This is a genomic window from Streptomyces aurantiacus, assembly GCF_027107535.1.
Taxonomy (GTDB): Bacteria; Actinomycetota; Actinomycetes; order Streptomycetales; family Streptomycetaceae; genus Streptomyces.
In genome coordinates this window covers 5880408-6803153 of record NZ_CP114283.1, presented here as the reverse complement: position 1 = coordinate 6803153, position 922746 = coordinate 5880408, and the positions used below count along the sequence as shown (strand labels likewise).

Annotated in this window: 764 protein-coding genes, 3 tRNA genes, 15 pseudogenes and 2 riboswitches (2 of these 784 running past the window's edge); of the genes and pseudogenes, 418 read left to right on the top strand and 364 right to left on the bottom strand. The window is 71.5% G+C overall.

Going from position 1 to position 922746, the window contains the following annotated elements; genetic code table 11:
- Positions 1–293, top strand: partial view of an oxidoreductase gene (locus O1Q96_RS32300; RefSeq protein WP_269251516.1) — the end only. 586 nt of this gene lie to the left of the window's left edge; the window shows 293 of its 879 coding nt (coding positions 587–879); the start codon falls outside the window, past its left edge; it ends in the stop codon at positions 291–293.
- Between the two features lie 146 nt (positions 294–439).
- Here O1Q96_RS32300 and O1Q96_RS32295 read toward each other — a convergent pair whose 3' ends face one another.
- Positions 440–1222: a CDP-alcohol phosphatidyltransferase family protein gene (locus O1Q96_RS32295; RefSeq protein ID WP_269251515.1), complete on the bottom strand. Its 783-nt coding sequence runs from the start codon at positions 1220–1222 to the stop codon at positions 440–442.
- Between the two features lie 144 nt (positions 1223–1366).
- Here O1Q96_RS32295 and O1Q96_RS32290 point away from each other — a divergent pair, with 144 nt between their 5' ends.
- The 5 genes and pseudogenes from O1Q96_RS32290 to O1Q96_RS32270 form a co-directional block, all read left to right on the top strand.
- Entirely contained in the window at positions 1367–2341 is a 975-nt protein-coding gene (locus O1Q96_RS32290; RefSeq protein WP_269251514.1) for a zinc-dependent alcohol dehydrogenase, read from the top strand.
- 266 nt (positions 2342–2607) lie between these two features.
- Positions 2608–3006: a 6-pyruvoyl trahydropterin synthase family protein gene (locus O1Q96_RS32285; RefSeq protein WP_055513514.1), complete on the top strand. Its 399-nt coding sequence runs from the start codon at positions 2608–2610 to the stop codon at positions 3004–3006.
- 23 nt (positions 3007–3029) lie between these two features.
- Positions 3030–4130: a glycosyltransferase family 4 protein gene (locus O1Q96_RS32280; protein WP_269253813.1), complete on the top strand. Its 1101-nt coding sequence runs from the start codon at positions 3030–3032 to the stop codon at positions 4128–4130.
- Positions 4127–5119: a class I SAM-dependent methyltransferase gene (locus O1Q96_RS32275; RefSeq protein ID WP_269251513.1), complete on the top strand. Its 993-nt coding sequence runs from the start codon at positions 4127–4129 to the stop codon at positions 5117–5119. The genes O1Q96_RS32280 and O1Q96_RS32275 overlap by 4 nt, the downstream gene beginning before the upstream one ends.
- Positions 5119–6129, top strand: a pseudogene (locus O1Q96_RS32270) (lysylphosphatidylglycerol synthase transmembrane domain-containing protein); the annotation flags it as partial. The gene O1Q96_RS32275 and the pseudogene O1Q96_RS32270, both read left to right, overlap by 1 nt.
- Positions 6130–6338: 209 nt before the next feature.
- Here the strand turns inward: O1Q96_RS32270 and O1Q96_RS32265 are convergent.
- Positions 6339–7094: a creatininase family protein gene (locus O1Q96_RS32265; RefSeq protein ID WP_331276114.1), complete on the bottom strand. Its 756-nt coding sequence runs from the start codon at positions 7092–7094 to the stop codon at positions 6339–6341.
- 75 nt (positions 7095–7169) lie between these two features.
- Here O1Q96_RS32265 and ribA point away from each other — a divergent pair, with 75 nt between their 5' ends.
- The 7 genes from ribA (at position 7170) to tgmB (ending at position 14245) form a co-directional block, all read left to right on the top strand.
- Entirely contained in the window at positions 7170–7829 is a 660-nt protein-coding gene (gene ribA, locus O1Q96_RS32260) for a GTP cyclohydrolase II (RefSeq protein ID WP_269251511.1), read from the top strand.
- A 120-nt stretch (positions 7830–7949) separates the two neighbouring features.
- Entirely contained in the window at positions 7950–8939 is a 990-nt protein-coding gene (locus tag O1Q96_RS32255; RefSeq protein ID WP_269251510.1) for an ornithine cyclodeaminase family protein, read from the top strand.
- Positions 8936–10090, top strand: coding sequence for an NAD(P)/FAD-dependent oxidoreductase (locus O1Q96_RS32250; protein WP_269251509.1), 1155 nt, complete (start codon positions 8936–8938; stop codon positions 10088–10090). Before O1Q96_RS32255 ends, O1Q96_RS32250 begins: the two co-directional genes overlap by 4 nt.
- Positions 10087–11148, top strand: coding sequence for a saccharopine dehydrogenase (locus O1Q96_RS32245; protein WP_269251508.1), 1062 nt, complete (start codon positions 10087–10089; stop codon positions 11146–11148). Before O1Q96_RS32250 ends, O1Q96_RS32245 begins: the two co-directional genes overlap by 4 nt.
- A complete protein-coding gene (locus tag O1Q96_RS32240; protein WP_269251507.1) occupies positions 11141–12322 on the top strand; it encodes a saccharopine dehydrogenase family protein in 1182 nt (393 codons plus the stop codon). The genes O1Q96_RS32245 and O1Q96_RS32240 overlap by 8 nt, the downstream gene beginning before the upstream one ends.
- A 725-nt stretch (positions 12323–13047) precedes the next feature.
- Positions 13048–13239: a putative ATP-grasp-modified RiPP gene (gene tgmA / locus O1Q96_RS32235; protein WP_033325990.1), complete on the top strand. Its 192-nt coding sequence runs from the start codon at positions 13048–13050 to the stop codon at positions 13237–13239.
- 16 nt (positions 13240–13255) lie between these two features.
- Positions 13256–14245 (top strand): ATP-grasp ribosomal peptide maturase, encoded by a 990-nt coding sequence (tgmB, locus tag O1Q96_RS32230; protein WP_269251506.1) that lies wholly within the window; start codon positions 13256–13258, stop codon positions 14243–14245.
- A 113-nt stretch (positions 14246–14358) separates the two neighbouring features.
- Here the strand turns inward: tgmB and O1Q96_RS32225 are convergent, their stop codons facing one another.
- Complete coding sequence (locus O1Q96_RS32225; RefSeq protein ID WP_269251505.1) at positions 14359–16284, bottom strand: phosphatase PAP2 family protein; 1926 nt, start codon at positions 16282–16284, stop codon at positions 14359–14361.
- A 211-nt stretch (positions 16285–16495) separates the two neighbouring features.
- Complete coding sequence (locus O1Q96_RS32220; RefSeq protein ID WP_269251504.1) at positions 16496–17413, bottom strand: N-acetylglucosamine kinase; 918 nt, start codon at positions 17411–17413, stop codon at positions 16496–16498.
- A 436-nt stretch (positions 17414–17849) separates the two neighbouring features.
- Here O1Q96_RS32220 and O1Q96_RS32215 point away from each other — a divergent pair, with 436 nt between their 5' ends.
- The 5 genes from O1Q96_RS32215 to O1Q96_RS32195 all read left to right on the top strand — a co-directional run bounded on the left by O1Q96_RS32215 (position 17850) and on the right by O1Q96_RS32195 (position 24440).
- A complete protein-coding gene (locus O1Q96_RS32215; protein ID WP_269251503.1) occupies positions 17850–18971 on the top strand; it encodes an ROK family protein in 1122 nt (373 codons plus the stop codon).
- A 271-nt stretch (positions 18972–19242) separates the two neighbouring features.
- Positions 19243–20574 (top strand): ABC transporter substrate-binding protein, encoded by a 1332-nt coding sequence (locus O1Q96_RS32210; RefSeq protein WP_269251502.1) that lies wholly within the window; start codon positions 19243–19245, stop codon positions 20572–20574.
- 145 nt (positions 20575–20719) lie between these two features.
- Positions 20720–21697, top strand: a complete 978-nt coding sequence (locus tag O1Q96_RS32205; RefSeq protein WP_269251501.1) for a carbohydrate ABC transporter permease — start codon at positions 20720–20722, stop codon at positions 21695–21697.
- An 18-nt stretch (positions 21698–21715) separates the two neighbouring features.
- Positions 21716–22597 carry a carbohydrate ABC transporter permease gene (locus tag O1Q96_RS32200; protein WP_217455988.1) on the top strand — a complete coding sequence of 294 codons (882 nt, stop codon included), beginning with the start codon at positions 21716–21718 and terminating at the stop codon, positions 22595–22597.
- 4 nt (positions 22598–22601) lie between these two features.
- Positions 22602–24440 (top strand): hypothetical protein, encoded by a 1839-nt coding sequence (locus O1Q96_RS32195; protein WP_269251500.1) that lies wholly within the window; start codon positions 22602–22604, stop codon positions 24438–24440.
- Positions 24441–24548: 108 nt separating this feature from the next.
- Here the strand turns inward: O1Q96_RS32195 and O1Q96_RS32190 are convergent, their stop codons facing one another.
- Both O1Q96_RS32190 and O1Q96_RS32185 read right to left on the bottom strand, forming a co-directional pair.
- On the bottom strand, positions 24549–25901 hold the full coding sequence (locus O1Q96_RS32190; RefSeq protein WP_269251499.1) for an MFS transporter: 1353 nt from the start codon (positions 25899–25901) through the stop codon (positions 24549–24551).
- A 222-nt stretch (positions 25902–26123) separates the two neighbouring features.
- Positions 26124–26789, bottom strand: a complete 666-nt coding sequence (locus O1Q96_RS32185; protein WP_269251498.1) for a TetR/AcrR family transcriptional regulator — start codon at positions 26787–26789, stop codon at positions 26124–26126.
- A gap of 162 nt (positions 26790–26951) precedes the next feature.
- Here O1Q96_RS32185 and O1Q96_RS32180 point away from each other — a divergent pair, with 162 nt between their 5' ends.
- From O1Q96_RS32180 to O1Q96_RS32165, 4 genes are all read left to right on the top strand, one after another.
- The gene (locus tag O1Q96_RS32180) at positions 26952–27836 is read left to right on the top strand and encodes a shikimate dehydrogenase (RefSeq protein WP_269253812.1); all 885 of its coding nucleotides are present in this window, start codon (positions 26952–26954) and stop codon (positions 27834–27836) included.
- Positions 27837–28029: 193 nt separating this feature from the next.
- Positions 28030–29862: a bifunctional sugar phosphate isomerase/epimerase/4-hydroxyphenylpyruvate dioxygenase family protein gene (locus O1Q96_RS32175; protein WP_269251497.1), complete on the top strand. Its 1833-nt coding sequence runs from the start codon at positions 28030–28032 to the stop codon at positions 29860–29862.
- A 394-nt stretch (positions 29863–30256) separates the two neighbouring features.
- On the top strand, positions 30257–31738 hold the full coding sequence (locus tag O1Q96_RS32170; RefSeq protein ID WP_269251496.1) for an APC family permease: 1482 nt from the start codon (positions 30257–30259) through the stop codon (positions 31736–31738).
- Positions 31739–31749: 11 nt separating this feature from the next.
- Positions 31750–32712 carry a hypothetical protein gene (locus O1Q96_RS32165; protein ID WP_269251495.1) on the top strand — a complete coding sequence of 321 codons (963 nt, stop codon included), beginning with the start codon at positions 31750–31752 and terminating at the stop codon, positions 32710–32712.
- A gap of 68 nt (positions 32713–32780) precedes the next feature.
- Here O1Q96_RS32165 and O1Q96_RS32160 read toward each other — a convergent pair whose 3' ends face one another.
- From O1Q96_RS32160 to tkt, 7 genes are read right to left on the bottom strand one after another with little or no spacing between them, the layout of a single operon-like run.
- Positions 32781–33374 carry a histidine phosphatase family protein gene (locus O1Q96_RS32160; RefSeq protein WP_269251494.1) on the bottom strand — a complete coding sequence of 198 codons (594 nt, stop codon included), beginning with the start codon at positions 33372–33374 and terminating at the stop codon, positions 32781–32783.
- 5 nt (positions 33375–33379) lie between these two features.
- Entirely contained in the window at positions 33380–34258 is an 879-nt protein-coding gene (gene gnd / locus O1Q96_RS32155) for a phosphogluconate dehydrogenase (NAD(+)-dependent, decarboxylating) (protein WP_269253811.1), read from the bottom strand.
- 15 nt (positions 34259–34273) lie between these two features.
- The gene (gene pgi, locus O1Q96_RS32150) at positions 34274–35923 is read right to left on the bottom strand and encodes a glucose-6-phosphate isomerase (protein WP_269251493.1); all 1650 of its coding nucleotides are present in this window, start codon (positions 35921–35923) and stop codon (positions 34274–34276) included.
- Entirely contained in the window at positions 35916–36851 is a 936-nt protein-coding gene (gene opcA / locus O1Q96_RS32145; protein WP_269251492.1) for a glucose-6-phosphate dehydrogenase assembly protein OpcA, read from the bottom strand. Before opcA ends, pgi begins: the two co-directional genes overlap by 8 nt.
- Entirely contained in the window at positions 36848–38482 is a 1635-nt protein-coding gene (zwf, locus tag O1Q96_RS32140) for a glucose-6-phosphate dehydrogenase (protein WP_419586982.1), read from the bottom strand. Before zwf ends, opcA begins: the two co-directional genes overlap by 4 nt.
- Entirely contained in the window at positions 38479–39648 is a 1170-nt protein-coding gene (gene tal / locus O1Q96_RS32135) for a transaldolase (protein WP_269251491.1), read from the bottom strand. Before tal ends, zwf begins: the two co-directional genes overlap by 4 nt.
- A gap of 19 nt (positions 39649–39667) precedes the next feature.
- Positions 39668–41743, bottom strand: a complete 2076-nt coding sequence (gene tkt, locus O1Q96_RS32130; protein WP_269251490.1) for a transketolase — start codon at positions 41741–41743, stop codon at positions 39668–39670.
- A gap of 146 nt (positions 41744–41889) precedes the next feature.
- Here tkt and O1Q96_RS32125 point away from each other — a divergent pair, with 146 nt between their 5' ends.
- The gene (locus O1Q96_RS32125; RefSeq protein ID WP_269251489.1) at positions 41890–42789 is read left to right on the top strand and encodes a helix-turn-helix domain-containing protein; all 900 of its coding nucleotides are present in this window, start codon (positions 41890–41892) and stop codon (positions 42787–42789) included.
- A gap of 69 nt (positions 42790–42858) precedes the next feature.
- Here O1Q96_RS32125 and O1Q96_RS32120 read toward each other — a convergent pair whose 3' ends face one another.
- Positions 42859–44238 (bottom strand): glycoside hydrolase family 16 protein, encoded by a 1380-nt coding sequence (locus O1Q96_RS32120; RefSeq protein ID WP_269251488.1) that lies wholly within the window; start codon positions 44236–44238, stop codon positions 42859–42861.
- 269 nt (positions 44239–44507) lie between these two features.
- Here O1Q96_RS32120 and O1Q96_RS32115 point away from each other — a divergent pair, with 269 nt between their 5' ends.
- Complete coding sequence (locus tag O1Q96_RS32115) at positions 44508–45578, top strand: hypothetical protein (protein WP_269251487.1); 1071 nt, start codon at positions 44508–44510, stop codon at positions 45576–45578.
- Positions 45579–45701: 123 nt separating this feature from the next.
- Here the strand turns inward: O1Q96_RS32115 and O1Q96_RS32110 are convergent, their stop codons facing one another.
- From O1Q96_RS32110 to O1Q96_RS32090, 5 genes are all read right to left on the bottom strand, one after another.
- Positions 45702–47807, bottom strand: a complete 2106-nt coding sequence (locus O1Q96_RS32110; RefSeq protein ID WP_269251486.1) for an MMPL family transporter — start codon at positions 47805–47807, stop codon at positions 45702–45704.
- 288 nt (positions 47808–48095) lie between these two features.
- On the bottom strand, positions 48096–48767 hold the full coding sequence (locus O1Q96_RS32105; RefSeq protein ID WP_269251485.1) for a response regulator: 672 nt from the start codon (positions 48765–48767) through the stop codon (positions 48096–48098).
- Positions 48764–50008: a sensor histidine kinase gene (locus O1Q96_RS32100; protein WP_269251484.1), complete on the bottom strand. Its 1245-nt coding sequence runs from the start codon at positions 50006–50008 to the stop codon at positions 48764–48766. The genes O1Q96_RS32105 and O1Q96_RS32100 overlap by 4 nt, the downstream gene beginning before the upstream one ends.
- 116 nt (positions 50009–50124) lie before the next feature.
- Entirely contained in the window at positions 50125–50877 is a 753-nt protein-coding gene (locus tag O1Q96_RS32095; RefSeq protein ID WP_269251483.1) for an IclR family transcriptional regulator, read from the bottom strand.
- Between the two features lie 13 nt (positions 50878–50890).
- A complete protein-coding gene (locus O1Q96_RS32090; RefSeq protein WP_383203721.1) occupies positions 50891–51319 on the bottom strand; it encodes a MarR family winged helix-turn-helix transcriptional regulator in 429 nt (142 codons plus the stop codon).
- A gap of 286 nt (positions 51320–51605) precedes the next feature.
- Here O1Q96_RS32090 and O1Q96_RS32085 point away from each other — a divergent pair, with 286 nt between their 5' ends.
- Genes O1Q96_RS32085 through O1Q96_RS32070 form a run of 4 tightly spaced genes read left to right on the top strand, consistent with a single transcriptional unit; the run spans position 51606 to position 55424 of the window.
- Positions 51606–52523, top strand: coding sequence for an SDR family NAD(P)-dependent oxidoreductase (locus O1Q96_RS32085; RefSeq protein WP_269251481.1), 918 nt, complete (start codon positions 51606–51608; stop codon positions 52521–52523).
- A 3-nt stretch (positions 52524–52526) separates the two neighbouring features.
- Positions 52527–53411 (top strand): amidohydrolase family protein, encoded by an 885-nt coding sequence (locus O1Q96_RS32080; protein ID WP_269251480.1) that lies wholly within the window; start codon positions 52527–52529, stop codon positions 53409–53411.
- 37 nt (positions 53412–53448) lie between these two features.
- Entirely contained in the window at positions 53449–54954 is a 1506-nt protein-coding gene (locus O1Q96_RS32075) for an acyl-CoA synthetase (RefSeq protein WP_269251479.1), read from the top strand.
- Positions 54955–54968: 14 nt separating this feature from the next.
- Positions 54969–55424 (top strand): MaoC family dehydratase, encoded by a 456-nt coding sequence (locus tag O1Q96_RS32070; protein ID WP_269251478.1) that lies wholly within the window; start codon positions 54969–54971, stop codon positions 55422–55424.
- Here O1Q96_RS32070 and O1Q96_RS32065 read toward each other — a convergent pair.
- From O1Q96_RS32065 to O1Q96_RS32030, 8 genes are all read right to left on the bottom strand, one after another.
- Positions 55415–56242, bottom strand: a complete 828-nt coding sequence (locus O1Q96_RS32065; RefSeq protein ID WP_269251477.1) for a PaaX family transcriptional regulator — start codon at positions 56240–56242, stop codon at positions 55415–55417. The two genes, O1Q96_RS32070 and O1Q96_RS32065, sit on opposite strands and share 10 nt — an antisense overlap.
- Positions 56243–56315: 73 nt before the next feature.
- The gene (locus O1Q96_RS32060) at positions 56316–57986 is read right to left on the bottom strand and encodes a PHP domain-containing protein (protein ID WP_269251476.1); all 1671 of its coding nucleotides are present in this window, start codon (positions 57984–57986) and stop codon (positions 56316–56318) included.
- A 36-nt stretch (positions 57987–58022) separates the two neighbouring features.
- Positions 58023–59882 (bottom strand): LamG-like jellyroll fold domain-containing protein, encoded by a 1860-nt coding sequence (locus O1Q96_RS32055; RefSeq protein WP_269251475.1) that lies wholly within the window; start codon positions 59880–59882, stop codon positions 58023–58025.
- A gap of 57 nt (positions 59883–59939) precedes the next feature.
- Positions 59940–62864: a glycoside hydrolase family 2 TIM barrel-domain containing protein gene (locus tag O1Q96_RS32050; protein WP_269251474.1), complete on the bottom strand. Its 2925-nt coding sequence runs from the start codon at positions 62862–62864 to the stop codon at positions 59940–59942.
- Complete coding sequence (locus O1Q96_RS32045; RefSeq protein ID WP_269251473.1) at positions 62864–63760, bottom strand: carbohydrate ABC transporter permease; 897 nt, start codon at positions 63758–63760, stop codon at positions 62864–62866. Before O1Q96_RS32045 ends, O1Q96_RS32050 begins: the two co-directional genes overlap by 1 nt.
- 14 nt (positions 63761–63774) lie before the next feature.
- Positions 63775–64737: a carbohydrate ABC transporter permease gene (locus tag O1Q96_RS32040; protein WP_217458450.1), complete on the bottom strand. Its 963-nt coding sequence runs from the start codon at positions 64735–64737 to the stop codon at positions 63775–63777.
- Positions 64737–66023 (bottom strand): ABC transporter substrate-binding protein, encoded by a 1287-nt coding sequence (locus O1Q96_RS32035; protein ID WP_269251472.1) that lies wholly within the window; start codon positions 66021–66023, stop codon positions 64737–64739. The genes O1Q96_RS32040 and O1Q96_RS32035 overlap by 1 nt, the downstream gene beginning before the upstream one ends.
- Before the next feature lie 37 nt (positions 66024–66060).
- Positions 66061–67107: a carbohydrate kinase family protein gene (locus O1Q96_RS32030; protein ID WP_269251471.1), complete on the bottom strand. Its 1047-nt coding sequence runs from the start codon at positions 67105–67107 to the stop codon at positions 66061–66063.
- A 147-nt stretch (positions 67108–67254) separates the two neighbouring features.
- On the opposite strand from O1Q96_RS32030, the gene O1Q96_RS32025 reads away from it, so the two are divergent.
- From O1Q96_RS32025 to O1Q96_RS32010, 4 genes are all read left to right on the top strand, one after another.
- Positions 67255–68004 (top strand): DeoR/GlpR family DNA-binding transcription regulator, encoded by a 750-nt coding sequence (locus tag O1Q96_RS32025; protein WP_269251470.1) that lies wholly within the window; start codon positions 67255–67257, stop codon positions 68002–68004.
- 52 nt (positions 68005–68056) lie between these two features.
- The gene (locus O1Q96_RS32020; RefSeq protein WP_269251469.1) at positions 68057–69394 is read left to right on the top strand and encodes a 6-phospho-beta-glucosidase; all 1338 of its coding nucleotides are present in this window, start codon (positions 68057–68059) and stop codon (positions 69392–69394) included.
- A 28-nt stretch (positions 69395–69422) separates the two neighbouring features.
- Entirely contained in the window at positions 69423–72473 is a 3051-nt protein-coding gene (locus O1Q96_RS32015) for an alpha-mannosidase (RefSeq protein WP_269251468.1), read from the top strand.
- An 86-nt stretch (positions 72474–72559) separates the two neighbouring features.
- A complete protein-coding gene (locus tag O1Q96_RS32010) occupies positions 72560–73081 on the top strand; it encodes a cupin domain-containing protein (RefSeq protein ID WP_269251467.1) in 522 nt (173 codons plus the stop codon).
- 110 nt (positions 73082–73191) lie between these two features.
- Here O1Q96_RS32010 and O1Q96_RS32005 read toward each other — a convergent pair whose 3' ends face one another.
- On the bottom strand, positions 73192–74343 hold the full coding sequence (locus O1Q96_RS32005; RefSeq protein WP_269251466.1) for an ATP-grasp domain-containing protein: 1152 nt from the start codon (positions 74341–74343) through the stop codon (positions 73192–73194).
- A 610-nt stretch (positions 74344–74953) separates the two neighbouring features.
- Between O1Q96_RS32005 and O1Q96_RS32000 the strand changes: the two genes are divergently transcribed.
- Entirely contained in the window at positions 74954–75802 is an 849-nt protein-coding gene (locus O1Q96_RS32000; protein ID WP_269251465.1) for a metallophosphoesterase family protein, read from the top strand.
- A 4-nt stretch (positions 75803–75806) separates the two neighbouring features.
- Entirely contained in the window at positions 75807–76505 is a 699-nt protein-coding gene (locus O1Q96_RS31995; RefSeq protein WP_269251464.1) for a 4'-phosphopantetheinyl transferase family protein, read from the top strand.
- 97 nt (positions 76506–76602) lie between these two features.
- Here O1Q96_RS31995 and O1Q96_RS31990 read toward each other — a convergent pair whose 3' ends face one another.
- The 4 genes from O1Q96_RS31990 to O1Q96_RS31975 all read right to left on the bottom strand — a co-directional run bounded on the left by O1Q96_RS31990 (position 76603) and on the right by O1Q96_RS31975 (position 79874).
- Positions 76603–76830, bottom strand: a complete 228-nt coding sequence (locus O1Q96_RS31990; RefSeq protein ID WP_269253809.1) for a hypothetical protein — start codon at positions 76828–76830, stop codon at positions 76603–76605.
- Between the two features lie 561 nt (positions 76831–77391).
- Positions 77392–78636, bottom strand: a complete 1245-nt coding sequence (locus tag O1Q96_RS31985; protein ID WP_269251463.1) for an MAB_1171c family putative transporter — start codon at positions 78634–78636, stop codon at positions 77392–77394.
- A gap of 15 nt (positions 78637–78651) precedes the next feature.
- Complete coding sequence (locus O1Q96_RS31980) at positions 78652–79182, bottom strand: toxin-antitoxin system, toxin component (protein ID WP_217458439.1); 531 nt, start codon at positions 79180–79182, stop codon at positions 78652–78654.
- 32 nt (positions 79183–79214) lie between these two features.
- Entirely contained in the window at positions 79215–79874 is a 660-nt protein-coding gene (locus tag O1Q96_RS31975) for a helix-turn-helix domain-containing protein (RefSeq protein WP_269251462.1), read from the bottom strand.
- A gap of 273 nt (positions 79875–80147) precedes the next feature.
- Between O1Q96_RS31975 and O1Q96_RS31970 the strand changes: the two genes are divergently transcribed.
- From O1Q96_RS31970 to O1Q96_RS31945, 6 genes are all read left to right on the top strand, one after another.
- Positions 80148–80825: an MmyB family transcriptional regulator gene (locus tag O1Q96_RS31970; RefSeq protein WP_269251461.1), complete on the top strand. Its 678-nt coding sequence runs from the start codon at positions 80148–80150 to the stop codon at positions 80823–80825.
- A gap of 97 nt (positions 80826–80922) precedes the next feature.
- Complete coding sequence (locus O1Q96_RS31965; RefSeq protein ID WP_269251460.1) at positions 80923–81918, top strand: LacI family DNA-binding transcriptional regulator; 996 nt, start codon at positions 80923–80925, stop codon at positions 81916–81918.
- Positions 81919–82028: 110 nt separating this feature from the next.
- Positions 82029–83372 (top strand): ABC transporter substrate-binding protein, encoded by a 1344-nt coding sequence (locus O1Q96_RS31960; protein ID WP_269251459.1) that lies wholly within the window; start codon positions 82029–82031, stop codon positions 83370–83372.
- Positions 83373–83380: 8 nt separating this feature from the next.
- On the top strand, positions 83381–84340 hold the full coding sequence (locus O1Q96_RS31955) for a carbohydrate ABC transporter permease (RefSeq protein WP_269251458.1): 960 nt from the start codon (positions 83381–83383) through the stop codon (positions 84338–84340).
- The gene (locus O1Q96_RS31950; protein WP_269251457.1) at positions 84340–85218 is read left to right on the top strand and encodes a carbohydrate ABC transporter permease; all 879 of its coding nucleotides are present in this window, start codon (positions 84340–84342) and stop codon (positions 85216–85218) included. Before O1Q96_RS31955 ends, O1Q96_RS31950 begins: the two co-directional genes overlap by 1 nt.
- Positions 85219–85264: 46 nt before the next feature.
- Entirely contained in the window at positions 85265–86881 is a 1617-nt protein-coding gene (locus O1Q96_RS31945; RefSeq protein ID WP_269251456.1) for a glycoside hydrolase family 13 protein, read from the top strand.
- Positions 86882–87003: 122 nt separating this feature from the next.
- Here the strand turns inward: O1Q96_RS31945 and O1Q96_RS31940 are convergent, their stop codons facing one another.
- Genes O1Q96_RS31940 through O1Q96_RS31925 form a run of 4 tightly spaced genes read right to left on the bottom strand, consistent with a single transcriptional unit; the run spans position 87004 to position 90372 of the window.
- Positions 87004–87825: an ABC transporter ATP-binding protein gene (locus O1Q96_RS31940; RefSeq protein WP_269251455.1), complete on the bottom strand. Its 822-nt coding sequence runs from the start codon at positions 87823–87825 to the stop codon at positions 87004–87006.
- A 20-nt stretch (positions 87826–87845) separates the two neighbouring features.
- On the bottom strand, positions 87846–88634 hold the full coding sequence (locus tag O1Q96_RS31935) for an ABC transporter permease (RefSeq protein ID WP_269251454.1): 789 nt from the start codon (positions 88632–88634) through the stop codon (positions 87846–87848).
- Positions 88631–89404, bottom strand: a complete 774-nt coding sequence (locus O1Q96_RS31930) for an ABC transporter permease (protein WP_269251453.1) — start codon at positions 89402–89404, stop codon at positions 88631–88633. Before O1Q96_RS31930 ends, O1Q96_RS31935 begins: the two co-directional genes overlap by 4 nt.
- Positions 89401–90372, bottom strand: coding sequence for an ABC transporter substrate-binding protein (locus tag O1Q96_RS31925; protein ID WP_269251452.1), 972 nt, complete (start codon positions 90370–90372; stop codon positions 89401–89403). Before O1Q96_RS31925 ends, O1Q96_RS31930 begins: the two co-directional genes overlap by 4 nt.
- Before the next feature lie 184 nt (positions 90373–90556).
- Between O1Q96_RS31925 and O1Q96_RS31920 the strand changes: the two genes are divergently transcribed.
- Entirely contained in the window at positions 90557–91372 is an 816-nt protein-coding gene (locus O1Q96_RS31920; protein WP_269253808.1) for an IclR family transcriptional regulator domain-containing protein, read from the top strand.
- Here O1Q96_RS31920 and O1Q96_RS31915 read toward each other — a convergent pair.
- From O1Q96_RS31915 to O1Q96_RS31885, 7 genes and pseudogenes are all read right to left on the bottom strand, one after another.
- Positions 91323–92267, bottom strand: a complete 945-nt coding sequence (locus O1Q96_RS31915) for a PDR/VanB family oxidoreductase (protein ID WP_269251451.1) — start codon at positions 92265–92267, stop codon at positions 91323–91325. The two genes, O1Q96_RS31920 and O1Q96_RS31915, sit on opposite strands and share 50 nt — an antisense overlap.
- The gene (locus tag O1Q96_RS31910) at positions 92264–92434 is read right to left on the bottom strand and encodes a hypothetical protein (RefSeq protein ID WP_269251450.1); all 171 of its coding nucleotides are present in this window, start codon (positions 92432–92434) and stop codon (positions 92264–92266) included. Before O1Q96_RS31910 ends, O1Q96_RS31915 begins: the two co-directional genes overlap by 4 nt.
- Positions 92431–93495 (bottom strand): aromatic ring-hydroxylating dioxygenase subunit alpha, encoded by a 1065-nt coding sequence (locus O1Q96_RS31905; protein ID WP_269251449.1) that lies wholly within the window; start codon positions 93493–93495, stop codon positions 92431–92433. The genes O1Q96_RS31910 and O1Q96_RS31905 overlap by 4 nt, the downstream gene beginning before the upstream one ends.
- A 197-nt stretch (positions 93496–93692) precedes the next feature.
- Positions 93693–93821, bottom strand: a pseudogene (locus tag O1Q96_RS31900) (transcriptional regulator); the annotation flags it as partial.
- Positions 93822–93921: 100 nt separating this feature from the next.
- A complete protein-coding gene (locus O1Q96_RS31895; protein ID WP_269251448.1) occupies positions 93922–94416 on the bottom strand; it encodes a MarR family winged helix-turn-helix transcriptional regulator in 495 nt (164 codons plus the stop codon).
- A complete protein-coding gene (locus O1Q96_RS31890) occupies positions 94413–94595 on the bottom strand; it encodes a hypothetical protein (protein WP_269251447.1) in 183 nt (60 codons plus the stop codon). The genes O1Q96_RS31895 and O1Q96_RS31890 overlap by 4 nt, the downstream gene beginning before the upstream one ends.
- Before the next feature lie 112 nt (positions 94596–94707).
- Complete coding sequence (locus O1Q96_RS31885) at positions 94708–96240, bottom strand: glycoside hydrolase family 43 protein (protein ID WP_269251446.1); 1533 nt, start codon at positions 96238–96240, stop codon at positions 94708–94710.
- A 1099-nt stretch (positions 96241–97339) separates the two neighbouring features.
- Between O1Q96_RS31885 and O1Q96_RS31875 the strand changes: the two genes are divergently transcribed.
- Entirely contained in the window at positions 97340–97882 is a 543-nt protein-coding gene (locus tag O1Q96_RS31875) for a DUF1360 domain-containing protein (protein WP_269251445.1), read from the top strand.
- Between the two features lie 512 nt (positions 97883–98394).
- Positions 98395–100446, top strand: coding sequence for a phosphocholine-specific phospholipase C (locus O1Q96_RS31870; protein WP_269251444.1), 2052 nt, complete (start codon positions 98395–98397; stop codon positions 100444–100446).
- 60 nt (positions 100447–100506) lie between these two features.
- On the opposite strand, the gene O1Q96_RS31865 is transcribed toward O1Q96_RS31870, so the two are convergent.
- Both O1Q96_RS31865 and O1Q96_RS31860 read right to left on the bottom strand, forming a co-directional pair.
- Positions 100507–101481: a DMT family transporter gene (locus O1Q96_RS31865; protein WP_269251443.1), complete on the bottom strand. Its 975-nt coding sequence runs from the start codon at positions 101479–101481 to the stop codon at positions 100507–100509.
- On the bottom strand, positions 101478–102326 hold the full coding sequence (locus tag O1Q96_RS31860) for a phosphatase PAP2 family protein (RefSeq protein ID WP_269251442.1): 849 nt from the start codon (positions 102324–102326) through the stop codon (positions 101478–101480). Before O1Q96_RS31860 ends, O1Q96_RS31865 begins: the two co-directional genes overlap by 4 nt.
- Before the next feature lie 215 nt (positions 102327–102541).
- On the opposite strand from O1Q96_RS31860, the gene O1Q96_RS31855 reads away from it, so the two are divergent.
- Entirely contained in the window at positions 102542–103165 is a 624-nt protein-coding gene (locus tag O1Q96_RS31855) for a TetR/AcrR family transcriptional regulator (RefSeq protein WP_269251441.1), read from the top strand.
- Positions 103166–103457: 292 nt separating this feature from the next.
- Here O1Q96_RS31855 and O1Q96_RS31850 read toward each other — a convergent pair whose 3' ends face one another.
- Genes O1Q96_RS31850 through O1Q96_RS31840 form a run of 3 tightly spaced genes read right to left on the bottom strand, consistent with a single transcriptional unit; the run spans position 103458 to position 106949 of the window.
- Positions 103458–104417 (bottom strand): DUF2510 domain-containing protein, encoded by a 960-nt coding sequence (locus tag O1Q96_RS31850; protein ID WP_269251440.1) that lies wholly within the window; start codon positions 104415–104417, stop codon positions 103458–103460.
- A 54-nt stretch (positions 104418–104471) separates the two neighbouring features.
- Positions 104472–105620, bottom strand: a complete 1149-nt coding sequence (locus O1Q96_RS31845) for an anhydro-N-acetylmuramic acid kinase (protein WP_269251439.1) — start codon at positions 105618–105620, stop codon at positions 104472–104474.
- 24 nt (positions 105621–105644) lie between these two features.
- Positions 105645–106949: an MFS transporter gene (locus O1Q96_RS31840; RefSeq protein WP_269251438.1), complete on the bottom strand. Its 1305-nt coding sequence runs from the start codon at positions 106947–106949 to the stop codon at positions 105645–105647.
- A 224-nt stretch (positions 106950–107173) separates the two neighbouring features.
- Here O1Q96_RS31840 and O1Q96_RS31835 point away from each other — a divergent pair, with 224 nt between their 5' ends.
- Positions 107174–109849, top strand: a complete 2676-nt coding sequence (locus tag O1Q96_RS31835) for an ATP-binding protein (RefSeq protein ID WP_269251437.1) — start codon at positions 107174–107176, stop codon at positions 109847–109849.
- A 99-nt stretch (positions 109850–109948) separates the two neighbouring features.
- Here O1Q96_RS31835 and pcaDC read toward each other — a convergent pair whose 3' ends face one another.
- Genes pcaDC through O1Q96_RS31800 form a run of 7 tightly spaced genes read right to left on the bottom strand, consistent with a single transcriptional unit; the run spans position 109949 to position 116437 of the window.
- The gene (gene pcaDC / locus O1Q96_RS31830) at positions 109949–111085 is read right to left on the bottom strand and encodes a bifunctional 3-oxoadipate enol-lactonase/4-carboxymuconolactone decarboxylase PcaDC (protein ID WP_269251436.1); all 1137 of its coding nucleotides are present in this window, start codon (positions 111083–111085) and stop codon (positions 109949–109951) included.
- A complete protein-coding gene (gene pcaB, locus O1Q96_RS31825) occupies positions 111082–112458 on the bottom strand; it encodes a 3-carboxy-cis,cis-muconate cycloisomerase (protein ID WP_269251435.1) in 1377 nt (458 codons plus the stop codon). The genes pcaDC and pcaB overlap by 4 nt, the downstream gene beginning before the upstream one ends.
- Positions 112455–113018 (bottom strand): protocatechuate 3,4-dioxygenase subunit alpha, encoded by a 564-nt coding sequence (pcaG, locus tag O1Q96_RS31820; protein WP_269251434.1) that lies wholly within the window; start codon positions 113016–113018, stop codon positions 112455–112457. The genes pcaB and pcaG overlap by 4 nt, the downstream gene beginning before the upstream one ends.
- A 2-nt stretch (positions 113019–113020) precedes the next feature.
- Positions 113021–113791 (bottom strand): protocatechuate 3,4-dioxygenase subunit beta, encoded by a 771-nt coding sequence (pcaH, locus tag O1Q96_RS31815; RefSeq protein ID WP_217455274.1) that lies wholly within the window; start codon positions 113789–113791, stop codon positions 113021–113023.
- An 8-nt stretch (positions 113792–113799) separates the two neighbouring features.
- Entirely contained in the window at positions 113800–115002 is a 1203-nt protein-coding gene (locus tag O1Q96_RS31810) for a thiolase family protein (RefSeq protein ID WP_269251433.1), read from the bottom strand.
- Positions 114999–115658: a CoA transferase subunit B gene (locus O1Q96_RS31805; RefSeq protein WP_269251432.1), complete on the bottom strand. Its 660-nt coding sequence runs from the start codon at positions 115656–115658 to the stop codon at positions 114999–115001. The genes O1Q96_RS31810 and O1Q96_RS31805 overlap by 4 nt, the downstream gene beginning before the upstream one ends.
- Positions 115658–116437 (bottom strand): CoA transferase subunit A, encoded by a 780-nt coding sequence (locus O1Q96_RS31800; protein ID WP_269251431.1) that lies wholly within the window; start codon positions 116435–116437, stop codon positions 115658–115660. Before O1Q96_RS31800 ends, O1Q96_RS31805 begins: the two co-directional genes overlap by 1 nt.
- Positions 116438–116643: 206 nt before the next feature.
- Between O1Q96_RS31800 and O1Q96_RS31795 the strand changes: the two genes are divergently transcribed.
- The gene (locus O1Q96_RS31795) at positions 116644–117117 is read left to right on the top strand and encodes a MarR family winged helix-turn-helix transcriptional regulator (RefSeq protein ID WP_217455278.1); all 474 of its coding nucleotides are present in this window, start codon (positions 116644–116646) and stop codon (positions 117115–117117) included.
- Between the two features lie 49 nt (positions 117118–117166).
- On the opposite strand, the gene O1Q96_RS31790 is transcribed toward O1Q96_RS31795, so the two are convergent.
- Positions 117167–118132, bottom strand: a complete 966-nt coding sequence (locus tag O1Q96_RS31790; RefSeq protein ID WP_269251430.1) for a DUF3048 domain-containing protein — start codon at positions 118130–118132, stop codon at positions 117167–117169.
- A gap of 349 nt (positions 118133–118481) precedes the next feature.
- On the bottom strand, positions 118482–119552 hold the full coding sequence (locus O1Q96_RS31785) for an ATP-dependent DNA ligase (RefSeq protein WP_269251429.1): 1071 nt from the start codon (positions 119550–119552) through the stop codon (positions 118482–118484).
- Between the two features lie 93 nt (positions 119553–119645).
- On the opposite strand from O1Q96_RS31785, the gene ligD reads away from it, so the two are divergent.
- Entirely contained in the window at positions 119646–120674 is a 1029-nt protein-coding gene (ligD, locus tag O1Q96_RS31780) for a non-homologous end-joining DNA ligase (RefSeq protein WP_269251428.1), read from the top strand.
- A gap of 54 nt (positions 120675–120728) precedes the next feature.
- On the opposite strand, the gene O1Q96_RS31775 is transcribed toward ligD, so the two are convergent.
- The gene (locus O1Q96_RS31775) at positions 120729–122921 is read right to left on the bottom strand and encodes an OmpL47-type beta-barrel domain-containing protein (protein ID WP_269253807.1); all 2193 of its coding nucleotides are present in this window, start codon (positions 122919–122921) and stop codon (positions 120729–120731) included.
- A gap of 38 nt (positions 122922–122959) precedes the next feature.
- The gene (locus O1Q96_RS31770) at positions 122960–125479 is read right to left on the bottom strand and encodes a ThuA domain-containing protein (RefSeq protein WP_419586981.1); all 2520 of its coding nucleotides are present in this window, start codon (positions 125477–125479) and stop codon (positions 122960–122962) included.
- 227 nt (positions 125480–125706) lie between these two features.
- Between O1Q96_RS31770 and O1Q96_RS31765 the strand changes: the two genes are divergently transcribed.
- Complete coding sequence (locus O1Q96_RS31765) at positions 125707–126666, top strand: multicopper oxidase domain-containing protein (RefSeq protein WP_269253805.1); 960 nt, start codon at positions 125707–125709, stop codon at positions 126664–126666.
- A 346-nt stretch (positions 126667–127012) separates the two neighbouring features.
- Complete coding sequence (locus O1Q96_RS31760) at positions 127013–128059, top strand: LacI family DNA-binding transcriptional regulator (RefSeq protein WP_269251427.1); 1047 nt, start codon at positions 127013–127015, stop codon at positions 128057–128059.
- A gap of 189 nt (positions 128060–128248) precedes the next feature.
- On the opposite strand, the gene O1Q96_RS31755 is transcribed toward O1Q96_RS31760, so the two are convergent.
- Both O1Q96_RS31755 and O1Q96_RS31750 read right to left on the bottom strand, forming a co-directional pair.
- Positions 128249–129475, bottom strand: a complete 1227-nt coding sequence (locus tag O1Q96_RS31755; protein WP_269251426.1) for a glycoside hydrolase family 64 protein — start codon at positions 129473–129475, stop codon at positions 128249–128251.
- Positions 129476–130012: 537 nt separating this feature from the next.
- Positions 130013–130804 (bottom strand): VOC family protein, encoded by a 792-nt coding sequence (locus O1Q96_RS31750; protein ID WP_269251425.1) that lies wholly within the window; start codon positions 130802–130804, stop codon positions 130013–130015.
- Between the two features lie 444 nt (positions 130805–131248).
- Here O1Q96_RS31750 and O1Q96_RS31745 point away from each other — a divergent pair, with 444 nt between their 5' ends.
- Complete coding sequence (locus tag O1Q96_RS31745; protein WP_269251424.1) at positions 131249–131533, top strand: WhiB family transcriptional regulator; 285 nt, start codon at positions 131249–131251, stop codon at positions 131531–131533.
- 8 nt (positions 131534–131541) lie between these two features.
- On the opposite strand, the gene O1Q96_RS31740 is transcribed toward O1Q96_RS31745, so the two are convergent.
- Positions 131542–131871: a hypothetical protein gene (locus O1Q96_RS31740; RefSeq protein ID WP_269246333.1), complete on the bottom strand. Its 330-nt coding sequence runs from the start codon at positions 131869–131871 to the stop codon at positions 131542–131544.
- A gap of 76 nt (positions 131872–131947) precedes the next feature.
- Positions 131948–132817, bottom strand: a complete 870-nt coding sequence (locus O1Q96_RS31735) for an IS5 family transposase (RefSeq protein ID WP_269246334.1) — start codon at positions 132815–132817, stop codon at positions 131948–131950.
- Positions 132818–133030: 213 nt separating this feature from the next.
- Between O1Q96_RS31735 and O1Q96_RS31730 the strand changes: the two genes are divergently transcribed.
- On the top strand, positions 133031–136474 hold the full coding sequence (locus O1Q96_RS31730) for a hypothetical protein (protein WP_269251423.1): 3444 nt from the start codon (positions 133031–133033) through the stop codon (positions 136472–136474).
- Positions 136475–136519: 45 nt separating this feature from the next.
- Here the strand turns inward: O1Q96_RS31730 and O1Q96_RS31725 are convergent, their stop codons facing one another.
- The 4 genes from O1Q96_RS31725 to O1Q96_RS31710 form a co-directional block, all read right to left on the bottom strand.
- A complete protein-coding gene (locus O1Q96_RS31725) occupies positions 136520–137500 on the bottom strand; it encodes an acyl-ACP desaturase (RefSeq protein WP_269251422.1) in 981 nt (326 codons plus the stop codon).
- 213 nt (positions 137501–137713) lie between these two features.
- Complete coding sequence (gene ddaH / locus O1Q96_RS31720) at positions 137714–138490, bottom strand: dimethylargininase (RefSeq protein WP_269251421.1); 777 nt, start codon at positions 138488–138490, stop codon at positions 137714–137716.
- Between the two features lie 122 nt (positions 138491–138612).
- Positions 138613–140955, bottom strand: coding sequence for an excinuclease ABC subunit UvrA (locus tag O1Q96_RS31715; RefSeq protein WP_269251420.1), 2343 nt, complete (start codon positions 140953–140955; stop codon positions 138613–138615).
- A gap of 10 nt (positions 140956–140965) precedes the next feature.
- Positions 140966–142597, bottom strand: a complete 1632-nt coding sequence (locus O1Q96_RS31710; protein ID WP_269251419.1) for an ABC-F family ATP-binding cassette domain-containing protein — start codon at positions 142595–142597, stop codon at positions 140966–140968.
- A gap of 319 nt (positions 142598–142916) precedes the next feature.
- On the opposite strand from O1Q96_RS31710, the gene O1Q96_RS31705 reads away from it, so the two are divergent.
- Positions 142917–143585 carry a GOLPH3/VPS74 family protein gene (locus tag O1Q96_RS31705; protein ID WP_269251418.1) on the top strand — a complete coding sequence of 223 codons (669 nt, stop codon included), beginning with the start codon at positions 142917–142919 and terminating at the stop codon, positions 143583–143585.
- A gap of 388 nt (positions 143586–143973) precedes the next feature.
- On the opposite strand, the gene ssgD is transcribed toward O1Q96_RS31705, so the two are convergent.
- Positions 143974–144393 carry a spore wall synthesis regulator SsgD gene (ssgD, locus tag O1Q96_RS31700; RefSeq protein ID WP_469275069.1) on the bottom strand — a complete coding sequence of 140 codons (420 nt, stop codon included), beginning with the start codon at positions 144391–144393 and terminating at the stop codon, positions 143974–143976.
- Between the two features lie 221 nt (positions 144394–144614).
- Between ssgD and O1Q96_RS31695 the strand changes: the two genes are divergently transcribed.
- The 3 genes from O1Q96_RS31695 to mmpA all read left to right on the top strand — a co-directional run bounded on the left by O1Q96_RS31695 (position 144615) and on the right by mmpA (position 146760).
- Complete coding sequence (locus O1Q96_RS31695) at positions 144615–145754, top strand: YCF48-related protein (protein ID WP_419586980.1); 1140 nt, start codon at positions 144615–144617, stop codon at positions 145752–145754.
- An 81-nt stretch (positions 145755–145835) separates the two neighbouring features.
- A complete protein-coding gene (locus O1Q96_RS31690; RefSeq protein WP_269251417.1) occupies positions 145836–146525 on the top strand; it encodes an endonuclease V in 690 nt (229 codons plus the stop codon).
- An 88-nt stretch (positions 146526–146613) separates the two neighbouring features.
- Positions 146614–146760, top strand: a complete 147-nt coding sequence (mmpA, locus tag O1Q96_RS31685) for a morphogenic membrane protein MmpA (RefSeq protein ID WP_269253981.1) — start codon at positions 146614–146616, stop codon at positions 146758–146760.
- Here the strand turns inward: mmpA and O1Q96_RS31680 are convergent.
- Positions 146741–147637 carry an adenosine kinase gene (locus O1Q96_RS31680; protein ID WP_269251416.1) on the bottom strand — a complete coding sequence of 299 codons (897 nt, stop codon included), beginning with the start codon at positions 147635–147637 and terminating at the stop codon, positions 146741–146743. The two genes, mmpA and O1Q96_RS31680, sit on opposite strands and share 20 nt — an antisense overlap.
- 165 nt (positions 147638–147802) lie before the next feature.
- Positions 147803–148993 carry a saccharopine dehydrogenase family protein gene (locus O1Q96_RS31675; RefSeq protein ID WP_269251415.1) on the bottom strand — a complete coding sequence of 397 codons (1191 nt, stop codon included), beginning with the start codon at positions 148991–148993 and terminating at the stop codon, positions 147803–147805.
- Positions 148994–149166: 173 nt separating this feature from the next.
- Here O1Q96_RS31675 and O1Q96_RS31670 point away from each other — a divergent pair, with 173 nt between their 5' ends.
- From O1Q96_RS31670 to O1Q96_RS31650, 5 genes are all read left to right on the top strand, one after another.
- Positions 149167–149487 carry an MmcQ/YjbR family DNA-binding protein gene (locus tag O1Q96_RS31670; protein ID WP_269253802.1) on the top strand — a complete coding sequence of 107 codons (321 nt, stop codon included), beginning with the start codon at positions 149167–149169 and terminating at the stop codon, positions 149485–149487.
- Between the two features lie 146 nt (positions 149488–149633).
- The gene (locus O1Q96_RS31665) at positions 149634–150773 is read left to right on the top strand and encodes a CaiB/BaiF CoA transferase family protein (protein ID WP_269251414.1); all 1140 of its coding nucleotides are present in this window, start codon (positions 149634–149636) and stop codon (positions 150771–150773) included.
- Positions 150770–151912, top strand: a complete 1143-nt coding sequence (locus O1Q96_RS31660; RefSeq protein ID WP_269251413.1) for an acyl-CoA dehydrogenase family protein — start codon at positions 150770–150772, stop codon at positions 151910–151912. Before O1Q96_RS31665 ends, O1Q96_RS31660 begins: the two co-directional genes overlap by 4 nt.
- 21 nt (positions 151913–151933) lie before the next feature.
- Positions 151934–153148, top strand: coding sequence for an acetyl-CoA C-acetyltransferase (locus O1Q96_RS31655; RefSeq protein WP_269251412.1), 1215 nt, complete (start codon positions 151934–151936; stop codon positions 153146–153148).
- Between the two features lie 39 nt (positions 153149–153187).
- Positions 153188–155392, top strand: coding sequence for a 3-hydroxyacyl-CoA dehydrogenase NAD-binding domain-containing protein (locus O1Q96_RS31650; protein ID WP_269251411.1), 2205 nt, complete (start codon positions 153188–153190; stop codon positions 155390–155392).
- 171 nt (positions 155393–155563) lie between these two features.
- On the opposite strand, the gene O1Q96_RS31645 is transcribed toward O1Q96_RS31650, so the two are convergent.
- Positions 155564–156268: a MerR family transcriptional regulator gene (locus O1Q96_RS31645; protein ID WP_269251410.1), complete on the bottom strand. Its 705-nt coding sequence runs from the start codon at positions 156266–156268 to the stop codon at positions 155564–155566.
- Between the two features lie 225 nt (positions 156269–156493).
- On the opposite strand from O1Q96_RS31645, the gene O1Q96_RS31640 reads away from it, so the two are divergent.
- The 5 genes from O1Q96_RS31640 to O1Q96_RS31620 all read left to right on the top strand — a co-directional run bounded on the left by O1Q96_RS31640 (position 156494) and on the right by O1Q96_RS31620 (position 163046).
- Positions 156494–156967: a macro domain-containing protein gene (locus O1Q96_RS31640; protein ID WP_269251409.1), complete on the top strand. Its 474-nt coding sequence runs from the start codon at positions 156494–156496 to the stop codon at positions 156965–156967.
- 85 nt (positions 156968–157052) lie between these two features.
- A complete protein-coding gene (locus O1Q96_RS31635) occupies positions 157053–157538 on the top strand; it encodes a F0F1 ATP synthase subunit B (protein ID WP_269251408.1) in 486 nt (161 codons plus the stop codon).
- 468 nt (positions 157539–158006) lie between these two features.
- A complete protein-coding gene (locus O1Q96_RS31630; RefSeq protein ID WP_269251407.1) occupies positions 158007–159974 on the top strand; it encodes a Xaa-Pro dipeptidyl-peptidase in 1968 nt (655 codons plus the stop codon).
- Positions 159974–161251 carry a M14 family metallopeptidase gene (locus O1Q96_RS31625; protein WP_269251406.1) on the top strand — a complete coding sequence of 426 codons (1278 nt, stop codon included), beginning with the start codon at positions 159974–159976 and terminating at the stop codon, positions 161249–161251. The genes O1Q96_RS31630 and O1Q96_RS31625 overlap by 1 nt, the downstream gene beginning before the upstream one ends.
- An 88-nt stretch (positions 161252–161339) precedes the next feature.
- Entirely contained in the window at positions 161340–163046 is a 1707-nt protein-coding gene (locus O1Q96_RS31620; RefSeq protein ID WP_269251405.1) for a BCCT family transporter, read from the top strand.
- A 131-nt stretch (positions 163047–163177) separates the two neighbouring features.
- Here O1Q96_RS31620 and O1Q96_RS31615 read toward each other — a convergent pair whose 3' ends face one another.
- Positions 163178–164137 carry an FAD-dependent oxidoreductase gene (locus tag O1Q96_RS31615; RefSeq protein ID WP_269251404.1) on the bottom strand — a complete coding sequence of 320 codons (960 nt, stop codon included), beginning with the start codon at positions 164135–164137 and terminating at the stop codon, positions 163178–163180.
- A gap of 66 nt (positions 164138–164203) precedes the next feature.
- Here O1Q96_RS31615 and O1Q96_RS31610 point away from each other — a divergent pair, with 66 nt between their 5' ends.
- Together O1Q96_RS31610 and O1Q96_RS31605 are read left to right on the top strand one after the other, a co-directional pair.
- Positions 164204–165223: an oxidoreductase gene (locus O1Q96_RS31610; protein ID WP_269251403.1), complete on the top strand. Its 1020-nt coding sequence runs from the start codon at positions 164204–164206 to the stop codon at positions 165221–165223.
- 71 nt (positions 165224–165294) lie between these two features.
- A complete protein-coding gene (locus O1Q96_RS31605; protein ID WP_269251402.1) occupies positions 165295–166935 on the top strand; it encodes an ABC-F family ATP-binding cassette domain-containing protein in 1641 nt (546 codons plus the stop codon).
- Between the two features lie 235 nt (positions 166936–167170).
- Here the strand turns inward: O1Q96_RS31605 and O1Q96_RS31600 are convergent, their stop codons facing one another.
- The 3 genes from O1Q96_RS31600 to O1Q96_RS31590 form a co-directional block, all read right to left on the bottom strand.
- Positions 167171–169576, bottom strand: coding sequence for a Tex family protein (locus tag O1Q96_RS31600; protein ID WP_269251401.1), 2406 nt, complete (start codon positions 169574–169576; stop codon positions 167171–167173).
- A 155-nt stretch (positions 169577–169731) separates the two neighbouring features.
- A complete protein-coding gene (locus O1Q96_RS31595) occupies positions 169732–169875 on the bottom strand; it encodes an LPFR motif small protein (RefSeq protein WP_269251400.1) in 144 nt (47 codons plus the stop codon).
- 107 nt (positions 169876–169982) lie between these two features.
- Entirely contained in the window at positions 169983–170849 is an 867-nt protein-coding gene (locus tag O1Q96_RS31590) for an SCO6745 family protein (RefSeq protein ID WP_269251399.1), read from the bottom strand.
- Between the two features lie 179 nt (positions 170850–171028).
- Here O1Q96_RS31590 and O1Q96_RS31585 point away from each other — a divergent pair, with 179 nt between their 5' ends.
- Together O1Q96_RS31585 and O1Q96_RS31580 are read left to right on the top strand one after the other, a co-directional pair.
- A complete protein-coding gene (locus O1Q96_RS31585) occupies positions 171029–172027 on the top strand; it encodes a GlxA family transcriptional regulator (RefSeq protein WP_269251398.1) in 999 nt (332 codons plus the stop codon).
- A gap of 100 nt (positions 172028–172127) precedes the next feature.
- The gene (locus O1Q96_RS31580; protein WP_269251397.1) at positions 172128–172763 is read left to right on the top strand and encodes a DJ-1/PfpI family protein; all 636 of its coding nucleotides are present in this window, start codon (positions 172128–172130) and stop codon (positions 172761–172763) included.
- Here the strand turns inward: O1Q96_RS31580 and O1Q96_RS31575 are convergent.
- On the bottom strand, positions 172750–173523 hold the full coding sequence (locus tag O1Q96_RS31575; RefSeq protein WP_269251396.1) for an enoyl-CoA hydratase/isomerase family protein: 774 nt from the start codon (positions 173521–173523) through the stop codon (positions 172750–172752). The two genes, O1Q96_RS31580 and O1Q96_RS31575, sit on opposite strands and share 14 nt — an antisense overlap.
- Before the next feature lie 88 nt (positions 173524–173611).
- On the opposite strand from O1Q96_RS31575, the gene O1Q96_RS31570 reads away from it, so the two are divergent.
- Positions 173612–174268, top strand: a complete 657-nt coding sequence (locus tag O1Q96_RS31570; RefSeq protein WP_269251395.1) for an HdeD family acid-resistance protein — start codon at positions 173612–173614, stop codon at positions 174266–174268.
- 129 nt (positions 174269–174397) lie between these two features.
- The gene (locus O1Q96_RS31565) at positions 174398–174907 is read left to right on the top strand and encodes an ATP-binding protein (RefSeq protein ID WP_269253801.1); all 510 of its coding nucleotides are present in this window, start codon (positions 174398–174400) and stop codon (positions 174905–174907) included.
- 110 nt (positions 174908–175017) lie between these two features.
- On the opposite strand, the gene idi is transcribed toward O1Q96_RS31565, so the two are convergent.
- From idi to galE, 3 genes are all read right to left on the bottom strand, one after another.
- Entirely contained in the window at positions 175018–175611 is a 594-nt protein-coding gene (gene idi / locus O1Q96_RS31560; protein ID WP_217458692.1) for an isopentenyl-diphosphate Delta-isomerase, read from the bottom strand.
- A 351-nt stretch (positions 175612–175962) separates the two neighbouring features.
- Positions 175963–176901: a cation diffusion facilitator family transporter gene (locus tag O1Q96_RS31555; RefSeq protein ID WP_269251394.1), complete on the bottom strand. Its 939-nt coding sequence runs from the start codon at positions 176899–176901 to the stop codon at positions 175963–175965.
- 148 nt (positions 176902–177049) lie between these two features.
- On the bottom strand, positions 177050–178018 hold the full coding sequence (galE, locus tag O1Q96_RS31550; RefSeq protein WP_269251393.1) for a UDP-glucose 4-epimerase GalE: 969 nt from the start codon (positions 178016–178018) through the stop codon (positions 177050–177052).
- Positions 178019–178305: 287 nt separating this feature from the next.
- Between galE and O1Q96_RS31545 the strand changes: the two genes are divergently transcribed.
- The 20 genes from O1Q96_RS31545 (at position 178306) to O1Q96_RS31455 (ending at position 199597) form a co-directional block, all read left to right on the top strand.
- Positions 178306–180102 carry a DUF5941 domain-containing protein gene (locus O1Q96_RS31545; protein WP_269253800.1) on the top strand — a complete coding sequence of 599 codons (1797 nt, stop codon included), beginning with the start codon at positions 178306–178308 and terminating at the stop codon, positions 180100–180102.
- Positions 180099–180851: a phosphocholine cytidylyltransferase family protein gene (locus O1Q96_RS31540; protein WP_217458695.1), complete on the top strand. Its 753-nt coding sequence runs from the start codon at positions 180099–180101 to the stop codon at positions 180849–180851. The genes O1Q96_RS31545 and O1Q96_RS31540 overlap by 4 nt, the downstream gene beginning before the upstream one ends.
- Positions 180839–181900, top strand: a complete 1062-nt coding sequence (locus tag O1Q96_RS31535; protein WP_269251392.1) for an iron-containing alcohol dehydrogenase family protein — start codon at positions 180839–180841, stop codon at positions 181898–181900. Before O1Q96_RS31540 ends, O1Q96_RS31535 begins: the two co-directional genes overlap by 13 nt.
- Positions 181878–182657 (top strand): CDP-alcohol phosphatidyltransferase family protein, encoded by a 780-nt coding sequence (locus O1Q96_RS31530; protein ID WP_217458697.1) that lies wholly within the window; start codon positions 181878–181880, stop codon positions 182655–182657. Before O1Q96_RS31535 ends, O1Q96_RS31530 begins: the two co-directional genes overlap by 23 nt.
- Positions 182654–183547, top strand: a complete 894-nt coding sequence (locus tag O1Q96_RS31525; protein ID WP_217458698.1) for a glycosyltransferase family 2 protein — start codon at positions 182654–182656, stop codon at positions 183545–183547. Before O1Q96_RS31530 ends, O1Q96_RS31525 begins: the two co-directional genes overlap by 4 nt.
- A gap of 98 nt (positions 183548–183645) precedes the next feature.
- Positions 183646–184581, top strand: coding sequence for an ABC transporter permease (locus tag O1Q96_RS31520; RefSeq protein ID WP_269251391.1), 936 nt, complete (start codon positions 183646–183648; stop codon positions 184579–184581).
- Positions 184574–185353 carry an ABC transporter ATP-binding protein gene (locus tag O1Q96_RS31515; protein ID WP_269251390.1) on the top strand — a complete coding sequence of 260 codons (780 nt, stop codon included), beginning with the start codon at positions 184574–184576 and terminating at the stop codon, positions 185351–185353. The genes O1Q96_RS31520 and O1Q96_RS31515 overlap by 8 nt, the downstream gene beginning before the upstream one ends.
- Before the next feature lie 369 nt (positions 185354–185722).
- Positions 185723–186625 (top strand): squalene synthase HpnC, encoded by a 903-nt coding sequence (gene hpnC, locus O1Q96_RS31510; RefSeq protein ID WP_269251389.1) that lies wholly within the window; start codon positions 185723–185725, stop codon positions 186623–186625.
- A complete protein-coding gene (hpnD, locus tag O1Q96_RS31505; protein ID WP_269251388.1) occupies positions 186622–187572 on the top strand; it encodes a presqualene diphosphate synthase HpnD in 951 nt (316 codons plus the stop codon). Before hpnC ends, hpnD begins: the two co-directional genes overlap by 4 nt.
- Positions 187572–187712 carry a DUF6380 family protein gene (locus O1Q96_RS44690; protein ID WP_419586979.1) on the top strand — a complete coding sequence of 47 codons (141 nt, stop codon included), beginning with the start codon at positions 187572–187574 and terminating at the stop codon, positions 187710–187712. Before hpnD ends, O1Q96_RS44690 begins: the two co-directional genes overlap by 1 nt.
- Positions 187709–189133 (top strand): hydroxysqualene dehydroxylase HpnE, encoded by a 1425-nt coding sequence (gene hpnE, locus O1Q96_RS31500; protein WP_269251387.1) that lies wholly within the window; start codon positions 187709–187711, stop codon positions 189131–189133. Before O1Q96_RS44690 ends, hpnE begins: the two co-directional genes overlap by 4 nt.
- Positions 189130–190260, top strand: coding sequence for a polyprenyl synthetase family protein (locus O1Q96_RS31495; protein WP_269251386.1), 1131 nt, complete (start codon positions 189130–189132; stop codon positions 190258–190260). The genes hpnE and O1Q96_RS31495 overlap by 4 nt, the downstream gene beginning before the upstream one ends.
- 112 nt (positions 190261–190372) lie before the next feature.
- Positions 190373–192394, top strand: coding sequence for a squalene--hopene cyclase (gene shc, locus O1Q96_RS31490; RefSeq protein WP_269251385.1), 2022 nt, complete (start codon positions 190373–190375; stop codon positions 192392–192394).
- The gene (locus O1Q96_RS31485) at positions 192391–193035 is read left to right on the top strand and encodes a phosphorylase family protein (protein WP_269251384.1); all 645 of its coding nucleotides are present in this window, start codon (positions 192391–192393) and stop codon (positions 193033–193035) included. Before shc ends, O1Q96_RS31485 begins: the two co-directional genes overlap by 4 nt.
- Positions 193036–193040: 5 nt before the next feature.
- The gene (gene hpnH / locus O1Q96_RS31480; RefSeq protein ID WP_269251383.1) at positions 193041–194063 is read left to right on the top strand and encodes an adenosyl-hopene transferase HpnH; all 1023 of its coding nucleotides are present in this window, start codon (positions 193041–193043) and stop codon (positions 194061–194063) included.
- Positions 194064–194067: 4 nt separating this feature from the next.
- Complete coding sequence (gene ispG, locus O1Q96_RS31475) at positions 194068–195252, top strand: flavodoxin-dependent (E)-4-hydroxy-3-methylbut-2-enyl-diphosphate synthase (protein WP_269251382.1); 1185 nt, start codon at positions 194068–194070, stop codon at positions 195250–195252.
- 27 nt (positions 195253–195279) lie between these two features.
- Positions 195280–197322 carry a 1-deoxy-D-xylulose-5-phosphate synthase gene (dxs, locus tag O1Q96_RS31470; RefSeq protein ID WP_269251381.1) on the top strand — a complete coding sequence of 681 codons (2043 nt, stop codon included), beginning with the start codon at positions 195280–195282 and terminating at the stop codon, positions 197320–197322.
- Positions 197319–198716 (top strand): aspartate aminotransferase family protein, encoded by a 1398-nt coding sequence (locus O1Q96_RS31465; protein WP_269251380.1) that lies wholly within the window; start codon positions 197319–197321, stop codon positions 198714–198716. The genes dxs and O1Q96_RS31465 overlap by 4 nt, the downstream gene beginning before the upstream one ends.
- 120 nt (positions 198717–198836) lie before the next feature.
- Positions 198837–199472 carry a helix-turn-helix domain-containing protein gene (locus tag O1Q96_RS31460; protein ID WP_269251379.1) on the top strand — a complete coding sequence of 212 codons (636 nt, stop codon included), beginning with the start codon at positions 198837–198839 and terminating at the stop codon, positions 199470–199472.
- Positions 199472–199597 (top strand): DUF6126 family protein, encoded by a 126-nt coding sequence (locus O1Q96_RS31455; protein ID WP_269251378.1) that lies wholly within the window; start codon positions 199472–199474, stop codon positions 199595–199597. Before O1Q96_RS31460 ends, O1Q96_RS31455 begins: the two co-directional genes overlap by 1 nt.
- A gap of 30 nt (positions 199598–199627) precedes the next feature.
- Here O1Q96_RS31455 and O1Q96_RS31450 read toward each other — a convergent pair whose 3' ends face one another.
- Positions 199628–200425, bottom strand: a complete 798-nt coding sequence (locus O1Q96_RS31450) for a tyrosine-protein phosphatase (RefSeq protein ID WP_269251377.1) — start codon at positions 200423–200425, stop codon at positions 199628–199630.
- A 168-nt stretch (positions 200426–200593) separates the two neighbouring features.
- On the opposite strand from O1Q96_RS31450, the gene O1Q96_RS31445 reads away from it, so the two are divergent.
- From O1Q96_RS31445 to O1Q96_RS31430, 4 genes are all read left to right on the top strand, one after another.
- Positions 200594–202684, top strand: a complete 2091-nt coding sequence (locus O1Q96_RS31445) for an alpha-galactosidase (protein WP_269253799.1) — start codon at positions 200594–200596, stop codon at positions 202682–202684.
- 294 nt (positions 202685–202978) lie between these two features.
- Positions 202979–203145, top strand: a riboswitch (cyclic di-AMP (ydaO/yuaA leader).
- Between the two features lie 2 nt (positions 203146–203147).
- Positions 203148–204044: a M23 family metallopeptidase gene (locus tag O1Q96_RS31440; protein ID WP_269251376.1), complete on the top strand. Its 897-nt coding sequence runs from the start codon at positions 203148–203150 to the stop codon at positions 204042–204044.
- 216 nt (positions 204045–204260) lie between these two features.
- The gene (locus tag O1Q96_RS31435) at positions 204261–204980 is read left to right on the top strand and encodes a DUF6250 domain-containing protein (RefSeq protein WP_269251375.1); all 720 of its coding nucleotides are present in this window, start codon (positions 204261–204263) and stop codon (positions 204978–204980) included.
- A gap of 146 nt (positions 204981–205126) precedes the next feature.
- On the top strand, positions 205127–205912 hold the full coding sequence (locus tag O1Q96_RS31430; RefSeq protein WP_269251374.1) for an SGNH/GDSL hydrolase family protein: 786 nt from the start codon (positions 205127–205129) through the stop codon (positions 205910–205912).
- A gap of 250 nt (positions 205913–206162) precedes the next feature.
- Here the strand turns inward: O1Q96_RS31430 and O1Q96_RS31425 are convergent, their stop codons facing one another.
- Together O1Q96_RS31425 and O1Q96_RS31420 are read right to left on the bottom strand one after the other, a co-directional pair.
- Positions 206163–206783, bottom strand: a complete 621-nt coding sequence (locus O1Q96_RS31425; protein WP_269251373.1) for a TetR/AcrR family transcriptional regulator — start codon at positions 206781–206783, stop codon at positions 206163–206165.
- Between the two features lie 68 nt (positions 206784–206851).
- A complete protein-coding gene (locus O1Q96_RS31420; protein ID WP_269251372.1) occupies positions 206852–208042 on the bottom strand; it encodes a glutamate dehydrogenase in 1191 nt (396 codons plus the stop codon).
- A 286-nt stretch (positions 208043–208328) separates the two neighbouring features.
- Here O1Q96_RS31420 and O1Q96_RS31415 point away from each other — a divergent pair, with 286 nt between their 5' ends.
- From O1Q96_RS31415 to O1Q96_RS31390, 6 genes are all read left to right on the top strand, one after another.
- A complete protein-coding gene (locus O1Q96_RS31415) occupies positions 208329–209543 on the top strand; it encodes an MBL fold metallo-hydrolase (protein ID WP_269251371.1) in 1215 nt (404 codons plus the stop codon).
- A gap of 373 nt (positions 209544–209916) precedes the next feature.
- Positions 209917–212496 (top strand): ATP-binding protein, encoded by a 2580-nt coding sequence (locus O1Q96_RS31410; protein ID WP_269251370.1) that lies wholly within the window; start codon positions 209917–209919, stop codon positions 212494–212496.
- A gap of 65 nt (positions 212497–212561) precedes the next feature.
- Positions 212562–212996 (top strand): roadblock/LC7 domain-containing protein, encoded by a 435-nt coding sequence (locus O1Q96_RS31405; RefSeq protein ID WP_269251369.1) that lies wholly within the window; start codon positions 212562–212564, stop codon positions 212994–212996.
- 2 nt (positions 212997–212998) lie between these two features.
- Positions 212999–213370 carry a DUF742 domain-containing protein gene (locus O1Q96_RS31400; protein ID WP_269253798.1) on the top strand — a complete coding sequence of 124 codons (372 nt, stop codon included), beginning with the start codon at positions 212999–213001 and terminating at the stop codon, positions 213368–213370.
- The gene (locus O1Q96_RS31395) at positions 213348–213947 is read left to right on the top strand and encodes a GTP-binding protein (protein WP_217458720.1); all 600 of its coding nucleotides are present in this window, start codon (positions 213348–213350) and stop codon (positions 213945–213947) included. Before O1Q96_RS31400 ends, O1Q96_RS31395 begins: the two co-directional genes overlap by 23 nt.
- Complete coding sequence (locus O1Q96_RS31390) at positions 213944–214597, top strand: GAF domain-containing protein (RefSeq protein WP_269251368.1); 654 nt, start codon at positions 213944–213946, stop codon at positions 214595–214597. The genes O1Q96_RS31395 and O1Q96_RS31390 overlap by 4 nt, the downstream gene beginning before the upstream one ends.
- Positions 214598–214685: 88 nt before the next feature.
- Here the strand turns inward: O1Q96_RS31390 and O1Q96_RS31385 are convergent, their stop codons facing one another.
- Positions 214686–216569, bottom strand: coding sequence for a DUF2264 domain-containing protein (locus O1Q96_RS31385; RefSeq protein WP_269251367.1), 1884 nt, complete (start codon positions 216567–216569; stop codon positions 214686–214688).
- A gap of 308 nt (positions 216570–216877) precedes the next feature.
- Between O1Q96_RS31385 and tdh the strand changes: the two genes are divergently transcribed.
- The 6 genes from tdh (at position 216878) to O1Q96_RS31355 (ending at position 224418) form a co-directional block, all read left to right on the top strand.
- On the top strand, positions 216878–217906 hold the full coding sequence (gene tdh, locus O1Q96_RS31380) for an L-threonine 3-dehydrogenase (RefSeq protein WP_269251366.1): 1029 nt from the start codon (positions 216878–216880) through the stop codon (positions 217904–217906).
- A gap of 10 nt (positions 217907–217916) precedes the next feature.
- Positions 217917–219116 carry a glycine C-acetyltransferase gene (locus O1Q96_RS31375; protein ID WP_269253797.1) on the top strand — a complete coding sequence of 400 codons (1200 nt, stop codon included), beginning with the start codon at positions 217917–217919 and terminating at the stop codon, positions 219114–219116.
- Positions 219117–219212: 96 nt separating this feature from the next.
- On the top strand, positions 219213–220118 hold the full coding sequence (locus tag O1Q96_RS31370) for a LysR family transcriptional regulator (protein WP_269251365.1): 906 nt from the start codon (positions 219213–219215) through the stop codon (positions 220116–220118).
- Between the two features lie 224 nt (positions 220119–220342).
- Positions 220343–220702, top strand: a complete 360-nt coding sequence (locus O1Q96_RS31365; protein WP_269251364.1) for an MmcQ/YjbR family DNA-binding protein — start codon at positions 220343–220345, stop codon at positions 220700–220702.
- Between the two features lie 120 nt (positions 220703–220822).
- Positions 220823–220899, top strand: a tRNA-Pro gene (locus tag O1Q96_RS31360).
- Positions 220900–221226: 327 nt separating this feature from the next.
- Entirely contained in the window at positions 221227–224418 is a 3192-nt protein-coding gene (locus tag O1Q96_RS31355; protein WP_269251363.1) for a glycosyl hydrolase family 95 catalytic domain-containing protein, read from the top strand.
- Positions 224419–224498: 80 nt separating this feature from the next.
- Here O1Q96_RS31355 and O1Q96_RS31350 read toward each other — a convergent pair whose 3' ends face one another.
- The 5 genes from O1Q96_RS31350 to O1Q96_RS31330 all read right to left on the bottom strand — a co-directional run bounded on the left by O1Q96_RS31350 (position 224499) and on the right by O1Q96_RS31330 (position 231280).
- On the bottom strand, positions 224499–225026 hold the full coding sequence (locus O1Q96_RS31350) for an NUDIX hydrolase family protein (protein WP_269253796.1): 528 nt from the start codon (positions 225024–225026) through the stop codon (positions 224499–224501).
- A 139-nt stretch (positions 225027–225165) separates the two neighbouring features.
- Entirely contained in the window at positions 225166–226227 is a 1062-nt protein-coding gene (locus O1Q96_RS31345; protein ID WP_269251362.1) for an iron-siderophore ABC transporter substrate-binding protein, read from the bottom strand.
- On the bottom strand, positions 226227–228098 hold the full coding sequence (locus O1Q96_RS31340) for an ABC transporter ATP-binding protein (RefSeq protein WP_269251361.1): 1872 nt from the start codon (positions 228096–228098) through the stop codon (positions 226227–226229). The genes O1Q96_RS31345 and O1Q96_RS31340 overlap by 1 nt, the downstream gene beginning before the upstream one ends.
- On the bottom strand, positions 228095–229789 hold the full coding sequence (locus O1Q96_RS31335) for an ABC transporter ATP-binding protein (RefSeq protein WP_269251360.1): 1695 nt from the start codon (positions 229787–229789) through the stop codon (positions 228095–228097). The genes O1Q96_RS31340 and O1Q96_RS31335 overlap by 4 nt, the downstream gene beginning before the upstream one ends.
- A 153-nt stretch (positions 229790–229942) precedes the next feature.
- Positions 229943–231280 (bottom strand): lysine N(6)-hydroxylase/L-ornithine N(5)-oxygenase family protein, encoded by a 1338-nt coding sequence (locus O1Q96_RS31330; RefSeq protein WP_269251359.1) that lies wholly within the window; start codon positions 231278–231280, stop codon positions 229943–229945.
- Positions 231281–231366: 86 nt separating this feature from the next.
- Between O1Q96_RS31330 and O1Q96_RS31325 the strand changes: the two genes are divergently transcribed.
- Together O1Q96_RS31325 and argB are read left to right on the top strand one after the other, a co-directional pair.
- Entirely contained in the window at positions 231367–232314 is a 948-nt protein-coding gene (locus tag O1Q96_RS31325; protein ID WP_269251358.1) for a methionyl-tRNA formyltransferase, read from the top strand.
- A gap of 59 nt (positions 232315–232373) precedes the next feature.
- Entirely contained in the window at positions 232374–233201 is an 828-nt protein-coding gene (gene argB / locus O1Q96_RS31320; protein ID WP_269253795.1) for an acetylglutamate kinase, read from the top strand.
- A gap of 95 nt (positions 233202–233296) precedes the next feature.
- Here the strand turns inward: argB and O1Q96_RS31315 are convergent, their stop codons facing one another.
- The 3 genes from O1Q96_RS31315 to O1Q96_RS31305 all read right to left on the bottom strand — a co-directional run bounded on the left by O1Q96_RS31315 (position 233297) and on the right by O1Q96_RS31305 (position 236323).
- Positions 233297–234133, bottom strand: coding sequence for an ABC transporter ATP-binding protein (locus O1Q96_RS31315; protein ID WP_269253794.1), 837 nt, complete (start codon positions 234131–234133; stop codon positions 233297–233299).
- Between the two features lie 64 nt (positions 234134–234197).
- Positions 234198–235298, bottom strand: coding sequence for a FecCD family ABC transporter permease (locus O1Q96_RS31310; protein ID WP_419586978.1), 1101 nt, complete (start codon positions 235296–235298; stop codon positions 234198–234200).
- 2 nt (positions 235299–235300) lie between these two features.
- Positions 235301–236323 (bottom strand): FecCD family ABC transporter permease, encoded by a 1023-nt coding sequence (locus O1Q96_RS31305; protein WP_419586977.1) that lies wholly within the window; start codon positions 236321–236323, stop codon positions 235301–235303.
- A gap of 188 nt (positions 236324–236511) precedes the next feature.
- Between O1Q96_RS31305 and O1Q96_RS31300 the strand changes: the two genes are divergently transcribed.
- The 4 genes from O1Q96_RS31300 to O1Q96_RS31285 are packed head-to-tail and all read left to right on the top strand — an operon-like array spanning position 236512 to position 257447.
- Complete coding sequence (locus tag O1Q96_RS31300; RefSeq protein WP_483409983.1) at positions 236512–255390, top strand: amino acid adenylation domain-containing protein; 18879 nt, start codon at positions 236512–236514, stop codon at positions 255388–255390.
- A 24-nt stretch (positions 255391–255414) separates the two neighbouring features.
- Complete coding sequence (locus O1Q96_RS31295) at positions 255415–255636, top strand: MbtH family protein (protein WP_269251355.1); 222 nt, start codon at positions 255415–255417, stop codon at positions 255634–255636.
- A gap of 9 nt (positions 255637–255645) precedes the next feature.
- The gene (locus O1Q96_RS31290) at positions 255646–257220 is read left to right on the top strand and encodes an amidohydrolase (protein ID WP_269251354.1); all 1575 of its coding nucleotides are present in this window, start codon (positions 255646–255648) and stop codon (positions 257218–257220) included.
- The gene (locus O1Q96_RS31285) at positions 257217–257447 is read left to right on the top strand and encodes a hypothetical protein (protein WP_269251353.1); all 231 of its coding nucleotides are present in this window, start codon (positions 257217–257219) and stop codon (positions 257445–257447) included. The genes O1Q96_RS31290 and O1Q96_RS31285 overlap by 4 nt, the downstream gene beginning before the upstream one ends.
- A 61-nt stretch (positions 257448–257508) precedes the next feature.
- Here O1Q96_RS31285 and O1Q96_RS31280 read toward each other — a convergent pair whose 3' ends face one another.
- From O1Q96_RS31280 to O1Q96_RS31250, 7 genes are all read right to left on the bottom strand, one after another.
- Positions 257509–258165 (bottom strand): isochorismatase family protein, encoded by a 657-nt coding sequence (locus O1Q96_RS31280; RefSeq protein ID WP_269251352.1) that lies wholly within the window; start codon positions 258163–258165, stop codon positions 257509–257511.
- Positions 258166–258427: 262 nt separating this feature from the next.
- Positions 258428–259246: an SAM-dependent methyltransferase gene (locus tag O1Q96_RS31275; RefSeq protein WP_269251351.1), complete on the bottom strand. Its 819-nt coding sequence runs from the start codon at positions 259244–259246 to the stop codon at positions 258428–258430.
- Positions 259247–259291: 45 nt separating this feature from the next.
- Complete coding sequence (locus tag O1Q96_RS31270; protein ID WP_269251350.1) at positions 259292–259963, bottom strand: HhH-GDP family DNA glycosylase; 672 nt, start codon at positions 259961–259963, stop codon at positions 259292–259294.
- The gene (locus O1Q96_RS31265; RefSeq protein WP_269251349.1) at positions 259960–260298 is read right to left on the bottom strand and encodes a DUF3140 domain-containing protein; all 339 of its coding nucleotides are present in this window, start codon (positions 260296–260298) and stop codon (positions 259960–259962) included. Before O1Q96_RS31265 ends, O1Q96_RS31270 begins: the two co-directional genes overlap by 4 nt.
- Before the next feature lie 89 nt (positions 260299–260387).
- Positions 260388–260867 (bottom strand): Dps family protein, encoded by a 480-nt coding sequence (locus tag O1Q96_RS31260; protein ID WP_269251348.1) that lies wholly within the window; start codon positions 260865–260867, stop codon positions 260388–260390.
- Complete coding sequence (locus O1Q96_RS31255; protein WP_269251347.1) at positions 260864–261124, bottom strand: WhiB family transcriptional regulator; 261 nt, start codon at positions 261122–261124, stop codon at positions 260864–260866. Before O1Q96_RS31255 ends, O1Q96_RS31260 begins: the two co-directional genes overlap by 4 nt.
- A 44-nt stretch (positions 261125–261168) precedes the next feature.
- On the bottom strand, positions 261169–261978 hold the full coding sequence (locus tag O1Q96_RS31250; RefSeq protein WP_269251346.1) for an alpha/beta hydrolase: 810 nt from the start codon (positions 261976–261978) through the stop codon (positions 261169–261171).
- A 153-nt stretch (positions 261979–262131) separates the two neighbouring features.
- On the opposite strand from O1Q96_RS31250, the gene O1Q96_RS31245 reads away from it, so the two are divergent.
- From O1Q96_RS31245 to O1Q96_RS31235, 3 genes are all read left to right on the top strand, one after another.
- Entirely contained in the window at positions 262132–262905 is a 774-nt protein-coding gene (locus O1Q96_RS31245; RefSeq protein ID WP_269251345.1) for a sulfite exporter TauE/SafE family protein, read from the top strand.
- A gap of 136 nt (positions 262906–263041) precedes the next feature.
- Positions 263042–264877 carry a glycoside hydrolase family 15 protein gene (locus tag O1Q96_RS31240; protein ID WP_269251344.1) on the top strand — a complete coding sequence of 612 codons (1836 nt, stop codon included), beginning with the start codon at positions 263042–263044 and terminating at the stop codon, positions 264875–264877.
- 66 nt (positions 264878–264943) lie between these two features.
- A complete protein-coding gene (locus O1Q96_RS31235; protein ID WP_269251343.1) occupies positions 264944–265690 on the top strand; it encodes a cobalt-precorrin-6A reductase in 747 nt (248 codons plus the stop codon).
- Positions 265691–265702: 12 nt separating this feature from the next.
- Here the strand turns inward: O1Q96_RS31235 and O1Q96_RS31230 are convergent, their stop codons facing one another.
- From O1Q96_RS31230 to O1Q96_RS31220, 3 genes are all read right to left on the bottom strand, one after another.
- Entirely contained in the window at positions 265703–267802 is a 2100-nt protein-coding gene (locus tag O1Q96_RS31230) for an MDR family MFS transporter (protein ID WP_269253792.1), read from the bottom strand.
- 126 nt (positions 267803–267928) lie between these two features.
- Entirely contained in the window at positions 267929–268726 is a 798-nt protein-coding gene (gene cobF / locus O1Q96_RS31225; RefSeq protein ID WP_269251342.1) for a precorrin-6A synthase (deacetylating), read from the bottom strand.
- A gap of 85 nt (positions 268727–268811) precedes the next feature.
- Complete coding sequence (locus O1Q96_RS31220; protein WP_269251341.1) at positions 268812–269327, bottom strand: DUF309 domain-containing protein; 516 nt, start codon at positions 269325–269327, stop codon at positions 268812–268814.
- Positions 269328–269427: 100 nt separating this feature from the next.
- On the opposite strand from O1Q96_RS31220, the gene O1Q96_RS31215 reads away from it, so the two are divergent.
- Positions 269428–269501 (top strand) — tRNA-Pro (locus O1Q96_RS31215).
- Positions 269502–269733: 232 nt separating this feature from the next.
- On the opposite strand, the gene O1Q96_RS31210 is transcribed toward O1Q96_RS31215, so the two are convergent.
- Complete coding sequence (locus tag O1Q96_RS31210) at positions 269734–270099, bottom strand: ankyrin repeat domain-containing protein (RefSeq protein ID WP_269251340.1); 366 nt, start codon at positions 270097–270099, stop codon at positions 269734–269736.
- 561 nt (positions 270100–270660) lie between these two features.
- Here O1Q96_RS31210 and O1Q96_RS31205 point away from each other — a divergent pair.
- The 10 genes and pseudogenes from O1Q96_RS31205 (at position 270661) to O1Q96_RS31165 (ending at position 287962) form a co-directional block, all read left to right on the top strand.
- Positions 270661–272553 (top strand): hypothetical protein, encoded by a 1893-nt coding sequence (locus O1Q96_RS31205; RefSeq protein WP_269251339.1) that lies wholly within the window; start codon positions 270661–270663, stop codon positions 272551–272553.
- A 97-nt stretch (positions 272554–272650) separates the two neighbouring features.
- Entirely contained in the window at positions 272651–274045 is a 1395-nt protein-coding gene (locus tag O1Q96_RS31200) for a hypothetical protein (RefSeq protein WP_269251338.1), read from the top strand.
- 36 nt (positions 274046–274081) lie between these two features.
- Positions 274082–276682, top strand: a complete 2601-nt coding sequence (locus tag O1Q96_RS31195) for a hypothetical protein (RefSeq protein WP_269251337.1) — start codon at positions 274082–274084, stop codon at positions 276680–276682.
- A gap of 29 nt (positions 276683–276711) precedes the next feature.
- Complete coding sequence (locus O1Q96_RS31190; protein ID WP_269251336.1) at positions 276712–278289, top strand: VWA domain-containing protein; 1578 nt, start codon at positions 276712–276714, stop codon at positions 278287–278289.
- A 25-nt stretch (positions 278290–278314) separates the two neighbouring features.
- Positions 278315–280285: a protein kinase domain-containing protein gene (locus tag O1Q96_RS31185; RefSeq protein WP_269251335.1), complete on the top strand. Its 1971-nt coding sequence runs from the start codon at positions 278315–278317 to the stop codon at positions 280283–280285.
- 539 nt (positions 280286–280824) lie between these two features.
- On the top strand, positions 280825–282375 hold the full coding sequence (locus tag O1Q96_RS31180; protein WP_269251334.1) for a C40 family peptidase: 1551 nt from the start codon (positions 280825–280827) through the stop codon (positions 282373–282375).
- Positions 282376–282472: 97 nt separating this feature from the next.
- Positions 282473–282685, top strand: a complete 213-nt coding sequence (locus O1Q96_RS44685) for a putative leader peptide (protein ID WP_419586976.1) — start codon at positions 282473–282475, stop codon at positions 282683–282685.
- Between the two features lie 75 nt (positions 282686–282760).
- Positions 282761–284035, top strand: coding sequence for an LLM class flavin-dependent oxidoreductase (locus O1Q96_RS31175; RefSeq protein WP_269251333.1), 1275 nt, complete (start codon positions 282761–282763; stop codon positions 284033–284035).
- Between the two features lie 19 nt (positions 284036–284054).
- A pseudogene (locus O1Q96_RS31170) lies at positions 284055–285432 on the top strand (NtaA/DmoA family FMN-dependent monooxygenase).
- Between the two features lie 142 nt (positions 285433–285574).
- Complete coding sequence (locus O1Q96_RS31165; RefSeq protein WP_269251332.1) at positions 285575–287962, top strand: SpoIIE family protein phosphatase; 2388 nt, start codon at positions 285575–285577, stop codon at positions 287960–287962.
- An 86-nt stretch (positions 287963–288048) separates the two neighbouring features.
- Here the strand turns inward: O1Q96_RS31165 and O1Q96_RS31160 are convergent.
- Positions 288049–289083 (bottom strand): annotated as a pseudogene (locus O1Q96_RS31160) (RNA polymerase sigma factor); the annotation flags it as partial.
- Between the two features lie 615 nt (positions 289084–289698).
- Between O1Q96_RS31160 and O1Q96_RS31155 the strand changes: the two are divergent.
- Entirely contained in the window at positions 289699–291309 is a 1611-nt protein-coding gene (locus O1Q96_RS31155) for a glycoside hydrolase family 43 protein (RefSeq protein ID WP_269251331.1), read from the top strand.
- A gap of 441 nt (positions 291310–291750) precedes the next feature.
- Positions 291751–292998 (top strand): alginate lyase family protein, encoded by a 1248-nt coding sequence (locus O1Q96_RS31150; RefSeq protein ID WP_269251330.1) that lies wholly within the window; start codon positions 291751–291753, stop codon positions 292996–292998.
- An 88-nt stretch (positions 292999–293086) separates the two neighbouring features.
- Here the strand turns inward: O1Q96_RS31150 and O1Q96_RS31145 are convergent, their stop codons facing one another.
- Positions 293087–294142 (bottom strand): LacI family DNA-binding transcriptional regulator, encoded by a 1056-nt coding sequence (locus O1Q96_RS31145; RefSeq protein ID WP_269251329.1) that lies wholly within the window; start codon positions 294140–294142, stop codon positions 293087–293089.
- Between the two features lie 200 nt (positions 294143–294342).
- On the opposite strand from O1Q96_RS31145, the gene O1Q96_RS31140 reads away from it, so the two are divergent.
- Positions 294343–295464 (top strand): IS630 family transposase, encoded by a 1122-nt coding sequence (locus O1Q96_RS31140; RefSeq protein WP_269246408.1) that lies wholly within the window; start codon positions 294343–294345, stop codon positions 295462–295464.
- A gap of 162 nt (positions 295465–295626) precedes the next feature.
- On the opposite strand, the gene O1Q96_RS31135 is transcribed toward O1Q96_RS31140, so the two are convergent.
- Positions 295627–297396, bottom strand: a complete 1770-nt coding sequence (locus O1Q96_RS31135; RefSeq protein ID WP_269251328.1) for a helix-turn-helix domain-containing protein — start codon at positions 297394–297396, stop codon at positions 295627–295629.
- Positions 297397–297606: 210 nt separating this feature from the next.
- Here O1Q96_RS31135 and O1Q96_RS31130 point away from each other — a divergent pair.
- From O1Q96_RS31130 to O1Q96_RS31085, 10 genes and pseudogenes are all read left to right on the top strand, one after another.
- Positions 297607–299369, top strand: a pseudogene (locus O1Q96_RS31130) (FAD-dependent oxidoreductase).
- Positions 299370–299467: 98 nt separating this feature from the next.
- Positions 299468–300343: a dioxygenase family protein gene (locus O1Q96_RS31125; RefSeq protein WP_269251327.1), complete on the top strand. Its 876-nt coding sequence runs from the start codon at positions 299468–299470 to the stop codon at positions 300341–300343.
- Positions 300340–301413 carry a maleylacetate reductase gene (locus tag O1Q96_RS31120; RefSeq protein WP_269251326.1) on the top strand — a complete coding sequence of 358 codons (1074 nt, stop codon included), beginning with the start codon at positions 300340–300342 and terminating at the stop codon, positions 301411–301413. Before O1Q96_RS31125 ends, O1Q96_RS31120 begins: the two co-directional genes overlap by 4 nt.
- Positions 301414–301683: 270 nt before the next feature.
- The gene (locus tag O1Q96_RS31115; RefSeq protein WP_269253791.1) at positions 301684–303012 is read left to right on the top strand and encodes an ABC transporter substrate-binding protein; all 1329 of its coding nucleotides are present in this window, start codon (positions 301684–301686) and stop codon (positions 303010–303012) included.
- Positions 303009–303917 (top strand): carbohydrate ABC transporter permease, encoded by a 909-nt coding sequence (locus tag O1Q96_RS31110; protein ID WP_269251325.1) that lies wholly within the window; start codon positions 303009–303011, stop codon positions 303915–303917. Before O1Q96_RS31115 ends, O1Q96_RS31110 begins: the two co-directional genes overlap by 4 nt.
- On the top strand, positions 303914–304867 hold the full coding sequence (locus tag O1Q96_RS31105) for a carbohydrate ABC transporter permease (protein WP_269251324.1): 954 nt from the start codon (positions 303914–303916) through the stop codon (positions 304865–304867). The genes O1Q96_RS31110 and O1Q96_RS31105 overlap by 4 nt, the downstream gene beginning before the upstream one ends.
- A 27-nt stretch (positions 304868–304894) precedes the next feature.
- Positions 304895–305803 (top strand): 5-dehydro-4-deoxyglucarate dehydratase, encoded by a 909-nt coding sequence (locus tag O1Q96_RS31100; protein WP_269251323.1) that lies wholly within the window; start codon positions 304895–304897, stop codon positions 305801–305803.
- Entirely contained in the window at positions 305800–307056 is a 1257-nt protein-coding gene (locus O1Q96_RS31095) for a glucarate dehydratase family protein (protein WP_269251322.1), read from the top strand. The genes O1Q96_RS31100 and O1Q96_RS31095 overlap by 4 nt, the downstream gene beginning before the upstream one ends.
- 268 nt (positions 307057–307324) lie before the next feature.
- Entirely contained in the window at positions 307325–308797 is a 1473-nt protein-coding gene (locus tag O1Q96_RS31090) for a glycoside hydrolase (RefSeq protein WP_269251321.1), read from the top strand.
- Between the two features lie 155 nt (positions 308798–308952).
- Positions 308953–309870, top strand: a complete 918-nt coding sequence (locus O1Q96_RS31085) for a YceI family protein (protein WP_269251320.1) — start codon at positions 308953–308955, stop codon at positions 309868–309870.
- A 31-nt stretch (positions 309871–309901) separates the two neighbouring features.
- Here the strand turns inward: O1Q96_RS31085 and O1Q96_RS31080 are convergent, their stop codons facing one another.
- Genes O1Q96_RS31080 through O1Q96_RS31070 form a run of 3 tightly spaced genes read right to left on the bottom strand, consistent with a single transcriptional unit; the run spans position 309902 to position 312536 of the window.
- Complete coding sequence (locus tag O1Q96_RS31080) at positions 309902–310807, bottom strand: amidohydrolase family protein (protein ID WP_269251319.1); 906 nt, start codon at positions 310805–310807, stop codon at positions 309902–309904.
- Positions 310804–312354 (bottom strand): HAL/PAL/TAL family ammonia-lyase, encoded by a 1551-nt coding sequence (locus O1Q96_RS31075; protein ID WP_269251318.1) that lies wholly within the window; start codon positions 312352–312354, stop codon positions 310804–310806. The genes O1Q96_RS31080 and O1Q96_RS31075 overlap by 4 nt, the downstream gene beginning before the upstream one ends.
- Complete coding sequence (locus O1Q96_RS31070; protein ID WP_269251317.1) at positions 312351–312536, bottom strand: hypothetical protein; 186 nt, start codon at positions 312534–312536, stop codon at positions 312351–312353. Before O1Q96_RS31070 ends, O1Q96_RS31075 begins: the two co-directional genes overlap by 4 nt.
- A 119-nt stretch (positions 312537–312655) precedes the next feature.
- Here O1Q96_RS31070 and O1Q96_RS31065 point away from each other — a divergent pair, with 119 nt between their 5' ends.
- From O1Q96_RS31065 to O1Q96_RS31050, 4 genes are all read left to right on the top strand, one after another.
- Positions 312656–313909 carry an ABC transporter ATP-binding protein gene (locus O1Q96_RS31065; protein ID WP_269251316.1) on the top strand — a complete coding sequence of 418 codons (1254 nt, stop codon included), beginning with the start codon at positions 312656–312658 and terminating at the stop codon, positions 313907–313909.
- Positions 313906–314571, top strand: a complete 666-nt coding sequence (locus O1Q96_RS31060) for an ABC transporter permease (RefSeq protein ID WP_269251315.1) — start codon at positions 313906–313908, stop codon at positions 314569–314571. The genes O1Q96_RS31065 and O1Q96_RS31060 overlap by 4 nt, the downstream gene beginning before the upstream one ends.
- On the top strand, positions 314568–315257 hold the full coding sequence (locus O1Q96_RS31055; protein WP_269251314.1) for an ABC transporter permease: 690 nt from the start codon (positions 314568–314570) through the stop codon (positions 315255–315257). The genes O1Q96_RS31060 and O1Q96_RS31055 overlap by 4 nt, the downstream gene beginning before the upstream one ends.
- Before the next feature lie 68 nt (positions 315258–315325).
- Positions 315326–316258: an ABC transporter substrate-binding protein gene (locus tag O1Q96_RS31050; RefSeq protein ID WP_269251313.1), complete on the top strand. Its 933-nt coding sequence runs from the start codon at positions 315326–315328 to the stop codon at positions 316256–316258.
- A gap of 83 nt (positions 316259–316341) precedes the next feature.
- Here O1Q96_RS31050 and O1Q96_RS44680 read toward each other — a convergent pair whose 3' ends face one another.
- Positions 316342–316581: an excalibur calcium-binding domain-containing protein gene (locus tag O1Q96_RS44680; RefSeq protein WP_419586975.1), complete on the bottom strand. Its 240-nt coding sequence runs from the start codon at positions 316579–316581 to the stop codon at positions 316342–316344.
- A 176-nt stretch (positions 316582–316757) separates the two neighbouring features.
- Between O1Q96_RS44680 and O1Q96_RS31040 the strand changes: the two genes are divergently transcribed.
- The 6 genes from O1Q96_RS31040 (at position 316758) to yjfF (ending at position 323414) form a co-directional block, all read left to right on the top strand.
- A tRNA-Pro gene (locus tag O1Q96_RS31040) sits at positions 316758–316831 on the top strand.
- A gap of 588 nt (positions 316832–317419) precedes the next feature.
- Positions 317420–318466, top strand: coding sequence for a LacI family DNA-binding transcriptional regulator (locus O1Q96_RS31035; RefSeq protein ID WP_269251312.1), 1047 nt, complete (start codon positions 317420–317422; stop codon positions 318464–318466).
- Between the two features lie 148 nt (positions 318467–318614).
- Positions 318615–319631 (top strand): ABC transporter substrate-binding protein, encoded by a 1017-nt coding sequence (locus O1Q96_RS31030; protein WP_269251311.1) that lies wholly within the window; start codon positions 318615–318617, stop codon positions 319629–319631.
- A 107-nt stretch (positions 319632–319738) separates the two neighbouring features.
- Entirely contained in the window at positions 319739–321277 is a 1539-nt protein-coding gene (locus tag O1Q96_RS31025) for a sugar ABC transporter ATP-binding protein (protein ID WP_269251310.1), read from the top strand.
- Entirely contained in the window at positions 321274–322377 is a 1104-nt protein-coding gene (locus O1Q96_RS31020) for an ABC transporter permease (RefSeq protein WP_269251309.1), read from the top strand. Before O1Q96_RS31025 ends, O1Q96_RS31020 begins: the two co-directional genes overlap by 4 nt.
- Complete coding sequence (gene yjfF / locus O1Q96_RS31015; RefSeq protein ID WP_269251308.1) at positions 322377–323414, top strand: galactofuranose ABC transporter, permease protein YjfF; 1038 nt, start codon at positions 322377–322379, stop codon at positions 323412–323414. Before O1Q96_RS31020 ends, yjfF begins: the two co-directional genes overlap by 1 nt.
- A 96-nt stretch (positions 323415–323510) precedes the next feature.
- On the opposite strand, the gene O1Q96_RS31010 is transcribed toward yjfF, so the two are convergent.
- Positions 323511–324095: a TetR/AcrR family transcriptional regulator gene (locus O1Q96_RS31010; RefSeq protein WP_269251307.1), complete on the bottom strand. Its 585-nt coding sequence runs from the start codon at positions 324093–324095 to the stop codon at positions 323511–323513.
- Positions 324096–324215: 120 nt separating this feature from the next.
- On the opposite strand from O1Q96_RS31010, the gene O1Q96_RS31005 reads away from it, so the two are divergent.
- Positions 324216–324650, top strand: coding sequence for a VOC family protein (locus O1Q96_RS31005; protein WP_269251306.1), 435 nt, complete (start codon positions 324216–324218; stop codon positions 324648–324650).
- Positions 324651–324710: 60 nt separating this feature from the next.
- Here O1Q96_RS31005 and O1Q96_RS31000 read toward each other — a convergent pair whose 3' ends face one another.
- On the bottom strand, positions 324711–329906 hold the full coding sequence (locus O1Q96_RS31000) for a family 43 glycosylhydrolase (RefSeq protein ID WP_269251305.1): 5196 nt from the start codon (positions 329904–329906) through the stop codon (positions 324711–324713).
- A 425-nt stretch (positions 329907–330331) separates the two neighbouring features.
- On the opposite strand from O1Q96_RS31000, the gene O1Q96_RS30995 reads away from it, so the two are divergent.
- Both O1Q96_RS30995 and O1Q96_RS30990 read left to right on the top strand, forming a co-directional pair.
- Positions 330332–331768 carry a family 43 glycosylhydrolase gene (locus O1Q96_RS30995; RefSeq protein WP_269253790.1) on the top strand — a complete coding sequence of 479 codons (1437 nt, stop codon included), beginning with the start codon at positions 330332–330334 and terminating at the stop codon, positions 331766–331768.
- Between the two features lie 89 nt (positions 331769–331857).
- A complete protein-coding gene (locus O1Q96_RS30990; RefSeq protein ID WP_269253789.1) occupies positions 331858–333282 on the top strand; it encodes a family 43 glycosylhydrolase in 1425 nt (474 codons plus the stop codon).
- A gap of 79 nt (positions 333283–333361) precedes the next feature.
- On the opposite strand, the gene O1Q96_RS30985 is transcribed toward O1Q96_RS30990, so the two are convergent.
- On the bottom strand, positions 333362–334798 hold the full coding sequence (locus tag O1Q96_RS30985; protein ID WP_269251304.1) for a sensor histidine kinase: 1437 nt from the start codon (positions 334796–334798) through the stop codon (positions 333362–333364).
- Positions 334795–335511, bottom strand: a complete 717-nt coding sequence (locus O1Q96_RS30980; RefSeq protein ID WP_269251303.1) for a response regulator transcription factor — start codon at positions 335509–335511, stop codon at positions 334795–334797. Before O1Q96_RS30980 ends, O1Q96_RS30985 begins: the two co-directional genes overlap by 4 nt.
- Before the next feature lie 151 nt (positions 335512–335662).
- On the opposite strand from O1Q96_RS30980, the gene O1Q96_RS30975 reads away from it, so the two are divergent.
- The 9 genes from O1Q96_RS30975 (at position 335663) to O1Q96_RS30935 (ending at position 343298) form a co-directional block, all read left to right on the top strand.
- The gene (locus O1Q96_RS30975) at positions 335663–337003 is read left to right on the top strand and encodes a ferredoxin reductase family protein (RefSeq protein WP_269251302.1); all 1341 of its coding nucleotides are present in this window, start codon (positions 335663–335665) and stop codon (positions 337001–337003) included.
- A gap of 10 nt (positions 337004–337013) precedes the next feature.
- Positions 337014–337718, top strand: a complete 705-nt coding sequence (locus O1Q96_RS30970) for an FMN-binding protein (RefSeq protein WP_269251301.1) — start codon at positions 337014–337016, stop codon at positions 337716–337718.
- Between the two features lie 41 nt (positions 337719–337759).
- On the top strand, positions 337760–338491 hold the full coding sequence (locus tag O1Q96_RS30965) for an FAD:protein FMN transferase (protein WP_269253788.1): 732 nt from the start codon (positions 337760–337762) through the stop codon (positions 338489–338491).
- Between the two features lie 244 nt (positions 338492–338735).
- Positions 338736–339386, top strand: coding sequence for a GntR family transcriptional regulator (locus O1Q96_RS30960; protein ID WP_269251300.1), 651 nt, complete (start codon positions 338736–338738; stop codon positions 339384–339386).
- Between the two features lie 63 nt (positions 339387–339449).
- Positions 339450–340199 (top strand): PIG-L deacetylase family protein, encoded by a 750-nt coding sequence (locus O1Q96_RS30955; RefSeq protein WP_269251299.1) that lies wholly within the window; start codon positions 339450–339452, stop codon positions 340197–340199.
- Complete coding sequence (locus tag O1Q96_RS30950) at positions 340196–340915, top strand: 4-carboxy-4-hydroxy-2-oxoadipate aldolase/oxaloacetate decarboxylase (RefSeq protein ID WP_269251298.1); 720 nt, start codon at positions 340196–340198, stop codon at positions 340913–340915. The genes O1Q96_RS30955 and O1Q96_RS30950 overlap by 4 nt, the downstream gene beginning before the upstream one ends.
- Positions 340912–342000, top strand: coding sequence for a 4-oxalomesaconate tautomerase (locus O1Q96_RS30945; RefSeq protein ID WP_269251297.1), 1089 nt, complete (start codon positions 340912–340914; stop codon positions 341998–342000). Before O1Q96_RS30950 ends, O1Q96_RS30945 begins: the two co-directional genes overlap by 4 nt.
- Before the next feature lie 9 nt (positions 342001–342009).
- A complete protein-coding gene (locus O1Q96_RS30940; protein ID WP_269251296.1) occupies positions 342010–343002 on the top strand; it encodes a catechol 2,3-dioxygenase in 993 nt (330 codons plus the stop codon).
- A 5-nt stretch (positions 343003–343007) separates the two neighbouring features.
- Complete coding sequence (locus O1Q96_RS30935) at positions 343008–343298, top strand: hypothetical protein (protein WP_331276077.1); 291 nt, start codon at positions 343008–343010, stop codon at positions 343296–343298.
- Positions 343299–343390: 92 nt separating this feature from the next.
- Here O1Q96_RS30935 and O1Q96_RS30930 read toward each other — a convergent pair whose 3' ends face one another.
- From O1Q96_RS30930 to O1Q96_RS30920, 3 genes are all read right to left on the bottom strand, one after another.
- A complete protein-coding gene (locus O1Q96_RS30930; RefSeq protein WP_269251295.1) occupies positions 343391–344875 on the bottom strand; it encodes an FGGY-family carbohydrate kinase in 1485 nt (494 codons plus the stop codon).
- Positions 344876–344957: 82 nt separating this feature from the next.
- Positions 344958–346031, bottom strand: a complete 1074-nt coding sequence (locus O1Q96_RS30925) for a mechanosensitive ion channel family protein (RefSeq protein ID WP_269251294.1) — start codon at positions 346029–346031, stop codon at positions 344958–344960.
- A 552-nt stretch (positions 346032–346583) separates the two neighbouring features.
- Complete coding sequence (locus O1Q96_RS30920) at positions 346584–347624, bottom strand: lysylphosphatidylglycerol synthase transmembrane domain-containing protein (RefSeq protein WP_269253787.1); 1041 nt, start codon at positions 347622–347624, stop codon at positions 346584–346586.
- A gap of 117 nt (positions 347625–347741) precedes the next feature.
- On the opposite strand from O1Q96_RS30920, the gene O1Q96_RS30915 reads away from it, so the two are divergent.
- The 3 genes from O1Q96_RS30915 (at position 347742) to O1Q96_RS30905 (ending at position 350543) form a co-directional block, all read left to right on the top strand.
- On the top strand, positions 347742–349670 hold the full coding sequence (locus O1Q96_RS30915; RefSeq protein WP_269253786.1) for an ABC transporter ATP-binding protein: 1929 nt from the start codon (positions 347742–347744) through the stop codon (positions 349668–349670).
- Positions 349671–349757: 87 nt separating this feature from the next.
- Positions 349758–350177 carry an aspartate 1-decarboxylase gene (panD, locus tag O1Q96_RS30910; RefSeq protein ID WP_217458795.1) on the top strand — a complete coding sequence of 140 codons (420 nt, stop codon included), beginning with the start codon at positions 349758–349760 and terminating at the stop codon, positions 350175–350177.
- A gap of 21 nt (positions 350178–350198) precedes the next feature.
- Positions 350199–350543: a GNAT family N-acetyltransferase gene (locus O1Q96_RS30905; RefSeq protein ID WP_269251293.1), complete on the top strand. Its 345-nt coding sequence runs from the start codon at positions 350199–350201 to the stop codon at positions 350541–350543.
- A gap of 528 nt (positions 350544–351071) precedes the next feature.
- Here the strand turns inward: O1Q96_RS30905 and gndA are convergent.
- A complete protein-coding gene (gene gndA, locus O1Q96_RS30900; RefSeq protein WP_269251292.1) occupies positions 351072–352511 on the bottom strand; it encodes an NADP-dependent phosphogluconate dehydrogenase in 1440 nt (479 codons plus the stop codon).
- A 318-nt stretch (positions 352512–352829) separates the two neighbouring features.
- Here gndA and O1Q96_RS30895 point away from each other — a divergent pair, with 318 nt between their 5' ends.
- Entirely contained in the window at positions 352830–354023 is a 1194-nt protein-coding gene (locus O1Q96_RS30895) for a transglycosylase family protein (protein WP_269251291.1), read from the top strand.
- On the opposite strand, the gene O1Q96_RS30890 is transcribed toward O1Q96_RS30895, so the two are convergent.
- Entirely contained in the window at positions 354013–355365 is a 1353-nt protein-coding gene (locus O1Q96_RS30890; RefSeq protein ID WP_269251290.1) for a DMT family transporter, read from the bottom strand. The genes O1Q96_RS30895 and O1Q96_RS30890 overlap by 11 nt on opposite strands.
- 240 nt (positions 355366–355605) lie before the next feature.
- Here O1Q96_RS30890 and O1Q96_RS30885 point away from each other — a divergent pair, with 240 nt between their 5' ends.
- The 6 genes from O1Q96_RS30885 (at position 355606) to O1Q96_RS30860 (ending at position 364560) form a co-directional block, all read left to right on the top strand.
- Positions 355606–356346 (top strand): (2Fe-2S)-binding protein, encoded by a 741-nt coding sequence (locus O1Q96_RS30885; protein WP_269251289.1) that lies wholly within the window; start codon positions 355606–355608, stop codon positions 356344–356346.
- A gap of 37 nt (positions 356347–356383) precedes the next feature.
- Positions 356384–357535: a glycogen synthase gene (glgA, locus tag O1Q96_RS30880; RefSeq protein ID WP_269251288.1), complete on the top strand. Its 1152-nt coding sequence runs from the start codon at positions 356384–356386 to the stop codon at positions 357533–357535.
- Positions 357536–357616: 81 nt separating this feature from the next.
- Positions 357617–358837: a glucose-1-phosphate adenylyltransferase gene (gene glgC / locus O1Q96_RS30875; protein ID WP_269251287.1), complete on the top strand. Its 1221-nt coding sequence runs from the start codon at positions 357617–357619 to the stop codon at positions 358835–358837.
- Between the two features lie 136 nt (positions 358838–358973).
- On the top strand, positions 358974–361343 hold the full coding sequence (locus O1Q96_RS30870) for a GH92 family glycosyl hydrolase (RefSeq protein WP_269253785.1): 2370 nt from the start codon (positions 358974–358976) through the stop codon (positions 361341–361343).
- 199 nt (positions 361344–361542) lie between these two features.
- Complete coding sequence (locus O1Q96_RS30865; protein ID WP_269251286.1) at positions 361543–362904, top strand: wax ester/triacylglycerol synthase family O-acyltransferase; 1362 nt, start codon at positions 361543–361545, stop codon at positions 362902–362904.
- A 159-nt stretch (positions 362905–363063) separates the two neighbouring features.
- Positions 363064–364560, top strand: a complete 1497-nt coding sequence (locus tag O1Q96_RS30860; RefSeq protein ID WP_269251285.1) for an SDR family NAD(P)-dependent oxidoreductase — start codon at positions 363064–363066, stop codon at positions 364558–364560.
- Positions 364561–364673: 113 nt separating this feature from the next.
- On the opposite strand, the gene O1Q96_RS30855 is transcribed toward O1Q96_RS30860, so the two are convergent.
- The 4 genes from O1Q96_RS30855 to O1Q96_RS30840 all read right to left on the bottom strand — a co-directional run bounded on the left by O1Q96_RS30855 (position 364674) and on the right by O1Q96_RS30840 (position 367858).
- Entirely contained in the window at positions 364674–365429 is a 756-nt protein-coding gene (locus tag O1Q96_RS30855; RefSeq protein WP_269251284.1) for an SDR family oxidoreductase, read from the bottom strand.
- A gap of 94 nt (positions 365430–365523) precedes the next feature.
- Entirely contained in the window at positions 365524–365994 is a 471-nt protein-coding gene (locus O1Q96_RS30850; protein WP_269251283.1) for a hypothetical protein, read from the bottom strand.
- Positions 365995–366140: 146 nt separating this feature from the next.
- Positions 366141–366770, bottom strand: coding sequence for an MBL fold metallo-hydrolase (locus tag O1Q96_RS30845; protein WP_269251282.1), 630 nt, complete (start codon positions 366768–366770; stop codon positions 366141–366143).
- Positions 366770–367858 (bottom strand): S-(hydroxymethyl)mycothiol dehydrogenase, encoded by a 1089-nt coding sequence (locus O1Q96_RS30840; RefSeq protein WP_269251281.1) that lies wholly within the window; start codon positions 367856–367858, stop codon positions 366770–366772. The genes O1Q96_RS30845 and O1Q96_RS30840 overlap by 1 nt, the downstream gene beginning before the upstream one ends.
- 393 nt (positions 367859–368251) lie before the next feature.
- Here O1Q96_RS30840 and O1Q96_RS30835 point away from each other — a divergent pair, with 393 nt between their 5' ends.
- Both O1Q96_RS30835 and O1Q96_RS30830 read left to right on the top strand, forming a co-directional pair.
- Entirely contained in the window at positions 368252–368419 is a 168-nt protein-coding gene (locus O1Q96_RS30835) for a hypothetical protein (protein WP_217458809.1), read from the top strand.
- A 63-nt stretch (positions 368420–368482) separates the two neighbouring features.
- Positions 368483–368965, top strand: coding sequence for a GNAT family N-acetyltransferase (locus O1Q96_RS30830; protein WP_269251280.1), 483 nt, complete (start codon positions 368483–368485; stop codon positions 368963–368965).
- An 89-nt stretch (positions 368966–369054) separates the two neighbouring features.
- On the opposite strand, the gene O1Q96_RS30825 is transcribed toward O1Q96_RS30830, so the two are convergent.
- Positions 369055–370407: an amidase gene (locus O1Q96_RS30825; RefSeq protein ID WP_269251279.1), complete on the bottom strand. Its 1353-nt coding sequence runs from the start codon at positions 370405–370407 to the stop codon at positions 369055–369057.
- Between the two features lie 257 nt (positions 370408–370664).
- Between O1Q96_RS30825 and O1Q96_RS30820 the strand changes: the two genes are divergently transcribed.
- Together O1Q96_RS30820 and O1Q96_RS30815 are read left to right on the top strand one after the other, a co-directional pair.
- Entirely contained in the window at positions 370665–372533 is a 1869-nt protein-coding gene (locus O1Q96_RS30820) for a family 20 glycosylhydrolase (RefSeq protein WP_269251278.1), read from the top strand.
- 43 nt (positions 372534–372576) lie between these two features.
- A complete protein-coding gene (locus tag O1Q96_RS30815) occupies positions 372577–374145 on the top strand; it encodes an alpha-L-fucosidase (RefSeq protein WP_269251277.1) in 1569 nt (522 codons plus the stop codon).
- A gap of 130 nt (positions 374146–374275) precedes the next feature.
- Here O1Q96_RS30815 and O1Q96_RS30810 read toward each other — a convergent pair whose 3' ends face one another.
- Complete coding sequence (locus tag O1Q96_RS30810; RefSeq protein ID WP_269251276.1) at positions 374276–375319, bottom strand: LacI family DNA-binding transcriptional regulator; 1044 nt, start codon at positions 375317–375319, stop codon at positions 374276–374278.
- A 244-nt stretch (positions 375320–375563) separates the two neighbouring features.
- Between O1Q96_RS30810 and O1Q96_RS30805 the strand changes: the two genes are divergently transcribed.
- From O1Q96_RS30805 to O1Q96_RS30780, 6 genes are all read left to right on the top strand, one after another.
- A complete protein-coding gene (locus O1Q96_RS30805) occupies positions 375564–376847 on the top strand; it encodes an ABC transporter substrate-binding protein (protein WP_269253784.1) in 1284 nt (427 codons plus the stop codon).
- A gap of 5 nt (positions 376848–376852) precedes the next feature.
- Complete coding sequence (locus tag O1Q96_RS30800) at positions 376853–377794, top strand: carbohydrate ABC transporter permease (protein WP_269251275.1); 942 nt, start codon at positions 376853–376855, stop codon at positions 377792–377794.
- On the top strand, positions 377791–378699 hold the full coding sequence (locus tag O1Q96_RS30795; RefSeq protein ID WP_269251274.1) for a carbohydrate ABC transporter permease: 909 nt from the start codon (positions 377791–377793) through the stop codon (positions 378697–378699). The genes O1Q96_RS30800 and O1Q96_RS30795 overlap by 4 nt, the downstream gene beginning before the upstream one ends.
- 76 nt (positions 378700–378775) lie before the next feature.
- Complete coding sequence (locus O1Q96_RS30790; RefSeq protein ID WP_269251273.1) at positions 378776–380005, top strand: glycoside hydrolase 5 family protein; 1230 nt, start codon at positions 378776–378778, stop codon at positions 380003–380005.
- Positions 380006–380040: 35 nt separating this feature from the next.
- Entirely contained in the window at positions 380041–382059 is a 2019-nt protein-coding gene (locus tag O1Q96_RS30785) for an endo-beta-N-acetylglucosaminidase (protein WP_269251272.1), read from the top strand.
- Between the two features lie 83 nt (positions 382060–382142).
- Positions 382143–385160 carry an alpha-mannosidase gene (locus O1Q96_RS30780; RefSeq protein ID WP_269251271.1) on the top strand — a complete coding sequence of 1006 codons (3018 nt, stop codon included), beginning with the start codon at positions 382143–382145 and terminating at the stop codon, positions 385158–385160.
- A 103-nt stretch (positions 385161–385263) separates the two neighbouring features.
- Here the strand turns inward: O1Q96_RS30780 and O1Q96_RS30775 are convergent, their stop codons facing one another.
- The gene (locus tag O1Q96_RS30775; RefSeq protein ID WP_269251270.1) at positions 385264–385986 is read right to left on the bottom strand and encodes a FadR/GntR family transcriptional regulator; all 723 of its coding nucleotides are present in this window, start codon (positions 385984–385986) and stop codon (positions 385264–385266) included.
- A gap of 166 nt (positions 385987–386152) precedes the next feature.
- Here O1Q96_RS30775 and O1Q96_RS30770 point away from each other — a divergent pair, with 166 nt between their 5' ends.
- The 8 genes from O1Q96_RS30770 (at position 386153) to O1Q96_RS30735 (ending at position 394175) form a co-directional block, all read left to right on the top strand.
- Positions 386153–387238 carry a sugar ABC transporter substrate-binding protein gene (locus O1Q96_RS30770; protein ID WP_269251269.1) on the top strand — a complete coding sequence of 362 codons (1086 nt, stop codon included), beginning with the start codon at positions 386153–386155 and terminating at the stop codon, positions 387236–387238.
- Positions 387235–388737: a sugar ABC transporter ATP-binding protein gene (locus tag O1Q96_RS30765; RefSeq protein ID WP_269251268.1), complete on the top strand. Its 1503-nt coding sequence runs from the start codon at positions 387235–387237 to the stop codon at positions 388735–388737. Before O1Q96_RS30770 ends, O1Q96_RS30765 begins: the two co-directional genes overlap by 4 nt.
- On the top strand, positions 388730–389767 hold the full coding sequence (locus tag O1Q96_RS30760) for an ABC transporter permease (protein WP_269251267.1): 1038 nt from the start codon (positions 388730–388732) through the stop codon (positions 389765–389767). Before O1Q96_RS30765 ends, O1Q96_RS30760 begins: the two co-directional genes overlap by 8 nt.
- A 158-nt stretch (positions 389768–389925) precedes the next feature.
- Positions 389926–391266: an L-fuconate dehydratase gene (locus O1Q96_RS30755; protein ID WP_269251266.1), complete on the top strand. Its 1341-nt coding sequence runs from the start codon at positions 389926–389928 to the stop codon at positions 391264–391266.
- On the top strand, positions 391263–392018 hold the full coding sequence (locus tag O1Q96_RS30750; protein ID WP_217458825.1) for an SDR family NAD(P)-dependent oxidoreductase: 756 nt from the start codon (positions 391263–391265) through the stop codon (positions 392016–392018). The genes O1Q96_RS30755 and O1Q96_RS30750 overlap by 4 nt, the downstream gene beginning before the upstream one ends.
- A complete protein-coding gene (locus O1Q96_RS30745) occupies positions 392015–393013 on the top strand; it encodes an aldo/keto reductase (RefSeq protein ID WP_269251265.1) in 999 nt (332 codons plus the stop codon). The genes O1Q96_RS30750 and O1Q96_RS30745 overlap by 4 nt, the downstream gene beginning before the upstream one ends.
- Positions 393010–393324 (top strand): L-rhamnose mutarotase, encoded by a 315-nt coding sequence (locus tag O1Q96_RS30740; protein WP_269251264.1) that lies wholly within the window; start codon positions 393010–393012, stop codon positions 393322–393324. Before O1Q96_RS30745 ends, O1Q96_RS30740 begins: the two co-directional genes overlap by 4 nt.
- The gene (locus O1Q96_RS30735) at positions 393321–394175 is read left to right on the top strand and encodes an amidohydrolase family protein (RefSeq protein WP_269251263.1); all 855 of its coding nucleotides are present in this window, start codon (positions 393321–393323) and stop codon (positions 394173–394175) included. Before O1Q96_RS30740 ends, O1Q96_RS30735 begins: the two co-directional genes overlap by 4 nt.
- On the opposite strand, the gene O1Q96_RS30730 is transcribed toward O1Q96_RS30735, so the two are convergent.
- A complete protein-coding gene (locus O1Q96_RS30730) occupies positions 394163–395584 on the bottom strand; it encodes a lipase maturation factor family protein (RefSeq protein WP_269253783.1) in 1422 nt (473 codons plus the stop codon). The genes O1Q96_RS30735 and O1Q96_RS30730 overlap by 13 nt on opposite strands.
- Before the next feature lie 112 nt (positions 395585–395696).
- Here O1Q96_RS30730 and O1Q96_RS30725 point away from each other — a divergent pair, with 112 nt between their 5' ends.
- The 3 genes from O1Q96_RS30725 to O1Q96_RS30715 all read left to right on the top strand — a co-directional run bounded on the left by O1Q96_RS30725 (position 395697) and on the right by O1Q96_RS30715 (position 400017).
- Entirely contained in the window at positions 395697–396866 is a 1170-nt protein-coding gene (locus tag O1Q96_RS30725) for a DUF6777 domain-containing protein (protein WP_269251262.1), read from the top strand.
- A gap of 101 nt (positions 396867–396967) precedes the next feature.
- Positions 396968–399046, top strand: a complete 2079-nt coding sequence (locus O1Q96_RS30720) for a SpoIIE family protein phosphatase (protein WP_269251261.1) — start codon at positions 396968–396970, stop codon at positions 399044–399046.
- Positions 399047–399153: 107 nt separating this feature from the next.
- The gene (locus O1Q96_RS30715; RefSeq protein ID WP_269251260.1) at positions 399154–400017 is read left to right on the top strand and encodes an Fpg/Nei family DNA glycosylase; all 864 of its coding nucleotides are present in this window, start codon (positions 399154–399156) and stop codon (positions 400015–400017) included.
- A 60-nt stretch (positions 400018–400077) separates the two neighbouring features.
- Here the strand turns inward: O1Q96_RS30715 and O1Q96_RS30710 are convergent, their stop codons facing one another.
- From O1Q96_RS30710 to O1Q96_RS30700, 4 genes and pseudogenes are all read right to left on the bottom strand, one after another.
- Positions 400078–400542 carry a hypothetical protein gene (locus O1Q96_RS30710; RefSeq protein WP_331276120.1) on the bottom strand — a complete coding sequence of 155 codons (465 nt, stop codon included), beginning with the start codon at positions 400540–400542 and terminating at the stop codon, positions 400078–400080.
- 90 nt (positions 400543–400632) lie between these two features.
- Positions 400633–400731 (bottom strand): annotated as a pseudogene (locus tag O1Q96_RS44355) (zf-HC2 domain-containing protein); the annotation flags it as partial.
- A gap of 199 nt (positions 400732–400930) precedes the next feature.
- Entirely contained in the window at positions 400931–401446 is a 516-nt protein-coding gene (locus tag O1Q96_RS30705) for a hypothetical protein (RefSeq protein ID WP_269251258.1), read from the bottom strand.
- A gap of 135 nt (positions 401447–401581) precedes the next feature.
- A complete protein-coding gene (locus tag O1Q96_RS30700) occupies positions 401582–402127 on the bottom strand; it encodes a sigma-70 family RNA polymerase sigma factor (protein WP_217458832.1) in 546 nt (181 codons plus the stop codon).
- 287 nt (positions 402128–402414) lie between these two features.
- On the opposite strand from O1Q96_RS30700, the gene O1Q96_RS30695 reads away from it, so the two are divergent.
- A complete protein-coding gene (locus O1Q96_RS30695; protein WP_269251257.1) occupies positions 402415–403593 on the top strand; it encodes a CapA family protein in 1179 nt (392 codons plus the stop codon).
- Between the two features lie 63 nt (positions 403594–403656).
- Here the strand turns inward: O1Q96_RS30695 and O1Q96_RS30690 are convergent, their stop codons facing one another.
- Positions 403657–404118, bottom strand: a complete 462-nt coding sequence (locus O1Q96_RS30690) for a universal stress protein (RefSeq protein ID WP_269251256.1) — start codon at positions 404116–404118, stop codon at positions 403657–403659.
- A 190-nt stretch (positions 404119–404308) separates the two neighbouring features.
- Between O1Q96_RS30690 and O1Q96_RS30685 the strand changes: the two genes are divergently transcribed.
- Positions 404309–405163 carry a polysaccharide deacetylase family protein gene (locus O1Q96_RS30685; RefSeq protein WP_269251255.1) on the top strand — a complete coding sequence of 285 codons (855 nt, stop codon included), beginning with the start codon at positions 404309–404311 and terminating at the stop codon, positions 405161–405163.
- Positions 405164–405240: 77 nt separating this feature from the next.
- On the opposite strand, the gene O1Q96_RS30680 is transcribed toward O1Q96_RS30685, so the two are convergent.
- Positions 405241–405903, bottom strand: a complete 663-nt coding sequence (locus tag O1Q96_RS30680; protein ID WP_269251254.1) for a class F sortase — start codon at positions 405901–405903, stop codon at positions 405241–405243.
- A gap of 332 nt (positions 405904–406235) precedes the next feature.
- Between O1Q96_RS30680 and O1Q96_RS30675 the strand changes: the two genes are divergently transcribed.
- Complete coding sequence (locus tag O1Q96_RS30675) at positions 406236–406724, top strand: hypothetical protein (RefSeq protein ID WP_269251253.1); 489 nt, start codon at positions 406236–406238, stop codon at positions 406722–406724.
- Between the two features lie 106 nt (positions 406725–406830).
- On the opposite strand, the gene O1Q96_RS30670 is transcribed toward O1Q96_RS30675, so the two are convergent.
- The 3 genes from O1Q96_RS30670 to O1Q96_RS30660 all read right to left on the bottom strand — a co-directional run bounded on the left by O1Q96_RS30670 (position 406831) and on the right by O1Q96_RS30660 (position 408487).
- Positions 406831–407358 carry a hypothetical protein gene (locus O1Q96_RS30670; RefSeq protein ID WP_269251252.1) on the bottom strand — a complete coding sequence of 176 codons (528 nt, stop codon included), beginning with the start codon at positions 407356–407358 and terminating at the stop codon, positions 406831–406833.
- A 219-nt stretch (positions 407359–407577) separates the two neighbouring features.
- Complete coding sequence (locus tag O1Q96_RS30665; RefSeq protein ID WP_269251251.1) at positions 407578–408342, bottom strand: bestrophin-like domain; 765 nt, start codon at positions 408340–408342, stop codon at positions 407578–407580.
- Positions 408343–408358: 16 nt separating this feature from the next.
- Complete coding sequence (locus tag O1Q96_RS30660; RefSeq protein WP_269251250.1) at positions 408359–408487, bottom strand: hypothetical protein; 129 nt, start codon at positions 408485–408487, stop codon at positions 408359–408361.
- Between the two features lie 753 nt (positions 408488–409240).
- Here O1Q96_RS30660 and O1Q96_RS30655 point away from each other — a divergent pair.
- From O1Q96_RS30655 to O1Q96_RS30645, 3 genes are all read left to right on the top strand, one after another.
- Positions 409241–410236 (top strand): SCO0930 family lipoprotein, encoded by a 996-nt coding sequence (locus tag O1Q96_RS30655; protein WP_269251249.1) that lies wholly within the window; start codon positions 409241–409243, stop codon positions 410234–410236.
- Positions 410237–410596: 360 nt separating this feature from the next.
- Positions 410597–411409, top strand: a complete 813-nt coding sequence (locus O1Q96_RS30650; RefSeq protein WP_269251248.1) for an SAM-dependent methyltransferase — start codon at positions 410597–410599, stop codon at positions 411407–411409.
- Complete coding sequence (locus O1Q96_RS30645; protein WP_269251247.1) at positions 411406–413541, top strand: putative bifunctional diguanylate cyclase/phosphodiesterase; 2136 nt, start codon at positions 411406–411408, stop codon at positions 413539–413541. The genes O1Q96_RS30650 and O1Q96_RS30645 overlap by 4 nt, the downstream gene beginning before the upstream one ends.
- Before the next feature lie 120 nt (positions 413542–413661).
- Here the strand turns inward: O1Q96_RS30645 and O1Q96_RS30640 are convergent, their stop codons facing one another.
- Complete coding sequence (locus tag O1Q96_RS30640; protein WP_217452679.1) at positions 413662–414546, bottom strand: LysR family transcriptional regulator; 885 nt, start codon at positions 414544–414546, stop codon at positions 413662–413664.
- A gap of 130 nt (positions 414547–414676) precedes the next feature.
- Here O1Q96_RS30640 and O1Q96_RS30635 point away from each other — a divergent pair, with 130 nt between their 5' ends.
- From O1Q96_RS30635 to O1Q96_RS30615, 5 genes are all read left to right on the top strand, one after another.
- Positions 414677–415348 carry a succinate dehydrogenase gene (locus O1Q96_RS30635; RefSeq protein ID WP_269253782.1) on the top strand — a complete coding sequence of 224 codons (672 nt, stop codon included), beginning with the start codon at positions 414677–414679 and terminating at the stop codon, positions 415346–415348.
- A 1-nt stretch (position 415349) separates the two neighbouring features.
- Entirely contained in the window at positions 415350–417302 is a 1953-nt protein-coding gene (locus O1Q96_RS30630; protein WP_269251246.1) for a fumarate reductase/succinate dehydrogenase flavoprotein subunit, read from the top strand.
- On the top strand, positions 417299–418048 hold the full coding sequence (locus O1Q96_RS30625; RefSeq protein ID WP_269251245.1) for a succinate dehydrogenase/fumarate reductase iron-sulfur subunit: 750 nt from the start codon (positions 417299–417301) through the stop codon (positions 418046–418048). Before O1Q96_RS30630 ends, O1Q96_RS30625 begins: the two co-directional genes overlap by 4 nt.
- 389 nt (positions 418049–418437) lie before the next feature.
- Entirely contained in the window at positions 418438–419208 is a 771-nt protein-coding gene (locus O1Q96_RS30620) for a GNAT family N-acetyltransferase (protein WP_269251244.1), read from the top strand.
- Positions 419208–420206, top strand: coding sequence for a lysophospholipid acyltransferase family protein (locus O1Q96_RS30615; RefSeq protein ID WP_269251243.1), 999 nt, complete (start codon positions 419208–419210; stop codon positions 420204–420206). The genes O1Q96_RS30620 and O1Q96_RS30615 overlap by 1 nt, the downstream gene beginning before the upstream one ends.
- Positions 420207–420361: 155 nt before the next feature.
- Here O1Q96_RS30615 and O1Q96_RS30610 read toward each other — a convergent pair whose 3' ends face one another.
- Positions 420362–421399, bottom strand: coding sequence for a peptidoglycan-binding domain-containing protein (locus O1Q96_RS30610; RefSeq protein ID WP_269251242.1), 1038 nt, complete (start codon positions 421397–421399; stop codon positions 420362–420364).
- A gap of 283 nt (positions 421400–421682) precedes the next feature.
- Between O1Q96_RS30610 and O1Q96_RS30605 the strand changes: the two genes are divergently transcribed.
- On the top strand, positions 421683–422168 hold the full coding sequence (locus O1Q96_RS30605; protein WP_269251241.1) for a peptidase inhibitor family I36 protein: 486 nt from the start codon (positions 421683–421685) through the stop codon (positions 422166–422168).
- On the opposite strand, the gene O1Q96_RS30600 is transcribed toward O1Q96_RS30605, so the two are convergent.
- A complete protein-coding gene (locus O1Q96_RS30600; RefSeq protein WP_269251240.1) occupies positions 422165–423211 on the bottom strand; it encodes an LLM class flavin-dependent oxidoreductase in 1047 nt (348 codons plus the stop codon). The genes O1Q96_RS30605 and O1Q96_RS30600 overlap by 4 nt on opposite strands.
- A gap of 166 nt (positions 423212–423377) precedes the next feature.
- On the opposite strand from O1Q96_RS30600, the gene O1Q96_RS30595 reads away from it, so the two are divergent.
- Both O1Q96_RS30595 and O1Q96_RS30590 read left to right on the top strand, forming a co-directional pair.
- The gene (locus O1Q96_RS30595; protein ID WP_269251239.1) at positions 423378–424343 is read left to right on the top strand and encodes a TerC family protein; all 966 of its coding nucleotides are present in this window, start codon (positions 423378–423380) and stop codon (positions 424341–424343) included.
- A gap of 65 nt (positions 424344–424408) precedes the next feature.
- On the top strand, positions 424409–424897 hold the full coding sequence (locus O1Q96_RS30590; protein ID WP_269251238.1) for a phosphatase domain-containing protein: 489 nt from the start codon (positions 424409–424411) through the stop codon (positions 424895–424897).
- Positions 424898–424987: 90 nt separating this feature from the next.
- Here O1Q96_RS30590 and O1Q96_RS30585 read toward each other — a convergent pair whose 3' ends face one another.
- The 5 genes from O1Q96_RS30585 to egtA form a co-directional block, all read right to left on the bottom strand.
- The gene (locus O1Q96_RS30585; protein ID WP_217453314.1) at positions 424988–425203 is read right to left on the bottom strand and encodes a dodecin; all 216 of its coding nucleotides are present in this window, start codon (positions 425201–425203) and stop codon (positions 424988–424990) included.
- A gap of 125 nt (positions 425204–425328) precedes the next feature.
- A complete protein-coding gene (egtD, locus tag O1Q96_RS30580; RefSeq protein WP_269251237.1) occupies positions 425329–426291 on the bottom strand; it encodes an L-histidine N(alpha)-methyltransferase in 963 nt (320 codons plus the stop codon).
- Positions 426288–427079, bottom strand: a complete 792-nt coding sequence (gene egtC / locus O1Q96_RS30575) for an ergothioneine biosynthesis protein EgtC (RefSeq protein WP_269251236.1) — start codon at positions 427077–427079, stop codon at positions 426288–426290. Before egtC ends, egtD begins: the two co-directional genes overlap by 4 nt.
- Positions 427079–428419, bottom strand: a complete 1341-nt coding sequence (gene egtB, locus O1Q96_RS30570) for an ergothioneine biosynthesis protein EgtB (protein ID WP_269251235.1) — start codon at positions 428417–428419, stop codon at positions 427079–427081. Before egtB ends, egtC begins: the two co-directional genes overlap by 1 nt.
- Positions 428416–429732, bottom strand: coding sequence for an ergothioneine biosynthesis glutamate--cysteine ligase EgtA (gene egtA, locus O1Q96_RS30565; protein ID WP_269251234.1), 1317 nt, complete (start codon positions 429730–429732; stop codon positions 428416–428418). Before egtA ends, egtB begins: the two co-directional genes overlap by 4 nt.
- A 258-nt stretch (positions 429733–429990) precedes the next feature.
- Here egtA and O1Q96_RS30560 point away from each other — a divergent pair, with 258 nt between their 5' ends.
- Positions 429991–430863 carry a TIGR02452 family protein gene (locus tag O1Q96_RS30560; protein ID WP_269251233.1) on the top strand — a complete coding sequence of 291 codons (873 nt, stop codon included), beginning with the start codon at positions 429991–429993 and terminating at the stop codon, positions 430861–430863.
- Here O1Q96_RS30560 and O1Q96_RS30555 read toward each other — a convergent pair.
- The 6 genes from O1Q96_RS30555 to O1Q96_RS30530 form a co-directional block, all read right to left on the bottom strand.
- Entirely contained in the window at positions 430848–431294 is a 447-nt protein-coding gene (locus O1Q96_RS30555) for a type II toxin-antitoxin system PemK/MazF family toxin (protein WP_269251232.1), read from the bottom strand. The two genes, O1Q96_RS30560 and O1Q96_RS30555, sit on opposite strands and share 16 nt — an antisense overlap.
- A gap of 164 nt (positions 431295–431458) precedes the next feature.
- The gene (locus O1Q96_RS30550) at positions 431459–432949 is read right to left on the bottom strand and encodes a flotillin family protein (protein ID WP_269251231.1); all 1491 of its coding nucleotides are present in this window, start codon (positions 432947–432949) and stop codon (positions 431459–431461) included.
- A gap of 145 nt (positions 432950–433094) precedes the next feature.
- Positions 433095–433313, bottom strand: a complete 219-nt coding sequence (locus O1Q96_RS30545) for a hypothetical protein (protein WP_269251230.1) — start codon at positions 433311–433313, stop codon at positions 433095–433097.
- A 27-nt stretch (positions 433314–433340) separates the two neighbouring features.
- Entirely contained in the window at positions 433341–434783 is a 1443-nt protein-coding gene (locus O1Q96_RS30540) for an amidase (protein ID WP_269251229.1), read from the bottom strand.
- 176 nt (positions 434784–434959) lie between these two features.
- The gene (locus tag O1Q96_RS30535; RefSeq protein WP_269251228.1) at positions 434960–435808 is read right to left on the bottom strand and encodes an HAD family hydrolase; all 849 of its coding nucleotides are present in this window, start codon (positions 435806–435808) and stop codon (positions 434960–434962) included.
- Between the two features lie 138 nt (positions 435809–435946).
- Entirely contained in the window at positions 435947–436510 is a 564-nt protein-coding gene (locus O1Q96_RS30530; protein ID WP_269251227.1) for an NADPH-dependent FMN reductase, read from the bottom strand.
- Between the two features lie 115 nt (positions 436511–436625).
- On the opposite strand from O1Q96_RS30530, the gene O1Q96_RS30525 reads away from it, so the two are divergent.
- The 3 genes from O1Q96_RS30525 (at position 436626) to O1Q96_RS30515 (ending at position 439690) form a co-directional block, all read left to right on the top strand.
- Entirely contained in the window at positions 436626–437288 is a 663-nt protein-coding gene (locus O1Q96_RS30525) for a TetR/AcrR family transcriptional regulator (RefSeq protein WP_269251226.1), read from the top strand.
- Between the two features lie 110 nt (positions 437289–437398).
- On the top strand, positions 437399–438433 hold the full coding sequence (locus tag O1Q96_RS30520; protein ID WP_419586974.1) for a LacI family DNA-binding transcriptional regulator: 1035 nt from the start codon (positions 437399–437401) through the stop codon (positions 438431–438433).
- Positions 438434–438451: 18 nt separating this feature from the next.
- Positions 438452–439690 (top strand): 4-hydroxybenzoate 3-monooxygenase, encoded by a 1239-nt coding sequence (locus O1Q96_RS30515; protein ID WP_269251224.1) that lies wholly within the window; start codon positions 438452–438454, stop codon positions 439688–439690.
- Between the two features lie 37 nt (positions 439691–439727).
- Here O1Q96_RS30515 and trxA read toward each other — a convergent pair whose 3' ends face one another.
- The gene (gene trxA, locus O1Q96_RS30510; protein WP_217453299.1) at positions 439728–440102 is read right to left on the bottom strand and encodes a thioredoxin; all 375 of its coding nucleotides are present in this window, start codon (positions 440100–440102) and stop codon (positions 439728–439730) included.
- A gap of 123 nt (positions 440103–440225) precedes the next feature.
- Between trxA and O1Q96_RS30505 the strand changes: the two genes are divergently transcribed.
- Positions 440226–441662 carry a dihydrolipoyl dehydrogenase family protein gene (locus tag O1Q96_RS30505; protein ID WP_269251223.1) on the top strand — a complete coding sequence of 479 codons (1437 nt, stop codon included), beginning with the start codon at positions 440226–440228 and terminating at the stop codon, positions 441660–441662.
- Between the two features lie 144 nt (positions 441663–441806).
- Here the strand turns inward: O1Q96_RS30505 and O1Q96_RS30500 are convergent, their stop codons facing one another.
- Entirely contained in the window at positions 441807–442448 is a 642-nt protein-coding gene (locus tag O1Q96_RS30500) for a peptide deformylase (protein ID WP_269251222.1), read from the bottom strand.
- A 323-nt stretch (positions 442449–442771) separates the two neighbouring features.
- Between O1Q96_RS30500 and O1Q96_RS30495 the strand changes: the two genes are divergently transcribed.
- The 3 genes from O1Q96_RS30495 to O1Q96_RS30485 all read left to right on the top strand — a co-directional run bounded on the left by O1Q96_RS30495 (position 442772) and on the right by O1Q96_RS30485 (position 446712).
- Positions 442772–444181 carry a PepSY-associated TM helix domain-containing protein gene (locus O1Q96_RS30495; RefSeq protein ID WP_269251221.1) on the top strand — a complete coding sequence of 470 codons (1410 nt, stop codon included), beginning with the start codon at positions 442772–442774 and terminating at the stop codon, positions 444179–444181.
- A 207-nt stretch (positions 444182–444388) separates the two neighbouring features.
- Complete coding sequence (locus O1Q96_RS30490; protein WP_269251220.1) at positions 444389–445693, top strand: hemolysin family protein; 1305 nt, start codon at positions 444389–444391, stop codon at positions 445691–445693.
- Positions 445690–446712: a hemolysin family protein gene (locus tag O1Q96_RS30485; RefSeq protein ID WP_269251219.1), complete on the top strand. Its 1023-nt coding sequence runs from the start codon at positions 445690–445692 to the stop codon at positions 446710–446712. Before O1Q96_RS30490 ends, O1Q96_RS30485 begins: the two co-directional genes overlap by 4 nt.
- 151 nt (positions 446713–446863) lie before the next feature.
- Here the strand turns inward: O1Q96_RS30485 and O1Q96_RS30480 are convergent, their stop codons facing one another.
- Positions 446864–447211: a tetratricopeptide repeat protein gene (locus O1Q96_RS30480; protein WP_217453293.1), complete on the bottom strand. Its 348-nt coding sequence runs from the start codon at positions 447209–447211 to the stop codon at positions 446864–446866.
- 229 nt (positions 447212–447440) lie between these two features.
- On the opposite strand from O1Q96_RS30480, the gene O1Q96_RS30475 reads away from it, so the two are divergent.
- Together O1Q96_RS30475 and O1Q96_RS30470 are read left to right on the top strand one after the other, a co-directional pair.
- On the top strand, positions 447441–448406 hold the full coding sequence (locus tag O1Q96_RS30475; protein ID WP_269251218.1) for a pirin family protein: 966 nt from the start codon (positions 447441–447443) through the stop codon (positions 448404–448406).
- Between the two features lie 280 nt (positions 448407–448686).
- Positions 448687–450147 (top strand): DUF1996 domain-containing protein, encoded by a 1461-nt coding sequence (locus tag O1Q96_RS30470; protein ID WP_269251217.1) that lies wholly within the window; start codon positions 448687–448689, stop codon positions 450145–450147.
- Positions 450148–450382: 235 nt separating this feature from the next.
- Here the strand turns inward: O1Q96_RS30470 and O1Q96_RS30465 are convergent, their stop codons facing one another.
- Positions 450383–451324 carry a squalene/phytoene synthase family protein gene (locus tag O1Q96_RS30465; protein WP_269251216.1) on the bottom strand — a complete coding sequence of 314 codons (942 nt, stop codon included), beginning with the start codon at positions 451322–451324 and terminating at the stop codon, positions 450383–450385.
- A 92-nt stretch (positions 451325–451416) separates the two neighbouring features.
- Positions 451417–452337 (bottom strand): lytic polysaccharide monooxygenase, encoded by a 921-nt coding sequence (locus O1Q96_RS30460; RefSeq protein ID WP_269251215.1) that lies wholly within the window; start codon positions 452335–452337, stop codon positions 451417–451419.
- 181 nt (positions 452338–452518) lie between these two features.
- On the opposite strand from O1Q96_RS30460, the pseudogene O1Q96_RS30455 reads away from it, so the two are divergent.
- A pseudogene (locus O1Q96_RS30455) lies at positions 452519–452761 on the top strand (ABC transporter permease); the annotation flags it as partial.
- On the opposite strand, the pseudogene O1Q96_RS30450 reads toward O1Q96_RS30455, so the two are convergent.
- The 7 genes and pseudogenes from O1Q96_RS30450 to rhaI form a co-directional block, all read right to left on the bottom strand.
- Positions 452734–452934, bottom strand: a pseudogene (locus tag O1Q96_RS30450) (ATP-binding cassette domain-containing protein); the annotation flags it as partial. The pseudogenes O1Q96_RS30455 and O1Q96_RS30450 overlap by 28 nt on opposite strands.
- Positions 452935–452956: 22 nt before the next feature.
- On the bottom strand, positions 452957–453604 hold the full coding sequence (locus O1Q96_RS30445) for a LutC/YkgG family protein (protein WP_269251214.1): 648 nt from the start codon (positions 453602–453604) through the stop codon (positions 452957–452959).
- The gene (locus O1Q96_RS30440) at positions 453601–455067 is read right to left on the bottom strand and encodes a LutB/LldF family L-lactate oxidation iron-sulfur protein (protein WP_269253781.1); all 1467 of its coding nucleotides are present in this window, start codon (positions 455065–455067) and stop codon (positions 453601–453603) included. Before O1Q96_RS30440 ends, O1Q96_RS30445 begins: the two co-directional genes overlap by 4 nt.
- 52 nt (positions 455068–455119) lie before the next feature.
- Positions 455120–455875: a (Fe-S)-binding protein gene (locus tag O1Q96_RS30435; RefSeq protein ID WP_269251213.1), complete on the bottom strand. Its 756-nt coding sequence runs from the start codon at positions 455873–455875 to the stop codon at positions 455120–455122.
- Positions 455876–456026: 151 nt separating this feature from the next.
- Positions 456027–457520 carry a rhamnulokinase gene (locus O1Q96_RS30430; RefSeq protein WP_419586973.1) on the bottom strand — a complete coding sequence of 498 codons (1494 nt, stop codon included), beginning with the start codon at positions 457518–457520 and terminating at the stop codon, positions 456027–456029.
- The gene (locus tag O1Q96_RS30425; protein WP_269251211.1) at positions 457517–459556 is read right to left on the bottom strand and encodes a bifunctional aldolase/short-chain dehydrogenase; all 2040 of its coding nucleotides are present in this window, start codon (positions 459554–459556) and stop codon (positions 457517–457519) included. The genes O1Q96_RS30430 and O1Q96_RS30425 overlap by 4 nt, the downstream gene beginning before the upstream one ends.
- A gap of 145 nt (positions 459557–459701) precedes the next feature.
- A complete protein-coding gene (gene rhaI / locus O1Q96_RS30420; protein ID WP_269251210.1) occupies positions 459702–460862 on the bottom strand; it encodes an L-rhamnose isomerase in 1161 nt (386 codons plus the stop codon).
- Positions 460863–461144: 282 nt separating this feature from the next.
- Here rhaI and O1Q96_RS30415 point away from each other — a divergent pair, with 282 nt between their 5' ends.
- The 10 genes from O1Q96_RS30415 to O1Q96_RS30370 all read left to right on the top strand — a co-directional run bounded on the left by O1Q96_RS30415 (position 461145) and on the right by O1Q96_RS30370 (position 472091).
- A complete protein-coding gene (locus O1Q96_RS30415) occupies positions 461145–462659 on the top strand; it encodes a sugar ABC transporter ATP-binding protein (protein ID WP_269251209.1) in 1515 nt (504 codons plus the stop codon).
- Between the two features lie 91 nt (positions 462660–462750).
- Positions 462751–463791 (top strand): ABC transporter permease, encoded by a 1041-nt coding sequence (locus tag O1Q96_RS30410; RefSeq protein WP_269251208.1) that lies wholly within the window; start codon positions 462751–462753, stop codon positions 463789–463791.
- On the top strand, positions 463784–464809 hold the full coding sequence (locus tag O1Q96_RS30405) for an ABC transporter permease (protein WP_269251207.1): 1026 nt from the start codon (positions 463784–463786) through the stop codon (positions 464807–464809). The genes O1Q96_RS30410 and O1Q96_RS30405 overlap by 8 nt, the downstream gene beginning before the upstream one ends.
- Before the next feature lie 35 nt (positions 464810–464844).
- Positions 464845–465930 (top strand): rhamnose ABC transporter substrate-binding protein, encoded by a 1086-nt coding sequence (gene rhaS, locus O1Q96_RS30400; protein WP_217453276.1) that lies wholly within the window; start codon positions 464845–464847, stop codon positions 465928–465930.
- Positions 465931–465959: 29 nt separating this feature from the next.
- Positions 465960–466280 (top strand): L-rhamnose mutarotase, encoded by a 321-nt coding sequence (locus O1Q96_RS30395; protein ID WP_269251206.1) that lies wholly within the window; start codon positions 465960–465962, stop codon positions 466278–466280.
- Between the two features lie 67 nt (positions 466281–466347).
- Positions 466348–467769, top strand: coding sequence for a BNR repeat-containing protein (locus O1Q96_RS30390; protein ID WP_269251205.1), 1422 nt, complete (start codon positions 466348–466350; stop codon positions 467767–467769).
- Between the two features lie 83 nt (positions 467770–467852).
- On the top strand, positions 467853–468878 hold the full coding sequence (locus tag O1Q96_RS30385) for a LacI family DNA-binding transcriptional regulator (protein WP_269251204.1): 1026 nt from the start codon (positions 467853–467855) through the stop codon (positions 468876–468878).
- A gap of 138 nt (positions 468879–469016) precedes the next feature.
- On the top strand, positions 469017–470318 hold the full coding sequence (locus O1Q96_RS30380; RefSeq protein ID WP_269251203.1) for an alpha/beta fold hydrolase: 1302 nt from the start codon (positions 469017–469019) through the stop codon (positions 470316–470318).
- 147 nt (positions 470319–470465) lie between these two features.
- Positions 470466–471200 (top strand): PIG-L deacetylase family protein, encoded by a 735-nt coding sequence (locus O1Q96_RS30375; protein WP_269251202.1) that lies wholly within the window; start codon positions 470466–470468, stop codon positions 471198–471200.
- A gap of 51 nt (positions 471201–471251) precedes the next feature.
- Positions 471252–472091, top strand: coding sequence for a pentapeptide repeat-containing protein (locus O1Q96_RS30370; protein ID WP_269251201.1), 840 nt, complete (start codon positions 471252–471254; stop codon positions 472089–472091).
- Here the strand turns inward: O1Q96_RS30370 and O1Q96_RS30365 are convergent.
- The gene (locus O1Q96_RS30365; protein ID WP_269251200.1) at positions 472059–473600 is read right to left on the bottom strand and encodes a cytochrome P450; all 1542 of its coding nucleotides are present in this window, start codon (positions 473598–473600) and stop codon (positions 472059–472061) included. The genes O1Q96_RS30370 and O1Q96_RS30365 overlap by 33 nt on opposite strands.
- Before the next feature lie 108 nt (positions 473601–473708).
- On the opposite strand from O1Q96_RS30365, the gene O1Q96_RS30360 reads away from it, so the two are divergent.
- Both O1Q96_RS30360 and O1Q96_RS30355 read left to right on the top strand, forming a co-directional pair.
- Entirely contained in the window at positions 473709–474317 is a 609-nt protein-coding gene (locus O1Q96_RS30360; RefSeq protein WP_269251199.1) for a TetR/AcrR family transcriptional regulator, read from the top strand.
- Positions 474318–474415: 98 nt separating this feature from the next.
- Complete coding sequence (locus O1Q96_RS30355) at positions 474416–475141, top strand: DUF2470 domain-containing protein (protein WP_269251198.1); 726 nt, start codon at positions 474416–474418, stop codon at positions 475139–475141.
- Between the two features lie 33 nt (positions 475142–475174).
- On the opposite strand, the gene O1Q96_RS30350 is transcribed toward O1Q96_RS30355, so the two are convergent.
- Together O1Q96_RS30350 and O1Q96_RS30345 are read right to left on the bottom strand one after the other, a co-directional pair.
- Positions 475175–476251, bottom strand: a complete 1077-nt coding sequence (locus O1Q96_RS30350; protein WP_269251197.1) for a hypothetical protein — start codon at positions 476249–476251, stop codon at positions 475175–475177.
- A 76-nt stretch (positions 476252–476327) separates the two neighbouring features.
- The gene (locus O1Q96_RS30345; RefSeq protein WP_269251196.1) at positions 476328–477575 is read right to left on the bottom strand and encodes an FUSC family protein; all 1248 of its coding nucleotides are present in this window, start codon (positions 477573–477575) and stop codon (positions 476328–476330) included.
- A gap of 233 nt (positions 477576–477808) precedes the next feature.
- Here O1Q96_RS30345 and O1Q96_RS30340 point away from each other — a divergent pair, with 233 nt between their 5' ends.
- On the top strand, positions 477809–478303 hold the full coding sequence (locus O1Q96_RS30340; RefSeq protein ID WP_269251195.1) for an FBP domain-containing protein: 495 nt from the start codon (positions 477809–477811) through the stop codon (positions 478301–478303).
- A gap of 71 nt (positions 478304–478374) precedes the next feature.
- Here O1Q96_RS30340 and O1Q96_RS30335 read toward each other — a convergent pair whose 3' ends face one another.
- A complete protein-coding gene (locus O1Q96_RS30335; RefSeq protein WP_217453263.1) occupies positions 478375–478761 on the bottom strand; it encodes a hypothetical protein in 387 nt (128 codons plus the stop codon).
- 228 nt (positions 478762–478989) lie between these two features.
- Here O1Q96_RS30335 and O1Q96_RS30330 point away from each other — a divergent pair, with 228 nt between their 5' ends.
- Positions 478990–479985 carry a phosphotransferase family protein gene (locus O1Q96_RS30330; RefSeq protein WP_269251194.1) on the top strand — a complete coding sequence of 332 codons (996 nt, stop codon included), beginning with the start codon at positions 478990–478992 and terminating at the stop codon, positions 479983–479985.
- A gap of 2 nt (positions 479986–479987) precedes the next feature.
- Here the strand turns inward: O1Q96_RS30330 and O1Q96_RS30325 are convergent, their stop codons facing one another.
- The 4 genes from O1Q96_RS30325 to O1Q96_RS30310 are packed head-to-tail and all read right to left on the bottom strand — an operon-like array spanning position 479988 to position 484575.
- The gene (locus O1Q96_RS30325) at positions 479988–481346 is read right to left on the bottom strand and encodes a GH1 family beta-glucosidase (protein WP_269251193.1); all 1359 of its coding nucleotides are present in this window, start codon (positions 481344–481346) and stop codon (positions 479988–479990) included.
- Positions 481347–481393: 47 nt separating this feature from the next.
- Positions 481394–482254: a carbohydrate ABC transporter permease gene (locus O1Q96_RS30320; protein WP_269253780.1), complete on the bottom strand. Its 861-nt coding sequence runs from the start codon at positions 482252–482254 to the stop codon at positions 481394–481396.
- A 7-nt stretch (positions 482255–482261) separates the two neighbouring features.
- Positions 482262–483251 carry a carbohydrate ABC transporter permease gene (locus O1Q96_RS30315; RefSeq protein ID WP_269251192.1) on the bottom strand — a complete coding sequence of 330 codons (990 nt, stop codon included), beginning with the start codon at positions 483249–483251 and terminating at the stop codon, positions 482262–482264.
- 7 nt (positions 483252–483258) lie between these two features.
- Positions 483259–484575 (bottom strand): ABC transporter substrate-binding protein, encoded by a 1317-nt coding sequence (locus O1Q96_RS30310; RefSeq protein WP_269251191.1) that lies wholly within the window; start codon positions 484573–484575, stop codon positions 483259–483261.
- 167 nt (positions 484576–484742) lie between these two features.
- Here O1Q96_RS30310 and O1Q96_RS30305 point away from each other — a divergent pair, with 167 nt between their 5' ends.
- Together O1Q96_RS30305 and O1Q96_RS30300 are read left to right on the top strand one after the other, a co-directional pair.
- Positions 484743–486035 (top strand): ROK family transcriptional regulator, encoded by a 1293-nt coding sequence (locus tag O1Q96_RS30305; protein WP_269251190.1) that lies wholly within the window; start codon positions 484743–484745, stop codon positions 486033–486035.
- An 84-nt stretch (positions 486036–486119) separates the two neighbouring features.
- Positions 486120–486386, top strand: coding sequence for a hypothetical protein (locus O1Q96_RS30300; protein WP_269251189.1), 267 nt, complete (start codon positions 486120–486122; stop codon positions 486384–486386).
- Between the two features lie 69 nt (positions 486387–486455).
- On the opposite strand, the gene O1Q96_RS30295 is transcribed toward O1Q96_RS30300, so the two are convergent.
- The 3 genes from O1Q96_RS30295 to O1Q96_RS30285 all read right to left on the bottom strand — a co-directional run bounded on the left by O1Q96_RS30295 (position 486456) and on the right by O1Q96_RS30285 (position 489557).
- Complete coding sequence (locus O1Q96_RS30295) at positions 486456–487415, bottom strand: SDR family NAD(P)-dependent oxidoreductase (RefSeq protein WP_269251188.1); 960 nt, start codon at positions 487413–487415, stop codon at positions 486456–486458.
- Positions 487416–487801: 386 nt separating this feature from the next.
- Positions 487802–488467, bottom strand: a complete 666-nt coding sequence (locus O1Q96_RS30290) for an HAD family hydrolase (RefSeq protein ID WP_269251187.1) — start codon at positions 488465–488467, stop codon at positions 487802–487804.
- Between the two features lie 52 nt (positions 488468–488519).
- Positions 488520–489557 (bottom strand): PHP domain-containing protein, encoded by a 1038-nt coding sequence (locus O1Q96_RS30285; protein ID WP_269253779.1) that lies wholly within the window; start codon positions 489555–489557, stop codon positions 488520–488522.
- A gap of 179 nt (positions 489558–489736) precedes the next feature.
- Here O1Q96_RS30285 and O1Q96_RS30280 point away from each other — a divergent pair, with 179 nt between their 5' ends.
- The 4 genes from O1Q96_RS30280 to O1Q96_RS30265 all read left to right on the top strand — a co-directional run bounded on the left by O1Q96_RS30280 (position 489737) and on the right by O1Q96_RS30265 (position 492024).
- Positions 489737–489973 carry a hypothetical protein gene (locus O1Q96_RS30280; protein ID WP_269251186.1) on the top strand — a complete coding sequence of 79 codons (237 nt, stop codon included), beginning with the start codon at positions 489737–489739 and terminating at the stop codon, positions 489971–489973.
- A gap of 579 nt (positions 489974–490552) precedes the next feature.
- Positions 490553–490915, top strand: a complete 363-nt coding sequence (locus O1Q96_RS30275) for a hypothetical protein (RefSeq protein ID WP_269251185.1) — start codon at positions 490553–490555, stop codon at positions 490913–490915.
- Between the two features lie 3 nt (positions 490916–490918).
- Positions 490919–491650 (top strand): hypothetical protein, encoded by a 732-nt coding sequence (locus tag O1Q96_RS30270; RefSeq protein WP_269251184.1) that lies wholly within the window; start codon positions 490919–490921, stop codon positions 491648–491650.
- Between the two features lie 2 nt (positions 491651–491652).
- Positions 491653–492024 carry a peptidase inhibitor family I36 protein gene (locus tag O1Q96_RS30265; protein WP_269253778.1) on the top strand — a complete coding sequence of 124 codons (372 nt, stop codon included), beginning with the start codon at positions 491653–491655 and terminating at the stop codon, positions 492022–492024.
- A gap of 238 nt (positions 492025–492262) precedes the next feature.
- On the opposite strand, the gene O1Q96_RS30260 is transcribed toward O1Q96_RS30265, so the two are convergent.
- The 6 genes from O1Q96_RS30260 to O1Q96_RS30235 form a co-directional block, all read right to left on the bottom strand.
- Complete coding sequence (locus O1Q96_RS30260) at positions 492263–493534, bottom strand: ricin-type beta-trefoil lectin domain protein (RefSeq protein ID WP_269251183.1); 1272 nt, start codon at positions 493532–493534, stop codon at positions 492263–492265.
- A gap of 224 nt (positions 493535–493758) precedes the next feature.
- The gene (locus tag O1Q96_RS30255; RefSeq protein ID WP_269251182.1) at positions 493759–494373 is read right to left on the bottom strand and encodes a VanZ family protein; all 615 of its coding nucleotides are present in this window, start codon (positions 494371–494373) and stop codon (positions 493759–493761) included.
- Between the two features lie 310 nt (positions 494374–494683).
- Positions 494684–495334 carry a DUF4230 domain-containing protein gene (locus O1Q96_RS30250; RefSeq protein ID WP_269251181.1) on the bottom strand — a complete coding sequence of 217 codons (651 nt, stop codon included), beginning with the start codon at positions 495332–495334 and terminating at the stop codon, positions 494684–494686.
- Between the two features lie 172 nt (positions 495335–495506).
- Positions 495507–497465, bottom strand: coding sequence for a tetracycline resistance ribosomal protection protein Otr(A) (otr(A), locus tag O1Q96_RS30245; protein ID WP_269251180.1), 1959 nt, complete (start codon positions 497463–497465; stop codon positions 495507–495509).
- Between the two features lie 188 nt (positions 497466–497653).
- Entirely contained in the window at positions 497654–498034 is a 381-nt protein-coding gene (locus O1Q96_RS30240; RefSeq protein WP_269251179.1) for an anti-sigma factor antagonist, read from the bottom strand.
- 212 nt (positions 498035–498246) lie between these two features.
- Complete coding sequence (locus O1Q96_RS30235; RefSeq protein WP_269251178.1) at positions 498247–498675, bottom strand: MarR family winged helix-turn-helix transcriptional regulator; 429 nt, start codon at positions 498673–498675, stop codon at positions 498247–498249.
- A gap of 105 nt (positions 498676–498780) precedes the next feature.
- Here O1Q96_RS30235 and O1Q96_RS30230 point away from each other — a divergent pair, with 105 nt between their 5' ends.
- Positions 498781–500238 (top strand): aldehyde dehydrogenase family protein, encoded by a 1458-nt coding sequence (locus O1Q96_RS30230; RefSeq protein ID WP_269251177.1) that lies wholly within the window; start codon positions 498781–498783, stop codon positions 500236–500238.
- Between the two features lie 41 nt (positions 500239–500279).
- Positions 500280–501389, top strand: a complete 1110-nt coding sequence (locus O1Q96_RS30225; RefSeq protein WP_269251176.1) for an NAD(P)-dependent alcohol dehydrogenase — start codon at positions 500280–500282, stop codon at positions 501387–501389.
- A gap of 133 nt (positions 501390–501522) precedes the next feature.
- Here the strand turns inward: O1Q96_RS30225 and O1Q96_RS30220 are convergent, their stop codons facing one another.
- Positions 501523–502473, bottom strand: a complete 951-nt coding sequence (locus O1Q96_RS30220; RefSeq protein ID WP_269251175.1) for an NADP-dependent oxidoreductase — start codon at positions 502471–502473, stop codon at positions 501523–501525.
- A 70-nt stretch (positions 502474–502543) separates the two neighbouring features.
- On the opposite strand from O1Q96_RS30220, the gene O1Q96_RS30215 reads away from it, so the two are divergent.
- A complete protein-coding gene (locus O1Q96_RS30215) occupies positions 502544–503578 on the top strand; it encodes a GlxA family transcriptional regulator (protein ID WP_269251174.1) in 1035 nt (344 codons plus the stop codon).
- A gap of 110 nt (positions 503579–503688) precedes the next feature.
- On the opposite strand, the gene O1Q96_RS30210 is transcribed toward O1Q96_RS30215, so the two are convergent.
- Complete coding sequence (locus tag O1Q96_RS30210) at positions 503689–504255, bottom strand: TetR/AcrR family transcriptional regulator (RefSeq protein ID WP_269251173.1); 567 nt, start codon at positions 504253–504255, stop codon at positions 503689–503691.
- On the bottom strand, positions 504252–504614 hold the full coding sequence (locus tag O1Q96_RS30205) for a DUF1304 domain-containing protein (protein ID WP_269251172.1): 363 nt from the start codon (positions 504612–504614) through the stop codon (positions 504252–504254). Before O1Q96_RS30205 ends, O1Q96_RS30210 begins: the two co-directional genes overlap by 4 nt.
- Positions 504615–504724: 110 nt before the next feature.
- Here O1Q96_RS30205 and O1Q96_RS30200 point away from each other — a divergent pair, with 110 nt between their 5' ends.
- Positions 504725–505207: a GNAT family N-acetyltransferase gene (locus O1Q96_RS30200; RefSeq protein WP_269251171.1), complete on the top strand. Its 483-nt coding sequence runs from the start codon at positions 504725–504727 to the stop codon at positions 505205–505207.
- Positions 505208–505210: 3 nt separating this feature from the next.
- Here the strand turns inward: O1Q96_RS30200 and O1Q96_RS30195 are convergent, their stop codons facing one another.
- On the bottom strand, positions 505211–506458 hold the full coding sequence (locus O1Q96_RS30195) for a PucR family transcriptional regulator (RefSeq protein WP_269251170.1): 1248 nt from the start codon (positions 506456–506458) through the stop codon (positions 505211–505213).
- A gap of 102 nt (positions 506459–506560) precedes the next feature.
- Positions 506561–507985, bottom strand: a complete 1425-nt coding sequence (locus tag O1Q96_RS30190; protein ID WP_269251169.1) for an MFS transporter — start codon at positions 507983–507985, stop codon at positions 506561–506563.
- Between the two features lie 273 nt (positions 507986–508258).
- Between O1Q96_RS30190 and O1Q96_RS30185 the strand changes: the two genes are divergently transcribed.
- Genes O1Q96_RS30185 through ccrA form a run of 4 tightly spaced genes read left to right on the top strand, consistent with a single transcriptional unit; the run spans position 508259 to position 516478 of the window.
- Positions 508259–510004, top strand: a complete 1746-nt coding sequence (locus O1Q96_RS30185) for a fatty acyl-AMP ligase (protein WP_269251168.1) — start codon at positions 508259–508261, stop codon at positions 510002–510004.
- Positions 510001–514137: a beta-ketoacyl synthase N-terminal-like domain-containing protein gene (locus O1Q96_RS30180; RefSeq protein WP_269251167.1), complete on the top strand. Its 4137-nt coding sequence runs from the start codon at positions 510001–510003 to the stop codon at positions 514135–514137. The genes O1Q96_RS30185 and O1Q96_RS30180 overlap by 4 nt, the downstream gene beginning before the upstream one ends.
- Positions 514138–514150: 13 nt before the next feature.
- Positions 514151–515128, top strand: coding sequence for an alpha/beta hydrolase (locus O1Q96_RS30175; protein ID WP_269251166.1), 978 nt, complete (start codon positions 514151–514153; stop codon positions 515126–515128).
- Positions 515129–515173: 45 nt separating this feature from the next.
- Complete coding sequence (ccrA, locus tag O1Q96_RS30170) at positions 515174–516478, top strand: crotonyl-CoA carboxylase/reductase (RefSeq protein ID WP_269251165.1); 1305 nt, start codon at positions 515174–515176, stop codon at positions 516476–516478.
- A gap of 69 nt (positions 516479–516547) precedes the next feature.
- Here ccrA and O1Q96_RS30165 read toward each other — a convergent pair whose 3' ends face one another.
- A complete protein-coding gene (locus O1Q96_RS30165) occupies positions 516548–518005 on the bottom strand; it encodes a cytochrome P450 (RefSeq protein WP_269251164.1) in 1458 nt (485 codons plus the stop codon).
- A 362-nt stretch (positions 518006–518367) separates the two neighbouring features.
- Here O1Q96_RS30165 and O1Q96_RS30160 point away from each other — a divergent pair, with 362 nt between their 5' ends.
- Genes O1Q96_RS30160 through O1Q96_RS30140 form a run of 5 tightly spaced genes read left to right on the top strand, consistent with a single transcriptional unit; the run spans position 518368 to position 522619 of the window.
- Positions 518368–519984, top strand: coding sequence for an ATP-binding protein (locus O1Q96_RS30160; protein WP_269251163.1), 1617 nt, complete (start codon positions 518368–518370; stop codon positions 519982–519984).
- 5 nt (positions 519985–519989) lie between these two features.
- A complete protein-coding gene (locus O1Q96_RS30155) occupies positions 519990–520400 on the top strand; it encodes a roadblock/LC7 domain-containing protein (protein ID WP_055611716.1) in 411 nt (136 codons plus the stop codon).
- On the top strand, positions 520397–520768 hold the full coding sequence (locus O1Q96_RS30150; RefSeq protein ID WP_269251162.1) for a DUF742 domain-containing protein: 372 nt from the start codon (positions 520397–520399) through the stop codon (positions 520766–520768). The genes O1Q96_RS30155 and O1Q96_RS30150 overlap by 4 nt, the downstream gene beginning before the upstream one ends.
- Positions 520749–521369: a GTP-binding protein gene (locus O1Q96_RS30145; RefSeq protein WP_269251161.1), complete on the top strand. Its 621-nt coding sequence runs from the start codon at positions 520749–520751 to the stop codon at positions 521367–521369. The genes O1Q96_RS30150 and O1Q96_RS30145 overlap by 20 nt, the downstream gene beginning before the upstream one ends.
- The gene (locus O1Q96_RS30140; protein ID WP_269251160.1) at positions 521366–522619 is read left to right on the top strand and encodes a cytochrome P450; all 1254 of its coding nucleotides are present in this window, start codon (positions 521366–521368) and stop codon (positions 522617–522619) included. Before O1Q96_RS30145 ends, O1Q96_RS30140 begins: the two co-directional genes overlap by 4 nt.
- A 214-nt stretch (positions 522620–522833) precedes the next feature.
- On the opposite strand, the gene O1Q96_RS30135 is transcribed toward O1Q96_RS30140, so the two are convergent.
- Positions 522834–523865 (bottom strand): 7-epi-alpha-eudesmol synthase, encoded by a 1032-nt coding sequence (locus O1Q96_RS30135; protein WP_269251159.1) that lies wholly within the window; start codon positions 523863–523865, stop codon positions 522834–522836.
- 345 nt (positions 523866–524210) lie between these two features.
- Here O1Q96_RS30135 and O1Q96_RS30130 point away from each other — a divergent pair, with 345 nt between their 5' ends.
- Together O1Q96_RS30130 and O1Q96_RS30125 are read left to right on the top strand one after the other, a co-directional pair.
- Complete coding sequence (locus O1Q96_RS30130) at positions 524211–524666, top strand: pyridoxamine 5'-phosphate oxidase family protein (RefSeq protein WP_269251158.1); 456 nt, start codon at positions 524211–524213, stop codon at positions 524664–524666.
- Between the two features lie 77 nt (positions 524667–524743).
- Positions 524744–525136, top strand: a complete 393-nt coding sequence (locus tag O1Q96_RS30125; protein ID WP_217453226.1) for a VOC family protein — start codon at positions 524744–524746, stop codon at positions 525134–525136.
- Positions 525137–525178: 42 nt separating this feature from the next.
- Here O1Q96_RS30125 and O1Q96_RS30120 read toward each other — a convergent pair whose 3' ends face one another.
- The 3 genes from O1Q96_RS30120 to O1Q96_RS30110 form a co-directional block, all read right to left on the bottom strand.
- On the bottom strand, positions 525179–525646 hold the full coding sequence (locus tag O1Q96_RS30120; protein WP_269251157.1) for a peroxiredoxin: 468 nt from the start codon (positions 525644–525646) through the stop codon (positions 525179–525181).
- A gap of 63 nt (positions 525647–525709) precedes the next feature.
- Positions 525710–526036 carry a DUF4235 domain-containing protein gene (locus O1Q96_RS30115; protein WP_269251156.1) on the bottom strand — a complete coding sequence of 109 codons (327 nt, stop codon included), beginning with the start codon at positions 526034–526036 and terminating at the stop codon, positions 525710–525712.
- Between the two features lie 159 nt (positions 526037–526195).
- The gene (locus O1Q96_RS30110; RefSeq protein ID WP_269251155.1) at positions 526196–527212 is read right to left on the bottom strand and encodes a glutathione S-transferase family protein; all 1017 of its coding nucleotides are present in this window, start codon (positions 527210–527212) and stop codon (positions 526196–526198) included.
- Here O1Q96_RS30110 and O1Q96_RS30105 point away from each other — a divergent pair.
- Positions 527211–528284, top strand: coding sequence for a cation diffusion facilitator family transporter (locus tag O1Q96_RS30105; RefSeq protein WP_419586972.1), 1074 nt, complete (start codon positions 527211–527213; stop codon positions 528282–528284). The two genes, O1Q96_RS30110 and O1Q96_RS30105, sit on opposite strands and share 2 nt — an antisense overlap.
- 160 nt (positions 528285–528444) lie before the next feature.
- Here O1Q96_RS30105 and O1Q96_RS30100 read toward each other — a convergent pair whose 3' ends face one another.
- Positions 528445–528894 carry a nitroreductase family deazaflavin-dependent oxidoreductase gene (locus O1Q96_RS30100; protein ID WP_269253777.1) on the bottom strand — a complete coding sequence of 150 codons (450 nt, stop codon included), beginning with the start codon at positions 528892–528894 and terminating at the stop codon, positions 528445–528447.
- Positions 528895–529172: 278 nt separating this feature from the next.
- On the opposite strand from O1Q96_RS30100, the gene O1Q96_RS30095 reads away from it, so the two are divergent.
- Positions 529173–529598 (top strand): nuclear transport factor 2 family protein, encoded by a 426-nt coding sequence (locus O1Q96_RS30095; protein WP_269251153.1) that lies wholly within the window; start codon positions 529173–529175, stop codon positions 529596–529598.
- Positions 529599–529674: 76 nt separating this feature from the next.
- Here O1Q96_RS30095 and O1Q96_RS30090 read toward each other — a convergent pair whose 3' ends face one another.
- Positions 529675–531135: an aldehyde dehydrogenase family protein gene (locus O1Q96_RS30090; RefSeq protein WP_269251152.1), complete on the bottom strand. Its 1461-nt coding sequence runs from the start codon at positions 531133–531135 to the stop codon at positions 529675–529677.
- Between the two features lie 118 nt (positions 531136–531253).
- The gene (locus O1Q96_RS30085) at positions 531254–531823 is read right to left on the bottom strand and encodes a TetR/AcrR family transcriptional regulator (protein WP_269251151.1); all 570 of its coding nucleotides are present in this window, start codon (positions 531821–531823) and stop codon (positions 531254–531256) included.
- Between the two features lie 117 nt (positions 531824–531940).
- Here O1Q96_RS30085 and O1Q96_RS30080 point away from each other — a divergent pair, with 117 nt between their 5' ends.
- On the top strand, positions 531941–532399 hold the full coding sequence (locus O1Q96_RS30080) for a nuclear transport factor 2 family protein (protein WP_269251150.1): 459 nt from the start codon (positions 531941–531943) through the stop codon (positions 532397–532399).
- Between the two features lie 9 nt (positions 532400–532408).
- The gene (locus O1Q96_RS30075; protein WP_269251149.1) at positions 532409–532936 is read left to right on the top strand and encodes a flavoprotein; all 528 of its coding nucleotides are present in this window, start codon (positions 532409–532411) and stop codon (positions 532934–532936) included.
- Positions 532937–532951: 15 nt separating this feature from the next.
- On the opposite strand, the gene O1Q96_RS30070 is transcribed toward O1Q96_RS30075, so the two are convergent.
- Positions 532952–533797, bottom strand: a complete 846-nt coding sequence (locus O1Q96_RS30070) for an endo alpha-1,4 polygalactosaminidase (RefSeq protein WP_269251148.1) — start codon at positions 533795–533797, stop codon at positions 532952–532954.
- Between the two features lie 501 nt (positions 533798–534298).
- Between O1Q96_RS30070 and O1Q96_RS30065 the strand changes: the two genes are divergently transcribed.
- Positions 534299–535315, top strand: coding sequence for an NAD(P)-dependent oxidoreductase (locus O1Q96_RS30065; protein WP_269251147.1), 1017 nt, complete (start codon positions 534299–534301; stop codon positions 535313–535315).
- Positions 535316–535326: 11 nt separating this feature from the next.
- On the top strand, positions 535327–535974 hold the full coding sequence (locus O1Q96_RS30060; RefSeq protein ID WP_269251146.1) for an HAD-IA family hydrolase: 648 nt from the start codon (positions 535327–535329) through the stop codon (positions 535972–535974).
- A 31-nt stretch (positions 535975–536005) separates the two neighbouring features.
- On the opposite strand, the gene O1Q96_RS30055 is transcribed toward O1Q96_RS30060, so the two are convergent.
- Complete coding sequence (locus O1Q96_RS30055) at positions 536006–536833, bottom strand: phytanoyl-CoA dioxygenase family protein (protein ID WP_269251145.1); 828 nt, start codon at positions 536831–536833, stop codon at positions 536006–536008.
- Positions 536834–536896: 63 nt separating this feature from the next.
- On the opposite strand from O1Q96_RS30055, the gene O1Q96_RS30050 reads away from it, so the two are divergent.
- Positions 536897–537832 carry a helix-turn-helix domain-containing protein gene (locus O1Q96_RS30050; RefSeq protein WP_269251144.1) on the top strand — a complete coding sequence of 312 codons (936 nt, stop codon included), beginning with the start codon at positions 536897–536899 and terminating at the stop codon, positions 537830–537832.
- Between the two features lie 16 nt (positions 537833–537848).
- Here the strand turns inward: O1Q96_RS30050 and O1Q96_RS30045 are convergent, their stop codons facing one another.
- Together O1Q96_RS30045 and O1Q96_RS30040 are read right to left on the bottom strand one after the other, a co-directional pair.
- Entirely contained in the window at positions 537849–539702 is a 1854-nt protein-coding gene (locus O1Q96_RS30045; RefSeq protein WP_331276076.1) for a glycoside hydrolase family 9 protein, read from the bottom strand.
- Between the two features lie 144 nt (positions 539703–539846).
- The gene (locus O1Q96_RS30040; RefSeq protein WP_419586971.1) at positions 539847–541100 is read right to left on the bottom strand and encodes an SLC13 family permease; all 1254 of its coding nucleotides are present in this window, start codon (positions 541098–541100) and stop codon (positions 539847–539849) included.
- 426 nt (positions 541101–541526) lie between these two features.
- Here O1Q96_RS30040 and O1Q96_RS30030 point away from each other — a divergent pair, with 426 nt between their 5' ends.
- On the top strand, positions 541527–544073 hold the full coding sequence (locus O1Q96_RS30030; protein ID WP_331276075.1) for an RICIN domain-containing protein: 2547 nt from the start codon (positions 541527–541529) through the stop codon (positions 544071–544073).
- Positions 544074–544126: 53 nt separating this feature from the next.
- Here the strand turns inward: O1Q96_RS30030 and O1Q96_RS30025 are convergent, their stop codons facing one another.
- The 3 genes from O1Q96_RS30025 to sigJ all read right to left on the bottom strand — a co-directional run bounded on the left by O1Q96_RS30025 (position 544127) and on the right by sigJ (position 549640).
- A complete protein-coding gene (locus tag O1Q96_RS30025) occupies positions 544127–546535 on the bottom strand; it encodes a SpoIIE family protein phosphatase (protein WP_269251143.1) in 2409 nt (802 codons plus the stop codon).
- Positions 546536–546956: 421 nt separating this feature from the next.
- A complete protein-coding gene (gene qcrB, locus O1Q96_RS30020; protein ID WP_269251142.1) occupies positions 546957–548684 on the bottom strand; it encodes a cytochrome bc1 complex cytochrome b subunit in 1728 nt (575 codons plus the stop codon).
- Positions 548681–549640: an RNA polymerase sigma factor SigJ gene (sigJ, locus tag O1Q96_RS30015; RefSeq protein ID WP_269251141.1), complete on the bottom strand. Its 960-nt coding sequence runs from the start codon at positions 549638–549640 to the stop codon at positions 548681–548683. Before sigJ ends, qcrB begins: the two co-directional genes overlap by 4 nt.
- Before the next feature lie 221 nt (positions 549641–549861).
- On the opposite strand from sigJ, the gene O1Q96_RS30010 reads away from it, so the two are divergent.
- The 3 genes from O1Q96_RS30010 to O1Q96_RS30000 all read left to right on the top strand — a co-directional run bounded on the left by O1Q96_RS30010 (position 549862) and on the right by O1Q96_RS30000 (position 552913).
- Entirely contained in the window at positions 549862–550107 is a 246-nt protein-coding gene (locus O1Q96_RS30010; RefSeq protein ID WP_055617648.1) for a hypothetical protein, read from the top strand.
- A gap of 3 nt (positions 550108–550110) precedes the next feature.
- A complete protein-coding gene (locus tag O1Q96_RS30005; protein WP_269251140.1) occupies positions 550111–550488 on the top strand; it encodes a toxin Doc in 378 nt (125 codons plus the stop codon).
- A gap of 565 nt (positions 550489–551053) precedes the next feature.
- Entirely contained in the window at positions 551054–552913 is a 1860-nt protein-coding gene (locus O1Q96_RS30000) for an RICIN domain-containing protein (RefSeq protein WP_269251139.1), read from the top strand.
- Positions 552914–552971: 58 nt separating this feature from the next.
- Here the strand turns inward: O1Q96_RS30000 and O1Q96_RS29995 are convergent, their stop codons facing one another.
- From O1Q96_RS29995 to O1Q96_RS29980, 4 genes are all read right to left on the bottom strand, one after another.
- Complete coding sequence (locus tag O1Q96_RS29995; RefSeq protein WP_269251138.1) at positions 552972–553256, bottom strand: hypothetical protein; 285 nt, start codon at positions 553254–553256, stop codon at positions 552972–552974.
- Positions 553253–554422 (bottom strand): lactate 2-monooxygenase, encoded by a 1170-nt coding sequence (locus O1Q96_RS29990; protein WP_269251137.1) that lies wholly within the window; start codon positions 554420–554422, stop codon positions 553253–553255. The genes O1Q96_RS29995 and O1Q96_RS29990 overlap by 4 nt, the downstream gene beginning before the upstream one ends.
- A gap of 315 nt (positions 554423–554737) precedes the next feature.
- Complete coding sequence (locus O1Q96_RS29985; RefSeq protein WP_269251136.1) at positions 554738–555739, bottom strand: hypothetical protein; 1002 nt, start codon at positions 555737–555739, stop codon at positions 554738–554740.
- A 242-nt stretch (positions 555740–555981) separates the two neighbouring features.
- Positions 555982–556605, bottom strand: a complete 624-nt coding sequence (locus tag O1Q96_RS29980; protein WP_269251135.1) for a hypothetical protein — start codon at positions 556603–556605, stop codon at positions 555982–555984.
- Between the two features lie 307 nt (positions 556606–556912).
- Here O1Q96_RS29980 and O1Q96_RS29975 point away from each other — a divergent pair, with 307 nt between their 5' ends.
- Positions 556913–557341: a protease inhibitor gene (locus O1Q96_RS29975; RefSeq protein ID WP_269251134.1), complete on the top strand. Its 429-nt coding sequence runs from the start codon at positions 556913–556915 to the stop codon at positions 557339–557341.
- Positions 557342–557488: 147 nt separating this feature from the next.
- On the opposite strand, the gene O1Q96_RS29970 is transcribed toward O1Q96_RS29975, so the two are convergent.
- Complete coding sequence (locus O1Q96_RS29970) at positions 557489–557680, bottom strand: hypothetical protein (RefSeq protein WP_269251133.1); 192 nt, start codon at positions 557678–557680, stop codon at positions 557489–557491.
- 237 nt (positions 557681–557917) lie between these two features.
- Between O1Q96_RS29970 and O1Q96_RS29965 the strand changes: the two genes are divergently transcribed.
- The 9 genes and pseudogenes from O1Q96_RS29965 (at position 557918) to O1Q96_RS29925 (ending at position 568365) form a co-directional block, all read left to right on the top strand.
- Positions 557918–558631, top strand: a complete 714-nt coding sequence (locus tag O1Q96_RS29965; protein WP_269251132.1) for a MerR family transcriptional regulator — start codon at positions 557918–557920, stop codon at positions 558629–558631.
- Between the two features lie 249 nt (positions 558632–558880).
- Positions 558881–559735 (top strand): ABC transporter permease, encoded by an 855-nt coding sequence (locus tag O1Q96_RS29960; protein ID WP_217453548.1) that lies wholly within the window; start codon positions 558881–558883, stop codon positions 559733–559735.
- Entirely contained in the window at positions 559732–560619 is an 888-nt protein-coding gene (locus tag O1Q96_RS29955; RefSeq protein WP_269251131.1) for a carbohydrate ABC transporter permease, read from the top strand. Before O1Q96_RS29960 ends, O1Q96_RS29955 begins: the two co-directional genes overlap by 4 nt.
- A 159-nt stretch (positions 560620–560778) precedes the next feature.
- Positions 560779–562437 (top strand): extracellular solute-binding protein, encoded by a 1659-nt coding sequence (locus tag O1Q96_RS29950; protein ID WP_269251130.1) that lies wholly within the window; start codon positions 560779–560781, stop codon positions 562435–562437.
- A gap of 40 nt (positions 562438–562477) precedes the next feature.
- Complete coding sequence (locus O1Q96_RS29945; RefSeq protein ID WP_269251129.1) at positions 562478–563575, top strand: LacI family DNA-binding transcriptional regulator; 1098 nt, start codon at positions 562478–562480, stop codon at positions 563573–563575.
- An 18-nt stretch (positions 563576–563593) separates the two neighbouring features.
- On the top strand, positions 563594–565591 hold the full coding sequence (locus O1Q96_RS29940; RefSeq protein WP_269251128.1) for a DUF2264 domain-containing protein: 1998 nt from the start codon (positions 563594–563596) through the stop codon (positions 565589–565591).
- Between the two features lie 208 nt (positions 565592–565799).
- Positions 565800–566273 carry a hypothetical protein gene (locus O1Q96_RS29935; RefSeq protein WP_269251127.1) on the top strand — a complete coding sequence of 158 codons (474 nt, stop codon included), beginning with the start codon at positions 565800–565802 and terminating at the stop codon, positions 566271–566273.
- Positions 566274–566289: 16 nt separating this feature from the next.
- The gene (locus O1Q96_RS29930; RefSeq protein WP_269251126.1) at positions 566290–566820 is read left to right on the top strand and encodes a GNAT family N-acetyltransferase; all 531 of its coding nucleotides are present in this window, start codon (positions 566290–566292) and stop codon (positions 566818–566820) included.
- Positions 566821–566866: 46 nt separating this feature from the next.
- Positions 566867–568365 (top strand): annotated as a pseudogene (locus tag O1Q96_RS29925) (ABC transporter substrate-binding protein).
- 74 nt (positions 568366–568439) lie between these two features.
- Here the strand turns inward: O1Q96_RS29925 and O1Q96_RS29920 are convergent.
- From O1Q96_RS29920 to O1Q96_RS29895, 6 genes are all read right to left on the bottom strand, one after another.
- Positions 568440–569951: an MFS transporter gene (locus tag O1Q96_RS29920; protein WP_269251125.1), complete on the bottom strand. Its 1512-nt coding sequence runs from the start codon at positions 569949–569951 to the stop codon at positions 568440–568442.
- A 193-nt stretch (positions 569952–570144) separates the two neighbouring features.
- Entirely contained in the window at positions 570145–573003 is a 2859-nt protein-coding gene (locus tag O1Q96_RS29915) for an NHLP bacteriocin export ABC transporter permease/ATPase subunit (RefSeq protein ID WP_269251124.1), read from the bottom strand.
- A gap of 1 nt (position 573004) precedes the next feature.
- The gene (locus tag O1Q96_RS29910) at positions 573005–575221 is read right to left on the bottom strand and encodes an NHLP family bacteriocin export ABC transporter peptidase/permease/ATPase subunit (RefSeq protein ID WP_269253774.1); all 2217 of its coding nucleotides are present in this window, start codon (positions 575219–575221) and stop codon (positions 573005–573007) included.
- Positions 575222–575286: 65 nt separating this feature from the next.
- Complete coding sequence (locus O1Q96_RS29905; RefSeq protein WP_269251123.1) at positions 575287–576093, bottom strand: biotin/lipoyl-containing protein; 807 nt, start codon at positions 576091–576093, stop codon at positions 575287–575289.
- Between the two features lie 159 nt (positions 576094–576252).
- On the bottom strand, positions 576253–576468 hold the full coding sequence (locus O1Q96_RS29900; RefSeq protein ID WP_217453515.1) for a type A2 lantipeptide: 216 nt from the start codon (positions 576466–576468) through the stop codon (positions 576253–576255).
- Between the two features lie 537 nt (positions 576469–577005).
- Positions 577006–577701: a type 1 glutamine amidotransferase domain-containing protein gene (locus O1Q96_RS29895; RefSeq protein WP_269251122.1), complete on the bottom strand. Its 696-nt coding sequence runs from the start codon at positions 577699–577701 to the stop codon at positions 577006–577008.
- A 575-nt stretch (positions 577702–578276) separates the two neighbouring features.
- On the opposite strand from O1Q96_RS29895, the gene O1Q96_RS29890 reads away from it, so the two are divergent.
- The gene (locus tag O1Q96_RS29890) at positions 578277–579659 is read left to right on the top strand and encodes a S1 family peptidase (RefSeq protein ID WP_269251121.1); all 1383 of its coding nucleotides are present in this window, start codon (positions 578277–578279) and stop codon (positions 579657–579659) included.
- Positions 579660–579770: 111 nt separating this feature from the next.
- Here O1Q96_RS29890 and O1Q96_RS29885 read toward each other — a convergent pair whose 3' ends face one another.
- Positions 579771–581927 carry a SpoIIE family protein phosphatase gene (locus O1Q96_RS29885; RefSeq protein ID WP_269253773.1) on the bottom strand — a complete coding sequence of 719 codons (2157 nt, stop codon included), beginning with the start codon at positions 581925–581927 and terminating at the stop codon, positions 579771–579773.
- Here O1Q96_RS29885 and O1Q96_RS44350 point away from each other — a divergent pair.
- Positions 581827–582801: pseudogene (locus tag O1Q96_RS44350) on the top strand (LuxR C-terminal-related transcriptional regulator); the annotation flags it as partial. The gene O1Q96_RS29885 and the pseudogene O1Q96_RS44350 overlap by 101 nt on opposite strands.
- Here O1Q96_RS44350 and O1Q96_RS44345 read toward each other — a convergent pair.
- The 4 genes from O1Q96_RS44345 to lanKC form a co-directional block, all read right to left on the bottom strand.
- Positions 582727–584616 carry an ABC transporter ATP-binding protein gene (locus tag O1Q96_RS44345; protein WP_331276074.1) on the bottom strand — a complete coding sequence of 630 codons (1890 nt, stop codon included), beginning with the start codon at positions 584614–584616 and terminating at the stop codon, positions 582727–582729. The pseudogene O1Q96_RS44350 and the gene O1Q96_RS44345 sit on opposite strands and share 75 nt — an antisense overlap.
- On the bottom strand, positions 584613–586430 hold the full coding sequence (locus O1Q96_RS29870) for an ABC transporter ATP-binding protein (RefSeq protein WP_419586970.1): 1818 nt from the start codon (positions 586428–586430) through the stop codon (positions 584613–584615). Before O1Q96_RS29870 ends, O1Q96_RS44345 begins: the two co-directional genes overlap by 4 nt.
- A gap of 89 nt (positions 586431–586519) precedes the next feature.
- A complete protein-coding gene (locus tag O1Q96_RS29865; protein WP_217453521.1) occupies positions 586520–586636 on the bottom strand; it encodes a SapB/AmfS family lanthipeptide in 117 nt (38 codons plus the stop codon).
- A 78-nt stretch (positions 586637–586714) separates the two neighbouring features.
- Entirely contained in the window at positions 586715–589381 is a 2667-nt protein-coding gene (gene lanKC, locus O1Q96_RS29860) for a class III lanthionine synthetase LanKC (protein ID WP_269251119.1), read from the bottom strand.
- Between the two features lie 338 nt (positions 589382–589719).
- Here lanKC and O1Q96_RS29855 point away from each other — a divergent pair, with 338 nt between their 5' ends.
- From O1Q96_RS29855 to O1Q96_RS29845, 3 genes are all read left to right on the top strand, one after another.
- The gene (locus O1Q96_RS29855) at positions 589720–592179 is read left to right on the top strand and encodes a SpoIIE family protein phosphatase (protein WP_269251118.1); all 2460 of its coding nucleotides are present in this window, start codon (positions 589720–589722) and stop codon (positions 592177–592179) included.
- A gap of 5 nt (positions 592180–592184) precedes the next feature.
- Positions 592185–592718 (top strand): metallophosphoesterase family protein, encoded by a 534-nt coding sequence (locus O1Q96_RS29850; RefSeq protein WP_269251117.1) that lies wholly within the window; start codon positions 592185–592187, stop codon positions 592716–592718.
- 74 nt (positions 592719–592792) lie between these two features.
- Positions 592793–593761, top strand: coding sequence for an aminoglycoside phosphotransferase family protein (locus tag O1Q96_RS29845; protein ID WP_269251116.1), 969 nt, complete (start codon positions 592793–592795; stop codon positions 593759–593761).
- Between the two features lie 273 nt (positions 593762–594034).
- Here O1Q96_RS29845 and O1Q96_RS29840 read toward each other — a convergent pair whose 3' ends face one another.
- Positions 594035–595144, bottom strand: coding sequence for an XdhC family protein (locus O1Q96_RS29840; RefSeq protein WP_269251115.1), 1110 nt, complete (start codon positions 595142–595144; stop codon positions 594035–594037).
- A complete protein-coding gene (locus O1Q96_RS29835; RefSeq protein ID WP_269253771.1) occupies positions 595137–595373 on the bottom strand; it encodes a VWA domain-containing protein in 237 nt (78 codons plus the stop codon). The genes O1Q96_RS29840 and O1Q96_RS29835 overlap by 8 nt, the downstream gene beginning before the upstream one ends.
- 468 nt (positions 595374–595841) lie before the next feature.
- Between O1Q96_RS29835 and O1Q96_RS29830 the strand changes: the two genes are divergently transcribed.
- Both O1Q96_RS29830 and O1Q96_RS29825 read left to right on the top strand, forming a co-directional pair.
- A complete protein-coding gene (locus O1Q96_RS29830) occupies positions 595842–597908 on the top strand; it encodes an elongation factor G (protein WP_269251114.1) in 2067 nt (688 codons plus the stop codon).
- Between the two features lie 87 nt (positions 597909–597995).
- Positions 597996–599858 (top strand): cellulase family glycosylhydrolase, encoded by a 1863-nt coding sequence (locus O1Q96_RS29825; RefSeq protein WP_269251113.1) that lies wholly within the window; start codon positions 597996–597998, stop codon positions 599856–599858.
- A 113-nt stretch (positions 599859–599971) separates the two neighbouring features.
- On the opposite strand, the gene O1Q96_RS29820 is transcribed toward O1Q96_RS29825, so the two are convergent.
- Positions 599972–601222 (bottom strand): YncE family protein, encoded by a 1251-nt coding sequence (locus O1Q96_RS29820; RefSeq protein ID WP_269251112.1) that lies wholly within the window; start codon positions 601220–601222, stop codon positions 599972–599974.
- Between the two features lie 155 nt (positions 601223–601377).
- Here O1Q96_RS29820 and O1Q96_RS29815 point away from each other — a divergent pair, with 155 nt between their 5' ends.
- Both O1Q96_RS29815 and O1Q96_RS29810 read left to right on the top strand, forming a co-directional pair.
- Positions 601378–602040: a TetR/AcrR family transcriptional regulator gene (locus O1Q96_RS29815; RefSeq protein ID WP_269251111.1), complete on the top strand. Its 663-nt coding sequence runs from the start codon at positions 601378–601380 to the stop codon at positions 602038–602040.
- A gap of 295 nt (positions 602041–602335) precedes the next feature.
- Positions 602336–603775 carry a M6 family metalloprotease domain-containing protein gene (locus O1Q96_RS29810; RefSeq protein WP_269251110.1) on the top strand — a complete coding sequence of 480 codons (1440 nt, stop codon included), beginning with the start codon at positions 602336–602338 and terminating at the stop codon, positions 603773–603775.
- A gap of 97 nt (positions 603776–603872) precedes the next feature.
- Here the strand turns inward: O1Q96_RS29810 and O1Q96_RS29805 are convergent, their stop codons facing one another.
- The 4 genes from O1Q96_RS29805 to ctaD form a co-directional block, all read right to left on the bottom strand.
- Complete coding sequence (locus O1Q96_RS29805; protein ID WP_269253770.1) at positions 603873–605105, bottom strand: glycosyltransferase; 1233 nt, start codon at positions 605103–605105, stop codon at positions 603873–603875.
- Positions 605083–605298 carry a hypothetical protein gene (locus O1Q96_RS29800; RefSeq protein ID WP_269251109.1) on the bottom strand — a complete coding sequence of 72 codons (216 nt, stop codon included), beginning with the start codon at positions 605296–605298 and terminating at the stop codon, positions 605083–605085. The genes O1Q96_RS29805 and O1Q96_RS29800 overlap by 23 nt, the downstream gene beginning before the upstream one ends.
- A 115-nt stretch (positions 605299–605413) precedes the next feature.
- On the bottom strand, positions 605414–605770 hold the full coding sequence (locus tag O1Q96_RS29795; RefSeq protein WP_269251108.1) for a hypothetical protein: 357 nt from the start codon (positions 605768–605770) through the stop codon (positions 605414–605416).
- The gene (gene ctaD / locus O1Q96_RS29790; protein ID WP_269251107.1) at positions 605767–607449 is read right to left on the bottom strand and encodes an aa3-type cytochrome oxidase subunit I; all 1683 of its coding nucleotides are present in this window, start codon (positions 607447–607449) and stop codon (positions 605767–605769) included. Before ctaD ends, O1Q96_RS29795 begins: the two co-directional genes overlap by 4 nt.
- Positions 607450–607554: 105 nt before the next feature.
- On the opposite strand from ctaD, the gene O1Q96_RS29785 reads away from it, so the two are divergent.
- Positions 607555–608118 carry an RNA polymerase sigma factor gene (locus O1Q96_RS29785; RefSeq protein ID WP_269251106.1) on the top strand — a complete coding sequence of 188 codons (564 nt, stop codon included), beginning with the start codon at positions 607555–607557 and terminating at the stop codon, positions 608116–608118.
- On the top strand, positions 608111–609127 hold the full coding sequence (locus O1Q96_RS29780) for a CU044_5270 family protein (RefSeq protein WP_269251105.1): 1017 nt from the start codon (positions 608111–608113) through the stop codon (positions 609125–609127). Before O1Q96_RS29785 ends, O1Q96_RS29780 begins: the two co-directional genes overlap by 8 nt.
- Before the next feature lie 166 nt (positions 609128–609293).
- Here the strand turns inward: O1Q96_RS29780 and O1Q96_RS29775 are convergent, their stop codons facing one another.
- Positions 609294–609665 (bottom strand): nuclear transport factor 2 family protein, encoded by a 372-nt coding sequence (locus O1Q96_RS29775; RefSeq protein WP_217453533.1) that lies wholly within the window; start codon positions 609663–609665, stop codon positions 609294–609296.
- Positions 609666–609850: 185 nt separating this feature from the next.
- On the opposite strand from O1Q96_RS29775, the gene O1Q96_RS29770 reads away from it, so the two are divergent.
- Complete coding sequence (locus tag O1Q96_RS29770) at positions 609851–610150, top strand: hypothetical protein (RefSeq protein WP_217453534.1); 300 nt, start codon at positions 609851–609853, stop codon at positions 610148–610150.
- A 167-nt stretch (positions 610151–610317) separates the two neighbouring features.
- Positions 610318–610542 carry a hypothetical protein gene (locus tag O1Q96_RS29765; RefSeq protein ID WP_269251104.1) on the top strand — a complete coding sequence of 75 codons (225 nt, stop codon included), beginning with the start codon at positions 610318–610320 and terminating at the stop codon, positions 610540–610542.
- Between the two features lie 115 nt (positions 610543–610657).
- On the opposite strand, the gene O1Q96_RS29760 is transcribed toward O1Q96_RS29765, so the two are convergent.
- The 8 genes from O1Q96_RS29760 to O1Q96_RS29725 all read right to left on the bottom strand — a co-directional run bounded on the left by O1Q96_RS29760 (position 610658) and on the right by O1Q96_RS29725 (position 618157).
- Positions 610658–611881 (bottom strand): hypothetical protein, encoded by a 1224-nt coding sequence (locus tag O1Q96_RS29760; protein ID WP_269251103.1) that lies wholly within the window; start codon positions 611879–611881, stop codon positions 610658–610660.
- A gap of 129 nt (positions 611882–612010) precedes the next feature.
- Positions 612011–613087: a polyprenyl synthetase family protein gene (locus O1Q96_RS29755; RefSeq protein WP_419586969.1), complete on the bottom strand. Its 1077-nt coding sequence runs from the start codon at positions 613085–613087 to the stop codon at positions 612011–612013.
- The gene (locus O1Q96_RS29750) at positions 613084–614277 is read right to left on the bottom strand and encodes a tetratricopeptide repeat protein (protein ID WP_269251101.1); all 1194 of its coding nucleotides are present in this window, start codon (positions 614275–614277) and stop codon (positions 613084–613086) included. The genes O1Q96_RS29755 and O1Q96_RS29750 overlap by 4 nt, the downstream gene beginning before the upstream one ends.
- Positions 614278–614563: 286 nt before the next feature.
- On the bottom strand, positions 614564–615073 hold the full coding sequence (locus O1Q96_RS29745) for a mycothiol transferase (RefSeq protein WP_269251100.1): 510 nt from the start codon (positions 615071–615073) through the stop codon (positions 614564–614566).
- A 65-nt stretch (positions 615074–615138) separates the two neighbouring features.
- Positions 615139–615549 carry a Zn-ribbon domain-containing OB-fold protein gene (locus tag O1Q96_RS29740; RefSeq protein ID WP_419587075.1) on the bottom strand — a complete coding sequence of 137 codons (411 nt, stop codon included), beginning with the start codon at positions 615547–615549 and terminating at the stop codon, positions 615139–615141.
- 105 nt (positions 615550–615654) lie between these two features.
- Positions 615655–616377: a TetR family transcriptional regulator gene (locus O1Q96_RS29735; protein WP_269253769.1), complete on the bottom strand. Its 723-nt coding sequence runs from the start codon at positions 616375–616377 to the stop codon at positions 615655–615657.
- A 182-nt stretch (positions 616378–616559) separates the two neighbouring features.
- Entirely contained in the window at positions 616560–616952 is a 393-nt protein-coding gene (locus O1Q96_RS29730; RefSeq protein WP_419586968.1) for a hypothetical protein, read from the bottom strand.
- A gap of 281 nt (positions 616953–617233) precedes the next feature.
- Positions 617234–618157: a MurR/RpiR family transcriptional regulator gene (locus tag O1Q96_RS29725; RefSeq protein ID WP_269251097.1), complete on the bottom strand. Its 924-nt coding sequence runs from the start codon at positions 618155–618157 to the stop codon at positions 617234–617236.
- Between the two features lie 126 nt (positions 618158–618283).
- Here O1Q96_RS29725 and O1Q96_RS29720 point away from each other — a divergent pair, with 126 nt between their 5' ends.
- The 3 genes from O1Q96_RS29720 to O1Q96_RS29710 all read left to right on the top strand — a co-directional run bounded on the left by O1Q96_RS29720 (position 618284) and on the right by O1Q96_RS29710 (position 619972).
- Positions 618284–618829 carry a GNAT family N-acetyltransferase gene (locus O1Q96_RS29720; RefSeq protein WP_269251096.1) on the top strand — a complete coding sequence of 182 codons (546 nt, stop codon included), beginning with the start codon at positions 618284–618286 and terminating at the stop codon, positions 618827–618829.
- Positions 618830–618929: 100 nt separating this feature from the next.
- Positions 618930–619643: a ribonuclease H family protein gene (locus O1Q96_RS29715; RefSeq protein ID WP_269251095.1), complete on the top strand. Its 714-nt coding sequence runs from the start codon at positions 618930–618932 to the stop codon at positions 619641–619643.
- A gap of 134 nt (positions 619644–619777) precedes the next feature.
- Positions 619778–619972 (top strand): antitoxin, encoded by a 195-nt coding sequence (locus O1Q96_RS29710; RefSeq protein ID WP_269251094.1) that lies wholly within the window; start codon positions 619778–619780, stop codon positions 619970–619972.
- Positions 619973–620067: 95 nt separating this feature from the next.
- Here O1Q96_RS29710 and O1Q96_RS29705 read toward each other — a convergent pair whose 3' ends face one another.
- From O1Q96_RS29705 to O1Q96_RS29690, 4 genes are all read right to left on the bottom strand, one after another.
- Positions 620068–620964 (bottom strand): hypothetical protein, encoded by an 897-nt coding sequence (locus O1Q96_RS29705; RefSeq protein WP_269251093.1) that lies wholly within the window; start codon positions 620962–620964, stop codon positions 620068–620070.
- A 127-nt stretch (positions 620965–621091) separates the two neighbouring features.
- Positions 621092–622465 (bottom strand): alpha/beta hydrolase family protein, encoded by a 1374-nt coding sequence (locus O1Q96_RS29700; RefSeq protein WP_269251092.1) that lies wholly within the window; start codon positions 622463–622465, stop codon positions 621092–621094.
- Positions 622466–622798: 333 nt separating this feature from the next.
- On the bottom strand, positions 622799–623677 hold the full coding sequence (locus O1Q96_RS29695; protein ID WP_269251091.1) for a poly(ethylene terephthalate) hydrolase family protein: 879 nt from the start codon (positions 623675–623677) through the stop codon (positions 622799–622801).
- A 71-nt stretch (positions 623678–623748) separates the two neighbouring features.
- Positions 623749–624903 (bottom strand): PucR-like N-terminal domain-containing protein, encoded by a 1155-nt coding sequence (locus O1Q96_RS29690; RefSeq protein ID WP_269251090.1) that lies wholly within the window; start codon positions 624901–624903, stop codon positions 623749–623751.
- A 228-nt stretch (positions 624904–625131) separates the two neighbouring features.
- Between O1Q96_RS29690 and O1Q96_RS29685 the strand changes: the two genes are divergently transcribed.
- Positions 625132–626409, top strand: a complete 1278-nt coding sequence (locus O1Q96_RS29685) for a PucR-like N-terminal domain-containing protein (protein ID WP_269251089.1) — start codon at positions 625132–625134, stop codon at positions 626407–626409.
- A gap of 46 nt (positions 626410–626455) precedes the next feature.
- Here the strand turns inward: O1Q96_RS29685 and O1Q96_RS29680 are convergent, their stop codons facing one another.
- Together O1Q96_RS29680 and O1Q96_RS29675 are read right to left on the bottom strand one after the other, a co-directional pair.
- A complete protein-coding gene (locus O1Q96_RS29680) occupies positions 626456–627112 on the bottom strand; it encodes a thioredoxin-like domain-containing protein (RefSeq protein WP_269251088.1) in 657 nt (218 codons plus the stop codon).
- 88 nt (positions 627113–627200) lie between these two features.
- On the bottom strand, positions 627201–627581 hold the full coding sequence (locus O1Q96_RS29675) for a hypothetical protein (protein WP_269251087.1): 381 nt from the start codon (positions 627579–627581) through the stop codon (positions 627201–627203).
- A 115-nt stretch (positions 627582–627696) separates the two neighbouring features.
- On the opposite strand from O1Q96_RS29675, the gene O1Q96_RS29670 reads away from it, so the two are divergent.
- Together O1Q96_RS29670 and O1Q96_RS29665 are read left to right on the top strand one after the other, a co-directional pair.
- Entirely contained in the window at positions 627697–628275 is a 579-nt protein-coding gene (locus tag O1Q96_RS29670; RefSeq protein ID WP_269251086.1) for a TetR/AcrR family transcriptional regulator, read from the top strand.
- Positions 628272–629663 carry an MFS transporter gene (locus tag O1Q96_RS29665; protein WP_269251085.1) on the top strand — a complete coding sequence of 464 codons (1392 nt, stop codon included), beginning with the start codon at positions 628272–628274 and terminating at the stop codon, positions 629661–629663. Before O1Q96_RS29670 ends, O1Q96_RS29665 begins: the two co-directional genes overlap by 4 nt.
- A 60-nt stretch (positions 629664–629723) precedes the next feature.
- Here O1Q96_RS29665 and O1Q96_RS29660 read toward each other — a convergent pair whose 3' ends face one another.
- Positions 629724–630932, bottom strand: a complete 1209-nt coding sequence (locus O1Q96_RS29660) for a damage-control phosphatase ARMT1 family protein (RefSeq protein ID WP_269251084.1) — start codon at positions 630930–630932, stop codon at positions 629724–629726.
- 171 nt (positions 630933–631103) lie between these two features.
- Positions 631104–632501, bottom strand: coding sequence for a S1 family peptidase (locus O1Q96_RS29655; RefSeq protein ID WP_269251083.1), 1398 nt, complete (start codon positions 632499–632501; stop codon positions 631104–631106).
- A 276-nt stretch (positions 632502–632777) separates the two neighbouring features.
- On the opposite strand from O1Q96_RS29655, the gene O1Q96_RS29650 reads away from it, so the two are divergent.
- Positions 632778–633800, top strand: a complete 1023-nt coding sequence (locus O1Q96_RS29650; protein WP_269251082.1) for an alpha/beta fold hydrolase — start codon at positions 632778–632780, stop codon at positions 633798–633800.
- Positions 633801–634050: 250 nt separating this feature from the next.
- Here the strand turns inward: O1Q96_RS29650 and O1Q96_RS29645 are convergent, their stop codons facing one another.
- The 15 genes from O1Q96_RS29645 to O1Q96_RS29575 all read right to left on the bottom strand — a co-directional run bounded on the left by O1Q96_RS29645 (position 634051) and on the right by O1Q96_RS29575 (position 649719).
- Entirely contained in the window at positions 634051–634584 is a 534-nt protein-coding gene (locus O1Q96_RS29645) for a hypothetical protein (RefSeq protein ID WP_269251081.1), read from the bottom strand.
- A gap of 18 nt (positions 634585–634602) precedes the next feature.
- Positions 634603–635487 carry an oxidoreductase gene (locus O1Q96_RS29640; RefSeq protein WP_269251080.1) on the bottom strand — a complete coding sequence of 295 codons (885 nt, stop codon included), beginning with the start codon at positions 635485–635487 and terminating at the stop codon, positions 634603–634605.
- Positions 635488–635509: 22 nt separating this feature from the next.
- Positions 635510–636235, bottom strand: a complete 726-nt coding sequence (locus tag O1Q96_RS29635; RefSeq protein ID WP_419586967.1) for a class F sortase — start codon at positions 636233–636235, stop codon at positions 635510–635512.
- A 55-nt stretch (positions 636236–636290) separates the two neighbouring features.
- Complete coding sequence (locus O1Q96_RS29630) at positions 636291–636902, bottom strand: hypothetical protein (RefSeq protein WP_269251078.1); 612 nt, start codon at positions 636900–636902, stop codon at positions 636291–636293.
- Between the two features lie 294 nt (positions 636903–637196).
- Positions 637197–637667 carry a GNAT family N-acetyltransferase gene (locus O1Q96_RS29625; RefSeq protein WP_269251077.1) on the bottom strand — a complete coding sequence of 157 codons (471 nt, stop codon included), beginning with the start codon at positions 637665–637667 and terminating at the stop codon, positions 637197–637199.
- 678 nt (positions 637668–638345) lie between these two features.
- Positions 638346–639881, bottom strand: a complete 1536-nt coding sequence (locus O1Q96_RS29620) for an ABC transporter ATP-binding protein (RefSeq protein WP_269251076.1) — start codon at positions 639879–639881, stop codon at positions 638346–638348.
- Positions 639878–640780: an ABC transporter permease gene (locus tag O1Q96_RS29615; RefSeq protein WP_269253768.1), complete on the bottom strand. Its 903-nt coding sequence runs from the start codon at positions 640778–640780 to the stop codon at positions 639878–639880. Before O1Q96_RS29615 ends, O1Q96_RS29620 begins: the two co-directional genes overlap by 4 nt.
- A 53-nt stretch (positions 640781–640833) precedes the next feature.
- A complete protein-coding gene (locus O1Q96_RS29610) occupies positions 640834–641787 on the bottom strand; it encodes an ABC transporter permease (protein WP_269251075.1) in 954 nt (317 codons plus the stop codon).
- The gene (locus tag O1Q96_RS29605; protein ID WP_269251074.1) at positions 641784–643364 is read right to left on the bottom strand and encodes an ABC transporter substrate-binding protein; all 1581 of its coding nucleotides are present in this window, start codon (positions 643362–643364) and stop codon (positions 641784–641786) included. The genes O1Q96_RS29610 and O1Q96_RS29605 overlap by 4 nt, the downstream gene beginning before the upstream one ends.
- A gap of 88 nt (positions 643365–643452) precedes the next feature.
- Positions 643453–644232 carry a class I SAM-dependent DNA methyltransferase gene (locus O1Q96_RS29600; protein ID WP_269251073.1) on the bottom strand — a complete coding sequence of 260 codons (780 nt, stop codon included), beginning with the start codon at positions 644230–644232 and terminating at the stop codon, positions 643453–643455.
- Positions 644229–645461 (bottom strand): MFS transporter, encoded by a 1233-nt coding sequence (locus tag O1Q96_RS29595; RefSeq protein ID WP_269251072.1) that lies wholly within the window; start codon positions 645459–645461, stop codon positions 644229–644231. The genes O1Q96_RS29600 and O1Q96_RS29595 overlap by 4 nt, the downstream gene beginning before the upstream one ends.
- Complete coding sequence (locus tag O1Q96_RS29590) at positions 645445–646491, bottom strand: dipeptide epimerase (protein WP_269251071.1); 1047 nt, start codon at positions 646489–646491, stop codon at positions 645445–645447. Before O1Q96_RS29590 ends, O1Q96_RS29595 begins: the two co-directional genes overlap by 17 nt.
- Entirely contained in the window at positions 646488–647579 is a 1092-nt protein-coding gene (locus O1Q96_RS29585) for a PLP-dependent cysteine synthase family protein (protein ID WP_269251070.1), read from the bottom strand. The genes O1Q96_RS29590 and O1Q96_RS29585 overlap by 4 nt, the downstream gene beginning before the upstream one ends.
- Positions 647576–648466: a Rossmann-like domain-containing protein gene (locus tag O1Q96_RS29580; protein WP_269251069.1), complete on the bottom strand. Its 891-nt coding sequence runs from the start codon at positions 648464–648466 to the stop codon at positions 647576–647578. The genes O1Q96_RS29585 and O1Q96_RS29580 overlap by 4 nt, the downstream gene beginning before the upstream one ends.
- Positions 648463–649719: an ATP-grasp domain-containing protein gene (locus O1Q96_RS29575; protein WP_269251068.1), complete on the bottom strand. Its 1257-nt coding sequence runs from the start codon at positions 649717–649719 to the stop codon at positions 648463–648465. Before O1Q96_RS29575 ends, O1Q96_RS29580 begins: the two co-directional genes overlap by 4 nt.
- Positions 649720–650139: 420 nt before the next feature.
- On the opposite strand from O1Q96_RS29575, the gene O1Q96_RS29570 reads away from it, so the two are divergent.
- The 4 genes from O1Q96_RS29570 (at position 650140) to O1Q96_RS29555 (ending at position 656168) form a co-directional block, all read left to right on the top strand.
- A complete protein-coding gene (locus tag O1Q96_RS29570) occupies positions 650140–650886 on the top strand; it encodes an SAM-dependent methyltransferase (RefSeq protein WP_269251067.1) in 747 nt (248 codons plus the stop codon).
- A 212-nt stretch (positions 650887–651098) separates the two neighbouring features.
- Entirely contained in the window at positions 651099–651806 is a 708-nt protein-coding gene (locus O1Q96_RS29565) for a peptidoglycan-binding protein (RefSeq protein ID WP_269251066.1), read from the top strand.
- Between the two features lie 248 nt (positions 651807–652054).
- Positions 652055–654655, top strand: coding sequence for an ATP-binding protein (locus O1Q96_RS29560; RefSeq protein WP_269251065.1), 2601 nt, complete (start codon positions 652055–652057; stop codon positions 654653–654655).
- 115 nt (positions 654656–654770) lie between these two features.
- Positions 654771–656168 (top strand): FAD-binding oxidoreductase, encoded by a 1398-nt coding sequence (locus tag O1Q96_RS29555; protein WP_269251064.1) that lies wholly within the window; start codon positions 654771–654773, stop codon positions 656166–656168.
- Positions 656169–656202: 34 nt separating this feature from the next.
- Here the strand turns inward: O1Q96_RS29555 and O1Q96_RS29550 are convergent, their stop codons facing one another.
- From O1Q96_RS29550 to O1Q96_RS29535, 4 genes are all read right to left on the bottom strand, one after another.
- Positions 656203–657012 carry an SAM-dependent methyltransferase gene (locus O1Q96_RS29550; RefSeq protein WP_269251063.1) on the bottom strand — a complete coding sequence of 270 codons (810 nt, stop codon included), beginning with the start codon at positions 657010–657012 and terminating at the stop codon, positions 656203–656205.
- A gap of 32 nt (positions 657013–657044) precedes the next feature.
- Positions 657045–657563 (bottom strand): hypothetical protein, encoded by a 519-nt coding sequence (locus O1Q96_RS29545; protein ID WP_269251062.1) that lies wholly within the window; start codon positions 657561–657563, stop codon positions 657045–657047.
- A 196-nt stretch (positions 657564–657759) separates the two neighbouring features.
- Entirely contained in the window at positions 657760–658005 is a 246-nt protein-coding gene (locus O1Q96_RS29540) for a DUF397 domain-containing protein (protein WP_269251061.1), read from the bottom strand.
- Between the two features lie 3 nt (positions 658006–658008).
- The gene (locus O1Q96_RS29535) at positions 658009–658830 is read right to left on the bottom strand and encodes a helix-turn-helix domain-containing protein (protein ID WP_217456472.1); all 822 of its coding nucleotides are present in this window, start codon (positions 658828–658830) and stop codon (positions 658009–658011) included.
- A gap of 291 nt (positions 658831–659121) precedes the next feature.
- Here O1Q96_RS29535 and O1Q96_RS29530 point away from each other — a divergent pair, with 291 nt between their 5' ends.
- Positions 659122–660534 carry an NsdA family TPR-like regulatory protein gene (locus O1Q96_RS29530; RefSeq protein ID WP_269251059.1) on the top strand — a complete coding sequence of 471 codons (1413 nt, stop codon included), beginning with the start codon at positions 659122–659124 and terminating at the stop codon, positions 660532–660534.
- 35 nt (positions 660535–660569) lie between these two features.
- Here the strand turns inward: O1Q96_RS29530 and O1Q96_RS29525 are convergent, their stop codons facing one another.
- A complete protein-coding gene (locus O1Q96_RS29525; protein WP_269253767.1) occupies positions 660570–661394 on the bottom strand; it encodes an SDR family NAD(P)-dependent oxidoreductase in 825 nt (274 codons plus the stop codon).
- Positions 661395–661549: 155 nt separating this feature from the next.
- On the opposite strand from O1Q96_RS29525, the gene O1Q96_RS29520 reads away from it, so the two are divergent.
- Together O1Q96_RS29520 and O1Q96_RS44340 are read left to right on the top strand one after the other, a co-directional pair.
- Positions 661550–662110 carry an ATP-binding protein gene (locus tag O1Q96_RS29520; protein WP_269251058.1) on the top strand — a complete coding sequence of 187 codons (561 nt, stop codon included), beginning with the start codon at positions 661550–661552 and terminating at the stop codon, positions 662108–662110.
- Positions 662107–662886 (top strand): DUF6624 domain-containing protein, encoded by a 780-nt coding sequence (locus tag O1Q96_RS44340; RefSeq protein ID WP_331276073.1) that lies wholly within the window; start codon positions 662107–662109, stop codon positions 662884–662886. The genes O1Q96_RS29520 and O1Q96_RS44340 overlap by 4 nt, the downstream gene beginning before the upstream one ends.
- Before the next feature lie 78 nt (positions 662887–662964).
- Here the strand turns inward: O1Q96_RS44340 and O1Q96_RS29510 are convergent, their stop codons facing one another.
- The 5 genes from O1Q96_RS29510 to O1Q96_RS29490 form a co-directional block, all read right to left on the bottom strand.
- Positions 662965–663315 carry a hypothetical protein gene (locus O1Q96_RS29510; protein WP_269251057.1) on the bottom strand — a complete coding sequence of 117 codons (351 nt, stop codon included), beginning with the start codon at positions 663313–663315 and terminating at the stop codon, positions 662965–662967.
- Between the two features lie 153 nt (positions 663316–663468).
- Entirely contained in the window at positions 663469–666471 is a 3003-nt protein-coding gene (locus tag O1Q96_RS29505; RefSeq protein WP_269251056.1) for a helix-turn-helix transcriptional regulator, read from the bottom strand.
- A gap of 74 nt (positions 666472–666545) precedes the next feature.
- Positions 666546–666896, bottom strand: coding sequence for a UBP-type zinc finger domain-containing protein (locus O1Q96_RS29500; RefSeq protein WP_269251055.1), 351 nt, complete (start codon positions 666894–666896; stop codon positions 666546–666548).
- Positions 666893–668341, bottom strand: coding sequence for an ATP-binding protein (locus tag O1Q96_RS29495; protein WP_269251054.1), 1449 nt, complete (start codon positions 668339–668341; stop codon positions 666893–666895). Before O1Q96_RS29495 ends, O1Q96_RS29500 begins: the two co-directional genes overlap by 4 nt.
- Positions 668338–670014, bottom strand: a complete 1677-nt coding sequence (locus O1Q96_RS29490; RefSeq protein WP_269251053.1) for an NAD(P)/FAD-dependent oxidoreductase — start codon at positions 670012–670014, stop codon at positions 668338–668340. The genes O1Q96_RS29495 and O1Q96_RS29490 overlap by 4 nt, the downstream gene beginning before the upstream one ends.
- Before the next feature lie 177 nt (positions 670015–670191).
- Here O1Q96_RS29490 and O1Q96_RS29485 point away from each other — a divergent pair, with 177 nt between their 5' ends.
- Positions 670192–671019 carry a DUF1206 domain-containing protein gene (locus O1Q96_RS29485; protein WP_269251052.1) on the top strand — a complete coding sequence of 276 codons (828 nt, stop codon included), beginning with the start codon at positions 670192–670194 and terminating at the stop codon, positions 671017–671019.
- 171 nt (positions 671020–671190) lie between these two features.
- Here the strand turns inward: O1Q96_RS29485 and O1Q96_RS29480 are convergent, their stop codons facing one another.
- Both O1Q96_RS29480 and O1Q96_RS29475 read right to left on the bottom strand, forming a co-directional pair.
- Positions 671191–672357 carry a S1 family peptidase gene (locus tag O1Q96_RS29480; RefSeq protein ID WP_269251051.1) on the bottom strand — a complete coding sequence of 389 codons (1167 nt, stop codon included), beginning with the start codon at positions 672355–672357 and terminating at the stop codon, positions 671191–671193.
- 244 nt (positions 672358–672601) lie between these two features.
- A complete protein-coding gene (locus O1Q96_RS29475; RefSeq protein WP_269251050.1) occupies positions 672602–673042 on the bottom strand; it encodes a PPOX class F420-dependent oxidoreductase in 441 nt (146 codons plus the stop codon).
- A 317-nt stretch (positions 673043–673359) separates the two neighbouring features.
- Here O1Q96_RS29475 and O1Q96_RS29470 point away from each other — a divergent pair, with 317 nt between their 5' ends.
- Complete coding sequence (locus O1Q96_RS29470; protein WP_269251049.1) at positions 673360–674127, top strand: L,D-transpeptidase family protein; 768 nt, start codon at positions 673360–673362, stop codon at positions 674125–674127.
- A gap of 94 nt (positions 674128–674221) precedes the next feature.
- Here the strand turns inward: O1Q96_RS29470 and O1Q96_RS29465 are convergent, their stop codons facing one another.
- The gene (locus O1Q96_RS29465; protein WP_269251048.1) at positions 674222–674734 is read right to left on the bottom strand and encodes a putative immunity protein; all 513 of its coding nucleotides are present in this window, start codon (positions 674732–674734) and stop codon (positions 674222–674224) included.
- Between the two features lie 170 nt (positions 674735–674904).
- On the opposite strand from O1Q96_RS29465, the gene O1Q96_RS29460 reads away from it, so the two are divergent.
- From O1Q96_RS29460 to O1Q96_RS29450, 3 genes are all read left to right on the top strand, one after another.
- A complete protein-coding gene (locus tag O1Q96_RS29460) occupies positions 674905–675603 on the top strand; it encodes a response regulator transcription factor (RefSeq protein WP_269253766.1) in 699 nt (232 codons plus the stop codon).
- Positions 675600–677420: a sensor histidine kinase gene (locus O1Q96_RS29455; protein WP_269251047.1), complete on the top strand. Its 1821-nt coding sequence runs from the start codon at positions 675600–675602 to the stop codon at positions 677418–677420. Before O1Q96_RS29460 ends, O1Q96_RS29455 begins: the two co-directional genes overlap by 4 nt.
- Before the next feature lie 83 nt (positions 677421–677503).
- A complete protein-coding gene (locus O1Q96_RS29450) occupies positions 677504–677683 on the top strand; it encodes a hypothetical protein (protein WP_269251046.1) in 180 nt (59 codons plus the stop codon).
- 165 nt (positions 677684–677848) lie between these two features.
- Here O1Q96_RS29450 and O1Q96_RS29445 read toward each other — a convergent pair whose 3' ends face one another.
- The 5 genes from O1Q96_RS29445 to O1Q96_RS29425 all read right to left on the bottom strand — a co-directional run bounded on the left by O1Q96_RS29445 (position 677849) and on the right by O1Q96_RS29425 (position 681536).
- Positions 677849–679228 (bottom strand): hypothetical protein, encoded by a 1380-nt coding sequence (locus O1Q96_RS29445; protein ID WP_269251045.1) that lies wholly within the window; start codon positions 679226–679228, stop codon positions 677849–677851.
- 150 nt (positions 679229–679378) lie between these two features.
- On the bottom strand, positions 679379–679948 hold the full coding sequence (locus O1Q96_RS29440) for an antibiotic biosynthesis monooxygenase (RefSeq protein ID WP_269251044.1): 570 nt from the start codon (positions 679946–679948) through the stop codon (positions 679379–679381).
- A 59-nt stretch (positions 679949–680007) separates the two neighbouring features.
- Complete coding sequence (locus O1Q96_RS29435; protein ID WP_269251043.1) at positions 680008–680229, bottom strand: hypothetical protein; 222 nt, start codon at positions 680227–680229, stop codon at positions 680008–680010.
- Positions 680230–680389: 160 nt separating this feature from the next.
- Positions 680390–680944: a hypothetical protein gene (locus O1Q96_RS29430; protein ID WP_269251042.1), complete on the bottom strand. Its 555-nt coding sequence runs from the start codon at positions 680942–680944 to the stop codon at positions 680390–680392.
- 379 nt (positions 680945–681323) lie between these two features.
- Positions 681324–681536, bottom strand: a complete 213-nt coding sequence (locus O1Q96_RS29425) for a DUF4287 domain-containing protein (protein WP_269251041.1) — start codon at positions 681534–681536, stop codon at positions 681324–681326.
- 184 nt (positions 681537–681720) lie between these two features.
- On the opposite strand from O1Q96_RS29425, the gene O1Q96_RS29420 reads away from it, so the two are divergent.
- Complete coding sequence (locus O1Q96_RS29420) at positions 681721–682518, top strand: VOC family protein (protein WP_269251040.1); 798 nt, start codon at positions 681721–681723, stop codon at positions 682516–682518.
- A gap of 27 nt (positions 682519–682545) precedes the next feature.
- On the opposite strand, the gene O1Q96_RS29415 is transcribed toward O1Q96_RS29420, so the two are convergent.
- Entirely contained in the window at positions 682546–683355 is an 810-nt protein-coding gene (locus tag O1Q96_RS29415) for an SAM-dependent methyltransferase (RefSeq protein ID WP_269251039.1), read from the bottom strand.
- 171 nt (positions 683356–683526) lie between these two features.
- Here O1Q96_RS29415 and O1Q96_RS29410 point away from each other — a divergent pair, with 171 nt between their 5' ends.
- Entirely contained in the window at positions 683527–683835 is a 309-nt protein-coding gene (locus tag O1Q96_RS29410) for a GNAT family N-acetyltransferase (protein ID WP_269251038.1), read from the top strand.
- A gap of 24 nt (positions 683836–683859) precedes the next feature.
- Here O1Q96_RS29410 and O1Q96_RS29405 read toward each other — a convergent pair whose 3' ends face one another.
- From O1Q96_RS29405 to O1Q96_RS29395, 3 genes are all read right to left on the bottom strand, one after another.
- Positions 683860–684888, bottom strand: a complete 1029-nt coding sequence (locus O1Q96_RS29405) for an LLM class flavin-dependent oxidoreductase (RefSeq protein ID WP_269251037.1) — start codon at positions 684886–684888, stop codon at positions 683860–683862.
- A 130-nt stretch (positions 684889–685018) separates the two neighbouring features.
- Positions 685019–685726 carry an AAA family ATPase gene (locus O1Q96_RS29400; RefSeq protein ID WP_269251036.1) on the bottom strand — a complete coding sequence of 236 codons (708 nt, stop codon included), beginning with the start codon at positions 685724–685726 and terminating at the stop codon, positions 685019–685021.
- Positions 685727–685778: 52 nt separating this feature from the next.
- Positions 685779–686180 carry a DUF5997 family protein gene (locus tag O1Q96_RS29395; protein WP_269251035.1) on the bottom strand — a complete coding sequence of 134 codons (402 nt, stop codon included), beginning with the start codon at positions 686178–686180 and terminating at the stop codon, positions 685779–685781.
- A gap of 58 nt (positions 686181–686238) precedes the next feature.
- Here O1Q96_RS29395 and O1Q96_RS29390 point away from each other — a divergent pair, with 58 nt between their 5' ends.
- The gene (locus O1Q96_RS29390; protein WP_269251034.1) at positions 686239–687015 is read left to right on the top strand and encodes a LysR substrate-binding domain-containing protein; all 777 of its coding nucleotides are present in this window, start codon (positions 686239–686241) and stop codon (positions 687013–687015) included.
- A gap of 12 nt (positions 687016–687027) precedes the next feature.
- On the opposite strand, the gene O1Q96_RS29385 is transcribed toward O1Q96_RS29390, so the two are convergent.
- Complete coding sequence (locus tag O1Q96_RS29385) at positions 687028–687636, bottom strand: TetR/AcrR family transcriptional regulator (RefSeq protein ID WP_269251033.1); 609 nt, start codon at positions 687634–687636, stop codon at positions 687028–687030.
- A 25-nt stretch (positions 687637–687661) separates the two neighbouring features.
- Positions 687662–689719 (bottom strand): galactose-binding domain-containing protein, encoded by a 2058-nt coding sequence (locus tag O1Q96_RS29380; RefSeq protein WP_269251032.1) that lies wholly within the window; start codon positions 689717–689719, stop codon positions 687662–687664.
- 367 nt (positions 689720–690086) lie between these two features.
- On the opposite strand from O1Q96_RS29380, the gene O1Q96_RS29375 reads away from it, so the two are divergent.
- The 3 genes from O1Q96_RS29375 to O1Q96_RS29365 all read left to right on the top strand — a co-directional run bounded on the left by O1Q96_RS29375 (position 690087) and on the right by O1Q96_RS29365 (position 692299).
- Positions 690087–690689 carry a hypothetical protein gene (locus O1Q96_RS29375; protein ID WP_269251031.1) on the top strand — a complete coding sequence of 201 codons (603 nt, stop codon included), beginning with the start codon at positions 690087–690089 and terminating at the stop codon, positions 690687–690689.
- A gap of 10 nt (positions 690690–690699) precedes the next feature.
- The gene (locus O1Q96_RS29370; RefSeq protein ID WP_269251030.1) at positions 690700–691515 is read left to right on the top strand and encodes a fibronectin type III domain-containing protein; all 816 of its coding nucleotides are present in this window, start codon (positions 690700–690702) and stop codon (positions 691513–691515) included.
- A 106-nt stretch (positions 691516–691621) separates the two neighbouring features.
- A complete protein-coding gene (locus tag O1Q96_RS29365; RefSeq protein WP_269253765.1) occupies positions 691622–692299 on the top strand; it encodes an NUDIX domain-containing protein in 678 nt (225 codons plus the stop codon).
- Between the two features lie 74 nt (positions 692300–692373).
- On the opposite strand, the gene O1Q96_RS29360 is transcribed toward O1Q96_RS29365, so the two are convergent.
- The 5 genes from O1Q96_RS29360 to O1Q96_RS29340 form a co-directional block, all read right to left on the bottom strand.
- A complete protein-coding gene (locus O1Q96_RS29360) occupies positions 692374–693168 on the bottom strand; it encodes a sulfite exporter TauE/SafE family protein (protein ID WP_269251029.1) in 795 nt (264 codons plus the stop codon).
- 219 nt (positions 693169–693387) lie between these two features.
- Positions 693388–694008, bottom strand: coding sequence for an L-threonylcarbamoyladenylate synthase (locus O1Q96_RS29355; protein ID WP_269251028.1), 621 nt, complete (start codon positions 694006–694008; stop codon positions 693388–693390).
- A gap of 97 nt (positions 694009–694105) precedes the next feature.
- Positions 694106–695509, bottom strand: a complete 1404-nt coding sequence (sthA, locus tag O1Q96_RS29350; RefSeq protein WP_269251027.1) for a Si-specific NAD(P)(+) transhydrogenase — start codon at positions 695507–695509, stop codon at positions 694106–694108.
- Positions 695510–695656: 147 nt separating this feature from the next.
- Complete coding sequence (locus O1Q96_RS29345) at positions 695657–696331, bottom strand: formylglycine-generating enzyme family protein (RefSeq protein ID WP_269251026.1); 675 nt, start codon at positions 696329–696331, stop codon at positions 695657–695659.
- Positions 696332–696404: 73 nt separating this feature from the next.
- The gene (locus O1Q96_RS29340; protein WP_269251025.1) at positions 696405–697565 is read right to left on the bottom strand and encodes a Gfo/Idh/MocA family protein; all 1161 of its coding nucleotides are present in this window, start codon (positions 697563–697565) and stop codon (positions 696405–696407) included.
- A gap of 111 nt (positions 697566–697676) precedes the next feature.
- On the opposite strand from O1Q96_RS29340, the gene O1Q96_RS29335 reads away from it, so the two are divergent.
- On the top strand, positions 697677–698741 hold the full coding sequence (locus O1Q96_RS29335; RefSeq protein WP_269251024.1) for a LacI family DNA-binding transcriptional regulator: 1065 nt from the start codon (positions 697677–697679) through the stop codon (positions 698739–698741).
- Positions 698742–698778: 37 nt separating this feature from the next.
- Here the strand turns inward: O1Q96_RS29335 and O1Q96_RS29330 are convergent, their stop codons facing one another.
- Positions 698779–698988 carry a heavy-metal-associated domain-containing protein gene (locus tag O1Q96_RS29330; protein ID WP_269251023.1) on the bottom strand — a complete coding sequence of 70 codons (210 nt, stop codon included), beginning with the start codon at positions 698986–698988 and terminating at the stop codon, positions 698779–698781.
- A gap of 267 nt (positions 698989–699255) precedes the next feature.
- Positions 699256–700140: an STAS domain-containing protein gene (locus O1Q96_RS29325; RefSeq protein ID WP_269251022.1), complete on the bottom strand. Its 885-nt coding sequence runs from the start codon at positions 700138–700140 to the stop codon at positions 699256–699258.
- Positions 700141–700271: 131 nt separating this feature from the next.
- Between O1Q96_RS29325 and O1Q96_RS29320 the strand changes: the two genes are divergently transcribed.
- The 5 genes from O1Q96_RS29320 (at position 700272) to O1Q96_RS29300 (ending at position 705700) form a co-directional block, all read left to right on the top strand.
- Positions 700272–700643, top strand: a complete 372-nt coding sequence (locus O1Q96_RS29320) for a helix-turn-helix transcriptional regulator (RefSeq protein WP_269251021.1) — start codon at positions 700272–700274, stop codon at positions 700641–700643.
- 322 nt (positions 700644–700965) lie between these two features.
- Positions 700966–701850, top strand: a complete 885-nt coding sequence (locus O1Q96_RS29315) for an SDR family oxidoreductase (RefSeq protein WP_269251020.1) — start codon at positions 700966–700968, stop codon at positions 701848–701850.
- A 105-nt stretch (positions 701851–701955) separates the two neighbouring features.
- Positions 701956–703521, top strand: coding sequence for an FAD-dependent oxidoreductase (locus tag O1Q96_RS29310; RefSeq protein WP_269251019.1), 1566 nt, complete (start codon positions 701956–701958; stop codon positions 703519–703521).
- Positions 703522–703677: 156 nt separating this feature from the next.
- Complete coding sequence (locus O1Q96_RS29305; RefSeq protein ID WP_269251018.1) at positions 703678–703848, top strand: hypothetical protein; 171 nt, start codon at positions 703678–703680, stop codon at positions 703846–703848.
- 202 nt (positions 703849–704050) lie between these two features.
- A complete protein-coding gene (locus tag O1Q96_RS29300) occupies positions 704051–705700 on the top strand; it encodes an MFS transporter (protein ID WP_269251017.1) in 1650 nt (549 codons plus the stop codon).
- A gap of 46 nt (positions 705701–705746) precedes the next feature.
- Here the strand turns inward: O1Q96_RS29300 and O1Q96_RS29295 are convergent, their stop codons facing one another.
- Positions 705747–708566, bottom strand: coding sequence for a SpoIIE family protein phosphatase (locus O1Q96_RS29295; protein ID WP_269251016.1), 2820 nt, complete (start codon positions 708564–708566; stop codon positions 705747–705749).
- A gap of 260 nt (positions 708567–708826) precedes the next feature.
- On the opposite strand from O1Q96_RS29295, the gene O1Q96_RS29290 reads away from it, so the two are divergent.
- The 8 genes from O1Q96_RS29290 (at position 708827) to O1Q96_RS29255 (ending at position 719021) form a co-directional block, all read left to right on the top strand.
- A complete protein-coding gene (locus O1Q96_RS29290; RefSeq protein ID WP_269251015.1) occupies positions 708827–709063 on the top strand; it encodes a DUF6296 family protein in 237 nt (78 codons plus the stop codon).
- A 280-nt stretch (positions 709064–709343) separates the two neighbouring features.
- Complete coding sequence (locus O1Q96_RS29285; RefSeq protein WP_269251014.1) at positions 709344–710549, top strand: cytochrome P450 family protein; 1206 nt, start codon at positions 709344–709346, stop codon at positions 710547–710549.
- Positions 710550–710893: 344 nt separating this feature from the next.
- Complete coding sequence (locus tag O1Q96_RS29280) at positions 710894–712990, top strand: DUF1996 domain-containing protein (RefSeq protein ID WP_269251013.1); 2097 nt, start codon at positions 710894–710896, stop codon at positions 712988–712990.
- A gap of 662 nt (positions 712991–713652) precedes the next feature.
- Complete coding sequence (locus O1Q96_RS29275) at positions 713653–714192, top strand: toxin-antitoxin system, toxin component (protein ID WP_269251012.1); 540 nt, start codon at positions 713653–713655, stop codon at positions 714190–714192.
- Positions 714193–714195: 3 nt separating this feature from the next.
- Positions 714196–715395, top strand: a complete 1200-nt coding sequence (locus O1Q96_RS29270; protein ID WP_269251011.1) for an MAB_1171c family putative transporter — start codon at positions 714196–714198, stop codon at positions 715393–715395.
- Positions 715396–715631: 236 nt separating this feature from the next.
- A complete protein-coding gene (locus O1Q96_RS29265) occupies positions 715632–716873 on the top strand; it encodes a DUF6545 domain-containing protein (protein WP_269251010.1) in 1242 nt (413 codons plus the stop codon).
- A 392-nt stretch (positions 716874–717265) separates the two neighbouring features.
- Positions 717266–718663 (top strand): FAD-dependent oxidoreductase, encoded by a 1398-nt coding sequence (locus O1Q96_RS29260; RefSeq protein ID WP_269251009.1) that lies wholly within the window; start codon positions 717266–717268, stop codon positions 718661–718663.
- A gap of 181 nt (positions 718664–718844) precedes the next feature.
- Complete coding sequence (locus tag O1Q96_RS29255) at positions 718845–719021, top strand: hypothetical protein (RefSeq protein ID WP_269251008.1); 177 nt, start codon at positions 718845–718847, stop codon at positions 719019–719021.
- 90 nt (positions 719022–719111) lie between these two features.
- Here O1Q96_RS29255 and O1Q96_RS29250 read toward each other — a convergent pair whose 3' ends face one another.
- Positions 719112–719675, bottom strand: coding sequence for a CGNR zinc finger domain-containing protein (locus O1Q96_RS29250; RefSeq protein ID WP_269251007.1), 564 nt, complete (start codon positions 719673–719675; stop codon positions 719112–719114).
- Positions 719676–719994: 319 nt separating this feature from the next.
- Here O1Q96_RS29250 and kstD point away from each other — a divergent pair, with 319 nt between their 5' ends.
- Complete coding sequence (gene kstD, locus O1Q96_RS29245) at positions 719995–721797, top strand: 3-oxosteroid 1-dehydrogenase (RefSeq protein WP_269251006.1); 1803 nt, start codon at positions 719995–719997, stop codon at positions 721795–721797.
- A 43-nt stretch (positions 721798–721840) separates the two neighbouring features.
- On the opposite strand, the gene O1Q96_RS29240 is transcribed toward kstD, so the two are convergent.
- A complete protein-coding gene (locus tag O1Q96_RS29240; RefSeq protein WP_269251005.1) occupies positions 721841–722332 on the bottom strand; it encodes a lamin tail domain-containing protein in 492 nt (163 codons plus the stop codon).
- Between the two features lie 227 nt (positions 722333–722559).
- Here O1Q96_RS29240 and O1Q96_RS29235 point away from each other — a divergent pair, with 227 nt between their 5' ends.
- A complete protein-coding gene (locus O1Q96_RS29235; RefSeq protein ID WP_269253764.1) occupies positions 722560–723189 on the top strand; it encodes a GNAT family N-acetyltransferase in 630 nt (209 codons plus the stop codon).
- A gap of 85 nt (positions 723190–723274) precedes the next feature.
- The gene (locus tag O1Q96_RS29230; protein ID WP_269251004.1) at positions 723275–725029 is read left to right on the top strand and encodes a serine/threonine-protein kinase; all 1755 of its coding nucleotides are present in this window, start codon (positions 723275–723277) and stop codon (positions 725027–725029) included.
- A 47-nt stretch (positions 725030–725076) separates the two neighbouring features.
- Here the strand turns inward: O1Q96_RS29230 and O1Q96_RS29225 are convergent, their stop codons facing one another.
- The 4 genes from O1Q96_RS29225 to O1Q96_RS29210 are packed head-to-tail and all read right to left on the bottom strand — an operon-like array spanning position 725077 to position 727846.
- Entirely contained in the window at positions 725077–725940 is an 864-nt protein-coding gene (locus O1Q96_RS29225; protein WP_269251003.1) for an energy-coupling factor ABC transporter ATP-binding protein, read from the bottom strand.
- Positions 725937–726686, bottom strand: a complete 750-nt coding sequence (cbiQ, locus tag O1Q96_RS29220) for a cobalt ECF transporter T component CbiQ (RefSeq protein ID WP_269251002.1) — start codon at positions 726684–726686, stop codon at positions 725937–725939. Before cbiQ ends, O1Q96_RS29225 begins: the two co-directional genes overlap by 4 nt.
- A gap of 6 nt (positions 726687–726692) precedes the next feature.
- Complete coding sequence (locus tag O1Q96_RS29215; protein ID WP_269251001.1) at positions 726693–727148, bottom strand: energy-coupling factor ABC transporter substrate-binding protein; 456 nt, start codon at positions 727146–727148, stop codon at positions 726693–726695.
- Positions 727145–727846, bottom strand: coding sequence for an energy-coupling factor ABC transporter permease (locus tag O1Q96_RS29210; RefSeq protein ID WP_269251000.1), 702 nt, complete (start codon positions 727844–727846; stop codon positions 727145–727147). Before O1Q96_RS29210 ends, O1Q96_RS29215 begins: the two co-directional genes overlap by 4 nt.
- A gap of 30 nt (positions 727847–727876) precedes the next feature.
- Positions 727877–728059: riboswitch (cobalamin riboswitch) on the bottom strand.
- Between the two features lie 244 nt (positions 728060–728303).
- Between O1Q96_RS29210 and O1Q96_RS29205 the strand changes: the two genes are divergently transcribed.
- The 6 genes from O1Q96_RS29205 (at position 728304) to O1Q96_RS29180 (ending at position 734902) form a co-directional block, all read left to right on the top strand.
- The gene (locus O1Q96_RS29205; RefSeq protein WP_269250999.1) at positions 728304–729080 is read left to right on the top strand and encodes a nuclear transport factor 2 family protein; all 777 of its coding nucleotides are present in this window, start codon (positions 728304–728306) and stop codon (positions 729078–729080) included.
- Between the two features lie 214 nt (positions 729081–729294).
- Positions 729295–730965, top strand: a complete 1671-nt coding sequence (locus tag O1Q96_RS29200; RefSeq protein WP_269250998.1) for a cellulase family glycosylhydrolase — start codon at positions 729295–729297, stop codon at positions 730963–730965.
- A gap of 613 nt (positions 730966–731578) precedes the next feature.
- Positions 731579–731989 (top strand): SH3 domain-containing protein, encoded by a 411-nt coding sequence (locus O1Q96_RS29195; protein ID WP_269250997.1) that lies wholly within the window; start codon positions 731579–731581, stop codon positions 731987–731989.
- A gap of 77 nt (positions 731990–732066) precedes the next feature.
- Positions 732067–733122 (top strand): peptidoglycan recognition protein family protein, encoded by a 1056-nt coding sequence (locus O1Q96_RS29190; RefSeq protein ID WP_269250996.1) that lies wholly within the window; start codon positions 732067–732069, stop codon positions 733120–733122.
- A 402-nt stretch (positions 733123–733524) separates the two neighbouring features.
- Positions 733525–734205 (top strand): glycoside hydrolase domain-containing protein, encoded by a 681-nt coding sequence (locus O1Q96_RS29185; protein ID WP_269250995.1) that lies wholly within the window; start codon positions 733525–733527, stop codon positions 734203–734205.
- A 10-nt stretch (positions 734206–734215) separates the two neighbouring features.
- On the top strand, positions 734216–734902 hold the full coding sequence (locus O1Q96_RS29180) for a hypothetical protein (protein ID WP_269250994.1): 687 nt from the start codon (positions 734216–734218) through the stop codon (positions 734900–734902).
- 137 nt (positions 734903–735039) lie between these two features.
- Here the strand turns inward: O1Q96_RS29180 and O1Q96_RS29175 are convergent, their stop codons facing one another.
- Positions 735040–735732, bottom strand: coding sequence for a BlaI/MecI/CopY family transcriptional regulator (locus tag O1Q96_RS29175; RefSeq protein WP_269250993.1), 693 nt, complete (start codon positions 735730–735732; stop codon positions 735040–735042).
- Between the two features lie 620 nt (positions 735733–736352).
- Between O1Q96_RS29175 and O1Q96_RS29170 the strand changes: the two genes are divergently transcribed.
- Together O1Q96_RS29170 and O1Q96_RS29165 are read left to right on the top strand one after the other, a co-directional pair.
- On the top strand, positions 736353–737513 hold the full coding sequence (locus tag O1Q96_RS29170; protein WP_269250992.1) for a GNAT family N-acetyltransferase: 1161 nt from the start codon (positions 736353–736355) through the stop codon (positions 737511–737513).
- A 211-nt stretch (positions 737514–737724) separates the two neighbouring features.
- Positions 737725–738954 (top strand): DegT/DnrJ/EryC1/StrS family aminotransferase, encoded by a 1230-nt coding sequence (locus tag O1Q96_RS29165; RefSeq protein ID WP_269250991.1) that lies wholly within the window; start codon positions 737725–737727, stop codon positions 738952–738954.
- A gap of 131 nt (positions 738955–739085) precedes the next feature.
- On the opposite strand, the gene O1Q96_RS29160 is transcribed toward O1Q96_RS29165, so the two are convergent.
- Positions 739086–739550: a hypothetical protein gene (locus O1Q96_RS29160; protein ID WP_269250990.1), complete on the bottom strand. Its 465-nt coding sequence runs from the start codon at positions 739548–739550 to the stop codon at positions 739086–739088.
- A gap of 66 nt (positions 739551–739616) precedes the next feature.
- Positions 739617–740477 carry an RNA polymerase sigma factor SigF gene (locus tag O1Q96_RS29155; RefSeq protein ID WP_269253763.1) on the bottom strand — a complete coding sequence of 287 codons (861 nt, stop codon included), beginning with the start codon at positions 740475–740477 and terminating at the stop codon, positions 739617–739619.
- Between the two features lie 339 nt (positions 740478–740816).
- Between O1Q96_RS29155 and O1Q96_RS29150 the strand changes: the two genes are divergently transcribed.
- The gene (locus O1Q96_RS29150; protein WP_269250989.1) at positions 740817–742040 is read left to right on the top strand and encodes a phospholipase D-like domain-containing protein; all 1224 of its coding nucleotides are present in this window, start codon (positions 740817–740819) and stop codon (positions 742038–742040) included.
- A 210-nt stretch (positions 742041–742250) separates the two neighbouring features.
- Positions 742251–743372, top strand: coding sequence for an IS630 family transposase (locus O1Q96_RS29145; RefSeq protein ID WP_269250209.1), 1122 nt, complete (start codon positions 742251–742253; stop codon positions 743370–743372).
- A 104-nt stretch (positions 743373–743476) separates the two neighbouring features.
- Here O1Q96_RS29145 and O1Q96_RS29140 read toward each other — a convergent pair whose 3' ends face one another.
- Entirely contained in the window at positions 743477–744181 is a 705-nt protein-coding gene (locus tag O1Q96_RS29140; protein ID WP_269250988.1) for a GAF and ANTAR domain-containing protein, read from the bottom strand.
- A gap of 256 nt (positions 744182–744437) precedes the next feature.
- Here O1Q96_RS29140 and O1Q96_RS29135 point away from each other — a divergent pair, with 256 nt between their 5' ends.
- The 3 genes from O1Q96_RS29135 to O1Q96_RS29125 all read left to right on the top strand — a co-directional run bounded on the left by O1Q96_RS29135 (position 744438) and on the right by O1Q96_RS29125 (position 746451).
- Positions 744438–744698, top strand: coding sequence for a WhiB family transcriptional regulator (locus tag O1Q96_RS29135; protein WP_269250987.1), 261 nt, complete (start codon positions 744438–744440; stop codon positions 744696–744698).
- Positions 744699–745407: 709 nt separating this feature from the next.
- A complete protein-coding gene (locus O1Q96_RS29130; protein WP_269253762.1) occupies positions 745408–745743 on the top strand; it encodes a hypothetical protein in 336 nt (111 codons plus the stop codon).
- Positions 745744–745959: 216 nt separating this feature from the next.
- Complete coding sequence (locus tag O1Q96_RS29125) at positions 745960–746451, top strand: hemerythrin domain-containing protein (protein ID WP_269250986.1); 492 nt, start codon at positions 745960–745962, stop codon at positions 746449–746451.
- Between the two features lie 201 nt (positions 746452–746652).
- Here O1Q96_RS29125 and O1Q96_RS29120 read toward each other — a convergent pair whose 3' ends face one another.
- Complete coding sequence (locus O1Q96_RS29120; RefSeq protein WP_269250985.1) at positions 746653–747111, bottom strand: ATP-binding protein; 459 nt, start codon at positions 747109–747111, stop codon at positions 746653–746655.
- A gap of 75 nt (positions 747112–747186) precedes the next feature.
- On the bottom strand, positions 747187–747360 hold the full coding sequence (locus O1Q96_RS29115; protein ID WP_269250984.1) for a CsbD family protein: 174 nt from the start codon (positions 747358–747360) through the stop codon (positions 747187–747189).
- Positions 747361–748057: 697 nt separating this feature from the next.
- Here O1Q96_RS29115 and O1Q96_RS29110 point away from each other — a divergent pair.
- Complete coding sequence (locus tag O1Q96_RS29110) at positions 748058–749035, top strand: ABC transporter substrate-binding protein (protein WP_269250983.1); 978 nt, start codon at positions 748058–748060, stop codon at positions 749033–749035.
- A 321-nt stretch (positions 749036–749356) separates the two neighbouring features.
- Here O1Q96_RS29110 and O1Q96_RS29105 read toward each other — a convergent pair whose 3' ends face one another.
- Positions 749357–750127 (bottom strand): transposase family protein, encoded by a 771-nt coding sequence (locus O1Q96_RS29105; protein WP_269250982.1) that lies wholly within the window; start codon positions 750125–750127, stop codon positions 749357–749359.
- A 274-nt stretch (positions 750128–750401) separates the two neighbouring features.
- On the opposite strand from O1Q96_RS29105, the gene O1Q96_RS29100 reads away from it, so the two are divergent.
- From O1Q96_RS29100 to O1Q96_RS29090, 3 genes are all read left to right on the top strand, one after another.
- On the top strand, positions 750402–751175 hold the full coding sequence (locus O1Q96_RS29100; RefSeq protein WP_269250981.1) for a carbonic anhydrase: 774 nt from the start codon (positions 750402–750404) through the stop codon (positions 751173–751175).
- 216 nt (positions 751176–751391) lie between these two features.
- A complete protein-coding gene (locus O1Q96_RS29095; RefSeq protein ID WP_269250980.1) occupies positions 751392–754091 on the top strand; it encodes a winged helix-turn-helix domain-containing protein in 2700 nt (899 codons plus the stop codon).
- A 133-nt stretch (positions 754092–754224) separates the two neighbouring features.
- Complete coding sequence (locus O1Q96_RS29090) at positions 754225–754422, top strand: hypothetical protein (protein WP_269250979.1); 198 nt, start codon at positions 754225–754227, stop codon at positions 754420–754422.
- A 51-nt stretch (positions 754423–754473) separates the two neighbouring features.
- Here O1Q96_RS29090 and O1Q96_RS29085 read toward each other — a convergent pair.
- Positions 754474–754848 (bottom strand): annotated as a pseudogene (locus tag O1Q96_RS29085) (DUF2252 family protein); the annotation flags it as partial.
- Positions 754849–755257: 409 nt separating this feature from the next.
- Here O1Q96_RS29085 and O1Q96_RS29080 point away from each other — a divergent pair.
- The 5 genes from O1Q96_RS29080 to O1Q96_RS29060 all read left to right on the top strand — a co-directional run bounded on the left by O1Q96_RS29080 (position 755258) and on the right by O1Q96_RS29060 (position 759733).
- On the top strand, positions 755258–755725 hold the full coding sequence (locus tag O1Q96_RS29080) for an SHOCT domain-containing protein (protein WP_269250978.1): 468 nt from the start codon (positions 755258–755260) through the stop codon (positions 755723–755725).
- Positions 755726–755758: 33 nt separating this feature from the next.
- Positions 755759–756202 carry a DUF7144 family membrane protein gene (locus tag O1Q96_RS29075; RefSeq protein ID WP_269250977.1) on the top strand — a complete coding sequence of 148 codons (444 nt, stop codon included), beginning with the start codon at positions 755759–755761 and terminating at the stop codon, positions 756200–756202.
- 206 nt (positions 756203–756408) lie between these two features.
- A complete protein-coding gene (locus O1Q96_RS29070) occupies positions 756409–757074 on the top strand; it encodes a TetR/AcrR family transcriptional regulator (protein WP_269250976.1) in 666 nt (221 codons plus the stop codon).
- Positions 757075–757192: 118 nt separating this feature from the next.
- Positions 757193–758245 carry a threonine aldolase family protein gene (locus O1Q96_RS29065; RefSeq protein WP_269250975.1) on the top strand — a complete coding sequence of 351 codons (1053 nt, stop codon included), beginning with the start codon at positions 757193–757195 and terminating at the stop codon, positions 758243–758245.
- Positions 758246–758767: 522 nt separating this feature from the next.
- Positions 758768–759733, top strand: a complete 966-nt coding sequence (locus O1Q96_RS29060) for a YihY/virulence factor BrkB family protein (protein WP_269250974.1) — start codon at positions 758768–758770, stop codon at positions 759731–759733.
- Positions 759734–759772: 39 nt separating this feature from the next.
- Here the strand turns inward: O1Q96_RS29060 and O1Q96_RS29055 are convergent, their stop codons facing one another.
- Positions 759773–760135, bottom strand: coding sequence for a hypothetical protein (locus O1Q96_RS29055; RefSeq protein WP_269250973.1), 363 nt, complete (start codon positions 760133–760135; stop codon positions 759773–759775).
- A gap of 291 nt (positions 760136–760426) precedes the next feature.
- On the opposite strand from O1Q96_RS29055, the gene O1Q96_RS29050 reads away from it, so the two are divergent.
- Both O1Q96_RS29050 and O1Q96_RS29045 read left to right on the top strand, forming a co-directional pair.
- Positions 760427–761689, top strand: coding sequence for a PucR family transcriptional regulator (locus O1Q96_RS29050; protein ID WP_269250972.1), 1263 nt, complete (start codon positions 760427–760429; stop codon positions 761687–761689).
- Positions 761690–761911: 222 nt separating this feature from the next.
- Entirely contained in the window at positions 761912–763549 is a 1638-nt protein-coding gene (locus tag O1Q96_RS29045) for a GMC oxidoreductase (protein ID WP_269250971.1), read from the top strand.
- A 104-nt stretch (positions 763550–763653) separates the two neighbouring features.
- Here O1Q96_RS29045 and O1Q96_RS29040 read toward each other — a convergent pair whose 3' ends face one another.
- Both O1Q96_RS29040 and O1Q96_RS29035 read right to left on the bottom strand, forming a co-directional pair.
- A complete protein-coding gene (locus O1Q96_RS29040; protein WP_269250970.1) occupies positions 763654–764133 on the bottom strand; it encodes a carboxymuconolactone decarboxylase family protein in 480 nt (159 codons plus the stop codon).
- A gap of 66 nt (positions 764134–764199) precedes the next feature.
- Positions 764200–765273, bottom strand: coding sequence for an NAD(P)H-dependent amine dehydrogenase family protein (locus O1Q96_RS29035; RefSeq protein ID WP_269250969.1), 1074 nt, complete (start codon positions 765271–765273; stop codon positions 764200–764202).
- A gap of 532 nt (positions 765274–765805) precedes the next feature.
- Here O1Q96_RS29035 and O1Q96_RS29030 point away from each other — a divergent pair.
- From O1Q96_RS29030 to O1Q96_RS29015, 4 genes are all read left to right on the top strand, one after another.
- On the top strand, positions 765806–766009 hold the full coding sequence (locus tag O1Q96_RS29030) for a cold-shock protein (RefSeq protein WP_055510728.1): 204 nt from the start codon (positions 765806–765808) through the stop codon (positions 766007–766009).
- Positions 766010–766327: 318 nt separating this feature from the next.
- Positions 766328–767872, top strand: a complete 1545-nt coding sequence (locus O1Q96_RS29025; protein ID WP_269250968.1) for a DEAD/DEAH box helicase — start codon at positions 766328–766330, stop codon at positions 767870–767872.
- Between the two features lie 308 nt (positions 767873–768180).
- Positions 768181–768612, top strand: a complete 432-nt coding sequence (locus tag O1Q96_RS29020) for a hypothetical protein (protein WP_269250967.1) — start codon at positions 768181–768183, stop codon at positions 768610–768612.
- Between the two features lie 166 nt (positions 768613–768778).
- Positions 768779–769549: a YqjF family protein gene (locus O1Q96_RS29015; protein WP_419586966.1), complete on the top strand. Its 771-nt coding sequence runs from the start codon at positions 768779–768781 to the stop codon at positions 769547–769549.
- A 23-nt stretch (positions 769550–769572) separates the two neighbouring features.
- Here O1Q96_RS29015 and O1Q96_RS29010 read toward each other — a convergent pair whose 3' ends face one another.
- A complete protein-coding gene (locus tag O1Q96_RS29010) occupies positions 769573–772143 on the bottom strand; it encodes a SpoIIE family protein phosphatase (RefSeq protein ID WP_269250965.1) in 2571 nt (856 codons plus the stop codon).
- A 303-nt stretch (positions 772144–772446) separates the two neighbouring features.
- Here O1Q96_RS29010 and O1Q96_RS29005 point away from each other — a divergent pair, with 303 nt between their 5' ends.
- The 7 genes from O1Q96_RS29005 to O1Q96_RS28975 all read left to right on the top strand — a co-directional run bounded on the left by O1Q96_RS29005 (position 772447) and on the right by O1Q96_RS28975 (position 792832).
- Positions 772447–772764: a hypothetical protein gene (locus O1Q96_RS29005; RefSeq protein WP_269250964.1), complete on the top strand. Its 318-nt coding sequence runs from the start codon at positions 772447–772449 to the stop codon at positions 772762–772764.
- Positions 772765–772968: 204 nt separating this feature from the next.
- Positions 772969–774702, top strand: a complete 1734-nt coding sequence (locus O1Q96_RS29000; RefSeq protein WP_269250963.1) for a tetratricopeptide repeat protein — start codon at positions 772969–772971, stop codon at positions 774700–774702.
- A gap of 158 nt (positions 774703–774860) precedes the next feature.
- The gene (locus tag O1Q96_RS28995; RefSeq protein WP_269250962.1) at positions 774861–776450 is read left to right on the top strand and encodes a hypothetical protein; all 1590 of its coding nucleotides are present in this window, start codon (positions 774861–774863) and stop codon (positions 776448–776450) included.
- Positions 776451–776766: 316 nt separating this feature from the next.
- The gene (locus O1Q96_RS28990) at positions 776767–777420 is read left to right on the top strand and encodes a YceI family protein (protein ID WP_269250961.1); all 654 of its coding nucleotides are present in this window, start codon (positions 776767–776769) and stop codon (positions 777418–777420) included.
- A 226-nt stretch (positions 777421–777646) separates the two neighbouring features.
- Complete coding sequence (locus O1Q96_RS28985; RefSeq protein WP_269250960.1) at positions 777647–778825, top strand: serine hydrolase domain-containing protein; 1179 nt, start codon at positions 777647–777649, stop codon at positions 778823–778825.
- 269 nt (positions 778826–779094) lie between these two features.
- On the top strand, positions 779095–779511 hold the full coding sequence (locus O1Q96_RS28980) for an ATP-binding protein (protein WP_269250959.1): 417 nt from the start codon (positions 779095–779097) through the stop codon (positions 779509–779511).
- A 283-nt stretch (positions 779512–779794) separates the two neighbouring features.
- Positions 779795–792832, top strand: coding sequence for an amino acid adenylation domain-containing protein (locus tag O1Q96_RS28975; RefSeq protein WP_419586965.1), 13038 nt, complete (start codon positions 779795–779797; stop codon positions 792830–792832).
- 123 nt (positions 792833–792955) lie between these two features.
- Here the strand turns inward: O1Q96_RS28975 and O1Q96_RS28970 are convergent, their stop codons facing one another.
- The 13 genes and pseudogenes from O1Q96_RS28970 to O1Q96_RS28905 form a co-directional block, all read right to left on the bottom strand.
- Positions 792956–794140, bottom strand: a complete 1185-nt coding sequence (locus O1Q96_RS28970) for a GDSL-type esterase/lipase family protein (protein WP_269250958.1) — start codon at positions 794138–794140, stop codon at positions 792956–792958.
- Between the two features lie 100 nt (positions 794141–794240).
- A complete protein-coding gene (locus tag O1Q96_RS28965; protein WP_269250957.1) occupies positions 794241–794810 on the bottom strand; it encodes a TetR/AcrR family transcriptional regulator in 570 nt (189 codons plus the stop codon).
- Positions 794811–794960: 150 nt separating this feature from the next.
- On the bottom strand, positions 794961–795896 hold the full coding sequence (hemC, locus tag O1Q96_RS28960) for a hydroxymethylbilane synthase (RefSeq protein WP_269250956.1): 936 nt from the start codon (positions 795894–795896) through the stop codon (positions 794961–794963).
- A gap of 180 nt (positions 795897–796076) precedes the next feature.
- Complete coding sequence (locus O1Q96_RS28955) at positions 796077–796739, bottom strand: spherulation-specific family 4 protein (RefSeq protein ID WP_269250955.1); 663 nt, start codon at positions 796737–796739, stop codon at positions 796077–796079.
- Positions 796736–797668 carry an NAD-dependent epimerase/dehydratase family protein gene (locus tag O1Q96_RS28950; protein ID WP_269250954.1) on the bottom strand — a complete coding sequence of 311 codons (933 nt, stop codon included), beginning with the start codon at positions 797666–797668 and terminating at the stop codon, positions 796736–796738. The genes O1Q96_RS28955 and O1Q96_RS28950 overlap by 4 nt, the downstream gene beginning before the upstream one ends.
- A gap of 6 nt (positions 797669–797674) precedes the next feature.
- The gene (locus tag O1Q96_RS28945; protein WP_269250953.1) at positions 797675–798388 is read right to left on the bottom strand and encodes a sugar phosphate nucleotidyltransferase; all 714 of its coding nucleotides are present in this window, start codon (positions 798386–798388) and stop codon (positions 797675–797677) included.
- 47 nt (positions 798389–798435) lie between these two features.
- The gene (locus O1Q96_RS28940) at positions 798436–799437 is read right to left on the bottom strand and encodes an SDR family NAD(P)-dependent oxidoreductase (protein WP_269250952.1); all 1002 of its coding nucleotides are present in this window, start codon (positions 799435–799437) and stop codon (positions 798436–798438) included.
- 86 nt (positions 799438–799523) lie between these two features.
- On the bottom strand, positions 799524–800900 hold the full coding sequence (locus O1Q96_RS28935) for a hypothetical protein (RefSeq protein WP_269250951.1): 1377 nt from the start codon (positions 800898–800900) through the stop codon (positions 799524–799526).
- Entirely contained in the window at positions 800897–802438 is a 1542-nt protein-coding gene (pelF, locus tag O1Q96_RS28930) for a GT4 family glycosyltransferase PelF (RefSeq protein ID WP_269250950.1), read from the bottom strand. Before pelF ends, O1Q96_RS28935 begins: the two co-directional genes overlap by 4 nt.
- A gap of 80 nt (positions 802439–802518) precedes the next feature.
- Positions 802519–804654, bottom strand: coding sequence for a hypothetical protein (locus tag O1Q96_RS28925; RefSeq protein WP_269250949.1), 2136 nt, complete (start codon positions 804652–804654; stop codon positions 802519–802521).
- Positions 804655–805432: 778 nt separating this feature from the next.
- Positions 805433–805690, bottom strand: a pseudogene (locus tag O1Q96_RS28920) (hypothetical protein); the annotation flags it as partial.
- A 136-nt stretch (positions 805691–805826) separates the two neighbouring features.
- Positions 805827–806045: a hypothetical protein gene (locus tag O1Q96_RS28910; protein WP_269250948.1), complete on the bottom strand. Its 219-nt coding sequence runs from the start codon at positions 806043–806045 to the stop codon at positions 805827–805829.
- 79 nt (positions 806046–806124) lie between these two features.
- Positions 806125–807765 (bottom strand): esterase/lipase family protein, encoded by a 1641-nt coding sequence (locus O1Q96_RS28905; protein WP_269250947.1) that lies wholly within the window; start codon positions 807763–807765, stop codon positions 806125–806127.
- 265 nt (positions 807766–808030) lie between these two features.
- On the opposite strand from O1Q96_RS28905, the gene O1Q96_RS28900 reads away from it, so the two are divergent.
- Together O1Q96_RS28900 and O1Q96_RS28895 are read left to right on the top strand one after the other, a co-directional pair.
- Positions 808031–808393 (top strand): DUF952 domain-containing protein, encoded by a 363-nt coding sequence (locus O1Q96_RS28900; protein ID WP_269250946.1) that lies wholly within the window; start codon positions 808031–808033, stop codon positions 808391–808393.
- A gap of 123 nt (positions 808394–808516) precedes the next feature.
- Positions 808517–809488, top strand: a complete 972-nt coding sequence (locus tag O1Q96_RS28895) for a pyridoxal-phosphate dependent enzyme (RefSeq protein ID WP_269250945.1) — start codon at positions 808517–808519, stop codon at positions 809486–809488.
- Positions 809489–809530: 42 nt separating this feature from the next.
- On the opposite strand, the gene O1Q96_RS28890 is transcribed toward O1Q96_RS28895, so the two are convergent.
- Entirely contained in the window at positions 809531–810361 is an 831-nt protein-coding gene (locus O1Q96_RS28890) for a CPBP family intramembrane glutamic endopeptidase (RefSeq protein ID WP_269250944.1), read from the bottom strand.
- Positions 810362–810478: 117 nt separating this feature from the next.
- Between O1Q96_RS28890 and O1Q96_RS28885 the strand changes: the two genes are divergently transcribed.
- The gene (locus O1Q96_RS28885; RefSeq protein WP_269250943.1) at positions 810479–812005 is read left to right on the top strand and encodes a CYTH and CHAD domain-containing protein; all 1527 of its coding nucleotides are present in this window, start codon (positions 810479–810481) and stop codon (positions 812003–812005) included.
- Positions 812006–812175: 170 nt separating this feature from the next.
- Here O1Q96_RS28885 and O1Q96_RS28880 read toward each other — a convergent pair whose 3' ends face one another.
- The 6 genes from O1Q96_RS28880 to O1Q96_RS28855 form a co-directional block, all read right to left on the bottom strand.
- On the bottom strand, positions 812176–813291 hold the full coding sequence (locus tag O1Q96_RS28880; protein ID WP_269250942.1) for an SGNH/GDSL hydrolase family protein: 1116 nt from the start codon (positions 813289–813291) through the stop codon (positions 812176–812178).
- Between the two features lie 236 nt (positions 813292–813527).
- Positions 813528–815999, bottom strand: coding sequence for a CBM35 domain-containing protein (locus O1Q96_RS28875; protein ID WP_269250941.1), 2472 nt, complete (start codon positions 815997–815999; stop codon positions 813528–813530).
- 100 nt (positions 816000–816099) lie between these two features.
- Positions 816100–816924: a carbohydrate ABC transporter permease gene (locus O1Q96_RS28870; RefSeq protein WP_269253760.1), complete on the bottom strand. Its 825-nt coding sequence runs from the start codon at positions 816922–816924 to the stop codon at positions 816100–816102.
- Positions 816925–816968: 44 nt separating this feature from the next.
- Entirely contained in the window at positions 816969–817898 is a 930-nt protein-coding gene (locus O1Q96_RS28865; protein ID WP_217456204.1) for a carbohydrate ABC transporter permease, read from the bottom strand.
- A gap of 31 nt (positions 817899–817929) precedes the next feature.
- Positions 817930–819267 (bottom strand): ABC transporter substrate-binding protein, encoded by a 1338-nt coding sequence (locus tag O1Q96_RS28860; protein WP_269250940.1) that lies wholly within the window; start codon positions 819265–819267, stop codon positions 817930–817932.
- A gap of 96 nt (positions 819268–819363) precedes the next feature.
- Complete coding sequence (locus O1Q96_RS28855; RefSeq protein ID WP_269250939.1) at positions 819364–820410, bottom strand: LacI family DNA-binding transcriptional regulator; 1047 nt, start codon at positions 820408–820410, stop codon at positions 819364–819366.
- A gap of 106 nt (positions 820411–820516) precedes the next feature.
- On the opposite strand from O1Q96_RS28855, the gene O1Q96_RS28850 reads away from it, so the two are divergent.
- From O1Q96_RS28850 to O1Q96_RS28825, 5 genes are all read left to right on the top strand, one after another.
- A complete protein-coding gene (locus O1Q96_RS28850; RefSeq protein ID WP_269250938.1) occupies positions 820517–822664 on the top strand; it encodes a glycoside hydrolase family 36 protein in 2148 nt (715 codons plus the stop codon).
- Positions 822665–823055: 391 nt separating this feature from the next.
- A complete protein-coding gene (rpmG, locus tag O1Q96_RS28840; protein WP_269250937.1) occupies positions 823056–823220 on the top strand; it encodes a 50S ribosomal protein L33 in 165 nt (54 codons plus the stop codon).
- Positions 823221–823266: 46 nt separating this feature from the next.
- Positions 823267–823527 (top strand): type B 50S ribosomal protein L31, encoded by a 261-nt coding sequence (locus O1Q96_RS28835; RefSeq protein WP_269250936.1) that lies wholly within the window; start codon positions 823267–823269, stop codon positions 823525–823527.
- A gap of 37 nt (positions 823528–823564) precedes the next feature.
- The gene (gene ykgO, locus O1Q96_RS28830; RefSeq protein ID WP_269250935.1) at positions 823565–823687 is read left to right on the top strand and encodes a type B 50S ribosomal protein L36; all 123 of its coding nucleotides are present in this window, start codon (positions 823565–823567) and stop codon (positions 823685–823687) included.
- 167 nt (positions 823688–823854) lie between these two features.
- Positions 823855–824421 (top strand): snapalysin family zinc-dependent metalloprotease, encoded by a 567-nt coding sequence (locus O1Q96_RS28825; protein ID WP_269250934.1) that lies wholly within the window; start codon positions 823855–823857, stop codon positions 824419–824421.
- 133 nt (positions 824422–824554) lie between these two features.
- On the opposite strand, the gene O1Q96_RS28820 is transcribed toward O1Q96_RS28825, so the two are convergent.
- The gene (locus O1Q96_RS28820) at positions 824555–824797 is read right to left on the bottom strand and encodes a DUF6411 family protein (RefSeq protein WP_269250933.1); all 243 of its coding nucleotides are present in this window, start codon (positions 824795–824797) and stop codon (positions 824555–824557) included.
- 191 nt (positions 824798–824988) lie between these two features.
- Positions 824989–825417, bottom strand: a complete 429-nt coding sequence (locus O1Q96_RS28815; protein WP_269250932.1) for an ATP-binding protein — start codon at positions 825415–825417, stop codon at positions 824989–824991.
- A gap of 646 nt (positions 825418–826063) precedes the next feature.
- On the opposite strand from O1Q96_RS28815, the gene O1Q96_RS28810 reads away from it, so the two are divergent.
- Complete coding sequence (locus O1Q96_RS28810) at positions 826064–827497, top strand: serine/threonine-protein kinase (RefSeq protein ID WP_331276072.1); 1434 nt, start codon at positions 826064–826066, stop codon at positions 827495–827497.
- A 102-nt stretch (positions 827498–827599) separates the two neighbouring features.
- On the opposite strand, the gene O1Q96_RS28805 is transcribed toward O1Q96_RS28810, so the two are convergent.
- From O1Q96_RS28805 to O1Q96_RS28785, 5 genes are all read right to left on the bottom strand, one after another.
- Positions 827600–827839: a helix-turn-helix domain-containing protein gene (locus O1Q96_RS28805; RefSeq protein WP_217456215.1), complete on the bottom strand. Its 240-nt coding sequence runs from the start codon at positions 827837–827839 to the stop codon at positions 827600–827602.
- Entirely contained in the window at positions 827839–828336 is a 498-nt protein-coding gene (locus O1Q96_RS28800) for a DUF2975 domain-containing protein (protein ID WP_269250930.1), read from the bottom strand. The genes O1Q96_RS28805 and O1Q96_RS28800 overlap by 1 nt, the downstream gene beginning before the upstream one ends.
- 157 nt (positions 828337–828493) lie before the next feature.
- The gene (locus O1Q96_RS28795; protein WP_269250929.1) at positions 828494–828838 is read right to left on the bottom strand and encodes a hypothetical protein; all 345 of its coding nucleotides are present in this window, start codon (positions 828836–828838) and stop codon (positions 828494–828496) included.
- A gap of 295 nt (positions 828839–829133) precedes the next feature.
- Positions 829134–830477 (bottom strand): MFS transporter, encoded by a 1344-nt coding sequence (locus O1Q96_RS28790; RefSeq protein WP_269250928.1) that lies wholly within the window; start codon positions 830475–830477, stop codon positions 829134–829136.
- On the bottom strand, positions 830474–831139 hold the full coding sequence (locus tag O1Q96_RS28785; RefSeq protein ID WP_269250927.1) for an ArsR/SmtB family transcription factor: 666 nt from the start codon (positions 831137–831139) through the stop codon (positions 830474–830476). The genes O1Q96_RS28790 and O1Q96_RS28785 overlap by 4 nt, the downstream gene beginning before the upstream one ends.
- A 130-nt stretch (positions 831140–831269) precedes the next feature.
- Here O1Q96_RS28785 and O1Q96_RS28780 point away from each other — a divergent pair, with 130 nt between their 5' ends.
- Positions 831270–831896: an NUDIX domain-containing protein gene (locus tag O1Q96_RS28780; protein WP_269250926.1), complete on the top strand. Its 627-nt coding sequence runs from the start codon at positions 831270–831272 to the stop codon at positions 831894–831896.
- A gap of 26 nt (positions 831897–831922) precedes the next feature.
- Here the strand turns inward: O1Q96_RS28780 and O1Q96_RS28775 are convergent, their stop codons facing one another.
- Positions 831923–832882, bottom strand: coding sequence for an alpha/beta hydrolase family protein (locus tag O1Q96_RS28775; protein ID WP_269250925.1), 960 nt, complete (start codon positions 832880–832882; stop codon positions 831923–831925).
- A gap of 210 nt (positions 832883–833092) precedes the next feature.
- Here O1Q96_RS28775 and O1Q96_RS28770 point away from each other — a divergent pair, with 210 nt between their 5' ends.
- Together O1Q96_RS28770 and O1Q96_RS28765 are read left to right on the top strand one after the other, a co-directional pair.
- Positions 833093–833512, top strand: coding sequence for a helix-turn-helix domain-containing protein (locus O1Q96_RS28770; protein WP_269250924.1), 420 nt, complete (start codon positions 833093–833095; stop codon positions 833510–833512).
- A 115-nt stretch (positions 833513–833627) separates the two neighbouring features.
- Positions 833628–834038, top strand: coding sequence for a VOC family protein (locus O1Q96_RS28765; RefSeq protein WP_269250923.1), 411 nt, complete (start codon positions 833628–833630; stop codon positions 834036–834038).
- Between the two features lie 93 nt (positions 834039–834131).
- Here O1Q96_RS28765 and ppk2 read toward each other — a convergent pair whose 3' ends face one another.
- Entirely contained in the window at positions 834132–835148 is a 1017-nt protein-coding gene (ppk2, locus tag O1Q96_RS28760) for a polyphosphate kinase 2 (RefSeq protein WP_269250922.1), read from the bottom strand.
- 367 nt (positions 835149–835515) lie between these two features.
- Here ppk2 and O1Q96_RS28755 point away from each other — a divergent pair, with 367 nt between their 5' ends.
- From O1Q96_RS28755 to O1Q96_RS28740, 4 genes are all read left to right on the top strand, one after another.
- The gene (locus O1Q96_RS28755) at positions 835516–836544 is read left to right on the top strand and encodes an ArsR/SmtB family transcription factor (RefSeq protein WP_269250921.1); all 1029 of its coding nucleotides are present in this window, start codon (positions 835516–835518) and stop codon (positions 836542–836544) included.
- A 394-nt stretch (positions 836545–836938) separates the two neighbouring features.
- The gene (locus tag O1Q96_RS28750; protein WP_269250920.1) at positions 836939–838381 is read left to right on the top strand and encodes an FG-GAP and VCBS repeat-containing protein; all 1443 of its coding nucleotides are present in this window, start codon (positions 836939–836941) and stop codon (positions 838379–838381) included.
- Positions 838382–838634: 253 nt separating this feature from the next.
- A complete protein-coding gene (locus tag O1Q96_RS28745) occupies positions 838635–839420 on the top strand; it encodes a cyclase family protein (RefSeq protein ID WP_269250919.1) in 786 nt (261 codons plus the stop codon).
- Complete coding sequence (locus tag O1Q96_RS28740) at positions 839417–841057, top strand: thiamine pyrophosphate-binding protein (RefSeq protein ID WP_269250918.1); 1641 nt, start codon at positions 839417–839419, stop codon at positions 841055–841057. The genes O1Q96_RS28745 and O1Q96_RS28740 overlap by 4 nt, the downstream gene beginning before the upstream one ends.
- Before the next feature lie 57 nt (positions 841058–841114).
- On the opposite strand, the gene O1Q96_RS28735 is transcribed toward O1Q96_RS28740, so the two are convergent.
- Positions 841115–842014, bottom strand: a complete 900-nt coding sequence (locus O1Q96_RS28735) for an NAD(P)-dependent oxidoreductase (RefSeq protein ID WP_269250917.1) — start codon at positions 842012–842014, stop codon at positions 841115–841117.
- 211 nt (positions 842015–842225) lie between these two features.
- On the opposite strand from O1Q96_RS28735, the gene O1Q96_RS28730 reads away from it, so the two are divergent.
- Positions 842226–842831: a TetR/AcrR family transcriptional regulator gene (locus O1Q96_RS28730; RefSeq protein ID WP_269250916.1), complete on the top strand. Its 606-nt coding sequence runs from the start codon at positions 842226–842228 to the stop codon at positions 842829–842831.
- Positions 842832–842943: 112 nt separating this feature from the next.
- A pseudogene (locus O1Q96_RS28725) lies at positions 842944–843198 on the top strand (LbetaH domain-containing protein); the annotation flags it as partial.
- 34 nt (positions 843199–843232) lie between these two features.
- Here the strand turns inward: O1Q96_RS28725 and O1Q96_RS28720 are convergent.
- Positions 843233–843772: a hypothetical protein gene (locus O1Q96_RS28720; RefSeq protein WP_269250915.1), complete on the bottom strand. Its 540-nt coding sequence runs from the start codon at positions 843770–843772 to the stop codon at positions 843233–843235.
- Positions 843773–843794: 22 nt separating this feature from the next.
- Entirely contained in the window at positions 843795–844058 is a 264-nt protein-coding gene (locus O1Q96_RS28715; protein WP_269250914.1) for a hypothetical protein, read from the bottom strand.
- Between the two features lie 236 nt (positions 844059–844294).
- On the opposite strand from O1Q96_RS28715, the gene O1Q96_RS28710 reads away from it, so the two are divergent.
- Positions 844295–844837 carry an MOSC domain-containing protein gene (locus O1Q96_RS28710; RefSeq protein WP_269250913.1) on the top strand — a complete coding sequence of 181 codons (543 nt, stop codon included), beginning with the start codon at positions 844295–844297 and terminating at the stop codon, positions 844835–844837.
- An 86-nt stretch (positions 844838–844923) separates the two neighbouring features.
- On the opposite strand, the gene O1Q96_RS28705 is transcribed toward O1Q96_RS28710, so the two are convergent.
- The 3 genes from O1Q96_RS28705 to O1Q96_RS28695 form a co-directional block, all read right to left on the bottom strand.
- On the bottom strand, positions 844924–845454 hold the full coding sequence (locus O1Q96_RS28705) for a GNAT family N-acetyltransferase (RefSeq protein ID WP_269250912.1): 531 nt from the start codon (positions 845452–845454) through the stop codon (positions 844924–844926).
- A gap of 196 nt (positions 845455–845650) precedes the next feature.
- A complete protein-coding gene (locus tag O1Q96_RS28700) occupies positions 845651–846031 on the bottom strand; it encodes a VOC family protein (RefSeq protein ID WP_269250911.1) in 381 nt (126 codons plus the stop codon).
- 179 nt (positions 846032–846210) lie between these two features.
- A complete protein-coding gene (locus O1Q96_RS28695; protein WP_269250910.1) occupies positions 846211–846750 on the bottom strand; it encodes a helix-hairpin-helix domain-containing protein in 540 nt (179 codons plus the stop codon).
- Between the two features lie 202 nt (positions 846751–846952).
- Here O1Q96_RS28695 and O1Q96_RS28690 point away from each other — a divergent pair, with 202 nt between their 5' ends.
- Both O1Q96_RS28690 and O1Q96_RS28685 read left to right on the top strand, forming a co-directional pair.
- On the top strand, positions 846953–848617 hold the full coding sequence (locus O1Q96_RS28690; RefSeq protein WP_269250909.1) for an alkaline phosphatase D family protein: 1665 nt from the start codon (positions 846953–846955) through the stop codon (positions 848615–848617).
- A gap of 214 nt (positions 848618–848831) precedes the next feature.
- Entirely contained in the window at positions 848832–850196 is a 1365-nt protein-coding gene (locus tag O1Q96_RS28685) for an alpha-lytic protease prodomain-containing protein (RefSeq protein ID WP_269250908.1), read from the top strand.
- A 192-nt stretch (positions 850197–850388) separates the two neighbouring features.
- Here the strand turns inward: O1Q96_RS28685 and O1Q96_RS28680 are convergent, their stop codons facing one another.
- The gene (locus O1Q96_RS28680) at positions 850389–852593 is read right to left on the bottom strand and encodes a serine/threonine-protein kinase (RefSeq protein WP_269250907.1); all 2205 of its coding nucleotides are present in this window, start codon (positions 852591–852593) and stop codon (positions 850389–850391) included.
- Positions 852594–852870: 277 nt separating this feature from the next.
- On the opposite strand from O1Q96_RS28680, the gene O1Q96_RS28675 reads away from it, so the two are divergent.
- Both O1Q96_RS28675 and O1Q96_RS28670 read left to right on the top strand, forming a co-directional pair.
- Positions 852871–854991 carry a SpoIIE family protein phosphatase gene (locus O1Q96_RS28675; RefSeq protein WP_269250906.1) on the top strand — a complete coding sequence of 707 codons (2121 nt, stop codon included), beginning with the start codon at positions 852871–852873 and terminating at the stop codon, positions 854989–854991.
- An 87-nt stretch (positions 854992–855078) separates the two neighbouring features.
- A complete protein-coding gene (locus O1Q96_RS28670; protein WP_269250905.1) occupies positions 855079–856068 on the top strand; it encodes an SDR family oxidoreductase in 990 nt (329 codons plus the stop codon).
- Between the two features lie 142 nt (positions 856069–856210).
- Here O1Q96_RS28670 and O1Q96_RS28665 read toward each other — a convergent pair whose 3' ends face one another.
- Complete coding sequence (locus tag O1Q96_RS28665; RefSeq protein WP_269250904.1) at positions 856211–857485, bottom strand: cytochrome P450; 1275 nt, start codon at positions 857483–857485, stop codon at positions 856211–856213.
- Positions 857486–857743: 258 nt separating this feature from the next.
- Here O1Q96_RS28665 and O1Q96_RS28660 point away from each other — a divergent pair, with 258 nt between their 5' ends.
- Both O1Q96_RS28660 and O1Q96_RS28655 read left to right on the top strand, forming a co-directional pair.
- Entirely contained in the window at positions 857744–858766 is a 1023-nt protein-coding gene (locus O1Q96_RS28660) for a hypothetical protein (protein ID WP_269250903.1), read from the top strand.
- An 85-nt stretch (positions 858767–858851) separates the two neighbouring features.
- Positions 858852–859277 (top strand): DUF6003 family protein, encoded by a 426-nt coding sequence (locus O1Q96_RS28655; protein WP_269250902.1) that lies wholly within the window; start codon positions 858852–858854, stop codon positions 859275–859277.
- A gap of 50 nt (positions 859278–859327) precedes the next feature.
- Here the strand turns inward: O1Q96_RS28655 and O1Q96_RS28650 are convergent, their stop codons facing one another.
- Positions 859328–861670: a protein kinase domain-containing protein gene (locus O1Q96_RS28650; protein ID WP_269250901.1), complete on the bottom strand. Its 2343-nt coding sequence runs from the start codon at positions 861668–861670 to the stop codon at positions 859328–859330.
- A 476-nt stretch (positions 861671–862146) separates the two neighbouring features.
- Between O1Q96_RS28650 and O1Q96_RS28645 the strand changes: the two genes are divergently transcribed.
- The 6 genes from O1Q96_RS28645 (at position 862147) to O1Q96_RS28620 (ending at position 868441) form a co-directional block, all read left to right on the top strand.
- Entirely contained in the window at positions 862147–862650 is a 504-nt protein-coding gene (locus tag O1Q96_RS28645; RefSeq protein ID WP_269253759.1) for a 2Fe-2S iron-sulfur cluster-binding protein, read from the top strand.
- On the top strand, positions 862647–863639 hold the full coding sequence (locus O1Q96_RS28640; protein ID WP_269250900.1) for an FAD binding domain-containing protein: 993 nt from the start codon (positions 862647–862649) through the stop codon (positions 863637–863639). The genes O1Q96_RS28645 and O1Q96_RS28640 overlap by 4 nt, the downstream gene beginning before the upstream one ends.
- 23 nt (positions 863640–863662) lie before the next feature.
- Complete coding sequence (locus tag O1Q96_RS28635; RefSeq protein ID WP_269250899.1) at positions 863663–865798, top strand: xanthine dehydrogenase family protein molybdopterin-binding subunit; 2136 nt, start codon at positions 863663–863665, stop codon at positions 865796–865798.
- Between the two features lie 65 nt (positions 865799–865863).
- Positions 865864–866286, top strand: coding sequence for a hypothetical protein (locus O1Q96_RS28630; RefSeq protein WP_269250898.1), 423 nt, complete (start codon positions 865864–865866; stop codon positions 866284–866286).
- 93 nt (positions 866287–866379) lie between these two features.
- Complete coding sequence (locus O1Q96_RS28625) at positions 866380–867279, top strand: helix-turn-helix domain-containing protein (RefSeq protein WP_269250897.1); 900 nt, start codon at positions 866380–866382, stop codon at positions 867277–867279.
- A gap of 190 nt (positions 867280–867469) precedes the next feature.
- Positions 867470–868441, top strand: coding sequence for an SMP-30/gluconolactonase/LRE family protein (locus tag O1Q96_RS28620; RefSeq protein ID WP_269250896.1), 972 nt, complete (start codon positions 867470–867472; stop codon positions 868439–868441).
- Here the strand turns inward: O1Q96_RS28620 and O1Q96_RS44675 are convergent.
- The 5 genes and pseudogenes from O1Q96_RS44675 to O1Q96_RS28600 form a co-directional block, all read right to left on the bottom strand.
- Positions 868374–868793, bottom strand: a complete 420-nt coding sequence (locus tag O1Q96_RS44675; protein ID WP_419587074.1) for a helix-turn-helix domain-containing protein — start codon at positions 868791–868793, stop codon at positions 868374–868376. The genes O1Q96_RS28620 and O1Q96_RS44675 overlap by 68 nt on opposite strands.
- A pseudogene (locus O1Q96_RS28615) lies at positions 868678–869010 on the bottom strand (PucR family transcriptional regulator ligand-binding domain-containing protein); the annotation flags it as partial. The gene O1Q96_RS44675 and the pseudogene O1Q96_RS28615, both read right to left, overlap by 116 nt.
- A 229-nt stretch (positions 869011–869239) precedes the next feature.
- The gene (locus O1Q96_RS28610) at positions 869240–870553 is read right to left on the bottom strand and encodes an MDR family MFS transporter (RefSeq protein WP_269250895.1); all 1314 of its coding nucleotides are present in this window, start codon (positions 870551–870553) and stop codon (positions 869240–869242) included.
- The gene (locus O1Q96_RS28605; protein ID WP_269250894.1) at positions 870550–872439 is read right to left on the bottom strand and encodes an ABC transporter permease subunit; all 1890 of its coding nucleotides are present in this window, start codon (positions 872437–872439) and stop codon (positions 870550–870552) included. The genes O1Q96_RS28610 and O1Q96_RS28605 overlap by 4 nt, the downstream gene beginning before the upstream one ends.
- A gap of 5 nt (positions 872440–872444) precedes the next feature.
- Positions 872445–873947, bottom strand: coding sequence for an ABC transporter substrate-binding protein (locus O1Q96_RS28600; RefSeq protein ID WP_269250893.1), 1503 nt, complete (start codon positions 873945–873947; stop codon positions 872445–872447).
- Positions 873948–874341: 394 nt separating this feature from the next.
- Between O1Q96_RS28600 and O1Q96_RS28595 the strand changes: the two genes are divergently transcribed.
- The gene (locus tag O1Q96_RS28595) at positions 874342–874833 is read left to right on the top strand and encodes a DUF5990 family protein (RefSeq protein ID WP_269250892.1); all 492 of its coding nucleotides are present in this window, start codon (positions 874342–874344) and stop codon (positions 874831–874833) included.
- A gap of 38 nt (positions 874834–874871) precedes the next feature.
- Here the strand turns inward: O1Q96_RS28595 and O1Q96_RS28590 are convergent, their stop codons facing one another.
- Positions 874872–876353, bottom strand: a complete 1482-nt coding sequence (locus tag O1Q96_RS28590) for an FG-GAP repeat domain-containing protein (protein WP_269250891.1) — start codon at positions 876351–876353, stop codon at positions 874872–874874.
- 228 nt (positions 876354–876581) lie between these two features.
- Positions 876582–877424 (bottom strand): class I SAM-dependent methyltransferase, encoded by an 843-nt coding sequence (locus O1Q96_RS28585; RefSeq protein ID WP_269250890.1) that lies wholly within the window; start codon positions 877422–877424, stop codon positions 876582–876584.
- A gap of 75 nt (positions 877425–877499) precedes the next feature.
- On the opposite strand from O1Q96_RS28585, the gene O1Q96_RS28580 reads away from it, so the two are divergent.
- The 5 genes from O1Q96_RS28580 to O1Q96_RS28560 all read left to right on the top strand — a co-directional run bounded on the left by O1Q96_RS28580 (position 877500) and on the right by O1Q96_RS28560 (position 881643).
- Complete coding sequence (locus tag O1Q96_RS28580) at positions 877500–877931, top strand: helix-turn-helix domain-containing protein (protein WP_269250889.1); 432 nt, start codon at positions 877500–877502, stop codon at positions 877929–877931.
- A 293-nt stretch (positions 877932–878224) separates the two neighbouring features.
- Positions 878225–878644 carry an STAS domain-containing protein gene (locus O1Q96_RS28575; protein WP_269250888.1) on the top strand — a complete coding sequence of 140 codons (420 nt, stop codon included), beginning with the start codon at positions 878225–878227 and terminating at the stop codon, positions 878642–878644.
- Between the two features lie 541 nt (positions 878645–879185).
- Entirely contained in the window at positions 879186–879749 is a 564-nt protein-coding gene (locus O1Q96_RS28570) for a hypothetical protein (RefSeq protein WP_269250887.1), read from the top strand.
- A gap of 329 nt (positions 879750–880078) precedes the next feature.
- The gene (locus O1Q96_RS28565; RefSeq protein ID WP_419586964.1) at positions 880079–881224 is read left to right on the top strand and encodes a hypothetical protein; all 1146 of its coding nucleotides are present in this window, start codon (positions 880079–880081) and stop codon (positions 881222–881224) included.
- A 44-nt stretch (positions 881225–881268) separates the two neighbouring features.
- Entirely contained in the window at positions 881269–881643 is a 375-nt protein-coding gene (locus O1Q96_RS28560) for a peptidase inhibitor family I36 protein (RefSeq protein WP_269250886.1), read from the top strand.
- Positions 881644–881742: 99 nt separating this feature from the next.
- Here the strand turns inward: O1Q96_RS28560 and O1Q96_RS28555 are convergent, their stop codons facing one another.
- A complete protein-coding gene (locus O1Q96_RS28555; RefSeq protein WP_269250885.1) occupies positions 881743–883506 on the bottom strand; it encodes a hydroxysqualene dehydroxylase in 1764 nt (587 codons plus the stop codon).
- Positions 883507–883908: 402 nt separating this feature from the next.
- Here O1Q96_RS28555 and O1Q96_RS28550 point away from each other — a divergent pair, with 402 nt between their 5' ends.
- Together O1Q96_RS28550 and O1Q96_RS28545 are read left to right on the top strand one after the other, a co-directional pair.
- Positions 883909–884916: a pectate lyase family protein gene (locus O1Q96_RS28550; protein WP_269250884.1), complete on the top strand. Its 1008-nt coding sequence runs from the start codon at positions 883909–883911 to the stop codon at positions 884914–884916.
- Positions 884917–885113: 197 nt separating this feature from the next.
- Entirely contained in the window at positions 885114–885752 is a 639-nt protein-coding gene (locus O1Q96_RS28545; RefSeq protein WP_269250883.1) for a hypothetical protein, read from the top strand.
- 82 nt (positions 885753–885834) lie between these two features.
- Here the strand turns inward: O1Q96_RS28545 and O1Q96_RS28540 are convergent, their stop codons facing one another.
- Positions 885835–886845 carry a helix-turn-helix transcriptional regulator gene (locus O1Q96_RS28540; RefSeq protein WP_269250882.1) on the bottom strand — a complete coding sequence of 337 codons (1011 nt, stop codon included), beginning with the start codon at positions 886843–886845 and terminating at the stop codon, positions 885835–885837.
- Between the two features lie 106 nt (positions 886846–886951).
- On the opposite strand from O1Q96_RS28540, the gene O1Q96_RS28535 reads away from it, so the two are divergent.
- Both O1Q96_RS28535 and O1Q96_RS28530 read left to right on the top strand, forming a co-directional pair.
- The gene (locus tag O1Q96_RS28535; RefSeq protein WP_419587073.1) at positions 886952–887530 is read left to right on the top strand and encodes a DinB family protein; all 579 of its coding nucleotides are present in this window, start codon (positions 886952–886954) and stop codon (positions 887528–887530) included.
- A 14-nt stretch (positions 887531–887544) separates the two neighbouring features.
- Positions 887545–888657, top strand: a complete 1113-nt coding sequence (locus O1Q96_RS28530; protein ID WP_269253755.1) for a winged helix DNA-binding domain-containing protein — start codon at positions 887545–887547, stop codon at positions 888655–888657.
- Between the two features lie 157 nt (positions 888658–888814).
- Here O1Q96_RS28530 and O1Q96_RS28525 read toward each other — a convergent pair whose 3' ends face one another.
- The 4 genes from O1Q96_RS28525 to O1Q96_RS28510 all read right to left on the bottom strand — a co-directional run bounded on the left by O1Q96_RS28525 (position 888815) and on the right by O1Q96_RS28510 (position 892418).
- Positions 888815–889795, bottom strand: a complete 981-nt coding sequence (locus tag O1Q96_RS28525; RefSeq protein WP_269250881.1) for a threonine ammonia-lyase — start codon at positions 889793–889795, stop codon at positions 888815–888817.
- 69 nt (positions 889796–889864) lie between these two features.
- Positions 889865–890074, bottom strand: coding sequence for a hypothetical protein (locus O1Q96_RS44670; protein WP_419586963.1), 210 nt, complete (start codon positions 890072–890074; stop codon positions 889865–889867).
- 413 nt (positions 890075–890487) lie between these two features.
- Positions 890488–891942, bottom strand: coding sequence for an argininosuccinate synthase (gene argG / locus O1Q96_RS28515; protein ID WP_269250880.1), 1455 nt, complete (start codon positions 891940–891942; stop codon positions 890488–890490).
- Positions 891943–892010: 68 nt separating this feature from the next.
- Positions 892011–892418 carry a RidA family protein gene (locus O1Q96_RS28510; RefSeq protein WP_269250879.1) on the bottom strand — a complete coding sequence of 136 codons (408 nt, stop codon included), beginning with the start codon at positions 892416–892418 and terminating at the stop codon, positions 892011–892013.
- A gap of 143 nt (positions 892419–892561) precedes the next feature.
- On the opposite strand from O1Q96_RS28510, the gene O1Q96_RS28505 reads away from it, so the two are divergent.
- Entirely contained in the window at positions 892562–892942 is a 381-nt protein-coding gene (locus O1Q96_RS28505; RefSeq protein WP_269250878.1) for a winged helix-turn-helix transcriptional regulator, read from the top strand.
- Between the two features lie 22 nt (positions 892943–892964).
- Here O1Q96_RS28505 and O1Q96_RS28500 read toward each other — a convergent pair whose 3' ends face one another.
- Together O1Q96_RS28500 and O1Q96_RS28495 are read right to left on the bottom strand one after the other, a co-directional pair.
- Complete coding sequence (locus tag O1Q96_RS28500; RefSeq protein WP_269250877.1) at positions 892965–894140, bottom strand: peptidoglycan DD-metalloendopeptidase family protein; 1176 nt, start codon at positions 894138–894140, stop codon at positions 892965–892967.
- A 295-nt stretch (positions 894141–894435) separates the two neighbouring features.
- The gene (locus O1Q96_RS28495; protein ID WP_269250876.1) at positions 894436–895092 is read right to left on the bottom strand and encodes a TetR/AcrR family transcriptional regulator; all 657 of its coding nucleotides are present in this window, start codon (positions 895090–895092) and stop codon (positions 894436–894438) included.
- 150 nt (positions 895093–895242) lie between these two features.
- On the opposite strand from O1Q96_RS28495, the gene O1Q96_RS28490 reads away from it, so the two are divergent.
- Positions 895243–896274, top strand: a complete 1032-nt coding sequence (locus O1Q96_RS28490; RefSeq protein ID WP_269250875.1) for a medium chain dehydrogenase/reductase family protein — start codon at positions 895243–895245, stop codon at positions 896272–896274.
- A 97-nt stretch (positions 896275–896371) separates the two neighbouring features.
- Complete coding sequence (locus tag O1Q96_RS28485) at positions 896372–897013, top strand: SRPBCC family protein (protein WP_269250874.1); 642 nt, start codon at positions 896372–896374, stop codon at positions 897011–897013.
- 102 nt (positions 897014–897115) lie between these two features.
- Here O1Q96_RS28485 and O1Q96_RS28480 read toward each other — a convergent pair whose 3' ends face one another.
- Positions 897116–898231 (bottom strand): AI-2E family transporter, encoded by a 1116-nt coding sequence (locus tag O1Q96_RS28480; protein WP_269250873.1) that lies wholly within the window; start codon positions 898229–898231, stop codon positions 897116–897118.
- Between the two features lie 162 nt (positions 898232–898393).
- Positions 898394–901603: an alpha-L-rhamnosidase gene (locus O1Q96_RS28475; protein ID WP_269250872.1), complete on the bottom strand. Its 3210-nt coding sequence runs from the start codon at positions 901601–901603 to the stop codon at positions 898394–898396.
- Positions 901604–901938: 335 nt separating this feature from the next.
- On the opposite strand from O1Q96_RS28475, the gene O1Q96_RS28470 reads away from it, so the two are divergent.
- Entirely contained in the window at positions 901939–903339 is a 1401-nt protein-coding gene (locus tag O1Q96_RS28470; RefSeq protein WP_269250871.1) for a cytochrome P450, read from the top strand.
- A gap of 142 nt (positions 903340–903481) precedes the next feature.
- Here O1Q96_RS28470 and O1Q96_RS28465 read toward each other — a convergent pair whose 3' ends face one another.
- A complete protein-coding gene (locus O1Q96_RS28465; RefSeq protein ID WP_269250870.1) occupies positions 903482–906334 on the bottom strand; it encodes a SpoIIE family protein phosphatase in 2853 nt (950 codons plus the stop codon).
- 223 nt (positions 906335–906557) lie between these two features.
- The gene (locus tag O1Q96_RS28460) at positions 906558–907946 is read right to left on the bottom strand and encodes a glycoside hydrolase family 43 protein (RefSeq protein WP_269250869.1); all 1389 of its coding nucleotides are present in this window, start codon (positions 907944–907946) and stop codon (positions 906558–906560) included.
- 430 nt (positions 907947–908376) lie between these two features.
- Here O1Q96_RS28460 and O1Q96_RS28455 point away from each other — a divergent pair.
- From O1Q96_RS28455 to O1Q96_RS28445, 3 genes and pseudogenes are all read left to right on the top strand, one after another.
- Positions 908377–909274: pseudogene (locus O1Q96_RS28455) on the top strand (SDR family oxidoreductase).
- A gap of 91 nt (positions 909275–909365) precedes the next feature.
- On the top strand, positions 909366–909839 hold the full coding sequence (locus O1Q96_RS28450) for an SRPBCC family protein (RefSeq protein ID WP_269250868.1): 474 nt from the start codon (positions 909366–909368) through the stop codon (positions 909837–909839).
- Between the two features lie 82 nt (positions 909840–909921).
- The gene (locus O1Q96_RS28445; RefSeq protein ID WP_269250867.1) at positions 909922–911556 is read left to right on the top strand and encodes a phytoene desaturase family protein; all 1635 of its coding nucleotides are present in this window, start codon (positions 909922–909924) and stop codon (positions 911554–911556) included.
- 30 nt (positions 911557–911586) lie between these two features.
- Here the strand turns inward: O1Q96_RS28445 and O1Q96_RS28440 are convergent, their stop codons facing one another.
- Positions 911587–912768 (bottom strand): PucR family transcriptional regulator, encoded by a 1182-nt coding sequence (locus O1Q96_RS28440; protein ID WP_269250866.1) that lies wholly within the window; start codon positions 912766–912768, stop codon positions 911587–911589.
- 182 nt (positions 912769–912950) lie between these two features.
- On the opposite strand from O1Q96_RS28440, the gene O1Q96_RS28435 reads away from it, so the two are divergent.
- Positions 912951–914744, top strand: a complete 1794-nt coding sequence (locus O1Q96_RS28435; RefSeq protein WP_269250865.1) for an FAD-binding dehydrogenase — start codon at positions 912951–912953, stop codon at positions 914742–914744.
- 200 nt (positions 914745–914944) lie between these two features.
- A complete protein-coding gene (locus tag O1Q96_RS28430; RefSeq protein WP_269250864.1) occupies positions 914945–915415 on the top strand; it encodes a DUF6069 family protein in 471 nt (156 codons plus the stop codon).
- A gap of 47 nt (positions 915416–915462) precedes the next feature.
- On the opposite strand, the gene O1Q96_RS28425 is transcribed toward O1Q96_RS28430, so the two are convergent.
- Complete coding sequence (locus tag O1Q96_RS28425; protein ID WP_269250863.1) at positions 915463–916191, bottom strand: class I SAM-dependent methyltransferase; 729 nt, start codon at positions 916189–916191, stop codon at positions 915463–915465.
- A 23-nt stretch (positions 916192–916214) separates the two neighbouring features.
- Complete coding sequence (locus O1Q96_RS28420; protein WP_269250862.1) at positions 916215–916928, bottom strand: FadR/GntR family transcriptional regulator; 714 nt, start codon at positions 916926–916928, stop codon at positions 916215–916217.
- A gap of 223 nt (positions 916929–917151) precedes the next feature.
- Between O1Q96_RS28420 and O1Q96_RS28415 the strand changes: the two genes are divergently transcribed.
- The 4 genes from O1Q96_RS28415 (at position 917152) to O1Q96_RS28400 (ending at position 921623) form a co-directional block, all read left to right on the top strand.
- A complete protein-coding gene (locus O1Q96_RS28415) occupies positions 917152–918393 on the top strand; it encodes an aminotransferase class V-fold PLP-dependent enzyme (RefSeq protein WP_269250861.1) in 1242 nt (413 codons plus the stop codon).
- 76 nt (positions 918394–918469) lie between these two features.
- A complete protein-coding gene (locus O1Q96_RS28410) occupies positions 918470–919774 on the top strand; it encodes an ABC transporter substrate-binding protein (protein ID WP_269250860.1) in 1305 nt (434 codons plus the stop codon).
- Between the two features lie 2 nt (positions 919775–919776).
- Positions 919777–920790 carry a carbohydrate ABC transporter permease gene (locus O1Q96_RS28405; RefSeq protein ID WP_269250859.1) on the top strand — a complete coding sequence of 338 codons (1014 nt, stop codon included), beginning with the start codon at positions 919777–919779 and terminating at the stop codon, positions 920788–920790.
- Positions 920787–921623 (top strand): carbohydrate ABC transporter permease, encoded by an 837-nt coding sequence (locus O1Q96_RS28400; RefSeq protein WP_217456291.1) that lies wholly within the window; start codon positions 920787–920789, stop codon positions 921621–921623. The genes O1Q96_RS28405 and O1Q96_RS28400 overlap by 4 nt, the downstream gene beginning before the upstream one ends.
- A 38-nt stretch (positions 921624–921661) precedes the next feature.
- On the opposite strand, the gene O1Q96_RS28395 is transcribed toward O1Q96_RS28400, so the two are convergent.
- Positions 921662–922746, bottom strand: the 3' portion of a protein-coding gene (locus O1Q96_RS28395) for a SulP family inorganic anion transporter (RefSeq protein ID WP_269250858.1). Its footprint extends 421 nt past the window's final position; 1085 of the gene's 1506 nt are visible here — the last part of the coding sequence; the start codon falls outside the window, past its right edge; its stop codon occupies positions 921662–921664.

Sequence of the window (922746 nt, the reverse complement as noted above, 5' to 3'; positions counted from 1 at the left end):
ACCGCCAGGACGACGCCCTCGTCGAGCGGTGCGCGGCGCAGAACATCGCGTTCGCCGCGTTCTTTCCCCTCGGCGGCTTCAGCCCGCTGCAGTCGCAGACGCTCACCGACGTGGCCGCCCGCCTGGGTGCCACGCCCCAGCAGGTGGCCCTGGCCTGGCTGCTCCAGCGCTCCGCGACCACGGTCCTGATCCCCGGCACCTCGTCGCGGGCCCACCTGCGCGAGAACATCGCGGCGGCGGAATTGTCCCTGCCGGACCACGAGATCGCGGAACTGGACAGGATCGGCCGCTGACCCACCGCCCAGAGGCGGGCCGGGACATGCGCGGCTCCGCCGAGCGGGTGCGGCCGGTCACACGCGAACCCGCAGCGAAGGCTGTGTGCACGGCTGCGGGTTCGTGGGGGCGGGCGCACGGTTCTCGCGCCCCTTACAGGGCCGCTCTACGAGGCGCCCGCGCCCGCCGTCTCGCGCAGGCGCTCCACCTCGATGCGCGCCACCTCGCGCTCGACGGAGCCCCTCGTCCGCCACAACCACCCGATGTCCCGGCCGAACGACCAGGTCAGCAGGCCCAGGGCCAGGGCGACGACCCCGAAGGTCAGGGCGTACGGAAGGATCCCGGAGCCGCCGAGCAGCAGCAGGACTCCCTGGAGGGCCGCCACCGTCTTGCGGGCGGTGCTCGGCGGGAGGGTGCCGTTGAGCCACGGGAGGAACTTGGCGGCCGCCACGAAGGCGTAGCGCATCGCGCCGATGAGGAGGGCCCAGGGGCCCACCGACGCGGCGACGTACACGCTGAGCACCAGGATGAGGAACGCGTCGACCTCCATGTCGAAGCGTGCCCCCAGCGCCGTGGAGGAACCGGTGCGGCGGGCGACCTTGCCGTCGACCGCGTCGAGGATGAGGGCGACCGCGGTGAGCGCGACCAGGACCGTCACCGGCGGCGGACTCTGGAAGGAGTCCGCGACCAGGGCGGTCACCCCTCCGACGAGGGTGGCCCGACCCAGCGTCACGCGGTTCGCGACCCCGAAGGAACGAGGCCGCGAGCGGTGCAGGGCGCGTGAGAGCACCGCCCACGTCGCAAGGCCGAAGGCCAGCCCCGTGAGCCAGCCCGCGGGGCCCAGGCCGATCGCCGTGCCGAGCACGGCCAGCAACAGAAGCTGCACGCCCGCTCCCAGGGCAGTCTCCTGCTGCAAGAGCCTCGCGTCGTACGTGTTGTTCAGGGCCACCGCACATCCTCCGGCCAGGTGACAGAGACGATCATTGCCGCGTACCTTGTGCGCGGCTTCGCAAAGGTCGGTACGTGGCTCGCCGCCCGATCGTTCAGCCCGCCCGCTCAGCCCATTCACATGGACTACTCAGGAGGATGCCGAATGGACCGCTCCGCCCGCGCCTTCTGGCTCAGCTCTCCCGGCCGTGGCGAGCTCCGGGACACCCACCTGCCGGAACCCGCCGAGGGCGAGGTCCTGGTGCGAACACTCTTCTCGGGGGTGAGCCGCGGAACGGAGACGCTCGTCTTCCGCGGAGGGGTGCCGGAGAGTCAGTACGCCGCCATGCGGGCGCCCTTCCAGGAAGGGGACTTCCCCGGGCCCGTCAAGTACGGGTACCTGAATGTCGGAACCGTGGAGGAGGGGCCCGCGGAACTCGTCGGACGGACCGTCTTCTGTCTCTATCCGCACCAGAGCCGGTACGTCGTCCCCGCGAGCGCCGTCACACCCGTACCGGACGACGTGCCCGCCGCGCGGGCCGTGCTCGCCGGGACCGTGGAGACCGCCGTCAACGCGCTCTGGGACGCGGCGCCCCTGATCGGCGACCGGATCTCCGTGGTCGGCGCGGGCATGGTCGGCGCGAGTGTCGCCGCGCTCCTCGCCCGGTATCCCGCCGCCCGGGTCCAGCTCGTCGACGCCAACCCGGCACGCGCGGACCTCGCGCGGGCCCTCGGCATCGATTTCGCCCTCCCGCAGGACGCCGCGGGCGACCGCGACCTCGTCGTCCACGCGAGCGCCACCGAGGCCGGACTCGCCCGCGCGCTCGAACTCCTCGCCCCGGAGGGAACCGTCCTCGAACTGAGCTGGTACGGCGACCGGAAGGTCAGCCTGCCGCTCGGCGAGGCGTTCCACTCCCGCCGCCTCGTCATACGCAGCAGCCAGGTCGGGTCCGTCTCACCGGCCAGGAGTTCCCGCCGCACGTACGCCGACCGGCTGGCCATCTCGCTCGAACTCCTCGCGGATCCCGCCTTCGACGCCCTGATCACCGGCGAATGCGCCTTCGAGGACCTGCCCGAGGCGATGGCCGGGCTCACCACGGGAGAGACGACGGCCATGTGCCACCTGGTCCGCTACCCCTGAGCGGCACGGGGCCGTGACATCCGCGGCCCCGCGCCCGGCGCCCGGCGCGGGCGGCCCTCCCGGGCCGGCCGCCGGTCGCACGCCCCGAGCGGAGCGAATCCGCACGTCGGTAATCAAGTTCGCACTACGCGCCCCTGGCCGCCCTGTCCCGGGCACCCTGTCCGAAACTCCGCCCCGAACCCCCTGAACACGGAGAACGGACCGGCCGTACTACACGGCACGCCCCGGCAGAGGGGTCAGACGCGCCGCACCTGGAGGGTCGTCCGTTGTTCAGCATCACCGTCCGCGATCACCTGATGATCGCCCACAGCTTCCGCGGAGAGGTCTTCGGACCCGCGCAGCGCCTTCACGGAGCGACGTTCCTCGTGGACGCCACGTTCCGCCGCGCCGAGCTGGACGACGACAACATCGTCGTCGACATCGGACTGGCCACCAGGGAACTCGGGGAGGTGGTGGCCGAGATGAACTACCGCAACCTCGACAACGAGCCGGTGTTCGCCGACACCAACACCTCCACGGAGTTCCTGGCCAAGGTCGTCGCCGACCGCCTCGCCGAGCGCGTGGAGAAGGGGGCGCTGGGCGAGGGAGCCCGCGGCCTGGCCGGCATCACGGTCACCCTGCACGAGTCGCACATCGCCTGGGCGAGTTACGAGCGTGCGCTGTGAACCACCACGCCGACATCATCCCCATGTCCCTGCGCGCCATGCACTTCGTGATGCCCGGCGGAGTGGACGACCCGACCATGCCCAGCGGCGGCAACGTGTACGACGCCCGGGTCAGCCTCGACCTGCCCGGCTTCGGCTGGCAGGTGCACAAGCACGCCATCGACGGCAGCTGGCCCCAGCCCGGAGCCCCGGCCCGTGCCGAACTGGCCCGCACCCTCGCGGACCTGGCCGACGGCACCGTCGTACTCCTCGACGGTCTGGTCGCCTGCTCGGTCCCCGAGATCGTCATCCCGGAGGCCGGACGCCTGCGCCTGGTCGTCCTCGTGCATCTGCCGCTCGGTGACGAGACGGGGCTCACGCCCGCGCTGGCCGCGGACCTGGACGCCCGGGAGCGCCGCACCCTGCGTGCCGTGCCGGCCGTCGTCGCCACCAGCGAGTGGGCGGCCCGCAGACTCGTCGCCCACCACGGACTGGCGCCCGACCGGGTCCATGTCGCCGCCCCCGGCGCCGACATCGCTCCGCTCGCACCCGGCACCGACGGCGTGTCGAGACTGCTGTGCGTGGCCTCGGTCACCCCGCGCAAGGGACAGCACCGTCTCGTCGAGGCCCTCGCCACCGTCACCGACCTGCGCTGGAGCTGCGTCCTCGTCGGCGGCCTCAACCAGGACCCCGAGTACGTGGCCGGACTGCGGAACCTGATCGACGAACACGGCCTCGGCGACCGGCTGCACCTCGCCGGCCCCCAGTCGGGCGCCGCACTCGACGCGAGCTACGCCTCCGCCGACCTGATGGTCCTCACCTCGTACGCGGAGACGTACGGCATGGCCGTCACCGAGGCGCTCGCCCGCGGGATTCCCGTGCTGGCCACGGACGTCGGCGGGCTCCCCGAAGCGGTCGGGCGCGCACCCGACGGCGGGGTGCCCGGCCTGCTCGTCCCGCCGGAGAATCCCGCGGCCCTCGCCGCGGAACTGCGAGGCTGGTTCGACGAGGCAGACGTACGCCGGCGCCTCAAGGCCGCCGCGCGGGCCCGCCGGGCGTCCCTGGGAGGCTGGGCCACCACGGCCCGGAGTCTGTCGGGTGTCCTGGGGCGACTGAAGAGCGAGGCAAGGAGGGGGGCGGCATGAGCGGAACGAGCACCACGCCGACAGGGGTTCCGGGGGCCGCTACGACGACCGCGCCGGGACCGGGCGACATGACGCAGGCCGGTTCCGGGGCCGTGGACGGCGGACGGGACACAGGAACGATTCGGCTCGGCGACCGCACCCGCGGCGAAGCCACCGACGACACCACCCGTTACGCCCCCGAGTGGCTTCAGCTGCGCGAGGGCGTCGACGCCTCGGCCCGGGCCTCCGAGCTGCTCGATCCCCTGCGGATCCGGCTCGCGAACCTGCCCCGGCGGGCCAACGGGTTCGTCATCCACGATCTCGGCTGCGGCACCGGATCCATGGGACGCTGGCTCGCGCCCCGGCTCGACGGGCCCCAGCACTGGGTGCTGCACGACCACGACCCGTACCTGCTGCACTTCGCCGCCGTCGGGTCACCCCGTTCGGCCGCCGACGGCAGCCGGGTCACGGTGGAGACGCAGCGCGGCGACGTCGGCCGGCTCACCGCGGACGCCCTGGCCGGCGCCTCGCTGGTGACGGCCTCCGCGCTGCTGGACGTCCTCACCCCCGACGAGATCGAGACACTGGCCGCGGCCTGCGCCGGGGCCGGCTGCCCCGCCCTCCTCACACTCTCGGTGGTCGGACGGGTCGAACTGACCCCGGCCCATCCGCTGGACGCCGAGATCGCCGAGGCGTTCAACGACCACCAGCGGCGCGGAGACCTGCTCGGCCCCGAAGCGATCAACGCGGCCTGCGACGCCTTCGCCCGGCACGGCGCGACGGTACGGGTGCACCCCAGCGCGTGGCGCCTCGGACCCGACGAGTCCGCGCTGACGGCGGAGTGGCTGCGCGGCTGGGTCGGCGCGGCCGTCGAACAGCGCCCGGAACTGGCCGGCCCGGCGGCGGCCTACCTCCAGGAGCGCCTCACGGCGTGCGAGGCGGGGGAGCTGCGCGCGGTGGTCCACCACAGCGACCTGCTCGCGCTGGCCCGCCCGGGCGGGGAAGTGTGATGGGCGCGCAGGCCGTGGCGGAAGAGGAGGCGCGGTCACTGGCCGCCCTGGACGACGAACTGTCGGCGGCGGTCCGCGACCGCGGCGCCGACGCGACGGCGCCGCGGTCGCGGACCGCCGCGAAGAGCGGCCCGCCCGCCGTGCGCCCGCACGGCGGCGGGGCCGGCCTCCTGGGCCGTGTCCGCGCCCGCCTCGACTCCCGGATCCTGCGCACCCACTTCGGCACGATCGCCGGTGTCGTCATCCTCACCGTGCTGACCTGGCGGCTGGGGACCGGCGTCTTCCTCGACGGCCTGCGCCGCATCGACTCGCTCACGCTCCTCGCGGCGCTCGGCATCGGCGTGCTCACCACGGTGTTCAGCGCCTGGCGCTGGTGCGTGGTGGCCCGCGGCCTGCGGCTCAGGCTCCCGCTGGGCCCGGCCGTCGCGGACTACTACCGCGCGCTGTTCCTCAACGCGGCGCTGCCGGGCGGGGTCCTCGGCGACGTGCACCGGGCGGTACGGCACGGGCAGAGCGCCGGGGACGTCGGCCGCGGAGTACGCGCCGTCGTCCTGGAGCGGGTCGCGGGCCAGGTGGTCCTGGCCGTGGTGGGTGTGGCCGTACTGCTCACACAGCCCTCGCCGGTCCTGTCCCAGACCCGGCACCTCGCCCTGCTGCTGGCCGTCGTCTCGCTGTGCGGGGTCGTCACCGTGGGCGCCGTCCGGGGCCGGGGCAGATCGCCCCGTACGTCCCGCCGCCGCCGGGCCGTTCGTGCCACGCTCGCCGAGGCGCGCGGAGCACTGCTGGCGCGCGGGAGCTGGCCGGGCGTGGTGATCTCGTCCGTCGTGGTGCTCGCGGGGCACGTCCTGATGTTCCTGCTCGCGGCCCGGGTCGCCGGGTCCGCCGCGTCCGCCGCCGAGTTGGTGCCGCTGGCGCTGCTGGCCCTGATCGCCATGAGCCTGCCGCTGAACGTCGGCGGCTGGGGGCCGAGGGAGGGCGTCACCGCCTGGGCGTTCGGCGCCGCGGGCCTCGGCGCGACCCAGGGCCTGACCGTGGCCGTCGTCTACGGCGTGCTCAGCTTCGCCGCGAGCCTGCCCGGTGTCGCCGTACTGGTGGCGCGTTGGTACGGGGGACTGCGGAGCCCGCGTGAGGACGGCGCGGCGGCCGGACCGGTCCCGCGGTCGCCGGGAGCACGGAAGCCGGGCCGCGCGGAAGCGGAAGGGAACGGGGACGGGGACGCTCAGTGCGAATCGACCACCGGCGGCAGTCCGGACTCCGATGTCAGCAGCGAGAAGTACGCTCCGAAGGAGTCGGCGAGCGAGGCCAGCAGTTCCTTCCCCTTCCCCGCGGACGCCCTCGAAGGGCGTCCGATGACACCGGACTTGGTATAGGCCGACATGCCGAGAGAGAGCAGCTGCCGACGGTCGTCGGCGACGAAGTCGGAGGTCTCGTAGCCAGGCCTGAGGAATTCCGGATCCGTGTGCAGCAGAATGGAGGTCTCAATTTCCCCCGCATGCATATCAGTGAGCAGCGAGGTCTCCACCCCTGCCGCCACCCGTGCCGCCTCCCAGTCCTCGGCCGCCGGGAACAGAGCCATTCGAGCGCCGGCCGCGGAGGATTCCTGAACTACATTTCCCAGTACGTAATTTCCGCCATGACCATTGATCAGTACGAGCGTGTCCACCCCGGAGCGGCGCAGCGATTCGGCTATGTCCCGCACCATCGCATGGAGTGTCACGGAGGAAATGCTCACCGTTCCCGGCCAGGCCGCGTGTTCGTGCGAGCAGGAGATCGTCACCGGAGGAAGGAGGTGAACGGGGAATGCTGCAGCGACCTCCCGGGCGATCGCACACGCGACGAGCGTGTCGGTCGACAGCGGAAGATACGCACCGTGCTGCTCGAAGCTGCCCACGGGGAGCACGGCGACCTGCCGGGCGACATCGGCGCCTCGTGCCCGTACGTCTTCCGTGGTGTCCACCGGCAACGGACCTGACATCGTGAGCCGTATTTCCGAACCGCCCGAATTGACCATGTTCTCGCGACCTTTCGTCTCTGCTTAGGAACCAGAATCATGACAGAAATAGATGGCGTACTCGCCGGGAAATCCCACTCCGCAGGCGTCGAGCGGGTCGTGAATGCCCCGCTGCCCACGGTGTACGGGGATTTCCAGGCCGTCGGCTACCTGGACCGTACCCGCGGAGACGAACAAGTGGCCCTGGTATACGGTGACATCCGGGAGGAGGGAATGCTCGCCCGGCTGCACTCCGAGTGCCTGACCGGCGACGCGTTCGGGTCCCGGCACTGCGAGTGCGGACCCCAGCTCTCCACCGCACTGCGGAAGATCGCGGCGGAGGGCCGCGGCATTCTGATCTACCTCCGGGGGCACGAGGGTCGTGGCATCGGTCTGCTGGCCAAGCTCCAGGCGATGAAGCTCCAGGCGGAGGGCCTCGACACGGTCGAGGCGAACCTCGCGCTCGGACTGCCCGTGGACGCCCGTGACTACGGCGTGGCCGCGGACATCCTGCACGACCTCGGCGTCCGCTCGGTGAGACTGCTGTCCAACAACCCGCGCAAGCGGGAGGCGTTGCTCCGCAACGGCATCGAGGTCGACGCGCAGGTGCCGCTGCTGATCCCGCCCTGCGACGACAACATCACCTACCTCCGCACCAAGCGCGAGCGTCTGGACCACGATCTGCCCCACCTGGACGCCGTCGTGGGCCACCGCGTCTGAGGCGCCCCGGCCCCGGCCGCCCCGCGCCGCCGACCTCCCCTGCGGCGCGCGGCGGCCGGGCACGTCACCCGGACGCCCGGGACGTGGTGAGACCGGTACGGACGGGGGAAGGGAAGAGGGGTGACCGACGACGTCCTCCATCTCTCCCGCGACCAGGTGGCCGGCCTGCTCGACACCGACGCCGCGATCCGCTCCCAGCGGGCCGCCTTCACCGCACTCGGCGACGGCACCGCCGAGCTGCCGGGGAAGATCATGCACCCGAGCGGGCTCGACGACAGCGTCGTGTTCGCCTACCTCGCGCGGCTGTCCGCGGACACCGGGGCCGTGGCCAAGTTCGGCAGCGTCAACCCGGGCAACGCGGCCGGCGGACTGCCGACCGTGCACGCCGTGATCAACGCCCTCGACCCGGTCACCGGGCGCCTCGTCGCCGTCATGGACGGCACGGAGGTGACGACCCTGCGCACGGCCGCCGCGAGCGCGGTGGCCCTCGACGCGCTCGCCACCCCCGACAGCGCCGAACTCGGACTCCTCGGCTCCGGCACGCAGGCCCTCGCCCACGCGCGGTCCGTCGCCCGGGTGCGGGACCTGCGAGCGGTACGGCTGTGGAGTCCCACCCCGGACCGGCGCGACCGGGCGGCCCGGCTGCTCGCCGCCGAACTCGCCATCAGCGTCGAGGCCGTGGACTTGCCGGAGGAGGCCGTGGCCGGACTGCCCATGGTCGCGGCCTGCACCCTCAGCAGGACACCCGTCGTCCGGGGCGAATGGCTCGCGCCGGGATGCACGGTCGTGAGCGTCGGCTCCTTCGAACCGAGCCGGAGCGAGGTCGACCCCGCGGTCCTCCGGAGAGCCGCCGCCGTCGTCGTCGACGATCCGGCGACCGCGGCGGGACACGCCGGGCCCGTGGTGGACGCGCTGCGCTCCGGAACACTCGCCCACGACGACCTGATCCCGCTCGGCGCCGTGCTCACGGGCCGCCGCGAAGCACGGACGAGCGCGCGGGACATCGTCTACTACAACAGCGTCGGCCTCGGCGTCCAGGACGCCGCCGCAGCCTGGGCCGTGATCGACGCCGCGCGGGAACGCGCCCGCGGAGGGGAGCCCCGCCCATGACAGGTGTGCCCGGGCGCGCGGGAGTCGTCGTCATCGGCGGCGGGGTGATGGGCGCGAGCATCGCCTACCACCTCGCGCGGGCCAAAGTGCCCGACGTGGTGCTGGTCGAGCGGGACGAACTCGCCTCGGGGTCCACCTCGCGGGCCGCGGGAGGCGTGCGCGCCCAGTTCTCCGACGAGCTCAACATCCAGCTCGGCGCACGGAGCCTGGAGGCGTTCGCCCGCTTCGGCGAGGAGACGGGCCACGACATCGGGCTGCACCGCGTCGGCTACCTCTTCCTCCTGTCGACACCCGAGGAGGTCGAGGCGTTCGAGGCCGGGGTACGGCTGCAGAACGGCCTCGGGGTGCCCAGCCGCATGCTGGACCCGGCCGAGGCCCGCCGCCTCTCGCCGCTGATCACCACCGAGGGGCTGCTGGCCGCCGCCTTCTCCCCGGACGACGGCCACTGCACCCCCGAGGCCGTGGTGCACGGATACGCGGCCGCCGCCCGCCGCCACGGCGCGAGGATCGTCAGGCACTGCGAGGTCACCGGCATCGAGACACGGGGTGACGACATCACGGCCGTCGTCACCCGCCTGGGCCGGATCGCCACCGGGGCCGTGGTCTGCGCGGCGGGCGCCTGGTCCCGGGCCGTCGGCGCGATGGCCGGCGTCGACCTGCCGGTGGAGCCGCTGCGCCGCCAGATCGCCGTGACCGAACCGGCCCCCGACCTGCCGCCCGGCCTGCCCATGACCATCGACTTCACCAGCAGCCTGTACTTCCACACCGAAGGTCCCGGTCTCCTCGTCGGCATGTCGGACCCCGACGAGGAGACCGGGTTCGCCACCGGGACGCACGACCGCTGGATCCCCCGCCTGTGCGCGGCCATGGAGCGCCGCGCCCCCTCCCTGCTCGGCCTGCGCAGGACGGGCGGCTGGGCCGGCCTGTACGAGATCACCCCGGACCACAACGCGCTGATCGGCGAGGCCGGTTCGGTCTCCCGCTTCCTGTACGCGACCGGGTTCTCCGGGCACGGCTTCCTCCAGGGACCGGCCGTCGGCGAGGTCGTCCGTGACCTCTACCTGGGGCATGATCCCTTCGTCGACATCACCCCGCTGCGTGCCGAACGGTTCGCCGCCGACGCCCCGCGACCGGAGGTCAACCGCGTATGACCGAGCTGCACCTGTGGCTGCGCCACGAGACCCGTACGACCGAGCGGCGCACCGCCGTCGTGCCGTCCGACGCCCGGCGGCTCGCCGAGGCCGGCGTGACGCTCACCGTCGAGGAGTCCCCGCAGCGGATCTTCCCGGCCGAGGCGTACGAGGCGGCGGGCTGCCGTGTCGTCGAGGCGGGAACCTGGAGGGACGCACCGGCGGACGCGGTGATCGTCGGCCTCAAGGAACTGCCCGATGCCCCCGGGGAGTTGAGGCACCGGCACCTCTTCTTCGGGCACGCGTACAAGGCACAGTCCGGCGCCGGGGCGCTGCTGCGCCGCTTCGTCGCAGGCGGCGGGGCGCTGTTCGACCTGGAGTACCTGGTGGACGACGACGGGCGCAGGCTCGCCGCCTTCGGCTACTGGGCGGGCTATGTGGGCGCCGCCCTCGCCGTCCTGCACCACCGGGGCAGGCTGACGGCTCCGCTGCGGCCGACGTCGAAGGAGGAACTGGACGCCGGCCTGCGCCCGGCGTCCGGCGACGAGCGATTCTCCTCACTCGTGATCGGGGCGCTGGGCCGCTCCGGACGCGGAGCCGGGGTCGCGCTCATCGAGGCCGGACTCGAACCCACCCGCTGGGATCTCGCCGAGACCCGCGCCCTGGACCGGCAGGCCCTGCTGGAGCACGAGCTGATGGTGAACACGGTGCTCACCACCGGGCCCGCCACACCCTTCCTCACCGACAAGGACCTCGACGACCCGGGCCGCCGCCTCGGCACCGTGTGCGACGTGACCTGCGACGTCGGCTCCCCGTACAACGTCCTGCCGGTCTACGACACGATCACCGACTGGACGGATCCCGTACGACGCCTGCACGACCGGCCCGCCCTGGACCTCATCGCCATCGACAACCTTCCCTCCCTGCTGCCCGAGGAGGCGAGCACGGACTTCTCGGCGGCCCTGACACCGCACCTCCTGGAGTTCGGGACGGGCGGGGCGTGGGGGCGCTGCCTGGACCGGTTCACCGAGGCGTGCCACGAACTCGGCTCGACAGAGGGGAAGTTCGGCGATGCCTGAGTCCGCTGGTTCCGCTCCGGCCTCCGTGCGCCCCTCCGGCACGGTCCACTGGATCGGGGCGGGTCTGTCCACCGGCAGCGGACTGGCCGCGCTCTGCGAAGCCGCCGACCGCGTACGCCTGTGGCACCGCACCGAGCAGCGGGCCGCCCGGAGCCTGGCGGCGCTCCACCTCACCGGCCGTGCCGAGCCGCGCGCGTACACACCGCAGGCCCTCGAAGCGGAACTGGCCCCGGGAGACGTGGTGGTGTCCATGCTGCCCGCCTCCGGACACGCGGCGCTGCTCGCCGTCTGTGTGCGCGGCGGCGCCCACTTCGCCTGCTCCAGCTACGTCTCGCAGGCGGTCCTCGACCAGGTCCCCGCGGCCACGTCGGCCGGAGTCGTCGTGCTCACCGAAGCCGGACTCGACCCGGGCATCGACCATCTCTTCGCGCACAGCCTCATCGGCCGCGCCCGCCAGGAGATCGGCGCGGACACCGCCGCGGAGGTGAGCCTCACCTCGTACTGCGGAGGCATTCCCGCCGTCCCGAACGACTTCAGGTACCGCTTCAGCTGGGCTCCGGCCGGAGTCCTCAACGCCCTGCGCTCACCCGCCCGTTACATCGAGGCGGGCGCCGAGACGACGGCCGCGCTGCCCTGGGAGGCCACCCGGACCCACGTGGTGGACGGGGAGACCTTCGAGGTCTACCCGAACCGCGACAGCGTCCCGTTCGTCGGGCAGTACGGGCTGCCGCCCGCCTGGAAGCCCCTGACGTTCGTCCGCGGCACGCTGCGCCTCGACGGCTGGCTCGACGCCTGGCAGCCGGTCTTCGAGGAACTCCGCCACGGCGACGACCGGCGGATCACGGCACTCGCCCAGGAGCTGGCCGCCCGCTACCCGACCACCGACGCCGACCGCGACCGGGTGGTCCTCGCCGTGTCACTGGACGTCCGTGAGGGCTCGGGACGCACCTGGTCGGGGCGCTACCTCCTGGACCTCGAAGGGGACGCCGACGAGAGCGCGATGGCGCGCTGCGTCTCACGGACGCTCGCGCTCGGCGTACGGCAGATCCTCGGCGGCGGTGTACCGGCCGGCCTCCACCGCGCGGCGGAGACGGCCGGGCGGTCCGAGGAGTGGCTCGCCGAACTCGCCCGCGAGGGAGTGGACTTCGTACTGCGGACAGGCGGTTCCGCCTGACGGACTTCGCGCCGGGCGTGTCCACGACCGGAGGGCCGGCCTCCGCGAGCCGGGCGGGAAACCCCGAAACAGGGCAGAGTTCCCGAACGGGCGGTTTCTGACGACCTCGCGCGGACCGTACGACGTGAGATGTACGACACACCTGTGACGGGTCGCGGAAATCAGGTACTCGCGGAGGCGACCGCCGCCCCCGCGGTGGGCCAGCAGCCGGCCGGTCCGGTCCGCGTCAGCGGTCCCGGCCTGCTCGACCGCATCCACCTCTCGCTTCAACTGGTCTTTCACCTGGCCCGGTTGGCGGTCGGTCGCGGTGGGAGCAGCCGCTACGAGGGAGGTGTCCGCCGCATGAGATCCATGGCCGCGGCCGTATGTCCGCGATGTACCGCGTCCCGGCGCGCGCAGGTGCCGTCCGCCCCTCGGCGCCCGGGGGGCGGGCGGTCCGGCGGGTGGCCGGAAGTGTGCGCCAGTGCGCTGAACTGCGGCTCGGCGCCGGATCCGTAGGCCCGGAGCGTACGTCATAGGAGGCGAGTGGCTGCCCTATGCACGCAGGTCCGCCCCCGATCGGAACGAGTGACGAACCGTACCGCTTCGGTGACTACGCAGCGTGAGGCAACCATTCGCCAGTTCGATTCGTATATCTCCGTGGAAGCCCTGTGGACCCGCCGGGCGACGTGACGCCGGAGCGTCACGATCCGCTTGTCCGGGTCCGCACCTAGCAAGGAGAACCGATGCGACCGTTCGCGCTCAACTATGCTCGTCCGGCCCAGCAGTTGGAGGTCAGCGTTCCGTATGCCTATGACTCCAGACTGCAGTTGAACGTGCTCCCGGACGGGCGGCTCGCCGCTCATGACTACGCCGTGTTGCGGGAGTTGGGGGCCACGACCTCGACCGCGGGCTCGAAGACCCACTTCGACGACTGAAGCCGGACCTCCGACGATGACGGTTCTGATCCTGACGTGCGAACAGGATGTGACCGCGGACATGGTGGTGGCGGAGCTCGACGGGAACGGTGTCCCGGTCGTCCGCCTCGACCCCGCGGACCTGCCCGGCCCGGTGGCCCTGTCGGGCGAGTACGTGCACGGCACCTTTCGCGGGCATCTGTCCGCCGGCGGCCGCCTGGTGAGCATGAGCGGGCTGCGGTCCGTGTGGGTCCGCCGGCCCGGCGTGCCCGCGGCCCACGCCGCCGAGCCCTCCGACTGGCTGACCGAGGAGTCCGCGCAGGCGCTCTACGGCATGCTCCGCTCCACCGGCGCGCGCTGGATGAACCACCCCGACGCGGCCCGACGGGCCCGGCACAAGCCCTGGCAGCTCCACCTGGCCCAGCTCAGCAGCCTGCCCGTACCCGCCACTTTGATCACCACGTTCCCGCAGGCCGCCCGTGAGTTCGCGGACCGCTACCCGGATCTGGTGGTCAAGCCCGTCTCGGGCGCGCACCCGCAGGAGCCGCCCAGGGCGGTGCCCACCAGCAGGGTCGCACCCGAGACGGACTTCACGGCTGTCGCCTTCGGCCCGACCCTGCTCCAGCGGCGGGTGGCCAAGCGGGCCGACATCAGGCTGACCTGCGTCGGCGACCGGATCTTCGCCGCGCGCAAGGCTGTCGCCCCGGACGCCGACCCGGACGAGGTGGACGTACGGTTCGCCACCTCCGACGCCCCGTGGCAGGCGGTGGACGCGCCGTCCTGCATCGCGGCCGGAGTGCTCGCCTACCTCCGTGAGGCCGAACTCGCCTACGGAGCCTTCGACTTCGCCGAGGACGCCGAGGGGATGTGGTGGTTCCTGGAGTGCAACCAGTCCGGCCAGTTCGGATTCGTGCAGATCGAGTCGGGCCAGCCGATCGCGGCCGCCGTCGCCGACTGGCTGGCCACCCCCGGCCCGGCCGGCGCACCGGCCAACGGCGGCAGGGCGTGGGCGATCGAAGGTCATTGACCACACCATCATCACCACTGCCCCCGCCACCCTCGCCACCGGACACGGACGGCGCCCCGTGCGGGGCGCCTGGAACTGTGCGGAGCGCTCCGGGGGAGCGCTCCGCGTGGCGGTCAGGTGAGACGGACCGACAGCCCGCGCGAGGTGAAGACCGGCTCGGTGTGGAACCCGTCCACCGTGATGCCGGCGAACCGCCCCTGCAGCGCCCGCGTCTCGATCACCGGAAGGACCGTGCCCCGCCTCGGGCGGTGCGAACCGTCGAGCCGCAGGACGAGCCTGCTGCCCCGGTCGAGCAGTACCCGGCGGCCGACCTTCAGCGCCGGGTCGCCGTCGCCCGGGAGCGTCACCTCCAGCGTCGTACCGGACGCCTGGGTGTAGGAGCCCCGCACCCGAAGAGGCGAAGCCGCCCGCAGGGTGCCGCCCTTCACCCGTATGTCACCGCAGCCCAGCGCGTCGGCCGAGGCGGTCGCGAGGACACCCTGCTCCAGCGTGGTGCCGCCGGAGTACTCGTTGTCGCCGGTGAGGGTCAGCGTGCCGCTGCCGCGCTTGACGAGCGCGCCGCGCCCGCCGATGTCGTTGCGCCAGGTGTCGGCGGCGGCGAAGCCCCCGGCGGCCGCGTCGAGCGTGACGTGCACGTCGGCGTCGAAGGCCCCGTATCCGTCGGCGGCGGCGAAGAGGTTCAGCCGCCCCCACTTCTCGAAGCCGTCCAGCAGGACGTAACCGGCGGGCAGCGCGGTCGTCCGCAGCACCTCGCGCCGCTGGGCCGCGGAGAGATAGGGGAGCCGTGTCTCCAGCAGGACCTCGGCGCCCTTCGGCACGGTCATGCGGTCGTGAGCGCGCCGCTTGGGCAGCACGTAGGTCAACCGGGGCTTCACCGCGGCCCGGTTGACCGCGCGGTCCGCGTACGGGTCGGTGTCCCGGCCCGCCGAGTGCGCGTAGGCGTAGAGGGTGTCCGCGGTCGTGCCCGTGTGCTCCTGGAAGTAGGCCGCGGCCTGGGCCCGCGCCGCGGCCTTGAGGCCGGCGTTCTTCGGGTCGGCCAGGGCCGCCGCCGCGAGGGCCGTCGACAGGACACGGCCGCCGACCACGTCCATGGTGGAGTGCATGCCCGCCACGATGCGGGTGTGGGCGAGCTCGGAGGCACGGGCCACCAGCTCCTGGAACCGCTCGGGGACCGCGTACCCCATGGCCAGCGCCGCGAGGTAGAAGGCGTTCGTGTGGCCGCTGGTGAAGCCGCCGTCGTCGGCCGGGTCCGTGCCGCGCTGCCGCAGCAACTGCGGGACGACCACGACGTCGGACTCGTAGACGGGGAAGCTCTGGTCGTCGGTCCTCCCCGTGTCGACGACCTCGCTGTCCTCGTTCATGCGCCACGGGCGGGGGTACTGGTAGCCGAGTTTCGACGGGTTGCTCGACGCGAACGGACCGCGCACGGTGTCGACCAGCTCGGCGACCTTGCCGAGGTCCGAGGTGTACGAACCGGCGCCCAGCGCGGAGCCCGCGGGCGCGTCGGCCGGGATCGCGTCGTTGATCCGGCCGGCCGGCACACCGTCCGGCGCCGAGGTGATGCCGGTGACGGCCTTCGCCCCGCTCCGGTACAGGCCGGCGAGCGGGCCGAGGCCCGCGATCACCGCGTAACTCTGGTGCTGGCGGTCCTGGACGAACGCCGTCCGGGCCTCGGCGTCCGTGCGGCGCCGGGTGACGCGCGCGCAGTACCGCATGTTGGCGCGCAGCACCTCGGGCATCAGCGGGGTGCCGGTGTTCCAGGCCGTGCCCGTCTTCCAGATGCGCGCGAAGCCGTCGAGGATGTGCACGGCCGCGTTGGTCTCGGACGTGAGGTTGGTGACGACGTTGGTGGTGTACGAGTCCACGAATGCGGCGGACGTGTTCGTGGCGGCCGCTGTCGCCGCCGACGCGGTGGCCGGCCAGGCGACGACGGCGGGAGCCGCGATCAGTCCGGCCGAGACGCCCACGGAACTCCGCAGGAACACACGCCGGTCGATACCGGCTCTGCCACGAGGGGGACGGGGGTGCACACCGGGCATGGAGGTGCCTCTCCTTCTGGTCCTGCTGAGGTCTTGACGGGAGGGATGAACTCGAAAGTGCGGAACTCGAAGTGCTGGACTCGCACCGAAGCGCTGAACGCGCACCGATCACGTGAGCTGATCCCGGACCGGTGAACGCGAGTTGAACGAGCGGACTCATCGCGCGGTGGTGAACTCAACGGTCGCGGAAACCGCCCTGCCCGCGGCCCCTTCACAGCAGCGCCCGCGCCAGCGCCACGGCCCCTTCGGCCGGCGGAACGCGCAGCCGCTGCGGCCGTGCCGAGGGCAGCTCCTCGGCGAGCGCGGCGGTGAACGCCTCGTACAGCACCGGCTGGCGCAGCACCGTGCCGCCCGCCACCACGACGTCGTCCACGGGGACCCCGCGTCCGGCGAGCCGTACGACGAGCGACGCGAGAGCGCGGCCGCCCTCGGCGATCACTCGAAGGGCGAGCGAGGAGCCGTCCTCGGCCGCCGCGAACACACTGGGGGCATGGCGCCCCCACTCCGCGGAGACATCGGTCGCGCTCTCCAGCGCCGCTCCCAGGGCGGGTACTTCGGACACTCCGAAGGCGGCGGTCAGCCGGTCGGCGAGCGCGTCCGGCGGTTCGGCGCGGTCGTGCGCCGCCCACACGGCCCGCGCGGCCTCGCGTACGAGCCCGGCCGAGCCGCCCTCGTCGCCGAGCACCGCGCCCCAGCCGCCGACCTGGATCCCGGTGCCGTCGGCGAGCCGGCCCACCGCGACGGAACCGGTACCGGCGACGAGGCCGACGCCCTTGTCCAGACCCGCCGCGGGTACGAGGAGTTCGGCGTCGCCGACGACACGGCAGGGCACGTGGAGGAGGGCGTGCAGAGCGGAGCGGATCTCCTCGCACTGGCGAGGTGTCTCACAGGCGTGCCCGCCGACGGCCACGGAGGCGGGGCGCGCACCCTGGGGCAACGCGTCGTCGATCAGTGCGGCCAGCCAGGCGGCGGCGGACGCGGGATCGTGCGGCCGCCATCCCCTGCTGCTGCGCACGTGATCGGCGACCGTACCCGGCCCTAAGCCGGGGTCGCCCCCGGCTTCCGCGCGCAGATGCGTCTTGGTGCCGCCCACGTCGATACCGACGGCGATGGGCGTGGAGTCCAGCACGGAGCCTCTTTCGTCGGTGCGCGGTACGCGCATGCGAAGCGAGCGGCGGGCGAACCGTGCCTACGGATGTGTACCAAGCCCTGTCGTCACATTCCCGTCCGCCGGGCGACGTCCGGCACGCTCCCCCAGCCACCGGCCGGGGGGACCCCCACTTGCCGCACCGGCCGAAAGCCCAGGTACGTCCAGTACGAGGGCTTCCGGCCGGCACGCCGAGAGCACGCACCGGACGCCGCCCGGCCCGCCCTTCGGGCGGACGACGGCAATGTGACGACAGGGCCTAGGGAAGCCCCGGGACGGGCTTCGGGGGAGTGCGGCAGGCGAGTACCGCACGAGTTCGTTAGGAAGTTAACTAACGAAGTAGGGTGCGTCAAGGGTTGTGGAACCCATGCCGTACAACCGTTGCGACAGGCCGCTGCGGCATGACCTGAGGGAGAGCATGAACCTGAGCGAGAGCGCCCGCGCCGTGTTCGCCGTACTGGCCGCATCGGGCACCGCCACCCGTCCCCAGCTGGCGGCCGGTGCGGGACTGTCCAAGCCGACCGTCTCCACGGCCGTGGCCGAGCTGGAGGCCGCCGGGCTCGCCGCCTGCTCCGGCACCGCGACCGGCGGTACCGGCCGTTCCGCCGCCGTGTACGGCCTCGGTCCCGCGGCGGGCGCCGTACTGGCCGTCGACCTGGGCCCCACCCACACCCAGGTGCGCGGCTGCGCCCTGGACGGAACCCTGCTCGCCCAGGGCACCGGGCCCCGGGCGGACGCCGCCGACACGGTGCGCAAGGCTCTCGACGCCCTTCCGGCCGGAGCCCCGCTGCGCGCCATCGTCGTCGCCGTCGGCGACGTCACGGCGCGGGATCGGGAGGGCACCGGGATGCGCCCCGCGACCGCCAAGGCCGGCCCCGTCTTCGACGCCATGGCCGTCGCCCTGCCGCCGGGCGTCCCCGTCCACCTGGAGAACAACGTCAACTGCGCCGCGCTCGCCGAACTGCACGAGGGCGCCGCGCGCGGCCGCGACTCGTTCGGCTATCTGCGGATCGGGGTCGGCATCGGCCTCGGCATCGTCATCGGCGGCCACGTGCTGCGCGGGGCGAACGGCGCCGCGGGAGAGCTGGCCCGGCTGCCCTACCCGTGGGACGACGGCCGTGAACCGCGCCAGGAGGCCCTGGAGGAGCGCATGGGCTCCCGATCCCTGCTGCGCCGGGCCGAGGAGGCCTGGCGGGGCACCGACGGTCCTTGCCCCCGTACTCCCGAGCGGCTCTTCGCCCTCGCCGAGGAGAGACACGCCACAGCCGCTCTCGTGGTCGGCGAGCACGCGGCGGACGTGGGCCGGCTCGCCGCCGCGGTGGTCGCCGTGCTGGACCCGGGGCTGATCGTGCTGGGGGGCGGCACCGGCGCGTTTCCGCAGCTCCTGCCCGGTGTACGGACCGAGCTGGCGCGGCTCAGCTGGCCCACCGAGGTGGTCAGCAGCACGGTCGGCGACAGCGGCACCGTGGCGGGTGCGAGCCGACTTGCCGTGGCCCATGGAATTCAAACCGTGACCGGTGGTATGCGAGTCAAGCATTGACGGGTCAGCCGCAGGTCTGCCAATGTCCGGACAAGCGCTTTCCATGGCCGGCGGGACCCGGCCCTGGGTGAGGCGTCCCGCCGTACTCGACTCGACGTACGGCAGCCGTGCGAGGGCGCGCTCGTGCGACTGCGGCTCCCATGCCGGGGACCCCCACTCGTCAGAGCGATGCGGCCGGGCGAGGCCGCACGCCGGAAGGCACAAACCCCAGGGAAAAGACCCGAGCCGCTCGACGGCCAGGGGATCCGTCACGCACATCCAGGAGGACCCGGTGGGTCACCAGATCTCGCGCAGAACCCTGTTCCGCTCCGCGAGCGGCATCGCAGTCGCCGGCGCTCTCGGCACCTCGCTGAGCGCCTGCAGCGGTGGAACCGGCGCCGGCAGCACCAGCAGCGACCTCACCATGATCTGGTGGGGCAGCGACGACCGGCACGCGGCCTACAAGAAGGCGCTGGCCACCTTCCAGAAGAAGAACCCGAAGATCAAGATCCGGGAGACCTACTCCGGCTACGACGGGTACTTCGACAAGTTCAACACCAACATCGCCGGCGGCAGCGCCCCCGACCTGCTGCAGATGGACACCGCTCTGGTCGCGCAGTACGCCCGCAAGGGTGTCCTCGCGCCGATCGACTCCTACGTCGGCAAGAGCCTGGACCTGACCGGCTTCTCCAAGACGCTCCTCGCCGCCGGCACGGTCGACGGCAAGCTGTACGGCGTCCCGTCCGGCATCGGCGTCAACCAGCTCACCGTCAACCGCAGCGGCCTGGAGAAGCTGGGCCTGAAGCTGCCGGACCGCGAGTGGACCTGGGCCGACCTGAAGAAGATCTCCACCGACGTCTACAAGAAGAGTGGCGGCAAGATCTACGGCGTCGACGACGGCGGTGGCGGCACCCTCCAGTGCTTCGAGATCTTCGCCCGTGAGCACGGCGAGACCTTCTTCTCGCCCGACGGCAAGAAGCTCGGCTTCACCGCCGCCACCCTCCAGGAGTGGTGGGAGTACTGGGCCGACATGCGCAAGGCCAACGCCTGCCCGCCGCCGGCGATCACCTCCGCCGCGCACAACGACCTCACCAAGAACGCGGTCGTCATCGGCAAGGCGCTGTTCACCTTCGACTCCGGTGTCTACGGCGCGGGCGGCTCGATCACCGACGCGCAGCTGGACTTCCTGCCCACCCCGCAGGGCGACTTCTCCGGCGCGATCGAGGGCAACTTCGTCAACGGCGGTGTGCTGCTGAGCGCCACCAAGGCCAGCAAGAAGGTCGCCGACTCGGTGAAGATCATGTCGTTCTTCGCCCAGGACGCCACCGCGATCAAGGACATGCAGCTGCTGCGCGGCATCCCGCCGACGGACAAGGCCCGCAAGCTGATCGCCTCGGGTCTGACCGAGACGGACAAGCTGAACATGGAGAACGCCGACTACATCTCCCAGCGGGTCGGCAAGGCGAGCGACGCCCTGGAGGCCCCCGCGCCCCCGCCGCAGGGTGCCGACCAGATCTGGGACCTGCTGTTCCAGTCGAACCTCGCCGTGGCCTTCGGCAAGAAGTCGATCAAGGCGCAGCTCGGCGAGTTCTTCGACCAGTCCGCCGGAATCCTGGGCGGCTGACGCTCCGCTGAGCCGACGCGCCGCTCGCGGCCGCGGACCGGCCACGGCTGGTGTGCGGCTCCCCGCGCCCCTCACGGGGCGCGGGGGGCGCGCCGAGCGGCGCCGCACGACAGAAACACCAGGAGAGGGTCAGGGAGAGATGAGTATGACCACCGCGAAGACCGACGAGGTCGTGAAGGAGCAGTCCGCTCCGTCGACCCCGTCAGACCAGCGGGAGCGTGACCGTATGCGCCGCCGCCTCGCCAGACGGCGCGGCGGGGGCTGGTGGCCGTACGCCTTCCTGGCCCCCTGGTTCGTCGGCCTGTTCGGCCTGACGATCTACCCGATGCTCGCCTCGCTGTACCTGTCCTTCACCAACTTCGACCTGCTGACACCCGCGCAGTGGATCGGACTGGACAACTACGACAAGATGTTCACCGACGATCCGGTCTTCTGGGACTCGGTGCACGCCACCCTGCTGTACGTGCTCGTCTCGGTGCCGCTGAAGCTGGCGCTCGCCCTCGGTGTGGCGATGCTGCTCAACCGCGACCTCAGGGGCATCGGCCTGTACCGGGCCGCCTTCTACCTGCCGTCCCTGCTCGGCGGCGCGGTCGCGATCGCCATCGTGTGGCGGCAGGTCTTCGGCGGCGACGGCCTGTTCAACGACTTCCTCGCCTGGTTCGGCATCAAGGGCCAGGACTGGATCTCCAGCCCCGACACCGCGCTCTACACCCTGATCCTGCTGGCGGTCTGGCAGTTCGGCACCCCGATGGTCATCTTCCTCGCCGGCCTCAAGCAGCTGCCGAAGGACGTGTACGAGGCGGCCGCGATCGACGGCGTCACGCCCGTCACCCGGTTCTTCAAGATCACCCTGCCGCTGCTGACGCCGATCGTCTTCTTCAACGTGGTCCTGCAGATCATCGACGCGTTCAAGACGTTCACCCCCGCCTTCGTCATCAGCAACGGCTCCGGCGGACCGCTCAACTCGACCATGCTGTACTCCCTCTACCTGTACAAGAAGGGCTTCACCGACCTCCAGATGGGATACGCCTCGGCTCTCGCCTGGGTGTTGTTCCTGGTCATCGCAGGCTTCACGGCGGTCAACTTCATCGCCAGCCGCTACTGGGTCCACTACGACGACTGAGCGAGGAGTCCTTCACCCATGTCCGCCATCACCACGGCCTCGAAGTCGCCGCTGCAGAAGCTGCGCTCCGCCACCGGTTCACGCCGCATCTTCATCCACACCGTGCTCATCGGTGTGGCGATCGTCATGCTCTATCCGCTGCTGTGGATGCTGAGCAGCTCGCTCAAGCCCGACACCGAGATCTTCACCCAGCCCGGGCTCATCCCGAGCTCGCTGCGCCCGGAGAACTACTCCGAGGGCTGGAGCGGCTCCGGAAACTCCTTCTCCCTCTACATCACCAACTCGCTGATCGTCACGATCGGCGCGGTGATCGGCAACGTGATCTCCTGCTCGCTGGCCGCCTACGCCTTCGCGCGCTTCGAGTTCCGCGGGAAGAAGATCTGGTTCGGCTTGATGCTCGGCACGCTGATGCTGCCGACGCAGGCCGTCCTGATCCCGCAGTACACGATCTTCTACAACCTGACGTGGATCAACACGTTCCTGCCGCTGATCGTGCCGAAGTTCCTCGCGGTGGACGCCTTCTTCATCTTCCTGATGGTCCAGTTCATCCGCTCGATCCCGCGCGAGCTGGACCAGGCGGCGATGATGGACGGCGCCAACCCCTTCCAGATCTACTGGAAGATCATCCTGCCGCTGATGAAGCCGGCGCTCATCACCACCACGATCTTCACCTTCATCTGGACGTACGACGACTTCCTGCACCAGCTCGTCTACCTCCAGCAGAACGACAAGTTCACCGTCCCGCTGGGCCTCACTCTGTTCCTGGACCAGACGAGCGGCTCGTCGTACGGCGCGATGTTCGCCATGTCGACCCTCGCCCTGCTGCCCACGCTCATCTGCTTCCTCATCTTCCAGAAGAGACTGGTAGAGGGCCTGGCCACCTCGGGCATGAAGGGCTGAGTCCGTGCATCTCCTCCACCAGCGCGGGCCGTTGCACGACCTGCCGGACGACCCCGCCGCGTACGACGCCGTACTGGCGGGCGTCACCGAGACGGCCCTGGCCCGGATCACTTCCGAGGGCAGCCTCGAGAACCCGGCGGCCTGCGACGACGTCGGCGACACCTCGCTCGGCATCACGTCCCTGCTCGCGCTCGCCTGGCACCGCACCAAGGACCCGCGCCTGCCGGAGGCCGTGCGGCTCAGCCTCGCCTTCCACCTGCGCTCGCGGGTCTTCACCGAGGACAACCCCGGCTATCCGAACCTGACGGCACGTGACACCGGCCTGCCGTACGCCCGTTACGTACTGGAGGCGGGCGCGCACCCCATCGGCGACTGGCCGAGCACGGTGTGGGCGCTCCTCCAGGCGGTCAACGTCCTCGACGCGGCGGACGGCCTCGTCGAGGAGGAGCAGTACCGCGAACTCCTGGGCGTGGCCGGCGGGTACTGGCGCTGGCTGACCGAGGCCACGGTCTTCAATCCGCAGGACGCCGCGAACCAGGCCATCGGCTGCGTGGTCGGCGGCCTGATGCTCGCCCGTCACCTCCCCGCCGAGGAGGGCGAGCCGGTGCGGCAGAGGGCCCTGCGCCTGTACGCCGACGAGATCCGCGCCCGCCGGGTACGGGACCGGGGCGCCCCGCTGCCGCCGGAGCACGGCGGCGCGTACGACAACAACTACGGGCCGATCTCCCTGTCGTTCCTCGCCCAGGCCCACCGGGTCAGCGGCGAGGAGGTCTTCGCGCAGGACGGTGAGACGCTGGCCCGCTACATCGACGCGCGCGTCTGCGGGAGCGGCTTCGACATCGGCGGGCCCCGCTACAGCGAGCAGCACTCCGCCTTCGAATCCGTCCTCGGGCTGCGGTACTTCGGCCGTCGTATCAAAGCCGACATCGGCCGCTACGCCGGGGACGCGCGCTGGGCCCGGCACGCGGTCGGGGCCGACGGAGGCGTGGACGGGCACTTCGCGTTCATGCTCGTCTGGCAGATCCAGGACACCACCGGCTGGCACCGCGCCCCGAGCACGGCGCCCGCCCGCCACCAACTGCGCTCCGGCACGGTCACGGTGTCGTTCGACGACCGGATGACTCCCTCCGTGATCGAGGCGGGCGGCACGGTGCTCATCGCGGCAGCCGTCAACCGGCAGCACGGCTTCGGCCCCGTGACGGACGGCTTCCTGCTGTGCCGCCCGATGGGCGCGGTGCGGGTGGCGGACCGGCGCGTCGGTGGGCTCGCGGCCAAGCTCGTGACCAAGCCTGTCGTCGGCCGGGACCATGTGCTGCGCCGGGTGCGGTCCCTGTACGTCACGGACGGCACGCGGCTGTGGACGACGGTGGTCGTCGAACGGCTGGACGGCGAGCGGTACTTGCTCGCCGGGATGCCGTACGTCACCGCGGACGGGGACCGGTTCCGCCGGGTGGGCGACTTCCCGCTCGTCGCGGCCGCCGGTGAGCTGCGCCTGACGCACCCCCTGGACGGGCCGGACTCCTTCGACGCTCGGAGCGAACTCACCCAGCAGCAGGCCGCGTTCGCGCTGGCCGCCGACCCGCGCGGGTACGGCGACCCGGACGCCGGCTGGCGTCACGTACGGACGACGAGCGCCCTGGAGGCCGGACCCGCGCCGGACGCGCCGGAGGGGCTCGACGTCTTCGCCGTGCGCTACGGACCGGCGGACTCCGGACGGCTCGACCTGGTCTGCGAGCGGGCCGAGGACGGACTGGTCGTGCGTACGGGGTCCTTCACCGCGGTGCTCGGTGAGGCCGACGAACACGGCGAACCGCGGCTCACGTTGACCACCGCGAGGACCTGACCTCCTGACTCCCGCGGGGACCTGACCTCCTCGGCGGATGTGCCCGAGCCCCCGGCAGCGAAAGCTGTCCGGGGGCTCAGGCATGTCCTGTGGTCCCGCGTGAGGCGGCTACAGCGACACCGTCGCGCGGCCCGGTGACTCCTGGAGCGCGCGCTCGCCGAGGTGCTCCGTCGCCACCTTGTGCGTCTCGCGTGCGGTGAGCGCGGCGATCACCGGCGGGACGCACAGCGCGGCCGTGAACAGGGCCACGGCCCCCCAGTCGTCCCCGTCGGGACCCGCGATCTGCGCGGCGAAGGTCACCGCGAACCCGGCGACCGCGAAGCCGATCTGCGTACCGATGGCCATGCCCGACAGTCGGACCCGGGTCGAGAACATCTCGCCGTAGAAGGACGGCCAGACCCCGTTCGCGGCGCTGTAGACGACACCGAAGGTGATGATGCCGAGGACCAGGACCAGCGGGTACGAGCCCGTGGAGATCGCCCACAGGTAGGCGACCATCAGTACGCCACTGCCCGCGGCGCCGATCAGGAAGACGGGGCGGCGGCCGATGCGGTCGGACAGGGTGGCCCACAGCGGGATCGCCCCGAGGGCGACGAGGTTGGCGAGCGCGCCCACCCACAGCATCGACGTACGGTCCATGCCGACCGCGTCGCTGGTCGCGTACGACAGCGCCCACACGGTGAAGATCGTGCTGACCGAGGCGACGAGGGCGGCCGCGACCACCCGCAGGACGTCCGCCCAGTGGTCCTTCAGCAGCACGGCGAGGGGCATCTTCGCGACACCCTCGGTGGCGGCCTGCTGGGTGAAGGTCGGGGTCTCCTCCAGGGTGCGGCGGATGACATAGCCGGCGACGGCGACCGCGATGCTCATCCAGAACGGGACCCGCCAGCCCCAGGAGAGCAGTTGGTCCTCGGGGAGCGCGGCGACCGGGATGAACACGAGCGTGGCGAGGAGCTGCCCGCCCTGGGTGCCGCTGAGCGTGAAGCTGGTGAAGAAACCGCGTCGTCCGGGTGGCGCGTGTTCCAGAGACATCGAGTTCGCGCTGGCCTGCTCACCGGCGGCCGAGATGCCCTGCAGGACCCGGCAGATCACCAGCAGCACCGGGGCCAGTGTGCCGACCTGGTCACGGGTCGGCAGACAGCCGATGAGGAACGTCGACACGCCCATCAGGATCAGCGTGAAGACCATGATCTTCTTGCGGCCGACGCGGTCGCCGAAGTGCCCGAGGAAGAGCGCCCCGACCGGGCGGGCCGCGTACGCGACCCCGAACGTGGCCAGCGACAGGAGCGTCGCGGTGGCCGGGTCCGACTCGTCGAAGAAGACCTCCGGGAAGATCAGCGCGGCCGCGCTGCCGTAGATGAAGAAGTCGTAGTACTCCAGCGCGCTGCCGATCCAGGCGGCCGTCGCGGCTTTCTTCGGCTGACCGGGAGGCGCGTCGAGGGGCGCTGCGGGGACGGACACGGCGTGCTCCTTCGGGGGAACTCCGACGCAGGCGGAGTGAGCGGAGGGGAGAGGTGCCGGATCCCTGGGGTGTGGGACGGCCGCACCGGGGGCGACCCGGTTAATTAACCCACTGGGTAGTTAGTAGTGGCTGGCTACGGATGTTGCGCTCACGTTTCCCGGGTGTCAAGAGGTCCGGCCGAAGGATCTTGCGTGGAGGCGCGTCGGCGTCCGTGCTCCGTCTCAGCGCGTCGCGCGGTCCGCCGTCAGGTAGGCGATGACCATGTCGCCCAGCATGCTCCGGTAGTGCTCGCGCTGCGCCGGGTCCACCAGGTCGCGGCCGAACAGGGCCCCGAAGGTGTGCCGGTTGGCGACCCGGAAGAAGCAGAACGAGCTGATCATCGCGTGCAGGTCCACGGCGTCGACGTCAGCCGTGAACAGGCCCGACTCCCGCCCCGACTCCAGGATGCGGCGGATCACGTCCAGGGCGGGCGAGCCGATTCTGCCCAGCTCCTCCGAGGCGGCGATGTGCTCGGCCCCGTGGATGTTCTCGATGCTGACCAGGCGGATGAAGTCCGGGTGCGCCTCATGGTGGTCGAAGGTCAGCTCGGCCAGCCGCCGGATGGCCGCGACCGGGTCCAGGTGTTCGACGTCGAGCCCCTGCTCGGCCTCGCGGATGACGCCGTACGCCCGCTCCAGTACGGCGGTGAACAGCTGTTCCTTGCCGCCGAAGTAGTAATAGATCATCCGCTTCGTGGTCCGGGTGCGGGCGGCGATCTCGTCGACCCGGGCCCCGTCGTAGCCGGCCCGGGCGAACTCCTGGGTCGCGACGTCGAGGATCTCGGCCTTCGTGCGGGCGGCGTCACGGATGCGCCCGTTCGGCCGTGCCGGTTCTTCGACGCTGGTCATCGGGTTCCTTCGGGCGAGGGGCCAGTGCCGCGATTCTAGAAGCAGGCTCTCCCGTGCGGCCGCGGGTGTCCGGCGGGCCTTCCCGTCGCCCCGGGATGCTGGTATAGCTAACGTACTAGTTCGTACATTAGTGAGCCGCTCTGGAGGTCCGCCGTGGTCGCCGTGGTCAAGGACTCGTATCTCGTCGGACTGATCGGCGCGGGCATCGGCCCGTCCCTCAGCCCGGCACTGCACGAGCGGGAGGCCGACCGGCAGGGCCTGCGCTACGTGTACCGGCGCATCGACATCGACACGCTCGGCGTCCCGCCCGACGCGGTGGGAGACCTGGTGCGCGCCGCGCGCGACCTGGGCTTCGACGGGCTGAACATCACCCACCCCTGCAAACAGCACGTCATCGAACACCTCGACGCGCTCGCCCCGCAGGCCGAGGCGCTCGGCGCGGTGAACACCGTCCTCTTCGAGGACGGCCGCGCGATCGGGCACAACACGGACGTCACCGGGTTCGCCGCGTCGTTCGCCCGCGGACTGCCCGACGCTCCGCTGGAGCGGGTGGTGCAGTGGGGCGCCGGGGGAGCGGGCGCGGCCGTCGCGCACGCTGTGCTCACGCTCGGGGCGGGGCACATCACCGTCGTGGACACGGTCCCGGACCGTGCGGCCACGCTCGCGGCCGGGCTGAACCGGCACTTCGGCGCGGGCCGGGCGACCGCCGCCACGCCGGACCGGCCGGGCGCGCTGCTCGACGGCGCGGACGGTGTCGTGCAGGCCACGCCCGTGGGGATGGCCGCCCACCCCGGACTGCCGTTCGCCGCCGGGCTGCTGCATCCCGGGCTGTGGGTCGCCGAGGTCGTCTACCGGCCCCTGGAGACCGAGCTGCTGCGGGCCGCCCGGGCAGTGGGGTGCGCGGCGCTCGACGGCGGAGGAATGGCCGTTTTCCAGGCCGCGGACGCGTTTCGGCTCTTCACGGGGAGGGAGCCGGACAGTGTGCGGATGCTGGCGGACATCGCCGAACTCGCGGGGGTGGCCGGTGCGGCCGGTGCCCGGAGCTGAGGGCGCCTCGGGGGTGGGGTGATCGGTGTCGTGGGGCGGGTGCTTCGTGGCCGGTCGCGCAGTTCCCCGCGCCCCTCGGTGGGCCGGGGTTCCGCGGGGCGGTCCTGCTGGGTCGGGGTTGTCGTGGGTTGTGAGGTGGGGGCCTGAAGGGGGTTCGTTCCTTGTCGTGCAGTGGAAGTGAAGGAGCAGCAACGTGCGTACGTCCATCGCCACCGTCTCTCTCAGCGGACCCCTCACCGAGAAGATCACGGCCGCGGCGCGGGCCGGCTTCGACGGTGTGGAGATCTTCGAGAACGACCTGCTCGCCAGCCCTCTCAGCCCGGAGGAGATCCGCGCCCGCTGCGCCGACCTCGGGCTGAGCATCGACCTCTACCAGCCGATGCGTGACATCGAGGCCCTGCCGGCGGAGGAGTTCGCACGTGCCCTGCGCCGGGCCGAGCACAAGTTCCGGCTGATGGAGCGGCTCGGGGCCGACACCGTGCTGGTGTGCTCCAGCGTGTCGCCGCTCGCCGAGGACGACGACGCGCTGGCCGCGTTCCAGCTGCGCCGACTCGCCGACCTGGCCCAGGACTTCGGTGTCCGTGTCGCCTACGAGGCGCTGGCGTGGGGCCGGCACGTCAGCACGTACGACCACGCCTGGCGCATCGTCGAGGCCGCCGACCATCCCGCGCTCGGCACCTGCCTGGACAGCTTCCACATCCTCGCCCGGGGCTCCGATCCCAAGGGCATCGAGGACATCCCCGGCGAGAAGATCTTCTTCCTCCAGCTGGCCGACGCCCCGCTGATGGCGATGGACGTACTGCAGTGGAGCCGCCACTACCGCTGCTTCCCGGGCCAGGGGGGCTTCGACGTCGCCGGGCTCGTCGGGCACGTGATCCGCGCCGGTTACCGGGGGCCGCTCTCGCTGGAGGTGTTCAACGACGTGTTCCGCCAGGCCGAGGCCGGTCCGACCGCCGTCGACGCCCTGCGCTCGCTCCTCGTGCTCCAGGAGAGCGTCGGGCTCAGCGCGCCGCCGACGCCCGTCGTGCCGACCGGTGTCGCCTTCGCCGAACTGGTCACCCCCGACGTCGAACCGGTTTCGGAGATCCTCGCAGCGCTCGGCTTCGCCCGGACCGCCCGGCACCGCAGCAAGCCGGTCGACCTGTGGCAGCAGGGCGAGGCCCGGCTGCTGCTCAACACGGGCCCGGCCGCCCGGCGCGACGGGACCCGACTCGCCGCCGTCGGGCTGGAGTCGCCCGACCCGGCGGGCGCGGCCCGGCGCGCCGAGTCGTTGCTCGCCCCCGTCCTGCCGCGCCGCCGCGCGCCCGAGGACGTCCCCCTGGACGCCGTCGCCGCCCCCGACGGCACCGAGCTGTTCTTCTGCGCCACCGGCCGGCCCGGACTGCCCAGCTGGACGAGCGACTTCGAGCCCGTCGAACCCGTCGAACCCGTCGAGCCCGTCGAACCCGCCGAGCAGGCGGCTCCGGCCACCGGCGGTGTGCACCGCATCGACCACCTCGCCCTCACCCAGCCCTGGCACCAGTTCGACGAGGCGGCCCTCTTCCACCGCAGCGTCCTCGGGCTCGACGCCCGGGACAGCGTGGACGTCGCCGATCCCTACGGGCTCCTGCGCAGCCGTGCCGTCACCAACGCCGACGGCAGTGTCCGTATCGCCCTCGGCGTCGGCCCCGCACCGAGTGCGGACGAGGGCGGTCGCGCCCAGCACATCGCGCTCGCCACCGACGACCTCGTCACGGCGGCCCGCCGCTTCCGTGCCGCGGGCGGCCGGCTGCTCGACATCCCCGCCAACTACTACGACGACCTCGCGGCCAGGTACGGGTTCGCCGACGGGGAGCTGGAGGACCTGCGCGAACTCGGCATCCTCTACGACCGGGACGCGGGCGGCGCCTTCCGCCACTGCTACACGGAGACGATCGGCCGGGTCTTCTTCGAACTGGTCCAGCGCGACGCGGACTACCGCGGTTACGGCGCACAGAACGCCCCGGTGCGGCTGGCCGCGCAGCACGTACGCCGACCGGTGCGCTGACTCCACACCGGGACGCCTCCTCTTACCCGATTCTCAACCTCCACCGGGCCGGGCCCTCTCCCACGGGCCCGGCCCGACGTCTTCCGGATCATTCAACTCGGTTGTTCGGAGGGCAAGTTGGGGTCTGTGCGGGCTCGCGCACCAGGGTCCGCGGGCCCTCCTGCGGGCGGCCGCGCGCTATCACCGCTCATCGGTGAACCGCAAGCAGGCGGACATTACCCACGAGTTGACCTTGAAACCTCAATCACCACCGCTATCATCACTCCGTCTACGGAGCGACCGTCCCGCCGAGCGAGCACCGCGGCTGCACGGAATCGGCCACACCCCCCACTTACACCTGTCGCGGTCGGGCATGCCCGCACGCGCTTCGTGCAGGACGGAAAGCAGCGCAACCATGAGCAACAACAGGGGCAGAGGGCTCCAGGCCAATGTCCTCGGTACGTTCGACACGGTGGTGATGGCGGTCGCGGGCAGCGCCCCCGCGTACTCGCTGGCCGCGACCACCGCGGTTCTCGTCGGAGCGGTCGGCCTGGCCAGCCCCGCGGCGCTCCTCTACTGCGCGATACCCATGCTGGGCATCGCGCTGGCGTTCAGCTACCTCAGCCGAATAGACACCAACGCGGGCGCCAGCTACTCCTGGGTCGGCCGCACGCTCCACCCGTTCCTCGGGTTCATCAGCGGCTGGGCCCTGGTGATCTCCGCGACCATCTTCATGGTCGCCGGTTCGCTGCCCGCCGGTTCGATGACGCTCTCCCTCTTCGACGAGGGGCTCGCCGACAACACGGCGCTGTCCACCGTCGTCGGCGCGGGCTGGTTCCTGCTCATGCTGTTCGTCGTGCTCGGCGGGGCCCGGCTCACCGTCCGCGCCCAGCTCATCATGTCCGGCGTCGAACTCGCCATCCTGGCCCTCTTCGCGATCGGCGCACTGCTGCACGCCGACAGCGCCCGGCCCTTCGACTGGTCGTGGCTCGGCTTCAGCCACTTCGACGGGATGAGCGGCTTCGCCTCCGGCGCCCTCATCGCCGCCTTCTACTACTGGGGCTGGGACGTCACGTCCAACCTCAGCGAGGAGACCAAGGACAGCCGCCGCACCACCGGCCTCGCGGGGCTGATCGGCGTGGGCATCGTCTTCCTCCTCTTCGAGGTCTTCACCATCGCGGTGAACGTCATCCTCACCTCGCAGCAGATCCAGGAGAACGACGCCAACGTCCTGGCGGTGCTCGGCGAGGAGATCTGGCCGGGCTGGGGCGGCAAGCTGCTGATCGTCGCCGTGATGCTGTCCACCATCGCCACCCTGGAGACCACACTCATCCAGGTCACCCGGTCGCTGTTCGCGATGGGACGCGACCGGACGATGCCCAGTGCCCTGGGGAAGGTGCATCCCCGGTGGAACACCCCGTGGGTCGCGATCGTCGTGGTCGGCGCCGTGGCACTCGGGATGTTCGTGGCCTCCAACGCCCTCGGCTCGGTCGGCGACATCCTCGCCGACGCCATCGCCGCGATCGGTCTGCAGATCGCCGTGTACTACGGACTGGCCGGTCTCGCGGTGGTCGTCGCCTACCGCAAGATGCTGCTGAAGTCCCCGTCCAACTTCTTCTTCGGCGGGCTGTGGCCGTTCCTCGGCGCCCTGTTCATGTTCTGGATCTTCGTCGAATCACTGGGCGACCTGAGCAGCGCGTCGATCACCATCGGTATCGGCGGCCTGGCCGTCGGCCTGATCCCCATGCTCTGGTACTGGCGGCAGGGCAGTGACTACTACCGGCCGGCGAAACTGGACGCCAGCCATGTCGTCGAGACGCACTACATTCCCGACGACCACGACGCCGCGGCGAGCGAGCGGTCCCGCGTCCACGAGGGTCTCCCCACCGACTTCTGAGAGGGGCCCCGATGGCGCGAGACCGTTTCACCCCCGACTTCGACCCCGACTGCGGCGACGCGCCCCTCACCTCGGCCAAGCAGGACATCGTCATCGGCCGCTGGCAGGGTTTGAGGCAGCTGCTGCGGACCACCGGGCCCGCGTGGACGGCGCGGGGCCACCGGATGAGGCTGCTCGCACAGGCCTGTGCGAGCACCTCGACGGCCGAGTCCTGGCTGGCCGCCGAGCCCCGCAGTGCCGACGCGCTGATGCTGCGGGCCGCGACGGAGACGGCCCGGGCCTTCAACCTGGCCATCGCCGCGGGCCGGGGCGTGCCCATCGACCAGAACCGTATCGACGGCGCGGTCATGGCCTGCCTCCAGGCGACCGACGCGTACCTCGACGACCCCACGCCGTGGATCTCCCTCATCGCCGTCGCGCGGCTCTACCCCGGCGGGGTGCGCCGGCAGGAACTGGGCCGCTGGTGGGACGAGTTGCACGCGCGTGACCCGTACAGCGTCGAGGGGCACCTCCAGGTGCTGCACTACTACTCGGCGCGCTGGCACGGTACGCACGGCATCATGTACGACTTCGCCCGGGACGCGGCGGGAGTGGCGCCGCCGGGGTGCGCGCTGCCCGTCCTGGTGCAGTTCGCCCGGGTGGAGGAGTACCGCTACATCCAGGAGGGGGCGAAGGGCCAGCAGGGCGCGGTCGTCGGCATCGGCCAGCACTGGAACCACGACGGAGCGGTCAACGACGTCCGGCGTACCTGGCAGCGCTGGATCACGGCACGTCCCGAAGGTCCCGTCGAACCCGGAGAGGTGCAGCACCTGAACCACCTGGCCCACGCCGCGGGGCACGCCGCGGTGCCGGACATCACCGCCTCACTGTTCCGGCTGCTCGGCCGTCGCTTCACCCGGACACCCTGGTCCTACACGGGTGACCCGGAGAAGCAGATCGTCAAATGGCACAACAACCCGAAGTACCGCGCGTGAAACGCCGGAGGGGCCGAGTGATCGGCCCCTCCGGCGTTCGAGCGGTGCGGGGGCACGGGCCCCGGGAACTACCGTGGTGGAAGGGAGTTCCACTCCGCGATCACGGGTCGGCCGTGCTCCAGGGAGAGACGGCTCACCGTGCCCGTCTCGAGCCGGAACAGCCGTCCGTCCCCGGCGGGCAGACCCAGCCGCCGGGCGGTCAGCACCCGCAGGAAATGACCGTGTGCGACAAGGAGGACGTCCCCGTCGTCCAGGGCCTTCTCCGCGCGGGCCAGCACGCGGTCGGCGCGCTCACCCACCTCGGCCGGCGATTCGCCGGGGTGCCCCTCGGCGCCGGGCGGCACACCGTCGGTGAACAGGTACCAGTCGGGGCGGGTGCGGTGGATGTCGACCGTGGTGACGCCTTCGTACGCCCCGTAGTCCCACTCGTGCAGATCGGGGTCGGACACCGCCCCGGTCACACCGGCCAGCTCGGCCGTCCGTATCGCACGGGCGAGCCGGCTGGTGAGTACGAGGGCGAACCGCCGCCCGGTGAAGAGCGGGACGAGGGACTTGGCCTGTTCCTCGCCGTGCTGGGTGAGGGGCAGGTCGGTCCAGCTGGTGTGCCGTCCCGACCTGCTCCACTCGGTCTCGCCGTGGCGGACGAGGAGGAGATCGCCCATGACTCCTACTTCGCGGACTCGACGGCGTGGCCGCCGAACTGGTTGCGCAGGGCCGCGACCATCTTCATCTGCGGTGAGTCGTCCTGGCGGGACGCGAACCGTGCGAAGAGCGAGGCGGTGATCGCGGGCAGCGGCACGGCGTTGTCGATGGCCGCCTCCACCGTCCAGCGGCCCTCGCCGGAGTCCTGCGCGTACCCGCGCAGCTTCTCCAGGTGTTCGTCCTCGTCCAGGGCGTTGACCGCGAGGTCGAGCAGCCAGGAACGGATGACGGTGCCCTCCTGCCAGGAGCGGAAGACCTCACGCACATCGGTGACGGAGTCGACGGCCTGCAGGAGCTCCCAGCCCTCGGCGTAGGCCTGCATCATCGCGTACTCGATGCCGTTGTGGACCATCTTGGAGAAGTGGCCGGCGCCCACCTTGCCCGCGTGGACGAACCCCGCCTCGCCCTCCGGCTTGAGGGCGTCGAAGACGGGCTGGACCCGGGCGATGTGTTCGGCGTCGCCGCCGACCATCAGGGCGTAGCCGTTCTCCAGGCCCCACACACCGCCCGAGACGCCCGCGTCCACGAAGCCGATGCCCTTCGCCGCCAGTTCCCCGGCGTGCTTCTCGTCGTCCGTCCAGCGGGAGTTCCCGCCGTCCACGACCACGTCACCGGGCTCCAGGAGCTCGGCCAGCTCATCGATGGTGGACTGGGTCGCGGCACCCGCCGGAACCATCACCCACACCACCCGCGGCCCTTCGAGTTTGCCCACCAGTTCGGTGAGGCTGCTGACGTCGGCGAGGTCCGGGTTGCGGTCGTATCCGATGACGGTGTGGCCTGCGCGGCGAATGCGCTCGCGCATGTTGCCGCCCATCTTGCCGAGGCCGATGAGACCGAGCTGCATCGCAGTCATGTCAGTTCACTTCTTCCGGAGAGTGCGGTACGTGGCCACGAGGGCGGTGGTGGACGGGTCGAGGCCGGGGACGTCGGCGCCTTCGGTGAGGGCGGGTTCGACGGCCTTGGCGAGGACCTTGCCGAGCTCGACGCCCCACTGGTCGAAGGAGTCGATGTTCCAGATCGCGCCCTGCACGAACACCTTGTGCTCGTAGAGGGCGATCAGCTGGCCGAGGACCGAGGGGGTCAACTCGGCGGCCAGGACGGTCGTGGTGGGGTGGTTGCCGCGGAACGTGCGGTGCGGCACCTGCTCCTCGGGAACCCCCTCCGCACGCACCTCGTCGGCGGTCCTGCCGAACGCGAGAGCCTGGCCCTGGGCGAAGAGGTTCGCCATCAACAGGTCGTGCTGGGCGGCGAGTTCGGGACCCAGGTCGTCGACCGGGTTGACGAAGCCGATCAGGTCGGCCGGGATCGTCCTGGTGCCCTGGTGGAGCAACTGGTAGTAGGCGTGCTGTCCGTTGGTGCCGGGCGTGCCCCACACGACCGGGCCGGTCTGCCATTCCACGGGACGGCCCTGGCGGTCCACGGACTTGCCGTTGGACTCCATGTCCAGTTGCTGGAGATACGCCGTGAACTTGGACAGGTAGTGCGAGTACGGCAGGACCGCGTGCGACTGGGCGTCGAAGAAGTCGCCGTACCAGACACCCAACAGGCCGAGCAGCAAAGGCGCGTTGGCCTCCGCGGGCGCGGACCTGAAGTGCTCGTCGACGATCCTGAAACCCTCGAGCATCTCCCGGAACCGGTCCGGGCCGATCGCGATCATCAGGGACAGGCCGATGGCGGAGTCGTACGAGTAGCGGCCGCCGACCCAGTCCCAGAACTCGAACATGTTGGCCGTGTCGATGCCGAAGTCCGCGACCTTCTCGACGTTCGTCGACAGCGCCACGAAGTGCTTGGCCACGGCGTGTGGGTCGCCGCCGAGTCCGGCGAGCAGCCAGGTCCGTGCCGAGGTCGCGTTGGTGATCGTCTCGATGGTGGTGAAGGTCTTCGAGGCGACGACGAACAGCGTCTCGGCCGGATCCAGGTCCCGCACGGCCTCGTGCAGGTCGGCCCCGTCGACGTTCGACACGAAGCGGACCGTCAGATCACGGTCGGTGAAGGCGCGCAGTGCCTCGTAGGCCATGGCCGGGCCCAGGTCGGAGCCGCCGATGCCGATGTTGACGACATTGCGGATGCGCCTGCCGGTGTGCCCGGTCCACTTGCCGGAGCGGACCTGTTCGGAGAAGTCGGCCATCCTGTCGAGAACGGAGTGCACCTTCGGCACGACGTTCTCTCCGTCGACCTCGACGACCGCGTCGCGCGGGGCGCGCAGCGCGGTGTGCAGGACGGCCCGCTGCTCGGTGACGTTGATCCGCTCACCGCGGAACATCGCGTCGCGCAGGCCGAACACGTCGGTGGCCGTGGCGAGTTCCTGGAGCAGCGCGAGCGTCTCGTCGGTGATCAGGTGCTTCGAGTAGTCGATGAGCAGATCGCCCACGCGCACGGTGTAGCGCCCGGCGCGCTCCGGGTCCGCGGCGAACAGCTCGCGCAGCCGCGGATGGAGGAGCGGGCCGGCACGGTGGTCCTCCAGCGCGGTCCACTCGGGTCGGCGGGTGAGCTTCGGTGTGTCAGGCACGGCTCTCCCTCTCGGATTCGTCGCCGCCGCGCAGGGCGACGGCGTACATCTCGTCCGCGTCGAGGCGGCGCAGTTCCTCGGCGATCAGCTCGGAGGTGCTGCGGACCTTCAGCGCGAGGGTGCGCGAGGGCTGGCCGGGCAGGGAGAGCGTCGCGAGCGGGCCCTCGGGCCGGTCGATGACGATCTCGCCGTTCGCGGTGCCGAGCCGGACGGCGGTGACCACGGGCCCGGCGGTGACGACCCGCTCGACCGAGACACCCAGGCGGGCCTCCAGCCAGCGGGCCAGCAGCTCGGCGCTCGGGTTCTCCGCCTCGCTCTCGACCGCGGCCGAGGTGATCTCCGTACGGGCCTGGTCGAGGGCGGCGGCCAGCATGGAGCGCCACGGGGTCAGCCGGGTCCAGGCCAGGTCCGTGTCGCCCGGCGCGTACGCGGCGGCGCGCGCCTCCAGGGCCTCCAGCGGGGTCTCCACGGCGTACATGTCGGTGATCCGGCGCTGGGCGAGCGCGCCGAGAGGGTCCTTGGCCGGGACCGCGGGCGCGTCCACGGGCCACCAGACGACGACCGGCGCGTCCGCCAGCAGCAGCGGCAGGACCACCGAGTCGGCGTGGTCGGACACCTCGCCGTACAGCCTCAGGATGACCGTCTCACCGGTACCGGCGTCGGCACCTACCCTCACCTCGGCGTCGAGGCGCGAGTTCGTGCGGTCGCGAGGGGTGCGGGCGTGCCGCTTGATGACGACCAGGGTGCGCGCGGGGTGCTCGTGCGAGGCCTCCTCGGCCGCCTTGATCGAGTCGTACGCGTTCTCCTCGTCCGTCACGATGACCATCGTCAGGACCATGCCCACGGCTGGCGTGCCGATGGCGCGGCGGCCTTCCACGAGGGCCTTGTTGATCTTGCTTGCCGTGGTGTCGGTCAGGTCGATCTTCATGGCCTGCGCCAGCTCCGTCCGTCTCGTGCGAGCATCTCGTCGGCTTCCTCGGGACCCCAGCTGCCCGAGGCGTACTGCGCGGGCCTGCCGTGCGTGTCCCAGTAGTCCTCGATCGGGTCGAGGATCTTCCAGGACTCTTCCACCTCCTGGTGACGGGGGAAGAGATTGGCGTCGCCGAGCAGCACATCCAGGATCAGGCGTTCGTACGCCTCCGGGCTGGACTCCGTGAACGACTCGCCGTACGCGAAGTCCATCGACACGTCCCGGATCTCCATCGACGTACCCGGCACCTTCGATCCGAAGCGCACCGTCATGCCCTCGTCGGGCTGGACGCGGATGACGATCGCGTTGGCGCCGAGTTCCTCGGTGGCGGTGGAGTCGAACGGGGAGTGCGGGGCCCGCTGGAAGACGACGGCGATCTCGGTGACGCGGCGGCCCAGGCGCTTTCCGGTGCGCAGGTAGAACGGGACGCCCGCCCAGCGGCGGTTGTCGACCTCCAGCTTGACCGCCGCGTACGTGTCGGTCGTCGACTCGGGGTCGATGCCGTCCTCTTCGAGGTAGCCGCACACCTTCGCGCCGCCCTGCCAGCCGGTCGCGTACTGGCCGCGCACGGTGTGCTCGCCCAGGTTCTCCGGCAGCTTCACGGACTTGAGGACCTTGAGCTTCTCGGTGAGCAGCGAGTCGGCGTCGAAGGCGATGGGCTCCTCCATCGCGGTCAGCGCCATCAGCTGGAGCAGGTGGTTCTGGATGACGTCACGGGCCGACCCGATGCCGTCGTAGTAGCCCGCGCGGCCGCCGATGCCGATGTCCTCGGCCATCGTGATCTGTACGTGGTCCACGTACGACCGGTGCCAGATGGGCTCGTACATCTGGTTGGCGAAGCGGAGCGCCAGGATGTTCTGGACGGTCTCCTTGCCGAGGTAGTGGTCGATGCGGAAGACCTGCTCGGGGTCGAAAACGTCGTGCAGGACCTTGTTCAGTTCCCGCGCGCTCCTGAGGTCGTGGCCGAACGGCTTCTCGATGACGGCCCGCCGCCAGGAACCCTCCGGCGCGTTCGCCAGCCCGTGCTTCTTGAGCTGCTGGACGACCTTCGGGAAGAACTTGGGCGGTACGGAGAGGTAGAAGGCGTAGTTGCCGCTGGTGCCCCGGGAGGCGTCCAACTCCTCGACCGCGGACCGCAGTTGCTTGAACGCCTGGTCGTCGTCGAAGTCGCCCGGGATGAACCGCATGCCCTCGGCGAGCTGCTGCCAGACCTCCTCACGGAACTCGGTCCGCGCGTGCTCGCGCACCGAGTCGTGCACGATCTGCGCGAAGTCCTCGTCCTCCCAGTCACGCCGGGCGAAGCCCACGAGGGAGAAGCCCGGCGGGAGCAGTCCGCGGTTGGCCAGGTCGTACACGGCCGGCATGAGCTTCTTGCGCGACAGGTCGCCCGTCACTCCGAAGATGACCAGGCCGGAGGGGCCGGCGATCTTGGGCAGACGCCGGTCGCGCGGGTCACGGAGGGGGTTGTCCCAGTCGGACGCGAGGTCCAGGACCTCGTGGAGGGACTCGGGCTTCAGGTCGGCCGCGGTCGCGTCCGCGGCGGCGTCGGACGCCTCCGCCGAGGACTCCTCGGGAAGCTTCTCGCTCATTCCCCGTCAACTCCCTTGCTGCTCAGCGTGGCCGCGACCGAGTCCAGCAGCTCGCCCCAGGCGGCCTCGAACTTCGCGACACCCTCGTCCTCCAGCTGCCGCACGACCTCGTCGTACAAGATGCCCTGCTTCTCGACGGCATTGAGGTCCGCGCGGGCCTGCGCGTAACCGCCGCGCACCGTGTCGCCGCGGATCTCGCCGTGGTCGGCGGTGGCGTGCAGTGTGGCCTCCGGCATCGTGTTGACCGTGCCGGGCGCGACGAGCTCGTCGACGTACAGCGTGTCCTTGTAGGCCGGGTCCTTGACGCCCGTCGAGGCCCACAACGGGCGCTGCTTGTTGGCGCGGGCCCCGCCGAGGGCGGTCCAGCGGTCACTCCCGTGTGCCGAACCGTCGGCGGAGCCGAACCGGCTCTCGTACGCCTCGTACGCGAGCCGCGCGTTGGCCAGCGCCGCCCTGCCCTTCAGACCGAGGGCCTCGTCCGTGCCGACCTTCGCCAGCCGCTTGTCGATCTCACTGTCGACGCGGGAGACGAAGAAGGAGGCGACGGAGTGGATGGTGGAGAGGTCGAGGCCCGCGGCCTGCGCCTTCTCCAGACCGGCCAGGTAGGCGTCCATGACCTCGCGATAGCGCTCCAGCGAGAAGATCAGCGTGACGTTGACGCTGATGCCGAGGCCGATGACCTCGGTGATCGCGGGCAGCCCTGCCCGGGTCGCCGGAATCTTGATCATCACGTTCGGGCGGTCGACCAGCCAGGAGAGCTGCTTGGCCTCGGCCACCGTCGCCCTCGTGTCGTCGGCCAGGCGCGGGTCGACCTCGATGGAGACCCGGCCGTCCCGGCCGCCCGTCGCGTCGTACACCGGGCTCAGGATGTCGGCGGCGGCGCGCACATCGGCCGTGGTCATCATCCGTACGGCCTCGTCGACCGTGACGCGGCGGGCGGCGAGGTCGGCGAGCTGCTCCTCGTACCCTTCGCTGGACCCGATCGCGGCCTGGAAGATGGAGGGGTTGGTGGTCACGCCGACGACGTGCCGGGTCGCGACGAGCTCGGCGAGGTTGCCGGACGTGATGCGCTCGCGGGACAGGTCGTCCAGCCAGATGGAGACGCCCTCGTGGGAGAGGGCCTTGAGAGTTTCCGCGGTTGCGGTTGCTTCGGTCACAGTGATCATCTTCCTTCGTGCGGTCGGATCAACCGCGGAGGGCCGCGAGGGATTCCCGCGCTGCCGTGGCCACGTTGTCGGCCGTGAAGCCGTACTCCGCGAACAGCGTCCCGGCATCCGCGGAGGCGCCGAAGTGCTCCAGTGAGACGACGCGTCCGTGGTCACCGACGTACCGGTACCAGGTGAGACCGATGCCGGCCTCGACCGCCACGCGGGCCTTCACGGATGCCGGCAGGACGCTCTCCCGGTACTCGGCGGACTGCTCCTCGAACCACTCCACGGACGGCATCGACACCACTCGGGTGCCCACTGACCCGGCTTCCAACTGCTCGCGCGCGGCGACGGCGAGCTGCACCTCGGAACCCGTGGCGATCAGGATCACGTCGGGCGTCCCGGTGGAGGCGTCGCGCAGGACGTATCCGCCCTTCGCCGCGTTCTCGTTCGCCTCGTACGTCGGTACGCCCTGACGGGTGAGGGCCAGGCCGTGCGGGGCCGGGTTCGTCGCGTGCCGCCGGGTGATCTCCGCCCAGACGGTCGCGGTCTCGTTGGCGTCCGCCGGGCGCACGATGTTCAGGCCGGGGATGGCGCGCAGGGAGGCGAGGTGTTCGACCGGCTGGTGCGTCGGGCCGTCCTCGCCGAGTCCGACCGAGTCGTGCGTCCACACGTACGTCACCGGGAGCTGCATGAGGGCCGACAGGCGTACGGCGTTGCGCATGTAGTCGGAGAACACCAGGAAGGTGCCGCCGTAGATGCGGGTGTTGCCGTGCAGCGCGATGCCGTTCATCTCCGCGGCCATGGAGTGCTCGCGGATGCCGAAGTGGATCGTGCGGCCGTACGGGTCCGCCTCCGGCAGCGGGTTGCCCTTCGGGAGGAACGAACTCGTCTTGTCGATGGTCGTGTTGTTCGAGCCCGCGAGGTCGGCCGAACCGCCCCACAGCTCGGGGATGACCGCGCCGAGAGCCTGGAGGACCTTGCCGGACGCCGCGCGGGTCGCCACCGACGTGCCGGCCTCGAACGTCGGCAGCGCGGCCTCCCAGCCCTCGGGCAGCTGCCCGGCCACGATCCGGTCGAAGAGCTTCGAGCGGTCGGGCCGAGCGGTGCGCCACTCGGCGAGGCGCTTGTTCCAGTCGGCGTGCGCCTCGGCGCCGCGGTCGAGGGCGCGCCGGGCGTGGCGCAGGACCTCGTCGGGGACCTCGAAGGTCTGCTCGGGGTCGAAGCCCAGCAGGCGCTTGGTGGCCGCGATCTCGTCCGCGCCGAGCGCCGAGCCGTGCGAGGCCTCGGTGTTCTGCGCGTTCGGGGCGGGCCAGGCGATGATCGTGCGCATCGCGACGATCGAGGGGCGGCCGGTCTCGGCCCTGGCGGCGGTGAGGGCGTGGTGCAGTGCGTGCACGTCGATGTCGCCGCCCAGCGCGGGCTCGATCCGCTGCACGTGCCAGCCGTACGCCTCGTACCGCTTCAGCACGTCCTCGGAGAACGCCGTGGCGGTGTCGCCCTCGATCGAGATGTGGTTGTCGTCGTAGAGGAAGACGAGGTTGCCGAGCTTCTGGTGGCCCGCGAGGGAGGACGCCTCGGCGGAGATGCCCTCCTCCAGGTCGCCGTCGGAGACGATCGCCCAGACCGTGTGGTCGAAGGGCGACTCGCCCTCGGGCGCGTCCGGGTCGAACAGGCCACGCTCGTAGCGGGCGGCCATGGCCATGCCCACCGCGTTGGCGGCACCCTGGCCCAGCGGGCCCGTGGTGGTCTCGACCCCGGCCGTGTGGCCGTACTCGGGGTGTCCCGGCGTCTTCGAACCGTGGGTGCGGAACGCCTTCAGGTCGTCCAGTTCCAGCTCGTAGCCGGAGAGGAAGAGCTGGGTGTAGAGGGTCAGGGAAGTGTGGCCGGGGGAGAGGACGAAGCGGTCACGGCCGGTCCACTCGGGGTCCGCCGGGTCGTGACGCATCACCTTCTGAAAGAGGGTGTACGCGGCCGGGGCCAGCGCCATCGCGGTGCCGGGGTGGCCGTTGCCGACCTTCTGCACGGCGTCCGCCGCCAGCAGACGGGCCGTGTCGACGGCTCGCCGGTCCAGCTCGGTCCACTCGAAGCTGTCAGGTGCCTGCGCGCTCATCTTCAAGAAATCCTTACTGGTGGCCCGGTAACTGCTCTCGTGCGTTCAACCTTAAAAGTCTGACTTTTACCGGGGAAGGTCCTCCTGTGCCAGCCTGTGGTGAAAGTGGGACAACGACTGCGGGACCGAGTCGACACGAGAAGGACATGACGGACACAAGCACCCCGTACGACGACGGCCGGGCCGTCATCAGAACCTTTCCCTTCCCCGTCGACCTGAGCGTTCTCGGCGTGGGTATGCAGGTGGGCCCGATGGAGCCGGGCGGCGGCTGGCATCCGGGCGAGCGGATCGAGAGCGTCCACCGCATCGACTTCCACGTGGTCCTGCTCTTCCGGGGCGGTGCTCCCGTCAGGCACATGGTCGACTTCGACGAGTACGAGGCCAGGGACGGCGAGGTCCTGTGGATCCGGCCCGGTCAGGTGCACCGCTTCTTCTCGGCGGCCGACTACCGGGGCACGGCCCTGATCATGCAGCCGGGCTTCCTGCCCCGCGCCACCGTCGAAGCGACCGGCCTCTACCGCCACGACCTGCCCCCGCTGCTGCGTCCCGACCCGGCACAGCTCGCCGCGCTGGAGAACTCCCTGGCCCAGCTGGAGCGCGAGTACGTCGACACGGGCACCCTGCCGCTCAGCCTGCACACCGCGGTACTGCGGCACACCCTGACCGCGTTCCTGCTGCGTCTGGCCCATCTCGCGGCCGGTGCCGCCGGCACCGCGCACGGGCAGACAGACAGCACCTTCACCCGATTCCGCGAGGCCGTGGAGAAGGGCTTCGCCACCAACCACAGCGTCAGTGCCTACGCCGACGCCCTCGGATACTCCCGGCGCACCCTCGTCCGTGCGGTCCGCGCCGCGACGGGCGAGACCCCCAAGGGGTTCATCGACAAACGGGTCGTCCTGGAGGCGAAGCGGCTGCTGGCCCACACGGACCTGCCGATCGGCCGGATCGGTGTCGTCGTCGGCTTTCCCGACGCGGCGAACTTCTCCAAGTTCTTCACCCAGCACACGGGGACGACGCCGGTGGCGTTCCGGGCGGAGCTGCGCTGAGACGCCCGTGGAGGGGCGGGCCCGACGGCCCGCCCCTCCACGTCTGAACTCCTTGCTTCGAGCTCCTTCTCAGCGACCGAAGCTGAACCAGTTCACGTTCACGAAGTCCGCGGGCTGGCCGCTCGTGAAGGTCAGATACACGTCGTGCGTGCCGGTGACGTTGCTGATGTTCGTCGGGACGGTCCGCCAGCTCTGCCAGCCGCCGGTGTTGGCGAGCGCGAAGGTGCCGATCGGGGCGCTCGTACGGCTGTCGAGGCGGACTTCGACCAGGCCACTGGCGCCGCCCGCCACACCGCTCGCGACCCGGGCGCTGAACTGCCTGGCCGCCGTGGAGCCGAAGTTGACGCCCTTGTAGAGGGCCCAGTCGCCGTTGGCGAGGGAGCCGATGTTCTGGCCGCCGCCCGAGTCGGTGGTGGACTCGGTGCTCGTACCGCTCTGGCCGTCGTGCGACTCCGCCTGGATGGCGCTGTACGCGTCACGGTTGCCGGTCGGGGGAGGTGTGGTGCCGCCGCCGGACTGCAGCACCTGGACGTAGTCGACCACCAGCGGGTGCCCGGGGACCGTGGCCCCGTCCGGGCCGCCGCCGAAGGCGTCCACGAAACCGCCGCCCATCGCCACGTTCAGGATGATGAAGAAGCCGTGGTTCGTGGCGTTCGACCAGGTCGTCGCGTCGACCTGGTTCGCGCGGACGGTGTGGTAGTTGACGCCGTCGACGTAGAAGCGGATCTCCTCCGGACTCGTCGACCGGTCCCACTCCATGCCGTACGTGTGGAAGCCGGCCTGGCAGGTCGCGCCCGGGCAGGTGGTGGAGCCGCCGAGGCCGGTCGTCTCGTTGCACGGGCCACCCGGGTTCGTGCCGCAGTGCATCGTCGCCCACACGGTGTTCAGGCCCTGGACGTTCTCCAGGATGTCCAGCTCACCGACGCTCGGCCAGTTGTGGTAGTTGCCGCGGTAGGGCGCGCCCAGCATCCAGAACGCCGGCCAGTAACCGCGCGCGGCCGCGCCCGTCACGTTCGGCATCTGGATGCGGGACTGGACGCGCAGCTTGCCCCCGGCGGGCGGCTGGAAGTCGGTGCGGTTGGTCTCGATGCGGCCCGAGGTCCAGTTGCCCGCCGCGTCGCGCCGGGGAGTGATGCGGAGGTTGCCGCTGCCGTCCAGGGCCACGTTGTTCGTGCTGGACGTCATGTTCTCGATCTCGCCCGTGCCCCAGTTGGAGGGGCCGCCCGGGTAGCCGTGACCGGTCGCGTACTGCCAGTTCGAGGTGTTGACGCCGGTGCCCGAGGGGCCGTTGAAGTCGTCGACGAAGACCTGCGTCCAGCCGCTGGGCGGCGCGGGCGCGTCCGCCTGCGCCGAGGCCCCGGCCGCCGCGAGGCTCAGGACGCTGACCAGTGCGATGAGCGTGCGTCGGAGTGGACCACGTCTGACAGGTGTGCCTGAAGTTTCCCTCATGGGTGCCTCTTCGGGTACGGAGTGGGGGTGCGGGGATGGTTGAGAGCGCTCTCAACGCAGCTGCGCGGGCCAATGTGCTCTTCGGCGCCCGGGTCGTCAAGAGGTAAAACAGAGAAAGCCGTGCAGAGGGCGGGGAGTTCACGCAGTGAAGGGGCGGATCCGCCGTGTCCTCGTTCGGGTCCTCGGCCGGCGGCACGGTCCGGGGCCTGTTCGGTCACGTATCGGAGAAGGGGAGCGGTCCCCGGCCGCGGCCCGGGAAGTGTGGGGGCATGGCTGGACGCGGGGGACGCGCGGGATGTCTGATCAACGGTTGTCTGGGTGTGCTGATGCTCGCGCTCGTGATCGTCGTGGGTGTGATGGTGGCCGTCTGGAACACCGGCAGGGAGACCCGGGCCGAGGCGCGGGACCAGGTCACCGGGGCCGCCGAGGGCGCGCGGGACCGCCTGGCGAAGGCCGCTGTCGACGGCGTGCTGCTGGACACGGAGATCCAGCGGGCGGTGGTGGACATCGAGAAGTCGAAGGAGTCGATCGAGCGGCGTGGCGGGCGGGTGACGATCACGACCCGGTTCGTCGGCGTGGTGCCCGGAATGCTGATCGGCGGGGCCCATGACGAAGGCTGCTACCGCTTCGAGGTCGTCCCGGCCGCGTCCCCGCCGCAGGTCGACGTACGTGAACTGCCGTACGAGGCATGTTCGTTCCCGCCGGGAAAGCCCTCCCCCCTGAGGGCTGCGGACGTGGCCGACGACATCGTCGTCGAGTTGCGCACGGCCCTGGCCGACGGCGGGGCCGAGCGCGTTCGGACGGCCGAGGTCTGGAAGACCCGGGGCGTCGAGGTCCAGGAGACCGAGACCAGCAGCGGTCAGCACGTCGCCCACGTCTGGCTGCGCGAAGGCACAGGGCCGGGCGGCCGGGACTGCTACGAGTTCCGGGCGAGGGAGGAGTCCGGCACGGTCGACGTCAAGAAGCTGAAGCCGGACGGCTGTCACCGCCTGGAGCGTGAGCGTTACGCGCTGGAGGAGAAGGCTCGTCGGGCCGAACTCGACAAGAGCGCCCGGAAGATCGAGCGCCAACTGGAGAAGGCGGCGGCAGACGGCCGGCTGACCGACGCGGAGCTGCCGCGGGCTCTCTCCCTCCCTGCGAAAGACGACATGAGCGGTGAGTGGGTCACCGGCCCGGACGTCGCGCCCGAGAAGGTGGAGCGCTCGTCCACCGCCGCGGTCGTCGTCGCACGGGTGACCGCACCGAACGCCTTGTGGTGCTACGAGTTCCGTGCCCATCTCCCCACAGGGGCTGTCACCCGCCACTACCTCAGTGACGGCTGCCCGTTCCAGCCGCAGTAGCTCCAGCTCCAGCTCCAGCGGTAGCGACAGCGACAGCGACATCGGCAGCGACATCGGCAGTGGTGACGACGAAGGCCCCGGCCCGAGGGGGCCGGGGCCAACGCGCAGTACCTCGCGGGCAGTTCAGCGATGCTCGGCGAGTTCGGGCCGGGACGCCGGAGCCTCCTCGCTCAGGCCGAACCGGTCGTGCGTCCGCCGCAGCCGTCCGGGTGCCCACCACGCGCGCCGCCCCAGCAGCGCCATGGTCGCCGGGACCAGCAGCATCCGTACCACCGTCGCGTCGATCAGCACGGCGAGGGTCAGCCCGAGGCCGATCTGCAGGATGGGTGCGAAGCCGCCCGTCATGAAGGCCCCGAAGACGACCGCGAGCAGCAGCGCCGCGCAGCTCACGACCCGCCCGGAGCGGCGCAGGCCGGTGACGACCGCGTCCTGGGCGTCGCCGGTCCGCAGCCACGTCTCGCGCATCCGCGCGAGGATGAACAACTCGTAGTCCATGGCGAGCCCGAAGGCGATGGCGATGATCAGCGGGGGCGCCGTCAGGCTCAGCGCGCCGAGTTCCTGGGACCCCAGCAGTCCGGCCAGGTGCCCGTCCTGGAAGACCCAGACCACCACACCGAGCGCGGCACCCAGGCTGAGCAGGGTGGTGACGATGGTGCGCAGCGGGATCAGCACCGAGCCGGTGAAGGCGAACAGCAGGAGGAAGATGCCGGCGAGCACGGTGACGGCGGCCCAGGGCGCCCGGTCGCCGAGCATCGCCCGGAAGTCGACGAGGCGGGCCGCGACACCGGTGACCTGGACGGGCTCGTCGCCGCGTGCCTCCCGTACGCGCTGGACCAGTTCGGTCGCCGCGCTGCCGTCCGCGCTGCCGCCCGGCTGCATGCTCAGCACGGTCGTGCCGCCGGGCAGAGCACGGGACTCGGTGCCCGGCGAGAGAGCCCGGATCCGGTCGGCCGTCGCGGGATCGGTCCCCGGCCGCAGGACCACGGTGACCGGGGAGACCCCGGTGCCGGGCGGGAAATGGGCGTCCACGGTGTCGTACAGCCGGCGTGCCTCCGTGCTCGACGGCAACTGCTGGGCGTCCCCGATGTTGATCCGCATACCGGTGACGGGCAGCGCGAGGACGAGCAGGGCGAGCACGGACGTGACCGTCACGGCGACCGGACGGTGGGCGGCGAACCGGGCCAGCCGGGCGAAGACACGGCCCTCCTCGCCGTCCGGCCCGGTGCGCGCCGGGGCGATCCTCCCGCCGAACCGGGCGAGCAGCGCGGGCAGCAGGGTGATCGCGGCCAGCATGTCGACGACCACCACGGCGGCCACGGCCAGGCCCATGCTGCGCAGGAACGTACTGGGGAACACCAGCAGCCCCGTGAGGCTGATGGCCACCGTCAGACCCGAGAACAGGACGGTGCGCCCGGCGCGGGCCACCGTGCGGTGCACGGCCTCCACCACGTCGTCGGTGTGCCGGCGTTCCTCACGGAAGCGGACCACCATCAACAGCGCGTAGTCCACGGCGAGTCCGAGCCCGAGCATGGTGGTCACCTGGATCGCGTACACGGAGATGTCGGTGAACCGGCTGAAGCCGAACAGGGCCAGGAACGCGCCCGCGATCCCGCTGACCGCGACGAGCAGCGGCAGTCCGGCGGCGCGCAGCCCGCCGAAGATGACGAGGAGCAGTACGAGGACGACGGGCAGCGAGATGATCTCCGCGCGTGCCACGTCCGCCTGGGCCCGCTCGCCGAGCTGCTGCCCCAGCAACGGGCCGCCGCTGACGTGGACTTCGGGTGCCCTGATCTCGTGGATGCGCTCGTCGGCGGAGTCCAGGACCTTCTCCTCGGCCTCGTCGTCGAGGCCGCCCTTCAGCGTCACCGGGACGACCAGGGCCCGGCCGTCCTCCGCGAGGAGACCGGGCGTCGTGTACGGGTCCGGGACGGCCGCGACGCCGGCGATGTCCCTCAGGTCGGCGACGGCGGCCTCCACCTGGGAGCGCAGCCCGGCGCCGGACACGGTGGTGCCGCCGATCACCGCGGTGATCGACTCGCCGACCGGGTCGATGCCGTCGAGGTACTCGGCGGCCCGGTCCGACTCGGTGCCCGGCACGTCCGGCACGGAGTCGCTGAGCCGGGCGAAGACGCCCGTCCCGAGCCCGAAGCCGAGCAGCAGGAACAGCAGCCAGAGGCCGATCACGGTCAACGGGCGGCGGGTCGACGCCCTGGCGATCCTGGTGAGCACGGGGTGCCTCCCGGCGGGTTGGCGGTTGTGGGGTCGGCCCCCAGAGTCGCGCTGCCGCGGGTGGGTCCGGATCGCCGGGGGGAGGGGTTTCGGCGCATCCCTCGCTCGGGTGAGGGGGAGGTGCGGCTCCGTCGCGTGGGGGATGTGCCCGAGGGCGGGTGGGGGCTGGTCGCGCGGTTCCCCGCGCCCCTGGAGGGCGCGGGGCCGGGCCGCTGGAGGACGGGTTTCGTCCTGTCCCTCATCGACCGATCCCCCTCGGGCCCGCGCCCCCGCGACCGGCCCGGAAGGTCAGGCGGAACCCGGGGTCACCAGCCCCGTCTCGTACGCGCGGATGACGGCCTGCACACGGTCCCGCAGGCCCAGCTTGCCGAGCACGTTGCTCACATGGGTCTTCACCGTGTGCTCGCTGACGAACAGCGTCGTCGCGATCTCCGAGTTGGACAGGCCCCGGGCCAGCAGCCGGAGGGTCTCCTCCTCGCGAGCCGTGAGGGCGTCGAGCCGTGTCGTGGAGGGCGGTGGCTGCGCGGACTGCGCCCGTCGCCGCTGGACGATGTCGGCGACCAGCCGCCGCGTCACCGAGGGCGCGAGCAGCGAGTCGCCGGCCGCGACCACGCGCACCGCGTGCACCAGGTCGTCCCTGCGCACGTCCTTGAGCAGGAACCCGCTCGCGCCCGCGTACAGCGCCTCGTACACGTACTCGTCCAGGTCGAACGTCGTCAGCATGACGACCCGGCAGGCGGACTGCGAGCACACCAGTCCGGCCGCCTCCAGGCCGTCCATCCTGGGCATGCGGATGTCGAGCAGCAGCACGTCGGGCGTGTGACGCCGCACGGCGGCGACCGCCTCGACGCCGTCCCCCGCCTCCGCGACGACCTCGATGTCCGGCTGAGCCTCCAGGATCATGCTGAAGCCACTGCGCACCAGTTCCTGGTCGTCGGCGACCACCACCCGGATGCTCATCCCGTGGCCGCCTGCCGGCCGGCGGCCACGGGGAGGCGTACGACGACACGGAAGCCGCCGTCGCGACCGGGCCCGGTGCGGGCGGTGCCCCCGCAGGCGGCGGCCCGCTCGCGGATACCGATCAGCCCGTGGCCGCCACCGCCCCCGCCCTCGCCGCCGTCGGGCTCTCCACCCCTGCCGCCGCCCCCGGCCGTGTCCGTGGGGCCCTGCCCGTCGTCCGTCACCGTGAGCGTCAACTCGTCCTCCGTCCAGTCGAGTCCGACCTGCGCGCTGGAAGCGTACGCGTGCTTCACGGTGTTGGTCAGGGCCTCCTGGACCACCCGGTACACGGCGACTTCGGTGTCCCGGTGCAGGGGGCGCGGCTCCCCGGCGCACCGGAGTGCGACCCGCAGGCCCGTCGTGTCCCCGACCTGCCGGACCAGACCGGCGAGGGCCGCGACGCCCGGCTGCGGCAACCGGGCCGAACCGCCGTCCACCGGCTCGTCCTTGAGAACACCGAGGATCCGCCGCAACTGTGTCATCGCGTCACGTCCGGCACCGGCGATGGCGTCGAACGCGCCCTCGGCACGCTCGGGATCGCTGCGCACGACCACGGGTCCGGCCTCGGCCTGCACCACCATCAGGCTGACCGCGTGGGCGAGGATGTCGTGCATGTCCCGGGCGATCCTGGCCCGTTCCTGCGCGACGGCCCGCGCGGTGTCGGCGGCCCGCTCGCGCTCCAGCCGGCGTGCCCGGTCCTCCAGCGCCGCGGTGTAGGCCCGCTGGAGGCGGCTGAGCATCCCGAATCCGTACGCGCTGACGAAGCTCAGCAACTGGAAGGCGTACTCGAAGGGCTGGGCGTTCTCCTTGTGCATCATGGTCATCGAGGCGCCGACCAGCCAGCCCGTCAGCATGAAGCGCCGCTGCCACGGCGGTGCGAGCGCGGCCAGCGTGTAGAGCACCACCATCCCGCCGTACGCGATGTCCGGCGGCGGAGCGTGGTACACCGCCATGGCCGGGGTGAACACCGAGACGGCGCAGGCGGCCGGGAAGGGCGCCCGGCGACGCCACACCAGCGGCACCGCCGTGCCGACGCCGAGCAGGAATCCCTGCCAGGTCAGCCGGTCGTCGCCCTCGTCGGGAAACATCCACTGCAGCGACGCGGCGAAGAGCACCAGGGCGGCGAGCGCCGCGTCGACGACGTACGGGTTCGCCGAGCGCACGCGGGTGAGGGCGGGAGTGATCCAGGACGGGGCGGGCATGAGCGGCTCCTCGGGGCAAGGGCCGTCCCAGTATCCGGTTGCCGGCAGGCCGGGGCCTCACCGGTGAGAGGGATATCCGAGGGCCGGTCCGTGGGGGACACCGGTGGCCCGGAGCGTCACGACGGCTGCGGCTGCCATCCGAGTGCCCGGGAGATCCCGCGCGCGGCGAGCCGGACCGCGGGGATCAACGCCGGTGTCTGCGCGTCGCGTTCGGGCACCACCACCGAGACGGCCGCGGTCACCGAGCCGTCCGCCCCGCGCACGGGTGCGGCCACCGACAGTGCGTCCTCGGTGACCTGACGACTGCTCACCGCCACGCCGGAGCGCCGGACTTCGGCCAGGACCCGACGGAGCGTGGCCGGGTCCGTGATGGTGTGCGGAGTGAAGCCCGCGAGGGGCCCGCCGCAGTACGCCTCCTGGAACGCCCACTCGCAGTGGGCGAGCAGCGCGAGTCCCACGCCGGTCGCGTGCAGCGGCCAGCGCGCGCCCACCTGGATCTTCACACCGACGGCCGAACGGCCGGAGATCCACTCGATGTAGACGACCTCGGTGCCGTCACGGACGGCCAGCTGCACGTTCTCGTGGGTGGCTTCGTAGAGGTCCTCCAGATACGGCAGCGCGATCTGCCGCAGCGCGAGGCCCCGCGGGGAGAGCGCCGCGATCTCCCACAGCCGCAGGCCCACGTGGTAGATCCCGGTCGTGTCGCGCTCCAGGGCGCCCCAGTCGCTGAGCGCGCCCACGAGCCGGTGCGCGGTGGTGAGCGAGAGCCCGGCGCGGCGGCTGATGTCCGTGAGGGAGAGTGCCGGGTGGTCGTGGTCGAAGGCGGCGAGCACGGCCAGGAGGCGGCCGGGCGCGGACGGCGCGGTCATGAGCCGGGCGGGGTCATGAGTCGAGTTCGGTCTCGGCGACCCGCTGCAGCAGCGAGTGCAACATGTCCCGCTCGGCGGGGCCGAGGGGCCGGAGCAGGTCGTTCGTCACGCGCAGCCCCGCCTCGTCGGTGTCGCGCAGGAACGCGCGGCCGTCCTCGGTCAGCACCACGGTGCGGCTGCGGCGGTCGTCGGGGGAGGGGCGGCGCTCGGCGAACCCGAGCTTCTCCAGGTCGTCGACCAGGCCGACGATCGCGCTCGGGTCGTAACCGAGCCGCGAGCTCAGCTCCCGCTGGAGCGCGCCCTCGGAGGTGGCGAGGAAGCGCAGCAGGGCGTAGTGCCGCAGCCGCAGGCCCGATTCCTGGAGGAACGTGTTGAACAGCTGCCCGGAGCGCAGGCCGAGCCGGTACAGCAGGTAGCCGGTGTCCGCGTGCAGTGCGCGCATCCACGGCTCCTGGTCGTCGATGGAGGCGGCGGGGCCCACGGCGTGGTCTGGGGCGTGCGGCTGGCGGGCGATGGCGGGCTCCCTGGTCCTGGCCCCGGGAGGGGGCGGTGCTGCGTGCTTCCTCGGACATCCTCCGTACGGCATGGCGCCCGTACGGGACCAGCATGGCGCACAGATCGAACAGCAACAACTATTGACGTCAACAATTATTGTCCTTAGCTTCGATCTCGTAGCCGCAGCTCGGCTCTGGCAGCCGCGCCGACCCAAGCGTTGAAGGGACCCCCTCGTGCCCAGCATCGATCTCACCGGCAAGGTCGCCGTCGTCACGGGCTCCGGCCGTGGCCTCGGCCTGGCCTACGCGCACGCCCTCGCCGCCGCAGGCGCCTCCGTGGTCGTCAACGACGTCGACGAGGCCGTGGCCGAGCAGGCCGTCAAGGCGATCACCGAGGCGGGCGGCACCGCCGTGGCCGAGGTGGTCGCGGTCGGTACCACCGAGGCCGCGGACCGGCTGGTGGGCCGCGCGGTGGAGGAGTTCGGCCGCCTCGACGTCCTGGTCACCAACGCGGGCATCCTCCGCGACAAGGTCCTGTGGAAGATGACCGACGAGGACTTCGACGCGGTGATCACCACGCACCTCAAGGGCACCTTCACCTGCGCCCGCGCCGCCGCCGTACGCATGCGAGAACAGGGCGAGGGCGGCACGCTGGTCCTGGTCGGCTCGCCGGCCGGGCAGCGCGGCAACTTCGGCCAGACGAACTACGCCGCCGCCAAGGCCGGCATCGCCGCCATGGCCCGCACGTGGTCGATGGAACTGGGCCGCGCGGGCATCACCGTCAACGCGATCGTGCCGGTCGCCGCGACCGCGATGACCGAGACCATCCCGGCCTTCGCGCCCTACATCGAGGCCATGCGCGGTGGCGAGCCGCTGCCGGACTTCCTCCGCAAGGGCGAGGGCTTCGGCTCTCCCGAGGACTGCGCCGCGCTGGTCCCGTTCCTGGCCTCCGAGGCCGCCCGCGGGGTGAGCGGCCAGGCCATCGGCATCGGCGGCGACAAGGTGACCCTGTGGTCGCACCCCCAGGAGATCAGGGCGGCGTACGCTGACGGTGGCTGGACCCCCGACGCCCTCGCCGACGTCTGGCCCACCTCGCTGGGCGCCGAGCCGCAGACCGTCGGCATCCCCGCGCCGAAGTTCCCGGAGGCGTGAACCATGGCGAACCTCAATGTCGAGGAACTCGTCGCGATCGACGTCCACACCCATGCCGAGGTCTCCTCCAAGGGCGCCTCCTCCCTGGACGACGACCTGCACGAGGCCTCCAGTGCCTACTTCAAGGTCGAGGGCAAGCGCAAGCCGACCCTTGAGGAGACGGCCGCCTACTACCGTGAGCGGAAGATGGCCGCCGTGATCTTCACGGTCGACGCCGAGTCCGCGACCGGCACCGAGCCCGTCCCGAACGAGGAGGTCGCCGAGGCGGCCGCCGCCAACCCGGACGTACTGATCCCCTTCGCGTCCATCGACCCCTTCCGGGGCAGGGCGGGTGTCAAGCGCGCCCGCCGCCTGGTCGAGGAGTACGGGGTGAAGGGCTTCAAGTTCCACCCCAGCATCCAGGGCTTCTTCCCCAACGACAGGTCGGTCGCGTACGACCTGTACGAGGTGATCGAGGAGACCGGCACCATCGCCCTCTTCCACACCGGTCAGACGGGCATCGGGGCGGGCGTCCCCGGCGGCGGTGGGATCAGGCTGAAGTACTCCAACCCGCTGCACGTGGACGACGTCGCCGCGGACTTCCCGCACCTCAAGATCATCCTGGCGCACCCGTCCTTCCCCTGGCAGGACGAGGCCCTCGCGGTCGCCACCCACAAGCCGGGCGTCCACATCGACCTGTCCGGCTGGTCGCCGAAGTACTTCCCGCCGCAGCTCGTGCAGTACGCCAACACCCTGCTCAAGGACAAGGTGCTGTTCGGCTCCGACTACCCGGTCCTCACCCCGGACCGCTGGCTCGCCGACTTCGCGAAACTCCCCATCAAGGACGAGGTCCGGCCGAAGATCCTCAAGGAGAACGCGGCCCGGCTGCTCGGGCTCACCAAGGCATAGGGGCACCCCATGTGCAACGAAGGACAGGGGCACGGACATGCGCAATGAGGGACTGGGGTCGTGGCCGGCCCGCCGGGCCCGCAAGACCCCGCACCGCACCGCCCTGATCCACCACGACACGACGCTCACCTACGGCGGACTGTACGAGCGCACCACCCGGCTCGCCCACGCGCTGCGTACCTCCGGAGTGCGCCGCGGCGACCGGATCGCCTACCTCGGCACCAACCATCCCTCGTACCTGGAGACGCTGTTCGCGGCCGGCACCCTCGGCGCGGTCTTCGTCCCGCTCAACACCCGCCTGGCCGGGCCCGAGATCGCCTACCAGCTGGGCGACTCCGGCGCCAAGGCCCTCGTGTACGGGCCGTCGTTCGCGGGCCTCGTCGCGGGACTGCCGGGCGACAGCGATGTGCGTACGTACGTCGAAGTGGGCGCCGAGTACGACCGGTTGCTCGCCTCGGCCTCCGACGAGGCGATCGACGAGCCCGTCACCGCCGACGACACCTGCATCATCATGTACACCTCGGGGACCACGGGCCGCCCCAAGGGCGCCATGCTCACCCACGGCAACCTGACGTGGAACTCGGTCAACGTCCTGGTCGACCAGGACGTGATCGCCGACGAGCGCGCCCTGGTGTCCGCGCCGCTGTTCCACACGGCCGGGCTGAACATGCTCACCCTGCCGGTCCTCCTCAAGGGCGGCACCTGCGTCCTCGTCGAGGCCTTCGACCCGGCGGCCACCTTCGACCTGATCGAACGGCACCGGATCACCTTCATGTTCGGGGTGCCCACCATGTTCGAGCAGGTGGCCCGCCATCCGCGCTGGGCCGGCGCCGACCTGTCCTCCCTGCGGATGCTCAGCTGCGGCGGCTCGCCCGTGCCGACCCCGCTCATCGCCGCCTACCAGGAGCGGGGCCTCACCTTCCTCCAGGGCTACGGGATGACCGAGGCCTCGCCGGGGGTGCTCTTCCTGGACGCCGAGCACGCGGTCGGCAAGGCGGGGTCGGCGGGCGTGCCGCACTTCTTCAGCGACGTGCGCGTCGTACGGCCCGACCTCACCCCGGCCGACGTCGGCGAGACCGGCGAGGTCGTCGTACGAGGGCCCCACGTCATGCCCGGCTACTGGGGGCTCCCCGACGAGACCGCCGCCGTGTTCAGCGACGGCTGGTTCCGCAGCGGGGACGCCGCCAAGGTCGACGAGGACGGCTACGTCACCATCGTCGACCGCATCAAGGACATGATCATCTCGGGCGGAGAGAACATCTACCCCGCCGAGATCGAGGACCAGCTCCTCGCCCACCCCGACATCGTCGAGTGCGCGGTCATCGGTGTGCCCGACGAGAAGTGGGGAGAGGTGCCGCGCGCGGTCGTCGTACCGCGCGAGGACGTCGAACTCGACCCCGACGAGGTGCTCGCGTCCCTCGCCGGACGCCTCGCCAAGTACAAGATCCCCAAGTCGGTGGTGCTCGCGGAGGAACTGCCGCGCACCGCCTCCGGGAAGCTCCTCAAGGCCCGTGTCCGCAAGCGGTACGGCACCGACTCCTAGCTAGGGAAAGCCATATGAGCATCACCGTGAACGGCATCGACGAACTCAAGAAGCTCGCGGGCAGCGACCTCGGCACCAGTGAGTGGATCGACGTCACCCAGGAGCGCGTCAACACGTTCGCCGACGCCACGGGCGACCACCAGTGGATCCACGTGGACGAGGAGAAGGCCAAGGAGGGCCCGTTCGGCGCGCCCATCGCCCACGGCTATCTCACCCTCTCCCTCTTCATCCCGCTCTTCACCGAACTGCTGGACGTCCAGGGAGTCACCACGAAGGTCAACTACGGCCTGAACAAGGTGCGTTTCCCCTCGCCGGTGAAGGCCGGCTCCCGCATCCGCCTCGTCGCGAAGCTCACGGACGTCGAGGACGTACCGGGCGGCGTGCAGATCACGGTCGACGGCATGATCGAGATCGAGGGCGCGCCCAAGCCGGCGGCGGTACTGCAGAGCCTGTCCCGCTTCTACGCCTGATCCCTGACGGGCACCAGGTCGAGAAGCCGTTCCGCCGCCTCCCGCGCGAGCGGGGTCAGCCGGGTGTACACCGTCCGGAACGTCTTCTCGGCCCGCTCGGCCGGCCAGTCGTCCGGCAGGTGCTTGACCGGCAACCGCGGATCGCGCCGGACGACCTGCAGCCATTCCGTGGACAGGCGCAGCCGTAGCCCGAGAGCCTCGTCGGACTCGGGCTCCGTCGCCTCCCAGCGCTGCCAGCGGCCGGCGAACGTCTCGTAGCGCGTGGCCAGTTCGTCCAGCGACCAGGTCTCCTCGATCATCGCGCCGATGTCCATGCCCGCGTCCGCGTGGGCGCGGAAGATCTTCACATGGGCGGACAGGCCCAGCTCGGCGACGAGCCCGGACACGTCGGCCTCGCCGGGCGCGATCCACAGCCCGCCGAACAGCGGGCCGAAGCCGCTCCACGTCAACTGCGCGCGCAGATCGTGCCGTTGGCGCTGCCAGGACTCCGGCAGCGAGAAGCCGAGCAGCGTCCAGGTGCCGTCCCACCGGCGGTTGACGGCCCCCTCCTCCCAGATCCGGTGCTCACCGTCCCGCAGCACGGCCTCCGAACGCTCGGTCAGTCCGAAGTACATGCGGCGCCCCTCGCGCTGCCGCCGCAGCAGACCGCGGCCCACCATGCGCGTCAGCGTCGAGCGGGTCGCGTGCTCGCCGACACCCGCGCGCCCGAAGACGTCGATGACGCTTCCCGAGTACACGCAGACGTCCCGGCCGAGCACCTGGTCGCCCAGGAAGGACAGCATGAGGGACTGGGGCCGCAGCGCCTCGTCAGTGGTCACCCGGCTTACGGTACGCCCGTCGATCAGCTCGTGACCAGGTAGTACGGGCGTACCGGCAGCCCGCGCGCCGTTCTCACCGGCCGTCCACCACCTCCACGAACACGGGGTTGGAGTAGAACCACGTGTCGGTCCACGGGTCACCGTCGCCCGGCTCGTGCGCGATCGGTCCGTGCGGGTCGACCGAGGCGCCCAGGTACCCGGCGCCGTGCCGGTTGCCGTCGCTGCCGCGCAGCCGCACGTAGAAGGACTCGTCACCGGCGGTCAGCGGGACGCGCAGGGTGTACGTGCCCGTGCGGCCCGACACGTCCACCGTGTGCGCGACCTTCGTGTCGGGGGCGCGCCAGTCGTCCCGGTCGGTGGCGGGGCCGCGCACGGCTCCGCGGATCACGTCGACGTGGGCGAGCTTGGGCAGGATGTCGTGCGGGTTGCGGCGCGAGGCCGTGGTCACGGTGACCTTCAGCGTGAGCCGGTCGCCCTTGCGGACGCGCAGTCGCCCGCCCAGGGTGACGCCCCGGCCGTGGTCGCGGTCCCGCCCGAGCCGTACGTCGAGACCGTCGAGCAGATGCCCGTGGTCGAGCCAGACCCGGCCCGCGCGCAGCCCCGCCATCACCGCGCGGTAGCCGTAGCGGGTCACGCCCACGTGGGTGCGGCTGAACTGGCCGGGCCAGAAGTCGCCGCCCGGCTGCGGTTCGGTGGTGTTGACCGGATCGGGCAGCCGGCCGGTGTTGTCGAAGTTCTGCCCGGGCTGCCAGTCGCCGTTCTTCCAGGTGTCGAACACCACCCGGTGCACGTCGGAGTTGGTGGTGACGGTGAACAGCCTCCCCTCGGAGAGCATGGCGTCCCACATGCCGCCGACGGTCGCCGTCATCCAGTCGAAGCCGCCGTAGGTGACGTACGCGTCCGCCGGGTAGCCGGGCCAGGAGTCCGCCGACGGCTTGTTCTCGTACTCGCCGCGCATCGACGTGGGACCGCGCCAGCCGGGGATGGCACCGCCCTGGGCGCCGGGCGCGCCCTCCATGCCGATCATGATCTCGGGGGCCGCGTCCCGCCAGCCCCGCATCTCGTGCGGGGAGTCGATCCCCAGACGCGACGGGTGGTTGGCGAAGACCAGCACGTCGTCCACGTAGCCCGACCGGCGCTGCTCGGCCAGCCACTTGATGGCCTTGACGGCGTGCGCCTCGTTGCGCGGGGTGTCGGGGTGGGTGGGGCCGCCCGCCGTGTAGCCCAGCAGCTTGCCGTCGTACGCGAGCTCGAAGCGCGTGAGCAGGTCGACCTCGTGGCGGCCGGGCGCCGCGAAGACCGTGCAGTGCTCGGCGCCCGGGATGTACCACTCCAGGCCCTGGAAGATCAGCTGGCGGGGGTTGGCCGCGCGTGCCGTGAGGATCTCCTTGTGCTCCAGCTTCGCCCCGTACGCGGCGTGCCCGAAGTTGGAGTGCTCGTTGAACACCATCCAGTCGAGGCCGTACTTGGCGCTCGCGCGGGCGAGTTGGGAGAAGGTGTACTTCGCGTCGTGGCTGTAGACGGAGTGCACGTGGTGGTCGCCGACGAGGTAGGCGAGGCGCGGGTCGTTGCCGCCGAGGCCCCGGCTGTGGGCCGCCGCGGGGGCCGCGAGCGGTCCGGCCGCGAAGACCGCGCCGAACAGGCCCGCGCGGCGCATGAGGTGGCGGCGGGAGACGCCCTGCGCGTCGAGCGAGGCGGGCGGGACGGACGGGTCGGCCCAGGCGGGCAGTTGCTGCTCGGTCATGGTCTGGTGAGTCCCTCTGAGTCTGAGGCCGACGTGTCAGTGGTTCATGAACGACGTGACGGGCAGGGCCCGTCCGACGATCCGCACGTCACCGAGCCGGCCGTGCAGGATCTGGTCGATCTTCCCGGCGTACTCGTAGCCGCCGAGCAGCCAGGGCAGTCCGACCGAGGTGATCCCGACGGCCGGCGCCGCCGGGTTGCGCACCACCGGGCAGCCCTGCACGTACAGGGTGGTGTGCCGTCCGTCGTTCACGACGGCGAGGTGCCACCACGTCTCCAGAGGGGTCTCCTGACCCCAGTTGGTCGCGATGGTCTGCTGGTTGAGCGGACGCATGGCCCACTGCGGTTCGCGGTCGTTCGACAGGGACAGCGTGGCCAGGGGCTCGTCCGGGTCGTCGCCGGTCCGGCCCGCGGCCCCACCCGTACCCGTGCGGCCGAGCAGGCCGGCCCACGCGTGGCGCGCGGGGTCCCAGTCGGCGGGCAGCCGGTAGAAGGCCTCGATGGTGTAACCCGCCTTGAACGTGGCCGAGTTGAGAGGCGCGCCGTCGACCGTCCGCAGGTAGGCGCCCTTCAGTGGGGGTTTGCCGCCGTGGAAGTCCAGACTGCCGTGCCCCGGCTGGTCGGGGTGGTGGTCCGACGACCAGGTGAGCGTGCCGCCCGCGACCGTGACCACCGAGAGGTCGTTGCCGTGTCCTGAGAGGTCCCGGACCGTGCCGGTCACGGCGGCCCCGTCCTCCCTGCCGTCGAATCGCCAGTAGGCGGCCGTGCCCCGGACCAGCATCTTCGACGCGGGACGCGCCGGGCGCGCGGGCACCGGGGCGAAACCGGAGAAGCGCTCCTCGAAGTCGATCCCGACCGAGAACCGGTCGGCGTCACCGCTGAGTTCGCTCTCCTGGCGCTCCAGCTCGTTGAGCCCCTTCGCTGCCCGGCCGAGTATCCACGGGGACACCGTCTCCACGTCCACGGTGTTCCGGTCGAGGTCGAAGCGGTAGAGGCGGATCATCGCCGCGCCGCCGAAGTACCTGTTCTGATAGTTCGTCAGATGCAGGTGGACGTCATGTCCCGCCGCGTTCTTGCGCGTCGCCCGGGCGGCCGGCCAGTAGTGCCCGTTGAGGGTGAGGAAGATCTGGTCGTGGTCCTCGATCAGCCGGTCCCACAGCTGCTGCCCGTAGGAGGACAGTGAGTCGTCCTCGTCGACCAGCTCGTGCGTCGTGAGGATCACCGGTGTCCTCGGGTGCCGGGCGATGACGTCCTCGGCCCACGCGTAGCCCTTCGCCGACAGGCGCCAGTCCAGCGCCAGGACCATCCACTCCCGTCCGGCGGCGCGGAAGAGGTGGAAGGAGTTGTAGCCGTCGGGGGAGGTCCCGCCGAACGTGGGCCTGCCCCTGAAGCGGGCGGGTCCGAAGACGTCCAGGAACGGGGTCGGGCCGCGCTGGTCGTCCGTCGACGACTTCACGTCGTGGTTGCCCGCCAGGACGCTGTAGCCGACGCCCTGCCGGTCGAGCAGGCGGAACGCCTCGCCGATCGCCGCGCACTCCTCCTTCGCGCCGTTCTGCGTCAGGTCGCCCAGATGGGACAGGAACACGATGTTCTCGTCCCGCCCGTGCTCCAGCAGATAGCGCAGGGACGCCTCCACGGGCGCCCTGTCGATGCTCGGCCCGTCGAAGAGGTACTGCGTGTCGGGCATCACGGCGAGGGTGAAGCGGCGGCTGTCGGTGTCGGGTCTCCAGCGGGTCTTCGCCGCCGGCGCCGCCTGCGCCGCGGCCGTCGGCAGCGCGACCGCCGCGGTGGCCGCGCCGATCAGGGCGGTCGCCCGGAGGAAGTTCCGCCGTCCGGCGCCCGCCTGCCCGGCCTCCGCCGAGGGCTGGTCCTGGTCGTGCTCATGCGAAGTACACACGTCTGCTCCGTGGAAGCGTGAAAACCCGAAGGGGCTGCGAGGTCTGCGGGACGGTGGTCAGAGAACGCGCAGCGTCCAGGACCACCGATGGGTGCCCGGCGCGACGAGGTGTCCGGCCGAGGTGTCGGGCCCGCACGACGCTGTGCCGAGGCCCCGGTGCGCGGCGTCGAGGTGCACGACACAGCCGGGCCGCGGGGCCAGCTCGTCGTGGTGCGCGGCGGCCACCAGGTCTTCGGCCCGGTACCGGTTGACGGAGACCTGGCCCGGCGTCCCGAGCTCCACGGTCAGCCCCGTGGCGTCCGGCGCCGACAGCGTGAACCGGCGCACACCGTGCCGGCCACCGCTCTCCTGCGGTCGCAGATACGGAGTGAACAGCCTGTCCACCGCGAGTGAGTGGTGTCCCACGGGCGCGCCCGTGCTCCGGTCCGGGTAGGACTCCCACGGGCCCTGCCCGTACCAGTCCAGGACGTCGAGCCCGGCGACCGTCTCGAAGACCGTGCCGACCCGCGCCACGTCGTCGAGCCCCTCCGGCAGGTCCGCCGACTCCTCGACATGGAGGCCCCCGGCGACCGGAGTGAACACCTGCTCGTGACGGACGGGCCCGGCCCCGGTCGCGTACTCGGCGACCACCACGGCCCGGCTGCCCTCGTCGCGTACGTCCACGACCTTGCGGACGAGCGCGTCGAGCCCCCAGTCGCGCCAGCGGGCCGCCATCCCGCCCAGCTCGTCGTTGTCGGTGGGCGCCCGCCACAGGGAGAGCACGGGCGCGGCCGTCAGCAGCGGATGGACCAGCAGGGCGTCGTCGTCCAGCGGGACGGCAGGACCGGACACGGGCTCCGGGTGCGTCTCGGCGGCCGCGGCGCTCAGCCGGACCTGCGGGACGCACATCTCCGTGCCGGCCGGGGCCCACGCCTCGTCGTCCGCGGTCGTGACCCGCAGGGTCAGCCAGGCCTCGCCGGCCGAGGGGCCGGGCAGCGGGAACGGCATCGGCACCGCCGCCGACCTGCCCGGCAGCACGTCGGGCAGCTCGGCCGGAACACTCTCCGTACCGCCGTCCGCGCGCACGAGAAGCCACTCGGCGGCCAGCCACTCCAGGCCACGGAAGTGCTGCCGGTTGTGGACCAGGAGCACCCCCCGCTCGTACGTCAGGCGGACCGGCGCCGCGATCTCCCGGTGCTCGTACAGCACCGGCTTGGGTGTCCGGTCGGGGAACACCACGCCGTCGGCGATGAAGGCCCCGTCGTGGATCGTCTCGTCGAAGTCGCCGCCGTACGCCCAGCGGTGGCCGGGCCCGGCGACGCCGTCGGCGTAGAGGCCGAGGCCACCGCGGCCGGCCGGTCTTCCGTCGTTCACACGCTGGAGAATGCCGTGGTCCCAGAACTCCCAGATGAAGCCGCCCTGAAGACCCGGGGTGGACTCGATGGCGGCCCAGGTGTCGGCCAGTGTGCCGTTGCTGTTGCCCATGGCGTGCGAGTACTCGCACTGGATGAGCGGCCGGGTCTGCTTTCCCGACAGCGCGTGGGCGACGCAGTCCTCGATCGGCGCGTACATGGGGCAGACGATGTCCGAGGCGACGGTGTCGTCGGCCCAGTCGATCTTGGCCGCGCCCTCGTACTGGAGGGGCCGGGTCGGATCGTGGCGCCGTGCCCAGCCCGCCGCGGCGTCGTGGTTCGCGCCGTAGTCGGACTCGTTGCCCAGCGACCAGATGATGACGGACGGATGGTTCTTGTCCCGCAGCACCATGCGGGAGACCCGGTCCACGAACGCCGGCAGGTAGCGGGGGTCGTCGGCGATCTCGTGCGCGTGGTCGTGCGACTCGATGTTCGCCTCGTCCACGACGTAGAAGCCCAGCTCGTCCGCGAGGTCGTACAGCGCCGGATCGTTCGGGTAGTGGGCGGTACGGATCGCGTTGAAGCCGAACCGCTTGAGGAGGACCAGGTCCGCGCGCATGTCGTCGGCCGTGACCGTCCGTCCGGTCAGCGGATGGAAGTCGTGCCGGTTGACGCCCCGGACGTAGACGCGCTCGCCGTTGACCAGCAGGTCCCGGCCGCGTATCTCGACGTCGCGGAACCCGACCCGGTGGTGAGAGGTGTCGGCGACCGAGCCGTCGGCCCGGTGCAGCCGCACGGTCAGCGCGTAGAGCTCGGGTGTCTCGGCCGTCCACGGCCGTACGTCCCGCACGGCGGCCCGCAGCCGTGCCTCGCCGAGGAAGTCGGACACTCGCATGTCCTCGGCGTTGAAGCGGTCGAACTCGACGTCCTGGGTGAGGAGGTGGCCGTCCAGTGCCCCGGTGACGTACCACCCCTCCGGCAGCGCGCCCGAGGCGTCGCGCACCTTGCAGTCGACCCGCAGCCGGCCGTCCCGCCCCGCCCGTACGGTCACGTCCGCCAGGTGCAGCGGGTCGGTGGCGTACAGCAGCACCGAGCGGGTGATCCCGGCGTGCCACCACTGGTCCTGGTCCTCGATGTGCGAGGCGTCGGACCACTTGACGACGGTGCACCGCACGGTGGCCGGGTCCCCGGGGCGTACGACGTCGGAGAGATCGAACTCGGCCGCGAGGTGGGAGTCCTTGGAGATGCCGACCGGTCGCCCGTTCACATGGACGAGGAGGACGCTCTCGGCCGCGCCGACCTGGAGCACGATCCGGCGGCCGGCCCACTCGGCGGGGATGTCCACGGACCGCTCGTATATGCCCGTCGGGTTCGCGGCGGGCGAGTGGGGCGGGAAGTCCCCCCACGGCATCCGGAAGTTGGTGTACTGGGGCAGGTCGTCGGCGCTCTGCACGGTCCACGCGCCGGGTACCTCGATGAGGGTCCACTCGCCCGAGCAGCCGCTCGGGGAGGGCAGCAGCTGGAAGTGCCAGGAGCCGTCCAGGGACAGGGCGCCGGAGCGCCGGTCCACCGCGTTCATCGGCAGCCGCCCCCAGGAGGTCACCTCCGGTGCCTCCCAGGGGCGCAGGGCGATCAGGTGATCGCGTCGCATCAGCGGATGGCCCCCTTGCCGAGGTCCGCGATGATCTGCTTGGCGCCGATGGCGAAGACGATCAGCAGCGGGATCAGGGCCAGCACCGCACCCGTCATGACCATTCCGTAGTCCGTGGTGCCATGGACGCCGTTCAGCTGGGACAGGGCGACCTGGAGGGTCACGTTGTCCGGGTTGGTGAGGGCGATCAACGGCCAGGCGTAGTCGTTCCACTGGCCCATGAACGTGAAGATGCCGAGGAAGGCCAGCCCGGGACGGACCACCGGCAGCGCCACGTGCCAGTACTGGCGCATGAAGCTCGCCCCGTCGATCTTCGAGGCGTCGAGCAGCTCGTCGTGGATCGCGCTCTTCATGTACTGCCGCATCCAGAAGATGCCGAAGGCGTTCGCGGCGGCCGGCACGATCAGCGAGGTCATCGAGCCGATCCAGCCCAGCTTCGCCATGATCACGAACTGCGGGATGGCCGCGAGCTGCGCCGGCACCATGAAGATCGCCATCATCATCGCGAACAGCACCCGGCGGCCGGGGAACCTGAACTTGGCGAAGACGAACGCGGCCAGCGAGTCGAAGAAGAGGACGAGGAACGTCACCGAGGTGGCGACGAGCAGCGAGTTGAACATCGACCCGAAGAAGTCGATGCTGTCGAACAGCTTGCTGAGGTTGTCGCCGAAGTGCGAGCCGGGCAGCAGCTTCGGCGGGTAGGAGAAGATCTCGGTCGACGTGTGCGTCGACATGATCACGGCCCAGTAGAACGGGAACGCGGACAGCAGCACGCCGACGATCAGCGAGACGTGCAGTGCGATGCCTCTGCGCTGGGTGCCCTGGATGTGCCTGGTCCTGCCGCGCTTGGTCTTGCCGGGCTCGGACTCGGTGGGCTTGACATCGGTGATTGTCATGGTGACGGGCCTCCCTAGTCTTCGCCCCGGCGCTGCACCAGGCGCCAGTTGATGATCGAGAAGATGACGACGACGAGGAAGATGCCCCAGGCCACGGCGGCGCCGTAACCGAAGTCGTTGTTGTCGAAGGTCTGCTGGAAGAAGTAGAGGACCATCGTGCGGCCGGCGTGGTCGGGACCGCCCGAGAACGTCGACTCGTTGGCCGTGGTCTGCAGCAGCACCTGCGGTTCGGAGAAGCTCTGCAGTCCGGTGACGGTCGAGATGACGAGCACGAACAGCAGCACGGGCCGCATCATCGGCAGGGTGATCCGGAAGAAGGTCTGCACGGGCCCGGCGCCGTCGACGCGCGCGGCCTCGTACAACTCGCCCGGGATCGTCTGGAGTCCGGCGAGGAAGATGATCGCGTTGTAGCCGGTCCACTGCCAGGTCATCAGGGTGGCGATGGCGACCTTGATGCCCCACGGTGTGTTCAGCCAGGCCACCTGGTCCAGGCCGACCGCCTGCAACAGGGCGTTCATCAGGCCGAAGTTGGTGGAGAAGACCGAGCCGAAGATGATCGCGACGGCCACGACCGAGGTGACGTTGGGCAGGAAGTAGGCGAAGCGGTACACGTTCTTGAAGCGGACCGCCGAGTTGAGCATCACGGCCGTCACCATCGCCAGGAAGATCATGGGGAAGGTGGCGAGCGCCCAGATGACGAGCGTGTTGCCGATCGAGCTCCAGAAGTCGGTGTCGCTCAGCAGATAGCGGTACTGCGAGAGCCCGGCGTACTCCATCGACCCGAGGCCGTCCCACCGGTGGAACGACAGGTAGAGCGAGAAGCCGACCGGGATCAGGCCGAAGGCGAGGAAGAGGAGATAGAAGGGGGAGATCGCGGCGTACAGCCGCCAGTAGCTCAGGATGCCCTTCGTGGGGTGGGCGGCGGGGGGCTCGGCGACGGGCGCCGGAGGCTTCTCGACCAGGGGTGCGGTGGCCATCAGTGGCTCACCCCCAGGTGGTCCGCGATACGCCGGCACTTGCTCATGGCGTCCCTCCAGGCCTTCTTCGGGTCCTTGCCGAGGACGCCGACGTTCTTGATCTCGTCCCTGATCGGCTGCCCGAGCGCGATGTCGTACGGGCTGTTGAAGGCGACCGGGATCTTCTCGGCGGCCGGACCGTAGACGTCCATCGTGATCTGGTCGCCGAAGAACGGGTCGGGCGCGCGCAGTTTCCTCATGTCGTACGAGGCGGGGGTCGACGGGAAGAGTCCGGCGTCGATGAAGCCCTGGGCCTGGTTGTCCGCGTTGAGCAGCCAGGTGATGATCTCGAAGGCCTTCTCGGGTTCGCGGCACGCCTTGGTGATCGCGAGGAAGGAGCCGCCGACGTTGGAGGGGCCGCCGGGACAGTCGGCCACCCGCCATCTGCCCTTGGTCTTCGGGTACTGGAGCTTGAGGTCGCCCGCGGCCCACGAGGCGTTGAGCTGGCTCGGCAGGGTTCCCTTCTCGGTGGCCGAGATCGAGTCGGGCGTGCCGGTCACGAGATCCGACACGAGTCCGCGCCGCTTGGCCTCCACGGCGCGGTCCCAGCACACGCGTACGTGCTCCTCGCCGCCGATGAAGTGCTTGTCCCTGTCGACGAACCGCTTGGTGCCCTGCCCGATCGACATCTCGAAGACGCTGCCGACGTCGGTCAGGATGAAGGCCCCGCGGACGCGCTTCTTGAGCTGCTCGCCCGCCGCGAAGAACTGGTCCCAGGTGGCCATCTCCTCGGAGACGTCCTCGGGCTCGTACGCGAGTCCGGCCTTCCTGTAGACGGCCGGCTGGTAGTACTGCACGACGGGGCCCACGTCGATGGGGAAGCCGACGAGGCTGCCGTCCGGGGCGACGCCCTGCTGCCACTTCCAGTCCAGGTACTGGCTCTTGAGCTTCTCCGCGCCGAGTGTGCGCAGGTCGACGAACTGGTCGGCGTTCGGCAGGTACGACGCCATGTCCTCGCCCTTGAGGCCCGCGATGTCGGGGACGTGGGACTGGCCGGTCATCGTGGTGATGAGCTTGGAGCGGTAGTACCCGCCGATCTGGATCGCGTCCAGGTCGACGGCGCTGTCGTAGCGCGCCTTGGCCTTCTTGACGACGGTGTCGCTCAGGCCGCCGCTCCAGTACCACAGGACCATGTTCCGGCCTGTCGAGCCGGTCGGTACGGCGCAGCCGGACGCCAGGCCGCCGAGCGCCGTGGCGGCCGTACCGGCCAGACCCGCGCGGAGCAGGCCCCTTCGTGAGAGCCGCACAGCTCCCACCGCCTTTCGGATGTGTTCGGTCTTCGCATCAGGGGAGATCGGGAATGCCGTGGGGGGCGGGTGGGGTCACCGGGGCGTGGGGGACCGGCGGTCCGGGGTCCGCGGGCAGACGGTCGGCCAGGAAGCCGTACGTCCGCCGCAGTTCGGGGTTCTTGAGCGACTGCCACCACTGGTGGACGCCGTACCAGCCCGGCGCGGCCAGCGCCCCGCCGTGCCGCTGTACGGACAGTCCGGCGGCCAGCACCGCGAAGCGCAGCCGCTCTTCGAGGGGCCAGCCGCCGAGCGAGGCCGCGACGAAACTCGCGCCGAAGACGTCTCCGGCACCCGTCGCGTCCAGGACCTCGGCGGCCAGGGCGGGCACGTCCGCGTACTCGCCCGTCGTCTGGTCGACGGCGAGCGCGCCGTCGCCGCCGCGCGTCACCACGGCCACCGGGACCAGCTCGGAGAGCTTGCCCAGTGCGTCGGCCGCGGTGTCGGTGCGGGTGTACGCCATCGCCTCGGTCTCGTTCGGGACGAAGGCGTGGCACAGGGCGAGCTGGTCGAGGAGGTCCGAGGACCACTGCCGGGTGGGGTCCCAGCCGACGTCCGCGTAGATCTTCGTACCGTTCGCCGCCGCCTTGGCGAGCCACTCGCGGGGTTCGGCCTCGATGTGCACGAGGGCCGTGCGCGCGGCGGGCGGGTCGCCCATCAACGCGTCCTGCGAGTAGGGGGGTTCCTGGCCGTGGGTGACCAGGGCCCGGTCGTGGCCGTACGCGATCGAGACGGTGACCGGGGTGTGCCAGCCGTCCGCGGTACGGGAGAGGGAGAGGTCGACGTGCTCCTGTCCCGCGAGGACCTCACGGCAGTACGCGCCGTAGTAGTCGTCGCCGAACACCGTGGCCAGGGAGGTGTCCAGGCCGTAACGGGCCGCGGCCACCGCCAGGTTCGCGATCCCGCCCGGGCTCGTGCCCATTCCGCCGGTCCAGATCTCCTCGCCGGGGGTCGGCGGACTGTCCAGACCGGTCAGGACGAGGTCGTAGAAGAGCAGCCCGGTCAGCAGCACATCGGGCCGCGCGTCGGGCCGTTCGTCGTCCACGAGCGCATCCTCTCGTCAAAACTCTTCAATTTCGGTGCACGGGATCGTGTTCGGTGCACAGGATCGTGCGCGCCTCCAGCTGATTTGGCAAGAGTCGAGCAGAATCAAGCATAGAAATGATTGGCAATGACGAGTACTGTTCACCGCGTGCTGGCAGAGAGACGACATCAACTCATCCTGCGGGCCCTGCGCTCCGGGGGTCCCGCGGCCGTCACCGACCTCTCGGAGCAGCTCGGTGTGAGCCCCGCCACAGTCCGGCGCGACCTGCTCAAGCTGGAGGAGGAGGGCCTGCTCACCCGCGTGCACGGCGGGGCGGTCGCCGAGGAGGGCGATCAGCCCTTCGCCGAGGTCGCCGAGGTGCGCGTGGCCGAGAAGGACGCCATAGCGCAGCGCGCGGCGGCACTGGTCGAGGACGGCCAGTCCGTGCTGCTCGACATCGGCACCACCGCGTACCGGCTGGCCCGGCAGCTGCACGGCCGCCGGATCACCGTGATCACCAGCAACCTCGTCGTCTACGAGGAGCTGGTGGACGACGAGGCCATGGAGCTCGTGCTGCTGGGGGGCATGGTCCGCCGCGAGTACCGCTCCCTGGTCGGATTCCTCACCGAGGACAACCTGCGCCAGCTGCATGCGGACTGGCTCTTCCTGGGCACCAGTGGCGTACGGCCGGGCGGACAGGTGATGGACACGACCGTCGTCGAGGTGCCGGTGAAGCGCGCCATGATCAAGGCGGCCGACCGGGTCGTCCTGCTCGCCGACCGGGCCAAGTTCCCGGGTACGGGGATGGCGAAGGTCTGTGGGCCCGAGGAGCTGGACGTGGTGGTGACCAACGGACCGGCGGACGCCGGGACGCGGACCGCTCTGGAAGAGGCGGGTGTGCGCGTGGTGCTGACGTGAGCGGCGGGCGCGGGGGCCCGATGACGTCGAGGAACAGCGAAAGGGCAGTTGCGTGAAGCTGACGATTCTGGGCGGCGGCGGATTCCGCGTGCCGCTCGTGTACGGGGCACTCCTCGGAGACCGTGCCGAGGGCCGCGTGACCGACGTCGTGCTGCACGACCTGGACCCGGGGCGGCTCTCCGCCGTCGCCCGCGTCCTCGCCGAGCAGGCCGCCGGCGTCCCCGACGCCCCCTCCGTGACCGCCACCACCGATCTCGACGAGGCACTGCGCGGCGCCGACTTCGTGTTCTCCGCGATCCGCGTCGGCGGCCTGGAGGGCCGCGCGGCCGACGAGCGGGTCGCCCTCGACCAAGGCGTCCTCGGCCAGGAGACGGTCGGCGCCGGAGGCATCGCCTACGGCCTGCGCACGGTGCCCGTCGCCGTCGACATCGCCCGGCGGGTGGCCAGGCTCGCTCCCGACGCGTGGCTGATCAACTTCACCAACCCGGCGGGCCTGGTCACCGAGGCCATGTCCCGCCACCTCGGCGACCGCGTCATCGGCATCTGCGACTCGCCGGTCGGCCTCGGCCGGCGCATCGCCCGGGTGCTCGGCGCGAACCCGCGCGAGGCCTGGATCGACTACGTCGGCCTCAACCACCTCGGCTGGGTCCGCGGGCTGCGCGTGGCCGGACGCGACGAACTGCCGAGGCTGCTCGCCGACCCGGATCTCCTCGGCTCCTTCGAGGAGGGCAAGCTCTTCGGCACCGAGTGGCTCCAGTCGCTCGGCGCGATCCCGAACGAGTACCTGCACTACTACTACTTCAACCGCGAGGCGGTCCGCGCCTACAGCCAGGCCGAGAGGACGCGCGGCGCCTTCCTGCGGGACCAGCAGGCCGGCTTCTACGAGGAGATGAGGCGCCCGGACACCGCGGCCCTCACCGCCTGGGACCGCACGCGCGCCGAGCGCGAGGCCACCTACATGTCCGAGAACCGGGAGACGGCCGGCGCGGGCGAACGCGACGCCGACGACCTCTCCGGGGGCTACGAGAAGGTGGCGCTCGCCCTGATGCGGGCCATCGCCCGCGACGAGCGCACCACGCTGATCCTCAACGTCCGCAACCAGGGCACCCTCTCGGTGCTCGACACGGACGCCGTCATCGAGGTCCCCTGCCTCGTCGACGCCAACGGCGCGCACCCGGTGGCCGTCGCCCCGCTCCCCGACCACGCGACCGGATTGGTGTGCGCGGTGAAGGCCGTCGAGCGCGAGGTGCTCGCCGCCGCCGAGTCCAGCTCCCGGACGACGGCCGTGAAGGCGTTCGCCCTGCATCCTCTCGTCGACTCCGTGAACGTCGCGCGCAGGCTGGTCGACGGGTACACCGTGGCCCATCCTGGTCTGGCGTACCTTAAGTAAGCGCTTTCCCCGCTATCTGGAGACTTTCATGCACGACGAACGCCGGCGAATCGAGGAGCGCGTCCAGCGCCTTCACGACCAGCGCATCAAGGGCGCGATCTACGCCGCCACCGTGCCCTTCGAGGTCGAGGCCTGGCAGGCACCGGGGGAGCCCGTCCCCTTCGAGGAGGCCGCGGCCGCCCCCTACGAGCCCTTCGCCATGGACACCCCGTGGGGTCCGCCCTGGGGCACCACCTGGTTCCGGATGCGCGGGCAGGTGCCCACCGAGTGGGCCGGCAGGCGTGTCGAGGCCGTCATCGACCTCGGATTCGTCGGCGACTGGCCCGGCAACCAGGCCGAGGCGCTCGTCCACCTCACGGACGGCACCCCGCTGAAGGCGGTCAACCCGCTCAACCAGTACGTGGCGATCGCCAACCCCGCCACCGGCGGCGAGCAGATCGACTACCTGGTCGAGGCGGCGTCCAACCCGGACATCCTGGCCGACAACTTCTCGAAGACCACGCCGCTCGGTGACAAGCTCACCGCCGGCGACAAGCCGATCTACACGTTCCGGCGCGCCGACATCGCCGTCCTCGACGAGGAGGTCTGGCACCTCGACCTGGACGTCCAGGTGCTGCGCGAGCTGATGCTGGAGCTGGGGGAGCACGACCCGCGCCGGCACGAGATCGCGCACGCCCTGGACCGGGCCCTGGACCTGCTGGACCTCGACGACGTCTCCGGTTCGGCCGCGGACGTACGGGCCGCGCTGAAGCCCGCGCTGTCCAAGCCCGCCAACGCCAGCGCCCACGTCATCTCCGGCGTCGGCCACGCGCACATCGACTCCGCCTGGCTCTGGCCGATCCGCGAGACCAAGCGCAAGACGTCCCGCACCTTCTCGAACGTCACCTCTCTCGCCGACGAGTACGACGACTTCATCTTCGCCTGCTCGCAGGCCCAGCAGTACGAGTGGGTGCGCGACAACTACCCGAAGGTCTGGGCCCGCATCCAGGAGTCCGTCAAGAAGGGCCAGTGGGCGCCGGTCGGCGGCATGTGGGTCGAGGCCGACGGCAACCTCCCCGGCGGCGAGGCCGTCGCCCGCCAGCTCATCCACGGCAAGCGGTTCTTCATCGAGCACTTCGGCGTCGAGACCAAGGGCGTGTGGCTGCCGGACTCCTTCGGCTACACCGCGGCCTACCCGCAGCTCGCCAAGCTCGCCGGCAACGAATGGTTCCTGACCCAGAAGATCTCCTGGAACCAGACCAACAAGTTCCCGCACCACACCTTCTGGTGGGAGGGCATCGACGGCACGCGGATCTTCACGCACTTCCCGCCGGTGGACACCTACAACGCCCGCTTCAGCGGCGAGGAGATGGCCCGCGCCACGCGCAACTACCGGGAGAAGGGTGCCGCCACGCGCTCGCTGGCCCCCTTCGGCTGGGGCGACGGCGGCGGCGGACCCACCCGCGAGATCATGGAACGGGCACGCAGGCTCGCCGACCTGGAGGGTTCACCGAAGGTCGTCGTCGAGCACCCGGACGACTTCTTCGCCAAGGCGCGCGAGGAGTACCCGGACGCCCCGGTCTGGGTCGGTGAGCTCTACCTGGAGCTGCACCGCGCCACGTACACCTCGCAGGCCCGCACCAAGCAGGGCAACCGCAGGAGCGAACACAGGCTCCGCGAAGCGGAGTTGTGGGCCACCACGGCCGCGCTGCACGCGCCCGGCTACGCCTACCCGCACGAGAGGCTCGACCGCCTCTGGAAGACGGTCCTGCTCCACCAGTTCCACGACATCCTGCCCGGATCGTCGATCGCCTGGGTGCACCGCGAGGCGGAGGCCGAGTACGCGCGCGTCGCGAAGGAGGTCGAGGAGCTGACCGCCGAGGCGGTCACCGCGCTCGGCGCCGGCGGCGCCCGCGTCTTCAACACGAGCCCGGCCGAGCGCCGGGAGGTCGTACGGACCCCCGACGGCACGCTGGCCCACACCGTCGTCCCCGCGAACGGCAGCGCCCCCCTCGGCGCCGGTGAGCCGCCCCGGCCGGTGACGGTCGCCGGCCGCGTCCTCGACAACGGCCTGGTCCGCGTCGAGGTCGCCGAGGACGGCACCCTGGCCTCCGTACGCGACCTGCGCGCCGGAGGCCGCGAGGTCCTCGCCGGCCAGGGCAACCTGCTCCGTCTGCACACCGACCTCCCGAACTACTGGGACGCCTGGGACGTCGACAAGCACTACAAGAACCGCTACACGGACCTGCTGGACGCCGAGTCCGTGACGGTGGTCGAGGAGGACCCGCTGCTCGGGGCCATCCGGGTGGAGCGCTCCTTCGGCAACGGCTCGCGCATCACGCAGACGATCAGCGTCCGTGCCGGCAGCCCCCGGATCGACTTCGAGACGGACATCGACTGGCACGAGGCCGAGAAGTTCCTCAAGGCGGGCTTCCCGGTGGACATCCGCGCGGCGCACTCGTCCGCCGAGATCGCGTTCGGTCACATCCAGCGGCCCACGCACACCAACACCAGCTGGGAGTCGGCCCGCTTCGAGGTCTCCGGCCACCGCTGGGTCCACCTCGGCGAACCGGGCTACGGCGTCGCGGTCATCAACGACTCCACGTACGGCCACGACGTCTCCCGCACGGTCCGCGAGGACGGCGGTACGACGACCACGGTCCGGCTCAGTCTGGTCCGCGCCCCGCGCATCCCGGACCCGGAGGCCGACCAGGGCAGGCACCGCTTCACGTACGCCCTGCTGCCGGGCGCCACGATCGAGGACGCGGTCGCCGAGGGGTACGCGCTCAACCTGCCGCTGCGGGTGGCGGACTCGGCGGGCACCCCCGAACCGGTCGTGTCCGTCGACGGTGAGGGCGTGACCATCGAGGCGGTCAAGATCGCCGACGACGCGTCGGGCGATGTCGTCGTACGCGTCTACGAGTCCCGGGGCGGCCGGGCACAGGGCACCCTGCGCACGAGCTTCCCGCTCGCCGGCGCGCAGATCACCGACCTTCTGGAGCGGCCGCTGACGACGGCGGGCACGGACGGCAACAGCGTCTCCGTCACCCTGCGCCCCTTCGAGATCCAGACGCTGCGGCTGGCCGTGGGGAAGGAGTAACCCAGGGTCCGTTCGTGAATTGACCCATGATTTCGCGCGGGAAATGCCACCTGTCACCGGTCGCACGGCTGCGTAGGGTCATAGTCATGACGACGAACAAGTACGAAGAGACCCTGCGCACCGCGGACTTCCGGCCGGTTCTCACCCGTGCCGCCGAGGCCGAGACGACGAGCGACCCGAGCAGTGTGATGACGCTCTTCGCGGACTCCGGCGACACGGGCGGCCGGCTGACCAGCTACCGGTCGACGTTCGCGGAGGGTGCCATCGGCGCGCCCGCCCACCTGCACACCAGGGCGTCCGAGCTGTTCTTCGTGATCGGCGGATCGCTGCAGGTGCTGCTGGGGGAGGAGATCACCGTCCTCGAAGCCGGTGACCTCCTGGTCGTGCCGCCGAACACCCCGCACGCCTTCGCCGCCGCGCCCGGCGCGACGGCGGACGTGCTGTTCGTGTTCACGCCCGGCGCCGCGCGCTTCGACTATCTGCGGCTGCTCGGCCGGGTCATGCGCGGTGAGGCCGACCCGCAGGAGATCAAGGACTCCTCGGAGCGGTTCGACAACCACTACGTCGACAGCCCGGTATGGCGCGAGGCGCTCGCGGCCAGGAACTGAGACACGCGGGCCCCGGCACCGTCGAGGTGCCGGGGCCCGCGCGCCCAGCCGTCGAAGACGCAGATGCAACGAGGTCTTGACCGTCCGAGGTCACCAGACCGGTGGACCGGTCAGACGGTCAAGGGGCTGTCCGAAGGCTGTGCGGCGTGCGCGGTCCGCGGCGCCTGGGCCGCCTGCGTACCGACGGCGGTGTCCGGCGCGGTCACGGGGAGATCCAGGTCGGCGCGCTGCTGCACCGACACGGGACGCACCGCACGCGGTCCGGAGACCACCGCGTAGTCCTGGCCGAGGAACGGCGGGACGAGATCACCGGGCTCCTCGCCCAGCGCCAGCCGCACGGCGGCCCACGGGGCGTTGATCCCGCACTGCGAGAGCTGGTGCAGGCCACCCGCGGGGCGGGTGTTGACGTCCATGAGGACCGGCTCGTCACCGAACATCCGGAACTGGATGTTCGTCAGGTAGTGCAGCCCGAACGCCTCCGCGAGGACCCGCGACGGCTCGATCCACGCCGAGTCCAGCGTGAAGCCGCGCCGCCGTCCGTTCTTGGTCCGGCCCACGGCCATCCGTACCCGACCGTCCGGACCGGTGAGGCAGTCCACCGACACCTCCGGCTCTCCCAGACGCGGCATGACCAGCCAGTCCACGGGCTCGTCGGCTCCCCGCAGCGCCTCCACGACCAGGTCCAGCGGCATGTACGGGCTGGGAAAGCCGTTGAGGTGCATGAGGGAGAAGGGGGTGCGCGTGATGATGCGGAAACCCACACCGCCCGCCCCCGAGGCCGGCTTGAAGCACGCCTTGTGGCCTGCCGCCTCCAGCGCGTCGACGGCTGTGATCAGCTCGTCCGCGGTGCGCACCCGCCACCACGGAGGCACCGGCACGCCGAGCTCCCTGACCGCCTCGTACGCGACGACCTTGTCCTGGAAGGTCTGCACGGCCTCGACGGGCGGCGCGAGCAGCGCCGTACCGACCGCGGCGAAGTCCTCGCGGTGCCCGGCCAGGGCCGCCTGGTGCAGGACCGGCACGAACACGTCGATGGAGTGCCGGGCGCACTGGTCGAGCGCGTACTCGACGTAGGCGGCCGGGGACAGACCCTCCGGCTCCAGCGCGGCGGTGTCCGCGGCGGCCAGGATGGGGGAGTCGGGGTCACCGTGGGTCGCGTGGATCTCGACCGCGCGGCCACACGGATTTCGCCGCAGCTGATCCATGAAGAACACGTTCTCCGCGTACGTGCGGTTGAGCCAGACGCGTACGCGAGAGACCATGCAGGCCGCCTTTCGGGGTGTGCGGGCACGGCGAAGCAGGCCGGGCCCGGCCAAAATGAATGGTGGGTACACAAAACCGCCGTTCGAAAACGGTAGTTCGTGGCGGTTGTGTAGGGCCGATCATAGGGGTTCCGGAGACCCTCTGCTGCTACGGGGGTGTTACGGAATCGCCGTGGGGGTTCCGCCGGACCTCCCGGTGCACGTCAGGGGCCCTGCGTCCCGTCCGCCATGCTCGGCACGGCGCTCACTTCTGTCGTCGTCGGCACGTTCGCGGCCCCGCACGCCCATGGCGCGGGGTCGAACGCGGGGTCGCACACGAATCCGTGCGGCGGCCCGCAGCGCGGACCGGTCCTCCTCTCGCAAAGGTGCGCCCGACGCTCCCGGTGTCCGGTGGACCGCGTGCCCCGCTCGGGCGCCGTATGCGCGGGCGTGCCGCGGCGCGACGTGGAGCGCGGCCGGCCCGGCGCCTCGGGACAACGCCCGGCGGGGGAGCGGGAATCGGGCGGCGCGCGACCCCGCCCGAGCCGTCCTTGTGCCGCGGCTCGGCCGTGTGTTCTTGTGTTCCCATCCGGGCGGCCGTGGGGCGTCCTGGGCCGTGGAGGGGGCGAGGGTGACGACGGCTGACCGCCGGGGCCGGCTGCTGGCCATCAGCGACCTGCACATCGGATACGCCGAGAACCGTGCCCTCGTCGAGGCGATGCGCCCGGAGACCGACGACGACTGGCTTCTCGTGGCCGGTGACGTCGCGGAGACGGTGGCCGACATCCGCTGGGCCCTCGAAACCCTCACCGGCCGCTTCCGCAAAGTGATCTGGGCACCCGGCAACCATGAGCTGTGGACCCACCCCAAGGACACCGTCACCCTGCGTGGCACGGCCCGTTACGACCACCTCGTGGAGCTCTGCCGCGAGCTGGGCGTGACGACCCCTCAGGACCCGTACCCCGTGTGGGAAGGCCCGGGCGGACCGGTCGCCGTGGCTCCCCTCTTCCTCCTCTACGACTACTCGTTCCTGCCCGCGGGCTGCACGACCAAGGAGGAGGGACTCGCGTACGCCCACGGGACCGGCATCGTCTGCACGGACGAGCACCTGCTGCACCCCGACCCGTACCCCAGCCGCGAGGCCTGGTGCCGGGCCCGGGTCGCCGAGACCGAGCGCAGGCTCGCGGAGATCCCCGCCGAACTGCCCACGGTGCTCGTCAACCACTACCCGCTGGACCGGCACCCGACAGAAGTCCTCTGGTACCCCGAGTTCGCCATGTGGTGCGGCACCCGGCTCACCGCGGACTGGCACCGCACCCACCGCGTGGCCGCCATGGTCTACGGCCACCTGCACATCCCCCGCACCACCTGGCTCGACGGCGTCCGCTTCGAGGAGGTGTCGGTGGGATACCCCCGCGAGTGGCGCAGGCGCCCGGAGCCGCCGGGCAAGCTGCGCCGCATCCTGCCGATGGAGGTCTGAGCCGGTGATCGAGGAACTGCTCCCGGAATCCGTCGTGGCCGTGGAGGCACACACGGACGAGCACACCGAGGGCACGACGCCGGTCCCCGGGCTGTACCCCGAGGAAGAGGCGCTGATCGCGCGCGCCGTCGAGAAACGGCGCCGTGAGTTCACCGTGGTGCGCGGGTGCGCGCGGCGCGCCATGGAGAAGCTCGGCGTACCCCCGCAGGCCGTCCTGCCCGGCGACCGGGGCGCCCCGCGGTGGCCCGACGGGCTGGTCGGCAGCATGACGCACTGCGAGGGCTACGCCGCCGCCGCACTGGCCCGCGCCACCGACCTGGCCTCGCTCGGCATCGACGCGGAGCCGCATCTGCCGCTCCCGGACGACGTGCTGTCGTCGGTGGCGCTGCCCGACGAGGACCGGCGGCTGAGCGCTCTCGCCGGGGAACACGCCGCGATCCACTGGGACCGCCTCCTGTTCAGCGCCAAGGAGTCGGTCTACAAGGCGTGGTTCCCCCTCACCGGGAAGTGGCTCGACTTCGCCGAGGCGGACATCGAGGTCTTCATGGATCCCGGACGCACCACGTCCGGCGGTTTCCGCGCCGCGCTGCTCGTCCCCGGCCCGGTGGTCGACGGCCGTCGCGTCGGCCGCTTCGAAGGACGCTGGACGGTGGGCCGGGGACTCGTCGCGACCTCGGTGAGCGTGCCGCACGAGCGGGGCTGAACGCGGCTTCGGACGGCAGGCGAAGGGCCGGGCCCGCCGCCACGGCCCGCCGCCGTGGCGGCGGGCCCGGCCCCGACGAAGGACTGACGGCCGGTCATCACGCCTCCGGGCACCACGTGTGCAGCAGACGGAAGAACGCCTCCTCGTTGCCCGCGAGGCCCGCCGCGGCCAGCGCGCTCTCCGCCTCCGCGAGGGCGGACGGCGGCACGAGGGGTGGTCGGCCCGTGCCGGGCGGACCGTCCATCGCGGCTCGTACGGTCTGCAACAGGCGCAGATAGGCCTGCACGGCGGTGCGTTCGTGGTCGGTGAGTACGGCGGTCGGCATCGGACGGCTCTCCCGGTTCGGCTCGGCTTCGGCTCGTTTGTCGTTCACCACGCCGCCGCACAGCGGTGGCGCTGGGTCCAGCTTGCCGTCCGCCACTGACAATGCCCTTTCCGTACGGCTTCGTTCGCCCGGTCAGCGGAAGGGAATCGTCACCGAAACCCCTGGTCGGACAACGGATCCAGGCTGGAACGCAGTGTCGGAGCCGCACCGCCGGCGGCCCGGCGAGGGGCGGGTGGGCCGATGGCCGACGCCCCACGGCAGCGCTCGCGGCACGCCGTGCGGCTGTGTCCCGTCGGCGACGGAGAACCGCGGCCGCGCCGCGCCCGCCGGGCATCCGGGAGTGCCCTGCCCGGCGGGCGCGCCCCGGCACCGCTGCCGGCCGGCCACGGCCCACCGTCGCGCGCCGGAGCGGGACCCGCGCGAAGTGAGCGGGCGCAGCGCCACCTGACACCGGGCGGGCACGTCGGGACGGGTCGCGCCCCCGCCCCACAGGGGCGCGGGGAACCGCGCGACCAGCGACGACGGGCCCGCAGCCGATGAACCGGACTTCCGGCGGAGCGCTCAGCGGGCCCGCTCCGGGAAGTCGCTCCGCGGCCTGCACGCCGACCGGCTGCGGGCCGCCGCGACGACCGGGGACCGGCGCAGGGCGAGGGACATCCGCACGAGGTCACGCGGTCCCTCGGTGGGTGCGGCGGGGGAAGCCGCAGGGGACGCGGAGGACGAGGACCTGGTGGGCGCGGCCGGCTCGGCGGAGTCGATGACCCTGCCCTCCGGGTCCGCGGCCCGGGCCCGCACCGCCGCCGTCACCATCGCCGCGTCGGCCTCGGCCCGGGCCTGGTCGGGGTCGGAACCCGCCGCGAGCGCCGCGTCGTGGGCGCGCGCCCGCAACTCGGCGTCGAAGTAGGGGTACAGGCTGAGCATGCCGTCGTGGATGTCCGACTCCCGCTGTGTGACGCGGAGTTCGACGGGGGACCACCAGGACATCCGCACCGCGCGGCCCGCCTGCGGCGAGACCGGAGCCAGCTCGCGCCACAGCGGCCCCAGGCGGCGGTACGTCGACCAGGTCGACCAGGTGTCACCGGCCCGCTGACAGGCCAGCGGAAGACAGAAGCCGACCGCGCTGATCTGCGCCCCGACCGAGGCGAGCCCGGGGGCCACGTCGGTGCTGAGGTAGTCGAGGTCGCCGCCGTTCCAGCGGGCGACCACGGCGGTGAACTTGGCGCTCAGATAGGCGATGTTGCACACATAGCCGGCCACGATGATCAGCAGTCCGGCCCGTAGCCGGCCCTGCACCTGAAGGGCCCAGCGGCCGCACATCACGTTCATCGCGACGCCCGCCACGGCCAGCGCGCCCAGGTAGAGCACGATCATCTCGCGGACGAACGGCTCGTCGGCGTAGTACGTGTCGAAGTCCCGCAGCCGCTCGACCGGCGCGTCACCGAGGGCGAACAGCACGACCAGCGCCACGATCACGACGCCGTACCCGATGATCCAGCGCCGTGACGTCCGGCGGGTCGACTCCGGCGGTCCGCCGCGCCAGTTCACGATCAGCACCAGGCAGGCGGCGCTGAACGCGCTCAGCAGGCAGTAGACGAGCGGCGCCGAGGCATTGGTGACGCCGAGGAGGTCGTTCACCTCGGCGATGGTCGGCGGGGCCGCGAAGAAGAACACCAGCCCGGTCAGTGCCATCAGCGAGCACACGGACCGCAGCAGGGGGTCGCGCCAGGAACGCAGCAGCGAGGGGCCCTTGACGGCGAGCGCGGCCGCCATGGCGACAGCGGGAACGTAGTAGGTGGTCCCGTCCACGGTGGGCAGGCGCCTTCAGCCCTGCGGCCCGCGATAGCCCAGGGACGCCTCGATCCGGCCGGCGAGCCCCTCACGCCGTACGGGCCCGCGCAGCGCCGAACCGGGCAGCCACACGCGGCACTTGCTCGCCAGCAGCAGGCCGAAACTCTCGGCGTCCTTCTCGTCGGCCAGGTCGAACCGGGTGCGCGCCGCGACCTTCAGGACGGTCGCCCGCAGGTCGGCGTCGTCCGACAGCAGGCGGGCGGCGACGGCCGCGCCCTCCACGTGGTGGCCGCAGTGGCCCGCCTTCATGTGCCACAGCTCGTGGCCGAGTATCACCAACTGGTGGTCGGGCGCGGTGCGTTCCTCGATGACCACGAGGTCCTGCTCCGCCATGTCGAGCCAGAGCCCGCTGGCGGTCCCCGGCGGGAAGGCGGCCGTACGGAACCGCACGGGACGGCCGCGCCGCCTGCTCATCGCCTCGCACAGCGCCGTGTAGAGGTCCGCGGGCTCCGCCGGCGCGGGGAGCGAGAGCTCGTCGACCAACTCGCCGCACAGGCGGCGCATTTCCCTTCCGATGCCCACTGCTGTCCCCCGGATCACGACTCGGGCCGCTTGACGCTCTCCAGGAGCATGTCCAGCCACTCGGCGACCTTGTCCCGGTGCTGGTCGGTGGGCAGCTGCGCGGCCCGCCAGGCGATGCCACGGACCCCGTGGTCCTGCAGCAGTCTCTCCAGCGGGTCGTCGGCGGTGGCCGGGTTCGCGCGGCGCTCCCGGTCGGCGAGCCGCTGGAGCAGCTCCTGTTCGGTGCGCTGGAGGGCGCCGGCGAGGGCCTCGGGGTCCTCGGCGGTGAGGAAGCCGGCGTGTACGCGGAAGAAGCGCTGGATGGCGTCGCAGTGCTCCATCGTCGGGCGCCGGTCGCCGTTGATGAGCGCGCCCGCCTGCTGGCGGGACATGCCCGCGCCGTCGGCGATCTCCTGCTGGGTGTACCGGCGGCCGTTGGGCTTGAGGCGGGTACGGCGGAGCAGGTCGAGGCGTTGCAGGAAACGGGCCTGGAGATCGGGCTCGCCCGCGGGCCTCCCGTTCAGCAGGGACCGGACCACCACTTCCGGGACACCCGACGCGACGGACAGGCGGCGGACGTCGAACACCTCGTTGTGCGGTGCGCCGAGCCGCTCGGCCAGCCCGGCGACTCTGGCCACGACGGCCGGCAGCAGACCCGTCGCCGTGGCGCCCGGAACCTCGAAGCCATCCGTCACCGACAGTTCTCCTACGTCTCTCTCGACCGCTGGTGGGGAACCGGATCCCTCGGACGTGAAGTCCCTGTGCGGATCCGCGCTGTGCAGCGTGAACTGCCCGAAGACCGGAGAGTAGCTCTTTGGTCGAACTCACATCCAGGTCTCGCCACAACTGTGGCGGGATTCAGCCGTCAACGGGCGGCAAATGCCACGATAGTTGACACCGCTCCGGCCGGGGTAGCAGGATCACGACGCCGCGTGAAGGCCGCATAGGCAAGAGGGGTGGACCTCCCGATGGCGTACCAGGCAGGAGGGCCCCGGCCGCAGCCGCGACCCGTCCCCGAGAGTCTTGAGGCCCAGGCGTATCTCCAGGACTACGCAGCACTCCTGGACTCCGTTCCCTTCCCGTCCGTCGTCGTCGACCACCGCTGGGATGTCGTCCTGGCGAACGGTGCGTTCGAGACACTTTTCCGTGAGGTCGGCCCGCACCCCACCGCCATGCCGGGCGACAACTTCCTCCGGTTCGTCCTGTTCCATCCGGACGCGGCCACGGTCCTCGCCGAGCACGAGTCGAGCTGGTGCCTGCCGATGCTGGCGCACTTCGCCGCGACCGTGGAGCGGCACGGCCACGATCACGTGCTGCAGTCGATCCTGCGGGACATCGCCCAGGATCCGATCATGGACGCCGCCTACCGGCACGGCCTGCCGCACTGGATCCGCTCGGTCGGGCCGCACGCCGTGGAGCACGACGGTGCGGTGCGGCCCCTGCTGCACCCCGACCCGAGGTGGGGGCGTACGGAGTGCCGGATCGTCGGCGAGACCCCCAAGTCCCTTCATGACATGGGGTACACGCGGCTGACGCTGGTCCTGCGCGAGCCTCGTCGGCCGACGGCGGCGCGCCGGGCGAGCCGGGCGGGCCGCGCGCGGCGCACGGCCGGCCACCTCAGCGTGGTGCCCGCGGCCGAGGTCTGACGGCTCCCGGCCGGGCGAGGGCCGGGCCTCCCGTCCGCGGGATCCCCCGTTCCGCATTACGCAAGCTGCTTGCATATCTTGCGCTATTCTTGCGCTCATGACGCGACGACTTGCTCAGGTGGCGAAGAAGGTCGGGGTCAGCGAGGCCACGGTCAGCCGGGTCCTCAACGGCAAGCCCGGGGTCTCCGCCACCACCCGGCAGGCGGTGCTCTCCGCGCTCGACGTCCTCGGCTACGAGCGGCCCACCCAGCTGCGCGGCGAACGCGCCCGGCTCGTGGGCCTCGTCCTGCCCGAACTGCAGAACCCGATCTTCCCGGCGTTCGCCGAGGTGATCGGCGGCGCGCTCGCCCAGTCGGGCCTGACGCCCGTGCTCTGCACCCAGACCAAGGGCGGTGTCTCCGAGGCGGACTACGTGGATCTGCTGCTCCAGCAGCAGGTCTCCGGCGTGGTGTTCGCGGGCGGCCTGTACGCGCAGGCCGACGCCCCGCACGAGCACTACCGGCGGCTCGCGGACCGCAACATCCCGGTGGTCCTGGTGAACGCGGCCATCGAGGACCTCGGCTTCCCGGCCGTCTCGTGCGACGACGCGGTGGCCGTGGAACAGGCCTGGCGGCACCTGGCCTCTCTGGGACACGAACGCATCGGCCTGGTCCTCGGGCCCGGCGACCACGTCCCCTCGCGCCGCAAGCTCGACGCCGCACGCGCCCTGGGCGGACTCACGGACGAGCGTGTCGCCCGCGCGATCTTCTCCCTCGAAGGCGGGCAGGCCGCCGCCACCCGGCTGCTCGACCGGGGTGTCACCGGGATCATCTGCGCCAGTGACCCGCTCGCCCTCGGCGCCGTACGGGCCGCTCGCCGCAAGGGATTTGACGTACCGTCACAGATCTCGGTCGTCGGCTACGACGACTCGGCGTTCATGAACTGCACCGAGCCCCCGCTGACCACCGTCCGGCAGCCCATCGAGGCCATGGGGAGGGCGGCGGTGGAGTTGCTGAACGCGCAGATCGGCGGCAGCAGTGTGCCCACCGAGGAGTTGCTGTTCGAGCCCGAACTGGTGGTCCGGGGGTCGACCGCGCAGGCGCCCCGACACTGAGATCCACTCGACTGTCGAATAATTACAGATTTCACGCGGCATCTTGCGGACGGATGTCGGCGGTGCTTGAGTGTGCGACGCCCACTGCTCCTGCCCAGAGGGGTCCACCGATGAGAAGCACCGGGATCCGCCGTACCTGCGTCACGCTCATGGCCTGCTCCATGGCGCTCACCGCCTGTGGTTCCGGCGACGACGAGGCGGCCGACGGAAAGACCCGTATCACCGTCAACTGCATGCCGCCCAAGAGCGCCAAGGTCGACCGCTCGTTCTTCGAGGCCGACATCAAGGCGTTCGAGAAGCGCAACCCGGACATCGACGTCGTTCCGCGCGACGCGTTCCCCTGCCAGGACCCGAAGACCTTCGACGCCAAGCTCGCCGGCGGCCAGATGGAGGACGTCTTCTACACGTACTTCACCGACGCCGGGCACGTCGCCGACATCAACCAGGCCGCCGACATCACGAGTTACGTCAAGGACCTCAAGAGCTACGACACCATCCAGCGGCAGTTGCGCGACATCTACACCGTCGACGGCAGGATCTACGGCATCCCGCGCACCGGCTACTCCATGGGTCTGATCTACAACCGGAAGCTCTTCGAGAGGGCCGGACTCGACCCCGACCGGCCCCCGGCCACCTGGGACGAGCTGCGCGACGCCGCCAAGAAGATAGCCGGGCTCGGCAACGGCACCGTCGGATACGCCGACTACAGCGCGCAGAACCAGGGCGGCTGGCACTTCACCGCCGAGCTCTACTCGCAGGGCGGCGACGTCGTCAGCGAGGACGGCAAGAAGGCCACCATCGACACTCCCGAGGGAAAGGCCGTCCTGCAGAACCTCAAGGACATGCGGTGGACCGACAACTCGATGGGCAGCAAGCAACTCCTCGTCATCAACGACGTCCAGCAGATGATGGGTTCGGGGAAGCTCGGCATGTACCTCTCCGCGCCCGACAACATCCCGATTCTCGTGAAGGAGAAGGGCGGCAACTACGAGGACCTGGCCCTCGCGCCCATGCCGGGCGGCCGGGGCACGCTCATCGGCGGCGACGGCTACATGTTCAACAAGAAGGCCACGCCCGAACAGATCAAGGCCGGCCTCAAGTGGCTCGACCACATGTTCCTCACGCCCGGTGACGGCTTCCTCGGCGACTACGCCCGCGCCAAGAAGAACGACGCCCCGGTGGGCCTGCCCGAACCCCGGCTGTTCAGCGGCGCCGCCGACGCGAAGGACCAGCAGGTCAAGAAGGCCAACGCCAACGTGCCGGTGAACAACTACCAGGCCTTCCTGGACGGCAACCAGGACCTGGAGATGAAGATCGAGCCGCCCCGGGCGCAGCAGATCTACTCCGTCCTCGACAGCGCCGTCTCCTCGGTCCTCACCAAGAAGGACGCCGACATCGACAAGCTGCTCAGCGACGCCTCCGGGAAGATCGACTCCATCCTCGCGCGGGGCTGACCCCCGCCATGAAGACAGCGTCCAGGCCCCCGGTGCCTCCTCCGGCGGCCCTGCGCCGGACGGAGGCGCCCCGGCCCGGCCCAGGCCGGCGCCCGCTGGGCCGCCGCCTCGCCGACCAGGTGCACGCGTACGCCTTCCTCCTCGGCGGCCTGCTCTGCTTCGCGCTCTTCTCCTGGTACCCGGCGGTCCGCGCGGTCGTGATCGCCTTCCAGAAGTACACCCCCGGCGCGGACCCGGAGTGGGTCGGCACCGACAACTTCACCCGTGTCCTCCAGGACCCGGAGTTCGCCGCGGCCTGGCGCAACACCCTCACCTTCACGCTGCTCGCCCTGCTCATCGGCTTCGCCGTGCCCTTCGCCCTGGCCCTCGTCCTCAACGAACTCCGGCACGCGAAGGCCTTCTTCAGGGTCGTGGTCTACCTGCCGGTGATGATCCCGCCGGTGGTCAGCGCCCTGCTCTGGAAGTGGTTCTACGACCCCGGCGCCGGCCTCGCCAACGAGACGCTGCGCTTTCTGCACCTGCCCACCTCGAACTGGTCCAACGGCACCGACACCGCCCTCGTCTCCCTGGTCGTCGTGGCCACCTGGGCCAACCTCGGCGGCACGGTCCTCATCTACCTGGCCGCGCTCCAGAGCATCCCCGGCGAGCTCTACGAAGCCGCCGAGCTGGACGGCGCGAACCTCTGGCAGCGCATCCGTCATGTGACGATCCCTCAGACCAGGTTCATCATCCTGATGCTGATGCTCCTTCAGATCATCGCCACGATGCAGGTGTTCACGGAACCGTTCGTGATCACGGGAGGCGGACCCGAGAACGCCACGGTGACCGTGCTCTACCTGATCTACAAGTACGCCTTCCTCTACAACGACTTCGGCGGCGCCTGCGCGCTCAGCGTGATGCTCCTCGCGCTGCTCGCCGTCTTCTCGGCGGCGTACCTGCGACTCACCCGTTCCGGAGAGGAGGCCTGATGAGCAGCACGCGGACGCTTGTCTCACCGCTCGCCCTCGCCCGGCCCCGCGGCAGGGCGCTCTACTGGACCGTCTTCACCGGCGTGGTCCTCCTCTTCACGCTCGCCTTCCTCTTCCCCGTCTACTGGATGGCCTCCGGCGCCATGAAGTCCGCCGACGAGGTGACCCGCACCCCTCCGGCACTCGTCCCGGAGCGGTGGCACCTCGGCGGCTACACCGACGCGTGGGACCTCATGCAACTGCCCACGCACCTGTGGAACACGGTCGTCCAGGCCACGGGCGCGTGGCTGCTGCAACTGGTCTTCTGCACGGCGGCCGCGTACGCCCTGTCCAAGCTGCGGCCCGCCTTCGGCAAGGTGATCCTCGGCGGCATCCTCGCCACACTGATGGTCCCGGCGCAGGCGCTCGTCGTACCGAAGTACCTGACCGTCGCCGACCTGCCCCTGATCCACATCAGTCTCCTCAACGACCCCCTCGGCATCTGGCTGCCCGCCGTGGCCAACGCCTTCAACCTGTATCTCCTGAAACGGTTCTTCGACCAGCTCCCGCGCGACGTGCTGGAGGCGGCCGAGATCGACGGCGCCGGCCGGCTGCGTACACTCCGGTCGATCGTGCTCCCGATGTCCAGGCCGGTCCTCGGTGTCGTCTCGATCTTTGCGCTCGTCGCCGTCTGGCAGGACTTCCTCTGGCCGCTGATGGTCTTCTCCGACACCGGCAAACAGCCGATCAGCGTGGCACTCGTCCAGCTGTCCCAGAACATCCCGCTCACGGTGCTCATCGCCGCGATGGTGATCGCCAGCATTCCGATGGTCGCGATGTTCCTGGTGTTCCAGCGCCACATCATCGCCGGGATCAGCGCGGGCAGCACGAAGGGCTGACCTCCCCGTGCGGAACCCGCCCCTTCGACAGAGAAAGGCAGGCACCGTGGGACAGCCTTCCCCCGCCCGCACGACGAAGGACACCTGGTGGCGCTCCGCCGTCATCTACCAGGTGTACGTACGCAGCTTCGCGGACGGCGACGGCGACGGCACCGGAGACCTCGCCGGAGTGCGGGCCGGACTGCCGTACCTCGCCGAACTCGGCGTGGACGCCCTGTGGTTCAACCCCTGGTACCCGTCCCCGATGGCGGACGGCGGCTACGACGTGAGCGACTACCGGGCCGTCGACCCGGCGTTCGGCACCCTCGCGGAGGCGGAGAAACTCATCGCGGAGGCCGCCGAGTCGGGCATCCGCACCCTTGTCGACATCGTCCCCAACCACGTCTCCGACCAGCACCCCTGGTTCCGTGCCGCGCTCGCCGCAGGACCGGGCAGCCCCGAACGGGACCTCTTCCACTTCCGCCCGGGACGCGGCGCGCACGGTGAACTCCCGCCCAACGACTGGCCCTCCCAGTTCGCGGGATCCACGGAGCCCGTCTGGACCCGGCTGCCCGACGGCGACTGGTACCTGCACCTGTTCACCCCCGAGCAGCCCGATCTCAACTGGGCGCATCCGGCGGTCCGCCAGGAGCACGAGGAGGTACTGCGCTTCTGGTTCGAGCGGGGTGTGGCCGGTGTACGCATCGACTCGGCGGCCCTGCTCGTCAAGGACCCGGATCTGCCGGACTTCGTCGAGGGGCGCGACCCGCATCCGTTCGTCGACCGCGACGAACTCCACGACATCTACCGGTCCTGGCGGGCGGTCGCCGACGCGTACGACGGGATCTTCGTCGGCGAGGTCTGGCTTCCCGACTCCGAGCGCTTCGCCCGCTACCTCCGTCCCGACGAACTGCACACCGCCTTCAACTTCTCCTTCCTGTCCTGCCCGTGGGACGCGCGGGAGCTGCGCAGGTCCATCGACGAGACCCTCGCCGAGCACGCTCCGGTGGGGGCGCCCGCCACCTGGGTCCTGTGCAACCACGACGTCACCCGCACGGTCACCCGGTACGGCCGGGCGGACACCGCCTTCGCGTTCGCCACGAAGGCCTTCGGCACACCGGCCGACCTGGTTCTCGGCACCAGGCGGGCCCGGGCCGCCGCGCTGCTCTCGCTCGCGCTGCCCGGCGCCGCCTACCTCTACCAGGGCGAGGAACTCGGCCTGCCCGAGGCGGAGATCCCGCGCGAACGCATCCAGGACCCGATGCACTTCCGCTCGGGCGGGGCCGATCCGGGGCGCGACGGGTGCAGGGTCCCCCTGCCCTGGGTGGCGCGGGCCCCCCACGCCGGGTTCGGCTCATGTGAAGAGCCCTGGCTGCCCCAGCCGGCCGGGTGGGGCGCCTACGCCGCCGATCTGCAGGCGCAGGACCCGGGGTCGATGCTCTCCCTCTACCGGACGGCACTGAGCATCCGGCCGGAGCTCGGCGAGGGACCCCTCGCCTGGCTGCCCGCGCCCGACGGGGTGCTCGCCTTCACCCGGGGTGAGAGGGCGGTGTGCGTCGTGAACCTCGCGGACGCACCGGCCGACCTGCCCGCGCACTCCCGCCTGCTGGTCGGCAGCGGCCCCCTGGACACCGACGGACGCCTGCCGAAGGACACGGCGGTCTGGCTGCGCACCGGCACCTGAGACCGCACACCGCTGTCCCCGCACCCCGCCACGAAGGAATCAGGACATACGCAGAAGTGTCAGGTATGCGCCTATGGTTGCGGCGCCCGCCACCGGCAACACGGGCTGGCCGGCGGGCCGGTTCAGCGAGCTGGAGGCGTACCTGGACTGAGGTCCTTCACCACACGGTCGACCGGTGCCCCGCGCTTCGCCGTCTGGATCTGTTCGTACACATGGGTCCGCAGTTCGGCGAAGCGCGGGGACACCCGTGTGTGCAACTGGTCCCGGTCGGCAGGGAGGTCGATCTTCAGCTGCTCCTGCACGACCGTCGGGGAGGAGGAGAGGATCAGCACCCGTTCGCCGAGATAGACGGCCTCGTCGATGTCGTGCGTCACGAAGAGGATCGTGATGCCCCGCTGCCGCCACAGCCCGCGGACCAGATCCTCCAGATCGGCACGCGTCTGCGCGTCCACCGCCGCGAACGGCTCGTCCATGAGCAGCACTCCGGGCTCGTACGCCAGAGCGCGGGCGATGGCCACTCGCTGCTGCATGCCTCCCGAGAGCTGCCACGGATACGCGCCCGCGGCGTCCGTGAGACCGACGGAGTCCAGGGCGTCGGCGACCAGCTCACGCCGCCGGGCCGCGCTCAACTTCTTCTGCCTGAGCGGAAGTTCGACGTTCTCGCGCACCCTCATCCACGGGAACAGACTGCGCCCGTACTCCTGGAAGACGATGGCCATGTCCGGGGGCGGGCCGGTCACCCGGCGGCCCCCGACCGACACCTCGCCGGCCGTGGGCGTGAGCAGCCCGCCCACGCACTTCAGCAGCGTCGTCTTGCCGCAGCCCGACGGCCCGACGAGACACACGAGTTCGCCGGCATCCACCGAGAAGGTCAGGTCGCGTACCGCCTCCACGCGCCGGCCCGACCCCTCGTAGACCTTCTTGAGGCCGCTTACGTCGAGCATGGACCGCCCTTTCGCGAGGTTCACGACGACCGCCGGGAGGCGTCACGCCGGCCGTGGTACCAGCCGAGCGCACGGCGCTCGACCAGCCGGAAGACGACCGACAGCACGAAGCCGAGCAGACCGAGCAGCAGGATCCCGGTCCACATGTCGGGGATGGCGAAGCCGCGCTGGAACTGGACGATGGTGAAGCCGAGCCCGTTGCTGGCGGCGAACATCTCGCTGATGACCATCAGGATGATGCCGATCGACAGTGCCTGGCGCAGACCCGCGAAGATCTGCGGGCTCGCCGAACGCAGCACCAGGTGCCGCAGGCGGGCCGGGCCCGTGATGCCGTACGAGCGGGCCGTCTCCGACATCACGGAGTCCACGGCCCGCACACCCTCGACCGTGTTGAGCAGGATCGGCCACACGCAGCCGCTCGCGATCACCGCGATCTTCATCGTGTCGCCGATGCCCGCGAACAGCATGATGACCGGGACGAGCACGGGCGGCGGCACCGCGCGCAGGAACTCCAGCACCGGTTCGCACACCGCCCGCACCCGGCGGTACGAGCCGATCACCGTGCCCAGCGCCACCCCCGCGACGGCCGCGCACGCGTAACCGGCCGTCAGCCGCAGCAGACTGGGCAGCACGTCCCCGCGCAGCCGCTCGCCGGTCCACACGTCGGGGAACGTGGTGAGAATGGTGCGCAGCGGCGGCCAGTAGACGTCGGTGCTGTCGTCCGACGCGAACCACCACACCACGACGAGCAGTGCGGGCAGCGCCACGACGAGGAGGAGCCGCAGCAGGACGGCCTCGACACCCCTCACACCGCCACCTCCCCGCGCACGGACTGGTGCCAGGCCAGCGCCCGCCGCTCCACCGTCCGTGCGCCCACGTTGATGAGCAGTCCGAGCAGACCGGTGACCACCACCAGGGCGTACATCTCCGGCACCGCCTGCGACGTCTGGGCGACGGCGATGCGGGCGCCCAACCCCGGTGCTCCGATGACGAGTTCGGCGGTCACGGCGAGAATCAGCGCCACCGCCGCGGCCAGCCGCACACCCGTCATGACGTACGGGAGGGCCGTGGGCCACAGCACGTGCCGGATCCGCGCCCAGGTGCCGAGGCCGTACGAGCGGGCCGTCTCCTCGGCGACCGGGTCGACGTCCTGGACGCCGTACATGACCTGGACGAGGACCTGCCAGAACGACGCGTAGACGACCAGCAGGAGGACCGAGCGCAGTTCGGTGCCGTACAGCAGCACGGCCAGCGGGATCAGCGCGACCGACGGGATCGGGCGCAGGAACTCGATCGTCGAGGCGGTCGCCTCGCGCAGGTACGGGGTGACCGAGATCAGGACCCCCGCGAGGATGCCCGCGGTCACGGCGATCACGAGGCCCAGCGCCCAGCCGGTGAGCGTGTCCCCGAGCGCGGTCCAGAACGCCTCGTCCGCGAGTTCCGTCGCGAACGCGTCGGCGATGCGGCTGGTCGGCGGGAAGTAGTCCTCGTCGACCACGCCGAGCCGCGGCACCGCCTCGCCCAGGGCGAGGAAGGCTGCGAGCCCGGATGCGCCCAGGAGGGCGTTGGCGCCTCTCACGGCAGCAGCTTGTCCAGGTCCGGTGCCTTGTCGAACAGCCCGTCCTGCTGCCCCAGTTCGGCCAGCCTCTCGATGGAGGCGCGGTCCGGCTCGGCGGGCCAGCGGGGCAGGGTCAGCTGCTCCAGGAGGGTGTCGGGGATCTTCGTGTACGTGGTGATGATCTCGCGGACCTCTTCCGGATGGCTGTCGGCGTACTCGAGCGACTCGGCGGTCGCCTCCTGGAACTTCTTCACCATCCCGGGGTTCTTCTGCGCGTACCGCTCGGAGGTGAAGTACATGGCCACGGTGAGGTCCGGCGACACATCGACGAAGAGCGACGCGATGCTGGTGCCGCCCTGGGACTTGATGGTGGCGAGCGCGGGCTCCACGACGCAGGCCGCGTCCACCTGTCCGCCCGCGAGCGCGGCCGGCATCTGATCGAAGGGCATCTCGACGAACTTCACCTCGGAGGGGTCCCCGCCGTCCTTGCGGACCGATTCGTTGACCGAGGTGTCACAGATGTTGTTGAGCGTGTTGACGGCGACCTTCTTGCCCTCCACGTCCTTGGCGGACTTGAGCGGACTGCCCTTCTTCACGGCGAGTTCCGCGAAGTCGGCCTTCTGCTTGCCGGTGGAGGCGACGCCGTTGGCAACGGCCTTGACCGGCACGTTCTTCGACCGGGCGATCAGCAGGGACGTCGTGTTGCTGAAGCCGAAGTCGAACTGGTCGGCGACGACGCCGGGCACGATGGCCGCTCCGCCCTGCGCGCTCGTCAGCGACAGCTTGATGCCCCGCTTGCTGTAGAACCCCTTCTTCTCACCCAGGTACATGGGGGCGACGTCGACGATGGGGATGACGCCGACCTTGATCGTGGTGGTGCCGCCGGACGCCTTGTCCTTGTCGTCCGACCCCGAGGAGTCGGACGAACCGCAGGCCGTCGCGGCGGCCAGCACGGCGCCGGCCGTGAGGCCGATGAGCAGACGACGCATGACTCCCCCTAGTGGGACAGTTCCTCGACAGGCTGTGCGCAGACCGCACAGAAGTGCTCAGCGGGAACGTAGAACGTGGCCGGGGAACAGGTCAATGCCCTTGACGCGCACGGTTGTTGACAGTTGCCGAAGTGTGCTCCTAGCGTGCGCACAGCGCACCCCCGTGCGTCCCGTGGAGGCGATGATGCCTGCAGGAGCCCGCGAACCGCACTTCGTCCGTTCCTTCGAGCGTGGTCTCGCGGTCATCCGCGCCTTCGACGCCGACCACCCCGAGCTGACGCTCAGCGAGGTGGCGCGGGTCAGTGACCTGACCCGCGCGGCGGCCCGCCGCTTCCTGCTGACGCTCTTCGACCTGGGATACGTGGCGACGGACGGCCGGACGTTCCGCCTCACCCCGCGCGTCCTCGAACTCGGCTACTCGTACCTGTCCAGTGTCACGCTGCCGGAGATCGCCGAGCCGCACCTGGAACAACTCGTCGCGCAGATACGGGAGTCGTCGTCCCTGTGCGTCCTCGACGGCGACGACATCGTGTACGTGGCCCGGGTGCCCACCCACCGCATCATGACCGCCACGATCACCGTCGGTACCCGCTTCCCGGCCCATCTAACGTCCGTGGGCCGGGTGTTGCTCGCGCAGCTGCCCGACGAGGAGTCCGACGCCCGGCTCGGGCGCGCGGACCTGCGCCCCCTGACGCCCCGCACGATCACGTCGGCCGACCTGCTGCGCACCGAGCTGCGCCGGGTGCGCCGTCAGGGGTACGCGATCGTCGACCAGGAACTGGAGGAGGGCCTGCGCTCGGTCGCCGTCCCGGTGCGCGACCGGGACGGCGAGGTGGTGGCGGCGGTCAACGTCCCCGTGCACGCCAGCCGCAACTCCGTGGAGTCCGTACGCCGTGACCTGCTGCCCCATCTGCTGGCCACGGTCGCCCGGATCGAGGCGGACCTGCGGATCACAGGTCCAGCACGAGGCGCTTCCCGCGGCACCGGGACACACAGATGAGCATGGTCTCGCCGGCTTCTCGCTCCTCGTCCGTGAGCACCGAGTCGCGGTGGTCCGGCGTCCCGTCGACGACGTCCGTCTCGCAGGTCCCGCAGGTTCCCTCGGTGCAGGAGAAGAGCACCTCCACGCCCGCCGCCCGTACGGTGTCGAGCACGGACACGTCCGCGGGGACGGTGAGCGTACGGCCCGAACGCTCCAGGACCACTTCGAACTCCGTGTCCGCGCCCGTCTCCTGCACCTTGGGCTGGAAGCGCTCGACGTGCAGCGCGCCCTTCGGCCACACCGCGCACCGCTCCTCCACCGCGTCCAGCAGCGGACCGGGGCCGCAGCAGTAGACGAGGGTGTCCGGCTGCGGGGTGCCGAGCACGGAGGCGAGGTCCAGCAGCCCCGTCTCGTCCTGCGGGGCGATGCTCACCCTGTCCCCGTACCGGCTCAACTCCGCGGTGAACGCGATGGATTCGCGGGTCCTGCCGCCGTACAGCAGCGTCCAGTCCGCGCCCGCAGCCTCCGCGGCGGCCAGCATCGGCAGGATGGGCGTGATGCCGATGCCGCCCGCGACGAAGCGGTAGCGGGGCGACGGCTGGAGGACGAAGTGGTTGCGGGGGCCGCGGACGACGACCTTGTCCCCCGTCTGCAACTGCCCGTGCACATAGGCGGATCCGCCGCGTCCGTCGGGCTCGCGCAGGACGGCGATCCGCCATGAGGTCCGGTCGGCGGGGTCGCCGCACAGCGAGTACTGGCGCTCCAGGCCGGAGCCCAGCACGACGTCGATGTGGGCGCCGGGCTCCCAGCCCGGCAGGTCCTCGCCCAGCGGATGACGGAGGGTGAGGGCGAGCACGCCGTCGGCCGCCGGGTCCCTGCGGTCGACGACGAGTTCGGCTTCGTACGAGGTCATGAGCCGTGTCCTTGGGGGGCGTGTCCTTCGGGGTGGGCGAGCATCCACTCCCACATCTCGATCGGGTCCTCGGCGGTGTGCTCGGCCCCGCAGTGACAGGTGCCGTGCAGCACGTCCGTGCCCGGCAGCCAGTCGATGCGGTATACCTCACCGGTGGGGCTGGTCACAGGACCGTCTCCATGGGCTTCTCGCCCTCCTCGACCAGCCGGGCGAGGATGCGGCGGGCGGCGAGACCGCCCGTGTCGATGTTGATGCTCAGTTCCTGGTAGCCGGTCCGTTCCGTGCCCAGCGTCTTCTGCAGCAGGTTGAGCGCGTCGACGTCCTGCATGACCACCGTGTGGTTGTTCGCCCTCAGGAACTCGGTGACCTCGTCGTCGTCGGTCGCCCAGTCGCGCGAGACCATCCAGAAGTCGTACACCTTGCCGTCGGCGGACGGCGTGATGGCGTACGTGATCTCCGTGTGGAAGCCGTTCGGGTCGCTCCCGTCGGCCTCGGGCAGGACACCCACCGGCGCGATGCGGCTGTGCAGCAGGTACAGACAGGGCGCGTGGTACTCGATGTCCTGCCAGCGGGTGATCCGCCCCTCGATGCCGGTGGAACGGGCGTAGAACGGCGGGCACTCGGCGTCGTCCATGTGCCGGCTCACCCGGACGATGCCCGCGCCCTCGTCCACCTCCGTGGTGATCGGCGTCTCGGCGACCTCGGGCGTGCCGATGTACCCGCCGTGCAGATACGTCTCGTGGGACAGGTCGAGGAGGTTGTCGACGAGCAGCCCGTAGTCGGCGTCGATCGGCTCCATGCCCCGCACGGTGAGCCAGCCGGGCGCATCGAGGTGCCTGGCCCGCGGTATGACCTCCGGGTCGGCGAGGGCCGGGTCGCCGATCCACACCCAGATCAGGGCGTCCTGCTCGACCACCGGGTAGGAGGCGACGCGGGCGGTACGGGGAACGCGTTTCTGACCGGGCACGTACACGCACGCGCCCGTCGTGTCGTACGTGAAGCCGTGGTAGCCGCAGACGATCCGGTCCCCGTCGAGCCCGCTCTCGGAGAGCGGGTAGCGGCGGTGCACGCAGCGGTCGTGCAGGGCGACGGGCCGGCCGTCCTCCTCGGTGCGGTAGAAGACGAGCGGCTCACCGAGAATCGTCCGGCCGAGCAGCTCACGCCCCACCTCGTGGGCGTAGGCGGCGACGTACCACTGGTTCCTGGCGAACGCGGTCATGTGAGGCATGGATGCGGCTCCCGTCTCTCTGGTGTGGCGACATCGTCCTGACAGAGTCCACAGGGCCGCAAGGCCACTTCCGTCCCGCGGAAGCGCATCGGTGAACGGGCTGGTCAGAGCGGTCACTCGTCGACAGGGTTGACGCCGTGGAGGGCTGGGACGAGCTCCCGGCCGGAGTCCACGTCGCCGGAGAAGGCGATGGGGCGGTGCTCGGTGGCCGCCCGCGCCGGTGTGTAGGACCCCACGCTCGCCGTCACGGTGCGGGTGGCGGTGAAGGCAGGCGGTGCTCCCAGGAAGTGAACCGGCACGTCCACCCGGACGGAGACTCCCCCTTCTCCTCTCCGGTACGGACCGGTGCGGAGGTCGGCTCCGGCCGGCGGCCCCGAATGTTCCGGCGGCCCCGACCGTTCCGGCGGTGCGTGGCCCCGGCGCGGGTCAGGGCAGGCGGGGCAGCACGTCCCGGGCCGAGTGGCTGAGGATGCGCAGGTTCTCCGCGAACCGCTCGCGCTCCTCGGCGGGGAGCGGCTGCGTGAAGTACCGCTCGATGTTCCCCACGTGGACCCGGGAGGCGCGGACCGTCGTCTCCTCGCCCAGCGGAGTGAGCCGCACCAGTTTCCCGCGGCGGTCGTCGGGGGAGGACGCACGCGCCACGAGCCCCGCGGCCTCCATACGGTCCACCAGCCGGGTCGCGCCGCCCGTGGTCAGGATCTGTTCCTGGGCGATGGCCCGCATCGACAGACCCGGCGCGCCCGCCCGGCCGAGGATCAGCAGCACCTCGAACATCAGGTGGCTGATGCCGCACTCCTCCTCCAGCGCCCGCCCCAGGATGTACTCCAGCCGGTTGGCCGCCCCCTGCAGCCGCCCGAACGCCAGGATCGACTCGTGGTCGGCGGCCTCCTTCGCCGTGCTGATCCCCGCCCGCTCACTCACGGCTCGCCGCCCCCTCCGCTGTCGTCCCGGACATCACCGTACCGATCATGCCTGACCGGAGCCTTGTGGCGGTCGGCGATCCGTTCCCGGAGCAGACCCGCGGCGTTCCCGCCGATCTCGTGGCCCGCCCGGTCGACGCTGGTCGGTGAGATCGGGCCGAACGAGGCGAAGCTGAACACCGGGGCGACACTGCGCCCGCCGCCCGCCGCCCGCCGCCCGCCGCCCGCCAACCGCCTCCGCCGATGCCGTCCGTGAAGGTCGGACCCCGCCGACGGCGCGGGGACACGTCCGTCAGGCCGGGCGCAGCTCGAACCAGTCGAAGGCGGCGCTGCCCCGCGTGGCGTACATGCCGAAGACCCGGCCGGTGAAACCGCCGGCGACCTCGGTGGTGAGGTAGCGGCCGTCGAGTTCCGCGAGGACCTCGAAGCGGCCGCCGTCGGTCTCGTAGCCCAGGCGGAGGGTGTCGGGGCCGCCGGCGCGAAGACCGGACGGGGGAGCCGTCTGCGGATCGCGGACGGTGACCGAGGGCGGCAGCACGTCGGTGGTGGTGACGTCGATGCGCAGGGTCACCGGGCCGTCGGGGACGGGCCGTTGGGCTATCGCCTGGCGCAGCGGTCCGATCCTGGCGACCGCGCGGACCGTGCCGTCTGCCACCTCCACCTCGTAGTGGTGGGCCTCGTCCAGGCGTACCGCGAGCCCGCCCCGGCCGTCGCCGGTGATGTCGGCCAGGGTGCGCGCGGTGCAGTCGGGGTCGCGCTGGCGTCGTCCGACGAAGAGCGCGCCGGGTGTGTCGAGGCTGTCCGCGCGGGCGTGCAGGACCAGGTGGCCCGGCCGTTCGTCGAGACGTGTGGCCTCGGGGTCGTTGCGCCGCAGCGAGACCCAGCACGGCGCGAGCGTGGGGGAGTCGAAGTCGTCCCGGTCGGGTTCCCGTGGCCAGGGATGCGGTGTGAGCGCCGGGGCCTCGGCCCGCGGTTCCAGCGGGCCGGGCAGCGGCCACCCGTCCTCCCAGCGCACCGGTGCCAGGAACGTCTCGCGGCCCATGCCGTGGTACATCGGGGTGTCGCCGCGCGGCCTGGTGCCCAGCAGCACCATCCACCACGTGCCGTCGCCCGCCTGCACCAGATCGCCGTGGCCCGTGCTCTGCACCGGATGGCCGGTACTGCGGTGGGACAGCACGGGGTTCGCCGGGTGCGGTTCGAACGGCCCCGGCAGGGTGCGGGCCCGGGCGACCGACAGCGCGTGGCCGCGTTCGGTGCCGCCCTCCGACAGCAGCAGGTACCACCAGTCGCCGATCCGGTACAGGTGCGGCCCCTCGGGGTACTGCAGTCCGCTGCCCGACCACATCGGCACCGGCTCGCCCAGCAGTCGGCCCGACTTCGGGTCGATGCGCACGCCGCGGATGCCGCCCGCGGAGAACACGCACCAGCAGGTTCCGTCCTCCTCCCAGGCCAGGTCCGGGTCGATGCCGGGCACGCCCACCGGCACCGGATCCGACCAGGGCCCCGCCGGGTCCTCGGCGGTCACCAGGACGTTGCCCGCTCCTGCGACCACGGTCGTGATCAGCCAGAACAGACCGTCGTGGTGGCGCAGCGTCGGTGCGTACACCCCCGTGGAGGCGGGGGCCGTGTCCGGCAGGTCCAGTTGCGAGGGCCGGTCCAACGCGTGCCCGATCAGCCGCCAGTTCACCAGGTCACGGCTGTGCCGGATCGGCACGCCGGGTACGTATTCGAAGCTGGACGTGGCCACGTAGTAGTCGTCGCCGACCCGGCAGATGCTCGGGTCGGGACTGAAGCCGGGTATGACGGGATTGTCGAAGAACGCCATGTCCGTCCTGAGGGGAGTGCGGTCGGGGAGAGTGCGCCGCGGGGAGACGTCCGCGCGGGGGCGGGAACCGGATGGGTGCTGGTCACGCCTTGAAGCCGGGGCCCGAGGCCGGGGTTCACCGGTGAGCACCACGAACGGGTCGCGCTGGCCCGGGAGTCGGGCCGCCGGGTCGGCCGGCACGGATGCGGTACCCACAGTGGACGGCCCCTTGCCGGTGGTAGCTGTGGAAAGCGCTGTCACCTCACGCGTGAAAGGTACCCCGGGGCTCGCGAGGAGGGGCGCACTTGTCATGAAGGTCGGGTGAGCGGCCGCGTCCGCCCACACGGCACACTCCACGCACACCGGTCGCTCCCGCTCGTCCCATGGCGTGAGCGCGGCGTGGGCCCGCGGATGACGTCACCGGACGCCGGACCGGGCAGTTCCGCCCGCCCGGCCGGCGGAACTGCCAGGCGGCCGTCCCGTGGCAGTGACGGACTCTCCGACCGCCCGTGGGCTGGATCAGCCGTGTCCCATGGCCTTGCGGACGGCGTCACGGGCGCGGTCCATCAGGGCGGCGACCGGGCCCAGTGCCAGGTTGGCCGTGGCGGACTCCACGCCCGGATGGGGCCGGGTGAGTGCCGGCGATGGGGGCTCCGGCCGTACTCGACCTCGTGGACGCCGGGCGCCGCTCCCGCGCCGAACCGGTCCCGCGGTGGTCCTCCGGCGGGCGGCAGCTTCGGGAGGCCAGGTCGGAATCGGACACACGGCTGCTCGGCCGTCCCTTCGCACGCTCCAGCACGCCACGGCAGAGCCGCGGCCACATCCGCGCCGCCCGTCCCGCCGGGCGGCCGGACGGCGGGACGGGCGGGAGCCGATGCCCGCCGGTCGTTTGCCGTACGCCCCGGTGGGGACCCGGTGGCCCATGCGCACAACGTCTCCTCGCCGCCGACCGCGGCAGAACCGGACCCTCTGGCTCCTCGGCCGACCGGACCGGGAGCCGCGGGCGGACTCGGTGATCGACGCCCTCCGTACGGGCACACGGTCCCTGCCGCTCGGACGGAGACGAGTGACGCTGACACGACGGACCGGCGATGGAGCGGGACAGGAGCGGTGACGGCTCATGGGCACAGCAACTGAGAACCGCCTCGCGGGACGTCTGCAGGGATTCCTCCGAGGCACGAAGAAGAACTATTCGGCAGGGCACGAGCGTCCCCTGGGCGGCTATCTGGCGGCCATGGCCGGATTCGGGGTGTATACGGCGGCCTGGGCGACGGTGGTACGGCTCCGGGGGCGCCCCCTGCCCGACCGGCCCGCGCCCTGGGACGTGGCGCTGACCGCGGTGGCCGCCTTCCGGCTCAGCCGCCTGCTCAGCAAGGCAGCGGTGACCAGCCCTCTGCGAGCCCCGTTCACGAAGTACGTCGGTCCGCAGGGCCCGGCCGAACTGCAGGAGGAGGCACAGGCCGGCGACGGCAAGGACACCGTCGGTGAGCTGGTCACCTGCCCGTTCTGCACGAGTGTGTGGGTGGTGTCGACCCTGACCGCCGGCCAGTTGCTCTGGCCGCAGGCCACGCGCACCGCCATGGGCGCGCTCGCGGCCCTGGCCGGAGCGGACGCGCTGCAACTGACGTACGCGGCGCTGGTGGACAAGACCGAAGGCGAGTGACTCCGCGCGATCCCGGGCCGTACGCCGACGTACCGCGGAGTCTCCACGACCTGACTCGGGACGCACCCCGCCCCGGCACTTCGGCGGCCCCGGCCAAGAAGGCGGCCGTCGGGCCGGCGGGGGTGCCGCGCTCCGCGGTGCTGGCCGCCCGCCGCCGTACTCCGCAAACGGCATTGAGTGATCCCCTCACCACGAGGACCTCATGACGTCGACCAGGTCCGGTCACCAGGGCACACCGTGCTGACCGGTGACCTCGGCCCCGACACGCCCTCGTCCTGGAGGGCGGGGCTGTCGGGGTGCCGCCGTGCCATTCGCACAGCAGCACGGTGGCATGGGCGTGCTCCCCGGGAAGCAACACCGGCACCTCGCGTACCGCCGTCTTTCACACGGGCGCCACGCGGCCCTTCCCTGACGTTTGTTGCTCTTGGAACACTCCTTTCGCACACGTTTCAGCACAAGCAGGGCCGTCCGCCAGTCGCCCCGTACCCGTCACGACGAGAGGTCACCCAGTCATGACCGAAGTGAATCGGCGCCGATTCCTGCAACTCGCAGGCGGCACAGCGGCGTTCACCGCGCTGTCGGAGAGTATCGCCAAGGCCGCGGCGATCCCCGCGGGATACCACCGCGGCACCATCGAGGACGTCGAGCACATCGTCGTCCTGATGCAGGAGAACCGTTCTTTCGACCACTACTTCGGTGCGCTCAGAGGTGTCCGCGGTTTCGGCGACCCGCACCCGGTCACGCTCGACAACGGCAAGTCGGTGTGGCACCAGTCGGACGGCACCAAGGACCTGCTGCCCTTCCACCCGGAGGCCGACGACCTCGGCATGCAGTTCCTGGAGGGACTCCCGCACAGCTGGCCCGACGGGCACGCCGCCTACAACGGGGGCAAGTACGACAAGTGGGTCCCCGCGAAGGGCCCCACGACCATGGCGTACCTGACGCGCGAGGACATCCCGTTCCACTACGCCCTCGCCGACACCTTCACCGTCTGCGACGCCTACCACTGCTCGTTCATCGGCTCCACCGACCCGAACCGCTACTACATGTGGACGGGCTTCACGGGCAACGACGGCAAGGGCGGCGGCCCGGTCCTCGGCAACGACGAGGTCGGCTACGACTGGACGACCTACCCCGAGCGGCTCGAGAAGGCCGGGATCTCCTGGAAGGTCTACCAGGACATCGGCAACGGCCTCGACGCGGCCGGCTCCTGGGGCTGGATCTCCGACCCGTACCGCGGCAACTACGGCGACAACTCGCTGCTCTACTTCAACAAGTACCGCAACGCCAAGGCGGGCGACCCGCTCTACGACAAGGCCCGCACCGGCACCGACGCCCGCAAGGGCGAGGGCTTCTTCGACCAGCTGCGCGCCGACGTCAAGGGCGGCAAGCTGCCGCAGATCTCCTGGATCGCCGCCCCCGAGGCCTTCTCCGAGCACTCCAACTGGCCCTCGAACTACGGTGCCTGGTACATCTCCCAGGTGCTGGAGGCGCTCACCTCCGACCCCAAGGTGTGGGCGAAGACGGCCCTGTTCATCACCTACGACGAGAACGACGGCTTCTTCGACCACGTCGTTCCGCCCCTCCCGCCGGGTTCCGCCGACCGCGGCAGGTCCACCGTCGACGTCGGCCCGGACCTCTTCGCGGGCAGTGCGACCAACGTCGCCGGTCCGTACGGTCTCGGTCCGCGGGTGCCGATGCTCGTCGTCTCGCCCTGGAGCAAGGGCGGTTACGTCTGCTCCGAGACCCTGGACCACACGTCGATCGTCCGGTTCATGGAGCGTCGCTTCGGTGTCGAGGAGCCGAACATCTCGCCCTGGCGGCGGGCCGTCTGCGGTGACCTGACCGGCGCGTTCGACTTCTCCCGCAAGGACAGCAGGCCGGCCGACCTCCCGGACACCGACGCGTACGAGCCGCCGGACAAGGACCGGCACCCGGACTACAGGCCGACACCGCCCGCCGACCCGAAGCTGCCCAGGCAGGAGCGCGGCCTGCGGCCCGCCCGCCCGCTGCGGTACGCGCCGTGGATCGACGGCTCGGCGGACCCGGAGGCCGGGAAGTTCACGCTGACCTTCGCCTCGGGCCGGAAGGCCGGCGCCTCCTTCCACGTGACCTCCGGGAACCGCACCGACGGCCCCTGGACATACACCACCGAGGCGGGCAAGAGCGTCGCGGACACCTGGAACTCCGCGTACTCGAACGGCTCGTACGACCTGACCGTGCACGGACCCAACGGTTTCGTACGCGTCTTCAAGGGGCCGGGGAAGGCCGCCGGACCCGAGGTCACCGCACGGCACGACGGGGACGACATCGAGCTGACCTTCACCAACAAGGGCTCGCGCACGGCCGGTCTCAAGCTCAGCAGTGGCTACGGCGGCAGGCCCCGGTCGTTCCGGGTACGGCCCGGCGCGACCGTCAGGCACACCGTGGACCTGCGGGCGAGCCGGCGGTGGTACGACCTCACCGTCGTGTCCGACGCGGACGGCTCGTTCCTGCGCCGCTTCGCGGGGCACGTCGAGAACGGCCGGGTGGGCGTCAGCGACCCGGCGATGGCCAGGACGTGAGCGAGGCGGGCGGGGCGGTCACGGACCTCCGCGACCGCCCCGCCCGCCGTGTGCCCGCAGCTACAGCGGGGTGAGATGCCCCGGCTTCGGCTGCCGCGGCAGCAACGAGGGCTCGTACGCGGCCGATCCGGGCTCCAGCGCGAGGACCGCGGCCACCGGATGCTCCTCCTCCGGGGCGTCCGCCGAAGGGCTCGGCGGTGAGGGCGCGGCAGCCGGTTTCGGTGCGGCACGCGACAGTGTCACCACGCCCCGGGCCGCGACCGCCGCCCCGGCCCCCGCGAGCAGCAGTCCCGCCACTCCGCCCTGCAGCCGTTCGCCGAGCAGCGAGAGACCGATCACCGCGGCGGCGATCGGATTGGCCAGCGTCACGACCGCGAGCGGGGCCCCCAGGCCGCCCTTGTACGCGGTCTGCGACAGCAGCAGCCCGCCCGCCGCGAAGGCCGCGACCAGCAGGGCCACCACGACCACCTGCCCGCTGAACAGTGGGCCCGTGCGGTCCGTCGCCGCGACCGTGACGGTCTGCGTGAGCGCCGACGCGACGCCCGAGGCGAAACCGGACGCGGTCGCGTGCCGGAGCCCGGGGCGCGTGCCGGGCCGGGAAAGCGCGCCGATGAGAGTCGCGGTGACGCCCGCCACGGCAAGCGCCTGCGGAACGCTCAGCACGTCGTCGGGGGCGGGCCCGGACGCCGTGACGAGTACTGCGCAGAGCCCGGCCAGTGTCAGTGCCGTACCGCGCCACTCGACGGCGGTCACCCGCCGTCCCGCCATCCGCGCGCCCAGCGGAACCGCGGCCACCAGGGTGAGCGCGCCGAGCGGCTGGACGAGCGTGAGCGTTCCGTACTTGAGCGCGGCGACGTGCAGCAGCGCGGCCCCGGCGTTGAGACCGACCGACCACCACCAGGCACCGCGGCCCAGCAGGCGCAGTACTCCGGCGCCGGCGGTCCGCGAGGCCAGCCGTTCCTGGGCCACCGCGGCGGCCGCGTACGCGACGGCGGAGAACAGCGACAGGACGACGGCGACGAGGGTGGCGCTCATCGTCCGGCTCCCACGAGCTCGGGTGCCTCCGGTACGCCGGGTCCGTGCTGTCCGTCCGGCGTCTTCGGTACGGAGTCACCGGCGTCCTCGCGACCCCGCTCGGACCCGGTGGTCGGCGCCGTCCGGCGCGGCGGACGGACCACGGCGAGAGCGATGCCGAGGAGGGCGGCCGCCACGATCGCGTCGAGCCAGTAGTGGTTCGCCGTGCCGACGATCACCAGCAGGGTCACCAGCGGATGCAGCAGCCACAGCCACCGCCACCTGGAGCGGGTGGCGACGATCAGACCGATCGCGACCATCAGGGCCCAGCCGAAGTGCAGCGACGGCATCGCCGCGAACTGGTTCGACAGGGAATCGGTCTCGGGGGAGGCGCCGTACACCGTGGGCCCGAAGACCTGACCGGTGTCCACGAGGCCCGTCGCGGCGAGCATCCGCGGCGGGGCCAGCGGGAACGTGAGATGCACCACCAGGGCGGCGGCCGTGACCGCGGCGAGGACCCGGCGGGCCCACACGTAGTGCCCGGGCCGCCGCAGGTACGTCCAGACCAGGAAGGCCGCGGTGGCGGGGAAGTGCACGGTCGCGTAATAGGTGTTGACGACGTGCACGAGGGTGTCGCCGTGCAGCATCGCGGACTGCACGGAGTCCTCACCGGGCAGGTGCACGAACCGTTCCAGGTCCCACACGCGGTGCGCGTTGCCGAAGGCCTCGGCGGTGTGGCCCGTGGCCAGCTGCCGGCCGAGTTTGTAGACGAGGAAGAGTCCCGCGACGAGCAGGAGCTCCCGGACGAGGGGCGGCCGCGGTATCGCGGCGGATCCCTTCTGTGCAGGCTCGGTTGGGCGTTCCATCCCCCGGCCCCTTTGCTTGACGGTCCCGCGTGTGCTGATACGTGGTGAGCCCAGGAGGGGATCCACTCGACACAGGGGTGGGTCCTGTCCAAGGCTCATCGATACGCCAGTGTACCGATACGGAGGCGTTCCGGTACACTGGCGTATCGATAGGGCGTACGCCACACTGGAAGCGGATCCGCCGCACAGCGCGGAGACGAGCGAGGAGAAGAGCCATGACGTCGCAGGCAGCGGAGGGACCCGAATCGGTCGCCGCCTCGCGCCGCTCCAAGATCACGCCGGAGCGTGAGCAGGAGTTCTTCGACGCCGTGCTCGACCAGATCCGCCAGTGCGGCTACGACGCGCTGACCATGGAGGGTGTCGCCGCCAGCACCCGGTGCAGCAAGTCCACGCTCTACCGGCAGTGGAGGACGAAGCCGCAGTTCGTGGCGGCCGCGCTGCGCGCCAACCACTGCCCCAAGTTCATCGGGATCGACACCGGTTCGCTGGCCGGCGACCTGCGCGCGGTCGCGCGCGCGGCGGGGGAGCGGTCGGACGAGGACACCCGGCTGCTGCAGGCGCTCGGGCAGTCCGTGATGCAGGACGACGAACTGCAGCGCGCCCTGCGCGACGCGCTGGTGGAACCGGAACTCGACGCGCTCCGGGCGATGATCGGGCGCGCGGTCGAGCGGGGCGAGATCACCGCCGACCACCCGGTGCTGGAGTTCGTGCCGGCGCAGCTGCTCGGCATGCTCCGCGTCCGCCCGATCCTGGAGGGGCGGCCCGCGGACGCCGACTATCTCCTGCGCTACGTCGAAGTGGCCCTGCTGCCCGCCCTCGGACTGACCGAGGGCACCTGAGACCCAGGTCACCGTCCACGGGATGACAGGACGGTGACCTGCTCGCGCCGCACCGTGGGGACGGGGGCGGCGCGCACCCCCCGGCCGGGTGGGGTTCCTCTTGAGCGGAGAGGTGCCCCACCCGGCCGACCGGGGCCGGAGCGGTGAAGGACACCACGGCGACGGTCCGGACCGCCACCCACGCCCTGCCGGTGGTCGGTCCGACCCGCCGTGCGCACCGTCCGCCGGGGCCCAGGCGTCCCGGCGGACGTGCGTCCGCGGGAGCCCGGTCCTTCGGCCGTCGTCGTACGGCCTAGACGTTCTGGCCGTTGCCGCCGACGCCGGACTCCTTGATGCCCTTGGTGATGTCGTCGATCACGGACTGCTTGGGCGCGTCGGCCCCGACGTCGAGGCCGAAGCGCACGACGACGAGCTGCTTGGCGGCGGCCGGCGCAGGAAAGACGAGCGACTCGACATAGCCGTCGGCGCCCTTGCTCGTGACGACCTTCCAGCGGACCGCGTAACCCTTCTGGCCGGCCACCGTGACCGCCTTCGAGGACAACTCGTCGTGCGAGGTGATCTTGCCGTAGCTCTTGCCGCCGTAGGACTCCTCCGCGTTCTTGGCGATGTCCTCCTTGGCGGCGGCCTCGGCGGTGGTGGCCTTGATCTTCAGCGCGATCGCCGGGGCGGAGTAGGCGCCGCCGCGTGTGCAGGTCGCCGAGGCGTCACCCGGGCACTTGTAGGAGTCCTTGGAGGTCACCTGGGCGCCCACCTGGATGGTCTCGCCGCTCCAGCCGTCGGGCACCGGCAGGCTGATGCCGTTGACGGGATCGGCCGCGAAGCCCTCCTCGGTCTGCCGCGGCTGCGGGATCCCGCTCTCGCCGCCGTCCGGGCCGCCGGGACCGCCCTGACCGCCACCGTCCTGCCCCTGCGGGCCGTCCGGCAGCGTCGGTGCCGGCCGGGCGTTGCTCCGGTCGCTGCCGGGCGAACCGTCGTCCGAGGTCAGCGCGTACACGCCGCCGCCGATGCCCGCGAGGACCGCCACGGCGACGGCGACGGCTATCGCCGTGCGCGCCGCGCGCCGGGGCCCGCCTGGGTTCGCGCCCGCATGCGGTGCGCCCGGCGGGTACGCCGGGGGCCCCCATGTCGCGGCGGACTCCGCGGGGCGGGTCTGGTCCGTCCATGTCCTGCCGTCCCACCAGCGCTGCGTTGCGGGACCGTCACTTGTCTGCCCGGGGTCGGGATACCAGCCGGGGGGAGTCGCCTGCGTCATGGGTCCACCGTATGAGGCGCGGGTGAAAGCCGGATGAGAGGACCCGGTTTCCCTTCACTCGATCACGAGGCGTACCGGTTGTTCCGCGCCCCGGGGCAGCGGCGGGAAGCCGCCGCGCCCCGGCGTGAGCGAACCGAGCACGCTGGCGTGCCGGGCGCCGGTGCTCCGCGGGTCGGTGCCCACGAGCCCGTGCAGTGTCAGGAAGCCGAGGACGGCGAAGGCGTACGCCTCCTTGGCCGCGGCCGGCAGACCGAGGGCGTCGGAGGCGCGGAGCGGCACTCCCGGCAGCTCCGCGCCCAGCATCGCCATGAGCACGGGATTGCGTGTCCCGCCGCCCGAGGCGATCACCTCCGTGGCGCGCACGGAACGGACGGCGTCCGCCACCGTCCGCGCGGTGAGCCGCGTGAGCGTCGCGACCACGTCCTCCTGCGGCACGGTGGCGAAGTCCGCCAGCGCCGCGAGCAGATAGCCCTCGTGGAACAGTTCCTTACCTGTCGTCTTGGGCGCGGGCCGCACGTAGTACGGCTCGTCGAGCAGGCGCCGCAGCAGCGGCTCGTGCACGGTCCCGCGAGCGGCCAGGGTGCCGTCGGTGTCGAAGTCGCGGCCGGTGAATCGGCGTACGGCGGCGTCCGTGAGCGCGCCCGCGGGTCCCGTGTCGAAGGCGGTGCCGTCGGGCGCGGTGAGGTTGGCGATGCCGCCGAGGTTCAGCGCGACCGGTGTGCCCGGTCTTCCGCGCAGCCACAGGAGGTCGACCAGGCTCACCAGCGGCGCCCCCTGGCCCCCCGCGGCGATGTCGCGCGGCCGGAAGTCGGCGACCACGGGCAGTCCGGTCGCCTCCGCGATCCAGGCGGGCCGTCCGATCTGAAGGGTGCCGCGCACTTCTCCCCCGACCGCCCAGTGGAAGACGGTCTGGCCGTGCGACGCGACCAGTTCGCCCCGCTCGCCGCACAGTTCGCGCTGGGCGCGGACCGCGGCCCGGGCGAAGGCCTGCCCGATGAGCGTGTCCAGCCGGCACACCTGGGCGAAGGTCGTGGCCGCCGGGGGCAGCGCCGCCGCGAGTGCCTCACGCAGTCCCGGCCCGTACGGCCGGCTGACCGTCCCGAGCGGCCGCAGCACCAGGGTCTCCCCGTCGAGCCGCAGATCGGCCGCCGCCGCGTCGATCGCGTCGTACGACGTGCCGGACATCAGACCGATCACCCGCATCAGCCCACCCCTTCTGACACCTGCTCAGCTCTCGTCGTGCGCCCGCTTCTTGCGCGGCGTCAGCAGCGCGAGCGCGCTCACGGCGCACGTGACCGCCGCGTAGTACGCCGGAATGTCCACGCTTCCCGTCCGCCTGACCGACTCCGTGATGATGAGGCCCGCACAGCCCGAGAACACGGCATTGGACAGGGCGTAGGCGAGTCCCAGGCCCGTGTAGCGCACGCTCGTCGGGAACATCTCCGAGAGCATCGCGGGGCCCGGCCCCGCCATCAGGCCGACGATCGCCCCCGCGGCGAAGACGGCCGCGCTCTTCGACGCGGCCGAAGTGCCCGCGTCCTGGAGGAGGTTGAGCAGCGGGACCGCGAGCACGGTGACCAGCAGCGCCCCCGTCAGCATCACCGGCCGCCGCCCGACCCGGTCGCTGAGCAGCCCCGCCGGGATGATCGTGACCGCGAAGCCCAGGTTGGCGAGGACGGTGGCGACCAGCGCCTGCTGGAACGAGGCGTTCAAAGAGCTCTGCAGGTACGAGGGGAGCACGACGAGGAACGTGTAGCCGGCGGCGGCCCAGCCCATGACGCGCCCCGCCCCGAGCGCGATCGCCTTCGCCACCTCGCGACCCGGGGGCCGTTCGGGCCGCAGTTCCTCCCGGAGGGCCTGGAACGACGGCGTCTCGTCGAGGCGCAGCCGAAGCCACAGGGCCCCGAGCCCCAGCGGCAGCGTCAGCAGGAACGGCAGTCGCCAGCCCCAGGAGTTCAACTGCGCCTCGGTGAGCAGGGTCGCCAGCAGGGCCGCCGCGCCCGCCCCGCCCAGCAGCCCCAGCGCCACCGTGAACGACTGCCACGACCCGTACAGCCCTCGCCTGCCCGGTGGCGCGAACTCCGTCATCACCGACACCGCCCCGCCGAACTCCCCTCCCGCGGACAGGCCTTGGACCACCCGGAGAAGGGTGAGCAGCCAGGGCGCGAGGGGGCCCACCGTGTCGTACGTGGGCAGCACGCCGATCAGGGTCGTCGCGGCCGTCATGAGGACGATGACCAGGACGAGCACGGGACGGCGCCCGACCCGGTCGCCGAGCCGCCCGAACAGTGCGGCGCCCACGGGCCGGAAGAAGAACGCGAGCGCGAACGACGCGTACGTCCTGACCAGGGCCTCGGCCTCGCTGCCGCCCTCCGGGGTGAAGAACCTGGCGGCGATGACCGTCGCGAAGTATCCGTAGACACCGAACTCGTACCACTCGATGAAATTGCCCACCGACCCCGCGACCAGCGCCCTTCGGGAACGCTCCGGCCTGTCGGTCCGCAGGTCGGAGCCGTGCGCCGGGGCGCCCATGCCGTTCCTCCCGCTTTCACGACGATGCTGAAAGTTAGTTTCAGTTCACGGCTTTTGACTGTCAATAAGTTTCACCCGTGCTGGTCGGCGGCTGATGCCGTCGCCTCTCGTCCTCCGGTGTCACCCCTCACGGCAACAGGTGTCCCGACCAGGCTCCATCGCGCCTCCGGGAGGACTAGGCTCAAGGCCTGTACGTCGTTTGGGCGACCTGGGGAGGTAGCGGGATGACGGAGGCACGGCCGGGTACGGCCGCCTCGGCACCCCTCTGGGAGCGCGACGCGGAACTCGCCGCGGTCGCGGAGGCCGTCGACGCCCTGTGCGCCGGCTCCGCGGCGGGCAGCCTGCTGGTGTTCACCGGTGAGGCGGGCATCGGCAAGACCGCCCTGCTCGGCCAGGTCCGCGCCGTCGCGGAAGGCCGCTGCACGGTTTGGTCGGCCCGCGGCGGCGAGACGATCACGTCCGTCCCCTTCAACGTCGTACGGCAGTTGCTCCAGCCCGCGCTCATCGCGCTGATGCCCGACGAGGCCCGCGAGTACTTCGGCGACTGGTACGACATCGCGGGACCCGCGCTCGGGATCGCGGAGCCGGGCGCGCGCCAGGCCGACCCGCAGGGCGTGTGCGACGGCCTGGTGGCCGCCGTGCGCAGACTCGCCCGCCGCGAGTGGCCGCTGGTGCTCCTCATCGACGACGCCCACTGGGCCGACCAGGAGAGCCTCCACTGGCTGGCGGCCTTCGCCGAGCGCCTCGACGACCTGCCCGTCCTCGTCGTGGTCGCCCGGCGCCCCGGGGACGCCACCGGCGACAGCGCCCGCCACCTCGACGCGATCGGCGCGCTGGCCCACCCCATGCCCGCCCTGCGCGCCCTGACTCCGGACGCCACGGCCGGACTCACCCGCGCCACGCTCGGCGCGCACGCCGATGCCCCGTTCTGCCGGGAGGTGTGGGCGGTCACCGGCGGCAACCCCTACGAGAGCGTGGAACTCCTCGCCAAGGTCCAGGACAGCGAACTCGACCCCGTCGAGGACTCGGCCGCACAACTGCGCGCCCTGAACCGCTCGGCGCGCGGCCGCGGACTGGTCGACCGGCTGGAGGGACTCGGCGTCGACGCCACGAAGTTCGCCTGGGCGGCCGCCATTCTCGGCACGCAGATCTCCCTGGAACTGGCGGCCGAACTCGCCGGAATGCAGCGGGACGAGGCGGAGCGCTGTGCGGCACGGCTGAGCGTGGCCCGCATCCTCACCGAGGCCGACCGGACGTCCGGCCAAGCGGCCGACCGCGACCTGGAGTTCGTCCATCCGCTCATCGCCACCGCCGTCTACCGCTCGATCCCGGACGCGCTGCGCACCGCGATGCACGGCGTGGCCGCCTCCGTCGTCACCGCGTCGGGGCTCGGCGCCGCCGCGGCCTCCCGCCATCTGCTGGAGGTCCATCCGGACGACGACCCCGAACTCGTCGAGCAGCTGCGCGAGGCGGCCCGCGAGCATCTCGCCGTCGGCGCCCCGGACGCGGCCCGCCGCTGTCTGGAGCGCGCCCTGCTGGAACCGCCGCTTCCCGAGGTCCACGCGCGCGTGCTCTACGAACTGGGCTGCGCCACGCTCCTCACCTCGCCCGCGACCACGATCGGGTACCTGCGGCAGGCCCTCACGGTGCACGGTCTGGAGGAGGAGCTCCGGGTCGACGCGGTGTGCCGGCTCTCCTCGGCGCTCGTCCACAACGACCAGCTCGAGGAGGCCGTGGCCACGGTCGACGCGGAGGCCGACCGGCTGGAGCCGGGCCCCGCCCGGATGCGACTGCAGGCCGTGCACTACATGTGGGAGGGCATCCACGCCGGCGAGGAGGACGCGCCCGGCCGCTCCCGGCGTCTGGCCCGGCTCGTCGAGCCGCTCACCGGCCGCGACAACTCCGAGCGCGCCCTGCTCATCCTGCGCGCCTTCGACGCGATGACCCGCGGGGAGAACGCCGAGGAGGTCGCCGAGCTCTGCGACCGTTCACTCGTCAACGGCAGGCTCGCGCCGGGCCTCGGCTGGACCGACACCGAGTGGAGCTTCGAGCTCCTCATGATGCTCGGCATCTCGTACACCTACGCGGACCGCCTCGACCGCGCCGAGAGCCTCTTCACGGAAGCCCGGCGGACGTACGAGTCCGCCGGGTGGAGCGGCGGCCATCTGGCCCTCGCGCACGCCTTCGGCGGGTACGTGCTCCGCAGACGGGGCCGCCTCAAGGAGGCCGACGAATCCCTGCGCGAGGCCCTGCGCCTCGCGGACCGGGTGGGCCGCGGACTGCCCATGCACTGGTCCGCCGCGTGCATGCTCATCGACACCCTGCTCGCCCGCGGCCGGGTCGGCGAGGCCGAGGAGATCGCCGAGCGGTACGCCTTCGAGCCGCCCCACCCGTCCACGATCGTCCTGCCGGACACCCACTCGATAAGGGGCCGCCTGCTCATCGCCACCGGCCGCGTCGAGGAAGGCGTGAACGAGCTGGAGACCGCCGAGAAGCTGTCCGAGGCCCGCGGCGGGCACAACACGGTGATGGCGCCCTGGGCGGGAGACCTCGCCCGGACCCTCGCCGTCCAGGACCCGCGTCGCGCCGCGGAGGTGGCCGCCGACGCCCGCGTCCAGGCCGAGCGCTTCGGCACCGACACGGCCATCGGCGAAGCCCTGCGGTGCGCCGCCGCCCTGGAGACCGGCCAGCGCTCGGTCACGCTCTACGCCCAGGCCGTCACGTACCTCGAAGCGTCGCCCTGTGCCTACGAACACGCCGCGGCCCGCGTCGAGTACGGCATCGCGTCCCGCTCCGTCACGGAGATCAACCGCGGTCTGACCCTGGCGCGTTCCTGCGGTGCGGACGGCCTGGTGGCACGGGCCCGCGAGGCACTGGACCCGGGACGCGTCGCCCGCTGACTGCCGAGGCTCCGTACGTGAGTACTCCGGAGCACCACTGGGGCACCCGCCCGCGCGTTCAGTGGCGGTACGGGCACTGCCATGGGCCCGACCGGCGGGTCACCCCTCCTCGGCGAGCACCCGCTGGGCCACGGCGAACGCCGAGTTGGCCGCCGGAACACCGCAGTACACGGCGGTCTGCAACAGCACCGCGCCGATCTCCTCCGGCGTGAGCCCGTTGCGGCGGGCGGCGCGGACGTGCATCGCCAGCTCGTCGTAGTGTCCGTGCGCCACGAGCGCCGTCATCGTGATCATGCTGCGTTCGCGGCGGGCCAGCGTCTCGTCCGTCCAGATCTCACCCCACGCGTACCGGGAGATGAAGTCCTGGAACCGTGCCGTGAACGCCGACTGCCGTGCCTGTGCCCGGTCCACGTGCTCGTCGCCGAGCACCTGCCGCCGTACCTCCATCCCGCGCCTGGCGCCACCGTCGAAGTGCGCGCGCAGCGCCGTGAGGACGGCCCGCGGGCACTGGGCGGGCGCGAGGTGGGAGGCGCCCGGGATCTCCACCAGCGCGGCGCCCGGCACCGCGTCCGCGATCTCCCGCAGATGCGCGGGCGGGGTCGCCGGGTCCTCGCGCCCGGCGACGAGCAGCGTGGGAACGCCGATGCGCGGCAGCTCCGCCCGGAGGTCGAAGGCCGCCAGCGCGTCACAGCACGCGGCGTACGCGTCCGGGTCCGCCGACCGGTGGTCCTCGACCAGCGCGGGAACGGTGAACCCGGGCGTGAACCAACGGGAGTCGGCGCTCTTAGCCAGCTCGGCCAGTCCCTCGTCCCGTACGCGCGCCGCCCGCTCCTCCCACGGCTTCGAACCGTTGAAGTGCGCGGAGGAACAGATCACGGCGAGCTTCTCCACCCGCTGCGGGTGGTGCACCGCGAGATGCAGTCCCACCGCTCCGCCGAGCGAGACACCGGCGTACGAGAACCGGTCGATGCCGAGCGAGTCGGCGAGCGCCAGCACCAGCGCGGCGAGGTCGGCGACGGTCGCGCCCGGGCCGATCAGACCGGCGGGGGAGCCGCCGTGGCCCGGCAGGTCCCAGCGCACGATCCGGTGGGTGACGGAGAGTTCGGGCGCGACCTTGTCCCACAGCGCCGTCGATGTGCCGAGGGAGGGGCCGAGGAGCAGCGGCGGAGCCGTCGCGGGCCCCTCCGCGCGATGGTGGAGCAAGGTGCCGTCGGGCAGGGGCGGTCGGCTGGTCAACGTCGCTCCAGTGCACGGTCGGTGAGGGTTCCGGCGGAGCCGGTGTACCGGGTGGGGTCGGTGAGGGCCGCGAGGTCGAGGTCCTCCAACTCGGGTTCCGCCGCGAGGAGTTCCAGGAGGGGAAGGTCCTCGGCGGTGGCCCGCCGCGCGGCGCGCGTGAGGACGTCCCTGGCTCGGGCGCGCCCGAGCACCGGTGCGAGTCCGGCGGACAGCCGCTCGGAGACGATCAGGCCGTGGGTGAGGTCCAGATGGGCGCGCATCGCGTCCGTGTGGACGTGCAGGCCCTCGGTCAGCTCGGCCGCGTCGCGCGCCGCCCCGCCCGCCAGGCGCAGCAGGTCGCGCAGCGGTTCCCACTCGGCGTGCCAGGCGCCGGCGGGCCGTTCGTCCTCGGCCGCCATGGACCCGTACAGCGTCGCCGCGAGCTGCGGTGCCCGGCGGGCCGCGGCCGCGACGAGCGTGGCGCGCACCGGGTTCGCCTTGTGCGGCATGGCGGAGGACCCGCCGCCCGTGCCCTCGCTCAGCTCGCGGATCTCCGTGCGGGCGAGGGTGAGTACGTCCGCGGCGGTTTTCCCGAGGGCGCCCGCGGTGAACGCGAGGGCTCCCGCCAGGTCGGCGACGGGGGTGCGGAGGGTGTGCCAGGGCAACACGGGCGCGGCGAGGCCCAGTTCACGCGCGTACGCCTCGACGAGACCTCGGGTGTCCGGGGCGCCGTACGCGGTGAACGCCGCCAAGGTGCCTGCAGCGCCCCCGAGTTGTACCGGCAGGCCGTCCCGCACGGCCTGGACGCGGTCCCTGGCGTCCAGCACCAGCGACCGCCAGCCCGCCGCCTTCAGACCGAAGGTGGTCGGCACGGCGTGCTGGGTGAGCGTGCGCCCCGGCATGGTCGTGTCCCGGTGCTCGCGCGCCAGCCGGGCCAGCGCGCGCTCCGTACGGGCGAGGTCGGCCAGGACCGGGTCGAGCGCCCGGACCGCGACCAGCATCGCGGCGGTGTCCATGATGTCCTGGCTGGTCGCGCCCCGGTGGACATAGGGGGAGTGCTCGGCGTCGACCGCCGCGCTCAGGTCGGCGACCAGCGGGATCACGGGGTTGCCGCCGGCCCGCGCGCGCAGCGCGAGCGCGTGGACGTCGAACCGTGCCGCGTCGGCCGCGGCGGTGACCGCGTCGGCGGCCCCGGCCGGGGCCATGCCCAGCGAGGCCTGCGCTCGGGTGAGTGCCGCCTCCGCGTCGAGAAGAGCCTGCAGAAAGGCGCCGTCGCTCGTGGCGGCTTCGGCGGGGGAGCCCGCCCGCCCCGGGGCGAGGAGCCCGGCGTCGTCACCGGCGGGACCGCTCGGACGGACGGGATCGCCGGAACCGGTAGGGTCGGCAGCTGTCACTGGAACTCCAGGAAGACCGTTTCGCCTTCGCCCTGAAGGCGGATGTCGAAACGGTACGTCCGGTTCGGGCCCGCGGTCGCGACCAACGTGGCGCGCCGGTCGGCCGGCAGCGAGTCGAGCAGCGGGTCCGCGCCGTCGGCGAGGTACGCGCGGGTGAAGAGGTGGTGCGTCAGACCGCGGGCGAACACACACACGCCGACGTACGGCAGCCCGGGGTTGCCCGGCGGCAGCGTGTGGAGCGCGTAGTGCCCGTCGGCGTCCGTGGGGACCCGCCCGTAGCCGGTGAAGTCGACGCCGTTGCGGCCCACGAAACCGCCCGTCGACGGATCGCGGCGCATCGAGCCGGGGGCGCCCTTCAACGAGCCGTCGGGCGCCGCCTGCCAGAAGTCGAGAAGGGCGTCGGGGATCGGCGTGCCCGCGCCGTCGAGCACGTACCCGTGCAGGCTGATCGCGTCCGGATGGTTCAGGGGCGCGACCTGGTCGCCGCCCGGGAAGGGAAGCGCGTGGCCGTAGAACGGGCCGATGGTGTGGGACGGGGTGGGGAGCAGTCGCTCGGCCATGGTCAACGGCCTTCCTCGATCCAGGTGGCGGAGGGACCGTCGAGGACGATGTCCCATGAGTAGCCCATCGAGAAGCCGGGCTGCGAGAGGTCGTGGTCGTAGGCGGCGACCAGCCGGTCGCGGGCCGCCTCGTCCGTCACGGACTGCAGGATCGGGTCGTACCGGAACAGCGGGTCGCTCGGGAAGTACATCTGTGTCACGAGCCGCTGGGTGAACGCCGTGCCGAAGACCGAGAAGTGGATGTGCGCGGGCCGCCACGCGTTGGTGTGGTTGCCCCACGGGTACGGGCCCGGCTTGACCGTGGTGAACGAGTACCGGCCCTGATCGTCCGTCAGGGTCCGTCCCACACCGGTGAAGTTGGGGTCGAGCGGCGCCGGGTGCTGCTCGCGCAGATGGGCGTACCGGCCGGCGGCGTTGGCCTGCCAGATCTCGACGAGCTGGCGGCGCACGGGACGGCCCTCGCGGTCGAGCAGCCGGCCCGAGACGGTCATCCGCTCGCCGATCGGCTCGCCCCGGTGCTGGAGCGTCAGGTCGCTGTCGTGCTCGGTGATGTCGGTGACGCCGAACACCGGGCCCGACAGCTCGACGGTCTCCGGGTCGCCGCCGCTCACGGCGACCAGCGGCTGCTTCGGGTGGCGCAGCAGGGAGCTGCGGTAGGGGGCGTAGTCGCGCCGCGGGTGGTGCAGGACCGGGGCGCCGCCGGCGACCGCCTTGGCGTACGACTCCTGGTGGTCGCTGATCTCCTGGTCGATGTCCGGCTGGGTGAGAGTCATGAGGGTTCCTAACGCTCCAGTACGAGGGCGAGGCCCTGGCCGACGCCGATGCAGAGAGTGGCGACGCCGACTCCCGATCCCCGGCGGGCGAGTTGGTGGGCGACGGTCCCGGCGAGGCGGGCGCCGGACGCGCCGAGGGGGTGGCCCAGGGCGATGGCGCCGCCCTGCGGGTTGAGGACGGCCGGGTCGAACTCGGGCCACTCGGCGACACAGCCGAGGACCTGGGCGGCGAAGGCCTCGTTCAGTTCGAGAGTCGACAGGTCGTCGAACGTCTTGCCCGCCTTGGCGAGTGCGCGGTGGACGGCTTCGACGGGGGCGAGGCCGAAGTAGTGCGGGTCGAGCGCGGAGACACCGGAGGCGGACACGCGGGCGAGGGGCTCGCGGCCGGTGGCCCGCAGGCCCTCCTCGTCGACCAGCAGCAGGGCGGCGGCGCCGTCGTTCAGGGGCGACGCGTTGCCCGCGGTGACCGTGCCGTGCTCGGGGCGGAACGACGGCTTGAGCCTGCCCATCGCGGCGAGGGAGGTGTCGGCGCGTACGCACTCGTCGGCCGCGAACGCCACCGGGTCGCCCTTGCGCTGGGGAACGGGGACGGGAGCGATCTCGGCGTCGAACAGCCCCGCGGCCTGGGCGGCGGCGGCCTTGCGGTGACTGGCGAGGGCGTACTCGTCCTGCTGCTCGCGGGTGATCTTGTGCTTGTCGGCGATGAGCTCGGCGGACTCGCCGAGCGGGACGGTCCACTGCGGGTCCATCCTCGGGTTGACCATGCGCCAGCCGAGCGTGGTGGAGTACAGCTCGGTGTGCCCGGCCGGGAACGGCCGGTCGTTCTTCGGCAGCACGTAGGGGGCGCGGGTCATGGACTCGACGCCGCCGGCGAGGGCGACCGAGGCGTCGCCGAGCGCGATGGCGCGGGCGGCCTGGATCACGGCCTCGAGGCCGGAGGCGCACAGCCGGTTGACGCTCACGCCCGGTACGGAGGTGGGCAGACCGGCGAGGAGGGCGGCCATGCGGGCGACGTTGCGGTTGTCCTCGCCGGCGCCGTTCGCGTTGCCGAAGTACACGTCGTCGATGCGGGACGGGTCCAACTCCGGGGTACGGGCCATGAGTTCGCGCAGGGCGTGGGCGGCCAGGTCGTCCGGTCGGACGGCGGCGAGAGTGCCGTTGTACTTGCCGAACGGGGTACGGACGGCGTCGACGATGTAGACGTCCTTCACGACTGGGTCTCCTCGGTGAGCTCGTCGGCGATACGGATCTTCGCGGCGGTCTTCGCCACGATCTCCTCGACCGTGACACCGGGCGCGGTCTCGACGAGTACCAGGCCGTCGCCGGTGACGTCCAGGACGCCGAGGTCGGTGATGACGCGGTCCACGCAGGCCTTGCCGGTCAGCGGCAGCGTGCACTCGTCGAGGACCTTGGGCGATCCGTCCTTGGCGGTGTGGGTCATCACGGCGATGACGGTACGGGCACCGTGCACCAGGTCCATCGCCCCGCCGATCCCGGTGATCATCTTGCCGGGGACGGCCCAGTTGGCGAGGTCCCCGCCCGCGGAGACCTGCATGGCACCCAGCACGGCGACGTCGATGTGCCCGCCGCGGATCATCCCGAACGACAGCGACGAGTCGAAGTAGGAGGCGCCGGGCAGGACGGTGACCGTCTCCTTGCCCGCGTTGATCAGGTCGGGGTCGACCTGGTCCTCGGCCGGGTACGGGCCCGTGCCCAGGATGCCGTTCTCGGACTCCAGGATCACCTCCACGCCCGGCGGGAGGTGGTTGGGGATCAGCGTCGGCAGCCCGATGCCCAGGTTCACGTACTGCCCGTCGGCGAGTTCGCGTGCGGCGCGAGCGGCCATCTCTTCCCTGCTCCAGGCCATTACCGGCTCTCCGTCCCTCGTGCAGGCGCGGAGACCGTGCGCTGCTCGATCTTCTTGTCCGCCGCCTGCGCCGCGGTGAGTGCCACGACCCGCTGCACGAAGATCCCGGGCAGATGCACCGCGTCGGGATCGATCCCGCCCGGCTCCACCAGCTCTTCCACCTCGGCGATCGTCACCCGTCCGGCCATCGCGGCGAGGGGGTTGAAGTTCCGGGAGGACTTGTTGAAGACGAGGTTCCCGTGCCGGTCGCCCTTCGCGGCCCGTACCAGGGCGAAGTCGGTGCGGATGCCGTGCTCCAGCACGTACGGGGTGCCGTCGAACTCCCGGACCTCCTTCGGCGGCGAGGCCAGCGCGATGCCGCCGTCACCGTCGTAGCGCCAGGGCAGCCCTCCGTCGGCGACCTGCGTGCCCACCCCGGCGGGTGTGTAGAACGCGGGGATGCCGGCCCCGCCGGCCCGCAGCCGCTCGGCCAGGGTGCCCTGCGGGATCATCTCGACCTCCAGCTCCCCGGCGAGGTACTGCCGCGCGAACTCCTTGTTCGCGCCGATGTACGAACCGGTGACGCGGGCGATGCGGCCCGCCGCCAGGAGCACCGCGAGGCCGGACTCCATCGCCCCGCAGTTGTTGGACACCACGCCCAGGCCCGAGACCCCGCGCTCGTACAACGCCTCGATCAGTACGTTCGGCACACCGCTGAGGCCGAAACCGCCGACGGCGAGTGTCGCGCCGTCGGGAACATCGGCCACAGCCTCGGCGGCTGTGGCGACCACCTTGTCCATCTGCGAAGCCTCATCTCTCCCGAACGTCCCGCGGCCCCGATTAGTCAGGGCACTGAGCATTTCTTCGAGGTTTCGAACACGCTGCCATTCCGGCCGTGAACCGTCAAGACCTGGGGTAGATGGCCTGACGGGAGTCTCGACGCAAGGCGAGACAGGGCGTGCGACTGCCCGGTATCGTTCAGTGCACCAACGATTTAGGAGCGCTCATGGCCGCGGTGGATCTCTCCGCCCACCCCGGGCACCTGGCCCGGCGGCTGCAGCAGGCGCACTACCTGCTGTGGAACACGATGGTCTCCGAGGAGATCACCTCGCCCCAGTTCGCGGTCCTGAACGCCCTCGTCGCCGAACCGGGGCTCGACCAGCGCACGGTGGGGGAGCGGGTGGGCCTCGACCGGTCCACCATCGCCGAGGTCATCAGCCGTCTCGGCCGGCGCGGCCTCCTGGGCAAGGTCCGTGACCCCCAGGACGGCCGCCGCTTCATGCTGCGCCTCACGGACGAGGGGGTACGCGTCCACCGCAAGCTGACGGTGCGGACGGCCCGGATGAACCAGGTCTTCCTGGCTCCGCTCTCCGGCGAGGAGCGGACCCTGTTCTTCGATCTGATCCAGCGGGTCTCGGACGCGGCGGAGGGGCTCCGCAATCCCGGCGGTCCGGGGGAGCCCCTCGTCACCCAGCGTTAGCACTCCACCAGGGGGTGCCCCGGCCGGGGAATGCTGTGCCCGGCGAGGTTCACGCCTTCGCGAACACCACCCACACCTGGCCCTTCGCGAAGTTCAACGGCGCGCCGTCGGCCGTCGTGAACTGCGTGCCCTCCGCGGCCGAGGGCCGCTTCCAGGCGGCGTCGAAGGCCTTGCCGTCGCGCAGTACCTTCGCCGTACCCGAGCCCACGGTCTCCGTGTAGGGCGTGTTGTTGCCGAGGTAGTCGTGGAACCGGGACTTGCGGACCTTCACGTACTGCACGACGACCGTGGAGGCCGCCACCCGCTTGCCGCCGGTCGTCACGGTCGGCGTCCCGTCCATCGACACCAGCCAGCTCTGCCGGTCCCCGGACCAGTCGAAGGTGAAGCGGGCCGCCGGGAAGCGGACCGTGCGCGTGCTCTCGGCCTTGCCCCCCGCGGGCGGCGCGCCGTACCGGAATCCCGTCGTCAGGGCGTCGGCCCCCGGAGCGGAGGCCAGCAGCCGCTGAGGGCGCAGATAGAGGTTGTGCGGCTGGGGCCGGTCGGTGCCGCGGTAGTACGCGGACGCCTTCTCCTCCGGCAGGGCGGTGTGCAGCGGCGCCCTGTCGATCAGCGGGAGCAGCTTCCCCTGGGCACCCGAGAAGGCGAGGGTGGGTTCGTGGAACTGGCGCAGCAGCTCCAGGTCCGACTCGCGCGCGCTGCGCACCGGGCCGACCGCCTCCGGCAGCCGGGTCGCGTACACCGCCATCAGCCGGCTGAGACCGCCCTCCACCTGCTCGGCGTACACGAGGTCCGCGGCGTCCAGGCCGGTCTGGGGCCGGGCTCCCGGCACGTTGTCGATCTTCACGACGAGCGGGGAAGCGGTCCTGGGTGCCGGGCTCGGCGGCGGGCTGCTGCCTTCCGCGGTGCTGTCCGTGCGCGGCGGCATCTTTCCGCGTCCGTCGTCGAGGGGGTCGTTGCGCGTGCAGCCCGACACCACCGCCCCCACCAGGAGCGTCGAAATCAGTGTCGTCGTCATGGCGGCGCGTCTCGTACGCCCCGTGCGTCTCATGCCCAGCGTGGCCACCGTGCCCCGTTTCGTTGTTTATCAGGTTATCGGTTCAATGAGGGATTACCCAATGAGCCAAGATCGAAGGCGCGCGCTGGTCCAAGCGGGTCACGGGTGCGGTCGTGCGGCTGTGGCGGGTCGGCCGGGCGGTGCGGCGGCAGGCCGATTTCGCCGTACCCGGGATCGGTACCCAACCGCCCTGCGCTGTAAGGGTGTTGGAGCCGGGTGCGGGCGTGGGCGGCCGGAGCCCCTCGATCCGGTTCGCCGCGGATGGCGGCGCGGGTGTGTTCGCCCGGAAGGCGCACGCCGGTGGGGCCGCTCAGTCCTGCGGACCCAGGATGTCCGCCAGGTCGTAGCCGACCGGCTCCTCCAGCTGGGCGTACGTGCAGCTCTCGGGCGTACGGTCGGGGCGCCAGCGGCGGAAACGCGCCGTGTGCCGGAAGCGCTCGCCGTTCTCCATGTGCTCGTACGCGACCTCGCACACCAGCTCCGGCCGCAGCGGTGTCCAGGAGAGGTCCTTCTTGCCGGTCCACCTGCTGGGCGCGCCCGGCAGCCGCGCCGACTCGTGGGCCGCCTCCTCGGCCCAGGCCGCCCACGGGTGCCCGGCGGCCGACTCCATGCGCAGGGGTGCCAGCTCCGCGATCAGCTCCTCGCGCCGCTTCATCGTGAAGGCGGCACACACTCCCACGTGCTGCAACGTACCCCTGGCGTCGTGCAGGCCGAGCAGCAGCGAACCGACGACCGGTCCGCTCTTGTGGAGCCGGTAGCCCGCGACCACCACGTCCGCCGTGCGCTCGTGCTTGATTTTGAACATCAGACGTTCGTCCTGCCGGTAGCGCAGGGTGAGCGGCTTCGCGACCACGCCGTCCAGCCCGGCGCCCTCGTACTGCTCGAACCACCGCCGCGCCACCTCGATGTCCGTGGTCGCCGGCGCCACGTGGACGGGAGCCGTGCTGCCGGACAGTGCCGACACCAGCAGCGCCCGCCGGTCGGTCAGGGGGACGTCCACCAGTGACTCGTCGCCCAGCGCGAGCAGGTCGAACGCGACGAACGACGCGGGATTCCGCTCGGCGAGCGTCCGTACGCGGGAGGCCGCCGGATGGATGCGCTCGGTGAGGGCGTCGAAGTCCAGCCTTCCACCGCGCGCGATCACGATCTCGCCGTCCAGCACGCAGCGCTCGGGCAGCCGCTCCCGCAGCGCCTCCACCAGCTCGGGGAAGTACCTGACCAGCGACTTCGTGTTACGGCTGCCGATCTCGACCGCGTCGCCGTCACGGAAGACGACCGCCCGGAAGCCGTCCCACTTCGCCTCGTAGTGCATGCCCGGCGGGATCCTCGCCACGGACTTGGCGAGCATGGGCTTCACGGGCGGCATCACCGGCAGATCCATGCTCCGATTCTGCGCGGATGCGTCAGGATTCGCCCGGCATGAAAGCTCAGACCGGATATGCGGGGAATGGGCGATACGCCTACCGTGGCTCGCATGGGAGACGCGGTGGAGCTGGAGGCGGCGGGCAGGACGGTACGGCTGTCCAGCCCGGACAAGGTCTTCTTCCCGGAGCGCGGCTTCACCAAGCGGGACCTCGCCGAGTACTACATCGCCGTCGGCCCCGGCATCCTGCGCGCCCTGCGGAACCGGCCCACGACCCTCGAGCGCTACCCGGACGGGGTGGCCGGCGAGTCCTTCTTCCAGAAGCGGGCGCCGAAGAACATGCCCGACTGGATCCCCACCGCCCACATCACCTTCCCGAGCGGCCGCAGCGCCGACGAGATGTGCCCCACCGAGGTCGCCGCCGTCGTGTGGGCCGCCCAGTACGGCACGCTGACCTTCCACCCCTGGCCGGTACGCCGCGACGACGTCGACCGGCCCGACGAACTGCGCATCGACCTCGACCCGCAGCCGGGCACCGACTACGCCGACGCGGTCCGCGCCGCCCGCGAGCTGCGCGAGGTGCTCCACGAGTACGGGGACCTGCGCGGCTTTCCCAAGACCTCCGGCGGCCGCGGGCTGCACGTCTTCGTACCGATCGAGCCCCGCTGGACCTTCACCCAGGTCCGCCGGGCCGCCATCGCCGTCGGGCGTGAGCTGGAGCGCCGGATGCCGGACCAGGTCACGACGGCCTGGTGGAAGGAGGAGCGGGGCGAGAAGATCTTCGTCGACTACAACCAGACGGCCCGGGACCGCACCATCGCCTCCGCGTACTCCGTGCGTCCCCACCCGCATGCCCCGGTGTCGGCGCCCCTCACCTGGGACGAGGTCGGCGAGGCCGTACCCCGGGACTTCGACCTGGCCACCATGCCCGCGCGCTTCGCCGAACTCGGCGACGTGCACGCGGACATGGACGACCACGCCTACTCCCTCGAAGCCCTGCTCGAACTCGCCAGCCGTGACGAACACGACCACGGCCTGGGCGATCTGCCATACCCGCCCGAGTACCCGAAGATGCCGGGCGAGCCCAAGCGGGTACAGCCGAGCAGGGCCAAGAAGGAGAGCGGACCCGCACCCTCGTGACGGCCGCGACCGCCTCACGGCCGCGACCGCCTCACGGTCGCGGCCGGCCGAGGCCTACAACTCCTTGATCCGGATGTCGCGGTACGAGACCACGTCCGTCGTGCCGTGCACCTGCAGTCCGAGATAGCCGGAGGCGAACCGCCGCCCGTCCGTGCCCGGGTCGTCCGAGCGCGGCGGGGTGAAGTCCTGACCGCCGGTGTTGTCGAACTCGTTGATCAGCACGCCGTTGCGGTAGACCGAGTAGTGCTGGTCCACCACACGGATCTCGTAGTCGTTCCAGGTGCCCTTCTGGGTGACACCGGCACCGGCCAGACCCACCCGGTCGAAGCCGTAGAGCGAACCGGTCTTGTACATGTCCCCGCTGGGACTGTCGAAGACCTGCACCTCGTGCCCGTACTTGATGGCGACCCACTCGGGCCGTGACTCCTCGGGGTGGTTGTGGACCCCCGGGAACCGTACGAAGACACCGGAGTTGGCGTTCCCCGTGCCCGGCGCGTCGTCACGCCACTGCAGCTTCAGCGAGAAGTCCCCGTACTTGCGCTCGGGGAACCACAGCATGCCGAGACCGGCCTTCGAGGTGCCCGACGTGATGGTCCCGTCGGCGTTCAGGCCGAACGAACCGCCGCCCACCTGTTGCCACTTGTCGAAGGACGCCTGCGTGCCGTCGAGGATCGTCCGGTAGCCCTCGGTCTGGCCGGGCTCACCGATGCCCGACTGCTTGGCCGCCTTGTTGATCAGCTTGTACTCGCGCTGGACGACGACACCGTCATCGAGGAGAGAGTCCAGGACCGTCTTCACGTGCTTGAGGAACAGCGCGTGGGACGTCCACTCCTTCTCGTCCTCGATCAACTCGTTGATACGGCAACGGCTGTTGGTGATCCTGTTCGGCACACCCGAGTCGACCGTGCCGACGATGACCGTCAACCGCTCGTCGTACTCGGCGCAGTTGGGCGCCGGCACACCGCCGCCCGGGGCGACCGTGAAGCTCACCGTCCGGGCGTCCGAGGTGTTGCCCGCCTTGTCGCGCGCCCGGTACGCCACGGTGTGGGCGCCCACGCGGTCGACCACCACCGGGGCGGTGTAGGCGAGGTACGGCCCGCCGTCGAGCGAGTACTCGATCGCGGCGACCCCCGAACCGTGCGCGTCGGTGGCGGTCACCGTCACCTTGGCGCTGTTGATGTACGCCCCGGCCGAGTTCTTCGTGCCCTCGACCCCGACGCCGGTCACCGGGGGCGTCTTGTCCTCGGCGGGCGGTGCGACGACGGTGAACGAGACGGACTTCTCGGCGGCCGCGTTGCCCGCCTTGTCCGTCGCCCGGAACCGCACCTTGTGCGCGCCCACCGCGTGGACCATCACGGGGGCCGTGTACGGCTGCCACGCGCCAAAGTCACCGAGCGCGTACTCGATGGTGTTGACGCCCGAGCCGGTGTCGGAGGCCGTCACCGTGACCGTCGCCATGGAGAGGTACTCGCCCTGCGGGTTCTTCTCTCCGGTCACGGCGGCGGACGTCTCGGGAGGCGTCCTGTCGTCCGTCGGCGGTGGCACCACCGTGAACTGTTCGGTCTTCTCGGCGGCCATGTTGCCCGCCTTGTCGACCGCCCGGTAGCGGACCTTGTGGGCACCGACCTGATCGACCACCACGGGAGTGGTGTACGGCTGCCAGGCACCCGCGTCACCGATCGCGTACTCGATCCGCTCCACGCCCGAACCGGCGTCCGTCGCGCTGAGCGTCACGGCCGCCGAACCGACGTACGCGCCGTCGGCGTTCTGCGTGCCGTTCACGTCCGCCGCGGTCTCGGGCGCCGTCGTGTCCTCGCCGGTGCCCTCGGTGACCACGAGGATGCCCTGCATCTGGCCGTGGCCGGGGATGGTGCAGTAGTAGCGGTAGCGGCCGGGTGTGAGTGTCACCTCGGCCGTGTGCCTGCCGCCCTGGTCGTCGTTCGGGTTGGCCAGGATGTTGAGCGGGACGTCGTTCTGGTACTCCGGGTCGGACACGTCGAACGTCAACGTGTGCGGCATGCCCATGGTGTTGCCGGTCGCCTCGCTGTTCTCGAAGACGATCGTCGTCGGGCCCGCGACCGCCGTGGCGGGTGCGGACACGTACTTGGTGATGTCGTCGCCGGCCGTCCACGTGAGTGTCTGCGCGGCCGCCGCCGCGTCGGCCGGAGTGCCGTCGCTCTGGCCGGACGCCGAGGTGGAGGAGAGCCCCAGCACCATCAGCAGCGACGCCAGCAGCGCCGTCCACAGCCGTCCAGTTCTTCGCCTTCGGATGGTCGTCACGCCTGTCACTGCGCCTCCCTGGCCAGCTGATCGGCGGCGGGTGTGGGGCCACCGCCCTTGTACGTCACCTGCCACAGAGCGGACTTGGGGTCCGACGTGAAGAAGCCGCGTCCGTAGTCGAGGACGTACAGCGTGCCGTCGGGGCCGAACTTCCAGTCCATGAGGTTCTTGATGCCGTCGTTGCCGACGGGAACGATCTTCTTCAACGACTCGGCGTGCACCGGGATGCCGCCCTGCCCGGCCGTCTTCGGGTCGAGGAGCACGGCGTGCCGCGGCTGGTCGGCGTCGTAGAAGTCGCCCACGAACCACTTGCCGTCCCAGTACGAGGGCCACTTGGTGTCACTCGCCGACGTGGCGTCGTACCGGTAGACCGGCCCGTCCATCGCCGCCTGACCGCCGCCCTTCAGCCACGGCAGCAGGAACGTCTGCTCCTCCGCCTTGTACGACGGGACGCCGGCGGCGTTGCGCGGGAAGTCCGGGCCGCCGCCCTGGGGCGAGTACCAGATGGTGTTCGAGGTGACCGGCGGGAGGTTGACCAGCCCGTCGTTGTTGGGCGACTCGTTCTTCGGCTTGTCGCAGTCGTACCAGCCGAGCGGCTGCGTCGGGTCGGGCAGGTTGCGGTCCCGGTAGGGCTGCTTGTTGCCCATGCAGTACGGCCAGCCGTGGTTGCCCGGCTTGGTGATCGCGGCGAACGTGTCGTACTTCGCCGGCCCCCAGGTCGTCGACGGCGCCGAGGCGTCCGGGCCCACCCAGCCCGCGTACAGGGTGTCGGTCTTCTTGTCGACGGAGATGCGCGCCGGGTTCCGGACGCCCATCACGTAGATCTCGCCGCGGGTCTTGCCGCCGCCCTCGGCGGTCTCCTTGCCGGTGAAGAGGTTCCCCTCGGGCAGGGTGTACGTGCCGTCCTGTTCCGGGTGGATGCGCAGGATCTTGCCGTTGAGGTTGTTGGTGTTGCCCGCCGTGCGGCGCGCGTCCGCGAAGGAGACGCCCTTGTAGTTCGGCTGCGGATTGTTGCCCGAGTAACCGCTGCTGAAGCCACTGGAGTTGTTGTCACCGGTCGCGACGTACAGGTTGCCCGTCGAGTCCCACGCCATGCCGCCGCCCGAGTGGCAGCAGCTGTGGATCTGGACCGGCCACTTCAGCAAAACCTTCTCGCTGCTCATGTCCAGCTTGCCCGTGGTCGAGCTGAGGGTGAACCGGGAGACGTAGCGCTCGGCCATCCGCGTGTCACGGTTGATCCGGGAGTGGGGTGTGTAGTGCAGGTACACCCAGCCGTTCTCCTCGAACCGGGGGTCCAGTTCGATGCCGAGCAGACCCTCCTCGACCTTGATCAGCTCGTCGCCGCCGCCCTTGTTGCCGAAGACGTTGAGCGTGCCGGTCAGTGTGACCTTCTTGGTCTTCGGGTCGTAGACGTGGATCTCGCCCTTGCCCTTGCCGATGTCCGGGTTGTTCCAGTCCGTGACGACCGGCTGCGAGGAGTCGGCGCCACCACGGCCGATGTAGAACACCCGCCCGTCGGGCGCGGTGACCAGGCCGTGCGGCTCACCGATCTGGTCGTTGAGGCCCGGCTGGTTGGGCTGGGTCAGCCGCTCCGCCTTGTAGTTGGCGTTGATCGTCGCCTTGCAGTCGGCCCGCGCGATCCGGGTCGTCCACATCAGCGCGCCGCGCAGATGGGCACGGAAGTCCGTCTCGTCGTACGAGGAGACCGTGCCGCCCATGCCGGTGTAGAAGGAGCGGCCGCCGTCGTAGTCGCGGCACCAGGACACCGGATGGTCCGCGCCGTTCCTGCTGTCGCCCGGCTGGTACGTCGACTCGCGGACGCGCGCCACCGTGTGCACGTCGCCGGACGGGTTCTTGACCCAGTTCAGCCACTGGTCGGGGCGCTTCCACTGGAGCGGGAGGTCCTTGGTGGCCGGGTGCTGCCGGTCGCCGGTCTCCACGGTCGCCCGCTGCACGGTGGTCGGGCTGCCGGCCGCCGGGCGGGCGCCGACCAGACCGGTGAACCAGTCCGAGTACGGCTCGGCGCGGGCCGCGTCGTGGATGCCGAGGAAGCCGCCGCCCGCCTCCATGTAGGCCTCCAGACCGGCTTCCTGCTCCGGTTCGAGGACGTCTCCGCCGCCGGTCAGGAAGACCACGGCGTTGAAGCGGCCGAGCTTCGTCTCGTTGGTGAAGACCGAAGCGTCGTCCGTCGCCGTCACGTTGAAGCGTTGCGCGGCGGGGCCCGACAGGCCGATGTCCTCGATCGCCTCGATACCGGCGTTCACGACGGGCGACTCCTCGCCACCCGCCGCGGACCCGTGGAAGATCAGCACCCTTACGTTGGCGCCGCCGGGCGGCGACTTGACGGACATCGTTGTCAGCGCCGGATCGGGCGCAGGGCGCGCGCTCGCGGACGGGCCCGAAAGCACCCCCGCCGTCACGGCTCCGGCGGCCAGCGCCGCAGCCCATCCCCTGCGTCTCCGTCTGCGGTCGGCTTTGCTCAACCCTCGTACAGCCAAGGGCTCTTGATGCGGTGTGCGCCGCATGTGGTCACCCATCCCTCGTCGGTCACAGCATCAGCGCCAAGGAAGCTAGACCTTTTCGCGCAACTCGCCAATAGCTATGACCGGGATGGCACGAACTTTGTCCTGGGTGTGGATAAACGCGGAAGGTGCCACTACCGTCTCCCCCGTTCGTCTCTGTCACTCGGTTCCGTCAATCGCGTCGACTGCGTTGCAGGTTGGGAGAGTTCGGCATGAGCACCACGGACGACATGGACAGACGGGGCTTCAGCCGGCGGATGGTGATGGGCGGGGCCGCCGTCGCCACGGTCGCGACATCGTTGTCGCTCGTCGGCGCGCAGGACGCGACATCCGCCGACAGCCCGGTCCGGACCGCTCCCGCGGGCGGCGAGGTGAAGCGCGTCAAGCTCTACATGGAGAAGCTCGCCGACGGACAGATGGGCTATGGCCTCGCCAAGGGCGAGGCCACGATCCCCGGCCCGCTCATCGAACTCAACGAGGGCGACACGCTGCACATCGAGGTCGAGAACACGATGGACGTGGCGGCGAGCCTGCACGTCCACGGCATGGACTACGAGGTCTCCAGCGACGGCACGAAACTGAGCAGATCCCACGTGGAGCCCGGCGCGACCCGTATGTACACCTGGCGCACCCACGCCCCGGGCCGCCGCAAGGACGGCACCTGGCGTGCGGGCAGCGCGGGTTACTGGCATTACCACGACCATGTCGTCGGCACCGAGCACGGCACGATCGGTGTCCGCAAGGGCCTCTACGGGCCGGTGATCGTCCGCCGCAAGGGCGACATCCTCCCCGACAAGACCCACACGATCGTCTTCAACGACATGACGATCAACAACAGGCCCGGCCACCAGAGCCCCAACTTCGAAGCCACGGTGGGGGACCGCGTCGAGTTCGTGATGATCACGCACGGCGAGTACTACCACACGTTCCACGTGCACGGTCACCGCTGGGCCGACAACCGCACGGGGCTGCTGACCGGCCCCGACGACCCGAGTCAGGTCATCGACAACAAGATCGTGGGACCCGCCGACTCGTTCGGCTTCCAGGTGATCGCCGGGGAGGGCGTCGGGGCCGGTGCGTGGATGTACCACTGCCACGTCCAGAGCCATTCCGACATGGGGATGGCGGGGCTGTTCCTCGTGAAGAAGACGGACGGGACGATTCCGGGGTACGAGCCGCACGAGCACTGAGCGCCGTGCGGGCCGGGTGTGTTCCGGGCGCGCGGACGTGGCGGCAGGGCGGGCTCGGGCCGGGTCCGTCCATGCACGGCCTCGCGCCTTTCCCGGGGCTCCTTCGGGTGCTCCTGTCGGCCGACGGGATCCGGGTCGGCCCTCGCGCGGGCGGGGGCAGGACGAACGCCCGAGGGCGTCGAGAACCCGGACGTGCCTACGGGTCCGGTCGCCACGGAACCGGGTTCTCACCGCCCGGTGACGCCGGGCAGGGCGGTTTTCCAGGGACTTCCCGATCGGGAGCGCTCTCAACGCGGGTTCGACGAGGGCTATCCTGATCGGCAACACCGCCCTGAGGAGCCCCGAGGTGACCGAGCAGTCGACACAGCCACGCCCGACGCTGGAGGCAGTGGCGGCCCGGGCCGGAGTGTCCCGGGCCACCGCGTCCCGTGTCGTCAACGGTGGTGAGGGCGTGCGTGAGCCCCTGGTCGAGCGGGTCAGGCGCGCCGTCGAAGAGCTCGGTTACGTCCCGAACCAGGCCGCGCGCAGCCTCGTCACCCGACGGCACGACGCGGTCGCCGTGGTGATCGCCGAACCGGAGACACGGGTCTTCGCCGACCCCTTCTTCGCCCTGCAGCTCCGGGGCATCAGCAAGGAGCTGACGGCGCACGACTCACAGCTCGTGCTGCTGCTCACGGAGGGGCGCGACGACCACGCCCGCGTCGGGCGCTACCTCGCCGGCGGCCATGTCGACGGCGCGCTCGTCTTCTCGCTGCACCTCGACGACCCGCTGCCGGGCCTGATCCACGGGGTGCCGACCGTGTACGGGGGGCGCCCCGGCTGGGCCGGCGGTTCGCGCGGTGCCGTCTACGTCGACTGCGACAACAGAGGTGGTGCCCGTGAGGCGGTCCGGCACCTCGTCGGGCTCGGACGCGGGCGCGTCGCCCACATCACCGGTGCCCTCGACCAGACCTCGGCGGTCGACCGGCTCGACGGCTTTCGTGACGTCATGGTGGACGCGGACCCGAAACTGATCGCGGAGGGCGACTTCACCCCGGCGGGCGGCGAACGCGCCATGCGGGAACTCCTCGACCGCTGCCCCGACCTGGACGCCGTGTTCGCCGCCAACGACCTCACGGCGGCGGGCGCCCTGCGCGTCCTGCGTGAGCGGGGGCGGCGGGTGCCGGAGGACGTGGCCGTGATCGGCTTCGACGACATGCTCCCGGTCAGCGAATCGGCCGACCCACCCCTCACGACGGTCCGTCAGGACATCGAGGGGATGGGCCGGCTGATGGCACGCCTGCTGCTGCGCGGGCTGGACCGGACCGTTTCCGAGGCGACCTCCGGCGGATTGGCGGGAGCGCCGTCCAGCGTCGTCCTGCCGACGACACTGGTCAGACGGGCCTCGGCGTAAGCCGCTCGGCCGCGCAGTTCCGGTACGCCCCGTTGAGGCGCGCGGGGAACTGCGCGTCCAGCCGCGGCGGATCCGCGGTCGGAATGCTGCTGGCCCTGCGGGGCGGAAGCCGCCGTCGAGGGGCGCGCGGAACTGTGCGCCCAGCCACGGCGGATCCGCAGTCGGAATGCTGCAGGCCCAGCGGAGCGCCTACGCTCCGACCGTCACCGTGAAGCGGCGCGGGTTGCCGTCGTGGGCCGCCCCCGACACGTCGGGCTGGCCGTCCGGGCGTACGTCGTCGTACGGGAAGGCGTACCCGATGGGCGAGTTGGCGTGCACGACACGCGCCCAGTGGTTGGTGACGGTGCCCTTGTAGTAGTCGGACGTGGTCGTCCCGTTGGGCTGGCTGGGGTGCGAGAGCATGATCGAGCGGTTGAAGCTGGCTGCGAGGCGTGCGAGGAGCGCCTTCTTGTCGTCGGGATCGCCAGGGTTGTTGGCGAACGGACCGTGGTTGCAGGTGAAGATGTCCTTCGACGTGGGTTTGCCGAAGGTGTGACCACCGGTGAAGGTGAGCGTGTCGCCGCTGACACGACCGGTGCGCACGCCCCGGCCGCCCTGGAGGTCGATCCTCAGGTCGGTGGAGCGGTACTTCGCCCAGACCTGGTCGATGTAACTGTTCCAGAGGTTGCGGAAGGGCATCTCGGCGGGCCGGTCGAAGTACGGGGCCATCAGGTTCTGCGGGGAGATCACGCGCAGTACGGAGCCGTTGTTGCCCCGGATCACCAGTTTGTCCCAGGGCTGACCGTCGCGGGCCGCCTGCGCGGTGAGGTCCGCGGCGATCCTGTCGACGGCACCGTTGGGCAGCGGGGCGACCGTGTGCGTGGTGTCGCCCTCCAGGGTGAGCCCGATGGGCAGCGCGGTGACCAGGTCGACGTAACTGATGTTGGCGTACAACTGCTGGGTGTTGAACGTGAACTCGCAGAACGACCAGGTCTTGCCGTAGTTCGAGTCGGCGGGCGTGGCGAACGCAGGCTCGACCAGCGCGGGGCCCGGGTTGAGGAAGAAGTTGAGGGTGCTGTCGCGCACGAAGTAGACGCGGGCGCCGAACATCTGAGGGAGCGTCAACACCCTCGGGGCTGAACCCGCGACGCCGAGCGGGATGGCGCAGTCGACGGGCAGTGGTGTCTGCGGCGCCGGCGGGGAGGTGGGCCGGTACACGCTGCCGTCGGCGCGCAGCAGCAGCCAGTTGCCCGTCGACAGTTCGTGTCCGGTGACGTACGCGCGGACCGTACCGGGCAACGAGGCGTTCTTGAGCGCGAGTTGACACGTGGCGGGAGCGGCCTCGGCCGCCGGGCTGAGAGCGCTTCCCCAGACGGGGTAACTGGCGGCTGTGGTGACGGCCGCGGCTCCGGTCAGGAACGTTCTGCGTGAGATCACGGAGGTCTCCTGGGAGTGTGGGGGAGGCAGGGACGGGCCGATGTGTGGGGCATCGACCCCCTGCGGAGCACCACTGTCCCCAGGGGGAGTTGAAGCGTCAAGGGTTATGACTGGGAGCGCTCTCAAAATATTCGTGTGTTCAGAAGTTGACGATGGATCGGGCAGGTGGTCGGCCACGGACGTGCGGGTGGCTTCGGTTCGGTCCGCGCTCGTCGGGCCGGGGGTCGCCGGCGCGGGGGCGGAGTCTCGACGGCGGGGATCCGCCACTGGAGCCGGACCGCGCCCGGAACCGAGACCCGCCCGGAACCGAGGCCCGGCCCCGAACCGCTCTGCCTGTCGGTCGGCCTCGGTGGATGTGCGTCGGCCGACGGTTGTCAGCCGACCAGGGGAAACGGGGCAGGCCAGGTCGACCCATCCGTCCACCGCGATGAAACGGCCCTCAGCCGATCACGTCGGACGTCGGCGCGGCGCGGCGCGGGGCGACCAAGACGGTCCTCGGTCGACCGGGACGGGGCCCTCGACCGGCCTCGGCGACCGTCAGCCCTGCGCCGGATCGCTCTTGATCACCGCGAAACGTGCCCCGTACGGGTCGGCGAGCTTCGCCACCCGCCCGACGCCACTCACGGATGTGGCGGGCATGCGGACCGTACCGCCCAGTTCCTGGGCCTTCGCGGCCACCGCGTCCGTGTCCGTGGCCTCGAAGTGCGGCAGCCAGTAGGGCTCCGCCCCCTGCTCCGTCGGATCGTCGGCCAGCGGGACGACACCGCCGAACATGGCGTCCTCGCCGCCCTCGGACGGGTTGATGCACGTATAGGTGCCGCCGGGGAACGAGACGGCCGAGGTCTCCAGGCCCAGCACGGAGTTGTAGAACGCGGCCGCCGCCGCGATGTCCGGTGTGTAGAGCTCGACCCAGCACAGGGAGCCCGGGGCGCCGGCCACGTCGATGCCCTGGAGCGTGCCCGGCTGCCAGATGCCGAAGGAGACGCCCGCCCTGTCGGCGAGGATCGTCATACGGCCCTTGTCCATGACGTCGTCGGGCGGCAGCAGGACGCTGCCCCCGGCCTGCTCGGCCGCCTTGGCCGTCGCGTCGGAGTCCGGGCTCCGGAAGAAGACGCCCCATGACGGCGGGCCCTGCTCCGGGGTGGTCTGCATGCCGCCCGCCACGGTCTTTCCGGCCAGCTGGAAGAAGCCGTAACCGCCGGAATCCGGTCCCGCCGACCGGAAGTCCCAGCCGAAGAGAGCGTGGTAGAAGGATGCGGCGCCGTCGATGTCGCGGGTGCCGAGGTCGACCCAGTTAGGGGCGCCGGTGACGAAGCGGGTGGTGAGCATGTTGCCCTCCCTTGAGGGGTCCCGTTGCCTGCACTGCCGAGTCTCGCACCGCCCACTGACAACCGCTGCCGGAGCGCCGGTGTGGTCCCGGCGCGGCCAGCGGTCACTCACCGTGATGGAACGTCCTGCCGGGAAGAAGGGCTCCAAGCGGGGCGGGCGCGTCGCATGCGGCAAGCGGGAGCTGCACGAAATCCGCCGCCGGGTCGTCGGTGGCTGTATCAGGACTGCCGGTCTCGGTGCCGGGGACGGGCCGGGCCGTTGTCCGTGCCGGAGGCGGGCGGCTTCGGGAATCCGCTGCGGTCGAGCCGCGCGCCGCCGTGCGCCCGCTTGTCGCCCGGGGCATCGTGAGGTTCCGCGGTGCGGGCCCCGGGCCCGCGCTTCGCGCTCTGGATCGAGGGCCGGCCCCGTCGTCCAGGAAGGCGTCGGGCGGCCGTTGAGCCGGCGTTGATCGAACGTTTTTCGGCGCCCGGCACGATCGCCGGCATGCACAACGACACCGTCATCGCGCCCGACCTCTCCTGGCAGGAGCAGGCACTGTGCGCACAGACCGGATCCGACTTCTTCTTTCCCGAGCCGGGCAGCTCCGTGCGTGAGGCGAAGCGGATCTGCGGAATGTGCGAGATGCGCTCCGCGTGCCTCGAGTACGCGCTCGCCCACGACGAACGCTTCGGCGTCTGGGGCGGCCTGTCCGAGAAGGAGCGGCTGGGGCTGCGACGCGTAGAGCACTAGGCCGTGTTTTAGAACGGGCTGGTCTGCCGAGTTGGCTGTCCGGGGAAGTCGCGGGCGGCCAGCCAAATGATGAGGTCGCCTGCGATCCGGCCGATGCTGGTGTCAGTGGTGACCTCGTGTTCGCGGCGGGCGGTGTCGCGGCGGACGGTCTCGTAGCCGCCTTCGTCGAGGACGGCCACGGAGGCGAACCAGGCGGGGTCGTCCTGGTCGGGCTGGATGACGACGAACGTGTTGTCCGCGTCGTTCAGTTCGCTGATGAGGTCGAACAGGGCGTCCTCGGACGGGTCGTCGATGTGATGGCCGTTCTCGCTGTCGGCGCAGTAGTACTCAGCCGCCATTGGTCCGCTGTCTCCCTTGTGCCGACGTGCTGCGGGTTGCCGCCGCCAGGATGGCATGCGGTGCGGAAGCGCCAAGTCACAGCCATTCGTTGATGGCGGCGATGTGGACGGTGGCCTCGAAGCGGACGGCGAGCTTGTCGAACCGGGTGGCCACCGCCCGATTGCGCTTGAGCCGGTTGATGCCGCACTCGACCGCGTGCCGGGCCTTGTAGTCCTCGCGGTCGAAGGCCGGCGGTCGCCCGCCGTTGCTGCCGCGGCGTCTGCGATGGCCGGCCTGATCGGCCGGTTCCGGGATGGTGGCCCGGATCCCGCGTCGGCGTAAGTAGGCGCGGTTGGCGCGCGATGAGTACGCCTTGTCACCACGGACCCGCAGCGGCCGTCTGCGCGGTCGCCCCGCGCCGAGCCGGGGCACACGGATGCCTTCCAGTACGGCCACGAACTGCGGGCTGTCACCCCGCTGCCCTGCCGTGACCAGCAACGACAAGGGCCGTTGGCCTTGTTCGCACGCCAGATGAATCTTGGTGGTCAGACCGCCTCGAGACCGGCCGAGTGCGTGATCGTCCGGCTCGGCGACGATCCCGCCGGGCGGCTCCTTCTGAGTCTTCCCGTCCCGGCGGGCGCCGGCCGCGTGCTGGTGAGCCCGGCAGACCGTGGAGTCGACATTCACCTCCCACGTGATCAGCCCGCCGGCATCGGCCCTGGCCTGCAGCCCGCTCAGTACTGCTGCCCAGACACCGGTGCGTTGCCAGCGACGGAACAGCCCGTAGACCGTCTGCCACGGCCCGTACTGACCCGGCAGGTCCCGCCATGGGGCACCAGTCCGTACCCGCCAGCGGATCCCATCGATCAGCCTCCGCCGGCATGCTGACGGCCTGCCGACCTGCGCGACGGGCAACAGCGGTTCCAGCACTGCCCACTGCTCATCCGAGAGATCCCCACGTCCCACACCGAGATCATCACGGCATCAGGCGCGGCAACAAACCCCGTTCTAAAACACGGCCTAGGCCCTGTCGTCACCTTGCCGTCGTCCGCCCGAAGGGCGGGCCAGGCGTCGCCCGGCAGACGGGAAGGTGACGACAGGACCTAGAGGCCGTGCACCGGGTCGGTCGCATCGGGAAATCCAGCGCGCGTGGCTGCCTCGGCGGGCACAATCCAGCGCATGGTCCTCGCACCGCGGCAACAGGCCGAGAGTCTGCTGAACGCCCTCGATCCGCTGCCGTATCCGCTGCGAATGCGTGAACTCGCTTCCAGGGTGCGGGAGTTGGACGAGCCGCGCCCGCTCCTGGAGGAGCTCGAAGCGCGCGGACACCATGGGCGGGGGCTCGCGGTCGTCGCGGCGGCGATCTGTCGGGACGCCGAGTGGATCGGGGTACGGATCGCCGATCCGGACTCGTTCGTGCGCGGACACGCGCTGCGCGTGGCCGACTGCCTCCACGTGCCCGACTCCGCCTACGAGTCGGCGCTCGCAGACGCCCCCGAGACGGTACGCCGGGATCTGCTGCGTGCCGTGGTGGCCGGGCGGCGCACCGCGCTGGCGGACCGGCTCGTCGACCCGCTGCGGGACGAGTGGGGTGACGAGGAGGCGGCGCGGCTGCTGCCGGGATGCTCGCCCGGCACGGTGGCCCGCTTGCTGCCCTCGCTCTTCCACGCCGTGCGGGGATGGACGTCGCTCGGCGCACGGCACGCCGGAACCCTGCTGGACGTGGTGGAAGGCGAGTTGGCCGCACTGCCCCCGTCGCTGCGTGATACCTGGTGGGAGCGGTTCGGGCGGGCCGTGACGGTCACCGTGCCGAGCGAGCCGTTGCGTGCGCTGGAGCTCGTCGAGCGTTTCACCGCCGCCCGGCTCCCGCCCGAACTCCACGACCGGCTGGGGGCGTTCGCGGCCGTCGCTCCGGAACGGGTGCTCCGGCTTCTCCTGGCGGGCGACGGCCTCTCGTCCGGCGCCGTGCGCAATCGTCCACTGCTGCGCGCACTGGCACGGTCCCGGACCGCGGAACTCACCGAGCTCGGCAGGGAACTGGCCGCTTCGGGCGATCTCGCCGCCCTTCTCACGGCACTGCCCCCGGCCCGGCGCCACGCCTTCTACCTCGACGCGATGGCCGGCCGGGGCCCGCGGGACGCCACGGTCGACGCCGTCGTCCTTGACGCCCTGCCGCGCAGTCGCGTCGCCGAGGAGGCGCGACGGATGGCCGCCGCGGCACGCGAACGCGGCGCGGCCTGGGACACCGTCCTGCTCGCCGAGTCCTACCTGCCCGTCGCCCAGGTGCGCGAGCGCCTCGTCGAGGCGACCCGCCGCACTGCCGCCGAAGAGCGGTCCCTGGCCTGGCCGTTGCTCATCGGCAACGCCGCCCGCTCCGGCGACCCCGGGGCCGTCACCTCCGTACTGGCGGAGTCCGCCCGGCTCCGCAACGAGCAGGACCCGGTGCGCGGGCCGGCCCTGCGGGCCTTGTCCCGTATCCCGCCCGCCCTGTTCACCGAGGACGCCGCACCGCACCTCGACGGGATCGTCGCCGACGCCGTCGACGCCCGTGACTCCTCGCCGGGAACCCGGCACCACCTCAGCGAACTCGCCGTGTCCGTGCTCCGGCAGCATGCCGCGGGCGGATCGAGGGAGTTGGTCAACTGGGCGCTGCGCACGCTCGTACGGATCTCCGGCAACACCGGCGGCGCCGACCTGGGCCGCCTCGACGGGACCCTGCGCCGGGGGCAGGAGCACCAGGTGTACGAGGCGCTGCGGCCGTGGATCGAGGCCGGGGCCGAGAAGGCCGACTACAGCCTCGCCTTCGCGCTGGCCCGGGCCGTGGGACGGCGCGCCGCCGCGATGACCGACCTGCAGGAACTGCTGTGGCAGGCCGTCCGGTTCGGCAACGACGCGACCGTACGCAAGGCCGTTGAGCTGTGGCTGGACCCGCCTCGCACCCGGGACGAGCGGGTCGCGCGCGTCCTCGCGCTCGAACCGTCCGCGGGCGCCCTGTGGCCCGTCCTGGCCGTGGTCACCCGCCGCCGCACCGACCTTCTCGACGTCCTCCTCGCGGACACCCCGCCGTACGGGCGCTTCCTCACGAGGGGCAGCCCGTGGACCGTGCCCGTGAGCGGTGACGTGCACCGCTGGCTGCCGCGTCAGCAGGACGCCGTCGCCCGGCGGTCGGCCGAGTCGGCCGCCGACGCCGGACTGCCGGCGTACGCCCGGGCGGCCGCCATCGAGCAGGCCGCGCGCGTGCCCGGCCGGGGCGCCGCACTCGTCCGGCGCTGGACCGGTTCGCGTAACACCGTGCTCGCGGAGGCCGCGCTCGGCGCGCTCGCCCACACCGACCGGCCCGGTGACGCGCTCCCCGAACTGCTCGCGCACGCCGGTGACGACCGGGCGCGAGTCGCCGTCCACGCGGCCTCGCGGGCGTCCCGGCACGTGGCGCCGTCACACCTGGCGGCAAAGCTGCGCGAGGTGCTGTCCGCCCCCGACGCCAAGGTGACCAGCCGCAAGGAGGCCGTCCGCCTGGTCGCGGCCCGGCTCCCGGCCACGGTGGCCGCACGCCTCCTCGCCGAGGTGTACCGACGGCCGGGCGCGCACCTCGACGTCCGGGCAGCGTGCGTCGCCTCCGCGGGACCTCTGCTCACCGAGGAACCGGTGTGGGCACTCCTGCCCGACGCCGCCGGGGCCGAACCCGTTCTCCGGGCCGCCGTGCTGCGCGTCCAGCCCCTCGACCTGCCGGAACGCCGTCGTGAGCGTTATGCCCGGCTCGTACGGGACGTCTCCGTGACCGACGACCCGCCGACGGCCGCCCTCGCCTTTGCCGCCCTGGCCCGCTGGGCGCCCTGGTCCGGCGACGCGCCCACCGTCCTCGCCCTGGCCACGGCGGACCTGTCGAACCGCGCGAGCTGGCGGGCCGCGGCCCACGGTCTCGTGGTCGCGGCGACCGGCTCGGACAGAGGAGCCGGAGGAGTGCGGGAGGCCCTGTACGCACTGGCGGAGGCCGAGACGGCCGCGGCGCGGGCCGAGGGCGCGGACCACGCGTACGAGGGCGGGGGAGCGGAGGGCGGCCCTCTTCGCTGCGGCGCCGACGCCGACGCCGCGCTGGTCGATGCCGAGTCCCGTCGGGACCGGCCCGCCCGGCAACGGGTCGACCACCTCGTCGTAGGCCTGGCGGACCAGGCCGTGACGGCCGCCGGGCCCGTACGAGCCGCGGCCCTCGCGGCCGCCGAGCTGCTGGCGCGGTACGACGGCTTCGTACCGCAGGCTGCCGCGGTCACGGCGGCCCACCTCGACCTGGAAGCGGACGCGGAGGCACTGGAAACGGCCCTCGCACGACTGGCCGCGCTGACGGACGGGCGACCGGCCCTCGCGGCCAGGACCGCCTCGGAACTGGCCGGCCGGCTGCTCCGCGGGCCGCACGAGGGCGACCCCAAGACCCTGCTGGGCGCCGCCCGCCGGCTCACCGCGCACGGAGGTCACGGCGAGGGGCTGCTCGCCGTGGCCCTCACGGGGGCGCTCGGTGCCCGGACGGACTGGGGGTCGCCGTGGCGTGTGCAGCTGAACGCACTGCGCCGCCACCCGATGGCCGACGTCCGCGACGCGGCGCTGGCCCAGGTGACGGCGTACGAGTGAGACGTGCCCCGGTTCAGGCGTGCACGCCGGAGCCGGGGCCGCACATCACGCGGAGGCGGCGCGGGCCGCCATGCGGGCCTTGCGGGCCGCGAGCTTCTCGTCGAACTTCGAGGCCTCGGCGTCCAGGCCGCCCATGTAGAGGCCGAGCTCCTCCTGCGCCTTGAGGCCCTCGGGGCCCAGGCCGTCGATCTGCAGGACCCTGAGGTGGCGGAGCACCGGCATCAGCACGTCGTCGTGGTGGATCCGCATGTTGTAGACCTCGCCGATCGCCATCTGCGCGGCGGCGCGCTCGAAGCCGGGCATGCCGTGTCCGGGCATCCGGAACTGGACGATGACGTCCCGCACGGCCTGCATGGTCAGGTCGGGGGCGAGCTCGAACGCGGCCTTGAGCAGGTTGCGGTAGAAGACCATGTGCAGGTTCTCGTCGGTGGCGATGCGCGCCAGCATCCGGTCACAGACGGGGTCGCCCGACTGGTGGCCGGTGTTGCGGTGCGAGACGCGGGTCGCGAGCTCCTGGAAGGCGACGTACGCGACCGAGTGGAGCATCGAGTGGCGGTTGTCCGACTCGAAGCCCTCGCTCATGTGCTGCATACGGAACGCTTCGAGCTGGTCCGGGTCCACGGCCCGCGACGCGAGCAGGTAGTCGCGCATCACGATGCCGTGGCGGCCCTCTTCCGCGGTCCAGCGGTGCACCCAGGTGCCCCAGGCGCCGTCGCGGCCGAAGAGGGAAGCGATTTCGTGGTGGTAGCTGGGCAGGTTGTCCTCGGTGAGGAGGTTCACGACCAGCGCGATGCGGCCGAGCTCGGTGACCTTGGACTGCTCCTTGTCCCAGGCCTCGCCGTCCTCGAAGACGCCGGGGAAGTTACGGGCGTCGGACCAGGGCACGTACTCGTGCGGCATCCAGTCCTTGGCGACCTTCAGGTGACGGTTGAGTTCGGTCTCCACCACTTCTTCCAGCGCGAACAGCAGCCGTGCGTCGGTCCAGTCGGAGGACGGGCTGTTGAGATGGGGAGAAGTGATCGTCACGGGGACTCCAGAGGGGACGTCAGTACTGAGCGTTCACACAACCTACGGCATCGTAGGCTACGTATCCGTAGGTTACGATGCCGTAGGTTAAGCGCGCCGTAAAGAGCCCTGATCAGCGACGATCTCCCCGAAGATCATTCCTGTTCGCATGCGGAGGGTATCCGTCCGGCGGAACCCCAGGTCCCGGGGCCGTCGGAGCACCCCGCCCGGTGCTCACGCGTAGAGCTCCCGCAGCCGGACCGAGAGGCATGTCACACAGCCCTCGATCTTCTCGAACTCGCTGATGTCGACGAGCACCGGCTCGTGGCCGAGGCCGGCGAACAGTTCCGCGGTCTTGGGAGCGCTCGCCGCCATCAGGAGCTTCCCGCCGCCGAGCAGGACGACGTGCGATCCGGCCTCCTCCGGCACCGCCAGGAAGCGCGGGAACAGTGACGGCGTGTCCACCAGCGGCTCGTGCCCGACGACCGTGCCGTCCGGCAGAGCGGTGACGGCCGACTTCAGGTGCAGCACCTTGCTCACCGGTACGGCGACGACACGGGCCCCGAGCGGCTCGAACGCGGCCCGCAGCTGCTGGACCCCGGCGGCGTTGGTCCGTCCGCCGAGACCCACGTAGATCGTGTCGCCGACCTTCAGGACGTCGCCGCCGTCGAGCGTGCCCGGCTCCCACACCCAGTTCACCGAGCAGCCGAGCCGGGCCACCGCCTCCTCGACCCCGGCGGTCTCGCCGCGCCGGGACTCCGCGCCCGGGCGGCCGATCAGCGCCACGTTGCGGAAGACGACCACCGCGTCCTCCACGAACACGGAGTCCGGGCAGTCGTCCGCGGGCTCCACCTCGACCGTCTCCCAGCCGTGCGTCCGCAGCGCCTGCGCGTACGCCTCCCACTGCTCGGCCGCCAGCTCGACGTCGACCGCCGTCCGTTCGATGTGCGTGACGAGACCTTCGGCCAGGCGGGGGCCGGGGCGGCGGATGAGGGCCTTCTGGCTGGGCACGTGCGGGTCTCCGTCTCGGCAGGGTGCGTCCCGCACATCATGCAACCCGCACCGGAGTCACAACAGCCCCCCGGCCACCGGCCCCCACCGGGCCTCGCGGGGCGCAAGCGCTTGCCGCAGCCCTAGCCGACATACCGCCGGAGGTGCTCCGCCGTGAACGACCCCCGTGCCTCCAGCAGCTGCCCGGGCGTCCCCTCGAAGACGACCCGGCCGCCGTCCCTGCCGCCGTCGGGACCGAGGTCGACGACCCAGTCGGCGTGGGCGACGACATCGAGGTGATGTTCGACGACCACGACGGTGTTGCCCGCGTCGACCAGCCGGTCGAGCAGGGAGAGCAGCCCGTCGACGTCCGACATGTGCAGGCCGGTCGTCGGCTCGTCGAGGACGTACACCGCCCCGGTCCGGTGGAGCCGCGTCGCGAGTTTGATGCGCTGCCGTTCCCCGCCGGAGAGCGTCGACAGGGGCTGACCGAGCGTCAGATAGGTGAGGCCCACGTCCCGCAGGGCTCGCAGCCTGCGGCGCACCCCGGCGTCCTCGAAGAAGCCGAGCGCCTGATCGGCCGTCATCTCCAGTACGTCCACGATGGAGTTGCCGCCCACGGTCAGCCGCAGCACCTCGTCCTTGAAGCGCCGCCCCTCGCAGTCGGGGCAGGTCGTCGTCACCGGATCCATGAACGCGAGATCGGTGTGGCTGACCCCGCGGCCCTGGCATGTCCCGCACGCTCCATCGGAGTTGAAGCTGAACAGTCCCGGCTCGACCCCGGTCTCCCGCGCGAAGACCTTCCGTACGGTGTCCATCACGCCGAGGTAGGTGGCCGGCGTCGACCGCGCCGAGATGCCGATGGACGACTGGTCGACCACCACGGCGTCCGGGTACGCGGCCGTGAACTCCTTCGACACGAGCGTGCTCTTTCCCGACCCGGCGACGCCGGTCACCGCGGTCAGTACACCCGTCGGGAACTCCACCGTGACGTTCCGCAGGTTGTGCAGGTCCGCGCCCTTCACCCGGAGCCCGCCGGTGGCGGCCCGCGGCTCCGGCTTCACCCGCGGGCGGCGGTTCAGGCAGCGGCCGGTCAGGGTGTCGGCCGAGGCCAGCTCGCGGGGCGTCCCCTCGAACACCACCCGGCCGCCGTCGGCCCCCGCCCGGGGCCCCATGTCCACCACGTGGTCGGCGAGGGCGATGACGTCGGGGTCGTGCTCGACGACGAGCACGGTGTTCCCCTTGTCCCGCAGCCGCAGCAGCAGGTCCCCGAGCCGCCCGACGTCACGCGGGTGCAGCCCGACGCTCGGCTCGTCGAAGATGTACGTCATCCCGGTCAGGCTCGACCCGAGATGCCGCACCATCTTCAGCCGCTGCCCCTCCCCGCCGGACAGCGTCGAGGTCTCCCGGTCCAGGCTCAGGTAGCCGAGCCCGATCGCCTCGATGCGCTCCAGCGAGGCCACGGCCGCCGCCGCGACCGGTGTGGCGACCGGGTCGTCGATGTCCCGCAGGACCGGGATCAGGTCGCTGACCTGCATCCGGGTGCAGTCCGCGATGGACAGGCCCGGCCGCCCGGCCGCCCCGTTGCCGATCCGGGTGGCGAGCGCCGCCCCGTTCAGCCGCGCACCCCGGCAGCCCGGGCACAGCCCCTCCGTCATGTAGCCCCGCACCTGGTCCCGTGTCTTCTGGCTGAGCGCGGACACGTCCCGCTTGAGATACAGCCGCTCGAAGCGGTCGGCGAGCCCTTCGTAGTCGGTGCTCCAGGTACCGCCCGAACCACTGATGGTGACCTTGCTTCCGGAGCGCCCGCGCAGCAGGAACTCCCGCTCGGCCGCGGTGAACTCGCCCACCGGCTTGTGCGGGTCCAGCTCGGTGGTGTTCGTGTACCCCTGCCCCTGCCAGGTCCCCGCGGTGAACGGCGGGAAGAGGATCGCGCCGTCCGCCAGGGACCGGGCCGGGTCCAGGATGCGGTCCCAGTCGGGCCGGACGGTGCGCCCGAGGCCGTCGCAGTCGGGGCACATGCCCGTCGGATCGTTGAACGAGTACGCGGTGGCCGGGCCCGCGCTCGGGGTGCCGTGCCGCGAGAACAGGACGCGGATCACCGAGTACACGTCCGTCATCGTGCCCACGGTCGACCGGGAGTGGCCGCCGACCGGCTTCTGGTCGACGACGATCGCGGGCGAGAGGTCCTCGATGGCCTCCGCGTGCGGCCGCTCGTACTTCGGCAGCCGGTTGCGGACGAACCAGGTGAACGTCTCGTTGAGCTGGCGCTGCGACTCGACCGCGATCGTGTCGAAGACGACCGACGACTTGCCCGAACCCGACACCCCGGTGAAGACGGTGAGCCGGCCCTTCGGGATGCGCAGGGTCACATCCCGAAGGTTGTTCTCACGGGCCCCGACGACGTGGATGAACGAGTGAGTACCGGGAACGGGCTGGTCAGAGGTGGTGACGGGCGGACGTGTGCGGGTGGTGGACTGACTCATACGGCCGAAGCTAGCCGGGATACCCGACAGCTTCCGGCGTGATTTCCTTCAGTTCTCCTTCCAGCAGCAGCCAGCGCGTGATGCCGATCGACTCCAGGAACGGCACGTCGTGACTGGCGACGATCAGCGCCCCCTCGTACGACTCCAGAGCCGTGGTGAGCTGCCGCACGCTCGCCATGTCGAGGTTGTTGGTCGGCTCGTCGAGCATCAGGAGCTGCGGTGCGGGCTCGGCGAGCATCAGTGCGGCCAGCGCCGCCCGGAAGCGTTCGCCGCCGGAGAGCGTCGCCGCCGTCTGGTCGGCCCGCGCGCCCCGGAACAGGAAGCGGGCCAGTCGCGCCCGGATCCGGTTGTTGGTGGCGCCGGGAGAGAACCGGGCCACGTTCTCGGCGACCGTCAGCTCGTCGTCCAGCACGTCGAGCCGCTGGGGCAGGAAACGCAGGGGCACATGGGCGTGTGCTTCCCCGGAGACCGGTGCCAGCTCCCCGGCGATCGTTCGCAGCAGGGTCGTCTTGCCCGATCCGTTGCGCCCGATCAGCGCGACCCGCTCGGGCCCGCGCAGATCGAGGTTGCCCGCCACGCCCGCGCCGTACGCCGGCTGCAGGTCCTGGAGGGTCAGTACGGTACGGCCGGGGGGTACGGCCGTGTACGGCAGGTCGACGCGGATCTCGTCGTCGTCCCGCACCGCCTCCACGGCCTCGTCGAGCCGCTCCTTGGCACCGGCGAGTTTCTCCTCGTGCATGATGCGGTGCTTGCCCGCGGACTCCTGGGCCGAGCGTTTGCGCGCACCCATCACGATCTTCGGCTCACGCTTCTGCTCGAACATCTTCTGGCCGTACCGCTTGCGACGGGCCAGCTTGACCTGTGCGTCGGCCAGTTCGCGCTTCTGCTTCTTCAGATCGGACTCGGCGACGCGCACCATGCGCTCGGCAGCGTCCTGTTCGGTGGCGAGCGCCTCCTCGTACGCCGAGAGGTTGCCGCCGTACCAGGCGACCTCACCGGAGCGCAGGTCGGCGATCTGGTCGACCAGGTCCAGGAGTTCACGGTCGTGGCTGACCACGACCAGGACGCCGGACCAGGCCTCGACGGCCGCGTACAGGCGCCGGCGCGCGTACAGGTCGAGGTTGTTGGTGGGCTCGTCCAGGAGGAGCACGTCCGGCCGGCGCAGCAGCAGCGCCGCCAGGCGCAGCAGGACCGACTCGCCGCCCGAGACCTCGCCGATGGTGCGGTCCAGCCCGATGTGGCCGAGGCCGAGTTCACCGAGCGTCGCCACGGCACGCTCCTCGACGTCCCAGTCGTCGCCCACGACGTCGAAGTGCTCCGTGGACGGGTCGCCGGCCTCGATGGCGTGCAGCGCGGCGCGCTGGGCGGCGATGTCCAGCACCTCGTCGACCCGCAGCCCGGTGTCGAGGGTGACGTTCTGCGGAAGCCGCCCGACCTCGCCGGCGACACGGACGGTGCCCTCGGCCGGGGTGAGCTGCCCCGCGATCAGCTTCAACAGGGTCGACTTCCCTGAGCCGTTGACCCCGACGAGCCCGGTCCTGCCGGGACCGAACGCCACCTGGAGATCCTCGAAGACGGGAGTGCCGTCGGGCCAGGCGAAGGAGAGGGAGGTGCAGGTGATGGAAGTGGGGGAAGTAGACATACAGGCCTCACGATGCTTGATGCGGTCAGGGGCGACGCGTATCGAGACACCGGGAGGCGACGACGGCCGAAAGGACTGACGCAGTCCTCAGGACATCCTCGGAACAGGGGAAAGGCCCTGTTCCGCGGGACGGCTCGGATTCGAGGTCGCACGCTGCGCACACACGGATGACACGTGTGGCGCGGTGTCTCATGACCTCAGACGAGCAACGTCCTTCTCCGTTCGGCGGCAACAGAACCGCTTCAAACCGTAGGAGGGGTCCGTGCGGCTGTCAACGAATTAACGTGACCCCCGTCCCCGACCGCTGTAAGGAGACCCCGTGCCCAACGGTCCGCTCTCGCTGCCCGCCCGTCTCTACCTGCTGGCCTGGGACACCACGAAGCTCAAGGTCACCGGCGCCGCCCACCTCCCGCACCTGGTCCGGGCCGGCGCCCTCACCGAGCTGGCGCAGCGAGGGCTGCTCGCCGACGCCGACGGCATCGCGACGCCCACGGATCCCGACGGCCGGACCGGGGACCCGGTCCTCGACGGGCTCCTGGAACTCGTCGAGGAGTCCCGGCCGCACCGGTGGAAGACCTGGGTCTCGCTGCGGGCCCGCATCACGCTGGACGCCGTACAGGCGCAGCTCGCCGCGGGCGGGTACCTGCGCGCCGACAAGACCCGGGTGCTCGGTGTGTTCCCGACCGTGGAGTACGGCATCGACCGGGTCGCCGTCGTGGACGGGCTGCGTGCGGAGGCACGGCTGGTTCTGGAGGGTCCGCTGCCCGTGGGCGAGGTCTCCGAACGGGACGCGGCGCTCGTCGCCCTCGCCGCCGCGGCAGAGCTGCGCACGCTGCTGTCGGGCAGGGAGCGGCGGCAGTACGAGGAGCGCGTCCGGGCCCTGGCCGAACGCAGTGGGCCGGCCACTCCGGCTCTGAAGCAGGCGGTCCAGGAGGTGCGTTCGGCGGTGGTCGGGTCGATGGCGACCGCCGGGGTGTCCGGGAACTGAGCCGAGGACCGGTCGTGGCCGGGGCTCGGCACATGGCGTGAAGGGCCCGCTCGACGGGACGGCGAGCCCGGCGCCCCGTCCGTCACGGGGCTGTCCTCGCTGTCCTCGCTGGGCTTCGCCCGCATCGTGGTGGGACGTCGTCCGGCGTCCGCCGCGCCGACCGGTCGGCATCGCGCGGGCAGCGCTCGCACCGGTCCGCCGTGCCGCGCGGGAGCTGCTGGGCACGAGGACGTACGAGCCGTGGGTCCTGGGAATGGCTGGTGTGCGGTTTCGGCCACGGCGAACCACTCGACGCCCGCTGGAGAAGGCGCGTCGACCGCTCAGTCGAAGGGGGACGGCCGAGGAGCGTCCACCGGGGAGCGTCCGCCGGGGGTTGCTTCCCGAAGCGTCAGCAGGAGTCCCGCAGCAGTTCGGTGAGCTCGTGGTCCAGATCCTGGTACAGGTGCTCCAGACCGACGGGCACCAACTCCGTCGAACTCTCCAGGAAGTGCCGCAGCTCGCCCGCGCGCACATGGATCACGGCGGTGCCCTCCGGGGCGTGGAACTCAAGGACGATGCGGTCGTAGCCGTACGGCCGCACGCGCACGTCCCCGTGCCCCACCTCCTCCTCCAGCCCCGAGGCGAGCAGCTCGCGGGCGAACGTCCAGCACACCTCCACGCCTTCCAGCGTGGACGGGGCCGGGAAGGACATGCGGACGGCGAAGGGATCGCGCGGATCGTAGCCGAGTGTGGCGGGAATGCTCGGCATCCGCGGCGCGGCGGCGACGAGGCGGGCCTCTACGGGCTGCTCGATGACGGTGGTGGACAACGCCTTGCTCCCTTGTGACGGACGGACGAACTGCGGACGGATGAGCCGGCACTTGTAGAGACGTCGGAACCGGCCGATCCGTGCCTGCGAAAACGCATGAAGTCCTAGTGACCTCCGTCACCGCCTTCAATCACGGGAGTGATCGTTGATTTCCGGAGTGGGCTCCGATGCCTCCCGGGGCATCTGGACGCGACCGGGGGAGTGGGCTAGCTTCGCCCGCCATGAGGGGCTTGGGGAAGACGCGACGAACGAGACGTACGGGACTCACGAGGCGCCTGCTGACGGTGGGAGTGTGCACGGCGGCTCTCGCGGCCGCTCTCACGGCTCCGGCGCAGGCACACGGACCGGGCGCCGGACACGGCCAGGGCGCCGGCCCGGTTGGCGGAAAACCGCCGCACTGGGACCTCAAGGACAGCGGCACGGACGCGCGCTTCCGCGGGCTCTCCGCCGTCAGCCGGAAGACCGCCTGGCTGGCCGGATCCAAGGGCACCGTGCTGCGCACCACCGACGGCGGCGCGAGCTGGCGGAACGTGTCGCCGCCCGGGGCCGCCGACTTGGAGTTCCGCGACGTCGAGGCCTTCGACGGGCGGCGCGCCGTAGTGCTGGCCATCGGCGAGGGTGAGGCGTCCAGGGTCCTGCGCACCGAGGACGGCGGCGCGACCTGGACCGAATCCTTCCGCAACACCGACGCCAAGGCCTTCTACGACTGCATGACCTTCTTCGACCGGCGCCACGGTCTGGCGATGAGCGACCCCGTCGACGGAAAGTTCCGCATCCTGTCGACCGGCGACGGCGGCCGCACCTGGAAGGTGCTGCCGAGCGACGGCATGCCCGCGGCCCAGGAGGGCGAGGCGGGGTTCGCGGCCAGTGGGCAATGCCTGGTCGCCTCGGGCCCGCGTGACGTGTGGATGGCCACCGGCGGCGCCGCACGCGCGCGCGTGCTGCACTCCGCCGACCGCGGTCTGACCTGGACGGCCGCCGACACCCCGATTCCGGCGGGAGATCCGGCGCGCGGAGTCTTCGCGCTGGCCTTCCGCGACCGCACGCACGGCATCGCGGTCGGCGGCGACTACCGCGCCGACCAGGCCTCACCCCGGGCGGCCGCGGTCAGCGGCGACGGCGGCCGCGGCTGGGCCTCGGCCAGCACGCCGCCGCCCGCCTACCGCTCCGGCGTCACCTGGCTCCCTTACAGCCGCACCTCCGCCCTCGCGGTCGGCCCCACCGGCACCGACCTCACCACGAACGGCGGACGGACCTGGCGCACGCTGGACACCGGCTCGTACGACACCGTGGACTGCACCCCCGACCTGGCCTGCTGGGCCTCCGGCGAGAAGGGCCGGGTGGCACGGCTGGAACGCTGACACGACGGCCGGACCGTCCGAGGTCGGCACGCGGCCTCGGACTCCGGCTGCCCCGGGGACTGGCCTAGGCTCGACCGCACCATGACGACCGTACGCATCCCCGCGGGCTGGCCCGCCACCGAAGACCAGGCCCGGGCCGTGCAGGACGAGTTGAGGACCCGGGTCGTCCTCGACGAACCCGGGCCACCGCCCGGCAGCGGTCACGTCACCGGGGTGGACGTGGCCTACGACGACGGGCGTGACCTCGTCGTGGCCGCGGCCGTCGTGCTCGACGCGGCGACGCTCGACGTGGTCGCCGAATCCACGGCCGTCGGCCGGGTGTCCTTCCCGTACGTTCCCGGGCTGCTCGCCTTCCGGGAGATCCCGGCGGTCCTGGCCGCGCTCGAAGCCCTGCCGTGCGCACCGGGCCTGGTGGTCTGCGACGGCTACGGGCTCGCCCATCCCCGCCGCTTCGGCCTGGCGAGCCACCTCGGCGTCCTCACCGGCCTCCCGACGATCGGGGTCGCCAAGAACCCCTTCACGTTCGCGTACGAGGAGCCGGGCGAGGCACGCGGATCGGCCTCCCCGCTGCTCGCGGGCGAGGAGGAGGTCGGCCGGGCCCTGCGCACCCAGGCGGGGATCAAGCCGGTGTTCGTGTCGGTCGGCCACCGGGTGACTCTGGACACCGCCTGCGCCCACACCCTCCAGCTCGCGCCGCGCTTCCGCCTCCCGGAGACGACCCGCCGGGCGGACGCCCTGTGCCGACGGGAGCTGAGGGCGGCCACCGGATGAGTACGGCTTCTGCGTACGGTTTCTGAGTACCTGTTCTGAGTATCCGTACGGATGCCGGGACCCCGGCATGATCGGCAGGCTGTGCCGCATGACGACGCACCGTGCTCCGAAGCCCGCCGCCGGCCCCAGCCAGCCCGTCGAGCGTGCCGTGATGGCCGCACTGGTCCTCGCGGTCCTCGCCGGGGTCGCCTGGATAGCCGGGATGATCTACACGGTCATGGGGTGGCAGCTCTGAGCAGTTCCGCGCGCCCGATGACGTCGGCCCGCGTGGCCGGCACCGTGCAGGCGTAGGCCCCGGCGATCGCGCCGAAGAGGCCGCACCGCTCGGGAGGTTCACCCGTCAGCCTGCCGAAGAGATAGCCCGCCGCGAAGGCGTCCCCGGCCCCGTTCGAGTCCACGACCGGCGCGGGCGGCGCGACGGCGGGGATGCGCGTCAGCTCGCCGTCGACCAGCTGGTACGCGCCCTCGGCCCCGGCGGTGGCGACGACCACCTCGGCCCGGCCCCGCTCGGCGATCCGCCGCATGGTCCTCTCCGGGTCCGTCAGCTCGGCCGCCGACAGGAAGACGACGTCGGCCTCCTGGGCGAACGCCTCGTGGTAGGCCTGTGTGCCGTCCCAGTTGTGCAGGTCGGTCGAGAGGGTGACTCCCGCCTCACGCAGGACCGGGAGGGCGTGGGCGCAGGGCCGGGTGATGGAGACGTGCGCGTGCCGGCTCCTCGAGGCGAGGTCCCGTACGGTCTCCGGGGGCAACCGGTCGTCGTCACGCGCGCGCGTGCTGTCGTACAGCGAGAGCCGCCGCCCGTCCGGGCCCACGAGGTTCACCGCCCGCTTGGTGCCGGCCGGCTGCGGAACCTCGGTGAGAGGGACGCCCCGGTCGTGGTGCAGGGCCCGCACCAGATCCCCCGCGTGATCCGCGCCGACCAGGTCGAGGTGATGTGTCCGCAGCCCCAGGGCGTGCAGCCCGAGCGCCACGAAGTCCCCGGTCTGCCCGGCCCGTGTCTCGATCGCGGGCACCATGTGGCTGTCCGCGCAGGGCAACGGCAACGCGGGCACGTACACGATGGTGTCGACCCCGGCGCCGCCGAGAACCAGGACATCGATCTCGCTGTTCAACAGTGATCCCTTACTGGTGAGGGTTCGGCCCGGTGCCCGGTGCCCGGTGCCCGGTGGCGGGTGGCGTGGCGGGTCCGGGGAACCGTGCGACCGGCCACGACGGGCCGCCCGGCGAGGGCCGTACGGCCCCGGCAGGGGCCTTACGGCGCGTCCCACGGCGAGGCATCACCGCGTCGCGGCCACCCGAAAGACGATCCCCGCCCCGCGAAGCCGCTCGATCAGCGAATCTCCCATGGCGACAGCCGTCGTCACCTGCCCGGACACCGGGGGAAGCTCGTCGAAGGCGAGGCACAGCGCGGACTCCGCCAGCATCTTCGCGGTGTCCCCGTAGCCGGGGTCGCCGCCCGAGACCTCGGTGAACACCCGCCGTCCGCCCCCCTCACCGACGAACCGCACCGAGAACCAGCTCTCCGCCCGCTTCTGCGCGCTCGGCCCGTCGCCGGGCTTCAGCCGGCCCGACAGCCACCGCCGCACCGGCGGCACCTGCGCCGCCGCGAAGACGGCGCCGGCCCCGGCCACCCCGCCCACCGCGAACGGCAGGGTCCTGACGGCCGCGTAGTGCCGGTAACGGAAGTCCGGCCCGTACCGTTCCAGCGCCCGCGCGGACCGCCGCACGATCTGTGCGTCGATGGTGGGCAGCGGCAGGGCCCACGCCCCCAGCTCCTTGGCGTACCGCGGAGCGCTCGGTGGAGCGGACGCCCGGCGGCCCACCACCCGCGGCTCGTGCCGCTTGCGGTCGCGCGCCGCGGCGACCATGTGCCGCCCGCGCGCGAACTGGTTGAGGGCGGAGGCGAAGGTGCCGCCCGAGAACATCCCCTCGGCCCGCACGAACCCGTCCACGGTCAGGGGCACGCCTTCGGGCAGCTGCCGCACGGTGAACCAGACGCCCAGGTCGTGGGGGACGGAGTCGAAGCCGGCGGCGTGCACCAGCCGCGCGCCCGTCTCCCGCGCGCGCGTGTCGTGCCGCACGTACATGAGGTCCACGAACTCGGGCTCTCCGCAGAGGTCCAGATAGTCGGTGCCGGCCTCCGCGCAGGCGGCCACCAGGTCCTTGCCGTACTCGAGGTAGGGGCCGACGGTCGTGGCCACCACGCGCGCGTGCTCGGCGAGTTCCCGCAAGGAGGCCGGATAGGCGACGTCGGCCCGGAGCACGGGCAGTTCCGCGCAGGCCGGGTCGATCGCCGCCAGGCGGTCCCGCAGCCGTTCCAGTTTCGCGGTGTCGCGCGCCGCGATCGCCCAGCGCAGCCCCTGGGGGGCGTGCGCGGCGAGATACTCCGCCGTGAGCGTTCCGACGAACCCCGTGGCTCCGAAGAGCACGATGTCGTACGCGCGCTCCGTCCTGTTCTGCCTGCTCATGGCACCTCTCAGCCGTTCAGCCCGCGCCGTTGTCGGTGGCTGAGGCTAGCGTGAGGTGCGAGGAGCCGAACCAGGACCCCGTCAGTGGGGCCGAAAGGGACCCGGAGGCAGTCGTGGCGCCGACGACGAACGACCTGAAGAAGTGGGAGAAAGTACGGGAGTTCGCCCTCGGGATGCCGGGAGCCACCGAGGAGTTCCCCTGGGGCGAGACCGTCGCGAAGGTGAGCAAGAAGGTCTTCGTCTTCCTCGGCGTCAGTGACGGCAGCTATCCGATGGGTGTCACCGTGAAGCTCAAGGACGAGGTGGCGCACGCCCACGCACTCTCGTCGCCGGGCGCGGAGCCCGCCGGGTACGGACTGGGCAAGGCGGGCTGGGTGCGCGTCCCGCTGGAGGAGAAGGGCGCCCCGGCCGCGGAGCTGCTGTGCGACTGGATCGAGGAGAGCTACCGCACCATCGCGCCGAAGAAGCTCATAGCGGAGCTCGACGCCCGCTGAGGCCCGCTCTTCCGACCGGTCTTCCCCCGGTCTCCGCCGGCCACCAGAATTGACTGAGCGCTTGCTCGCCAGGGGCTTGTGCGGAGTGGAACACGTTCTTAACATCACTGATGTTACATCAGTTGTGTCACAGTGCTGGGGGCTTGATGGCAGCGGCAGGAACAGCAGGGCACGGCCCGCTGGCCGGGGTGCGCGTGGTCGAGCTGGCGGGCATCGGGCCCGGCCCGTTCGCCGCGATGCTCCTTGCCGACCTGGGCGCCGACGTCGTCCGCGTGGACAGGCCGGGCGGCGGGGGACTCGCGATCGACCCCGCGTACGACATCACCAACCGCAACAAGCGTTCGGTGGTCGTCGACCTGAAGGCCCCCGACGGCGCGGACCGTGTCCTCGGCCTGGTCGAGCGCGCGGACATCCTCGTCGAGGGCTTCCGGCCGGGAGTCGCCGAGCGCCTCGGCGTCGGGCCCGGGACCTGCCACGCCCGCAACCCGAAGCTCGTCTACGGACGGATGACCGGCTGGGGCCAGGACGGGCCGCTCGCCCCGCGCGCCGGGCACGACATCGCGTACATCGCGCTGACCGGCACCCTGGGCATGATCGGCTCCCCGGACGAGCCGCCCGCCGTCCCGGCCAACCTCGTCGGGGACTACGCGGGCGGCTCGCTGTACCTCGTCGTCGGCGTCCTCGCCGCGCTCCACCACGCGCGCGCGACCGGCGCCGGACAGGTCGTGGACGCGGCGATCGTGGACGGCACCGCCCACCTCGCCTCCATGATCCACGGCATGCTGGCCGCCGGCGGCTGGCAGGACCGCCGCGGCGCCAACCTCCTCGACGGCGGATGCCCGTACTACGGGACGTACGAGACCGCCGACGGCCGGTACATGGCGGTCGGCGCGCTGGAAGGGCAGTTCTACGAGCAGTTCGTGGAGCTGCTCGGCCTCGGGGAGTACGCCTCGGCGCGCAAGGACCTCTCCCGCTGGGGCGAGCTGCGCGAGGCGGTGGCGGCCCGCTTCAGGACCCGCACGCGCGACGAGTGGACCGCTGTCTTCGAGGGCTCCGACGCCTGCGTGGCACCCGTGCTGTCGCTGCGCGAGGCACCGCACCACCCGCATCTCGCGGCCCGCGGCACCTTCACCGACCACGGCGGCATCACCCAGCCCGCCCCCGCGCCCCGCTTCTCCGCCACCCCCACCGCCGTCCGCGGCGGGCCCGCGCAGCCGGGCGCCGACACCGCGGGCGTGGCCCGCGACTGGGACGTACCGGACCTCCTGAAGGGCAGCCCCGAATGAAGCGGCAGATCTTCACGTCGGAGCACGAGGCGTTCCGCGAGACCGTCCGCACCTTCCTCGCCAAGGAGGTGCTCCCGCACCACGAGCAGTGGGAGAAGGACGGCATCGTCTCGCGCGAGTCATGGCGGGCCGCCGGCCGGCAGGGACTGCTCGGACTGGCCGTCCCCGAGGAGTACGGGGGCGGCGGCGTCGCCGACTTCCGCTACAGCGCCGCACTCGGCGAGGAGTTCGCGCGCGCGGGAGCCGCCGGGCCCGCGCTCGGCCTGCACAACGACATCATCGGGCCCTATCTGACGGGGCTCGGCACCGAGGAGCAGAAGCGCCGCTGGCTGCCCGGCTTCTGCGACGGGTCCCTGATCACGGCCATCGCCATGACCGAGCCCGGCGCCGGATCGGACCTCCAGGGCATCAGCACCCATGCCGAGGACCGGGGCGACCACTGGCTCCTCAACGGCTCCAAGACGTTCATCTCCAACGGGATCCTGGCCGACCTCGTGATCGTCGTCGCCAGAACCACCCCCGAGGGCGGTGCGCGCGGACTGTCCCTGCTGGTCGTCGAGCGCGGCACGGAAGGGTTCGAGCGCGGCCGCAACCTCGACAAGATCGGCCTGAAGGCCCAGGACACCGCCGAGCTGTTCTTCCGCGACGTACGTGTCCCGAAGGAGAACCTCCTCGGCGAACTGAACGGCGCCTTCGTGCACCTGATGACGAACCTCGCGCAGGAGCGGCTGAACATCGCCGTCGTCGGGATCGCCGCAGCCGAGTACCTGCTGGAGATCACCACCGAGTACGTCAAGGAGCGCGAGGCCTTCGGGCGGCCGCTGTCCAGGCTCCAGCACATCCGCTTCGAGATAGCCGAGATGGCCACCGAGTGCGCCGTCACCCGGGCGTTCGTCGACCGCTGCATCGTCGACCACGCGGAAGGCGAACTCGACGCGGTGCACGCCTCGATGGCCAAGTGGTGGGCCACCGAACTGCAGAAGCGCGTCGCGGACCGCTGTCTCCAACTGCACGGCGGTTACGGCTACATGACGGAGTACCGCGTCGCCAGGGCCTTCACCGACGGACGCATCCAGACCATCTACGGCGGGACGACCGAGATCATGAAGGAGATCATCGGCCGCTCCCTGCTCGCCTGACCCTCATTGAAAGGCTTACCCGTGAGCACCGAAGCGTACGTGTACGACGCGATCCGCACCCCACGCGGCCGCGGCAAGGCGAGCGGCGCCCTGCACGGCACCAAGCCCGTCGACCTGGTCGTCGGACTCATCCACGAGATCCAGGCCCGCTTCCCGGGACTCGACCCGGCCGCGATCGACGACATCGTGCTCGGTGTCGTCGGACCGGTCGGCGACCAGGGCTCCGACATCGCCCGGATCTCGGCCATCGCCGCCGGACTGCCGGACACCGTGGCCGGCGTCCAGGAGAACCGCTTCTGTGCGTCGGGCCTCGAGGCCGTCAACCTCGCCGCGATGAAGGTCCGTTCGGGCTGGGAGGACCTCGTCCTCGCAGGCGGCGTCGAGTCGATGTCCCGGGTGCCGATGGCCTCCGACGGCGGCGCCTGGTTCGCCGACCCCATGACCAACCTCGCCACCAACTTCGTACCGCAGGGCATCGGCGCCGACCTCATCGCCACCATCGAGGGCTTCTCCCGCCGGGACGTCGACGAGTACGCGGCGCTGTCCCAGGAGCGTGCCGCCGCGGCCTGGAAGGACGGCCGCTTCGAGCGGTCCGTCGTCCCCGTGAAGGACCGCAACGGACTCGTCGTCCTCGACCACGACGAGCACCTGCGCCCGGGCACCACGGCGGACTCGCTGGCCCGGCTCAAGGCGTCCTTCGCGGACATCGGCGACCTGGGCGGCTTCGACGCCGTGGCGCTGCAGAAGTACCACTGGGTGGAGAAGATCGACCACGTCCACCACGCCGGCAACTCGTCCGGGATCGTGGACGGCGCCTCCCTGGTCGCCGTCGGCTCCAAGGAGGTCGGCGAGCGGTACGGGCTCACCCCGCGCGCGCGGATCGTCTCCGCGGCCGTCTCCGGCTCCGAGCCGACCATCATGCTGACCGGCCCCGCGCCCGCCACCCGCAAGGCACTCGCCAAGGCCGGGCTGACCATCGACGACATCGACCTCGTCGAGATCAACGAAGCCTTCGCGGCCGTCGTCCTGCGCTTCGCCCGGGACATGGGCCTGTCCCTGGACAAGGTCAACGTCAACGGCGGCGCCATCGCCCTCGGCCACCCGCTCGGCGCGACCGGCGCGATGATCCTCGGCACGCTCGTCGACGAACTGGAGCGCCAGGACAAGAGGTTCGGCCTCGCCACGCTGTGCGTGGGCGGCGGCATGGGCATCGCGACGATCATCGAACGCCTGTAACCCCCCAGTGGACCGACGGACTTCTACGGAGAACCCCTCATGACCGAGAGCACCACCATCCGCTGGGAACAGGACGAGACCGGCATCGTCACCCTCGTACTGGACGACCCCGGCCAGTCGGCCAACACGATGAACCAGGCGTTCCGGGACTCGCTCACCGCGATCGCCGACCGTCTGGAGACGGAGGTCCAGGCGGACCCCGGCTCCGTCCGGGGCATCGTCTTCACCTCCGCCAAGAAGACCTTTTTCGCGGGCGGCGACCTGCGCGACCTCATCCGGGTCACGCCCGAGACCGCCCAGCAGCTCCTCGACGGCGGCCTCGCCATCAAGCGCGACCTGCGCCGCATCGAGACGCTCGGCAAGCCCGTCGTCGCCGCCATGAACGGCGCGGCCCTCGGCGGCGGCTACGAGATCGCGCTGGCCTGCCACCACCGCGTCGCACTCGACGCACCCGGCTCCAAGATCGGCTGCCCCGAGGTCACGCTCGGCCTGCTGCCCGGAGGCGGCGGCGTGGTCAGGACCGTACGCCTGCTCGGCATCGCCGACGCGCTCCTCAAGGTGCTCCTCCAGGGCACCCAGTACAGCCCGCAGCGCGCCCTGGAGAACGGCCTCGTCCACGAAGTGGCGGCCACCCACGAGGAGATGCTCGCCAAGGCCCGCGCCTTCATCGACGCCAACCCCGAGTCGCGGCAGCCCTGGGACAAGCCCGGCTACCGCATCCCGGGCGGCACCCCCTCCAACCCGAAGTTCGCGGCGAACCTGCCCGCCTTCCCGGCCAACCTGCGCAAGCAGACCAACGGCGCGCCCTACCCGGCCCCGCGCAACATCCTCGCGGCCGCCGTCGAGGGCTCCCAGGTCGACTTCGAGACCGCGCAGGTCATCGAAGCGCGCTACTTCGTGGAACTGGCCGCGGGCCAGACCTCCAAGAACATGATCCAGGCCTTCTTCTTCGACCTCCAGGCCGTCAACTCCGGTGCCAACCGCCCGAAGGACGTCGAGCCCCGCCAGGTCCGCAAGGTCGCGGTCCTGGGCGCCGGGATGATGGGCGCCGGCATCGCCTACTCGTGCGCCCGCGCCGGCATCGACGTCGTCCTCAAGGACGTGTCCGCCGAGGCGGCCGCCAAGGGCAAGAACTACTCCGAGAAGCTCTGCGCCAAAGCCGTCTCCCGGGGACGCACGACGCAGGAGAAGGCGGACGCGCTGCTGGCCCGCATCACCGCGACCGCGGACCCTGCGGACGTCGCCGGCTGCGACGCCGTCATCGAGGCCGTCTTCGAGGACCCGGCGCTCAAGCACAAGGTGTTCCAGGAGATCCAGCACCTCGTCGAGCCGGACGCGCTGCTGTGCTCCAACACCTCGACCCTGCCGATCACGGCGCTCGCCGAGGGCGTCGAGCGGCAGACCGACTTCGTGGGACTGCACTTCTTCTCGCCCGTCGACAAGATGCCGCTCGTCGAGATCATCAAGGGTGAGCGCACCGGCGACGAGGCACTGGCCCGTGCCTTCGACCTCGTACGGCAGATCAGGAAGACCCCGATCGTCGTCAACGACTCGCGGGGCTTCTTCACCTCCCGGGTCATCGGGCACTTCATCAACGAGGGCGTGGCGATGGTCGGCGAGGGCATCGAGCCCGCCTCCGTCGAGCAGGCGGCCGCCCAGGCCGGCTATCCCGCCAAGGTCCTCTCCCTGATGGACGAACTGACGCTCACCCTGCCCCGCAGGATCCGGGCCGAGTCGAAGCGGGCCGTCGAGGAGGCGGGCGGCACCTGGACGACCCACCCCGCCGAGGCGGTCGTCGACCGCATGGTCGACGAGTTCGGCCGCACCGGCCGCAGCGGTGGCGGGGGCTTCTACGAGTACGGCGAGGACGGCAGGCGCGCCGGACTGTGGCCCGGTCTGCGTGAGCACTTCACCCGTGAGGGTGCCGGCATCCCCTTCGAGGACATGCAGGAGCGCATGCTCTTCTCCGAGGCGCTGGACACCGTCCGGCTCCTGGAGGAAGGGGTCCTGACGTCGGTCGCCGACGCCAACATCGGGTCCCTCTTCGGGATCGGCTTCCCGGGCTGGACGGGGGGCGTCCTGCAGTACATCAACGGATACGAGAGCCGCGGCGGGGCGGCTGCCGGCCCGCCCGCGTTCGTGGCCCGCGCGCGGGAGCTCGCCGAGCGCTACGGCGAGCGGTTCACGCCCCCCGCGCTGCTAGTGGAGAAGGCGGAGAAGGGGGAGCGGTTCAGCGACCGGTGACCCGGCCCGCCGGCGAGGGAGTGGTGTGCCCGTGAGCGGTATACCACCCTCGCCGGCGGGCGTGGGCGGCGCCTTCGTGCAGGTCGTGTCCGGCGAGCAGGCCTCAGGGCCAGGTCCTCGACGTGCGGGACGGCTGGGCCACTTGAGGGGACAGCGGTCGGCCGCACCCGATCAGGAGTCCTTGAGCCACTCCCGCAGCTCCTCTGTCAGCGAGCGCTGAAACGTCGTCAGGAGGGCCTGCACGACGAGTGGTTGCATGTGCGCGGACAGATCCTTCACCGCCTCGACCGAGTCGTGCTCGGACACCGAGTCCCGGAAGAGCAGGGAGAGTTCGTGCGCGGCCGCGCGGGTGTGCTCCATCAGGACGGCGCGTGCGGCGAGGATCGTCTCGTGCGCGATCGGCACGTCGAGCAACCGGACGCCCAGCCGCAGCAGTCCGAGGTCCACGCGGTACGCGTCCGGTGTGTCCGTCTCCCTGATGACGCTCATCGCGGCCAGCCGGTCGAGGTCCTCTCGGCTGAGCGGGCGCCCCGCCCGGCGCTCCAGCTCGGCCCGGCCCATCTCCTCCGCAGCGTCGGGAGCCCAGGAGGCCACCACGGCACGGTGGATGGCCAGGTCGTGGGCGCTGAGGCCGTCCGGCAGCTGCTGCAGGTAGCGCTCGATCCCGGCCAGCGTCATCCCCTGGTGCTGCAGCTCCTCTATGAGCGCGAGGCGCGAAAGGTGCTCCTGGCCGTAGTGCCCCACGCGGCGCGGCCCGATCACGGGCGGCGGCAGCAACCCCCGGGTGCTGTAGAAGCGGACCGTCCGTACCGTGACGCCCGCCCGCGCGGCCAGTTCGTCGACGGTGAGCGTCGGCTCCCCGATGTCCGTCGCCATGCCTGCTCCTCCGGGTGCCGCGTCCGCCGCCTGATGCGGTGCAACAGTATTGCTGTCACAGCTGTGTTGTGAAAGCTTCTGCGCTCTGTGCGCTCCGTGCGCCCATGCGCCGCCAGCCGCCAGCCGCCAGCCGCCAGCCGCCAGCCGCCAGCCGCCAGCCGTGAACAGTCGCAGGGGAGCCTGCTGCCGCGGCCGACTGTCGGTGGTGGTCCGTACGGTGGGGTCATGTCGGCGATCACGTATGTCCGGGGTGATGCCACCGTTCCCCTGGGCAGGGGAGTCAAGCTGATCGCCCATGTCTGCAACGACATAGGGGGCTGGGGCAAGGGCTTCGTCCTCGCCCTGTCGAACCGGTGGCCGGAGGCCGCCTATCGCCGCTGGCACCGTGAGCGTGCGGTCAACGACTTCGGTCTCGGCGCGACCCAGTTCGTCGAGGTCGGCCGGTATGTGTGGGTGGCCAACATGATCGGCCAGCGGGGCACGAGGGCCGGGAGCAAGGGGGTGCCCGTCCGCTACGAGGCGATCGACGCGGCGCTCGTCCCGCTGGCGGAGAAGGCGGTCGAGCTCGGCGCGTCCGTGCACATGCCGCGCATCGGATGCGGGCCCGCGGGCGGGAAGTGGTCACGTGTGGAACCGCTGATAGCCGAGCGGCTCCTCGGAAAGGGGGTCGCGGTGACGGTGTACGACCACGGGACCTGAGCGGAGTCCGTCCCACCGGTGACTTTCGGTCAACGCTGGCGCAGATGCGCGTTGTTGCGCACGCATGAGCGGGTAAGTCGTGGTCATGGATCTCATTCCTTACCCCATCGGTCCACTCAATCCGAAGGTCCACGAGCTCGGTTACGCGCTGCTGGTGTTCGCGGCTGTCTTCCTGTTCTTCGTCCGTGTGCTGCCCCGGATGCAACGGGTGCTCGACGCGCGGGACGCGGCGATCAGAGGCGTCGCCGAGCAGGCGGAGGAGGTACGGGCCCGCGCCGGGCAGAAGCGCGCCGAGGCGGAGTCGGAGCTGGCCGAGGCCCGGCACGACGCCGCCAGGATCCGGCAGCGGGCCCTCGAAGAGGGCACCGCCGTCATGGCGGCGACCCGCGCCGAAGGCATGCGCGAACGCGACGCCCTCCTGGCCGAGGGCCGGGCCCGAATAGAGGCCGACTGTGCCGCCGCCGAGGCCGAACTCCGCATGTCCGTCTCGGAGCTGGCCTCGGACCTGGCAAGCAGGGTGGTGGGAGAACGCATCTCCACCTCCACGACGCCGACCCCGGGCCCCGCCTAGCAGGCAGCCCCCAGGCCCCGCTCGGCAGGCAGGCCCCGTAAAGGGAGGGGGCCCGCCCGTCCGGCCCGGCGCGACCCGCGCCGGGCCGCCCCACCGGCGCGACCGCATCGCCCCACCGGCGTGCGGCTCACCGGCGTGATTCCCCGCACCCTCCGCGGAGCGCCCTGCGCCCTGCGCCCGAGGCTCGATCGAGACGGTCGAGCCACCGGCGTTCCCGGCTTCGACGTGCGGTGGAGCCAGGTGTCGGACAGCGACGCGAGCGGCTGCCCCGACGCCTCCACCAAGGCGTCTCCTCCGCAACACCTCCTCCGCGTATGCCGCGAAGGCCGCAAGGTGTCACACGATCGCCCATCGGTCGACATGAGCGACCCCGCCCGACGCACCTTTCAAGCCACACCTCGGCCGGTCATCCCACGCACCCCAACCGGCCCTCTTTTGCACAGGAGTTGACCGGAGTACCTTCCGCGCATGCGGACATCTGCGCGCTACAAGCGCCTCATCACCTGGAGATCGCTCGCGACGGCGGCCACCGCCGCGCTGATGGCCACGCTCCTCACCCCTGCTGCCGCCCAGAGCGCTCCGCGGGAGAGCGCCCCCGTCTACTCGTACGACAACGCGATCCGTGAGTCCGTCTGGGTGGACACCGGGCTGGACGGCGACAGCGACGGGAAGACAGACCGTGTCGCCGTCGACATCGTCCGCCCGCGCGAACCCGCCCAGCAGGGCCGCAGGATACCCGTGATCATGGATGCCAGCCCGTACTACTCCTGCTGCGGGCGTGGCAACGAGAGCCAGCGCAAGACGTACGACGCGAACGGCGACGTCGTCCAGATGCCCCTGTACTACGACAACTACTTCGTGCCGCGCGGCTACGCCTTCGTCGGCGTCGACCTCGCCGGCACCAACCGCTCCGACGGCTGTGTGGACGTCGGCGGCCGCTCCGACGTCCAGTCCGCGAAGGCCGTCGTCGACTGGCTGAACGGCCGGGGCAAGGGCTACACCTCCCGCACGGGCACCACGAAGGCCAAGGCCGGCTGGACCAACGGGAAAACCGGCATGATCGGCAAGAGCTACGACGGGACCGTCGCCAACGGCGTCGCCGCCACCGGAGTCGAGGGCCTGGAGACGATCGTCCCGATCGCAGCCATCTCCTCCTGGTACGACTACTACTTCGCCAAGGGCGCCCCGCTCTACGACTCGGGCCCCGAGTGGCTGTCCGACTACGTAGAGAGCCCCGACGCCCGCGCCAGGTGCGCGGCCGTCCAGCAGGAGATCGTCGACGGAGCACCGCGCACCGGCGACCGGACCAGGTTCTGGACCGAGCGCGACTACGTGAAGGACGTCCGCAAGGTCGACGCCAGCGTGTTCGTCATCCACGGCATGCAGGACCTGAACGTGCGCCCCAAGCACTTCGGCCAGTGGTGGGACGGTCTCGCGAAGGCCGGCGTCGACCGGAAGATCTGGCTGTCCCAGACCGGCCACGTCGACCCCTTCGACTTCCGCCGCGCCGACTGGGCCGACACGCTGCACCGCTGGTTCGACCACGAACTCCTCGGCTACGACAACGGCATCGACGACGAACCCATGGCCGACATCGAGCGCGCCCCCGATCAGTGGGTCACCTCGAACGTCTGGCCGCCGCGCGGCACCGACACCGTGAAGCTGCGGCCCGCCAAGGGCGCGCAGGCGGGCGTCGGCACCCTCGGACTGCGTACCGGGAAGGGCACCGAGACGTTCACCGACGACCCGCAGCAGGACGAGACCGACTGGGCCGCCCAGGTCGACCGGTCGACGTCCGCGAAGGCCGGGTTCATCACCAAGCCGCTCACCCGCGACGTCCGCCTCTCCGGCTCCTCCGAGGTGACCGTCACCGTCACACCGACCACCTCGACGGCCCACCTCTCCGCGGTCCTGGTCGACCTCGGCCCGGACACGATCCGCGACTACTCCACCGCGGGCGAAGGCATCACCACGGTCACCGACCGCACCTGCTGGGGCCCGAGCACCACCGGTGACAGCTCCTGCTACAAGGAGACGCGGGCGAAGACCGCAGACGTCGACCACACCGTGTTCAGCCGCGGCTGGGCCGACCTCGGCAACCACGCCTCCGACACGAAGGGCGTCCCGCTCACCCCGGGCAAGCGCTACACCATCACCCTCGACCTGCACGCGAGCGACCACGTCGTCCCGAAGGGCCACCGCCTCGCGCTGATCGTCGCCGGCACCGACGAGGGCCTCATCGACCCCCCGTCGAGCACCCCGACGCTCACGCTCGACCTGTCCCGTACAACGGCCCGTGTGCCGCTCGTCGGAGGCGCCGCTGCCTTCGCGCGCGCCACCGCGGGATCCTCGCACGTCAACCCCGACGCCACCCTCGACGGCGTCGGCGAACCGCACACCACGCACCGCGTCCCCGGCCTCGGAGGCACCCACTGATGACGCCCCGCCGTACCGCCGCCGTCGCGCTGACGGCGGCGGTGCTCACCGCGCCCCTCCTCACCACACCCGCCCACGCGTCCCCGAGCCCGCCCCGCACCGGCTTCGAACGGACCGACGGGGCCCGCTGGACCACCCAGCCCGAGGAGCAGGCCTTCCTCGCCGCCGTCGACCGGGCGAGCAGCCGGGTCTCGGTCGGTGGGATCGGCACCACGAAACAGGACCGCCCGCTCCAGCTCGTACGCGTCGGCAACCGGCACGCGGCCAACACCGTGCTGCTGGTGTGCAGCCAGCACGGCGACGAACCCTCCGGACGGGAGGCCTGCCTGACGACGGTCCGCGACCTCGCCTACGCGAAGGACGCCGCCACGCGGAAGTTCCTCGACCGCACCACGCTGCTCGTCGTGCCCACCGCCAACCCGGACGGCCGGGCCGCCGACACCCGGGGCAACAGCGACGGCGTCGACATCAACCGCGACCATCTCTCACTGCGGACGGCCGAGGCACGCGCCATGGCGGCCGTCGTCCGCGACCGCAAGCCGGACGTGATCTACGACCTGCACGAGTACGGCGCCACGCCCCCGTACTACGACAAGGACCTCTTCGACCTCTGGCCGCGCAACCTCAACACCGATCCGGCCGTGCACGACGAGGCACAGACCCTGTCGGCGGCGTACGTGCGGCCCGCCGCCCGCGCCGCCGGCTACTCGACCGGGACGTACGGCATCTGGACCGACCCGGTGACCGGCGACCCGATCCGGCAGGTGGCGGGCGACGGACAGGAGCGGATCCTGCGGAACATGTCCGGCATCAAGCACGGCGTCGGACTGCTCATCGAGAGCCGCGTCGACCCCGTCACGGAGGCCGAGAAGGCCGACGAGGCGCTCAACAACCGCCGTCGCGTCCACTCGCAACTGGCCGCTCTGGACGGGCTGTTCGCGTTCACGGGCAAACGGCGCGGCTTCATCGAGTCGGCCACGTCGGCGGCCCGGCTGGCCGGCTACCGGGACTTGGGACCGGTCTACGTGGGAGGCGCCGACAACGACCCGGCCGAACCGTCCGAGACCATCGGGGACCCGCCCTGCGCCTACCGGCTCACGGCGGCCCAGTACGCGGACGTCGGGGACGAGCTCGCCCTGCACGGCGTCGCGGTGCGACACGCGGGGGAAGGCGCCCGCGTACCGCTGCGCCAGTCCATGCGCGGCCTCGTCCCGCTGCTGCTCGACGAGCGCGCTCCGTACCACCTGACCGTCGGGGAGCCCGACACCCACTGCTGAGGCGGTTGAGATCGGCGGTACCTGTGGTAGGTCGTAGGCACACAATCGGGAATGTGTGTCCGAACGGTTTCCAGGGAAGGTGCCGCCGATGACCGACGACTTGAAGGAAAGAGGAGGCCGGGGCGATCCGTCCGGCGTCCCCGGTGGCTCCCGCCCCCAGACGGACCGGGTGGTGTTCGGCGTAACGGCCGCGCTCACCGTGGCGTTCGTGATCTGGGGGTCGGTGGCGACCGACTCCCTGGAAACCGCCTCCTCGAAGATGCTCAACGGACTGATCCACAACGGCGGCTGGGCGTTCATGCTGGCCGCCTCGTGTTTCGTGGTGTTCGCACTGTGGCTCGCGATCAGCCGATACGGAAGGATCCACCTCGGCGCGGAGGGCGAGGAGCCCGAGTTCCGCACCGTGTCCTGGGTCGCGATGATGTTCAGCGCCGGCATGGGCATCGGCCTGATGTTCTACGGCGTGAGCGAGCCCCTCTCGCACTACACGACGCCCCCGCCGGGCACCACGCCCGCCGACTCCGCGGAACGCATGGAGACGGCGATGGCCACCACGCTCTTCCACTGGACGCTGCATCCCTGGGCGATCTACGCGGTGGTCGGCCTCGCCATCGCCTACAGCACCTACCGCAAACGCCGCCGCCAGACCATCAGCGCGGTCTTCACGCCGCTCATCGGCGAGAAGCACGCGAACGGCTCGGTGGGCCGGGCGATCGACGTCCTCGCCATCATCGCGACCGTCTTCGGATCGGCGGCCTCACTGGGGCTCGGCGCACTGCAGATCGGCTCCGGTTTCACGGAGCTGGACTGGATGGACGAGGTGAGCGACGGTCTGCTCGTCGCGATCATCGCCGTGCTGACCGTGGCGTTCGTCGCCTCGGCCGTCTCCGGCATCGAGAAGGGCATCCAGTGGCTGTCCAACATCAACATGGTGCTGGCCCTGGTGCTCGCGTTGTTCGTGTTCGTCGCGGGCCCCACGATCATCGTCCTGGACCTGCTGCCCACCTCGTTCTTCTCCTACCTCGGTGACCTGCCGCAGCTCGCGGGCCGCACCGAGGCCAGCGGGGGAGAGGGCGTCGCCGACTGGCTCGGCAGCTGGACCGTCTTCTACTGGGCGTGGTGGATCTCCTGGACGCCCTTCGTCGGCATGTTCATCGCCCGCATCAGCCGGGGCCGCACCATCCGACAGTTCGTCGGCGGGGTCATCCTCGTGCCCAGCACCGTCAGCCTCGTCTGGTTCGCGGTCTTCGGCGGTACGGCGATGAAGCTGAAGGAGGGCGGCGCGCTCGGCAAGGAGGCGACCCCCGAGGGACAGCTCTTCGGCGTTCTTCAGGAGTTCCCCATCGCGACGGCCACCAGCCTGCTCGTGATGATCCTCGTCGGCATCTTCTTCGTCTCGGGCGCCGACGCCGCGTCCATCGTGATGGGCACGCTCTCGCAGAAGGGCGCCCTCGAACCCGGCCGCCTCGTCGTGGTGTTCTGGGGCGTGGTGACCGGAGCGGTCGCCGCCATCATGCTGCTCGTCGGCACCGAGGGCAACGCGCTCACCGGTCTGCAGAACCTCACGATCCTGGCCGCGGCACCCTTCGTCCTCGTGATGATCGGGATGTGCATCTCCCTCATGCGCGACCTGCGCAGGGACCCGGTCATCGTGCGCAGCGAAATGGGCTCCGAGGCCGTCTCGCTCGCCGTGATCGAGGGCCACAAGAAGTACGACGGCGACTTCGAGATCAGGGTCGGCCCGGGCGCCGGCACAGAGACGGAGGGCGACCCTCTGGGCCACGACCACGGCTGAGAGCCGGCCGGCCGAGGAGCGGGCACGGGGGCGAGACCTTCGCTCCTGAGGTGGCGCGGGAGTCCGCGCCACCGGCCCGCGGCCCTCTTCCTCCTCGCGGGGCGTCCTGTCGGGGCGCCCCGCGAGGCACGTCAGCCGCGGGCGAGTTCCGACGCCTCCCGCGCGCTTCCCCACGCCACCGTGACCCCCGCCCCACCGTGCCCGTAGTTGTGCACCAGCACCCCACCACCGGGCCGGACCTCCCGCTCCAGCCGCACGGCGTCCCGGGAGGGCCGCAGCCCGACCCGGTGGTCCAGCACCCGCGCTCCCGCGACCTCGGGCCGCAGCAGCGCACACCGCTCCACGATCCGCGCGGCCGCCGCCGGGTCGGGCGTCAGCGACCACTCGTCCTCCTCGGCGGTCCCGCCCAGGACCAGCCGGTCCGGTTGCGGAAAGAGATACGTGGTCGTCCCCGTCGCCGCGTCGGCCGAGACGAGCCACGTACGCAGACCCGGGTTCTCCACGATGACGAGCTGCCCCCGCACGGGCCGCACCGCCGGATCCGGTACGAGCGAGCGGGCGCCGAGGCCCGAGCAGTTGACGACGACCGGCGCCGCCGCCCGGGCCTCGGCGAGATCCGTCACGGTGCGCGTCGCGAGCGTGCCCCCGGCCCGCAGGAACCGCCCGCGCAGCCACCCCAGATGCACCGGCATGTCGATCAGCGGCAGCCGCGCCCACAGCCCCGCACCCGCGTACTCCTCGGCCGTGGACGCCCGCAGCCCCGGCAGCCGGGCGGCTGCCCACGCGCCCTGTTCGTCCAGCCGCGTGCCACCCAGTACGCCCTCGACCATGCGTACGCCCGTCTCCTCGGGCCGTTCCGCCAGGTCCTCGTACACGGTGAGCGAGCGCAGGGCCCATGCGCGGGCGAGCGTCCTCGGCCGGATGCCGTACGGCCACCACAGCGCGCCCGCAACCGCCGAGGTGGTCAGCTCGGCGGGCTCCCGCGCCCAGATCCGTACCCGCCTGCCGCTCTCGGCCAGCACGAGGGCCGTCGTGAGGCCGATGACACCACTGCCCACCACGATCACGTCACCGCTTCGATCTTCCGCCACGCGGGGACCGTAGCGGAATGTGTCATGCCGTGCTCAGAGTCCGCCGAGTCTGGGGATACTCACAGCATGTCTGCCGAGTACGCGACCTTCGGCCTGGCACCGGCGATGCGTGCCGGTGGAGTACTTGCCAACGGTGACTACCAAGCGCACCGGGACTTCGTGGACTTCATCGTCGACGGACGCCCGCTGCTGTACCAGCTCTCCGACCTCGACGCCGTGTCCCCCCTCGCCTCCGACGTACCACCCGCGATCTTCACCGCCCAGGTGCGCAGCCTGCTGCTGGAAGCCGACCCTCCGCTGGAGGGGGGCCGGTACGTCATCTACGGCTGCCCCGAGTGCGAGGACCTCGGGTGCGGCGCCGTGACCGCCGTGATCGACCGGCACGACGACGACTTCGTGTGGCGCGACTTCGCCTGGCAGACCGACGAACAGGCGGATCTGGAGCGGAACGGCTACCACGGCATCGGCCCCTTCCTCTTCCGCGGCGACGAGTACCGTGCCGCCCTGGGCTCCCTGCTCACCGGCACCGCGGGCGAACGCCGCCGGGTCCTGCTCATCGGCGCCCGCGCCGCCGTCCTCGCCAAGCTCGCCGCAGCCCTGCGCATCATCGGGATCGGCGCCGACATCACCCGGGAGGCCACCGACATCCCCGTCGACGAACTGCGCACCTACGGAGCCGTCGCCTTCGGGCGAGCCGTCACCGAGCAGGAACGTGCCGTCGTACGGCAGTCCTTCGACCACGCCGGAGTCGACGTCGCGTACGTCGAAGGACTGGCCCCGATCGTCCCGCTCCTGGTCGCCCAGATAGAGAACGCCCTGGACCGCAGCCCCCGGGAACTGCGCCGCCTGACCCGGCTGGTCGCCGCGGACGGCGAGGCGGGCGTCGAGGTCACCTCCACCTGCCGGGTCCAGCTGACCGCCTACCGCCTCGACCGCCTCTACCGGACCCACATGTACGAGGTCTTCGACGGGGTGCTGGAGGCAGGGCGTCACCGGCTGCCGCTGGACGCCAAGGCGACCAGAGGGGAGTCGTTCATCGTGGCGCGGACATCCGGGAGCGTGCTGGTGGAGGCGATGGCCCGCTGAGAAGCCGGGTGCGGGTCCGACGGAATCCCCGGCGCGGGCCCGCGGGCCCGGCGATTAGGATCGGCTCCCTGATGACTGCCACTCTCGTCGCCAAGAACCTCGCCGCCGGCCACGGCGACCGCACCCTCTTCGCCGGGCTCGACCTCGTGGTCGCGCCCGGCGACGTGATCGGTCTCGTCGGTGCCAACGGCGCGGGCAAGTCCACCCTGCTGCGGATGCTCGCCGGGCTGCTCAAGCCCGAGGAGGGCGAGCTGCGGCTCTCCCCGCCGGCCGCGACCGTCGGCCACCTGCCGCAGGAGCCGGAGCGCCGGCCCGGCGAGACCGTCCGGGAGTTCCTGGCACGCCGCACGGGCGTCGCCGAGGCCCAGCGGCTGATGGACGAGGCCACGCAGGCACTGGTCGACGGAGCACCGGGCGCGGACGACGCGTACGCGGACAGCCTGGAGCGCTGGCTCGCGCTCGGCGGCGCGGACCTCGACGAGCGGGCCGAGGAGGTCGCCGGCACGCTCGGCCTCACCGTCGGGCTGGACCAGCCGATGACCTCCCTCTCCGGCGGCCAGGCCGCCCGCGCCGGACTCGCCTCCCTGCTCCTGTCCCGCTACGACGTGTTCCTGCTCGACGAGCCGACCAACGACCTCGACCTGGACGGTCTGGAGCGCCTCGAACGCTTCGTGTCCGGTCTGCGCGCGGGCACCGTCGTCGTCAGCCACGACCGCGAGTTCCTCACCCGCACGGTCACCAAGGTCCTCGAACTGGATCTGGCCCAGCAGCAGATCACCCTGTACGGCGGCGGCTACGAGGCCTATCTGGAAGAGCGGGACGTGACGCGCCGGCACGCCCGCGAGGACTTCGAGGAGTACGCCGACAAGCGGTCCGCGCTCGAGGGCCGCGCCCAGATGCAGCGCTCCTGGATGGACAAGGGCGTCAAGAACGCCCGGCGCAAGGCGAACAACGACAACGACAAGATCGGCCGCAAGTTCCGCAGCGAGGCCAGCGAGAAGCAGGCCGCGAAGGCCCGGCAGACCCAGCGCATGATCGAGCGGCTCGACGTGGTGGACGAACCGCGCAAGGAGTGGGAGCTGCGGATGGAGATCGCGTCGGCACCACGGTCGGGTGCCGTGGTCGCCACGCTGCGCGACGCCGAGGTCCGGCGGGGCGGCTTCACCTTCGGCCCGGCCACGCTCCAGATCGACTGGGCGGACCGGGTGGCCGTCACCGGCGCGAACGGCGCGGGCAAGTCGACCCTGCTCGGCGCCCTCCTCGGCCGGGTGCCCCTGGACTCCGGCCACGCCACCCTCGGCTCGGGCGTGATCGTCGGCGAGGTCGACCAGGCACGCAAGCTGTTCCACGGCCCGGAAGCCCTGCTCGACGCGTTCTGCGCGGCCGTCCCCGACACCGAGCCCGCCGAAGTCCGCACGCTGCTGGCCAAGTTCGGCCTCAAGGCGGAACACGTCCTGCGCCCCGCAGCCACGCTCTCCCCGGGCGAACGCACGCGCTCCGCCCTGGCGCTCCTCCAGGGCCGGGGCGTCAACCTCCTGGTCCTCGACGAGCCCACGAACCACCTGGACCTCCCGGCGATCGAGCAGCTCGAATCGGCCCTCGACTCGTACGAGGGCACGCTGCTCCTGGTCACCCACGACCGCCGCATGCTGGACGCGGTCCACACCACGCGCCGCCTGGAGGTCGCGGCCGGCAAGGTCACAGAACACTGACCGGAGCGCCCCGCAGGGTGCGCGGGGAACCGCGCGACCAGCCACGCGAGGCCCGCGCCGCACGAGCGGCCCGCACGGTGGGGGCCGCCCCGTAGTCCCCGCCCCGGGAACACGAGCTCTCCCCACCGGGCGGCCGGCTCAGCCGGTCGTCGGCCGCAGCCCAGGCGGGTGGAGCCAGGCAGGTGGAGCGGGCCGGCCCGGACCCCGGTGTCACCGGAGGGCCCGGGCCGAGTGCTCAGCGCCTGCCCTTGCCCGGGTCGGTCAGCCCCGCACGCCGCAGCGCGTCCGCCATCGCGCTGTTGCCGGGCGGCGGCGCCTGACGCGAACCTCCGCCCCCGCCTCCGCCGCCGGAGCGGCCCTGCCGCTGCTGCCGCTCCCGCTGCTGGGGCGGCCGTCCGCCCCCGCGCTGGGGGCGCCCGCCGCCGGCCGGCTGGTCCTGCGGAGCGGCCTCGTCGTCCAGCCGCAGCGTCAGCGAGATGCGCTTGCGCGGAATGTCGACCTCCATCACCTTCACCTTGACGATGTCGCCGGACTTGACCACGTCCCGCGGGTCCTTGACGAACGTCCTGGACATCGCCGAGACGTGCACCAGACCGTCCTGGTGCACGCCGACGTCCACGAAGGCTCCGAAGGCCGCCACGTTCGTGACGACTCCTTCGAGGACCATCCCCGGGGCCAGGTCGGCGATCTTCTCCACGCCGTCCTTGAAGGTCGCCGTCTTGAAGGCGGGTCGCGGGTCGCGCCCCGGCTTCTCCAGCTCCCGCAGGATGTCCGTGACCGTCGGCAGGCCGAACGTCTCGTCCACGAAATCGGTCGGCCTCAGCGAGCGCAGCACCCCGGTGTTGCCGATCAGCGAGGCGACCTCGTTGCCCGCCGTCTTCACCATCCGGCGGACCACGGGGTACGCCTCGGGGTGCACGCTCGACGCGTCCAGCGGGTCCTCGCCGCCGCGGATCCGCAGGAAGCCCGCGCACTGCTCGTACGCCTTGGGTCCGAGCCTGGCCACCTTCTTCAGCGCCGTACGCGACGTGAACGGTCCGTTCGCGTCGCGGTGCGCCACGATGTTCTCGGCGAGCCCGGAGGTGATGCCGGAGACCCGCGAGAGCAGGGGCGCCGAAGCCGTGTTCACGTCCACGCCGACGCCGTTCACACAGTCCTCGACGACCGCGTCGAGGGAGCGCGACAGCTTCACCTCGGACAGGTCGTGCTGGTACTGGCCGACACCGATCGACTTCGGGTCGATCTTCACCAGCTCGGCGAGCGGGTCCTGGAGGCGGCGCGCGATGGAGACGGCGCCGCGCAGCGACACGTCCATACCGGGCAGCTCCTGCGACGCGAACGCCGATGCCGAGTACACGGACGCCCCCGCCTCGGACACCATCACCTTGGTGAGGTCCAGCTCGGGGTGCTTGGCGATCAGTTCACCGGCGAGCTTGTCCGTCTCGCGGGACGCCGTGCCGTTGCCGATCGCGACCAGCTCGACCGCGTGCTCCTTGGCGAGCCGGGCGAGCTTGGCGACGGCCTCGTCCCACCTGTTCGCCGGGACGTGCGGGTGGATGACGTCCGTGGCGACGACCTTGCCGGTCGCGTCGACCACGGCCACCTTCACACCCGTGCGGAAACCGGGGTCGAGCCCCAGGGTGGCGCGGGTGCCCGCCGGTGCGGCCAGCAGCAGGTCGCGCAGGTTCGTCGCGAAGACGTTGACCGCCTCGTCCTCGGCGGCCGTGCGCAGGCGCAGCCGCAGGTCGATGCCGAGGTGGACGAGCAGGCGGGTGCGCCAGGCCCAACGGACCGTGTCCGTCAGCCACTTGTCCGCCGGACGGCCGCGGTCGGCGATGCCGAAGCGATGCGCGACGATCGCCTCGTACGAGGACGGGCCGGGCTGCTCGGACGGCTCCTCGGGCTCCAGGACGAGGTCGAGGACGTCCTCCTTCTCGCCGCGCAGCATCGCGAGGACGCGGTGCGAGGGCAGCTCCTTGAAGGGTTCGGCGAAGTCGAAGTAGTCGGCGAACTTGGCGCCCGCCTCCTCCTTGCCGGCCTTCACCCTGGCGGTCAGCCGGCCGCGCGTCCACATGCGCTCGCGCAGCTCGCCGATCAGGTCGGCGTCCTCCGAGAACCGCTCGGTGAGGATGGCGCGGGCGCCGTCCAGCGCGGCCTGGGGATCGGCGACGCCCTTGTCCGCGTCGACGAAGGCCGCGGCCGCGGCGAACGGGTCGACGGAGGCGTCGCCGAGCAGTCCCTCGGCGAGCGGAGCGAGGCCCGCCTCCCGGGCGATCTGCGCCTTCGTGCGCCGCTTCGGCTTGAACGGCAGGTAGATGTCCTCCAGCCGCGCCTTGGTCTCCGCGCCGCGGATCGTCGCCGCCAGCTCCTCGGTGAGCTTGCCCTGTTCACGCACCGAGTCGAGGATCGCCGAACGCCGCTCCTCCAACTCCCGCAGATAGCGCAGCCGCTCCTCGAGCGTGCGCAGCTGCGCGTCGTCGAGCATCTCGGTCGCTTCCTTGCGGTAGCGGGCGATGAAGGGCACCGTCGAACCGCCGTCGAGCAAGTCGACGGCGGCCTTGACCTGCCGCTCCCGCACGCCGAGCTCCTCGGCGATCCTGCCTTCGATGGACCCTGCGAGGGCTGGCAGCTCTGTCGTCACGATTCCCGTACCGCCTTCTCCACTGAGGTTGCGCGGCAATTGTGGCAGGTGGCACCGACAACGGGGGATCAAGGTCGGCCCGGACATGCGGAGAGCCGGACATGCGGAGAGCCGGACACGCCCTCGGCGTGTCCGGCTCCCTCAGCGGTCTTCGGTCAGGCCCTGCGCGTCCGGCCGCCCCCGCGCGTGGAGCTCGAGGCGCCGCCGAACAGTCGGGCCAGTGCACGGAACGGGAGCGTCACCACTGTGGCGATGGCCCCGCCGATCTGCCGCAACACGTCTGCGATGGCACGGAACACGAGATACCCCTTTCGTCTCCCGGTCAGTACGGCCGGGAGACTCACGGGTACCTCGAATCGGCGTTCCGAACCCTGCGGAGTTGTCAGGGCCATTGCGCGAAGGGCGCTCAGCTCTTGCCGATCATGTCCTCGGGGAAGGCTCCGGCGGCCAGCGCCGTCATGACCAGCCCCATGGCCAGCTCGGTGAGGCGCTCGACGCCGGCGCCGCCCAGATGCTCGTACGGAGCTGCGTCGAGCCGGTCCGTGCGCGTCTCGATCTCCTTGCGGAGGGCGATGCCGGACTCCGTCAACTCGCCCCCGGCGTCGAGCAGTCCGCGCTCCTTGAGGCGGCGGGTGGCCGCGTCCCAGTCCTCGCGGTGCCAGCCGCGGGTGGCGAGGACCCACTTGGGCGCCATGCCCTTTCCCGTGGCGGTGTGGCTCACCAGCGCCTCCAGGGGGTCGAGTTCCGCGTCGAGCAGCACCGCCAGGTGACCGTCGCCGCGGTGCTCGCGCAGCAGTGTGGCAGCGTGCCAGAGCGCGAGGTGCGGCTCGGACGGCACCGGCAGGTCCGCGTGGGCGGCGTACAGCGGGCGGGCGGTCCTGGTGCACGCCTCGGTGGCGCGCAGCGCCAGTTCCGCCGCCTCGGCGACCTCCGCGGAGGCGATCGCCTCGTCCCCGAGCAGCCGCCGCAGGGTCGAGTCCACGACGCGCGCGCGTGCCGCCAGCACCACCTCCGGCGAGGCGGTCCGCCACACCGCGGGCACATGCCGTGCCACCAGTTCGTGGCGGAAGTTGTAGAACGTCGCCGTCACCGTGCCCGCGCCCACCGGCCCCATGGCCGCCGCGCGCACCGCGAAGTACGCGGCGTTCGGGTCCGTCACGCCGACCTCCGCGAGCTCCTTGCCGAGGTCGGGCGAGAAGTAGTGGGCCGAGTGCAGCGGATTGAGGACGTTGTGGCATCGACGTCCGGCACGCTCCGGCAGGGCTGTGGTCATGCCTGCACGTTACCGACTGGTTGGTTTGCGGGGAACCGTCGGGGGCCGATCCGTTCCGGCGCGCGTCCGTGCGGGGCGTGGGCGCAACCCGCACAGCGGGAAGCCAGGGCGGGCGCATGGCAGGAAAGGTGGGCTACTCGTCATTGCGGCCATCCCCGCGGCCGCGAAGAATCGGGCACATGGCGCACCGAACCGTCCTCGTCGTCCTCTTCGACGGCGTCCAGAGCCTCGATGTCACCGGCCCCGTGGAGGTCCTCGCGGGCGCCGACGCCCAGGTCGGCGACCCCGGCGGGACGTACCGCATCCACACCGCCTCCCCCGACGGCACGCCGGTGCGCACCTCCAGCGGCCTCACCCTGGTCCCGGACCACACCCTCGCCGACGCACCGGCCCCGCACACCCTGCTCGTCCCCGGCGGGCCGGGCGCGCGCGACCCCGATCCGCGCGTGGTCGACTGGCTGCGCGAGCACGGCCCGCGCGCCGAGCGCCTCGTCTCCGTCTGCACCGGGGCGACCCTGCTCGCCGAGGCGGGCCTCCTGGACGGGCGCCGGGTGACGACGCACTGGGCGTACTGCGCCCGGCTGGCCCGCGACCACCCGGCCGTCGAGGTGGACCCGGACCCCATCTACGTACGCGACGGCCGGGTCGCCACCTCGGCCGGGGTCACCGCCGGAATCGACCTCGCCCTCGCGCTCGTCGAGGAGGACGTCGGCCGCGAGGCCGCCCTCACCGTCGCCCGCCACCTCGTCGTCTTCCTCCGGCGCCCGGGGAACCAGGCCCAGTTCAGCGTCCAGCTGTCCGCGCAGACGGCCCGGCGCGAGCCACTGCGCGAGGTCCAGCACTGGATCGCCGAGCACCCCGGCGACGACCTGTGCGTCGAGTCCCTGGCGGTTCGCGCCCGCCTCTCGCCCCGCCACTTCGCCCGCGCGTTCCAGGCCGAGACGGGCACGACCCCGGGCCGCTACGTCGACGCCGTCCGGCTCGAACACGCCCGCCGCCTCCTGGAGGACACCACGGACGGCATCGAGCAGATCGCCCGCGCCAGCGGCTACGGCACCCCGGAGGCGATGCGCCGGGCCTTCGTCAAGGCCCTGGGCTCCGCCCCGACGGAATACCGCCGCCGCTTCCGAACGGCACCGCTCGGGGAGCCGGACGCGGGCCCACGGACGCCCCGATAGCGCGCGGGACGCCGACCCGCGCACCTGCACCCCGCCAGCAGCCCTCCGAGAACCCGTACGTCACCCACGGACCCGCACACCCGCAGAACGGAAGGCACCCATGCGCATCGCCATCGTCCTCTTCGACCGCTTCACAGCCCTCGACGCGGTGGGCCCCTACGAGACCCTCGGCCGCCTGCCAGACTCGGAGACGGTCTTCGTCGCCGAGCAGCGGGGGCCCGTCCGCACCGACACCGGCAACCTCGCCGTCACGGCCGACAGGACCTTCGCCGAGGTCCCGGACCCGGACATCGTGGTGGTACCGGGAGGCCCCGGCCAGACCCCGCAGATGGAGAACGAGGCACTCCTCGGCTGGCTGCGCGCTGCGGACGCCACGAGCACCTGGACGACGTCGGTGTGCACCGGCTCGCTGCTGCTCGCGGCGGCCGGACTTCTGGAGGGCCGCCGCGCCACCTCCCACTGGCTGGCCCTCGACCACCTGAAGCGCTTCGGCGTCCGGCCGACGGGGGAGCGGGTCGTGACCGACGGCAAGTACGTCACCGCGGCCGGCGTCTCGGCGGGCATCGACATGGGCCTCACCCTGCTCGGCAGGATCGCGGGCGACGAACAGGCCCAGACCGTACAGCTGTTGACGGAGTACGATCCGCAGCCGCCCTACGACGCGGGCTCCCCGGAGAAGGCCCCGGCCCACATCGTCGAGCGGTTCCGTGCGGCGAGCCGCTTCAGCGCGAAGTAGAACCGGGCCCGGACGCGGGCGTGTTCCAGGTGAAGTCGGGACTGCGGCGCTCCAGGAAGGCGGCGACCCCCTCGGCGGTGTCGCCGCCGTCCCGCGCCTGCCGCGCCCAGTACGCGTCCCGGTCGGTACGGCCGTCGGCGAACTCCTTCGCCGCGGCCTGCGTCAGCTGTGAGCGGGAGACGAGAACCCGCGCGAACTCCGCGACCCGCTTGTCCAGTTCACCGCCGGGCAGCACCTCGTCCACCAAGCCGGTGCGCAGCGCGCGCCCCGCGTCGATCAACTCGCCCGAGAACAGCAGGTACTTGGCGGTGGCTGGCCCCACCAGGGACACCAACCGCCGGGTGGAGGAGGCCGCGTAGACGATCCCCAGCTTCGCCGGGGTGATGCCGAACGACGCCTGCTCGTCCGCGAACCGCAGATCGCAGGCCGCCGCGAGCTGACATCCCCCGCCCACGCAGTAGCCGCGTACGGCGGCGAGTGTCGGCTTGGGGAACGCGGCGAGCGCCTCCTCCGCGCCCACGGCCAGCCCCTGCGCCTGGCCGGCCGAGCTCCGCAGCGAGGAGATGTCGGCCCCGGCACAGAAGGTTGCGCCCTCGCCGGTGAGCACGAGGACCCGTACGGTCCGGTCGGCGGCCAGCGTGTCGAGCAGGGGCGGCAGCGCCCGCCACATGTCCGCCGTCATGGCGTTGCGCTTGGCCGGGTGGTGGATGACGACGGTGGCGACCCCGTCGTCGACGCTGTGCAGCAGCTGCGGCTCCATGGCCGGATGCTATCCCTCCGTCCCGAACGTACGATCAAGAAGGTGGCGGGTACGCGTGAGGGCGGGGGACAGGTCCGAGGAGGCGCCGATGCCCAAGTCCAGGCTCAGGTCCGCACCCGAGTCCGCACCCGGGAACGACGAGACCGCGAAGCTCAGCCGCAGCTTCGGCTGGCTCGCCGCGCTCGGCGTGATCCTGGTGCTCGCGGGGCTGGTCGGCCTCGTCTACACCGGGGTCGCCACACTGACGTCGATGCTGCTGTTCGGCTGGCTCCTGCTGATCGGCGGCGTGGTCGGCCTGCTGCACGCGGTGCAGGCCCGCGCCTCCAACTTCTTCTGGCTCGGTGTCGTGGTCGCGGCCCTGAACATCGCCGCGGGCGTCGTGATCATCAGCAAGCCCGAGGCGGCCGCCGAGGCACTGACGATGTTCGCCGCGCTGCTGTTCCTGACCGGCGGTGTCTTCCGTCTGGTCGGCAGCCTGGTGGTACGAGGACCCCAGTTCGGCTGGTTGCTCGTCCAGGGGGCCTTCGGCCTCCTGCTCGGCATCCTCGTGCTCGCCTCGTGGCCGAGCAGCAGCGAGTACGTCATCGGTACGTTCTTCTCGCTCGCGCTGCTCTTCGACGGTCTGGGCCTGGTGGCGACCGGGTACGGGGGCCGGCGCATCGTCAGTCTCGTCTCGGAGCAAACCCGTACAACCCGAATAGTTCCGGATGCGGCACAGGACGGACAGGAGCAGTCCCACAGCTGACGGGGTCATGCATCGGCGATCAGGAATCGTCGATACTCGCTGACTTCTGTTCAGTTATCCGGTACGAACCAGCGCGTTACCAACACTCGACGTGTGGTGACAATCGAGCGCGAGGGCGGCGACCGGACGATGGACGACCCCGGGCGGGGGCCCGGCCCAGGCCCTGAAGGCGGCGGGGAGAGGCCCCCCGACGGGAGACCCCCCGGCCCGCTGCCGTACGAGGGAGTCTGGCGGTTCACCGCTCCCGCCGTCGACGCCTCGGTGCCGCAGGCGCGGCACGCGGTCCGCGACCTGCTGGTCCGCCAGGGCGTACCCGTCTCGGACGACCTCGTCCAGGGACTTCTGCTGATCGTCTCCGAGCTGGTCACCAACGCGGTCCGGCACGCGGCGCTGCTCTCGCCGACGCTCGCCGTCGAGATCGCCGTCGGGGCCGAGTGGGTGCGGGTCTCCGTCGAGGACAACCACCCCTACCGCCCGACGGCCCTGGAGGCGGACCACGGCCAGACCGGCGGCCGCGGTCTCCTCCTGGTCCGCGAGGTGACGAGGGAGGCGGGCGGCGTGTGCGACGTGGAGCACACGGCGACGGGCGGCAAGGTGATCTGGTCGGCGCTGCCCCTCACACGCACACGGTTGATCTGAGAAGCCACGGAGACATGAGCCGCGCCCCGGCAGGGGCGCGGGACCGCTGTCGTACGGCTTCGCGCCGGGGCTCGCCCGGCCGGGACGAGCCCACGATCACGAACGGGCGTTCACCAGCCTGCGGCGTCCCCGGTCAGTTCCCTGATCGCCGGGCGGGCCGAGTCCAGCACGGTCATGAACCACGCCGAGAACGGGTCCTTCGCGTGCCGCTCCGCCAGCTCGGCCGCGCTCACGAAGGCCGTCGAACCGACCTCCTCGGGGTCCGGCCGCAGAGCCGACTGCACCATCCCGACGAAGAGGTGGTTGAACTCCTGCTCCACCAGCCCCGACTCCGGATCGGGGTGGTTGTACCTGACGGTCCCCGCCTCCGCGAGCAGCGAGGGCGAGACACCCAGCTCCTCGTACGTCCGGCGCGCGGCCGCCGCGAAGGGCGCCTCGCCGGGGTACGGGTGACCGCAGCACGTGTTGGACCAGACCCCGGGGGAGTGGTACTTGCCCAGCGCCCGCTGCTGCAGCAGCAGCCGGCCCCGCTCGTCGAAGAGGAAGACGGAGAACGCCCGGTGCAGCTGCCCGGGCGGCTGATGGGCCGTGAGCTTCTCCGCTGTGCCGATCGTGGTGCCGTCCTCGTCGACCAGTTCGAGCAAGATGGCTTCGGCGGTGCCGTTCGACGAACTGTGCGTCGCGGTGGCAGGAGTGATCGGCATACCCATCCTTCGCATCGGTCTTCGAGCCCCAAGTCTGCCGTACGAAACCGGCACTCCCGGCATCACGCGGAGTCCCGCATGTCCGGTTCCGTCGCGCGGCGGAACCCGGCACCACCGCCCCCGCCGGCCCGATGCCGCATGGGGACGGACACCCGGCGGTTCCCCGCCGTCGCCGGCGAGGAACCGCCCGGACCCGGGGCTGGGACCGCCTCGCCCGCCGCACGCAACCGCAGTGGAGAACGGGCCGGACGCCGTAGCCCGACATCGGTGCACCGCGTCCGCCGACCGGCCCTCACGCGTGCGTGGGGTCTCCACCACCGGGCGTACGCCGCCCCGTCGCCGTCACCCGTCTCAGTGGCAGAGCCGCGCCTCGTGCACCGCGTGCCCGGCCGGCTCCAGCTGGAAGGTGCAGTGCTCCACGTCGAAGTGGTCTTCGAGACAGGACCGCAGTTCGTGCAGCACCCGCTCGTGCCCCGCGGTGTCCAGCGCCCCCGGGCCGACGACCACGTGCGCGGAGAGGACCGGCAGGCCCGAGGTGATCGTCCAGGCGTGCAGGTCGTGTACGCCCTCGACGCCCGGCACCGCACGGATGTGGGACCGTACCGCCGCCATGTCGACGTCCTTCGGCGCCGCCTCCAGGAGCACCTCCAGCGTCTCCCGCAGCAGCTTCCACGTACGGGGCACGATCATCAGGCCGATGACGATCGAGGCGACCGGATCGGCGGCCCGCCAACCGGTGGCCAGCACGACGACCGCGGACACCAGCACCGCCAGGGAACCGAGCGCGTCCGCGGCGACCTCCAGGAACGCGCCGCGCACGTTCAGGCTCTCCTTCTGCCCCCGCACCAGCAGGGAGAGCGAGATCATGTTCGCGACCAGACCGATCAGGCCGAACACGACCGTCAGCCCGCCCTCGGTCTGCGCCGGGGTCACGAAGCGCTGGAGTGCCTCGTACAGGACGTACCCGCCGACGCCGAGCAGCAGCAGACAGTTCGCCAGAGCGGCGAGGACCTCGGCTCGCGCGTATCCGAAGGTGCGGCTCCCGGTCGGCGGGCGGCCCGCGAAGTGGATCGCCAGCAGTGCCAGGCCGAGACCGAGCGCGTCGGTCGCCATGTGTGCCGCGTCCGCGATGAGCGCGAGCGAATTCGCGGCGATCCCGCCGACGGTCTCCACCGCCATGACGGTGAGCGTGATCGACAGGGCGACGCGCAGTCTCCCGCGGTACGCCGCGGCCGCCGTGCCCCCGCCGGCGGCGCCGTGCGTGTGTCCGTGACCATGACCGGCCCCCATGAAAACCGCCCTCCGAAACCGCCCCGACCCACTGTCGACGATCTCCAGTGAACTACGGGTGGGGGGTATGCGCAACGCGGTACTGAACACCGTTGTCATACCCTCTGACCTGCGTAAATGATCCGCAGGTCAGAGGGTCGACGCGAGGTCACGAGTGGTGCAGCTGCCAGCCCTGCCACGCCGAATCGACCATCTCGCGCATCCCGCGCCGGGCGCTCCAGCCCAGCTTCTCGGCGGCCAGCGCGGCCGAGGCGACCGCACGCGGGGCGTCGCCGGGGCGGCGCGGTTCCACGAGCACGGGGCGGGTGTCGCCGGTGACCTCGCCGATGAGCGTCAGGAGTTCGCGCACCGAAACGCCCTCGCCGCGGCCGATGTTCACCGTCAGATCGCCCGGGGTGTCCGCCGTGACCAGCAGCCGGGCCGCCGCCAGATGTGCCTCGGCGAGGTCGGCGACATGGATGTAGTCGCGTACGCATGTGCCGTCCGGCGTCGGATAGTCGTCGCCGAAGATCCGGGGGGCCTCGTCGCGCGTGAGCCGGTCGAAGACCATCGGGACCACGTTGAAGACCCCGGTGTCCGCCAGCTCCGGGGCGGCGGCGCCCGCCACGTTGAAGTAGCGCAGGCACGCGGTCCTGATGCCGTGCGCGCGCCCCGCGGCCCGCACCAGCCACTCACCCGCGAGCTTCGTCTCGCCGTAGGGGCTCATCGGGGCGCACGGGGTGTCCTCCGTGATGAGATCCACATCCGGGTTGCCGTAGACGGCCGCGGACGAGGAGAAGACGAAACGCTCGACACCCGCCCCGGCGACCGCGTCGAGGAGCGTGGCGAGTCCGCCGACGTTCTCCTGGTAGTAGCGCGTGGGCTGGGCCACGGACTCGCCGACCTGCTTGCGCGCGGCCAGGTGCACCACACCCGTCACCGCGTGCTCGGCGAGGACCCGCTTCAGCAACTCCCCGTCCAGCGCCGAACCCTGGACGAGCGGGATGCCGTCGGGCAGCCGCGCGGGGACCCCGGCCGAGAGGTCGTCGAGCGCGAGCACGCGCTCCCCGGCCTCGGCCATGGCCCGTGCCACGTGCGCCCCGATGTATCCAGCCCCGCCTGTGATCAGCCATGTCATGGACGCCCACCCTATGCCGGTCCGCCCGCTTCCGAGGGCGCGGGAACTATGCCGTGAATTGCGCCGGAATAGGCCGTGGTTTGTGGGCCGGGCCCCGAATCCACGATGATGATCGCGGCGGACGCGCCGATCAGAACGTGTTGATCGGGCCGTGAACGGGCGGTGAACGGCCGCTTCCCATCATCCGATAGCCTCTGCCGACACGCCGCCCGGCCGTTCCAGGGCCGTACCCCCACCACGCACATGCCCGGCGTCGCGCACGCCGGAACCCAGAGGAGTGAGTTCGTCTGTCGACCGCCATCCTCACCGGTCAGCCGGTCCCCGGATCGTCGCTCGAGGGCGATCTGCGGTCGCTCGGCTTCGACGTGCGGGTCGCCACCGACGCGGCCGACGCCGAGACGCTCCTCGCCGCCGTCCCCGCGAACCAGCGGGTCGCCGTCGTCGACTCCCGCTTCGTGGGTCACGTCCACGCGCTGCGGCTCGGCCTGACCGACCCACGCTTCGAGGCAGCCGCGATCCCCGGCGCCGTCACCGCCCGGCCCGCGGCCCGGCCGGCGCTGGCCCGGGCGCTGCGCACGGCCTCCGACGACGCGTCGAACGGTTCCGTGGTGGTGGGCATCGTCGCCGACCGTGTCGCGGACGCCCTCGACACCGATCTGCACCGGCCCGAGCTGGGTGAACTCGTCGCCGAGGTCCCGAGGGACCCGCAGGCGCGCAACGAGGCCCGGCAGGCCCTCGCCACCGTCGACGACGAGGCGATCCGGCTGCGCACGGCCGTGAAGTCCCGCGACGGCTTCTTCACCACGTACTGCATCAGCCCGTACTCCCGCTATCTCGCCCGCTGGTGCGCCCGTCGCGGCTTCACGCCGAACCAGGTCACCACGGCATCGCTGATCACCGCGCTGATCGCGGCCGGCTGTGCGGCGACCGGCACCCGCGCCGGCTTCGTCGCCGCGGGCCTGCTGCTCCTCTTCTCCTTCGTCCTCGACTGCACGGACGGCCAGCTCGCCCGCTACTCCCTGCAGTACTCCACGCTCGGAGCCTGGCTCGACGCGACCTTCGACCGCGCCAAGGAGTACGCCTACTACGCGGGCCTCGCCCTCGGCGCGGCCCGGGGCGGCGACGACGTATGGGCGCTCGCCCTCGGCGCGATGGTCCTGCAGATCTGCCGGCACGTCGTCGACTTCTCCTTCAACGAGGCGAACCACGACGCCACCGCCAACACCAGCCCCACCGCCGCACTCTCCGACAAGCTCGACAGCGTCGGCTGGACGGTCTGGCTGCGCCGGATGATCGTCCTGCCCATCGGCGAGCGCTGGGCCATGATCGCCGTGCTCACCGCGCTGACGACCCCCCGCATCACCTTCTACGCCCTGCTCGTCGGATGCGCGCTCGCCGCGACGTACACGACGGCGGGCCGGGTCCTCAGGTCGCTGACCCGCAAGGCGCAGCGCACCGACCGGGCCGCGCAGGCCCTCGCCGACCTGACCGACTCGGGTCCGCTCGCCGAGCTCCTGGCGCGCCTGGGACGCGGTGTGCGCCTCGGCGGTCCGGCCGCCGTCGCCCTGGTCGCCGGCGCCCTCGTCGTCCTTGCGTCCTGGCTTTCCCCGTACGGCAGTTGGTGGCCCGTCCTGGGCGCCGGTGTCTACGTCCTGCTGTCGCCCGTGGCCCTCCAGCGGCCGCTGAAGGGCGCCCTGGACTGGCTGGTTCCGCCGTTCTTCCGGGCGGCCGAGTACGGGACCGTCCTGGTACTGGCGGCCGAAGCCGATGTGAACGGCGCCCTTCCAGCGGCTTTCGGCCTGGTGGGTGCGGTCGCCTACCATCATTACGACACGGTGTACCGCATCCGCGGCAACGCCGGCGCGCCTCCGCACTGGCTGGTGCGGGCGATCGGCGGGCACGAAGGCAGGACGCTGCTGGTCACCGTCCTGGCCGCGCTGCTCGCCGCCACAGATTTCAAGGTCGCGCTCACGGCTTTCGCCGTGGCCGTGGCACTGCTGGTGCTCGTCGAGAGCATCAGCTTCTGGGTGACCGCCCACAGGCGCGGCGCACCCGCCGTACACGATGAAGGAGAACCCGCATGATCGGCCTCGTGCTGGCTGCCGGCGCCGGACGGCGTCTGCGCCCCTACACCGACACCCTGCCCAAGGCTCTGGTGCCGGTGGGACCCGAGGGCAACGAGGACAGCATCACCGTGCTCGACCTCACCCTCGGCAACTTCGCCGAGATCGGCCTGACCGAGGTCGCCATCATCGTCGGGTACCGCAAGGAAGCCGTCTACGAGCGCCGCGAGGCGCTGGAGCAGAAGTACGGCGTCAAGATCACCCTGATCGACAACGACAAGGCCGAGGAGTGGAACAACGCCTACTCCCTGTGGTGCGGCCGTGACGCCATCAAGCACTCGGTGATCCTCGCCAACGGCGACACCGTGCACCCGGTCTCCGTCGAGAAGACCCTGCTCGCCGCCCGCGGCGACGGCAAGAAGATCATCCTCGCCCTCGACACGGTGAAGTCCCTCGCCGACGAGGAGATGAAGGTCGTCGTCGGCCCCGAGGGCGGCATGACCAAGATCACCAAGCTGATGGACCCGGCCGAGGCGACCGGTGAGTACATCGGCGTCACCCTGATCGAGGGCGACGCCGCCGACGAGCTCGCCGACGCGCTCAAGACGGTCTTCGAGACCGACCCGCAGCAGTTCTACGAGCACGGCTACCAGGAGCTCGTGAACCGCGGCTTCCGTATCGACGTGGCCCCCATCGGTGACGTCAAGTGGGTCGAGATCGACAACCACGAGGACCTCGCCAAGGGACGTGAGATCGCGTGCCAGTACTGACGAGGCTCATCCCCTCGCCGGTCGTCGTCGACATCCGTCCGGGCGCCCTGGACGACCTCGCGGCGGTCCTCGCGGACCAGCGCATCTCGCACTCGGGCAAGCTGGCCGTCGCGATCAGCGGCGGTTCCGGAGCCAAGCTGCGCGACCGGCTGACCCCGGCGATGCCGGGCGCCGACTGGTTCGAGGTCGGCGGCGGCACCCTGGACGACGCGATCAAGCTCGCCGACGCCATGAAGAAGGGGCGCTACGACGCGGTCGTGGGCCTCGGCGGCGGCAAGATCATCGACTGCGCGAAGTTCGCCGCGGCCCGTATCGGCCTCCCGCTGGTCGCCGTCGCCACGAACCTCTCGCACGACGGTCTGTGCTCGCCCGTCGCGACCCTCGACAACGACGCGGGCCGCGGCTCGTACGGTGTGCCGAACCCGATCGCCGTCGTCATCGACCTCGACGTGATCCGTGAGGCCCCGGTCCGCTTCGTGCGCTCCGGCATCGGCGACGCCCTGTCCAACATCTCCGCGGTCGCGGACTGGGAGCTGGCCAACCGCGAGAAGGGCGAGCAGATCGACGGTCTCGCCGCCGCGATGGCCCGCCAGGCCGGCGAGGCCGTGCTGCGGCACCCGGGCGGCGTCGGCGACGACGGCTTCCTCCAGGTGCTCGCCGAGGGCCTGGTCCTCACCGGCATCTCCATGTCCGTCGCGGGCGACTCCCGCCCGGCGTCCGGCGCCTGCCACGAGATCAACCACGCCTTCGACCTGCTCTTCCCCAAGCGTGCGGCCAGCCACGGCGAGCAGTGCGGCCTGGGCGCGGCCTTCGCGATGCACCTGCGCGGGGCGCGCGAGGAGTCGGCGTACATGGCCGAGGTCCTGCGACGTCACGGACTGCCCGTACTGCCCGAGGAGATCGGCTTCACCCCGGACGAGTTCGTCCAGGTCGTGGAGTTCGCTCCGACGACCCGGCCGGGCCGCTACACGATCCTCGAACACCTCGACCTCTCCACCGACCAGATCAGGGACGCATACGCCGACTATGCAAAAGCCATCGGTAGCTGAGCTCCGCCCGGTCGTGCACCCTCCGGGTGTGAAGGACCGGCGGAGCGGCGAGCACTGGGGAGGCCGGCTCTACATGCGCGAGATCTCGCTGCGCATCGACCGGCACCTGGTGAACACGCGGGTCACGCCCAACCAGCTGACCTACGTGATGACCGTCTTCGGCGTGCTCGCCGCGCCGGCCCTGCTGGTGCCGGGCATCCCCGGCGCCCTGCTCGGCGTGCTGATGGTCCAGCTCTACCTGCTCTTCGACTGCGTCGACGGGGAGATCGCCCGCTGGCGCAAGCAGTACTCGATGACCGGGGTGTACGTCGACCGCGTCGCCGCCTACCTGTGCGACGCCGCGGTCCTGGTCGGCTTCGGCCTGCGCGCCGCGGACCTGTGGGGCACCGGGCGGATCGACTGGCTGTGGGCCTTCCTCGGTACCCTGGCCGCCCTCGGCGCCATACTGATCAAGTCCGAGACCGACCTCGTCGGGGTCGCCCGGCACCAGACCGGCAAGGCGCCCGTCCAGGAGTCGGCGTCCGAGCCGCGCTCCTCCGGCATGGCGCTGGCCCGCCGGGCCGCGGGCGCGCTCAAGTTCCACCGGCTCGTCCTCGGCATCGAGGCCTCCCTGCTGATCCTGGTCCTCGCGGTGCTGGACACGGTCAGGGACGACCTCTTCTTCTCGCGGCTCGGCGTCGCGGTCCTGGCCGGCATCGCCATGCTGCAGACCCTGCTGCACCTCGTGTCCATCCTCGCCTCGAGCAGGCTGAAGTGAGCACGGCCCCGAAGGTCGGCGCGGTGATCATCACCATGGGCAACCGCCCCGACGAACTCCGCGCCCTCCTCGACTCGGTCGCCAAGCAGGACGGCGCCCCGGTCGAGGTGGTCGTGGTCGGCAACGGCTCGCCCGTCCCGGACGTCACCGGGTCCATACCGGGCGTCCGCACGGTCGAACTGCCCGAGAACCTCGGCATCCCCGGCGGCCGCAACGTCGGCATCGAGGCGTTCGGCCCCGGCGGCACCGACGTGGACGTCCTGCTCTTCCTGGACGACGACGGTCTCCTCGCGCACCACGACACCGCCGAGCTCTGCCGGCAGGCGTTCACGGACGACCCGGAGCTCGGCATCATCAGCTTCCGCATCGCCGACCCCGAGACGGGGATCACCCAGCGCCGCCACGTGCCACGGCTGCGCGCCTCCGACCCGATGCGCAGCTCCCGCGTCACCACCTTCCTCGGCGGCGCCAACGCGGTCCGTACGAAGGTGCTCGCCGAGGTCGGCGGACTGCCCGACGAGTTCTTCTACGCCCACGAGGAGACTGACCTCGCCTGGCGGGCCCTCGACGCGGGCTGGATGATCGACTACCGCTCGGACATGGTGCTGTACCACCCCACGACGGCGCCCTCGCGGCACGCGATCTACCACCGGATGGTCGCCCGCAACCGCGTCTGGCTCGCCCGTCGCAACCTGCCCGCCCCGCTGGTCCCCGTCTACCTCGGCGTGTGGATGCTGCTCACCCTCGCCCGCCGTCCTTCCCGCCCCGCCCTGCGGGCCTGGTTCGGCGGTTTCAAGGAGGGCTGGACCAGCCCGTGCGGGCCCCGGCGCCCCATGAAGTGGCGTACGGTATGGCGCCTGACCCGTCTGGGCCGACCACCCGTCATCTGACAAGCTCGATATCTGAGAGCATTCGGGCCGTACCCCGGTCCCTGTCTTTGGCCTACGCCCGACCAGGCCGCGCATCCTGAGGACGAAAGTTTCCACTTGTGAGTGAGACAACGCATGACGGTGGTGTCGCGGTGAGCGCCCGTCCGTCGCCCGATGAAGGGCTCTCCGCGGCGGACCTCGCCGCCAAGTACGGGCTGGCCGTGAGCGGCGCCCGGCCCGGGCTCGTCGAGTACGTCCGCCAGCTCTGGGGACGGCGTCACTTCATCCTCGCCTTCTCGCAGGCGAAGCTCACCGCCCAGTACAGCCAGGCCAAGCTCGGCCAGCTGTGGCAGGTGGCCACGCCGCTGCTGAACGCGGCCGTGTACTTCCTGATCTTCGGCCTCATCCTGCAGGCCGACCGTGGCATGTCCCGTGAGGTCTACATCCCGTTCCTGGTGACGGGTGTGTTCGTCTTCACCTTCACCCAGAGCTCGGTGATGGCGGGCGTGCGCGCGATCTCCGGCAACCTCGGGCTGGTCCGGGCGCTGCACTTCCCGCGTGCCTCGCTGCCGATCTCGTTCTCGCTGCAGCAGCTCCAGCAGCTGCTGTTCTCGATGATCGTGCTGTTCGTCGTGACGATCGCCTTCGGCAGCTACCCGCGGCTTTCCTGGCTGCTGATCCTCCCGGTGCTGGCCCTGCAGTTCCTGTTCAACACCGGCCTCGCGATGATCATGGCCAGGATGGGTTCCAAGACCCCGGACCTCGCGCAGCTCATGCCGTTCGTGATGCGTACGTGGATGTACGCGTCCGGCGTCATGTTCTCCATCCCGGTGATGCTGGAGAAGCACCCTGCCTGGATCGCCGACATCCTCCAGTGGAACCCGGCCGCCATCTACATGGACCTGATGCGCTTCGCGCTGATCGACGGCTACGGCCCCGCGAGCGAGGTGCTGCCGCCTCACGTGTGGGCCGTCGCGGGCGGCTGGGCCGTCCTCGTCGCCGTCGGCGGATTCGTGTACTTCTGGAAGGCTGAGGAGCGGTACGGCCGTGGCTGAGCTGAACACCGGGGACAAGATCCCCACCGTCATCGCGGACGAGCTGCACATCGTCTACCGGGTCAACGGCGCCAAGACCGGCAAGGGCAGCGCGACCGCCGCCCTCAGCCGCATAATCAAGCGCGGCGAGGAGCGGGGCGTCCGCAAGGTGCACGCCGTCCGAGGCGTCTCCTTCAACGCCTACCGGGGCGAGGCCATCGGCCTGATCGGCTCCAACGGCTCCGGCAAGTCCACCCTCCTGCGGGCCATCGCGGGGCTGCTCCCCGCGGAGCGGGGCCACGTCTACACCGACGGCCAGCCCTCGCTCCTCGGTGTCAACGCGGCCCTGATGAACGACCTCACGGGCGAACGGAACGTCATCCTCGGCGGGCTCGCCATGGGCATGTCCCGCGAGCAGATCAGGGAGCGCTACCAGGACATCGTCGACTTCTCGGGCATCAACGAGAAGGGCGACTTCATCACCCTGCCGATGCGTACCTACTCCTCCGGCATGGCCGCCCGTCTGCGCTTCTCCATCGCGGCCGCCAAGGACCACGACGTCCTCATGATCGACGAGGCCCTCGCCACGGGCGACCGCAAGTTCCAGAAGCGTTCCGAGGCCCGCATCCGGGAGCTCCGCAAGGAGGCCGGCACGGTGTTCCTCGTCAGCCACAACAACAAGTCGATCCGTGACACCTGCGACCGCGTCCTGTGGCTGGAGCGCGGCGAGCTGCGCCTGGACGGCCCGACCGACGAGGTCATCAAGGAGTACGAGAAGTTCACGGGCAAGTAGCCCGGATCGCCCGAGACAGTGCAGGGCCCCGTCGGAACGTTCCGACGGGGCCCTGCGTCTGCAAAGAATGGGCCAACTCCGGTCGTCCTTAGGAATCTTGACGCCAATCGGTGTGTTCTTGTGATGTGCCGGACACCCCGACGGGTCATGGCGGGTTGTACAACGTAAGCTGTACCGGTGCTGATTCGCGGCAAGTGGGGCGATAATGCGCGACAACCGGCATAGGGTCTGCTGCGCGGACCGCCGGGCGGCGTGTCCGAAATAGTCACCATTGGGTCAGCAGTGTAGAACGGGAGATGTGACGGCAATGGCTACGGAAACTCTCCAGCTCCGCTGTGCGTGCGCCGTCCCCGGTCCGGGTAGCCAGCGGTGACGCCGGCCGGGACGGCGCGCGCCGGCGACCCGGAGCGCACCACCCTCGCCAAGGCCGCTCACGAGAACTTTCCCGTGGCGCCGTTCTTCCTGCCCAGGGCCTGGCGCGACGACCTCATGGCCGTCTACGGATTCGCCCGGCTGGTCGACGACATCGGGGACGGGGACCTGGCCCCCGGCGGTGCCGACGCCCGCCTCCTGGGCGTCTCCCCGGCAGAGGCCGAGGACCGGCTCGTCCTGCTCGACGCCTTCGAGGCGGACCTGCGCAAGGTCTTCGACTCGACTCCCGGCCACCCGCTCCTGCGCCGCCTCCAGCCGACGGTCCGCCGTGCCGGCCTGACCCCCGAGCCCTTCCTCGGGCTGATCGCGGCGAACCGCCAGGACCAGCTCGTCAAGCGGTACGAGACCTACGACGAGCTCCTCGCCTACTGCGAGCTGTCCGCCAACCCGGTGGGCCGTCTGGTCCTCTCCGTCACGGGGACCTCGACTCCCGAACGGGTCCGCCGCTCGGACGCGGTCTGTACGGCGCTGCAGATCGTCGAGCACCTCCAGGACGTCGCCGAGGACCTCGGCCGCGACCGTGTCTACCTGCCCGCCGAGGACATGAAGCGTTTTCACGTCCAGGAGGCGGATCTCGCCGCACGAACGGCAGGCGCATCGGTGCGCGCACTGGTTGCATACGAAGCAGAACGCGCCCGGCACCTCCTGAATGAAGGCACCCCCCTCGTGGGTAGCGTCCACGGCAGGCTGAGGCTGCTGCTCGCGGGCTTCGTCGCGGGAGGAAGGGCGGCGATCCGAGCGATCGCCGCCGCCGAATACGACGTACTTCCCGGCCCGCCCAAGCCCGGCAAGATCCAGTTGCTGCGCGAGGTGGGAGTGACTCTGCGAGGAGAGGGGTGATCCGGACCGTGGAGTCGGAACCACGCATGTCCGCACCGGTACTCGCCGCTTACGGCTACTGCGAGGCGGTCACCGGACAGCAGGCCCGCAACTTCGCGTACGGCATCCGGCTGCTGCCGACGCCCAAGCGCCGCGCCATGTCGGCGCTGTACGCGTTCTCGCGGCGCGTGGACGACATCGGTGACGGCGCGCTCGCCCCCGACGTCAAGGCCGCGCGGCTCGAGGAGACCCGGGCGCTGCTCGCCCGCGTCCGCGACCGCTCCGTGGACGAGGACGACACCGACCCTGTCGCCGTCGCCCTTCGCCACACGGCGGACCACTTCCCGGTCCCGCTCGACGGCCTCGACGAACTCATCGACGGAGTCCTGATGGACGTCCGCGGCGAGACCTACGAGACCTGGGACGACCTGAGGGTCTACTGCCGCTGCGTCGCCGGGGCCATCGGCCGGCTCTCGCTCGGAGTGTTCGGTACGGAACCGGGGGCGCGCGGAGCCGAGCGGGCGCCGGAGTACGCGGACACGCTCGGGCTCGCGCTGCAACTCACCAACATCCTCAGGGACGTTCGGGAGGACGCCGAGGGCGGACGGACCTACCTGCCCGCGGACGACCTCGCGAAGTTCGGCTGCTCGGCCGGGTTCGACGGGGCGCATCCACCGGAGGGCTCCGACTTCGCGGGCCTCGTGCACTTCGAAGTGCGTCGGGCCCGCGCGCTTTTCGCGGAGGGTTACCGGCTGCTGCCGATGCTGGACCGCCGCAGCGGCGCCTGTGTCGCCGCGATGGCCGGCATCTACCGCCGCCTCCTCGACCGCATCGAGCGCGAACCGGAGGCCGTCCTGCGCGGCCGGGTCTCGCTGCCCGGACGCGAGAAGGCGTACGTCGCCGTGCGGGGCCTCTCCGGGCTCGACGCCCGGCACGTCTCCCGCCGCACCGTCAGGAGGCGCGCCTGATGGACAGTCCGGACCAAGACGACGCAAGTACCGGGAAACGGTGCGCAACCCTCCGGCCGGGGACGGCGTCCCTGACTTCAACGGCCGGCCGTGCCCCGTTCCACCGGCACGGCGAGGCCGCGGGGGAAGGTGCACGATGAACGACACGACGCAGGACGAGGAACTCGATGCGGACCCGCCGAGCGGCCCCGCGACGGCCGTGGTGGTCGGCGGGGGGCTCGCGGGGATGACCGCGGCGCTCGCGCTCGCCGACGCGGGAGTGCGGGTGACGCTGCTCGAAGGCCGGCCCCGGCTCGGCGGGCTCGCCTTCTCCTTCCAGCGCGACGGACTCACCGTGGACAACGGCCAGCACGTGTACATGCGCTGCTGCACCGCCTACCGCTGGTTCCTCGACCGTGTCGACGGAGCCGAACTCGCGCCGCTGCAGGACCGTCTCGACGTCCCCGTCCTCGACGCGGAGGGCGAACCGGGACGCAGACTCGGCAGAATCGGCCGCACGGCGCTGCCCGTACCGCTGCATCTGGCGCGCAGCCTCGCCACATATCCCCATCTGTCGCTCTCGGAGCGCGCCAAGGTCGGTCGTGCCGCACTGGCACTCAAGGGGCTCGACCTCGCCGACCCGGCGCTCGACGCGCAGAACTTCGGCACCTGGCTGGCCGAGCACGGTCAGTCGGAGCGTGCCGTCGAGGCACTGTGGGACCTCGTGGGGGTCGCCACTCTCAACGCGGTGGCCGGCGACGCTTCGCTCGGGCTCGCCGCGATGGTGTTCAAGACCGGTCTGCTCTCCGACCCGGGCGCGGCCGACATCGGCTGGGCACGCGTCCCGCTGGGCGAACTGCACGACCGGCTGGCCCGCAAGGCGCTCGACTCCGCGGGCGTCCGTACCGAAGTCCGTACACGCGTCACCTCCATCTCCCAACACGGGAACGGGCGTTGGAGCGTTCAGGTTCCCGGCGAGACGCTCGACGCCGACACGGTCGTGCTCGCCGTGCCGCAGCGCGAGGCCCACGACCTGCTGCCCGACGGCGCGCTCGACGCCCCCGAGCGGCTGCTCGACATCGGTACGGCGCCGATCCTCAACATCCACGTCGTGTACGACCGGAAGGTGCTCGCCCGGCCGTTCTTCGCCGCGCTCGGCTCCCCGGTGCAGTGGGTCTTCGACCGGACCGAGGCGTCCGGACTCTCGCAGGGCCAGTACCTCGCACTGTCCCAGTCCGCCGCGCAGGACGAGATCGACGAACCGGTCTCGGTGTTGCGCGAGCGGTATCTGCCGGAGCTGGAGCGGCTGCTGCCCGGCACCCGTGGCGCCGAGGTACGGGACTTCTTCGTGACCCGGGAGCGCACGGCGACGTTCGCCCCGGCCCCCGGCGTCGGACGGCTGCGGCCCGGCGCCCGCACCAAGGCAACCGGCCTCTACCTGGCCGGCGCGTGGACCGCCACAGGGTGGCCCGCGACCATGGAGAGTGCGGTCCGCAGCGGCGTGAGCGCGGCCCACGCCGCGCTGAGCGCCCTGGGCCGGCCCCGCGACCACCTCTTCGAGCTCTTCGAGGAGGCGGCGTGACGCTCGACCAGAGCGCGGCAGGCTCCCGCACCCCCCGTATCGCAAGTAGAGGAGAGACTGTGCCCACTGTGCCCCCGGCATCCAAGGCTGCCGACGCGGTGGACGTGACCGCGCTCCTGGAGCGCGGCCGGACCCTGGCCACACCGGTACTGCGGGCGGCCATCGACCGCCTGGCACCTCCTATGGACACCGTTGCCGCCTACCACTTCGGCTGGATCGACGCCGAGGGCAACCCCGCCGACGGCGACGGCGGCAAGGCCGTACGTCCCGCCCTCGCCGTCCTGTCCGCCGAGGCGGCCGGCGCGGCCCCCGAGGTGGGCGTGCCGGGCGCGGTCGCCGTCGAACTGGTGCACAACTTCTCACTCCTGCACGACGACCTGATGGACGGCGACGAGCAGCGCCGCCACCGTGACACCGTCTGGAAGGTGCACGGCCCCGCGCAGGCGATCCTCGTCGGCGACGCCCTGTTCGCCCTGGCCAACGAACTGCTCCTGGAACTCGGCACGGTCGAGGCGGGCCGTGCCACGCGCCGCCTGACCACCGCCACGCGCGCGCTGATCGACGGCCAGGCCCAGGACATCTCCTACGAGCACCGCGACCGTGTCAGCGTCGAGGAGTGCCTGGAGATGGAGGGCAACAAGACGGGTGCGCTGCTCGCCTGCGCCTGTTCCATCGGCGCGGTCCTCGGCGGCGCCGACGACCGCACGGCCGACACGCTGGAGAAGTACGGCTACCACCTCGGCCTCGCCTTCCAGGCCGTCGACGACCTGCTAGGCATCTGGGGCGACCCGGTGGCCACCGGCAAGCAGACCTGGAGCGACCTGCGTCAGCGCAAGAAGTCCCTGCCGGTCGTCGCCGCGCTCGCGGCGGGCGGCCCGGCCTCCGCGCGCCTCGGTGAACTGCTCGCCGAGGACGCCAGGAGCAGCGACTTCGAGAACTTCTCCGAGGAGGAGTTCGCCGTGCGCGCAGCTCTCATCGAGGAGGCCGGCGGCCGCGAGTGGACCGCCCAGGAGGCGCGCCGGCAGCACACCGTCGCCATCGAGGCGCTCGACATGATCCACATGCCGGACCGGGTACGGGCCCAGTTCGTGGAGCTCGCCGACTTCGTCGTCGTCCGAAAGAGATGATCACTATCGGTCGAATAAACCTCGCGTAGTCGCCGGCCGGTGCTGCGGGAAAACGAGCACCGGCCGACGGCGGACCCACAGCAGAGACATGCCACTGCACGAAGGGGAAGCCATGACAGCGACGACCGACGGAAGCACCGGGGCCCTGCCGCCCCGCGCTGCCTCGGCCAGCGACATCCGGACAGAATCGATTCCCGCGGCGGCCGGGACAGCCGATATCCCAGACGCCGCCGCGCGCGCGATACAGCGCGCCACCGACTTCCTGCTCGCCACGCAGGACGCCGAGGGCTGGTGGAAGGGCGACCTCGAGACCAACGTCACGATGGACGCCGAAGACCTGCTGCTCCGTCAGTTCCTGGGCATCCACGACGAGAAGACCACGCACGCCGCCGCACTGTTCGTCCGCGGCGAGCAGCGCGAGGACGGCACCTGGGCCTCCTTCTACGGCGGACCGGGCGAACTCTCCACCACCATCGAGGCGTACGTCGCCCTGCGGCTGGCCGGTGACGCGCCGGACGATCCGCACATGGCGAAGGCGTCCGCGTGGATCCGTGAAAGGGGCGGCATCGCCGCGGCCCGGGTCTTCACCCGGATCTGGCTCGCCCTGTTCGGCTGGTGGAAGTGGGACGACCTCCCCGAACTGCCCCCTGAGCTCATCTACTTCCCGAAGTGGGTGCCGCTCAACATCTACGACTTCGGCTGCTGGGCCCGGCAGACCATCGTGCCGCTCACCGTCGTCTCGGCAAAACGCCCGGTACGGCCCGCGCCCTTCGCGCTGGACGAGCTGCACACCGACCACCGTGACCCCAACCCGGTCAAGCCCCTCGCCCCGGTGGCGAGTTGGGACGGAGCCTTCCAGCGGCTCGACAAGGCCCTGCACGTCTACCGCAAGGTCGCCCCGCGCCGGCTCCGCAGAGCCGCGATGAACACCGCGGCCCGCTGGATCATCGAGCGCCAGGAGAACGACGGCTGCTGGGGTGGCATCCAGCCGCCCGCCGTGTACTCGATCATCGCCCTGCACCTGCTGGGCTACGACCTACAACACCCGGTGATGCGCGAGGGGCTGGCGTCCCTCGACCGCTTCACCGTCTGGCGCGAGGACGGGGCCCGGATGATCGAGGCCTGCCAGTCACCGGTCTGGGACACCTGCCTCGCGACCATCGCGCTCGCCGACGCGGGCGTGCCCGCCGATCATCCGCAGCTGGTGAGGGCCGCGGACTGGATGCTCGGAGAGGAGATCGTCCGACCCGGCGACTGGGCGGTCAAGCGGCCCGGACTCGCGCCCGGAGGCTGGGCGTTCGAGTTCCACAACGACAACTACCCGGACATCGACGACACCGCCGAGGTGGTCCTCGCGCTGCGCCGGGTCAAGCACCACGACCCGGAGCGAGTGGAGAAGGCCATCGGGCGCGGGGTGCGCTGGAACCTCGGCATGCAGTCCAAGAACGGCGCGTGGGGCGCCTTCGACGTCGACAACACCAGCCCCTTCCCCAACCGGCTGCCGTTCTGCGACTTCGGCGAGGTCATCGACCCGCCGTCCGCCGACGTCACCGCACACGTCGTGGAGATGCTCGCCGTCGAAGGGCTGGCCCACGACCCGCGCACCCGCCGCGGTATCGAGTGGCTGCTCGCCGAACAGGAGGCGAACGGCTCCTGGTTCGGCCGCTGGGGCGTCAACTACGTCTATGGGACAGGGTCGGTGGTGCCCGCCCTGGTGGCAGCCGGACTGCCCGCCTCGCATCCCGCGATCCGTCGGGCGGTCGCCTGGCTGGAGACCGTGCAGAACGACGACGGCGGCTGGGGCGAGGACCTGCGCTCCTACCACGACGCCGCCGAGTGGAGCGGGCGGGGCGCGTCGACCGCGTCCCAGACCGGGTGGGCGCTGTTGGCGCTGCTCGCGGCCGGGGAGCGGGACTCCAAGGCCGCCGAGCGTGGTGTCGCCTGGCTCGCGGAGACCCAGCTGGCGGACGGCTCCTGGGACGAGCCGTACTTCACCGGCACCGGGTTCCCGTGGGACTTCTCGATCAACTACCACCTCTACCGCCAGGTCTTCCCGCTCACCGCGCTCGGCCGGTACGTCAACGGCGAACCCTTCGCCGGTCCGCGCGGCCCGGCGGGCAGGGGGAGCGGATGACCGGCACACCGGCCGCCGCCCCGCTGCTGATCGCCTGCGCGCTCGGCATCGAGCACCTCGCCCTGCGCACCGGCGGCAGCCGCGGCGGGGCCGACGGCCCGGTCACCGTGCTGCGTACGGGCATGGGGCCCAAGGCCGCCGAGCGGGCGGTCGGCCGGGCCCTGGCCGGTCCCTCTCTGCAGGGTGCGGCCGTCCTGGCCACGGGCTTCTGTGCCGGGCTCGCCCCCGGTATGCACCCGGGAGACCTGGTCGTCGCCGAGGAGACCCGGGACCCACGCGGCACCACGCCGTGTGTGGGAGCCGACCTGCTGGTCAAGGAACTGATGCGTGCCGTGCCCGGGCGCACCGTCCACACGGGACCCCTCACCGGTTCCGATCACGTCGTGCGCGGCCAGGAACGGTCGGATCTGCTCGCGACCGGCGCGATCGCGGTCGACATGGAGTCGGCGGCCACGCTTCACCGCGCCGTCCGCGCGGGCGTGCGCCCGGTTGCGGCCGTACGGGTGGTCGTGGACGCTCCAGAACATGAACTCGTCCGGATCGGCACGGTGCGCGGTGGAATATCAGCCTTCCGTGTTCTTCGTGCCGTTCTACCCGCTTTCTTCGAATGGCACCGTTCTTTGCTGCTCCCCAGGAGGTGAGCCAGATGGCCATGCCGCTCCGCCAGACCATCAAGGTCGCGACGTATCTCTTCGAACAGAAACTGCGCAAGCGGGAGAAGTTTCCGCTGATCGTCGAGCTTGAACCGCTCTACGCCTGCAATCTGGCATGCGAGGGCTGCGGCAAGATCCAGCACCCGGCCGGAGTGCTCAAACAGCGCATGCCGGTGGCCCAGGCCGTCGGGGCGGTGCTGGAGTCCGGGGCGCCGATGGTGTCCATCGCCGGCGGCGAGCCTCTGATGCACCCGAAGATCGACGAGATCGTACGGCAGCTGGTGGCCCGGAAGAAGTACGTCTTCCTGTGCACCAACGCCATGCTGATGCGCAAGAAGATGGACAAGTTCACGCCGTCCCCCTACTTCGCGTTCGCCGTGCACATCGACGGCCTGCGGGAGCGGCACGACGAGTCCGTCGCCAAGGAGGGAGTGTTCGACGAGGCCGTGGAGGCCATCAAGGAGGCCAAGAAGCGCGGCTTCCGGGTGACCACCAACTCGACCTTCTTCAATACCGACACCCCGCAGACGATCATCGAGGTGCTCGACTTCCTCAACGACGACCTCCAGGTCGACGAGATGATGATCTCGCCCGCCTACGCCTACGAGAAGGCGCCCGACCAGGAGCACTTCCTGGGCGTCGAGCAGACCCGGGAACTGTTCAAGAAGGCTTTCGGGGGCGGCAACCGGCGGCGCTGGCGGCTCAACCACTCCCCGCTCTTCCTGGACTTCCTGGAGGGCAAGGTCGACTTCCCGTGCACGGCGTGGGCGATCCCCAACTACTCGCTCTTCGGCTGGCAGAAGCCCTGCTACCTGATGAGCGACGGGTACGTCACGACGTACAGGGAGCTCGTCGAGGACACCGACTGGGACGCGTACGGTCGCGGCAAGGACCCGCGCTGCGCCAACTGCATGGCGCACTGCGGCTACGAGCCGACCGCGGTCCTGGCCACCATGGGTTCCCTCAAGGAGTCCCTGAGGGCCGCCCGCGAGACCGTCTCCGGAAACCGCGGGTGACGACGTGAGCGCCGTCTCCCTGGGGCTGCCCGAGGTGCCGGTCCGGCCGATCGCGGAGCGCCGTGTCTCGCGGCGGATCCAGGTCGGGCCGGTGGCGGTCGGTGGCGGGGCGCCCGTGTCGGTGCAGTCGATGACGACGACGCGTACGTCGGACATCGGCGCCACCCTCCAGCAGATCGCCGAACTCACCGCGTCCGGCTGCCAGATCGTCCGCGTCGCCTGCCCCACGCAGGACGACGCGGACGCGCTCGCCACCATCGCGCGCAAGTCGCAGCTCCCGGTGATCGCGGACATCCACTTCCAGCCGAAGTACGTGTTCGCCGCGATCGAGGCGGGCTGCGCGGCGGTACGGGTGAACCCCGGCAACATCAAGCAGTTCGACGACAAGGTGAAGGAGATCGCTCGGGCCGCGAAGGACCACGGCACGCCGATCCGGATCGGGGTCAACGCCGGTTCGCTGGACCGGCGCCTGCTCCAGAAGTACGGCAGGGCGACGCCCGAGGCGCTGGTCGAGTCGGCGCTGTGGGAGGCCTCGCTCTTCGAGGAGCACGGATTCCAGGACATCAAGATCTCGGTCAAGCACAACGACCCGGTCGTCATGGTCAACGCCTACCGGCAACTGGCGGCCCAGTGCGACTACCCGCTGCATCTCGGCGTGACCGAGGCGGGGCCGGCCTTCCAGGGGACGATCAAGTCCGCGGTGGCGTTCGGGGCGTTGCTCTCCGAGGGCATCGGCGACACCATCCGGGTGTCCCTGAGCGCGCCGCCCGCCGAGGAGTGCAAGGTCGGCATGCAGATCCTGGAGTCGCTGGGACTGCGGCAGCGGAGGCTGGAGATCGTGTCGTGTCCGTCCTGCGGGCGGGCCCAGGTCGACGTCTACAAGCTCGCCGACGAGGTCACGGCCGGACTGGAGGGCATGGAAGTGCCCCTGCGCGTCGCGGTCATGGGCTGCGTCGTCAACGGCCCGGGCGAGGCGCGGGAGGCGGACCTGGGGGTCGCCTCCGGCAACGGCAAGGGGCAGATCTTCGTCAAGGGCGAGGTCATCCGGACGGTGCCCGAGTCGAAGATCGTGGAGACCCTCATCGACGAGGCGATGAAGATCGCCGCACAGATGGAGGCGGACGGCGTCGCGTCAGGCGAGCCGGAGGTCACGGTGCCGGGGCAGCCCTCCGTCACCGCGAGTCAGTAGCAGCACAGACCGAGAGGGGGCCCGAGCGTGACAATTCTGGAGAGCATCCGGGGACCACGCGACCTGAAGGCGCTGTCCGAGACGGAGATAGGCCAACTGGGCGACGAGATCCGGGAGTTCCTGGTGCACGCGGTCGCCAGGACCGGCGGTCATCTGGGGCCCAACCTGGGGGTGGTGGAACTCTCCATCGCGCTCCACCGGGTCTTCGAGTCGCCCGTCGACCGCATTCTGTGGGACACCGGCCACCAGAGCTACGTACACAAATTGCTGACAGGGCGTCAGGACTTCTCCAAGCTGCGGGGCAAGGGCGGCCTCTCCGGCTACCCGTCTCGCGCGGAGTCCGAGCACGACGTCATCGAGAACAGCCACGCGTCCACCGCGCTCGGCTGGGCCGACGGACTCGCCAAGGCCCGCCAGGTACAGGGGGAGAAGGGGCACGTCGTCGCGGTCATCGGCGACGGCGCGCTCACCGGCGGCATGGCGTGGGAGGCGTTGAACAACATCGCCGCCGCCAAGGACCGGCCGCTGATCATCGTCGTCAACGACAACGAACGCTCGTACGCGCCGACCATAGGCGGTCTCGCGAACCACCTGGCGACGCTGCGGACCACCGACAGCTACGAGAAGGTCCTGGCCTGGGGCAAGGACGTCCTGCTGAGCATGCCTGTCGTCGGCGGCACCCTCTTCGAGTCCCTGCACGGCGCGAAGAAGGGGTTCAAGGACGCTTTCGCGCCGCAGGGCATGTTCGAGGACCTGGGGCTGAAGTACGTCGGGCCGATCGACGGGCACGACGTGGGCGCGGTCGAGTCGGCGCTGCGGCGCGCGAAGCGCTTCCACGGGCCCGTACTCATCCACTGCCTGACGGAGAAGGGGCGCGGATACGAACCCGCCGTCGCACACGAGGAGGACCACTTCCACACCGTCGGCGTGATGGACCCGCTCACCTGTGAGCCGCTCGCGCCCTCCAACGGCCCCTCCTGGACCTCGGTGTTCGGCGACGAGATCGTGCGCATCGGAGAGGAACGCGCGGACGTCGTGGCGATCACCGCGGCCATGCTGCATCCGGTGGGCCTCGCGAAGTTCGCGGAGAGGTTCCCCGACCGGGTGTGGGACGTCGGTATCGCCGAGCAGCACGCCGCGGTGTCCGCGGCCGGGCTCGCGACGGGCGGACTGCATCCGGTCGTCGCGGTGTACGCGACCTTCCTCAACCGGGCCTTCGACCAGCTCCTCATGGATGTCGCGCTGCACCGCTGCGGGGTGACCTTCGTGCTGGACCGCGCCGGAGTCACGGGAGTCGACGGAGCGTCGCACAACGGCATGTGGGACCTGTCCGTCCTCCAGGTCGTGCCGGGGCTCCGGATCGCCGCGCCGCGTGACGCCGACCAACTGCGCGCCCAACTGCGCGAGGCGGTCGCCGTGGACGACGCCCCCACACTGATCCGCTTCCCCAAGGAGTCGGTGGGGCCCGCGGTGCCAGCGGTCGACAGGGTGGGCGGTGTGGACGTGCTGCACCGCGGCGCGCGGCCCGACGTCCTCCTCGTCGCCGTGGGAGTGATGGCCCCGGTGTGTCTGCGGGCGGCCGAACTCCTGGAGGCCCGGGGCATCGGCTGCACGGTGGTCGACCCGCGGTGGGTCAAGCCCGTGGACCCCGCGCTGCCCGGCCTCGCCGCCGGCCACCGCATGGTCGCCGTCGTCGAGGACAACAGCCGGGCCTCCGGAGTGGGCGCGGCGGTCGCGCTCGCCCTGGGCGACGCCGAAGTCGACGTGCCGATACGGCGGTTCGGGATCCCCGAGCAGTTCCTCGCACACGCCAAGCGGGGCGAGGTGCTGGCCGACATCGGTCTGACGCCCGTCGAGATCGCGGGCCGGATCGGCGCGAGCCTGGCCACACGGGAAGCGGGCGCGGCGGTCACGGACGCCGAACCGGCGGTCACGGCGCGGGCCCCCGGCGGGCAGGCCGCCACGAAGCGCGTGCGGAAGGCGCAGGCCGACGGGCAGCGCACGTCGAAGCGGCAGGCGGCCGGGAAGCCGGCGGCCGGGAAACAGGCGCCCAAGGAGAAACAGGAATGACCACCAGTGAGTCCCAGGAGTTCGACCTCGGCAGTCTTCTCGCCGAGCGCGGAGCCGAGCGCTACGAACTGCATGCCAAGCACCTGAACCACCAACTGCCGCGCATGCTGCACACCATCGGCTTCGACAGGGTCTACGAGCGGGCCGAGGGCGCGTACTTCTGGGACGCGGACGGCAACGACTACCTGGACATGCTCGCCGGGTTCGGGGTGATGGGACTCGGCCGCCACCACCCCGTCGTCCGCAAGGCGCTGCACGACGTCCTCGACGCCCAGCTCGCCGACCTGACCCGCTTCGACTGCCAGCCGCTGCCCGGGCTGCTGGCGGAGAAGCTGCTCACGCACAGCCCGCACCTGGACCGGGTGTTCTTCGGCAACAGCGGTACGGAGGCCGTCGAGACCGCGCTGAAGTTCGCCCGGTACGCCACCGGCAGGCCGCGGGTCCTGTACTGCCCGCACGCCTTCCACGGCCTCACCACCGGGTCCCTGTCCGTGAACGGCGAGGACGGCTTCCGGGACGGCTTCGCCCCGCTGCTGCCCGACACGGCGGTGCCGCTCGGCGATCTCGACGCCCTGGCAAGGGAGTTGAAGAAGGGTGACGTCGCCGCCCTGATCGTCGAGCCGATCCAGGGCAAGGGCGTCCACGAGTCCCCGCCGGGCTATCTGCGCGCCGCCCAGGAACTGCTGCACCGGCACAAGGCGCTGCTCATCGCGGACGAGGTGCAGACGGGGCTGGGCCGGACCGGCGACTTCTACGCCTACCAGCACGACGAAGGCGTCGAACCGGACCTGGTGTGCGTGGCCAAGGCGCTGTCCGGCGGCTATGTGCCGGTCGGGGCCACACTCGGCAAGGACTGGATCTTCAAGAAGGTCTACTCGTCCATGGACCGCGTCCTCGTGCACTCCGCGAGCTTCGGGTCCAACGCGCAGGCCATGGCGGCCGGCCTCGCCGTGCTGTCGGTCATGGAGAACGAGCAGATCGTGGCGAACGCCCGCGCCACGGGGGAGCAGCTGAAGTCCCGGCTCGCGGCGCTCGTCGACAAATACGAGCTGCTGAGCGACGTACGCGGCCGTGGGCTGATGATCGGCATCGAGTTCGGGCGGCCCAGGTCACTGAAGCTGCGCAGCCGGTGGACGATGCTGCAGGCCGCGCGCAAGGGGCTGTTCGCGCAGATGGTGGTCGTGCCACTGCTGCAGCGGCACCGGATCCTCACCCAGGTCTCCGGCGACCATCTGGAGGTGATCAAGCTGATTCCGCCGCTGGTCTTCGGTGAACGGGACGTCGACCGGTTCCTGGACGCCTTCACCGCCGTGATGGACGACGCACACAGTGGGGGCGGGCTCATGTGGGACTTCGGGAAGACGCTGGTCAAACAGGCGGTCGCCAACAGGTAGGCCCCGGCAGCGGTACGGGGTCGTCGGCCGCGGGAGGACAAAAGCCGACGGGCCCCGGGATCTTTTGCCTCTGAGGCAAGGAATTTGTCTCCGAGGCAAGCCTGCGGCTCAATGGACCACATGAACCCTGACAAGGGTACGAGCCCTTCCGAGCCGGCGGCAGCCGGGGAGAAGCTGCCGGCCGTCGCCCCCCAGCTGCGTGCGCTGCGCCGTCGCGCGACGCTCACCCTGGAGTCCGCGGCCCGGGCCGCCGGGCTCTCGCCCGCCCACCTCTCCCGGCTGGAGACCGGGCAGCGCCAGCCCTCGCTGCCGATGCTGCTCGCGCTGGCCCGCATCTACGGCACCACCGTCTCGGACCTGCTCGGGGAGACGGTCACCGAGCGGGACGCCGTCGTGCGCGCCGCCGACATGGAGCCCACCCGGGCCGGCGGCTGGACGTACTGGCCGGCCGGCGCCGCCGGACGCGGCATGCAGTCCCTGCGCGTGCACGTCCCCCACGGGTCGCAGGGCGACATCGTGCGCGTCCACCCCGGTGAGGAGTGGCTGTACGTCCTCCAGGGGCGGCTGCGGCTGCGGCTCGCGGACACCACCCACGTCCTCGAACCCGGCGACAGCGCTCACTTCGACTCGCTGACCCCCCACCGGATCGCCGCCGCGGACCGGGACGGCGCCGACCTGCTCTTCGTACACACCCTGCTGCAGAGCCCGACGGCCGCCCTGTGCCTCGGACCGACGACGAACCGAGGAGAGTCCTGATGAAGGACATCGAGGAGAAGTTCCCGCGCGCGCTGTGGGTGCGGCTCATCATCTACGTGGCCGTCGGGCATGTCTTCGCCGCCTTCATCTACCTGCTGTTCTCCCTCGGAGCCCAGGGGCAGTAGCGGTCACCGGACCGGGGGCGCCCGGCCGGGTCAGTCGAGGAACCGGTTCCGCAGCCGCTCCCGGATCTCGGGCGTCACGCCGAGCGCCTGCTCCAGGTACGCGTCGGTGCTGCCCCAGGTCTCCTCGATCGTCTCGAAGGCCGCGGCCAGATACTCGGCACGTGCGTCGAAGAGAGGGCTGAGCAGCTCCATCACCTCGGGGGTGTACGCCGAGTCGGAGGAGCCGCTGCGGCTGACGCGGTAACGGCGGTGCGCCGCGTTCGACTCCAGGTAGTCCGTCACGATGGCCTCGCGCTCGACGCCCACGGCGAGGAGCGTCATGGCGACGGACAGGCCGGCCCGGTCCTTGCCCGCCGCGCAGTGCATCAGGGCCGGGACGCTGTCCTCGGCCAGTGAGTGCAGCACCTGACGGAGCTCGCTCGTGCGCTCCTTGACGATCGTGCGGTAGGAGCCGATCATGCGGTCCGCCGCCCGGCCGTCGGAGAGCAGCTGCCGCAGCTGGTCCAGATCCCCGTCACGGACCATCGTCCAGAACTCGGCGCCGTCGGCGGGGTCCGTCAGTGGCAGATTCACATTGCGCACCCCGGGCAGCTCGACGTCGGGCCCCTCCAGCTTCTGGTCCGCCGCATTGCGGAAGTCGAAGATCGTGTGCAGGCTCAGGGAGGCGAGGAACGCGGCGTCCGACGCCGTGGCGTGCGCGAGGTGACCGCTGCGGAACAGCCGCCCGTACGCCACCCGCCGGCCGTCCACCGTCGGCAGGCCGCCCACGTCGCGGAAGTTGCGCACTCCAGCCAGCTCGGGCTCGGTCGACGGGACCTGCTGCGTCACGGGGGCTCCTCCCATCCGCCGCCGACGCGGCTCGTCGGCGAGATGCGTGTCCGACGATACGACATTGGTTCGTAGGCCAATGAGTTGTCCACAGACGTTGCCGGAAAGGCACGCGGACCCTGATGATGTTGGGGCTTGAGCGTGCCTGTTCGAATATGTGAGGGCTTGATGGTAGAGATCGGCGCAGACGGCCGTACGTGGCTTCTTTCGGGACCCACGAGCAGCTACGGCCTGCGGCTCGGTGACGAGGACGAGCTGCTTCATCTGCACTGGGGCCCGAGGATCGGGCTCGCCGACGCGGAGGCGCTCGCCGCGGGCCCCGGACCGGAGTACTGGCCCTTCGAGGCCACCCTCGACGGCCATGAGGAGTACCCGGTCGAGGGCGGCCCCCGTTTCGTCCGGCCCGCGCTCTCCGTGCGTACGCAGGACAGGCGCGGCACCGAGTGGCGGTTCGAGGGGCACGAGACCGGCGGGGCCGAGGGCGACGAGCTGCGGCTGCGGTTCTCCGACTCCGGACTCGGCATCACGCTGCACTACCGGATGCGGGCCGGGACCGACGTCGTCGAGCGGTGGGTGACCCTCGCCAACGAGGGACCCGCCCTGGAGGTGCTGCGCGCCGACTCCGCCACCTGGACGCTGCCGCAGCGCGACGGATGGCGGCTGTCCCAGCTGCACGGACGGTGGGCGGCCGAGTCCCGTCTGGTGCGCTCCGAGCTCACCTACGGCGAGAAGACCATCGGCAGCCGGCGGGGGCACACGGGGCATCAGCACCTGCCGTGGGTCGCGCTGGACGCGGACGGCTCGGCGACCGAGGAGCTGGGCGAGGTCTACGGATGCGCGCTCGCCTGGTCGGGGACGTGGCGGATCGCGGTGGCCCAGCTGCCGGACGCACGCGTGCAGATCACCGGCGGGGCCGGATACGACGACTCCGGACTGCTGCGGCTGGAGCCGGGGGAGAGCTTCGTCACGCCCGTCTTCGCGGGACTGTGGAGCGACGGCGGCTTCGGCGGGGCGAGCCGCGCGTGGCACGCCTACCAGCGGGCCCATGTGATCCCGGACGCGGACCAGGACCGGCCGGTGCTCTACAACTCCTGGGAGGCCACCGAGTTCGACATCTCCGAGGAGCAGCAGGGGGCCCTCGCGCGGCGGGCCGCCGCGATGGGGGTCGAACTGTTCGTGGTCGACGACGGCTGGTTCGGGACGCGCACCAGTGACCGGGCCGGGCTCGGCGACTGGACGCCCAACCCGGACCGCTTCCCGGCCGGCCTCAAGCCCCTCGCCGACGACGTGCACGCGCTCGGGATGCGGTTCGGGATCTGGGTCGAGCCCGAGATGGTCAACCCGGACAGTGAGCTGTACCGCGCGCACCCGGACTGGGTGCAGTTCCATCCGGGACGAAAGAGGACGGAACTGCGCAATCAGCTCGTCCTGAACCTCGCCCGCGAGGACGTCCAGGAGTACCTGTGGGAGCAGCTCCACACGCTGCTCTCCAGCGCCCCGATCGACTACGTGAAGTGGGACTTCAACCGCTGCTTCACCGATGCCGGATGGCCCGGCGAGGCGTACCCGCAGCGCCTCTGGGTGGATCATGTGCACGCCCTCTACGGCCTGTTGGACCGGTTGCGGGCGGCCCATCCGGGGGTGGCCTTCGAGTCCTGCTCGGGCGGCGGCGGCCGGATCGACCTCGGGATCATGGCGCGTACGGACCAGGTGTGGACCTCGGACAACACGGACCCCCTCGACCGGCTCGCCATCCAGCACGGCTTCAGTCAGGTGCACCCCGCCCGGGCCATGGCCGCCTGGGTCACCGACAGCCCGAACGCGCAGCTCAACGGTCGTGTCAGCTCGCTGCGCTTCCGGTTCGTGAGCGCGATGGCCGGGGTGCTCGGAGTCGGTGGCGACCTCACGCGGTGGAGCGACGAGGAGCTGGCCGAGGCGCGGGGCTGGGTGGAGCTCTACAAGGAGATCCGGCCCGTCGTGCAGGGCGGTGACCTTCACCGGCTGCGGACGCCGCAGGGCGGTATGAGCGCGGTCCAGTACGTCCGTGACGGCGAAACCGTCGTCCTCGCCTGGCTCCAGGCGCAGCACTACGGCGAGCCGGTCCCGCCGGTGCGCCTGCGGGGCCTCGACCCGGCGACTTCGTACGAATGCCTCGAAACGGGCGAAGTCCACCGAGGTGCGGTGCTGTTGCATCACGGGTTGCGGACGGGGCTGCGTGGCGACCTTGATGCGGCAGTTATCCGACTGCGTCGCATGTGACTGTTGTGTCCGCATTGGAGCCTTAGTTCCAACTCGCTCTGGAATAAAGGCTCCTGGAGCGGCTCCCGTGAGCAGCGTCATATTCGTGACGTTCCGCTGTCGCCATGTTCACGCAATTCACGTGTGTTTTCAGGGGTTTAACGGACGGGTGAGATCCCGTACTGACTCAGGGTGACTGTCATTTCGGTCACGGATCAAGAGAACGGGGCACACAGGAAACCCCAAAGGTTGTTTCCGTGTCTTCATGTCGCTTACGTTCACCTCCAATCCGGACGGACGCCCAATCCTGCCACCGCCCGGAATCCGCTCACTCACCCGTACATGGCAGGAGCGGGGGACCCACAGGTACAACGCCTGTTCCGGTCTCCGGAACGGCTAGGGGTTAAGTCGTGCGCAAGCACGGCCGGGCATCTCCAGCTCGCACCCGACAGCTCACCTCGCAGGCGCCGGAGAGGAATTCGCCATGCCCGCGAAGGGTAAGCACCGCCGTCCCAAGTCCCAGCGTCTCTCCCGCTCCATCGCCGCAGCCGGCACCGGGGGCGCCGCACTGGCCATCCCGCTGTTCGGAGCCGCCGGAGCGCACGCCGCTACCCCGCAGTCCGCCGCCGAGTCCGTCGCGAGCGCCTCGGACGTCGCGGGCAAGGCCGCGGATTCCGCGCCGGCCGCCGACCGGAAGGCCGAGGCCAAGAAGGTCGCGACCAAGACGTACGCCGTGCGTGCGGGCGACTCCCTCTCGAAGATCGCCGACACGCAGGACGTCGGCGGCGGCTGGAAGAAGCTGTACGAGGACAACCGCAAGGCGATAGGCGCCGACCCGGCGCTCATCCACCCGGGTCTGAAGCTCACGCTCGGCGGAAAGGCCGCGGCCGCCACCCCGAGCGCGGACGCACCCGCCTCCAAGACCACCCAGTCCGCCGCCAAGAAGCCGGCGGCGCCCAAGGCGGCGAACGCCTCCGGCTTCGCGATGCCGGTCGCGGGCGCGACGGTCGGTACCCCGTACAAGATGTCGGGCAGCATGTGGTCCAGCGGCTACCACACCGGTGTCGACTTCGTGGTTCCCACCGGCACCTCGCTCAAGGCCGTCGGCGCGGGCACGGTCGTCTCCGCCGGATGGGGCGGCGCGTACGGCAACCAGGTCGTCCTCAGGCTCGACGACGGCCGCTACGCCCAGTACGCCCACCTGTCCTCCCTCTCCGTCTCGGCCGGGCAGGCCGTGACCGGGGGCCAGCAGGTCGGCCTCTCCGGCGCGACGGGCAACGTGACCGGCCCGCACCTGCACTTCGAGATCCGCACCACCCCGGACTACGGCTCGGACGTGGACCCGCTGGCGTACCTGCGCGCCAAGGGCGTCTCCGTCTGACGCCCGGCCCGCCTCCGCGGGCCCGTATTGCCCGGCTCGTCTCCGAAGGCCGGACCCTGTGATCCCCGGGGTCCGGCCTTCGGTGTGCCGGCTTCCTGGGTCGGCTTGTTGCGGTCCTGTGGCGTGGCCGGGCGACGTCTCGACAAGGGCGTACCGGTGCGGACACAGTGATCTCCGCAAGCGCTTTCTGCGACCGTGACGCCCGAAGGAGCCGCCATGACGACCACCCGCAGAGCGCTCGGAGCCCTGGCCGCGGGCGCCGGGCTCGCGGCGCTCGTCCCGGGACGGCAGGCGAGTGCGTCGTCCCGCCACCGCCCGGGCCGGCTCATCGCCCGCGACGACTTCCGGCACGGTCTCTCCCAGTGGGCGACCGAGCTCCAGGACGGCGGCACCGTCACCGCCGCGCGGGGCGTCCTGGACATCGACGTGCCGAGCGGCGCGACGGTCTGGTTCAGGCGCGCTCTGCGAGGGCCGTACGTCATCGGGTACACCGCCACGGCGATCTCCGCGGGCGGGGCCAACGACCGGGTCTCGGACCTCAACAACTTCTGGAACGCCACCGACGCGCGCTCACCCGACGACCTCTTCGCCACGCCCCGGGGCGGCGCGCTCGCCGAGTACGACCACCTCAGGACGTACTACGCCGGATACGGCGCGAACGGCAACACCACGACCAGGTTGCGTCGCTACGTCGGCGAGGCGGGCGTACGGCCGCTGATCCTCGACTACACGGAACCCCTGCTCACGGCGAACCGGCCCAACAGGGTCCGGATCGTCTCGGACGGCTCGACGGTCCAGTGGTGGAACAACGGGCGACTCGTCTTCGACCACGACGACCCGGAGCCGTACACGCGAGGGCACTTCGCGTTCCGGACCGTGTGGAGCCACTTCGCGATCACGGACTTCCGGGTCGGCGAGCTGCGGCAACGCCCTTGATCCGCCCCCTTATTCCGGGATTGACCAACACTTGACGAGTGGCCTATCTCACCGCCCGTCAACCCTTTCCTACGGTCGCGTAGCTCACACGCGAAGGTGAATCATGGGCCGATGTGGCAGACGATTCGAAGAATGACAACAGATCAGTGATCGGGTCGTACGTGGCGGTGGGGGACAGCTTCACCGAGGGCGTCGGCGACCCTGGCCCGGACGGCTCCTTCGTGGGCTGGGCCGACCGGTTCGCGGTACTGCTCGCGGACCGGCGGCCCGAGGGCGAGTTCGACTACACCAACCTCGCGGTCCGCGGGAAACTGCTCGACCAGATCGTCGAGCACCAGCTGCGGCGGGCCAAGGAGCTCGCGCCGGACATGGTCTCCTTCTGCGCGGGAGGCAACGACATCATCCGGCCCGGCACCGACCCCGACGAGGTCGCGGAGCGCTTCGAACGCGCCGTCGCGGACCTCACGTCGGCCGTCGGCACGGTCCTCGTGACGACCGGCTTCGACACCCGTGACGTACCCGTACTCAGGCACATGCGCGGCAAGATCGCCACGTACAACCTCCATATCCGGGCCATCGCCGACCGGTACGGCTGTCCCGTGCTCGACCTGTGGTCCCTCAAGACCATCCAGGACCGGCGGGCCTGGGACGGCGACCGGCTCCACCTGTCTCCCGAGGGGCACACCCGCGTCGCCCTGCGCGCCGGCCAGGTCCTCGGCCTGGAGGTGCCCGCGGATCCGGACCAGCCGTGGCCGACGCTGCCGCCGCGCGGCACGCTGGAGATGCGGCGGGACAACGTCCAGTGGGCACGCGAGTACCTCGTGCCGTGGATCGGCCGCCGGCTGCGCGGGGAGTCCTCCGGCGACCACGTGGTGGCGAAGGGAAATCTGTCGCCGGGCGACATCAAGTTGTGGATCGAAGCGGTCGCCTGAAGGCCCGGAGGGCTGTGGGGCGGCGAGGGCTGCCGGGCCCCAGGGGCCGGACAGTTCCCCGGCGGGCTCCCGGGCAAGGCAGAAGCGGGCGGGGACGAACCGGACGCGGTGGGGTGGGCCGGTGACTCGCAGGCCCGAGGGTGCCCGGGGCCTCCCGGCCGATGGTGTCGGGCGGCCCGGGCCGCCCCTCGCCGTCGTCCGCCTTCGCGCGGGGGTACGTCGTCCGCCTGCGCGCCCGCGTTACGTCGTCTCAGGCGCCCGGTGCCGTCAACGCCGCGCGCTCCAGGCCCAGTTCGCGGGCCAGTGCCTCGTCCACCCACTGCTGGGTCCGGGCACGTGACACCGCGCCCGAGTACGCCGTCATCTGGACGGCGAGCCCGTCCAGCAGGGCGGTGAGACGCAGCGCCGTGCCCGTCGGGTCCGGGCAGCGGAACTCGCCCGCCGCCACACCCTCCGCGATCACCCCGGCGAGCGCGGCCTTCCACTGCCGGTCCAGATCACGGGTGACGTCCCGCAGGGCGGGCTCGCGCAGCGCCACCGCCCAGCCCTCGATCCACAGCCGCCAGCCCTTGGCCTGCCCCGTCGGCGCGTACCAGCGGACGGCGGCCCGCAGCCGCCGCAGCGCCGTCGTCCGGCGCCCGAGCAGCTTGCGCAGATGGGCGAGGTCGTCCTCGGCCGCGTACGTGAACGCGGCGGCGACCAGCTTCTCCTTCGTCGAGAAGTGATAGAGCACCAGCGCGTTGCTCACCCCGAGCGCGGTCGCCACGTCGGCGATCCGCACCGCGGACACACCGCGTGCCTCGATCTGCTGGATGGCGGCCCGCAGCAACTCCTCACGCCGCGCCGCCACGCTCAACCGGACTCTTGCCACCGGGCAACCCTATTGCGTGACCGGGGGCCGCGCCGTCGGAGGGTCGGTTACCGGCCGCGTCCGGACCGTCACCGGTACCAGCCGAACCGCTCGGCGATCACCGGGAGCCGGTCCGCGACGATCGCGTGCGCGGCCGCCCGCGGTGTCGTCCCGTCGGCCTCCGCGCGGGCGAGGGTCTGGTCGATCAGGGCACGCATCGAACGCCGTGTGTACGCGAACGCCTCGTCGGCGTCCGCCCCGATGTCGCCGAAGAGCGTCCACCACCACCAGGCGTTGGTCCCGGAGTTGACCACGACGTCCGGCAGAACGGTGACACCCCGCGCGGCGAGCAGTTCCTCCGCCTCGGGCAGGACGGGCATGTTGGCCGCCTCGACGATCCAACGCGCCGTGATCCGGCTCTGGTTGGCGGTGTCGACGGAGTACGAGACCGCCGCCGGTACCAGCACGTCGGCTTCCGCGGACAGCCAGGCCTCACCGGGCAGTTCACGGTCGGCGGGACGCAGGGCCGAGCGGTCGACGGTGCCGTAGGTGTCACGGGCGGCGAGCAGCGCGTCCACGTCCAGCCCGGCGGGGTTGGCGATCGTGCCCTTCACGTCGGCGACCGCCACGACGCTCAGTCCCGCGCGCGCGAGGAACCGGGCCGTGGCCCCGCCCATCGTGCCGAACCCCTGCACGGCGACCCGCGTCCCCGCGTACGGGACCCCGGCCCGGTCCAGCGCCGCGAGCGCCGACTCGGCCACGCCGCAGCCGCCGACCAGTTCGTCCAGCCCGATGCCGTCCACCTCGACCGCGAACGCGTCCGCCAGCCGCCGCCGTGCCGCGTCCTCGTCGTCGAGCAGCGGATACACGGCCTGGACCGACGACACGAGCCCCGCCTCCGCAGCGGCCCGGTCGACCAGGTCCTGCGTCAGGCCGAGGTCCTCCCCGGTGGTCCAGTGGTTCTCGATATAGGGGCGCATGGCCCGCAGATAGCGCACGAGCAGCCCGTAGGCCTCCGGGTCCTGCGGGTCGCAGTCGATCCCGCCCTTGGCGCCGCCCAGCGGGACATAGCGTCCCTCGGGGTTGTAGTGCAGGGCCTCCTTCATGGTCATTCCCCGGGCCAGTGCCGCGACCTCGTCCAGCGTGCATCCCGCCCGCATGCGCAACCCGCCGCTGGAGACACCGCGCACCAGCCGGTCCACGACCAGGTGCCCCTGACGGCCGGTGACGTGGTCGGTCCAGGTGAGCGAGATCAGGGGAACACGGTCCGGGGCGGTCACGGGTCTCCTCGGGAACAGGAAGGGGCGTCGGAGCGTTTGACCGACGTGGAACCGGGCGCACCAGTGTCCCGGTGCCGGTCCCGGCAACTCGCTACTGAATGATCGGTCAGTATCGAAAGTGCCGGGCGTCTCTGTCAACGTGCTGCACGGCTCGTCGGTGCGGGTGACGGCGTCCGGGTGTCTTCCGCCGTGCCCGGCACGGACACCGCACCGTCGCCCGCGCGACCCGGCGCTGTCGGAGACGGCGACCATAATGGAAATCCAGACCGATCCACCTGGAGGTGCCGTGACCGGTTCCCGTTCTCTGAGCTCCGGGCTCCGTGCTCTGCGCCCTGCCGCGTTCGGCGCGGATCCGAGTGGTGAGCGCATGGAGCGCATCCGCAGATCGCCCAACTTCGCGGACGGCGTCTTCCGTAATCCCGAGGGCGCTCCCCGTCCGGACGGAGCCATGCTCGAGTTCGCGAAGGCCTTCTTCCGTAAGGAGGAGCGCGTTCGCCGGGCCCCGGCGGGCGTCGTGCCGGTGCACGCCACGACTCTCGCCGACCTCGCCTCGCCCCCGGCCGGCGGACTGCGGCTGACGTGGCTGGGCCACTCCAGCGTGCTCGCCGAGATCGACGGGCACCGGGTGCTCTTCGACCCCGTCTGGGGCGAGAGGTGCTCCCCCTTCGCCTTCGCCGGGCCCAAGCGGCTGCATCCCGCGCCCCTGCCGCTGGCGGCGCTCGGCCCGGTCGACGTGGTCGTCATCTCCCACGATCACTACGACCACCTCGACCTGCCCACGATCAAGGCCCTGGCCGGCACGGACACGGTGTTCGCGGTGCCCCTGGGCGTCGGCGCCCACCTGGAGCACTGGGGTGTCCCGGCGGACCGGCTGCGCGAGCTGGACTGGAACGAGACGACGAAGGTCGGCGGAATCTCCCTGACCGCCACACCGGCCCGCCACTTCTGCGGCCGCGGCCTGCGCAACACGCAGCACACCCTCTGGGCCTCCTGGGTGGTCGCGGGCGACCAGCACCGGATCTACCACAGCGGCGACACCGGATACTTCACCGGCTTCAAGGACATCGGTGCCGAGTACGGTCCCTTCGACGCCACGATGATCCAGATCGGCGCGTACAGCGAATTCTGGCCCGACATCCACATGACGCCCGAGGAGGGCATGCGTGCCCACCTCGACCTGCAGGGCGGACGGCCCACCGGTGTGATGCTGCCGATCCACTGGGCCACGTTCAATCTGTCGACGCACCCCTGGGCCGAGCCGGGCGAGGGCACCGTCACCGCCGCGCGCGCGGTCGGTGCCCGGGTCGCGCTGCCCCGCCCCGGTGAACCCTTCGAACCCACGGCCGAAAGCGTCCCGTCCGAGCCCTGGTGGCGAGGTGTCGCCCTGCCGCCCCCCGGCGGCTGGCCCGCCGAGGAGAAGGCGGTGCACGACACGCCGCGTGACAAGGCGCCGGACAGGGCGGACGGCTCCGGAGCCCCGGAATCCGTCCCCACCGGGTGACATGGACGTGCGCGAAGGTGATCGGCGAGGGCCGAGGAGCGACTTGCTCCTCGGCCCTCGCCGATTTTCGCTGACCGCTTCTGACCAGGTCTGATCGGATCGGTAGACCAAGGGGGCGCACGTACGAGGGGTTTATCGGTCTGTCGTACGAACGCTCATACCAGAGCGGGACGTCGGCCGTCGGACTTTGTCAACTGCCCACCGCACCTGATGCGGTGGCGACTACTGTGAGTGTCCGCTGAGCGACAGAGGGCCGATTTCTTCGGCTCTCTCGACCGGCGCGAGCGATGGCGCATGCCCCAGTCGGCGCATGCCTCGGTCGCAGACCCGGGGGAGCCCCCACAAGCCCCGACACACCAGTACGAGGACGTCGATGTCTCACCTTCGCGCACCGGCCGCCCGCGCAGACCGCCGCGAGGGCGGACGGCACGGACGACCGGTCGCCCGCTCCACCCCGGCGCTGCCCGAGACGCACATACGCTCCCAGCTGCTCCGTCTCGCAATCCTGCCGCCCATCGCGGTGGCCCTCAGCGCGAGCGCGGCAGTGCTCTTCACCGTCCGTACGACCGCCGCACGCCCCGGCCCCACCCTGTGGATCGTGCTCGGCGGAGCCGTCGCGGTCGCTCTCGCGGGCATCGTGATCGCCACCGTTGCCGCCGACCGGGCCTCCCGGTCCGTTCACGACCGCATCGGGGCGCTGCGCCGCGCCTGCGTTCGCGGCCAGGCCGATCTGAACACCCTCGTCGAGACACTGCGCCGCGGTGACGCGCCGCCCGCCCGCCGGCCGGACAGCCGGCCCGCCCAGGACGCCGACGACTTCGATCTGCTGGCCGAGGACCTGGCCTCCGCCCACGACAGTGCGGTCACCGCGGTCGTCCAGGCCTCCCAGCTCTCCAGCCACGCGGGCAGCGAGCAGAAGGTGGAGGTCTTCGTCAACCTCGCCCGGCGGCTGCAGTCCCTCGTGCACCGCGAGATCTCGATCCTCGACGAGCTCGAGAACGAGATCGAGGACCCGGACCTGCTCAAGGGCCTCTTCCACGTCGACCACCTCGCCACCCGCATCCGGCGCCATGCCGAGAACCTCGCGGTGCTCGGTGGCGCCGTCTCGCGTCGGCAGTGGAGCAACCCGGTCTCCATGACCGAGGTGCTGCGGTCCGCGATCGCCGAGGTCGAGCAGTACTCACGGGTCAAGCTCGTACCGCCGATCGACGGCACCGTGCGCGGGCACGCCGTCGCCGACGTGATCCATCTGCTGGCCGAACTCGTGGAGAACGCGACGGTGTTCTCGGCCCCGCACACCCAGGTGCTGCTGCGGGCCAACGTGGTCACCTCCGGGCTCGCCGTCGAGGTGGAGGACCGCGGGCTGGGCATGCCGCTGGCCGAGCAGCACAAGATGAACGCGCTGCTCGCCGACCCCGACCAGGTGAACGTCGCGAGCCTGCTGCAGGACGGCCGGATCGGTCTGTTCGTGGTCTCGCAGCTCGCACGGCGGCACGGAATCGCGGTGCGGTTGCAGACCAACATCTACGGTGGCGTGCAGGCCGTGCTCGTCGTGCCGCAGGCACTGCTCGGCGCTCCGGAGGAGCAGCAGCCGGGGGCCGGGCGGCCACAGAGCGGTGTCGCACCGGCGGGGGCGATTTCGACGGCCGGAGCGCTGGGCCCCGGTACCCCTGCCTCGGGTTCACCTGGCGCCGGCCGTGGCGTTCCGAGCGCCCAGAGCGGCGTGGGGCACGGGGCGGTCACGCAGGGCGCCAGGGCACAGGGCGGTCCGGGACGCGGCGCGGCGGCCCATGGTGTCGTCGCACCTGGGACCCCACCCCACGGCATCCCGTCCCATGGGACTCCCGCACACGGCATCGCCGCACATGGGGCTCCTGCACATGGGGCTCCTGCGCAGGGGATCCCGGCACATGGGACGCCTGAACCCGAGGCGCTCGCCCATGGAACTGCCGGCCGTGGGACCGCTGCTCATGGGACTCCCGCACAGGGGACTCCCGCCCATATGACAGCTGCCTCTCATGGCATGTCGGCACATGGAACGTATGCGCATGACATGGGAAGCCATGGCGTGGCAGGTCTGGAGACCCCGGCGAACGGGACTCCAGTACACGGGACTCCAGTACACGGGACTCCGGCACACGGAACTCCGGCACACGGTGTTCCCGTACACGGCACCCCGGTGCACGGAGCTTCGGAACGGGGCGCGACGGCGCAAGGGACACCTGCCCACGGCACGCCGACCCGCGTGCCGGGCGTCGTGCCCGGCGACTCGCCCGACGTATCGCGTGTGCCGGGTCGGGAGAGCGCGAGCCACTCGTCGCACGAGGCGAGGACCGCCGTGCCCGCGCAGCCGCGGCGGGACGGTACGCCGGTCGGGATGACGGCCGTCAACGGGGGAGGAGGCCCGGCCCCGCTTCCGGTGCGCGGCGCCGAGTCGAGGCCCAACCCCTCCGAGGCCGTCCCCGGCATCCGGCCCGACGACAGGCGGGCCGTCGCCGAGAACACGGTCGCACCGCCCGTCCCGCGCAACGGCGTGGTGCGCGGCACCATGGGCAGGCCCCAACTGCCCAAGCGGCGCGCCCAGGAACACATCGTGCCCGAACTGCGCGGCGGACCCGCGCCCCGGCAGGACTCCGAGTTCGTCGTGGGCCACGACCCCGGTCTGATGGCTGCTTTCCAGCGTGGCATCGGACTGGCCGAGGCCCAGAACAGGGACGAGTTCCAGTACGGGGAAGAGGCCCGGTACAGGGACGACGGGTCCATGGGGCCGGCCCCCATGGAGCTCGCCCCCATGGATTCCCCGCGGACGGAGCCCTCCCGTAGGGACGCCACGCCCATCGGCGAGACGCACACAGCGCACGAACCACCCGAGGCGCCCGCCCCGCGCGAGAGCGCGCCCGCGCCCGGTCATGACCTCACCGCCCGGCACGACGGGAGCACACCAGCCGGATGAACCACGCCACCTCCACCCACACCTCCGCTCCCGCAGACCTTCGTACTTCAAGGAGTCGATCCCCCATGGCGAGCGATGCGCCGACCGGCCATGCGTCCGATCTCGACTGGCTGATGAGCGGCCTGGTGCAACGCGTACCGCACACCAGAAGCGCGGTGCTGCTCTCCTGCGACGGCCTCGTGAAGTCGGTGCACGGCCTCGACCCCGACAGCGCCGACCACATGGCGGCCCTGGCCTCCGGGCTCTATTCCCTGGGGCGCAGCGCGGGCGTCCGCTTCGGTGACGGCGGCGACGTACGCCAGGTCGTCGTCGAGCTGGACTCCACGCTGCTGTTCGTGTCGACCGCGGGTTCCGGCACCTGCCTGGCCGTGCTCGCCGGACGCGACGCCGACGCGGCCGTGCTCGGCTACGAGATGGCGATGCTGGTCAAGAGCGTCCGCCCCTACCTGATGACCGCGCCGAGGCAGCACACCGGTGAGCCGTCGGCGATGAGGCCTTGAACGTGGCCGCGGCCGGCGACGGCCCCTGGCTCGATGGCGCGGCCGGACGCCTGGTGCGTCCCTACCAGGTCAGCAACGGCCGGACCCGGCCGAGCACCGCGCTCGACCTCCTGTCGCAGGTCATGGCCACCGGTGTCACCCCCCTCGGTTACCTCGGCCCCGAGCACAGTCAGGCACTCGAACTGTGCCGGGACCCCGTCTCGGTGGCCGAGGTCGCCGCACAGCTGAAGCTGCCGGCAGCGGTGACCAAGGTGCTGCTGTCCGACCTCGTCGACTGCGGGGCGCTGTCCACGAAGCCCCCGACGTTCCACCACAACCCCACTGACCGGTCTCTTCTGGAGGCAGTGCTCGATGGACTACGACGACAGCTCTGACCCTTTCCCCACCGCGTTGAAGATCCTGGTGGCGGGAGGCTTCGGGGTGGGCAAGACCACCTTCGTGGGCGCGGTGAGCGAGATCGCGCCGCTCAGCACGGAGGAACTGCTGACCACGGTCAGCGCCGCGACCGACAATCTCGACGGCATCGAGAACAAGGTCGAGACGACCGTCGCGATGGACTTCGGGCGCATCACCCTCGACCCGGAACACGTGCTGTACCTGTTCGGCACGCCCGGGCAGGAGCGGTTCTGGTTCATGTGGGACGAACTCTCCGAAGGCGCGCTCGGCGCGGTCGTCCTCGCCGACACCCGCCGCCTGGAGGACTGCTTCGCCGCCGTCGACTTCTTCGAACAGCGCGGCCTCGGTTTCATCGTCGCCGTCAACGAGTTCGACGGCGGCTTCCGTTACGACCCGGAAGAGGTGCGGGCCGCCATCGACCTCGACCCGGACGTGCCCGTGGTCCGCTGCGACGCACGGATCTCCAGCTCAGGAGTGCAGACCCTGCTCACCCTCGTCCGCCACCTGCTCGCCCACGCGCCTTCGCACGCACCCAGCCACGGAGCCCACACATGAGGTACGACCCGCCGCGCCCGGCCGGTCGCCTGCTGCTCACCCCCGAGGACAAGGAGGCACCCGCCAGAACGCGCCGACTGCGCGTACTGGGCCTGGGCGAACACCCGGAGCCCTCCCTCGACGCCTTCGCGCGGCGGCTGGCCGAGCTGGCCGGGGCGCCGTACGCGCTGGTCAACTTCATCGGTGAGGAACGGCAGTTCTTCGCCGGGCTGCACACCCGGCCCGGCAGCGGCGCCGGCGCCGACCCGGCACGGCCGGCGGTCGGAGTCGCCCCTGCGGAGCCCGCGGGGGCCGGAGGAACCACAGGAGCCGTGGGAGTGGCGAACGGCACGGTCGGCGCGGCGTTCGGAACCGGTCGCCGCATGGCCCGCGACTACGGGTTCTGCCCCCATGTGGTGGTGCGCCGCAAGGCGTTGGTCCTGGAGGACGTCCGCGACTACCCCCGCTTCGCCGGGAACCCGGTCGTCGACGAGTTCGGCATCCGCTCCTACCTCGGCGCCCCGCTCATCGACCGGACCGGCATCGCCCTCGGCACCGTGTGCGTCACCGACGTGGAGCCCAGGCCGTGGGGGAGGTCCGGCCTGGACACGATCAAGGCGATGGCGGCGGAGCTGGTCGAGCAGATCGAGTTGCGGGAGGGCGGGTTCTGAGCAGGGCCCGTCCGTGCGTGTGACGGCGCCACATGATCCGTATGTGACCCGTGGCTCCTCAGACATGGATCACGTCAGGCGGCAGGGGTCATACGGAGACGGTGTCGCCGTCGGGGAACGTGATCCGGACCTCCGTTCCGTCGACCTCGCAGGCCACGGACTCGCGCAGGGCCTGGGGGTGCACGGAGTCGCGGGTCAGCACGAGCAGCGTGACGTACACACCGGTGCCGCCCGGGTGGCCCGCCGCGCACCGGAGGTACGGCGTGGCCGAGTGGGGACCGAAGGCGTTGGCCTCGACCTCGCGTGCGATGCCCGTGTCCTCGTCCCAGCCGTGCAGCGCGACGACGGCACTGGTCAGCCCGCCGTCCGTGCGGGCCACCGCCCAGCCATGGCCCCGCTCCGCGGTGGGCCGGGTCTCGGCCGCGACCGCGTAACCGCCCTCCCGGACCGTCAGCGCGGACGCCGCGAGTACCCGGTGCACGCGTATCTCCCAGGGACCGCGCAGCAGACTCGTCGTCTCGACCGGGAACTCCTGCTCGCCGCCGGGCAGTCGGGCGTCGTAGCGGGAGGCCGCCGTCCGTCCCGAGCAGTGCAACGGCACGATGGTGCGTCTGCGTGACGCGACGCCGTCCGGGGTCACCAGCGCGAGGTGTCCGTCGACGGTCCGTTCCCACGCGTGCGCCCCCGCCTCGGGCGCCGTCGCCGTCGAGTAGGCGAACTTGGCGGAGTGCGGATCGTCCTCGGCCGGCCCGGCCGGCGCGTTGTGGTCGCTACCGTGGTTGACCAGGCGCACGATGCCGTCGTGCTGCGTACCGTGCAGCAGCCAGCCGGGGGCCGGGAGCGCGGTGTACTGGTCCGACTCCTCGACCGGCAGGGGCAGTTCGCGTGCCGTCCACACCGGATGCTCCGGAGGGAGCAGCAGGCCGAGGAACCCCATGCTCGCCCAGTACGGCGACGCCGGTCCCGAGTGCGGCCGGGTCACCGGCAGGAACGTTTCGTACCAGCCGAGCGGCAACAAGCCCCGCTCGTCGGGCACCCCGCGCTCCACGAAGTGCCGTACCGTGCCGGACGCCAGCCGCCGGGTGAGGCCCGGAGCCAGGGGTGTACAGCCCGCGACGGCACCCATCCACACCGGAGCGGCGGTGGCGAAACGGTACGTCAGGGAGCGGCCGTGGTGCACGGGAGCACCGTCCCCGCCGAAGAACTGCGGGTAGACCGTGAGGAACTGGGCGAGCCGTTCCCGGTAGACCCGGCCGCGGTCGCCGGCCTCGCCACCGGTCATCCGGCTCCACAGCAGCGGGTACAGATGCAGGGCCCAGCCGTTGTGGTAGTCGAACGTCCGGCCCTCACCGTCGCTGTACCAGCCGTCGCCCGCGTACCAGTCCTCCAGACGGTCGAGCCCGGCGTCGATGTCGTCCTGCCGGTACGGCGCGCCGACCGAGGCGAGGAACTGCTCGGCCACCACCTGGTGGAGGCGCCCCTGGTCGTCCCACGTGCGGCGGCCCACTAGACCCCACAGCCAGTCCACGACACGCTCCCGCGTCTCGGTGTCGAGGCGGTTCCAGATCCAGGGACGGGTCTCGTGCAGGGCGACGGCGATCAGGGCGGCCTCGGCCATCTGCTGCGAGCAGTCGGTGAGTTCGGGCCAGGCCTCGCCGCTGTCGCGGTCGGTGCCCGTTGTCAGACCCCGCGCGTAGCGTTCCATGAGGCGGGGATCGACATCGCCCTGTGCCCCGGCGATCCGGAAGGAGGCCAGCAGGAACGACCGCGCGAACCCTTCCAGGCCGTCCGACACCACGCCCGACCAGGAGGTCCGGCCGGGCAGCCGGTACTGCGCGAATCCCGGCGTCGCGTACGGGACCAGGGCCTCCAGCTGCCGGTCGGCGAGTGTCTCCCAGTGCGCCCGTGCCCAGCCGGTGTGCGGCGACAGGACGTGGTCGGTGGGTGGCAGGGGCACGTGTGGTGCGGGCATGGCGGGCTTCTGACTCCTCGGTCGCCGGGTGCGTTCGCAGCTTTCCGCAGAGGGATACGGCTGGTGGCCGCAGAGAGATCAATCAACTCGCATGCGGACGTGAAGAGTCCCGTTCGCGCGTACCGCATCCCCGGCCCTCTCGCGGGAGCCGTCGTCCGGTGTGAAGGAAAGCTGCGGCGGCGCTTAAGAAATCCTCGATGGACCCCGGGCACCGGCGTACGGCAGATTGCTGGGCGAATCCACTCCTCTACCCGGTGCGGGCGTCCTTCGGCGTGCCCGGATCCGGGACCTCACCCGCGGGAGCCCCGTTGAAGGCGCTGGTCAAGGAGAAGGCGGAGCCGGGGCTTCGGCTCATGGACGTCCCGGAGCCGGCCGTCGGCCCCGGCGACGTGCTGATCAAGGTCCTCAGGACCGGGATCTGCGGCACCGACCTGCACATCCGCAACTGGGACGGCTGGGCGCAGCAGACCATCAAGGCCCCACTCGTACTCGGGCACGAGTTCGTCGGCGAGGTCGTGGAGACGGGCCGTGGCGTCGTCGACATCGCCGTGGGCGACCGGGTCAGCGGTGAGGGCCACCTCGTCTGCGGGAAGTGCCGCAACTGCCAGGCCGGCCGGCGTCACCTGTGCCGTGCGACGGTCGGGCTCGGCGTCGGCCGCGACGGGGCGTTCGCCGAGTTCGTCGCGCTGCCCGCCTCCAACGTCTGGGTGCACCGCGTTCCCGTGGACCTCGACGTCGCCGCGATCTTCGACCCGTTCGGCAACGCCGTGCACACCGCGCTGTCGTTCCCGCTGGTCGGGGAGGACGTACTGATCACCGGGGCGGGTCCCATCGGCCTGATGGCGGCCGCCGTCGCCCGGCACGCGGGCGCCCGGAACGTCGTCGTCACCGACGTCAGCGAGGACCGCCTGGAGCTGGCACGCAAGGTCGGCGTCAGTCTCGCGCTGAACGTCGCCGAGTCGAGCATCGCCGACGGGCAGCGGGCGCTGGGCCTGCGCGAGGGCTTCGACATCGGCCTGGAGATGTCCGGCAACCCGGTCGCCATGAGGGACATGCTGGCCAACATGACCCACGGCGGCAGGATCGCCATGCTCGGACTGCCGTCCGAGGAGTTCGCCGTCGACTGGTCCCGGATCGTCACCTCCATGATCACGATCAAGGGCATCTACGGCCGCGAGATGTTCGAGACCTGGTACGCGATGTCGGTGCTCCTGGAGGGCGGCCTCGACCTCGCGCCCGTCATCACCGGCCGCTACGGCCACCGCGACTTCGAGGCGGCCTTCGCCGACGCGGCGAGCGGCCGCGGTGGCAAGGTCATCCTCGACTGGACTCTCTAAGGAACTGATGATGTTCGACTCCGTACGCGACGACCTCCGCACCACCCTCGACGAGATCCGCGCCGCGGGACTGCACAAGCCCGAGCGCGTCATCGGCACCCCGCAGTCCGCGACCGTGAACGTCACCGCGGGCGGCCGCCCCGGTGAGGTCCTCAACTTCTGCGCCAACAACTACCTCGGCCTCGCCGACCACCCCGAGGTGGTCGCCGCCGCCCACGAGGCGCTCGACCGCTGGGGTTACGGCATGGCGTCCGTGCGCTTCATCTGCGGTACGCAGGAGGTGCACAAGCAGCTGGAGCAGCGCCTCTCCGCGTTCCTCGGCCAGGAGGACACGATCCTCTACTCGTCGTGCTTCGACGCCAACGGCGGAGTGTTCGAGACCCTCCTCGGCGCGGAGGACGCGGTGATCTCGGACGCCCTCAACCACGCGTCGATCATCGACGGCATCCGTCTGTCGAAGGCCCGCCGGTTCCGCTACGCGAACCGTGATCTCGCCGACCTGGAACAGCAGTTGAAGGAGGCGTCGGGCGCCCGCCGCAGGCTGGTCGTCACCGACGGCGTCTTCTCCATGGACGGGTACGTGGCCCCGCTGCGCGAGATCTGCGACCTCGCCGACCGCTACGACGCGATGGTGATGGTCGACGACTCGCACGCCGTCGGCTTCGTCGGCCCGGGCGGGCGGGGCACCCCCGAGCTCCACGGCGTCATGGACCGTGTCGACATCATCACGGGGACCCTCGGCAAGGCCCTCGGCGGCGCGTCGGGCGGTTACGTCGCCGCCCGCGCCGAGATCGTCGCGCTGCTGCGCCAGCGCTCACGCCCGTACCTGTTCTCGAACACGCTGGCCCCGGTGATCGCCGCCGCCTCGCTCAAGGTTCTCGACCTGCTGGAGTCGGCGGACGACCTGCGGGAGCGGCTCGCCGCGAACACCGCGCTGTTCCGTTCCCGGATGGCCGATGAGGGCTTCGACATCCTCCCTGGCGACCACGCCATCGCCCCGGTGATGATCGGGGACGCGACCGTCGCCGGGCGGATGGCGGAGCTCCTCCTGGAACGCGGTGTGTACGTGATCGGCTTCTCGTACCCGGTGGTGCCGCAGGACCGGGCCCGGATCCGTGTGCAGCTGTCCGCCGCGCACTCGACGGACGACGTGAACCGGGCCGTGGACGCCTTCGTGGCTGCCCGGGCGGAGCTGGAGGCGGGGGCCTGAACCGCACAGGGGAGGGCAGGCCGGGTCCCGGGGGAGGGCCCGGGCGGAGCGAGAGGTCAGGGCCGCGCGGACTGAACCTCTGAGAGAATCGGTCACATGATCGAAGCGCGGCGGCTCCACATCCTTCGTGCGGTGGCGGACCACCGTACGGTGACGGCCGCTGCCGCCGCGCTCTACCTCACGCCCTCCGCGGTCTCCCAGCAGCTGACGGCCCTGGAGCAGGAGACGGGCCACCGCCTGGTCGAGCGCGGCGCCCGGGGCGTACGGCTGACCCCCGCGGGCGAGATCCTGCTCAGCCACACCAACACGGTCCTCGCGCAGCTGGAGCGGGCCGAGGCGGAGCTCGCCGCGTACAGCTCGGGTTCGGCCGGCACGGTCACCGTCGCCTCCTTCGCGACCGGCATCGGCCTCGTCGTCGCACCCGCCGTGGTCCGGCTCGCGCGGACCGCGCCCGGCATCCGTCTCCGTGTCCAGGACGCCGAGGGCGACGCCAGCCTGCCGATGGTGCTCGACCGGCAGGTCGACGTGGCGGTCGCCGTCGAGTACCGGGGAGCACCGGACGCCGACGACCCCCGCCTCGCGCACATCTCGCTGTACGCCGAGCCGTTCGACGCCGTCGTGCCGGAGGTCCACCGCCTCGCCGACCGTACGGAGGTGCCGCTCGCCGAGCTGGCGAAGGATCCGTGGATCGGCCCGTATCCGGGAAACCCCTGCCACGACGTGGTGGTCCTGGCCTGCGAGCACGCCGGTTTCCAGCCCCGGCTCGAACACTCCTCGGACGACTTCCGCGCGGTCGTCGCGCTCGCGTCGGCGGACGCCGGGGTCGCCCTGGTGCCGCGCTCGGCCCTGCGCGGCATGGATCTCACGGGCGTGGTCGTGCGTCCCGTCGACGGCGTCGCCCCCACGCGCCGCGTCTTCGCCGCGGTACGCAGGGGAGCCGAGACCCACCCGCTGATCATCCCGGTCCTGGAGGCGCTGGCGGAGGTGGCACCCGAGGGCTGAGGCCCCGGGAGAGCCAGGCCGGTCCGTCCGCGCGCGAGTGAGGCCGAGACCGGGCCCGTACCGCCTTCCACGGGTGACCCCGACCCCGATCCCCGGTAAGTGCCCGACGGCGGCCGGGGCTTCGGGCCGGCGCCCGGCACCGGGGCTTCAAGCCGGTGCCCGGCGGCTGACGGAACCCGCTCCCAGCAGGGTGGTTGTCAGCGGCATTGGCTACGGTGCCTTCCATGCAGGATGCCGAAGACGTACGCCGAATCTGTCTCTCTCTGCCGGACACCACGGAGAAGATCGCCTGGAGCATGCCCACCTTCAGGGTGGCGGGGAAGATGTTCGCGACCCTGCCCGAGGAGGAGACGTCCATGGCTGTGCGCTGCCCGAAGGCCGAGCGCGACGAGCTGGTCCTCGCGGAGCCCGAGAAGTTCTGGGTCGCCGATCACGAGGCCGGCTCCGCCTGGGTGCGGGTGCGGCTCGCGGTCCTCGCGGACGCGGACGAACTGCGTGACATCCTTGCGGACTCCTGGCGGCAGGCGGCACCGACCCGGCTGCTGGAGTCCTACCCGGATCTGGGAGTCCCGGTCGCGGACTGAGCGGGCCCGGCCGGACTGAGCGGTGATCGCGGGACAAAAGGCGTGTGCGACCACCGACCCGAGTGCGGTATTGTTTCGGTGCACGTTCAGCCAGGGGAAACCCCAGGTCACAACGGGCAACGGGACGTGGCGCAGCTTGGTAGCGCACTTGACTGGGGGTCAAGGGGTCGCAGGTTCAAATCCTGTCGTCCCGACCAGCTTCATCGCAGGTCGGAGGCCGTTCTCTCCTTATGGGGAGGGCGGCCTTTCGTATGTCTCGTCATATGCGTGGCCGTACGTCCGGAAGGCTGTCGCCGTGGAGCGGCGGCGGGGCGCGTCTTCGCTCCGTCCGCTGCCCGCACCGCCGCGCGGCAGTCCGCGGCCCGACCGGAGGATCCGGTAGCGACAGCGCCGGTCGAGTCAGTAGCGCACACCTCTAGACATCCGATCTATTCTCCGGCGACGATGATCGCGCCCTCGGCAGGTGTCGATGTGCTGCCACTTCCCCTGTGAAAGAGCCGATGAATCGGCCGGGAGATCTCACCGTGATCAATGAATCCCAACCGCAGCGACGAAGCCTCCTCAAGTTCGGTGGCGCCCTCGCCCTCGCCCCGCTGGCCACGCAGCTGACCGGCGGTGTTCCCGCGGGACAGGCGGTGGCCGCGGGGACCGGCACGTCGGCCGGCGTCCAGTGGCCGACCCTGTCGCGCAAGGCACTGAAGTACTCCGTGCCCGCCACGGACTGGGAGTCACAGGCCCTGCCGATAGGCAACGGCCGTCTCGGCGCCATGCTCTTCGCCGACCCCTACGAGGAGCGCGTCCAGTTCAACGAACAGAGCCTGTGGGGCGGGGTCAACAACTACGACAACGCCCTCGCGGGCAAGCCGGACAGCGACTTCGACACCGGCATGACCGGCTTCGGCTCGTACCGGAACTTCGGTGACCTCGTCGTCACCTTCGCTCCCCGCGCGAGCCCCGAGGTGACGGCCCCGGGAGGCCCGTACAGCAGCTCCTCGTCGGAGGGCGTCGACAAGACGTACGACGGAGCACCGAGCACCAAGTGGTGCATCGAGGGGCCCGGTTCGAAGGTGCAGTGGCAGGTCGAACTCCCCGAACCGGTGTCCGTCGCCTCGTACCGTCTGACGAGTGCCAACGACGTGCCGCAGCGCGACCCGCAGGAGTGGACATTCCTCGGTTCCGCCGACGGAGCCACCTGGACCACGCTGGACAGACGCACCCTGGAAGCGCCCTTCGAGAACCGTTTCCAGACCAAGGAGTTCACCTCCGCCGAGACCGGCGCCTACCGCTTCTACCGGTTCGACTTCGTCCCCGAGGCAGGCGTCAGTCATTTCCAGTTGAGCGAGGTCGGGCTGTCCGGCCTCGACCTCGGCGGGGGCGGCTCGACGTACCTGTCGTCGCCGAGCGGGCACTCCGGGGGATCCCGCACCCAAGGCATCTCCAGTTCGGTGGACCGTGATCCGGCCACGGTCTGGCGGGTCGACACCCCCGCACCGGAGGTCGTCTGGCAGGCCGACCTGCCCCGCGCGGCCGTCGTCACCTCGTACGCGCTGACAGCGGCCCCGGACCGCCCCCGGGACGACCCCCGCCGATGGGTGCTGGAAGCCTCGCAGGACGGGCGCGCCTGGACGACCCTCGACACGCAGGACCCCGGCGCGCCCTTCGCCGACCGCGGCAGCACCCGGACCTTCCGGATCACCAACACGACGGCCTACCGCGCCTACCGGCTCACCCTGACCCCGGGCGCCTCCCCGGCCGGATTCCAGATCGCGGAGATCGCGCTGGCAGGCACGGGTTTCGACACGCGCACGCAGCGGACGGTCGTCGACTACCAGCGCAGCCTCGACTTCGTGAACGGCGTCCACGTCACCCGCTTCGGCGCACCGGGACGGCGCGTCCTGCGCGAGGCCTTCGCCGGCCGGTCCGCGGACGTCATGGTCTTCCGGTACACGTCGGAAGACGCGCGGGGACTCTCCGGAGCGATCTCGCTGACGTCGGCGCAGGAGAAGGCCCCGACGACCGTCGACGCCGACGCCGGGCGGATCGCCTTCAGCGGTGTGATGGGCAACGGGCTCAAGCACGCGTGCACCGTCCGGGCCGTACACACCGACGGCGACCTCCGCGCCGACGGGACGGCACTCCGGTTCAGCGGCTGTACGACCCTGACCCTGTTCCTGGACGCCCGCACCGACTACAAGCTCGACGCCGCCGCCGGGTGGCGCGGAGCCGATCCGGAACCGGTCGTCGCCAGGACGCTCCGCAAGGCGGCCGCCCGGCCCTACGGCAGACTGCGCGACGAGCACACCGCCGAGACACGCGCCCTCATGAACCGTGTCTCGGTCACCTGGGGCACCTCCGACGCCGCCGTCGTCGCTCTGCCGACCAGCGCCCGGCTGGAGCGCTACGCGGCGGGCGGACAGGACCCGGCACTCGAGCAGACGATGTTCGACTACGGCCGGTACCTGCTGATCAGTTCCTCCCGCCCCAGCGGCCTGCCCGCCAACCTCCAGGGCCTGTGGAACGACAGCAACCAGCCGGCGTGGGCCTCCGACTACCACACCAACATCAACGTCCAGATGAACTACTGGGGAGCCGAGACGACGAACCTGTCGGAGTGCCACGAGGCTCTCGTCCGGTTCGTCGAGCAGGTGGCGGTGCCCAGCCGCGTGGCGACCCGCAACGCCTTCGGCAAGGACACCCGCGGCTGGACCGCTCGCACCAGCCAGAGCATCTTCGGCGGCAACTCGTGGGAGTGGAACACCGTCGCCAGTGCCTGGTACGCGCAACACCTGTACGAACACTGGGCGTTCACCCAGGACCTGGACTACCTCCGCACCGTCGCCCACCCGATGATCAAGGAGATCTGCGAGTTCTGGGAGGACCACCTCAAGGAGCGCGAGGACGGGCTCCTCGTCGCGCCGAACGGCTGGTCCCCCGAGCACGGGCCGCGCGAGGACGGCGTCATGTACGACCAGCAGATCATCTGGGACCTGTTCCAGAACTACCTCGACTGCGAGGCGGTGCTCAAGGCGGATCCCGCCTACCGGAAAAAGATCGCGGACATGCAGGCGCGCCTCGCACCGAACAGGATCGGCAAGTGGGGTCAGCTGCAGGAGTGGCAGGAGGACCTGGACAGCCCCACCGACATCCACCGCCACACCTCGCACCTCTTCGCGGTCTACCCGGGCCGCCAGATCACCCCGGACACGCCCGATTTCGCGGCCGCCGCCCTCGTCTCGCTGAAGGCACGGTGCGGTGAGAAGGAAGGCGTTCCGTTCACGGCCGCGACGGTGTCCGGCGACAGCCGCCGCTCATGGACCTGGCCCTGGCGGGCCGCCCTCTTCGCCCGCCTCGGCGACGGGCAGCGGGCCCAGATCATGCTGCGCGGGCTGCTGACCTACAACACGCTGCCCAACATGTTCGGCAACCACCCGCCCTTCCAGATGGACGGCAACTTCGGCATCACGGGTGCCGTCGCGGAGATGTTGCTGCAGAGCCACGACGGCGTCGTCCACCTGCTCCCCGCCCTGCCGGACGGCTGGAAGGCCAGGGGATCCTTCACGGGGCTCCGGGCCCGTGGCGGCTACGAGGTCGACTGCGCGTGGCGGGACGGGAAGGTCACGTCCTACAGGATCGTCGCCGACCGGGCGCGGAACCGGGGAAGCGTCACCGTGCGGGTGAACGGCGCCGACCGGAAGGTGAAACCGGTCAGGCCCTGACGCCACGGGATCGCGTCCGCGGCAGCCGGGCCGACGGCCGTCCGCGGCTGTGGCCCGCCCGGCCGCGGTCCGTGCCAGGCTCAGGACAGGCAGCCCACATGCGCGAGTGCCTGCTTGAGCAGTGCGCCGTGGCCGCCCGGCATCTCGTTCAGGACCATGGGCGACGATGCCTCCTCGGGACTGAACCAGACCAGGTCCAGGGCGTCCTGGCGGGGGCGGCAGTCGCCGGTCACCGGGACGATGTAGGCGAGGGACACCGCGTGCTGGCGCGGGTCGTGGAACGGCGTGGCCCCGAGGGTCGGGAAGTACTCGGCGACGGTGAAGGGCTGCAGCGAGGTCGGGACCCGGGGCAGCGCCACCGGCCCGAGGTCCTTCTCCAGGTGACGCAGCAGGGCGTCCCGCACCCGCTCGTGATGGAGCACCCGGCCGGAGACGAGCGCACGGCTGACCGCCCCGCCCGACCCCATGCGGAGCAGCAGTCCGATGCGGGTGACTTCGCCGTTGTCGTCGACGCGCACGGGCACGGCCTCGACGTACAGGATCGGCATGCGGGCGCGCGCCTGCTCCAGTTCGTCGTGAGTCAGCCAGCCGGGCGTGGTTTCGGTCATGTCAGACATTGGTTGATCATACTTTCAGCGTCTGGTGTCGCGAGCGTGTCGCCCGACACAACGGAGTACGGGGTCACGGTTCCTCCGTGACCCCGGCCCTTGTATCCGCTGGTCCCCGCCGCAACCGCGGGGACGCGCCTCAGGAGGTCGGCTCGGTCACCTTCGTGGCGGTGTCGCCGTCGACGGCCGCGGCCAGCTGGGGAACCAGACGCTCCAGCATGTACGGCAGGCTCAGGACAGAGACGAACGAGACGGAGTTGCCGTAGTCGCTGGACTCCTTGACGAAGACCTCACGCCCCTGCTTCGCCACGTCCAGGTCCGCGTAGAGCGCGTTCTTGTGGAGCTTGGCCTCGTCCTTCGCCGTATCGGTGACGATCCACACGATGGCATCGGTGTCCAGCAGGTCGGTGCGCTCCTTGCTGATGTTGGCACCGAACTCGTCACCGATGACCTTGTCCAGGTCCTTCGGCAGCTTGAAACCGAGGTCCGTGAGCACGCGCGAGCGCGAGTCCTGGCTGCCGAAGACGAAGGTCCCCTCGTACGGAGTGGCCATCACGCCCGTCGACCCGGCGAACTTCGGATTGGCCTTGGCCGCCGTCGCGAAGTCGGTTTCGACGCCCTTCACCAGGCTCTTCGCCTTGGACTCCTGGCCGAGCGCCTTGCCGATGATCTCGGTCTGCTGCTGCCACGGGACACCGAAGTCGTTGAACTCCTTCGGCTGGGCCACCACCGGGGCGAACTTCGACAGGGTCGTGTACTGGTCCTTGGTCAGGCCGCCGTAGACCGCGAGGATCAGGTCCGGCCGGAGCGCTGCGATCTTCTCCGTCTGCGGACCCGTGCCGGTGTCCTTGAGTACGGTCGGGGCCTTCGCGCTGCCCAGCTTGTCGGCGGCCCAGGGGCCGATGGCGCCCTTGTAGCCGCCGAGCCACTCGGTGGTCCCGACGGGCACCTTGCCGAGGGCGAGGACGGCGTCCTGGTCGGTCAGTCCGACCGTGACGATCCGCTTCGGCTCGGACTTGACGGTGGTGCTGCCGTACTTGTGGGCGAGGGTCACCGGGAAGGCGCTGCCGGTGGCCGCGGGCTTGTCCGGCGTCGCGGCGTCGGAGTCGTCCTCGGAGCCGCAGGCCGCTGCGGTGGTGAACAGGAGGAGCGCGGAGGCGAGCGCCGCGACGAGGCGTGCGCCTCTGGAGGAGCCGGGCATCAGTGGTCCTTCACGGTGGTGGTGTCAGGGCTGTGATCGTGCGTGGGGGTCTGGTCGGCCGTGGTGCGGGTGCCGGACCACGCCTCCCACAGGGAGGCGTAGGGGCCGGCCGCCGCGCACAGTTCGTCGTGGGTGCCGCTCTCCACGATCCGGCCGGCGTCCATGACGACGATCCGGTCCGCGGTGGCGGCCTGCGTGAGGCGGTGCGCGACGACCAGCGCGGTGCGGCCCTCGACCGCCCGGTCCGCCGCCTGCTCCAGGAGGCGGGCTCCCGTGCTGCCGGCCTCGGCCGTCGCCTCGTCCAGCACGGCCACCGGCGGATCCGCCAGCACCAGGCGTGCCAGGGCGAGTTGCTGGACCTGTGCCGAGGTGAGGCGGTGTCCGCCGTCGCCGACGACCGTGTCCAGGCCGTCCGGCAGGGCAACGGCCCAGTCGAGGGCGTCCACCGCGGCCAGCGCGGTGCGCAGTTCGTCGTCCGTGGCGTCGGCCCGCGCGAGCCGCAGATCGTCCGCCAGAGGTCCGGCGAACACATGCGTCTCCTGGGTGACCAGCGCGACCGGCAGGCGGTCCCCGGGCGTCCCGGCGCCGCCCGTCACCCGTATCGAGCCGGACGTCGGCCGGTGCACCCCCGCGATGAGCTTGGCCAGCGTGGTCTTGCCCGCTCCGCTCACACCGACCAGGGCCACCCGCTCACCCGCCCGGAGCGTGAGGTCCACGTCGTTCAGGACGGGGCGGCCCGTTTCGTACGCGTGGTGGACGCCGGTCACGGTGACGCTGCCGCCCGACGCCGTCCGCGCACCGGACTCCGGGGCCGGCCGCGCCGGCTCGGGCACCGGCTGGTCGGCGACCCCGACCAGCCGGGCGAGCGCGGCGGTCGCGGACTGCGCGTCGTCGAGGAGTACGAGGGCCGAGTTCACCGGCGTGAACAGGCTGTGGAAGTAGAGGGCGGCCGCGGTCGCGGTGCCGATGGACACGGACCCGCCCCGCACCAGCAGGAACCCGGTGACGAGAACGGCCGCGAGTCCCGCGTACTCGGCCACGTGCAGCCGGTTGTAGAAGTTCAGCACCAGCCGGACGCCGCGCAGCGTCAGCTCGACCGCCGCCGACGAACGCCGGGTCACCCGCGCGGTGTGCTCCTCCTCCAGCCGGAACGCCCGTACGGTACCGGCGCCCGCGATGGTGTCCAGCAGCTGCTGCTGCTGGGCCCCGGTGGCGATGCGCTGCTCGGCGTAGAGCGGCACGGCGTTGCGTACGTACCAGCGGGCGGTGGAGGCCTGGACGGGCACCGCGACGAGCGCCGCGAGGAAGAACCGCCAGTCCAGCGCGGCCATCGCGACCAGCGTCAGCGCGATGGCCAGCAGGGACCGGGCCAGTTCGGGCAGGGCGCCGCGCACCGCCTCGCCCACCACCGAGACGTCCCGGGTGACCCGCGCGGTGAGGTCACCGGCCCCGGCCTTCTCCACCTGTTCCAGGGGCAGTCGCAGCGCCTTCTCCACGAACCGCTCGCGCAGCTGCGCCAGTACGGTCTCGCCGAGCCGGGACACCAGTGACAGGCCCGCCACGGTCGCCGCGCCCTGTGCGAGGGCGACCAGGACCAGCAGGACGACCGGCAGGGTGATGCTTCCCGGCGGGCGGTGGTCGGCGACCAGGTCCACGATGCGGCCCAGCAGCGGCTGCACCAGCAGGCCGACGGCGGTGGCCACGACCATCATGGCGAAGCCGCCGAGTGCCAGGCGGCGGTGCGGGCGCACCAGTTCGCGTACGGCGGCCCGGGTGCGGGCCTGTGTCGCGGTGGGCAGCAGCTCACGGCCGGGGGCCTCGTGCCGCTCGGCCGGGGTGTCCGGTGTCCGCTCGTGGGAGATGTCGCTCATGCCAGCACCGCTGCTCGGTAGGTCTCGTGACGGGCTATCAGGTCGGCGTGGGGGGCCGTGTCGGTGACCCGGCCGTCGTCGAGCAGCACCACCCGGTCGGTCACGGAGAGCAGTGCCGGGCTGGTGGTCACGAGGACCGTGGTGCGGCCCTTGCGGACCTCGCGAAGACCGGCAGCGATGCCGGCCTCGGTCACCGCGTCGACCGCCGTGGTCGGATCGTGCACCACCAGGACGGGCCGGTCGGCCGCCAACGCGCGGGCGAGGGCGACCCGTTGGCGCTGGCCGCCGGAGAGCGAGCGGCCGCGCTCACTGACCGCCGTGTCCTCGCCCTCGGGCAGGGTCTGCACGACCTGGGCCACCCCGGCCGCCGTCATGGCGGGTTCGGGGTCGCCCGAAGCGGGGGCGGCGGCCGTGACGTTGTTCCGGACGGTGCCCTCGAAGAGGTCCGCGTCGTGCTCGGCGACCAGCAGCGCCGTACGCATCTCGGCCGGGTCGAGGTCCCGCAGGGACACGCCGTCCAGTTCCACCGTGCCGGTGTCGGGGTCGGCCTGCCGTGCCAGGCAGCGCAGCAGGTCGGTGGCGTGGGCGGGATCGGTCGCGACCACGCCCAGCAGTTCGCCGGGCGCGATGTCCAGGTCCACCTCGCGCAGCCCGCCATGGCTGACGCCCGTCAGACGCAGTGCGCCGCGCACCGGCTGGGGCAGGCCGCGGTCGCCGGCCGTGACGCCGTGCGGCGTCGCCAGGACCTCCGCGACCCGTCCGGCCGAGGCCCGGCCCTGGGCGAGCTCGGCGTTGACCCAGGCGAGCACCTCGAGGGGTCCTACCAGGAACAGCGCGAGGCCGACCGCCGACACCAACTGGCCCAGACTGATGCTTCCTTCGGCGGCCAGCCGTCCACCGACGAGGGCGACGACGGCGATCAGGCAGCCGGTGAGGGACAGCACCATGCCGCTCTGGAAGGCCTGGGCGCGGGCGGCCTTCAAGGTGGCCCGCAGGGAGTCGCGGCTGGTGGTGCGGTAGCGGGCGATGGCCGCCGACTCGCCGCCGATGCCCTTGAGGATCCTCAGGCCGGCCACCAGGTCGGCGGCGACGGCGGAGGCGTGTGCCGCGCGCTCCTGCTCGGCCTCGCTGCGGGTCTCCAGGGGCTTGCTCAGCAGGTGCCCGAGCCACAGCAGTACGGGCGTGCCCAGCAGGACGACCAGGCCGAGGAGGACCGAGGTGCGCAATAGGACGAAGGCGCAGGTGAGGATGCCGGCCAGGGATGCGATGCCGTACATCACGGCGGTGTTGACGCCGCCGACCCGCTTGGCGTCCTCGGTCGCGGTGTTGGCGAGCGCGCCGGGCAGCCGGCCGTCCTCGGCGCCGCCGCCGGGGTGCAGCACCCGGCGTACGAGGGCGATGCGCAGGGAGTGTTCGGAGCGGACCGCCGACCGGTCGCCCGCCCAGGCGCCGAAGCGGAAGGACAGTGCCAGCGCGACGTACACCAAGGCGAGCACGCCGAGCCACAGGAACAGGGCGCCGGTGTCGGAGCCGGTGACGGCCCGGTCGATCACCACGCCGATCAGAACCGGAACCAGGGCTTCCCCGACTTGGTGTCCGGAAGCGAGCAGTGCGCCGAGGGTGACGTCCCGGCGTTGCTCTCTGACCGACTCCCGCAGGACATCACGCCCCGACGGATATGTAGGACCCACCCGCTACCCCTCCGGGATCGGACGAAGAAAACTTAGGTGAGGCTACTCTAAGTTGCTGGTCATTGCCCAGTGAGGGCGCATAGGGCCGGAGCCTCCCGTGCGGGTGTGACGGCACGGGGATCCGTGACGTCACACCCGGTCCGGACGGCCTCCTCAGCCGGTGCGCACGGCGAGGTCGTTCGCGCGGTGCGTGAGCAGGGACTCGAGGATCTCGCCGGACCGGACGGCTGTGGTGGACAGCAGGGTCGAGGTGAGCCCGTGCGTGTGCTCGGTCGCGCCCTGCAGATAGATGCCCGCCGAGACGTCGGGAGTGAGTTCGACACGGTGGTCGCGCCCCACGCGCACGGCGTCCTTGTCGTCCCGCAGGCAGAGTTTCGCCGTTCTCCCCAGGAGGCTGTCGATGTCTCTGGGGCGGTAGCCGGTCGCGTGCACGAGCAGGTCCGCGGAGAGCACCTCCCGTTCCCCGGTGGGCAGGTACTCGACGGTGACCTCCAGGTGGTCGTCGAAGCTGCGCACGTCCCGGATGCGGGACACGTTGCGCAGCAGCAGCCGCTCGCGCCCCTGGACCTTCTCGCGGTACATCGTCGCGTACAGCGACTCGATGAGATCCATGTCGACAACCGAGTAGTTGGTGCTGCGGTGGTAGTCGACCAGGGACTGTTTCACCTCCGGCGTGGACCGGAAGTAGACGTCCACGGCCTCCGGGTCGAAGATCCGGTTGGCGAACGGGCTGTCGTCGGCGGGCGTGTACCCGTACTTGGCGAAGATCGCGCAGATCTCCGCCTCGGGGAAGGACCGGTGCAGGTAGTCGAGCGCTTCGGCGCCGCTCTGTCCCGCGCCCAGCACCAGGACACGGCCCACCGGCTTGCCGGAATCGTTCAGCTCACGGACACGCGGAACGAGCTGGCTGTTGTGCCAGATGTGGTCCGACAGGTCCGTGCCCGGTGGCAGGTGCGGCTCCAGGCCGACGGCCACCGAGATGTTCCGGGCCCGCCGGGTCACGGTCCGCTCGGGAGCGCCGGGTACGCGGCTGACGACGTCCAGCCAGCGGACCTCGCCGTCCGGTCCCGTCACCGGGTCGACGGACACGACCTCGTCGGAGTAGTCGACGAGGTGGGCCACCCGGGCGGCGGCCCACTCGAAGTACTCGTGGAACTCGATGCGCAGCGGGAACAGCGTCTTCGCGTTGAGGAAGTCCACCATCCTGCCCCGCTCCCGCAGGAAGCACAGGAAGCTGAAGTCGCTGGTCGGGTTGCGCATGGTGACCAGGTCCTTGAGAAAGGACACCTGCATCGTGGCGTCTTCGATGAGCATGCCCCGGTGCCAGCCGAACGACGGCTGGCGCTCCAGGAATCCCGCGCGGATCCGGTCCTCCGGAGCGGCTTGGGCGTTGTGTTCCTCAACCGCAATGGCCAGTGCGAGATTTGACGGCCCAAACCCTATACCGAGCACGTCAAGGACGGCGTCCGGTTCGTCGTGCAGTGCGTTCACCGCAACTTTTCCTTCCCCTAGGCGCCACTGATGTTAAATAAGGTTAGCCTTACCTTGCAATGGTGTGTTCTAAGGGAGGATCGAGTATGCGGGTCGTCATGTTCGGCTATCAGACCTGGGGGCATCGCACCCTTCAGGCTCTGCTGGAGTCCGACCACGAGGTGGTGTTGGCGGTGACCCACCCCAAGAGCGACCACGTGTACGAGAAGATCTGGGACGACTCGGTGGCCGACCTGGCCGAGAAGCACGGCGTGCCGGTGCTGCTGCGCAACCGGCCCGACGACCCCGAGCTCCTCGCCGCCCTGAAGGACGCCGCTCCGGACCTGATCGTCGCGAACAACTGGCGGACCGTGCTGCCCCCGGAGGTCTTCGGCCTCCCGCCCCACGGCACGCTCAACATCCACGACTCGCTGCTCCCGGCGTACGCGGGCTTCTCCCCGCTGATCTGGGCACTGATCAACGGCGAGCGGGAGGTCGGTGTCACCGCGCACCGGATGAACGCCGAGCTGGACGCCGGTGACGTGCTGCTGCAGCGGGCCGTGCCGGTCGGCGCGGCCGACACCGTCACCGACCTGTTCCACCGCACGGTCGACCTGATCGCACCGGTCGTCAACGAGTCGCTCGATCTCATCGCCTCGGGCCGCGCCCAGTGGATACCGCAGGACCGGGAGCGGGCCAGTTTCTTCCACAAGCGGTCCCTGGAGGACAGCCGCATCGACTGGACCTGGCCGGCCGAGGACATCGAGCGGCTCGTACGGGCCCAGTGCGACCCGTATCCCAACGCCTTCACCCACCACCGCGGACAGCGGCTCAGGATCGTCGAGTCCACGGTGTCCAAGGGCTGTTACGGCGGCACCCCGGGGCGGATCTTCATCCGGGAGGGCGACGGCGTGGTCGTCGTCGCCGGAGCGGAGGCGAGGAGCGGACGGCTGCGCGGGTTGGTCGTCAGGCGTGTGCGCACCGAGGACGGGACGGAGCACGCCGCGACCGACTACTTCCGCACGATGGGCGGCTATCTCACGGCCCGTCCGTGAGCGGCACGGCAGTGGCCGAGACCGCCGCCTCCTCCGGTCCCGCCGGCCGTCTCGCCTCGCTGGAGCCCCTGCGCGGACACACGGTCGTCGTCAAGTACGGCGGCCACGCGATGACCGACGAGACGCTCCGGCGGGCCTTCGCCCAGGACGTGCTCACCCTGCGCGGCGCGGGCGTCAGGCCGGTCGTGGTGCACGGCGGCGGCCCGCAGATCGGCGCCCACCTGGACCGGCTGGGACTCAAGTCCGCCTTCCTGAACGGGCTTCGGGTCACCACGCCCGAGACGATGGAGGTCGTACGGATGGTGCTGTCCGGCAAGGTCCAGAAGGATCTGGTCGGACTGCTGAACGAGCACGGGCCGCACGCGGTCGGCCTCAGCGGCGAGGACGGGCACACGCTCACGGCCGTCAAGCGGTACGCCGAAGTCGCCGGTGAGCGCGTGGACATCGGGCTGGTCGGGGACGTGGCGCGGGTCAACACCGCCGTCGTCCGCCTCCTGCTGGACAGCGGCCACATCCCGGTGGTCTCCTCCGTCGGCCGGGGCGACGACGGGCAGGTCTACAACGTCAACGCGGACACGGCGGCCGGCGCGCTGGCCGCCGCGCTCGGGACGCGGGCCCTGGTCGTCCTCACCGACGTGCCGGGTCTGTACGCCGACTGGCCGCAGAGCGAGCGGGTCGTCGACCGGATCGGCGCGGGGGAGCTGGAGCGGCTGCTGCCGGGGCTCAACGGCGGTATGGGGCCCAAGATGGAGGCATGCCTGAGAGCCGTCAGGGGCGGCGTGGAGATGGCCCGGGTGCTCGACGGGCGCGCACCGCACGCGCTGCTCGACGGGCTGCTCGGCGGCGTCGGAACCGGCACGACGATCGTCCGGGACGTCTGCGGCTGAGCTGAGCGGTCGTACTTCCCTCGTCTGCCGGTGCGCCGTGGCCGGGCACACGGTTCCCCGCGCCCCTTCGGGAGCGCGGGGCGTCCCGGGTTTCCTCAGTCCGCCGTCGGCAGCGCCGGCTCCAGGGCCGGGGCCCCGTGGTGGCGGCCCATCGGGATGACCAGGGGGGTGTGGCTGACCGGGTCCAGCGTGATCCGGCAGGTCAGGTCGAAGACGTCCTCGACGGTCTCGGCGGTGATGACCTCGGCCGGGCTCCCCTCGGCGACGATCTTCCCGGACTTCATGGCGACGACGTGATCGGCGTACCGGCAGGCCTGGTTGAGGTCGTGGAGGACCATCACGACGGTGCGGTTCTCGCGCCGGTTGAGGTCGGTGACCAGGTCCAGGACGTCGATCTGGTGGGCCAGGTCGAGATACGTCGTCGGCTCGTCCAGCAGCAGCACGGGCGTGCCCTGGGCCACCGCCATGGCGATCCAGGCACGCTGCCGCTGGCCGCCGGAGAGTTCGTCGACGGGCCGGTCCGCCAGGTCGGTCATGTTGGTGGCGGCCAGGGCCTGGTGCACGGCTTGCTCGTCCGCCTTCGACCACTGCCGCCACCAGGTCTGGTGCGGGGAACGCCCGCGGTTGACCAGGTCCATGACGGTCAGCCCCTCGGGCGCGACCGGGCTCTGCGGCAGGATGCCCAGCCGCTGGGCGAGTTCCCTGCTCGGGATGGACTGCAGGGCCCGGCCGTCCAGGTGGACGGCCCCTTCCTTGGGCGCGAGCAGCCGGGCCAGGGCGCGCAACAGCGTGGACTTGCCGCACGCGTTGGCGCCGACGATGGCCGTGATCCGGCCGGGCGGGATCGCCAGGTCGAGACCGTCGACCACCAGCCGGTTGTCGTACGCCAGACGCAGCCCGCTCGCCCGCAGCTCGGGGTCGGGGGTCGACACGGGGCCGGCGGGCACGGAGCCGTCCGGCACGCGTTCGGTCGACAGGGAATCAGCCGACATGGGATCAACCTCCTGAACCCGCGCGGTTGGCGCGGACGAGCAACCAGAGCAGGACCGGTGCGCCGAGCACACCGGTGACGATTCCGACCGGCAGTTCCGTGCCGGAGACGAGCGTGCGGGCGATGAGGTCGCCGCCGAGGACCACGAGCGCCCCGGTCAGTCCGGAGGCGACGGTGGGCGGCCAGGCCGTACGGGCCAGCCGTTGCGCGATCTGCGGGGCGGCGAGCGCCACGAAGGCCACCGGTCCCGCGGACGCGGTGGCGAACGCGATCAGGCCGACGCCGGTGAGCAGGATGGCAAGGCGTACCGGCTGTACGCGGGTACCGAGGCCGGTGGCCACGTCGTCGCCGAGCTGGAGCGTGCGCAGCAGCCGGCCGAGGAGCAGGGCCGTCGGCAGCAGCACGGCCAGCGCGACGGCGAGCGGGCCGACCTGTTCCCACGTACGGCCGTTGAGGTTGCCGACGAGCCAGCCGAGGGCGGCCTGCGCCTGGAAGCGACCGCCCTTGGCCACGAGGTAGTCGGTGGCGCTCGTGCAGATCCAGGCCACGCCGATGCCGACCAGGATGATGCGGTAGCCGGTGGTGCCGCGCCGCCAGGCCAGCGCGTAGACGGTCAGGGCCGTGACCAGCGCGCCGAGCAGTCCGAGGGCCTGGGTGCCGAGGCCGCCGTCCCAGCCGAGCACGATGCCCGCGACCACGGCGGTGCCGGCGCCCTGGGTGAGGCCGATCATGTCGGGGCTGGCCAGCGGATTGCGCGTCATGGTCTGGAACAGCGCGCCCGAGACCCCGAAGGCGATCCCCGCCAGCAGCCCGACGAGGGCGCGGGGCAGGCGCAGTTCCTCCACCACGAGGACCGTGCCGGGGTCGCCGGAGCCGACCAGGGCCCGTACGACGTCGGTGAAGCCGATCGGGTAGTCGCCGGTCGTCAGGCCCCAGCAGAACAGCAGGAAGGTGCCCGCGCCGAGGAACGCGCACAGGAGGACCAGCCGGGGGCGGAAGACGCCGGAGACGGGCGGCAGGGCCAGCCGGTAGGTGCGGAGCCGGGCGGCCCCGGCCGAACGGCCGGAGTCGGTGGCGGACTTCGGGGCGGTACTCGTGTTCGGCACGCTCACACCTCCGCCAGATTGCGCCGACGGACCATCGCGATGAAGAACGGGCCGCCGATGAACGCGACCAGCACGCCCGCCTGGATCTCGGTGGGCCGTGCGACGAGGCGTCCGAGGATGTCCGCGCAGAGCAGCAGGATGGGCGCGAGCACCGCCGAAAGGGGCAGCAGCCAGCGCTGGTCGGGGCCGATGCCCGCCGACTGGGCGAGCACGCGGGCGACATGGGGGACCACCAGGCCGATGAAGACGACCGGACCGATGACGGCGACCGCGGCCCCCGTCAGCAGCGTGATCGCGGCGACGCCGGCGAGCCGGACCAGGCCCAGGCGCCGACCGAGCGAGGCCGCGACGTCGTCGCCGAGGGCCAGGCTGTTCAGGGCGGGTGCGCAGGCCAGGGCCAGTGCCGCGCCGAGGGCGAGGAAGGGCAGGACCCGCCACACCACGCCGTCGTCGGCGTCCGCGAGCGATCCGGCGGACCAGAACCGGAACTTGTTGAGCGCGTCCACGTCGGTGAGCACGATGGCCTGGGTGAACGACCACAGCATCGAGGTGACGGCGATCCCGGCGAGCGCCAGCTTCACCGGGGTCATCCCGGACCGCCCGAGACCGCCCAGCAGATAGACGGCCACCGTGGCGACCAGCGCCCCGCCGAACGCGAACCACACGTATCCGTACAGCGAGTTGATGCCGAGCACGCCGACGGCCAGCACGATGGCGAAGGAGGCGCCGGCGCTGACGCCGAGCACGCCGGGATCGGCCAGCGGGTTGCGGGTGAGGGCCTGCATCAGCGCTCCGGCCAGCCCGAGGGCCGCGCCCGCTGTGAGGCCGAGCGCGGTGCGAGGCATGCGCGCCGACCAGACGACGTTGTCCACGAAGCGGCTCGGCGCCTCACCGAACAGGGCCCGGATCACCTGGTCCGGGGGGACGTTGGCCGCGCCCAGGGCGAGTGACAGCAGGCACAGGACGGCCAGGACGGTACCCAGCAGTGTCACGAGAAGGACAGGGCGCACCCTCTTGCCCGTCACCTTGCGGTCTCCAACGGCCAGCTCCCTTAGGTTAGGCAGGCCTTAATCGTAGTGGGGAATGCTGAGTCCGCCGAGACTGGGCCTTTTGGTTAGGTAATCCTTACCTTAGTATGACCTGCGGTCCTCCGGCTGAGCCGGTTCCGCACACTCTGGAGGCACGGTCAGCTGTGTCCGGTTTCGAAACGCGTGTGTCCGGCGTCGACGACGGTGATGTGACGGCGTACTGGCATCGACGGCTCGACCCCCTCCCTCAGGAGGCGGTCCTGCCCGTCGACTTCCCGTACCCGCTCACGCCCGGCGGAGAGCCGCGCACGATCAGTCGCACGCTGGGCGTGAGCGCCGACGAGGTCACCCTTCTGTCGGCGTTCGTGGCGCTGCTGCACCGCTACGGCGGCGCGCACGACATCACCGTCGGCCACGGCGGACTGCCGGTCCGGGTGGCTGTCGACGGCGGAACCGGGTTCGCGGAGCTGGTCCGGCGGGTGTCCGAGGCGTGCGCGGAGGCCGAGGCCCACCGGGTCGAACTGGCCACGCTGGCCGCCCGGTTGCGGCCGGAGCCCACCCGTGGCGGTGGCCTGCTGTTCAACACGGCCTTCGGGACGGCGGGCATCGGCGCGTCCGCCGGCGCCCCCGGCACCGCGTCCGAGGGCTCCCTCGACCTCGCGCTCGAGGTCCACGCGGGCGACGTCCGGGTGACGTACCGGCCGGACCTGTTCCGGGACGCGACCGCGCACCGGACGGCGGGCCACTACGCCACGCTGCTGGCCGACGGGCTCGCCCGGCCGCACACCCCGGTCGGTGAACTGGAGCTGCTGGACGCCGAGGAGCGTCACCTCGTCCTGACCGAGTGGAACGACACCGGTCACGACGTCCCCCTGCGGACCTGGCCGGAGATGTTCGCGGACCAGGTCCGCGGGCGGCCCGACGAGGTCGCCCTCGTCTTCGAGGACACCCGGCTGACCTACGCCGAGCTGGACGAACGCGCGGACCGGCTGGCCCACGCACTCGTCGCGCGCGGCGCCGGACCCGAACGCGTGGTGGCCCTGGCGGTGCCCCGCTCGGCCGAACTGATCGTCGCCGAGGTCGCCGTACTGAAGTCCGGCGCCGCCTACCTGCCGGTGGACACCGACTATCCCGCCGACCGCATCTCCTACATGCTGGCCGACGCGCGACCCGCCTGCCTGGTGACCACCGCCGAGGTCGCGGCGGACATCCCGCCCTGCGAGGGCATGGACGTCCTGGTGCTGGACGCGCCCGAGACCGTACGCGAGCTGGCCGGGCGCCGGCCCGGGGCGCCCGCCCTCGGCTCCCTGTCCGTCGGCAACGCCGCCTACGTCATCTACACCTCCGGCTCCACCGGCCGTCCCAAGGGAGTGGTGCTCTCCCACGCGGGCGTCGCCAAGCTGGTCGCCACCCAGACCGAACGCTTCGGGATCGGACCGCACAGCCGGGTCCTCCAGTTCGCCTCGCCGAGCTTCGACGTGGCGTTCTGGGACCTGTGCCTCGGGCTGCTCTCCGGTGGCCGTCTCGTCGTCGTACCGGCCGAACTGCGGGTGCCGGGCGCGCCGCTCGCCGACTACGCCCACGCCAACGGCATCACCTTCATGATCCTCCCGCCGGCGCTGCTCGCCGCGATGCCCGAGGACGTCGAACTGCCGCCCGCGACCCTGCTCGCCGGCACCGAGCGGGTCTCGCCCGAACTGGTCGGGCGGTACGCGCGCGGCCGCATGATGTTCAACGCGTACGGCCCCACCGAGGCGACCACCAACTCCACCCTCGGCCTGTGCGACCCCGACACCCCCGCCGGCACGATCGTGCCGATCGGTGTCCCCGACCCCGGCACCCGGGCCTACGTGCTCGACGCCCGGCTGCGGCCCGTACCGGCCGGCGTCCCGGGCGAGCTGTACCTCGGTGGAGCCGGCCTCGCCCGGGGCTACCTGGGACGGCCCGACCTGACGGCCGAGCGGTTCGTCGCCGACCCGTTCGGCGCGCCCGGCGAACGGCTGTACCGCACCGGCGACCTGGTCCGCTGGAAGGCCGACGGAAGGCTGGAGTTCCTCGGCCGTGCCGACTCCCAGGTGAAGATCCGCGGCTTCCGCATCGAACCCGGCGAGATCGAGTCCGTGCTGCGCGGCCACCCCGGCGTGGAACAGGCTGCGGTCCTGGTCCGGGAGGACCGCCCCGGCGACCGCCGGCTCGCCGCCTACGTGGTCCCCTCGCTGGACGCGGACCAGGACTTCGGCGAGCAGGTCCAGGAGTGGAAGGACCTCCACGAACTGCTCTACGCGGCGGCCGGATCCGAAGGCGGACGGGACGCGGCCGCGGGCCCGGACGACGCTTCGGCGGGCTTCCGCGAGAACTTCGCCGGCTGGAACAGCATGTACGACGGCCTGCCCATCCCCGTGGCGGAGATGCGGGAGTGGCGCGAGGCCACCGTCGCCCGCATCGAGGAGCTCACGCCGCGCCGGGTGCTGGAGATCGGCGTCGGCAGCGGCCTGATCCTCTCCCGGATCGCCCCCGGCTGCGAGACGTACTGGGGCACCGACCTCTCCGAGGAGGCGGTGCGGGCCCTGCGCGCCCAGGTCGACGCGGAGCCGGAGCTGGCCGGCCGGGTACACCTCAGCGCCCGTCCCGCGCACGACACCTCCGGGCTGCCCAGAGCCCACTTCGACACGATCGTCCTCAACTCCGTCGCCCAGTACTTCCCCGGCGCCGACTACCTCACCGACGTGATCGCCGCCGCCGCCGAACTGCTGGCCCCCGGGGGACGGCTGTTCGTCGGAGACGTGCGCAACGCCCGTCTGCTGCGCTGCCTGCGCGCCGCCGTGGAGACGCGCCGCGCCGCCGACGCGGGGGACAAGCAGGCCCTGCGGGCCGCCGTGGAGCGGTCGGTCGCCTGGGAGGGCGAACTGCTGCTGGATCCCGACTACTTCGCGGCCCTCGACGGCTTCGACGCCGACATCCGGGTCAAGCGGGGCGGTCATCACAACGAGCTGACCCGCTACCGCTACGACGTGGTGCTGCGCAAGCGGAACCAGGAGCCCGCACCGGTCGACGGCGACGAGATCACCTGGGCCGACCTGGGCGGCGGCGACGGGTTCACCGGCGCCCAGGGCAGCCTGGACGCCCTCGACGCCCTGCTCGCAGGGCGTCCGGCGCCGCTGCGGGTCACCGGTCTGCCCAACGCCCGCCTCACCGAGGACCTGGCGGCGCTGTCCGCCCTCGACGACAGCAGCCGCACCGCGGCCCCGGCCGACGCGCCGGACCCGGAAGCCCTCCACGCGCTCGCCGCCCGGCACGGCCTCGAGGCGGCCGTCACCTGGAACGGGACCGCCGACGACGGCAGCCTCGACGTGGTGTTCGGCCCCGGCGACGCCGAACTCGCGACGCCGGGCCGGCTGTACCGCCCGTCGGGCACCGTCCCGCCCGCCAACCGGCCCGCGCCCTTCCGTGACGTGAACTCCCTGATGAAGGCGCTGCGTTCGTACGCGGCCGACCGCCTCCCGGAGTACATGGTCCCGTCCGCCGTCGTCCCCCTGGACCGCCTCCCGGTCACCCCCAGCGGCAAACTCGACGGCGCCGCCCTCCCGGTGCCCGACTACGGGGCCCTGAGCTCCGGCCGCCCGCCGCGCGACGCCCGCGAGGAAGTGCTCTGCGCGGCCTACGCCGAAGTGCTCGGCCTGCGCTCCGCGACCATCGACGACGACTTCTTCGCTCTCGGCGGCGACAGCATCACCGCCATCCAACTGCTCATCCACGCCCGCAGGGCCGGACTGCGGCTCAGCTCCCGCGACGTCTTCCGCCACCGCACGGTCGCGGCCCTCGCGGCGGCCGCGGGCGTACGGACCGACGAGGACACCGGCGCGCGCGTCCCCGGCGAGCAGACGCCGCTCGTGCGGCTCACCGACTCCGAACTCGCGGCGCTTCAGAGCGAGTTCCCGGTCACCGTGCAGGAACTGCTGCCGCTGAGCCCGCTCCAGGAGGGCTTCTACTTCCACTCCCTCGTCGACGGCGCGGACCGTGACGCCTATGTGGTCCAGCAGGCCCTCGAACTGTCCGGCCCCGTCGACGCCGAGGCACTGCGCCGGGCCGCCCAGCGTGTCCTGGACCGGCACGCCCCGCTGCGGGCCTGCTTCCGCCCGCTCGCCGACGGCCGCCCCGTACAGATCATCGCCGAGGGGCTGGAACTGCCCTGGCGCGAGGTGGATCTCCCGGCGCAGGGCGGACACGTCACCGAGGACCGCCTGCGGCTCGGCGCCGACGCGGTCGCCGCCGAGGAGCGCGACCGCCGCTTCGACCTGGCCCGGCCACCCCTGATGCGCTGCGCGTTCCTGCGGCTCGGCGAGGACCGCGGCCGACTGCTTCTGACGTTCCATCACAGTGTCGCCGACGGCTGGTCGTTGCCCGTCCTGCACCGCGAACTGATGGCCCTGTACGGCGAGGATCCCACCCCGCTGCCCGAGGTCGCCCCCTACCGCTCGTACCTGCGCGGCCTGGCCGCCGCCGACCGCGACGCCGCTCGCGAGAGCTGGCGCGGCGCGCTCGCCGGGATCGAGGAGCCCACCCGCCTGGTCGAGGCGCCCGCCGACGGCACACCGATCACCCCCGCCCAGGTCCGCGTCGAGCTCTCCGAGCAGGTCACCGCCCGGCTGTCGGCCCGCGCACGCGAACTCGGCGTGACCCTCGGAACGGTCGTCCAGAGCGCCTGGGGTCTGCTGATCGGACGACTGACCGCCCGTCAGGACGTCGTGTTCGGCACAACCGTCTCCGGCCGCGACGCCGAGGTCGAGGGCATCGAGTCCATGGTCGGACTGTTCATCAACACCCTGCCCACCCGCTTCCGCTGGGAGCCCTCGGACACCCTCGCCGAGCTCCTCGGACGACTCCAGGACGAGCAGGCCGCACTGCTGGACCACCAGCACCTCGGTCTCGCCGAGATCCAGCGCGTCGCCAAACTTGCGGGCGGCAGCGAGCTGTTCGACACCCTGGTCGTCTTCGAGAACTACCCGGCCGTCACCGGCCTCGCCGACCCCTCGGGGCAGGTCCGGGTCACGGGCCACGAGTTCCACGACGCCGTCCACTACCCGCTCGCTCTCATCGTCAAGCCGGGCCGCCGCCTCGACCTGCGCCTGAAGCACCACGCCCAGCGCCTCGACGCCGAGGCGGTGCGCCGCATCGCCGACCGCCTCACCCGGATCCTGCACGCCCTGGCCGCGGACCCCGGGCAGCCGGCCGCCGCCCTGGAGCTGCTCTCCGAGGTGGAACTCGCCCACGCCCACCCGGCCGGCGAACACCGGGAGGTCCCCGGAACCACCCTCGCCGCGGCCTTCGACGCCCAGGTCGCCCGTACCCCGCGCGCCACCGCGGTCGTGTTCGAGGGCGAGACCCTCAGCTACACCGAACTCGACGCCCGAGCCGAGGAACTGGCGCGAAGGCTCCGCACGAGGGGCGCCGGTCCCGGCGTCGTCGTCGCGGTCGCCGTACCGCGCTCGGCCGACCTCATGACCGCCCTCCTCGGTGTGCTCAAGTCCGGCGCCGCCTACCTCCCCGTCGACGTGGACTACCCCGCGGACCGGGTGGCCCACATGCTCACCGACTCCGGAGCGACGACGGTCGTCACCACCACCGACACCGCCGGCCGGCTGCCCGAAGTACCCGGCCTGACCCACCTGTTGGTGGACCCGGCGGCCGACGAACCGGCCGGAGCCGCCGGTGCTCCCGGAGCCGCCCCCGTACCGGCAGGTCCCGACGACCCCGCGTACCTGATCTACACCTCCGGCTCCACCGGCCTCCCCAAGGGCGTCGTCGTCACGCACCGCGCCATCGTCAACCGCCTGGCCTGGATGCAGGGCGAGTACCTGCTGGCCGCCGACGACCGGGTGCTGCAGAAGACCCCGGCCAGCTTCGACGTCAGCGTGTGGGAGTTCTTCTGGGCGCTGTGCGAGGGAGCCGCGGTGGTGCTCGCCCGCCCGGACGGACACCGCGACCCGGCCTACCTCGCCGGCCTGATCCGCGAACAGGGCGTCACCACCCTGCACTTCGTGCCGTCGATGCTCGAAGCCTTCCTGCGGTCCGAGGACATCACCGCCGACCCCGCGTGGGCCGCCTCCCTGCGACGCGTCTTCAGCAGCGGCGAGGCACTGCCCGGCGCCGCGTCAGCCCGCTGGCACGAGCTCACCGGGGTCCCGCTGCACAACCTGTACGGCCCCACCGAGGCAGCCGTCGACGTCACCTACCACCGGTTCGACACCTCCGCCGCGCCCGGCACCACCGTGCCCATCGGCCGGCCGGTGTGGAACACGGGCCTGCGCGTCCTGGACTCCTGCCTGCGTCCGGTGCCCGAAGGGGTCCCCGGAGAGCTGTACCTGACGGGAATTCAGCTCGCCCGCGGCTACCACGCCAGGCCGGGACTGACCGCCGAACGGTTCGTCGCCGACCCGTACGGCGGGCCCGGCGAGCGCATGTACCGCACCGGTGACCTCGTACGCCGTCGCGCCGACGGCGTCGTCGAATACCTGGGCCGCACCGACCGCCAGGTCAAGATCCGCGGCAACCGCGTCGAACTCGGCGAGATCGAGGCCGCGTTGGCACGTGAGGCGACCGTCGCGCAGGCCGCCGTCACCGTCACGGGCGGCGCCCTGGTCGCCTACGTGGTCCCCGCCCGCGACGCACACCCCGAGCCCGCCGACCTCCAGGCCGCTCTCGGGGCGTCGCTGCCCGCCCCCATGGTGCCCGCCGCCTATGTGGTCCTGGACGCCCTCCCGCTGACCCCCAGCGGCAAGCTCGACCGGGCCGCGCTGCCCGCCCCGCAGGCGATACGGGCCGAGGCGCGCGCCCCGCGCGACGAGCGTGAACGCGCGCTCACCGAGATCTTCGCCGCGGTGCTGGGGCTCGAAGAGGTCGGCATCGACGACGACTTCTTCATGCTCGGCGGCGACAGCATCACCTCGATCGGTGTCTCCAGCCGTGCACGGCGGGCGGGCCTGGACCTGAACCCCCGTGACGTCTTCGAGCACCGCACGCCCGCGGCCCTGGCCGCCGGGGCCGCCCCGGTCGCCGAGACGCGCGCCCTGCGCTCCGACTTCCGCCTCACCGCCGAGGAGACCGAGCGCGTCCACCGCCTCAGCCCCGGCCCCGTGGACGACATCTGGCCGCTGGCCCCCCTCCAGGAAGGCCTGTTCTTCCACTCCACGTACGACGACAGCGCTCTGGACGTCTACACCGTCCACGAGTCGTTCGACATCGCCACCCCGCTCGACACGGACCGGATGCGCACCGCCGTACGGGTGCTGCTGGACCGCACCCCCAGCCTGCGCGCCGGGTTCACCAGCGAAGGCCTGCGCCAGCCGGTGCAGTTCATCGTCCGCGACCCCGAGATCCCCCTCGAAGAGGTCGACCTGTCCGACCTCCCCACCGAGGAACAGGACGCCCGGCTGCGAAAGTTGACCGAGGCCGAACGCTCCCGCCGCTTCGACCTGACCCGTCCGCTGCTCTTCCGGATACTGGTCGTCCGGCTCGGCGAGGAGCGCGGCGACCGCCTGATCGTCGGACGCCACCTGCTCCTGTGGGACGGCTGGTCCGCGTGGCTCTTCCTCGACCAGCTCTTCGCCCTGTACGCGTCCGGCGGTGACGCGAGCGGCCTGGCCGCACCCGGCTCCTACCGTGACTACCTGACCTGGCTGGAGGTCCAGGACACGGCGGTCGCCACCGCCGCCTGGCGCACCGCCCTCGCCGGACTCGACGAACCCACCCTTCTCGCCGCCACCGACCAGGGCCTGGAACCGGACATCCCGGAGAGCCTCGACGCCTTCCTCCCGGCCGAGGTGGGGACACGGCTGTGGGACATCGGCCGCCGGCACGGGCTGACTCTCAACACCGTGCTCAACGCCGCCTGGGGCCTGACCCTGGCGAGCGCGACCGGCCGCAGCGACGTCGTCTTCGGCACCACCGTCGCCGGCCGGCCGAGCGAGGTGCCGGAGATCGAGAACGTCATCGGCATGTTCCTCAACACCGTCCCCGCCCGCATCGCCTACGACCCGGCCGAACCCGTGCTCGCACTGCTGCGCCGCGTCCAGGACGAACGGCTGGCCGTCATGCCGTACGAGTACCTGGGCCTCGGCGTGCTGCAGGCGGAGACCGGACACCGGCGGCTGTTCGACACCCTCTTCGTGCTGCGCAACAGCGACACCGAGGACCGCCTCGCCGAGCTGAGCGACAAGCACGGGGCCACCGCCGTCGCCAACGTCGACGCGACGCACTACCCCGTCAACCTCGTCGTCACCCCGGGACGCAGCATCCAGGTCACCCTGACCCACCGGGCCGACGTCATCGCGCGCCCGCAGGCCCAGGAACTGCTAGACCGGTTCACGCTGCTCCTGGCACGGCTCACCCACGACCTCGACGCCCCCGTGGGACGCCTCGACCCGCAACTGCCCGCCGAACGGGCCGAGTCGGAGCGCGAGCGGGCCGCCGGACGGGTGCCGGACCCCGAGGACACCATCGCCGACCTGCTGGCGGCGCAGGCAGCCGCCACGCCCGACACCACCGCGCTGGTCTTCGGCGACGAGACCCTCACCTACGCCCAGCTCGACGCTCGCATCAACCGCATGGCACGTCTGCTGCTCGCCCGAGGCGCGGCGCCCGAGCAGGTCGTCGCGCTCGGACTGCCCCGCTCCCTCGACATGGTCGTCGCGCTCTTCGCCGTGCTGCGCACGGGCGCCGCCTATCTGCCGCTGGAGCTGGACTACCCGGACGACCGGCTCGTATCGATGCTCCAGGACGCCCGGCCCGCGCTGCTGCTGTCCACCGAGGCCGTCTCCGCGCGGCTGGCGGCCGCCGACACGCCCCGCGCCCTGCTGGACGACCCGGCCCTCGCGGCCGAACTGGCGGCGCTGCCCGGTCACCTGGAGCGGCAGGTCTTCAGCCTGGAGCACCCGGCCTACGTGATCTACACGTCCGGGTCCACCGGCCGGCCCAAGGGTGTCGTCACGCCGTACCGCGGCCTGACCAACATGCAGCTCAACCACCAGCGGGAGATCTTCGAACCGGCCATCGCCTCGGCCGGCGGACGCGGGCTGCGCATCGCGCACACGGTCTCGTTCGCCTTCGACATGTCCTGGGAGGAGCTGCTGTGGCTCGTCGAGGGCCACGAGGTGCACATCTGCGACGAGGAGCTGCGGCGCGACGCCGATGCCCTGGTCGCCTACTGCGAGACCCACCGCGTCGACGTCATCAACGTGACGCCGACCTACGCCCATCTGCTCATCGAGCAGGGCCTGCTGGAGGGGCACCGGCCGCCGCTGGTGCTGCTCGGCGGCGAGGCCGTGTCGGAGACGGTGTGGAACCGGCTCCGTGACACCGAGGGCACCTACGGCTACAACCTCTACGGGCCGACCGAGTACACGATCAACACCCTCGGCGGCGGCACCCTCGACAGCGCCACACCGACCGTCGGCCGCCCGATCCGCGGGACCCGCGCCCACATCCTGGACGCCTGGCTGCGGCCGGTGCCCGAGGGTGTGCCGGGCGAGCTGTACATCGCGGGCATCGGCCTGGCCCGCGGCTACCTCGACCGGCCGGCCCTGACCGCCGAGCGGTTCGTCGCCGACCCCTTCGGCGAACCCGGTGAGCGCATGTACCGCACCGGCGACCTGGTGCGCCGCCGCCCCGACGGCAACCTCGACTTCCTCGGCCGCACCGACGACCAGGTCAAGATCCGCGGCTACCGCGTGGAGCTGGGCGAGATCGAGACCGCCCTCTCCCGGCACCCGCAGGTGGCGCACGCCGCCGTCGTCGTCCGCGACGACCGCCTCGTCGGCTACGTCGTCCCGGCCCCGCTCACGGGTGACGACCGCGACGGAGCCGAGCGCGAGCAGGTCGGCGAATGGCAGGAGATCTACTCCGACGAGTACGAGGAGATCAGCACCGCCGTCTTCACCGAGGACTACGCCGGCTGGGACTCCTCGTACGACGGGCAGCCCATTCCCTTCGAGGAGATGCGGGAGTGGCGCGAGGCCACCGTCGAGCGGATCCGCTCACTGAAGCCGCGCAGGATCCTGGAGATCGGTGTGGGCTCCGGTCTGCTGCTGTCCAGGCTCGCGCCGGAGGCGGAGGCCTACTGGGCGACCGACTTCGCCGCCCCGGTCATCCGCAAGATCGGCGAGGAGCTGGCCCAGGACCCCGAGCTGGCCGCGCGTGTCACCCTGCGGGCCCAGCCCGCCGACGACCTGACCGGCCTGCCCGCCGACGGCTACTTCGACACCATCGTCATCAACTCCGTCATCCAGTACTTCCCGAGCATCGACTACCTGACGTCGGTGATCGGGGGAGCGATGGAACTCCTGGCGCCGGGCGGTGCGCTGTTCGTCGGTGACGTGCGCAACCTGCGCCTGGCCCGGACGTTCCAGACGGAGATCCAGCAGGCCAGGGGGGTCACGGAGGAGGGTCTTGAGCGGGCCGTCGAACGCGGCCTGCGCCTGGAGAAGGAACTCCTCGTCGACCCCGACTACTTCACCACCCTGGGGCACCGCGTCGACCTGCGCACCAAGCGCGCCCGCCACCACAACGAGCTCACCCGCCACCGCTACGACGCCGTCCTGTACGCGGGTGACGCGGACCTCGACCTCGACCGGGTCCCGTCGGTCGGTTTCGCCGGCGACCTCGACCTGGCGGACCTCGTCCGTGCGGTCACCCCGCTGCGGTTCACCGGCATACCCGACGCCCGCGTCGGAGCCGCCGGGGGAGTGGACCCGGAGACCCTGCACGACCTCGGCGCCGAGCTCGGCTGCCGCGTCCTGACGACCTGGTCCCGCGAACCCGGCACGTACGACGCCGTGTTCGTCGCCGACACGGAAACCGGTACCGGCGTCGGTGCCGGCTCGGACCACGGTCCCGGGCGCACCGCCGGGCTGTACCTGCCGGGCGGCGGCGAGGCTCCGTACGCCAACGAACCCACCGCGGCGCGCGGCGCGAACAGCCTGGTCCGGCGCCTGCGCGACGACCTCCTGCAGCACCTGCCCGACTACATGGTCCCGGCCGCGTTCGTCACCCTCGACCGGCTGCCCATGAACGACAACGGCAAGCTGGACGTGCGGGCCCTGCCCGACGCCGAGCCGGTCGTCGCCCTCGGCAGCGGACGCGGTCCGCGCACCCCGGAGGAGGAGGTGCTCTGCAGGCTCTTCGCCGAGGTACTGGGCCTGCCCGAAGTCGGCGCGGAGGACGGCTTCTTCGACCTGGGCGGCCACTCCCTGCTCGCCACCCGGCTGATCAGCCGGGCCCGCACCGAGCTGGGCGCCGAGCTGGCGATCCGCGACCTCTTCGAGGCGCCCACACCGGAACTGCTCGCCGCCCGGGCCGACACCGGACGGCCCGCCCGCCCCGCCGTCGCCCCTGCCGACCGCAGGCCCGAGCGCATCCCGCTCTCGGCGGCCCAGCGTCGGCTGTGGCTGGTGGAGCAGATCACCGGCAGCGGCGTCGCGTACAACTTCCCGCTCGTCTTCCGGCTGCGCGGCGATCTCGACCTCGACGCGCTCCGGGCCGCCCTGCGGGACGTCTCAGGCCGGCACGAGGCCCTGCGCACGGTGTTCCGTACACACGACGGCGAGCCGTACCAGCACATCGTCCCGGCGGCCGAGGCGGAACCCGGTCTCGCCGTGACGGACTGCGCCGAGGAAGCCCTGGACACCCTGATCGAGACGGCCCAGCGCCGCCCCTTCGACCTCGACCGTGAACTCCCGCTGCGCTGCGAGGTGTTCCGCGTCGGACCGACCGACCACGTGGTCGCCGTGGTGCTGCACCACATCACCACCGACGAATGGTCCGACCGGCCGTTCCTCGCCGACCTGAACCGCGCGTACGCGGCGCGGGCGGCGGGTGAGGAGCCCGGCTGGGCACCGCTGCCGGTGCAGTACGCCGACTACACGCTGTGGCAGGACGCCCTCCTCGACCAGGTCGGCGAGCAGCAACTCGCCTACTGGTCCGAGGCGTTGCGGGACCTTCCCGAGGAACTGCCGCTGCCGCTCGACCGCCCCCGCCCGGACGCGCCGACCGGACAGGGCGGCAAGGTACGCCTCGAACTGCCCGCCGGCACCGGCCGGGCGCTCCGCGAGCTGTCCGCCGACACCGGCACCAGCATGTTCATGCTGTTCCAGGCCGCCACCGCGGCTCTCCTGCACCGGCTCGGCTCGGGTGACGACATCCCGCTCGGCGCGCCCATCGCGGGCCGCACGGACGACGCGCTCGACGAACTGGTCGGTTTCTTCGTCAACACCCTCGTCCTGCGCACCGACCTGAGCGGTGAGCCCACCTTCCGTGAACTCCTCGGCCGCGTACGGGAATCGGCTCTGGAGGCGTTCGAGCACCAGGACCTGCCCTTCGACCAGGTGGTGGAGGCCCTCAACCCGGCGCGGGTGGCCGGCCGCAACCCGCTCTTCCAGGTCATGCTCGGCTACCACTACCGGCCGGACGGCGACCCCGACGTGTTCGGCATGCCCACCGAGTGGTTCGACATGGACACCGGCAGGGCCAAGTTCGACCTGCACTTCACCTTCGTGGACGAGGCGGACCGCCTGGTCCTGCTCCTCGACTACGCGGCCGACCTGTGCGACGAACGGACGGCGCGAGGCCTCGCCGGACGCCTGGTCCGCGTACTGGAACAGGCGTCGACCGAACCGGACGCTCCTGTACGGGAGGTGGACGTCCTTGAGGAGTCCGAGCGGACTCTCGTGCTCGCCGACTGGAACGACACGGCCCACGAGACGGCCCCGGCCACCCTCCCCGAGCTGTTCCGCGCCCAGGTGGGCCGTACGCCCGACGCGCCGGCTCTGTTCTTCGGCGAGGAGCGGCTGACCTACGCGCAGCTGGACGCACGCGTCGAGCACACCGCGCGGGTGCTGGCCGGGATGGGCGTGGCCCCTGAAACGACGGTGGCCGTGGCGCTGCCGCGCTCGGCCGACCTGGTGGTGGCCCTGCTGGCGGTGCACCGCGCGGGCGGCGCCTACCTCCCGCTGGACGCCGACTACCCGGCGGAGCGCCTGGAGTTCATGCTGGAGGACGCCCGACCGGTGTGCGTGATCCGGGACGCCCTTCCGGACGGCGAAGAGGGACGGCTCCCGCGCACGTACGACCCGTCGAACCCGGCCTACGTGATCTACACCTCCGGCTCGACCGGCCGCCCCAAGGGTGTCGTCGTGCCGCACGCGGGCATCGCCAACCGCCTGCTGTGGATGCAGGACGCGTACGGCCTCACCGGCGAGGACCGGGTGCTGCAGAAGACCCCGTCCAGCTTCGACGTGTCCGTGTGGGAGTTCTTCTGGCCGCTGATCACCGGAGCGGCCCTGGTGGTCGCGCGGCCGGAGGGCCACAAGGACCCCCGCTACCTCGCCGAACTGATCCAGCGGCAGGCCGTCACCACCGCGCACTTCGTACCCTCGATGCTCCAGCTGTTCCTGGAGGAACCGGCAGCCGCCGGGTGCACCGGCCTGCGCCGGGTGATGTGCAGCGGAGAGGCCCTCCCGGCCGCGCTCGCGGGCCGCTTCCACCGGACGCTGGCCGGCGTCGCACTGCACAACCTGTACGGGCCGACGGAGGCGTCCGTCGACGTGACCGCCGTCCAGGTGCGCCCCGGCGCCACGTCCGTGCCCATCGGACGCCCGGTGTGGAACACCCGCGTCTACGTGCTGGACTCCGCACTGCGGCCGGTACCCCCGGGCGTGCAGGGCGAGTTGTACCTCGCGGGCGCCCAGCTCGCGCGCGGCTATCTCGACCGCGCCGCCCTGACCGCCGAGCGGTTCGTCGCCGACCCGTTCGGTGAACCCGGTGAGCGCATGTACCGCACGGGCGACCTCGCCCGCTGGACGTCCGACGGCACGGTCGAGTACCTGGGCCGGACCGACGACCAGGTCAAGATCCGCGGCTTCCGGGTCGAACTCGGCGAGATCGAGGCCGTACTCGCACGCCACGCGAGCGTCGCCCACGCCGTCGTCGTCCCGCACGGCCAGCGGCTCGTGGCCTACGTGGTCCCGGCCGCGGGACACGTCACCGACCGTGCCGTCCTGCGCGGCCACACCGCCGTCGAGCTGCCCGAGCACATGGTCCCCGCGGCGTTCGTGGCGCTGGACGCCCTGCCGCTCACCCCCAACGGCAAGCTCGACCGCAGGTCACTGCCCGCACCCGACTTCGCCGCCGAGACCACCCAGTCCCTGCCGCGCACGCCGCGCGAGGAGATCCTCTGCGGTCTGTTCGCCGACGTCCTCGGACTGGAACGGGTCGGTCTCCACGACGACTTCTTCGCCCTCGGCGGTCACTCCCTGGTGGCCATGCGCCTGGCCGGCCGCGTCCGGGCGGTGCTCGGCGCGGAGGTGTCGCTGCGCACGGTCTTCGAGGCGCCGACGGTCGCCCGCCTCGCCGAGGCCCTCAGGGACGGGAGCGGCACCGCGCTGCCCGTCCTCGCGCCCGCGGACCGGCCGGAGCGGCTCCCCCTCTCCTTCGCCCAGCAGCGGCTGTGGGTGCTGTACCGGGTCGAGGGTCCCAGTCCCACGTACAACATCCCGCTCGCCTGGCGGCTCACCGGACGGCTCGACGCCGACGCGCTGCAACTCGCCGTCGACGACCTGGTCGCCCGCCACGAACCGCTGCGCACCGTCTTCCCGGAGGAGGACGGGCGTGCGTACCAGCTGATCCTGGACCCGGCACGGGCCGGCATCGAGGTGCGGACCGCCACCGCCGGTGACGAGGGCGAACTGGCCGACCGGCTGGCCGAGGCGGCCGGGTACGGCTTCGAGCTGGACCGGGAAGCACCGCTGCGCGTACACCTCTTCCGCACCGCCGAGGACGAGCACGTCCTGCTGCTCGTGCTCCACCACATCGCGGGCGACGAGTGGTCCGACCGACCGCTCACCCGCGACCTGTCCGCCGCCTACGAGGCGCGTGCGGCGGGCCGGGCACCGGAGCGGGCACCACTGCCGGTCCAGTACGCCGACTACAGCCTGTGGCAGCGTGCGGTGCTCGGCGACGAGAAGGACCCGCAGAGCCTCGCCTTCCGTCAACTCGCCTTCTGGAAGGAGACGTTGGAGGGGCTGCCGGAGGAGCTCGGGCTGCCCGTCGACCGGCCGCGCCCGCTGGAGGCCACCTACCGGGGCGGCGCGGTCGACCTGGCCCTGGACCCGGAACTGACGGCGCGGCTGCGTGAGCTGGCCCGGTCGGGCAACGTCAGCATGTTCATGATCGTCCAGGCGGCGGTGGCGGCACTGCTCACCCGGCTGGGCGCCGGCACGGACATCCCGCTCGGCAGCCCGATCGCCGGGCGCACCGAAGAGGTGCTGGAGGACCTGGTCGGGTTCTTCCTCAACACCCTGGTGCTGCGCACCGACACCTCGGGCGACCCCGCGTTCCGTGAACTGCTCGCCCGGGTGCGGGAGACCGACCTGGCCGCCTTCGACCACCAGGACGTGCCGTTCGAGCGGGTGGTGGACGTGCTCAGCCCCGCCCGTTCGCTGTCCCGGCACCCGCTGTTCCAGGTCATGGTCGTCTACCTCGCCGCGGGCGGCGACGGGGACGTCCTCGCCGGGCTCGGGTCGCGACGGGAGGACGTCGGCGCGACCGGCGCCAAGTTCGACCTCTCCTTCGACTTCGTGGAACGGGACGGCGGCGACGGCGTCGACGGTGTCCTGGAGTACAGCACCGACCTCTTCGACCACGCGAGCGCCGAGGCGATCGCCGAACGGCTCGTCCGGCTGCTGCGGGCCGTGACCGACGCCCCCGACACCCCGATCAGCCGCATCGACATCCTCGGTGACGCGGAGCGCCGGCGGATCCTCACCGAGTGGAACGCCCGCCCCCTGCTCGCCGAACCGACCACCGTGCCGGCTCTCTTCGAACGGCAGGCCGCGCTCTCACCGGACGCGCCCGCCATCGCCTCCGACGGCATCGAGCTGACGTTCGCCCAGCTCAACGCCGAGGCCAACCGGCTCGCCCGGCTGCTCGTCGCACAGGGCGCAGGCCCGGAGCGGCTCGTGGCGCTGGCCCTGCCCCGCACCGCCCGCACCCTGCTGGCCATCCTGGCGGTGCACAAGGCGGGCGCCGCCTACCTGCCTCTCGACCCGGACGCCCCGGCCGGCCACCTGCGCGACACGCTGGAGGACGCCCGCCCGGTCCTGACGCTCACCACACGGCAGATCGCGCCGCTGCTCCCGGCGGACGGACCCCCGGTCCTGGAACTGGACGCACCGGGAACGTGCGACCAGCTCGCCGGGCAGGCCGCCACGGACCTGGCCGACACCGACCGCATCGCGCCGCTGACCCCGCGCCACCCGGCGTACGTCATCTACACCTCCGGCTCCACCGGCCGCCCCAAGGGTGTCGTCGTCACCCACGAGTCGGTCGGCCACCTCTTCCACAGCCACCGCGAGACGCTGTACGCGCCCGCCAAGGCGGCCACCGGCCGGACCCATCTGCGGGCCGGACACGCCTGGGCGTTCTCCTTCGACGCCTCCTGGCAGCCGCAGCTGTGGCTGCTGGACGGCCACTGCGTCCACGTCGTCTCCGACGACACCCGCCGCGACCCGGACCTCCTCTCCGCGGCCGTCGTCGAGCACGGCTTCGACTTCCTGGAGGTCACGCCGTCGTTCTTCGCGCAGATGGCCGGGACGGGCCTCGTCCGGGACGACGGCAGCTGCCCCCTCGCGGTCGTCGGCGTCGGCGGCGAGGCAGTGCCGGGCGCCCTGTGGGACCGGCTCGGACGGCTGAACGGCACCGAGGCGTTCAACCTGTACGGGCCCACCGAGTCCACCGTCGACGCGCTCGTGGCCCGGGTCCGCGACAGCGACCGGCCGCTCGTCGGCCGCCCGGTCGCGGGCACCCGGGCGTACGTCCTGGACGGCAGACTGCAACCCGTACCGCCCGGCGTGACGGGCGAGCTGTACCTGGCAGGCGGCGGGCTCGCACGCGGCTACCTGGGCCGTCCCGCCCTCACGGCCGAGCGGTTCGTCGCCGACCCGTTCGGCGGGCCGGGCTCCCGGCTCTACCGCACCGGCGACCTCGCCCGCTGGACCGCCGACGGGTACCTCGACTACCTGGGCCGGGCCGACGACCAGGTCAAGATCCGCGGCTTCCGCATCGAACCCGGCGAGATCGAGTCCGTGCTGGCCGCCCACCCGGACGTCGCCCAGAGCGTGGTGACGGTCCGTCAGGACGGCGCGCGCAAACTGCTCGTGGCGTACGCGGTCCCCGTGGCCGGGGCGCTGCCCGACCCCGGACGGCTGCGTGCCCACGTCGGCGCGCACCTGCCCGACCACATGGTCCCGGCCGCCGTGGTCCTCCTGGACCGGCTCCCCGAGCTCGCCAACGGCAAGCTGGACCGGGCCGCCCTGCCCGCGCCGGACTTCTCCGCGCTCTCCACCGGCCGGGCTCCCGGCACCGAGCTGGAGAAGACGCTGTGCGCCGTGTTCGCCGACGTGCTCGGTCTCGACGAGGTCGGCGTCGACGACGACTTCTTCACCCTCGGCGGCGACAGCATCATGGCGATGCAACTCGTCAGCAGGGCCCGCGCGGCGGACGTGCGGATCACGCCGCGCCTGGTGCTCCGGCACCGTACGGTCGCCTCTCTCGCGGAAGTGGCGACCACTGCCGGGGCCGCCGGTGCCCGTCCCGCGGACGAGGGCACCGGCATCGTGCCGCTGACCCCGGTCATGCACTGGCTGCGCGAACTGGGCGGCGCGTTCAAGGGCTACCACCAGGCGGCCCTGGTCCAGACGCCCGCCGCGCTGGACCGGCCGAAGCTCACGGCCGTACTGCGGGCCCTCGCGGACCGGCACGCCATGCTCCGCGGCACACTGGTCCGCTCCGGCGCCGACGACTGGACCATAGCGGTGCCGCCCGCCGGCGCCGTGGACACCGGGACCTGGATCGAGCGGGTCGACGTCCGCGGACTGGACGCCGAGGCGCTGCGGACGGCCGTCGCGGACGGCGCCCACGCCGCCCGCGCGGCGCTCGACCCCGACGCCGGTGTCATGGTCAGGGCCGTGTGGTTCGACGCGGGCACCGAGCCCGGGAGGCTGCTCCTGATGGCGCACCACCTGGTGACCGACGGCGTGTCCTGGCGGATCCTGCTGCCCGACCTGGAGACCGCCTGGCGGGCCGTCGAGGCGGGGCGCCCGGCGGAGCTGTCGCCGGTCGACACGTCCTTCCGCACCTGGGCGCGCAAGCTCGAGGAGCTGGCCCAGGACCCCGCCCGGGAAGCCGAACTGCCCTACTGGACCGGCGTGCTGGAAGGCGCCACGCCCCTGCCGCTGAAGAGCCCGCTCGACCCGGTCCGCGACACCGTCGGCACCGTACGGCGGCTGGAGCTGCGCCTGCCTGCCGAGCACACGGGACCGCTGCTGTCCGCGGTGCCCTCCGCCTTCACCGCCCACGTCAACGACATCCTGCTCACCGGCCTCGGACTCGCCGTGGCCGACTGGCGGCGGCGTCACGACGGCGGTTCCGGGGGGCCGGTCCTGGTCGACCTGGAGAGCCACGGGCGCGACGAGGAGGTGGCCGCGGACGTCGATCTGTCCCGTACGGTCGGCTGGTTCACCAGCATCTTCCCCGTCCTCCTGGACCCCGGCCCCGTCGACCTGGACGCGGCGCTGGAGGGCGGCCCGGCCGTCGAGGAGGCGCTCGACCGGACACGGCGGCACCTCGCCTCGCTGCCCGCGGGCGGCGTCGGCTACGGCATGCTCCGCCACCTCAACCCCCGTACGGCACCGGTCCTCGCGGGCTTCGAGGCGCCGCCGATCGAGTTCAACTACCTCGGCCGCTTCGGCATCCCCGAGGCCACGGACTGGTCGTACGCCCCCGAGGAGGACGTCTCGGACATCGGCGCCGAGCCGGACATGCGGGAAGGGCACGCGCTGGGCATCAACGCCGTGACCGAGGACCGCGCCGACGGACCGGTCCTGGCCGCCCACTGGTCCTGGCCGGATGCGGTCCTGGACGAGGAGGCGGTCCGCGACCTGGCGGAGACCTGGTTCCGCGCACTGAAGGCCCTGGTCGCCCGCGCGGCATCCCGCGAACAGCACGACCCCCGCTGAGAAAAGGAAAGTTGGAGGAACGTCATGAGCACCAACCCGTTCGAGAACCCCGAAGGCACCTACTCCGTGCTCGTCAACGACGAGGGCCAGCACAGCCTGTGGCCCGACTTCGTGGACGTGCCGGCCGGCTGGACCGTCGCGCACGGCCCGGCACCCCGCCAGGAGTGCCTGGACCACATCGAGACCAACTGGACCGACATGCGCCCCAAGAGCCTGGTGGACCGGATGGCGGAACAGAGCGGCTGAGAACCCCCGATGCTCTCCACGAGACTGACCAACGCGCACATCCTCACCATGGACCCGGACCGTCCGGTCGCCCGGGAACTGGGCATCTGGCGGGGCCGGATCGTGGGCCTGGACGAGGAGGTCGCCGGGCTGCCCGCCCGCCGGGTGGTCGACCTGCAGGGCGCCACCGTGCTGCCCGGCTTCATCGACAGCCATGTGCACCTGGCCTGGACCGGACTCAGGGCGGGCACACCGACCGTGGCGCCCTGCACGTCGGTCGACGACGTCCTGGCCGCCGTGGCAGCGGCGGCGGCGCGCACACCGGAGGGCGCCTGGACGCAGCTCGCCGGGTACGACCAGCGAGGCCTCGGCCGTCATCTGACCGCCGCCGAGCTGGACAAGGTCAGCGCGGGGCGCAAGGTGTTCCTGATGCACGACTCCGGGCACGGCTGCATGGTCAACACGGCCGTCCTAGACCTGCTGCCCGCCGAACTGGCGCGTGGGGAGGGCTTTCTCGCCGAGGGCGCCATGGGGGCCGCGCGGGCACTGCGACTGCCGTACTCCCAGCAGGAGCTGGCGGACGCGATCGGACGGGCAGCACGTACCTGTCTGGCCGAAGGCGTGACGGCCTGCGCCGAGGCCGGCATCGGCGGCGTCATGTTCGGGCACAGCCCGGTCGAGCTCGGCGCGTACCAACTCGCCCAGGAACAGGGCCGGTTGCCCCTGCGCGTGCAGCTCATGGTGTCCGCGGACCGGCTGCGCCCGGTCGGTGCGCACCAGGACGACGGCATCCCCCGGGCCCTCGACCTCGGCCTGCGGACGGGGTTCGGCGACGACCGGCTCTCGGTCGGCGCGCTGAAGATCTACACCGACGGCGGCATGATGGCCCGTACCGCCGCACTGAGCCGTCCCTACGAAGGGCTCGACCACGCGGGCCAGTTGCAGGACGACCCCGAGCTGCTCACGGACACGATCGTCGACGGGCATCTCGCGGGCTGGCAGCTCGCCGTCCACGCCATCGGCGACCGGGTGGCCGACGTGGCCCTGGACGCCCTGGAGCGGGCACAACGCCTCCGTCCGCGGCCGGGCGCCCGGCACCGGATCGAGCATGCGGGCCTCATCCGGCCCGACCAGCTGGACCGCTTCGCGCGACTGGGTGTGGCGGCCGTGATCCAGCCGAACTTCCTGCGGTACTTCGGCGACGACTACGCGGCGATCATGGGTGAGGAGCGCGCACCCTGGCTCTACCGGGGGAGGGGGTTCCTCGATCGCGGCATCACGCTCGTCGGCAGCTCCGACCGGCCCGTCACGGACGGGTCGCCGCTCCGGGCCGTCCAGTTCATGGTCGAGCGGTCCTCCGTCTCGGGGCAGGTCATCGGTCCGGACGAGGGCGTCACGGTGGACGAGGCACTGCGCGCCTACACCGTGGCCGGTGCCTTCGCCTGTCACTGGGAGGACAGCGTGGGAAGCCTCGCGCCGGGCAAGCGTGCCGACCTGGTCGTGCTGGGTGACGACCCGCGGAGCGTCGAGGTCTCGCGCATCGGCGACATCGACGTGGTCGCGACGTTCGTCGACGGCCGGGAGACCGATGGGGGCGCGCTGTGAGCACGCGCACGGACGCCGCCGAGCCGTACGCCCATCTGTGGCGGGGGCCCGGGTACCCGCACCGGTGGGTGCTCTGGGACACCGCGGGGGACGTCCTGGTGTTCGACCGGGACGGGAACCGCCCGGTGGACATCGACGACGACGCCGTGCGGCGCGAGGTCCTGCGCCGGATGCGCGAGGCGGGCGTGCCGGAGAGCGACGACTATCCGGGGCGCCCCTGCGGGTGAACGCCGGTTGGCCCGGCCTTCTCGGCCCGGCCTCTCGTGCGGGAATCCGGGCAGGAGGCCGTCACATGCTCTGTGCCGCCCTGCCGTGCAGGAGGTGACGGATCAGCTCGTTGGTGGTGCAGACGACACCGGTACGCGCGATCCACCGCAGCGCCATGGAATGGTCCTCGGAGGAGAGGTCGGCCACGGCGTCGGCCACGACGAACGGCTGGATGTCGTGCATGAAGGCGTCCGCCGCCGTGAGCAGTATGCCGAGGTGCGCCCGCACTCCGCAGAGGATCAGCTGGTCGCGTCCCTCGGAGCGCAGCAGCCTGCCGAGATGGCTGCGGAGGAAGGCGTTGTGGCGCACGTTGACCAGCAGGTGTTCTCCCACCCGTGGCGTGAGCGACGAGACGACCGCCGAGTCCTCGCCGGACTCAGGGCCGCCGGCCGGGACCCAGCTGTCGGTCAACAGGCCTTGCCCGCCGGGCCGTTCGGCTGGTTCGGTACTGAAGACGATCGGCATGCCGAGGGTGCCCGCGAGTTCGCGCAGGGTCGCGATGTTGTCGATCAGTTCCACGACGGGGGAGCAGTCGGGCGGGAAGGCCTGGACGAAGTGGTTCTGCATGTCGTGCACCAGCAGTGCGGCCCGTGCCGGGTCGATCGTCCAGGGTGGGCCGGACGCGGGGACCGCTGAACGGTCGGGCATGGAGTAGGAGTTGACGACTGGTACGGCCATGGGCGGACTCCTCCCTGACGGCGTGGGCGTCCGAGCCCCGTCCAGGTAAGTTAGCTTAGCCTAAGCTAACTTACCTGGCGGTGTGTCGTCAGGCGCTCGATCCGGCCGTGCACGGGTGACGCCACGATGAGGCCGTCTTCACCGCTTGCTGTCGCGCCACGGCGGAGCCCACGGCGTCAACCTCGCGGCGGACGGGGGATGTCTCTTGCGGTGAGGTGGGCAACAGGGGCGGCCCTCGCCCGACAGGACGGGCGGGTGCGTCTCAGGAGACCTTGCGTGCCACGCCTCCGTACAGCGACACCGGAGCGTCTGCCTGTGGGGTCTCCTCGCCCACCGCGAGGTCCGGACGCCACCGGGGCAGCGAGACGACTCCGGGATCGACGAGTTCGAGCCCCTCGAAGAAGCGGGCTACGCCCGCGAGCGGGCGCGGCACGAGCGACAGTCCACCCGCCGCGTACATCTGAACGCCGCGCTCCACGGCCTCCGGTTCGAAGTCCGCCGTCATCATCGACAGCGCCACGTAGCTTCCGGCCGGCAGTGCGTCGATCAGGTCGCTCACCAGGTCGTACGCCCCCGACTCGTCGGGGACGAAGTGCAGCAGCGCCACCAGCGACAGGGCGATGGGGCGGTCGAAGTCCAGTACGCGTGCGGCCTGTTCGAGGATGGCGCCCGTCTCCCGCGCGTCCGCCTGGATGTACTCGGTCATGCCCTCGTCGGTGCCACGCAGCAGCGCGCCCGCGTGGGCCAGCACGATGGGGTCGTTGTCGACGTACACGATGCGCGCGTCGGGCGCCGTGGCCTGCGCGATCTGGTGGAGATTGGGCTCGGTGGGAATGCCCGTACCGATGTCGAGGTACTGGCGGACGCCCGCCTCCTGAGCGAGCCAGCGGGTGGCGCGGTGCATGAAATAGCGGTTGCTGCGGGCCGTGTACGCGGCGTTCTCGTCGAACCCCGTTATCTGCCGGCCCAGTTCCTCGTCGACCGGGTAGTTGTCCTTCCCGCCGAGGAGCCAGTCGTACACCCGTGCCGGATGGGGCCTGCTGGTGTCGATCCGTCGGAGGGGGGACTCGGTCCCGGTCATGCTGTGCTCCTCTGCTCGGCCTGGTGTGCGAGCAGTCTGGCACCTTCACCCGGCGCGGGAGCGCGGTTTCCGTGTCTGCCGCAGACAGTCCTCCACCACGGCCCTGTCGAGCGCCGCCCGCACCAACGCGGCTGCCAGGACTGCGGGTTCGGTGTCCCCGGCGAGTTCCACCAGCCGGTCCGGCCGTTCTGGCAGCCCCAGACGGGCCGCGCCCTGCAGGGCCTTCGCGTCGAGGTGGGGCGACACCTCGGGCCAGACCCGCTGCACCTCGCGCAGGAAGATGTCCACACCCGCGGGGCCCAGGCCCGGTATCTCCCGCAGCAGGCCCCGCAGTTCGGCCGGATCGCCGCCCGCAGCCTCCCGCATCCGGCGCAGATCCCCTCCCCAACGGGTCAGCAACAGCTCGGCGCCGTCGCCCAGTTGGGTCGCCGTGCGCTCGTCGTAGCGCCGGTAGCCACCCCGGCCCAGCGCGTCCACCCGCTCCTGCCGGCCGGCATCGGCCATCCGGCGTGGATCGCGCAGCCCGGCCTCGTGCAGGGCGCGGCTGGTCGCGAGGGCGACGGAACCGCGGATCCGTGCGCTGAGGAGACAGGCCATGACCAGGGTCCGGTACAGCGGCTGCGGTGTGTTTTGCAGCCGGATGCCCGCCTCCTCGGCGAACGTGCGGCCGTGCTCGGCGACCAGGGTTTCGAGCACCCTCTCCGCCTCGGCGGTCATGCCGGCGGCTTGAGCGGATCGTGGCCCAGCGTCATCAGCCGGTGCCGACGGCGGGTCTTCTCGGCCTCGGGCCCGTGCTCCTGGTCCGTCCCGGCCGTGACGGTGTCCACGACCTCGTACATCACGTCGAGGTCGTCGTCGGTGAGATCGGTGCGGCGCTTCTGCAGGATGGCCAGGACATGCTGGCCGGTGGGTGAACCCGCGTGCTCGGGCACCGGTTCCGACCCCTCGGCCGCGTCGCTCACCCGCAGCCAGGCGGCCAGCTCCTGCGAGGTCATGTTCACCGCGCGGTGGAACTCGTCCCACAGCGCGTCGAGTTCGAGGGCGTCGGCCATGACGGGCCCCTTTCGTCCGTGCGCGTCCTGTCCGTGCGTGTCCGTCCGTCTCCGGCGTACGAGAGCGTCGCTCGCGCGCCTCGCGGACGTCAGGTGCGCGGCCAGTTCTCGGCCTGGAACATCCAGCGGTGCTTCTCCAGCTCCGCGGTGAGGCCGATCAGCAGGTCCTGGGTGACCGGGTCGGCCTTCTCCGTGGCGCCGATCCGCTCCCGCAGCCGTCCCACGGCCGCCTCCAGCGCCTCGACGATGACACCGACGGCCTCGGTGTCCTGGACCCAGCCCTCCTTGGGGCCCTGCGGCGCGGCCGTCGCCGCGACGGTCTCGGGGCGGCCGTCGGGCGGCACACCGAGCGCCGCCGAGCGCTCGGCCACGGTGTCGGCGTACGAACGGGCCGTGGTGACGACCTCGTCCAGCTGCAGATGGATCGAGCGGAACCTCGGGCCCACGATGTTCCAGTGGGCCTGCTTGCCGATGAGGGAGAGTCCGAGCAGGTCCACGAGGGTGCTCTGCAGGGCTTCCCCGACCACCTGGCGCGCCGAGTCGGACAGGGTGCTCTTCACCACGGTCATGCGGCACTTCTCCCTGATGTCTGCGGGCGGCGGTTGGTGCGGAGCAGCACGGCGCGTTCCTCCTCGCCCGTTCCGCCCCAGACGCCGGAGGTCTGGCCGGTGGCGAGGGCCCAGTCGAGGCAGGGGCCGGCCACCGGACAACGGGCACAGACGCGCTTGGCGGCGGTGGTGTCCCGCAGCGCGGGGCCGGCCATACCCACGGGAAAGAACAGCTCGGGGTCCTCGTCCACGCAGGCCGCTCTCCGCAACCACTCCATGCGGCCCCGGGTGCCCAGAGCGGATCCGTGGAAACACCCGCATTTCAGGCCGCGAGCACACCGTCCACGAACCGCGTCACGTCCGCGAGGACCGTGTCCCTGTGCGTCTCGTTGAACACCTCGTGCCGGGCGCCCGCGTACACGCGCTCGCTCCACTCGGCGCCGCGCAGCTCCTCCACGCCCGCCCGGCTGGCGGGCAGCGGCACGATGCGGTCGTCGTCCCCGTGCAGCCACAGCAGCGGAAGCGCGCCGATGGCGCCGCTCTTGGAGATGGTCTCCAGCGTGCGGACGAAGGCCTCCAGCGTGGGGCGCTTGAACGGCCCGTGCCACACGAGGGGATCCGCCACGTACGCCAGGCCGACCGACGGATCGCGCGAGAGCGCTGTCGGGTCGATGGGGACCTCGGGCAGCGGATCGAGCGCGAGCAGCTGATGGAGCGCCTCCCAACGGCCGATCACCGGCCCGGACAGGACGAGCGCGGCCAGCCCGTCTCCGTACCGCTGGGCGTACCGTGCGGCGACGAGGCCGCCCATGGAGTGGCCGATCAGCACGAGGGGCACCCCGGGGTGCGCCGCCCGGGCCAGCAGCTCCACCGCGCGGACGTCGCTCACCACGTCCTCGAAGTCCTCGATCAGCACCCGCTCGCCCGCCGACCTCCCGTGCCCCATGTGGTCGGGCCCGAACACGGCCGCACCGTGCCCGTGCAGTACGTCCGCGACGTACTCGTAGCGGCCGATGTGCTCCCCGTAGCCGTGGACCAGCAGTGCCACGTACCGCGGCCGTTCCCGTGGCCACTCACGTACGGTGATGCTGCTCCGGGTGCCCGTGAGGGTGTGCTCGCGGGAGTCGGCCATGGGGTCCTCCATCGGCGTCGGCGAAGCTTCGGGGACGATCTTCCCAGGGGACGAGGAGGGGGTCCAGGGCGCGACACCGGCGACGGCGGCAGGGGCCACCTGTCGAGACGCTCCTGACGCGGCCGGATACGTGGGCATAGCATCGGCCCTCGCATGAACACCATGACGCTCTGGCACATCACCCCCTGGGAGTTCGTCGCCCTCGCCGCCGCGGCCATGCTCGTCGGTTTCTCGAAGACCGCCGTGAGCGGGGCCAACACGGTCAGCCTCGCCATCTTCGCGGCGGTCCTGCCCGCCCGGGCGTCCACGGGGGTGCTGCTGCCCATCCTGATCGTCGGCGACGTCCTCGCCGTGCTCACCTACCGGCGGCACGCGCACTGGCCGACGCTGTGGAAGCTGTTCCCGGCGGTCGCCGCGGGAGTGGTCGTCGGCACGGTGTTCCTGATGTGGGCCGACGACGCGATGGTGAGGATGTCGATCGGCGCCATCCTCCTGCTGATGGCCGGCGTCACCGTGTGGCGCCGCCGGAAGTCCGACGCGGACGAGGAACCCGACTCGTTGGCCACGCGGACCGGCCGGATCAGGGCCCGCTCCTACGGAGTACTGGGCGGCTTCACCACGATGGTCGCCAACGCGGGCGGCCCGGTGATGTCGATGTATCTCCTGTCGGCGGGCTTCCGCAAACTCGGCTTCCTGGGCACCTCCGCCTTCTTCTTCCTGATCGTCAACGTCTCCAAAATCCCCTTCAGCGTCGGCCTCGGTCTCATCGACGGCCACTCGCTGCTGCTGGACGCGGCCCTCGCGGCCTTCGTCGTGCCGGGCGCCTTCCTCGGCAAGTGGGCCGTCGACCGGATCAACCAGCGGCTCTTCGAGCAGCTGGTCATCGCGGCGACCGTGCTGGGCGGGGCCCAGCTGCTCCTGCGCTGACGCCCGGCGCGGCCGGGCGGCGGAGGCGGGCAAGCGGACGCAATGCGGCCGTTTGTCGTTTTCGTCGCGCCCGGGGCCCACCGCACCTAGGCTGTAGACGTCAAAAGCGCGTTCCCGGGGCAGGGAGGCTGCGGCCATGTCCGAGGCGTCCGCCCACCAGGATCCACCGGCATCCGCCGGCTATCTGCCGATCGCCGACCACGGCCTGATCGGAGATCTGCGCAGTGTGGCCCTGGTCGGCACCAACGGCACGATCGACTGGTACTGCTGCCCGTCCTTCGACGCGCCCAGCGTCTTCGCCTCGATCCTCGACGCGGACCGGGGCGGATCGTTCGAGCTGGCGGCCGCCGTGCCTGCCCGGACCAGGCAGTTCTACTTCCCGGACACCAACGTCCTGGTCACCCGCTTCTTCACCGAGGACGGCGTGGGCGAGGTCCAGGACTTCATGCCGGTGGACGGCGACGCGACCGAACCGGACCGGCACCGGCTGATCCGGCGTGTGCTGTGCGTACGCGGCTCGATCCCCTTCCGCGCGCGGGTGGCCCCGCGCTTCGACTACGCGGCGCAGCCGCACACCGCGCGGCTGCACGACGGCATGGTCGTCTTCGAGTCCGCGGACCTCTCCCTCGCGCTGACCGCCACCGAGCCGCTCGAATGCGACGGCCTCGACGCGACGGCCGACTTCAAGCTCCGGGAGGGCGAGTCGGCGGTCTTCGCCCTCGACCAGGTCAGCGGCGACATCCAACCCCGCTGCTGCCCACGCGCGGAGGCGGAGGAACTGTTCGGCGCCACCGTGGCGTTCTGGCGGCAGTGGCTGACCGCATCCCACTACCGCGGCCGCTGGCGGGAGATGGTGCACCGCTCCGCACTGACCCTCAAACTGCTCACCTACGCACCGACCGGCGCGATCGTGGCCGCGGCCACGACCAGCCTGCCCGAACAGCTCGGCGGCGAGCGCAACTGGGACTACCGGTACGTGTGGGTACGCGACGCGGCCTTCTGCGTGTACGCCCTGCTGAGGCTCGGCTTCACCAGCGAGGCCGAGTCGTTCATGGCCTTCGCCGCCCGCCACATCAGCCCCGGCGACGGGCACCCCTCGGGCCCCCTGCAGATCATGTACGGCATCGACGGACGCACCGACCTGACCGAGCGGGAGCTGCCCCACCTGGAGGGGCATCAGGGCTCCGCCCCCGTCCGGATCGGCAACGCGGCGGCCGACCAGCTCCAACTCGACATCTACGGCGCCCTCATCGACTCGGTCTACCTCTACGACAAGTGGGCCCAGCCGATCTCCAGCGACCAGTGGGATGACATCTGCGCGCTGGTCGACTGGGTGTGCGAGCACTGGGACCAGCCCGACGAAGGCGTCTGGGAGACCCGCGGAGGGCGCAAGAACTTCCTCTACTCCCGGCTCATGTGCTGGGTGGCGATCGAGCGGGCCATCAGGCTGGCCACCCGCCGTGGACTGCCCGCGGACATCGTGCACTGGCGCGGCACCCGCGACACGATCTACCGGCGGATCATGAAGCGCTGCTGGTCACCGAAGCGGCAGGCGTTCGTCCAGCACGAGGACGACGACGTCCTCGACGCCGCGGTGCTGATGATGCCCCTGGCCAAGTTCATCTCGCCCACAGATCCGAAGTGGCTCTCCACGCTCGACGCGCTCACCGAGGACCTGGTGTCCGACTCCCTGGTCTACCGCTACGACCCGAAGGCCAGCCCCGACGGCCTGCGCGGCGAGGAGGGCACCTTCTCGATCTGCTCCTTCTGGTACGTCGAGGCGCTGACCCGGGCCGGACGGCTCGACGAGGCGCGGCTGGCCTTCGAGAAGATGCTCACCTACGCCAACCACCTCGGCCTGTACGCCGAGGAGATCAGTCACACCGGCGAGCAACAGGGCAACTTCCCGCAGGCCTTCACCCATCTCGCGCTCATCAGCGCCGCGTTCAACCTCGACCGTGCCCTGGGCTGACAGCGTCCGGCGGGGGCGGCGCCCCGCCCCCGCCCGCCCCGGCCTCCGCCCCGTAGGCTCGACGTCATGTCCCCGCACGTGCTGGTCCTCGGCGGTACCACCGAGGCGCGTGAACTGGCCGCCGCCCTCGCCGCCGCACCCGGCGTGCGCGTGACCACCTCCCTCGCGGGGCGCGTGTCCAGGCCGGGGGAGCTCGACGGCGAGGTACGCGTCGGCGGGTTCGGCGGGGCGGAAGGCCTCGCGCGGTGGCTGCGAGCCGAGCAGGTCGACGCCCTCGTCGACGCCACGCACCCCTTCGCGGCGGGCATCACGGCGAACGCCGCACGGGCCGCCGCGGCCACCGGTGTCCCGGCCGTCGTCCTGCGCCGCCCGGGCTGGCGACCGGCGCCCGGCGACCGCTGGCATGGTGCGGCCTCCCTCGCCGAAGCCGCCGCCCTGCTCCCGCCCCTCGGCGACCGGGTCTTCCTCACCACGGGCCGCCTGGGCCTCGCGGCCTTCGCCCACCTGCACCGACCGCACTTCCTCGTACGCTCGGTGGAGCCCCCGGACCCGCCGATGCCGGCCCGTACGCATGTGCTGCTGGCCCGGGGCCCGTTCACCGTGGAGTCCGAGACGGCTCTCCTGCACGAGCACCGCATCGACGTGCTCGTCACCAAGGACAGCGGCGGCGGCGCCACCGCGGCCAAGCTGACGGCCGCTCGCGCGCTGGGGCTCCCGGTCGTGGTCGTACGCCGCCCCGCACTGCCGGACGGGACGCAGGCCGAGCCGGACGTGTCGTCGGTACTGGCGCGGCTGGGCTTGCGGACGACGTAGCGCCCTGGGGGCCTACCGGCTCTTCGCCACCGCCGGCGCCTTGGTGAGGGTCTTGGGGAGCGAGCCCGCCGAGGTGTCGTGGGTCAGGTCCTCGACCAGCAGGCGTTTGGCGATGGTGTCGACGGCGGCGCGGAGGTCCTCGCCCGAGGGGCGGCCGAGGTCCTGCTCGACGCGGTCGGCCAGCCAGTCGGCCCACGCCTCGCTGATGACCCGGGCCTCCCGCGCGCCGGCCTCGGTGTGCGAGAAGAGGGTGCCCTCGCGGGTGAGGTAGCCCTCTTCGACCATCCGCTGGAAGACCGGCACGAGGACCTCGGGGGGCAGGTGGCGGCGGGCGGCGATCAGGGTGAGGCCGGCGTGGCCGACCATCCGGGTGAACAGCTCGACCTGCATCACGGCCCAGGCGCCCGCGATGTCCAGCCGTGTGTCGGCCCCGGTGACGAGCCGGCGCATGGTGTCGAGGCTCGTACCGCCGATGATCTTTCCGACCGTGGCCTCCAGCCGCTGCCGGCTGTCGGCCGCGGACGGGGTCGCGAAACCCTCGCCCATGTCGGTGGACCCCATCCGTGCGCTGTCACGCAGCTCCACCTGCTTGAGGAACAGGGCGACGACGAACCCGAGCAGTGCCACGGGCACGGTCCACAGGAAGACCGTCTGGAGCGTCTCGGCATACGCCTCGACGAGTGGCGCCGCGGTCCCCGACGGGAGTCTGTGCAGCCCTTCCGGACTGGTGGCCGCCCCGGTGAGGGCCGCGGGATCGGTCCCGCTCGTGCGGGCCGCCGCCGCCACGCCGTCCGCCAGGTTCGGCTGCAGGGTGTTGGTGTAGATCGTTCCGAAGACGGCGGTGCCGAACGAACTGCCCAGCGTCCGGAAGAAGGTGACGCCCGAGGTCGCCGTACCCAGGTCGGTGTAGTCGACGGTGTTCTGCACGGCGATGGTGAGGACCTGCATGCACAGGCCGATCCCCGTACCGAGCACGAACATGTAGAGCGAGGAGAGCCAGGTGCTGGTGTCGCTGCCCATCCGGGACAGGAGGTAGAGGCCGACCGCCATCACCAGGGAGCCGGCGATGGGGAAGACACGGTAGTGACCGGTCTTGCTGACCACGTTGCCGCTGAAGACCGACGCGATGAGCAGGCCGACGACCATGGGCAGCGTGCGTACGCCCGAGACCGTGGCCGAGTCGCCGTCCACGTACTGCAGGAAGGTCGGCAGGAACGTCATCGCGCCGAGCATCGCGAAGCCCACGATGAAGCTGAGGATGGAGCAGACGGTGAAGACGGGGTTGGCGAACAGCCGCATCGGCAGCATGGGCTGGGCCGCGCGGGTCTCCACCCAGCAGAAGGCGGCGAGGGCGACGACACCTCCCGCGAACAGGCCGATGATGACGGGCGAGCTCCAGGCGTACTCGTTGCCGCCCCAGCTCGTCGCCAGGATCAGGGCGCTGGCGCCGACCGCCACGAGGGCGATGCCGAGGTAGTCGATGACCGGCCGGGACGGCGACTTCACCACCGGGATCGTGCGGGCCGCGGCCACCACGACGAGGATCGCGATGGGGACGTTGACGTAGAACGCCCAGCGCCAGGTGAGGTGGTCGGTGAAGAGGCCGCCGAGCAGAGGGCCGATCACGGTCGCGACGCCGAAAACCGCGCCGATGGCCCCTTGGTACTTGCCGCGCTCCCGCAGCGGGATCACATCGGCGATCAGGGCCATCGCGGTGACCATCAGACCGCCCGCGCCGATCCCCTGCACGGCCCGCCAGGTGATCAGCAGCGTCATGTTCGAGGAGAGGCCGCACAGGAACGAGCCGGTGATGAAGATGATCGCCGACGCCTGGAAGACGATCTTGCGGCCGAACAGGTCGCCGAACTTGCCGACCAGTACCGTGGCGACGGTCTCCGCCAGCAGGTAGCTGGTGACCACCCACGACATGTGCTCCGCGCCGCCGAGGTCCGACACGATCGTCGGCAGCGCCGTGCCCACGATCGTCTGGTCCAGCGCGGCCAGCAGCATACCCAGCATGATCGTCACGAAGACGACGTTGCGGCGGCGCTTGTCCAGCACGGGAGGCTGCGCGGCGGATGCCTCGGCGGTGGGCGGCCCGGCGGTGTCCATGGTCGTCACACCCGTCAGCTTCACATCGGCCGGTGGGGCGTGCATGCGGGGCAGTCCGCACGGGGTGCGGGCCGCCGCCAAGGACGTCTAGGAGGGGCGGCGGCGCCCCCGGGACGTGCTCCCGGTTCAGTCCGACCCGGAGACGTCCTGGCCCCGCGGGTGCCTGCGCAGCAAGTACGTGTCCATGATCCAGCCCTTGCGTTCACGGGCCTGCGCGCGGAGCTCGGCGATGCGGGGAGCCGTCTCCGCCAGAGGGCCGGAGGCGAGAATCTCGTCCGGGGTGCCCAGATAGGCACCCCAGTAGATGTCGATGTCCTGGTCGCCGCCCGCGTACCGCTGGAACGTCTGGTGGGCGTCCAGCATCACGACCACGTCGTCGACGCCCTCGGGGAAACCCTCGGCGAGCCGGCGGCCCGTGGTGATCTGGACGGGCCGTGCCACGCGGTTGAGTCCGGTGCGATGGCGGGCCACCAGGGACGAGACGCTGCTGATGCCCGGCACCACGTCGTAGTCGAAAGCGACCTCGCCCCGATCGAGGATCTCCTCCAGGATGCCCAGCGTGCTGTCGTACAGAGAGGGGTCACCCCAGACGAGGAACGCGCCGCTCTCGTTCTCGCCGAGCTCCTCGGCGATCAGCCGCTCGTAGATGTCGGCGCGGGCGCTGCGCCAGTCCCCGACGGCGGGGGAGTAGCCCGCGCCCCCGGCGGCGCGGTCACGCTCGGGGTCGCGCGCCTCCACCGTCCGGTACGCCCCCTCCGTCAGGTGCGCGTCGAGGATGTCGTGGCGCAGCTGGACGAGGTCCGACTTCAGCTCGCCCTTGTCCAGGATGAAGAACACGTCCGTGCTCCTCAGCGCCTTGACGGCCTGCAGAGTCAGTTGGTCCGGGTCGCCCGCGCCGATGCCGATGACATGAATCTTTCGCACGCCCCGAGTCTGCCGCACGGCGTCGCGGGCCCGGTCACCGCACCCGCTCACCCACGCGCAGAGGGGCCGCACACCGCCAGGCGACTCACCGGGAGACGTCCCCGCGCAACCGTGGCGCCCACGTCCGCGCGTCCACCGCCGCGTCGTCCCGCTCCACGACGTCCGCCAACTCGCGCGCCCAGGCCGCGAGTTCGGCCAGCGCCAGCCCGTACGGATGTGACGTCCCGGAGCCGGCGCCCCACTCCTCGACCGCGCCGGCCCCACGACGCAGCAACCGCGCGCCGCCCGTCACGTTCCCCCTGGCCGCGTGCGTGAGCCCCACCGCGAGTTGGGCGAGCCCACGCCACAGCGCCCGCTCCTCGTCGGGACCCGACTTCCAGGCGTCCTCGAAGACCTCGTGCGCGTGGAACGGCTTGCCCGCCTCCAGCAGCGCCTGCGCCTCGGTGACCGTCTCCCCGGGGGCGCGCACCACCCCCTCGGGCTGCCGCTCCACCCCGTCCACCCCGTACGGCAGGGGCCGTCCGAGTCCGTCCCGGGGCCGCGCGTTGCGCGCCCGCCCCTCCGTGTCCCGGTCCCGCTCGTCGTCAGAAGTGCTGCTCATGCACCGATTGTCCCTCGCACCCCGTCGTCTTCGAAGGAGCCCCGGGTGTGGGGTAAGGTTCAGTTCGCGCGATCACGCGGTTCACCGCGGCGAGGCGCATCGGGACGTGGCGCAGCTTGGTAGCGCACTTGACTGGGGGTCAAGGGGTCGCAGGTTCAAATCCTGTCGTCCCGACTGGAGACAGTTGCAGGTCAGGGCCGGTTTCGGAGGCATTCGAAACCGGCCCTTGATCAGTTTTTGGGGACCGGTTGGGGCCGGCATCCTTGCTGGCAAGGACTGACACGGTGCGGGCCGGAGTCAATTCGGCTGGAGACTCACGGCGCAACCACGGAGTATGTCCGACGGCGTTGGCGAGCACGCTTCAGATGCAACCGTGGGCAGGTGTGTGCCCTGCAGAGTGGCCACATCACGGATTGAGTGGTCGGCGCGGCTTCGACGACGCCGGCCGCGCGGCTCGCCAGTTGATGTGGGCCCGCAGCAGATTCACCGCCAGGTCGTGACCGTACTGGACGGCCACGTCCAGCGGTGTGCGACCGTCTGGATCCGTGAGCTCCGGATCAGCGCCGAAGGCCAGCAGCACAGCAGTGATGTGAACCGTCAGCGGCTCACCGCTCTGCAGCGAGCCGTCGCCCTCGGCATCGATGGCGTGCGTCAGCAGCGTCATGTTGCTGAAGACCTCGTCGGGATCAGCACCGTCTGCCAGTAACCGTGCCAGGACCTCCGCATTGTCGTGCTCGACCGCATCATGGGCAGGCGTCCGGTAGTCACTCACCAAGGCATTCAACCGTCACCACGCACCGTCTGCCAGCGACTGTCTCCACCGTCAAGCACCAATTGAGATGACGTCCAAAGCCTGTTGGGCGAGAGGTTGTGGTCCAGGCGGGAATGGTGCTGTCGTCGGCGTTCAGGTTGTTCAGGTCGTTCGGCGATCGACTGCCTGCTGGGCGAGTCGGGATGGCGCCACCACCGGAGAGACTCGAACGGATGCATGTCATTCGATGCCCCGGGCGATCGCACCCAGTCGTCACCGATCAACTATGAACGCGTAATTGGCAGGATGGGAATTTATATGGATGTAGATCTGTATCATCTCTCTCCCTTTCATTCATTGGCCAATCGGCCGTGCGTCGGCGGCAATGGAAGCTCGCGAATTAAGGTGACGTCCGCTCAGTGAGCGATAATGTGAAACCGCAATCGGACTGGGGAGTCCGAGTTCGCGATCAGTCATGACGCCCGTCGACGACGGGGTTTCGCATGCCTGATGCACGTGCAACAGCGGTCGGCCGCCCATTCGCACTCCGGGGGCGGAGGCCGTATCGGGGGGTGAGGAACAGTGCAGTCGAACAATGGGGTTGTTTCCGGCGCGGCCGACCTGCAGGCCATGCTCCGTGTCGCGGACCTGCTGGGCGGCGGGCCCGTCGCGTGCGGTGCGGAGACAAGCCGCGACAGCGGCGGCAACGGGCCTGCGCCGCCGGACCGGCATGAGACGGCACAGCGGCTGTCCCCCACCGGTCCGGTGCCCGCCCCCGGAGCCTGGCGTGCTGCCTGGGTGGACGTACTCGCCGAAGAACGCGTCGACCGACGTGAGGCCGGCCTGGGCTGGGTCCTCACCCGTCTCGCCTCCGGCGCCTTTCCGGCCGTCGACCTCCTGGAGATCGGATGCGAGCGACTGCGTCTGAGCCGGCTGACATGCGGATCGGGTGACAGCGGTCCGCAGGTCGTGTCGCTCGCCGAGCGACCGTGGAGCGAACTGCCCTCCGCCGCGGCCGTGTTGCCCCCGGAGCGGAACCAACGGCTTCTGCTGCTCGCGGGCACCGACCGCGACACGCCGGCCGGACACGGGACCGCGATCCACACCACGTTGCAAAAAGTCCTCCACACCGCGGCGAGCGACTTTCTCCGGGCGGCATACCGCGACGAGACGGTGCCACTCGTCCTCGCCGTACGGGCCGCCGGCTGGCAGCCGCTGGAGCGGACGGCCGAAGCCCTGCAGACCAGTTCCCACGCGCAGCTGTGCCTACGGCTGCCCGCGTATTGGCCCATGGCGCCCGACGACCTGTCGGCCGAACTGCCGCTGCCCGCCACCATGTGGCTCGCCGCCGCCCACCTGGACGGCCCGTCAGGAACGGTGGGGCTGGTGCGCCGACCCCTGTTCCGCGCCGGCAGCCGTGCGGGCGAGCGCGGGGCGACCGGCCCGGTCGTCCAGGTCCCGGTCAGCGCTCCGCCGCCGGGCGCGGCCACCGGGGAGAGCGTCGCCGCCGTCGTCCACGCCACCGCCGAGGAGCCGGCCGCCCGGTGGCGTCCGGTGCGCCTGGACCGGCTCGCCCTGCCACCGGGCTCCACCACCACCCTGCGGTACTCCCTGCGCACCGGTCACCGATTGGAACTGGACTGCGAGGGCCACCACGCGCCCGAGGGCACCGACTGGGCCGACCTGGCCGCCACCACCGCCCGGCAGCTCTCCCAGCCCTACCCGGTGGATCTGCTGCTCGCCGTGGAGGTCGCCGGACCGCAGGCCGACGGCGGCACCGTGGGGGAGGAGCGCCTGCAGGAAGCCGCGGCCGTCGTCATCGCCGTACAGGACGCGATCGCCGACGAAGCCACCCTCAGGGTGGGGCTGATCGGCTACCGCGACCACGACCCGCTGCACCGGCCGGGTGACCACGACCCCATCGTCCACCGGGTGGGAATGTGCACAGCCGCGGACGCGGCACGGGTACTGGCCTCCTGGCACCCCTACCCGCTGCGGCACGACTTCGCCACCGGCCTCGAGCATCTGCCCGGTGAGATCCATGCCTGGCGCCCTCTGTGGCGAACCGACAGCCACCGGGTCCTGTTGACCATCGGATCCCGCCCTCCGTACCCGCACGTCCGCCCACCCCGTGTGGTCCAGCGCGGCGCGCCCGTGCGCATCTGCCCCGACCGGCTGGACTGGCAGAGCGAACTGCGGGCGGCACGCCACTACGGAGACATCGCCTGCCTGGCGGTGGTGGACGAACCGGCCTGGATGGACGACCTGCAGGGCGAGCCCCATCTCGTGCGCTGGGCCCACCACGCCTGGCACGCCTTCGGCGCCGAAGGGCGATTCAGTGCGGGCCACGACCCCAAACGGATCGCCTCCGCCGTCACCGCGCCGGCGCTGTGCCCGCCGCACCACGGCGCACCGATCCGTCTGGTGGTCGCCGACGACCCAGCCGGGGACTGGCAGCACGCCACGGCCGACTGACAACGGTCGCCGGTACCCGGTGCGCGCGTCAGGCGCGGACCGCACCACCCCTCGCGCGGCGAACGACGTCCGCCGCCCCTCAACCGGGAGCACCATCATGGCCGACGACACCAGCCCAGCCCAGCCCGGCGGCGACGGCGAGCCCGACCAAGTGAAGGAGGACAGCCAGGTGGAAGGGCCCTTCGCGGTATGGGACCGTTCCACCCACATCGGCGGCCGCGCCGCCCTTCCTCCGCCGCCCGACGCTCCCCCGACCGGCGCGGCCCAGGCCAACGGCTCCACACCCGCCCCCGGGTCCCCAGCCGTCAACGGCACGAAGGAGCGGGGACGGCCGTCCCTCGCGCCCCTGCCCCTCTCCGTATCCGACGGGAACAACCTGCCCGGCGTCTTCCTGGAGAAGGCCGACGAGCAGGAACCGCCCTCGCCCGCCCCCAAGCCCACCAAGAAGGAACGCAAGGCGGCCGCGGAACAACAGCGGGCCCAGGCGACGGGACAGTCCCAGGACCGGGCCGCCGTACCCGAGTCGATCGTCACGCTCTGGGGCGGCATGGAGAGCGGTAAGTCCACGCTGCTGGCGGCACTGTCGAAGGCCCGCCATGACCCGGTGTACGGCAGGTGGAACATCTGGCCGGAGGACCACGTCTCGCGTAAGTTCCTGGGCGACCTGGGCCACATCCTGTACCGCGAACGCCGGTTTCCCCCCTCCACCCTCACCGAGCAGCGGCCCGTGCGCTTCACCCTGGCCGGGGACCTCAGCGACACACCCCTGGCCCGGACGGGACGCAAGTGGTGGCGGCGGGGCACCCCGGCCGAGCCTCAGCCGACCGAGTTCAAGGTCACCGTCCGGGACATGCCCGGGGAGGCGTTCGACCCGCATTCGCAGACCGGCACCCAGCACGAGGCCAAGCTCATCAAGGACCTGGCCGAGTCGCGGGCCATGGTCTACGTCGTCGACCCGGTGCGCGAGTGCCAGGTCAACAGCGACGACCTGGGGGCCAACGCCGACGCCCGCCAGAACGCCGACTTCTTCACCGAGGTCCTGGCCGGTGTCCTCACCGAGACCAACATGCAGGGCGATCGGCGGGGCAATCGCCTGCCGCACCGGATCGCCGTGTGCCTGGCCAAGTTCGACGATGACCGGGTCTTCCGTTTCGCCTGCGCCCAGGGCAACGTCCGCCTCAACCCGCGCACCGGGCAACCCGAAGTGGCCGACGCCAAGCGGCTGTTCGACGGACTGTGCGAGACCTTCCCCAAAGGCAGTCTGCGGGAGATCCAGCAGCAGATCGAGTCCTTCTTCGCCCCGGAGAACGTCGGCTACTTCGTGTGCTCCGCCATCGGTTTCTGGGTCGACCCCGAGCGGGGCTTCGACTTCGAGAACCCGTACCTGATCAACCAGGTGGAAGACAGCGTGCGGTTCGTCGCGGCCCCCCAGCCCATCAACATCCTCGAACCGTTCCTTTTCCTGCGGGGCTACGGCCTCGTGCAGTCCTGATCCGGACTTCGCCACCAGCCGAGGAGAGGAAACGCCATGGAACCGGGGCTGATCGCCGAATGGGCCGTGTGGGGCAAGGAGCCCGGCACCAACGGCGGCTACCAGGTGCTCGCCGCCCACCCGCCCGACCGCAGCGCCGACTTCAACAGTGCCATCCATCACTGGTCACCCGGCACACCGACCCGAGGCGAGCAGCTGCCGTGGATCACCATCGGCTCCACCACTCAGCCGGACGGCACCCCCACGATCGGCGTCTTCCTCCTGGACACCACCGACGCCCTCGACCACGCCAACCGCCCGATCTACCGCATCACCCACCTCGCCTTCCGCTACGACGACGTCCACGCGGCCGGACTGGGCTGGCGTGCCCTCGCCGGGGCCGCCCTGGACGCGGCGCCCCGGCTGGCCGAGCCGGGTGCCGGACCGGCCGTCCTGCCCTTCTCCAACGGCGACCAGTTGCTCACCAGGATCGGCCACCTGGTCACCCCCCGGGTCTCCGACGGCCCGCTGTGGCTGGCAGCCGCCGCGGCCCATCTCCTGGACGGCACCCTGGTCGTCACAGGTGCCCGCGGCTGGCAGCCCCTGGAACTGCTGCTCGTGCTCGACACCGTGGCGGCCCTGCTGCCCTTCGGCATGCGCGCCACCGTGTCCGCCGCCACCTGCACCAGCTCAGGGTCCGACGTTCCCATGCGCCTGTACTGGGGAAACACCGCTGACCCCGGCCAAACCTGCCTCACCTGGGGCCAGAAGGAACCAGACCTCGACGCCCTGTCCCCCGAGGCACGCTCCTACCACGACCTGCTCATCCGCAGCTGGACCGAGTACGGAGGCGAGCGTGTGCTGCAGCACCTGGCCGACTCCCGAGCGCCCCTGGACATCGCCGACCCCTCCGCGCACGTCCGCGCCCGCGAGGTCCTGGCCGCGCTCAACCCCGCACTCGCCGTCGCCCAGGAAGTCCGCGAAGGCCACGAGGTGACCAGCGAGCGGATCGACCTGGCCTTGAGTGAGCAGGAGATCGACGCCGACTCCCTCTCCGTCCTCACCAACCGCAAACTCAAGGACCCCTCCTTCGACCTGACTGTCCTGGCCTCCCACATGGCCGACCCGGACACCGCCGACCAGTACCGCACCAAACTGATCAACGACCTCCTCGACAACAACACCGACGTCGCCCGCGACAACTTCGAAAGCATGCGCGCCGCCCTGCGGGACACCAGGGAGGGCCTGCACCCTCTGGACGGTGCGCTCGCCTGCGTCATCGAGGACATCAGGGCCGACCACGTACAGAACACGTCCGACCCGGTGGCCGAACGGCTCCTGCCGGTCGTGGCCCCGTTCACCCCCGGCACCATGACCCTCACGCAAGCCCTGCTGCGTGCCGTACCCGGCCTCGCGGGCCGACTCGTTCAGGCCCTGTACGAGATGGCGGACCCGGCCGACAGGCTCCGCGCCTGGCTCGAGTGGCTGTGCGACGGCCCCGGCCAGGAGATCGCCGGCCATCCCGAACTGCCTCTGCTGCTCGACCTGTTGAATTCGGGCACCGCTCCGTCCGGCGTCCACCGCAAATGGGCGTCCAAGCACCCGGAAGGCGCCGCGCGACTACTCGAAGCCGCGGTGGTCTGCGGCCGCGCCGACCACCTGCTCCAACCGGACTTCTTCCACGGCCTACTCGACACCGCGCTCCGCACGAGGCCGACCACCACCGGACAGGCGGCACGAACGCCACTCACCCGAACACTGACACGACGGCCCGCCACGGTACGCCCGGAGACCGCGGCACGCTGGGACGTGCTGTGCGCGCTCCACGGCCTGCCGCCCTCGGGCTTCACCACCGCCGTCGAGACCGTGCCGGGGCCCGGCACGCCCCACCCGGCCGGCCGGGTGGACACCTACCTCACCACCCTGTACGCGGCACTCGATCCACGACCCGTACGCCCCGACGCCCCGTCGATCGTCCAGCACCTGCTGGCCGGGGTCCTAGCGGTGGACCCCGACAGCGGCGAGGGGCCGGGTCCGGCCGCCCGTCTTCTGACCTCACGCATCCTGGACCGGTCCGGCCCCTCCGCGCAGATTGTCGCCGACGCGGTGCAGCGACTGGCCACCGAGGCGCCGCGCTGGAACGAAACACCGGAAGACCGCGAGTGGCTCCAGCGGATCGCCGAGCGGCTGCCACTGCTGCGGTCCGCCCTCGCCCTGCGGGAGGTGCACGGGGTCGCGTCGCAGATGTCGGGCACACCCCAGGACTGCGAGACGCTCGCCGCCCAGGCGTACGCGGCCCGCCGCTCCGGAGCGGAGAGCAACGGCATCTGTGCCGCCGTGGAGGCCTGGGCGCTGCGCGGCCGGACCGGCGAGCGGGTCTTGCGCTTCCTCGACGCCTACCGCAGGGAATGGGCCCACTACGTCGGCGACGGCCGTGCCCTGGAGGAACGCGAGGACGTCGAACGCGCCCTCGCCCGGAACGGACACGACAGTGCGGTGCTGCGGCACTACTGCGACCACGCCATCCGAGAACTGAACAACCGCAAGTCCGAGACATCCCGAGAGATCTATCAACTCCAGGAGAAGAACCGGCGGTTCGAGCAGGAGATCGACCGGCTCCGCAGGTTCGCGACCTCCGCAGGCCGCACCCGCATCTGAACCACGCACCACCCAGGGGGACACACTTCATGTCACTGATCCGGGCAACAGCCCACCGTACGCTGCTGATTGTCCTCGCGGCCCTGCTAGCGCTGGCCGGCCAAGCTCCCGCCACAGCGGCGGACCCTCCCGCGTCCCGCGACGACATCTACCGCTCGCTCAAGGTCGACGACGTCCCCGCGGCGTACGTCGTACTCGTCGACGTCTCCAGTTCCATGCAGGACGAGGGACCCGACGGCACCCCCCTCTACACCACGGTCAAACGCCGCCTCGGTGACTTTCTCGACTCCCTGACCGCCGCCGACCAGGTGGCCGTCATCACCTTCGGCCGGGCGACCAGCGTCGTCCACCCCATGTCCCGGGCAGACCGGACCGACGAGCTGATCGACCGCGAACTGCCCAAGAACGCCCAGGAGTCGGCGAGCGACCACGGCGCCGCCCTGGACGCCGCCGCTGACCAACTCGACCGTGGCAAGGCCCCGGTCGGTGCCGTCCTGATGCTCACCGACGGCGCCGTCAACGCGCCCGGCAGTCCCTACGCCAAGCTCGGCAGCCCCGCATGGAAGCGGTTGCAGGACCGCTACGACACGCTGGACGCGGACCGCAGGATCATGGGCTACGGCCTTCCGCTCGCCGAGGGCACCGGCGTGTCCGAGGTCCTCGGCAGCGCCTTCGGCACCCCGCGCATCCTGCCGGTCGACCCGGACGCCCTCGGCTCGCAGCTCAGTGCCGCCAAGGACCAGGTCCGCACCCAGAAGGCGGTCAGCCTGCTGCGCGCCGACCGGGGCGCCGCCGTCACCGTCTCAGTCGCAGGCAAGGACGTACACCGTGCCGGTTCCGGACACGTCACCGTGTCGGCCGGCGACACCACCGGCCAACGAACCCGGGCCCTCGACATCACTTTGCGATCCACAGCCCGGCACGTGCCGCTCACCGTCCGACTGACGGGCACCGGCGACGCCACGATCACCACGCCCGGCGGCCCCATCACCTTGCGGCCGGGGCAGAGGAAGACGGTCCGAGCGACCCTGACCTGGCATCAGGAACCCCGCTTCAGCCTGTTCCCGGTCTCACACGACTACGCGAGCCAGGCGGCCCTGCGCGCCCAGGTGACCTCTCCCTGGACCTCCACGATCCGCGGCTCGCTGGCGGAGGGCACGTTCGCCACCGGCAAGCCCGTGGTCTCCGAACTCGACGTACGGGGTAGCGTCCCCGGCCGGACACCGGGCTGGCTCTACCCCCTCGTCCTGCTCGTCCTGCTGCTCGGCGCCGCAGCCTGGCGGCGCCGCCACAAGGAGCTCCACCCCGAACTCTCCGGCTTCCTCGTCGTCACCGACCTGCGCACCGGCCAGCGGCAGACCGTCCCGCTCCGTGGCCGGGAAGTCGACCAGGACACCGACGCCGGACAGGTACGGGCCCGCATCTCCGTGCGTGGCCGGCAGGAGAGTGGCCGTCTGGTCCTCGTCCTGACCTGCGAGCGGGAGGCGGCGCGTCCCGGCGGGGCACAGCTGAGCGACACCGGAACCTGTGAACTCGGCAAGTCGACGGTGCTGTGCGGCATCGGTATCTCGCACGAGACGACCTCCGAGACAGCCGTCCTGCAGTGATCCGCCCGCACGAAAGGAGGCCGACATGGTGACGCCCCTGGATCCGCACGGCGACCCGTCCGAGGCCGCGGGCTTCCGGCTGGTGGGACGACTGGGGAACGGCGGCTTCGGCACGGTCTATCTCGGCCGACGCCGAAGTGAAGGCCACGGCCCGGACACGTTGGCCGCTGTGAAGCTCCTCAAGAGCCAGTTCACCGAGGACGCCCAACACATGCAGCGCTTCCACCAGGAGAGCAAGGCACTGGAGCGATGCCGGGGCGCCCGGATCCCTGAGTTGCTGGCCTTCGACTTCGCGACGGGCCGGCGGCCCACCTTGGCCTCCCGGTTCATTCCCGGCCTGCCGCTGTACCGCATCATGGAGGCACACGGCGGCCCGTTGCCCCCGGACATCGTGCACACGGTGGCCGCGGAGCTCGTCGACACCCTCACCACCGCACACCACAAGGGGCTCCTGCACCGGGACCTGCACCCGGGAAACATCCTGCTCACCCCGGACGGGCCGTGGATCATCGACTTCGGGCTGACCCGGATCCGCGGCCAGCAGGTCACCCTCACGCTGGACATGGTCATCGGCCACCCGCACTTCTGCGCACCCGAACAGATCCAGGGACTGGCCAGGACCGGACAGGCCACCGACGTGTTCGGCATCGGCGCCCTCATGCTCCACGCCCTCACCGGTCACCCGCCCTACACCGTGGAGAACGACACCCGGGCCATGCTCGTGCGCCGCATCACCGGTGCTGCTCCCGACCTGTCCGGCCTGCCCGACGACACCACCGGCCGGCTCGTCCGCGCCTGCCTGGCGGAGGAACCGGCCGACCGGCCCCGACTGGAGGAGGTCGCGGCAAGCCTCGGCCAACCCGGCGCGCTGCGGCTGCCCGCCGACGTCACCCGCGCCCTCGCCGCCCATCGCGCACAGCTGGGGGACGTCCTGTCCGAGGCGGGCGACACCGCCGACCTCACCGTGCCGTTCCGGCCCGGACGGCGCAGCTGGAGCACCGAGGTCGGCGACTGGCCGCACAGTGTCGTGGCCACCGAGGACGGCATCGTGGTCACCGCCGACCGCGGCGGAACCGTACGCTGGCTGGACGCCACGACAGGCGAGGAGAAGACCCGCCAGACCGGCTTCACCGCCCCCGTTCACCTGTGCACCGACGGGGATGTACTGCTGGTGTACGACTCCGGTGACCGGCTGGAGTCCTGGAGCACCCGCGACCGCCGCCAGTGGTGGTCGGCTGCCCCGGGCACCCTCGGCCGCGCCCGGGTGCTGCTGCGCGGGCAGAGCGTGTTCCTCGGGGACACGGACGGCATCCTGCGTCACTTCGACGCGATCACGCGCCGCATGTGGTGGCAGAGCACACCCCTGACGGACGCCTCGGGTGTCCCGGCCGTACCCGTCGCCGTGGGCCCGCACCAGCTGTACCTGCTCGCCGCGCAAGGACTCGACCTCCACTCCGTGGACGACGAGCACGGCGCACCGGTCTGGAAGACACCTGCCCGGCTTCCGGCACCGGTGCTCGCGCCGCCGTTGCCGCTGGATGAGCACCTGCTTCTCGCGGACAGCCAGGGCACCCTGCGATGTCTCGCCACGACCGACGGCTCCACCGTCTGGGAGACGCGACTGGGAGCCCCCGTGGTCACCTCGCCCGTCCGCGTGCAGGACACCGTCGTCACAGCGGACACGGCAGGCGCCGTGCACTGTCACGACGTGGCGACCGGGGACCTCGTGTGGCAGGGGCAACACGGCCGACGCGAGGAGTTCTTCACCCTGTGCACGGACGGCACTGCGGTCTACGCGGGCGGCTGGAGCGGCCGGCTGCAGCTGCTGGACGCGGCGGACGGTACCTCGCTGCAGAGCATCGACCTGGGCGGCCAGATCCTGGCGACTGCCTGCGCGCCCGGTGGCCGCAGTGTGCACGCCGCCTCGTCGTCGGGAGCCCTGCATGCTCTCCCTTGCGCCCCGGGACCAGGCATGAACGGCGCCTTGACCCGATGAGCGACCTTCCGTTCCTGGGGGCCAAGGGGTCGCCGGTTCACGTCCTGCCGTCCCGACAGAACGAAGGGTCTTCACAGGCGAAAGCGTGTGGGCCCTTTTTCGTGCCGCGCCGACCTGTGCCGCGAACCGCGAACGTCCGGGCGCGGCTCCCGAGTTCGGCACCTCGGCACGCCAACGTGTCGCGCCGGGTGACGGAGTGGTCGCAGCGAGATGGTCAACCCGGGAATGTCTCCTTCGGGTACGACGAAGGTCACATTTACATATCGGACACTTCGCACATCAATCTTCACACGAGACACACATGTTGGTTAAGTTGACTGTCAGGTCGTACGACTCCCTCCGGTGAACCTCGCCGGGTCGCGCGACCTCCGCCGAATCCGGCACGCCCACGCGGCAGCCGGAGCCGGGATCCAGTCGACTTTGGGGTGCATCGGCCCAACTGCCCAGCGGGCAGAGGCCGTAGGGCATGCCTTCCGGAACAGTCCGCCCGGACCCGAACAGTCGACCCGGCAGGCGGAGCACGGAAGGAGTTGTCTCCCATGGCGCCGGAACGAACGCCGCGCACCGGAGGCCCCAGCCTCCCCGGCATGTCCCGGTCCGCCCTCGTGAAGGCGGCCCCCACTTCCGTGGATCAGTACTCCCCGGCCGGCAGTGCCGTGCCCGCCCAGAGAGGCGACGAGCCGAGCCGCGAGGAGGTCCAGCAGCGGATCGCCAACCTCTACGACCGGGTCGAGAGCGCCTCCGGGAACTTCAACGCGACGCGCGCGATGGCCGTGGTGAAGGGTGAGGCCGTCAAGCCGAAGGCCGAGGGCCGGGCCGGGCGGGCCACCGCTGCCGCCGCCCCTCTGGCGGACGTCGCGAAGCAGTGGTTCGACGTGGGACGCGCGCAGTTGGGCCCGGCTTTCCCGGCGGTGCTCCCGCCGGACCGCGGGCAGAGCGGTGCCCGGTCCGCCGGCCCGGGAGGACGCGCGGCAGGCGGAGCGGGCGGCCGAGGACGCGAGGCGGCCGACAAGCCCGTCCTGGAGCTGACCGCAGGTCCGACCGCCGGAGCCGGCGCCGGGCCCGTGGCCGAGCTGACCGCGGGGCCTTCGGCCGGGGGCCTCCCCGCGCTGCCCGCCGTTCCGGCGCCGCGGCAGGAGGCCGACAGCGCCCCGTCCGGGCCGGCTGCCGGACCGACACAGGCGTCGTTGAAGGCGTCCAAGCAGCGGATGCAGCGGAAGATCGGACAGGCCCGGGAACTGCTGTCCGGGCACGTCGCCCGCTCGGCCGCCCCGATCGCGGCGATCGAGTCCGGGCCGGCCGGAGCCGCCTGGCGCCCCGCCGGGGAGCAGATCCTCCCCGGGATCGGGCAGACCCCGTGGCAGGAGTCGCCCACCGCCTTCGGAACCGGTCAGTACACCGGCGGTGAGTTGTACGCCGGCACGGACACGCGCGTAGGCGCCGACATGCGTGCCGGCACGGACATGTACACCGGCGCAGGCATGTACACGGGTGCGGGCGTCGCCGCCGACCAGCACCTCGGCAGCGACATGTACCTCGGCACGGACCGGTACGCCGGCACCGGCACGTATACCGACACCGGCGCGTACCTCAGCACGGGCGCGTACGCCGGCACCGGCACGTATCCCGGCACGAGCCTGTACGCCGACACGAGTACGCCCCTCGGCACGGGGAGCGCCCTCGATACGGGCGTGCCCCTCGGTGTGCAGGGCGTGTCCGACGCCGGGTACGGCGGAAAGGCCGCCAGGGCCGTCGACTTCGCGCGCGGGCAGATCGGCAAGCCGTGCGTCTGGGGTGCGACCGGACCCGACTCGTACGACTGCTCCAGCCTCACCCAGGCTGCCTGGCGGGCCGCCGGAGTCGCGCTCCCGCGTTCCGTCCACGATCAGGCGACGGCCGGCACGGCGGTCCCCGTCGCCGACATGCGGATCGGAGACCTGGTCCTCTTCCACGGCCACGTCGGCCACATCGGCCTCTGCACCGGCAACGGCATGATGATCCACGCCCCGAGCCCGGGGGCGGCCATCCGCGAGGAGTCGGTCTACTGGGCGGGGGAGTCGGCGATCCAGGGCGCGGTCCGGCCCGCCTGAGTCCGTACCGCGAAGCGGCCGGGAGGAAGAACGGCGGGGCCTGCCGGCCGACAGCAACTCCCGGCCGCCGGAAGAAATCCGGCGGCCGTACTGTTGTGTGCGTCGACGAGCGGTGCCCGGTCACGGGACCGCCGACGAGGCCGCCCGCACCCGGGTCCGCCGAACCGTGAGGACGGAGGTGACGCACGTGCGACCGAACCCCGTGCCCCGCCTCCATGTCCCGAAGCTCGCCCCGCGGCGTCGCGTACGCCTCTACTCCCGGCCGCACATCGACCTGTTGCGTTTCGCCGGCGCGCTCTGTCGCCCCTGACCCGTATCCCGCGCAGCCGCCCCCTCCCACGAGGGCCGGCTTTCTCGTACGGTCGATCAGGAAGGCACACCTCTCGTGTCCTCAGCACCTTCTGCCCTGCCCTCACCCCTGCCCGCGTCCACGCCCTCCTCACTGCACCTCGCCGTGGCGCTCGACGGCGCCGGCTGGCATCCGGCCGCCTGGCGCGAACCGGAGGCCCGCCCCCGCGACCTGCTCACCGCCGGATACTGGGCGGACCTCGTCACCGAGGCCGAACGCGGCCTCCTCGACTTCGTGACCATCGAGGACGCCCTCGGCCTCCAGTCCTCGCACCCCACCGAACCCGACGAACGGACCGACCAGGTCCGCGGCCGCCTCGACGCCGTCCTCATCGCGGCCCGCGTCGCCCCGCTGACCAGCCACATCGGTCTGATGCCGACCGTGGTGGCCACCCACACGGAGCCCTTCCACATATCGAAGGCCATCGCCACCCTCGACCACGTGAGCACCGGCCGTGCGGGCGTACGCGTCCAGGTGTCGGCCCGCCGGAACGAGGCCGCGCACTTCGGGCGCCGCACGCTCCCCCGGTTCCGCGTCGAGGACCCGGACAGCCCCGCGCTGCGGGAACTGACGGCCGACCTCTTCGACGAGGCCGCCGACCACGTCGAAGCGGTACGGCGACTGTGGGACAGCTGGGAGGACGACGCGGAGATACGGGACGCCGCCACCGGCCGGTTCATCGACCGGGACAAACTGCACTACATCGACTTCGAAGGCAGGCACTTCAGCGTCAAGGGGCCCTCGATCACACCCAGGCCGCCGCAGGGGCAGCCGCTCGTCGGCGCGCTCGCCCACGAGAGCGTCACCGGGGCGCCGTTCCGCCTGCTGGGCCGCTCCGCCGACCTCGGGTTCGTCACCCCGCACGACGCCGCACAGGCCCGGACGACCGTCGCCTCGGTGCGCGCCGAGCAGGACGCGGCAGGCCGGGCGGCGCAGCCCCTGCACCTCTTCGGCGACCTGGTCGTCTTCGTGGACGACGCTCCCGGCGAGGCGGCGGCCCGCAGGGAGCGGCTCGACGGCACCGCCGGACACCCGTACACGAGCGACGCCAGGATCTTCACCGGCACACCCGCCCAACTGGCCGATCTGCTCCAGGAGTTGCATCAAACAGGGCTCGCAGGCTTCCGTCTGCGCCCCGCTGTCGTCGGCCACGACCTGCCGGCGATCACCCGCAGCCTGGTTCCCGAACTCCAGCGCCGGGGCGCCTTCCGGCACGCGTACGAGGCCGACACCCTGCGGGGACTGCTCGGGCTCACCCGCCCGGCCAACCGCTACGCCGCCGCTGCCGCGGACGCCGTCACCACCGCCTGAGCCGGAAGGACCCACGACCATGAGCAGGCCCCGCAAGCAGATCCACCTCGCGGCCCACTTCCCCGGCGTCAACACCACCACCGTGTGGAGCGACCCCGCGGCCGGCAGCCACATCGAGTTCAGCTCCTTCACGCACTTCGCACGCACCGCCGAACGCGCCAAATTCGACTTCCTGTTCCTCGCCGAAGGCCTGCGCCTGCGCGAACAGGGCGGCAGGATCTACGACCTGGACGTCGTCGGACGCCCCGACACCTTCACCGTCCTCGCCGCGCTCGCCGCCGTCACCGAACGCCTCGGACTGACCGGCACCATCACCTCCACCTTCAACGAGCCCTACGAGGTGGCACGTCAGTTCGCGAGCCTCGACCACCTCTCGGACGGACGGGCCGCCTGGAACGTCGTCACCTCCTGGGACGCCTTCACCGGTGAGAACTTCCGCCGCGGCGGAAGTTCTCCCGCAGGAGGAGCGCTACTCCAGGGCCGAGGAGTTCCTGGCCACCGCGAACGAACTCTTCGACTCCTGGCCGGCGGACGAGATCGTCGCCGACCGGGCCACCGGCAGGTTCCTGCGCGACGCGGAGGCCGGAGCCTTCGTCCACCGGGGGCGGCACTTCGACATCGAGGGACGCTTCAACGTCCCGGGCTCCCCACAGGGCCGCCCGGTGATCTTCCAGGCCGGCGACTCCGAGGAGGGCCGGGAGTTCGCCGCCGCGAGTGCCGACGCGATCTTCAGCCGCTACGCCACCCTGGAGGAGGGCCAGGCGTTCTACACGGACGTCAAGGGCCGCCTGGCCCGTCACGGCCGCAGGCCCGACCAGTTGCTGATCCTGCCCGCCGCGACCTTCGTCCTGGGCGACACGGACACCGAGGCGGCGGAACTGGCCCGCGAGGTGCGCCGCGGGCAGGTCAGCGGGGCGACCGCGCTCAAGCACCTGGAGTTCGTCTGGAACCGCGACCTGTCCGCGTACGACCCGGACGGCCCGCTGCCCGACATCGACCCCGACCCCGGCGAGCACACCCTCGCACGCGGCCGGGCCCAGGTCCGCATGTACCGCGACCCGGTGGCCACCGCCCGCGAATGGCGCGAGCGCGGGGCGGCCAACAACTGGTCCATCCGCGACCTGGTCATCGAGACGGGCAGCCGGCAGAACTTCGTCGGTTCCCCGGACACCGTCGCGACGGCCATCGACGACCTCGTCCAGGCCGACGCCGCCGACGGGTTCATCCTCGTCCCGCACCTCACCCCCGGCGGTCTCGACGCCTTCGCCGACACCGTGGTCCCGCTCCTTCAGGAACGCGGAGTGTTCCGCACCGAGTACGAGGGCTCGACCCTGCGCGACCACCTCGGCCTGGCACTGCCCGGCGCCGGGGCCCGGGACGAGCGGGCCGCCTCGTAGGGCTCCCAGGCGTCCGGCCGACCCCGTACGTCACGGTCGAGGGGCCGCCGCCGCCCGCGCGGCGGCTCCGGGACGTCCGTCGACCGCGAGGCCCCCGGCATCCGGCTTGATGTGAATGCCGAATGGGACCATTCTTGTACACATGGTGACATTGCCGCGCGACGGAAAGCGGGCGGCCACGGCCGGTGACGCCATGGCGGTGGTCGACGTGCACGGCACGGTCACGGGCTGGAGCGACGGGGCGCGGCTGCTGACGGGCTACGCCGCCGCGGAGGTCACCGGACGGCCGGCGGCCGAGCTGGTGGACGGCGAGCCCCGGCCGGCCTGGCTGGCCCTGCGCAGGAGCGGCAGCGCCGTCGTGCCCGTACGGCGCTGGGACGGGCGACGGGCCGAGCTGGCCCTGCGCATGTGCCCGCTGCAGGGCGCCAAGGGAGAGCCGCGGGGGTACGTGATCACCGCGGCGCCCGACGAGCGGGGCCGCGACCTGGGGGAACAGGCTTTCCGGCAGGCGTCGATGTCCATGTCGGTCTTCGACACCGAGCAGCGCTATCTGCGGATGAACGACACGGCGTGCCGGGTCATGGGCGCCCAGGAGGCGGAGTTCCTGCACCGGTTCTTCCCCGACACGGTGGAGGACGCCGAACACAGCCGTGGCTTCCTGCGGCATCTGCGCAAGGTCGTCGAGACGGGCGGGCCGGTCCACTACGAGAGCTGGACCCGCGCGCCCTCGGGGCTGCGCATGCACGCGTGGAACATCGAGATGTGGCCGGTCAACGACCCCTCCGGCGAACTCGTCGCCGTCGCGCTGGCCGCGTTCGACAGCAGTGAGCAGCACTGGGCACGGCAGCGGCTCGCCATCCTGAACGACGCCGCCGCCCGCATCGGTACGAAACTCGACGTCATCCACACCGCACGGGAGCTGGCCGAGCTGGCGGTCCCCAGGATGGCCGACTTCGTCAGCGTCGACCTCCTGGACTCGGTGCTGCAGGGCGAGGAACCCGCGGTCGGCCCCGTGGGCGACGAGGTGGAGCTGCGCCGCGTCGCCCACCACTCCCACAGCGCGGGGGCCCCGGAGGCCTCGATCGACCTGGGCGCGGCGGACGTCTACCCGGCGTTCTCCCCGACGGCCCGCGCGCTCGCCACCGGCGGTGCCGTGGTCACCCGGACCGGCGAGAAGGACGTCGACGAGTGGCTCGCGCTCGACACCGCCCGGACCGTGAACCTGCGGGAGGTGGCCGCCAACGAGTTCTCCCTGATGGCCGTCCCGTTGGTGGCACGCGGTACGACGCTGGGGGTGGCGGTCTTCGTACGGCTGCTCACCGCCCAGAGCCCCGATCCCTTCGACAGCGACGACGTGACACTCGCGCAGGAGCTGACCAGCCGCGCGGCCGTCTGCGTGGACAACGCGCGCCGGTACACCCGGGAGCGCACCACGGCTCTCGCCCTCCAGCGCAGTCTGCTGCCCCAGGCGATGGCGGGGCAGGCGGCGGTCGAGTTCGCCTCCCGCTATCTGCCGGCGCTGTCGCAGGCCGGAGTGGGCGGCGACTGGTTCGACGTGATCCCGCTGTCCGGGACCCGGGTGGCACTGGTCGTCGGGGACGTCGTCGGACACGGCATCCACGCCTCCGTCACCATGGGCCGGCTCCGCACGGCCGTCTGGACCCTCGCCGACGTCGATCTGCCCCCGGACGAGCTGCTCACGCACCTGGACGACCTGGTCGGGCACCTGGCGGCCGACGAGAGCTCGATGGACGGGGAGATCGGCGCCACCTGCCTGTACGCGGTCTACGACCCGGTGTCCCGCCACTGCACGATCGCCTCGGCCGGACATCCGCCGCCCGTCCTGCTGCTCCCGGACGGAACGGTGGAGGTCGTCGAGGTCGCGGCGGGGCCGATGCTCGGGGTCGGAGGGCTGCCGTTCGAGGCCACCGAACTGGACCTGCCCGAGGGCGCGGTGCTGGCCCTCTACACGGACGGCCTGGTCGAGGCCCGCGATCTCGACGTGGACGCGGGCACCGCGGCGCTGTGCACCTCCCTGGCCGCCCCGGCCCGCAACCTCGAGGACGCGTGCGACAACGTCCTCAAGGCCCTGCTCCCGGAGCGCCCCGCCGACGACGTGGCCCTGCTCCTGGCCCGCACCCGCGCGCTGGACGCCGGGCAGGTGGCCGTCTGGGACCTGGAGGCCGATCCCGCGGTGGTCGCGACCGCCCGGCAGTACGCCACGGAGCAGCTGACCCGCTGGGGTCTCGACGAGGCCGCGTTCGTCACGGAACTCGTGGTGAGCGAGCTGGTCACGAACGCCATCCGGTACGGCGGTGCCCCCATCCAGCTGAGGCTCATCCGTGACCGCGCCCTGATCTGCGAGGTCTCCGACGCCAGCAGCACCTCGCCGCACCTGCGCCGGGCCCGCACGTTCGACGAGGGCGGCCGCGGCCTGCTGCTCGTCGCCCAGCTCACCGACCGCTGGGGTACGCGCCCCAGCGGCGCCGGGAAGACCATCTGGGCCGAGCAGGCACTACCGGTGCAGTGACTCGGCGGTCCGCGCGCACCGGGGCTTCGCCGTTCCGGCCCGGGTGCCGGACCGGTCACGGCTCAGCCGAGGAATCCGGCCACGGCTCAGCCGAGGCCCACGTAGTCCTGCAGCGCCTGCGAACGGGAGGGGTGACGCAGTTTCGACATCGTCTTGGACTCGATCTGGCGGATGCGCTCACGGGTGACCCCGTACACCTGGCCGATCTCCTCCAGGGTCTTGGCCTGGCCGTCCCGGAGCCCGTAGCGCAGGGTGATGATGCCCGCCTCGCGCGGGGTCATGTGGGACAGGACGGCCTGGATGGTGTCCCTGAGGAGATGGAACGTGACCGTGTCGAAGGGGGAGACGCTCTCGCTGTCCTCGATCACGTCACCCAGTTCGGTACCGCCGTCCTCGCCCAGAGGCAAATGCAGCGAGACCGGTTCCTTGATGTATCCGTCGAGTTCGATGATCTTCGAGACGGGGAGATCAAGTTTCTCGGCGATGAGCTCCACCGTGGGTTCGACACCCAGTTCCTGGAGCAATTCCCGGCGAAGTCTGGCCACTTTGTTGATCGCTTCCACGGCGTGGACCGGAATGCGGATCGTGCGACTCTGGTCGGCCAGGGCACGGGTTATCGCCTGCCGGATCCACCAGGTGGCGTAGGTCGAGAACTTGAATCCCTTGACGTAGTCGAACTTCTCGACGGCGCGGATCAGGCCCGTGTTGCCCTCCTGGACCAGGTCCAGGAACGTGAGTCCGCGCCGCGCGTAGCGCTTGGCTATGGACACGACCAGCCGGAGGTTCGCCTCTATGAGGTGGGACTTCGCGCGCCGCCCGTCCTCGGCGAGGGCTGCCAGCTCCTGCCGGAACAGCGCGTCCAGGTGCGGTTCCTCGTCGAGGCGCCGCTCGGCGAACAGGCCGGCCTCGATCCGTTTGGCGAGGTCCACCTCCTGTTCGGCGGTGAGCAGGCGGACCCGGCCGATGACCTTCAGATAGTCCCGCACCTGGTCGACCGAGGCGCCGTCGGACCTGAGGACCGGGTCCGGGCCGTCGGACTCGTCGTCCGTGGGCAGCGGAAGCATCTGCTCCTGGGGCTCTGTCTCCATCGCGCTCAGCATCTCTTCCCGGGCCTCTGTCCCCGCGCACACGCAAGCAATGTCAACCAGGGCCACTCGGCCCTCGGAAACCCCGAATTCTCGTATTCCTCTTTCCGTCCCATAAAGGTACACCCGCCCGGGCCGCCGGTGGCGGGCCTGAATTGCCGCAAAATGCGGGTGAGATGTATCACGTGTTCTGCGTGGTTGATTTTCTCGGCCACTCGTGAACCCACCTTTCGCCGGCCGCACGGTACCGAGCCGGGCGGCGGGGGAGGCGTACTCCACGACCGCGCATGATCACAGCGGCCTCCCGAGGGCGTTCCGGCGGCCTCCGCTGCACGCGGGCGGAGCGAAAGTTTCGAGTAGCGGTGCCCCCGCGACAGAAGCGTTGACCCCGTGACAACCGGTTCCTACATTGAGCGCGCCTCGACACGGCGTGAGGGAACGGCGATTGCTCCGGTCCCTCCGCACCGAAGCCTCTCGGAACACAGAACGCTTCGAAGCTTCTCGGAACACAGAACACGGAACACGCAGACCGACGCGCCGCACGCGGGAACAGAGGGGTGAAGGCATGGAACACCACGTCGGCCAAGGGGTTCGGGTGGCGGCAGGCGTCGCGGCCCCCGCCCGCACGGCGTCCGCCCGCGGCGGACCCGCATGACCGCGGGCCGCATACGGAATCCCGTGCTGCCGGGATTCCACCCGGATCCGAGCATCGTGCGCGTCGGCGCGGAGTACCTCCTCGCCACCTCCACCTTCGAATGGTTCCCGGGCGTACCCGTGCACCGCTCGACCGACCTCGTCCACTGGGAGCCGACCGGTCACCTCCTGGACCGGCCCGAACTGCTCGACCTGCGCGGAGTCGCCGACTCGGCGGGCGTGTGGGCGCCCTCCCTCTCGCACCACGACGGGCTGTTCTGGCTCGTCCACAGCATCGTGCGGACCGTCGGGCACCCGTACAAGGACGTCGACAACTTCCTGATCACGGCTCCGTCGATCGAGGGCCCGTGGTCGGATCCGGTGTTCCTGAACTCCTCGGGCTTCGACCCGTCGTTCTTCCACGACGAGGACGGCCGCAGCTGGCTGCTGAACATGCAGTGGGATCCCCGCGACGGGCATCCGTCCTTCGCCGGGATCCTGCTCCAGGAGTACGACGCCCGCGAACAGGCCCTGATCGGGCAGCCGCGCACCATCCTCACGCACGAGGAACTGATCGAGGGGCCCAACGTCTACCGGCGCGACGGCTGGTACTACCTGATGCTCGCCGAGGGCGGCACCGGCTGGAACCACGGCATCCTGATGGCCCGTTCCCGGGACCTGGCGGGCCCGTACGAACTCGACCCGCGGGGCTCGCTGCTGACCACCCGCGACGACCCCGACTGGCCGCTCCAGAAGGCGGGCCACGGCGAGCTGGTCGAGACGCCGGAAGGGGAGTGGTACCTCGCCCACCTGGCCTCCAGGCCCGTACGGACGCCCGACGGGCCGCGCTGTGTCCTCGGCCGGGAGACCTGTCTGCAGCAGGTGACCTGGACCGACGACGGCTGGCTGCGGCTGACGGACGGGGGACGGCTGCCGGGCCTGGAGGTCCCGGCGCCCAGGGGACCCGTGCCGGGAGCGGTGGCCGCCCCCGTCGTCCGCGACGACTTCGACTCGCCCTCCCTGCACGGGTACTGGAGCACGCTTCGCACGCCCCCGGCCTCCGACTGGCTGTCCCTCGGCGAGCGGCCGGGGCATCTGCGGCTGCGCGGCCGGCAGAGCCCGCACTCACGGTTCGACCAGAGCCTGGTCGCGAGACGGCTCACCTCCGTGCGGTGCGAGGTGACGACGGTCGTCGACTTCCACCCGGGGCACTACACCCAACTCGCGGGCCTCATCTGCTGGTACGACACCTCGACGCACTACTACCTCCGCCTCACGCACGCGGAGGGCAGGGGCCGCGTACTGGGGGTCGTCCTCACCGACGACGGCGTCTACGGAGAACTGCCGGACAGTGAACTCGCCACGGACGACTGGGAGTCGGTCCACCTGCGGGCCCGCTTCGACGGTGCGCACCTGCGCTTCTCCGCGTCGCCCGACGGCACGCACTGGCATCCCGTCGGCCCGGTCCTGGACGCGACCAGACTCTCCGACGACTACGGGGACCGGCTGCGGTTCACCGGCGCGTTCGTCGGCGTCTGCGCGCAGGACCTGGGCGGGACCCGGACCCCGGCCGACTTCGACTGGTTCGAGATGCGGGAGCTGGACGATCCGGAGCGGCCGGGCCCGTAGCCGCCCCTGCCGCCCCATGGTGTGCCGCCCGTTCCCGGACCGTGGGCGTCACCGCCACGACCGGGGTCCCTGCCGACGGATCGCCTCCGGCACCGAAACCGTGACCTTTCCGAACCGAGCAGTACGGGCGGGCCGCACGTACTACTGCTCGGTCTCCGCCACCCATCCGCAGGAGGCAAGCGGCAGCAGCTCGGGGCGGGTGGCGGAGACCGCCGGCCTCCGCCACGGCCGGGCCCCCACACTCTTCGACCGGCCGCCTCCAGGGCGCCGGAACCCCCTTCGCACGTGGGCCTGTCGGTCTGCCTCCGCAGCCGTCCGGTCCGCCGCACCTCCGAGTTCGACGAGGTGAGCATCACCCCCACATGAGTGGTCCCGGGCGATCGGGTGCGTTGCCGCACCGCCCGGTACCGCTGATCCTTCACTGGATTGGAGATGCACGCAATGAGCCGCACATCCCCCCACCAGCACCCCTCCGGCGCGCAGTTGGGCCGCCGTGGTCTCCTCCGGGCCGCCGGTGGACTCGCCGCCGCCCTCACAACCGGCGCCTGCGCCACGGCGCTCGGCGGCAGCACGGCAGTGGCCGCCCCCGCGCCCTTCACCCACCCGGGCATGCTGCACGCCTACGGCGAGCTCAACCGCGCCAAGGTACGGGTCGCCGCGGGCGACGAGCCGTGGCTGTCCGGCTGGAACCGGTTGACCGCCAACTCCCGCGCCGCCAGTACCTGGACACCGCGTCCACAGGCCACAATCGTCCGCGGCGGCAGCGGAGAGAACTACGGCATCCTCTACAACGACATCCACGCCGCCTACCAGAACGCCCTCCGCTGGAAGATCGCCGGCACCACCGCCCACGGCGACACGGCACGCGACATCCTCAACGCCTGGTCGGCCACGCTCACCACGGTCACCGGGAACGCCGACCGCTTCCTGGCCGCCGGGATCTACGGCTACCAGTTCGCGAACGCCGCCGAACTCATGCGTGGCTACACCGGGTTCGACCTCGGCCGGTTCAAGGCGATGATGCTCGACGTCTTCTACCCGCTCAACCACCAGTTCCTGACCCGGCACAACGACGCCTGCATCACCAACTACTGGGCCAACTGGGACCTGTGCACCATGAACTCGGTCCTCGCCATCGCCATCCTGTGCGACGACGCGGCCAAGTACGACCAGGCGGTGGACTACTTCAAGAACGGCGCGGGCAACGGCTCCCTCACCCACGCCGTGCCCTTCCTGTACGACTCGCAGGGCCTCGCCCAGTGGCAGGAGAGCGGGCGCGACCAGGGGCACACCATGATGGGCATGGGCCAGATGGGCGCCTTCTGCGAGATGGCGTGGTCACAGGGCGAGGACCTGTACGGCTACGACGACAACCGGTTCATGAAGGCCGCCCAGTACGTCGCCAGGTACAACCTCGGGCAGGACGTGCCGTTCACGACGTACACGTGGGGCACGGGCCAGAACTGCGCCCAGCAGTCGCAGACGGTGATCTCCTCGTCGGGCCGCGGGCAGGTCAGGCCGGTCTGGGACATCCTGCACCACCACTACGCCCGCAGACGGGGACTGCCCGTCCCCTACATCACCGCCATGGCCGAGAGCGTGCGGCCCGAGGGCGGCGGGGGCGACTACGGCACGAACAGCGGCGGATTCGACCAACTCGGCTTCGGGACGCTGATGTACGCCAAGTAGGGCACGGTCGGTACGCCGTGCGCCGCGGGCCGCCGCCCCGGACCGTTCCCTCCGGTTCGTCCGGCGGTCGGCGGTCGGCGGCCGTCCGTCACCGGGGCGCCACGGAGGCCCGTACCACCACGTGGGTGCCCAGGAGCAGGTGCTCGTCGGGGGCGTCCGGGGCCCGGGTGAGAGCCGTACGCACCGCCAGGCGCCCCAGTTCCTCGTACGGGACGTGGACCGTCGTGAGCGGGGGATTGAGGTCCCGGGCGAAGGGGATGTCGTCGTAGCCCGCCAGGGAGACGTCCCCGGGGACGGAGAGGCCCGCCTCGTGGAGGGCCGTCAGGGCGCCCGCCGCCACCATGTCGGTGGAGGCCATGACCGCCGTGAAGCCGAGGTCGTGGGCGAGCGCCTCGCGCATGAGGCGGTGACCCGAATCGCGGGTGAAGTCGCCGGACAGGCGCAGAGCCGGGTCCGGGGTGATCCCGCGGGCCCGGTGCGCGGCCAGGTAGCCGTGTTCGCGGCCCTGGGCCGTCGTGTTGGACGGGTCGCCGCCCAGGAGGAGGACGCGGCGGTGGCCCTGGGCGAGGAGATGGGCGCAGAGCGCGTACGCCCCGCTCTCGTTGTCGTACTCGATGACGGTGACCGGGGCGCCCGGGTCCAGCGGCGGACGGCCGCACAGGACGAGGCGTGAACCCGCGGAGGCCAGGGAGTCGGCGATCCGGGCCATGCGCTCGCGGTATCCGGCGGTGTCCGCCGTGCCGCCGACGAGGATGACGGCGGCGGCACGCTGGGCGCGCATCATCTCGATGAACTCCAGCTGCCGTCCGGCGTCCCCGTCGGTGGTGCAGACGAGGCACAGATGGCCGAGGCGGGCCGCCTCGCGCTCCACGCCGTGAGCCATGTGCGCGAAGGAGGGGCCCGTGATGTCGTCCAGGACGAACGCGAGGGTGGGAGTGCCCGCTCCCGCGATGGCCTTGGCGCGGGCGTCGGCCACGTAGTCGAGCTCCCGGACCGCCCGCATCACGCGCGTGCGGGTCGACGTGCTCACCGGGTAGTCGCCGCCCAGCACCCGCGACACCGTGGACGCCGAGACGCCTGCTCGTGCCGCCACGTCCCGGATGGTGTGCCGGCTCCCGATGCCGCCCATGGTCTTCCGTGTCATGGCTCGCCCCGCCCCCTCTGCTCCGCCCCGGGAGACGACGGGTCCGTCGTCAGGGGGCGCCCAGCCCTGTCAAGTGCGGCAACGCATACGGCAACCGGTTCCCGAGCCGGAGGCTAGTGCTGTGACCGCGTTGGTTCGCCGGGTTGGTGATCGTGGCGGTTGGATGGGCGGTGACGTCCGATCCGATCGCTGGAGGTGCGGTGGCTGAGCCTGTCCGTGTGCGCAGACTGACCGACCAGGAGGGGCAGAAGCTGCAGCAGATCGTGCGTCGGGGCAGCACCAGTTCGGTGCGTTACCGGCGGGCGATGATGCTGCTGGCCTCGGCCGGCGGGAACCGGGTGCCGGTGATCGCCCAGCTGGTCCAGGCCGACGAGGACACCGTCCGCGACGTGATCCACCGCTTCAACGAGATCGGCCTGGCCTGCCTGGACCCTCAGTGGGCGGGAGGCCGTCCCCGCCGACTCAGCCCTGACGACGAGGACTTCGTCGTGGCGACGGCCACCACCCGCCCGACCAAGCTCGGTCAGCCCTTCACCCGCTGGTCACTGCGCAAACTCGTCGGCTACCTGCGGAAAATCCACGGTCGGGTCATCCGGATCGGCCGCGAGACCTTACGCGGCCTGCTCGCCCGACGCGGTGTCACCTTCCAGCGCACCAAGACGTGGAAGGAGTCCCCCGACCCGGACCGCGAGACGAAGCTGGACCGGATCGAAGAGGTCCTCGACCGATTCCCAGACCGGGTCTTCGCCTTCGACGAATTCGGCCCGCTCGGGATCCGGCCCACCGCGGGCTCGGGCTGGGCAGAACGCAAACGCCCCGACCGGCTGCCCGCCACCTACCACCGCACCCACGGAGTCCGCTACTTCCACGGCTGCTACTCGGTCGGCGACGACACCCTGTGGGGCGTCAACCACCGCAAGAAGGGCGCCGCGAACACGCTGGCCGCGCTGAAATCGATCCGCGCCGCCCGGCCCGACGGCGCCCCCATCTACGTGATCCTGGACAACCTGTCCGCCCACAAGGGCACCGACATCCGCCGCTGGGCCAGGAAACACAAGGTCGAACTGTGCTTCACCCCGACCTACGCCTCGTGGGCCAACCCGATCGAGGCCCACTTCGGACCGCTGAGGCAGTTCACCATCGCCAACTCCCACCACCCCAACCACACCGTCCAGACCCGCGCCCTGCACGCCTACCTGCGCTGGCGCAACGCCAACGCCCGCCACCGCGACGTCCTGACCGCCGAACGTAAGGAACGCGCCCGCATCCGCAGCGAGAAGAACATCCGCTGGGGCGGACGCCCCCTCGCCGCTGCGGCCTGAACGACCCGGCGAACCAATGCGGTCAGAGCACTAGCAGGGCGGGCGACAGGTGGGGAGAGGCCGTGATTCGAGACGTTCGTCCGGTGGTGAGCGACGGTCGCGGAGAACCGTGGCGCCCTGCCCGGACGGGGTGCGGCAACCGGTTGTCGTGGGGTGGCCGGGTCAGCTCCGGTACTCGCGCAGCTTGCGGTACAGGGTCGCGCGGGCGATGCCCAACGCGGCGGCCGCACGGGCCTTGTTGCCGCCGTGCCGGCGCAGCGCCTCCAGGATGGCCGTGCGCTCGGCATGCTCCATGGGGCTCAGTCGGCGAGCCGCGGGCCCCTCACGGACCGGATCCGGCAGCTCGGCCCGCCGTACGGGGCCGGCGGTCCGCCGTCGCTCGGCCAACGCCCTGACGAGATGGGCGAGTTCGGTGACGTTTCCCGGCCACGGATGCCGCTCGAGTGCGCCGAGCGCGTCAAGGGTCCAGGTGAGTGGGGGGTGTCCCGGGGCGGGTTTCGGTGCCAGAGCAGCCAGCAACTCCCTTACGTCGTCCGGCCGTTCACGCAGCGCCGGAAGGGTGGTGGAGCGGGCGGCCAGCGTGTCGAGCAGACGCTGGAGGCACGGGCCCGGGGGAGTGCCGGGCGTGTACGTGAGGAGCAGGGGTGTGCCCGGGTGCCCGTCGAGCAGCGAGTTGAGCGTGGCGATGTCGGGCTGGGTGAGGCGCTCGGCGTGACGGAGGAGCAGCGCACGGCCTTCGGACAGGGCCCGCGCCCAGCCGTCGAGTTGCTCGGCCGGTCCCTCCGCCGCGTCCATGACCAGCGGATCCAGGTCGCCTCGCGCGGCCATCAACTCCCTTGCCAGGGAGGTCTTTCCGGTGCCGCGTTCACCGGTGAGCAGCAGCGGCTCCCGGGAACGCGCCAGTTCCGTGGCGCGGGCCGTGGCGTGGCGCCAGGGCACCGACCGTCCGGCGAGCGCGACGCGGCTCCGTCCTGCCGGCGGCGCCGGTCCGTCCGAGGGGGCTTCGAGCACGGCCACCGTGCCGATCACCGCACCCCGGTGACGTACGGGCGTGACGCGCGCCGTGCCGGTGCCGTCGGGGAGTTCGAGATCGTAGGCCCCGGCCACAGGCGTCCGGGGAGCCGGGCCGTCCTGCGGGCCGGGCGCCACCCCGCCCTTTCCGCCCTCGGCGGCGCACCGCTCCAGCGCCTCCACGGCTCCCGGCGACAGTGTCCTCGCGGCCGCCTTGTTCAGCAGCCGGGTCCGTCCGTCGGACGCCATGACGGCGGCCCCCTGGCGGGCGGCCGCCCGCTGCCAGGCGTCGAGCAGGACGCGTTCCGCCGTCCGCGAGCGGGTCAGCAGCTCCGCCTCGACGGCCGCCGCCGTGGCCTCGGCGAGGGCGGCGCCGGGATGCGGCGGGCATCCGGCGCACAGACCGGACGCGACGGTCACCGTGCCCGACACCCGGCCGTTCTCGGGAGCCAGCACCGGAACGCTGACGGCGGACACGTCCTGCCACAGGTCGAGGAAGTGCTCGGGGCCGTGCACCTCCGCGCGGCGCCGGGTGCGCACGGCGGACGCCGCGCTGTTGTGCCCCACCTCCCGCTCGGAGAGGTCACGGCACCTCCTGTCACCGGGCATGCCGCCGCCGGACCACAGCACCCGCAGCCGTTCGTCGGTGAGGACCAGGGACGACTGCCCGGAGGCAAGCGCGGGGGCGAGCCGTTCGAGCACCGGCCGCGCGGCCGTCAGCAGGGCCGACTCCACCGGACGTACGGGCCCGGCGCATTCCCGCAGGTCGTGCGGTACACCGAAGAAGCGGGCGCGCCGCCAGGCGGCGGCGACCTCGTCCGGCACGCCGTCGGGCAGCGGGAGCCCGGTCAGGAACCGCTCGCGCGCCTGGTGCAACGGCGTGAGAGCGGGGCGGGCGGGGGAGTCCTTCGCGGTGGTCACGGCGCCTCCCACGGTACCGGGCGTTGTTGAAGGGGCAACAAGGGGTCGCGCCGGCCGTGTCCCGGCCGCGCCCGCGGGCGTCCGCTGCCCCACAGGTGCCGCCAGGTGTCCCTCGCCCGCGGGTGTCTTGTAATGAGACACCCGCTCCTCGGCCCATGGATCCATGATCGCGAGTGACCGGTGCCGTTCTCATCCTCTGGAGCGTCTGTCGTGCACACCGTCGAGCCCGTGGTCGAGACCGACGTACTGATCGTGGGCAGCGGCCCGGCGGGCGCCTCGGCCGCCTTGGCCCTGAGCACCTACGGCGTGCCCAACATCGTGGTCACCCGCCACACGAGCCTCGCCGACACACCGCGCGCCCACATCACCAACCAGCGCACCATGGAGGTTCTGCGCGACCTCGGCGTCGAACAGGACGTCGTCGCGCGGGCCACGCCCCAGCACCTGATGGGCAACACCACCTTCTGCACCAGCCTGGCCGGCGAGGAGCTGGGCCGCGTCCGCTCCTGGGGCAACGACCCTCTTGTCCAGGCCGCGCACGAACTCGCCAGCCCCACCCGCATGTGCGACATGCCCCAGCACCTGATGGAACCGGTCCTCGTCGACGCCGCCGTCGCCCGCGGCACCCATCTCCGCTTCGGCACCGTCTACAAGTCCTTCGTCCAGGACGCCGACGGGGTCACCGTCACCGTCGAGGACCGGCTGCGGGGCGACGAGTACACGATCCGCGCCAAGTACCTGATCGGCGCCGACGGAGGCCGCTCGAAGGTCGCCGAGGACGCCCGCCTGCCGATGGGCGGCCAGATGGGCGTGGCCGGCAGCATCAACATCGTCTTCGACGCGGACCTGAGCCGGTACACCGCGCACCGGCCGTCCACGCTCTACTGGGTGCTCGCCCCCGGTGCCACCGTCGGCGGTATCGGCGCAGGTCTCGTCCGCAACGTCCGCCCCTGGGACGAGTGGATGGTCGTCTGGGGCTACGACGTCACCGCGGGACCCCCGGACCTCACCACCGAGTACGCGGAGGCGATCGTCCGCCGGCTGGTCGGCGACGACGAGATCCCGGTGACCGTCAAGTCCTCCTCGGCGTGGACGGTCAACGAGATGTACGCCGAGAGGTACTCCGAGGGCCGGGTCCTCTGCGCGGGCGACGCCACGCACCGGCACCCGCCGTCCAACGGTCTCGGCTCCAACACCTCCGTCCAGGACGCGTACAACCTCGCCTGGAAGCTCGCCCTGGTCCTCGACGGCACGGCCTCGCCGAAGCTCCTCGACACGTACACGGCCGAGCGCGCCCCCGTCGGAAAGCAGATCGTCACCCGCGCCAACAAGTCCATCGGTGAGACCGCCCCGGTCTTCGAGGCGCTCGAGGGACTCTCCCCGCAGAGCCCGGAACAGCTGTGGGCCAACATCGCCGCCCGCAAGGAGGCCACCGAGGCCGCGGAGAAGCAGCGCGCCGGGCTCCGCGAGGCGATCGCCTTCAAGGTGTACGAGTTCAACGCGCACGGCGTCGATCTCAACCAGCGGTACGTGTCGGACGCGGTCGTCCCCGACGGCACCCCCGATCCCGGGTTCGACCGCGACCCCGAGCTGTACCACCAGCCCTCGTCGCGTCCCGGCGCGAAACTGCCGCATGCCTGGATCACGGCCGGAACCCGAGCCCTGTCCACGCTCGACGCGGCGGGGCACGGACGCTTCACCCTGTTCACCGGTATCGGCGGGGAGGGCTGGCTGCGGGCCGCGGAAGCCGTCGGCGCCGCCGACGGCCTCGGGCTGGACATCGCCACGGCGTCGTCGGGCCGGGGCAGCAGTACGAGGACCCGTACGGTGACTGGGCGCGGCTCAGCGAGATCTCCGACGCCGGAGCTCTGCTCGTACGGCCCGACGGGTATGTGGCCTTCCGGCACGCGGCCGCCGCCGAGGACGCGGAGGAGTTGCTGAGCGGTGCGGTGCGGCGGATCCTCGGACGGTAGCTCCGCCCGTCGCTCCCGGGCCGGCGGGACGGTGGCCCGGGGGCCGGAGCCGGCAGGACAGTGGTCGTCGAGCGGGACACGGTAGATCAGGAGTCGTCATGACCGTCGATGTCAGCGGGGCCGCCGTCACCGAGGAGGCCGTCGGCAGTCCCGGTGCGGAAACCGACCCACGCCTGCGGGAGTTGCTCACCGGCCTGATCCGCCACCTCCACGACTTCGCGCGGGAGACGCGGCTGAGCCGGCAGGAGTGGGAGCGGGCCGTCGAGTTCCTGACGGCGACCGGGCAGAAGTGCACCGACACGCGGCAGGAGTTCATCCTGCTCTCGGACGTGCTCGGGCTGTCGATGCTCCTGGAGACGCTGCACTCGGACGGCGGTTCCGGAGCCACCGAGTCGACCGTCCTCGGGCCCTTCCACATGACCGAGTCACCGGTCCGTGAGCTGGGTGCGGACATCGACCTGGTGGGCGGGGGCGAACCGTGCGTGGTGAGCGGCCGGGTGGTGTCGCAGGACGGCACCCCGCTGCCCGGCGCGGTCCTCGACGTCTGGCAGGCCGACGCGGACGGGTTCTACGACGTGCAGCGGCCCGACGCCCAGCCGCCGGGCAACGGCCGCGGGCTGTTCACCGCCGACGCCGCGGGCCGGTTCTGGTTCCGCACCTGCGTGCCGAGCCCGTACCCCATCCCGACCGACGGCCCGGTCGGCGACCTGCTCCGCGCCACCGGCCGGCACCCCTACCGCCCGGCGCACATCCACTTCATCGCCACCGCCGAGGGACACGCCCCGGTCACCACGCACATCTTCGTGGCGGGCAGCGACTACCTCGACTCGGACGCGGTCTTCGCGGTGAAGCGCAGCCTGGTCCAGGACTTCACGGAGACCGACGACCCGCCCCTGGCACGGGAGTTCGGCATCCCGAACCCCTTCCGGCACGCCCGCTTCGACCTCGTCCTGACACCGGGGCCGACCGCGTGAACTTCACGTACGAGGCCCGGCCGACGCGGGTCGTCTTCCGGCCCGGCGCCTCGGTGACCGCGACGGCGGGCGAGGTCGAACGGCTCGGCCTGCGGCGGGTGCTGGTGGTGTCCGGGGCGAGGGGCGCGGACACCGCGCGGACGGTCGTGGACTCGCTCGGCCCGCTGTGCGCGGGACTGCACGCCGAAGCCCGCATGCACGTCCCGGCCGAGGTCGCCGACCGGGCCGTCGAGGCGGCGCGCGCGGCCGGCGCCGACGGTGTGGTCGCCGTCGGCGGCGGCTCCGCGATCGGCCTCGGCAAGGCGATGGCACTGCGCACGGGTCTGCCGCTGATCGCGGTGCCCTCCACGTACTCCGGCTCCGAGATGACCCCCGTCTGGGGCCTCACCGAGCAGGGCGCCAAGCGCACCGGCCGCGACCCCTCGGTGCTCCCGCGCAGCGTGGTGTACGACCCCGACCTCACCCTCTCCATGCCCGTGCCCCTCTCGGTCACCAGCGGAGTCAACGCCGTCGCGCACGCCGTCGAGGCGCTGTACGCCCCCGACACCTCGCCCCTCGTCTCCCTGATGGCCGAGGAGGGCGTACGGGCCATGACTTCGGCGCTCGTGCAGGTCGCCGCCTCGCCCACGGACCCGGAGGCCCGGAGCCGAGCCCTCTACGGGGCATGGCTCTGCGGTTCCTGCCTGGGCGCGACCACCATGGGCCTGCACCACAAGCTCTGCCACGTGCTGGGCGGGACGTTCGGCCTGCCGCACGCCGAGACCCACACGGTGGTCCTCCCGTACGCCCTCGCGTACAACGCGCCCGCCGCCCCCGAAGCCGTCCGTGTCCTTGACCGCGCCCTCGACACCGACGACGCCCCGCACGCCCTGTGGGCGCTGGCCAGGCGCCTCGGCGCACCCCGCTCGCTCGCGTCTCTCGGCCTGGCGGAGGCCGACCTGGCGCTCGCGGCCGAGCGGGTCGCGGGACAGGCGTACGCCAATCCGCGCGAGGTCACGCACGAGGGCGCGCTCACCGTGCTGAGGGCGGCTCACGCGGGGGAGGACCCCCGGGCCGCGCTCCCGGAATAGGCGCGAGAAGCGCGCAGCGCCCGCACGCGTCACAGCGGGCGCTCGCCTGTCCGGCGGGGGAAACCCGCCTCCATCGCGCCGGAACCGTCACCTGCGCCGATGCGGAGCCATGGCCTCCGCCCGTGCGGAGGTACTGCCTCCGGCCCGGGTATTGCCCTGGTGAAAACTCCAATCCATGTCTTGACATACGCCTGAAACGCTTCTTAGCTGGCTGCGCGCCATCTAGATGTGTGAAGGAAGTTCATGGATATGAACGGAGTGTGCGTGCCCATGGGTGACGTACGACGGGGCCGCCGCCTGGCCGCCATGCTCGCCGCGGCGGGGCTCTTGTTCGGAACGACCGCCTGTGGCGCCGGTTCCGACTCCGCCGGCAGCGGCGACCCGAACACGCTGGAGGTCTGGACCCGGAGCAACCCGGACTCCGCGGCCACCTACGAGCGCGTGTTCACCGCCTTCACCAGGAAGACCGGCATAAAGATCGACTACCAGCCGGTCATCAACTTCGACCAGCAGCTGCAGAGCCGGGCGTCCACCAAGGACCTGCCCGACGTCATGATCAACGACACCGCGCTGATGGGCAGTTACCAGCACCAGGGCCTGCTGAAGCCCGTCGAGCCCGCGTCGATCGCCGGGCACCGCCAGATCGACGCCAAGACCTGGTCCTCCACCGTGGGGCTCGACGGCAGGCACTACGGCATCCCGTACTCGCGGCAGGCCATGACCCTCATGGTCCGCAAGGACTGGCGCGAGAAGCTCGGGCTCCCGCAGCCCAGGACCTGGCAGGACATGCTCACGCTCGCCAAGGCCTTCGCCACCCGCGACCCGGACGGCGACGGAAAGAAGGACACGTACGGAATGGTCGTGCCCGGCAGCGCGCAGAACGGCTACGCCGCCTGGTGGGGCGCCAGTTACCTGTGGCAGGGCGGCGCGAAGATCATCGAGCCGGACGGCGACGGCGGCTACCGCCCCGCCATGGACTCGGCCGCCGCCGTACGCACCGTGACCTGGATGAAGGACAACCTCTTCTGCGGCGACGAGAACGTGGTCCAGCCCGCCGCCCTGACGTCCGTCACCGCGAACGCCACCAACTTCCAGGACGGCAACGCCGGGATGTACCTCACCGGCCCCTACAACATCGCCACCTTCGACCAGACGCCCGGCAAGGCCAGGTACGAGGTCCTGGCCGCCCCCGCGGGCCCGGCGGGCTCCGACGTGCTCGCCGACGGGGAGAACGTCTACTTCGGGGCGAAGACCGGAAAGACGAAGCAGGAAAGGGCGCTCGCCGCGTTCCTCGTCTCACCCGAGGGCCAGAAGCTCGCCATGACGGGCAGGAACCAGCCCGTCGTCCGCATCCCCGTCAACACCACGCTGGACGCGGCGAAGGTGCGCGACGACCCGCGCTGGAGCGTGGTGCAGAAGGCGTACCGCGAGAGCTCCGAGCAGTTCCCCAACGCCCCGGACTTCGCCCCGGTCAAGCAGGACACCGCCGACAGCCTCAACGCGCTGTTCACGTACTGCGGCAGTGACGTGCACGCCGGCCTGAAGGAGCTCGACGACACCCTCGCCGGTGACCTCAAGGACCAGGACCTGATGCCATGACCGCAACCGTCCCCACAGCCCCCCGGCGCCGCGCAGTGCTCACCAGAAGGTCCGTGCTCCCCTGGGCGTTCCTCGCCCCCGGCCTGCTGCTCGCCCTCGTCTTCAAGTTCGTCCCGATGGGCAAGGGCATCTGGCTCAGCCTCTTCGAGGTGCGGCCCTTCCTCGGCGACCAGTGGGTCGGACTCGACAACTACACCCGGGTCCTGACCGACCACCGCTTCCAGGACGCCATCGGCCACACGCTGCTCCTGGGCATCGGCCAGTCCCTCGGCGCCATAGTCGTCGGGTTCTTCCTCGCCCTGCTCCTGGAGGGCCAGGCCCGCTCGCTGAAGATCGTCCGCACCGCCGTCTTCCTGCCCGTCGTCACCGCCACCGCGGTGGTCGGCGAGCTGTGGCGGCTGATGTACTACCCGACCTCCGACGGGCTCGTCAACAGCGCCCTCGGCTTCCTCGGCCTCGGGCCCGTGCCGTTCCTCGACAACCCCGGGACGGCCCTGTGGGCGACCATGGCCATGGGCATCTGGATGACGGCCCCCTACAACATGGTGATCCTCCTCGCCGGACTGGCAGGCGTGGACCGCTCGTTGTACGAGGCCGCCGCGATGGACGGCGTCTCCCTCCTTCAGCGCCTGCGGTACGTCACGCTGCCCGCGATCCGCCCCGCCCTCGGCATCGTCCTCACCCTCGCCGCGATCCGCGGCCTGCGGGTGTTCACCGAGGTGTACGTCCTCACCGGAGGCGGCCCCGCCGGGTCCACCGAGGTCTGGATGACCCGCGCGTACACCCTGGGCTTCACCCGCAACGACATCGGCGGCGCCTCGGCGGCCTCCGTCGTCCTGCTCTGCGTGACGCTGCTCCTCACCGTCACGGTCAACCACCTCCGCAAGAGGGGAGACGTGCGATGAGCGCCCCCGCCCTCGACCCCGTCCGCACCCCGTCCGGCAGTCTCTCCGCCCCCTCCGCCGGGCGCCGCGGCAAGCAGACCCGCGCCACGCCGGCCCGCTTCGACACCGCACTCGGCTGGAGCGACCGGCCCGGCCCCGCCTGGGCCCTGCGCATCGCGCTCTGCGCGATCGCCCTCACGATCTTCGCGGCGCCCTTCCTGACGATCGTCTCCGGCGCCTTCAGCACACACCCCAGCGGCTCGTCGCTGTCCTTCCTCCCGCACGACTCCTCGCTCCAGAACGTCCGCGTGGCCGGTGACCGGGGGATCTGGGACTACTTCTCCAACTCGCTCGTCATCGCGGGCGGCGGACTGCTGCTCCAGCTCGCCGTGTCGGTGCTCGCCGCCTACGCGCTCGCCCGGCACCGGTTCCGCGGCCAGGCCCTGATCCTGACCCTGTTCATGCTCACGATGATGCTCCCCGAAGAGGTCATCGCGATCCCGCTGTCGCTGGTCCTCGGTCACGTCCCGGTCGTCGGCCTCGACCTGAAGGGCACCGTCTGGGGTGTCATCCTGCCGCTCGGTGCCTGGGGCTTCTCGGTCATGCTGCTGACCGAGTTCATGAAGGACATCCCCGCCGAGATCGAGGAGGCCGCCCGCCTCGACGGGGTCGGCGAACTGCGGATGCTCTGGCAGGTCGTCCTGCCCCTGTGCAAGCCTGCGCTCGGGGTGGCCGGGGTCCTCGGCTTCATCATGATCTGGGACCAGTACCTGCTGCCGCTGATCGCCGCGAAGGATCCCACCGACTACACGGTCACCGTCGCCCTGTCGATCCTGCGCACCGACCCCGAGGTCGGCTCGGGCGTGGTGCTGGCCGGTGCCGTCATCGCGCTCGTCCCCAGCCTGGTCGTCTACCTGCTCCTCCAGCGGTCACTGGTCACCGGCATCGCCGCCGGTGCCACCAAGGGCTGACCCACACCCCCCAGTTACGAGGGAGACATGAAGTTCCAAGGAGTGCTGTTCTTTCCGGTCACACCGTTCGACGCGAACGGAAGCATCGACGAGGACCGGCTCGCCCAGCACATCGAGGCGGGCGTCGCCGCCGGGGCGGGCGGGGTCTTCGTCGCCTGCGGCACCGGTGAGTTCCACGCCCTGTCCCCGGCCGAGACCGAGCGCGCGACCCGCGTCGCGGTGACCACGACCGCGGGCCGCGTACCCGTACTGGCCGCGGCGGGAGGCCCGTTGCCGGTCGCCGCGGACCAGGCGTCCCGGATCCAGCGGGCGGGCGCCGACGGCATCCTGCTCCTGCCGCCCTACCTGGTCCGCGCACCGCAGCAGGGCCTGGTGCGATACGTGCGGGAGGTCACCGCGGCCACCGCACTGCCCGTCGTCTTCTACCAGCGAGGCACCGCCCGCCTCACCGCGGAGACGGCCGCCGAGATCGCCGGCCTGCCCGGTGTCGTCGGGCTCAAGGACGGCATCGGCGACATCGAGCAGATGCACCGCGTCGTGCGGGCCGTACGGGCGGTGCCGGGCACCGAGGACTTCCAGTTCTTCAACGGGCTGCCCACCGCCGAGATGACCGCGCCCGCCTACCGCGGCATCGGTGTGGAGCTGTACTCGTCGGCGGTGTTCGCGTTCGCCCCGGAGATCGCCCTCGCCTTCCACCGGGCCCTCGACGAGGGCGACGGAACGCTGGTCACCACCCTCCTCGACGAGTTCTACGGACCGTTCGTCCGACTCCGTGACGAGGTACCCGGATACGCGGTCTCGCTGGTCAAGGCCGGCGTCACGATCCGGGGCCTGGACGTCGGCGGTGTCCGGGCACCCCTGCTCGACCCCACGCCGGAGCACCTCGCACGGCTGGCGAAACTCATCGACCACGGCCTGGAGGCAGTCCGCGCATGACCACGACCGACAGCCGGATCCGAGAACTGATCGTCACGCCGATCGCCTTCCGTGACCCGCCGCTCCTCAACTCCAGCGGTGTGCACGAGCCCCTCGCCCTGCGCGTGGTCCTGCAACTCGTCCTGGACGACGGCACGGTGGGCCTCGGCGAGTCGACCGGCGGCGACGTCCGCCTCGAACGACTGGAGGCCGCCGCGCGGGCGGTCGTCGGCATGGACGTCTTCGACACCACGGCCGTCTCCGCCGCGATCGACGTCGCGCTGACGCCCACCGTGCCCAGTTCCCACGAGCGCGGCTGGACCACCTCCGCCGTGGAGGTCGCCTGCCTCGACGCACAGGGCAAACTCCTCGGACGCCCGGTCAGTGACCTGCTGGGCGGCAGGGTCCGGGACTGCGTGCCCTTCGCCGCCTACCTCTTCTACAAGTGGGCCGAACACCCGGCGCTCGACGGCGAACCGGCCGTCGGCGACGACTGGGGCGAGGCCCTCGACCCGGCCGGCATCGTCGAGCAGGCCCGGCTGATGCGGGAGCGGTACGGCTTCGAGTCGTTCAAGCTCAAGGGAGGCGTGTTCCCGCCCGACGAGGAGATCGCCGCGATGAGGGCGCTCGCCGGCGCCTTCCCCGGCCGGCCGCTGCGCCTCGACCCCAACACGGCCTGGACCGTGGAGACCTCGCAGTACGTGGCACGTGAACTGGAGGGCGTGCTCGAGTACCTGGAGGACCCGACGCCCACCATCGCCGGCATGGCCGAGGTCGCGAAGACCTCACCCATGCCGCTGGCCACCAACATGTGCGTGGTCGCGTGGGAGCACCTGCGGCCCGCCGTCGAGCAGAACGCGATCCAGGTCCTGCTCACGGACCACCACTACTGGGGCGGACTGCGCCGCACCCGTGAACTCGCCGCCGTCTGCGAGGCGTTCGGAATCGGCCTGTCCATGCACTCCAACTCGCACCTCGGCATCAGCCTCGCCGCCATGACCCATGTGGCGGCCTCGATCCCCAACCTCGACACCTCCTGCGACACCCACTACCCGTGGAACTTCGCGGACGACGTGGTCGTACCCGGCGTCCTGGAGCTGCGGGACGGCGCGGTCAAGGTCCCCACCGGCCCCGGGCTGGGCGTCGAACTCGACCACGACGCCCTGGAGCGGCTGCACCGGGTCCACCTCGACGCGGGCATGAAGGGCCGGGACGACACCGGTTACATGCGGCGGGTCCACCCCGAGTACGAGCGCAGGCTCCCTCGGTGGTGAGACGGGCGCTCCCCTGAGGGCACGCCGAGCGAGGACGGGCGCTCGTGCCGCTGCGGCGGCGCGGGCGCCCGTTCCGCTGTCCGCCCGCCGGGGGCCGTGCACGCCGCCGGGCCGACCGATGCCGTGACGGCTGGGGCGTCCGTGAAGCCGCGGGGCGCGAGCGTTCGCAAGTCTTCGAAAGGAGAAAGCGCTGTCATGCGTATCGACAACCGTTTGTCCCCGCCTCATTCTTCAAGCAGGTTGTGGCATGGGCGCGACAGGAGATTCCATGATCAAGCGTAGATCACTGCTGGCGGCGGCGGGCGGCACGCTGCTCGGCAGCGCACTGGCGACGGGCACCGCCCGCGCCGACGCGACCGTCGCGGTCAACCCCGGTACCAGTTACGGGCGCTGGGAGGGCTGGGGCACCTCCCTCGCGTGGTGGGCCAACGTGTTCGGCGCCCGTGACGACTTCGCCGACATCTTCTTCACCACCAAGTCCGTGGCGTACGGCGGCAGGAACCTGCCCGGTCTCGGTATGAACATCGCCCGCTACAACCTGGGCGCGTGCAGCCCGAACAGCGTGGGCGGCCAGTCCATGGTCGCCTCGCCCAACATCCCGGCGTTCAAGCAGATCGAGGGTTTCTGGCAGGACTGGAACAACGAGGACCCCGCCTCCTCCGCCTGGGACTGGACGGCGGACGCCAACCAGCGAGCCGCCCTGACGAAGGCGACCCAGCGCGGCGCGGTCTCCGAGCTGTTCGCCAACTCACCCATGTGGTGGATGTGCAGCAACCACAACCCGTCCGGCGCGTCCGGCGGCGGCAACAACCTCCAGACCTGGAACTACCGCCAGCACGCCTCCCACCTGGCCGCCGTCGCCCTGCGCGCGAAGAACAACTGGGGCGTGAACTTCGCGACGGTCGACCCGTTCAACGAGCCCTCGTCCAGCTGGTGGACCGCCACCGGCACGCAGGAGGGCTGCCACATGGACGCGTCCGTCCAGGCGGCCGTCCTCCCGTACATGCGCAGCGAACTCGACAAGCGGGGTCTGTCCGGCATCAGGATCTCGGCGTCCGACGAGACGAGCTACGACCTGGCCCGCACCACCTGGAACTCCTTCGGGGCCTCGACCAAGGCCCTGGTGAACCAGTTCAACGTGCACGGCTACCAGGGCTCGGGCGGCCGCCGAGACCTCCTCCACACGGACGTGGTGACGACGTCCGGCAAGAAGCTCTGGAACTCCGAGACCGGCGACAAGGACGGCACGGGCCTCACCATGGCGAGCAACCTGTGCCTGGACTTCCGCTGGCTGCACCCGACCGCCTGGGTCTACTGGCAGGTGATGGACCCCTCCTCCGGCTGGGCGATGATCGCGTACGACCAGAACACGCTGCAGCCGACCGCCGTCCAGACCAAGTACTACGTGATGGCCCAGTTCAGCCGCCACATCCGGCCGGGGATGACCATCCTCGACACCGGCGTCGGCTACGCGGTCGCCGCTCACGACGCGACGCAGAAGCGCCTCGTCGTCGTGGCCGTCAACTCCGGTGCCGCGCAGACGCTCACCTTCGACCTGTCCCGCTTCGGCCAGGTCACCGGCGGCAGCGGCGGACTCGTACGACGCTGGAACACGCTCACCTCCGGCGGCGGGGACCTCTACACCGCACGCTCGGACACCTATCTGAACGGCAAGCGGCTGAGCGTGCCGTTCGCCGCCGCCTCGGTGCAGACCTTCGAGATCGACGGGGTCACCGTGTGACCGCCGGGCCGTGACGACCAGGGCGGTGATGCCGTCGCCCCGGGGGCGGGTGTCTCGTATTGAGACACCCGCCTTCGCACGTCCTGGTCCAAGATCGTCATGAGCTCCGTGCGCTTTCGCCGGGGCTCTGACGCAGGTGATGAAAGGTGAACACCATGGCCCTCGCACTCCTTCGGTTCCGGCGGCCGGGCCGAGCCTCCGCAGCCGGCGCGACGGGCGTCTCGCTTCCTCTCCCGCCGGGCGCGGGCGCCGTCAGCCGTGAGGTCGTCGACCCGATGGGCCAGCCGATGGGCGCGGCCGACGTCACGGTCACCGCGCTGGACACGCACCGCGTCGCGGCCCGCGGCACCACGGATCCGTACGGCCTGTTCCTCGCCGCGCTGCCGCCCGGCCGGTACAGCCTGATGATCGCCGCCGAGGGCCTGCATCCCCACCGCGAGACGGTCGACGTGGTGGCCGGGCCCGCCGCTCCCGCGGAGCGGATCTGGCTGCAGACCGCCCGCCGGCTGGAACTGCCCGCGCCGGGCACCTGGCTCTTCGACCCGCCCCACACGGCGATCCGGTTCATCGCCAAGCACGTCGGCATGGCCCATGTGCACGGCCGCTTCGAGCGCTTCGACGGCGGCATCCAGGTCGCCCAGGACATGTCCGGCTCCCGCGTCCACGTCCGGATCGACGCGTCGAGCATCACCACCGGCAACCGGACGCGCGACGACCACCTCCGCTCGGGAGACTTCCTTGACGTCGAGCGGTTCCCGTACATCGACTTCCACAGCACCCGGTTCGCGTACCGCGGCGGCAACAGGTGGACCCTGCAGGGCTCGCTGACGATGCACGGGGTCAGCCGCTCGGTGGCCCTGGACACCACCTATCTCGGCACGGTGAACGGCGGCTACGGCGAGGAACTGCGCTGCGCGGCCCTCGCCAAGGCGGAGCTGCACCGGGAGGACTACACGTTGAACTGGCGCTCGATGCTGGCGCGCGGCATCGCGGTGGTCGGCCCGACGGTCCAGCTGGAACTGGACGTACAGGCGATGTACCGCACGCACGACACACCCACCCCGCCGAAGTAGGCGCGGGCAGCCGGCCTCCGCCCGGGCGCGGTCAGGCCTCGCCGGTGAGCAGGCGACGCGGATTGGCGATGCGGAAGGCGTACGCCGCGGCGCCGCCCAGTCCGAAACCGGGGCTCTGCGGAGGTTCGGCGTAGGGCCGGTCCGAACCCTGGACGAGCACGTCGGTGCCGAGGACGCGGACGACCGCCTCGACGGCGCGCGGACCGTACGAGGAGGTCTCGACGAACACGTCCGGGTCGGTCTCCGGGCGGCCCTCCGCCCCGCCGCGGGCGGCGAAGCGCTCCCCGTGCAGGGGCGCCAGGCCGGCCAGCAGCGCGAAGCACACCCGCAGGCGTGGATGACGGGGCCGGCCGAACGCCCGGAACGCGAACCAGGCGGCGTGCATCTGCTGCACGTACGGCACCATCGCGGGCCACCAGCCGGGCCCCGGGGACGCCCCGGCCGCGGGACCGGGGTGCACGAACAGCGGAAGGCCGCGTACCTCGAGCAGGTCCAGCAGCGGTGCGCACCGCGCGTAACCGGCCGCGTCCGCCAGGGCGTTCGCCGGCAGCTGGAGGCCGGCGAATCCCCGGTCGAGGACGCCGGCCGTCACATCGGGGTCGATGTCCCGGACACAGGCGGCGGCCCAGGCACCGAAGGGCGGGGGCAGCGCGGCCGCGTCCTCGTGGTAGGCGTCGAGCAGCGGCCGCGACTGTCCGGACGGCAGCCACTCCACACCGAGCGGGGCGGACAGCGAGACCAGCGCCCGGCCGAGGCCGTCGGCCGCCGCCAGTTCGCAGCGCCGGGCGACGTCGTGGTCGGCGCGCGGCACCTCGTAGGGCGGCTCACCGGCGGTGTGCAGGGTCCAGCCGTCGAGGAACGGCGGCTCGGCGCGCGCCCGCAGGGCCGCGACGAACGAGTCGGTCCACAGATGCTGGTGTACGTCGACGTTGGTCACGCGGCTCCTTCCGTCAGGGCGCGCAGGGCGCCTCGTACCTCGTCGGACCCCAGGACATCACGGCTCACCCGGTCCACGTCCGGTCCGCAGGGCCGGTCGTCGTCCAGGCGCGGGACGAGCTCGCGGATCGCGTGGCGCAGGACGCCGGGTCCCCGCCCGAGGGCGGCGGGCGCGGCCAGGTCCACCGCCTGGGCGGCGGCCAGCGCCTCCACGGCGAGCAGTTGCCGCAGCCGGACGAGCATCGTCGACAGCCGCCGCGCGCCGAGCGCCGCGTTGGTCGAGTCGTCCTCGACCCCGTCCGCGCCGTGCCGGGGATCGGTGCACACCGGCGCGGACAGTACGCGGATCTCGGCGACCAGTGCCTGCGCCGTCTTGGCCAGTGGTGCGAAGCCGGAACGCTCCGGGCCGTACGGGGAGAGGTTGGCCGGCAGCCCGCTGAGGGCCGGGTCGAGCAGGCGCCGCATGCGCTCGGCGGAGAGCGCCGCGGTCTGCGTCAGGGCCAGCGCGAGGGTGTCGAAGGCCAGGGCGAGCGCCGGGGTGTGGAAGTTGCCCGAGGAGAGGATCTCACCGGTGCCGGCCAGGACCACCGGGTTGTCGCCGCTGCCGTTGAGCTCGGGTTCCAGGGCCGCGTGGGCGAAGTCGAGCGCGGCATGCAGCGCACCGTGCACCTGCGCCGCACAGCGCAGGCTCACCGGATCCTGGACCCGCCGTGCCCGGCGGGGATCCGTGAGTTCACCGCCGCCCAGGAACGCGAGCAGTTCCGCGGCCGCCCGGGACTGTCCGGGCGCGGGGCGCAGGCCCAGCACCCGGGCGTCCAGCGGACCGGTGTTGGCCCGGAAGCCCTCGAAGGTGAGTGTCGTGACGGCCTGGGTGAGGGTGAGGGCGGCGGCCGTCTCATGGAGGGCGAGGCCGCCCTGGCCGGCGGCCAGGGGGCTCGCACTGCACAGCACGTGTCCGTCCTTCGGGCCCGGCTCGGCGGGTGCCAGCCCGGCACGCCGCAGCGCCGCCGCGCCGTCGAGCACCTCGCCGTGGAGCTCGGCGCGGCCCTCACCGATGACGACGAGGCCGACATGGGCCATCTGGCACAGGTCCGACGCGCCGATCGACCCGACCTCGGGGACCAGCGGATGGATGCGCGCGTTGAGCATGCCGACGAGCAGTGACAGGATCTCCGGCCGGACTCCGCTGCCGCCGCCCGCCAGACCGTTGACGCGGGCGGCCAGGGCGGCGCGTACGACGGGGGCCGGCAGCGGGTCCCCGACCGCGTTGGCCCGCCCGCGCACGGTACGCACGCTGAACCGCGCGAGTTCGGCACGCGGAAGCGCGTAGGTCGAGCGGCTGCCGAGCCCCGTCGTCAGGCCGTACGTCGGCACCTGGCGGTCGACCACGTCGTCGACGACCGCGCGGTCGCGCGCGAGCCGGGGGAGTACCTCGTCCGCGAGGGCGACCCGGGCCCCGTGCAGGGCGACGGCGGCGACGTCCTCGCAGGACAGGGTGCGCCCGTCGACGATCACTGCTCCGGGACCGGCGGGGTAGGGGCGTGTCATGAGAAACGCAGCTTCCGGCCGAGACCGCGCTTCTGGGCCCCGTCGGTCAGGCCGTGCGGGCCGACGTGTCCGTGCAGGACGTCGAAGTGGCCGGTGAAGGTGGTGTGGGGTGTGAGGCGCACCCGTGGTTCGATGTCCGAACCGTTCAGGAACGTGAACCAGACCGGGTCATTCGGGCTCATTCCGGGCGCCCTTTCACTTTCTTCGGACGAACGTAACGCCCCGTTTACAAAAGGGGATTGACTGTAATTCAGCCACGAACAACTCTGCATGACGATATGCAGTCGGGTAAGGGGCAGCTTTGATCAGATTCGACGCGGTGAGCAAAAACTATCCCAACGGCACCACAGCCGTGGACGAACTGTCCCTTGAGCTGGCCGAGGGAGGCATCACGGTCCTGGTCGGCCCTTCCGGCTGCGGCAAGACCACGACCCTGCGCATGGTCAACCGCATGGTGGACCCGACGGCCGGCACGGTCAGCCTGCGCGGCCGGGACATACGGGAGGTCGCCGCCCCCGAACTGCGCAGGGGGATCGGCTACGTGATCCAGCACGCCGGCCTGTTCCCGCACCGCACGGTCCTGGACAACATAGCGACCGTGCCGCTGCTGCTGGGCTGGGGCAAGAAGAAGGCCCGGGCGCGGGCGTCCGAGCTGCTCGAGCTGGTGGGGCTGCCGGCCGAGATGGCCAAGCGCTACCCCTACCAGCTCTCCGGAGGGCAGCAGCAGCGCGTCGGGGTGGCCCGGGCGCTGGGCGCCGACCCGCCGGTGCTGCTCATGGACGAGCCGTTCAGCGCGGTCGACCCCATAGTCCGGGCGGAACTGCAGGCGGAGTTCCTCCGGCTGCAGAAGGAGCTGCACAAGACGATCGTGTTCGTCACCCACGACATCGACGAGGCGATCAAGCTGGGCGACAACATCGCGGTGTTCCGGACCGGCGGCAGGCTCGCGCAGTTCGACACCCCGGAGCGGTTGCTCGCCCGGCCCGCCGACGACTTCGTGGCCGACTTCGTCGGGCAGGACCGGGGCATTCGCCGGCTCTCCTTCGTCGAGGCCGCCGGACTGCCGCTGCGCGAGGGCCCGGTGCTGCCGGTGACCGACCCCGTGGCCGCGGCCCGGGCCCTGGACGAGCCCTGGGTGCTCGTCGTCGACGCCGGCCGGCGTCCGCTCGGCTGGGTCTTCGCCGCCGGACTCCCGGACGGCGGAACCCTCGCGGACGCAGCCCTGGCACCGCTCGGCCACACGTTCAGCCTGGTCGGAGACTCGGCGCGGGCCGCCCTCGACGCGGCGCTCCTGTCGCCCTCCAGGCTGGCGGTGGGAGTGGACGCCCAGGGCGCGGTCGCCGGCGTCGCGGACGCGTACGAGCTGTCCGCCGCGATGACGGGAGACGGCGGCGCGGCGGCAGGCGCCGCGACCGCAGCGGCCGAGCCGGCCGAAGCGCCGGAGGCGGCCGAGGCGGACAGGACGGCCAAGGCGTCCGGGGCCCGGTCCGCCGAGGACGACCCGGCCGCGCAGGGCGCCGAGCGTGCCGACACCACGGGCGGTGGGGACCGATGAGAGACGGAGAACCGCTCGTACGGTGGGTGTGGATCGGCGACCACCTCGGTGAACTGGCCCACTACACCGGGGTCCACCTGCGGCTGGGCCTTCTGCCCGTGCTGTTCGGACTGATCATCTCGATACCCCTGGGCATCCTCTGCCACCGCTGGCGGTGGGTCTACCCGCCGACGCTGACCGCGGCCAACGTCCTGTACTCCATTCCGTCGCTGGCCCTGTTCATGATCTTCGTCCGCTACACGGGCCTGACCGAACGCACCGTCATGATCCCGCTGACCCTCTACACGCTGTCGGTGCTCATACCCAACGTCGTGGACGGACTGGCATCCGTCCCCGATCCGGTACGGCAGGCGGCCACCGCGATGGGATTCAGTACGGTCCGGCGGGTCGTCCAGGTCGAACTGCCGATCGCCGTGCCCGTCGTCGTCGCCGGTGTGCGGGTCGCGGCGGTCTCCTCCATCAGCCTCGTCGCGGTGGGGCAGCTGATCGGACAGGGCGGCCTCGGCTACTACATCACCCGGGGCCTCCAGCTCGACTTCCCGACCCCGATCATCACCGCGACCGTACTGATCATGCTGCTGGCCCTCGTCACCGACGCGCTGCTGGTCCTGGCGCAGCGGCTGCTCACACCCTGGGCGCGCGGCAAGGGGGCGAAGGCGTGAACGACCTCCTGAACCAGATCCGGCTCGTGGGCGACTGGCTGACGTCGTCCCAGCAGTGGCGCGGCGACGACGGCATCCCGCACCGGCTCACGGAACACCTCACCTACAGCGGCGTGTCACTGCTGTTCGCGACCCTGATCGGGCTGACGTTCGGGCTGCTCGTCGGACACACCGGCCGAGGCGCGTTCGCCGTCGCCAGTGTCGCGAACCTCGCGCGGGCGATCCCCACCTTCGGCCTGGTCGTACTCGTCGTGACCCTCGCCGGGCTCAGCACCACTCCCGTACTGGTCGCCCTGGTGGCGCTGGCGGTCCCGCCGATCCTCATCAACACCTTCGAAGGAGTCCGGGGCGTGGATCCCGACGCCCGGGACGCCGCGAAGGGGATGGGCATGACCGGCTGGGAGGTCCTGCTGAAGGTCGAGGTGCCGATGGCGCTGCCGCTGATCCTGCTCGGCCTGAGGGTCGCCGCGATCCAGGTCGTGGCCACGGCCACCGTCGCCGCGTACCCCGGTCTGGGCGGTCTGGGCCGCTTCATCGTCGACGGGCTCGCCCGCAACGACTACGAACTGGTCATCGGCGGTTCCACCGTCGTCGTCGCGCTGGCGCTGGTCGTCCAGGCCCTCTTCACCGCGCTGCGGCACGTCGTCGTCTCGCCGGGTCTGCGGCCGTCGGTGAGACGATCCTGAGCCTTCCGAGCCCCATGCCTTCGCACGTTCCCGAGAGCTCCCGAGGGCTCCCACGAAAGGAAACACCCATGAAAGCCACGTTCCGCGCCACCGCCTTCGGCATGATCGCCGCTCTCTCCCTGACCGCCTGCGGCGGGAGCGACAGCGACGACAACCCGCTGACGGGCGGCAGCGGCGACAGCGGAGGGGGCAAGTCCATCGTCGTCGGCTCGGCGAACTTCCCCGAGAACCAGCTCCTCGCCGAGATCTACGCCCAGGCCCTGGAGGACAAGGGCCTGAAGGTGACCCGCAAGTTCGACATCGGTGCCCGCGAGGTCTATTACGACCAGGTGGTCAAGGGCGGCATCGGGGTCTTCCCCGAGTACAACGGCGCGCTGCTGTCCACGGCGGTCGACAAGAAGAGCACCGCCGCCACCACGGAGGACATCAACGCCGAACTGAAGCAGAAGCTCCCGAAGTCGGTGGAGATACTCGACTCCGCCACGGCCGAGGACAAGGACTCGGTCTCCGTCACCGCCGAGACCGCCGCCAGGTACAAGCTCAAGAGCCTCGCCGACCTGAAGCCGGTCGCGAAGGACATGACCATCGGCGCCGGCTCGGAGTTCAAGACCCGTACGCAGGGCGGGGTGGGCCTCAAGGCGGTCTACGGCGTCGAGTTCGGGAAGTTCCAGCCTCTGGACGCGGGCGCCCAGAGCACCCTGGTGAAGCTGCTGAAGGACGACAAGGTCCAGGCGGCCAACCTCTACACGACCGACCCGGCCATCGTCGAGGACAAGCTGGTCGTCCTGGAGGACCCGAAGAACCTCTTCTCCTCGCAGAACGTCACACCCCTCGTCTACAAGTCCGCGGTGAACGCGAAGGCCAAGGCGGCTCTCAACGCCATCTCGGCCAAGCTCACGACCGAGGACCTCCTGCAGATGATGAAGAAGCTCGTCAACGACAAGGAGGACTCCGCCGACGTCGCCGAGGAGTGGCTCACGAAGGCCGGCCTGACCGGCTGACGCGACCTGGTCCCGGCACCGGCCGACGTCCCGCTGCTCCCGCGCCAGGTCCCCCCGGGTGAGCCGTTCGTGGACCGAACGGCTCAGCTGTCGCAGCCCGTCCCGTCCCCGTTGCGGTCCAGATGCGAGGCATGGCCGGGCTCACCGCGACGCACCGGGGCAGCACCGGCGGCGCGTGCCTCGCCGCAGTCGGCGTAGTACGCGGCGCCGCACCTGCCCGCTTCGGATGCTCCGACACGAATCCCCCAAGGCTGTGCGAGAGGGAACGACCGTAGAGGTGCTGATGAGGCGCGGCCCAGCACATGGGCAACAGGTGGCCACATTGTGATGGAAGTGTGAAGAGGCGGTCGGGTGGGGCGGTCCTCGGGCGTGCGCCGTGAGGTGACGGACGCGTCGGGGCGGGCGGCGGCGGCGCCGCCCGGCGGCTCGGGCGGCGCCGGGCCTGTGTGCGGTAGGGTCTTGCCTGCGTCTTCACGTGGTTCGCCACGGCGGGACGCATCGGGACGTGGCGCAGCTTGGTAGCGCACTTGACTGGGGGTCAAGGGGTCGCAGGTTCAAATCCTGTCGTCCCGACAGAGCGAAGGGTCTTCGCAGGTGAGAGCCTGTGGGGGCCCTTTTCGCGTGCGGGGGGCACGGCCCCGCTCAGCATGGCCGGGGGAGGTGTGCGTACCGCTGGCTGGAACTGGTCATCCGCAACGTCCGATATTTCGTTCGTGGTTCGAAGTTTCGATGCTGAAAATAGAGCCGTGTTCGAAGTCCGTCAATACCTTTGCCGCGAACCCGTGCCGCCGACTGTCACCCCCCGGCTCCGCATGCTTCCGGCGCGTTACGCAACCGTGACGTCCTCCATGTTGTTGTACCCCTTGACCGGCATGAATTGTTAGCGCTCACAATGACGTCCGCAATCACGAGCCGACTTCCAGGGAGGTACGACCATGGCGTCCACAGCGCCTCAACTCGCCTCCCCGGCAGGCGGCGCGGTGTTCGGAGCCCTTCGTACGGGCCGGATCCGCGACCGGGCCGGACGAAGATCCGCACCCGGTGAACCGGCCGGCCGGCCCGCGGTGAGGCTGCCGTCGTGGCGGGCCGGACCCCGCCCCGCGGGGGCACCCGGCACGGCCCAGGAATTTTCCGGTACACAACCGCCAAGGAGGTGCGGCCATGGCACAATCTCAGCTTCGGCCGCCCACCATGGCCGATGTCGCGCGACTGGCGGGCGTGTCCCACCAGACCGTCTCCCGCGTGATGGGGGACCACCCCAACGTGCGGGACGAGACACGGGCCAAGGTGCTGCACGCGATCGAGGAGATGGGCTACCGCCGCAACTCCTCCGCCCGGGCCCTGGCCACCCGGCGCACCCGGACCCTGGGTGTGGTCGCCTCGGACACCACCCTCCACGGTCCGGCCAGTACGCTCTTCGCGCTGGAGGAGGCGGCACGCGCCGAGGGTTATCTCGTCTCCACGGTCAGCCTGCGGAAGCTGACCGTCGACAAACTGTCCGAGGCGCTGGACCACCTCAGCGAGGGCGGGGTGGAGGGAGTCGTCGCCATCGCACCGCAGCGGTCGGCGGTCGAGGCCCTCGCCGAACTGCGCCACCCCTTCCCGGTGGTGACCGTGGGCAGCGGGTCCAAGGTGGTGATCCCCAGCGTCAACGTGGATCAGCGTCTGGGTGCCCGTCTGGCGACCGGTCACCTGCTGGCCGCAGGCCACCGCACGGTCTGGCATCTCGCCGGACCCGAGGACTGGCAGGAGGCCGCCGACCGGGCCGCGGGCTGGCGCGCCACCCTCGAAACGGCGGGTGTCGAGCCGCCGTTGATCCTGCGGGGGGACTGGAGTCCGCTGTCGGGCTACCGGGCGGGCCAGGAACTGGCCGGCTGGGTGGGCCGAGGGCTGACCGCGGTCTTCGTGGCCAACGACCAGATGGCACTGGGGGTGTTGAGGGCTCTGCGTGAAGCGGGTGTGCGAACTCCCCAGGACGTCGCGGTGGTCGGCTTCGACGACATCCCGGAGTCGGAGTTCTTCGCGCCTCCGCTCACCACCGTCCGGCAGGACTTCGCGGAGGTCGGGAAACGGAGCATCTCCCTGCTCCTGGACCTGATCGAGGGCCGGGAGCCGTCCGGATCGCTCCGGATCGCCATCGAGCCCCAACTCGTCGTCCGCGCCAGCACCTTCCCGTACACCTCCGACCAGGGCGCCCCACCCGTCTGACCCAGCACCCCACGGCCGTTCTCCGCGCCCCGGAATGGCCGATATTTCGAACAATGATCGACAGGCTGGACGCTGTGCAGCCTGTCCCGGCGAGTGACAAGCGCGTACCAGCAGGCCCTTGCGGGCCCGCTCTTCAAAGGAGAAGAACATGCTCAACAGAAGGAACTTCCTCACGGCGGCGGTCGGCGTAGCGGCGGCGGGCGGCCTGGCGGCCTGCGCCAAGGAGGACGACGGTGCGTCGACGTCCGACTCCGGCAGCGGCGGTGGTGGTGGCAAGAAGATCACCCTCGGCTTCTCCCAGGTCGGTTCGGAGAGCGGCTGGCGCAGCGCCAACACCGACTCCGTGAAGGAGGCGGCCAAGGAGGCCGGCTACAACCTCAAGTTCTCCGACGCGCAGCAGAAGCAGGAGAACCAGATCTCCGCGATCCGCAGCTACATCACCCAGGGCGTGGACGTCATAGCCTTCTCGCCGGTGGTCGTCACCGGCTGGGACGCGGTGCTGAAGGAAGCCAAGGCCAAGAAGATCCCCGTGGTCCTCACCGACCGCTCCGTCGAGACCTCCGACGAGTCCCTGTTCGTGACCCTGGTCGGCTCGGACTTCACGGACGAGGGCCGCCGCGCGGCCAAGATCCTGGAGAAGGTCCTCGAGAAGGCCGGCCACAAGGGCAACGTCAAGATCGCGCAGCTGGAGGGCACCACCGGTGCCGCTCCCGCGATCGAGCGTGCCAAGGGCTTCAAGGAGGTCATGGACGCGGACCACAAGGACGACTGGAAGATCGTCGTCAGCCAGACCGGTGACTTCACCCGCGCCGGCGGCAAGCAGGTCATGGCGGCCTTCCTGCAGTCCAACCCGGACATCGACGTGCTGTTCGCGCACAACGACGACATGGGCATCGGCGCCATCCAGGCCATCGAGGAGGCCGGCAAGAAGCCCGGCAAGGACATCCTGATCGTCACGGTCGACGGCGTGAAGGACGGCTTCGTCGCGATGTCCGAGGGCAAGATCAACGCCATCGTCGAGTGCAACCCGCTGCTCGGCCCCCAGCTGATGGAGGTCGTGCAGAAGGTCAAGGACGGCGAGAAGGTCGAGCGCTGGATCAAGACCGAGGAGAGCGACTTCATGCAGGACCAGGCCAAGGACGCGCTCCCCACCCGCAAGTACTGACCGACCGCACCCACCGGCAGGGAGCCTCCGCCCGGCCAGTTCCTCCGCCCGAGGACTGTCCGCGGGGCTCCCTGCGGGCCTGAACGAAATCCATGAGGAGCGCTGCCATGGCAGAGCCGCTGCCCGTCCTGGAGATGACGGGCATAGTCAAAGAATTTCCGGGGGTACGGGCTCTGTCGGGTGTCGACTTCCGTCTCTTCCCCGGCGAGATCCACGCCCTGATGGGCGAGAACGGCGCGGGAAAGTCCACCCTCATCAAGGTGCTGACCGGCGTCTACCCGCTCGACGGCGGCACGGTCACCCTCGACGGGGAGTCCGTGCGGATCGACAGCCCGCTGCAGGCGCAGCAGGCCGGCATCAGCACGGTCTACCAGGAGGTGAACCTCTGCCCCAACCTGTCGGTGGCGGAGAACATCTTCATCGGACGTGAACCCACGCGCGCGGGCCGCATCCAGTGGAAGCGCATGCGCAAGGACGCGGCGGAGCTGGTCGACCGGCTCGGCCTCGACATCGACGTGACCGCGCCCCTGTCCTCGTACCCGCTGGCCGTACAGCAACTGGTCGCGATCGTACGGTCGGTGGGCACCGGCGACAGCGACGGCTCCGGAGCCGGCACCAAGGTGCTGGTCCTGGACGAGCCGACGTCCAGCCTCGACCGCGACGAGGTCCTCGAACTGTTCCGCCTGATGCGGCAGCTCAGGGACGAAGGCGTCGCGATCCTGTTCGTCTCGCACTTCCTCGACCAGATCTACGAGATCTGCGATCGGATGACCGTCCTGCGCAACGGCACCCTGGTCGGCGAGCACATGGTCGGCGACCTCGACCAGGTCGGGCTCGTCCAGCTGATGATCGGCAAGGCCCTGGACCAGCTGGAGGAGCTCCACGACCACCAGTTGCGCGCCGACGTCGGCGAACCGCTGGTCCAGGCCGACGGCCTCGGCAGGACCGGCGCCATCGCCCCCTTCGACCTGGAGATCAAGAAGGGCGAGGTCGTCGGCCTCGCCGGCCTGCTCGGCTCCGGCCGCACCGAACTGGCCCGGCTGCTCTTCGGCGCCGACCAGCCGGACAGCGGCAAGGTCAGCATCGGCGGGAAGCAGATCTCGATGAGCGCCCCGAACGACGCGATCGGCGCGGGCGTCGCGTTCTGCTCGGAGAACCGCAAGGCCGAGGGACTGGTCCCCGACCTGACGGTGCGGGAGAACATCATCCTCGCCCTGCAGGCGGCCCGCGGCTGGACCCGGCCCATCCCGGCCGCCCAGCGCGACGAACTCGTAGCCAAGTACATCAAGGCCCTGGACATCCGCCCCGCCAACCCCGAGGCACGCGTCGGTCAGCTCAGCGGCGGCAACCAGCAGAAGGTGCTGCTCGCCCGCTGGCTCATCACCCAGCCGAAGCTGCTGATCCTCGACGAGCCGACGCGCGGTATCGACGTCGGCGCCAAGGCGGAGATCCAGAAACTCGTGGTCTCGCTCTCCGAGGAAGGCATGGCCGTGCTCTACATCGCGGCCGAGCTGGAGGAGGTGCTCCGGCTGAGTCACACCATCGGCGTGCTGCGCGACCGCAAGCTGGTGGCGCAGATCGCCAACGGGCCCGAGATCACCCCCACCCGGATCCTGGAGACCATCGCGAGCGGAGAGCACCAGTGACCACCACTCCCCGATGGCGAGCACTGACCCAGCATCACCTGTTCTGGCCGGTCGCCGTGCTGGTCGTCCTGCTGCTCGTCAACGTTCCCTTCACTCCTGACTTCTTCTCGATCAAGATGACGGACGGCCACCTCTACGGCAGCCTCGTCTCGATCGTGCTGTTCGGCTCGCCGCTCATCCTGGTGGCGGTCGGCATGACCCTGGTCATCGCCACCGGCGGTATCGACCTCTCGGTCGGCGCGGTGGTCGCGATCACCGGGGCACTGACCTGTTCGTACATCAGCGACCAGAACGACCAGGGCGCCCTCTCCGGGGTTCTGCTCGCGATGGCGCTGGGCCTGGTGGCCGCGGTCGTCTGCGGCCTCTGGAACGGCTTCCTGGTGGCCAGGATGGGCATCCAGCCCATCATCGCCACGCTGATCATCATGGTGGCCGGGCGCGGTGTCGCCCAGCTGATCACCGACGGCCAGATCATCACCATCAACAGCGAGCCGTACAAGCTGATCGGCGGCGGCTACTGGCTGACGCTGCCCTTCTCCATCTTCGTGGTGGCCGCAGTGGTGGCCACCACCGTGGCGCTGACCCGCCGCACGGCCCTCGGCCTGCTCGTCGAGTCGGTAGGCGGCAACGCCGAGGCCAGCCGCCTGGTGGGCATCAGGTCTCTGCGCATCAAGATCATGGTCTACGTCTTCTGCGCGCTGTGCGCGGGCATCGCGGGCCTGATGATCAGCTCCAACACCTCGGCCGCGGACGGCAACAACGCAGGGCTGTGGATCGAGCTCGACGCGATCCTCGCCGTGGTGATCGGCGGCACCTCGCTCCTCGGTGGCCGGTTCTCCATCGGCGGCACCGTGGTCGGTGCGCTCGTCATCCAGACGCTGACCACCACGATCTACACCATCGGCGTGCCGACCCAGACCAACCTGGTCTTCAAGGCCGCCGTCGTCATCGTCGTCTGTCTGCTCCAGTCCCCGAAGTTCCGCGCCAAGGTGTTCGGTGCCGGCGGCTTCGGCGGGAAGCGAGGCGCCAAGCAGGCCACCGCGGCTCCGGCGGAGACCGCCCCGGCGCCCGAGGCCGTTCGCAAGATGGAGGTGTCGTGATGACCACGACCACCCAGAAGCCCCCGGCGCCGGACAGCCGTACGACGAGCAGGATCGCCGGGTTGCTCGGCGACCGCCGCCTGCCCGTCCTGGTGACGGCCACGCTCTTCCTGGCGATGTACGTCGGCGGACTGAGCCGCTACGCCAACTACGGCTTCGGCGAACCGCAGGTCTTCCTGAACCTGTTCATCGACAACGGCTACCTGCTGGTCGCCGCCGTCGGTGCCACGTTCGTCATCCTGTCCGGCGGTATCGACCTCTCCGTCGGTTCCGTGATCGGCTTCACGACCATGTTCACGGCATGGCTGGTGGAGCGTCAGGGCCTGCCGATCCTGGTGGTCATACCCATGGCGCTCGCCGTGGGCGCCTTCGGCGGCTTCCTGATGGGCTATGTGATCCACAACTTCGAGATCCAGCCCTTCATCGTGACCCTCGCAGGCCTCTTCCTCTTCAGGGGCCTGTGCCTGGTCATCAGCAAGGAGTCCATCTCCATCAGCGACTCCTCGGTGAGCAGCATGGCGCAGACCCAGGTGTCACTGGGCGGGGCCTTCCTGTCGATCGGGGCCATCATCGCGCTGGTCGTGCTGGCCGCGGCCTTCTACGTCCTGCACTACACGCGCTTCGGCCGCCGGGTGTACGCGATCGGCGGCAACGAGCAGTCGGCCCTGCTGATGGGCCTTCCGCAGGGCGGCACGAAGATCGCCGTGTACACGATGAGCGGCTTCTGTTCGGCGCTCGCCGGACTCCTGTTCACCCTGTACATCCAGTCCGGCGACCCGCTGCACGCCACCGGCATGGAGCTCGACGCGATCGCCGCCGTCGTCATCGGCGGCACGCTCCTCACCGGCGGATCCGGCTATGTGATCGGCACCCTGTTCGGAGTCCTCGTCCTCGGCCTCATCAAGAGCCTCATCCAGTTCGAGGGCACGCTCAGCTCGTGGTGGACGAAGATCGCGACGGGCGTGCTGCTCTGCGCGTTCATCCTGATCCAGCGGGCCATGACCAGCCGCAAGAAGGCCGGAGCGGGCGGAACCTGACGGTCCGTCCGCGGCAGCTCCCACGGCGAGGGGCCACCTCTTCGGAGGTGGCCCCTCGCCGTTGCCGTGGACGTGAGTGAGGCGGGTGACGCGACCTCAGGCCTTCAGCCCGTTCAGCAGCCGGTCCAGGGCCCGCTCCGTCTGTGACCGGGCCTGTGGGTCCCCGGACCGTGCCAGCCACAGCACGGCCTCGTTCATCGCTCCCGACAGCAGACGTGCCAGGGGCTCCACCGGCTGGTCGTCGATGATCCCGGCCTCCACCAGGGCCTGGAGCGCCTCGGTCAGGTGCCGGGCGGAGGACTCCTCGTCCAGGGCCCGCCACTCGTCCCAGCCGAGCGTGGTCGGGGCGTCCACGAGCAGGATCCGGCGCACCGCGGGGTCGGACCCGGCGGCCAGGAAGGCCCGGCAGCCGGCCCGCAGTTGCTCCCACGGGTCCTCGTACCGTTCGGCTGCCTCGGCGACGCGCTCGCCCAGTTCGTGCTGCACCTGCGCGACCACGGCCCGGAAGAGTCCCGCCTTGCTCTCGAAGTGGTGGTAGGCCGCGCCCTTCGTGACCCCGGCGGCCTGGGCCACCTCCGCGAGCACCACGTCGTGATAGCCGTCGGCGGCGAAGTGCCGCCTCCCCTCGGCCAGCAGCGCCCGTCGTGTCGCCACCCGCTGCTCGGCCCTGCTGACAGCCATCCGTGCTCCGCCCCTCGAGTTCGCATACCCGGGGTATGTTAACGTCCACTTTCACATACCCCGGGTATGCGAAACGGAGTGTTCGTGCGGAGCAGGCACGCCAAGCGGAGGAGAGATGTCATGAAGACCCGGCTCGGAGGTTTCTACCCGGTGATCGCCACCCGTGACGTGGCGGCGTCGCGCGACTTCTACACCCGTCACTTCGGGTTCGAGACGACCTTCGAGGCGGACTGGTACGTGAGCCTGCGGCACACCGCCGACCCGCGGTACGAACTCGCCCTGCTCGACCACACCCACCCGACCATCCCCGAGGGGCACCGCGTCCCCGCCCGGGGTGGCCTTCTGCTCAACTTCGAGGTCGACGACGTGGACGCCGAGCACCACCGGCTGGTCGAGGGGGCGGGCCTGCCCGTCCTCCTCTCCCTGCGTACGGAGGAGTTCGGGCAGCGCCACTTCATCGTCTCGGCGCCGGACCACGTGATGGTCGACGTCATCACCACGGTCCCGGCCACCGGTGAGTACGCCGGGCAGTACGTCCAGGGCCGGGGGGAATGAAGAGCGGCGCCCGGGGCTCAGAGCCCCGGGCGCCGCCTTCTGCGGGTGTTGCGCCGGCTGTCAGCCGAACACGATGCCGTAGGCCTTCGTGCCGGTGCGGTTGTCGTAGACGACGTCGCCGGTGGACTTCTTCCAGATCCTCATGCGGTAGGTGTCGGGGGAGTCGGTGATGGTGATGCGGAAGGCGTATCCGTCCTTGCCGTCGACCTTGCCCGAGCCCTGGTACTGGGCCTCGTCGCGGGTGACGACCAGCCAGTCGGAGCCGGTGGAGCGGAACGACAGCTTGCCGGCCGCGTAGTCGAAGGTCGCGTTGCCGCTGGGGACGGTGTCCTTCGCCTTCTTGTACGCGGCGCCGAAGGAGAAGCCCGCCAGGCCGGTCAGCTTCGGGTTGGCCGGGTAGGAGCCGGCCGGCGAGGAGATGACGCCGACGCCGGCGATCGGACCGGCCGAGCGGTCGTAGACGATGAGTTCGGGCAGCCGGGTGCTGTCCTTGCCGCCGTCGTCGTCCGTGACGGTGACCACCGGACGGTGGATGCCCGCCTTCCGGTAGGTGTGCGTGGCCTCGCAGCCGGTGGCGGTGACCTTGCCCGCGGTCGGTTCGGTGCCGTCCTTCCAGTCGACCGTGCAGGTCTGGGTGTCCTTGGAACCCAGGTCGGTGAACAGGGCCTTGACGGTCACGCCCTTGTCGACGGACACCGGGGAAGCGGGACCCGTCGCCGAGGTGATCACCGGGGCCGAGTTGTCCACGGTGACGGTGAGCGTGTCACTGCCGCGGCCACCGGTCAGCGTGACCTCGTACGTGCCGTCGTCGGTGCAGGTGATCGACGTGAGGACGGCGTCGGGGTCGGCGAAGGTGCAGGGTGCTCCGGCCTCCACCGTCCACTTCGGCTTACCCGCCCCGGAGATCGTGCCGGTGACGGGGATCGCGCCGCCCTCGGTGCCCATGGCGTCCGGGCCGGCCCGGACCACGGTGACCGGGTCGATGCCCGACAGCGTCGGGACGACCTTCTTGATCAGCCCGTCGGCGTCGAACTCCAGCTTGTCGATGGTCGTTTCGCGGTTCGTGCCGTCTCCGCCCGGGATGGCGAAGCGGTGGTAGGCGACGTACCAGTCGTCGGTGTTCGGCACCTTGACCACCGAGTGGTGGCCGGGTCCCTTGATGCCCAGCGACAGGTCCTTCTCCAGGATCACGCCCCGCTTGGTCCACGGGCCCGTGGGCGAGGAGCCGGTCGCGTAGGCGACGCGGTAGTTCTCGTCCCGGGTGTCGTTCTCCGACCACATGAAGTAGTAGGTGCCCTTGCGCTTGATGACGAAGGTGCCCTCGTTGTAGCCGCTGGGGGTCATGTCGGTGACCTTCGAGGCGTCGAAGGAGACCATGTCGTCGTTCAGCGGGACGGCGTAGGCCCTCCCGTTGCCCCAGTAGAGGTACGGCGTGCCGTCGTCGTCGGTGAAGGCCGCCGGGTCGATCATCTGGCCCGGGTACTGGCCCGCCTTCAGCAGCGGCTTGCCCAGCGCGTCCTTGAACGGGCCCGTGGGCGAGTCGGACACGGCGACACCGATGTTCGCGTCGGCGCAGAAGTAGAAGTAGTACTTGCCGTTCCGCTCCTCGATCGCCGGTGCCCAGGCCCTGCTGTCGGCCCAGCTCACGTCGGGACCGAGGTCGAGGATGACGCCGTGGTCCTTCCAGTGCACCAGGTCCTTGGAGGAGTACGCCTTGAACTGCGTGCCGCTCCAGCCGGGGAAGCCGTCGGTGGTCGGGTAGACGTAGAAGGTGTCGCCGAACCGCGCGATGTTCGGGTCGGCGTTGAGACCCGGCAGTACCGGGCTCTTCATCTCCAGGGCCCGGACCGTCCAGGTGCGCTTCTCGCCGTCGGAGCCGGTCACCTCGTACGTCACCGGTTCGGTGAAGTCGTGCAGGGTGCCGGAGGCGGGGCTGATGGTCGCGCCGTGGGCGAGGCCGAACTCCGGTGCCAGTGCGGTGACATCACTGCCCTCGGCCAGCGGGAGGGTGATCCTGCTGTCCGCGTCGTCGATGATCGCGTCGACCTTCAGCGCGGGGTGGGTCGCCGAGGCGATACCCGTGGTGTTCCCGCTCAGCTCCAGGACCTCGGTGGGCGACAGGGCCCGGTTGTAGATCCGGAAGTCGTCGACCTCGCCGCCGAAGTACGGGTCGGGGCCGTACATGGACCTGCCGATGTAGCCGGAGTAGCCCTTCGACGCGTCGTACAGCTCGGACGGCTTGATGGTGACGCCGGTCGCCCGGGCCGCCTCGACGCCGTCCACGTAGAGGATCGCCGTCCCGGTCGCACTGTTCACGGTGACGGTGACGTGCTGCCATGTGCCGGGGGTGAGCCGCGAGCCGCCGGTCATCTGCTTCTCGCCCGACCAGGTGGCCTTGGTGATCGCGGAGAACAGCTTGCCGCCGCCGTTGGACGGAGTGGCGAAGAGGTACTTGTCGCTGTCGGGGCCCAGGCCGAAGAGCCACTGGAAGTTGTCCCCGCCCTTCCACTTGGCGTACGTGGAGACGGTGACGCTGTCGGCGCCCTTCAGCACGCCGTTCGGGATCCTGACGTACGGCGAGTCGGAGCTGCTGGAACCGCCCGACATCTTGAACGAGCCGCCGTCCACGCCGGTCCCGAAGTCGGGCGTACGGACGTAGGTGCCGTGGTAGCCGTGACCGCTGGAGTCACGGGCGATGCTGCCGCCGCTCTCGTCGAAGTCGTAGCGCAGGAGCAGGTCGGCGGGGACCTCGGGGCCCTCCGCCGAGACCGTGACCTCCGCCTCGGCCCTGAGCGAGGCGCCGTCCGGCAGGCTGCCCTTCACCGTGAAGGTCCCGGCCTGCGCGTACGCCGACGCGGGGACGTCGTCCCAGGTGACGGAGACGGGCCGTTCGACGCCGTCGGCGTACGCGGCGATGACGGTGGCGGGCAGGACCGGTGCGTCACCGATGCCCGTCGTCACCTTGACGTCCTCGACGGACTCGACGAGCTGGTCCGACTGGTAGGCCTTCAGCAGCCGGTCGTACTCGGCCTGGGTGACCGGAAGCACCGTGCCGTGGCGGGGCTTCGACGGTAGGTCGTAGCCCGTGGACGGTGTCCACTCGCCCGAGGCGAGATCCGTCGTCTCGAAGGGGATGTAGCCGCGGCCGCCGAACTCGTCGAGGAACGCGTACCACTTCTCCTCTGTGTTCGACTTGAAGACCAGCGGGCCCTCCGCCGCGTTCATCGCGCCCTTGCCGATGCCCTCGGCGACGAAGTCCCAGGAGGGGGAGAGGATCGAGTCGCTCTTCTCCTGGAAGATGAACTTGCTGTTCGGCGTCGAGGACGAGTTGTTCCGCTCGTCCTTCGAGAGGCGGAAGTACGTGTCGTCGTGCTTGATCATCGTGGAGTCGATGACCGAGTAGCCGCGGTCGATCCAGACCTTGGGCTCGCTGAAGGTGTAGAAGTCGCGGGTCGTGGCGTACATCATCCGGTTGTACGTGTCGCCGGTGTGCCCGGCGTTGTCGTACAGCTTGGACGCCCAGAAGACGACGTACTCGCCGAGCTTCTCGTCGTAGAACGCCTCGGGCGCCCAGGTGTTGCCGGCGCTGTCGGGCGAGACCTTGACCAGCCGCTGGTTGGTCCAGTTCACGAGGTCGGTGGATTCCCACACCATGATGGACTTGCTGCCGGTGCGCTGGGACGCGTCCCAGTCGCCGTTGCCGTAGATCCGCAGGTCGGTGGCTATCTGGTAGAACTTGTCGCCCTCGGGGGAGCGGATGATGAACGGGTCGCGCAGGCCCTTCTCGCCCAGCGTGGACGTCAGGACGGGCTTGCCCTCGTTGAGCTCCCGCCACTTCAGGGGGTCGTTGCCCTTGCTGAGGGCGGCGTAGAGCTGTTCGCCGTCCGAGGTGCCCTCGCCGGTGAAGTAGCTGAACATGTAGCCCTTGAGGGGCGCCGCGGCGGGCAGTTCGGGCACCTTGGCGGTGACGACGCGGGTCGCCTTCGCGTCGCCCTTGGTGACGGTCGCGGTGAGCTCGACGGTGGTGTCGCCCTCGCCGTGCGCGGGGCGGTGGACCACACCGGCCGGGGAGACCACGTCGGGATCCGCCGAGGCCCAGGTGACCTCGGTGCCGTACGTGCCGGTCTTCGGCAGGGTGAGGTTGCCGCGGGCGTCGTCCAGGTTGTGGACGCTCAGCGCCTCGGCGGCCCGCTCGGTGGCCGTGTCGTCGTCGAACGCGGCGGGGACCGTGATGTCGAAGGTCCTGGTGCCGGTCACCGATCCCTTCTTCAGCGTCGCGGTCAGCGTCGCGTGGCCGTCCGGTTCACCGGCGGCGGGACGGGTGACGGCGCCGGAGTCCGACACCACGGAGGGGGTGTCGCTGTCCCAGCTGATCGAGGAGCCGCCGGCCGGGCCGGTGGCGGGCAGGGTCAGGTCGGAGACGACGGCGCTGGTGTCGCCGAGGGTGAGCGCGGCCTTGTCGTCGGCGACGCCCCGGGTGGCGACGGGGAGGGAGAGCTGCTCGACCTCCGAGCCGGCCAACGCCCGGTCGTAGACCCGGAAGTCACGGAGGCTGCCCTTGAAGAGCTTGTCCCCGGGGTACACCGACTTGCCGAGGTAGTTGGCGGTGGTGGTGCCGGACCCGATGGAGCCGGGGGTGATGGTCACCGCCGTGTTGCGGGCCACCTCCACGCCGTCCTCGTAGAGCACGCCGGTGCTGCCGGTCTGCGTGTACGTGAGCTGCTTCCAGACCGCGCGGGTCAGGGTGCGGGCGGGGGAGGGCTGGGTGGTCTGTTCCGTCGACCAGTTGCCCGAGGCGATGGACGTCCGCAGCGTGTTGCCGGTGGTGAACAGGTAGCCGTTGCCGGCGGAGCCGCTCGTGTTGCCGAAGCCGTAGATGAAGTAGGGGGTGGACTGGGTGGAGTCGACCTTCACGTCCATCGAGACGGTGACCGAGTTCATGCCGCTCAGGACGTTGTCCGGCACCTTGACGAAGGTGTCGGAGCCGTTGAAGGCGAGTCCCTCACCCGAGCCCGACCAGGTGGGGCTGCCGTTGACCGTGCCGGTCCGGTTGTTGCCGGAGGCGTCGGCCACGGACGTGCCGGAGGAGGCGTCGAGCTTGTACCAGAGGGCCAGACCGTCGGTGACGTCCGCGCTCTGGGCCGCGTGCGCGGGAGCGACGGGGCCGATGACACCCAGGAACAGCGACGCGGCGCTGAGGCCTGCGAGCTGCCCCGCCCAACGTCTCGCGCGGCTGCGCGGTCTCGCGAATTGCATCGTTCGGAACCCCTTGCTGAGACATGGCGGAAGGAAAGGGGGAAGTGCGAGGCCTCAGCAGTGGGCACTCTGCCGTTTCTTCTGTGTGACGTCGCGTTGCGAGAGTGTCAATCGGTGCGCACGGGGGCGTCAAGAGGTATCGAACAATGTCCGACAGGCCGAACGAGATCTTTCGTCGCGTCCCCATCGCCGCAGGTGGGCCGGTAGTTGACGGCCTGTTCGACGGGCCGACCGGTCGCGAGTTCACAGGACGGAAAGCCAACCGGAACCAAATGTGTCAGAACCGTTGACGCGTACAGGTCCCGTCCCTATCTTCTGGTCGAAGTTACGCACGCTGTACGGGATTTCGAACAGCGTGTCCAGGAGAAGGGGAACCCGTGTTCCGAACCCGCCATTGGGCCACTCTCGTGGCAGCGCTGCTCCTGATGCTGGCCTCCGCCGCCACGCAGCCCGCCACGGCCGCGGAGGGGCGGCCGTACACGAACCCCGTCAAGGCGCAGAAGGGCGCCGACCCCTGGCTGGAGTACTACAACGGCAACTACTACCTGGTCACCACCTCGTTCACCGGTGTGCTGACCATGCGGAAGTCGCCGACCCTCGCCGGGCTGTCCGTGGCGCCCAGCGTGCAGGTCTGGAGCGACACCACCGCCACGCGCAACACCAATATCTGGGCGCCGGAGCTGCACTTCCTCGACGGCAGGTGGTACCTGTACTACTCCGCGGGGCAGAGCGGTGTCGCCTGCTGCGACTCCCAGCGCACCCATGTCCTGGAGAGCGCGGGCTCCGACCCGATGGGCCCGTACACCTACAAGAACCAGCTCAGCGGCTCGAACCTCACGCCCGGCGGCTGGCTGATCGACGCCAGCGTCCTGAAGCACGACAACAAGCTGTACCTGCTCGGCAGCGGCTTCATCAACGGCAGTACGCAGAGCCTGGTCATCGCGCCGATGAGCAACCCGTACACGCTGAGCAGTTCCACCTTCAGCATCATCTCCAGCCCCACGCTGAGCTGGGAGACCTCGGGCGGCGCTGTCAACGAGGGGCCCGAGCCGCTGTACCACGACGGCCGCACCTTCCTCACCTTCTCCGCCAGCCACTGCCAGACCGCGGACTACAAGCTCGGCCAGCTCGAACTGACCGGCACCAACCCGCTGCTCGCGTCCGCCTGGACCAAGAAGCAGACCCCCGTCTTCCAGCGCAACGACGCTGCCGGTGTATACGGCCCCGGCCACAACGGGTTCTTCAAGTCCCCGGACGGCACCGAGGACTGGATCGTCTACCACGCCAACAACTCCGCGAACGGCGGCTGCGGCAACGGCCGGACCACGCGCGCCCAGAAGGTCAACTGGAACGCGGACGGCACACCGGACTTCGGTACCCCGGCTGCCCTGGGCACCACCCTCCCCGGCCCGTCCGGCGAGACGGCGGCGACCCCGACCGCGTACACGCTGGTGAACCGCAACAGTGGCAAGTGCCTGGACGTCGAGGGCGGCGGCACGGCGGACGGCACCAACATCTTCCAGTGGACCTGCACCGGCGGCGCCAACCAGAAGTGGCGGATCGAGGACCTCGGCGACGACACCAGCCGGCTCGTCAACGTCGCGACCGGCAAGGTCATGGACACCGCGGAATGCTCCACCGCCGACGGCGCCGATCTGCGGCAGTGGTCGTGGCTGAACAACAAGTGCCAGAAGTTCCGTCTCGTGTACACCGCGACCGGTGACCACGTGCGGATCGTCAACGAGAGCACCGGGAAGGTCGCGGACGTCGCCGCCTGCGGTACGGCGAACGGCACCGACGTGCGCCAGTGGAGCTGGCTCAACAACAACTGCCAGCAGTGGCAGTTCAGGCCCACGACGTGAGCGACACGAACTACGCGACCGGCTCGTTCGACGTGGCCGACGCATTCGACGTGATCGAGAGGAAAACAGTGAGACGCACGATCGCAAGGGTGGTCACGGCGCTGCTCGTCACCCTGGCCGCGCTGACCTCCGGCATCGCCGAGGCCGCGGCCCCCGCCTCGCCCGCCGTGACCTACACCAACCCCGTCGCCGAACAGCGCGCCGATCCGCACATCTTCAAACACACGGACGGCTACTACTACTTCACCGCGACGGTGCCCGCGTACGACAGGATCGTGATGCGCCGGGCCACCACCCTCCAGGGGCTGTCCACGGCCGCCGAGACCACCATCTGGACGAAGCACGCCAGCGGTGAGATGGGCGCCCACATCTGGGCGCCGGAGATCCACCTCATCAGCGGCAAGTGGTACATCTACTTCACCGCCGGCTCGTCCAACGACATCTGGAAGATCCGCCCGTACGTCCTGGAGTCCAGCTCCGCCAACCCGATCACCGGTACCTGGACCGAGAAGGGCCGCATCGCGCTGCCGCTGGACACCTTCTCCCTCGACGCGACGACCTTCACGGTCGGCAGCACCCGCTATCTGAGCTGGGCGCAGAACGACCCGGCGGTCGGCGACGGCACCAACATCTACCTGGCGAAGATGTCCAACCCCTGGACCATCAGCGGAAGTCCGGTCATGATCTCCCGGCCCACCAACGCCTGGGAGAAGGTCGGCCACACCGTCAACGAGGGCCCGGCGGTCATCCAGCGCAACGGCAAGGTCTTCATGACCTTCTCGGCCAGCGCCACCGACGCCAACTACTGCCTCGGCCTGCTCACCGCCTCCGCCTCCGCCGACCTGATGAGCGCGGCCTCCTGGGTCAAGACGCCCAACCCGGTCTTCACCAGCAACGCCGCGACCGGCCAGTACGGTCCCGGCCACAACACCTTCACCACGTCCGAGGACGGAAAGTCCGACATCCTCGTCTACCACGACCGCAACTACAAGGACATCAGCGGCGACCCGCTCAACGACCCCAACCGCCGCACCCGTTACCAGAAGCTGTACTGGAACACCGACGGCACTCCCAACTTCGGCATCCCGGTGGCCGACGGGATCACCCCGGTCCGCTTCTCCTCGTACAACTTCCCCGACCGGTACATCCGGCACTGGGAGTACCGGGCGAAGATCGAGCCGAACGTCACCAACCTCGCCGACTCCCAGTTCCGTGTCGTGACCGGCCTCGCCGGCACCGGGACGGTCTCCCTCGAATCGGCGAACTTCCCCGGTTACTACCTCCGCCACCGGAGCAACGGCGAGGTCTGGGTGGACAAGAGCGACGGGAGCACGGCCTTCAAGAGCGACGCCACCTTCTACCGGCGGGCGGGTCTGGCCGACACGTCCGCGGGCGTCTCCTTCGAGTCGTACAACGTCGCGGGCAGTTACATCCGGCACTACAACTACCTGCTCGTCACCCAGCCCGCCGACACGGCGACGGCCAGGGCGGACGCGACGTTCTACGCCGAGTGACACCGGCGGCCCCGTCCCCAGGGCGCCCGGGCGCGAGTTCAGCTCGCGCCCGGGCGCCCGCCCTGTTCGCCGGAGAAACTCAGGACCCGCGGACCAGGGGGATCGTCATGGTGAACGTCGTCGAGCCCGGCCGGCTGGTCAGTGTGATGCTCCCGCCGTGGGCCCGTACCAGTGACAGGGCGACCGCCAGGCCCAGGCCGCTGCCGCCGCGGTCACGGGTGCGGGCCTTGTCGATGCGGAAGAAGCGGTCGAAGACGTGCTCCTGGTCGGCGGCCGGAATGCCGGGGCCGGAGTCGGTGACCCGCACGACGGCGGCGCCGGACGCGACGGACACCTCGACCGCCACCTCGGTGCCGGCCGGGGTGTGCACGGCGGCGTTGGTGAGGAGGTTGTCCAGGACCTGCCGGATGCGCAGGGCGTCGAGCCGCAGCCGCACCGGGCCGGGACCCGCCGTCACGGACAGCGGATGGTCCGGGCGGCTCGCGCGGAACGCGTCCGCCGCCTGCCGCACCAGCTCCGCCAGGTCCGCCTCCTCCAGCCGCAGCGGTGCCTCCACCTCGGCGGCGTCCAGCCGGGCGAGCAGCAGCAGATCGTCCAGCAGGACACCCATCCGGGCGGCCTCGGCACGCAGCCGGGCCAGGTGCTTCTCCCGCTCCTCGGGTTCGTTGGCCGCCGCGTACTGGAAGAGGTCGGCGTAGCCGCGTACCGACATCAGGGGTGTGCGCAGCTCGTGCGAGGCGTCCGCGACGAACCGGCGCAGCCGCTGCTCGGCCTCCGTGCGGACGGCCAGCGAGTCGTCGATGTGCTCCAGCATGGTGTTGAACGCGGTGCGCAGCTCCTCGACCTCGGGGCCGCCGTTCCCGCGGTCCGCGCGCACCGGCAGCCGGGCCGAGTCCGTGAAGTCGTGCGAGGTGATGCCGCGGGCCGTGTGCGCCATGTCGCTGAGCGGCCGCAGACCCCGCCGCAGCACCGCCCGGCCGAACACCACGAGCCCCACGAGCGCGAGCGTGAACCCGATGACCTGGACCGTGACCAGCTGGTCCATGGTGTCCTGGATGTCCTCCAGGGGAGCCGCGGTGACCAGGACCACACCGGGCTCGAACTCGCAGGCGCGCAGCCGGTACGCGCCCTCGTCCTTGATGCGCGTGGTGTGGAAGATCTCCGTCGCTCCCGCGCGGGCCAGCGACTCGGCGACGGCGGTGAGCTGGCCCACGTCCTTCGGCACGTCGCTGGGCCTGCGCAGGACGGCGGAGTCGCCCGACACGTCGTACACGGCGGTGTACCAGCCGTAGTACGGCCGCCGCTCCACCGTTCCGTGGGCCTCGGCGTCCTTGGACTGGGTGACCTGGACCAGCTTCATCTGGTCGTTGAGCTGGCGCTCCAGATAGTCCCGCATGTACGTCGACAGCGCGGTGCCGACCGCGGCGAAGACGACGAGCGAGAGGACCCCCATCCCCAGCGCGAGCCGGGTGCCGAGCCGGAGCCTGCGGTAGGTGTCGCGCAGACGGCGGATCACTCCGTGACCTGCCGCACCACGTACCCGACGCCCCGCACGGTGTGGATCAGTGTCGGCCCGTCCGCGCCGTTGCCGTCGACACCCTCGACGCCGTCGAGCTTGCGGCGCAGCCGGCTGATCACCAGCTCCACCACGTTCGAGCGGCCGCCGAAGCCGTACTCCCAGACGTGGTCGAGGATCTGGGCCTTGGTCAGGACCGTCGGCGACTTCCGCATCAGGTAGCGCAGGACCTCGTACTCGGTCGGGGTGAGGGTCAGCAGCCGCTCACCGCGTCGCACCTCGCGGGTGTCCTCGTCCATCGTCAGATCAGCGACCGTGAGCACGGACCGCTGGAAGGCGGGACCGGCGCTGCGGCGCAGCACGGTCCGCAGCCGGGCCATGAGCTCCTCCACCGCGAACGGCTTGACCAGATAGTCGTCGCCGCCCCTGGTGAGGCCCGCGACCCGGTCCGCCACGCCGTCCCGCGCGGTCAGGAACACCACGGGCACCATCGTCCCGGACAGCCGCAGCCGGTCGAGGACGGCGAAGCCGTCGAGCCCGGGCAGCATCAGGTCGAGCACCACGATGTCCGGACGGAACTCGGCGGCCCGGTGCAGGGCCTCCTCACCGGAGTTCGCGGTGACCGCCTCCCAGCCCTCGTAGCGGGCGACCGTCGCGACCAGGTCGGCGATGGGCGGATCGTCGTCCACGACGAGAAGTCGTACTTTTTCCACGTCCCCATAGTGCTTCACGTGGCCTGCGATGCCATGGCCGAGGGCCCGTCGAGTCCACATCGATAACCACTTGAAAGTTCAGCGACAGGAAAACGACAGCTCCCACCAGGCAGGCTCGGAGTCCCAGGACCCGATCAAGGAGCTGCCGTCCGTGACTACTGTCCAGAGGACCGCCGCGCCGCCACCCGCGGCGGTACGTCCCAAGGTCGTGGCCCGCACCGGCCTGTACGGCGTGCTGGCCCTGAACGTGGTCGTGGTGACCGTGTTCTTCGTCCAGGCCGGCTTCGCCTCCAACACCCTCATCGTGCTGGGCCGGCTGGCCGGGCTGTACGGCGCGCTCCTGATGGCCTTCCAGCTGCTGCTCGTCGCCCGGCTGCCGTGGCTCGACCGCCGCATCGGTATGGACCGGCTGACGTCCTGGCACCGCTGGGTCGGCTTCGGCCTGCTGTTCACGCTGCTCGGGCACGCCGTGTTCATCACGTTCGGCTACGCCCAGTCGTCCTCGATGGACCCGGTGAACCAGCTGGTGGACCTCGCGGAGACCGTCGAGGGAGTGCTGCGCGCGATCGTCGCGCTGGGGCTGATCCTCGTGATCGGCGCGGTCTCGGCCCGCTTCGCCCGCCGTCGGCTGGCGTACGAGACCTGGCACTTCATCCACCTGTACACGTATGTCGCGGTGGTTCTGGCGTTCACGCACCAGGTCGCCGCGGGCACGACGTTCACCGCGTCGTCCGCGGCCACGACGTACTGGTACGTGCTGTGGGGCGTGGCGCTCGGCTCGGTGCTGCTGGGCCGGCTGGTGCTTCCGCTGTGGCGGAACCTGCGGCACCAGCTGCGGGTCTCCGCCGTGGTGCCCGAGTCGGACAACGTCGTCTCGGTCTACATCACGGGACGCGACCTGGACCGGCTGCCGGCCCGCGCGGGCCAGTTCTTCCTGTGGCGGTTCCTGACCAGGGACCGCTGGTGGCAGGCCAACCCGTTCTCCCTGTCGGCCGCCCCGGACGGCCGGACGCTGCGGCTCACCGCCAAGGCGGCCGGTGACGGCACCGCCGCGCTGCGGCACCTCAAGGTGGGCACCCGGGTCTTCGCCGAGGGGCCGTACGGCGCCTTCACCGCGATGCACCGCACCCGGCCGGAGGCCGTGCTCATCGCCGGCGGTGTCGGCGTCACCCCGATCCGGGCCCTGCTGGAGGAGCTCCACGGCCACGCCGTGGTCATCTACCGGGTGGCCACCGACCAGGACGCCGTCCTCTACGAGGAGCTGCGGGACCTCGCCCTGGTCAAGGGCGCCGAGCTGCACCTGGTGTCCGGGCCGGCCACCCCCGACAGGCTGGCGCCCCACGAGCTGGCGCGGCTCGTGCCGGACATCGGCGACCGGGACGTCTTCCTGTGCGGGCCGCCGCCGATGATGAACGCGGTGCTGGGCAGCCTGCGCGAGCTGGGCGTACCCAAGCAGCAGATCCACTTCGAACGCTTCAGCCTGGCGGGATGAGAGAGACATCGTGAAGCGAGTGATACCTGTCCTGGTCCTGACCGTCGCGGGCCTGGTCCCGGTGTGGCGCTACGCGCCGTCGGACGGCTCGACGACGACCACCGAGGCCGCCTCACCCGCCTCGACACCCTCCGCGTCGTCCTCCGGCGGCTCGGCCCGGGTGTTCACGGGCACGACCGTGGACACAGAGAAGGGCGCCGTACAGGTCGAGGTGACGTACGACGGTGACAAGATCACCGCCGTGAAAATGCTCCGGCAGCCGAACCATCCGCAGACCGAGGCCGCCGTGCCGAAGCTCGTCGCGGAGACGCTGCAGGCGCAGAGCGCCGACGTCGACACGGTGTCCGGGGCCACGATCACCAGCGACGGCTACCGGGAGTCGCTCCAGGCCGCCATCGACGCGCAGGCCGAGTCCGCCGCCTCCTCCTCGGCCTCACCGTCGGCGTCCGCCGCGGCCTCGCAGGTCGTGGCCGGCTCCACGGTCGACACGGAGAAGGGCGCCGTGCAGGTCGAGGTGACCTTCGAGGGCGACACGATCGGCTCCGTACGGATGCTGCAGCAGCCGAACCATCCGCAGACGAAGGCCGCCGTGCCGAAGCTCATCGCGGAGACGCTGCAGGCGCAGAGCGCCGATATCGACGCGGTGTCCGGGGCCACGATCACCAGCGAGGGCTACGTCGAGTCCCTGCAGGCCGCCCTCGACGCGAAGAGCTGACGGCGATGCCGAGGACCGAAGAGGCGTCGCCGGCCGGCGTGGTGCACCGGGTCGAGCACATCATGGGGCTGCCCATCTCCCTGCGCGTCGACGACGGCGGCCCCGGCCGGGACACGGCCCGGGCGGCCGATCTGGTGTTCGCGTGGCTGCGCGAGGCCGACGCACGGTTCAGCCCCTTCCTGCCCGACAGCGAGGTGTCCCGGCTGGACCGGGGCGAGCTGGAGCCGCACGAGCTCAGCCCGGACCTGACCGAGGTCCTCGGCCTGTGCGAGCGGTACCGCGTCGAGAGCGGCGGCGCCTTCCAGGTGCGGTTGCCCGGACGCGGCCTCGACCCCTGCGCCATGGTCAAGGGCTGGGCGGTCCAGCGGGCCGCGGAGCTGCTGCGGGCGGAGGGTGTGACGACGTTCTGCCTCAACGCGGGCGGCGACGTGGTCGCGGCCGGCCGTCCCTGGCGGGTGGGCGTACGGCACCCCGAGCGGGCCGACCAACTGTGCACGGTCCTGGAGATCACCGACGGGGCGGTGGCGACCTCCGGACGGTACGAGCGCGGCGACCACATCCTCGACGGGCGCACCGGCCGTCCGGCGACCGGGCTGCTCAGCCTGACGGTCGTGGCCTCGTCGCTGACCGAGGCGGACGCCACGGCGACCGCGGCGTTCGCGATGGGCGCGGACGGGATCGGCTGGGCCGCCGCTCGCGCGGGCTGCGAGGTGTTCGCCGTGGACGCCGAGCGGCAGGTCTTCCGCACCTCGGGATTCCCCGGCGTGGGCTGACTCCCGGGGGCGGCCTCGCAGGGCCGCGCCCCTCTCCATGACGGCCAGGCCCCTGAGGGCCCCGGCACCCGCAACCGCGGGTGCCGGGGCCCTTTTCGGCGTACGGACGAGTGAGTGCCCGGGGCGGCCTTCCGGCAGGTGAGGATCCCGCCCGGAACTGAGCGACGATATGGCGAACAAAATTGTTGACAATATTGTTCGGCTAGATTTAGCCTCGACAGGCACTCACTCAGGGAGGGCGCACATGCCGGAAGAAGCCCGTCCGAGCACCGGAGAGCAGGCCAGGCAGCATGCGCTCGCGCAGCTGCGGCAGGCGATCCTGCGCGGCGAGATGGCACCGGCCCAGCGGCTGGTGGAGAACGAACTCGCCGAGCAGTTCGGTGTGACGCGGGCCAGTGTCCGGGCGGCTCTGATCGAGCTGGAGTCGGAAGGGCTGGTCGAACGGATCCGCAACCGCGGCTCGCGGGTGCGGGTGGTGACCGTGGAGGAAGCGGTCGCCATCACCGAGTGCCGCATGGTCCTCGAAGGGCTGTGCGCGGCCAAGGCGGCCGTCGAGGCCAGTGACGAGCAGCTGACCGAGCTGTCGGACCTGGGCGTGGCGATGTCCAAGGCCGTGTCCGACGGCGAACCCATGACCTACTCCGAGCTCAATCACGAACTGCACGCCCGGATCAGGCAGTTCTCCGGCCAGCAGGTGGCCGACGGACTGCTGGACCGGCTCAACGGGCAGCTGGTCCGCCACCGCTTCCAACTCGCGTTGCGGCCGGGCCGGCCCCAGAAGTCCCTGAGCGAGCATCTGGCCATGATCGAGTCGATCAGGGCCCGGGACCCGCAGGCGGCCGAGTCGGCCGCCCGTCTCCACCTCGCGGGTGTGATCGACGCACTGCGTGAATGACGCGTCGAGCGCATGACGCCGCGGGGTGGGCCAACCGGCCTGTCCAGCAAGGAGATCGCAGCAATGACGTACGCCAACGCGCCCGGCACCCCACGATCGACCCTCGTCGTCACCGCGCACGCCGGGGACTTCGTGTGGCGGGCGGGGGGAGCCATCGCCCTCGCCGCCTCCCGCGGCGAGAAGGTCACCATCGCCTGCCTGACCTACGGTGAGCGCGGCGAGTCCGCGAAGGCGTGGCGCGAGGGCAGGTCACTGGAGGAGATCAAGGGGATACGCCGAGGCGAGGCCGAGGCCGCCGCCACCACCCTCGGTGCCGAGGTCGTCTTCTTCGACGCCGGCGACTACCCCCTGACCGTCACACCCGAGCTGACCGACCGGTTGGTGGGCGTGTACCGCGACACCCGGCCGGATGTCGTGCTGACCCACCCGCTCGACGACCCGTACAACGGTGACCACCCCGCCGCCGCGCGGACGGCCCTGGACGCGCGTGTCCTCGCGCAGGCCGTCGGCTACCCGGCTCAGGGGGAGGTCATCGGCGCCCCGCCGGTGTTCTTCTTCGAGCCGCACCAGCCCGAGATGTGCGGTTTCAGGCCGGAGGTCCTCCTCGACATCACCGACGTCTGGGCGACCAAGCGCAAGGCGATGGAGTGCCTGGCGGCCCAGCGGCACCTGTGGGACTACTACACCGACCTCGGGACCCGGCGCGGCGTGCAGCTCAAGCGGAACGCCGGGCCCAACCTCGGTCTGCCGCACACCACGTACGCCGAGGCGTACATGCGCCCGTACCCGCAGGTGACGGGGGAGCTGGCATGAGCGGCCTGATCGTCACCAACCCGCCGAAGGCGCCCGGGAAGGACGTCGAGGCCCTCGCCGGGTACGGCGTCGCCACCGTGCACGAGGCGCTCGGCCGCACCGGCCTGCTCGGCGCGGCCCTGCGGCCGGTCCAGCAGGGTGTACGGGTCGCGGGCACCGCGGTCACGGTGCTCGGCTGGCCCGGCGACAACCTCATGATCCATGCGGCGGTCGAGCAGTGCGGCGAGGGCGACATCCTCGTCGTCACCACCACCTCGCCCTCCACGGACGGCATGTTCGGCGAGCTGTTCGCCACCGCGCTGCGACGGCGGGGCGTCCGCGGCCTGGTCACCGGCGCCGGAGTGCGCGACACCGAGGAGCTCCGCGCGATGGGCTTCCCCGTCTGGGCGGCGGCCGTGTCCGCGCAGGGCACCGTGAAGGCCACCGGCGGCTCGGTCAACGTGCCCGTGGTCCTCGGCGGGCAGAGCGTCCGGCCGGGTGACGTGGTCCTCGCCGACGACGACGGTGTGATGGTCGTGCCCCGCGAGCGGTCCGCCGAGGCCGTCGAGGCGTCCGCCGCGCGCACCGCGAAGGAGGAGGCGTCCCGCGCCGCGTTCGCCGCGGGCCAACTCGGCCTGGACCGCTACGGACTGCGCGAGACGCTCGTCCGTCTCGGGGTGCGCTACCAGTCCTACGAGGAGTACCGGCGCGAGCTCGACGGCGGAGCGGGGCCGTGACCTGGCCCGAGGGAGTGCGCTGCATGCTCATGCGCGGCGGCACTTCCAAGGGCGCGTACTTCCTGGCGGGGGACCTGCCCGCCGAACCCGCGCCGCGCGAGGGCCTGTTGCTGCGGATCATGGGCAGCCCCGACCCGCGCCAGATCGACGGCCTCGGCGGTGCGCACCCCCTGACCAGCAAGGTGGCCGTGGTCTCCGCCTCGGCCGACCCCGGGGCGGACGTGGACTACCTGTTCCTCCAAGTCGGCGTCGACAGGGCAGAGATGAGTGACCGTCAGAACTGCGGGAACCTCCTCGCGGGAGTCGGGCCCTTCGCCGTCGAGCGCGGGCTGGTCGTCCCGGACGGCGACCGTACCTCCGTGCGGATCCGCATGCTCAACACCGGGGATTTCGCGGTCGCGGACTTCGCCACGCCGGGCGGGCGCGTCGACTACTCCGGCTCCGCCGAGATCTCCGGTGTGCCGGGGGCCGCCGCACCGGTGGTGATCGAGTTCCCGCAGGGCGGCAGCCCGCTGCTGCCGACCGGCCGGGTGCGCGACCTCGCCGCCGGCACGCCGGTGACCTGTGTGGACAACGGCATGCCGACGGTACTGATCGTCGCGTCCTCCCTCGGCGTCACCGGGTACGAGTCACCCGCCGCCCTGGAGTCCGACCAGGCGCTCGCCGCTCGGCTCCGGGCGATCCGGCTGGAGGCCGGAAGACTGATGGGCCTGGGCGATGCCGAGCACGCCACCGTGCCCAAACTCAGCCTGCTGGCACCGCCGCTGGACGGTGGGGCGGTCATGACCCGCACCTTCATCCCGGTCCGCTGCCACACCTCGATCGGCGTCCTGGGCGCCGCGAGCGTCGCCGCCGGCCTGCGGATCGAGGACGGTGTCGGCCGGCCCGTGGCCCGCCCGCCGGACCTCGGGGACCGGGTGCGCGTCGAGCACCCCACCGGATTCCTCGACATCGAGACGACCCTCGCGCACGACACCCCGGACGCCCTCCCGGTGGTCCGGCGCACCGCGGTGGTCCGTACCGCACGCAAGATCTTCGACGGCACGGTCTTCCCCCGGCCGGCCGGAGCCGCACACCATCCCTGAGGAGGCCTCATGGTCCCGCCGCTCGGCGACATCGCCCACCTCGGGCACGTCGAACTGCTCACCCCCGACCTGGACGCCAGTGTCCGCTTCTTCACCGACTACCTCGGCCTCACGGAGAACGGCCGCTCCGGAGCCTCCGTGTACCTGCGGACCTGGGACGACTACGAGCACCACAGCCTGACCCTGACCGCCCACACGACGTCCGGGATCCGCCGCACCGCCCTGCGCGCCTCCAGCGGGGACGCCCTTCGGCGCCGGGTGGAACAGGCCGAAAGGGCGGGCCGACCGGGCCGCTGGGCCGAGGACGAGCCGGGGATCGGCCCGCTGTACGTCACCACCGACCCCGACGGTCACGAGATCGCCCTCTACTGGGAGAGCGAGTGGTACCGGGCGCCCGACGGGCTGAAGCCCGGCCTGAAGAACCAGCCGCAGGCCAAGCCCGGTCACGGAGTGGGCGTACGCCGCCTGGACCACGTCAACTTCCTCGCCGCCGACGTGGCTTCGAACGGCGGCTTCGTCCACGAGGTCCTCGGCGCCCGCCCGACCGAACAGATCCGGCTCGACAGCGGCAGGATCGCCGCCCAGTGGCTGACGTTCAGCAGCAAGTCTTACGACATCGTCTACACCGAGGACTGGACCGGCTCCCAGGGGCGCCTGCACCACGTCGCGTTCGCCACCGACACCCGCGAGGACATCCTGCGCGCCGCCGACCTCGCCCTGGACACCGGCGTGTTCATCGAGACCGGCCCGCACAAGCACGCCATCCAGCAGACGTTCTTCCTCTACGTCTACGAGCCGGGCGGCAACCGGATCGAGCTGTGCAACCCACTCACCCGGCTGGTACTGGCCCCCGACTGGCCGCTGGTCACCTGGACCGAGGCCGAGCGGAAGAAGGGCCAGGCCTGGGGTCTGAAGACCATCGAGTCCTTCCACACCCACGGCACGCCACCGGTTCCTGTGGCTGTCGACGAATCTATTGACAATCCTCGGGCGGATTCCTGACCGGCGTGTTCCTCAACAGCGCCCAGACCATGATCTGCGCGACGGTCTCGATCCGCTCGGCCCCCGACAGCCGCGCCACCGCCGTCGGCCGGACGTCCGGCATGGGCCGCTCCGGTGCCGTGTTCGGCCCGTGGCCCGGCGGCCGGTTGCCTGCCGCCGGCCACGGGGACCGGGGCTTCACCGCGTTCGCGGTCGCGGGCCTGTCGTCCATGGTCTTCATCGGCCTCGCCGCCCTGGGCGGCGCGAAGCAGGCGCCGGGCAGCGACACGCCCCGTGGACTGCTCACCGCGCACTGACGGTGGGTGCGGCCGTCGGCTGCCCCGCACCCGGCTTCCGCACCCGAGGCCCGCGGCCACGGGAGGACGGGAGGACGGGAGGACGGGGACGCTCAGCCGTGGGCGCGCCGCTGGTGTCCCGCCAGTGCGTGGGAGATGTCCCGCGTCGCCGGGTACAGCCGGAGGTACAGGTCGTACAGCTCGTCGTAGCGGGCGCGCAGGCGCGGGTCCGGGGCGACCCGCTCACGCACCGGGTTCCACACGTCGATGCGGGGGCCGCCGACCGCGTCGGCGGCCAGGAACGCCGCGCCGTAGCTCGCGCCGAGCGAGACGGCCCTGACCTCCTGCTCCAGACCGGTCACCGAGGAGACGATCCTGGTCCACAAACCGCCCCGGGTGCCGCCGCCCACGGCGACGACACGGCGGATGTCCGCACCGGCGGCCCGCATCGCCTCGACGTTGTGCCGGACACCGAAGGCCGTCGCCTCCAGGGCCGCGCGGTAGAGGTCGCCCCGGGTGTGCTCCACCGTCAGCCCGGCGATCACGCCGCGCGCGTGCGGATCGGCCACGGGCGTCCGTTCGCCGGCGAAGTACGGCAGCATCAGCAGCCCTCGCGCGCCGGGCGGCGACGCCTCGGCCCCGGCGAGCAGTGCGGTGTGGCCGGGCGTGCCGAACAGCTCCCGCAGCCAGTCCGTGATCACACCGGACGTGGCCATGCCGCCCGCGAGACTGCGCGTACCGGGCAGGGCGCCGACGGTGCTCCACAGCTGGGGCACCAGCAGGCGGTCGGACAGGGTGTTGATCAGGAACATGGTGCTGCCGTACATGAGCATGAGGTCCCCGGTGTGCTGCGCCCCCACGCTCAGCGCCTCGGACCAGGCGTCGACGGTCCCGGTGATCACCGGGACACCGGCGGGCAGTCCGGTGGCGGCAGCGGCCTCGGCCGTCACCTGCCCCGCGATGTCTCCGGGCCACAGCAGGCGCGGCAGCTCCAGCCACGGCGCGATGTGCCGGACCCACGGTTCGTACCACTCCTGGGCGACGGAGTCGTACAGCGGAACGGCCTGGCTCGCCGAGTGGTGGTCGAGCACGTAGGCCCCGGTGAGCCGGTGCACCAGGTACGAGCTGGGCATGTGCAGGCGCCGGGCGCGGGCGACCACGTCGGGCTCGTGCTCCGCCAGCCAGGCGATCTTGGGACCCACGGCCTGGGTGGACAGCAGGGAGCCGCAGCGCCGCAGTACGGCGTCGCGGCCCAGCTCGGCCTCCAGGCGGGTGATCTGCTCGGTGGCCCGGGTGTCGACGCCGTACAGGATCGCCGGCCGCAGCGGGGTGCCCGTCCCGTCGGTGAGCGCGACACAGGGGCCCATGCCGCTGACGCCGACCGACTCGACGGAGGTGCCGTCCGGCGCCGACGTGAGCAACTCCCGGGTGAGGGAGACGAACTCCTCCCACCACACCGGCGCGTCCATCTCGACGTGCCCGGGGCGCGGGCGGTCGACGGTGTGCGGCCGGACAGCCGTCGCGAGCACCGTCCCGTTGTCGTCGACCAGCACGCCCTTGCTGCTGGAGGTGCCGATGTCGACCCCGAGCACCGTCATGTCCTCGTGTCCCCCGATCCGTTCACCCGTGACGGCCGTGCGGCCCCGGGGCGGCCTCCGGCGGGCCGCCCCACCCGATGTTCTACGGGATCGACAGGGACCCGTCGCGCTGCGGCGGAATAGCCACGCCGTTCTGCTGGAGGGCGACGGTGCGCGCGGGGGAGGGGATGCGGATGCCCTCCAGGCGGTACCGCTTGTGCAGCCGCTTGATGAACTCGTGCTTGATCCGGTACTGGTCGCTGAACTCGCCGACGCCCAGGATCACGGTGAAGCTGATCCGCGAGTCCCCGAACGTGTGGAAGCGGACGGCGGGTTCGTGCTCGGGCATCGCGCCCTCGATCTCCGTCATGATCTCGGTCACGACCTCGGAGGTGACGCGCTCCACGTGCTCCAGGTCGCTGTCGTAGCCGACGCCGACCTGCAGAGTGATGGTCATCTCCTGTTCCGGACGGCTGTAGTTGGTCATGTTGGTGCTGGAGAGCTGGGCGTTCGGGATGATGACGAGGTTGTTGGAGAGGTTGCGCACCACGGTGTTGCGCCAGTTGATGTCGACGACGTACCCCTCCTCCCCGCTGGTGAGGCGGATGTAGTCGCCGGGCTGGATCGTCTTCGAGGCGAGGATGTGGATGCCCGCGAAGAGGTTCGCGAGGGTGTCCTGGAGGGCCAGTGCGACCGCGAGACCGCCGACACCCAGCGCGGTCAGCAGCGGGGCTATGGAGATTCCCAGGGTCTGCAGGACGACCAGGCATCCGATGGCCAGGACGAGGACCCGGGTGACGTTGACGAAGATCGTGGCCGATCCGGCGACCCCGGAGCGCGACTGGGTCACGGCCCGCACCAGACCGGTGATCACGCGCGCGGCGGTGACGGTGGCGGCGAGCATGATCAGGACCGTCAGGATCTGGTTGACGGTGTGGTTGACCTTGCCGGTCAGCGGCAGCGCCGCCGCGGCGGCGGCCACCCCGCCCGTGATCGCCGCGACCGGGACCAGCGCGCGGAGCGCGTCGACGAGGACGTCGTCGCCGGTCCACCGGGTCCGGGTCGCGTGCTTGCCCAGCCAGCGCAGGAGGAGGCGGAGCAGGACGGTCGCCGCGAGCCCGACGGCCAGCCAGACGCCCGCCACGATCCAGTCGTGCACAGTGAGGTCTCGGTTCACCGACTGACTCCCGTCGTGCCGGGAAGGGGGCGTGCGCCCGGTATGTGATGTGTCGTCACCTTGTGGCCACCTGCTGCTCGATTTCCGGGAAGTGCGACCCCGCCGGAGCCGACGACTGTCGACCGGCGGGATCCGCTCATCTTGCTACATACGTACGGGTGCTCTGTCGCGGAGCCGCTCGGGTCAGGCCATCTCCCACGCACACCGCCGCCAACTCGGCGTGCATCCCGGCCTGTTGGCGCCTCTGACGGCCGGTGTGGGCGCCGATCCCGCCTTGCGTCCGTCCCGGCGCGGCGCCGGAACGGACCATCCGGACCGTGCGCCAAGTTGGCCTGGATACATCGGCACACGCTCCTCAGGAGTCACAGGACCCTCAACGGCCCCACGTGCCCGGCGAGAACCCGCGCCGCCCTGCGGACACCTGGGTCAGCCCCTGCGGACACATGAGGCAGTGCGCCCCGCCCGTGCCGCCGTTCGCCCCGCACGGCGGCACGCCGGTTCGGGCCTCCCGTGCGCGGCGACGAAGGGAGGGGCCGAGCCGGCCCGAGGCGCTCAGATGATCTTCATCCGGACGAGGGCGCCCAGCGTCAGCGCACCCGGAAGCAGCGGCAGCCACACCGTGATGACGCGGTAGGCGAGGACCACCGCCGTCGCCACCGCGGCCGGACCGCCCGCCGCGACCAGCGCCACGATCAGCGCGGCCTCCACCGAGCCGATCCCGCCCGGCGTCGGCACCAGCGCGACGGCCACCGTGGCCGCCAGATAGGCGAGCGCCATGTGCAGGGGCGGCACCGGGAGCCCCAACGCCTGGCCCACCGCGACGAACCCGGCCGCCTGGCACACGGGGAAGGAGAACGAACCGCCCCACAGCGCGAGCGCGCGCACGGGCCGCCTGTGCACCGACCGGGCCTCGCCCAGCGCGGTGCGCAGGAAGGTGGACACGACGGCGCGCACCCGCCCGACGAGCAGCAGGACCGTCACGGCGACACACACCACCGCACCCAGGGCGAGCAGGAGCGGGCCCACCGCGCCGTCCGGGAGGAGCTCGCCGATCCGCAACGCGTCGGGGAAGGCGATCAGCAGGCCCAGCAGCAACCCGACACGCGCGACGGACTCCGCCAGCATGTAGAGCGCCAGCGCGGCCGACGAACGGGCCAGCGGAACCCCGCACACCGCCATGAAGCGCAGATTGACCGCGCTCGCGCCCAGCCCCGTCGGCAGGAGGTGATTGGCCGCGCCCGCCGCGAACTGGGTCGCCACCAGCCGTCGTTTGGGCAGCCGCTGAACGAGCGCGCCCTGCCGGGTGACGGCGGCCGCCACCCACGTCAGGCACGTCGCGGCGACCGCGGCCAGCAGCCAGGGCCACTTCGCCGAGGCGAGATGGCCGAAACCCTCCGCCAGCACCGCCCGGTGCTGCACCGCGACCACGGCCACGAGAGCGAGCGGAAGCAGACACAGGATCTGCCTGATGGGAAGGCGTCTGGGGAGGCTCTGGGGGAGCCGTTCGACCGTCACACCGGGAGAGGCTTTCCACGCCGCACCAACATGAGGTTGCGGACACGGGGACGGCGGCTGACACGCTGCGCACGGCATCGGGTCGTCGGGTTCGACGGGAGCCGGAGCGCCGGTGAGGGGGTTCGGTTCGGTGAGTGTCATCGGATTCCCCTTGACCTCAAGGTTGAACGAGGTTCTACGGTCGGTCCCATGAGTATGGAGACGACAGCCTGGACGCAGTTGTACAGCGTCATGAACGCCCAGCGGGAGCGCCGGCCCTTCGCCCGCGAGACCCTGCGCCGTATCGCCGGATTCGCCCGCCCGCACAGGCGCCGGATCGTGCAGTTCGTGGTGCTCAGTGTGGCGACCGCGCTGCTTGCCGTGGCGACGCCGGTCCTCGCCGGACGCGTGGTGGACGCGATCGTGGCCGGCGGCGACGAGGGGACGGTCGTCCGGCTCGCCCTGCTCATCGCGGTGATCGCCGTCGCCGAGGCGGCGCTCGGCCTGGTGAGCCGCTGGTTCTCCGCGACGCTGGGCGAGGGACTGATCGTCGATCTGCGCACCGCCGTGTTCGACCACGTGCAGCGCATGCCGGTCGCGTTCTTCACACGCACTCGTACGGGCGCGCTCGTCAGCCGACTCAACAACGACGTGATCGGCGCCCAGCGCGCGTTCAGCAACACCCTGTCCGGAGTGGTGGGCAACGTCGTGACCCTGCTGCTCACGCTCGCCGTGATGCTCACCCTGTCCTGGCAGATCACCCTGCTCGCGCTCGTCCTGCTCCCCGTCTTCGTGGTGCCCGCCCGCCGGGTGGGCAGCCGGATGGCGAAGCTCCAGCGCGAGGCCGCCGATCTCAACGCCGCGATGGGCACGCGGATGACCGAACGCTTCTCCGCGCCCGGTGCCACACTGATCAAACTGTTCGGGCGGCCCGGTGAGGAGTCCGACGAGTTCGCGGCCAGAGCCCGCCGCGTACGGGACATCGGGGTGCGTACGGCGATGGCGCAGACCGCGTTCATCACGGCCCTGACCCTGGTCTCCGCCCTCGCGCTCGCCCTGGTCTACGGCCTTGGCGGCTGGTACGCGCTGCGCGGCAGCCTGGAGCCGGGGGCCATCGTCTCGCTGGCCCTGCTCCTGACCCGTCTGTACGCGCCTCTCACCTCCCTGGCGGGCGCCCGCGTCGAGGTCATGAGCGCACTGGTCAGCTTCGAGCGGGTCTTCGAGGTCCTGGACCTGAAGCCGCTGATCGAGGAGAAACCGGACGCCCGCGCGGTCCCCGAGGGCCCTGTCTCCGTCGAGTTCACCGACGTCCGCTTCGCCTACCCGTCCGCCGACAAGGTCTCCCTGGCCTCTCTGGAGGAGGTCGCCGCACTCGACACCCGCGGCGGCACCGAGGTCCTGCACGGCATCTCCTTCCGCGCCGAACCGGGCCAGACCGTCGCCCTCGTCGGCTCGTCCGGCGCCGGCAAGTCGACCGTCGCCTCCCTGCTGCCACGCCTGTACGACACCGACGAGGGTTCCGTACGCATCGGCGGCGTCGACGTCCGCGACCTGAGCGCCGCGTCGCTGCGGGCGACCCTCGGCATGGTCACCCAGGACGGCCACCTCTTCCACGACTCCGTCCGCGACAACCTGCTGCTCGCCCGCCCCGACGCCGACGAGGACGAACTGTGGGACGTGCTGCGCCGGGCCCGCCTCGAAGACCTCGTGCGCTCCCTGCCCGACGGCCTCGACACGGTGGTCGGCGAGCGCGGCTACCGGCTCTCCGGCGGTGAACGCCAGCGCATGACCATCGCGCGGCTGCTGCTGGCCCGCCAGCGTGTGGTCGTCCTCGACGAGGCCACCGCCCACCTGGACAACACCTCGGAGGCCGCCGTCCAGGAGGCGCTCGTCGAGGCCCTGGAAGGACGCACCGCGATCGTCATCGCACACCGGCTGTCGACGGTACGGGCCGCCGACCTGATCCTCGTGGTCGAGGCGGGCCTGATCGTGGAACGCGGCACGCACGACGAGCTGCTGGCGGCGGACGGCCGGTACGCGCAGCTGTACCGGACGCAGTTCGCGAAGCCCGCACACCACGACCCGCACCTCGCCGACCGGGACGGCGTGACCGAGATCGCTGTGGCCGGAGGGGCGGTGGCATAGGCAGCGCGCCCGCCGCCGCCGTACTCTGGCGGCGTCGGCGCGTACCCGCCCGGGACGCGACCCTCTTCCCCTCGGGAGCAACGCCTCATGCTGCGCACCATGTTCAAGTCCAAGATCCACCGTGCCACCGTGACCCAGGCCGACCTGCACTACGTCGGCTCCGTGACCATCGACGCCGACCTCCTCGACGCCGCCGACCTGCTGCCCGGCGAGCTGGTCCACATCGTCGACATCACGAACGGCGCCCGCCTGGAGACGTACGTCATCGAGGGCGAGCGCGGGTCCGGCGTCGTCGGCATCAACGGTGCGGCGGCCCACCTCGTGCACCCCGGAGATCTGGTGATCATCATCAGTTACGCTCAGGTCTCCGACGCCGAGGCCCGTGCGCTGCGGCCGCGGGTCGTGCACGTGGACGGCGACAACCGGATCGTGACGCTCGGCACGGACCCGTCCGAGCCGGTACCGGGATCCGACCAGGCGCGCAGCCCGCAGGCCGTCCCGGCCTGACCCTCACCACGAGGAGAGTCCATGAGCGGGACCACGGTCCGTGACGACCGGGCGGGCGGCCGCCTGGAGGCGTACTCGGGTGACGAAGTGGCGGGCCGCATCGAGTACTTCGTCCTCGAGAGCCCCCGTCGTGCCCTCGTCCCGGTCCACACCGTCGTGGAGCCCGCCCATGAGGGCAAGGGCATCGCGGGCTCCCTGGCCCGCGAGCTGTACGCGCTCTCGGCCCGCGAGGGCGTACCGGTCGCGCCGCTCTGCCCGTACATCGTGAAGTGGGCCGAGCGGCACCCACAGGAGGCACCGGTGGCCGACCCCGCCCTGCTGGACGCGGCGAGGGAATGGCTCGCGGCCCGTCCGGAACTCTTCTGACCGGGCCGCCGACGGGGCCCGTGCCCCCATTGCACGGGCGCGGGGGCCGGTCGTACGGATCCCCGCGCCCCTGACGAGGTAGAGCCACCTAGCCCCTCGTCCGTCCCGCGAGGGAGTGAGTGGGCGCGGCGAGCCCGGGTAGTCGGGGGAGAAGTCCAGAGCCGACGTTCCCTCTGGCTGGAGGACAAGATGACGCATCCGTTTCCCGACCCGGTGAGGCCGGACCCCACGCCCGGCCCGGGCCCGGACCGCCCGCAGCCCTTCCCTGACCCGGTGCCGGCCCCGGATCCGACCCCCGGCCCGTCCCCGAGCCCGGTGCCACAGCCCCCGGCGCCCCCGCGCCCGGCTCCGGGCCCGGAGCCGACACCGCCACCGGAGCCGCAGCCGGGCCCCCTCGGCTAGGAGGCGACGAAGACGGGCGGGCGGCTCGGTGAGGACATGTCCTCACCGAGCCGCCCGCCCGTCTTCCGGGTGTGGGGACCGGGCTGCCGGCCCCTCGCGTACCCGCTACCCGCGGCCCGCGGAGCCTCAGCCGGACACCTCGGACCGGTCCCCGCCCCACAGGGTGTGGAACGAGCCCTCCCGGTCGGTGCGCCGGTACGTGTGCGCGCCGAAGAAGTCCCGCTGCCCCTGCGTGAGCGCCGCGGGCAACCGCTCGGCACGCAGTGCGTCGTAGTACGCCAGCGCCGCCGCGAACCCGGGCGTCGGAACCCCCTGCTGCACCGCGGAGACCAGCACCGCGCGCCAGTCGTCCTGCGCGGCCCCGATCTCCTGCGCGAACGTGTCGTCGGAGAGCAGGCTCGGCAGATCGGCCCGCGCGTCGTAGGCGGCCCGGATCCGGTCCAGGAACGCCGCCCGGATGATGCAGCCCCCGCGCCAGATCGAGGCGACCGCGCCCAGATCGATGTTCCAGTCGTACTCGGCGCTGCCGGCCGAGACCTCGTGGAAGCCCTGCGTGTACGACACGATCTTCGACGCGTACAGCGCCTGCTCCACCTGGTCGGCGAAGGCGGCCGCCTCGGACTCGCTCAGCGCCGTCGCCGAAGGCCCGGCGAGCCCGCGCGAGGCCTCGCGCAGCGCGCTGTGGCCCGAAAGCGACCGCGCGAAGACCGCCTCGGCGATGCCCGACACGGGCACACCCAGGTCCAGCGCGATCTGCACGGTCCAGCGGCCGGTGCCCTTCTGCTCGGCCTGGTCCTGCACCACGTCCACGAAGGGCTTGCCCGTCGCCGCGTCCACGTGCGACAGGACCTCGGCGGTGATCTCGATCAGGTAGGAGTCGAGCCGCCCGGTGTTCCAGGTGCGGAAGATGTCCGCGATCTGCGCGGGGGAGTAGCCGGCCACGTCACGCAGCAGCTGGTACGCCTCGCCGATCAGCTGCATGTCGGCGTACTCGATGCCGTTGTGCACCATCTTCACGAAGTGTCCGGCGCCGTCCGGGCCGACGTGCGTGACACACGGCGTGCCGTCGGCGGCCTTCGCGGAGATCTTCTCCAGCATCGGGCCGAGCGACTCGTACGACTCGGCCGGACCGCCCGGCACGATGCTCGGGCCGTGCAGGGCGCCCTCCTCGCCGCCGGAGATGCCCGCGCCGACGAAGTGGATGCCCTGCTCGCGCAGCTCGCGCTCCCGGCGCCGGGTGTCCGCGAAGTGGGCGTTGCCCCCGTCGATGATCATGTCGCCGGGCTCCAGGAGCGGGGCGAACTCCTGGATCACCGCGTCGGTCGGCTCGCCGGCCTTCACCATGATCACGAGGCGGCGCGGCCGCTCGAGCGCGGCCACGAACTCCTTGGCGGTCTCCGCCGCGACGAAGTCGCCCTCGCTGCCGAACTCCTCCACCAGCGCGTGCGTACGCGCGGCCGTCCGGTTGTGCAGGGCGACCGTGTATCCGTTCCGCGCGAAGTTACGGGCGAGATTGCGCCCCATCACCGCGAGTCCCGTGACGCCGATCTGCGCTGAGTTGCTCATACGGTTTGGCTCCTAAGATCCTGAATCGGTGGTGCCGGTCCTGCCCGTCAGTATTGCCCCACCGACCATCCTGACGTGCCGGTTCCCGACCTCACATCCTGCCTTGCCGACCGTGTGTACGCAGCGGAGGGCGTCCCTGCCTCAGTGCCCCGGCGAACTTCGCCGCCGTGCCCGAGACGGGCATCGGCACCGGCTGCCGCCAACGAGGGTGCGTTCCTGGTCACTTGGCGGGACCAGGGCGGCTGATTGTGGCCTTGTCATGGCCTGTTAGCAGCGTTTACTTTTGCCGCTCCTGACGCTTGTCGAGGGGGCACCTTCATGGCCGTACGCGGTCGGCACCGCCGGTATCAGCCCAAGAGGATCAATCGCGCCTCGCTCACGGTCACGGTGGGCGGTGCCGGAATGGCCATGCCTCTCATCGGCACCGGCGTCGCGGACGCGGCCGACGTGGACACCTGGAACAAGGTCGCCGCCTGCGAGTCCACGAACAACTGGGACATCAACACGGGCAACGGCTACTACGGCGGGCTCCAGTTCAGCCAGTCCACCTGGGAGGCCTACGGCGGCCGGGCCTACGCGGCACGCGCCGACCTCGCCACCAAGGACCAGCAGATCGCGGTCGCCGAGAAGGTCCTCAAGGGCCAGGGCCCCGGCGCCTGGCCCTCCTGCTCGGTGCGGGCGGGGCTCACACGCGGCGGCGACACCCCCGACATCAACCCGTCGGGCACCTCCACCGGGACGCCGAAGCGCTCGGTCCGCGACGTGCAGCCGCAGACCACGCCCCAGTCCCGGGCCGGCACGGCGGAGATGTACACCGTCGTCCGGGGCGACACGCTCTCCGCAATCGCGGGTGCCCGCCAGGTCCCGGGCGGCTGGCGGCAGTTGTACGACACCAACCGCGAGGCGGTCGGCGCCGACCCCGACCTGATCGTTCCCGGCCAGCGGCTCAGCCTCCGCACGAAGGCGGCGCCGGGCACCGCGTCCCCCGCCGACAGGTCGGACAAGGCGGACAGGAAGCCGGAGACCAGGAAGCCCGAAAAGAAACCGGAGAAGAAGCCGGAGAAGAAAACTGCGGAGAAGTCGCAGAAGAGGCCCCAGTCGACCACGCAGACCCTCACCGCCCCGGTGAGCGCCGGCATCGGCACGCCGTACCACGCGGCGGGTTCCTCCTGGTCGAAGGGCTACCACACGGGGGTCGACTTCCCGGTGCCGACCGGCACGTCCGTCATGTCGGTCGGGGCGGGCAGTGTGGTGACCGCGGGCTGGGGCGGTTCCTTCGGCTACCAGGTGGTGGTCCGGCACGGCGACGGCCGCTACAGCCAGTACGCCCACCTGTCGGCGATCTCCGTGAAGGCCGGGCAGAGCGTCGGCGGCGGACAGCGCATCGGCCGCTCGGGCTCCACGGGCAACAGCTCGGGCCCGCATCTGCACTTCGAGGTGCGGACGGGGCCCGGTTTCGGCAGCGATGTCGACCCGATCGCCTATCTGCGTGCGGGCGGCGTCAGGATTTGACGCAGGAGCGGATCACCATCGGGGCCGGCATCAACGGCAGGTACGGAAGTCCGCCGTAGTACGGGCCGCCGGGCCACGCCGCCTCGTCCAGGCCGCCCGGTGCGTCGCCGGGCGGCGGAGGACCGTTCGACCCGGGCGGCGACACCAGGGTCCCGTCGCGCCCGGAGGCAAGCACGGCGGCAGGGGTGAGCGCCCCGTCCGGTACGTCGGCGCGCGTGAGCGCGCCCTCCGGTGCGCCGCTGCGGGCGAACGCCGTCTCCCGCGCTCCGGCGGGAGCGCGGTTCTCCTCCCGCACGGCGGCCGCCGCGAACGTTTCTGCCCAGGCGCCCGGCGCCGCGTACGCCTTCTCCTGGACCCCGATGGAGATCCGTCGCTCCGCGGAGACGGGCCGGCCGGGAAGCACGGTGGCCTGCTCGAAGAGGCCCGGCACGGCCTCCGCGGGCGTACCCGCGGCCGAGAGCGCCACTCCGGTCTCCGTCGGAACCGGCATCGGCACCGGACGCGTACGCTCCGAGCCGCTGATCCGCTCCGTGGTGAGCAGGATCAGGCCACCGGCCGCGACGACTCCACAACCCAGCGCGAGCACCGTGCCCGTGGAGCCGTGGCGGAACGTCTCGCCGAACATCGTGATGCCGACCGCGGCGGCCACGATGGGGTTCACCACGGTCAGCGTCGCCAGCGGCGCCGCCAGACCGGCACCCCGGTACGAGGCCTGCGACAGCAGCATTCCGGCGGTCGCGAGGACACCGATCACGGCGAGACTCGGCGTGTCGGCGAGCGTGACACCGCCCGTCCAGTCCACCGCGACGGTCTTCGTGAACACCGACGACATACCGAAGGCGACACCCGCCGCGATCGCCAGCAGCACGCTGCGCACGGCCGGGTGCCGGTGCACCGCGCGGGCCGCCGTCATCAGCGCCACCACCGCGCCGCCCGTGACCAGGGCCACCACGACACGCTGCGTGCTGCTCAGGGACTGCGAGTCGGCCGTGCCCACCAGCGCCAGCAGCCCGGCCAGACCGACCGTCGCCATGATCGCGCCCCGCCAGGCGGTCGCGCCCGCCCTGCGGCGGACGAAGAGGGCCGCCATCGGCAGCGCGAACACGATGGTCAGCGCGCCCAGCGGCTGGACCAGGCTGAGCGGCCCGTAGGCCAGTGCCACGACGTGCAGCAGCCCGCCGAGGGCGTTGAGACCCACCGCGGCCCACCAGGCGAGCTGGTGCATGGGAGCGTAGGTACGGTCCGGCGTGGTCGCCGCGACGCGTTCCTGCACGATGGCGCCACCGGCGTAGGCGACGGCGGAGACGAGAGAGAGCACCACGGACAGCACGAGTGCGCTCATGTGTCGCTCCTCAGCGTGTGGCGGACCCGCTCCGGCGAGCGAAGCGTCCGGTGCGGCGATCGGTCGGCTTCCATGGTCAATACGATCCCTTGTGAAAGGTCCCGTGTCGTCGTCCCAAAGCAGTCATTGGGTCCTACTGCCGATGGAGTACGTCCGGGCCCCTGTCCTCCCCAGGTGGGGTGACACCGACTACAACCCGCCTCAGGGCGCCGTTATGCCCCCTTGGTGTACTTGGTCTTCGTGAACCTCGATTCGGACCTCATTCGGCTCGCCTCCCTCGAAGGTTTCTTCGCCCTGCGCACGGGATCACGCCCCGAGGGCCCGCCGCTGCCCACGCTCGCGGACGCCTACGCGGCACGAGACGTCACCGCCGGGCCGGATCCGCTCACCTTCCGTGTCGGCAAGGTCGTGAGGCTGCTGGGTGCGCCCGAGACGCGCATCGGGGTCTCCGTGGCGCAGCAGGGACTCGCCGCCCGGCTGTGGTCGGTGGCCCTGGGCGCGGCAGCGCTCTACGGGCAGGTGCCGGACCTCGACCCGCGCCTGCTGCACTGGGACGCGGACGGCAGCGCGCCCGACGACCTGTGGCTGTCGCAGGTGCGCGCGCTGCCCGGTGACGCGGCGACGGTCCGCCGCCTCGTGCACCACGGCCACCTGGAACCCCTCGCGGCGGCGCTGCGGGCCCGGCACCCGGTCGCCGCGGGGCTGCTGTGGGGCAACGCGGCCTCGGCGCTCGCCGGCGCCGCGCGCCAGCTGGACGCGTGGGCCCGCGCCCACGGCCGCACGGACGTGGGCGAGCGCTCCCGCGCACTCGTCGCCGAACTCCTCGACCACCCGGACCTGCGGGACACCGGAACCCTGACCGGCACGGCGTTCCGCCGGCGCAGTTGCTGCCTCTACTACCGGGTCCCCGGCGGCGGAGTGTGCGGCGACTGCTGCTTCACGCGGGCGCCGCGCTCTTCCCCCACCGCCACATCTGGGTGACCATGTGGGCATCAGCCGTTGAGACAGGGGGTTGCGGGTGCGAGTGGGACTACTGACCCGGGAGTACCCGCCGGACGTGTACGGCGGAGCGGGGGTCCACGTCGAGTTCCTCGCCCGGGAGTTGAGACCCCTCACCGACCTGGACGTGCACTGCTGGGGCGAGGGCGCCACGGGCGGGGTGGTCCGGCACCGGCCCTGGCCCGCGCTCGACGGTGCCAACGACGCGTTGCGCACCTTCTCCGTGGACCTCTCCATGGCCTCGGCCCTCGAAGGCCGCGAACTCGTCCACTCGCACACCTGGTACGCGAACCTCGCAGGCCACTTCGCGAAGCTGCTGCACGGCATCCCGCACGTCATGACCGCCCACTCCCTGGAGCCGCTGCGCCCCTGGAAGGCCGAGCAGCTGGGTGGTGGTTACGCCCTCTCCAGCTGGGCCGAGCGCACCGCGATCGAGGCGGCCGACGGAGTGATCGCCGTCTCCGGGGCCATGCGCGAGGACATCCTCGGCTGCTATCCGACCCTGGACCCGGCGAAGGTGCACATCGTGCACAACGGCATCGACACCGGCCTCTACCGGCCCGACCACGGCACGGACGTCCTGGACCGGCTCGGCCTCGACACCTCCCGTCCCTACGTGCTGTTCGTGGGCCGCATCACCCGGCAGAAGGGCGTGCCCCACCTGCTGCGCGCGGTGCGCGACATCGATCCCGCCGCGCAGGTCGTGCTCTGCGCGGGCGCGCCGGACACCCCGGAGATCGACCAGGAGTTCCGTGTCCTGTTCGAGGAGCTCAGCCGCGTCCGCGAGGGAGTGCACTGGATCCCGCAGATGCTGCCCCGCCCCGAGGTGATCCAACTCCTCACCCACGCCGCGGTCTTCGTGTGCCCCTCGGTGTACGAGCCCCTCGGCATCGTCAACCTGGAGGCGATGGCGTGCGGAACGCCCGTCGTGGCCTCGGCCGTGGGCGGTATCCCCGAGGTGGTGGACGACGGCCGAACGGGGGTACTCGTGCCCGTGGACGACGACTTCGAGGCAGGGCTCACGCGAGCGCTGGACTCGGTTCTCGGCGATCCGGCGGCGGCGCGGGACATGGGCGAGGCCGGGCGGGTGCGCGCGGTGGACGAGTTCGGCTGGGACGCGGTCGCCCGGCGGACGGTCCGGCTCTACGAGGAGATCCTCAAGCAGGGGTAGTGCGAGGGGAGTTCCCCGAACAGGCGTAGTACGTCCTGCTCGGGGGCAGGCATGGGTCACTTAAGGGTGAGGGGAGCGGCCATGCGTCGTGGTGGGCCTTCGGTGCTCGGGATCGTGCTGGCGGGCGGAGAGGGCAAGCGCCTGATGCCCCTCACCGCGGACCGGGCCAAACCAGCGGTCACGTTCGGCGGCACGTACCGCCTCGTCGACTTCGTCCTGTCCAACCTCGTCAACGCGGACATCCTGCGCATCTGCGTACTGACGCAGTACAAGTCGCACTCGCTCGACCGGCACGTCACCACGACCTGGCGGATGTCCAGCCTGCTCGGCAACTACGTGACGCCGGTCCCGGCCCAGCAGCGGCTCGGCCCGCGCTGGTACCTGGGCAGCGCCGACGCGATCCTGCAGTCCCTGAACCTCGTGTACGACGAGCAGCCCGAGTACGTCGCGGTGTTCGGCGCCGACCACGTCTACCGCATGGACCCGCGGCAGATGCTCGCCCAGCACATCGACAGCGGCGCGGGGGTGACCGTGGCCGGCATCCGTGTGCCGCGGGCCGAGTCGTCGTCCTTCGGCGTGATCACGCCAGGTACGGACGGGCAGACGGTGGAGCGCTTCCTGGAGAAGCCCGCGGATCCGCCCGGCCTGCACGACGACCCCGAGTGCGTCTTCGCCTCGATGGGCAACTACATCTTCACCACCAAGGCCCTGATAGAGGCCCTCCAGCGGGACGCCGAGGACGCGAACTCGGTGCACGACATGGGCGGGTCGATCCTGCCCCAGCTGACCGACCGGGGCGAGGCCCGGCTCTACGACTTCAGCGACAACCACGTGCCCGGCGAGACCACCCGCGACCAGGGCTACTGGCGTGACGTGGGCACCCTCGACGCCTACTACGACGCCCATATGGACCTGATCGCCGAGCGGCCCGCCTTCAACCTCTTCAACCGCAGCTGGCCCATCTACACCAGCTCCGGCCAGCTGTCGCCCGCCCGGTTCAACGCGGGCGGCATGGCCAGCGAGTCGATCATCAGTGCGGGCTGTCTGATCCGGGGCCAGGTCACCCGCTCGGTTCTCTCCCCGGGCGTCGTCGTCGACCCGGGAGCCGTCGTCCAGGGGTCCGTCCTCCACGACAACGTGCACATAGGCCGGGGCGCGGTGGTGCGCGGCGCGGTCCTCGACAAGAACGTGCAGGTGCCGCCGGGTGCGACCATCGGCGTCAATCCGGAGCGGGACCAGGAGCTCTACACGGTGTCCAAGGACGGTGTGATCGCCCTCGGGAAGGGCCAGCACGTGTCGTAGCGGCCGGGGCGCGTTGGGCTGCCGGGGTGGCAGCGGCGCGGCCCACCCGCGGATGTCCGGTGTGTCGGGCGAACCGAGCGGTCTCATGGCGTACGACCGTCAGGCGATCCAGCCCGACACGATGGAGGACATCCGTATGAGATGGACCGGACGCCCGTGCCTGCGTACGGCGACGGCGGTGACCGTCGCCGCCCTGCTCGGGCTGGGCGGCGCGCTCGGCGCTCCCGCCGTCCGGGCATCCGAGCCGGGCGAGGACCGGCTCACCGATCTGGTCAACCCGTTCATCGGCTCCGAGCGGGAGGGCAACACCTTCCCGGGCGCCGCCGTGCCGTTCGGCATGGTGCAGTTCTCCCCGGACACGGGCCACAACACCGGCTACGACTACTCCGACGACCGCGTCCGGGGCTTCTCCCTCGTCCATCTCTCCGGCGTCGGCTGCCGCCTCGGCGGCGACCTGCCCGTCCTGCCCACGACGGGCGAGGTCACGCTGACCGACCACGCGAAGTACGCCGCCCGGTTCGACCACGCCACGGAGAAGGCGAGCCCCGGCTACTACCGGGTCGGCCTGCGGAGCGGCACCGGCGGCGACGCGTCCGTCATCGACGCCGAGCTGACCGCGACCGGCCGCACCGGTGTGCAGCGCTACACCTTCCCGGCCACCGACAAGGCGAACGTCCTGCTGAACGCGGGGCAGGCGCTGCACCGGACGGTCTCCACGAAGGTGGAGATCCTGGACGACCGCACCGTACGCACCGCGATCACCGGCAGCGGCTTCTGCCAGGCCACCAGGCCGTACACCGTCTACACGCTCACCCGTTTCGACCGGCCGTTCACGACGTCCGGCACCTGGCGGGGCGACACCGTCACCGCGGGCTCCACGCGCTCGGCGGGCCCGGGGCGCGGCGGCGCCTACGTCCGCTTCGACACCACGAAGGACCGCACGGTCGAGGCGACCACCGCGCTGTCGTACGTCGACGCGCGCGGCGCCGCCGTCAACCTCCGCTCCGAGGGCGGCCGTTCCTTCGACGGCGTCCGGGACGGGGCCCGGCGGGCGTGGGAGGACCGGCTCGACGACGTACGCGTACAGGGCGGCGACACCACGCTCCGCCGCACCTTCTACTCGTCGCTCTACCGTTCCTTCCTCGCCCCCAACCTCGGCAACGACGCCGACGGCCGCTACACGGGATGGGATCGCAAGGTCCACCGCGCGAAGGGCTTCACCTACTACCAGAACTGGTCGCTCTGGGACACCTACCGCACCCAGGCGCAGCTCCTCGCCCTGCTCGCGCCGCGCGAGTCGCGTGACATGGCGCTCTCCGTCCTCACGGTCGGGGAGGAGGGCGGCTGGCTGCCCAAGTGGGGCTACGGGACGGTCGAGACGAACATCATGACCGGCGACCCGGTCACCCCGTTCCTCACCAACGCGTACCAGCAAGGGCTGCTGGAGGGGCACGAGGAGCGGGCCTACCGCGCGCTCAGGAGGAACGCCGACGGCGTGCCGCCCGCCGACTCGCCCGCGGTGGGACGCGAGGCGAACGCGGAGTACGTCGCCGGCGGCTTCGTACCCACGGTCAAGGGACGCCCGCACGCCAAGCCCGGCGACTCCGACTACGACCACGGGGCGTCGGCGACGCTGGAGTACGCCCTGTCCGACGCGATGCTCGCCCAGATGGCGAGGGAGCTCGGCCACGAGGCCGACGCCGCGCGGTACGCCGCCCGTGCCCAGAACTACCGCCGGGTCTTCGACCCCTCGACCGGCTTCTTCCGGGCGCGGGACGCCTCGGGCGCCTTCACCGGTGCGGCCGACCCGGCGAGGAGCACGGGATTCCACGAGGGCACGTCCTGGCAGTACCAGTGGCTCGTCCCGCAGGACCTGCCCGGAATGATCGGCCTGATCGGCGGCCGGAAGGCGGCGAACGACCGGCTCGACGCGTTCTTCGGGTACGAGCGCCTCCTGAAGGACCCCGGGCGCACCGCCCGCGAGGTGTGGGTCAACGGACCGTACGCCTACTACAACGCGGCCACCTACAACCCGCAGAACGAACCCGACCTCATCGCCCCGTACACGTATCTCTCGACCGGGCAGCCGTGGAAGACCACCGACGTGGTGCACGCCGCGCTGACGCTCTTCACCGACACGCCCACGGGCATGACCGGTAACGACGACCTGGGGACCATGTCGGCGTGGCACGTCCTGTCGTCGATCGGGATCTTCCCGGTGCAGCCCGGATCCGACACCTGGGGCCTGTCCACGCCGGTCTTCGAACGGACCGACCTCGTGCTCGACCGCCGCTACCACCCGCTGGGCAGGCTGACCGTGACGGCTCCCGGCACCTCGGACACCTCCCGCTACATCCGGTCGGTGCGCGGCGACGGCGCCGCCCTCGACCGTACGTACCTGACGACCGGTGCGCTTCGGGGCATCCGGGAGCTGGCCTTCACGGTGGGCGCGGAGCCGTCCGGCTGGGGTACGGCCGCGGACGCGGCGCCACCTGCCCTGAAGTGATCGACGGGGCCGGGCGACACCCGCTCCGGCGTGATGTCGCCCACTCCAAGAAGCCTCGTGGGCCACACGCGTCCCGCTCCTCCCACAAGGAGCGGGACTTAATCTGTTGTTAACTGTGGGTAACTCGATCGTACTTGACCGTAATCGCTGCCCGGGATTGACTGCTGACTCACCCGCCGCCGACGCGAGAGCCAAATCCTTGACCTCTGACCTTCTCGCACCTCTCGACCTGGCGTTCTGGAACATCGAGTCCCCCGAGCACCCCATGCACCTCGGGGCACTCGGGATCTTCACGGCCACCTCGCCCGCCGCCGCCCGGCACGCGGCCGATCTGCTCGCGGCCCGCGCGGCCGGCGTCCCGGGCCTGCGCATGCGGATCCGCGACATCTGGCGGCCGCTGGACCCCAGCCGGTCACCGGCCTTCGGCCTGCTCCGGCCGCTCGCCTTCGGTGGCGCCGCCCGGGAGGCGGCCCCGGACTTCGAGCCGCTCGACCACGTCCGTCTGCACGCCCCCGCCGCGGACTTCCACGCCGCCGCCGGTGCGATCATGCAGCGGCCCCTGGAGCGGGACAGGCCCCCGTGGGAGGTACACGTCGTGCCCGGCACGGAGGGGACCTCCTTCGCCGTGCTCTTCAAGTTCCACCACGCCCTGGCCGACGGACTGCGGGCCCTGACGCTCGCGGCCGCGGTTCTCGACCCCGTGGAGATGCCGGCACCCCGTCCGCGTCCCGAGGCACCCGCCCGCGGCCTCCTCCCCGACCTGACGAAGCTCCCCGAGCTCGTCCGCGGCACACTCTCCGACGTCGGCCGGGCGCTCGACATCGGCACGTCCGTCGCCCGCGCCACCTTGGGCGTACGGTCCTCCCCGGCCCTGGTCTCCGAGCCCACCGGCACTCGCAACGTCGCGGGCGTCGCTCTGGAACTCGACGAGATCCACATGATCCGCAAGAGCGTGGGCGGCACCGTCAACGACGTCCTCATCGCCGTCGTCGCGGGCGCCCTGCGCCGCTGGCTGGACGAGCGCGGCGACGGCAGCGAAGGGGTGACCCCCCGGGCCCTGATCCCCGTCTCGCGACGCCGCCCGCGCACCGCCCACCCGCAGGGCAACCGGCTCTCCGGATACCTGGTACGGCTTCCCGTCGACGATCCGGACCCGCTGTCACGCCTCACCGCCGTGCGCACGGCCATGGACCGCAACAAGGACGCGGGACCCCACCGGGGCGCGGGCGCCGTCGCCCTGCTCGCCGACCACGTCCCGGCGCTCGGCCACCGGCTCGGCGGGCCCGTCGTGGGCCAGGCGGCCAGGCTGCTCTTCGACATCCTGGTCACCAGCGTGCCGCTGCCCGGCATCGGCATGAAGCTCGGCGGCTGCCCGCTGACCGAGGTGTACCCGCTCGCCCCGCTGGCCCGGGGCCAGGCCCTCGCGGTCGCGGTGTCGACGTACCGCGGACGGGTCCACTACGGGCTCGTCGCCGACGCGAAGGCGGTCCCGGACCTCGACCTGCTGGCCAGGTCGCTGACCGCCGAGGTGGCGGAACTGGGCGCCGCCTGTGCAGCCTGAACCCCTCCCCGCGGGCCCGGCGGACCGCCCCGCCCGGGCCCGCGGGAGACCGGTGATCATCGCGGGTTTGGTGCCTTTGCCCCGCACTCCGTAAAATTCCGCCTTCGAAAGCGAGCGCGGTTCGAGCGCGGCGCACAGACCCGAGGAACGGCAACGGCGATGACGGTGACACAGGACAGCCAGGCGGCCCCCGCCGTGGACACGGCAGAGGCTCCGGACGGCTCGTACGGTCCCGGTATCGACCCCGAGCGGCTGGCCGTGTGCCTCGGCGTGCTCGACGAACTCGAGAAGATCGACATCGACCACCCCGACGCCGTGGCCGTCCGCCGCGCCACCGCGGGCATCTACCGCTCGGTCAAGCAGCGCCGTCGCCAGGAGCGCAGGGCCGCCAAGACCGCCCACGACAAGGCGGTCACCGAGGCCACGGCCACCGGCTCCGCCCAGCGCATCGACGACGAGACCGAGGGCGTCCTGCCGTCGTCGGTGACCGAGGCCGGCGAGATCGCGGGGATACTCCAGCGCCCCCGCTCCTGCTACACCTGCAAGACCCGCTACGTCGAGGTCGACTTCTTCTACCACCAGCTCTGCCAGAAGTGCGCCGCCGAGAACCGGGCCCGCCGTGACGCCCGCACCGACCTCACCGGCAAGCGCGCCCTGCTCACCGGCGGCCGCGCCAAGATCGGCATGTACATCGCCCTCAGGCTGCTGCGGGACGGCGCGCACACCACGATCACCACGCGCTTCCCGAACGACGCCATCCGCCGCTTCAAGGCCATGCCCGACAGCGACGAGTGGATCGGCCGGCTGAAGATCGTCGGCATCGACCTGCGCGACCCGGCCCAGGTCGTCGCGCTCGCCGACTCGGTCGCCGCCGAGGGCCCGCTCGACATCCTGATCAACAACGCCGCGCAGACCGTACGCCGCTCCCCGGGGGCCTACAGCGAGCTGCTCGCCGCCGAATCCGGTCCGCTGCCCGCCGGTGAGCTGCCGCCCGCCGAGATCATCGGCACCTTCGGCTCCGGCGCCGTCTCCGCGCTGCCGGTCGCGGGCAGCGGCGCACTGTCCGCACAGGACGTCACCGGTCTCGCGCTCGTCTCCGGTTCCGCCTCCCTGGAGCGGATCGCCGCCGGCACCGCCATCGACGCGGGCGGCCTCGTGCCCGACCTGCACGACACCAACAGCTGGATCCAGGCCGTCGAGGAGGTCACGCCCATCGAGCTCCTTGAGGTCCAGCTCTGCAACTCCACCGCGCCGTTCATCCTCATCAGCAGGCTGCGCGCGACGATGGCCGCCGCCGACGCCGACCGCACGTACATCGTGAACGTCTCCGCCATGGAGGGCGTCTTCAACCGCGGCTACAAGGGTGCGGGCCACCCGCACACCAACATGGCCAAGGCCGCGCTCAACATGCTCACGCGCACCAGCGCCCAGGAGATGTTCGAGAAGGACCGCATCCTGATGACCGCCGTCGACACCGGCTGGATCACCGACGAGCGGCCCCACCCGGACAAGATGCGGCTGGCGGACGCGGGCTTCCACGCGCCGCTCGACCTCATCGACGGAGCGGCCCGCGTGTACGACCCGATCGTGCGCGGTCAGCAGGGCGAGGACCTGTACGGGGTCTTCCTGAAGGACTACGCGCCCGGCAAGTGGTAGTAGCCGCTGCGCGGGGCCGGGCGTTCTGACGTCGCACGAAAGGTGCGGGCCGGTGGGCGCTCAGCCCCCGGGCCCCTTGTGAGCGTGGGCCGGTGTGCGGTTGCACGTGCCTTTCACGGGGTGTGCGCTGCGCGGACCCTGGTGCCGCCGTCCACCAGCAGGTCCGTCCCCGTGACCCACTCCGCCGCGTCCGAGGCCAGCCAGACGACGGCCCGGGCGATGTCCGCGGGCTCACCGATGCGGCCCATCGGAAGCCCGGCCGCGATTTCGTCCTCGGCCGGCTCCCAGACGAAGCGCGCCATCTCGGTGCGTACGAGGCCGGGGGAGACGGAGTTGACCCGTACCCCGGGGGCGAGCTCACCCGCGAGCTGCTGGGTGAGGTGGAGCAGGGCCGCCTTGCTCGTACCGTAGGCGCCCACGTTCGGCCCGACGTGCGCCGCGCCCTCGGTGCAGATGTTGACGACCGAGCCGCCGTGCTCACCCATCCAGGCCCGCCACGCGTGCTGCACCAGCCGCAGCGGCGCCTCCACGTTGACAGCGAACGCCGTCCCCCACCCGTCCGGGTCGGCGTCCATGAGGGGGCCGAGGGGCTGATTGGTCGCCGCGTTGTTCACCAGCACGTCGATCCGGCCGTACTCGTCCATCGCCAGCGCGGTCAGCTCCCGCAGATGCGCCGGATCGGCGACGGTGCCGGCGAGGCCCACGCCGCCGAGCCGGGCGGCGGCGCCGTGCACTGGGTCTGCGTCCCGCCCCGTGACGCAGACCCGCGCCCCCGCCGCCACGAGCCCCTCGGCGACGGCCAGCCCGATCCCTCGCGAGGCCCCGGTGACGATGGCGACCCTGCCCTCCAACGCGTGCGGCGACGTCATCCGCGTACCGTCTCATGACGGGCCGTCAGTCAACAGGCCCCGTCCGGCAGGGCTTTGCCGCTGCCAGGGGTGCCGCTGTCCGGCAGGAGTGCGGTCAGTCGAAGGCGCCCAGCCGTGCGTGCCGGGCCGACACGAGCTCCAGCACCGTGCGCCAGTCCTCGAGCACCCCCGCGTCCAGGCCCGCGGTCCGGGCCGCTTCGTCGGCCTGCCGCAGGATCAGCACGTCCTCCAGGTCAGGCTCGTCCAGGACGGCGTGATGCACCCGGGTGTCCCCGTGGAGACGTACGAGAAGGGCGACGCGCTCGCCGAGCAAGGGCCGGACCGCGTCGGCCGCGTGGTCGGCGTGACCCGCGGCGCCACCCGGCCGCAGCAACTGCCCGACGACGTGCACCAGACCCGCCACCTGGAGTTCCTTGTCAGCCGGGCGGCCCCGGCGCAGCAGCGCGGCGGTCTGCAGGGCGTGCTCGTGCAGATCCACCGGGGCGCCACCGAGGCAGGCGGTGCCCCGGGTCCCTCGGCAGGCGTGCAGCAGATCCATCAGTTCCTCGACACTGCGCAGCTCCATGCGCCAGTCCTCCCTGCGGGCGAGAAAGGCCGTTGTCTCGCGCCAGCAGACCATGGCCGGCTTTCGGCCGGGCCAACGGGAACTGAACTGCGCACCGTGCGAAGGTCCCGCCCCGAGGCCGCGGCTCCCGGGGCGGCCTGTCCGTCTCAGTGCCCCCGGTCGATCCACTCCTGGAGGTGCGGGGCCTCGGCGCCGACCGTCGTCGAGTCGCCGTGCCCGGTCCGCACCACCGTCTCGGCGGGCAGGTCGAGCAGCCGGGTCCGGATCGACTCGACGATCGTCGGGAAGTGGGAGAACGACCGGCCCGTCGCGCCCGGTCCGCCCTGGAAGAGGGTGTCGCCGGTGAAGACGGCGCCCAGCTCCGGGGCGTACAGGCACACGGCGCCCGGGGCGTGGCCGGGGGTGTGCAGGACGGTCAGCTCCACGCCCGCCACGGAGAGCCGCTCGCCGTCGGCCAGCTCGCCGTCCGGCAGCCGGTCCGGGTGCGTCTGCTTCCAGAGCGGCAGGTCGTCCGGGTGCAGCAGGACCGGTGCGCCGGTGCGCGCCGCCAGCGCCGGGGCCGCGTCGATGTGGTCGTTGTGCGCGTGCGTGCACACGATGGCGCGCAGGGTGCGGTCGCCCAGCGCCTCGGCGATGGCGTCGGCGTCGTGCGCCGCGTCGATGACGACGGCCTCGGTGTCGTCGCCCACGATCCACACGTTGTTGTCGACGTCCCAGGTGCCGCCGTCCAGGCTGAAGGTGCCCGAGGTGACCAGGTGCTCGATACGGGCGGCCATCAGAGCTCCACCACCGAGCGCAGCACGTCACCCTCGTGCATGCGGTCGAAGGCCTGCTCCACCGCGTCGAGTGCGATGGTCTCCGTCACGAACGCCGACAGGTCCAGACGGCCCTGCTGGTGGAGGTCGACCAGCATGGGGAAGTCGCGCGAGGGCAGGCAGTCGCCGTACCAGGAGGACTTGAGGCTGCCGCCGCGGCCGAAGACGTCCAGCAGGGGCAGTTCGAGCTTCATCTCCGGTGTGGGGACACCGACCAGGACCACCGTGCCTGCCAGGTCACGGGCGTAGAACGCCTGCTTGTACGTCTCGGGCCGGCCGACCGCCTCGATGACGACGTCGGCTCCGAAGCCGCCGGTCAGCTCGCGGATCGCCTCGACGGGGTCCGTCTCCTTGGAGTTGACCGTGTGGGTGGCGCCCATCGTGCGGGCCTTCTCGAGCTTCCGGTCGTCGATGTCGACAGCGATGATCCTCGCGGCGCCGGCGAGGTTCGCCCCGGCGATCGCGGCGTCGCCCACGCCCCCGCAGCCGATGACGGCCACCGAGTCGCCGCGGCCCACCCCGCCGGTGTTGATGGCCGCTCCGATGCCGGCCATCACGCCGCAGCCGAGGAGGCCCGCGACCGCCGGGGACACGGACGGGTCGACCTTGGTGCACTGGCCGGCCGCGACCAGGGTCTTCTCGGCGAAGGCGCCGATGCCCAGGGCGGGGGAGAGCTCGGTGCCGTCCTCCAGGGTCATCTTCTGCTTGGCGTTGTGCGTGTCGAAGCAGTACCAGGGGCGCCCGCGCAGACAGGCCCGGCACTGGCCGCACACCGCACGCCAGTTGAGGATCACGAAGTCGCCGGGGGTCACGTCGGTGACGCCGTCGCCGACCGACTCGACGACGCCCGCCGCCTCGTGGCCGAGCAGGAAGGGGTAGTCGTCGCTGATGCCGCCCTGCTTGTAGTGCAGGTCGGTGTGGCAGACGCCGCAGGCCTGCACCTTCACCACGGCCTCGCCGGGACCCGGGTCCGGAATGAGGATCGTCCGGATCTGCACCGGTTCGTTCTTCCCGGGGGCGATGACACCGCGTACCTGCTGGGCGGCCATGTCGGGCTCCTTCGCATGGACAGTGGGGCGTTGATCATGTTGGCACAGGGCCGGACGGGTGGATCCGTGCCTGTGGACAACCGAGTGAAACACGGTGCGCGCAGCGCCCGGTGAAGGCCCGGCGACTTCAGATGGTTACACCTTGTTTTCAGCCCCATCGAGCGGCGGCCCGCTCATTTGGTTACCCTGTACGGGACGGACAGCTCATTTGGGTTCCACCCACACCCACGGTCCGTCCCGGGACAAGCCAGTCACCACGGCCTGCTCTCATGTGAGTTGACCGGCGCCACCGCGTCCGAACTGCCTTTACCCAAACCCGAGCGGGCGTGGAGCGGCCGGCAGCAGAGTGGTCCTGCACGCCCCGAGGGTGACCCGACACATAAGGAGTGCGCGGTGACACCGGAGAAGACGAATCTCGATCAGGGCACCAAGGACCGTACGGACGCAGGCCGGGCCGAGAAGCTCGGCAGTCTCGAGGTGTGGGCCAGGTCCGCCCCCATCCGCCTGGCGGGCTACGAGGACGACCTCGCCGAACCCCACATCCTGCCCAGCGTGGACTGACCGCCCAGGACCACGGAAAGCCCCAGGATCGCTGATCGGCATGGACGTGCCAGACTCGCGTCCATGCTGATCAGGGAAGCCGTGGACACCGACTGGCCGCGCATCTGGCCCTTCTGGCACCGCATCGTCTCCGGCGCCGAGACCTACGCCTGGGACCCGGACACCTCCGAGGGGGACGCCCGGGTCCTGTGGATGGCGCCGGGCAAGCGGGTGTACGTCGCCGAGGACGCCACGGGACGCGTCGTCGGCTCCGCCTATGTCACCCCCAACTACGCAGGCCCCGCGGCCGCCGTCGCCAACGCCGGATTCATGGTCGATCCCGACCACTCGGGACGGGGCGTCGGCCGGGCCCTGGCCGAACACGTCCTGAGGACGGCCAAGGCCGACGGCTACCGGGCGATGGTTTTCAACGCCGTCGTGGAGACCAACCCCGCCGTGAAGCTGTGGACGTCACTGGGCTTCACGATCGTGGGCACGATCCCCGACGCGTACGACCACCCCACCCGGGGCAGGGTGGGCCTGCACGTCATGCACCGCGCGCTCTGACCGGTCGGGCCCCGGGGAACACAGCCTCTTCTTCGGGTGTGAGGGACCGTGGCCGGCCGCGACGGACCACGGACAAGCTGCCGGGACGTCTATCGCGCGGCACCGATCGGCGCTGTCCGCGTCCAGGGCCGCAGCTCCTCCAGCTGCCCCGCCAGTTCCAGCAGCACCGCCTCGGAACCGGGCCGTCCCACCAGCTGAACGGCGCACGGCGCCCCGGACGGCAGCACCCCGAACGGCACCGACATCGCCGGCCATCCCGTCAGATTCCACGGCGGCGTCAACGGCGAGTAGTTCGTGTTGGCCAGCACGTTCCGCAGCCACCCCCGCTTGTGCCACTCCGCAGCGGCCGGCCCCCGCCGGGCCAGCGCAGGAGTGAGCAGTACGTCGTGCGCGGCGAAGAAGGGTGTGAGCCTCTCCCGCAACTGCTGCCGGCGCACACCGGTCCGTACCGAGTCGATGAACCGCCGTCCCATGCTCGCGTGCACCCGGGTCCGCCGGGCGAGCCGCCGCGGATCGAGTCCCTCCGCGTCCACCGCCGTCCCCGCGGTCCAGTGTGCGAGCGAGGTGGTCCCCAGCCACACCGGATACGGCGGATCCGCCCGCCGGACCCGATGTCCCGCCGTCGCCAGCAACTCGCCCGCCGCACGGGCCGCGTCGGCGTAGGGCCGGCTGACGGTAACCCCCACCAGCGGGCTCCGCACGGAGAGGGCGACCGTCCGGGTGACGGGCTCCCCGGGCCCGGCGGCCTCCGTCGCGGACAGGACCGAGAGCATCAGCCGCGCGTCCTCGACCGTCGTCGCCAGCGGCCCGTTCTCGGACATCCCGAACCAGTCGCCGTGGCCGATCCCCGCCGGGACGACGCCGTGTCCGGGCTTCAGCCCGACCAGGCCGCAGTTGGCGGCGGGTATGCGCAGCGAGCCCATGCCGTCGTTGCCGAGCGCGATGGGCACCATGCCTGCGGCGACCGCGGCCGCGCTGCCGCCGGAGGAGCCGCCGGCCGTGCGCGTCGTGTCCCACGGATTGCGGGCCGTGCCGTGCACGCCCTCCGTGGTGCCGAAGACGCACAGCTCGGGGACGTTCGTCAGGCCGATCACGACGGCGCCCGCCGCGCGCAGTCTGGCCACCGTGACGTGGTCCTCGTCCGCCGGGGTGTCCGGGCTCGCCGCGCTGCCGTTACGGGTGGACTCGCCGCGTACGCCCAGGTTGTCCTTCACGGCCACCGGCACGCCCGCGAGAGGCAGTTCGGCCAGGTCCGCCCGCTCCGCCACCTCGTCCGCCTCGGTGAGCGCGGCCGCCGTGCGCAGGTGACGGAAGGCTCCCACGCGGGCGTCGAGCAGCTCGATCCGGGCGAGGTGCTCGGCCACCACCTCGCGAGGGGTGACCCGCTTCTCGCGTACTGCGGCAGCGATCTCTGCGGCGGTCCGGGCGGCCCAGCTGGTCACGGCGACTCCTCGGGGGGACGTGGGCTTACTGGTGAGTTCGAGGAGCACTGTGCCCCGGCACGGACCGTCCAGTCGAGAGCCGCCGTGCTTGGACAGTCGCTGCGCTCCTCTTGGACTTTTGACGCCGGGACTGTCCGGCCGCACGCACGGAGTGGCAGGTCATCCGACCACTGGCTCAACTTGGCCGACTTCGCACCCCATTGACAGCCCTCGAAGCCGGCCCAATCATCACACCTCCGATGAATGGGAGGGTGCCCGTGAGTACGGAAGCCAAGCGTGCGTATCCAGGACGGTCCCGGCTGGTCGGCGTCGTGGCGGTGCTCCTGTTGCTCGCGGCACCGGTCCCCGTGGCGGGGGCGGCCGAGGCGGCGAACGCCACGCCCCCGGTCACCGTCCCCGCCCTGTCCGACTGGACGCCGGGATCCGGCCAGTACGTCTACGGACGCGGCACCCGCCTCGTCGCGGACGGCAGGGCGGAGCGCCGCGTCGCGGCCACCCTCGCGGGCGATCTGCGGGCGGCGGGACACGGCACCGTTCCGGTCGTGAGCAGGGGAGCGCGCACGGGCGACATCGTTGTCGATCTCACGCCGGCCAGGACCGAGCTGGGGAAGGAGGGGTACGAACTCCGCGCGGGCGAGCGCCTGTCGGTGACGGGCGCGACCGAGACCGGCGCCTTCTACGGCACCCGCACCGTCCTTCAGCTCCTCGCGCAGGGAGACCGGCTGCCCGCGGGGCACACCGTCGACGTGCCCCGGTACGAGGAGCGGGGAGTCGGCGTCTGCGCCTGCTACGTCCACATCACCCCGGCCTGGCTGGAGAACCTCGTACGCGACATGGCGTACCACAAACTCAACCAGCTGCTGCTCGAACTGAAGGTGAAGAGCGGCGCGCACCCCGAGGCCAACACCTGGGGCTACTACACCAAGGACGAGATACGCCGTCTCGTCGCCCTCGGCGAGAAGTACCACGTCACGATCATCCCGGAGATCAACTCCCCGGGGCACATGGACCCCTGGATCGAGAACCGGCCGGACCTCCAGCTCGCCGACTCCGACGGCGACAAGCAGCCGTCCCGGCTCGACATCACGCGCCCGGAGGCCTTCGCCTACTACACGAGCCTGATGGACGAGTACGCGGAGGTCTTCACGGCCGACGCGTGGCACATGGGCGCCGACGAGTACATGCTCGGCTCCGACTTCGCCAAGTACCCGCAGGTGCTGGAGTACGCCCGGGCGAAGTACGGCGCGGACGCCACCCCGCAGGACGCGTTCATCGACTTCGTCAACCGTGTCCACGCCCACGCCGCGGCCATGGGCAAGAAGCTGCGCATCTGGAACGACGGTCTCACCGGCGCCAACACCGTGCCCGTCACGGCCGGGACGACGGTCGAGCACTGGCTGGACGTGGCGACCAAACCGAGCCAACTCCGGTCGCAGGGCTATCCGTTGATGAACGCCGCCTACGCCCTGTACCTCGTCCGCGGCGGCTTCCACTCGGACACCGAGGGCCTGTACGACCAGAGTTGGGACCCACGCAGCTTCGAGGGCGAGAAGCTCGCCTCACGCGCAGGCATCACCGGCGCGAAGATCAGCCTGTGGCCAGACAACGGCCGCGGCGAGACCGAGAACGAGGTGGCGCAGGACACCGACCCGGCGCTGCGTCATATCGCGCAGGCCACCTGGGGCAGCCCTCGTCCGGACGCCACCTACGCCCGGTTCACCGCTCGCGCGGCGGCCGTGGGCCACGCCCCCGGATGGCGCGACCTCACCCGCGTGCCGGTCGCGGACGGGACGTACACCTTCCGTGCGGGTGCCGCGGCCTTCACGGCCGAGACCCGGCGCACCCCGGACGGCTACGTGACCCTGAAGACCGCGGACGGCTGCCTCGAAGTACGGGGCGGGAAGCTCACGCTCAACGTGCCGCTCCAGCCCGGGACCGAGGTGTCCCGGCATGCCTGTGACGCCGCGAACACCCTGCAGCGCTGGCAGTTGACGCCTGTGGCGGGCGGCCACCGGCTCGTCAACGCGATCACGCAGATGGCCGTGCACGTGAGCGACGACGGCCGGCTCGTGCAGTACCCGCCGGACCAGCGGCGTCCCGCCGTATGGCATTTGGCCGCCGGATGACCCGCCGGCCCGGCTGACCCCCAGACCTGAGGAGCCCACCCGCATGGCAGTCTCCAGACGTCTCTTCGTCACGGCAGCCGCCGCTCTCGTCGCGTCCAGCGGTACGTCCCTGGCGCTCGCGTCCTCCGCCTCCGCCGCTGCCCCCGTCGGCTCCGCCGCTGCCGACGAGCCGTGGTACCGGATTCCCGTCAGCCCCGACGACACCCCGGAGGAACTGGTCCGCAAGGCGTCCCAGGTCCGGCCCACGGAACGGCAGATCGCCTGGCAGGCACTCGAGCGCACCGCCTTCCTGCACTTCGGCGTGAACACCTTCACCGGTCTCGAATGGGGGACCGGCGACGAGGATCCCGACGTCTTCCAGCCGGCCGGCCTCGACACCGACCAGTGGGCCCGCGCCCTGCGCGACGGCGGATTCGAACTCGCCATCCTCACCGTCAAGCACCACGACGGGTTCGTGCTCTATCCCTCCCGCTACTCCGACCACACGGTGGCGTCGAGCAGTTGGCGCGACGGGCAGGGTGACGTCCTGCGCTCGTTCGCCGACTCGATGCGCCGCCACGGCATCAAGGTCGGGGTCTACGTCTCGCCGGCCGACGAGAACCAGTACCTGCACGGCGTGTACGCCAACGGCAGCGCCCGCTCCGAGCACGCGATCCCGACACCGGTGGACGGCGACCACCGTACGGGTGGCCCCGCGTTCACGCTTGCGGCCACCGACTACGGCGCCCACATGCTCAACCAGCTCTACGAGGTGCTCACCGAGTACGGGCCGGTCGACGAGGTGTGGTTCGACGGTGCGCAGGGCCGTATCCCGCCGGACAAGGTCGAGAAGTACGACTGGGACAGCTGGTACACGCTGATCCGGACCCTCGCGCCGGACGCCACGGTCGCCGTGTCCGGGCCCGACGTGCGCTGGGTCGGCAACGAGGGCGGGCTGGCCCGTGAGAACGAGTGGAGCGTCGTACCCGTACAGGACAAGGACAACGGGCGCACGGACTTCGCGCTCTCCTACGACGCGCCCGACATGGGCGGCCGGAACGCCCTGGTGGCCGCGCAGCCCGTGGCCGATCACCTGCAGTGGTGGCCGGCCGAGGCGGACGTGTCCATCCGGGACGGCTGGTTCTACCACGCCGACCAACAGCCCAAGTCCGTGCAGCAGTTGACGGACATCTACTTCGGGTCGGTGGGCCGCAACGCGGTACTGCTGCTGAACGTCCCGCCGGACCGGGAAGGGCGTCTGCCGGCCGCCGACGTCACCCGCCTGCGGGAGTTCCGCGAACGGATCGACCGGGAGCTGCCCGAGGACCTGGCACGCGGAGCCCGGGTGAAGGCTTCACCGGGCACGGTCACGGTCGACCTGGGCCGGGCCCGAGAGGTCGACCGGATCCGCCTCGGCGAGGACATCCGGCACGGCCAGCAGGTGGAGGGCTTCGTCGTCGAGGCCCATCTCGCCGGCGCCTGGACGCGGGTGACCGAGGCCGGCACGATCGGCGCCGGCCGCATCCTGCTGCTGGCGGCTCCCGTACGGGCGCGACGGTGGCGAGTAAGGGTGACGCACTCGCGCCGAAGGGCTCACCTCGCCCGGTTCGAGCTGTACCGCTCGCGCCTCTGACAGCGCCCCGTACGGGGCGCGGGGAACAGCGCGACCAGCCACGACCGACCCGCAGACGCATCACAGCCCCGCTCCCCGACCGACAGGGGGTGGCCGTCGCACAGCGACGTCCGCCCCCACCCCCTCCCCTTCAAGCCCCGCAGGGCCCCGTGCTCTCCCGTTCGATCAGCCGAGGCACCGGCACCTGCACGGTCCGCGCCGGGCCGCCGTCCAGCAGCGAGGTCAACTCCTGCGCCGCGGTCCGGCCGAACTCCACCGTGTCGCGGGACAGCGCCGACAACCACGGCTTGACCATGCGGCACAGCGCCGAGTCCTCCCAGGCGACGACCGACACGTCGCCCGGTACCGAGAAGCCCAGTTCCGTCGCGGCGGCGACACCGGCGACAGCCATCACGTCGTTGTCGTAGACCAGCGCGGTCGGTGGCGAAGTGCCCTCCAGGACACGGCGCGTGACCGCGGCACCCTCGGCGTCCGAGTAGTCCGTCGTCACCGAGCGCACCTGCGAGAGCCCGCGCCGCTCGGCCTCGGCGCGCAGCGTACGGATCCGCCGCTCGGTGTGCGCGAGGCCGGGCAGCCCCGCGATGTGCACGATCCGGCGGTGTCCCAGCGCGTGCAGCCGCCCCACGACGGACGCCATGGCTGCCGCGTCGTCGGCCCAGACCGTGGACAGTCCGGGATGCCGGGCGTCCGGTGCCCCGCCGATGACCACCGCGGGCAGTCCCAGCTCGTCGAGCAGGCCGGGGCGCGGGTCGTCCGTGCGGGGGTCCACGGCCATCACTCCGTCCACCCGGTGCTCGGCCCACCAGCGCCGGTACACGGCGCACTCGTCGTCGACGTCCTCGACCACCTGGAAGAGCAGACCGAGATGGCGCTCCGCCAGGACCTCCTGGATGCCCGAGATGAGCTGCAGGAAGAACGAGTCCACGCCGAGGGTGTCCGCGGGCCGGGCCACGACGAGACCGACCGTCGCGGCGCCCTCGCCGGACAGCTGGCGTGCCGCGGTGCTGGGCCGCCAGCCCAGTTGCTCGGCGACCCGGCGCACCCGGTCCCGGGTGATCTCGGAGACCCCGGGCCGGTCGTTGAGCGCGAACGAGACGGCGCTCTCGGAGACCCCGGCGCGCCGCGCGATGTCCTTCATCGTCGGCCGTCGCGCGGGAGACCGCTTGGCTGGCAACCCGACCCCATTCCCCATGAAGACCTACCCAATGGAGCTCAACACTAATGCGCTTGAGCTGAACCACTCTAAAGCGCATTAGTGATCCGTCGCAAGAGGCGGACAGTAGGCTTCTGAGCAGGCATTATGTCGAGCTAATGAATTTAGCGCGGCGGAATCCATTGACTTCCCCGCCGGTATGGATGCAGGGTCTGCCCGTCACCTCCGACCCACACCGTCGCAAAGGAGCCCGGTCACCGTGCGCATGCCTCGCAGAGCACTCGCCGCCGCTGTCGTAGCCCTGGTCCTGCCGCTCAGTGCCTGCGGTTTTGGGGGTGACGACAGCGGTTCCACGGACGCCTCCGGCAAGGTCGAGGGCGACATCACCTTCCAGACCTGGAACCTGAGGGCCAACTTCAAGCCGTACTTCGAGGGCCTGGTCGCCGACTTCGAGAAGAAATACCCCGGCACCCATGTGAAATGGGTCGACCAGCCCGCCGAGGGCTACGCCGACAAGATCAGCGCGGACGCGGCCGGCGGCACCCTGCCCGACGTCGTGAACGTCTCACCGGACCTCGTCGCCCCGCTCGCCAAGGCAGGTCTCGCCCTGGACCTCGACAAGGCCGCCGCCAAGTACAAGAAGGAGTACCTGCCGGGGGCCTGGGCGAGCCACGAGATACCGGGCATGGAGGGCACGTACGCCTTCCCCTGGTACCTGAACACCGGCCCGCTCTTCTACAACAAGTCCCTGTTCGAGGAGGCCGGCCTGGACGCCTCGAAGCCTCCGAAGACGTACGACGAACTGTTCGACGACGCCCTGGAGCTGGCGGACAAGAGCGACGGCAAGGTCGCCACCCTCGCGAACGTGCCCACCATCGAGGACTTCGGCCGCTACGGCGTCGAGCTGATGAACAAGGAGGGCACCGCCTTCGCGTTCAACGACGCCAAGGGGGTCGAACTCCTCACCAGGTACAAGGAGTTGTACGACGCCAAGGCGCTCGACTCGCAGGCGCTGACCGCGACCCCCGAGTCGTCCGGCAAGAAGTTCCTGACCGGGGCCGTCGCCATGAACCCGGGCAGCGCCCTGGACCTCGGCAACTTCAAGAAGCAGGCGCCGAACCTCTACAAGAACATCGGCATCACCGACCAGATCACCAGCACGGGCAAGGTCAACATGTACGTCATGGGCGTCATGGTGAACGCCCGGACCAAGCAGGCGCCCGCTGCGGTCGCCTTCGCGCACTTCGTCACCGACGCCCAGAACCAGATGACGTTCGCCAAGAAGGTCGCGATCTTCCCGAGCACCGCCGGCTCGCTCGACGACCCGTACTTCACCAAGGAGGACGGCACGGACGAGACCCGCGTCCGCGTCGCCGCCGCCAAGTCCCTGAAGAACGCGGTCAACTACACGCCGGTGCTGTTCAGCGAGCAGATGAAGACCGAGCTGCGCAACTCCGTCGCCAAGGCGCTGCAGGGCAAGGTGAGCCCGAAGGAAGCGCTCGACAACGCTGTCAAGGCGTGCGACCGGCTGCTCCAGCAGCAGGGCTGACCGACATGGCGAGTTCTTCCAGCACCGCAACCTCCAAGAGCGCTTCCTCCGGCATCACATCGGCCGGCGCCGCGCGGGTGCGGCGCCAACTGCCCACCAGTCCCTGGCTGTTCGCCGCTCCGGGCCTGCTGGTCGTGGGCATCTTCATCCTGTACCCCTTCGTCTCGACGCTGGTCAACGCCTTCACCGACCGCCGGACGCTGGTCCCCGGCGAGTTCGTGGGCCTGGCCAACTTCCGGGAGCTGCTGCACGACGAGATGTTCTGGATCGGCCTGCGCAACAGCACGCTGTACGTCCTCGGGGTCGTCCCCGCGCTCGTCCTGCTGCCCCTGCTGCTCGCCCTCCTGGTCCAGAAGAACATCCCCGGCATCGCCTTCTTCCGGTCGGCGTTCTACACCCCGGTCGTCGCCTCCATCGTCGTGGTGGGCCTCATCTGGGTGTGGCTGCTGGACGAACGCGGCCTGGTGAACTCGCTGCTGGAGACGGTCGGCGTCGGCAGGGTCGGCTTCCTGAGCGACCAGTGGCTGCTCCTGCTGAGCGCCATGACCGTCACGGTCTGGAAGGGCCTCGGCTACTACATGATCATCTATCTGGCCGCGCTCGCCAACGTGCCGCGTGAGCTGCACGAGGCCGCGTCGGTGGACGGGGCGGGCGCGGTCCGCCGCTTCCTCACCGTCACCGTGCCCGCCGTCCGCTCCACGATGGTGCTGGTCGGCGCACTGTCCTCGGTCGCCGCCTTCAAGGTGTTCTCCGAGGTGTACCTGATGGCGGGACCGGACGGCGGCCCCGCGGGCGAGGACACCACGCTCGTGATGCTCGTCCAGCGCACCGGCACGGGGCTGACCGGCCGGGTCGGCTACGCCTCCGCCATCTCCGTCGTCGTCTTCGTCGTCACCGTCGCGCTGATGCTGCTCGTGCTGCGTGCCGACCGGAAGGAGGACGCGTGAGCGTCGCCGAGAAGGTCAGCGAGGCGCCCGCCGCCGCGGCGGAGTCCCGCCCGCCGCGTGTCACCGACGAGCACGGGCGCCGCGTGAGGGTGTGGGAACTCACCCTGCGCTACCTGCTGTTGCTCGCCGTCCTGGCACTGACCGTCGGGCCGTTCCTGTGGCAGCTCTCCACCTCCCTGAAGGGGCCCACCGAGGACATCTTCAGCTCTCCGCCCAGGTTCCTGCCCGGCGATCCGACCCTGCACAACTACGAACGGGTCGCCGAGACCATCCCCGTCTGGGACTACGCCCTCAACTCGCTGAAGGTCGCCACCGCCAACGTCGTGACGAACTGCGTCGGTGCGGCGCTCGCGGGTTACGCGCTGGCCCGGCTGCGTTACCGCGGGCGCAAGGTGACGACTCTCGTGTTCATCCTCGCGATGCTCGTGCCCGTGGAGGGCATCATCATCGCCCAGTTCACGACGATGCGTGAGCTCGGCCTGAACAACACCCTCATCGGGGTCGTCCTGCCCGGCTGCATCGGCGCGATGAACGTCCTGCTGATGCGCAACGCGTTCCTCAACCTCCCCTACGAGATCGAGGAAGCGGCGTTCGTCGACGGGGCGAACACCTGGCAGCGGTTTCTGCGGATCGCCCTGCCGTCGGTGAAGGGCACCCTCGCCGTCGTGGCGATCTTCGCCTTCATGGGCGCCTGGGACGACTTCCTGTGGCCGCTCATCGTGCTCAGCGATCCGGACAAGTTCACCCTGACCATCGGCCTCAACTACCTGCACGGCACCTTCGCCAACGACGAACGGCTCGTCGCCGCGGGCACGATCATCGCGGTGGCGCCGCTGATCGCCCTCTTCGCCTGCCTCCAGCGGTACTTCTTCCGCGGCGTCGGCGAAGGCGCGGTCAAGGGCTGAGCCCGCCGGCGCCCCGGGCCACCCGCCCGCACGAGCCCCACGCCCCCACGTACGCACCCCAGAACCAGGACTCCGCATGCCTTCTGCCGTGCGCTTCGGCGTCAACTACACCCCGAGCGAGGGATGGTTCCACCACTGGCTCGACTTCGACCTCGACTCCGTGCGTGCCGACCTCGACTCCATCGCCGCACTCGGCCTGGACCACGTCCGCGTCTTCCCGATCTGGCCCTACTTCCAGCCGAACCGTTCGCTGATCCGCCCGCGCGCCGTGGAACAGCTCGTCGCCCTCGCCGACGCGGCCGCCGAACGCGGCCTCGACGTCAACGTCGACGGTCTGCAGGGCCACCTGTCGAGCTTCGACTTCCTGCCCGCGTGGACCCAGACCTGGCACCGGCGGAACCTCTTCACCGACCCCGAGGTCGTCGAAGGGCAGGCCGAGTACCTGCGGACCCTCGCCGCCGCCCTCGCCGACCGGCCCAACTTCATCGGCATGACCGTGGGCAACGAGGTCAACCAGTTCTCGGCGGGCCCCCACCCGGACCCCGACCGGGCGGAACCCCGCCTTGTCGACGCCTGGCTGGAGCGGATGCTCACGGCGTGCGAGAAGGGCGCACCCGGCAAGCTGCATCTGCACGCGGAGTACGACGCGGCCTGGTACCAGGACGACATGCCGTTCACCCCCGCCCAGGCAGCCCGGCGCGGCGCCGTCACCGCCGTGCACTCCTGGGTCTTCAACGGCACGGCCCAGCGGCACGGACGCACCGGTGTCGCGACCGAACACCACGCCGCCTACCTGATCGAACTCAGCAAGGCCTGGGCCGACGACCCCTCGCGCCCGGTCTGGCTCCAGGAGGTCGGCGCCCCGGCCCCACTGGTCCCCGCCGAACACGCCGCCGCCTTCACCGCGGCGACCGTCGCGAACGCCCTCGACTGCACCGACCTGTGGGGCATCACCTGGTGGTGCTCCCACGACGTGTCCCGCGACCTCGCGGACTTCCCCGAACTCGAATACGGACTCGGCCTGTTGACCAACGCGCGCCGGCCCAAGGACAGCGCGCGGGAACTGGCCCGCGCGGCCCGCGAGCACACGTACGCCCCGAAGCCCCGCACCACGGCCCTCGTCGTACCCGACGACCCCGCCACCCGCTCGCTCTGCGCGCCGGGCGGCCCGGTCTTCGAGGCGTTCTTCCGCCTCACCGCCGACGGCGCCCGCCCGGCCACCGTGCTCGCGTCCCGTGCCGGTGACGAGGGGCACCTCGCCGCCCGGGGCATCACCGAAGTCGTCACTCCCGACCAGGTTCCGTAACGCCCACAAGAACTCCCACAAGGAGGCACTTGCCCGTGAACCCCACCAGACGCACCGTCCTGCTGGCCGCCGGCACCGGGGCGACGGCCGCCCTGCTCCCGGCGTCCCCCGCCACCGCCGTGCCGAAGGCCGCCGGGGCACTCCAGCCCTACGCCAACTACTGGTACCCGGACTCGCTGCCCTCGGGTGCACCGGGCGCGGGCATCACCTGGCGCAGCCTGAAGGCGTGGCGCGCCGCCGACGACACCGACCTGGCGTTCAACGCCGCGTCCGTGCCGCTCGCCGCGCGGTTCACCCCGACGCCGGCGAACACGACGGCCCGCGGCGGCCAGGCCCGTATCCAGTCGCTGGTCTCCTTCGGCCCCACCGCGAGCAACCCCTCGCAGGGCTCGGCCACCGCCGACGTCTACGCGCTCACCCACTGGAGTTACGTCGACGAGCTGGTCTTCTGGGGCGGCTCCTCGGGCGAGGGCCTGATCCTCGCCCCGAACGCGCCGGTCGTGGACGCCGCCCACCGGCACGGCGTGCCCGTCCTCGGCAACGTGTTCCTGCCACCCGTCGCGTACGGCGGACAGCTGCGGTGGACCCGCGACCTGGTGCAGAAGGACGCGGCAGGGCACTACCCCCTGGCCGCCCAACTCGTCGCGGTCGCCGAGGCGTACGGCTTCGACGGCTGGTTCGTCAACGCCGAGACCGGCGGCGGGAACGCGGCGCTCGCGACCGACATGCTCGGCTTCCTCACCGAACTCAAGGCGCTCGGCAGGGCCAAGGGGCAGCGGGTCACCTGGTACGACTCCATGACCGTGAACGGCTCGGTGAGCTGGCAGGGCGCCCTCAACAACCAGAACAAGGTGTTCTTCCAGGCCGCCGACTCGATGTTCGTGGACTTCCGCTGGTCGCCCGGCAGCCTGGCGTCCTCGGGCTCGACGGCGCAGCAACTCGGCCGCAGCCGCTACGAGTTGTGGGCAGGCGTCGACGTCGAGTCCAACGGCTGGAACTCCGCCGTCAACTGGAACGCCATGGTGCCGAGCGGCTCGGCGCACGTCGTGTCGCTCGGCTTCTACCGGCCCGAGTGGACCCGCAACCACCTGCCCGCCGGACACACTCCCGGCGACTTCCACGCCGCCGACGACCGCTTCTGGACCGGGCGCTCGCTCGATCCTGCGAAGCCCGACGCCACCGACACCTGGCGGGCCCCCGCCGTGTCCGTCGCCGACCGTTCCACGGTGACCTCCGTCCCGTTCGCGAGCGTCTTCAACACCGGGCACGGGCTGTACTGGTACGAGGACGGCGAGGTCACGTCGACCACCCCGTGGAACCACCTCGGCCTCCAGGACCAGCTGCCGTCCCGGCGATGGGTCGTGCGCACGATGGGCCGACGACCCGCCGTCACCTTCGACTTCGCGGACGCGTGGCGCGGCGGCAGCAGCGTCCTGGTCGACGGGACCCTCGACGCGCCCGCCACCCTGGACCTGTACGCGACCAGGCTCCCGATCGGCGAGGACACGGTGGTGGAGCTGACCCACCGGGCCGACTCGGGGGACGTGGCGGCAGAGCTGGCCGTGGCCACCGCCGAACCGGCGGGACCGGGACAGCCGTACGCCTACACCTACTTCCCGGTCGCCGTCGGTGACCGCTGGGGGACCTCGACGGTACGGCTGACCGGGCTGCCGGCGGGCGGCACGGTGCACTCCCTCGGCGTCCGGCTCACCGGCGCCGGCGGTGCCGTGAAGTGGCGGCTCGGCGGACTGGCCGTACACGACCAGGCGGCGCAGAGCCCGGCCGCCCCCGTCGACCTGCGCATCACCGGCGCCTCGGGAGGCGACCTGCGCTTCGCGTGGCGTGCCGCATCCGGGGCAGGCGTACGCCACCACACCCTGCACCGGGTGCTGTCCGACGGCACACGGCGGTTCCTCGGTGGCACCGCCCAGCGGGCGTTCTTCGTCGCGGGCCTCGCGCCCGACGGCGACGAACAGGCGGCGCGGTTCGAACTCCGGGCCGTGGGGGAGCTTTACACCGCGTCCAAACCCGCGACCGTCACCCACACCTGGTGACCGCCGACCCGGGTGACCACCGAGAGCCGGTAGTCACCGACACCGAGTAACAACCCGCACAACGGAGTTACGGAGCACCCCGCATGCATGACGACCGCAGCCTGGTCGAAGCCCGCCTCAAGCGTGTTCTCGACGAGCGCATACGACCCGCCGTGTACCCCGAGTCCGTGCCGCTGGAAGTCGCGGTGTGGAACGCGCCCGGCGAGCCGGTGCCGGTCGCCGAAGGGCTGGCGGCCACGCCGTCTCCGGTGGCGGTCGGCGACAGGTGGGGTGCTCCCTGGGGGACGAGCTGGTTCCGTGTCGCGGGGACCGTGCCCGAGGAGTGGGCGGGCCGGACCGTCGAGGCGGTCCTCGACCTCGGCTTCGACGAGAACATGCCCGGCTTCCAGTGCGAGGGCCTCGTCTACCGGCCCGACGGGACTCCGGTCAAGGGGCTGAACCCGCGCAACCAGTGGGTGCGGATCGGCGCCCCCGTCGAGGGCGGCGAAGAGGTCCGGCTGCACATCGAGGCCGCCTCCAATCCCGTCATTCTCGACTACCACCCCTTCCTGCCCACGCAGTTGGGCGACAAGGAGACGGCGGGCAGCGAACCGCAGTACCGGCTGGCGCGCATGGACCTCGCCGTCCTCGACGAGACGGTGTGGCAGCTCGTCATCGACCTGGAGGTGCTCGGCGAGCTGATGGCCGAACTCCCGGTGGAGTCCGCCCGCAGGTGGGACATCCTGCGGGCGGTGGAGAAGGCGCTCGACGCCGTCGACCTGCAGGACGTGAACGGCACGGCCGCCGCGGCCCGTTCCCGCCTCGAAGAGGTGTTGTCGGCTCCCGCCGTGCCGTCCGCCCACCGCATCAGCGCCGTCGGCCACGCGCACATCGACTCGGCGTGGCTGTGGCCGCTGCGCGAGACCGTACGCAAGGTCGCCAGGACCACCTCCAACATGACCGCCCTCCTGGAGGACGAGCCGGACTTCGTCTTCGCCATGTCCCAGGCCCAGCAGTGGGCCTGGGTGAAGGAGCACCGGCCCGAGGTGTGGACCCGGGTGAAGAAGGCCGTGGCCGACGGACGGTTCGTGCCGTCGGGCGGCATGTGGGTGGAGTCGGACACCAACATGCCCGGCTCGGAGGCGATGGCCCGTCAGTTCGTGCACGGGAAGCGGTTCTTCATCGACGAGTTCGGCGTCGACAACGACGAGGCCTGGCTGCCCGACACCTTCGGCTTCGCGGCCGGACTGCCGCAGATCATCAAGGCGGCGGGCTCCAAGTGGCTGCTGACGCAGAAGATCTCGTGGTCGCAGACCAACAAGTTCCCGCACCACACCTTCCAGTGGGAGGGCATCGACGGCACGCGGATCTTCACGCACTTCCCGCCGGTGGACACCTACAACTGCTCCATGAAGGGCAGCGAGATCGCCCACGCGGCGAACAACTTCAAGGACAAGGGGGTCGCGAGGCACTCGCTCGCGCCCACCGGCTGGGGTGACGGCGGTGGCGGCACCACCCGCGAGATGGTCGCCAAGGCGGCCCGGCTCCGGGACCTCGAAGGCTCGGCGACCGTCGTCTGGGAGACCCCGGAGAAGTTCTTCGAGAAGGCGGAGGCCGAGTACCCGAACGCCCCCGTCTGGGTCGGCGAGCTGTATCTGGAACTGCACCGCGCCACCCTCACCAGCCAGGCCCGGACCAAGCAGGGCAACCGCCGCAGCGAGCACCTCCTGCGTGAGGCGGAACTGTGGGCGGCCACCGCGGCCGTGCACACCGGATCCGCCTACCCGTACGAGGAGTTGGACCGCCTCTGGAAGACGGTGCTGCTCCACCAGTTCCACGACATCCTGCCCGGCTCGTCCATCGCGTGGGTGCACCGTGAGGCCCGCAGGACGTACGAGAGGGTCGCCGAGGAGCTGAACGGCATCATCGAGGGGGCCCAGCGCGCGCTGGCCGGTGAGGGGACGACCGCCCTCGCCTTCAACTCGGCGCCGCACACCCGCGACGGAGTGCCCGCCGGCGGCGCACGGTCCCCGGCCGTCGGAGGCGAGTGCACGCTCGTGCCGCGCGCGGACGGTGGCTTCGTGCTCGACAACGGATGTCTGCGGATCGAGATCGACGCCCGCGGCCTCGTGGTCTCCGCCTTCGACCTCGCCGCCGACCGCGAGACCCTTGCGCCGGGCGAGGCCGCCAACCTGCTCCAGCTGCACCCTGACTTCCCGAACATGTGGGACGCCTGGGACGTCGACGAGTTCTACCGGAACACGGTCACCGACCTGGTCGACGCCGACGAGGTCGTCCCCGGTGACGACGGGGTCTCGGTCCGGGTCGTCCGGGCCTTCGGAGAGTCGAGGGTCACGCAGGTGCTGTCGCTCGCGCCGGGAGAGTGGCGGCTCGACATCGACACCGAGGTCGACTGGCACGAGACGGAGAAGTTCCTGAAGCTGGCGTTCCCGCTCGACGTGCACGCCGAGCGGTACGCGTCCGAGACGCAGTTCGGGCACTTCTTCCGGCCGACCCACACCAACACGTCGTGGGAGGCCGCCAAGTTCGAGGCCTGCAACCACCGGTTCGTCCACCTGGAGGAGCCCGGCTGGGGCGTCGCGGTCGTCAACGACTCGACGTACGGCCATGACGTGACGCGTGCCGTGCGCGACGACGGGGGCACGACCACCACGGTCCGTGTCTCGCTGCTGCGCGCCCCGCGCTTTCCCGACCCCGAGACCGACCAGGGCGTCCACCGGTTCCGGCACGCGCTGGTGCCCGGCGCCGGGATCGGTGACGCGGTGCGGGAGGGCTGGCGGATCAACCTGCCCGAGCGGAAGGTCGTCGGCGGTGCCTCGGAGGTGGCGCCCCTGGTGGCCGTCGCCCAGGACGCGGTCGTGATCACCGCGGTGAAGCTGGCCGACGACGGCAGCGGCGACGTGATCGTCCGCTTCCACGAGTCGCGTGGCGGGCGCAGCCGCGCCACGCTCACGGCGGGCTTCGAGGTCGAGGCCGTCACGGTGACGGACCTGCTGGAACGCCCCCTGGCCGGGGCCGCCGCGCCGGAGCGGTCCGGTGACCGGATCACGTTGAAGCTGCGCCCGTTCGAACTGGTGACGCTCAGGCTCAAGCGAGCCTGACCCTTTTCGGGGCGCAGCCCCGCGGGGGCGCGGGGAACCGCGCGACCGGCCCCCACCGGTCCGCAGGTGCCCCACCGGCCGCAGTCGGACCCGGTTCCGGCCCTCAGGGCTGGAGCTGGGTCCGAAGCCACTGCTCCACCTCGCCCACATGGGCAGCCGCGGCCGCCCGGGCGGCCTCCGGATCGCGGGCGACGAGCGCGCGGTGGATCGCCGCATGCTCCCGGCGGGTCCGCTCGAACGCACCCTCCTCCTGGTAGCCGCGCCAGACCCGGGCACGGAACGTGCGCGAGGAGAGGCCCTCCAGGATGGCCGCCATCGTGTCGTTGCCCGCGGCGGCGCCGATGGCGCGATGGAAGGCGAGGTCGTGGGAGAGGATCTCCTCCGGGTCGTCCGTCGCGTTCATGGCCGTCAAGTGCTTCTCCACCTCGGCCAGTTGGTCGGCGGTGATCCGTGCGGCCGCGAGTGCCGTCGCCGTCGACTCCAGGATGCGCCGCACTTCGAGGAGCTCGACGAGCCGTGGGCCCCGGGAGAGGTCCGCGACCACGCCGAACGTCTCCAGCAGATCGCCGGCCTCCAGCTGGGTGACGTAGATCCCGGAGCCGTGCCGGGCCTCCAGCACGCCCAGCACCGTGAGCGCCCGGATCGCCTCGCGCATGGAGCTGCGCGAGATGCCCAGCTGCGACGCCAGATCGCGCTCGGTCGGCAGTCGCGCGCCGGGCTCCAGACGGCCCTCGCCGATCATCGCCTTGATCTGGTCTATGGCGCGCTGCGTCACGGTCCCTTTCTGCGGGGCCGTCGTCGCGGCCCGGGCCGGGCTCTCGTCCACGCCATGTCCTCCTGTCGCCGGGTGCGCCGCAGTCTAACCACTCAGGTGGTCGGACCACTACGCACCAAAACAGCGAAAAAATGCGAGCGAGGGGTGTTGTGGGGGCGAAGTGGTCTGATAAATATGCGTGGCACCAGCTCGATCACGCTCAATGAGGAGCCGATAGATGGCCGGCAGAACTGTGCGGTACAGGAACGGGCGAAACACCTCGCGGGCGATACGTGCGGCGGCCGTGGCCGCCTGCGCCACGCTCGTACTCGCGGCATGCGGCAGCACCAAGGACAACGTCGCCTCCGAGGGCGGCAAGAAGGGCGACGGCACCGGCAAGGTCGGGGTGATCCTGCCCCTGCTGACCTCACCGTTCTGGCAGTCGTACAACGACTACGTGCCGAAGATGGCGAAGTCCGAGGACGTCGACGCCCTCAAGACGGTGAACTCCAACAGCGATCCCTCGCAGCAGATCACGGACATCAACAACCAGCTCAACCAGGGCGTGAAGGGCCTCGTCGTGGCGCCCCTGGACAGCGCCGCCATCTCCGCCGGCCTCGACCAGGCCGAGCGCAAGGGCGTGCCCGTGGTCGCCGTGGACGTGGCGCCCGAGAAGGGCAAGGTCGCGATGGTGGTCCGTGCCAACAACGTCGCCTACGGCCAGAAGGCCTGCGAGTACCTCGGCAAGGAGATCCCCTCCGGCAAGGTCGTGCAGATCATGGGCGACCTCGCCTCGGTCAACGGCCGCGACCGCTCCGAGGCCTTCCGCGCCTGCGTCAAGGAGAAGTTCCCGAAGCTGAAGGTCCTGGAGATCCCCGCCAAGTGGGAGTCCGATACCGCGGCCTCCAAGCTGGACACGCTCCTCAACGCCAACCCGGACATCAAGGGCATCTACATGCAGGCCGGCGGCGTCTACCTCGCGCCCACCCTGCAGACGCTGAAGTCCAAGGGCCTGCTGAAGAAGGCCGGCGAGAAGGGCCACATCACGATCGTCTCGAACGACGGCATCTCGCAGGAGTTCGAGGCCATCCGCAAGGGCCAGATCGATGCCACCGTCTCGCAGCCGGCCGACCTCTACGCCAAGTACGGCATGTACTACATCAAGGCGGCCATGGAGGGGAAGACCTTCAAGCCGGGCCCGACCGACCACGACTCCGAGATCGTCAAGCTGCCCAGCGGCAACCTGGAGGACCAGCTGCCCGCGCCGCTGGTGACCAAGGACAACGTCGACGACCCCGAGCTGTGGGGCAACACGGTCACATGAGCACACCACTCGTTGAGGCGCGGGGGATCGCCAAGCGGTACGGCCCCACCGTCGCCCTCGCCGACGGCCGGCTGACGGTGAACGCGGGTGAGTCCCATGCCCTCGTCGGCCGCAACGGCGCGGGCAAGTCGACCCTCGTCACCGTCCTCACCGGCCTTCAGGCCCCCGACGAGGGCACGGTCCGCTTCGACGGCGAGCCCGCGCCCCCGCTCACCGACCGGGACGCCTGGCGGCGCAAGGTGGCCTGCGTCTACCAGAAGCCCACCGTCGTCCCCGAGCTGACGGTCGCCGAGAACCTCTTCATCAACCGGCAGCCGCAGGGCCGCGGCGGCTTCATCAGCTGGCGCCGGCTGAAGACCGAGGCCGCTGAGGTCCTCGACACCTGGGACGTCCACGTCGACCCGGACGCGCGGACCGCCGACCTCAAGGTCGAGGACCGCCAAATGGTGGAGATCGCGCGGGCGTTGAGCTTCGGTGCCCGGTTCATCGTCCTCGACGAACCGACCGCCCAGCTCGACAACCGGGAGATCGAACGCCTCTTCACCCGGATGCGCGCGCTCCAGGAGAACGGGGTCACCTTCCTGTTCATCTCGCACCACCTCCAGGAGGTGTACGAGGTGTGCCAGACCGTGACCGTCCTGCGCGACGCCCGCTGGATCACCACGGCCCCGGTGGCCGAGCTGCCGCGGGCCGCCCTGGTCGAGGCCATGGCGGGGGAGTCCATCGCCGCCGTGGAGGAGAAGGCGGCCCGCGGGGAGGTGGACGCGGGCGCGCCCGTCGTCCTCGAAGCGCGCGCAATGACGTCGGACTCGTACGAGAGCGTCGACCTGACCGTCCGCGGCGGCGAGGTCGTCGGCCTCGCCGGATCCAGCGGCAGCGGCAAGATCGAGCTCGCCGAGTCCTTCGCGGGACTCCACACGCCGACCGCGGGGAGCGCCCGGCTGGAAGGCAGACCACTGCCGTTCGGTGATGTCACGGCCGCACTGCGGGCCGGTGTCGGCTGTGTCCCGCGCGACCGGCACGGACAGGGCCTCGTCTTCGGCATGACCGTCGGCGACAACGCCACCATGAGCGTCCTCGATCGCCTCGGCCGGTACGGATTCGTCGCCACCGACCGCAGAAGGGGCTTCGCCGGCGAGCTGATCGAGCGCCTCGACATCCACACCGAGGGGCCCGACCAGCCCGTGTCCGACCTCTCCGGCGGCAACGCCCAGAAGGTCGTCATGGCCCGGGCCCTCGCCTCGGACCCGCGGCTGCTGATCCTGATCAACCCGACCGCGGGCGTCGACGTGAAGTCCAAGGAGTCCCTGCTCTCGCGCATGGACTCGGCCCGCGACGACGGCACCGCCGTGCTCGTCGTCTCCGACGAGCTCGACGACCTGCGCCGCTGCGACCGCGTCCTCGTCCTGTTCCACGGCCGGGTCGTCGCCGAGCATCCGGCGGGCTGGCGCGACCACGAGCTGATCGCCTCCATCGAAGGAGTGGACCACCATGGCTGACACGAAGGCCGCGTCGGCCTCGGCCCCCACCTCCCTGCGCCCCCTGAAGAGCAAGGCCGACGCCAAGACCGTACTGCTGCGCAGGGCACGCGAACTCGCCCTCGTACCAGCTCTGTTGCTGCTGCTCGTGCTCGGCGCGTTCGTCAACGACGCGTTCCTCACCGAACAGAACCTGATCTCCGTCCTCGGTGCCTCGGCCGCGCTCGCGATGGTGGTGCTGGCCGAGTCGCTGGTGCTCATCACCGGGAAGTTCGACCTGTCGCTGGAGTCGGTCGTCGGGATCGCGCCCGCCGTCGGCGCCCTGTTGCTGCTGCCCGCCGCCCAGTCCGGCTGGGGTACGGAACTGCCCGCGGGTCTCGCCCTGCTCGCGATCCTGGTGGTGGGCGCGGTCATCGGCGGTTTCAACGGCATCCTCGTGGTGAAGTTCAAGCTCAACGCGTTCATCGTGACGCTCGCGATGCTGATCATCCTGCGTGGTCTGCTGGTCGGCGCGACCGAGGGCAAGACGCTCTTCGGAATGCCCGACGCCTTCTACACGCTCGCCACCACCACGTTCCTCACCGTGCCCATCTCGGTGTGGCTGGCGGCCGCGGCCTTCGGCGTCGCCGGTTTCGTCCTCAAGTACCACCGCTGGGGACGGGCCCTGTACGCGATCGGCGGCAACCCCGACGCGGCCCGTGCGGCCGGCATCCGTGTCGAACGCGTGATGCTCGGCGTCTTCGTCGTCGCCGGGACGCTCGCCGCGGTCGGTGGCCTGATGCAGACCGGCTACGTCGGCGCGATCAACGCCAACCAGGGCCAGAACATGATCTTCACGGTGTTCGCGGCCGCGGTCATCGGTGGCATCAGCCTCGACGGCGGCAAGGGCACGATGTTCGGCGCCCTGACGGGTGTGCTCCTGCTCGGGGTCGTCCAGAACCTGCTCACTCTCGCGCAGGTCCCGTCCTTCTGGATCCAGGCGATCTACGGAGGCATCATCCTGGTCGCCCTCATGATCGCCCGCGTGACCACCGGCCGTGCGCAGGACTAGAGGGTGCTGTGCGGGACTTTCAAAGCACCCCCTAGGCGTGGTGTGCGACTGCGGGTCCGTTGTGGCTGGTCGCGCAGTTCCCCGCGCCCCTTCAGGGGCGCGGGGCCGCACCGGACGTCGGCATTCCGCTTCCCCTGTCTCTGACGAAAGGCACCTCCGTGTCCTCATCCGCCGCCCGTATCACCGCGGTCGACACCTACGACATCCGCTTCCCCACCTCGCGGGAGCTCGACGGTTCCGACGCGATGAACCCGGACCCCGACTACTCGGCCGCGTACGTCGTCCTGCGTTCGGACGCGACCGACGGCCTGGAGGGGCACGGCTTCACCTTCACCATCGGGCGGGGCAACGATGTCCAGGTCGCCGCGATCGAGGCACTGCGCCCGCACGTCCTCGGGCGCACGGTGGACGAGCTGTGCGCGGACCCCGGATCGCTGGCCCGCGACCTGACGGGAGACAGCCAACTGCGCTGGCTCGGGCCCGAGAAGGGCGTGATGCACATGGCGATCGGCGCCGTCGTCAACGCCGTCTGGGACCTCGCGGCCAAGAGCGCACGCAAACCCCTGTGGCAGCTGCTCGCCGACGCCACACCCGAATGGCTCGTGGCCCAGGTGGACTTCCGGTACATCGCGGACGTCCTCACGCCCGAGGACGCGCTGCGGCTGCTGCGCCGGGGCAAAGACGGCTCGGCGGAACGCTCCGCGCTGCTGAAGGAGCGCGGCTTCCCCGGCTACACCACCTCGCCAGGCTGGCTGGGCTACTCCGACGAGAAGCTCACCCGGCTCGCCCGTCAGGCCGTCGCCGACGGCTTCACCCAGATCAAGCTGAAGGTCGGCGCGGACCTCGCCGACGACGTACGCCGCTGCCGCGTGGCACGCTCCGCGGTGGGCCCCGGCATCCGCATCGCCATCGACGCCAACCAGCGCTGGAACGTCGACGAGGCCATCGAGTGGACCAAGGCACTCGCCGAGTTCGACCCGTACTGGATCGAGGAGCCCACCAGCCCCGACGACATCCTCGGCCACGCGGCGATCCGTGAGGCCGTCGCCCCGGTCAAGGTCGCCACCGGCGAGCACGTACAGAACCGGATCGTCTTCAAGCAACTGCTCCAGGCGGGCGCCATCGACGTCCTGCAGATCGACGCGGCCCGGGTCGGCGGCGTCAACGAGAACCTCGCGATCCTGCTCCTCGCCGCCAAGTTCGGGGTCCCCGTCTGCCCGCACGCGGGCGGTGTCGGGCTGTGCGAACTCGTCCAGCACCTGTCCATGTTCGACTACGTGGCGCTGTCCGGCACGACCGAGAACCGCGTGATCGAATACGTGGACCATCTGCACGACCACTTCCTCGACCCGGTGGTGATCAGAGAGGGTCGCTACATGGCACCCGTCGCACCGGGCTTCTCCGCCACCATGCGGGCGGAGTCCGTCGCGGAGTTCACGTTTCCCGGCGGCACGTTCTGGGCCGCCGACCTCGACCGGCAGAAGGAGCAGGCTGCATGAGCGACTTCGAGGGACTCAGGGCCCTGGTGACGGGCGGCGCTTCCGGCATCGGCCGGGCCACCGCGGAACTGCTCGCCTCCCGGGGCGCCCGGGTCGCCGTCCTCGACCTGGACCCCGCGGGCGTCGAGAAGCCGCTGCTCGGCTACCGGGCCGACGTCACCGACGACGAGTCGGTGCGCCGGGCCGTCGCCGCCGCGGCCGCGGATCTCGGCGGTCTCGACGTGCTGGTCAACAACGCGGGCATCGGCGCACAGGGCACCGTCGAGGACAACGACGACGAGGTCTGGCACCGGGTGCTGGACGTCAACGTCGTCGGCATGGTCCGGGCGGCCAGGGCGGCGCTGCCGCACCTGCGGAAGTCCTCGCACGCGTCCATCGTGAACACCTGCTCCATCGCGGCAACGGCCGGCCTCCCGCAGCGCGCCCTGTACTCCGCGTCCAAGGGCGCCGTCCTGTCGCTGACCCTCGCCATGGCCGCCGACCACGTCCGCGAGGGCATCCGCGTCAACTGCGTGAACCCCGGCACCGTCGACACGCCGTGGGTCGGCCGCCTCCTGGACGCCGCGACGGACCCGGGCGCCGAACGGGCCGCACTGGAGGCCCGTCAGCCCACGGGACGCCTCGTCTCAGCGCCCGAGGTCGCGGGCGCCATCGCCTACCTGGCGAGTCCGCTGTCGGGCGCGACCACCGGCACGGCCCTCGCGGTCGACGGCGGGATGCAGGGGCTGCGGCTGCGCCCTGCGGGCCGGTGAGCAGGCTCGGCCGCAGCGGCGTCGAGGTCACCGGCCTCGCTCTCGGCGCCGCCGGTATCGGCAACCTCTTCACCGAGGTCGGCGAGGAGCAGGCGCAGGAGACCGTGCGGGCCGCCTGGGACGCCGGCATCCGGTACTTCGACACGGCGCCCCACTACGGCATCGGGCTGTCCGAACGACGTCTGGGCGCGGCCCTGCGCGAGCGCCCCCGGTCGGCGTACACGATCTCGACCAAGGCCGGCCGCCGCCTGGAGCCGACCGACCGGGGCGGCGACGACCGCGCCAACGGTTTCGCGGTGCCCGCCACGCACCGCCGCGTGTGGGACTTCAGCGCGGACGGTGTACGCCGGAGCCTGGACGCCAGCCTGGAACGGCTCGGCCTCGACCGGGTGGACGTCGTCTACCTCCACGACCCGGACGACCACGCCGAGCAGGCCTTCCGCGAGGGCTATCCGGCCCTGGAGAAGCTCCGTTCGCAGGGCGTGGTGGGCGCGATCGGCGCGGGCATGAACCAGACCGGGATGCTCACCCGCTTCGTCCGTGACACGGACGTCGACGTGATCCTCTGCGCCGGGCGCTACACCCTCCTCGACCAGCGGGCACTCACCGACCTGCTGCCCGCCGCCCGGGAGCGCGGCACGTCCGTCGTCATCGGCGGCGCCTTCAACTCCGGCCTGCTGGCCGACCCGAAGCCCGGAGCGACCTACGACTACGCGGCAGCGCCACCCGAGGTGTTGGACCGGGCGCTGGCCCTCAAGGCGGCGGCGGACCGGCACGGCACCACACTGCGCGCCGCCGCCCTCGCGTTCTGCGTCGCCCACCCGGCGGTCGCTTCCGTCCTCGTCGGCGCCAGGTCGCCGCACGAAGTCCGGGACTGCGCCGAGCAGTTCACGGCTCCTGTGCCCGACGGCCTCTGGCAGGAACTGCGGGCGACGGGCGTGCTGCCGGGCGAGGCCCCGGTGCCGCAGGACAAGCCGGCCGGGGAGCCGTCATGAGAGTCGCCCTGCACACCAAGGTCCGCGCCGACCGGATCGCCGCGTACGAGGCCGCCCACCGTGAGGTCCCGGCGGAACTCACGGACGCGATCCGCGCCGCCGGAGCCACGTCCTGGACGATCTGGCGCAGCGGCACCGACCTCTTCCACCTCCTGGAGTGCGAGGACTACGCGCGGCTGCTCGCCGAGCTGGAGAAGCTGCCGGTCAACATCGCCTGGCAGGCCCGGATGGCGGACCTGCTGGACGTGGTGCACGACTACTCGGCCGAGGGCTCCGGGGCGGGACTGCCGGTCGTCTGGGAGCTGCCGTGACGGGGCGGACGGGTGCCGTCGACGCCCACCACCATGTCTGGGACCTCGCCGTGCGCGACCAGGACTGGATCTCCGGCCCCGAACTGGCGCCCCTGAGAAGGAACTTCACCATCGACGACCTGGCCCCGGCGGCACACGCCGCCGGTGTCTCGCGAACCGTCCTCGTGCAGACGGTCACGCTGGCGGAGGAGACCCCGGAGTTCCTGGTCCTCGCGCAGGAGAGCGACCTGATCGGCGCAGTCGTCGGCTGGACCGATCTCACCCGACCCGACGTCGCCGACGAACTGGCCCGCCTGCGCGAACTGCCGGGCGGCCGTCACCTCAAGGGCATCCGCCACCAGGTCCAGGGCGAACCGGATCCCGGATGGCTGTTGCGCGAGGACGTACAGCGCGGACTGGCGGCGGTGGCCGAGGCGGGCCTGGTCTACGACCTGGTCGTCCTTCCGCACCAACTCCCCGCCTGTGCGCGGGCGGCGCAGCGCCGTCCCGAACTCACCTTCGTGCTGGACCACTTGGGCAAACCGACCATCGCCGCTGGGCAGTTGCAGCCCTGGGCCACCGACGTCCGCGCCCTCGCCGCCCTGCCGAACACCGTCTGCAAGCTCTCCGGAATGGTCACGGAGGCGGATCCGCGGGGCTGGACGGCGGGGGACCTGACGCCCTACGCGGACACGGTGCTGGAGGCTTTCGGACCCGGGCGCCTCATGTTCGGCTCCGACTGGCCGGTGTGCACGCTCGTCGCCTCGTACGCCGAAGTCGCCGACACGGCGCATCAGTTGACCGGGAAGCTCGGCGAGAGCGAGCGGGAGGAGGTCTTCGCGGGCACCGCGACCCGCGTCTACGGCCTCTGAGCCGTCGCGTCCAGTCCCGTCGGCGGCAGGAACTCCCGCACGTACGTCCGCTCCCAGCACGCGCCCGTCTCCCGCAGCTCGCGCCAGGTCGTGTACCGGTAGCGGTAGAGGCGGGCCCGGACGTGGCGGGGAGGGGCGTCCGGCGGGAACGGGCAGTGGCGCAGGAGGCGCAGTGTGTCGCGGTCGTTCTCCAGCAGCCGTTCCACGAAACCGCCGAACCAGGGCTCGGCGTAGGCGGGGGACAACGCGGCGAACCACATCATCCAGTCGAGCCGCAGATGGTAGGGGGCGAACTGGCGGGGCCAGCGCCGGGGATCGCCCGGCTTGCCCCTGAACCCGTACTCCCGCCACCCCGCGTCCTCGCGGGGCGTCCGGTCGGCCGTGCCCTCGACCACCACCTCGTACCGGGTCCGGCTGACGCTGCCGAACGCCCCGTAGGTGTTCACCAGGTGGAGCGGGTCGAAGGAGCGGTTCATGGACTGGTGGCGGGACATCATGTTGCGGACCGGGCGGTGACTGAGCCCCACGAGCAGCACCGCGGCCGTCAGGACCACGACCTCGTACCAGAGCGGGGCGCCGGGCACGTCCGGGGCCCTGCCGGGCAGCTCCAGTGCCGACAGGGCCAGCACGATCGTGATCCAGTTCAGCCAGGCGAAGTTCCCGGACAGCACCAGCCACAACTGGGTGACGATCATCAGGGAGGCGGCTGCCGTCGCGACGGGCCGAGGGGCGAACAGCAGGAAGGGCACGACGAGTTGGGTGACATGGTTGGCGGCCACCTCGACCCGGTGGAACGGTTTCGGGAGGTGGTGGAAGAACCAGCTCAGCGGACCCGGCATCGGCTGGGTCTCATGGTGGTGATCGAGGCAGGTCAGCTTCCGCCAGCACGCGTCGGCGCGCATCTTGATCAGGCCGGCCCCGAACTCGACGCGGAACAGGAGCCAGCGCAGCAGAAAGAGCACCACCACGGGCGGGGCGACCTCGTCGTTGCCCAGGAACACCGCGAGGAAGCCGGTCTCCAGAAGCAGGGACTCCCAGCCGAAGCCGTACCAGGTCTGGCCGACATTGACGATCGACAGGTACATCACCCAGGGGACGAGCCACAGCAACATGCCGCCCCACAGGGGGAGTTGGTTGTCCAGGCCCGCGACGAGCGCCACCGACACCGCACAGCCCGTCCAGGCCCAGGCCGCGAAGAAGCGGTCGGAGCAGTGGAGATGGAACACGCTCGGTGACCGCCGGAACGGCACCCGGGCGACGAACCGGGACACCGGAAGCATGCCGCGCTCGCCGATCAGCGCACGGAACTGCAGCGCCGCGCCCAGGAACGCGACGAGATAAAGCATGGCCAGCCCTCGCTGGAAGACCAGCCGGCCGGTCCAGTACTCGGAGGCGGTGAACCACTCCACGTCGCGCACTCCCTCCTTCTCGTGGTGACGCTGGGTGACCCGGCTTGCGGGGTGGTCGAAGCCGAAGCAGACAATAGTGAACATATTGCCCCGCTCGGAACGGGAGGTCGGCGTGCGCCTACCCACCGGAACCCTCGTCACGGCCTGCGCGCTCTCCACGGCGCTCCTCGTCGTCGGCTGCGCCGGCGGGGAGGACGGGACCCCCGACGCCTCCGGCACCCCCGGCGGCGAGGTCTTTCTGCAACCGGCGGCCGCCCGGGGCCCGGACCCCTTCACCGCCTCGACGGTCACGACCGGCGCGCCCGAGCCACCCGTCACTCCCACACCCCGGCCGAGCCCCACCGCCACCGCGGAGGGCGTCCGGTCCGTCTCGGGGGCCACCCCGGGCCTCTACAGCGGTACGCAGCGGGTCGGCAGCTGCGACGTCGAACGGCAGACCGGCCTCCTCACCGCCGACAGGGCCAGGGCACGCGCCTTCACCCGGGCCGCGGGCATCCCCCTGTCGGACCTCGCCGGCCACCTGCGCGGCCTGACCCCGGTCGTGCTGCGCGCCGACACCAGGGTCACCAGCCACGGATTCCGCGACGGACGAGCGGCCGGCTACCAGGCCGTGCTCCAGGCGGGCACCGCCGTCCTGGTCGACAACCGCGGCGTACCGAGCGTGCGGTGCGCCTGCGGCAACCCCCTGAAGCCGCCGGCCGCCCTCCACGAGAGCCCGGCACACCGGGGCCGCCCCTGGCCCGGCTACCGGCCCAGTGGGGCAGTGCTGGTCACCCCGGCCCCCCAGGTGATCGTCGAGATCACGATCATCGACGTCCGGAACAACACCTGGATCGAGCGGAGGACCGGAGACCACGACGGCGACGAGGACCGTGTCGTCCCGCGGCCGGCGGCGGACCCGCAAAGCCCGGACCCGCAAAGCCCGGACCCGCAAAGTTTTGACCCGGACGGTCCGTCCCTGTCGCCCGACGAGCCCTCACGGGACGGATCGTCGGCCGAGAGCTCCTCCGGGACCTCCGAGGAGTTCCCGGAGGACTGCGCCACTCCCATCGGGACCGTCACCGTCACCCCAGGCGAGAGCGCGCCCTCCGCGACGGAAGACGTCACGGACACCGCCTCCCCGGACCCCTCGGCCTGCCCCACGGTCACCGTGACGGCCACACCCTCCGACGACGTGGTCCCGCCCCCGGACGACACGGACACGCCGCCCGGCACGGCCGGACCCGACACCGTCCCGGACGCACCCGACGTTCCGGACGGCGGAGGCCTGATTCCGGACTAGCGGGGCCCGCGGGCCGTGGAGACGGCAGGCCCACGGTCCGCGCGGCCGTCCGGGGCGTCCTACGAGTCGAGGATTCGGGTAAACCCTGACAAGGTGGGCTCATGGTTGATCGGGGTGCGAGCGCCCTGTCACTCCCGGACGACTGGCCCGCCCACCCGGATCCGATCCTGGCGCTCAATCGCATGGGCAGTTTCGACTGGGACCTGGACACCGGCGTCATGCAGATGGACGCGGTCGCCCACGAGATCTTCGACGTGCTCCCCGAGGAGTACGCGGGCCGCCCGGAGAACCTGGCCCTGAGGGTGCCTCCGGACGAGGCCCACCGCCTGGACACGCACGTCTCCCAGTCCCTCAAGAACGGCAGCGAGAACTACGGCGCGTACTTCCGCATCCGCCGCCGGGACGGCACCCTGCGCTGGACCCACACCCAGGGCTACATCCGGCGCGACGAGACCGGCAGGCCGCGCCGCATCATCGGCATCGTCCGCGACGCCACCCAGGAGCTGAGCGAGGCCCAGGACCGCCGCGAGCAGGCAGCCCTGGACGACGAGGCCCGACTGCGGCAGACGAACGTCGTGCAGATCACCACGGCGGCCCTCGCGCACGCCCGGACGGTCCAGGACGTCATCGACGTCCTGAAGAACAACCAGGGCGTCACCCACCTGGGTGCGACCAGCCTGGTCATGGGCCTGGTCGAGGCCGGCCGCATCCGGCTGGTCGCCGAGGGCCCCGAGGGCAGCTTCGTGCCCGGCACCCTGGTCACCCGCATCGACGAGCAGTACCCGATGAGCGAGGTCGTGCGCACCCTCACCCCGCGTTTCATCGAGTCGCCGGAGGAGTTCGCCGAGTCCTACCCGCTGCTGTGGCCGCACATCACCGGCCTCGACATCACCTCGGCGGCGTACCTGCCGCTCATCGCGCAGGCCAGACCCATCGGGGCCATGGGGCTGCTCTACAACGACCGGACCGGCTTCTCGGCCCAGGACCGCAACGTCCTCGTCGCACTCGGCAGCAGCATCGCGCAGAGCCTCCAGCGCGCCATGTTCTACGAGCAGGAGAAGGACCTCGCCCAGGGGCTCCAGCAGGCGATGCTGCCGCGTTCGATCCCGAGCATCCCGGGCGCGGACGTCGCCGTGCGCTACCGCTCCGGATCCCTCGGCCGTGAGATCGGAGGCGACTGGTACGACGTGATTCCGCTGCCCGGCGGCCGGGTGGGCGCCGTCATCGGGGACGTTCAGGGGCACGACACGCACGCGGCCGCCGTCATGGGCCAGTTGCGCATCGTCCTGCGTGCCTACGCGGCGGAGGGCCACACCCCCGCCACCGTCATGGCCCGCGCCTCCGTGTTCCTCCACGAACTCGACACCGAGCGCTTCGCGACCTGTCTGTACGCGGAGGTCGACCTGTCCACCGGCGTCATGCAGGTCGTCCGCGCGGGCCACATCGACGCACTGGTCCGCGACACGGACCGCGCCTGCCACAGACTCCCCGTCGACGGGGGCCTGCCGCTCGGCCTGTCCGCCGAGTTCGGACGGCTCGAGTACCCGGTCAACACCATCGAGCTCGGCCCCGGCCAGACCCTGCTCCTGTGCACCGACGGTCTCGTCGAACAGCCCGGGATCGACCTCGACGACGGCATGCGGACCCTCCGAGCGCTCATCGCCACGGGACCCGACGACGTCCGCGATCTCGCCGACCGGCTCATCGACGTCGCGGAGGAGCGCGGCGGCGAGGACGACGTGGCGCTGCTCCTGCTGCGCCGTCATACCGCGGACGCGCAGCGCTCCGGCGGGCGGCTCCAGCAGCATGTCGGGCCCGGGGACCCCGAGGCGCTCAGTGAGGCCCGGCACATGGTCCGGGCCGCCGTACGGGCCTGGGGCGCCCAGGAGCGGGCCGACGAGATCGAACTGATCGCCGACGAACTGATCACCAACGCCCTCATGCACACGGAGGGTTCCGCCGTCGTGACCCTGCGGGCCCTGACCGGCCCGGACCGCCGGCTCCGAGTCGAGGTCGAGGACGCCTCCAGCGCCCTGCCGCGACGCCGGGAGGCGGGGGAGGCCGGCGTCTCCGGGAGGGGCCTCCTGCTGGTGGACCGGCTCGCGGACGTGTGGGGCGTGGAGGCCCGGGGCGCCGGCAAATGCGTGTGGTGCGAGTTCCTGGTGCCGGACCGGGAGTGAGGGGCCCCGCGGCCCGCGCGTGGTGGACGTGAGGGGCGCTGTGCGCGGGAGACAGGCGTGCGCTGCTCCCCGCGCCCCCTGAGGGGCTCCAGTGGCATTCTGGATCCATGCCGGAACTGCCCGAGGTCGAAGCGTTGAGGAGCTTCCTGGTCGATCACCTGGTCGGCCGCGAGATCGTTCGCGTGCTGCCCGTCGCGATCAGTGTGCTGAAGACGTACGACCCGCCGCTCACCGCCCTGGAGGGCCGTGAGGTGACGGCCGTGCACCGGCACGGCAAGTTCCTGGACCTGGAGACGGCCGACGGCCCCCACTTCGTCACGCACCTGGCACGGGCCGGCTGGCTCCACTGGAAGGACCGGCTCCCCGACGGGCCGCCCCGCCCCGGCAAGGGCCCGCTCGCGATGCGCGTCGCCCTGGAGACGGGGGAGGGCTTCGACCTCACCGAGGCCGGCACCCAGAAGCGGCTGGCCGTGTACGTCGTACGGGATCCGGGGGAGGTCCCCGGTGTGGCCCGCCTCGGACCGGACCCGCTGGCCGACGACTTCGACGAGGTCCGGTTCGCGAAGCTGCTGGCGGGCGAGCGCAGACAGCTCAAGGGCGCGCTGCGGGACCAGAGCCTGATCGCGGGGGTGGGGAACGCCTACAGCGACGAGATCCTGCACGCCGCGAGGATGTCGCCCTTCAAGCTCGCCTCCGCCCTGACCGAGCAGGAGACGCGGCGACTGTACGAGGCTCTGCGCGGCACGCTCGGGGAGGCCGTCGAGCGCTCCCACGGGCTGGCCGCGGGCCGGCTGAAGGCCGAGAAGAAGAGCGGCCTGCGGGTCCACGGACGTGCCGGCGAGCCCTGCCCGGTCTGCGGTGACACCATCCGCGAGGTCTCCTTCAGTGACTCGTCGCTCCAGTACTGCGCCACCTGCCAGACCGGTGGCAAGCCCCTCGCGGACCGCAGGACGTCCAAGTTCCTGAAGTAGCCCCGCAAGCCGTGTCCGGCCGGCCGGGCCTTCGCGTACGGGCCGTCAGGCAGTCCCGGTTCAGGGAGCCTTGAGTGTCACCAGTACCTTCTTTCCGGTCCGTACCTCGTAGCGGACGACGTCGCCGGGATGCATCGCGGCCGCGCCCGGCATGGCCTCGGAGGCCGGTGGGGCGTTCTTGGGCACGGTCCAACTCAGGATGACCTGCTCAGAACCGTCGTGACCGACGGCCACGAGTTCGCAGGCCTGGGAGACGGAGGCGTTCTTGACCCGCAGGTCCACCTCGCTGCCCCAGGCCCGGTCGAGGGTGGTGACCTCGGCCCACACCCCGGATTCCGGGTCGGTCGCGGCGACCGTCCTGCTGTTCGCGTCCTCGTCCCCGGTGAAGACCGCGACCGCGGGCCCGCCGACGGCGAACACCACGGCTGCCGCCACCGCGAACAGCCAGCGCCTGCGCCCGCCTCTGCGGGCCGAGACGACATCGTCCAGGAGCCGGTCCAGCAGGGCCGGTCCCGCTTGTGTCATGGGGTGCACCGTACGCGGTGTCGCCTGGGCGTAAGCCCGCAACGACCGTGTGGTGGCGGACAGTTCATGTACCTGAACCGCACACTGGGGACACTCCATGAGGTGGTCCTCGAAGCGGAAGGCATCCGCCTCGTCCAGCACGCCTAGCGCGTATGCGCCGACGTCGCGGTGGCGTTCCAGCGACCTCATACCAAATCCTCGTGCCGTGCCGATGGGGGTGTGTGCGGGGAGTAGCTACTTGCCCACCGGTACGCAGGAGACCGCCGAATCACTCAAGTCCCGTCCGGAAACCAACCAAGAGATTCGGAGCGGTCGGGCCCGCGGATTGGTCGAGGATCGAAAAAAACCGGTCAGAGGAGTCGGCCGCGGGACTCCGGCCTGGGATCGGTCAGAAAAGATGGATCGCCAGGTGCCCGAGCGGCAGCCCCAGCTGCCAGGCCGGGGTCCAGACCTTCGGCCCGTCGTCCTCCCCGATGACGGGACCGCCGCCCGGTACCGCGTCCAGGTCGGGCGCGAGCAGCTCGGTCTCCTCCAGCCAGCGCCAGGCCTCCGCCGCCAGATCCAGATCCGGCGTGGGACCGCCCGATTCGACGGCCTCGGCCGCGAGCCCCGCCATGCGCTCGCCCACCCAGTCCTGCCACGGCTGGTCGTACGCCGTCAGCGACAGCCACGTCTCCAGTTGTGTCACCACCTGGATGCCGGAGAGTTCGCCGCTCGTGTCGGACAGGAAGATCGTGAGCGCCAGGGCGTCACGCCCCGCACGGAACTCGAAGGACGTCGGTGGCATCAGGTCGCCGGTCCGCAGCAGTTCGTCGGCGATGTACTCGGCGTACAACCAGGCCATGGGGACGGTGAGTTCACCGCCGCCGGCGCCGTCCGTGCTCTCTTGACCTCTGTGCAGCATCCCTTCCTGCCCTCCTCCGGTGCGTGCGCGTCGCCCGAATCCGGGCCCCAGTCCGGAACACGGATGAGGACAGCAGATTGCTCAACCATGATCCTCAGCAAGGCGCTTTACGGAGGTTTGACTCGGCCTTCGGTTTCACCGCAGGTCGGCCGCGTATCCCGGAAGAACCCGGCGCAGGGCGCGCAGCGCGTAGTACGCGCGAGACTTCACGGTACCGGGCGGAATCCCCAGGGCCGCGGCGGCCTCCGCCACACTCGCCCCCCGGAAATACACCTGCACCAGGACTTCACGGTGCTCGGGAGTGAGAGTCTTCACAGCCTCCCGCACATCGAGGGTCGCCACGGAGCGTTCCGCGTGATCGGCCGCGACCCGCGCGCTCTCGAGCACGGCGTCCCCGACCTCGGCGGGCCGAGCCTGCCGGGCCCGCCGGGCGTCTATGGCCAGCCGTCGCCCCACGGTGAGCAGCCAGGGCCGTACGGAGTCGAAGTCGTCGGCGCGCAGGGCCTCGGGATGCTGCCAGGCACGTACGAACGTCTCCTGCACCAGATCCTCGGCACGCTGGCGGTCTCCGTCGGAGAGCCTCAGCATCAGGGCGAAGAGCGGTGCGCCGTGCTCCCGCTGCAATTCGGCCAGCTCGTGCTCGGCGGTCGTCCTGCTGGTCATGGTGATGGCGGCCGTCATGGCCGTATGCCAGCGCAGGGCGTCCCGCCGGGACAGGGCCCCGGCACGGCTCGTCGGCAGACGGTCGAACCCGTCGACGAACGGTACGACGAACGGTCAACCGGGACGGAAGGCTCCGCCTCCGCATCCCCGTCCGGTCCGAACGGGCTCCTTCCGGCGCATCGAACGGACCAACCGCGGTGGCGCCTTCTTGACTCTCCTTCCTTTCTGTTTCTGGATATGTATCAACTCATAAGTTGATATGACCGCATAGGCCTGTTTGGGGCCGCACGGGAACGAGGTCGAGGATGTCGAGGACGCCGCGTACCCGGCGGGTGGCAGCAGCGTCCGTGGCGCTGTGCGTCGCGGGCCTCGCGAGCTGTCAGGGGGACGGCGGGGCGGGACACGGCGGGAGCCCGGTCGGCGCCGGCGCGTCCGCGAACAGCTTCACGCTGGTCGCCTCCGGCGACGTCCTCCCGCACAGCTCGATCATCGACAAGGCGCACGCCGACGCGGGCGGCCGAGGCTACGACTTCCGCCCGATGCTGTCGGGCGTCAAACCCGTCGTGACCCGCGCCGACCTGGCGATCTGCCACATGGAGACGGTGTACGGGGCGGACGGCGACTACACCGGATACCCCACCTTCAAGTCGCCGCCGCAGATCGCCGAGGGCCTCGCCGCGACCGGCTACGACGCCTGCTCCACCGCCTCCAACCACACGCTGGACGACGGCTCCGCCGGTGTCCACCGCACTCTCGCCGCGCTGGACCGGGCCGGTGTGCGGCACGCGGGATCCGCCCGCAGCGCGGCCGAGGCGAGCACGCCCACGATCATGCAGGCCGGCGCGGCGAAGGTGGCCCATCTCGCCTACACCTACGACACGAACGGCATCCCGCTGCCGCCCGGCGCGCCCTGGACGGTCAACCTGATCGACCCCGACCGGATCGTCGCCGACGCCAGGGCCGCCCGGAAGGCGGGCGCCGACGTCGTGGTCGTCTCCCTGCACTGGGGCACCGAGTGGCAGGAGGAGCCCGACCTCCGGCAGCGCGAACTGGGCGAGCGGCTCACCGGGTCCCGTACGGACGGCCGCCCCGACCTCGACCTCGTCCTCGGCACCCACGCCCACGTCCCGCAGGCGTACGAGAAGGTGAACGGCACCTGGGTGATCTACGGCATGGGTGACCAGATCGCCGGGGCGATGGTCAACCACAGCGGCGCCCACGATCCGCGCGGCAACGAGAGCTCCATCGGCCGCTTCACCTTCGCCCCGCCCGGGGAGCCCGGCGGCCGCTGGCGGGTCGAGAAGGCCGAGTTCGTCCCCCAGTGGTTCGACCTCCGGACGGGGCGGGTCGTCGACCTCAGCACCGCGGACGGCCAGGACGCCGACGCGAAGGCCGTACGGGACCGTATCCGCCGCGTCGTCCTCAGCAGGGGCGCGGGCGAGGACGGCCTCGTCATGGCGAAGCCGCCCGCCACGGCGGAGTGACACCCGCACCCGGAGACGGTGCCCGTCCCGCTGCCGGTGCCCGGAGCCGGATGGCCGTGCGGTCTACGGCACCACCGTCACCGGCCAGCGCCCCGCCTTCACCAGCCGGATCGCGACGGAACCGACGATCCGGTGCCCCGCCTGCTCCGACGCGCCCACCACGACCGCGTCCGCCTTCAGCTGGTCGGCCGCGGAGACGAGCCCGTTGTACGGGTCGCCGCGGAAGGTGTGGAACTCCCAGCGCACGTCGAATATGTCCTTGACCTGCTCGGTCGCGTGCCGGATCTCCCGGACCAGCTCCTCGGCGATCTTGTCGGTGGTCTCCGCGACCGGAACCCCGAGAGCGGCGCCGGCCGTCATGACCGGCTGGATGTAGACCAGTGCGAGCAGCGCCCGCTGGCGTCGGGCCAGGCCGGCGGCGTAGGCGGCCGCACGCAGTGAGGAGTCGGAGCCGTCCACACCGACCACGATCACCTTGGGCCCGTCGGTGCCCCGTTCGAACTGGTGGGAGTGCTGTTCCGTCACGGCCCCGAGGCTATCCGAACCGCCGGGCCGGGCCACCGCCCGGCCGCCTCCTGACAGCGCTCCGGAACCCGCCCCTGCCGCTCGCGAACCACCGCCGAGCCGCCCCGCAGATGCTCTCAACGGGTGCTTTCATACGTCCGCACCGGTGTCTATGTGCTGCGGCGGGCCTCCACCGGGCGACTGATTACTCATGAATAAGGATCAGTTCCTTCCGCGGCGCCGGGCGTTGCTCGCCGGCGCCGCTGTCCTGGGTGCGGCGGGTGTGGCCGGCACGGCCCGACTGCTCACCGCCGATCCGGGCCCCCCGGCGCGGCCCGCCGCCGCTCCCGCCGCCGGAGCCCCGGCGAGGAGGAGGGTGGCCGGGAGGCCGGCCGCCTACCGTCTGCAGCCCATTGCCGGATACGAGCCGGCCCGCGGCACGGCGGCGCGCACCCTCGTACGGCACGAACCGTTCCTGCGGATGTCAGGACGCGGCCGCAGCATGGTGCTGACCTTCGACGACGGCCCCGACCCCCGCTACACCCCGGACATCCTGCGGGCGCTCAAGGCCCACGACGTGCGCGCCATGTTCTTCGTGTGCGGCGAGATGGCCGTCGAGAACAAGGACATGCTGCGCCGGATGTCGGACGAGGGGCACATCGTCGGCAACCACACCTGGTCCCATCCGCTCCTGACCCGGCTCAGCAGGTCCGCGATCCGCTCCCAGATGGAGCGCACCTGCGACGTCATCGAGGAGGCGTACGGGGAACGGCCGGGCTGGTTCCGCGCGCCCTACGGGGCCTGGAACCGGGCAGCCTTCCAGATCGGCGCCGAACTGGGCATGGAGCCGCTCGCCTGGACGGTCGACACCCTCGACTGGAAGACGCCGGGCGCCGGTGCCATCGAGAACCGGGTCATCGACGGCGCCGCCCCCGGTGTGGTGGTCCTCGCGCACGACGCGGGCGGCGACCGCTCGCAGAGCGTGACCGCACTGCGCGACTACCTGCCGCGGCTGCTGGACTCGGGGTATCACATCACCGTGCCCAGGCGGCAGACGGGAATTTGACGACAGGGCCTAGGCCCGTGGAATTCCATGGGAATCCATGGAATTCCACGGGCCTTCGCCCGCCCGGTCGGGGAACTTCAGCGGACCTCGACCAGGCGGGCGAACGCGACGACGTTCCCGTCGTAGCCGTTCTGTTTGGAGAATCCGCCCCCGCAGGTGATGACACGCAATTCGGGGGTTCCGGAGTTTCCGTAGACGCGGTCTCCGGGGAAGTTGTTCTTCTCGAACACCTCGATGCCGTAGATCTCGAATACGGCGGTCTTTCCGTCCTTGCGTCCGACCTCGACGCGGTTTCCCTTCTTGAGGGCGCCCAGACCGTAGAAGACGGCGGGCCCCTGACTGTTGTCGACGTGACCCACGACGACGGCGGTGCCCTTCTCGCCGGGCGAGACCGCGCCTGAGAACCATCCCGCGAGATTCGGGTCCTCCGGCGGCGGCGCGTCCACCCAGCCCTCCATGTCGAGACCCACCGGGACGGCGGGGGCGTCGACCCGGATCGCCGGGATCCTGATGCGGTCCACCACGGAGAACGACAGCGGGGCCGGAGCGCCCGGGCGGGACCTGTCCATGGCGCCACTGTCGGCGGCGGCGGCCGTCGCGGGCTGCGGGGGCCCCACGTCGAACTCTCCCGAGCCGTTCCGAATGAGAGCCAGGCCCGTCAGCAGAACAAGCGCTATGACACCCCAGGGAGCGCGCTTCTTGGGGCGCTCCTGCTCTTCGTCCAGCTCGGACACGGACATTCGCAAACCCCTCTCGACGCGGCCGTCGCCACGTCCGTCGCGCATACGAGAACGCTAGACGCCCGGCGCGCGGGGGGCGACGGGAGAAGTGCGAACGGGTGGCGGGGAGGAGTGCCGTGCGCCATACGAGTCTGGGTCGGAAGGAAATTTCTGACGGTCCGTGACCTGCGGCAATATCCGATTGTGTTCCTTTCTGTCGGCGTGTCCCCTCACCAGGACGGACCATTCTCGAAATGCGGCCCTGTGCACGGCAACTGAGGGTCAGTCTGGGAGGCGTTCTCTCGCCGATCGACCCGGGGACGGTTCCCGGGGCGCCTTCCGCGGAGGATCACATGCGTAGCACTCGTGCCCTGGCGGTCTCTGTGACAGCGGTCGCCGCCCTCGGACTCGCCGCTCCCCAGGCCGCGGCCTGGGACACCTCGAGCAACATCGTCGCCACGCCGAGCGTCATCGCCCGGGGCGGACAGCTGACGGTGACCGTCGACGGCTGCCCGAAGGGCGGCACCATGACGTCCAACGCGTTCCCACAGGCCAATCTCTCGCCCATCAACAACCACAGCGAGACGTCGAAGGGGACCGCGACCGTCAACAGCTCGGCCACCCCGGGCTCGTACGACATCACGGTCCGGTGTTTCGGCAAGCCCCCACTCACGAAGACCGGCGCCTTCACCGTCATCGGCGGGGTCCGCGGTGGTCTCGGTGGCAGCAGCTCCACCGGTGCCACGCCGACCGACGTGGCGATCGGCGGCGGTCTGGTGGGGCTCGCGCTCGTCGGCGGCGGGGTGTTCTGGATGCGCCGCCGCTCCGAGAGCAAGATCTGAGTCGCGACCCGCGACGACCGGCTTTCCCCGTCGAGGACGCCTCGCACGTGAACGGCCCTTCGCCCCGGACCCACAAGGGTTCCGGGGCGAAGGGCCGTCCGGTGCGTCAGCCGCCGTGCTCGCCGGCGCGTCTGCGCGACCAGTGGTAGGCCGCGCCGACCGAGCCGGCGATGAGCGCCGCCCCGAGGCCGATCTCGCCCAGGTCGAAGCCGCCGGCGGAGCCGCCGACGCCCGCCTTGACGCCCCGGTGGAGGGGGACGGGGGTATGCGTCGGGCTGTTCGGCCGGCCACCGGCGATGGTGAGCTCCGTATGGCCGGATTCGTTCCCGCACTGGAACTTCACCTCGTACACCGCGCCAGGCTTGGCTTCCCAGTCGACGGTGGCCGTGCCCGTGCCCTGTCCCTTGTGGATCGTCACCGTGTCGAAGACGCCGGAGGTGACCTTGGTGTCGGACCGGCAGCCGTTGACCGAGAGCGTCACGCGGCCGCCCGCGGCGATGGTCGTCGGGGCGACGTCGAAGCCGAACGAGGTGATGTCGCGCTCCCCGTCCTCCCGGGCGACGGCGGCGGGTGCGGTGAGGGTCAGGGCGGTCATGCCCAGCAGTGCGGCCGAAAAGACGCGTATCGCGCGCATGGTGAGTCCTCCGGGTCCCGAGGAGCAGCCCGCGGACCTTTTCCGCTGCGCCGTACGTGCACCTCGATGATCGAAACGCTAGGAAGGTGCGGGCGCCGGCGCGATCGGTGTCGCGCGAATGGGGCAACCGTGTGGGCCGAACCGGGGAGCCCGTACCCGCGGCCGGGGGACGGGCGCGGCGTGGCGCCCGTCCCCCGGGCGGGTTGTGGTGAGGGCCCGTCACTCTCCGGCTTTGGGGAAGAGCGTCAGGAACGGATCGGCGGTGGCCGTGATGCCGCGGCTGTAGGGAGCGTCGAAGTCCCAGATGAGGAACAGCAGGAAGGCGATCAGGGCGGCGAACAGGCCCGCCAGGATCACCTCGCGCAGGGTGCGGCGGATCTGCAGCGCGAAGATCAGCCCGACGGTCACCACGGCTCCCGTGATCAGCCCGAACCACACGACGCCCGGCATGGTCGGCGCCGTGGACTCGGCGCGGGCGGTGCGCGCGGCGTCCGCCGCGGTCACCTGATCCAGGAGCGGCTGGTAGGCCTGGGCCTCGAAGTCCGTCCTCGGTTCGTAGTCGGTGATGCCGTGGCGGACCCGGTCCAGCAGCTTCGTCCCCCGCTCGGTGACGTGGCCGTGCTCCGCCATCGTCTTCCACTCGGTCGTCACGACGTGGTCGACGTAGGCGTCGACGTCACCCCGGATGCGCTCACGCGTGTCGGGCGGGTAGACGCGTACCCGCTCGGAGATCTCGTGCAGCGCGTGCGCCTCCGTCTGGACGTGGTCCTCGGCGACACCCCGTGCCTCCCACACACCGGCGATGGCCAGGCCGAGCACGATGGCGTACACCACGCCGATCATCATCGTCATGTACTCGATGACGTCCGGGGTTTCGGACGGATCGTCGTCCTCGGCGGCCGTGTGGTGCCGCACGAAGGTGACGATGAGGACGACGACACTCGCAGCCGCCATCGCGAGGGCGAGAACAAGCCATTCCGACAAGGAGTTCCTCCGGGGGTCATCGCGGGCGCAGCGCGGCGACGGCGAGCACCGCGGGCGCGGTGATGAGCAGGGTCAGCGACACCAGGGACGGGCCGCCGCGCGGTGGGGCCTTGCGTGCGCCGACGCGGTACGGCGGATAACTCACCGGAGCCGGTGACGGGCCGGGCCGCGCGCTGGGAGCCGGTGCCGGGGGCGGCGCGGGCGGCGCCGGGCGGGGCGCGGCGGGGGCAGGCCGTGGCGTCACGGGGGCGGGCGGCTCGACGGTCGGAACGGCAGGCGCGGGCCGCGGCGGCGGGGGAGTCGGTGTCGGCGTGGGCTTCGGGGCGGGTTTCGGCGGGGGCGTCGGCTTCGGCGGCTCCGGCGTGGGAGAGGGCTCCGGTGTCGGGCAGGGAGTGGAGGGCGGTGGGGGCGGGGGCGGCGTGGGGGTCGGGCAGGTCCCCGCGGCAGCCACCGCCACCGCGCCGCCCCCGCCGGGGCCGGTGGAGGCGTACGCGCACGCGTCGGCGGCCGCGGGGGCCGGCGCACCACCCGCGACCCAGGTCAGGGTGAACAGCGCCAGCAGCCGTATGACGAGGGCGAACCGGGGCGGTGGGTTTCGTAGTGGTCCAGACACGATGGCGATCATCGGTCCCCGCGCGCTCGCGCGCGCGGGACTGGCGGCGGGATTGCCCCGAAGGAGGGACAACGGAACATCGCGCGGTTGCCACAGGGCGCCACCCGGCTCTCTCGAAAGGGGGCCGGGCCGACCTTTCGGACCTCATCCTGAGCGGCAGTCCCGGGCGTTACCAGAAAGAAATTTGTGCGCCCTTTGAACACTCACCGCACCTCCGCCCGTACCTAGGGCCATACGCGGTGCTGAGCAGCGCCGCAACACCTATGACGACAGCGGGAGTTACCAATGAAGACCTCCTGGCGGAGCGCCTCACTCGTAGCGTCAGCTGCGGCAGTGCTGGTGCTGACGACGGCGTGCGGTCAGGACAAGGCGGACACTTCGACCGGAAGCCAGAACGTGGGCGCGGCGCCCGCGGCCAATGGCTACGGTACGGCGGGGGCGGCCGGAGCGAGCCCGGGTACCGAGACCGGTGCCGCCGCCACAGCGGGACAGGGTGCCGCGGCCCAGGGCCAGAGCGCCGGCCAGCTTGCCGTTGCGGACACCGACAAGCTCGGTGAAGTGGTGACGGACAGCGCGGGCATGACGCTCTACCGCTTCGACAAGGACACGGCGGAGCCGCCGAAGTCCACCTGTGAAGGCGACTGCGCCACGGCCTGGCCCCCGGTCCCGGCCTCCGGCGCCGCCGCTCCGGTGGGCATTGACAAGGCCCTGCTCGGCGAGGTCACCCGTACCGACGGCACCAAGCAGCTGACGATCGACGGCTGGCCGCAGTACCGGTTCGCGAAGGACACCAAGGCCGGTGACGTCAACGGCCAGGGTGTGGGCGGTACCTGGTACGCGTCGGCCCCCACCGGCAAGAAGGCGTCCGGCGGAGGCGGCGGCGGGGGTGGCGCGGCCGCCGACCTGGCCGGTCTGTCGACCCGTAACGACCCGGAGCTCGGCGAGGTCGTCATCGACAAGAACGGCATGACGGTCTACCGCTTCGAGAAGGACACCCCGTGGCCGATGAAGTCGGCCTGTGTCGGCGCGTGCCTCGAGAAGTGGCCGGTCGTCGAGCCGGTGGACGCCGCCGACACCAAGGGCATCGACAACAAGAACGACGGTCGGCGCGGCTATGTCGTCCTGAACCGTCCGGACGGCCTCAAGCAGCAGAGCATCGACTGCTGGCCGCTCTACACCTTCGCGGGTGACAAGAAGCCCGGTGACACCAACGGGCAGGGCGTCGGCGGTACCTGGTACGCCATCTCCCCCGAGGGCAAGCCGCTCGGCAAGCCGAAGTAGCCACACCGCACGACCACTTCCCCAGGGCGGTGACCGATGTTCCGGCACTCGGAGAACAGAGTGCCGGAACATCGGAACAAGTGCGCACAACCACCGCTTCGCCCCCTCCGCACCGTACGGAGGGGGCGAAGCGGCTTTTTCACATCCGAACGGCTCCCGTCTCGACTCTTCGTGACTCTGCGCAGTTCTCACCGATCTCTTTGGAACGCTTCGGTGTGATTTCGCAAGGCATTCCGTTTCGGCACGTGCCGGAGGCAGTGACCTGGAACGGACGGTCAATTTCCGTTTCCCCTCGCTCCATTGGCGGGCGATCAGTAGCCTCAGCTCGAACACCGGATCGCCTACGCCTTGGAGAGATAGATGGAGCGTCCCGCCTGGGCCCCACGTGGCATCGACATCTCGGTGCCGAGCGTGAGCCGCATCTACGACTACTACCTGGGCGGATCGCACAACTTCGAGGTCGACCGGGAAGCCGCGCGCAGGGCCATGGAGTTCATGCCGGGGCTGCCCAAGATCATGCAGGCGAACCGGGCGTTCCTCCGCCGGGCCGTGCGCTTCGCGGCCGACGAGGGCATCAGCCAGTTCCTGGACATCGGCTCGGGGATACCCACCTACGGCAACGTCCACGAGGTCGCCCAGAGTGCCCGCCCCGGCGCACGCGTCGTCTACGTCGACCACGATCCGGTGGCCGTGGAGCACAGCAGGGCCGTCCTGGACGGCAACGAGGACGCGGACGTCATCACCGCGGACCTCCGCAAGCCCCAGGAGATCCTGGCAAGTCCCCAGCTTCGGGGGCTGATAGACCTGAATCAGCCAGTGGCGCTCCTTCTCGTTGCCATACTTCACTTCGTGGAGGACGAGGACGACCCGTACGGGGCGGTGGCAGAGCTGAGGGACGCGCTTGCGCCCGGCAGTCTGTTCGTCGTCACGCACGCCTCGTACGAGGGGATCCCGCTCCCACCGGAGCGGGCCGGCGGCGCCGTCGACGTCTACAAGGACATCCGCAGCCCGCTGATCATGCGCTCGCGCGAGGACATCGCGCGGTTCTTCGAGGGGTACGACATGGTGGAACCCGGACTGGTGCCGATGCCGACGTGGCGGCCCGACTCGGCGTCCGAGGACGAGGATCCCTATTCCTACTCGGGTTTCGCGGGCGTGGGGCGCAGGGCGTGACCGCCGAGCCGGACGGGCCGGAGGACAGACTGCGCAGGTTCGCGACGATCTGGAGCCGGGCCGTGTACCCGGTGACCGCGACGTCCCTGACCCGGCCGGAGTTCGAGCAGCGTCTCGTGCCGCTCGCCCGGCGCCTGAGCGAGGCACTGCGGGCCAGGACGTTCGAGGCGGCCGAGGGACAGGCCGTCGGCGCCGCGCTCATCGAGGCGCACTGCACCGAGCCCGAGGCCCTCAGCGCCACGCTCGACTGCGTCGACGCGTATCTGGTGCTCTACTGCGGCGGGGACGGCCTCCAGGAAGACCTGCGCGCCCGCTCGGCGCGGTTGCAGCACGCCATGGCCGCCGGGTTCGCGCACGCGCTGCGGGAGCGGACGCTGGCGGAGCAGGAGACCATCGCGCGCGCCGCCCTGCAGGCCCAGGGCATCGTCGCGGACGCGCTGCACGCGACCGAGGCGCGCTTCCGGGCGGTCTTCGAGGGCGCGGCCATAGGCATCGGCGTCGCCGACCTCGACGGCAACATCCTGCAGGTGAACAACGCCCTGCTGCGCATGTTCGGCGGCACCGAGCAGTCGGTGCGCGGACGCAACGTCACCGACTGGACCCATCCCGAGGACGCCCCCCAGGTCTGGCGGCTCTACGAGGAGCTGGTGCGCGGCGACCGCGAGCACTACCACGTCGAGAAGGCCTTCTACCGGCCCGACGGAACGGTCCTGTGGACCAACCTCACCGTGTCGCTGCTGCGTGACGCGGACGGGGAGCCGCAGTACCAGCTCGCCCTCATGGAGGACACCACCGAGCGCCGGCTGCTCAACCTCCGGCTCCGGTATGAGGCGACGCACGACGCCCTCACCGGACTGCCCAACCGCACCCTGTTCTTCGAGCGGCTCGACAAGGTCCTCTCCGCGGGCGGCGGCATGCGCTTCGGGCTCTGCTACCTCGACCTCGACGGCTTCAAGACCATCAACGACAGCCTCGGGCACGCGGCGGGGGACCGGCTGCTCGTCGAGGTCGCCGACCGGCTGCAGTCCTGCGCGACCGCGCCCGGCGAGATGGTGGCCCGGCTCGGCGGCGACGAGTTCGTGGCCCTGACCACCGGGCCCGACACCGAGAGCGAGGTCGACGCGCTCGCCGACCGCATCATGAACGCCCTGATCACCCCGGTCCGTATCGACGGCCGGGAACTGACGGTCCGCGGCAGCATCGGCATCGTCGAGGGTCCGGCGGGCGAGCGCGGCCCGGCGGAGGTGCTGCGCAGCGCCGACATCACGATGTACCGGGCCAAGTCGGCGGGCGGCAACCGTTACGAGCTCGCGGACCCCGAGGCCGACGCCCGGGCCATCACCCGGCACGGGCTCACCACGGCGCTGCCCGCGGCGCTGGACCGGGGCGAGTTCTTCATCGAGTACCAGCCGCTCGTCCACCTCGGCGACGGCAGCGTGCGCGGCGCGGAGGCCCTGGTCCGCTGGCTGCACCCGCAGCACGGTGTGCTCGGCCCCGACCGGTTCATCCCGCTCGCCGAGCACACCGGCCTGATCGTCCCGCTGGGGCGCTGGGTCCTTGAGCAGTCGGTCCGCCAGGCCCGCGAATGGCAGGAACGTCACGCCGATGCCGGACCGCTGCGCATCAACGTCAACCTGTCCCCGTGCCAGCTGACCCATCCCGGCCTGGTCTCCGACACGGTCGACATCCTGGAGCGTGTCGGCCTCGAACCGGACTCGCTCTGCCTTGAGGTCACCGAGTCGGCGCTGATCGGCGCGGACGACGACCTCCTGAAGCCGCTGCGCCGGCTCGCCGAGATGGGCGTCGACATCGCGCTCGACGACTTCGGCACGGGTTACTCGAACCTCGCGAACCTGCGCCGCCTCCCGGTGAGCATCCTCAAGCTCGACCGGTCCTTCACCCAGGGCATGCAGCAGTTCCCCGCCGATCCCGTCGACCTCAAGATCGTCGAGGGGATCGTCTCCCTGGCCCACAGCCTGGACCTCGCGGTCACGGTGGAGGGCGTGGAGACGGGGGCGCAGGCCGAGCAGCTGCGACTCCTCGGCTGTGACACCGCCCAGGGCTGGTACTACGCCCGGCCCGGCCCGCCGGACCGGCTCCACGACCTGGCACTCGTGGACGCGACGGGCTGATCGCCCTCGAGCCCTGTCGGGGAGGGGCGGCGCCTTGCCCTCCCCGACAGGGACGCGAGGAACCGCGCGCTCAGCCACAGCGTGCCCGCAGGACCGAACGGCGCCCCGGCGGAGCGGCGCTCACCGCTCGAGCAGCATCCGCTGCAGCTCACGGGCGGCCCGGGGCGGAGCCACATCGCTGCGGTGCGCCAACGCGATGGTCCGGGCAAGTCCGGGCCGGGCCAGCGGCGTCACCCGCAACCCCCGCCCCGACCGCGTCGCCACCATCCGCGGCACCACGGCCACCCCCAGCCCCGCCCGCACGAACCCCAGCACCGCGTCCATCTCCCCGCCCTCCACCGCGAAATCCGGCTCGAACCCGGCGGAACGGCACGCGGCGACGGTGAGTTCACGCAGGTCGTAGCCGTGCCGGAACATCACGAGGCGCTCACCCTCCAGATCGGGGATGCGGACGGTCCGGCGGCCGCGCCCCGGCGCGGGAGCGTCCGGCGACGACACCACGACCAGGTCCTCCCGCAGCACCTCCACCGTGGTCAGCGCGGGCGAGGGCGTGGGCAGGGGAAGGACCACGAGGGCCAGATCGAGTGCTCCGCGGGCCAGCTCCCGTACGAGGTCGTGGGAGCCCCCCTCCTCGATCAGCAGCCTGATGCCCGGATACCGGTCGTGGAAGGCGCGCAGCACGTCCGGCAGCAGCCCCGTGCACAGACTCGGGGTCGCGCCGAGGCGCACCCGGCCGCTGCGCAGCTGAGCCAGCTCCTGCACCTCGTGCCGGGCCGTGTCGGCGTCGGCCAGGATGCGACGGGCCAGCGGCAGCAGTGCCTCTCCGGCGTCCGTGAGCGTGATGTTCCCGCGCGCCCGGAGGAAGAGATCGGCCCCCAACTCCCGCTCCAGCGCCTTGATCTGCTGGGACAGCGACGGCTGGGCCACATGGACCAGGTCGGCGGCCCGGGTGAAGTGCCGGGTCTCGGCGACCGCCACGAAGTACTGGAGCTGCTGGAACTGCATTCCTCCATCGTACGTCCATGATAGAGGTTGCCTATGGAAACGAGCTGATCCATGTCTTGGACCGATCGACCCTGTCGGCCCTAGCGTCTGTCTCATGGCTCTGGCAACGCGGACGGACCGAAAACCGTCCATGACGCGCACCATGTGGGACTCGTCCGTCGGCAAGAAGACCGTGATGGCCGTCAGCGGCCTGATCATGCTGGGGTACCTGGTCGTCCACATGCTGGGCAACCTCAAGATCTTCTTCGGTTCGGGGGAGTTCAACCACTACGCGCACTGGCTGCGCACCCTCGGCGAGCCCTTCCTGCACTACGAGTGGGCGCTGTGGATCGTCCGCGTGGTCCTCGTCGCCGCCGTCGTCGCGCACGCCGTCTCCGCGTACCAGCTCAGCCGCCGCGACATCAGGGCGCGCCCCACCCGGTACGTGCACAAGAAGGCCCGGGCGAGCTACGCGACGCGCACCATGCGCTGGGGCGGGATCATCCTCGGCCTGTTCATCGTCTGGCACGTCCTGGACCTGACGACCGGCACCGTGCACCCGGGCGGCTTCCAGCACGGGCACCCCTACCAGAACGTGATCGACACCTTCTCCACCTGGTACGGCAACGTCATCTACCTCGTCGCGATGCTCGCGCTCGGCCTGCACGTGCGGCACGGCTTCTGGAGCGCCGCACAGACCCTCGGCGTGGGCAGCCGCACCCGCGACCGCGCCTTCAAGACCATCGCCAACGTGCTCGCACTGGTGCTGACGGTGGGTTTCATCGCCGTACCCGTGGGCGTGATGACCAAAGTGGTGAGCTGACATGACCGCTGATTTCGCCGAGTACACGACCAAAGAGCCGGTCGTCGACACCAAGGCCCCGAAAGGGCCGGTCAACGAGCGCTGGGACACCCGCCGCTTCGAGGCCAGGCTGGTCAACCCCGCCAACCGCCGCAAGCACACCGTCATCGTCGTCGGTACGGGACTCGCGGGCGGCTCCGCCGGCGCCACGCTCGCCGAACAGGGCTACCACGTCGTGCAGTTCTGCTATCAGGACTCCCCGCGCCGCGCCCACTCGATCGCCGCACAGGGCGGCATCAACGCCGCGAAGAACTACCGCAACGACGGCGACTCGGTCCACCGCCTGTTCTACGACACCGTCAAGGGAGGCGACTTCAGGGCGCGGGAGTCCAACGTCCACCGGCTCGCACAGATCTCGGTGGAGATCATCGACCAGTGCGTCGCCCAGGGCGTGCCCTTCGCCCGCGAGTACGGCGGCCTCCTCGACACCCGTTCCTTCGGCGGCGTCCAGGTCTCCCGGACCTTCTACGCCCGCGGCCAGACCGGCCAGCAACTGCTGCTCGGCGCCTACCAGGCGTTGTCCCGCCAGATCGCCGCAGGGAACATCGAGATGCATGCCCGCACCGAGATGCTCGACCTGATCGTGGTCGACGGGCGGGCCCGGGGGATCGTGGCCCGCGATCTGATCACCGGGAAGATCGACACGTACTACGCGGACGCCGTCGTCCTGGCGAGCGGCGGTTACGGCAACGTCTTCTACCTGTCGACCAATGCCATGAACTCCAACGCCACCGCCGTCTGGCGGGCCCACCGGCGCGGCGCGTACTTCGCCAACCCCTGCTTCACGCAGATCCACCCCACCTGCATCCCGCGCACCGGTGAGCACCAGTCCAAGCTGACGCTGATGAGCGAGTCGCTGCGCAACGACGGCCGGATCTGGGTGCCGAAGGCGAAGGGTGACGACCGCCCGGCGAACGAGATCCCCGAGGACGAGCGCGACTACTACCTGGAGCGCGTCTACCCGGCCTTCGGCAACCTCGTCCCCCGCGACATCGCCTCCCGGGCCGCCAAGAACGTCTGCGACGAGGGCCGCGGGGTGGGCCCCGGAGGGCAGGGCGTCTACCTGGACTTCGCCGACGCCATCGCACGCATGGGCCGGGGGGCCGTCGAGGAGAAGTACGGCAACCTCTTCGACATGTACGCGCGGATCACCGCCGAGGACCCGTACACCGTGCCGATGCGGATCTACCCCGCCGTGCACTACACGATGGGCGGCCTGTGGGTCGACTACGACCTCCAGACCACCGTCCCCGGCCTGTTCGCGATCGGCGAGGCCAACTTCTCCGACCACGGGGCGAACCGGCTCGGCGCCTCCGCGCTGATGCAGGGCCTCGCCGACGGCTACTTCGTCCTGCCGTCGACCATCAACGACTACCTCGCCCGTCACCCTCACCACGAGAACGTGACCGACGAACACCCCGTCGTCCAGGAGGTGCTGGCCGACACCGAAGACCGGCTGCGGCTCCTGCTCGCCGTGGACGGAGACCGCACCCCCGACTCCTTCCACCGCGAACTGGGCGAGCTGATGTGGGAGTTCTGCGGCATGGCGCGTACCGAGACGGGTCTGCGCAAGGCCCTGGAGCGCATCCCGCAGATCCGCGAGGAGTTCTGGCGGCGCATCAAGGTCCCGGGCACAGGCGAGGAGTTCAACCAGTCGCTGGAGAAGGCCAACCGCGTCGTCGACTACCTGGAGCTCGCCGAGCTCATGTGCCTCGACGCGCTGCACCGTGAGGAGTCCTGCGGCGGCCACTTCCGCGAGGAGTCCCAGACCCCGGACGGCGAGGCGGCCCGCCGCGACGAGGAGTTCTCCTACGCGGCCGCCTGGGAGTTCACCGAGACCGGTGAAGCGCCCGTCCTGCACAAGGAAGACCTCGTCTTCGAGTACGTCCACCCCACCCAGCGGAGCTACGCATGAAGCTCACCCTGCGCGTCTGGCGGCAGCGGAACGCCGACGCAGACGGAGCGATGTCCACGTACGAGGTCGACGGCATCTCGGCCGACATGTCCTTCCTGGAGATGCTGGACACCCTCAACGAGGAGCTCATCCTCAGGGGCGACGACCCCGTCGCCTTCGACCACGACTGCCGCGAGGGCATCTGCGGAGCCTGCTCGCTCGTCATCAACGGCGACGCGCACGGGCCCGAGCGCACGACCTCCTGCCAACTGCACATGCGGTCCTTCGAGGACGGCGACACGATCGACGTCGAGCCGTGGCGCGCCTCCGCCTTCCCGGTGGTGAAGGACCTGGTCGTCGACCGGTCCGCCTTCGACCGGATCATCCAGGCCGGCGGGTACGTGACCGTGCCGACGGGGGCCGCGCCGGAGGCGCACGCCACGCCGGTGCCCAAGCCGGACGCGGACTTCGCGTTCGAGCACGCGGAGTGCATCGGGTGCGGGGCATGCGTGGCGGCCTGCCCGAACGGCGCCGCCATGCTGTTCACCTCGGCCAAGGTGAACCACCTCAACGTCCTGCCGCAGGGGGCGCCCGAGCGGGAGACGCGGGTGCTCGACATGGTGGCGCAGATGGACGAGGAGGGGTTCGGGGGGTGCACGCTCGCGGGGGAGTGCGCCACCGTGTGCCCGAAGGGGATTCCGCTGGTCTCCATCACGGGGATGAACAAGGAGTGGCTGCGGGCCACGCGCAGGTCGGCCAAGCGGTAGCGCTCCGCTGGGCCGGCCGTTGATCGACTGCTGTTGTTCGACTGCGGGTGCGTGAGGGCTGGTCGCGCAGTTCCCCGCGCCCCTGACGGGGCCGCACGGGGCGCCGTCGAATCCGCGCCCCTGACGGGGCCGTGCGAGCCGCCGTCCGATCCGCGCCCCTGCCGGGGCGCCCCACCGAACGTTCGCCGAGGGTGCGGACGGGCGGGACCGATGTGGTGCTCAACCCCGGTCCCGCCAAGCACCCCCTGGCATTCAGCAAGCTCACACCCGGCCTCTCTCCACGGGTTACTCGCCGGTCAGCCGGCATCGGAAGAACAGGAGCGCACGGGCCGTACGCAACGGCCCGCCGCGCCGCTCCGCCGCATCCGGCCCATGACCAGGAGAGAGCCATGACCGGCGTTTCCACGCTCGACAGCCCCCCACTGTCGACGGCACCCGCCCGCTACACCGTCACCCTCGCCCGCGACGAGTCCGACGTCCGGGCCGCACAGCGACTGCGCCACGACGTGTTCGCCGGCGAGATGGGCGCCCTGCTGACCACCTCGCAGCCGGGCCTCGACACCGACGTCTTCGACGCGTACTGCGACCACCTGCTCGTGCGCGACACCACGACCGGCCAGGTCGTCGGAACCTACCGGCTGCTGCCGCCCGAACGCGCCGCGGTCGCCGGACGGCTGTACTCGGAGAGCGAGTTCGACCTCGGACCCCTCGCCAAGATCCGCTCCGGACTCGTCGAGGTCGGACGCTCCTGCGTCCACCCCGACCACCGCGACGGCGCCGTCATCGCACTGATCTGGGCCGGTATCGCCCGCTACATGACCGACGGCGGCCACGAGTGGCTGGCGGGCTGCTGCTCGGTCCCGCTCACCGACGGCGGCGCGCTCGCCGCGGGAACCTGGGACCGGGTGCGGGGCCGGTACCTGGCACCCGACGAGTACCGCGTACGGCCGCTGCGGCCCTGGAACGCCGAGGGCGTCGCGCGCCCCGCTCGCACCGAACTCCCCCCGCTGCTGCGCGGCTACCTGCGGCTCGGGGCCTGGGTCTGCGCGGAACCCGCCCACGACCCGGACTTCGGGGTCGCCGATCTGTACGTGCTGCTGTCGATGCGACGGGTCGACCCGCGCTATCTGCGGCACTTCCTCTCCCTCGTGCCCGCGTGATGAGCGCGCCCCACATCGGTGCGCCCCCGCGCCCCCGCCGAGCCACGGCGGGCTTCGCCGGCCCGGGCGCGGGCGCCGCGGCGCTCCTGGACGCCGGGACGGTGCCACGCCCGCGCCACGGCGGCGTGCCGGTCCTCTCCCGCCCGGCCGGGGCGCCCCCGGCCGCCGCCGCGGCGAGCGCCTGGCTGCCCGGCGCGCCCTGCACTCCCCGGACCTGTGTGGAGTCCGGGCGGGCGGTCACGGACGTACCGCGTGCCGTGCTCCGGCTGGTCTCGCTGCTCGTCGTGGTCGTCGCCGGGATCATGCTCATCCCGCTCGTGGGACGGATCCCCGACGCCCCGCGCGACCGGCTCGTCAGAAAGTGGTGCCGGACGATCGTGCGCGCCACGGGCGTACGCGTACGGACCACCGGGGCGGCCCCGCCGACCGGTGGCCTGCTTCTGGTGGCCAACCACATCTCCTGGCTGGACATCCCGCTGCTCGCCGCCGTCCGTCCCGGCCGGATGCTGGCCAAGGCGGAGATCAGGCAGTGGCCCGTCGCCGGGGCGCTCACCGCGAGCAGCGGCGCGCTGTTCATCGAGCGCGACCGTCTGCGCGCGCTGCCGGGCACCGTCGAACGGATCGCGGACATCCTGCGTGAGGGCGCCGCGGTCGCGGTCTTCCCGGAGGGAAGCACGTGGTGCGGCCGGGCCCGGGGGCCCTTCCGCAGGGCGGTGTTCCAGGCCGCCCTGGACGCGGGCGTGCCCGTCCAGCCGGTGCGGCTCCACTACCGGCGCGAGGAGGGCACGGTGACCACCGCACCCGCGTTCGTGGGAGACGATTCGCTGCTCGCCTCGGTGTGGCGGGTCGTGTCGGTCCGTGGGCTCGTGGCCGACGTGTGCGTCCAGCCGGTGCTCCCGCCGGGCGGCGCACCCGACCGGCGCGCGCTCGCCCTCGCCGCCGAGAAGGCCGCCGCTCATCGAGTGAGCGCCAACTCGCCATCCCGCGGGCATCGCTGACGAATCGTCACCAAAGGGCGGGTGCCGGTCCTCGAACGTACCCCGAAGCGTACGACCCCGCCTGGGCGGCCGTCGTCACCGTGGCCGGCGTACCGGGGCGGGGACCCGGGAGGCGGTCGTCCGGCTGCTCGTCCGCTCGGCCGGCGCCGCGCGCTTCATCCGGCCCTGGCGGGGTGGCAGGTCCAGCGGACGAAGCCCCGCTCGCGTTCCCAGATGGCGCGTCCGGCCCGGATGTTCCACTCGGGATCCAGGGCGTTCCTCGTCGTGCCGCCCAGCCCCTTGATGTCCTGGTCCGTGAGCTGGAACAGCCCCCAACGCCACGCCGAGCGGTCGGCCGAGCCGCCGTCCCAGGCCCACAGCGGGTCCAGGTTCGACAGGCAGCGGGCCAGCGTGACGGCAGCCCCGGGATCCTCGGGGAAGGCGACGCGCAGCCGCCGTTCCACCCGGGCGGACGACCAGCGGCGGGCCTGGGCCAGAGCCGTGGAACCCCGGTGGTCCAACGCGTCCCTGGTGGCACGGTCCACCACGCCGGTCACCGGGAGCCGGGACATGCCCTGGAAGGCCGCCACGCGCGCCCGCGTCAGCGGGCCGAAGGACGCGTCCACCGGGAGGTCGAGCGCGTGCTGGCGCAGATGCAGCTGCACCTGCCGGACGCAGGGCCCGTACTCGCCCGGAGCCAGGGCGTCCGGGCAGTCGCCGGAAGCCGCCCCGTCCGCCACGCCGCCCGGCGCGAGGACCCAGACACCCATGGCGATGGCGAGGACGAGCACGGCGGCCGCCGAGACGGTCATGACGGATACGTGACCGCGCAGGACGTGCGGTCGGAGCCGGCGCGCGCGCACCGCCGTCGGCTCCGTGGGCGGCTCGGCCGGAGCGGGCTCCTCCCGCAGGGGCACGGTGACCCGGCACCGCTCCGAAGCGGCGATGCTGTCCCGCCGTTCGAGCCACGCCCGTGTGTGCCGGCCCTCCCCACAGGCATGCACGAAGGCGGCGAGCAGCTCCGGGCGCGGCAGAGTGTCCCGGCGCAGGACATCCGCCAGCGTGCTGCGCGCAAGTGCCTTCCCGCACTCCGCCGCACGCTTCTCCAACTGCCGGTAGGTCAGTCCCGACTGTTGTTTGAGGAGCCGTAGATGCGCGACGAACTCGGCGGAGTCTCGAGGCTCGGACGGTGACGGGCCCTTCTCGTCCCCCATGGCGAGCATCCTGGCCGGGTTCGTCCGCCCCTTCAACTCCCGTTTCAGCCGTGTTGCCGAGGCGGATTCCCGTCCGGTGCCTGTCCGGGAGGAGTCCGGCCACGGCTCCGGCCAGCACGGACGCCCCGCACCTGTCCGGGACAGCCGATACCGATTCCCCTGCGGTGGCCGCCTGCACCAGGCTCCGTGCCAGCCGCACCGGTCCGCCACCGTCCCGGCCCGGACCGGAGGGGCCGTACGCGTTCGCCCTTCTCACGGATTCCGTCCCGCGAAAGGAACAGTCGTGAACATTCGCACCAAACTCGCCGTCCTCATGACGACCGGTCTGATGGGGGCCACCCTGGCGCTCACTCCGACAGCGCAGGCTCAGGAGGCACCGGCTCCCACGCCCGCCGACGTCGCCGCGCAGTCCCTGGGTGCGGGCCAGGCCATGGGTTTCGACAGCGCACCGGGCGACGTCGGAACCAAGGCGTACTCCGACTGCGGCAGCGGCTGGATCTGCTTCTGGTCCGGGACGAACGGCACGGGGTCGAGGTGTCAGTGGAGCTCCGCCCTGAACCCGCGTGCGCGGGAGGCGTGTTCCTGGATGAACAACGGGGTGGTCACCAAGTCCGTCTACAACCGGACGAACTACCGCTACCACTACTACCGGGCGTTCAACTACCAGGACCGGATCGGCAGCACCCTCTCCGGAGGCCAGGGCAACCTCGCCGGCACCTACACCATCGGCTCCCTCTGCCGGCACAACGCCAGCGGCTGCGCCAACTAGGACCTGTCCTCGGGCCCGTCCGGCACCTTCGGGTGCCGGACGGGCCCGAGTCCCGCGACCCGTGCCAGTCTCCGGTACGAGTCCAGCAGCGCGTCCCGGTCGTACGTACTGGTCGTGACCAGGACCTCGTCGGCGCCGGTCTCCTTGATCACCGTCTCCAGTTCGTGGGCGACCTGGTCCTCGGTGCCGGCGATGTGGCCCGAGAGGCCCGACTCGTAGAAGCCTCGCTCCTTCTCCGTCATCGTCAGTGCCTCGACGCGCTCGGCCGGCGGCAGCGGCGGGAACGTACCGTGCGTGCGCGAGTACGCCATCGACCAGGCCTCGGGGAGCAGCAGCCGGCGGGCCTCCTCGGGGCTCGCCGCGACCGCGACCGTCCCCGAGACGACGACGTACGGTTCCGCCGCCCAGGACGAGGGCCGGAACGTCTCGCGGTAGTGGTCGACACCGCGCCGCATCTTCTCGCGGTTCCTGAGGTCGCCGATCACCATCGGCAGGCCGGCCCGGGCGGCGATCGTGGCGCCCTCGCCCATGGCCAGCACGAACGGCGGCACGGTCAGGCCCTCGGCGGGGCGCGCGTGCGCGCCGGTCGAGGACGTGCCCCGGAACCAGCCGAGCAGCTCGTCCAGCTGCGCCGCGAAGTCGTCGGCGACGTCCTTCTCCCGGCCCAGCGCCCTGCGGACACCGTCCGTGAACCCGACGGAACGGCCCAGGCCCATGTCGACGCGCCCGGGGAACAGGGACTCCAGGACACCGAACTGCTCGGCCACCACCAGGGGCTGGTGGTTGGGCAGCATCACCCCGCCCGTGCCCACCCGGATCGTGCGGGTCGCGGCGGCGACCGCGGCGGCCAGCACGGTCGGCGCGGAACCGGCGACACCCGGCACCCCGTGGTGCTCCGAGACCCAGACCCGGTGGTAGCCGAGCCGCTCCAGCTCCTGGGCCAGCCGCACGGTGTCCCGCAGCGCCTCGGGGGCCGCGTGCCCCTCGCGGGTGCGGGAGCGGTCGAGGACGGAGAATCGGGTCGACGCGATCACTGAGCTCACGTGGGATTCAACACCGCGGGCGCTCCAGGATTCCCGTCCAGGTGGGCGAGAAGGTTCCGCTGCCACGTGTATGCCCGCACGTTGTCCTTTGTTCACCTTGCCGGGGTGGTTCTGTTCTTCACGACTGGCGACGCTGTCACCCGCAACATCAGCCCCCGGAGGAAAAGTGAACGTCTCCTTTGGCGTGTGGGCGCTGTCCATCGCAGCACTGTGCGCGCTCATCGCCGTGGATTTCTTCATCGGCCGCAAACCCCATGAGGTCTCCCTGAAGGAGGCCGGCATCTGGAGCGCGGTGTGGGTCGCCCTGGCCGTGGCGTTCGGCGTCGGCCTGCTGGTGGTCTACGGCGGGGGTCCCTCGGGCGAGTTCTTCGCCGGGTACATCACGGAGAAGTCGCTCAGCGTCGACAACCTCTTCGTGTTCGTCCTGATCATGGCGAAGTTCTCCGTGCCGGCCCAGTACCAGCAGCGGGTACTGATGGTCGGCGTGATCGTGGCTCTGGTGCTGCGGACGATCTTCATCGCCGCCGGCGCCGCGATCATCTCGACGTTCTCCTGGGTCTTCTACCTCTTCGGGGCGTTCCTGATCTGGACCGCGTGGAAGCTCGTCCAGGACGCCCGCAAGGGCCACGGCGACGAGGAGTACGAGGAGAGCAAGCTGCTCAAGGCGGTCGAGCGGCGCTTCGGAGTGGCCGACCGCTACCACGGGACCAAGCTGTGGGTGGAGCAGAACGGCAAGCGCGTGATGACCCCGATGATGGTGGTCATGCTGGCGATCGGCTCCACGGACCTCCTGTTCGCCCTGGACTCCATCCCCGCCATCTACGGCCTCACCGAGGAGCCGTACATCGTCTTCACCGCGAACGCCTTCGCGCTGATGGGCCTGCGGCAGCTGTACTTCCTGATCGGCGGGCTGCTCAAGCGGCTCGTCCACCTCTCGTACGGGCTGTCGATCATCCTCGGTTTCATCGGCGTCAAACTGGTGCTGCACGCCCTGCACGAGTCCGGGGTGCACGTCCCGGAGATCAGCATCCCGTTCTCGCTCGGCTTCATCGTCCTGGTCCTCGCGGTGACGACGTTCACCAGCCTGCGGGCCTCGAAGAAGCAGGAGGCGGGGACCGAGCCCGTGTCGTAGCGCGTCGAGCGACGGCGGCGGGCCTGGCCCTTCCCGGTGGTGACCGGCGCCCTAGGGTGGGCGGGGTGACGAACGACAACAGGCCCCTCGCCGTCTTCGACCTCGACGGCACACTCGCCGACACGGCGCACCGGCAGCGGTTCCTGGAGCGCAGGCCGCGGGACTGGGACGCCTTCTTCGCCGCGGCGCCGCACGATCCGCCGCTGGCCGAGGGCGTGGCGCTGGCCCTGGAGCACGCCGAGCGGTGCGAAGTCCTCTACCTCACCGGGCGGCCCGAGCGCTGCCGCAGGGACACGGAGGCCTGGCTCGCCGCCCAGGGCCTGCCCGAGGGCCGCATCAGGATGCGCCGCAACGACGACCGCAGGCCCGCCCGGCGCACCAAGCTGGAGATCCTCCGCGGGCTGGCCCGGGACCGCGAGATCAGGGTGCTCGTGGACGACGACGAGCTGGTGTGCGAGGACGCCGAACGGGCCGGTTTCACCGTCGTCAGGGCACGGTGGGCCGCAGCGTCGGCGGCGCTGGAGGCGGCACAGGAACGGGAGGGCCGGACCTGAGGGTCCGTCCCTCCCGCACGCGTGGGTCGCCCGGACCTGCGTGGCCCGGGCGCCGGAGCGGTCTGTCCGCGGGTTTCGACGAGGCGGTCGTCAGTCCGCGTCCTCCAGGCGGAAACCGACCTTCAGGCCGACCTGGTAGTGCTGGACCTGCCCGTTCTCGATCTGTCCGCGGACCTGTGTGACCTCGAACCAGTCGAGGTTGCGCAGGGTCTGCGAGGCCCGGGTGATCCCGTTGCGGATCGCCTGGTCGATGCCCTCGTGCGAGGTCCCGACGATCTCGGTGACGCGGTAGGTGTGGTCGGACATACGGGTTGCTCCTCTCCGCCGTGGCCTGTGTGCCACGCGTCGTTCCACGGTGCCCCACGAGGCGGGGGACCGCGAGATGTGGGCCCGGGGGACCGGGACCCGGACGGGCCTCGGTCCGGCGAGTGTCACCGGGCCGTGCTCAGCGACAGCGCGAACCTCCCCTCGGTGTCCGTCCACCAGTGGGTGAGTTCGAGTCCGGTCGCGGCGAGTTCCGCGCGTACGCCCTCCTCACGGAACTTCGCCGACACCTCGGTCCGCATCTCCTCGCCCTCGGCGAACTCGACGGCGAGATCGAGCGCGGGGATCTTCACGGTCAGCGCCGAACGGGCGCGCAGCCGCATCTCGATCCACTCCTCCTCGGTGTTCCAGGCGGCGACATGGCTGAACTCGTCGGGATCGAAGTCCGCGCCGAGCTCGCGGTTGACGACGGTCAGCACGTTCTTGTTGAACGCTGCCGTCACCCCGGCCGCGTCGTCGTAGGCCGCGACGAGGACCGACTCGTCCTTCACGAGGTCCGTGCCGAGGAGCAGGGCGTCCCCCGGCGACAGCAGGGAACGTACGGACGCCAGGAACGAGGCGCGTTCGGCGGGCAGCAGATTGCCGATCGTGCCGCCCAGGAACGCGACGAGCCTCGGCCCGGGCGTACCGGGCAGCGCGAGACCGCCGGTGAAGTCGGCGATCAGCGCGTGCACGTCGAGAGAAGGCCGCTCGGCGACCAGCGCCTGTCCGGCCTGGGTGAGCGCGCTCTCGCTCACGTCCACCGGAACATAGGTGTGCAGCGCGGACAGCGCGTCGAGCAGGTGCCTGGTCTTGTCGGAGGAGCCGGAACCCAGCTCGACCAGGGTGCGGGCGCCGGTCGCCGCCGCGATCTCGGGGGCCCGGGCGACGAGGATCTCGCGCTCGGCACGCGTGGGGTAGTACTCGGGCAGCGCGGTGATCTTCTCGAAGAGCTCGCTGCCGTGCGCGTCGTAGAACCACTTGGGCGGGAGTGTCTTCGGCGTGCGGGTCAGACCGTGCAGGACGTCGGCGCGCAGGGCGGCCTCGGTGGCGTCCTCGGGCAGGGTGCGGGTGACCAGGAACGGACTCACGTACGGGGCTCCTTGCTTGATGCGGATGCCAGGTGTTCGTCGATGTCCTTCAGGGGGGTGAGCAGGACGTCCGTGCGGCTCGCGGCCAGCAGGGTGCGGTCCGGCACCTCCTGCCAGTGCGGATCGTCGTCGTACGGCTCGGACGCGACGACGGTGCGCCGGCCGGGTTCGGTCAGGTACCAGAGCGTGTCGCCCCAGGCGGTGGCGGCGATCACCTCGCCGTTGGTGAGCAGGAGGTTGAGGCGCGAGCCGGGGGCCGCCGCCGCGACGTCGAGGACCGTGTCGGCGAGGGCCTGGCCCTCCTCGTCCCCGCCGCGCAGCCGGTTGAGGACCAGTGCCCAGACGAGCGCCGAGTCGCAGCGCGCCTCCATCGACAGCAGGTCCGCGGCCGGCAGCGTCCGGGCGAGCGGGGCCAGGGAGAACGGCCAGCCGGCGATCGCGCCGTTGTGGCTGAACAGCCAGGTGTCCGCGGCGAACGGCGCCGCCGCGGCCTCACCGTCCGCACCCGCCAGGGTCGCGTCGCGCACCGCGGCGAGCAGCGCGCCCGAGCGCACCACCCGCGTCAGGTCGGCGAAGGACCGGTCGCCCCAGACCGGTCCGGTACGCCGGTACCGCCCGGGTACCGGGTCCCCCTCGGCGTACCAGCCCACTCCGAAACCATCGGCGTTGACGGTCCCGTACCGCTGGCGCCGGGGTGCCCACGACTGGCGGTACAGGCTGTGCGCCGGTTCCACGAGGAGCCGGCCGAGCGGCTCCGCGGGTCCCAGATACGCGAGATGACGGCACATCAGCCGGCCTCCGGGCCGACGTCCCGAGCGGTACGGAACCCGGAGAAGATCTGCCGCCGGACCGTATAGTCCCAGTTGCGGAACGTGCCCCGGCAGGCCACCGGGTCCACCGCGAACGAGCCGCCGCGCAGCACCTTGTGCTCCGACCCGAAGAACACCTCCGAGTACTCCCTGTAGGGGAAGGCCGAGAAGCCCGGGTAGGGGAGCAGGTCGCTGGACGTCCACTCCCAGACGTCACCGATCAACTGCCGTACGCCGAGGGGCGACTGGCCCTCCGGGTAGCTGCCGGCCGGTGCCGGACGCAAGTGACGCTGACCGAGGTTGGCGTGCTCGGGGGTGGGGTCGGCGTCGCCCCACGGGTAGCGGGTGGAGCGGCCGGTCTCCGGGTCGTGGCGGGCCGCCTTCTCCCACTCGGCCTCGGTGGGCAGCCGCCGCCCCGCCCAGCGCGCGTACGCGTCGGCCTCGTACCAACTGACGTGCAGTACCGGCTCGTTCGGCGGCACGAGCTCGGTGACGCCGAAGCGCCGCCGCAGCCAGTCGCCGCCCTCGCGGCGCCAGAACAGCGGTGCCTCGATGGAGTGCGCCCGGATGTGGGCCCAGCCGTCGGCCGTCCACCAGCGCGGGTCGCCGTAGCCGCCGTCCGCGATGAACGCCTGGTACGCCTCGTTCGTCACCGGGGTGGTGTCGATGAGGAACGGCGGCACCAGGCGCTGGTGCGCGGGCCGTTCGTTGTCCAGCGCCCACGGCTCGGTGGAGGTGCCCATCGTGAACAGGCCGCCGGGAACGAGTACTTCGGCCGGCCCCCAGTACGCCGGGGCGGGCATCGGGTCCGGAGCCGTCAGAGCTGTCGGGCCCCTGCGGAGCTGATGGGTGATCAGCATCGTCTCGTCGTGCTGCTGTTCGTGCTGGGCGATCATGCCGAAGGCGAAACCCGCCTCGGTCAGGCGGTCGCCCCGGCCCTGGAACGCGGCGCTCTCCAGGATGTCCAGCGCGCGTTCGCGTACCTCGGCGGCGTACGTGCGGGCCTCGGCGGGCGGCAGCAGCGGCAGTGACGGCCGCTCGGAGCGCGGGTGCTCGAACGCGTCGTACAGGCCGTCGATCTCGGGCCGCATCGCGTCACGGCCGGCGACGGTCCGCAGCAGCCACAGCTCCTCCTGGTTGCCGATGTGCGCGAGGTCCCACACCAGCGGGGACATCAACGGCGAGTGCTGTGCGGTCAGTTCCGGGTCCTCCACGCAGGAGGTCAGGAGCGCGGTACGGTCGCGGGCCGTGGTCAGCGCCGCCAGCGCACGCTTCCTGAGCATCTCCGGGTCGTCGAGCGGGGTGCCGGGGTCGGTCATGGGCGGATGTCCTTCCCGTGGAGCAGGTCTTCCGTGCCGTGGAGCGGACGGCCGGTGCCGGCGGCGCGGTCGATCAGGTCGTCGGCGGGGCAGCGGCCCCGGGCCACATAGCGGTCGGTGAACTCCGCGACGGCCTTCCGCACCCCGTCGCTCGCGCCGATCCGGGGCAGGGCGTCGGCGGCCGCCGCGAAACAGGTGACGGCCGCCTCCCGCAGCTCGGGGTCGGCCAGGCCCGAGCGGGCGGCGGCCGTCCACAGCGGGTTGCACGGGGCGGGCGCCGAGCCGGCCCGTTCGGCGAGCGGTTTCACCGTCCGGTAGGCGGTCTCGGCGGCCTCCGGGTCGTCGAACAGTGCCGCCGTCACGGCGAGAGGCACGATCCAGCCGTCGTCGCCCGACTGCGCGTCGATCATGCGCAGCTCCAGGTGGCCGCGCGGACGCACCGGCGGGAACAGGGTCGTCTGGTGGTAGTCGAGATCATCCCGGCCGGGTGGTGCTGCGGACCGGGTCCACGCGCGGAAGGTCAGCCCCTCCGGTACCTCCCAGGGCCCGCTGGGTGCCCGTACGCACATCACCGGCGCGTCCAGCACGTGCCGCGCCCAGGCCGTCCGCGGGTCACCGTCGAGGGACGGGGCGCTCGTACGGCCCGGGTCCATCGCGGCCCACAGGGACTGCCGGGTGGAACGCCAGCCCGTGAGCCGGCCCCCGGCCATCGGGGAATTGGCGAACGCGCCCACCAGGACCGCGCCCAGCCGGTGAGCCAGCAGCCAGCGCCGCCCGTGGCCGAGCGGGCCGGGCTCCTCGTACCCGGCGTCCAGGCAGACCTGGACGGAGGCCGAGGAGCACATCATGGCGCGGCCCTCGGGGCCCGTACGGTCGAGGCAGGTCTCCATGGCGTCGTAGCGCGGCTCATGGAGGAACCGGGTGGGTTCGTTCCAGGGTTCCTGGCCCAGTCCGCGGAGAGCGAGACCCCGGTCCCGCAGTACCGCGCGCACGCCATCGAGGTCCGCGGAGACGGACCCGATGCACTCCATCAGGGAGTCGGCGGGCGCGGAGCTGAGCTCCAGCTGGCCGCCCGGTTCGACGGTGAGCGCCGAACGCAGGGGCAGGGCCCGCAGTGCGGCGTAGGCCGCTTCGAGACGTTCCGGTGGTACGGGGAGCCGCGGGGACCGCGGCTCGTGGACAAGCCATTCGAGTTCCACACCGAGGCGGCGGGGCGGTCCGGTCTTGAAGCAGATACCGCGGACCAGCGCCTCCACTTCGGCCTCGGTGACGGCGGAGCGGCGCTCCGAACAGTCACTCACCGAATCTGACATGTCGGGATCCTCCTGAGACTCCATCCATGCCGTCGGCCCGGCATCGGTTGGGCCGGGCCGACAGTCGCTCGTCCCACCCAAGACCACTTACGCCGGTTCGCACAAGGGTGCGTATCGTCGCTTTTGGGGTCGGGAAATCCTGTTGCGGCGCAGTACCAGGATCGCTCACCATGCGTTCATGAGCACGACGGGGGACGCCACGGGGGCGTCGGGGGAGACCGCGAGGGACGCGGTCATGGCGCCTACAGGGGTGGCGCCATGAGCGCCCGCCTGCGGGGGATCGCGCGGCAGACGCAGGAGATCGTCGCGGCGGGTTCGTACCGAGCGTCCGACGGACGCGCGGTGTCGATCGCCGCGGCGGTGGCCGCCGCGCGGGAGGGCACGCGGATGTACGGGCCGGGGCCCGTGGAGACACCGCGTTCCGGCCCCGGCGGCGCGTCGCCGCCCACTCCCGCGGACGCGGCCCGGGTCGGCCCGGTGGACACGCTCTTCGAGGTCACGGGCGAGAGCAGCCTGGAGGCTGCGCATCGGCTGACCGGCCCGGTCGCGGTGCTGAACTTCGCCTCGGCACGCAATCCGGGCGGCGGCTATCTGAACGGTGCACAGGCCCAGGAAGAAGCCCTGTGCCGGGCCTCGGCGCTCTACACGTGCGTGGTGGAGGCCCGTGAGTTCTACGACCACCACCGGGCACACCGCGACCCCTTCTACACCGACCGGGTGATCCACTCCCCGGCCGTCCCGGTCTTCCGCGACGACCGGGGACGGCTCCTCGACGAGCCGTACACCGCCGGATTCCTGACCGCCGCCGCGCCCAACGCCGGAGTGGTCCTGCGCACCGCGCCCGAGCGGGCGCCCGAACTGCCGCGTGCCCTCGCGGCCCGCGCCGAGCGGGTCCTGGAGACGGCGGCCGCGCACGGCTACCGGCGGCTGGTGCTCGGCGCCTGGGGCTGCGGCGTCTTCCGGAACGACCCGGCGCAGGTGGCGGGTGCCTTCCGCGCCCTGCTCGGCGACGGCGGCCGGTTCGCCGGCTCCTTCGAGCACGTCGTGTTCGGCGTCCTCGACCGGACGAAGGGCGCGGTGGTCCGCAGTGCCTTCGAACGGACGTTCAGGACGCTTCAGCGCCAGCCGTAGCGCTCCCGCAGCCGGTGCACCACCGAGTTGAACCGCATCCGGTCCAGCGCGCACGCCTCCCGGCGCATCCCCTTCTCGTGCAGCCGCAGGACCCGGTCCACGTCCACCCACGAGTCGCGCCCCGACCGGTCCCACGGCCCAGTGCCGATCGGCACCCACTCCCGGTCATTGGCGTGCCGCTTGCTGGACAGCTGCACAGCGAGGAACGTACCGGCGTCCTCCCGGGCGACCACCAGCACCGGGCGGTCCTTGCCCCGCCCGTCGTTCTCCTCGTAGGGCACCCACGTCCAGACGATCTCGCCCGGATCCGGATCCCCGTCGTGCGCGGGGGAGTACTCGGTACGCACCTGGCCGACCCGGCGCGGATCCGCCTCGGTGGTGGCGGAGGGGCCGGAGCGGCCGGGGACGTCTTGCTCGGCGAAGGCAGTCACGGGCACACGGTAGCCCGCGCCTCTTCGACCGGAGTCCGCGCCCCTTCGGGTCGGGGGGCGCGGGCAACCGCCTCTTCACAGGGACGAACTGCCTCTTCACAGGGACAGGAAGAACCCGGCGACCGGCCGAACGCGATCCGCGGCCGACCGGTCACCTCACCGTCCTACGACTCCCCGTCCACCGGCACCTTCTGCGGAGCGGGCGGCGCCGCCGGAAACCCGTTCACCGGCGAAGTGTCCTTTCCGGCCTGGCCGTTGTGGTTCATCGACGCCAGCAACTGCCGGGCCAGCCCGAGTCCCGTGCCGCCCATGGTGAGCGCCTTGGCGAACATGTCGGACATCCCGTCGGCGCCGTTGAGCAGCACCATGTGCTCGACGTTCCCGAACGCGCTCGCGCCCGCCTTGACGATCTCCGGCCAGTTCTCCGCGAGTTGCTGCGCGACGACGGCCTCCTGGTTCTCGGCGAGCGCGGCGGCCCGCGCCTTGATCGTCTCCGCCTCCGCCAGTCCCTTCGCCCGGGTCGACTCCGCGATCGCGAGGCCCTTGGCCTGCTGGGCGGCGGCCTCCGCCTCACCCGTGGCCCTGGTCGCGGTCGCGGTGGCGGAGCCGCGCGCCCTCGTCGCCTCGGCCTCGGCGCCCGCGGCCGTCGTGACCCGCGTCGCCTCGGCCGCCGCCGCGAGCTCCGTCTCCTTCGCCTTGGCCTGCGCGGCGGAGATCCGGACGTCGCGCTCCGCCTCGGCCAGCGTGCGCTTCTCGTACGCCTTCGCGTCCGCGGGCTTGCGGACGTCCGCCTGGAGCTGCTGCTCGCGCCGGTGCGCCTCGAGTTCGGCGACGCGTGTCTCCTGGACCACGACCTCCTGCCGCGCGCCCGCGTCGGCGAGCGGTCCTGCCTGGCGGGCCTTGGCGGAGGCGTTGTCGCGCTCCGCCTGGTATCCGGCCTGCAGGATCTCGCTGTCCCGGGTCGCCTCCGACATCCGGGCGGCAGCCTGCTGTTCGGCCTCGGTGGCCAGCCGGTTGGCCTCGGCCTGCGCGATCCGGGCGTCCCGCTGCACGGCCGCCGCGTGCGGCATGGCCAGGTTCTTGATGTAGCCCGTCGGATCCTCGATCTCGTGGATCTGCAGCGAGTCGACGATCAGGCCGAGCTTCTCCATCTCCGTACCGCACGCGGCACGGGTCTGGCCGGTGAGCTTGTCGCGGTCGCGGATCATGTCCTCGACGGTCAACCCGCCGACGATGGACCGCAGATGACCGGCGAACACGTTGTGCACCCGCTCCGACATCAGCTTCTGCTGGTCGAGGAAGCGTCGGCCCGCGTTGGCGATCGACACGAAGTCGTCGCCCACCTTGAAGATGACGACGCCCCGCACCTTGAGCGGAATGCCCTGGTGGGTCACGCAGTCCACGGACAGCTCGGTCTCGTTGAGGTCGAGCGAGAGTTTGCGCACCGCCTGGACACCCGGCATCACGAGCGTCCCGCGCCCGGTGACGATGCGGAAGCCCATGCCTTCCTCGAGGCCTTCGGTACGGTGCTTCGAACCGGAGATGATCAGTGCTTCGTTGGGCTCCGCGACCCGCCACATGAGCTTGAAGACCACAACGACGAAGATGAGCGCGAGGACCGCTGCCCCCGCGACGACGCCGACAACCATCGGCATGCGCCCCCTGTTGGATGGTGCCCTGTCGGCACCGAACGAAGGGAGTGTGCGCCCGCGCGGACCCGTGGGTACAGACGTGGCCGGGTCCTTGGTACAGCCTTGACACACACGACACGCTCACATGACGCAGAGGCCCCTGACGGCTTCAACTGCCGTACGCGGGCGACACGTACACCGTCCGCGGCGGCAGGTACTCCACCACCATCACCACCGTGCCCGTCTCGATGCGGTCCTTCGCGGCGGCGGGGTACGCGAGGAAGTGCTCGGCGCCGCCACGGACCCGGACGATCACCTCGCCGACGAGCCCGGGCCCCACCGTGCCGGTGACCCGCCCCATCAGCCCCACCATCGACGCGTCGTCCATGGTGCCAAGACTACGGGCCCGCGGGGACTACGGGCCCGCGGGCGGACCGAACTCCGTTACGGAGCCGTCCGGTTCACCGTCCGGCCACCGCTCGTACCACCGCTGGTCCGCCTCCACCTGCGCGGCGAGCGAGACGAGCAGCGGCTCACTGTTCGCCGGGCCGAGCAGCTGCGCGCCCACGGGCAGCGAGCCGTCGACGAAGCCCGCGGGGATGTTCACCCCGGGCCAGCCCAGCACGTTCCACGGCCAGGCGTACGGGCACGCGGCGATCATGGCCCGGTCGGTGCCGAAGCCGCTCAGGCTGTGCAGGGCGCCGATCCGCGGCGGGGGAGCGGCCGTCGTCGGCGCCAGGATCACGTCGTACCTCTCGAAGAGCGCGCCGATCCGCCGGTGCAGGCGTGCCTCGGCGCGCCGGGCGGCCCGCAGCGGGGCGCCCCCGAGCAGCCGCCCCAGGCGGGCCGCCTCGCGGGTGCGCCGGTCCAGGAGAGCCGGGTCGGGCACCTCCCGTACCCGCTCGGCGATGCCCGCGGTGGCGCGCGGCACGAAGGCCAGCCCGATCTGCCCGTACCGCGGGTCGGCCTCCTCGACCTCGTGCCCGAGCGCGGCCAGCCGCTCCGCGAGGGCGACGACCCGCGCCCGTACATCGGGGCGCAACCGCGCGGGCAGCGCCGTGAACGGAGGTTTCAGGGAGAGCGCGATCCGCAGCCGCCCCGGATCCCGGCCGACCGCGTCCGTCGCGCGCAGCGCGGGCGGGCGGTGCAGATCGCGTGCGTGGCTGCCGCTCGCCGCGTCCAGGAGCAGCGCGGCGTCCTCGACCGTACGGGCCAGCGTGCCGTTGACCGTGATGCCGTGGAAGGACTCCGGGCGCGGCCAGGTCGAGATGCGACCGCGCTGCGGCTTGATGCCGATCAGGTGGGTCCAGGAGGCGGGGATGCGCACCGAGCCCGCCCCGTCCGAGCCCAGCGCGGCGGGGACCAGGCCCGCCGCGACGGCGGCGGCCGAACCGCCGGAAGAGCCACCCGGTGTGTGCGCGGTGTTCCACGGATTGCGGGTCTCGCCGAAGGCCGGCCCCTCGGTGAAGGGCCACTGCCCCAGCTCGCAGGTGTTGGTCTTGCCGACGACCACGGCTCCGGCCGCCCGCAGCCGGCGTACCGCCTCGCCGTCCTCGGCCGACGGCGGGAACTCCCCGCAGCAGCCGAAGGCCGTCGGCTCACCCGCCACGTCCATGTCGTCCTTGACCGCCACAGGCACCCCGAGCAGCGGCCGGTGTCCGCCCGCCGCCAGCTCCTTGTCGGCGGCGTCGGCCTCGGCGAGCGCCGCCTCGGCGCGCACCAGCCGGAAGGCGTTCAGCGTGCCCTGCGTGGCCTCGATCCGGGCGAGGGCCTCCTCCACCAGCGTCCGCGAGGACACCGAGCCCTCGGCCAGGGCGCGGGCGCGCTCCGCGAGACCCGCGGCACGGTCGGGAGTCATACGGCCACCTCCGGAAGCACGATGTCTACCGAACGGTAACGTCCGGCGGGCGCCCGCGGTACGGGAAGGGCAACTTCCTTCGCGCGGGCGGCGAACGCCCTGCATTCGCACCGGCCCCGCCCGTGCGGCCCCGCCCGTCCAGCCGGGGCCGAACCGCCGGGACTGCGGCCGCCGGACTACGCGGGACGGCGGCGGGTCCGTGCGGCGACGAACTGCTCCAGCACCCGGGCCACACCGTCCTCGTCGTTCGAGGTGGTGTGGAACCGCGCGGCCCGTTTGACCTCGGGGTCGGCGTTCGCCATGGCGTACGGGCGGCCCACCACCCCGAGCATGGGCAGGTCGTTGGGCATGTCCCCGAACGCGGCGATGTCGTCCGGGCGCAGGCCGAGTTCGGCACTCCACGCCATCAGCGCGCTGGCCTTGGTGACGCCCGGGGCGCTGAACTCGACCAGCGCCAGCCCCGTGGAGTGCGTGGTCTCGGCGTCGGCGCCCGCCGCGAGCCGTGCCCGCACGTGGAAGTCGCGCAGTGACAGCGCCGGATGGCGGGCGAGGATCTTGAAGACGGGACGACCGGCGGAGCGCGCGAGCAACTCCTCGGCGGTACCGATCAGTTCGACCGCCGACTCCCCGTACGACCAGGCCGGGTAGTCCGGTTCGTGGCTGAAGTCCCGCTCGTACTCGAAGGCGAAGGACACGCCGGGGACCGCCGCGCGCACGCGTGCCACGAGTGCGGCGAGCGGGGCCGCGGGGAACGGCGACAACCGAACGGCCGTGCCGTCGGGGGCGTAAACGGCAGCGCCGTTGGCGGTGATCGCGAAGTGGCGTCCGATGTCCTCGTGCAGCACCGGAAGGCTGCGCGGGGGACGGCCGGTCACGAGCGCGAGACGGATGCCGGCCGCTTCGGCCGCCACGAGCGCGGCCGCCGTCCGCTCGGACACCGTCCCGTCGCTGCGCAGCAGCGTCCCGTCCAGGTCGGTGGCCACGAGCTTCGGCGGCGCGGTGTGGGCGGGGGCGGACGTGGACATGGGGAACCGGCACCTTCGGGAGGAACCGGTGGTGGTGGAGGTGCGCACCGGTCGGGGCGGGGCTGCCGGAGGGGGCCGGAGCTCTCGGCTCCGGCCCCCTCCGGCAGATGCGACGCGTGGCCGCGGAACGTGTCGTGATCAGGCGGTGACGGGCTCGGTCGTCAGGCCGCGGATCTGCCCGATGACCTCGGTCAGCTGGGCGGCGACCTCGGTGTCGTCGACGGGGTGCGTCTCGGCGAAGCGGACGACCGAGCCGGGGATGGAGAGCTTGATGTCCTCGAGAACCTTGGCGCCGGCGATACCGGCGGCCTTGCGGGCCTCGTCCTGCGCCCAGACTCCGCCGAACTGGCCGTAGGCGGTGCCGACCACGGCGAGCGGCTTGTCGTTCAGGGCGCTCGCACCGAACGGGCGGGACAGCCAGTCGATGGCGTTCTTCAGGACGGCGGGGATGGTGCCGTTGTACTCGGGCGAGAAGAGCAGCAGTGCGTCGGCGCCGGCCGCGACCTCACGCAGACGGGCCGCGGAGGCGGGGACGCTGCCCTCGACGTCGATGTCCTCGTTGTAGAAGGGGATCTCGGCCAGGCCCTCGAACAGCTCGACCTCCGCGCCCTGCGGCGCGAGCTTGACAGCGGCCTCGGCGAGCTGGCGGTTGTGGGAGCCGGCGCGGAGGCTGCCGACGAGCGCGAGGATGCGAACAGACATGGGAACTCCAATGGGCTGAAACGGTGCCGTTACGATCCGGACCGGGGTCCGTTTAAAGTTGTAGCACCTAAACGGACCGCGGTCCATTTTTCTTCCCTGGCGTTACGCTGTCTTCATGTCCGCCTCCCTGCCGCCCCTTCCCGTGTCCCAGGAGCCGACCGACGGGCCGGTCCTGCTGGAGCTCACCTCCGGGGCCGACGAGCCCTGCCTGCGTGCCGACGCGGCGCGCAACCGTGCCCGGCTGCTGGAAGCGGCCACGCGCCTGGTCGCGGAGCACGGCGCGGCGGGCGTGACGATGGAGGCGGTGGCCGCCGCGGCCTCGGTCGGCAAGGGAACCGTCTTCCGGCGCTTCGGAGACCGGACCGGCCTGCTCATGGCACTGCTGGACCACTCCGCCAAACAGCTCCAGGCCGCCTTCCTCAGCGGGCCGCCGCCGCTGGGGCCAGGGGCGCCGCCGGTCGACAGGCTCCGTGCGTTCGGTCTGGCCGTGCTGCGCCAGACCGCCGATCATCTGGAACTCCAGATGGCGGCGCAGCCGGAGGGAGCCCGACGCTTCTCCAACCCGCCCCACCGTTTACTGTCCGGTCACGTCACCCTGCTGCTGCGCCAGGCGGTGCCCGGCGCCGACAGCGTCCTCCTCGCCCAGACCCTGATGAGCTGTCTCGACCCGGCCCTGATCCACCACCTGACCAAGGAGCGCGAGATGCCGCCGGAGCGCCTGGAGGCGGGATGGATCGACCTGGTCGCACGCGTGACGTGTACGGAACTTCCCCAGTAGGCAAGCGACTTGGGCCGCGCCGGGCACGGCGCGGCCTCGCCGCGTGTCCGGCGTTCACGACGCCCCCGGCCCCGAGCGGGCTCCCGGCTTCTGCGAAGATGCCGTACGTCATGGTGCAGATACCGAAAACATCCGCCCCTGCGTCGCCCGCGCCGCGCTCAGTGCCGACGAGCGCCGATGTGGCCCGCCTGGCGGGTGTCTCGCGCGCGACCGTCTCCTACGTCCTCAACAACACCAGCGCCGTACGGATCAGCGAGCCCACCCGCCGCCGCGTCCACGAGGCGGCCGAGGAACTCGGGTACGTGCCGCACGCCGCGGCCCGCAGCCTGCGCGCCGGGCACAGCCGCATGGTCCTGATGCCCGCCCCGGACGTGCCCGTGGGCCCGCTCTACAGCCAGTTCTTCAACGAACTCCAGTGGGCGCTCAGCCGCCTCGAATACACCGTCGTGCAGTACGGCGGCCTCGGCCTCCAGGGCGACGAGGCGGCCCGCGCCTGGGCCGAGCTGCGACCGGTCGCCGTACTGGCGCCCGGCGGCGGACTCGGTCCCCGGGGGGTGTCCGTCCTCAAGCGCTCCGGCGCCCGGGCCGTCGTCACCCTCGGCCCCGAATCCGTCGAGGGCGCACACGCGCTGATCATGGACCACCACGGGGTCGGCCGGAGCGCCGGCACACACCTGCTCGCCCGGGGCTACCGCCGCGTCGGGGTCCTGGTACCGGAGGACCCCGGCCTGGAGATCTTCTCCAGGCCCCGGTTCGACGGCGTACGGCAGGCCCTGGCCGGCACGGACGCGACGGTGACCGAGGTGCCGCTCGCCTACGACGAGAAGGCCGCGGCCGACCTGGCCACGCGCTGGCGGTCCCTCGGCCTGGACGCCGTCTTCGCGTACAACGACGAGTTCGCGATGCTGCTGATGCGCGCGCTGCAGGACGAGGGCATCGGCATACCGGACGAGACGGCCGTCATCGGCGCCGACGACCTGATGCTCGGCCGGCTGCTGCGTCCGCGGCTGAGCACGGTCCACATCGAGCTCCCCTCCGGACGCGAACTCGCCGAGATGGTCGACCGGGCGGTGCGCGAGCCCGTCGCGGTGCCCGGGACGCATGAGGTACTGGGAGCGAAGGTCGTGCACCGCGAATCGAGCTGAATGCCTGGGAGGCGCGTCATGCGGACGACGGTCGGCATCATCGGCGGGGGCCCGGCCGGGCTCCTGCTGGCCCGCTTGCTCCACCGGACGGGGATCGACTGCGTGGTCCTGGAGAGCAGGACCCGCGCGTACGTCGAGCAGCGACAGCGCGCCGGAATGCTGGAGCAGGGCACGGTGGACGCCCTGCGCGAGTGCGGCGCCGCCGACCGGCTGGAGACCGAGGGGCTGGTCCACCACGGCATCGAACTGCGCTTCGACCGCGAGCGGCACCGCATCGACTTCCCCGTGCTCACCGGCGGCCGCACGGTCACGATCTACGCCCAGACGGAGATCGTGAAGGACCTCGTCGCGCTCCAGCTCACCGACGGGCCGCCCCTGTTGTTCGAGGCCGAGGCCCTCGCCGTCGAGAACGCGGACGAGGACCGGCAGAGCGGTCCGCCCGCCGTGCGCTTCGTCCACGAGGGCCGCGAACAGGTGCTCACCTGTGACTACGTGGTCGGCTGCGACGGCTTCCACGGCATCGCCCGCGACGCCTTCCCGGCCGCCGTCAGCCGCACGTACACGCACGACTACCCCTACTCCTGGCTCGGGATCCTGGCGGATGTGCCGCCCTCCTGCGAGGAGTTGATCTATGCGCGCGGTCCGGGAGGCTTCGCGCTGCACAGCATGCGCTCGACGTCCGTGTCGAGGCTGTACCTTCAGGTCCCGAACGGCACGGACACCGACGACTGGCCCGACGACCGCATCTGGGACGAGCTCGACGCCCGCTTCGCGATCGACGGCGACTGGCGGCTGGAGCGCGGCCCGATCACCGCCAAGTCCGTCACCCCGATGCGCAGTCACGTCCACGAGCCGATGCGCCACGGCCGGCTGTTCCTCGCCGGGGACGCCGCGCACATCGTGCCGCCGACCGGCGCCAAGGGGCTGAACCTCGCCGTGTCCGACGTCCGCGTACTGGCCCGCGGCTTCGCCGAGCTGCACCTGACCGGCTCGACCCGGCTCCTGGACGCGTACTCGCGGCTGTGTCTCGACCGGGTGTGGCAGGCGACGCGCTTCTCCTACGACATGACCACGATGCTCCACGAACGACCGGACGGGGACACCTTCGAGGACCGGCTGCAGCTCACGCGTCTGCGCCGGATCACCGCATCCCGTCCCGCGGCCGCCGAACTGGCCGCGAACTACACGGGACTTCCGCTGGCGGCCGCCGTCCACGCCCCGAGCCGGACCGGAGCCACCGACCGGCCCAGTCGGTGATCACCACCGGGCCTGGGCGTCACCGACGGGTCCGGGACTACTTGGCCTGCTCCTGCTGCTCGGCGACGGACTTGCGGACCTCGTCCATGTCCAGCTGCCGGGCCTGACCGATGACGTCCTCCAGCGCGGCCTCGGGCAGCGCCCCGGGCTGGGCGAAGACCGCCACCTGGTCGCGGACGATCATCAGCGTCGGAATCGACTGGATGTTGAAGGCCGCGGCCAGTTCCGGCTGCGCCTCCGTGTCCACCTTGGCGAAGACCAGGTCGGGATTGGCCTGCGCCGCCTTCTCGTAGACCGGGGCGAACTGCCGGCACGGACCGCACCAGGAGGCCCAGAAGTCGATCAGGACGAATCCGTTGTCCGTGACCGTCTGGTCGAAGTTCTCCTTGGTGAGCTCCACGGTGCTGCTCATGGCGTTGATTCCCTCTTCCTTGGGGTCGGGGCGGGGCCGCTGTGCACAACGGCGACGGCCGACGGCCTATTCCGCGCACGTACCCGTGTGGCCACGGCCCACACCAACGACCAGACTGACCCCATGACGGAAACGGAAACCATCGCGTACGACGTCGTGGTGCTCGGGGCCGGGCCCGTGGGGGAGAACGTCGCCGACCGCGCCCGCGCGGCAGGCCTCTCCACCGCGGTCGTGGAGAGCGAGCTGGTCGGCGGCGAGTGCTCGTACTGGGCCTGCATGCCCAGCAAGGCCCTGCTGCGCCCGGTCATCGCCCGCGCGGACGCACGTCGCGTACCCGGCCTGCGCCAGGCCGTGCAAGGCCCCCTCGACGCCGCCGCGGTCCTCGCCCACCGCGACTACTACACCTCGAACTGGAAGGACGACGGCCAGGTCCAGTGGCTCGAGAGTGTCGGAGTCGACCTCTACCGAGGACACGGCCGGCTCGACGGGCCGCGCCGGGTCACGGTCGAGGGCTCCGACGGCGAGCGGCGCGTGCTGACGGCCCGGCACGCCGTGGCCGTGAGCACCGGCACCCGCGCCGTGCTGCCCGACCTGCCGGGACTCGACGAGGTCAAACCCTGGACCAGCCGTGAGGCCACCAGTGCGCAGGCCGTTCCCGGCCGCCTCGTGGTCGTCGGCGGCGGTGTCGTCGCTGTGGAGATGGCCACCGCCTGGCAGGCCCTCGGCTCCCGCGTGACCGTCCTCGTCCGCGGCAAGGGTCTGCTGCCCCGCATGGAGCCCTTCGCCGGGGAACTGGTCGCGGAGGCGCTCACGGAGGCGGGCGCGGACGTACGCACGGGCACCTCGGTCGAGTCGGTGACGCGGGAGGGTGCGACCGTCGTGGTTACCACGGACGCCGGCGACCGCACCGAGGCCGACGAGATCCTCTTCGCCACCGGACGGGCCCCGCGCACCGACGACCTCGGACTCGAGACGGTCGGCATCGACCCCGGTTCCTGGCTGCCGGTCGACGACAGCTGCCGGGTCACGGGCAGCGAGTGGCTCTACGCGGTCGGCGACGTCAACCACCGCGCCCTGCTCACCCACCAGGGCAAGTACCAGGCCCGTATCGCGGGCGCCGCCATCGCCGCCCGCGCGGCCGGCGTCCCGCTCCTGGAGACCGACCCCTGGGGCGCCCACGCGGCGACCGCCGACCACGCCGCCGTCCCCCAGGTGGTCTTCACCGACCCGGAGGCCGCCTCGGTGGGCCTCTCCCTCGCCGAGGCCGAGCAGGCGGGCCACCGGGTGAGGGCGGTCGACGTGGACCTCTCCTCGGTCTCCGGCGCCGGCCTCTACGCCGACGGCTACCGCGGCCGCGCCCGGATGATCGTCGACCTGGACACCGAGACGCTGCGCGGTGTCACGTTCGTCGGCCCCGGAGTCGGTGAGCTGATCCACTCCGCCACGATCGCGGTAGCCGGCGAGGTCCCGGTGAACCGGCTCTGGCACGCGGTGCCGTCGTACCCGACGGTCAGTGAGGTGTGGCTGAGGCTGCTGGAGGCGTACCGCGACGGGAAGTGACGGCCCGCACGCACCCTGGTCCCGGAGCTGCGTGCAGCCCCCGCCGGACGGGGCGGGGGCGGGGTGCGGGCGTCCGGGGCCGCCCCGCCGGGCGCCGGCCCGGCGCCCACGGCGGATCCGGCCGCGGGTCCGTCCGGAGCGGAGTCAGAGAGGGAAGCCCAGGGCCCTCGCCGCCTGCGCCGGGGTCGGCTGTGCCCACCGGGCCGCCATCGCCTCGTTGGAGGACAACGACCGCAGTTCCGCCCGGTCGAGGTAGAGCGTGCCGTCCAGGTGGTCCGTCTCGTGCTGGACGATGCGCGCGGGCCACCCCGTGAACACCTCGTCCACCCGGTTCCCGTGCTCGTCCTGGGCCGACAGTCGCACCTCGGCCGGCCGGGCCACCACCGCCTGCCAGCCCGGCACGCTCAGGCACCCCTCGAAGAACGCGGCACGAGCCGGGCCCACGGGCTCGTACAACGGATTGACCAGGACGCGGAACGGCAGTGGCACCCGGCCGCGCACCTCGCGGATCTCGTCCGGGACCGGCGCCGGGTCCTCGATCACCGCGAGGCGCAGGGGGACGCCCACCTGGGGTGCGGCCAGGCCGACCCCCGGCGCCGCGCGCATCGTCTCGCGCAGGGCCACGACGAAGCGGGCCAGGAGCGCCGGGTCCAGCTGGCCGTCGAAGGGCTCGGCTGCGTGCCGCAGCACGGGATCACCGGCGGCGACGATCGGCAACGGCCCCGTACGGGAGAGGAGTTCCTCCACTCGGTCGCTGAAGGGCGTGGGTTCACTGGAGGATGCCATCGCGCCAGCATGCCAAGTCGGCACCGGGCGTTGCGAGGCGGCTCTCTGACGGATCGCGCGGCGGCTCCCCGGCGCGGCACCGGCCCCATGACGCCGGGCGCCGCCCTTCCGTACCCGTCCCGCCCCGTCCGGCAGTCGCGGGGGACCGGTCTGCTCGTCTGCCGTGCCTCGGCCTCTCCCGCCCGTTCCGGCGGTGCCCGACCGCCGACATGTGGCCCACGTCACATGAATCGCCGGGAACTCGACGGCCCCGCTCACCGACCACTGCACCGCAACGGCCGAGTACGGCCCGTCGTCCCCTGCCCGACCGGAGAAGCCAGCCGATGTCCATCGCTCCCACGACCGAGACGGACGAGTCCACGCGACCCGTCACCCCCGCCACCGGACGCGGCGCCTGGGCGCCGCTGCGCCCGCTGGTGCTTCGGCTGCACTTCTACGCCGGAGTGCTCGTCGCCCCGTTCCTGCTGGTCGCCGCCACGACCGGATTCCTGTACGCGGCGTCGTTCCAGGCCGAGAAGATCCTGTACTCGCACGAGATGACCGTCCCGGTGGGCGACGAGAAGCTGCCGGTCTCCGAGCAGGTCGCCGCCGCCCGCAAGGCCCACCCGGAGGGCACGGTCTCCGCCGTGCGCCCGTCGCCCGAGGACGACGAGACCACCAGGGTGATGCTGTCCGGCGTCTCCGGCATCGGCGAGACCCACACCCTCGCCGTGTTCGTCGACCCGTACACCGCCAAGGTCCGCGGCGCGCTCGAACAGTACGGATCCACCGGAGCCCTGCCGCTCCGCACGTGGATCGACGAGTTCCACGCGAACCTGAAGCTCGGCGACAACGGGCGGCTCTACAGCGAGCTCGCCGCCAGCTGGCTGTGGGTCATCGCGGCCGGCGGCCTGGTGCTCTGGTTCGGCCGCCGTCGCACGCAGCGCAAGATACGCGGAACCAGCGGCCGCCGCCGCACGCTCGGCCTGCACGGCACGGTCGGCGTCTGGGCCGCCCTCGGCTTCCTCTTCCTCTCCGCGACAGGCCTGACCTGGTCGACGTACGCCGGAGCGAACATCGACGAGCTGCGCACCTCCCTCCGGCAGGCGACCCCGTCGGTGTCGGCCGCCACGGGCGGCGAGCACTCCGGCCACGGAGCCGGTGCGGCAGAGGGCGGTGTCGAGCACGGCGTCGGCCTCGACAAGGTGCTGGCCGCCGCGCGCGCGAAGGGCCTGGGCGACCCGGTGGAGATCGTCCCGCCCGCCGACGCCTCGTCGGCCTACGTCGTCAGGCAGGTCCAGCGCAGCTGGCCCACCAAGCAGGACGCGGTCGCGGTCGACCCGACGACCGGCGAGGTGGCCGACACCGTGCGCTTCGCCGACTACCCGGTGCTGGCGAAGCTCACCCGCTGGGGCATCGACGCGCACACCGGCGTCCTCTTCGGCATCGTCAATCAGCTGGTACTGATGGCGCTCGCCCTCAGCCTGATCCTGCTGATCCTGTGGGGCTACCGCATGTGGTGGCAGCGGGGCCGCGCCTCGGCCTTCGGCCGTCCCGTACCGCGCGGCGCCTGGCAGCAGGTCCCCGCGCACGTCCTCGTCCCGCTGATGGCGGGCATCGCCGTCCTCGGGTACTTCGTCCCGCTCCTCGGCATCTCGCTGGCGGCCTTCATCGCGGTGGACGTGGTCCTGGGCGAGATCGCGTACCGCCGTGGCAAGCGCACCTACGGGCCGTCCAAGGAGGCCGTGAAGTAGCCGGTGGCGGGCCTGCCGCCGATGGGCCCGGGCCGGGCGGTCCGCCGGTGGCAGGGGAACCGGCGGACGACGAGAATCGTTCCTCCAGGACAGAACGACCCCGAGGAGCCCCTTCTTGTCCGCCAGACCGACGGACCCCCCGGGACACAGTCCCGGACCACCCCGCCCCTTCTCTCCTGAACGCGGCACACGGCGGGGTGGTGCCCGGTGAGTGCCGCTCTCGGCCTGCTGGCCGTCCTCCTGCTCACGGCCGGCACCGGCTACTTCGTCGCCCAGGAGTTCGCGTACGTCGCCGCCGACCGGCTCGCCCTCGCGCGCGAGGCCGCGGCGGGCGACCGCCGGGCCGCCCGCGCCCTGACGGTTTTGGAGCGGCTGTCCTTCATGCTGTCGGGCGCCCAGCTCGGCATCACCGTGACCGGCCTGGTCGTCGGCTTTCTCGCCGAGCCCTCCGTGTCCGCGCTGCTCAGGCCCGTCCTCACCGGCATGGGCATCCCGGACGGGGCGGTCACCGGCATCTCCGTGGTCCTCGCCTTCGTCACGGCGACCGTCCTGCAGATGGTCCTCGGCGAGCTGGCCCCGAAGAACCTGGCCCTCGCCGTGCCGGAGCGCCTCGCCAAGTCGCTGGCCGGCTCCACCATCGTGTATCTCAAGGCCGTCGGCCCTGTCGTACGCCTCTTCGACGGCGCCGCGAACCGGCTGCTGCGCCGGGTCGGCATCGAACCGGTCGAGGAACTGCACCACGGCGCGACCCTGGAGGAGCTCGGCCACCTCATCGGCGAGTCCCACGAGCAGGGGCAGTTGCCACGCGAGACCGCGGACCTGCTCGACCACGTCCTGGAGTTCTCCGAGCGGACGCTGGACGAGGTGATGGTGCCGCGCGCGGACGCGGTGTTCGTCCGCGGGGACGCCACGGCCGCCGAGGCGATCGAGCTGATCGCCGTGCACGGGCACTCCAACTACCCGGTCCTCGGCGACCACCCGGACGACATGACGGGCGTCCTCGGCGTACGCGAGCTGACGCGCGCCCAGGACAACGCCAGAGCGCGTGAACTGGCCCGTGTTCCCCTGGTTCTCCCGGACACGCTGCCCCTGCCGGACGCGGTGGCCAGGATGCGGGAGCGGGACGACGAGTTCGCCGTCGTGCTCGACGAACACGGCGGCGTGGCCGGCATCGTGACGTACGAGGACATCGCCGAGGAACTCGTCGGCGACATCGCCGACGAGTCCGACACCGTGACCGAGGTGGCCGTCGCCGACGGCGACGGCTGGATCGTGGACGCCGGGCGACGGCTGGACGAGGTCGCCGAGGCCACCGGCGTCGAGCTGCCCGAGGAGGACGACTACGACACCGTGGCGGGCCTCGTCGTGGACCGCCTCGGGCGCTTCCCGGCCATCGGCGACCGGATCGTCGTCGAACTGCCCGCGGGCGGCCGAGCGGTGATCGACGTACGGGCCCTGGACCGGCACGTGCCGGAACGGGTGCGCCTCGCACTCGGGGAGGACCCCGCATGAGCTTCCCCATGGCCCTCTTCGTGACCGTGCTGCTGCTCGTCGGCAGCGGGTTCTTCGTCGCCGCGGAGTTCGCTCTGGTGGCCGCCAAGCGGCACCGGCTTGAACAGGCCGCGGCGGCCGGACAGCGAGGCGCCAAGGCCGCACTGGCCGGGATGCGCGAGCTGTCCCTGATGCTCGCCGGCGCCCAGCTCGGCATCACCATCTGCACGCTGGGCCTCGGTTCGGTGTCCAAGCCCGCCGTGTCGCACGAACTCGACCCGCTGCTGCAACGGCTGGGACTGCCGAGCGGACTGAGCTACGGCGTCTCCTTCGCCCTCGCGATGGTCGTCGTCGTGTTCCTGCACATGGTGCTCGGCGAGATGGCGCCCAAGTCCTGGGCCATCGCCCATCCCGAGCGCTCCGCCATGCTGCTCACACCGTCCTTCAGGGCCGTGATCCGGGTCGTACGGCCGTTGATCTCGCTGCTCAACCGGGTGAGCAACGCGCTGGTGCGGCTCTGCAAGGTCACCCCGCGCGACGAGCTGGCGTCCGTCCACGACCGGGAGCAGCTCACGCACCTCGTGGCCGAGTCGGAGCGGCTCGGCCTGATCAGCGGGGAGGACTCCCGGCTCATCACCAGTTCGCTGACCGCACCCCAGCAGCCGGTCCGCGACCTCCAGGTGCCCGCGGAACGGATCGCGTCGGTGGCCCCCGAGGACGCCGTCGAAGCGGTGCTGCGGGCCTCGGGCGACAGCAACCGGACCAGGCTGCTCGTGCGGGACGGCGGCACGGTCCTCGGTTCGGTGCACGCCCGTGACGCGCTCATCGCCCGCTCCCGGGGCCGCACCGCGAGCGCCCGCGACCTGGCCCGGCCGGTACCGGAGCTCGCCCCCGACGACACGCTCGCGCACGCCGTCGACCAGCTCAGACAGCACAGGGCCTCACTGGCCGTGGTCCGTGACGCGGACGGCCGGCTGACCGGCCTGGTGAGCCTCGACGACCTGCTGGCCCACCTGATGGAGCCCCGGGCGGCGGTGTAGGCGAGGGGCCGGGGTCCCGCCTGTCGCGGCGGCCCCGGCCCCTGTCCGGCTCCGGTTCGTCGGCCCGTGGCCGGGACCGGTCTCCCGCGACGCGGGGACGGCAGCGGCCTTCGCCACCTCGGGAGACGGCCCCCGTCCGGCCCTCAGCCGCTCACAGCGAGTCGAAATCCCCCGTGAGGGCCGAGGCGAGCCGCAGGTGGGGTTCGGCCTCGTCGCCGCGGCCCTGGCGCTGCAGGGTGCGGCCGAGCATGAGGCGGGCGTAGTGCTCCACCGGGTCACGCTCGACGAGCTCACGCAAGTGTGCTTCCGCCCGGCCCAGTTGGGCCGAGTGGTAGTACGCGCGGGCCAGCAGCAGGCGGGGCCCCACCTGCTCGGGCACCTCCTCGACCAGGCCGTCGAGAACGCGCGCCGAGGCGGCGTAGTCCTTGGCGTCGAAGAACATCCGGGCGCGCTCCCAGCGCTCCGCGGCCGTTCCGTGGTCGTAGTACGTCGTGTCCACGTCTGACCTCCTTCGACGGGCAGAACCGCCCTCATTCGTTGAATATTCCACGACTGGCGGGTGGTGGCGGGGGTGCGCGTCGAGTGAGTGAGTGTGTGAGGGAAGCCGACGCCCTGGGGCGACGGCCGAGCGGGTTCCGGGGCGCCTGCGCCGGTTCCCGGCCGGGTGACCGCCGACGGGCGCGGGGACGGCCTGACGGACCCTCCTCCGCGGGGCTAGGTTGTCCGCCATGAGCAATCTTGATCGCGAGGCGGTTCCCGCTCCGTGCGGCGGCCGGGGTTTCGTGGTGGCCGAACCGGTGCGTGAACTCCTCAGCCCCCGCCGCGTCAAGCTCGGCGAGTCCAGCGAAGTCCGCCGTCTGCTGCCCAATCTGGGCCGACGCATGGTGGGCGCCTGGTGCTTCGTCGATCACTACGGTCCCGACGACATCGCCGACGAGCCCGGCATGCAGGTCCCGCCGCATCCGCACATGGGCCTGCAGACCGTCAGCTGGCTGCACGAGGGGGAGGTGCTGCACCGCGACTCCACGGGCAGCCTGCAGGCGATCCGCCCCCGTGAGCTGGGCCTGATGACCTCCGGCCGGGCCATCAGCCACTCGGAGGAGAGCCCCAGGCCGCACGCCCGTTTCCTGCACGGCGCGCAGCTGTGGGTCGCGCTGCCCGACAGCGACCGCCACACCGAGCCGCGTTTCGAACACCACAGCGAGCTGCCCGTCGTGACGGCCCCGGGCCTGCGGGCCACGCTCATCCTGGGCGGCGTCGACGGGGCGGTCTCACCCGGGACGACGTACACGCCGATCGTCGGGGCCGATCTGACGCTCGGTCAAGGTGCCGACGTACGCCTGCCGTTGGAGCCGGACTTCGAGTACGCCGTGCTGTCCATGTCCGGCGAGGTCCACGTGGACGGTGTGCCGCTGCTGCCCGGCTCCATGCTCTACCTGGGCTGCGGCCGCTCCGAACTGCCCCTGCGGGCGGAGTCGGACGCCGGCCTGATGCTCCTCGGCGGCGAGCCGTTCGAGGAGGAGCTGATCATGTGGTGGAACTTCATCGGGCGGTCCCAGGAGGAGATCGAGGAGGCCCGGCGGGGCTGGATGGAGGGCTCCCGCTTCGGCGAGGTGAAGGGTTACGACGGCGGTCCGCTGCCCGCTCCCGAACTCCCGCCCCTGCCGTTGAAGCCGCGCGGAAGGGTGCGTTGACCTGAACGCTGCCCGCACACGGCCGGACCCGGCCGTGTGCGGGCAGTTCTGTTCGGTCCGAAGCCGCCCCGCCCCGGGCCTTTCTGATGCATCGTCGGCATTTCTTCGAGCGTGTCGCAGCCGCCCACTGCTCAGCCAAGTGCGGCCAATGCCCCTTTTGTGTCTAGAGAAACCTACGAATCTGTGAATTCGGTGAACATCCTGTGGGCGCATCCGTATGGAAGGGAGCTACGCCCACAGCGGAAGTCCTGCCGGCTCCGAAGATGTTTAGAGAGGCCTCATGAGACGCAACACGCGCAAGAGATCGAGGACTGCCGGTCGGACGGTAGGCGCGGTCGCCGCACTCGCCCTGGGAGCCGGCGGGCTGGCTGTTGCCAACATCTACGCCTCGGCCGACGAGAGCGGTACGTCCAAGGGCACCGCGCAGAACCAGGCGGCGGCCGGATCCTCCACCATCGACTGTCCCGACGTCGGGCAGCAGCTGAAGGACGTTCCCGCCCAGGCCCGCACTCAGGTCGACCGGGAACTCGCCCTGCTCGACAAGCAGATCTCCGAGGCCTACCAGCGTCTTTCCACGTCGCAGAGGGCGATCCAGCAGGACGCCAACTTCGCGCAGAACGCGATCGTCGGCCCGCTGAAGGACAAGCGGAAGGCGACGATCGACCGGATCGCCACCGCCATCGGCCGCGTGGCCGCCAAGCCGCAGGGTCTGGACGCCCTGGCGCCCTGCACGCTGCGCGCCACCGGCAACCAGCCCGCCGCCGGCCAGCCCGCAGGCGGCAACGGCAACCAGGGCGGCAACAACACCAACGCCGGACAGGCCGGCAACGGCCCCGTCGCCGCCGACTTCGTCGACATCACCAAGGTCAAGGCGAACGTGAGCACGCCGGCCAGGTCGAAGAAGGCCTCGAAGGGCGTCTTCGTCAGCAAGTGCGGGGTGAACGCCAACAAGCTCTACAACAGCGACAACGTCATCGTCGCGCCCGGTGTCACCAACGGCGCCCACCACGTGCACGACTACGTCGGCAACCAGGACAACGACGCCTTCTCCAGCGACCAGGACTTCGCCAAGGCCGGGACGAGCTGTCAGAACAAGGGCGACAAGTCCTCCTACTACTGGCCGGTGCTGCGCCTGCAGGACGGCACCAAGGAGTTCGACGCCGACAAGCTGGGCGGCGGCGCCGAGGGCAACACGGGCCGCATCCTGACGGCCAAGAAGGCCACGCTGGACTTCGTGGGCAGCCCGCGCGGCAAGGTCGTGGCGATGCCCAAGTTCCTGCGCATCATCACCGGTGACGCCAAGGCGTTCACCAACGGCACGGCCAACGCCAACGCCTCCTGGAGCTGCACGGGCTTCGAGAACAAGGTCCAGCTCAAGGACAAGTACCCGCTCTGCCCGGCAGGCAAGGACGTGGTGCGCACCTTCAAGTTCCAGAGCTGCTGGGACGGTAAGAACATCGACAGCGCCAACCACCGCACGCACGTGGCCTTCGCCGACGCGGGCGGCAACTGCCCGAGCGGCTTCCGGGCCATCCCGCAGCTGGTGCAGCGCCTGGTCTACGACGTCGACGCGCCCAGCCTGAAGGACAACGGCAAGACCCGTCCGCTCTTCGCGCTGGACGGCTTCCCGGAGCAGGCGCACAAGCCCGGCACCGACCACGGTGACTTCATCAACGTCTTCGACGCGCGGGTGACGAACAAGATGGTCCAGTGCATCAACACGGGTCGCAGGTGCAGCTGAGTCCCCGAGGGCGGCCGGCGTCAGCACCTCGGACGGCGGCCGCCCGAGCGCCTCAACGCCTCCACCGGGCCCAGCTCCGGTGAGGTGAGGGGCAACGGCCGACGGCCGCCGCCTGCTGCGCGAGTCCCGCAGGTGGCGCTGTCGCTGTGAGAAGTCTCCGTCATCCCCCTCGGCCGGACCGGTCGAGGGGGATGGCTGTGTCCGGGGGCGATGCGCCCCGCCCTCCGCCCGGCAGCTATCGGACGGAAGCGCTGCCGGGCGCGCCGGTGAACTCGTCCCGGTGGCCGCCCGTCGACCGCCGGGCCAGCAGGCGCAGACACGCCACGGGACGGTCCCGCACGGGGCGCCGGGCCACCGAGGCACCTCGGGCCGCCACCGACTCCAGCCGCTGATGGTGCAGGTCCAGCACGAAACGCATCAGCCGCCGGTGCTCGGCGGGGCAGTGCTCCAGCAGCACGCCGGCCTCGCGGAGCGTGGCACGCGCGGTCTGGGCGGTGGCCGCGATCAGCGCGCGTACGCCGGGCAGGTCGCGCCCCTGTTCGAGATCCGCGCGCGCGATGCCGTACCGGTCGAGATCGCTGACGGGCAGGTACAGGCGCCCGCCGCGCAGGTCCTCGGACAGGTCGGTCAGGATGTCCGTCCGCTGGGCCGCGTCGGCGAACAGGCGGCAGGCCGCGGCGAACTCGGCGCTGCCCCCGCCCTGGTGGGCCAGACCAGAGGTGATCATCAGGAACGGCCAGGTGAGCTGCTCCACGTACCGCTGGTAGTCGGCCTCGGTGGCGAAGCCGGCGAAGTCGAGGTCGATCCGCGCGCCGTCCAGGTACGAGTCGACCCATCGGCGCGGCAGCTCCCGGGTGGCCGCGGTGTGCAGGAACGCCCGCAGCAGCGGATGCCCGGCGCTTCCCGAGTCCAGCGCGGTGCGCACCTGTGCGTCCCACGCGTCGTAGCGCCGGGTGCGCTCCAGGACCGTGCCCCGGTCGCAGATGTCGTCGGTGAACGCCGCGAACGCGTAACCGGCGAGCGCATGGGGCTGATGGGCGACGGGCACCATCAGGCGCACCGCCAGATATCCGGCCGGCTCCCGCCGCCACATGAACCGCGCGACCTTTGTGTAGTCGTCACGCAACACGCCCTGGCGCACCTCGGCCGCTTCCAGGCTCCTCCGCCAGGTCCGCACGTATATCTCCCCTGAGACAGCCACTTTTCACAACCAAAGCGACGCGCAGGCTATCAGTCACGTGATCTTCCAAGGACGGCAGGTCCTCGCCGTCACCGCCGCCTGCGGAGGGTGAACGCGGCGCCCGCCGTGATCAGGAGTCCCGCCGCGCCGCCCGCGATGAGGGGCAGGGCCAGGGCCTGGCTGCCGTTCCCCGAGGTGGGGGAGGAGACCGCCTCACCAGGGGCGCTGGTCACCGTCTCCGACGGCTGCACGGGTGTGACGGCGACGTCGTCCGGAGCCTTCGAGGGCGTGGGGGTGGGGGTGGGAGCCGCCGTGGTCCGTGCCGCGGCGGACCTCGTCGGCCGCTCCACCGGCTTCGGAGTCGTGGAACCGGCGGCCCCCGCGTTCTCCTTCGCCCCGGGGAAGACGACGTCCGAGCACGAGTAGTACGTGTCCGGCGTGCTCGAGTTCTGCCAGATCGTGTACAGCAGGTGGCGTCCGGTGCGGTCGGACGGCAGCTTGCCCCTGATCCGGTAGGCGCCGTTCACGAGCGCGGGGTCGGTGGCCGTCGCGAAGGGCTGCGACGCCAGGTCGGACCACTTGAGCGGTGCGGCCGGGTCGTAGCCCTCCTTCGTCAGGTACAGCTTGAACGTGCCCGTGTGCGGGATCGTCGACCGGTAGGTGAGCGTCAGGTCCGCCCCGGCGCTCAGCCGGGTCGCAGGCCAGTCGGCGCGGGCCAGGTCCAGGCCCCGGTAGGCCGCGATGCCCGCGCTGCACAGCTTGCCGTCGGGGACGACCTGCCGGTCCCGGCCGTCGACGCCCGCCAGCCGCAGGTTGTCGAACGCGGCGACGCCGGAGGCGGTGGCGGCCCGGCAGACCGCCGACTGCGCCTGCTGCCCGCCGGGGGAGCAGGCCGCCACCCTGCTGACCGGATCCGTCGGCGCCCCGTGCGCGGCGGCGGGCCCGGCGGCCCACACCGCGAGCAGGAGCGGGGCCAGCCCGGCGAGGGCGGCGGTGCGGTGTGCGGTCATGGGCGGAACTCCTCCTGGCACGGCAGACGGGTCGGGCCCGCTGCCCAGGAAGTACGGGGGAGGCACGAAGACCGTTCAACTCCCCCCGTACGGGCCGTCACTACGCGCCGCCGGCCGCCCGCCCCGCTGGAATGGACCCGTCACCGCGCCCCCGGACGACTGCCTCGCGCGCAACGAGTGGATCTGCGGCGCGTGTCTGAGCACCCGCCGCGAGATCCTCCTCGACGCGGTCGGCCGGCACCTCCGGCTGACGGCCCTCAACGTCCTCATCGGTCTGGTCCTCGCCCTCCCGCCGGCCGTACTGGCGCGCCGCTGGGGCTGGGCGGCGGGTCCGGTGCTCGCCGTCACGACGGTCCTCTGCACGATCCCGTCGCCGGCCGTGCTCTCGCTGCTCCTCGCGATGTCCTCGCCGTCCAGCAGGATCCGGCCGGAGGTCGGCTCGATGAGGCGGTTGACCATCATCATGGTCGTCGTCCTGCCGCAGCCGGACGGGCCCACGAGCGTGACGAGTTCGCCCTCGGACACCTCGAAGGAGAGCCCGTCCACGGCGGTCGTACCGTGCGGATACCGCTTGGTGACCTCTTCGAACCGGATCATGACCTCACGCCTACCGCGTCGGTCACTCTCCGCTCACCAGCACCACCTCCAGGGTGCGCGGACCGTGCACCCCCTCGACGCGGTCGAGTTCGATGTCACTGGTGGCGGAGGGCCCCGAGATCCAGGTCAGCGGACGGGCCGGGTCGACGCGCTCCAGCCCCTGGGGCACGGAGGACACGACCTGGCCGGGCACGCGTACGACGCAGATGTGGTGGTCCGGGACCAGTGTGATCCGGCGGCGGCCCTGGTCCGGGCCCCCGTCCAGCACGATGGTCCCCGTCTCCGCGATGGCGACGGCGCAGGCCGTGACCACGCTGTCGACGCGGTCCAGTTCGGCCGGGGTGTTCGCGGCGCTGTCGGGCACCCGCGTGACGTCGGTGGCCGCGAGCCACCCCGGATCCAGGCCCGTCGGTACGGCGACCGACACCGAGCCCCGCCCGGCCAGCAGCCGGGCGATCGTCGCCGCCAGCTCGCCGGCCGAGCAGCGGTGCACGATCGCCCGGTAGTCCGCCAGGTTCTCCGCCAGCAGATCCACCGTCTGCTCGACGCTCCGGTTCCCGTGCTCGCGCAGGTACCCGCGCTCGACGGCCCGGTCGTACGGCGCGTCGTCCCGAGGCACGTCCGCGAGCGCGCGTCGCACCCGGGCCAGGATCAGGTCCCTGCTGCTCACTTCGACGAGTCCTTTCCGCCGTTCGTCCGCTGCCACCAGTCACGGAACGGCTCCGCGGGCACCGCGGGCAGCGCACGGGTGTCACTCCACGCCTTGCCCGGCCCGGGCAGCGTCCGTGGATGGAAGCGACGCGTCCGGGACGCGAGCCGCTGGCCGGTGCGCAGCGCGCCCGGGCGGCCGAAGGCCCACCGCGCGGCGCGCATCGCCGCCCGCTCGGCGGCGTGCCCCTTCGCGGGCTTGACCATGACCCTGGCGCCCTCGCGGGTCACGGGACCGCCCTGGACGATCCGCTCCCGCAGATGCACCAGTACCTCCGGGATGTCGATCGCCACCGGGCACACGTCGTAGCAGGCGCCGCACAGCGACGACGCGTACGGGAGCGAGGCGTCGATCTCGCTCTGCGTGCCGCGGAGTTGAGGGCTGAGGATCGCGCCGATCGGGCCCGGGTAGACCGACCCGTACGCGTGGCCGCCGGCCCGCTCGTACACCGGGCAGACGTTGAGACACGCCGAGCAGCGGATGCAGCGCAGGGCCTGGCGGCCGACCTCGTCGGCGAGGGTGTCGGTGCGGCCGTTGTCGATGAGGACCAGGTGGAAGGTCTGCGGGCCGTCAGCCGTCCCGGCGTCCGTCGTGCCCGTCCAGGTGGAGGTGTACGGGTTCATGCGCTCGGCGGTGGAGGAGCGGGGGAGGGTCTGGAGGAAGACCTCCAGGTCCTGCCAGGTCGGCACGATCTTCTCGATGCCGACGACCGAGATCAGTGTCTCGGGCAGGGTCAGGCACATCCGGCCGTTCCCCTCGGACTCCACGACGACCAGGGTGCCGGTCTCGGCGACCATGAAGTTGGCGCCGGAGATGCCGACCTTGGCGCGCAGGAACTTCTCGCGCAGGTGCAGCCGCGCGGCGTCGGCCAGTTCCGCGGGTGTGTCGGTCAGTCCCTCGGGCGCCGGGCGGCCCCACGCGCCCATCTCGCGCGCGAAGATGTCGCGGATCTCGCCACGGTTGCGGTGGATGGCGGGGACGAGGATGTGGGAGGGCCGGTCCTTGCCCAGCTGCACGATCAGCTCGGCGAGATCGGTCTCGTAGGCGCGGATGCCCTCGGCTTCGAGCGCCTCGTTGAGGCCGATCTCCTGCGTGGCCATCGACTTGACCTTGACGACCTCGCTCTCGCCGGTGGCCTTGACGAGGTACGTGACGATCCGGTTGGCCTCGTCCGCGTCGGCCGCCCAGTGCACGGTGCCGCCCGCCGCCGTGACCGACTCCTCCAACTGCACCAGGTACCGGTCGAGATGACGGAGTGTGTGGTCCTTGATCTGCTTGCCGGCCTCACGCAGCGCGGCCCAGTCGGAGACCTCCGCGACCGCGTTCGCCCGCTTGGCGCGGATGGTGTGGGTGGCGTGGCGCAGGTTCCCGCGCAGGGTCTGGTTGTGGACGGCTTCGTGCGCCGCCTTCGGGAAGGCCGGCATCCCGACGAAAGTTCCACCGCTCATGAGCCCGGCTCCTGTCCGCAGTCCCTGTTCATGCCGCCGGCTCCTCCTCCGTGCTCGCCAGGATCTCCGCGATGTGCACCGGGCGCATGCCCGTCCTGAGCCGGGTCATGGTGCCGCCGATGTGCATGAGGCAGGAGTTGTCGGCGGCGCACAGAACGTCGGCGCCCGTCGACTCCGCGTTGCGGACCTTGTCCGCGCCCATCGCCGCCGATACGTCGGAGTTCTTGAGGGCGAAGGTGCCGCCGAAGCCGCAGCACTCGTCCGCGCCGGGCAGCTCCTTCAGGTCGAGGCCCTTCACGGACTGGAGCAGCCGGCGCGGCCGGTCGCCGAGGCCCAGACCGCGCAGGCCGTGACAGGTCGGGTGGTACGTGACGCTGTGCGGGTAGTACGCACCCACGTCCGTCACCCCGAGCACGTCCACCAGGAACTCCGTGAGCTCGTACGTCTTGGGCACGACCGGTGCGAGAGTCGCGGCGAGGCTGTCGCCGCGGCCCTCGGCGCGCGCCCGCTCGCCCATGCGCGGGTACAGCTCGCGCACCATCGCGCCGCACGACCCGGACGGGGTCACGATCGCCTCGTACCCACCGAAGACATCGGAGAAATGCCGGGCCAGCGGTTCTGCCTCGTGCCGGTATCCGGTGTTGTAGTGCGCCTGCCCGCAGCAGGTCTGCGCCATCGGGAAGTCGACGTCGACGCCCAGCCTGGTCAGCAGTTTCACCACGGCACGGCCCGTGTCCGGATAGAGCGTGTCGTTGACACAGGTCAGGAACAGGGCGACACGCATCGCAGCTCCTTGGGGTCGGTCATCGGATGAGTGCACGATACGCGGCGCCGGCCCCGCTGAAAATGCTGATCGACAGCTGCGGGCCGTCCGTGGCTGGGCGCGGAGTTCCCCGCGCCCCTTCGGGGCGCCTGCGCTGGGGCGGGATGTCGTGTCATCGGCCGGAGAGGCGGGCTTCGGCCGCCTGCCACGCCGCGGTGCTGCCCTGCGGCTCGTAGCGGGTCAACGGTTGCGTACGGGCGAGCAGTTCGCGCATCGACGCGCGGTCGCCGACCTGGCCGTGCGCCCGGGCCTGCACGAGCACGTTGCCCAGGGCCGCCGCCTCCGCCGGGCCCGCCACGACCGGCAGGCCGCAGGCGTCGGCGGTGAGCCGGCACAGCAGGGCGTTGCGGGTGCCGCCGCCGACGATGTGCACGACGTCCACCGGGTGGTCGGCCAGCTCCTGCGCCTGCGCGACGGCCCGCCGGTGGGCGAGCGCGAGCGAGTCGAGGATGCAGCGGGTGATCTCGGCGGGCGACTCGGGCACGGGCTGGCCCGACTCCCGGCAGGCGTCGGCGATCCGGGACGGCATCCGGCCGGGAGCCAGGAAGGCGGCGTCGCCCGCGTCCACGACGGACCGCAGCGACGGCACCTCGGCGGCGGCTGACAGGAGGTCTCCCAGGTCGGGGTGTCCCCATTCCCGTACGCACTCCTGGAGCAGCCAGAGCCCCATGATGTTGCGCAGATGGCGGACCGTGCCGTCCAGGCCCAGTTCGTTGGTGAAGTTCGCCGCGCGGCTCGCCTCGGTGAGGACGGGCGACTCCAGCTCCAGGCCCACCAGGGACCAGGTGCCGGTGCAGATGTAGGCGAAGCGCTCGCCGCCCGCGGCCGGGACCGCGGCGACCGCCGAGGCGGTGTCGTGCGAGCCGACCGTCGTCACCGGCACCGGGCCCGTCAGTCCGGTCTCCTCCAGCACGCGTCGCCGGAGCAGCCCCGCCGGGTCGCCGGGCCGCCGCAGCGGCGCGAACAGCTTCAGGTCGATGCCGAGCCGCTCCGCGACGTCGTACGACCAGTCGCCGGTGCGCGGGTCGATCAGCTGCGTGGTGGAGGCGTTGGTGAGCTCGGTGCCCGCCTCACCCGTGAGCCAGTACGTCAGCAGGTCGGGGATGAGCAACAGGCGTTTCGCGGAGGCCAGTTGGGCCGAGGAGCGGGCCGCGACCAGCTGGTACAGGGTGTTGAAGGGGGCGTACTGGAGCCCGGTCGCCGCGTAGAGGTCGGCGGCGGGCACGGTGGCCCACACCTTCTCCGCGACGCCCTCGGTGCGGGCGTCGCGGTAGTGCACCGGGTTGCCGAGCAGCGCCCCGTCGGCGTCGAGCAGGCCGTAGTCCACGGCCCAGCTGTCGATGCCGACCGAGTCGACCTGCCCTGCCGCGCGCAGGCCGTCGAGGACCCCCGCGTACAGCGCGAGAATGTCCCAGCGCAGCCCTTCGGGCGTGCGCACCGGCCGGTTCGGGAAGCGGTGGGCCTCCGTCAGCTCCAGCGAGTCGGGGCCCACCCGGCCGACCATGACGCGTCCGCTGGACGCGCCGAGGTCGACCGCTGCGTATGACCTCCCGGCCGTCCCTCCGGACCCCTGAGACGTCTGGGACCTCCCGGACGCGTGCGTCATCGGAGGAACGCGGCGGCGACGCCGGCGTCGACCGGCACGTGCAGACCGGTGGTGTGCGTGAGGTCGCCGCCCGTCAGGGCGAACACGGCGTTCGCGACGTGCTCCGGCAGGACCTCGCGCTTGAGGATGGTCCGCTGGGCGTAGAACTCGCCGAGCTTCTCCTCCTCGATGCCGTAGGTCGCCGCGCGCTGCGCTCCCCAGCCGCCCGCGAAGATGCCGGAGCCGCGGACGACCCCGTCGGGGTTGATGCCGTTGACGCGGATGCCGTACTCGCCCAGCTCGGCGGCGAGGAGCCGCACCTGGTGGGCCTGGTCGGCCTTGGTCGCCGAGTAGGCGATGTTGTTCGGACCGGCGAAGACCGCGTTCTTGGACGCGATGTAGAGGACGTCGCCGCCGAGCTCCTGCGCGATCATCACCCGGGCCGCCTCGCGCGAGACGAGGAACGAACCGCGGGCCATGATGTCGTGCTGCAGGTCCCAGTCCTTCGCCGTGGTCTGCAGGAGCGGCTTGGAGATGGAGATGCCGGCGTTGTTCACGACCAGGTCGACGCCGCCGAAGGCGAGGACCGCCGCCTTGAAGGCCTCGGCGATCTGCTCCTCGGACGTCACGTCGACGGTGACGGCCACGGCCTTGTCGGGGCCGCCGAGCGCGGTGGCGACGTCGGCCGCGTTCTGCGCGTTCAGGTCCGCGATCACGACACAGGCGCCCTCGGCGACGAGCCGCTCGGCGATCGCCCTGCCGATGCCGCTGCCCGCGCCCGTCACCAGCGCCACCCGTGTGGCGAGCGGCTTGGGCTTCGGCATCCGCTGGAGTTTGGCCTCCTCCAGAGCCCAGTACTCGATGCGGAACTTCTCCGACTCCTCGATCGGCGCGTACGTCGAGACGGCCTCCGCCCCGCGCATCACGTTGATCGCGTTGACATAGAACTCGCCGGCCACGCGCGCCGTCTGCTTGTCCTTGCCGAAGGAGAACATGCCGACTCCGGGGACCAGCACGATCGCCGGGTCCGCGCCGCGCATCGCGGGGGAGTCGGCGTCGGCGTGCCGCCGGTAGTAGGCGGCGTACTCCTCGCGGTACCCGGCGTGCAGCTCCTTCAGCCGGGCGACCGCCTCGTCCAGCGAGGAGGTGGGCGGCAGGTCGAGGACGAGCGGCCTGACCTTCGTCCGGAGGAAGTGGTCCGGGCAGGAGGTGCCGAGGGCGGCGAGGCGCGGGTGCTCGGCGCTCGCGAGGAAGTCGAGGACGACCTCGGCGTCGGTGAAGTGCCCGACCTGCGGACGGTCCTTGGAGGCCAGGGACCGGATCACCGGCGCGAGGGCGGCGGCGCGTTCCCGGCGCTCGGCGGCGCCGAGCGCCGCGTACCCCTCGACGACGGGACCGAACGGCTCGGGCTTCCCGCGCTCCGCGAGGAACTCCTCGGCCCTGCGGATGATGTGCAGCGAGTTGCGCTCGCACTCCTCGGCGGTCTCGCCCCAGGCGGTGATGCCGTGGCCGCCGAGGACACAGCCGATGGCTTCCGGGTTGGCCTCCTTCACCGCCGCGATGTCCAGCCCGAGCTGGAAGCCCGGCCGGCGCCACGGCACCCACACCACGCTGTCCCCGAAGCACTCGGCGGTCAGCTTCTCCCCGTCGGCCGCACAGGCGAGCGCGATACCCGAGTCCGGGTGCAGGTGGTCCACGTGTGCCGCGTCCACGAGCCCGTGCATGGCGGTGTCGATCGAGGGAGCCGCCCCGCCCTTGCCGTGCAGGCAGTAGTCGAACGCGGCGACCATCTCGTCCTCGCGCTCGACGCCCGGGTACACGTCCTTCAGCGCCAGCAGCCGGTCGATCCGCAGCACGGCGAGCCCGGCCTCGGTGAGGGTCCCCAGGTCACCACCGGATCCCTTGACCCACATCAGCTCGACGTCGCCACCGGTCACGGGGTCGGTGCCGGTCCCCTTGGCGGAGGTGTTGCCGCCCGCGTAGTTGGTGTTACGGGGATCGGCACCGAGCCGATTGGACCGGCCGAGCAGAGCGGCGGCTTCAGGATGCGTTGCCATGTTCCAGTTCCTTAAGAGAGGAGAGAGGGGGAAGCCCCGGGAGGGGTGCGGGGAACTGCGCGACCGGCCGAAGCGGACCCGCGGGCGGCCCCCGGGCCTCCGGCCCGACGGCGAGTGGGCCGCGGTGCCCGGGCGGAGGGCGAGGCTAGGCGCCCCAACCGGCCTGCTGTCCCCCCACCCGCTCCGCTGCGATCTTCTGCGCCCAGCCGGAGGCGTGGTACGCCGCGATCGGGTCCGCGTCCAGCCCGAGCTCCTCCCGGACCTCGGCGACCAGCGGCCGCACGTCCGTGTTGTACGCGTCCATCACCACGGCGTTGGCGGCGAGCACGTCACCGGAGCGCTGGGCGGCGGTCAGGGCCTCCCGGTCGACGAGGAGCGCCTTCGCCGTCGCCTCCTGCACGTTCATCACCGAGCGGATGATCGCGGGGATCTTCGCCTCGATGTTGTGGCACTGGTCGAGCATGAACGCCACGTCCGCGGTGAAGCCGCCGCCCCGGATGACCTCGTACATGATCCGGAACAGCTGGAAGGGGTCGGCGGCACCGACCATCAGGTCGTCGTCCGCGTAGAACCGCGAGTTGAAGTCGAACGCCCCGAGCTTCCCCTCCCGCAGCAGGGTGGCGACGATGAACTCGATGTTGGTGCCCGGAGCGTGGTGCCCGGTGTCGACGACGACCTGGGCCTTGGGCCCGAGCTTGAGGCAGTGGGCGTAGGCGGTGCCCCAGTCGGGGACGTCCGTCGCGTAGAAGGCCGGCTCGAAGAACTTGTACTCCAGCAGCATCCGCTGGTCGTCCCCGAGCCGCTCGTACACGCGGGCGAGACCTTCGGCGAGGCGGTCCTGGCGCTCGCGGATGTCGTCCTGGCCGGGATAGTTCGTACCGTCCGCGAACCACAGCTTCAGGTCCTTCGAACCCGTGGCATCCATGATGTCGACGCATTCGAGCAGGTGGTCCACCGCCTTGCGGCGCACCGCGGCGTCCGGGTGGCAGATGCTGCCCAGCTTGTAGTCGTCGTCCTGGAAGGTGTTGGAGTTGATCGCGCCGAGCTTCAGGCCGCGCTCCTCGGCGTGCTTCGCCAGCGCCGCGTAGTCCTCGACCCTGTCCCAGGGGATGTGGAGGGCCACGGTCGGCGCGGCCCCCGTGAACTCGTGCACCTTCGCCGCGTCGTCCAGCTTCTCGAAAGGATCACGCGGAACCCCGGGCTGCGCGAACACCTTGAAACGGGTTCCCGAGTTCCCGTACGCCCACGACGGCGTCTCTACTGCCTGGGTCTTGAGGGCGGCCTTCACCGCGGCGAGCTCGGTCACTTCGGGGCTCCTGTGACTTCCGTTGTGGCATCGGGTCTGAACGACTTCTGAACCCATGGCTCTGAAACGATTCAGAAGGCAGAAGTTATGAGCCGCCCGAAAGGCTGTCAACCCCTGCGGCGATTACGCCTTGCCGTGACTCGGTTGTGACCTTTGGCTATCGAAAATTTCGGCCTGTACCCATTGACGTGACCTGGGCTACCTGCCTAACGTCCCGGCAACCTAGTTGAAACCTTTCACGACGTCGTGAGGCCGTATCGCCCGCGTCGTTGAGGAGCCCTCATGACCCACCGGTCCGACGCGGATCCGGCCCCCGTGCTGGCACTCGAGGACATCTCGAAGTCCTTCGGTGCCGTACGCGCCCTGCGGGACGTGTCCCTGGAACTCTTCCCTGGCGAAGTGCACGCACTCGCCGGTGAGAACGGCGCGGGCAAGTCGACCCTCATCAAGACGCTCGCCGGCGTGCACCGACCGGACGCCGGTCAGGTGCTCCTGGACGGCGAGCCCACCGTCTTCCACGGTCCGGCCGACGCCCGGGACGCGGGCATCGCCGTGATCTACCAGGAGCCCACGCTCTTCCCCGACCTGTCGATCGCCGAGAACATCTTCATGGGCCGCCGGCCCCGGCGCGCGCTCGGCCGCATCGACCACAAGGCCACGCACGCCGCGACCCTCGCCCTCATGCAGCGGCTCGGCGTCGAGCTCGACCCCGACCGCCCGGCGCGCGGCCTGTCCATCGCCGACCAGCAGATCGTCGAGATCGCCAAGGCGCTCTCCTTCGACGCCCGCGTGCTGATCATGGACGAGCCGACCGCCGCTCTCACCGGCAGCGAGGTGGCCCGCCTCTTCGGCGTCGTCCGCACGCTGCGCGAGCAGGGCTCGGCCGTGCTGTTCATCTCGCACCGGCTGGAGGAGATCTTCCAGATCTGCCGACGCGTCACGACGCTGCGCGACGGCGCCCTGATCTCCAGCGAACCGATCGACGGCATGACCGAGGAGGATCTCGTACGCCGCATGGTCGGCCGCGACCTCGACGAGCTCTACCCCAAGCAGGACGTCCGGCCGGGCGAGGTCGCGCTGAGCGTACGGCGGCTGACCCGCGAGGGTGTCTTCACCGATGTCTCCTTCGACGTCCGGTGCGGCGAGATCGTCGGCCTCGCCGGACTCGTCGGCGCCGGGCGCACGGAGGTCGCCCGGGCCGTCTTCGGAGTCGACCGCTGGGACGCCGGAGAGGTCGAGGTCGTCGGCAGGAAGCTGACGAACGGAGCGCCCTCCACAGCCATGGCCGCAGGTCTCGCCCTCGTCCCCGAGGACCGCCGCGCGCAGGGCCTGGTGATGGACATGTCCATCGAACGCAACATCGGCCTCACCGGACTGCGTACGACCGTCAGGGCCGGCCTGATGGACCGCGGCGCCGAGCGCAGCCGCTCCCTCGACTGGGCGGTCAAGCTCCAGGTCAAGTACGCCCGGATCGCCGACACCGTCAACACCCTGTCCGGCGGCAACCAGCAGAAGGTCGTCCTCGCCAAGTGGCTCGCCACCGGCCCGAAGGTGCTGATCGTCGACGAGCCGACCCGCGGCATCGACGTCGGCACGAAGGCCGAGGTGCACCGGCTGCTCAGCCAGCTGGCCGCCGACGGGGTGGCCGTCCTGATGATCTCCTCCGACCTTCCCGAGATCCTCGGCATGGCCGACCGGGTCCTCGTGATGCACGAGGGCCGGCTCACCGCCGAGATCGCACGCACCGACGCCACCGAGGAATCCGTGATGGCCGCAGCCACCGGGAGGGCGGCGTGAGCGACGCACGCGCGGCCGCCGGGCCGCAGACGAACACGATGGCCACACCTCTGCGCCGCGCGGGCGGAGAAGCGAACAGAAGGAGGATGGCGTGACGGTCACCGCTCCCAATCCCGCTCCCGCCGCCGAGGTGCCCAAGTCCAGCGGCACCCGGCTGGTGGACCGCGTCTTCAAGATGCGTGAACTCGCCATCCTGGTCGTCTTCCTGGTGATGATCGTCATCACCCAGATCGGCAACAGCGACTTCCTGTCCGAGCAGGGAATCAAGGACCTCCTGCTCAACGCGACCATCCTCGTGCTGGTCGCCACCGGCCAGTCGCTGGTCGTCATCACCCGCAACGTCGACCTGTCGGTCGGCTCGACACTCGGCATCAGCGCCTTCGCGGCCGGCACCTATCTGCAGGGCGGCGGCAACTCCGTCGTCGCCGTGGCCCTCGCGGTCCTGCTCGGCATCGGCTGCGGCCTGGTCAACGGACTGCTCGTCAGCCTCGGCCAGGTGCCCGCGCTCGTCGTCACCCTCGGCACGCTCTACATCATCCGCGGCATCGACTCCATCTGGGTCGGCTCCCGGCAGATCACGGCGGCCAACCTGCCCGACGGATTCATCGACTTCGGCTCCGGCGGCCTCTCCGCCGTCCCGTGGCTGGCGATGATCGCGCTGGTGGTGCTGGTCGCGACGGCCTACTACCTCAAGCACTTCGGCAGCGGCCGTGAACTGTACGCGCTCGGCTCCAACCCGGAGGCCGCCCGCCTCGCCGGCATCCCGGTACGCAAGCGGATCCTCGCCGCGTACACCTTCTGCGGCGCCCTCGCGGGTCTCGCCGGAGCGCTGTACCTCGCCCGGTTCGGCAACGTCGACTCCGGCACCGGCAACGGCTACGAACTCACCGTCGTCAGCGCGGTCGTGGTCGGCGGCGTCGTCTTCACCGGCGGCTCCGGCAGCGTCTACGGAGCGGCCCTCGGCGCACTGCTCCTCACCTCCATCAACAGCGTGCTGCCCGCGCTCGGCGTCAGCTCCGTCTGGGTGCTCGCCATCAACGGCATCCTGCTCATCCTCGCCATCGCGGTCGACCGGATCGTCGCCCTGCGCGTGGCGACCGCACTGAAGAAGAGGAACGCCCGCCATGGCTGACTCCGCTCTCACGCGCGCCGTCCGCCGGTCCGCATCCCTGAGGTGGGACGGAGCCGTCGGCGCCCTCCTCGTCGTCGTCCTGCTGCTGTCCTTCACCACCGTGGACGGCTTCGGCAACGCCCTCAACCTGTCGTTCCTACTCGGCAACACGCTGCCCATCGCGCTGATCGCCCTCCCGATGACCATGCTCGTGGTGTCCGGCGAGATCGACCTGTCGGTGGCCTCCACGGCAGGCCTGTCCGGCGCGGTGATGGGCGCCCTGTGGAACCAGGGCATGACCATCGAGACGATCATCCCGATCTGCCTGCTCCTCGGAGTGGTGTGCGGACTGATCAACGGCCTGCTGGTGACCCGGCTCGGCCTGCCGTCCCTCGCCGTCACCATCGGCACGCTCGCCGCCTACCGGGGCATCGCACAGATCGTGCTCGGCTCCGACGCGGTGACCGACTTCCCCACCCAGTACCTGGACTTCGCGTCCGGACGCATCGGCGACACCTTCGTCCCGTACGCGCTCCTGCCCTTCCTCGTGCTGCTCGCGATCGCCGTCGTCGCCCTGCACGCCACCCCGTTCGGGCGTTCGCTGTTCGCGACCGGCGCCAGCGAGGAGGCGGCGCGCTTCGCCGGCATCCGCGTCAAGCGGCAGAAGCTGATCCTGTTCACGGTGACCGGGTTCATGGCTTCGCTGACCGGCATCTTCTGGGCCCTGCACTACGCCAGCGCCCGCTTCGACAACGCCACGGGGCTCGAACTGTCCGTCGTGGCGGCCGTGCTGCTCGGAGGCGTCGACTTCGACGGCGGCAAGGGCACGCTCGGCGGCGCGATCGCCGGAGTGTTCCTGCTCGGGGCGCTCCAGAACGTCATGAGTCTGCAGGACGTCTCGGCGCAGTCACAGATCGTCGTCACCGGTGTCCTGCTGGTCCTGTCCGTGCTCGGTCCCCGGGTCGCACGGCAGATCTCCCTCGCGAGGGCGGGCCGCAGAGCGGCTTCCTCACCCACCTCCTCACCCACCTCCTCGTAACTCCCTCGTCACTCCCGTCGAAAGGCTCCACCACCATGTCCTCCACCAAGCTCCGCCGGGCCTGTGCGGCCCTGGCCGCCGTCACCTCCTTCGCCCTGGCCGCCACCGCCTGCGGCGGCGGAACCTCCAAGGACGACGTCAAGGAAGACAGCGGCTCGAACGCCGCCGCCGGCAAGGCCGACCCGAACGCGGCCACCAAGAAGGGCCTGACCGTCGGCTTCCTGCCCAAGGCGGTCAACAACCCGTACTTCACCACCGCCGACAAGGGCGGCGAGAAGGCGCTCACCGAGCTGGGTTCGAAGTACAAGGAGGTCGGCACCAGCAGCGCCACGGACACCTCCGGCCAGGTGAGCTACGTCAACACGCTCACCCAGCAGCAGGTCGACGCGATGGCCGTCTCCGCTCAGGACCCGGGCGCCCTGTGCACCGCGCTCAAGCAGGCCATGAAGAACGGCGTCAAGGTCGTCACGTACGACTCCGACACCAAGCCCGACTGCCGCAACGCCTTCGTCTCGCAGGCCAGCGCCGAGGCCCTCGGCCGCACCGAGGTCCAGCTCCTCGCCGAACAGCTGGACTACAAGGGCGAGATCGCGATCCTGTCCGCCGCGCAGACCGCGACGAACCAGAACACCTGGATCGAGTTCATGAAGGACGAACTCAAGGACCCCAAGTACAAGAACATGAAGCTGGTCAAGGTCGCCTACGGCAACGACGACGCCCAGCAGTCGTTCCAGCAGACCCAGGGCCTCCTCCAGGAGAACCCGAAGCTGGCGGGCATCATCTCCCCGACCACCGTCGGCATCAAGGCCGCCGCCCAGTACCTGTCGGGCTCCAAGTACAAGGGCAAGGTCAAGCTGACCGGCCTCGGCACCCCGAACGACATGCGCAAGTACGTGAAGAACGGCACCGTCGAGGCCTTCGAGCTGTGGGACCCGGCGAAGCTCGGCGAGCTGGCCGCGCGTACCGCCGTGGCGCTGTCCTCCGGTCAGATCACCGGCAAGGAGGGCGAGACCTTCAAGGCCGGTGACATGGGGACCTTCACCATCGGCAAGGACGGCGTGATCGACCTCGGCAAGCCGACCGTCTTCGACAAGAAGAACATCGACCAGTTCGACTTCTGATCCCCTTCGTCCACCGGGAGTTGCCCTTCATGCAGCGCGTCTGTTTCCTGCTCAAGGTCCGCGAGGACCGGCTCGACGAGTACCGCGAGCGGCATGCCGCCGTGTGGCCGGAGATGCTCGCAGCACTCTCGGCCACCGGCTGGCGCAACTACTCGCTCTTCCTTCGCGAGGACGGCCTGCTGGTCGGCTACTTGGAGACCGAGGACTTCGCGGCCGCGCAGGCAGGCATGGAGGCCGCCGAGGTCAACGCCCGCTGGCAGGCCGACATGGCGCCGTTCTTCGAATCGCTGGACGGCGCCAGGCCCGACGAGGCCATGAAGCCCCTCACCGAAGTGTTCCACCTCGCCTGACCGATGCGTTCACCCGCTCTTCCCCTCGCTCGTTCTCCTCCTCCCCGCACGTCCAGGAGCCCTGAACATGAAGAGACGCACCCTGCTCGCGACCGCCCTGCTCGGCACCGTGGCCGCCCCCGGCCTCGCCGGCACCGCCCGGGCGGCCGATCCCGGTCCCTCGGTCACCCAGACCGGCATCACCACACTCGACAGCCAGGCCATCTTCTTCGTCTCCTACGACGGCCTGGTCAACAACAACTCGTTCCAGAAGAACGGCCTGCTGACCTACAAGGGCTACCAGTACGCCGTCTGGTACACCGCCGACCGCAACGCCGTCGTCGGCCGCCGCGTGCTCGGCGGGAGCACCTGGTCGACCGTCAAGGTCGGCCACACCCTGCGCTACAACGACTCCCACAACGTCATCTCCATGGGCGTCTCCAAGACCGACGGCCGCCTCCACCTCAACATGGACTCCCACAGCGACGGCTTCACCTACGTGAAGTCGGTGGCCGGGCTCATGGACAACCCCGCGGGCCTGACCTGGACCACGAGCCGGTTCGGCGCGCCGCAGTCCACCCTCGACGGGCTCGCGCTCACCTCGCAGTTCACGTACCCGCAGTTCGTCTCCATGCCCGACGGAAAGCTCCAGCTCAGCTACCGCGCGGGGATCTCCGGCAACGGCCGCAACGCCATCGCCGAGTACAACGGCACGTCCTGGACGAACCTCGGCGAGTGGAGCAGCTCCACCGGCACGTACAGCAGCGAGCACGGCTCCAGCACCGTCCGCAACATGTACCTGCACGGCATCGACTACGACAGGAACGGGCGGCTGCACTCCTTCTTCACCTGGCGTGAGCAGAACGGCGCGGTGATGTGCAACGGCGGAGGCATCACCAACCACGACACGGGCTACGTCTACTCGGACGACCGCGGCCGCACCTGGCGCAACGACGCGGGCACGGTCGTCGGCACGACCGGCGCCTCCGACAAGGTCGCCGTCACCGACAGCGGTCTCGTGGTCGACGCCCTGAACCCGGACCACTCCCTGATGAACCAGGAGAGCCAGGCCACCGACTCCGCGGGCCGGCCGCACGCGATCATCAGCTACGTGCCGGGCCGCTTCGGCCAGTGCACGACGAACTACGTCACCAACCGGACGGCGAACGGCCGCGCCTTCCACGTGCGCAGGACCGCCACCGGCACCTGGCGCAAGACCGAGATCCCGGTCGCCCTGAACTCCAGCCAGCGCACCCGACTGGTCCTCGACAAGTACGACAACGCGTACGCGGTCATGCCCTTCGGACGCATAGTCGCCGCGTCCGCCGCCTCCGGTCACACGGACTGGACGACGCTGTTCGACGCCAGCGGGCTGAACGCCTTCGGCGAGGTCGTCGTCGACGAGACGCGGATCGCCCAGGACGGCGTGCTGTCCATCCTGTACCAGGTGAAATCCAGTGGGACGACGCCCTCGGCGCTGCGCGTGGTCGACTTCCGACTGCCTGCGTGACGCCGGTCCGTCCCGGGTGGGCGCGCGGGTTAATGTGACTGCGTGCCCACCACTCTCCCCGTTCCCCCGGAGGTAACCGCCTGATGGCCCAGTCGGTGGGTATCAAGGACGTCGCCCGAGTCGCCGGAGTCTCCGTCGGCACGGTCTCGAACGTCATCAACCGCCCGGACACGGTCGCCTCCGAGACCCGCGCCCGCGTGCTCTCCGCCATCGACCGGCTCGGCTACGTCCGCAGCGAGTCGGCCCGGCAGCTGCGCGCCGGACGCAGCCGCATCATGGGCCTGCTCGTCCTCGACATGGGCAACCCCTTCTTCGTGGACGTGGCACGCGGCGCCGAGCGGGCGGCCCGCGAGACCGGGCTCGGCGTGATGGTCTGCAACAGCGCGCAGAGCGCCGGCGAGGAGGCCGACTACCTGTCGCTCTTCGCCGAGCAGCGGGTACGGGGCGTCCTGCTGACCCCCGCCGACGCGACGGGCCGCAACATAGAGGCGTTCCGGCGCCACGGCATCCCCTTCGTCCTCGTCGACCGGGTCGCCGAGGGAACCACCGAGTGCTCGGTGTCCGTCGACGACGTCGCGGGCGGCGCACTGGCCGTGCGGCACCTGATCGACGCCGGCCACCGCTCCATCGCGTACGTGAGCGGGCCGCCCGGACTCAACCAGGTCACGGACCGCCGCACGGGTGCCCTGAACGCCCTCGCCGAGGCGGGTCTCGGCCCGGAGTGCCTGCGCGAGCTGCCCACCGAGCGTCTCGACGTGGCCGCGGGCCGCGACGCGGGCGCCCGGCTCCTCGGCCTCGCCGACCGCCCCACCGCGGTCTTCTGCGCCAACGACCTGCTCGCCCTCGGCGTCCTGCAGGCGATGTTCGCGGCCGGTGTGAGCGTCCCGGACGACCTCGCGATCGTCGGTTACGACGACATCGAGTTCGCGGCGGCCGCGGCGGTCCCGCTGACCTCCGTGCGGCAGCCCGCCGTGACCATGGGCGCGCTCGCCGCGGAACTCCTCCTGGAGGAGACCGAGGCCGAGACGGCTCCCACCCCGCACGAACACCGGCGCGTGGTGCTCCAGCCGGAGCTGGTGGTCCGGCGCTCCAGCCTCCCGCCGCGCTGAGCGGTCGTTCAGTACGTACGCGACGGCCGGCCTGATCGGCCGTTCAGTACGGATTTCTTGATCCGCGGTCTCGGCTCACCGGAAAACTTGTGCTGAACTGGGTCGCGGCCAGGAACCCGTCCGTCCCAGGAGCCTCTTTTGAGCACCAGTTACCGTCAGCCCGGTGTCGTCCTCAGCGACCGCCGCTTCACCGTGCCCCTCGATCACGACGCCCCCGCCGGGGAGACGATCGAGCTGTACGCCCGCGAAGTGGTCGGGAGCGACAAGGCGCACCAGGACCTGCCCTGGCTGGTGTACCTCCAGGGCGGCCCGGGCTTCGGCGCCAACCGCTTCGTCGGGAAGCAGGCCTGGCTCGGCCGCGCCCTGGAGGAGTACCGCGTCCTGCTCCTCGACCAGCGAGGCACCGGCAGCTCCACGCCCGCGAACCGGCAGACGCTCCCGCTGCGCGGCGGCCCCCGCGAGCAGGCCGACTATCTCGCGCTGTTCCGCGCCGACTCCATCGTCCGCGACTGCGAGGCGATCCGCCCGGCCGTCACGGGCGGCGCCCCCTGGGCCGTCCTCGGTCAGAGCTTCGGCGGATTCTGCGCGACCCACTACCTCGCCACCGCGCCCGAGGGGCTCAGCACGGCGCTGATCACCGGAGGGCTGCCCACCCTCGACGGGCACGCCGACGACGTCTACCGGGCCGCCTACCCGCGCATCGAGCGCAAGGTCGCCGCCCACTACGCGCGCTACCCCCAGGACGTCGAGCGGGCCCGGCGGATCGCCGAACACCTTCTGCGGCACGAGCCCGTCCTGAGCGGCGGCTACCGGCTCACCGTCGAGGCCTTCCAGTCCCTCGGCATCCTCCTCGGCGGCAGCGAGGGCAGCCACCGCCTGCACTACCTCCTGGAGAACGCCTTCGTCCGCACCGCCCAGGGCCCGGCCCTGTCCGACGCCTTCCAGGAGGAGGTCCAGTCCCTCCTCTCGTTCGCCGGGCATCCCCTGTACGCGCTGGTCCACGAGGCCTGCTACGCCCAGGGCGAGCGCCCCACGTCCTGGTCCGCAGAGCGGGTCCGCGCCGACTTCCCGCAGTTCGACGCGGCCAAGTCCCTCGCGGGTGACGGCCCGGTGCTCTTCACCGGCGAGTCCGTGCACCCGTGGACCTTCGACTGCGACCCGGCCCTGCGCCCCCTGCGCGAAACGGCCGACCTCCTCGCCGAGCGCACCGACTGGCCCTCCCTGTACGACGCCGGCCGCCTCGCCGCCAACGAGGTCCCCGTCGCCGCGGCCGTCTACCACGACGACATGTACGTCGACACGGAGCATTCCCTGCGGACGGCCCGCACGATCCGCGGCCTGCGCACCTTCGTCACCGACGAGTTCGAGCACGACGGGGTACGGGCGGGCGGCCCGCGTGTCCTGGACCGTCTGCTGGCCCTCGCACGCGACGAGGCCTGACCGAACGGAACGCACTCCTTCACTCCGCGGGTCCCCGGCAGGGGGCGCGGGGCCTTGACGTGCGCGGCTCCGCCGCGTGGGCACGACCGGTCCGGGGCGGCCCGCATTCCGCCAACACCCAGGTCACATAAGCGCATAATCGGGGTCATGACCGAGCCGACGAACGACCAGCTCAAGCCCATGCCCGAGGACTGGAAGCGGGCCCTCGCGGTGGTGGCCCACCCGGACGACCTGGAATACGGCTGCTCCGCGGCGATCGCCGCGTGGACCGACGGCGGCCGAGAGGTCGCGTACGTGCTCGCGACGCGCGGCGAGGCCGGCATCGACACCTTGGAGCCGGAGAAGTGCGCCCCGCTGCGCGAACGCGAGCAGCGGGCCAGTGCCGCGGTCGTGGGCGTCAGCGAGGTGGAGTTCCTCGACCACAAGGACGGCGTCGTCGAGTACGGCACGGCCCTGCGCCGGGACATCGCCGTCGCGATCCGCAGGCACCGGCCCGAGCTGGTGATCACCCTCAACCACCGCGACACCTGGGGCGGGGTCGCCTGGAACACCTCCGACCACGTGGCCGTGGGCCGGGCCACCCTGGACGCGGCCTCCGACGCCGGCAACCGCTGGATCTTCCCCGAGCCGGGCCTGGAGCCCTGGGACGGTGTGCGCTGGGTCGCCGTAGCGGGCTCCAGCACTCCCACCCACGCGGTGGACGCGACTGCGGGCCTGGAGCGCGCGGTGCTCTCCCTGCTCGAACACCGCACCTACATCGAGGTGCTGACCGACGAGGACCCCGAGACGTACGTACGGTCCTTCCTGACCGGCTTCGCGCAGAGCGCGGGCGAGCGGTTCGGCGGCAGGCCGGCCGTGTCGTTCGAGCTCTTCAGCAGGTGAGCGCCCCCGGCCGGTGATCAGCACGGGCGCGCGCTGCGTAGGGTGGGGGACATGCGAGACGAACCCGGCAGCACGGCGCCCGCCCGTGGCGAACTCCAGGCGGACTGTGCCCAGTGCTTCGGGCTGTGCTGTGTCGCGCTGCCCTTCGCCGCCTCCGCGGACTTCGCCGTCGACAAGGCCGCCGGCAGCCCGTGCCGGAACCTGCGGACGGACTCCCGCTGCGGCATCCACACGGAACTGCGGCAGCGGGGCTTCAACGGCTGCACGGTCTACGACTGCTTCGGCGCCGGCCAGAAGGTCTCACGGCTGACCTTCGGCGGCGAGGACTGGCGCCCGGGTTCATCCGAGCGTGCCCGGCTGATGTTCGACGTGTTCCCGGTCGTACGGCAACTGCAGGAGCTGCTCTGGTACCTCACCGAGGCACTGGACCTGTCCGCCGCCCGCCCGATCCGGTCCGAGCTGCGCCGCGCGCTCGACCGCGTCGAGGCACTCACCCGCCAAGGTCCCGAGCAGCTGGTCGAGTTGGACGTGCCCGCGGTCCGCCAGGAGGTCAACGTACTGCTGCTGCGCACCAGCGAGCTGGCGCGTGCCGGAATCGGCGGAGGCAGGAAGAAGGACCGCCGGGGCGCCGACCTGATGGGCGCCCGGCTCAAGGGCGCCGATCTGCGGGGCGCCAACCTCCGCGGCGCGTACCTGATCGCCGCCGACCTGACGGGCGCCGACCTGCGCGGGGCTGACATGATCGGCGCCGACCTGCGGGACACCGACCTCACGGACGCCGACCTGACCGGCGTCCTCTTCCTCACCCAGCCGCAGGTCAACGCTGCCAAGGGGAGTGCGGGCACCCGGCTTCCGGCGTCATTCATCCGCCCCGGTCACTGGACACCCTGAGGCCCGCGCACCTTGGGGCACGTCCCGCGCGGGCCGCGCCCCTGGGGCCTGAGGCTTCGCGGGTGCGGCGGGCGAGCGCCGGTCCAGGCGCAGCGTCAGCCCCTCCGGCATCAGCGTGAGCCGTTCGGCGACCCGCAGCCGGTACGCGGGATCCGGCCGCAGCTCGTACCGGCGCAGGAGCAGTCCCAGGACGAGGGTCGCCTCGTGCAGCGCGAACTGCCGCCCGATGCACGCCCGGGCACCCGTGCCGAACGGCTTGAAGGTGTGGGCGGGCCGGGCCCGTATCGCCCCCGGCTCGAAACGATCCGGATCGAACCTCTCCGCGTCGGGCCCCCAGGCCTCGGGATCGCGGTGCAGCAGCGGGATCAGGACCAGGGCCCACGCGCCCGGGCGCATCGGATGGACACCGCCCAGGACCGTGTCCTCGCGGGCCTCGCGCGCGAAGGCGGGTGCCGTCGGCCACAGCCGCAGCGACTCGTCGAGCACGCGCCGCACGTACCGAAGTCTGGCGACCTGGTCGTAGGCCGGTTCCGGGGTGTCTCCCCAGACGCGGTCCACCTCGGCGCGGGCCCGGGCGGCGATCTCGGGGTGCCGCGCGAGGTAGTGCAGGGCGAAGGAGAGCGCGCCGGACGTCGTCTCGTGGCCCGCGATCAGGAAGGTGATGACCTGACGGCGGACGTTCTCGGGCGTGAGTCGCTCCCCGGTCTCCGGATGGGCGGTCTCCAGCATCCGGTCCAGCAGGTCGCCCTCCCCGGCCGGGCCGCCGAGCCGGGCCTCGACCACGGCGTCCACCGTGCGGTTGAGAAGCGCCACGTCGGCCGCGTTGCGGCGGGTGGCCGCACGCATCAGCACCGGCGCCAGCGGCACGGGCACGACGTTGAGGCGCTGCGCGTACAGCAGGGCGCCCACCATGGCCGTGACGAAGGGGTGGGGCCGGGTGCGTTCGAAGGAGTCGAAGTCGTGGCCGAAGCCGGTGCGGGCGATCGTCTCCAGCGTCAGCTTCGTCATGTCACCTGGTACGTCGACGGCCCGTCCCGCGGCCTGTTCGCCGTCCCAGCGGTCCGTCAGCCGGGCGGCCACGGCCAGCATCATCGCGTGGTAGCCCTCCATGGCCTCGCGGCTGAAGCCGGGCGCCAGCACGTCGTGCGCCAGCTGCCAGTTCGGCTCGTGGTTGTACGCCGTGAAGAGGCCGTCCCCCGCGACGGGCCGGAGGTTGGCGACTCCCAGGCCCACGTGCTTGGCGAACCGGGACTCGTCCGCCAGCTCGCCCGCCAGCTCCGAGCCCCACACGAAGACGATCTCCTTGCCGAACCCCTTGCGCCGGAAGATCGGTCCGAGCCTTCGCCCGACGGCCAGCGAATCCTGCAACGGCGTACGGAGGTTGGTCCCGAGGGCGTCCCCGACCAGGGGCACGCGGTACGGCGGACGCGGGATGCGGTGCAGCTCGGGCCAGCCCAGCTCGGCGCTGCGGAACCCCTTCACCGGCATGTTCTTGTCCGTGCCCGCCATCACGCCATCTCCCCTGTGCCGTCGGCCGGTTGGGCTTGTTGTACGCGAATTCAATAGCGTCCGCCAGTGTGATCCCGCTGTTGAACCGACGTCAAGTAAGGTGCGGGCATGGCCGCCAACCAGGGGGAGCGCACGCGCCGTCGGCTCAGCACGGCGGAGCGGCGGGAACAACTGCTCACGGTCGGCGCGCGCCTGTTCTCGGAGAGCCCGTACGACGACGTCTGGATCGAGCAGGTCGCCGAACTCGCGGGCGTCTCCCGGGGGTTGCTGTACCACTACTTCCCGACCAAGCGGGACTTCTTCGCGGCCGTCGTGGAGCGCGAGAGCGAGCGGATGCTGCGGGTCACCGCCGCCGTGCCCGGGGTCCCCGTGCGGGAGCAGATCGACGCGGGGCTCGACACCTTCCTGGAGTACGTCGAGAAGCACGCGCACGGCTTCCGCGCCTTCCACCGGGCGGAGGCGGCGGGGGACCAGGCCGTCCGGAAGGTGTACCGGGAGACGCTCGCCGCCCAGCAGCGGCAGATCCTCGAAGCGCTGGCTGCGGACCCCGAGACCGCGTGGACCGAGGAGGACCTGCCGGCGCTGCGGATCGCCGTGCGGGGCTGGCTGGCCTTCATGGCGGCCGCCTGTCTGGAGTGGCTCAAGGAACCGGGTCTCTCCCGGGACCAGGTGCGCGAGCTGTGCGCACGGGCGCTGCTGGGAGCCGTCACTCGGTGAACTCGTCGTTACAAAGGTGTCGTCGTCGGCGCCGCGTGGTTGGCGTACACCCCGAACTTCGGTAGGTTAGGCAAGGCTTACCTAAGGGAGGTTTTGGGATGGGTGACCGTCACAGCTGGACGGCCGCGCCGACCACGGCGCAGCGTGCCCGGTCGGTGCTCGCCGCGGCGTGGTCCTGCGCGGTGACCGCGGAAGGCGGCCGGGAGGAGTTCATCGGCGTACACACCGTCGCCGAGGACGGCCGGGTGCTCCTGCACCTGCCGGACGACAGCATGCTCACCACGGCGGCGATCTGCGCGCCACGCGGAGAGCCGTCCGCCGTCCTCGAGTTCGCCGACGTCGCGCCCGTCCCCGTACGCAACCGGATCCGCGCGCGCCTGTGGATGGCGGGCTGGTTCGCCCCCGAGGACGGACATCTGGTCTTCCACCCCACGCGCGCCGTGCTGCGCGAGCCCGGTGGGGCGGTCGTCGTCGACCTCGGCGAGTTCGCCGCGGCCGAGCCCGATCCGCTGGCCCTCGCGGAGGCGCAGCTGCTCACGCACCTGGCCGACTCCCACCCGGACGCCGTCGAGCGGCTGACCCGCCTCGTCGAACGGGACAGTCTGCACGGCGCCGTCCGGGTCCAGCCGCTCGCCGTCGACCGCCACGGACTGACACTGCGCATCGAGCGCGCCCGCGGCCACGGCGACGTGCGGCTGGCCTTCCACCGGCCCGCGGACGACGTCGGGCAGCTCACCGAGCGCATGCACGTCCTGCTCACGCAGGCGAGCGCCGCGAGTTGCCCGCGTGCGTTGCAGCGGCAGCGCACGGAACGCGACGGGTGACGCGAACGCACCCGTCGCGAACGGCGGCAGGGGTCACCAGTCCCCGTCACCGACCGGCTTGCCCGGCGCGTCACCCAGCGGCTTGACCTGCTGGGGCGACGGCGGCTGCCACGGGGTGTGGTCGTCGCCGATCCAGTCGCCGACCGGCGCGACCGCGCCGAGCGCGTCCGTGGGGTCGAGATCCGCGGCGTCCTGGTCGTAGTAGTCGAACCAGGGCAGCCCCGCACGGGTGTAGGCCGCGCGGTCCACGGGAGACGGCGGAGGAGCCTCACCGGTGATGCGCCGCCACTCGGGCGGGGTCACGAGGTGCACGAAGACACGGCCGGCCGCGGTGGTCGACCAGTCGGACAGCGGGCGGTCGTCCTGGTAGACCTCCTGGCGCATCGAACCGCCGACACCCAGGCCCATCGCCGCCGCGGCCCGGGGGGCGGCCGCCGGGGCGCCCGCCGTTCCACCCGGCCGCGGCATGGCACCGGGCGCGGCCATCGGGGCCGCCATGGGAACCGCGGCACCGTAGCCGCCCGTCGCCGACATGCTCCGGTGACGCGCGGCCGCCTCCGCCAGCCGGCGCTGCTCCTCACGCCACGCGTGCAGTGCGGCCTCCTTCAGCGGGAACGACTGCAGCTGTACGCCGCCCCACACCTCCTCGCCGGTGACCTGGCCCTCGACGGTGGCACCCAGGCCGAGCGGGACCGCCACGAACTGACGGACCGTGCCCTTCCCCGAGTTGATGCCGTCGAGCCACGGCTGACGGGGCAGCACCACATAGTTCTGCGGGTCCCGCGCCGGCCGGGAACTCCACGGCTTGCCGGAGACCGCACACACCTTGCCGACACCCACCTGAAGGGCGGCGGGTTCCGTCGTGCCGCCGAAGCTCAGCCACATCGCCTCGCGCAGGTACACCGGCAGCATCACTCCACCGCGCGCCAGCCACTCGGCGGGCACCGTGTCCGGGTAGTCCTCCACGCGTCGCAGGGGAAAATCGCCGAGCCCCGGAGGCAGTGCGTGCGTACCCGTCTCGGGCAGGCGCAGGGTGCGGATGAACCGGACCCGCACCCCACCCGGCAGCAGCAGTGTGTTCCCGTCGATCCGCACGGTGCCGTCGGCCATCCGTACTCCCCTTGTCTCCGCGTGGGCACGTCGCCCAGCCGTCGCCGTGCAGACACGTCACACGGCGCTCAGTACGTCACGTAGCACGACTCGACGGGGCCGGCCGGTTCCGCCGTGAGGGACGCAGGCGCCGGCCGAGGCGGTCGAGCCGGGGCATGCGCTCGCGCTGTTCACGTGTGCAGCGGTCCAGTTCCTCCAGGAGCCGGCGCGAGCGGTGCTCCATGTCGAGTTCGTCGAGCATCCGGGTCACCTCGGTCAGTACGGCCCCGTACAACTGCCACTGACGTGCGTCCCGCTGCACCTCCTCCAGCAGGAGCTGGGCCAGTTTGTCGCGGGTGGCGGTCGCCGCGGTGAGTTCCGAGGCGAGCCGGGCCTCCGCCGACTCCGCGCTGCGGCTGACGTCGGTGGTGACCAGCACGGCGAAACTGACCACCGCGTCACCGACCTCGGACAGGAGCTGTTCGAAGGCCGCCCCGGTCCCCGGCTCGAACAACGGCTCGGGGGCGCGCTCCTTCGAGAGGTCGGTGAGGGTACGGGCGAGCACCCGCAGCACCACCGTGCAGATCTCCAGCGTGTCGAGGCCGGTGCGCAGGACGACCCGGTGCAACAGCCCCTCCCGCACGCGCGGATTGAGCCGCACACTGTCCTCGGCCTGCTTGAGGGCCGCGTCCACGTCGACGATGTCGTGGTCGAGCTGCCGCGCCTCGTGGAGCCTCGCGGCCGCGACGGCCACCCGTGTGCGGCCGGCCGCCTCCTCGCCGACGTGCAGCATCAACCGCCGCATCCGGCGCGCCAGATCCTCGATGGACTCCCCGGCGGCGCCGACCCACACCGGGGGAGCGAACAGCAGATTGCAGCCGAGCCCGACCACGGCCCCGATCACCGTCTCCAGGATCCGCGCCCAGGCCGTGTCGCCGACCCGGGTGACACCGAGGACCAGCATCGCGCTGATCGCCACCTCGGGCACGAACTCGCTGACCCGCACCAGGTGCCCGACGGCCAGCGAGGCCAGGATGAGCAGCCCCAGGCTCCACCAGGTCAGCCCCACCAGAGCACTGAAGCCGATGGCGACGAGGACACCCGCCACCACGGCGTTCACGCGGCGCACACCGGTGGTGAGGGTCGCGTAGAGGGTGACCTGGACGACGAGGAGCGCGGTCAGGGGAGCGGTGAGCGGGGCGGCCTCGGGGCTGAAACGCAGGGCGACCACGTACGCGACCGTCGCGGCCGCCGCCGATCGGACCGTCTGGACGATCACGGGCTCCTGGCGCCACTTCGCCACCTGGGCACTGCCGGCAGCCCACACTTCACGTACATCTCGCATCCCTGGGCACTTCCCGTTCGACGGCCGCACCGAACGTATCCGGAGGATGCAGCTCCGTGGGCGCCTGGTGCCGCCCGGGGCTGCCCAGGAGGAGAGGCATCATGATCGACTGTCTCCCTTCGTGGCTTAACCAAAATCCATTGGCCCTCTGTCGATCTGCTACTTAGGCTAGGTCATAACCTAGTCACCCTAGGTTTGACTCCAATGCCCACGACTCGTCAGGAGACCCCGCCATGAGGCCGCTCACCGAGCAGGACATCCGCGGTTCCTTCGTCAACTGCTCCAAGGGAGAGGCGAAAAGGCTGGCTGTACCCCGGGACCTGGAGGAACGACCGTGGGACGACCTGGACTTCCTCGGCTGGCGCGATCCCGGGGCACCCGACCGCAGCTATCTGGTGACCGAGCGGTCCGGCCGGCTCGTCGGCGTGGCGCTGCGCTTCCCGTCCCGGCAACGGGGCTTCCTGCACCGCAGTATGTGCTCGCTGTGTCTGACCACCCACCCGGGGAACGGCGTCTCGCTCATGACGGCACGCAAGGTGGGCACGGCCGGGCGCGAGGGCAACTCGGTGGGCGTCTACATGTGCGCGGACCTCGCCTGCTCCCTCTACGTACGCGGCAAGAAGCTGCCCGGTCCGGGATCACGCTTCGAGGAGAGCCTCACCGTGGAGGAACAGATCGACCGCACGACGGGCCATCTGTCGGCCTTCCTGGACCGCCTGCAATCCTGACCGGCCGGCCGGAAGGGCGACGGACGGCGGCGCGTCGGCGCACCGCGGTCCGCCGTCGTCGCCGGGCACCGCTACGCGTCGTCGTCGTGCTCCGCGCCGGAGTCGGCGCTCGGGTCCGTGTTCGACAGCCTCAGGGCGAGGGTGCGCAGAAGCTCGGTGCTCTTGATTTCGGAACGGCCCGTGTCGTGGATGTCGGCGAGCTCCGAGAACAGGAAGGCGAACGCCCCCACCAGCGAGATCGCCGCGGGCATCAGCGCGTCGATGACGGCCTGCCCCGCCTCGGCGGGGGTCGCGTCACCGGGGACCTCGACCGACGGGAACACCTCGGTCACCAGTCTGCCCAGCTGGGCCTCGCCGGCGTCTATGTCCACCTCGGCGTCCTCGTTGAGCCTGCGCACCATTTCCTGGGTCTCCGTCAGGACACCGATCGCTCGGAGGATGATCTCGCTCTGTTCCATGCGCCGGAGCCTATGCGCTCCGCCTGGGTTGCGGGTCGAGGTGCGGGGCGTTGTGCCTCGGGTGCGGGTTCGTCGTGGCTGGGCGCGCAGTTCCCCCCGCCCCTTCAAGGGGCGCGCTTCGCTCGCCTCTTGAAGCGTCGAGACGTGGAGCCGCCCTCTTTCGTACCCTGTACCGGGGCTGCGGCCCGGGGCGTGGTTCGGCGGGGCGACGGGGCGGGGTGGGGCGGTATGCCGGAGGAACGGACCGGACGGATCCTGGAGGCCGCGGGTGTTTCCGCGGGCCGCCTCGTCCATTGTCGTCCCCTCAGCGGTGGGACGTACAACACCGTGGAGGAACTGCTCCTCGCCGACGGCAGCCGGTACGTACTGAAGACCCCGCCCCCGCACACCGCCCCCGGCCTGAGTCACGAGCGTGAACTCCTCGTCTCGGAGGCGGAGTTCTACCGCGCGGCCGGCACGGTCGAGGTGCCCGTGCCGCGCGTGGTGGGTGTCTCCTTCGACGCTTCCGCGCCGACAGGCCGTCATCTGCTCATGACGGCCTGTCCGGGCGACATGTGGGACGACAGCCCTGACCCGGACGAACAGGCCCTCCTGCGCACGGAGTTGGGCCGCCAGGTGGCCCGCCTTCATGAGGTGTCCGGTCCCGGGTTCGGCTATCCGTCCGGCGCGCTCGGCCCGCTGTCCGCCGACTGGCGGTCGGCCTTCACCGGCATGTACGACGCCGTCCTGGACGACGCCCGGCGGTTCGGGGCCTGGCTGCCGCGGCCGGTGGAAGAGGTGGCCCGCACGGCCGGTTCCGCCTACGGCGACCTCGACGAGGTCGTCGTACCGCGTCTGGTGCACTTCGACCTGTGGAGGGGGAACATCCTGGTCGAAAGCCCGGCGGGCGGCCCGGACCCGGCCCGTCCCGATGGACCGAAGATCGGCGGTCTGATCGACGGCGAGCGCATGTTCTGGGGCGACCCCCTGGCGGACTTCGTGTCACTGGCACTGCTCGACGACATCGAAAAGGACCGCGACTTCCTGACGGGGTACCAGGAGGAGGGCGGACGGGCCGAGTTCACCGGCTCGGCCCGTCGTCGGCTGGCCCTCTACCGCAGCTACCTCTACCTGATCATGCTCGTCGAGACGGTCCCCCGTGCCATGGGAGAGCAGCATGACGCCTGGCTCCGTGACACGGTGGCCCCGGAACTCGTCGCCGCCCTGGACGAGGTCGCCCACTGAGCTCAGGCGGCCCTGCGCTGCCTCCCGCGGTGCTCCCGGATGATCTCCGCGTACCGGCGCCCGCTTCCCTTCACCGTGCGCCGCTGCGTCCGGTAGTCGACATGGACGAGCCCGAACCGCTTGTCGTAGCCGTAGGCCCACTCGAAGTTGTCCAGCAGCGACCAGGCGAAGTAGCCCGCCAGGGGAGCCCCCTTGCGGACGGCTGAGGCGCAGGCCGCCAGGTGCTGTTCCAGGTAGTGGGTGCGCTCGGGATCGTCGACCGTGCCGTCCGGGCGTACGACGTCCGGATAGGCGGAGCCGTTCTCGGTGACGTACAGCTTCCTGGCGCCGTAGTCGTGCGTGAGGCGCAGCAGCAGATCCTCGATGCCGGAGGCGTCGATCTCCCAGTCCATGCCCGTGCGAGGAACACCGTCGCGGCGGACGGCACGGGCGTACGGGGCCGGGCCCGTCGGGTCGTCGGCGACGGCGGACGGGAAGTAGTAGTTGAGCCCGAGCCAGTCCAGGGGCTGGGCCATGGTCGCCAGATCGCCCGCCCGCTCGGGCAGTTCGACGCCGTACACCTCACGCATGTCGGCCGGAAAGCCGCGGCCGTGGACCGGGTCGAGCCACCAGCGGTTGGTGTGGCCGTCCATGCGCCGGGCCGCCGCGATGTCCTCGGGGCGCTCGGTGGCGGACTCGACGCCGGAGAGGTTGTTGACGATGCCCACCTGGGCGCCGGGGGCCGCGGCGCGGATCGCCTGGGCGGCGAGGCCATGGCCGAGGAGCAGGTGGTACGAGGCGCGGACCGCCGCCGTGAGGTCCGTCAGGCCCGGGGCCATCCGTCCCTCCAGGTGGCCGATCCAGGCCGAGCACAGCGGCTCGTTGAGCGTCGTCCAGTGCTGGACGCGGTCGCCGAGGCGCTCGGCCACGGCGGCCGCGTACGCGGCCAGGTGGTGAGCGGTGTCGCGCTCGGGCCAGCCGCCCCGGTCCTGTAGCACCTGCGGAAGATCCCAGTGGTAGAGCGTCACCGACGGCGTGATGCCCGCCTCCAGGAGGCCGTCGACCAGCGCGTCGTAGAAGTCGAGCCCCTTGGCGTTGGCCGGACCGTCGCCGCCGGGCACGACCCGCGGCCAGGCGACCGACAGCCGGTAGGAGCCGGTCCCCAGCTCCTTCATCAGGGCGATGTCCTCGCGCCACCGGTGGTAGTGGTCGCAGGCGACATCGCCGTGGTCGTCGCCGTCCACCCGCCCCGGTGTGTGCGAGAAGGTGTCCCAGATGGAGGGTGAACGGCCGTCCTCGGCCACGGCACCCTCGATCTGGTACGCCGAGGTGGCCGTGCCCCACACGAAGTCCTGGGGGAGCGCGGCGAGGTCGATGGTCACAGAAGTCCTCTCAGCGGAAGGCGAGTCGGTCAGGAGGGGCGAGCCGGTCACTTGACGGCCCCGGCGGTGAGCCCGGCGACCAGATACCGCTGGAGCAGCAGGAACCCGGCGACCACGGGGACGCTCACCACGAGCGAGGCGGCCATGACCTGGTTCCAGTACACGTCGTTCTGCGTGGCGTATCCCTGGAGGCCGACGGCGAGCGTGCGGGTGGTGTCGTTGGTCATCACCGACGCGAACAGCACCTCGCCCCACGCGGTCATGAACGCGTACACGGCGACCGCGACGATCCCGGGCACCGCGGCGGGCACCACGACCCGGAAGAGCGCGCCGAGCGGCCCGCAGCCGTCCACCATCGCGGCCTCGTCGAGATCGCGCGGCACCGACTCGAAGTAGCCGATCAGCATCCAGATCGAGAACGGCAGCGAGAACGTCAGGTACGTGAGGATCAGGCCGGCCCGTGAGCCGAAGAGCGCGATGCCGGTGGCGTTGCCGATGTTCACGTAGATCAGGAAGAGCGGGAGCAGGAAGAGGATCCCGGGGAACATCTGGGTGGACAGCACGGTCACGGTGAAGAGGCGCTTCCCGTGGAACCGGTAGCGGCTCACCCCGTACGCGGCGAAGATCGCGATCACCACCGAGCAGACCGTCGCCGCGCCCGCCACGATCAGCGAGTTGACGAAGTACTTCGCGAGGGGAACGGTCGACCAGATGTCGATGTAGGGGCGGATCGTCAGTCCGCTCGGCAGCCAGCGGAACTCGCCCGACACGTCCTGCAGCGGCTTCAGCGAGCTGGACACCATCACGTACACCGGCAGCAGGACGAATCCGGTGAGCAGGGTGAGGAAGATCCGGCGCGACCAGAGGAAAGAGCGTGGCGCGGCCATCGGCGAGCGGGGCGCGGTCATGGGCGTTCTAGGCATCGGCGGCGCTCCGTCCGCGTGAGGTCAGGGCCAGATAGACACCCGTCACGACCAGCAGGAACAGCAGGAGCAGTACGGACATCGCCGATCCCGTCCCGAAGTTCCACGTCACGAACGACGACTGGTAGATGTGGATCGAGATCAGGTCGGCGGCCTCCGGAGCCGCCTTGCCGAACAGCACGTAGGGCGTGTTGAAGTCGTTGAACGTCCACAGGAAGAGCACCAGGACCAGCACCTGGTTGACCGGCCGCAGCGACGGCAGGGTGACGCGGCGCAGCTGCTGGAGCATTCCGGCCCCGTCGATCGAGGCCGCCTCGTACAGCTCCCTGGGGATGTTCTGCAGGCCCGCCATCACGATGAGGAAGGCGAACGGCCAGCCCTTCCACACGGACACGACGAGCAGCGCGACGAAGCTGTTGTCGCCGATCAGCCAGAAGGACGGACTGTCGGTGAGGCCCAGCTGGTCGTGCAGCACGTGGTTCACCAGGCCGTTGTCGCGCTGGAACATGAACGCCCAGGTGATGACGGCCGCGTAGACGGGCAGTGCGTAGGGGACGAGGAAGACCGCGCGCAGGAAGCCGCGGCCGCGGAACGACTCCTGCATGTAGACCGCGGCCGTCGTGCCGAGCAGCCAGCACAGGCCGACGGAGAGCACGGTGAAGGCGCAGGTCACGAAGAACGAGTGCAGCAGCGCCTCGCCGACGGGCGCGTCGAAGTCCACGGAGAGGCTGTAGTTGTCGAAGCCGGCCCAGGGCGCGGCGCCCCAGTCGCGGATGTAGAACTGCGTGAGCTCCTTGAAGCTCATGACGATGCCGATCACCATCGGCACCAGATGGACGAGGAGTTCGAGAAGCAGGGCGGGCAGCAGGAGCAGATACGGCAGGGCCACACGGCGTACCCGCCCGGTACGGCGGCGCGGGGTGGGCCCCGTCGCACCGGGCAACGCCCGCTTCCCGACCGCGGGTTCAGCGGTCACGGTCATGGAGCGCTCACTTCTTCGGCATCTGCTGCTGGGCCTCGGAGAGCTTCTCCTTCACCGAGGCGGTCGTCACCGGGCGCCCGGCCGCCGCGTCCGCGAAGAGCTCCTTCACGGCCGTGCCGACCGCCGTCTCGAACTGGGACTCGTTCGGCACCTGGGGCAGGGGGGCGGCACTCTCGGCGAGGGTGTCCCGGATCACCTTCAGGGCGGGGGTGTTGAACGCGGGGTCCTCCTGGGCGGCCTTGACCGGAGGGATGGACCCGTACGTCCTGTTGAGCGTCTTCTGCTCGGCGTCGCTCGTCATGAACTTCACGAACTTCAGGGCGCCGTCGGTGTTGTCGGTGTTCTTGAAGACGGCCATGTTGATGCCCGCCACCATCGAGTTGACGGCCGTGCCGTCGCCCGGAGCGCCCGACTGGACCGGCACCGGTGCGACCCCCCACTCGTCGTCGCTCATCCCGTGGGCCTTGAGCGTGGCCGCGGCCGTCTGCCACAGCACCATCGCCGTCTTGTCCTTGGCGAAGTCCTTGAGGGACTGGTTCTGCGCGTACTCGGCGTTGCCGGGTGCGACGACCTTGTCCCGGCCCATCAGGTCGACGTACTGCTTGACCGCCGCCACGGCACCGTCGGAGGTGAAGTCGGGCTTGCCGTCGGCGTCGAAGAAGTCGGCGCCGTGCTGCTTGCCGAGGACGAAGACGTGGTGGATGTTCTCCGACGGGTTCGCCCCCTCGGCGCCCAGCGCCCACTTGCCGTCCCTGGAGATCTTCTTCCCGTCGGCGACCAGTTCGTCCCAGGTCGCGGGCGGTCCGGAAACTCCCGCGTCCTCGAACATCTTCTTGTTGTAGTAGAGGGCGTACGCCATCGAGTAGAGCGGAACGGCCGCGGGGTCCGAGCCGGTCGCCCCCGCGGAACCGAGCGCCGACTCGACGAACCGGTCGCGGCCGCCGATCCGGTCGAAGTTCTTGTCGTCCCACGGCAGCAGGGCCCCCGTCGCCTGGAGGGAGGCGGACCAGGTGTTGCCGATGTTGAGGACGTCGGGGCCCTGGCCCGACGTGGTCGCGGCGAGAATGCGGTTGAGGAGATCGGACCAGGGGATGACCTCCAACTTCACCTTGATGCCGGTCTGTTGCTCGAACTTCTTGAGCTCGGGCGTGAGGATCTTCTTGTCGGCCTCGATGCTCGGGCCCTGGTTGGAGGCCCAGTAGGTGAGCGTCTTCGGCGAGTCGTTGGACCCGCCGTCCGTCGACGAGCCACCGCCGCAGGCGGTCACGGCGGCCAGCAGTGAGACGGTGACCGCGCTCGCGGCGGTGGCTCGGGTTCTGCGCATGACGTCAGGCGTCCCTTCCGGAGGGAGAGCAGGAGGGCGCCGAACGTTCACTTCCCGAACGCCCTCACGGCTTAATTTAGGACGTGAGTTAAGACCCGGAAGGAAGTCGCGTCAAGGGATCGCACAGCTGTATCTTGCAGGTCGGGGGTCCGGCGGGAAGGAACCACATGGCGGGGCGGAACGGGCGCACGGTGCGTGACCTGCGAAGGGGCAATCGCACGGCCGTGCTGAGACGGCTCTACTTCGACGGACCGATGAGCCGCTTCGAGCTGGGGCCGGCCACCGGGCTGAGTTCCGGCTCGATCAGCAACGTCGTCGCCGAGCTCGTCGCCGACGGTCTGGTGGAGGAGGCGGGCAGTGTCGACTCCGACGGCGGCCGGCCCCGCACCCTGCTCCGGGTCGCCCCGGCCAGCGGCCACATGATCGGCGTCGACGTCGGCGAGACCCGTGTCCGGGTCGAGCTCTTCGACCTCACCCTGACCGAACTCGCCCGCACGGAAAGGCCGTTGGAACACCAGGGCTACGACGTGGACGTCATCGTCGGCCACATCCGGGACGGCGTCGCGGAGGTCCTCGCCGCCGCCAAAGTCGCCCCCGAGCGCCTGCTGGGTGTCGGCATCGGCGTCCCCGGCATCGTGGAGCGCACCGCGGCCGAGGGCGCCGTGGTGCACGGCCAGACCATCGGCTGGCCGTCCGTGCCGCTGGAGTCCCGCCTCCGTGCCGCGTGCGGGCTACCGGACTCCGTCCCGTACTTCACCGACAACGGAGCCAAGACCCTCGGCCAGGCCGAGATGTGGTTCGGTGCCGGACGCGGCGCGCACAACGCCGTCGTGGTCCTCTTCGGCTCCGGCGTCGGTGCCAGCCTCGTCTCGGACGACGTGGAACAGGGCCGGGCCGTGGAATGGGGACACCTCACGGTACGGGTCAGGGGGCGCCGCTGCCGCTGCGGGGCGCTCGGCTGTCTGGAGGCGTACGCCGGGGCGGAGGCCCTGCTGGAGCGCTGGGAGGAGGCGGGAGGGCGACCGCCGCGGGGTGTCGACGAGGAGACCGCGCTGACCGCCATGCTCGCCGCCGCCTACCCGGCCGAGGGCACACCGGCCGACCCGGTGGCGCTGGCCGTGCTGGAGGAGACGGCCGAGTACCTGGGCGCGGGTCTCTCCGACCTGATCAACCTCTTCCAGCCGGAACGCATCCTCATCGGCGGCTGGGCCGGCCTCCAGCTGGGCTCCCGCTTCCTGCCCGCGGTACGGGCCCACGCCGTCTCGTACGCTCTGCGCCACCCGGCCGAGAAGGTCACCATCGAGCTCGGTGCCCTCGGCCCGGACGCGGTCACGGTCGGCGCGGCGATCCTTCCGCTGGCCGACTTCTTCGCGCACGGCGGACGACGAGCGGGCACGGGACCGGGGGACACACCCCCTCCCGCGTGGCGCGCGGCCATCGAGGAACGCGCTCCCCACTGACGCCCGGGGGTTTGGCGGGGCCTGTCGGCAGGTACCCGCACCCTGGCCGACAAGCGGTTTTCGCCGCACGAGGAGGGGAGCGCCATGAGTGACTACGGAACCAGGACGCCCGAGGAGGACGGCCCCGTGCCCCGGGACCTGCCGGACCAGCAGGCCCAGGAAGGCGGGGACCGCTGGGACGTCACCCCCGCCGACCCGGAGCAGGACAAGGACTCCGGTGAGGACGGGCCGAAGGCGAAGACGGACACCGAAGTCCCCGAGACCGACGAGGCGGGTACGGGCCGGCAGCCCGACGCGGACTCGAGCACCGTTCACCCCGAGGACCCCGAGCCGCAGGAGTCTCCCGCCTGAGCCGTCAGCCCGGCCCGAGCCGGCCCGTGGCTGGTCACGCCGTGGTGCGCGCCCCCTCGGGGAGGCGGCTCAGGCGAAGGCGTCGACGCCGGTGAGTTCCGCCGACAGGGCCCACAGGCGGGCCGCGGACGCCGGGTCGATCGCGTAGTCGCGGACACCGACGCGCTCGCCGTCGGCCGGGGCGGGTTCGGCGATGTCGCAGTCCTCGCAGTAGACGCCGCCCATGCCGGTCAGCTGCGGAGAGGTCGCCGCCCACACTTGGGTGGCCGCCCCCTGCTCGGGGCTCTTGAAGGCGTCGGGGACGAGCACGACGCCGTTCTCGTCGATCCAGCCGCGCTCGACCATCTCCTCCTTGGCGAGGTGCCGCTGGAGCGGGGTGAGGATGCCACCCGGGTGCAACGAGAAGGCCCGTACCCCGGAGTCCCTGCCGAGTGCGTCGAGCTGCACGGCGAACAGGACGTTGGCCGTCTTCGCCTGTCCGTACGCCTCCCACTTGTCGTAGCCCCGGCGCCAGTGCGGGTCGTCCCAGCGGATGTCGGACAGGTGGTGGCCCCCCGAGGAGACGGACACGACCCGGGCGCCGCCGGGGGCGATCGCCGGCCAGAGCCGGTTGACCAGCGCGAAGTGACCCAGGTGGTTGGTTGCGAACTGGGCCTCCCAGCCGGGCCCGACACGGGTCTCGGGGCAGGCCATGATCCCGGCGTTGCCGATGAGGACGTCGATGGTGCGGCCCGAGGCCAGGAACCGGTCCGCGAACGCCCGGACGCTCTCCAGGTCGCCGAGGTCGAGCTCGTCCACCTCGACGCCGTCGATGCCCGCGACCGCCTCGTCGGCGACCGCGCGGCGCCGCGCCGGAACGACGACCCGCGCGCCGGCCCTGCTGAGGGCGCGCGTCGTCTCCAGGCCGAGCCCCGAGTAGCCGCCGGTGACGACCGCCAGCTGTCCCGTGAGGTCCAGGCCCGCGAGTACGTCGTCCGCGGTGCTCCGGTGGCCGAAGCCCGAACCGATTTTGTGCTGTGCAGTGTTCATACCGCCGACGCTACGAACTGGAGTGCGCTCGAAGTCAAGCGGGCGGGAGCCGAACGGGCCGACCGCCGGACGTGGCGTGCGGGGCCGGCGGTCCGGGCTCCACGGGGGCATGGAAAAGGCCCCGACCGGACGGGGGAATCACGGTCGGGGCCGTCTGTGGGTGGCCACGGATGGCGGTCGCCTCTCGGCGGGGTGCTCCACAGGGCTTCAGCCGAACGATCGTCCCTGTGGGCGGAGAGTGAGGCCCGGGGACACTGTCCCATCCGCACCCACAGCTGATTTAACGGGAAACTACTGGTGCGTGTTCCCAGGTCGGACTGGTGTCACTCGTGATCTGTGTCACGGTCCGTCGCGACAGGCCGCGCCGGACACGGGCCCCACGGCGGTCAGCCGCCCGGTGCCAGAGGGCTTCCCGACAGCGAGGCGAGGAGATGGGCCGGGTCCCGGTAGACGGCGCTCGCCCCGGCCTCCTCCAGGTCGGCGCGCGGAATGCCGCCGCACAGCAGTCCCACGCAGAGGACACCCGCCCGCGTGCCCGCACGCATGTCCCAGACCGTGTCGCCGACGAAGACCGAGCGCTCGGCCGAGGCCCCGACGAGTTCCAGGGCGTGCTCCACCGGATCGGGCGCGGGCTTCCCGTGGTCCACGTCGTCCGCGCTCGCCGTCGCCCTGATGACGTCGTCCGCGCCGATGGCCCGCCGGAGCGCGTCGAGCTCCGCCCCGCCGGCGGACGTGGCCAGTACGACCGCCCAGCCGTCGCGGTCGAGACGCCGCAGCAGATCCGCGGCCCCCGGCAGGGCAGGCAGCCGCTCGAAGTACGTGCCGTACAGGGTCGTGTGCGCGGCACTGATCGAGTCGTCCTCCCCGGTGTCCCGCCCTTCGCCCAGCAGATGCGCGACCAGGTCGTCGGAGCCGAGGCCCACCGCCCGGTGGACGGCATGCATCGGCACGTCGTGCCCGGCCTGCCGGAACGCCTCCCACCAGGCCGTCACATGCAGATGGTTGGTGTCGACGAGAGTGCCGTCCACATCGAACACGGCCGCCCGCTCCATACGTCGTCCCTTCGCCGCAGTACCGAATGGTCCAAGATCTCCGAGTACCTCCTCAGGGCGCCCGCACGCCCGACGGAGTCACCCGATCCCGCGCCCAGGCCAGCAGCTCCGGCGCCGACCAGGTGGTGACCACGCGCTCCGGGGGCACCCCGCACTCCTCGGCCCGCGCACATCCGTACACCTGCCAGCCGAGCTGGCCTGGCGCGTGCGCGTCGGTGTCCACGGAGAACAGCGTGCCCGCCGCGACGGCCCGGCGGAGCAGGCGCCGCGGTGGATCCAGCCGCTCGGGCCGGCTGTTGATCTCGACCGCCGTGCCCGTTTCGGCACAGGCCGCGAACACCTCGTCCGCGTCGAACTCCGACTCCGGCCGCCCACGCCCCGTGACCAGCCGCCCCGTGCAGTGCCCCAGCACGTCCGACCGCGGATCCCGGACGGCGGCGACCATCCGCCGCGTCATCGCGGGCGCGCCCATCCGCAGTTTGGAGTGCACCGACACGACGACGACATCGAGCCGGTCCAGCAGTTCCGGCTCCTGGTCCAGGGAACCGTCGTCGAGGATGTCGCACTCGATGCCGGTGAGCAGTCGGAAGGGCGCCCAGCGCTCGTTCAGTTCCGCGACCACGTCCAGCTGCTCGCGCAGCCGCTCGGGCGACAGACCGCGGGCCACCGTGAGGCGTGGCGAGTGGTCCGTGAGGACCGCCCACTCGTGCCCGAGCCGTGCCGCGGTACGGCCCATCTCCTCGATGGGGCTGCCGCCGTCCGACCAGTCCGAATGCAGATGGCAGTCGCCGCGCAACCGCCCCGCCAGCTCCTCGCCGCCCCGGACGAGGGGCTCCTCGGCCTCCCCTTCCAGCTTCTCCAGATAGCCCGGGACCTGCCCGGCCAGCACCTCGCGCACCACCTGGGCGGTCTTCGGCCCGATGCCCTTCAGCGACTCCAGCGACCCTTCGGTCGCCCTCCGGGCCACCTCGTCGGCGGGCAGCCCCGAGACGACGCCCGCCGCCGTGCGGAACGCCCGTACGCGATAGGTGGGGGCCAGAGACCGTTCCAGCAGGAAGGCGATACGGTCCAGCGCCTCGGCCGGGTCCATGGCCCCAGCGTGGCGCAGCCCGCCCGGGTCCGCACGGCGGCCGACGGAGGCACCGTGTGCCACCATGAACTGCGAACCTCGTACGGACGCCGCCGCGCCGGCGCCGCCGAATGCCACTACTACCGACAGCGCCGCCCGAGCAGGCTTATCGGCGGCACGCGTGTGGAACCGGTGGGATCATGACTGAAATCTCAAGCCCCCACATCTCGCACCCGCGGATCACGGTGCTGGGCGTCCAGCCCGGCGATCCGCCCTTCCGCATCGTGGAGATCGACGGTGCCGTCATCGGTGAGGCCAAGAGCTTCACGGACGTCCTGATGGCCGCCGCGGCGTACGGCATCCCGGTGCACGACGCCGACGACCCGGAAGTGGTGCGCTGGGTCGGCGGCGACAAGCTCACCTGGCACCGGCGCTAGCACCTGCGCCGCCCTTCCGGGCGACGGGAGAGGGGCATCGCACCCCGCCCGGGCCCGGCTCTCGCGACCGCTCGGGGCCCTGCCTGACGCGAACACGCACTCCGCGGCCCGTGCGACCCTGCCCTGCTGCCCTGCTGCCCTGCTGCCCTGCTGCCCTGCTGCCCTGCTGGCGGACGTCTGCCCCGGCGCCGGCCACCGCGCCCGACTGCCGAGGGCGATGGCAGAGCCCGGCCACCTGCCCCGGCCACCGTCCCGACCGCCAGTCGTCGGCGGCCGACGTGGGCGATCTCGCCGTCGCCCGTGCACCGGCCGCGCGCAGCCCCGTCCGGGCCGGCAGAGTTCCGCCCCGCGGCGGCGCGTCCGGGTGAACCGCGGGGGGAGCGCGTTGACCTGCACTTTTCGCGCCGTGGTGAGCCGTCGCAGGCGGCGCGGCTGCGCGCATCGGCAGACCCCGGAAGCCGACCTCGGCGGCGCATGCGGCGACTCCCACGAGGGCATTTTGATCTTGCCGGTCGCCGGTGATCACGGCCCGGCCCGGATCTCCACGGCTTGTCCCTCCCTCGTACGACAGGAGTCGTCTTGTTCCGTCGCCTCGCCCTGCCCGCAGCCGCGCTCGCCGCCGTCGCCGTCCTCGGCGCCGCACCCGCGACGGCAGCGCCCGCCGCGCCCGCCGCGGGCTCCGTGTGCTTCTGGACCGGGGCGGGGCAGCACGGCACGTCCTGGTGCTACACACCACCGGGCTACACGGACGTACCGGAGTCCCTGCGGGACAAGGCAGCCTCGTTCCGGTCGGACGCCGACACCGCCGTGTACGCCATCGACTGGGCCCGCGGCACCTGCTACCACCGCTTGATCCGCGCCCACGACCTGGCCGACAACTGGGCCTGGGGAGCCAGACTCGACGGGGTGTCCGACACCACGATGGGCTGCGAGGTCGGCTGAGCCGTGCGACTTCCCCGCGCCCTGTGCGCCGCTGTGCTCGTCGTGGTGGCGCTGGGCGGATGCGCCACCACGACGGACGCAGGAGACAACCGGCCCGCCCTGCCGAGGACCGAGCGGGAGCGGGACGACCTCATCAAGGCAGCCCAGCAGTTCCTCGTCGAACGGTGCCTGGCCGAGCGGGGACTGTCCCCGGAGGGGGCCTTGGGCAGAGGGGCGGACGAGGGCACGGGCGACAGGGCCCGACGCCTGCAGGGAGCCCTCTTCGGCAGAGGCCGTCCTGAGCTGGCCGTCACCCTCCCCACCGGTTACACCGTCAAGGCGCACACCGACGGCTGCCTGGCCGCCGCCCATCGTGAGCTGTACGGGGACGAGCGGCGCTGGTTCCGTACCCAGGTCGTCGTGAACAACCTCCGCACCGAGGCCCGCCGGCTCCTGAAGGACGACCCCGACTACCGCATGGCGCACGCCCGTTGGGTCCGCTGCGCCGCACCCGCCGAAGGACCGAGACCCGATCGGCCCGATCCGGGCGCAGCCGCTCGTTGCGCCCGGGAGAGCGGCCTCGACGAGGTGCGTGCCCGGCTCGAACCCGGCCTGATGGCCCGGGTCCGTACCGACCGGCACGACCAGCTGACCACCTACCGGCAGCTGCGCACCCGCGCGCTGCACCGTGCGGCGGATCTGTACGCCGCACGGACCGTTGCGGAAAACCGACAGAAAGGCAGTACCCCTTCGTGATCATCAAGCGCTTCGCCCTCTCCGCCGCTGCGGCCGTCCTCGCCCTGAGCGGCGGTCTGGCCCTGGCCGCACCCGCCGGTGCCGCCAGCTGCCCCAGTGGCGACTTCTGTGTCTGGGAGAACGCGAACTTCGCCGGGCAGCGAGCCAACTGGTCCGGCGACGACGGCTGGTGGGAGAGCTGGATCGCCGACACCGACTCCTCCTGGGCCAACCACGGCATCTCCGGCCCCGGCGTCAAGGACCACGTCCGGGTGTACGAGGACGCCTGGCAGGGCGGCGCCATGACGATCTGTCTCACCCCGGGTCAGGAGGTCGGGTACAACGGCGTGGCCAACGACCGCGGAGACTCCCACACGTGGGCCATGAGGTGCTGACAGCACCCGGAGTCACGTGCGTCACCTGACCCGAGGAGGGGAGTGGCACGCCCGGGACGATCGGGCGTGCCACATGACACACGGGTCAGGTGACGCACGTGCGGTGGTCGCCGCGGGACGGGGAGTGCCGTGGCCCCGAGCAGCCGAGCCCGGCCGGGTGACCCCGGCCGGGCTCTTCCGCGGCCGGCTTCCCGCATGAGCCGGCCGTCCCCCGGTGTTGGCCGGATGTCCCGCCTCCTCAGCCGACGGTCCACTTCTGGTTGGCCGCGCCCGTGCAGGTCCACAGCTGTAGCCGGGTGCCGTTCGCCGAGCTGTTGCCCGTCACGTCCAGGCACTTGTCGGCCTGTGGATTCACGATGTCGCGTGCCGCGGTGGCCGTCCAGCGCTGGTTGGGCCCGCCCGAGCAGTCCCACAGCTGGACCGTCGAACCGTCCGCCGTGCCGTTGCCCGTGACGTCCAGACACTTGCCCAGCGCCCGGATCGAGCCGTCGGCGGCCACGGTCCACTGCTGGGCCGCGGTGCCGTTGCAGTCGTAGAGCTGCACGGGTGTGCCGTTGGCGGCGCTTGCCCCCGCCACGTCGACGCACTTTCCCGCGAGCCCCCTGACGGGCGTGCCGCCACCAGCGCCGTCCCCCGTGGTCACCTTCACCTCGTCCACGACGAGCTGATTGGGGAACACGGTCGAACCGTCCGGATCGCCCGGCCAGTAGCCGCCCACCGCGAGGTTGAGGATCAGGAAGAACGGCTTGTCGAACACCCATTGCCGGCCGCCCAGGTCGGCGGGCGTGCGCCGCTGGTAGACCGTGCCGTCCACGGACCAGGTGATCGCGCCGGGCGACCAGTCGACGGCGAAGGTGTGGAAGGCGTCGGCGAAGGCCTGGCCGCCGGGCAGCGAGTAGGCGGCGCCGATGCCGCCGGAGCCGGAGTACCCGGGGCCGTGCAGGGTGCCGTGCACGGTCGAGGGTTCGAAGCCGACGTTCTCCATGATGTCGATCTCGCCCGAGGCGGGCCAGCCGACCTGCCCGATGTCGTTGCCCAGCATCCAGAAGGCGGGCCACATTCCCTGCCCGCGCGGCACCTTCAGCCGGGCCTCGACCCGCCCGTGAGTGGTGGTGAACCTGCCTGCGGTGTTGAGGCGGGCCGAGGTGTACTCGCAACGGCCGTACCAGCACTGGTAGTTGTTCGGGTTCTCACGGCGGGCCGTGATCACCAGATGGCCCTGGCCGTCCAGGGCCGCGTTGCGGGTGCCGGACGTGTAGTACTGCCGTTCGTGGTTGTTGACGTTGTCGCCGGTCTCGAGCTGCCATTTCGAGGAGTCGACGGCCGCGCCGGCGGGACCGTCGAAGGTGTCCGAGAACGTCACCGCGGCGGCGGCTCTCGGTGTGGGGGGCACCTGCGAGTGAGCCGTCCGTACGGGATCCGCCTGTGCGGGACCGACCGCGGCGGATGCGAGGAGTACGGCGGACAGGGTGGCGAGGAGGCATCTGCGGAGCAGACGTGGTGAACCCACGACTCTCCCTTCCGTACGGCCGCCCTGTGGGGGGACGGGCCGACTGAGGTGGGGGGTGCGCGCTTCGCCTCTTGATTTAAGGAGTGAAGGAAGAAGTCGTCAAGACCTTGGTCCGGACCATCTGTTCACGGCGTGACGCCGTCCTTCAGACCTGCATGTTCCTCGGGCCGCTTCGCTCCCGGCCCTCGGTCCCGGACCCCACACCTCACGTCGACGCCGTGCTGTCACGCCTTCCGGTCGAGCCGCCTCGGATGAACCGCCCGGCTCAGCCGCCGGCCGAGGAGCAGGTAGCCGACCAGCGCGCCGGTGGTGTTGAGGATGACGTCGTCGATGTCGAAGGCGCGTCCGGTGATGAGCGCCCCCTGCACCAGCTCGACCAGCAGCATCACCGTCGCGGTCAGCAGGATCACCCGCAGAATGCCGCGCGTCCCGGGAACGAGGACGGGCAGCAGCACGCCGAAGGGGATGCCGAGGAGAAGATTGCCGCCGATCTGCTTGAACGCGTCCCGCAGTTCGGGCTGGTCCAGATAGGCGCTGAGCGAACGGCCCGGGCGGAGATTGCTGTGGATCAGCGCCTCGGAGGCCGGTGAGGGCTGGAGTGTGATCTTGGCCAGCGCGGCGGCGAAAGCCACCATGGCCGCGAAGGCGACCAGCATGACCAGGAGGCGCACCACGAGGGGCGGCCGCCTTCGCTCGCGCGGGACCTGCGAGGACCGGCGGCCGGACTTCCCGTCGCCGGAGCGGGACTTCGGGGTCCGAGGGTCCGACTTCCTGGTTCCGGAGCCCGACGTGGAGCGGAACCGAAAGGCGGTACGTGGGCGTAGCGCTGCGCGAGCCATGCAACCCTCCATTTTTCAACTGTGGTCCGGTGAAGCCTGTTACCCCCGAAGTGGCCGGGGATGCGGGTGGTGAAAGCGCCCGGGAACCTGCCGGCCGAGCGCCTCGCCGCCGGTCACCCGCGGGGCGGACCGCTTGGCGAGGCTTGCTCAGGGACCGCCGTGACGCGCTGCGGTCCGAGCACCGGCGACCAGGGCGCAGGGCCGTTCGCGGGAGCGGCCCTGCCCGGAGCGGCGGTCCTGCCCGGCGTCACCGCCGGTCGTGGCCACCGGTCCGAGAGGGCCGCCGTGCGGAGGGCGCCCGGCCGAGGGCTCATGTCCCGTAGGTCACGCGCACCTCCTTGAAGCCCAGAGAGCCCAGCAGCCCCTTGAGCATGCCGGTGGTGTTCTCCTCGGCACGGGTGGTCAGCTCGCTGTCCTTCGCGGCGTCTCCGATGTGCCGGGCGGCGAGCCGCTGGACGGCCCGCTCGTCGTTCGGGTTGTCGGAGAAGACGTCGCCGAGCCGGTCGAGGAGACCGCGCTGCTTGGAGACGGCATACGAGTGGTCGGGGTCGAGAGCGGGCTTGCCGAGGGCGGCGTGGGGGAGATTGAGGGTGGCCGACGTGCGGTCCTTGTTGACCGTCACGTCCTTGTCGCGGATCTTTCCGAGGTCGACGTACGCGTCGACGGTGCCCGCGCCCACGTACAGGGTGCGGGTGCCGCGGACGGAGTCCGGCAGGTACTTGGTGTCCTTCTCGAGATCCACCACCACCTGGAAGTTGCCCGAGGCGGCGTCGTAACGGCTGATGTCCTGGATGGACTTGAGGAGCGTGGGGCCCGTCCGGTCGTGGGTGTCCTCGCGGAACACGTCGCCCAGCCCGGGCAGCACGCTCAGTCGCAGACCTGCGAAGAGCACCACCAGAACCAGTACGACAGCGCTCACGACCTTCGCCCATCCGGGCATGCGCTTCAGGGACGTCGTCATATGGACCGTCCTCCTTCCCCCTTTGCTTGTGCCCCTCAAATGCCGTGGCAGACCGCCGCGTTGGCCGGATGGTTGACTCCGGGACGATGTGGGCGGTGGACGGGGGTGCGGCCCGGCGTCCAGGGCGTGTCAGGAGTGTCCGACCGGCGCCGGGCCACCTCCTGACCCTCTGTCACCGTCCGTCGCGCGAAGACGCCCGCGGCCGGTCAGCCCCGTCCTGTTCCCGCCGGTGAACCGGACGGTCTCCGGAGGGCCGTGACCACCAGACGCCTTCGCCATGGGTGAGTCCGGGCAGCCGCAGTTCGATGTCGCGCACATGCCGGGCGGGAACCTGCCCTGTGACCAGCCACGAGGTGTCGCCGCCCGTGATCTCCTCCACGTCCGCCGCACAGGCGGCGAGCCGGGCCGTGACGGGGGCGAGCGCGTCGAGGGGCAATTCGGTCTCGAAGGAGTGGTACGGCTCGTACACCTGTGTTCCCGCGTGCTCCAAGGCGCGGCGCAGTACCACCGGCGTGAGCCCGCGGAAGTCGCCCGCCGTGCTGATCGGCCCGACGAAGCCGGAGCGGACGAGCGTGACCCGGCAGTCCGTCACCGGCCGCCCGTGCGGGCCGCCGGCGAGGAGGGTGGTGTGCACGGTCTCCTCGATGGCCTGGTGGAAGGCGCGAGGCAGGGCGCCGAGTTCGGTCTCGTACGTGAAGACCGTCCCGCTGCCGAGGGGTCCCGGCTCGACGCGAAGGCCGATCGTCGCCCAGAAACCGGCGTGACCGTGCCGCTGGATCTCCTCGCAGGCCTCACCGGTGCCCACCGGACGCTCCAGGAACCGGATCCGGCTCGGCTCGAACTCGGCCTCGACGCCGAAGTCCTCCAGGAGCGTCGCGGCGAGGACCTCCTTCTGCACCTCGCCGTACAGGAGCAGCGCGGTGCTGCCGGCCGGCCCGGGCCGTGCGTGGATCAACGGATCCTGGTCGGCGAGGGCGAGCAGGGCCGCGCGCAGCGGCGCCGCGCGCTCGGGCCGGCGGGCGCGGACCACGGTCTCCAGCGTGGGGGCGGCGAACTGCGGGGCGCGGTCCGGGCCCCGCCCGAGGCGGTCGCCGACCCGGATGCCGGGCAGGCCGGTCACCGCGGCGATGTTGCCGGCGGTGAGCGGGCCCGGCCGCCCCACCACGTCGAGCCCGAGAACCCGGCCGGGCACCTCCGTCTCCCCGCCGTCCGCCTCCCGCCGCAGGAACGCGAGGTGCTGACGCTGTGTCACCTCGCCCTCGAACAGGCGAAGGTAGGCGGTTCGCCCGCCGTCGGCACGGGTGCGTACGGCGAAGACCGTGCCGCGCGGCTCCCTCGTGTCCGGCGCGGCGGGCGCCGACGGCGCCGGGATCAACCGGGGCAGGGCTTCGACGAGTTGGGGGATGCCCTGGCCGCCGAGCGCCGACCCGAAGAGGACCGGATGCAGCGAGCCGTCGGCGGTTCGCGCGGCGAGTGCCGCTCGTAGGTCGTCGGCGGTCGGCGGCGGGCCGTCCACGACGGCCGCGAGGACGGCGGGGTCGGCCTCGGCGAGCGCCTCCGTCGTACGCGGTCCGTCGACAGGGCGTGGCACGACCTCGGCGCGTGCGGTGCCGATGCCGCGCACGCCCGTGAGCGGGACGATGTGCGGGGTCAGCCTGCGCCGGATGTCGTCGAGCAGGCCCTCCTCGCGAGCGCCGGGGCGGTCGATCTTGTTCACGAAGACGAGCGTGGGCAGCCGGAGCCGCCGCAGGGTCTTCATGAGCACGCGGGTCTGGGCCTGGACACCCTCCACGGCGGACAGCAGCAGCACCGCTCCGTCGAGGACCTCCAGGGCTCGCTCGACCTCCGCGATGAAGTCGGAGTGCCCGGGGGTGTCGATCAGGTTGATCTGTACGTCCCCGGCCGTGAACGCGGCGACCGCCGAACGGATGGTGATGCCGCGCTGCCGCTCGATCGCGCCGTCGTCCGTACGGGTGTCGCCCGCGTCGACGCTGCCGAGCCGGTCGGTGACACCGGAGTCGAAGAGCAGCCGCTCGGTGAGGCTGGTCTTACCGGCGTCGACGTGCGCCAGGATGCCGATGTTCAGGGTGCGTGAAGTCCCCGATACGTACGGGGTGTTCAAGGAAGGCATGTGTGGTCGGGTCCTCGAGAACTGTCGTCCGGCGGGGGCGAGGGGTTCCGAGGAAACGGCGCATTCGTGCTCCTGGGGCAGGGAAGGGTGAAGGGCCATCATGGCCCGTTCGTGCGGCCCGGGCGCAACCGGTTTTCCGTCCGCGACGGCCGGGACCGGAGGGGCTCAGGGCGCCGGGACGGGGGATGTCATAAGGACTCCGAGGCGGCCTCGGGGCGGTCGAGGGCCTCGTCCAGGCTCGACAGCGGCGGCATGACCTCGACGAGCCCCGTGACGTGCAGGATGCGCAGGGTCAGCGGATGGGTGCACACCAGGTGCAGGCGGCCGCCGTGGGCGAGGACCCGGCGCCTGGCCCGGTACAGCAGACGCAGGCCCGAGCAGTCGAAGAACTCGATGTGCCGGAGGTCGAGGACGACCTGGGCGGCCGGGCGTCCCGTCGCAGCGTCCAGGGCCGGGATGATGTCCAGCGCCGCGATGATGTCGATCTCGCCGTGGAACTCCAGCACGGTGTGTCCGCGGTCCTCGTGCACGCGCAGATGCCCGGAGAGCGGCGCGGAGTCGTGGCGCACGACGACATCACCTCCTACTGGGTCACCGGGGGCCAGGGTGACGTCGTTCCGTGAGCGTGGAAGCGGCGTGGCACGGCAGCAGGCCGCTCCACCGACCCTCACTCAGCAAGTTACCCTCGTTGGAGCGAATTTCAGCATGTTCGATTGACATATGTCTGTCATTTAAGAGACGTGTCGCGATCCGGATGCGCCCCGTGGTGCGCCCCCGGGTCCTAGGACAGCGCCTGCCATGCCTTCGAGAGCGCCTGCCGGAACTGGTCCGTCTGGTGCGCGGTGAGATCGCTGACCATCCGCTCCTCCAGCCGTCGTACGGGCTCGGCGTGCCGCGAGAGCAGATCGCGGCCAGACTCGGTGAGAAGGATCAGCAGCTCGCGGCGGTTGCGCGGATTGCGCTCGCGCCGTACGAGACCGCGGGTCTCCAGGGCGCGGACCACGTCGGCCACGGACTGCGCCGTCACGAACGAGTCCCGTGCGAGCTGCGCCGCGGACAGGCCGTCGTGCCGCTCCAGGACGGTGAGCGAGGTGTACTGCAGCGCTGTGATCCCCGCCGGCTTCAGCAACTCGTCAAGGTGGGAACGCACGACGAGTTCGACCTGCTTGACCATGTAGAGGAGCGACGGGGGTGCCTTGGTGACGACCATGGGTTCAGCCTAAGGCATTGACAGGAAACCTGTCTGTAATGAGACTGCGGACCAACAGGAATCCTGTTTGTTGAAATCTTGGCGATCAAAGCTGAGGAGTGGGCAATGACGACCACCTTCGAGAGTGGCCCCGGGCAGCTGTTCATCGGCGGACAGTGGCGCGAGGCGGCCGACGGGGCGCGTACCGACGTGATCGACCCGTCCACGGGACAGGTGGTCACGACGGTCGCCGAGGCGGGCGCGGTCGACGTCGACGCCGCGGTACGGGCCGCACGCGACGCCTTCACCAACGGCCCCTGGGCCGGCCTGAGCGGCCGCGAGCGCGGACGGGTGCTGCACCGTGTGGCCGAGCTGATCCGGGAGAACGCCGACGACATCGCGGCCCTGGAGAGCCGGGACGTCGGCAAGCCGATCACGCTCTGCCACGCCGTCGACGTGACGAACGCGGCCAACGACTACGAGTACTACGCCTCCCTCGCCTGGACCCTGGACGGCGCGACCCGCGACACCCCGCTCAACGGTCTCGCCTACACCCGGCGCGGCCCGATCGGCGTGGTCGCCGCGATCACGCCCTTCAACTTCCCGCTGATCCTCTCCGGCTCGAAGATCGCCCCGGCCCTGGCGGCCGGGAACACGGTCGTGCACAAGCCCGCCGAGGAGACCCCGCTCAGCGCCCTCTACATGGCCGGCCTGCTGAAGAAGGCGGGTGTGCCGGACGGTGTCTACAACGTCGTCACCGGCACGGGACCGGTCGCGGGAGAGGCGCTGCTGCGCAATCCCGGCATCGACAAGATCGCCTTCACCGGGTCGACGGCGGTCGGCCGGCACGCGGCGAGCATCGCGGGTGAGGGCCTGAAGCCGGTCACCATGGAGCTCGGCGGCAACGCGGCGCACATCGTCTTCGAGGACGCCGACGTCGAGAAGGCCATCGGCGCCGTCATCAAGGGATTCGTCTTCAACACCGGCCAGTTCTGCATGGGCGGGCCGCGCCTGCTCGTCGCGCGCCCGCTGTACGACACCGTCGTCGGCATCCTCGCCGAGGCCGTCCCCGGCGTCCCGGTCGGCGACCCCCGCGATCCCGGGACCGTCGTCGGGCCGATGGCGGGCCTGCGGCACCTGGAGAAGGTCGAGGAGTACGTCGAACTGGCCCGCAAGGAGGGTGGCCGCATCGTGTGCGGCGGTGAGCGCCTCGACCTGAACGGCGGCTTCTACTACAAGCCCACCGTCATCGCCGGCCTGGCGAACGACTCCCGGGTCGTCCAGGAGGAGATCTTCGGTCCGGTCCTCACCGTGCAGCCCTTCGACTCCGAGGACGAGGCCGTCGAGCTGGCCAACTCCACGCCGTACGGCCTGGCTTCGGGCCTGCAGACCACCGACCTCACCCGAGCGCACCGCGTCGCCGACAGGCTCCAGGCGGGCATCGTGTGGATCAACGACTGGGCGATGCTCGACCCCGCGGTGCCCTTCGGCGGGGTCAAGGCCTCCGGCTTCGGCCGTGAGTACGGGCCCGAGGGGCTCGCCTCCTACACCAAGGTCAAGTCCGTCGTCGTCTCGCTCGACTGAGCGGCCCCGCAGGTCCACCATCGATTCAGGGAGTTCGCAGCATGTCCACCACCACTCGCGCGGCCGTGGTCGAGTCCGGGGGAGCACCCTTCACCCTCGCCGACGTCGAACTCGACGAGCCCCGCGCGCATGAGGCCCTGGTCCGCATCGTGGCCGCCGGTCTGTGTCACACCGACCTCGGGGTCGCGAGCGGCGGCCTGCCCTTCCCGCTGCCCGGCGTCCTCGGACACGAGGGGGCGGGGATCGTCGAGGCCGTCGGACCGGACGTCACCGGTGTGGAGCCCGGTGACCACGTCGTCCTGTCCTTCACGTCCTGCGGCTCGTGCCGCAACTGCCGCGACGGCCACCCGGCGTACTGCGCCACCTGGCTGCCGCTGAACCTCCTCGGCGGCCGCCGCGCGGACGGCTCCGCCACCATCAGCCGCGACGGAGTGCCGCTGGGCGGCCACTTCTTCGGCCAGTCCTCCTTCGCCGAGCGGGCGTTGGTGGACGAGCGCAGTCTCGTCAAGGTCGACAGGGATCTGCCGCTGGAGTCCCTCGCGCCCCTGGGCTGCGGAGTGCAGACCGGTGTCGGCGCCGTGTGGAACGTCCTGGAACCCCGCACGGGGGACACGCTCGTGATCCTCGGCGCCGGCGCGGTCGGCCTGTCGGCGGTGATGGCCGCGGCGCTGACGCCCGCGACCACGGTGATCGCCGTCGACAAGGTGGCCGAACGGCTCGTGCTGGCCAAGGAGTTGGGCGCCACACACACGGTGAACGCCAATGAGGCGGACATCGTCGAGGCAGTCGGGCTGATCACGGGCGGGGCCGGGGCCGACGGGGTCGTCGAGACCACGGGCAGCGTCATGGTCCTCCGCAAGGGAGTGGACGCACTGGCCGCTCGCGGTACGGCCGTGATCGTCGGCGCCCCGCCCTTCGGGTCCGAGGTCGCTCTGGACGTCAACGGAATGCTCGGCGGCAAACGGCTGGTGGGCCTGACGCTCGGCGACCAGGAGACCCAGGCGGCGATCCCGGCCCTGGTGAGGCTGGTCCGCGAGGGCCGGCTGCCGCTGGAGAGGCTGATCAGCACCTACGCGTTCGAGGACATCGGCCAGGCCGTCCAGGACATGGCCGCGGGCAAGGCCATCAAGCCCGTGCTCACGTTCTCCTGAGACGACCGGGCTCGCGGCGGCGAGCCCCTGAGGGGCGCGGGGGCGCGGCGTCACGCGGCGCCGCGGGTGGACGGCGGCCGGCCACAACGGCCCGCCGGTCGCCCTCCACTGTCACCCCGCGCCCCGCGCGGCCCTACCGAACCTGAAGAACGAGCTTCCCGACGGTCCGCCCGGTGTCGCCCAGTGCGTGCGCCTTCGCGGCCTCGGCCAGCGGGAACACCTCGGCGACCGTGGCGCGAAGCCGTCCCGCGGCGACGAGTCCGGCGATCGCGCTCATCGCGGCCTGGTCGGCCTCCACGAGCATCTCCACCGCCCGCACGCCGAGCCCCTTCGCCTCCTCGGCGAGCTCCGGGGACCCGGACGGCAGGATCGACACCAGCAGTCCACCCGCGCGCAGCGTCCGCAGCGAACGTGAGCGGTAGTCGCCCCCGACCGTGTCCAGGACGACATCGACGTCACGCACGACCTCGGCGAAATCGGTCTCCCGGTAGTCGATGAGCTCGTCGGCGCCCAGCCCGCGCAGGTAGTCGTGCTTTCCGGAGCTGGCCGTTCCGATCACGTAGGCCCCCCGCTCCTTGGCGATCTGCACGGCCAGGTGCCCCACGCCGCCCGCCGCGGCGTGGATCAGAACCCGCTGGCCGCGGCGGACGTCCGCCGTGTCGACCAGCGCCTGCCAGGCGGTCAGCGCGGCGAGCGGGAGGGCGCCCGCCTGGGTGTGGTCCACCTCGGACGGCTTGCGGGCGAAGGCCCGCGCGGGCCCGGTGACGTACTCGGCGTGCGCTCCGACGCCGTGCGGGTACGGCAGCATGCCGAAGACCTCGTCGCCCGGCTCGTGGAGGGTGACACCGAGACCGACGGCCTCGACCACGCCGGAGACGTCCCAGCCCAGGACGAACGGCGGCTGCCCGAGGAACAGGCCGCTCGCCCGGTGCTTCCAGTCCGTCGGGTTGAGGCCGGCCGCGTGCACCCGGACCAGCACCTCGCTCGGACCCGGCCTCGGGATCTCCAGCTCCACTTCCTTGAGGACCTCGGGACCGCCGAGGACGTCCTGACTGATCGCGCGCATCGTGTTCGCAGTACTCATGGGCTCCAGCCTGCCCGGCTCCGCCGGCCGAGAAAATGGCACGATTGCCATTGTTCGATAGGATCGTGCCATGCTGCAGACGCAATGCGGAGAGCGCCCCGAACCCTCCGGGCACCCCGAGGGCTCCGGACGGCCGGGGCCCCGGGAGTACGACGGACACGTGGAAAGAGTGGTCGTGCTGGCCCTGGACGGGGTCTACCCCTTCGAGCTCGGCATCCCGAACCGGGTCTTCGGCTCGGCCGAGGGGCGCTACGAGGTGCTGACCTGCACCGTCGACGGGCAGCCGGTGCGCAGCAGCTCGGACTTCTCGATCACCGTCGAGCACGGCCCCGACGTGCTGCGTACGGCCGACACCGTGGTCATTCCGCCCTTCGCGCTGGCGAACCTCAGCGCCGACCTCCCCGACGCGGTGGCCGACGCGCTCAGGGCCATCGGGTCGGACGCCCGCATCGTCTCGATCTGCACGGGCGCCTTCGTGCTGGCGGCGGCCGGGATGCTGGCCGGCCGCCGGGCCACGACGCACTGGCAACTGGCCGGGCTCTTCCGGCAGATGTTCCCGGACGTCGAACTGGACGCAGACGTGCTGTTCGTCGACGAGGACTCCCTCCTCACCTCGGCCGGGGCCGCGTCCGGCGTCGACGTGTGCCTGCACCTCGTGCGCAAGGACCACGGCACCGAACTGGCCAACCGGGTGGCGCGGTCCTGCGTGGTACCGCCCTGGCGCGACGGCGGCCAGGCGCAGTACATCGAGCAGCCCGTGCCCGAGCCCACGGCGACGAGCACCGCGGCCACCCGGCACTGGGCGCTGCAACGACTCGGTGAGCCGCTGACCCTGGCCGCGCTCGCCGGCCACGCCCGGATGAGCCTGCGCACCTTCGCCCGTCGCTTCAATGACGAGGTCGGGATGAGCCCCGGCCGCTGGCTCATTCAGCAACGGGTCGTCCGGGCACGGCAGTTGCTCGAATCCAGCGATCTGCCGGTGGACCAGATCGCCGGTGAGGTCGGGTTCGCCACGGGCGCCTCGCTGCGGCAGCACCTGCACGCGTCGATCGGGGTGGCACCGCAGACGTACCGGCGTACGTTCCAGGCCGGACAGCAGGGCTGAACGGCCGGGGCGGGAGGACGGCGTCCGCCCGCTCGGCGGAGTGGAGGCGGCTGCGGGTGGGGGAGGGGCGGGACGACCCCGGAGCCCGGACGTCCCCGGCGCCCGGCCTGCTACCCGGTGACGTCCCACCGGACCGCGTGCAGGCCCACGAGCAGGCGCCACACCTTGTGGGCGATCTCCTCGGGTGTGCCCTCGACGAGCCCGTGCAGCCAGTCGGCGAGGACGCCCGCGAAGGTCGCCGCGACGGCGGAGGCGACGAGGGGGGCCTCCGGCGCCCCGACGAGTTCGCGTTCGGTGAGGCTGCGGGCCCGCAGGTCCTGGTGGAGGACACGGCCGAGCGGGCCGCCGCCGCCCGGACGCAACAGGGCGCGGTACAGCGGGGCGTGCGGGGCCAGGCCCGTGAAGAACACGAGCAGGGCGTCCGGCGCCGACCTGGGGTCGGGCCTGCCCCGCCATGCGTGCAGGGCGTCCACCGCGTCGCGTACGACATCGGCGCAGGCGTCGACGGCCAGCGCCTCCAGGTCGGCGTAGTGCAGATAGAACGTGGCCCGGCCGACCCCGGCCGCGCGCACCAGCGCCGCGACGCCGACCTCCGCGAACGGGCGCCGGGCGCACTCGTCGAGAAGGGCCCGGCGCAGCTTGGCCCGGGTGCGTTCGGCTCGCGGGTCGGGCGTCACCGGGCGACGAGGACGGCGGCGAGGGCGAGGGCGCCGGGCAGGGCCTGCGCGAACAGGATGCGGCGGTTCGCGGTGACCGTCCCGTACACACCCGCGACGATCACGCACACCAGGAAGAAGACCTGGGCGCCGAAGCCGGTCGGGTCGTCGGCGACCAGGCCCCAGACGAGGCCGGCCGCCAGAAAGCCGTTGTAGAGCCCCTGGTTGGCGGCGAGCGGGGCGGTGGCCCGCGCCATCTCGGGGTCGAACCCGTGCAGTCCGCGCCCCGGCTTCTTCTCCCACAGGAACATCTCCAGAACCAGGATGTACGCGTGCAGCGCGGCGACGAGGCCGACCAGCACGTTCGCGAGAGTCTGCACGGGACGAGCTCCTTCGGAGAACCAACTTATTGGACAGGTGTCCACTGTACATGGACAGCTGTCCAGGAAGTGACGGCCGTTGTCGGACCCGGCCGTTAACGTCCTGTCCCATGAGTGATCTCCACGACCGGCCGGTGGTCCGCAGGGCCCGCGCCGACGACGTCCCGGCGCTCGTCGCCTCCAGCGCGGCCCTGTTCGCCGAGGACGCGGGCACCCGCGACGCCACGGTCGACATCGGCTGGCCGCTCGCGCACGGCGCGGAGCGCTTCGCCTCGGGGCTCGACGACCCGGCACGGCTGCTGCTCGTGGCCGAGCGCGACGGAGAGGTCGTGGCCCATCTCGCGGGCGCGGTCGCGGAGGGTTCCGCGGTGCGGCCCGTGAAGGTCGCCACCCTGCTCGGCCTGTACGTGCGCCCGGAGCGTCGCGGCACCCGGACCGGAGCGCGGCTGCTGGCCGCCTTTCTCGACTGGGCACGGGAACAGGGCGCCGGGCAGGCGGAGGTGACGGCCTACGCGGCGAACGAGGACGCGATCCGGTTCTACGAGCGTCACGGCTTCGGCCCGCGCACGCTCACCCTCGGGCAGGCCCTGTGACCGTCACCGTGCGGGTGCGCCCCGCCGGAGGTTGAGCGCGCGCAGGGCCAGCTGCATCTCGAACTGCGCGGTCGGGTCGTGGAGCCGGTCCCCGAACAGTTCGTCGAGCTGACGCATGCGGTAGCGGACCGTCTGAGGGTGGACGGCGAGACGCGCGGCGACCTCGCTCGCGTTGTGGCCGCACTGGAGCCAGCTCAGCAGCGTCTCCGCGAGGCGTTCGCGCTGCGGCAGCCGGACGCCGTCCAGGGGGCGCAGATGCCGTTCGGCCATCGCCTCCACCAGGGCCTCGTCGCGGAACAGGAGCAGCGTGGCCAGGTGGTCCCGGCAGCGCACGATCTCCGTGTCGGGCAGCACCCCCCGACGGGCCAGGTCCAGTGCCTCGCCGGCCCACCGCAACGATCTCGCCCCCTCCTGGAGTGCGACGCTCGGCCCCATGGCGGCCCGTAACCCCTGCAAGGCCCCCGCGACGGCACGGGCCCGCCCGGGGCCCTCCGGATCGGGCACCACCAGTACGGCGGGCTGCACGTCGAAACGTGCCAGGAACTCCGGCGGCACGATGGGCGGCGGCCCCGCGGCCCGCGCCCCGTGGTCGACGGCGACCACGGCCAGCGAGCGGGGCACGGGCCACTGCGCCGCGTGCGCGAGGTCGGTGATGGCCGCGACCGACGCGGGCGGATCCACGATCAGCAGATCGATCAGCCGTGTCCGTCGTTGCTGCAGTTCGCCGGCCGCGTGCAGCCGGGCCTCCGTGTACCCGGTCGTCGTCGCGGCCGCCATCTCGTCCAGGTGCAGGAACAGCGCCTCCCCGAAAGCGGCCAGCACATGACGGGGCAGCAGGTCGGCGTCGACCAGGGCGTTGATCCGACGCCAGGTCACCCGCGCGCCGAGACGCAGGGCCGACTGGAACGCGTCGAGACTGCGCCCCTCGTCCGCCTCGCCACGGCCGATGCGCTGGTACGTGGCCTTCACCGGTTCCCAGTCGGTGTCGGGCTTGGCCATCCGCTCCAGGAACCCCTGCAGCGCGTGCTCCACGCCCTGATGCACGACCTGCATGTACGTGTCGTCCGTCGGCCGTGCGTACTCCGGGATCTCGGTTCTGATCGCGCCCACGACCTCTTCGGTGATGTCCGCGAAGAAGGGTCTGAGGTGGTCGTGCAGGCCCGACGGGAACGCCTTGAACGGGCCGTCCACCGCCTCGACGGCGACGGCCGTGTTCCTGGCCTCGCTCTCCAGCATGCGGAATCCGTTCACGCAGCGGCTCCTTCTGCGAACGGGATGTGGGGCACAATGACGTTACCCGCACGGATTCTGCCCAGCTTCGGCGGCGGCTGACAGAGGTGCACGGGGGCCTTGTCACTTCATGACAACCGGAGTCCTCGACCGCGCCACGACCCGCCGATGACGTCCACGGCGGCGCAGCGTCAGCAACGTCACGAGCGCGCCCGCCAGTACACAGCAGGCCGCGATCCGCAGGCCCAGGTCGTATCCCTCCAGGAACGCGTCGCGCGGGTGGGCGCCGGACCGCAGCTCGGCGCTCTCGCGCCGGGTGAGGACCACGCCCACCAGGACCACCCCGAAGACCCCGGAGACCTCGCGCGCCGCGCTCACCAGGCCCGTCGCCATCCCCATCCCGGCCTCCGGGACCCGCAGCAGGGAGCGCACCGTCAGGGGAGTGGTGAACGCGGAACCCCAGCCGATCAGCAGCAGCCCCGGCTGCAGGTCCCAGAAGCCTGCGCCCGCGCCCGTCCCCGAGACGTACAGGAGTCCGACCGCCACCAGGCCGAGCCCCGCCGCGATCGAGACGTGGGCTCCCAGCGCGTGCGCCGCCCGTTCGGCCACCGGCGTCCCCAGGAGCAGCGCGCCCGCCAGTGGCAGGAAGGCGAGACCGGCCCCGGTCGGCGAGAAGTCGAGCACCCGCTGGAGATAGAGAGCCGTGAAGAAGAACACTCCGTTGACGCCGATGCCCCACAGCATCTGTGCGACGATCCCGCCGGTGAGGAACCGGTCGCGCAGCAGCCCCAGTTCGACCAGAGGCCGCGCGGTCCGGGTCTCCACGACGACGAACGCGCAGGCGGCGACCGCCGAAACACCCAGGCACAGCGGTACGGGCGCGGTGCCGAAGCCGTGTTCCTGGCCGCGCACGAGGCCGTACGTGAGCAGATACAGCGCGAGCACCGACAGCACCACGCCGGGCACGTCCAGTCCGCCGCGGCGGGCGGCCGACCGGGCGGGCACGGCCGGCATCAGCAGCAGGGCGAGCAGCCCGAAGGGGACGTTGAGGGCGAACACCCAGCCCCAGCCCCACCGTTGCGTGACGAAGCCGCCCACCACCGGGCCCAGCGCCAGCGCCACGGCCAGGGCCGCCGTCCACAGGCCGACGGCCGTCGAGCGCAGCCGGGCGGGCAGGTCGACCGCGATGACGGCGAGCGAGGCCGGGATGACCAGCGCCGCCCCGACCCCCTGCACCGTACGGGCCGCGATCAGCGTGCTCCCGCTGTCCGCGAGGGCACACGCCGCCGACGCGGCCGTGAAGACGACGATCCCGGCGGCCAGTACGGATCTGCGTCCGCACAGATCGGTCAGCCGTCCGCCGGGCAGCAGCAGCGCTCCGAAACTGAGCACGTAGCTGGCGGCCACCCACTCCAGGTCCGGGACCGTCAGACCCAGTTCGCGCTGCACGGTCGGCAGGGCCACGTTGATGACCGTGTTGTCGAGCGTCGTGATGAAGCCGGTCAGTGTGAGCAGGGAGAACAGCGCGAACAGCCGTGCACGTCCCACGAGAGGCTCCTTCCGCCGTGGCACGGATTGTGGTCGGCGCAGCGGCGTCCGGGCTCTAACCCGCGGCTCGCAATCAGCCGCTCGCCTTTGTCAGCGAACTGACAGAAGGCGGGAGACGAACTGTCAGCACGTCGTCTAACCCACCGGTCTCCCGGAGGCGGAACCTGGGTCACCGCTCCAAGCCGGTGCCCGCCCCACCGGGCACCGGCAGCCCCGCACACCCCGACGCGCTTCGCCCCCACTCGCTCCGCCGCCGACCCAGTTGGAGCCGCCATGACCTCCGCCAGGCCCGCCGCCGACGAAGCCTCCCTCACGGACCACCTGAGGCACTGGGCCGCCCACCGGCCGCAGCAACGCGCCTTCAGTCATGTCGACTTCCCCGACAGTTCCTCCACCGGACTGCACCGCACGCTCGGCTGGCGCGCCCTCGACGCCCGGGCCAGAGCCGTGGCGGCCCGCCTCGTCACGGTCGCCTCGCCCGGCGAACGAGCCGCGCTCGTCATGCCCCAGGGCCTCGACTACGTGGCCGCGTTCCTCGGCTGCCTGTACGCCCGCGTCATCGCCGTACCCCTCTTCGGACCCGAAGTCCCGGGCCACGAGGGAAGGTTGGCCGCGGTGCTCGCCGACTGCGAGCCGGTCTGTCTGCTCGGCGACTCCCACTCGGCCACCGCGCTGCGCGCCTTCGTACGAGACCACCGGCTGCCGGACGTCCCGGTGGTGGCCGTCGACCAGCTCCCCGTCCAGCGCCACGCAACCGGCCCGGACGACGACCGGGAACGGCCCGCGGCCAAGCCCGAACCGGACGACATCGCGTACCTCCAGTACACCTCGGGCTCCACCCGCAGCCCGGCCGGCGTGATGATCAGCCACGCCAACGTCGTGGCCAACGCCCGCCAGGCACTCGACGCGTTCGTCGCCGACCCGGAAACGGCGACGACGGTCGGCTGGCTGCCGCTCTTCCACGACATGGGTCTCGTCCTCAGCATCGCCGCCCCCGTCGTGGGCGGATTCCCCTCCGTCCTCATGAACCCGGTCTCCTTCCTCCAGGACCCCTCGCGCTGGCTGCGCCTCCTCGGCTCCTACGAGGGCACGATCAGTGCCGCCCCGAACTTCGCCTACGACTACTGCGTGGCCCGCACCGCGCCCGAGGTCGTCGACGAACTCCGCCTGGACCGCGTACGGGTGCTCATCAACGGCAGCGAGCCGGTACGGGCCGCGACGGTGGACCGCTTCCGTACGTTCTTCGCACCCGCCGGGCTCGACCCCACGACGCACTGCCCGGCGTACGGCCTGGCCGAGGCCACCGTCTTCGTGACCGCCGGCTCCCTGGACGAACCCCCCGCGGTCGTCGCCTGCCGTCCCGGCGCGCTCGCGGAGGGACGGATCGAGGAGACCCCACCGGACGAGGAGGCGGCCGTCCTGGTCCCGTGCGGCACCCCGGTCGGCCAGGAACTGCGGATCGTCGGAGCGAACGGCGCCGTACTGCCGCAGGGGTGGGTCGGAGAGATCCAGCTGCGCGGGCCCAACATCGGGCTCGGCTACTGGAAGCGCGCCGGACTCACGGCCGAGACCTTCGGCTTCGGAGCGCCGGAGGACTGGCTGCGGACCGGCGACCTCGGTGCCCTGCACGAGGGGCAACTCCTCGTCACCGGCCGCCTGAAGGACGTACTCGTCGTGGACGGGCGCAACCACTACCCCCAGGACATCGAGGAGACCGTGCAGGCGGCCGTTCCCCTGATCCGCCCGGACCGGCTCGCCGCCTTCGGGGTGACCCGGCCGGACGCCACCGGTGAGGAACTCGTCGTGGTCGCGGAGCACCGGCGGGACGCCGACCCGACGGAGGAGGACACCCACGCCGCCGAACGCGCCGTACGCGCCGCCGTGTCGGCCCGCCACGGCCTGCGCCTCGGCTCGCTGCTGCTCGTACCGCCCGGCTCGGTTCCCCGCACGAGCAGCGGCAAGGTGTCCCGCTCGGCCGCGCGGGCACGCCTGCTCGACGGTGGGTTCGGGGCACGATGAGCGCGACGCGCACGCAGGTCCGCGGGCTGGTCGCCGAACGGCTGCACGGGTGGTACGGCCTGCCGCCGGGCGAGCTGTCCGACGACCGTCCGCTGGCCGAGGCCGGACTGACCTCACGGGACGCGCTCGCGCTGACGGCCGCGCTGAGCGAGCTGGTGGGACGGCGGCTGCCGGACACACTGCTGTGGGACGCGCCGACCGTCGAGGCGCTGGCGGAGCGCCTGGCCGAGGACGAGCCGACGGCTCCGGCCGACGAGGACGCCACGTCACGCTCACAGCAGGGGAGTTCGCCGTCCGCGGCGCCCGCCGGAGGAATCCCGCCGCACGGGGGCGCCCACGGGGCACCGGCTCCGGTCGCCGTCGTCGGCGTCGGCTGCCGCTTCCCCGGCGCAGTCACCTCCGCGGACACGTACTGGCAGCTCCTCACCCGGGGCCGGGACGCCGTCGGCACGCTCCCGGCCGGCCGGTGGGACCCCTTCGTACCGGACCCGGAACGGCTTCCGGACGACGTGAGCCGGCACGGAGCCTTCCTCGGCGGCCTCGACACCATCGCCGGCTTCGACGCGGAGTTCTTCGGCATCCCGGCGCACGAGGCCACCGCCATGGACCCCCAGCACCGCATGCTGCTCGAAGTCAGCCGCGAGGCCCTCGACCACGCGGCCCTGTCCGCGTCCGCGCTCGCCGGCACCCGCACCGGCGTCTTCGTCGGCATCAGCGGCAACGAGTACGCGCACCTCACCACCGCCGACCCCCGCGCCGTGGACGCCTGGACGGCCACCGGCGCCGCACTCAGCATCGCCGCCGGCCGCCTGTCCTACGCGCTCGACCTGCGCGGCCCCAGCCTGTCCGTCGACACGGCCTGCTCGTCGTCGCTCGTCGCGGTCCACCACGCCGTACGCAGCCTGGCGACGGGCGAGAGCGACACGGCACTCGCCGCCGGCGTGAACCTGCTCCTGACTCCCGCCGTCACGCTCGGCTTCCAGCGCGCCGGCGCTCTCGCACCGGACGGCCGCTGCAAGGCTTTCGACGCCGCGGCGGACGGGATCGTACGCGGCGAGGGCTGCGGAGTCGTCGTACTGAAACGGCTCACGGACGCCGAACGCGACGGCGACCGCGTCCTCGCGGTGATCCGTGCGACGGCCGTCAACTCCGACGGCCGCTCCAACGGGCTCACGGCCCCCAACGCCGAGGCCCAGCGCGCCCTCCTCGCCGAGGCGCACGGCGCTCCGGCGACCGTCGACTACGTGGAGGCCCACGGCACGGGCACCGCCCTCGGCGACCCGATCGAGGCGAGCGCACTCGGCGCCGTCCTCGGCCGTGACCGCGACCCGGAGCAGCCCCTCCTGATCGGCTCCGCCAAGACCAACCTCGGCCACCTGGAGGCCGCCGCCGGTATGGCGGGCCTCGTCAAGACCGTCCTCGCCCTGCACCACGGCGAGATCCCCGCCCAACTGCACTTCACCGGCCCGGGCCCGCACGCCGACCTCGACGCGCTCGGCCTGCGCGTGGTCACCTCGTCCGAGCCCTGGCCCCGCTACTCGGGAACGGCCACCGCGGGCGTCTCGGCCTTCGGGTTCGGCGGCACGAACGCCCACGCCGTCCTCACCGAACACCGCCCCGCCGCCCGGGCGCACCGGCCCTCCGAGCGGCCCGCACTGCTCCTGCTCGACGGGCCGACCGCGGAGCGCGTGCGCGCGTACGCCGGTGAACTGGCCGCCTGGCTGGACACCCCCGGCAGCCGGCGCGTACGCGACCACGACCTCGCCCGGACCCTCGCGGGCCGCAGCGGCCGCGGCCGCCATCGCGCGGCCCTCGTCACCCGGGACCGCGCGGAGACCGTCACCGCCCTCACCCGCCTCGTCGAAGGTGCCCCCTCTCCCCACCTGGTCACCGGGTACGGCGCACCGGGCGGGCCCGGTCCGATGGTGTGGGTCTTCTCCGGCTACGGGTCCCAGTGGCCCGGCATGGGAAGCCGGCTCCTCGCGACGGAGGACGTGTTCGCCGCCGCCGTCGACCGGCTGGAACCCCTCCTGCGCGAGCACGCGGGCCTCTCCCTGCGCGCCGGACTCAGGCCCGACGCCGATCTGTCGACACCCACCACCGTCATGCCCGTCCTGTACGGCATGCAGGTCGCCCTCGCCGAACTGTGGCGGTCCTGCGGTCTCGAACCCGCCGCCGTCGTCGGCCACTCCCTCGGCGAGATCGCGGCGGCGGTCGTCTCCGGGGAACTGGACGAGGCCACCGGCGCACGCATCGTCGCCGTACGCTCCCGGCTGCTGGCCGGGCTGAACGGGGGAGCCATGGCGGTGGTCGGCCTCCCGGCCTCCGACATCGCCCTGTCGGCACGGGAGTTGAGGAGCCTGCGGGTCGCCGTACACGCCTCGCCGGCCCAGAGCGTGGTGACGGGATCGGCCGAGGACGTCGCCGAACTGATCGCCCGGGTGACGGAGGCCGGTGGCTTCGCCCGCTCGCTGGGAGTCACCGCGGCCGGGCACTCGCCCGAAGTCGAGCCGCTGCTCCCGGAGTTCACGTGGGAACTCGGCGAGATCCGGCACTCCGCACCCCGTTGCCGCCGCTACTCCACGGCCCTCGCCGATCCTCGCGGGGCCGGCCCGTGCGACACGGCGTACTGGGCGGCCAACCTGCGCAACCCCGTCCGCTTCGCACAGGCGGTACGCGCGGCGGCCGAGGACGGGCACCGAGTCTTCGTGGAGGTCGCCCCGCACGCCACGCAGTCGCACCCGCTGGCCGAGACGCTGCGCGACGCCGGGGCCGACGACGCGCTCATCGTGCCCACGCTGCGCCGCGGCACCGACGACGCCGTCGGCTTCCGCACCGCGCTGGCCACGCTGCTCGTCCACGGCGTACGGGTGGCCCGGCCGCGCGAGGAGCTGCATGCCGGGGGACGCATCGTGGACGTCCCGTCGCCCCGCTGGCGGCACCGGCGGTTCTGGGCGGGGGAGGAGCCGGCCCCGGCCGGCGGCCCGTCGGACCCGGCCGAGGCACTCGACCCTGCCGTGGGGCCGCTCGAACGCCTTCGGCTGTGCGTGGCCGGGGTGATGGGCTACGGCCCGGAACGCCTCGACCCCGACACGCCGTTGACCGACCTCGGGCTCGACTCCCTCACCGCCGTGCGGATACGGGCCGTCGTGCGGCGGGAGTTCGGCATCGACGTCGAGCCGGGCACCCTCCTGAGGCGAGGAACGCTGAGGGGAGTCGCCCAACTGCTGGGGGCCGGCACAGAACCGGCGAACCCCGAGGAGCCGGAACACCGGACACCCACCACAGGCTCCGCGTCCGAAAGGCGCCCGCCTGAAAGGGCCGCCACGCCTGCCGCCGCCCCCCTGCGGACCTTCCCCGGCACCGGCCCCCACACCCCGCTCTTCCTCGCCCATGCCGCGGGCGGATCCGCCGATGTCTACGCCCGGCTGGCCCACAGCCTCGACGGCGACCGTCCGCTGTACGGCTTCGACCGGCAGGCTGATCCGGACGACGTACCGGGCCGGGCCGCGGAGTTCGCCCGGCGCATCCGGGAGGTGAACACCAACGGGCCCTGGGCGCTGGGCGGTTGGTCGTACGGCGGTCTGATCGCCCAGGAGGCGGCCAGGCTCCTCGCCCCGCACGGCAGGGTCCTCGCCCTGGTCCTGCTCGACTCCGTACTGCCCCTGCCCACCCGCCGCACCGCGACCGACCTGGCCCTCCAGCACTTCCGGGACTTCGCCGCGTATGTGGCACGTACCTACGGCACGGCGCTCGACCTGCCGTACGACGAACTCGCCGGGCTCGACGACGCGGGACGGATCGACCTCGTCGTCAAGGTGCTGAGGGACACCGTCGAGCTGCCGGAAGCCGTCCTCGAACACCAGCGGACATCCTATCTGGACCTGTGCGGCGGCGAGCGCCACCGGCCCGGCAGTTATGCGGGCACCACCCTCCTGTACCGCGCGAGCGACCCCGCCCCGCACACCGTCCGGGACCCCCGCTACGAGCGCGGCGACGCGACGCTCGGCTGGGACGCGCACTGCACCGACCTGACCGTCGTCCCGCTGCCCGGCCACCACCTCTCGCTGCTCGACCCACCGGTCGTCGACCACCTGGCCCGGCTGCTGACACGCGACCTGCGGGACTCCTGAAGGGACTTGCCCCATGACTCGTAAGCGCAGATGTGCCGCTCTCGCGGTGACAACGGCACTGCTCGGCACGGGAGTCGCACTCACCGCGCCACCGGCGACGGCCGCTTCGGCCGTGCAGGCCGCCGCGGGCGCCACCGTCGTCGGCGAGAAGTGGCTCGACGCCCGGACCGTCGACCTCACGGTCGCCTCCCCGGCCGTCGGCGCCGACCTGCCCGTACGCGTGGTTCTGCCGACCGGCTACGCCGCGCACCCGGACCGGACCTGGCCCGTCCTCTATCTGCTCCAGGGCGCCCACGACGACTACACGTCCTGGACCAGGGAGACGGACGTCGTCGACTTCCTCGCGGGCCAGGACGTCATCACCGTGATGCCCTCGTCCGGCCCCACCGGCATCCCCACCGACTGGTGGAACTACGGACGCGCCGGCTCGGACTACGAGACCTTCCAGGTCGACGAGCTGATGAGCCTGCTGAGGCAGAAGTTCAGGGCGGGCACGAAGCGTGCCGTCGCCGGTGTGTCCACCGGCGGCTACGGCGCCCTGGCCTTCGCGGCACGGCATCCCGGGACCTTCGGCGCGGCCGCCTCGTACAGCGGGATCCTCGACACCACGGCCTTCGGCATGCCGACCGTGCTCAACGCCATCGTCGCCCGGGAAGGCCTGCTGCCCCTCACCCTCTGGGGCAACCCACTGCTCAACCGGGACAACTGGAACCGGCACAACCCCTACGCGCAGGCCCGTGCTCTCAAGGGCACCGGCCTGTACGTCTCCCAGGGCAGCGGCGTGCAGGGCGGCGACTTCGGCAACCTCGAAGGCGCACTGCTCGAAGGCGCGCTCTGGTCCCAGGCGCACCGGTTCACCGACCAGCTGGCCGCCCTGGGCATACCGGCCCAGGTGCACTTCTACAACGGGGGAGCGCACGCCTGGCCGTACTGGCGGCAGGAGTTCAAGGCGTCCTGGCCGACGCTCGCGAAAGGCCTCGGCCTGAGCTGAGCCGCCCCCCCCCGGCCCGAGCCGACCCCTCAAGGAGGAACCACCATGGATGCGCTGGCGCAGGCCGTCGTCGCGGGAGCCGACCGCACGGAACTGGAACACCTCCCGGTACCCGGCCACTACACCGCCGCCCACCTGCGCGCGGAGGACGTGGAGAGCTTCGCCGGAGTCGCCGACAAGGACGTCCGCAAGTCGATCCACCTCGGCGACGTACCGATGCCCGAACTCGCACCGAACGAGGTGCTGGTGGCCAACATGGCGAGCGGCATCAACTACAACACCGTCTGGTCGGCGATGTTCGAACCCATCCCGACCTTCTCCTTCCTGAAGCACTTCGGCCGCCAGGACCGCTGGGCGGCCCGGCACGACCAGCCGTTCCACGTGATCGGCTCGGACGCGTCCGGCGTCGTGGTCCGCACCGGTTCCGGGGTGCGCAGATGGCAGGTCGGCGACCAGGTCGTGGTGAGTCCCGTGTACGTCGACGAGGAGGACCCGGCGACCCACGCCGACGGCATGCTGGGCAACGGCATGCTCGCCTGGGGCTTCGAGACCAACTTCGGCGGGCTCGCCCACTACTCCGTGGCCCGGGCCAGCCAACTCCTGCCCAAACCGGCCCATCTGACGTGGGAGGAGGCCGCCTCGAACCCGCTGTGCGCGGGTACGGCGTACCGCATGCTCGTCAGCGACCGGGGCGCCCGGATGACGCAGGGCGACGTGGTGCTGATCTGGGGGGCGGCCGGCGGTCTCGGCGCGTACGCGGTCCAACTGGTCCGCAACGGCGGCGGGATCGCCGTGGGAGTCGTCAGCAGCGAGCGGAAGGCGGAGTACGCCCGCCGCCTGGGCTGTCACGTGGTCGTCAACCGAGAGGAGATCGGTCTCACCGGCAACGAGCCGCCCGCCGACCCCTCCGTCGCCGGAAAGCGGCTCGGCAAGCTGATCCGGGCCGCGACGGGCGAGGACCCGCACATCGTCTTCGAGCACGTGGGCCGGGCGACCTTCGGTGTCTCCGTCTTCGTGGTGCGGCGCGGCGGCGCGGTGGTGACCTGCGGTTCCAGCACGGGCTACCAGCACGAGTTCGACAACCGGTACCTGTGGATGCGCCTCAAGCGGGTCATCGGCAGCCACGGGTCCAACCTCCACGAGCAGGCCGCCGTGCACCGGCTCCTCGACCTCGGCCATCTCGCCCCCGCGCTGACGGAGACCTATCCGCTCACCGACACGGCCGAGGCTGCCAGGCTGGTCCAGAGCAACGCCCACATGGGCAAGATCGGCGTCCTGTCCCTCGCCCCGACGCCAGGTCTCGGGGTGTCCGACCCCGTGCGCAGGGAGATGACCGCCCGTCCGGCATGACCTCCGGGCGGCAGTACACCGAGCCCGCCCGGAACCGTCGTACGGGACGGCTCCGGGCGGGCCCGGCCTTCAGTCGGGCTGCCCGGTCCTCGCCGGGGCCTTCCCCGGTGTCCGCGGCCGCGGTGTCATCGAGAGCCTGTCCGGCTTGACGGTGACGATGGCCTGCGGGCGCGGGGGAGCGGAGGCGAGCGTCAGGCGCCAGCGCTGGACGACGGTGGCCAGGACGATGAGAAGTTCGGTCCAGGCGAACTCCTCACCGATGCACTTGCGCCGGCCGTCCCCGAAGGCGAGGAAGGAGGAGCGGTTGATGCCCTGCGCGCGTTCGGGATCCCAGCGGGCCGGGTCGAAGGACGAGGGATCGGCGTAGACCTCGGGGTCGTGCTGGTGGACGTACGGGCTGTAGACGACGTCCGCGCCTGCGGGTATCGGCACCCCGTCGAGCACGACGGGGCGGGTGGTGGTCCGTGTGACGAGCCAGGCGGGCCCGTACATGCGCATGGCCTCCTTCAGGACGCTGCGCATGTACGGCAGGGAGCCCAGGTCCTCCTGGCGCAGGGGCCGTCCGCCGCAGACCGCGTCGAGTTCGGCCTGCAGCCGCCGCTCGACGGCAGGGTTGCGGCTGATCTCGTACAGGGTCCAGGCCAGTGTCGTCCCGGTGGTCTCGATCGCGCCGGTGAGGAGGGTGATCGCCTCGTCCTGGAGCTGTTGCCGGGACAGGGGGCCCGTCTGTGGGTCGTCGGCGGTGAGGAGGGTGGAGAAGAGGCCGCTTCGTGCCGCGCCGTCCCTGGCCGGCGCGTCGTCCTGGTGGGCGGGGCAGCCGGTCGGCGGCGCGGTCGGCCCGGCGGACGCGAGGTGGGCGCGGTGGTGGTCGATCGCCTGGTCGACGAGTGCCCTCAGGCGTGCGACCCGCCGCTCGTGGGCGCGGTTCGCGGGCAGCGGCAGCTTCGTGACCCAGGCGGGCAGGATGGTCTGCCGGATGGTGCCGCGCATGATCGCGGGCATGAGGCTCTGGAACTCCCTCTCGACCTGCCCCGGCAGACCCGAACCGAACAGCGCGACGAGGAAGGTCGACAGCGTCAGGTCGTTCATGTCCTCGTACGTGTCCCGGGGGACTCCCTCCTCCCATGCCTCGGTCGCGGCCCGTACGTGGCTGATCATGACGTCGCCCCGGGTGGCTATGTGCGCCTTGTTGAACATGGGCTGCATCAGCCGGCGGTGCTTCATGTGCAGGTCGCCGTCGGCGATCGTGGCGAGCCCGTCCCCGAAGAACACCCGCAGTGCGTCGATGATCTTCCCGCCTTTGGCGAACGCGTCGACCTCCGTCACCAGCACGCGCCGTGTGACGGCCGGGTCGGTGACCACGTAGGCGGCGGTGGGTCCGATGAGGATCTTGACGACGCTGCCCTGATCGCGCAAAGCGTTCATGAACTCCAGGGGTCGTCTGGCCAGTTGGTGTCCGTGCCCGATCAAGGGCAGTCGGCCCGGCGCGGTGGGGGCCACGGCGGGAGGACCTGAAATGCCACTCATCGGTGACTCTCCTCAAGATCAACTCAAGTGGTGTGATCATGACATGCATGCCCGGGCGGTCACTGGCGTACCCGCCGCCTTCGTCACACCGGCGTGCGGTTGTGGGGATGAGTTAAGGGATTTGTCGACTCATATGGCCTCGTCGGAGCGTGACGAAAGCTTCACGGAAGTGAGCCGGACGGGTTGATTCCCGGGAGATCAAACCCGATAAGGTTCCCTGAGGTGCGGCGAGTTGACGCGATTGCAATCGGTTGTCGCTCGTTGTCCACGCATGCCCGTCGCGGGGTCGAACACCGCGTGACGAGTGCTGCCCCCCGAGCTTCTCCCCCCTCTGTTCGATCGTGTTGCTTCGAAGGATGCAGATGGAACTTGCCACTCCGCCACCGGCGGCGCGGGCACCGGTCGCCTGGTACAGCTGGTGGCTGCTGCCGCTGGCCTTAGGTGCTGGGACCGTCGTCGCAGCGGTCGTGGGCTCCGGTCAGGCCCGAATACCCGCGATCCTCTCCGGAGTCGTGGTGACGGCGGCGAGCGCCGTCTCGGTACGACTCCTGATCCGCTCACAGCGTCAGATGCGCAGCAGCGCCGGTGAGTTCAGGAACGCGCAGGCCGAGCACTCCCAGCAGTGGCAGCAGCACGTGGCCGGCCTGGAGCGCAAGCACGCCGCCGAACGCTCGGCCTACGACGTACAGCTCGCCGAACAGGCCAAGGCCTACGAGACCCGGATCGCCGAACAGACCCAGGCCTGGCAGGAACAGCTGGACCGGCAGCTCGCCGCGGTCGCCCTGCTCGCCGACCGGCAGCTGCCCGACGCGCTGGAGCGGCTGCGGGCCGGTGACTCCATCGACGACGTCCTGCCCTCCCTCAACCAGTGCGCCGAGGTCAGTGCCGACCTGCAGGCCGTGCTGCGCAAGGTGCTCAGGACCGCCCTCATCGGCGTGGAGCAGGAGTTCGACCGCTCCACCTCCGCCGAGCAGGCCGTCATCAGCATCGGCAGCCGTATCCACGTACTGACCAGCAAGCTGCGCGGCCGGCTGCACGAGATGCAGGGTGAGCACGGCAGGCTGCCCTCCGTCGCCCAGGGCCTGATGGAGCTGGACCAGGAGCTCGGCCCCGCAGACTCCCTGGCCGCGAGCATCGGCGTACTCGGCGGATCCGACCGGCCCGGCCGGCAGTGGCAGGAACCGCAGCGGCTGCTCAGCGTGGTGCGCGGCGGCATCGGCCGGATCAGGGACTTCGACCGCGTCCAGGTGCGGCACCTGCCCGAACTCGGTGTCGACGGCGGTCTGGTGGACCACCTCACGCTGATCTTCGCCCACCTGCTCGACAACGCGGCGCGCTACTCGCCGCCCACCGAGCCCGTGGTCGTCTCCGGCAAGGAGGTGCCCAACGGTGTCGGGATCGAGATCCAGGACTCCGGCAAGGGCCTCAACGAGGAGAAGAAGCAGGAGGCCCTCCAGTCGCTCGAGGGTGTGTCCCCCGGCCCCGGCATCGGCGGAGTGTCCGAGGACGCCCACCTCGGTCTGCGCGTGGTGGGGGCCCTGGCCCGCCGGTACGGCATCCGGGTCACGTTCGCGGACTCGCCATGGCTCGGCACGTCGGTGGTCATCGTGGTACCTCACAAATACTTCAGCCAGCTGCCCGCCGTCGTCACGGCCCCGTCGTCGCCCGCCCAGGTTCCGGCCGCGGCCGGAACCGAAGAGGCCGTGGTCGAAGGAGCGGCCGGGGCCGAGCCCGAGGAGACCGGGGACACCACGCCCGGCGGTCTGCCCAGGCGCCGCAGGCGCGCCGCCGAGTCCGAGCGGCCCAGGCCGTCGGTACGCGAGGACGAGTCCGTGAACACCGCCTCGCACGCGGTACCGCCGGACGAGTCCTTCACCGGCCTGGCCGCCTTCGCCACGGCCGGACGCGAGCCGACCGCCGACCGTGAGCCGACCGCCGGACGTGAGTCCACAGAGCACCGCACTGAAGAGAGCGACTAGTCCTCATGACGCAACAGGGAACCGACGTGAGCTGGGCGCTCCGCGATCTGGTCGAGAGCATCCAGGAGATCCGCTTCGCCCTCGTCGCCTCCAGCGACGGCAAGGCCATCACCTCCTACGGCGCCGACGATCCCGACGACGTGGACCGCTTCGCCGCCGTGGTGGCGGGCCTGCAGGCGCTGGCCCAGCCCGTGGCCGAGCAGTTCCCCAAGTACGCCGGGCAGCTGCGCCTCGCGATGATCGAGGTCGACGGCGGTCACCTCTTCGTGGTGCGCGCGGGTGTGGAGACGTACCTCGGCGTCCTGGCCAGGGAAGGGCTCGACCAAGGCCTCCTGGGCCACCAGATGCGGGACCTGGCCCGCAGGATGGGTGAGCTCCTCGGCACCACGCCGCGTCTGGAGGAGCACTCTGGATGAGTGGTCCCCGCCGACCCACGGACCCGTCCGGTCTCGAGCGCTACTACGTCCTCACGGGCGGACGCAGCGGACCGGGCGGTTCGGCGTCGAGCCTTGACGTGGCGACCCTCATCACCTCCCGTGCCGCGGCCAACCCAGGCATGCAGCACGAGCACGAGGAGATCCTCCGGCGCTGCCGCGATCCGCTGTCGGTGGCCGAACTCGGCGCCCACCTCGGATTGCCCTTCAACATTCTCGCGGTGCTCTTGGCCGATCTGCTGGACGCAGGCCGCGTTGAAGCCCGTGACCCCATCCCGGCGTCAGGCGCCGGTCGCGGGCCCGACCTCGCGCTCCTTGAGGAGGTACTCAGTGGACTTCAAAGGCTTTGACCATCCCGACCGCCACCCGGCGGACGGCAGCCTGCCCGACGGCGCCCGCTCGGTGAAGGTGATGATCGCCGGCGGATTCGGTACCGGAAAGACCACCATGGTCCGCTCGGTCAGCGACATCAAGCCGCTCACCACCGAGGAGACGCTGACCCAGGCCAGCGCCGACGTCGACAATCTGATCGGGGTGGCGGACAAGCAGGAGACCACCGTCAGCCTGGACTTCGGCAAGATCGGCATCAACGACCAGCTGGTGCTCTACCTGTTCGGCACACCGGGCCAGGAGCGGTTCTGGTTCCTGTGGAACGGCCTGTTCAAGGGCGCGCTCGGGGCCGTGGTCCTGGTCGACACACGCCGGCTGGCCTCCAGTTTCCGGGCCATCGAGGAGATGGAGCGGCAGAACGTCCCGTTCGTCATCGCCCTGAACGTGTTCCCGGACTCCAAGGACCACCCGGTCGAAGAGATCCGGGACGCCCTGGACATCTCCCCGCACACCCCGGTCGTGGCCTGCGACGCCCGCGACCGGGCCTCCAGTCGTGATGTGCTCATCGCACTGATACGTCACCTCAAGGAACGCTCCGCAGTCGCTCTGGAGTCCCGATGACCGACCAGCCCTTAAACGGTCCCGACGCCCCCCGCGGCTGCCCGGTCGCGCACGGCGGGGGAGACGACCTCACCCGTCTCTACGGGCCCGACGCGGCCGTCGACCCGATCGGCATCTACGCGCGGCTGCGCAAGGAGCACGGGCCCGTCGCGCCGGTGCTGCTGGAGGGCGACATCCCCGCCTGGCTGGTGCTCGGATACCGGGAGAACCGGCGGGTGCTGGACAACCCACGCCAGTTCAGCCGGGATTCACGGATCTGGCGGGACTGGAAGGAGGGCCGGGTCGAGAGCACCTCGCCGCTGATTCCGATGCTGGGCTGGCGGCCGGACTGCGTCTCCCAGGACGGCGAGCCGCACCGTCGGCTGCGCGGCGCGGTCACCGACAACCTCCAGGCCGTCGCCGGCCGCGGCATCCGGCGCCATGTCACGCACTTCGCGAACAAGCAGATCGACGCGTTCGCGGGAGCGGGCAGCGCCGACCTGGTGGCCGAGTACTCCGAACACCTGCCGATGCTCGTGCTCACCAGGGTGTTCGGGCTCGCCGAGGGCGCGGGGCGGCGGCTGGCCGAGTCCTGCGCACTGGTGATGAAGGGCGGCGCGGACGCACTCGTCCACAACGACCGCATCATGCAGATCCTCGGTGAACTCGCCGAGCGCAAGCGTGTGGAGCCGGGCTCCGACTTCACCACCGGGCTGCTCGAACACCATGCCGACCTCGACGACGACGAGATACTCAACCACCTGCGGCTGGTGCTCATCACCGCGCACGCCACCACCAGCAATCTGCTGGCCCGGGTTCTGCAACTGATCCTCACCGACGCCAACCGGCTCTCCGGCCTCGTCAGCGGACAGCTGAACATCTCCGCCGTCGTGGAGGAGGTCATGTGGAACACCCCTCCGCTGGCCGTCCTGCCGGGCCGATTCGCCACCGCCGACCTCGAACTCGGCGGGCACCGCCTCCAGGAGGGCGATCTGCTGGTGCTCGGCCTGACCGCGGGCAACGTCGATCCGGAGATCCGGCCGGACGTCGGCATCTCCGTGCACGGCAACCAGTCGCATCTCGCGTTCAGCGGAGGGCCGCACGAGTGCCCCGGGCAGAACATCGGCCAGGCCATCATCGAGACGGCCGTCGACGTGCTGCTGCACCGGCTGTCCGGGCTCCGGCTCGCGGTGGATCCCGAGGACCTCACCTCGACGGCCTCCACGTGGGAGGCGCGGCTGGACCGGCTGCCGGTGTCGTTCACCGCGTGAGCGCTCCGCTCGGGGCGGGGGTGGGGTGCGGGTGAGTGGGTTGTCTGCGCAGTTCCCCGCGCCCCTGGGTGGATGTGGTGCGAGGGGGCGTGGTGTTGGCTGCGGGGCCGTGGGGGTGGGCGCGCAGTTCCCCGCCCCCCCTGGTGAGTCGGGGCGGGGGTTTGCCGCGCAGTTCCCCGCGCCCCCGGGTGGCCCGGGGGCGCGGGCTGTGGGGTCAGACTGCCAGTAGGTCGTCCAGTGAGCCCTTGCCTGCCAACTCGGCCCGGGCCGCGGGGCTTTCCTTGTCCGCCGCGTAGCGGCCCGAGGTCAGGGCCCATTCGTAGTTGCCGTTGATCCAGTGCTGGATGGCCTCGACGCCCATCCGGACCCTGACCCGTTCGTCCTCGTCCAGGCCGAGCTCGTCGCACATCTGCGGTACCTGCGACTCGAGTTCGAGGTACTCGGCGAGACAGTCCGTCGTCATGCGGAACGCCTCGTCGGCGGCCTCCTGCCAGCTGCAGTGCCGCTCGCGGTGCAGGACGGCTATCAGGTTGTGCCCGTCCCCCCTGCGTTTCTCGCGCTCGAAGGAGTGGATGTCGTTCATGAACCCGATGGTGTCGGCAGCGCGGTCCCGCATTCTCTCCATCAGCGGATGCGCCTCCACCTCGGCGGGCACCTCGAAGCCGCGGCTGCGCTCCCCGGCGTCGATGCTGTGGTGGATGCCCACCGTACGGCGACGGAACGCGGCGTACTCCTGGAGGTCGAGCGTGCCCGCCAGACCGCGGGCGGCCAGGTCGACCTCCTCCGTGTGTGCCACGAGGAAGCGCCCCCACGAGGCCGCGAACCGCGTACGCCATGTCAGGGACATGCCATCCGAGAGATGGGCCCAGACCTCCGCCCAGGCCATCGTGATCGGGCAGACCACTCTGGGGGTGATGCCCGCGGGCCGCAGGGGGGTGACGATGAGCTCCCGCGCCACCTCCGCTATCCGGTCGGCGCGGTCGGGCCTGCCGGAGTCGAACTGGTCGTCGAAGAGGAAGGCCAGTGAGAACCAGTTCATCAGGACGACCATGTCGTCGGCGGAGGCGTGGGGGTAGGTGCGGGCGGCCGCCTGGGGCAGATCCCAGGACCGGTACTCCTCGAACCCGGCCTGGCTGCGCACCAGACCCTTGTCCCACACCCAGCGCAGATGGCGGGCCTGGGCGAATTCGAGATGTTCACTGACGGGGGTGGCGAAGGGAAGGTCGAACCTGACGTCCTGCGGCATTCGCGTCCTCTCCTGAGACGATTGACAGGGCCCCCCTCCCTGCGCGCGGGCGTTCAAAATGACGCCCGTTGACTCGAACTGCTCTTCCCGGAGCGAAAGTTGACTCGATTTCCGCTACGAGGCTGCCCTGATCGTAAATGATCTATGCCGCGACCTCGGTGACTTCACCGTGACCTGCGTTACACCACTCCGTGACCTCGGGGATTGTCGGCCTCCGCGGCCGGATGAGCACGGTCCTCCTCCTCAGAGGTGAACTCGCGTCACACTTGGGGATCACCGGACGTCTTGACGGCTGCCGGACATCTTGACGACACAGCGTCGACCGCCCCAGGAGGCCGATCCACGATGACTTCACCCGTCCGAACTCCCAAGCAGCGCAAGCAGGACACGCTGGACCGGCTGGAGAACGACGTGGACGCCTGGGTCGCCACGGCCGAGGGCGACCTGCCGTACCTGGTGCCCCTGTCCTTCCTGTGGGACGGCGAGTCCCTGCTCTTCGCCACCCCTGCCGCGAGCCCGACAGGCCGCAATCTCCGGGCGACCGGCAGGACCCGGCTGGGCATCGGTCCCACCCGTGACGTCGTCCTCGTCGAGGGGACGGTGGAGACACTGGCCCCCGCCGAACTGCCGGACGGCGCCGGCGACGCCTTCGCGGAAAAGACCGGCTTCGATCCGCGTCGACTGACCACCGCCTACCTCTACTTCCGCGTCCGCCCGCAGCGCGTGCAGGCCTGGCGCGAGGCCGACGAGCTCGACGGCCGCGAACTCATGCGCGACGGACAGTGGTTGGTGTCCGACTGATTTCACGTGACGGGGTACCCGGTCTCCGGAGCAGTGGGCGGAAGGCCGTTCGCGCCCGGTCGGTCTACGGAGGAGATATGGCACTGGTACTGGCAGGCGTCGTGGTGTTGGACTGTTCCGAGCCCGAGAAACTCGCCGCGTTCTACAAGGAGTTCCTCGACGGCGAGGAGGTCGACGCAACGGCGAACCGGGTGGAGATCAGGGGAGCCGACGGGATCAGGATGGCGTTCCGGCGGGACGTGAACGCCACTCCGCCCAGCTGGCCGCGTCCCGAGAACTCCCTGCAGGCCCATCTGGACTTCCACGTCGAGGAGTTGGACGAGGCCGAGCGCAGGGTCATCGGGCTCGGCGGGCGCCCGCTGGAGACCAAGGACGCGGGCGGCCCGTACGAGGAGCGGGGGTACTCCGACCCGGCAGGCCACTCGTTCACTCTGCGCTGCACCCGGGCCACCGCGCCCAAGCAGGGCTGAAACCGAGCGGGGCCGGACCCCGGTGAAGAGCGGGCGGCGCGCTCAGCCGCGGTGCGCGCGCAGGGCCGCCAGGGCGCGGTCCGCGTGCACGCTCGCCCGGATCTCGCTGCGCACCACCTCGAGCACCTTCCGCTCCTCGGAGATGACGAAGGTGATCCGCTTGGTGGGCGCCAGCGAGAATCCGCGCTTCACTCCGAAACGCTCGCGGATCTCGCCCGCCGGGTCCGAGAGGAGCGGAAACCCGAGGGTGTGCTTTCCCGCGAACTCCTGCTGGCGCTCGACCGTGTCACCGCTGACTCCCACCGGCCGGGCTCCGACGGCCGCGAACTCGGCGGCCAGGTCGCGGAAGTGGCACGCCTCTGCGGTGCAGACCGCGGTGAGCGCCGCCGGATAGAAGAACAGCACGACGGGACCTTCGCCCAGCAGTTCCGAAAGCTTCCGGGTCGTGCCGGTCTCGTCGGGGAGCGCGAAGTCCTCCACGGTGTCGCCCACCGCTATCTGGTTCGTCACGTCTTGCTCCCCTGACTGCCGGCCACCGGTGTGGAGGCCCACCGTACTGGACGGTAGGTGCAGTCAGTCGCGGCCCCCCTTCTGGTCGGAGGGCCACACTCCGGTGGACCGTTCGATGGCTGTGGCACCCGTGCGGTCCACCGCGCTGCGGACGACCGCGAAGATCGCGCCCTGGATGGCCGCGGCGAGCAGCACCTCGCCCCAGCCGCGGTCCTTGTCCAGCGCGTCGGGTGCGTCGTCCTCGTGGCGTATCGCCTTCCAGGTCGCCTGGAAGGCCATGCCGGCGAGGGTTCCGCTCGTCCAGCCGAGCACGAACCCGATGGGCTTGTAGACGATGGGCAGCTTCTTCTTCTGCACCTGGCTCTCCTTCGGCTCGTTTTTCCCGGACACCTGGCGAGTGTCCAGTTCAGCGGCGAATACGCGGACGTTCGCGAGACGGAATGGATGGCACCGCGGGACGGCATCCACGGCGCCGCCAGGGACGGAGTCTCCGCCGGGCCCGGGCCCGGCGCCCCGGCGCCGGAGCAGGGCCGGGCGAGCCCGGCAGGGTCAGGGCCGGCCGGTCGCCGCCACCTCCTCGCCCTCGGGTACGGGCCCCGGCGGGCTCCCGGCCCCGAACGGGCGCCCGCCCAGTTCCTCGCGGCCGTGCGAGGTCAGCCACCCCGACAGGTCGGGCCCGAGCGGCACGATGCCGGTCGGGTTGATGCCCTCGTGGACCTGGTAGTAGTGCCGCTTGATGTGGTCGAAGTCGACCGTGTCCCCGAACCCGGGTGTCTGGTAGAGATCACGGGCGTACGCCCACAGGACCCGATTCTCCGTCAACTTCCAGTGGTTGCACTTGAAATGACCGTGATACACGGCGTCGAAGCGGACCAGCGTCGTGAACAGCCGGATGTCCGCCTCCGTGATCGTGTCCCCGACCAGGTACCGGCGCTCCGCGAGCCGTTCCGACAGCAGTCCCAGCCGCCGGAACACGCCCTCGCAGGCCGCCGCGTACTCGTCCTGACCGGTCGCGAATCCGGCCCGGTACACACCGTTGTTGACGTCCTCGTACACCTCTCCCATGACCTCGTCGATCTCGTCGCGAAGATTCTCCGGGTAGAGGTCGGGCGCCCCTTCACGGTGCAGGCCGCTCCATTCGGTGGCGAGGTCCAGGGTCAGCTGCTGATAGTCGTTGGTCACCAGCCGCCCGCTGGCCACGTCCACCAGCGCGGGCACGCTGACACCGCCCGGATGGCCCGGCTCCCGCGCCTCGTACGCCTCGGCGAGGTACCGGATGCCGAGCACCGGATCACGGCCGCCGGGATCCAGGGTGAACCGCCAGCTGCGGTCGTCCTGGACCGGGTCGGTGACCGCCATCGGCAGGGCGTCCTCGAGCCCCAGCAGCCGCCGCGAGATCACCGCGCGGCTCGCCCAGGGGCAGGCGCGGCTGACGACCAGCCGGTAGCGCCCGCTCTCGACGGGCCAGCCGTCCCGGCCGTCGGCCGTCACCCGGTCCGAGAAGTGGCTCTTCGACCTCTTGAAGGACCTCTTCCCGTACGCGCTGTTGCCCTCGGTGTCGCTCATGACGTCTCCTTCCGCACGTGTGCCTGATGAGGGTTCCCCGAAATCCGCCGTCCCCCCGTGTGAGGCAGGAGGCCTGGGGCATCCGGCGGAGGTGAACCGTGAGCCTTCCTCCCCTTCGGACCGCCGGACCCGCGTCACCGTGCTGGTGGCGCTGGCCGCCAACCTCGTCATCGCCGTGGCCAAGGCGGTGGGCGGCCTGCTCGCCGGATCGCCCGCCCTGCTCTCGGAGGCGGCGCACTCGGTGGCCGACAGCCTGAACGAGGTCTTCCTCCTCGCCGCCCTGCGCCGCAGCCGGCGTCCCGCCGACAGCCGTCACCCCTTCGGCTACGGAAAGGAACGCTTCTTCTGGTCCCTCCTGGCCGCCGTGGGCATTTTCCTGATGGGTGGCTGCTTCTCCTTCTTCCAGGGTTTCGAGGCCCTCGGCACAGAGGGCTCGGAGTCCCACAGCGGATACGTGGCGGGTCTCGCCGTCCTCGTCGTCGCGCTCCTCGCGGAGGGCGGCTCCCTGCTGCGCGCGCTCCACCAGGTACGCAAACAGGGCGGCTTCTCCACCGAGGTCCGCGACCCGGCCCTGCGCACCGTCATCGCCGAGGACGGCACCGCCGTACTGGGCGTGCTGTTCGCGATCACGGGCATGGCCCTGCACATGGCCACCGGCCAGGTCGTCTACGAGGCCTCGGCGTCGCTGGCCATCGGAGCGCTCCTCGTCTACGTGGCGTACCGCCTGGGCCGTGACGCGCGCGACCAGCTGATCGGCCAGGCGACGGACGAGGAGTCGAGCCGTCGCATCCGTGCCCTGCTGGAGGCGCAGCCCGAGATCGACTCCGTGGAGTCCCTGCTGACCATGCAGCTCGGCCCGGACTCGACCCTGGTGGCCGCCCGCATCGACCTGATGCCGGGCCTCGACAGCGAGGAGGTGGAGCTGGTCGCCGAGCGCATCAAGCGGTCGGTCGCCCACACGGTCCCGGAGGCGGACCAGATCTTCCTCGACGTGACGGACGCCCCCACGGCGCGGCGTACCGCGGCATACGAAAGTGGCCCCGCCGCGACGGGGGAGCGCGGCGGGACCTGAGAGTCGGGTGCCCGGCACCCACCGAATCATGCGCACCTTTTTTCGAGCGCTTCCGCACGGCCCCGCGCGATGCGGCGTACAGGCTGACGTGGCCCGTACCAGGAAGGCCTGGTACGGGCCACGTCATGTCCGCGGGACTGCCGATGTCCCTGGACGGCTGCTACTCGCCGGCGAACGGTTCCAGGACGAAGAGCGGGATCTCCCGGTCGGTCTTCGTCTGGTAGTCGGCGTACGCCGGATACGCGGCGACCGCCCGCTCCCACCACAGGGCCTTCTCCTCGCCGGTCACCTCCCGCGCGGTCATGTCCTGGCGCGTCGGGCCGTCCTGCAGCTCCACATGGGGGTCGCTGATGACGTTGTGGTACCAGACGGGGTGCTTGGGCGCGCCGCCCAGTGAGGCGACGGCGGCGTAGCGGCCCTCGTGCTCGACCCGCATCAGCGGCGTCTTGCGGATCTTCCCGCTCTTGGCTCCGCGGGTGGTCAGCACGATCACGGGCAGCCCCGTGTCCAGCAGCGTCGCTCCCTCGGTACCACCGGAGCGTTCGAACAGCTCCACCTGATCGCGTACCCACTGGGTGGGGCTGGGCTCGTATTCGCCCTCAAGAGGCATGACATCCATCCCATCGATCGTCGTTCGTGCGTAGGACTCGTTCCGGCCCAGGTGCAACACGCGCGCCTCGGCCATTTCATCCCCGCGGGTCGTCGGTCGTCGTTCCTTTCGCCTGCCCGAGCGGGGACGGATGACGCAACCGGCATGACCTGGCAGGTAATTGCCGGATGTGCCCGAGGGGCGGCAGGGTGGGGACCACCGCGGCACACGACGCGGTGACCAGGACGGACGTACGCGGTTCGAGTGAGATCGAACCGCTGCCGAAAAGAGGGAGTCCCATGACCGCCACCACCCGCAGCGTCGTCGAGGAGCTCCTGCGCCGGATCGGCCAGGGCGATCCCGGGCGGATCGCCGAGCTGTACGCCGAGGGGGCCGACTGGAAGCTGGACTGGCCGCAGGACGAGCACGGGCGAGCGGACACCCCCTGGATCCGGCAGCGCTCCACCCGTGCCGACGCCGCCGACCACTACCGCCTGCTGGCCGAGTTCCACGTGCCCGGGCAGGCGGCCACCGACATCGAACGCATCCTCGTCGACGGTGACGAGGCGGTGGTGACGGGTGAGATCCGCCAGACCGCCAAGCCGACCGGGCGCGCCTACCGGGCCCGGTTCGCCCTCCACCTCACCGTCGAGAACGGCCTGGTCGTACGCCACCACGTCTACGAGGACAGCCTCGCCGTGGCCCGGGCCTTCCAGGCCGAGTAGGCCTCTTCGGCGGACCCGGCGCCACGTCCTGGCACGGCCGCCCGCGGCCGGGGAGGCGGGCCCGGCACTCCTGGAACTAGAAGGGGAAGTGCGCCTGCTGCGTGCCGAGCGTCACCCAGCGGGTGTTGCTGAACGCCTCGATGCCCCAGCGTCCGCCGAAGCGCCCGTATCCGCTGCCCTTGAACCCGCCGAAGGGGGCGTTCGGCTCGTCGGCGACGGACTGGTCGTTGACGTGCACGATGCCGGTACGGATCCGGCGGGCGACCCTGAGCCCGTGGGTGCCGTTCTCGGTGATGATCCCGCAGGTCAGACCGTGCTCCGTGGCGTTGGCGAAGGAGACCGCCTCGTCGTCCGTGGTGAAGGTGCTGATCACGGCGACCGGGCCGAAGGCCTCGCCCCGGTACAGCTCGGCCTCCTCCGGCAGGTCGGTGAGGACGGTCGCCGGGTGCACCGCGCCCTCGGGGGCGCCGGCGCCGGTGAGGACGGTCGCGCCCTTGGTGACGGCGTCCTCCACGAGCGCCGCGACCCGGCGGGCGGCGTCCCGGGTGACGAGCGGGCCGACGACGGTGTGCGGATCGGCGGGGTCACCGGACGCGAGCGACTCGGTCTTCGCGGTGAACTTGGCGGTGAACTCCTCGGCCAGGCTCTCGTGCACGAGGATCCGGTCGGCGGACATGCAGATCTGGCCTGCGTTCATGAAGACGGAGAAGACGGCGGCGTCGACCGCGTAGTCGACGTCGGCGTCGTCCAGCACGATCACCGAGTTCTTGCCGCCGAGTTCGAGGACCGCGGGCTTCAGGTGCCGGGCCGCGTGCACGCCGATGATCCGGCCGACGCCCGTGGAGCCGGTGAAGTTGACGGCCCGTACGCGCTCGTCGGCCACCAGTGCTTCGGCGACGGCGGCCGCGTCCTCGGGGGCGTTGGTGATCACGTTCAGGACGCCGTCGGGCAGGCCCGCGTCGCGCAGGACGTCCGCGACGAACAGACCGCACGCGATCGGCGCGTCCTCGCTCGGCTTCATCACCACGGTGTTGCCCGCGGCGAGCGGCGCGGCGACCGCCCGGACGCCCAGGATGACCGGGGCGTTCCAGGGGGAGAAGGCGGCCACGACACCGACGGGTTCGCGCACCGCGAGTCCCAGCGCGCCTTCCTTCTGCGCGCTCAGTACCTCTCCGCGCGGCGCGGTCACGGCGGCGGCCGCCTCGCGGAGGATGTTCGCGGCGAGAGCGACGTTGAACATGGCCCACGGCCGGGTGCCGCCGACCTCGCCCGCCATGATCCGTACGGCGTCGTCGGTACGGGCCTCCAGGAGGTCGGCCGCGGTGAGGAAGATCTTGCGCCGCTGCGCCGGGCCGAGCGCGGCCCACCCCTCGAACGCGGCGTCGGCGGCGTCCACGGCCCGGGTGACGTCCTCGACGCCGGCCGCGGCGACCGTGGCGTACACCTGCGAGCTGTAGGGATTGACGTCCTCGGCGGTGCGGCCGGAGGCCGCGGGCAGGTCCTTGCCGCCGATCAGCAGGTCACGATGGAGGGTCATGCGCGGCTCTTCCCGTCGTGCGACGCGGCGCGTTCCGCGACGGAACCGCGCGCGTTCGCCAGGTGAACAATCGTCCGTTGAATCTTCAATTGAAGTCTGCAACCCGACGGGGCATCAGTCAATGGCCGGTTGCCCCGTCGCAGGCCTCGACCAGGGTCCGGGCCGCCCGCCCGGCCCGGGCGGCGGGCTCCGCGCTCCGCTCGATGGCGGCGGCGACCATGGCGCCCTCGGCCAGCAGGTGCAGCTGCCCGGCCAGCTCCGCGGGCAGCCCTGCCTCGCCCGCCAGGTCCGCCAGGTAGTCCTTGAACGCCCGCTTGTGGGCGCGGACCTGAGCGGCGACCGGCTCCGACGTGGCGCCGAGCTCGCCGTACGAGTTGATCCAGGCGCAGCCGCGGAAGTCGGCCTGGCGGAACCAGTCGCCCAGCCAGTCGAAGACCGCGAGGATCCGCCGCCGTGCGTCCTCGTGCCCGTCCACGTGCTCGGCGAGCGCCTGCCGCCAGCGGATGTCGCGCCGCTCCAGGTACGCCACCACCAGGTGCTCCTTGGCGGGAAACAGCTGGTAGAGGCGCTTGAGTGAGACCCCCGAGGTGCCGCGGACGTCGTCCATGCCGACGGACTGTATGCCCCGCCCGTAGAACAGGGTCTCCGCCGCGTCCAGGGCCCGTTCCCTGGCGACCACGCTGTCCATGTACCGGCTCACTCCCTGACGTATTGACGCGAGAACCATCGTTCTCTACGTTAACAGCCACCCGGGAGAACGTACGTTCTCCCGGGGGCCCGCACCCGCTGCCGAGAGGAACGCGTCATGACCGACCGCCCGCCCCTGCCGCCCTTCACCCGGGAGACCGCCGCCCAGAAGGTCCAGGCGGCCGAGGACGCCTGGAACACCCGCGATCCGCTGAAGGTCTCGCTCGCCTACTCGCAGGACTCGGTCTGGCGCAACCGCGACACCTTCGTCACCGGCCGCGCCGAGATCGTGGAGCTGCTCGGTGCGAAGTGGCGGCGCGAGGAGGAGTACGCCCTGCGCAAGGACCTCTGGGCGTTCGACGGCAACCGCATAGCCGTGCGCTTCCAGTACGAGTGCCGGGACGCCGACGGCCAGTGGTGGCGCTCGTACGGCAACGAGCTCTGGGAGTTCGACGAGCACGGCCTCATGACCCGGCGCGAGGCCAGCATCGACGACGTGGCGATCGAGGAGAGCGAGCGCCGCATCCACGGCTCGCGGCCGGACTCCGAGCGAGGGGAGTCGTTCCCGGTTCAGTAGGGTTCCCGGGTGACCGAACAGGCCCGCAACCCCTTTCTCTACGTCGTCGTCTGCGCCGCCCAGGTCGCCGACGGCGTCGGCGGGCTGATCACCCTGGCACAACAGCGGAACTGGGACGTCGGCGTCATCGCGACCCCGCTCGCCACGGGCTTCTTCGACACCGCGGCGGTCGAGGCGCAGACCGGCCGGCCGGTCAGGTCCGCGTGGCGTTCGCCCGGCGACCCGCGCCCGTTCCCGGACCCGGACGCCGTCGCCGTGGCGCCCGCGACCTTCAACACCGTCAACAAATGGGCGGCCGGGATCTCCGACACCCTCGCCCTGGGCACCCTCTGCGAGGCGTACGGGATGGGCGTGCCGATCTCCGTACTGCCGTGCGTGAGCGAGGCGTTGACCGCCCACCCCGCCTACCGCGACAGCCTGGAACGACTGCGCGGGATGGGGGTCCGCTTCGGGGAACACGCCTTCGGCGGCCCGGCGCAGCGCGGATTCCACTGGGAGCAGGCCCTGGACCTGCTCGGCCGCCGAGCCGGGACCTGACTGGCGGGTCCCGGCTCAGCTGGTCCTGCGGACATAGGCGGCGCTGTCCGGCGTCGACACCATCACATCCCGGCGCACGATGCTCAGCCGGTCGCCGAATCCCGAACGGGCCTTGCGCAGCCCGCTGTCGGTGTACTCCACGACCACGACCCGGTCGTCGAACGCCTCGGCGTACGCGCCGCACTCGTCGTACGCGCCGCACTCCTCCACCACCGCGAAGTCCAGCCCGGCCCGGGAGCGCCTGTCTGCCAGTTCCACGGCGTTCTTCTGGGCGATGGCCAGACCCCGGGCATGCGCGTGCGCCGAGAGCAGCCTGACGAAGGACGTGGCGTCGTCCGCGCTCAGCAGCCCGCGCGAGCGGGTGTAACTGTCGTAGTTGTCCGGCTCGACGGCGTCGTAGCCCTTGTCCGCGCAGCCGTCGATCCATGCGTTCACCCGGGCCGCGACACGCTTGCGCCTGTCCGGTGTGCCGATGTCCAGCAACGGCTCGTCCCAGTCGCGGTCGATGACGACCTCACCGCCCTCGTCCCGCAGCAGCAGGTCGTCCGGCCAGTCGTCCTGTTCGTCGGGCTGGGCCTGGAAGGCGTTGACGTAACAGATGTTGTAGAGGCCGCGCGCGGGTTCGGCGCCGCGGTCGCGGGCCACGACGCGGACACCGGACGGCGGTGGATAGGCGCCGCCGATCTGGTAGTCGAAACCGGCGTGCACCGGCGGCAGCCGTACCGCCCCGGGACTCGGCCTCCTGGCCTCGTCGGGACCCCTGCCGTCGCCGTCCGACGTACAGGAGGCCAGGGCCGCGAGGGCGATCAGGGCGGCGGCCGCCCTGACGAGTCCCGCGCGGGCGCCACGCATGGCGGGCATGTCCGCTCCAACGGTCGCGAGTACGTCCCCGCCTCGGACCCGGTGACGATCCTGGCGACTTCGGCCGGGCTGGGAACCTTGTCCGCCACCGGCTGGGCGTACCTCTGCGTACCGGGCTGCGCGCCTCGGCACGTCTGGATCAAAGCGCGCGAGAAGTCGCACGTCAAGTCCGCGTGGACGGCGCCCGTATGCCCGCCCCGCCCCGGCGACGGACGGCCCCGTCACCCCGGCGGCGGCGCGAGGGCGCGCTCCGTCCACGGCCGGGCACCGAGCCCTGCGAGGACCTTCGAAGCGGCCGCCGGCACGGCCCGAGCCCCGGTGCGCGCCGCACCGTCCGACTCGCCGCGGGAGGTTCCCGACGCTCCGGTACGGGTAGCGACCCGCCGTGCTGCCGCACCGGCGGCGCCGGGCTACCGTTCCGTCAGGCCGACGCCCGCCCCCGCACGGACGCACCCGCCGCGCATGGACGCGAGGAGGACCGTGACGGACGCAAGGAGACCCGTGAGCACCACGCACAAGCCGCTCGTGATCCTGCGCGCCGCCCCCCACCCCAGGGAACGCATCTTCAGCCCCGGCGCGCTGGCCCGCCTCCACGACCGCTTCACCGTCGTCGAACCGGACACCGAGGAAGCCCTCGACCAGGCCCTGCCGGACGCCTTCGCCATCGTCGGCCAGCCCGACCTGCCGGCCGAACGACTGGCCCGTGCGGCCGGGTTGACGGCTCTGCTCAACGTCGAGGGCAACTTCTTCCCGAACGTCGACTACGACACGTGCTTCCGGCGCGGCATCCACGTCCTGGGCTGCGGGCCCGCCTACGCGCAGGCCGTCGCCGAGTACGCCCTCGGGCTCGCGCTCGACCTCGCGCGCGGCATCAGCCGCGAGGACCGCGCCTTCCGCGCCGGACGGGAGCGGTACGTGTCCGACGGGAACGCCGACGCCGTACTGCTGCGCGGTGCGGACGTCGGCCTGATCGGGTTCGGGAACCTCGGCCGCAGCCTCCACCCCCTCCTCGCGCCCTTCCGCCCGACCCTGCGCGTGTACGACCCCTGGCTGCCGCCCGCCGTCCTGCGCGAGCAGGGTCTCGTACCGGCCACGCTCGACGAGACCCTGGCCCGCAGCACGTTCGTCTTCGTTCTCGCCACCGTCACCGACGACAGCCGCCACCTGCTCGGCGAGCGCGAACTCGCTCTGCTGCCCGACGGGGCCAGGCTGGTCCTCGTCAGCCGGGCACCGGTCGTGGACTTCCCCGCGCTGCTCACCCGGGTCGCCGAGGGCCGTGTTCTCGCGGGCGTCGACGTCTGGCCCGCCGAACCCGTCGCCGCCGACGACCCCGCCCGAACCCTGGAGGGACTGGTGCTCTCCGCCCACCGGGCGGGCGGCATCCCGGACGCCTTCCTGAGCATCGGCGACATGGTCGTCGACGACCTCACCCTGCTGGCCCAGGGACTGCCGCCCGCCCGTATGCAGGCCGCCGCACGGGAACTCGTCGGCCGCTACCGCAACCGTCCCGTCACCTGAAGGGCCCGGACATGAACATCCCCTGCGAGGGTCTCCTCTTCGACAACGACGGCGTCCTCGTCGACTCCGACCTCGGCGTCGACCAGGCGTGGAGCGAGTGGGCCCGCGCCCACGGGCTGCCCGCCGAGCGGGTCACGGCGATGGTGCACGGACGGCGCTCCGCCGACACCGTCGCGCTGCTCGTGACCGACCCCGGGGAACGGCCCGCGGCCCTCGCCGAGATCGACCGCCTGGAGATCGAGGCGGCCGCCACCACGACCGCCCTGCCCGGCGCCCTCGACCTGCTGACGGGCCTGCCGCGGGGCAGTTGGGCCGTCGTGACCTCAGGAGTCACGGGGCTGGCCCGGGCCCGCCTGGCCGCCGCGGGTCTGCCCCTGCCGCCCGTGCTCGTCACCGCGGACGACGTCAGCCACGGCAAACCCGCCCCCGACGGCTACCGCGCGGCGGCCGCCAGGCTCGGCGTGGACCCGGCGCGGACCGTCGTCTTCGAGGACAGTGCCGCGGGCGCCACGGCGGGGGCGGCGGCCGGTGCGTACGTCATCGGCGTCGGGCCGCGCGGCCTGGACACCGGCGCGCCCGTCGTCGTACGCGACCTGCGCGGGCTGACCTGGCACGACGGTGTACTGGACCTGGGTACGGCGGAGTTGCTGCGGTCCTGAGCCGGTGCTCCGGACTCGGAGCGGCCCGTGCTCAGTGCGGTCCCGTCGGCGCGAACTCCGTGCCGCACGGGCCGGCACCCTCGCTCTCCAGCAGCGGCACGGGCTCCCCGCCCATCGACAGGGTGGGGTAGTAGCGGCCGATGCGCTCCGCGGAGCGGCCCACGTAGTGGCCGATGAACGAGCGGCGGAAGCGGTCGCCGCTGTGGTTGGGTCCGGAACCGTGCACCAGGCTGCCGTTGAAGAAGAGGACGTCTCCCGGTTCCATGTCGACCGGCACGGCGGACAGGCCGGGCGGCGGCGGCACGTACTCGCGGGCGAACGACACCCCCTCGTCGGCCTCTTCCGGGCAGAACACGTCCATGCCGTGGGTGCCCGGGACGACCTCCAGGCCGCCGTTCCCGCGGTCGATCACATCGCAGGCGATCCAGGCGGCCACGCACGTGCCCGGCTCCACCCGCAGATAGAAGTTGTCCTGGTGCAGGGCCTGCCCGCGGGCTCCCGGCGGCTTGAAGTAGAACATGCTCTGCGCGGCCAGCACCTCCTCGCCCAGCAGGAGTTCGAGCACCGCGCGCAGCCGGGGTTCGAGGAGGAAGCGCCGGGCCGTTCCGTTGATGCGGTGCGGGTTCATGACCCGGGGGAAGACGTACAGCGGGTCGGCGGACCCGGCGGTCCCGGTCGCGCGGGGCTCGAAGTGCCCGGGCACCGGCCCGGCGGAGTGCAGCGCGGCGAACTCGGAACACAGCGCGTCGATCTCCGCCGGGGCGAACAGCCCGCGCGCCACGGTGAAGCCGTCCTCCTCGAAGTGCCGCACGAGGTCCCCGGCCGCTGCGCCGGCGGTTCCCCTGTCCGTGACTGCCATACGATCGCTCCTTCGCCTCGGTGTCCGTATGCCTCACGCTAGGCAAAAGCGCTTTCCCGGAGGATGCCTGTGCGTGCTGACGAGTTGCCCGAGACTGCTGCGCCGTCCCCTCCGCCGGGCCTGGTGACCGTCGGCCGCTTCGATCAGCGCCCCGGTTACAGCATCAGCCGGCCGCACGGCGCCGACAGCTGGCTCTTCACCTGGACCACGGGAGGTGAGGGGCGCCTGGCCCAGGGTGCGACGCAGAGCAGGGCGGGTGCGGGTGACCTGGTCGTCCTCGGCCCCGGCGTGCCCCACCACTACGCGGTCGCGCCGGGCGCACGGCGGTGGGCGTTCTGGTGGGCCCACTGCCAGCCGCGGCCGGCCTGGACGGACTGGCTGAGGCCGTACGTCCGCGGCGACCGGCTGTATGCCGTCACGCCGGTTCCGGCCGGTGTCAGGGACCGGCTGGAGCAGGCGTTCGCACGGATGCTCGCCGACGCGCGCTGGACCGGGGAAGGCCCCCCGCCCGCCGGGGAAACCGGGGAATCCGGGGCGGCAGCCGGGGACGGGCGGGTCGCCGTGGCCCACGGCACCGCCGCCCGCGAACTGACCCTCTGCTCCCTGGAATCGATCGTCCTCCTTGCCACCGCCACGGCACGCGGCGCAGCGGAACCGTCCGGCGTCGACCCGCGGATCCGCCGGGCCGAGGCGCGCATCGCCGCCGACCCAGGGGCGCCGCACACGGTGGAGACGCTGGCCGCGGGGGTGTCACTGTCGCCCTCCCGTTTCGCCCACCTCTTCACCCGGCAGCTCAGCCGGTCCCCGATGCGGGCGCTGCTCGCCGCCAGGCTGCTGCACGCCGCGCGGCTGCTGGAGGCGACCGACCTGCCGGTGGAACGGATCGCGTCAGCCGCCGGCTTCGCCAGCCCGTTCCACTTCAGCCGGGTCTTCCGACAGCGCTACGGAGCCCCGCCCGGTACGTACCGGGCGAGGCTCCGTAGCCGACAGCCGCCGTGACCGGAGCGCGTGCCGGTCAGCGCTCCGCGGCAAAGGCCGCGAGCCAGGCCAGCGGCGCGTTCCAGTTGACCGTCACCTCGTTCGTCGCGTACGAGCCGATGTCGTCGATGTAGCAGGCCGCGGGCGCGCAGCCGGCCAGCTTCTCCTGCGCCACCGGGTCCTGCAGACCGCTGTTGGGACCGCCCGCGAGGGAGCCGGCCGGCGGGTTCGGCGTCGAGGCGTCGTACTGGTTCGCCCAGAACCGGTGGTGCTGGTTGCGGGCGTAGGAGTCGCCGTAGCCGGTCACGTACGAGAGGTCCAGAGTGTTGCGGCCCAGCAGGTAGTCCATCGCCTCCAGCACCCCCGCCCGGTAGCGCTGCTGACCGGTCAGCGCGTAGGCGGTGGCCATGACGATCGCGTTGTTGGTGACCTGGCTGTTGGAGCCCCACACGTACCCGTTGGCGGGGATGGGCACCGCGTAGCCCTGCCCGGCCATCATGGCGAGGTGGCCGTCGGCCGCGGCCGTCACGGAGGCCCGGACGCGCCTGATGTCGGACGCGGGCAGTTTGTTGCGCACGGTCGCCAGGGTCAGCCGGCCGAGCGCCGCCGTGTCGGCCCAGTTGAAGCCGGTCGGGGTGAGCGCGCCGGACGACGTGTGCCAGGGCGAGGAGGTGACCGCGTCCCGGTAGGCGCGCTCGCCGGTCGCCGCGTACAGCTCGGCCGCCGCCCAGTAGAAGTCGTCGGTGACCTGGGTGTCGTTGTAGGGGCCGCCGCCCGTGCTGTCCGATTCCGGCGCGTAGATCGCGGGGTTGGCCTTCGCCGCGGCCCACGCCGTGCGGGCCACACCCAGGCACCGCTTCGCGTACGGGGAGTCGTACGGCTCGAAGACGCGCGCGCACTGCGCCGCCGTGGCGGCGAGGTTGAGCGTGGCCGCGGTGGACGGCCGGTGCAACTCGCGCGGCTGGGCGTCCAGCTCGGGCCGGGTCGGAATACCCGTCCAGGCCGCGTCGTGAATCTTGTGGAAGGCCATACCGGCGTACGGCTTGCCGTCCGGCACCTGCATCCGCATGAGGAAGTCGAGCTCCCAGCGTGCCTCGTCCAGCACGTCGGGCACGCCGTTGCCGCGCTCGGGGACGCGCAGGGTCGAGTCGCCCAGTGCCGACGCGGTGCCCGCCCGCTCGGACCGCGCGAACGAGTCGACGAGCAGCCAGACGGAGATCCCGCCGTTGACCACGTACTTGCCGTGGTCGCCCGCGTCGTACCAGCCGCCCCGGACGTCCTGCGTGTAGTCGCACACCCCCGGCTGGCACGGGACGTTCGTGTCGCCCTGGTTCGGGGCGACGCCGAGATGCCCGGCGGGCCGCGCGTACGAGGGGCCCACCAGCGAGGCCTCGATCGGCGTGCCGCTGCGCTGGTGGTAGAAGAAGGCCATGGCGTCGGAGCGCAGGCCGTCGTAGAGGTCCGCGCGGATGTCGAAGGGGGCGCTGCTCCGCCCGTCGACCACCAGGACGAATCCGCGGCCTCCCTTGCGGTACGCGGAGAAGTCCGCCACGTGGGTCGCCTCGCCCGAGGCCGCGTCGGCGCCGCGTACGACGGTCCGGCCGGAGGCGGCCACGGCACCGGACGTGTTGCGCAGCTGCCAGGTGAGTGGCTGGGTGGCCGCGGTGGCCACCGTGGCGCGTTTGGGGCCGTTCGGCAGATAGCCGGCCTGGTTGACCCGCACGGGCGTGGTCGCGGCGGCGGCGGGATCGGCGGCGGACGGAGCGCCGGTCGCGCCGGGCGCGAGGGCCAGTCCGCCGGAGAGCAGGGCCGCCGTCAGCAGGCCGGCCGCGGCGCGTCTCGCGGTACGTCGTTTCGTGGGGCGTCGGTGCACGTGCCGGAACGTGAGCATGGAGCGCCTCCCGGTGCCTGGAACGGGGTCCATGGATGCCGCCGCGTGCGGGCGGCCGGGCTGTGGGAGCGCTCCCAAACGGGAGCATTGCATGACCATGTCACGGCGTCAATGCTCCGCGCACGACCTCGCCGCGCGGGCGCTTCAGCTCCCGAACACACGCAGCGAGACCCAGAGCGCCGCCACGGCCGGGATCAGTGTGGCGGGCACGGTGATCAGGCCGAGGCGGGTGAACTCACCGAGTTCGACGTCGTGGTCGTGCTGGTGGACGATCCGTCGCCACAGCAGGGTCGCCAGGGAACCGGCGTACGTGAGGTTCGGGCCGATGTTCACCCCGAGCAGCACGGCGAGGATCGGTCCGGGGCCGGCCGCCGCGGCCAGGGGCAGCAGGACCAGGACCGCCGGGAGGTTGTTGATGAGGTTGGCCAGCAGGGCGGCGAGGGCCGCGATGCCGAGCAGGGCCATCAGGCCCGACGAGTCCGGGACCAGGTGACCGAGCGCGCCGGAGAGGCCGTTGTCGACCACGGCGCGTACCACGATGCCCAGGGCCAGCACGAAGGCGAGGAAGGGCAGCGAGGTGGCCCGAACGACGGCGAGCGCGGTGGTGCGCCCGCGGACCAGCGCGCGGCCGGCCAGTACGAGGGCGCCGGCGAAGGCCGCCCAGGCCGGTTCGACGCCCAGTGCGGACGTCACGACGAAGCCCGCGAGGGTGCAGGCGACCGTGGCCAGCGCGAAGACGGGCATCTCGACGGTGACGCCGTCGGTGTCGGTGTCGGCAGGTTCGGCGGCGTCGCCCTTGAGGTCGTCGGCGAAGAAGCGCCGGAAGACCAGGTACTCGGCGGCGATGGCCACGGCCCAGGCGGGGCCCATCAGCAGCGCGAACCTGGTGAAGCTCAGGCCGCTGGCCGTGAACGCGAGCAGGTTGGTGAGGTTGGAGACGGGCAGCAGCAGCGACGCCGTGTTCGACAGATGGGCGCAGGCGTACACGTGGGGCTTGGGGCGGGCACCGAGGCGGGCCACGGTCGCGAACACCACCGGAGTGAGCAGGACGACCGTGGCGTCCAGGCTCAGTACGGCCGTGATGACCGACGCGAGAAGGAAGTTGGCGGCCAGTAGCCGCTGCGGACTTCCCTTCGACGTACGGGCCAGCCAGGCGCCGCAGGCCTGGAAGAGCCCCTCGTCGTCACAGAGCTTGGCCAGTACGAGCACCGCGGCGAGAAAGCCGACGACCGGACCGAGCAGTTCCGCCTCGGCGCGCGCGTGGTCGAGGGAGATGGCGCCGGTCGCCATCACCACGCCCGCGGCCGGGACCGCCACGGTGGCTTCCGGCAGTCCGAACGGCCGGATCACGGCACCGGCGAGTACCGCCACGAGCAGAGCGGCGGAAAGAACGGTCACGAGTGCGGAACTCAGGGCGGGTCCTTCGGAAAGTGATTGTCGGTTTCGCTCAATCGAATCAGAGGGCGGGTCGGGCAGGCGAACGGGGGTGCGAGTGTCGCCCTCCGGTCCTTCCTCTCGGTCACTTCTGCTCGTTCTTGAGTTGCATATTCCAACGGAATAGCGGGCCCTGCCGCAGGTCCAGTTGCATCAAAACGGTACTTACCTCAAGTAACTTGAGGCCTTTTCAATCCGAATCGCATTGGCGGGAGCCTCTGTTGACAGTTTGTCTCTGTCAAAGGGCGGCCGGGAGAAACGGGATTGAGAGCGTTCTCTTGTTGCTGGAGGGTTCGCTGTGTCAAGGTGCACCTTGTCAGCGTGCAGACAATGTTTTCCGTACCCCTTGGTATGGACTATTTCTGCAAGGGGCTCTGGAGGAAAGTGCACGTGAACGACGCGACCCCGTCGAATTCCCCCTCGACCGGCAGCTTGTTCGATACGACCGACGAACGGCTCGCGGCAGACCTGAAGAAGGGGTCGGGCAAGCGGCCCGCCCACTATCCCGCCGGGGAACTGCTGGGACGGCACTGGGTGCCTGTCTTCTCGTACGCCCGGCTGTGCACGAACGGTGTGCAGTACGCAGGAATGCTCACCACCGCCGCATTCACCCGGCTCTTCGGGGAATCGGTCCGCCAGGTCGGGCCCCGGGCGGCGTGGCGGCCGGAACTGCTGGTCGCCGTGCGCCGAATAGCCGGCGAGTGGGACGCGGACAAGCGCCGCGGGCTGCTCCACCCCGAGTTGCAGTCCGCACCCGGCGACAACGGCCGGGCGGCGGCGCTGCTGCTTCCGCCCGAGAACCGGCGCCTGGTGTCGCGCGCTTTCCAGCGGCTGCCGGAGGCCGCCCGATGCCTGCTGTGGCACGCGGAGGTCGAGGCCGAGGAACTCGCGGTCCCGGCCCGCCTGCTCGGCATCGCGGCCGAGGACGCTCCCCAGGCCCTGGAACGCGCTCGGGAACTGCTGCGGCAGAACTGCCTCGAAGCCCATCGCGAACTCGCCCCCGACGACGAGTGCCGCCGCTACAGCCGGCTCCTCGACGTCTCGCTCCGGCGCGGCGGCAACAGCGTCGACCCCGATCTGCGGCAGCACATCGCCGACTGCGGCCACTGCCAGTACTCGGCCGAACAGCTGAGGCAGTCGGACGGCCGTCTGGCCGTCCTGCTGGCCGAAGGGGTACTGGGATGGGCGGCTCAGGAATATCTCGACTCCAGGCCCGGGCGCCGTACCGGTGCCGAGGAGACGAACGCCGGGCGCGTGCTGTTCACGGCGCCGGAGACGGACCCGTACGCGGGCACCGGCCCGCACCCTGGTTTCGGCCCGTATCCGGGGGCAGGCCCGCACCAAGGTTCCACCCCGTACGGGGCGGGCCCCCACTCGGGTCCTGGTCCGTTCTCGGGCATCGGCGTCCACCCGGGTGCCGGACGTGACCCGGCCGACGAGGTCTCCGTGGACTCCCCGCTCAGCTCCGGAGCCGCCCGCTACCCGGATACCGACTCCGTGTGGGGCCCGAGCCCCAGGGCGGAGGCCGGCCCCCACCCGGAAGCAGGCTCGCATCCGCCTTCCGCCGCCTTCGCGGCGGAAGGCGTGGGGACGGGGACCACGGACGGGGCTCACCGGGCCGTCGGTGACCCCGTGGACACGAGCCCCCGCCCCGGCGCGGATGCCGGTCAGGGAGCCGTGCCTCAGCCGCCCGCCGGGTCCCCGGAGAGCGCCGGCAGCGACCCGTATGCCCACTCGCACGGGGGCGCGGATGCCCTGCCGGGCGCGGAGAGCGGCGCGTACCCGGGTACCCACCCGTATCCGGGTGCGCCCCCGTATCCGAGTGCCGCCCCGTACGTCGGTGACAACCCGGATCCGGGTGTCGATCCGAGTGCACGGGTCGACCCGGCTCCGGGCATCGCCCCTCACACGGGTATCGATTCGTTCACGGGCACCGTCGCGGACCTCCGCCCCGGCACCGGCTCACAGCCGGCCGCCGGCCATGCCTCGAACTCCGGCCCCCGCCACGCCCTGCGGCTTCCCCCGCACCCCGATGCGAGCCCCGTCGGCGATCCGGAGAAGAAGCGGTTCCTGAAGCGCCGCAACCTCGCCCTGGCCGTGCTCGCGGTGAGCGGATGCGTCCTTGTGCCGCTGGTTCTGTGGTCCGGCGGCGGTGACGACGTCACGCCGTCCTCCGACTCGGGTTCCGGGACGGCCGCGGAGGAACCGGAGGAGCGTCCGACGCGGATCGGTGTCGGCGACGCGGATTCCGGCACGCAGCGCGGACGGCTGCGCAACCAGGACAGCGGTGACTGCGTCGGTGTCGCCGACGGCAAGGCGGCCGTGGGCGCGGAGGTCGTCCTCGCCACCTGCACCTCCTCGGAGCGCCAGCAGTGGTCGTACGAGAGCGACGGGCTGCTGCGGAGCCTGGCCGACGAGGATCTGTGCCTCGACTCCCGGCTTCCCTCCTCCGTCCGCCTGGGGTCGTGCGAGGGCGAGAAGAACCGGGAGAGCGCCCGCTACGACTTCACCCTCGCGGGCAACCTGGTGCCCCTGGGGCAGCCGACCCTCGCGCTGGCCCCGGTCTCGGGGGACGAGGAGACGGGGCTCGTCCTGAAGACCCGTGACGACGGGCCGGCGCAGCGCTGGGAGATGGACGCGTCGGTGGACTCGCTCCAGATGGAGTGGATCACCTCGTACACGAACAGGGACCCGGTGCGGCCGACGCCCAACGGTGAACCGAAGCCCAGCCGCACGCCGCGGCCACCCGAGCCGAAGCCCACACCTCCCGCGGCGTCCCCGACCCCGCAGCCCACGCCCTCCGCCTCCGGTGCCTCGTGCTACGGCTACTACTGCTGGCCCGGTGGCTACGGCGGTGGCTACGGAGGAGGCGGATACGGCGGCGGCTATCCGTACGGCGGCGGAGGCTATGGAGGTGGCGGGTACGGCGGCCGCTGACGCTGCCCGTCGCCACGGGGACAGGCCGCCCGGAACGGTCCTCGTGGCGCGTCTCAGTCCTCACCGAGCGTCAGTTCCGCCCAGATCGTCTTGCCCTCGGTGGTGTGGCGGCTGCCCCAGCGCTGGGTGAGCTGGGCGACCAGGAGCAGACCGCGGCCGCCCTCGTCGAACGTCTTGGCACGGCGCAGGTGCGGCGCGGTGTGGTTGGAGTCCGACACCTCCACGATCAGCGTGGTGGTGTTGTGGATGAGGCGCAGCCGGATCGGGCGTTCCCCGTACCGGATGGCGTTGGTGACGAGTTCGCTGACCACGAGCTCGGTCGTGAACGCCGCCTCGTTCAGTTCCCAGACGGTCAGCTGCTGCACGGCCTGCTTGCGGATCGGGCCGACGAGAGCGGGATCGGCCGGGATGTCCCAGGTCGCCACCTGGGAGGTCGGCAGACCCTTCGTGCGGGCGAGCAGCAGGGCCACGTCGTCCGAGGCGCCGGTGGGCGGCAGCAGCGACTGGAGGACGTCGTGGCACGTCTCGTCGAGGGAGTCCGGGCGCTGGGCCAGTGCCCGGTACAGGAGGCCGCGGCTCTCGTCGACGTCGCGGTCGCGGCTCTCGACCAGGCCGTCGGTGTAGAGGGCGAGGACGGTTCCCTCCGCGAGCCTCAGCTCGATCGACTCGAAGGGCAGCCCGCCCAGGCCCAGCGGCGGCCCCGGCGGTACGTCGATCTCCTCGGGCGGGCCGCCGGGCGGGAGCATCACCGGTGGCGGATGCCCGGCCCGGGCGAGTGTGCAGCGACGGGTGACCGGGTCGTAGACCGCGTACAGACAGGTGGCGCCGACCTCGCCCGTGGTGCCCTCGCTGCCCGCCTCGGCGGAGAGCCGGACGACCAGGTCGTCGAGGTGGGTCAGCAGTTCGTCCGGTGCCAGGTCGATGTCGGCGAGCGTGCGCACGGCGGTCCGCAGCCGGCCCATGGTGGCCGACGCCTGCACGCCGTGGCCGACGACGTCCCCGACGACCATGGCGACCCGCATTCCCGACAGCGGGATCACGTCGAACCAGTCACCGCCGACCCCGGCCCGCGCCGCGGGCAGATAGCGCGAGGCGGCCTCGACGGCGGCCGTGCGCGGCAGGGACCGCGGCAGCAGGCTGCGCTGCAGGGCGATCGCGGTCTCGCGCTCCCGGGAGAAGCGGCGGGCGTTGTCGATGCAGACGGCTGCCCTGGCCGTGACCTCCTCGGCGAGCAGCACGTCGTCGGCGGTGAAGGGGTCGGGCCGCCTGAACCGGGTGAAGACGGCGACGCCCAGGGTCGCGCCACGGGCCTGGACGGGCACGGACATCGTCGAGTGGATGCCGTGCTCCCTGACCCGGTCCCCGCGCACCGGGTCCCAGGCGAGCCACTCCGCCAGTGTGGTCGTGGGATCCGCGGCCACGATGGGCCGGCCGGCCAGCAGCGAGTCTGCCTGCGGCGAGCCGGCGGGATAGACGTCGATCTGACCCAGCTTGACCACCGCCTCCGGATCGCCGGGGTTCACCGACAGGTGCGCGGCGCGGCGCAGACTCACGGGGGCGAGGACGGGGCCGGTGTACGGCTCACCCCCGTGGTCGGGGGGATCGACGAGGTCGACACTGACGAAGTCGGCGAGCGCGGGCACACAGACGTCGGCCAGCTCCTGGGCCGTACGGGTGACGTCGAGGGTGGAGCCGATTCGGATGCTCGCCTCGTTCACGATCTGCAGGCGCTCGCGGGCGAGGTACTGGTCGGTGAAGTCGTGGGCGGTCAGGCAGACACCGCGCACCCGGCCGTCGGCGTCGGTCAGCGGCGCCATCCGCGCCAGCCAGGCCAGCGCACGGTTGTCGCCGCTGGTGCCCAGGGTCTCCACGTCGTCGCGCCGCCCGGTCAGCAGGACCTGCAGCATGGCTGCTTCCAGCTCCTCGTTCTGCGGTCTGCCGCCGATCTCGGGGATGCGCAGGCCGCGGACGCGTTCCTCGGTCAGGCCCATCGTCTCGGCCATCACCGTGTTGACCCTGCGCAGCCGCAGTCGCTCGTCGAAGATCGCGGTCGCGCAGGGTGACTGGTCCACGGACGTGGCGGCGAGGAATTCGTCCTGCGCCACGGGTGTGCCGTTGTCCAGCGGGGTCACGACGAGCCAGTCGCTGCGGTCGCCGAGCTCGGGCCGCCGTCGGTGCGCGAGCAGCCATACGCGGAGCGTGCGGCCGTCCTCGTGGCGCAGCGCCAGCGTGTCGCTCCAGCGGTTGTGGGCCGGCGGCCGCGGCAGGGCCACGGCGTCCGGTGCCAGCAGGCTCGCGGCGGGACGGCCCACGACATCGTCCGGCGCATGGCCGAGCAGACGCCGGGCGCCTTCGTTCCACTCGACGAGGATGCCGTCACCGTCGATGACGGCCCTTGCCGTGGAGGTCTCGTCGAACGGGTAGCCCGGGCCGTCGCCCGATGTATCGCTGTGGCTCCTCACATCGCCGCCGCTCCATCGCGCACACTCACGGTGAACAGGTGCGTCACTTGGGTTCCAGCGTAGTGCGTCGGGGTCCTGCGCACACGGCGCACCGGTTCCCGCCCGCGCACCCGGCCGCCGTTCCCGGCCGGCCCGCCGCCATCGGGTTCGGGGTGGCCCGGCGGGAGCCGTTCGCGCCGGGCCGGCCGAGCGGGTGGCCCGGCGCGAACGGCAGGGCCGCGGGCACCGGCATGCCGAGACCGTGGGCGCGTCGCACGCACTGCGCCTCGCCGCGGGACGCAAGTCCCCTGCCACCGAAGTCCGTTCACCGCGCTTCGTGACCGCGGGAGGCGACCGCCGTCCGTGCGGCGACGGGCCCCTCACCACGGGCCCCTCACCACGGGGAGCCGTCGCCCCGGTGAGACCCGGGGCGTTCCGCGCATCAGCCGTCCGGGGGCCCCGCCCCACCGCCCCGACGCTCGACCGCCGAGGGCGCACCGACCAGCCGTTCGCCCGCGGGACGTTCGCCTGGCCGCTGCTCGTCCGGCTGGTGCTCACCGGGCCGGTGGGCCTCCCGGTACTCCTCGGCCGTCGGCTTCGGGATCTGTGAGTCGCCGCCGTACAGCGCGCGGGAGAGCCGGGCCCGCAGACGAGGCACGCGCCCGTTCGGACGCGGCACGCCGTTCGCGTCCTCGTCGGGGCCGGGTTCGAGCGGCCGCGGCTGCTCGTGCTGGGTGAGGGTGTGCAGTTCGGCGGGGGAGAGGGGCCGGTGCAGTTCGACGTACTCGCCGTGCGGGAGCCGTGTGACCACGCCGGTCTCACGGCCGTGCAACACCAGCTCGCGGTCCCGGCGTTGGAGGGCCAGGCAGATGCGGCGGGTGGCGGCGAAGACGGCCACGGGGACGACGAGGACCGCGATCCGGACCGCCCAGGTGACCGTGTTGATCGACAGGTGGAACCGGGTGGCCACGATGTCGTTGCCCCCGCCCGCGAGCAGGACGAGGTAGAGGCTGATCCACGCGGCGCCGATGGCCGTACGGACCGGCCGGTTGCGCGGTCGGTCCAGGAGGTGGTGCTCGCGCCTGTCGCCGGTGACCCAGGACTCCACGAACGGATAGACACCGATGAGGACGAGAAGGAGGGGGAAGACGACGATCGGGATGAGCACACCGAGGACCAGCGTGTGCCCGGCCACGGTGATCTCCCACCCCGGCATGATGCGCACCAGTCCCTCGGCGAAGCCCAGGTACCAGTCGGGCTGGGCTCCCGTGGACACCTGGTCCGCGCGGTAGGGGCCGTACGACCAGACCGGGTTGATCGTCGCGATCGCCGAGATGAGCGTGATCACCCCGAACACCAGGAAGAAGAAGCCGCCCGCCTTCGCCAGGTAGACCGGCATGAACGGCGCGCCCACGACGTTCCGTTCGGTCCTGCCGGGGCCCGGGAACTGCGTGTGCTTGTGGTACACGACCAGGATCAGATGGGCGACCACCAGAGCCGCCATGATCCCCGGGACCACCAGGATGTGCAGCGAATAGAAGCGCGCGATGATGTCGTGCCCGGGGAACTCGCCGCCGAACACGAAGAACGACAGATACGTCCCGACGATCGGCACCGACAGGATGGCGCCGTCCACGAACCGCATTCCGGTACCTGACAGCAGGTCGTCCGGCAGCGAGTAGCCGAAGAGCCCCTCGAACAGGCCGAGCAGCAGCAGTGTCCAGCCGAAGAGCCAGTTGACCTCGCGGGGCCTGCGGAACGAGCCCGTGAAGAAGTGCCGCATCATGTGCATGAGCATTCCGGCGATGAAGATCAGCGCGGCCCAGTGGTGGATCTGCCGGATCAGCAGACCGCCCCGCACGTCGAAGCTGATGTCCAGCGTGGACGCGTACGCCTCGGACATCCGGATGCCGTTCAGCGGGACGTAACTGCCCTGGTACGTCACCTCGTTCATCGACGGGTGGAAGAACAGCGTCAGATAGACGCCGGTCAGGATCAGGATCACGAAGCTGTAGAGGCAGATCTCCCCGAGCAGGAACGACCAGTGGTCGGGGAAGACCTTGCGCAGGTACTTCCTGCCGAGGGTGTGGGTGCCCAGGCGGCCGTCGAACCAGTCGGCGACACGTCGGCCGGAAGGCGCCCCGGCCTCCTGGCGTCCGGTGGCGCTCACGCGTCCCCCTCAGGCTCGCCCAGGTGCACGTGCGTCAGCTTGTCGGGGTTGGAGACGATGTAGACGCCGGACACCCGGTCGCCCTCCGGGGTGAGGTCCATGACCATGACCGCGTAGGGGGACCGGCCCTCGAACAGCACCGCCGAGTCGTCGCCGTTGACGCGCCGGTATCGGATGTCCAGGTGCTGGACGCCGTGCCGCGAGGCATGGGCGGTGAGGAGGCGGATGGCCTTGTCCCGTCCGTGCACCGGCCGCAGCCCCGCCGGGCGCCGCTTGCCGCCACCGTCGGCCCACACCGTCACGTCCGGCGCGAGGATCTCCATCAGCGCCCCGATGTCCCCGCCGAGCGCGGCCTCGACGAAGCGCTCGGTCGCCTCTCTCCGTACCCGCGGATGCGCCTCGTACAGCGGACGGCGGGCGTGGACGTGACGGCGGGCGCGGTGCGCGAGCTGGCGGACCGCCGCGGGGCTGCGGTCGATGAACCGCGCGATGTCGGTGTGCGGGTACCCGAACACCTCGTGGAGGACGAACACCGTCCGCTCCAGCGGGGTCAGCGACTCCAGGACGACGAGCATCGCCAGGGAGACGGACTCGGCACGCAGGGCGCGGTCCGCGGCGTCGGCCGGCTCCTCCCCGCCTGGCCCGGCCACCAGCGGCTCGGGCAGCCACGGGCCGACGTACGTCTCGCGGCGACGGCTGATCACGGCCCGCCGCGTCAGCGCGTGGTTCACCGCGACGCGCACCAGATACGCGCGTGGGTTCTCGATCCGCCGGTGCGGTGAGCGGTCGCGACCGCCCGACCAGGACAGCCAGGTGTCCTGGAGCACGTCCTCGGTGTCGGCGACGCCGCCGAGCATGTTGTAGACGATCGCGAACAGCAGCTCGCGTTGATCCATGAACTGCCGGGTCGCCGTGGTCAGTACCTCGGTGGTCTCCGGTGCCGGACTCTCGGACATGCCTGTGCCTCCCGTAGCGCGCTCACTACTGCGAGGGCTCCGGACGCGCGGGATGTGACAGCCCACGGTGGAATGTGACGCAGGTCTCAGTGCTCGCACGGCTGGTCGGGCGCCGGCCGTTCGCCCGCGATCGAACGGAGGTATTCCTGAGGTACCGGTGCCGGGCAGGTCTGACCTGCTGGTATTTACGGGTGAGTACCCCTCGCGGTACTGTGAGGGGTATGCCAGCTCTCAACGTGGAGTTCAGCGAGCGCGAGCTCGAGGATCTGCGGCAGATCGCCAAGGAGCGCGGTACTTCGATGAAAGCCCTGGTGCGTGAAGCGGCCGCTGCCGACATCGTGCGGCACCGGGCGCTGCAGGAGGGCGCGGACGTCTTCCGCCGCTTCTTCGCCGCGCACGCGGACGAGTTCGCGGCGGCCTTCCCCGACGACGAACCACCCACCAAGGGCGAGGGGCGGGCCGCCTGACCCATGGCCCCCGTCATCCACATCGACGTGCCCTGGCTGCTCCAGCGTCATGAAGAGGTGCTGCCCGACCGGCCGACCGTCAACGACTTCTCGGTGCTCGTGGCCGCGGTGGCCCGGCACCGGGTGGACCCGCCGCGGCTCGGAGTGGACTCGGACCCGGCCTGGCGTGCCGCCGCGCTCCTGCACACCCTCGCCCTGCTGAAGCCCCTGCCCTCCGCGAACGCCCGTTTCGCCTGCGCGACAGCGGTCTCGTACATGTTCGTGAGCGGCGTCGGGATCGATCCTCCGTACGGGGCCCTCGTCGACCTGGCACGCGATCTGATGTCCGGCAAGGCGGACGTGTTCGGGGCCGCCGACCGTCTGCGTTCCTGGCAGATCTGAGCCGCCGCCCCGCCGGCAAGGAGGGGGTGGGACCGCCCTCGGGGCCGCCGACCGAGGGCGGGAGGATCGGGGTCGGCGGCCCGTTTCGCGCGGGAGAGCCGCCGTCCAGCGCGGGGCCTCCGAGAAGGGCCGGTACCAGTGGACCACCGACACCCCCGCGCCGGGAGCGTGCGAGGGGCGCCGGCGCGTGCACACGGTTCACACGGGGCGCTTGGCAACGAATGCCATTTCGAAACACGACGTCCGCGGACCGAGTTGACCGAGGTGGGCGTCGGCTTTCCCCCTATGCGCAGATGTTGCTGAAGTAGCTCAAGTGCCTTGTTGGGTGTGAGAGTTTTGTGCGAGGGTGAACTTCCTCGTACATGGCCAATGGCCAGGTCTGATTCGCTGCTCAGGATTCACCGTGCCGTCGGGCTCAAAAGGCTCACGGCCGACGGACGTCGAGTCGGTCGACGTCCCGGCCGCTTTCCGAACACCAAGCCAAAAGGTACGCACCAACCCGGAGCTCCTTTTCGGCGGTCAGAACTCCTGTGTGCCACCTTGTGCCTTGGAAGGAAACCGCTCAGTGCACACCCCCCACCCGCCTCGTCCCTCGTATCCGCCTGACTCCGGTACCGCTCCCGGAGCATCCGACGAGAGCCTGGCGGCGCTCCTCAGAGCCCAGCCGGAGGGCGACCCCACCCACGCCGTCGCGCTGCTGCTCGCCCGGCACTGGCAGCCGACACACGACTACGCGGTCATCTGCCTCGCTTCCTCGGCGAACGTCGCCTCGATGGTCACCGCGGCCGCCTTCCAGCAGGTACTGGAACGCCTCAGGCGCGCCGGGTCCGCCGTCGCCCTGCGCCCCCAACTCCTCGTGGCCGTACGGGACATCATCAAGGTGTGGTCCGCGGAGGACCGTATATCCGCGGTGCTGCCCGATCTCCGGAAACCGGCCGGGGGTCGCGGTATGCGCGCGACGAAGTCCATGACCCCGGCGAATCGCAAGCTCGCGGAGCGTTCTTTCCAGGCTCTCCCGGGACTCGCCCAGTGCGTGCTCTGGCACACCGAGGTCGAGGCCGAGCACATATCCGTACCGGCCGGTCTGCTGGGTATGGATGCCGACATGACGGGGGCCGCGCTGGAGCAGGCCCGCGAGAAATTCCGTGAAGGCTGCGTACGCGCCCATCGCGAACTCGCGCCGAACAAGGATTGCCGCTACTACAACCGCCTCCTGGATGTCCCGATTCGCCGCGGGGGAGCGTTGCTCCCCGATGTGCAGCAACATCTGCTGGAGTGCCGTTTCTGCCGATACGCCGCCGAACAACTGAGCCATTTCGAAGGCGGGCTGGGCGGACTGCTCGCCGAGGGTGTGCTCGGCTGGGGCGCCCGCCGCTATCTCGAGTCACGGCCCAGCCGCGGCAGCTCGGCGGCCAGGGCCGGCCGCTACACCGGCGGACGCCCGGGCGGCGGCGGCCGCCGCCGTCTGCTGTCCCAGTTCTCCACCGGACAGGGGCGGCACTCCTCCCCGGCCCCGCGGCACTCGAAGGCACTCCTCACCGGAGCCGGCGTGGTGTCCGCCGCCCTGCTCGCCACTGTCCTGGTGACCAGCCTGTGGTCGCAGGACGAGGGCGGCGCCGACGACCCCTCCGCCTCCACCGGGGCGTCCAGCAGCCTCGCTCCCAGCCCCGGCGGGCAGGAACCGCCCGCCACCTCGTCGGCCCCGCCCAACTCGGCGGGCCTTCCCACGGGACCCATTCGCACCCGGCTGCGCAACCTCGCCGCCGACCTCTGCCTCGACATCAAGGGCGGCCGGGCGAAGGCCGGCGCCGGCACCGAGTTGGAGACGTGCTCGTCGGCCGGGACCCAGAAGTGGTCGTACGAGGAGGACGGGCTCCTGCGCAGCGGAGCCGACCCCGACCTGTGCCTCGACTCCCATGCGGACGCCGGAGTGGTCGTTCTGGGCCGCTGCGCCGGTGTGGCCGCCAAGCGGGGCGACGACGTGCGGTACGACCTCACCGTCCAGGGCGAGTTGCTGCCCCGCCGAGCGGAAGGGCTCGCTGTCGCCCCCTCCTCCGGCGGCGCGGACGCGGAGGTGGTGGTGAAGATCCGCGACCGGAGCGACGGCCAGCGCTGGCTGACCGACGCCGCCAAGGCCACTCCCGAGTCGCTGTCGATCGCGGGAACCGATGGGCCGTCCGCCCGGCCGACGGCCGACCCGTCGGCCGCCGACACACAGGTCGGCTCGGATCCCGCGTGCGCCGCACCGGCCTGCGAGGCGCGCCCGCGGTCCTCGGAGCCGCAGGAGCGGGCGGAGCCGACCGCCTCCCCGGCGAGTCCCTACGCGCAGCGCCGCGCCACCACCGTCGGCGACTCGGGCCCGCTTCCCGCCGAACCGTTGCCTGTGCTGCAGGTGGTGCGGTCGGTCACCGGAATCGGTCTGTGACCGCGGGCCCCACGACACGGCGTCCAGGGGGGTCTCGCCCGCCGGGAACCCGGTGACGTCACGGACGGCCGCAGGCGCGATCCGCCGCACCGTGTCCGTCGAACGGGACCGGTTCCCGCCGCGAGGCCGCCGCGGCGTGTCCGGCGGAGAGGCGGGCGAGCCCGGGGGCGAGGGGGTGGGCCTCGCGCAGCGCGGTGGTGTCCTCGTCGGCCGTCCCGGCGACGGTCACGCGGACGCCGTCGGGGAACAGCGGGGCGAGACCCGTTGCGGCCCTGCGGCCGCCCACGTGGGGTGGGACGAGGGCCAGTACGTTCCGCGGCGCGGTGCCCGCCCCGGCGTTCACGCGATCCCCTCCTCCAGGTCGTCGGCTCCGGGGCCCGCCGGGCCGGCGTGCCCCGACAGGGCGAGGGTGAGGTCGAGTTCGGCGAGCAGGCAGCGGATGACGTGCTCGACGCCGGCCTGGCCGTCGAGGCCGAGCCCGTAGACGTACGGACGTCCGACGAGTACCGCCTCGGCGCCCAGCGCCAGGGCCTTGAAGATGTCGTCGCCCGTGCGGATCCCGCTGTCGAAGAGGACGGACAGCCGGTCCCCGGCGGCTTCGACCACCTTGGGCAGCGCGTCGGCGGCCGCGACGGCGCCGGCCACCTGACGGCCGCCGTGGTTGGAGACGACCACGCCGTCCATCCCGGCGTTGACGGCCCGCCGGGCGTCGTCCGGGTGCAGGATGCCCTTCAGGACGATCGGGCCGTCCCAGTTCTCCCGCAAGAACTCCAGGTCGGGCCACGTCTTCGCGGGATCGGCGAACATCTGGACGAAGTGCATGACCGCCGCGTCGGGGTCCTCGTGCACCGGCTTGGCCAGGCCCGCCAGGAACGCCGGGTCGGAGAAGTAGTTGGCGGTTCCCACCCCGTGCAGGAACGGCAGGTACGCCTGGTCCAGGTCCCGCGGCCGCCAGGCCAGCAACGGCGTGTCCAGCGTGACGAACAGCGCGGAGAATCCGGCCGCCTTCGCCCGGTCCAGGAAACTCTTCGTGACCTCGCGGTCCTTGGCCCAGTACAGCTGGAACCAGCGCTCGCCGTCGCCCATCGCCTCCGCGACCTGTTCCATCGGCGTACTGGACGCCGAGGACAGGATGTACGGCACGCCCTGCGCGGCGGCGGCCCGCGCCGCCGCCGACTCGGCATCCGGATGCATGATCGACAGGACGCCGACCGGCGCGAGGGCGAGGGGCGCGGGCAGCGGGCGGCCCAGCACCTCGACGGACAGATCGCGTTCGTGCACGTCGCGCAGCATGCGTGGCACGATCCGGCGGCGGTCGAGCGCGGCCCGGTTCGCCCGCGCCGTGCTGCCGTTGCCCGCACTGCCCGCCACATAGCCCACCGGGCCCGGGCCCAGCCGCTGTTCGGTCAGCTCCTCCAGCCGTGTCAGATCGGTGGGCAGCCGGGGCACCGCGCCCGTCATCCCGTTCAGATAGATCTCGTACTGGAAGTCCGCCCAGTGCTTCGTCATCCGTACGTTCCGCCTCTCGCCTGGATCTCACCGTCGAGACCGTGCCGTCGCTGCGGGAGACCGCGCGCTGTGGCCGGGACCGCGCTGTTCCCGCGACGATCCTGACGAGTGGGACATGATCCGTCCACCATGGGAGCGCACCCGACATGTGTCCGGTGCGGCGGGTGCTGTGCGGGATGTTCACGACACCGCCGCGCCTCGGCGCACATGAGCGAGCACAACTCGTCTCGCTCATTTTCCGGGCTGGCCTCCACCCCTGAGCCTGCCAAGCAGAACCCAGACTCGCGCGGTGGTCCCGGCATCGGACTCGTTCGTCTAGGCGCGGAACGACACGCGTACGGCGACCGGGCGGCCCGTCGCGTCGAGGTCCGCGGACACCGGGAACCGGCCGTCGCCCTGGCTGGTCATCGCGCACAGCACGCGCGCGCCGCCGACCTCGACGGTTCCGGCCTCCAGCGCGGATGCGCGGACCTGGCGCATGACCTGCCAGTGGTGGGAGTGCGGGCGGAAGTCCACCATCAGCCGACGCCGCGGATCGGCGTCCTTCCAGTCGAAGAGGGCGCCGGCCAGGCGCATCGCGTCCGTCACCGGCAGACCCGTCCAGCCCCTGACCCCGTCCTCGCCGGGCTCGCCCAGCCCGGGTGCCCCGAACTCCGCGGCGGCCTGCTCTTCCGCGGCGCCCCAGAACGCGACGTCGGCCAGCCCGTCGACGGGATCGTGGTGCTGCCAGGCGTTCAGCGCGTCGGCGTCACCGAAGAACAGGCGGGCCCAGTCGACGCGCAGCTCCCCGAGTTCCACGGACTCGGCGACGGGGCCGGGAGCGACGGTGAGCACGATGCCGGTGCCTGTCGCCAGCACCGGCAGCGGCCGGTCGCGGGGCACCCCTCCGAGGGCCACCACCGGCACACCGTGCATCAGGAAACAGCCTCCGCCCCCAGCCACGCACCTCCGCACGCGTTCCCGGTGCGGCACCCGCTCGGCAGAGGCCTCCAGTACGGCGTCTAGGCCGTGCTCCCGGCAGTGCGCGTCGAAGAGTTCGGTCAGCCGCGTGACCCCCGAGGCCGGAATGTCGTGGAGCGTCCGACCGGGCTGCCGGTCGAAGGAGTGGGCCGCGGAGTCGGCGTCACGACCGGTGATGAGGAAGTCGGTCGCGGCGCTCACATCGGCGGCGACCGCCGGCTCCTGGACGCCGAAGGCTCCCGGATCCACCAACGCCGGTGAACGCTCCCCGCTCCACATACCCAGGTGACCGCCGTCGACGATCACCAACTCACCGGACGGACAAGTGATCTCGCCCAGCCCGTAGATCTGTTCCATGGCCGGGCAGTCTACGAAGGCCGTGTTCCCCGGCAGCCCCGGCCACCGGAGCTGTCCGGATTTCGCTCCCTGGAACGGAGACTGCCGTCAAGGGCAGTCGTCCACCGACACGGCCCTGCTCCCGTCGGCCGAGGCCTCCGCCCTCCGCAGCCTTCGCCCTCCGCGGCTCTGGGACCGGCGGCCCGATGCCGACTCCGCCGGCCGGATCACCGGGCGGCATGCGAACACTCCCTCGTGCGCGGTCAGTTGCCGCCGTGCTCGGTGTCGGGCTCGGCCCGCGGCCCGTCCGCCGACCGGTCGGGCCTGTCGCCGGGAGGGGCGGCCGGGGGAGTCTCGGCCGTGCGGTCCGGTCCGTCGGGTCCCTGGGCGCGGACCCGCTGCACGTGCTCCAGGGAGTCCCGCAACTCCGTGAGCCAGTCGTCCGCGTGGCGCTCGACGAGGCGTACGCACCAGGCGAGGGCGTCGCTGCGGCTGCGGGCGACACCGGCGGCGATCAGGGTGTCGAGCACCTGCCGCTGAGGCTGGCGCAGCCGGGTCATGACGGGGGCGGCGACATGCGTGAACAGAGCGCGTTCGGCGCCGCACTCGACGCCCCAGGAGACCTTCTTGCCGAAGCGGTGCTCGGCCTCCCGCGCGACGGCCACGCGGGTGTCGCGGGTGCGCTCGCGGAACTCCTGGACGCGGGAGCCGACGGCCGCCTCCCTCTCGGCGTCCGAGGCGCCCTCGGGGAGCCGGGGCTCCGGGATGCGGCCGACGACGGTGATCTCCTCGCGGTCGACCGTGACCTCGCCAAGGCTCTCGAAGAGGTCGTCGGGCAGGCGGCCGGCGAACCAGCCGCGCATTTTCTCGTGTTCGGCTGTAATCATGTAATCACGATTACTCTTCGACGGTCGGGGCGCAAGGGGTCCGTGCTCAGCCTGAAGCGGAATGTTTCAGGCCTATTGCTGAGCAGCGCATATCCGGCCAGCGCGTCACCTCGGCGGCCCGGCGCCCGCCCAGTTGCAGGGGCAGCCTGTTCGAATTCCGTAACTTCGCGCCACTGATTCAACACGCAAGGTTACTGAAACGCGTGGGGTCGACGTGTGTTTCCGTCGCGAACTCGGCAGACTCGCGCTCGCCGAACCGGCACAGACCGAGTTGGTTCGGAGACACCCGAGCGGAAGGATGCACACAATGCCGAACACCGCGCGCTGGGCAGTGACGATCACGCTGGCGGCCACAGCCGTCTGCGGTCCCCTCACCGGGACCGCCCTCGCCACCCCTTCGCCGACCGCGCTCTACGCCCCCTCGTCCCTGGTGCTCACCGTGGGCCACGGCGAGATCGCGGCCGAAGCCGTACCCGAACGCGCGGTCACCCTGAGCTGCGCGCCGACCGCTTCGGGGACCCACCCGGCCGCCGCGTCGGCGTGCGGTGAACTGCGCGCGTCGGGCGGGGACTTCAACGCCCTGCCGGCCAGAGACAACGTCATGTGCACCCGCGAATACGATCCCGTCGTCGTCACCGTCGACGGAGTCTGGCAGGGCAAGCGGGTCTCCTACGAACGCACCTTCTCCAACGAGTGCGTGAAGAACTCCTACGGGACGACCGTCTTCACGTTCTGAGAGACCGGGGTCGCGCGGTCTGTCCGAGTGCGCCGACGGAGGCCCGCGGATGCGGATGGGGAGTGCGAGTCCCGTCGCGGACAGCCACGCAACCTCGCAACAGGGGCCGGCGGAGACGGAGTGGGGCCGTCTCCGCCGGCCCTGGCGTCATTGAGGAGCGCTGATGCGCCAGGCCCCCACCTCGTGGTGACCGGAGTCCTGGATCGCCGACCCGTCGCCCGGCTTCAGCTCGTAGTGCTGGAGGTTCCCGCCCCAGTAGCGCAGGATCCGCCCCAGTTCCCGGGCGGCGTTCCCGTCCCAGGCGGTGTCTCCCATGTCGACCTCGAGAGTGAACTTCATGCCGAGCGCTCCTTTTCCGCTGCTGCTTCTGCTGTTGCTTCTGCCGTGTCGCGCCATGCCGTGGCGCCGCGACGTCGGCCCGCGTCGCCTTCCATGAGGTGACGCGGCGCCTTCCCTGCCTTCAATCGTTTCATTGAATTGCTTCGTGAGACTTGGGATGCCTCTGCTCCAGGTCGAGGTCTCGTCGTACTCTGAAACCCTCAAATGGAGCTTCAGAGAAGGTGCGAGGAGTCAGAGGTGGGCGAGCGACTGCGGGCCGTCGATCTCGCGCGTGCGGCCGGCGTCTCCACGCAGCAGGTCCGCAACTACGTCGAGACGGGCCTCCTGCCGCCCGTGGAGCGCACGGAAAGCGGCTACCGGGTGTTCACGGACGTACACGCCCACGCGCTCACGGCCGCCCGCGCGCTGGCCGCCGGTCACGGCTGGCCGACGGCGGGGGCCATCATGCGGGCCGTGCACGGCGGCGACCTGGAGACGGCCCTTGCAGCACTGGACGCGAGCCACGCCGAACTCCACCGGGAGCGGGGCGAACTCGCCGAGGTCCTGGGGGTCCTGGGCACCTTGACCACGCTCGACACCCTGCCGGCGGACCGCGGTGGTCTGCGGATCGGGGAAGTGGCCGACGTCGTCGGCGTCCAGACCCCCGTGCTGCGCCTGTGGGAGACCCGTGGCCTGCTGCGGCCCACCCGCGAGAAGTCCACCGGATACCGCCGCTACTCGGCGTCCGAGGTCCGGCTGGCGCGGATCGTCGTCCTCCTCCGGCGCGGCAACCACCCCTTCCCCGCCATCGGTTCGGTCCTGTCCGAGCTGCGCTCCGGCGGCAGCCCCGAGCGCGTACGGGCCGAACTGGCCGGACGTGAACGCGAGTTGCACCGGCGGAGCCTGACCCGGCTGCGGGGCTCGGCCGCCCTCGACGCGTATCTCGAACACCGTCGGAAAACGTTTCAATAGATCTCCGCAGGTCGGCAGGCGTGCCCTGCCAGGGCCAACTTGCCGTGTGTGTCAGAGGTGTTGACCCCACGTTGGAAACGTTTTAATTTCCCCTCACCCGACAACCAGAGGTGAGGAGGGCCCGTGGCCGTGGAGGTGCGGGACAGTGCAGGTAAAGAGGCGGTGACTCCTTCCCGTCGACACCCGAACGGCGTGCGCAAGGAGAGAAAAGGTTTTCACCGGCGCAGCGGTCGGACGCTCTTCCTGCTGATGCTGCCCGGGCTCGGCTACTTCCTGCTGTTCCACTACGGGGCACTGGCCGGCAACGTCATCGCGTTCAAGGACTACGTGCCCTTCGACGGCATCTGGGGCAGTCCGTGGGTGGGCCTCGGCAACTTCCAGCGGATGTTCCAGGACACCGAGTTCTGGGACGCCGTCCTCAACACCCTCTGGATCGCGGTCCTCCAGATCGTCTTCTACTTCCCCGTGCCGCTGGCTCTCGCCCTGCTGCTGCACACCCTGACCTGGAGCACCGTCCGCCGCTTCGTGCAGTCGGTGGCGTACCTGCCGCACTTCATCTCGTGGGTGATCGTCGTCGCCCTGTTCCAGCAGGTCCTCGGAGACACCGGTCTGGTGAACGGCTATCTCGGCGACGCGGGCCTGAGCACCGTCGACATCATCGGCAACCCCGACGCCTTCCGGCCGCTCACCGTCGCCCAGGTGATCTGGAAGGACGCCGGCTGGGGAACGATCATCTTCCTCGCCGCGCTCTCCCAGGTGGACGAGCAGCAGTACGAGGCCGCCGCCATCGACGGCGCCGGACCCTGGCGGCGTTTCTGGCACGTCACCCTGCCCGCGATCCGGGCCGTGATCGTGCTGCTCCTCATCATGCGTCTCGGCGACATCCTCTCCGTCGGCTTCGAGCAGATGCTCCTGCAGCGCGACGCGGTGGGCCCGGAGGCCGCGGAGGTCATCGACACCTTCGTCTACTACCAGGGCCTGGTCGGCGGCGACTACGGATACGCGGCCGCCGCCGGCCTCTTCAAGGGCGTGGTCGGAGCGCTCCTCGTCTACGCGGCCAACAAGGTCGCCCACCGGCTCGGCGAACAGGGGATCTACAAGTGAGCGCACACGTCCGGCCCGCCTGGATGGAGAAGCCCGGGCCGGTGACCCAGGCGGCGAAAGCCGTGGCGCTCACCTCGGTCGTCCTCCTGGTGTGCGTGCCGTTCCTCGTGATCCTCTCCACCTCGCTCGCCTCGCCCAAGGAGGTGGTCGACAACGGCGGCTGGGTGCTCTGGCCGACGAGCCCGACCACCAAGGCGTACCGCGACATCTTCGAGGGCGGCATCGTCACCCATGCCCTCGGCGTCAGCGCGGGAGTGACCGTTGTCGGCACGATGCTCAGCCTCTTCTGCACGGTCACACTGGCCTACGCCCTGTCGCGTCCCGGGGTGTTCGGCGGCCGGCCCATGCTGCTCCTCGTCCTGTTCACGTTCCTCTTTCCGCCCGGCATGATCCCCAGCTTCCTGCTGGTCAAGGAGCTCGGTCTGCTGGACTCGTACGGATCGCTGGTCTTTCCCGTGCTGATCAACGTGTTCAACCTGGTGGTCCTGCGCGGCTTCTTCCAGTCGATCCCCGAGGAGCTGTACGAGGCCGCCCGGCTGGACGGCGCGGGGGACTGGCGGGTCCTGTGGTCCGTCGTGCTGCCCCTGTCCAAGGCGGCCCTCGGGGTCGTCGGCCTCTTCTACGCGGTGGCCTACTGGAACTCCTGGTTCTACGCCTCGCTGTACCTGGAGAGTGACCACTGGCCGCTCCAACAGGTGCTTCGGACCTATGTGGTGGCCGGCTCGGGACTGACCGACACCGCCACCAGCGAGGGCGCCGTGAACGCCCCGCAGACCGTCCAGATGGCCGTCCTGGTGATCGCCACCGTGCCGATCCTGCTCGTCTACCCCTTCCTGCAGAAGTACTTCACCAAGGGCGTGCTCACCGGCGCCATCAAGAGTTGAGCGCCTCGCTGGTGCGGCGCTCCGGGTGCGGGCCGGTTGTGGCCGGCCGAGCAGGTCCCCGCGCCCCTTATAGGGGGGGTGCCGTTCCGCACCGGGCTTCACCAGTTCCACCAAGCCGTCCGTCAACAGCCAGTCGTCCAGAGCTGGGAGAAGACACGTATGTCCGGTTCATCGTTGTCCCGCCGTGCCCTGATGCGTACCGCCGCCGTGGGCGGTCTCGCGCTCGCCGCTCCGACCGCCCTGACCGCCTGCTCCACGGAGTCCGGCGACGACGGGGTGTCCAACGCGGGCAAGGACCTCGCGCCCTGGCCCGCGTACAAGGCCTTCGCAGGGCCCAGGCCCGACCTGGCGCCGACCGAGGAAGGCGTCCAGTCCGGCTACACGTCCTACCCCTCCGACCTGGCGAAGTCGGTCTCCCGCACACCTGGGGACGGCTCCACGGTCAAGGTGATGTCGGTGTCCTTCGGTACGCCGCCGAAGCCGGCCTCGTCGAACCGGTTCTGGCAGGCCGTGGAGAAGGCGCTCGGCGTGAAGATCGAGTACACGGTCATCTCGCAGGCGGACTACCAGAAGAAGATGGCCACCGTCATGGCGGGCGACCCCGGTCAACTGCCGGACATCATCAACATCTTCTCCGGGTTCGCGCTGCCGCGCGAGGCCCAGTTCGTCCAGCGCCGCGCCGAGGACCTCACCCCGTTCCTCTCCGGCGACGCGGTCGCGGACCATCCGAACCTCGCGAACATTCCCACCCACGCCTGGCGGGACATGGGCCGCATCGGCGGCCGGATCTACGGCATCCCTCTGGAACGCCCGCTGCCCGGCTCCACGCTCTGGCTCAACCAGGAGTACTTCGAGGACGCCGGAATGAAGGAGGGCTGGACGGACCAGGACTTCGCGGCGGTCGCCAGAAAGGGCACGATCGGGCGGAAGTACGCCCTGGGGGCGGCGGTCGGGTCCGCGTTCGGCGACGGCTTCCACTCCGCGGCCCACGGCGTCAGCGCACGGGGCTGGTCGGTGAAGAAGGACGGCACGTTCCTCCCGTCCGCCGCCGACGAGCGCTACAAGGAGATGCTCGACTTCCAGCTCCGGCTGCGCAAGGCGGGCTCCTACCACCCCGACGCCACCTCGATCTCCCAGCCGGACATGATCGCCCTCTACCTCAACGGAACGGTCGGCTCCGTGCAGGACGGGTTCGGCGGCTACCTCCCCAAGTTCCTCGACAGGACAAGGAAGTTCACACCCGCGGCCGCCCTCCCGTACAGCGTGGGCGGTACCCCCGGAGGCATCGTCGCGGCACGCCGCTCGTTCGGCTACACCATCCTCAAGAAGGCGAAGAAGGAGCGCGTCCAGCTGCTGCTGCGGGTACTCGACTACCTCGCGGCGCCGTTCGGCAGCAAGGAGTGGGAACTCGTCCACTACGGCGTGGAGGGCACCCACTTCACGCGGGCCGAGGACGGCTCGCCCGAGCCGAGCGACCTCGGCCAGGTCGAGAACAACACCAACCTGCCGCTCAAGTACCTCGCCGAAGGGCCCCAGGTGCTGTTCGTGCCCGGGCTGCCCGAGGCGGTGAAGGCCCTGCACGCCTGGCAGACGAAGACCGTGCCGGCAGCCATCCGCAACGCCTCGTACGGGCTCCAGTCCTCGACGTACACCTCCCGGGGCACCACCCTCGACACGCTCCTCAAGGACACCGCCACCGGGATCGTCGCCGGCCGGACACCGCTGTCCGAGTGGGACGCGACGGTCAAGAAGTGGCGTCAGCGCGGTGGCGACAGAATGGCCGAGGAGTTCGCCAGGGACTACGCCGCCAACAACTGACGTGGCACGTCGGGCGGCTGTGAGGGGAGACGCGGGGGAGATGGGCAACGACATGGCAGAGGCGGAGCCGACGGCGAAGCGGCGCGTGACCATCCGCGAGGTCGCCGAGCGGGCGGGCGTGTCCATGGCCACCGTCTCGCGCGTGCTGAGCGGCAACCACCCCGTGCCCGCGTCCACCCGGGCCCGGGTGCTGCGCGCGGCCCGAGACCTCGACTACGTCGCCAACGCGCACGCCCGCGCCCTCGTCGGCGGCGGACGCAAGATGGTCGCCGTCGTCCTGCGCCAGGTCACGAGCCCCTTCTACGCGCAGGTCGCCGAGGGCGTCGAGGCCGAGGCGGCCGCGCGGGGCTGGCTGTGCCTGGTCGGCACCACCGGCGGGGACCCGCAGCGCGAGCTGGAGTTCGTGCAGCTGATGCGGGAGGAGGGCGCCCGGCTGGTGGTGCTGGTCGGCGGGGTCGTCGAGGACGACGCCTACCGGGAGCGGGTCGCGCACTACGCGCACGCCCTCGACTCGTCCGGCGCGCGCCTCGTGCTGTGCGGACGGCCCGCCCCCGACCCCGACATCCCGGCCCTCGTCGTCGAGTTCGACAACGAGGCCGGCGCCCACGCCATCACCGGCCATCTCCTCTCGGCGGGCCACCGCAGGATCGTGTTCCTCGGCGGGCTGCCGGGGAACACGGCCCTGGACGCGCGTGTCGCCGGGTACCGGGCCGCGCTCGCCGAGCACGGCCTGCCGCCCGAGGCCGCCCATGTCGTCGACTGCGGACTCGGCCGGGCGGCGGGCCATCGCGCGATGACCCAACTCCTCAAGGAGACACCGGACTTCACCGCCGTCTTCGCCGGGGACGACATGGTCGCCGCCGGCGCACTGCGGGCCATCTCCGACGCCGGACTGCGCGTGCCCCACGACCTCTCGGTCGTCGGCTACAACGACATCCCGCTCGCCGAGGACTTCAACCCGCCGCTCACCACCGTGCGCACGCCCGCCGAGGAACTCGGCCGGGCCGCCGTACGCATCGCCCTGCGCGACCCCGAGCACGCCGCGGGCGCCCACCACCTGCTCGGCACCCACATCGTCGTACGCGACAGCGTCCAGCCGCCCCCGCCCGACGCCACCGCGCCCGAACGCCCTCACTGACGGAGGACCCACCCCCGTATGACCGCGCCGCACGTGTCGCTCACCGGTTCGACGCACTCCTCCCGCATGCCGCCCCCCGACCCCGCCCTGTCACCGGTCACCGGCTGGACCCGCGCGCACTGGGAGGCGATGGCCGACCACCTGCTGGACGCCCTGCGCCCCTACGCGTCACGGGACTTGGCGCACTACCGGCTGCCCGGCCGGGCCGGCCACTCCGGACCCTGGTCCGACGGCCTGGAGGGGTACGCCCGTTCGTTCCTGCTCGCCGCCTGCCGGATCGCGGGTGCCGGCGGGCGCGTCCCGCCGGACCTCGTCGAGCGGTACGCGGCCGGCCTGGCCGCCGGTACCGACCCGGACGGGGCCGACCGCTGGCCGCCCATCACCGACCGGGGCCAGCCCATGGTCGAGGCCGCCTCGATCGCCATCGCCCTGCACGAGACCCGGCCGTGGATCTGGGACCGGCTTGACGACGGGGTACGCCAGCGGGTGGCGGCCTGGCTCGGCGGGTTCGTCGGAGCCGAGACCAACGACTCGAACTGGCGGCTCTTCCAGGTGGTCACGGAGGAGTTCCTCGCCTCCGTGGGCGCCCCGCACAGCCGTGCGGAGATCGACGGGGGACTGGCACGGCTGGAGGACTGGTACCGGGGCGACGGCTGGTACACCGACGGCGACGGCCGCAAGTTCGACTACTACAACGCCTGGGCGCTGCACCTCTACCCGGTGCTGTGGGCCCGGATCGCCGGGTCCCGCGCGGACGCCGCACTGACAGCCGTCCACAGGGCCCGGCTGAGTGAGTTCCTCGGCGCGCACCAGTACTTCTTCGGGGCCGACGGCGCGCCCGTCCACCAGGGCCGATCCCTCACCTACCGCTACGCGACGGCCGCCCCGCTGTGGGCCGGCGCGCTCGCGGACGCCACCCCCCTGCCGCCCGGCCGTACACGCCGGCTCGCCTCGGGCGCGCTGAAGCACTTCGCCGAGCGCGGGGTGCCCGACGAGCGGGGACTGCTGAGCCTCGGCTGGTACCGGCCCTTCCTTCCGGTCACCCAGCGCTATTCGGGACCCGCCTCGCCGTACTGGGCGAGCAAGGCGTTCCTCGGCCTGCTGCTGCCCGCCGACCATCCCGTGTGGACGGCGCGTGAGGAGCCGGGGCCGGTGGAGACGGCCGACGCGTGTCTCGCGCTGCCCGCGCCGGGCTGGCTGCTCCACTCGACCGCCGCCGACGGGATCGTACGACTCGTCAACCACGGCAGCGACCGGCTGCCGCCGCCTCCCGCCGATGCCGAGGACAGCCCGCACTACGCGAAGTTCGCGTACTCCGGCGCCACGGCACCCGACACCGCGGCGGACGGTTCCGCGGCGGGGCCCGACAACCACATCGCCCTGCTCGCGCCGGACGGGGGGGCCTCCTCGCGGCGCGGCCGGATTCATCCTCTCGGCGTCGCGGGGCGCCGCGCGGCGTCCTGGCACCGGGCCGTCCTGCCGGGGTCCGGGGAGGGGGAGGGGGAGGGGCACCGCATCGAGACGACCAGCGTGGTCCACGGGCCCTGGGAGGTACGCGTGCACCGGGTCGAGGGACCGGCCGGAGCTGTCGTGCGCGAAGGGGGGTGGGCCGTGGCCGACGACAGCGGGCCACCGCTGCGGGAGACGGGGCCCGGATGGGCATCGGCGCGTCGAGCGGACGGCCTCACGAGCGCGCTCGTCGCCCTGCACGGCTGGGGCGGGCCCGGCTCCGGCGACCTGCCGTGGGGCACGGTCTCGCCCGGGCGGGCCGTCAACGCCTGCGGCGAGTACTCCGCCACTCCCTGCCTGCGGCTGCCGTCGCACCCGGGCGGGGTCCACGTCCTGGTCACTCTCGTCGTCCTCGACGCCGACCCGGCACGGTCCTGCGAACCCGGGCAACTGCGGTCGCGGGCCGGGGCGTTGGTCACTCCCGGGGGGGCGGTGGTGATCCGCTTCCCGGACGGGACGCGGGAGGACGTTCCGCCGGGGGAAGGAAACGGCCAGGGAAACGGCTGAGGAGGCCGGACGAGCGCGCCGGCCGGCGGATCGCGTATTCCGGTTCACTCGACTCGGTGAATTTCAGCTGCAGCAGTTGACTTTTGGTCTTTGTGTTTGTTCAACCTGCCCTGTTCATGGGGGTGTTGTCGCCGTAAAGTCGCCGTGCTGGCTCAGTTCTCGGCCGCACCACTCGTACGTACGACTGTCTGGCCAAGGAGGGTTGGCGGTGGCAACGCCGGTACGCGCTTCGTCGGACGGGCCTGCGCTGCTCACCGAGCACGGACCCATGGAACCCGTTCGCGAGATGGAGTTCACGGCCCGTTTCTCCCGTGCGGACGGAGAGTTCGCCGCCGAGGCGGCCGCCGTGGCGGTGACGCAGGTGATCGACGCCCCGCTGTCGTTCGTCTCCCCGGTCCTCGACGCGGGCTGTTCCGCGAGCAGGTGTCTGCTGGCGCGCAGCGCCGCCGACATCTGCCGGATCGTCCTCACCGCGGACCGTTCGGGCATCACCGTGGCGGCCACCGACGACGTCGCGGTCTCGCTGGACGCCGGCGACCCGTCCGGCGCCAAGAACCTGCCGCTGCTCGCCGTCGTCGACGGACTGAACGTGCACCACGGCCCCGACGGCCATGTGTGGGTCGTGTGGAAAGGGTCGTGGCGAGGTGACGGCTTCGCCCCCGACGGGCCCGCACAGCCTTAATGCATATGATGTGCAAGTGCGTGACTACTGCATAAAGACGGCGACCCCCGACGATCTCGACGGCGCCCGGTCGGTGATGCTCGACACCGTGTACCGGGACTTCGGCACCGGGTACGTACCGCGCTGGCACCGGGACATCGTCGACCTCGACGGCGCCTACCTCACGCCCGTCCGGCACACCCTGCTGGTCGCGGTCGACGAGCGGGACGGGTCGGTGGCCGCGACGGCCGCGCTCGACTCCCGGGGCCCGGCCCACCCGCCCAACCCGCGCCACCTCGCCGAGCGCTACCCCTCGGGGGTGACCGCCCAGCTGCGCCGCGTGTACGTCCGCCCCGGTGACCGCAGGCAGGGCCTGGCCCGGCAGCTCGTCGGCCGGCTGCTGGACTTCGCGGCGACCGCCGGCGGCTATCACGCCGCCTATCTGCACACCGACCCGACGGTGCCCGGCGCCGAGGCGTTCTGGCGTTCGCTGGGCAAGGCGGTCCACGACGAACGCGAGGAACCGGGGGGCCAGGGAACCCTGCACTTCGAAGTCCCCCTGCCCTGACGACGCGGCCCGCTCGCACGACGTACCCCCACGATTGAAAGAGATCATGCGCTCTGTGCCGCGCCGGCGCCGGTTGTTCGCCGGCCTGCTGCTCGCCCCCCCCTGCTCACCGGCTGCTTCGCCTCCGAGGGCGGTGACACGTCCTCCGGCGGCTCGGCAGGCTCCCGGCTGAAGGTCGCGCTCGCCTTCCCGCCCGCCGAGAATGTCTCCCCGTACGGCGCCGACGCCACCCTCCTCAGCAGGCTCGGCGTCACCGAGGGCCTGACCCGTCTCGACGCCAACGGCGCCGCCGCTCCCGCGCTCGCCGAGTCGTGGCGCCGCGAGAACGACCGCGACTGGCTGTTCACCCTGCGGGACGCCGCGTTCCAGGACGGCGCCGAGGTCACGCCGAAGGCCGTCGCCGCGTCCCTGGCCCGAGCCGCGGGCGCCGAGCCCCCGACCGCCGCCCTGTCCGGTGTCGAGCTCACCGCCGAGGCCGCGGGCGGCCGGACCGTGCGGGTGAGCACCGCCGATCCGGACCCCGCGCTGCCGCTGCGGCTGTCCAGCCCCGGCCCGGTCGTCCTGTCGGCCGACGCGTACGCGAAGAAGGACCGGGTCAGCCCGGTCGGCACGGCCACCGGCCCCTTCGAGCTCACCCAGGTCACCGGCGCCACCGCCGCCACCCTCGAGCGCTTCGGCGACTACTGGGGCGGCCGCGCCCAGGCCTCCGGCGTCGACGCGAGGTTCATAGCCGACGGCACCGCCCGGACCAACGCGCTGCGCACCGGCGAGGTCGACATCGCCGAGGCCGTGCCCGTCTCGCAGGCCGCCTCCCTCGACGAGGCGGCCCGCCGTGAGACGGCCACCACCCGCACCACGAGTGTCCTCCTGAACAGCAGGTCGGGCGCCTTCAGGGAGCCGAAGGCACGGGCCGCCGCCCGCGAGGCGATCGACACCGCCGTCTTCGCCAAGGACGTCTACGAGGGGCATGCCGACCCAGGCGCCGGAATCTACGGTCCGGCCCTGACCTGGGCGGCCGACAAGAGGGTCGAACCGGCCGGCCGGGCACGGGCGGCGACCGACGGTGCGTCGATCACCGTGGCCACGTACGACAACAGGCCCGAACTGCCCGAGGTCGCCCAGGTCCTCAAGCAGCAGCTGGACAAGGGGGGCTTCAGGGTCGAGCTGGAGGTGCGCGATTACTCACGGCTGGAGAGCGACGCGCTGGCCGGGAAGTTCGACGCGTTCGTCTCCGCCCGCAACACCATGCTCGACGCCGGCGACCCCGTCTCCATCCTCGCCAGTGACTACACGTGCGACGGCAGCTACAACCTGGCGCTGCTGTGCGACCGGACGGCCGACAAGGCCGTCGCCGAGGCCGAGAAGGTCACCGACACCGCGAAGCGGCAGGACGCGGCGATGACCGCCGAAGCGGCGGTCCTCGGCACGGACGCCGTCGTGCCGCTGGTCCACCAGCGGATCATCACCGGCGTGGGCGCCAAGGTGCGCGGTGTGCTGCTCGACCCGTACGAGCGCAGCCTCGTCGGCGTCGGCACGCGCCGCTGACAGCGGGCGGTTCCGGCACACAAGGAGGGGCCGCCGTCTCCCTGAAGACGGCGGCCCCTCGGCTTGTGGCGGACTCACATGTGGACGACCGGTGCGGCGTCCGGGTCCTGCTCGGGGACTCCGCGGCGGTAGAGCAGGAAGGCGATCACCGCGCCCGCGAGGAAGAAGCCGGCCGACCACCAGAAGGCGGTGGTGTAGCTCTCGATCGTCGACCGGGCCCGGACCAGCGGGTCGGTCGCGTCCTTGCCGGCCAGGTAGCCGGTCGCGGCACTCGCGGCGAGGGTGTTCAGGAGCGCGGTACCGATGGAACCGCCCACCTGCTGCATGGTGTTCACCGTCGCCGAGGCGACACCCGCGTCCTCCGCGGCGACCCCGCTCGTGGCCAGGGCCATCGCGGGCGGCATCACGATGCCGAGGCCGGCGCCGATCAGGATCAGCTGCGGCAGCACGGCGGTCGAGAAGTCGGAGTCGACCCCGATGCCGGTCAGCCAGGCCATCGCGACCGCGGCGAGCGCGAAGCCGGCCGGGATGACGGTCTTCGGTCCGATGCGCGGCACCAGGACCGTGGTCGACACCTGCGCCATGACCATCAGGGCCGCCATCATCGGCAGGAAGGCCACACCGGTCTTCGTCGGGCTGAAGCCCAGGTTCAGCTGCAGGTAGTAGGTGAGGAAGAGGAAGACGCCGAACATGCCCGCACCGGTCACCAGGACGGCGATGAACGAGGCCGCGCGGGTACGGTCCAGCAGGACACGCATCGGCAGCAGCGGGTGTGCGGAGCGGGTCTGCCACCAGCCGAACACCGTCAGGAGCACTGCGCCCGCCACCAGGAAGCCCCAGGTCTGGGGTGAACCCCAGTCGTGGGTCTCGGCGTTGGAGAATCCGTAGACCACGGAGAACAGACCGGCGGAGACCAGCAGCGCGCCCGGCAGGTCCAGCTTGGAGTTCGCGGCGTCGCGGTGGTTGTTCAGCAGGACCCAGCCGCCCGCGAAGGCGACGACGGCGAAGAGGACGTTGACGTACAGGGTCCAGCGCCAGTCCAGCGCGTCCGTCAGCACACCGCCGAGCAGCAGTCCCAGCGCGCCGCCCGCGCCGGCGATGGCGCCGTACACGCTGAACGCCTTGGCGCGCTCCTTGGCGTCGGTGAACGTCGTGTTCAGCAGGGAGAGCGCGGCGGGTGCGAGGAGGGCACCGAAGACACCCTGCAGGGCGCGCGCGGCGACCAGCATGCCGAAACTGTTCGCCGCGCCGCCGAGCACGGAGGCTCCGGCGAATCCGGCGACACCGATGAGGAAGGCGGGCTTGCGCCCGAAGAGGTCGGCGATCCGGCCGCCGAGCAGGAGCAGCGAGGCGAAGGCGAGGGCGTACGCAGTGACGATCCACTGCCGGTTGCCGTCGGAGAAGCCGAGGTCGGCCTGGGCCGACGGCAGCGCGATGTTCACGATGGTCGCGTCCAGCACCACCATCAGCTGCGCGATGCCGATGATCGAGAGGATCCACCACCGGTTCGCCGCCGGGGCGGTCGTGCCCGGTGAGTCCGGTGTGCCCTTGCGGGCGCCTTCGGACAGGGTCTGGGTCTTGGACATGGGAGCACCACTCCAGGGAGAGTTCACTCGGAACGGAGAGTATGTAAACGAAACTGTTTCGTACTCTTCGAGGTTAGACCACTTTCATCGAAACGACAAAGTTTCGCTAGCGAGAGGGACGTCACATGCGGGGCGGCGGCCCCTGACGCCCGGCTCCGCGCGGGCCGACGGGCCCGGAGCCCCTCCCGGGCTCCTACTGCATCTGCCGGCGCACCAGCTCGTGCAGCCGCCCGCCCGTGTCCGCCAGCAGCTGGGCGGGCGGGCCCTGCTGGGCGATCCGGCCGTCCTCCATCACGATGACGCGATCGGCGTCCATGACCGTGGAGAGGCGGTGCGCGATCACCACACGGGTGGCATCCAGCGCGCGGGTGCTCTCGATGACCGTGCGCTGAGTCTCGTTGTCGAGGGCGCTGGTCGCCTCGTCGAAGAAGAGGATGCGCGGTCGGCGGATCAGCGCCTGGGCGATCATCAGACGCTGCCGCTGGCCGCCGGAGATCGCGCCGCTGCCCGCCACGATGGTGTGCAGCCCCATCGGCATGAGCTTGATGTCCTCGGCGAGCCCCGCCATCTCCGCGGCGGCCATCGCCTCCTCGGGCGTGTACGGCTCCGTGCCGCAGATGACGTCCAGGATCGAGCCGGTGAAGGGCTGCGCGTGCTGGAGCACCACACCGCACTGGCGGCGTACGGCCGACTGGTCGAGTGCGGCCAGGTCCTGGCCGTCGTACAGCACGCTGCCCGACACCGGCTTGTCGAAGCCGATGAGCAGGCGCAGCAGGGTGGACTTGCCGCAGCCGCTGGGGCCGACGACCGCCACGAACTCGCCGGGCCGGATCGCGAACGACACGTCGTCGAGGACCAGCGGCCCGTCGTCGGTGTACCGGAAGGACAGCTTCTTCGCCTCGATGGCACCGGACAGCTCGGCGGGACGCGTGCTCGCCACGCGCACCTCGGGCGTCGCGTCGAGAACCGGCTTGATCTCCTCGAACATCGGCAGCGCGGCGACCATCGACACGAAGGAACCCGTCAGCTGGGTGACCGAGGTCAGCAGCATGGTCATCGAGGTGTTGAACGTCAGGAAGGCCGCGGCCGACAGCGACCCGCGCGCGGGCCCCGCCAGCAGCATGAACATGATGAGCGAACACAGCGGCAGGTACACCGAGCCCAGCACGGTCGTGAGGTTCTTGATCCGCCCCACCCGCTGCTGGAGTTCACGGCTGCGCGCGAACTCTCCCGCCCAGGCCGCGTACGCGTAGTTCTCCGCCGCCGCGACCCGCAGCTTCGGCAGACCCCGCAGGGTCTGGAAGGCCTGGTTGTTGAGCTTGTTGCTCAGCACGATCAGCCGGCGCTGCCAGCGCACCTGCCAGAGACCGAGCCCGAGGAACACCGCGGCGATCACCACGAGCATGCCGATCGCGGCCAGCGCCAGGGGGACGCTGAACCAGAGCAGGATCCCCAGGTTCATCGCGCCGACCGTGACGGACTGGACCACCACGGGTCCGACGCCCGCCATGAGGCGGCGGATGGCGCTGATGCCCATGGCGGCACTGGCCAGTTCACCGGTGGAGCGGGAGGTGAAGAACTTCGTGGGCAGCCGCAGCAACCTGTCCCACACCGCCGGTTGCAGCGTCGCCTCGATACGGCCCTCCAGCCGCAGCATGGTGAGGTTCTGCATCAGCATGAACGCCGCCGACACCACGCCGGCGATCATGATGGCCAGGCAGAGCTGGACGATCAGGGTCTCCTGGGCCTTCGGTACGAACTCGCCCAGCACCTGGCCGGTCGCGATCGGCACCAGCGCGCCGAGCGCCACCGTCACCAGACCGCTGATCGCGAGGTTGCGCATGTCCCCGCCGGTGCCCCGGAGGCTGAACCGCAGCAGCCGCAGCGGACTCAGCCCGCGCTCGGGCAGCGGCCGGTAGAACATCACCGCACGCGGCTCGAACTCCGCCGCGTTGGCCTTCTCGACCGGCGTCTCCCGGCCGCTCGACGGATGCACCGCCGCATAGCCGCCACGCCGCCACAGCAGCGCGACCGGAGTGCCCGACGCGACCCGGTGTCCGACGAGCGGGCCCACGTCGTCGTGCCACCAGCGCCCGTCGAGGCGGACGGCGCGCGCCCGGACCCGGGAGGCGAGCGCGATCCGCTCGACCGGGTCGAGACGGTCGCTCTCCGAGCCGCCCCGCGCGGGGTCCGCGAGGGTGATCCCGGCCGCGCGGGCGACCAGCGCACAGGCCGCGTACGTGGCATCGGCGTCGGCCGCGCCCGGACGGGACCCCGGGCTCTTGGATATGGAAGCCAGCAGTGTGCGGTCGGCCTGGGCGCGGACCGCCTCACCCGCCTTGATGCCCGCGGCCGTCCGGCTCTCGTGCGAGCGCTCCAGCTGTTCGATCCAGCGGTCGAGCGTGGCCAGCAGCCGGTACTGCTGGTCGACCATCGCCTGCCACATCGCCGGGTCGACCAGCAGGTCCGCCGCGGCCTCGGCGCCGTACAGGGAGCCGTACTGCACGCTGCCCGGCGGCACCTGCATCCACAGGACGTCGTCGTCGGTCGGCGCCGCGTCCCTCTCGGTCGCGAGGGGCGCCTCGAACAGGATGGCGAGGCCCCGGCCGACACCGAGGGAGAGGGCGTACTCCAGCGGGCTGGTGGCGGGGGGTACGTACTGGGGATTGCCGTACTCGTCGTACGTCCAGGTCTCGGTCTGCGGGGGCCGGTGCAGCTCGCGCAGTTCGACGCGGCGCAGTACGCACTGGCGCAGCGGTCTGCCGACGAGCGTGTGCTGGGGTCCCGCGACCGGGCCGAGCAGCAGCGAGCCCGCTTCGAGCCGGCCGAGGTGATGCCAGTGGCCCTGCTGGGCCGCGTCGACGGCGAACAGGTCCATGGCCCCGGCCGCGACGAGCCACAGGACGTGCGGCCCTTCGAGATCCAGACGGGTGAGGCCCGAGCCGTCGACCGGGGTGCCCATGCCGCCGAGCGCGCCGAGCACGTAGTCGCTCTCGCCGACGGGCTGTTGCTGCTGCTGGTGATGCTGGTTCTGAGGGTACGGGGACGTCATCTCATCGCTCCCTGACCAGCTCGGCGTATGCGCCGCCGGCCGTCACCAGGGCGTCGTGACGCCCGCGTTCCACGATCGTGCCGTGCTGGAGGACCACGATCTCGTCGCTGTCGCGGACGGTGCTGAGCCGGTGCGCGATCACCACGCAGGCGCAGCCGCGCCTGCGCAGGTTGTCCATCACGAGCTGCTCGGTCTCCGCGTCCAGCGCGCTCGTCACCTCGTCGAGCACCAGGATGCTGGGCCTGCGGACCAACGCCCGGGCGATCTCCAGGCGTTGACGCTGACCGCCGGAGAAGTTGCGGCCGTCCTGCTCGACCCGGCTCTGGACACCGCCCGGGCGGCGCATCACCACGTCGTACAGCGCCGCGTCCTGCAGCGCGGCGACCACCGCCTCGTCCGGCACCGACGGGTCCCACAGGGCGATGTTGTCGCGGACCGAGCCCTCGAAGAGGAAGACGTCCTGGTCGACGAAGGAGACGGAGGACGCGAGCGCGCCGCGCGGGATGTCCTCCAGCCGCTGCCCGTCGATACGGATCACGCCCTCCCAGGGCGCGTACAGGCCCGAGATCAGCCTGGACACGGTCGACTTGCCGCTGCCGGAACCGCCGACGAGGGCGACCTGCTGCCCGGGACCGACCGTCAGCGAGAACCCGGACAGCAGCGGCTTGTCGAGCGGGCTGTACCCGAAGGTGATGTTCTCCAGCTCGACATGGCCGTGCAGCCTGCGGGTGCTGTCACCGGCGCCGCGGCGTGAGTAGAGCGGGTCGGCGGCGAAGTTCTCGACGTCCTTCAGACGGGCCACGTCGGCCGCGAAGTCCTGGATACGGCCGGCGACCCCGTTGAGCCGGGTGATCGGCGCGGTGAAGCGGGTCACCAGCGCCTGGAACGCGACGAGCAGACCCACGGAGATGTGCCCCTCCACGGCCCGCATCCCGCCGATCCACAGAATCAGGGCGCTGTTGAGCGTCGCCAGCGTCGGCGCGACGACCCCCAGCCAGGCCGTCGGCACGCCGAGGCGCTGCTGCTCCTCCAGCGTGGTGGCGTGCTGCCCCGCCCACTTGCGGAAGTAGCCGTCCTCGCCGCCGGTCGCCTTCATCGTCTCGATCAGCTGAAGGCCGGTGTACGCGGTGGTCGTCAGCCGTGCGTTGTCGGCGCGCAGCTTCGCCGTACGGGTCGCGCGCAGCCGGATCACGATCCGCATCGCCACCACGTTGAGCAGCGCGACGCCGATGCCCACGGCCGTGAGCTGCGGATCGTAGGTGTAGAGCAGCACGGCGTACAGGACCACGACGACGGCGTCCACGCCCGCCGCCGCGAGGTCCCGGGCCAGCGTCTCGGCCACCGCGTCGTTGGACTGGAGCCGTTGGACCAGGTCGGCCGGGCTGCGCTGGGAGAAGAAGGTGACCGGCAGGCGCAGCAGGTGCCGGAGGAACTTCGCGCTGCTGAGCGTGGAGGAGATGAGGCGGCCGCGCAGCAGGTTCGCCTGTTGCAGCCAGGTCAGCACCACCGTCAGCAGCACGCTCGCGCCCATCGACGCGAACAGCACCCCGAGCAGCGAGGTCTGCCCGCCGATGAGGAACATGTCGATGTACGTACGGCTGAGCGCGGGCACCGCGGCGCCGACCGCCACCAGCAGCAGGCTGGCCAGCACGGCCGCGGGCATGGTGCCCGAGGTGCCGCGCAGGCGGGCCGGCATGGCGCCCATGACCCCGGGCCTGCGGCCGCCCTTCTCGAAGTCGGGTCCCGGCTCCAGGACCAGCACGACACCCGTGAAGCTGGTGTCGAAGTCCTCCATCGGGATGAAACGGCGGCCCTTGCCGGGGTCGTTGATGTGCACCCCGCGACGGCCGAAGCGGCGCCCCATCCCGTCGTAGACGACGTAGTGGTTGAACTCCCAGAACAGGATGGCCGGGGCCCGGACCTCGGCGAGCGCCGCCGTGTCCATCTGCATGCCCTTGGCCGTCAGCCCGTAACTGCGCGCCGCCTTCAGCAGGTTGCTGGCCCGCGAGCCGTCGCGCGAGACACCGCAGGCGATTCGCAGCTCCTCCAGCGGGATGTGCCGGCCGTAGTGACCGAGCACCATCGCGAGAGACGCCGCGCCGCACTCGACGGCCTCCATCTGGAGGATGGTGGGCGTACGGACGCTCTTGCCCCGGCCCTTGGGGACCTTGCGCCTGGGCGGCGTGGCGCGGCGACGTCCCCGTACCGGAGGCGGCAGCCGCGATTCCGCGGCGTCCGCGGCGTCCGCGGCGTCCGTGGCGGACGCGGTGTCGTGGGGTGCGGTCACGGCAGCAGCCAATCGATCGGGCGCTGGTCGTCCAGGCGGATCGAACCGGAGGCCATGACCATGGAGTCGAGCCGGAACGGCGGGCCCTTCACGGACGACCACCTGTAGCCGGACTTCGTGCCGGACGACCGGTCGAGCCGGACGAGGACGGCCACGGGTCTGCCCTTCTCGGTGAACTGCTCGCCCAGCTGGCTGTCGCCGAGGAAGGCGGCGATCTGCTGCGCCGACTGGGCGGTCCGGTCGACGGACTTCACATGGCCGCGCAGCACCCCGTACTCCTGGGTCGGCACGGACTGGACGGTCAGGTCGACGGCGGCGTCCGAGGGAATCGCGGCGGCGTTCTCCGCGGGCACGTACACCGTCGCGTACAGCGGGTCGTCGGCGTCGGCGACCTTCTCCACGGCGGCGACGTTCGTGCCGGTGCTGACGATCGCGCCGATCGTCGCGGCGAGAGCGGTGACCCGGCCCGCGGCGACGCTGCGTACGACCGTGTCGCCCTTCGCGGTGCGGACCTTGAGCACGGGAGCGTTCGCCCTGATCCGCCGGCCCTGCTCGGTGAGGACCGCGGTGACCTGACCGGAGACGGGGCTCTGCAGGAGGTAGCTGCCCTGGCCGTGGGTGAGGACGGCGGGCGCGTTCACGGTGGACGCCACGGAGCCCGTCACGGCCCAGACCGACGCGGCCGCCATGACGACGACCGTCACGGCCAGCACGAGCCAGCCCTGGGGACGGGCGAAGCGCACCGGCAGGTCGAGCTCCTCCGGCGACTGCAGCTTGGCGAGGGCCTGTTGGCGGAACTGCACGGGTCTTCCCTCACCTGCGAGGAACTGGATGAGCGGCTCACGGGCGAGCCGAGTGGTTCACGGCACCCCTGTGTACGGGGTCCGCTCCATGGCACCCGTAAGTCCCGGAACCGCGAAACGGTTCCGGGACTCACGGCACGTCATGCGATCACGAAGTGATCAGAGACCGGCGACCAGGCCGGTGACCGGGGCGGTGTTCAGGCCGGTCGCGCCCTCGACGGTGCCCACGGCGGTGTCGACCAGGCCGGAGACCGGGGCGATGCCGTCCACGACACCGGTGACGGTGCTGAGGGCGTTCAGGGCGAGGCCGCCGGAGACGTTGTCGAGCTCGGCGTCGGAGATCTCGACGGTCTGAACCTGGGGGGTGGAGTTCATGATGAACTTCCCTTCCTATTGGTATTCACAAGGGGGGAGCGGCCCCCTCTGGGGACAGATGGTCGGCCGCGACCGCGAGCGCCGGGATCCCGGAACCGGAACCCGGAAACGGAAACCGAACGGCCCCCGCGGTGCAATGGATCAAAGCACGGTGCCGCGTCGCGCTTCCAATCAACGACGCGTGTGATCTGGGCATTTGCAGGGCGGATCCGTTCAACCGTGCAGGCCTGCGCACCGCTCGGTGGCGACTTCTTCACATGGCCCCGGGGTGGTTCACATTTCGGCGGCCGGCATCGCGATCCCGAATCGGGCACACCTCGCCAATGACACGGCACGCGACGATCCCTGTGGGGATTCGCCGCGTGCCGTGACCCGGGTGCGTATTCGATGTGCAGATTTGCTGAAGCCAGGATTCCGCTCCGGTCGGCGCACGCGCTGTCACCGCGAAGTAGCGGAGGGCGAACCGATGGCCTCGGTTGCGGAAGGGGTGGCCGTCCGGCTCCCTGAGAAGCCGTCAGCCCGGACCCCGGCGGCCCGTCAGCCGAGCTTCTTGAGGAGCTCGGCGGCGAGCGGCGCGGAGGAGGCGGGGTTCTGGCCGGTGACGAGGTTCCGGTCGACCACCACGTACGGAGCCCACGGCTCGCCCTCCTGGAAGTCGGCGCCGAGCTCCACCAGGCGGTCCTGGAGCAGCCACTTGGCCTTGTCGGCCAGCCCGGCCTGGGTCTCCTCTGCGTTGGTGAACCCGGTCAGGCGGTAGCCGGCGAAGGCGTTGCCGCCGTCCTCCTTCGTGGCGGCGAGCAGTGCGGCGGGGGCGTGACAGACGACTCCGAGCGGCTTGCCGGACTCCAGGGCGCGGGTGAGGAGCCGTCCGGAGTCGGCGTTGACCGCGAGGTCCTCCATGGGGCCGTGGCCGCCGGGGTAGAAGACGGCCGCGTACTCGTCGAGGTCCACGTCCTCCATGCGGACGGGACTGCGCAGCTCCTCGAACGAGGCGAGGCCGGCGGCGACCTTCGCCGCGCCTTCCTGGCCGCCGTTGACCTCGGCGGCCAGGCTGCCCTGGTCCACGGTCGGCACGACGCCGCCCGGGGTGGCCACGACGATCTCGTGGCCCGCGGCCTTGAACGCCTCGTACGGGGCGACGGCCTCCTCGGCCCAGAAGCCGGTCGGGTGCTTCGTGCCGTCCGCGAGAGTCCAGAAGTCGGCACCGGTCACTACGAAAAGAATCTTTGACATGTCTCGAAGGTAGGCCGATGGGACACGGAGATCCAATAGGGGATCCATCGGGGGGCATCGGATTTCCGATGGCATCACGGGAATAAGCCCGAATGGGCCGGATGCGGCCACAGGGCCAGGTGGCCGTACTTCCGGTCGTTTTCGCCCTCCGTAATGCATTCCGGCGGAGTTCTGTGGCGGCCTCCTCGGCCGGGACACCCACTCCGTGACCTCGCGCCGGAACGTCGTGGGCCTCCGCATCGTGGTCCTCGGCCCGCACGGGCCGCCGTGCCGCGGGCGCCGCGAGCACCGTCGCCCCTGCCTCGCCGCCACCGCGACCTGGCCGGTTCGTGTGCCCGCGGTGAAGCCGTCCTCGGGGCGTCCGGCCGCATCGGTGGTGGTCAGCGTCGTGATGCCCGCGGTCCCCGGCGCCGGGGACCGTACATCCCGCGTGACTGATTCATGCATTCGCAAAGGAAGTTGGGAAACAACGTTGAACGCCACACGTGCCGCTTGCGTACCTACAGCCATCCAGGCGCCCGCAGTCAGCTGCCGAACGGCGGCTCGGACCCCCCAGTCCCCAGGAGGTCAAGAAGTTGAGTCACAAGCGGATACCGAAGCGCAAGGCCGTCATAGCCGCAGGAAGCGTGGTCGCGCTCGGCGCGGCGGCACTCATCCTGCCGAACGCGATGGCGTCCCAGACCGACGCGACGGAAGGTGCCGCCCCCAGAACGGTGAAGGCCGCGGACGCGTCTGACCTCGCAGCCCAGCTGGCCGAGCTGCTCGGCGAGGACTACGCCGGTGGGTACTACGACGCCGGTAAGCAGCAGCTCATCATCAACGTCGTGGGCGACGACAACAACATCATCCTGGGCGAGAAGGCGGGAGCCGTCGTCCGCCAGGTCGAGAACAGCACCGCCGAACTCACGGCGGCCTCGCAGACGCTGAAGACCAAGGCGACCGTCCCCGGCACCTCGTGGGCCGTCGATCCCAGGACGAACAAGATCCAGGTCACCGCCGACAGCACCGTCACGGGCGCAAAGTGGGACCAGGTGGAGTCGACCGTCCAGAGCCTCGGTTCGGGCATGGCGACCATCAAGAAGTCCGCCGGCACGTTCAAGACGTTCGTCGAGGGCGGCGACGCCATCTTCGGCGGCGGAGCCCGCTGCTCGCTCGGCTTCAACGTGACCGCCGACGACGGGGCCCCGGCCTTCCTGACCGCGGGCCACTGCGGTGTCGCGGCCGCCGAGTGGTCGGACTCCGAGGCCGGCGCCCCCATCGGCACGGTCGAGGCTGCCACCTTCCCCGGGGAGGGCGACTTTGCCCTCGTCAAGTACGACGACCCCGCGACGGTGGCGCCCAGCACGGTGAACACCGGCGAGCAGACCGTGGAGATCACGGAGGCCGCCGAGGCCGCGGTCGGCCAGACGGTCATCCGCATGGGCAGCACCACCGGCCTGAGCGACGGCGAGGTCACGGGCCTCAACGCCACCGTGAACTACCCGGAGGGCACGGTCACCGGCCTCATCCAGACCAACGTCTGTGCCGAGCCCGGTGACAGCGGCGGCTCCCTGTTCACCGCGGAAGGCAGTGCGATCGGCCTGACGTCCGGCGGCAGCGGCGACTGCCAGGTCGGCGGCGAGACCTTCTTCCAGCCCGTGACCACCGCGCTGGCCGCGGTCGGCGCGACGCTCGGTGCCGGTGGCGCCGGCGCGGGCGAAGAGGCCGGCGCCGGTGAGGAAGCCGGTGCGGGCGAGGAAGCGGGCGCGGGCGAAGAGGCCGGCGCCGGTGAAGAGGCCGGTGCGGGCGAGGAAGCGGGCGCGGGCCAGGAGGCCGGCGCGGGTGAGGAAGCCGGCGCCGGTGGCGACGCGGTCGGCGGCGAGGAGCAGGTCGGCGGCGTCGGTGACCAGACCGGTGAGGTCGGCGACCACAACGGCGACGGCGTGGACGACGGCTCGGGCCTGACCAACCGCCAGTGATCTGAAGGTTCGTCAGTAACGGTGCCGTTCGCAGTGGCCCGGTCCTCCGGCGGGAGGACCGGGCCACTTCGTGCGTACGGCTTCGTGCGGCTGGTCGCGGGGCGGGCCCGTCTAGGGGACATGGGGAACCGCGCGGAGCAGCAGCAGAGCCACGTCGTCCACCCGCTGCTCCGCCGTGCCGCTGTGCCGTACGAGACTGTCGGCCACCTCGTCCAGCGGTCGGTCGCCCACTTCGCCGAGGCGCTCCGCGAGCCCGGCCAGCGCGTCCTCGATGTCGACCCCGGGGGACTCGATCAGGCCGTCGGTGTAGAGGGCGAGCAGCGAGCCGGGCGGCAGTGCCACCGCGGTGGTCGGGTAGGTGGCGCCCGCGTCGATACCGAGCAGCGGGCCGCCCGCCAGGTCGAGCACCCGTACCTTCCCGTCCGGCCTTCTCAGCAGCGGCGGCGGGTGCCCCGCGCGAGCCATCACCACCTGACCGCGCGCCGGGTCCAGACGCAGATAGACACAGCTCGCGAAGAGTTCGGCCCCCAGATCGATCAGCAGCCGGTTGGTGCTGCTCATGACCTCCCCGGGCGGCTGGCCGACGGTCGTGTAGGCGCGCACGGCGGTACGGATCTGACCCATCAGACCCGCCGCGGTGACGTTGTGGCCCTGCACGTCCCCGATCACCGCCGCCGCCTCCCCGGCCGTGGGCACGAGGTCGTAGAAGTCCCCGCCGATCTCCATGCCCTGGGTGGCGGGCAGATAGCGGGCCGCCGCCTCGATGCCGGGCAGTGACGGCAACGAGTGGGGCAGCAGCGCGGCCTGCAGACCGTGGGCCAGCTGGTGCTTGGCGTCGTAGAGACGGGCCCGCTCCAGCGCCTGCGCCACGAGCCCGCTGAGACTCGTCAGTACGGCACGCTCGTCGGCCGGGAAGGGATGCGGTTCGGCGTACGCGAGCACGCAGGTGCCCACCGGCCGCCCGGACGCGATGAGCGGCAGGTACGCCCAGGCCGCCATGCCGCCGGACGTGGTGTCCAGGGCCGGATAGAGCCGCTCCAGCTCCTGGCGGGAGCCGAAGAAGGCCGGCACACCGTTCTGCAGGGCGTGTGTACCGGGTGTCTGCTCGGTCAGCGGCATCCCGTCGAACCGCTCCACCACCCGCGGATCCGGATATCCCCGGTGTCCGAGGACGTGCAGCCGGCCCGCCGCGGAGCCGAGCATCACCAGTCCCTGGCTGCCGACGGCGGGCGCGATCTCGTCGGCGACCAGCTGCACCACGTCCTGCACGCCGACCGCCTCGGTGAGCGCCCCGGCCAGGCTCAGCACCTGGGAGATGGTGACGAGACGCGTGCCGGTGTCCCCGTGCTGGAAGGCCGCGCGGCCCTCCCGTGCCACGGCCCGTGCCCGGGTGATGCGCAGGCTCAGCCCGTTCGTACTGGGATGGAGGCGGAACGACAGCCAGTCCGAGGGCGGCCGCAGCGCCACGAACGACGTCGCCTGCTGACTGAGCAGCGCGGCACGGTAGCGGTCCTCGTAGACCGGGTCGTTCAGCCAGGGCACCGACGCCCACAGCTGGGTGCCGAGCAGGCCGCTGACGGGCAGCCCCAGCAGCTCGGCCGCCGCCGCGTTGGCGAAGGTGATCCGCCCCCGCAGATCCAGCGCGCAGAGCCCGTACGGCAGGCGGGCCACCATCCGCGCCGCCTCGACCGTGCCCAGCGTTCCCGCCACGCTCGCCATCGCTGCCGGCGCGAGCAGATCGGGCTCCGGCCGGATGGGGTGGCCCTTGTCCAGGGCCCGCTCCAGCCGGATCGCGAGCCGGTCGCAGGCGGCCGTGAGATGGTCCCGCTCCCAGGCGGACAGATCCGCGGGATGCGCACCCGGCCAGGTCACGAAGACCGCTCCGTACGTGGCGCGGCCGGTCGCCACCGGCAGGGCGGCCAGCGCGAACGGGTACGGCAGGACCACCGAGATCCGTGGATAGCGGCGGGCCATCTCCGCCTCGCCGCCCACCCACACGAGCCGCCGGTCACGCGCCGCCTCCGCCACCGGAATGGGAGCGCTCAGCCCCACCCGCTCCCAGGGGGCCGCGAACGCCCTGGGGAGCCCGGCCATCACCGCCATCTCCAGGACCTGTTCGCCGGGCGGCAGCAGGTACACCGCTCCCGAATGGGCGTGCACATCGTCCATGAGCGCGGCCAGCGTCAGTGAGAGCAGCGGCCGGCCGACCGGCGCCGGGGCGGGCTGGGGCGGGTGGCCGGACGTCTGCCAGTCGGACACGCCGACCACCTCCTGCCTCGGACACGCGAAGGAGTCCCTGGTCAAGGCTCCCTCGCGAGGGCGGTTCCCGCACGGCGAAGGCGCCCCGGCAGACGTGCCGACCGCCCTCGCACGCAGGCGCATCCGTGCCGAGAACCCCGCCCTCACTCCGGCGGGCGTTGTGCGGCGCGCGGCTTCCGCGCCCCGCTTGTGCGCTGCCGCGCGCCCCCTTGGCTGGTTCTTCACGCCCGGGAAAAGGGATAGGTGGGACGCGCCAGCCTGTGGGCACGCGCAGAAGGCACGCAGTCAGTGGGAGCGGACACAACGGAGTAGGCAGACGGAATGGGCAGACGGAATGGGCAGACGGAGGACAGAAGGGGCGGATGTGATCCGGGTGCTTCTGGTGCATGACGTGTGTCTGGTGAGGTCGGTACTGGCGGAGTGGCTCCGCCAGGAATCCGATCTGACGGTGTTCGAGGCTCCGTGGTGCGGTGCACCCAGGAGCATTCGGTCGTTACAGCCGGACATCTGCGCGGCCGATCTCGAGCGGGCGGACACGTACGGGGTGCCGCCGCTCGGCGACCTCTGCGGGCGGAACGGGAAGGACCCTCGGTTGCTGGTGCTGGCCACGGCGCGAAAACCGGGTCTCCTGCGACGCGCGTTCGACGCGGGGGCGCTCGGTTTCGTCGATCAGGAAGGCTCGCCCGAGCGGCTCGTCTCGGCGATCCGGAAGGTGGCCGCGGGCGAACGCTTCATCGACGACTCGCTCGGATTCGGCTTCCTCCAGGCCGCCCGGATGCCGCTGACCCAAAGAGAGCTGACGGTGCTCTCACTCGCCGCCGACGGGGCCTCCGTCGCGGAGATCGCGGGCAGTCTCCATCTGTCCAACGGGACCGTACGCAACTACATGGCGGCCATCACGAGAAAGACCGGGGCCCGCAACCGCGTCGACGCCATCCGGATCTCCCAGGGTGAGGGATGGCTGTGAGGCGCCCGACCAGGCGCCGACCAGGTCGCGGTAGAGCGGCGACCGGTCCAGCAGCTCCGCGTGGGAGCCGTACGCGGTGCGACGGCCGTCCATGACCAGCACCCGGTCGGCCCGCAGCGCCGAGCTGACCCGGTGCGCCACCACCACGAGAGTGCCGCCCCGTCGCGCGAAGGCACGCTCCGCGCGCGCCTCCGCCGCGGGGTCGAGGTGACAGGTCGCCTCGTCGAGCAGGACAAGGGGGGTGTACGCGAGATGGGCGCGCGCCAGCGCGATGAGCTGGCGCTCGCCCGCGGACAGCGTCGCCGGGGCGACCTCGGCCGTCGGTCCGCCCAGCCTGTCGAGCAGCGCGGTCAGCCCGACGGCATCGGCCGCGGCCAGCAGCTCCGCCTCCGGCACGGGGTCCGGCCGCAGGTGACCGAGGTTCTCGGCGAGCGTCCCGGTGTAGACGTACGCCTCCTGCGGGATCAGTACGCGGTGGTGCTCGCCGGGACGGGCGCCGGGCGCCCTCCGCACCCGCACGGAACCGCCGGTCGGTTGGAGGAGTCCGGCCATGAGCGCGGTGAGAGTGGACTTGCCGATGCCGCTGGGGCCCACGACCGCGAGGTGGGTGCCGTGGGGGACGGTCAGGTCGAGGTCCTCGATCACGGGTTCGCTGGCGGGACCGTAGGCGAACGTGACGTGGGAGAGGGTGACGGCGGCGGGCGGGGCTGAGCCCGTCGGTGCCGGTGCCGGCGCCGGCACCGGCGCTGGTACGGATCGGGACGTGGGTGGGGGCTCCGGGGTGCCCGTGGTGTCCGTGTCCGGGGTGTCCGGGGAGAGGCGGCGCAGGACGACCGCCAGTCTGGAGCCGCTCGTGCCCAGGCCGTGGATGAGGTTCTGCAGGGCGGGCAGCAGTGACTGGCCGACGTACGCGAGGGCGCCCACCAGGGCGCCCGCCGTGACGCCGTGCGCGAGGAGCCAGGGCGCGGTGGCGAGCAGGAGCACGATCGGGAGCTGTCCGCCGACCGTCAGGGCCACCACGCGCAGTACGCCCCACCGGGCCAGCGAACGCGCGGCGCGCTGCTCGGCCCCGATCCGTTCCCGCACCGCGGCGGCGACCTGCTCCTCGGCGCCGGCGGCCGTGATGTCCCGCAACCCGGGGCAGACGGCGCCGAGTTGCGAGGCGAGTTCCTCGTCGGCGACGAGAAACGCCTCCTGGCGGTGGGTCAGCGGCCGCAGGGTCAGCGCGAACAGGGCCACTCCGGCGGCGAGCGGCGGCCCGACCACGAGCAGCAGCAGCGGCGCGAGGGAGAACAGCCCGACGAGGGCGCCCGCGGCGGTGAACACGAAGGAACGCGACACCATCACGACTCCGGCGAAGGTGTCCCGGGCGATCTCCACCTGCTGCGTGAGCCGGGACAGCGCGCCCCTGTCCGCGTCCCGCACCCCCCGGTCGACCACGTCCCGTACGAGCCGGTCCCGCAAGGGCTCGACCAGCGCCGCCACGGCAGCGTAGACCCGCCCGGTGCCGTACGCCCCGGCGACCACGGCGATCGCGGCGGCCCCCAGCCAGCTCAGCCCGACAGTCGCCCGACCGGCCAGGAAGCCCGCGTCGACGGCCCGCGCCAGCGCGTACCCGGTGAGGAAGGTCTGCCCGGACTCCAGCACGGACCACGCGGCGAGGCGCGCGACCACCCGTCGCCTGGTCCGCAGGAACCGGAACCCGCGCCGGTACACGCCGTCGCCACTCACCGGATCCCTCCGGGACGCTCGCGACTCGGCGGTCCTCCGGCCTCACCCTCGCTCCCGGGCTCGTCCGGGGCCGGGCCGCCCCCGAACACCCGGCGGTACTCGGCCATCGTCCACAGCTCCCCATGCCGTCCCACCGCCCGCACGCGCCCCCCGTCCAGCCAGGCGACGGTGTCCGCCCGCTCCGCCGTGGACGCCCGGTGGGCGACGATCAGACGGCTGCACCCGGGTGTGTTCCTGAAGAGCGCCTCGGTGACGTGGTGTTCGGTCACGGTGTCGAGGCTCGACAGCGCGTCGTCCAGGATCAGCAGCCGCCCGCCGCGGGCGAACGCCCGTGCCAGACCCAGGCGTTGGACCTCGCCGCCGGACAGCGGGGCCTCGGCGCAGGGCGTCGCGTAACCGCGGGGCAGGCGGCGTACGAAGTCGTCGGCCCGGGCCGTGCGGGCGGCGGCCCGGACCCGGTGCGGCGGGGGAGCGGGGTCGCCGAAGCCGATCGTGGCCTCGACGCTGTCACCGAGCAGGGCGGGACGCTCGAAGGCGTATCCGATCTCGCGGCGCAGTTCGCGCCGGTCCAGTGCGCGCAGCGGCACGCCGTCGAGCAGCACGTCACCGCCGTCCGGGTCGGCCAGGCGTCCGGCGAGGGCGGCGAGCAGCGACTTGCCCGCGCCCGAGCGGCCGACGACGGCCAGCGTTCCGCCGGCGGGGACCACGAGGTCCACGCCGTCCAGGACGGTCCGCCCGCCACGGCGTACCGTGACGTCCCGCAGTTCCAGGTGCCCCCGGCCGGGCGGCAGGTGGCGGGTGCCGTGCCTCGTCGCCGGGACGTCCAGCACCTCGCCGAGCCGGCGGGCCGAGGCCCGCGCCTCGATCAGGGCGCCGAGCCTGCCGACCAGGACACCGACGCCGGACGCCAGCACCGCGTACCGGGAGGCGGCGAGCAACTCGCCGACGCTGAGGGTCTGTTGTGTGAGCAGCAGACCTGCGGTGGCCAGCACCGCGATCTGCAGCAGTGGTGCCACCGCGACGGCCTGTGCGGCGGCGCGCCCCTGGACGCGCCACATCTGGTGGCCCTCGCGGGAGAGTTCGGGAAGAGGCCGCAGGATCCGGGCCACCTCCTTGTCGGCGGTCCCGGCCGCCGCGACGGTGCGTGCTCCGTCGATCGCCTCCGTGAGCCCGCCCGCGATGCGGCCCTGCGCTTCCTGGTAACGCGCCACGCACTGCGACGAGTTGCGCGTGAACCCTCTGAGGACCGCGACGACTACGGGCGCCCCGCAGACGAAGACCAGTGCCAGCCGGAGGTCGATCAGCCAGAGCGCCACGACCGCTCCGAGCGGAGCGGCGAGGGCGGCGAGAACGCCGGCGAGGGTCGCGGGAGCGGCTCCCGCCTGGCCGGCGTTTCCCACGAGGCGCGCGACGAGCTCGCCGGACCCGAACCGGCGGCCGGCCCGCGGTCCCGCGTCCAGCACGTGTCCGGTCAGACGGGCCCGCAGCCACGCGGTGGCCCGGGCGGTCGTGGTCCCGCCGAGCACCGTCTCGCAGGCGTCGAGCACGGCGAGCACCAGCACCAGGGCCGTGCAGTACAGCACCCAGCGCGTGGCCCGGGAAGGGTCGGTCAGCAGGACGTCGAGCGCCCGGCCGAGCGCGGCGGGCAGCAGCAGGTTCGCCGCTGTCGCGGCCAGGGCCATCAGTGCCAGGGCCACGCAGCGGACACCGCTGTGGCGGGTCGCCGCGCGCAGCAGCGCGTCGCCCGTCGAGGCGGACGCAGGACCAGGACGTGCGGGGTGGGGCGAGGTGGCGGAGCCAGCGGAAAAAGTCACCGGGCGGCCTCCCGACACGGGGACGGACCCCGGCCGGCCCCCGCCTCGTGGAGAGGCGGGAGCCGTCCGGAGCCGTGGATACGGTGCGGTCAGAGACAGAGCGTGACGCTCGCGGCGCTGACGCAGGAGAGCAGGCTCAGCGTGCTGGGACCGCCGCCGCCGGTGATGTCGTCGGATTCCATCGTCTGCAGGTCGAGAAGGGCCATGATTGTTTTCCTTTCGCTGTGTTCCCTTGTGTGGGGACGGGGTGGGGTTACGACTCCGCCGGGCGGCGGAGCCGGGTATCAGGGCCGCCGTCGTGGCGGCGGCAGGAACGGCAGTCGAGCGGGGACCTCGCCGTCGAGGGCGGCGCCGAGCGCGAGCAGACACCCTGCCGTTCCGGTGCCCAGGTCCATCGAGAGACGCATCATCTGGTGGCCGGGAAAGGCCAGTTGGCCTTGATAGGGCATCGCGAACCAGCCGAGTCCCGCGACCTGCTCGGCGACCCGCTCGGGCGCCGCACCGGTCCGGCTCAGATGGAGGACCATGCCGGCCCTGCCCTGGAACAGCCCGGGCTGCGCGTAGAAGCGTGACGTGGCTGCGGTGAGGATCCCCGCCCGTGCCCGCTCGAACTCGCCCCGGTCGTCGTCGGCGTGTCCGAGATAGTCGTCGATGACCAGGCCGAGCCCGGCGCTTCCGTCGCCGAGGTAGGGCAGGGTGCGCCAGCCCTCGTCGACCTCCAGGCTGCCGCCCGGATGCACGACGCAGCACTCCAGGTCCCGGCGCAGCGCATCGGCGGCCGACGCGAGCAGCCCGGGATCACCGGTGGCCTCGTACCGGCGCAGCAGGAACAGTGCGGGTCCGCTCGCGCCGCGCATCAGGCCGGCCCGTCGTTTCTTCGTGTCGGGCTGGGGCTCGGCCAGGCGTTCCTGGAGGATCCGTGCCACCTCCGCAGCCCGTGCCTCCAGCTCGGACTCCCCGGTCGTGCGGCCCAGTTCGTCGAGGACCAGGCCGAGTCCGGCGAGGCCGCCCTGGAGGTCGGACGAGAGTTTGTGCCACTTCTCGTCGAGGACCGTACCGACGAGGTCCAGTGCCCGCTGCCGGTGCCCGAGCCGGTCGAGGACGTATGCCACGCCGGCGAGACCGTCGTACAGCCCGAGCGGCGTGCCGGCCGGCAGCGGGTCCGTGTGGTCGAGCAACCAGCGCTCGCCCTCCTCGTACCGGCCGGCCCCGGTCTCGGACAGGGCGTACAGGACGCCTGCCGCGCCGTATGCGATGCCGAGCCCGCCGCCGTCGGAGAACTGGGCGATGTCGCCCGGGAAGAGGCGGTCGTCGCGCTCCGGGGTGGCCGAGGCGAGGATCGCCTTGACCATCGAGTCGCGGCTGTACGGCCAGTCGCCGGGCTCGGCGAGGGCTTCGTACGGCGAGGGAGGCGCGGCGGACGGCGAACCGGCCCTGGGCGAGGGTGAGTTGTTCTCGGTCGTTGGTGAGACGGCGCTCGCGGATGCGGTCGTGGTGCCGGCGGACGCGGGGGTCCGGGTGATCTCGGCGACCGCCTCTTCCAGGAACGACCGCGGTATGTCCGGGAACTGCCCGAGGATGACCTCGGCCAGGTGTGCGGCCTTGGCGCGGTCGACCACGAACAGCGTGGTGACCGGCATGAACAGGGCGAGCCGCAGACAGGCCAGCGCGTACCGGTCCACGTCCGCGCCGGTCCGGTCCGGCGGTGCGAAGAACCCCGGATGGGCGACGACCTGGCGACCGCCCTCCTCGATCGGCGCCGCCGCCTCGAAGTCGAGGAGGGACACCGACCGCTCGTCGGGGGCGACCATGATGTTGAACACGTGGAGGTCGTTGAAGGCGATCCCGCACCCGTGCACCGCCTCCACCGCCTCCTCGACCATGCGGTGGACGCGCAGCGCCCAGGCCGTGTAGTCGGCGACGGCGGCCGGGTCCGGATCGGGGGAGAGCAGCGGATGCCGCTCGGCGAAGAAGGAGTTGAGCGGCCGCCCCTCCAGGAAGTCCATGACGAGGAAGCGGTGGTCGCCGAGCGTGAACCAGTCGCGCACCTCGGGCACCACACCGAGGCCGGACACCCGCTCCAGGGCGTACTTCTCCCGCGCGAGCCGGGTGACGGCGTCCGCCCCGTCGGCGGCGAGGCCCGCGTGCGGCCGGCCTTCCTTCAGGACGACCCGCTGCCCGTTCCGGGTGTCGACGCCCGAGTACACGCCGCCCCCGTTGGAGAAGTGCAGTGCCTTCTCGATGCGGTACGGCAGGTCGCCGACGGTCGTGGTGTTGCGTGCGGCGAGCTGGGGTTCCAGGAACGAGGGCAGGGTCACCCATTCCGGCACCTGGAAGGAGGGCGCCCGCCGGTCCGGTACGAGCCGGCCCTCGCCGTCCGTCACCGCGGGCACGAGGGTGCCGCGGTCGTCGACGACGAACGAGCGTGCGAAGGCGCCGTAGCGCACGTACAGCGGACCCTCGTTCCAGCGCAGGTCGGTCAGGACGTACGGGCCGTCCAGGCCCTCCAGCAGCGCGCCCAGCTCCTCCAGCACGACCTGGAGCTGCTCCTCGTCCGCCGGATAGATGGTGACGAACTTTCCGCTCCCGTCACGGGCCGCGTACTTCACGTTCCGCAGGTGCAGCAGGTGCGGTCCCGGGACGAACTTGAACGGGACGGCCCTCGGCACGCAGTAGTCCCACACGATCCCCGCGATCCGCTCCGCGTTCTCCCGGGTGGCCGAGGCATGGATCTTCCAGCCCTGGGCCGGCCCGGACCGCGGCCTGCCCTCGGCGTCCACGGGAGTCAGCGCCAGCCAGTCGCCGATGCGCGCCGCCCGCCATCCCGCGGGGACCGCCCGGCGGGCCGTCTCGTAGGAGGGCGCGGCGTCGGCCCCCTCCCCGGCCAGCCGGTCGGGCGTCTCGTAGAAGTGCCTGTCGGCCAGCGCATAGACCTCGTACCGCTTGTCCATCCCAACCCCCTCCGGCTCCTGATTGAGCCTTCCACCACACCCGGGGCACGGACAGTCACGCCTGTCACGAGGTCACCATGCGGAATGCACGGCTTTTCCGGGCGCCCCGGGGCGCCGCCCCTCCGCACTCGTTCGGGGGCGCCGGCCGGGCGCCGCGCCGACCCGTCCTACGCAGCGTGACCTCTGTCGGCGGAACGTCCGAGCGGCGCCCGAGAAACCCCGGGACGCCGCAAACGGGCCCGCAGGCGCGGCCCCGTGGACGCCCTGCCCGCGCGCGACCCGGCCTCGGAACGGTCACAGGGGCTGCGCCGGGCTCCTGGAAGCGCTGTAATACGGACGTGGTCAGTGAGGGCGCGGCGGGACGCGGAACGAGAACGCTGCGTGCCGAACTTGCCCTCAAGGCGCTGCACGCGGACCTCGGCTCACCCGAACGGTTGCGGAGCGTGCTCGAACAGGCACTCGTCTTCGGCAGTGCGACGCTCACCCTCGTGTACGCGCCGGGGGACCGCGGTGACCAGTTGTGCCTGATCGAGTCCGCGGGCGTGCCCCGGGCCCTGTACGGCGTGCGCGACAGCTACCCGCTCTCGGGGGGCTCGCCCGCGGCCGACGCCTACCGCCTGGGACGGCCCCTGTGGCTCAGCCCCGAGGAGCTCGCGGTGGGCCCCGGTACCCGGCACACGGCGGTGGGGGACTTCTGGCTGGCCGCCCTGCCGCTGCCGCCCGACGCGCGTGGCGGTGGCTGTCTGGTCGCCGTGAGCGAGGGCCGGGGCGGCTTCGACGCGGAGGACCGCAGGTGCCTGGAGATGCTCGCCGAGGCAGTCTCCTTCCCGCCCTCGTCCGGCACCGGCGACTTCGAGGACCTGCCCAGCAGCTCGTTCAGCCTGGCCATGGACTCCGGGCGCGTCGAGGTCGACGACGAGATGCTGGAGCTCTTCGGACTCACCCGCGACGAGTTCGACGGCAAGGTCGAGACCCTGCTGAGCATGACCGTGCCGGAGGACCTGCCCACGCTGATGTCCGTGGTGGAGGCCGACCACGTGTTCGTCGGCGAGCGGGACCTGGAGTTCCGCATCCTCCAGCCCTCCGGCGAGCAGAAGTGGCTCCGGCTGCGCGCCCGGCTGCTGCCCGCCGCCGACGGACGCCCGTCCCGGCTGGTCGGCACCGTCGCCGACGCCTCCAAGCTGCGGTCCGGCGGCAACGAGGTCGCCCGCGTCCAGCGCCTCGCGGCCGCCCTCGCCACGGCGGGCACGGTCCGTGACGTCGGCCAGGCCGTGGTCACCGCCCTGCGCCGGCCCCTGATGGCCGACCGCATCGCCCTCGCCGAGCTGGAGGGCGACCGGCTCGTCGTCACCGTCCTGGACCCGCCGGAACCGGAGGCCTGGCCCGAGGTGTGGCGCACCGAGTGGCGTTCGGAGTGGCCCGACGCCCCCGTACGCACCATGCCGACCCTGGCGGCCGCCCTGCGCGAGGGACGGGCGGCGATCTGGCCCGCCGGCACCCCGCTGGAACCCGCACTCGCCGACGTCGGCCCCGGCGGACTCGCCGTGCTGCCCCTGCCGGCCGGCGGCCGCATGGCCGGTGCCTGCCTCATCGGCTGGGACACCCCCCACGACTTCGGCCCCGACGAGCGTGCCCTGCTCACCGCCTCGGCGGGCCTGGCGGGTCAGGCACTGATGCGGGCCCACGCCTTCGACGCCGAGCACGAACTCGTCGGGATGCTGCAGCGCACCCTTCTGCCCCGCCGGCTGCCGCCCCTGCCGGGCGCGGAGGCCGTGGCCCGGTATCTGCCCACCACGGCGGGCCTGGAGGTCGGCGGCGACTGGTACGACGTGATCCCGCTGCCCGACAATCACGTCGCCCTCGTCATCGGCGACGTCCAGGGGCACAACGCCCAGGCCGCCACCATCATGGGCCAGATGCGCACCGCCCTGCGCGCGTACGCCGTCGAGGGTCACCCCCCGGACGTGGTCGTCTCGCACGCCAACCGGCTGCTCATGGGAATGGAGACCGACCTCTTCGCCACCTGCTGCTACGTCGACGTCGATCTGGCGGAAGGTTCCGCCTGGTGTGTGCGTGCCGGGCACCTGCCGCCCGTCCTGCGCCACCCGGACGGCACGACCGAGATCGTCGTCACCGAGGGCGGGCCGCCGCTCGGCGTCATCACGCAGGCCGACTTCCCCATGAGCCCGCTGCCGCTCCAGCCCGGCACGGTGGTGGCCCTCACCACGGACGGCCTGGTCGAGTCCGCCGAGCTGGATCTGGAGGACGGCCTGGGCCGGCTGTCCGACCAACTGGCCGCCGCGGACACCGCCCACCTGGGACCCGTGGCGGACGCCCTGCTCGCGGGCGCCAACCGCAGCGACGACGTGGCCCTGCTCCTCATGCGCTACGACGGCCTGGACCTGAGGCCCCTGCGCGAGAGCTGGACGGTGTGGCGTGTACCCGAGGCCGTCCGGCACGCCCGGCGCTTCACCAGACGCATCCTGCGCGTATGGGGCGCGGCCGAGGACGCGGACGCCATCCTGCTGGTCGTCTCCGAACTGGTCACCAACGCCCTCGTCCACACCGACGGGCAGGTCCGGCTCGACCTGACCCTCATCAACAACCGGCTGCGTGTCGCGGTCGCCGACGTCTCGCCGCGTACCCCCATCAAACCGACCAGTATCGGCTGGGAGGCCACCGGTGGCCGCGGCATCCTCCTCGTCGAGGCACTCTCCGCCACCTGGGGAACGGTCCCGGTCAGCGGCGGCAAACAGGTGTGGGCCGAGCTCCCCCTGACCGGCCCCGCAGAAGACTGATCCGTATGCGCCTCCTGTTGATCGCCGACACCCACCTCCCCAAGCGGGCCAGGGAACTCCCCGGACCGCTCCTCGCCGAACTCCCGCGAGCCGACGTCGTGATCCACGCCGGTGACTGGGTGGACACCGCGACCCTCGACCTCCTGCAGAGCCGCTCGCACCGGCTCGTCGGCGTGTACGGCAACAACGACGGGCCCGGTCTCAGGGCCCGCCTCCCCGAGGTCGCCCACGCCGAACTCGACGGCCTGCGCCTCGGGGTCGTCCACGAGACCGGCGCCGCCGAGGGCCGCGAACAGCGGTGCGCCGCCCGCTTTCCCGACCTCGACGTGCTGGTCTTCGGCCACAGCCACATCCCCTGGGACACCACCACCGCCACCGGTCTGCGCCTCCTCAACCCGGGCTCGCCCACCGACCGCCGACGTCAGCCGCACTGCACCTACATGACCGCGACCGTGCGGGACGGCGGGCTGGGCGACGTCCGGCTGCATCGTCTGCCGCCGCGCGTCCCGCGTGATCGCTCCGCCGGGCGGCCCGCGTAAATCCGGTGGACGGCCGACGGCCCGGCGGATGGGATGAGGGAGTCGAATCCCGGCCCGCCCCCAGGAGTTGAGCCTTGTCATCCGGTGCCCCGCACGCCCACGACGACGCGTTCGCCGACGACGAGGGTCGCGACGACGTGACCATCGACGCCGGTCTCGTCCGCCGTCTGCTCGCCGCCCAGTTCCCCCGGTGGGCGGAGCTGCCGATCTCGCCGGTTCCGCGGCCCGGGATGGACAACGCGACGTTCCGGCTGGGCAACGTGCTGTCCGTGCGGCTGCCCCGCTACGGCCGCTGGGCCGGACAGGTGGAGCGGGAGCAACGGTGGCTGCCGCAGCTCGCCCCGCACCTGCCGCTGACGGTCTCCGAGCCGCTCGCGGCGGGGGAGCCCGGCGAGGGATACCCGTTCCCCTGGTCGGTGTACCGCTGGCTGGAGGGTGAGACGGCGACCACCGGTAGTCTCGCCGATCCGGTGCGGGCGGCCGGTCAACTGGCCGAGTTCGTCAGGGCTCTGCGGGAGATCGACGCCACGGGCGGGCCCGGCCCGCAGCGGAGCAACGCGTTCCGCGGTGTACCCATGGGCGACGAACGCGACTCGCTGGCGGCGGACGCCGTGGTCCGGCCCAAGATCGCCAAGCTGCGGGGCATGGTCGACACCGACGCGGTCACGGCCGTGTGGGAGGCGGCGCTTGCGGCACCCGCCTGGGACGGCCCGCCGGTCTGGTTCCACGGCGACCTCGCGACCGGGAACCTGCTGTCGGTGGACGGGCAGCTCAGCGCCGTCATCGACTTCGGCACGCTGGGTGCCGGGGACCCCGCCGTGGACCTGCTGCCCGCCTGGAAATTCCTGCCCGACGAGGCGCGTCCCGCCTTTCGGGAGGCCCTGGAGGTCGACGACGCGGCATGGGCACGTGGCCGCGGCTGGGGGCTCGCCGGGTCGCTGCCCGTGCCCGACGACCCCTTCTTCCAGCAGGACCCGGACCGCGTGACCACGGCCCTGCGTCACCTCGAAGCGATCATCGCCGACTTCCGCGACGAGACCTGACACGGCGGCCCCGAGCCGCAGGACGACCGGCGCCGCCACGACGTCCGCCACCACCGCGGCCACCGTACGTCTGCCGACCGACGGCCACACCGTCCCTACGAGGTCGATCGGTTCGGCGGGCGCAGGGGCGGCGACCGCCGTACCGGTCTCGAGGCCTTCGACCGCTGCCGGAGCTGCTCCGACAGCGGTCCGCGAACCGGCCGACCAGTGTGCCGCCCACCTCGGCCGGCACCCCGCGCCCGAACCGGTCGGTCCGCCCGGTCACCCTGTCCCTCATCGTCGTCGCCGCCGCGGATGGATCTCCCCGGCCGTCGCCGTCAGCGGCGCGCCACTGCCTCCCCAGCGCAGCGCGACGATCTCGGCGGCCACGGACACGGCGACCTCCTCGGGCGTACGCGCCCCGAGATCGAGGCCGACCGGCGAGCGCAGCCTGGCCAGTTCGTCCTCGCCGAGTCCGCCGTCCCGCAGCCGCTTCATCCGGTCGTCGTGCGTACGCCGGCTGCCCATCGCCCCGATGTACGCGGCCGGGCGGCGCAGCGCCTCCTCCAGGAGCGGCACGTCGAACTTGGGATCGTGGGTGAGGACGCAGAGCACCGTGCGTTCGTCGGTCTCCGCTCCCTGGAGAAAGCGGTGCGGCCACTCCACGACGACCTCCACGCCCGCCGGGAAGCGCTTCGGTGTGGCGAAGACGGGACGGGCGTCGCACACGGTGACCTGGTAGCCGAGGAACACGCCGATGCGGGCCACCGCCGCCGCGTAGTCGATCGCCCCGAAGACCAGCATGCGCGGCGGGGGAGCGAAGGAGTGCAGGAAGACGGTCACCGCGTCCTCGCGCCGCTCGCCGCGCGGACCGTAGTGCCGCTGCCCGGTGGCGCCCAGGGCCAGTTCGCCCCGCGCGTCGGCGGTCACGGCCACGTCCAGGCCGGTCGTGCCGAGCGTGCCGGACACCTCGTCCGCCCACACGGCGAGCGTCGCGCCGCGCGGCGCGGGACCGTCGATCACGGTCGCCACGGTCACCGGGCGGCCCGCGGCCACCGACTGGGCGACCGCACCGAAGGACGGGTCGAGAGCGGCCGTGACGGGCCGTACGAGGAGGGTGATCTCGCCGCCGCAGGTGAGGCCGACGGCGAACGCGTCCTCGTCGCTGTACCCGAACGTCTCCAGCCGGGCCCCGCCCGAGGCGACCACCTCGCGGGCCAGCTCGAAGACCTCGCCCTCGACGCAGCCGCCGGACACACTGCCCACGACCTCGTCACCCGGGCCGACGGCCATGGCGGCGCCGGGATCGCGTGGCGCGCTCCGGCTGACGTCGACGACCGTGGCGAGTCCGAAGGGGGCGCCTTGCGCGTACCACCGGCCGAGCGCCGGGAGGATCTCACGCATCGTCCGCTCCTTTCACCGCCGCCGGACGTTCCGCAGCGGCCATGCTGTGTCCCGCGGCGAACGCCTCCACGCCAGGCAGCGCCGCCGCCGTACCGGCGGCCCCAGGTGCGCAGCCGGGCCGGGCCTTGCGCGGATCGGCCCAGATTTCCCGGTGTGCCGGACGGTGCAAGCGTCGCATCCGGGCCGCGAGCGGTTCCGGATCGCCACGCTCCCGGCCGTCCGACGGCACGAAGGCCACCGCGCCCCGCGCCGTGCCGCTGCCCCCACCGGCCGGGTAACGCCCGCAGCAGCTCACCCAGCAGGGTGTCGCCGCGCCGGTCCGGTACGGCCGCCGCGACCGCGGCCGGCGCGGTGCCGGGGTCGCGGAGCGGCAGCCCCCGGGCCACCCGCGTCAGCCGCGTACCGATCGTGAACACTTTCGTGCGCACCCGGCCGCCGTGCCGCCGTGCGGGACGCCGCGCGCGGCGTCCCGCGCGAACCGCAGCAGCGCGTCCCTCCAGGACCGTGTCCCGGGAAGGTGGAGTGCCCGCGGCAGGCATTGGTTGAGCGTTAATCCGTTGCCGTCCGGCACCGCCGCCTGCTGGACTGAAAGGGATCACCACAGGGCTCGGCCGACCGAACCAAGGAGCAGCAATGCGCGAAGCGTTCATGTCCGTCCAGGAAGGAATCCCCCTCATTTCAAAGGACATGGCACGCGGTGCACACACTGAACCTGGGAATTCTGGCGCACGTAGACGCAGGTAAGACGAGCCTGACCGAGCGGCTGCTGCACACCGCCGGGATCATCGACGAGATCGGCAGCGTCGACGACGGCAGCACGCAGACCGACTCCCTCGCGCTGGAGCGACAACGCGGCATCACCATCAAGTCCGCCGTCGTCTCCTTCGAGATCGACGACGTCACGGTCAATCTGATCGACACCCCCGGCCACCCGGATTTCATCGCCGAGGTGGAGCGGGTGCTGAGCGTGCTGGACGGCGCGGTGCTCGTGATCTCGGCCGTGGAGGGCGTCCAGGCGCAGACCCGCGTCCTGATGCGGACGCTGCGGCGGCTGCGGATCCCGACGCTGGTCTTCGTCAACAAGATCGACCGTCGTGGCGCCGACACGGACCGCGTGCTGCGGAGCGTCTCCGAGCGGCTCACCGAGGCGATCGTGCCGATGGGCCTGGTCGACGGCCTCGGCGGGCGGGACGCCCGGGCGATCCCGCACACGGGGCTCACCTCCGGCCTGCTCGACGTCCTCTCCGCGCACGACGACGAACTCCTCGCCTCGTACGTCGAGGACGGCGCGGTCCCGTACGGCCGGCTCCGTGCCGCGCTCGCCGAACAGACCGGGCGGGCACTGGTCCACCCGGTGTTCTTCGGCTCGGCCGTGACGGGCGCGGGCGTGGACACACTGATCTCCGGCATCAGGGACCTGCTGCCGGCCGCCGGCGGCCGGGCCGACGGTCCGGTGTCCGGCACCGTCTTCAAGGTGGAGCGGGGACCGGCGGGGGAGAAGATCGCGTACGCGCGGATGTTCTCGGGGACGGTACGCACCCGGGATCTGCTGACGTTCGGGGACGGCAACGGCAACGGCAACGGCAACGGCAACGGCGGTGCGGACAGCGGCGGGAACGGCGCGGTCCGGGAGGGCAAGGTCACCGCGGTCAGTGTCTTCGAGCGGGGCTCGGACCCGCGGGAGACGTCCGTGGCCGCCGGGCGGATCGGCAAGCTCTGGGGGCTCGGCGACATCCGGCTCGGCGACACGATCGGCGTACCGCGCGAGCAGGCCGACGACTTCTCGCGAGCGGTGCCGGCGGGGCGGCACCACTTCTCGCCGCCCACGCTCGAGACGGTCGTCGTCCCGCGCAGGCCCGCCGACAGGGGCGCCCTGCACACCGCTCTCACCCAGCTCGCCGAGCAGGATCCGCTGATCAACCTGCGGCAGGACGGGACACGGCGGGAGATCTCCGTGTCGCTCTACGGCGAGGTGCAGAAGGAGGTCGTCCAGGCCACCCTCGCCGACGAGTTCGGGCTCGACGTCGGGTTCCGCGAGACGACGACGATCTGTGTCGAGCGGCTCGTGGGCAGCGGCGAGGCGGTCGAGTTCAACGGCAAGGACGCCAACCCGTTCCTCGCCACGGTCGGCCTGCGCGTCGACCCGGCGCCGGCCGGTTCGGGCGTGGGGTTCCGGCTGGAGGTCGAGCTCGGAGCGATGCCGTACGCCTTCTACAAGGCCGTCGAGGAGACCGTGAAGGAGGCGCTGGAACAGGGGATCCACGGCTGGCGGGTCGACGACTGCACGGTCACGATGACGCACTCCGGCTACTCGCCCCGGCAGAGCCACGCGCACCAGGGCTTCGACAAGAGCATGTCGAGCACCGGTGCGGACTTCCGCGGCCTCACCCCGCTCGTCCTGATGGAGGCGCTGCGGCAGGCGGGCACCCAGGTGCACGAGCCGATGCACCGGTTCCGCATCGACGCCCCTGCGGACACGCTGGGCGCGCTCCTCCCGCTCCTCGCCGGGCTGCGGGCGGTGCCCCGGACGACGCGGACACGCGGTACGTCGTGCGAACTGGAGGGCACGATCCCCGCGGCCCGGGTGCACGGGCTGGAGCAGCGACTGCCCGGACCGACCAGCGGTGAAGGAACGCTGGAGGCGGCCTTCGACCACTACGCCCCGGTCGGCCGCGGTCCGGTCCCCGAGCGGCCGCGCACCGATCACAACCCGCTCAACCGCAAGGAATACCTACTCAACGTGACGCGCCGCGTCGGCGGGTGAACACGACAACGTCATTCCGGAAAAGGTGACTTACTCTCAAGTCAGGAGTATTGACGGCCCAAAGACACGCACGGGACTGTTGTGCACATGTCGAAGTTGCGTGCGCCCCTGCTCGGCGTCCTCGTGCTCCTCACCGGCCTCCTGGGCACCACCGGTGCTCAGCCCGCCGCCGCCCTCCCCGACGACCTGTGGTTCGACCCCGCCGCCGCGGCGACCCTCACGGTCCAGAACGGTCGCTTCACCGACGGGCTCGGCCGTGAGGTCGTCCTGCGCGGCTACAACGTCTCCGGCGAGACGAAACTCAAGGAGAACAACGGCCTTCCCTTCGCCTCGGTCGCGGACGCCAGGAAGTCCGCGAACGCGCTGAGGGCGCTCGGCGGCGGCAACTCGGTCCGCTTCCTGCTCTCCTGGGCGTACGCGGAGCCCGTCCGCGGCCAGGTGGACCCGGCCTACCTCGCCGCCGCGACCGACCAGATGCGCGCGTTCCTGGACGCAGGAATCCGCGTGTACCCCGACTTCCACCAGGACCTCTACTCCCGCTGGCTGTTCGACCCCGACAGCTGGTACACCGGCGACGGCGCCCCCAAGTGGGCGGTCGACCTCGGCAACTACCCGGACGAGTACTGCGGGATCTGCCCGTTCTGGGGCCAGAACATCACCTCGAACGCGGCCGTGACACAGGCGACGCACGACTTCTGGCACAACAAGTACGGCCTCCAGGAATCCTTCCTCGACACCGCGCAGAAGACGATGGCGTACGTGCGGCAGAACCTCACCGCGGCCCAGTTCGCGGGCGTCGTCGGCTTCGACCCGTGGAACGAACCGCACGCGGGCACCTACGACTCGGGTCAGACCAGCCGGGCGTGGGAGAAGGACGTCCTGTGGCCGTTCTACGTGAAGTTCCGCGCCCGTATGGACGCGGCGGGCTGGCAGGCCAAGCCGGCCTTCGTCGAGCCGAACCTCTTCTGGAACGCCAACCTCGACTTCCAGAAGCAGGAGGGCGGACTGCTGGACGCGGGCACGCTCGGGTCGCGCTACGTCTTCAACACCCACTTCTACGACCAGAAGGCCATCTCCGGCGTCTTCATGTGGGGCAAGGCGGAGGACGGCCAGTACGTCGGTGACTTCGGCACCGTCCGCGACCGGGCGGCAGCCGCGGGGACGACGGCGATCATCAGTGAGTTCGGACATCCGCTCGCCGGCAATGTCTCCGACAAGGCACCGACGGTCTACAAGGCGATGTACCAGGCGCTCGACTCCCGCGTGAAGGGAGCGAACTGGTGGGCGGACCCGGCGGGTTCCGGGCCGGTCCTCTCCGGCTCCCAGTGGCAGTGGGACATCTACAACGGCCGCCATCACGAGCTGATGAACGACAACCCGGAGAAGGTGGAGACCGAGGGCGACGCCTGGAACGACGAGGATCTGTCCGCCGTGCGTCTCGACGACTCGGGCAAGGCCGTGCTGCGCCAGGACGCGCGGATGCTGGACCGTGTCTATCCGAGCGCCACCGCGGGCCGCTCGCTCGCGTTCACCTACGAGGACCGCTCGCGGGACGGTTCCACGACGCTGACGTGGAACCAGGTGCCGAGTTCCCTGCCGAACGTCAGGCAGCTCGTGGGATCCGGCCAGTACGCGCTGCAGGTGTGGCGCTCCGACGGCAGTGCCGAGCCGACGGAACTGCACCTGCCGGCGTCCTTCCCGAACGCGTCGACCACGGTGGTCTCCGACCTCGGGACGACGTACGGTCCGCCGGCCTACACCCGCACCACGCCGATCGCCGTCGCGGCCGAGCCGGGTGGCACCGGCAGCCGCCGGCTGCTGCTCACCGCCCCCGACTCGGGCACCCTGCACTACGCGCTCGTCACCAACGGCGCGACAGCCCCGTCCGCCGCCGTGCTGAGCGCGGCGCGGGCCGAGCTGGCCTCGTGGATGGCGGCTGAGTTCAACTAGGGCCTGCGCCGCGGTCGTTGTGCCGTCCGCGGGTCCGTCGTGGCTGAACGCACGTGTTCCCCGCGCCCCTTTGGGGCGCGGGGAACACGTGCGAGAAGGCCGACCGGAACGGATCAGTCGGCGGCCGGGCTCGTCCAGTTGGCGGGCACATGTGCCAGGCGGACCCGCTGGGGGTGGTCGCCGACCGCCACGGACACGGTCTTCCTGCCGGTGGCGAAGTCGATGGCCGTGACCTGGTCGGCGCCGCTCTCGGACACCACGCAGGACTTGCCGTCACCGCTGACGGTCGCCCAGTAGGGCTTGGAGGCGGTGACGAGCGGACCCTCCTGGAGGGTGGCGCGGTCGACCACCGTGGCGTAGTCGTCCATCGTGCCCGCGACGCACAGCTTCGTGCCGTCGGGCTTCATCGAGATGCCGTGGTGGCGCGAGTCGTTGACCCAGGTGGTGCGGTCGGTGCTGGTCGCCGGGTTCATCGGCAGCGTCTTGGTGCGGGTGATCCGGTCCGTGGCGATGTCGTACTCGAAGAAGCCGTTGAAGAACGACACCTGGAAGTACAGCTTCGACTCGTCCGGGCTGAAGGCCGCCGGGCGGACCGCGTCGGAGTAGTCGGTCAGGCCGATCGCGTTCAGGCGCTCCCGCATGTCGATGACCTTGATCTGCTTGAACGTGGTCGCGTCGACGACCGTGATCTTCCGGTCGCCCTTCGTCCAGTCCAGCCACGGGGCGTCGCTCGCGGTGTTGACCTCGCCGATCGCCATGTTCCAGATCTGCTTGCCGTCCTTGGTGAAGATGTTCTCGTGCGGCTTGGCGCCGGTGGCGAACGAGCCCGCCTGCTTGCCGGTGTTGATGTCCAGCACGTGCACCGTGTTGGAGGTGGAGGCCGAGACGGCGACGCGGGTGCCGTCGGGGGAGACCGCCATGTGGTCGGCGCGGAAGCCCGAGACGGGGTAGCGCCAGTTGATGTCGCCCGAGGCCAGGTCGATGGAGACCACGTCGGCGAAGCTCGGACGGGAGACCACCATCGACTTGCCGTCGGGCGTGGAGTACATGTCGTCGACGAACTGGTCGTGGCCTTCGCCCACGCTGTTGCGGATGGTCATGAACGCGATCCACCTGATCGGATCGGCGTTGATCTCCGCCATCCGCTGGTCCTTGTCCGGGATGACGTTGATCCGGCCGACCTTCGCGAAGTCGCCGCTGGACTTGATGACATCGGCGGTGCCGTCCCAGTTGTTGCCGACGAACATCACCTCCCGCAGATCCGCGGCGGCGGGGGAGGCGCCGGTCGCGGTGGCCGGTGCGGTGACGGTCAGGACGAGGGCGGCGGCGATGGACCACGCGTGCCGGGCTCTGAGGGCAGACATGACCGATCTCTCCTATGTGTGGGGAACATGACAAGGCGGAGAATCTGAAAACGTGCGCGTTCAGATTGGACTTACTGGAAAGTAAGGAGAGAGGGCCCCTCACTACAAGACTTCGGACAGGACAAAATTGGCCGTCGGGCGATGAGGGGGGTTCAGTGGCGGGCAGGCTCAGGGCGCCGACGGGCCGTTACGGCGGCAGGACCGCCGAGGAGCGGCAGGCCGAGCGCCGCCGAAGATTCCTGGACGCCGGGCTCCAGCTCTTCGGGGACGCCCCCGGCTACCGCGCCACGACCGTCTCCGCCCTGAGCGAGGCCGCCGGCCTGTCCACCCGCCAGTTCTACGAGGAGTTCCGCACCCTCGAAGACGTACTGGCCGCCCTCCATCTCCAGGTCAACGACTGGGCGGAGGAAGCGGCCCTGGCCGGTCTCGCCGAGGCGGACGGGCAGCCGATCGCGGAACGCGCGACCGCCGCCTTCCGGGCCTACGCCGCCGACGTCACCGGTGATCCGCGCCGCCTGCGCATCACCTTCGTCGAGATCATCGGCGTCAGCCCACGGCTCGAACGGCAACGGCTGGCCCGCCGCTCCCGCTGGATCGACTTCATCCGCGCCGAGGCCATGGCCGCCGCCGACCGCGGCGAGGCGGTCCCGCGCGACTACCGGATCGCGGCGGCGGCGTTCATCGGCAGCGTCAACGGACTGCTGCACGACTGGAGTTCGGGCTGGGTCGAGGCGACCCTCGACGAAGTGGTGGACGAACTCGTGGGCCTGCTCCTGGGGATCCTGCGCCCGGCGGGCTGGCGGCCGCGAGACGAGTAGATCCAGGGTCGGCACCGAACCGGCCGAGGGGCCCGCGAGTTCAGTGACCGGGTCGGACAGGGAACCGCCATGCTCCGGAACCGGGTCGTGCCGGTGGACCGCCGTGCTCCGGAACAGGGCTGCGCGGGGGGAGCGCCTTGTTCCGGATGCTGTGCGCCCAAGTCGCGGTCCACAGCGGCGTGTTGACAGTAGTCTCACCCCCGGCCAGGAGAAGGCGTACCGCCTTCGCCGGGCCTGGTTCCTCTGGATCCTTCGTGTCCGGCAAAAGGGGTTCGTCCCCTGAAGGGGGTGCCTGATGCGCCATACGCTCAGCCCCGTACGACCCGCACACCACTGCGCCGACGCCTGCCCGGTACCACTGTCGCCGCAGGCCCTCGCGCAGCTCTACGCCCGCTATCTCGAACTGGTCAAGGGCCGCCGACTGCCGAAGAACATGACGTTCGAGGAGTACTACACCGTGTGGCGCGCGGGCCGCAGGGGCGAGAACCTCGTCGGTCTCGACGACGGCGCGCTCGACCCGGGCCCCAGCACCGACAAGCAGCTGATGACCCGCCCCGCGACCCGGCTCCGCGGAACCGTGCGGACGTTGGTGCTGCTCGTCGACTTCCCCGACCGGCCGCACGAGGCCGACCACGGCCCCGGCCACTACGACAGCATGCTCTTCGGCCTTGACGAGTTCCCGAGCGGCAGCATGCGCTCCTACTACCGCAAGGCCAGTGCCTTCGACACGTCGCCGGGCACCGGGATCGACATCCAGGGTGCTGTGCACGGCTGGTTCCGGATGCCGGAGCCGCTGTCCTTCTACGCCGACGACAACTCCGGCATGAACCCCAACTTCCCGCGCAACACCCAGGGGCTGGCGCGGGACGCCGTCCTCGCGGCCCGGGACGCCGGAGTCGACTTCACCTCCTTCGACGCACTCGACGAGGGCGCCGTCACAGCCCTGTTCGTCATCCATGCGGGACGCGGCGCCGAGCAGACGACCCAACGCGGCGACCTGTGGAGCCTCAAGTGGACGATCCCGGGCGGCGTCGAGGTGGCACCGGGCCTGTCGGTCCGCACCTTCCTGACCGTGCCCGAGGACTGCGCCGTAGGCGTCTGCGCCCACGAGTGGGGCCACCTCGCGGCGCGCTGGGCCGACTACTACGACACCGGTCAGCAGCAGCTGACCCGGTCGGCGGGGCTGGGCAGCTACTGCCTGATGGCGGGCGGTTCATGGGGCAACGGCGGTCTGACGCCGGTTTTCCCGACGGCCATGCTGCGGATGTTCCACGGCTGGACCGAGCCCCAGGTGGTGAACAAGACCACCCGGGACATCAGGCTGCGGCCCGCCGCCGAGGACGGTGAGGCGGTGTTCGTCCACAACCCCGCCACCATGACCGACGACCAGTACATCCTTGTCGAGTACCGCCGCCGACGCGGACAGGACGCCTTCCTGCCCGACGAGGGGATCGCCGTGTACGTCGTCGACGAGTCGATCGACAACGTGAACGACGAGCAGAACCTCGCCGTCGAACTCCTCCAGGCCGACGGCCGGGGAGACCTCTCGCGGATGTTCGGCCGGGGCAACCGGGGCGACAGCGACGACCTGTACCCCTGCCAGGACAGGAACACGGTCGGCGAGGACACGGATCCGGCACTCGACCTGCCGGACGGCACCTGGACAGGGGTGACCATCGAGACCGTCGGAACCCCGGGCGCCGACGAGATGACGGTGCACATCACCGTGGCCTGACGCGTATCTCCTGGAGCGGGTGCGGTGTCGGCCGGTGGGGGCCGGTCGCGCAGTTCCCCGCGCCCCTCCGGGGCGAATGGGCCGCGGGCTCGCGGGCTCAGCCTCCGGCCAGCCGGTCCACGGCGGCGAGGACGGGACCCACCCCGTCCTCGTCCAGGAGCCGGCCTGCCAGCTCCTGCGCGCGCCGCGCGTAGGCGGGCTCGGTCACAGCGCGCGTCACGGCCGCACCGAGCGCGCCGGCGGTGAGCCCACGCAGCGGAACCGCCGTCGGGGCCACCCCCAGCGACACGAGCCGCGCGGCCCAGAACGCCTCGTCGAACTGGATCGGCACGGGCACGGCCGGCACCCCGGCACGCAGCGCCGCCGCGGTCGTGCCCGCGCCCGCGTGGTGGACCACCGCGGCCATCCGGGGGAAGAGCGCCGAGTGCGGCACCTCGTCGACGGTGAACATGTCGTCGCCGTCGGCGCTGAGCCCGGCCCAGCCCCGCTGCACCACACCGCGCAGTCCGGCCGCACGCAGGGCCCGTACGACCTCTTGGCCCAGCCGCTCGGCATCGGGCACGGTGGCGCTGCCCAGTCCGAAGAAGACCGGCGCGGGCCCGGCGTCCAGGAAGTCCTCCAGCGCGTCGGGGAGCCGGGGCTCGACGTCGTACGGCCACCAGTAGCCGGCGACGCCGAGACCGGGCCGCCAGTCGCCCGGCCGGGGCACCACCAGGGGGCTGAAACCGTGGTGGACCTGCCAGTCGTGCCGCTCGCGCGCGCGGCGGGCCGCGCGCGAGCCGACGGGCGGAAGACCGAGCCGGGCACGCAGCGCCCGTGTGGTGTCGGCGAAGATCCGGTCCGCGGCCACGTTGACCGCACGGCCCGCGAGCCGGTTGCCGGCCGCTCCCAGTGACCGGGTGCCGAGCACGGGCGGCGCGAACTCGCGTGTGGGAGCCAGGGGTTGGAGGAAGACGCCCATGCTCGGCAGCCCGTACGCCTCGGCGACGGTATGGCCGAGAGGACTCAGCGAACTCGACAGCAGCAGCACGTCGGCCGACCCTGCGGCGGCCACCAGGTCGTCCGCCATCCGCCCCACCAGCGACCGGGTCATCCCGACCATTCGGGCCATCTTGCCGACGCCGGTTGCACTGCGGTGCAGCGCGCGCCCGCGTGCGGACTCCAGTTCCGCCCGCGGATCCAGCGGCAGCGGATGGAACCCCACTCCCGCGGCCGCCACCAGGGGCTCGAAGCACGCGTGTGTCACCACCGTGACCTCGTGCCCGCCTCGTGCCAGCCCGTGGCCGAGCCCCGTGTAGGGCGCGGCGTCACCCCGCGAACCCGCCGTCATGATCGCTACTCGCACGACGGCCAGTATGGCGCGGCGGCAGCGGGACCGGCGTGGTTCCGCCCAGGTCGGTGTCGAGGGTCGCGAGATCGGGTGCGGCGGGTCGGCCCGGGGCGACGACCACGCCGACCCCGATGACCATGTCGTCCGTCCTGTCGGCGTGGAACACCCCGTCGGGACGGAGCAAAGTGATCAACTCGTCGGGATTGCCGCCGACGCGGCGGTCAGGAGCGCGTCCACGCCGTGGCGCCGGCGCGCCCGATCGGCCGCGGGCAGCGGGGGACACCGATCGCCGCGCGACGCCTGCCGCGTCATGGCCGGCCGAGCGAGACGACGAGGGCGGCGGCCGCGGCCAGGAGCGCCATCCCGGACAGCCATACCGCGAGGAGCCGTTGACGCAACATGCGGTACGCCTCCTCGTACTCGCCCCGCAGTTCGGCGCCCCGCCGGGCCGTGCGCTGCCAGGAGAGCCGTGCGAGCGAGACGTACTCCTCCGCGAACCGCTCCTCGACCTCGGCCCGACGGCTGTCGGTGAGCCATCCGAACTGCCGGGTGAAGCGGCTTGCTTCGGCGTGCCCCTCGCCCCGGGTGGCCTCGATCAGAAGATGGCCTTCCACCTCGTTGATCAGCGAGCCCACGTCGACCGGCTGGTCGCCCTTGGCGCTCACCGCAGAGCCTTTTCCGGCGCGGGCGACTGCTCGCCCATGGCGCTGATGTCGGGGTGGTGCAGGTCGAAGGCCGGGGATTCGGAACGGATCCGCGGCAGCGTGAGGAAGTTGTGCCGCGGCGGCGGGCAGGACGTGGCCCACTCCAGCGAACGGCCATAGCCCCACGGGTCGTCGGCCTCGACCTTCTCGCCGTACTTGGCCGTCTTCCAGATGTTGTAGAAGAACGGCAGCAGGGACAGTCCGAGGACGAAGGAGAAGATGCTGGAGACCGTGTTGAGGACCGTCAGCCCTTCCGCGGCCAGATAGTCGGGAATCCGGCGCTGCATTCCGTTCGTGCCCAGCCAGTGCTGGACGAGGAAGGTGCCGTGGAAGCCGATGAACAGGGTCCAGAAGGTGATCTTGCCGAGGCGTTCGTCGAGCATCTTGCCGGTGAACTTCGGCCACCAGAAGTGGAAGCCGGAGAACATCGCGAACACGACCGTGCCGAACACCACGTAGTGGAAGTGCGCCACCACGAAGTACGAGTCCGAGACGTGGAAGTCCATCGGCGGCGAGGCCAGGATGACACCGGTCAGACCACCGAAGGTGAAGGTGATCAGAAAGCCGGTGGCCCACAGCATCGGGGTCTCGAAACTCAGGGACCCCTTCCACATGGTGCCGATCCAGTTGAAGAACTTCACACCCGTCGGCACGGCGATCAGGAACGTCATGAACGAGAAGAACGGCAGCAGCACACCGCCGGTGACGTACATGTGGTGCGCCCACACCGTCACCGACAGGCCGGCGATGGCGATGGTCGCGCCGATCAGGCCCATGTAGCCGAACATCGGCTTGCGGGAGAAGACCGGGATGACCTCACTGATGATGCCGAAGAACGGCAGCGCGATGATGTACACCTCTGGATGCCCGAAGAACCAGAACAGGTGCTGCCACAGCAACGCTCCGCCGTTGGCCGAGTCGAAGATGTGCGCGCCGAACTTGCGGTCCGCCTCCAGCGCGAACAGCGCAGCCGCCAGGACGGGGAAGGCCAGCAGGACCAGGACCGCGGTCAGCAGCACGTTCCACACGAAGATCGGCATGCGGAACATGGTCATGCCGGGCGCGCGCATGCAGATGATGGTGGTGATGAAGTTGACCGCGCCCAGGATGGTGCCGAACCCGGAGAACGCCAGACCCATGATCCACATGTCGGCGCCGATGCCCGGCGAGCGGACCGCGTCGGACAGCGGGGAGTAGGCGAACCAGCCGAAGTCGGCCGCGCCCTGCGGGGTGAGGAAACCACCGACCGCGATGAGCGAGCCGAACAGGTACAGCCAGTAGGCGAACATGTTCAGCCGCGGGAACGCCACATCGGGGGCACCGATCTGCAGCGGCATGATCCAGTTCGTGAAGCCCGCGAACAGCGGCGTCGCGAACATCAGCAGCATGATCGTGCCGTGCATCGTGAACGCCTGGTTGAACTGCTCGTTCGACATGATCTGCGTGCCGGGACGGGCCAGTTCGGCGCGCATGAACAGCGCCATCACGCCGCCGATGCAGAAGAACGCGAACGACGTGACCAGGTACAACGTGCCGATCGTCTTGTGGTCCGTGGTGGTGAGCCATCGGACGGCGGCGAGGCCCGGGCGACGGCTCGCGGCCGGGGGCGCGAGCGCCGCGGTGACAGTGTTGCTCTCCATGCCCCGCCTGTGTCCGCGAGCCGCCCCGACGTCACACTTGAGGGAGGCGACAAGGATCACCGAAACAGGTGTGACGATCGAGGACCTGCCGGACACCTACGGAACATGAGCAACGACGAGACCTTCGCCGCTGCCTATCGCGAGCACTACTGGGCGGTCAGCCGCTACGTTGCGCGGCGACTGGACGGCCGGACGAGCGAGGTCGAGGAAGTGGTGGCGGAGGTCTTCGCCGTCGCCTGGCGACGCCGTTCCGACCTGCCCGCCTCCTCACTGCCCTGGTTGTACGGCGTGGCGCGCAACTGCCTGTCCAACGCGGTGCGCGGCTTCGGGCGCCGTCGGCGACTGGTGGACAGACTCGGCAACGACGAGGCCGCACACGGCAGACAGATCGTGGACAGCCCCGACTCTGAGCAGCCCGCCGCCTGGGTGCACGACGCGCTGGCCCGGCTGTCCCCCGCAGACCAGGAAGTGCTGAGACTCACCGCCTGGGAGGAACTCGGTGTCGACGAGGTCGCCGTGGCCCTCGGATGCGGCAGCCGCGCCGCCGCGATGCGCCTGCACCGCGCCCGCCGCCGCCTCAGGGCCGAGATCGACCGCATGCGGATCACCGTGGCCCCCGGCACCGAGACGCCCCGCCGCGCCACCCCGAAGGAGCAGGGCCATGGCTGACGAACTCGAACTGCTGCGCGGCGCCAACCCGGTGCCCTCCGACGACCCGTGCTTCGGCGAGGGCCCCCTGGGCCACGAGGCCGAGCGCCGCCTCACCCACCTCATGCGCCCGGCGGACGGCCTTGCACCCGCCGGTACGGGCCTCGACCGGTGGCTGCGCCGCCCCCGCCCTCGTCGTACGCGCCTTGTCTGGGCCCTCGCGTCGACCGCGGTCGTCGCCGTGACCGCCGTGGCCCTCCTCTTCGCGGGCCCGAGCTCCGGTCCCGCCGTGGCCGCACCCCGCCCGCTGGTGCCGGTGGCCGGCTCCACCCCCGTCTCTCTCGACCGGCTGGCGGAGCGCGCCGGTCAGACCGCGCAGGACGGTTCGTCCGGCCTGCGCAAGGGCACGCACGTGCAGTCCTGGAGCATGGGAATGTCGGAGGACGAGCCCCCGGTCACGCTTCCCGTGGAGCGCATCGTCCGATGGCACGCGGACGAGAGCCACACGGAACTGGTGGTGGCGACGGATCCGCGCCGCCCGGGCCGGTCCGTCCTCTCCGACGAGGGCGGCGCCCCGCGCCTCGTGGACGACGGTCACGTGATCAGCGAGCAGACCTACCCGCCGAGCTGGAGCGACGCCCCGCCCGAGTCGCCGCCGCCCCACGACACCACGCGGCTGCGCGCCTATCTGCAGGAGGCGCAGCACAGCGACACACCGCTGACCACGTCCGAACTGCTGCAGGCCGTAGGGGTGTTGCTCGACCACTGGTCCCTCGGTCCCCGCGAGGACGCGGCCCTCGCCCGGCTCCTCGCGGACGCCGGGGGACTGCGGCCCGCCGGCCGGGTGACGGACCGCCTCGACCGGAGCGGCCAGGCGTACGTGTACGACGGACCCGGCGCCCGCCGAATGCTGATCATGGACCCGGCGACCGGCGCCGTACTCGGCCTGGAGAGCACCGCCACCGTGGACGAACCCGAGTGGGGTCTGGAGGCGGGCGACGTCATGGACTACAGCGCGTGGATGCGCTGACCGGACGCCGGCCCGGCGCCGCGCGGCCCAGACCCGTTCGCCGCACCGGTCGAGGTGGTGGCCCGCCTCGGCAAGGCACGGCCCGCAACCACGGTGTCCGGGGTCCGGGACATGTTCGTCGGACCCCGGGTGTTCCTCTGTCTGCTCCGCCTCTCCGCTCCTCTCCCTACTCCTCGGCGTCCCACGCCTGCAGCACGGTCTGGTCGACGATCTTGCCGTCGCGGAGCGACATCATGGAGTTGGCGAGCACTCTGACGCCGTCGGGATAAAGACAGGACTCCTGGAAGGCGACGTGATCACCCTGGACCACGCACTGTTCCATCTTGTGTGTCATGTCGCGGCTGTAGACGTCGTCGAGCATCCTGCCGATCTGCTCGCGGCCGTGCATGACCATCGGGTGGCTGGGCTGGGTGTTGCGGTCGACGACGCGCAGTTCCGCGTCGTCCGCGTACAGCGACAGGAGTGCCGTCGCGTCCTGGCCTTCGATGCCCCGGCGCAGCGCTTCGGTGTCGAAGCCGGGGCTTGCCGCGGTGCCCATGATGGACCTCCTTGTGGACCATGAGGGAAGGCCGCGGCCCGGTGCGGAGCGGGCCGCTGAGGGCCTCTCCTTAGAGACTCCTCCGGCGCGGGGTCCGCGGCAAGCGCAGCCGGGCCGATGCGCCTCCCGGGTGAGGAGCCGGGCGGGGCCGTGTCCGTGGACCGCCCGTCGCCGTTGCTGAAGACATGATCTCAACACGACGTATTGTCGCCGCCGTTGGCCTCGCCATCGGCGTCACGGGCCTGGCCGTACCGTCCGCGGGCGCTGCCACGGTCCCCGAGACGGGAAAACTGAACCCGATCGCCGAGCTCGACTCGCTCGCCGTGAGCGACCTTCCCACCGAGCACCGGAACAAGATCCCGAAGATCTCCGAGGGGATCGACGAGCTCAACCAGCTGAACGGCCTCTACCAGCTGGAGCAGCTGCACCAGGTCACCGACCTCGCCGCGCCCGTCACCGGCCTGCTTCCGGCGATCGAGTACTGAGCCGTCGAGGTACCGGACAGCGACGTCGGCGTGCGCCTCCCACCGAGGCACACGCCGACGTCGCGTTTCCGCGGGGCTTCCACCGGGGCGTCGCGGGCCGGTCGGGGCGGTGCCTCGCCGCGCGCTGCCCGGATGCGCGTTCCGGCGGTCCGGGTGAGGGTGAGGGCATGTCGGAACATCCGGTGGTACTCGTGCATCCGCCGCGCGGCGACGGAGGCCGGCGCGTGACCGTCCACGGCGAGGCGGTCGGCACCGCCATGAACATCCCGGACGTCGTCGAGTTCCTGCGCCGCGCCGGTCTGGAGTTCGACGAGAACGAGGTCGCGGTGTCGCCGCTCATCGAATGGCGCGGCGGGGGCTCCTCCTACTGGGGCCCCGAGCCGCGGCGCTGACGTACGCCGTATCCGCGCCGGCCGCCGCCCCACCACCCGCGTGACACGACCGTCGACCGCAGGACACCCTCAGGGCGCCTGCTGCCGTACCGACCCGCCGCGTGAGGGGCTCCCGTCAGCAGATGGTCTGCGTGCTGTTGACGAGGGTGTTGTTGCGGAACGTCGTGTTGACACCGCACGGGCTCTCTCTGATCGCGGAGTTGGTCACCCGCAGGTTCTGGACGGTGATGTCGGAGTTGTTGGGGAACTCCGAGCGTGCGGCCAGCCGGATCTCGCCGCCGCCCGTGACCGTTCCGCTCTGCGCGGCGAGGTGCACGTTGTAGCAGTTCTCGATCAGGATCGCGTTGTTGCCGGTGTTCGAGATCGTGACCCGGTCGATGGTCGCGCCGCCGCTCTCCGAGACGCAGAAGACGCCCCGGCCGCCGCCGCGCGCGATGACCTCGCCGACGCGCACGTTGGTGGGGTAACCGCTGCCGATCCGGCCGTTGCGGTTGGCCATCCGGAAGGCCGCGTACCCGGTGCCGGCGCCCGCCCCGTCCGCGTCCACCTTCGTGACGGTGGCGTTGACGGTCTGGTTCAGCAGCAGACCGGACTCACCCACGTTGCGTGCGGTGACCGTACCGATGGTGATGCCGTCGACTCCGTACGTCTCCACGGCGTGGCTGCTCGCCCCGGACACGTACACGTTGTCGATACGGACGTTGCGGGTCCACTGGCTGGTGTCGCCGCGGTTGTCGATGCGCACGCCGAGACCGCGGGACAGGCGCATGTCGATCTGGCCGAGCACCACGTTGGTGACGTTGCGCATGAAGATGCCGTACAGCGGGGTTCCGGTGAGGTTCAGGTGCTGGACCTCGATGTCCCGCGCGCCGCGTGCGTAGACCGGCGCCTGGTCACCGGAGCCCGAACCGGTGACGTTGATGGTGCCGCACACGTCGAGCACGGTGTAGCTCGGCAGGGAGACCCTGGATCCGGCGCCGATGGCGCCCGAGCCGCGCACGACGACCCGTTCCTTCGACGTGCGCCCCGCTGTGAGGCTGTTGACGGCCGCCTGCATAGCGGCCCGCATGTCGGTCCCCGTGTGGACGACACTGCCGCCGCGCCGGGCGGTCCACGTGCTGCCGCTCAGGGTGGCCTCGGCCTGGTACGAGCCCTCGCCGCACGCCGCCGCGGCCCGTGCCGGGGCCGCGCTCGCCGGGGCGGTGAGCACGGCGGCCGCCGTGACCAGGGCGGTGGCGCACGCGGCGACGACACCGGCCCGCCGTCCGAGGGCGCGTGGGGTCGGGTGGGTGGTCCGTGCGGTCGGGCGAGTGAGGTGAGGTGCGGCTCTGCGTCCCATCTCGTCTTCTCCTGTGTGGGGGGCTGCCGCCTGCCCGGCACCAGCCGGAGCAAGCGTTTTCTATGGCGGGCGGTGAGTTTGGCAAGGGCTTTCTACGGCGTCAAGGGACCGGTACGGCAAAGGAGTTGGTCACAACTCGCGGCGCACGAGGAACGCGAGCAGAGCGCGCAGGTCGTCGGCGCTGCGGGGCGCCGAAGGGAGGATCTCGAGACAGGCGTCCACGGCGGCGATGTGACGGTGGGCCTCCGCGAGGGCGGCCGCACGGCCGCCGGCGTCCTCGATCAGGGTCGCGGCGCGGCGGGCGGCGGTGCCGTCGAGAACTTCGGCGGAGTTCAGGAGACGGGCGAGCGGCCGGGCGGCAGGCGTACCGAGGGCCGCGAGGACCGGGTACGTCTTCTTGCCCCGGAGCAGGTCCGCGTGGACCGGCTTGCCCGTGACGGCGGGGTTGCCCCAGATGCCCAGCAGGTCGTCGACCACCTGGAAGGCCACCCCCAGATGGCGGCCGGCCCGGTCGAGCGTGGCGACCGTCTCCCGAGGGGCACCGGCGAGCACGGCGCCCAGTGCGGCCGCGCAGCCCAGCAGCGCGCCGGTCTTGTGCTCGGCCATTGCGCGGTACTCGTCGGGACGGACCGCCGCCGGGCCCGTCCACGGGCGGGTCTCGAAGAGCAGGTCGTCGGCCTGGCCGCGCACGAGGTCGCCCAGCGCGGTCGACAGGTGACGTACCGCCGACGGGACATCGGCGCCGGGCGCGGTGGCCAGCGTCTCCACGGCCAGGGCGAACAGCGCGTCGCCCGCGAGGACGGCCGGGCCCGTGCCGTACGCCTTCCAGACGGTGGCGCGCCCGCGCCGGGTCGCATCGCCGTCCATGATGTCGTCGTGGAGCAGCGAGAAGGTGTGCACCAGCTCCACCGCGACGGCCGCGGTCACGCCCGCGTCCGCCGGGGCCCCGGCAGCCTCCGTGCCCAGGACGGCCAGGGCCTGCCGCAGCCCCTTGCCGCCCGCCGGCCCGGACACGGGCGCGCCGCCCGCCTCGCACCAGCCGAACGAGTACGCGGCCATCTCGCCCACCCATGGATGCAGCCGTCCGACGGCCTCGGCCAGCGCGGGGCGCACCTGGGCCCGACAGTGCTCCAGCAGCCGGGACGCGTGCCCGGCGTCGACGTCGGTGACGGCGGAGGGGGACGGTGCGGAGGACATCGTGGTCATCGTCGGCCCTTCGCGTCGGCCCGGTCGGCCGCGGACACGGCGTCGCACACGACGGGAGTGGCCGCGACGAGGGTGGGCGCGACGACGGCGCTCGCGGCCGAGCCGGCCTCGACGGGGTCGGCCGGACTCGTGCCCGTCCCGGTGGAGAGCGGGGTCCGTGTCGCCGTCTCGATGCCGAACTCGGCCTGCGCCCGCGCCACCATGCGATGCGCGTGCCGCAGGCCGATCCGCTCCAAGTCCTGTGCCAGTTCGGCCAGTTCGGCCGCTGTCTCGTCGAGGTCGCGGCCCAGGCGGGCGAGGGACTTGGCCAGACCGAGCCGGGAGAGCGCCTCCCCGCGGGGCTCGCTCATCGCACGGAACTCGGCCAGCGCCTGCGCGTAGACGTCGCGGGCCTCGGCGTAACGCCCGGCCCGGTAGAGGACGTTGCCGCGCATCTTGTGGTTGTACGCCAGCGCACTCGTCAGGTTCATCTCACGGCAGGACACCTCGGCCTCGGCGAGCAGGGCGAGCGCCCGGCCGGCGTCGCCGTCGCGCACGGACACGATGTCGGCCAGGCCGCGCAGCGCCCACGCGTGACCACGCCGGTCGTCGGCCCGGCCGGCGATCCCGGCCGCCTCCTCGAACATCGCGTACGCCGTGTCGTACGACCCGGTGTTGCGGTGCATCTGGGCGATGCCCTCCAGCGCCCACACGGTGTGGCGCGCCTCGCCGCGTTTGCGGGCCTCTGCCAGAAGCCGTTCGTGGAGTGCGCCGACCGCCGCGTAGTCGCCCTGGATGCGGCCGGTCTCCGCCATCCCGGCGAGCGAGTAGCCGCGCACCACGATGTCTCCGCCCTGTTCGCCGAGTTCGGCGGCGAGTCCCAGCAGGCGCCAGGCCAGGGGGAGTGCCCCGCGCTGGCGTGCCAGGGTGCCTCCGCTCCACAGGGCCCACGCCATCGCGGCCGTGTCCCCGGCCTCCCGGGCGGCGCGGTAACTGGCCTTCCACGCGCGGTCGGCGTCGGCCACCTGACCGAGCCGTCGGTGCGCCTCCGCCACCGCGAGACCCGAGCGTGCCGCCTCCGCCCGCGCCCCGGTGCGTTCGGCGGCGCGCAACTGCTCCGTCCCCGCGGCCAGTACGTCGACCAGGGAGGAGTTCACGGACAGGGTGGTGAGCGCGCCTTGGTACTCGGGCGCGGATGCCTTGGCGTACATGGGTGCCTTTCGTTCTGCCGGTGCTGACGAGCGCGGCGGACCCTTGCTATACACGGTATGTATACATGCTGTGTATAGTGCCCCGGTTCGCCGTCCTGGATCACTGTCCTGGGGTGACGGGTCGCCGACGCCGCCGCGCCGTCTCGTTGTGGATCAGGACGAGGATGCCGACGGCGAGGTTGCTTCTGAGGCGCACATCACACCAGGTGGAGGCGTGGGGTGGACGAGGCGCGGGCCGGGAGTGCGGCGGTCGTCGCCGGTGTGGCTCTCCCGGGCCGGCCGCCGCTCAACGGCCGGTCAGCAGTCCCCGTACGAAGGCGGCTTGGCCCACGTGCTGCAGGTCGTCCGAGAGCACACTGACGAGGCGGGCGCCCAGGGTGACCGGCGGGGACCAGTTCTCGTCGACGACGCGGTCCAGGTCGCCGGCGCGCAGATCGCGCAGCGCCGCCAGCGTCTGCCGGTGGACGGCGTCGTAGTGGCCGACGAGCAGGTCGCCCGAGTCCACCCGCACCTCGGCGACCTGCTGCGGGGTGTGGCCGTAACCCGTGTCCCCGCTGGGCAGGGTCAGTGCGAAGCGGACCGCCCAGTCCTGCGACAGCCAGACCTGCTTCAGGCCGAAGGCGTCCGCGACATGGTCGTCCTGTACGCGGGTGAGGTGCCAGACGAGCCAGGTGATCGAGTTGGCCCGGCCGTCGGGACGGGCGTTGAGATCGTCGGGGGAGAGGCCGTCGACGACGGCATGGACCTCCTCCTGGATGCGGCCGTAGGCATCGACCAGAACGTCCTTGGCGTGCATGGGCCCTCCACGCTCTCCGCGGGCACCTGTCCCTGCCAGTGTCCCTCGCGAAGCCGTCGAGCGCGTCAGTGCCAGCCGGAGTACGGCTCCTCGCAGAGCTGGAACACGGGCTCGCGGCGCACCGGATCCATCGCCGTGGTGAGCTGGACGCGGTCACCGGTGCGGATCGCGATGAGCGGCCCGGAGACCCGGCCCCGGACGGTGAACCCCTCCGCCAGCTCGACCAGTGACACGTTGCGCGCGCCCGGAGTGTTGCGCTGCACGACGGTCGTGTGGCGGATGACGCCGAGGCCCGCGCTGCGCTCCGTGCGCAGATCGCTGCCCGCGCAGACCGGACAGAGCACCCGGTGGAACGTGGAGGTCCCGCACCAGCGGCAGCGCTGGTAGGTGAGCCCCTCTTCGGTCTGTCCCGCGGTCGTCGCCGTCACCGGGTCGAGTACGCCCGTCGTGGTCCCGCTTCCTCGGTGGAACACGATGTCATCTCCCTGCGCCTGGCCGGAATCCGAAGGTGCGCGGAGCGTCGCGCACGGGCTCAGGGTATGGCACGCAGTGTCACAGGTAAAGGCACTCAGTACCCTCAATCAGTCGGCATCGCGTCCGAGTGTGGTCTCGATCTCCTGGACGACCCGCCACAGCGGAGCCCCGCGCCGGGAGACGACGACGACCACGTCCTCGTCGTCACGGCCCCCGTTCCTCCCCTCCCCGGCGCCCTCGTCCGCCGCCTGCTGCGCCGGGCCGCCGGGTGCCTGGTCCGGCCCGAAGATTCCCTGGACGTGGGCGAGGGCGTGGTCCACCTCGGCGGTCGCGTCGCTCCGGCCGTCCGAGCGCAGCCAGGAACGCAGCCCGTTGTTGTGCGCGGCGACCACGGCCGCGGCGATGACGTCGGCCCGCAGCGTCCCGTCGCGCCGCCCCGCGAAACGCCCGCGCAGATACGCGGCCAGCGCCCGCTCGTACCGCCAGACCATCGAGAGTTCGTACGTCCGCAGCCCCGGTACCTTTCGGGTGAGGCGGTGGCGCTGGACGGAGAACGTCGGGTTCTCGGCGTACATGCGCAGCACCAGACGCGCGGCGTCGCAGACCCGCGCCACCGGTTCGTCCGTGGGGCCGCTGTCGCCCAGGAAGGCGGTCATCTCGGCCAGGCAGCCCTCGTGGTCGGGGAAGACCACGTCCTCCTTGGACGGGAAGTACCGGAAGAAGGACCGGCGTCCGACGCCCGCGAGGGCCACGATGTCGTCCACGGTGGTCTGCTCGTACCCCCGCTCCAGGAACAGCTGGAACGCCGCCGCCACGAGGGACGCCCGCATCGGCGGCTTCGGATTCGTCACGTGCGCCGCCGGGTCGGGACGTGGTGCCTCGCTCATGGTGGGGAACCTAGCACCGGACGCGAGGCGACATGGCACTCAGTGTGCTCCGACGGGGGAACTGAGTGCCACCGTGCTGCGGCGCCCTCGTCCGCGGGCGTCGCCGGCCGCCGGGCCCGTGCGGCTCAGTGGCCCTGGCGGGCGTTGTGGCTCTCCACGAGCGCCTGGGTGACCACGCGGACGCCTCGTGCGATGTGGTTCAACTGGGTGAGCTCGGCCGCGTACAGCTTGATCGTGTGCTCGATGACGGACTCGTGCATCCCCATGGCGGGCAGTTCGGCCCGTGCGCTGTGCAGCGCGGTGCGGACGACCCGGATCTCCTGCTGCAGCTGGATCTGCGCGTGGCGGGCGAGCAGTACCGGCTGGCGGATCAGCAGCGGATAGCTGGCGTAACGGGTCGGCACCAGCTCGCGCAGCCACTTGGCCGCCGACCGTTCCCAGTCACGGTTGCCGGGCGTCTTGACCTGACAGGGCCAGTCCGTGCTGATGGGCGAGGAGTACGTCAGGGACATGTGCATCGCTTCCGAGGTGGCCGGCGGGCGGTTCTTGTCGTTCTTGGCGGCCCCGGCCCAGGGGATTGACCGGGGCCGCCACGGGCGTGCGCGAGCGGTGCCCGTTCGGTGCACCCGGGCCGGTGCGAGAAGGGAGCGCCGTTCCCGGGCCGACCGGGACCCCACCGGATCCCGATCAGCGAGAAGTATTCATATATACCGTCCGGTACGCAAGGGTATGAAAAAATTCATGTCTCGGTACGGCTGAATCATGACTTGCGGAACGCTGTCACCACATGCCGGAGAGGTCAGTCCTTGAGGAAGAAGGCGTGTTCGTCCGCGACCTGTTCGTAGTCCTCCAGGCGGGCCTGCGTACGCTCGGGATCGGCGTCGGTCATGGCCTGGAGCAGCGCCGCGGACAGCACGACGGGCGCCGCGTAGGAGTCGAAGACGAGCCGTGAGCCGGTACCGGTGGCGAAGACCACGTCGGCCTCGTCGGCCAGCGGCCCCAGCCCCAGGTCGGTGATCAGGGCGACGCGCAGACCGGCCCGCCGGGCGACCCGCATGGCCGTCAGCGTCTCGTGCGCGTGCCGCGGCATGGTGAAGGCCAGCACCCAGGTACCGCCCGCCTCGCGGGACTGGAGCAGGGCGTCGTAGGCGACACTGCCGCCCCGGGTCACCAGCCGGACGTCGGGGTGCACACGCCGGGCGGCGTACGCGAAGTACTCGGCCAGCGACCCGGAGATCCGCAGCCCGAGAACGGTGAGCGGAGTCGACCGCGACAGCGCGCGCCCGGTCTCGATGACCCGTTCCGGGTCGGCGAAGTCGCGGCGCAGATTCTCCAGGTTGTCGATCTCCGCGTCGACGGCGGCCTGCAGCTCGTTGGGCCGGGCCTCCTCGGCGGCGTCGGGCGAGCCGGCCAGCTTGCTGAGCGCGATCGACTGGAGGCGCTCCCGCAGGGCGGGGTAACCGCTGAAACCCACCGCCGTCGCGAAGCGGGTCACCGAGGGCTGGCTCACACCCACGCGTTCCGCGAGATCCGTGATCGACAGGAAGGCCGCCTCGGCGATGTGCTCGATCAGGTACTGGGCGATGCGCCGCTGCCCCGGAGAGAGCCGGGGTCCGTCGAAAAGGGCCCGCAGCCGGGTCGTGGGCGCGGCCTCCGTCTCCGGGACCTGTTTCCCCGAACTGATCGCGGACGCCTGCGCGCGGGCCTGCTGCGGCGATGGCACCGGTGCGCCTCCTTCTTGTCCCACTGTGGTTCAACATAGCTCACAGGAAGGGAGGTCCGGCGGACGGTCGCTCATGGTCAGAGGGTTGCTCCACGGGCGTCGCACGGGTTGTGTTTCGATGCCGGGATGAAGAGAGAGAACACCGGTGCACCGGCCAGGACCTCGATCAGGCTTCGGACGGAGGAGGACCTCGACGCGTGCGTCCGGGTGCTCGCAGCGGTCCACGAGAGCGACGGATACCCCGTGAACTGGCCGGACGAGCCAGGTGGGTGGCTGTCCCAGTCCTCCCTGCTGACGGCGTGGGTCGCGGAACGCGACGGCCGTGTCGTCGGTCACGTCGCCCTGTCCCGCGACGAACCGGGTGACCTGGCCCCCGGGCTGTGGCGTGCCCGCCGGGATGCGAACGCCGTCACCGCGGTCGTCAGCCGTCTGTTCGTCGCACCGGAGGCCCGCGGCAACGGAATCGGCGCGCTCCTGCTGACCCGGGCGTCCCAGGACGCCGGACGCCGGGGTCTCCACCCGGTTCTGGACGTCGTCGCGACCGACAGAGCGGCGGCAGCCCTGTACGAACGGCAGGGCTGGCAGCGACTGGCGACGGCGGAACAGCGGTGGAGCCCGGACCGGACGGTCACCGTCCACGCCTACGCGGCAGCGACGAGCCCGGCCCTCTAGGGGCGCGGGCCGCCGCGCGACCAGCCACGACGGACTCGCGCCTCACCCCGGAGACGGCGCGGAGGACGGGCCGGTAGGCCCGTGGACCCCGCACCCTGGCATGATCGGGCGCATGGCTGAACGCGTAATCGCCGCATGTGACGGGGCGTCGAAAGGAAACCCGGGGCCCGCGGGCTGGGCCTGGGTCGTCGCAGACGGAACGGGAACCCCCACCGAGTGGGAAGCGGGCCCCCTCGGCACCGCGACCAACAACGTCGCCGAACTGACGGCGCTGGAACGGCTGTTGACCGCCGTCGACCCCGCCGTCCCGCTGGAGATCCGGATGGACTCGCAGTACGCGATGAAGGCGGTCACCACCTGGCTCCCGGGCTGGAAGCGCAAGGGCTGGAAGACGGCGGCGGGCAAGCCCGTGGCCAACCAGGAACTCGTCGTACGGATCGACGAACTGCTCGACGGCCGCTCGGTGGAGTTCCGGTACGTGCCCGCGCACCAGGTCGACGGCGACCCCCTCAACGACTTCGCGGACCGCGCGGCGAGCCAGGCAGCGTTCGTCCAGGAGTCGGCGGGCAGCGAGCAGGGCTCTCCGCAACCGCCGAAATCCCCGGCGGCGAAGAAGTCGGCGCCTGCGAAGAAGCGCGCCGCCTCCGCCGCCACGGGCTCCTCGTCCGCGCGGTCGTCCTCCGCCGCCTCCTCGCGCACGCTCAAGGCGAAGTTCCCGGGCCGGTGCCGCTGCGGCCGCTCGTACACGGCCGGCGAGACCATCGCGAAGAACGCCGACGGCTGGGGTCATCCGGAGTGCCGTACGGAGGCCTAGGCGGCCCGGGGCGGGGTGGTCTGGAACCGCCCCGGGGCCCGCCCGGGAACAGGCCGGTGTGCCGCCCGGATGCGAAACCCGCCACCTGCGGTGACCCTGGATGCGTGGGGGTGAACTGATCAGGAGGATGACTCATGTCCGTTATGGACAAGATCAAGGGAATGCTGAAGGGCCACCCGGAACAGACCGGCAAGGGTGTCGACAAGGGCGGCGACTTCGTCGACGACAGGACCCAGGGCAAGTACAGCGGTCACGTCGACACCGGCCAGGACAGGCTCAAGGACCAGTTCGGTTCGAACCCGGACCAGGACCGGCCGCCGCAGTCCTGACACGGCAGTCGCGCGCAGGCGGCGGGGCACTCCCCGCCGCCGTCACGGGCCGGCCCCCTCGTGGGGCCGGCCCGTCGTGCGTGCCGCCCGACCGGTCAGTGCTCCCGGGGACCCGAGGGGCCACAGGTGACCGTGGGCCCGGCCAGAATGCCGCCCGTGTAGAGGCTCTGGCCCCGGGGTGTCCAGTAACCCAGTTTCGAGACGACGGTCGAGCAGGCGCCCAAGACCCTGGCGCGGACGACGACCGTGGAGGGACGGCCCGGCTGGAGGTCGGTGAGGGCGCAGTCCAGGGCGTACATGCTGCGGGTCGTCGAAGGATGGCGGCCCGTGAGCGGGTTGACGCAGCGGGCGTCGGACGTCGTCAGTTCCACGCCCGAGGCCTCCTCCCCGATGAGCCCGAAGCGGGCGCTGCCGTCGCCCGCGTCGCTGTCCCGCGAGACGGTGTACGTCAGCGTGGCCGACGTGTGGGGCCGCAGCGTGCGCCGGTCGACCTCGATGCGGTGGGTGGGGACGGGCTTCGGGTCGGTGAGGTTCAGGGTGGCGCGGACCGTCCCCCGCAGGTCGACGCCCGCGGGCGACGACCGGACGTGCACCGTGCCGCTGACGTCGTACGTACCCGGCCCGGGGGTCTCCCTGCCACCGGGCAGCGGGCCCGTGGCGACGGTCCGGCCGTCACGCCGCAGCGTCCAGCTGCCCGACGTCAGACAGGCGTACCGGACCTTGTTCCCATGGCGCCCGCAGGTGGCCGGAGCCGACAGGGACGTTCCCGCGCCGCCGCCGCTCGCGCAGAGACTGACGGCCGCATGTTGCCCGCCCGGCCCCTTCAGGAGGCCCGCGGGGACGCAGACGGTCGACGGGGACGCCGGCTCGGGTGCCTGGGAACGGTGGGCCGCGCCCGCCGGCTGTCCCACGGCGGTCCAGCCCGCGGCGGCCAGTACGGCCGCCGCGGTGAGCAGCAGGGGCGTCCTGCGGGGAGCGGGAAGCAGCGGCACGGGTTCCTCCTCCTCGGCCGCGAACGGCCGGGCGCCGGTCGCGTGCGCTCACATGCGGTCGCATGCGTCGAGGAGAGAATGCGGGAACGCCCGGGGGCCGGGCCGCTCCCACGCCGGGCGGGACGGGTCAGGGCCGGTACGCGTCGCCCGGATGGGCCAGGTCGTACGGGCGCGGGTACGGGGCGGGACGGTAGGTGCCGTAGCGGGCCGGGGTGGTCGGATCGGCTTGCTCCGCACGCGAGTTGAGAGCCTTCGGGCCGGTGTCGCCCCACCGTCCCGTGGCGATGCGGTGCTCCAGCGCGTCCAGTGCGGCGATCTGCTCCGCCGGGCTGAAGGTGCAGTGGCCGGCGTTGTCGACGTACGCCTGGCGCAGAAGAGGCCGGGAGCCGCCGGCGGTGGCGGCCCGCAGATAGGCGCTCTCCGTCTGGACGGGGACGAGGGCGTCTCCGGTGGTGTGGACGGTGAGCTGAGGCTTCGTCAGCCTGCCCGTGAAGGCGCTGGTCCGGCTCATCCAGTCGAGAGCCTCCTTGTCCGCCTTGACGCGCGGAGCCCTGTTGAGTGTCCTGAGGTCGTCCTTCAAGGAGCGCCCGGCCGCCTTGTAGAGCCCCTTGACCTGCTTGTACGTCGAGGAGCCGCGCAACAGCCTCGCGTAGTCGACGCCGGTGTTCCAGGACGAGTTGCCGCCCGCCAGCCTCTCCGTGTCCTGGCGCCAGCTGAACGCGGCCGTCGCCAGCAGCCCCCTGACGGCGGTGTACTGGTTGGCCTCCTGGGCGTTCCAGTCGTCGGGTGCCGGGCGGGGCTGGGCGGGGTCGTTCCAGCCGGGGATGTTGTGCAGGGCCGCCGCGAGGGCGATCCGGGCCCGACCGTCCGCGGAGTCCTGGGCCTCGGCCACGACACCGCTCAGCGTGGTGGCGGCCGCCTTCGCGGCGGCCTGGTCCCGGAAGCCGGCCAGGGGAACCAGGGCGTCGGGCGCGAGGAGAGCCTTGAGCGCGAAGACCGGGTCGAGGGTGTTGTTCCAGTTGGCCACACCGCCGTGGACCAGCCCGCAGACGGACAGCGATCCGTCGATGCGCCCGGCATGGCGCTCGGCGATCCGCGTGGTGACGAGCCCTCCGTACGACTGGCCCCAGGCGAGGGTTCGCCGGGCCGCCCCGAACCGCTCGGTGAACGCGTCGAGCGTCGCCAGCTGGTCCGGCACCGCGTGCTCCACCGCCCAGCCGGTGGTGGCGTACGAGGAGCCGATCAGTGCGTAGCCGTCCTTGAGGAGGAGGTCACGGGTGGCGGGGTCGGTGACGTTCTGGGCCGGGTTCGGCGCGCCCGGGGGCCGGAACCCGTGACTGAACAGGAGCACCGTGCCGTTCCAGCCGGCGGGCACGTCCATGACGTAGGTCGCGCCGGAAGCGAGGGTGCCCTCGAGGTGGACGTCCTCGGCGGCGGAATGCGCGGGGGCCGCGGTCACCGTCAACAGGACGGCGACCGACAGGAGAAGGCGGCGATTCACGAGCGGATCCCTTCGAGTGTGGGGGCACGGGACGCGGGTGAGCACAGTGAAGTTAGGCATGTTCGTGCCTGTGGTCAATGTTCTGCGCAACATGGGGGCGTGAAGATGTTCCTCGCCGCCGCACCCGCGGGTACGCAAGCGGATCGGGTCGCGACAAGGACGCCAACCGCATCCTGCTCACCCGCGCCGACCGACCGATCGCGATTCTGGAACCGGGAGCCGCTCGGCGGCAAGGGCGGCGGAACCGCCGGGGTCAGGGGACGCATGGGCGCACAGCAGCACGGCGGGTCTCCCCCCCCAGGAAGCCCCGCCGTGCCCGCGCGCCCGGAAGGGCTACCCCGTGGGGCAGGTGTTCCGGTACTCGCTGATCTGTGTGTTCGGTGTCGGTGCCGGGCACAGGAACTTGTCGTACCGCACGTCCTCGTCGACGAAGCGCTTCAGCCAGGAGATGCTGTACTTGGCGATCGTCACGTTGGAGCCGAGCGCCACGTTGTGGTCGGCGCCCCGGAGTTCCAGGTAGGCCTTCTCGGGTGCGGCGGTGAGGCTGTTGTAGAAGACCTCCGCGTGCGAGCCGGGCGAGGCGATGGCGTCGTTCTCGGCGCCGATGATCATCGTGGGGACCCGGTCGGTCTGCCAGGTCTTGTCGTTGCTCCACGGCATCAGCGGCACGGCCGCCTTGAGCGAGGAGCGCGTCTCGGACGCCTTGAGGGAGCCGCCGCCTCCCATCGAATGACCCATCACCGCAAGGCGGTTGGGGTCGATGCGGTTCTTCACGGAGCTGGACTGGACGAGGTAGTCGAGCGCGTTGAGCATCTGGGTGGCACGGTCGTCGGGCTGGTCGAACCCGGAGTTGGTGTCCAGCGTCAGGACGACGAAGCCCTGGGACGCGAGGCGCGGGCCGTACCAGCTGATCAGTGCCTCGGGTGTCACGAAACCGGGGCTGACGACGACGGCACCGAACGTGCCCTGACTCGTGTCAGTGGGGTAGTAGGCGGTGCCCTGCTTGAAGTTCGGGCCGTCGACCCTGGTCTGGGCCGTGGCGAACGGGCCCCGCTCGGCGGTGACGGACTGTTCGGTGGGATCGGGGCCCCGTTGGAAGTCTCCGGGCCCGGCCTGCGCCTCCTGGGGGAGGAGGCCCACGCTCACCGCCAGAGCGGCGGCGCCGGAGAGAAGGCCGAAGCGTTTCGCGGTGCGGTTGCTCACATGTCTCATGCGGCCAGAGCATGCTGACCGCCAGTCGGAACCGCTTCTCGTTCAACTGCTGAATTCCGTACGGGATTTTGTCAGGACAGCAAGGAACGGCGCACTGACCTGGTGCGCAGCGCGAGCTGCGCGTCGAACCGGAATGCGGGATCGCCCAGCTTCTCGCCGTACAGGGCGGCCAGCTGGCGCAGCCGGTTGCGGGCGGTCTGGGGATGGATGCCCAGGGCGGCGGCCACCTCCGGAGCCGTGCGTCCGCCGGAGGCCAGCAGCGCTTCGAGTGTGTCCGTGAGCCGCGCCGCCTTGCCCGGCGGCAGGGCACGCAGGGGATCGAGCACCTGGTGGGCCAGGAGGTCCCCGATCGGCGCACCGTGCAGGAGATGCACGTCCGCGAGATGGTCCTCGGCCCTGAGCCGTCCGAGGCGCAGCCCCAGCCGGGCGCAGTGCAGCGACACCCACGCCTCGTCCAGCGCGACACTCGGGCCCACCGCCGCGTCCGACCCCTGAAGGGCACTCAGCAGCCCTCCACCGGGCACCACCAGGTGCAGCTCACCGCCCCGGCTCACGCGCAGCACGTCCTCGTCGACCACGCTCACGTCGGCGGAGGCCGGCAGGACCGCGCACCGGACCCGTTCCGGCAGCGGCCAGGCGGCCCTGCGGGCGAGGTCGGGCAGCGGCTCCGCGAGTGGATCACGGTGGCGTTCCAGCAGGCGTGCCGCAAGCAGACGACGGGTGCGCAGCACCTCGTCGGCGGCTCCGGCCCTGGCCTCCTCGAAACCCGCCACCGACTCCTCGGCGAGCGCGTGGATGTGGGTGAGCACGGCCTCGCTCAGCGGGACCGCTATCTCACCGGAGAACGCGGCGTCCCGCGCCACGTCCACATAGCGGCGGCACGCCACCCGGGCCCCGATCCGGTAGGCGGCCTGGAGCCCGTCCATGCCCCGGCCGCTCAGGTACTCCAGTCTGCCCAGCCGCCGGAAACGCGGCACGTAGTGCTGCTGCGGCCCGTCCGGTTCCTCCACCAGTTCGGTGAACTGGGTGGCCGCCAGCCGCACCGCCTCGGCGAGGTCCTGCGCGACGGCCGAGCCGATGGGCTGCCGGTAGCCGCGCACCTCTCTTCGGATGGCCTGGACCATCTCCGTGGTGATCTCCGGGAGACGGGCCCGGAGCAGCGGAGCGAGCCCCGGAGGCAGGTCGTGCCACGGGCGCCTGGACAAGAGCGGATCGACAGCTGACACGTCCAACTCCCTCACTGGGGGCCTGTGGTCGAACTCCCGCCTGCCTTGCGATCTCGCGCGCGCTCACACCCGGTACGCCCGCCAGGGCCTAGCACGGAACGGTGAGTCGTCGTGGACCGGAGTGTAAGGCGGGTGACACTTTCGTCGCCGGTCCGCGCGCGGAATCTGGTGTACGTCACACGGGTCCCGCAGGCTCGGTCAGCCCCACGGGAACCCACGGGAGGCACCATGACCCCCACACACGCACAGGCCATGGGCACACAGGACGCCGAGCCGCTTCCGGGCGACATGCGCAGGATGCTGCTGCGGTACATGCCGGACGCCGTCGACGAGATGGAGGAGGCCGTCCGCTCCGGTCTGCCGCACTACACGCACCTCGTCGACGGGACGCACGGCTACTCGCTGCGCCAGATCATCGACCGCACCGTCAGCTGCTTCGTCTCGGTCCACGACGCCACCCGCCCCGGCTCGGTCGCCACGGCCGAGATCATCGCCCTGTACGAGCGCATCGGCGCCCGGCACGGCCGCCTCGGCTGCTCGCTCGACGTGCTGCGCGACGCCCTCGACCTGGCGGGGCGGGTGGCGTGCCGACGGCTCATCAAGGACGCGTACCGGCTGCACTGGCCCGCGCCCCTGCTGGCGACGCTCACCGAGGACACCTTCGCCCTGATCAAGACGGCCGTCGCGGCCGCCTCGCGCGGCTACGCCGAGGAGCGCCACCGGGCCCCGCTCGACGTGCAGCGGGACCGGCTGCGGGACGCCCTGGTCGCCGACCCCGACGGCCGGCCCCGGCCGCTCGCGGAGCTGGCCGCGGCGGCCGACTGGCGGCTGCCGGGCACGCTCGCCGTCCTCGCCCTGCCACCGGGCGACCATCCGCAGACGCATGTGCTGCCACCGGAGGTGCTCGCCGACCGGAGCCCCGCCGCTCCCTACCTCGTCCTCCCCAACCCCCGTACACCCGGGCCACGTTGGCTTCCAAGAACCGTCGGTGCCGCCCTCGGTCCCGTCGTTCCGCCCGACCGGGGCGCGGTCTCCCTCCGATGGGCGCGGCGCGGTCTGGCACTGGTCGAGCGCGGCACACTGCCCGCCGCGGCGCCCCTGCGCTGCGTCGACCACGTGGCGGCGCTCACCGCGTTCAGGTCGGGCGATCTCCTCGAAGCCGCCGCCGCGGAGCTCCTCGGACCGCTTCTCGCCCTCCCGGCCCGCCGCCGGGAACCGCTCCTCGAAACCCTCCTGGTCTACCTGCGCTGCGGTGACAACGCCGTCCTCACCGCGTACCGCCTGCACGTCCACGAGCAGACGGTCCGCTACCGCCTGCGCCAGATCACCCAGCTCACCGACGGCGCCTGCCCCGACCCCGAACGCCACCTGGAGACCATGCTCGTACTGACCTGGCTGCTGTCGCCGGGAGCGGCGGACCCACCGACGGCCGGCGGGCACGCCACCGCGGGTCAGCCGCCCGGCACGACCGGGGCGTCCACGCCCGCCCGGCCGAGGCGGGCGTAGACGCGCGGCCGGCCGACGACGGCTCGGCGCTCGCGGCGCCGAGGCGTCAGGAGGCGTCGATGCCGCCCGCGCAGGCGGCCCCCGGCTCCGGCGTCTGCGCGCCCTGCACGTACTTCGTGAGGAACTGCTGGACGCGCGGGTCGGACGCCTTCTCCACGGTCAGCTGCTTGCCCCAGGCCGACAGCATGAGGGCTCCGGCCTGCTCCTTCACCGGGCTCATCAGCGTGTACGGGGTCTTGGCGACCTTGTCGGCCAGCGTCTTCACGTCGGCGTCCGCGGCCTTGTCGTTGTACGTGATCCAGACCGCGCCGTGCTCCAGCGAGTGCACCGCGTTCTCGTTCGGTATCGCCTTCGTGTAGACCGAGCCGTCACACGTCATCCATGCCTGGTGGTGGTCGCCGCCGACCGGCGGGTTCATCGGGTACGACACGGACTTCGTGACGTGGTTCTGCGTCAGCTTCTTCGCGTTCCAGGACTTCTCGCCCTTGACGGGCTTCTTCGCGGCGGCCTGCCGCTGCTCGTCCTTGTCGTTCGCCCGGTCCAGGTAGTACGCGCCGAAACCGACGAGTCCCGCGACGATGACCGTGCTGACCGTGATGGTCAGGATGCGGTTCCTGCGCTCGCGGGCCTTCTCGGCGCGGCGTATCTCCTCGATGCGTGCCTTGCGGGCCGTGGCGGCCGACTTCTTGCTGGTTCTGCTCATGGGGATGCGTTCCTAGTCCCCGCCGCTGCGGATCGTCCGGGCGGCGGTGGGTGAGGGGTCTGACGGACGGCGTCGTACGGACGCCGGCCTAGATCCGCTGCACCTGGAGGACGTGGAGGTCCGGAGCCCCGTGCGCGGGCGGCGGCACGGGGGCGCGCGAGGCACGGGCCGGGCGGGCCACGACCGGCATCCGTGCCGGCACCGCGGGCAGCGGATGCGCTCCCACGGGGAGCACCGCGCGCGATTCCCGGGTGGGCAGGCCGCAGCACTGGTCGTGCTCGGCGGGGGAGCCCAGCCTTTCGTGGGCGACGGAGACGGCGGTCACCGGTACGGAAGGCGGCGCCGCCAGGCCGTGCGACGGCACGTAGCCCAGGCACGTCACCAGCACCGCGAGCAGCACGGCCAGGGCAGGGCACAGCGCCGCGTCCCGCGTGACGCGGCGCGCTCGCTGGGGCCTCCGGCTGCTCATCACGGTGATGGTATGCGGTGCCCGCGACGGCGATTCCAGGGCCCCGCGCAACGACGGGGCGGGCGCCGCCACTTGCAAGTAGACACTGTCTACGTCCGGCTGGTAGACAGTGTCTATGAGCGAACAGGAAATGGGCCTGCGGGCCCGGCTGGTGGCCGTCGGCGTCGATCTGGTGGCGGAGGAAGGCGTGCAGGCCCTGTCCCTGCGGGAGATCGCCCGCAGGGCGGGTGTGTCGCACGGCGCGCCGCGCCGCCACTTCCCGACCCACCTGGAGCTGCTGTCCGCCATCGCGCGCGAGGGCTTCGCCGAACTGGGGACCCTCGTCGCCGAGCGGCTGCGCGACGACGAGGAGGGGCCGCGCGCCCAACTCGCGGCGCTGGCAGGGCTCTACGTCGACTTCGGCCTGTCCCGCCGCGGTATGTACGAGCTGATGTTCCGCCACGACCTGCTGGAGAGCGACAGCCTGGGACTGCGCGAGACGAGCCTGCCCCTCTTCGCCTCCCTCGCGGACCTGGTGAGCCGGGCCCGCCCCGACGTGCGGGCCCCGGAGGTCGCGGGCGCCCTCTGGGCGAACCTGCACGGCATCGTCCAGCTGTGGGGATGGGGCAGCCTCCGGCTCGCGACCGGAGCGGACGGCGTCGAACCCTTCGTACGGTCCGCCCTGGAGGCCCACCTCGGCCCGGAACCCCGGTGAACCCGGCACGCCGTCAGCACCTCACGCTCGCGGCCGGCGTCACGGGCGCCGGGGTCGTGGCCCTCGACGGAACCGTGCTGACCGTCGCCCAGCCCACACTGCGGCACGACCTCGACGCCTCACTCGCGCAGGTCCAGTGGACCAGCACCGGCTATCTCATCGCGGTCGCGGGCCTGCTCGTCCTCGCCGGCCGCCTCGGGGACCGCTACGGACACCGGCGGGTCTTCACCGTCGGCGTGCTCGGCTTCGCCCTGGCCTCGGCGGCCATCGGCCTGGCTCCAGGCATCGGCTGGGTCGTCGCCCTGCGTGTCGTGCAGGGAGCCTTCGGTGCGCTGCTGCAGCCGGCCACCCTGGGAATGCTGCGCGCCGCCTATCCGCCCGACCGGCTCGGCATGCCCGTCGCCCTGCGCACCAGCGCGATCGGAGCGGCCGCCGCGCTCGGTCCCCTCCTCGGCGGCGCGCTGGTCGCCCACTTCGGCTGGCGGTCGGTCTTCTTCCTGAGCGTGATCCCCGCGCTGGCGGCCGGCGCCCTCGCTCTCGTCGGACGCGCACCGGCGAACACCTCGGACGTACGCCTGGACCTGCCGGGCGCCGTCCTCCTGGGGGTGACGCTGATCTGCCTGGTCCACACCCTCGTCGCAGGGCCGGACTCCGGCGGGACGGCCGCCACCGGTCTGGGAGTCCTGTGCACGGTGGCCGCCTGCGCCGCCTTCGTCCGCCACGAACGCCGTGCGGCCGAACCGCTGATCCCGCCCGACGTGGTCCGTTCGGCGACGGTCGTCTCGGCGCTCGGGATGCTGCTGGCGGTGTCGGCGGCGATGTTCGGCGCGTTGTTCCTCGGCACGTACTACCTGCAGGACGTGCGGGGCCTGGACCCGTTGCTGGGCAGCGTGCACGCGCTGCCGCTCGCCTTCATGACGGTGGTCGGCGCGCCCGTCTCCGCCGTGCTGTTCCGCCGCCACGGTCCGCGCCGGACCGCCGTGGCGGGCATGCTCCTCGTCGCTCTCGCCGCCCTCCTGATGTCCCGCCTCGGTCCCACGTCGGGTTCCGTGGCGATCGGCGGCTGTTTCCTGCTGCTCGGCGCCGGTTTCGTCTCCGTGATGGTCACCGCCACCACGGTCGTCGTACGGGCGGCGTCCGTGGAGGCGGCGGGCGTGTCGGGCGGCCTCCAGCAGACCGCGATGAACATCGGGCCTCTGCTCGGAGTGGCCCTGGCCACGGCGCTCACGCCCGACGATGTCCCGGCGCCCGGTGCCGCGCTGGTCGTGCTCGCCGCCGTCGCCGCGCTCGGTGCGCTGCTGGGCGCGGGGCTGCCCGCCGTGTCGGGCGACGGAAGGCGTCCGGCCCCGGTGGGACCGGGCGCCCCGGACACGGCGGGCCATCCGTAGAGCGGACCCGGTGAGGAACGCGACGGCCGGCCGCGCCGGATCTCCTCACCGACGGAACGGTCAGGCTTCGACCTGGATCAGGGCATGGGTCCCGCTCGTGCGCCAGGCCTGCGCGCCCGCGTCCAGCTCCTCGACCGTCCGGGGTGCCAGGCCGGTCACCACGTCCGACTTGAGCGTCCGCAGCGCCGCCACCGGGCCGGGGAAGTACGCGGTGGCCTCGCCGAACGGCGTGGTGGCCGGCCAGTGCCGGTCGCCCACCAGGCGGCGGTAGTTGAGGTCGCCCTTCATGACGGTGAGTGTGGCGGACGCGAAGTCCTCCCGGAGGTCGTCGGGCATCCGGTCGTAGGGGTGCGGCGCACAGGAGAACGGGTGAGCACGCAGAACGAGCTGCCCGTCGCCCACGGCCTGACGCAGGCGTCCGCCCACCTCCGCGGCACGGCCGGGCGCCTCGGCCAGACGGTCGAGGCAGGCGAGGGTGTCGGCGGTGGTGGCGTCGGATACGTAGTACGGGTACGGCTTGAGGTGCAGGACGACGGAGGCTGCCCGCCCGGTGGTGAGCAGGTGATCGGCGAGGACGAGGTCGGGGAGCAGTTCGGGGCCGGCGTTGTCGGCGACGAGGCAGACCCTGCCCGCGGCCGCGGCCGAGAGGACCTCCCACAGTGCCTCCGAGTCGTCGACGACGAGTCCCTGCACCCGGTCCGCCAGCCCGGCCGCGCCCGCGGACAGTCGGAAGCCGAGGTCGGCACGGTTGCCCCAGAGGGAGGACAGCAGGAGCGTCCGGTCCCGCTCCTTTGGCGGGAGCCCGGGGAGTCGGTCGAGCGCGGACAGTTCGTCGTCGACGGCGGAGCCCGCCAGTTCGGCGTTCTTGAAAGGGGCGAAGGGGTCGATGCCCTGCCAGGGGCCCGGGGCGAAGTGGCCCAGGGCCGCGAGGAGTTTGCGGTAGAAGAAGCTCTCCGCCCAGAGGAACGGGACGTCGGCCCAGCTCTGTCCGTAGTACGGCTCGTCCTGCCAGTGCTCCGCGCCGGGTTCGTCCGCGTCGAGCCGCTCGACGGCCCCCTTGGTGATCTCGTCGAGGAGGGCGTCCAGGGCGCGCCGCTGCCCGGGTGGGTACGGGGTGGCCCGCCGCACCCGCTCGATGAGGGCCGGGTGCCGTTCGTCCAGCACGCCGCGGGCGAAGGAACCCGGGGTGCCGACGACGACGGGGGCACGGTCTTCGTCGGCTGCCGCGTCGGCGGGGACCTGACCGGTGTGGTGGCTGGGACTCGTCATGCCTCCAGTAAACCGCCCGAGCCGCTCACCGGCCGCGGGCCGTCACACGGGTGACGTCGACGCCCGGATTCCATGGCCCGCCGACGCCGCCACGACGGAAGGCAACGGCCGGTACCGGTCGTTGCAGGGGTGCCGGCCACCGGCTGTCGCTGATCGGCTGACGCGCCCCGGTCAGCCCCAGCTCTGCGAGTACTGGCTGCGGTAGCGCTTGCGACCCCGCTCCGAACGGATCCGCAACGCCACCAGCGCGAGCAGGCTGCCGGCGATGACGAACAGTCCGGGCCCGAGGTTCCTGTACTCGCCGAGCCGTTCCAGCGCCGAGACCGTGCTGTCGGTCTGGCCCTCGGGAACCGTTTCCACCGGTCCCATGGCCCCCGGCAGGGCAGCTCCGGGGGCGGTGGACGCGGTGCCAGGAGGCACCGCCGCGCCCGCGTCACCGGTGCTTCCGGACGGGGGCGCCGCCTGACCGGCCGCTCCGGGATCGCTCGCCAGCTTCACCCCGAGCGAGTCCAGTGCCTTGGTCACCGGCTGGAAGAACGTCGTACCGCCGGCCTGGCAGTCCCCGCTGCCGCCGGAGGTGACACCCAGGGCCACTCCGTCGGCGAACATCGGACCGCCGCTGTCGCCCGGTTCGGCGCACACCGTGGTCTCGATGAGCCCGGTGACGGTGCCCTGCGGGTAGTTCACCGTGGCGTTTAATCCGGTCACCTCGCCGGACTGGAGGCCGGTCGTGCTGCCGCTGCGGAAGACCTTCTGGCCGACGGCCGGATCGGCCGCCCCCGTGATCCGTACGCCCTGGCCGTTGCCGACGGCCACGATGTCGGCGCCTTCGAGGGTGGTGCCGGGGCTGTACGCCACGAGCGAGAAGTCACCGCCGGGGAACGAGCCGGAGACGGTAGACCCGACCAGGTTGCTTCCCTGCTGGTCCGAGAACCACGTCGTGCCCACGGGGCCGCAGTGGCCGGCCGTGAGGATGAAGTTGCTCTGTCCGTTCGTCACGTTGAAACCCGCGGAGCAGCGTCCCGAGCCCGCGAAGAGCGAGTCGGCGCCGTTGAGCCGCGGGGTGAACGTGCCCTCCGTCCGCTCCATGCGCACGGACTTGCCGATGCCCTCGGCTACGGCGGTCATCCGCGCCCACTCGGCCGCGGAGACGGTGCTGTCGGCGCGCACCACCACCTGGTTGGCCGAGTAGTCCATCGCCCAGGAGGTACCGGCCACCTTGGGAGCGTCCTTCAGCGTCTCGGTGGCGGACTTGAGGTCCTGCATGGTGTAGCGGACGACCTTGGCGACGGCGCCCGCACCACGCACGTCGGCCGCGGCCTTCTCGTCCGTCACCGCGACCACCGGCCGCCCCTCGGCGTCGATCCAGGCCCCCGCCGTACGTGATGTGCCCAGTTCGGCGACCAGGTCCCGGCCCGTCTCGGCGGCCCGGGTCTGGGCGTTCGGGGTCTTCGGATCGCCCGACGTCTCGCTCGCCATGGCCTGCGAGACCATCAGCCCTCCGCAGGCCAGCCCGCCGATGGCGGCGAACCGTGCGATTCGCTGAACATTACGTCGTGCATGCCTCATCCACGGCTCCCGTGCGACTGTCCTGACACAGCGTCACCTCTGCGGGCGCTCCCGCGAGGTGAACGCCCTCCTTCAGTACGTGCCGTCGCGCGCTCCGGTTCACCGAGCGGCCCGGCTGTTCGGTCGCACTTCCGAAGGCGACCTTCCTGAGCGGGCCGCGTCCACGGCGGTGCCCGTCCCCCTCGGCGCGCATTTGCCGAAACGGCAACGCCCCTCGCACCTCCGCGCGGGCGCACCGATGATCGGCAGGAGCACACCCCACGCCGAGGAGGACGTATGCAGCAGGCCGTCAGTCCGTTCACACCGGCGGACGCCCAGCATCGAACGGTGGACGTTCCCGGCGGTCGCATCCACCTGGTCGAGCAGGGCGCCGGCCCACTGGTCCTGCTGGTCCACGGCTTTCCCGAGCTCTGGCACTCCTGGCGCCACCAGCTCCCCGCCCTCGCCGGGGCGGGCTACCGCGCGGTCGCGATCGACGTACGCGGATACGGCCGCTCCTCGTCCCCCGACGCCGTGGAGGCGTACCGGATCGGGGCCCATGTCGAGGACAACGTGGCGGTCGTCCGGGCGCTCGGCGAGGAGACCGCCGTGATCGTCGGCCACGACTGGGGCTCGACGATCGCCGCCGACTCCGCCCTGCTCAGGCCCGACGTCTTCTCCGCCGTGGGGCTGCTCGGAGTGCCGTACGCGCCGCGGGGCGCCCTGCGGCCGACCGACGCCTTCGCCATGATCGGCGGGGACGAGGAGTTCTACGTCAGCCACTTCCAGGAGCCGGGCCGTGCGGAGGCGGAGATCGAGCAGGACGTACGCGGATGGCTGGCCGGCTTCTACGCCACGCTGGCCGGCGACACGATGCCGGCGTCGGGCGACGGCTCGGTCTTCTTCGTCCCGAAGGGCGGCAGGCTCTCCGACCGCTTCGTGAAGGACCGCCCGACCTGGCTGACGGATGAGCAACTCGACTACTGCGCAGCCGAGTTCGAGCGGACCGGACTCACCGGAGCGCTCAACCGCTACCGCAACATCGACCGCGACTGGGAGGATCTCGCAGACTGGGACGGCGCCCCCGTCACCCAGCCGTCCCTCTTCGTCGCCGGTGAACTCGACACCTCCATCACGTGGTTGGCCGACGCGATCGAGGCGTTCCCCAGCACCCTCCCCGGCCTGGTCTCCTCGCACCTCGTCGAGGGCTGCGGCCACTGGGTCCAGCAGGAGCGCCCCGACGAGGTGAACCGGCTCCTGACCACCTGGCTCAGGTCCCTCGACGACCCGACGCCACCGGCCCCGACGCGTACGCCATGATGACGAGCCACACCCCGTTCGCCGCCGTACCGGCCCGCCGTTCGGTGACGGTGGCGAAGGTGTGCGTGGTGCCGGTCGTCACGACGTGTTCGGGCTGGCTGTCTCGGCAGTCTCGTTCGGTCCGGCCCAGGCCGTCCTGTGGGGCCGGCACGCCCCCGGTCGCGGCCGTCGTCGCCGTGGCCTCGGTGCACCGGCGCGACCGATGACCGTGCCGGGCGTCCCGAGGACACGAGCGGTGCCTGTCACGGCACTACGGGGCACGTGTGCCGTGCAGGGCGGTGCGGGCGACGCCGACGAACTGCACGACCGACTCCCAGAAGGGGGCGTAGCAGTCCTTGAACCGCAGGCCCGCGCCCTCCTCACCGGCGATCATCGCACCGAGCGCGCGGTAGTTGTCACCGGTGGCGCGGCGCAGCCGGTCCGCGGCCGAGGCGACCTCCGGCGGGCCCTCCAGATCAGCCACCCAGACCCGTTGGCGCAGCACGGCGTACTCGCCCCGAAGGCGTATCCGCAGCTCCCGCAGCGTCTCCAGACGCTCGTCGGCGTCACCGATCTCGTGTGCGTCGGTCACCTTCCAGTACAGGTCCCCCATGCGCTGGGCCTGCTCGATGAGGTCGACGTACGCCGCGCGCCGGGCAGCCCGGAGGCGGTCCGCCTGCACGGTCGCGGCGGCCGCGTCCGCCTGGATGCGTGCCGCCCGGGCGGTGCCGTGGCTGGTCACCCAGCTCGCGAGGACCGCGGTCGCGGCCGTCAGCGCGGCCACCCACAGAGTGCTGTCTCCCATGCCGGATCCGCCCCGCCGTCAGACGAGCCGGGCGACTTCGTCGTCCGACAGACGGATCGCACCCGCGGCCACGTTCTCGACGAGGTGGTCCGGATCGCCGGTACCCGGGATCGCCAGGACGTGCGGCCCACGGTGCAGCGTCCACGCGAGCCGGATCTGCGCGGGCGTCGCCCCGTGCGCGCGGGCGACGGCACGGACCCCGGAGTCGGCCGTGTCCACCGCCCCCCTGGCTCCGCCTTCGCCGGCGATGGCGAAGAACGGGACGAAGGCGATGCCCAGTTCACCGCAGATCCGCAGGACGTCGTCGTCCTCGGTGGTGCGGGTGCCCAGGGCGTACCGGTTCTGCACGCAGACGACGGGTGCGATGGCCCGCGCCTCGGCGAGCTGCTCGGGGCCGACGTCGGACAGGCCGAGGTGGCGGACGAGTCCGGCCGCGCGCAGTTCGGCCAGCGCGCCGAAGTGTTCGGCGACCGAATGGCGGCCGTGTGTCCGGTAGTTGACGACGTCGAGGTGGTCCCGGCCGAGCTGGCGCAGGTTCTCCTCCACCTGGCCGCGCAACTGCTCCGGCCTGGCCGCGGGGAGCCACTCGCCGGACGGGTCGCGTCCCGGGCCCACCTTGGTGACGATGACCAGGTCGTCCGGGTAGGGGGCCAGCGCCGAGTTGACCAGTTCGTTGGCGGAGCGCAGGGACGAGAAGTAGAAGGCCGCGGTGTCGATGTGGTTGACGCCCAGTTCCCTCGCACGCCTGAGCACGCCGAGCGACCGGTCGCGGTCGCTCGGCGTGCCCCGGTGGAAGGTGCCGCTTCCGGTCAGCCGCATGGTTCCGAAGCCGAGCCGGTTGACCGTCAGGTCCCCGAGCCGCCAACTCCCCGATGCCGTCGCGTCGATCGTCGCTGAGGTCACCGCAGGAGTCTGGCACGGACTTCTAGGCGGGGCGCGAGGGCCCCCGCGTCTGCGTCAGGTGCGCGAAGACGACGACGTTGCTCTTGTAGCCGGTCTTGCGGTCGTACGTCCCGCCACAGGTGATCAGCCGCAGCTCGGGGCGCTTTCTGGCGCCGTACACCTCCTGACTGGGAAAGTGCGCCTTCTCGTACACGCGGACGGCGTCCACGGCGTAGACGGCGGTACGGCCGTCGGCGCGCCGGGCCTCGACGAGCCGGCCGGGTGTCAGCGTACTCAGGCCGGCGAAGACGGCGGGCCCGGTGGCGGTGTCCAGATGGCCGACCATCACGGCGGTGCCCGGCTCCCCGGGCGAGGGCCCGCCCTCGTACCAGCCGGCCAGATTGGGTTTGTCGACGGGCGGGGTGGTGAGCTGCCGCCGCCGGTCCAGCTGAAGTCCGACGAGCGGGGCCTTCAGGCCGAGATAGGGGATGTGCAGGCCCGTCGGCCTGGACCGGGGGAGCGTCTGCGGCGGCCGGGGCGGCGGGCTGGAACGGCGGACGGGGGGTGGTGTCCGGGCGGGTGGTGGTGTTCGGACGGGAGGCGGAGTACGGACGGGGTTGCGCCGGGGCTCCGGTGTCGCGGAGGCGGGCGGGCCCGGGGACGCCTTCGCGTCCCCGGGTTCCGCCGCCGGGGCGGCGACCGGGCCCGCGGGCCGGCCGTCGTCCTCTGTCCACCAGATGCCGCCCACCACCAGCGAGAACGCCAGCACAACCGTTCTCGTCAGCCGGTAGGCGCGCGTGCGGTACCAGGGCCTGGGCGCGTGCCTACGCGGCACCGTCGGGCCGGCGACGCAGCATCCGGAAGTAGACGAAGCCGGACACGCCGACCAGGCCCACGGCTCCGGCGGCCGCGACGGCCGACACGGTCGGTGCCTCGGCGAGACCGCCGCCGCCCGCGGGCACGCCGCCGTTGGGCGCCGGCGGCGTGGCGGGCGGCTTGGTCGGCGCGGTGGGCTTGCAGTCGACCTTGAACACCTTGCTCTTGCCCGCCCCGTTCCCGCCCATGATCTTCCAGGTGAGCTTGTACTGGCCGTCCGGCAGCGCCAGCGTGTCCGTGTAGCCCGTGCCGATGGGGAGCGTGAGGGTGCCGTTGAGCGTGGCGCTGGCAGAGGCCGCGGGCTGTGGCTCGATGGTCCACGTGATGCCCTGCACGTCGTCGAAGTTGAAGGCGGCCAGGTAGAACTTGCAGACCTTCGGCTCGTTGCGCTGGTCGGTCGGGGACGTCGTCTCCGCGTGGATCTTGACGTCGCCGTTGTCGCCCGGGGCGGCGAAGGCGGCCGGCGCCCCGAGGAGGGCGGTGCCCGCGAGGGCGAACGCGGTGAGGGCTGCGGCGCCGGAGCGGACGCCGAGGGAACGGGGGAGCGATGAGGCGGACATACGAGATCCTCCGAGCGGAATGATTGTCGTACAAATCGGTTGTGCATCCGACTCCCTTTCACATCCGGAAGCGGGAAACACGGCGCATCGCTGATGACACGTCAGAGATCCCCCGGCCGGACCAACGTTCTGGCCTGTACGCGGGCGGATCCGCCACCTCGCCTGCGCTCGCGGTGCCCTCGTGGCCCCCGCGAACGCTCCGACGGGCGGGCGGGTGGCCCGGACCTGGGTGCCGCCGGTCCCGTGCCGCGGCTCTCGTGGTCCCGGTCCCGTGCTTCCGGCAGGGACCGCTGCTCAGGTGTGCCGCAGCCAGACGTAGTCGACCGGCTGCCCGGCGTTCCAGGCTTCGGCCGACTCGGCGTCGACCCGGCCGAAACCCGCTCCCCGGTAACAGCGCAGAGCGCCGGCGTTGTCCGGGTGCACCCGGACGAACACCTCCGAGAGGCCGGAGTGGCGGGCCTCCGCCAGCAGGCCCCGCACCAGTACGCGCCCCAGACCCCGCCCGCGGGCCCCGGGCGCCACGATGATGCGGGCCAGCTCGACCTCGTCCTCCTCGGCGTCGAACCACAACTCCCCGTAGCCGACGAGCTGTTCACCCTCGACGAGAACGTGGGCCGTCACGTCCGGCTCGTGCTGCCACGCCGCGACCGTCGGCCCGGCCACGGGGAAGTCCCGCAGCCCGCACCACATCACCACCTCCGCGGCGGAGGCCGGCCAGCTCGCCACCGTCGTCGCGTGGCCGGTGCCGAAGGGCCGCAGGTCCATGGGGAGTTCATCCGATCTCGATGGGGCTCGGTGGGGCTCGATGGGGCTCTGCGCGTCGCGCCGGGGTGCAGAGGGGGGCGGCACCGGGGCCGCCCGCCGCCGTCGGCCCGCCACGTCCGTCCCTCCGTCGGGACGCCCGCCTCGATGTCCTCCCTGCCCTCCATTCTGCAGGGGGATCACACACCGCGCCCGGACGCCTCCTGCCGACCCGCGTTCACCGCCCGAACCAGCCGTCGTACAGGTAAGTCGTATTTCTGCGGGACAAAGGAAAGGATCGTTGACGCGGCCGGAGCGCGGTGCCAACGTGCTCGCACCGGTCCTCCCGGGCCGGCCGGGACGCGGGCCTGCCTGTCAGGCCCCAACCCGCCCCGACCGCACGCTCGACCGGCCGGCCCCGGTGCTGCGGCACACCCACCTCGCAGCCGTACGTACGGACACCGCACCCCACCCGGTCGACACCACGAGGGGCGGCCCGCCGACGGTTCCGCGGGCGACCCGCGTCCGGGGAGGGCACTCACGGGGGACCCCTCCACCCGTGAGCGCTCTCCCCGGTCCCCGGCTCCTCAGGCAGTGGTGCTCGCCTCGGGAGAAGTGGCTGCACGGCCGGCGGGCGCCCTGGCCGTCCCCGCGCGCGCGGAAGTTGTGCACGCGCGCCGGATCACGGGGCGGTCCGCCCGGTCACGGCCTCGCCGCCGCACGCGTCGCGGACCGCACCAGTGAGGCGGTGAACGGGTGCGTGGGCGCCGTCAGGATGTCCTGTGCGGGTCCCTGCTCGACCACTTCTCCGGCGTCCAGCACCGCGATCCTGGCGGCGAGCCGGGCCGTGTCCAGGTCATGGGTGATGAGGACGAGGCAGAGGTCGTCGCGGTCGCGGAGCAGCCCGGCGAGCAGGCCGAGGATGCCGCGACGGGTGACCGTGTCGAGTCCGGAGGTGATCTCGTCGCACACCAGGACCCGCGGCCGTGCGAGCAATGCCCTGGCGAGCGCGGCCCGCTGGAGCTCGCCACCGGACAGGCGGTCGGGAGTACGTCGCGTCAACTCGCCCGGCAGGCCGAGTCCGTCGAGCGTCCGAGACGCCTCGGCCCGGGCGGCGGCGACCGGCATCCCGCGCAGACGCACCGCTGTCCGAGCCACCTGGTCGAGTATCGGCCGATGCTCGTCGAAGGAGGCGCGCGCGTCCTGGAAGACGTACTGCACGGCGGCGAGCCGAGTCCGCCCCCGGTCACGCAGACTGCGCTGCAGCGCCACTCCGTCGAGCAGCACCTCTCCCTCGTACGTGCGATGGAGTCCGGCCATGCAGCGGGCGAGGGTCGTCTTCCCGCTGCCCGAGCGGCCGAGGACGGCAAGGCACTCGTCGGGGCGCACCGTGAGTTCCGGGACACGCAGCACCTCGTCCCCGGCCCGGTGACGGGCACGGAGACCGCGGACCCGCAGTACCGCCTCCGGGCGAGGGCCCGCCGGGGCGAACTCCGCCAACACCGGCTGTTCCGCCAGGAGTTGCTGTGTCCACGGATGCGAGGGAGCCAGCCACACCTGTTCCGTCGGGCCGGATTCCACGACTCGGCCGTCCCGCATGACCAGCACCTCGTCGGCGAGCGCGCGTACGGTCTCCAGGTCGTGACTGAGCAGGACGACTCCGATCCCTCGCGCCGCCACCGCCGCCAGTTCCTCGACGACCCGGCGCTTCGTGAGCACGTCCTGCCCGGTGGTGGGCTCGTCCGCGACGACGACCCGAGCGCCCAGCAACAGCGCCTGGGCGAGCACGACCCGCTGCTGCTGGCCGCCCGAGAGCTGATGCGGAAATCGTCGCAACAGCGCGGTCCCCTCCGGCAGTTGGGCCGTTTCGAGCGCCTTCAGGACGCGCTCGCGGGCCGCAGTCCGCCGTTCGCTGCGAGGCAGCTCGCGCACCTGACCGCGTGCGATGTCGTGCAGCAGCGCACCGACCCGCCGTGCGGGATTGAGCACCGCCGCCGGGTGCTGCGGGACGTATCCGACCAACGCCTCCTCGACCCGCACACGGCCGCTGACGCGGGCTCCCGGCGGGAAGTCGCCCAGCAGGGCACGCCCCGTGGTCGTCTTGCCGCTGCCGGAGGCCCCGACCAGCGCGGTCACCCTCCCGGGCAGGACCCGCAGGCTCACCCCGTCGACGATGCGTCGGCCGCCGACCTCCACGGTCAGTTCATCGATCTCCGCGACCGCAGTCGGCCCGCTCATGAACGCGGCTCCTTCGTTCGAGCATCAGCACCAGCAGAGGCAGAAGTGCATGCCGGGGCGCGGGCGCCAGGAGGTGTCCCGCGCGGGGCGTCGTCCTCAAGGGCGCCTCGGACAACCGCGCGGTCGGTCCTGAGTGCCGCGTCGAAGAGCAGGTTGCACCCCATCGTCAGCGCGACGATCAGCAGCGCCGGGACGACCACGGCCCAGGGCTGCACGAACATCCCCGTACGGTTGCGGTCCACCATCACCGCCCAGTCGGATGCGTCCGGCGCCACCCCGATGCCCAGGAACGCGGCCGTGGCCACCAGGTACAGCACGCCGGTCAGCCGTATCCCCGCGTCGGCGGCGAGCGGCCGCAGGATCGACCGCCCCACATGGCCCACGGCGATCCGCCACCACGACTCGCCCTGCATCCGCAGCGCCTCCACCGCCGGCCGAGAGGCCACGTCGGCCGCGGTGGCCCGCACGATCCGGGCCGCGTCCGGGATGTTCACGAGCGCCACCAGCAGTGCGAGCCCGGCGGCCCCGGGCGAGAACACGGACGCCACCAGAAGGATCATCAACAGCGACGGCACGGCCAGCAGCACGTCCAGCGGCCGCATCAGCGTCTCCTCCAGCCAGGTTCGGTGGGTCAGCGCACTGATCAGCCCGAGCGGCAGCGCCACGAGATACGCCAACGCCGTCGCCGTGAGCGCGACGACCACCACGGGCCGGCCGCCGAGCAGCACCTGACGCCACACGTCACGTCCCACGAAGTCGGTGCCCAGCCAGTGCCCGTCGCCGAGCGTGAACGACGCGGCCCGCGGTCCGGGCCCGCCCGCGACCAGTGGCCCGAGCAGAGCGAGGGCGAGCGGCACACACACCAGGAAGGCCCCGAGCGCGAAGCGCCCCGGCGGCAGCCCCCGGCGAAGCCTCCTCCCCAATCCCGGCCGGCGCTCCTGCTTGTGCCCGTTCACGCGGCCACCTCCGCCCGCGGCGCGAACCGGTGGGCGACGAGATCCGCTCCCAGGTTCAGCACCACGGTGAGCACTCCGAACACCACCGCGAGTCCCTGCACCACCGGCACGTCCCGCTCGGCCACGGCATTCATCAGCACGGTCCCCAGGCCCGGAATCACGAACAGCGCCTCCACGACGATCACGCCGCACAGCAACCAGTCGACGGTACGGGCGAGTTGCTGAGCTGCGGGCGCCACCGCGTTCGGCAGGGCGTGCGCGTATCGCACCCGGGCGCCCGGGATCCCGTAGCGGCGGGCCTGCGCGACATACGGCGAGGCGAGGGCGTCGATCATCCCGGCACGCACCAGCCGGGACAGCGAGCACACCGGACGGGACAGCAGGACGAGCACCGGCAGGACGAGCGCCGCCGGATGCCCGAGCAGATCCGTGCCGTAACCGACCGCCGTCGGGGGCAGCCAGTCGAGCCGCAGCGCGAACACCGTCACGAGCAGCACCCCGAAGGCGAACTCCGGTACCGCGTACACCCCGAGGGTCACCGCACTGACCAGCCGGTCCACGAACCGCCCCTCGAACCGTGCGGCCAGCACCCCGAGCCCGACCCCGACCGGCACCAGCAGCGCGACGGTGATGGTGGCGAGCAGGAGCGTGGGACCGAAGGCACCGGAGATGTACGAGGTGACGGGCCGCCCGGACGCCAGCGAGGTACCGAAGTCCGCGTGCAGCAGCCCGGCCGCCCAGTCGACGAGGCGTTCGTACGCCGGCCGGTCCAGGTCCATCGCCTCGCGGATGGCGGCGATCCGCGCCGGGTCGGGCTGGTCCCCGGCGAGGGCCACCGCCGCGTCGCCCGGCAGCGCCTCGGTGAGTGCGAAGACCAGCAGCACCACGGCCACGGTCTGCGCACCCCCGAGCAGCAGCCGCCGGGCGACCCAGGAACCGAGTCCGCTCACGCCAGCCAGACCTTGTCGAACCGCGCCCAGTCGAGCGTGTTGGCGGGCGCCTTGCGCTCAACGCCCTTGACGGACTTGGCCGTTCCGATGATCCAGTCGGCGAACCCCCACACCAGGAAGCCGCCCTCGGCGTACAGCCTGCGCTGCATCCGGCCGAACACGGCGGCGCGTTCCTTCTCGTCCTTCGTGGACTGCGCCTGGTGGTAGAGCGCGTCGAAGTCCTTGTGGTGCCACTTGGTGGCGTTGGTGGTGGAGTCGGTGAGGAGCCGCTGCGAGATGTGCGACTCGATGGGCATGGCTCCGGAGCGGTAGCAGCACAGGGTCCCGGAGTCGAGGATGTCGGCCCAGTACGAGTCCTTGCTGCCCATCGTGACGTCGACGGTGACACCGGCCTTGGCCGCCTGGTCGCGGAAGATGCTCGCCGCCTCCGTGAACCCGGCCGCGACCGCCGACGTGTCCAGGGTGACCTTCAGCTTCTCCGCACCCGCCTTCTTCAGCAGGGCGCGGGCGCGGTCGAGGTCCTGTTCACGCTGGGGCAGACCGTCGGAGTAGTACTCGTATCCCTTGCCGAAGAGGTCGTTGCCGACCACGCCCGCCCCGGACAGCGCGCCGTCGACGAGTTCCTGGCGGTCGGCGATGAGGAAGAACGCCTCCCGGACCCGCTTGTCGTCGAAGGGCGCCCGGTCGGTCTTCATGGCGAAGGCCTGCATGGCGCTGTTGCGCAGCCGTACGATCTCGATCTGCCCCTTGCCCTCGTGGGCGCGGGCGGTCGTCGGGTTCAGCTCGTGGGCGTACTCGACCTGTCCGCCGAGCAGGGCGTTCACCCGTGCGGACTCCTCGTTGGCGACGACGAACTCCACCTCGTCGAGGTGCGGGGCGCCGTCCCAGTGGTCGTCGTTGCGGCGGAAGACCGCCGAGCGGCCCGGCGCGAACGACACGAAGCGGAACGGGCCGGAGCCGACCGGCTTCTTGTCGAAGTCGGCCGCCGAGGACCCGTCGGGAACGATGTACGCGCCGAACGCGGCCAGCACGTTGGGGAATTCGGCCGTCGGCCGCTTGAGGACGAACTCCACGGTCCGCTCGTCGACGGCCCGGCTCGCCTTGAGGTCGATGGGTTCGAGGGACGCCTTGGCGCGGTACGCCTTCTCGGGGTCGGCGATACGGCGGTAACTGAACAGGACGTCCTCGGCGGTGACGGGTCTGCCGTCGTGGAAGTCCGCCTTGCGCAGGGTCACCTTCCAGCGGTCGAGGCCCGCGTTCGGCTCCCAGCCGGAGGCGAGGCGCGGCAGCGCGGAGAGGTCGTCCCCGTAGTCGGCCAGCTTGTCGAAGAGTGCCTTGGCGCGGGCGACATCGGCGAAGAGGTTGGCCAGGTGCGGGTCGAGGGTCTCGCTCGCGCCGCCACCCGCGAAGGCCGCGCGCAGCCGCCCGCCGCGCTTGGGCTTCCCGTCGTTACCACTGCCCGCGCCGCTCGCGCTGGTGTCGCCGTCGGAGCCGCCGCAGCCGACGAGAGCCAGTGCGCCGATACCGGACGCGGCCACGAGCAGGCCTCTGCGACGGAGGCCGGGGTAGTCCTGCATGACGAAGTCCTTGCTGTTCGAGGTGTGTTGAGGTGACTTGAGGTGTATCGGGGGGCGTCGGGGGTGAGAGGTGGGGTGTGCCGGGTGGTCAGCCGTCGAGCCGAGCCACCACGTGCAGCCGGTCGGAGTCGGTCGCCGTGCCCGGCAGGTCGCCCTCCTGCCAGGGCGGTTCGGTGCGCGGCCCCGGACCGTCGTGCAGCGCGAGCACGGTGAAGCCGTGCGCGGTCAGGAAGTGGCGCAGTTCCTGCGGGAGGAGCAGCCGCCACGCGGAGCGCTGTTCGACGGGGGCCGAGCCGTCGTCGGCTGTCCAGGTACGGGTACGGCGCAGGAGCTGCGCGGTGCGGTCGACGTACAGGGTGGTCGTCGACCGGTACGAAGTGCCCTGCCAGGCGAAGCCGTTGGCTTTCGGCGTGTTGAGCAGGTCGTCGCGGCCGAGGAAGTAGGCGCCGTTGCGCATCTCGGCGACCAGGAACCCACCGGGCGGCAGACCGCGGCGGCAGGAGGACAGGAACCCGTCGAGATCGTCGTTGGTGTGGCAGTACAGGAGCGAACTGTCCAGGCACACCACCGCGTCGAAGCTCCCGAGGGTGAAGTCCCGCAGATCGGCGCGCACATATCGGGGTCCGGGGTGCCGGGTCCGGGCGTACGTCAGCATCGCCTCGGAGAGGTCGGCGGCCACGACCGACCGTCCTGCCGCGTGCAGGTGCGCGGCGTCCCGCCCGGTGCCGCACCCCAGATCGAGGACCCTCGGCCCGGCCCCGTGCCGGCGCAGACAGTCCTCGGCCCACCGTCCGGCCAGCCGGCCGGGATCGGGGAAGCGCGCCTCGTACAGTTCCGGATTGTCGGTCAGGAGATTGCCGCTGGTCATACGCTCGCCCCCACGGGAGCGGGGCGTCCGGGCAGGGCCCCGAGGCGGCGCAGCCAGGTGATCCCGGCCGCCGAGGCCAGCCCGACCGCCAGGCAGCACGCCCACGGCAGCCAGGCCGCGTCCTGCCGGCCCCCGGCATCCATCGCCCAGCCCACGACCGTGTTGCCCACGGCCGCGGCGACCCCGGACACCATGTAGAAGATCCCGAAGTACGTGCCGGTCAGCTCCGGCCTGCCGAAACCGGGGATCAGCTCCATCACGAAGGGCTGCGCGACCATGACGCCGACGTACAGGAGCAGGACACCCACGAGGACGGGTGCGGCGTGCCACGCCTGTGGCGCTGACCCCGACACCAGCATCGGCGGCAGGAAGGCGAGCCCCATCAGGGCGAGTCCGACACTGATGGCCTGCCGGGCGCGCTCCTTGAGCGCCCGGGTGAGCCGCATCTGCAGCGCGAGATTGGCGAGCGTGCCCACGAGGAAGACGAGTCCGGCCGCGCCCTCCCAGCCGGTGGCCCGGCGGGCGCCGTCGGGCAGCAGCAGGTACAGCTGGTTCTCCAGGGTGAACATGCCGACCATGGCCAGCGAGAAGGCCAGGAACCTGCGGTTGCCGACCACCTCGCGCCAGTCCGCGAGGACACCGCTCCGGCTCGGCGGCACCGTACGCGCGGGCAGCATCAGCGCCTGCGCCACGGTCAGCACCGCGAAGATCGCGGCGGCGGTCAGCGCGGAGGCACGGAAGTCGACGAGCAGCAGCACACTGCCGAGCAGCGGACCGATCAGCGCACCGGTGGTCGCGAACATGTTGAACAGCGCGAACGCCTCTGCCTTGCGGTCGCCCGCCTCCTGCGAGAGATAGGCCCGCACGGCCGGGTTGAACAACGCCCCGGCGAGCCCGCTCAGCACGGACGCGGCCAGCAGCACCGCGAGTCCGTCGCCGAGCGCGAACAACGCGAAGCCGACGGTACGCACCGCGCAGCCGGCGATGATGACGCCGCGCGCCCCGAGCCGGTCCGCGGCCGAGCCGCCGATGAGGAACAGTCCCTGCTGGCTGAGGTTGCGCACGCCGAGCACGATCCCGACGACGGCCGCCGACATGCCCAGGTCCTCGCCCAGATGCGTGGCCAGATAGGGGATGAGCAGGTAGAAGCCAATGTTGACGCCGAGCTGGTTGACCAGAAGGAGCCGGATCGCGGGCGAGAAGCCGCGTATCTCATGCAGCGTCTTCACGGCTCACCCGCTTCTCCCGTACACCGAGCCCGGGCAGGTCACTCGCCCGTACGACTCCGTCGGAGCCCCCGATCCCGGTCCACGGGTCGTCGGCGAGCAGCAGATGTCCGTCGAGGTCGGCCCAGCGGGCGCGGTCGGCGAGGTGCACGGCGGGCGCGAGGCCGAGGGTGCTGGCGGTGAGGCAGCCGAGCATCAGCTCGGTGCCGCTGCCGGCGATCGACTCGGCGATCCGCAGTGCCGCGTAGGGGCCGCCGCACTTGGCGAGTTTGACGTTCACGCCGTGCACACGGCCCGCCAGACGCCGTACGTCCTCCTGGCCGACGGCGTCCTCGTCGGCGATCAGCGGCAGCGGTGAGCGCTCGGCGAGCCGCGCCAGGCCCTCCGGGTCACCGGGCGCGACGGGCTGCTCGACGGCCTCGACACCCAACTCGGCGTAACGGGGTATGAGTTGGCGGGCCTCGTCGAGGGTCCATGCCCCGTTGGGGTCGAGGAGGAGCCGGGTGCCGGGGGCGGCGGCGCGAAGGGCACGTATGCGGTCGAGGTCGTCCTCGGGGTCCGGGGTGCCCGCCTTGGCCTTGATGAGGACGAAGCCGGCGTCCGCGAGTGCGCGGGCCTGCGCGGCGGCGTGCGGGGCCGGGACGATGCCGATCGTGCGGGCGGTGGCGGCGCTCGGCGTGCTCCCGGATCCGAGGAGCCGGTGCACCGGGGTACCGGCCCGCTTGCCGCACAGGTCGAGCAGCGCGGCCTCGACGGCCGCGTTCACGGCCGGCGGCCGTTCGCCCGACGGCCGCTCGCGCAGGGCGGTCTCGGGGTCGGCGAAGCGGCCCAGCTCACGGCCGGACTCGTACAGGTGCCGTTCCAGCGTGCCGGTGTCGAGGCCGTAGTAGACGCTGGTGACGGCCTCGCCGTGGCCGTGCAGGCCTTCGTGCTCGACCGACAGCCAGACGGCGTCGCGGGCGGCCGTCGTCGAACGGGATATGCGCAGCGGCTCGGCGAGCGTGAGCCGTACGGTGCGCAGGGTGGCCTTCACGGGCTCCCTTCCAGGGTGTTGAGGGGGTCGGTGACCGTGGCGCAGCGGACCCAGCCGGTGGCTTCGACGGCGTGCGCGTGCGGGATCTCGACGGGGCGGGTGGCGGCGGTGGCCGGGTCCAGGCCGTGCGCGGCCGCGAAGTCGTCGTCGTAGACCGTGCCGAGGTAGCGGTGCGGGCCGTCGGGGAAGACGGTGGCGACCACGGCTCCGGGGTGGATGCGGGCCGCCCACGCGGACACCAGCGCGACCGCTCCCGTGCTCCAGCCGCCGCTCACGAAACTGCCGCGGGCCAGGCGCCGGCAGGCGTCCGCGGACTCGGCCGGGCCGACCCAGTGGACCTCGTCGAAGGCCTCGTAGGCCACGTTGCGCGGATGGATGCTGCTGCCCAGACCGCGCATCAGCCGGGGCCTGGCGGGCTGGCCGAAGATGGTGGAGCCGGTGGCGTCCACACCGATCAGCCGCAGCCCCGGCCAGTGCCTGCGCAGCGGCCCCACGACCCCGGCACTGTGACCGCCCGTGCCGACACTGCACACCAGTACGTCCAAGTGGTCGAGCTGAGTGGAGAGTTCGGCGGCGAGCGAGGCGTAACCGGCGATGTTGTCGGGGTTGTTGTACTGGTCGGGCCAGTAGGCGTCCGGCAGCGCACCGAGCAGTTCGCGCAGCCGGGCGAGCCGGGCCGCCTGCCAGCCGCCCACGCCGGCGGGTCGGTCGACGAGTTCGAGGCGGGCCCCGTACGCGCGCAGCAACTGCCGCATTGACGGTTCGAGTTCGGTGTCGCCGACGAGCACGATGGGGTGGCCCAGCGCCTGCCCGGCGAAGGCGAGTCCGATACCGAGCGTGCCGGAGGTGGACTCCACGACCGGTGCGCCGGGCCGCAGTTCACCGCGGTCGCGGGCGCCGAGCAGCATGGACACGGCGGCCCGTGCCTTCATGCCACCGGCGGCGAGCCCTTCCAGCTTGGCCCAGAAGCCGGGCTGCGGGCACGGCAGATCGGTGGTCACCCTGGCCAGCGGCGTGCGGCCGAGGAGGGCGAGGAGGCCGGGGTTCGCGGGGGAGGCGGTGAGAGGGCGCAGCGCGGCCGTGGTCACAGTGTGGCCTCCGCACTGCCGTACCGGTGGATGACGCCCGGGCCGCCGTCCAGCCAGAAGAAGGGGTACGGCTCCGCGCACACCGCGCTCACTCCGGCGCCGAGGAACTGCGGCAGGACGGCGCTGCCGGTCTGCGCGAACATCACCAGCTGCTTGCCGTGGCGCAGGGCATGCTCCCGCAATGGTTCGAAGGATCCGTTGCCGAGTGTCATGCCGGAGGCCAGCACGGCGTCGCAGCCGTCGAGTTCGGCGAGCGCGTCGGTGACGACCTGCTCGCCCCATTCCGTCGAGCCGCCCTTGAGGTCGCACGGTATGTACCGAAGCCCTCGTGAACGCAGCGCCTCAAGCAGGGAGTTGACGACACCGACGACGAGGACGGTCTGTCCCGGCCGTACGTCCAGCAGGTCGACGACGGCTCGCGCTCGCGCCCGGGACTTCTCCAGGGAGGTTCCGGCCGGCAGTGGCAGGGGCAGTCCCCCGTTCTCCGGCGTGTGCGGGCGGACGTGCATCAGATAGGCGTCCAGCGCCGCCACGCGGACCGGCGCGAGCGGGTGCTCCAGCAGTCGTGCGACGTCCGCCCCCGCGCAGTCGTCCACCGCGCCGCCCGGCAGCGCGCCCGGTTCGACCGCGCACGAGCCGACGGCCCGGCCGAGGCGCAGACTGAGCACCTCGTTGCGGTAGCCGCCCCGACGCCCCTCGTGCCGTACGGCCTGACTCGTGGTGAACGCGACGGCGACACGCAGGGTGCGGGGGTCCGGACCGAGTTCGGCGGCCAGCACGCGTCCCACGAGATCGTCGTACGAGGTCGAGGTCGAGGTCGCGGTCGCGGCTGAGCCGGTCCTCTCGTGTGGGGTGGCAGGCGACTCCACGCCGCTCGCCGCCCTCATCGGACGGACACCCGCGGTCGCAGTCCGGACAGCAGCGCCTCGACCCGGGCCCGCGCGCCGAGCCCTTCCGCGTCACCGGCCATCACGTGACCGAGGTACTCGTTGTTGCTGCCCGCGGCCTTCACCACCCGACCCGGCTCGGCCAGCTGGACCTCCAACACGCCCTGTGCGGCGTGCACTTCGGCGGACCCCTCGATCGCCTCCAGGGTTCCCGCGACGTCCGGTACGAGAAATCCGACCGCCGCGCTGCGCAGTCCGGTGTCGCGCCGTCGCAGGTCGGGGGCCTGGCCCAGGGCGACGTCCACGCAGGCGGCGGCCAGATCGAGGCCGGTGACGTGACGGACCAGCTCGGTGATGCGGTTTCCGGCCGGGCGCGGGTTGACCTCGACCACCCGGGGCCCGGCTGCGGTCAGCCTGATCTCGGTGTGGGCCACGACGGCGTCCAGCCCGAGCGCCTTGATCGCCAGTACCGCGGTGTCCTGTGCGGCCTCCACGTCGGCCGGCGCGAGCGGGGCGGGAAACATGTGGCCGGTCTCGATGAAGGCGGGTGCTCCGCCGAGGCTCTTGTCGGTCACGCCCACCACATGCGTCGTACCGCCGAACGACACGGTCTCCACGCTGACTTCGGGTCCGTCGAGGAGGGTCTCGAGAAGGAGGACAGGCGCCCGCAGCTGACCGCGGGCGTTCAACGGGAAGTCGGCGATCGCCCGGCAGGCCTCGGCGAGCTCGCGCTCGTCGTCGACGCGCCGCACGTACATGCCCGCGCACAGGTCGACGGGCTTGACCACCAGCGGGAAGCCCAGCTCCCGCGCGGCCTCCTCGGCCGCGGCCCGGTCGGCGCAGACGGCGAAACGGGGGCCGGGGACACCGGCGTCGCCGAGGACGCGGCGGGTCGTGTCCTTGCGGCACGCGTTCTCCACGGCCTCGGGCGTCGGCCCGGGAAGCCCCAGCCGGGCGGCGATCCGCGCGACGGTCGGCAGATAGTAGTCGCAGGACGTGAGCACCCCGTCGAAGCCGAGTGCGCCGTGCAGACGCTCCACCTCCGGGAGCAGGGCGTCGATGTCGTTCGTCTCGGCGGTCAGCACATTGCGGGCCGCGAGCAGGGGATGGGCGGTGCCCTCCGGAGCGGAGCGCAGGTAGTGGTGCAGGTCCCGGGTGAGGAAGGTGAACGCGTGCCCGCCCTCCCGGATCGCTCGTGGCAGCAGTCTGCTCATCGATCCGACCCAGCTCTCGACCACCAACAGATGAGCCACAACTCCCCTTCCGCGCACTCCGGTTGAGTGTCAGGGCACGCCAAGGGCACCCCGTGGCGGGGCGCGGACGGCGTGACCGACGCACACGCTATCGACAATCATTTTCATTGTCATCTGATTGCCCGGACTTTGTTGCCACGACGGCAAAATCCCGCAGCGGCGGCGACGGGAGCGGGGGTCCGCGGTGAGACCACTGGGCCGCGGCGGCACCCACGGTCCGCGGCGCGATCGACGGCTCCCGCCGCCGACGCGGAAAAGCCGTGGACAGGCGCCGAGCCGCGGATCTAACCTCGGCCGGTCCGAGTCGGTGATCCTTTTCGAGCGAGGTGCGGGACATGACGGTGCAGACGGGCGCGGCCACGTACGACGAGCTGCGTACTCCAGCCCTCACGACCCCCTCGGACCGAAGGAATCCCAGAAGTGGATCTGCCACGTAGTTTCACCGTCCGCGAGAGCGGACACCGCATTCACAACCCGTTCACCAGCGAGAAGCTGGCCACCCTGGGCCGGGCCCTGCGCCTGGCACCCGGGACGGGCATGCTCGACCTCGCCTGCGGCAGCGGCGAGATGCTGTGCACCTGGGCCCGCGACCACCAGGTGACGGGCACCGGCGTGGACATCAGCACCGTGTTCCTGGCGAACGCCCGCGCCCGCGCCGAGGAACTCGGCGTCGCCGACAGGGTCGCCTTCCGGCACGCGGACGCGACCGGCCACGTCGCCGACGAACCCGTCGGTGTCGCCGCCTGCGTCGGCGCCACCTGGATCGGCGGCGGGGTGACCGGCACCGTCGAGCTGCTCCGCAGGAGTCTCGCCCCCGGTGGGATCATGCTCGTCGGCGAGCCGTTCTGGCGCCGCGCGCCCGAGGACCGGGCCGTCCTCGACGGCTGCCACGCCGGCAGCGAGGACGACTACCGGCCGCTCCCGGAGCTGGTCGAGCACTTCGGCCGGCTCGGCTGTGACGTCGTGGAGATGGTCCTCGCCGACCAGAGCGACTGGGACCGGTACGTGGCCGCGCAGTGGCTCAGCATCCGGCGCTGGCTGGACGCCCATCCCGACGACGAGCTCGCCGACGAGATGCGTGAGGATCTCGCGACCGGGCCCGCGCGTCACGTCCGCTACCAGCGCGAGTATCTGGGGTGGGGCGTCTTCGCGTTGATGAACCGCTGACGCGAGAGGGTGGGCTCCGTCGGTGAGTACGCACGCTCACCGGCGGAACCCGCCCGTTGCGCCTGTTGCGGGCACGGCGGGGCACGGGCCGTGTGCGGCGGTCGATTCGCCCTGCCGGCGCGGCCGTTGACGCCCGGCCCGGCGACGCACCGTTGAACCTCCGGGCGGGAGAACCCGTATCCCTTCTCAGTACCGCCCGGAGGGAGAGCAGGTTGTCGACACCGTTCGACCCCGAAGAACCAACACGTCGGCCGGCGCTGGAACCGACCCACGTCCAGCGCCGCCGCCGGCCAGGAGCCCTGTCGGAGCTGGTGCGGCAGGTCCAGGAGCGGGAGCGGGAGCGCGACCCGGACGAGGGCTACGAAGTCGTCGCCGTACCGGGATGGGGAGACTCCGCGCTGCCCAGGCCGACGGAGGACGACACCCAGGAACTGCCGCCGGTCAGGGACGAGAACAGGCCGGTGCCACGCGGCCGAGCGGCCGCACGCGTGTCGGCGCACGGCCGCACCACCGCGTTCCGCCGTACCGCGCTCACCGTCGCCGCGGTGGCCGTGGCGCTCGCGGGATTCGGCGCGGCGCTGCTGCTCACCTGGGACAGGGGCGCCACCGACGCCGCCGAGGCGCCGCCCCCCGCCGCGTCGTCCGCCCCGTCCGCCCCGCCCGCCCCACCGCAAGGCGTCGACCCGGACGGAGCGGGCACCCTCCGCGAGGGCGACAGCGGGCCCCAGGTGAGCGACCTCCAGGAACGGCTGCTGCGTATCCCCGACGTGTACGAGAAGGGCGAGGCCAGCGGCGTGTACGACGCCACACTGACGGCGGCGGTGGCACGTTTCCAGCTCTGGTACGGCATCCGGGGCGACGAGACGGGCGTGTACGGCAATGACACCCGCACCGACCTCGAGTCCCGCACGGCGTCCTGACGAACGAGCCGGCGCCCTTGCGAAGCCGGGGGAACCGCCGGGCGGCGAGGCGCACTTCGTCCGGTGCTCCTGGCCGGCGCCGGAGACCGGATCGGGCCCTGCGGCTCTGTTCCCGCCCCGCTCCGCCCCGCCCCCTCGTTCCACGTCCCGCAGTCAGGGCCGCAGTCCTGACGTTTCACGCAATGTTGAACAATTTTCGCGGTGCCGCTGTGGGGTTGCACAGGGCGTCCGTGTGCCAGCATGGCGCCGTGGATTGGGGGATCCTCGAACGGGACCACGAGCTGGACCGGCTGGCCGCCGCCGCGAGGGACGCGGCGGACGGAGCCGGTTCCGTCGCGCTCGTCTTCGGCGAGGCGGGCATCGGCAAGTCGAGTCTGGTGAAGGCCATGCCCGGGGTGCTGCCCGCCGCGTCACGCGTCCTGGTGGGGGAGTGCGACGACCTGGCGACGCGCCGGCCGCTCGGCCCCTTCCGCGATCTGATCGGCGGTGTCGGCGCGGAACTGGCGCGGGCGCTCACGGCCGGCGGCGACCGGCCCCGCATCTACGACGCGCTGCGGGCGGAACTGACCGCGGCCCCGCACCCCGCCGTCCTCGTCGTCGAGGACGTGCACTGGGCCGACGAGGCCTCGCTGGACGCCCTGCGGTTCCTGGTCCACCGGGTGGAACGCCTTCCGGCCGTGCTGGTCCTGACGTACCGGGACGACGAGCTGGACCGCCGCCACCCCCTGCACCACCTCCTCGGCCAGGTGTCCCGGGCCGAGCGCGTGCACCGCCTGCCGCTGCCCCGGCTCTCCCCGGGCGCCGTACGCCGGCTCAGCGCGGTGAGCCGCCTCGATCCCGCGGAGGTGTACGCGGCCACCTCGGGCAACCCGTTCTTCGTCGCCGAGGTGGTGGCCGCCGGCGGCACCGGTGGCGTCCCACCGACCGTGGTCGACGCGGTCCTCGCCCGGCTGCGGGACCTGGACGACCGGACCCGGGACGCCCTGGAACAGCTCGCCGTGGTGCCGTCCGCGGTCGAGCGCCCCCTCGTCGACGCGCTGCTGTCGGACGGCGTGGCCGAGCTGGCGGTGGCCGAACAGCGAGGGCTGCTGACCGTGACACCCGAACGGGCCGGATTCCGCCACGAGTTGATCCGCAGGGCGGTCGCCGACTCGCTGCCCGCCGCCCGGCGCATCGAGCTCAACCGCCAGGTCCTCGCCGCCCTCGTCGCGCAGCCGGGCTCCGACCCGGCACGCGTCGTCCACCACGCGGCGGAGGCCGGGGACCAGGAGGCGATCGTCCGGTACGGCCCCGACGCCGCCCGTGACGCGGCCGGCGCGGGCGCACACCGGGAAGCCGCCGCCCACCTGCGGCTGGTCCTGCGGCAGCGCGACCGATGCGACGCGGCCGCCCTCGCCGACCTCCTGGAGAGGTACGCCGTCGAGAGCTACACCATCGCCGACTCCGCGGCCGCCGTCGACGCCGAGCGGGAGGCGGTCGCGCTGCGCCGGGCCCTCGGGGACACCCGGGCGCTCGGCGCGGACCTGCGCTGGCTCTCCCGCATCCACTGGTGGGCGGGCGACGCCGACGAGGCGCAGCGCGCCGCCCGGGAGGCCATCACCGTCCTGGAGGACGCGGGCGACGACCGGCTGCTCGCCCTCGCGCTCAGCAACACCTCCCAGCTGCACATGCTCTCCGAACGCACCGCCCAGGCGGTCGACTTCGGTGAGCGCGCCATCGCCCTGGCCCGCCGCGCGGGTGACACGGCGATCCTCGCGCACGCCCTCAACAACGTCGGCACCGCCCGCTGGCGCGCGGGCGACCCGCTGGGCCGTGCCCAGCTGGAGGAGAGTCTGAAGGTCGCGCTGGCCGCCGGGGAGGTCGAACACGCCTGCCGCTCGTACGCCAACCTCATCTGGACGCTGCTCGAACGCCTCGAGTACACCGAGGCCGACCGCTTCCTCGGCCCCGGCATGGAGCTGGCCGACCGGGCGGAGCACGTCGGGTTCCTCAGCTACCTCCATGTGGCCATGGGACTGCGGAAGTTCGCCGCGGGCGCCTGGGACGACGCGGAGCGGCACGCCGAGATCGGCGCCCACGACTTCGTCCCCGCCCGCTGCCCCGCGCTGACCGTCCTCGCCCGGGTCCGGGTCCGCCGCGGCCTGAGCGGTGGCGCCGAACTGCTCGACGAGGCCTGGGAGATCGCCGTGCGCACCCGCGAACTGCAGCGCACCGGGCCGGTCGCCGCCGCCCGGGCCGAGGCCGCCTGGCTCCGGGGCGACCAGGAGGCGGTGGCCGAGCTGGCCGGGGAGGTCTTCGAGCAGGCCCGCCGCCTGTCCGTCGTCCCGCACCGGGCGGAGCTCGGCCACTGGCTCACCAAAGCCGGGCACTCCGTACCCGAAGACGGCTCGGACCACCCGTACGCGCTCCAGAGCGCCGGCCGCTGGCGGGAGGCCGCCCAGGCGTGGCACACGGCCGGCTGTCCGTACGAGCATGCCGCCGCCCTCGCCGAGAGCCCGGATCCGCAGGACAAGCTCGCCGCCCTGGCCGGTCTGGACGCACTCGGCGCCGAACCTATGGCACGGCTCGTCCGCGGCGAGCTGCGGCGACTCGGCGTACGCCACATCCCGCGCGGGCCGCTCGCCGCCACCCGGGAGAATCCCGCCGGTCTCACCGAGCGTCAGCTCCAGGTGATGCGGCTGCTGGCCCAGGGGCTGACCAACCCCGAGATCGCGAAGCGGCTCGTCGTGTCGGTCCGTACCGTCGACAACCACGTCGCGGCCGTACTGGACAAGCTCGGTGCCCGCACCCGGCGCCAGGCGGTCGCGCGTGCCACGGAGCTCGGGATGCTGCCGGGAGGTGAGACGTAGGTAGGCGGGGGCGCCGAGCTGAGTGGCGGGCACGGATGCCGGAGCCCGGGCCGCCGGACTAGAACAGGCGTATCGGAGGGACCCCGAGAGCAGGGTCCCGGATCGGGGGATTCCCATGTCCGTCACGCCCGCACAGGCGGCCCGCCAGGAACTCGTCGGATTCAAGGGCCGGTTGACCGGCCCGGACGACTCCGGATACGACGAGGTCCGCGCCGTCTACAACGCGATGATCGACCGACGGCCCGCCCTGGTGGCACGCTGCACCAGTGCCGAGGACGTGGCCCACGCCGTCGGGTTCGCCCGTGACCACGACCTGCCGCTGGCGGTCCGTGGCGGCGGACACCACGGAGCGGGGCTGGGGGTCTGCGACGACGGCGTGGTCGTCGACCTGTCACCGCTCAAGGACATCGAGATCGACCCCGGAGCGCGGACGGTCCGCGTCGGCGCGGGCTGCGTCTGGGGCGAGGTGGACCGCGCCACCCACGCGCACGGACTGGCCACGCCGAGCGGGATCATCTCCACCACCGGCGTCGGCGGCCTCACCCTGGGCGGCGGGCTCGGCCATCTCACCCGCAAGTGCGGGCTGACCGTCGACAATCTGCTGGAGGCCGACCTCGTGCTGGCCGACGGCGCGCAGGTGCGCGCGAGCGCCGACGAGAACGCCGACCTGTACTGGGCGATCCGTGGCGGCGGAGGGAACTTCGGAGTCGCCACCTCGTTCCGTTTCCGGCTGCACGAGGTGAGTACGGTCGTCGCCGGGCCCACGTTCTGGCCGGTCGAACTCGGAGCCGAAGTCCTCGCCGCCTACCGGGACTTCATCCCGCACGCGCCCCGGGACCTCAACGCCTTCTTCCTGTTCGGCGCGGTCCCGCCGGCCCCGCCGTTCCCCGAGGAGATCCAGGGACGCAAGGCCTGCGGTGTCGTGTGGTGCTACGCCGGTGACGACCCGGAGGCGGCGGCCGGCCTGATGGCGCCGCTGCTCGACGTCCTTCCGCAGCCGATGCTGCACGGACCGGCGCCGATGCCGCACCCCGCGATCCAGTCGGCCTTCGATGCTCTCTACCCGCCCGGCGACCAGTGGTACTGGCGCGCCGACTTCGTCAACGAGATCCCCGGTGACGCGGTCGGCCTGCACGCCGAGTTCGGTGCGGAGCTGCCGACCCTCAAGTCGACGATGCACCTCTACCCGATCGACGGTGCCGTCCACGACCACGCGCCGACGGACACCGCCTGGAGCTACCGCGACGCGCGCTGGGCCTCCGTGTACGCGGGGGTGGACCCCGACCCGGCCAACGCCGACCGCATCAGGCAGTGGACCGTCGACTACTTCGAGGCCCTGCACCCGTACTCGGCGGGTGGCGCCTACGTCAACATGATGATGGACGAGGGCCAGGAGCGCGTCCGCGCCAGCTACCGCGACAACTACGCGCGCCTGGCCCGGATCAAGGCCGACCACGACCCCGGCAACCTGTTCCGGTTCAACCAGAACATCCAGCCGGCCGCGCGGTCCTGACCGGCCCCGCGGGCCCTGACGCCGACGAGGGGCGTCAGGGCTTGCGGGCGACGCCGCCGTAGACGTCCGTCGGCTGTGGGTCGGTGCCCGGCTCGGGGCGCCACAGCGGACAGGAGACGATGCCGGGATCCAGCAGCTCCAGGCCCTCGTAGTACGCGGACACCTCCCTCGGGCTGCGCAGCACGTACGGGTCGGCACCGGTGTCGTCGTAGCCCTCCTGCGCCCGCTTCAGCTCCGCGTCGGTGTCGGTGCTGTCGTAGTGCACGAAGTAGCTGCCCGAGGGCAGGGCGGCCTGGAGGCGGCGCACGATCGACTTGGCCTCCTCGTAGTCCTTGATGTGGCCCAGGATGCCCATCAGCATCAGCGCGACGGGCTTGTCGAAGTCGAGGATCTTGCCCGCGGCCTCGATGATCCTCTCGGGCTCGCGCAGGTCCGAGTCGATGTAGTCGGTGACCCCCTCGGGCGTACTGGTGAGCAGCGCCTGGGCGTGCCTGAGCACCAGCGGGTCGTTGTCCACGTAGACGATCCGGGACTCCGGCGCCAGGCGCTGGGCGACCTGATGGGTGTTGTCGTAGGTGGGAAGGCCCGTGCCGATGTCCAGGAACTGGCGGATGCCCAGCTCACCGGCGACGAGCGTCACCGTGCGGATGAGGTAACCACGGGAGGCGCGGGCCATCGTCTCGATGTTCGGGGCGATCCGGCGGTAGGCGTCGCCCGCCTCCCGGTCGACCTCGTAGTTGTCCTTCCCGCCCATCCAGTAGTTCCAGATGCGGGCCGAATGCGGCACCGTGGTGTCGATCTTGGACAAGGCGTCCTGGTCGGGAGTGGGCTGGCCGTCTGCCATGAGGGATCTCCTGCCGTGCGTCACGCGGTCCGTCACAAACCTACCGTCAACTTCCGTTTGCATCGCCCCAGTTGAAGAGATGGGGCGTCGGGCGCACGGATGGGGGGACCGGGGCCGCCGGCGTCCACCGTGACGACGGGGACGTGCTGGGCGAGAGTGTGGAACGCGCGTTCGTAGGCAGCGGCCGCCGCGGCGGTCTCGGCGTCCGCAGGGGGCCCGGAGTCCGTCAGGCGCAGGAGGGCGCCGTCCCGTTCGGCCACGGCCTCGGCGAAGTCGAGCGCCTGGATCCAGGTCACCCGGGAACGCCCGTGGCGCAGCGGCCCGTAGACGAGTTCGTGGATGATGCCGCCGTCCACGGCCAGCAGGCCGGGAACGGCGAGGAGTTCGCGGTACGGCCGGGTCGGGTCCACATGGTGCAGAGGGCCCCGGGAGCGCCTGATCATGAATCCGGCGCGGACCAGTCCGGCGAGAAGTCCGTTGCGGCCGATGTCCTCGGGGCCCTCGACGACCAGCGTCCGGCACCGGGTGACGGCCTCGTGGAGTGTGCGCATACCACTCCCTCCAGGACGGCCGACTTCCTCAGTGTGACCGGGTGACCCGCACGGCGGGAGGGCGCGTGCGGGTTTTCCGGTTGTGCGGCCGTAGTGGTGGATGGTTGTGCGGGCGTGGTGGTGCCACCCGAAGTGGGCGGGCGGCGGTGTCCGGGAGTGGGCCCGTGACGCGGGGCGGGTGGGGGTCGGGCAGGAGTCAGGCGACGAGGAAGTCGGCCTGGCCGGACTTCGCACCCCGCAGGAACGAGATCATCTCGTCCCGGGTGTAGACCAGCGCGGGGCCGTCGGGATCCTTGGACTGCCGGAAGGCGACGCTGCCGTCGGGCAGTCGCTTGGCCTCGACGCAACTACCGCCGTTGGTGCCGCTCCAGGGCTTCTGCCAGCCCTCGGTTCCCAGCTCGCGGGCGGGCATGCCGCTGTGGATGGGGTCCATGGAACTCATGGCTCACAACTCCTTACGCAGTTCACCCAGGATGGTCCTGGTCCGAGCGACCGGCTCCGCCTGCACGGACATCCGGTCCATTACTTCGAGATACGTCACGACGTCGGAGGGCTGGTCGACGTAGACCGAGCCGACGAGGCTCTCGGTGTAGACGACGTCGGGAAGTTCGGAGAAGCCGAAGCGGAAGTAGTGGAACGGGCCGAACGCGCCGGGGTGCGCGCCCACCGAGAAGCGCAGGATCTGGATCCGGACCTTCGGCATGTCCAGGACCTCGTTCAGGCGGTCGATCTGGGCCCGCATCACCTCGGCCCCGCCCACCGGGCGGCGCAGCACCGTCTCGTCCAGGATGGCCCAGACGGCCGGTGCGTCGGGTTTGGCGAGCAGGTCCTGGCGCTTCAGCCGCAGCGCGACACGGCGGTCGACGTCCTCCTTGGTCTCGTTGGGAAAGCCGATGTGCATGAGAGCCGCCGCGTAGTCGTGCGTCTGCAACAGGCCCGGCACGTAGTGGGGTTCGTAGAGACGGATGACGCTGGCTTCGCTCTCCAGGCTCACGTACGCGCTGAACCACTCGGGCAGTACGTCGCGGTACGAGTACCACCAGCCGGGCTGGTTGGCCTCCCTGGCCATCGAGAGGAAGTCGTCGACCTCCGACGCGGGAACTCCGTAGGTGTGCAGCAACTCCCTCACGTAGGGGATACGGAGGCCGACCTCGGCCTTCTCTATCCGGCGGACCGTCAAAGGAGTGACCTCGATGGCCCGCGCAGCGGCCTCGAAAGAGATCCCGGCCTGTTCCCGCAGATGCCGGAGCCGCTTTCCGAGGACCATCCGCAGGACGGTCGGCGCGCTGCCGCCCGAGCGGTTGTCGCTCACGTCCTACCTCCCGGAACGGCCGTCACAGCGAGCAGTGTGCCACGCCGTGGCTGACAGAGACAGAGCGATGCGGATCGTTCTGAAATTATCAGAACGCTTGTTGCGAGTTGAGTGTGTCCGCCATCATAGTGATCGAGTGACCTGCCCCACAGTCCGGCGGCGACGGCGCACAACGGTGCGCCGCAGCATCGGATTTGACGCCCCGGCAGACCGGGCGACCCCGCAGCACCTTGATGCGAGACCTGGATGGCCACCGTGAGTGACGGACAACCGAGGAACCCCGGCAAGGGTCCCGCCGGGGCCAACAAGGCGCTGGCCGCCGCCCTCAGGGACGCCGGTTGCTCCTACGCGTCACTCGCCCTGCGCGTCAACGAACTGGGGCGCAGACAGGGTGCCGAATCGAGCTACGACAAGGCGTCGGTCACCCGCTGGCTGAACGGCCAGCAACCACGGGGAACCACACCGGAGTTGCTCGCCGCCGTACTGTCCGAGCGGCTCGGCCGGCCCGTCTCGCCCACGGACCTCGGCTTCCTGCCCGAGCCGCAGCGACCGGTCGCGGGCAGGGCGCTCGTCTACCGCGAGGACCTGGCGGACACCTTGCACACCCTGGCCGAACTCGGCTCCACGGACGTCTCCCGCCGCAGCCTCCTCGGCACGGTCCCCTTCGTCGCCGCCGCCCTGACGAACCCTCAGCGCGAGTGGCTGCTCTGGCTGGTCGAGAACCCTCAGACACCCCGTCCCGCCCCGGTGGCCGACGGCGGGCCGGTCGAGCAGGTGCACGCCATGATCGGCATGTTCGACCAGATGGACAACCACTTCGGCGGCGGGGGCGTGCGCACCAGCATCGTGCACTACCTGTGCACCGAGGTCGTCCCCATGCTGCAGCGCCGCGGCACGCCCCCGCACCAACAGCGCCTGCTGTACGCCGCCGCGGCCCGCCTCGCCGCGATGGCGGGCTGGAGTTCGTACGACGCGGGGGAGTACGGACTGGCGCAGCGCTACATGACCCAGGCGCTGAGGCTGTGCGCGGGTGGCCGTGACCGCGTCCTGGGCGGGCAGATCCTGGCCGGCCTCTCCCATCTGGCCACCAACCTCGGCCGCCCGGACGAAGGGGTGGCGCTGGCCAGGGCCGGCATCGCCACGGCCAGGGACTCGGGCAGTCCGCTCGGCCTGATGCGGCTGTACGCCATGTCGGCGCGCGGCCACGCCGCGCAGGGCCGCACAGGTGAGACGACCGAAGCCCTTCGCCTGGCGGAGCAGCAGCTGGACGCGAGCCGGGGAGCGGCGCAGGAGTCCGTCTGGGTCCGCTTCCTCGACCATCACTACCTCCAGGCCGAGTCCGCCCTGTGCTTCAGGGACCTCGGCCTGGCCGCGCAGGCGGAGCGCACGGCCGAGGAGTCCGTGCTCGCCAACGCGGACCGGCGCAGGCGCCAGGCCATCAGCCGTTCCGTGCTGGCGACCGCGCATCTGCAGCAGAACCGGCTCGACGAGGCCGTCGGTACGGCGACCGAGGCGCTGGGCACCCTCGCCTCGGTGCACAGCGAGCGTTCCATCCAGGCCCTGCGCGACTTCCGCGGGAGGCTGGCGCCCAGCCGCCACGAGCCGCTCGTCCAGGAGTTCGAGCGCAGGTCCCGCCCGGTGCTGGGGGCCGTGGCATGACGACCGGTCCAGGGGGAACCGGCCCCCGCGCCGGCTCAGTAGCCCTCGGGGGAGGGCGCGTTCTGGGCGCGGTCGACGGGCAGGTTCGCTCCGGAGATCCCGCTCGACCAGTCGGACAGCAGGAACGCCACCACGCGCGCCACCTCGTGCGGCGCGACCGGCTCCCCGCCCGGCAGCTCCGCCTCCCTGAAGGCGGCGAAGGCTTCGGGCTCCTCCGCGCGCATCCGGTCCCAGCGGCGGCCCGGAATGAGCATCGACCCCGGCGAGACGGCGTTGACCCGGATCCCGTCCGGACCGAGTTCGCGGGCGAGCGAGGCGGCCAGGTGGATCTGGGCGGACTTGGCGCTTCCGTACTGTGCGTTCGGTCCCGGCTTCCAGCCGGAGATCGACGAGATGACCACGACCGAGCCGCCGCCGGCGCTCCGCAGGTACGGGACCGCGGCCCGCACCAGCCGTGCGGTGTGCCCGACGTTCAGTTCCCAGGTCGCGGCCCAGTCCTCGGCGTTCGCCTGTTCGAGGTTCCGTCCGCGGGAGCCGCCCGCGGAGGCGACTATTCCGTCCAGGCCGCCGAAGCGGCTCGCCGACGCGGCGACGAAGTCCTCCAGCCGCTCGGGTTCGGTGACGTCCAGGGCCTGCGTGAACAGCCGCCCGGAGTCCGCGGCGGCCAGCGAACCTCTCAGCGCATCGAGGTCACCCACCGTGCGGGCGCACGTCGCCACCCGGGCGCCCTCGGCTGCCAGCAGCCGCACGATCTGCTCGCCGAGTCCGCGCGTACCGCCGGTGACCAGCACCCGTCTGCCGCTCATGCCGGACCAGCCGCGGGCGCCCTGCCCGCCGGCGGCGGTCCGGCTCTCGCTCATGTTGCTCACGCGATCGAACATACATGCCATCCCACTACGCGGCTGCAACCGGACAACCCGCTCACCCCCTGGCCGTTCCACCCGCCCGGACGGTTGGCTGCAGGAGCAGCCACCGAGACCGTCCCCCCACCCGTGCTGCACACGAAGGAGGCACGATGACGGCATTTCGTGCGCACCACCGCCGGCAATCGCCCTCACTGACGCACGGCGCGGACCGCGACACGACCACCGCTCTGGCGTGGGCCGGTGAGAGAACCCCGGCCGTGGCCGCCCCGCCCGCGACACCGGCCGTTCCCGTCGTGGTGAGTACGCCACGGGTCCTTCGCACGGTGGTGGCGGCTCAGCCGGCCCGCGCCTCCGGCGTGCGCCGCACGGTCGCCGCACAACTGGCGCACCTGCGGCTGCCCGCCGATCAGCTGGACAACGCCGTCCTGGCCACGGACGAGCTGTTCGCCAACGCCGTCCGACACGGCAGCCCGGGCCCCGGTGCCACGGTCACGGTCAGCGTCGAGTGCACCGGCCACGCGGTGCGCGTCACGATCGCCGACCGCTCGACCGACCTGCCGCACCACCGCACGGCGGACACCGCCGAGGAGTCCGGACGCGGGCTCGCCATCGTGGCCGCGCTCACCGACGACTGGGGTGTCGCCCCGCCCGAGCCCGGCGAGACGGGGAAGCGGGTGTGGTTCTCGTTGCACATCCGGGAGGAGTCATGACCGGTCCCGCCGTCTCGGGCCACCTCGCCCGTGCCACGACGCGTGACGGACGCACGGAACGTGCGCCCGTCGACGAGGGGCGCAACACCGCCGCGGCACGCGCCGGCGACGCGGAGCGCAGCGGACGGGAGCCGCGCGACGGGCAGACGGGCCGCCCGCCGGGCGAGGCGGGGGAGACCCGCACCGGAGCAGGGGAGACCCACAGGGGACGCGTGCCCGACGAGGACCGTGCCGGGCTCGCGCACGACGAGATACGAGAGGGGCACCCGACCGTGCTTCCGGCGCTCGCGAGCGCCCTCGCCCGTGAACTGGTGCGCCGGGTGGAGGAGGACAGGCGGGCGATGAGAGAAGCGCACCGCAGTCCCACACCGGCCACGCGCCGCCGTATCGCCGAGTGCCGCGAGGACAACGCCGAGGCGCTCAGGACGATCGTCCGACGCCATGCCTGGCCGACCGCCGACCTCGTCGGCGCACCCGCCTCGACGGCGGCCCTGATGATCCTGCTGCACGCCCCGGACCTCGACTTCCAGCTCGCGTGCCGGGACCTCATCGCCCAGGCCGCGGCGGACGGGCGTTGCCCGGCGCCGCATCACGCGTACATCGCCGATCACTGTGCCGTCGAACAGGGCCAGCCGCAGTTCTACGGCACCCGTGTCGACCCCGCGACGCTGCACCCTTATCCGGTCCGTCAGCCCCAGACCCTCGACGAGCGACGCCGGGATGTCGGGCTGGCACCCCTCGACGAGCAGATGCGGACGCTGCGGCTCGGCGGGTGAGCCCGCTGGGCTCGTGGGGCTCGTTGGGCTCGAAGAGTGAGGCGGCGTCGCCGCTCACCGGGGGCGGCGCCCGGCCGGCTAGGGCTCCAGTCGCAGCTGCCGCTCCTGCTCCTGGTCGCCCGGAGCCACCCCTTCCTCGTGGACGGTGAAGGCGGAGGACAGCGTCTCGTCGGCCCGTCGCACCGCCTCCGGGCTGCCCTGCAGGGTGACGGTCACGGACGTGGAGAGCCCGGACGCCTCGTCGGCCCGGGCACCGCCGGCCGGCGCGCCGTTGTCGAAGGACGCCGTGTAGACCGTGGCGTCGCCGTCGCGGGGCATGGCGTCCGCCGATCCGAAGACGGGTTCGAGCGTGTGGATGACAGCCCGCGCGTCGGCGGCCGTGCCGCCGGTGAGAGTGAGCGTCAGAGCGAGATGCGTGCCGGACGTCATGAAGCCACCTTTGCTTGTACGGATGCGGGCCACCCGCTCGTGTAACCGGTAGCCCCGGACACAAACGACGGCTCGGCCCTGCGTGCGCCTGTCTCCATGACACCGCCATCCGCCGGACCCCGCAGCCGCGGGCCGCGCCGATCCGGCCGGCGCTCATCCGGAGGCGGACGGTTCCGCCTGCACCAGCCCCTCGCGGTACGCGATCGCCACCGCCTCCGTACGGCTCGCGGCGCCCAGCTTCGCGAGGATGTTGGACACGTGCACGCTCGCCGTCTTGCCGCTGATGAACAGTTCCTCGCCGATCTGCCGGTTGGTGCGGCCACGCGCGAGGAGCAGCAGGACGTCGTTCTCCCGGGCGGTCAGCGCGGGGGCCCGGTCGTCGGTGGGGGCGCTCTCCGCGAGGCGGGCCCGGCGGACCAGCCGCTCCACGTCGTCGCGCAGCGGCACGGCGCCCAGCCGGACCGCCGTCGCGTGCGCCGCCCGTGTGTGCTCGGCGGCCTCCTCGCGCCGCCCCGACGCCACCAGACTCTCGGCGAGCCGCACCCGACAGCGGGCCTGCTCGTAGACGTCCCCGTAGCCGAACGCCGCGACGGCCTTCTCCCAGGCCTCGATGTCCGGCTCGGCGAGGGTCCGCGCCCACTCGGCCTCGGCGCGCGCCAGCCACGCCCGGCCCTCGGGCCCCTGCGGCGAACCGTCCTCGCTCTGGGCCGCAGTGGCCCGGGCCGGCTCCACCAGGTTCTTGCCCGCCCGCACCCAGCGCCGGGTGCCCTCCTCGTCGCCGGCCAGGCGGCAGGTCACGGCCGCGTCCGAGACGGCGGTCAGGGCGAGCGCCGCGAGCCGCACCACCACATCGGGTGTCGTACCGGACTCGTCGAGCAGGGCGGTCACCGTCGTATCGAACTGCCCTACGGCCGCCTCGGCATCGCGGCGCAGTACCGCCGCGTCGGTCAGGAGGATCCCCATGACGAGGGTGGCCATCCAGTCGAACGGCCCGTCGAGGAGGGCCCGGGCCCGCTCGGCCGCACCCTGGTCACCACGCGCCAGTGCCACCGACAGCGCCGGGCCGATCGCGTACCCGCCCGCCGCCGGCAGCCGATCGGCGTCGGACTCCGCGGAGCGGACGCACTCGTCCCACTGGCCCAGGGAGTACAGCACCAGGGAACGCAGATAGCGCATCTCCACCGGATAGACCGAGGAGAGCAGCCCGGCGTGGCCCGCGCGCTCCAGGCCGTCGGAGAGCCAGGCCAGGCATTCGTCCAGGTCACTGGACTCGTACGAGCCGATGGAGAGGTTGAACAGTGCGCGCATCTCGATGGACGTGTTCCCCGCGCGCCGGGCCAGCTCGCGGGCCTCCCGCAGCCGGGCCCGCCCTTCCGGCAGGCTCCGGCCCGCTCCTTCGAGACCGACGAGGGAGATCATCAGATCGGCCTGGGCGTCCAGAACGCCGAGTTCCTCCGCGATCCGCAGGGCCCGGCTCGCGACGCTGCGGGCGGTCTCGTCGTCCCCCACGTATCGCGCCGCCATGACATGGGTGGACGCCGCCCAGACCCAGGTGCGCGACGGCGGGTCGGCGGGGATCATCGCGAGAGCCTCGCTGCTGTACGCGAACGCGGCGGCGAGGCTGTCGATCCGCATGAGGTTGCCCGCGAGCGTGTAGCGGACCCGGGCGGCCAGTTCGGAGTCCTCGTCCGAGCCCACCCGGGCGAGCGCCGAACGCGTCAGCGAGACCGCCCGGTGTGTCTCACCGGCGTGCACGGCCGCCGCCGAGGCGCGCAGCGTCAGCGTGACCGTGTCGAAGCCCTCGGGCCGTGCCGAGGAGGGCACCGCCGACCACAGGTCGAGGGCGGCTTCCAGATGACGCAGTTCCTCGGCGGGCGCGCGCACCCGCCCGGCATGGTCGGCGGCCTCCAGCGAGGCCGCCAGCGCGTCGGGCAGGTCGTGGCTCTCGCGCGAGTGGTGGGCGCGCTCGGCAGCGCTCTCGTCGGGCCGGCCCCGCCCGGCCAGTACCCGGGCGAACGCCCTGTGCAGGCGCACTCGTTCACCCGGCAGCAGATCCGCGTAGACCGCCTCGCGGATCAGTGCGTGCCGGAAGGAGTAGGTGTCGTCCTGGTCGGGGACGAGGAGCTGCCGCCCGACGGCTTCGCGCAGAGCCGACTCCAGCTCCTCCTCGGGCAGTTGGACGGTGTCGCGCAGCAGGTCGTGCTCGACACGGCGCCCGGCGACGGCCGCGGTACGCAGCACCTGCTGGGCGGTCGGCGGCAGTTGCTCGAAACGGATGAGCAGCACGTCGGCCAGCCCGCTGGGCACGGCGGACGCGGACCCGGACATGGTCTCCGACGCGGCGGCGAGCAACTCCTCCGCGTAGAACGCGTTGCCCTCGGCTCGTTCGACGATGCGGCGGACCGTGGCGTCGGGCATGGGCGTCGCCCGCTGGGAACGGACGAGCCGGGCCACCTCGCCGTCGGGCAGTGGACGCAGTTCGAGCCGCTCCACGACGGACAGGCGCACCAACTCGGCGAGCAGGGGCCGCAACGGGTGTCTGCGGTGCAGGTCGTCGGCGCGGTACGACGCGAAGACGGCGAGGCGCTGACCCTGCGCGCCGCCCGCGGCGGGGGCCACGCCGTCCGCCTGCAGTCGTGCGCGGCGGTTCTGCAGTATCCCCCTGCTGAGCAGGAAACGCAGCAGGTCGCGGGAGGACTGGTCCGCCCAGTGCAGGTCCTCCAGGACCAGCAACAGCGGTGCGGTCTCGGCCAGTTCGGCCAGCAGCGCGGCCATGCCCTCGAACAGCTGGGGGCGCCCGTCCGCGTCCCGCGCGCCGTGACCGCCGTCGCCGAGGAGGCGGTCGACCACGGGATGCGCGGCCAGCGCCCCGGCGAACCGTTCGTCCCCGGCGAGCCGGCCCAGGATCTCGGTGAACGGCAGATACGGCAGACCCACGTCACCCAGGTCGACGCAGTGGCCCGTGACCACGGTCGTGCCCGCCTGCGCGGCGTGCCCCGCGGCCTCGGCCAGCACCCGGGTCTTGCCGACTCCCGCGTCTCCCGCGATCAGTACGGCCCGCGCCTCGCCGGCCCGGGCCCGGTCCAGAACGAGGGTCAGGCGGGCGAGTTCGTCTTCACGCCCGATGAACGGCGTGGTGAATGCGGTGGTCGGCACGGATCCATCCTGGCACGTCCCGCCGACGGACCTCCGGCCCACGGCTGACGGAGCGGTGGGCAAAGGGGACCAGGTCAGCGCAGGGTCCGCGCCCAGTCCGCCGGCACCCGTCCAGCGGGCCCGGGCGTGGGCTGGTCCGCCGGGTGGCTGAGCGGCGGGGCGAGGTCCGGACCGGACTCGTACAGCTCGGACGTCTCGAAGTTCCAGAACCAGGCCTCGCCCGGTTCGAAGCTGCGGATGAGGGGATGGCCCGTGCTCCGGTGGTGGGCGGTGGCGTGCTTGGCGGGGGAGTCGTCGCAGCACCCCACGTGACCGCACTGGGCGCAGCGCCGCAGATGGAACCACCAGCCGCCCGCGGCGTCGCATTCGACGCACCCGGCGCCGCTCGGCGGGACACTCGGGTCGATTCCGTCCGGGGTGGTCATGGCGCCTCCTGAGCAGTGTCGGACTCCGCCGCGGTGAGCGGGAGGAATACCTGGAAACGGGTGTCACCGGGCACGGAGTGCACCTCCAGATGCCCGTGGTGTTTGTTCACGACGATCCGCCAGGAGATGTCCAGGCCGAGCCCGGTGCCCTCGCCGACGGGCTTCGTGGTGAAGAACGGGTCGAAGATCCGGCCGCGGATCTCCTCGGGCACACCGGGTCCCGTGTCGCGGAACTCGACGAGGAACTGCTCCCGTTCGAGTGCGGTGCGCACGGTCAGGACACCCTCGCCGCCCATCGCCGACACGGCGTTGTCGATGAGGTTCGTCCACACCTGGTTCAACTCGCCCGGGTAGGCGGGGATCCTGGGCAGCGCACGGTCGTAGTCCTTGACGATCCTGACGCCCGAGCCGATCTTCCCGGCGAGCATCATCACGGTGCTGTCCAGCAGTTCGTGCACGTCGGCGACCTGGTAGGGCGCCCGGTCGAGCTGGGAGTACTGCTTGGCCGCGTCCACGAGATGCGAGATGCGGGTGGTGGAGTCCTCGATCTCGTTCATCAGGAGTTCGGTCTCGACCGTGTAGTTCAGCCAGCGCACGGCCCCTTCGAGGGTCTGCTCCTCGACGGCCGCCGCCACCTGGTCCAGCCAGTCGGTGTCCAGCCCGGCCTGCACGAACGTCGGCGCGAGCTGCCAGCCGCCCGCGATGCCGTGGTCGTCGAACCAGTCGGCGAGGGTGTCCTCCCGGTCGGAGGCCTCCAGCGGGCTCAGCGGCGTGGCCTTGGCGACCTGCTCCGCGGTGCGTTCCTGGATCTCGACGAGCGTCTCCAGGGCGTCGCGCGCGTACGGGCCCGACGCGATCATGCCGAGCTTGTGCCGCATGCCGGCCACCCGGTCCCGCAGCGCGGACGTGGCCCGGACGGCCGCCGCGGCCGGGTTGTTGAGCTCGTGCGTCAGCCCGGCGGAGAGCGAGCCGAGCGCCAGGAGCCGCTCGCGCTGGCCGATGGTCCGCTGGGTGTTCTGGCTGCCGAAGAACAGCCCTTCCAGCAGGTGCACGGCCATGGGGAACCACTCCCGCAGGACCGCGGAGAACGTCTCGGCGGGCAGGACGAAGAACCGCGAGGGCTCGGTGACCCGCAGGGAGCCCTTGTAGCGCGCCTCGTCGGGGGCGGCCAGATAGGCCTGCATTGCTCCCGCGTACACGCCGCGCTGGGACGTACGGCTGATCTCCACGTCGTCGCTGCCGACCCGGCGCGACATCACGAGCGTGCCCTCCAGGAGAACGAAGAAGCACGTGGCGGGCTCCCCCTCCTGGTAGACGTAACCGGGCTCGAACCTCTCCACCCGGCCCTCGCTGCACAGCCGTCCCAGTTGTTCCCCGTCCAGCTTCTCGAACAGGAACAGCGTGCTGAGCTCGGCGACGTCGCACGGCATCGGCTGCCCGCTCACGACTGCTCCAGATACCGGTGTACGAGCATCACGGCCATGGCTCCCTCTCCGACGGCGGAGGCGACACGCTTGGCGGACTCGGCACGCGCGTCACCCGCCACGAACACCCCGGGCACACTGGTCTCCAGGTGGTACGGCGGGCGGTCCAGCTCCCAGCCGGGCGGCTGCTGTCCGCCCACGGCGAGGTCGGGGCCGGCGACGATGAACCCGCGCTCGTCCCTGCGGACCGTGCCGTCCAGCCAGTCGGTGAGCGGGGCCGCCCCGATGAACACGAACAGCCACTGCGCGTCGACGAGTTCGGTGTGCCCGCTCGCCAGATCGCGCAGGGTGAGCTGCTCCAGGTGGCCGGCGCCGTGCACCGAGTCCACGACCGTCCCGGTGCGCACCGAGATGTTCGGCGCGTTCGCGATCTGCTCGATCAGGTAGTGGGACATCGACGCGGCAAGGGAGGAGCCGCGCACCAGCAGGGTGACCGACTTCGCGCCCTTGGCCAGGTGCATGGCCGCCTGCCCGGCGGAGTTCGCACCACCGACGATGTACACGTCGTGTCCCTGGCAGGCGGCGGCCTCGGTCAGCGCCGACCCGTAGAAGACCCCGCACCCGGTCAGGTCCTGAGTGCCGGGCGCCTCCAACTGCCGGTACGACACGCCCGTCGCCAGGATCACGCAGTGCGCGGCGATCGCCGAACCGTCGGAGAACCGCACGGTGCGCGAGGCGCCGGTGACCTCCAGGCCGGTCACCTCGCGCGCCGTCAGGATCTCGGCGCCGAACTTGGCGGCCTGGCGCCGCGCCCGGTCGGTGAGCTGCCCACCGGACACACCGTCCGGGAAACCCAGGTAGTTCTCGATGCGTGAGCTCTGACCCGCCTGCCCACCGGTCGCCGAACGCTCCACCAGGACGGTCCGCAGCCCCTCCGAGGCGCCGTACACCGCCGCGCCGAGCCCGGCCGGTCCGCCGCCGATGACGACCAGGTCGTAGAACTCGGCGGTCGGCGTGGTGGCCAGCCCCACCTGGGCGGCCAGCTCCGGGTCGCCGGGCTCGACGAGGACCGCCCCGTCCGCGGTGACCACGAGCGGCAGCCGCTCCCCGTCCTGTCCCGCGCAGGCCAGCAACCGGGCGCCCTCCGGCTCGTCCGAGGAGTACCACCGGTACGGCACCTGGTTGCGGGCCAGGAACTCCCGCACGTCCGACGAGCGCGCGGACCAGCGGTGACCGACGACCTTCGTGATCGGGACGGCCCGGTGGTCGGAGGTCCGCCAGGCGGCCAGCAGGTCGTCCAGGACGGGGTAGAGCTTCTCCTCCGGCGGGTCCCAGGGCTTGAGGAGGTAGTGGTCGAGGTCGACCACGTTGATCGCGTCGATCGCCGCGTTCGTGTCCGCGTACGCGGTCAGCAGCACCCGGCGGGCGCCCGGGTACACGTCCAGGGCCTGCTCCAGGAACTCGATCCCGTTCATCTGCGGCATGCGGTAGTCCGCGAGGATCACCGCGACGAGGTCACCGCGCAGCTTCAGCTCGCGCAGGGCGTCGAGAGCACTCTCCCCGGACTCCGCGCGCACGATCCGGTACGTCTCGCCGTAGCGACGGCGGAGGTCACGGGCCACGGCACGCGAGACTCCGGGGTCGTCGTCCACGGTCAGGATGACGGTCCGTGCTGCGTCGGTGCCCTGTGCCATGCGTCTCCCACCCCGAGAGGTCCACGTCCCGGAGCGGCCTCGCGCGGCGCCGCTCCCGTGCGTGCCCATCGTATGTTCGATCGCCCCTCCGTGCTCCGGAACAGGGAGGTATCGCCTGGTCGGAGCCGTCGGGTGTCGTAATGCCGAGCGGGGGCACTCGGAATGGGGAGGCAAACGATGGATGCAAGCACGTTGACGCGAGGCAGCCGGGCGGGGAAGAACAAGGCTGCCCCGGCTATCGAGGGCGCGGCCCGGGCGGGATTCACCGCGCGCGGTGTCATCTACCTGCTGGTGGGCATGCTGGCGCTGCAGATCGCCTTCGGCGGCAGCGGGAAGCAGGCGGATCAGGGCGGCGCACTCGAAGAGGTCGCCCAGAAGCCCTTCGGAGCGGTTGTGCTCTGGGCTCTGGGCATCGGACTGGTCGGCATGGCGCTCTGGCGGCTGTCCGAAGCGGTCTTCGGCGCGGCGGGCCCTGATGGCCACAAGTGGAAGAAGAGGCTTGCGTCGGCGGCACGGGCCGTCTTCTACGGCTTCGTCGCCTACACCGTTCTCGCCTTCGCCGCGGGTTCCGGCGGGAGCGGTTCGAGTGACGGCAAGTCCCGGGACGTGACGGCCAAGGTCATGGACCTGCCCGCCGGGCAGTGGCTCGTGGGTGTGGCGGGCGTGGTGATCCTCTGCGCCGGTGTCTGGATGGCTGTGCAGGCCGTGCGCCGGAAGTACCACAAGCACATGAGGCTCGGTGAGATGTCACGCCGGGTGCGCCAAACGGTCGACGTGACGGGTGTCGGCGGCGGAGTGGCCCGCGGTCTCGTGTTCGCCGTCGCCGGGGGCTTCGCGATCCGGTCGGCCGTCGAATTCGAACCGGACAAGGCCAAGGGCATGGACGACACCCTGCGCTCGTTCACCGAGACCCCGGTGGGGCCGTGGCTGCTGGTGTTCATCGCGGTCGGCCTGATGCTGTTCGGGGTGTTCTCGTTCGCCATGGCCAAGTGGCGCAAGGTCTGACGGACACGGCAGGTACGGCGTGAGGGGTGGCCCGGGACCGATCGGTCCCGGGCCGCCCCTCGATTCGTCTCGTGCCATCCGGGCGGCCCGGCAGGCATGGTCGCCCGTGTCGGAGGATGCGGGCTCCGCCACCTGTCGGTGACGGAGCCCGTCCGGCCCTGGTGCGGGGTGTCAGGCCGTGTGCAGGGTGAGCCCGTACCGGTTGAGGATCTCGTTGACCGGCTGGTACCAGGTCTCGCCGCCGGTGGAGCAGTTGCCCCAGCCGCCGGAGGTGACGCCCTGCGCCTGGTCGCCGCTGATGAAGGAACCACCGGAGTCGCCCGGCTGCGCGCAGACGCTGGTCTTGGTCATCTGGTGGACGGCGCCCTGGCTGTAGTTGACGGTCTCGTTCTTGGCGAGCACCGTGCCGCAGTGCCAGTGCGTGGTCGATCCCGACCGGCAGATGGAGGAACCGACGGGTGCCTCGGCGGACCCGCGGACGAGCCGGTCGGAGACGGTGCCCCAGCCGAGCACGACCGGCACGGTCCACCAGCCGCTCCCGACGTTGACCCAGGCGTAGTCGTTGCCCGGGAACGAGGAGCCCTGGATGTTGCCGATGTAGGAGCGGTCCCAGCCGCTGACGCCCTGCCCCGCCCCGCCGCAGTGCCCGGCGGTGACGAAACCGCCGTGCACCGAGAAGCCGATGGAACAGCGGACGTTCCCGGTGTAGAAGGGGTCGCCGCCGACGGTCCCGGCGGCGAAGGTCTCGGGCGCCGCGGCGGTCTCCTCGACGGTGACCGGACCTGCCGCGCGGGCCTTCGACAGGAACGTGCGGACATCGTTGTCAGCACGCTTCGCGGCGACGACGGCCACGACGACCGAGCTCGACTCGGCGTCGACGTACCAGTTGCTGACTCCCTTCGGCGCGGCCAGTTTGTCGATACGCGCCTTGACGGCGTCGAGCTGCCGGGCGCTGTGCCGGACGGTGGTGACGGTCGCCCCGGCTCCGCGTACGGAGTCGAGGGTGGCGGCGGACGCGCCGGCCGTGAGGGCGACGGTCAGTTTCCCGCTGTCGGCGTCGAACCAGGAGCCTCCGTACGCGGCTCCGGCCGCGCGCCGGACCTTCGGTTCGGCTGCTGTCGCCGCCTTCTCCGCGGCGAGACGCGTCCTGGCCTCGGCCTGTGTCAGGCCGAGATCCCGTCGCATGGCGTCGATGAGGCCGGCGGAGGCCGGGGCGTCGGAGGTGCGGGGGGTGTCGGGGGCGTCGGCGGCCGAGGCGGGTGCGGCGACGGCGGTTGCCCAGGCGCCGACCAGGAGGAGTGCGGCCAGGCCGGTGCGCATGGATGTAGTGCGTCTCAAGGCGATAGCCCTTCGTTGTTCCAGCATGGTGGGGGCGGAACAGCTGAACTGTGAGAGCGCTCTCATGGAATGGCGGGGCAGAGCCTAGCGACAGTTGCCGGTCAGGTACATACCAAAAGCAGCCGTTGTCGGGGGCGTCGGCCCGGCCACCCGGCGACGGCCCCCTCCCGTGAGTCAACTCACGGGAGGTACCGGTGACTTGAAGGAGCAGTGGAAGAAGTGGAGGACGGGCGTCCTCGTCGGATCACCGGGTGAGGGGGATGCCGTACGCGCGCTCCACACGGAGCCGCAGTACGAGACGGCTGTCGCGGATCATGGCGGCCCGGTAGTCGTCCCAGTCGGGGTGTTCGCCCTGCACGTCCCGGTAGAGCCGGATCAGCTCCTCCACGGTCTCGTCGCGTGGGTCGCGGGCCACCGGCGAGAGGTCGGCGACGCCCTCGGCGACGGTGTAGACGGACCGGTCCGCGCTGGTCACGTGATACGAGGCCCGCGGATCCCGGCGCAGGTTGCGGGTCTTGGCGCGTCCGTCGGTGAGCGAGACGCGCACGATCCGTTCGTCGGGGTAGTACGCGTGGTTGACATTGGACAGCTGTGGGCGCCCGTCGCGCCGGAGCGTGGTCAGCACCCCGCCGTCGTACTCGGAGAGAAGCGCGAGCAGAGCGTCCTGGCTGGTGTCATGCGTCATGCGCTGCTCAACGCCCGTGACGGCAGCGGGCATTCCGCCCGGCCCGGGCGAGTTCATGCGTAACGCGTGCCCACCGGGGTACTGCGGGAAGTGGTGGCGCGGCGACCGGAACCGTCGCGCCACGTGCTCCATCACGCTCTCCATGCCGTGGAGTTCTCGGGGCCGCACCCAAGAAGCGGTGCAGGAACCGATCGTTGGAGGCGAAACACCCTGCAGGTCGTCCAAGTCGTTCAAGTGGACCAAGTCGTCCGAGCCGGCCGGATCATTGGGCGCGGCGGCCTGACGAGTTCCTCATATGTGTCCGTCAGGGTCGACACATGATCACAAGCTTTCGCGGTGCCGCCTGCCGTCCCGTCGCCGTTCTCGCGGCCACCCTTCTCCTCGCCGGCTGCGGCGGCGGAGCGGCTGCGACGCCGGACCGCGAACCGGGCGTGATGACGACGAGGGCGGGCGCGGACAAACCTGCCCCCGCGCCCCGGGTCTCCCCGGACGTGACACCGCGGCACCTGCCGGGCCTGGGGCCCAGGACGATCGCCCAGGTGCCGTCGAAGACCCGTCAGGCACTCGTGGTGACGGGCGAGGGCCGGAACTCCCCCCTGTCGACGGCGGTGTTGTACGAGCGCACGGCGTCCGGCTGGCGGGCCGGGCCCAGGTGGCCCGCGCACAATGCCCTCAAGGGCTGGACCGGCCACCACCGGGCCGGTGATCTCCGCTCACCCATCGGCGTGTACGCCCTCACGGACGCGGGCGGACTCCTCCCCGACCCGGGCACCCGCCTGCCCTACGACCGCTCCGGAGGTTTCTCCATCGGCGGCACGGGTTTCGAGGGCGAGCCCCTGGCCGGTTCGTTCGACTACGTCGTCGCCATCAACTACAACCGCGCGCCCGGCACCACACCACTGGACTGGACACGGCCCCTCGGGGCGGGGCGGGGTGGCGGCATATGGCTGCACGTCGACCACGACGGCCCCACGCAGGGCTGTGTCAGTCTGCGGAAGAACCACATGAAGGCTTTGCTGCGCGCCCTGGACCCGGACCGCCGTCCGGTGGTCGTCATGGGTGACGCGGCCGCCCTCGGACGCTGAGCGGCGCCGAACCGGCCCGCGGAGGACCGAGGGCGTCGGCCGGGGCGGATTCCGGACGGGACGCGACCGTCCTCCCTCCGGGGCCCCTCACCGCTCAGCTGCGAAGGGCCGCGTCGAGCTGGTGGTAGAGCGTGTCCAGCCGACTGCGGCCGGGGCTGCGGGCCGGCATCCGCCGCACGAGCTCGCGAACCTCGGGCGGGGCGTGCTCGATCGCCCGTCGGAGCTCCTCGTCGCCGACCCCGGCGTCGTCCCCCGCCGCCAGCTCACGGGCGAGAGCCCCGTACACCGCGGGAGCCAGGGCGTGCTTCGACTGGTGAGGGGTGGCCAGGGGGTGGATGTAGGGAGTCGCCGCCGCGTAGCACGCGGCGCGGGCGGCCGCTGTGGCAGCAGGGTCGCCGACCTCGCGGGCGGCCGCGTGGGCCGCCCAGCCGAGAGACCGCAGCCGGGCCGTCCGCCTTCCCTCGCGCACGAAGGCCCGGATTCCCTCGATCGCCTCGCGGGGACGGGTGTCGGCGGGAGCCTTCGCTTCGAACAACGGGAGCACCGGCTCGACACGGTCGGCGGCCCAGAGCCCGAGCAGCCGACGGTCCTCATCACTTATGTTCACCTTGTCCACCGGCTCATCATGCCCGTCCGGACACCTCCCGTCGCCGCCGACCGCGCCTGCGACCACGCGCCGACCGCGTCTCTATCAGCCGGTTGTGAGGAAGGTGTCAGGGCGTGGGAAGCCCCTCACCCATGGTCCGCCACGGCGGGGAGCGCCTAGCATCGGGCCTCGTGTGCGCACACGTGATGGTTGCCGAGGACGACGAGAAACAGGCCGAGCTGATACGCCGCTCCCTGCTGAGCGAGGGCCACACCGCCACCGTGGTCCACGACGGCGGGGCCGCGCTCGAGGCCGCCCGGGAGCGCCGGCCCGACCTCGTCGTCCTGGACCTGATGCTCCCGGTGATCGACGGCTTCGGGGTGTGCCGGGCGCTGCGCCGCGACGACGACATCCCCGTCCTCATGCTCACCGCCCGCTCCACCGAGGAGGACATCCTCCTCGGCCTCGAACTCGGCGCCGACGACTACATGACCAAGCCGTACAGCCCGCGCGAACTGATGGCCCGCATCCGCACGGTCCTGCGCCGCAGCGGGCGGCAGACCGCCGGGCAACGCGACGACCCGGTCGTACGGGCCGCGGGGATCGCCGTGGACCCCGTACGGCACGAGGTGATGTGCGACGGATCGCCGGTGGACTGCACACCGGCCGAGTACGAGATCCTGCTGGCGATGGTCGCCGAGCCGGACCGGGTCTTCTCCCGGCAGCAGTTGCTGCACCGCACTCGGGGGATCGACCGGGCCTCGACCGAGCGGGCGGTCGACGTGCACATCATGAACCTGCGCAAGAAGACCGAGGCTGATCCGCGCCGACCGGTCCGGCTGCTGACCGTCTTCGGGGTGGGCTACAAGCTCAGCGGGGACCGCGGGTGAACCGCCCGATACCCCTGCGCAAGAGACTCCTCGTACGCCTGTTGATCACGTCCGTGCTGATCGCCATCTGCTCCGTGGCGGCGACGGCCTGGCTGGCCGTCGAGACCACGACCCGGGCGATCCAGGAGGAGCAGGGGCAGGTACTGGCCGAGGACATGGACATCCTCCAGCGGCTGAGCGGGTACGCGGCCACCCACCGCGACTGGACGGGCGTCGAGAAGACCCTCCGCGCCCTGTCGGACAGAACCGGTCGGCGCATCGCCCTGACGACCCCGGACCGCACCCCGATCGCGGACTCCACGAAACGGGGCACGGCACTGCCGCCCCGGGCCGCCGCCACGGTCGACCCGCTGCACACCGACACCTTCACCGAGCCCGGCGCGCAGCTCACCGGCGTCGATCCGCGCGCGGTCGGCCCCTACCGGCTCACGCCCACGGAGCGCGAGCGCGTGGCACTGCTGGCCCAGAAGCGGCGGCGCTGCTTCGCGAACAACGGCGTCGAGACCGGCATCACGCGTCTGCCCAGCGGCCGTTCCGTCCTCACCGACGAGGAGGGCACGATCGACGGGGGACAGGTGCCGACCCCCTGCGCGGACGGCATCCTCAACACCCCGACCCCGACGGAGGAGAAGGCCCTGGCCGAGCTGACGACGTACGCCGGGAAGTGCCTCGACCGCACCGACGTGGCGCTCACCGCGCCCCTCGCCGTCACGGTCGACTTCAAGGACCGCTCCATGCTGGCCCGTTACCTCGTGCAGAAGAATCCGACGGTCCGTGACAGCACCCCCGAGCAGGTCGAGAAGGTCGAGGAGTGCGTCGACCGCGCACGCCGTCAGCAACTGGCACCGTATGTCGCCCCGGCGGCCGAACTGTTCCTGGGCCACGGCGACAGCGCCGTCCCGCACTTCGACATGTCGACCGCCAACAAGGCCAAGGTCACGGGCGTCGCCGGTCTCGTCCTCGCCCTCACGGTGGCCGTGACCGCCCTGGTCGCCACGCGTCTGGTGCGGCCGCTGCGCGCGCTGACGCACGCCGCCCAGCAGCCGCCCGAGCAGCATGTACGCGTTCCCGTGACCACCCAGGACGAGACGGGCATCCTGGCGGTCGCGTTCAACGACCTCACCGAGCGCCGGGAACGCATGGAGGCACAGCGCAAGGCGATGGTCGCCGACATCGCCCACGAACTGCGCACCCCGCTCACCAACATCCGCGGCTGGCTCGAGGTGACCCGCGACGGCGTGGTCGACCCGGATCCGGAACTGCTCGCGTCCCTGCACGAGGAGGCGCTGGTCCTCCAGCGGGTCATCGACGACCTCCAGGACCTCGCGGCGGCCGACGCGGGCACCCTCGCACTGCACCGCGAACCGGTCCGCGCCGACGAACTGCTCGAACAGGTCGTCGCGGCGCACAGCGTCGCCGCCGAGGCCGCCGGAGTCGGCCTGCGCACGGCCGTGGACGACACCCCCTGGCTCGACGCCGACCCGCTCCGGATGCGCCAGGCTCTCGGCAACCTGGTGTCCAACGCGATCCGCCACACGCCGGCCGAAGGCACCATCACCCTCTCCGCCGGACGCCACGGCGACGAGGTGCGCTTCCAGGTGGCCGACACGGGCAGTGGCATCGCCGCGGAGGACCTGCCCAGCGTCTTCGACCGGTTCTGGCGGGCGGAGAAATCCCGCAGCAGGCGCACCGGAGGCAGCGGCCTGGGCCTGTCCATCGTGCGCCAGCTGGTCACCGCCCACGGCGGTACGGTCACGGTGACCAGCGAGGTCGGAGCCGGCTCGGTCTTCACCCTGCGCATCCCCGACGCCCGGTGAGTGGTGGCCCGGATACCAGGATCCGCGTTCCTGCTTCCAGGAGAGATCTGGTTGCTCCGGCGTCCCCGGCGCAGTCTGGACCCATGGACACCACCCAGCAGCCGGAGGTCAGAATCCGCGTGACGCCTCTGCGGCGCCTCATCGGGGGCACGTACGTGCCGCGCGGCAGCCGAGCGGTCTCCGCCCACGCCGACGAGGACCTGTGCACACGGAGTCGGGAGCGGCCCGCCCGGACCGGTGGTCCGCGCGGGGCGCACGACTGACCCGCGGGACACGCGCGGCACGTGCGAGCGAGCCCGGCGCACACGATCCGACGGCGGCCGTCCGACACCCGCGGGTGTCGGACGGCCGCCGTCGGATCGTGCGAGGCAACCTCTGCGCGTTCGCGTCCGGCTGCCCGGTGAGTGGCCCGGCCTCGCCGTGGCGGGTCAGCCCGCCGCTCGGTCCGAGCCGGCCAACTGCCGTACGTCGGGGCGCGGTCGGGGCCGGTCCGAGGCCAGGAGCGCGATCAGCGCGGTCAGGGCCGCCAGCGCGGCGAGCACGGCCGCGAGACCGGCGAGCCACGGTGGTGCGAGCGTCAGATCCAGGGCCCGGGACAGCCCGTGCGACTGGACCCGGCCTTCCAGGAGCTGGGCGACGGCGAGAGCCGCCGGCACCACGACCCCCAGGACGAGAACCGGAAGCCTGCTTCCGCGGAACAGTGCCAGACCCACCAGGACGCACAGACCCGCGGCGCCGAGGGCGAACCCGTACGAGGTGAGGGACGCACCGTCCCGCTGCGGCGGGAAGTGGGCCGCACCGCACACCAGGAGCGCCAGCATCGCGACCCAGCGCGGCCAGGCGGGGGAGTCGCCGTTCCTGGCCGTCCGGCCACGGCGTGTCCGGGGCGCACCGCCGATGGCGACCGGGCCGGCCGCGGCGAGGAGCCGGTCCCCGGAAGGCGGGCCGTTCTTGGACGAGGCCGCACGCTGTGCGCCGGGAGCCGGTTCCGCCCGCTCCCGCGTCGACGACTCCGCCCGTTGCCGCTCCTCGCGTACGTCCTGCTGCTGGGCCATGCGGCCGATCAGCTCGACGAGTTCCTCGACCGGCCGGCTGGTGGCGGCCGCCCGCACCGCGGCCTCACCGCAGTGGGGTTCCAGCGGAGGCCGGTGCAGCAGCGCCATCAGCCGGGTGACGTCCTCCACGGGCCGGCCCTCGGCCGCCGCACGGATGGCCTCGTCGGCGCTGTCGGCGTTCCTCGGCGGCCGGGTCAACAGGGCCACCAGCCGCGTGACGTCCTCCACGGACCGGTCCGTGCCGACCGCCCGCAGCGCGTCGACCGTGGCCCTCGCGTAGGCCGGTGACTGCTCCAGCAACTCGATGAGCTGGACCACCTCGTCCAGTGGCCGGTCGGCCACGGCCGCGTGCACCAGTCCGTCGACCGGATCGACGTAGGCGGGGTCGGCGTGGTCGGCCGGGTCGGAGTACGGGTCGTCGGCCTCGTCGGTGGGACCGCCGTACCGGTGGTCGGCCTCGTCGGTGGGGTCCGGGTACGCGTGATCGGGCTCTTCGGCGGGGTCCGGGTACGGGTGGTCGGCCTCGTCGGCCGGTTCGCGGTACCGGTCACCGGTCTCGTCGGCCGGTTCGGCGTACTGGTGGTCGACCGTGTCGGCGTATCGCTGATCAGCCCTGCGCGTCGCCCTGTTCGTCGCCTCGTCCGGCGCCGCGTGCCAGGGGGCGGAGACCGGTGGTGGGGGTATGGGGGCTTCGACCGCGCTCTCAGGAGATATGCCAGGTCGATCGGAGTCGAAAGGCGAACGGGTTGTCATACTCGGCTCCCTACCAGGGGTGCAGTCGCTGTCGTGACCCGGACGTGCGGCCCGAGAGTTGCTGTCCGACCTTTCTAAGCGCCCGCGCGGAGGACCGCCAACGGGACGAGGCACACGTGTGACGCGGGCGGAACAGGCCAGGTCGCGGCGTCAGCGGTCGGGTGTTCCGTACAGCCACAGCCGCAGCAGACGACTGAGCCCCGGCATGATCACGTACGTCAGGAGGGGAAGCAGCACGACCGGGAAGACGGCCGCACGCAACGGCAGCGGCCACGAGGCCGTTCCGGGTGCCGCCAGCCACTGGAGGAGGAACGTCAGCGGATAGGCGCCCACGAAGGTGGTCAGGACCATCTTCCAGCGCGGCGGGGCCTGCACGGTCGTGCCGGGCAGGCGGAACCAGCTCTCCATCCCGGTGGTCGACTGCCGTTCGTCACGTACCTCGGTGGCGATGCCCTCGATCCGCGCGTGCCACCGCGCCCGCTCGGGCGAGGTCAGCCAGGCGGCGAGGCGCTGCGGATCGGCGAAGCGGAGCACCGCGTGGAACCGGTGCCCGGGCTCCGGGCGCAGCCACGAGATCCCCTGGCTGCCGGGGAACCGCGAGACGCAGTCGGCGACGCCCCGGGTCCACTCCTCGAAGTCGGCCTCCCGGCCCGGGCGTACCTGCCAGGTGAAGACCGTGGTGACGGGTTCGGCGCATGGTGCCTGTGTCGTGGTGCTCATGGCCGCAACGAGTTCCATGCGCAGCGCGGGTCATGCAGGACGAGGACCCGCGAGGCGGTTCAGCCGTCCGTGTCGTGCCTGCCCGGGGCGACGATCTCGTCCAGCGCCCTGCGCACGGCCTCATAGGTGTGCCCGCGCAACTCGGCGTCTCGTGAGCCGTCCGGATCGCCGGTCCTGAGCTCTTCGCTGCGCTTCTTCCACGTCCGCTCCTCCTGCCCGGCCCAGGAGCGGGCCCGCTGGATACGGCGCAGGAGTTCGTCGGAGTCCACCACGTCGGTCATGAGGGACGGGTACCCGCGGAACCCGGTTCGACAAGTCGGAAATCCGTGTCGTGTCGCAATGCCGGGGGGACGCGACACGAAGAGAGCCGCCGACCGTCCCGAAGGGAACGGCCGCCGGCCCTCTCACCTGGCCCGACCAGGGGCCTGTCCTTCCGGCGAATCAGGGTGTCGGCAGCGCGGGGAGCTTCGGCAGGCCGCCGCCGAGGAGCCCGGTCAGCACCCCGAGCAGGGACGTCAGGACCTTCGGCACCGCGGCGACCACCCCGCCCACGTCGAGCGAGGTCAGCGACGAGAGCAGACCACCGAGGGCCGACTGGAGCCCGGCCACCACGTCCGACACGGGGTCGGCCGAGCCCTCCGACGGCGCCGAGCGGTCCGTGCCCCGAAGCTCCAGCCGGAGGGAGGCCGCTGCCGCCTCCACGGCCCGCGCGTGCTCGGCGGCCTCGGCCGCACCGAGCGGGCCGTTACCCCGCTCGGTCAGGTCGGTCAGCGCGGCCAGGAGAGGAACGAGAGCGTCACCGTGCTCCGCCTGGGCCGGCAGGCTCAGCCGCTGCGACGTCAGGTCCGACGGGGGGAGCGACAGCTCCGCGACACGGCTGCCCGCCGCACCGGGCTGTGTGTCGACGACGGCAGCGGCCGAGGCCACCGGGCCGAAGGCGAGCGCGGCGCAGACGAGGGGCGGGAGGAGCAGCCCGCGGGATACCAGGGCGCGCATACAGGTTCCTTTCCAGAACGGCTGTCTTTGCGCCCACCGTGGGAAACCCCTCAGCCCGCCGCAACCGGTCACGCATCGACAGCAGGGCCGCGAAACTCGGCCACCACCTCCCCGACCAGGGCTTTTCCTGTTCCGGCACGCCCGCTCCCGGCGGGCCGCGGCGTACGGCCGTCGGGGTGCGGCAACAGGGCGCGACCCGTGCCGGTCACCGTGTCCACGACGCTCCGCCGGCGCGTTCCCCGCAACCCCGGGGCCGCCCTCCTCGACGGCGAGCCGTCCGGGGCCCGGGTGAGCCCGGGCCCGCACCTTCCTCAGGGCTCCGGGGCGTCGAGTGTGCGGGCATCTCCTCGGCGCCCGGAACGGGTTCGTGGCCGGTGGATCACTTGCCGCTGTCCTCGGCGAGCGTGTGCGCGACGAGCGCGTTGGCGTGCCCATGGCCGAGGCCGTGTTCGGTCTTGAGCCAGGTCACCAGCTCCATGTGCTTGGTGAGCGGTGAGGAACGGATGAGGTCCTTCCAGTGGGTCACGGGGTGGCCGTACTTCTTCTCGATCGAGGGGAAGTAGCTCGCGGGCCCCTTCACGGTCTCGCTCATGTCTGTGTCCCGTCCTCCGGTGCTGCCCGTCAGGTTGTCGCAGTCTTCGACCGGCGCGGGGGCGGAACATCATCGCTTTCCGGATGTGACCCGCGTCACCGCTCTCTCCGCGGTCGCCGCGCGCGTCTGCCGACGGCTGGCTAGCGTGGGAGTCACAGCCTTCAAGGACGAGGGAGTCGCAGTCATGGCCGCACGACCTGAGGGAACACCCTGCTGGGCCGACGCGATGTTCGGCGATGTCGAGGGTGCCAAGCGCTTCTACGGTGAGGTGCTGGGCTGGACGTTCGGCGAGTCGTCGTCGGAGTACGGGAACTACACGCAGGCCTACGCGAACGGCAAGGCCGTCGCTGCCGTCGTGCCACCGATGCCCGGCGCGGAGGGCCGGTCGGCCTGGTGCCTGTACCTCGCCTCGCCGGACGCCGCCGCCACCGCGGGGAAGATCCGCGACAACGGCGGTCGGGTACTGATGGAACCGATGCAGGTCGGCGACTTCGGCACCATGGTGCTGGCCCAGGAGCCGAGCGGCGCCGTCTTCGGCGTATGGCAGGCGGGCGTCCACGAGGGCTTCGAGGCGACGGCCGTCCCGGGCGCGTACTGCTGGGCGGAGGTCTTCACCAGGGAGCCCGAGAAGGCGGATGCGTTCTTCTCGGCGGTCTTTCCCTACCGTGTCCGGCAACTCCTCCACGAGGAGATGGACTTCAGGCTCTTCGACCTGGGCGAGGAGACGGTCCTGGGCCGGATGGAGATGACCGACGACTTCCCGCCCGAGGTCCCGTCCTACGTCAACGTCTACTTCGCGGTCGACGACTGCGACGCGGCCGTGGCGAAGGCGACCGAGCACGGCGGTGTGCTGCGGTTCGGCCCGATGAGCAGCCCGTTCGGCCGCTTCGCGGCGCTGAGCGACCCACAGGGCGCCCTGTTCTCCGTGATCGACGTCTCCACGACCGAGGGCGAGATGCCGGAGATCTCCGACGTGTCCTGACCGGCACGTCCGCAGGGCAGGCCGCGGCTACGGCTTGCGGCCCACCCCGCCGTAGGCGTCCACCACCGAGCCGGCGGAGTCCGGGCGCCAGCGGGTGACCTGGGCGACACCGGGTTCGACCAGATCCAGCCCTTCGAAGAAACCGGCGATCTCCTCGACGCTCCGCACGTGGTACGGGACGGCTCCGCTGGAGTTGTACGCCTCCGAGGCGGCGATCATGCCTTCGCTGGTGGCCGTGCTGTCGCTGATCACCAGGCAACTCCCGGACGGCAGGCCGGACATGAGATGGGCGACCAGTTTCCGGGCCTCGTCGTAGTCGGCGACGTGGCCGAGGGTGTTGAGGATCATCAGGGCGACGGGCCGGGACAGGTCGAGCGTGTGCGCCGCCGCTTCCAGGATCGCCGCGGGCTCGTAGAGATCGGCGTCGATGTACGCCGTCCGGCCCTCGGGCGTGCTCGTGAGCAGGGCGCGGGCGTGGGCGAGCACCATCGGATCGTTGTCGACGTACACGATCCGCGCGTCCGGGGCCACCCGCTGGGCGACCTCGTGGGTGTTGTCGGCGGTCGGCAGTCCCGTGCCGACGTCGAGGAACTGCCGGATGCCCTCTTCGAGGGCGAGGTGCCGGACCGCGCGTCCGAGGAACTGACGGCTCGTGCGTGCCACATCGGCCAGGCCGGGGAAGATCTCCTTGATGTGGTCCCCGATCTCCCGGTCCACCTCGTAGTGGTCCTTGCCGCCCACGAAGTAGTTCCAGAAACGCGCGGAGTGCGGCTTGTCCGTGTCGATCCGGGCCCGTATCTCGGCAGCGGCGGCGAGCTGGGGTTCCTGGTCGGTCACGGGAGTGCCTCCTGGCTGTCGACTGTCGGCCGTAGCCCGCCAACCTAGTCGAACAGTCCGTCCGGTCGCCCGTGTACGGGCAGGTCAACAGGGGTGCACCGGACGGGTTTCGGCCACAGTGGGATACGCTCGAACCCCTGACCGGCAGTGGGTGTGCAAGGAGGAGGACACATGGCGGTGGAGGTGAGCGACGCGCCCGAGGCGCGGCGCTACGAGGCCCGGCTCGACGGAGCGTCCACGGTCGCCGGTTTCGCCGACTACATCCGCACGACGGAACTCATCGCGTTCGTCCACACCGAGGTGAGCCCCGAGTGCGAGGGCAAGGGGGTCGGCTCCGCGCTGGTCCGGACCTCCCTCGACGAGGCGCGCGCAGCCGGCCTGAGGGTGCTGGCCACCTGCCCCTTCTACGCGGGCTGGATCGCCCGCCACTCCGAGTACGGCGATCTGCTGTACCAGGCCCGCAGCCGCGTCAGCGACTGAGAGGCAGCCCGGCACCCGGGCTCGCTATCCCCGGTGGGCCGACGGCTGCCAGCCCAGTGCCGGGCCGAGCACGGTCGCGATGTCGGTGAGGATCTGGACGTAGTCGTCGTGCCCGAAGGTGAAGGGCAGCGCGAACGCGACCTCGTCGATCTCCCGGAACGCCGCCTGGGAGTAGAGCCGTTCGGCGATCTCGGCAGACGTTCCGACGAGATCGGGCGCGAACATCATGCGTGCCGGGCCCTGGGGTGCGGCGGTCCGCGGGGTCCGCTCCTCGGCGTACGCCTCGTACTTCGCGCGCTGTTCGGGGGTGGCACTGTCGGTGGGGATCACGACGAGCCCCTGGGAGACGCGGGCGTTTTCCCCGTCGGGGTGGTGGGCCCGGAAGGCGCGAACGTGGGACAGCTGGATCTCGGCGAAGTCCTCGGACTCCTCCGCCTTGACGACGCTGCTGGTGAGGAGGTTCATCGCGTGCTCGCCGGCCCACCGGGCCGACCGCAGGCTGCCACCGCCGTACCACAGACGGCGACCGAGACCGGAGGCGTGCGGCTGGACGCGGTCGGAGAACGTCTCGAATCCCACGGTACCGCTGAAGTCGGTGGCCGGTTCGCCCCGCACGAAGTCGAGCAGCCGGGCCACCCGGTCGTGACCGAAGTCCTCGGCGTCGGCGGTGCCGGGATACAGCGCGCCCTTGACCTGGTCGAAGTGCATCGGCGGTCCGACGCTGACGCCCGGGTTGAGGCGCCCCCCGGACAGGATGTCGACCGTGGCGAGGTCCTCGGCCAGCCGCAGCGGGTTCTCCCAGCCCAGGGGGATGACCGCGGTGCCGAGCTCGATTCGGGTGGTGCGCTGCGAGGCCGCGGCCAGGACGGCCACGGGGGAGGAGATCCCGTACTGGAGATGGCGGTGGCGCAGCCACGCGCTGTCGAAGCCCAGTCGTTCGCCGAGTTCGATGATCTCCAGCGTCGACTCGTGGCCGGTACGGGGGTCGGCCTCGTCGAACAGGCCGATGGTCAGGAAGCCCAGCTTCCGCAGCGGTTGTGAGGGCAGCGGCACGGGGCTCCTCCGTCGTCCGGGGCGAGTTCTCTCGAACTCCGGGCCGATCGCATTCTCGCAGGCGATCACCGGGGCCGGCGCCCGCGGGGGCCTCCGCCGGGCGGCGACGGCCGGGGACGCGCCGAGGGTGTCAGTCCAGGATGTGCCGGAGGTAGGCCTGCGGGTCGGCGAGGTAGCGGCGCCAGTGGTCGACCAGCGCCAGTTCCTGCCAGTCCACCCGCCGCATGCCGTGGTCGCCGACCTCGATGATGTCGGCGCCCGGCAGCGCGGTCAGCACAGGAGAGTGCGTGGCACAGACGACCTGGCCACCCTGGCGCGCCAACCGGTCGAGATGGCCGAGCAGTTCGAGGCAGGAGCTGAACGAGAGCGCGGCTTCGGGCTCGTCCAGCACGTACAGGCCGGGCTGGTGGAACTTCCCCCGGAACGCGGCGAGGAAGCCCTCACCGTGACTGACCGAGTCCGGTGCGAACCCTTCCCGGTCCAGCGCGTCCATGGCTGTCTCGGCCCGGAGGAAGAAGCCCTTGCGGGCCGACCAGCTGCCGAGCATCCGCCGCCCGTGCGCCGCGGCGTCGAAGCGGATCCGCTCGCCGAGCTCCGACCTGGACCGGGAACTCGCGTAACGCCAGTCGTGCGAGCCGCCCCAGGAGTCGAGCCCGAAGCCCTCCGCCAGGGCCTCGACCAGGGTCGACTTGCCGGAGCCGTTCTCACCCACGACGAAGGTCACCGGCGCGGTGAACCGGATCCCGTCCGCCAGCAGCCCGCGCACACAGGGCACGGACCAGGGCCACTCACCTTCGTCGTACGAAGCCACATGTGCGTACGCGCGTTCGATGATCACGCGTCGAGTGTTCCACAGGGCGGCTTGGGACCGCGGAGGCGGATGCCGAGCCCTAGCGCTCGTCCTTGGCCTCGGCCTCGGCCTCGGCCTTCTTGTCCTTGATGCGAGCCGTCTCCTTGCGGACCTCGGCCTGTGTGGCGCGCTCCTTCTGGAGCCACTCCGGAGAGTCCTGCTTCAGCGCCTCGATCTGGTCCGTGGTGAGGGCGTCCGTCACGCCGCCGCGGGCGAGCCCCGAGATGGAGATGCCGAGCTTCGCCGCGACCACCGGCCGGGGGTGCGGGCCGTTGCGCCGCAACTCCTGCAGCCACTCGGGCGGATCGGTCTGGAGCGCGGTCAGCTCGGAGCGCGAGACGACACCCTCCTGGAACTCGGCGGGTGTGGCCTCGAGGTACACACCCAGCTTCTTCGCCGCGGTCGCGGGCTTCATCGTCTGGGTGTTCTGGTGCGACGTCATGCCGTCAAGGGTATCGAGCATGTGAACCAGCGCCGACCACGACGGGTAACCTGGCCAGGTGACAGGCTCGGAAGAATCCCCTTCGTTCCGGCTCGCGTATGTCCCGGGAGTGACGCCCAGCAAGTGGGTGCGGATCTGGAACGAGCGGCTGCCCGACGTTCCCCTGACTCTCCTCGCGGTGTCCGCCGCCGAAGCACTCGGCGCGCTGCGCGGCGGTGACGCCGACGCGGGTTTCGTCCGGCTGCCGGTCGACGGTGAGGACCTCAGCGCGATCCCCCTCTACACCGAGACGACCGTGGTGGTCGTCCCCAGGGACCACGTCGTGGCCGCGGTGGACGAGGTGACCGCCGAGGACCTGGCGGACGACATCGTGCTGCGTCCCCTCGACGACCCCCTCGAATGGGAGCGTCTGCCGGGCCGCCCCGCGATCGAGCGTCCCGCCACGACGGCCGACGCGGTCGAACTGGTGGCGGCCGGGGTGGGGCTCCTCGTCGTCCCGCAGTCGATCGCCCGCCTGCACCACCGCAAGGACCTCACCTACCGGCCGGTCACGGACGCCCCCGAGTCGCGGGTCGCCCTGTCGTGGCCGCAGGACAGGACCACGGACCTGGTGGAGGACTTCATCGGGATCGTCCGGGGCCGGACCGCCAACAGCTCACGGGGCCGCTCGCAGACCCCCGCCGAGCCGAAGGCCGCACGTTCCGAGAAGGCCCTCTCCGACAAGGGGGCGGCCCGGCGGAAGCCCGCCGCGGGCCGGGCGACCGGCAAGAGCCCCCGGCCGGGCTCAAAGAACGCCAAGGGAGCCAAGAAGGGCAAGCCCCGCCGCCGGTCGTAGTGGCGTCGGACGCTACGGGGCCTCGTCCGTGTCGCGGACGAGGCCGGCCACGTGGTCGGTGATCGTGTCGAGGATGTCGGCCCACGCCCCGTCGTCACCGAGCACGAGGAAGTTGAGGGTCAGCCCGTCCGTCATGGCGGCCAGATAGCGGGCCAGCGCCGGGACGGGCACCCGGAGGACGAAGTCCATGTCGCGGCTGAGCTGTTCGATCAGTTCGGCGTAGGCGTCGGAGTACAGCTCGTACTGCCGTCGTGCCAGGTGCTCGAACCCCGGCTGGCGCAGGGCGTACTGGGTCAGCTCGTAGGTGAGCATGTGCTCGCCGGGGTGCGCGGACACATGGTCCCAGTAGGCCTGGAAGCCGGCCGCGACCGTCTCCCGCAGGGTGGCCCTGGGCCGGATCGCCTCGCGCACCACCGTGACGTAGTGACCGGTGATCGTCTCGATGACGGACTCGATCAGGGCCTGCTTCGAGTCGAAGCAGTAGTGGAAGACACTCAGTGACACGCCCGCCTCGGCCGCGATGGACCGGGTCGTCGTCCTGGGGACGCCGTCCCGGGTCATCGCGCGGATGGCCGCTTCGGTGAGCTGACGGCGCCGTTCGGCCGACGGCATCCGTGCCATGAGGTCCCTTTCGTCGTCGTGGGCGTCAGTTGCTGTAGACGCCCACCTCGTGCAGGGAATAGCCCCAGTCGGTGCCGCGGTCCAGCCCGTGGACGCGTACGTAGCGGGCGGGCACACCGGAGAACTGAGCCGTGTCCAGGCCACCGTCCCCGGTGGTGGTGGACCACACCGACTGCCAGCTGCTGCCGTCGGTGGAGACCTCCACGCGGTACGACTTCCCGTAGGCGCGCTCCCAGTCGAGCGTGACGCGCTTGACCGTGCTCGTCGAGCCGAGGTCGACCCGCAGCCACTGGTCGTCGCTCCAGTCGCTGGCCCAGCGTGTGTCCTGGTCGCCGTCCACGGCGCGGCCGGGCGCGTAGCTCGTGAAGGGGTTCGACTCCGACGAACTGGCCGACGCCGAGGCGCCCTTGGCGAGGTTCACCCCGGCCTTGTGCTTCTCGGACGAGCCCCAGGTGTCGAGGTAGGACTCGGCGCCGCGCGACAGGTCGTCCACGACGTCCTGGCCGGCGACCAGCCGGATGTCCTCGATCCAGTCCGGGACGAGTCCGTAGTGGGCGGCGCCGTCGGTGTTGATGTCCCAGGTGCGCCGGCCGGTGGTCTGCCGGTCGATCACGGCGCTGCCGTCGGCGCTGCGGAACGGGTACCGCACGGGGTTCGAGGTGTCCGCTCCCCGCGGGGCGGGCCAGCCGCCGACACCGTTCATGTCGGTGCCGTAGCCGTACCCGACGCCGTACTTGTCGCGCAGGGCCTCCGTGCGCTCGGCCTCAGCGCCGAACTCCTCGGAGCCGTGCATGTACTGGGCGATGAAACCGCCGAGCCGGTAGACCCGCTCGGTCCAGTTGAGGTCCATCCAGCTGTGCGAGGAGAGCACACCGGAGTAGGACTCCGCCTCGAAGAGGTCGAGGGCCCGGCCGGTGGCCTTGACGCTCATGTGGTCGATCTCGAGCATCATCTTGCGCTTCATCAGGCCCTGGACGGCGTACTCGCCCAGGTCGGTGAGCCCGCGTTTGTTGCACTGCGCGTCCTCGTCGTACGACGGGACCTCGACGCCCGCCGGCAGTTGGCCCTCGGCGCCCGGTGCCGCCGCGCCCCCGATGGGGTTGTCGCGCTGCGGGCCCTTGCACTTCTCCGTCTGCCAGAAGGTGCCCGTCGACAGGAACTGGCCGACGTTGATCGCCGTACCGAGACCGTGCTCGTCGAAGCGGACCCCGCACAGCGCGTTGTCGAACTTGTGGCACAGGAACATGCTGCGGACGCCGAGGTCGTACAACTCGTCGAGTCCGGCGTCGATGTCGTCCTTGTCGCACTGCGCGATGTCCAGGATCTGCTTGCAGCCGAAGGGCTCGGACGTCTCCACGCCCAGAACGACGGCGAGTCTGCCCTGCTCGACGACCTTGCGGGCCTGCGCGCTGTCGGTGACGATCCGGAACCAGCCCTTGCCCGGCCCGCCGTACATCGCGTCGATGTAGTCCTGCATGTCGTACGTCAGCTTCGCCTGCAGCCGGATCGAGGTCATCTCGTCACAACTGCGGTCCTTGAACGGGTAGACGGAGCAGATCACGCCGTTGGTCACGAGGTCGTTGACGAGGACGCGCTGGCCGCCGCGCCAGGCCCGTTCGACCCAGGCGTAGTAGTTCTGCTGGTGGGTCAGCGAGTCATGGGCGGGCCAGTCCTTGAACGTGGGCCAGCCGTCGGGGTCGTGCTTGCCGTCGCCGCCGTTGGTGATGAAGTCGAAGATCGCGAGTGAGCCGTCGGGGTAGTGCTCGGGACAGTCCTTGAGGGCGTCCGCGACACCCGACTTGGAGAACGGCTTGCCACAGATGAGCCGGCCCCCGAAGGCCTCGTTGGCCATGATGTGGTTGTGCGCGTCGACGAACCCGCGTACCTCTCCCTGGGCGTTGGTGCCCTTGAAGGGTTCACCGGTGACGTTGATCTGGGAGTCGGGCGTGGGCCGGGCAGTCGGGTTCCACCAGTCCGTACCGGCCGCCGAACTGGGCGTGGGGCCGAGCGTCATGGCCATCACGACGAGCAGCAACGACAGGACCGCGAGGGGTCGGCGCCTGCGGTGAGGCTGTCGGGTCATGGTTCATCACCCACGTCTTCGGTTGGGGTCGGCGCAGTCGATGAGCCAGACGGTCAGGACCCTGACGACCCTGTGACGCTTGTCATGACTCGTGCAAACGATGGGACGAGAATCGCGACTGCCGCAGAGAGAGTCAAGAGTCCGGGACGGATGACCTGATGGCTCGTCGGTGGGTCCCGGGGGGCGTGAAGGGCGCGGCGGACGGCGGCCGTCGGTGTCCCGCGCCGGACGGGCCGGTGAACCGCGGGTGTCGCCGCCCCTCTTGACGGCTCATTGGTCCAGTCCTACTTTCCTCCTCAGTCGTTCAAAAGCTCAGTCATCGTTCGTATCCATGAATGGCGTCATCCCCCACACTCAGGGAGCCGACATGCTCACGCGCTTGCGAGCACTCACCGTGACCGGTGCGGTGTGCGCCTCGACGTTCCTGGCCGCGCCCGGCGCCTTCGCCGAAGTGGAACCCGGCGGCTGGACGTCGGTCTCGCCCACCCACGCCGTGCAGGAGAGGGGCTGCGGACAGGTCGACGACCTGACCTTCCGGCTCACCTGCTCGACGGCCGGTGGAGACCAGCGGGCCGAACGGCGGTACGCCACCTACACCGGAGGCACGCGTCAGTTCGAGGGCTACTTCAGGATCAGCAGCCTCAGCGGCACCAGGATCAGCCTCAAGCAGACCTTCAACGAGTCGGCGGCGGGCCCCTACTTCATGCTCGCCGCCGAACGGGGCGGGCGACTGTACGCGGTCCACGGCGGCGACACCCTCTCCAACGCCGGCACGGTCGGTGCCACCGTGCGCGTCAACACCGTTCACCAGGTGGGCAGTTCGCACCGCACCTACATCAACGGCTCGCTCCAGCACACCTACGCGAGCCCCGGCGGCAGCTTCTACGACAAGTTCGGCGCCTACCGCACCAACAGCGGCAACGGCCCGGCCACCGTCGTGTGGAGCAATGTCCGCTTCTGGCGCAAGTAGCCCGGAACCCATGCGAGTCACCGCACGCGGAGCGGCGCCGGCCGCCCTTGCTCCTGCCCTGGTCCTTGTCCTGGGGCTGGTGCTGCCGGCCTGCGACGCGAGCCGGACCACGGACGGGAGCGGAGCCGCGGCCCGGGGCCCCGCCACCGACAGGCACCCCGAGACCGGCGAGGCCGACGCCGCCTCGAACGTCGTGCTCGGTGCCGAGCGCGCCTCGCCCACGGACATCGACCTGCACTGGCGGGGCGGCGGCTCCGGTTCGTCCGGCCACGTCCTCGAATTCGCCACGGACGACTCGGGTCCGTACACCGTCCTGCAGTACCTGCCGGCCGGGGTGACGAGCTACCGGCACCCCGACCTGATGCCCCGCACCACGTTCCACTACCGACTGCGGGCCGTTCTCGGCCCCGTTTCGAAACCCGTGAGCGTCACCCTGCCCGCGGGAGAGTTGACCGCGGCGGACGAGGACTCCAGCCACGACTGGCTCCCCGCGCGCACGGACCCTGAACGGACCGTCCCGGGCACACCACTGCGCCGCACGGGTGCCGGGGCGCCGACCGGATTCAAGGCCGTGGTCAAGCATGTGAACGGCATCCTCTTCACTTGGACTGACCACGCATCCGACGAGGAGGGGTTCCTGCTGGAGGCCCGCGTCCGGAAGGGCTCCGGGTACGCACCCGTCGCGGTCCTCGATCCCGACGTCAATTCCACCGGCCTGATCACCCTGCCCACCGAGAAACGGGGGTCGTACCGGGTCCGCGCCTTCACCCATGGCGCCCCCTCGAACGTGGTCCGGCTGGCCACCGGCGACTTCGCCGATCAATGACAGGCCTGACACGGGTGGGGCCAAGATGGTAGAAGCAGGGCATGACGACTGGTTCCACCCGCACGACCTCCGCCCTCACCTGGGCCCCTGCTCCGGCCGGTGCACGATGACCGCGGGCATCGACACCCCCGACCGCAGGGGCCGTACCGGACTCGACCGGGTCGGCCTGGACCTGACCGGAAACCCCCGGGTCAAGGTGCGGGACGTGACCCTGCTGTCCTGCCACTGGTACGTGGAGCGCACCACGACGTTCGACATCCAGCAGGCCGACGGCACCTGGTCCACCCAGGAGCGCGAGACGCACGACCGCGGCAACGGCGCGACCATCCTGCTGTACGACACCGAACGCGAAACCGTGCTGCTGACCCGGCAGTTCCGCTACCCCGCGTACGTCAACGGCCATCCCGACGGCATGCTCGTCGAGACGGCGGGGGGCCTGCTGGACGAGGACGACGAGCATCCGGAGGTGGCGGTACGGCGTGAGGCCATCGAGGAGACCGGACACACGGTCGGTGAGGTCCAGCGGGTCTTCGACGTCTACATGAGCCCGGGCTCGGTCACCGAGTGCCTGACCTTCTACGCGGCCTCCTACGGTCCGGCCACGCGGACCCACGAGGGCGGTGGGCTGGACGAGGAGGGCGAGGACATCGAAACCGTCGAACTGCCCTTCCGCCAGGCCCTGGGCATGATCCGCACCGGCGAGATCGCCGACGCGAAGACCATCATGCTGTTGCAGTGGGCGGCGCTGGAAGGACCGTTCAGCGCGGGCGCCTCAGCCGGGTAGGCGTACGTGGCGGTCGGGCGCCGTCCTTGAGGGGCGGCGCACCGAGCGCCAACGGTGCGGGGGCGGACAGGCGCTCAGCGGAGCAGCAGCTGGACGAGCGCGACGGTGCCGATCGTCACGATGAGGGCGCGCAGGACCACGGGGCTGAAACGGCGGCCGACCACCGCCCCGAGCTGCCCGCCGAGCGCGGAGCCCACGGCGATCAGTGCGACGGCCGTCCAGTCGAAGTCCGCGACGAAGAGGAAGAAGGTCGCGGCGACGGTGTTGACGACGGCGACGAGGACGTTCTTGACGGCCGTGAGGCGTTGCAGCGTCTCGTCCAGGAGCACCCCCATCAGGGACATGTAGATGATCCCCTGCGCTGCCGCGAAGTAGCCGCCGTAGACGCTCGCGAGGGCCAGGCCGACGAACAGCAGCGGGCCACCGTCGCCCCGGCCGGGGGCGCGGTCGTCCGGGCCCGGCGCACCGACGGTGGCCGACGCGCGGCGACGGCGCAGACGCCTGGTGATCAGCGGCTGGAACGCGACCAGCACGAGGGCGAGGCCCACCACGACCGGGACGATCTTCTCGAACGCCGACGCGGGCAGGGCCAGCAGGAGGGTGGCGCCCGTGAAGCCGCCCAGCAGGGCGCCGACGCCCAGTTTCAGGATGCGCCGCCGCTGGCCGCGCAGTTCCTTCCGGTAGCCGAAGGCGCCGCTGACGGCGCCGGGGACCAGACCGAGCGCGTTCGAGACCGTGGCGGTGACGGGCGACAGTCCGGTGGCGAGCAGCACGGGAAAGGTGATGAGGGTCCCGGACCCCACGACGGTGTTGACGCCACCCGCGCACACGCCCGCGACGAACACGGCAATGGCCTCCCACGGCGTCACGTGATGCCTCGCCGCGCACGGCCGCCGCCCGCGGACGGCCGGACACCACGGGCAGTACGGCGAAGAAGCCGGAGGGGGACGGTCATGGGACCCATGCTGTACGGCGAACGCTTCGGCGCTCCCCGACATGTCCCGGCCGCTTCCGCCCGGCCCCCGTGCGTCGGCCGCATGCCGAAGGCCGGGGCGGCTCCACCGTCAGCCGTATCGCTGGGCGACAGGTCATCCGAACCGCGAGACGTCGCCCGCTCCCTTGCGTACGATCTCGGCCTCGCCGCTGGAGAAGTCGATGACCGTCGTCGGCTCGGTGCCGCAGTCCCCGGAGTCGACCACCGCGTCCACGACATGGTCCAGCCGCTCCTTGATCTCCCAGCCCTGGGTCATCGGTTCCTCCTCGTCGGGCAGCAGGAGGGTGCTGGACAGGAGCGGCTCGCCGAGCTCTGCGAGCAGGGCCTGGGCGACCGTGTGGTCGGGGATGCGAACGCCGACCGTCTTCTTCTTCGGGTGGAGGAGCTTGCGCGGGACTTCCCTGGTCGCGGGAAGGATGAAGGTGTAACTGCCGGGCGTGGACGCCTTGATGGCCCGGAACACGTCGTTGTCGATGTGCACGAACTGGCCGAGCTGCGCGAAGTTCTGGCACACGAGCGTGAAGTGGTGACGGTCGTCGAGCCGGCGGATGGAGCGGATCCGGTCGATGCCGTCACGGCTGCCCAACTGGCATCCCAGCGCGAAGCAGGAGTCCGTGGGGTACACGACGAGCGCACCGTCACGGATGGAGTCGGCGACATGGGTGAGGGTTCGCTGCTGGGGATTCTCGGGATGAACGTCGAAGTACTTGGCCACCCGTCGAGCTTATGCTCTCGACTGCCGATGGGGACGCAGGTCCCCTGCGGGATCTGTGGGGCGCTGGTGAGAGTTCGGTACCCACCAGCGCCGCAGGTCAGTCCCTGAGCCGGTCGATCTGGCGGATCTTGTTGGTGGCGTCGAGCGCGGCGACCTTGTAGGACTCCGCGAGGGTCGGGTAGTTGAAGACGGCGTCGACGAGATAGTCGACCGTGCCGCCGCAGCCCATCACGGACTGACCGATGTGGATTAGCTCGGTGGCACCCGTGCCGAAGCAGTGCACGCCGAGCAGTTTCCGGTCGTCGGGGGAGACGAGCAGCTTGAGCATGCCGTGCGAGTCGCCGATGATCTGGCCCCGGGCCAGTTCGCGGTAGCGGGAGATGCCGACCTCGAAGGGCACGCGGTCCTCGGTGAGCTGGTCCTCGGTCCGCCCGATGAAGCTGATCTCCGGGATGGTGTAGATGCCGATCGGCTGGAGGTCGTGCATGCGGTTCACCGGCTCGCCGCACGCGTGGTACGCCGCCGTACGCCCCTGTTCCATCGAGGTCGCGGCGAGCGCCGGGAAGCCGATGACGTCACCGACGGCGTAGATGTGCGGCACTTCGGTGCGGTAGTGCTCGTCGACCGTGATCCGGCCGCGCCGGTCGGCGGACAGGCCGGCCTTGTCGAGGTCCAGTTCGTCGGTGAGGCCCTGCCGGCCCGCGGAGTACATCACGGCGTCGGCCGGGATCTTCTTGCCGCTCTCCAGGATGGTGAGCGTGCCCCGCGGATGGCGCTCGACCGCGGCGACCGTCTCGCCGAAGCGGAAGGTGACGGCGAGGTCCCTGAGGTGGTACTTGAGTGACTCGATCACCTCGACGTCGCAGAAGTCGAGCATCCCGGGGCGCTGTTCGACCACGGTGATCTTGCTGCCGAGGGCGGCGAACATGGAGGCGTACTCCATGCCGATCACGCCGGCCCCGACGATGACCATGGAGCGGGGCACGCGCTCCAGGTTGAGAACGTTGTCGGAGTCCAGGACGGTCCGCTCGTCGAACTCGACGGTGGCCGGCCTGGCAGGCCTCGTGCCGGTCGCGATGACGATCGTGTCCGCGCTGACCATCCGGTCGTGGCCGGTCACTTCGCGCAGTGCGACGGTGTGGTCGTCGACGAAGCGGCCGGTGCCGGCGAACAGCGAGACGTGGTTGCGGGACAGCTGGTTGCGGATGACGTCGACCTCGCGGCTGACCACGTGCTGGGTGCGCGCGGTCAGGTCGGCGACGGTGATGTCCTCCTTGAGCCGGTAGCTCTGGCCGTACAGGTCCCGCTGCGTGAGACCGGTGAGATAGAGGACCGCCTCGCGCAGCGTTTTCGAGGGGATGGTCCCGGTGTGGATGGAGACCCCGCCGACCATGTCGGGGCGGTCGACGACGGCGACCCGGCGGCCGAGCTTGGCCGCGGCGATGGCGGCCTTCTGGCCGCCCGGGCCGGATCCGATGACTAGCAAGTCGAAGTCGCGCACCTCCGGAGTCTGTCAGCCCGAGGCTGTCGCACGAAAGGGTGAACGGGGGTCAGTTGCCCCCGCGCACGCGAACCGGCCCGGCTCGTGGCGGAGCGGCCGCGGCCGCTCCGAGGCGCCGGGGCCGGGAACCCGTACCGGGCAGACGGATCAGCGCGCCACGGTACGGGCGACGCGGAACCCCACGTCGTCCACCTGGTAACTCGGGTGGCTGCGGCGCCGCGCGGACGCCCGGCAGCTCCAGTGCTCGTCGAACCACCCGCCGCCCCGCAGCACCCGGTAGGTGCCGTAGACCTCGGCGTCGTAGACGTCCCAGCACCAGTCCCAGACGTTGCCCAGCATGTCGTGCAGGCCCCAGGGATTGGGCCGCTTGCCGCCCACGTCGTGGACGCGTTCCTGGGAGTTGTCGCGGTACCAGGCGATCTCGTCGAGCGGCCCGTAACGCGGACCCGGCGTGCCGGCGCGGCAGCCGTGCTCCCACTCGGCCTCGGTGGGAAGCCGGTAGCCGTCGGCGGCCGTGTCCCAGTCGATGCCCTCGCCGTCGGCATGGATGGAGTAGGCGGGGGTCAGCCCTTCGCGCCGCGACAGGGCGTTGCAGAACCGGACCGCGTCCCACCAGGAGACACCCTCGACGGGCAGGCGGTCGCCGTCGGCGGCGCTCGGCCGCCCGCCCGTGACCCGTGCGTACAGCGCCTGCGTGACCGGGAAGGCCCCGAGCCGGTAGGGCGCGAGTTCGACGGACCAACTGCGCTGCGTCCGCCGGTCCGACAGCGTGACCTGCCCCGGCGGCACAGCGATCATCTCGTTCACCGCACGTGTGTCCATGAGCAGGCAATCCTACTGACGATCACGCAGGCCCGCGGCTCGTGGTGGCACGTACCGCGCGACTATGCCAAACTCATCCGCCCGCCGGACTCACCCAGATGCCCTGCTCGGCGGAGCGTGCCATGGCGTCCAGGGCGGCCGCGCTGTGGACGGCGTCGTCCAGGGTGGCGCCGTAGGGGGTGCCCTCGGCGACCGAGCGCAGGAAGTTGTACGCCTCGATGACCTTGAGGTCGTCGTAGCCCATGCTGTTGGCCGCGCCCGGCTGGAAGGCGCTGTACTCGCCGTGTCCGGGGCCGACGTACAGGGTGCTGACCGGCTGGTCCTGGTACGACGTACCGCGGCTGACGCCCAGTTCACCCATACGACGGAAGTCCCAGGAGACCGCGCCCCTGGTGCCGTGGATCTCGAAGCCGTAGTTGTTCTGTTCGCCGACCGAGACCCGGGAGGCCTCCAGGACCCCGCGGGCGCCGGAGGCGAAGCGCAGCAGGCAGGACACGTAGTCCTCGTTCTCGACCGGGCCCAACTCGCCGCTGGTGGAGCGGGTGTGACCGGCCGTGGCGCCGGTGGGCCGGGCCCGTTCGGGAACGAAGACGGCCGTGTCGGCGGTCAGTGACGCGATCTCGCCGAGCAGGAAGCGAGCCAGGTCCACGCCGTGCGAGGCGAGGTCGCCCAGCACTCCGCTGCCTCCGCGCTCCCGCTCGTACCGCCAGGTCAGGGCGCCCTCGGGGTGGGCGGCGTAGTCGCTGAAGAGGCGGATGCGGACGTGCGTGACCGTGCCGATCTCCCCGGCGGCGACCAGCTCGCGTGCGGCCGCGACGGCAGGCGCGTTGCGGTAGTTGAAGCCGACCGTGCCCTGGACACCGGCCTTGGTGACGGCGTCCGCGACGGCCCGCGCGTCCTGGGCCGTGAGGCCGACCGGCTTCTCGATCCACAGGTGCTTGCCCGCCTCGGCCATGGCGACGCCGATCTCACGGTGCAGGAAGTTGGGGGCGGCGACGCTCACGGCCTGGACCCGGGGGTCGGCGGCGACCTCCCGCCAGTCCCGGGCGGCCGTGGCGAAGCCGTACTGCTCGGTGGCCTCCTCGGCGCGGCCGGGTACCTCGTCGGCGACGGCGATCAGTTCGGGCCGTACGGCAAGTCCCGGGAAGTGGTGCGGCACGCGTGCGTACGCCTGGGTGTGCACCCGCCCCATCCAGCCGAACCCCACGACGGCGACGCCGAGCGTACTTCCCATGACTGTCCTTCTTTGGATCGGTCCAGAACCATTCCGGCTCACACTGGAGTCCGTAACACCAGGTGTCAACCCCTTTGACTAAGCGGTGGACTCTGTGGAACGGTCCATTTCATGAGACCACCGACGATCCGTGATGTCGCCGACCGGGCCGGAGTGTCGAAATCCCTGGTCTCGCTCGTGCTGCGGGGTTCCGACCGGGTCCGCCCCGAGAAACGGCAGGCCGTGCTGGCCGCCGTCGAGGAGCTCGGCTACCGGCCCAACGCCGCCGCCCGCAGCCTCAGCGAGCGGCGCGCACACCCCGAGGCCCTCGATCACGCCCGCTCAGGGGGCACCCCCATGGTGGGCGTGCTCCTGAACGACATGCGCAACCCCTGGTTCGTGGAGCTGCTGGACGGCCTGAACTCCGTGCTGGACGCCCGCGGCCTGCACATGCTGCTGGCCGACGGCCACCTGAACCGGCGGCTCGGCGAGGACCTCACCCGCACGTTCACGCACCTGCGGGTCGACGGCCTCGTCGCGGTCGGGACGCTGCCCGGTCCCGAGGCGCTGCGCACGGCGGCAGGGCAGTTGCCGACCGTCGTCGCGGGTGCCCGTGAGCCGGTGCTGCCCCGCGCGGACATCGTCGCCAACGACGACGAGTACGGTGCCCGTCTCGCCACCGAACACCTCATCGGGCTCGGTCACCGGCGCATCGCCCACATCGCCGGGCAGGGGATGGTCGGCGAACTGCGTCGCCGCAGCTTCGAGACCGTGATGCGTGAGCACGGACTGGCCGACTCCGCGGTCGTGGAACAGGGCGACCTGACCGAGGAGGGCGGTTACCGGGCCACGGTCCGCCTGCTCAGCGCACCTCGGCGGCCCACTGCCGTGTTCGCCTTCAACGACATCGCCTGCGTCGGCGCGCTGTCGGCCGCCGAGGAGCTCGGACTGCGGGTGCCGCGGGACATCTCCCTCGTCGGTTACGACAACACCTACCTCGCCCGGCTGCGGCACCTCTGGCTCACCACCGTGGACAGCGCGGGCCACGACGTCGGCCGCCGTGCCGCGCAGTGCCTGCTCGAACGGATCGCCGACCCGGCCCGGCCCGCCCAGGTCGTCCTCACCGCGCCCATCCTCGAAGTGCGCGGCACGACCGCGGCACCGCCGGGACCGGGCGCCGACCGACGGCCGTCCTGACCGGTGCCCGAGGCCCGAAGCCGTACAGGGCCGCGGGTCAGAGCACGGCGGCGACCTCGAAACCGGCGTCCGCGATGGCGGCGCAGACCTTCGAACCGTCGAACGCCTCACCGGTCACGGTCACCGACCCGGTGCCGACGTCGATTCCCACGCGGTCCACCCCGACGACTCCGCCGATCCGCGATTCGAGCGTGTCGGCACAGCGGTCACAGGTCATACCTGTGACGTGGTAGCGCTGTTCGGTCATCGTGCCTCGTCTCTTCCCGGCGGGCGCGCCCGCACCGTGGAGCGGTGCCGCGAAGTCATACGCGCCTGCGGACAGAGACGTTCAGTACGGTCCTGCACGGTCAGTACGGTCCTGCACGGTCGGCGTGGCCGGATCGGGGCCGGGGCCGGGGCCGGGGTCGGGGCTCGCGGTGAGTTGGCCGTTCGCGGCCGTCATGTTCGGCGGACCGGAGAACCTGTCCACGTACATGCCCGCGGCGACGAGGCCGGCGCGCTTCCTGTGCCGGGTTCACGGCTCCGTTTCCCGTGACAGGTCCCCGGGCTCCACGGGCGTGACCTGCAAGGTCGGCTCGGCGGTACCGGCGTCGGTGGCGTCGGCGGCTGTGGACCGGGAGGTCACCCGGTCGGCGACCGCCGCGGACAGCTGTTGCCGCAGGGAGTCGGGCAGCGGCTCGCCCTGGACGGCTGCCACTGTGCCCTCGGCGAGGTGGTGCAGTTTGATGTTGGCGTTCTGGGAGACCGTGACCAGGACGCTCCACGCGTCCTCGGGACTCAGGCCGAAGGAGGCCATCAGGACCCCGCGGGCCAGGTCGATGACCGGCCGTGTCTGCATGGCGCGCTTCAGCTGGACGACTTCGACGCGCAGATCCTGCTCCGCGTCGGCAGTTTCGACGGCGTCGATGGCGTCGTCGGACAACGGACTCTCCTCGGTGGTGCTGTGCGTCGCGCCGGGCCGCGGGTCCTGATCCCGGACTTCCTTGTCCGAGCCCGCAACGGAGGCGGGCGCGAACAGTGACGATGTGTCCGTGAGGGTGAGCAGCCGCTCGACGGCGGGGCCCGCGGACCGGATCACGACCGTCTTGCCGTCCGCCAGCGCGCGTCGGCGGACGTGCAGCAGGACGTTGAGGCCGGAGCAGTCGCAGAAGTCGACCCCGGTGAGGTCGAGATCCACGCCGCGGACCGATTCGGTGAGGGCCGCGCGCAGGGCGTGCTGCAGGTACGGGTAGGTGTCGATGTCCACTTCGCCGGTCGCCGTGAGGGTCATCCGCTCACCGGCGGCGTGGGCTTCGACCTGCAGAGAGGCCGCCGGGTGACCCCTCGCGGTGCGGGGCGGCTCCGCGCAGGCGGCGGCGTACCAGCCCCCCAGCTGCGCAGAAAGCACTGGTTCCGACATGGCAGCCGCTCCCCGGACATCCGCCTTCACTACTCCTCCAGATTCCGCACTCCACCTTCGCACGTCAAGTGATACATGAAAAGTCTTTCACCCTTTTGATTGCGTGAATGACAGGTCGTATGCTGTCCGCCATGGGTGGAGTACCTGAGACACATTCCGGCTGGACGTTCCTCACCAATCACGCCCGGGTGCTGGCCGCGATCGCCGAAGACCAGAACACCCGCATCCGGGACATCGCAGCGCGCTGCCGACTGACCGAGCGTGCCGTTCAGAAGATCATTTCTGATCTGGAGCAGGGCGGCTATCTCACGCACACCCGGCAAGGGCGCACAAACGAGTACCGCATCGAGCCGGGGACGATCCTGCGTCACCCGGCCGACGCCGGTCTCACCGTCTCGGACCTGCTGTCGGTGCTCGCTCAGCACGACGCCCAGCGGGACGCGACACCTCAGTGGCTGCGGACGGCGAACGTGCAGGAGCAGGGCTCCCCGGTCGACCAGTGACGTCGCCGGTGCTGTCGGCACTCCGGCGCCCCGCGGCGGCGACATCCGCACCCGGACAGGTACAGGACCGTGTGTGGTTCCACCCGTACGGGGGACTGGCAGGGGTGGCGGAGACGCGACCCGCACGCGATCAGGGGACGAGACAGGCCCGGTGCCGGTTCCCCGGGGGTGCCCGGCCTTCGACGACGCCCGGCCCTTCGCAGGCGGCGGGACGCTACAGCGCCCTCCACGTCGCTCGGGTGACGAGGAGGGCCGCGCCGCGCCGAGTGTGGGGCCTCCGCCGAAGACGGCACTTGTGCGAGGAGCCAGAAAGGCGGCACCCATGAAGGACACCGGTCGGCGCGACCCCGTGGAACAGCACCCCCGGCCCGACTTCCCGCAGCAGGACCAGCAGCATCCCGGATGGACCGGCCCGATGGATCCGCCACCGGACCACGGCGAGGAGTCCTACCGGGGAAGCGGTCTGCTCACGGACAGGAAGACGGTCCTGACCGGCGGGGACTCCGGCATCGGCCGGGCCGTGGCCGTGGCGTACGCACGAGAGGGCGCGGACGTCCTCTTCACCCACCTGCCCGAGGAGGCGGACGAGGCCCGCGAGACCGCACGGCTGGTTGAGGAGGCGGGCCGCAAGGCGATCGCGGTGCCCTGCGACATCCGCGAGGAGGAGCAGTGCCGTCGGCTCGTCGAACGCGCGGTCGGGGAGTTCGGACACATCGACGTCCTCGTCAACAACGCCGCGTACCAGATGGCACAGCCCGACGGCATCGGAGCCATCTCCACCGAGCAGTTCGACCGTGTGATGCGCACGAACCTCTACGGCATGTTCTGGCTGTGCAAGCTGGCCCTGCCGCACATCCCGGCGGGCGGCTCGGTCATCAACACCACGTCCGTCCAGGCGTACAAGCCGAGTCCGCAGCTTCTCGACTACGCCATGACCAAGGGCGCGATCGTGACGTTCACGCAGGGGCTGGCGCAGATGGTCGCCCCCGACGGCATCCGCGTCAACGCAGTGGCACCCGGACCCGTCTGGACGCCGCTGATCCCCGCGACGCTGCCGGACACCGCCGAGTTCGGGAAACAGTCGCCCATGGGCCGGCCGGCCCAGCCCGCCGAGATGGCACCTGCCTTCGTCTTCCTCGCCTCCCAGGGGGCGAGCTTCATCACCGCGGAGGTCGTGAACGCCACGGGCGGTACGCCTCTGCCCTGACGGAGTCCGGACCGGTGGGGAAGGACCGGCCCCGGGACAGGCTCCTTCCCCACGGCCACCGTGGGCGTGGTGCTTCGCCGGACGAGCAGGGGGAACTCGGGGCCCATGACTGAGCACACAGGCGATCAGACGTCGTACTGGATCGAGACGGCACCCCCGGGAATCCTGCACGCACCCCTGGCCGCCGACCTCACGGTGGACGTCGCCGTGGTCGGTGGCGGCATCGCGGGCCTCAGCACGGCCCGGGAGCTGGCCCGCACCGGCCGCACCGTGGCGGTCCTGGAGGCCGACCGGATCGCGACGGGGGTCACAGGGCACACCACAGCCAAACTGAGCGCCCTGCACACCCTCGTCTACGAAGGGCTGCGGCGTACCAGGGGCGCCGAGGCCGCGAAGCTGTACGCGCGCTCCCAGTCCGAGGCGATCCGCCACGCGGCGGCGATCGTGGACGAGCTGGGCATCGACTGCGACTGGGAGGACACGGAGGCCTTCACCTACACCCAGGACCCCGAGAGGGCCGGGGAACTGAAGGCGGAGGCGGACGCCGCCCGCGAAGCCGGGCTGCCCGCCGACTACGTGACCGGAACCGACCTGCCGTTCCCCGTCGTGGGCGCCGTCCGGGTGTCGGAGCAGGCCCAGTTCCACCCGCGGAAGTACCTGCTGGCTCTCGCCGACGACCTGCTCCGGCACGGAGGGAGCATCCACGAGCACACCAGGGTCATCGGCCTCAAGGAGGGCGAACCGTGCCGCCTCACCACCGAGGCGGGGCCGACGGTCACCGCCAGGGACGTGGTGGTCGCCACGCACTACCCGGTCTTCGACCGGGCGCTGCTGTTCACCCGGCTCTCCCCGCGCCGCGAACTCGTGCTGACCGCCCCCGTCGCGGCCGAGCTCGCACCGCACGGCATGTACATCACCCCGGAACACGGCACCCGCTCGCTGCGCACCGCGCCGTACACGGACGGCCAACGGCTGCTCATCGTCACCGGGGAGCACTTCACCCCGGGCACGACCGACGTCGAGGAACGGTTCGCGCGGCTCGCCGACTGGGCCACAGAACACTTCGGGCCGCTCACCTTCACGCATCGCTGGGCGACACAGGACAACGACTCCACCGACTCCGTGCCGCTGGTCGGCCCGTTCCACGTGGGCAGCCGGCACACCTACGTCGCGACCGGCTTCGGCGGCTGGGGCATGAGCGGCGGCATCATGGCGGGACGGCTCCTGTCGGACCTGATCGCCGGCCGGAATCCGCCGTGGAGCGAGCTGTACGACCCCCGGCGGGTGCGCACGGCCGTGCGCGAGGCCCCGGCCTTCCTCAAGCACCAGGCCCAGGTGGCCCGGCACTTCGTCGGGGACCGGCTGCCGCCCACGTCGGGCTCGGTGGGCGACCTCGCCCCGGGCGACGGCGCACTCGTCCGTATCGACGGCCGGCGCTGCGCCGCCTACCGCGACGAGGACGGAGAGCTCCACGCCGTCTCCGCCCGCTGTACGCACCTGGGCTGCCTGGTCGCCTTCAACCGCGCGGAACGAGCCTGGGAGTGCCCCTGCCACGGCTCCCGCTTCGACCCGGACGGCCGGATCCTCCAGGGGCCCGCCACCCAGCCCCTCGAACAACGTGACGTGACCGGCGCCGACACGTCGGCGGACCCGTCCGCGGAACGTCCCTGAGACTCGCCCGGTTCCGCCCCGGGAGGGCGGGGCCGGTCCCGGCGGGGTTTCCCGACGCCGCCGCAGGGGACTCGGCGAAGGAGGCCGAGAGACGGCAGCAACGTGACGCAGACCCGGCCCCGGGCGGGGCAGGACGCAGAAGGAAGATGAGGAGTCGTGACCGCGTACGGCAGCACCCAGGACACCGTTCGTCGCCCCGAGACAGGCTGGGCGCAAGCCCGCCGCCGTGACAACGGCGTGCGCATCTGCCTCCCGGCGATAGCCGACAGGGATCCGAGCCGCACTCCCGCGGAGCCGGAGGGCAACATCGTGAGGGGCGAGGACTGAGCGCGTTCTGCCCGACGAGACCCGACCGCGACGACCACCCACGGGGACAGACCGGAGCCGGAGAGACAGTCGACTGCCTCTCCGGCCTTTCGCATGCCCGTCCACGGCCCGGATGATCGACTGGTGAGGAGTCGAGCCCAGGGCTAACGTCGGTCTAGCGAACGTCGGGGCCCAGACGCCGTCAGGCACAGAGGTCAATCCCATGACTGGAACTCACGCGACATCTTCCGGCACTGCCAAGTCCCCGGAGCGGGGCCGCGGGAGTGGCATCGCACTCCTCGTCATCGCCTCGTGCCAGCTGATGGTGGTCCTCGACATCACCATCGTGAACATCGCCCTCCCGCACATCCAGAGCTCGCTCGGGTTCTCGACCGAGAACCTGTCGTGGGTGATCAACGCCTACACGCTGACGTTCGGCGGTCTGCTCCTGCTCGGCGGACGACTGGGAGACGTCCTCGGCCGCCGCAGGGTCTTCATCTTCGGCGTCCTGCTCTTCGTGCTGGCCTCGCTGCTCGGCGGACTCTCCCAGGAGTCCTGGCAGTTGCTCGCGGCGCGCTCACTGCAGGGTGTCGGCGGTGCCATCGCCTCGCCGACGGCCCTGTCCCTGATCACCACGACATTCCGTGAAGGGCCCGAGCGGAACAGGGCGTTCGGCGTGTTCGCCGCGGTCTCGGCCGGCGGCAGCGCGATCGGCCTGCTCGCGGGCGGGCTGCTCGTCGAGTGGCTCGACTGGCGCTGGGTCCTCTACGTCAACGTCCCCATCGGCCTGCTGATCGCGCTCGCGACCCCCCGCTACATCCGGGAGTCCGCACGCATGCCGGGGCACTTCGACATCCTCGGCGCGCTCACCTCCACCGCGGGCATGGTCCTGCTCGTCTACGGGTTCATCCGCGCCTCGGAGGAGGGCTGGAGCGACGGCCTGACCATCGCCGCCTTCCTGGCGGCCGTCGTGTTCCTCGCCGCGTTCATCGTCGTCGAACGCCGCTCGAAGCAGCCCATCACACCCCTGTGGATGTTCCGCGACCGCAACCGCGCCGGTGTGTACGCGATCATGCTCAGCCTGGCCGCCGCGATGTTCGGCATGTTCTTCTTCCTGACGCTCTTCGTGCAGAACATCCTCGGCTTCAGTCCGCTGCGGGCCGGACTCGCCTTCCTTCCGGTCAGCGCGATCATCGCCCTGGGCGCGGGAGTCGCCTCCCAACTCCTGCCCAGATGGGGGCCCAAGCCGTTCATGACGGTCGGTGCCGTCCTGTCCGCGATCGGACTGGGCTGGCTGACACTGACCGAGGTCGACAGCACGTACGCGGGCAGCATTCTCGGGCCCATGCTCGTCTTCGGCTTCGGCATGGGCCTGAACTTCGTGTCACTGACGCTGATGGCGGTGTCCGGCGTGGCGCCGCAGGACGCCGGAGCGGCCTCCGGAATCCTCAACGCCACCCAGCAGGTGGGCGGTTCGCTCGGCCTGTCCGTACTGGTCACCGTCTTCGGCACGGCCAGCCGCAACGAAGCCACCGACCAGGTCCGCCAGTTCATGGCGGAGGCGACCCCGGCCCAGCGCCTCGAGTTCCGCAGAACCGGCGCGCTGCCGGCGCCATGGAGCGACCAGGTACTGACGTCGGGCATTTCGAGCTCCTTCGTCGTCGCCGCGGTCTTCGCCGTCGCGGCGGCCCTGATCGCCCTGCTCGTCATCCAGGTACGCCCCGACGACCTGGAACGTCTCCAGGGAAACGGCGCCCTGTCCGCCGTACCCGCGCCGGACGGCCCGCAGGCCACGCCGGCCGAGGGCGGCAAGACGGCACCGGATACGTCGGAGACCCGCGAGGGCCCGGGTCCTCCACCCGCTCACGACTGAACCCCGCGCGTCGATCCAGGCCGTGCCGGCCGCGGCGCGGCTCGGCTCAGGGGAGGGACTGCTCGGCCCAGATCACCTTGCCCGCGGGGGTGTAGCGCGTACCCCAGCGCTCGGCGAGCTGGGCGACGAGGAACAGACCGCGTCCGCCCTCGTCCGTCGTCGCCGCGTACCTCAGGTGCGGCGAGGTGCTGCTGCCGTCGAAGACCTCGCAGATCAGAGTGCGGTCGAGCAGCATACGGACCCGGATGGGGCCGCTGCCGTACCGGATCGCGTTGGTGACCAGCTCGCTGAGGATCAGCTCCGTCGTGAACACCATCTCGTCCAGATCCCACTCCGCCAGCTGCCGGGTGACCGAGGCCCGCACCTCGCCGACGGCCGACGGCTCCGAGGGCACCTGCCACTCGGCGATACGGTCGCTGCCGAGCGCACGGGTGCCCGCGACGATCAGGGCGATGTCGTCGCTCGGCCGGGGCGGCAGCAGGGCGTCGAGAACACCCTGACAGGTGTCCTCCGGCGACCGGTCGGCCCCGGCCAGGGCGGTGCGCAGCAGTTCGAGTCCGACGTCGATGTCCCGTTCCCGGTCCTCGACCAGCCCGTCGGTGTAGAGGACCAGCCTGCTGCCCTCGTCCAGCTTGAGCTCGGCCGTCTCGAAGGGGAGGCCACCGAGACCGAGCGGCAACCCCGCCGGCACCTCGGGGAAGTCGACGGTGCCGTCCGGGCGGATCACCGCGGGCGGCGGATGGCCCGCCCTGGCGACGGTGCACAGGCGGGAGGCCGGGTCGTAGACGGCGTACAGGCAGGTGGCTCCGGTCACCGGGGCATTGCTGTCCTCGCCGTCCTCCGTCACCTCGTCCTGGTCGATACGGCCGACCAGCTCGTCGAGGAGACCCAGCAGCTCGTCGGGCGGCAGGTCCAGCGCCGAGAAGTTGTGCACGGCGGTCCGCAACCGCCCCATCGTGGCCGCCGCGTGCAGCCCGTGGCCCACGACGTCACCCACGACCAGTGCGACCCGGGCGCCCGAGAGCGGCAGCACGTCGAACCAGTCGCCGCCCACCCCCGCCTGGGCGGGGAGGTAGCGATAGGCGATGTCCAGGGCGCTCTGCTCGGGCAGGTTGCGGGGCAGGAGACTGCGCTGGAGGGTCACGGCCATGGTGTGTTCGCGCGTGTAGCGGCGAGCGTTGTCGATGGAGACCGCGGCGCGGGCGACCAGCTCCTCGGCGAGGGCCAGCTCCTCGTCGTCGAACGGCTCGGGCTTCTCGGAGCGCCAGAAGTTCGCCACGCCCATCACCAGGTTGCCCGCCCGCAGGGGGACCGTGATCAGTGAGTGGATCCCGTACTCCACGACCTGCGCGGTGCGCCCGAGGTCCTGGGCGAGCCAGCCGTGGGCCTCCCTGAGATCGGGTGCGACGACGGCCTCGCCGGTGCCGATGCTGTGGGCCTGAGGCGTGGAGGCGACGAACCCGATCCGCTCGCCCACCGAATACAGGGGGGCGTCCTTCCGGATCCCGCTGAACGCCGTACGGCGCAGCGAGGTGCCCGCGTCCGGCTCCTCCCCGCTCAGCACGGCCTCGGCCAGGTCCACCGTGGCGTAGTCCGCGAAGCGCGGTACGGCCACTTCCGCCAGCTCCTCGGCGGTCCGGGTCACGTCCAGGGTCGTACCGATGCCCACTCCGGCGTCGTACAGGAGCTTGAGGTGCTCCCGGGCCACCTCGGCCCTGCCGGACAGCGCGCGCAGCTCGGTCGAGTCGCGCAGCGTCGCGACACTGCCCGCCGGGCCGCCCTTGAGGTCGGTGGGCCGCTGGTTGATCGCCAGCAGCCGGTCGCCGACCAGGCGCACCTCGTCCGTGGCCACCCGCCCGGAGGCCAGCAGGTCGCCGGTGACCGCGTCCAGACCGAGTTCGAGGACATGACGGCCCTCGGCGTTCTCCGGAAGATCCAGCAGGCGGTGTGCCTCGTCGTTGGCGAGGAGCAGCCGCCCCTCTCCGCCGACGATCAGCACTCCCTCGCGGACGGCGTGCAGCACCGCGTCATGGTGCTCGTACATCCGGGTCATCTCGAACGGCCCCAGGCCGTGGGTCTGGCGCAGCAGCCGCGTACTCACCAGCGCCGTCCCGCCCAGGGCCAGGGCGAGTGCGGCGCCCGCGGCGGTCAGCAGGAGCGGCAGCTGCCGGTCCCCGACGCCTCCCACGTTCTCGGTCGTGATGCCCGCCGACACGAGGCCCACGACCGAGCCGTCGTCCTCCTTGACGGGCACCACGGCCTGCACCAGTGGCCCGATGGTCCCCGTGATCTCCTCGGTGAAGGACTTTCCGGCCAGCGCGGGGTCGAGGGTTCCGACGAACGTCTTGCCGATCCGGTCCGGCTTGGGGTGGGTGTAGCGGACGCCGTCGGTGTTCATGACCACGACGAAGTCCACCTTGGACTGCACGCGGGCCGCCTCGGCCCGCGGCTGGAGCACGGCCGTGGGATCGGGGGCACGCAGTGCCTCGCGGGTGCCCGGAGCGTTGGCGAACGTCTCGGCGACGGCCAGGGAGCGGTTGCGCGCCTCCTGCGTGCTGTCGTGGCGTACCTGCAAAATGAGCGCCACCACCGCGGCCGCGACCAGCAGGAGCACGATCGCCACCTGCAGCACGAAGACCTGGCCGGCGAGGCTGCGTCCGCCCAGCGGCGACCGTGGCCCCGCGGGCCCGCGGCGGGGCCCGCCTTCTTGTGCCCCTCGCCGGCCGAGCGGCCTGTGCGGCGTCTGCTGTGTCCGCCGCCCGTGTGCTCGTCGGGGGCGGTCATGTCTGTCACGTCTGCGCCGCGCGCGCAGACCGTCGGGGCGGGGGATCGACCGGGCCCAGGATCGACCCAGGAGTCGGACCATATGCCCATGTCTACACTGCCCGGCGCCAGGAGGCGAGGGGCACCCGTGGTGCGACGGGCCAAGGCCTGACCCATGTGGCCCAGACCAATGGCGAGGCCCGTGAGGGACGGGCCGATCACGCCGGGCGGCCGGGGGCGCTCGGACGCCGGAACCTTCCTGGCCGTCCGTGACAGGGGGACGCTGCCGTCGGCGTGATCCGGCCGCATCATGGAAGAGGGGGCATTTATAGCTTTTGTGCCTGAATGCGCGCGGAGGTCGTCATGCAAACCCCGGACCGCTACCGGCTTACCTTCACCCACGGGCGGCCAGGCGCCGGCGCAGCCACGGACGAGGTGGTCGTCGAACGGACCGCCTCCCTCGGACCGGGCGGAAACCCGGTCTACTGCGATCCCACGGGAATCCTCCGTGCCGAGATCAGCCCGGCCGGAGAGGTGCGGATGCTGGCCAGCGGCGGCTACCAGTCACCCCGGCCGCCCTCCGTCGAGCCACTGCCCTGATCGGTTCGGGCCCCGGCCGGTCCTCCGCCGGCCCGCGCGTCTCGTACGGACGCCCGTCGGCGAGCGGCGGCGTGATCCGCCCCTGACCTGCGCCGGAGACGGTGCCGGAGGGCCCGCACCGCACGCCGCGGCATGCGGCACGCAGTGCGTGCAGAACCCGTGGCCGCGGACGGACGACGGGTGCGACGAGCGGGACACACCTGTCCGAAGAAGCCGTTGGCCCCACGGCAGGTGGCCGGTTAGCGTGCCGTTCGGCCGACCGATCTGGGGGGGGAAAGACATGGTGGCAGGGCCTGTTGTCGATCTGCGCGAGCTCGGAGGGGACTTCACCCGCGACCCCTATCCCGTGTACGCCGAACTGCGTGCGGCCGGGCCCGTGCACCGGGTGCTCGACCCCGACGGCGAGGAGGTGTGGCTCGTCGTCGGCCACGACGCGTGCCGGTCCGCCTTCACCGATCCACGGCTGAGCCGGGACTGGCGGAAGTCCGGAAACATGGCCCAGATCGTCAACACCGAACAGGACCAGCCGGCCCTCGCCCACATGCTGATGTCGGACCCGCCGGACCACACCCGGCTGCGGCGCCTGGTGGCCAAGGAGTTCACCCCGCGCCGCATCGAGGCCCTGGCTCCGCGCGTCCAGCAGATCGCGGACGAGTCGTTGGACGCGATGCTGGCGGCCGAGGACCGGCGCGCCGACCTGGTCGCCTCCTTCGCGTTCCCGCTGCCGATGACCGTCATCTGCGAACTGCTCGGCGTACCCGCACTCGACCGGGCCGCCTTCCGCGGCTGGTCCAACGAGATGGTGGCCCGTACGAGCCCGGAGGCGGAGGCGCGGGCCTACCAGGAGATGCCGGCCTACCTGGCCGAGCTGATCGCGGCCAAGCGCGCCCGGCCCGCCGAGGACCTGCTGAGCGCGATGATCCACACGGTCGACGACGGCGGCGACCGGCTCTCGCCCTCCGAACTCATCGGGATGTCGGTCCTGCTGCTCATCGCGGGCCACGAGACGACGGTCAACCTGATCGGCAACGGCGTGCGGGCCCTGTTCGCGCACCCCGACCAACTCGCCGCCCTGCGGGCCGACGCCGGTCTCCTCGACGGCGCGATCGAGGAGATGCTGCGCTACGACGGTCCGGTGGAGGCGTGCACGGACCGTCTCGCCCTCGCGGACGTGGAGATGGGCGGCGTGACCATCCCGGCGGGCTCCACCGTCCTGATCGCCATGGCCGACGCCGACCGCGACCCGGAGCGCTTCCGGAACCCCGACCGCTTCGACATCCGGCGGGACGCCCGTGGCCACATCGCCTTCGGCCACGGCCTGCACTACTGCCTGGGGGCCCCGCTGGCGCGGCTGGAGGGCCGCATCGCGATCCGTACGCTCCTGCAGCGCTGCCCGGATCTGGCACCCGACGCGGGCGAGGCCGAGCTGACGTGGATGCCGGGGATGTTGATCCGGGGTGTACGGGAGCTGCCGGTGCGCTGGTGACCCGGTCCCTGCCCGAACCCGTACGGCTCGGACCGGGTCTCCGCAACAGGCGCGTGCACTACGGAAAGTGACAGGGCGCCGACCCCCGGCCGCCGCACGGGGGTTGCGGCGCCCTGTCGCAAAACGGCAGAAACGGCAGTGATACCCCTGTTGTCGGTCGGTCGGACCGTCCCATCCGCAACCAGACCGCAGGAAAACGTGATTGGCCGCACACGGCCCCCACGGACGCGTGGTTCGTGAGAGGTTTCTAAGAACCTGAGATGTGTTTGAACACTCGGGGCTTCATCTCCGTATGAGGCGGGGGATTGCCATGCCGTTCGGCAACGAAGCGTAGGAGTAGATCCTTGGGACGCAACACGCGCAGACGCCCGACAGGCGCACGGCGCGCGACCATCGGGGCGGTCGCGCTGATGCTGGGAGGAGGTGGGCTGGCAGCGGCGAACGTCTATGCCACGGCCTCCGAGGACACTTCGGGCCAGAACCAGCCCAACCAGGTCCTGGCCTCGGGAGCCGCCACGATCGACTGCCCGGACGTCGGCAGCCAACTGGCGGCGGTGCCGGAGGTCGCCAAGACCCAGGTCGACAAGGAACTCGCCCTCCTCGACAAGCAGATCGCCGAGGCCTATCAGCGGCTGCAGAGCTCCGCGGACGCGATCCGGCAGGACAGCGGCTTCGCCGAGAACGCGATCATGAATCCGCTCAAGGACAAGCGAGCGGCCGCGATCGACCGGATCGCCGTCGCCATCGACGCCGTGGGAGACCGCCCCGAAGGGCTCGAGGCCTTCGCGCCCTGCATACTCCGCGCCTCCGGCAACCAAGGCGAGCCGGAGAACGGGCAGAACGGCGACGGCCAGGGCGACAACGCGGACAACGGCGACGGCCAGGGCAACCAGGACGGCCAGGACCAGGGCGACGGCCAGGGTGAGGGCCAGGACCAGGGCGGCGACCAGAATCAGGGCGGGGACCAGGGGCAGGGCGGCAACGGCGGCCAGGCCGGGAACGGCCCCGTGGCCGCGGACTTCGTGGACATCAAGACCGTCCAGCCCAACGTGCGGAAGCCGAACGCCCAGGGTGGCGCCTCCAAGGGCACCTTCACCACCAAGTGCGGGGTGAACGCGAACGGGCTGTTCAACTCCGACAACGTGATCGTGGCTCCCGGCGTCAGCAACGGCGCCCACCACTTCCACGACTACGTCGGCAACCAGGCCAACGACGCCTTCGCGAGCGACGAGGACCTGGCGAACGGCGAGACGACCTGCGAGAACGAGGGCGACAAGTCCTCGTACTTCTGGCCCGTGCTGCGGCTGCAGAACGGCGCCGAGGAACAGGACGCGGCCTCTCCCGGCGGCGGCATCGAGGGCAACGCCGGCGAGATCCTCACGCCCAAGCAGGTCACGATGTCGTTCGAGGGCAGCCCGCAGGGCAAGGTCACGGCCATGCCGAAGCTGCTGCGCATCATCACCGGCGACGCCAAGGCGTTCGTCAACGGCCCCGCCAACGCCAACGCGTCGTGGAGCTGCACCGGCTTCGAGGACCGGCAGCTGAAGGACAAGTACCCGCTCTGCCCCCAGGGCAGTGACGTGGTCCGCACCTTCAGGTTCCAGAGCTGCTGGGACGGTCAGAACATCGACAGTGCCAACCACCGCACCCACGTGGCGTTCGCGGGCGCCGACGGCAACTGCGCCGGCGGTTTCCGCGCCATCCCGCAGCTGGTCCAGCGCATCGTCTACGACGTCGACGCACCCAGCGTGGCGGACGGCGGCCGGACGAAGCCGCTGTTCGCGGTCGACTCCTTCCCCGAGCAGCTCCACAAGCCGGGCACCGACCACGGCGACTTCATCAACGTCTTCGACGAGGCGCTGATGGGGGAGATGGTGGACTGCATCAACGAGGGCCGAAAGTGCGACGCGGCGTCGGGCGCGGGTGAGGAACCGGCCGACCCGCCGGCGCCGGATCCGGACGACCCCTCGGGCGAGGACGGCCAGCAGGGCGGGAACGACCAGCCGGGGAACGAGCAGCCCGGTGGTGGCGACCAGCCCGGCAACGAGCAGCCGGGCGGGAACGACCAGCCCGGAGGCAACGGCCAGGACGACGAGCCGGCGGACGACGGCGGCAAGAACACGCCGGAGCCAACTGCCAGCAGCACGCAGGAGGCCAAGCCCGCCGACGGTAAGAACGGCGACCGGGACAACGCGGCGCCGAAGGCCGCCACGTCCTCGCCGGCGGCCCAGAACGATCCGGCCACCCCGGCGGACGGCTCGGACGCCGACAGTGCCGTGCCGGGTCCCGAACCCGCGGAGGCGGGCGGGGCGACCGAACCGCAGGCGGTCACGGGTGGACTCGCGGACACCGGGACGCAGCTGTGGCCGGCCGCGTTCGGAGGCCTGCTGGTGATCGCGGGCTTCGTACTGCTCCGCCGTATCGGCAACAGGTCGAGGTAACACCGCTCAGGCACCTCACCGAGGGCGGCCGGACCCTGCGCAGGCAGGGTCCGGCCGCCCTTCGTGCTGGAGCGGCGAGGATCCCCGTCGGTGCGTGCGTGCCACGACGGGCAAATGAGCGCGCGAGTCGATGAGTGACTGGATCAAGACCTTCCCGGAACGCGGAGGATCCCGGGCCTCTCGGGCGCGCGGCGCCGACCTGTGCTCGCGGTGACTCGCGCCGAGCCGAAGAACACCGGCTGTGTGCAGGCATGATGTTGTCGGCGACCGCCGGTGATGGCATGCCTCCCGGCGGCCGAAGCCGTCGACGGAGGCCTCGCGGCCGGGCGGGAGGGCGGTGGGAGCGCAACGGATGCGCCAGGACAAGACCGGTACATGTCGGGCTTGTTCGGTATTTCGGGCCCCTTCGCCCGGAGTGTTTCTCGCAGCCGGGTGTGGCCGACACGGCTCGTGTTTGACATATTTGCCTACCGGGTCGGGTGCGTCGGCGCCCGTGCATGGGGGCCGGTCCCGTGGGCGTCCACCCCGGACCCGCCTCACGCACGACCGCCGAACGCCTTCGACCGGGTACGCAGACAAGGTGGGATTCGGCGGACGCCGCGTGACGGTGCCCGTGCTGAGGTTCACGGGGGAGAGCGGTGCGCACAGGCAAAGCCAGAGAGATGCGAAATCTGATCGGCCGGCTGGTCGACGGGCTGAATCTGCCCGCGCCCACGGACCCCGAACTTCTGTTCGCCGCGCTGATCACCTCCGTGAGTGAGCTGAGGGGCCGTGAGGTCCGGCTCGTGAAGGAGGAGTTCCCCCACCAGACCGCCAGCGGACTGTGGCTGGACCTTCCCGCCTACGACCTCATCGTGGTGGACAAGCGGGCGACACCCCTGCACCAGTTGGCGATCTTCTTCCACGAGGTCTGGCACATGCTCAGGGGTGACTGCGGCAACCACGTGGTGGGCAAGGCGGTGGCGGCCCGGATGCTCTCGACCGGAGCCGAGCTCTCCGAACTCCAGGAGCCCGTACGGACGGTGGCCGCCCGCACCGAGTTCGACCGGCGCGAGGAGGCCGACGCCGAGAGGTTCGGACTGCTCGCGGTCACCCGCTTCCGGTTCTGGCTGGAGGGAGAACCCGACAGCACGGCCATGGACCGGGGGCGTGTCGCCGGCCGCATCGGTGCGTCGCTGGGACAGCGTCGGCCACAGGTCTGAGCCGTGGACTCCTCCGACTACTACATACCGGCCGTCGCCATGATGGTCGGCCTGGCCGTCAAACTGCCGGGCCTGGTGAAGGACTGGCGCGACCCGCTCGTACGGACCGTCTGCCTCGTGATCGCCCTCGGCGGCGCCGGCTTCTTCTTCGCCGCTCCGCCCACGATCACCGCCGTCAACGAGGCCACCGGCACGGCCAACTTCTCCAGCCCCCTGGTGTACGGCATCATCAGCGCCTTCAGTGCATCCTGCCTGCTGCTCATCGTCCACTGGCGCGGGGGGCCGCCCGCGTACGTGCGGCGCGTCTCACGCCGCTGGCAGGCCGGGTACGCCCTGGTCATCGTCCTGCTGGTCGTCCTCTTCGCGCTCGGTGACGCCCCGGCGGACCGCCACACCGACTTCGACACCTACTACGCGACGACCCCCTTCATCCGCGAGATGATCCTGCTCTACCTGGTCGCCCACATGACCGCCGCTCTCGTCACGACGGTGCTGTGCTGGCGCTGGGCGCTGCAGGTCGGCGGGTGGCTGCGGGCCGGGCTGTGGATCCTCGTCGTGGGCTGGCTGCTGAACCTGGCCTTCAGCGGCCTCAAGCTGGCCGCGGTGATGGCACGTTGGGCCGGTGAGGACTGGGGCGCTCTCAGTACGACCCTGGCGCCCCTCCTCTCCGCGCTGTCCGCGCCCTGCGCCACCATCGGATTCCTGTTGCCTCTGGTGGGCCCGTGGCTCGTCTGGAACTGGCGGGCGGCGCGGACCTACCGGGAGCTGGGCCCTCTGTGGCGCGAACTCGGGTACGCCTCGCCCCGGACGCCGCTCGCCGGGCCCATCCCGTGGTACTCGTCGCCCCACGTCCGGCTCACGCAGCGCGAGGCGGGCATCCAGGACGGACTGAGCCTCGTGGGGCCCTGGTTCGACGGCGCGGTCCGTACGCGCGCGCAGACCGAAGCGGCCGCCGAGGGCCGCCCCTTCGACGAGGCCGCCCGGATCGGCCGCGCCGCCATGGTCGCCGCGGCCGTCCGGGACGTCCGCCTGGGCCTGCCCGTCGATGCCCACGCCCTCCCCGACCACGCGGAGATCAGCGCGGTGCGTACCGCACCCGCGAGCGTGTCCGCCGCGTTGCGCGCGTCCCCGATCGTCGCGGCGGTCCGCCGCGAGAGCCCTGCCGCCACCCCGGCCGAAGACGGCGAGAAATCTCCCAGATGAACCACCTTCCCCCCACCGCCCGGCCCCGCCCGAGCGCCCTTCGGGCATCGCGCACCCTTGCCGCGAAGCCACCCGGCCGCCCCCTCGGCACGGGGACACCACCTGCTCGCGCCGGTCTCCCCACGGGGCCGGACCGCTCCGGGCCCCGTTCGCCGTCGTCACCCGGCAGATCCGTGCGCGGGCTCGCCGGCCCGGCTCGACGACACCGGCCGGCGACCGCGGAAGGCCGGTGAACCGTGGACGTCGTCTTCTACATCCCCGGCGTGATCCTTCTCGTCACCGCCGTCTTCAAGCTGTCGTCCATGGGGGGATCGTGGCGTGACCCGCTGATGGTGTCGAGCAGTGCGGTCCTGGTCGTCGGCGCCTGCGTCTGCATCCTGTCCGCGCCGCCCACCATCAGCGTCGTCAACAAACTCGTCGGCATCGCCAACTTCTCCGCGCCGCTGGTCTATTCGGGGATGTCCGCGCTGAGCGCCTCCTACCTCGTCCTGATGATCGCCTGGCGAGGCGGGGAGCCCGGAAGGGTCGCCCACGCGTCCCGCCTGGTGGTGTACGTCTACGGGCTGGTGATCATCGGGATCGTGGTCCTCTTCGCCCTGGCCGACGTGCCCGTCGAGCGGACCCGGGACCTTGACACGTACTACGCCACGACGCCGTACATGCGCGAAATGATCCTGCTGTACCTGATCTCCCACACCGCGGCCACCGCCGCCCTCGCGGGCATGTGCCTGGGCTGGCTGCGGAAGGTGCGGGACCTCACCCGGCAGGGCCTGACGCTGATAGCCGTCGGCGTGCTGTTCGACCTGTCGTACCAGTTTGCCAAATACCTTGCCATCGGGGCCCGTTGGAGCGGCCGCGACTGGGACTTCCTTTCCACCAGTGTCTCGCCGCCCCTGGTGGCGGTCGCGGGCGTCACCGTCGCCGCCGGCTTCGCCCTGCCGCGGGTCGGACCGTCCGTCGCGGACAACCTCCGCGCCTGGAGGCGCTATCGGCTCCTCAGGCCCCTCTGGCTGGAGATGCGCGACCTGCGGACACCGGTGGCCGACACCCACTGGTGGGATCTGCCTGTGGTGCGCCTGGTCCAGCAGGAGATCACGATCCTCGACGGAGTCCTGGTGTGCTCGCCCCATTTCGACGACGAGGTCCGCAGGGCGGCCCGTTCCGCGGTGCGCGAAGAAGCGGTCCGCTCCGCCGCCCCTGCCACGGTCCCAGCTCCTGTCCCCGCCGCCGCCTCACGTCCGCCGGGTGGGCGGACGCCGCCGGACCATGCGGAGATCGTGGCCGAGGCGGCCATGCTCGCGGCGGCCAGGGCGCGGGTCGCGGCGGGCCCTGACGCCGACCTCCCGGCCGAGCCGGGACGGCTGCGGTCCGTCGCGCAGCCGCACCTCATGGTGGAGCTCGCGCAGGCCCTCGCGTCCTCGCCGGTCGTCGCCGAGGCCCGACAGCGGGCGACCCGGCAGAAAGTACGCCACGACTGAAGCCGCGAGCGCCCGCCGGGCCGCCGGGGTCGCCGAGCTGTCGGTCCCGCCGCTGAGCGAGCGGGGGCGGCCGAGTCGTGTACCGGGCGCCCACCCGCTCCGCACCAGCCCGCCGATGTTTCCCCGGCCGCGGCGACAAGGCGCTGCGGAGCGGGAGCGTAGCGCCCGGTACTGCTGAGGCGCCGAAGCTGATCCCCTCTCAGGAGGGCTCCGGCGGGGCCCAGTTGGGATTCAAGGCCCCGCGGTGCCCTCCTGGCCCGATCATGGTTCGATCAAAGGGCCGGACCGAGGAGGGTTCCGGCCTCGCGATCCGACCAGCGACCACGCGCAGCAGCGCGACCCGAGTACCGCAGCCATGCGCCGACGACGGTCAACAGAGAGGGCCAACATCCATGCCTGACACGAGCTCCATCCCCGGGCGCAGTGCGATCGTCGTCGGAGGGGGCATGACGGGCATGCTCGCCGCATCGGTACTCGCCGACCACGCGGACGTCACGATCATCGAGAGGGACGTCCTGCCGGACGGTCCCCGGCCCCGCAAGGGCCTGCCGCAGGCCAGGCACGCGCATGTGCTGTGGTCGGGTGGCGTCAAGGCCCTGGAGGAGCTTCTGCCGGGCATCGTCGACCAGCTCGTCGACCGTGGCGCCCGCAGAACCCCCGTCATGGCCGACCTGGTGTCCAAGGCCCCCTCCGGACAGTGGTTCCGGCGCTTCGCCCACGCCCACCACATCAATCTGCTGTGCAGCCGAGATCTGCTCGACGCGGTGATCCGCGCCAGGGTGCTGAAACATCCCCGCATCACCGTGCGCCAGGACACCGAACTGCTGTCGCTGGAAGGCAGTGCCCGCCGCGTCACCGGGGTCCGAATACGGTCGGCGGACACCGAGAGCACCCTCCCGGCGGACCTGGTGATCGACGCGGGCGGGCGGGGCAGCCGAGCTCCCGTCTGGCTACGGGACCTGGGACTTCCGCCGGTGGTGGAGCGCACGGTCGACGCCGGTGTGGGGTACGCCAGCCGGATCTACCGCGCCCCCGGCCGAACCGCCGAGGGATTCCCGATCGTCAACGTCCAGGCCGACCCCCGGCAGAATCCCGGCAGGGGCGGGATCATCGCTCCCATCGAGAACGGCCGGTGGCTGGTCACGCTCTCCGGAACCGAGGGGGGCCGGCCGAGCTCCGACAACGACGCGTTCGTGCCGTTCGCGCTGCGGCTGCCGCACCCCGTCATCGGCGAACTCCTCGCCGAGGCCGAGCCCGAGACGGACGTCGTCACCACCCGCAGCACGGCCAACCGGCGGCGCTACTACGAGAAGGCCGCCCGCTGGCCCGACGGCTTCGCCGTCCTCGGTGAGGCGGTCGCCGGTTACAACCCCGTCTACGGTCACGGGCTGAGCGCCGCCGCGCAGAGCGTCGTCGCCCTGCACCACATCCTGCAACGGCAGGACCTCGGCGCCCCCGGCACGGCCCGGCGCATCCAGAAGGGCGCGGCACGTCCGGTGGAGAACGCCTGGAACCTGGCCGTGGGCCAGGACGTGTTCTATCCGGGCGCCAGCGACGAGCCGCCCACGCGGCTCGAAAGGACACTCGCCGCCTTCGTGGACAGAGCTGTCGACGCCGGTTCGCGAAACCCCCACGCCCTGCGCATCCTGCTGGACGTGATGAGCATGGAGAAGCCGCCCGCCCGGCTCTTCCTGCCCGACATGCTCGCCCTCGTCTATTTCGGCCCGAAGAAGCCGCACCTCGCGGGCCCGCCGCTGACGGACCACGAACGCGACGCCGTCACGGCCTGAGCGCCTCTTCGCAGCCTTCCGGGCGGCCTGCCGTGCAGCGGTCCGGGGCAGCGCGTCAGGGCAGCGGTCCAGGGGGATCGGCCCAGTGTCATCACTCCCTTGACTGGTGACGGCCCCTCTGCGAGGATCGTCACCAGTCAAGCTGGTGATGTCGCGCAGCTCCGAGATGCAGGAGGCCGAGATGCCGCAGGGAGAGAAGGCTCCGGATGTCGCCGAGGCGGCACGCCGCGCCCGGTTCGGCACGCTGCCGGAGAGGGTCCGCCTCGCGGACACCGTCGAGGAGAAGCCGGCCACGGTGGTGGACCCCGCGCGCAACGCGTATGACGACGACGAGTGGCTCGTCCGCAACGTCTTCTGACGGGAGCGGGATCGCGCGTCCCGCCATCCCGCAGTGGCCGACCGGGTCACCGGCCGCCGAGGCGTACTCGCGGAGCCGGTGGCCGGTTCGTCAGTGGGCGGCCGGGGCCTGGACCCGCTTCTTGCGGGCGCGGTACGCGGCGGCCTTGAGTTTGTTCCCGCAGGACTCCATGCCGCACCACTGCCGGCGAACCCCGCGCGACCGGTCGATGTAGACGCGGGTGCATTCGGGGTTGCCGCACTCCTTGAGCAGCGGCACGTCCGGGCCGCTCAGCACCTCGACGGCGTGCCGCGCCACGGTGGAGAGGGCTTCTTCCGCTGTCGCCTCCGTATGCCGCCCTGTCGAGGTGAGTTGCGGGGTCGCGGACGGCTTGCGGGCCGCGCCGTTCACGGTGGCGAGCGCTTCGTCTTCGTAGGGCTCGCCGAGGCGCCGCGCGGTGACCAGCGCGTAGACGGCCTCGCGCAGGGCCACTGCCTGCGCGACGTCGGACTCCCCACTGGGGGAGACGGCGTCGACGATCCCGGCTTCGAGGTACCAGGCGTCCAGTCGCTCCGGAGACACGAGCGTCTCGGCGCGTAGTGTGCGGCGGGCGCGGAGTGTCGCGGCGAAGTCCAGAGCCGGGTTCCCGCAGACGAAGACGTGATCCAGATTCACGTCACCATCCTGGCAGGTGACAGTTGCCTCTGCAAGGCTTGTCACCGGTTGAAAGGGTTACGGGGGAGTGGAGGGGGGCGGCGAGGGGCGCGTAGTCCGGACAGGGGTGTTCTCCCGAGCAACGGAAGCAGGTCCCGTCACGGGCCCGGCGCGGGTGGGCCCCGGTGATCGTCCGTCGTCCGACCGGCGTGACCCTTGACTTACCAAGACCCCCGCGCCACATTCCTGACTCCGCATCAGAACCGGGACGCCATACGTGAGTTGGCTCCCGGGGCACAGCACGCACTCCCATTCCTTCGCCCGGTTGGAGCGCCCTGCCATGGCCACTAGCGCGGACCCCGCAAGACGTACTGATTCCCTCTCCCTGCCCGGCCCGTCGAGGCGCCGCGTGCTCGGCGCGGCGACCGGAGCCGGGCTGGCGCTCGCGGCCGGACTCCCCGGCACGGCCCAAGCGGCCGACCTGCCCCTGCTCGGCACGTACGACGTCGTGGTGATCGGCTCGGGTGCGGCGGGGATGACCGCCGCCCTGACAGCCGCGAAACAGGGGCTGAGCTGCGTCGTCGTGGAGAAGGCGGCCACCTTCGGCGGTTCGGCGGCTCGCTCCGGCGCCGGCATCTGGATCCCGAACAATCCGGTGATCCTGGCCGCCGGCGTCCCCGACACCCCGGCGAAGGCGGCGACCTATCTGGCCGCGGTGGTCGGCCCCGACGTGTCCGCCGACCGACGCCAGGCCTTCCTCGGGCACGGGCCCGCCATGATCTCCTTCGTCATGGCCAACAGCCCGCTGCGATTCCGCTGGATGGAGGGCTACAGCGACTACTACCCCGAACTGCCCGGAGGCCTGCCCGGCGGACGGTCCATCGAACCCGCCCAGCTCGACGGCAACATCCTCGGTGCCGAGCTGGCCCGGCTGAACCCTCCGTACCTGGCGGTCCCGAGCGGCATGGTCGTCTTCAGCACCGACTACAAGTGGCTCGCCCTCTCCGCGGTCAGCGCGAAAGGCCTCGCCGTCGCCACGGAGTGTCTGTCCCGCGGCACCAAAGCGGCGCTCCTCGGCCAGAAACCCCTCACCATGGGCCAGTCACTGGCGGCCGGCCTGCGCGCGGGACTGCTCACGGCCAGGGTGCCGGTCTGGCTGAACACCCCGCTCACCGAGCTGTACCTGGAGAGCGGCAGAGCCGCGGGAGCCGTCGTGACCAAGGACGGCGCGCCGGGTCTGGTGAGGGCGAGGCGCGGGGTGATCGTCGGCTCGGGCGGCTTCGAGCACAACGCGGCCATGCGTGCGCAGTACCAGCGACAGCCCATCGGCACGCAGTGGACGGTCGGAGCCAAGGAGAACACCGGGGACGGAATCCGCGCGGGCCGGCAGGCGGGCGCCGCACTCGACCTGATGGACGACGCATGGTGGGGCCCGGCCATCCCCCTGCCCGGTGAGCCCTACTTCTGTCTCGCCGAACGCACCCTGCCCGGTGGGCTCCTCGTCAACGCCGCGGGAGCCCGCTTCGTCAACGAGGCGGCCCCCTACAGCGACGTCGTCCACACCATGTACGAGCAGCACGCGAACGCCCCGCACATCCCGGCCTGGCTGATCGTCGACCAGAACTACCGCAACCGCTACCTCTTCAAGGACGTCGCTCCGACGTTCACGTTCCCCGACGCCTGGTACTCGTCCGGCGCCGCCCACAAGGAGTGGACGCTCGACGCCCTGGCTCAGCGGATCGGGGTGCCGGCGGCAGCCCTGCGCACCACCGTCAACCGCTTCAACAGCCTTGCCCGCAGCGGCACCGACACCGACTTCCACCGAGGGGACAGCGTCTACGACCACTACTACACCGACCCGGCGATCCTCCCGAACTCCTGCCTGGCGCCGCTGTTGCTGGCCCCCTTCTACGCCTTCAAGATCGTCCCCGGTGACCTCGGTACCAAGGGCGGTCTGCGCACCGACGCCCGGGCGCGCGTACTGCGCCCGGACGGATCCGTGATCCCCGGCCTGTACGCGGCCGGGAACGCGAGCGCGGCCGTCATGGGGCACAGCTACGCGGGCGCGGGCTCGACGATCGGACCGGCGATGACCTTCGGCTACATCGCGGCGCGTGACATCGCGGCGGGCGCCGGGGCCTGACGTCCCGGACGAGGAGGACCGCTCAACGATCCTGCCCGGACGGTCAGTTGTGGAAGCGGATGTAGCCGTTGCCGTCGGAGTCGGAACCGCTCTTGGTGTAGGCGTGTACGTCGGAGCGGCTTCCGGAGGGCTTGTAGAGGTAGATGGTGTCGCCGGGGTTGTTCCACATGAAGTTGCAGTTGTCGCGGTAGACGACGTTCCGGCTGTCGGAGTCGGTGCCGTTCCCGCCGCGCAGCTTCACGTAGTCGCCAGGCTGGAGGTAGTGGTTCGCGGTGAAGAGGAAGCGGTTGCCGGTGGCGTCCTTGACGAGATAGTTCTTCAGGTTGATGGTCGCCGAGGACGAGTAGTTCTTGATCGTCAGGTACTCCTCGTCCGTGTTGCCGGTGGCGCATCTGTTGGAGTCGCTCCCGGGTGCGTCGTACTGCACACCGCGGATCTTCAGAGCCGACTGGTACTCGGCCGCCTGGGCCGGGGTGACGACGAAGGCCAGCGCGCCGACGGTGACGGCCGCGGCTATGACCGGGTGTTTACGCATGAGAAATTCCCCCTCCGGATACCTGCAAGGCACCGGAGCCTAGCCATGTCGTGAAACATCCGTGTTGGTTGCGAGGAAATTACCTGTTCCTCTATCGAAACGTGATAAATGGCGGCACGGCCGAACGGCCCGTCCAGGCTCTGCCCCCGAGGCAGCCGGCCGGAGAAGCGGAAAAGGTATCCCTTCCGACTTGTGGGAGCGCTCCCATGGGCGCCAGGATGCTTCTCATGCTGTCGCAGCCGAGAATCCGCCCCTACCAGCTCGCCGACCGTGCCGGAGTCGCCGCCGTCTGCGTGAGGACCGCCCTCGACGGAGGGGACTCGCGCGACCGCTACCCCGACGAGGAGTTGATGCCGTCCATCTTCGCCGCGCCCTACTGCCACCTGGAGCCGGAACTCGCCTTCGTCCTGGACGACGGATCGGGCGGGCCGGTCGGTTACGTCGTCGGCACCGCGGACACGGAGCAGTTCGTCAAGAACTTCCGCGCGACCTGGATACCCCGCGTCGCCCGCCGCTATCCCGAACCGACGACAGTGCCCCGTACACCCAGCGAGGAGATGATCCACCTCCTGCACACTCCCGAGCGGATGGTTCTGCCCGAACTCGTCGCGTACCCGGCGCACCTCCACATCGATCTCCTGCCGGAATGGCAACGGAGGGGCTTCGGACGAGCCTTGATGCGCTCCTTCCTGGCCGCGCTGGAGAGCCGCGGCGTTCCAGCAGTCCACCTCGGCATGGTCACCGCCAACACCGCCGCACGGGCGTTCTACGACCGACTCGGCTTCCACGAGATCCAGGTGCCCGACCCGGGACCCCTCACCTACCTCGGCAGGTCGACGGCGGCGGACACTCCGTAGGCGCCACGCCCCGGCCGAGCAGGCTGTTCCCCGGACCGTCCGCCCGGGGGAACTCCTGTCCGACCTGTCCTCTAGGCTCCCGCGCATGAGTGAGGCGGACTCCGGCAGACGGGTCATCGACGGGCGGTTCCGGCTGGAGTCGCGGCTCGGCGGCGGCGGGATGGGCACGGTCTGGCGGGCCACGGACCTCGCCCTGCACCGGCACGTGGCCGTCAAGGAGGTGCGGCCCCCGGACGTCGACCTCGCCGAGTACGACCCGGACGGCGCGCGGATGCTGCGGGAGCGGGTGCTGCGCGAGGCGCGGGCGCTGGCGAGGATCGACCACCCGAACGTCGTGACGATCCATCACATCGTCGACGGCGGCGAGGGCACCTATCCGTGGATCGTGATGGAACTGGTCAGCGGCGGGTCGCTCGCCGACCGGCTGGGCCGGGGCCCGATGGACCCCGCGGACACGGCACGGCTCGGGCGCGAGGTACTGGCGGCGCTACGGGCCGCCCACGACGCCGGCATCCAGCACCGGGACGTGAAGCCCGCCAACGTCCTGTTGCGACCCGACGGCCGCCCCGTGCTCACGGACTTCGGGATCGCGGCGATCCGCGAGTCCACGGCCCTCACCGCCACCGGGTCGATCATCGGCACCGCCGACTACATGGCCCCCGAGCGGGTCGCGGGCAACGACGGCGGATCGGCTTCGGACCTGTGGTCACTGGCGATGATGCTGTACGCCGCGGTGGAGGGCCGTCATCCGCTGCGCCGGGGCACGACGCTGGCGACCCTCGCGGCCGTTCTCTACGAGGACGTGCCGCCGCCGGAGAAGGCCGGACCCCTGGCGGATGTGCTGATGCGCGTACTGGTGAGGGACCCGGCGGCGCGCCCGGACGCCGGGACGCTCGACCGGATGCTGGCGGCCGTCGCGGACAGCCGCACGGATCCCACGTCCTACCGGCTCACCCCTCCACCGGCCGCCGGCACCGCCCCGGCCGCCCCGCTCCACCGCCTCGACGGGTCCGCCGCGCACCAGGACCGGCCGACACCGCAGGACGCCGTGCCCCGGCCGTACGTTCCGTCGGGCCCGGCCGTGCCGAACCCGACAGGGCCCGGTGCGCCGACACCCGTCGGCCCGGCGGGGCGTGGTCGCCGTGCCACGGTCGCCCTGTCCGCCGCGGGCACGGTCCTGGTGGGCGTACTGGCGTGGACACTGCTGCCCGGCTGGGGGAACGGCGGCTCGTCCTCCGCAGGGGACGACTCCTCGAACGGCGCGAAGGGGAAGCCGTCGGCCGGTTCTTCCTCGATCGACCCGAGCCGGACGTCCCGGCAGACGAGACAACCGGAGCAGCCGAAGCAATCGGAAGCGAAGGAACAGACGGAACGGACGAAGACCACCGGCCTGCTGACCCCCGACGGGATTCGCTCCGCGATCCGGGCCATCGAGAAGGACACCGGCCGCGACCGGTTCGGGGCCTTCTCGGTCTACCCCGACCACGTCTCCGCCGAGGTGATGGTCAAGGGCAGCCGGACCAGTTTCGACCTCTACAGCTACCGCGTCGACCGCGGTGTGGAGAAGGGCATCATCAAGAACCAACTGTCCGGCGGGGCCCAGCCGATGAGTCTGGACGACTTCGACTGGGACAAGGTTCCCGCGCTGTTCGCCGAGGCGGACAAGAAGCTGAACGTCGGCAAGGCCACGAGCCGCTATCTGCTGGTCAAACCGCCCAGCACGGTGTTCGGTACGGCGGCTTACATGTCCGCCTACCTCAGTGACGAGTACAACAAGGGTGGCTACGTGCAGGCGGACCCGCACGGCAAGGTGACCAAGGTGGTGTCTTCCGACGGATAGCGAACGGCGTGCGGGCCGACGGCACATGAGCCGTCAGCCGTCAGCCGTCAGCCGTCAGCCGGTACCGGGGGAGTGGAGTGTCGGGAGGTCATGGCGGCCAGTTCCTCCGCGGTCCGCGGGCCGGGTGACAGGTCGGTCAACAGGCCTTGCGTCCGCAGGAGTTGAGCGACCGCGACACCCCAGGGCAGACGCAGACCCGCCTGCTCCAGGAGATCCGCGCGGGCCAGCGTCCCGGCTGCCGGGCCGGTGAACACTCCGGCCGGGGTGAGGAGGGCGGCGTCGTCGGCCCAGCGCAGGGCGAGGTCCACGTCGTGCGTCGCCATCACCACGGTGGTACCGCTCTCGCGCAGCCCGTCCAGGGCCGCGAGCAACCGTTCCTGGCCGTCCGGGTCGAGCCCGGCGGTCGGTTCGTCGAGGATCAGGACGCGCGGCCGCATCGCCACGGCGCCCGCGATCGCGGTCCGTTTGCGCTGGCCGTAGGAGAGCAGATGGGTGGGCCGGTCGGCCAGGGCGCTGATGTCCAGCGCGGCGAGCGCCTCGTCCACCCGGGCCCGTACCTCGGGGGCGGTCAGACCGAGGTTCAGCGGCCCGAACGACACGTCCTGGGCGACGGACGCGGCGAACAGTTGGTCGTCGGGATCCTGGACCACGAGTTGGACGGTCGTGCGCAGCCTGGTCAGGCCCTTGCGGTCGTACCGGACCGGCTGGTCCGCGACAGCCAACTGGCCTGTGTCCGGCCGCAGTCCGCCGCTCAGCAGTCGCATCAGGGTGGTCTTGCCGCTGCCGTTGCGGCCGAGGAGGGCGAGCGCGCGTCCCTCGCGCACCTCGAAGTCGAGGTCGCTGAGCACGGGCGGGCCGTCCTCGTAGGCGTAGGACGCGCCCCGCAGGGCGACCAGCACGGGCTCGCTCATCGCAGCGGCCTTTCCAGTACGAAGGTGAGGGCGGCCACGGCCGTGAGCAGCGCGACGCTGGCGAGCGTGAAGCGTGCGGAGACGCGGGCCTCCGGAACGAGGACGCGCAGGGTTCCGTCGTAACCGCGTCCGGCGAGCCCGGCCTGCAGCCGTGTCGCCCGGTCGAAGGCCCGGACGAACGCGGTGGCGCCGAGCCCCGCCAGCGAACGCCACTGGGCGGCCCGTGTGGTGTGCCCGAGCCGTGCGGCCTGCGCGTCCCGGATCCGCCGTACGGAGTCGAGCAGCAGGAAGCTCATCCGGTACGTCACCAGGGCGACGTCGACGACCGGCGCGGGCACCCCGGCCTTCACCAGGCGCGGCAACAGGTCGGACAGGGGGGTCGTGAACGCGAACAGCAGGACGCCGAGTGAGGCCGCGGAGGTACGCAGCAACAGTTCTCCGGCGCGTACGGGCCCGCCGCCGGCCGGTGTCAGGAAGCCGTCGGGCCCGCCGACCTGCAGGAGCAGGGGAAGGGCCCCGGTCACACAGAACCCCAGTGGCACCCGGTAGGCGCGCCACAGCCGGCGGGCGGGCACGCCGGCCGGGCCCAGCAGCACGGCGAGGGCCGTCAGCAGGACCAGCGCGGCGCCGGGCCAGGGCGGGAGGGAGATCGCGAGCACGGTCAGGCCCAGTCCGAGGACGGCCTTGTCCACCGGGTGGCGGCGGCGCCAGCGGCTGCTGTGCGCCGCCGCGTCAATGGGCAGCATGAACGCTCAGATCCGTCCGACCGAGGACTCACCTGTGCTGCCGGGTGTGCTCTCGTGGGCCTTTGCGGTGGTGCTGCCCGGTGAAGTGGTGACCTCCGCGGGGGTGGTGACGTCCGGGGCGGTGACAGGCGTGGAGTCCTGGCCGTCCTGCTGTGCCCGGGCGCGCAGTTCGCCCTGGCGGCGGCCTCGGCGGACACCGAAGTAGTAGGCGAGGACACCGGCACCCAGGGCGGCCTGGAGGGCGAACAGTGCTGATTCGATCTCGCCCGACGGCGGCTCGTACAGAGGGGAGAACCAGGGCTCGTAGTCGGGTTCGATCTCCGTGATCGCGGTTTCCGCCTCTGCGTCGGCGCCCGCGAACGGCTCCTTCTTGTGATCGCCGAGGCCGAGGGCCAGCGGCAGGACGGCGAGTGCGACCACGACGAGGAGCAGCAGCGCGTTGATCTTCGTGTTCCTGCTCATCGGGCCGCCGCCTCGGTCTCGGTCCTGGACTGCTTCTTGGTGAGGAGCACGCCGAGCCGGGTCAGTTCGCCCTTGCTGGACTGCACCAGGAGCCGCATCACGAGCACGGTGAGAAGGCCCTCGCTGACCGCGAGCGGAATCTGGGTGACGGCGAAGATCGAGCCGAACTTGCCGAGTGCGCCCAGGAAGCCGCTGCTCGGGTCGGGGAACGCGAGCGCCAGTTGCACGCTGGTCACGCAGTAGGTGGACAGGTCGGCGACGAACGCGCCGAAGAACACCGCGACCATCAGCGGTACGTCGAAGCGCCGCAGCAGCCGGTAGATGCCGTAGCCGGCCCATGGCCCGACGATCGCCATGGAGAAGACGTTCGCGCCGAGTGTCGTCAGGCCGCCGTGGGCGAGCAGCAGGGCCTGGAAGAGCAGGGTGATGGTGCCGAGCACGGCCATGATCGGCGGCCGGAAGAGGATGGCACCCAGCCCGGTGCCGGTGGGATGCGAGCAGCTCCCGGTCACCGAGGGCAGTTTGAGTGCGGAGAGGACGAACGTGAAGGCTCCGGAGGCACCGAGGAGCAGGGTGCTCTCGGGGTTCTCCTTGACCTCACGGGTGAGTGACCGGGCTCCGTGAACGACGAAGGGCGCGGACGCGACGCCCCAGGCGATCGCGTGCGCCGGTGGGAGGAAACCCTCGGCAATGTGCATGGCTCAGCAGACCCTCTCCAGCACCTCGTGGATGGTTGACGTGCCTTGGCCGGTCTCCTGGCTGACGGGTACCACCGCCCGTGCTCCGCCTTCCCGGGTCCGAGGACCCAGTGGCTGCCCGTGAGGGCCGGAGCCGGACTTCCCGATCACAGTGGCGAGGGCCGCACCGGCATCACACCGGATTTCCCGTTCACCAAGGCGTGGTGACAGTAGTGCGCGTACAGGGGTGGTGACAAGCGGCCCTCAGGGGCGCGAGGGTGGTGACGGAGCGCACGCCGATTCCCGGGCGGGGCCGGAGCGGCGGCTCGGCCGCTCCACTCATGAGCCGACAGTTCCGGGGTGGCCGGGACTGCCGGTTCCTTCGCGTGTCCCATGATCCGCAGGTGATGCTGGGGGAATGTCGATCCCGTGTCGCTCAATTCGTCGGTGGGACGCATCGGTGAGGTGCGGGAGTCTCATGAACACAGGAGGAACCATGAAGTACATGCTGCTGGTCTGCGGGGACGACACCGCCGACGCCTCCGGCACGGCACCTGTCGAACCATGGGTGGCGGACCTGACGCGGCGTGGCATGCGACTGCACGGCCACCGGCTGCGGGCCCCGGCCGACGCGGTCACCGTACGTGTACGGGGTGGTGAAGTGCTGCGCAGCGACGGGCCGTTCGCTGAGACGAAGGAGTACGTCGCCGGTTTCGACGTTCTCGAGTGCGACAGCCTGGAAGAGGCCGTCGAGGCGGCCGCGAAGCATCCGGTGGCGGCCGTGGGAGCCGTGGAGGTGCGTGCGTTCTGGGAGGAGGAGGACGCCGAGGGGGAGATCCGCCGCCTCGACGCGGAGTTGACCGCGGCCGGGCGCGAGCGGGACTTCGACCGTGCGATGGCCTGCTACGCGCCGGACGTCGAGGTGTTCCATCCCGTCAGCGGCTTGGAGCAGCACGGCGTCGAGGCCCTTCGCAAGGCCGAGGAGGTGTGGTTCTCGGTGCTGCGGGGGCCGGTGGAGCGCGAGGTGCTCGACTTCCGTGTCCGGGTCGACGAGAGCATCGCGTTCAGTCACGCGCTCGTGCGGATGCGCGCGACGCTGATCAGCGGTGAGCCGCTGGACACCACGGCGAGGGTGACCACCGGCTACCGCCTGGCCGGCGACCGCTGGCTGATCGCCCACCAGCACACGTCCGTGCCCTTCGACACCGGCGTCCCGATCGGAGCGCCCGAGGACCCTGGAGCCCCGGAAGTCTGATGAAGGCTGGGCCGCGCGCGGCCGGTACGCCGGACTGGGCGGAGGGAGGGCCGCCTGGCGCGTCGGGGCGGGCCCTCTCAGAGGGCCCGCCCCGACGGCCGGTACGAGCCGGAGCCTGCGCGATGTCTTGACGTGCTCCTGGCAAGATGACTCTATGGGAGCGCTCCCACTTCCCGAAACTCACGTTTCTTGGCGCTCACTTTCTGGAGTCGCAGTGAGAAGAGCAAGAAGCACGACACGAAAGAACCTCGTCAGCGCCCTGCTGGCCGGGCTGGCCACCCTCCTGGGGCTCGTCCTCCTCGGCGCTCTCGTCCCGGCCGCCGCACACGCCCAGTCGCCCGGCGCCCTCGCGACCGGCCTCCATATCGACGACGGCCGCCTCGTCGAGGGCAACGGCAACGACTTCGTCATGCGCGGGGTCAACCACGCCCACACCTGGTATCCGGGCGAGACACAGTCACTGGCCGACATCAAGGCACTCGGCGCCAACACGGTCCGCGTCGTCCTCTCCGACGGCCACCGCTGGACCAGGAACAGCCCCGAGGACGTCGCCGCCGTCATCGCACAGTGCAAGGCCAACCGGCTGATCTGTGTGCTGGAGGTGCACGACACCACCGGCTACGGCGAGGAGGCCGCGGCCGGCACACTCGACCACGCGGCCGACTACTGGATCAGCCTCAAGAGCGTGCTCGCCGGCCAGGAGAACTACGTCATCGTCAACATCGGCAACGAGCCCTGGGGCAACACCGACCCCGCCGGCTGGACCGATCCCACGATCGCCGCCGTCAAGAAGCTGCGCGGCGCCGGGTTCGAACACACCATCATGGTGGACGCACCCAACTGGGGCCAGGACTGGCAGGGCGTCATGCGCGCCAACGCCCAGTCCGTGTACGACGCCGACACCACCGGCAACCTGATCTTCTCGATCCACATGTACAGCGTCTACGACACCGCACAGGAGATCACCGACTACCTGAACGCCTTCGTCGACGCCGGACTGCCCCTCCTCATAGGCGAGTTCGGCGGGCCCCCCGACCAGTGGGGCGACCCGGACGAGGACACCATGATGGCCGCGGCGCAGCAGCTCCGGCTCGGATACCTCGCCTGGTCCTGGAGCGGCAACACCGATCCGATCCTCGACCTCGCGATCGGCTTCGACCCCGACCGGCTCAGCTCCTGGGGCCAACGCATCTTCAACGGCGTCGACGGCATCGCCCAGACCTCCCGGGAAGCCACGGTCTACGGTGGCGGCAACCCGGGCGACACCCAGGCCCCGACCACGCCCGGCACCCCCCGTGCCTCCGCCGTGGGCGCCACGTCCGTGACCCTCGGCTGGACCGCCGCGACCGACAACGTCGGTGTCACCGGTTACGACATCGTCCGGGTCAGCGGCGGCTCCGAGACCACGGTCGCCGCGTCGGCCGTCACCACGGCCACCGTGACCGGCCTCACCGCGGACACGGCGTACACCTTCGCCGTCTACGCCCGTGACGCGGCCGGAAACCGTTCGACCCGCTCGGCCACGGTGAACGTCACCACCGACGAGGACGGCGGCACCCCGGGCGCGGGCTGCTCCGTCGGATACCGCGTCGTCAACGAGTGGCCGGGCGGCTTCCAGGGCGAGATCACCATCCGCAACACCGGCACCGCCGCTGTCAGCGGCTGGAAACTCGCCTTCACCTTCGCCAACGGCCAGACCGTCTCCAACATGTGGGGCGGAACCCCCACGCAGAGCGGTGGCACGGTGAGTGTCGCCCCCGCTTCCTACACCTCCACCATTCCCGCGAACGGCTCGGTCACCGTCGGCTTCACCGCCAACAAGGGCGCTGCCAACACCGCTCCGACCACGTTCACGCTCAACGGCACCACCTGCGCCATCGCCTGACCCGGCATGCGTACGGGCCGGCGGGGTCACTGTGCCCCGTCGGCCCGTACGCATGCCGCAAACCCTCTTCACGCCCGCCGGCCGGAGCCCGAGCGGGAGCCGCGCAGGACCGTGCCTCCGGGCCTACGGGTCTCCCGCGCCCAGGCCTTTCGGCTGAGACCGAAGATGGGTGCGGGGCGGACGGGGCCACGGGCAAGCTGACGGCACCAAGTGCCTGAGCGTGTGGACCGCGCGCCCAGGTGCTCGTCAGGTACGGGACAGATGCACGCGCCCTGAACGGGCCTCCCGAACGGAGTCCGGTCAGGACGTCATTCGGGGGAAACCATGTCTGATCGTTCGAGCCCGCACGCCACTTCGGCGACTCCGCCCGTCTCTCCGGTGGCCGCCACGTCGGCCACCGTGGAGCTGCCCTCGGCGGAGCTCCGCCGGGCGATGGCCAGCTTCCTGAACGCAGGCCGTGCGGACAGCAACAGGCCTCTCCTTCAGGGTTACTGACTGCCCGTCAATGCCAGCTGCACCCTCTCTGCTATTGCCCTGACCGGCCCACGCCCAGAAGCAGGGCCTCCGTCCTTCTTCACAGAATGGATTCGCCATGATCCGGTTCCGCTCAGCCATGTCCTCAGGCGGTCGCGACCGCGCCGTTCCCTTCGGCAAGCGGGTGGCGGCCGGGTTCGGCGCCGTCGGCCTGGCAGCCGTCGCCCTGCTCGGCGCGTCAGGCCCCGCGCACGCGGACGGCCACGGTCCCGGCAACTACGGCGTATGGGCCAGCGGCGTCAACGTCCGTGACGGCGGCGAATGGTGCCAGCTGTACCCGTCGCCCACCGAGTGCACGCGGATCGTGGCCACGGTCAGCGCTCCCTCACAGGTGTACGTGTACTGCCAGCAGGCGGGCGGCCAGACCGTCGGCGGGAACCCCTACTGGGTGTGGGTCATTGCCCCCAACGGCGTCCGGGGCTGGATGGCGGGCTACTACATCAAGAACAACAGCAACTGGATCGACGGCGTGCCGGACTGCCGGGCCTGACGCCCCTGTGAGCGAGCCGTCGGGCCGGTCGCCGACGGGCTTCTCCCGAGCACCGCTGTGTGCAGAGACAGACCTCCATGTTCGATGTCGGTCGCCGTCTAGGGCTGCCGGTGAAACGAGGGAATCATGCCGGTCACGATCAACAAACGCAGTACCTGGGCCAAGTACGTAGCCGAACCAAGGAAGGGATACGCCTCAGCGGAACCGGAGCCGAACACGACAACGAGTGGACTGCGCAGATGGGGGTGTTCCTTCACCACCTGGGATCCGGGGACACCAGCGACCTTGAGACCGAGGAGGACTGCCGCCGGGCGATCACCTCTGTCTACTACGGTCATGTCACGGGCGAATTCGACGACATCGCCTACAACTTCCTGGTGTGCCCGCACGGCCACGTCTACGAGGGTCGTGGCTACGAACGCGGCGAAGGCAACCACGAGGGCTACATAGAGGGTGTGGGCCGCAACGCCGGGTTCTACTCGATCGTCGGCATGATCCGCTCCAGCAACGTGGCCAGCGAGGCCATGCTGCGCGCCATGAGGAACCTCATCCAGCACCTGCGTACAGAGGCCCCCCGGAAGGCCGGCAACAGGATCCTTCCGCACTCCTTCGGGTACGACACAGACTGCCCCGGAAACCTGCACATGTACGCGCGTCCGGGATCGACGATCGATCCGTCGGTGCCGTGGCGAGGGCCGGCCGACATCTACGTGTACCGGACGCAGAAGTTCGTCAACGAAACGTACGACACGGCGCCCGGATACGTGATCTGCCAGGAGACGGGCTACATCAGCTGGTCAACCGTACTGTCCCTCACCCAAGGTCTTCAGCACGAACTCGGTCTCTCGCCCACAGTCCAGAACTTGACCTGGAGCCGAACCAGAACCTCCTCAGGATCTACAACGGCGCCCTGTGGTGCAAGGGTTACTGGGCCTCGCCGTTCCTCGTCGGGTGGGGCGGCGACTCCCAGGACTCCCTGGAACAGCTCTACGCCGACATGGGCCTGGACTACGCGAACGTCGACCAGCGCTATGCCATGTGGCCGCACGTCGTGCGCGCCCTCATGCGCATGGACCAGTTCCGGGAGGTGCCCGGTGGTGACGGGGGCATCCGCACCATCCAGAAGCGGCTGAACTCCCGCTATGTGGCGGGCGTCGGCATTCCCGCGATGAGCCTCGTGCCCTGTGACGGCATCTACTCGCGTGACGTCCAGCAGGGACTCATGATGGCCATCCAGTACGAGACCGGCATCGTGCCGGGCTCCATCAACGGATACTTCGGCCCCGGCACCCAGGCCGCGCTGAAGGGAAGAGGGTCGGGCACCCTCACCGGTGATCTCCGCTATCTGTTCCGCGCGGCCTGCTGCTTCAACTCGCCCACCTACACGGGGCAGGGGCGGCAGGAATACCTCGCGGCGGACATCAGTACCGACGCCCGGACCGCCAACCCATCTGGGGTGGCTGCAGTCCTTCCAGCGGTTCTCGCAGATACCCGTCACCGGCACCAACGACTACACCACGTGGGCCCAGCTCCTCGTGTCGTCGGGAGACACCTCTCGGGACGCCACGGGCTGCGACTGCATCACCGAGATCACCACGCAGCGCGGGCAACTGCTCAAGTCCAACGGGTACGACATCGTCGGGCGCTACCTCGACGAGCATCTCAGCCCCAGCGAGGACGGGTACCTCGGCAAGGCCCTCAAGCCGGGTGAGCCGCAGAGGATTCTGGGCGCGGGGCTGAGGTTCTTCCCCATCTTCCAGTACAACGGCACCCAACTCGCCAACTTCACCCGCGACAAGGGCTACGACCAGGGGAAGAAGGCCCACCAGAAGGCCGCGGAACACGGCATCGGCGCCAACACGTGCATCTACTTCGGAGTCGACCACGACGCGACGGACGAAGAGGTCGACACCCATGTCGTGCCGTACTTCCAGGGCGTCAAAGCCGGACTGGCCGAGCTCGGAGGCCGGTACACCTTCGGTGTCTACGGCTCCCGCAACGTCTGCATCCGTGTGTCGAAGGACGCCGGGGCACGCTGGTCGTTCGTCTCCGGAATGTCCTGGGGTTTCTCCGGCAACCTCGGATTCCCCCTGCCGGAGAACTGGTCGTTCAACCAGATCCACGAGTACGAGTTCCAGTCCGGCTGGGGACTGGATCACAACATCTGGCGTCAGAACAGTGACCCCGGTGTGTCCGCTGTCGGCCAAGGCGAGTGAGGAACCCCCGATGATCTCCAGACGAAGTCTCATAGGTGCCGCCGCGGGCGCCGGCGTGCTTGCCGTTGCGCAGGGTGCCCTCGGCCCCGCCCCGGCCAACGCGGCCGAGGCCGCGGCGGGTGACGCCCGGTGGACCCGCACGACGTCCGCCAACGGCTGGCGGATCGACCCCGACGCCATCGCGGTCCACCACATCGAGGGAAGTGCCAGGTCCGTCCCGCTGCACCAGGGTGACGCCGCCGCGGTACTGCTGCACATCGCGCGCCGCTGGCACTACGAGATCGGGGCCGTCGACTCGGGCGAGGGCGGCGGCATCACCGCCCACACCACTCGCCGTACCGTCGGTGCCGACTTCGAGTCCAACCACCTCTCCGGCACCGCCATCGCCCTCCACCCCAGGGCCTATCCGCTGGCCGGCAGTGAGGGCCTGTGGCCGCATCACGAGCAGATCGTGCGGGACATCCTCGTCGACTGTGAGGGAACGGTCGTCTGGGGCGGTGACCTGACTCCTGTGAAGCGGTCGCACTTCCACATCGCGGCCCGCCCCGGCGACAAGGTCCTGGCCCGGGTCGCGGCCGGGCTGGACACCAGCAAACCCACCCTGTACCGGGCGCAGACCGCCGGCACGGTGGCCGACCCCGCGGCGCCCGCACGCCGCGTCAAGGCCCGCCGCCTCCAGCGGGCCACGACCGGCTGAACGACCCGGCCCCGGAGTACATGGCATTGGTCAACACGCCGCCCCAGGTCGGGCAGTTGACGGCGCGTCAAGTCGCCCCGGCCCACAGGGTGAGAACCGCGGCACGGGGCGGCGTCAGGGCAGCCGTTCCCCGACGGTCAGGCCGTTTCCGCGACCTGCTCGGCTGAGGTGTCGGCCGGAGCGGTCCCGGACGGCGTGTAGAACACGGAGGACCCCTGCTTGGTGCGCTGCACCTGGCCCTTGGCGACGAGCCCTTCCACCGTGGTGCGTACGACCTTGGGCTTGATCTCGCGGTCGGGGTGGGCCTGGGTCAGTGCCGTGGTGACCTCCGCGGACGAGCGGGGCTCGGACTGCTGGGCGAGATGGTCGCGGATGAGCTCGACGAGCGTGGGCTTGGCGGCGGCCGGCTTCACGGCGGGCTCCGCCGCGTCAGCCTTGGTGGCGGCCTTGGGTGTGGGCTTGGGTGCGGCAGCCTTCACGGCCGGCTTCGTCGCGGGCTTGGCGGCGGCGGGCTTGGCAGCAGCCTTCGTGGCGGTGGCCTTCTTCCGCCTGCCCGCCGTGGCCGTGGCCTGCCGCGGCACCGAAGGCTTGGGCGTGGAGCCCTTTCCGGCGCTCCGGGCGGCCTGCGGAAGGTCGTTCTCGCCGCCCAGCGCCCGCCGCAGTTCCGCCAGCAGGGTCCGGTCGTGCTGAAGCGCGCTCAACTGCTCCTCGAGCGCGGCCACTTCGGCGCCGATTCGTTCCTGCTCCTTGGTGTTGCGCTCAAGGTCCGCGGCCACTTGAGCGGCGTACTGGGTCTTGAGCTCTGTGGCGGCCGATTCGACTTCGGACATGGCAGCTACCTCTCCTCATACATCGGATGGTGTTGGGGCCGGATGCTACTCGCATCATCCCGGCCATGATCCCGAATGTGGCCGAACCACCCTTGTGGGTCCGTGGTTTCGAACATGGCGCTGTGGGCTGCACAGGTGCGGGCAGAACCGCGGGCGCGGGGTGCCGACTGCGCTCGTCGAGCGATGTCTGGATTTCAACCTTCAAGGTGACAGGGCGGGTGGTCCACACGCTTCTGCCTGCGTGTTCCATGATCATCTCCCGGACATGACCCTTCGTGACCCTCGTGTGTTCCGGGACCTCAGGAGCATGGTCGACCGGGCCGGTCACCCCATCCGCACCTGTTTCGTTACGACCGACACCCTTGACAGTATGCATGCTGTTTCGCGACGTTTGAGCCTTGTCGAATACTTCGGGTCCCGGCTGTCGGGCGGGCGACGAAGGCTTCGGCGACGTGGGTGGGGAGTTGGCCATGGGAGCGGCCAGGACGCGTACACCGCGTCCATGGGGAATGGGGGGCGATCATCCATGCGATCCACGAGTTGTGATTCACGCGCCACACGATGCTGTACCTCGACCGGTACGTCCTTCGCGAAGACTGCGGAAGGGCGGTCGATCTGAGGTGGACATCAGCATTCACAGACCGGAGTCACTGAGCGGTTCACTGCGCGAGGCGTGGCACCGGGCGGCGGACGAGTCACCCGGCTACGCCAACCCCTTCCTGTCGCCGGAGTTCGCGGCCGGCATCGGCAGATATCGCGGCGGCGCGCGAGTGGCGGTCCTGAGCGAAGGCACTGAGGCCGTGGGCTTCTTCCCGTACGAGCGCACGTCCCTCGGTGTCGGACGGGCCATCGGACTCGGCCTGTCCGACTGCCAGGCCCTCGTGCACCGGCCCGGGGTCACCTGGGACGCCCAGGAACTACTGCGGGCCTGCGGGTTGTCCGTCTTCGAGTTCGACCACCTCGTCGAGGAGCAGGAGCCGTTCGGCCGTTATGTCACGGGGACCTTCGCGTCACCGGTCGTCGACCTGAAGGCCGGTGAGGGCGGCTACGCGCACTGGCTGCGGGGCGCGTACCCGGGGCTGGCCAAGACGACGCTGAAGAAGGAACGCCGACTGGGGCGTGATCTGGGGGAGTTGAGGTTTGTGTTCGACGAGCGCGACCCCGCCATGCTGCGCACGCTCATGCAGTGGAAGTCCGCCCAGTACCGCAGGACGTCACGCATGGACCGGTTCGCGCGGCCGTGGATCGTGAACGTCGTGGAGCACCTGTTCCGCGTCCGAGAGGAGCACTTCACCGGTGTCCTGTCGGTGGTGTACGCGGGCGACCGGCCGGTGGCCGCACACTTCGGGCCGAGATCGCGGACGGTGTTCGCGGCCTGGTTCACCGCGTACGACCCCGAACTGAGCTACTACTCACCCGGGTTGATCATGCACCTCCGGATGGCGGAGGCGGCGGGCCGCGAGGGTGTGCGGGTCATGGACCTCGGCCGTGGCGAGAAGGAGTACAAGGACTGGCTCAAGACCCGCGAACTGCGGGTGGGGGAGGGGTTCGCGAGCCGTTCCCACCCGGTCGCGACGGCGCACCGGCTGTGGCGCAGACCGGTGCGCGGCCTGCGGAACACGGTCCTGGCACATCCCCAGCTGAGGGAGCCCGCCGACCGGCTGCTGAAGACGGTCGGCGCACTGCGCACCTCCGGCGGGACGGGCTCCGGGCGAGAGCGTTCAGGCCGGGCGGACTCCGGCCGGGCGGGTTCCTACCGGGCAGGGCCCCGCGCGCGCTGAGCAGTCGTCTCCGCGGCCCGCCCGTACCCGGCATCCGCGCCGAGGCGCTGTCTTCCCCGTCATACGCCAGAGCATGCGTTCCATCCTTCCCGCCGCCGGACGGCGGGGTCCTGCCCGGCGGCAGCCGGTCGGGGCACCACCCGGCGGTCGTGAGAACGCGCTGAGCCCCTCGGGCAAACCCTGCACGGCCCTTCCACGGAAGAGGTGACGGATGCCGTACGGATCGCGGCTCGCGGCGATGATGACACGGCGGCTCGGGCGCGAATGTGTCTACACCCCCTCGGCGCGGCTGGCGCTGTACCTGGCGCTGAGGCGCTGGTGCAGGCCGGGCGGCCGAGTCCTGATGTCGCCGGTGAACGACGACGTGATCCTCTTCGTGGTCCTCGCGGCCGGACTGCGCCCCGTGCAGGCCCCGGTGTCCGTGTGGGACGGCAACATCGACCCGGCCGCCGTACCGGAGTCCACCTGGCGGAGCGTCGACGCCGTCCTGACCACGAACCTGTACGGGCTCCCGGACCGGGTCGCGGAACTGAGCGCCCGCTGCGACGCGTTGGGCATCCCCCTGATCGAGGACGCGGCGCACGCCATCGGCACGCATGTGGACGGGCAGCCGATCGGCACCTTCGGAAGGGCTGCGGCGTTCAGTCTGTCCAAGCACGTGGCCGGGATGGCCGGCGGGTTCCTCGCCGTCGAGGACGCGCGTACCCGACGGGAGGTGGAGTTGCTGCGCGACGATCTCCTGGAGCCGGGCCGACTGGGTGGCGACCTGGCCGCGGCCCTGCGACCGCTGGCGCGCTCCGCCGTACGGGCCCTCCACCTGGTGCGCCCGGCATGGCGGACGATGCAGAGCCTCGGGATGCTGGAACGCGACGACTACCGCATGGCCCTGCACGCCCCACGGCTCGCCCTGAGCTCCCGCGACGCGCCGAGCCTGACGGCGTACGAACCATGGGTACGGGTCGACCTGCACGACTACCGCTCCCGCCACGGAGCGCTGGTCCGGGGGCAGTTGATGCTGCGGACGGCGCTCCTGGACGCCGATCTCGCCCGACGCAGGGCCGGTGTCGCTCTGCTTTCGGGCACCGCCTGGGCCTCGCCTGCGCTTCGCGACCGCGCGGCGCACCACGGGGCCCTGCCACTCTTCCGCGTTCCCCTGCTGGTCCACGACCGCGACGGGCTGGTGGAACGTCTGGTACGGCACGGAGTGGTGTCCGGCTACATCTACGACCCCCCGCTCGACGACTACGCGGGCGCGGAGTTCGTCGAACCTTCCCCCGACCCTGCGGCCGCCCGCTGGTTCGCCTCACATGTGCTTCCGGCCGACCCTCTGCTGGCCCCTACCATCACCGATGCCCTGACGAGGGAAGGGGCGACCACGGCCCACCCTCCGACCCCGGCGCCGGTTCCGGACACCACACCACCGGCGCCCCTGGGGCAGTGAGAGGGAACGATCTCGCGGGGGACATCACCACGGGATCATGACCGAGGTGCCACCTGCACCGATAGGCCACTCACATCGCCCGGCACGGGAGTCGGCGTCCCGCGCCTGCTGAAACCCGGCCGGTGGGTGCGTCAGAGGCCGTTGTCCGTCGTGTCCCCGAGTGAGCTGTCGGGCTTGCCCAGGGACCATCCGGAGATGTCCGCGAGCCGGCCCCGCCACAGAGGCATGAGCACGGGGCCGCCTGCCCCGACGACACTGGTGGCATCACGCAGATGAACCCACTGCGGCAGCCGCTCCGGGACCCGGCGCCCCTGCTTGTCGACGACGGCCTGGTCCACCTGCTCCGGGAAGCGTTCCAGCAGCTGCGCGCCGGCTCCGTCGACACCGTGCAGGCTGCGCGCCCAGTCGGTCGTCCACGCCTTGTGCGAGATCAGATCGCCGTAGAGGAGCCCGCCCCCGATGACCAGGGTGATCGGCAGAGCCGCCTCCGGGTCCTGGGCCACCAGCCGTACCAGCATCTGCAGTTGGAGATCCGGCACGTGCTCGGTCACGGTCGGCGCCGCCGACTCGCGGAGCGGGTCCAGCTCGTCACTCACGATTCTGCTCGTCCTTTCGATCCCGTGACACTCGGAACAGGGAGGGGTTCGTGGCGGAGACGGCCATCACGCGGTGAGGAGGCCGCTGCGAAGCCGGTTGAGAGTGCGGGTGAGGAGACGGGAGATGTGCATCTGGGACAGGTTCAGTTCCCGGCCGATCTCCGCCTGGGTCATCTCCTGGCCGAACCGCATCTCGATGATGGTCCGCTCCCGCTCGTCGAGCTCCTGCAGCAGGGGGCCGAGCGTGTGCAGGTCCTCGAACAGGTCCATCGCCGGGTCGGCCTCGCCCAGAGTGTCCGCGTACTTGGGACCGCCGTCGCTGGACTCCTCGTCGCCGCCGGGGGTGTCGATGGAGCCGGCTATGTAGCCGTTGGCCGCCACGAGACCCTCGATGACCTCGTCCTCGGACAGGTTCAGGTGGGCCGCGAGCTCCTTGACCGTGGGCGGACGGTTCAGCGTGGTGCCGAGCTCTTCCTTGCTCTTGGCGAGGGCGACACGCAGCTCCTGCAGACGGCGCGGGACGTGCACGGCCCAGGTGGTGTCCCGGAAGAAGCGCTTGATCTCGCCGACGATGTAGGGAATGGCGAACGAGGTGAACTCGACCTCGCGCGACAGGTCGAAGCGGTCGATGGCCTTGATGAGGCCGATGGTGCCGACCTGGATGACATCCTCCATGTCACCGCTGCCCCGGTTCCGGAACCGGCGGGCCGCGAAGTTCACCAGGGACAGGTTCATCTCGATCAGCGTGTTCCGGACGTACTGGTATTCGTGCGAACCCTCTTCCAGGGCCTGCAGCCGGTCGAGGAACAGCCGGGACAGCACGCGCGCGTCCTTGGGCGCGACCTTGCCCCCGTCCTCGATCCACGGCAGGTCACCCGTGAGCTCCGGCGCTGCGCTGCCGCAGTCCGTGGCTTCGCGGGCGTTCACGGAGGAAATCACGGTGCCGCCTTAAATAGAAAGCAAGTTGCTCCTCTCCTGCCCGGCTTGCCCGCAAGCATGTGCGCCGTGTCCGGCCGTTCTCGCACGCGCTGTCCCGTGGCGCGAAAGCGGTGATCTCCGATGCGGGCGTGACGGGCCGACCCCTCCGGCCGGACCTCTCGGCGTCAGTGACACGTCCGCCCCTGGGCGGGATCCGGATGATTGTCGCGTTTGCCACTCCTGGCTCCGAGTGCCGCGGCGGCCGGAGTACAGTCTGCTCGCCGCGCCCCGCGCCGGACCGGGCAGCGCGGCCCTCCTTGTCTCCTTCGAGTGCCGGCCGGTGACCCCATGACCAGTACGCAGGACCAGCCGGAGACGACCTCCCACCCGCTCGGCACACGCGCCTCGCCGATGTTCGAGGAGCGGTCGGAGCGAATACGGCGGCGGCTGGAGAGACTCATCGGCATCGCCGCGACCGAGGGCAACGCCCTGACCGCGCTGCGCAACGGCGACGAGATCTTCGCCGCGATGCTGGCACGCATCCGGTCCGCGGAACACACCGTGGACATGATGACCTTCGTCTACTGGAAGGGCGACGTCGCCCGCGAATTCGCTCAGTCGCTCGCCGAGCGTGCCCGGGCAGGGGTGCGGGTGCGGCTGCTGCTGGACGGCTTCGGCAGCCGGCTGATCGAGAAGGACCTGCTGGCGGCGATGGAGGAGGCCGGCGTGCAGGTGGCGTGGTTTCGCAAACCCCTCGCCCTGTCGCCGTTCAAGCAGAACCACCGCTGTCACCGCAAGGTCCTGGTCGTCGACGAGCAGACGGCCTTCACCGGTGGGGTGGGGATCGCGGAGGAGTGGTGCGGCGACGCGCGCAACGAGCACGAGTGGCGTGACACCCACGTCGAGGTCCGCGGGCCGGCGGTGGACGGCCTCGCCGCCGCGTTCGCACAGAACTGGGCCGAGTGCCACGAGGAACTTTTCGATGCCCGTGACCGGTTCGTCGCGCACAGCCCCCAGGGCGACGCCGCGGTACAGGTGGTGCGCGGCTCGGCCAGCTTCGGCTGGCAGGACATGCAGACCCTGCTCCGGGTGATGCTGGAGTCGGCGGAGGACCGCTTCCGGCTGGCCACCGCGTACTTCTCACCGGACGCGTACTTCATCGAGCTGCTGTGTGCCACCGCCCGCCGGGGCGTGGAGGTGGAGATCCTGCTGCCCGGCCCGCACACGGACAAGCGGGTCTGCCAGCTGGCCGGCCAGCACTACTACGAGGACCTGACCGCCTGCGGCGTGAAGATCTACCAGTATCAGCCGACGATGATGCATGCCAAGGTCATCACCGTCGACCGGGTCGCCGCGCTGGTCGGCTCGACCAACTTCAACCGCCGCTCGCTCGACCACGACGAGGAGATCATGCTCGCCGTGCTGGACGAGGAGTTCACGTCCACACTCGACGCCCACTTCGACGAGGACCTGGCAGTCAGCACCCTGATCAGCGCGGGACGCTGGAAGCGCCGTTCAGTGGTGCAGCGAGCCCGGGAAGCGGCCGTCCTGCCCATCCGCCGATACCTGTGACGCCGGTTCCCCCGGCCGCCGTGCCCACCGGCCGCCTGCCCGCTCGCTGAGCCGCTCGCGGCCGGTCGGTGGGCAGGCGTTCCCGGCCGGCCGGGTCCTTGCACGACGGTGTCCCGGCCACTTCGGGGGCGCACAGAGGCCTCACGGGAGCGGAGGGCCTGCCTGTGTTGAGCTAGTGTCCTGCGCCAGTAGTTGATCGTTAGTTGGTGTGTGACTTCTACTGCTGGTGCGTCAGTTCCTCGTCGGGGCCCCAAGTTGGAGCCGTTGCTGCTGTCCGCGGAGGAGCGGGCGGAGCTGGAGCGGTGGACGCGTCGGGCGACATCGGCCCAGGCCCTGGCCCTGCGAGCGCGGATTGTCCTGGCGTGTGCGGGGCCGGAAGTACCGCCGATCGTCGTGGTCGCCCGGGAGCTTCGGGTGGCCGCGGACACGGTCCGCAAGTGGCGGCGGCGCTTTCTCGCCGAGCGGCTGGACGGGCTGGTCGACGAGCCCAGGCCGGGCCGGCCGCCCACCATCAGCGTCGATCAGGTGGAGGCGGTGGTGGTCACCACGCTGGAACAGCTGCCGAAGAACGCCACCCACTGGTCCAGGAAATCGATGGCCCAGCACAGCGGCCTGTCGAAGTCGACCGTGGGCCGGATCTGGCGGCAGTTCCAGCTCAGGCCGCATCTGGCGGACACCTTCAAGCTGTCGACGGACCCGCTGTTCGTGGAGAAGGTCTACGACGTCGTGGGCCTGTACTTCAACCCTCCTGAGGGTGCGGAGGTGCTCTCGGTGGACGAGAAGTCGCAGATCCAGGCCCTGGACCGGTCCCAGCCGGTGCTGCCGATAATGCCGGGCATGCCCGAGCGGCGCACCCACGACTACGTCCGCAACGGCCTGACCACCTTGTTCGCCGCGTTCGACGTCGCCACGGGTGAGGTCATCACTGCCCTGCACCGCCGGCACCGGGCCGCGGAGTTCAAGAAGTTCCTGATCCGGATCGACAAAGAGGTGCCCGCACACCTGCAGGTCCATCTGATCGTGGACAACTACGGCACCCACAAGACCCCTGCGATCAAAGCCTGGCTGGCCAAACACCCGCGGTTCGAGCTGCACTTCACCCCGACCGGCTCCTCCTGGATCAACCAGGTCGAGCGGTGGTTCGGCTACCTGGCCCACCAGATGATCCGCCGCGGCGCACACAAGAACATCCAGGCCCTGGAAGCCGACATCCGGGCCTGGGTCAAGGACTGGAACGAAGACCCCAAGCCGTTCATCTGGACCAAGACAGCCGAAGAGATCCTCGACTCCCTCGCCCGCTTCTGCCGACGGATCTCTGGCGCAGGACACTAGCGATTACATAGCAAAAGGGGTGAAATCTGCCGAGTCTGTTCGCCCCTCCCGCGCCGTTGTCACCGGAGTGGCAACGGCGCCCGTGCTGAGTGTGGACGGCACGGTCAGCTGGGCTTCTCGCCGGTGCGGCAGACCTGGCGGGCGATCTCGCGCAGTTTGACGTTGCGGTCCTGCGACGTCTTCTTGAGCACCTTAAAAGCCGCGTCCTCGGTCAGTCCGTAGCGCTCCATCAGGATGCCCATGGCCTCGCCGATCTCGTGACGGGTCTCCAGGGCGTGGCCGAGCTGCTGATGCGTACGGGCCGCGGAGAAGGCGACGGCCGCGTGCGAGGCGAGTATCCAGCCGGCCCGCCGGGCGGTCTCGTCGAAGGCGTTCGGATCGCGCGAGTACACGTTGAGGGCGCCGAGGTCGTCGTCCTCGGTGAAGAGGAGGAAGCCCATCATGCTTCCCATGCCCAGCTTCCTCAACCTGGGCGTGAAGTGGGGCCAGTTGTCGTTCGGCTCCCGCATGTCCTCGATGGCGTAGATCTGCTGGCGATCGGTCACGGCGTCGAAGCACGGACCCTCCCGCAGGTCCTGCTGGATCCGGTCCGCATGACGCACCAGATCGCTCGTCGCCGCCAGGGCGTGCACCTCACCTTGTCGCACGGTGAGAATGCCGGCTTCGTCGCACCCGTTGATCAGCACCGTCGCGTGCTCCACGATGCGGTCCAAGGTGCCCTGGGTCGAGTCCTGCGTCAGCAGGTCCCGTGCCATTTCCGCGACGGCGATCGCGAACTGCTCCCAGACCTCGCCAGGCACCTGCGACATGTGTCACCTGCTCATTTCGTTGAAGCGCCAGGACTGCCGCTCCCTTGAGGCCCATCTTGCCACCCGTGCGACCCTGCCGCGCCGGGCATGGTCCCTCAGGGGCCTCACCTGCCGGCGGCCGCCAGTGTCGCAGTGTTGTTGAACGTTTCAAGCAGCGCCGTCCGGCGAAACCCCTTGTTTCACCGGTGCGGTCACGGGTGACCCGAAGAGAGACCCAATGCCGTGAACAACATCGTTGCGACCGAAGGAGACTCCCATGGAGGGCTGGCGCGAGTACGCGGAATGCCGCACCGTCGATCCCGATCTGTTCTTCCCCATAGGCAGCACAGGCCCCGCGCTGGTGCAGATCGAGGACGCGAAGTCCGTCTGCCGCCGCTGCCCGGTCCAGGAGGAGTGCCTGGACTGGGCTCTCGAGACGGGCCAGAGCATCGGCGTCTGGGGCGGCAAGAGCGAAGCCGAACGGCGCACACTGCGGCGACGTGTCCGCGGCCGCGCGTCCAGGAACACCAGCGCGTAGGCGGGTGAACACGCAGGGCGACGCCCGTGGTGCGAGGCACACGACTGCCTCGCCACCGGGCCTCTCCCGGTGTGACGACTCGTCACGGCCGACAGGTGTCGGTCCTCGCGACGGGGGCAGACGGGACTGCTGAAGGAAGCATTCAGCCCGCGCCTGAACGAGGTGAAGCAGTGAGCCTGGAGCAGGACCGAGCGTCCGGTCCCGTCGACGACACGAGCGACGAGGCGGCGGAACCCTCCGAAGCCGAGCGTGACGCCTGGGCGCGGGTGCGCCGCTCGGCCACGGGAATGCGGCACCACGAGGCGAAGGCAGCTCTGGAAAACGCCCGAAAGGCGGCTCAGGACGATTCGCTCACCGGCCGGGACGCGACTGCCGCCCAGGCCGAGGCCGAGGAGTGGGAACGCGTCACAGAGGCGCTCTTCGACCACGCCGGGGCGTACGACGCTGCTGATGACCCCGGGCGAACTGGAAGGTCGCGCCCATCACGCACCGACGCCACCCGGCCTCCGTTGAAGGGCGGCTCCGTGGAGGGGCCCGGAGCGGCTCCGGGCCGCGTTGTCAGTGCCCTCCGGAACAATGCCGAGCAGCGAGAACGTCATCGCTCCGGTGATACGCGATCGATACCCGTCCGTCGAAAGGCCGCCCTCACATGACGCCCACTCTTCACCACCGCGCCGTGTCGCGAGCCTCGAACGGAGAACCGGTGACCATGCTCCGAGGGCTCCCGCGCACGACCGCCCCGGTGGGCCCCGGCGGCGCCGAGGTTCTGCGCCTCATCACGGTGCAGCGCGTCCCCGTCTGCCTGACCGTGCACTTCAACGGCCGTCGCCGATACGGCTACTGGCAGCCCGTCAGCTCCGGCCCCGGGTACGGAGGGTGCTACGTGGCCCTGCCCACGGACGAGTGCGACGCGCTGCACGCGGCGGGCCGGATCGTGCTGGGGGAACCGGTGGTCGATCCGGCCAAGACCACGTATCCGGTGCGTCCCGCGGTGCGGCGCACACCGTCGGCGGCGGGCGCGCTCCGACAGGCCCTTACGGCGTGACGCCGGGTAAGGCATGCCGACATCGCTGAGATGCGTGCGCCACGACGGTGACGTCCCGTGGATTCACCGGTAGGTGTGCGGCCCGTCCCCGGTTTCGTCAGTTACTCCGTTTGTCGCTGTTGCCGCGCGGCCCTTCGACAGGACGATTTTCTTCCCCGATTACGGGGGTACTCGTGTTGGAAGACTTTATTTCCACCGAGGAAGGCGCGCCGCACCATGCCTGAGACACGAGATGTCGTCCAGTTGATTCTTGATGATCACCGGAAGATGGAGGACCTCTTCCGGCAGATGCGCAGTGTCGAGGCGGACAGGGCGACCGCGCTGAAAGAATTCGCCGACCTTCTGATCGCCCACGCCCTCGCGGAGGAGGCCAAGGTCTACCCCGCTCTCAAGCGCTACAGGAACATCGACGACGAGGAGGTGGAGCACGGCGAGACCGAACACGACGAAGGCAACAAGGCGCTGCTCGCCCTCCTGGAGGTCGACGAAGTCGGTTCCGACGACTGGGACGAGAAGCTGGAGGAACTCGTGGAGGCCGTCGCGCACCACACCGACGAGGAAGAACGCACCATCCTGAACGGCGCGCGCGAGAACGTCCCCATGGAGCGCCGTGAGGAGCTCGGCGCGGACTTCGTCGAGGAGCGGGCGCACCAGCTCAAGTCGGGATGCGGTTCGGTCGAGAACCTCCGCAAGATCGTGAAGAGCTGACAGGAGCCCGGCCCCTGGGCTGGTAGCGCCGGTCCGGTCGAAGCCGGCTGCACAGTCGACCACCTGACGAACCGGCCGCCGGAGCGCGGCCGGTTTTGTCGTGCCCGAGTCGTGCCCGGACAGTGGAGGGGGCGGGCCGGACCTGGCCGTATGCGGCGGCAGGTCCGGGCGGTGGCCCGAGGGAGGCCGGAGTGGAGGGGTTCATTGGCGGACGAGCGGCAGTACGGCGGTGATGCGCTTCCCGCCGGTCCCGAGTTCCGAGATCGTGATGTCACGGGCAAGGCGGCAGACGATGGGCCAGCCGTGGCCACCGGCCCGCATGAAGCCCCGCTCATCGACGTGCTGCTTGGGGGTGGGCAGCTCCTGGCTGCGGTCGCTCACGGACAGCCGGACGTCCCCATCGTCCAGCGACACCTCGAAACCGGTGACACCGCCGCCGTGCAGCATGGCGTTGGTCGTCAGTTCCGAGGCGACGAGCAGTGCGTCGCCGACGACGTCGTCGCCCACGGCGTCGCGGCGTCGGGACCGCCGCGCTTCTTCGAGTGCGAGCCTCACCTCCTCGCGTACCTCGGCCGGACTGCGCGGTCCCGGTCCCGGTCGCTGGGGCCGCGCCGACGCGGACGACGCGTCGATGGGGTGCTTCCGCTGCTCCCCGAGCATTTCGCGCTCCTTCACCTGAAAAGAAACAGGGCCCGCCGCAAGAGCGTGCGACGGGCCCTGCGGATTAAGTGATCCTCAATGCCGGAATGCGTCTTTGGTCTTTTCCTTGGCCTGGCGGACGTCACCCTTGGACTGCTCCGCCCTGCCTTCGGCGGTCAGACGCTCGTTCCCGACAGCGCGGCCGAGGGTCTCCTTCGTCTTGCCCTTGGCCTGCTCGGTCTTGGCCTTTGCCTTCTCGTTCTTGGCCACTGCAGATCACGTCCTCACTGCGCTTCGTTCGTGCTGTCTACATACGGCTGACCGGAGAGCGCCGGTCCAAACGCGGCCGTTCGAGAATTCGACGAGCTTCCCCCGAAGGGCCGGATCACTCCCGCCGTAAGAAGTGGAAATCGAAATCAGATTGCGATGAGGAAGTGAAAACGGAAGGGTGAGTAAAAGATCTTGGGGTGTCCCCTCCCGCGGCAGCGCGATCCGAAACCGTCGACAGGCTCAGGGGCGCGAAAGCCGTGGGCCAGGGCGCCCGGGACCCGCCCTGGCCGGCTGGGCCGGAGGAGGCCCCGCGGGCCGAGGCGCGGACGGGGTGCGGACGGGCGATGTCCAACCTCCCTTGTCCGGGGTGCTGACAGCGCGAAATTGGGTCTGTAGATTGCTGCCGTCAAGAAAATGCACAACATAAATCGGGCTGGGGGACCGAGCTGTCCGGTCGCGCCCCGGACCGTCGTGTTCTGTTCCCCGCCGCTGTCGCCCCGTCTGCCTCGTCGCTCGTGCTATCGGCGCAGGATCCCCTGGAGGGACCGGCGCCACGCACCGTTCTTGTACCGCCTCGCCCGGCGTCGTCCGCCGCCGCGTTCGGGGAGCCCGCGTGATTCCAGCACGGCCCGTACGACCCGTTCACGCACCGCACTCGTCCACGTAATCCACCAGTGCTTTCCGTCAGGAGGAGCCCATGCAACGGCGCATTCTCGGGCTTGCCGCAGTACTGACCACGATCGTCGCCGCGGCCGGATGCGGGTCGTCGGACTCGGGGGCCGGAGGTTCGTCGACCTCGGGCGGGGACAAGACCGCACAGGTCAAGGTCGGCATCATCCCGATCGTCGATGTGGCCCCGCTCTATCTGGGGCAGAAGAAGGGGTTCTTCGGCAGCCGCGGCATCGACCTCGAGATGGTGAGTGCCCAGGGCGGCGCGGCGATCATCCCCGGTGTGGTGAACGGCCAGTTCCAGTTCGGGTTCAGCAACACCACGTCGCTGATGGTCGCCCAGGTCAAGGGAGTTCCGGTCAAGTCCGTGGTCAACGGCGCGGCGTCCAACGGCAAGGTCGGGGGCGACGTCACCGGTGTGGCGGTCAAAAAGGACAGCTCGATCAAGTCGGCCAAGGACCTCGCCGGGCACACGGTGGCGGTGAACACCCTGCAGAACATCGGGGACACCACGGTGCGCGAGTCGGTCCGTGCGGACGGCGGCGACCCGTCCGAGGTCAAGTTCGTGGAGATCGCGTTCGACCAGATGCCGGCCGCTCTGGACGGGGGGCGCGTGGACGCCGCGTGGATGGGCGAGCCCGCGATGACGGTCGCCAAGGCACAGGGCGTCCGCGTCGTGGCGTCGCCGTTCGCCGAGACGGACCCCAAGCTCACCGTGGCGACGTACTTCACCTCGGCCAAGCTGCAGAAGGAGAACCCCGACCTGGTGAAGAAATTCACCGAGGCGATGGCCGAGTCACTGCAGTACGCCACCGACCATCCCGACGAGGCGCGCCAGATCCTCACCACCTACACCAAGATCAGCGGTGATGTCCTGGAGAAGCTCACGCTGCCCAGCTGGCCGCCGGACATCGACACGGCCTCCCTGGAGAAGCTGGCGTCCCTCGGTGAGCGGGACGGTCTCTTCGGAGACAAGAAGCCCGACCTGGACGCCCTCTTCTCCTGACCTGTCCCGGGCCGGCCGTGAGCCGCCCGGGCCGGCCGCGACGCCGCGCGCAGTGGTCCTCCGTGCCGAACGGCAGGGCGAGTTGACGTGCCGTGAGCCACGGCGGGACGCAGGCGTGGCGGCCCCCCCCCGGCTCACCGTTCGGGAGCGTTCGCGCGGGTCGTGGACGTCGGACGTGAGACAGCGCCGTCTCCGGTCGCTCCCCCCCCACGAGGCGCGAGGCGAGCGGGGCACGGCGCGACGGGGCGCCGCGACACGGCTAAAGGGTGTTGCACAAGGCTGTGTTTGGGCAGGTCAGAGTGTGTGAGCACAGTCTTCTGGTCATGATGTGAGGGCGAGGTTGTGCATGTGGGCGACGGCTTGGACGGCGTGGTGGAGGCCGTCGCCGTGCTGTCGGCAGTCGCGGAGGATCTTGTAGTTCTTCATGCGGCCGATCACATGCTCCACACGGGCACGCACCGTGCGGTGGGCTGCGTTGTCGGCTTCCTCGCCGGCCAGCAGGGGCCGGCGCGGGCGTTTGCGGTGCGGCACGACCATGCCGCAGTTGAGGTAGGCGCCATCGCCCAGGACGGTCACGTCCTGGCAGTGCTCGGCGAGACCGGAGGCGCGCCAGGCATGGGCGTCGGCGGTGGTGCCCGGTGCCGGTCGGGCCGCTGCGATCACGAGGCGGGTGTCGGCGTCTACGATGACCTGCACGTTCGCAGAGAAGCGGTAGTTGCGGCTGGATGCGCCGACCGTGCGGTCACGGACCGGGACCAGCGTGCCGTCCACGATCCACAACCGGTCCGCGGCGTCGGCCGGACGTGAGACGGGTTCGAGGGCCAGCAGCGGCCCGAGCCGTTGGATCACTCGGCACACGGTGGACGAGGACACTCCGAACAGCGGTCCCAGTTGCCGCATGGTCAGGTTCGTCCGGTAGTACACCGCGACCAGCAGCACCCGCTCGGCCAGCGGCAGGCTCCACGGCCGGCCCTGCATCGTGCCGTTGCCACCGCGCTCCCGCACCGCCTTGAGCAACCGCGAAAACTGCGTCAACCGCAGCCCCGTGAACGTCTCCACCCACACCTGTTCAGCACTCAACACCCCAGCCATACAGAGGAAATGCCCAGTTCGCAGCCTTGTGCAACACCCTTTACTCCTCCCCAGCCGTGTCGCGGCGCCCCGGGCGCGTCCCTTGCGATGTGGACGGCTGCTTACGCCGTGCTGGATCAGCGCTGTACGGGTCCTAACCGTCCTCCCGCCACTGTGGAACCACCCGCTCCACCAGGGGATCGGGCCAGCGGCGGGCGCCCGACGGACCTGCCTCTGGTGTCGTCTCACGCCCGTGTCTCTGCGGGCGGACCTGCACCACCCAAGGGGAGAACTCATGACCAGTTCCGGCCGACCGCAGCGAAGGGCCCTGCTCACCGGAGGGCTCGTGGCCACGACAGCCCTCGTCACCGGCTGTTCGTCGGCGGCGGCCGGCTCAGGGGCGGCGAAGTCTCCCGCCGCCGGGCCGGCGGCGAAGTCCCCCTCGCCGTTCAGGAGCGCGAGGCCCGACTCGCCGAAAACGGCCCTCGCAAGGCTCACGGAGGGCAACGCGCGCTGGGTGGAGGGGACTCTCCAACACCCCGACCGGGACCCCGCCCGACGCGAGTTCGTGGCCGAGGAGCAGGACCCGTACGGCGTGATCCTCTCGTGCATCGACTCTCGGGTGCCGCCGGAGCTCGTGTTCGACACCGGACTCGGCGACCTGTTCGTGCTGCGCACCGGCGGACAGGTGGTGGGACCGGTGGTCACCGGATCTGTCGAGTACGGGCCCATGACCTCGGGGACCCCGCTGATCGTCGTGCTCGGACACCAGCGGTGCGGGGCCATCAAGGCCTCGTACGAGGCGATGCGCGACGGCAAGGAACTGCCCGGCAACCTCCAGGCCATCTCGAGGGCCCTGCGGCCGGCGTACCGGGCGACCCTCAAGGAGCCGACCGACGACCCCGTCGACGCCATGATCCGCATCCACATACAGCAGACCGCCGCCGACCTGCGCTCCAACAGGGACCTGGCCCCGCTCGTGAAGAAGGGCGGCCTGGCCGTGGTCAGCGCCTACTACTCGCTCGACACCGGCCGGGTGGAGGTCCTGAGCGGGGCGCCGTCCGCCTGACGACGGGCTCCCGGGACCGACCGCCCCGGCGCCCGGGGCCGGGCGACGGCCGACGCCCGGCCCGTCCGGCGCCGGGCCCGTCCATGGCCACGCCTGCGGCGCGGTGCGGGAGCCGCGAGGGCCGGGCGACCGCTGCGGCGGGCAGGTGCGGGAGAACACTGGGATGCTGATGGGGGAGCGCTGCCCGCGATCCGACGAACAGTGGTGGTGAGCGCCATGGCTGGGTTCGAGGAGGAGGGCGGTTCGGGACCGACCGCACCGCGCGCCGACCCTCTTGGCGACCCGTTTCTACGTACGCGGCTCGCCGTACCGCAGCGCCCGGCGATGTTCCTGCGGCGCGAGCGGCTGGTCGAGCACCTCGACCAGTCCCTCCTGACACCGCTGACCCTGGTCAACGGAGCCGCCGGGGCGGGCAAGACCCTGCTGGTCGCCGACTGGGCCAAGGGGCGCGACGAGGCGGTCGCCTGGCTCACCACCGACGCGGCGGACCAGCCGGCCGGCATGTTCTGGGCCTACCTGTTCCAGGCGCTGCACGCCTGTGGTGTACCGCTCTCCGCCGAGACGACCGACCCTGCCGAGGTGAACCGCGTCGACCACCGGCTGCTGTCACGGCTCGCCGCCGATCTCAGCGCCCGGGACCGGCCCGTGATCGTGGTGCTCGACCAGTACGACCGCGTCACCGCCCCGGAGATCGCGGAGCAGCTGGAGTTCGTCCTGCACCACGCGGGGCGGGGCATGCGCCTGGTCCTGGTCACCCGCACCGAACCGCTGCTGCCACTGCACCGCTACCGTGCGGCGGGCGACATGACCGAGATCAGGGACGCGGAGCTGGCCTTGACCCCCGCGGAAGCGGCCGCGCTCCTCGAGATGCACGGGCTGCGCCTTCCGGCCCACGCCGCGGACGCGCTCGTGGAGCGCACCCGCGGATGGGCCGCCGGTCTGCGGCTGTGTGCCCTGGCCGCACGGGAGGACCCGGATCCGGCGACGTACCTCAAGGAGTTCGAGGCGGACCGCTCCACGGTCGCCGACTTCCTGCTGGCGGAAGTGCTGAAGCGGCAGACCCCCGAGACACAGGACCTTCTGCTGCGGGTCAGCGTCCTCGACCGTTTCGGGCCCGCGCTGGCGAACGCGCTGACGGGGCGAACCGACGCCGAACCCATCCTGGCGGGGCTGCACCGCGAGAACGCGTTCGTCGAGGACCTCGGCCATGACTGGTACCGCCTCCACCCACTGTTCGGCGAGATCCTCCGTGCACATCTGCGGGTGCGCTCTCCTGGCCTGGAACCCGAACTCCACCGGCTGGCGGCGGAATGGCTGCACCGCTCGGGATCCCTCGCCGAGACGCTCGGCCACGGCGCCGCCGCGGGCGACTGGGACTTCACCGCCGGTGCGCTCGTCGACGACCTCGCCATCGGCCGGCTCTTCACCGGCCTGGGCTGCGACGATCTGACCGAGCTGTTCGCCCGGATGGGGCCCGGGGCGACGAGCCCGGCCACGGACCTCGTGCGCGCGGCCCGAGAGCTGGCCCGGTGCGACCTGGAGCGCGGCCTGACACACCTGCGCCAGGCCGAGCGAGGCCTCGAACGGGAACACAGTGCGTCGGGGCCGGCATACGCACCGGCGGCCGCCCGGCTGAGCTGCGCCCTGCTGGAAACCCTGGCGGCACGACTGACCGGTTCGCCCGAGCGGGCGGAGACGGCCGCGAGGGCGGCCGAGAAGCTCCAGGAGGAGGTTCCCGCGCAGCTGCTCGACGACCATCCCGAATTCACCGCCCTCCTGCTGGCCCACCTGGGCTCGACACGGTTGTGGGCCGGACGTTTCGAGGACGCGTGCGAGGCGCTGTCCACGGTGACCGGCCGCGCCGTCGAGGCCTCGACGGCGCCCGCGCGCGAGGACTCCCTGGGCGGGCTGGCCCTGATCGACTACCTGAACGGCTGGCTCGGCAGGGCGGAGCGCAAAGCCCTGGCGGCGGTGTCCGAGACGGAGCGGTTCGGTCCGGCACAGCCGCCCGGCTCGGACATCGGGCGACTGGTTCTCGCCGCCGTGGCCGTCGACCGCCACGAACTGGGCCGGGCCCAGGCATTTCTCGACACGGCGGGCGGCCCGCGCCGGGGACAGCACGACCCCGTGACGGAAGCGGGCCGGATGATCGCCACCGCGCGCCTGCTGCTGGCCCGCGGCGACACGCGGGCCGCGCTCTCGACGGCGGAGACCGCGGTCCGCGCCGACGAGGTCTCGCCCTGGGCCCAGGGGCACGCGGCGCTGATCGCCTCCACCGCACACCTGGCCGAGGGCCACCCCGAGTCCGCCGCGGAACTGCTGCAGGCGGTGCCCGACGACCAGGTGGCGTGTGCCGTGGGGGCGGCGCGGGCGCACCTCGCGGCAGGCCGGCCCGTCGCGGCGCTCGACCTGCTCGACGGGCTGGGTTCCGAAGGCCGTACGGGCCCCGCGGTGACCGTACGGGCCATGCTGGTGCGAGCCGAGGCCGCGGACGGAGCGGGCGACGGCGCCGCCTCGCGCGCGCTCGTCGCCCAGGCTCTGCGGGAGGCACGGCGCGAACGGCTGAGGCGTCCCTTCCTCGAAGCCGGGCCATGGATCCGGCCGGTGCTGGAAGCGGCGCCGCTGAGAGGGCTGGCCGCGGACTGGCTCACCCCGGGTTCGTCGCGTTCGGCGCGGCACGCCGGACCGCCCCCGTCCGGGGACCGGCTGCCCCCGCCGGTGATCGAGGAGCTGAGCCGGCGCGAGCTCGACGTGCTCCAGCGGCTGGCCCAGATGATGTCGACGGAGGAGATCGCCGCCGATCTGTTCGTGTCGGTGAACACGGTCAAGACCCACCTCAAGAGCGTCTACCGGAAACTGGCGGTCAACCGGCGCGGCGACGCGGTCCGCCGCGCGCGCGAGCTGCGGCTGCTGTGAACAGGCACGGCCGCGGGCGCGCGTCCGGACGCGTATCACCTCTGCGGGGTGAGGCCACGCGGGTGTGGCGCGGCGGACGATCGTAGGGAAGGGCGCAGCACGCCTGTCCCAGGTCGCCCAGGGAGTGCAGCTCATGCGCTACGAGATCCGCGTCGAAGGACACATGTCGAAGACGCTGGCCAGTTCGTTCCCGGAGCTGGACCACGTGGTGATGAACGGCCAGACCGTCCTGTTCGGGTCCGTGGTCGACGAAGCGCACCTGTTCGGGCTGCTGATCCGCTGCCAGTCGCTCGGCCTGCGCGTCCTGGAGATGCGCCAGCTGCCGAGCTGACGCCCCGCACACGGGCGGCGCGGCGCGATTCCGGCGAGCGCGGGGCGGCCCGTCGAAGTCGTTGATGTCGAAGACCAGATGACGCTCCGGCGAGGCCAGCAGCCGGAAGTCGAGCAGGTGGGCGTCTCCGCAGAGCTGCACCGTCAGGCCGGTGTCCGGGACGGATCCGAGGTCCGTGGCCATGATCGACGCGGCGCCCCGGTAGAAGCGGAACGGGGACTCCAGCATGCGTCCGTAGCGGATCGGCACCAACTCGGCCAGCCGGGAGGCCGATTGACGTTCGATGACCTCGACGGGGTCGGGCCGCTCTGTCGCCGCCTCGAACCGGCCGTGGCTCGAACGGGGGGTGTGGGTACGGGCGTTCCTGCCGAACGCCGCCCTCTCCCGCGGTGACCGGGAAACCGTGAACGCGACCGGTATGGCCATCGGCGTAACCTCCTGAACCGCTGCCCCCGTACGGAGCAGTGCTTGTCCTGCGCCCGCTCCGGCGACGGTTTCCGGCCTGCCGCCGGAACGCTCTGCTGCCGGTCACCTCCGGCGCACGCCGTGCCCGTACCGCCGTATGCAGGCACGTGCCTGCGCGCCTCCACCTCATCGCCCCCGGGGCGGGCGCGGATCACCCGCCGGGGGTGATCCGCGCCCCACGGCGAGCAGGATCCGGCGGCGCGGGGAGCCCCTGTCCGGCGGGACGGCCCCGGGCTCGACGGCGATCCGGCCCGGGCCGGCCACGGCCGGTCCCGTTCACCCGGTTCGGGTGAGGCCGTCGGGCGCCTGTCGTGGGCACCCTGAAGACGGCGAAACGGCTGCCGGGCGAACGCCCGGGACGGAGGATGACATGAGTGGGCAGATGAATCTCGCGTACGACTATCCGTTGCTGAGCGTCTTCTCGTCCATGCTGCTCTTCTTCCTGTGGATCATGTGGTTCGTCCTGCTCTTCCGGGTCGTCGTCGACCTCTTCCGGGACGACAACCTGAGCGGGTGGGCCAAGGCCGGCTGGATGCTGTTCGTGCTCTTCCTGCCTTTCCTGGGCGTCTTCGTCTACGTGATAGCCCGTGGCAGGAACATGGGCCGCCGCGAGGTGGCGCAGGCGCGCGCACAGCAGGAGGCCTTCACGAAGTACGTCCGGGAGGCCGCGCAGGACGGAGGCCGGCCCAGCAGCGTCGACGAACTCGCGAGGCTGTCCGAGATCCGTGGCCGCGGTGACATCACGGACGAGGAGTTCCGCAGGGCCAAGGAACTGGTGCTGAGCGGTTCCGGCCCGTCGGGACAGACGGACGCCGCATCCGCGGCCTCCGGTCGCTGACGGCATCGCACGACACTGAATCGAGGCATCAGGATGACTGCGACACACACCGCGCACGCGCACTCGCACTCGGCCAAGCGGCACTGGGCCCAGGGTCTGACAGTCTTCGCGGCGGTCATGCTCATGATCGCAGGCGTGCTGGACATCTGCCGGGGGATCATGGCGATCGCCGAGGACGACGTCTTCGTCACCACCCGCAGTTATGTCTTCGAGTACGACCTCACCGGCTGGGGCTGGATCCACCTCGTCCTGGGTGCTGTCGCCGTGCTCATCAGTCTCGGGCTCTTCCAGGCTTCGGTGTGGGCGAGGGCCGCCGGTGTGGCCATCGCCGGACTCATCATCGTCGCCAACTTCCTCTCCCTGCCGTACTACCCGGTCTGGTCGATCGTGATGATCGCCTTCTCGGCGTTCATCATCTGGGCCCTGTGCGTGGTCCGGGGGGACGATTCCTCCGAAGGCCGGTCGCGCAACGGCTGAACAGAACCAGGCGCGGGCCGCCGACCGGCGGCCCGCGCCTGTGGCGTGTCCGGCGCCGCCCGCCCGGCCGACAGGTGTCCCGCTGCCGCTCGTCACCGCTCGGCGCCCACGCCGTCGACGTCACGCCACTGACGGCTGGTTGTCGCGTCGGCCCGCGCGAGGACGGCGCCTATCGTAGCGATACGACGTATCGTACGATGACACGCATGCCACGCCACTCCCCGTCCCTGGACCGCGCGACTCCGGAGCGCATCGCCGAGACCGCCCTCCGCCTGGTCGACGAGGCCGGTCCCGCGGCGCTGACCTTCCGCGCCCTGGCCGCCCGGCTGGGCATCTCTCTCGCCTCCCTCCAGCGTCGCTGCACCGACCTGGCGGGGCTGCTCGACCTGTGCACCGACCACCTGGCCGCCCGGCTGCCCGAGATCGAACCGGGTACCGGCTGGGCCGAGGCCACCGAGGCCCGCTTCACCGCTCTGTACCGCCTGCTGTCGGCGCATCCGGGCCTGCTCGCGCTGCGCGGCGCCCGCCCCTGGCTCGGACCGAACCTGCTGGCCCGCCTCGTCGAGCCGCAGCTCGCCGACAGCCTCGCCGCCGACATGACGCCCGAGGAGGCGATCGCCGCCTACCGGCGGATGTACCTGCTCACCCTCGGCTGCGCGAGCTTCGTGGACCACCGCGACCCCAGGGCGGCCCAGGCGGCCACCCGCAGGGCCCTGGCCTCGCTCGACCCGGAGGACTTCCCGACGCTGGCCGCCCACGTGGCCGTGATCCTGCCCGCCGTGACCGACCACGAGGTCTACTACGGAGCTCTGCGCCAGCTCATCCGTGCCGCCGCGCCGCGGCGGACGGTCACCGGGAACGGCGCGGGGTGATCACTCGCCGCTCTCGCAGCCGGGCCGCGGCCGCCCGTACCGCGACGCCGCCTCTCGGCAGGACGGCACCGGCCGCCGTCGCCCCGCCCGCCGCCAAAGGAAGGTCAGAACCCTCGTCATGAGCACCGCCCCCGCCCCCTCCCGCGTCTTCAGCAGTGACAACGCCGCCGGCGCCTCCCCGGAGATAGTCGACGCGGTGGCCCGGGCCGCCTCGGGACACGCCCCGCCGTACGGCTCCGACACCGTCACGGACGGAGTCCGCCGCCGGCTCTGCGAGATCTTCGAACGGGACGTCGACCTACTGCTCGTCTCCACGGGCTCCGCCGCCAACGCCCTGAGTCTGGCCGCGCTGACCCCGCCCTGGGGCAGCGTGCTGTGTCACCGCCACAGTCACATCAACAACGACGAGTGCGGGGCACCGGAGTTCTACACCGCGGGCGCGAAGCTCGTACCGCTCGGCGGCGACGACGCCAGGATCGACCCGGACGAACTCCGTGCGGCCGTACGGCACAAAGCCGGAGACGTGCACAGCGTGGAGCCCTCGGTGGTGAGCGTCACCCAGGCCACCGAGACCGGCGCCGTCTACACCCTCGACGAACTCCGCCACCTCGGCGCCATCACCGAGGAGGCGGGCCTGCGGCTCCACATGGACGGCGCCCGCTTCGCCGGGGCCGTCGCCGCCCTCGGGTGCGCCCCCGCGGACCTGACCTGGCGGGCCGGCGTCGACCTGCTGTCGTTCGGAGCCACCAAGAACGGCACGATGACCGCCGAGGCGATCGTCGTCCTCGACCGTTCCCTCACCGCGGAACTCTCCTTCCGCGCCAAGCGGGCCGGTCAGCTCGCAGCGAAGGCGCGCTTCCAGGCCGCGCAACTCGACGCCTACCTGACCGACGACCTGTGGTTGCGCAACGCGACCCACGCCAACGCCATGGCCGCCCGCCTCCAGGACGGTCTCAAGGCCATGCAGGAGGTCGAGCTCCTCGGGGCGGCGGAGGCCAACATCCTCTTCTGCCGACTGCCGCAGCAGGTCAGCGAGCGCCTGCTGTCCGACGGCTACACCTTCTACCACGACCGCTGGGAGCCCGGCGTCGTCCGGTTCGTCACCTCCTTCGCGACCACCCCGCAGGAGATCGACGGCCTGCTTCACGCCGTCCGTCGGCACGCCGCCTGATCCGTGGACGGCGGGCCGGCGGCCGGGCACCTCAGTCGCCGCGATGGCGCCAGTACCAAAGGGCCCCGGCGGCAAAGGCGCAGAAGAAGACCACGGGCAGGATCAGCCCCGGGATGCGGGCCGCGCTCATGAGGTCGCTGCCGTGCGGGCGCCGCGTGCGCGCCGTGCTGCCTTGAGGGTTCCCATGTGTTTCCGATTTCGCTGTGCTGCGGTCGCGGGCCGGGCGGGCGGAAGCCGGGCGGGATTCGCGATCCGGATGACGTCGGCCCCATGATGACGGAATCAGCCGGCATCCGGCCCGGTCCGGACGCGGCTGGATGTGTGTGCGATCACCCCTCGTCCGGGTCCGGGCCACCGGGTGATCGGGGGTCGCGACCCGCGGCGGACCGTGCTTCGACGGGCGCGCGGCGGCTGATTTCCGTACGACCGGCAAGACGGTACGACGACCTGCGGTCGCGGCCGGTGGCCCATGGCCGCGGCTCGCGGCCCGGGGTGGACGAACGACACGAGGAGACATACGCGATGGGTACCGTCGTGCACGTCCCGCAGACGCGGGACATGATCGGGGAGGAGCTCTCCGGTGACGAGGCACTCACCGCGCTGCGGCGCTACGGAGGCCGCCACCTGCTGCTGGACGCGTTCTCCCGCTTCCGCTACGCGGACGGCTTCACCAACGCACGCTCCCTCGCCTTCCAGGTGGTCCTGGGCCTGGTCCCGTTCACCATCGCCCTGGTCGGTGTCGCCACGACCGTCCACACCGAGAGCGTGGGACGGATCATCGAGCTCACCCTCAGCCGGATCGTGCCCGGCGCCAGCGCGGATCTGGTCGAGGACGCTCTGGACGAGACGGCGCGCAGTGCCGGGTCCGGAATCTGGGGCGCGCTCGCGATGTGGCTGGGCCTTGCCTTCGCCGTTCTGAACCTGGCCTCGGCGCTGGGCCAGGTGGAGCGGGGTGCCAACCGGATCTACGGAATCGAACGCGACCGGCCGTTCCTCGCCAAGTACGGCCGGGCCCTGCTCCTCGCCCTCGCCGCCGGTATGCCCATGGTCCTTGGGTTCCTCGTCCTCGTCGCGGGCGACGCGGTGGGCGAGTCGGTCGTGCAGGCGTTCGGCTGGTCCCGTGACCCGCTCGACTGGTGGGGGCCGCTGCAGGTGCCGCTGGGCGTGGCGCTGGCCTGGATCGCCTCTGCGGTGATCTTCCGCTGGGCTCCCCGCAGGGACCAGCCGGGCTACACCTGGCTCGCCTTCGGCTCGGCGGTCCATCTGGTGCTGTGGGTCACGGCCACCTGGCTGCTGGCGCTCTACGTCGCCGAGAGCGGGTCGTTCGGTGCCGTCTACGGCCCGCTCACGGCGTTCGTCGCCCTGCTGCTGTGGGCCAACCTCACCGGTGTCGCGCTCTTTCTCGGCATAGCCTTCGCCGCCCAGCTGGAGGCGGCCCGCGCCGGGATCACCACCGCCGTGCAACCGGACCCGGGCCCCGGCCCCTGACCCACGGGGACGCACGGGTGCCGGCGGACGTCCCTCGGGTCATCGCCCCTGAGTCGCCGGTGTCTCGGTGCGGTGGTCGTAGTACGCCCACAGCCCGACCGCCACCACGGCGGTGCCCGCGACCGCCAGTACGCGCGGTACGCCTGACGTCGTGAAGGCGACCAGGCCTGTCACGGCTCCTCCGCACAGCATGATCGCGCGGCTCACGAGGCGCTGCCGGGGTGTCTGCGGCTCCTCACGGTCCTTGAGATCGTGCAGGGCGTCGTGGGCCGGGTGCCGGGAGCCGCGCCGGGCGCGTGCCCGGTAGGCCAGTGCGTAGCTGATCAGCGCGTACAGAGCGAGAGCCCCCAGGGCCCAGAGCCAGGCGTCGGCGTCGTCGCTCGCTCCACGTGCCAGATACATGACACTTCTCCTCCCGGTTGGCATACCGGATGCCCCCGAAACCCCGGGACACGCAGGAGGCCGGTCACGCGGGTCGCCGCCTCACGTGCCGCTGACGGCCCGTCTCCTTCGCGGAGGGCCCGGCCGAGGGAAAAGAACGTCGCAGAACCCTAGGGACCGACTGGACGGTATGTCATTCTACGGGGCAGGACGGGACAGGTGCCGACCATCGCGTGGAACCGCGGCCGACAGGCGGCCGCACACGGACCGGTGTGACGCACCGCCACGGAGCCGACGCCCCGGGAGAACGCGATGCATCACGCCGTACGGTCCCGAGTCGAGCTCGGCCACGGACCGCCGTCCGCCGCGCTGTCGCGTCCCCCGAGGGTCCGTTCCCTGATCGACGCCGACGCTGTTCGCGTGCTGCACCGGTCGGCCCGGATCCTGCTGAACAACCTTCCCGAGCTGACCGACCGGCTCGTCGCCGCGCTGCGGGAGCGTGAACCCGCCTACCGGACCGCCCTGGACAGCGATCCGACGGGCACGTGGCAGGAAGTGCACCGGTCGCTCCGCCACAGCGTCGGTTCGCTGATCGACCCGCGGAGCACCCGGGACGCGGCCTTGCGCTGCTCGTGGAAGATCGGTGCCTCACGCGCCGAACAGGGACTGCCGCTGGACGCGCTCCTGCACGCCTTTCGCCTCGGCGGGTCCCTGATCTGGCAGGCGCTGGTCGAAGAGACCTCCAGGACCGCCCCGGAGGACGTCCGCCTCCTCGTCCATGTGGCGGCCGACGTGTGGAACTTCGTCGACGAGCACTGCACCCTCGTGGCGGACGTCTACCGCAGGACGGAACGGCAGCACGCCTGGCGCCAGGAACACCGGGTGCGTCTGCTGACCGCGGCCCTCCTCGACGGCACCAGCCGTATCGCGGACGTCGCCGCGACCGCCGAGGCGCTGGACCTGCCCGAACAGGCGAGGTATGCCGTCATCGCCGTCGCGGGCACACACCAGGGCGGGCGCGCGTCCGTGTCCGCCGACGTCTTCCCGGCCGATGTGCGTGTCCACTGGCATGCGGGGGTGGACGTCGATCACGGCATCGTCCTGGTCGGTGACGGCGAGCTGCCCGAGCCGTTGGTGCGGCCGTCCACGGGCGCGAGGATCGGGGTCGGGCCCGCGGTGGCGGGGCTGGCGGCGGTGGGCGATGCCCGCAGGCTGGCGGACATGGCCCTGAGCATGTGTCCGGACGGCGGGGGCACCGTACGGCTGACCGAGCGGCTCCCGGCGGCCATGGTGATGTCGTGCCCCGAACTGGGCGGGGCGCTGGCCGAAGAGGTCCTCGGACCGCTGCTGCGTCTGGAGCCGTCCGACCGCGACATCCTGCTGGACACGCTGGAGGCGTGGCTGGAGTGCGACGGTTCGGCGCAGCGGGCGGGCGTCCGTCTGTACTGCCACCGCAACACCGTCCTGAACAGGCTGAAGCGGTGCGAGCAGCTGACCGGCCGTTCGCTCGCCCGCCCGGCCGACATGGTGGAACTCAGTCTCGCGCTGACCGCCCGGCGCCTCCTGCGCGGCTGAAGCCCTCGAGCGGAACCGAACCGCTGTCGCCCCGGTGGGGCCCGCTCCGTGGGCCGGCTCGAAACGCATGGTGCGGCTGTCTTCTGTGCGGTCACGACGTGTCCGCAGGTGTACGTGATGCCCATTTTGTGATCGTTTGAAAGTTACCTCAGGGTATGGCGTGACTTCTCATCTGGGTCCCAGTAGAACCCGTTTCACTCTATGGAGAGTGAGGAGCCGCGCATGAATGGTGATTCCCCACGTGAGACGCGTGTGAGAGGCGTGTCACGTCGAAGATTCATAACTGGAACCAGTTCTGTTCTCGGGTCGGCCGCGCTCGCCGGGCATGCGGTCCCGGCCCACGCGGCGACCGCCGCCGCAGTGATCGAGCCCGGGGCGCACGTGCCCGCTCTCGTGATCGGCACCGGATACGGCGGCGCCGTGGCCGCCCTGCGGCTGGCGCAGGCGGGTGTCGACGTCCACATGGCCGAGATGGGCATGGCCTGGAACACCCCGGGACCGGACGGCAAGATCTTCGCCAACACGACGAGCCCCGACTACCGGTCCTACTGGCTGCGCACCAGGACGAAGCAGCCGCTCAGCAACTTCCTGGGATTTCCCATCGACAAGGACGTCCCTCGCCACACCGGCATCCTGGACGCCGAGGAGATGGGCGGCATCATCGTCTACCAGGGCCGCGGCGTCGGCGGCGGCTCACTGGTCAACGGAGGCATGGCGGTCACGCCCAGGCGCGAGAACTTCGGCGCCGTCCTGCCCTCGGTCGACGCCGACGAGATGTACTCCGTCTACTACCCGCGCGCCAACGCGGGCCTCGGGGTGGGCACGGTCGACCCCGCGTGGTTCGAGACCGCCGACTGCTACCAGTACGCCCGGGTCGGCCGTAAGCACGCCCAGGGTTCGGGCTTCCCGTTCGTCTTCGTGCCCGACGTGTACGACTGGGACTACATGGAGCGGGAGGCCGCGGGAACCGTACCCAAGTCCGCACTCGCGGGCGAGATCCTCTATGGCAACAACTACGGCAAGAAGTCCTTGCAGCAGACCTATCTCGCCCGGGCGAAGGCAACGGGACGAGTCTCCATCTCAGCCCTGCACAAGGTCACCTCGGTCGCCCCGAAATCCGGTGGCGGCTACACCGTCGTCATCGACCAGCTCAACACCGTCGGTACCACCACGGCCACCAAGACCGTCACCGCGGACCGGGTCTTCTTCGCGGCCGGCAGTGTCGGAACCAGCAAGCTCCTGGTCAGGCTCAAGGCCACCGGCGCACTCCCCGCCCTCAACGGCGAGGTGGGCAAGGGCTGGGGCGACAACGGCAACGTGATGTGCGGCCGCGCCAACCACATGTGGGACCCCACCGGCGCCGTGCAGTCGTCCATCCCCTGCTCCGGCATCGACAACTGGGCCGCGGGTGGTGCCTTCGCCGAGGTCGCCCCACTGCCCACCGGCATCGAGACCTACGCCTCGTTCTACCTGTCGATCACCAAGAACCCCAACCGGGCCCAGTTCTCGTGGAACGCAGCGGCGAACAGGGTCGACCTGAACTGGCAGACCGCCTGGAAGCAACCGTCGATCGACATGGCCAAGACGATCTTCGACAAGATCAACGCCAAGGAAGGGACGATCTACCGCACCGACCTCTTCGGCACCTACAAGATCTGGGGCGACCATCTCACGTACCACCCGCTCGGTGGCGCCGTGCTCAACAGGGCGACCGACAACTACGGCCGCCTGCACGGACATCCGGGCCTGTACGTCATCGACGGCGCACTCGTCCCGGGCAACACCAGCGTCAACCCGTTCGTCACCATCACCGCCCTCGCCGAACGGAACATCGAAGCGATCATCGCCGCCGACCTGTAGCGGCGACCCGGGCGTCCGCACCCGCCCAGGAAACCGACGGATCCCGTCCCGCGCGAGGAACGAGCCCGGGGCCGACCGCGTGCGCCGGGCGGCCCCGGGCCACGTCAGTGCCCCGGCAGCACACACATGGCGTCGAGCCCCAGCACGTGGTTGAGCCGCCCGAACGCCAGCCACGACCCCAGACTCATGGTCAGCTCCACGATCTCGGCCTGGCCGAAGTTCGCGGTCATCCGGCCCCAGAACTCCTCGTCGAGGCCATGGTGATCCAGGGCGTACCGCTCCGCGTACTCGGCGGCCAGGCGAGTGCGGTCGTCGAACGCGTCGGTCGTGCGCCACTGGAGCACCGCGTCGGCGAACCCCTCCTCGACCTTCAGCCCGTCCCGCTCGGTCCGCCAGTCGAGGCAGAAGAGACAGCCGTTGATCTGCGCGGTCCGAAGCCGCGCGGCCTCGAACTCGCGCAGCCCCAGCGTCGTATGGGAGTAGACGGCCAGCGAGAAGTTCGCGGCGGCGGGCCCTATACCGGGGACCATCTCGCCCCACACGTACTCGATCGGGTTCTTGCCCTCGGGAACGTCGACGTGCATCCGGGACTCCTTCGATCACGCCCCGGGCTCGGCCGGGGAAGGGAGGCGCGGCCTCGGGTGTCGGCGTCATTTCCTGCCGAGCCTTCCGACCGCCGGGCGCAGGGGGACGTCGAGCGCGTCGTACAGTCCGGGCTCCGCGTCCACGAGCCAGTCGATCGCGCCGACCAGCCGCCCGACCGCCGTGGCGTTCCCGCCCGCGGAACGGTTCTCGCCCTCGTCGGTCGCCTCGACGGTGATCTCGATGCGAGGGCGGCCCTCGATGATCACGCGGTGCGCGCCGTCGCCGTTGGGCGGTGCCGGCCAGTCGGGCGCGCAGGACGGATGGATGCGCGTGACGTGCTCGATGACGATGCGGGGCTCACCCCCGACGAACCCCTGGACCTCGAACCGCACGGCGCCCTGGGTGCCGGCCTCGAAGACGCCCATCGTCCGGGTGCTCACCGTGGTGTCGAGGGCGCGGCGCTGCAAGGTCTCGCGTATCTCGTCGAGTTCGACGCCCAGGGCCCTGGCCATCAGCCGTATCTGCCCGCCCCACACCATCGTCGGGATCGACGGGGCGAGCATCAGCGGCTCGTACTCCATCGACTGGCCCATCCCGACCAGGTACCGGACCGACTCCTCCTGCTCGTACGTGGAGTAGTCGAAGATCTCCTGGCACCGGATGGCGTCGACGACCGTGCCGAGCCCGCTCATCAGCAGCGGCAGCACGTCGTTGCCCCAGCCGGGGTCCACGCCGGAGACGAACAGCGACCCTCCGCCGTCCGCCACGGCGGCGAGCACGGGGTCCCGGAACTCCGGCGGGGCGTTGCGCTGGTCGTAGAGCGGGTACAGCGACGGGGTCACGACCACGGCGCCGCTGCGGATCGCCCTGGCGATGTCGGCCAGGGCCTCGTCGGGCCGGATGTCGCCCGACGCCGCGTACACGACGGCCCGCGGGCCGTCGGCCAGTACGGCGTCGACGTCGTCGGTCGCGGCGATCCCCAGGCCTCGGCCCAGACCGCCGAGGTCGCCCGCGTCACGGCCGACCTTGTCGGGGCTGTGGACGAGGACGGCCGCGAGGTCGAGCGCCGGGTGCGCCTCGACGGCGCGGATCGCCGCACGGCCGACGTTTCCCGTACCCCAGACCACCGTGGAAATCATGCGCGGAGCGTAACCTGACGAGTCGTCAGTTTCCAGAGTCCCGCACCGACCTCCCGGAACCAGGACGGCGGGACCCGGATGACCCAGGCGGGTGCGTGGCAGGGGGACTTGAGGCAATGGGCCCGATGGTCCGCCGGGGGCGGCCGTGGCTCGCGAGGCGGCCGCCGTGGTCCGTGCGAGCGGCAGGATCCCGGTGCCGGTCGGTGGAGACGGCGGTGCGCGGCCGGACCCTCGCCGCGCCACCGGGACCGGGGTCCCCGGGGTGGCGAGGGGGGTCGTAAGGGTCCCGGAGCGGCGGCCCGTCCGTAACGGTTCTTCGGTGGTGCGGGTGTGCCGTTGCCTGGCGGGCCCGTCGTGCTAGTCTTGATCCAGTTGCAGTTGTAGTTCCCGCACACTTCAAGTGCCTCAGGCGAATTCGTATTCGTCGGGCACTTTTGTATTTCCGGCGTTCCATTCCGGACGGGGTCAATTGCGGCGACACAGGGGTCCACACAGTGCGGGCCCCCGGGTACTGCCCCGAAAGGGATATGACATGGCTACTGGAACCGTGAAGTGGTTCAACTCGGAAAAGGGCTTCGGCTTCATCGAGCAGGACGGCGGCGGCCCTGACGTCTTCGCCCACTACTCGAACATCGCCACCCAGGGCTTCCGCGAGCTGCAGGAAGGTCAGAAGGTGACCTTCGACGTCACGCAGGGCCAGAAGGGCCCGCAGGCGGAGAACATCACTCCTGCCTGATGCTCTAGCGCGCAAGGCGGCTGGGGTCCCACTTCACGGTGGGGCCCCAGCTTGTTGCATTCTCAACGGCTTAGGGGGACTGCCCCCGGCCCGCCGGCGGTCGGCCCGATCCGTGCCCGCTCGTGCTCCGGCTCCGGCGCTCCGATTCGCCCCGGTCCCCGCTTCCGGGGACCGCCGCCGCCCGCCGCCGTCTCTTTCGGCGCGCAGCGTCGGCCCGGTCGACTTGGTTTCGTCTTACATTCGGCTCGTTCTTGCAATTCATCCGGCTCGTGCACGCCGGGAATTCCTCGATACGTGCCATATCGAGGAAGGTTCTTCATGAACCGATCAGCTCGCACAAACGATCGTTTTTCAAGTAATCGCAAGGACGGCTACACCGGTGGCGACCGGAGCGGCCGCTCCCGCTCGCAGGGCCAGGGGCAGGGCCGCCCCGCCACCCGTTCGGGCGGCGGCGGACGCCGTCCCTCCGCGGTGCAGGGGGAGTTCGCACCCCCGACCACCATCACCCCCGCCCTCCCCGCGGTGGCCACCTTCGGTGAACTGGGCCTGCCCGCCGAGCTGCTGGAGACGCTCACCGGCCTCGGCATGGAGGAGCCGTTCCCCATCCAGGCCGCCACGCTGCCGAACTCCCTCGCGGGCCGCGACGTGTTGGGCCGCGGCCGCACCGGCTCGGGCAAGACGCTCGCCTTCGGCCTGGCGCTCCTCGTCCGCACGGCGGGGCGGCGGGCCGAGCCGCGGAAACCGCTGGCCCTGATCCTCGTACCCACACGTGAGCTGGCGCAGCAGGTCACCGACGCGCTCACGCCGTACGCCCGGCTGTTGAAGCTGCGGCTGGCCACCGTGGTCGGCGGCATGTCGATCGGCAGGCAGGCCGGCGCGCTGCGTGCCGGTGCCGAGGTCGTCGTCGCGACCCCGGGCCGCCTCATGGACCTCGTCGAGCGCAAGGACTGCCGCCTCGACCGGGTCGACATCACGGTCCTGGACGAGGCCGACCAGATGGCCGACATGGGGTTCATGCCGCAGGTCACCGAGCTTCTCGACCAGGTACGGCCCGACGGCCAGCGGATGCTGTTCTCGGCCACGCTGGACCGCAACATCGACCTTCTGGTCCGGCGCTACCTCCACGATCCGGTGGTCCACTCGGTCGACCCGTCGGCCGGCGCCGTCACCACGATGGAGCACCACGTGCTGTACGTGCACGGTGCCGACAAGTACGCCACCGCCACGGAGATCGCGGCCCGCGACGGGCGTGTGCTCATGTTCCTCGACACCAAGCACGCCGTCGACCAGTTCACCAAGCACCTGCTGGTCAGCGGTGTCAGCGCCGCGGCCCTGCACGGCGGCAAGTCGCAGCCGCAGCGCAACCGCACCCTGGCACAGTTCAAGACCGGCCACGTCAGCGTCCTGGTCGCGACGAACGTCGCGGCCCGTGGAATCCACGTAGACGATCTCGACCTGGTCGTCAACGTCGACCCGCCCGGCGACCACAAGGACTACCTGCACCGGGGCGGCCGCACGGCCCGCGCAGGCGAGTCCGGCAGCGTCGTCACCCTGGTCACCCCCAACCAGCGCCGCGACATGACCCGCCTGATGTCCGACGCACGCATCCGGCCGCAGGTCACCCAGGTCCGCTCGGGGGAGGCCGAGCTGAGCCGCATCACCGGCGCCCAGGCGCCCTCCGGCGTTCCCCTCGCGGGCAGCGCCCCGGTCACGGAGCGGCCCCCGCGCGGCGGCGCCCCCTTCCGGGGCATGGGCACCCGTCCGGGCCGGCCCGGACGGGCCGGCAACGAGTCCCGGCGGACCGCCGAGGCCCGTCAGACGGCCGAGGCCCGGAAGGCCGCCCGCATTCGCCGCGGCGCCTAGGCCGCGCACGGCCGGGCCGCACCGGCACCCGGCCGCTCGACCTGCTCGGTCCCTCTCCGTACGCGGAGGGGGACCGAGCGCGTGAGGGTGCGTACGGATCTTGGGACCGCCCGGAGCCCGCGCTCGGCGTGGGCTCCGCCGCCCTGTTGGCCGACACCCTCGGCCCGGTGCCCGGTGCCCGGTGCCCGGTGCCCGGTGCCCGGTGGTCCGGGGGCCCGGCGGGCGATGTCGAGCGGCGGGGAGCCCGGGGATCCACCATTCTGGACGCAGATGCGATCACATTGCCCACATTGGGGAAGTCGAGTCCCATGAGCGAATCAGAGTTTCCGCCCGAAAGCCGGCCCGTTGATCTTTACCTCGATCTGTTGCGTGTCCGCATGACCCCCTCGGACTATGCGCTGCTGCTGCGCATGGTCGAACCCGTGCTCGAGGCGATGCAGGAACAGCGAGCCGGACCGATCGAGCTGAGTCTGGATGGCGAAGAGGGCGCGAACGTCTCGCAGGAGGTCCGTGACGAGGCGTCCCTCGTCGTCGCGGTCGCCGTCACGGGACGCATGGACAACCAGATCGTCGAGATCGAGACGGAGGAGGGCGGACCCGTCCGGGTCGTGACGGACTCGGGCACCGCGGCCGATCCCGTCCGCTGCCAGGAGATCGCCGACTTCATCGGTGAACGGCACCGGCAGGACGAGGAGCTGCGGGGCATCGCCGAGGTGAGTGGCCTGCCCACCGATGTCTGACGCGTACCGTGCCTTCGAATCCCTGACAGCCGGAGCGCCGTCCGGGCGGCCGCTGCCGGGTGAGGAAGTGAGCCGGAGACGGTGACGCCGCCCGCGGACGGTACGCGCCGGTGCCGGACGGGTCACACGGCGCGGGTTCTCGGTATGCCCGGAGCCCGGCGCTGCGATGCTGACGCCCGTGTCGAACACCTCCTCCGTGCCGGAACCGATCACGCCGGACGCCCCGGTCGCCCTTCCACGCCCTCTGCTCACCCAGCAGTGGCTGGACCTCACCTTCGTGCACTGGGCCGTGGAGCCGGCGGCCGTGGCAGGGCTGCTGCCGGCGGGCACCACCCCTGACACCCTGGACGGCGTCACCTTCGTCGGCCTGGTCGCGTTCCGTATGCACCGGGTGGGGTGGCTGCGGCTGCCGGGTGTGCCGTACTTCGGCTCGTTCCCGGAGACCAACGTGCGGCTGTACTCGGTGGACGCGTACGGGCGGCGCGGTGTGGTCTTCCGGTCCATGGACGCGTCCCGCCTCGTCCCCGTGCTGATGGGGCGCCTCGGTTTCCGGCTGCCGTACGTGTGGTCCCGCATGTCCCTGCGGACCCGTGGGGACACGGTCGGCTACGCCAGCGCGCGGCGCCTGCCGGGCCCCCGTGGCGCCTACAGCAGGCTCGTCGTCAGGCCCGGCGAGCGGATAGCGGAGCCGACCGGCCTCGAACACTTCCTGACCGCCAGGTGGGGGATGCACAACCCGTTCTCCGGCGACACCGGGTTCCTGCCGAACGACCATCCGCGCTGGCCGCTGCACCGCGCCACCCTGGTCACCTGCGAGGAGAACCTCGTCCGGTCGGCGGGGCTGCCGTCACCGGTGGGGGATCCGGTGAGCGTGCTGTACTCCCCGGGGGTCCCCGTACGTCTGGGCCGCGCGACGGCAGGCCCGCCGTTCGGGTGAGCCGTTCGGGGCACCCGTCGGCCTCAGTGCCGGGGGTGGGGCTCCGAGCGGCGTGTGGCGAGCAGCAGCGCTATGTCGTCGGGGCGGTCGGCGACGTGCCGGGCCGTGGCGGTGAGCCGGTCGGCGACCCCCGCGAGGGAGCGGCCTCCGGGGCGGCCGGCGGGCGAACCGGCCCGGGCCAGGGCGACACGGAGTGCGGTGATGCCCTCGTCGATGTCGACGCCGGGCCGCTCGACCAGCCCGTCCGTGTAGAGAGCGAGGATGGCACCGGGCTCCAGCTGCAACTCCGTCACCGGGTAGTGGGCGTGCGGATCGACCCCGAGGACCACTCCGCCGGGGATGTCCAGGACGTGGGTCCGGCCGTCCGGGTAGCGGATGATCGGCGGCGGATGCCCTGCCCGGGCCACCCGGGCCACACCGGTGAGCGGATCCAGACGGATGTAGCAGCAGCTCGCGAACAGGCCGGGGTCCAGGTCGATCAGGAGGTGGTTGGTGCCGCTCATGACCTCGTCGGGCGGGCGGTCGCCGAGCGCGAAGGCCCTTACGGCGCTGCGCAGCTGCCCCATCGTGGCGGCCGCCTGGACACCGTGTCCCTGGACGTCGCCGATGACCAGGGCGAGACCGTCACCCGACTCGACGACGTCGTACCAGTCGCCGCCCACCTCCATCCCCTGCGTGCCCGGCAGATAGCGCCCGACGGTCTCCACCCGCGGGTGCGCGGAGAGGCGCCGGGGGAGGAGCGCCTGCTGAAGACCACGGGCGAGCGCCGCCTCGGTGTCGTAGCGCTGTGCCTTCTCCATGGCGTGGGCGATCAGCCCGGCAAGGGCCGTGAGCACCGCGCGTTCCTCGGTGCTGAAGCTGCGGGGCCGGTCGAAGCCCAGGATGCAGGAACCGACCGGACGCCCCGAGGCGATCAGGGGCAGGAAGGCCCGGGAGCCCTCCGTCGCGTCGAGAGCAATGCCCGGATAGGCGGCCGCGAGCTGGCTCATCGACTCGAAGAAGAGCGGGCGGCCGCCGGTGAGGGTCTCGACGCCGGGCAGTCGCGCGTCGAGGCTGACCCCTTCGAACGGGGCGAGGAACCCCTGGGGAAAACCCGTCTCCCAGGCCAGGTACAGGTGCCGCTCCTGCAGCAGGTAGATGGCGAGCCGGCGTCCGCCGAAGGCCGGCAGCAGTTCCTGCATCACGACCGCGGACACCTGGCGGGCGGTGACCGCCTCGGTCAGCGCGATCGCGAGGACGATCGGCCGGTACAGGGGAGCCATGGAGGTGACTTCGGCAGCCGGTCCGGCGGTCTGGGGCGCACCCGCCGTCCGGGGTCCTTCGGGCAAGGGCCCCTCGGGCGGGGGCGCGAGGTCGGGGGCAGGTTCGGCCATCCGGTTCGAAGGCACGACGGTGCAGGTCAGGAGGTCGGGCCCGGGATACACGGAGAGCGCCAGCCAGTCACCTCCGCGTGGCTCCGGGGAGGAATTCTCAGCGGGCGGGAGCGGTCGTACGACATGGAAGTGCACCGGCTCGGAGGACAGCAGGGCTTCGCGCAGATGGTCCTCGTAGGCGGGCCGGTCCAGCCACGGCACGCCCTCGCCGAGCGGCCGGCCGAGAAGCTGTGCGCGGGGCCGGTCCAGGAGCCGGGCGGCCTGCTCGTTGGCGTAGACGATCAGACCCAGCCGGTCGAGGCAGAACACGCCCTCGGGAAGCAGGTCCGCCGCTCCGTCGGCCGCCGAACCGATGTCCGGATCGAGGACCAGGCCCCGCACGGCACGCGTTGCCGGCGGCGCGGTCGTGTCGTCCAGGTTCCACAGCTCCAGCAGTCGCAGGCTGCCGTCGGCGGCGTGCACCGGCAGGGGAAGGGGCGGCGGTCTTCCCGCGGCCGTCTCCCGCAGGGCGGTCAGGATCTGGTGTGCGTCGGCGGCGCCCACGGCGTCCGCGAGTGCCTGCGGGGTGTCGGTGGACCTCCCCGGCGCCACGCCGAGCAGTGCGTGCAGACGGTTGTCCGCGGTCACCACGTCGGACGCCGGGTCCCAGGTGAACCGGCCGATGCGTCCGGCGGGAGGACGCGCGACCGGAGGCCGTACACAGAGGGGCTCGCCGTCCCAGGCGACGTCCGGCCCGCCGCCCTCCTCCAGGGTCCACAGCGCCTCGCCCAGGTCCTCGGCCAGCTGCGCCATACGGTCACGGTCGGGCAGGACCTCGGTGGTGTCCGACACCGAGGGGCGCAGGAGAGTCAGTACGCCGTACGTCGTCGACTTCCCCGCGACGGGCACGTACAGGGAGCCGAACTGGAACGGCAGCCCCGCCGCGAACTGCGGGTAGCGGCGCATCGTCTCCGTGGCGTCCGGGAGCACCACCTGGACGCCGAGCCGGTAGGCATCCGCCACCGGGAACCGGCGGTCGACGTGCAGGCGCCACCACGGGCGGAACAGCGGTCCGGGCAGACCGGAGAGCACGGCCAGCCGCAGCAGCCCGGGAGTGCTGGAGCGCAGGTAGACGCCTCCCGCGAAGCCGCCGGCCGCGCTGATGGCCTCCCTGGTGATCCCGGTCAGCAGCGAATCCAGGCGACCGGGGGTCCGGGTCTCGTGCTCGGCTCTCCCAGTCATCGGCCCTACCTCGTCCGTGCGCCGCCCAGGTGGCTGACACAGCAAGAATGCGCCACGAGGCCCTCCGCCTGCACCCGGGAGAACCCCTGCGCGCGTGGATCCGACGAGGCTACCGGGGTCTACGAGAACCGGGGGTGCCCTGTGGCGCCTGCGATTTCCCGGTTCGCGCGCCCCATGGCACCGGCATCCACGAGGCGCGGCAAAGGAGGGGGCTCCGGAGCCCCTCTCGCCTCGCCGCGCGGGGCGGTCCGCATTTCCGGCCGAAGGAGGGGAACGTGGAACGTGATCAGACAAGGAGTACTCATGACCACGTACGTCATCACCGTCCCCGGCACGTTCGTCAACGGTGTTCCCGACGCCGCGCGCTCCGACATCGAGCGCAGGCTCCGTCCCCGGGACCCGAAGAACACGGATCTTGGCGAGAGCGAGGAACTGAGTCTGCTGACGGTCGAGGAGGGCGGCATGTTCTCCGCCCGGATCGAGGTCGAGGCGGCGGACCAGGCCGGCGCCGAGACCGAGGCCGTCCAGCTGGTTTCCAGGGCTCTCCGCGACAGTGGATTGGCCGAGGCGGACGCGCCGCTCGGGCCGGCGTTCGTCACCGGCATCGACAGCGAGTACTGAGGCGGGAAGCCGACCGCGCGGGGCCGGGCGCCGGGGCGAGAGCCGCTGCGCCCCCCTTGCGGCTGTTGAGGTCCGAACACGGGACAAATACGTGTGGATCACCTCTAGGCTCGTGGCCACACATACTCCGGGGCTTCGGCCGCGGAGGGAACGCGGGCACGGGTGGTTCGCCCCCGGCCGGCCCTACCTGCGCGGGAGCGGCGGATGGACTACTACGACCTCGGCACCCACAGCCGCCCCGTGACGACCTCGTCGCCGCAGGCCCAGACGTGGTTCGACCGCGGTCTGGTCTGGTCGTACGCCTTCCACCACGAGGAAGCCGTCGCCTGTTTCGAGGCCGCGGCGGCGGCCGACCCCGACTGCGCCATGGCCCACTGGGGCATCGCCTACGCCCTGGGCCCGAACTACAACAAGCCCTGGGAGTTCTTCGAGGGCGACGAGCTCGCCCGTACGGTCTCCCGCACCCACGCGGCCGTGGAACTCGCCCACGAGAAGGCCGCCGCGGCCACCCCGGTCGAGCGGGCCCTGATCGGCGCCCTGCGCGCCCGCTACCCGCGGGCGGAGGCGGTCGAGGACTGCTCGGTGTGGAACGAGCCCTACGCCGACAGCATGCGCGCCGTGTACGAGCTCGCCCCGGACGACCTGGACGTCGCCACGCTCTACGCCGACGCGCTGATGAACCTCACGCCCTGGCAGCTGTGGGACACGCGCACGGGCGAGCCCGCCGACGGCGCGCGGACGTCGGAGGCCGGGGCGGTCCTGGAGCGGGCGATCGCCACCGAGGCCGGGGCGTGGCACCCGGGGCTCCTGCACCTCTACATCCATCTGATGGAGATGTCCTCGGCTCCCGAGACGGCGCTGCCCGCCGCGGACCGGCTGCGTGGCCTGGTCCCCGACGCCGGTCATCTGCAGCACATGCCCACGCACCTGGACGTGCTCTGCGGCGACTACCGGCGGGTGGTGGCCGACAACGGCACGGCGATCGCCGCCGACGAGAAGTTCCTCGCGCGGTCCGGGGTGATGAACTTCTACACCCTGTACCGGTCGCACAACTACCACTTCAGGATCTACGGCGCGATGTTCCTCGGGCAGTCGAGGACCGCGCTGGAGACCGCCGCGCAACTGGAGGCCTCCATCCCGGAGGAGTTGCTGCGGGTGGAGAGTCCGCCCATGGCGGACTGGCTCGAAAGCTTCCTCGCCATGAGGGTGCACGTCCTGATCCGATTCGGCCGCTGGGCCGACATCCTGGGCCTGCCGCTGCCCGCCGATCCACGGCTGTACTGCGTGACGACCGCGATGCTCCACTACGCCCGCGGTGTCGCGTTGGCGGCCACCGGCGAGATCGCCGAGGCCGAGGCGGAGCAAGGGCTGTTCCGGGAGGCGGTCACGCGGGTCCCGGAGACCCGGATGCTGTTCAACAACACCTGTGCCGACATCCTCGCGGTCGCCTCGGCGATGCTCGACGGCGAACTGGAGTACCGCAAGGGCCGTCACGAGGCCGCCTTCGCCGCGCTGGAACGGTCGATCGCGCTGGACGACAGCCTTCCCTACGACGAGCCCTGGGGGTGGATGCAGCCCACCCGGCACGCGTACGGGGCCCTGCTCCTGGAGCAGGGGCGCGTCACCGAGGCGGAGGCCGTCTACCGGGCCGACCTGGGGCTCGACGACACGCTTCCCCGGGCCTCGCACCACCCCGGCAACGTCTGGGCCCTGCACGGGTTCCACGAGTGCCTCGTCCGGCTGGGCAGGACCGGGGAGGCACAGATCGTGGCCCAGCAGCTGAAGGTCGCCGCGGCCGTGGCGGACGTGCCGATCGAGGCGTCGTGCTTCTGCCGCCTCGAAGCGGTCACCGGCGCCGCCGTCCCGGGCACATCCGCCGCCCCGGCCCCGGGCGTCGGACGCGCCGTCACCGGCACCCCCGACACCGGCTGTTGCTGACGCCACTGGCGGGCACCCGAACCTCCTCCAGTCGCACAGTTCTCGCCGCCACGGTGTGGTTCCGCGAAGAGCCGACGCTGCCCCCTGTCGCCCTCGAACGGCTGACCGTACGCTGACAAGTCATAGAACTTCGGGCGTGATTGACTGGGGGAGCCGTCATGTCCTGGGATCACAGCGAGCCACGCGACGGGTTCGTCGCACCGCCGGTGCCACCCATGCCGACCGCGCCGCCGACCGCGCCGCCGACCGCTCCGGCGACCGCTCCGGCGGACGGCCGGCGAGCGGCCGCGGTGGCGCTGCTGAACCTGTGCGGACTCGGGCTCGGTTACGCACTCGTGCGCCGCTGGGGGCTGATGGCGGCCTGCTGGGTCGCCACCGCGGTGCTGCTCGTGGTGGCCCTGCCCGCGGACCCGGACGGCGTCTCCGGCGGTGTCCTCGGCACCTACCTGGTCCTCCTCGGGATCGCGGCCGTCCACGGCGCGATCGTGGGTTTGCGGACCCGGCTGGTGTGGCCGGCGAAAGCCTGGCTCGCCGCCGCGCTCGGGCTGGTGCTCCTGGCCGTGCCCGCCGGTGGCGCGTTCCTGTACGGGGACGCGCGCGACGAAGCCACCGAGCAGATGCTGCTGGACCGCCTCGAGCGGGCGGACGGACTGGTCCGGGCCGCCGGGAAACAGTCCTTCTCGTCAGGGGAGGCCGACTACCGCCGTGCCCTGACCGTCTACGGGGACCTTCGCGACGATCACCCCGGCTCGCGGGCGGCCGCTCGGGTCCCCGACCGGCTCAAGACGTACTACACCACGGTCGGTTCTCCCTACGCGCGGCAGAACTACTGTGACGCCATCGTCCCGTTGAAGTACCTGCGCACGGTCCCGAGCACCATGGGCGAGAAGGAACTCGGAGCGCTGGCGAGGTGGCCCGACGACCGGCTGGCCACCTCGCTGTACGAGTGCGGTTCGCAGTCGCTGACCGGCGGAGCCGTCGACTGGACGACGCACTACGGCGAACTCCTGTCGGACTTCCCGCAGTCCGAGCAGGCCGCGGAAGTGGGACCCGCGGTCGACACGGCCGTCGACAAGGCGGTGAAGGAGGTGGGCGGCGACGAACCCTGCGCGGCCGTGGCACGCCTGGAGAGTCTCGTCTCCCAGGTCACCGGGCTCAAGGGCGACCGTGCCGGGCTGGCCGAAGCCCTCGACAAGAACGCCGACCGGGCGGAGAGGGGCGCGGACTCGGGTGCGTACGCCTGTGGGGTGGATCAGTACCGCGACGGGAGCTTCGCCGAGGCCGTCACCACCATGAACGACTTCGTCAGGGACAACGGGGACCACAAGATGCGCGCCCGCGCCAAGAAGATCGCCATCGCCGCCGAGATCGCCCAAACCGTGCCCGCCGCGGGCAAGCGGCTGCCGACGACGGCCTCCGGCGGCGGCATCTCCGTCACCGTGAAGAACGACAGCCCCGACGACATCACGGTGCTGTACACGGGACCGGTGACGGGCAGCTTCACCCTCAAGGCCTGCGGGAGCTGCACCTCCTACTCCCTCGCCGGCACGGTGGGGCTCGGCTTCGAACCGTGCAGCGACAGCGGCAAGAACTACCCGCAGCGGACCATCAGGCTGCCGGCCGGCACCACGTACTTCGTGCACAAGTCCAGGAACGGCCTCGGAAAGTCCCCGGCATCGGACACGGCCAAACTGTCGGCCGGGTACATCTACACGGAGTGCGCCTACACGACGAGCTTCGGATACTGACCGCTGTCACGCCGTCACGCACTTCGTCGAATAGCGCGGATCAGTGTAATTGCGTTGCCCGGTGCATATCGATCTTTCGGGCATGCGGAATTCATGTCATTTTGAGGCGTTCGGCCCGGGAGGTCCGCGCGGCACGGAGTGCCCCCGGGCGGGACGGGCGCTCCGCGCCTCCCGAGGGCTTGGTAACGGGTGTGTGGATTTTGTGACCCATCGTTCCGGCGAGGGTTACCAGCCGGTCGGCGGGTATGAGTCCGGTAAACTCATGGATCTTGGTTCGGCTTGCGGAAATATCTATTGCACAATAGCTAGGTGAGTCATGAATCTTTTTAATAGAGGTGCTTCGTCCCGCCGCTCGACCACCCTTGTCGAACCGGCCGACGGCCCCGACTTCCCTCGCCCCGGTCAGCCGGACACCGACCTGACAACCCTGACCGGGAACTGGGTCGTCGACCCGGCACACAGCAGGATCGGCTTCTCCGTCCGGCACGCCATGGTCACCACGGTGAGGGGGGCCTTCACGGACTACCAGAGCCGCCTCTACTTCGACGGCCGTGACGCGACCCGCTCAGGGGCGGAGATCGTGCTGTCCACCGCAAGCGTCCAGACGGGCGTGGACCAACGCGACAGCCACCTCGCCGGACGGGACTTCCTGGACGCCGCCGCCTACCCGCACATGCGTTTCCTCAGCACCTCCGTACAACTCGCGGACAGGGACGTCTACCGGATGACCGGCGACCTCACCATCAAGAACAGGACGCGTCCCGTCGTCCTCGAACTCACCTACATCGGGCACGTCACCGACCCGTTCGGCTACGAGCGGGTCGGCTTCGACGGCACCACCACCATCAACCGCTCCGAATGGGGCCTGACATACAACTCCAGGCTGGCCGAGGGCGGCGCCATGGTGAGCGAGAAGGTCCGCCTCCAGCTCGACATCGCCGCGATCCGCGCCACCCCGTCGAACGACTGAGGTCCGACACCGCCGGCGCGCACCTCGGCGTGCCCGGACACGGGACAGGGTTCAGGCCGCACCCCCCGGCGACCGTCAGGTGCAGTGACCGGCCCCCGAGCGAGACCCGGCCCCGGTGACTCGGTACCGGGCACCTTGATCGGCTGGATGGAGCAGGGCCGCGAGCGCCGGGTCCGCCACGCGCGGATGCTGGGGGTGTTCTGACCTCCTCCACCCGGGAACTTCCATGCCTCTTCGGTACAGCCCCCGCCTGCGCCTTCGACTGGCCACCCTGCTGGTCGCCGTCTCCATCGGGAGCGGGGTGCCGTATCCGGCCGCCGCCGGACCCGGTGACGCGAACACCGACCGCCTCGGCCGACTGCAGAGACAGCTCGACCAGCTGGTCGCCACGCCCGGCGGCCCGCCGGGCGTGGTGGTCCTCCTGCAGAACGGCGACCGACGTCACGTACTGCGAGCGGGCGTCGCCGACCTGACGACCGGTCGGCCCATCGGCCCCGGCGACCAGACCCGGATCGCCAGTACCGCCAAGGCCTTCAGCGGCGCGGTGGCCCTGCACCTGGTCCAGCGCCACGCACTGGGCCTCGACGACACCATCGGCAAGCGACTGCCCCAGCTGCCGCGTGCCTGGTCACGTGTCACGCTGCGGCAACTGCTCCAGCACACCAGCGGACTGCCGGACTACAGCCGCGATCCGCGATTCCAGCGCCTCATCGCAGCCGATCCCCGCCGTCACTTCGACTCACGACGACTGCTCGACTTCGTCCGCGGCGTGCCTCTCGCGTTCCGGCCCGGCACCCGGTACCACTACTCGAACTCGGACAACATCGCTGTCGCGCTCATGGCGGAGGCGGTGACGGGCCGCCCTTACGAGGCACTGCTCCGCGAGATCGTCCACCGGCCCCTGGGCCTGCGCCGCACGAGCCTCCCGCAGGGCTACGAGATGGCGGAGCCCTTCATGCACGGCTACGCCATGGATCCGGTGGAACCGCCGGTGGACGTCAGCGAGCTCATCGGCGCCTCGGGCGTGTGGGCCTCGGGCGGAATCCTCTCCACCCCGCGGGACATGAACCGGTTCGTCCGCGGCTACGCGAGCGGCGCGCTCACCTCCCGTGCCGTACTGCGGGAGCAGCGCCGATGGGTGGAGGGCGCCTCCGAACCGGCCGGCCCCGGCCGCAACTCGGCGGGCCTCGCGATCTTCCGCTACGACACACGGTGCGGGGTGGTGCTCGGACACACCGGGAACACCCCCGGCTACACCCAGCTGATGGCGGCGACACCGGACGGACGGCACTCCCTCACCTTCTCGCTGACCACCCAGGTGAACCGGACCACCACCCCGGACCTGCTGCGCAAGGTCCGCGCCGTCGAGGAGTCGGCCGTGTGCACGCTGCTCCGCCAGAAGTGACCGGCGCTCACCGCCGCTCCCGCACGACCGCCGGTGAAGCAGCCGGACCCCCGGCGAGGGCTCAGCGCCGCCGACGCCCCTCGCCGGGCTCCTCACTTCTGTGCCGACGCGCGCTCCCTGCCGTACCGGGCCCGTGAGTTCCACCGGCCACTGCCGGTGCTCGTGCACGCTCCGCGGCGCTGCCGCCGATCGGACGGGATGCCTGTGGACGCGACTGCCGGGTACCCGGTCCATGGACGGGAGTGACGAACACATGGAGGGAGCAGTCGGTGGCGATCAAGGCGATGGGCTGGGCACATTCGTTTCCCATGTCGGGCGGCGTGCGTGCGGGGCGGGAGTGGACACGCGCACAACTGGAGTCCCTGCCATGGACCGCCGACGAACCACAGACCGTCGACGACGTCGTCCTGGCCGTGTCCGAGTTGATCACCAACGCCCATGTCCACGCGCACAGCGACGCCCATCTGGTTCTCACCTGGGACGGTGACTGCCTGCATGTGAGCGTCCACGACGAGGACCCGGAGCTGCCGCGGCAGCGGGAACCCGGGGCGGGCGAGGTGTCCGGTCGCGGAATGGGGATCGTGCGGATGCTCGCCGACGACTGGGGGATGCGGTGCCAGCGGCACGGCAAGACCGTGACGGCCTGCTTCCGCCCGGCCGGAGCGGACGGGCACAGCGGCAGCTGAGCCCACGGCAGATCGGCCGGGGCCGACTGCCCCTGCTTGAGGCGTGGTTCACTCCACCCGACCTTCACCTGATGGAACGCGCGAGGGCCTTGCGGTCGTCCTCTCTGCCGTGCCGCCGGATCCGGGTGCCGTCACCGTGACGAGCCGGGCCGGGGGCAGACGCGCGCGGGCCGGTCGCGGCGTCCCGGCTAGCCCCTTCGCGGAGGGGCGATCTTGTTAGGGTGCGCGAGTGATCAGGTCAGGCGGGGGTCCGAACGGTGAAGAGGCGCTTCTCGATGTGCTGTTGAAGGCAGCGCAGGAGGCACCCGGTCAGACCATCGTCCATGTCCGCGGGGACGGCGGCGAGCACATCGTCACCTTCGCCGAACTCCGGGACGAGGCACTGCGGGTGGCGGGCGGCCTCATCGCCGCCGGCGTGGCCCCGGGCGCGCCGGTGCCACTGGTCGCCGACCTGGGCGAGGACTTCCAGCCGATGTTCTGGGGCGCGCTGGCGGCGGGCCTCACACCGGTGCCGCTCGCCCCCGACGCACGCCGCGTGGAGGCGGTGTGGGAACTCCTCGGCAGGCCACCCGTCGTGGTCGACGGGCGCACCGAGCCGCTGGTCACCGCCGTCCACGGCGAGATACGCACCTTGACACTCGACGCACTCCGGGAAGGCCGCGCACCTTCGCGGCTGCCCCGGCCCGCTCCGCAGGACATCGCGTTCCTGCAGTTCTCCTCGGGCAGCACCGGAACCCCCAAAGGCGTGGAACTCACCCACGCGGGCATCCTCGCCAATCTCCGTCAGATCCAGGTCGCCGCGGCGCTGACCGCGGACGACGTGCTCGCGGGCTGGATGCCGTACTTCCATGACATGGGCCTGATCGGCACCCATCTGGTGCCCATGGCCACGCGCCTGAAGCAGGTGCGACTGGAACCGCTGTCCTTCGCCAAACGCCCGGCCCTGTGGTTCGAAGCCGTGGCACGACACCGCGCGACCGTGCTCTCGGCCGCGAACTTCGCCCTTGCCCTTGTGGTGCGACGAGTGCCGCGGACCGCCCTGACCGGGCTCGACCTCGGCTGCGTACGGGTGATGCTCGTCGGCGCCGAGCCGATCGCCCCGAGGGTGTGGCGGGAGTTCGCCGGACTGACGGCGTCGGCGGGGCTGGACGCGCGGGCCCCACTGCCGGTGTACGGGCTGGCCGAGGCCACGCTCGCCGTGACCGTACCGCCGCTGGGGGAGATCGCGGCACCGCACGTACTGGACCGGGCCGCCCTCGGCCGCGGCCGGGCGGTCGCCACCGAACCCGGCCCACACGCGGTGGAGTTGATGGACCTGGGCCACCCCGTCGAAGGCTGCGAGGTACGCGTCACCGACGGCTCCGGCAGGACCCTCGCAGACCGGTGTGTCGGTCATGTCGAGGTGAGCGGGCCCCAGTTGGGGCGCGGATACCACCGGGCGCCCGAGGCGAGCGCGGCCGCGTTCGCCGACGGCCGGCTCCGTACGGGAGACCTCGGCTTCCTCGCCGACGGGCGGTTGTGCGTGACAGGCCGCCACAAGGACGTGGTCTTCGTCAACGGGCGCACGTTCCACGCGCCGGACCTGGAGGAGATCGTCGCCGCCACCCCGGGGCTGCCCGGAGGCACCGTCGCGGTCATCGGGTCCACCGACCCCAACAACGGTGGCGAAAGGGTCGTCGCGTTCGTGCAGTGGGCTCGACCGCCGATGGCGACCGCGGCCCCCGTGCTGCGGGCCGCGGCCTTCCGCGTACGGGAGATGCTCGGCCACGACGACGTGCGGGTGCTGCCCCTGCCGCCCGGGGCGTTTCCCCGCACGACCAGCGGCAAACTGCGCCGCGGCGTACTGCGCACCCGGTTCGAAGCCGGTGCCTACGCCGCTGTCGAGGCGCGCGTGGCCGGTGCCGTGCCGACGGCCCGTTCCGTCCCGGCCGCCGACGGCGGTACGCCGGACCGCCCGGCGCACGAGGCGCGTCCGGCACACGGGCCGACCACGACACCCCGCACCGCACGAGACGTTCAGCGGTCGGTCCTCGGTGTCTGGGCCCGCGTCCTGGACCGTTCCGAAGCCGAGATCGGCCCACACGAACGGTTCTTCGACCTCGGCGGTTCCTCGCTCAAGGCCATGACGGTGCTCGCCCGGCTGGAGGACACCTTCGCCGTCACCCTCGAACCTCGCGACCTGCGGGACCACGACACCGTGGCGGCGTTGACCGGACACATCCTCACCCTGCCCGCGGGCGGGGGAGCGGAGAACGAAGAGGGCCGCCGTTCCGACGGGCCGTGGGACGGCCTCGGCCCGGACGGTCGAAGTGCGGGGCCGGCGCGTCTCGCCGACGACGCTCCCGACGTCCCGCTCCGGGGCGAGGCCGGCGGACCCCCACCGCAAGCAGGTGCGGCCCCCGGGACGAACGGAACCACCGAAGCCCGAGCGGCCGTCGCCGTCCTCGCGACCGCCTGCCGCTTCCCCGGTGCCGAAACGCCCGAAGCGTTGTGGGAGCTCCTCGCCGCCGGAGGCGACACGGTCGGCCCCGCCCCCGAGGACCGACGGACGGGCGCCGCCGGGGAGCGCACCCGCCACGGCTCCTACCTGGCGGACCCGGGCGCCTTCGACGCCGAGTTCTTCGGCATGGACGACACGGAAGCACGCGCGACCGACCCCCAGGCGCGGATCTTCCTGGAGCTGGCCCACGAGGCCCTGGAACGCGCCGGATACGCGGGGCCCCGGCGGGCCGGCCGCAGAATCGGTGTGTTCGCCGCCACCGGCGAGAGCGGCTACCGCGAGATCCTCACCGAGTCCGCGGACGGCGACCTCGCACGCCACCCCGCCGCCCTCACCGGCAACCTGCCCAACCTGATCGCCGCCCGCGTCTCACAGATCCTGGACCTGAACGGCCCGGCGCTCGCCGTCGACACCGCGTGCTCGTCGGCACTGGTCGCCCTGCACCTGGCCAGGCGCAGCCTGCTGGCCGGCGAGTGCGACCTCGCCGTGGTCGGCGGCGTCAACCTCGGCCTGACCCCGACCGGGCACCGGCTGCTGGAGCAGACGGGCGCGCTGTCCCCGACCGGCGTGTGCCGGGCGTTCGGCGCCGACGCCGACGGGTTCGTGCCCGGAGAGGGCGGCGCGGCCCTCGTCCTCGCCCGCCTCGACGACGCCCGGCGCGCCGACGACCCGGTGCTCGCCCTCGTGCGTGGCACAGCGGTGAACAACGACGGCCGCTCCTTGAGCCTGATGGCCCCCAGCCCCCGTGGCCAGCGCGAGGTCATCGCCCGGGCCTACCGCGAGTGCGGTGTCGACGAATCCGCCGTGTCCTATGTCGAAGCGCACGGGACGGGCACTTCGATCGGCGACCCCGTCGAAGCCCAGTCACTCGGGCACGCCTTCCCTCCTCGTGCCGACGGGAGCCCGCGCCTGCTGGGCTCGGTCAAGGCGAACCTGGGACACCTGCTCAACGCGGCCGGCATGCCCGCCCTGATCAAGGTCGTTCTCGCGCTCGGGCACCGGCAACTGCCGCCCTCCCCGCACAGCACCCCGCCCGCTCCGTACCTCCAGCGGGTCGCCCCGGGATTCCGGCTCGTCACCGAGCACCAGGAATGGCACGGCCCGAAGGGCCCGCTCGTCGCCGGTGTGAACGCCTTCGGGTTCGGCGGCACCAACGCGCACGCGGTCCTGGAGGAGCCGCCCGGCGACGCCCGGCCCACGGCACCGGCCCCCGCGCCCGGCGCCCTGTCCGCGCGTACCGCCGGGTCGGAGCCGGCCGCCACGACGACGGAGGACGCCGACACGTCACCCGTGTCCACCGACGGTCCGCACCTGCTGACGCTTTCGGCATCCAACGAGGACGCGCTGATCCGCGCCGCCACCGAGTTGGCCGCACATGTGCGGGCCCGTCCCGACCTCGACGAGGGCGATGTCTGCGCCGCCGTCAACACCGCCCGCGACGACGGACGGCACCGCCTCGCCCTGGTCGTCGACGGTGACCTCGCGAACCGTCTCGAAGCCGCCCGTGAGCAGGGAGAGACGGTGGTACGGCGCCGGCCGCGCACGGTGTTCCTGCTGCCGGGACAGGGAGCACAGCGTCCCGGCCAGGGACGGGCCCTGTACCGGTCGGCGCCGGTCTTCCGCGAAGTCCTGGACGAGGCCTCCTCACTGACCGGGCCGGTTCGCGGACGCACCCTGGCCGCATGGTGCCTGGACGAGACCGCCGATCCCGCCGCACTGGCCAGGACGGAGGTCGCCCAGCCTCTGCTCGTGGCGTTCGGAGTGGGGCTGGCCAGGCAGTTGGCCGCATGGGGCGTACGGGCCGACGCGGTCGTGGGACACAGCGTCGGCGAGATCACCGCCGCGTGTGTCTCCGGCACGCTGACCCTGGCCGAGGCGGTCGGGTTCGCCGCCGAACGAGGGCGTCTCGTGGGCCGGCTCGCCGCGCCGGGGGCCATGGCGGCCGTCCGGTGCGCCGAGGACGCGGTGGCCGACCTGGTCACCGCGTCCGGCGGGACGCTGTGCGTGGCAGCCGTCAACGGCCCCGCTCAAGTGGTGCTGGCAGGTGAGCCGGACGCCGTCGGCCGGGCGGTGGCGGAACTGACGGCCCGCGGTGTGGCCGCGCGGCGGCTCCACGTCTCGCACGCCTTCCACTCACCGATGCTGGATCCGGTCCTGCGCCCACTGAGGGACGCCGCGAAGGCACTCACGGTCCACCCGGCGGACCTGCCCATGCTGAGCACGGTGACCGGACAGTGGGGGCCGGACCTGACGCCCGGGTACTGGGGCGAACACGCCGTACGGCCGGTGCGGTTCGGCGCCGCCGTGGCCCGGCTCCTCGACGAGGGGTTCGACACCTTCGTCGAACTCGGACCAGGTGAGACCCTGTGCGGCCCGGTCCGCGCGGTCGCTTCCGCACCTGACGAGGCCGCGTTCGCACACGGGGCGACGGCCGGTGACGTGGCGGTCCTGGCGGCCCTCGGCCCGTCGAGCCGGGAGGACGGCCGGGAGGCCGGGGCGCGGGCCCTGCTGGAGACCGTGGGGCGTCTGTGGACGCGAGGATCCTCCCTCGTCCGCGACCGCGAGGCGTGGGGTGGTGAGGCCCGGCGTCGGGTGTCCGTGCCCACGTACCCCTTCCGGCGCAGCCGCCATTGGCCGCGGCTGCCCGACACCGCAGCGGTGACGGGCCCCGGCCAGGCGCCTCCAGCGGCTTCCCCGCGCGTTCCGGACCTGGCATCCGGGCCGACCCCGCCGGCCGTGCGGGCTTCCGCGCCCGGGCCGGATCCTGCCGCCGGGCCGGCCTTCCCCGTCGGGGCGGAGCCTGCGGCCGGTGCCGCGCCCGGACACGTGGATGCGCCCGCGTCCCCGGTCAGTCCGGTGTCCGCGTCCCGGAACAGTCCGGTGTCCGCGTCCGTGGCCGTACCCGTGGACGCCCCCGGTGCGCCGACCGTGCCGCGGCGACTCGTCTGGCGTGACGCCCCGCTCATCGCCGAGCCGGGCCCCGCTGTCGTACGGCTGGCCGGCGCCGACACGGAACTCGCTCATGCGCTCGCCGCCAGGCTCGCCGTGCGCGGTGTGAGGGTGCTGACGCGGCACGACATTCCCCGCTCGGCCACTCCGCACGCCGTGGTGTGGCTCGCCGAGGACGGCGTGGACGGGGCGGACCCCCGGCTCGCGGGCGACTCCCGCTCCCCGGGCTCCACGACGCGCACGGCCATCTCCTCGCTGCGCGAGATCCTGCCGCTGCTCGGCCCGGACTGCGCGCGGCTGTTGGTCGTCACGGCGGACGTGCACGTCACAGGGACCGGCCCCGAGACCCCTCGTCCCGCGCAGGCGCTGCTGCACGGCTTCGCGCTGGCCCTGCCCGACGAACATCCGGGACTGTCCTGCCGCAGTGTCGACCTGTCCTCGCGGGACCTCCTGGACTCCCGGGTCGACGCGGTCGAAAGGGAGTTGTACGCCCGCATTCCTTCCGGCGAGGGCGGCGCCGTCGCGTGGCGGGCGGGGCGCCGACTGACGCGTACGCCAGTCGCCGTGAGCGACACCGGCACGGCGGCAACGACCTTGGCCCCGAACGGCACCCATCTCATCACCGGAGGGGCCGGCGGCCTCGGGTCCGCGCTCGCCCTCGACCTCGCCGAGCGCGGCACGCCTGAACTCGTCCTCGTCGGGCGTACCGCGATGCCGCCCCGGGACCTGCTCGCGGAACTGCGTGCCCGGGGCGCCCGGGCCCAGTACCACGCGGTCGACGTGTCCGACGAAACCGCGATCGACTCCCTGGTCGCAGGCCTGCCGACCTTGGACGGGGTCTTCCACACCGCGGGCACGGCCGTCCCGGGCAGCCTGCGGGGCAAGTCGGACGAGGAGGTCCGAGGAGTCCTCGCCGCGAAGGTGGACGGCACCGTGCTGCTCGCCGAGGCGCTGCGCCGGCACGGCCACGCACCCGCCGTGTGCGTCGTCTTCTCGTCGGTGTCGTCCGTGCTGCCCGGCCTGGCCGGAGCGCTCGGTGACTACGCGGCCGCCAACGCCTTCCTCGACGCCTTCGCGGCAGCGGAACGAGCCGCGGGCCGGCCGTGGCAGGCGATCGGTCTGGGCCCGGTCGCCGACACGGGTCTGGCGAGCGGCGCCCGGGCCCTCGCCCGGCTCCGGGCCCAGGGCCTCGCGCCGATGTCCGCCCGGGCCGCCCTGGCGGGTCTGCGCACGGCCGTCGGCGTCGACGCGGCCCATGTGACGGTGACGGGCCGCGCGGAGGCACCCCCGTCCGGTCCCGGTGACCCGGGGGAGGCTGCCGACCGCGACAGAGGCCACGGCCCCGCCGGACCAGCCGCCGCGACGGACAGCGGGAGTCCCGCACCGCCCGAAGGCTCCCAGGAGCACCAGGGCCGCCTGCCCGCAGGCACCTCCGGACCGGACTCGGCCCACATCGCGGATCTGGTTCGCCGACTGCTGGCCGAAGCGGTGCATCGCGCGCCGGAGGACATCGGGGACGACGACCAGTTCCTCACGCTCGGGTTGGACTCGCTCACCGCCGTCGACCTCGCGCGCCGTCTGGAGAGGGAGCTCGGGGGATCCCTTCCCGCCACCCTGCTCTTCGAGTACCGGACGATCGGCGAACTCGCCGGGCACCTCGCAGCGCCTTCGGTGACCGACACGTACGTGCCAACTGCCTTGCCTTCCAAGGTGCATGACAGCGACGCGGAGGACAGTGGCGACAGCGAGGAAGGCCAGGGCGGGGGCCGTGGCGCGGACGGGCGCACCAGTCCCCTCACGCCCGTCCAGCTGGCCTTCCACACCACCGAGACACTCCACGAAGGCATCACCGCCTTCGCCTACGTACGCCAGACCGTCAGCGGACCCCTCGACGACGAGCTGCTCGGCCTGGCACTCGCTCACCTCGCCGCCCGCCACCCCATGCTGCGTATGCGCCTCACCCGGGACGACGCGCGGCCCGGCCAGTACGTCGTACCCGTCGAGCCCGTCGACACCGGGCCTCGCTGGTACGAGGTGCGGGACCTGCGGCGCGCCACGACGTCGGCCCAGGACCAGCACCTGGGCCGGCTCTCGGACCGAGGCTCGAGTCAGGGTTCGGACCGGGACCTCGACCGTTTGGAACGGGACCTGTGCAACCGGCCGTTCGACCTGACCGTGGAGGACCCGGTCCGAGCAGTCCTCGTGCATGAGAAGCAGGATCTCGCCCACCTGCTGCTGGCCGTCCACCATTCGGCCGCGGACGGATACAGCCTCAAGGTGCTGGGCGAGGACCTCTGGACGCTCTACACCGCACTCACCCTGGGCACGGAGATACCAGAACTCCCTGCCGCACGCGCCGAGTTCACCGACTACGCGGCAGCCGTCACCGCCGAGCGGCGATCGGCGTCGTACGCACGGGACCGGGAATACTGGCGTGAACGACTGGCCGGGCATCTCGCCGCGACGACGGCCCCCGCGCTGCCGTACGACGGGGACCCCGAGGCGCCGCCCGCCCCGCCGTTCACCCATCACCGGATCGCTGTCGACGAGGCGCTCACGACCGCCCTTCGGGAGACCGCGGCCCGGCACGATGTCTCGCTGTTCCACCTGCTGCTGGCGGTGTACGGGCGTTGCCTGGCTCGATGGACCGGTCGGCGGTCCGTCGCCGTCAACGTGGCACGGGCGCGCCGTGAGATGCCGCTCGCAGGCATCGACCGTCTGGTCGGGCCGCTGGCCGACACCCTGCCGGTCTTCGCCACCGTCGACCTCGACGAACCCGTGACCGTACTGGCCCGGCGGCTGCGGCGGATCTGGCGCGAGGCCGAGGCCCACTCGACCCTGAGCAGCCCCGACTTCGCCCGGCTGCTGCCCGCAGGTGGCCCGGTGCCGCGTACGGCCGCGGAGGCGGGCTTCAGCTTCGCCCGCTTCCCCGTGCTGCACGGCTCCGACCGGCCGGTCACCGTGACACCGACCGCGGCGGCGACCGCCTCCGCCGCGACCCGGCTCGGACTCCTGTGCTGGGAGGCCGACGCGAGCCTGCGCCTGTCGTGGAACTACCCGGAGCGGCTGTTCCGTCCCGAGACCGTACGACAGCTCGCGGGCATGTTCGTCGACGAACTGCGGGCCGCCTCGGCGCAGTCCACGGCAACGCCTCGGACGACCGCTCCCGCGCACCCCGCGCACCCCGAGCACACTTCGTCCGCGGGGGCGGGGGCGGGGGCGGGGAACGGGATCGTGGACCGGCTGTGCGCACGCTTCCGGGCCACGCCCGAGGCCGTCGCGGTCGACACCGGCCGGACCACGCTCACGTACGCGGCCCTCGATCACGCCTCCGCCGCCCTCGCGGCCCGGCTGCGCGCACACGGCGTACAGGCCGGGGACCTGGTCGGACTGCTGACCGAGCCCGGCGCGGACACGGTCACGGGCGTGGTCGGCATCCTGCGTTCGGGGGCCGGTTGGGTGCCCATGGACGCCACGCACCCCGCCGCGCGACACCGCGACCAGCTGAGCCGTACCGGGGTGCGGGTCCTGGTCTTCGACGAGACGAACAGGACGGCCGCCGCCGAGCTGGGCGGAGGAGGGGCGGGAGCTGGACTCGAACTCGGACTCGGACTCGTGGAGACCGACCGCCCCATGTCGGCGGTGCGGCAACCGGCCCGGGAGCCCGGCCCCGACGACATCGCCTACGTGATCTTCACCTCGGGTTCCACCGGGCGCCCCAAGGCCGTACCGGTCACCCACCGGTCCATGGCCAACTACCTCGCATGGTCGGTGGACACCTTCGGCTACGGCCCGGAGGACCGGCTCGTGCAGACCGCCTCGGTCTGCTTCGACGCCTCCGTACGCCAGTTGCTCGCCCCGCTGCTCGTCGGTGCCACCGTGCACACCCTCACCCGGGACCTGCTGCGCGACCCCGAAGCGCTCCTGGACCGCCTCGTGGAGGACCGGATCACCGTGTGGAGCTCGGTGCCGACCCTGTGGGAGCGGCTGCTGACCGCTGCCGAGCACCGTGCCCGGCAGGACGGCCGTACCCCGGACCTGTCGGCCCTGCGCTGGGTCCACGTCGGAGGCGAGGCACTGCCTGCCGAACATGTGCGGCGCTGGTTCGACCTGCTCGAAGCCGTTCCCTCGGGTGCGGGTGCGGGTAGCGGTGGCGGCCCCGGCCGACGGATCTCCAACCTCTACGGACCCACCGAAGCGACCATCAACGCCACCTGCCACATCATCGACTCCCGCCCGGCGGACGACGTACGGCACCTGCCCATCGGCCTGCCCGTCGCGGGGACCGGCCTGACGGTCGTCGACGAGGACGGGAACCCGTGCGGGCCCGGCGAGGCCGGTGAACTACTGATCTCCGGGACCGGCCTGACCCCCGGCTACCTGGGCGACCCCGAGCTGACGGCGGCGGCCTTCACCGAGCGGGAGGGGCGCCGCTGGTACCGCAGTGGTGACCGGGTCCGCCGTGGGGTCGACGGCGTACTGGAGTTCCTCGGCCGGCTCGACGACCAGGTCAAGGTACGCGGCCACCGGGTGGAACTCGGAGAGGTCGAGGCCGCTCTGACGACCCACCCGGGCGTGGCGCGCGCTGCCGTGCTGCTGCGCGAGGGACGTCTCGTCGCGTACGCCGAGATCCGGGACGGGGCGGGCGAGGCCGACCCCCGAGAGGTGCGAGCCTTCCTCTCCCGTGTCCTGCCGCCCTACATGCTGCCCACCCGGATCCATCCCGTGGCGTCGCTGCCGCTGACCGGCAGCGGCAAGATCGACCGCAACCGGCTCGCGCGAGAGGACGAGCCCGCGTCGGGCGGACGCATGACCCGTGCGCGGACCTCTGCGGGTGACGGGCCCGATCACGCGGCCTCGCTCGCGACTCCCACGGAGCGCGTCGTGCAGCGCGTGTGGTCCCAACTCCTGGACGTGCCGGAGGTCTTCCCGGAGGACGACTTCTTCGCACTCGGCGGCGACTCCATCATGGTGCTGGAACTCTTCGCCCGGCTGCGCGCCGAACTCCCCGTCCTGCCAAGGCCGACCGCCGTCTACACCCACCGCACGGCGAGCGCACTGGCGGCGGCCATCGATGCCGCGGCCGCCTCCGCTGCGGACGCGGCGCGTTCTGCCGACGGATCCGACGGGACATGTCCCGAAGTGGCCCCTCGCAGGGGGCGATTCGACGCCGACGCCGACGCCGACGCTGATGCTGATGCTGGTGACATGCAGTCCGGTTCGGCCGAAGTGGAGCCGGGACCAGGGCCGGTTGCTGGGCCGCCGGGCCCCTTCCCTCTCACCCCGTCCCAGCGGGGATTCCTCCTCGCCGAAGCACTCGCACCCGGGGCGGGGTCCGGCTGGCTGGCCCGCTTCCGGCTCAGCGGACCCGTGCGCGGGGAGGTCTTCCAGCAGGCTGTCGACGTCCTGCTGGCCCGTCACCCCATGCTCCGCACCGTCTTCCCCGCCGGTGCCCGTCCGCCCGTGCAGCAGGAGTTGCCGGACTCCCTGCGCCTGCCCGTCGAGACGGAGACGCTGGTCGACCCCGACCTGCTCGGACAACGGGTCGCCGAGGAGGCGAGGCGCAGGTTCGAGCCCTGGGCCTGGCCGCTGTTGCGCCTGCGGCTGTTCACCGTCGGCACCGACGAACACGTGCTGCTCGTGCACGCCCACCACCTCATCGGCGACGGATACAGCGCGGCCCTGTTCGCGCGGGAACTGCTCACCGCGTACGAGCGCCTCGGCCGTGGTCTGCCCGACGGTCTGCCTCCCCTGCATGCGACCTTCCAGGACCACGTGGCGCTCCGCGCCGGGCGGCCTCCCGCCGCCGACCCGTACACGGAGCGGTACCGAACCCATCACCAAGTCCCTTACACGGCACCCGTGTTGCGCTCGTCCGGGGTCGACCGTGTCGGAGCGCCGACCGGGTTCCGCACCACGAGCCTCACCCTCGGCGCCGGGCAGACCCGGGCACTGCGCCGACTCGCGTCGGAATCCGGTTGCACGCTGTACGCGCCGCTGCTCACCGCGTACTACCGGGCGCTGACGGAACTCACCGGCCGCCGCGACCTCGTGCTCGGGCTCGCCGTCACAGGGCGGGAGGACAGCACGCGAGACGCGCACCGGGTGTTCGGCCCGTTCGCGGAGGCGGTGGAGTTGCGCCCGGCCCTGCCGGACGAGTCGCGCACGCCCGCCTTCGGCGAGGACCTGCGACGGATCGCCGACGAGACGGTCGCGGCCCGGACCGCCGGGCCCATGGACCTGCGCTCGGCCCAGGGACTGCCTCGTACCGGCCAGTTCTTCTTCACCTTCCTCGACTTCACCTCCCTGGGAGCGCCTCCCGGCGGCACCCTCGCCCTGCGCACGGACGACGCCGACACCGCGCTCGCCCCGCCGCCGGTGGGCACCGACGTGTTCCTCTCGGTGCGTCCGGCCGCGGACGGTGAAGGACTGCGGGTCACCGCCCGGGCCTCGGCGGCCGCTCTCGCGGACGACGAACTCACGCGATTCGCGGCGGAGATGAGCCGACATCTGGCGGACGCTGTGCGGACCGCACCACCCGGGACCGCACCTGCCGGGACCGCACCTGCCGGGACCGCACCTGCCGGGACCGCGCCGCCCGCGACCGCGCACATCTCGTCGCCGGAGTCGGCACACGGCACACCGCGGCACACAGGCGGCCGGACCAGGCGTCCGGAGCCGGGTCGCGGAAGCTCGGCCCGGAGCGCCTCCGGCACCGGTCTCGACGCCGCTCTCGTGGGGTACCTGCCGGCACCTCACCAGCTCGCCGCCCTCGCCGGCCTGCCCAGCCACGAGACACCGGAGCGGGAGGAGATACGCGCCCTGCTCTTTCCCGACGGCCGGGCCGCACTTCTGGAGGAGACGGACACTCCTCTCGGCAGGTCCGGGTTCGTCTCGCTCCCGCTGTTCGCCGACGAACTCGCCGCCGCCGGTGACCTGTCCGTCAGGACCGCACGCGCCGTCGAGCACGCCGCGTCGCTCGGGGCGCGATGCGTCTCGCTCGCCGGAATGATCCCCTCCCTGACCGGCTACGGCTACGACGTCCTGCGGGAGAACCCCGCCACACCGACGGCGATCACCACCGGACACGCGGCGACCACCGTCGCCGTCGTCAAGACCGTCCAGGCCGCCCTCGCCGCGACCGGCCGCGACCTGGCCGAACGCACCCTGGCGGTCATCGGCTGCGGATCCATCGGCACGTCGTCGCTGCGGCTGCTTCTGGCCCGCAGTCCCCGCCCGCCGGCCCGGTTGCTCCTGTGCGATCTGCCCGGCAGCGGCCCACGCCTGCGCGCTCTCGCCGGTGACCTGTCCGCCGACAGCCCCAGGACGCGGACGGAGGTTCTCGAGTCCGGCCGGGACCTGCCCGCCGAGGTGTACGAGGCCGACCTGATCGTCACCGCGGTCAGCGGTGCCACCGCTCTCCTGGACATCGACCGGCTGCGGCCCGGCACGATCGTCGTCGACGACTCGTTCCCGCACTGCTTCGACACCTCGCGGGCACTCGACCGTATGAGGGAGCAGCGGGACGTCCTCGTCGTCGGTGGAGGGCTGCTCGCCCTCGACCACACCGAGACGCGGCTGCCTGCCGGGCTTCCGGCCGCCGCACTCGCCGGTCACGCCGTCCGCTCCCGGCTGCCCGGCACTCTCGCCTCGTGTCGTCTGGAGTCGCTGCTCCACGCCCACCTCACCGACCCGGGCCGTCCGTCACCGCTTCGCGTCGAACTGCCCCTGATCCACGGCCTGGTCGACCTGCCGCGGGCCTTCGCCCACTGGGACGCCGCCGACGCCACCGGAGTCCGGCCCGCCCCGCTGCACCTCCTCGACCACGTCGTCACCGCGGCTGCCCTCGACGCCCTGCCCCCGCCACGGTGACAGGGCGAAGGACCCTGCGGCGCAGGCCCGGCGGGGAACGCCCGCAGGATGCGCAGGACCGGCCGCCGGGAGGAACGCTTCGGGCGGCCGCCGGGCGGTCCGGCAGGGCCCGGGGCCCTCGTGTCAGAGGCTCCGGGGAGCGAAGGCGCCGCCGGTGGCGAAGACCTGCTCGGCGAAGTGCTCGCCGATGAGGCGGTGGGTGGCCGCGTCCGGGTGGAGCTGGTCGGGCAGCGGCAGTTCGGCGGAGTCGGCCTCGCCGTAGAGCCGGAGGCCGTCGAGGTGGTGCAGGTTCGGGTCCTGCTCCGCTCGCTGGGCCACGATCCGGGCCAGCTCGTCCCGGATGACGCGCAGCGTCAGCTTGCCGCTCGCCTTCTCCGCGGGATCGCCCATGGCCACGAACCGCAGTTGCCCCTCGGCCAGGTGGGTGAGGTCCGGGGCGCTGGGGCCCGGCGTGTCCTCGTGCATGGGACACAGGATCGGCGAGACGACCAGCAGCGGGGTGTCGGGGTGGCCTTCGCGGATGGTGTCGAGGAAGCCGTGGACGGCCGGAGTGAAGGCGCGCAGGCGCATCACGTCGAGGTTGACCAGGTTGATGCCGATCTTGATGCTGATCAGGTCGGCGGGGGTGTCCCGCAGGGTGCGGGCGGTGAACGGATCGAGCAGGGCGCTGCCGCCCAGGCCCAGGTTGATCAGCTCCACGCCTGCGAGCAGGGCGGCGACGGCGGGCCAGATGGCGGTGGGGCCGGCGGCGTCGGAGCCGTGGCTGATCGAACTGCCGTGGTGCAGCCACACCCTGCGGTCCGAGTCCGGGGCCGGCTCGACGGGAACGTCGGTGCGCAGGGCGACGAGCTCGGTGGTCTCGTTGTGCGGCAGCCAGATCTCGACGTCCTTGCCGCGGTCGGGCAGACCGGTGAAGCGGAGCGTGCCGATGGGCCCGCTGCGGCGTTCGGTGCTTCCGGTGGTCATGTCGATGGTCAGAGTGTTGCCGGCCCGCACACTGCCCTGTCCGGCGGGCCGGCCGTCGACGAGCAGGTCGTACAGCCCGTCGGGGCGGGACGGAGCGCCCACGTAGACCCGCTTGGTGGGCAGGGTGTCCAGTTCGATGACGGTGGCCCGGGTGCGGAAGGCCAGTCGTACGCCCGACGGCTGGGACTCGGTCATGGCCAGCTGTCCGTCGGTGTTCTGGGCGCGGGCCCAGGCGGGCAGCCGGTGCGGCAGTACGCCGTGCTCGGTGTGCTCCACGTCGAGGGCGCCGCGCAGGAGGGCGGCGGTTATGGGCGTGGTGATCCAGTTGTCCTTGGTGTGCATGGCCTCGACCTGTCGAGTCAGTGTGTCCGGGTGGTTCGACGACGCGGGAGTGTGCCCCGATGGGTGCGCCGGAGCGGGGTCCGGCCGGTGAGCGGCCCGGTCAGGGGGCGGGCCAGTTCCGCAGGAGGGCGTCGAGTGCGTCCATGATGCGGGACCAGGTCTCCTGCGAGTCGGGGGCGCTGTGGCTGAACCCGCCGCCGAGTTCCAGGCTGACGTAGCCGTGGAAGACGCTGCCCAGCAGGCGGACCGCGTGTGTCTGGTCCGGTTCCGTGAGGTCGTAGCCACGCAGGATGGCCCGTGTCATCTGGGCGTGCCTGCTCCCGGCGCTGGCGGCCGCCGCCTCGGGGGTGAGCCTGAGCTGGGCGGCGGCGTAGCGGCCGGGATGTTCGACGGCGTAGTCGCGGTAGACGTTCGCCAGGGCGGTGAGGGCGTCCTTGCCGGCCCGTCCGGCCAGTGCGGCCGCGCCCCGGTCGGCGAGCTCCTCCAAGGCGAGCAGCGCGATCCGCGTCCTGAGGTCCTGGGAGTTCTTCAGGTGCGAGTACAGACTCGCGACCTTGACGTCGAACTGCCTGGCCAGCGCCGACACGGTGACCTGGTCGAAGCCGACCTCGTCGGCCAGCTCCGCGCCGGCCCGCACCAGGCGCTCCGTCGTCAGTCCCACACGGACCATGAGGTTCCTCCCGTTCGCCAGACCTGATTATGCATTTGCCTAAATCTTTTAGGCAAATGGATATGTCTTGGAGGCGAGTGGGTGGAGGGCGGGCCGTCGCCCCGGTCGGGATAGCCGGCCGGCCATCCGGTGGTTCCGTGTGCCGGTCCGTCAGTGGGCGATGGCGTCGATCAGGTCGCGGGCCCCCTGGCGCAGCAGAGCGACGGCCACGGAGGTGCCGAGGGTGGCGGCATCGAGGCGGCCGGCCCATTCGTGGGCGTTCAGCCGGGTCTTGCCGTCCGGGGTGAACACGCAGGCGTGCAGGGACAGTTCACCGCCCGGGCCGGCCGTGGCGTAGCCGGCGATCGGCGAGTTGCAGTGGCCTTGGAGGACGTGGAGGAACATGCGTTCCGCGGTGGCCTCGCGGTGGGTGTCCGGGTCGCCGAGCGCACTGACGACCTCGATGACCGCCGTGTCGCCCTCGCGGCACTGGAGGGCGAGGATGCCCGCGCCGATCGGCGGCATCATCGTCTCGGGGGAGAGGATCTCGGTGATCACGTCGGTGCGTTCGATGCGCTCCAGGCCCGAGACCGCGAGCAGCAGCGCGTCCGCCTCGCCGGCTGCCAGCTTCTCCAGCCGCCGGTTCGCGTTGCCGCGGAACGGCACGCACTTCAGGTGCGGCCGGGAGGCGGCCAGCTGCGCGACGCGGCGAACCGAGGACGTGCCGATGCGGGTGCCGGGCGGCAGCTCGTCGAGGGAGAGACCTCCGGGGTGGATGAGCGCGTCGCGGATGTCGTCCCGCTTGAGGAACGCGGAGAACACGGTGCCCGCCGGGAGCGGCCGGTCGGCGGGCACGTCCTTGACGCAGTGCACCGCCAGGTCGGCCTCGCCGGCCAGGAGCGCGGCGTCGACCTCCTTGGTGAACGCCCCCTTGCCCTCGACCTGGGCGAGGTCGCCCATCCACTTGTCGCCGGTCGTCTTCACCGGCACGACCTCGGTGCGCATCTCGGGGCGGAGCGCCGCCAGTTCGGCCCGGACGCGAGCCACCTGGGCCAGGGCCATGGGCGAGTCGCGGGAGACGATACGGATCAGTTCAGGAGCGGGCATGCCGTCCAAGATAGACCGTGGACCTCACGCGCACCGGCAGTCGACGCGCACACCCATCTGGCGTGCCGCGCAGGGTGGTTGAGCCGGTCGGACGGGTGTACGAGACGGTCGGCGTCCGCTGCCGTCGCTGGACGGATCCAGCAGGCGTGCCCCCGGCGGCTGTCGGGCGGCGGACCACCCTCACGGGAGCGCGTCGCCCAGTGCCGGTGTCAACCGCGCCCAGGGGTTGGGCAGTTCACCCGTCACCGGGCCGGACACCGCCGCGCCGCGGTCGCGGGCGGTGCGGACGGCGAGCGGGACGAGGGCCTCGGGCACACCGTAGACGAGGTGACACAACCGCTCGGGCGCGATCCGCCCGGTCCATGACGGCCTGCTGAACGCCGACACGTACGTCGACCAGTGGCCCTCGAACGTGACGAGCAGGTCCGCGAGTCCGGCGTAACCCGGCGCGGGATGGACGCCCGCGTTGAGCACGACGGGAGCCGTGCCGAGCCGGCGGACGGACCGCACCAGCCGTCGGCAGGCGGGCAGCGCGGCCGCTGTCGCGGGGGCCCGGTCGAGGAAGCAGCCGTCGGTCGCGTACCACTCCCGGTGCCGGGCGACCTCGGCCACCACCTCGTCCGGATCCCGCGTCCCGTAGTCGGTGTCGACATAGCCGAGCAGTCGGGCGCCGGCGGCCCGCAGGGCGTCGGCCGCGGCGGTGAACGCCGGATCGGGCGCCGGGCCCGGACCACTGGCGGGGTTCACCACCACCCCGTAGGTACGGCCGGCCGAGGTGATCAGGCGGTGCCAGGCGCCCGGGTCCTCGCCCGGGTGGACGTACAGAGGGATCAGCAGGCTCACCGCGACCGGTCGCCTTCGAGCTGCCGGGCGGAGGGGCCGGGCGGGGTCGTCGCCTCCCAGAGAGCGGTGAGCGAGTCGTCGAGCGTGTGCGACGGCCGCCAGCCGAGTGCGTCACCGGCGGCCGTGATGGCGGAGCACTGCCACGACACCTCTCCCGAACGGGCGGAACCCCCGTCGCCCTCCTCGATCCGCCCGCGGAATCCGGCGGCACGGGCCAGCGACCGTACGAGCACCCGCACGGGCACGGCCTGCCCGCCGCCGATGTTGAGCACGCCCGGCAGGGGGCCCGGTGCCATGACCGCGAGTGCCGCCGCCCGTGCCACGTCCCGTACGTCCACGAAATCGCGGTACGCCGACAGGTCGCCCAGCCGGATCACCGCGTCCGGGGCACGGCCGGCCTCGCGCAGCAGCCCCGCGACGCGCCCCGGCAGCCCGGTGGACGGGGCCCCGGGGCCCACCGGGTTGCCCACGCGCAGCACCACCGCGTCGAGGCCGGAGGAGCTCACCGTGACCGTGCCGGCGAGCTTGGTCGCGCCGTAGGGGGTGAGCGGGCGGGTGGGAGCCGATTCCGTCACCGGGACGTCCGGGGTGCCGGGGCCGTACTCGGCGGCCGAGCCCAGGTGGACGAGCCGTGCCGCGGGGGCCGCCTCGCGCAGGGCCGAGCAGAGGAGGGCGGGGCCGCGGGAGTTGACCTCCGCGAGGGTCACGGCGTCACCGCCGGTGGCGCCCGCGCAGTTGACCACCGCGTCGGGCGCCGCCGACGTCAGGGTCCTCGCCAGCCGGTCCGTGCGGTCGGTGGCGAGGTCGATGCCGAACGTGGCGGCCGGTGAGCGGCCGCCGTCGAGCACCTGCACGCCCTCCAGGGCGTGCAGGTGCTCGACGACATGGCTGCCCAGGTAGCCGGTGGAGCCCAGGACCAGAATGCGCATGCCGGGTCAGGCTCCCTTGAGCAGCATCGACTTGCGGGTGGTGAACTCGGCGTTGGCGCGGTCGTAGTCGTCGGGCCGGCCGATGTCGAGCCAGTATCCGTCGAAGTCGTAGGCCTGCGGCGGGTTGTGGTCCCGCAGGAGGTCCAGCACGAGTTCGTCGAAGCCCAGCGGCAGGCCCGGCGTGTATCCGTCGAGGGTGTCCCGCGACAGCGCGTAGACCCCCATGGAGACGCGGTAGTCGATGCTCGGCTTCTCGGTGAAGGCGACGACCTTGCTCGCGTCGGTGGTGAGCACCCCGAAGTCGATGTGCACCTTGCGCGCGTACGTCGCGATCGTCAACGGGGCGTCCGAACCGCGGTGCCGGCGAAGGACGTCACCGAAGTCGAGGTCGGTGAGCACGTCACCGTTCATCACGAGGAACGACTCCGGCAGACGCTCCCGCATGGTGAGCAGGGGCCCCATCGTCCCGAGCGGACTCTCCTCCGTGGCGTAGTCGACGGCCATGCCCCACTGGGAGCCGTCGCCGACATAGGCGCGGATGATCTCGCCGAGGTGGCCGATGGCGATGGTGCAGCTGGTGAAACCGGCCGCGCCGAGCTGGCGCAGCACAATCTCCAGGATGGCGTGCTGGTCGCCGATGGGCACGAGCGGCTTGGGCAGCGCGGTCGTGTAGGGCCGCAGCCGGACACCCTTGCCTCCCGCCAGGATCACTGCGTGCATGGGACTCCTCCTTCGTGGGGACGTGCCGATGGGATGCGCCGGGCGGGTCAGATGTTGTAGATGCCTGTCTTGTAGCGGGCGAGGTTCGCCGGGTTGCGGAAGAACTCCACCGTGTGTGCGAGGCCCTGCTCCAGCGTGTGCGCCGGGCTCCAGCCGGTGGCTTCGCCGAGCCTGGTCGCGTCGGCGACCAGCCGCATCACCTCGGAGTTCGCGGGCCGGATGCGCTGGGCGTCCTCGCGCACGTCGAGGGCGGTGTCCATCACCTTGCCGATCAGCGCGACGAGGTCGCCGACCGATATCTCGCCGCCGGTACCGGCGTTGAAGGTCCGGCCCACGACGCGCTCGGCGGGAGCGGTGCCCACCGCGAGGAACGCCTGTGCGGTGTCCTTGACGTAGGTGAAGTCGCGGGTGGGACGCAGGTCGCCGAGGGTGAGGGTGTGCTCGCCTGCCGCGACCTGGCCGATGACGCTGGGGATGACCGCCCGCATCGACTGGCGCGGGCCGAAGGTGTTGAACGGCCGCAGCGTCACCACGGGTGTGCCGAAACTCGCGTGGTAGCTGTCGGCCAGCCGGTCACCACCCGCCTTCGAAGCGGCGTACGGGGACTGGGTGTTGATGGGGTGGTCCTCGGTGATCGGTACGGTCTGCGCGGTGCCGTAGGTCTCGCTGGTGGAGGTGTGGACCAGCCGGGGCGTACCGAGGGCGCGGACCGCTTCCAGCACGTTGAGGGTGCCGGTGACGTTGGTGTCCACGTAACTGTGCGGCGCCTGGTAGGAGTACGGGATCGCGATCAGCGCGGCCAGGTGGTAGACGCACTCGGCGTCCTCGACGAGAGCGCGGACGGAACCCGTGTCGCGGACGTCGCCGAGGACGATCTCGACCTGGTCGAGCACGTCCGGAGCCAGGGTCTCCAGCCAGCCGTAGGAGGAGAAGGAGTTGTACTGCGCCATGGCCCTCACCCGGTACCCGGCGGCGACCAGCGCCTCGGTGAGGTGGGAGCCGATGAAGCCTTCGGCTCCGGTGACGGCGACAAGAGGTGCGGAGGTCAACTCGTGGTCCTTCCGGTCGGTTGCACGTGTGATGTCCGTGCGGCATGAAGGGCGGCCGCCGGTGCGGGCCGCCGTCGTGCGGGTGGTCAGACGTGCGGTGCGGGTCGTCCCAGCAGCCGCAGCGCGCACACCACGAGACACAGCGCGGCCGCGCCACAGCTCAGCGACAGCACGGCGGCGTCGGGCGGGGGATGGAGCGTGGCCGCGATCGCCGCCCCGCCGGCGGCCGCCAGACACACCGCGGCCGGCGGCCAGGCCACCCCGAAGGCCTGCAGGAGCAGCGCGGTCCACAGCGTCGCCGCGAGCAGCAGCAGCGGAGCCGGTTCAGCGCCGGTGAGCAGCGCGGCTGGCAGCAGCGGCAGCAGATGGGCGAGCAGACAGAGGGCGAGGATGCCCGCCGACCGCAGCAGATAGGCGGCCGGTGTGGCGGTGGCCCGCAGCGCCGCCACCGACATCCCGCGGTACTTGTGGAGCAGCCACTCGGCCGGCCCCATGCTGACCGTCAGCACGATCACGGCGTACGGATGCTGCCGTCCCTCCAGCAGGACCAGCACACCGGCGGCCAGGCCGAACAGCCCGTACGGCAGCGACCGCAGCAGCGGAGGCCGGACGCCGTCCGGGACGGGGGCGGCCGCCGACGTGGCCCGGAGCGCCCAGCCCGCCGCGGCGACCGCGCCCGCCAGTGACAACAGCGGCAGTCCCACCCGCAGGGCCGTGCCCGGCTCCCACCACGCGAGCGCCGCCGCGCCGCCGATCACCGGGGTGAGCGCGGCCAGCAACAGCCGCTCCCGGGCCAGTACGAGGAGCACCCCCGCCGCCGCGAGATACAGGGACTGTGCCGCCGCCACGGCGACCGCGGTGCCGCCGGAGGCGAACAGCGACCCGGCGCCGGTCGCCGCTACGGCTCCCAGCGGCGCGCCGTGGAGCAGGGTGCGGCCCGCCTCGCGACGGCCCGTGGCCATGCGCAGATAGGCCCGGTGCCCGAGGGCCTGCCCCCAGGCCCAGGACGCGAGCCCGGCCACGATCAGCACGTCCGTGTCGTGGTCGGCGTGCCACAGCCGTCCCGTGAGCAGGTAGGCGAGCCCCGGCAGGGCGAACAGCGCACCGCGCAGGGCGCAGCGCACATGGTCGGGACGCCACGGGTCGGCGGGCGCGTCGGGTTCGGGATAGGTGCGCGGCACCCGGTGGTACAGCGCGGAGGCGAGCGAGAACAGGTTCGGGTGCCCGTACCGCTCCTGGATGACCTCGCCGGTCAGGCCCTCCGATTCCAGCAGCGCGGCCACCTCGTAGGGGTGCACGGCCGGTCCGACGCGGTCGGCCAGTTCGGCGGCCAGGCGGTCGACCGCGTCCTGGGCCATGCCGTGGGCCGGCATTCTCAGGGCGAGGGTGCGGTCGTCGGCGAGACGCAGGGCCAGGGTGTCGCGTCCCGCGTCGCCCGGTTCGAGGGCCATCGGTCCGCTCATCCGGCCAGGCTCCTCTGTCTCGGCTCCGGAACGCCGCCCGCCGTGGCCGGACGCATGGCCGGGCGGGCCGCCCACGGATCGCACGGGGTGATCGGACCGAGCGCCGACAGTTCCAGGTAGATGTCCCGGAAGGTGTCGACGGTCTGCCGCAGCGTGAACTGCTCGACGACCCGCAGCCGGGCGGCCTCGCCCATCGCGCGGCGGCGTCCCGGATCGCCCAGCAGACCCAGCGCGGCGGCGGCCATGGCGGCCGGATCGCGCGGCGGAACGACGAGTCCCGTGTCGCCGACCGCCTCCCGCACGCCGCCCACGTCCGTGGAGACGGTGGCCCGCCCGCAGGACATCGCCTCGATCAGGGTGAACGGGAATCCCTCGCTGATGCTGGAGAGCATCACGACGTTGCCCGCGGCGTAGGCGTCCCTGATGTCGTCGACCCGGCCCTCGAAGGAGACCGCGTCGCCGTGGCCCAGTTCGGCGGCCAGGGCCTCGCACCGTTGCCGGTAGGGCTCGCCTCCGCGGGGTGTGCCGCCGAACAACCGCAGCCGCGCGTCCGGGAGTTGTCCTCGGACGAGGGCGAAGGCCCGGATGAGGGTCTCCAGGTCCTTGATCGGGTCGACGCGTCCGGCCCAGCTGAGCGTGGGCCGCTCCGGCTCGGGACCGGCCGGTGGGAACGCGCCGGGATCCACCCCGTTGTAGACGGTGCGGATCGACTCCGGGTCGGCGCCGCCCTGTTCCTCCCACAGCCGGTTGTAGCGGTTGCCGGGGGTGATGAGGGAAGCCCGCCGATACGTTTCCTCGGCCAGCAGCCGGAAGAAGCCCAGGACGACGGCCTTGACCGGCCAGCGGTAGGGAGCGGTGCGGTAGCCGAGGTAGCGCTCGCGCAGATAGACACCGTGCTCGGTCAGCAGCAGGGGCACACCGTGCCGTTCGAGCGCCGCGAGGCCGGGCAGGACGGCCAGTCCGCCGCTCACCGCGTGTGCCACGCCCTGTTCGGGCGGTGGTGTGGCCAGCGGGCGCAGGGCGTGCTCCAGCAGGGCGGTGGCGGTGAGCGCGTCGTGCAGGGTCGGCCGGGCCTCGCGGACCGCCAGACCCGGCCGGTTCCACACGGTGGTGAGGATGCCGATCGCCCGGTCGCCGCGGAGGAAGGGGCTCAGCAGCCCGTCGGCCGCGGCCGACGCCATCGCGTACAGGGCCGTGCCGAACGTGTCCTCGGCACACGGGTCGAGCAGCGCGGTGAGGAACTGCTCGTAGGCGGCGGCCAGTTGGTTGCGGCGGCGGCCGCGCGCCGGGCGGCCCTCGGGCGCGGGCCCCCACATGGGGACCGAGACGACACGTGAGACGTGGTCGGGTATCTCCCACACGAGGGGTTCACGTCCCGTGCCGGTGACGGCGATGACGTCGAAGTCGATGTCGGGCATGCCGTCGACGAGTTGGTCGCACCAGACGCTCACGCCGCCGTGACTGTGCGGATAGGTGCCTTCGGTGAGCAGGGTGACGCGCGCCGCGCTGGGGCGTCGCGCGCCGTGGGGAACGTGCATCGGTGTGCTCCACGGCCGAGGTGGGTGGTTGTGCCGGCCCCCGCCGCGGGCGGGGCGGGGGCCGTCGGTCGGTGCGCCGCTCAGCTGTCCGGGGTGTGGGGCGGCTGCTCGCGCACGCCGGCCGGTACGCGGGTGCGCGGGGCGGTGCGGGTCGCGGACGCCTTCTCCGTGACGTCGACGGCCGCGGACAGCGACGGCGTCGCGGCCGGCGTGGTGAGCGTCAGCGGGGCACCGGTCGAGGTGGTCCAGCCGGACACCTCACCGGCGTAGGCGTCGCCGAAGCCGGAGCCGCCGTTCGTGGTGCCCGTCGGCATGGTGGCGGGCACCGCGGTCCCGGCGGGTGCCCGGACCGTCACCGTGTCGCCGACGCGGTAGGCGGTGACCTGGCCGTCGGCGACGGCGGCCCTCCACGCGGCACGCCGCCGCAGCTCGACCCCGATGTCCTTCATCGGCAGGTTCACCACGGGGGCGTTCGCCGTGAACAGGGCTGCGTACCCGTCGAGGATGCCGTCGAGGACCGGGTAGGCGATGCGGTCCTCGGCCAGGTTCGACTGGTGGATGAAGTGCGGCTTGGGGTCGTTGGCGAGTACGTGACCGAGGCCGATCCTCGTCTCCAGCGGCACGATGTGGTCGGCGTAGCCCGTGGCGGTGTCGAGCGGAGCCGGCAGACACGTGGAGGTGGCGGGATTGTCCTCGCAGATGCCGCTGCCGCCCTGGGCCCGGCCGGTGTAGATCCAGTTGTACTCGTCGACCTGTTCCGCGGCCCGGCCTGCGTTGTAGAAGACGTTCATCGGATAGCGGGAGACCGTCGTGGCGGGGCCGATCCCGCGCTGCTCCGGTTCGCGGGAGTTGTCGGAGCCGAGCCACGCGATGCCGTTGTCGGCGAGGGCGGGCGCCAGGTTGGGGTTGTCGGCGGGCTGCTGCGGCAGCACCTGCAGACCGGAGTGCTCACCGGTCACCAACTCCGAGTTGTCCAGGGAGAGTCCGGCCGCCTGGCCCCAGACGCGGTTGTCGGCGATCTCGCGGGAGATCGTCGCGCGGCTGACCCACTTGGTGCTGCCGTCGGTGTCGGTGGCGCACCTCCACGGCACCACGGTGGTGTTCTGCTCGCAGCCGAGGAACGGATGCGAGTAGGTGTGGTTGATCCACCGGAACTGCTCGCGGGCGGCGATGAGCCGGTCGGTGAGGGGGTCCGCGCCGTTGTTGTCCTCGCGGTGCTCGACGCTGCCCGCGCCGTTGTAGGCGAGGTCCAGGGTGAAGTTCTGTCTGTCCTGCCAGTCGGTGGCGTGGTCGACGTCCGCGGGGGTCATCCGGATCGGGTTCGGCGTGCCTTCGCCCTGGGCACAGTCCACGTCACCGGGTGTGCAGTTGAGCTCCGTGTCCCAGCGGTCGTCACCGGCGAACACGTCGTCGACGTGCACCGCGAAGTAGTTGCGCGAGGCGCCGAGACGTACGCCGCCGGTCATCCACTCCACGATGCCGCGGGCCAGCAGCCGGAACTGCTGCTGGTACCGGTTGTAGACGAAGGTGACGACGAGTTCGCGTCGCCCGTCATGCCGGTACTCGCCCACCAGGGAGCCCCGCGTCGGCTGCCCCGGGACGGCGGCGTCGACGTAGGGGACGAAGTCCGCCCCCTCGGCGGGCGTCGACAGATAGGCGTAACTCTCGCCCACGTCGGGTGAGTTGTCCTCGAACGGGACGGAGCCCTCCAGGTAGCCGAACGGTCCCGCCCGGCCGGCCTCCGTGACCTGCGCCCGCACGCCGTCGACGCTGCCGGCGTAGCCGCCGTCGACCGGGTACCGGAGCCCGGCCTCCGGACGCGCGTAGGTGTACGCGTCGACCTGCGGAATGGCGTACGTCTGCTCGTAGGCCACCAGGGCCGCCATCTCCGGGGAGCCTGCCGTGAACGGGTTGTCGTTGGGCAGGACGACGGCCTGGAACTTGGCGCGCGGTGCGCCGTCCACCGTGTCCGCGAGGAAGTCCGCGTCGATCACGGGCCGGCCGGAGTCCTGGAGGTCGACCTCGGTGTACGGCGTCCCGGCCGTGGTCAGTTCGGCGGCGATGGCGTCGGTGGCCGGGCCGCCGTCGCTGACGACCAGGACCCGAAGGTCGATGCGGGGCGCGGCCGCATCGGCGTGTGCCGGGACGGCCGGCAGGCCGAGCGCGGCGATGAGCGCGCCCACAGTGAGCGCCGTCGTACGTGTGGTCCGCTTCATGCGGTGAAAGTCCCCTCCCGGGCAGGGGTGAGCACTGCTCCGCGGAGCGGACGCACCCCCTCGCGCGACGCCGTCGCCCCCCTCAGACGTAGGTCGTCAACGCTTCGTCGCGTCACATAGTGAGGTCTGTGTGTAGTTTTCGTGCGCCTGCTGCGGAACATGACGGAAAAGAGCAGGCGTCCAACAGACGAAACCGGGGCCATGGCGACCGCCCGCGATCGTGGGGACGCGGGCGGCGGGCCCGGCACGCAACCGGTTGCGTGCCGGGCGCGACTTGAGCCGGAGGTATGCGGAACGGCAGGGTCCGCCGTGAGGGGCCGCCAGTGGTCTGGACCGTGTCGGCATCGGGCGGTTGATCGATTTTCGGTCACCTGTGCCCGGGCGTGGGGCCCCCGGGACGGGCGGTGCGAGCGGACCGGCCCCCGGTCTCGGCGTACGTCGGGCGCGGAGCGCGCGGCTCTCGGGTGTGCGGACCGGACCGCCACCGGCGTCGGCGCTGTCGCTGTACCCGGCCAGGGGGCACGGGTGGAAGCCGATGTTCCCGTTGCCGCCGGAGTCGGGGCGACCTGCGGAGTGAGGGTCCGGCTCCGGCCGGGCGGGACGGTGGCGCCGTGGTGCTTCAGGTCGGGTCGCCGCATGGTCGGCAGGGCCCGCCCTGTCGTCCGACGTGCACGACGACGAGGCGCCGGGAAGTCCGTGGGCCCGGCGCCTCGTCGTCGTGCGGCCTCGCGGGCGACGCGGCACCGATGGCCAATAAGACATGCACCGTGCCGAGCCCTCAGCTCCGGTGGTCCTTCGCGGAGGGCCGGGCGACGCGGATCTTCGGCTGGCCGTGCGGCAGTTGCTCCCAGTCCTCCACGCGGCGCGCCGCCAGTCCGTGCTTCTCCGCCGGCGCGACGAGCGTCTCGGTGCGGTAGCAGAAGTCCTCCCGCCGGATGAACCGCCGACCGCCCCGCAGAGTGCCGCACCCGATCTCCAGCATGCGGTGCCCGGGACCCAGGCCGTGGCCGAGCAGGTGGTCGAACGGCATGGCCCCGGACGGATCTGCACCAAGCCGGGGACCGAGACTCGGGCCGGGGCGGTGGCCGTCGCGAACGAGCAGCGCCTCCTCCCGTGGGACCAGGACCGCACCTGCCGGGCCGCGGGCCGGGCGCGGAGAGGGCCGGGTGCCTTCAGCGGCCGGGATGGTCCGGGTCGTCCTCGGCGCTCGGCAGGATGTTGGAACCCTCCGCCCAGTGGTTCACCCAGCCGCAGTACGAGCAGGCGTACCTGTTGTTGAGCCCGCTCACCTGGGCACCGCACTGGCGGCAGTCCGTCGTGGTGATCTCCGCGCCGGTCGAAGCCACGACGGCGTCGCCGGACCCGGTCTCCAGAGGCCACTCCTGCGTCATGGAGGCAGCGTACCCACGGACCCCCGGTCCGCCGGAAGGGCCATCGCCCGTGCGATGTGCTGTCGGCGCCGTCCGGTCCTCACGTCCCGGCAGGGGTGGACGTGATCGTGACGGCCATCGTGGCGGTGAAGCCGGTGCCACCGACGGTGAAGGTGAAGGTGCCGGGAGAGCCGGGGTCGGGCGTGGCCCGCTGGACCTGAGCGCCCTCGGCGGCGGCCGCCGCGGCCAGCCGGTCGCGGGTGACGTCCTGGGCCAGCAGCCGGGCGTCGGTGTGGAGGTACAGCTCGGGCCCGGCGGGGTCGGGGATGGCGTGCACGTAGTACTGCTTGGAGAAGACGACGTTGTCGGAGAAGCCGAGCGGGGACGTGTTGCGTTCGCCGACGTAGACGTCGAGCCGGAAGGCCAGGCTGTCGTCCAGGTGGGCCGCCTCGGGCTTGCTGGTGGCGTCCACCCAGCCCTCCCAGACCAGCCGGCGCGGGGTTCCCGAGCCGGTGCGGGTGACCTCCGGCCAGCCGGAGGTGTCGTCGCCCGCGGCCGACAGCGGCGCCTGTAGTTCTTCCGTCAGGACCGGCAGGGGGTCGGTGAAGTCCCCGCGGTGGAAGGGCCCGTAGCAGTTCTCCGCCTCACTGCTCTGATGGAAGAGCTCGAAGTCGACGTACCGGGGCTTGATCTTGACGCCGAAGTAGAACTCGCTTCGGCCGAAGACGTCGTAGCCACGGGTGACCTCGGCTTCGTCCAGCCACAGCTGCACGTGGTGGGTGCCGTGGAAGAAACGCATGGCGATCTCGTACGCCTCGCGGGACGTGACCAGGGAATCCCGGCCGCCGTGGCACTTGTGGATGAACGTCCTGGGTGAACCGGGGAGTTGGGCAGAGGACTGTTTGACCAGGCCGTCACTGTGGTTGTACGCGAGGGTGCCCTCGTCGATGAAGGTGGAGAGGCGGTTGCCGAGACTGGCGGCCTTGGCGCCGTAGGCGCGGTAGTCGGTGCCCACCACGGTCAGGATGCGTTCGGCGGGGAAGGGAATGTCCCTGAAATCCGTCCGGTCCGGGTCGAAGGCGTTCAGCTCCTCGGCCGCGGGGGACACCACGGGCAGAGCCGACAGCAGCCAGCCGGGCAGGAGTTGGAAGGAGATCCCCCGGTGCGGGGTTCCCAGGGTGACGATCCGGTGGATCAGCGCCTCGGGATCCTCACCCTGCGAGGCGATCCGGCTCAGCGCCGCACGCACGGCCAGACCGCCCATGCTGTGGGCGACGATGTCCACCCCGGGGAAGATCTCGCCCGCCGCCTCCGAGGCGTGCCGCATGATGCGGATCAGCTGGACGAGGCCCCGCCCGTACTCCTCCAGGGTGCGGGGCTGGAGATCGTAGTAGCGGTAGATCCACAGCGTGCCGCGCACACCCTGGCCGAGCAGGTGTTCGGCCAGGGTGGGATCGACGACGACCGTGCCGGAGGTCAGCTCCTCGCCCCACACGGCGCTCGGGGCCGTGGCCTGAACGGGCTTGGGGTAGTAGCCCACCACGTTGGTCGCGTCCCGGTACGTGTAGCGCGGGGACTTCAGCGCCCGCAGGAGGAAGCCCTCGTAGATGTAGTTCTCGCCCCGGCGCTCGGGATAGACCGTGCCGTTGTTGAAGCCCTGATACGCGTCGCGCTGCTCGTCCTGGACATCGGGGCCGCCGAAACCCCGGACGAGAATCAGGGGGCGGGGACGGATTGCCATGATCGCCTCCATGAGGCCAGGCTCGTGCCCGGGCAGGTAAGGCGGACGCGATGACGTTCGGTCCCGCCAACGGTGCAGTCCCAGGTGCCTCACCTCCATTCTGGCCACGGATTCCCGTTTCCGCAGAGCAGGGGGCGGCCTGGGCCGACGCTTCCGTTTCCGCCTGGTCGCCTCCGGCTTCTTCCTGCCATGGGCTCCGCCGCATGCTCATGGGGAGCCCTCACTCGGGGGCCGCCGAAATCCCGGGCTGGGGTATAACCGGATCATGATCTATCACGTCGTGACGCTCGGTGACTGGAGCGCCCGTCCGGAGGCTCCCTACGCGCCCCCCTCCCTCGCGAAGGACGGCTTCGTCCACTGTTCTCCCGACGAGGCGACCACTCTGGCCGTCGTCAACGCCTTCTACCGGAGCGCGTCCCGTCCGCTGCTCGCCCTGCTCCTCGACGAGGCCCGTCTCACCGCCGAGCTGCGGCTCGAGGCGGCGGACCCCGCTCCGCCGCCCGGGGTCGGCGCAGACGTCCTGTTCCCTCATCTGTTCGGTCCTGTCGACCGTGACGCGGTCGAACGGGTCCTGGAGATCCAGTGGGACGACGACGGCCGGGCGGCAGGACTGAAGCCCGTGAGTTGACGGCCGCCGACCGGCAGCTGCACCACGCTTCCACGGCCTCCGCATCTCGCAGCCCAGCGCGGCTCAGCCCCCGGCCCGGCCGCCCGGGGACCCGCATCCCGTCGACCTCACGGAGTCGCCGACATGTCCGACCTCGTCGTTCCGCTCTCGCTCGGCACGTGGCCCACGCCCGTGGAGCCGATGCCCCGCCTGGCAGCCGCCCTCGGTCTCGGCCGCGAGGACCTGCTCGTCAAGAGGGACGACCTCACGGGCCTCGGCGGCGGTGGCAACAAGATCCGCAAACTGGAGTGGACGCTCGCCCGAGCACTCGCGGACGGCGCCGACACACTCGTCACCACGGGCGCGCCACAGAGCAACCACGCCCGGCTCACCGCCGCGGCCGCCGCGCGCCTCGGCCTGCGCGCCGTGCTGGTGTTCCCCGGCGAACGAGGAGCGGCCCGGTCCGGCAACCTCGCTCTGGACGCGCTGCTCGGTGCCGAGATCGTCTTCAGCGGCGTGACGGGACAGCGGGCGCTCGCGGATGCCGCCTCGCAGGCGTGCGACCGGCTGCGGTCCGAGGGGGCGCGCCCGGCTCTCATCCCGTTCGGCGGCTCCAGCGCGTTGGCGGCCCGCGGATATGCGCGCTGCGGTGAGGAGTTGGTGTCGCAGGTACCCGGCCTGCGCACCGCGGTTGTCGCGCTCGGCTCGGGTGCCACGATGGCCGGGCTCGTCGCCTCCCTGGGCGCCGAGCGCACCCTCGGTGTCGATGTGGGGGCCGTGGACGACCCCCGCCGCCGTGTGGTGGAGTTCGCCGCTCCGCTCGCGCCGGACGTTCGCGCCGACGGTCTGCGGGTCGACCGCGACCACATCGGCAACGGCTACGCCAGCCTGCCCAGCAGCGTCGAGGAGGCGCTGACACTCAGCGCCGGACTGGAGGGCATCGTCCTCGATCCCACGTACACCGGGCGGGCGATGGCCGGTCTCATCGCGGCGACTCGGCGGGGCGAGATCGTCCCGGGGGACAGGACCGTCTTCGTGCACACCGGCGGGCTCCCCGGCCTGTTCGGGCACGCCGCCGCTCTCGCATTCGCCGAGAGCATCCAGAAGTCGCACTGACCGGACGCGACCGGACAGCACAGCGCGGCCGCCCTCCGGGGCCTAGGGCTGCGGAGTGTGCCAGTCCAGGCGGTCACGGTACAGGTGCACCATCACCGTCCAGCCCACGGTGAAGGGCAGGCCGCCCAGGGCGACCACGCCGAACACCGCCGCCCCGGAGACCTCGAAGACCGCGCCCTCGCCGTCGAAGAGCTGCGCGACGGTCTGGAAGCCGAGATGGAACCCCACCCCGGCCGCGATGTCGCCGGTCGCGACGCGGAAGACGCCCAGCACGAGCGCGAACGTGAAGAACACGAAGAGCCGGTCCGGGGTGGGGGCCACACCGAGCAGGAACCCGAAGAGGGTGAAGAGCACGGCCTGCCCGACGACCGCCTGCCAAGGAGGCAGCACAGTCAGGAGGTTGCGCTGGAGGTAGCCGCGGAAGACGAGTTCCTCGGGCAGCGCCTCGTACAGGAACACCAGCAGGACGAACAGCGCGGCGACCCCGGCCATCTCCGCGACGGATGCCCGCGAAGCCACCTCGGCCCAGCCGAGCCACAGGCAGAGCCCGATCCCGGCCGAGGAGGGGAGCATCCAGCAGGCCGCCCCCAGGAGCAGTTGCCGCCCGGCCACCCGCGGCGCGGGCAGACCGAGGTCGGCCCAGGGACGGCGGTCCATCAGCCGCCATGCGGCCAGGACCGCGGGGACGACGAGCGCGGTGGTCAGCAGGGCCCGGGCCGCGTGCGTGGGACGGTCGTAGGAACGGCTGATCGGGGCCCCGTGGAAGACGAACCACCACAGGCCGACGGCGGCGGCGAACACCGTAAGGACACGCCACGGCATGGGCGGACGCGAGCCGTGTCCCGCCGCCGGTGGCACCCGCTCGTCGGCCATGGACCCCCTTCGTGGCAGCGATGCGCGTCGTTCGGGGCCGAGGCCCGCCCCACCCCGGAAAGACCGGCAATGTCCGAGTCCGTGTTTCGTTCGGCGGATCGTGTCTACCGGTAATACATGGTCCAGTCGATGCGAGAGACAGAACGAAAGTACGAGGTCCCTTCGTCCGCCGACACCTCCTGGCTGCCCGAGTTGGATCGCGTGGACGGTGTCTCGGCGGTCGTCGACCGGAGCCCCGAGGAGCTGGACGCGGTCTACTACGACACCGAAGACCTGCGCCTGTCCGGCTCCTCGGCGACACTGCGTCGCAGAACCGGTGGTGCCGACGCCGGGTGGCACCTCAAACTGCCGTTGCCGGGCGACAGCCGCGAGGAGATCCGGTCGCCGCTGACCGACACCGTCCCGGACGCACTGCTCGACCTGGCCACGTCCCGCACCCGGGGAGCGGAGCTGACCCCGGTGGTCCGCATCCGGTCGACCCGTGAGGTGCGGCATCTCGTCGACGCGGACGGCGCTCTGCGGGCCGAGCTGTGCGTCGACTCGGTCCTCGCGGAGTCCCTGCGCGACAGGGGCCGGCGCACCACGTGGAACGAGGTGGAGGTGGAGCTGGCCGAGGGCGCCGACCCCGCCCTGCTGGACGCCGTGGAGAAGAAGCTGCGCAAGAAGGGGATCGCTCGTTCGCAGTCCCCGTCCAAGCTGGCCCGGGCTCTCGACGAGACCGCCGTCGCCCCGGCCCGGACGTCCGGTGACCTGGATCCGGATCAGGCCGGCGCGCACGTCCTCGCGTACGTGCGGGAACAGGTCCGCAGCCTCGTCGCCCTCGACCCCGCCGTGCGACGGGAGCGCCCCGACTCGGTGCACAAGATGCGGGTCGCCTGCCGTCGTCTGCGCAGCTGTCTGCGGTCCTACCGGTCCGTCCTCGACCGTGATGCCACCGACGCGATCCGGCGGGAGCTGCAGTGGCTGGCCGGTGAACTGGGCGCCGAACGGGATCAGGAAGTGCTGATGGAGCGCCTCGGCAAGAGCATCGGGGCCCTGCCGAAGGAACTGGTTCTCGGTCCCGTCGCCGCGCGGCTGCGGGTGTGGAACGTCGTCCACAGCACGGAATCCCGTCGGCGCACCCTCGATGCCCTCGGCACGCGCCGCTATCTCGCTCTGCTCGATTCCCTCGCCGCGCTGCTGGAGCGGCCGCCGCTGCGTACCAAGGCGGGCAAGGACGCGGACCAGGTCATGGCCAAGGCCGTCCGCAAGGAGTACGAGCGGCTGACCGGGCTCATGACCGACGCCGTGGAGCTGTCGCCGGGCCCCGCGCGTGATGTGGCCCTTCACGAGGCGCGCAAGGCGGCGAAGAAGGTGCGCTACGCCGCGGAGGCGGCCCGCCCGGCCCTCGGTAAACCGGCCGAGCGCCTCGGCAAGCGGGTCAAGGCGGTGCAGAAGGTCCTCGGCGACCACCAGGACAGCGTGGTGGCGCGGGGAGCCCTCAGGGATCTGGCCGTGGCGGCCCAGACAGCGGGCGAGGCAGGCTTCACCTGGGGCCTGCTGTACGGCACGGAACAGGCACGCGCGGACACCCGGGAACGAGAACTGCCCCCTGTGTGGGAGCGCGCCTCGGCCCCGGAAGTGCGCGATTCGCTTCACCGGTGACCTGCGGCGGAGCCGCACCCGGACCGCACGGGGGCGGCCGCCCCTCATGGGCCCTGTCGTCACATTCCCGTCTGCCGGCCTTCGGGCGGACGACGGCAATGTGACGACAGGGCCCAGCGGTCGCGCGGGGGCTGTGGGCGATGTGGGGGAGCCTGCGGCTCCGCCGATCCCTACCAGCGCAGCGGCAGGGAGGCGAGGTGGTCGTCGAGCAGGCCGGCGATGATCCGGTGGTCGCGGAGAGAGGGATGCCAGTCGCAGCCCAGGTGATCCAGGCCGGCGTCGGCGTAGTACCAGTGGCGCACCCGGTGGTCGCCCCGCCGGTTGCGCTCCTGGACGATCCGCCGGGTGGCCTGGACGAACACACCGGTGTTGCCGAGGTCCGTGGCGCTGACCACGATGAACGTCCGGGGGCCGTACGAGGCGCGCAGCCTGTCGAGGAAGCCGTGGTAGGCGCTCTCGTAGGCGGCGGTCAACTCGTCCTCCGTCGCCCAGCGTTCGCCCGCGTTGAGGGGGGTCGAGAAGTCGTTGATGCCCAGCCCGATCACGACGACCTGCGGCCGCCAGGAGTCCGGCCTGCGCCAGACGTCGCCGTCGACGTTCAGCAGGGCCCGGTCGTAGTAGGTGCGGAAGTCGCTGCCCGCGCTGCCGCCGTTGTAGTTGCGGACCATGCCCCGCCCGGAGAACGCGTTGAGCTGGTGGTCGGCGTCGAGCTTCCGGGCGGTGAGGGCGCCGAAGGCGAGGCCTGCGTGGCTGTTGCGGTTGACCCCTCCGTTGCCCGAACAGTCGCGCGTGTCCGAGAGGTTGCCGTACCCGGCGGTGAAGGAATCGCCGATGAACTCGATCTGCCTGCCGCGCGGTCGGGGCGCGGCGAGGACCGCGCCTCCGGGAGCGGGCAGGAAGCCGCCGAACCGCCCCGCGGCCCAGGGGCTTTCCGTTCGCTTGACGAGCCGGACGGTGTGCACGCCGTCGGGGAGGTTCTCGATCCGGAAGGTGGTGCGGCCCGGGGTCACCAGCGTCGCGGCGCTCGCCCCGTCGATCTGCACGTCGTAGTCGTTGTCGGCGTCGTCGAGCACGATGCCCACACCGGTTCCGCGGAAGCGTCCCTCGAATTGGATGCCGGGCCAGGTGTACGCCACGGACCCGTCGGCGGCTTCCTTGACCCGCCCCACCGTGTGGAACCGGGTCCGGGTGCCGGATGCCCGGGCGGGCGAAGCGGAGGCGGTGAGGACGCCCGCCGCGGCGGCTGCGACCACGGTCCTTCGGGAGAGGTGCGGAGGTGTCTGCATGAAACCGTCCTTTACACCGTGTGGGAGCGCTCCCACTGAAGTGGGATCGAAGTTGCCCGTCACACACGACTCCGTCAACCCCTCGCGGCGACTTCTTCACACCGTGCGACACGGGGCCCGACACCGGACACGGTCGCCACCGGCGCCGTCGGTCCCGCTCGCCCGACCGAGGTGCCCCGAAAACGGTGAGGGGTGCTGCCGTCGCCGGCAACACCCCTCGGTCAGCCCGTTGTTGCTCAGCCCACGATCCGGCCCAGTTCGATGCGGTCGATGTTCGGGGCCCACGCGTCAGCGTTGCCGAAGGTCACCTTGGTGGAGCCCTTCTTCAGGTCGACGGGGATGCCCAGGGTCCAGTAGTCGTCCCAGCCCCAGGTGTTCTTGAAGGTGGCCTTCCGGGGAGCGGAGTCACCCACGGTGATGTCCGCCGTCCGCGACATGATGTCGGTGTTGTAGGAGTGGCCGTTGTCGCGCCGGTCGTTGTGCGCGTAGTGCACGACCAGCATGTAGCGGCCGGACTTGGGTGCCTCGACGGTGAACTCGGCGGTGCTGGACGCGCTGTTGCCGAGCCAGCCGATGTAGGAACCGGCGGAGGCGTGGGTGGAGTCCACGAGCTTGGCCCCGCCCGCGAGGGTGGCCGAGGCGCCCTCGTAGGAGAGCGTGCCGGTGGTCGAGCCGGCGCCGGAGACGTCGAGGGAGCGGACGCCGGCGTGCTTGGCGGTCGCCTGCACGCGGTTGTTGCCCGCGACGAGATACAGCCGCAGAGGACGGCCGGGGGCCGCCGTCACGCTCTCGCCGTGCAGAGTGAGCTTCACCGCGGCCGTGGCCTGCGGGACCACCGTGAAGTAGCCGTCGCGCGGGGCGTAGACGTCGAAGACCGCCTTGTCGCCCGAGCGCAGCACGAGGGAGCCCGTGCCGGCGCCGGCCGACGACGAGTAGTCGTAGGACGGCTTCCCGCTGATGTCGGCGAGCGTGGCCTCATACGAGGCGGAGGGCACGGCTGAGGTACGCGCGGTCAGGTCGATGCGGTCGAGGGTGACCTCGGTGTCACCCTTGGCCAGCGTCAGCTGGTGCTCGCCGGCCGGGAGTTCGACGGTGACGTCCTTCTTGGCGCGGTAGGTCCAGTTCTCGGTGGAGGGATAGGACACCGTGACCGGGTCCCTGCCGTCGATCGAGAGCTTCTGCGTGGCGGGGGTCCCGGACTGGTTGCCGTACAGGATCGCCAGGCCGTACGTGCCCGCCCTCGGAACCGTCACCTTGAAGTCGACCTTGCTGGTGGCCGCGTTGAGCGAACCGACGTCCTTCGTCCCGGAGGCCGCGTAGCCGTTGGCGTTGCTGACCGTGCCCTGCGTGTAGACCTTGCCGTCGGTGATCGCCGCGTCCTCGGCCTCGTACGAGGCGGACCAGGGGACGGAGGCGGCGGCCGGGGTGCCGGAGCCGCCCGGGGTGAGGACGACCCGGTAGGCGGACATCTTGTGCATGCCGCGCAGCGGGACGGTCACCGAACCGTCGGCCGCGACCTTGACCTTCGTGCGGGTCAGGACGCGCGGCGCCGGGTGCTGGCCCTCGTAGCCGGACCAGGCGGACTCGGCGACGGTCGCGGTGACCGTACGGCCGAAGACCGACCGGGAGACGTTCTCGACGACGACGTCGGAGTCACCCGCGGAACCGCCGAGCAGGACCTGGGCCTGACGCCGCTTCTTGTCGTACGAGGCCAGGCCCTGAAGGGTGTCGACGGCGTTGGCCTGCGGCGGCGTCACCTTGACGGTGTTCCCGGTCAGACCCGCGTACCAACGGAAGAACCACCAGCCGCCGTTGGGGATGTTCGAGCGCACCACGTTGCCGTCGAGGTTGCCGGCCGCGTCCCAGTAGGCCTGGTTGGCGTACACCTTGTTCCGCTCGAACATCGCGACCCACTGCGCGAGTTGCCCGGGCACGGACAGGTCGCGGCGGTTGGCGTACTCATCGATGTTGATCTTCAGCGGTGCGATGCCGAGGTTCTTCTCGATCGAGCGGTAGTTGTCGTAGTTCCCCTGGAAGTTCTTGAGAGAGCTGGAGTCCAGCTCGTGCCAGGTCATGATCTGGGGGAGGACGTTCTCGCGCTTGGCGAAGGCGAGGAAGTCGGTCAACAGCCGTGTGTGGTAGCCGGATTCGTTCGGGCCGGCGATCCTGGCGTCGGGATCGATCGCGCGGATCCGCTGGTACACCGTCTTCCAGTCCTTGAGGAACCGGTCGCGGTTGGCCTCGTACTGCGCCTGGTCGGAGGTGCCGAGGTTGTACCAGATCTGGTCGGGCTCGTTGAAGGGGATGTAGACGAAGTGCTCGCTGTTCGGGTCGGCCGACACCTCCTTGACGATCTTGTCGACCTTGGGGAGGTAGTCCGCGATGCCGAGATCCTCGTACGGCCACTTCGCGTAGATGTCCTGCATCATCACGTTGATCTCGCCGCCGCCGTTGCGGAAGAACGACTTGGAGACCGTGAGCGCGTCGCCGTTGGGGTGCTGGGCGCCGCCCTCCGGCTTCTGCGAGATGCTGGTGATCTTCAACGGTTCCAGCATGGCGTCGCTGGGCACGCCGTCGTCGCTGAGCCCGTACAGCGTGCCGTTGGCGCCGCGCATCACCGGGCCTTCGGACGCGGTGAGGTCGACGCTGAGGCGCTGAGGGTCGGCGGCGGCGGCCGCGGTCCCCGCCACAGGGAGGGTGCCTGCCATGGCGGTGACTCCAAGTACGGCTGCGACAAAGGCGGTTCTCGTGCGGGACATGGGGCGCGATCCCGAACGGGTGGGGGTGCTCACGCTGTTGGACCTCCAGTCATTTGACGGCTCCACTGGTGATGCCGGACACGATCTTTCGCTGGGCCACCAGGAAGAGGGCGACCATGGGCAGGCTCATCACCACGACGTACGCGAAGACGAGATGCCAGTTGTTGAGGTAGAGCTGTGCGCTGGCGACCTTGTAGAGGTTGAGCGGCAGGGTCGCCCTCTCTCCGCCGCCGAGGACGAAGAAGGCATAGAAGACGTCGCTCCAGGCGTAGAGCATCACCATGATCGTCGCGGTGGCGATGACCGGTCTGAGCAGCGGCAGCACGATCCGCAGGAAGATCCTCAGTGGTTTCGCGCCGTCCATCCGCGCGGCTTCCTCCAGTTCCAGGGGGATGGCGCGGATGAAGCCGGTCATGAAGAAGATCGACGTGGAGAGGTACATCCCGGTGTAGACGGCGATCATTCCGGGCCGCGTGCCCGCGAGGCCCAGTTGCCGCAGCTCCATCACGACGGTGATGACGGCCGGCGGCAGCAGCAGCCCGCTGATGCACAGTGCGTACGCCGCCGAGACCAGCTTCGACTTGCGGCGCGCGAAGACCCAGGCCGCACCGGCCCCCAGGATCAGCACCAGGGCGACCGAAGGCACCACGACGAGCAGGGAGTTGAGGAAGCCGCGCAGCATCTCACCCTGGCTGATGGCCTCTTCGTAGTTGCTGCCCGGCTGCCAGTGCCGCGGCAGATCAAGGTTAGGGGTGATCGCTTCGGCCTGCGGCTTGGCGGAGGTGACGGCGACCAGCCACAGGGGGACGCCGACGGCGAGTCCGGCGAGCAGTACGACGAGGGCGGGACGGCCGTACCGCCAGGCGGGATGCACGGCGGACGCGCCACGCACGGCGGACACGGAATGCACGGTGGCGCTCACAGCAGTTGCTCCCTTCGGCGCAGCCCGACGACCAGCGGTACGGCGACGGCGACCACGACCAGGAAGAGGACGAGGCTCATCGCGGAGGCCTGCGCGTACAGGCCCTGGCCGAAGATCCGGAACATGTAGATGTTGAAGACCTCGGTGGAGGCGGCCGGTCCGCCGCCCGTGGTGGCCTGCACGATGTCGAAGGTGTTCATCGAACCGATCAGTGCCGTGGTGACGTTGAAGGTGACGGCGGGCGCCAGCATCGGCCAGCGCACCGACCGGAAGGTCCGCCACGGCCCCGCGCCGTCGCACTTCGCGGCCTCCAGCATCTCGCCGGGGATTCCCTTGAGGCCGGCCAGATAGATCAGCATCGACAGCCCCATCCACTTCCAGCCGTGGATGACGGAGACCAGAACCAGCGTCCACGTCGTCGAGCCGAGCCAGGGAATGTCGGTGCCGAGCAGGCCGTTGACCGCGCCGTCCTGGTCCAGCAGGGCCTGGAAGACGTAGCCGGTCGCGAGCGCCGAGATGAGCACGGGCAGGAAGAAGACGGCACGGAAGAACCGGTTGAAGCGGCTGTCCGCCTCCAGCAGCAGGGCCAGTGCCAGCCCGAAGCCGTTCTGGAACACCGCTGCCAGCAGGGCGTACACCAGGGTCGTGCGGATCGCCCGGAGCAGGGACCCGTCGTCCGCGATGGTCTTGAAGTTGTCGAGGCCCGTGAAAGCGATGTCCGGGTGGTACGAGGACCAGTTGGTGAACGGGTAGTAGAAGTTGAGCAGGTTCGGCACCAGGAAGAAGGCCGCGAAGACGGCGACCGCGGGGAGTGCGAACCACCAGGGGTGGTGGACGGCGGCGCGGGGCAGCCGTCCCACCTTCCTCGCCCGGCCCTTGGCGGGTGCCGGTTTCTGCGTGCGCGTGCGTATGGCAGTGTCCGCCATCGGAAATCCTTGCCCGTCGGGTCGGTCGGGTCTAGAAGCCGGGCGCGCCCTGGGCCTTGGCCACCTGCGCGAACTGGTTCTGGATCGCCTGCGCGACCTGCTGCGGGTTCTTCTTTCCGTAGATCATGTCGGCGAGGTACAGGTGGGTGTCGGGGGCGACGATCGCCTTGGCCTGGAAGACGCCGATGGCCGTGGGCAGCGCCTTGACCTGGGACATCGATGCCTGGGGGAGGCCGTCGGGGGTGGGCACGGACGGCTGGACGGACGGAATCTTCATCGCCTTGATGTAGTCGGCGTAGTCCGGACCGAGCCAGAAGGCCAGGAACTGGCGGGCGGCGTTCTGCCGCTTCTCGTCACCGGTCTTGAAGGCGACCACGCCGTTGGTCTGGTCGGGGGAGTACATCCCGGTGGCGGAGGAGTTGGCGATCGGGAACCAGCCGATCTTCTTGTCGATCTGAGCTGTGGAGTACTTGGCCTGCAACTGGCTCTGGAACGAGGTGACGTTGAGGACCATGCCGGACTCGCCCTTCCAGAGGGAGTCGGCCTGGCCGGTGAAGGTGCCGGTCTTGTAGTTCTTCTGCGCGAGCCCCGCGTCGAGCAGCTTCTCCTTGTACTTCTTGATGGCCCCGACGACGACCGGGTCGGTCCACTTCTTCTTGTTCTGGTTGAGGTCCGCCCACCACTGCTTGTCGAGGTCGGTGAGCTGGACCTGCATCTGCCACTGCATGGGCCACTTGTCGCCGCCGGCCTCGTAGAAGGCGGCGGCGTCGGTCCTGTCGGTGACCGTGTGGCCGAGCTTCAGCAGCTCGTCGTACGACTTCGGGAAGTCCTTCTCGGCGATCTGGGCCTTCTTGAAGACGTCCTTGTTGTAGTAGACGCCGAGCATGGCGGGGCTGGTGACGATCGCCGCGTACCGCTTGCCGTCGATGACACCGAGGGACTTCTCCGTGTCACCCAGCTTCGACACCCACTCCTCCCCGTCGAGGGTGAGCAGGTTCTGCTTCGGCTGGATGAAGGGCAGCGTGGAGATGGACGGCTGCCAGAACATCAGGTCCGGCTTGTCGCCGGAGGCGAGCTTCGTCGGCACGTTCTGCTCGTACAGGTCCGGGATCGCCTGGGTCTCGACCTCGGCGCCCGTGGCCTTCTCGAAGGCGTCGACCACCTGCTTGGGGGCGTTGAGCGTGTTCTGCGCGGTCCACATGGTCAGCTTCACGCCGTCCAGGCGGGCGGTGGGGTCGACCTTGGCCTGCTTGGCACCCGAGCCGGAGTCCCCGGAACCGGAGTCGCCGACACTGGGGTCGCTGCATGCGGTGGCGGACAGGGCGGCGGCGCATATGAACGCCAGCGCGGGCAGGGCTCTTGTCTTCATGACGTGCCTTTCACGAACGGGCTCGGGCAGGGGCATCTGGAGCGGACCGGCTGAAGAAACGCGAGCGGGCGCCTCGCGCGGAGGGCGCACACGGACTCATTCGTGCTCGGGCGGTGGCCCCGAGCTCTCCCGCACCACCAGTTCCGGTACGGAGACGGGGTGCGGGGCGATCTGCGCGGACTCCTCCAGCACGCCGTGCAGCAGTCCGAACGCGGACCGCCCGAGGCCGGTGAAGTCCAGACGCACGGTCGTCAGTGACGGGGTGAGGAAGGCGGAGTGCGGTGCGTCGTCGAATCCCGCCACGCTCACGTCTCCGGGCACGGCCCGGCCCTTCTCGTGGAGGGCGCGGATCACCCCGAGCGCGAGATCGTCGTTGCCGCACAGAATCGCGGTGACGCCGGGATCCCCGGCGAGCTTGCGGCCCGCCGCGTGGCCGCCCGCCGGCCCCCAGCTCCCCTGCACCGGGCGGGGCTGGGGAGCTCCGGCCTCCTTGAGCGCCTGCCGCCAGCCGGTGGTACGGGCACTGGTGCGCCGGGTGCTGGACGGGATGGCGACGTAGTGCACGGTCCGGTGGCCGAGGGAGAGGAGATGGCGGGTCGCTTCGTAGGCGGCCTCACGGTCGTCCGTCCACACCCAGGGGCGGTCGCCGCCGGGCGGGCTCGCGGGCGTCTCCACCACGCCGACGACCGGCAGACCGGCGGGCACCGCACCCAGGGCCCGTACGCCGGCCGGATCGTACGCGATCACGATCAGACCGCCGCCGGCGTCCGCCGACCGCTGCACCTGGGCGGTGACGTCCGCCTCGTCGGCTTCGTCGGCTGATTCGAGTACGCCGATCCCCACGGTGTACGAGGCGGCGCGGGCGGCCTCCTCGATGCCCTGGAGGACGGAGGCGTAGCCGTAGTGCGTGGTGTTGGAGGTCAGCACGGTCACGGCTCGGGTGCGTCCGCTGGCCAGGGCGAGCGCGGTGGAGTTGCGCCGGAACCCCAGTTCGTCGATGGCCGCGAGCACCCGCTCCCGGGTGGACGGCTTGACGCTGGGGTGGCCGTTGATCACCCGGGAGACGGTCTGGTACGAGACCCCGGATGCGGTGGCGACATCCCGGATACTCACCGAGCGCCTTGTGTGACCGGTCACATTCATGCCAGGATTGTGACCGGTCACATGAGGCGCGTCAAGAGACCGTAATCATGAATTCACACGGCAGACTCAGACCGCCGTCAGTGGCGGTCATCGGGAGGGGAAGACGTTGACCGTTACGTTGGACGCGGCGGGCACGGCCCCCAACGACTCGCACCAGAAGGTCACTTGGGGCCACCGGGCGCTGGAGGCGGAGCTCGCCACCGGCCCCGACGGAGCCCTGCGGCTGGTCCGGCTGGCCCGCCCCGGCGACCCGGCGTCCCAGTCCGCCGAACCCGACGCGCCACTCCATCTCGTGGAGCTCACCGCCCTCGGCCACGGGAGCGGCTGGTCCGGGCCGCGCTTCACCGGCACGGCCCTCGGCGCCCGCCTGCGGTACCGCACCCACACCGTCGAGGAACGCGACGGCTGGACCCGACTGACCGCCGAACTCCACGACGACGGGACCGGGTTGACGGCCTTCGTCGAACTGTCCTCGCCCATCGGCCTGCCCGTGCTGCGCTCCCGCGTGCGACTGCGCAACGAGGGACACGAGGCGCTCGTGGTGCAGTCCGTCAGCAGCCTGCTGCTCGGCGCCCTGCCGCCGCCCGACCGACTGGACGTCCACCGTGCCCGCAACGACTGGCTGGCGGAGTGCCGTTGGTATGCCGAGCCGCTGAGCGCCTCCGTCGCCGACATCAGTGTCGACGTCCACCAGCACGACAGCCGGGCCGCGCTCTCCCTGACCGGGCGCGGCAGTTGGTCCAGCGGCGGGCACCTGCCGATGGGGGCCCTCACCGAACGTGACGGCGGCCGGACCTGGTTGTGGCAGGTGGAGTCCCCGGCAGGCTGGCGCTGGGACCTGGGCGAGCGTCACCACGGTACGTGTCTCGCACTGAACGGGCCCACGGACGCGGAGCACCAGTGGCGGGTCAGGCTGGAGCCCGGCGCCGAGTTCACCACCGTTCCGGGGGTCCTCGCCCTCGGCTCCGGACTCGACGACGCGTTCGGCGCCCTGACCTCGTACCGTCGTGCCGTGCGCCGCCCGCACCCCGACCACACCGCGCTGCCCGTCGTCTTCAACGACTACATGAACACGCTGATGGGCGACCCGACGACGGAGAAGCTGCTCCCGCTGATCGACGCCGCCGCCGAGGCCGGCTCGGAGTACTTCTGCATCGACTCCGGCTGGTACGACGACAGCACCGAGGGCTGGTGGGACAGCGTCGGCGAGTGGCTGCCGTCGTCGCGCCGTTTCCCCGGCGGCGGCATCCACGCGGTCCTGGACCGGATCCGCGAGCGCGGCATGGTGCCCGGACTGTGGCTGGAGCCCGAGGTCGTGGGAGTGCGCAGCCCGGTCGCGTCCGAGCTTCCGCCGGAGGCCTTCTTCCAGCGGGACGGTGTGCGGCTGAGCGAACAGGGCCGGCATCAGCTGGACCTGCGGCACCCGGCCGCCCGGGCGCACCTCGACAGGACGGTGGACCGGATCGTCGGCGACTGGGGGGTGGGCTATCTCAAGCTGGACTACAACATCCTCGTCGACCCCGGCACCTGCGGGCCCGGTGACATCGCCCCCGGGGCGGGGCTGCTGGGCCATGCCCAGGCGTATCTGGACTGGCTCGCGGAGGTGCTGGACCGGCATCCGGGCCTGGTGATCGAGAACTGTGCCTCCGGCGGGATGCGGATGGACGGGGCCACGCTGGCCGTCACCCAGCTCCAGTCCACCAGCGACCAGCAGGACCCCCTGCGCTGCCCGCCGATCGCCGCCGCCGCACCGACGGCGGTCCCGCCCGAGCAGGGTGCCGTCTGGGCCTACCCCCAGCCGGGTTTCGACGACGACCTCATCGCGTTCACCCTGGGCGGGGCGATGCTCGGCCGGATCCATCTGTCGGGCCACCTGGACCGGATGCCGGAACACCGGCTCGCGCTCGTCCGGGACGCCGTGGCCATCTACAAGACGGTCCGCGGGGATCTGGCCGAGGCGCTGCCGTTCTGGCCGCTCGGCCTGCCGGGATGGGAGGACGCGTGGTCGGCGCTGGGCATGCGGGTGCCCGGCGGCCGCACGTCGTACCTCTCGGTCTGGCGCCGCGGCGGGGAGGGCGAGATCCGCCTTCCCGTCGGGCACCTGGCCGGCCGCGAGGTGCACGCGGAGATCCTGCACCCGTCCCTGTCCGCGTCCCGCTCCGCAGGCTCGGCGCGCTGGGACGGGAGCGGCGTCCAGGTGTCGCTGCCCGGCACGCCCGGGGTGCTGTTGATCCGTCTGACGTCGACCGTGTAGGGGCGACGGCGGGGGAGCGGACGGGCCGCGGTGACGCCTGTCCGGTCTTCCCGGGCAGGAAGTACCTCCGCCGGGCCTGGAGGGCCCGGCGGGCAAGGGCGTCGATGCTGTCCGCTCGATCCGCGACGAGTTCCGGCGCCGCATCGAGTCCCCGACCGCCGGAGCGACGCCACGCGGGAGAGCCGGCCGGCCGACGCCGGACGAGTGAGCCGAACCGCCGTGGCTCCTGCATCCGTCCGTCCGGCACGTCTTCGGAGTCGGCGCCGGGTGCGTGCTGTGGCGGGAATACAGCCGTGGCAGGCCCTGTTGTACCGCACGTGAATGACATGACCCCATCAAGAAAGGGGCCCATCGGCCGGATGGGTCCCAGGGGGAGCGAAAGGAGAACCTCGTGGCTACCAGTGGCGCGCGTCCGGTGGTGACGTTGAGGTCCACGGCCGGGACCGGTGCGACCTATGTGACGCGCAAGAACCGTCTCAGCGACCCCGACCGGCTGGTCCTGCGCAAGTACGACCAGGTGGCGGGCAAGCACGTCCTGTTCCGCGAGGAGCGATGAACGAAGTCGTCGCCCTCCGGTGGACGACCGCAAGGAAGGAAACCCCATGAAGCTCGGCATTCATCCCGTCTCGCGCCCGGTCGTCTTCCGTGACCGTGCCTCGGACGCCGCGTTCCTCATCCGCTCGACCGCACGCTCGGCAGTGACGATCGAATGGCGGGACGGCAACACCTATCCGCTGATCGACGTGGAGGTCTCGTCGGCCGGCCACCCCGTCTACACGGGGACCGCGCGGGTCGTCGACAGCGCGGGCCGCGTGGAGCGGTTCGAGCGGCGATACGGCCGCACGGCATCGGCTGCCCGGTGACGTCCGGCCGGTACCCGAGCGGGAGGGGAGCACGGTCATGAAGGTGCGCACGTCGCTGCGCTCGCTGAAGTCCAGGCCCGGGGCGCAGGTGGTACGCCGACGGGGCTCGGTCTTCGTGATCAACAAGAAGGACCCGCGTCACAAGGCCCGCCAGGGCTGACGCGTCGCGGGCACAGCGCCGGGCCCGGCCACTTGAGAAGTGGCCGGGCCCGGTCCGCGTTCCACCTGCGGCCGGATTGACGGATTGGCAACCGTGCCCGCTGGGCAGGGAGCCAGGGAATGTCATGTCATGTGCACGACTACCTTCCCCCCACAAGGAGGTCGACCATGCACGTCCGCAAGCTGACAAGTGGACTCACCGCCGCTCTGGCGGTGACCTTTTCCCTGATGGGCAGCCAGGCCGTGGCCGCTCCGGCGCCGGTCGCGGAACGCACGGCCGCCGCCCGGATCCTCACCTACGACGCCAGCGGTTCCGCGGAGTTCAGAACCGCGGTCGACCGGGGCGCGGCGATCTGGAACAACAGCGTCGACGCCGTCGAACTGCGCCCGGCCGCGACCGGACAGCGCGCCAACATCCGGGTCCTGGCGGACAACGGCTGGCCCCGCGCCCAGACCACCTCACTGGGCAACGGAACCGTCTACATGGGACGCCAGGCGGTCAATCAGGGGTACGACACGATCCGTATCTCGGCCCACGAGCTGGGGCACATCCTCGGGCTGCCGGACCGCAAGCCCGGCCCCTGCTCAAGTCTGATGTCCGGTTCCAGCGCGGGAACCGCGTGCACGAACCCCAACCCGAACGCGGCGGAGAAGGCCGAGGTCGAGGGCAACTTCGGTGGCGTCCTCACGCGGACGGCCGGAGCGGCGCCGCTCGGTGTCGTGATCGTGGGCTGACACGCCGGAACACCGAAAGCCGAAAGCCGGTGAAGCAGTCGTACGCCCCGGAACCCGTGTCGGGTTCCGGGGCGTACGGGCGGCGGTGCGGGCCCTCCCGGGAGGGCGGTCCGACGGCATGGCCTCGCCGTGGTCAGAAGGGCAGACGGCCACGGGTGCGACGGCCGGCCGAGCCACTGCGGCCCACCGCACGGGAACTGGTGTGGAACGGCTTGCTGAGCCATCGGCCGAGAGGGCCGGGAGCCTTGCCGCCGGCTCGCGCACCGGCGCCGAGCGAGCGCTGAGTGCCGCGTTCGGGGTGACGTGAGATACGGGGGACGAGAAAGGCCAGTACGGCCAGCACGACACATACGCCAACGATGGCGACAACTATCACGGGGGACTCCCTGTCGATCGGTCAGGTGAGTCACGAGTGCCCCGGCACGGCGCGTGCATGTGGACTTTCTTGCCGACAGGCCGAGTCGACCGGAGCCGTACGGGGACTCACTGCCGTCTGCCGTCTGCCGTCTGCCGTCTGCCGTCTGCCGTCTGCCGTCTGCCGTCCGGCTGTCGGCGCCGGGGCGTGGGTCAGACGGTGTCCGGGTCGGCGAGGAGGGCGAGCCGCGCGGTGATGTGCTTGCCGACCGGCTCTCTCTGGACCTCGAAGCCCTCGCAGATGGCCATGACGATCTCCAGGCCGTGCTGACCCACTCGTCCGGGGTCCGCGGCCCGGGCCACCGGCAGTACCGGATCGCTGTCCCAGACGACCACCTCGAGCGTGTCGCCGACGATCCGCAGATCCAGCAGGACGGGCCCTGGTGCGTACTTCAGAGCGTTGGTGACCAGCTCGCTCACCACCAGCTGGGTCAGGTCCACCGCGCGGGCCGTGACCGGCATGCCGTGGACGGACTGGGCCCGCGCGAGGAAGTCGGCCGCGAGATGGCGGGCCTCCGCGATGCAGAACGAATCGCCTTCCAAAGCAACAGTGGTCTGTATGCGGCCACGCTGCGGCGCCATTCGGCCTCCGCCCCTTGTCAATGGTTCCATGCAGTCCACCCTCACCCTGTGCTGGGCCGCATCTACCCCCTCTTTCAACATGTACACATCTGTCTTTCGCGGAAAGGACCGGACCAGGGCTTCAGGCCGCGGGCCTGGGAAAACGTGTCGGCGAACCGCCGCAGCCTGGGGTGGAGACGGAGGATCCTCCGTCCGGGCCGAGTTCTGGCATAGCCCCGGAAGTTGCGGGTAGTGGCCCCCTGTCGGCGGGAAAGCGGACGTGGAACCTGGGGAGGTCAAACGTCCGCTTTCCCGCCCCTTTGCGCTCCGGCCGTGTGGTGACCCGTTCCGCGACCGGGGGAGCCGGCTCGACGGCCACATCGGCGCCGGCGATTGCGGATCCGTTGAACGCAGGACATGACCCACTGCGTACTCCTGAGGACTGGGAGCCAGGGTTCGACGAGGGATGGGCATGGGCAACGCGGGCGCCGCTGCGAATGAGTTGGTTGCCGGAAGGTATCGGCTTCAGGAGGTCGTCCACCGGGAAGCGAACTGCGTCTGCTGGTACGGAGAGGACACCGAGTCCGCGCGTCCGCGACTGCTGACGCAGACGCAGCTGCCGCCCGATCCGTCGCAGGAGCCGGCCGGGCCGACCATCACGCGGATCATGCGCGCCTCCGAAATCATGGCGCTGCGCTGGCCGGGCAAGGCCGCGAACGTCATCGACGTCGTCGAGGAGTCCGGCAGCCTGTGGACGGTCGTCGAGTGGATCGACGGCATGCCCCTGGGCGAGTTCCTCGATCAGTACGGCGCGCTCGAATGCGCGCGGGCCGCCCGCATCGGGCTCGACCTGCTCGACGTGCTGGAGGCCGCGCACAGCGAGGGCCTCGTACACGGCGAACTGAGCCTCGGCCAGGTGTTCGTACGCGACCACGGCGGTGTGGTCGTCTCCGGCTACGGCCTGGCGGGCGTGGCTCCGCCGGCACGGATCGGCGCACCGGCGTACGCGTCCCCGGAACAGGCCCGTGGCGAGTCCTACGGTTCTCCGGCAGACCTGTGGGCCCTGGGCGCGCTGCTCTACACGATGACCGAGGGGCGCCCGCCCTTCCGTGACCGCGGCAGGCCCGAGACGACCCTCAAGGCGATCGTGCGGTTGCCGCTGCGCAGCCCGCGGCGCGCCGGTCCGCTGGCCGACATCATTCAGGCACTGCTCCGCAAGGACGCCCGTGAACGGCCGACCGGCCCGGCGGTGCGAGAAGTCCTCAGAGACATCATCAGTGAGAACCCCGGAGCGGCTCGGACGGCGAATCCGCAGTCGCGGCCGTCGGCGCACGGCCTCCTGGGCAGAGCCGGGGGCAGACAGAACCTCGGCCGTGCGGCGCTCGTCGGGGCCGCGGTCGTCGCTGCCGTCGCCGTGACGGTCACCGCCCTCGCCGTGACCGGCGACAGTTCCGACGGCGACTCCTCCGTGCCCGACGCGGCGCCCTCCCGTACCGGGCCCGTGATCCCCACCGGCGCGGCGAGCGAGGTGAGCACGCCGCCGCCCGGAAGGGATACTGCCTCCGCGTCGCCCTCTCCCTCCCGCTCGTCCGCTCCCTCCCCGTCCCCTTCGCCCTCCGCCACTTCGACGCTGCCGCCCGGGTTCCGCGTCTCCAAGGCACCCGAGGGTTTCGCCGTAGCTCTCCCCAAGGGCTGGAAGCGGCTGAGCGCCGACCGCGCCGAGGACCGCTCCTACCGGGTGGTCCTCGGCGCCGACGGCGACCCGCGGAACCTGACCGTCACCTACAGCACGCGCGTCGGCTCCGACCCGGTCGCCGTGTGGCGGGACACCGTCGAGCCCGCGCTGCTGCGGCAGGGGGCCGGGTACGACAGGCTGGGCGCCATCCGCGCGACGACCTATCAGGGCCGCAAGGCCGCCGACATGCAGTGGGTCGAAGAGCCCGAGGGAACGCGGGTGCGCACGTTCGGACGCGGGTTCCTCATCGGGGGCGGCCAGGGCTTCTCACTGCGCTGGACGACCCCGGAGGCCGACTGGGACTCCCCGGCCAATCAGCAGGCGCTGAAGACCTTCCTGGCGACCTTCCGCGGCTCGGCGGACTGATCGGGTCCGGGGCGGGGAACGGGCGGAGCCACAGTCGCCGCCGTCGTAGCCGGGCGGCCTGGGGCGTGTCGGCCCCCGGCTCGCCGTCGTGGACGGCCGACGTCACTCGCCCCCGGGGTTCTCGGAGTCCTCCGCGTACGGGGCCTCCCAGCGCAGCAGGTCCCCCGGCTGGCACTCGAGCACCTCGCAGAGCGCGGCGAGCGTCGCGAAACGTACCGCCTTCGCGCGGCCGTTCTTGAGTACGGCCAGGTTGGCCGGCGTGATCCCCACGCGGTCCGCGAGCTCACCCACGGACATCTTCCGTTTGGCCAGCATCACGTCGATGTCGACGGTGATCGGCATCAGATCACCTCTTCCAGCTCGGCCTGCAGCTGCGCGGCCTCGACGTCACGGGCCACGGCCTGGGCGAGCAGCATCCGCAGGACGAGCACGACGAGCGCGACCCCGAGGACCGCCACGACGGCCCCGCAGATCAGCAGGACCACGCCGGGGGCGACGGCTTCGCCCGGCGCGAGGAGGACCGCGAGCCCGAACAGCAGGAGGGCGGCCGCCACGACCGCGCCGATCACGATGTGCACGTACCGGAAGGCGGAGGGGGAGAAGACCGTCCCTCGCCGCACCATCGTCACCAGCCGCCACACGCAGACGAGGACGACCTGGGCCGTGACGACGCCCAGGACCGTGATCACGAGGAACGGGGTGCGCAGATACGTGTAGTCGCTGTTGAGCTCCCTCATGTCCGCGGCCAGCAGCGGAACCATCACCGTCTGGACGAACAGCGAACCGGCGATCAGCGTCACGAGCACGACGCGCAGCGCAAGCACTGTCAGCTTTCCCATCACCACTCCCTCAATCGATCAGCGATAGAAATCTATCGAAAATCGATAGGTGAGGCAAGGGGGTGGATCACCGGTCCGCGATGCGTTCCACCTCGTTGAGTCGTGCCGCGCCGAGGCGGCCGGCTTCCAGGGAGAGCAGCCACGGGAGCAGTTCCGGTTAGGCGTGCAGCTCGGTGTAGAAGCCGAGGCGCACATCGGCGAGTTGCTCCCCGAAGAGCCAGCCGTCGACGGCGTCGCGGAGGTGGCGGTCCGCCGACTCGGTTCGGGTGTCGGCCCATACGGGCAGCCACGGCCCGAGGGCGCCGCCGCTGACCGGGACGGTCTCCAGCACGTCGGTGACGGGACCGGGGTACTCGTGCAGCGTCGCTCGCCACCAGCCGCGCCACACCTCCTCCAGAGCCTCCCGCTCGGGCCCCGGCCACTCGCGCCACCGGGCGGCGACGGGCCGCGAGGCGACCAGGCCGTGATCGACGTGCAGCCGCCCGGTGACGAGAAGCCGCACGATCCTCGGTGTCAGCCGCCGGTAGCGGGGTGGGAAAGTCGTCCCAGTGGCCGGCGGACCGGGCCGCGACGGACGCCACCAGATCCTCCGGCACGAGATGCGGGGGCCCGGCCAGGACCGCGAGGGCGTCCTCCGGGTAGTAGTGGCCGCAACCACCCGCAGCGAACGGCTGGTCGAAGAGCGGTGCGAAAGCGGTGTCCAGCGCGTCGAGTGCGCACCGGAGTCGCTGGTGGGGATCGGTCATCGATACCTGCTGCTGAGGACCTCGTCCGGTCGGCCGGAGAAGAGCGCGACGCTATCGGGACCGCGGTGCTGCCCGGTCACCGGGATGCGCGTCAGCCTTCGCTCCGCTGCCGGAGGGCGCCCGTCCGCGGGTGCGGTCCATCTCCCGCCATTCCGGCCGCAGACCGGTCAGGTTCGTGGTGAGGAAGTACGCGGCCCCGCCGACCAGCAGCACCGGTACCGGTCCGGCCATGGCCACCGCCGCTCCGGCGATCAGCCCGCCCAGGGGGATGCCGGACCACGCCATGGCGTCGCCGAGGGCGTTGACCCGGCCGAGCAACGGGCGTGGCACCCGCTCGAAGAGGACGGCTCCGATGATCGGGTTGAGGAAGCCGGCGCCGAAACCGCTGACGGCGAAGACGGTCAGCACAACACTCATCGGCGCGTCGACGGCGAGGACCAGGAACCGTGGCGCCCCGGCGACCAGGAACCCGATGAAGAACACCGCCCGGCGCCGCAGCCGGTGTGCGACCGCCGTCGCCAGCAGGCTCCCGCCGATCGCCGCGGCTCCCGCGACGGCGCCCATGAGGCCGATCGCAGTCGGCCCGTTCCCGGATTCCCGGGCCCAGACGGGAACGAGCACCGCGGCGAACGCCGCGTCCAGCAGATTGGTGACGCCGACCATCATGATGAGGGCGAGGAGCAGGGGGTCGCCGCGCAGGAAGGCCCATCCCTCGCGGAACCGCTGCCAGTAACCCGGTCCCTCTTCCCCGTTGCGCGACGAGGCGTCCTCGGTGGAACGGCCCACACCGCGGGGCAGCAACAGCGCGATGACCGCCGAACCGGCGGCGAAGCAGGCCGCGTTGACCAGCAGGCCCGTCAGGGGGCCGACCAGCGCGACCAAGGAGCCGCCCACCGCGGGGCCCGCGGTGGACGCGAGCCTCTCGATCACGCCGGACAGGCCCGTGGCCCGTTCCAGCGGCACCCGGCTGTGGTCGGCCGCCTCCGGCACCATGACCTCCTTGGCGAGGTCGCCGGGGCCCCGGGCCGCGCCGATCAGCGCCACCAGGACCAGCAGCAGGGGGAAGGAGAGCAGATCCAGACCATGCAGAAGCGGAACGGCAGCGGCGGCGGACGCGCTGGCCAGGTCAGTGGTCCAGGAGATGACGCGCGGGCCCACCCGGTCCACCAGCGGCCCGGTGAGGGCTTTGACGACCACATAGGGAGTCATCTCGAAGAAGGCGACGAGCCCGGTCTGCGTGGCGCTGCCGGTCGTGACGAGCACGAACCAGGGCAGCGCGATGCCCGAGATCCGAGTGCCGGTCAGCGAGACCGCCATCGCGGTGAGTACGCCGACCAGCGGCCGTAACGCCCGTCGGCCAGGTGTGGCGTCCGTACCCGAGGCGGTCCCGGTCACGGATTTTCCCGTGCCGTCGCCTCGTCGGTCTCCGAAGGGTCTGCCGGCGGCGAGGGCGCATCGGGCTCGGGCAGCAGCTGAGTGATCACGGAGAACCGCTCGGCGCCTTCGGGGGCCGACACCGCGGCCTCCGGCGTGTCCAGCCGGTACCGGCTGACGACTCCCCGCAACTCCTCGTAGAGGTCGGCAGCTTCCTCGGGGGTCAGTCGCAGGCCCCAGTCGCTGATGTCGAAGGTGTCCCGCCACACGCGGGGCATGGTCTGGAGCTCGTTGAGGGCCCGCTCCGTGCGCGCGGTGTAGGTGGCGGCGACGGACCTCAGGTAGACCAGCGTGGTCTCCGGCTCGCGCTCGGCCAGGTCGCGGTCGTTGAACCATGTCCTGCGATGCACCGAACGCCACCAGCGCTCGCGCGCGTTGCCGCGTTCCGTGTCCTCCTCGACGAGACCTGCGCCCGCGAGTTGACGCAGGTGGTAGCTGGCGGTGCCGGAATTGATCTCCAGGCGCTCCGCGAGCCGGGTGGCTGTCGACGGGCCGTGCTTCCGCAGCAGTCCCACCAGCCGCACCCGCAGCGGATGCGCCAGGGCACGCAGCCCTTTCGCGTCCAGAACGACCGTGTCCTGGTGGGTGTTTGGACGCTGCGGCGTCGCGTCGGGTTCAGTCATACCGAGCACCCTAGACCGCAAAGAGTTCTTCGCAAAGGGTTGTTCGCGAAGAACTCTTTGCGGTTCTTGTGGCTCGTTCATGCCGCGCTCCCGGCCCGCGGAAGCCGGAATGTCGCACCCTCCTGGCAGCATGAACACCGTGACGGGGACCGGTGGTTCAGAGGTGACCGACCAGCTTCTGCGAGCACGCCTGGCGCACCTGCTCGACGGTGTCCGCCCCTGGGACGAGCAGGAGCGGGCGCATCTCGCCACGGCCGCGGAATGGATCGCGGGCGGGGCTCCGCTGTACCGGACGCGGAAACCCGACGTGCCCGCGGTCCACCTCGTGAGCTACTTCGTGGTCCTCGACGAGGAGCGAGAAGAGCTCCTTCTGGTCGCGCACCGCAAGGCCGGTCTGTGGCTGCCCAGCGGCGGTCATGTCGAGCCGGCGGAGGATCCGTGGGACACGGTCGTGCGCGAGTGCCGGGAGGAGCTGCACATCGAGGCTGTTCCGTCCCGGGTCTGCGGGACGGCCCCCTTCTTCCTGACCGTCACGCGGACGCGGGGGCAGGGCCGGCACACGGATGTGTCGTTGTGGTACGTCCTGCACGCGGCCGTCGGCAGCATCACGTCGTTCGACGAGGGCGAGTTCGAGACGGTCAGGTGGCTGTCCCTGCCGCAGGTCCTCGCCGAGCCCGCGGACACCCTCGATCCCCACATGCACAGGTTCACCCGCAAGCTCCTGGCGGCCGGCGTCCCGGACGGCGCCCAGGCCTGAGCGGGTGCGTACGGCGTCTCCTCGGCCTACTTGGAGTCGACCCGTCCGAGGGGGTCGGGGCCGGTCGTCAGTGCGTCACGCGCCGTCTGCCACGCGGCATCCCCGGGACGGAGTGCCGAGCGGAGGTAGGCCCAGGTGAGCCGTGCGACCGCTGCCACCCGCTCGGGGTTCTCGTCCGTGGTCTCGGCGACGTCGTATCCGGCGACCCCGCCGAGTCCGTGCTCCGCGTCGAACAGGGTGAGCAGGGACTTGGGGCCCGGGGAGAGGGTGTACGGATCGGCATACCAGTCCGCGCCCGCGACCGTCAGGTGGGTGGCGGTGTCCTTGTCGCCGGCGACCACGAGCGCGGGCGTCGTCATCCTGGAGAAGTCCGTGGTCAGGAGGAAGGGGAGGCTCTCGGCCGCGGACTCGGTGAGGGCGTCGCCGCCTCGGCCGGGCGCGGCGAGCAGCACTCCGGCCTTGATCCGGGGCTCGGTCAGGTTCACCTCCGTGCCGTCGTGCGGATCGGTGAGCCGGGCGCCGAGCAGCAGGCTCGCGGTGTGCCCGCCCATGGAGTGCCCGGCGACGGCGACGCTGCCGTGGTCCAGGCGTCCGGAAAGCTGCGGGACCAAGGACTCGATCACGTCGAGCCGGTCGAGGATGCGCCTCATGTCCTCGGCTCGCGACCGCCAGTAAAGGGGTGCTCCGGGGGTGGCGGGATCCAGGCTCAGCGTCCTCGAACTCAGATGGGTCGGCTGGATCACGACGAAGCCGTGCGCCGCCCAGAAGTCGGCGAGGGGGGCGTAGCCGTGCAGTGAGGAGAGGTGGTTCGAGTAACCCTGTCCGTGTGAGAGGAGGATGACCGGCAGATCGCTCCCGGTCACGGGTGCGGAGACCCGCATCTCCAGGTCCACGGCCCGGTCGGGAGCCGGCAGCACCACCGGACTGACGGAGAGAACGGGAGCGGGCGGGGTGAAAAGGTCGGCTGTACGGGTCGGTTCGCTCATGGTGCGGTGTCCCTTCGATGGCCTTCGCCGCCTGCCGGATGTCTCGTCGGCCGGCGGCGGGTGGGGCGGGCAGGAGCGCCCGGTTTCGGTCGCGCCGAAAGCGGAGCGTTGTTCCGTTTACGTTACGGAACACAGTTCCGTTTTGTCAACGGCGTCGAGCCCGTACGCCGGACCGTCATCGCCCGTGGGCGGCCGTGGTGTGATGGCGCTGTGAGCCGCGCCGCAGAGGAGACCAACCGCCGCATGCTGCGGGCACGCGACGCGATGGACCGTGCCTACGCGCAGCCGCTGGACGTCCCGGCCCTCGCACGGATCGCCCATGTGTCCCCGGCGCACTTCACGCGTACCTTCCGTGCCACCTTCGGCGAGACGCCGCACCGCTACCTGCAGCGCCGCCGGGTCGAGCGTGCGATGTTCCTGCTGCGGGAAACCGGCCGCAGTGTGACGGACATCTGCTTCGAGGTCGGCTTCGGCAGTCCGGGAACCTTCAGCCGGACGTTCAGCGGCATCGTCGGCCGCTCGCCGCGGGCCTACCGGCAGGAAGCCGGTCGCACGGCGGACCCGACGGGACCGGCCTCCGCGGGCGTGCCGACGTGCTTCACGATGGCGTGGACACGGCCGCGTGCCTGACCGTCCGCTCCCGGCGACCGGCGTGCTCACCGCCCCGGCGGCCCCGGCCTTCGCGTTCGCCGACTGAGCAGTTCTGGATAAGTTTCCGTCCGGTCCCCTCGGTAGCGTGACGCGCATGTTCACCGCAATCACGCACTCGCAGATCTACGTCCTCGACCAGGACGAGGCCCTCGACTTCTACGTCGGCAAGCTCGGCCTGGAGGTCAACGCCGACGTCGACCTCGGCTTCATGCGCTGGCTGACCGTCGGCGTCCCCGGCCACCCGGAGCGCCAGATCCTGCTGGAGAAGCCGGGACCCCCGGCGATGTCGGAGGAGACAGCACAGCAGGTTCGCGAACTGGTGACCAAGGGCGTCATGGGTGGCCACCTCATCCTCGGCACGGAGGACTGCCGCAAGACCTACGAGACGCTGCTGAGCCGGGGCGTCGAGTTCACCGAGGAGCCCACCGAGCGCCCGTACGGCATCGACTGCGGCCTCCGCGACCCCTTCGGCAACAGCATCCGCCTCACCCAGCCGAAGGCCTGAGGCCTGTTCGGCGGCCTGCCGCCGAGCGCCCATCGGACTGCGGACTGAGTGGGACGGCGGCCGGCACTCCGCGTACCGAGGGCTTCGAGACGCTCAGGTCTTCTCTCCGGGGCCCGGCGACTCCTCGGGGTGGCGGCCCGAGCCGTCGCTGAGGGGCGACAGGGGTGTGGGGGAGAGATCCGTCGGTTCCTCACCGCTCTCCAGCAAGGTGTCGGCGGCCCCGATGATCTGCGGATCGGCCGTCCCCACGGCCTCCTCGTCCTTCGCCGCGTAGTCGCAGTGCAGGAGCAGATGGCGCATGGCCTCGAGGCGGCCGCGACGCTTGTCGTTGCTCTTCACCACGGTCCACGGCGCATAGGGCGTGTCGGTCGTGCGGAACATGTCGACCTTCGCCTCGGTGTAGGCGTCCCACAGGTCGAGGGAGGCCAGGTCGGTGGGGGACAGTTTCCACTGCCGGACGGGGTCGACCTGGCGGATGGCGAACCGGGTGCGCTGCTCGGCGCGCGACACCGAGAACCAGAACTTGACCAGCAGGATCCCGTCATCGGTGAGCATCTTCTCGAAGACGGGCGCCTGCTCGTGGAAGTGCCGGTACTGGGCCGGCGTGCAGAAGCCCATGACCCGCTCCACACCCGCCCGGTTGTACCAGGACCGGTCGAAGAAGACGATCTCACCGGCCCCCGGCAGATGGGGGACGTAGCGCTGGAAGTACCACTGCCCCGACTCCTTCTCGGTGGGCTTGTCCAGCGCCACCACGTGGGCCCCACGCGGGTTCAGACGTTCGGTGAAACGCTTGATGGTGCCGCCCTTGCCCGCCGCGTCGCGCCCCTCGCACACCACGACGATCCGCTGGCCGGTCTCCCGCACCCACTTCTGCAGCTTCAGGAGTTCGATCTGCAGAATCCGCTTCTGCCGCTCGTACGCCTGCCGGCGCAGCTTCGTCTCGTACGGATAGTTCTCGCGCCAGGTGTCCAGCGGCTTGCCCTCGCCGTCCAGGAGGACAGGCTGCTCGGGCCGCTCCTCGTCCACCAGCAGTCCGGCGAGCAGCCTCGCCTCGACGGCGGGGTCGGCACCGTTCGCGGCGGCCGACGCCTTCTGAGGATCAACCACAGGTGGTCCCTTCGTAGCCCGGCAGCCGCTCTCGCCGGTGGATCGGCGCAGGGTCCCGCCCCCGTCAGAATGGCATGCGAGCGCGCGCCCGGCGCCCTGGCCCGGTCACGGTCGTCCATCCTGTGGCTGCTCACCCGCCGGTTACCCCGATGCCATGAACAATCACGGCGGTCCGCCGACCGTCGGAGGCGCACGGCTCCGCCGGGGGACCGCCCTCGCCGGTGCAGTCGCGGCGCATCGCTCAAGGGGCCGAGCGGAATCGGCCATTGCGCGCCCGGGTTCCGGACCTTGTGCAACTCCTGTCACGCCGAGCGGCTCTAATCCAGTACGGGACGACTTCCAGCTCGGGAACGCACATGGGGGAACCATGCTCAAGTTCCACTTCACGGACGCCGACATGGCCCGCATCCGGATGGCGGCCGGTCCGGACCCCCTGTGGGAGCTGCTGCTCAGCCTGCACCTGCTGAGGGGAACCGACGGGTCTGTCGTGTTCGGCGCGTGGAGACGGCACGTCCGCAGCCGGCTGCCCGGCACCACCCGGCTGCTGTTCGATCTGGCACCGCCCCGTGGGTATTCAGCCGATTTCCTCACGCCGCTGCCCGACCGGGGCGAGTTGGAACCGGGGATCGACGCCGTCCTGTCGACCCCTCGCGGTCGGCTCAGGCACGACGTCGCCCGTCTCGCCGCGGTCCGGCCCCTGGGTTCGCGAACCCTTTCGCTGGCCGAGGCGGGCTCCGACGCGATGCTCTGCCTGGGCGCGGCCCTGCGCGGATACTTCGACGTGGCGTTGCGGCCGTACTGGGCGCAGGTGGGCTCCTCGATCGAGGCGGACCGTGCCGTTCGCGTCCGGGCGATCCTGGACGGGGGCACCGAGGGCATGCTGGCCGCGCTGCACCCCTCGCTGCGCTGGCAGCCCGGTGTCCTGACCGTGGCCAGCCCCCATGACCGCGACATCCATCTCGACGGGCGCGGCCTGCTCCTACTGCCCTCCTTCTTCTGCTGGCGGGCCCCCATCACGCTGCGCGATCCGGAGCTTCCTCCGGTGATCGTCTATCCGGTGACCCATGACCTCGGGTGGTCGCAGACCGATGCCGGTCAGGGCCGCGACGCGCGGGAGGCGCTGGGCACCCTGCTGGGGAGGACCCGTGCCGACCTTCTGGCGGCCATCGCCGACGGCGGTGGATCCACCAGTGAGCTGGCCCGGCGGCTGGTCGTCTCCCCGGCGTCGGTCTCCCAGCACGCCGCGGCGCTGCGCGACTCGTGCCTCATCGTCACGCACCGCCGAGGGCAGAGTGTCCACCACAGTGCCACCGCCCTCGGGAGCGCGTTGCTGGACGGCCACCGGCGCATCCCGCAGCCGTCCCGCCCGTCACCAGCGCTCACGCGCCCGACGTGAACACCCCCGCGCCCTCCTGAGCCGCATCGGGCGGTCGGCGAGCCACCACCCCGCGCCGGACAGCCCCGGCAACGGCAGCCCGACGAGCAGCCACGGCAGCACGCCGTCGTTCTCCGTCGGCTCCGCACGTGTCCAACCGGCGGCCACGAGCGGTCAGTTCACGGCGAAGTACCACAGCAGCCACACGGGCACGACCCCGGGAACCCGAGCAGCAGATTGACCTCGGCCGCTGCCGCCGACCACTTCCGCATGCGCTCATCCGACCATGCCGTGCCCGCACGGGTTCTCCCGTGGATCATGTACGCAACCGAGTACAACCCTCGGCACGTGTGCGCGGTCGTACGGTCAGGAGATGAGCCCTCCGGCCCATCCGCAGGCAAAGAGAAGGACTTTCGTGCGCCCCACCAGATTCGCACTGACCGCGGCTGTCGCGGCGGCCCTGGCAGGCAGTTCGCTGCTGGCCGCCCCCGTCGCCACCGCCGCTCCGGCCGGACTGGCCGACGACTTCAACGGCGACGGACACCGTGACCTCGTCCTCACCGGCGGCAGCCACGGCGCCGACGGCCGGGTCACCGTGGTCTACGGCACGGCGGGCGGCCCCGGCACGCGCACGCAGATCCTCCATCAGGACTCGCCGGGCATTCCGGGCGCGGTCGAGAGCGGCGACGCCTGGGGCTCCGCCGCGGCGACGGCCGACCTGGACCAGGACGGTTACGGGGATCTGATCGTGGCCTCGCCCGGCGAGAAGGTCGGCGAGGTGGACAAGCGCGGCGGACTCACCGTCGTCTGGGGCGGCAGCACCGGCCTCGGCTCCGGCACCGTCTTCCACTCGCCGTACACCAACAGCAGTACGTACGGGGACTGGTTCGGACAGGCCCTGGCCACGGGGGACTTCGACGGGGACGGCGACCAGGACATCGCCTCCGCCAGCCAGAGCGACGCCGGCGCGGTGGTCCTGAACGGCCCCTTCACCCGCGGCGGAGAGCACAGCGGCCAGGTGGCCCTCGGCGACGCGTACGGCTACCTGAGCGTCGAGCAGCTGGTCGCGGGCGACGTCGACGGCGCCGGTGCCACGGACCTCTACCTCATCGGCGACGACCTCGGCGACGACGACTCCAGCCATGTCTTCGGGTTCCTGCACCGCGGCGGAGCGTCGTTCACGCAGCGTGCCGGATCGGTGCGGGTCCCCGACGACGGCGGCGGATTCGTCGACGGCAGCGAGCGCACCGTGGTCGCGGACTTCGACAAGGACGGTTACGGCGACCTCGCCTTCGGCCGCGGCTACGAGAACACCGACCAGGGCCGCGGGTCGGTCGTCGTGCACTACGGAAGTGCGGGCGGCGCAGTACAGCGCGTCGAGACGCTCACCCAGGCCACACCCGGCGTCCCGGGAACGATCGAGAACGACGACGGGTTCGGCGCCGTGGTCAGCGCGGGCGACGTCAACGGTGACGGGTACGCGGATCTCGCCGTCGGGTCTCCCGGTGAGGCCCTCGGTACGGTCGACCAGGCGGGGGCGGTCACCGTGCTGCGCGGTGGCCCCGGCGGCCTGACCGGCACCGGAGCGGTCGCCTTCGACCAGGACTCCGCGGACGTGGCCGGAGCACCGGAGAGGGAGGACCGCTTCGGTTCCGCCGTCAAGCTTGCCGACTACACACAGGACGGCCGCGCGGAGCTGGCGGTCGACACCAACGAACAGCTCGACAACACCCGGTGGGGCATGGTGCACCTGCTCAAGGGCTCGGCGTCCGGCATCACCACGACCGGCGCCAAGCACCACACCGTCGTCACCCTCGGCCTGTCGTACCCCGACCTGGGCGGGCCCTTCGCCAAGTAGTCGCTCCGCGCGTACGCCGACGGCGACCGCGGCGGTCCGCACCCGCGACGCGCCGTCCGCCCAGGTGGTACGCCGACGCGCCACCCACCGCGGTGGCGCGTCGGCGCGCGGACCCGCCGCGGTGGCATGCCTGCTTCGTCCCCCCACGCCGGTTTCGTAGCTGCATACCTGTACCGACATCAGCGCATTCATCTGAGCGGCCGTCATATCGGGCTGGCATGCTGTCAGTTCTCCCACCGTCTCAGGAGGCGCCATGACCGAGCCGTCCGTCCTCGCCGCGCTGGTGTCCGGGCTGCGAGGAGGGTCCATCGAGATCGTCGACCTCACGTCGCCGCTGTCGTCGTCGACCCCGGTCATCCAACTGCCGCCCGAGTTCGGCCAGACGGCGGTCTTCGAGCTGGAGGAGATCAGCAGGTACGACGACCGCGGGCCGGCCTGGTACTGGAACAACTTCCGCAGCGGCGAGCACACCGGTACCCACTTCGACGCCCCGAACCACTGGGTGACCGGCAAGGACCTCGGCGATGTGGCCTCCGTGCCGGCGAGCCGCCTGATCGCGCCGGCCGCCGTGCTGGACTTCACCGCGCAGGCGGCGGAGGACCCTGACTTCCTGGTGGAGGTGGAGCACGTGCGGGCCTGGGAGGCGGAGAACGGGCCGCTGCCCGACGGCGGCTGGCTGATGCTGCGTACCGGCTGGGACGCCCGCTCGCACGCGCAGGAGGCGTTTCTGAACGCGGACGGCGACGGCCCGCACACGCCCGGCCTGTCAGCGGAGTGTGCCCGCTGGGTCGCCGAGGAGTCCCCCGTGCTCGGCCTCGGTGTCGAGACGGTGGGCACCGACGCCGGACGCGGCCACTCCTTCGATCCGGCCTTCCCGTGCCACTCCTACCTGATGGGCAGCGACAAGTACGGACTGACCCAGCTGCGGAACCTCGCGGTGCTGCCCCCGACCGGCAGTGTCGTCGTCGCCGGACCGCTTCCCATCGTCTCCGGCTCGGGGTCTCCCGCACGGGTGCTCGCGCTGGTCGAACGCTCGTGAAGGTCGCGGAGGCCGTCGGCCGGGCGTTGTGCTCGGCCGGGGTCGGTCACGTCTTCGGCGTCGTCGGATCGGGCAACTTCCATCTGACCAACGCCATGGTCGCGGCGGGCGCGCGCTTCGTCGCCGCGCGCCATGAAGGCGGTGCGGCCACGATGGCCGACGCCTACGCGCGCACGAGCGGCACCCTGGCCGCGCTGAGCGTCCATCAGGGCCCGGGCCTGACGAACGCCATGACGGGCGTCGCCGAGGCGGCCAAGAGCCGTACCCCGCTCCTGGTTCTCGCCGCCGAGGTGACCGAGCCCCGATCCAACTTCCACATCGACCAGGAGGCGCTGGCGCGAGCGGTGGGCGCGGTCCCGCTACGGATCACCTCGGCCGAACTCGCGGTGGGGCAGGCCCGCGCCGCGGTGGAACGAGCCCTGCACGAGCGGCGCACCGTACTGCTCAACCTTCCCCTGGGCGTACAGGCCCTGGACCTGCCCGAGGGCTTCCCGGCGCAGGCCGGGCCGCCGTCGGAACGGCCGGCGGTCGAGCCGTCGGCGGACGACGTGGCGGCGCTGGTGCGGGTGCTCGAACGGGCGCGGCGGCCGGTGTTCGTCGCCGGCCGGGGATCACGCTCGCCGGGTGGACGGGCCGCTCTCGAAGCTCTCGCCGAACGCCACGGGGCGCTGCTGGCGACCTCGGCCGTGGCGCGTGGCCTGTTCCACGGCAGTCCGTGGTCGCTCGACGTGTCCGGAGGGTTCTCGTCGCCGCTGGCGGCCGAGCTGATCGGGGCCGCGGACGTGATCGTCGGCTGGGGCTGCGCCCTGAACATGTGGACGATGCGGCACGGCCGCCTGATCGGTGCGGACACGACCGTGGTGCAGGTCGACGACGACGCGTCGGCGCTCGGTGCGCACCGCGAGGCGGGGGTCGAGGTCACCGGCGACGTGGAACGCACCGCGCGGCGTGCGCTGGAGACGGGTGGCGAGCCGCGGCAGGGCTACCGGACCGCCGGCACGGCCGAGGCCATCGCCGCGCGTGTGCGCTGGCGGGATGTCCCGTACGACGACATGAGCACCCGCGAGCGGATCGACCCGCGAACGCTGAGCATCGCGCTCGACGACCTCCTTCCCGCGGAGCGTGTCATCGGCGTGGACTCGGGCAACTTCATGGGCTATCCGAGCATGTTCCTGTCGGTGCCGGACGAGAACGGCCTGTGCTTCACCCAGGCGTTCCAGTCGATCGGGCTGGGACTGGCCACCGCGATCGGCGCGGCCCTGGCGCGGCCGGACCGGCTCGCCGTGGCGGCGCTCGGGGACGGCGGAGCCATGATGGGCGCCGCGGAACTGGACACGGTGCGCAGGCTCGGTCTGCCGATGGTCGTGGTCGTGTACAACGACGACGCCTACGGCGCGGAGGTGCACCACTTCGGTCCGGACGGATATCCGCTCGCGACGGTCGAGTTCCCGCCGACGGACATCGCCGCGGTGGCCCGGGGCCACGGCTTCGAAGCGGTGACCGTGCGGACCCGGGCCGATCTGCGGGCCGTCGAGGACTGGCTAGCCGGGCCGCGGTCCGCACCCCTGCTCATCGACGTGAAGGTCGTCGCGGACCGGGGAGCCTGGTGGCTGGAGGAGGCGTTCCGCGGGCATTGAGCAGGACGGCTGCACCCCCGCGCCGGTCGTGCGGGCGCGCAGGAACACGCGAGCCGTTCAGCTGTCGGGTGTGCCGGCGAGACGTGCGCCGCCGGTCCGGGCTTCCAGCGCGTGGAGTACGGCCACCATGTCCTCACCACCGTGCCCCCGCTCGACGGTCTCGTCGAAGAGGGTGTGGCAGATGTCGAGCAGCGGGGAGGCGAGGCCCGCCGTGCGGGCGGCTTCGGCGATGAGCCGGTTGTTCTTCAGGACGTCCGCGGCGGCGGCCTGGACGGTGAAGTCACGGGCGAGCAGTTTCGGCGCCTTCATCCGGGACACGGCGCTGGCCATGGGGCCCGCGTCCAGCACCTCCCCGAGCAGACGCCGGTCGAGGCCGTGCCGGTCGGCGAAGTGGAACGCCTCGGCCAGCCCTGTCACCAGTGTGATCAGGAACAGGTTCACGGAGAGTTTCATCAGCAGCGCGTCCGGTACCGGCCCGCAGGCGAACGTCTGCCGGCACACGGGGGCGAGCAGGGGCCGTACGGCTTCCACGGCGGCGGAGTCACCCGCCAGCATCCCCACCAGCTCGCCCTGTTCGGCCGGTACCCGCGAACCGGAGACCGGAGCCTCCACGTACCGGCCGCCCGCGGCTTTGATGTCGTCCTGAAGACCGGCGGAGTACTCGGGCGAGGTCGTGCCCATGTGGACGACGGTGTGATCCGCGACGTGTGCGGCGAAGTCGGGGGTGCCGCGTCGGAGGACCGTGTCGATCGCCCTCTCGTCGGCCAGCATGAGGATCACCGTGCCGGCTCTGTCGAAGACCTCGGCGGGGCTCGCCGCGACCTCGGCTCCGGCGAGGCGCAGGGGCTCGCACCGGCCGGGGGTGCGGTTCCACACGACGAGGGGCGTCCCGGCGCGCGCGAGGTTGAGTGCCATGGGCTGTCCCATGACTCCGAGACCGACGAATCCCACGTACACGCTGTACCACCTTGTCCGAACCGGGGCCGGGTTGGGATCGGCGCAGGAACCGGGATGCGTTCAAGACCAGGACCAGGACCAGGACCCGGACCGGGCCGCGGTAGAGGTCGAATCGGAGACCGGCTATGACAGCGGTCATAGTAGCTGCACCTATGACGACGGTCATAGGGTGGTGTGGCGGGAAGTTCCCGGACGGCGGTGGAGGTCGAGGATGACAGCGGCAGAGACGTCCGGGCACGGGCCGCGCGAACGGATGGTCTTCAGCGCGGCCCAGCTCATCCGGCGTGACGGGGTGACGTCCACGGGGATGCGCGAGGTCGCCACGCACGCGAAGGCACCGCGGGGGTCCCTGCAGCACTACTTCCCCGGCGGCAAGGAACAGCTCGTCAACGAGGCCGTGGACTGGGCGGGACGATACGCGGGCAATCGCGTCGCCCGATTTCTGGCCGCGCTGCCCGATCCGGTGCCGAGCGGACTGTTCGCGGCGATGGTGCGTCAGTGGACCGAGGAGTACGAGACCGACGGGTTCGACCGTGGCTGTCCCGTGGTCGCTGCCACGGTCGACTGCGCGCAGTCCGTCGAATCCACGCGGGAGGCCGTAGCCGCCGCGTTCGCCGCCTGGACCGGTCCGGTGGCCCGTGCGCTGACGGACATGGGCGTGCCCGAAGACCGGGCCGCCGCGCTCGCCACGCTCATGATCAGTGCCCTGGAGGGGGCGATCCTCATCGCCCGGGCCGAGCGGGACGTCCGCGCGCTGACGACCGTTGCCGGAGAACTTGGTCCCGTCCTCGACGCGGCGGTGAGAACGAACGGCTGACCTCCGGGGAGGCGCCGCGGCCGACGAGGTGACCGACCAGGTGCCCTCCCGCCCGGCGCCGAAGCGGGTACCGCCCTTCCACGGGCCGTCGCACTCCCTGTGGGCCTTGGGCATACCCGGCGTCCGTATCGGTCATGGAGCCGTCATCGCCTCCGGGACCGTCGTGGTCGACGACGTGCCCGACCACGGCATCGTCGGCGGCAACCCGGCCGGACTCCTGCGCCGTCGCTACAGCGACGAGGACCTCGCGCGGCTCCTGGCTGTCGCCTGGTGGGACCGGCCCGCCCTGCACATCAGCGAACACATCCGGACCATCATGTCCGGCAGCGTCGACGAACCGGAGGCCGAGGCCCCGACGCAGGCGTAGCCGCGGATCCCCGCGAGCGCGGCCCCCGCGACGGCTACCGCTGCGGTAGCGGCCGCCGGGCCCGGCCGTCGGCCGTCAGGGCCGCGTCCATGGTGCGCAGCCGACGGTGCTGGCTGGTGCTGTTCACGATGCTCCAACCGAGGAAGACCACGGTGAACAGCGCGAAGCCGATGGTCTCGCGGGTTCCCGCGGTCAGGGCCGTCAGGACTGTCACGGAACAGAAGAGGGCAGCGAGGAAGGCCAGCGCCGCCACACGGTGACGCGTGCGGTGCAGGCGCTGGTCGACCAGATTGCGCATGGCCTCGCGCTGCGCCGGGTCGACGGGCACGTCACCCTTGCGCAGTTTCCGGTCCAGCACGACAAGACTGTCCGTGCTGCCGGCGGCACGCTTCTCCCTGCGCCGTGCGACGAGGACGACAGCGATGCCTCCGGTCGACGTGAGAGCCGTACGCACCACGACCGAGGCCGCCGACGAGCCCGGGAACAGGAGCATGACCAGGGCGGCGGCGCACAGGATCGACAGCGCGAACTGCAGCCACAGGTGTTTGCCGAGAAAGGCGTTGACGCGGTCCATGCTCTGTCACTCCTGTCTTCGGTCAGAGACGGGTCCGCCGGCGGACTGCCGTGAGGCGCAAGGTCAGGGCGATGGCGAGGAGGACCCAGGCCACGGCGCTGTAGACCCAGTCGCCGGTTCCACTCACGGTGCCGTAGGCGCTCCACACGGCCCACAGGGCCAGGACGGTGAAGAGCGCGGTCCATGCGATGTCCAGGAGCCGGACGCGCAGTTGCCCGCGTTGCTTGGTCCCGCGTTCGAGGGTGCCCAGCTCGGACGGCTGCGGTGTGCTGTCTCGCGGTGTCACGACTCGTCTCCCCTTCCACTCGTGCCCGCACTTCCATGCGTGCTTGTACGGTGATTCCGCGTACCCCGCGTTGTGTACAGCAACCGGTCAAAATGTCGACGGCAAACGGAAGTTCGGACTCCGGGCCACTCGGTGAGCCGTCCGACGCGGTACCACCGGGACGCCGGTCTCCCGGCACCGACTCCCTGCGCCCGACAGGTTCGAGGAAGCACGGGTCAAGGGGAGTGGACATCACGATGGCGCAGGTCACGGCTGTGAGCCGGAACAGGACGTACTCCTTCGGCAAGCCGAACCGTACGAGCATCACACTTATCGCCGGCCTCGGGGTCGAGGACGACGTCCACGCGGGGGAGACCATCAAGCACCAGTTCCGCATGACGTACGAACCGGATCTGCCCAACCTGCGCCAGGTGCACCTCATGCACGAGGAACTCTTCGACGACCTCGCCGCGAAGGGCTTCACCGTCACTGCCGGTCAGCTCGGCGAGAACATCTCCACGCGGGGGATCGACCTGCTCGGCCTGCCCACCGGCGCGCTGCTGCACCTCGGCGAGGAGGCTGTCGTCGAGGTGACGGGCCTGCGTAACCCGTGCTCGAAGATCGACGTGTTCCAGCGGGGCCTGCTGAAGGAGGTCTTCGAACTCGACGCCACGACAGGTGACTTCGCCTTCAAGTCCGGGATCATGAGCGTGGTCCGGACAGGGGGGACCGTCCGGCCCGGTGACACTGTCGGCGTCGAACCTCCCACCGGCCCACACCGTCCGCTGGAGCGTGTCTAGCACTCCAGCCGTGGACGGCGAAGGGGGCCGGTGGCCCGCCGGGTGACGAACCCGGCGGGGCACCGGCCCCTCGTCGGCGCAGGGGCCTACCGCTGCGTCAGATCCGCCTCGGTCGCCCGGAACCGGTGCAGGTACTCCTCGGAAGCGACCCGTTGGAAACCGGCCTTCTCCAGCACGCGGACCGAGGACGGGTTGGACGGCTCCACGGTGGCGTGCACGGCGTGCACCCCTGCCGCGGTGAGCGCGAACTCCGTCAGGGCACGGATGGCCTCGGAGGCGTAACCGCGACCGCGCCGGGTGGCCACGATCCCGTAGCCGATCTCGATCTCACCGTCGGCGGGCGGCCAGAACAGGCCGATCGAGCCGACCACCAGACCGCTCTCGCGCTCGACGACCTGTCGGTGACCGAACTCGCCGAGCCACTCCTCGTGCTCCGCGAAGAGGCCGACGATCACCCGGTCGCCTTCCGCGGGGAAGTCCTCGGCCCAGTGGGGGAGTCGGCCGCCCCGCAGGACGGCAGCGGCCTCGGTGGTGGACCACGACCTCAGGACGAGGCGATCGGTGACGAGCTGATCCGCGCCGGTCGATGAGAAGGAGGAAGAGGGAGAAGAAGACACGTGACACTCCTGGTCGTTCGTACGACCCGGCCCACGCTCAACGGCGCACGGACCGGACAAGGGCATGCGGAACACGGCCGACGGCAGCCATATTCATCAACCTCCCCTGCCACACAGTGATCACGAGACCTTCGCGCGGGCGACGCTAGTCATGACTCCAAGGGCCCGGCAACCTCATTTCGCGCCCACCCTCGGCTCAGGCGCGCACGAACAGACAGAAAGGGTGGCCCGCGGGGTCGAACAGGACCCGGACGTCGTCCTGGGGCTGCACGTCGGCCAGGGTCGCACCCAGGGCGGTGGCGCGCGTGACCGCCGCCGGCAGGTCGTCCACCTGGATGTCCACATGAAGCATCATCTGCTGCTCCTCCGCCGTGGACGGCCACCGCGGACGGACGAAGCGCGGCTCGGTCTGGAAGGACAGGCCCGCTCCGCCGCCCGGCGGGACGAGCCTGACCCAGCCGGGCTCGTCCTCCTCCGCGGGCCAGCCGAACAGGCCCTGGTAGAACGTCGCCAACTCCCGGGCATCCGGTGCGTCGAGCACCGTCGAGGACAGTGTGAAGTGCGGGGGCGTTTTCATGTCGTCACGACTACCCGCCCTGCTGCGGGTGACAACGGACGCGGACCGTCGACATCGCGAACGCCGGCCGCGACCCGTCCGACCCACGACTCGCACTTCGCGCGGGCGTCACCCGGCGCGCCGGACATCAGCACACAAGGGCGCCGGCACATCGGGGCGCCACGGCCCGGGACGGAGCATCACGCACGCAGGGCGAGCCCTCGCTGCTCCAGCGCCTCCGACAGGATGCGCACGGCCTTCGGGCCGACGCCGTGGAGCGCCAGAAGCTCGGATTTCGTGTGCTGCGCCACCAGTTCGAGCGTGGTGAGACCCGCGCCGAACAGCGCCTGGGTGGCCGGCCTGCCGATTCCGGCGGGCAGGTCGCCGTCGGGATCGTCGGCCGAGGCCTCCGCGGCAGCGAGCGCCGCCGCGAGCCGTTCGGGGGCGCGGCTGGACCACGACGCGCGGACCAGGGCGTTGAGGTCCTTGCCGTCGATGTCGGCCAACGGGACGCGGAAGCCGATCCGGGTGCCCGCCAGGACCAGGAGTTCGCCGGTCGGGTGTGCGGCCGCGGCGGCGGCCGCCTCGTCGTGCGGCAGACGCAGCCGCACATGGCCGTCGTTGTCCATGGAGACGAAGCCCCTGCCCCGGACCGAGAACGCGACCCTGCCGAAGCGGCCTCCCTCCTCGACCTCCGGGAGGGCGAGCGCGGACTTGCGCAGGTGGGCCAGGACAGTCATGGGCCGAGTCTCGCACGCGCTCGCCGGCACTCGGCCGGCGCGAACACGTGAGTCGCACCGAGGGGCATGGACGTCTCCGGGCCCCCGCGCCTGCCGGAATTGTGAACTTTATCTGTTTAGCATGCGGTGATCCACTTCCTGTGGCCCCGCCGCTCGTAGCTCGTGGGTCCCCTTGTGTCATCAACCGCGAGAGGAGGCCGCCATGACCCCGGCAGGCCGTCGCAGAGCGCTGACGTCGGACACCTCTTCACGGCACGACTGCGAATCACGGGCCGCCGCACGGCATTTCGGGCGCCGCCGCTTCCTCACGGTCACCGCCGCGGCCGCCGCCCTCGCCTTCAGCACCAACCTGCCGGCGCGGGGAGCCTCGGGCGTGGCCGAACTCGACGCGGCGAGGATTCCCAGCGATCCCTTCACGCTCGGCATCGCCTCCGGAGACCCACTGCCAGGCTCCGTACTGCTGTGGACCCGGCTCGCGCCCGTCCCGTACGAGCCGGGCGGAGGCCTGCCCGAGCAGTACGTCGTCGTCGAGTGGGAGGTGGCCTCCGACGAGCGCTTCAGCCTGCCTGTCCGCAGCGGCACCACCATCGCCCATCCCGAGTACAACCACAGCCTGCACATCGAGGTCGACGGCCTCGAACCCGACCGTGTCTACTACTACCGCTTCAGGACCGGGGCCTGGATCAGCGAGACCGGCCGTACGCGCACGGCACCCGCCACCGCTTCCGCCGCCGCGAAGCTCACCTACGCGGCCGTGGCCTGCCAGGCCTACCACGACGGGTACTTCACGGTGCACCGCCATCTCGCCCAGGACGACGTGGACGTGGTCTTCCACCTCGGCGACTACCTCTACGAATACGCCGTGAACTCCGCGGGTGGCGCGCGCCACTACACGGACCGCGAGCTGCCCGACTTCTTCAACCGCGAAGTCATGACACTCGAGGACTACCGCCTGCGCTACGCCCTCTACAAGAGCGATCCGGACCTGCGGGCGGCCCACGCGCGACATCCCTTCGTCGTCACCTGGGACGACCACGAGACCGAGAACAACTACGCGGGCGACATCAGCGAGAACAACGACCCGCCGCAGGAGTTCCTGCTGCGGCGCGCCGCCGCCTACCGGGCGCACTGGGAGAACCAGCCCCTGCGCAGCGCGCAGATGCCCAGCGGCGCGGACATGCGGCTCTACCGACGGCTCCAGTGGGGCTCACTGGCGCAGTTCGACGTCCTGGACACCCGCCAGTACCGCTCGGACCAGGCGTACCGGGACACCAAACACGTACCCGGCGCCGAGTCGGACGACCCGGCACGCACCCTCACCGGCGCGGCGCAGGAGAGCTGGCTGATCGACGGCTGGGGTGCCTCGCAGGTCCTGTGGAACGTCATGGCGCAGCAGGTGTGCTTCTCGCAGCGCAAACTCGACCTCGGCGCCGAGGCGAAGATGTCCATGGACGCCTGGGACGGCTACCGGGCCTCGCGGCGCCGGGTCCTCGACGGCGCGAAGGCGGCCGGGGTCGAGAACCTGGTGGTCATGACGGGGGACGTGCACGTCGGGTACGCCTTCGACATCAAGGAGGACTTCGACGATCCGGCGTCCGCGACGCTGGGCACGGAGTTCGTCGCCACCTCGGTGGCCAGCGGCGGGGACGGCGTGGCCAGGCCCTCCAACTGGGACACGTACCTCAAGGCCAACCCGCACCTGAAGTTCTACGACGGGCAGCGCGGCTACGTGAGGGTCGCGCTGGACCGCCGGACGGCCCGGGCCGACTTCAGAACCGTCTCCGCCGTGACGACGCCGGGCGCACCGATCACGACGGCCGCGTCCTTCGTCACCGAGGCGGGCACCCCGGGTATCGAGCGCGTCTGACGAGGGCCGGCCTCCTCACCGGCACCCTGCTTCCGACCCGTCGAAGGACATCGGTACCTGGTGTTGCGGTGCGTCGGCATCCGGTACTGCGCCGGGCGGGCCCTCCAGGTCCTCCGAAGCGCGGAACCGGAAGGAAGCGGACATTTTCTGCGCCCATGTCGGCAAGGTCTAGGTTCTCGACGCCTGCTGACACCAACACCGAGGAGTCCCCCCGATGGCCCACAGACACCTGGGCAGAGCTGCCTGTGCCGCTCTCACCGCGCTCGGCGCACTCGTCCTCACCGGGCTGCCGGGGGCCGCGGCCGTCGAGCCCCCCGCGCCCGCGCCGGCACCCTCCTCGGCCGAGACCCTCGGTGCCGACAGGCCGTCCGCGACCGTCCTGCGCGCGCTGCGGCGTGACCTGCGGCTGACGGGTGCACAGGCCAAGGCACGACTGGTGAACGAGGCGGAGGCCGGCACCCGGGCCGGCCGGCTCCAGAACGTCCTGGGCAAGCGCTTCGCGGGTGCATGGGTGCACGGCACGACCTCGGCCGACCTGACCGTCGCGACCACCGATGCCGCGGACGTCTCTGCCATCACGGCGGGCGGAGCGAAGGCGGTGGTCGTCAAGAACGCGATGGGGGACCTGGAGGCCGCCAAGGCGAAACTGGACGCCACCGCGGGCAGGGCCCTCGACACACCGGTTCGCTACGTCGACGTGCGGACCAACCGGGTGACGGTGCAGGCGACGAGCAGCGCGGCCGCCGACACCCTCGTCGCGACCGCGGGGATCGACCGGGGGCTGGTCGACGTCAAGGTGTCGGAGGACCGCCCGCGCCCCCTGTACGATGTCCGCGGCGGTGACGCCTACTACATCGACGAACAGGCCCGCTGCTCCGTGGGCTTCTCCGTGTCCAAGGGCGACCAGCCGGGCTTCGCCAGCGCCGGGCACTGCGGAAAGGCCGGGGCCAGGACCGCCGGCTTCAACAAGGTCGCCCAGGGCACCTTCCAGGCCTCGGTCTTCCCCGGCCAGGACATGTCGTGGGTGAGCGTCAACAGCGAGTGGAACGCCACCTCCGCAGTCAAGGGCGAGGGCGACCTGAACGTGCAGGTCGCCGGTTCGGTGCAGGCCCTGGTGGGCGCGGCGGTCTGCCGGTCCGGGTCCACCACGGGCTGGCACTGCGGAACCATCGAGCAGTACAACACCAGCGTGAGCTACGCCGAAGGTGCCATCGCCGGAGTGACGCGTACGACCGTGTGCGCGGAGCCGGGTGACTCCGGCGGCTCCTACATCTCGGGCGCCCAGGCCCAGGGCGTCACGTCCGGGGGCTCGGGCGACTGCAAGAGCGGCGGAGTCACCTTCTACCAGCCCGTCAACCCGCTGCTCAGCGCCTTCGGTCTGACACTCAGGACCGCCCCGGCGCAGAGCGGCATGCCCGCCCCGGAGGACGCCCGGACGAGTGGCTGGGCCGCCGGCCAGGTCTACGAGACCGGAGCGCGCGTGACCTACGACGGTGTCACCTACCAGTGTGTGCAGGCGCATCAGGCGCAGGGAGTGTGGCAGCCCCGTCTCACGCCGGCCCTGTGGCAGCGGCTCTGACGTTCACGAGGTCGGTGCGGCGCGGGTACCTGTCCTCGGACAGGTACCCGCGCCGCTTCGTGACACCCGCGGCCGTGCCCGTCACCGACCGGCCCAGCCCTTCACGCCTCGGCCGGCAGCGCGAAGCCCACTTCCAGGCAACCGCGGTGCGGGAGGCGGCGGCAGCCCCGCAACGGTCCTTCTGACGGCGGATCAGTGGACGTCGCGCACCGAGAAGATGCCCGGACCGCTGACGCCGTACAGCACGTCGCCCACCAGCAGCGGCGGTGTCGAACTCGGCGTCAGCTCCTCGAAGGAACGGCCCTGCGTGTCGAACGACGGATCGGTCCGCCCGATCTCCTCGCCGGTGCGCGGATCGAGGGCGAGGACGCTGGTGTCCGGCATGTTGACGTACAACCGGCCGTCGTGGATGGCGGGTTCGCTGAAGACGCGCAGGTCGCGCGAGCTGGTCCACAGCGGCTTCCCGCGCTTCAGGTCGAGCGCCAGCAAGGTCTCGTTGCCGTAGTCGAAGACGTACAGGATGTCGCCGTGCACCAGCGGCGGCGCCTCCGGTTCGACGCTCCACGGGAAGTCGACGCGACGGGTCTTGCCACTGTCGAGGTCCTGGACGAAGAAGGCCGCGGAGCCGCCGGTGTCGCCTTCCCACTGCGCGTAGTACGCCGTGCTGTCGTGGATGGTGGCCAGCCACAGGTCACCCTTGGGTGCCTTGACCGTGCTCAGCGTCCTGCCCGTGCGGGCGTCGATGCGGGCGATGCCACCGGAGCCCCCGCGCAGATCGGCGTAGAGCGTTCCGTCGGGCCCCTCGTCGAACGGGCTCGACGAGGTGGAGCTGAACTCGCGTCGCCACAACTCCTCACCTGTGCGCGGTTCGTACGCGGCATAGCGCGCGTTGTGGGAGGGTCCGGGCTCGTCGAGTCGTACGAGGACGACGCCGCTCCGGTAGGCGAACGCGCCCACCGGACCGTCCAGATGCCACAGTCTCCTGCCGGTTCTGCCGTCGAAGGCGTCCAGGCCCTCGGTGCGGTCGGCGCTGTTCACGAACACCACTCCGTCGTGGACGTCGGGCGGGCGCACCGAGAAACTGCTGACCTTCTTCTTGCTCATGGGCTTCGTCCAGTCCAGACGGCCCGTCACGGGACTGAGCCGCGTCAGCGCGACCTTTTCGGACGAGCAGAAGACGCCGAGCGCGTCCGGTGTGCACGCCGGTCCGATGGCGAACGGATCGTCCTTGCCGGCCTTCAGCTCGTTGTGCCACGGCTTCCAGCCGGACGGCACCGAACCGCCGGACGCGGCACGCGGATCGGCCGCGCCGACCGAGCTCGCCGGGGTGTCGCCCACCAGGGCCGCCGAGACCGTACCCGCGACGCCGAGGAGCATGACGACGGCGAGGGCGATCCACATCTTCTTCCGGTGCCGCCTGCGCCCGGTCCGCCCGACCGGCTCGACGGCCGAGGTCTGCAGCTGCGGCCGCACGGTCACCGGCGTCAGGGACGGGGCCTCACCGGACACTCCGTCAGGCAGCTCCCGCGGCAGCACGGCGAGCGCGTCGAGGACCTCGGCGGACGTCGGCCGCTCGCCGGGCTCCTTCTCCAGGCAGGCCGACACCAACGGGCGCAAGGGCTCGGGCAGTTCACCCAGCTCGGGCTCGCTGTGCACGGTGTTGTACGCGGCGAGGTAGGCGTTCTCCGCCTCGAAGGGGCTGCGCCCCGTGGCCGCGTACACGAGCACCGCGCCGAGCGAGAACACGTCGACGGCGGAGCCGACCTCGCGCGGGCTGCTGAACTGCTCCGGCGCCATGAACGGCGGCGAGCCCATCACCATGCCGGTCTGGGTACGGACATCGCTGCTGGCCGCGCGCGAGATGCCGAAGTCGATGACGCGCACCACCCCGTCGTCGCCCTCGCCCTCCAGCAGCACGTTGCTGGGCTTGAGGTCCCGGTGGACGACCTCCGCGCGATGGATCTCCCGCAGCGCCTCGGCGAGTTCGGTGCCCAGGCGGCGCAGCGCGGGCCAGTCCAGCGGACCGGATTCGGCGACCTGCTCGGCGAGCGTGCGGCCCGCGACGAACGTGGTGGCCATCCAGGGCCGTTCCGCGTCCGGGTCGGCGTCCACGACCGGAGCCGTGAACGCACCGCTGACCCGGCGGGCGGCCGCGATCTCCTGCCGGAACCTGGCCCGGAACTCGGCGTTGTCCGCGTACCTCGTGTGCACGACCTTGACGGCCACGGCCCGGCCCGAGACCGATCGGCCGAGGTAGACGACCCCCATGCCGCCGCTGCCGATCCGCGACTCGATCCGGTAGCCGCCGACAGACCGCGGATCGTCCTCGCGCAGGGTCACCGCTTCTCCTTCACCGGTTCCGGCCTGGACGGCACCGGGCCCGGACCCTTCTGGCATGGACCGCTCACTCTAGTGGCCGACCTGCCTCTCCATGGCCCGTGCCCCGGATCCGGCCGGCCCCGCGAGCGATGTGCCCGGACGGCCGGGTGCCCGCGTCCCGCGGAGAGGCTGCGGCCACCTTGCCTGCGCCGAGAGGTGGGCCGACCGCTCGGTATGGGCGTAACGTCCCGTATGGGTGTGGCCGTGTCCGTCCGGCGGGGTCGCACCGTGCTCCGGGGGACCTGATGTCCGCCCGGGGCATCAGGGATCCGGCCCGCGTTGCTGGAGGTGCCTCGTGACCAGCACGGGTGATCCGGCCACCGACGCCGACGAACTGGACGCCGCGTTCGCGGAGACCGTGCGCCGCACCGGCGCGTCCATCGGCGCCCTCTACCTGCTCGCTCCGGACGAGCCGGTGCTGTGCCTGGACGTCCTGTGCGGTGCTCCGGCGGAGTTCGCCGCCCCGTGGACGCGGGTGCCGCTGGCGGCACCGGCCCCGGTGGCCGACGCCGTCCGGCACGGCCGGATGGTGTGGCTGGGCAGCCAGGACGAGATCGTCCGCTCCTATCCACGCACCGCGATGGCCCTTCCGTACCCGCTGGCGCTGGTTGCCGCACCGGTCTCCGGCGTCCGGCGGTGGGGCGCCCTGCTGCTGATGTGGCCGGCGACCCGGCCGCCGTACATGACCGGGCGGGAGCGGGTCCACATCGAGTCCAGCTGCCGCCGCCTGGCCCGGCTGCTGGAGGAGGACGCCGGACGCGGCGGGGCTCCGGACCGTGGCGACGGGCCGCGGGTCGTGCACACCGGGACCGGCCGTACGTCCGCGAGTCCGGCGTCGGCCGCCGCCGACTTCGTCGAGCGCCTGCCCGGCGGCAGTTGCGCCCTGGACCTGGAGGGACACTTCACCTACGTCGACTCCGGTGCCTGCCACCTGCTGGGCCAGGACGCCGGACGGCTGCTGGGAACACTGCCGTGGCAGTCGCTGCGCTGGCTCGACGACCCGACCTACGAGGACCGGTACCGGGCCGCGGTGATCAGCCGCGAGCCCGTCTCCTTCACCGCGTGCCGCCCCCCGGACCAGTGGCTCGAGTTCCACCTCTACCCGGACGCCAGCGGCATCAGCGTCCGTATCGTTCCCAGCGGGGCGCAGCCGCCCCCCTCACCGGCGTCCCGCCGGTCCGCGAGCACCGTCATACCGGCCCGCGCCGGGCAGCTCTACCAGCTCACCCACCTGGCGGCCGCACTGACCGAGGTCGTCGGAGTCCAGGACGTCATCGATCTGGTCGCCGACCAGATCATGCCCGCCTTCGGCGCCCAGGGCCTGGTCCTGTCCACGGCCGACGCCGGACGGCTCAGGATCAACGGCCACCGGGGCTACGCCTCCCACACCATCGAGCGACTCGACGGCCTGCCCCTCGACACCGACTTCACACCGGCCGGGCGCGCTCTCAGCAGTGGCATCCCCGCGTTCTTCTCGGACCCCGACGAGATGAGGCGCATCTATCCCGAGGCTCCGCAGATCAGCGGCAAGCAGGCCTGGGCCTTCCTGCCGCTGATCATCTCCGGGCGGCCGGTGGGCTGCTGCGTGCTGTCCTACGACGACCCCCGCGAGTTCCCGGCCGAGGAACGCGCCGTCATGACGTCACTCGCCGGGCTCGTCGCCCAGGCCCTCGACCGCGCCCGCCTGTACGACGTCAAGCACGATCTGGCCCACGGTCTCCAGCAGGCACTGCTTCCCCGCACCCTCCCCGCGGTCACCGGTCTGCGGGTCGCCGCCCGCTATCTGCCCGCCACCCGCGGCATGGACATCGGCGGAGACTTCTACGACCTGATCCGGCTCGGTGACACCGCCGCCGCGGCCGTCATCGGGGACGTCCAGGGCCACGACGTGGCCGCCGCCGCCCTGATGGGCCAGGTCCGTACCGGCGTCCATGCCCACGCGACCCGCGGCGCGACCCCCGGCCAGATCCTCTCCGGAACCAACCGGCTCCTCACCTACCTGGGCCCCGACCTGTTCACCAGCTGCCTCTACGCGCACCTCGACTTCGCGCGGCGGCGTGTGACGCTGGCCAGCGCGGGTCATCCGCCGGCTCTCCTGCGCCTGCCCGACGGCGCCACGCGGCCGCTCGACGTCCCGCCCGGGCCGCTCCTGGGGATCGACCCCGACGCCGAGTTCCCCGTGACCGAGATCCCGCTCACCGCCGGGCTGATGCTCCTCTTCTACACCGACGGCCTCGTCGAGACCCCGGGGACCGACATCGAGGACTCCATCGCCCGCCTCGCCCGGCATCTCTCCCACGCGGACGACCGGGACCTCGACCTGCTCATCGACGATCTGCTGGCACGGTCCGCCACCGGCGAGCAGCGGACCGACGACATCGCGCTCCTCGTCCTGCACGACGACACGAGCCGCTGACGGCAGAGGTGACGCGGCGATTTCGGGTACCCGTCCGCGGCGGAGCCGGCCCGAGGCGTCGGCCCGGTACATCCGAGGAGGTAGGCAATGGGACTGCGCAATCACGTGGTGGTGGTGACCGGAGCATCCAGCGGGATCGGCCGTGCCACGGCCGAGGCCTTCGCGCGCAAGGGCTGCGCTGTGGTTCTGGCCGCGCGCCGCGAGGAAGCGCTGCAGGCGGCAGCACGGGAGTGCGGGAAGCATCGCGGGGCACGGACGCTGGTGGTGCCGACCGACACGACGGACGTGAAGGCCGTCGAGGACCTGGCACGGCGGGCCGTGGAGGAGTTCGGCCGGATCGACGTATGGGTCAACAACGCGGCCGTCAACGCCTTCGGCCGGCTCGAGGACGTGCCGCTGGAGGACTTCCGCAGGGTCATGGACGTCAACGTGATGGGCTACGTGCACGGGGCCCGCGCGGCTCTGCCGGTGATGCGGGAGCAGGGCTCGGGCACGCTGATCAACATCTCGTCCGTCGTGGGTGCCGTCGCGCAGCCGTACAGCCACCCGTACAGCATGTCCAAGCACGCCGTCCAAGGGCTCGGATCGAGCCTCCGGCAGCAACTGCGCGTGGAGGGGGAGAAGGGCATCCGGGTCTGCACGGTGATGCCCGCGACCGTCGACACGCCGCACTTCGAGCAGGCGGCGAACTTCACCGGGCGCAAGGTGGTCGCCATGCCCCCCGTCCACTCTCCCGAGCGGGTGGCCAAGGCCGTCGTGGACCTCGCCCGTCGTCCGCGTCGTGAAGTGGTGGTGGGCCCCGGGGGACGCGCGCTGGTGCGCCAGGCCCGGGTGGCGCCCGCGAAGGCGGAGCGCATCATGGCCCGCCAGACGGACAAGAGGCATCTGGACCACGACGAGGAGGCTCCGGTCACCCACGGAGCGCTGCACGTACCGGCCTCCGGGGAGGGTGCGGTGCACGGGGGCTGGGGCGGGCGGCGCCGCACCGCGATGCGCAGGATGGTCGTCGCCGCCGCGCTGACGGGGGCCGCCGTGGCCGCCGGACGCCGGATGAACCGAGGCCTGGTGAGGGCCTGACCGGGACGGCCCCGCACAGGACCCGACCGGCCCCTGCCGTGAGAGAACGCGCACGGGCGGCTGCCGCACAGATGTGTGGCAGCCGCCCGTTTTTGGTCGGAGGCTCAGCCGTCTCGACGGCGTCGCGAGCCCGGCCCCGTGTTCACGGAGCCGCCCGCTGCGGGTCCCGGGCGGACGTGGGCACCCGCACGGCGCCCATGACGAACCCGCTGCGCACGCGGGCGGGCATGCGGGTCAGCGGGATGCGCAGATCCTGTACGGGCACGTCGTAGTCCAGTCGGGCCAGCCGTGGCGCGAGGGCCGCCAGCAGCGCGACCGTCACGTCCTCACCGGGGCACCGGTGACCGGCGGCGCGGTCCCCGCCGCCCTGCGGAACGAGTTCGTCGCGACGCGGCGGCCGCCCCAGGAAGCGCGGCGGGTCGAAGGCGTACGGCTCCTCCCAGAGACCGGGATCGTGGTTCTGTCCGTACAGGTCGAGCAGCACCAGGGTGCCGGCCGGGATCGGTTCCTCCCGCCACCGCAGATCGGTGACGGCCCGGCCGCCGAGGAAGGGCGCGAAGGGGTAGAAGCGCCGTAGTTCGTGAGCGAAAGCGACGTCGTACGCGGGATCGCCCTCGCGCAGCCGTTCCCGGACCTCCGGACGGTGATGCAGCGCATGACCCGCGAAGGCGACGAACCAGCACACCGCGACCGTCGGACGGATGACATTGAGGAGTTCGACCGCGGCGGTACGCGCGTCGAGGACCTGTCCGCCCGCGTCCCGGTGCCGGACGATCGCATCCAGTGCCGAGCCGGCCGGTGCGACGGCGGTGCCCTCCCGGATGTCCTCGACCAGTCGCTCCAGCCAGGCCTCGCTGTGCGCCCGTGCACGGCGCGCCCGCCAGTGGCGCGGCCCGGGCGAGGCGAACCCGTCGACCATGGCGACCATGTCGCGGGCCACCGCGGAGGCGTCGTCGAGGGGGACCCCGGCCCACCGGCAGACACCTCCGGTGAGGATCCGGCTCGCTTCGTCGAAGAGGACGACCCCGGGGCGGCCGGGCCAGGACCCGACGGTCTCGTCCCATACCGCAGCGACGGAATCGACGAGGCCGGCGACCGCTTCGGGGCCGGTGAGCTGGGAGAGGAACATGTCCTTTCGCAGGCGGTGGGCCTGTCCGTCGAGGGTGTGCACGGCTCCGTGGCCGAACAGGGTGCTCAGCACCGGGCCCGGAAGCGCCGTCCGCCGCTCCACGTGACGTTCGTCGTAGAAGAACCGGACCGCCTGCGGGCCGCGCAGGGCGACGGCGTGCTGTCCCATCAGCCGGGCGCGCACGACGGGACCGTCGGTGCGCTGCCACCGGCCTGGCAGCCAGCCGTACCCCTGGGCCAGGAGGGCGGGTGAGCTGTCGATGATCGGTGCGCGGGGGCTCTGGTTCATGCGCCCCGGGTGCCCTCGGGCCTTGAACGGGAAACTCGGCACGGACCGTCATGACCGGGCGGCCGGCGGTGGCGAGACCTGGCAGCGGGGGGACGGCCGCACTCCGGTGCGCGGCCCGGTTGACGACTGCCGGATTCCGGCAACGAACCTCCCGTCGCAGGGCGCACTTCGCCCATTACGGTTGCTCGGCCACCACAGAAGAATGTGCGGGTGACTTCCGCGAAGACAGAGCTACCGCGTCCGAGGAACCGTGGACAGGTGATCGGCGCCGGAGCCGCCGCCGCGGTGTGCGTGCTGGTGGCGGCGTGGCTGCTGCTGATCACCACGCCCGCCGCGATCAGCGAGGGGACCGCGTTCAAGGCCGCGGTCAGGTGCGAGCCGGGCGACGAGGCGTCCGGCGACTGCCTTCGGACCGTCGGCGCGCGCGTCGACCGCACCGAACGGGTGGAGGGCCGGAAGACCTCCTCGTACCGGTTGTACGTCGACGAGTTGGACGGCACCACCAGCGGCACCACGCTCGGAGGCAGCCCGGCAAAGTCCCCGGCCGCCGACCCGGGAGCGAGGGTCGAGGTCACGTACTGGCGGGGGCAGATCCGGTACGTCGACTTCGAGGCGGGGCGCAAGTACACGCACGCGGATCCGCGGGACGACTACAAACTCTTCGCCGCCTGGGGTCTCGCGGTCGGCCTGTACGGCACGGGGTTCCTGTGGTGCTGGTACTGGCTGACGCGGCGCGCCCGGGTCGCGCGGAGAGTGCAGCCGTGGCAGCTCGGCCTGTCCTTCCTGGCCGCCATCTGCCTGGCCGCCGTCGGCGGGTTCGCCCCGTGGGCCACCGACGACATGGGGGCGGCGCTCCTTCTGGTCGGGCAGGCCACCGCGGTCACCGTGGCCGTCTGCTCCGTGGCCGCCGTGTTTCTGTGGCGTCGTCAGGGCGGAGACGAGACCATCGACGTGCCCCCTTCCGTTCCCGCGGAGGAGAAGCACTTCGCGGGGCAGATCCTGGGCGAGGTGCCCTATGCGGACCGCGGCACCCACCTGGTGGCCGGCGCCGGATACCTGGCGAGCACACCCGGACACGCGGGCATGGCCCACCGCCGGTCCGTGCCGGGCTCCCTGACCCCGATCCGCGTCCGCCACCCGTACTGGACGGACCCGTCCTCCCCCGCGTACGAGGGCCGGGCCTGGGTCCTGGAGTGCGAGGACGACGGCGTACCGGTCCTGATCGTCACTCACCAAAAACACATGCCGTGGGTGGTGGGCGCCCTGGCCCCGCGGTCGTGACCGTGGCTCGTCAGGACGGCGGCGGTAATCCGGGTGCGGTGGGGTAGAGGAAGATCGATCAGTCCCCGTTGAGAAGGAGCCGAGGATGACCGACGACGCCTACCTGTTCCTGCTTGACGACCCGGCCGTGTCGCTCGGGGTGCCTCCGGCCGCCGTCGGTGATCTCGCCTGTATGGAGACTCCGGCGGTACGGGCGTGGCTGGATGCGCAAGGGAGCACACCCACCGCGCCGGAACTGCGGTTGCTGCCGCCGGAGGAGACGGGGGCCGTCCCCGAGGGCGCGGAGCGGTTGCCGGTGCCGTTGAGCGACGAGGAGCTGAGCCGTGTGCGCCGGCGCCTCGTCCCGGAGTCGCCCGCCGGACTGGAAGAGGAACTGCTGGCTTTTCGTGACTGCGCGGACGGCCGGGACGGCCTGATCGGACGGGCGCTGGCGGCGGGCGTGCCGCCGCACCGCATCGTGGAACTGACCGGGGTGGACCCGGCCACGGTGACCGCGGCGGCCGGTGGCTGACGACGGGGGAGCGCAGGCGCCGTACGGAGGGGCGCCGCTGAGGTCCCGCTTCAGGACTGCGGCATCGGGAGGGCGTACACCTTGTCGAAGTGCTGGGCGATCAGCGGCGCGGTTCCGGCGCCGGGTTCCGTGCCCTCGGCGCAGGAGAGCTGCCAGTCGTTGATGCCGGTGTTCCGGCCGTCGGTGAAGTTCCAGAGCAGGTCGCCCGTCCGGCCGTCGATCGCGTAGAAGCCGTCCTTGTTGTGCGCCGCGGTGACGAACACCGTGCCGCCGCCCGTCACGAGGGAGTTGTCCAGGTCCAGCGGAGGGGTCTCGCGGAACCAGCGGGCGGAGCCGTCGGCGGCGTCGAACGCGGCGACGCCGTGCGGGCTCCTGGTGGTGCAGTACACGGTGCCGGCCGCGGCGGCGACGGAGGCGAATCCGCCCCGCTTCTCCCTGGCCCGCCAGCGCGGCGAGCCGGACTCCAGGTCCACGGCGAGGAGTTCGCTGTCGACGGCCAGGACGGTCCCGCCGAGCAGCACCGGGGCGGTGCGCGTGTCCGAGTCGGAGTTCATCTGCTGCCGCCACAGGACTTCCCCGCCGCCGCTGCCGGTGCCACGGGCCGTGAGGCGGTGGAGCCCGTCGAGGTAGATGAAACGGCGGGATTCGAGGACCGGTCTCAGTTCGAGGCCGATGTCCTCCTCGCTGATGGGGATGACGTCGGCCCGGCGCGCGCGGAGGTCCGTGCTGAGGACGACGTTCGTGGAGGTGGCCGGCCCCCGCGAGCCGTCCGGGCGTGCTTCGCGGTTGAAGCGCAGACCGGAGATGGAGACCCGGCGTTCGTCGAACCGGCCGAGCAGGGTGTCGAAGCGGAAGTCCGCTCCGAAGTCCAGCGAGAAGCGCTCGGCGCCCGTGTCCGGATCGACGCCGAGCACGGTCGCGCCGGTGCCGAGCGCGACGACCTCGTCCGAGACGAGGAGAGCGGGCGTGGGGGACTGGCTGATGCCCTGGTAGGTCCACCGGGGGCGGGTGCCGTCGTCGAGGCCGAGGCAGACCAGCGTGCCCGACTGCGTCTTCAGCACGGCCGTGCCGTTGTGGAAGAGCGCGGGTGCCTCGACGAGCGGATCGCTCTGGTAGGTCCACAGCGGTTCCGGCGCCGGACCGGCGGGCTGCGGGACCGCTGACGCGCGGTCGTCGGGTCCGTCGAGCAGGGCGGCGATACCGGAACCCAGGGCGGCTGTGCCGAGGACGCCTGCCGTGAGGACCGTCCGGCGGGAAGGGCGCGACGCGCGCGGCCGCCGTGCGCGGTGGGTCACCGGCGCCGGCGGCTGCTCGCGCCTCGGGACGGTCGTCGGCTCCTCGGGGAAGACCACGCGGTGGGGACTCTGACGCTCCGTGAGGAACCGGTCGACGGCGAGACGCGGGCCGGTGCGGCCGTCACCGGAGGAGGCGGCGGCCGGGCCGAGTCCGGGAGCGGGTCCGGCTCCGGGGCCTGAGCCGGCCGTGGCGGCGTGGGCCGGTTCCCGCTCCATCACATCCGCCGAGGGCGCGAGCCCGAGGTCCAGGTCCATGAGGGCGGCTGCCCGGCGGCCGACCGAGGAGGCCACCGCCTCCGGGAGCCAGCCGTCCCAGTCCAGCGTGTCGGCGCCGCCGGGTGCGCACGCCGCCGACACCCGGTCCGGAGTGGGCCGGGCCGTCGGGGACTTGTCCAGGCAGAGCCCGATGATCCGGTCCAGCGGGTCCGGTACACCGGTCAGGTCCGGGGTGCCGTGCACCACCTGATACAGGAGGGTGGCCGCCGAGGAACCGTCGAAGGGCGCGTTCCCGGTGGCGGCGAACGCCAGGACCGATCCGAGGCAGAACACGTCCCCCTCCGGGCCCATCGGGTCACCCGTGGCGTGCTCGGGGCACATGTACCGGGGGGAACCCAGCAGGACGCCGGAGAGGGTGAGTTCGTAGCCGTCGGTGGCGCGGACGATGCCGAAGTCGATGACCCGCGGGCCCTCGGCGGAGAGCAGCACGTTGGACGGTTTGAGATCGCGGTGGACGAGTCCCGCGGAGTGCACGGCGATGAGTGCCTCCGCGATCCCGGCGCCGAGAGCGAGTACGGACTTCGGTGGCAGCGGCCCGTACTGCTCGACCGCGTCGGCCAGGGTCGGTCCGAGGATGTGCGTGGTGGCCAGCCAGGGTACGGGGCCGTCCGGATCGGCGTCGAGAACGGTCGCCGTGTATCTGCCGCTCACCGCGGCCGCCGCCTCCACCTCGCGCCGGAAGCGGATCCGGAAGACCTTGCTCGCGGCCAGTTCCGGGCGGATGGCCTTGACGGCCACGGCCTGTCCCTGGTCGTCCCGGGCGAGGAAGACCTCGCCCATCCCTCCGGAACCGAGCCGTGCGACAAGACGGTACGGCCCCAACTCTTCAGGGTCCGTGGGACGAAGTGGCTCCATTGCCCTCAGCTCGCGTGTTCCTCGTCGGATGAACCTGGGGGTGAGACTAGGGGCTGGCGGGACAGTTGGGGTGTGCAACCGAGCAACCTATGGCCATTACTTGACGTTTCAGATAGAAACCGTACGGCCGGTCTTCGAAACCCCCGGACGAATCGGATCTTTCGCTTCCGGCCGCGCGTACGCCCGCCCCGGGAAGCATGCTTCCGGCGTGCGGGAAGGTGTGGCGGGCCGCAGCCTGGATACGCGAGCCGAGTGGTTCCGAGTGCCGTTGGAAGGTCACGAAGAGCATGGGCAGCCGACATCACAGCGCGGACGCGGACGACGGGGGCACTCGCCCCGGGAACGAGAGCGCCGCCACTCCCGGGGCGCCACCGGAACCGGCCGGGCGCCCGCAGCCGGAGAGCGGCGCCGCCACATCACCCGATCGCCACCACTCCGAGGTGATGCTGAGGGTGAACGGCAAGCCGCACACCCTCACCGTCGATCACCGCTCCGTCCTGCTGGACGTACTGCGAGAGCACCTTGGCCTGACCGGCGCCAAGAAGGGGTGTGACCACGGCCAGTGCGGTGCCTGCACGGTCCTGGTGGACGGCCGTCGCGTCAACGGCTGCCTGCTGCCCGCGGTGGCCATGGACGGCTACGACATCACGACGGTGGAGGGACTCACGGACGGTGACGGCGAAGCCCTCCCCCCGCTCCAGCAGGCCTTCCTGGACCGCGACGCCTTCCAGTGCGGTTACTGCACACCGGGGCAGATCTGCAGCGCCCTCGGCGCCATCGCCGAGGCCGAGGCCGGTCACCCCTCTCACGTGACAGACCCCGCGACACCGTCCGGGCAGCCGGTTCCCCTCGGACCGCACGAGATCCGGGAGCGGCTCAGCGGCAATCTCTGCCGCTGCGGCGCCTACCCGAACATCGTGAGCGCCGTCGAGGACGTGATCCGGTGAAGCCCTTCGCCTACGCACGCGCGGCCACCGTCGAGGAGGCGGCCGAGCTGTACGCCGCACATCCTGGCGCCCGCTACCTCGGCGGCGGCACCAACCTGATGGACCTGATGAAGCTCGGCGTGGAGGAGCCGGCCACCCTCGTCGACGTCGGCCGGCTGCCCCTCGACACGGTGGACGAACTGCCCGACGGATCGGTACGGATCGGTGCCACGGTCCGCAACAGCGACCTCGCCGCCCACCCCACGGTGCGTGACCGCTACCCCGTGCTCTCGCAGGCGCTCCTGTCCGGCGCCTCCGGACAGCTGCGCAACGCGGCCACCACCGGCGGCAACCTTCTCCAGCGCACCCGCTGCCCGTACTTCCAGGACACCGGGAAACCCTGCAACAAGCGTGCGCCCGGCTCCGGTTGCGGCGCCCGGGACGGCGTTCACCGCGACCACGCGGTGCTCGGGCACTCCCCGGGGTGCATCGCCACCAACCCGTCGGACATGGCCGTGGCCCTGGCCGCCCTCGACGCGGGTGTCGAGCTGTTCGGGGCCGACGGCCCACGGACCGTTCCCGCCGCGGAGTTCCACCGGCTGCCCGGGGACCGCCCCGAACAGGACACCGAGATCCGCCCCGGTGAACTCGTCACCGGCGTGATCCTGCCGAGCGCGCCGGCCGGGCTGCCCTCGCTGTACCGCAAGGCCCGCGACCGGGCCTCGTACGCCTTCGCGCTCGCCTCCGTCGCCGTGGTGCTCGGCGTGGAGGACGGCGTCGTCCGGCACGCCGGCGTCGCCTTCGGGGGCCTGGCCCACCGTCCCTGGCGGGCCCGCCACGCGGAACAGGCACTGCTGGGCGCCGCTCCCACCACGGCGGCCTTCGAGCGGGCCGTGGACCTCGAACTCGCCGCCGCCGAGCCGCTGCGCGACAACGCCTACAAGGTGCGGCTGACCCGCGGTCTCGCCGTCGACGTCCTGGAGCGGCTCGCGCCGCCCGGCAGGAGCTGAACCGGAACCTCAGGAGGAGCAGCATGGCCGACACCGGCACCACGCTGGGCGCGCCCGCGGAGCGCCGTGAGGGCAGGGACAAGGTCACCGGCAGCGCCCGGTACGCCGCCGAACAGACCGTCCCCGGCCGCGTCCACGCCTGGCCGGTGGCCGCCGCAATCGCCCGGGGGACGGTCCGTACCGTCCACACCGAAGCCGCCCTGGCCCTGCCCGGCGTCCTCGCGGTGCTCAGCCACGACAACGCGCCCCGGCTGGCACCCGCGGACGACCCCACCCTCGCCGTCCTGCAGAACCCGCGCGTGCCGCACCACGGCTGGTTCGTGGCCCTGGTCGTCGCCGAAACCCTGGAGGCGGCCCGGGCCGGCGCCGCCGCGGTCCGCGTCGACTACGACGTCGAGGAACACGACGCGATCCTGACCGACGGCCATCCCGCCGCCTATGTGCCCGACAAGGCGAACGGCGGTCATCCCGCGCACCGCGAACAGGGCGCCCCCGAGGCGGCGTTCGCGGCCGCGGAGGTACGCGTCGACACCCACTACCGGGTCCCGCCGCTGCACAACCACCCCATGGAGCCGCACGCGGCGACCGCCCGCTGGGACAACGGCCGGCTCGTCGTGCACGACTCCAGCCAGGGCGCCACGACCGTACGCGCCACGCTGGCGGCGCTGTTCCGGCTCTCCGAGGACGACATCACCGTCATCAGTGAGCACGTCGGCGGCGGGTTCGGGTCCAAGGGCACCCCACGCCCCCACGTGGTGCTCGCCGTGATGGCGGCACGGGCGACCGGCCGCCCCGTCACCCTCGCGCTGCCCCGGCGACTCATGGCCGCGGTCGTCGGCCACCGGGCGCCCACCCTGCACCGGCTGCGTCTGGGTGCCACCGCGAACGGGGTCCTGACCTCGTCCCTCCACGAGGTCACCACCCACACGTCCCGTATCAAGGAGTTCGTGGAGCAGGCCGCCGTACCCGGCCGGGTCATGTACGCGGCACCCCACCGGCGCACCTCCCACCGCGTGGTGCCGCTGGACGTGCCCAGCCCGTCCTGGATGCGCGCACCGGGCGAGGCACCCGGCATGTACGCCCTGGAGTCGGCGATGGACGAACTCGCCGTCGCGGCCGGCCTGGACCCGGTGGAACTGCGCATCACCAACGAGCCGGACACCGAACCCGACAGCGGCAAGCCGTTCAGCAGCCGCCACCTGGTCGAATGCCTGCGGGAGGGCGCCCGGCGCTTCGACTGGTCCCGGCGGGACCCCCGCCCCCGTGCCCGCACCGAGGGCCCGCTCCTCGTGGGCTCGGGCGTGGCCGCCGCCACCTATCCGGTGATGGTCAGCCCCGCCCGGGCGACGGCGCACGCGCTGCCCGACGGCCGGTTCGCCGTCCGGACCAACGCCACGGACATCGGTACGGGCGCCCGCACCGTCCTCGCGCAGATCGCCGCCGACGCCCTCGGCGTCCCCCTCGACCGGGTACGGGCCGAGATCGGAAACAGCGACCTGTCGTCGGCCCCGCTGGCCGGCGGTTCGTCGGGTACGGCGTCCTGGGGCTGGGCCGTCCACGAGGCGTGCACGCGGCTCGCGGGCGCCCTGGCCGGGCACACCGGGCCGCTGCCGGACGAGGGGCTCCGGGCGCACGCCGACACGGCGGGCAAGGCCGACTCCGGCAGTGACTACGCACGGCACGCCTTCGGCGCCCACTTCGCCGAGGTCACGGTCGACACGGTGAGCGGAGAGGTCCGGGTACGGCGCCTCCTGGGTGTGTACGCCGCCGGACACATCCTCAACGCCCGCACCGCCCGCTCCCAGTTCATCGGCGGCATGACCATGGGCCTGGGCATGGCGCTGACCGAGGGCAGCACCGTGGACGCGGCGTCCGGTGACTTCGTGGAGTCCGACCTGGCCGCCTATCACGTCCCGGCGCACGCCGACGTCCCCGACATCGAGGCGCACTGGATCGACGAGGACGACCCCCATCTCAACCCGATGGGCAGCAAGGGCATCGGCGAGATCGGCATCGTCGGTACGGCGGCCGCCATCGGCAACGCCGTCCACCACGCCACCGGCGTCCGCCACCGCGAACTGCCCCTGACCCCGGACCGGATTCTGGCGGGCTCCGCGGACCCGGCCGGCGGCCGGGGGACGGCGGGGCGGCCCGGGTAGGCGGCGAGCCGGCCCCGACTGATTACATGAGCACCACAGTCGGGCGAGGACGAAGGGGTGGGCACATGCGCCGGAGCGAGGACGAGATCCTGGCCGAGGAGCTCGGCGCTCTGGCCGCAAGCACGGGAGCCGCCGGTGGCCTGACCCGGCTCGTGGCCAAGTGGATGAAGAAGAACGTCCACGAGATCGATCTGATCATTCCGCTGCCGTTCGAGGACGCCGTCCAACGGGTCGTCGAGGTACTCGCACGAGAAGGGCGAGCCACCGACGTCCCCATCGCTGACGCCGTCAGGAACCGACAGCCGATCCGTGTCGTCGTCGGCGCCGGATACGGCGGCATGAACCCTGTCGTCGTCACGGCGCTGGTGACACCGGGGGACGAGGGCGGCTCCCGGGTCGGCATTCGTGCGGCCGCCAAGGAGGGCCTGGTCAAACAGCGGGCCGGTGAGAAGACCGCCGACCGCCTCGCGGCGTTGCTCCGCACCTAGCGGGCAGAGCGGAGCATGTGCCGGACAGACCCTGCCGATCCCTACCCCGGCAGGGTGAGGCACCGATCGTCGGCGGTCCGCATACTCGGCTGCATGAACAGGCACGGGCATCTCGCCGATTTCCTCCAGGCACGCAGGAGCCGACTGCGCCCCGAAGACGTGGGGTTGCAGACCTACGGCGAGCGACGCCGCGTGCCGGGGCTGCGGCGGGAGGAGCTCGCGATGCTCGCGGGCATCAGCGCCCCCTACTACACCCGGCTGGAACAGGGCCGGTCACGCAACGCCTCCCGCGAGGTGCTCGATGCCGTGGCGAGCGCTCTGCGACTGGACGAGTCCGAGTGTGCCCATCTGCACACCCTGGCCCGTGCACCGCGGCGGGGCGGGCCCGGCGGCCGGCCGCGTACCGAACACGTCACTCCGGCGACGAGCGCCCTGCTGGCAGCCGTCCAGAACACGCCCGCGCTCGTCATCGGCCGGCGCAGCGACGTCCTCGCCTGGAACCTGCCGGGCCACGGGCTGTTCGCCGGACATCTCGACCCGGACAGCCCCGACGACCCGGGCCGGCGGCCGAACATGGCCAGGCTGGTGTTCCTCGACGCGCACACTCGTGACCTCTACGTCGACTGGCCCGCCAAGGCCAGGGCCGTGGTGGGCAATCTGCGCCTGACGGCCGGCCGCCACCCGGACGATCCGCTGCTGGCGGCACTGATCGGTGAACTGGCCGTGCGCAGCCGGGAGTTCGCCACGATGTGGGCCGATCACCGGGTCCTGGCCTGCGACGTCGCCGACTACGAGATGCGCCACCCCCTGGTCGGGACGCTGACCGTCACTCAGCAGACACTCCAGAGCCCACAGGGCAGCGGGCCGTCCCTGGTGGTGGCCACCGCCGACGGAGGTTCCCCCTCCGCTGCGGCCCTGGCCCTGCTCGTCCACGCCACCGCGCCGCGGGAAGCGGGCCGGCCGCGCCACGGCGCCGAAACCCGAACCGGCTGACCCGAACCGGCTGACCGAACCCCCTCCGCCGACCGGTGTCCGCCGCGGTGCCCTGTCCGTCGGCCCGGCCCGCAGTCGGCCGCCGCCACGCACACCGGTCGGCAGTACCCCGGCGGCCTCCCTCGAGGCGCCTCCTCGACCACGGCACCGCGCCGCGGCTGCCGTACGCCCGAAACCCAGTGAAGGAACCATGTCCCAGCGACGCATCAGAAAAATCATGACGGCTATCGCGGTGGCCGCTGCCACCCTCGCGTCGGCCGCACCGGCCGACGCCACGTCCGCGCGGGGAACACTGACCGATGTGCGGATCGCGGCCCACTTCGACCTGCCCTCAGGACAACTGCCGGAGAACATCGCTCTGTTGCCCGACGGCACCGCAGCCGTCACCTTCGCCGCCAGTCGCCAGGTGGCCCAGGTGACGCCTCGGGGCGCGACGCGCGTTCTGGCGACGCTGCCCGCACCCGCCGACGGCGGAGTCCACACACCGGTCCTCGGCTTCCCCCTGGCCACCGGCATCGCCCGTACCCCTGACGGCACCGTCTACGTGCTGTACGCGACCGGCACCGCCGACCTCACAGGGCTGTGGCGGCTGCGCACCGGGAAGGCCCCTCAGCGCATCGCCGCACTGCCCGCGGACGGCCTGCCCAACGGCCTGGCGCTGGACGAGCGCGGCAAGCACTTCTACATCACCGACTCGGTGCTGGGCACGGTGTGGACCGTCCCCGTCACCGGCGGTACACCCACGGCATGGTCCACCGCTCCCGAACTCGCCTCGACCGGCTTCCTCGGGGTCAACGGCGCGAAGGTGCGCGCCGGCGCGCTGTGGGTGACCAACCTCGACCGGGGCACTCTCCTGCGCATACCGGTCCGCCCGGGAAACCGCGCGGGCACCCCGCAGGTCAGGGCCTCGGGCATGGCCGGTATTGACGACTTCGCCTTCACGGGCCGCGGCGACGACGTCCTCGCCGCCCTCAACGGCCCCAACACGGTCGAGCACATCCGGTCCGACGGCACCAGGACCACCGTCCTGGACGGCGCCGACGGACTGCAGAACCCCACCTCCGTCGCCCTGCGCGGCAAGGACGTGTACGTGCTCAGTGCCGCCTACACCACGGCCACCGACCCCAACCTGCTGCGCGCACGCCTCGGCTGCCGCGAGTAGGACGTTCCCCGCTGTCCCGCAGGACGTCGAGCGCGGTGAGTACCACGTGCCGTTCGGTACGCCGTTCACCTGATTCGAGGTCACAGTCGAGCAGCCGCTCGATGCTGCGAAGCCGCTGGTAGACGGTCTCGCGGGACAGGCCGCCCTGGCGCGCGGCGGTCGTCCTGTTGCCTGCCGCGTCCAGGCAGAGGCGCAGGGTCGTCAGGAGAGCGGTGCCGTGCCGGGTGTCGTGGTCGACGAGTCCGGCAGGCCTGGACGAGCGTGTCGGGCGGCCGGTGAAAGCGTCGTACGAGCTCGATGACCAGGGCCGCCGCTGAGACGTCGGCGAGTTCGTCCACGTAGCGGCGCACACCGGCCGGGCCCTGCGGCAGCGGCATTCCGGTGGTCAGGACGAGTTCGCCGCCCTTGAGGAACGAGGCGGGGTCGGTCACTTCGGTGATGTGGACCCAGCGGACCGGCCGGTCGAGGCGGGTCGCACCGGTGACGACCTCCGGCCGCCCCGCCGCCAGGACGGGCAGGGCCAGGACGTCGGCCACGGTGGGCGCACGGCCTGTGAGGGCGGTGCCCAGGCCGTCGGACTCGGACGTCCGGGACGTTTCGCCGTACTCGCTCACGGTGCCTCCCTGCCCGCCCCGACACGGCGACAAGCACGGCTGACCTGCGCGAGAACGCGATGACGGGCGCCGCAGAGATCACAGCAGTCACGCCGGACCAGGACCGGCTGACACACCGTCCGAATCCTGCCTCCCGGCCGCACGGAACACGTGTGTCACGGCAGACACCGGCCCTGCGGCCTTGCTACCGACCCGGGTCCGGGTCCCCCTGTCCCTCGGCCGCTCCCGGACGTCGCGGCACCAGTGCCACCGCCAGGGCGGGGACGGCGGCGAGGGCGAGCCATGGGACGGCGGCCGGCAGGCCCAGGTCGATCAGGGACCCCGTGGCCGCGCTGCCGATGAGGACGATCAGGCCCGAGACGGAGGAGAGCGCGCCGACGTAGAGGCCGAGCCGGCCCTCCTCGGCGAGGTCGGGCACCCAGGCGCGGGCGGCGGGCACGACCAGCATCTGGCCGAGGGTCAGCAGCACGACGAAACCCGCGGCGGGCAGGAGCCCCGCGATGCCGGTCCAGCCGGCCGGGCGGGCCACGGCCACGACGGCGAATCCGGCGGCGATGAGCAGCAACCCCGCGCGCATGGAACGACGCAGGTCCAGCCGGTCACCCGCCCACCGGGTGACGGGCAGTTGGATGAAGACGACCAGGAGGGAGGAGAGAGCGAACAGCCACGACAGCGGCGCCTGGGAGCCCGCCGCGCGCTGCACCTCGTCCGGCAGGGCCAGATAGAGCTGGTTGTAGGCGAGCAGATAGCTGCCGTAGGCGCAGCACAGGGCGAGGAAGCGGCGGTTGCGCAGCAGCGTGCCCGCCCCGCCCTTGCCTCGTACGGGAGTGCGGCCGGGGATGTGCTGCGGCATCAGGCGCGCGTGGCCCGCCAGGACCAGGACGAAGACGGCGGCACCGGCGAGGCAGGCGGTGCGGAAGTCCACGGCGAGCAGCAGCGCGCCGAGCAGCGGCCCGACGAACGACCCGGCCTGACCCGCCACCGTGAACAGGGCCAGTACCCGGGTGCGCGGGCCGTGGCCCTCCTCCTCCCGGGCCACAGCCTGCCGGGCCACCTCGGACTCCACGGCCGGGGAGAACAACGCGGCCGCGAAGCCGATCACCAGCACCGAGCCGATCACGGCCCAGGTCGCTCCCGCGTATCCCAGCCAGGCGAACCCGGCGACCCGCAGCGCACAGCCGGCCAGGACGACCGGGCGCACCCCGTACCGGTCGACGAGCCAGCCGCCGACCACGAACAGGCCCTGCTGGCTGAAGGTCCTCAGGCCGAGGACGAAGCCGACCAGCCAGCCCGCCATGCCGATCGCTGTGCCGAGGTGCTCGGCGAGGAACGGCAGCACGGCGAAGAAGCCGATGTTGAAGGCGAGTTGCGTCAGGATCAGCAGCCGCAGCAGCGGTGACAGGGTCTTCCAGGTTCCCCAGGTGCTTTCGCGGCGGGGCTTCGGGGGCCGGGTGCGGCCGGTACGGCGGTTGCGAGCGCGGGATATCAGATCTGTCATGGGGTGTCCGTGGGGGAGACGAGTACGGGGGTCCGGTCCGGGGCGGACGCGGACGGTTCCTGGGGGTCGGGGGGGCCGGAGCGTCCGGCGCAGGGCGCCGCGGAACGCCGGAGCCGCTTCGGGGGCCGGGGACGGCGTACGCCTCCTGCCGCGGTCACCGCCAGGGCCCCCAGCACGGCGAGGACGGCGGCCGGAGCGAGGACCGCCCACGGGGCGCGTTCCACGTAGGGCTGGTTCTCGGCGAGGAGAAGGCCCCACTCGGGGGACGGAGGCTGGGCGCCCAGGCCGAGGAAGCCGAGCGAGGCCAGGGCGAGGGCGATGCCGGGCAGCCGGAGCAGGGCGTGACGGGTGACGGGCGGCAGGACGGCCGGGAGCAGCTCGTGCGTGAGCAGGTACCGACGTCCGGCACCGAGGGCGCGGGTGGCGGTCAAGTGGGTGGTGGCCCGCTCCTGTTGGAGCAGCGCGGAGGCGTGGGCGGCCAGCGGTGACCAGGCGACGACGGCCACGGCGAGTGCCGGTGTCCAGGGGCCGCTGCCTGCGGCCCCGGTGACGAGGAGCGCCGCCAGGACGGGAGGTACGGCGTTGACGGAGTCGACCAGGGGTCCGGACAGCCGGGGCAGCATTCCCAGCAGTACCCCGAGCACCAGGGCGACGGCGGTCACCGCGAGGGCGATGGTGAGGGTGCTCAGCGCACCGTGCGCGATACGGGCCAGGACGTCGCGGCCGAGCGCGTCGGTGCCGAACGGATGCGCGGCGGACGGCGCCCGGAGCCGGACGGCGGTGTCCAGGGCGAGCGGGTCGCGCGGCAGCCCCAGGCCGATGACCGCGAGGAGGAGCGCCGCGTACAGCAGAGGCGTCGTCCGGGGCGCGGGAGGCTCGGGCCGGTGCTGGGAGTGCAGGGCGCCGTCGCGGAGCGCGGGGCCGATCAGCCACCGGGCCGCGAGCCGGGCAAGCATCCCGGCGGCGGCCGCGAGCAGAACGAGAGCGAGCGTGCCGGTCTGCAGCACGGGCAGGTCCTGGGCGAGGGCGGCGCGCAGGGTGAGCCGACCGAGTCCGGGGATGTCGAAGATCTGCTCCACGGCGACCGATCCACCGGTCAGTCCGACGACGAACAGGCCCAGGTTGGGCAGTAGTCCGGGGACGCAGCGGCGCAGCGCCTGCCGGGCCAGCGACTTGGGCAAAACGCCGCGCGCGGCGGCGGCCAGCGCCCACGGCTCGGTGAAGGCACCGGGCAGCAGATCGTCCAGCATCCGCCCCAGCACCGCCCCGGCGGGCAGCCCGAGGGCGAGGGCGGGGAGCACCATCCACTGCGGGCCGTACCAGCCCAGGGCGGGCAGCCAGCCCAGCTGCACTCCGACCACCGAGGCCAGGACGGCGGCGAGGAGGAACTCCGGAAGTGCGGCCAGCACGGCCGACGCCGAGCCGCCCGAGGTACGTTCGCCGAGCCGGCGCCGCGAGCCCAGCCACAGAGTGCGGGCGCACACCGCCGAGGCCGTGCCCGCGGCGATCACCAGGGCCCCTGCCATGAGCAGCAGGGAGACGCCGAGGGCTGACGTGACGGACGGGAGCACGTCGGCGCCGGAGATCCACGAGCGCCCCGCGTCGCCGCGCGACAGCCCGCTCAGCCAGTCACCGAGGAGCCCGAACGGGCCCTCGTCCAGCCCGAGTTCGTCGCGCACGGCCTGCAGCGCCCCGGGCGTCGGGTCGCGTTCCGACGACCGGGCCTTGAACACGGTCAGGGCCGGGTCCGTACGGGACAGCCACGGCAGCAGGCCGATCCCGCACACCAGAGCGGCCGCGAGCACGGCCCGCCACAGCAGCGTGAGCCCGCCGCCCCGCGCGAGGCGGCGCAGGGCGGCGGTGCCTTTGACCAGGAAGCCGGGCATGTCGTTCAGCGCCGGGTCCCGGTGCCCACGAAGGAGCGCTCGTACGGGTCGAGCAGGAGGCCTCGCGCCGAGGAGCCGATGCCCGTGACGACCTTCAGGTGCACCAGTGGAACGACCGCGTCGGTGCCGAGGAGGGTGGCTTCCGCCGCCATGACGGCGTCCTGCCGCTCGGCGGTTTCGGAAACGCTCTGCGCGGCGTCGACGGCCGCGTCGACCTTCTTGTCGCACAGCAGGGACAGGTTGTAGGCGCCGTCGCAGGTGTAGTCCGACGCCAGGGCGGAGACCGGGTCCCCGGTGTCGAGAAGTACGTTGCGTGAGGCGAGGAAGGCGTCGAACTTCCCCGCCAGGGCGTCGCTCTCCAGGCGGGAGTAGTCACGCACCCGCAGCTTCACCTTGAAACCGGCCTTCTCCAGTTGCTGTTGCAGCACCTGGGCGACTTCGGGCAGCTCGGCCCGGTTGGTGTAGGTGGCCAGGGTGATCGACCTGCCGTCGGCCGGGGAGGCCTTCGCCCGTCCGACGGGCTCGATCCGCTTGCCGGCGGCCCAGGTCAGCGCCGGGCCGTAGATGCCCTGGGCGGGCTCGGCATGACCCTCGTAGACGTCCCTGGCGATGACGGAGGTGTCGATCGCCTCGCGCGCCGCCGCCCGCAGTCCCGGATCGGCGAACGGGCCGGACCTGGTGTTGAGATGGAGGCTGGTGTTGCGGGCGGTGTTCGTCTCGTGGACGGTGTCCTTGTCGAGGGAGGCGACCTGCGCCACGGGCAGGGCTTCGGCGGTGTCCGCCTCGCCGGTGCGCAGGGCGTTGGCGCGGGCGGTGCCGTCGGCGATGAACTTCGCGTCGACACCGGAGGCTTGGGCGCGACCGCCCCAGTAGTCGTCGAAGCGGTCGAGGGTGGCCGCGGTGTCGCCGGATATCCTGGTCAGTTCGAAGGGGCCGGTGGCGGTGCCGACCGGGTTCACGGTGCCCTTCTTCCCGTAGGCCCTCGGGGAGAACACCGCCAGGTTCGGGTTGGACAGCCGCAGCGGCAGGACGGGGTCGACCGATCCGGTGCTGACGCGGACCTGGTCCCTGCCCACGGCCTCGGCGCTCAGCTTCACCCCGGACAGCACGGCGGGGGCGGGGTCGGCCTCGGTCACGTGCGTGAGAGCGGAGGCGACTGCCTGCGCGGTGACCTCGCCACCGTCCTGGAACCTGGCGTCCCGCAGCGTGAACAGCCAGCTGCGGTCGCTCTTTTCACGGCTCCACGACTCGGCGAGGGCGGGAACCGCCGTGCCGTTGGCGTCCAGCCGTGTCAGCCCCTCGGCGACGCCCAGCCGGGACAGGTGGAAGGCGTCCTGGCCGTACGGGGAGAAGTTCTCCGTCGGCGTGAAGGCCATCGCCATACGCAGACGACCGCCACCGGAGCCGGACGAGTCCGAGGACGGCGCGTCGTCGCCGGAGGCGAAACAGCCGGAGAGCAGCGGGGCGAGCAGCAGGCCGGCTGCCAGTCGACGGCGGGAAGATCTCATGGTCCTCGTTCTTGTCTTCTTGTCCTGCCAGTGCGGATACCTGGCGACAACCTACATGAACATGATTGTCGTTTAAATCGCAGGAGTCCCAGGTCACACGCTCCGCGCCTCGCCGAGATCGACTCCGGCGCTCTCTCTTGTGCGGCAGACACGCATCTGCACATCATATGCAGTAAGGCCTTCCGGTCCTGTGTCCGCCTCCAGCAAGCCCGGCGACGGCCGGTCCGGAGCGGGAAGGAACGGGGAGAACGGGGAGGAACGGGGAGGAACGGGGAGAACGGGGAGGAGGCCGGGCGGACACGACGGACAGTGGGCCGACGACAGCAGGGTCCGCACGCGGACCGCGTCGCCTCGCCTCGCACGGGATCCGGACGTCGGCGGCATGATGGCCGGTATGCGCATCCGTATCGACGCCGTCGACCTGCCCGGCCTCACCCGCCCCGCTCCCGCCGACGGGAACGTCCCGGCTTACGACAACCTCCACGTCGCCGTGCAACGCCGCGATCGTCCCGGTGAACTTCTCGAACCCCAGCCCGGGGACGCCGAGTCGGCGACCTGGACCCTGGAATGCACCGCGACGGCGTCGCCGACAGGCACCGACGTGAAAGGCCCCTACGTGCAGGACCGTCTGGGCCGGCGGTTCATCTACCTGTCGTGGGGCACGGTCGACGGGGCGGGCCTCTTCACGATGTTCCGGCGCGCCAAGCTCATGCTCGACGTCATCCCCGCCGAAGTGCTCGCCGCTGCCGCCCACGAAGGCCTCCTGGTGGCACGCCTCGGGTTGACCGACGCACAGGGCGGACCCCTGTGCGCACGGATCGTTCCCCCGCACGTCACCTGGACCGCCGAACGCGCAGACGCGGTGAACTCCCCCCACGGGGAGTGAACGGACCGGGGGCCGCCGGCTCGCCTTCGGTGCAGGGCCTAGCGGGATCCGCCCCCTCCGAAGTTCGTCGTCGCGAAGGACGTCTGGTCGCGGGACGTGGTGCCTTCGGTGATCCACCAGTGCGTGGGGTACTGGCCGTAGAGGCCGAACATCGCGTCGGACGCCCAGTTGAGGATCAGTTCGTCCTTGCCGTCGTCGTCGAAGTCGGCGGCGCCCGCAGGCCGGGCGTGCCGCCACTTCGCGGGCGTCTTCCGGCTTTCCGTCCTCGCGGCTCCCTGGCGCAGTACGGGGGTACGCCGCTCCCCGTCGATGAACGTGGCCCCCTCGTACGTGGCGACCAGGATGCCGTCGCGGCCGTCGCCGTCCGGATCGGCGGCCACGATGCCTCCGGGCCCGTAGTAGTTGGACCGGCCCTTCGGCACGTCGGGCAGTCGGTACGTGTCCGGCGCGGCCCCGCTGCCGGGGTGCACCGTGAGGGTTCCGTCCACCTCGGGCGCCTCGGTCTCGTAACCCGGTTCGTTGTTACGGCTGCGGTCGTCCCCGATGGCCACGTCGCGTTGCCCGTCGCCGTCGAAGTCGCCGAACGCGTGGGCGTTGCCGAGGCGCAACTCCTTCCCCTTTCCGGCGAGGGCGGTGCCGCGGCGGGCCGGATAGAAGGTGTTGCCGGACTGCTCGCCGTCGCTCGCTTGGTGGAGCAGCAGGGAGGTGGCGCGTGGCTCGCCCGACGGGTCGATGTCGTCCGCGACGAGTTCGCCCCACTGCCAGGGCAGACCGGTGTCGGTGCGGGCCGGCGCACCGGCTCGGGTGAAGGGGCCGTACAGCAGCACCACGGACGAGTGGTTCTGCGCGAGTGCCGCGAGGTCGTGGTGCCCGTCCCCGTCGAAGTCGCCGCGGACGACGGACTCCACGCCCAGTGCGGACGCGCTCCCCGGCAACCGCACCGGGGTCGCTCCGGATCCCGCCTCGGGTCCGCCGGGACTGCCCCAGGTGACGTACGGGGCGGTGCGCCTAGTGGATACCTGTGCGTCGGACACCACCTCGCCGGCGAAGGACGTGACGAAGTCCGGGAAGCCGTCGCCGTCCAGGTCGGCGGTGACCACCGACTCCGCGGCCACATGGTCGCCGCTCGTGGTGGCGTCCGGGTTCTCGGGAGGCTCGGGCAGGCCCAGGTCGCGGCGCCCGTACACGGTGCGTGTCGAGGGATCGAGCCCCTCGGCCGATCCGTGGACCACCCCGACCCGGTCGTCGCCGCCGGGATTGTTCGGGTCCTTGCCGAGGGACACGGACACCACGAGGTCGCGGAACCCGTCTCCGTTGATGTCGTCGGGGTCCTTCGAACCGTCCCCGGACACCGGCCGCCTGCTCTCCGCCGGAGGGCTGGGGACCCCGGCGGACGAGGGCGCGCCACCGGAAGGTGACGGTTCCCGGCCCGCGTCGTCACTGCCGCATCCGCCGAGCGGGGCGAGGACGACACAGACGGCGCAGACAGCGAGGGCAGGCAAGGCGGTGCGAGACTTCATGCGCCCCAGCCTCACACCCCCGCCCTGCCGACTCCAGGTGTGCGGAGCGACTGTTGCCCAGTCGTCGATCACGCGGCCGGCGCAGCGCCGACCGCCTCGGACCGTCCTGCCGTCGCGTGCGCCGCCCTTGCCCGCCCGGGCCGGCGCATTCATCCGCGACCTCGCGGAGCGGCGCCTCGTCGCCGGCGAAGTTGCGGTCTCGGCCCGGGGCGCTCGGCGGGACCGTGCCTATGCCTGGGCGCCGACAGTCCAGCAGGCCGCCGTGAAGCGGACCTCCGCACCGTGCACATACGGGTCGAACGCGGCGCGGACCGTTGCGACGACACGTTCACGGGTGGACTCGTCCGCCTCGCGCAGGACCAGGCCGAGCGGGCCGAGCCGTGTGAAGTACCGCACCAGCTCGCTCTCGGGCAGAACGCACGGCACGTCGACCGGCCGCAGGTCGCCCCCGGTCCAGCCGCTCTCCTCCAGGATGCCGCGGACCCGGTCCGGATCGGCGAACGCGAACTGGCCCGGCTCGTCCGGGCGGCGGGCGGGAAGACTCGGCATGAAGGGCGCCGCGGCGCGTTCGGCCGTCGTCATGAACGGATTCTCCGCAGGGGCGCGCCACGTGATGAACCTGAGCTTGGCACCGTCCCGCGCCGCCCGCCGCAGGTTGGCGAAGGCCCGGACGGAGTCCTTGAAGAACATGACACCGAAGCGCGAGATCACCATGTCGAAGCTTGCGGGCTCGAACGCGTGGTCCTCGGCGTCGGCGAGAACGAAGGAGGCCTGTGCGCCCTCCCGATCGGCGCGCGCCCGGGCAGCGGTGACCATCGGCTCGGACACATCGACGCCGACACAGCGCCCTCGCGCGCCTGTTCGCCGCGCGACGGCGAGCGTGGTGCTGCCGGTGCCGCAGCCGACGTCGAGCACCTGGCTCCCGTGCTCGGCGACGACAGCCTCGACCAGCAGGTCCTCGAAGGGCCTGAACAGTTCGTCCAGTACGGCCTGCGACTCGACCCAGGCATGGCCGGCGGGACCGTTCCAGCGGGCCGCCTGCTCGTCGTCGTTCCTGCGCGTGATGTCCATGATTCGTCCCCTGTGGTTGCCGTGGCCGGGCGGAGGTGACACCGTGCTACTTGAAGCCGACTTGAGGTCAAGAGGATGACAGAGCTGGACATCGCCGAGGTGGCACACCGCGCCGGGGTTCCCGCCTCGACGCTGCGGTACTACGAGGAGAAGGGCCTGATCAGCCCGGTCGGCAGACGGGGCCTGCGCCGCCAGTACGACCCCGGTGTGCTGGAGCGCCTGGCGCTGATCGCGTTGGGGCGCACAGCCGGGTTCTCGCTCGACGAGATCGCCGGCATGTTCGCGCCGGACGGACAGCCGCGCATCGACCGGCAGTTGCTGGTCGCCAGGGCGGACGAGCTGGACCGGACGATCCACGAGCTCGGCGTCCTGCGTGACTCCCTGAGGCACGCCGCGGCCTGCCCCGCTCCGAGCCACGCCGAGTGCTCCACCTTCCGCCGTCTCCTCAGGGCCGCCGCGGCCGGCACCGTCGGACCGGCGCGCAAGAGAGCCCCGCAGCCGCCGTGAGGTCCCGCGCGGCGGCCACGGCCTTCCCCCAGTGCGGGGCACGGCCTTCGTGGACGTACCGCGGACAGCGTGTCCGGGATTCACGGGGAGTTTCGTCCTGCCCCATTGCCCGCTCGAATGCGGGGCACACGCACCCTTACGGGTGTCGTGTCACCGGACGCCCGGAGCACTGGAGCCGGGCGGCGCACGAGGGATCCGAGAGGGATCGCTCGCAGCGCTCTCCTGGTCCGGAGGGGCGCGACGTGCGGGGTTGACGGGGATGAACCTCCGCGCGATGACCGGATGGAGGTGTGATGTCCACGCAGACCCACCGCCTGACCATCAGCGAGATCACGGACTGCGAGCACTGCGCTGTGCTGCGGGTCAGCGGCGAACTCGACCAGAGTTGTGAGGACTACTTCCTGGGCACCCTCGCCGCCAGTGTCGATGCCGGACATCAGCACCTGGTGCTCGATGTGACCGCCCTCGTCTTCTGCGACTCCCGCGGGCTGAACTGCCTGCTCGCGATCCGGTGGCTGCTGAAACGCCGGGACGGCATGCTCATTCTGGCCGGGGCGGGACGCCGGCTCAAGGAGCTGCTGGTGCAGACGGGCAGCACGGATCTGTTGCCCGTCCGGCGGACGGTCGGCATGGCTCTGCTGGACCTGCCCGCGGCCCACCGCCCCACCTGGCCTCCCACTCCCGACCGCGACGAGAACGCGAGCAAGGAGTGACCGGTTCGGGGCCCCACCGGGCACAAGGAGGCCGGGCCCGCCACTACGGGGGGAAGTGACGGGTCCGGCTGGGGTACAACCTGCCACACACGAGCGCGCGGGATGCGGCTCTTTGCCCAGCAGGCAAGAAAACCACCGCACCGCCGTCTGCTCACCGCAGCAGCATGGCTGCTGGTCGGCGCCCCGGGCACCTCGGCGACCATCCAGATCACAGCGAACGCCGCCGCCTGGGTGACACCTAAGCGGGTTCCTGACCGCGCCGACCGCTGCGGCGACAGCGCTGCTCACGGTCGCCGACGAGAGAGCACTGGGCGCGGCCGGGCAGCTCGGGTCCGACGCCGGGCATCGGCTGGCGCAGTGGCTGCGCGAGGGCGGTCTGCCGCACCGGGATTCCGGCCACGCGGGCTGGCCCGACGCCCAATCGCACAAGCATCCGACGGAATGGCTGAGCCACCTGCCCCCCGAGCCGGCCCCCGGCGTCCCGCTGCTCCCGGCCGCCGCGACCCTGATCGGGCCGCAGGACAGCGTCCTCCACAACCCGATGGCCCCCTTCTGGCTGGCCCAGTTGCCGCACCACCGCGAACTCGTGATGGTCCGCGACTACTTCGGGTACCGCGTGTCCATGCGGGGCTGGGCCCACGCCCTGCCCTTCGCCGCGGAGTCCGGCGGCCCGGCGGGATTCGCGCTGCACCTGGCAGTGGCCTACACCCTCACCTACGACCAGCAGGGCGAACGTGACGCGGCGGTGGACGCGCTGCTCGTGCTCGCCGCGCGGGGACAGCTGAACACCGGCCTGCTCGGACGGCAGTTGGCCGAGATGCTGCGCGGCAAGCGGATCGAGGCGAACCGTGTGACCGCCTCCCTGCGGACGGCAGCCGACACGGGCGCGTACGCCACCGTCTGGTCCCTGCTCGAAGCCCTCCTGCCCCACCTGCTGCGCGACCCCGTGGTCCGGAGCGCCGGAGCCCTCCTCGCCCTCGGCGTCGACTGCGCCTCCCACTGCGCGGCGAAGGGCGAGATACCCGAGGTCACAGCGGCCGCGGGGCGCACCGGATCGAGTCAGGTGGTGAAGAACGCACGGCTGCTGCGCGAGGTACTGGGCTGACCGGCCCTCCCTCGCGCTGCCGCTGCGGCGGACCCTGGTGAAGAGTGGTGGCGGTGTTCGACCGGGCCGACGTCCCCTCGGACGTGCACCGGGTGGACAGGCCGTGCACCGGGCTTTTCGGGCAGGACCGAAAAAGCTGTTGCCGCGGCTGAGTATCGGGAAGCATCGCGATCGCGGGCAAGGGCGCTGCGGGGCAGCTGCCTCTGTCCGACGTCCGGCAAGGGAGCGGCCCTGCTGCGGGTCACGTCGTGGACGCCGCCAGTGCCGCCGTCGTCGCACGTCCAGGGAAGCCGTGCGGTTCGCCGCCACTCTCGACCAGGAGACTCTTGATGCACACGACGGCACGAGGCAAGGTCGTGTTAGCCCTGGGATGGTTCGTCCTCGCGATGGTTCTGCTCGCGACCGCCACCCCACCGGCGCGTGCCACGAGCACGGAGGCGGCCGCACCGGAGATTCCGGCAGGCGTGAGCGCGGGCGTCGCCGTCTACGACCGCGAGACCGGGACCTTCACCGAACAGCACAACGCGCACATGCAGTTCCGTGCCGCGTCGGTGGTCAAACTGCTCATCGCGCTCGACCACCTGTGGGACCGAGGTCCGTCCTACAGCCTGCCGGCGGACGACCGGTCCCGGCTCGACTCGATGCTGCGTGCCAGCAACGACGACGCCGCCAACCACTACTGGTCCAACAACGGCGGCTCGGCGATCATCGACCGCATGTCCTCCCATCTGGAACTGGAGGACACGGACGGCCCGCCCGCCGGCTACTCCGGGTACTGGGGTTACACGGCACTGTCCGCGGCCGACACCGTGCGGATCTACCGCTGGATCCTGGACCGCGCCCCGGCCGCCCTGCGCGAGATCGTCATGAGCAACCTGCGTGCCTCGACCCGGTGCGGCAAGGACGGCTTCGACCAGCGGTTCGGCATCCCGGCGTCGTTCCAGGCTCCCTGGGCGGTCAAACAGGGCTGGTCCGGCTTCGGCGACACGAGCGACTGCAGCAACACGACCGCGACCACGGCCGCCCGGCGATCGATCCCCGCCGAGGCGTCCGATGTCAACCTCTCGCGACCGGCACTGCACAGCACCGGCACCACGGGACCCGGCGACCGCTCGATCGTCGCCGTGTTCACCCTGCACCCGCAGGCCGCCTCATTCGGCGCCGCGTACACTGACACCAACCGGCTCGTACGTTCCCTGAACGTGCCCGGCGCGGTGCAGCGGACCGGCACATGGTTCGGCACCTGGGGATCGCAGGTGCAGGTCCGCGCCGACGCGACGACCGCCTCGAAGGCACTCACGACCCTTCCCGCGGGGGTGGAGGTACAGGTCGGCTGCCAGAAGCGGGGACAGCAGGTCACCGTGCCGCCCTACACGAACGACTGGTGGGCGTACCTGCCCCTTTACGGTGGTTATGTCACCAACATCTACATGAGCTCGCCGGACAACAAGCTGCCCGGTGTGCCCCTCTGCTGAACCACCGCACGCGACCGCCCGACGACCGACGAGAGGAAACCACTGTGCGCAAGCGCGTTCTGAGTGCGCTGGCCGGAGCAGCCGCCCTCGCAGGAGTGATGAGCATCGCCCCGACGGCCTCCGCCGAGGCCAACCCGCCCGGCTGCCCGAAGGGATACTTCTGCGCCTACTCCGAACCGGACCAACGCGGCACCCTGCTGATGAAGACCGCCGGCGACTGGTCGGGCGAGATCCACAGCGTCGGTTCCGTGTTCAACAACGGCTATGTGTATCCCGGGGGAGACCACATCGACCTGGTGTACGGCTACACCACGTCGGTCCGTCGCATCTGCCTGCACTACAACCCGGGTCCCGGCGAGTACAAGGCGAACATCATCTACGCGACGATCGGCAGCGTGAAGTGGCGGGGTGAGTGCTGAGGCAACGTCACTGACAGGGCGGCGGCGGTCCGGCGTACGTGGCCGGTACGCCTCAGCCGCCGGCCCTGGCCCCGTCCGCCCCGTGTGCCCCCTGCGACCTCATCCGACATCGAAGAGGTTCGGCAGCCGGAGGCGGTAGCGGGTGCGGTCGTGGCGTTTGAGGGCCTCGAACTCGGGGGCCCGGTACAGCGGGGTGACGGTGCATCGCTCGGCATCCGAACCGGCCTGGTCCAGCAGGGCGTTGACGGCCTGCCGGGCCGAGGTGTTGGCGCCCTCCATGGTGGCCAGATCGATGGGGACGGCCACGTAGTCGCCGGCCAGGAAGAGGTTCGGGATCTTCGTGGTTGACCGGGGGCGGTGGTGGAAGGTCCCCGTCGGGTGGATGAGCAACTGTTCGTCGTTGACCGGGTTCGGGGTGCCCAGTCCGTCCACGGCCGGGTCGAGGAACCAGGAGTGCAGCACGGAGTCCTTGAGTACCGTACGCCCGCTGTCGTTCAGTGCCGCCTTCAACTGCGCCCAGACCTCGCGGGCGACTTCGGCACGCGTGCACTGCTTGGCCGTCTTGCCATAGAGGATGCCCGGCCGGTCCCATTCGGAGACGTCCACCGACAGGCAGTCCGCGACCGTGCCGTCGCCGAAGTCGGCGGGGAAGTCGTGGCCCGGCCAGTGCTGGGCCTGGGCGATGGCGGTCAGGGACCAGGGAGAGTCGATGAGGTCGAGATGGCCGTGCAGGATCGGCGTGCGTTCGGTCAGGTAGAACTGGATGCCGGTCATCCAGTCCGTCTCCAGCAGGTCGCACTCGGCGAGTTGGGGATCGGCGGCCCGTACGGCGGCGTTCCAGGTGCGGCGGGCGTGCTCGACCGGCATGGCGGAGACATAGTGGTCGGCTGCGACGGTTCGGCGGACCCCGCCGGGGCCCTCCATGACGGCCCCGGCGATGCGGCCCGCGTCCATGGGCAGGTTCTGTACGGTCCAGCCGACTTCGAACTCGACGCCGAGCGACCTGAGATACGTCACCCAGGGGTCGATCCAGGCCTCGTTGGTGGGCGCGTTGAGGATCCGGTCCAGCGGACCGTCCGCGCCCCGTCCGAGCACGTTGAACGCGAAGGCCTCCAGCAGGGTGGCCACCGTGCGGGTGCTGGCCTCCTCCGCCTTGGTGGCCACGATGTTGCGGGTGATGCCGACGGCGAGGATGCGCTGGTAGTCGTACGACATCCGGCCGGCCCGTACGAACTCCCACCACGGCATCCGCTCCCAGACCTCGTCGCGGCGTTCGTCGCAGCTGGTGAGGAAGACGAGGAAGCGGTTGGCGAAGTAGAGGGCCTCGTGGAGGGGCAGGTTGAAGGCGGTGTCCAGGACCGCGGTCAGGGCGCGGCGGATCTCGTCCGGGGTCAGTTCGGCCGGTGTGCTGCCGGGCCAGGGCAGCGGGATGCGGATGTCCTCGCGGCCGCCGGAGCGGGCGAACAGCATCTCCTTGGGGGCGACGAGGTTGTCGTGGACGCCGCCCGGGTTGCCGGGGAAGGGGATGCGCCGCATGGTGTCGGGCAGGTTGTGATAGATGCCCGGGATGAAGCGGAAACCGTGCTCCCCGGGCAGGGGGTCGCGGCCGCCCGTGGCGCTGTCCGGTACGTCCATGCTGCGGGCCTTGCCGCCCAGTGCCTTGCGCTCGTAGACGGTGACGCGGAAGCCGCGTTCGGCGAGTTCGTGCGCGGCCGTGAGCCCGGCGACACCCCCGCCCAGTACGGCCACGGTCTGCGGGGCGGCTGCGTCCTGAGCCGCCGCGGCCTGCTGGGGGCTTCCGAGGGCGACCCCGCCGGCGGCCGCGGCCGTGCCCAGGAAACCTCTGCGTGTGGTGCCGCTCATCGCTGCCCCTTACCGCCGGTAATCATTGGCGCACGAGGATATGAGCGACGCATCGATCCCGGAAGTCGGCCGACTGAACTCGGATCACTTTGGCTTGATGCAGCATCATTCGGCGTCGCGGTGTGCCGTCGTGGGCGGTGGCAGGTCGTCGGGTCCCGAAGTGCGGCCTCCTCCAAAGTTCATCGCCCTGTGGCAGCGCATGTCCTGACTGTGTGTCAGGGGGTGCGCGACGCGACGGGAAGGGTGTCGAAGCGGAGCCCGCGATCTCGTTGACATGCCCAGAACACATGCTTAGCATTCGGGAATCAGAAAGCGCTTTCTCCCTTCCGGTGCACGTTCCTGCACGAGTTCACGTTCCTGTACGGCCAGGAAGATCCGCCCACTCGCCCGGGGAGGAACCACATGAGGTCGTCTTTACGCGTCCCGCGCGCTGTTCCCGTACTCCTGCTCGCCCTGCTGCTCGGCGCCACGGCAGTCCCGGCCGGCAGCGGCAGCGCCGCCGCCGGGACGTCGGCACCCCTCGCGGAGGCGAACCCCACCGGCTTCGCCGCGGTCGACGCACTCGGCCAGAACGGCACCACCGGCGGAGCCGCAGGGCCGACCGTGACCGCCACCACCACCCAGCAGTTCCTCGAACACATCGACACCACAGGCCCGCTGGTCATCCGGGTCCAGGGCACCATCGACATCACCAGCAAGCAGGGTGTGCGCCCGAACAAGACCATCATCGGAGTCGGTTCCTCGGCCGTCATCAACGGCGGCGGACTGGACTTCTACCGTTCCTACAACGTCATCGTGCGGAACATCAGGTTCACGGCCGCCGAGGACGATGCCGTGAACGTGGGCCAGGAGTCGCACCACATCTGGATCGACCACAACGAGTTCGTCGCGCCCCTCGACGGGGCGATCGACGTCGTCCGCGGTTCCCAGTACGTCACCGTGTCGTGGAACTGGTTCAACAAGACCGACAAGAGCATGCTCCTCGGGCACTCGGACGGCAACGGCAGCCAGGACGCGGGGAAGTTGAAGGTCTCCATCCACCACAACTTCTTCGACGGCTCCCGGCAGCGGCATCCACGGGTGCGGTTCGGTGAACCGGTGCACGTCTACAACAACTACTTCAAGGGGAACGCCCTGTACGGCGTCGCGTCCACCATGAACGCGGGCGTCCTGGTCGAGGGCAACCACTTCGAGAGCGCTCCCCACCCCTGCTACTCCGCCAGTGGGTACGACGCGTCCGGCCCCGGCCGGCTGGTGCAGCGCAACAACGTCTTCACCGGCTCCGGTCCGTGCGAGACCAACGGCACGGTCGTCGAACCGCGCACCTACTACCCGTACACGCTGGACCCGGCGGCCGACGTCCCCTCGCTCGTACGGGCCGGAGCGGGCGTCGGAAAGCTCGGCACCTGAACCACCCCGACGCGGGCCAACCGTACGAGGCCCCAGCTGACGCACCCCTCGGGACCCCGGCCCTCAAGACCGCACCCCGCCCGCGAGGCGATGCGAACGCAACCCTCTGCCTCCCACAGCCCGCCCTCCGGCGGACAGACCGCATGCCGTCGTCCCCACACTCCCGACGGCCCGTCCCCCCACAGGAGAGTTCCTCCATGAGTCCACGGCAGACCCCGCAAAGCACCGAGCGAACGACCGTGTCCTGGCGCCACAAGGTGCTCGTGGCCGCACTGGCGGCCGCGGTGCTGGCCGGGCCCGGCGTCGCGCAGGCCGCACCGCAGACCGCGGCGGCGCCACGCGAACAGGTGTCGGCGGCCACCATCACCTGGAACCTGGAAAGGGCGAGCAACCCCACCCAGGACCAGCGGACGGCCTACGACCTCATCACGGCGGCGATGAACGCCGCGGTGGCCCGGTACAACAACCTCAGCGACCTGGGCAAGAACATCACCGTCCGCTACGACCCCGGTGTGCCCACCGCCGACGGCAACCTCAACGGAACCATCCGCTTCGGCAACCGCGGCTACATGACGGAGAGGACCGCGCTCCACGAGATCGCCCACACCATCGGAGTGGGTACCAGTTCGGGCTGGTCGTCCCTGTCGAGCGGCGGTACCTGGCGCGGCGCGCAGGCCACGGCACTCGTCAAGCGCTTCGACGGCTCCAGCGCCAAACTCTCCGCCGGAGGAGGCCACTTCTGGCCCTACGGCCTGAACTACGACAACGAGTTCTCGAACACGGCGGCCGACCGGCACGTCCAGATCGTCGCCGCCATGGTGCGCGACGGCCTCTGATCCGGTCGACCGCCCGACGCCCGGGGGCGCCGACCCGTCCCCGGGCACGTCGGGCAACCCCGCCACGCCCGGCGCACGAGGCTCATCGAACCGGTGACGGGGCGGCCGGCGGGTCGGCCGCGGCGTCGGCGTAACGGCGGGCCAGGTGCGCGAACGCGTCTCTGAGTTCGGCCGGGCCCACGACCTCGATGTCGGCGTCGAACCGGCCGACGGTGGCGGCCAGAGCGGCCCATGACCACGAACCCAGGACGAGCCGGCAGCGGTCCGCGCCGAGAGTCTCGACCGCTCCGTCGGGCATGTGGCGGGAGACTGCCGTGGCGGGCAGGCCGAGGATCACCTCGCCGCGGCAGGGCCAGTCGTCGTCGGAGCCGTCGGAGCCCCGGAACCTGCCGGTGACGAAGGCGGCCACATCCTCTGCGGGCAGTTCCCGCGGGGAGAAGCGCGGTCCTGTGGGGATGCGCGGGGTGATCCGGTCGGCGCGGAAGGTCCGCCAGTCCTCGCGGTCCAGGTCCCAGGCGACGAGATACCAGCGCCCGCTCCTCGCGACGAGATGGTGGGGCTGAACCCTGCGCGGCGGGGCCGGGGCCGGGCTCTCGTCGTCGACACCCGGAGGGGAGGCCGGGGCGTAGTCGAAGCGCAGCACCTCGCAGGCATGTACGGCGGCACTGAGCGTCATGAGCACACTGCTGTCGACCTGTGGTTCCGGTCGCGCCGCGGGCCGCTCCACAGCGGTGATCCGCAGGGTGTCGATCCGGTGGCGCAGCCGTGCCGGCATGACCTGTCGCACGGTGGCCAGCGCCCGCGTCGCGGCCTCCTCGATGCCCGCACCCGTAACGGTGGCGATCTGGAGCGCGACGGCCTGCTCGTCGTCGAACAGCAGCGGCGGCAGCTCCGTACCGGCGTCGAGCCGGTACCCGCCGTCGGGTCCCTTGACGGCCACGACGGGATAGCCCAGCTCGCGCAGACGGTCGACGTCACGGCGCACGGTGCGCGCACTGATGCCCAGACGCTCGGCCAACAGCGCCCCGGGCCAGTCCCGGCGCGCCTGGAGCAGGGAGAGCAGTGACAGCAGTCGCGCTGACGTTTTCGGCATGACCTCAGGTTGCCCGGAGTAGCGGACACATCCTGACCGCTTCCCCTGCGACTGTCGTCTCGTGCCTGGCAAAGACAACGTCCACGACCAGAAGGATCCGATCACTGTGACCGTCACGACCACATCTCACCCCGCGGTCGACGCCGAGCGGGCCGACCTGCTCGCCGCGCTCGCGACCGCACGAACCGCCCTGACCAGGACGACACAAGGACTCAGTGACGAGCAGGCCGCCGGCAGTCCCACGGTCAGCGGGCTGTGCCTGGGCGGGCTGATCAAGCATGTCGCGTCCATCGAGGAGGGATGGGTGCGTTTCGTGGCCGAGGGACCGTCGGCGATGCGTTACGACCTGCCCGACGGCGTCACCTGGGCCGATCTCGCGGCCGGGACCGCACGGGAGGTTCCGCAGTGGGCGATCGACCACCAGGACGACTTCCGGATGCTGCCCGGCGAGACGCTGGCCGCGGTCCTCACCCGCTACGAGCAGGTCGCCGCCCGGAGCGAGCAGATCATCGCCGCCGTCCCGGACCTGTCGGCGACGCATCCGCTGCCGGAGGCGCCCTGGCACGAGCCGGGAGCGGTGCGCAGCGCACGCCGGGTGCTGACGCACGTCATCGCCGAGACCGCCCAGCACGCCGGGCACGCGGACATCCTGCGCGAGGCGCTCGACGGCCGGAAGTCGACCTGAGCGGCATGAGTTCCATGACCGTTCTCGGCCCTCGGGCCCTCAACCGCGCGACACTGGCCCGGCAGTTGCTGCTCGACCGCGCCGACGTGCCGGTCCTCGACGCCGTCGCGCACCTCTGCGGTCTACAGGCCCAGGAGCCGCAGGAGCCGTTCGTCGGACTCTGGTCGAGGCTGCGTACGTTCGACCCGTCGGCACTCTCGGATCTGCTGACCGGGCGGAGCGTGGTGCGGACCCACCTCATGCGGCGCACCGTCCATCTCGTGACCGCCGACGACGCCCTGGCGTGGCGGGGCCGTCATGCCGCCATGCTGCGTCAGCGGGTGCTCGGCACCTACCGTCGCGAACTCGCCGGGGTGGACCTCGACGAACTCGCGGCGGCGGGCCGGGCGGTGATGGCGGACGGCGAGCCCCGCTCCATGACCGAGCTCGCGCGGGCGGTCGCCGATCGCTGGCCGGCAGCGGGTCCGCGTCCCCTGGGCGAGATGCTGGTCGCCGCACTCGTGCCGATGGTGCAGCTCCCTCCCCGCGGCCTCTGGCGGACCAGGGCCGGAGTACGCAATGTCACGCTCTCCTCCTGGCTGGGGCGCGAGATCGACCCGGCGGCCCCGGACGAGAGCAGCGATCCGGTCGGTCAGGCGCTGGTACGGCGATATCTGGCCGCGTTCGGCCCCGCCGCCTCGGCCGACCTGCGCGCCTGGTGCGGCCTCGCCGGACTGCCGGCCGCGGTCACCGCCCTGCGCGAGGAACTCGTGTCCTTCCGCGACGAGCGGGGCCGGGAACTGCTGGACCTGCCCGGTGCGCCGCGCCCCGATCCCGACACGCCCGCCCCGGTACGGTTCCTGCCGGCGTTCGACAACGCGATCCTCGGCTACCAGGACCGGAGCCGGATCATCGACGACGCCCACCGGGGCCTGTCGGTCGCGGGCGAGCGCGTCGTACTGGTCGACGGCCGGGTCGCCGCGACCTGGACCGTCGAGGAGGGCGTGGTGACGGTCGTCCCGCTGAGTGGCTTCTCGCGGGCCGACCGTACCGCCGTGGTCGACGAGGGCCGGGCGCTGGCGTCCTTCCTCTCCGACGACGCGAGCGACCACGTCACGGCAGCTCACGCGGCCGTCAGCATCCTGTGAACGGACGCGGGTTCGAGCCGAGGAGGGAGTTTGGGCAGGTGCCATCCAGATCGGCGTCGGCGCCGGCCTCGGCCATGGGGTCCGCACCCGTCCACGACCGCTCAGCGCGGTGGAAACGGCCCGGCGCTGACGCTCCGCCCTCCAGCACGAGCAATCGTCAGGACGTGTGGAAGGGAGGCGCGCCGACCCAGCGGTGGTAGGCGTCCAAGTCGACGTTGCTGCCGCACACGATGGTGGCGACGTGTCGGCCGGCGAAGCGGTCACGGTCTTCGAGGATCGCTGCGATGCCGAGCGCGGCCGACGGTTCGACGACGAGGCCGGCGTGGTCGAGGAGCATCCGCATACCGGCGGTGATCGACGCCTCCTGGACCAGGACGGCGTCGTCGGCGACCAGGAGGAGGTCGTCCAGGACGGCCGGGATGGGACGCCGGCCGGCGACGCCGTCAGCGATGGTGTCGGTCGAGTCGGTGGTGACGACACGTCGTTGGTGCCACGAGTGTGTCAGTGCCGGAGCGCCCAGCGGCTGGACGCAGATCACCTCGACTGCGGGGGCCAGGGCCTTCATCACATGACCCACGCCGGTGGCCAGCGCCCCACCGCCGAGGGCGATCAGGACGGTGTCGAACGACGGCGCGGTGTCCAGCAGTTCCAGGCCGATGGTCGCCGCGCCCTCGCAGGTCTCGATGTCCAGGCTGTCTTCGACCAGCCGGATGCCTTCGTACCGTGCGATGGCCGCCGCCCGCTCGCGAGCCAGCTCGTGGTCGCCGTCCACCAGCTCCAGGCCGGCGTCCAGTGCGCGGATGCGATCAAGCTTGGCCCGTGTAGCGAAGCGGGATGCCACGACGGTGACGTCGAGCCCCCGGCCGCGACCGGACCACGCGAGGGCTTGGCCGAGGTTGCCCGCGCTCGCGCACACCACCGCTCGCGAGGCATGGTCGGCCAGCCGGCTCGCGACCAGCTCGGTGCCGCGGGCCTTGAAGCTGCGGACCGGGTTCGCCGTTTCGAGCTTGATGCTCACCGTGCACCCGAGGCCGGACCCCAGCGCCTCGCAGCGGTACAGCGGGGTGTCGAGAAAGACCGGGTCGATCACCCGGCGAGCCGCCCGGATCCGAGCAGTGTCAAGGCGTGTCTCCTGCACGACACAGCAGGGTAGTGCCACCGGTGCCCATCCCATGAGCAACTGCCAGGAAACGCAGGCCGGTTGTGATCAGTCCTGTTCTCGGCCCGTGAGCGCCGAGGCGGTGGCTCTCACGAAGGCTTCCGGGTTGTCCAGCATGATGGTGTGTCCGCGGTCGGGTACCGCGACCACCGACACCCCCGCTTCGGTGAGCTCCGCCGAGCCCGGGAACGTCGCCTGGTCCGCCTCCGGCAGCAGGAACGTACGGGGGATCGCAAGGCCGAGCAGCAGCTGTGGCATGGTCGGGTCCGTCCCCCGGATGAGCTGGTGTGCACTTCGGCGCTGGGCTTCGCGGCCGCCCAGCGGAGGATGAACGGCGACCTCCGTGAAGTAGGCGGGCGACGTGGCGCCCAACCCATGCACGCGGCTCCTGCCCCGGCAGCTCGACCCAGCGGATGTGATCGCCCTCGGGCGTTACGGCGACGCTGCGCACAGTCTGCTCCCTGCTGGACAAGATCCATGGAGAGACGAGAGCAGCCACACGGGTGCGCACCGGCTGCGTCAGCAGCGGGCCCTGGGCCTTCCCGCCCGGATCGCGGCGTCCCTGTAACGCAGTGGACCGGCTCGACGCCGTCGGCGTCGAGCCGGTCCACTGCCACCGGGTCCCCGGTGCATCCCGCCGGGTGGCCGAGCCGTCCGCTCGGCCTGGCGGATCAGTCCGTGCCGAACTCCATCGCGGCGCGGTCCAGCAGCACCTCGTCCTCGGAGACCTCGCCGCGGGAGGCGATGGCCTCGGCGCCGCCCTCCGGCATCTCCGGCATGCTGCCGATCAGCCCTGTCGCGGCCGCCTGGGCGGCGCCGATGGCGGGGCTGCCGGTGCCGATCAGGCCGAGCCCGGCGTACTGCTCCAGCTTGGCGCGCGAGTCGGCGATGTCGAGGTTGCGCATGGTGAGCTGGCCGATCCGGTCGACCGGGCCGAAGGCCGAGTCCTCGGTGCGCTCCATGGACAGCTTGTCCGGGTGGTAGCTGAACGCCGGGCCCCGGGTGTCGAGGATCGAGTAGTCCTCGCCGCGACGCAGCCGCAGCGTCACTTCGCCGGTGACGGCGGCGCCGACCCAGCGCTGCAGCGACTCGCGCACCATCAGCGCCTGCGGGTCCAGCCAGCGGCCCTCGTACATCAGGCGGCCGAGGCGCCGTCCCTCGTTGTAGTACTGCGCGAGGGTGTCCTCGTTGTGGATCGCGTTGATCAGGCGCTCGTACGCGGCGTGCAGCAGGGCCATGCCGGGCGCCTCGTAGATGCCGCGGCTCTTGGCCTCGATGATCCGGTTCTCGATCTGGTCCGACATGCCCATGCCGTGCCGGCCGCCGACGGCGTTGGCCTCCATCACCAGGTCGACGGGGGAGTCGAACTCCTTGCCGTTGATCGTCACGGGGCGGCCCTGGTCGAAGCCGATCGTCACGTCCTCGGTGGCGATCTCGACCTCGGGGTCCCAGAACCGCACGCCCATGATGGGCTCGACGGTCTCCACGCCCGTGTCCAGGTGCTCCAGGGTCTTGGCCTCGTGCGTGGCGCCCCAGATGTTGGCGTCGGTGGAGTACGCCTTCTCCGTCGAGTCCCGGTAGGGCAGCTGGTGGGCGACCAGCCACTCGGACATCTCCTTGCGGCCGCCGAGCTCGGTGACGAAGTCGGCGTCCAGCCAGGGCTTGTAGATCCGCAGGTGCGGGTTGGCGAGCAGGCCGTACCGGTAGAACCGCTCGATGTCGTTGCCCTTGAAGGTCGAGCCGTCGCCCCAGATCTGGACGTTGTCCTCGAGCATCGCCCGGACGAGGAGGGTGCCGGTGACGGCGCGGCCCAGCGGTGTGGTGTTGAAGTAGGCACGCCCGCCCGAGCGGATGTGGAACGCCCCGCAGGTGAGCGCCGCCAGGCCCTCCTCGACCAGTGCCGCCCGGCAGTCGACCAGGCGCGCGATCTCGGCACCGTACGTCTTCGCACGGCCGGGCACCGAGGCGATGTCGGGCTCGTCGTACTGGCCGATGTCGGCGGTGTAGGTGCACGGAACGGCGCCCTTGTCGCGCATCCACGCGACCGCGACCGAGGTGTCGAGGCCGCCGGAGAAGGCGATACCGACGCGCTCGCCGGCGGGAAGGGAGGTGAGGACCTTAGACATAGGAAGAGTATGCACGACATCGCATGATCATGCAAAGAGGTCCTCGGGCCGGGGCGGAGGGCGGCGGCTCAGTCCAGTACCGCGGTGGCTTCGACCTCGACCAGGTGGTCGGGAACGTCCAGGGCCGCCACTCCGATCAGCGTGGCCGGCGCCATGGGGGTGACCCCCAGCTTCCCGGCGGCCCGCTCGATGCCCTCCAGGAGTATCGGCATCTTGTCCGGAGTCCAGTCGACGACGTAGACGGTCAGCTTCGCCACGTCGTCGAACGATCCGCCGGCCTCGGCGAGGGCGGTGCCGACGTTGAGGTAGCACTGCTCGACCTGGGCGGCGAGATCGCCCTCACCGACCGTGATCCCGTCGGCGTCCCAGGCGACCTGCCCCGCGACGAACACGAGTTTCGCCCCGGTCGCGATCGCCACTTGCCGGTACACCGGAATCGTCGGCAGTCCGCTCGGGTCCGCCAAGGTGATGGCCATGCCGTGTGCCTCCTTCTCGTGAGCGGCCCCGGGCCCGGTTCCGCGGAACCAGGCACCAAGTCGCTCTCTTGTGGTTACTGGAGAACCATAGGAGAGTGACCGCTGACATGGAAGAACGCACTTTTCAGTGACTGGGGAACCCGATGGTGACCAAGCAGTTCAGGGGCTCGCCCGCCGAAGCGGACCTCACACGCGCGGACTCACTGGCGCGGGAGCTCTTCTCGGACATCGCCAACAAGTGGGCGCTGCTGATCATCGAGGTTCTCGGTGAACGCACCCTGCGCTTCAGCGAGTTGCGCAACGAGATCGAGGGCATCAGCCACAAGATGCTCACCCAGAACCTGCGGATGCTGGAGCGCAACGGTCTGGTCGAGCGGGAGGTGCACCCGACCGTCCCGCCGAGGGTCGACTACACCCTGACCGAGCCGGGGCACGCCCTGCGGAAGACGGTCGACGGGATGTGCGACTGGACCCACCGGTACCTCGGTCACATCGAGGAGTCCCGTCGCCGTTTCGACGTCTGACGGCCCGGCGCCGGCCGTCCTGTCACGCGCCGGGGGAGAGCCAGGGCAGCGGATCGGTGTAGTGCCCGTCGAGGATCACCTCGAAGTGCAGATGGGGGCCGGTGGACAGGCCGGTCGAGCCGACCAGGCCGAGGGGTGTTCCGGCTTCCACCGCCTGACCGACGGAGACCTGAAGAGACAGCAGGTGGCTGTACGTCGTCTCCAGCCGCTTGCCGCCGATGCTGCCGTGGTCGACCACGATCCGGTTGCCGTACGCCTTGGTCATCGCGGCGAACACGACCCGGCCCTGCGCCGCCGAGGAGACCTGCGCGCCTTGGGGCGCCGCGAAGTCGACCCCCGTGTGGACCTTGGTCACCCCGGTCAGCGGATGCTGGCGCGCACCGAACGGCGAGGTGACGGTGAGGGTGCTCACGGGCGCGGCCAGCACGGCGCCCGCCGCCCGGTTCGCGGCGCCGCCGGAACCGTCCGGGTCGAACGCCCGGTAGTGCGACGACAGTGACTTCACCTCGGTGACGTAGGCCTCCGCCTCGCCGGGTACGCGCCCCGCCTTCCGCACGGCGTCCGTGCCCGACGCGTACGCGGCGAGGGTGAGATCCACCAGGTCCCCGGAGACGACCCCCTCGGTTCTGAGGTCGGTCACCTTCCTGGCGAGGGAGCAGTCCTGTCGGGCGAGGGCCGCCATGGCGTCCGCCGGGTCGCGGGGGGAGGAGCGCCCGTTGCCGTCGCCGTCCTTGCCCCAGGTCCGCCAACCGGCGTCCGTGAACGCGGCGATGCCCTTCTCGCCCGACAGCGCTCCCGCGTCGTTGTTCCAGCCGGAGAGGCGGTCGATCTGGGCGGCGAGCAGGGACGGCGTGACGACCGTGCAGGCCGACGCCGCCTTGCGGAGCCAGGGAACGTACGAGGCGTCGACGCGGGCCGTGGCGGACGGAACGTCACCCTCCCCCTCGTCCCAGGGGGAGGACAGGCCGCCCGTCAGCGCCAGAAAGCCGGCCACGCCCATCAGGGCGACCAGGCCCGGCAGCACCAGCAGAGTGAAAGGACCCGGGCCGCGCCGGGGGCGCTTCACGCTCTGCCCCGGCTGTCGCGCGTCCGCACTCCCGCCGGCCCGCGCCGGTCCGGTCGAAGGCTCCTGGCGCCGGCCCTCTCCCTCGCCGCCCGGCTCGGTCGCCTCCGTCTCCTCCAGCCGGTCGTCGATCACCGGCGACCTCCGCACGCGCTCGCGGCGGATCCGAGGGAACAGAACGCCGACGGCGGTGTCACGAAGGTCATGGAGCTCACGGCACGACGCTAACGGGCTGCCCTCCGGGCATCACGAGGCGCAGAGGCACATGAGCCTGCCCGAACGGGCAGAGTTCACGTCCGCCGGACACCTGGTCCGCGCGTAGGTCGACGGCCTGAGCAAGTACCCGCTGCGCCGGGCGCGTTGAGAGGGCTTCGCCCGAAGAGCACGCCCGCATCGGAGCGAGGGGATTCCGGCTCCGGGGGCCGGGTGGTCAGTGCGTCGACGGGCCGGTCAGGGCATCCAGTTCCGCCGCGTAGAGCAGTGCGGGGTCGAAGTCCATCCCGGTGAAGTGGCCCGCGAGTTCCAGGGACAGGGTGCCGTGCAGCCGCGTCCAGAAGGTCAGGGCGCGGTGGAGGACGGCGGGCGGGGCGGGGTGGCCGCCCGCCCACTGCCGGTGGTCTTCCAGGTGCGAGTCGAACGGCGTCGCCGGGGCGTCCGGGGGCAGCGCGGCGCAGGCGTCGAGCAGGGTCGTCATGATGTCGCGCGCGATCGTGGTGACGTCGTCCGGGGCCTGGTAGCCGGGGACGGGGGTGCCGTAGACGAGGAGGTAGCGGTGGGGGTCCCGCAGGGCCCATTCGCGGAGCGCGTGCGCCAGGGCGGGCAGGTCGGGTCCGGGGGCGGCGGCCGCGCGGAAGGTGTCGGCGAGGCTCTGGTACGCGTCCCGGACGAGCTCGGTGATGAGCTCGTCGCGACCGGCGAAGTACCGGTAGAGCGCGGGTCCGCTCATTCCCATCCGCTTGGCGATCGCGTTGAGGGAGAGCGCGGAGGCTCCCGCCGTGGCCAGCTGCTCCCACGCGTGCTCTTTGATCTCCGCCTGCACCTGGGCGCGGTAGCGCTCGCGCGGGGTCTTCGTGCCCGTGTCCGCCATGGCCTGCCGCCCGTCCGGAGTCGTGTCTCTACAGCTTCAAGAATTAGTTAGAGGCTATCACGCAAGCTATTGACGTTGACTCTCGTGATGAGTTACAACTTCTAACGAACGCGAGAATGCCTAAGCCGAAGCGCCGCAACGGAGGTCGTCATGAACGCCGAAGGACTCATCGAGGTCGTACTGCCGGGCAAGGTGGAGCCGGAAGGTCTTGAGATCCGGCACGGAGCCGTCCCCGCCGCGGGACCGGGCCAGGTCGTGATCCGGATGGAGGCGACCGGGGTCTCCTTCGCCGAGCAGCAGATGCGCCGAGGCCGCTACTACGACCAGCCGGCGTTCCCCTTCGTGCCGGGCTACGACCTCGTCGGCACGGTGCTGGCGATCGGCGAGGGCGTGGATCCGGACCTGGCCGGCACCCGGGTGGCCGCCCTGCTCAAGGTCGGCGGCTGGGCCAGTCACGTACGCGTCGACGCGGCGGACGTGGTGGAGGTGCCCGACGGGGTCGGGGCGGCGCAGGCGGAGACCCTGGTGGTCAACGGCATCACCGCCTGGCAGATGCTGCACCGCAAGGCACGCGTCCGTGCGGGGCAGACCGTCCTCGTGCACGGAGCCAACGGCGGCGTCGGCTCGGTACTGGTCCAGCTCGCCCGGGCCGCGGGTGCCAAGGTGATCGGCACGGCGTCCGCGCGTCATCACGACGCTCTGCGGGAAAGGGGCGTCGCCCCCGTCGACTACCGCGACGAAGACATCGCCGCGCGGGTCCGCGAACTCGCCCCCGGCGGGGTGGACGCCGTCTTCGACCACGTCGGCGGCCGGGGCCTCGTCGACTCCTGGGGCCTCCTTGCGCCCGGCGGAACGCTCGTCTCCTACGGCAGCGCCTCCACCCGCGACGACGAGGGATCCAAGCAGTGGCCCGTCCTCAAACTGCTCGGCCGGGTGTGGCTGTGGAACGCCCTGCCCAACCGGCGCCGCGCCTACTTCTTCAACGTCTGGGCCGGCCGCGCTCTGGCCAAGAACCGGTTCCGGGCGCGGCTGCGCGCCGACCTCACCCAGGTCTTCACAGCCCTCCAGCGCGGCGACGTCACCGCCCAGATCGCCGCCCAACTGCCGCTCGCTCGCGCCGCCGAGGCACTACGGCTGGCCGAGTCCGGCACCGTCGTCGGCAAGGTCGTACTGAACCCGTAGCGCCACCGCGGGCACCCCGACGCGCACGCCGTCGGCCACCGGGCCGCCGCGCCGCTCCATCTGATCAGCCACCGTCACCCACCACGAGAGGCACCCCATGCCCATCACGCGTACCGCCGTGCTCACCGTCTCGCTCGCCGTCGCAGGCGTCCTCGGCGCGACGGCGCTCGCGGCCCCCGCGCAGGCCGCCGCCCCTCACGGCAACCCCTCCGCATGCCGCGGGGAAGGCGTCGACCCCACCGCCCGGATCCGCTACGCGTCCGACGTCGTCATCGACGCGCCGCTGCGCACCGTCTGGAACCTGCAGACCGACGTGGAGCGCTGGCCGTCCTGGCAGTCCCCGGTCACCGCCGGTGAACGCCTCGACTCCGGCCCCCTCCGCAAGGGCTCACGGTTCCGGTGGGCGACCCCGGCGCCGGCCACCCCCACCACCCCCGCTACCACGCTGGAGATCACCTCCACGGTCAGGCAGCTCCAGCGTCACGACTGCGTCGTGTGGAGCGGCCCCGCGATCGGTGAGGGGCTGCGGATCGACGAGGGCGTCCACCTGTGGACGTTCGAGAAGGTCAAGGGCGGCGTCCGCGTGCACACGGAGGAGACCTGGACGGGCGCCCAGGTCGAGGCGGATGTGCCCACCGCGACCGCAGCCCTCGGCTGGGGCCTCGAAACGTGGTTGCGCGACCTGAAGGCCGCCGCCGAGGCGGACACCTGTGACGAACCGCGGGACACCCGCCACTGACACGGAACGCGGCAGTGAGATGGTGCACGGTCCGTGTCACGGCTGTGTCGTGTGGAGCGGCCCCGCCTGCGGGAACTCGGTGTACGAGGCTCGGGCGCTCTGTCAGGAGGCGACGGCGGCACCGGTCTGCGGTTCGCCGGTGTCCGGTTCCTGCGGCGGCTCGCTGAGCTGCTCGCGCAGGTAGTTCCAGACCACCGCGATCAGCGCGGCGACCGGGACGGCGAGCAGGCTGCCCACGATGCCGGCCAGGCTGCCGCCGAGGGTCACCGCCAGCAGGATCACAGCCGCGTGCAGACCGAGCCCGCGGCTCTGGATCATCGGCTGGAACACGTTTCCTTCGAGCTGCTGCACGACGATGATGATCGCCAGCACGATCAGCGCGTCCGTCAGGCCGTTCGACACCAGGGCGATGAGCACCGCCACGAAGCCGGCGAACAGGGCGCCCACGATCGGCACGAACGCGGAGACGAAGGTCAGCACCGCGAGCGGGAGCACCAGAGGTACGTCCACCACCCACAGACCGAGACCGATGAGGACGGCGTCGATCAGACCGACGGCCGCCTGCGACCGCACGAACGCACCCAGGGTGTCCCAGCTGCGCGCCGCCACGATCGGGACGTCGGTGGCGAGCCGGCCGGGCAGCTGACGGGCGAGCCACGGCAGGAACCGCGGCCCGTCCTTGAGGAAGAAGAACATCAGGAAGACCGCCAGGACGGCGGTGACCACACCGTTGACCACGGTGCTCACGCCGGTGACGACCGTGGTGACCATGCTGCCGGCACTCTTCTGGATACGGGCGACGGCGTCGTCCAGGGCGCCCGCGATCTGGTCCTCGCCGATGTTCAGCGGCGGGCCGGCAGCCCAGTCACGCAGCTCGCGGATGCCGGCCACCACCCCGTCGGTCAGCTCGCCGGACTGGGAGGCCACCGGGACCGCGATCAGCGCCACGACGGCCGAGGCCACCAGGAGGAACAGGACGGTCACGGCGGAGGCCGCCAGTGCGGGACGCCATCCGTGCCGTCTCAGGAAGCGAGCCAGGGGCCAGGTCAGGGTGGTCAGGAGCAGTCCCACTATGAGAGGCCAGACCACGGACCACATCCGGCCCAGAAGCCAGAGGGTCACGGCGGTCATCACCAGGACCAGCAGCAGATCGACGGAAACTCGCGCCGATGCGCGCAACGCGGCGCGGGATCTGGCGGAACTCAACGAGGCAGACATGCGATCACCCTATGGGGACCCCACCGCGCTTCTCCGCGCCCCTGCCAACCTTGCGGCACCGAGAGTGCGCCGGCCGCGGTCACGCAGCGGTGAAGTGGGTGGTGGACGGGTCCCCGGCCGGACCGTTCGCCGCGGCCGGGAACCCGCACCGGACTCAACGGATCACGTGGCGAAGCGGTGGGTGCCCGAGCCGACCCGGTACACCGCGCAGCCGTCCTCACTGCGCAGGAACGTCGCGGGAGTGTGGGTGACCGCCTTTGGGGCGGGCGTGGGGATCCACACCTCGGCTGTCGTGTTGGCGGGCACTGAGCACGTCAGGTCGAACCCGCCGGAGCGCTGTCGCCACCGGGTGGAGACGGGACCGCGGACCGAGGTGAACGTGGCGCGTGCGGAGGTGACACCCCCGCCCGGACGAGGTCGGACGACGATGTCCCGGTAACCGGGCCGGCCCGCCGCGATCCCGGCGATGTTCGTGTACATCCACTCGCCCACCGACCCGTAGGCGTAGTGGTTGAAGGAGTTCATGTCCGGGGTCTGGAAGCCGCCGTCGGGCCGGACGGAGTCCCAGCGCTCCCACATCGTGGTGGCGCCCTTGTCGATCTGGTAGCCCCAGCCGGGATAGGACCGCTGCTGGAGCAGACGGTGCGCGACATCGGTGTGCCCTGTGTCGGTGAGGACGGGCAGCAGCCTGGGCGTACCGAGGAAGCCCGTCGACAGATGCCAGTCCTTGGCCTCGATCAGCGCGACGAGCCGGTCGGCGGCCGCCGTTCGCAGCTCTGTGGGCAGGAGGTCCATCGACAGGGCCAGGACATAGCCCGTCTGCGTGTCACCCTTCACTCGGCCGTCGGTGGTGACGTACGCCTTCTGGAACGCCGTGCGTATGCGCTCGAAGAGGCCGGTGAAGGGGGCGGCGTCCTTGCCGAGCTCCTCGGCGATGCGGGCCGCGAGGTCGGTGCTGTGGGCGAAGTACGCGGTGCCGATGACGTCCTTGGGTGTCTCGTCGGAGACGTTCAGCCAGTCGCCGTAACCACTGGCCGGCCGCAGCAGGTTGCTGCTGTTCCTCTCCAGGTACTTCAGCCAGGCCTGCACGGACGGCCAGGCGTCGTCGAGGACCTGCAGGTCACCGTACGCCTGGTACAGGGACCAGGGGACCGTGACGCCCGCGTCGCCCCATCCCGCGACGCCGTCACCGAGCGCGCCGACCGTGGGTGCCACGTCGGTGAAGGAACCCTCCGCGGTCTGCGCGTCCCGCAGGTCCACCAGCCACTTGGTGAGGAAGCGGGCCGACTCCATCGTGTACGCGGCTGTCGGAGCGAAGACGTTGATGTCGCCCGTCCAGCCCAGGCGTTCGTCGCGTGCGGGGGTGTCCGTCGGGACGGAGAGGAAGTTGCCCCTCTGGCCCCAAGTGATGTTGCTGTGCAGCTTGTTGAGCATCGGGACGTCGGTCTCGAAGTCGAGGGTGAACGGCGCCGACGTATGCAGGACGCGACCGGTGACGGCTCCCGCGGACGGAGTACCGGGGAATCCCGTCACCTCCACGTAGCGGAAGCCGTGGAAGGTGAAGCGCGGCTCGTACGTCTCCTCGCCGCGGCCCTTGAGGATGTAGGTGTCGGTGGCCGCGGCGGTGCGCAGATTCGCGGTGTAGAGGGTGCCGTCCGGGTTGAGGACCTCCGCATGTCTGAGGCGAACGGTGGTCCCGGCGTCTCCCGAGACACGCAGCCGTACCGATCCGACCATGTTCTGGCCCAGGTCGAAGACGAAGACACCCGGCGCGGGTTCGGTCACCTGCTTGACCGGGAGTTCCTCGGTCACGCGGACCGGACCGTCCAGCTGGGCCACGATCAGAGGGGGAGCGGCGTCACCCGCGGCGCGCACACCGGGCCAGGCCCGGTCGTCGAAGCCCGGCGATGTCCAGCCGGAGGTCTCCTTGCGTGCGTCGTACGTCTCGCCGCTCAGCAGGTCGGCGGAGACGATCGGCCCGGAGGCGGCCCGCCAGTGGGTGCCCGAGGTGACGCGTTCGCTCGTTCCGTCGGCGTAGTCCACCTCCAACTGCGCCAGCAGGGCCGGGCGTTCGCCGTACTGGTGGGGACCGAACATGCCGACGTTGCCGGCGTACCAGCCCGGCGCCACGTACGCGCCGATGGCGTTGGCGCCCGGCCGCACGAGCGTGGTCACGTCGTAGGTCTGGTACTGGACGCGCTCGCGGTAGTCGGTCCAGCCGGGGGCGAGCTGGTCGCGGCCCACGCGGCGGCCGTTGAGGTGGGCTTCGTACAGGCCGAGGGCCGTGGCGTACAGGCGGGCGCGCGCCACCTTCTTGCGTGGAAGCCTGAACTCGTGCCGCAGTTGATGGGCGGCGAACGAGGCGGGGACGACCTTCCCCCACGGCCCGGCTCCCCAGTCGGCTGCCTCCTTCGCCGCCGGCCAGCCGCTGTCGTCGAAGTCGGCCCCTCGCCAGTCCGCGGCGGGTTCCTTGTCCGTCGACCTCCAGGAGTCGTCGGTGATGATCCGCTGTTCGCCGGTTGCCGTGCGGAGACTGAGGACGGCGATCAGGCCGGCGGGCCCCACGGTCGCGTTGGTGGCCTCGACCGCCAGGACGTTCCTGCCCGTACGCAGTGGGGCGAGGACCTCGACGACGGCGGGGCGGCGCCACCCCTGGTTGTCCGTGGCGAGGTCGGTGCGGGCCACCTCGGTGCCGTTCACGGAGACGGCGTACACGTTGTCGGCGGTGATGGCCAGGGTCGCCGCGGTGACCGCGTCCGGGAGTTCGACGACGCGGCGGAACCAACGGGTGGCGGCCGGTGCGCTGGTGGCCGGTTCGCCTTCCGGGAACCAGATCCAGGCGCTGCCCTCGAAGGACGGGGCGTCCGTGAGGGCCGGGGGAGCGGAGACCCATTGTGCGGACCACTGCGCGGCGTCCACGAGGCCGGTCTCCCACCACGACGGCTCGCTCCAGGCCGAGGCGTTGCCGTCGCCGTCCCACACGCGGACGGACCAGAAGTAGCGTGTGCGGGGCTTGAGCCGAGGTCCCGCGTAGGACACCAGGACGGACTCGTCGGACGCGATCCTTCCGCTGTCCCAGACGTCCGGGTGGGTGAGGCGCGTGGCGCTGGAGGCCACGCGGATCCGATAGCCGCTCTGACGCGCGCCGGGCTCGTCCGATGTCATCGGCCAGCTCAGCCGGGGGCGTTGTACGTCGATGCCCAGGGGATGCCGCACGTACTCGACGGTCGGCGCGGTGACGCGCAGGGAGCCGCGGTGCGTGCCTGCCCGGGCCGGTGGGGAAGCCGGTGCGGCCACCGCGGAACCGGCGTCGGTGGCCGCGGCGGCCACGGTTGCCGCCGTACCCGCCAGGATGTTCCTCCTGCTGATCACTGGGACTCCTCAGATAGGAGATATGAATCGATTCACGCCGGTGAACGTAGAGGCGTACGGGGTGAGGGTCAATGAGTGTGTGGCATTTTCTTGACGATCCGTCGGATAATGGCCGGACCTCCGATGGGGTCTGAGGTGTCCGCGCCGTCGAGGATTGAACGGTTTCAATGAAGCGGAGCCGTCGCGGCGGGCGGTGCGACCACCGCTCGTCCGGCGGTGCGGCCGGCACGCCCCGTCGTTCCTTCGCAGGTGGGGCCTGGGGTAGGGTCCCCAAGGTTTCCGGCTACCGGCTGAAGGGGCGTCGGTACAGGGAGTGTTGGAGGGGTGGCGAGACGATGGAATCCCGGACGGGTGAGGGCGGATCCGTGGATCTGGACGGCACGCGGTTGGAGGAGATGTCGCCTGAACCGCTGCTGACCCGGGACTACGAGACGCGTCCCTCGCTCGTGTACGAGCGGCTGAGGCAGCGGCACGGCCCGGTGGCTCCCGTCGACCTTCTCGGGGTACCCGCCTGGCTGGTCCTCGGTTACCGGGAGGCGTTCGACGTACTCCAGGACGACGACGGGTGGCCGAAGGGGCTGGAGAGGTGGCGGGCCCGTTCGGAGGGCCGGGTGCCCGGCGACTGGCCGCTCGGACCGTCGCTCGAGGTCAATCACGTGCTCATCCAGGGCGGGCCGGGGTACCAGCCGCTGCGGACGGCGTGGGACATGGCTCTCAAGCCGTTCCAGGACCCGCGCCACCCTCAGGCGAAGAGGCTCAAGGCCGCTGTCACCGCCTACGCGGACGAACTGATCACCCTGGTCGGACAGGCCGGCGGGACCGGACTGGCGGACCTGTCCGCCCAGTTCGCGAGGCCGCTGCCGCTGATGGTGGCGAGCCATCTGCTCGGATTTCCCGGTTCGCAGGGCGACGACGCGCTGATGGACATGTGGCGGGTGCTGGACGCGGGGCCGGACGCCGAGCCCGCCCTGGAACGGCTGCTCGCGACGCTGGCGGAGCTCGCGGCGGCGAAGCGGGAGAAGCCCGGGGACGACTTCCCCTCGTACCTGCTGGCGGCGCACCCCGACCTCTCGCTCGACGAGCTGGCCCGGGAACTGTTCATGCTGCTGGGCATGACGTCCGACCACGTCGGCATCCTCGTCTCCAACACGGTGGTCGAGGTCATCTCGGGTGAGGGCGGCGTCCGGGCCAGCCTGTCCGCCGGGCTGGTCAGGGAGTCCATGAACCGCGTGGTCATGCGGAAGCCGCCGCTGGTGAACTTCGTACCGCGATTCGCCGCCAAGGACACCCCGCTCGGCAACTACACGATCCGGGAGGGCGATCCGGTGTGGGTCTCCTCCGCCGCGGCGCACGCCGACCCGCTCTTCTCCGACAACGTGTGCCCGAGCACGACGGTCAGCACCCGGGCACATCTGTCATGGGGTGCGGGCCGTCGCCAGTGTCCCGCGCGCGAACTGGCGTCGACGGTCGCGGCGGTCGGTGTGGGCCGCCTGTTCGAGCGGTTCTCCCATCTGGACCTCGCCCTGCCGGTCGACCAACTGCCCTGGCGCTCCTCGCCCTTCATGCGGGGCCTGCGTTCGCTGCCCGTACGGTACGAGCTCTCTCCGGTGCCCGAGCGACGGCGGGCGCCGGACGCCGCACCCGAGACCGCCGAAACGGTGATCCCGGACCCGTCCGCCCGGCAGCGCTCGTCACTGTGGCGTTATCTGACAGAGCTGATCCGCGTCGGCCGCTGATCCCACGGCGGATGCCCCCGGTTGCGATGACGGCCTGTCCACCCGGGGCGTCCGCCTGTGAGCTAGGCCCTGTGCCGGTTCGAGGGGCGGGCGGACCCTCCTGGCGGGCAGGGCGAGGGCCCGCCGGCACGGTGACGGGCGATCAGGCGGCTCGGTCGAAGAAGGACATGACGGCATCGGGTGATTCCGGGCCGGTCAGGGCCTGTTCCGTCCAGATGCACTTGCCGGTCGCGGTGTAGCGCGTCCCCCACCGCTGGGACAGCGCGGCAACCAGTTGCAGGCCTCGGCCCCCCTCGTCGGTCTCGGACGCCCGGCGGATCCGAGGCGTGGTGAGGCTGCCGTCGGAGACCTCGCAGATCAGGGTGCGACTGCGCACCAGGCGGAGCTGAACCGGTCCCTTGGCGTGGCGCACGACGTTGCCCACCAACTCGCTGGCCAGCAGCTCCGTCGTCATGGTCAGCTCGTCGAGGCCCCAGTGGGACAGCTGCTCCCGGACGCGCCTGCGCGCCTCGCCCGCTGCCCGTGGTTCCGGGGAGAGAGGCCAGGCGACGACCGAATCGGCGGGCAGTCGGCGTACGCGGACGACGAGGAGGGCCGCGTCGTCGGCGGACTGCTGCTGCGCGGGGAGCAGACCGGCGGTGAGCTTCTCGCACAGGAGGTCCAGGTCGTCCCTGGAGTCCTCGCCGAGCAGACGGGCCAGCTGGGCCATACCGGTGTCGATGTCACGGCTGACGGACTCGACCAGCCCGTCGGTGTAGAGGACGAGGAGTGAGCCCTCGGGCAGCGCGAGTTCGACGCTTTCGAAGGGCGGGGCGCCGGCTCCCAGCGGAGGGTTCAGCGCCACCTCGGGGAAGTCGACCGTGCCGTCGGGGCGGACCACGGCAGGCGGCGGGTGCCCGGCGCAGGCGAACGCCCAGACGCCGGTCGTCGGGTCGTAGACCCCGTAGAGGCAGGTGGCGTACGAGTCGTCACCGAGCTCGGCGACGATGTCGTTGAGGTGGGCGAGGATCTCGTCGGGCGGCAGCTCCAGATCGGTGAGGGTGTGCACGGCCGTGCGCAGGCGTCCCATGGTGGCGGCCTCCGGCGTGCCGTGGCCCATCACGTCGCCGATCACGAGGGCGACCCGGTCCCCGGAGAGCGGGATGATGTCGTACCAGTCGCCGCCCACGTCCATGCCCTGCCGGGCGGGCAGGTAGCGCGCCGCCGAGGTGCAGGCGGGAACCGAGGGCAGTGCCCGGGGGAGGAGGCCGCGCTGCAGTTCCTGGGCGCGGACGTGTTCGGCGTCGAAGAGCCGGGCCCGTTCCAGGGCCTGGGCGACGAGACCGCTGAGCGCGACCAGGAGGGTGCGTTCCTCGCCGGTGAAGGTGCGCGGCCGGTCGAAGGAGATCACGCACACCCCGACGGGGTGGTCCGAGGCGATCAGGGGAAGGAAGGCCCACGCCTGTTTGTGGCCCGCCGCGGGCTGGCCGGCCTGATTCGGGTAGCGCGACGCGTACTCCTCGGGAGAGGAGAAGAACTGCGGGGTGCGGGTGAGCAGTGCGTCCGTGACCGCGGTCCGTCCCGAGACGGGCAGGTGGTCCACCCGGTCGACGAACTCCTGGGGGTAGCCGACGCTGCCGACGACGCGGGTGTGCTCGTCCTCGATGACCTGGATCATGAGCCCGGCGGCGCCGAACGGGGGCAGTACGTGCCGGGCCACCGCGTCCACCACTCCCTGCGAGCCGATGGCCCTGGCGAGCGCGGCCGTCAGTTCTCCGACGCGGGCGGCCCGGTCGGCCTGGGCGTGGGCGGCCGCCTCGCGCTCGGCGTCCCGCATCCGCTTCTCGTGGATGTCGGTGAAGAAGACGGCCAGTCCCTCGGGAAGCGGTACCAGCCGAAGGTGGGACCAGCGCCGGGTCCTGGGTGCCAGGATGTCCAGCCCGGTGGGGGCGGATCCGGCGGCCGTCTCCTCGCAGAGGGACCGCAGGCCGGGCACCTGCAGCGCGGCGAGATCCCATACGAGGTGCCCGATCAGCTCCTGACCGCGGCCGAGGACGCGTTCCGCCTCCTTGTTGAGGAAGGTGATCCGCCACTGGTGGTCGAGGGTGAGGAATCCGTCGCTCATGTGACGCAGGGCCCGGCTGATGGCGTCACGGGCGCTGCGGGACTCGGTGGTGTCCCAGACGGTGCCGACCATGCCGACGGGCCGGTCGCCGTCCGCGAGCTTCACCTGTCCGCGTACCTGGACCCATCCGACGGTGCCGTCCGCGCGGTTCATCCGGTACTCGGTGCCGTACGAGCTGCGGTCACGGATCGCCTTGTCGACCTCGGCGGTCACCAGGGGCCGGTCGTCGGGATGGACGCGGTCCAGCCAGGTCTCCGCACGCCGGTCGAACTCATCCGGGGAGAAGCCGAGCACGGTCATCGCCGCATCGTCCAGCCGCACCTCGTCGGTCGCCATGACCCACTCCCAGGAACCGACGCGTACGGCCTCCAGAGCCTGTTGCAGGAGTGGGCCCGGCGGATGCTCCGGCGGTGGCGGCTCCTTGGGCAGGAGAGGACGGCCCAGTCGTTCGGCGACCCAGGCGGCGACGGAGTCCAGGAAGGACCACTGTCCGGATTCGGGTGTGTGCGGGGTGTCGGTGACGACGGTGAGGGCGCCGAGCGGTCCGTCGGGCCCGGGCACCGGGACGGTGGCGAGACCCTGGCCGCAATCCGTGCCCGCGGCCGTGGTGCCGGGCTCGCCGTGCGAGACCGTCGGCAGCCAGATGCGGGTCCCTTCGCGTACGGCCCGGACCGGAGGGAGTCCTCCGTCGTCCGGGATGCGCATCCAGGATTCCGTCAGGGCCGGGGGCAGACCACTGCTCGCGACCAGATGCAGGCCTCGCAGGCCTTCGGGGCCGCCCACATGGACCATGCCGCCGATCCCGCCGAGTTCCGCCACAGCGTGTTCCAGGGCGAGACGCATCGCCTCGGTCACCGTGACACCGTCGTCGATCGTACGGAGAATGGCCATTCGCCCATTCATGAGCTCAATATACAGAGAGCCCATAAATCAAGTGATGTCATGCGGAATATCATTCCATCGCCCATGAAGACGCCTGTGGTGGGTTTTGCCGCACGATCCTGCGGGTCGGAGAGGCGGAGCCTGCGGCGGCGCCGGGGCGGTGATCGTACGTGCGGGGGTGCCGCACGCCCGGTGACACCTTCCCGGCCGCCGCCTACGTGCGGTCCGGGGTTCAGTGACCGACGCGGAAGGTCGCGTCCTGCTGCTCGGTGGACGTGGAGACCGGATCGATGCGCAGGACGTAGTTGGAGTGGCGGATGTAGCGGGTGGGGTTGTTGTACGAGCGGAATGACGACCAGCTGGAGTCCGCGAGGCCTGGTGTGCGGTGGAAGGTGGCGTCGCCGGCGAACGTGGATGTGCCGTCGTTGACGTCGAGTTGGAGCTGGTAGTTGTAGTGGCGCAGGTAGCGGGTGGGATGGCTCACCGACTGGAAGGAGACTGCGGTGCTGTCGGCCAGGCCCGGGACGAGCTTCCACTGCGAGTCGGTGTACAGGTCGAAGGGGTAGGTGTCGATGCGGGCCGTGTAGTTGGCGTGACGGACGTAACGGGCCGGGAAGTTGTACGACTTGAGCCGGTTCCAGGTCGGCGCGCCCCATTTGGTGAGCAGGTTGTTGTACTCGGCCGTGGTGATCGTCGCGATGCCGCAGTGCTTGGAGTTGACCGGCTGGGTGTAGGTCTTCTGGTCGAGTGCGGTCCAGGTGCCGGAGGCCAGGTTGGTGGACTGCCAGGCGTAGAAGACCCCGTTGGGGGTGTACGTGTCTCCCCAGAGGTACCAGTTGCTGGAGGTCAGTGACTTGAACACGGTCGGTGCCTCGGTGCCGCCGTGCGCCACACCGGTGCTGAACTCGGTGAAGCTGCCCGGGTTGAGGGAAGTGGACCGTGCGGCCACCAGGGTCTGGTTCTTCTTGAAGAAGAGGTAGTTGACGCCGTTGACGCCGACGGCCATGTTGCCGTCGATGACGTCGTAGCCGGGGTCGAAGAAGACCTGTGGGGCCGAGGCGGTGACGAAGTCGCTGGTGTAGTTCACCATGATCACGTTGTGGCCGCTGGAGTTGACCGAGGAGTAGATGACCGCGTACTGGCCCCGGCCGGCGTCCCAGAACGCTTCGGGAGCCCAGCTGGGGGTGGTCATGTCGTGCAGCTTGAGGCGGCGGTAGCCGGTGAAGGTGCGCAGGTCGGCGGAGTCCCAGACGTGGATGTACTGGCTGTTGTAGGCCCAGTCGGTGCCTTTGAGGTCGGTGGCGATGGCGACGAAGGTGCCGTCCTGCTTGCGCAGGAGGAACGGGTCGCGCAGGCCGAGGGCGCCCGCTGTGGGGGTGACCACGGGATTGTTCTGGTTGAGCGGTGTCCAGTTGAGGGAGTCGGGGCTGACCGCGAGGTGGAGGCCGTAGTCGGTGCCCGCGCCGAGGCTGGTCGACTCGGTGAAGTAGCACATCACGTAGGCCGAGTCGGCGGCGTGCGCGGTCCCGGCGCCGAGGGTCAGTACGCCGGACACGGCGAGGGGAGTGGTGGCGGCCATACCCAGGAACAGGCGTCGGGACGGCTGAGGTCTTGCGCTCATCTTGCTCTCCAGGCGGGTGCGGGGTGCGGGGCGGAGTGAGCGGTGGCGCGGTGTGGGGCAGTGGGGGCGCGGAACATGCCCACAACACATCGAGGTCGATATTTCGAACGCGGTTCGGAAAGTCGATCAGAAAGTAGAGGGGCCCCCGGGTGCGCGTCAATCACTCTGTCGATGCTGGGGTTTTCCTGTGTCTCCGGGCGTGGTGAGCACCCCGGGGCGGAAGTGGTCCCGACCGGCGCGGCGGCGTCGGTACGCCCGCGACGTCCCCGGCGCCGAGATGGATCTTCGCGAGCGGGCCGCGGTGTCGCGCCGGACCGGATCGTGATCGGATGAGAAGGGACTCCACCTCCCGCATCCGGGTAGACGGCAGTCCTGGGGAACACCCTCTCGTCCGTCCGCAAGCGACCGAGCCAGGCAGGAAGGGGGCCCCGTGGCACACGATCCGCTGCGCGCCCGCACGGTGGTGGTGACCGGTGCGGCCCGGGGACTGGGAGCCGCCCTGGCACGTGATCTGGCCGGCCGGGGCGCCCGGCTGGCGCTCCTGGGGCACGAGAAGGAGGCCCTGGAGGCGTTGGCGGCCGAGCTGCCCGTCCCGGCGATGGCCTGGGAGGTCGACATCACCGACGACGCGGCCATGGCCGACGTCGCCCGCGAGGTGCGCGCACGCCTCGGCACGCCGTCCGTGGTGATCGCCAACGCGGGCATCGCCGAGGGCGGCCCCTTCGCCGAGTCGGACGCGGCGACCTGGCGCCGGGTGGTCGACGTCAATCTCACCGGCAGCGCGATCACCGCGCGCACCTTCCTGCCCGACCTGGTGACCACGGCGGGCTACTTCCTGCAGGTCGCCTCACTGGCGTCGCTCGGCGCGGCGCCGATGATGAGCGCCTACTGCGCGTCGAAGGCGGGTGCGGAGTCCTTCGCGCACTCCCTCCGGGCCGAGGTGGCGCACCACCGCGTCGCGGTGGGCATCGCCTACCTCAACTGGACCGACACCGACATGATCCGCGACGCCGACCAGCACGCCGTGCTGCGCGAGCTGCGGACCCACATGCCGCCGCCCGCCCGCAGCGTCTGGCCCGTACAGAAGGTGGCCCCCCGTTCTGGTGCGCGCGATCGAGCGGCGGCGCACCGCGGTGTACGTGCCGTCCTGGCTCCGCGCCGCCCAGCTGGGCCGTGCCGTGCTGCCCCCGGTCGTGATGCGCCTGTCACGCCGGACCCTGCCCCGGCTGGCGGCACAGGAGCCGTTCCGGCCCACGGGGCTGCTCGGCGCCGGCGGCCAAGCCGACGACGGGCGCCGGGCTCCCCGCACGCCGGAGGAGCGCCTATGAAACGACGACGTCCCCTCGGTTGAACTCCGGATGCGGGGGGACTCGAAGTCGGCACTCCTTTCCCGATGGGTGCCAGACGAGGGAGGCAGACGTGGCCGTACGACACAGGCTGATCAAGAAGAGTCCCCGCGAAGTGTGGGCAGTCCTGGCCGATGGCACCCGGTACGCGGACTGGGTCGTCGGGACGTCGTCCTCGTATCCCGTGCGCGGACAGTGGCCGCAGGTGCACGCCGCCATCGCCTACGAGGTGCGGGCCGGCTTCTTCGACTTCACCAACGAGACCGTCGTACGGGCCTGCGACGAGGGACGCGAGCTGGAGCTGGAGGCGAAAGCCGGTCCTCTCGGCACGGCCCGTGTCGCCATCGAGCTGCGCCCCTGGGGCGAGGACACCCTGGTGATCATCGACGAGCATCCGCTGCGGGGCGTCGGTGGCACCCTGCACAACATGGGCGTGGAAGCACTCATCCAGCTGAGGCACCGGACCATGCTCAAACGCCTGGCGGACGTGTGCGAGCACGGGCGGGGCCGGCCCGAGCCCGTCCGCGCGGAGCCGAAGCCCGCATGACCCGCGCAGTACGCGGGACGGGGCCGGCCGGCCCCGGCGCCCCCGCGGCGGTGAAGCCGGTGCGGCGAGACGGGAGGCGTCCATGCCGGACGCGGTAGTCATCGGGGCAGGCCCCAACGGGCTCGTCGCCGCCAATCTCCTGGCCGACGAGGGCTGGAGCGTCGAAGTCCTGGAGGAGCAGGACGAACCCGGGGGCGCGGTCCGGCACGACCACGGGGTCGACCCCGACTTCGCGAGCGACCTCTTCAGCTCCTTCTATCCCCTGGCCGCCGCCTCGCCCGTCCTCGCCGGACTGCACCTGGAGCGGTACGGGCTGCGCTGGAGCCATGCGCCCGCGGTACTGGCCCACCCGCTGTCCGACGGCAGGTGCGCCGTCCTCGGCCGCGACCTCGACGACACCGCCGCGTCCCTGGAGGCCTTCGCGGACGGCGACGGCGACGCCTGGCGCGAGCTGCACCGGACCTGGGAGCGGCTGCGGCCCGACCTGCTGGAAGCACTGTTCACGCCCTTCCCTCCGGTGCGGGCCGGCGCCCGGCTGGCCATGCGCCTGCGGGCCGCCGGAGGCCTGCGGATGGCTCGCTCGCTCGTGCTGCCGGTGCGGCGCCTGGGGGAGGAGGAGTTCCGCGGAGAGGGCGGCAGGCTGCTCCTGGCGGGCAACGCGCTGCACGCCGACCTCGCCCCCGAGTCCGCGGGGAGCGGTGGGTTCGGCTGGCTGATGTCGATGCTGGGCCAGACGTACGGCTTTCCCGTACCCGCCGGTGGTGCCGGCGCTCTCACCGCGGCGCTGACGCGGCGGCTTCGGGAGCGCGGCGGTGTCCTCCGGTGCGGGGAACGTGTCAGCCGTGTCGTCGTCCGGCAGGGGAGGGCCGTGGCGGTGCGCACGGCCGATGGCGAGACGGTGTCCGCAGGCCGGGCCGTACTGGCGGACGTGTCCGCTCCCGCCCTGTACGGCGAACTCGTCGACAGTGCCGACCTGCCGCCTCAGGTGCTGGCCGACCTGCGCCGGTTCCAGTGGGACTTCGCCACCTTCAAGGTGGACTGGGCCCTCGACGGCACCGTGCCGTGGCAGGCTCCCGCTGCGGCCGGGGCGGGCACCGTGCACCTGGCGGACGGCGTCGACGAGCTGACCCGGTTCGCCGCGCAGGTCGCCATGGGGCTGGTCCCGGACCGGCCGTTCGCGCTGTTCGGGCAGATGACGACCGCGGACGCCACCCGCTCGCCCGCGGGCACCGAGTCGGCCTGGGCCTATACCCACGTCCCGCACCGGATCACGGGCGACGCCGGTGACGAGGGGCTGGCCGGGACCTGGGACGCGAAGGAACAGGAGCTCATGGCCGACCGGGTCGAGCGGCAGGTCGAGCGTTTCGCGCCCGGGTTCCGTTCTCTGATCCGGGCCCGCCGGATCCTGGCCCCGCCCACGCTGCAGGCCATGGACGCCAATCTGTACGGGGGTGCCATCAACGGCGGCACCACGGCCCTGCACCAGCAGCTCGTCTTCCGGCCCGTACCGGGGACGGGGCGCCCGGAGACCCCGGTCAAGAACCTCTACCTGGCATCCGCCTCGGCGCATCCGGGAGGCGGTGTGCACGGGGCCCCTGGTTCCAACGCCGCCCGGGCCGCCCTGCGCAAGAACCTTCCCACCGGTCTGAGCCGCGCCCAGGGCCTGCTGGCCCGCCGTAACCGGAAGGGAGAGCTCAACCCGGGTCCTGGCACCTGAACGAACCGGCTTCCCCCTCCCTGTCGGCCATCACGACGGGGAGGGGGGATCCCGGTCCTCGCCGAGCCAGGTGGTCAGGGCCCACCACCAGTTCAGGGTGCTCAGGGGTTCGGAGAGAGGCCCGGACGTGAGGTCGGTCGGTGTGTGCCCGGTGATCTGCTGCAGGCGGCCGAGCCGGTACCGGACGGTGTTGGGGTGGGTGAACAGGGCTGTCGCGGTCTGGTCCAGGCGTCTTCCGTTGTCCAGGAACGTCAGGGCGGTGAGCGCCAGTTGGTGGTGGAAGCCGTCCGCCCGGTCGAGGGCTCCCAGGAGCCGGGTACTCAGATGCGCGCCCATGAGCGGCTGGTCGGCGAGGGCGATCTCGGCGGCGAGGTCGGTCAGTTCGTACAGGCCGTGACGTCCTCGCCGCACACCGATCTCCACGGCGCGGACGCACAGGCGGTACAGCGGCCGGATCTCCTCCAGCGGAGCGGCCGGTGAGACCACGACCAGAGCCGGCATCTCTGCTTCCGGGCCTTCGGGCATCCGGTGGCACAGGCCGGCCAGTCGTCCCTCGACGAGGCCGAGGACCGTGCCGGGGCCGGACAGACGGTCCGTGAGAATGCGCACGGACGCGGGATCGTCGGCGCCCGTGACAAGGCAGTGGAACGGCCCGCGGCCGGGCCGCATCCCGGCTCCGGCCATCTCCAGGGGGGACGGCACGACGCCGCCGACCAGCAGCCTCCGGAGCACGTGCGTGCGGACCTCGGCCGTCTCGTGCGGTGTGGCCCGCTCGGCGGCACGGTATCCGTTGATCACATGGCGCTCGATCGCGTCGCCGTACTCGTTCAGGCGCAGCACGACGTCGAGAACGGTGCCGTCCGCCACTCCCGCCGCTCGGCAGCGGCCGACGGTGATCTCCACGGCGCGGTTGAGGGCGGCCTGGACGCCCCGCAGGACCGCGGTCATCGCGACGCCCTGGCCCGCCCGGTCGGCTCCCAGTAACAGGGCGGCTGTGAAGTCCTGTTGCTCGATCCCGTCGAAGGTGGCGAACCACTCGCCGGCGGCTCGGATCAGCGCGGTGACGTGGGAGAGGCTCTCCGCTTCGGTGAGCCGGGCGACTTCGGGGGAGTGGGTCCGGGCCGCGCGGACGAGTTCACCGCACACGCCGCCGTCGACGGCCATCGTTCGCAGGATCTCCGTGACCGGCTCGCGTTCGTGGACGACAGTCATGGTCCTTCTCCGTCCGCGCTGTTGCCGGGCCACAACGAAACCGGCGTCACGTTGGTCTCCGGCCACTACCACATTGCCGTGACGACCTGATTCCCTGTGGGCTACCGACGGTAACAGCACGGTCGTCGCAGGAACATCCCCGGTGTCTCCCGCACCCCTCGCACCTGTCCGGAAGGCACCCCATGGAGAACTCCGCGGCCTCGGCCGAGATCACGCGGCGTCGCGCCCTGACGGCGACGGGCGGCGCGGTCGCCGGTGCAGCCCTCGGGCAGGCGACGGCCCCGGCCTTCGCCGCCTCGGCCGCGTCGGCTGACGCGGACGCGATCGTCGTCGGCGGCGGACTCGCCGGACTGGTCGCGACGGCGGAACTGGCCGCGGCGGGACGGAAGGTGCTGCTCCTCGACCAGGAACCGGAGTCGAACCTGGGCGGGCAGGCGTTCTGGTCCTTCGGCGGCCTGTTCTTCGTCAATTCCCCCGAACAACGGCTGATGGGCGTCAAGGACTCCAGGGAACTGGCCTGGCAGGACTGGCTGGGCACGGCCGGCTTCGACCGTGGCATCGACGAGAAGTCCGGTCAGGACCACTGGGCCCACAAGTGGGCCGAGGCGTACGTCGACTTCGCCTCCGGGGAGAAGCACGACTGGCTCGCGGGCCTCGGGATGCAGTGGTTCCCCATCGTCGGCTGGGCCGAGCGCGGCGGCGGCCTCGCGGACGGACCCGGCAACTCGGTGCCCCGCTTCCACGTCACCTGGGGCACGGGACCCGCGGTCGTCGAGCCGTTCGAGAAGAAGGTCCGGGCCGCCGTCGAGGACGGCAGGGTGACCTTCAGGTTCCGGCACCGCGTCGACGGGATCGTGACGTCGGGCGGCACCGTCACCGGCGTACGCGGCGCGGTCCTGGAGCCAAGCTCCGTCACCCGCGGCAAGCGCAGTTCCCGTACCGTCGTCGGCGAGTTCGAACTGCGTGCCCCGGTCGTGATCGTCACCTCCGGCGGCATCGGCGCCAACCACGATCTCGTACGGCAGAACTGGCCGGCCCGTCTCGGCACCGCGCCCAAGTCGATGATCACCGGCGTGCCGGCACACGTCGACGGCCGCATGCTCGCGATCACCGAGAAGGCGGGCGGCCGGATCGTCAACCCCGACCGCATGTGGCACTACACCGAGGGCCTCAGGAACTACGACCCGATCTGGCCCGACCACGGCATCCGCATCCTGCCGGGCCCGTCGTCCATGTGGTTCGACGCGACCGGCAAGCGGTTCAGCGCGCCCGACATGCCCGGTTACGACACCCTGCACACGCTCAAGTCGATCACCGACACCGGGTACGACTACTCCTGGTTCGTCACCACCCAGAAGATCATCGCCAAGGAGTTCGCGCTCTCCGGCTCCGAGCAGAACCCGGACCTCACCGAGAAGAACATCTGGATGCTGCTCTCCCGCGTCTGGCAGACCCCGGAGCCGATCGAGAAGTTCAAGAAGAACGGTGTGGACTTCGTCGTCGCCACGACACTGTCCGAACTCGTCCGCGGCATGAACAAGCTGACCGGGGACGGCCTGATCGACCAGGCCGACCTCAAGCGGCAGATCGACGCGCGCGACCGGGAGATGGACAACCCCTACAGCAAGGACCTCCAGGTCATGGGCATCCGTAACGCCCTCGCCTATCCCGGGGACACCATCAGCCGCACGGCCGCCGCCCACAAGATCATGGACCCGAGTGCCGGGCCGCTCATCGCCGTTCGCCTCAACATCCTCACCCGCAAGACCCTCGGAGGCCTCCAGACCGACCTGTCCGGCCGCGTCCTCGACGCGACCGGCACCCCGGTCGCGGGACTGTACGCGGCCGGAGAGGTCTCGGGCTTCGGCGGCGGCGGCGTACACGGATACCGCTCCCTGGAGGGCACCTTCCTCGGGGGCTGCCTCTTCTCGGGCCGCGTGGCGGGCCGCGCGGCCGCCCGGGCGACCGGGACCTGAACCGACGAGCCCGCGAGGGCTCGCCGGCGTGGCTCTCGTTCAACTCGCCGTGCGGCGGCGAGTTGAACGGGACCCGCCACCGCGGGCCGGCCGACGCCCGTCCCGAAGAACTTCGTCCGGAGACCGCTCAGTTCTCGGACGAACTCCGGTCTGTTCTGTGGAAGTCAACCAGCCACGAACGACCGACAGGAGACCGTGCCATGAGCGTCACCGCGTCCCAGAAGCAGCACACCGCCCAGTCCGTGTCCGGACCGACCCGGTTCCTCGCCACGCGGCCCGTCTGGCAGGTCGGCGCCCTGACCGTCGCAGCCGGCGCCCTCGTGACCGAGGGCTTCGCGCTGATCGCCAGGGGCGCCGGCGTACCGATGGAAGCGGCCGGTCCCGGGGACACGGAAGCAGCCGCGATTCCCGTCGGCGGCTTCGCCGGGGGCGTGGTGTTCTGGTCGATCGTCGGGATCGTCCTGGCGGTGGCCCTCGCCCGCTGGGCCGGGCGGCCCGCCCGCACCTTCGTGGTGACCACCGTCGCACTGACCGTGCTGTCCCTCGCGGGTCCGGCCGTCGCCCCGCACACCGCGCTCTCCACACAGGTCGTGCTGGCCGTGTCCCACGTGGTGGCGGCAGCAGTGATCATTCCCCCGTTGGCGCGGCGCCTCTCCCGCCGGCAGGGATGACCGGGGCGGCAGCCGGGGCGCGGCGGTTCGTCCGCTCCGGTGAGGGACTACCCCGGTGCGGCGGGACGGCCTTCCGGTGTCGTCGCGCGGTAGTAGGACGCGACGGTCGGCTGACCCGTGTAGTTGGGGCCGGCGTGCGGGTCGGCACCGAGGTAGGCGAACGGCAGGACGACCTGGCGCCCGCCCCGCAGACTCAGGCGGTGATGGCGGGCCGAGTACCGGAAGCCCGCGGCGCGCAGTGCCGCCAGGACCGTGCGGGAGGCGTCGGTGCCGTCGGGCCGCCGCAGGGCCGAGGGATCGAGATGGGCGACGAGCAGGCCGGTGTCCGTGAGCCAGGAGGCGGACCGCTCCAACAGGCCCAGCCGGTCCCCGATGTAGTGCAGTCCGTGGACACAGGTGATGAGGTCGTAGCGGCGCTTCGGGGACCATCGGCCGAGGTCCGCGGTGACGAGTTCGAGGCCGTCGGGCACCGGCGGCCACCGCAGCGGGCCGACCAGGTCCACACCGGTGAGCGAGGCCCCGGGAAGCTGCCGCGCCGCCGAGCGCAGGGCGAGGCCCTCCCCGCTGCACAGGTCCAGCCAGGACGGGGCCGGGCCCTGCCCGGTGAGGAACTCGGCGGGATCGAAGCCCAGTTCCCGCGTGTAGCTGTTGACGCCCGCCAGGCCCCGTTCGCGGTTCATGGTGCTGTTGGCCACCACTGAATGGCCGGTCAGCTCGTCGTCCTCGAACAGCCGCGGCGGCGGTTGGGCCCTCGGCGGCGAAGTACCGTCACTCATCGCCCCATTGTCCGGCAGGGCGTTCAGTCCCGGGCGGCGGCGGCTCCGCCGTCCTCCTCCACGGGTGGCATGAAGGCGCGCAGCCAGCGCTCCGTCTGGGAGACGTGGGCCTCGGCGGCACCGGCGGCGGCACCGGGATCGCGGTCGGCGATCGCGGTGGCCAGGACGCGGTGATCCGCGTCGCTCTTGCGCCGCAGCTCCGGGCCCTCCGGGAGGGTGAAGATCTGGTACTTGCGGGAGCGGGCCCGGAAGACCGAGAGCAGGGAGGCGAGGGTGGGGTTCTCGGCCGCCTGGGCGATCTCGGCGTGGAAGCGGTGGTCGAGCTCCGAGGCCTCGGTGGGGTCGTCGGTGGCTTCCATCGCCTCGATGAGGGCGAAGAGCGACTTCACCGTCTCGGGGGTCCGGCGTGCGGCGGCCTTGGCCGCGACGTGCGCCTCCAGGACCCGCCGGATCTCGTACACCTCCAGCAGGCCGGGCAGCGGCAGGAGTTCGAGCGTCAGGGAGAGGCTTCCGATGACGTCCTCCGGCCGGAGCTGGGACACGTAGGTCCCCGAACCGTGCCGCGGCTCGACCACGCCCAGGGCGGCGAGCATCCGCACGGCCTCGCGCAACGGGCCCCGTGAGACACCGAGTTCCTCGCCGAGCTCGGCCTCGGGCGGAATGCGCTCTCCCGGACCGAGACGCCCCGTCGCGATCATGTGACGCAGGCCGTGGAACGCCTTGTCGACTGCGGACATCCGATTCCTCCCCTGACGGTCCGGCGGCATCACCGTAACCTCTCGGGCACTCTAGCGAGTCGTCTGATGTCTCAGACGTGTCGACCGAAAGTCATCTGATGACTACCGCTGCAGAACCCTTGCGTGGGTCGAAAATGCCATGCCAGGATGCCGAGTCATCATACGTGTCCCGCCGGGAGTCTGATGTCTGGCGGACATCCGGGTTCGGTAGATGTGGAGTGATGTGAGCGAGACCGAGGTCACCACCGCCCCACGCCCCTTGCTGCTGGCCGACGGCCGACCTGCCTCCCGGGCATGGTCGTTGGACCCCGTCATGAAGCACCTCAACCACGGCTCGTTCGGGGCCGTCCCCCTGGTGGCGCAGGAGCGGCAGAACGAGTTCCGCGCCGAGATGGACAGCTCGCCGGTGGTGTGGTTCCCCGCGCTGCCGCAGCGGATCGCCGACGCGCGGGTCGATCTCGCGGCCTTTCTGCATGTCGCCCCCGACGACGTCGCCCTCGTGCCGAACGCGAGCGCCGGCGTCAGCGTCGTGTTCGCCTCGCTGCCGCGCCGACGCGGCGGCGGGATCGTGGTGACCGATCACGGCTACGGCGCCGTGACCATGGGCGCCGAGCGCCTTGCCCGGCGCTGGGGCGGCGAGGTGCGTACCGCCAGGGTGCCGCTGGACGCGGACGAGGAGCAGGCGTACGAGGCCGTGGTCGCCGAGATCGACGAGGACACGGACCTGATCGTCGTCGACCAGATCACCTCCGCGACCGCCCGCCGGCTGCCGGTGGAGCGGATCGGCGCGGAGGCACGGCGGCGGGGTGTTCCCCTGCTGGTGGACGGCGCGCACGCCCCCGGCCTGATCGAGGCCCCGCTGGACGGCCTGACGTGCGACTTCTGGGTCGGCAACCTGCACAAGTGGGGCTGTGCGCCCCGCGGTACCGCCGCGCTGGTCGCCCGCGGCGCGCTGCGTGAGGAGCTCTACCCCCTGATCGACTCCTGGGGCGCCGCCGATCCCTACCCCGACCGCTTCGACCAGCAGGGCACGGTGGACACCACCGGCTACCTCGCGGCCACCACGGCTCTGGAATTCATCGAACGCACCTGGGGCTGGCAGACCGCCCGCCGGTACATGGACGACCTGGCCGGCTACGCCGAGCGCGTCATCGGCGCCGCCTTCGCCGAACTGACCGGTGTCTCCGGCGCCGTCGACGTGGGCATGCCCGTTCCCGGCATGCGGCTGGTACGGCTGCCGGCGGGCCTGGCGGGCAGCCGCGTCGAGGCCGACGCGCTGCGCGACCGGGCGGCCCGCGAGCTGGGAGTGGAGGCGGCCTTCACCAGCTTCGGCGGCACCGGCTACATGCGGCTGTCCGCACACGTCTACAACACCGCCGCCGACTACGAGTACTTCGCCGAGGACTGCGTCCCCCTCCTCGGCCAGTGGGCCAGGACGGCCCACGAACACCCCGGGCTGTCGTAGGCGCACCCCGCGCCCGCGCGACGCCCTGACCGAAGCCGCAGCCAGCGCGGCCGTAACCACGGAAGAGGTCGGCACGATGAGAACAAGGACGGCAGCTCTCGCCCTCGGCACAGCCGCCACGATGGTCCTGACCGGCTGCTCCAGCATGAGCGGCTCGCAGGCCGACGGGACGGTCACTCTCAACATGGTCGAGAGCCTGACGAACCCCGCACGCACGGACCTGCTGAAGGGCCTCATAGGGGACTTCGAGCAGCAGAACCCCAAGATCAAGGTCAACCTGATCTCGCCGCCCACCGAACAGGCCGACCAGAAGATCCAGCAGATGCTCCAGTCCGGCAGCGGCGTGGACACCCTCGAAGTGCGGGACACGACGGTGGGGCCCTGGTCGAACAACGGCTGGCTGTACGACATGAAGCCGGACCTCAAGGCCTGGAAGGGCTGGAAGGCGATGACGGAAAACGCGGTCAAGGCCTCCGAGGACGCCGACGGCAAGACGTACTTCGTCCCGTACGGTTTCTACGGCCTGAGCGTCTTCTACCGCACCGACCTGATCAAGGAGGCCGGCTTCAGCAAGCCGCCGGCCACCTGGGACGAACTGCTGGAACAGGCCTCCGCCATCCACGATCCCGGCAAGCGCCGCTTCGGGTACGCCTTCCGCGGCGGAGCCAACGCCCAGGGCAACGCCACGGCCGTCATCGAGGCGTACGTAGCCGACGAGATCGACCCCGCCGACGGCTTCAAGCTGAAGGACGGCAGCACGATCTTCTCCGCGCCCGAGGCGCTCGACGCCATGCAGACCTATCTCAAGCTGTTCAAGGACGCGTCCCCGAAGTCGTCCGTCTCCTGGGGCTACCCGGAGATGGTCGAGGGCTTCTCGAACGGTTCCACGGCCTTCCTGCTGCAGGACCCCGAAGTGATCGCCACCGTCTCGGAGTCCAAGTCCATCAAGAAGGACCAGTGGAGCACCGCCCCGCTGGTGGCGGGCCCCAGCGGCAAGACCGTCCAGCCGCTGGCCACCGCCGGATGGGGCGTCGCGAAGGGCAGCAAGAACAAGGCCGAGGCCGTGAAGCTGGTCGAGTTCCTCTCCGAGGGCGAGGCGTCGACGAACTTCACCAAGAAGAACAGCCTGGTGCCGATCCTCAAGTCGGCCACCGAGGACCCCTTCTACAAGACCGGCCCGTGGTCCAGCTACGTCACCATGACGGAGAACCCGGACACCTACCTCAACGTCAGCCAGCCGCGCGGCGTCGCCTGGTGGGCCGAGTGGCAGCAGAAGGCCGACGCCGACATCCAGAAGATGGTGCTCGGCAAGGCGACGCCCAAGGAACTGCTGGCCGGCTGGGACACGTACTGGATCGAGAAGCGGCAGCAGGAGAACTAGCCATGCCCACCGCGTCCGAAACGACGGAACCGACGGAACCGACGAAGACACGGCGGACGGCAGCGGCGGGGGCCTCCGGCAACGGGGGCGCCCGGCCCGCCCGCACGGTGCAACAAGGCCGCCGCAAGCCGGAGTTCACCGCCCGGCGCGGCTTCCTCATCGCCCTCTTCATGGCTCCGGCCGCGATCTTCGTGGCGGTCTTCACGTACTACCCGATGATCGCCGGCAGCCAGATGGCCTTCCGCAACTGGAAGCTGACGGACCTGACCGACACCTCCTGGGTGGGACTGAAGAACTTCCGGGACGTCTTCGCCGACCCCGCCTGGGGAACCGTGCTGGGCAACACCGGCATCTGGGTGTTCGGTTCGATCGTGCCCCAGCTGGTGATCGGCTTCGCCCTCGCGCTGTGGCTGCGCAGGAAGTTCCGCTTCAGGGGCCTCTACCAGGCGTTGATCTTCTTCCCCTGGGCGATCTCCGGCTTCCTCATCGGCATCCTGTTCCGCTGGATGTTCAACAGTGAGTTCGGCGTCGTCAACGACCTGCTCCAGAAGGCCGGCCTGATCGACGAACCGGTGGCCTGGCTGGCCGACCCAAAGACGGCGATGTTCGCCGTCGTGGTCGCCAACGTCTGGTACGGGGTCACCTTCTTCACGATCATGATCCTGGCCGCGCTGCAGTCCATCCCCGAGGAGCTGTACGAGGCGGCCGCGCTCGACGGCGCCGGCAAGGTGCGCACACTGTTCCAGATCACCATTCCGTACATCCGGGTCACGCTCGCGCTGACCGTGCTGCTGCGGATCATCTGGATCTTCAACTTCCCCGATCTGATCTTCGGGATGACCGGCGGCGGACCGAACAACGAGACGCACATCGTGACCACCTGGATGATCAAGATCACGCAGCAGGGCGACTACGGCAGGGCCTCCGCGCTCGGACTCATCGTCGTCGCCACCCTGATGGTGTTCGCGGTCTTCTTCCTCCTGGCCACGCGCGAGAAGCGAGAGGTGAAGCCGTGATCGGCAAGGAGTCCACGGCGGGGCGGGCCGCCAAGTTCACCTTCCTGGGGTTGTGGCTGGTCTTCACCGTCTTCCCCCTCTACTGGATCACCGTGACGTCGCTGAAGGCGCCCGGCGACATCTTCGCCTTCCCGATCGCCTACTGGCCCGAACACTTCTCGCTGGAGAACTACAGCGGGCTGTTCGGCAAGGCCGACTTCGGTGTCTACCTCACCAACAGCCTCATCATCGCCACCGTCGCGGGCGCCGTCGCCACCGTCATCTCGATGCTGTCGGCGTACGTGCTGGCCCGGTTCGAGTTCCGCACCAAGTCGGCCCTGCTGATGGCGGCCCTGGTGACCCAGATGATCCCGACGTTCATCGCGCTGGGGCCGCTGTACCTGCTCATGACCGACCTCAAGATGGTCGACAACCGGCTCGGGCTCATCCTCGTCTACATCGCGGTCTGCATCCCGTTCTGCACGGTGATGCTCCGCGGGTTCTTCGAGAACATCCCGGACGCGCTGGAGGAGGCCGCCATGATCGACGGCCTGTCCCGGTTCGGAGCGCTGTTCCGGGTGCTGCTGCCGGTGATGCGGCCCGGGATCGTGGCCGCGTTCATCTTCAACTTCGTCAACTGCTGGAACGAGCTGTTCCTGTCGGTGACGCTGATGAACAGCGACGCCAACAAGACGGTCCCCACGGCCCTGAACGGGTTCATCTCCAGCTTCAACATCGACTGGGGCTCGATGTCCGCGGCGGCGGTGCTCACCATTCTGCCCACGATGGTGCTGTTCGCCTTCGCCAGCCGACACATCGTCCAGGGCCTCACCGCCGGCGCGGTGAAGGGCTGACGCAAGGGCGGGAGCGGCGAGGGGAGCGGCAGAGCAGGTCAGTGGCCGCCGGTCAGTTCGCCGCTCAGGTTCTCGTGGATGCGGGCGCTCGGCTCGTTGAGGCCGATGATCTCGACCGTCTTGCCGCGCTGGGCGTACTTGGTCTCGACGGCGTCCAGGGCGGCCACGGACGAGGCGTCCCAGATGTGTGCGGCGGTCAGGTCGATGACGACCTTGTCGGGGTCGGTGGCGTAGCCGAACCGGCCGACGAGGTCGTTGGAGGAGGCGAAGAACAGCTCACCGGTGACGGAGTAGACGACCTGGGTGCCGTCCGGATCGGTGACCGAGGTGACATCGGCGAGGTGGGCCACGCGCCTGGCGAAGATGACCATGGCGGTGACGGAGCCGACGACGACACCGATGGCGAGGTTGGCGGTGGCGACCACGCAGGCGACGGTGACGACCATGACGGCGATCTCCCCGGAGGGCATCCGCCTGAGCGTCTTCGGGGCGACGGAGTGCCAGTCGAACGTAGCGAAGGACACCATGACCATGACGGCGACCAGGGCGGCCATGGGGATGTCGGAGACGACCGGGCCGAAGACGATGCACAGCACCATCAGGAACGCACCGGCGAGGAAGGTCGACAGGCGGGTGCGGGCACCGGAGACCTTCACGTTGATCATCGTCTGGCCGATCATGGCGCAGCCGCCCATTCCGCCGAAGAAGCCGGTGACGATGTTGGCGATGCCCTGCCCGATCGACTCCCGGGTCTTGGAGGAGTGGGTGTCCGTGATGTCGTCGACCAGCTTGGCCGTCATCAGCGACTCCATCAGGCCGACCAGCGCCATGGCGAGCGCGTAGGGGGCGACGGTCGTCAGGGTGTCCATCGTGAAGGGCACGTCCGGCAGGCCGGGTACCGGCAGGGAGGACGGCAGGTCACCCTTGTCCCCCACGGTCGGTACCGCGATCCCGGCGGCGACGGTGATGACGGTGAGGATCACGATGGACACGAGCGGCGCCGGGACCACGGTGGTGACCTTCGGGAAGAACACCATGAGGGCGAGGCCGCCGGCGATCAGCGGGTAGACGGGCCAGGGCACGTCGTGCAGCTCGGGGACCTGCGCCATGAAGATCAGGATGG

What these genes read in the sequence shown, in the direction of transcription:
- O1Q96_RS29450 (WP_269251046.1), top strand. Translation starts at nt 677,504, where the DNA reads ATGGACACCACCCAGCAGCCGGAGGTCAGAATCCGCGTGACGCCTCTG.
- O1Q96_RS29140 (WP_269250988.1), bottom strand. Translation starts at nt 744,181, where the DNA reads ATGTCGCAGGTGCCTGGCGAGGTCTGGGAGCAGTTCGCGATCGCCGTC.
- O1Q96_RS29380 (WP_269251032.1), bottom strand. Translation starts at nt 689,719, where the DNA reads ATGACCCGACAGCCTCACCGCAGGCGCCGACCCCTCGCGGTCCTGTCG.
- O1Q96_RS30675 (WP_269251253.1), top strand. Translation starts at nt 406,236, where the DNA reads ATGCGTAGCACTCGTGCCCTGGCGGTCTCTGTGACAGCGGTCGCCGCC.
- tal (WP_269251491.1), bottom strand. Translation starts at nt 39,648, where the DNA reads ATGATCACTGTGACCGAAGCAACCGCAACCGCGGAAACTCTCAAGGCC.
- hpnE (WP_269251387.1), top strand. Translation starts at nt 187,709, where the DNA reads ATGAACGACACGACGCAGGACGAGGAACTCGATGCGGACCCGCCGAGC.
- tgmB (WP_269251506.1), top strand. Translation starts at nt 13,256, where the DNA reads ATGACGGTTCTGATCCTGACGTGCGAACAGGATGTGACCGCGGACATG.
- O1Q96_RS28700 (WP_269250911.1), bottom strand. Translation starts at nt 846,031, where the DNA reads ATGAAAACGCCCCCGCACTTCACACTGTCCTCGACGGTGCTCGACGCA.
- O1Q96_RS32215 (WP_269251503.1), top strand. Translation starts at nt 17,850, where the DNA reads ATGAACCTGAGCGAGAGCGCCCGCGCCGTGTTCGCCGTACTGGCCGCA.
- O1Q96_RS28510 (WP_269250879.1), bottom strand. Translation starts at nt 892,418, where the DNA reads ATGGCCATCACCTTGGCGGACCCGAGCGGACTGCCGACGATTCCGGTG.
- O1Q96_RS29310 (WP_269251019.1), top strand. Translation starts at nt 701,956, where the DNA reads ATGACTGAGCACACAGGCGATCAGACGTCGTACTGGATCGAGACGGCA.
- O1Q96_RS28950 (WP_269250954.1), bottom strand. Translation starts at nt 797,668, where the DNA reads ATGCGCATTCTGGTCCTGGGCTCCACCGGCTACCTGGGCAGCCATGTC.
- O1Q96_RS28625 (WP_269250897.1), top strand. Translation starts at nt 866,380, where the DNA reads ATGAACAGGCACGGGCATCTCGCCGATTTCCTCCAGGCACGCAGGAGC.
- O1Q96_RS29630 (WP_269251078.1), bottom strand. Translation starts at nt 636,902, where the DNA reads ATGTCCGCCTCATCGCTCCCCCGTTCCCTCGGCGTCCGCTCCGGCGCC.
- O1Q96_RS31950 (WP_269251457.1), top strand. Translation starts at nt 84,340, where the DNA reads ATGAGCAGCACGCGGACGCTTGTCTCACCGCTCGCCCTCGCCCGGCCC.
- O1Q96_RS32115 (WP_269251487.1), top strand. Translation starts at nt 44,508, where the DNA reads ATGGCTGGACGCGGGGGACGCGCGGGATGTCTGATCAACGGTTGTCTG.
- O1Q96_RS29275 (WP_269251012.1), top strand. Translation starts at nt 713,653, where the DNA reads ATGCGAAATCTGATCGGCCGGCTGGTCGACGGGCTGAATCTGCCCGCG.
- O1Q96_RS29805 (WP_269253770.1), bottom strand. Translation starts at nt 605,105, where the DNA reads ATGACGGCGGGTTCGCGGGGTGACGCCGCGCCCTACACGGGGCTCGGC.
- O1Q96_RS29060 (WP_269250974.1), top strand. Translation starts at nt 758,768, where the DNA reads ATGGGTACCGTCGTGCACGTCCCGCAGACGCGGGACATGATCGGGGAG.
- O1Q96_RS29445 (WP_269251045.1), bottom strand. Translation starts at nt 679,228, where the DNA reads ATGACAACCCGTTCGCCTTTCGACTCCGATCGACCTGGCATATCTCCT.
- O1Q96_RS29710 (WP_269251094.1), top strand. Translation starts at nt 619,778, where the DNA reads ATGTCCGTTATGGACAAGATCAAGGGAATGCTGAAGGGCCACCCGGAA.
- O1Q96_RS29530 (WP_269251059.1), top strand. Translation starts at nt 659,122, where the DNA reads ATGGCCACCGTGAGTGACGGACAACCGAGGAACCCCGGCAAGGGTCCC.
- O1Q96_RS29840 (WP_269251115.1), bottom strand. Translation starts at nt 595,144, where the DNA reads ATGCGTGAGATCCTCCCGGCGCTCGGCCGGTGGTACGCGCAAGGCGCC.
- O1Q96_RS30435 (WP_269251213.1), bottom strand. Translation starts at nt 455,875, where the DNA reads ATGCGTGTCGCCCTGTTCCTGACCTGTGTCAACGACACGCTCTATCCG.
- O1Q96_RS31630 (WP_269251407.1), top strand. Translation starts at nt 158,007, where the DNA reads ATGCGGACATCTGCGCGCTACAAGCGCCTCATCACCTGGAGATCGCTC.
- O1Q96_RS30680 (WP_269251254.1), bottom strand. Translation starts at nt 405,903, where the DNA reads ATGTCCGTGTCCGAGCTGGACGAAGAGCAGGAGCGCCCCAAGAAGCGC.
- O1Q96_RS28540 (WP_269250882.1), bottom strand. Translation starts at nt 886,845, where the DNA reads ATGCCGAAAACGTCAGCGCGACTGCTGTCACTGCTCTCCCTGCTCCAG.
- O1Q96_RS28835 (WP_269250936.1), top strand. Translation starts at nt 823,267, where the DNA reads ATGAAGCTCGGCATTCATCCCGTCTCGCGCCCGGTCGTCTTCCGTGAC.
- O1Q96_RS28555 (WP_269250885.1), bottom strand. Translation starts at nt 883,506, where the DNA reads ATGAGCGGCACCACACGCAGAGGTTTCCTGGGCACGGCCGCGGCCGCC.
- O1Q96_RS29020 (WP_269250967.1), top strand. Translation starts at nt 768,181, where the DNA reads ATGAGCGAATCAGAGTTTCCGCCCGAAAGCCGGCCCGTTGATCTTTAC.
- O1Q96_RS29320 (WP_269251021.1), top strand. Translation starts at nt 700,272, where the DNA reads ATGGGTGGAGTACCTGAGACACATTCCGGCTGGACGTTCCTCACCAAT.
- O1Q96_RS28890 (WP_269250944.1), bottom strand. Translation starts at nt 810,361, where the DNA reads ATGGCCGACGAGCGGGTGCCACCGGCGGCGGGACACGGCTCGCGTCCG.
- O1Q96_RS29975 (WP_269251134.1), top strand. Translation starts at nt 556,913, where the DNA reads ATGCCGAACACCGCGCGCTGGGCAGTGACGATCACGCTGGCGGCCACA.
- O1Q96_RS32240 (WP_269251507.1), top strand. Translation starts at nt 11,141, where the DNA reads ATGCCTGAGTCCGCTGGTTCCGCTCCGGCCTCCGTGCGCCCCTCCGGC.
- O1Q96_RS30460 (WP_269251215.1), bottom strand. Translation starts at nt 452,337, where the DNA reads ATGACCGCACACCGCACCGCCGCCCTCGCCGGGCTGGCCCCGCTCCTG.
- O1Q96_RS29745 (WP_269251100.1), bottom strand. Translation starts at nt 615,073, where the DNA reads ATGCACGCCAAGGACGTTCTGGTCGATGCCTACGGCCGCATCCAGGAG.
- egtA (WP_269251234.1), bottom strand. Translation starts at nt 429,732, where the DNA reads ATGTCAGATTCGGTGAGTGACTGTTCGGAGCGCCGCTCCGCCGTCACC.
- O1Q96_RS32165 (WP_269251495.1), top strand. Translation starts at nt 31,750, where the DNA reads ATGGCGCGAGACCGTTTCACCCCCGACTTCGACCCCGACTGCGGCGAC.
- O1Q96_RS29580 (WP_269251069.1), bottom strand. Translation starts at nt 648,466, where the DNA reads ATGAGGGCGGCGAGCGGCGTGGAGTCGCCTGCCACCCCACACGAGAGG.
- O1Q96_RS30790 (WP_269251273.1), top strand. Translation starts at nt 378,776, where the DNA reads ATGCCTTCTGCCGTGCGCTTCGGCGTCAACTACACCCCGAGCGAGGGA.
- O1Q96_RS29675 (WP_269251087.1), bottom strand. Translation starts at nt 627,581, where the DNA reads ATGAGCAGCCGGAGGCCCCAGCGAGCGCGCCGCGTCACGCGGGACGCG.
- O1Q96_RS29025 (WP_269250968.1), top strand. Translation starts at nt 766,328, where the DNA reads ATGAACCGATCAGCTCGCACAAACGATCGTTTTTCAAGTAATCGCAAG.
- O1Q96_RS28605 (WP_269250894.1), bottom strand. Translation starts at nt 872,439, where the DNA reads ATGCCCGGCTTCCTGGTCAAAGGCACCGCCGCCCTGCGCCGCCTCGCG.
- O1Q96_RS31155 (WP_269251331.1), top strand. Translation starts at nt 289,699, where the DNA reads ATGACCGCGGGCCGCATACGGAATCCCGTGCTGCCGGGATTCCACCCG.
- opcA (WP_269251492.1), bottom strand. Translation starts at nt 36,851, where the DNA reads ATGAAGATCGACCTGACCGACACCACGGCAAGCAAGATCAACAAGGCC.
- egtC (WP_269251236.1), bottom strand. Translation starts at nt 427,079, where the DNA reads ATGTGCCGTCATCTCGCGTATCTGGGACCCGCGGAGCCGCTCGGCCGG.
- O1Q96_RS30305 (WP_269251190.1), top strand. Translation starts at nt 484,743, where the DNA reads ATGGCGGGGCGGAACGGGCGCACGGTGCGTGACCTGCGAAGGGGCAAT.
- O1Q96_RS30650 (WP_269251248.1), top strand. Translation starts at nt 410,597, where the DNA reads ATGGAGCGTCCCGCCTGGGCCCCACGTGGCATCGACATCTCGGTGCCG.
- O1Q96_RS29895 (WP_269251122.1), bottom strand. Translation starts at nt 577,701, where the DNA reads ATGTCAAAGATTCTTTTCGTAGTGACCGGTGCCGACTTCTGGACTCTC.
- O1Q96_RS29295 (WP_269251016.1), bottom strand. Translation starts at nt 708,566, where the DNA reads ATGGTCCGACTCCTGGGTCGATCCTGGGCCCGGTCGATCCCCCGCCCC.
- O1Q96_RS29750 (WP_269251101.1), bottom strand. Translation starts at nt 614,277, where the DNA reads ATGTACGCCAAGGCATCCGCGCCCGAGTACCAAGGCGCGCTCACCACC.
- O1Q96_RS31235 (WP_269251343.1), top strand. Translation starts at nt 264,944, where the DNA reads ATGTCCCCGCACGTGCTGGTCCTCGGCGGTACCACCGAGGCGCGTGAA.
- O1Q96_RS31805 (WP_269251432.1), bottom strand. Translation starts at nt 115,658, where the DNA reads ATGGCCTGGAGCAGGGAAGAGATGGCCGCTCGCGCCGCACGCGAACTC.
- O1Q96_RS30360 (WP_269251199.1), top strand. Translation starts at nt 473,709, where the DNA reads ATGGCCGCCAACCAGGGGGAGCGCACGCGCCGTCGGCTCAGCACGGCG.
- O1Q96_RS29605 (WP_269251074.1), bottom strand. Translation starts at nt 643,364, where the DNA reads ATGCAGGACTACCCCGGCCTCCGTCGCAGAGGCCTGCTCGTGGCCGCG.
- O1Q96_RS28810 (WP_331276072.1), top strand. Translation starts at nt 826,064, where the DNA reads ATGCGCGCCTCCGAAATCATGGCGCTGCGCTGGCCGGGCAAGGCCGCG.
- O1Q96_RS30150 (WP_269251162.1), top strand. Translation starts at nt 520,397, where the DNA reads ATGAGTGGTCCCCGCCGACCCACGGACCCGTCCGGTCTCGAGCGCTAC.
- O1Q96_RS31365 (WP_269251364.1), top strand. Translation starts at nt 220,343, where the DNA reads ATGCAGGATGCCGAAGACGTACGCCGAATCTGTCTCTCTCTGCCGGAC.
- O1Q96_RS28695 (WP_269250910.1), bottom strand. Translation starts at nt 846,750, where the DNA reads ATGACTGTCCTGGCCCACCTGCGCAAGTCCGCGCTCGCCCTCCCGGAG.
- O1Q96_RS28885 (WP_269250943.1), top strand. Translation starts at nt 810,479, where the DNA reads ATGGTCCAGTCGATGCGAGAGACAGAACGAAAGTACGAGGTCCCTTCG.
- O1Q96_RS29230 (WP_269251004.1), top strand. Translation starts at nt 723,275, where the DNA reads ATGAGTGAGGCGGACTCCGGCAGACGGGTCATCGACGGGCGGTTCCGG.
- O1Q96_RS31190 (WP_269251336.1), top strand. Translation starts at nt 276,712, where the DNA reads ATGTCACTGATCCGGGCAACAGCCCACCGTACGCTGCTGATTGTCCTC.
- O1Q96_RS30470 (WP_269251217.1), top strand. Translation starts at nt 448,687, where the DNA reads ATGAGACGCAACACGCGCAAGAGATCGAGGACTGCCGGTCGGACGGTA.
- O1Q96_RS29090 (WP_269250979.1), top strand. Translation starts at nt 754,225, where the DNA reads ATGCGCTACGAGATCCGCGTCGAAGGACACATGTCGAAGACGCTGGCC.
- O1Q96_RS29980 (WP_269251135.1), bottom strand. Translation starts at nt 556,605, where the DNA reads ATGATTACAGCCGAACACGAGAAAATGCGCGGCTGGTTCGCCGGCCGC.
- O1Q96_RS30895 (WP_269251291.1), top strand. Translation starts at nt 352,830, where the DNA reads ATGGCCGTACGCGGTCGGCACCGCCGGTATCAGCCCAAGAGGATCAAT.
- O1Q96_RS30520 (WP_419586974.1), top strand. Translation starts at nt 437,399, where the DNA reads ATGGTGCAGATACCGAAAACATCCGCCCCTGCGTCGCCCGCGCCGCGC.
- O1Q96_RS28680 (WP_269250907.1), bottom strand. Translation starts at nt 852,593, where the DNA reads ATGCCAGAAGGGTCCGGGCCCGGTGCCGTCCAGGCCGGAACCGGTGAA.
- O1Q96_RS30830 (WP_269251280.1), top strand. Translation starts at nt 368,483, where the DNA reads ATGCTGATCAGGGAAGCCGTGGACACCGACTGGCCGCGCATCTGGCCC.
- O1Q96_RS31460 (WP_269251379.1), top strand. Translation starts at nt 198,837, where the DNA reads ATGAACCCTGACAAGGGTACGAGCCCTTCCGAGCCGGCGGCAGCCGGG.
- O1Q96_RS29410 (WP_269251038.1), top strand. Translation starts at nt 683,527, where the DNA reads ATGGCGGTGGAGGTGAGCGACGCGCCCGAGGCGCGGCGCTACGAGGCC.
- O1Q96_RS31940 (WP_269251455.1), bottom strand. Translation starts at nt 87,825, where the DNA reads ATGCTCGACGTAAGCGGCCTCAAGAAGGTCTACGAGGGGTCGGGCCGG.
- O1Q96_RS28910 (WP_269250948.1), bottom strand. Translation starts at nt 806,045, where the DNA reads ATGACGCAGGAGTGGCCTCTGGAGACCGGGTCCGGCGACGCCGTCGTG.
- O1Q96_RS30545 (WP_269251230.1), bottom strand. Translation starts at nt 433,313, where the DNA reads ATGGACGACGCGTCGATGGTGGGGCTGATGGGGCGGGTCACCGGCACG.
- O1Q96_RS29325 (WP_269251022.1), bottom strand. Translation starts at nt 700,140, where the DNA reads ATGTCGGAACCAGTGCTTTCTGCGCAGCTGGGGGGCTGGTACGCCGCC.
- O1Q96_RS30620 (WP_269251244.1), top strand. Translation starts at nt 418,438, where the DNA reads ATGACCGGCGTTTCCACGCTCGACAGCCCCCCACTGTCGACGGCACCC.
- O1Q96_RS29335 (WP_269251024.1), top strand. Translation starts at nt 697,677, where the DNA reads ATGAGACCACCGACGATCCGTGATGTCGCCGACCGGGCCGGAGTGTCG.
- O1Q96_RS29680 (WP_269251088.1), bottom strand. Translation starts at nt 627,112, where the DNA reads ATGAGCAGAACCAGCAAGAAGTCGGCCGCCACGGCCCGCAAGGCACGC.
- O1Q96_RS28995 (WP_269250962.1), top strand. Translation starts at nt 774,861, where the DNA reads ATGTCCTGGGATCACAGCGAGCCACGCGACGGGTTCGTCGCACCGCCG.
- O1Q96_RS29900 (WP_217453515.1), bottom strand. Translation starts at nt 576,468, where the DNA reads ATGAACTCCACCCCCCAGGTTCAGACCGTCGAGATCTCCGACGCCGAG.
- O1Q96_RS29260 (WP_269251009.1), top strand. Translation starts at nt 717,266, where the DNA reads ATGCCTGACACGAGCTCCATCCCCGGGCGCAGTGCGATCGTCGTCGGA.
- hpnH (WP_269251383.1), top strand. Translation starts at nt 193,041, where the DNA reads ATGGCCATGCCGCTCCGCCAGACCATCAAGGTCGCGACGTATCTCTTC.
- O1Q96_RS31075 (WP_269251318.1), bottom strand. Translation starts at nt 312,354, where the DNA reads ATGACACGCCCCTACCCCGCCGGTCCCGGAGCAGTGATCGTCGACGGG.
- O1Q96_RS28710 (WP_269250913.1), top strand. Translation starts at nt 844,295, where the DNA reads ATGGCGCAGGTCACGGCTGTGAGCCGGAACAGGACGTACTCCTTCGGC.
- O1Q96_RS28610 (WP_269250895.1), bottom strand. Translation starts at nt 870,553, where the DNA reads ATGACAGATCTGATATCCCGCGCTCGCAACCGCCGTACCGGCCGCACC.
- O1Q96_RS31165 (WP_269251332.1), top strand. Translation starts at nt 285,575, where the DNA reads ATGGTGACATTGCCGCGCGACGGAAAGCGGGCGGCCACGGCCGGTGAC.
- O1Q96_RS31035 (WP_269251312.1), top strand. Translation starts at nt 317,420, where the DNA reads ATGGCACAATCTCAGCTTCGGCCGCCCACCATGGCCGATGTCGCGCGA.
- O1Q96_RS29195 (WP_269250997.1), top strand. Translation starts at nt 731,579, where the DNA reads ATGTCCTCAGGCGGTCGCGACCGCGCCGTTCCCTTCGGCAAGCGGGTG.
- O1Q96_RS29770 (WP_217453534.1), top strand. Translation starts at nt 609,851, where the DNA reads ATGATCTCAACACGACGTATTGTCGCCGCCGTTGGCCTCGCCATCGGC.
- O1Q96_RS28990 (WP_269250961.1), top strand. Translation starts at nt 776,767, where the DNA reads ATGAATCTTTTTAATAGAGGTGCTTCGTCCCGCCGCTCGACCACCCTT.
- O1Q96_RS31345 (WP_269251362.1), bottom strand. Translation starts at nt 226,227, where the DNA reads ATGCCCGGCTCCTCCAGAGGCGCACGCCTCGTCGCGGCGCTCGCCTCC.
- O1Q96_RS31245 (WP_269251345.1), top strand. Translation starts at nt 262,132, where the DNA reads ATGAACACCATGACGCTCTGGCACATCACCCCCTGGGAGTTCGTCGCC.
- O1Q96_RS30615 (WP_269251243.1), top strand. Translation starts at nt 419,208, where the DNA reads ATGAGCGCGCCCCACATCGGTGCGCCCCCGCGCCCCCGCCGAGCCACG.
- O1Q96_RS31740 (WP_269246333.1), bottom strand. Translation starts at nt 131,871, where the DNA reads ATGGCGGCTGAGTACTACTGCGCCGACAGCGAGAACGGCCATCACATC.
- O1Q96_RS29205 (WP_269250999.1), top strand. Translation starts at nt 728,304, where the DNA reads ATGAACACAGGAGGAACCATGAAGTACATGCTGCTGGTCTGCGGGGAC.
- O1Q96_RS28730 (WP_269250916.1), top strand. Translation starts at nt 842,226, where the DNA reads ATGACAGCGGCAGAGACGTCCGGGCACGGGCCGCGCGAACGGATGGTC.
- O1Q96_RS29915 (WP_269251124.1), bottom strand. Translation starts at nt 573,003, where the DNA reads ATGACGTCCCCGTACCCTCAGAACCAGCATCACCAGCAGCAGCAACAG.
- O1Q96_RS30915 (WP_269253786.1), top strand. Translation starts at nt 347,742, where the DNA reads ATGGAGACGACAGCCTGGACGCAGTTGTACAGCGTCATGAACGCCCAG.
- O1Q96_RS31370 (WP_269251365.1), top strand. Translation starts at nt 219,213, where the DNA reads ATGATCGAAGCGCGGCGGCTCCACATCCTTCGTGCGGTGGCGGACCAC.
- O1Q96_RS31965 (WP_269251460.1), top strand. Translation starts at nt 80,923, where the DNA reads ATGACGCGACGACTTGCTCAGGTGGCGAAGAAGGTCGGGGTCAGCGAG.
- O1Q96_RS28570 (WP_269250887.1), top strand. Translation starts at nt 879,186, where the DNA reads ATGGCCCCCTTCTGGCTGGCCCAGTTGCCGCACCACCGCGAACTCGTG.
- O1Q96_RS32080 (WP_269251480.1), top strand. Translation starts at nt 52,527, where the DNA reads ATGGCGAACCTCAATGTCGAGGAACTCGTCGCGATCGACGTCCACACC.
- gnd (WP_269253811.1), bottom strand. Translation starts at nt 34,258, where the DNA reads ATGCAGCTCGGTCTCATCGGCCTCGGCAAGATGGGCGGCAACATGCGC.
- O1Q96_RS30750 (WP_217458825.1), top strand. Translation starts at nt 391,263, where the DNA reads ATGAGCGACTTCGAGGGACTCAGGGCCCTGGTGACGGGCGGCGCTTCC.
- O1Q96_RS29810 (WP_269251110.1), top strand. Translation starts at nt 602,336, where the DNA reads ATGCGCCATACGCTCAGCCCCGTACGACCCGCACACCACTGCGCCGAC.
- O1Q96_RS32160 (WP_269251494.1), bottom strand. Translation starts at nt 33,374, where the DNA reads ATGGGCGATCTCCTCCTCGTCCGCCACGGCGAGACCGAGTGGAGCAGG.
- O1Q96_RS28465 (WP_269250870.1), bottom strand. Translation starts at nt 906,334, where the DNA reads ATGGCCATTCTCCGTACGATCGACGACGGTGTCACGGTGACCGAGGCG.
- O1Q96_RS30050 (WP_269251144.1), top strand. Translation starts at nt 536,897, where the DNA reads ATGCCTGTGCGTGCTGACGAGTTGCCCGAGACTGCTGCGCCGTCCCCT.
- O1Q96_RS29045 (WP_269250971.1), top strand. Translation starts at nt 761,912, where the DNA reads ATGAATGGTGATTCCCCACGTGAGACGCGTGTGAGAGGCGTGTCACGT.
- O1Q96_RS30890 (WP_269251290.1), bottom strand. Translation starts at nt 355,365, where the DNA reads ATGAGCGCACTCGTGCTGTCCGTGGTGCTCTCTCTCGTCTCCGCCGTC.
- O1Q96_RS32250 (WP_269251509.1), top strand. Translation starts at nt 8,936, where the DNA reads ATGACAGGTGTGCCCGGGCGCGCGGGAGTCGTCGTCATCGGCGGCGGG.
- O1Q96_RS29290 (WP_269251015.1), top strand. Translation starts at nt 708,827, where the DNA reads ATGCAAACCCCGGACCGCTACCGGCTTACCTTCACCCACGGGCGGCCA.
- O1Q96_RS28970 (WP_269250958.1), bottom strand. Translation starts at nt 794,140, where the DNA reads ATGCACACCAAGGACAACTGGATCACCACGCCCATAACCGCCGCCCTC.
- O1Q96_RS28565 (WP_419586964.1), top strand. Translation starts at nt 880,079, where the DNA reads ATGCACACGACGGCACGAGGCAAGGTCGTGTTAGCCCTGGGATGGTTC.
- O1Q96_RS31920 (WP_269253808.1), top strand. Translation starts at nt 90,557, where the DNA reads ATGCCTGCAGGAGCCCGCGAACCGCACTTCGTCCGTTCCTTCGAGCGT.
- O1Q96_RS31915 (WP_269251451.1), bottom strand. Translation starts at nt 92,267, where the DNA reads ATGACCTCGTACGAAGCCGAACTCGTCGTCGACCGCAGGGACCCGGCG.
- O1Q96_RS30135 (WP_269251159.1), bottom strand. Translation starts at nt 523,865, where the DNA reads ATGCCGCAGGACGTCAGGTTCGACCTTCCCTTCGCCACCCCCGTCAGT.
- O1Q96_RS29135 (WP_269250987.1), top strand. Translation starts at nt 744,438, where the DNA reads ATGGAGGGCTGGCGCGAGTACGCGGAATGCCGCACCGTCGATCCCGAT.
- O1Q96_RS30955 (WP_269251299.1), top strand. Translation starts at nt 339,450, where the DNA reads ATGACGTACGCCAACGCGCCCGGCACCCCACGATCGACCCTCGTCGTC.
- O1Q96_RS31070 (WP_269251317.1), bottom strand. Translation starts at nt 312,536, where the DNA reads ATGAGCCCGAATGACCCGGTCTGGTTCACGTTCCTGAACGGTTCGGAC.
- O1Q96_RS32185 (WP_269251498.1), bottom strand. Translation starts at nt 26,789, where the DNA reads ATGACCAGCGTCGAAGAACCGGCACGGCCGAACGGGCGCATCCGTGAC.
- O1Q96_RS30350 (WP_269251197.1), bottom strand. Translation starts at nt 476,251, where the DNA reads ATGGCCGACGGCACCGTGCGGATCGACGGGAACACACTGCTGCTGCCG.
- O1Q96_RS31955 (WP_269251458.1), top strand. Translation starts at nt 83,381, where the DNA reads ATGAAGACAGCGTCCAGGCCCCCGGTGCCTCCTCCGGCGGCCCTGCGC.
- O1Q96_RS31350 (WP_269253796.1), bottom strand. Translation starts at nt 225,026, where the DNA reads ATGACCGAAACCACGCCCGGCTGGCTGACTCACGACGAACTGGAGCAG.
- argG (WP_269250880.1), bottom strand. Translation starts at nt 891,942, where the DNA reads ATGTCTAAGGTCCTCACCTCCCTTCCCGCCGGCGAGCGCGTCGGTATC.
- O1Q96_RS29535 (WP_217456472.1), bottom strand. Translation starts at nt 658,830, where the DNA reads ATGGTCCTCGGAAAGCGGCTCCGGCATCTGCGGGAACAGGCCGGGATC.
- O1Q96_RS31440 (WP_269251376.1), top strand. Translation starts at nt 203,148, where the DNA reads ATGCCCGCGAAGGGTAAGCACCGCCGTCCCAAGTCCCAGCGTCTCTCC.
- O1Q96_RS31280 (WP_269251352.1), bottom strand. Translation starts at nt 258,165, where the DNA reads ATGGCCGTACCAGTCGTCAACTCCTACTCCATGCCCGACCGTTCAGCG.
- O1Q96_RS30920 (WP_269253787.1), bottom strand. Translation starts at nt 347,624, where the DNA reads ATGCCGTGCGCAGCGTGTCAGCCGCCGTCCCCGTGTCCGCAACCTCAT.
- O1Q96_RS29300 (WP_269251017.1), top strand. Translation starts at nt 704,051, where the DNA reads ATGACTGGAACTCACGCGACATCTTCCGGCACTGCCAAGTCCCCGGAG.
- O1Q96_RS28865 (WP_217456204.1), bottom strand. Translation starts at nt 817,898, where the DNA reads ATGGCGGACACTGCCATACGCACGCGCACGCAGAAACCGGCACCCGCC.
- O1Q96_RS29655 (WP_269251083.1), bottom strand. Translation starts at nt 632,501, where the DNA reads ATGAGGCATGCACGACGTAATGTTCAGCGAATCGCACGGTTCGCCGCC.
- O1Q96_RS29825 (WP_269251113.1), top strand. Translation starts at nt 597,996, where the DNA reads ATGTCGAAGTTGCGTGCGCCCCTGCTCGGCGTCCTCGTGCTCCTCACC.
- O1Q96_RS31855 (WP_269251441.1), top strand. Translation starts at nt 102,542, where the DNA reads ATGACGTCGCAGGCAGCGGAGGGACCCGAATCGGTCGCCGCCTCGCGC.
- O1Q96_RS29785 (WP_269251106.1), top strand. Translation starts at nt 607,555, where the DNA reads ATGAGCAACGACGAGACCTTCGCCGCTGCCTATCGCGAGCACTACTGG.
- O1Q96_RS30485 (WP_269251219.1), top strand. Translation starts at nt 445,690, where the DNA reads ATGAGCTTCCCCATGGCCCTCTTCGTGACCGTGCTGCTGCTCGTCGGC.
- O1Q96_RS31865 (WP_269251443.1), bottom strand. Translation starts at nt 101,481, where the DNA reads ATGAGCGCCACCCTCGTCGCCGTCGTCCTGTCGCTGTTCTCCGCCGTC.
- O1Q96_RS30365 (WP_269251200.1), bottom strand. Translation starts at nt 473,600, where the DNA reads ATGGCGGGCACGGACAAGAACATGCCGGTGAAGGGGTTCCGCAGCGCC.
- O1Q96_RS29125 (WP_269250986.1), top strand. Translation starts at nt 745,960, where the DNA reads ATGCCTGAGACACGAGATGTCGTCCAGTTGATTCTTGATGATCACCGG.
- O1Q96_RS30285 (WP_269253779.1), bottom strand. Translation starts at nt 489,557, where the DNA reads ATGGACCCGGCCGAGGCGCTGGACCGTATCGCCTTCCTGCTGGAACGG.
- O1Q96_RS29105 (WP_269250982.1), bottom strand. Translation starts at nt 750,127, where the DNA reads ATGGCTGGGGTGTTGAGTGCTGAACAGGTGTGGGTGGAGACGTTCACG.
- galE (WP_269251393.1), bottom strand. Translation starts at nt 178,018, where the DNA reads ATGACATGGCTGATCACAGGCGGGGCTGGATACATCGGGGCGCACGTG.
- O1Q96_RS28445 (WP_269250867.1), top strand. Translation starts at nt 909,922, where the DNA reads ATGCCGGACGCGGTAGTCATCGGGGCAGGCCCCAACGGGCTCGTCGCC.
- O1Q96_RS29850 (WP_269251117.1), top strand. Translation starts at nt 592,185, where the DNA reads ATGCGCCTCCTGTTGATCGCCGACACCCACCTCCCCAAGCGGGCCAGG.
- O1Q96_RS30705 (WP_269251258.1), bottom strand. Translation starts at nt 401,446, where the DNA reads ATGCTGCACAGAGGTCAAGAGAGCACGGACGGCGCCGGCGGCGGTGAA.
- O1Q96_RS30850 (WP_269251283.1), bottom strand. Translation starts at nt 365,994, where the DNA reads ATGGAGCTGCGCAGTGTCGAGGAACTGATGGATCTGCTGCACGCCTGC.
- O1Q96_RS28530 (WP_269253755.1), top strand. Translation starts at nt 887,545, where the DNA reads ATGACCGTTCTCGGCCCTCGGGCCCTCAACCGCGCGACACTGGCCCGG.
- O1Q96_RS31695 (WP_419586980.1), top strand. Translation starts at nt 144,615, where the DNA reads ATGAGGGGCTTGGGGAAGACGCGACGAACGAGACGTACGGGACTCACG.
- O1Q96_RS30315 (WP_269251192.1), bottom strand. Translation starts at nt 483,251, where the DNA reads ATGACCGTGACCGCTGAACCCGCGGTCGGGAAGCGGGCGTTGCCCGGT.
- O1Q96_RS29365 (WP_269253765.1), top strand. Translation starts at nt 691,622, where the DNA reads ATGACCGCGGGCATCGACACCCCCGACCGCAGGGGCCGTACCGGACTC.
- mmpA (WP_269253981.1), top strand. Translation starts at nt 146,614, where the DNA reads ATGACGACGCACCGTGCTCCGAAGCCCGCCGCCGGCCCCAGCCAGCCC.
- O1Q96_RS31115 (WP_269253791.1), top strand. Translation starts at nt 301,684, where the DNA reads ATGGGTGACGTACGACGGGGCCGCCGCCTGGCCGCCATGCTCGCCGCG.
- O1Q96_RS30295 (WP_269251188.1), bottom strand. Translation starts at nt 487,415, where the DNA reads ATGAACACTGCACAGCACAAAATCGGTTCGGGCTTCGGCCACCGGAGC.
- O1Q96_RS29055 (WP_269250973.1), bottom strand. Translation starts at nt 760,135, where the DNA reads ATGTATCTGGCACGTGGAGCGAGCGACGACGCCGACGCCTGGCTCTGG.
- O1Q96_RS30055 (WP_269251145.1), bottom strand. Translation starts at nt 536,833, where the DNA reads ATGGCAGTCACGGACAGGGGAACCGCCGGCGCAGCGGCCGGGGACCTC.
- O1Q96_RS31150 (WP_269251330.1), top strand. Translation starts at nt 291,751, where the DNA reads ATGAGCCGCACATCCCCCCACCAGCACCCCTCCGGCGCGCAGTTGGGC.
- O1Q96_RS30710 (WP_331276120.1), bottom strand. Translation starts at nt 400,542, where the DNA reads ATGACACAAGCGGGACCGGCCCTGCTGGACCGGCTCCTGGACGATGTC.
- O1Q96_RS29180 (WP_269250994.1), top strand. Translation starts at nt 734,216, where the DNA reads ATGATCTCCAGACGAAGTCTCATAGGTGCCGCCGCGGGCGCCGGCGTG.
- O1Q96_RS29340 (WP_269251025.1), bottom strand. Translation starts at nt 697,565, where the DNA reads ATGGGAAGTACGCTCGGCGTCGCCGTCGTGGGGTTCGGCTGGATGGGG.
- O1Q96_RS29005 (WP_269250964.1), top strand. Translation starts at nt 772,447, where the DNA reads ATGACCACGTACGTCATCACCGTCCCCGGCACGTTCGTCAACGGTGTT.
- O1Q96_RS28860 (WP_269250940.1), bottom strand. Translation starts at nt 819,267, where the DNA reads ATGAAGACAAGAGCCCTGCCCGCGCTGGCGTTCATATGCGCCGCCGCC.
- O1Q96_RS30185 (WP_269251168.1), top strand. Translation starts at nt 508,259, where the DNA reads ATGACCTCCGCCAGGCCCGCCGCCGACGAAGCCTCCCTCACGGACCAC.
- O1Q96_RS30950 (WP_269251298.1), top strand. Translation starts at nt 340,196, where the DNA reads ATGAGCGGCCTGATCGTCACCAACCCGCCGAAGGCGCCCGGGAAGGAC.
- O1Q96_RS30160 (WP_269251163.1), top strand. Translation starts at nt 518,368, where the DNA reads ATGGAACTTGCCACTCCGCCACCGGCGGCGCGGGCACCGGTCGCCTGG.
- O1Q96_RS30655 (WP_269251249.1), top strand. Translation starts at nt 409,241, where the DNA reads ATGAAGACCTCCTGGCGGAGCGCCTCACTCGTAGCGTCAGCTGCGGCA.
- O1Q96_RS31005 (WP_269251306.1), top strand. Translation starts at nt 324,216, where the DNA reads ATGAAGACCCGGCTCGGAGGTTTCTACCCGGTGATCGCCACCCGTGAC.
- O1Q96_RS29150 (WP_269250989.1), top strand. Translation starts at nt 740,817, where the DNA reads ATGACCAGTACGCAGGACCAGCCGGAGACGACCTCCCACCCGCTCGGC.
- O1Q96_RS28685 (WP_269250908.1), top strand. Translation starts at nt 848,832, where the DNA reads ATGGCCCACAGACACCTGGGCAGAGCTGCCTGTGCCGCTCTCACCGCG.
- O1Q96_RS29970 (WP_269251133.1), bottom strand. Translation starts at nt 557,680, where the DNA reads ATGAAGTTCACTCTCGAGGTCGACATGGGAGACACCGCCTGGGACGGG.
- O1Q96_RS31575 (WP_269251396.1), bottom strand. Translation starts at nt 173,523, where the DNA reads ATGGAGCCGCAGCTGCTGCACAGCGTCGACGACGGGGTCGCCACCGTC.
- O1Q96_RS29370 (WP_269251030.1), top strand. Translation starts at nt 690,700, where the DNA reads ATGCGAGTCACCGCACGCGGAGCGGCGCCGGCCGCCCTTGCTCCTGCC.
- O1Q96_RS30960 (WP_269251300.1), top strand. Translation starts at nt 338,736, where the DNA reads ATGCCGGAAGAAGCCCGTCCGAGCACCGGAGAGCAGGCCAGGCAGCAT.
- O1Q96_RS29225 (WP_269251003.1), bottom strand. Translation starts at nt 725,940, where the DNA reads ATGAGCGAGCCCGTGCTGGTCGCCCTGCGGGGCGCGTCCTACGCCTAC.
- O1Q96_RS29820 (WP_269251112.1), bottom strand. Translation starts at nt 601,222, where the DNA reads ATGTCTGCCCTCAGAGCCCGGCACGCGTGGTCCATCGCCGCCGCCCTC.
- O1Q96_RS31325 (WP_269251358.1), top strand. Translation starts at nt 231,367, where the DNA reads ATGCGGGTCGTCATGTTCGGCTATCAGACCTGGGGGCATCGCACCCTT.
- O1Q96_RS30440 (WP_269253781.1), bottom strand. Translation starts at nt 455,067, where the DNA reads ATGCCGGCCTTCCCGAAGGCGGCGCACGAAGCCGTCCACAACCAGACC.
- O1Q96_RS32050 (WP_269251474.1), bottom strand. Translation starts at nt 62,864, where the DNA reads ATGCGACGCGATCACCTGATCGCCCTGCGCCCCTGGGAGGCACCGGAG.
- O1Q96_RS30780 (WP_269251271.1), top strand. Translation starts at nt 382,143, where the DNA reads ATGCATGACGACCGCAGCCTGGTCGAAGCCCGCCTCAAGCGTGTTCTC.
- O1Q96_RS31590 (WP_269251399.1), bottom strand. Translation starts at nt 170,849, where the DNA reads ATGACCACAGCCCTGCCGGAGCGTGCCGGACGTCGATGCCACAACGTC.
- O1Q96_RS29735 (WP_269253769.1), bottom strand. Translation starts at nt 616,377, where the DNA reads ATGCGGGCGTCCCTCGTGGCGGCGGCGTTCCAGCTGTTCCTGGAGCGG.
- O1Q96_RS29730 (WP_419586968.1), bottom strand. Translation starts at nt 616,952, where the DNA reads ATGCACATGTCCCTGACGTACTCCTCGCCCATCAGCACGGACTGGCCC.
- O1Q96_RS29960 (WP_217453548.1), top strand. Translation starts at nt 558,881, where the DNA reads ATGCTGCCCGGGCTCGGCTACTTCCTGCTGTTCCACTACGGGGCACTG.
- O1Q96_RS28595 (WP_269250892.1), top strand. Translation starts at nt 874,342, where the DNA reads ATGCGCATCCGTATCGACGCCGTCGACCTGCCCGGCCTCACCCGCCCC.
- O1Q96_RS31625 (WP_269251406.1), top strand. Translation starts at nt 159,974, where the DNA reads ATGACGCCCCGCCGTACCGCCGCCGTCGCGCTGACGGCGGCGGTGCTC.
- O1Q96_RS31095 (WP_269251322.1), top strand. Translation starts at nt 305,800, where the DNA reads ATGACCACGACCGACAGCCGGATCCGAGAACTGATCGTCACGCCGATC.
- O1Q96_RS31255 (WP_269251347.1), bottom strand. Translation starts at nt 261,124, where the DNA reads ATGGAGTGGTTGCGGAGAGCGGCCTGCGTGGACGAGGACCCCGAGCTG.
- O1Q96_RS30045 (WP_331276076.1), bottom strand. Translation starts at nt 539,702, where the DNA reads ATGCTCACGTTCCGGCACGTGCACCGACGCCCCACGAAACGACGTACC.
- O1Q96_RS28895 (WP_269250945.1), top strand. Translation starts at nt 808,517, where the DNA reads ATGTCCGACCTCGTCGTTCCGCTCTCGCTCGGCACGTGGCCCACGCCC.
- O1Q96_RS31445 (WP_269253799.1), top strand. Translation starts at nt 200,594, where the DNA reads ATGGTAGAGATCGGCGCAGACGGCCGTACGTGGCTTCTTTCGGGACCC.
- O1Q96_RS31340 (WP_269251361.1), bottom strand. Translation starts at nt 228,098, where the DNA reads ATGAGCGACATCTCCCACGAGCGGACACCGGACACCCCGGCCGAGCGG.
- O1Q96_RS30475 (WP_269251218.1), top strand. Translation starts at nt 447,441, where the DNA reads ATGAGCAATCTTGATCGCGAGGCGGTTCCCGCTCCGTGCGGCGGCCGG.
- O1Q96_RS29660 (WP_269251084.1), bottom strand. Translation starts at nt 630,932, where the DNA reads ATGACGAGTCCCAGCCACCACACCGGTCAGGTCCCCGCCGACGCGGCA.
- O1Q96_RS31885 (WP_269251446.1), bottom strand. Translation starts at nt 96,240, where the DNA reads ATGGCGTTCTTCGACAATCCCGTCATACCCGGCTTCAGTCCCGACCCG.
- O1Q96_RS28805 (WP_217456215.1), bottom strand. Translation starts at nt 827,839, where the DNA reads ATGCCGATCACCGTCGACATCGACGTGATGCTGGCCAAACGGAAGATG.
- O1Q96_RS30550 (WP_269251231.1), bottom strand. Translation starts at nt 432,949, where the DNA reads ATGCCGATGGTTGTCGGCGTCGTCGCGGGGGCAGCGGTCCTCGCGCTC.
- tkt (WP_269251490.1), bottom strand. Translation starts at nt 41,743, where the DNA reads ATGAGCGCGCAGGCACCTGACAGCTTCGAGTGGACCGAGCTGGACCGG.
- O1Q96_RS30090 (WP_269251152.1), bottom strand. Translation starts at nt 531,135, where the DNA reads ATGACCCTCCATCGTGACCTGCTGATCGGCGGCAAGGACCTGCCCGCG.
- O1Q96_RS31795 (WP_217455278.1), top strand. Translation starts at nt 116,644, where the DNA reads ATGGCCGCGGTGGATCTCTCCGCCCACCCCGGGCACCTGGCCCGGCGG.
- O1Q96_RS28435 (WP_269250865.1), top strand. Translation starts at nt 912,951, where the DNA reads ATGGAGAACTCCGCGGCCTCGGCCGAGATCACGCGGCGTCGCGCCCTG.
- O1Q96_RS28745 (WP_269250919.1), top strand. Translation starts at nt 838,635, where the DNA reads ATGACCGAGCCGTCCGTCCTCGCCGCGCTGGTGTCCGGGCTGCGAGGA.
- O1Q96_RS30940 (WP_269251296.1), top strand. Translation starts at nt 342,010, where the DNA reads ATGGTCCCGCCGCTCGGCGACATCGCCCACCTCGGGCACGTCGAACTG.
- O1Q96_RS28590 (WP_269250891.1), bottom strand. Translation starts at nt 876,353, where the DNA reads ATGAAGTCTCGCACCGCCTTGCCTGCCCTCGCTGTCTGCGCCGTCTGT.
- O1Q96_RS30220 (WP_269251175.1), bottom strand. Translation starts at nt 502,473, where the DNA reads ATGAGTACTGCGAACACGATGCGCGCGATCAGTCAGGACGTCCTCGGC.
- O1Q96_RS28425 (WP_269250863.1), bottom strand. Translation starts at nt 916,191, where the DNA reads ATGAGTGACGGTACTTCGCCGCCGAGGGCCCAACCGCCGCCGCGGCTG.
- O1Q96_RS30535 (WP_269251228.1), bottom strand. Translation starts at nt 435,808, where the DNA reads ATGTCCACGTCCGCCCCCGCCCACACCGCGCCGCCGAAGCTCGTGGCC.
- O1Q96_RS31200 (WP_269251338.1), top strand. Translation starts at nt 272,651, where the DNA reads ATGGCCGACGACACCAGCCCAGCCCAGCCCGGCGGCGACGGCGAGCCC.
- O1Q96_RS28765 (WP_269250923.1), top strand. Translation starts at nt 833,628, where the DNA reads ATGTTCACCGCAATCACGCACTCGCAGATCTACGTCCTCGACCAGGAC.
- O1Q96_RS31565 (WP_269253801.1), top strand. Translation starts at nt 174,398, where the DNA reads ATGGACGACCCCGGGCGGGGGCCCGGCCCAGGCCCTGAAGGCGGCGGG.
- O1Q96_RS30385 (WP_269251204.1), top strand. Translation starts at nt 467,853, where the DNA reads ATGGCCCAGTCGGTGGGTATCAAGGACGTCGCCCGAGTCGCCGGAGTC.
- O1Q96_RS28490 (WP_269250875.1), top strand. Translation starts at nt 895,243, where the DNA reads ATGAACGCCGAAGGACTCATCGAGGTCGTACTGCCGGGCAAGGTGGAG.
- gndA (WP_269251292.1), bottom strand. Translation starts at nt 352,511, where the DNA reads ATGAGCAACTCAGCGCAGATCGGCGTCACGGGACTCGCGGTGATGGGG.
- O1Q96_RS29865 (WP_217453521.1), bottom strand. Translation starts at nt 586,636, where the DNA reads ATGGCCCTTCTCGACCTGCAGACGATGGAATCCGACGACATCACCGGC.
- O1Q96_RS30860 (WP_269251285.1), top strand. Translation starts at nt 363,064, where the DNA reads ATGACGGTGACACAGGACAGCCAGGCGGCCCCCGCCGTGGACACGGCA.
- O1Q96_RS28925 (WP_269250949.1), bottom strand. Translation starts at nt 804,654, where the DNA reads ATGAAGCGGACCACACGTACGACGGCGCTCACTGTGGGCGCGCTCATC.
- O1Q96_RS28495 (WP_269250876.1), bottom strand. Translation starts at nt 895,092, where the DNA reads ATGGCGGACACGGGCACGAAGACCCCGCGCGAGCGCTACCGCGCCCAG.
- O1Q96_RS30180 (WP_269251167.1), top strand. Translation starts at nt 510,001, where the DNA reads ATGAGCGCGACGCGCACGCAGGTCCGCGGGCTGGTCGCCGAACGGCTG.
- O1Q96_RS29100 (WP_269250981.1), top strand. Translation starts at nt 750,402, where the DNA reads ATGACCAGTTCCGGCCGACCGCAGCGAAGGGCCCTGCTCACCGGAGGG.
- O1Q96_RS30200 (WP_269251171.1), top strand. Translation starts at nt 504,725, where the DNA reads ATGAGTGATCTCCACGACCGGCCGGTGGTCCGCAGGGCCCGCGCCGAC.
- O1Q96_RS29685 (WP_269251089.1), top strand. Translation starts at nt 625,132, where the DNA reads ATGACCCCCACACACGCACAGGCCATGGGCACACAGGACGCCGAGCCG.
- O1Q96_RS30110 (WP_269251155.1), bottom strand. Translation starts at nt 527,212, where the DNA reads ATGAGCGACACCGAGGGCAACAGCGCGTACGGGAAGAGGTCCTTCAAG.
- O1Q96_RS29240 (WP_269251005.1), bottom strand. Translation starts at nt 722,332, where the DNA reads ATGCGTAAACACCCGGTCATAGCCGCGGCCGTCACCGTCGGCGCGCTG.
- O1Q96_RS29215 (WP_269251001.1), bottom strand. Translation starts at nt 727,148, where the DNA reads ATGAGCAGGAACACGAAGATCAACGCGCTGCTGCTCCTCGTCGTGGTC.
- O1Q96_RS28670 (WP_269250905.1), top strand. Translation starts at nt 855,079, where the DNA reads ATGGGACTGCGCAATCACGTGGTGGTGGTGACCGGAGCATCCAGCGGG.
- O1Q96_RS29015 (WP_419586966.1), top strand. Translation starts at nt 768,779, where the DNA reads ATGCTGACGCCCGTGTCGAACACCTCCTCCGTGCCGGAACCGATCACG.
- O1Q96_RS30415 (WP_269251209.1), top strand. Translation starts at nt 461,145, where the DNA reads ATGACCCACCGGTCCGACGCGGATCCGGCCCCCGTGCTGGCACTCGAG.
- O1Q96_RS32045 (WP_269251473.1), bottom strand. Translation starts at nt 63,760, where the DNA reads ATGACAATCACCGATGTCAAGCCCACCGAGTCCGAGCCCGGCAAGACC.
- O1Q96_RS30720 (WP_269251261.1), top strand. Translation starts at nt 396,968, where the DNA reads ATGGTTGATCGGGGTGCGAGCGCCCTGTCACTCCCGGACGACTGGCCC.
- O1Q96_RS31690 (WP_269251417.1), top strand. Translation starts at nt 145,836, where the DNA reads ATGACGACCGTACGCATCCCCGCGGGCTGGCCCGCCACCGAAGACCAG.
- O1Q96_RS30805 (WP_269253784.1), top strand. Translation starts at nt 375,564, where the DNA reads ATGCCTCGCAGAGCACTCGCCGCCGCTGTCGTAGCCCTGGTCCTGCCG.
- O1Q96_RS31390 (WP_269251368.1), top strand. Translation starts at nt 213,944, where the DNA reads ATGAGGTACGACCCGCCGCGCCCGGCCGGTCGCCTGCTGCTCACCCCC.
- O1Q96_RS29765 (WP_269251104.1), top strand. Translation starts at nt 610,318, where the DNA reads ATGTCGGAACATCCGGTGGTACTCGTGCATCCGCCGCGCGGCGACGGA.
- O1Q96_RS30815 (WP_269251277.1), top strand. Translation starts at nt 372,577, where the DNA reads ATGGCAGTCTCCAGACGTCTCTTCGTCACGGCAGCCGCCGCTCTCGTC.
- O1Q96_RS29525 (WP_269253767.1), bottom strand. Translation starts at nt 661,394, where the DNA reads ATGAGCGAGAGCCGGACCGCCGCCGGCGGGCAGGGCGCCCGCGGCTGG.
- tgmA (WP_033325990.1), top strand. Translation starts at nt 13,048, where the DNA reads ATGCGACCGTTCGCGCTCAACTATGCTCGTCCGGCCCAGCAGTTGGAG.
- O1Q96_RS28420 (WP_269250862.1), bottom strand. Translation starts at nt 916,928, where the DNA reads ATGTCCGCAGTCGACAAGGCGTTCCACGGCCTGCGTCACATGATCGCG.
- O1Q96_RS32095 (WP_269251483.1), bottom strand. Translation starts at nt 50,877, where the DNA reads ATGACCGCGCCGTCCGCGCCCGGCCGCCTCCTGGCCGTGCTCGCCGCC.
- O1Q96_RS28480 (WP_269250873.1), bottom strand. Translation starts at nt 898,231, where the DNA reads ATGTCTGCCTCGTTGAGTTCCGCCAGATCCCGCGCCGCGTTGCGCGCA.
- O1Q96_RS30500 (WP_269251222.1), bottom strand. Translation starts at nt 442,448, where the DNA reads ATGGCATCCTCCAGTGAACCCACGCCCTTCAGCGACCGAGTGGAGGAA.
- O1Q96_RS30905 (WP_269251293.1), top strand. Translation starts at nt 350,199, where the DNA reads ATGAGCGGGACCACGGTCCGTGACGACCGGGCGGGCGGCCGCCTGGAG.
- O1Q96_RS28905 (WP_269250947.1), bottom strand. Translation starts at nt 807,765, where the DNA reads ATGGCAATCCGTCCCCGCCCCCTGATTCTCGTCCGGGGTTTCGGCGGC.
- O1Q96_RS30080 (WP_269251150.1), top strand. Translation starts at nt 531,941, where the DNA reads ATGACCGACCGCCCGCCCCTGCCGCCCTTCACCCGGGAGACCGCCGCC.
- O1Q96_RS31270 (WP_269251350.1), bottom strand. Translation starts at nt 259,963, where the DNA reads ATGACCGCCGAGGCGGAGAGGGTGCTCGAAACCCTGGTCGCCGAGCAC.
- O1Q96_RS30700 (WP_217458832.1), bottom strand. Translation starts at nt 402,127, where the DNA reads ATGACGGCCGCCATCACCATGACCAGCAGGACGACCGCCGAGCACGAG.
- O1Q96_RS31645 (WP_269251410.1), bottom strand. Translation starts at nt 156,268, where the DNA reads ATGGCGACGGACATCGGGGAGCCGACGCTCACCGTCGACGAACTGGCC.
- O1Q96_RS30630 (WP_269251246.1), top strand. Translation starts at nt 415,350, where the DNA reads ATGACCGCTGATTTCGCCGAGTACACGACCAAAGAGCCGGTCGTCGAC.
- O1Q96_RS31990 (WP_269253809.1), bottom strand. Translation starts at nt 76,830, where the DNA reads ATGCCGACCGCCGTACTCACCGACCACGAACGCACCGCCGTGCAGGCC.
- O1Q96_RS31145 (WP_269251329.1), bottom strand. Translation starts at nt 294,142, where the DNA reads ATGACACGGAAGACCATGGGCGGCATCGGGAGCCGGCACACCATCCGG.
- O1Q96_RS30495 (WP_269251221.1), top strand. Translation starts at nt 442,772, where the DNA reads ATGTCCATCGCTCCCACGACCGAGACGGACGAGTCCACGCGACCCGTC.
- O1Q96_RS28780 (WP_269250926.1), top strand. Translation starts at nt 831,270, where the DNA reads ATGAACACCGTGACGGGGACCGGTGGTTCAGAGGTGACCGACCAGCTT.
- O1Q96_RS29620 (WP_269251076.1), bottom strand. Translation starts at nt 639,881, where the DNA reads ATGAGCGGGCCGACTGCGGTCGCGGAGATCGATGAACTGACCGTGGAG.
- O1Q96_RS31635 (WP_269251408.1), top strand. Translation starts at nt 157,053, where the DNA reads ATGGATCTCATTCCTTACCCCATCGGTCCACTCAATCCGAAGGTCCAC.
- O1Q96_RS30430 (WP_419586973.1), bottom strand. Translation starts at nt 457,520, where the DNA reads ATGACGCACGCGTCCGGGAGGTCCCAGACGTCTCAGGGGTCCGGAGGG.
- O1Q96_RS31790 (WP_269251430.1), bottom strand. Translation starts at nt 118,132, where the DNA reads ATGACGACGACACTGATTTCGACGCTCCTGGTGGGGGCGGTGGTGTCG.
- O1Q96_RS32040 (WP_217458450.1), bottom strand. Translation starts at nt 64,737, where the DNA reads ATGGCCACCGCACCCCTGGTCGAGAAGCCTCCGGCGCCCGTCGCCGAG.
- O1Q96_RS31770 (WP_419586981.1), bottom strand. Translation starts at nt 125,479, where the DNA reads ATGCGGCGCACACCGCATCAAGAGCCCTTGGCTGTACGAGGGTTGAGC.
- O1Q96_RS29720 (WP_269251096.1), top strand. Translation starts at nt 618,284, where the DNA reads ATGAAGAGAGAGAACACCGGTGCACCGGCCAGGACCTCGATCAGGCTT.
- cbiQ (WP_269251002.1), bottom strand. Translation starts at nt 726,686, where the DNA reads ATGCTGCCCATTGACGCGGCGGCGCACAGCAGCCGCTGGCGCCGCCGC.
- O1Q96_RS31240 (WP_269251344.1), top strand. Translation starts at nt 263,042, where the DNA reads ATGTCCGAGGCGTCCGCCCACCAGGATCCACCGGCATCCGCCGGCTAT.
- O1Q96_RS31665 (WP_269251414.1), top strand. Translation starts at nt 149,634, where the DNA reads ATGGCAGCGGCAGGAACAGCAGGGCACGGCCCGCTGGCCGGGGTGCGC.
- O1Q96_RS29695 (WP_269251091.1), bottom strand. Translation starts at nt 623,677, where the DNA reads ATGAGACATGTGAGCAACCGCACCGCGAAACGCTTCGGCCTTCTCTCC.
- O1Q96_RS31710 (WP_269251419.1), bottom strand. Translation starts at nt 142,597, where the DNA reads ATGTCTACTTCCCCCACTTCCATCACCTGCACCTCCCTCTCCTTCGCC.
- O1Q96_RS29425 (WP_269251041.1), bottom strand. Translation starts at nt 681,536, where the DNA reads ATGAGCGAGACCGTGAAGGGGCCCGCGAGCTACTTCCCCTCGATCGAG.
- O1Q96_RS29175 (WP_269250993.1), bottom strand. Translation starts at nt 735,732, where the DNA reads ATGTCCGAAGTCGAATCGGCCGCCACAGAGCTCAAGACCCAGTACGCC.
- O1Q96_RS31750 (WP_269251425.1), bottom strand. Translation starts at nt 130,804, where the DNA reads ATGCTCACCACCCGCTTCGTCACCGGCGCCCCTAACTGGGTCGACCTC.
- O1Q96_RS28665 (WP_269250904.1), bottom strand. Translation starts at nt 857,485, where the DNA reads ATGAACCAGAGCCCCCGCGCACCGATCATCGACAGCTCACCCGCCCTC.
- O1Q96_RS31060 (WP_269251315.1), top strand. Translation starts at nt 313,906, where the DNA reads ATGAGAGACGGAGAACCGCTCGTACGGTGGGTGTGGATCGGCGACCAC.
- O1Q96_RS29065 (WP_269250975.1), top strand. Translation starts at nt 757,193, where the DNA reads ATGAGCACCGCCCCCGCCCCCTCCCGCGTCTTCAGCAGTGACAACGCC.
- O1Q96_RS31125 (WP_269251327.1), top strand. Translation starts at nt 299,468, where the DNA reads ATGACCGTCGATGTCAGCGGGGCCGCCGTCACCGAGGAGGCCGTCGGC.
- O1Q96_RS30740 (WP_269251264.1), top strand. Translation starts at nt 393,010, where the DNA reads ATGAGAGTCGCCCTGCACACCAAGGTCCGCGCCGACCGGATCGCCGCG.
- O1Q96_RS29545 (WP_269251062.1), bottom strand. Translation starts at nt 657,563, where the DNA reads ATGCGCACACTCCACGAGGCCGTCACCCGGTGCCGGACGCTGGTCGTC.
- O1Q96_RS31580 (WP_269251397.1), top strand. Translation starts at nt 172,128, where the DNA reads ATGCGCATCGCCATCGTCCTCTTCGACCGCTTCACAGCCCTCGACGCG.
- O1Q96_RS31835 (WP_269251437.1), top strand. Translation starts at nt 107,174, where the DNA reads ATGACGGAGGCACGGCCGGGTACGGCCGCCTCGGCACCCCTCTGGGAG.
- O1Q96_RS31090 (WP_269251321.1), top strand. Translation starts at nt 307,325, where the DNA reads ATGATCAAGCGTAGATCACTGCTGGCGGCGGCGGGCGGCACGCTGCTC.
- O1Q96_RS29990 (WP_269251137.1), bottom strand. Translation starts at nt 554,422, where the DNA reads ATGACGAAGCACTGGGCGGACTTCCAGTACGAGATCTATCTGAACGGG.
- O1Q96_RS29190 (WP_269250996.1), top strand. Translation starts at nt 732,067, where the DNA reads ATGTTCGATGTCGGTCGCCGTCTAGGGCTGCCGGTGAAACGAGGGAAT.
- O1Q96_RS32015 (WP_269251468.1), top strand. Translation starts at nt 69,423, where the DNA reads ATGCACGACGAACGCCGGCGAATCGAGGAGCGCGTCCAGCGCCTTCAC.
- O1Q96_RS31100 (WP_269251323.1), top strand. Translation starts at nt 304,895, where the DNA reads ATGAAGTTCCAAGGAGTGCTGTTCTTTCCGGTCACACCGTTCGACGCG.
- O1Q96_RS29035 (WP_269250969.1), bottom strand. Translation starts at nt 765,273, where the DNA reads ATGATTTCCACGGTGGTCTGGGGTACGGGAAACGTCGGCCGTGCGGCG.
- O1Q96_RS30215 (WP_269251174.1), top strand. Translation starts at nt 502,544, where the DNA reads ATGCTGCAGACGCAATGCGGAGAGCGCCCCGAACCCTCCGGGCACCCC.
- O1Q96_RS31195 (WP_269251337.1), top strand. Translation starts at nt 274,082, where the DNA reads ATGGAACCGGGGCTGATCGCCGAATGGGCCGTGTGGGGCAAGGAGCCC.
- O1Q96_RS31485 (WP_269251384.1), top strand. Translation starts at nt 192,391, where the DNA reads ATGACCGGCACACCGGCCGCCGCCCCGCTGCTGATCGCCTGCGCGCTC.
- O1Q96_RS30235 (WP_269251178.1), bottom strand. Translation starts at nt 498,675, where the DNA reads ATGGTCGTCACCAAGGCACCCCCGTCGCTCCTCTACATGGTCAAGCAG.
- O1Q96_RS31650 (WP_269251411.1), top strand. Translation starts at nt 153,188, where the DNA reads ATGACCGAGAGCACCACCATCCGCTGGGAACAGGACGAGACCGGCATC.
- shc (WP_269251385.1), top strand. Translation starts at nt 190,373, where the DNA reads ATGACAGCGACGACCGACGGAAGCACCGGGGCCCTGCCGCCCCGCGCT.
- O1Q96_RS31585 (WP_269251398.1), top strand. Translation starts at nt 171,029, where the DNA reads ATGGCGCACCGAACCGTCCTCGTCGTCCTCTTCGACGGCGTCCAGAGC.
- O1Q96_RS31980 (WP_217458439.1), bottom strand. Translation starts at nt 79,182, where the DNA reads ATGCGCCGCCTGTGCGGCGAGTTGGTCGACGAGCTCTCGCTCCCCGCG.
- O1Q96_RS29775 (WP_217453533.1), bottom strand. Translation starts at nt 609,665, where the DNA reads ATGGGCACCGCGGCAAGCCCCGGCTTCGACACCGAAGCGCTGCGCCGG.
- O1Q96_RS31530 (WP_217458697.1), top strand. Translation starts at nt 181,878, where the DNA reads ATGCAAAAGCCATCGGTAGCTGAGCTCCGCCCGGTCGTGCACCCTCCG.
- O1Q96_RS28545 (WP_269250883.1), top strand. Translation starts at nt 885,114, where the DNA reads ATGAGTCCACGGCAGACCCCGCAAAGCACCGAGCGAACGACCGTGTCC.
- O1Q96_RS29600 (WP_269251073.1), bottom strand. Translation starts at nt 644,232, where the DNA reads ATGACCAGCGGCAATCTCCTGACCGACAATCCGGAACTGTACGAGGCG.
- O1Q96_RS31105 (WP_269251324.1), top strand. Translation starts at nt 303,914, where the DNA reads ATGAGCGCCCCCGCCCTCGACCCCGTCCGCACCCCGTCCGGCAGTCTC.
- O1Q96_RS29165 (WP_269250991.1), top strand. Translation starts at nt 737,725, where the DNA reads ATGCCGTACGGATCGCGGCTCGCGGCGATGATGACACGGCGGCTCGGG.
- O1Q96_RS32010 (WP_269251467.1), top strand. Translation starts at nt 72,560, where the DNA reads ATGACGACGAACAAGTACGAAGAGACCCTGCGCACCGCGGACTTCCGG.
- O1Q96_RS30125 (WP_217453226.1), top strand. Translation starts at nt 524,744, where the DNA reads ATGGCACTGGTACTGGCAGGCGTCGTGGTGTTGGACTGTTCCGAGCCC.
- O1Q96_RS31455 (WP_269251378.1), top strand. Translation starts at nt 199,472, where the DNA reads ATGAAGGACATCGAGGAGAAGTTCCCGCGCGCGCTGTGGGTGCGGCTC.
- O1Q96_RS32120 (WP_269251488.1), bottom strand. Translation starts at nt 44,238, where the DNA reads ATGAGGGAAACTTCAGGCACACCTGTCAGACGTGGTCCACTCCGACGC.
- O1Q96_RS30140 (WP_269251160.1), top strand. Translation starts at nt 521,366, where the DNA reads ATGACCGACCAGCCCTTAAACGGTCCCGACGCCCCCCGCGGCTGCCCG.
- trxA (WP_217453299.1), bottom strand. Translation starts at nt 440,102, where the DNA reads ATGAGCAGCACCGTGGAGCTCACCAAGGAGAACTTCGACCAGACGGTC.
- O1Q96_RS28405 (WP_269250859.1), top strand. Translation starts at nt 919,777, where the DNA reads ATGCCCACCGCGTCCGAAACGACGGAACCGACGGAACCGACGAAGACA.
- O1Q96_RS29000 (WP_269250963.1), top strand. Translation starts at nt 772,969, where the DNA reads ATGGACTACTACGACCTCGGCACCCACAGCCGCCCCGTGACGACCTCG.
- O1Q96_RS28655 (WP_269250902.1), top strand. Translation starts at nt 858,852, where the DNA reads ATGACCGACGACGCCTACCTGTTCCTGCTTGACGACCCGGCCGTGTCG.
- O1Q96_RS31670 (WP_269253802.1), top strand. Translation starts at nt 149,167, where the DNA reads ATGCCGGGAGCCACCGAGGAGTTCCCCTGGGGCGAGACCGTCGCGAAG.
- O1Q96_RS28775 (WP_269250925.1), bottom strand. Translation starts at nt 832,882, where the DNA reads ATGAGCGAACCGACCCGTACAGCCGACCTTTTCACCCCGCCCGCTCCC.
- O1Q96_RS30070 (WP_269251148.1), bottom strand. Translation starts at nt 533,797, where the DNA reads ATGCCCGCCATGCGTGGCGCCCGCGCGGGACTCGTCAGGGCGGCCGCC.
- O1Q96_RS29120 (WP_269250985.1), bottom strand. Translation starts at nt 747,111, where the DNA reads ATGCTCGGGGAGCAGCGGAAGCACCCCATCGACGCGTCGTCCGCGTCG.
- O1Q96_RS30625 (WP_269251245.1), top strand. Translation starts at nt 417,299, where the DNA reads ATGAAGCTCACCCTGCGCGTCTGGCGGCAGCGGAACGCCGACGCAGAC.
- zwf (WP_419586982.1), bottom strand. Translation starts at nt 38,482, where the DNA reads ATGAGCGAGAAGCTTCCCGAGGAGTCCTCGGCGGAGGCGTCCGACGCC.
- O1Q96_RS32125 (WP_269251489.1), top strand. Translation starts at nt 41,890, where the DNA reads ATGACGGACACAAGCACCCCGTACGACGACGGCCGGGCCGTCATCAGA.
- O1Q96_RS32280 (WP_269253813.1), top strand. Translation starts at nt 3,030, where the DNA reads ATGTCCCTGCGCGCCATGCACTTCGTGATGCCCGGCGGAGTGGACGAC.
- O1Q96_RS30300 (WP_269251189.1), top strand. Translation starts at nt 486,120, where the DNA reads ATGAGTGACTACGGAACCAGGACGCCCGAGGAGGACGGCCCCGTGCCC.
- O1Q96_RS31845 (WP_269251439.1), bottom strand. Translation starts at nt 105,620, where the DNA reads ATGCGGGTGATCGGTCTGATGTCCGGCACGTCGTACGACGCGATCGAC.
- O1Q96_RS28900 (WP_269250946.1), top strand. Translation starts at nt 808,031, where the DNA reads ATGATCTATCACGTCGTGACGCTCGGTGACTGGAGCGCCCGTCCGGAG.
- O1Q96_RS28690 (WP_269250909.1), top strand. Translation starts at nt 846,953, where the DNA reads ATGACCCCGGCAGGCCGTCGCAGAGCGCTGACGTCGGACACCTCTTCA.
- O1Q96_RS28965 (WP_269250957.1), bottom strand. Translation starts at nt 794,810, where the DNA reads ATGGTCCGTGTGGGACTGACGACGGAGCGCCTGGTGCGGGCCGGCGCG.
- O1Q96_RS30225 (WP_269251176.1), top strand. Translation starts at nt 500,280, where the DNA reads ATGTCCACCACCACTCGCGCGGCCGTGGTCGAGTCCGGGGGAGCACCC.
- O1Q96_RS29780 (WP_269251105.1), top strand. Translation starts at nt 608,111, where the DNA reads ATGGCTGACGAACTCGAACTGCTGCGCGGCGCCAACCCGGTGCCCTCC.
- O1Q96_RS30800 (WP_269251275.1), top strand. Translation starts at nt 376,853, where the DNA reads ATGGCGAGTTCTTCCAGCACCGCAACCTCCAAGAGCGCTTCCTCCGGC.
- O1Q96_RS31675 (WP_269251415.1), bottom strand. Translation starts at nt 148,993, where the DNA reads ATGAGCAGGCAGAACAGGACGGAGCGCGCGTACGACATCGTGCTCTTC.
- O1Q96_RS29040 (WP_269250970.1), bottom strand. Translation starts at nt 764,133, where the DNA reads ATGCACGTCGACGTTCCCGAGGGCAAGAACCCGATCGAGTACGTGTGG.
- ctaD (WP_269251107.1), bottom strand. Translation starts at nt 607,449, where the DNA reads ATGGAGAGCAACACTGTCACCGCGGCGCTCGCGCCCCCGGCCGCGAGC.
- O1Q96_RS31375 (WP_269253797.1), top strand. Translation starts at nt 217,917, where the DNA reads ATGTTCGACTCCGTACGCGACGACCTCCGCACCACCCTCGACGAGATC.
- idi (WP_217458692.1), bottom strand. Translation starts at nt 175,611, where the DNA reads ATGCCGATCACTCCTGCCACCGCGACGCACAGTTCGTCGAACGGCACC.
- O1Q96_RS31405 (WP_269251369.1), top strand. Translation starts at nt 212,562, where the DNA reads ATGGCGAGCGATGCGCCGACCGGCCATGCGTCCGATCTCGACTGGCTG.
- O1Q96_RS30060 (WP_269251146.1), top strand. Translation starts at nt 535,327, where the DNA reads ATGAACATCCCCTGCGAGGGTCTCCTCTTCGACAACGACGGCGTCCTC.
- O1Q96_RS30335 (WP_217453263.1), bottom strand. Translation starts at nt 478,761, where the DNA reads ATGGAACAGAGCGAGATCATCCTCCGAGCGATCGGTGTCCTGACGGAG.
- O1Q96_RS29550 (WP_269251063.1), bottom strand. Translation starts at nt 657,012, where the DNA reads ATGGCAGACGGCCAGCCCACTCCCGACCAGGACGCCTTGTCCAAGATC.
- O1Q96_RS30635 (WP_269253782.1), top strand. Translation starts at nt 414,677, where the DNA reads ATGACGCGCACCATGTGGGACTCGTCCGTCGGCAAGAAGACCGTGATG.
- rhaS (WP_217453276.1), top strand. Translation starts at nt 464,845, where the DNA reads ATGTCCTCCACCAAGCTCCGCCGGGCCTGTGCGGCCCTGGCCGCCGTC.
- O1Q96_RS32005 (WP_269251466.1), bottom strand. Translation starts at nt 74,343, where the DNA reads ATGGTCTCTCGCGTACGCGTCTGGCTCAACCGCACGTACGCGGAGAAC.
- O1Q96_RS29375 (WP_269251031.1), top strand. Translation starts at nt 690,087, where the DNA reads ATGCTCACGCGCTTGCGAGCACTCACCGTGACCGGTGCGGTGTGCGCC.
- O1Q96_RS30505 (WP_269251223.1), top strand. Translation starts at nt 440,226, where the DNA reads ATGACGGAAACGGAAACCATCGCGTACGACGTCGTGGTGCTCGGGGCC.
- O1Q96_RS28720 (WP_269250915.1), bottom strand. Translation starts at nt 843,772, where the DNA reads ATGGACCGCGTCAACGCCTTTCTCGGCAAACACCTGTGGCTGCAGTTC.
- egtB (WP_269251235.1), bottom strand. Translation starts at nt 428,419, where the DNA reads ATGACCGACCCCGGCACCCCGCTCGACGACCCGGAGATGCTCAGGAAG.
- O1Q96_RS30175 (WP_269251166.1), top strand. Translation starts at nt 514,151, where the DNA reads ATGACTCGTAAGCGCAGATGTGCCGCTCTCGCGGTGACAACGGCACTG.
- O1Q96_RS30155 (WP_055611716.1), top strand. Translation starts at nt 519,990, where the DNA reads ATGACGCAACAGGGAACCGACGTGAGCTGGGCGCTCCGCGATCTGGTC.
- O1Q96_RS29540 (WP_269251061.1), bottom strand. Translation starts at nt 658,005, where the DNA reads ATGAGTTCCATGGACCCCATCCACAGCGGCATGCCCGCCCGCGAGCTG.
- O1Q96_RS30560 (WP_269251233.1), top strand. Translation starts at nt 429,991, where the DNA reads ATGAGCGCCCGCCTGCGGGGGATCGCGCGGCAGACGCAGGAGATCGTC.
- O1Q96_RS28635 (WP_269250899.1), top strand. Translation starts at nt 863,663, where the DNA reads ATGGCCGACACCGGCACCACGCTGGGCGCGCCCGCGGAGCGCCGTGAG.
- O1Q96_RS28945 (WP_269250953.1), bottom strand. Translation starts at nt 798,388, where the DNA reads ATGCACGCAGTGATCCTGGCGGGAGGCAAGGGTGTCCGGCTGCGGCCC.
- O1Q96_RS29030 (WP_055510728.1), top strand. Translation starts at nt 765,806, where the DNA reads ATGGCTACTGGAACCGTGAAGTGGTTCAACTCGGAAAAGGGCTTCGGC.
- O1Q96_RS29950 (WP_269251130.1), top strand. Translation starts at nt 560,779, where the DNA reads ATGTCCGGTTCATCGTTGTCCCGCCGTGCCCTGATGCGTACCGCCGCC.
- O1Q96_RS30165 (WP_269251164.1), bottom strand. Translation starts at nt 518,005, where the DNA reads ATGAGTGGCATTTCAGGTCCTCCCGCCGTGGCCCCCACCGCGCCGGGC.
- O1Q96_RS30130 (WP_269251158.1), top strand. Translation starts at nt 524,211, where the DNA reads ATGACTTCACCCGTCCGAACTCCCAAGCAGCGCAAGCAGGACACGCTG.
- O1Q96_RS32265 (WP_331276114.1), bottom strand. Translation starts at nt 7,094, where the DNA reads ATGTCAGGTCCGTTGCCGGTGGACACCACGGAAGACGTACGGGCACGA.
- O1Q96_RS31265 (WP_269251349.1), bottom strand. Translation starts at nt 260,298, where the DNA reads ATGGCCGACGCCCTCGAACTCGACGCGCTGTGGGACGAGTTCCACCGC.
- O1Q96_RS30345 (WP_269251196.1), bottom strand. Translation starts at nt 477,575, where the DNA reads ATGCGAGATGTACGTGAAGTGTGGGCTGCCGGCAGTGCCCAGGTGGCG.
- O1Q96_RS29490 (WP_269251053.1), bottom strand. Translation starts at nt 670,014, where the DNA reads ATGGCACAGGGCACCGACGCAGCACGGACCGTCATCCTGACCGTGGAC.
- O1Q96_RS30085 (WP_269251151.1), bottom strand. Translation starts at nt 531,823, where the DNA reads ATGGACAGCGTGGTCGCCAGGGAACGGGCCCTGGACGCGGCGGAGACC.
- O1Q96_RS28935 (WP_269250951.1), bottom strand. Translation starts at nt 800,900, where the DNA reads ATGAGCGGACCGATGGCCCTCGAACCGGGCGACGCGGGACGCGACACC.
- O1Q96_RS32105 (WP_269251485.1), bottom strand. Translation starts at nt 48,767, where the DNA reads ATGAGCATCCGGGTGGTGGTCGCCGACGACCAGGAACTGGTGCGCAGT.
- O1Q96_RS29075 (WP_269250977.1), top strand. Translation starts at nt 755,759, where the DNA reads ATGACTGCGACACACACCGCGCACGCGCACTCGCACTCGGCCAAGCGG.
- O1Q96_RS28580 (WP_269250889.1), top strand. Translation starts at nt 877,500, where the DNA reads ATGACAGAGCTGGACATCGCCGAGGTGGCACACCGCGCCGGGGTTCCC.
- O1Q96_RS28825 (WP_269250934.1), top strand. Translation starts at nt 823,855, where the DNA reads ATGCACGTCCGCAAGCTGACAAGTGGACTCACCGCCGCTCTGGCGGTG.
- ykgO (WP_269250935.1), top strand. Translation starts at nt 823,565, where the DNA reads ATGAAGGTGCGCACGTCGCTGCGCTCGCTGAAGTCCAGGCCCGGGGCG.
- O1Q96_RS29235 (WP_269253764.1), top strand. Translation starts at nt 722,560, where the DNA reads ATGCTGTCGCAGCCGAGAATCCGCCCCTACCAGCTCGCCGACCGTGCC.
- O1Q96_RS32275 (WP_269251513.1), top strand. Translation starts at nt 4,127, where the DNA reads ATGAGCGGAACGAGCACCACGCCGACAGGGGTTCCGGGGGCCGCTACG.
- O1Q96_RS30395 (WP_269251206.1), top strand. Translation starts at nt 465,960, where the DNA reads ATGCAGCGCGTCTGTTTCCTGCTCAAGGTCCGCGAGGACCGGCTCGAC.
- O1Q96_RS28485 (WP_269250874.1), top strand. Translation starts at nt 896,372, where the DNA reads ATGCCCATCACGCGTACCGCCGTGCTCACCGTCTCGCTCGCCGTCGCA.
- O1Q96_RS30540 (WP_269251229.1), bottom strand. Translation starts at nt 434,783, where the DNA reads ATGACTCCCGACCGTGCCGCGGGTCTCGCGGAGCGCGCCCGCGCCCTG.
- O1Q96_RS29520 (WP_269251058.1), top strand. Translation starts at nt 661,550, where the DNA reads ATGACGGCATTTCGTGCGCACCACCGCCGGCAATCGCCCTCACTGACG.
- O1Q96_RS30530 (WP_269251227.1), bottom strand. Translation starts at nt 436,510, where the DNA reads ATGTCTGTTCGCATCCTCGCGCTCGTCGGCAGCCTCCGCGCCGGCTCC.
- O1Q96_RS30230 (WP_269251177.1), top strand. Translation starts at nt 498,781, where the DNA reads ATGACGACCACCTTCGAGAGTGGCCCCGGGCAGCTGTTCATCGGCGGA.
- O1Q96_RS31660 (WP_269251413.1), top strand. Translation starts at nt 150,770, where the DNA reads ATGAAGCGGCAGATCTTCACGTCGGAGCACGAGGCGTTCCGCGAGACC.
- O1Q96_RS29555 (WP_269251064.1), top strand. Translation starts at nt 654,771, where the DNA reads ATGTCCGTCACGCCCGCACAGGCGGCCCGCCAGGAACTCGTCGGATTC.
- O1Q96_RS29440 (WP_269251044.1), bottom strand. Translation starts at nt 679,948, where the DNA reads ATGAGCACCACGACACAGGCACCATGCGCCGAACCCGTCACCACGGTC.
- O1Q96_RS29670 (WP_269251086.1), top strand. Translation starts at nt 627,697, where the DNA reads ATGAGCGAACAGGAAATGGGCCTGCGGGCCCGGCTGGTGGCCGTCGGC.
- O1Q96_RS29345 (WP_269251026.1), bottom strand. Translation starts at nt 696,331, where the DNA reads ATGGACACACGTGCGGTGAACGAGATGATCGCTGTGCCGCCGGGGCAG.
- O1Q96_RS30995 (WP_269253790.1), top strand. Translation starts at nt 330,332, where the DNA reads ATGCTGGCCTCCGCCGCCACGCAGCCCGCCACGGCCGCGGAGGGGCGG.
- pelF (WP_269250950.1), bottom strand. Translation starts at nt 802,438, where the DNA reads ATGCACGTTCCCCACGGCGCGCGACGCCCCAGCGCGGCGCGCGTCACC.
- O1Q96_RS31870 (WP_269251444.1), top strand. Translation starts at nt 98,395, where the DNA reads ATGACCGAAGTGAATCGGCGCCGATTCCTGCAACTCGCAGGCGGCACA.
- O1Q96_RS28785 (WP_269250927.1), bottom strand. Translation starts at nt 831,139, where the DNA reads ATGACTGAACCCGACGCGACGCCGCAGCGTCCAAACACCCACCAGGAC.
- panD (WP_217458795.1), top strand. Translation starts at nt 349,758, where the DNA reads ATGCTGCGCACCATGTTCAAGTCCAAGATCCACCGTGCCACCGTGACC.
- O1Q96_RS31555 (WP_269251394.1), bottom strand. Translation starts at nt 176,901, where the DNA reads ATGGGGGCCGGTCATGGTCACGGACACACGCACGGCGCCGCCGGCGGG.
- O1Q96_RS30610 (WP_269251242.1), bottom strand. Translation starts at nt 421,399, where the DNA reads ATGGGGGACGAGAAGGGCCCGTCACCGTCCGAGCCTCGAGACTCCGCC.
- hemC (WP_269250956.1), bottom strand. Translation starts at nt 795,896, where the DNA reads ATGCCCGCTCCTGAACTGATCCGTATCGTCTCCCGCGACTCGCCCATG.
- O1Q96_RS32290 (WP_269251514.1), top strand. Translation starts at nt 1,367, where the DNA reads ATGGACCGCTCCGCCCGCGCCTTCTGGCTCAGCTCTCCCGGCCGTGGC.
- O1Q96_RS30685 (WP_269251255.1), top strand. Translation starts at nt 404,309, where the DNA reads ATGAATAAGGATCAGTTCCTTCCGCGGCGCCGGGCGTTGCTCGCCGGC.
- O1Q96_RS32060 (WP_269251476.1), bottom strand. Translation starts at nt 57,986, where the DNA reads ATGACCGAGCAGCAACTGCCCGCCTGGGCCGACCCGTCCGTCCCGCCC.
- O1Q96_RS30695 (WP_269251257.1), top strand. Translation starts at nt 402,415, where the DNA reads ATGTCGAGGACGCCGCGTACCCGGCGGGTGGCAGCAGCGTCCGTGGCG.
- O1Q96_RS31050 (WP_269251313.1), top strand. Translation starts at nt 315,326, where the DNA reads ATGAAAGCCACGTTCCGCGCCACCGCCTTCGGCATGATCGCCGCTCTC.
- O1Q96_RS29385 (WP_269251033.1), bottom strand. Translation starts at nt 687,636, where the DNA reads ATGGCACGGATGCCGTCGGCCGAACGGCGCCGTCAGCTCACCGAAGCG.
- O1Q96_RS29475 (WP_269251050.1), bottom strand. Translation starts at nt 673,042, where the DNA reads ATGACGCATGACACCAGCCAGGACGCTCTGCTCGCGCTTCTCTCCGAG.
- O1Q96_RS28550 (WP_269250884.1), top strand. Translation starts at nt 883,909, where the DNA reads ATGAGGTCGTCTTTACGCGTCCCGCGCGCTGTTCCCGTACTCCTGCTC.
- O1Q96_RS32205 (WP_269251501.1), top strand. Translation starts at nt 20,720, where the DNA reads ATGACCACCGCGAAGACCGACGAGGTCGTGAAGGAGCAGTCCGCTCCG.
- O1Q96_RS31230 (WP_269253792.1), bottom strand. Translation starts at nt 267,802, where the DNA reads ATGGACACCGCCGGGCCGCCCACCGCCGAGGCATCCGCCGCGCAGCCT.
- O1Q96_RS30010 (WP_055617648.1), top strand. Translation starts at nt 549,862, where the DNA reads ATGCCAGCTCTCAACGTGGAGTTCAGCGAGCGCGAGCTCGAGGATCTG.
- O1Q96_RS28600 (WP_269250893.1), bottom strand. Translation starts at nt 873,947, where the DNA reads ATGAGATCTTCCCGCCGTCGACTGGCAGCCGGCCTGCTGCTCGCCCCG.
- O1Q96_RS30525 (WP_269251226.1), top strand. Translation starts at nt 436,626, where the DNA reads ATGTCCGCCTCCCTGCCGCCCCTTCCCGTGTCCCAGGAGCCGACCGAC.
- O1Q96_RS29645 (WP_269251081.1), bottom strand. Translation starts at nt 634,584, where the DNA reads ATGGGAGACAGCACTCTGTGGGTGGCCGCGCTGACGGCCGCGACCGCG.
- O1Q96_RS30340 (WP_269251195.1), top strand. Translation starts at nt 477,809, where the DNA reads ATGAGGCCGCTCACCGAGCAGGACATCCGCGGTTCCTTCGTCAACTGC.
- O1Q96_RS29255 (WP_269251008.1), top strand. Translation starts at nt 718,845, where the DNA reads ATGCCGCAGGGAGAGAAGGCTCCGGATGTCGCCGAGGCGGCACGCCGC.
- O1Q96_RS30715 (WP_269251260.1), top strand. Translation starts at nt 399,154, where the DNA reads ATGCCGGAACTGCCCGAGGTCGAAGCGTTGAGGAGCTTCCTGGTCGAT.
- O1Q96_RS31110 (WP_269251325.1), top strand. Translation starts at nt 303,009, where the DNA reads ATGACCGCAACCGTCCCCACAGCCCCCCGGCGCCGCGCAGTGCTCACC.
- O1Q96_RS30330 (WP_269251194.1), top strand. Translation starts at nt 478,990, where the DNA reads ATGCCGGAGGAACGGACCGGACGGATCCTGGAGGCCGCGGGTGTTTCC.
- O1Q96_RS28855 (WP_269250939.1), bottom strand. Translation starts at nt 820,410, where the DNA reads ATGAATGTGACCGGTCACACAAGGCGCTCGGTGAGTATCCGGGATGTC.
- O1Q96_RS32200 (WP_217455988.1), top strand. Translation starts at nt 21,716, where the DNA reads ATGTCCGCCATCACCACGGCCTCGAAGTCGCCGCTGCAGAAGCTGCGC.
- O1Q96_RS29315 (WP_269251020.1), top strand. Translation starts at nt 700,966, where the DNA reads ATGAAGGACACCGGTCGGCGCGACCCCGTGGAACAGCACCCCCGGCCC.
- lanKC (WP_269251119.1), bottom strand. Translation starts at nt 589,381, where the DNA reads ATGGACAAGCGGTACGAGGTCTATGCGCTGGCCGACAGGCACTTCTAC.
- O1Q96_RS29210 (WP_269251000.1), bottom strand. Translation starts at nt 727,846, where the DNA reads ATGCACATTGCCGAGGGTTTCCTCCCACCGGCGCACGCGATCGCCTGG.
- O1Q96_RS31220 (WP_269251341.1), bottom strand. Translation starts at nt 269,327, where the DNA reads ATGAGCAGCACTTCTGACGACGAGCGGGACCGGGACACGGAGGGGCGG.
- O1Q96_RS29650 (WP_269251082.1), top strand. Translation starts at nt 632,778, where the DNA reads ATGCAGCAGGCCGTCAGTCCGTTCACACCGGCGGACGCCCAGCATCGA.
- O1Q96_RS29510 (WP_269251057.1), bottom strand. Translation starts at nt 663,315, where the DNA reads ATGACGTCCGGCACGCATCTCGCTCTGACGCTCACTCTCACCGGCGGC.
- O1Q96_RS31960 (WP_269251459.1), top strand. Translation starts at nt 82,029, where the DNA reads ATGAGAAGCACCGGGATCCGCCGTACCTGCGTCACGCTCATGGCCTGC.
- O1Q96_RS29945 (WP_269251129.1), top strand. Translation starts at nt 562,478, where the DNA reads ATGGGCAACGACATGGCAGAGGCGGAGCCGACGGCGAAGCGGCGCGTG.
- O1Q96_RS31435 (WP_269251375.1), top strand. Translation starts at nt 204,261, where the DNA reads ATGACGACCACCCGCAGAGCGCTCGGAGCCCTGGCCGCGGGCGCCGGG.
- O1Q96_RS30425 (WP_269251211.1), bottom strand. Translation starts at nt 459,556, where the DNA reads ATGGCAACGCATCCTGAAGCCGCCGCTCTGCTCGGCCGGTCCAATCGG.
- O1Q96_RS31295 (WP_269251355.1), top strand. Translation starts at nt 255,415, where the DNA reads ATGAGCACCAACCCGTTCGAGAACCCCGAAGGCACCTACTCCGTGCTC.
- O1Q96_RS31925 (WP_269251452.1), bottom strand. Translation starts at nt 90,372, where the DNA reads ATGCGTCGTCTGCTCATCGGCCTCACGGCCGGCGCCGTGCTGGCCGCC.
- O1Q96_RS29920 (WP_269251125.1), bottom strand. Translation starts at nt 569,951, where the DNA reads ATGTCCAAGACCCAGACCCTGTCCGAAGGCGCCCGCAAGGGCACACCG.
- O1Q96_RS28645 (WP_269253759.1), top strand. Translation starts at nt 862,147, where the DNA reads ATGCTGAGGGTGAACGGCAAGCCGCACACCCTCACCGTCGATCACCGC.
- O1Q96_RS29285 (WP_269251014.1), top strand. Translation starts at nt 709,344, where the DNA reads ATGGTGGCAGGGCCTGTTGTCGATCTGCGCGAGCTCGGAGGGGACTTC.
- O1Q96_RS28440 (WP_269250866.1), bottom strand. Translation starts at nt 912,768, where the DNA reads ATGACTGTCGTCCACGAACGCGAGCCGGTCACGGAGATCCTGCGAACG.
- O1Q96_RS44670 (WP_419586963.1), bottom strand. Translation starts at nt 890,074, where the DNA reads ATGCCACAGCTGCTGCTCGGCCTTGCGATCCCCCGTACGTTCCTGCTG.
- yjfF (WP_269251308.1), top strand. Translation starts at nt 322,377, where the DNA reads ATGACCACGACCACCCAGAAGCCCCCGGCGCCGGACAGCCGTACGACG.
- O1Q96_RS30670 (WP_269251252.1), bottom strand. Translation starts at nt 407,358, where the DNA reads ATGCGCGCGATACGCGTCTTTTCGGCCGCACTGCTGGGCATGACCGCC.
- O1Q96_RS28505 (WP_269250878.1), top strand. Translation starts at nt 892,562, where the DNA reads ATGGTGACCAAGCAGTTCAGGGGCTCGCCCGCCGAAGCGGACCTCACA.
- O1Q96_RS30100 (WP_269253777.1), bottom strand. Translation starts at nt 528,894, where the DNA reads ATGCCTCTTGAGGGCGAATACGAGCCCAGCCCCACCCAGTGGGTACGC.
- O1Q96_RS31620 (WP_269251405.1), top strand. Translation starts at nt 161,340, where the DNA reads ATGACCGACGACTTGAAGGAAAGAGGAGGCCGGGGCGATCCGTCCGGC.
- O1Q96_RS28815 (WP_269250932.1), bottom strand. Translation starts at nt 825,417, where the DNA reads ATGGCGCCGCAGCGTGGCCGCATACAGACCACTGTTGCTTTGGAAGGC.
- O1Q96_RS29130 (WP_269253762.1), top strand. Translation starts at nt 745,408, where the DNA reads ATGCTCCGAGGGCTCCCGCGCACGACCGCCCCGGTGGGCCCCGGCGGC.
- O1Q96_RS32225 (WP_269251505.1), bottom strand. Translation starts at nt 16,284, where the DNA reads ATGCCCGGTGTGCACCCCCGTCCCCCTCGTGGCAGAGCCGGTATCGAC.
- O1Q96_RS31875 (WP_269251445.1), top strand. Translation starts at nt 97,340, where the DNA reads ATGGGCACAGCAACTGAGAACCGCCTCGCGGGACGTCTGCAGGGATTC.
- O1Q96_RS30765 (WP_269251268.1), top strand. Translation starts at nt 387,235, where the DNA reads ATGAGCACACCACTCGTTGAGGCGCGGGGGATCGCCAAGCGGTACGGC.
- O1Q96_RS29395 (WP_269251035.1), bottom strand. Translation starts at nt 686,180, where the DNA reads ATGACGTCGCACCAGAACACCCAGACGATGAAGCCCGCGACCGCGGCG.
- O1Q96_RS29715 (WP_269251095.1), top strand. Translation starts at nt 618,930, where the DNA reads ATGATCGGGCGCATGGCTGAACGCGTAATCGCCGCATGTGACGGGGCG.
- O1Q96_RS30390 (WP_269251205.1), top strand. Translation starts at nt 466,348, where the DNA reads ATGAAGAGACGCACCCTGCTCGCGACCGCCCTGCTCGGCACCGTGGCC.
- O1Q96_RS30870 (WP_269253785.1), top strand. Translation starts at nt 358,974, where the DNA reads ATGAGATGGACCGGACGCCCGTGCCTGCGTACGGCGACGGCGGTGACC.
- O1Q96_RS30375 (WP_269251202.1), top strand. Translation starts at nt 470,466, where the DNA reads ATGACCGAGCCGACGAACGACCAGCTCAAGCCCATGCCCGAGGACTGG.
- O1Q96_RS31275 (WP_269251351.1), bottom strand. Translation starts at nt 259,246, where the DNA reads ATGACCGGGACCGAGTCCCCCCTCCGACGGATCGACACCAGCAGGCCC.
- pcaH (WP_217455274.1), bottom strand. Translation starts at nt 113,791, where the DNA reads ATGACTCTCACCCAGCCGGACATCGACCAGGAGATCAGCGACCACCAG.
- ccrA (WP_269251165.1), top strand. Translation starts at nt 515,174, where the DNA reads ATGGATGCGCTGGCGCAGGCCGTCGTCGCGGGAGCCGACCGCACGGAA.
- O1Q96_RS29940 (WP_269251128.1), top strand. Translation starts at nt 563,594, where the DNA reads ATGACCGCGCCGCACGTGTCGCTCACCGGTTCGACGCACTCCTCCCGC.
- O1Q96_RS28585 (WP_269250890.1), bottom strand. Translation starts at nt 877,424, where the DNA reads ATGGACATCACGCGCAGGAACGACGACGAGCAGGCGGCCCGCTGGAAC.
- O1Q96_RS29010 (WP_269250965.1), bottom strand. Translation starts at nt 772,143, where the DNA reads ATGACTGGGAGAGCCGAGCACGAGACCCGGACCCCCGGTCGCCTGGAT.
- O1Q96_RS29985 (WP_269251136.1), bottom strand. Translation starts at nt 555,739, where the DNA reads ATGGAACAGATCTACGGGCTGGGCGAGATCACTTGTCCGTCCGGTGAG.
- O1Q96_RS31970 (WP_269251461.1), top strand. Translation starts at nt 80,148, where the DNA reads ATGGCGTACCAGGCAGGAGGGCCCCGGCCGCAGCCGCGACCCGTCCCC.
- O1Q96_RS32245 (WP_269251508.1), top strand. Translation starts at nt 10,087, where the DNA reads ATGACCGAGCTGCACCTGTGGCTGCGCCACGAGACCCGTACGACCGAG.
- O1Q96_RS44690 (WP_419586979.1), top strand. Translation starts at nt 187,572, where the DNA reads ATGGACAGTCCGGACCAAGACGACGCAAGTACCGGGAAACGGTGCGCA.
- O1Q96_RS30280 (WP_269251186.1), top strand. Translation starts at nt 489,737, where the DNA reads ATGACTGAAATCTCAAGCCCCCACATCTCGCACCCGCGGATCACGGTG.
- O1Q96_RS30250 (WP_269251181.1), bottom strand. Translation starts at nt 495,334, where the DNA reads ATGACGACGTCCCTGAAGCGCATGCCCGGATGGGCGAAGGTCGTGAGC.
- O1Q96_RS31395 (WP_217458720.1), top strand. Translation starts at nt 213,348, where the DNA reads ATGGACTACGACGACAGCTCTGACCCTTTCCCCACCGCGTTGAAGATC.
- O1Q96_RS29070 (WP_269250976.1), top strand. Translation starts at nt 756,409, where the DNA reads ATGCCACGCCACTCCCCGTCCCTGGACCGCGCGACTCCGGAGCGCATC.
- O1Q96_RS30290 (WP_269251187.1), bottom strand. Translation starts at nt 488,467, where the DNA reads ATGGAGCGGGCGGCCGTGTTCGATGTGGACGGCACTCTCGTCGACACC.
- O1Q96_RS30770 (WP_269251269.1), top strand. Translation starts at nt 386,153, where the DNA reads ATGGCCGGCAGAACTGTGCGGTACAGGAACGGGCGAAACACCTCGCGG.
- O1Q96_RS31465 (WP_269251380.1), top strand. Translation starts at nt 197,319, where the DNA reads ATGACCACCAGTGAGTCCCAGGAGTTCGACCTCGGCAGTCTTCTCGCC.
- O1Q96_RS28755 (WP_269250921.1), top strand. Translation starts at nt 835,516, where the DNA reads ATGCTCAAGTTCCACTTCACGGACGCCGACATGGCCCGCATCCGGATG.
- O1Q96_RS31290 (WP_269251354.1), top strand. Translation starts at nt 255,646, where the DNA reads ATGCTCTCCACGAGACTGACCAACGCGCACATCCTCACCATGGACCCG.
- O1Q96_RS31260 (WP_269251348.1), bottom strand. Translation starts at nt 260,867, where the DNA reads ATGACCGTGGTGAAGAGCACCCTGTCCGACTCGGCGCGCCAGGTGGTC.
- O1Q96_RS30255 (WP_269251182.1), bottom strand. Translation starts at nt 494,373, where the DNA reads ATGGCTCGCGCAGCGCTACGCCCACGTACCGCCTTTCGGTTCCGCTCC.
- O1Q96_RS31730 (WP_269251423.1), top strand. Translation starts at nt 133,031, where the DNA reads ATGGTCCTCGCACCGCGGCAACAGGCCGAGAGTCTGCTGAACGCCCTC.
- O1Q96_RS31840 (WP_269251438.1), bottom strand. Translation starts at nt 106,949, where the DNA reads ATGGGCGCCCCGGCGCACGGCTCCGACCTGCGGACCGACAGGCCGGAG.
- O1Q96_RS29080 (WP_269250978.1), top strand. Translation starts at nt 755,258, where the DNA reads ATGAGTGGGCAGATGAATCTCGCGTACGACTATCCGTTGCTGAGCGTC.
- O1Q96_RS31905 (WP_269251449.1), bottom strand. Translation starts at nt 93,495, where the DNA reads ATGCCTCACATGACCGCGTTCGCCAGGAACCAGTGGTACGTCGCCGCC.
- O1Q96_RS29110 (WP_269250983.1), top strand. Translation starts at nt 748,058, where the DNA reads ATGCAACGGCGCATTCTCGGGCTTGCCGCAGTACTGACCACGATCGTC.
- pcaG (WP_269251434.1), bottom strand. Translation starts at nt 113,018, where the DNA reads ATGGCCGAGCGACTGCTCCCCACCCCGTCCCACACCATCGGCCCGTTC.
- O1Q96_RS30310 (WP_269251191.1), bottom strand. Translation starts at nt 484,575, where the DNA reads ATGCGCAGAACCCGAGCCACCGCCGCGAGCGCGGTCACCGTCTCACTG.
- O1Q96_RS31860 (WP_269251442.1), bottom strand. Translation starts at nt 102,326, where the DNA reads ATGGAACGCCCAACCGAGCCTGCACAGAAGGGATCCGCCGCGATACCG.
- O1Q96_RS30515 (WP_269251224.1), top strand. Translation starts at nt 438,452, where the DNA reads ATGCGGACGACGGTCGGCATCATCGGCGGGGGCCCGGCCGGGCTCCTG.
- O1Q96_RS31640 (WP_269251409.1), top strand. Translation starts at nt 156,494, where the DNA reads ATGTCGGCGATCACGTATGTCCGGGGTGATGCCACCGTTCCCCTGGGC.
- O1Q96_RS31085 (WP_269251320.1), top strand. Translation starts at nt 308,953, where the DNA reads ATGGCCCTCGCACTCCTTCGGTTCCGGCGGCCGGGCCGAGCCTCCGCA.
- O1Q96_RS32170 (WP_269251496.1), top strand. Translation starts at nt 30,257, where the DNA reads ATGAGCAACAACAGGGGCAGAGGGCTCCAGGCCAATGTCCTCGGTACG.
- O1Q96_RS30370 (WP_269251201.1), top strand. Translation starts at nt 471,252, where the DNA reads ATGCGAGACGAACCCGGCAGCACGGCGCCCGCCCGTGGCGAACTCCAG.
- O1Q96_RS32100 (WP_269251484.1), bottom strand. Translation starts at nt 50,008, where the DNA reads ATGCCCGCCCCGTCCTGGATCACTCCCGCCCTCACCCGCGTGCGCTCG.
- O1Q96_RS29430 (WP_269251042.1), bottom strand. Translation starts at nt 680,944, where the DNA reads ATGCGCGCCCTGGTATCCCGCGGGCTGCTCCTCCCGCCCCTCGTCTGC.
- ligD (WP_269251428.1), top strand. Translation starts at nt 119,646, where the DNA reads ATGGGAGACGCGGTGGAGCTGGAGGCGGCGGGCAGGACGGTACGGCTG.
- O1Q96_RS30840 (WP_269251281.1), bottom strand. Translation starts at nt 367,858, where the DNA reads ATGGCCGCCCAGCAGGTACGCGGTGTCATCGCCCCCGGGAAGAACGAA.
- O1Q96_RS30095 (WP_269251153.1), top strand. Translation starts at nt 529,173, where the DNA reads ATGACCGCCACCACCCGCAGCGTCGTCGAGGAGCTCCTGCGCCGGATC.
- O1Q96_RS29050 (WP_269250972.1), top strand. Translation starts at nt 760,427, where the DNA reads ATGCATCACGCCGTACGGTCCCGAGTCGAGCTCGGCCACGGACCGCCG.
- ribA (WP_269251511.1), top strand. Translation starts at nt 7,170, where the DNA reads ATGACAGAAATAGATGGCGTACTCGCCGGGAAATCCCACTCCGCAGGC.
- O1Q96_RS29625 (WP_269251077.1), bottom strand. Translation starts at nt 637,667, where the DNA reads ATGGACCTGCGGCCCTTCGGCACCGGCCACGCGACGACGGTGGCGAGC.
- O1Q96_RS31180 (WP_269251334.1), top strand. Translation starts at nt 280,825, where the DNA reads ATGGCGCCGGAACGAACGCCGCGCACCGGAGGCCCCAGCCTCCCCGGC.
- O1Q96_RS31540 (WP_217458695.1), top strand. Translation starts at nt 180,099, where the DNA reads ATGATCGGCCTCGTGCTGGCTGCCGGCGCCGGACGGCGTCTGCGCCCC.
- O1Q96_RS28460 (WP_269250869.1), bottom strand. Translation starts at nt 907,946, where the DNA reads ATGAGCGCAAGACCTCAGCCGTCCCGACGCCTGTTCCTGGGTATGGCC.
- kstD (WP_269251006.1), top strand. Translation starts at nt 719,995, where the DNA reads ATGGCCACTAGCGCGGACCCCGCAAGACGTACTGATTCCCTCTCCCTG.
- O1Q96_RS30405 (WP_269251207.1), top strand. Translation starts at nt 463,784, where the DNA reads ATGGCTGACTCCGCTCTCACGCGCGCCGTCCGCCGGTCCGCATCCCTG.
- O1Q96_RS29755 (WP_419586969.1), bottom strand. Translation starts at nt 613,087, where the DNA reads ATGACCACGATGTCCTCCGCACCGTCCCCCTCCGCCGTCACCGACGTC.
- O1Q96_RS31250 (WP_269251346.1), bottom strand. Translation starts at nt 261,978, where the DNA reads ATGGCCGACTCCCGCGAGCACACCCTCACGGGCACCCGGAGCAGCATC.
- O1Q96_RS29095 (WP_269250980.1), top strand. Translation starts at nt 751,392, where the DNA reads ATGGCTGGGTTCGAGGAGGAGGGCGGTTCGGGACCGACCGCACCGCGC.
- O1Q96_RS28875 (WP_269250941.1), bottom strand. Translation starts at nt 815,999, where the DNA reads ATGGCAGGCACCCTCCCTGTGGCGGGGACCGCGGCCGCCGCCGCCGAC.
- O1Q96_RS31185 (WP_269251335.1), top strand. Translation starts at nt 278,315, where the DNA reads ATGGTGACGCCCCTGGATCCGCACGGCGACCCGTCCGAGGCCGCGGGC.
- O1Q96_RS28630 (WP_269250898.1), top strand. Translation starts at nt 865,864, where the DNA reads ATGCGCCGGAGCGAGGACGAGATCCTGGCCGAGGAGCTCGGCGCTCTG.
- O1Q96_RS31385 (WP_269251367.1), bottom strand. Translation starts at nt 216,569, where the DNA reads ATGCCCGCACCACACGTGCCCCTGCCACCCACCGACCACGTCCTGTCG.
- glgC (WP_269251287.1), top strand. Translation starts at nt 357,617, where the DNA reads ATGCGTCGTGGTGGGCCTTCGGTGCTCGGGATCGTGCTGGCGGGCGGA.
- O1Q96_RS29760 (WP_269251103.1), bottom strand. Translation starts at nt 611,881, where the DNA reads ATGGGACGCAGAGCCGCACCTCACCTCACTCGCCCGACCGCACGGACC.
- O1Q96_RS29500 (WP_269251055.1), bottom strand. Translation starts at nt 666,896, where the DNA reads ATGACCACCCCGGACGGAATCGACCCGAGTGTCCCGCCGAGCGGCGCC.
- O1Q96_RS29420 (WP_269251040.1), top strand. Translation starts at nt 681,721, where the DNA reads ATGGCCGCACGACCTGAGGGAACACCCTGCTGGGCCGACGCGATGTTC.
- O1Q96_RS44680 (WP_419586975.1), bottom strand. Translation starts at nt 316,581, where the DNA reads ATGTGGCCACCTGTTGCCCATGTGCTGGGCCGCGCCTCATCAGCACCT.
- O1Q96_RS31030 (WP_269251311.1), top strand. Translation starts at nt 318,615, where the DNA reads ATGCTCAACAGAAGGAACTTCCTCACGGCGGCGGTCGGCGTAGCGGCG.
- O1Q96_RS28985 (WP_269250960.1), top strand. Translation starts at nt 777,647, where the DNA reads ATGCCTCTTCGGTACAGCCCCCGCCTGCGCCTTCGACTGGCCACCCTG.
- O1Q96_RS31410 (WP_269251370.1), top strand. Translation starts at nt 209,917, where the DNA reads ATGTCTCACCTTCGCGCACCGGCCGCCCGCGCAGACCGCCGCGAGGGC.
- O1Q96_RS29470 (WP_269251049.1), top strand. Translation starts at nt 673,360, where the DNA reads ATGATCACAAGCTTTCGCGGTGCCGCCTGCCGTCCCGTCGCCGTTCTC.
- O1Q96_RS31000 (WP_269251305.1), bottom strand. Translation starts at nt 329,906, where the DNA reads ATGCAATTCGCGAGACCGCGCAGCCGCGCGAGACGTTGGGCGGGGCAG.
- O1Q96_RS30320 (WP_269253780.1), bottom strand. Translation starts at nt 482,254, where the DNA reads ATGACCGCGCCCCGCTCGCCGATGGCCGCGCCACGCTCTTTCCTCTGG.
- O1Q96_RS30760 (WP_269251267.1), top strand. Translation starts at nt 388,730, where the DNA reads ATGGCTGACACGAAGGCCGCGTCGGCCTCGGCCCCCACCTCCCTGCGC.
- O1Q96_RS31570 (WP_269251395.1), top strand. Translation starts at nt 173,612, where the DNA reads ATGCCCAAGTCCAGGCTCAGGTCCGCACCCGAGTCCGCACCCGGGAAC.
- O1Q96_RS28800 (WP_269250930.1), bottom strand. Translation starts at nt 828,336, where the DNA reads ATGGGAAAGCTGACAGTGCTTGCGCTGCGCGTCGTGCTCGTGACGCTG.
- O1Q96_RS30105 (WP_419586972.1), top strand. Translation starts at nt 527,211, where the DNA reads ATGACGTCTCCTTCCGCACGTGTGCCTGATGAGGGTTCCCCGAAATCC.
- O1Q96_RS28620 (WP_269250896.1), top strand. Translation starts at nt 867,470, where the DNA reads ATGTCCCAGCGACGCATCAGAAAAATCATGACGGCTATCGCGGTGGCC.
- O1Q96_RS32075 (WP_269251479.1), top strand. Translation starts at nt 53,449, where the DNA reads ATGCGCAATGAGGGACTGGGGTCGTGGCCGGCCCGCCGGGCCCGCAAG.
- O1Q96_RS30930 (WP_269251295.1), bottom strand. Translation starts at nt 344,875, where the DNA reads ATGACGGTGCTCGGGGTCGACATCGGCACCTCCAGCAGCAAGGGCGTG.
- O1Q96_RS30845 (WP_269251282.1), bottom strand. Translation starts at nt 366,770, where the DNA reads ATGGCCGCCCGTATCGAGCACCTGGTCACCTCGGGCACCTTCAGCCTG.
- O1Q96_RS31605 (WP_269251402.1), top strand. Translation starts at nt 165,295, where the DNA reads ATGACTGCCACTCTCGTCGCCAAGAACCTCGCCGCCGGCCACGGCGAC.
- O1Q96_RS30005 (WP_269251140.1), top strand. Translation starts at nt 550,111, where the DNA reads ATGGCCCCCGTCATCCACATCGACGTGCCCTGGCTGCTCCAGCGTCAT.
- O1Q96_RS31715 (WP_269251420.1), bottom strand. Translation starts at nt 140,955, where the DNA reads ATGAGTCAGTCCACCACCCGCACACGTCCGCCCGTCACCACCTCTGAC.
- O1Q96_RS30355 (WP_269251198.1), top strand. Translation starts at nt 474,416, where the DNA reads ATGGGTGACCGTCACAGCTGGACGGCCGCGCCGACCACGGCGCAGCGT.
- O1Q96_RS29330 (WP_269251023.1), bottom strand. Translation starts at nt 698,988, where the DNA reads ATGACCGAACAGCGCTACCACGTCACAGGTATGACCTGTGACCGCTGT.
- O1Q96_RS31850 (WP_269251440.1), bottom strand. Translation starts at nt 104,417, where the DNA reads ATGACGCAGGCGACTCCCCCCGGCTGGTATCCCGACCCCGGGCAGACA.
- O1Q96_RS32070 (WP_269251478.1), top strand. Translation starts at nt 54,969, where the DNA reads ATGAGCATCACCGTGAACGGCATCGACGAACTCAAGAAGCTCGCGGGC.
- sigJ (WP_269251141.1), bottom strand. Translation starts at nt 549,640, where the DNA reads ATGTCCGAGAGTCCGGCACCGGAGACCACCGAGGTACTGACCACGGCG.
- O1Q96_RS28880 (WP_269250942.1), bottom strand. Translation starts at nt 813,291, where the DNA reads ATGCAGACACCTCCGCACCTCTCCCGAAGGACCGTGGTCGCAGCCGCC.
- O1Q96_RS30640 (WP_217452679.1), bottom strand. Translation starts at nt 414,546, where the DNA reads ATGCAGTTCCAGCAGCTCCAGTACTTCGTGGCGGTCGCCGAGACCCGG.
- O1Q96_RS31765 (WP_269253805.1), top strand. Translation starts at nt 125,707, where the DNA reads ATGGACAGACGGGGCTTCAGCCGGCGGATGGTGATGGGCGGGGCCGCC.
- O1Q96_RS28410 (WP_269250860.1), top strand. Translation starts at nt 918,470, where the DNA reads ATGAGAACAAGGACGGCAGCTCTCGCCCTCGGCACAGCCGCCACGATG.
- O1Q96_RS32090 (WP_383203721.1), bottom strand. Translation starts at nt 51,319, where the DNA reads ATGCGCGCACTGCACGCGGACACCGGCTACCTGCTGTACCGGCTCGGC.
- O1Q96_RS29435 (WP_269251043.1), bottom strand. Translation starts at nt 680,229, where the DNA reads ATGACCGACGTGGTGGACTCCGACGAACTCCTGCGCCGTATCCAGCGG.
- O1Q96_RS28575 (WP_269250888.1), top strand. Translation starts at nt 878,225, where the DNA reads ATGTCCACGCAGACCCACCGCCTGACCATCAGCGAGATCACGGACTGC.
- O1Q96_RS31010 (WP_269251307.1), bottom strand. Translation starts at nt 324,095, where the DNA reads ATGGCTGTCAGCAGGGCCGAGCAGCGGGTGGCGACACGACGGGCGCTG.
- O1Q96_RS28470 (WP_269250871.1), top strand. Translation starts at nt 901,939, where the DNA reads ATGGAATCCCGGACGGGTGAGGGCGGATCCGTGGATCTGGACGGCACG.
- O1Q96_RS30855 (WP_269251284.1), bottom strand. Translation starts at nt 365,429, where the DNA reads ATGACGTCGCCGCACGCGTTGGAGGGCAGGGTCGCCATCGTCACCGGG.
- O1Q96_RS31785 (WP_269251429.1), bottom strand. Translation starts at nt 119,552, where the DNA reads ATGGATCTGCCGGTGATGCCGCCCGTGAAGCCCATGCTCGCCAAGTCC.
- O1Q96_RS31610 (WP_269251403.1), top strand. Translation starts at nt 164,204, where the DNA reads ATGTCTGCCGAGTACGCGACCTTCGGCCTGGCACCGGCGATGCGTGCC.
- O1Q96_RS31800 (WP_269251431.1), bottom strand. Translation starts at nt 116,437, where the DNA reads ATGGACAAGGTGGTCGCCACAGCCGCCGAGGCTGTGGCCGATGTTCCC.
- O1Q96_RS30585 (WP_217453314.1), bottom strand. Translation starts at nt 425,203, where the DNA reads ATGTCCGACCACACCTACCGCGTCACCGAGATCGTCGGGACCTCGCAC.
- O1Q96_RS44340 (WP_331276073.1), top strand. Translation starts at nt 662,107, where the DNA reads ATGACCGGTCCCGCCGTCTCGGGCCACCTCGCCCGTGCCACGACGCGT.
- O1Q96_RS29485 (WP_269251052.1), top strand. Translation starts at nt 670,192, where the DNA reads ATGGATGCAAGCACGTTGACGCGAGGCAGCCGGGCGGGGAAGAACAAG.
- O1Q96_RS31025 (WP_269251310.1), top strand. Translation starts at nt 319,739, where the DNA reads ATGGCAGAGCCGCTGCCCGTCCTGGAGATGACGGGCATAGTCAAAGAA.
- O1Q96_RS28430 (WP_269250864.1), top strand. Translation starts at nt 914,945, where the DNA reads ATGAGCGTCACCGCGTCCCAGAAGCAGCACACCGCCCAGTCCGTGTCC.